Origin of the sequence: Curtobacterium sp. MCPF17_050 (genome assembly GCF_003224435.2) — a bacterium.
Taxonomy (GTDB): domain Bacteria; phylum Actinomycetota; class Actinomycetes; order Actinomycetales; family Microbacteriaceae; genus Curtobacterium.
Map to the genome: position 1 here is coordinate 907871 of NZ_CP126250.1, position 915558 is coordinate 1823428.

A 915558-nucleotide genomic window follows, 5' to 3' on the forward strand; every position below is an offset into this window, starting at 1 on the left:
CTTCCACGCGGCCGTCGACCGCCTCGTCGCCCACTGGCACGAGGTCGCCGCCGCCCGGTCCGGTTCTTGACCGGTCCGGGCGGCGGCGGCCTCAGGGCGCGAGCCCGGGACCGGCGAGGGACATCCGCCACAGGTACTCGGACCGGTCCGGACGACGCCACCGCACGATGACGACGCCGGTCTCCTCCGGTCCTGCGCCGAAGACGGCGAGGGACAGCCCCCGACCGGGCTCGAGCCGACGGACGACGAGCGGCGGGGAGTAGCCCGTCCCGAGGTGCGTCAGGTCGATGCCGTCGAGGGTCTCGGTACTGGCGTTGATGATCTCGTACCGCCGTGGGGCGGCCGATCGGTCGACGGTGAACGGTACTGGGTACGCGGTGGTGGGGTGGTGCATGGGCAGCACAGTAGGGGTGGGGTCCGACGCCGGGGCCCCGTCAGCCCGCCGGACGACCGGGGGCTGTGGAGCGCGGTGCGGGATGCCCCGGTTGTGCAGGAGTGGCCTCAGGCCCCGTGGTCCGCGTTGTACCGGTCGAGGGCCTCGCCGATGGGCCCGTCGAACTGCAGCCGGCCCTTGTCCAGGTACAGCCCGCGGTCGCAGAACCGGCGCAGGTCCTTGTCGCTGTGGGAGACGAAGAACAGCGTCCGCCCGCCCGCCAGGAGCTCCTCGATGCGCTTGTAGCACTTCTCACGGAAGGCCTTGTCGCCGACCGCCAGGACCTCGTCGACCAGGATCACCGGTTCGTCCAGCCGCGAAATGACCGCGAAGGCGATCCGGACCTTCATGCCGCTGGAGAGGTGCTTGTACGGGGTGTCGACGAAGTCGCCGATCTCGGCGAACGCGATGACCTCGTCGAACGCGGCCCGGATCTCGGCGCGGGACATCCCGTGCAGACCCGCCGTCAGGTAGACGTTGTCGCGGACGGTGAGGTCCCCGACGAACCCACCGGTGATCTCGATGAGCGGCGCGACGCCGGCCCCGACGTGCACACGGCCCTCGTCCGGGAGCATGACCTGCGCCACGAGCTTCAGCAGTGTCGACTTGCCCTGCCCGTTCCGACCCACCACGCCGATCGCCTCGCCCGGGCGCACGTCGAACGAGACGTTCCGCAGCGCCCAGAACTCGTCGGCCTTGCGTCGCCGCTGCCCGCGTCCGAACAGGTCCTTGAAGCTCCGACTCGCCCGCCGGTTCCGCTTGAACCGGATGCCGGCGTCGGTGACGGAGATCACCGGGGCGGTCGTGCTCGCGGTGACGGTCGGTTCGGTGGTGGCCATCACAGCTCCTTGAGGACGCGGTGCTCGCTGCGGCGGAAGACGACGAGCCCGACGGCCAGGACGACGGCCGTGACCACGACCGAGGCGAGCACCTCGACCCAGTCGAGCTGACCCGGGAAGAACGCCGAGCGGTAGATCCCGAAGATGCCGCTGAGCGGGTTGATCGCGGCCAGGTCGTGCAACGCCGGGGGGAGGGCCTGCGTGCCGTAGATGATCGGGGACGCGTAGAACATGAAGCGGAGCACGAGCTTCACCGCACGCTCAAGATCGCGGAAGAACACCACGAGCGGGGCCACGATGAGCCCGAGGCCGTAGACCAGGGTGGCCTGCAGCACGATCGCGAGCGGCCAGAGCACGACCTGCCAGTGCAGGTGCGCCCCGGTCGCGAGCACGAACACGGCGAGCACCGGGATGCTCAGCAGGAACTCGATCGCCTTCGACGCGTCGATGCGCGCGACCCAGATGCTCCGCGGGATCGTCGTCGAGCGGATGAGCTTCGACTCCTTGATGAACGCGCGGGTGGAGTCCGAGACGCCGCCGGTGAACCACATCCAGGGCAGCAGGGCGGCGAGCAGGAACACGATGTACGGTTCCTCGCCCACCGAGCCGCGGTGGAAGACCTGCGTGAAGACGAACCAGTAGATCGCCGACATCACTAGCGGGTCGAGGATCGACCAGAAGTACCCGAGTGCGGACGTCGAGTACCGCACACGCAGGTCGCGGACGGTCAGCAGCCAGAGCGCCTGCCGGTACCGACGGCCGGTGCCCCGGGACCGCGACGGCGACGCCGCGACTGCCGTGGCGTGCGTGCGCGTTCCGCTCATGGGTTCCCTCCGGTCGGGACCACGCCGGAGGCAGGCGACGACCAGGGGGTCCTGACGACGGTCAGGCGAACAGGTCGTTCGCGCGCTCGAGGTCCTCGGCGAAGTCGATCTCGACCGCGTACAGGTCCGAGATGTCGATCGGCGTCCAGCGTAGCCCGTCCTCGGCGATGGCAGCTTCGATGCCGCCCTCGAAGTACTCCTGGTCGTCGACCCGGCCGAGCTGGCGCACCAGGGCCTGCTTGTCGGCCGCGGAGACGTAGTTGATGCCGACTGCCTCACCCAGACCACCGACGACCTTCTTGGAGAGCTTCGCGATGAAGCCCTCGGCGTCGACCGTGTACTTGACCTCTTCGTCGGAGACCTTCTCGGTGTTGACGCTGACGAACGAGCGGCCCTCGTCGATCATGTCGGCGGCACGCACGAGCGCCATCGGGTCGAAGACGACGTCGCCGTTCATCCAGAGGACGCCGCTCTTGCCGGTCGCCTTGAGGGCACGCAGCAGGCTCTTCGAGGTGTTCGTGGAGTCGTAGGACTCGTTGTAGACGAAGTTCGCCTCCGGGAAGGCCTCGACGATGTACTCCGACTTGTAGCCGACGACGATGGTCACCCGGGCGCTCGACCCGAAGGCGGCGCGGATGTTGTCGAACTGCTGCTGCATGATGGTGCGGCCGTCGCTGAGCTCGGTGAGCGGCTTCGGCAGGCTGCGCCCGAGGCGGCTGCCCATCCCCGCTGCGAGGATGACGATCTGCGTGGTCATGCTTGTCCCTTCCGGTGTCCACCGGTGCCGGTGTCCGGGAGCTGCCCTGGCTGGGCGCGCTCCCTCTGGCGCTGGGTGGACTCTTCGAGTCTGCTCGCTGCCGGTTCGGGTTCGCAGAGAGTCCGCGCGATCCGGAGCGACACGCGCTCCGACCGGCGGACGCTCCGCGCGGCGCGGGCAGGTTTCCGAGTGGTGAACACTGCGTCGTGTCCCGGTGAATGATACGGAACCAGGCCGCGTCGGGGTACGGCTCGCCCGGCATCGTGTTCATTTCGTGACCCTGCCGGACGCGGCTCCCCGACCGGTCGGAACCGTTGGTACGGTTGGGCTCGTGTCGGCAGGAACAACGGGAGACGACGACGTGTACAGCACGTCGGACGCCACATGGACGGCCGATCAGGACGACGACGACGCGACCGCTGCCCCGGGGCCGGGCACGGGCGACCACGACGACACGGGGGACACGGGCGCACACGACGCGTCCGCGGGTGACGACATGACGGACCAGACGACCGGCAGCGCGGTGCGGGCAGGGGGCGGCGCGGAAGCCGGCGTCGCTGCTGCGGCCGCCGCCACGAGCACGCCTGCGCCGCGACCGACGAAGAACGGCAAGAAGCGGTCCGGGCGGGCGACACGCCCACAGGGTTCGGCCGCGTCCCGGACCGCCGACGAGCGCGCGGAGCCCGAGGACGGGCGGGGCGACCAGGAGGCCCGGGAGGGTTCCGGCGCCTCCGGTGCGCCCGACCGGGCAGCGCGGACGACGAAGCGCCCCTCACCCCGGCAGAACGTGCCGCAGCAGCCCGTCGTGCTCCGCGCCGACGGCCTCGTGAAGCGGTACGGACAGACGCTCGCGGCGGACGACGTCGACCTCGAGATCCGCAAGGGCTCGATCTTCGGCGTGGTCGGGCCGAACGGTGCGGGGAAGACGACGACCCTGTCGATCCTGACGGGCCTGCTCCGCCCCGACGCCGGCACCGTCACCGTCCTCGACCACGACGTGTGGGCCGACCCGACCGCGGCGAAGCGGGCGATGGGCGTCCTGCCCGACCGGCTCCGGCTCTTCGACCGCCTGACCGGCGCGCAGATGCTGTTCTACTCGGCGACGCTCCGGGGGCTCGACGGCGCGACCGCTCGCAGCCGCAGCGCCGACCTGGCCGCGGCGTTCGGTCTCGGCGACGCGCTCGGCCGCCCGGTCGCCGACTACTCGGTCGGCATGGCGAAGAAGATCGCCCTCGCCGCCACCCTCATCCACTCGCCGCGCGTGCTCGTGCTCGACGAGCCGTTCGAGTCCGTCGACCCGGTCAGCGCGACGACCATCACCGACATCCTCCGCCGCTACACCGCGGGGGGCGGCACCGTCGTGCTCTCCAGCCACTCGATGGAACTGGTCCAGCGCACCTGCGACTCCGTGGCGATCATCGTCGGCGGGAAGGTCCTGGCCGCCGGCACCATGGCGCAGGTCCGCGGGCGTCGCAGCCTCGAGGACACCTTCGTCGAACTCGCCGGAGGCCGCCCCGTCACGGAGAGCATGGAATGGTTGCACAGCTTCTCCGGCTGAGGGCCGACCTGCTCGCGGGCGAGGTCCGCGGGGGAGCCCGACGGTCCGTGGCCGTGGTGGTCGGCACCCTCGTCGCACTCGTCGTCGCCGTCTGGGTCGCGTCCGTCTTCGGCGGCCTCCGCGGAGCGGACCCCGCGGCCGCCCGCGCCGTCGTGGTCCTGGTCGGGGCCGCCGTCGCCGTCGGGTGCACCTTCGTGTCCCTCGCCGTCGGGGTCGTGGACCCGCTCGACCCGCGACGCTTCCTCGTGCACGGCATCTCCCGCCGGGACCTCGCCGTCGGACTCGGCCTGGCCGGGCTCCTCGGCGTCCCGGTGCTCGCGGTGGCGGTGCTCGCCGTCGGCCAGGTGGTGACGTGGAGCCGTGGAGCCGGGCCGGTGCTCCTCGGGGTCCTCGCCGCGGTCCTGGTCATCGCGACGAACGCCCTGCTCATCCGGGTCGGCAGCACCGTCGGCGCCTGGCTCTTCGCCGCGCACCGCGCCCGGGACGCCGCCTGGTTCGTGACGTTCGTCGTGGTCGTGCTGTCGGTCCCGACGGTCCCGCTGCTGCTCCGCCCGGCGTGGGTCGAACCCGCCGGCGCGGAACTGCAGCGCATCGCGGACGTCGCCGGCTGGACGCCGTGGGGAGTGGCGTGGGCCGTCCCCGCGGACGCCGCGAACGGGGACGTGGGGTCAGCCGTCGGCAAGCTGCTGGTCGCGCTCGTCGTCGTCGGGCTGCTCGCCCTCGCGTGGTGGGCCCTCGTCGGGCGGCTGCTCGTCACGGTCCAGGGCCGGAGCCGGAGCCGGCACTACCGCACCCTCGGCTGGTTCGACCGGCTCGGTGCCACCCCGTTCGGCGCGGTCGCCGCCCGGGCGCTGACGTACTGGGGACGGGACCCGCGCTACCGGAGCTCGTACCTCATCCTGGTGTTCGTGCCGCTCGTGGTGGTGCCGCTCGGCGTGGCCGGTGTGCCGTGGGCGTGGACCGCGCTCGCGCCGCTGCCGCTCATGGCGCTCATCGCCGGGTTCCTGCCGCACAACGACGTCTCGTACGACAACACGGCCGTCTGGCTGCACGTCGCCTCGGGTGCCCCGGGGTGGACCGACCGCCTCGGGCGTCTCGTGCCGCTCATCGTCGTCGGTGTCCCGCTGCTCGTCCTCGGTGCCGCGGTGTCGGCTCGGCTGTACGGGGACCCGGACGCGTTCCCGCTGCTCGTCGGTGTCTCGGCGAGTGCGCTGCTCGGCGGGCTCGGCCTGTCGAGCGTCGTGTCGGTGGCCCTGGCCTACCCGACGGTCCGACCGGGCGACCACCCCTTCCACCAGCCCCAGGCGGCCGGTGCCACGGCGACGGTCGCACAGACGCTGATGGTCCTCGGCACGCTGGCCTGCATGGTCCCGGCCGGGTGGTCGGCGGTCCGCGTCCTGCTCGACGGCGGCGACCCGTGGCCGGCGATGTGGATCGGCGCGGGCGTCGGCCTGGCGGTGCTCGTGCTCGGGGTCGTCGTCGGCGGCGCGGTGTTCGACCGACGCGGCCCGGACCTCCTGGCCGCCGCGCAGCGGAACTGACCGTCCGCAGGCCCCTCGACGAGACCGGAGGGCAGCGCGTCCGCGGACGGCGACGTACGCTGGTGTCATGAGCACGACGGAACCCGGTGGTGGCGGCCTCGACGTGATGGACCGCGAACTCGAGAAGCTCCTGGAAGAGGAGGCGATCGAGCCCGGCGACCACGAGCGGTTCTCCCACTACGTCAAGAAGGACAAGATCCTCGAGTCCGCCCTGACCGGCAAGGCCGTCAAGGCGCTCTGCGGCAAGAAGTGGATCCCGGGCCGCGACCCGGAGAAGTTCCCGGTCTGCCCGGACTGCAAGGCCATCTACGAGAAGATGAAGTCCGAGTAGGACCCCCGCCGCCCGGCACCCGCGCGCTCAGACGACGAGCGTCGGGATGGCCGGATCGCCGCGACCGATGCGCTCGGCGTCCGCCGGTAGCTCGGCCTTCGCGCGCTTGTGGTGCGCCCGGGCCGCCTCGACCCCGGCGGCGCCGAGGAACGCGGGGTCGACCTCACCGGAGGTCACCACGGGGACGAGCAGGTCCCGCTCGTCCGGTCCGACGGATCCGGAGGTCAGCACGACCTCGGCGGTCGCGATCCCGTTGCGCAGGCGCCGGCCGGCCTCCTTGCGGCCGCCCGTGGACGCCTTGTCGGCCGACTTCTTCGCCACCGGGACCCACTCGCCCGCGGGGGAGTGGTGCGCGACGAGCTTGAACACCATGCCCGCGGCGGGGTGCCCGGAGCCGGAGACGACGGACGTGCCGACGCCGTACGAGTCCACCGGGGCGGCCCGGAGCGCGGCGATCGTGTACTCGTCCAGGTCGTTCGTCACGGTGATCTTCGTGCTGGTCGCCCCGAGCCGGTCGAGTTGGGCGCGGACGCTCGCGACGACCGACGGCAGGTCGCCGCTGTCGATGCGGACGGCGCCGAGCTTGCCGTTCGTCAACCGGACGGCGGTGTCGACGGCGGCCTCGATGTCGTAGGTGTCGACGAGCAGCGTCGTGCCGGTGCCGAGCGCGTCGATCTGCGAGCGGAACGCAGCCTCCTCGGTGTCGTGCAGGAGCGTGAAGGCGTGCGCGGCCGTGCCCATCGTCGGGATGCCCCACGTCCGCCCGGCCTCCAGGTTGCTCGTCGCGCCGAAGCCCGCGATGTAGGCGGCACGGGCGGCGGCCACGGCGTTCCACTCGCCGGTGCGGCGGGAGCCCATCTCGGCGAGCGGGCGTCGGTCGGCGGCGGACACCATCCGGGCGGCGGCGGAGGCGATGGCCGAGTCGGCGTTGAACACGCTCAGCGCGAGCGTCTCGAGCATCACGGCCTCGGCGAAGGTGCCCTCGATCTGCAGCACGGGGGAGTTCGGGAAGAACACCTCGCCCTCGCGGTAGGCGCGGACGTCCCCCCTGAAGCGGTAGTCGGCGAGCCAGCGCGCCGTGCCCTCGTCGATGACGCGGCGGTCCCGGAGGAAGCCGATCTCCTCGTCGCCGAAGCGGAACTCGGTGAGCTGGGTGAGGAAGCGCCCGAGTCCGGCCGCGACGCCGTACCGGCGCCCGTCCGGCAGGCGGCGGGCGAACACCTCGAAGACGCAGCGGCGGTCGGCGGTGCCGTCCTTCAACGCGGCGTCGACCATGGTGAGTTCGTACTGGTCGGTCAGGAGCGCGGTGGTCACGCGTCCGACCCTACCCAGCGGGCCCGCCGCCCGGCCAGGGACCGCCGGGAGGTCCGGTGCGCGTCCGCCCCGTCGGTGGCGTCGGTACGCTGGTCACCGTGACGGATGCACCGATCGGAGTCTTCGACAGCGGCGTCGGCGGGCTCACGGTGGCCCGGGCGATCATCGACCAGCTGCCCCGCGAGAGCGTCCGCTACGTCGGGGACACCCTGCACTCGCCGTACGGCCCGAAGCCGATCGCCGACGTCCGGCGGTACGCGCTGCAGGTGATGGACGATCTCGTCGACCAGGGCGTCAAGGCACTCGTCATCGCGTGCAACACCGCGTCCTCGGCGGTGCTCCGGGACGCCCGCGAACGGTACGAGCAGGCGACGGGCATCCCCGTCGTCGAGGTCATCCAGCCCGCGGCCCGCGCGGCCGTCAAGCAGACCCGCACCGGACGGATCGGGGTCATCGGCACGATCGGCACCATCGCGTCCCGCGCCTACGAGGACGCCTTCGCGGTCGCCGCCGACGTCACCCTCACCACGGCCGCGTGCCCGCGGTTCGTCGAGTTCGTCGAGGCGGGCGACACCTCGTCCGCCGAACTCCGCGAGGTCGCCGCCGGGTACCTCGCCCCGGTCCGGGCCGCCGGGGTCGACACCCTCGTCCTCGGCTGCACGCACTACCCGCTCATGTCGGCCGCGATCCAGTACGTGATGGGGCCGGACGTCACGCTCGTCTCCAGCGCCGAGGAGACCGCGAGCGACGTCTACCGCCGCCTGGTCGAACACGGGCTCGAGCGCACGAGCACCGAGCCGCCGAGCCACTCGTTCGAGGCCACCGGTGCCGACCCCGACGGCTTCGTCCGGCTCGCCCGTCGCTTCCTCGGACCCGAGGTCGCCGCCGTCGGCCACCTCGAGACCGGCACCATCACGCTCCCACGCGCCCTGCGCTGACCTTGCCCGGCCCGCCACCCGGCGGGCGCGCGACCGACCGGACCACCCGCACCGAGCCTCCAGGCCGGACCGAGAGGAACACCATGAACGCCACCGACGGACCCGTCCGCATCGACGGTCGGACGACCACCGACCACCGCCCCGTCACGATCGAACGCGGCTGGAGCAGCCAGGCCGAGGGCAGCGCGCTCATCTCGTTCGGGAACACGAAGGTCCTCTGCACCGCCTCGTTCACGAACGGTGTCCCGCGCTGGATGGCCGGCAAGGGCACCGGCTGGGTCACCGCCGAGTACTCGATGCTCCCGCGGTCGACGAACGAACGCATGCAGCGCGAGTCGATCAAGGGCAAGGTCGGCGGCCGCACGCACGAGATCTCGCGACTGATCGGCCGGTCGCTCCGCGCGGTCGTCGACATGAAGGGCCTGGGCGAGAACACGCTCGTCCTCGACTGCGACGTGCTGCAGGCCGACGGCGGCACCCGCACGGCGTCGATCACCGGCGCGTACGTCGCGATGGCCGACGCGATCGAGTGGGGCCGGTCGAAGGGCTTCATCGGCAAGAAGGCGACGCCGCTGACGGACAGCGTGCAGGCGATCTCGGTCGGGATCGTCGGCGGGGTGCCGATGCTCGACCTGGCGTACGAGGAGGACTCGCGCGCCGACACCGACATGAACATCGTCACGACCGGGTCGGGGAAGTTCATCGAGGTGCAGGGCACGGCGGAGCACGCGCCGTTCGACCGCGAGGAGCTCGACGCGCTGCTCGACCTCGGACTCGCGGGCAACGCCTCGCTCGCCGCCGTCCAGCGCGAGGTGCTGGGGCTGTCCTCGTGACCGGCACGGTCGTCCTCGCGACGCACAACCAGGGCAAGGTCGTCGAGCTGCGGGAGATCCTCGGCGAGGCCCTCGGCGGGGTCGAGCTCGTCGCGTACGACGGCCCCGAGCCGGTCGAGGACGGGGACACCTACGCGGCGAACGCGCTCATCAAGGCCCGGGCGGCGGTCGCCCACACGGGGCTGCCCGCGCTCGCGGACGACTCGGGCATCGCGGTCGACGCGCTCGGGGGTGCGCCGGGCATCCACTCCGCCCGGTACGCCGGCACCCGGGTGGACGCGGACAACATCGCACTGCTCCTGCAGAACCTGGAGGGCGTGGTCGAGCGGACCGCGGCCTTCGTCTGCGCCGCTGCGTTCGCGACGCCCTCCGGTACCGAGCACGTGTTCGAGGCGGTGTGGAACGGCGAGGTCGGCACCGAGCCGGTCGGTGACGGCGGCCACGGCTACGACCCGGTGTTCCGGCCGGACGACGCGGAGGGGTCGGCAGCGGAGTTGACCCGCGCCGAGAAGAACGCGCTGAGCCACCGGTCGAAGGCGTTCCGGGGCATCGCGCCGATCGTCCGCGAGTGGTTCGAGGGCGCGGAGCGGTAGCCGCTCGCGGTTGGCGGGGTGCCCGGTGCCCGGTGCCCGGTGCCCGGTGCCCGGTGCCGATCGGACGGGCACAACACGAACCGGCTCGAACCGCGGATCTCCGTGGTTCGAGCCGGTTCGTGTTGTGCTGGTCCAGCTCGCGCCGGCCTCGGTCGGGCCGGCGTCCGTCCGTCGGGCCGGCGTCCGTCGGCCACTGCGGCGGCTACGGCAGCGGGTCGGCCTGCTTCGCCTTGCGGGAGTTGCGGACGTACGTGATGACGGCGGGGACCACCGTGACGACGACGGCGGCGAGCAGGATCACGTCGATGTAGTTGCGCACGATGTACGCCACCGCGGGGATGTACCCGAGGAAGTACCCGAGGAACGTCACGCCGACGCCCCAGATGACCGCCCCGACGGCGTTGTACAGCGAGTACTTCCGGTAGTTCATCCGGCCGACGCCGGCGGCGATCGGTGCGAAGGTCCGGACGACGGGGACGAAGCGGGCGAGGATCACCGCGAGGGCCCCGTACCGGTGGAAGAACGCGTTCGTCCGGTCGACGTTCGCCTTCGAGAACAGACCGCTGTCCTTCCGCTCGAAGATGGGCGGTCCGGCCTTCTTGCCGATGTAGTACCCGAGCTCGCCGCCGATGAACGCGGCGGCGCCGATCATGAGCGCGACGACCCAGATCGGGATGCCGCCGATCTGCCCGTGGCGGTCGAAGGCGAACAGGCCCGTGATGACGAGCAGGCTGTCCCCGGGGAAGATGAACCCGACCAGCAGGCCCGTCTCGGCGAAGATGATGGCGCAGACGACGAGCACGGCGAACGCCCCGAAGTGGTCGAGGATGTACTGCGGATCCAGCCAGGGGATCAGGGCGAGTGCGACGGAGTCCATGGTTCTTCCGGTCGGCGGACGAGGGCGGATGGCACCCGCCGGACCGAGGGTACCGTGCGGGCATGTCCTGGCCATCCGTCGTCAGGCTGACGTCGATCGACGATCGCCGGCTCACGGACCGGGACCGTCGGTCCCGCGTCACCCGGTGCGGAAGGAGGGACTCGAACCCTCACGCCGAAGCACAGGAACCTAAATCCTGCGTGTCTACCGATTCCACCACTCCCGCTGGCCGCACCAGTGTACGCAGGAGGGCCCGTGGCGGAGCCGCAGTGGGCCACCCGTCGGCCGGCCGGCCACCCGCGGCGGGACACCGCCGGGGCGGCGCCGCTCAGCGCAGCGTGCGGGACAGGTAGCGCGGCACGTAGCGGAGCAGGACGCCGGCACCGACGAGCCCGAGCACGCCCATCACCCCGCTCGCGACCGCGATCGTCGCGACCGCGGTGACACCCGAGATGACGAGCGGGGCTGCCGCGGAGCCGACGTCCCCGGTGAACCGCCACGCCCCGAGGAACGGTGCCGGACGGTCGGCGGGCGCGAGGTCGGCACCGAGCGTCATGAGGATGCCGGAGCCGACGCCGTTCGCGAGCGACATCGCCATCGCCACCGCGACGAACCAACCGACCCGGGCGTCGAGGTGGTCGCTCCCGGCGAGCAGGAAGTAACAGACGCTCAGGCCGAGCATGCAGGGCAGGGCGCTCGCCAGCCGGCCCCACCGGTCCATGATCTGGCCGCTCGTGTAGAACAGCGCGAAGTCGACCGCCCCGGCGATGCCGATCACGAGCGCGGCCGCCGAGTCGTCGAGTCCGACGTTGACCGCCCAGAGCGGCAGGATCACCTGGCGGCCCGCCCGCATCGCGCCGATGAGCGCGGCACCGCTGCCGAGCCGGACGAGGACCCGGTGGTGCTGACGGAGGGTGCGGAACAGCCCCTCGGACTCCGCCTGCACGAACTGCTCGCCCTCGTGCTCCGCGGGCGCCGGCCGGGAGGCGCGGCGCGGCCACTGCAGGCCGCGCGCGCCCGTCGCCGGGTCGCGGATGACGAGGAGCACGACGGCCGCGCCGAGACAGCACACGACGTGCACCCAGAACGCGCTCTGCGTCGTCCCCGTGAGGTGCACGACGCCCGCGGCGAGGAACGGGCCGACGAAGTAGCCGAAGCGGAACACCCCGCCCAGGCTCGACAGCGCGCGGGCCCGGATCCGGAGCGGGATCGCGGTGGTCATGTAGGCGTGCCGGGCGAGCGCGAACACCGCCGTCGACAGGCCGACCAGGAAGACCCCGACCGCGAGCACGACCGGGTTCGGCGCTGCCGTGCAGACGAGCAGGCCGACGACCGACACGACCGCGGCGCCGATCATCGCGTTCCGTTCGCCGATCCGCGCGACGACGACCCCGGAGGGCACGTCGCCGATGAGCTCGCCGACGAGGATGAGGGACGCGACGAAGCCGGCGATCGCGAGGCTCGCCCCGAGGGAGTCCGCGGCGATCGGGATGATCGGGATGATCGCGCCCTCGCCGATCGCGAAGAGCGCCGCGGGCAGGAAGCCGGACAGCAGGACGCCACGGAGGTCGAAGCCGTCGTTCGGGGTGCTCGTCATCGTCGAGCAACGGTACGCCGGTGTCGGAGTTACCCTGGACGCATGCGTGTTCTGGCGGCGATGAGCGGTGGGGTCGACTCGGCGGTGGCCGCTGCCCGGGCGGTCGAGGCCGGCCACGACGTCGTCGGCGTGCACCTCGCCCTGAGCCGGATGCCGGGCACCCTCCGGACCGGCAGTCGCGGCTGCTGCACCATCGAGGACTCGATGGACGCCCAGCGGGCCGCCGCCGCACTCGGCATCCCGTACTACGTGTGGGACTTCTCGGCGCGCTTCAAGGAGGACGTCGTCGACGACTTCGTGGCCGAGTACCAGGCGGGGCGCACCCCGAACCCGTGCATGCGGTGCAACGAGCGCATCAAGTTCGCCGCGCTGCTCGAGAAGGCCCTCGCCCTCGGCTTCGACGCGGTCTGCACCGGGCACTACGCCTCGATCGTCACCGGCGCCGACGGCTCGCGCGAGCTGCACCGCTCGGCGGCGTGGGCGAAGGACCAGTCGTACGTCCTCGGCGTGCTGACCGCCGAGCAGCTCCGGCACGCGATGTTCCCGCTGGGCGCCACCCCGTCCAAGGACGAGGTCCGGGCCGAGGCGGCGGCGCGCGGGCTGACGGTCGCGCAGAAGCCGGACTCCTACGACATCTGCTTCATCCCGGACGGCGACACCCGCGGCTGGCTGGCGGACCGTGTCGGCACCGCGCCCGGCGAGGTCGTGGAGCGCGACGGAACAGTGGTCGGCTCCCACGAGGGCGCCACCGGGTACACCGTCGGACAGCGTCGCGGCCTCGCACTCGGCCGTCCCGCAGCCGACGGCAAGCCCCGCTTCGTGCTCGAGATCCGACCGAAGGACAACACCGTCGTGGTCGGCCCGAAGGAGGCCCTCGACGTCGCATCGCTCTCCGGCACCCGGTACACCTGGGCGGGATCGGCCCCGTCCGACCCGTCGACGCCGTTCCGGTGCGACGTGCAGATCCGCGCCCACGCCGACCCCGAGCCCGCGACCGCACGGGTCGAGGACGGCGCCCTCGTGATCGAGCCCGACGAGCCCCTGTCCGGCGTCGCACCGGGGCAGACCGCGGTCGTGTACGTCGGCACCCGGGTGCTCGGGCAGTGCACGATCGACACCACGGTGTCGGCCGCTCCCGTCCCCGCCTGATCCGGCGGTCCACGCCCCCGGACGGGCGCACCGCTGCTGCGCGCGGCGTCGGTGGAGCACGGTAGAACTGACTGCATGAGCGAGACCGACGCGACCTTCGAGACCATCGACCCCGCGGGGCTCGACGCCGCGCAGGCCGCTCGGGAGGTCGACCGGCTCCGCGCCCGTGTCACCGAGCTGCGTCACGCCTACTACGAGGGCAACGGTTCCCCCGTCGCCGACGCCGAGTACGACGCGATGATGCGCCGGCTCGACGCGATCGAGCAGCGCTTCCCCGAGCTGCTCACCGAGGACAGCCCGACGCAGACCGTCGGCGGGCAGGCCCAGACGACGCAGTTCGCGCCGGTGGAGCACGCCGAACGCATGCTCAGTCTCGACAACGTGTTCAGCCCGGAGGAACTGACCGACTGGGCGCTCAAGGTCCAGCGGGACGCCGGGACCGAGCGCGTGCGGTTCCTCACGGAGCTGAAGATCGACGGCCTCGCCATCAACCTGCGGTACGAGCACGGCCGGCTCGTCTCGGCGGCGACCCGTGGCGACGGCGTCGTCGGTGAGGACGTCACCGGCAACGTCCGGACGATGGGCACCATCCCCGACCGGCTCGCCGGCACCGGACACCCGCCCCTCGTGGAGGTCCGCGGCGAGATCTTCTTCCCGGTCGCGCAGTTCGACGAGCTGAACGCCCGGCAGCGCGACGCCGGCGAACGCGTGTTCGCCAACCCCCGCAACGCAGCAGCGGGCTCCCTGCGCCAGAAGGAAGAGGGCAAGTCCCCGGCGAAGCGCGAGCTCATGGTCGACCGCCTCCGCCGACTCCGGATGCTCGTGCACGGCATCGGTGCCTGGCCGGTGCGGGACCTCGAGCGGGACACCGACGTCCGCGCCCAGTCCGAGGTGTACGAGCTCCTGCACGAGTGGGGACTGCCGACCGGCACGCACCACCGCGTGTTCGACTCGATCGAGGACGTCCTGGGGTTCGTCACGGACTACGGGGAGCGCCGGTCGGCGGTCGAGCACCAGATCGACGGCATCGTCATCAAGGTCGACGACCTGGCCCTGCACGAGGAGCTCGGATCGACCTCCCGCGCGCCACGGTGGGCGATCGCGTACAAGTACCCGCCGGAGGAGGTCCACACGAAGCTGCTCGACATCGTCGTGAGCGTCGGACGGACCGGGCGCGCGACACCGTTCGCGTCGATGGCCCCGGCCGAGGTCGCCGGCTCGGTCGTGCGACAGGCGACGCTGCACAACCAGCAGGTCGTCAAGGCGAAGGGCGTGCTGATCGGCGACACCGTCGTGCTGCGCAAGGCCGGCGACGTCATCCCCGAGGTCCTCGGCCCCGTGGTGGAGCTCCGTGACGGCACCGAGCGCGAGTTCGTGATGCCGACGGACTGCCCCGAGTGCGGTACCCCGCTCCGTCCGGCGAAGGAGGGGGACATCGACCTCCGCTGCCCGAACGCGGAGAGCTGCCCGGCGCAGGTGCGCGGGCGGGTGGAGCACATCGCATCGCGCGGGTCGCTCGACATCGAGGGCCTCGGCGAGGTCGCCGCCGCCGCCCTGACCCAACCGGTGTACCCGGAGACGCCGCCCCTGGTGACGGAGGCCGGGCTCTTCGAACTGACGATGGAGGACATCGTCCCCATCGAGGTCATCGTGCGGGACGCCGAGACCGGCATGGAGAAGACCGAGGACGGCGGCGCCCCGAAGCGCGTCACCCCGTTCAGCCGGGCGCGCAAGAAGACCGACCCGCCGTTCGACCCCGAGGCCCGCGGCGCCGACTACACGGGGGAGCCGGGCCGCTACCCCTCGAAGAACGCGTTCGAGATGCTCGCGAACATCGACGCCGCGAAGACGAGGCCGCTGTGGCGGATCCTGGTCGGCCTGAACATCCGGCACGTGGGACCCGTGGCGGCCCGCGCGCTGGCGAACCACTTCGGGTCGCTCGACGCGATCCGGTCCTCCTCGCGGGAGGACCTGGCGGCGGTCGACGGCGTCGGCGGCATCATCGCGGACGCCCTCCTCGACTGGTTCGAGGTCGACTGGCACCGCGAGATCATCGACCGGTGGACCGCGGCCGGCGTGCAGCTCACCACCCCCGGCCACCCGGGCCCGGGCGCAGCCGTCGCCGAGGGCGGTGTGCTCAGCGGCGTGACCGTCGTCGCCACGGGATCGCTGGAGGGCTTCACGCGGGAGGGCGCGCTCGAGGCGATCATGGCCGCGGGCGGGAAGGCCGCGTCGAGCGTCAGCAAGAAGACCGACTTCGTCGCTGCCGGGCCGGGTGCGGGGTCGAAGCTGACCAAGGCCGAGCAGCTCGGCGTGCGGGTCATCGACGCGGCGCAGTTCGCGGTCCTCGTCACCGAGGGGCCGGCAGCGCTCGCCGATCCGGCCCCGGACGACGCTGTGCCGGACGACGCGGTGCCGGACGACACGGAGAAGCCCGCGACCTGATGCGGACGCATGCACACCGGAGCGGGATCCGGCTGCTGCGACGCGCCAGGGCCTGTCCCCAGTACGGGGGGCAAGTTGCATCCCGCATGACCCCCGAAGGGCCGTTCTCCATACACTCGACAGCGCATCACCTGTCGTCTGCAGGGGAACGACAGGCTGGCCTTCCAGGGGGAGACCCGTTTGCTGCTCTTCGCCGCGGCGCTGCTGACCGCCTCGATGCACTCGCAGGGAGTGGTCGAGGCCCCGGCCGTGCCCGCCGTCGCCGTCGTCCAGGCGACCTCGTCCGCGCCCATGCGACACGCGCCTCCCGAGCAGGGACGGGACGGAGCCGTCGACGCTCTCGCCGACGCCACCGGGCAGCGCTGGCTCGAGGTGCTCGCGGCGGCACCGCCGACCGTCCTGCGCGCGGCCGACGCCGACGGCCGGGTCCTCACCACCGCGATGGACGACCCGCCCACCAGCAGCACGGTGACGGCGTGGTGGTCGGCGCTCTCACCCGCGACGCGGACCGTCCTCACCGACGACGCCCCGGCGGTCGTCGGCAACCTCGACGGGGTCCCCTTCGACGTGCGGGACGCGGCGAACCGAGCGGTGCTGACGTCGGAACTCGCCGACCCGCAGGCCCCGACGGCGTTGGCCGCGATGCTCGGACAGGTGCAGGAATCGCTCGAGCAGGAGCCCGGCGACCCGCGCAAGTACCTCGTCACGCTGGACACGCGGGGGAGCGGTCGGTGCGCGATCTCGGTCGGTGACATCGGGACGGCCGGGCACGTGTCGGTCGTCGTCCCGGGCATCTTCTTCACCGTGAACGGGCAGATGGCGGACTTCACCGCGACCGCCGGTGACGTGTACCGGGAGCAGGCGACCGTCGCCCCCGTCGCGGCACCCGCGGACGGACCCGGGGTGGCGGTCCTGGCCTGGATGGGCTACCGCACGCCGGGCATCTCCGACTTCATGTCGCTCGACCTCGCGCACCTCGGGGCGGACCGACTCGTCCGGACGCTCGACGGCATCCGATCCGTCCGCACCGGCCACGAGCCACGGCTCGGCGTCGTGGCGCACTCGTACGGGTCCACCACCGCGATGATCGCACTCTCCTCGGGGCGGGTCACGGTCGACAGCCTCACCATGCTGGGGTCGCCCGGCAGCGCGGTCACCACGGCCGACCAACTCGCGGTGACCCCGGGGCAGGTGTACGTCGGCGGAGCGCACTGGGACCCGGTCGCCGGGACCGGCTTCTTCGGGACCGACCCGGGCCTCGCCGCGTTCGGGGCGGCACGGCTCGACCTCCTCGTCGCGGACGACCCGGACGGAGGCGGCGACGTGTTCCGACAGCCGTTCGGGCACAACGACTACCTCAAGCCGGGCACTGCGTCGCTGCACGACGTGGCGCTCATCGCGGTCGGACGGGGTGACCTGGTCCGTGGTGAGCACCACGAGGGCGACGGCCGGCACGGCGACATCGTCCAGGCGACGCCGGACATGTACCTCGTCCGGCCGCAGGACCTCCAGCCGCGTGACTGACGACCACGGGGTCGGCGGACGTGACCGGATCGTGACCCGGGGGTGCGCTGGGAGGCGATCCGTGCCTCCCGGCCGCACCGTCGGGGCGGGTGCGAGCCGGTCGTGCGCCTTCCTGTGCGGCCGCGCAGCCCCGAGCCGGCGCGCAGCAGACCCGACCCAGCGCGGCTCCCTACCGTCCTCGACATGCGGATCGCGCGCTGGCCGGGGGCCTTCCTGATGTTCGTCGTCATGTCCGTGCTCGCCGGGCTGCTCGTCGCCGTCGCGGTGACGCCGACGGTGGCGGTGGCGGGCGAGGGGGCCTCGGGGGCCGCGGAGTTCTTCGAGGACCTGCCGAGCTACCTCGACATCCAGACACCGCAACAGCTCTCGACCGTCTACGCGGAGCAGGGTGGCAAGGACGTGCCGATCGCCTCGTTCTACGCGGAGAACCGCACGGACGTGACGTCGTCGCAGATCGCCGACAGCCTCAAGCAGGCCGCGATCGACACCGAGGACCCCCGGTTCCGCGACGAGGGCGGCATCGACGTCGTCGGCACCATCCGCGCCGCCATCGCCGACGCCCTGCACGCGGGTGTCCAAGGCGGGTCGAGCATCACCCAGCAGTACGTGAAGAACGTGCTCGTGCAGCAGTGCGAGCAGCTCACCGGCAAGGACCCCGCGTCCACCAAGACGAAGGTGGACGCCTGTTACGACAAGGTCGCCGGCCAGACCGAGGCCCGGAAGCTCCAGGAGATCCGGTACGCGATCGCGGTCGACCAGAAGTACACGAAGGACCAGGTCCTGACCGGGTACCTCAACATCGTCGGCCTCGGCGGGCGTGTCTACGGTGCGGAGGCCGGTGCGGAGTACTACTTCGGCGTGCACGCGGCGGACCTCTCCCTCGTGCAGTCCGCGACCCTGGTGGCGATCCTCAACAACCCGTCGTACCTGCGCATCGACGAGCCGGACAGCACCGCGAACGGTGCGGCGAACGGGTACCGGCTGACGAAGGTCCGGCGCGACTACGTCCTGCGCCGCATGCACGCCCACGGCACGATCTCGGCGGCTGCCCTGCGGAAGGCGGTCGCGACGCCGATCACACCGCGGATCACCGACACCGCGAACGGGTGCTCGAGCGCCGCGACGAAGTACGACGCGGGGTACTTCTGCGACGCCGTGCGGTCACAGCTGCTCGCGGACCCGGCGTTCGGGAAGACGGCCTCGGACCGGATCGCGACGCTCGACACGAAGGGGCTGTCGATCCACACCTCGCTCGACCTCGACCTGCAGCACACCGCGCAGGCGGCGCTGTCGTCGTACGTGCCGACCACCATGGCGGGCGTCGACGCCGGTGGGGCGAACGTCACCGTCGAACCCGGGACGGGACGCGTGCTGTCGATGGTGCAGAACACGGACTACACGCAGTCGGACGCCCCGACCGCCGGTGCCACGGCGGTGAACTACAACGCGGACCAGGCCGTCGGCAGCTCGGGCGGCTTCCCGACCGGTTCCACCTACAAGGTCTTCACCCTGGCGGACTGGTTGGCGAACGGACACACGCTGTCGCAGTCGGTGTCGACGACCGAGCACACGTTCCCGCAGTCGGAGTTCACGAACTCGTGCGTCGGTGTCGGCGGTGCGCCGTGGCAGGTCGCCAACGCCGAGCAGGTGGAACCGACGATGAGTGTGCTCGCGGCCACCGTGGAGTCGATCAACACCGCGTTCGGCGCGATGGCGAAGCAGCTCGACCTGTGCGGCATCCAGAAGACCGCCGAGGCGATGGGCATCCACCAGGCCGACGGCAGTGCACCCGACTCGAACCCGGCGTCGGTCCTGGGAACGAACCCACTGTCGCCGATCGACCTCGCCGAGGCGTACGCCGGCTTCGCGAACGGCGGCATCGTCTGCACGCCGACCACGATCGACTCCGTGACGACCGCCAGCGGCGGCACGATCCGACCGACCCCGCCCACGTGCTCGCGCGGCGTCAGCGCCGAGGTCGCCGGCACCGTCGACTACGCGCTCCAGGGCGTGCTGTCGGGGAAGGGGACGGCCGCGAGTGCGAACCCCGGCGACGCGGTGCCGAAGTTCGCGAAGACCGGCACGACCGACGGTGACGAGCAGAACTGGCTCATCGCCTCGTCGACGAAGTACACGAACGCCACGTGGATCGGCAACGTGCAGGGCCACGTCCGGTTGGCGGACTGGCCGTTCCTGCAGGGGACGACCGGGTACAGCGCGAAGTTCGGGGTCGGCAAGCAGATGATGGCCTACCTGGACGGCGTCGTCGGCGGGGGGCCGTTGCCTGCGCCCGACCCGGCGCTCATCGGGCCCGCGGCGTCAGCTCCGGCTCCGGCTGCGCCAGCGGCCCCGGCCCCGGCTGCGGGCCAGGGTGGAGCGGCGGCAGCCGGGCCCGGTGGTGTGGGCACGGGGTCAGCCCCCGGGCAGGCCGCTGCGGAGCGCTGAGCACCAGGCGTCCTGCTCGGACGCCCGGCTCGGCTGCGGGTCCGGGTCCGGGTCCCGAGCCGAGGAGGGGCGTCCGACCTCCGTCCGGCCCGCCCAATAGACTGGGCGGCATTCCACGAACCGATCGACGGAGCACCATGCCTGACATCACGAGCGAGCAGGTCGCCCACCTGGCGAACCTCGCACGTATCGCACTCACGCCCGACGAGATCGAGAAGATGACCGAGGAGCTGTCACTCATCGTCGACAGCGTCGCGAAGGTCACCGAGGTCGCGACACCGGACGTCCCCGCGACGAGCCACCCGGTCCCGCTCGAGAACGTTTCCCGCCCCGACGAGGTCGGCCAAACGCTCACCCAGGAGCAGGCCCTCTCGGGTGCCCCCGACTCGGACGGCGAGCGCTTCCGCGTGACCGCGATCCTCGGCGAAGAACAGTAGGCGGAACAGTGACCGACGACATCACCACACTGAGCGCCGCTGCGCTCGCCGACGCCCTCGTGGCCCGCGACGTCTCGAGCGTCGAGGCGACCCAGGCGCACCTCGACCGCATCGCCGCCGTCGACGGGGACGTGCACGCGTTCCTGCACGTCAACCAGAACGCGCTCGCCGCGGCCAAATCGATCGACTCGCGCCGCGCCGCCGGGGACGACCTCGGCCCGCTCGCCGGCGTGCCGATCGCCGTGAAGGACGTCCTGTGCACGCAGGACATGCCCACCACCTCCGGGTCGAAGATCCTCGAGGGCTGGGTCCCGCCGTACGACGCCACCCCCGTCGGGAAGCTCCGCCGTGCCGGCCTGGTGCCGCTCGGCAAGACGAACATGGACGAGTTCGCCATGGGCTCGTCGACCGAGTTCTCGGCCTACGGCCCGACGCGGAACCCGTGGGACCTCGACCGGATCCCCGGCGGGTCCGGCGGCGGCTCGGCCGCTGCGGTCGCCGCGTACGAGGCGCCGATCGCCCTCGGGTCCGACACCGGTGGGTCGATCCGCCAGCCGGGCGCCGTCACCGGCACCGTCGGCGTCAAGCCGACCTACGGTGGCGTCAGCCGCTACGGCGCGATCGCGCTCGCGTCGAGCCTCGACCAGATCGGCCCGGTGTCCCGCACCGTCCTCGACGCCGCGCTCCTGCACGACGTCATCGGCGGGCACGACCCGAAGGACTCGACCTCGCTCCGCCAGGAGTGGCCGTCGTTCGCCGCCGCCGCGCGGGAGGGCCTGCAGGCCGACTCGCTCCAGGGCGTCCGCATCGGCGTCGTCAAGGAGCTCGCCGGTGGCGAGGGCTTCCAGGCGGGCGTGACGCAGCGCTTCCAGGAGACCGTCGCGCTGCTCGAGTCGGCCGGTGCGGTCGTCGTCGAGATCGACGCGCCGTCGTTCGCCTACGCGATCAGCGCCTATTACCTGATCCTCCCGGCCGAGGCGTCCTCGAACCTCGCCAAGTTCGACTCCGTGCGCTTCGGTCTGCGCGTCACGCCCGAGGGCGGGGCCACGGTCGAGGACGTCATGGCCGCCACGCGTGAGGCCGGCTTCGGTCCGGAGGTCAAGCGCCGCATCATCCTCGGCACCTACGCGCTGAGCGCCGGCTACTACGACGCCTACTACGGCAGCGCGCAGAAGGTCCGCACGCTGGTGCAGCGGGACTTCGCCGCCGCGTTCGACCAGGTCGACCTGCTCATCAGCCCGTCGGCGCCGACCACCGCGTTCAAGATCGGTGAGCGCATCGACGACCCGCTCGCGATGTACCTCAACGACCTCACCACGATCCCGGCGAACCTGGCGGGTGTGCCGGGCATGAGCATCCCGAACGGCCTCGCGCCGGAGGACTCCCTGCCGACCGGCGTGCAGCTCATGGCGCCGCAGCGCGAGGACGCCCGGCTCTACCGCGTCGGCGCGGCCCTCGAGCGGCTCCTCGAGCAGCAGTGGGGCGCCCCGCTCATCTCCCGGATCCCGGACCTGGACGCCGTACAGCAGTCCGCCGCAGAGGAAGGTGTCATCTGATGGCCAAGGACGCACTCATGGACTTCGACGAGGCGATCGAGCGGTTCGAGCCGGTCCTCGGCTTCGAGGTGCACGTCGAACTCGCTACGAAGACCAAGATGTTCTCGGACGCGCCGAACTTCTTTGGTGGCGAGCCGAACACGAACGTGACACCGGTCGACCTCGGCCTGCCCGGGTCCCTGCCGGTCGTCAACGAGCAGGCCGTGCGCTACTCGATCCAGCTCGGGCTCGCGCTCGGCTGCTCGATCGCCGAGAGCTCGCGGTTCGCGCGGAAGAACTACTTCTACCCGGACAACCCGAAGAACTACCAGATCTCCCAGTACGACGAGCCGATCGCGTTCGAGGGCGAGGTCGAGGTCGAACTCGCCGACGGCACCATCTTCCAGGTGCCGATCGAGCGCGCCCACATGGAGGAGGACGCCGGCAAGCTGACGCACGTCGGCGGTGCCACCGGTCGCATCCAGGGCGCCGAGTACTCCCTGGTGGACTACAACCGCGCCGGCGTGCCGCTCGTCGAGATCGTCACGAAGCCGATCATCGGCGCGAAGGAGCGCGCGCCCGAGCTCGGTGCCGCCTACGTGCAGGTCATCCGCGACCTCGTGCGTGCGCTCGGCGTCTCCGAGGCCCGGATGGAGCGCGGGAACCTGCGTTGCGACGCGAACATCTCGCTGCGCCCCTGGGGACAGGAGGAGCTCGGCACCCGGACCGAGACGAAGAACGTGAACTCGTTCCGCGCGGTCGAGCGCGCCATCCGCTACGAGATCCAGCGCCAGGCCGCCATCCTCGCCGCCGGTGGGACGATCACGCAGGAGACCCGGCACTGGCACGAGGACACCGGCCGCACCTCGGCCGGGCGCCCCAAGTCGGACGCGGACGACTACCGGTACTTCCCGGAGCCCGACCTGCTGCCCGTCGTGCCGGACCCGGCCCTCATCGAGGAGCTCCGCGCCGGCCTGCCCGAGGCACCGGTGGCCCGCCGCCGTCGGCTCAAGGGCGAGTGGGGCTTCGCCGACCTCGAGTTCCAGGACGTCGTCAACGGCGGCCTGCTCGACGAGGTCCAGGCCACGGTCGACGCCGGTGCCGCTCCGCAGGCCGCCCGCAAGTGGTGGACCGGCGAGATCAGCCGCGTCGCCAACGCACAGGACGCCGCACCCGGTGACCTCGTGTCACCGCAGCACGTCGCCGAGGTCATCGCGCTCGTCGAGTCCGGCGACCTGACCGACCGGCTCGCACGCCAGGTCCTCGAGGGCGTCATCGCCGGTGAGGGCTCACCGGCGCAGGTCGTCGAGGCCCGCGGGCTGAAGGTCGTCTCGGACGACAGCGCCCTCACCGCCGCGGTCGACGAAGCCCTCGCCGGCCAGCCCGACGTGCTGCAGAAGATCCGCGACGGCAAGGTCCAGGCCGCCGGCGCGATCATCGGTTCGGTCATGAAGGCCATGAAGGGCCAGGCGGACGCCGCACGCGTCCGCGAGCTGGTCCTGGAGCGCGCCCAGCAGCAGTAGGGCGGGGCACTGCGAGACGGGAGGCCCGTGGCGGGATCGCCACGGGCCTCCCGTCCGTCCGCCGGCGGCTCGGACGCCAGCCACGGCGGCCGGACCATCCTGGGGACACGTCAGCGACCTGGTGACAGGATGGAGCGTGTCAGCAACGATCCGAGCCATCGGTACCGCCGTCCCGCGGACCACCCTCGGGCAGGCGGAGGTCCGTGACCTCTTCGCCGCCCAGCCCGGCCTGGGGCGGCTGGCGACCCGACTCGTCCCGGCGGCGTTCGACGCCTCCGAGGTGGAGCACCGTCACAGCGTCCTGCCCGAGCTCGACGCAGCGGCCGAGCCCGGGCCCTTCCGCGACGTCGACGGCGTGCTCGCCTCGCCGAGCACCGGGATGCGCAACGACCGCTTCCGCGAACTCGCGCCGCCCCTGTTCGTCGGTGCCGCCCGCGACGCCCTCGAACGCGCCGCCGTCGACCCGGCGACCGTCACGCACGTCGTGACCGTGTCCTGCACCGGCTTCACGCAGCCCGGTCCGGACCTGGCGATCGTCGAGGAACTCGGCCTGCCGCGCAACGTCTTCCGCCAGCACGTCGGCTTCATGGGGTGCTTCGCGGCGTTCCCGGCCCTCCGCATCGCGGACGCCTTCGTCGGAGCCGACCCGTCGGCCGTGGTGCTCGTCGTGTGCGCCGAACTCTGCACGCTGCACGTGCGTCACTCGGAGGACCCGGACCAGATCGTCGCGAACAGCGTCTTCGGGGACGGGGCCGCCGCTGCCGTCGTCACCGCGGACGGCTCCGGGCTGCGGCTCGACGCGTTCACCACCATGGTGCTGCCCGAGGGCGCGAGCGAGATGGCGTGGAACATCGGCGACGAGGGCTTCGAGATGGTCCTCAGCACCGCGGTGCCGAAGCTCATCGGCGTGCACGCGCAGGAAGCGGTCGCCCCGCTCCTCGACCCGCGCGGCTGGACCCCCGACGACGTGCCGGTGTGGGCCGTGCACCCGGGCGGTCGGGCCATCCTCGACCGCACCCAGGACGCCCTGCACCTGCCCGACAGCGCCCTGACGGCCAGCCGGACGGTGCTGCGCGAGCACGGCAACATGTCGAGCGCGACCGTGCTGTTCGTCCTGCAGGAAGCCCTGGCCGCGGAACCGACCGACGGCACCCCGGTCGTCGCACTCGCCTTCGGGCCGGGCCTGACGGTCGAGGCCGCGGCACTGACGGTGGTGGGTGCGTGACGGACCGGATCGACCTGTCCGCGCGCGCCGTCGACCTGCGCGAACTCATGGACGACCCGCACTGCGATCCGGCCACGCTCGACCGGACCTACCGGCGGTTCGCCGTCGTGAACGCGGCCGTGAGCGGCTGGCGGGCGGTGTGGCAGACGCACGTGGTGCCGGCGCTGCCCGCGACCGGACGGGCCCGCGTGCTCGACCTCGGCTGCGGCGGCGGGGACCTCGCCCGGTCGCTGAGCCGGTGGGCGCGGGGCGACGGCTTCGACCTCGAGGTCGTCGGTGTCGACCCGGACCCGCGCGCGATCCGGGCGGCCGAGCGGCTGTCCGCGCCCGGGGTCACCTTCCGGCAGCAGTCGAGCGCCGAGCTCGTCGCCGCTGGTGAGCGGTTCGACGTGGTCGTCTCGAACCACGTGCTGCACCACCTCGACGACGCCGAGCGTCACGCGTTCCTGCGTGACTCCGCGGTGCTCGCCGGGTCGCGCAGCGTGCACTCCGACATCCGGCGGTCCGCAGCCGCCTACCGGCTGTACGCGATCGGGTCGGTGCTCGTCACCGCGGGGACGTTCATCCGCGAGGACGGGCTCCGCTCGATCCGCCGCAGCTTCACGGTGCCGGAGCTGGCCGCCGCCCTGCCGCCGGGATGGCGGGCCGAGTCGGCGTCCCCGCACCGGGTCCTCGCGGTCCGGGGCTGACCCCCTCCGCACCACGGCGCGAGGGACACCGACCCCTACGGACGCAGCAGCACCTTGATCGCCCGGCGCTCGTCCATCGCGGCGTACGCCTCGGCGGCGTCGTCGAGCGGCAGTTCGAGGTCGAACACGCGGCCCGGGTCGATCGTGCGGGCGAGCACGTCGGGGAGCAGCTCCTCGATGTAGGCGCGGGCCGGGGCCATGCCGCCGCCGACCGTGATGTTCCGGGCGAACAGGAACGGCATCGGCAGCTCCGGGTCGCCCGCGGGGACGCCGACGTACCCGACGTTGCCGCCCGGACGGACGACCCGCAGCGCCTGGTCCATGCTCTCCGCGGTGCCGACGGCCTCGAGCGCGCAGTCGGCCAGGTCGCCGCCGAGCAGGTCGCGGACCGCCTGCACGCCCTCGTCACCGCGGGCCGCCACGATGTCGGTCGCGCCGAACTCGCGCGCGAGGGCCTGGCGGTCCGCGTGGCGGCTCATGGCGATGATCCGCTCGGCACCGAGTCGTGCTGCCGCGAGTACACCGGACAGGCCGACCGCGCCGTCACCGACCACGACGACGGTCCTGCCCGGGCCGACCTCGGCGGAGACCGCAGCGTGGTGCCCGGTCGAGAAGACGTCGGACAGCGTCAGCAGCGACGGGACGAGGTCGTCGTCCACCGGGCCCGGCACGACCACCAGGGTGGCCGCCGCATCCGGCACGCGGACGTACTCCGCCTGTGCGCCGCCGAGCGGGTGACCGTACGCGTCCGGCGTCACGCCGAACGTGGAGCGGTGGTCGCAGCCGCTCGTCATGCCGTGCGCGCAGGCCTGGCAGGTGCCGTCGTTCGTGGTGAACGGGGCGATGACGAAGTCGCCGACGTGCAGGTCCGTGACCCCGTCGCCCACCTGGTCGACGACGCCGACGAACTCGTGGCCGATGGCGCGCGGCTCGGTGGTGTCGCGGACGCCCCGGTACGGCCAGAGGTCGGAGCCGCACACGCAGGCGGCGGTGATGCGGACCACGGCGTCGGTCGGCTCGATGATCGTCGGGGCGTCACGCTCCTCGACACGGATGTCGCGGGGAGCGTGGATGACTGTTGCGCGCACGGGGAGTGCCTTCCGTCGTGATGGTGGGGGACCGGCCGGTCGACGTCGTCCTGCCGCCCGTCGACAGTACGCTCGTGCGGGTGGACGAGGACCGGTACGGCAGTGACGTGCTCTCGGGCGACTGGCGCTCGCGAGGCGTGCGGAAGGTGCGGCAGGTGCCGCTCGAACGGGACATGGTGCTCGAGGACCCGGCCTCCGGCTGGGCCGGCGCCGTGGTCGGGCTCGAGGCGGGCAACGTGTCGCTCGAGGACTGGAAGGGCCGCACCCGCGCCTTCCCCTTCACGGGGCAGTTCCTGCTCGAGGGCGAACTCGTCACCCTGACCCGCCCACAGGCACCCGTCGGCCGCTCCGCCGCCGCGGCACCGCCGGCGAGGACGAGCGGACCGGCCGGGAGGCCCGACCAGGCCCCGGCGGTCCGGCGTGCGCCCGAGGGCGGTCGCCTGCGCACCGCGTCCGGCTCGTTCGCGGTCGAGCAGCAGCGCGCCCGCGTGGCGCTGCCCTCCCGGATCATGGTCGAGGGCAAGCACGACGCCGAACTCGTCGAGAAGGTGTGGGGCGCGGACCTCCGCGTCGAGGGCGTCGTGGTCGAGGAGCTCTCCGGCGTGGACAACCTGGCCGACGTCCTCGACGACTTCCGCCCGACCCGGGAGCGCCGGGTCGGCGTGCTGGTGGACCACCTCGTGCCGGGCTCGAAGGAGTCGCGGTTCGCCGACGCCGTGATGCGCGGGAAGTGGGGCGCGCACGTGCTCGTCGTCGGGCACCCGTTCGTGGACGTCTGGCAGTCGGTGAAGCCCGCGCGCGTCGGACTGCGCGAGTGGCCGATGATCCCGCGGTCGATCGAGTGGAAGGCCGGCATCTGCCAGGCGCTCGGCTGGCCGCACGCCGAGCAGGCCGACATCGCCCGGGCGTGGCAGCGCATCCTCGGGCAGGTGCGGACCTTCGCCGACCTCGAGCCGCAGTTGCTCGGACGGGTCGAGGAGCTCATCGACTTCGTCACCGAACCGGTCTGACCCGAGCGCACCGGTCTGGCGGACCCACACCGGGCCTCCCGTCCGGACCCGCCCGGCGCCTCCGCGCGGATCCCGGGCGCGCCGCCTACGCTGGCGGGATGGACGGCATCGACGGACGCGTGCGGAACGCCGTCGACGTCTGGCTGCGCTGGCTGCCGCGGTGGCAGATCGGTTCCACACGTCCACGCACCCGGATCTGCCGACGCTGCACCGGGTCGCCGATCGCGGCGGCCGCGGGCTTCGGGCCGGACGTGCCGCACCCCGTCCAGCACGCGCTGATCGGTCGGATGTCGGCCATCGTCGAGGACGCGGTCGACGAGTACACCGCGCGGAACCTGCCGCTCCTGCAGCGGGAACTCGAGCGCGCCGCCGCCCGGAAGCGACGGGCCGGGTACCAGCCGGCGGAGGGACTCGAGCCCGAGTTCCAGGGGCTGGACGTCGACCCGCAGCCGCAGCCGGGTGAGCCGTTCCTGTTCACGCTCGGTGAGCTCGCCGGCACCGGCGCGAGCGAGCAGGAGCCGCGCGAGCCGCTGTCGGACGAGGCGAAGGCCGCGCTCCGGCACGAGATCGAGCTGTCCGACGAGTGCGCCCGGTCGACCGGGACGGCGGTCTGCCTGGCGCTCACGGACCACCGGGAGCGCATCGCCGAGGCGGTCGACCGTCTGGTCGAACCGCAGATCGCCGCACTCGTCTCGGACATGTTCCGCGGGCTGGACGGACCCGACGAGGGCCCGCGGGGCGGACTCTTCTAGCGCTGCGGAGTGGCCGCACCGGTCGGGGCACCGGTCCGGCGGGCCCGAGCGCGCAGGACCAGTCGGGCGAGCAGTCGCCACCCGACCAGGAACACCCCGAGGACGATCGTCGTGACCACCACGAACGAGATCGGCAGCGGGTTCCCGTCCACCACGCCCTGCCCGGTCGCGACCCGGATGGCCAGACCGACGAAGACGGTCAGGACCCACACCACGACCGCGGTCGGCCAGGTGACGAGCGGCCGGGACCATGCCCCGGACGTCACGTACGCGATCGCCCACCCCGCGAGGAAGGGGTACGCGGTCGTCCACAGGCCGAGCGGCGCGAAGGGTTCGCCGTGCGACCCGCGGCCGATGACGGCGAACGTCACGACGAGCACGACGTCGACGACCGCCGCGAGCCAGTTCCAGGGTCGAGTGTCCACGGCACCATCCTCGCAGGCGTCCGGGTGCGGCGGGCAGCCAGGAGTTCACCGTTCGGTCACGTGCCGTTGGGGCGGTCCTCCCACCATGGAGTGGTGACGACGCTCGAGAGCCCGGCCCCCGCTGCGACCGGGAGGCCCGGCCCGCGTCCGCCGCGGGTCGTCGCCTCCCGCGGTGCCCCGCGTGTCCGCCGCGAGGACACGCTGCCCGCCGTCGCGGTCGCCGAGGCGCTCGGCGCGGACGTCATCGCGGTCGACGTCCGGCGCACCGCCGACGACGTCGCGGTGCTGCTGCACGACGAGACCCTCGGGCGGATGTGGGGCGACGGCCGCCCGGTGTCGGAGGTGTCCTGGTGTGACGTCGCCCGGCTCGGCAACGGACTCGACCGCATCCCACGGCTCGACGCGGTGCTCGAGCGACTCGACGGGTGCTCGGCGTCACTGCTGGTCCGGCTCGCCGACCCGGCCGACGCCGCCGTGGCGGTCCGCACCGTGCAGGCCGCGGCGGGGTCCGTGCCGGTCGCCTGGCGGGGGACCACCGACGCCGTGACGGCCGTGCGCGCGCTGCTGCCCGAGGCCGACGTGTGGCTGCCGTGGGACTCGCTCGGAGCGCCGACGGCCGCGCACCTGACGACGGTACGGCCCTCGACGCTCGACCTCGACGTCGCGTTCCTGACCCCGGCGACCGTCCGGGCCGCACACGCCCTGGGCCTCTGCGTGGCGGTGTGGACCGTGGACGACCCCGAGCCGACGCGCTGGGCGACCCGACTCGGGGCCGACCTGCTGCTCACCGAGGACGTCGCCACGGTGCACGCCGTGCTCGCTGCGGCGGAGCGGGACGGCTGGGTCCCGCGTCGCGAGCCGACCGAGCCCGAGGTCGCCGGACGGGCCCAGGCCCTGGCACACCGCATCGCGCACGAGGTGATCGCCTTCACCCGGGAGCACCGGATCAGCACGGACGCCGGTGACGCCGCCGCCCGGGTCCTCGACCTCGACCGCGCGATCGAGCAGCACGTCCGCGGCCGGGTCCGCGCGGTGTTCCCGGAGCACGGCTTCACGGGCGAGGAGTACGGCGTCGCGCCCGGGGACAAGCACCGGTGGTACCTCGACCCCGTCGACGGCAGCACGAACCTGGCGAACGGCGTGCCGTGGACGAGCACCTCGCTGTGCCTGACCCGTTCCGGACGACCCGTCGTCGGCGTCGTCGCCGACCCGTGGCGCGGCGAGGTGCTGGAAGCCCGCCGCGGCCGGGGCGCCACCGAGCGGGACCGGGTCCTGCGTCTCGACGACAGCCCGCGTGCCCTCGCCGGTGCGGTGGTCGGCACCGAGCTCGACGGGCACCGTCCGTGGTCGGGCTTCACCGCGTTCGTCACGGCGCTCGCCGCGCGGTCGTGCTCCGTGCGGGTGACCGGGTCCGGCACGCTGACGATCGCGCAGGTCGCGGCCGGGCGGGGGATCGGCGCGTGCACGCCCGCGTTCGACCCGGTCGACCACGGTGCCGCGGTCCTGCTCGTGCACGAGGCCGGCGGGGTGGTGCTGACCCTGGACGGACCGGTGTCCGACTTCCCGCCGGTCGGGGCACCGTTCCTCGTGGCGCACCCCGGCGCCGCCGACGAGCTGGCCGCGATCTGGTCCGCGGCGCTGCTCGGTGCGGGGTCGGAGCGGTGACGATCTGCGGCTGCTTCTGAGCACACACCCAGTCAGTCCGGGCCGGGGGTGCCTACCGTGGGCGCCAGCGGGCACGGTGTCCGCACGAAGGAGCACGTCATGGGATTCCTCGACCGTCTGCTCGGCCGCGAGGAGCGTCCGGCACAGCCACGACCCGGCGGCGGACAGCAGCAGGGGTACCCGTACGGCCAGCAGTCGTACCAGCAGCCGTACGGCGCACCGCAGCAGCCGACCGGCGCACCGCAGCAGCAGGGCGGTGGCGAGGACGAGCGCGCCGTCGCGCGCTACCGCTACCTGCTCCGCACCGCTCCGCCCGAGCGCATCGAGGAGGTGCACGCCGAGGCCTTCGCGCAGCTCACCCCGGAGCAGCGCCGCATGGTCTACGAGGAGTTCACCCGCACCGCACCCGCCGGTGAGGCCCCGCGCGGCGACGACCCCCGCTCCCTGGCCCAGTCGGCGACCCGCTCCGAGCTCCGCCAGCCCGGGTACATGGAGCGCTCGCTCGGCGGCATCGGCGGCGGCGGCGGGTTCGGCGGACGGCAGGGATCCGGCTTCGGCAGCATGCTCGGCGCCTCCCTGCTCGGCACCGTCGGTGGGTACGTGATCGGGTCCGCCCTGATGAGCGCCTTCCTGCCGGACCCCGGGTCGTTCGACGGTGGAACCGATGCAGGGGCTGCGGACGACGGCGGTCAGGGGGACACTGGTGACGGATCCGGTGACGGCGGTGCGTCCGACGGCGGCGGGTACGAGAACGCCTCCTGGGGCGATGGCGGATCCGACTTCGGCGGTTCGAACGACGGCGGCGGGTTCGACCAGGACTTCGGCGGCGACTTCGGTGGTGGCTTCGACGTCTGAGTGACGCTCCGCGCTCCACCGGCCCCTCCTGTCCAGCCGGTCACGAAGGAGCGACATGGCGATCATCGAGGCCACCGGCCTCACCAAGACGTACACGTCACGGTCGGGGCCCGTCCACGCGTTGGCGGGCCTCGACCTCTCGGTGCCGGAGGGCACCGTCACCGCACTGCTCGGCCCGAACGGCGCCGGGAAGACCACGACCGTGAAGGTGCTCACCACCCTGGTCGTCCCGGACGCCGGCACCGCGACCGTCGCCGGCACCGACGTCGTCGCCGACCCGCAGGGCACCCGGCGCGCGATCGGCGTGTCCGGGCAGTACGCCGCGGTCGACGAGAACCTCACCGGGGCCGAGAACCTCGAGATGATCGGCCGGCTGTACCACCTGGGACGCCGGGCCGCGCGCGACCGGGCCCGCGAGCTCATCGACGTGTTCGGGCTCGCCGAGGCGGGGGACCGGCCCGTGAAGGGGTTCTCCGGCGGCATGCGCCGGCGGATCGACCTCGCCGGGGCACTCGTGATGAACCCGCGGGTGCTGTTCCTCGACGAACCGACGACGGGCCTGGACCCGCGCAGCCGTCTCGCGCTCTGGGGGATCATCGAGGACCTCGTCGCCGACGGTGCAACCGTGCTCCTCACCACGCAGTACCTGGAGGAGGCCGACCAGCTGGCCGACGACATCGCCGTCATCGACGACGGTCGGGTCATCGCCGAGGGCACCTCGGACGAGCTCAAGGCGCAGGTGGGCGGACACCGGCTCGCCGTGACGCTGGTCGACGCCGCCGACGGGGAGCCCGCGACGGCCGTCCTCCGGCGTCACGGCAGCGGCGAGGTCGAGACCAGTGCGGACGGTCGGTCGCTGGCGGTCGCCGTCGACGCCGGGCCGGCGGCCCTGCAACGGGTCCTGGCCGACCTCGGGGCGGCCGACGTCGCACTGCACGACGCGGGCATGCGCCGCCCCACGCTCGACGACGTGTTCCTCCGGTTGACCGGGCACGCGGCGACGGCGGACGAGGCGGAGGCGGGCGACGGGTCGGGCGCGGGCCGGGCCTCCCGGCGGGGCCGCGGAGCACCACCGACAGACGGCGGCGCCACCGGCACCGGGGCGGGATCGCCCGGTGACCCGGACGCCGGTTCACACCTGGCGGCGGGAGCCGGACGGGAGCGGAGCCGGTGACCGCGACGTCCACCGGGTCGGCCCTCGGGCGGCAGCTGCCCGTCGTGGTGACGTCCCCGCTCGCGGTGTGGATGGAGGACGGCTGGGTCGTCACGAAGCGGAACCTCACGAAGCTCAAGCGGTCGCCGGACATGCTCGTCTTCGCCGTCCTCCAGCCGATCATGTTCGTCCTGCTGTTCAGCCAGGTGTACGGCGGTGCGATCAGCGTGCAGGGGACCGACTACACGCAGTTCCTGATGGCCGGGATCTTCGCGCAGACGGTCGTGTTCGGGGCGACGTTCTCCGGGTCGGCGATGGCGCAGGACCTGAAGGACGGGCTCGTCGACCGGTTCCGCACCCTGCCGATGTCGGCGTCAGCGGTGCTCGTGGGCCGGACGGCCTCGGACCTCGTGCTCAACGGCATCTCGATGGTCATCATGATGGCGACCGGCCTCGCCGTGGGGTGGCGGGTCACCTCGTCGCCGTTCGAGTTCCTGGCCGGCGTCGGGCTCCTGCTGCTGTTCAGCTACGCGTTCAGCTGGGTGATGGCCCTGCTCGGCATGAGTGTCGGGACGCCGGAGGTCATCAACAACGCGTCGTTCATGATCCTGTTCCCGCTGACGTTCATCTCGAACGCGTTCGTCCCGAGCGAGACCATGCCGCTCGTGCTCCGGGTCTTCGCCGAGTGGAACCCGGTGTCGTCGCTCGTGCAGGCCGCCCGGCAGCTGTTCGGCAACGCGGGGTCCGCGCCGGTGCCGGACATCTGGACGATGCAGCACCCGATCGCCACCGTGCTCATCGGGATCGTGGTGATGCTCGCGGTGTTCGTGCCGTGGGCGGTGCGCAAGTACACCCGGATCAGCAGCACCTGACGCAGGGCTCCGGGCGGCCGCGGTGGGCCGCCCGGAGTGCTCCTAGTCGCGGTCGGTGATCGCGTCGCGCACCTTGCGGCGCAGGACCTTGCCGATCATCGAGCGGGGGAGGTCCTCGACGACCACCACGCGCCGCGGCACCTTGTACGCGGCGAGCTGGTCGCGGCACCAGGCGCGCAGGGCGTCGGCGTCGAACGAGGACGGGTCGGCGGGCACCACCGCGGCGACGACCTGTTCGTTGCCGGCCTGCGTGATGCCGACGACCGCGACCTCCTTGACGCTCGGGTGCTTCATCAGGGTGTCCTCGACCTCGGACGGCGAGACGTTGAAGCCGCCCGTGATGATGAGCTCCTTGAGCCGGTCGACGATCCGCACGAAGCCGTCCGCGTCGATCGCCACGATGTCGCCGGTCCGGAACCAGCCGTCGGGGGTGAACACCTCGTCGGTGGCGTCCGCCTTGCCCCAGTAGCCGCTGAACACCTGCGGCCCGCGCACCTGCAGTTCGCCGGACTCGCCGGTGCCGAGGACCTTCGTCTCGTCGTCGGGGTCCACCACGCGGCACTCGGTCGAGGGCAGCGGGAGGCCGATCGCGCCGAGTCGACGGGCGTCGGACACCGGGTTGGCCATGAGCACCGGAGAGCACTCGGACAGGCCGTAGCCCTCGACCAGGAAGCCGCCGGTGCGGGCCTCCCACGGTTCGATGACGTCCTGGGAGAGCGGCATCGCGCCGGAGATGCCGATGTCGATGCCCTGCAGCGACACCCCGGCCGAGTCGGCGGCGTGCTGCAGCCGCGCGTAGATCGGCGGCACGGCCGGCAGGAACGTCGGCGGGCGCTTCTTGACCGCCGCCAGCACGAGGGCCGGGTCGAACGCCGGGAAGAGCACGAGGCGCCCGGCGATGCTCATCGCGAAGGTCAGGCAGAGCGTCAGGCCGTAGGCGTGGAACATCGGCAGCACGGCGTGCACGACGCTGCCGTCACCGGCGCTGATCTGGGGGATCCAGGCGCGGGCCTGTGCGGCGTTGGCGAGCAGGTTGCGGTGGGTCAGGACGGCGCCCTTCGGGGTGCCGGTCGTGCCCGAGGTGTACTGGATGAGCGCGACGTCGTCGGTCTCCGGGCGCGGGTGCCGCTTCGACAGCTTCCGGCTCGACACCAGGTCGTCCCAGCGGGTCGTGCCGGTGACCGGTGCGGTGAGCTTCGCGCGCGACTCGCGGGCCTTCGCGACCGGCAGCGAGAGCGCCAGGCGGGTGCGGCGCGGCATGGCGCGCGTGAGGTCGACCGAGACGATCGCGTCGAGGGCGAGGTCCGAGGGGAAGTCCTGCAGCGTGGCGACCGACTTGTCCCAGGCGATCGCGACCTTCGCGCCGTGGTCCTCGAACTGGTGCCGGAGCTCGCGCGGGGTGTAGAGCGGGTTGTGCTCGACCACGATAGCGCCGAGCCGCAGCACGGCGTAGAACGCGACGACGTGCTGCGGGCAGTTCGGCAGCACGAGGGCCACGCGGTCGCCCTTCGCCACCCCGAGCTTCCGCAGGCCGTTGGCCGCGCGCGCGATCTGCTCCTCGAGTTCGGCGTACGTCGTCGTCCGCGTGAAGAACTCGAGCGCCACCGCCTTCGGCCAGCGCGCCGCGGACTGCTCGACCAGGTCCGGCAGGGACCCGGTCATCGGCTCGATGTCGTGCGGCACCCCTGACGCGTAGGAGGCAAGCCAGGGACGAGGCGTGTCGATGCTCACGCGGACCAACCTAGCGGGCGGACCCGAGTCCTCGTCAGGCATGCTCCCGGGCGGACGGAGGGCGCACTGTCAGGGGCGCGACGGACCATTGCACCATGTCGTTCGTCTCCGATGCCTTCCGCACCCGTCTGCAGGCCACGTTCACGGGCAGCACCGCCGGCAGTCCGGAGTGGGTGGACGCCCTCGAGCAGGGGACCGACGCCGGCTTCTTCGGCCCGGGCTCGGCCACGTGGTCGGTGCACGGCGGCAACCAGACCATCGTCGCCGGTGTGCGCGCGTTGCTCGTCCAGGCGCTGCACCCGGGTGCGCTCGCCGGCGTCGCGGACCACTCCCGGTACAAGGAGGACCCCTTCGGTCGGCTCGCCGGCACGATCCGGTGGATCTACACCGTCACGCACGGCGACACCGCGACCGCCCGGGCGGGGAGCGAGTGGGTGCTGAAGCTGCACGAGCGGGTCCGCGGCGTGTACGTCGACGGGCACGGCGTCGGACGGCCGTACACCGCGAACGACCCCGACCTGGCGCGCTGGGTGCACCTGGCGTTCACGGACGCGTTCCTGCGCACGGCGCAGCGCTGGGGGCAGCCGATCCCCGGCGGCGCGGACGCCTACGTCAAGGAGTGGGCGGTCGCCGGTCGGCTCATGCGGGTCGCGGACGCCCCCGAGTCCGAGGCCGAGCTGCGCGCCCAGATGGACGGGTACCTCGACCGCGGGGAGCTCGCGGTGACGCCCAGGACCCGGGAGGTCCTGCGCTTCATCAAGAACCCCCCGCTCGCCCAGCTGCTGCGACCGGGCTACCGGGCGGTGTACCAGGGCGCGGTCTCGACCCTCGACCCGCGGCACCGGTCGCTGCTCGGCATCCGGACGCCCGCGATCGGACCGATCGAGTTGCCCGTCGACCGGGCGACCGGGGTCGTCCTCGACGGCATCGGCAGCGTGCTCGGCACGCAGTCCGGCACCGAGCGTGCGGCGCTCGCCCGCATCGCCCGGCTGGAGCGCGAGGCGGCGGCGGAGCGGGGCATCGACGGCGCCTGACGGCCTGGCCGAGGTCGCACGATCGGCCCTCCGGACACGTCCCGGCCGAGCGTTCGTGCGACCTCGGCGCCGCGCGGGCGGCGTGTCGTGCGACCTCGCGGGCCCGACCGGCCCGGGGTGCGGACAGCGCGTCCGGCCCGGGTGCGGACAGCTCGTCCGGCCCGGGGTGCGGACAGCGCTGGCACGGACGGGAGGCGCGGCACCAGCTGGATCCGCGCCTCCCGTCCGCCGGTGGCTCAGAAGCCGGACGGCACCCGCGGGGTGTAGGCCTGCTCGAGTCGCGTGACCTCGTCCTCGGTCAGCGTGATCGCGGTCGCCGCGACCGCGTCGTCGATGTGGTGCTCCTTCGTCGCGCCGATGATCGGCGCGGAGACGGCGGGCTTGCCGGCGACCCACGCGAGCGCGACCTGCGCCATGCTCGCGCCCCGCTCCTCGGCGACCTGCCCGACCGCGTCGACGATGGCGCGGTTCGCGTCCTCGTCCTGGCGGTACAGCGTCTTGCCGAACTCGTCGGTGTCGGCACGCGAGCCGGAGCCCTGCGCGTCCCACGGGCGGGTGACCTTGCCGCGCGCGAGCGGGCTCCACGGGATGACACCGACGCCGGTGTGCTCGCAGAACGGGTGCATCTCGCGCTCCTCCTCGCGCTCGAGCAGGTTGTACTGGTCCTGCATGCTCACGAAGGGCGTCCAGCCGTGCAGCTCGGCGACGTGCTGCATCTCGGCGAACTGCCACGCCCACATGCTCGACGCGCCGATGTACCGGGCCTTCCCGGACTTGACGACGTCGTGCAGCGCCTCCATCGTCTCCTCGACGGGCGTGTCCGGGTCGAAGCGGTGGATCTGGTACAGGTCGACGTAGTCGGTGCCGAGGCGGGTCAGCGAGGCGTCGATCTCGTGCATGACCGCCGCACGCGACAGTCCTGCACCGTTCCGCCCGGGGCGCATCCGGTTGTAGACCTTCGTGAAGACCTGGACGTCCTCGCGCGGGGCGAGTTCCGCCAGGAGCTTCCCGGTGATCTCCTCGCTGCTGCCGGCGGAGTAGACGTTCGCGGTGTCGAACGTGGTGATGCCCGCCTCGAAGGCGCGGCGGACGAAGGGCCGGGCGTCGTCGAGTCCGACGCTCCAGGCGTGCGAGCCGGCGGCCGGGTCCCCGTAGGACATCATCCCGAGGACGATGCTCGAGATCTCGAGGCCGGAGCTGCCGAGGCGGGTGGTGGGGACGGTCGTGGTGTCGGACATGCGGGTCCTCCCGGGACGTGACGGTGCAGGTACCGACGGGACGGTCAGGCGGTCGTGCGGGCGTCGCGCCCGGTGACCGCGAGGAGCTTCACCTGCAGCGGAGCATCGTCGTCCACCTGCACTGGGGCCGCGTACAGGCCGGTCGCGGCGAGGGACTGGATCTGCGGCTCGAAGTGCGTCCACACCGCCTCGACGAGTTCGTCCGGCAGGTGCTCGTCGCTGCCGGTGGCCCGCGCGAGGTCCCACGTGTGGATCGCGATGTCGCTCGTCTGCTCCGCCAGGTACTCCCCGGCGCTCACCACGTCGGTGGCCAGGTGCACCGGGGTGTCCTGCGGTGCGCGCTGCCACGCCTCGATCGCCGCGCTCGAGTGCCGCTCCCACGCCGCCACCAGGTCGTCACCGATCGGCTCGAGGTCGGCCGCGGCCTGTTCGTGGTCGCACCCCGTCAGGAGCTTCGGGATCCACCGCTGCTCGTCGACCACGTGGGCGACGAGGTCCCGGGTCGTCCACTCCGAGTCGGGGGTGGCGGCGTCCCAGTCGGTGACCGCGGCGACGCGGCGGCCGAACTCCGCGGCCGCGATGGTCTGCAGGGCGATCCAGTCGGTGGGCATCGTGGTGACTCCTGTTCGTCAGCGGTGCTGCTCACGCTACCGCTCGGCACGTCGTGCGTCGGGACACGGGACGAGCCCCGACGCCGAGGGCGCCGGGGCTCGTCGAGTGGGACCGCGGGTCAGGCCGCCTGGAGGACGAACTGCACGTCGAGGTTGATCGTGACGTCGTTGCCGAGCGTGAAGCCACCGGCCTCGAGCGCGGCGTTCCAGTTCACGCCGAACTCGGTGCGGTCGATCTTGGTCGTCGCCTCGGCGCCGAGCTTGGTCTGGCCGTAGCCGTCGGTGGTGACGCCGCCGAACTCGGTCTTGAGCGTGACGTTCTTGGTGACGCCGCGGAGCGAGAGCTCGCCGTCGATGAGCATGTCGTCGCCGTCCTCGCGGATGCCCGTCGAGCGGAACGTCATGTGCGGGTGCTCCTCGGTGAGGAAGAAGTCACCGGTCGCGAGGTGCTGGTCGCGCTGCGCCTGGTTGGTGTTGATGCTGGCGACGTCGATCGAGGCCTCGAGGGTGGTGTCGAGGGGGTTCTCGGCGGTGACGAGCGTCGCGTCGAACTGCTCGAACTTGCCCTTGACCTTGCTGATCGCGAGGTGGCGGACGGAGAAGCTGACCTCGGAGTGGGTCGGGTCGAGCTTCCAGGTGCCGGTGACGTAGCCGGGGATGGCGGAGGCGGTGAGAGCCATGGTGTGTCCTTCTTCGAGCGATGTGTCTTCGAGCGGTGAGTCGGGGGGCCGGCGCGGTGGTGCATGCGCCTGCATCGACCTTGATGCTACCCCATCCTGCACCCGTTTGGTTGAAGCATCAACCATTGTTTCCCGAGGAGTCGACCCGGGTACTGCGGAAACCCCTCACGAGAGCGCTCACTCCAGTAGCGTCGGGCACATGGAATTCAGGTACCTGGGCAACTCCGGACTCAAGATCTCCGAGATCACCTACGGCAACTGGCTGACGCACGGCTCGCAGGTCGAGAACGACGTCGCCACCCAGTGCGTGCGGGCAGCGCTGGACGCAGGCATCACCACGTTCGACACCGCGGACACGTACGCCAACACCGCCGCCGAGACCGTCCTCGGCGAGGCGCTCAAGGGTGAGCGTCGGCAGTCCCTCGAGGTCTTCACGAAGGTGTACTGGCCGACCGGCCCGAAGGGGCACAACGACGTCGGCCTCAGCCGCAAGCACATCATGGAGTCGATCAACGGCTCGCTCGAGCGGCTGCAGACCGACTACGTCGACCTCTACCAGGCGCACCGCTACGACTACGAGACGCCGCTCGAGGAGACCATGCAGGCCTTCGCGGACGTCGTCCGCCAGGGCAAGGCGCTCTACATCGGCGTCAGCGAGTGGACCGCCGAGCAGATCCGCGCCGGTGCCGCGCTGGCGAGGGAGCTCGGCTTCCAGCTCATCTCGAACCAGCCGCAGTACTCGATGCTGTGGCGCGTCATCGAGGGCGAGGTCGTCCCGGCCTCAAAGCAGCTCGGTCTGTCCCAGATCGTCTGGTCCCCGATCGCGCAGGGCGTGCTCACCGGCAAGTACAAGCCGGGCCAGCCGCTCCCCGAGGGCTCGCGCGCCACGGACGAGAAGGGCGGCGCCGACATGATCAAGCGGTTCATGCGCGACGAGGTCCTCGAGGCCGTGCAGCGCCTGCAGCCGGTCGCCGACCAGGCCGGACTCACGCTCGCCCAGCTCGCCATCGCGTGGACGCTGCAGAACGAGAACGTCGCGTCCGCGATCGTCGGGGCATCGCGCCCGGAGCAGGTCACGGACAACGTCAAGGCCGCGGGCGTCACCCTCGACGCCGACGCGCTCGCCGCGATCGACGACGCACTCGGCGACATCCCCGAGCGCGACGCGTCGAAGAACGTGTCGCCGGCGCAGCGCCCCGCCTGATCCGGCGGGTCGCGGTCGCGACCGACCAACCGACGGGAGGCCCGGTACCAGCTGGTACCGGGCCTCCCGTCCGTCGTGCGCCCACCGGCAGGCGACCGCTGCTCGGCTCGTGACCGGCGGGGGAGGCGCAGGGCGCTCCGGTGGGGACACCGCGTGATCGGTGCGGGAAACCGCAGACGCGTCCTCGTGCCCTGTGCGGGAACCCGGGCCGGTGTTGTGATGACGGAGCACCGCTCACCACGCTGCTGCCCGGCGACCCGAACGACCGAAGGCTCCACGATGCCCCTGCTCCCGCACGCCCGCGACCTGCTGCGGTGCCCGTGACCGCCTCCTCGATCGGAGCCCGCCGGTCGTTCGCCGACAGCGCGGTCGCCGCCGTGGCCCGCAGGTCCGCGACCGACCTGGCCTGGCTGCTCCCGGTCCTCGCCGTGACGGCCGCCGTCCTCGTGGTCGGCCTGGAGGGCAACCCGCAGCGGATCGACGACGAGGGCACGTACGCGGCCCAGGCGTGGTCGGTGTTCCACCTCGGCGGCCTCACCCACTACACCTACTGGTACGACCACCCGCCGCTCGGGTGGATCCAGATCGCCCTGTACACCGAGGCGACCGGAGCCTGGGTGCGGCACGCGACCGCGGTCGGCGCCGCGCGCGAGGCGATGGTGGTGTTCGCGGTCGCCTCCGCCGCCCTGCTGTACGTGCTCGCGCGCAAGCTGCAGGTCAGCCGCCCGGCCGCCGCCGCGGCGGTGCTGGTGTTCGCCCTCTCGCCCCTGACGGTGCAGTACCACCGCGACGTGTACATCGACAACGTCGCGACCCCCTGGCTCCTCGCGGCCTTCGTGCTCGCCGTGTCCCGTCACCACCAGCTCGTCGAGTTCGCCGGCTCGGCCGCCTGCATGGTCGCGGCGGTCCTCAGCAAGGAGACCTTCCTGCTCGCCCTGCCGTTCCTGGCGTGGACGATGTGGCGGTCGGCGCACCCGGAGATCCGCCGGTACACGCTCAGCGTCGCCGCGGTCGTCCTGGCGCTGGGCGGGTCGTCGTACCTGGTCTTCGCGGCGACGAAGGGCGAGCTCGTGCCCGGGCCCGGACACGTCAGCCTGTGGCAGGGCGTCACGTTCCAGCTCGGGGACCGGAGCGGCAGCGGCTCGGTGTTCGACCCGGCGACGCCCGCGAACCACGTGGTGAGCCTGTGGCTCGGCCTCGACCCCGCCTTCGTGGCGCTCGGGGTGGTCGCGAGCGTCGCCGCACTGGCGGTGCCGCGTCTGCGCTCGGTCGCAGCCGTCGCCGTCTTCCTCATCGCGGTCGTGCTGCGTCCGAACGGGTACCTGCCCGTGCCGTACCCGATCGCGATCCTGCCGTTCGCCGCCCTCGCGATCGCCGGTGTTTCGGACGTCCTCGTCCGGGCGGTGGTCGATGCGGTCCGACGGGCACGGCTGGCCCGGGCGTCCGGCGAGCCGTCGGGCAGACCGGGTCGCCTGGTCGTCTCGGTCGTCGGACTGACGGTCTGGTCGGTCGCGGCGGTCGGGGTCGTCGGCGTCGCCGCTCCCGCCTCCGCCGCCCGGCTCGGGTCGTTCATGACGACCTCCGCGGACGCGCCGATGCTCGGCGCGCAGGACTGGATCACCGCGAACGTCTCCCGGTCGGACCGGCTCCTGGTCGACGACGCACTCTGGGTCGACCTCGTCCGGGCCGGCTTCCCACGGCAGAACGTCATCTGGTACTACAAGCTGAGCACCGACAGCGCCGTCGCACGCCAGAACCCGTCCGGCTGGCGCGACGCGGACTACATCGTGACGACGCAGTCCGTGGCGATCGGCGCCACGCAGCTGCCGGGCATCCAGGCCGCACTCCGCGCCTCGGCGCCGGTCGCGGTCTTCGGCGAGGGTGGCGAACAGGTCGTCGTCCGGCGCATCGACCGGCAGGGGGCGGAGCACCTCCGGGCCGGTGCGGAGCGGGCCGCGGCGACCCGGGAGCGGGTCGGGACGGAGCTGGTCGGCAACCCGGCGCTCCGTGCCTCGGACGACCAGACGGCGCTCCTCCGCAGCGGGGGCGTCGACGAGCGGGCGACGGTCGGGATCGGGGCGGTGCTCGCGGCCGGTCCGGTGACGCTCACCGCGCTCCCGGTGGTGCCGGGGGAGCAGGAGACGGCCCGCCGCGGCGTCGTCCTGCAGGCCACGAACACCGCCGCCGCCGAGCAGGCCGAGATGCGCCTGCGCGGACTCGAGGGTGCGCTGGCGCCGGACCGCGTCCACCGGCGCGGCACCGAGGTCGCTGCGACCTGGTCGCCGAACGACCCCGCGGGGCCCGGTGTGCTGCGCGGCGGTACCGGCCGCGCCGGGTGACCTCCCCGTGCACGGGCGTCGGCGCCTCCGTGGACGCTCGCCATGACGGAGTTGCGGGCCATGGCAGATGAACAGCGCGTGTCGCGCGACTGGCAGGGGCCTGGCAAACCCTGTACCCCGACCAAACCACCTCCCCGTGACCCCCGAACCGGGGGCATGCGCTCACCAGTGACCCCCGTCCTGGTGCCACCCGTCCAGGGGGTGGCGCCCGCGTCGACCCCGCACCCGTCCACCACTCCGCACCCGTCCACCACGCCCGGAGCGACGGCAGCACCCGTGGCCGCTGCGGCGGCCTCCCGTCTCGTCCGCCTGACCCGGGCCGTGCGGGAGCTCGCCACCTTCGGCGCTGTCGGCCTCATCGCCTTCGTCGTCGACCTCGTCGTCTTCAACGTCCTCCGTGCCGGCGTCCTCGCCGACCACGCCGTGACCGCGAAGGCCGTGTCGGTCGTCGTCGCCACCCTGGTCGCCTGGCTCGGCAACCGGTTCGTCACCTTCCGGACGCAGCGCACCCGCGGCCGTCGGGAGACGGTCCGGGAGGGTGTGCTCTTCGCCGCCACGAACGCCGGCGGGCTCGCGATCGCAGCCGGCTGCCTGCTCGTCTCACACCACGTCCTCGGTCTCACCAGCACCCTCGCCGACAACGTCGCCGGCAACGGGGTCGGTCTCGTCCTCGGCACAGCGTTCCGCTTCGCCGCGTACAAGACCCTCGTCTTCCGTTCCCCCGACGCTCGTCGCACGAAGGAGCCCACCGAATGACCATGCTCACCACGCTGACAGCGGCCGCCGCGCCGCTGCTCCAGCCGAACGACCCCGCCGGGACGCCGGGGGACGTCCCGAACCGCGGCACCACGGACGTCCCGACCGGCGGGTCGGGGCAGAGCGCGCACGTCGCCTGGTCCCTGGGGGAGTGGATCGGCTACTCGGCGCTCGTCGCGATCTCCGTGCTGCTGACCCTGGTCGCGCTGTCCACCCTCTGGTGGATGCTGCACGCCTGGCGCTCACGCTCGACCCTCCGCGCCACGAGCTTCAGCCAGACGCCGCGACCGGCCGCGCACCGCTTCACGCTCCTCGTGCCCGGGCGGCACGAGGAGGAGGTCATGGGGCAGACGCTCGACATGCTCGCCACCCAGGACCACCCCGACTTCGAGATCATCGCGATCGTCGGCGAGGACGACCCGGGCACCGACCGGGTCGTGCGCGAGGCCGCCGCCCGGCACCCCGGGTTGATCCGGGTCGTGGTGGACGACACCCTGCCGAAGAACAAGCCGAAGGCGATGAACCTGGCCCTGCAGTACGCGACCGGCGACATCGTGGGCGTGTTCGACGCCGAGGACGAGGTCTACCCGCGCCTGCTCAGCCTCGTCGACTCGCGGTTCCAGGAGACCGGCGCCGACGTCGTGCAGGGCGGCGTGCAGCTGATGAACTTCAAGTCCAGCTGGTGGTCGCTCCGCAACGTGCTGGAGTACTACTTCTGGTTCCGGTCGCGCCTGCACTTCCACGCCGAGTCGAAGTTCATCCCGCTCGGCGGCAACACCGTCTTCGTGACGAAGGAGCGGCTCGACTGGTCGGACGGCTGGGACGCACACTGCCTCGCCGAGGACTGCGAGCTCGGCGTCCGGCTGTCGGCCGACAACGCCAAGGTCGTCGTCGCGTACAGCCCGGAGGCGGTCACCCGCGAGGAGACCCCGCCGACGTTCGCCTCGCTCCTGAAGCAGCGCACCCGGTGGAACCAGGGCTTCCTGCAGGTCCTCGAGAAGGGCGAGTGGAAGAAGCTCCCCACGTTCAAGCAGCGCTTCTTCGCCCGGTACCTGCTCACCATGCCGTTCATCCAGGCCGCGACCGGGCTGCTCATCCCGCTCAGCGTGATCATGATCGCGTTCGTGAAGGTGCCCACCGGGATCGCCCTGATCTCGTTCATCCCGCTCGCGCCGACGCTCATGCTGCTCGCGGTCGAGATCGCCGGGCTCGGCGAGTTCGGCCGGCTCTACAAGGAGAAGGTCCGCGTCCGCGACTACGTGAAACTCGTGCTCGGCCTCGTGCCGTACCAGGTGTTCCTCGCCGCCGCGGCCGTCCGTGCCGTGATCCGGCACGCCCGGAAGCAGAACGGCTGGGAGAAGACCGAGCACACCGGCCAGCACCGCGGTGCCGGCCAGCCCGAGGTGCAGGGCTTCCCGTCGGCCGTGACCGAACCCGAGCCGGCCCTCGTCGGCGCGACCGCGGGAGGTGACCGATGACCGCCAGCATCACGGACACGACCGGCATCCCGATCCGCGGCGCACGGAGCTCCTCCGGCATCGGCACCTGGATCCGCGTGCACTCCCGGAGTGCGGCCTGGCTCCTGCCCGTCGTCGCGATCGCCGCGGTCGTGCAGGCCTGGAACATGGGCGGCACCCCGCAGCGCATCGACGACGAGGGGACGTACACCGCGCAGGCGTGGGCGATCACCCACCTCGGCGAGATCACGCACTACACGTACTGGTACGACCACCCGCCGCTCGGCTGGGTCCAGATCGCCGGCTACACGCAGCTGACCGGCGCGTTCGCCCGCTACCCGTTCGCCGTCGAGGCCGCTCGCGAGGCGATGGTGTTCTTCGCCGCCGTCTCCGCCGTGCTCCTCTTCGTGCTCGCCCGCCGTTTCGGTGCCGCCCGGCCCACCGCGGCGGCCGCGGTGCTCGTCTTCGGCCTCTCGCCGCTGGCGCTGCAGTACCACCGCACCGTCTACATCGACAACGTCGCCACCCCGTGGCTGCTGGCCGCCTTCGTCCTCGTGCTGAGTCGCCGCCAGCAGCTGGCCGGGTTCATCGGCGCCGCCGCGTGCTTCGGGATCGCGGTGCTCAGCAAGGAGACCTTCCTGCTGGCGCTGCCGTTCCTCGTCTGGACCGCCGCCCGTCGAGCGGACCCGAGCACCCGTCGGTACACGCTCAGCGTCGCCGGAGCGGTCCTCGCCGTGATCGGTGGCGCGTACGTCCTGCTCGCCGGCGTCAAGGGCGAGCTCCTGCCGGGTGCCGGTCGGGTCAGCCTGCTCGAGGGCATCACCTACCAGCTCGGCACGCGTGCGGCGAGCGGTTCCGTCTTCACCGGCGGCAGCCTCGCGAACGAGGCCGCAGCACAGTGGTGGGCACTCGACCCGGTGTTCATCGTGCTCGGCTCGGCAGCCGCGGTCGTCGGACTGTTCCTCCGCCGCGTCCGCCCGGTCGCCGCGATGCTCGTGTTCCTGCTCGTCTTCATGTTCCGCCCGAGCGGCTACCTGCCGGTGCCGTACGTGATCATGCTCGTGCCGTTCGGCGCCCTGCTCGTCGCGTACGTCGCGGAGCGCGCCGTGCTCGCCGTGACCGGGGCCACCGCGTTCCGCGCCCGGAACCGGGTCCGCGGTGCCGGCCGTCGCACGCTCGGCGGGGTCTGGGCGCTCGGCACGGCCGCTGCCGTCGTCGTCGCCGTCCCGCTCTGGGGCACGCAGCTGCGCGGGTTCCTGGTCGCCGACCTCGACCGACCGATGGCGCAGGCGCAGGACTGGATCGGCGACAACGTCGACAAGAGCTCCCGCCTGCTCGTCGACGACGCCATGTGGGTCGACCTGGTCGACGACGGCTTCGCGCGGAACAACGTGGTCTGGTACTACAAGCTCGACACCGACGGAGCCGTGGAGCGCCAGTCCCCGAACGGCTGGAAGGACTCCGACTACGTCGTCACGACCGACTCGATGCGCACAGGCGGGACCTCCTCGTCCGACGTGCGGCAGGCGATCGCGAACTCGACGACCGTCGCGTCGTTCGGCACCGGCAACCAGCAGGTCGACGTCCGCCTCATCAACGCGCAGGGACGGACAGCGGCCGAGCGTGAGGCCACCAGGGCGAGCGACCTGCGGAAGACGCTCGGGACCGAGCTCGCGGAGAACCCCGCCCTCCGTGCCGACGCCGGCACCGCGTCCCAGTTCCGCGCCGGCCAGGTGGACCCGCGCGCCGTGGTCTCCCTCGGTCAGGTCCTGGCCGACCGTCCCGTGGGCGTCGACCGCTTCACCCCGCTGCCGGGCGAGGACGGGCAGACGTTCCGGCAGGTCGTCCTGCACGCGAGCAGCGTGCGGGCCGCCGCGGCGACCGAGCAGACCCTGGACGCCATGGCGGACACCTACCGTCCGGAGTCGATCGAGCGCGACGGCGACACCCTGACCGTCCGCTGGTCCGCGACCGACCCGACCACCGCGCAGGTGGGTGCGCCGTGACCCCCGCGGCCCGTCCCACCCGTACCCGTACCCGACCCAGCACGCCTCCCACCCGAAGGAGCACCACCATGACCGCCTCCCTCCCCACCCGCCGCCGCACGGTCGTCGTCGGCGCCCTCGCGGCGTCCCTCGTCGCCGCCACCGTCGGCCTCGCCCCGCAGTCCGCGAGTGCCGCGACCGACCAGGGCTGGCTCCGCATCGGGCACCTGTCGCCGGACACCAAGAGCGTCGACGTCGAGCTGTCCGGCCTGTCCGGCGGCAAGACCGTCTTCGAGCTCGACGACGTCGCCTACGGCCAGGTCAGCCCCTACGAGAAGCTCCCGACCGGCACGTACGTCCTGTCCATGCGTGCGTCCGACGCGCCGGACTCGACGCCGGTCATCTCGACCGACGTCACCGTCCAGGGTGGCGACGCGAGCACCGTCGTGGCGTTCGGCAAGAGCAGCGCGCTGGAGACGGCCGCGTTCACCGACGACCTGCAGCAGCCCGGCGACGGCAAGGCGAAGCTCCGCCTCGTCCAGGCCGCCACCACCGCGAAGACGGTCGACGTCAGCACCGCCGAGGGCACCGCGATCGCCTCGGACGCCGCGTTCGGCACCGCGACGAAGTACGCGACGGTCGACGCCGGCAAGTGGGACCTCGACATCTCGGGTGGCGGCCAGATCGGCAGCGCCGACGTCGACCTCGCCGGCAACACCGTCTCGACGCTGTTCGTCCTCGACGACAGCGAGGGCGACCTCACGGTCGTCCCGGTCACGGACGCGGCGGCGACCGCCGAGACCCCGGCCGGCGGCGTGCAGACCGGTGGGGGCGGCACGGCCGCCGCGCGGCCGACGACCGACCTGGTCCACGCGGTCGTCCGTGTGTTCCGCGGGTTGTTCGGCTGATCCTGCCGACGTCCACCCGGACAGGAGGCCCGGCCGTCGTGTGCCGACCGGCGGACGCCCGCCGGGCCTCCCGTCCGACACCGCACGTCCACCACCCAGCAGAGAGCGAGCCAGCATGACCCGCAGGAACTGGATCCCCGTGACCGCCGTCGCGCTCGCCGCGGTCCTCGTGACCGGCGGCATCGCCGTGGCCGCGGTCCAGCCGTGGTCCGACCGCGCCCCGGAGGCCGGCGGCGTCTCCACCCCGACGTCGACGACCGCGGCCGGCCGGCCGCGGACCCCCGAGCAGCTCCGCACGGACTTCCTCGACCGGTACGTCGAGGACGGCCGGGTCGTCCGGAAGGACCAGGGGAACGACACCGTCAGCGAGGGTCAGGCGTACGGCCTGCTCATCGCGTACGCGGCCGGCGACCGCGAGCGCTTCGGCGAGATCTGGTCGTGGACGGCGGAGCACCTCCTCACCGATGACCACCTGCTCGCGTGGCGCTGGACGACCGACGGCGGGGTGGCGGACGCGCAGTCCGCGAGCGACGCCGATCTCGACGCGGCCCGGGCGCTCGTCCTGGCCGGGAAGACGTGGGGCGACGACCGTCTCACGGCTGCCGGCACGCGGCTGGCCGACGCCGTGCTCGACCACGAGACCGCCTCGACCGACGCCGGTCTGGTGCTCCTGCCGGGACCGTGGGCGGACTCCGACCCGTACCGGTACAACGCCTCCTACGCGTCCCCGGCCGCCTACCGGGTCCTCGGGGACGCGACCGGTGACGCGCGGTGGGCAGCGTTGGAGCGTGGATCCACGGCCGTGACCTCCGCGGTCCTCGAGGAGACCGACCTGCCGAGCGACTGGTCGCAGGTGCACTCGGACGGCGCCGTCGACGCGATGCCCACGAGCGCGTCCGACCCACGGGTGCTGTACGGGTACGACGCCATGCGGATGCCGCTCCGGTACGCCGAGGCGTGCACCCCGTCCGACCGGGCCCTCGCCGCCGGCCTCGTGCCGACCCTGCGCCGCAGCACCGAGCTCGCGGCGCAGCTCGACCTCGGTGGCACGGCCGTCACGGGGGACCGGAGCGCGCTCGCCTACGTCGCCCGGGCCGCGGCCGAACGGGCCGCCGGGTCGACGAGTGCGGCGGCGGCCGACCTCGAGCGTGCCGACCGGACCGCCGCCACGACGCCGACGTACTACGGCGACGCGTGGGCGGCACTCGGCGCGACGATGCTCACGTCCGACGTGCTCGGCGGGTGCGCGACCGCTGGCGGAGGCACGTCGTGACCGGGCAGCGCGGTCGTCGCGCCGTCCGCCCGGACGGCGGCGCAGCGAGGACGGCACTGCGCACGCGGCTCCGCCGGCACCGGGTCGCCCTGAGCGCGGCCGTGGCCGTCGTGGTCGCCGCCGGCGCCGTGGCGACGGGTGTCGCCGTGGCTGCCGATGACAAGACCGACGGAGTAGCCGGCGTACCGACCGCGACCCCGTCCGCGGCCTCGTCGTCCGCGTCCGGTCCCTCGTCCGCGCCGAGCGGCGACCGGGACATCGCCGGGTTCCAGGACCCCGCGGCACCGGCGGCCCGTTCCGACGCGACGCCGACCCGGGTGTCGATCCCGGCCATCGGGGTCGACGCGGGCCTGGAGGACCTCCACCGCGGGGCCGCCGGCGAACTCGACCCGCCCGAGGCCTGGGACGACGCCGGCTGGTTCAGCGACGGCATCGTGCCGGGCGAGGTCGGACCGGCCGTCATCGCCGGGCACGTCGACAGCCCGACGAGTGCCGCGGTCTTCTTCCGCCTCGACGAGCTCGTCGCCGGTGACCGCATCGCCGTCGCCATGACGGACGGCAGCACCCGCACCTTCGCCGTCGACCGCACCGAACGCGCGGCGAAGAGCGCCTTCCCGACGAGTGACGTCTACGGCACCACACCCACCCCGACGCTGCGGCTCATCACGTGCGACGGCACCTTCGACACCGCCACCGGGCACTACACGGACAACCTCATCGTCTTCGCCGACCTCGTCGACGACTGACCCGGCCCCGGACGCCCGACCCGGACGCCCGACCCGACCCGGACACCCGACCCGACCCGGACCCTGGCAGGACACCGAACAGGAGCACCCGATGCCCGACCGCACCCTCGTGATCATCCCCACGTACGACGAGGCCGAGAACATCCGGCCGATCATCCGCCGGACGCTCGACGCCACCGAGGAGCACGTGCACCTCCTCGTCGTCGACGACGCGTCCCCGGACGGCACAGGGGAGATCGCCGACACCATCGCCGGCGAGACCGACCGGGTGCACGTCCTGCACCGCACCGTCAAGGACGGCCTCGGCGGTGCCTACCTGGCGGGGTTCGCGTGGGGGCTCGACGCCGGGTACGCGAAGCTCGTCGAGATGGACGCCGACGGCTCGCACCACCCGGAGTACCTGCCGTGGATGACCGAGCTCGCCGACACGTCCGACCTCGTCCTCGGCTCCCGGTGGGTGCGCGGCGGGCGCGTGGAGAACTGGCCCTGGCGCCGGGAGCTCCTCTCACGCGGCGGCAACCTCTACACGCGGCTCGCGCTCGGCGTCGACGTGCGGGACGCCACCGGCGGGTTCCGCGTCTTCACCGCGGACGCCCTCCGACGCATCGACCTCGACGGCATCGCGTCGAAGGGCTACTGCTTCCAGGTCGACCTCTGCTGGCGTGCACTCGAGGCCGGTCTGCGGGTCGTCGAGACGCCGATCACGTTCACCGAACGGGAGTTCGGGGTCTCGAAGATGAGCGGGAACATCGTGCGCGAGAGCCTGACGCTCGTGACGCGGTGGGGGATCGACCGGCGGCTCCGCGAGGCGCGGTCGCTCCTCCGGCACCGCCGGCGGCTCCCGTCGGTGCGCGCGAACGCACACACGGTGCCGAACCCCACCGCCTGACGGGCGTACCGACGAACGGACGGGAGGCCCGGTACCAGCTGGTACCGGGCCTCCCGTCCGTCATATGGGGTGCGCGGTCAGCGCACCACGACGAGGCCACGGCCGCCGAAGCGGACGCCGTCGGTGTCGAAGTCGGCGTCGCCGAAGCTGAACAGCACCTCACCGCCGGCGCCGACGAGCGGCACCTCCGTCGCGGCGTCCGACAGGTTGACGACGACGTGCACCGGCGCCGCGGAGGGGCCGAGCAGCCCGCGGGTGAGCACGAGCCAGCGCTCGTCCTCGCTGAACCGCACCGCGTTCGCCTCGTACCGGTGGTCGACGAACGCCTCGTCGGTCCGGCGGAGGGCGACGAGCACGCGGTAGGCGTTGAGGATGCGGGCACCACGCTCCGACTCGGCGTCGGCCCAGACGAGCTTCGAGTTGGTGAACGTCGTCGGGTCCTGCGGGTCCGGCACCGTCGACTCGTCCCAGCCGTGCTCCGCGAACTCCTTGATGCGGCCCTCGGCCGTCACCTTGCCGAGCTCCGGCTCCGGGTGCGACGTGAAGAACTGCCACGGGGTCGTCGCGGCGAACTCCTCACCCATGAACAGCATCGGCGTGAACGGGCCGAGCAGGGTCAGGGCCGCCGCGATGACGAGCCCCTCGTCCGACACGGTCGCAGCCAGGCGGTCGCCGGCGGCCCGGTTGCCGATCTGGTCGTGGTTCTGGTTCGCCACGACGAGCGCGGTCGTGGGGGAGGTCCCACGGTCGATCGGGCGACCGTGGCGCTTGCCGCGGAACGAGGACCACGTGCCGTCGTGGAAGAAGCCCTGGTCGAGCACCTTCGCGAGTGCCGTCAGCGGGGCGAAGTCGGCGTAGTAGCCGTTCGTCTCCCCGGTGACGGCGACGTGCACGGCGTGGTGGAAGTCGTCCGACCACTGCCCGGCGAGCCCGTAGCCGCCGGCCTCGCGCGGACGGAACATCACCGGGTCGTTGAGGTCCGACTCGGCGATGAGCGAGAGCGGCTTGCCGGTGAACGACGAGTAGGCGTCGGTCTCGCTCGCCATCTCGGCCAGGACGTGCGGCCGGGTGGTGTCGCGGATCGCGTGCACGGCGTCCAGGCGCAGGCCGTCGACGTGGTGGTCGCGGAACCACATGCGGACGTTGTCCAGGACGTAGCGGCGGACCTCGGGGTGCTCGACGTTGACCGAGTCGCCCCAGGTGTTCGCCAGGCCCTCCACGAGGTACGGGCCGTACAGCGGCAGGTAGTTGCCGCTCGGGCCGAGGTGGTTGTAGACGACGTCCTGGATGACCCCGAGACCGAGCGCGTGCGCGCGGTCGACGAAGCGGTCGTACGCGTCGGGCCCACCGTAGGGGGCGTGCACCGCGTACCACGCGACGCCGTCGTAGCCCCAGTTCCACTCGCCGTTCACGCCGTTCACCGGCAGGAGCTCGACGAACTCCACGCCGAGCTCGACGAGGTGCTCGAGCTTCGCGGCGGCCGCGTCGAGGGTGCCCTCGGGCGTGAAGGTGCCGACGTGCATCTCGTACACGACGCCACCGCGGACGGGGCGGCCGGTCCAGGCGTCGTCGGTCCAGGCGAAGCGTGACGGGTCGACGACCTCGGACGGGCCGTGCACGCCCTCGGGCTGGAACCGGCTGCGCGGGTCGGGGCGGACCGCGTCGTCGTCGCCGATGCGGAACCCGTAGCGGGCGCCGACGACCGGCAGGACCGCGTCGGTGGTCCACCAGTCGTCGTCGCCGCGTGTCAGCGGGTACTCGGTCCCGTCGACGACGAGGCGGACGTTCTCGGGCTCGGGGGCCCAGACGCCGTAGCGGTCAGGACTGGTCATGCGTGACCCTCCAGGATCTCGACCTCGGCCTGCGCGTCGGTCTCGGTGTCGTCGGTGGTGGTGTTCGTGGTGTCCGTGCTCGCCGCGTCCGTGCTCGCCGCGTCCGTGGCGTCGTGTCCGGCGCCGTCGACGACGTCGGCCGGCACGAGGAGCGCGACCGGGAAGTCCGTGAGCAGCTCGCCGAGCAGCAGGTCGCGGTCCGCCGGGAACCGGCGACCGGTCAACAGGTCGACGCGCTCGACGGGGACGACGTGCAGCAGCGTGTCCGCCCAACCGCCCACGGCCTCCAGACCGAGCGGCAGCCGGGTGGCGATCGTCACGGCGCCGCCACGGTCGAACGCGACCACGTGGTCGGCGGCCGGACCGGTCGCGTCGAGCGGGACGTACCGGCTGAAGAGCTCCGGGTGGTCCCGGCGGGCGCGCAGGGCACGGCTCGTGACGAGCGTCTTGGCAGCGGCGTCGAGGTCGATCGCCGGGAGCACGTCGGGCCCGTCGTCGTCCGCTCCGTCGAGCGTCGCGAGGACCCGGCGGCGCTCGGCGTAGTCGACCGGACGACGGTTGTCGGGGTCGACGAGCGAGCGGTCCCAGGCCTCCGTGCCCTGGTAGACGTCGGGGACGCCGGGCGCGGTGAGGTGCAGGATCTTCGCGCCGAGGCCGTTCGACCAGCCCGCCGCGGTGATCCGCTCGTCGAGGGCGTCGAGCTCGGCGACCACGGCGGGGTCGTCGAACGACGCGTCGACGAGCGCGTGCATCTGCTGCTCGAACGCCTCGTCCGGCTCGGTCCACGTCGTGCTGTCGCCGGCTTCGCGCGAGGCCTTCTCGGCGTAGGCGTGGAGCCGCTCGCGGGAGGCCGGGCGGGCGCCGACGATCGCCTGCCAGAGCAGGTTCGCGAACACGCCGTCCGCGAGCGGGGCGAGGGCGTTCAGCCGGTCGAAGGTCGCCGTCCACTCCTCGCCGAGTTCGGCGAGGACCGCGATGCGTGCGCGGGTGTCCTCGCTCCGCTTCGTGTCGTGCGTGGTGAGCGTGGTCATGGCGAGCGGCCAGCTGGCGAGGCGCTCGCGCTGGGCGGCGTGGAACTCGTCGAGGGTGACCGAGAAGATGCTCGGGTCACCGCCGACCTCGCTCAGCGACGACAGACGGGAGGTCCGGTAGAACGCGGTGTCCTCGACGCCCTTCGCCATCACCATGCCGCTGGTCTGCTGCAGGCGGATCGCTGCGGCGTCGTCCCCGTCGCACAGCGCGGGCGCGATGCGGTCGATGACGTCGGCGAGGTCCGGGCGGGACTCCGCCGCGACCTCGAGCGCCTCGACGAGGTGGTGGATGCCCTCGGGCAGGTAGGTCCGGTAGACCTCGAAGCTCGCGACGACCTCGGCGACGGCGTCGACGATGCGGTCCTCGGCGAGGGGCGCACCGTCGGCCTGCACGACCGGGTCGACGACGAGCAGGCGGGCGAGACGACGCACCTCGCTGTTGAGGATGCCGTCGGCGATGCCTCGACGGGTGCCACGAGTCAGGTCCTGCCAGGCGACGTGCTCGCCGCGCAGCCGGTCCTCGAGCGCGGTGAGGGGTGCCTCGCCCGCGGGGTCGACGAACACACGGTCGATGAAGCCGAGCGCGTCGTAGCCGGTCGTGCCGTCGACGGGCCACGACGACGGCAGGAGTTCGCCGGGCTCCAGGATCTTCTCGACGAGCGTGTAGGCGCCGCCGGTCAGGTCGGCGAGGTCGTCGAGGTAGCCGGCCGGGTCGGTCAGGCCGTCCGGGTGGTCGATGCGCAGCCCGTCGACGAGCCCGTCGCGGAACCACGAGCCGATGACCCCGTGCGAGGCGGCGAACACCTCGGGCTCCTCGACGCGGATCGCCGCGAGGGTGTTCACCGCGAAGAACCGGCGGTAGTTCAGCTCCGAGTCGGCGCGCTTCCAGTGCACGAACTCGTAGTGCTGCCGCGCGTGCACGGTCGCGACGTCGTCGCCGTCGTGCACGGTGCCAGGAGCGGTCGGGTAGGCGGTCTCGCCGACGAGCAGACGGGGCGCGTCGTCGGCGCTGCCGGTGTCGAGCGTGACGCCGTCGAGCAGCCGGTCGTCGAGGACCGGGATGCGGATGCGTCCGCCGCCGGCCGCCCAGTCGACGTCGAACGCCCAGGCCATCGGGGACTCCTGGCCGTACTCGAGGAGCGACCACCACCACGGGTTCACCGCGGGCGTGGCCACACCGACGTGGTTCGGCACGACGTCGACGAGGACGCCGAGCCCGGCCGCGTGCGCGGCCTCGGCCAGTGCCCGGAGGGCGTCGTCGCCGCCGCGTTCGGTGTCGACGTGGCTGTGGTCGACGACGTCGTACCCGTGGCCGGAGCCGGGCTCCGCCTGCAGGACGGGGGAGAGGTACAGCCAGTCGGCGCCGAGGTCACGGACGTAGTCCACGACGTCGCGCGCGGCGTCGAGGTCGAAGTCGGCGGTGACCTGGAGGCGGTACGTGGAGGTCGGGTTGCGGCGGGTCATGCGGCACTTCCAGGGGTGTCGGATCCGGCGGCGGGGGCGTCGCGCTCGGACGCAGCGTCGTCGGAGGGGGGTGTGGCGGGGGTCTCGGTGCCGGTCGTCGGCGTCCCGGCGGTGTCCGCTGCCGGTGCCGGGGCGACGCCGGCGGCGCCGGCCGTCCCCGCCGCGCTCGGTGTCGCGGACGCTGCGGGGTTCGCGGGGGTGGCGGTCGGGTGCTCCGGCTCGCTCTGCTCCGCGGTGTCGACGGGCGTGCGCTGGATCTCGTGCTCCGGCTCGGCACGCAGCACGATCATCGACCGCGCGGGCACGTCGAGCGCGTCGCCGGCCTCGAGCACTTCGTCGCGGGCCCCCGGCTCGGCGGTGTCGATGCGGACGGTCCAGCCGGGGGAGTACTCCTCCGGCGGGAGGGTGAACGTGACGACACCGTCGTGCGCGTTGAAGTACGTCAGGAAGGCGACGTCGGTGACCCGCTCACCGCGGGCGTCACGCCCGCGGATGCCCTCGCCGTTCAGGTACATGCCGACGCTCTTGCCGAAGCCGGAGTCCCACTCCTCGGGCTGCATGGCGTCACCGGCGGGCGTCAGCCACACGACGTCGGGCAGCGGCTCGCCCTCGCCCCGACGCACCGGACGGCCGTTGAAGTACCGGGTGCGGCGGAAGGTCGGGTGGTCGTGCCGGAGCTTCACGACGTCGGCGGTGAACTGGATGAGTTCGTCGTCCGCCGTGGACCAGTCGATCCAGCTCAGCTCGGAGTCCTGCGCGTAGACGTTGTTGTTGCCCTGCTGGGTGCGACCGAGTTCGTCGCCGTGCGCGATCATCGGCACGCCCTGGCTGAGCAGCAGCGTCGCGAGGAAGTTCCGCTGCCGCTGGAGTCGGAGCGCGTTCACGTCCGGGTCGTCCGTCGGCCCCTCCACGCCCGAGTTCCAGGACCGGTTGTGGCTCTCGCCGTCGTTGTTGTCCTCGCCGTTCGCCTCGTTGTGCTTCTCGTTGTAGGAGACCAGGTCGTACAGCGTGAAGCCGTCGTGCGCGGTGATGAAGTTGATGCTCGCCTTGGGCGTGCGGCCGTCGTGCTCGTACAGGTCGGCGGAGCCGGAGATGCGGGACGCGAACTCACCGAGGGTCGACGGCTCGCCGCGCCAGAAGTCACGGACGGTGTCGCGGTACTTGCCGTTCCACTCCGACCACTGCGGCGGGAAGTTGCCGACCTGGTAGCCGCCGGGGCCGACGTCCCAGGGCTCGGCGATGAGCTTCACCTGCGACACGATCGGGTCCTGCTGGACGAGCTCGAAGAAGGCCGCGAGCCGGTCGACTTCGTAGAACTCACGGGCCAGGGCGGCGGCGAGGTCGAAGCGGAAGCCGTCGACGTGCATCTCGGTGACCCAGTAGCGGAGCGAGTCCATGATCAGCTGCAGCGAGTGCGGGTGCCCGACGTTGAGCGAGTTCCCGGTGCCCGTGACGTCCATGTAGTACCGCTTGTCGTCGTCGACGAGGCGGTAGTACGCCGCGTTGTCGATGCCGCGGAACGACAGGGTCGGTCCGAGGTGGTTGCCCTCGGCGGTGTGGTTGTACACGACGTCGAGGACGACCTCGATGCCGGCGCGGTGCAGCTCGCGGACCATCGTCTTGAACTCCTGCACCTGCTGGCCACCGTCGCCCGAGGACGAGTAGTGCGCGTGCGGCGCGAAGAACCCGATGGTGTTGTAGCCCCAGTAGTTCGACAGCCCCTTGTCCTGCAGCGTCGAGTCGTTGACGAACTGGTGCACCGGCATGAGCTCGAGCGTCGTGACGCCGAGTCGCTGGAGGTGCTCGATGACGGCCGGGTGCGAGACACCCGCGTAGGTGCCGCGCTGCTCCTCGGGCACGTCGGGGTGCGTCTCGGTGAGGCCCTTGACGTGCGCCTCGTAGATGACCGTCTCGCCGTAGGGGATGCGCGGCGGGCGGTCGCCCTGCCAGTCGAAGAACGGGTTGATGACCACGCCCTTGACCATGTGCGACGCGGAGTCCTCGTCGTTCGTGGAGTCCGGGTCGCCGAACGTGTACGAGAACAGGGACTGGTCCCAGTCGATGTCACCGCTGGTGGCCTTGGCGTACGGGTCCAGGAGGAGCTTCGCCGGGTTCGAGCGCAGCCCGTTCGCCGGGTCGTACGGGGCGTGCACACGGAAGCCGTACTGCTGGCCCGGGCCGACGGTCGGCAGGTACGCGTGCCAGACGTGGGCGTCGACCTCGACGAGGCGGACGCGCTCCTCGGTGCCGTCGGCGTCGAACAGGCAGAGCTCGACCCCTTCGGCGACCTCGCTGAACACGGCGAAGTTCGTGCCGCTGCCGTCGTAGGTCGCGCCGAGGGGGTAGGGGTTGCCGGGCCAGGTGTGCAAACGTGCCTCCAGAAGGGGTGAACCCGGCCAACGTATCGAGGGACCCCTGTGATGTCCGGCTCCTGGCGCCCGGTGGCGGTGCCGCGGGGTCCGCGACCGGGCCCGGGCCCGGGCGGGGACTGCGTCCCGTCGCCCGGGCGCGGCTCACGCGGTCGTCGACTCGGCCGCGTCGGCGATGTTCGCGGTGATCGCGTCGATGAAGGCGGCGCGCTCCTCACGGGAGGCAGGGCGGCCGGGCACACCGGGGATCTCCTCCCAGGGACGCGGGCCCGAGTCGCGGCGGTACTCGATGCCGAGCGCGTCGAGCCGGGCGAGGTGCTCGGTGAGCCGCTCCCGGAACTCGCTCACGTCACGCGGTCCCGCGACGTCGGCCGACCAGAGCGCCTCGGCGAGGGCGGCGACGCGGGGGAAGAGCTGGTAGTCGAGCCGCTGGACGGTGTCGACGTGCTCGGTCCACATGTTCGCCTGGCCCCCGATGACGTGCGCGCGCTCCTCGTCGGTGAGCGACGTCGGCACCGGGTCGAACGCGTACACGTCGTCGACGGTCAGCACGATCGAGATCGGGATCGGCTCGTTCGGCAGGTCGCTCTGCCGGTAGTCGAGGTACACCTGGTCGTCCGGCGTCGAGATGACGTCGTGCCCGCGGCGGGCAGCGGTGATCGCGCCCTGCATCCCGCGCCAGGAGACCACGGTCGCCGACCGGGAGAGCATCCCGCCCTCGAGGATCTCGTCCCACCCGAACGCCCGACGCCCGCGCGACTCGATGTGCGCGGCGAGTTGCCCGACGATCCACGCCTGCAGCTGCTCCTCGTCCTCGAGTCCGAGCTCGCGGATGCGCTCCTGGGTCCGCGGGTCGTCCTCCCACTGGTCCTTCGGGCACTCGTCACCGCCGAGGCCGATGTAGGCACTCGGGAACAGGGCGATCACCTCGTCGAACACGTCCTCGAAGAACTGCACGGTGCTGTCCTCGGCGTTCAGCACGTCGTGCGCGATGCCCCACTCGGTCCACACGTCGAGCTCACGCTCGGGGTGCACACCGAGTTCCGGGTACGCGGCCAGTGCGGCACGGACGTGCCCGGGTGTCTCGATCTCCGGGACGACGGTGACGAACCGGTCCGCGGCGTAGGACACGATCTCGCGGATGTCGTCCTGGGTGTAGAACCCGCCGTGTGGTCGTCCGTCGTACCCGGGCACCTGCAGCACGCCGTCGGCGTCGGGGACGTGCGCTCCGACCTGGGACTCGCGCCGCCACGAGCCGACCTCGGTCAGGCGCGGGTACTTCTGGATCTCGATGCGCCACCCCTGGTCCTCGGTCAGGTGGAAGTGCAGCCGGTTGATCCGGTGCACCGCGAGCTGGTCGACGAGCCGCAACACCTCGGCCTTGGTGCGGAAGTGCCGCGCCACGTCGAGCATCACGCCCCGCCACGCGAAGGCCGGGGCGTCCTCGACGACCGTGGCGGGGAGCGTCCACGCTCCCGTCCGCACCTGCCCGCGGCGGTACACGTCGGCGGGGAGCAGCTGCAGGAGGGCCTGGACGCCGTAGAATACACCGGCGGGGCCACCGCCCTCGATGACGACGCCGTCCGGGGTGACGGTGAGCCGGAAGGACTCGGCACGTTCGCCACCGGGCCCGGCCGGGAGGTCGTCGGGCGTCGGAGCGAGCCGCAGCGCGATCACCGGTGCGTCCTCGGTGCCACCGACACCGAGGAGCGGGAGCCGGGTGGAGGCGCGGAGCACCTGCTGCAGGTACTGGGCGACGGTCTCGGTGGCCGGGTCCGCGCTGACGCGCGTCCGGTCGTCGATCGTGAACGTCCCAGGGACGTCGTGGCGGGAACGCGGGCGTGGGATGAGCATCGGACTCAGGTCCTTCCGTGGTGGTGGATCAGAGGCGGAACGGGTTGGACCGCGTGAGCGCGAGCAGGTACCAGGCGGTCGCCCCGGTGTGCAGGCTCGCGTAGTAGAGGTCGCCGAAGCCGGTGTCGAGGCCGTCGGACGACGCCGAGACGATGCCCTTGCCGTCGCCGTTCGGCTCGGTGGCCTGGGCGAGCTGGACGCTGTCCAGGATCTGCGCCGCTCGCGCCCGGTCGCCCCGCGCACCCCGGGCCTCCAGGGCGAGTGCCAGGTGCCCGGAGCCCTCGAACCAGACCTTGCTGACGTCGGTGTCGGAGAACGACGGGCCCGTGTACGGGCCGTCGTGTGCGGTGAGGTGGTCGAGCACCCAGGTGACGGACGGCGAGTACCGGCGGTCGAGCGTCGCGAGGTACGCCCAGGTCTGCACGTCCTCGGGGATCGGGGTGCGGTTGATCGTCGTGCCGTCTGCGTCGGTCCCGGTCCACAGGTGTCCGTCGGTCGGGTCCTGCATCGCGCGGACGAACGACTCGGCGAGCGCCGCCCGGCGTGCCCACGTGCGGTCGCCGGTGAGCTGGGCGAGCTGCGTGAAGAAGCCCGTGACGTCGATGTTGTGCTCGGTGGACTTGTACATGATCGGCTGGTCGTCGGCGTTGCGGCCCCCGGTGTAGCCCGCGGGTCGGCGCACGTCGTCGCGGGCGTTCGTCTCGATCCACGTGCCGAGACGGAGCGCCCCGTCGAGGAACCGCCGCTGCCGCGTCACCGCGTACAGCCGGCAGAACGCCATGCCGACCCAGGACTGGTTGCCGGTGTACGACGCCGGCGAGCCGACGTCGATCGGCCGTGGCGGGTCTGCCACCGGGAAGGAGTCCGGTTGGTAGGAGGCCCGGGTCCGGCCGTCGCCGATCGGGTCGGCCGCCTGCAGGGCCAGGAGCGCGTCGCCGAGGGCGGTCGCCCGCTGGACGTCCCCACGGCGGCGGCGGGCGAGCCAGGCGAGGACCATGAGCGAGTCGTCGTACGCGAAGGACGAGACGAACTCGCTCGGCAGCGTCGCGAAGTAGCCGCCGGAGTAGGAGCGGGGGAGGCGGGGCGCGGTCCCGGTGCCGTACTCGTCCATGCGGAGGTCGAGGTAGTCGTAGGCGAGGTCGCGGGACCGGATGCGGGACGACACGGGGCGCCCCGGGTGGTGCCCCGCGGTGGCGGCGGACGCGGCGCGGGCGGGAGCGGCGGACGCGATGCCCGGGGTGCCGAAGGCGACGGCCGCGGCGGCGACGGCGGCGGCACCGCCGAGGACGACACCACGTCGGCTGAGCGTGCCGGACCCAGAGTCGTTCGAACTGCGGTCGTTCGGCTTGCGGTCGGTGGTGGAGGGACGGGTCGGGTCGGTCATGACGTGCTCACTTCCTGCCGCTCCGGTGCGGCGGACGCTGGATCCGTACGGGGAGGGTGCGGTCGCCGGCCGACCGGTGGGGTCCGGTCGGCCCGGGCGAGGAGGGGGCGGCGGTGACGGTCGACACGGTGGACGGGAGGCCCGGCTCGGCCGGTCCCGTCGCCCGCGTCATGCGGCCGTCACGGCCGACTCGGGCGCCAGGAACGCGGCGCCGAGGGCGGCGAGCGGCTGGTCGGCGGGCGCGAGGAGCACGCGGGACGACAGGCCGAGCGACGCGACGAAGGGGGAGGAGCGGGCGGCCTCGTCGAAGTCCGCGCGCAGGGGGACGAGGAGGCGCTCGCCGAGGGACGCGAGGCCGCCGCCGATCACGACGGACTCGACGTCGGCCGTGACCACGAGGATCCGGACGGCCGATGCGACGCCGGCGACGAACCGGTCCCGTACCGCGACCGCGGCGGGGTCGCCGGCGTCAGCGCAGTCGAAGACGCTCGTCGCGGCGCTGCCGGCATGTCCCGGCCAGGCGACCGCGAGCGCGGAACCGGAGGCGACGGTCTCGAGGCAGCCACGCTGTCCGCAGACGCAGGGCAGTCCGTCGGCCAGCACCGGGATGTGCCCGATCTCCCCGGCGTTGCCCCGCGCACCGCGCCAGAGTCGACGGTCGACGACGAGCCCGGCGGCGAGTCCCGTCCCGATGTTGAGGTAGGCCTGCGGCCCGTCGAGCTGCATGGCCTGCGCCGCTCCGAGGGCTGCGACGTTCACGTCGTTCTCGACCTGCACCCGCAGGCCCAGCGTGTCGGCGACGATCGGGCCGAGCGCGACCTCGGACAGCCCGAGGTTCACCGCGTGCCGGACCCATCCGGTCTCGGGGTCGATGAGACCGGGGATGCCGATGCCGACGGAGGTCGCGGTCCGACCGGTGCGCTCGGTCAGGGACCGGATCACCAGCAGGGTGTTCGCGACCACGGCGTCGGGCCCGGACCCCGTCGGCACACGCACCCGGTCGAGGACCGCACCCGACGGCGCGACGGCGACGGCGTCGATCTTCGTCCCGCCGATGTCGAGGCCGATCCTCATGGGGTTCCCGTCGTCGGGGGGAGCGACCTCGGCGTCGAGGACGCGGCGTCAAGGCTGCGCATGCGGGTTAGTAAACACGCCTTACGCCAGCGGGGCAAGCACGGAATCAGGCCGTGTTTCCGCGAGATCACGCGGCTGTTACGGGTTCGGATCGGGGGTTGACAGCGGATTAGGCACGGCCCTTTACTAAGGCAACCGCTCGACGAGGGAGATCTGATGGCGAACGAGACGGACGCTCCGGCGGCCTTCGGCGCGCAGCTCCGGCGCCCGCGGAGCAAGGCGCTGCCGCAGCACAGCCGGGCCCACAACCGGTCCCTGATCCTGCAGACGCTCTTCACCGACGGGGCCATGAGCCGCGCCGACCTGTCCCGGCAGTCGGGCCTCACCCGGCCCACCGTGTCGGGGCTCGTGGCGGAGCTCGAGGCGGACGCGCTCGTCACCGAGCTCGGGCCACGGGAGGACCTCCGGGTCGGCAAGCCCGCGACCCTGATCAACCTCAACGTCGACGCGTTTCACATCGTCGTCGTCGACCTGTCGCTGCCCGACCACTTCGTCGGCGCGGTGACGAACCTCCGCGGCGACATCGTGAACAGCGCGAAGATCGAGGTCGACGGGGCGACCGGTGACCAGGCCCTCGTCCGGATCATCCGCCTCGTCGAGCGCCTCGCCGCGATGACACCGCGTCGCCTGCTCGGCATCGCGGTCGGGTGCCCCGGCGTGATCGACGCGTCCGGCACCGTCCTCGACTCGGTCGCCCTCGGCAGGGGACTGCCCCTGCAGCAGCAGCTCGCCGAGCACTTCCGCCTGCCGGTGCACGTGCTCAACGACGCGAACGTCGCCGCACTCGGCGTCCATGCGTTCGAGCTCGAACCCGCCGGCGACCTGCTCGTCGTCGCGCTCGAACACGGTGTCGGTACCGGGATGCTGCTCGGCGGCCGCCTCGTCGTCGGCGAACGGTTCGCAGCCGGTGAGATCGGCCACCTGACGATCGACGAGGACGGAGAGCCGTGCCCCTGCGGTCGCCGCGGCTGCCTCGAGGTCCTCATCGGCGCGGACCACCTGGCACGCCGGGTCGCCGAGGTGCCCGATGCCGACCGGGCCGACGTGCTCCGCTCCGCGGGCAGCATCCTCGGCGGTGTCCTCGCGCCGATCATCAGCGCGGTGAACATCACCGAGATCGTCGTCACCGGCCCGGCGGAGCTCGTCGAGGGCCCCTTCATCCAGGCGGTGCACGCCACCGCGACGGCCCGCACCCTGGCGAGCGTCGGCAACGACCTCGCCGTGACCGCCACGACCACCAACAGCGACCTGATCCTCCGGGGCGGAGCAGCCTTCCTGCTCGCCGCGGAGCTCGGGGTGAGCTGACCCGTCACAGCAGTACGACCACCAAGGAGAAGCAATGCGTACGACGAAGTTCGCGGCAGCAACTGCCGTGGCCCTGACCATCGCACTGGGCATGACCGCCTGTTCCAGTGCCGGGAACGCCGGGAGCGGGGGCGGCGGCGGGACGAAGGCGATCGCCGACGTCGACGGCGACGGCAAGACGCTCACCGTCTGGGCGATGACCGGGGACTACTCGGACAAGACCATCGCCGCGATCAACAAGGAGTTCGAGGCGAAGACCGGGGCCGAGGTCCGCGTGCAGATCCAGCAGTGGGACGGCATCACGACCAAGGTCTCCACCGCTCTCGCGACGAACACGCCGCCGGACGTCCTCGACCTCGGCAACACCCAGGTCGCGAGCTACGCCGCCAACGGAGCGCTGCTCGACCTGACGCCGTACGCGAAGGAGCTCAAGCAGGGACAGACGTGGCTCGACGGGCTCTCCGACCCGGCCACCGTCGACGGGGCGCTGTACGGGGTCCCCGGCTTCGCCGGTGCCCGAGCGGTCATATACAACAAGCAGATGTGGAAGGACGCCGGCATCACGGAGGCCCCGACCACGTACGAGGAACTCACGGCGGACCTCGACAAGGTCAAGGCGGCGAACACCGCGAAGGACTTCTCCGCCTTCTACATGCCCGGTCAGTACTGGTACGCCGGCATGCAGTTCGTCTGGGACGCGGGCGGCGAGATCGCGACCGAGCAGGACGGCACCTGGAAGGCCGGGTTCGGTGACGCGGAGGCGCAGCAGGGCCTGGCCGACTTCGCCGAGTTCGCGAACGACTACTCCTCGAAGGCGTCGGCGACGCTCAACACCGACAGCCCGGACATGAACCAGGTCTTCGCCGACGAGAAGACCTCGGCCATCCTCAGCACGAGCGGCACGCTCGGACTCATCGAGCAGGCCAACCCGGAGATGACGGCGGACCAGCTCGGCACCTTCCCGTTCCCGGGCAAGTCCGGCAAGACCCAGCCCGTCATGCTCGGCGGCTCAGACTGGGGCGTCGCGGCGAAGTCGAAGAACACGGACCTCGCCCTGCAGTGGGTGAAGATCGCGTCCAGCCCCGACATCCAGAGCGAGTACGTCTACGGCGACAACGGCTGGATCCCGAACAGCACCGACGGCATCAAGGCCGCCGACTCCACCCTGAGCGACGTCAACAAGGGCTTCTTCACGGCGGCACTCAACTCGAAGGCGACCCCGGCGAACTCCCGCTGGGCCGACCTGGAGGGCGACCAGAGCATCAACACGCTGTTCTCGAGCGTCGTCTCCGGCTCGAAGACACCGGAGGAGGCAGCCGCCGACTTCGACGAGGCGGCCGACGCCGCGCTCAACAAGAAGTAGGCAGCACTCCTCGACCGAAGCCGGACGGGGTGGGTGCGCAGCACGACCTGCCGCACCCGCCCCGCCACCCCTCACGGAAAGGCCAGACGTGACCGTCTCAGCCACCCGCCCGAGCCAGGAGCGCACCGGCCGTCCCACCCGCTCCTCCGACGAGCGCCCCGGTGGCGCTCCCCGCCGTCCCTCCCGGTCGTTCGCCCCCCTGTGGCTGCTCACCCCGGCGGGCCTCGTGCTCGTCTTCGTGACGATCGCCCCCATCGTCTTCCTGGTCTTCACGTCGTTCACCGACTACGACCAGCGCACGCTCTACACCGGTGCCTACAACGCCGTGGGCCTGGCGCAGTACGTGCAGATCCTCTCCGATCCCGCGTTCTGGGCCTCCCTGGTCCGGACGGTCCTGTTCACCGTGGCGATGGTCGTCGGCAGCATCGTGATCGGAGCCGGCGTCTCGCACCTGATGACCCGGCTCGGCGTCGTCCTCCGCTACGCCGTGACCATCGTGCTCATCTGCGCGTGGGGCATGCCGAACGTGGCCTCCTCGCTGGTGTGGAACTGGCTGTTCCAACCGGGGTACGGCGTCGTCAACTGGATGCTGACCCAGCTGCACGTCTTCGGCGACATGACCGACACCGACTGGGGCAACAGCGCCGGTCTCGCGTACACGTCCATCTGGATGCTCGTCGTCTGGCAGGCGGTGCCGTTCATCGCCCTGACGCTGTACGCCGCCGAGACGCAGATCCCGCTCGAGGTGAAGGAGGCCGTCCGGCTCGACGGCGGCTCCGAGTGGACGGTCTACCGGGTCGTCACCGTCGAGTACCTGCGGCCGACGCTCCTGCTCGTGACGATGCTGTCGATCATCTGGGACTTCAACGTCTTCAACCAGATCTGGCTCGTCTCCCAGGGTGGCCCGGACGGGGCGACCTCCACCCTCGGCGTGTTCACCTACGTGACCGCGTTCGTCGGGCACGACATCGGCACCGGGTCCGCGGTGGCCGTGATCGCGGCGGTGATCCTCATGGTCCTCAGCGCCCTGTACATCCGGAACCTCGTCCGATCGGGAGAAGAGCTGTGACCACCGCACTGCCGACGGGCGTCCCCGTCCAGGCCGACGTCCCCGTCGCCGTCCCGACCCCGGAAGGCGTCGCCGCGACGAAGCGCATCCGCCGTCGGCGCCGTCCCGTCCGGTGGGTGAGCAGCACCATCGCCGTGGTCTTCTGCGCGGTGTGGATCTTCCCCGTCTACTGGATGGTGAACACCGCGTTCAAGCCGCGGACCGAGGCCCTGACGAGCACGCCGCTCTTCGTCCCCGCCCACCCGACCGTCGCGAACTTCGTCACCGCGTTCACCCGGGCCGACTTCCTCGTGTACCTCAAGAACTCGAGCATCGTGGTCGCCGGCGCGGTCCTCCTGTCGCTCGCGGTCGGGATCCTGGCGTCCGCAGCACTCTCGCGCTTCCGCTTCCGCGGACGGCGGACCATCCTGGTGGTGATCCTGCTCGTCCAGATGCTCCCGGGGACGGCGCTGCTCATCCCGCAGTTCCTCATCTTCAACCAGGCCGGGCTCACCGGCAGCTACGTCGGCCTGATCCTCGCCTACGTCGCCTCGGTGCTGCCGTTCTCGATCTGGGTGATGCGCGGGTTCTTCCTCGCGATCCCGATGGAGATCGAGGAGGCGGCGCGCATCGACGGTGCGAGTACCTGGCAGGTGCTCACGAAGGTCCTGTTCCCCCTCGTCATGCCGGGCATGATCGCGACGAGCGTGTTCGCCTTCATCGCGGCGTGGAACGACTACATCGTCGCCTACACGTTCATGCAGGACCAGGCGCAGTACACGCTGCCGGTGTGGCTCGCCTCGTTCACGACGCAGACGACCGGGACCGACTTCACCGGGCAGATGGCGGCCTCGGTGCTCTTCTCGCTGCCGGTGGTGGTGTTCTTCATGATCATCCAGCGCAACCTGGTGTCCGGGATGTCCGCCGGGGCGGTCAAGGGATGATGCGTCGCGGCTGTCCGGTCGTCCACAGTTCGTCACGGACGACCGGACAGCCAGTGGCCGCGGAGTAGCGTCACCGCCATGACCAACATCGTCACGCAGATCGCAGACAAGGTGCGGCCCGTCGGCGTCGCCTCGAACTACGGCGACCCGGTGGACGTCGGGGACAGCACGCTGATCCCCGTCTCCGTCAACTGGTACGGCTTCGGCGGCGGCTCCGACGCCGACGAGGACGGCGCCGGTGGCGGTGGCGGCGGGGCCGTCTCGCTCCCCGTCGGCGCGTACGTCCGCCGTCCCGGCCAGGACCTCGCGTTCGAGCCGAACCTCATCTCGCTCCTCACCGTGAGCATCCCGGTCATCTGGGTCACGGGCAAGGTGCTCGCGAAGCTCATCCGTGCGCTGAAGAAGTGACGGACTGACCGGACGACGACCGGGAGGCACGGTGCGGACCCGCACCGTGCCTCCTGTCCGTCTGCGGTCGCGTCCCGCGTCCACATCGCCACTACACTGGCGGGACACACACGGGAGTCCGGGTCCACCGGGCTGAGAGGGAGCGAACGGCGCTCCGACCGTCGAACCTGATCCGGATCATGCCGGCGCAGGGAGGAGTCCAGGTCATGCCTGCTGTCATGCAGTCTGCTGTCCCGTCCACCACGCCCACCCGCTCACTGCGGTGGCGGGTCGTGGACATCGTCGTCGCGAGCGTCCTCGCCGTCGCGATCGGCGTCGTCTTCAAGCTGTGGGAGTTCGGCTACGAGCCGATCAGCGCCGCCAGCGCGCTCGTGCTCCCCGGCACCCAGTCGCTCTTCGGCGGCGTCTGGCTGCTCGCCGGTCCGATCGTCGCGATCGTCGTGCGGAAGCCCGGCGCGGCTCTGTACGCCGAGATGGTCGCGGCGTCGGTCGAGGCCCTGCTCGGCACGCAGTGGGGGTGGCTCACGCTCGAGGCCGGGCTCGTGCAGGGCCTCGGCGCCGAGCTCGTCCTCGCGCTCTTCCTGTACCGCGTGTACCGGCTGCCGGTCGTCGTCCTCGCCGGGGCCGCTGCGGGACTCGCGCTCGGCGTCAACGACTCGTTGCTCTGGTACGCGGGGCTCGACGCCGGCTTCAAGGTCGTCTACGTGATCTGCGCCGTCATCTCCGGTGCCGTCATTGCCGGACTCGGCTCGTGGCTCATCGTCCGCGCCCTCGCCGCCACCGGCGTGCTCTCGTCGTTCGCCGCGGGCCGCGAGCACACCAAGCGTGCGGCTCGCGCCTCGGCGTGACGTCCGCACCGTCCGCCGTCGCCGGGCCCCTGTCCGACACCACGGCGTCCGCGGCACGGATCACCTTCCGCGACTGGGGGTGGCGGTACGCGTCCCGTGAGCGGTGGGCCGTGCGCGGGGTGGACCTGACCGTCGAGCCCGGCGAACGCGTCGCGGTCGTCGGGCCCTCCGGTGCCGGCAAGTCCACCCTGCTCCGGGCCGTCGCGGCCGTGCTGCCCGACGAACCCGACCCGGACGACGACACCGCCGCCGCGGTCCAGGGCGAAGTGCTCGTCGACGGGGTCGCACCGGGCAGCGCCCGCGGGCGGGTCGGGCTCGTCATGCAGGACCCCGAGGCGCACACCGTGATGTCCCGGATCGGCGACGACGTGGCCTTCGGGTGCGAGAACACCGGGGTCCCGCCGGAGGAGATCTGGCCGCGGGTCCGCGCTGCGCTCGACGTCGTGGGGCTGGACCTCCCGCTCGACCGGTCCACCGCGGCGATGTCGGGCGGGCAACGGCAGCGGTTGGCGCTCGCCGGGGTGCTCGCGATGCGCCCGGGAGCCCTCGTGCTCGACGAGCCGTGCGCGAACCTCGACCCGGACGGGGTCGCACAGGTGCACGACGCCGTCCGTGCCGTGCTCGACGAGACCGGCGCCACGCTCCTGGTCGTCGAACACCGGATCGGCACCTGGCTCGACCTCGTCGACCGCCTGGTGCTGCTCGAACCGGCCGGCGGCGTCGTGGCCGACGGGCACCCGGCCGAGGTGCTCGCCGCACACGGAAAGGCGCTCACCGCGGCCGGCGTCTGGGTGCCGGGCAGCGAACCGCTTCCCGGCTCCGCACGACACCGTGCGGCCCAGAGCGCCACCGCGGACCGGCAGGGAGGCACGGATCGCCTCGTCGCATCGGCCCTCGGCACGGCGCGGGGCCGGGGACCCCGCATCGGCAGCGGGATCGACCTCTCCGTGCGTGCCGGGCAGGTCATCGCGGTCACCGGACCGAACGGCGTCGGCAAGTCCACGCTCGGCCTGACCCTCGGCGGGCTCCTCCGACCCGCCGCCGGCACCGTGCACGCCACCGCCGCACTACGGGGCGACGCGGCCGAGGACCCGTCGGCGTGGTCCAGCCGCGAGCTCGCCGCCCGGATCGGCACCGTCTTCCAGGACCCCGAGCACCAGTTCATCGCCCGCACCGTCCGCGAGGAGCTCGCCGCCGGCCCGCGTGCCGTGGGCCGGCCGGACGTCGACGCCCGGGTCGACCGGGTGCTCGCCGACTTCGACCTGGCGCACCTCGCCGACCAGCACCCGTTCACGCTGTCCGGCGGCGAGCAGCGCCGGCTCGCGATCGGGGCCGTCATCGCCGCCGAGCCGCCCGTGCTCGTGCTCGACGAACCGACGTCGGGACAGGACCGGGCGACGTGGCAGGCCGTGGTCGACCGGCTCGGTGAACTCGCCGACGGCGGGACCGCGGTCGTCGCCGTGACGCACGACCGTGACCTCGTGCGGGCGCTCGACGCGGTGGAGGTCGTCCTCGGACCCCACGGCGTGCGCGCTGCGGTGGCGGACGAGCACGACGGTCCGCCGCACGTGGCGCCGGCCGCGTCGGCCGCGACCGTATCGGCCGGCACCGGATCGGCCGCCCGGACCGACGCGGTCACGCCGGCCGCGTCGACCCGCTCGATGGACGCGCGCAGCAGCACGGGCCGCGAGCGCACCCGCGCGACGTCCCCAGGGGCCGCGGCCGGACCGCCCGGGTGGGCCGAGCCTCCCGTCCGGCCCCGCGGGATCCGCGGTGTGCAGCCGGTGGCGTCGCTGCTCGGCGTCCTGGCGCTCGGCCTGTGCCTCGTGCTCAGCCTGGACGTCGTGTCCGCCGCGGTCGCGCTCGGACTCGAGGTGCTCCTGCTCCCGCTCCTGCGGATCCCGCCGCGGACGTTCCTGCTGCGGACCGCGCCGCTGCTCGCGGCGGTGCCGCTGACGGCGGTGAGCATCGCCCTGTACGGCCGGCCGTCCGGGCGCGAATGGTTCGACGTCGGCTTCGCGCACGTGACCGACGGATCGCTGACCCTCGCACTGGCGACCGCGCTGCGCGTGCTCGCGGTGGGGCTGCCGGCGATCGCGCTGTTCGTGCGGGTGGACCCGACCGATCTCGCCGACGGGCTCGCCCAGCTGCTCCGGTTGCCCGCGCGCTTCGTGCTCGGCGCGCTCGCGGCGATCCGGATGACGACCCTGCTCGGCGATGACTGGCGGCAGCTCGGCAACGCACGGCGGGCCCGGGGCGTGGCCGACACCGGGCGGCTGCGGCGCGGTGCGTCCATGGCGTTCGCGCTGCTCGTGCTGGCGCTCCGGCGGGCGACGACGCTCGCGGTGGCGATGGAGTCGCGCGGGTTCGGTGCGCCCGGACGGCGGACGTGGGCGCGGAGCGTCCGGTTCGCCGGACCGGAGTGGGCGATGGTCGGGGTGCTCGTCGGCATCGGCGCCGTCGCGGTCGCCGTGGCGGTGGCGGCGGGGACGTGGCGTGTCTGACGAGCGGACCGGTCACGCGACCGACCCCGCGGAGGTCGTCGCCGACGTGGTGGCACGCATCCGTGCCGCGGTCGCGGGCGGGGTCGGCGGGGGTCTGGTCGGAGGTGGCGACAGGGGCGACGGTCGTGCTCCCGGTTCCGGTGGGGACGGCCTCGGTCCGGACGCTGACGGTGCCGGTCCCCGTGGGCGGGTGGTGGTACTCGTGGACGGGCGGTCGGGGACGGGCAAGACCACGCTCGGGAACGCCCTCGCGGTCGCACTCGGAGCGCAGGTGGTGCACCTCGACGACGTCTACCCCGGGTGGGACGGTCTGCGCGCGGCCGCGGACGCCGTCGTGACGGACGTGCTCGGCGCGCCGTCCGGGTACCGCTCGTGGGACTGGCAGGCGGACCGACCGGCCGCGTGGCGCACGGTCGACCCCGATGCGCCACTCGTCATCGAGGGGTGCGGGGCGCTCTCGCGCGCATCCGCTCCGCTGGCCACCGTGCGGCTGTGGCTCGAGGCCGACGACGCCGTGCGGTGGGACCGGGCGATCGGTCGGGACGGCGCCACGTTCGAACGCGAGTGGGCGCGGTGGGCAGACCAGGAGGACGCGTTCATCCGGACGGAGCAGCCGGCAGCGCTCGCGGACGTGGTGCTGCGGACCTGACCGCGGGTGCGCATGTCCGCGGGGCCGTGGGGCCGCGGCCACGCGGGCGGTCTCCCGGGCCTCCGGGACCTACGCCCAACCGAGCTCGTGCAGCCGCTCGTCGTCGATGCCGTGGAAGTGGCCGATCTCGTGCACGAGCGTGGTGTGCACCTCGTCCTTGAGCTCGTCGAGCGTGTCGCACTCCGCCAGGTGCTGCTTCCGGAAGACGACGATCCGGTCGGGCAGCTCGCCGAAGCCGTACTGCCCGCGCTCGGTCGCCGCGACGCCGTCGTACACGCCGAACAGGTCGGAGCCGTCCTCGGGTTCGTCCTCGACGACGAACACGACGTTGTCCAGGCCGTCGACCATCTCGTCCGGCAGCTGGTCGAGCTCGTCGGTCACGAGCTGCTCGAAGTCCTCGGGCGACATCTCCATCACGGGAGCGATCGTCGCACGGGGACCTGTGGGAGCCGATCAGCCGGGACCTGCTCCGGGCGCAGCGGAGGGGGCGCTCTCCGGGCCGTCCTCGTCGGTGCGGGCAGCAGCGCCCTCGCTGCCCGGGAGGACGCCCCGCTCGGACAGCAGGTGTTCCAGCGCCGGAGCTGCGTCCGCCGCTGCCTCCCGGGTCGCGTGGGTCCCGTCGAAGGTCACCGGATGCCCGTTGATGACCGCTGGACACGCGTTGGCGGAACACCAGACCGATCGAGTGTCGAGGTAGAGGTCGCCGTGTCGTCCAGCAGCTGCGCTGTCGGCTGCGATCGACGGGAGCCAGCGCGACAGGTCGGCGTTGCATGCGGACGGCCCCTGGACAGCGGTGGCACAGGCGTCCCACGTCGGTGCCGGGATGTTGGGGGTAATCACGACGGCAGAGCCGATCACGGACCGTACGGCATCGATCTGCTGTTCGACGCCCTCCGCGCGTTCGCGTTCGTCGAGTGCGCGGCGGTCGTCGCGCAACGGTCCGAGGACGTTGACGACCACGAGGACGTCCGGACGGACCTCGGCCACGCGACCGGGGAGTTCCTTCCGCTCCGGCGAGCAGTCGGTGTCGCCGTGTGCGATGTCCAGCGTCGTGAACGGGCACCCGTACCGAGCGGCGGCGACGAGCTTCCACTCCGATCCCGACTGCTCGGCGAGTCGGCGGAAGGCCGGCAGGAGGAACTCGCTCGTCGAGTCCCCGACCACCATCACGGTACGGGCCCCGTCGCCGAACGTGCACTCGTCCACCGGACGGAGATCACGCGGGTCGGAGCAGCGGAGGAGCTCCGCGGAAGCCGGGTCCGCCGCGAGACCGTCGAGGTACCCGCCGCCCCTGACGGTGTCGAGCGACGGTGTCAGGCCCTCCGGCCAGCGACGCAGCGCGAGCCCTGCCTCGACCGCTGCCGTGCGGGCAGCAGCCACCGGGTCCGGGCGCTCCTCGCCGTCGGATGCGCCGGTTCCCGGGGCGTCCGCCGCTGCGGCAGCCGGGACGTCGAGGGGCTGGTACCGCGTCACGGCAGCCGCTGTGAGGAGGACGGTCATGAGTGCCAAGGACAGGACGGTGGCGACGGGGTGACCCGGGCGCACCGTTCCGTGATCGGGCTGGGTGGTTCTGCGGTCGGAACGCGGGCGGCGCAACGGCCGTTCCACCAGCTCGTACGACAGGCACGCGGCGACGACGGCGACTGCGAGCGCCACGGCGGGGGGCCAGGGGAGGAACGTCGGGAGGAGCACCAGGACGGGCCAGTGCCAGAGGTAGAGGGAGTAACTCCGCCGACCCACCGCCGTCAGCGCGTCGGAGGACAGTGCGCGCGAGACGGCGTTGCGCCGGTGACGACCACCGAGGACGACCAGGGCGGCCCCGCAGGTCGGGAGGACACCGAGCGGGACCGGGACACCCATCGACGGTGTACCCGAGACGACCGCGACCGCGATCATCCCGCATCCGACGGCGGCGCAGACCGTGGCGACGCCGGCGCGGGGACGGCGCAGGACCGGTTCGAGCACCGCGAGCAGGACGCCGACGGCGAGTTGCCAGGCGCGTGTGGCCGTCGAGTAGAACGCGACGTCGGGTCCGTCGGGGAGCACGACGACCGCGAGGGTGATCGACGCGCACACGATCGCCACCAGTCCGACCACGACACTCGCTCGACCGCGGCGCCGGAGGAGGAGCAACAACAGGGGAGCGAGGACGTAGAACTGTTCCTCCACGCCCAGGGACCAGAGGTGCCGGAAGGGGCTGGGCTCGCCGGTGAGGTCGAAGTACCCGGACCGGGTCAGGACGAAGCGCCAGTTCGCGACGCCGAGGAGCCCGCTCAGGCCGTCGACGGCGACCGATCCGAGGCGCTCACCCCGCAGGGCCACCGCACTCGCGAGGAGGGTGACCCCGATGACGAGCACTGCTGACGGCGCGAGTCTCCTGACCCGACGACGAGCGAAACCGACGAGGTCGATCGTCCCCGTCCGGCGCAACTCGGCGCACAGCCCGCGCCCGACGACGAAACCCGAGATGACGAAGAACACGTCGACGCCCAGGAACCCACCGCTGGGCCACCCGAACGCGTGGTCCAGCAGGACCACCGCCACGGCGACGGCCCGCAGCCCTTGGACATCGGAGCGGAGGTCGGGAGAACGCATCTGGCCACCGTAACCAGACCGGCATGCGACCAGAGAACATTCCACATGTCGCACCTGATGGCCGCGCCGTGTCCCCGGTGCCGTCGACGGACGCCGCGCACCGGGAACAGAGAAGGCCCCCGTCGAGGACGGGGGCCTTCATCTCGGGGTGAGTAACGGGGCTTGAACCCGCGACCTCCTGGACCACAACCAGGCGCTCTACCAGCTGAGCTATACCCACCATGTGTCGGTCCGGCGAGCCGGAGCAACCACTCGATTGTAGTACATCCGAGCGCCTGCCCGGACCACGATCGCTACTCGGCGGGTGCCGGGCTCGGCTGCGGGGTCAGGCGGGGCTCCCACTTCGCCACGACCTCGGCCGCGATGGCCTTGACGTCGTCGCTCGCCGGCCCGGGCTCCGGTGTGAAGCCGGCACGGCGGTAGTACTCGAGCTCGCGGATCGACTCGAGGATGTCCGCGAGGGCACGGTGCCCGCCGTGCTTCGCCGGGGAGTTGAAGTACACGCGCGGGAACCAGCGACGGCAGAGCTCCTTGATGCTCGACACGTCCACGCTCCGGTAGTGCAGGTGGCTGTCGATGCGGGGCATGTACTTCGCCAGGAACGCGCGGTCGGTGCCGATCGTGTTGCCGGCCAGGGGCGCGGTGCCCTCGGCGGGGACGTGGGCGAGGATGTACTCGAGCACCTGGTACTCGGCGTCGGCCAGGGGCACCCCGTTCGGGATCTCCTCGATCAGGCCCGACGTCGTGTGCATGTTCGTCACGAATTCGTTCATGTTGTCCAGGGCCGACTGGTCCGGCTTGATCACGATGTCGAACCCGGGGTGCACCGGGTTGAGGTCGAAGTCCGTGACGACGACCGCGACCTCGACGAGCTCGTCGACGGCGACGTCGAGTCCCGTCATCTCACAGTCGATCCAGACGAGACGGTCATTCCCTGCAGACATGCCCCGATCCTACTTCCGTGCTCCGACGCCCCGGGACTAGGCCATCTCGCCGGCCGAGATCGCCTCGGCTTCGACGCGCTCGGGCTCGGCCCCGTCGTCCACACGGCGCAGCACCTTCGTGGTGAGCACGACGACCAGGAACGCGATCGCCACGGACACGCCGGCGAAGACGTAGGCGGCACTCGGCGAGTACGCGTCGGCGAGCAGCGTCGCGACGGGCGGTGCGATCGCGCCGCCGATGAAGCGGACGGCGGAGTAGGCGCTGGACGCGACGGAGCGGGGCAGGTCGGTCGCCTCCATGACGGACTCCGTCAGGACGGTGTTGAGGACGCCGAGGACGAGCCCGCCGATCACGACGCAGACGATGAGCCCGGCCTGCGACCGCACGAGGACGGCCGCGGCGAACAGGTCGAGCGCGAGCAGCGGCAGCGCGAGCTTGAGGACGCTCGTGCGGCGCATGCGCGCGGTGAGCATCGGGGCGACCCACACCGAGGTGATCGCGAGCCCGACACCCCAGCCGAAGAACGTGAACCCGATGCCGAGCGCCCCGAACCCGAGGGGGAACGGCGTGTAGGCGAGGAGCACGAAGAAGCCGATGTTGTAGAACAGCGCGGTCGCGGCGAGGGCTGCGAGTGCGGGGCGGCCGAGGGCGCGGAACGGGGCGGAGAGCTTCGTCGGGGTCGGCTTCTCGAGCATCCCGGGCTTCAGCAGCACGAGGATGGCGATGAACGCGACGGCCATCAGCGTGGTCACGCCGAAGAACGGTCCGCGCCAGCTGACCGACCCGAGCAGGCCGCCGACGAGCGGGCCGACCGCGATGCCGAGACCGAGCGCGGCCTCGTACAGGATGATCGCGGAGGCGGTGCCACCGGCGGCGGCACCGACGATCGTGGCGAGCGCGGTGGAGATGAACAGGGCGTTCCCGAGGCCCCATCCGGCGCGGAAGCCGATGATCGTCCAGACGTCGTTCGACACGGCGGCGAGCACCGAGAAGAGCACGATGAGGGCGAGCCCGGTCATCAGGGTCTTCTTCGCCCCGATCCGGCTCGACACCCAGCTGGTGAAGAACATCGCGACGCCGGTCACGGCGAGGTAGCTCGTGAAGAGCAACTCGGTCTGCGCTGGGGTGGCGCGCAGGGACTCGGCGATCGCGGGGAGGATCGGGTCGACGAGGCCGATGCCCATGAAGGCGACGACGCACGCGAAGGCGATGGCCCACACCGCCGAGGACTGCTTGAGGATCGAGCCGGACTGCCCGGCGGGTGCGTGCGCGTTCACGCGGTGGTCTCCGTTCTGGCCCTCGCTGCGATGAGGGCCGATGCGTGGTGCAGGACGTCCCAGTCGTCGTCGCCCAGGTCCTCGAAGAGGGGGCCGACGGTGCTGGTGAGGGCGGCTCGCCAGGCGACGAGTCGCTCGCGGCCGACGTCGGTGATCTGGATGAGCTGCCCGCGGGAGTCGTCGGGGTCGACGGTCCGGGCGGTCAGCCCGTCGGCGGTCATGCCGGCGACCAGGCGGGTCATGGTCGGCTGGGACACCCGCGACGCCGTGGCGAGTTCGCCGAGCCGGAGGGCTTCCTCGGACTCGAGGATGCCGAGCGTCCGCCAGACGGCGGTGGACGTGGTGTGCCCCGTGGCCTGGAGTGCCGACCGGATGAGCCGGTTGACCGAGACGAGGAGCGTCTCGAGCGTCTCGTCCCGATTTGGTTTCACCATGAAACTGTATAGCAGGGCTATGGATCTGGCAACCGCGTCCGTGCTGACCGTGCCACCTCCGGCGCTGGTAGAAGGGATGCATGAGCGACATCACGATCCACGAGGGCGACGAGTTCACCGCCATCTTCCACGGGGGCCCGTTCGACGGGACCACGGACACCCGCACGGCCACGAGCGATGCGCTGGACGACGAGGTGACGGTGTTCGCGGACGTCGAGGGCCTCCAGACCGCCTTCACCTACAAGTCCACGGGCTCGCGCCAGGTGCTCGACCAGATCTCAGTCGACTACACCTTCGCGCCCGACGAGTCGGACCCGGTCGACGACCTGCAGGACCGCGGCGACCGCAGCGGCGAGTTCGACCGCGAGTAGCGGTCATCAGCAGCCCCGGTCGTCCGCGACGGCCGGGGCTGCGTGCTGCCGGGGCCGGACGCGGTCCGCCCGCCGCCCGCCGGTCCCGGTCCCGGTCCGACCGGTCGATCGGGAGTGCACCGGAGCCGTCACACGTTGGAGGACGTCATGCAGGTCGATCTCTGGACGTCCGCGTTCTGCGCGCCGTGCGCCGCCGCCCGACGCGTGGTCGGCGACGCCGCCCGACTCGTGCCGGGGCTCGCCGTCACCGAACGGGACGCCGCCGCCGAGCCCGACGTCGTCGAGGAGCTCGGCATCCGCTCCACGCCCACCGTCGTCGTCCGACGGGACGACGGCACCGAGGTCTTCCGGTCAGCGGGCGTCCCGACCCGCGACCAGTTCCTCGTCGCGGTGGCGAAGGCGCTCGACTGACACCGGCCGCACCCCAGTGACGACCGGCTCCACCGGGCGCCGCAGCGCCCGGAGTGCCCGCCGGCGGAGCCCTCTCACCGCGCGGACGGGTGTCCCGATCGACATCGCCACGGCGCGACACCACGTCGGGGCCGGCACCGCAGATCGCCGGGGCCGGGCTCGACACCTCGTCTATGGTCGAGGGATGCTCGGTGCCGACGACGTCCTCGACCCGCCGCCTCGACGCGTCCTCGTGGCGGGGACCGCAGGCGTCGGCAAGACCACCACCGCCCGACGCATCGCGCAGGCCGTCGGTGCTCCACACACCGAGATCGACGCGCTGTACCACGGGCCCGGGTGGACGGTCCGGCCGACCTTCGCGCAGGACGTCGACGCGTTCACGGCCGCACCGGCATGGATCACCGAGTGGCAGTACCGGTCGGTGCGGGCGCTCCTCGTCGACCGAGCGGACACCCTGGTGTGGCTGGACCTCCCGAAGCCGGTGGCGTTCTGGCGACTGCTCCGGAGGACCGTCCGACGACGGCTCCGGCGCATCGAGCTGTGGAACGGGAATGTCGAGCCGCCGTTGTGGACGGTCGTCACCCGGCGCGAGCACATCCTCCGGTGGGGGATCGCGACCCGGAACGAGACCCGCAAGCGGGTGGCGGCGCTCGCCGACTCGACTCCACACCTCCGCGTCGTGCGGCTGCGCTCACAGCGGGACGTCGAGCGGTTCGTCCACCGCCTGCTGGCCGGCACCGAATAAGATCGTCGGCGTCCGCCTCCGTAGCTCAGTGGATAGAGCAGGTGGTTTCTACCCACCGTGCCGCGGGTTCGATTCCTGCCGGGGGCACCGATGACGAAGGCCGCCACCCCGTCCGGGTGGCGGCCTCCGTCATGCTGTCACGGGTCAGTCCTCGTCGGTGTCCGCGCGTCGACGCAGTTCGCTCGCACTGACCGGGTTCGCGTGCGACGCCCCCGGCCCGGCGTCGGCAATGTCGCCCTGGGTACCAGCACCCTGGTCCTCACGATCGCCAGCCGGGGCGCGGTCGTCGCGAGCGGCGGGCAGGTCGTTCCGTGCGGGCTGCTCGTTCCGCTGCTCGTCCCGCAGGACGGGGGATCGGTCGGCGGACCCGGGGCGGCCCGCGGCGTCGATGCGGACGTCGTCGACCACGTCGTCGTTGTCCGCATCGCGGGAAGCCGACCACCCGGGCGTCGTGGCGGCCGGTGCCGGGGTGGCGGCCCGGAACGCGGGGGAGCCGAGCGACGGGCGGATCGGGGTCGTCTCGCCGTCGGAGTAGGGCCGGGTGACGTTGTCCGAGATCGGCACGGTCGCGTCCTGGCCGTTCGCCGGGGCGGAGGCGGCGGGGGCCGACGGGGTCACGCTGGGCTGTGCCGGGCGGAGGGACGTCGTCGTCGGCGTGGGTGCCGGCTCGGGAGCCCGGGAGGAGTCGACCTTGTCCGCGTTCCACTCCTGCTGCCGCTTGATGAGGTCGGCGTCCGGGTCGGGTGTGTCGAACTTCCACCGCTCCAGGTCGCTCTTGAAGAGCTTGCGCGTCCGGTTGGGGCGGGCCTGCCACTCGAGCATCCGGTCGCGGAACTCGGCGAGGGCGTTGTCCGCGTGGGAGGTGAAGGTCGAGGAGTTCTTCTTGATGTCGGCGATCTCGTGCTTCGCCCAGTCCGCGGCGACCGGTGCTCCGGCGATCGGGAGCAAGCGCAGGCGGATGTCGGCGTCCTCGGCCAGGTGGTCCGCGTAGGCGCGCTCGTCGTGACCGAGCGACCCCCAGCTGGCTGCCTTCCGCGCCGCCGAGACGAGGCCGGCGACGGCCGCGTTCCTGGCCTCGCGCTCCTGGTGGGCCACGACGCGCTTGGCGGCTCCGCGGCCGATCAGCGCCGCGATGACGCCCGCCACGATGATCGCGACGAAGGGGATGACCGCCCCCGACAGCACGCGCCAGCCCGTGTCGGACGAGGTCCAGTCGATCAGGTCGTTCCACCACTGCATGCGCGTACCGTACTTCCGGATCGGTCAGGTCCCGGGGACGACAGGCGGACGGGGCGGACATCCGCTCCACCCGGTGCCGCCGTGCGCGACCGTCACCAGCGGAGGGTGTCGACCGCGTCCTCGGCGTTCCACACGTTCGGGAGCTCGACGAACCGTCGCTCGGCAGCCACGTAGCGACGTGCGCGGTAGGCGGTGCCGCCGGCCACGTCGACGCGGTCGACGTAGCCCACGATCTCCCCGTTCGCCCGCGTGACGCGGCTCAGGTCGTCACGGACGTCGAGGATGCGGAGGTCGCCTCGCGACCGCGCCGTCGGGCGGGGCGAGTGGATGCTGAGCCGGGCGTCCGTCGTGGACTGCATGTGGGCCTCCTGGTCGTGTGATCTGGGACGACCGTACGACCGACCACCGACACGCCGGAGGCGCCGGAACAGGGTGGGGAACACCGCCGAGCGCCGCCGTGTTGTGGAGGACAGTCCAGTACCGCGCTCTCCGGAGCCAGGAAGGTAGGTCCCCATGACCACGTTCGTCCTCGCCGGTGGTTGCTTCTGGTGTCTCGACGCCGTCTACCGCACGCTCCAGGGCGTGCAGGACGTCGTGTCCGGGTACATCGGCGGCAGCGACCCGCACCCGACCTACGAGCAGGTGTGCACCGGCACCACCGGCCACGCCGAGGCGGTCGCCGTCACCTTCGACGAGTCGGTCCTCCCGGCGGACGTCGTCCTCGACGTCTTCTTCACCCTCCACGACCCGCGGCAGCTGAACCGTCAGGGAGCCGACGTCGGCACGCAGTACCGCTCCGCGATGTTCCCGGCCGACGACGAGCAGCGTGCGCTGTTCGAGCGGGCGATCGAACGCGCTTCCGACATCTGGGACGGCGGGGTCGTCACGACGCTCGAGCCGCTCGGGGCGTTCCACCGCGCCGAGGAGTACCACCAGGACTTCTTCGCCAAGAACCCGGGTCAGGGCTACTGCCTCGCCGTCGCGCTGCCCAAGGTGAACAAGGTGCGCAAGGCGTACGGTCAGTACATCCTGGCGTCCTGACGGAGGGGCGCCGGGGCCACGAGGAGGTGGTCGGACGATGACGAACGACACGATGCCGGACACGACGACGGAGACCTGGGTGGCCGTCGGTCCGGCCGGTGCGGTGGGCACGATCCACCGCGCGGCGGACGGGTTCCGGGTCGAGCTCTACGGACGACGCGGTCCGGGCGGGACGTACCCGTCGCTCCAGTCGGCCAAGGGCGCGGTCCACAAGGCGATGGGTCCGCTCGCGGACCGGCCCGAGTTCCACGCGCACTGACCGAGGGGCCGCTGACGCGGCTCCCGACCGGGAGGCCCGGATCACCTTCCCTCCACAGGGACCGTGATCCGGGCCTCGCGTCCACAGTTCGACGACGCGCCACGGTCGGAGCGGCGCCCCGATCGACGATCGGTGCATGAACGACACGATCACGGTCTGCGGCATCATCGCCACCGAACCCCGACACCTCGTCACCGAGACGGGTGTCGCCATCACGAGCATGCGTCTCGCCTCGCCGTCGCGCCGCTGGGACCGCAGGACGTCCAGCTGGGTCAACGGCCCCACGAACTGGTACACGGTCACGGCGTTCCGGTCGCTCGCGGCCAACGTGCACAAGTCCGTGAAGAAGGGCGACCGCATCGTCGTCACCGGACGCGTCCGGATCCGGAACTGGGAGCGCGACGGGCGGGGCGGCACCTCCGTCGAGATCGACGCCGACGCGCTCGGCCACGACCTCGCCTGGGGCATCAGCAACTGGATCCGCGTCCCGCGCCACGTCGGCGATGTGCAGACCACCACCGCACCGGGCCCGGACGTCGACCCCCGGACGGGCGAGGTCGGCCCGGACGACCCCGACGCGGACCTGCACGACGCCGACCCGGTCGCGCACGCGACCGAGTCCGTCGAGCACGTGCGCGGACACGGCGACCACGGTGACGACGTGCTCGCCGGACCCCTCGAGGACGCGTCGTACGACGCCGGCGCGGTCGGCGTGCACGACACCGTGGCGCGCGGCGACGGCCCCGTGTCTCCCGACGAGCTGTTCCCGGGGCAGGAGCCCGGATGACGCCGCGACCGTCGCCACGGCGTCCCGGGCACCACCGACCGCGACGACACCGACCGCGACGACACCGCGAGCGGGGCAGCGCTGGCCGCGTCGGATCGGTAGACTCGCTCCGATATGGCTGAGTACATCTACCAGATGGTCCGCGCCCGCAAGGCGGTCGGCGACAAGCTGATCCTCGACGACGTCACGATGTCGTTCCTCCCCGGCGCCAAGATCGGCGTCGTCGGACCGAACGGTGCGGGCAAGTCGACGATCCTGAAGATCATGGCGGGGCTCGACCAGCCGTCCAACGGCGAGGCGAAGCTGACCCCGGGCTTCACCGTCGGCATCCTCATGCAGGAGCCCGAACTCGACGAGACCAAGACGGTGCTCGAGAACGTGCAGGAGGGTGTCGGGGAGATCCACGGCAAGCTCGCGCGCTTCAACGAGATCTCGGCCGCGATGGCCGAGCCCGACGCGGACTTCGACGCGCTCCTCGCCGAGATGGGGACGCTGCAGGAGGAGATCGACGCGGCCGACGCGTGGGACCTCGACTCGCAGCTCGAGCAGGCGATGGCCGCGCTCCAGTGCCCCCCGGGGGACGAGCTCGTCACGCACCTGTCCGGTGGTGAGAAGCGCCGTGTCGCGCTCTGCAAGCTCCTGCTCCAGAAGCCCGACCTGCTCCTGCTCGACGAGCCCACCAACCACCTCGACGCCGAGAGCGTGCAGTGGCTCGAGCAGCACCTGCAGCAGTACCACGGTGCGGTCCTCGCCGTGACCCACGACCGGTACTTCCTCGACCACGTCGCGCAGTGGATCGCCGAGGTCGACCGCGGCCGGCTCTACCCGTACGAGGGCAACTACTCGACCTACCTCGAGAAGAAGCGCGCCCGACTCGAGGTCCAGGGCAAGAAGGACGCCAAGCTCGCCAAGCGCCTGTCGTCCGAGCTCGACTGGGTCCGCAGCAACGCGAAGGGCCGCCAGGCGAAGTCCAAGGCGCGCCTGGCCCGCTACGAGGAGATGGTCAACGAGGCCGAGCGCACGCGCAAGCTCGACTTCGAGGAGATCGTGATCCCCGTCGGTCCGCGCCTCGGGTCCCAGGTCATCGACGCCGAGCACCTCCACAAGCAGTTCGGTGAGCGCGTCATCATCGGCGACCTGTCCTTCACGCTGCCGCGGAACGGCATCGTCGGGGTCATCGGCCCGAACGGCGTCGGCAAGACCACGCTGTTCAAGACGATCGTCGGGCTCGAGCCCCTCGACGGCGGCCAGCTCAAGATCGGCGAGACGGTCGACATCTCCTACGTCGACCAGAGCCGCGGTGGCATCGACCCGAACAAGAACCTGTGGGAGGTCGTGTCCGACGGCCTCGACTACATCCAGGTCGGCAAGACCGAGATCCCGTCGCGTGCCTACGTGTCGCAGTTCGGGTTCAAGGGCCCGGACCAGCAGAAGCGTGCGGGCATCCTGTCCGGCGGTGAGCGCAACCGTCTGAACCTCGCGCTGACGCTCAAGCAGGGCGGCAACCTGCTGCTCCTCGACGAGCCCACAAACGACCTGGACGTCGAGACCCTCGGCAGCCTCGAGAACGCCCTCCTCGAGTACCCCGGTTGTGCCGTGGTCATCACGCACGACCGGTGGTTCCTCGACCGCATCGCGACGCACATCCTCGCGTGGGAGGGCCTGAACGAGGACGGCACGCCGATCTGGTACTGGTTCGAGGGCAACTTCGAGGCCTACGAGGAGAACAAGGTCGAGCGCCTCGGGGCCGACGCCGCGAAGCCCGGCCGCGCGACGTACCGCAAGCTCACGCGGGACTAGTCCCCGTGGCGAGACTGCACGCGCCGGTCCGCATCCGCTGGAGCGACATCGACGCCTACGGGCACGTCAACAACTCGGCGATGCTCCGGCTGCTCGAGGAAGCGCGCGTGCTGGCGTTCTGGGCGCCGGACCCCGACGAGGTCGACGAGTCGGGGTCCGCGCCGGAACCCGTGATCGACGGGCGGCCGGGCTCCGGGACGATGACGGTCATCGCTGCGCAGCGGCTCGAGTACCTCGCGTCGACGCCGTACTTCCGTCGGCCGCTCGACATCCAGCTGTGGATCGGGCGGATCGGCGGGGCCAGCCTGGACATCTCGTACGAGGTCTGGTCGCCCGTCGGACACGAGCCGGCGGAGCTGTACACGCGCGCCACCACGGCGCTCGTCCTCGTGGACGCGACGACCAACCGACCGCGACGGCTCACCGAAGCCGAGCGGGCGGCGTGCCAGCCGTACATCGAGCCGGCCGTGCAGTTCTCCCGGCCGTGACCCCGGTCCGGCGCTGACCGCTCCGCTGCACCAGAACAGGCCCCGCTCGTCGAGCGGGGCCTGTTTCACGCGACGGGGAGGCGCATCATGCCCTCCTGCGCGACGGTCGCCAGCAGCCGGCCGTCGCGGGAGAACATGCGACCGAGCGCCAGCCCCCGACCGCCCTGGGCGCTCGGCGACTCCTGCGCGTAGAGGACCCAGTCGTCCGCCCGGCCGTCGCGGTGCCACCACATCGCGTGGTCGAGGCTCGCGAGCTTCACGCCCGGGGTGCCCCACGCGACGCCGTGCCGACGCATGATCGGTTCGAGGAGGGACAGGTCGCTCGCGTAGGCCAGGACCGCGCGGTGCAGAGCGGGGTCGTCGGGTAGGTCGCCCTCGACCCGGAACCAGACCGCCTGGTGCGCGACGCGGGCGCCCTGCACGTCGAAGTAGACCGGACCGTCGACGTGCCGCAGGTCGATCGACCGCTCCGCCCAGGCCTGCGCCGTGGGGTGGTCGACCGCGCCCAGCACCGACGCCGCCGACGGGAGCGACTCCGGGTCGGGGACGTCCACCGGGAACGGGTCCTGGTGCTCCGCTCCGGCGTCCGGCACCTGAAAGGACGCGATCATCGAGAAGATCGGGAGACCGTTCTGGTACGCCTGCGCCCGTCGGGTCGCGAACGAGCGGCCGTCGTGGATGCGCTCCACACCGAAGGTGATCGGGACGTCGATCGCACCGGGGCGCAGGAAGTAGCCGTGGACGGAGTGGATGTCCCGGCCCTCGATGGTGGCCTGCGCCGCGACGATGCACTGCGCGAGCACCTGGCCGCCGAAGACCCGTCCTCCGGGGGACCAGTGGCTGGCACCGGTCAGGATCGTCTCCCGGGTGCTCGCTCCGGTGTCCTCGAGTCGCAGGGTCGTGAGGAAGTCGGGTTCGCGGATCACGCCGCCAGTCTACGAACGGGTCCCGGTGTGGCCGAGGAGGGCGCGGGCGCACCCATCGCGACACCGTGGGCGCCGACGCCCGACGGGGCCTGGTCCTCCTGCTCGGTGGCGTCGTCCGCGACGTCCCCGGGGACCGCCACCTGCGGGTCGACGAGACCCGCCGCGGTCGGGGACGTCCGGAGCAGACTCCACGCCGCCACCGCGACGAGCGCTCCACCCACGCTGGCCGCCCACGGGGTGAGCGCACGGGACCAGAGGTCGGGCGCGACGAGCCAGACGAGGTGGTTGGCGACGACCGAACCCGTTCCACCGAGGAACAGGGCGAGACGAGGACGGAGGCTCGGGCCGGCCAGCAGTCCGGTGACGACGAGGACCGAGAGCAGTGCGTTGACGAGGTGTGGCATGGGCGGGACAGGGGGAGACGAGACGGGCGGGGACGACGGCTGTGCCATCGGGAGGCGGGGCGACGGGCCGACCCGCTGCGGGTCGGCCCGTCGCCCTCGGGGTGCGTCGGCTCAGCTGCCGGAGCCACCCTGACCGACCGCGAGCGGCTGCGCGCCGGCCGCGGAACCGGTGTCGGCACCGCTCGTGCTGACGGCGATCTTCCGGGGCTTCGACGACTCCTGCACGGGGATCGTGACGCTCAGCACGCCGTTGTCGTAGTGCGCGGCGATCCGCTCGACGTCGAGGCCGTCGCCGAGGGTGAGCTGACGGACGAAGGAGCCGGGCTGGCGTTCCCGCGTGAGCCACTGCGCGCCGTCGGGAGCCCCGAGGGTGCGCTCGGCCCGGATGGTGAGGACCGATCCGTCGACGTCGATGTCGACCGATCCCGGATCGACTCCGGGCAGGTCGACGTCCATCACGTAGTGGTCGCCGGCGCGGTAGAGGTCCATCGGCATCGAGCGGGGCCCGGCTGCTGCTCCGCTGAGGAGGGATCCGGCGAGACGGTCCAGCTCGCGGAACGGATCGAAGGTCATGGCCATCTGAATCAACTCCTTCACTGAGTGCTTCGCGGTTGAGTCGCCGTGACTCAACTGCCATCCGTTCTAGCACTCGAACCCGGAGAGTGCCAAGAACGCGCTCAGAGCTCGCTGAGGGCCGGACCAGGGAGCGTCAGGACGGTCGCGGCTAGGATCGACGGTGACATGAGCAGCTCGTTCACCCTTCCCGACGCCGCCTCGCTCGGTGACCTCCGCACCTACCTCGGACGAGCCGCTCGGATCGAGGACGGGTCCGTCCGGCTCATCGCCGACTCCGGTGTCCTGGCCGTCTACACGGCGATCCTCTACCCGCTCGGGCTGCTCGACGAACTGCCCACCGTGCTCGGTCTGCGCACGTTCGCCCTCACCCAGCCGGAGCACATCGACGTCGTGGTGCCGCTCCGCTCGTTCCAGGAGCGCCTGCGTCTGCTCGCGGAGGCGAACGACGTGGAGCACGCGGACGCAGCCGACCCGACCCGGGCGACCCCGATCGAGGTCGAGCTGCCGCTCGAGGTGCACACCGTGACCTGGGCTGCGATCTCCCCGCCCCGCGGCGGCTGGGTGCCCCTGCCCGACGTGTCGGCGGAACTGCTGCACCGTGCTGCGCGCCAGGGGATCGACGAGGTCGCCGCCTCCGTGCCGACGAGCTCGGGGGAGTCCATCGTCCGCCGCGTCCGTTCCGAGGTCTGGGGTCGGCCGATCCCGGACGTCGAGCACCTGCCGGCCGGCGCGGGCTTCGCCGCCGAGAGCCTCGGCTTCCTCGGGACCGAACCGGTCCGGCTGTTCGAGACGGGGCCGTGGAGCCGGCTGACGACCTCCAGGGGGCACGTGCTCGTGAAGCGGCGGGCCTGGACGCTCAGTTCCTGACGGACGGACCGGAGGCCCGTGGCAGGGTCGCCACGGGCCTCCCGTCCGTCGTTCCGCCGCGTCGGTGGCCGCCGCTCCTGTCAGTCGAACGCGTTCGTCATCGCGTGTGCCGCGCGGTCGAGGTACGCCCACAATTCGGCCTCGTCGAGGGGCGCGAGGTCGAGTGACTCGACCGCGTCCTGCATGTGCTGGAGCCAGTGCTCGCGTGCCTCGGGGGTGATGCGGAACGGGTGGTGCCGCATCCGGAGCCGGGGATGGCCGCGCTGCTCGCTGTAGGTCGACGGGCCGCCCCAGTACTGCTGGAGGAACTGCGAGAGCCGCCAGACCGCGCCGTCGAGGTCGTCTGCCGGGTACATCGGCCAGATCACCTCGTCCTGCTGCACGCTCTCGTAGAAGCGGCGGACCAGGCGGTCGAAGGTCGGGGCGCCGCCGATGCGGTCGAACAGGGAACCGCTCGCCGCAGCCCCGCCGAGTCCGACACGGAGCGTGACGGGCTGCGCGGGGACGCCCGGGGCCGGCTCACCCGTGGGGGGACCGAGGGGGATGGCGGGTCCGGTCATGGGGTGTCCTCAGGGTCATTGTCGTCGCCGGTCCGGATCGCCCGGCCCAGGATGTTCATCCGGCCGCGGCGGGCCCGCGGCGCGGGGGTGGGCACCGGCGCGGTGCGGACGGGACGGAGGCCGTTCACCGACGTGGCGTTCTCCCACCCCTCCGGCATGATCATGGCCATCGCCGGCAGGGTGACCCCGAGTTCGTCCACGCCGCGCTTGAGCCGCACGCGGAGTTCCCGTCCGACGACGTCGAGCTCCGACGCGCGGGTCTTCACGACCAGGCGGAACACCATGCCGGTGTCGGTGATCGACTGCAGGCCCCAGATCTCCGGTTTCTCGACGATGCGCTGCCGCCAGCGGGCCTCCTGGGACATGGTGACCGCGGCGTGCAGCAGGGCGTCCTGCACGGCGTCGATGTCGGTGTCGTACGGCACGGTGATGTCGACGAGGACACGGGACCAGCCCTGGGACAGGTTGCCGACGCGGAGGATCTGTCCGTTCGGCACGAACCAGAGGATGCCGTTCACGTCGCGGATCTGCATGACCCGGAGCCCGACGGACTCCACGACCCCGGTGGCCTGGCCGGTGTCGACGACGTCACCGACGCCGGCCTGGTCCTCGAGGATCATGAAGATGCCGGACAGGATGTCGCGGACGATGCTCTGCGCGCCCACTGCGAGGCCGGCGGCGACCACGGAAGCGCCACCGACGATGCCGACCGCCGCGGTCGGGAACACGGTCGAGATGATGATGGCGAAGGCGATCACGGCGACCACGACCGTCGCGAGGTTCTCGAGCACGCTGCCGAGCGTCCGGGTGCGCTGCACGACGCGGGCGGTCTGCAACGGGGAGGCCACCAGGGCCTGGGTGTCCGCAGCGCCCTGCCGCTTCTTGACGCCGTTGACGATGCGGTCGACGACCTGCTTGATGGTCCGGCGGAGCACGAGGCGGATGATGACCGCCGCGAGCAGGACGATCAGGATCGTGATCGGGACGTGCCAGGTGTCGACGAACTGGGTGAACGTGTTCGACGCCCACTTCGAGACGTCGTCGGTGGTGTCTGCTGCCGAGGTCATGTCCGGACGATGCTAAACGGCGAGGCTCCGACGCCCCTGGAGGAACGCCGGAGCCTCGCCACTGCTCCCATCGGGATCAGGCGTCGGCCGCCTGGACGCGGAGCGCACGCTCGGTGCCCGCGAGGTTCTCGCTGACGATCCGACGCAGTGCCGGGGTCTCCGGGTGCGCGTCGAGCCAGGCCCGGGCAGCGTCACGCAGTTCCGTCGACGCCAGCGGTGCCGGGTACAGGCCCGTCACGATCGTGTCGGCGATGTGGTAGCTGCGCTCGTCCCAGATCCGCGTGATGACCTCGAAGTAGCGCTGCACGAGACCCTCGAGCACGACCGGGGAGTTCACGTGCTGGAACCCGACGGTCGTCTGCCGCACGATGGCGTTCGGCGCGTCGTCCGTGTCGACGAGCGACGAGAACGCCGCGAGCTTGCCCTCGGCGGTGGGGATCGTCCCGCGAGCGCGGGCCGCGGCCTGCTCGCCCGAGGCGGTCCGGTCGGCGGCGAGCTCGGCGTCGATCTCGTCGTTGCCCGCGGCACCCGCGAGGACGAGGCCCTCGAGCAGCTCCCAGCGCAGGTCCGTGTCCACGACGAGCCCCTGCAGTGTGACCGATCCGTCACGCAGTCCCTGCAGCGTCGCCACGTGCTCGGGCGTCGACGGGATCTGCGCGAAGAACTTCACGAACTGGAACTGCGCGTCCGATCCGGACTCGGCCGACGAGGCCAGCTGCCACAGCGTGTCGCCGACGGTGCGCACGGTGGCGTCCGACTTCGACGGTGCGACGTAGTTGCGCGCCGCCAAGAGCAGCTGCGACAGCGTGGTGCGGATCGTCGTCGACTCGGTCTCGGTCGCGATGTTGCCGAGCACGAGGGTGACGTAGTCGCTGGCGGGGGACTCGGCGTCACGCGTGGCGTCCCAGACGGAACCCCAGACGATCGACCGGGCGAGCGGGTCCGCGATCGACGCCAGGTGCTCGATCGCCGTGCGCCGCGACTGCTCGTCGAGGCGGATCTTGGCGTACGCCAGGTCGTCGTCGTTGAGGAGCACGAGGTCGCCGCGGTGCACGCCGACCAGCTCGGGGACCTCGGTGCGGGCGCCGTCGACGTCGATCTCGACGCGGTGGACGCGGTCGAGCTTGCCGCCGGACGAGGCCGTGTCCGCGCCGAAGGGGGCCGACGGGTCGTTCGTGAAGGCGTACACGCCGATGGCCAGGCGGTGCGGTCGCAGCGTCGGGTGGTCCGACGGCGCCTCCTGCAGGACGGCGAACGAGGTGATGACGCCCTCGGCGTCGGTCTCGATCTCCGGGCGCAGGGTGTTCACGCCCGCCGTCTCCAGCCAGAGCTGCGACCACTCGGACAGGTCGCGGCCGCTGGTGGCCTCGAGCTCGACGAGCAGGTCCTTCAGCTCGGTGTTGGAGTGATGGTGCTTCCGGAAGTACGCCGCGACGCCCGCGAAGAACGCGTCGATGCCGACCCACGCGACGAGCTGCTTGAGGACCGAACCGCCCTTCGCGTAGGTGATGCCGTCGAAGTTGACCTGGACGTCCTCGAGGTCGTTGATCGTCGCGACGATCGGGTGCGTCGAGGGGAGCTGGTCCTGGCGGTAGGCCCAGGACTTCTCCATCGCCTGGAACGTCGTCCATGCGCCGGTCCACTCGGTGGCCTCGGCGGTCGCGATGGTGGAGGCCCACTCGGCGAACGACTCGTTCAGCCAGAGGTCGTTCCACCACTTCATCGTGACGAGGTCGCCGAACCACATGTGCGCGAGCTCGTGCAGGATCGTGACGACCCGGCGCTCCTTGATGGCGTCGGTGACCTTCGAGCGGAAGACGTAGGTCTCGGTGAAGGTGACCGCGCCCGCGTTCTCCATCGCGCCGGCATTGAACTCCGGCACGAAGAGCTGGTCGTACTTCTCGAACGGGTAGGCGAAGTCGAACTTCTCCTCGAAGTACGCGAAGCCCTTCCGGGTCGTCTCGAAGACGTAGTCCGGGTCGAGGTACTCGGCCAGCGACCTGCGCGCGAAGACGCCGAGCGGGATGGTCCGACCGTCGCGGCTGGTGAGCTCGCTGCGGACGACCTCGTACGGGCCGGCGATGAGCGCGGTGATGTAGCTCGAGATGCGCGCGGTGGGCGGGAAGGTCCACGTGGCGTGGTCGCCGTCGACGTGCGGCTCCGGCGTCGGGGCGTTCGACACGACCTGCCAGCGCGCCGGCGCGGTCACGGTGAAGGAGAACTCGGCCTTGAGGTCCGGCTGCTCGAACACGGCGAACATCCGGCGGCTGTCCGGCACCTCGAACTGCGAGTACAGGTAGACCTCGTCGTCGACCGGGTCGACGAAGCGGTGCAGGCCTTCTCCGGTGTTCGTGTACAGCGCGTCGGCGACGACGACGAGTTCGTTCTGCTCCTGCAGGTCGGCGAGCTGGATGCGGACGCCGTCGTTCACCGCGTCGACGTCGAGCGCGGTGCCGTTCAATGTGACCGAGTGCACGGTCTTCGTGATGGCGTCGATGAACGTGCTGGCGCCGGGCGTGGCACTGAAGCGCACGCGGGTGGTGCTGCCGAAGGTCTCGGCTCCGCGGGTCAGGTCGAGCTCGACGTCGTACGTCTGCACGCTGACGATGCCGGCGCGTTCCTGGGCTTCGATTCGGGTGAGGTTCTCTCCGGGCACGGACGCTCCATCTTCGCTGCGGACGCGGACGATCGATGTCCGCGTGTCGGGGTCCCGGCCGGCGTCGTGCACCGGTGGGACGGCTCGGGACCAGCCTAGCGAGCGGGCGTACGCTGCGATCCGTGACCGACACGACTGTGGAGACGACCCCTGCGACCCGGACTGCTGTGGAGTTCTGGTTCGACCCGACCTGCCCCTGGGCATGGATGACGAGCCGCTGGGTGGGGGAGGTCGAGCGGCACCGCGACCTCGACGTCACCTGGAACGTGATGAGCCTGTTCGTCCTCAACGAGCACAAGGAGGACATGCCCGCCGAGTACCGCGAGGCCCTCGAGCGGAACCAGGTGTACGCGCGCCTGGTGACCGCCGCGAAGACCCGGCACGGCCAGGAGGTCGTCAAGCCGCTCTACGACGCGCTCGGCGAGCAGATCCACCACCGCCAGCAGAAGGACGCCGCGCAGGTCGTGCCGGCCGTGCTCGAGCAGCTCGACCTCGACGCCGACCTCGCCGACGCGGCCTGGACGGACGAGACCGACACCGCGATGCGTCAGAGCCACCGGAACGGCATCGAGCGCGTCGGCCAGGACGTCGGCACGCCCGTCATCGCCGTCGACGGCGTCGCGTTCTTCGGGCCGGTCATCTCCCCGGCGCCGAAGGGGCAGGAGGCGCTCGACCTCTGGGACGGTGTCGTCGCCGCAGCCCGCTACCCGGGCTTCTTCGAGCTCAAGCGCTCCCGCACGACCGGCCCGGTCTTCGACACCGTCGAGGACTGACCGCCCGGCCCGACGACCCGACGGGAGGCGCGGTGCGGGTCCGCACCGCGCCTCCCGTCCGTCGTCCCCCTGCGGGCATCGCCCGCTCAGGCCAGCGGCAACCGCATCAGGGTCAGGTCGAGCCAGCGGCCGGCCTTCCGGCCGACCTCGGGCACGACGGCCACGGTCTCGAACCCGAGCCGCTCGTGCAGGGCGATCGACCCGGCGTTCGTGCTGCAGATGCCGGCGATCATGACGTGTCGGCCCTCAGCCGTCGCGCGGGCCACCAGGGCGCGCATGAGCGTCGACGCCACGCCCCGGCCGCGGAATCCCTCGACGACGTAGACGCTGTGCTCGACGGTGTGGCGGTAGCCCTGGTGCGGCCGCCACTGCGAGTACGAGGCGTACCCGGCGACGACGCCGTCGACCTCGGCGACGACGACCGGCCAGCCGTCGCCCTGGCGTTCGGCGAGCCAGGTGTCGAACCACGCTCGGGGGTGCGGCTCCTCCTGCCAGATCGCGGTGGAGTGCAGGACGGCGTCGACGTGGAGACCGTGCACGACATCGAGGTCGGCGGGGGTGCAGTCGCGGATCGTGACCGCGTCCGTCGCATATGCTGTCGCCATGTCTCACATCGTAGACGAGCAGGAGGGCGCCGGCGCACTCCCGGGCGTCGTGACCTCCGAGGACCCCGACGACGCCGACCAGCGCCGCCTCGGGGAACGGCTGCAGCGCCTCCGCACCGAGCGCCGGTGGAGCCTGACCGAACTCGCCGACGAGTCCGGCGTTTCCCGCGCGATGATCAACCGCGTCGAGCGGGGCGTCTCCAGTCCCACCGCGACGATCCTCGGCCGCCTGTCCGGAGCGTTCGGCCTGACGGTCTCGCAACTCCTCGACGAGGCCCTCGAGCACGAGGTCCCGCGCTCCAGCGACCCGGACGAGGCCCGCGGGGTCCAGCGCGCCGCGTCCGCGGACTCCTGGACCGACCCGGAGACCGGGTACCGCCGCCGCCCGCTGTCGAGCGCCGACTTCCCGGCCGACGTGACCGAGGTGCGCCTTCCGGGTGGACGCGAGGTCGCGTACCCCGCCAGCGCCTACGCCTTCCTCCGGCACTGCATCTGGGTCGTAGAGGGGACGCTCGAACTCCAGGCCGGTGACACGACCAGCCGCCTCGGTGCCGGCGACCGCATCGAGCTCGGCGAACCCGCTGACGTCGTCTACCGGAACCCCGGCGACGAGCCGTGCCGGTACGTCGTGGTCGTCGTGCGGCACCGCTGACGGGAGGCCCGTCCGCCGTCCGCCGGACGGGTCCCGTCCGGCGTGTGCCCGGGAATAGGATCGGTCCATGCGCATCCACCTCGGAACGGACCACGCCGGCCTCGAGTTCACCAAGACCCTCAGCGTCCACCTGACCGAAGCCGGCCACGAGGTCGTGGACCACGGACCGACCGAGTACGAGCCGCTCGACGACTACCCCTCGTTCTGCATCAACGCCGCGCACGCCGTCGTGCAGGACCAGCGCGCCGGCGTCCAGGCCCTCGGTGTCGTCTTCGGCGGGTCGGGCAACGGTGAGCAGATCGCCGCGAACAAGGTCGAGGGCATCCGCGCGGCCCTGGTGTGGAACGAGTCGACCGCGCTGCTCGCCCGCCAGCACAACGACGCGAACGTCATCTCGATCGGCGCGCGCCAGCACACCGAGGCAGAGGCGATCCGCTTCGTCGACCTCTTCATCGCCGAGCCGTTCTCGGGCGAGGAGCGCCACGCCCGCCGCATCGCGCAGCTCGCCGAGTACGAGACCACCGGGCACATCGCCGGCAAGCAGATCGACCAGTAGGGCCGAGTAGACAAGAGCAATGCCCGAGGGTCACTCCGTCCACCGCATCGCCCGCCAGTTCGAGCTGCACTTCGTCGGCCGGGTCTGCGAGGTCTCGAGCCCGCAGGGTCGGTTCGCCGCCGGAGCCGCGCAGCTCGACGGCCGGAAGATGATCGCCGCACGAGCCGTGGCGAAGCAGATGTTCCTCGAGTTCGAGGGCGACCTGTTCCTCCGCGTGCACCTCGGCCTGTACGGCGCGTGGGACTTCGCGGGTGAGATCTCGACCGACGCAACGATGCGGAGCGCGAAGGGGCGGATCGGCCAGACGAACCAGCGTGGCACGGTCGCGGAGGACAGCGACGCGGGCGACGACGCCGACCACGTGCCCGACGACGACGGCGAGGACTCCCTCCGCTCCATCGGTGCCCCACGGCGCTCCCGCTACCGGATGGCCGAGCAGGAGAAGGTCGAGGACCCGATCGAGGCCTTCCCGCCGGACCCGGTCGGGCAGGTGCGCGTGCGGATCCTCACCGAGACCGCCGTGGCGGACCTCCGCGGACCGACCGCCTGCGTGGTCGAGGACCCGGCCGGGGTGCAGCGTGCGCTCGACAAGCTCGGCCCGGACCCGATGAACGACGACGGGCCCGAGGCCGAGAAGGTCTTCGTGGACAACGTCCGGAAGCGCAACGTCGCGATCGGCCAGCTGCTCATGGACCAGTCCGTCGTGAGCGGCATCGGCAACGTGTACCGGGCGGAGCTGTTGTTCCGGCAGCGCATCGACCCGTACAAGCCCGGGAAGGAGATCACCGTCAGGCAGGCGAAGGCGCTGTGGCAGGACTGGTCGAAGCTCCTGCACGACGGGGTCCGCATCGGGCAGATGATGACGATGGACGGCCTGACCGACGCCGAGTACCGGAAGGCGATGCGCTCCCGGGCCGACCGACACTGGGTGTACCACCGCGCGGGGGAGCCGTGCCGGGTCTGCGGCACCGAGATCCGCGTCGCCGACATGGCCGGCCGCAAGCTCTACTGGTGCCCGAAGGACCAGAAGTAGCCCCGCCGGTCAGAGGTCGCGGTGGGTCCAGCGACCGGCGATCGCGGTGCCGAGGACCGGCATCGCCCGGAGCGTCGCCGACGGCGCGGTGAGTGGGTCGGTCGGCACGAGGACGAGGTCCGCGACGTCGCCGACCGTGACCGACACCCGTCCGTCCGTCGACCCCCGCCACGCGGCGAGCGCCGACATCCGCTGTTCCGGGTGCCACGGCTCGCGGCCGTCGCGGTCCCGTCCGACGGCGGCGGCCATCGACACCCACGGGTCGAGCGGCGCGACCGGGGCGTCCGAGCCGAGCACCATCGCTGCGCCCGCACGTTCGAGCGCGGCGAACGGGAAGGCCCGGTCCGTGCGTCCCGCCCAGTGGTGGTCCGCGATGTCCCGGTCGTCCATGGCGTGCTCGGGCTGCACGGACGCGACGACGCCGAGCCGGGCGAACCGCTCGACGTCGGGCACGGCGAGGAGCTGCGCGTGCTCGATCGAGCCGCGGCTCCCGACCGTCTCGAGCGCGTCGAGCGCGAGCGTGACCGCGCGGTCGCCGATCGCGTGCACGGCGGGGACGAGCCCGGCGTCGACCGCCCGACGCAGCAGCGGGACGAGGTCCTCCGGCGCCCAGGTGAGGACGCCCTCGCCGTCGGCGGTCGCGGCGGTCCGGGTGCCGAGCGACCCGTCGGTGATCACCTTGAACGGCCCGACGGTGAGCAGGCCCCGCGTCCCGTCGACGACGTCGCCCGTCCGCAGTCCGCGGCGGACCGCCTCGTCGAGCCGTGCCGGGTACACCCCGGAGGCGATGCGCAGGCCGTCCGTCCCGGCGTGGATCCGTCGCACCCACCGGTCGATGTCGGCGTCCATCTCGAGGTCGACGACCCCGGTGACGCCCCGGGCCGCGGCCGCCTCGACGGCGTCCGCGACGGAGGCGTCGAGCTGGTCGTCCGGCACCCGGGACAGCGCGGCGGTCACGTCGAACGCGTCCTGCTCCCGGAGCACACCGTCGGTACCGGCCGGGAGCGCCCGGCCGAGCACGGCGCCGAAGTGCGCCAGGGCGACCTCGTTGCACCAGACGGCGTGCAGGTCGGCGCTCACGACGACGACCGGGAGGCCCGGTGCGGCCTGGTCGAGCAACTCCCGTCGAGCGGGGCGGGGCCAGAGTCCGTCCCGGTAGCCGTGCCCGACGAGCACCCGGTCCGGGAGGCCGGTCCGGGCTGCGGCGGCGAGGCGGTCCGCGGTCTCCTCGGCGGAGCCGCAGTCCGTCACGTCGATCCGTCGGCGCACGAGTGCCCACTGGTCGAGGTGCACGTGGTGGTCGCGGAGACCGGGCCCGAGCCAGGCGCCCTCGGCCTCGACGACCTCGGTGTCGGTGCCGGTGTGGGTGTCGGTGTCGAGCGGGTCGAGCGTGCCGGCCGGCGCGACCGCGGTGACCCGCCCGTCGACGACCAGGACGTCGCTGGGGGCGCCGGAGGTGCCCACCCGCCGGACGGTACGGAGCAGGGTCGCCGACATCACGCCTCCAGGCCGGTCGTCGTGGTCCCCTGGACGCGCGCCATCTCGTCGGCGAGTGCGGGGGAGGCGTAGGGGCCGTCGGTCCGCAGGCCGGCGATGATCCGGTCGACCACCTCGGGTGCCTTGTTCTGGCTGAGCTTCGCGCGGGCGTCGAAGCGGGTGACGCGGATGCGGATGCCGACGGTGCCGCGGGCGATCCGGCGGGCGGCGTCCGCGTCGACGTCGAGCGACCCCGGTGACGGCATCGAGGCCTCGAAGTGGTCCACGAGGTCACCGAGGACACGGAAGTTCTCCTCGTCCGACAGGATCTCCGGCGTCCCCCACAGGTGCGCGGTGGTGTGGTTCCAGGTCGGGATGAACTGTTCCGGCGGGTACCAGGCGGGGGAGACGTACCCGTGCGGGCCCTGCACGACGACCAGGACCTCGTGCTGCCCGAGTTCGTGCGCCACCTCGTCCGGCCGACCGACGTGTGACACGAGGACGATGTCGTCGCTGCCGTCGGGCTGCTCCTCGAGCAGGAACGGGTAGTGCGACGCGACGAGCCCCTCCGCGGTGGAGGACACGATCGTCGCCCAGGGGTTGCCGCGGACGAGTCGTCGGACCTCGTCGACCTCGGTCATCAGGAAGGAGGGTGTGTGCCGCATGCGACGAGCGTGGCACATGCCAGGCTGGTCGGCATGGAGAAGCGCGCAGCCTACGGGTCCGTCCTGCCCTACGTCCGAGAGTGGGTCGCCTACAAGGTGTGGCAGCTGCGGCTCCCCGGCGTGCAGGTCGCGATCGGCTTCGAGGACGAGGAACTGTTCGCCGACGCCTGGGGGTACGCCGACGTGGCAGCCGGGCGGCGACTGACGACGACGGACCTGTTCCGGATCGCCTCGCACTCGAAGACCTTCACCGCCACCGCGCTGCTCCAGTTGGCCGACCAGGGCGCGCTGCGGCTCGACGACACGGTCGGCTCGTTCGTCCCCGCGCTCGTCGAGGCGGGTTCCCCGATCGCCGACGCCACCGTCCGCGAGCTCATGGAGATGGGTGCCGGGGTCGTCCGTGACGGCGCCGACGGTGACCACTGGGCGCTCGCGCACCCCTTCCCGGACGCGCAGCAGCTCGTCGACCTCGTCGTCGCGGGCGGCGCGAAGGTCCCGGTCGGGTCGGCGTTCAACTACTCGAACCTCGGCTACGGGCTGCTCGGGCTCGTCATCGAGGCCGTGACGGGCACCCCGTACGCCGAGCACGTCCGCACCGCGATCACCGAGCCGCTCGGGCTCCGCCACACCGGTGCGGAGTTCGACCCCGCCCGCGAGGACGAGTTCGTCGTCGGCTACACCGGCCTCCACACGGCGCGCACCCGGCAGCCGGTCCCGCACGTGACGACCGGGGCGCTCGCCGCGGCGACCGGCTTCCACGGCACGGCCTCGGACCTGGTCCGCTACTTCTCGGCGCACGTGCCGGGTCGCGGGACGCTGCTCTCCGACCACGCCAAGCGCCTCGCGCAGCGGAAGGCGTGGAGTGCGCTCGACTCCGACCCGGCCGCCCGCGGCTACGGTGCCGGGTTCATCGTGGACCGGATCAACGGCCGGGAGGTCCGGGGCCACTCCGGCGGGTTCCCCGGACAGATCACGCAGTCCGTGTTCGACCCCGCGTCCTCACTGGTCGTGTCCGTCCTGACGAGCAGCGCCACCGGTCCGGCGACGATGCTGGCGTACGGCATCGTGCACCTGCTCGACGCGGCCGCCGACGAGCACGCGGCCGGTCCGGCGATCCCCGCCGACGTCGACGCCGCACGGTACACGGGGCGCTTCGCGACCTTCGAGGGGATCACCGACATCGCGAGGGTGGGTGACCGCCTGCTCGCGATCGACCCGACGCAGCCGGTGCCGACCGAGTCGCCGGTCCGGCTCGAGGTCGTCGACGCCGAGACGCTCCGCATGGCATCCGGCGACCGGTTCGGGTCCGTCGACGAGGACATCGTGTACACCCGGGACGACTCCGGCGCGGTCGTGTCCGTCCGCGGGGACAGCGGCATGACGCAGCGGCCGTGGTCGGTGCCGGACGAGACGCCGGAGGTCGCGGCCGCCCTCGTGTGACGCCCTGCTGGCCGGGTTCGGCGGTGCTGGCCGGGCACGGTCCGCTCGGCCGATCCCGATCCCGATCCTGATCCCGACCACGGTGCCGCGCGGCCCGGCCCTGCGCACCGGCGGCGTCAGCGCACGTCGGCGGTGTCCCAGAGTCGGCGGACGCCCGCGCCGACCGGGCGGACGAGCGGTGGGACGAACACGAGCGCAGCCGCGGCGAATCCGACGAACTCGCCGACCTGCGGCACGGTGAAGAGGGGCAGGAGTGCTCCCTGCGGCGGGATCCAGACGCGGAACAGCACGTTCATCACGGCCTCGGACAGCAGCCAGACGCCGGCTCCGACCGTGACGAACCAGCCCGCGGTGCGGCGCGACCCGGACGACCGCACCACGAGCACGACGCCGAACACCAGGAGCAGGACGCGCGCGAGGAGCAGCAGCACGGTCGCGCCGGGGTGCAGCGCGGTGGGCAGCAGGACCCCGAGCGGGAGGGCGACGGCTGCGAGCCCGAAGCCGAGCGTCGCACGGTCCCCGCGTCGGGCGGCGAGGACGGCCGTGACGGCTCCCGCCACCAGCCCGACGACGCCGAGCCCGACGACGCCCAGCCCCGACGACGTCGGCCACGCGGCCATCCGGTCCAGCCACCCGATGACGACCGTGACGGCCGGGACGAGCGCGGCCACCACGGCGGCCAGCGCGGACAGTCGTTCGTACCGGGTCTGGTCCACGGTTCCCCCTCGTGACGCGATGCAGTACCGGCACCTTACACATCACCGGACGACGAACGCGAGGACCACCGTGTCGGGGTGGGGACAACCCCACCCCTGGTCCGGGAGACGGCAGGATGGGACCGGGCCCTCGTCTCCGCGAGGCTCGATGCATGACCGACACCGACCGGCTCGACCTGGCCCGCACCGTCCCCCTGGACGAGGCGGTGGCCTCGCCCGACCACGCCGAGACCGTTCCGCTCCACGACGTGACGGCAGCACCCGACCACGCCGAGACCGTTCCGCTCCACGACGTGACGGCGACCGACCGGGACACCACACCCGGCCGGGACACCACCGCCGACCGGGACACGACGCCCGACCGCGACAGCGCCCTGACCGACCGACACCGGAAGCCACCACCCCGATGCCCTCCCAGCCCGCCCCGAGCGACGGCACCCACCCGAGCTGGGACGCGACACCGCCCCTGTCCGCCCAGGGCAGCGCCACGCGGGGGCCGTCGAGCCCGGTCCGTGGCGGGGACGGCGGCATGACGGCCGGTGCCTTCTACCGGGAGGCCTGGCGTCGGTCGCCGCGGGACTTCGGCTACATGGCACTCACGGCGGTGCTCCTCTGCACGCTGTACTTCGCGTTCCCCGCCGTCCTGGGCATCGGCGGGTTCGGCTCGCGGGACGTCCTCAACCCGTTCACGCTGCTGCTGTTCTTCGTCGCGCTGTTCGTCGCCCGGTGGCTGGGGCAGTTCGAGAAGCTCCGGATGAGCTGGGCGGACCCGCGACCGATCCGTCCGGTGGACTGGACGCCCCGCTGGCAGCAGAACTGGTGGACGCGCACCGGGTCTGCGGTCGCGAACCCGCACTACTGGCTGTACCTGCTGCACGCGGTGGTCGTCTACCCGATGGCCGCGGTGGTCACCGTCGGTGCCGGGCTCCTCCTGGCGGTCGGGTTCCTCTGGCCGGTCGTCGCGGTCCTCGCCTACGTCGTCGCCGGGACGTACCTGGTCGACCCGAACGGGATCGGGTCGATCGCCGGGCTCGGCACCCTCGCGCTGCTCTCGATGGCCGCGAGCGTCCTGCTGTTCCCGCTGTGGCTGCGCGGCTCCGTGCTCGCCCACTACTGGATCGACCACGGCCTGCTCGGCGGGTTCCGGGCCGAGGTGCTCGAGCAGCGTGTGGCGGGCCTCCAGGCGTCCCGCGCCGGTGCCGTCACCGCGGAGGGGCAGGCGCTCCGCCAGATCGAGCGCGACCTGCACGACGGCCCGCAGCAGCGACTCGTCCGACTCCGCATGGACCTGGCCTCGGCCGAGCGGTCGTTCGAGAAGGACCCGGAGCGCGCCAAGCAGCTCATCGCCGAGGCCTCGGGACACGCCCAGGACGCGCTCGACGAACTCCGGGCGCTGTCCCGCGGGTTCGCGCCGCCGATCCTGCTCGACCGCGGTCTCGTCGCGGCCCTCGAAGCACTGTGCGCGCGGTCGCCGATCCCCGTCGGGCTCGACGTCCGTCTGCCGGACGGGCTCGAGCTCGCGTCCGAGATCCAGCGGAACGTGTACTTCACCGTGAGTGAGCTCCTGACGAACACGGCGAAGCACGCCGGCGCCTCCGCCGCGGGGGTCTACCTCGGGCTGCTCGTCGACGCGTCCGGTACCTGGTTCCTCACCGTCAGCGTCACCGACGACGGCCGCGGCGGTGCCAGCCCGCGCGAGGGGCACGGCATCCAGGGGCTGATGGGCCGGATGCGCGCCCTCGACGGGGAGCTGACGGTCTCCAGCCCCGCCGGCGGCCCGACCGAGGCGACCGCGCGGATCCCGCTCGGCGCGCTGAACGGCGTCCCCACGCACCGCGCGTGACCGGCGTCCGGTCGCCACTAGGCTGACCGCATGACCGACGGCCCGGATGCAGCGCGCATCCGGGCCGTCGTCGTCGACGACGCCGTCCTGCTGCGCGAGGGGCTGGCCCGCGTGCTCGACGAAGCCGGCATCGACGTCGTCGGGCAGTTCGGCGACCCGGCCTCGTTCCTGGCGGCGCTCCCCGCGCTCGCGCCCGACGTCGTGGTCATGGACGTCCGGATGCCGCCGACGTTCACCGACGAGGGCGTCCGCGCCGCCGTCCAGGCCCGTCGGATCGCACCCCGGACCGGGATCCTGCTGCTCTCGCAGTACGTCGAGGCCACCTACGCCGAGGACGTCCTCGCCGCGGGCAGCACGGGCGTGGGGTACCTGCTGAAGGACCGTGTGACCCGCCTCGACGAGATCGACGACGCCGTGCGCCGCGTGGCCTCCGGCGGCACCGTGCTCGACCCCGAGGTCGTCACGCAGCTCATGAGCCGCCGCCGCGACCCGCTCGCCGCCCTGACCCCCCGTGAGCGTGAGGTCCTCGGGCTGATGGCCGAGGGCCGCACGAACGCCGCCATCGCCCGCGCCCTGGTGATCGGGACCGGCGCGGTCGAGAAGCACGTCTCGAGCATCTTCGCCAAGCTCGCGCTCGAGGACACCGGCGAGGACCACCGCCGTGTCCTGGCCGTCCTGGCGTACCTCGGATGACCCGCGTCCCGGCACCACTGCTGGCGCTCGCCGCGATGGTGTCGGTCCAGATCGGGGCCGCGGTCGCGAAGACCCGCTTCGAGGAGGTCGGCTCGCTCGGCGCGGTCATGCTCCGCCTGGTCATCGGTGCGCTCGTCCTGGCGCTGCTCGTCCGTCCGCGGGTGCGGCACTGGACCCGCGTGCAGTGGCGAGGAGCCGTCGTGCTCGGCCTCGCCCTCGGCGGCATGAACGTCTTCATCTACCTCGCGTTCGCGACGATCCCGATCGGCGTCGCCGTGACGATCGAGTTCCTCGGTCCGCTGGCACTGTCCCTCGTGCACACCCGCCGGTGGCGTGATGCCGTCTGGGCAGCCCTGGCGCTCGCCGGCGTGGTGCTCCTCGGCGTCGGGCCGTCCGCGGTGGGTGACCTCGGGGGAGTCGCCGCGGCGGTGCTCGCAGCAGGGTGCTGGGCCGCCTACATCGTCATGAACCGACGCGTCGGTGCGGCGATCCCGGGCATCGACGGCCTGAGCGTCTCGATGCTCGTCGCGATGGTCGTCGCACTGCCGTTCGGGCTCCGGCCCGCGGCCGAGGGCGTCGTCGCGGACCCGGTGCTCCTGCTGGTCTTCGGCGCCGTGGCGGTCCTGTCGAGCGTGTTGCCCTACTCGCTCGAGATGACGGCCCTCCGGCGCATGCCGACCCGGGTGTTCGGCGTGCTGCAGAGTCTCGGGCCGGCACTCGCGGCGCTCGCCGGGCTCGTCGTCCTCCGCGAGGCACTGTCTCCCGTCGAGGTCGTCGCCCTCGCGTGTGTCACGGCGGCGAGCGCCGGGGTGACGCTCACGGCGCGCCGCAGCGCGGCGCCGCTCTGACCGACGGCGGACACGACCACCGTCGGGGGTGTGCGGGACGTGGGGTGGGCCTCCCGGCCGGCCGGGAGGCCCGTGCCACGTCGGCGACGCGACCGTCATCGGTCGCGCACCACGATCCGTCTACTCGCCGCGGAGGAAGTCCGCGTACGTGGGTTCCGCCTGCACGTCCGACAAGAGCGACGGGTCGTTGACCCGTTGGTCGACGTAGGCCTCGATGACCTCGGGTGGGGTGAGCAGGTGGGCGACCCAGGACGGCACCTCGGTCTTCTTCATGGTGCCTCCTTCCGATCTCCGGTCCGGACGGATGTCTCGAATCTCGAGCATCTTCGCGAACCGGTGTGTCGGGAACGATCCTCGCGCTCGTCCGCGAAGTCAACGCAGTGCGTCATACGGACTCCGCTGAGCGCTGTCGCACCGGTCGGGGATCAGAACGCGCCCCGTTCGTCGGTGCGTGCCCGGTCCGTGGGTCGGCGGCTCGGAGGGTCCGGTGCTTGACGGCCGAACGCCAGATCCAGGCGTCGGCCTGCTGCCCGAACTGCGCCCATTCGACGAGCACCGCGTCGCGCGTCCAGCTGCGGGCGAACGCCTTGACCCGTACGTGGAACGTCGGGAACTGCACCCATGCCCAGACCGGCATCGGGGTGACCGCGTGGCAGACGTCACCACCGCGTGCCTCCTCGGACAGGGAGAAGGCGCGCGGGCGTTCGACCTCCGGGTGTTCCGGGGGCTGCCACCGGTTCTCGCGACGCCGTCCCACTCCCGTATTCGAACGTGTGTTCGAACATTCCGTCAAGTCCCGGACGCGCTCCGGCGTGTCCCGGGGATCGGCGCGGTGGCCATGTAGCACTCCGAGGGCTCCTCGTCCACCCCCATGACGCGGGCCGGTTCCGCTCGTAGCCTGGCGTGACTGGCCCAGACCCTGCCAGCCGCGTCGCGCACTCCCGGATCCGACTCCGGTCCGACGTGGACACCGCCTCAGGAAGGCAACCATGCAGCACGTCACCGCCGCCCCCGGACTCCGCACCGGAACGTCGACCCGATCGCAGCACCTCCTGCAGCGTCCCGTTCGTCTCCACCTCCACTGTGTTGCTCCCGCACTCACCTCAGCGGCGCTCAGTCAGGACCTCGGCGGGTCGTGGGCGCCAGGGGCCGACAAATGGGGCCTCCCGACGATCGGTGAGTGGGCGTAGCCGTGGGCGAGAACGCGATCAGTGCCCGGTTCACCGGGGCGCAGTGGTTGTTGTCGGTCGGCCGGACCCCGTTGCTCCGCGTCGACACGCGTGCGGAAGCCGAAGCCTCCGGGCGCCAGCTCGCCACCGTCCTCGGCCTGCGCTTCGAGACGCCCTGCGTCATCGGCTGACGGCCTGCGGAGGAACGGCTCACGCGTCCAGGTCGGCTGCCGAGGCGATCCGCACCCGACCGGGCAGCCCCTGTAGCGCCGCGTGCCATGCCCACGCTGCAGCGACGAACACGGCAGAGGTGACGACCCACAGCGTCCACGGGACGGGTGAGTCGAGCAGGCCGAGCGTCAGCGGGAACAGTGCCATGCCGACCGAGCCCGCGGTCTGGAAGACACCGATGGCTCGCCCGCGGATGCGCGGGTGTGGGGCTTCCGCCATGACCGCGTTCGCGGCCGGGAGGTACACCATGTCGGCCACCGCGAGCAGGACCGCGACCAGGACGACGTAGGTCCACGCCGCCGCGCCGTGCAGGGCGGGGAGGAAGACGAGGGGCGCGGCGGTGAGCGCTGTGAGGACCGCTCCGAGGGCGATCAACCGGCCGCGGTGCAGCCCGGCGACTCGTTCCGTCACCGTCGTCTGCAGGAGGGCGCACAGGCCGGTCGCGATGGCGAACTGGACGGGCGCGACCGCGGGCGGCATGTCCCATCGCTGGACGAACAGGACGCTGAGCGCGACGTTCGGGAGGACCATGGCCGGCCCGATGAGGAACTGACCGAGCGTGATGAGACGCATCGACCGGTCCGCAGCGAACTCGCGGAACGACCCGGTCCGGCCATCGCGTCCGATCGCCTCCGTCGCAGCGGTGATCCGTCGACCGGTGCGTTGCGCCGCGAACACGACCGCCGCGGCGACGCTCGTCACCACGTTGGCGAGGACCAACCAACGGAGCCCGCCCGGGCCGTGCGCCAGTGTGACGGCGGCGATGACCGCGCCGGCGCCGAGGGCCGCAGCCTTCGTCGCCTCGAGGAACGCGAACCACCGTTCGAACGGGCGCCCGTCGGCGAGGTCGTGGACGTACGCCGTCCATGACGTCCAGTACAACCGCTCGGACGCGTTGACGAGGAAGATCGCGGCGAAGATCATCACCGGGTCATGGGCGATCAGGTAGAGCGCGAACCCCGCCGCGGACATCAGGTTGTTGAGGATCATCGATGCCTTCGCGCCGAACCGGTCGGTGAGGGCGCCACCGATCAGTCCGATGGGCAGGGCGATGAGCGAGCCGACGGTGGAGAGCACGCCGATCGCGGCCAGCGGCACATCGGTGGTGAGCGTGAAGTAGACGATCGTCAGCGGGAGGGTGAGTCCGGCACCGATGGTGTCGGTGAGGACCGCGAACGTGACGAAGCGGTGCTCACGGAGGGTCGACAGAGAAGCCCGTGTCCGGGCGAGAGCGAACAGCATACGGAGTGGTCCCAGGGGTCATCGCGGAGCCGACATGCGGCCGCGCGGGCATGCAGGAGGACGTGAGCGGGGAACTCACGTGGAGGAGTGGCCGTCGCTGGTGCGTCGGCTCAGTGCTGCGTTGCCATGACTCCGGGAGGTATCGGCCGTGGCCCGCTGCGTGCAGAGGCCGGCTTGACGGGGACCAGTGCCCGTGCGACTCGGAACGGCGTGCGCCGTGTTCCTTCCCCGCATCGGACCAGTAGCCGGAACGCTACCGGCTCATCTGCGGGAGCGCCACTGCCCGACGGTGGACCCGGCTGCTCGACGGTCTGGTCAGTTGCAGCGCGGCCGTCTGGACGGTCGTCCGGACACTCATCGCTCCTCGCCGGTGATGCGTGACCAGATCCCGAGGTCGACGCGGCCCGCGTCGGTGAAGCCCGCGTTCCGCGCGATGCCCTCGAAGGAGAACCCCGCGCGTTCTGCGACTGCCGCCGACGGCCGGTTCTCCGTCGCGATGCGCAACTCGATCCGCTCGAAGGACTGTTCCACCAACAGCCATGACGAGAGTGCTGCAACCGCCCGGGACGCATGTCCCCGTCCCCGGTGGTCGGGACTCAACCAGTAGCCGATCTCAGCTGTCCGCGCCCGCCAGTCGACGCGCTTCACGTCGATGCAGCCCGCCATGGCCCCGTCGACACGGATGCAGCGCACCAGCCCGGCACCGCTCGCACGGACCGACTCACTCACTCCCGTGCTCCACTCGGCGGCGAGTTCGACCGGGTAGGGACGGGGGAGCGGCAACCAGCGTCGGATGTCGCTGTCGTCGACAGCGGCGGCGATGGCGGGCGCGTCCAGAGTGGTGAACGCGGTCAGCCGTGAGCCGTCGTCGAGCTCGATGACCACGTCCGGGAGAACCTGCACGGAGCACAGTCTCGCTGATGTCCCCGGAGTCGTGTGGTCATCGAGCGCTGAGCGACCGCGAGCCGCGGCGCACGTCGAGTCTCCAGGTCACGAAGGGCCTCCCGGCGACACCGGCCCGGGTGCGGGTCGTCGGTCGCCACAGCAGTCTCGCCGCCCCGACCGTGGCGACGAGGGCGGGGTCGGAGGTCGACGCCGTGCAGGCGGCGGACGTCGCGCCGGCACAGCACCTACCCTGGACTGGTGCTCTCCCGACGTGACGCCGCCATCCGGCTCGACATCCCCCTCGAGATGGCGACCCACCACGGGATCCCGTCCCGCCTCAGCGAGGCCGAACTCACCGCGATCGAGCAGGACCCGCCCGCGTGGCTCGTGCAGTCGCGGGCGAACCGCACCGGCAAGAAGGTGTGGGTGCACCTGGAGTGCGTCGTGTGCGGGTACGCGGAAGAGGCCCGGCCGAAGAAGTGGTGGCCGGACTGGGACCACCTGATGTGCGACTACCACGCGCCGTACCAGGCGCCGGAAGCCCCGGCGGGCTTCACACGGCGCGAGGTCGAGGGTATCGGCAGCCGCTTCGTCGCCCTCGTCGACGAGCGGTCGTAGTCCGCGTCGTCAGTCGGCGTCGTCAGTCGGCGACGCGGGCCGTGGACTCGCGCACGCTCAGCGTCAACTCCGGCCCCGGCCGTGACGGCAGCGGAGCGTCGGCCTCGATCTGCTCGCGGAGCAGGACCGCCGCCCGCTGGCCGAGTTCGACGGTGTCACGCGTCAGCGAGGTGATCGCGGGGCGGACGAGCCGGATCATCGCGGAGTCGTCGAACGACACGATGGACACGTCCTGCGGCACGCGGACGCCCATCTCGCCCGCGACGCCGAGTCCCGCGACGGCGAGCACGTCGTTGTCGAACACGATCGCGGTGGGGCGCCGGGCGCCGGACAGCAGGCGTCGGGTGGCTGCGGACCCGGCCTCGGCGGAGTAGTCGGTGGGGATGGACTCCGTGCGGTCGTCCTCGGTGGCGTCCGGCAACGTACCCGCGAACGCCCGGACGCGTTCGATGCGCAGTGCGGTGTGCTCGAACTCCGGCGGCCCGGAAACGTGGGCGATGCGGCGGTGCCCGAGTGCGCGGAGGTACCGGAGGACGGTGTCGGTCGCGTCCGAGTCGTCGATCCAGACGCTCGGGGCCGACCCGGCGGGGGTGGGGTGCGAGCCGACGACGACCGACGGCATCCCGAGCTGGGCGAGCAGACGGAGGCGGTCGTCGTCCCGGCGCGGGTCGATCACGATGACGCCGTCGACCCGGTGCCCGCGCCACCAGTCGCGGTAGGTCTCGAGTTCCTCGTCGGCGTCACGGGCGACGAGCAGGGTCATGCCGATGTGGGTGCCGGTCAGGCCGAGCTGGATCCCCGAGATGAGGTCGCCGAAGAACGACTCGGTGCCGAGCGTGCGCGCCGGGCGGTTCAGCACGAAGCCGATCGACCCGGCCTTCGCGCCGCCGAGTGCCCGGGCCGCGGTGTGCGGCTGCCAGTCGAGTTCGCGCGCCGCCTGTCGCACTCGTTCTCGTGTCGCCTCGGACACGCCGGGGCGCCCGTTGAGGGCGAAGGAGACGGCGCTGATCGACACGCCCGCCCGCGCTGCGATGTCGGCGATCGTCGTCCGCCGTCCTGTGGCCACGGGCTTGACTATAGCGCTTTAGTCAGGCATCGTCGCCGTCACGCAGCGGTTCGGCGCAGAAGGCTGAACCGGTTCAGTAGCTCGACGAAGGAGTCAGCAACGATGAGAACCACCCCACGCACGACGTCGGGCCGAGTGGCCGCGATCCTCGCCGGCGCTGCCGCCGCAGCGCTCGTCCTCACCGGTTGCTCGAGCGGCAGCGGGGCGGCCACCGGTGGCGGTGGCGACGGAGAGGTCAGCGGGTCGATCACCCTGCAGACCTGGGCACTCACGCCGACGTACACGGACTACCTCAACGGCGTCGTGAAGGCGTTCGAGAAGAAGTACCCCGACGCGGAGGTCAAGCTCGTCGACCAGCCCGGTGACGGCTACGCCGAGAAGGTGCTCAGCCAGGCGTCGTCGAACTCCCTGCCCGACGTCGTCAACCTGCCGCCGGACATCGCCCTGCCCCTCGCGAAGCGCGGGTTCCTGCAGGACGTGGCGAAGGACGACTCCACGCTCGGGAAGACCTACGTCGAGGGCGCACTCGCGGCCTACCGGTACAAGGGCGTCGACGGCACGTTCGGGTACCCCTGGTACCTCAACACCGACATCGACTACTGGAACAAGACGATGTTCGAGCAGTGCGGCCTCGACCCGGAGAACCCGCCGACGACCACGGACGAGCTCTTCGACCAGGCCGCGACGATGCACGAGCAGTGCCCGGACGACTACCTCATGAGCCGCAAGCCCGGCCTGTCCGACTTCTCGCTGGCCGGCGTGAAGATCCTCAACGCGGACGGCACGAAGTTCACGTTCGCGGACTCCTCGAAGGCCGCCGACCTGATCAGCAAATACGCGAAGGCCTACCAGGACGGGCTCATGCCGTCGTCGGTCCTCAACACCGACTACCTCGGCAACTCCACCCTGTTCACGCAGGGCAAGGTCGCCTGGACCACCGGTGGTGCGACCGCGATCAGCGACTTCGAGAAGAACAACCCGTCGCTCAAGGGCAAGATCATCGTCTCGCCGGCGCTGGACAACCCGCCGCTGTACGTGCAGGGCCTCAGCGTCTCGGCGAAGAGCAAGCACCTCGCCACCGCCGAAGCGCTCGCCGCGTTCATGACGAACGCCGAGAACCAGGAGGAGTTCGCCCACCTGGTGAACATCTTCCCGTCGACGAAGTCCTCGCAGTCCGACCCGTTCTTCTCGGAGGACGACGGCACCGTGCACGCGAAGGCCCGCGTCCTCGCGAACGACGCCCTGAAGACCGCGAAGAACCTCAACCCGGTCGAGGCGAACTCGGCGATGACGGACTTCCTCGACCAGCAGATCGCGCTGGCGATGAAGGGCGGGACGACGCCCGAGAAGGCGTTGCAGACCGCCCAGACCAAGATGAACACCCTGCTCGCCAACGGCTGATCCGGCCCGGTACCCGAAGGAAGAGGGAGGATCGTCATGCGTGCGAACCGCTGGTTCACGCCCTGGCTGCTGGTGCTGCCCGCACTGGTCTGGCTGCTCGCGTTCAGTCTCTGGCCGTCGATCAACACCGTGCGGCTGTCGTTCACGAACGCCAGCCCGCTCGGTGGGGTCAGTGCATGGGTGGGGACGGCGAACTTCCGGACCCTGCTCGCGGACCCGCAGGTGTGGGAGGCGCTGCTCAACAGCGTCATCTACATGGTGGTGTGCCTGCCGCTGCTGACGGTCCTCCCGCTCCTCATGGCCGTGCTCGTGCAGCACAAGATGCCCGGGATCGCGTTCTTCCGGACCGCGTACTACACGCCGGTGATCGCGAGCGCGGTCGTGGTCGGGCTCATCTGGAACTGGATCCTCGACGACCGCGGCGTCGTCAACGAGATGGCGCAGTCGCTCGGCGTCGTGCAGGGCGCGATCCCGTTCCTGTCCGACCGGTGGCTGCTGCTGTTCAGCGCGATCAGCCTGACCGTGTGGAAGGGCCTCGGCTACTACATGATCATCTTCCTGGCTGCCCTCGGGAACGTCGGCAAGGACCTGCACGAGGCCGCCGCTCTCGACGGCGCCGGGGCGGTGCGCCGGTTCTGGTCGGTCACCATGCCCGGCGTCCGCGGCACCATGACGCTCGTCGGAATCCTGGTGTGCGTCAGCGCCCTCCGGGTCTTCAGCGAGCTCTACATCCTGACGAACGGGACGGGTGGCCCCGGCGGCCAGGACAACTCCCTCGTCATGCTCATCCAGCAGTACGCCCGCGGCTTCACCGGCAACCTCGGCTACGCGTCCGCCCTGAGCCTCCTGCTCTTCGCCGTGACGTTGATCCCGATGCTCGCCCTCGCCCGGATGAACAGCAAGGCGGACAAGTGACGAACACCACCAGCACCAGCGAACCGGTCATCGGCGGCAACGCCGGCGTGGCCGCACCGACACCGGACGTGACCGGCGCGACGGACGTGGGCCGGGCCTCCCGGCAGTCCCCGCCCGGCGGACGCAAGCGCCGTCGCGCGGTCTGGGGCGTCATGTCCACCCGTGAGAAGGTGCTCCGCTACGTCCTGCTCGTCGTGGTGCTGTTCATCACGATCGGTCCGTTCCTCTGGCAGCTCTCGACCTCGCTCAAGGGCACCGGCGAGGACATCTACACCGCGAACCCGTCGTTCATCCCCGCGCAGCCGACGTTCGGCAACTACCTCCGCGTGGGCGACGCCATCCCGGTCTTCGGGTACATCGGGAACTCGCTCATCGTCGCCGCGATCGACGTCATCGGGAACATCGTGTTCGCCACGCTCGCCGGGTTCGCGATCGCCCGCCTGCAGTGGAAGGGCCGCAAGGTCGTCCTCGGCCTGTTCCTCGCCACCCTCGTGCTGCCCGGCGAGGCGACGATCATCTCCCAGTTCGTCACGGTCAAGGACCTCGGCCTCGCCGACTCCCTGGTCGGTGTCGCCCTGCCCGGCATGATCGCCGCGCTCAACGTGCTGCTCATGTACAACGCCTTCCGCCAGGTGCCCGAGGAGATCGACCAGGCGGCCGTGATGGACGGCGCCAACGCGATGCAGCGCCTCCGCTACATCTCGCTGCCCGCCGTGCAGGGGACGATCGCCGTGATCGCGATCTTCTCGTTCATCGGTGCGTGGGACGACTTCCTCTGGCCGCTCATCGTGCTGCAGTCCCCGGACAAGCTCACGCTGACGGTCGGGCTGCAGTACCTGCAGGGCACCTTCGCCACCGACCAGCGGATGATCGCCGCCGGGACGATGATCGCGTTCATCCCGATCGCCGTGATCTTCGCCGTCCTGCAGCGCTTCTTCTTCAAGGGCGTGGAAGAGGGCGGGGTGAAGGGCTGATGCGCTTCGGCGTCAACCACACACCGTCGAACGGCTGGTTCCACTCCTGGCTCGACTTCTCGCCGTCGGACACCGCACGGGACCTCGAGGCGATCGCCGGGCTCGGCGCCGACCACGTCCGGGTCTTCCCGCTCTGGCCGGTCGTGCAGCCGAACCGGACGCTCATCCGGCAACGGGCGCTCGACGACGTGGCGACGGTGGTGGACATCGCCGGCTCGTTCGGACTCGACGTCACGGTCGACGCGCTGCAGGGGCACCTGTCGAGCTTCGACTTCTTGCCGTCGTGGCTCGACTCGTGGCACCGCCGGAACATGTTCACCGACCCCGACGTCGTCGGCTCGACCGCCGCGTACGTCCGGGCACTCGCCGCCGCCGTCGGGGACCGGCCGAACCTGCTCGGCGTCACGGTCGGCAACGAGGTCAACCAGTTCGCGCACGCCCCGCACCCGTCGCCGTTCGCGACGACGCCCGAGCAGGGGCACGCGTGGGCGGCGGCGATGGTCGCCGCGGCGCGTGAGGGGCTGGCCGGTCCGGAGGTTCAACCCGGCTCCGGCACCCGGCCCGCCTCCGCCGTGGGGGAGCGTCCGGCCCCCCTCGTGACCCTCGCCCAGTACGACGCGGCCTGGTACGACGACGCGCAGCCGTTCGGCCCGGAGCACGCGGCCGACCACGGGGACGCGACCGTCACGCACTCGTGGGTCTTCAACGGGTCGGCACGCCTGCACGGTGCCCTCGGCCCGGGGTCGGTCCGACACGGCGAGTACCTGCTGCAGCTCGCGGCCGCGTGGAACACCCGCGCGGACCGGCCGAACTGGTTGCAGGAGGTCGGCGCACCGACCAACGTGGTGGACGTGGCCGACGCCCCGACGTTCACCGAGCAGACCATCCGGCACGCCCTCGACGTGCAGGGGCTGTTCGGCATCACGTGGTGGTGTTCGCACGACGTGTCCCGCTCGCTCGCCGACTTCCCGGAGCTCGAGTACGACCTCGGCCTGCTCACGAACGACGGCCGCGTGAAGCCGACCGGGGAGCGGTTCCGTGAGATGGCCCTGGCGTTCGGTGACGGCCGGTACCAGGCCCCGACCCCGCCGACGACCTCGCTCGTGCTCGACGACGTCGCCCCGGACGGGACGCCGCTCGGTGGGACCCGAGCCGACTCGGCGCCGGGCGGCCGGTTCGCCGCGGCCTGGCTCGCGATCGCCGAGCAGGACGGCCGCGGCCCGCAGGTCGTGCTGCGCTCCCGCCTCGGGGATCCCGCGCTCCTGGCCGCGCGCGGGATCACCACCTGCGTCGACGTCCCGAACGACACCGCGTCCGCCACCGTGTCCGTCGCACACCCCGCGACGATGCCCTGACCCCGATCAGCACTTCCGCACGACCAGCACCACGCCCCACGCCCCGACGACCCGGACGGACACCGCCGTCCCGGAGGACCCATGCACGACGACATCCCGCTCACCATCGGCCGCGCACGCCGTGTCCTCGACGAGCGCATCCTGCCCGAGGTGCACGCCACCGCTGTCCCGCTCGACACCGCCTGGCACGAGCTGCCCGGTGAGCCGATCGCCCCCGCGGAGGGTCTGGCGCTCGACTTCGAACCGTACGAGGTCGGCACTCCGTGGGGTGCCGCGTGGGGGACCACCTGGTTCCGCCTGTCGGGCACCGTCCCCGCGGAGTGGGCCGGCCAGCGGGTCGAGGCGCTCGTCGACCTCGGCTTCGACAAGAACATGCCCGGCTTCCAGTGCGAGGGGCTCGTCTACCTGTCCGACGGCACCCCGGTGAAGTCGCTCAACCCCCGCAACCAGTGGGTGCTCATCACGGAATCAGCCGTCGGCGGCGAGACCGTCGAGTTCTTCGTCGAGGCAGCGTCCAACCCGGTGCTGCTCGACTACCACCCCTTCCTCGTCACGCAGGAGGGCGACATCCGCACGTCGTCCCCGAAGCGGCTGTACACGAGCCGCCGGATGGACCTCGCCGTGTTCGCCGCCGAGGTGCACGAGCTCGCGCTCGACATCGACGTCCTGCTCGAACTGCAGGAGGAGCTGCCGCAGGGCCCCCGGCGCATGCGGATCCTCCAGGCGCTCGACGACGCCCTCGACGCCCTCGACCTGCAGCACATCCCGGAGACCGCCCCCGGCGCCCGTGCGGCGCTCGCCGAGGTGCTCGCCGCACCCGCCGAGGCCTCCGCGCACCGGATCTCCGCCGTCGGCCACGCCCACATCGACTCCGCCTGGCTCTGGCCGGTGCGCGAGACGATCCGCAAGGTCGCCCGCACCACGTCGAGCATGACCGAGCTCATCGGCCAGACGGACGACTTCCTCTACGGCATGTCCAGCGCGCAGCAGTACGCCTGGATCAAGGAGCACCGGCCCGAGGTCTACGCGAAGGTCAAGGACGCCGTCGCCGCCGGCCGGTTCCTGCCCCTCGGCGGGATGTGGGTCGAGTCCGACACGGTGATGCCGACGGGCGAGAGCATCGTCCGGCAGTTCTCCCAGGGCCAGCGGTTCTTCGAGCGCGAGTTCGGCATCCGACCGAAGGGCGTCTGGCTGCCGGACAGCTTCGGCTACTCGCCGGCGCTCCCGCAGCTCATGCGTCGCGCGGGCTTCGAGTGGTTCTTCACGCAGAAGATCTCGTGGAACCAGGTGAACAAGTTCCCGCACCACACGTTCCTGTGGGAGGGCATCGACGGGTCGCGGGTGTTCTCGCACTTCCCGTCGATGGACACGTACAACTCGCGGCTGTCCGGCTCCGAGGTCGCGAAGGCCGCCCGGCAGTTCCGGGAGAACCGGCTCGCCTCCGGGTCGATCGCGCCGGTCGGCTGGGGTGACGGCGGCGGCGGCACCACCCGCGAGATGACCGGCACGGCGGCACGTCTGGCGGACCTCGAGGGCAGCGCCCGCGTCACGTGGGAGCACCCGGACGCGTTCTTCGACCGGGCCAAGAGCGAGCTGGAGAACCCGCCCGTGTGGGTCGGCGAGCTCTACCTCGAGCTGCACCGCGCCACGCTGACGAGCCAGCACCAGACGAAGCAGGGCAACCGGCGGAGCGAGCACCTGCTCGTCGAGGCCGAGCTGTGGTGCGCCACGGCCGCTGCCCGCACCGACTTCGCCTACCCGTACGACGAGCTCGACGCGCTCTGGCAGCAGGTCCTCCTCCAGCAGTTCCACGACATCCTGCCGGGCACCTCGATCGCGTGGGTGCACCGTGAGGCCGTCGAGCGGTACGCGGAGATCGCGGCCCGCCTGGAGGCCCTCATCGCCGCCGCCCTGTCGGCGCTCGCCGGTGAGGGGGACGCGACGGTCGTCGTCAACCCGGCCCCGAGCCTCCACGGCGGCGCCCTGGCGCAGAGCGCGATCCTGACGACCGACCTGGAGGCGACCACCCCGGTCCGCCTCGAGGAGGCCGACGGCGGCTTCGTGCTCACGAACGACCTGGTCCGCGTCGTCGTCGACGGCCGCGGACTCGTCACGAGCGCCGTCGACCTGGCCACCGGTCGCGACGCGATCGCACCGGGCCAGGTCGCGAACCTGCTCCAGCTGCACCAGGACTTCCCGAACATGTGGGACGCGTGGGACGTCGACCGGTACTACCGGAACCGCGTCGACGACCTGGTCGACGTGACCGCCCTGCGCGGCTCGGTCGACGAGGACGGGACCGCCCGCGTCTCGGTGTCGCGCTCGTTCAGCGAGTCGACGCTCACGCAGGAGATCACGCTCGCGCCCGGCACCCGGACGCTCGAGTTCGACCAGGTCACGGACTGGCACGAGACCGAGAAGTTCCTCAAGGTCGCGTTCCCGCTGGACGTCCGTGCCGAGCACACCATCGCGGAGACCCAGTTCGGCGCGCAGAAGCGGGTGACACACACGAACACCTCGTGGGAAGCCGCGAAGTTCGAGACGTCCATGCACCGGTACGTGCTCGTCGAGGAGCCCGGGTTCGGCGTGGCGCTCGTCAACGACTCGATCCACGGGTTCGACGTCACGCGCGACGCGGTCGACGGGCACGTCACGACGACGGTCCGGCTCTCGCTGCTCCGCGCACCGCGGTTCCCCGACCCTGAGACGGACCAGGGCGTGCAGACGCACCGGTACGGCCTGGTGATCGGGACCGACGTCGTCGGGGCGACCGCTGCGGGCACGGTCATGAACACGTCCGTCCGACGGATCGCCGGCGCGCACGGCTTCGACTCGCTCGTCCAGGCCTCCGGTGACGTCGTGGTCTCGGCCGTCAAGCTCGCCGACGACCGCATCGGTGACCTGGTCGTCCGCGTGTACGAGCCGGCGGGCCGACGCGGGACCGGGGGTCTGGCGGTCGACGGGCCGTTCGGCGAGCCGGTCGAGGTCACGCTGCTCGAGGAGACGGACCCGGCGCTGCCCGGCGTCGCCGCGGTCACCGACGGGGTGGCGGCCTTCGCGGTCGACGCCTTCGAGGTCCGCACCTTCCGCTTCCCGCGCACGAGCGAGGAGCGCTGACGGCGGCCCACTGAGACCCCCGCCGCCGGGACTTCGGGTGTCCCGGCGGCGGGTCCCACGGCCGGACCGGTCGTGGACCGCGGCGGCACCTCGTCGCCGCGGACACCACTCGAAGAGGAGTGTCATGCAGAAGACCATGAAGATCGGGATCGTGGCGGCGTTGGTCGCGATGGTGGCGGCGCCGATGGTGCCCGCCGCCGCGTCGGCGGCTCCCGGCGGGCCGGCAGCGGCATCGCAGGGCCACGGGCACGGCCACGGACACGGCCACGGCCACGGCCACGGCCACGGCCGCCCGGGGCACACCGCCCCGACGAAGTCCGGGCCGACGAGCATCGCCTACGTCGAGGTGAACAACGACGAGCTCCGGAACGTCGGCCGGTACACGCTCGAGAACGGCGCCAACGCGTTCGACGTGGCGATCATCTTCGCGGCGAACATCAACCGTGACGCGGACGGCGACGCGGTCCTGTACGCCAACGAGAACGTGCAGCGCACGCTCGACCAGGCGGCGACCCAGATCCGCCCGCTGCAGGCCAAGGGCATCAAGGTCACGCTCTCGGTGCTCGGCAACCACCAGGGCACGGGCCTGGCCAACTTCACGTCGAAGGCGGACGCGCGGGACTTCGCGGCGCAGGTGTCGGCGACCGTCGAGAAGTACGGGCTGGACGGCGTCGACCTCGACGACGAGTACTCGGACTACGGCGTGGACGGCACCCCGCAGCCGAACGACCAGTCGATCGGCTGGCTCATCTCGGCGCTCCGAGCGGACATGCCCGGCAAGATCATCTCGTTCTACGACATCGGCCCGTCGTCGACGTCGCTGCAGCACGAGAAGCCGTCGATCGGCAAGAAGCTCGACTACGCCTGGAACCCCTACTACGGCACCTACACGGCGCCGAGCATCCCCGGCGTGCCGAAGTCGAAGCTCTCGGCCGCGGCGGTCGACATCCAGAACACCCCGGTGGACCTGGCCGTCACGCTCGCCGAGCGCACCAAGGCAGACGGGTACGGCGTCTTCATGACGTACAACCTGCCGGACGGAGACGTCAGCCCCTACGTGTCGCAGTTCACGCAAGTGCTCTACGGTCAGTCCGCCGTCTACAAGTAGGGGAACGACCGATCCATGAGTGACGAGCGCCGTGGCAGCCCGACCACCGACAGCCCGACGAGCACCGGTCCCGTGACCGCGGTCGCGGCCCGGAACGGAGTCGGGTTCGTCTCCCGGCAGGCGACCCTGATCGAACAGACCGACCCGAGGGGGACCGTGCAGGTCGTCCCCGGGTTCGCCGGACGGGAGGTCGGGCTCACCGACGTCCTGACCTGGGTCTGGTTCCCGGAGCGGTCGCTGCCCGAGGGGCAGACCGAACCGGGGGTCTCGGACCTCGACCGGTTCTGGGCCGCCACGGCGTTCGCACTCGACGTCGTCTTCACCGACCGCACCCGGCTCAGTGACGGCGTCGGTGACGCTCTCGCCCGCGACCAGTACGGGGACGCCGTCACACCCGAGGCGCAGGACGACGCCCGCAAGCAGTGGGTCGACCAGTGGAACCGGCGGACCGTCGACCTGTCGGCGGTCGCCGGCAAGGTGGTGGACCGCCTGGAGGCCCGACTCGGCCGCGCAGACGGGCCCGCGTCCGCTGACGGGCCGGATCCGGCGGTGGACAGGGCGGTCCGGGCCGACGCCGGGCCGGCCGCAGACGCGGCGTCGGCCGCAACCGTCCGCACCGTGCGCGGTTGGCTCGACGACGTCCGGATCGAGCCGGCCGGCCCCGGGACCGGTGCCGTGCCTCCCGGCGGTCGCCCGCTCGACTCCGTCCGCACCACCCGGGGCACGCACTCGTCGGGCACGTTCTCGCGCGGGAACAACGCCCCGCTCGTCGGACTCCCGCACGGCGGGGTGTTCGGCCTGCCGATGACGAACGCGTCCGACAGCCGGTGGCCGTACGCCTACCAGGAGCACAACCGCCCGAGCGACAACCGCCCGGCGATCCAGGCGTTCGCGACGAGCCACCTGCCCTCGCCGTGGATGGCCGACCGCGGGGTGTTCCAGGTCATGCCCTCCCCGCTCGCCGAGCCCGACGTCGACCGGACCGCCCGCGCGCTCGGGTTCGACCACGTCGACGAGCTCGACGGACCACACCGGTACCGGGTCGGCCTCGACGAGGGCGTCACCGCGGAGATGACCGCGGGGGAGTTCGCCCTGGCCTGGCGGTTCACCGGTGTCCGCAGCGTCGTGCTCGACCATCACGGGGTGCTCCGCTCGTGTTCGGTCCGGCTCGAGGACGGTGCGGTGGTCGTCGACGCCCTGCTCGACGACCGCCCCGAGACCCCGCCGCACCACGTCCACGTCCGGATCATCAACGCGGTCGCCGAGCACACCACCGTCGTCGACGGGGAGCTCCGCGGGTGGGTCGAGGTCACCGGGGACACCGACGTGCTGCTCGGCATCTCCACCGTCTCCGCCGAGGACGCCGTCGCGAACCTGCGTGCAGCGGGCGACTTCACCGCGATGCGCGAGCAGGCCGAGGACCGGTGGGTCGCCGAACTCGACGTGCTCCAGGTCGAGGGCGCCACCGACGACCAGCTCGTCTCGCTGTACTCCGGGCTGTACCGGGCGTTCCTCTACCCGACGCGCGCGGGGGAGACCGCTCTGGACGGGACACCGCGCCACCGTTCCCCGTACGGCGACGTCCTGTCCGAGCCGATCCGGGACGAGCCCGGACCCGAGGTCGTCGACGGGCCGCTCACCACGACGAACGGGTTCTGGGACACCTACCGCACCGCGTGGCCGCTGCTCGCGCTCCTCACCCCGGACACGGCGGCCGACCTCGCCGAGGGCGTCGTCGGACACTTCACCGACGGCGGCTGGACCCCGCGCTGGAGTGCCCCCGGCGCCGAGGACGTCATGACCGGCACCACGAGCGACACGGTCTTCGCCGACCTCGTGGCCAAGGGCGTCGACGGGTTCGACGTCGAGCAGGCCTACCGGTCGGCGGTGCGGAACGCGACCGTCCCCGCGCGCGACCGACGGGTCGGACGGAAGGGGAGCCTCCCGGGCCTGTTCCGCGGGTACGTCGACACGGCGACCGGCGAGGGGATGTCGTGGACGCTCGACGCGGCCATCAACGACTGGGGTGTCGCCGTCCTGGCGCGGGTGATGGCGGAGCGTGCCGCGGCTGCCGGAGACGCGGCCGGAGAAGCACGGTACCGGGCCGAGCACGAGTGGTTCGCCCGTCGGTCCCTGCAGTACCGGAACGTCTTCGACCGGGAGCGCGGGTTCTTCATCGGCCGGACACCGGACGGTTCGTGGCGGGACGACTCCGACCCCGACGGCGGCTTCGACCCCGACGTGTGGGGGAGCGACTACACCGAGACGAACGCGTGGGGCACGATGTTCACCGCGCCGCACGACGGTGCCGGGGTGGTCGACCTGCACGGCGGGCCGGCCGGCTTCGATGCCGCGTTCGCCCGCTTCTCGGCGCGACCGGAGACCGGTGCCACCGACCGCTCCGGGTCGTACGGGTTCGCGATCCACGAGATGACCGAGGCCCGCGACATCCGCATGGGCATGCTCGGACTGTCGAACCAGCCCGCGCACCACATCCCGTTCTTCCCCATGTTCACCGGCCGGCACGACGACGCACACCGCATCGTCCGCGAGTGCCTCGACCGGCTGTTCGTCGGCTCCGACCTCGGCCAGGGGTACCCCGGTGACGAGGACAACGGCGAGATGAGCGCCTGGTACGTGTTCGCGACGATCGGGCTGTACCCGTTGGCGCCGTCGACCGGCACCTACGTGCTCGTGCCGCCGTCGGTCCGGCGGACGGTGCTGCGTCCGCCGGGGAGTGGTTCGCCCACCGTCATCGAGACCACCGGTACCGGCCGGTTCATCGGCGCCGTCACGGTCGACGACGAGCCGTGGGGGTCCATCAGCATCCCGCACGCGGTGGTGGTCGGGGCGTCGTGGATCGTCGTCGCGCTGTCGGAGACGCCGGTCGGGTGGGCTGCGGACACGCGCCCGACCTCGGCGTCCGAGCAGCACGGGTACCGGGACACCCCGGACGACGTCCTGCCGGTCGGGGCCTCACCGCTCACGGACGACACCGGGCTGACCCAGGTGGCACTCGCCGCGGGGGAGGGCGTCGTGGTGCCGGTCACGGTCGCGGCGGCATCGCTCGTCACGGTGACCGCGGCCGCGGCGGGGACGGCATCGTGGCGGATCGTGCTGCGGGACGCCGACGAGCGCGTGGTCCATCAGCTCGACGCGCAGGACGAGGAGTTCGTGTGGGCCGGGCAGACACGGGTGTTCCCGTTCGCCGGCGGGGTCAGCGCGGGGACGCTCTCGTTCGAGGCCGTGACGCCCGTCACGCTGACGCAGCTGCAGTGCATCGCCGCCGACGGGAGTCCGTCCTGACCGGGTGTTGACACGTCCTGGCTACGGGGATTAGCTTATGGCTAACACTCGTAGCCAGGAGGCGCTCATGCTCGAACACATCGAACTCGACGGCGGCACCATCGCCGTCGACGTCAGCGGCACCGGTCCGCTCGTCGTCCTCGCACACGGCATGGGTGACAGCCGCCACTCGTACCGGTTCCTCGTCCCGGAGCTCGTCGCCGCCGGCTACCGGGTCGCGAACGTCGACATCCGCGGCTGCGGGGACTCGAGCACCGGCTGGTCCGGCTACGAGCGCGCCGACATCGCCGCGGACCTCGTGGCCGTCGTGCGGCACCTCGGCGGCCCCGCCGTCATCGTCGGGCAGTCGATCAGCGGCGGTGCCGCGACCATCGCGGCCGCGGACGCACCCGACGTCGTCGCCGGCATCGTCGAGCTGGCTCCCTTCACCCGCGCACAGTCGTTCGACCTCGGCGGGTTCCTCCGCAACCGCAACCAGCACCGTGCCGGGACGTTCCGACTCCTCACGGTCATGACGACCGGCAGCCTGCCGGGTTGGCTCGCCTACCTCGACATCGCCGTGCCCACCAAGCCCGCCGACTGGACGGAGGAGCGTCGCCGCATCGAGGACACGCTCCGGCAGCCCGAGCGCATGGCCGTCCTCCGCGCCATGACGAAGACCTCGCCGACCGACGCCGGCGCCCGGCTCGCCGACGTCCGCTGCCCGGTCCTCGTCATCGAGGGCAGCGCCGACCCGGACTGGGCCGACCCCGCCGCCGAGGGACGCCGGGTCGTCGCCGACCTGCCGTCCGGTCTCGGCGAGCTCGCCGTGATCGAGGGAGCCGGGCACTACCCGCACACCGAGACCCCGGCCGAGGTCCTGGCGCTCCTGCTCCCGTTCCTCGGCCGCACCCTCGCCGCGCTGCCGATCGGGGGCGATCGTGCCTAGGGCCGGACTCGACGCGGCGGTCGTCACCGAGGCCGCCGCCGCGCTCGCCGACGAGAACGGGCTCGCGCAGGTGAGCATGAGCACCGTCGCAGAACGGCTCGGCGTCAAGGCGCCGTCGCTCTACAAGCACGTCGACGGTCTCACCGACCTCACCCGACGGATCGCGGTCGTCGCGGTCGCGGAACTCAGCGAAGCGCTGCGGGACGCGACGCAGGGGCGGGCCGGGAGGGACGCCCTGGCCGCCGCCGCCGGTGCGGTCCGCCGGTACGTGCGTGAGCACCCCGGTCGCTACGCGGCCACGACCGGCGCTCGTCCCGCGGACGCCGACGACCCGCTCACCCTCGCACTCGACCGGACACTGTCGTCGTTCTCCGCGGTCCTCCGCGACTACGGCCTCGACCCGGCGGACGAGGTCCACGCGCTCCGGATGCTCCGAAGCGTGCTGCACGGCTTCGCGACGCTCGAGGTCTCCGGCGGATTCCAGATGGGGACCGACGTCGACGAGAGCTTCACGTGGATGATCGACTTCCTCGACCGCGGCCTGCGCGCCGGTCCGTCACGATGAGCGTCGGACACGACCCCGTCCGCGGCGGCCTCCGCGCCGGCGCGGAACTCGTCGCCTGGGTGGCCGTACCGTGGGCACTCTGGCCGCACTCGATCCCGCTCGCGATCGGGGCCGTGCTCCTGCTGCTCGTCCCGCCTGCCGTGTTCTCGACGCCCGGCGACCGGCCGGGCGGCGACGCACCGGTCGCGACGCACGGCATCGTCACGATCGTGTCGGTCCTGGCGCACCTCGTCGGCGCGACCGTCGCCGCGTGGGTGATCTGGCCCTCCTGGCTGGCCGTCGTCGTCACCGCACTGTGCGTGACCGTCGCGGTCACCGAAGTGCCCCGGTGGCGGTCGCTGCTGGCCTGGCGGCGGATGTCGCAGCCATCGGCCTCATGACCCTCGTCCCTGCACCGGCGCTCGGAGATCGCTGCTCGCCCGGCGCCCGGGCTTCCGCACCCCCGGGGACGAGCGGTGGGACGCTGTGTTCGTGATCGACCCGCGCTCGCCCGACTCAGCCGTCTTCGTCGCACCCGACGGGGACGTGTACGTGGACCGCGACGGCCCCGGTGCCGCGACGTTGCGGCGGTGGCGGGACCGGTACGACCTCGTTGCCGTCCGTCGGCGACAGCGACGGGCGGCATGGGGATGGGTGCTGCTCGCAGTCGCGACCGTCGCACTGGCGGCGGCGGTGGGTCTCGGGATCGGCGTCCTGGTGGCGGGCCCGTCCCTCCGCGCGACGACGTTCGGAGCGGGTGGGGCATTCATCGGGGTCTGGGTCTGCATCGGGACCGCGTTCGTGGTCACCTCGGGCGAACCGCGGAGCGCCGCCAGGGCTGTCGTGCCCGTCCCGGCCGTGGTGCTCGCCGCAGCGCCGGCGGACGCCAGCCCAGCCGACGTGTGGCGGTGGAGCGTCGCCGTCACGGCCGAGGCCGACCGACGTCAGACGATCGGGTACGAGACGTACGTCGAACGCCCCTTCATGCAGGAGCAGGCGGATCGGGCACGGGAGCAGTACGCGGCGGTCTACCGGGCGTACGTCGAGACCGCGCGGGAGTTGGGCCTACCGCTCCGCGAGCCGGAGATCCCCCTCCTCACGGGTGACCCGAGCGGCACGGGCTCAGCCGGCGGCCCCGGAGGTCCACTGCGGTGACGCGAACAGCTCCTGCAACTCGGTCACCAGACGAGCCGCATGGAAGCCGTCCGCCGCCGCGTGGTGAATCTGGACTGCCAGAGGCATGACGACCCGGTCCTCGGTCCGCCGGTAGCGGCCGATGGTGAAGATCGGCGACAGGTGGTCCCACGCATCCCGGATCCCCAGCGTGAACCCGGTGAACGACGCCCACGGGATGCTCGACACGTCGAACACGTTCGGCGGCACGTCGTCCTGCGGGAAGAGCGAGGACGCCGTGCGGTACCGGTCGAGGACGTCGACGGCCTCACGGTGGAAGGTCGCGAAGTCCTCGCGGTACGGCGTCCACACACTGGCGAACGTCTCCCGTTCCGGGTTGAACACCGTGAACGACGGATGCACGACGTCCCACACGGCCGGGTCTCCGGACGAGTCGAGCGCCATGCGGAACGCCTCGTGTCGGTTGACGATGGTCGACAGCGCCCACATCTGCGCCACGGAACTCCTGACCGGCGTCCCGTGCAGGGCGCCGACCAGTTCGGTGACGTCGACGTCGATCGTCATCGCGTAGGTGCAGGGAACACGGTGGCGGTAGTGCTCGAAGTGCTCGCGGCGAGGCCAGGTCGCGACGTCGATCGGCCGGAGGGTGTCCATGGTGCCGAGCCTAGGACGGCGATGGTGCAATGCCGTCGGCCCGGTACCGTCGCTCGCATGGGTACTGCCTTCACGATCTGCCGGACCGTCGAGGACGACTGGCCACTGGTCCGCGAGCTCCGGATCGAGAACGCGACCGACAACCCGATCTCGTACGGGGCGACCCTCGAGACGACCCGCGGCATGACGGAGGACGACTGGCGTCTCCGCGCTCGGCGCGGCCAGGGGATCGACACGACCAGCCTCGCCGCGGTCGACGACCTGTCCGGCCGGTGGATCGGGATGATGAGCGCCCAGATCGGGGACGAGGACGGTCCGGGCCCGGTCCTGACCGGGGTCTTCGTCTCGCCGGCGTTCCGAGGTCGGACGCACGGTGTCGCCGACGCCCTCCTCGGGGGCATCGTGGACTGGGCGGGTCAGCGCGCGGACCACCTCCGCCTGTACGTGTACGAGCACGGGACACCGGCGCGGCGCTTCTACTCCCGCCACGGGTTCGTCGAGACGGGCCGGACTCGACCGGTGGGCTTCACCGACGGCGTGACGTTGGAGATGGTCCGGGCACTCGAGCAGGCCGGTCGGCCGGAAGGCGCTCCCCGGTGAGCCCGATCCGTCTGGTCTCACCGGAGGACAGCACGGCGCTCGCCGACCTGCTCGTCCGCAACCGGGAGTTCCTGGCACCGTGGAGCCCGATCCGGGCCGACGGCCACGAGACCGTCGAGGGCCAGCGCTCGGACATCGCGCTCGTGCTCGACCGACATCAGCGGGGCGAAGCCGCTCCGTTCGTGATCCTCGATGACGACGGCGGGGTCGCTGGCCGGCTGACGTTGAGCGGCATCGTGCGGGGACCCTTCCGGTCGTGCGCGATGGGGTACTGGCTGTCGGAGGACCGAACCGGACGCGGGCTGGCCACCCGGGCTGTGGCGGCGGCGCTCGGCCACGCGTTCGACGAGCTCGCCCTCCACCGGGTCCAGGCCGAGACACTGGTGCACAACACCGCCTCGCAGCGGGTGCTGGCCCGCAACGGCTTCCTGCAGTACGGTCAGGCGCCGCGGTACCTCGAGATCGCGGGCCGGTGGCAGGACCACCTCATGTTCCAACGCCTCCGCGATGACCCGCCGGTGGCGCCGATCCGTTGACTTTCCAAGCTGGCAAATGATTGACTTGCCGACATGGAAAACGAGCAAGACCTGGCCCGGGCCCGTGAAGCGCTCGCTGCCGTCGAAGCCACCCGCGCCTCCGTCGCCGACCGCCTCGTGACGCCCTGGTGGTACCACCCGACGCTCGGGCTGCTGACCGCCGCCTACCTCGTCGGCTACACGCTCGGTGGCACAGTGGTCCGGATGAGCGTCCTCATCGCCTTCTTCGTCGGACTCGGCGCCCTCGTCTCCGTCTACCGTCGCCGGACCGGCGTCTGGGTCTCCGGACATAGGGCAGGCGCCGCTACCCGATGGGCGGTGGCGATGGGGGTGTCGGCCGTCGTCGTGGTGGTGACCGCCATGGTCGTCCATGCCGCAACGGGCCTCCTCTGGCCGGTGTGGGTGTGCGCCGGGGTCCTGTTCGTCCTGATCGTCGCTCTCGGGCGGCGGTTCGACGCGCGCTTGCGGTCGGAGCTGCGCAGCGGCCACGTGGTCGCGTCCTGATGGCCTCCCCGCTCGACGAGCCGGCGAGCAGCGCGCCTCCGACCTTCGACGAGGTCGTGCACGCGCCGAACCGTCTGCAGATCTGCGCTTTCCTCGACCCGCTGGACGAAGCCGAGTTCTCGGTCGTCCGCGACGCACTCGGTGTGAGTGACTCGGTGACGAGCAAACAGGTGAAGGTGTTGCAGTCGGCCGGCTACCTCACGGTGAGCAAGCCCACCGGCAACGGCCGTGTCAAGACGTGGCTCGCCCTCACCCCGGAGGGTCGGCGCGCGTACCGAGCGCACGTCGCCGCCCTGCGGGTGCTGCTGGGCTGAGTCAGCCTGTGACGGAGCGTCAGGCGTGTTCGGCCAGATGCGCGCCCCACACGGCGTAGGTGTCCCGGTAGCGGTGCTCCTCCGCCTCCGGACGCCACACCGACCGCGTCAATTCCTCGGGGAAGCCCACGACGTCGACGCGCGGGTGGTCCGCTGCCACCGCACACGACCGGCGGTTGAGCTCCCGGCCGTGCGCACCGGCCGCGATCCGTGCAGGTCGGGAGAGGCTGCCGGCGTTGTCGAGCGGCGGGATCGCACCGACGAGGACCCGGGTGCCGGGCGGGAGCGCGTCGAGGAGCGCGGCGAGGGTGTCGCGGAGGTGCCGTTCCCAGGTGAGCGGCGACATCACCCGGAGGGCGTCGGTGATGCCGACCATGACGACGACGAGCTCACAGCCACGCAGGTGCTCGCGGTGTCCGTCCACCACGGTCGGCAGGTCCCGCACGCTCGACGACGGGGCGCTCGCGATGGACCACGACGTCCCGCGGCCACGCCGTGCGGTGCTGTGCCGGGCGAAGAACGCCGGCAGGGACAGCTCGTGGGTGCGCACGCCGAGGGAGAGCTCCCCGCGCTCGCCGAGGAACAGGACCCGTGTGACGTCCGATCCGACGACCGTTCCCTCCGCGGGGTCGTCCGGGTACACGTCCCACGCTGCGTCGGAACGGCGGAAGAGGAACTCGCTGAACCGGCCGACGCGTGCCGGCAGCGTGACGGCGGACCGGACGGCCGTGCGGACTCGTGACATGGGTGCGCCGCCGTCGATCCCTGCGGCAGCGGGTGCGCCGCGCGTCGACGTCCTTCCGGCCAGCGCCACGCTAGTCCTCACGAATGTGGACCGTCGGGGTACGGCGCCGTGCGCCGCGACCTTGTGGACGGGACGACGGGAATGTGGAGGGGATGACGGGAATCGAACCCGCGTAGCCAGTTTGGAAGACTGGGGCTCTACCATTGAGCTACATCCCCGCGGCCGCGCACGAGTCGCGGCCCCACCACCATACCGGACGAACGACACCGCCATGATCCTGCCGCCGCCGGACGAGTCGTCGCAGCGCACGATCAAGCGCTCCCGGGTGCTCTCGTACGTGCTCGTCGCGGTCGCCGCGGTGATGCTGTCCCTGCGCCCGGAACTGCTCGGCGACCCGCAGGCGCAGCCGTGGCACGCGCTGCTGCACGTGTGGCGGATCGTGGTCGGTCTGCTGCTCGGGGTCGCCGCGCTGGCCGTCCAGGTCATCGTCGGGGTGCGCTGGCGACAGGGCCTCCGGAAGTCCGCGGACGACTGACTTCCCCACAACCGAGGGTCCTGCCGGGGATCGCGCATCGCGAGCCCGCTAGACTCATCGAGGTCGTGGGGCCGGACTCGTCCTGCCCGCGCGTCAACAGGCGCACACGACGATCCTGGCCCTCGTACCGGGGCGTAGCTCAGCTTGGTAGAGCGCCCGCTTTGGGAGCGGGAGGTCGCAGGTTCAAATCCTGTCGCCCCGACCAGGTCACATCGAACGTCAACCAACAGGAGAACATCCCTTGGCCACCAGCACCGTCGACAAGGTGAGCGACACCCGCGTCAAGCTCACCGTGAACGTGACGCCGGAAGATCTCAAGCCGAGCATCGACCACGCGTACAAGCACATCGCCGAGCAGATCAACATCCCCGGCTTCCGCAAGGGCAAGGTCCCGCCGGCGATCGTCGACCAGCGTGTCGGCCGCGGCGAGGTCCTGAACCACGCCGTCGGTGACGCCATCGACACCTTCTACCGCCAGGCGGTGGACGAGCAGGAGCTGCGCATCCTCGGCCGTGCCGAGGCCGACGTCGCCGAGCTCCCGAACGTCAAGGACTTCTCCGGCGACCTCGTCCTCACCTTCGAGGTGGACGTGCGTCCCGAGTTCGACCTGCCCGACTACGGCTCCATGGAGATCGAGGTCGACGCGGTCGAGGTCTCCGACGAGGAGATCGACGAGGAACTGCAGAACCTCCGCACGCGCTTCGGCACGCTCGTGACCGTGGACCGTCCGGCCAAGGTCGGCGACTTCGCGCAGCTCGACCTCACCGCCACCATCGGTGACGACGAGGTCGACTCGGCCACCGGCGTCTCCTACGAGATCGGCTCGGGCGACCTGCTCGAGGGCATCGACGAGGCGCTCGAGTCGCTCACCGCCGGCGAGTCCACCACCTTCGAGTCGAAGCTCGTCGGTGGCGACCGCGAGGGCGAGACCGCCCAGATCGCCGTGACCGTCACCGCCGTCAAGGAGCGCGAGCTCCCCGAGGCCGACGACGAGTTCGCCCAGATCGCCAGCCAGTTCGACACGCTCGACGAGCTCAAGGTCGACCTCAAGGAGCAGATCGCCAAGTCGAAGACCTTCGGCCAGGGCGCTGCCGCTCGGGACAAGCTCGTCGAGCAGCTCCTCGAGTCGGTCGAGATCCCGATCTCGGAGAAGCTCATCGAGGACGAGGTGCACCGTCACCTCGAGCAGGAGAACCGCCTCGAGGACGACGAGCACCGCAAGGAGGTCGCCGAGTCCAGCGAGAAGGCGTTCCGCTCGCAGATCCTGCTCGACTCCATCGCCGAGAAGGAGCAGATCCAGGTCTCGCAGGAGGAGCTCACGCAGTACCTGATCCAGGCCGCTGCCCAGTACGGCATGGAGCCCGCCGAGTTCATCAAGGTGATCGACCAGAACGGCCAGATCCCCGGCATGGTCGGCGAGGTCGCCCGCTCGAAGGCCGTCGCGACGGTCTTGTCGAAGGTCACCGTGAAGGACACGGCCGGCAACCCGGTCGACCTCTCCGCGTTCACCGCGGGTGTCGCCCAGGGCGACGACGTCGACGCGGACGAGTCCGACGACGAGTCGGCCGAGGCCGACGCGAAGTAGTCGCGACCATCCTCACGAACGGGAGGCACGGTGCCAGCTGGCACCGTGCCTCCCGTTCGTGTTCCCGCACGTTCCGACCGTGTTCCCGGTCTGCCTGACCGCCGACAGCGAACACACGAGACCACGTGCGTTGCAACCGATAAGTTCGACAACAAGCGACAACTGAACGGGAGCTTTTCCATGGCCGAAGCAACACTGAACCCCAGTGTTTTTGACCGCCTTCTGAGAGACCGGATCGTGTGGCTCGGCTCCGAGGTCCGCGACGACAACTCGAACGAGATCGCAGCCAAGCTGCTGCTCCTCGCCGCCGAGGACCCTGAGAAGGACATCTACCTCTACATCAACTCGCCCGGTGGTTCGATCACCGCCGGCATGGCGATCTACGACACGATGCAGTTCGTGCCGAACGACATCGTCACGGTGGGCATCGGTCTCGCCGCGTCGATGGGGCAGTTCCTGCTCTCGTCCGGCACGCCCGGCAAGCGCTACATCACGCCGAACGCGCGCGTGCTCCTGCACCAGCCGTCCGGTGGCTTCGGTGGTACCGCCGCCGACATCCAGACGCAGGCGAAGGTCATCCTCGACATGAAGCAGCGGATGGCCGAGCTCACGGCTGAGCAGACCGGCAAGTCCATCGAGCAGATCCTGAAGGACAACGACCGCGACAACTGGTTCTCGGCACAGGAAGCCCTCGAGTACGGCTTCGTCGACCACCTGCGCGCCTCGTCCGCCGAGGTCGTCGGTGGTGGTGGCACCGTCAGCGACGGCGAGACCCCCACGCCGGCCGCCGAGCCCGACGCCCAGTCCTGATCCCCACCGAAGAAAAGGAAACGAGAATGCATCTCCCCATGCTCGGTGGCGCGCAGAACGTCCCGGCTCCCACCGACCGGTACATCCTCCCGAGCTTCGAAGAGCGCACGGCCTACGGCTACAAGCGGCAGGACCCGTACGCGAAGCTGTTCGAGGACCGCATCGTGTTCCTCGGCGTGCAGGTCGACGACGCGTCGGCTGACGACGTCATGGCCCAGCTGCTCGTGCTCGAGTCGATGGACCCGGACCGCGACATCGTGATGTACATCAACTCGCCCGGTGGCTCGTTCACCGCGATGACGGCGATCTACGACACGATGCAGTACATCCGCCCGCAGATCCAGACGGTCTGCCTCGGTCAGGCCGCATCGGCCGCGTCGGTGCTCCTCGCCGGCGGGACCCCGGGCAAGCGCCTGGCGCTCCCGAACGCCCGCGTGCTCATCCACCAGCCCGCTGTCCAGCAGGGTGGCGGTCAGGCGTCCGACATCGAGATCCAGGCGGCGGAGATCCTCCGCATGCGCACCTGGCTCGAGGAGACGCTGTCGAAGCACTCCAACAAGACGCCGGAGCAGATCAACCACGACATCGAGCGCGACAAGATCATGTCCGCGCAGGAAGCGGTGGAGTACGGCCTGATCGACCAGGTCCTCACCAGCCGCAAGAACCTGCCGGCGCTCGTCAAGTAGCGCGACACGACGACGGCCCCGTACCGGATCGGTACGGGGCCGTCGTCGTGTCCGGGGTGGTCCGGCTCAGCCCTCGTCGGGGTCGTCGGCGGCAGGCGCCGGGCGACGACGGACGAGCAGGAGCACGGCGACCGCCGCAGCCACGACGACGAGGCCACCCGCGCCGATCCACAGGGCGTCGGACGCGGTGGACGACGTCGTGCCGGACTCGGTGCCCGTCGTGCTCGCGGCCGCTGACGACCCACCCGCGTCGGCGGCACACGTCGGCGGTTCCGTGGAGCCCGCTGCGGGGGAGAACCCGGCGGGCGCGTCCCACGTGAAGTCGTACGAGTCCGAGACCGTGTGCCCGTCCGCGGAGATGATCTGCCACTCAACGGTGTACTCCCCGGAGTCGCCGAGTGCGGCGGCGGTGGTCATCGTCGGACCGTCCACGTCGACGCAGCCGTCCTCGAAGTACTCCCCGTCCGGGCCGACCACGCGGAAGGCGAACCCGGAGTCGGTGTCGCCGATGTCGAGCAGGCGGTCGTTCGTGGTGATCGCGAACGACTCTGGCAGCTCGGTCAGGGTGCTGTCGGCCGCCGGGGTGGCGGAGACGAGGTAGTTGTGCGCGCTGGCGGGGGCAGCGAGCCCGAGGACCGCGCTGCCCGCGATCGCGAGCGCCGCGGCGGACGCGGCCACGAGCCTCCCGGCCCGACCGCGCACGTCCGCCGGGCGCGAGGCCGTCTGCGTGCCCGACGTCACTTCGTGCTGCCGCGACGGCGCGACGCGGCGACCGAGACGACGAGCGCGACGGCGCCGAGGAGCAGGCCACCGAGGCCGAGGAACCGGCCGACCAGGTCGGGGTCCGCCGGAGCGGTGGAGGACGCAGTGGAGGCGGTGGTCGCCGCCGACTCGCCGGACTCGGTGGACTCCGTGGCGCCGTGGGCGTGCTCGTCCTCCGCGGTGTCCGCCGCGGTCAGCGTGATCGTGGGCGCCGGGTGCTCGGGCTCGGCCTTGCCGGCCTCGGTCGTCTGGTCCCACTCGGTGGAGCCCTCCTCGCAGGTCTGCGAGACGGGCATCGCGACGGTGTCGCCGGCCGTGCCGTCCGGCAGGGCGAAGGAGAGCGCGAAGGTGTCGCGCTCGTCGGCGGGGAGCGGGGTCTTCGCGGTGTAGGTGACGCTCGTGACCCGCTCGGCCGCGGCTTCCGACTCGTCCTCGTCCGCCGCGGCACTGGGCGCCGTGTACGGCTCGGTCTCCTTCGTGATCGTCCAGTTCGGGTTGACCGTGGGCGTGACCTCGATGACGGACTCGGGGACGTGGAACCGGAGCTTCGTCGTGGGGGAACCGTCGCAGCCGTGCGGGACGGAGAACGTCACCGTGGTGTACGAGTTCGCCGCGGTCGAGGTGGCGTCCGCGCCGACGTGTGCGCTGGCAGCGGCCGCGGAGCCGAGGACGATCGCGGCGGCGACACCGAGGGTGGCGACGCCGCCGGTGGCGAGGCGCTTGTGCATGGTTCCTCCAGGAGCCGTTCTCTACAACTTGTAGAGCAACGGCGACCACGCTACCAGGCCGCCGACGCCGTGGGCGAACGCGGCCGGGGGTCCCGCGCTGTGTCGGCGGATGCGGTTAGGCTCGGTCCCACGACGACCTCGTGCACCGCACTGGCGGCGCGCGTCGACCAGGGAAGGCCGAGAGCATGGCACGCATCGGAGAGAGCGCCGACCTCCTGAAGTGCTCCTTCTGTGGGAAGAGCCAGAAGCAGGTACAGCAGTTGATCGCCGGCCCCGGCGTCTACATCTGTGACGAATGCGTCGAACTCTGCAACGAGATCATCGAGGAACGCCTCGCCGAAGCGGGGGAGGACACCGGCAGCGGCGAGTTCGACCTGCCGAAGCCCCGCGAGATCTTCGACTTCCTGCAGGAGTACGTCATCGGGCAGGACCCGGCCAAGCGTGCCCTCGCGGTGGCCGTCTACAACCACTACAAGCGCGTCCGTGCGCAGGGGCAGATCACCGCCGCCGAGGACCGCGACGACGTCGAGATCGCCAAGTCGAACATCCTGCTCATCGGTCCGACCGGCTGCGGCAAGACCTACCTGGCGCAGACCCTCGCGAAGCGGCTCAACGTGCCGTTCGCGGTCGCGGACGCCACCGCCCTGACCGAGGCCGGCTACGTGGGCGAGGACGTCGAGAACATCCTCCTCAAGCTCATCCAGGCCGCCGACTACGACGTCAAGCGCGCCGAGACCGGCATCATCTACATCGACGAGGTCGACAAGATCGCGCGGAAGGCCGAGAACCCCTCGATCACGCGCGACGTCTCCGGCGAGGGCGTCCAGCAGGCGCTCCTCAAGATCCTCGAGGGCACGGTCGCCTCCGTCCCGCCCCAGGGCGGCCGGAAGCACCCGCACCAGGAGTTCATCCAGATCGACACGACGAACGTCCTGTTCATCGTGGCCGGGGCGTTCGCCGGGCTCGAGGAGATCGTGTCCTCGCGCGTCGGCAAGCACGGCATCGGCTTCGGCGCGCAGCTGCACAGCCCGCTCGACCAGCAGGACCTGTACGCCGACGTCCTGCCGGAGGACCTGCACAAGTTCGGGCTCATCCCGGAGTTCATCGGTCGCCTGCCCGTCGTCACGACGGTGTCGAAGCTCGACCAGGCCGCGCTCATGCAGATCCTGACCGAGCCGAAGAACGCCCTCGTCCGGCAGTACCAGCGCATGTTCCAGATCGACGGCGTCGAGCTCGAGTTCGACCAGGGTGCGCTCGAGGCCATCGCGGACCTCGCCGTCCTGCGGCAGACGGGTGCTCGCGGCCTCCGGGCGATCATGGAAGAGGTCCTCGGGCCGATCATGTTCGACATCCCGTCGGACGACGACGTCGCTCGCGTGGTCATCAACCGGGCCACCGTGCTCGAGAACGCCGCGCCGACGATCGTCCCGCGGTCGCAGCCGAAGCGCGTCGAGAAGTCCGCGTAGCGGCGGCGACGGCAGCGGCGCACCGCCGTCGCCGCCGTCGCGCGGCCTACTCGTGCCCGCGGCCTACTCGAGCCCGCGGCGTCGCAGGAGCGGCCCGACCTCGGCGTCGCGGCCGCGGAAGGCGCGGTACGCCTCGAGCGGGTCCTTCGCCCCGCCGACGCCGAGCAGGAGACGGGCGAACCGCTCGCCGGCCTCGCGCGAGAGCCCGCCGTTGTCGCGGAACCACTCCACGGTGTCGGCGTCGAGCACCTCGCTCCAGATGTAGCCGTAGTACCCGGCGTCGTACCCGCCCGAGAACGTGTGCGCGAAGTACGTCGACGAGTAGCGGGGCGGGACGGCCGGGGCGTCGACGCCGGCGTCGGCCAGGGCCTGCCGTTCGAATGCCTCGACGTCGGTGACCGCGGCCGCTTCGGCAGCGGTGAGCCGGTGCCAGGCTTGGTCGAGCAGTGCGGCCGCCAGGTACTCGGTCGTGCCGAAGCCCTCGTTGAACCCCTCCGAGTCGCTGAGCCCGAGGACGAGTTCGGGCGGCATCGGCTCGCCGGTCTCGTAGTGCTTCGCGTAGTTCGCCAACACCGAGGGCCAGGTCACCCACATCTCGTTGACCTGCGACGGGAACTCGACGAAGTCACGCTCGACGTTCGTGCCGGAGAACCGCGGGTAGGTCGTGCGGGCGATCAACCCGTGCAGCGCGTGTCCGAACTCGTGGAACAGCGTCTCCACCTCGTCCTGCGTCAGGAGCGTGGCCGAACCCGCGGCGGGCTTCGGCACGTTGAGGTTGTTCACGACGACGGGGAGCGTGCCGAGCAGGTGCGACTGCTCCACGACGGGGTTCATCCACGCGCCGCCCCGCTTGCCGTCCCGCGTGTGCAGGTCGAGCAGGTACAGCCCCACGGGCTCGTCGTGCTCGTCGGTGACCTCGAACACGCGGACCTCGTCGTTGTAGCCACGGAGGTCGGGTCGTTCGGTGAACCGCAGGCCGTACAGGGCGGTGGCCGCGTGGAAGACGCCGTCGACCAGGACCCGGTCGGCTTCCAGGTAGGGGCGGAGCGTTCCGCTGTCGGCGGCGAACTGCTCACCACGCAGGACCTCGGTGGCGTACGCCCAGTCCCACGACTCGACCTCGTACCCGACGGTCCGCGACCGCACCGCCCGCTCGTCGCGTGCGTTGGCGGTGGCGGCCGGCACGAGCGACGACAGCAGCCCGGCGACGGCGTCGGGGTCGCCGGCGGTCTCGTCGGCCGTGACGACCGAGGCGTGGTCGCGGAACCCGAGCAGCTCCGCGCGCTCGGCACGGAGGCGCACGATCCGCAGCAGGACGTCGCGGTTGTCGAAGGCGTTGCCGCGTCGTCCGCGGGAGAGCGACGCCTCCATGATCCGCTGTCGGAGCCCGCGGTCGGTGAGCGTGGCGAGCCACGGGTGCCCGGTGTAGAGCGGCAGGGTGACGAGCCAGCCGTCCAAGCCGCGGTCGGCCGCTGCGGTGGCGGCCGCGGACAGTGCGCCGTCGTCGAGTCCGGCGAGCTCGGACTCGTCGGTGACGTGCACGGCCGCGTCGTTCGTGTCCTCGAGCAGGTTCCGCTCGAAGGTCGTCGTCAACGAGGAGAGCTCCTGGTTGACGGCGGTCAGTCGTTCCTTGCCGGCGTCGTCGAGTCCGGCGCCGGCGAGCGTCATCTCGGTCAGGGTGCGGTCGACGAGGCGTCGGTCCTCGTCCGACAGACCGGCAGTGTCCTCGAGGTCGTCGTGCACGGCCCGCACGCGCGCGTACAGGCGGGCGTCCAGCACGACGGCGTCACGGTGAGCGGCCAGGAGCGGGGACAGTTCGGCCTCGAGGTCGCGGAGCGCGTCGGTCGAGTCGGCCGAGGTGACGGTGGAGAAGACCATCTCGACCCGCTGCAGCAGCTGTCCGGACCGTTCGAGCGCGACGAGGGTGTTTTCGAACGTCGGCGGGTGCGGGTCGGTGGCGATCGCCTCCACCTCGGCGCGGTGCTCGGCCATCCCGGCGTCGAACGCCGGTCGGTAGTGCTCCGTCCGGACGTCGTCGAACGGCGGGAGGGCGTAGGGGAGAGTGCTCGGTTCGTCGAACGGAGTGGCCATCCCCACAACCTATCCACCGACCCGTGTCAGGGCGTGGCGGCGTCGATGAGGACCGCGGCTGCGCGCCGGGCGTGGACGGCAGCGTCGGGGGTGCCGGCGATCGCGGCGGTCGTCTGTGCCCCCTCGGCGAGGAGTGCGAGCTGCGCGGCGAGCTCCTCGGCGCGCTCGACGTCGGAGACGGCCTGCACGGCGAGTTCGCTGACGAAGCGCTGGAACGACTCCTTGTGCTCCCGGGCGATGGCCGCGACGGCCGGCGAGGTCGCACCGAGCTCACCGAACGCGTTGATGAACCCGCACCCGCGGAACGTGTCGTCGCCGAACCACGACTCGAGGAAGTCGTAGACGGCGAGCATCTTCGCGCGCGGGCCCTCCGCGGAGTCGACGGCCGCGCGGATGCCCCGCTCCCAGAGCCCGTGCCGCCCGGTCAGGACGGCGGCGACGAGCTGGTCCTTGCCGGGGAACGCGGCGTAGAGCTTCTTCAGCGAGACCCCGGCGGTCGTCCGGATCTCGTCCATGCCGACGGACTGGATGCCGCGCGCGTAGAACAGCGCATCGGCGGTGTCGACGATCCGTGCCGTCGTCTCCGGCTCGACCGTGCTCGTGGCCATGCGCACTCCGTCCGTCCACTGTCCGCCGGCCGGGCCCCGCGCCGGGAACGCTGGTTCTCCACTGTACGCCGCGGACCGTTCCCCCTGGGCTCCGCGTTCCCGTCAGTCCTCCGAACCCGCGTCGTCCGGGTCCGTCACCTGCGCGTGACCGAGCGGGTCGAGGTGGATCGACGTCCCGTCGTCCAGCTCGACCACGGGCTTGCCCTCCAGGAAGGTGAGCGTCCAGCGCCACGTCGACGCGTCGACCGATTGCGCCGCCAGGTCCTCCTCGACGCTGCGGACCGCGACGATCATCGTCTCGGGCAGCCGCGCGGGCGGCTCCGCACCGACGTTCCATCTCGTGCCCAACTCCATGTGTGCCTCCAGTCCGTGGGTGGCGGGGACGCAGGACGCCCCGCCCGTGTCTCCACGGTAACGGGGCGTCCTCGGTGTCCGGGTCGCAGCCCGGGTGCTCCGACTAGGCCGAGGGCTGCTCGGCCAGCTCGATCTCGGTGACCGCGAACTCGTCGCCGTCCACGAAGGCGAGGTCCTGGATGCGGCCGACGGCCGCCAGGTCCACGGCCGCGCGCTCCACCAGTTCGCGGAGGTCCGCGGGCGCCTGCACGACGGCCCGGGTGACGGGCGTCTTCTGGGACGCCTTCGCGGCCGTCTTCGCACCGCGGATGCCGATGAGCGCCTGCCCGACGGCGGCGAGCAGCCCGGTCTCGGCCTGGTCGACCGGCAGGTCGGCCCGCGTCGGCCAGGAGGCCCGGTGCACGCTGGTCTCGTGGGTCCAGGCCCAGACCTCCTCCGTCGCGTACGGGAGGAACGGGGCGAGCAGACGGAGCAGGACGTCGATCGCGCCCCGGAGCGCGAGCACCGCGCTCGCCTGGGTCTCGTGGGTCGCGTCCGCAGCGGTGCCGTACGCACGCTCCTTGACGAGCTCGAGGTAGTCGTCGCAGAAGGTCCAGAAGAACCGCTCGGTGATCTCGAGCGCACGGGCGTGGTCGTACGCCTCGAACGCGGCCGTCGCCTGGTCGACGACGGTGCCGAGCGCGGCGAGCATGTCGACGTCGAGCGCCTCCGTCACCCGGTGGGCGCCGGTGGGCAGCTCGAAGCCGTAGACGAACTTCGCCGCGTTGAGCACCTTGATCGCGAGACGACGGCCGACCTTGATCTGCTTCGGGTTCTGCGGGTCGAAGGCGGCATCGGTCCCGAGCTTCGACGAGGCCGCCCAGTACCGGACCGCGTCCGCCCCGTGCTGCTCGAGGATCGACAGCGGCGTGACGACGTTGCCCTTCGACTTCGACATCTTCTTGCGGTCGGGGTCGACGATGAAGCCGGAGATCGAGGCGTTCGTCCACGGAACCACGTCGGCCTCGAGCTGGCTGCGGAGCACGGTCGTGAACAGCCAGGTCCGGATGATGTCCTGCGCCTGCGGGCGGACGTCGTACGGGTACACCAGGCCGTAGAGCTCGGGGTCGGTCTCCCACTTGCCGGCGAGCTGCGGGGTGAGGGACGAGGTCGCCCAGGTGTCCATCACGTCGAGCTCGCCCTGGAAGCCACCGGCGACACCGCGCTGCGACTCGTCGTACCCGGGGGCCGGGTCGGACGACGGGTCGACGGGCAGCTGCGCCTCGGTCGGGACGATCGGCTGGTCGAAGACCGGGTTGCCGTCGGCGTCGAGCGGGTACCAGACCGGGATCGGCACGCCGAAGAAGCGCTGGCGGGAGATGAGCCAGTCGCCGGACAGGCCACCGACCCAGTTCTCGTACCGGACCTTCATGAAGTCGGGGTGGAACGCGATCTGGTTCCCCCGCTCGAGCAGGGTCGCCTTGAGCTGCTCGTCGCGGGCCCCGTTGACGATGTACCACTGGCGGGTGGAGACGATCTCGAGCGGCTTGTCGCCCTTCTCGAAGAACTTGACCGGGTGGTTGATCGTCTTCACGTCGCCGACGAGCTCGCCGGACGCGGTGAGGGCGTCCACGACGACCTTCTTGGCGGAGAACACCGTCTTGCCGGCCATCTCGGCGTAGAGCGCCCGGCCCTCGGTGGACTCGATCCACGCCGGCTCCTCGGAACGGATACGGCCGTCGAACCCGATCACGGAGCGGTTCGGCAGCTGCAGCTCGCGCCACCACACGACGTCGGTGGTGTCGCCGAACGTGCAGATCATCGCGATGCCGGCGCCCTTGTCCTTCTGCGCGAGGTGGTGCGCGAGCACCGGGACCTCGACGTCGAACAGCGGGGAGCGGACGGTCGTGCCGAACAGGTCCTGGAAGCGCTCGTCGTCCGGGTGCGCGACGAGGGCGACACACGCCGGCAGGAGCTCGGGGCGGGTGGTCTGGATGACGACGTCACCGCTGCCGTCGGACTTGTGGAAGGCGAGGCCGTGGTACGCGCCCGGCATCTCCTTGTCCTCGAGCTCCGCCTGGGCGACCGCGGTGCGGAACGTCACGTCCCACAGGGTCGGGGCGTCGGCCTGGTAGGCCTCGCCGCGCTCGAGGTTGCGGAGGAAGGCGCGCTGGGCGCTGGCACGCGAGGTCGCGTCGATCGTGCGGTACGACTGCGTCCAGTCGACGGAGAGCCCGAGGGTGCGGAAGAGCTCCTCGAACTGCTGCTCGTCCTGGACGGTCAGCTGGTCGCACAGCTCGATGAAGTTGCGACGCGAGATCGGCAGCTGGTCGGCGGCCTTGCTCGACTTGCCGTCGCCGCCCTCGAACGGCGGCGTGAAGTCGGGGTCGTAGGGGAGCGACGGGTCGCACCGGACGCCGTAGTAGTTCTGCACGCGACGCTCGGTGGGGAGCCCGTTGTCGTCCCAGCCCATCGGGTAGAACACGTGCTTGCCCCGCATGCGCTCGTACCGGGCCTTGAGGTCGGTGTGCGTGTACGAGAACACGTGCCCGATGTGCAGCGAACCCGAAGCGGTCGGCGGCGGGGTGTCGATCGAGTAGACGGCGGACCGGTCACCGGCGGCGGCGCGGTCGAACCGGTAGGTGCCGTCCTGCTCCCACTGCGGTCCCCAGACCTGCTCGAGTCCGTCCACCGATGGCTTGTCGGGCATGGGCTTGGTCATGGCTGCGCCTTCCGTTCGTATGTGCGGCACCGAGTCCGTGATGAGGTGCCTGAGTGTCCCCGCGCTCGACAGGGTCCCTCCAGCGTAGTGGTCGCCCCGTCGCCACAAGCCCGACTGGTAGGCTTCCGGGGTTTGTCCGGCGAGCGCGGCTCGCAGGTCGCCAGTGTCGCCGCCTCGTCGGACGCCCGAAGGACGCACAGCACACCGGAGGAACGACTTGCCAGCGAACGACACACCGACGCAGCCGCACGGGGACCGCCCGTTGCGGACGAAGGGCGCCGCCAAGCGCGCCCGGCGGAAGCTCACCGAGGACGACGTCACCGTCGTCGAGGAGTCGCTGCTCAAGCGTGCCGTCGCCGCGGCGGCGCTCGGCAACGCGATGGAGTGGTTCGACTTCGGCATCTTCGCCTACCTGACCGTCACCATCTCGAAGGTGTTCCTGCCGGCGGGCGACCCGACCTCGAACCTGGTCGCCACGTTCGGCTTCTTCGCCGCCGCGTTCATCGTCCGCCCGATCGGTGGCGCGGTGTTCGGCCCGATCGGCGACAAGATCGGCCGGCAGAAGGTCCTCGCGCTGACGATGATCCTGATGGCCGCGGGCACGCTGATGATCGGCCTGATCCCGTCCTACGACACGATCGGCTTCTGGGCGCCGGTGCTGCTGCTCGTCGCGCGGTTCGTGCAGGGCTTCTCGACGGGTGGTGAGTACGGCGGTGCCGCGACGTTCATCGCGGAGTACTCGCCCGACAAGCGCCGCGGCTTCATGGGCTCGTGGCTCGAGTTCGGCACGCTCGCCGGCTACGTGCTCGGCGCCTCGATCGTCACGGTCCTGCAGTACGCGATGCCCGAGGACGCCCTGCTGAGCTGGGGCTGGCGCATCCCGTTCATCGTGGCCGGGCCGCTCGGCCTCATCGGGCTGTACCTGCGGCTCAAGCTGGAGGAGACCCCGGCGTTCCAGAAGCAGCAGGAGCAGGCTGCCGAGCGCGAGTCGCAGAAGACCCCGTTCCTCAAGCTCTTCGCCGAGAACTGGCGCTCGCTCATCGTCTGCATCGGCCTCGTCCTGGTCTTCAACGTGACCGACTACATGCTCCTGTCGTACATGCCGACCTACCTCGAGACGAACCTCGGGCAGAACGCCACGTTCGGCCTCATCCTCATCGTCATCGTGATGATCCTCATGATGGTCGTCATCACGTTCGGCGGACGGCTGTCGGACCGGTTCGGTCGTCGCCCCGTGCTCGCCGCGGGATGCATCGGGTTCATCCTGCTGTCCTGGCCGGCGCTGAAGCTCGTGCAGACCGGCACCGGCCCCGGCGTCTTCGCCGGCCTGCTCATCCTCGGTCTGGTCCTCGTGACGTTCACGTCGACCATGCCGTCGACGCTCCCGGCGCTGTTCCCGACGATCATCCGCTACGGCGCGCTGGCCATCGCGTTCAACGTGTCGGTCTCCCTCTTCGGTGGCACCACGCCGCTGGCGACGCAGGCGCTCATCGCCGGAGCGAAGGACGCCGGCTTCGGCTGGGCCGAGGACATCCCGGCCTTCTACCTCATGCTCGCGGCCCTGATCGGGCTGGTCGCCGTGTACTTCACGAAGGAGACCGCGAGCTCACCGCTCATGGGCTCCGGCCCGACGGTCGCGCACGAGGACGAGGTCGCCGACGTCATCGCGGAGTACGACGACCCGACCTCGGAGCTCGCGCAGTCCGACTGGGCGAAGGACTTCTCGACGAGCCAGTTCCCGGTCATCCCTGAGGACGGCGGCGGGGCGAGCCAGGAGCAGGCACCCGCCGGTTCCTGACCCGCCGACCACCCGGCCGGGAGGCCCGTCCTGCGTCCGCAGGGCGGGCCTCCCTCGCGGATCGTCCTCTGCCCCTGACGAGTCGGGGCGGTCCCGGCCGCTCCGGGAGCCCGGGTCAGGCGGGCTCGGTCGGGCCGGCGGTGAGCCGTTCGGCGGCGCGGACGAGTCGCTCGGTGACCGGATGGGTCGGACGGGCGAGGACCTCGTCGGCGGGACCGGACTCGACAACAGTGCCGTCGTGCACGACGAGCACGTCGTCGGCCAGCCGCCGGACGGCCCGGAGGTCGTGCGACACGAACACCATCGCGACACCGGTCTCGTCCCGGAGCCGTTCGAGCAGTGTCAGCACGGCGTCCTGCACGGTCGCGTCGAGGGCGGTGACGGGCTCGTCGAGCACCATCACCTCGGGCTCGGTCGCGAGGGCCCGGGCGATCGCGAGCCGCTGCCGCTGCCCGCCGGACAGGGTGCGCGGGGAGCGACGCCGGAGCGCGGGGTCGAGCCCGACCTGCCGGAGCGCCGTCGCCACCCGGTCGCCGAGGGGTCCGGTCGCGCGCCGAGCCCGGCCGCCGGTGAGCGCGTCCGCGAGGACCCGGTCGACGTCCCACCGTTCGTCGAACGTCGCGCCGGGGTCCTGTACGACCGCGGCGATCCGCGGGCGACGATGGCGACGGTCCCGTTCGGGCAGCGGCGCCCAGGGCTCGCCGCCGAGGGCGACCGTGCCGTCGTCGGGGGTCTCGAGCCCGAGGAGCATCCGCGCCACGGTCGTCTTGCCGGAACCCGAGGCCCCGACGATGCCGAGCACCCGACCACGGTCGACCCGGAGCGACACCTCGCGGACCGCCGGGACCCCGGCGTAGGTCCGGCGGAGTGCATGCGCCGCGAGCACGGGGGTCTCGACGGGACGGCCGGCAGCTGCGGCATCGGCGATCACGACGCCTGCGGCCCCGACGTCGGCACCGCGGACGCCGGCGGTCGGACCGCCGCGCAGGGGGCCGTCAGCCGTCCGCGCCGCCCGGACGAGTGCCCGCGTCGCCTCGTGCCGGGGTGATCCGAGCACGTCCGCGGTCCGCCCGTCCTCGACGACCCGTCCGCCGTGCATCACGACGACCCGGTCGGCCCACCCCGCGACGAGCCCGAGGTCGTGCGTCACGACGAGCACCCCGGTGCCGCGCAGCTGCGCCGCGCGGAGCTGCTCCATCACGGTGAGGGCGATGCCGGCGTCGAGCGCGGTCGTCGGCTCGTCGGCGACGAGCAGCCCGGGGTCCGCGATCGTGGCCGCGGCGATGAGCGCACGCTGCCGCATCCCGCCGGACAGTGTCCCGGCTGTGCGCCCCTCCGTGGCGAGCGCGGGGTCGAGTCCGACCGCCTCGAGCGCCGCTCCCACGGCGTCGACACGCTCGCGAGCGGTCAGGTCGGTGTGCAGCCGGAGTGCGTCGGCCACCTCCCGCCCGACGGGACGGAGCGGGTCCAGGGCGCCGAGGGCCTCCTGGCCGACGTAGCCGACGAGGCGTCCCCGGACGTCGCGCCACCGCCGATCGGACAACGCGCGGACATCGCGCCCGGCGAGCACGAGCCGGCGGGCGCCGATGCGGACGCCGTCCGCGGAGAGCCCGAGCGCAGCCCGGACGGTGACCGACTTGCCGGAACCGGAGGCGCCGACCAGGGCGACCAGCTCACCCGGGGCGACGTGGAGGTCGACGTCCTCGACGAGCGTCGTCGTCCCGACGGTGGCAGCGAGCCCCGCGACGTCGAGGACGGGCTCGGCGGTCCCGGCGCTGCTCACCGAGCATCCCCACGTCGGCGGAGCGCCCGACCGAGCACCGTCACCGCTGTCGCGAGGACGACGATCGCGAGGCCCGGGAACGTGCTCATCCACGGGGCCGTCTGCAGGTAGGTGCGGCCGTCGGCGAGCATGGCGCCCCACTCCGGCGCGGGTGGCGGTGTCCCGACGCCGAGGTAGCTCAGGGCCGATGCCCACACCACCGCCTGACCGATGCCGAGCGTGCCGACGGCGATGATCGGCCAGAGGGCGGCGGGCAGCACGTGGCGGAACACGATCGCGGCGGGGGAGCGGCCGAGGAGCACGGCGGTCTCGACCACCTGCGACGCCCGCGCGGTCCGGACCAGCCCCCGCACGATCCGGGCGTACCCCGGCGCGGTCGCGAACCCGACGGCGAGCATGGCCGGCACCGGACCCGGGCCGGTCACCGCGATGACGACGAGCGCGACGAGCAGCAGCGGCAGCGCGAAGGCGACCTCGGTCACCCGACCGACGACTGCGTCGACCACCCGTCCACCGAGCCCGGCCAGGACGCCGAGCAGCACGCCGGTCACGCCGCCGACGAGCGTGGCGACGACGCCGACCAGGAGCGACGCCCGTGTCCCGGCGACCACCCGCGCCAGGACGTCCCGGCCCGACTCGTCGGTGCCGAACGGACGACCCGGGCCTGGTGGCAAGAGGGCCTCGGCCGGGGAGACCGCCAGCGGGTGCGCGCCGCCGAGCAGCGCCGGCCACAGGGCGGCGACCACCGCGACCGCCACCACGGCGGCCGCGATGGTGCCTGCCGGCCCGAGCGTCCCCCCACGGAATCGCTCGGACCGGCGTCCGGCGCGCGCGCCGGACGTCTCGGACAGCCTGGTCGGCGTGCCGCCGGACCTGCCGTCGGGGTCGGTGCCGGGTCCGGGAGCGACCGGCTCGGTGCCGGACGGGAGGCCCGGGTCGAGGATGCCGCTCACCGTGCCTCCGCCTCGCCGCCGCGCGGGTCGACCGCGCGCTCGACGAGGTCGGCCACGGCGAGCACGACGACGTACGCCGCCGCCGACACGAGCGCGATCCCCGCGACGAGGGGCATGTCCCGCTGCGTCACCGCGGTCACGAGCGCCCGGCCGATCCCGGGGAGCGCGAACACCGACTCGACGACGACGGCCCCGGACACGAGCGACCCGAAGGCCCAGGCGGACAGGGCGATCCCGGGGAGTGCGGCGTGCCGGAGCAGATGGCGACCGAACAGACCGGCGCGGGACTCCCCACGACCCCTTGCGGCCAGCGCGAAGGCGGACCGTTGCGCGTCCACCACGCCGTCGCGGATCGTCTCGGCCAGGTACCCGGCGACCGGCACCGCGACGACGAGCACGGGCAGGACCCAGCCGCGCAGCGTGCCGTCGCTCACGGCGGGCACCCACCCCAGGGAGCTGGCGAACACCACGATGAGCACGCTGCCGAGCCAGAAGTGCGGCATCACACTGGCGGTGACGGCCAGGCCGGTGGTCAGCAGTGCCGCTGTCCGGCCTCGTTGCGTCGACCACCACGCGGCCACGACCGCCAGCAGCCAGGCGACCCCGAGCCCGGCGACCGCGAGGGTCAGCGTCACGGGCAGTTCCTGCGCGAGGAGCGTCGACACCGGCGTCCGGAAGGCGTACGAGTCCCCGAGCTGCCCCGCCGCCAGACGACTGAGGAACACCAGGTACTGCACGAGGACGGGCTGGTCGAGCCCGTACTCGGACCGCACCTGGGCCACCGCCTCGGCCGACGCCTGGGACCCCGGCCCGCCGAGGATCGCGAGGGCGGGATCCCCCGGGATGAGACGGATCGCGACGAACACGATTGTGGCGACGGCCCAGAGCACCCCGATGCCGCCGAGGACGCGGCGCACCGTCCAGCGCACCCAGCCCGCACGGACAGGCTGGCGTGCCGGACGGGCACCGGACCTCTCCCCACCGGCACGGCCTGTCGGCCGCTGGCGCGTCCGCCGGGAACCGGCGGCGCGGGCCCAGATGCGACGCAAGGGGATCAGCGCGCGATCCACGCCGTGCCGAACCACGGCGTCGAGACCGACGTGGTCGAGATGCCGTGGACGGCCGAGCGGTACAGGAAGTGGTTCTGCTGGTCGTAGAGCGGCAGGACCGTCCGGCTCTCGAGGATCGTCCGTTGTGCCTGCTCGACCAGCTCCGCTCGCTCGTTCGCGTCCGAGGTCTGCGACGCCTTCTCGAGCAACTCGTCGAGGGCCGGGTCGTCGAGCTGCGCCAGGTTCGCGAAGTAGCCCGACGGTGCCGGGGTGATCGAGGCGGAGTCGTACAGGATGCGGAGGACGTCCGGGCCGACCTTCGTGTACGGGGCGCTGACGACGTCGTACTGGTTCTCCGCGAGTGCCGCGTACCAGCTCGACAGGTCGAGTTCCTGCAGCCGGACCTCGATGCCGACCTCGGCCTCGGACGCCTGGATCTGCTGGAACAGGCTGCGCTCGGCGGGGACGGACTGGTTCGTCGACACCGGGAACGTGACGGTCAGGGTCTTCCCGTCCTTCTCGCGGACGCCGTCGCTGTTGGTCTTCCAGCCGGCCTCGTCGAGCAGACGCTTCGCCTCGGCCGGGTCGTACGCGAACAACGACTCGTCCGAGTACGACGTCGGCTCGACGCTCGACAGCACGGAGTACGAGCGCTTCGCGGTGCCGAGGAAGAGCGACCGCAGGCCCGGGTCGATCTCGGCCGCCGCGATGAACGCCTCGCGGACGGACTCGTCGCGGAAGACGCCGTGGCCCGAGTTCAACTCGAGACGGTTCGACGCACCCGGGCGGGGAGCGTCGAGGTCGCGGACGCTGCCCTTCGCCGAGGCTGCCTTGAGCTGGTCGGGCTGGGCGTTGTCGATGACGTCGACCTGGCCGGACTGCAGGGCCGCGTACCGCGAGGTCGAGTCGGGCAGGAACCGCCAGGTGAGTCCGTCCAGGCGCGGCTCGGTGGACGACCCGGCGAGCGGCGTGTACGCCGTGTTCCGTTCGAGCGTGACGCGGTCGCCGTGCTTCCACCCGGTGACCGCGAAGGGGCCGGTGCCGACAGGGGACTCGCAGTTCGTCGCCTGCTTCCGCTGGAGCGCCTTCGGGGACTCCATGCCGACCCACGGCTGCGAAAACGACTCGAGCAGTGCGGCGTCGGGACGGCTGAGGGACAGCGTCACCGTGTGGTCGTCGGTGGCGGTCGCCTTCTCGATCGACTGCAGGGCGAGGTACCCGGTGCTCGAGGCCGTGGCCGGGTCCTGCACGTGCTCGATGTTCGCGACCACGGCCGCGGCGTCGAAGGGGGTGCCGTCGGTGAAGGTGACGTCGTCGCGAAGCGTGAACGTGAGGGTCTTCCCGTCGTCGCTCGTCGTCCACTTCTCGGCGAGCTCGGGCGTCGGCCGCCCGTCGTCGTCGAGCCCGACCAGTTCCTCGATGTACTGCGTCGCCAGCAGCGCCTGCGGGTAGTTGCCGCCGACGTGCGGGTCCAGGCAGGTCGGCTCGGCGTCGCCGGAGGCGTAGGTGAGCGTGCCGCCGCTGACGGGCGTGCTGCTGTCCCCGGCGGCACCGGCGGCGGAGCACGCGGTGACGGCCAGGAGGATCGTGGCCGCGCCGGCGACGCCGGTCACGATGCGCCGCAGCGCCGGGCTTTTCTGTACTGGGTCCAAGATCATGGCTGGCCGAGTCTAGCGCTTTACTGGAGGCATGGACGAACCGATCCGCCGCGGTGGGCGACCGCGCCGCTCGAGCGCCGAGGTGCTCGCGGACGCCGCCGCCGAGCTCTTCCTGGAGCAGGGCTACGGACGGACCACGGTGGACCAGATCGCCGCCCGTGCCGGGGTGAGTCGGGCCACCTTCTTCAACTACTTCACCGCCAAGTCCGACGTCATGTGGCTCGACCTCGACGCAGCGGTCGCCGACCTGCCGCGGCACCTGGCGTCCTCGACCGAGTCGAGCGCCGTCCGTGCCGTCGAGGAGGCCCTGCTCGCCGCCGCCCGGGCGCACGACCCGGAGCGCGTGCCCTGGGCGATCGCGCAGGCCGAGGTGATGGACGTCGGCGACGGACTCGTCGCGAGCGTCGCCACCCGGGTGACCGCGCAGCACCAGGCGGTCGCGTCCTTCGTCGCCGGTCGGACCGGGGAGCACGCGGGGTCGCTCTGGCCGCAGACCGTGGCGGGCGCGATGCTCGGTGCCGCCGCCGCGGCGTTCGGGGTGTGGGTGCGGGACGGCGTCGCGCGACGGCCGCTCGTCGAGTACGTCGGCGCCGCGCTGACGCCCGTGGTTGCGGGGCTCGACGCGCGCTGACGGCGCCGGTCTGGCCGCACCGGTCCGCTGTCGCCGGTCCGGCCGTGCCGGAACGAGGTGCCGGTCCGGCACGGCCGGGTCGAGGCCGCAGACGGCAGACGGCAGACGGCAGACGGCAGGCGGTAGGCGGTAGGCCGACCCTGGCCGGGCCGGGCCGCGCCGGAGCACTGGTCTGCCCGCCCCGGTCCGCTGGTAGGTTCGGGATGCGCCGTCCGAGGGGGACGGCCACCGACATCAGGGGGACCCGTGTCCGACACACCCGATCAGCAGCCGTCGTCCGGACCGGGTCCGGACCACACCGGAGGGCCGGACGGTCTGTCGGACCGTGGGCAGGGCCTCCCGGCCGACCAGGGCCAGGTGCCCCCGGCACCGCAGTGGACCGGCGGGCGGGACGCGCGCACCGGGGCTCCGCAGGATCCCGCGCCCCCGGCGCCGCAGGTGCCCGGGCAGCAGCAGGTCCCCGGCGGCCCGCAGCAGGTCCCCGGCGGCCCGCAGCAGGTCCCCGGGCAGCAGTACCCGGCCGGCCCGCAGCAGCCCTGGCAGGGTCCGGGCGCCCCGGTCGCGCAGCCCGGCGGCGCCGCCGCGTTCGGGACCCAGCCCCCGCAGCAGTCCCGGGGTCGCCGTGCGCTCGTCACCATCGCGGGCATCCTGGCGTTCGTCGTCGCCGCCGCGCTGGTCCGCTGGGGCTTCGCCTCGTTCGGTGGTCCGTCCAAGCAGGAGCTCGTCGACGAGGGTGTCGCCAAGATCTCCGAGCAGACCACGTTCCCGCGGCAGGTCGACGAGATCACGACCTGGACCGGGGTCGAGGCCGAGGACGAGGCCATCCACTACCGCTACCGGGTGGACGCCGACCCGGCCGCCGTCTCCGAACGCACGATCCGTGACTCGGTGCTGTCGAACCTCTGCTCGACGGACGCGACCCGCGACATCCTCGAGGAGGACATCGCGATGCGGTACTCCTACGTCTTCACCGGCTCCGACCAGACCGTCGACCTGGAGTTCACGAACGACGACTGCTGACCGTCCCGGGGGTCAGGCGCGGAGCGTGCCGGCGCCGCCGGACGCCACGTCCTCGACCGTGCCGTCCCGGACCACGTCCGGGATGTCGTCGCTCGTCGGCCGCAGGACCGGGGCGCCCGGCACGGACAGCGTGAGCACCGCCTCCTCGACGTACTGGCTCTGCTCCAGCGAGTCCTCGATCCGGCGGAGCCGAGCGGCCACGTGCTCCTCGGTGTCGTTGCCGACGAGGTCGACCGCGGCGACGAGGTAGACGCGGGACGGTCCGACGAACTCGAGGTGCAGGTAGCTCACGCTCTCCACCTGCTCCCGGGCGAGCAGCTCGACGAGCACGGCGTTCTCGAGCTCCGGGGACGTGCTCTCCCCGAGCAGGAACCGGCGGTTGCGGTCGATGAGGACGATCGCGACCACCCCGAGCAGCAGCCCGACGGCGATGGACCCGATCGCGTCGAACACGGCGAGCCCGGTGACCTGGTGCAGGAGGACCCCGAGGAACGCGATGACCAGGCCGACCAGGGCGGCAGCGTCCTCGGCGAACACGGCCCGGAGCGTCGGGTTCGAGGACTGCAGCACGTGGCGGAGGACCGGGACCCGTCGCTTCGTCGCGGCGCCGCGGGCCTGCCGGAACGCCTGCAGGAAGCTCGTGCCCTCGAGACAGAACGACACCGCGAGCACGATGTAGTTGAGGGTGACGTCCTCGGCCGGGCCGGTGTCCCCGAGCTCGCCGATGCCGTGCGTGATGGAGACGATCGCGCCCGCGGTGAAGAGCCCGAACGCGGCGAACATCGACCAGATGTACGTCTCGCGGCCGTAGCCGAGCGGGTGTCTCGCGTCGCGCTTCCGGGCACCCCGCCGTTCCGCGACGAGCAGGAACACCTCGTTGCCGGTGTCCGCCCACGAGTGCGCGGCTTCGGCGACCATCGACGCCGAGCCCGACACGAGGGCGGCGACCGACTTCGCGATCGCGACGAGCAGGTTCGCCCCGAAGGCGATGAGGACGGTGAGCAGCGACTCGGGCTTCTGCTGCGAGGACGAGGCGTCCGGAGCGGTCTCCGGGGCCTCGGGGGACGACGACGAGGGCATCGCTCCAGCATGCTCCCGTCCGGTAGAGTCGGTCCCACAGGCATCGATCCGGCCATCACCGGGGAGCCTCCCGGAAGAACACGGCACCGACGGGGTCGTCACTAGAACCGGGCGGGTTCGGGACCGACACCACCCCGACGCAGAGTGGTCACGAGCAGGCGTTGCGCGCCGGTCCGTGGCAAGCGAGGTGGTACCGCGGAGCGCAGGCTCCGTCCTCGTGGTCCAGTTCCACCGACCTCCAGGAGCCTCCCGTGCGGTACCCGCTGAACTCCGAACCCGACGGCGTGACCCCGTCCCCGTCCTTCCCCTCGGTCGAGGACGGCATCCTCGCCTTCTGGAAGGGCGACGACACCTTCCGTGCCTCCATCGCCCAGCGCGAGGGCTGCGACGAGTGGACGTTCTACGACGGTCCGCCGTTCGCCAACGGCCTGCCGCACTACGGCCACCTGCTGACCGGGTACGCGAAGGACGTCTTCCCGCGCTACCAGACCATGCGTGGCAAGCAGGTGCACCGCCGCTTCGGGTGGGACACCCACGGTCTGCCCGCCGAGCTCGAGGCGATGCGGCAGCTCGGCATCACCGAGAAGCACGAGATCGACGCCATGGGCATCAACGTCTTCAACGCTGCCGCCAAGCAGTCCGTCCTGCAGTACACCGACGAGTGGCAGCAGTACGTGACTCGTCAGGCGCGCTGGGTCGACTTCGAGGACGACTACAAGACGCTTGACGTCACGTACATGGAGAGCGTCCTCTGGGCCTGGAAGACGCTGTGGGACAAGGGCCTGGCGTACGAGGGCTTCCGGGTCCTGCCGTACTGCTGGAACGACCAGACCCCGCTGTCGAACCACGAGCTCCGCATGGACGACGACGTCTACAAGATGCGTCAGGACCAGTCCGTCACGGTCGCGTTCCCGCTGACCGGTGCGCGTGCGGAGGAGCTCGGGCTGACCGGCGTCCGCGCCCTCGCCTGGACGACCACCCCCTGGACGCTGCCGACCAACGCTGCGCTCGCGGTCGGTCCGGCGATCGCGTACGCGGTCCTGCCGGCCGGGCCGGGAGGCGCGGCTGACGGTGGCGCCGCCGGTTCCGCGACGTACCTGCTCGCGTCCGACACGGTCGCCGCGCACGCGAAGGACCTCGGCTACGCCTCGGCCGAGGAGGCCGTCGACGCCGTCACCCGGACGATCGAGGGCCGGGAGCTCGACGGCGTCACCTACGAGCGCCTGTTCGACTTCCTGTCGGAGACCGAGGGCATGGAGAACGGCTGGAAGGTCCTCGTCGCCGAGTACGTCGAGACGGGCGAGGGCACCGGCATCGTGCACCAGGCCCCGGCCTACGGTGCCGACGACCAGGAGGTCTGCGCGGCCGCGGGCATCCCCGTGGTGCTCTCCCTCGACGAGGGCGGCCTGTTCACGTCGCAGTTCGGCGAGGTCGCCGGGATGCTCTGGTCCGACGCGAACAAGCCGCTGACGAAGGCCGTCCGTGACGCCGGCCGGCTCCTGCGCCAGGCGTCGTACGAGCACAGCTACCCGCACTGCTGGCGCTGCCGCAAGCCCCTCATCTACAAGGCCGTCTCGTCGTGGTTCGTCCGCGTCACCGAGTTCCGCGACCGCATGGGCGAGCTGAACCAGGACATCACCTGGGTGCCGGACAACGTGAAGGACGGCCAGTTCGGCAAGTGGGTCGGCAACGCCATCGACTGGTCGGTCTCCCGCAACCGGTACTTCGGTACGCCCATCCCGGTGTGGGTGTCCGACGACCCGGAGTACCCGCGTCAGGACGTCTACGGCTCGCTCGAGGAGATCGAGCGCGACTTCGGCCGCCTGCCCCGCAACGCCGAGGGCGAGGTCGACCTGCACCGGCCGTTCATCGACGAGCTGACGCGGCCGAACCCGGACGACCCCACCGGGCGGTCGACGATGCGACGGATCACCGACGTGTTCGACGTCTGGTTCGACTCCGGCTCGATGCCGTACGCGCAGGTGCACTACCCGTTCGAGAACCGGGAGTGGTTCGACACCCACAGCCCGGCCGACTTCATCGTCGAGTACATCGGGCAGACCCGCGGCTGGTTCTACGTCATGCACGCGCTGTCGACCGCGCTGTTCGACCGCCCGGCGTTCACGAACGTGATCAGTCACGGCATCGTGCTCGGGTCCGACGGGCAGAAGATGTCGAAGAGCCTGCGGAACTACCCGGACGTGTCCGAGGTGTTCCACCGCGACGGCGCCGACGCGATGCGCTGGTTCCTCATGTCGTCGTCGGTGATCCGCGGCGGCAACCTCGTCGTCACCGAGGAGGGCATCCGTCAGGGCGTCCGCGAGTTCCTCCTGCCGCTGTGGTCGACGTACTACTTCTTCACCCTCTACGCGAACGCCTCCGGCGATCAGGGGTACCGAGCCACCCGCAGCACCGCGAGCACCGACGTGCTCGACCGGTACCTCCTCGCGAAGACCCGCGTGCTCGTCGCCGACGTCACGACGCACCTCGACGCGCTCGACACCCCGCTGGCCGCGCAGGCGATCCGCGACTTCGCCGACGTGCTCACCAACTGGTACGTCCGGCGGTCGCGGGACAAGTTCTGGGCCGGCGCGGAGTCCTCCCCGGAGGCCCGTGCCGCGTTCGACACGCTGTTCACGGTCCTCGAGACGCTCGCCCGGGTGGCGGCGCCGCTGGCACCGCTCGTGACCGAGGAGGTCTGGAAGGGCCTGACCGGTGACCGCAGCGTGCACCTGACCGACTGGCCGTCGCCCGACGAGTTCCCCGCCGACGACGCCCTGGTCGCGGCCATGGACCGCGTGCGGGACGTCGCGTCGAAGGGCCTCGCGCTCCGCAAGGCGACCGGCACGCGCGTCCGTCTGCCCCTCGCCACGCTGACGCTCGTCGTGCCGGACACCGCGGCCGTCGAGCCGTTCGCGGACATCCTCCGCGACGAGCTCAACGTCAAGCGCGTCGTGCTCGAGCAGCAGGCCGAGGAGTCCCTGGCGCAGTACGGCATCGAGCGGAAGCTCACCGTCAACGCCCGCGCTGCCGGCCCCCGCATCGGCAAGGCCGTGCAGCAGGTCATCCCGGCCGCCAAACGGGGCGACTGGACCGCGACCGAGACCGGCGTGACCGTCGGCGGCATCGACCTCGTCGAGGGCGAGTTCACGCTCGACCTCACCGTGGCCGACACGTCCAAGGCCGTGGCGTTCCTCGACGGCGGCGGGTTCGTCGTCCTCGACACCGTCACCACGCCGGAGCTCGAAGCCGAGGGCATCGCCCGCGACGTCGTCCGTGCCGTGCAGCAGGCCCGACGCGACGCCGGTCTCGACGTCGGTGACCGCATCGTCCTGACGCTCCGTGCGGACGAGACGGCAGCAGCCGCGATCGGCGTGCACGAGACGCTCATCGCGAACGAGACCCTCGCCGGCGGAGTACAGGTCGTGCCCACGACGTTCGGTCAGGACGAGGACACCGTCGCGGTCGGCGACGGAGCGAAGGTGACCGTGGAGGTCCAGCGCGCATGAGCGACAGCAACGAGTACGAGGTCCCCGCGGAGGACGCGGACGGGATCGAGATCCCCGTCGGTCCGGCGGGCGACACCGCTCCCGGCGAGGAACTGCCGTACGGCGGGGACGACGACGAGGTCCGGCGGGTCGAAGCGGCGCTCATGGCCCGGATCGGGGAGCAGGCACCCGAACGGCGTCTGACCGCGACCCGTCGTGCCGTCGAGCTCCTGGGCGACCCGCACCTGGCGTACCCGGTCATCCACATCACCGGGACGAACGGCAAGACGTCGACCGCCCGGATGACCGAGAGCATCGTCCGCGCCCACGGGCTCCGCACCGGACTCATGACGAGCCCGCACCTCGTCTCGATCCGGGAGCGCATCGTCATCGACGGCGAGCCCATCGAGCCGAGCCGGTTCGTCGAGAACTGGGACGACATCACCCCGATCCTCGAGATGACCGACGCCGAGCTCACCGCGAAGGGTGAGCAGCCGCTGACGTTCTTCGAGGCGCTGACCGTGCTGGCGCTCGCGTGCTTCGCCGAGGCACCCGTCGACGTGGCCGTGATCGAGGTCGGCATGGGCGGCGAGTGGGACTCCACCAACGTCGTGCAGAGCCAGGTGCAGGTGTTCACCCCGATCGCCATCGACCACGCGAAGCAGCTCGGCAGCACCGTCGCCGAGATCGCCCGGACGAAGTCGGGCATCGTCAAGCCGTCCTCGTCCGTGGTCACGAGCGCGCAGACGCCCGAGGCCCTCGCGGAGCTCGAGCGCGCGGCCGAACTCACCGAGTCGGCCCTCGCGGTGGAGGGGTCGGCGTTCCGGGTCACGAGCGACACCCCGGCCGTCGGCGGGCAGCTCGTCAGCGTGCAGGGCATCGCGGGCGCGTACGACGACCTGTTCGTGCCGCTGTTCGGCGCGCACCAGGCGCACAACGCGGCCGTCGCGATCGCCGCGGTCGAGTCGTTCCTCGGCCGCGGCAGCCAGGCCCTCGACGAGGACGTCCTCAGCGAGGGCCTCGCGAACGCGACGAGCCCGGGCCGCCTGCAGCCGATCGCGACCGGGCCGACCGTCGTGGTCGACGCCGCGCACAACCCGCACGGTGCCAAAGCCCTCGCCGACGCGCTGCCGGTGGCGTTCCCGTCGGAGCACGTCGTCGGCGTCGTCGGGATCCTCCGCGACAAGGACGCCCGCGGGTTCGTCCGTGCGCTCAAGGACACCGTCGCGACGTTCGTCGTGACGCAGCCGCCGGGGGAGCGTGCACTGGACGCAGACGAGTTCGCCCGGGTCGTCGTCGACGAGGTCGGCAACGACCGGGTCGTCGTCGAGCCGTCGCTCGCCGGCGCCCTGCAGGAGGCCCGCGACCTGGCCGACGACGCCGACGCCGAGGACGCCATGGTCCTCGTCGCCGGGTCGATCGTCATGGTCGGCGCGGTCATGGACCTGGTGCACCGGGAAGGCGGGACGAAGTGACGGACGCGGGGCGGGCCTCCCGGCCGCCGCGTGCACCCCGGGTCCGACGCCCGCGTCGTGACCGTGGTGCCCGCGAGAGCCTGCTCTCGATCACGCTGGGCCTCGAGGCGTTCATGTTCTTCTTCCCGATGCTCGTCGTCTACGGCAAGCACACGCTGCCGGCCGCCGTCGCCTTCGGCGGGGGCATCGGGGCGATCATCGTGCTCCTCCTCGCGTCCCGGCTGACCGGTTCCCGGGCCGGTGTAGGGTTCGGGTGGCTGCTGCAGGCGGCCATCCTCGCCACCGGGTTCATCGAGCCCTTCATGGTCGTGGTGGGCCTGGTGTTCCTGGCGTTGTGGGTCTTCTGCTTCGTCAAGGGCGGTCAGCTCGACCGGCAGAACGCCGCCCGTCGCGCCGCACTCGGCGAGGACTGATCCATCCCACCTCGAACCGCAGGGAGTCCCGCTGTGTCCGAACTCGAAGAGACCCTCGTCCTCGTCAAGCCCGACGGCGTCGCCCGCCAGCTCACCGGTGAGATCCTCCGCCGGATCGAGGCGAAGGGGTACGAGATCGTCGACCTGAAGATGCTGACCGCGCCGCGCGAGCTGCTCGACAGCCACTACGAGGAGCACCAGGGCAAGCCGTTCTTCGAGCCGCTCGTGGAGTTCATGCAGTCTGGGCCGCTCGTCGCCGTGCGCGTCGCGGGCAACGGCGTCATCGCCGGTTTCCGCTCGCTCGCCGGCACCACCGACCCGACCTCGGCCGCCCCCGGCACCATCCGCGGTGACCTCGGTCGCGACTGGGGTCTCAAGGTCCAGCAGAACCTCGTGCACGGCTCCGACTCGGCCGAGTCCTCCGCCCGCGAGCTCGGGCTCTGGTTCGCCTGATCCGACTGACCTGTCCCGGTCCGACGGTGTCCGACCGGGACGACGACGGCCCCCGCACTCCTCGGAGTGCGGGGGCCGTCCTCGTACCGGCGCTCGGGTTACTTGCCGGACGCGCCGTTCGCCTCGACGAAGGCGGCGAACGCCTGGGCGTCGGCCCACGAGTTCGTGCCCTGACCGTTGTACTGCTTCCCGTTCACGATGACGGTCGGGGTGCCCGTCAGCTTCGGCAGGTCGGAGTTCGGCAGCGGCTCGGTGAGCGCGCGGTTCGTGGCGTCACCGACCCAGCCCGCGAACTCCTGGTCGGTGATGCAGGACTGCACCTTCTCGTTCGTCGCGCCGGCCTGCTTCGCGATGTCGGCCAGCTTGTCGTTGCTGAGCCCGCGGGTGTTCTCCGACGGCTGGTTCTCGTAGAACGCGCTGTTGACGTCGAGGAAGGCCTCCGGGTCGTAGTTCGCGACGCAGGCCGCGGCGGCGGCGGAGCGGGTCGAGTACTTCGAACCGAGCGAGGCGCGGTCGAGCAGGTTGAACGGGTGCACCTCGAGCGTGGCCGTGCCGTCCTGGACCCACTGCTTGATCTGGTCCATGTTCCCGGTCTCGAACTGGTTGCAGATCGGGCACATGTAGTCCTCGTACACGGTGATGTTCGTGACCGAGTCGTCCTGCTTCGTCGGCGTCGGCTCCCCGCCCTCGGGAATGGCCTTCGTCTCGACGGGCACGATCTTGCCGCTCTCGCCGGTGAGGACGATGCCGTCGCTCGCCATGTTCTTCGGGCCCGGGCCGACGGGCTGGATCGAGTTCGCGATCACGAGCACGACGACCGCGACGACCGCGAGCGACCCGACGATGATCGCGCTGATCGTCAGCGTCTTGTTCCGACGCCGGCGGGCCTGCTCCTTCTGGCGGGCCTCGCGGGCACGCTCGCGCGCAGCGTTCCGGCGCGCCTTCTTGCTCTCGTTGTCGCTCATCGGGAACGAGCGTAATGCCCGCGGGCGTCGGGACCAGGCCCTGGCGCTGGGAAGCACCCCGGAATCCGGTGACACGTCATCTCATCGACCGCTGCTGACAGCCTTCCACCAACTCGTCGGGTCACGAAGAAGCCAGACGCGGGGCACGGAACGGCGGCACGATCGACAACGGTCCTGTGAAGCGAGGCAAGATCGTGTGGGGTGGCGGGCTCGGCGCTCGTCTCGTGATGCAGATGCAAGGGGGACCGATGACGATCGAGATGTTGTGGGAGCAGGACGATCCGGATGCGGTGCTCCGGGACCGTTTCGGGTTCGCGAGCGCTGAGGCCGTGGGCGACTGGGTCACCTCAGTGGTCGAGCGCCAGTGGGGTCTTCGTGTCGAGTCGCCCGAGCGGGTCGTGATGAGCGACCGCAACGCCCTCGTGTGGGTGCGCAGAGGCGACGAACGTCTCCTGCTGAAGTGGTCGGTCGCACCTGACCGGTTCGAACGGCTCACGTTCGCCGCCGAGCTCACTGCGTGGCTCGGAACACTCGGATTGCCCGTGTCGGCGCCGGTCCCGACACTCGCGGGTGAGGTGCAGGTGACGAGCGCTGGCATCTCGATGGGATTGCAACGCGTCATCGACGGCGGCCACCTCGACGTCGACGACGCCGATCAGGTCCGTGCAGCGGGAGCGACGCTCGCGCGGCTGCACGATGCGCTGCGCGAGTGCCCACTGCGCAGCTCGCGACCGGAGGTCCTGTCCGTGCCGGCACCCCTCACCGAGCAGATCGCGGGCTGGGTCACTTCCGACCCGTCGACGCTGTCCCCGGAGGCCCGAGACGTCCTCGGGCAGCTGCTCGAACGAGCACCTGCGGACCTGCCGCCCGTACAGATCGTGCAGGGTGACTACCGCGCCGCGAACATCCTGTGCGCAGGCACCGCTGTCGTCGGCGTCCTCGACTTCGAGGAGCTCCGACTCGACCATCGGATCGGCGAGCTCGCTCGTTCAGCGGTCATGCTCGGGACGCTCTTCCGCGACTGGGAGCCCGTTTCCGAGTCCGTCCGACAGCAGTTCCTGGATGGCTACCAGTCGGTCCGAGCCCTCACGGAGGAGGAACTCCACTGGTGGCCGGTCCTCGTGCTCTGGTACTCCCTGGCACTCGTGCCTCCCGGGGACGACCCCGACGGCTGGGGTCGAGCAGCGACCGAGGTACTCGAGCACATGGCGAGGTAGGAGAATGCCGTCACGACAGTCGACGGCCATCAGACGACGAAGCGAGGGGCGACCGACTCTGCCACTCCGGATGGCGATGCGTTGCAGCAGCCGCGAAGTGCGGGGCGCGCTCGCGTCCGGAGTCGCCCTACTCCCGAAGGCGCTGACGGACGGGTAGCGCAATGGCACGCTTGGCTGGCACCTGTGGCAGGTGAACCTCGCGGCTCACTGGTCATCGCCACAGCACGCCAAGATGTGCCCACACTTCTGCAGTCAGTGGTGGCCGGGCTTCCACGGGCCTCGATCACGAACCTCGACGGCGAGTCAGCGGTCGTCACGCAACGAGCCGGCATCCTTGTTCCTCGCGCCGGGGTCCTCACGCTGAGCTCGGAACAGGCTCGGGCGTCCCGTTGACCGATGGGCTACCGGAGGAAGCCGGTCAGGAGGGCCAGCTCACCGATCGCCCTTCGGCTTGCGGAGTGCGAAGCGCCACAACCCGACTCCGGCACTGAGCCACAGGATGCCCAGGGCCGTGCTGAGCAAGACCAGCACTGTATCGACGTCGGGGCGAGTCAGACGCACGACCGACGTCGCGACGAAGACGACTCCGAAGACAAGCCCGATGGACCCCAGCACCTTTGCGCTCACGACGTCCACGTGGCGAACCTATCGCTCGCGGTCAGAGGAACGGGAGCACAACGAGCATTCCGCCGACGAGGAGCGCGACACCACCAGCCACGATCACCCCCGCTGCGAGGACCGAGACCGTGCCGGTCAGGATCGCCAGCAGGCCGCTCAAGCCCGCGACCTGCCCGACCGCTGTGCTGGTCCGAACGCTCCGAGATCCACGGGCGAAGAGCTCCTCCATGTCCCTGGGGCCGTCGTCGGTGTGCACTCGCCGAGCATCGCACACGTGCTCGAGCGGCGTTGCAGGACCGGCTCAGCCACACATCGATGGCAGTCGGACGACGTGCTCGGCGGATGACCCCTGCGGGCGTCAGAGCGTCGTCAGCACCGTCGGGAACTTCACGAGGATCACCACGACGATGAACAGGTAGTTCGCCAGCGGGAACGCCCAGCAGAAGGGCAGCAGCGCGCGTCCGACGCGACGGGCCCCGTCACCGAAGGGCAGGTTCCCCTTCGCGAGGTTCCAGATCGTCAACACCCAGAACATCGGGATCGTCATCGCCCAGACGAGCATGCACCAGGGGCAGAGGTAGCCGATGAACCAGACGGTCTGCGTGAACAGCCAGGTGACGAAGACCCAGGCCAGGAACACGCCCGCGTTGAAGACCGTCCAGAACCACCTCGTCCCGCGGAAGCCCGCGAGGAGCACCACGCCGACGGCGATCGGGGCGACGAAGCCCATGAGCCCGAGCAGCGGGTTCGGGAACCCGAAGAGGTGTCCCTGTGCGCTGGCCATCACGTTCGAACAGTTCACGAACGGGCTGACGTCGCAGGACAGGACGGCCTTCGGGTTCTCGTACTTCTCGAACTCGTCGAGGACCAGTCGGAACGCCGCGTACAGCCCGACCACGCCGGTGACGAGCAGCAGGATCGCGACGGCGACGGGGCGGCGGGGAGCGACAGGCGTGGAACTCACGGCGTCATCTTCGCACGGGGCTCCCGGCGTTCTCCGTGACCGCGTGCGATGATGGGGGAGTCACCCGGCCGATCCGGGCGACGACGAGAACTTGCCGGGCCACCGCCCGGACGTGATGGTGCTGTGAGAGAGCACCGTGACCGGACGACGCGTCACCTCCGACGCCGAGCCGCCGTGAGCCGGGTGCCCACGACGACGGACGCGGAGAAGACGGACCGGTCACGCAACAGCAGCGAGCGCGGGGGCGGAGTCGCCGCCCGCACCGAAACGAGAGAATTCCCGCCACCCACCGGGTGCGTGCGGGGTCGAGGAGTGCACCAGTCCATGGTGGATCAGAACGAGAACCAGAACCAGAACACCGACGACGCGCCGAAGCGCCGGACCCGCCTCTTCGGCGGCCGTCGCGCCCGGTCGGGCGGCCTGGAGGCCCACGAGCCGTCCGACGTCGCAGCGGACGCTGTCGACACGGACGGTCCCGACGCCGCGGCTGACGACGTCGCGGAGACGGCCGACATCGCCGAGGCGGTCGACGTCGCCGAGACGGTCGACGTCGTCGACGGCGCGGACGTCATCGACACCGCCGACGTGACGGACACGGCCGAGGCGGACGTCGAGCAGACGTCCGAGGCCGACGAGCTCGTGCTCGACACTGCCACCGGTCCCGTGCCCGTCGCGGTCGACACGTCCTCGGGTGCGGGCACCGCGCCCGACGACGTCAGCACCCTCACCGGGGACGCCACCGTCGCGGACACAGCCGGCACCGCCGCGCAGGACGAGACGGCTGCGCAGGACGAGACCGCCGGCCAGGACGACACGGTGGCTGGTCGGGACGGGACCGGTTCCGCACCGACCGCCGGCGCGGTGGACGCGGGCGACGAGGCGGACGCGGAGCGGGCCTCCCGTCCGGACCGGACCGGCGAGACGGCCGAGCCGACGCCCGCCGAGCCGTTCGTCCCGAAGGCCACGAGCACGCTCAGCCTGATCTTCCACGCCCCGGTGTTGCCCGACCTGCCGGCCCGCCCCGAGCGCGACCGCTCGGGCCGCGACCGGTACGAGCGCAGTGAGCGTCCGGAGCGCGGCGGCCGCGGTGACCGCCACGACCGCGCGGACCGTTTCTACCGCGACGACCGGGACGACCGCCCCGAGCGGACGGAACGCCCGGACCGGAGCGACCGCTGGGACGACGAGGACCGTGACGAGCAGGGTGGCGGCCGTCGTCGCACCCGCCGACGGGGGAGCAGCAGCGACCGCGAGCAGGCCGAACCCCGCCGCCGCGAGCCGGAGCTCATCACCGAGCCGCAGCGCATCAAGGGCTCGACCCGCCTCGAGGCGAAGAAGCAGCGTCGTCGCGACGGCCGTGACGCCGGGCGCCGTCGCCAGGTCGTGACCGAGGACGAGTTCCTCGCCCGTCGCGAGAGCGTCGACCGGCAGATGATCGTCCGGTCGAGCTCCTCCACGATCGAGATCGGCGTGCTCGAGGACAACGTCCTCGCGGAGCACTACGTCACGAAGTCGCAGAACGTCTCGCTCATCGGGAACGTCTACCTCGGCAAGGTGCAGAACGTCCTGCCGTCGATGGAGGCCGCCTTCGTCGACATCGGCCGCGGCCGCAACGCCGTGCTCTACGCCGGCGAGGTCGACTGGAACTCGGTCGACACCAGCCACGGTCGTCGCATCGAGGCCGCCCTCAAGCCGGGCGACAAGGTCCTCGTGCAGGTGACGAAGGACCCGGTCGGCCACAAGGGCGCCCGCCTCACCAGCCAGGTGTCGCTGCCGGGCCGCTACCTGGTCTACGTGCCGAACGGCTCGATGAACGGGATCTCCCGCAAGCTGCCGGACACCGAGCGTGCCCGTCTCAAGAAGATCCTCAAGGAGGTCCTGCCCGAGCACGCCGGCGTCATCGTGCGCACCGCCGCCGAGGGTGCGACCGAAGACCAGCTGACCCGCGACGTGCAGCGCCTCACCAGCCAGTGGGAGGCCATCGAGAAGAAGGTGCAGAACGGGCAGGCCCCGGTCATGCTGCACTCCGAGCCCGACCTGCTCGTCAAGATCGTGCGCGACGTCTTCAACGAGGACTTCACGAAGCTCATCATCGACGGCGAGTCCGCCCGCCAGACGATCGACGAGTACCTCACCGCCGTGGCGCCGGACCTCAAGGACCGCGTCGAGCTCTACGACGGGCCGGACTCGTTCGAGGAGTACCGGCTCAACGAGCAGATCGAGAAGGCGCTCGACCGCAAGGTCTGGCTGCCCTCCGGTGGGTCGCTCGTGATCGACCGCACCGAGGCCATGACGGTCGTGGACGTCAACACGGGCAAGTTCGTCGGCTCCGGGGGCAACCTCGAGGAGACGGTCACGAAGAACAACCTCGAGGCCGCCGAGGAGATCGTCCGTCAGCTCCGCCTGCGCGACATCGGCGGGATCATCGTCGTGGACTTCATCGACATGGTGCTCGAGGAGAACCGCGACCTGGTCCTCCGGCGCCTCGTCGAGTGCCTGAGCCGCGACCGGACGAAGCACCAGGTGGCGGAGGTCACCTCGCTCGGCCTCGTGCAGATGACCCGCAAGAAGATCGGCGTGGGCCTGCGCGAGTCGCTCGACGAGGTGAACGCGAAGGTCAACGACAACAACGCCGACCCCGGTCCGACCAAGGGGCGCCGCAAGGCGCGCAGCGGCAGCGGCAACGGCAACGGGTCGAACGGCGGCAACGCCACGACCGAGCAGAAGTCGTCGGCACACCAGATCACCGACGACGTGAAGCACGCGCTGTCCCGGATCGCTGCGTCCACCATCACGCACGACGAGTCCGGTGCGCCGCTGACCGGCATCGCCGCGACGGTGTCGCCGGCGTCGCCGGTGTCGGTCGCGTCGCCGACCTCGCCGGTCGCCCCCGCGGCGGAGACGCCGGCCGAGTCGACGGGCGGGTCGAAGCGGCGCCGTCGTCGCGGGAGCCGAGCCGGGGACCTGCAGCAGGCACCGGCGCAGCAGGCTCCGGTCGCCGAGCAGGCGTCGACGCTGGAGACGCCCGCGCCCGAGGCCGTCCTGCCCGGCACGACGGCCGGCGCCGACACGACCGACACGCAGCCGGAGGTCCCGGCCCCCGCAGAGCAGCCCGTCGCGCCGGCACCGGTCGCACAGCAGCCCGCCGTGTCCGAGCTGGCTCCCCAGGCCGCACCGAAGGAACGCCCCGCGGGTCGTCGTCGGGTCAGCTCGTCGGCCGCGATCACGCCGGCCGACACCACGGTCGCCATCCTCGACATCCCGGTCGGGGTCGCCAAGCGCGAGCCGCGACGGGTGAGCGAGGAGGCCGCGGAGTCGCTGCTCGACTCGGTGCTGCAGGCGCTCCCGGAGCCGAAGCAGCCCGGTCAGGGTCGATCTCGCTCGCGTCGCGTGTCCTCCGGCAGCATCAGCGCACCGGCCAGCCCCGCCGGGACCGACGGCACCGAGGACGACGGCACCGTCATCGTCGGGCGGTGAGGTGACCGACGAGCAGCCGACGGCTGGTCGCGGCCCGGTCCCGGGTCACGACCAGCCCGGTCCGGGCTGGGGTGCGGTCCCCCCGCCGCGGTCGCACGTCGGCCCGCCTCCGGCCGCCCCGGTCCGCGCCGCCGTCGTCGCACCGGGCGCGTCCGCGCTCGCGACGACCGGGGCCGCCCTGACGGTGGTCAGCGTCGTCCTGGTGGAGTTCGTCGCGGGTCTGGTGGGCCTGGTCGGCACGAGCACGATCGTCGGGCCCTTCCGGAGCCACGGCGGGACGAGCCTGGTGGAGGCGTTCGTGCAGAGCGTCTTCGTCACCCGGTTCCCGTTCCACCTGGCGGCGTTCCTCGTGCTCGCCTTCCTCGCGCCCGTCGTGCCGCGGGTGCCGCTGCCCGTGGTCCTGCTCCGCGTCCTGCTCGCCGGTGCGGGCGGGACCCTCGCCCTCGCACTCGTGGGCCTCGTCCACGGGGTGGCCGAGGCCGCCGGGCAGGGGACCGTCGGACAGGCCCTCGGGCGCCTGCTCGTCGACGCCGTCACCACGCCGGTGCAGATCGGGCTGCCGCTCGCGCTGATGTTGCTCGGCTCGTCGACGGTGGCGTGGCTGTGGCTCGGACGCGCACGTCGCCGTCCGTCGGGAGCCCCGCGGGCCTGACGACCCGTCCGGAGGCCCACTGGCCGCGTGTCGGCACCCGCGGTCGTCGGCAGCAGACGGTCGTGTCAGTGGCGCTTGTCGCGCTGCGGCACCCGCAACCCGCTCGCGATGAGCCGCAGCACCAGCTCGCGACCGGTCACGGGGGAGGCCCCGGACGCCACGAGTTCGTCGTACCGGGCCTGCGGCACGTCGTAGTGGTCGTGGTCGAACGCCCGTCGCGGGACGCCCGCACGGTCGGCGAAGGCATGCAGCTCGTCGTAGGATGAGTCACTGACCAGGTGTGACCAGAGCGTGTCGTGCGCGGGCCAGGCCGGGGGATCGATCAGCACGGTCATCCCGCCATGGTACGTGTGTCGGCGTTTGACCCACCTGGTCGGATCGAGTATTCTCGATCCCTGGTGTCAGCGGGCCGTTCTGCCTGCGTCGCCGATCGACTCGGGGCGACCTGGGACCCGGGTGAACCGGGATCCGGGGCAAGCCGGGTGGATCGCGCAGAAGTGGGCACCCGAGACTTCCCTCAAGCAGAGTTACGTAAGGAATCCACGTGGTTTACGCAGTAGTGCGCGCCGGCGGCCGTCAGGAGAAGGTCGAGGTCGGCTCGATCATCACCATCGACCGCATCAAGGCCGACGACAATGGCAACATCGACCTCGCGCCGGTGCTCCTCGTGGACGGGGACAAGATCACCTCCGCCGCGGCCGAGCTCGCGAACGTGACGGTCACCGCCGAGGTCCTCGCCGATCTCCGCGGCCCGAAGGTCATCATCCAGAAGTTCAAGAACAAGACCGGTTACAAGAAGCGCCAGGGCTTCCGCGCGGATCTCACGCGCGTCAAGGTCACCAAGATCGCGTAAGGCGGAGGTAGAGACATGGCACACAAGAAGGGTGCGAGTTCCACTCGCAACGGTCGCGACTCGAACGCACAGCGCCTCGGCGTGAAGCGCTTCGGTGGCGAGGTCGTCAACGCCGGTGAGATCATCATCCGCCAGCGCGGCACGCACTTCCACCCCGGCGCGAACGTCGGCCGCGGTGGCGACGACACGCTGTTCGCCCTCTCGGCCGGTTCGGTCGAGTTCGGCACCAAGGGTGGCCGCAAGGTCATCAACATCGTCAACGCGTAGTCACCGACGATCAGTTCAGCGGGAGGGGCAGGCCGTGTGCCTGCCCCTCCCGCTGTTTTCCCGTACGACAACCAGGAGTGAACCCATGGCGACGTTCGTCGACCGCGCGACCCTGCACCTGACGGCAGGCAACGGTGGCAACGGCTGTGTGTCCGTCCGTCGTGAGAAGTTCAAGCCCCTCGCGGGCCCCGACGGCGGCAACGGCGGTGACGGCGGCGACATCGTGCTCGTCTCCGACCCGCAGGTCACGACCCTCCTGGGCTACCACCGCTCGCCCCACCGCTCCAGCCGCAACGGCCAGCCGGGCATGGGCGACCACCGGAGCGGTGTCAGTGGCGAGACGCTCGAGCTCCCCGTCCCCGTCGGCACTGTCGTGTACGACGAGGACGGCGAGGTGCTCGCGGACCTCACCGAACCGGGCATCCGCGTCGTCGTGGCCCCCGGGGGCCAGGGCGGGCTCGGCAACGCCGCTCTGGCGACCACGAAGCGCAAGGCCCCCGGGTTCGCGCTGCTCGGCACCGACGGCTGGAGCGGGGACGTCAGCCTCGAGCTGAAGACCATCGCCGACGTGGCCCTGGTCGGGTTCCCGAGTGCGGGGAAGTCCTCGCTCATCGCCGCGGTCTCGGCAGCGAAGCCGAAGATCGCCGACTACCCGTTCACCACCCTCACGCCGAACCTCGGCGTCGTCGAGTCCGGCACGACCCGGTTCACCGTCGCGGACGTCCCCGGCCTGATCGAGGGCGCGTCGGAGGGCAAGGGCCTCGGGCTCGAGTTCCTCCGCCACGTGGAGCGCTGCGAGGCACTCCTGCACGTGATCGACTGTGCGACGCTCGACGCCGGCCGCGACCCGGTGAGCGACCTCGACGTCATCCTCCGCGAGCTCGAGCAGTACCCGGTCCCCGAGGGACAGGTCCCGCTCCTCGAGCGCCCGCAGCTCATCGCGCTGAACAAGATCGACGTGCCGGACGCCGCGGAGCTCGCGGCCTTCGTGACCGCGGAGTTCGAGTCGCGCGGCTACCGGGTCTTCCCGATCTCGACCGCGTCGCACAAGGGCCTGCGCGAACTCACCTTCGCCCTGGCCGACATCGTCGAGCAAGCGCGGGCCGAGCGTGCCGCCGAGCCCGAGGTCGAGCGCATCGTCATCCGCCCGAAGGCCGTCGACGAGAAGCCCTTCACAGTCCGGGCCGAGGGCGGCGAGGAGCACCGCTTCTACCGCGTCCGCGGCGCGAAGCCGGAGCGCTGGGTCCAGCAGACCGACTTCACCAACGAGGAGGCGATCGGCTACCTCGCCGACCGGCTCGCGAAGCTCGGTGTCGAGGACGGCCTCTTCAAGGCCGGAGCCGTCGCCGGGTCCACCGTCGTGATCGGTGGCGACGGCGGGATGGTCTTCGACTGGGAGCCCACCCTCACCTCCACCGCCGAGCTCATCACGAGTGCACGCGGCACCGACGCCCGACTCGACCTCAACGCGCGCCCCACACGCAACGAGCGTCGTGCCGACTACTTCGAGCGGATGGACGCGAAGGCGGCCGCCCGCGCGGAGCTCGAGCAGGAGCGCCGCGCCGGGCTGTGGCAGGACGACGCCACCGACGCGGGCGTGCCCGACACCGCCTCGTCCGTCGAGCAGGCAGCAGCCGAGCGGGACTGACCCGGGAGCGACGATGACCGACACGACCGAGCGCACCGCCGGACCCGTCACCGAGCGGGCCGACATCCCGCGCGCGCGACGGATCGTCGTGAAGGTCGGGTCCTCCTCGGTCAGCGGGGACAACGCCGGGCAGATCGGCCCCCTGGTCGACGCGTTGGTCGGTGCGTACCGGCGTGGGACCGAGGTCGTGCTCGTGTCCTCGGGTGCGATCGCGACGGGCTTCCCCTTCCTCGGCCTGGACGGCCGGCCGGACGACCTCGCGACCCAGCAGGCGGCCGCCGCGACCGGGCAGGCCGTCCTCGTGTTCCGGTACCAGAAGGAACTCGACCGCCACGGCGTCACCGCGGCCCAGGTGCTGCTCACCGCCGGCGACCTGCAGAACCCGACGCACCGCGTGAACGCCCGCCGTGCGATGAACCGGCTGCTCGAACTCCGGGTGCTCCCGATCGTCAACGAGAACGACACGGTCGCCACCCACGAGATCCGGTTCGGTGACAACGACCGGCTCGCGGCACTGGTCGCCCGGCAGCTCGAGGCCGACGCCCTCGTGCTCCTGTCCGACGTCGAGGCCCTGTACACGAAGCCGCCGGAGCAGCCCGGCGCCACCCGCATCGACGAGGTCCCGTTCGGCGACGAGCTCGCCGGCGTCACCTTCGGCTCGATCGGCGCGGCCGGGGTCGGCACCGGGGGAGCCGGCACGAAGGTCGCGGCCGCGCGACTCGCCGCCGAGGCCGGCACCGCGGTCCTCGTCACGGCCACCGCGCTCGTCGAGCGAGCCCTCGGCGGCGAGCACGTCGGTACCTGGTTCCGGGCCGCACCACGCGCCTGAGCGCGGGTCGTCGACGGCCTGGAGGCGCGCCTCCCGTCCGTGTCCACAGGTCGCGTCACGCGGGTGGTCGCCGGTCTACGATCGGTCCATGTCCCGCACCGCCCCCGCTCCGACCCTGGCCGACGTCCTGACCGCCGCGCGCTCCGCATCGACGGCGCTCGCGACCGCGACGACCGCCGTCAAGGACGCCGCTCTCCGGGCGATCGCGCTCGAGCTGCGTGCGGGCACGGCCGAGATCGTGACGGCGAACCACGAGGACCTCGTCGCGGGGGAGGACGCCGGCCTGTCGTCGGGTCTGCTCGATCGACTGCGGCTCGACGTGGCCCGGGTCGATGCTCTCGCGTACGCCGTCGAGCACGTCGTCGGCCTGACCGACCCGGTCGGCCAGCACGTCCGGGGATCGGTCCTGCCGAACGGCCTGCAACTCACGCAGGTCCGCGTGCCGTTCGGGGTCGTCGGCGCGATCTACGAAGCACGACCGAACGTGACCGTCGACATCGCCTCCCTGGCCCTGAAGTCCGGCAACGCGGTCGTCCTGCGCGGCGGGTCGGCGGCGCAGCGGACGAACGCGGTCCTGGTCGCACGGATCCAGGACGCCGTCGCCTCGGTCGGACTCCCGCGGGAACTGGTCCAGACCATCGACGAGTTCGGCCGGCAGGGCGCGACCGAGCTCATGCGTGCCCGTGGGCTCGTCGACGTGCTCATCCCGCGGGGGAGCGCCTCCCTGATCCAGACCGTCGTGACCGAGTCCCAGGTGCCGGTGATCGAGACCGGGGCCGGGGTCGTGCACGTGTTCCTCGACGAGTCCGCGCCGCTCGACCGGGCCGTGGACATCGTCCTGAACAGCAAGGTGCAGCGGCCGAGCGTGTGCAACGCCCTCGAGACCCTGCTGGTGCACGAGCGGGCCGCGGAACGGCTGTTGCCCGTGCTCGCCGACCGGCTCCGTGGCGCCGGGGTGACCCTCCGTGGCGACGACGCCACGCGGACGATCGTGCCCGGGGTGCTGCGCGCGACCGAGGCCGACTGGGCGACCGAGTCGATGGACCTCGACCTGTCGATCCGGGTCGTGTCGGACGTGGACGCGGCCATGGCGCACATCGCCCGGTGGTCGACGCACCACACCGAGTCGATCGTGACGAACGACGTCGACACGGCGGAGCACTTCCTGGCCGGGGTCGACTCCGCCGTCGTCATGGTGAACGCCTCGACCCGGTTCACCGACGGGGGTGAGTTCGGTTTCGGGGCCGAGGTCGGCATCTCGACGCAGAAGTTGCACGCCAGGGGGCCGATGGGGCTTCCGGAGCTCACGAGTACCAAGTGGCTCGTGCGCGGGCAGGGACACATCCGCGGCTAGGATGGTCCGGAGTCTTCCTCGACCGATCGGAGCACTGCCAGATGTCACTCCTCGCTGAGGCCGCCGAGCACGCGGCCGGCGTCCCCGCGATCGTCTACCCGATCGTCGCCGCCTGCTTCTTCACCTTCCTGGGCTTCGTCACGTGGAGCTTCCGCGACGTCGCCTACCGCCACTCGCACAAGTTCCAGGCCACCCGGCAGCACGAGACCGGCGTGGACGAGTTCGGCCACTCGAAGATCTGACCAGCCCCCCGATGCTCGAGAGCACGGGTCGGCCGCGCATCGGGGTGATGGGCGGGACGTTCGACCCGATCCACCACGGTCACCTCGTGGCGGCGTCCGAGGTCGCGAAGCACTTCGACCTCGACGAGGTCGTGTTCGTCCCGACCGGTCAGCCGTACATGAAGGCGGACGTCACCGACGCCGAACACCGGTACCTGATGACGGTCATCGCGACGGCGTCGAACCCGATGTTCACGGTCAGCCGGGTGGACATCGACCGCCCGGGTCCGACCTACACGGTGGACACCCTCCGCGACCTCCGCGAGCAGCGCCCCGACGCGCAGCTCGTGTTCATCTCCGGAGCGGACGCGGTCCAGCAGATCCTGGACTGGAAGGACCACGACGGCCTCTGGGACCTGGCCCACTTCGTCGCCGTGACCCGACCGGGACACGCGTTGAGCATCACCGGACTCCCAGAACGGGACGTTAGTGTCCTCGAGGTCCCCGCGCTGGCGATATCCTCGACCGACTGCCGCGATCGGGTGAGAGGCGGGTCCCCCGTCTGGTACCTCGTACCGGACGGCGTCGTCCAGTACATCTCGAAGCACCATCTGTATCGGAGCGTTGCATGAGTCCGTCCGACGCGCAGCCGCCCCTGTCGCGGCGTCAGATGCGCGAGCGTGAGCGCGCCGCGTCCGGCGGTGCCCAGCCCGTGACCCCACCGCCGACCGTCGCCGCGACCAGCGCGCCGGAGGCCCGGCGTCGTCCCGGTTCGCACGTCGCGCCCGGCTCCGCGGCGCCCGCCCAGTCGGCCGTCCCGCGGTCCGCCAGCGCACCCTCGGGTGTCCCGGACCAGCCGCCGGCGTCCGCGACGGAGATCGTGCCCGGCACCGGCGGGATGTCCCGCCGACAGCTGCGGCTCCTCCGCGAGGCACAGGAGCAGGGCGGCCGTCCGGTCCCGCTGCAGAACCCCACCCCGCACTCCTCGGACCGCACGGTGCAGGACGTGCTCGGCACCCTGTCCGGTCCGGCCGCCGTCCCGGCCCCGGACGCACAGGTGCCGTCCCTTCCGACGCCCGCCGAGACGGCCGCGTCGGGCGTCGACCCCGAGCGGGCGCCGCTGGTGCCCTTCGGGTTCGCCGGCCCCGCCGACACCGCCGACACCGCAGACCGGTCGGACGACGACGCCGGTCAGGACACCCGCGCTGAGGACGACGGCGGCGAGACCTCGCACTGGCAGGAGCCGAACCCCGAGGTGTCCCACCTCGACCCGGCAGCCGTCGAGCAGGCCACGGCCGCCGACGGATCGCCCGACGCGATCGAGCCCCTCGAGGCGGCGGCCGCGCACGCGGAGGAGCCGCGCCTGCACCGCACCACCTGGGCACCGCACGACGCGGACCCGGACGACCTCGCGGTCACCGACGAGCCGGGTACGACGGCGGGGACCGGTGTCGACGACGTCGTCCCGGCCCCGACCTCCGCCCCGGCTGCAGCGGCTCCCGGCGTGTTCCCGCTCGACCTGGACGACGACGACACGAACGAGGTCCCGCTGCCCGTCGTGCCCGCCGACGCCCAGGTGTCCGGACCGACCTCCGCCGTCCGTTCCGGCTCGGCGTCGGCGCCGGGCTCCGCATCCCGTCCGGCGTCGTCCGATGCCGGCCGCGAGCCGAAGCCGGTCACCGCGGCCTTCGAGGCGCCGAGCGGCCACTGGTCCACCTTCGCGCACGACTCGAACGACGCCGAGGTCCACGACGAGGAGACCGGCACCCGTCGCGTCACCGAGGCGCGGTCGAACGCCATCATCCTGCCGAACTCGGCCCTGGCGGACCCGACCGGTGCGCTGAACGCCACCGGCGAGGTCATCCTCACCGGGTCGATCGACCTGCCGTCCTCGCTGTCCTCGACCGGGTCGCACCGGCCGATCGACGGCGCCGAGGTCGACCGGCTGCTCGACCAGCAGGACGAGCAGCCCGACACCGACGCCAGCCCGGTGCGCGCGAGCCGTGCGGTGTCGAGCCACACCTCGACGCGGCAGGTCGTCCTGGCCGCGGCGAAGCCCAAGGACTCGAAGGCGCCCGTGGTCCTGGCGGTCGCGGCCAGCGCGGTCGGGGTCGTCGCGGCGGGCGTGATCGTCGTCGCCCTGGTGGCCACCAACTTCTTCGGCTCGTAGCCGATCACCGGGTCGTCGGTCCGGGCTCACCGTCCTCGTCGGCATGGCCGTCGTCGGCGGTCTGACCTATGATCGACACCCATCATGAACATCGCGACGCCTCCGTCGGGATGACCACCGGAAGGAATCCGTGACCGCCTCCGCTCGCGCACTCGAACTCGTGCAGATCGCCGCCCAAGCGGCCGACTCCAAGCAGGCCGAGGACCTCGTCGCCCTCGACGTCACCCGACCGCTCCAGCTCACCGACGTCTTCCTGCTCACCACCGGCCGCAACGAGCGCAACGTGCTCGCCATCGCCGACGAGATCGAGGACCGCATGCTCGAGGCAGGTTCGAAGCCGCTGCGTCGTGAAGGCCGCAGTGAAGGCCGATGGGCGCTGATCGACTTCGGGGACATCGTCGTGCACGTCTTCCACGAGGAAGAGCGCCAGTACTACTCCCTCGAGCGACTCTGGTCGGACTGCCCGGTCATCCCGCTCGACCTCCCGGTCGACCAGACGCAGGCGGCCGAACAGTCCGCGTAGCGGCGACGCGCCCGGGAGGCGACGGCGATTTCGTTCCCCCGTCTCCGCGTGGTGTACGCTGTACTGGTGCCTCCGGGGAACCGGAGGGACACCGACAGGCCGCTTGCGGCCGACGGGTCTGTGGCGCAGCTGGTAGCGCACCTGCATGGCATGCAGGGGGTCAGGGGTTCGAGTCCCCTCAGATCCACCACCGAAGCCCCGTTGCTCCCCGAGCAACGGGGCTTCTCCCGTTCCTGCCCCGTCGCCCGCCCGGGTCCCCGCGGCCGATACGCTGACCGCATGAGCAGCGCAGCCCCCCGGTCCGGGTCCCAGACGTCGATCGCATCCTCCGGCTACACCGCCGACATCGCGAGCGTCGGCGCGACCCTGCGGGCACTCCGCCACGACGGCCGCGACCTCGTCACCACCTTCGACGCGGACGAGGTACGACCGGTCTTCCGTGGGGCGGTCCTCGCCCCGTGGCCGAACCGAGTGGTGGACGGCCGGTACACCTTCGGCGGGACCGAGCACGAACTCGCCCTGACCGAGCCGAAGCGCTCCCACGCCCTGCACGGACTGGTCGCCTGGACGGAGTTCGCCGTGCTGGAACATGACGTCGACCGTGTGGTGCTCGCCACGACCGTGCAGCCGCAGGAGGGGTACCCGTACCGGGTCGAGGTCCGCGTGGAGTACCGCCTCGACGCCGACGGCCTGCACACCACCGTCACCGGCACGAACACCGGCGACGACCGGGCACCGTGGGGGACCGGCCCGCACCCGTACCTCCTCGCCGGCGCGGGCACGGTCGACGACTGGACGCTGACGCTCCCGGCCGCCGAGGTCCTCGAGGTCACCGAGGACCGGCTCATCCCGACCGACCTGGTCCCGGTGCACGACGAGTTCGACCTCCGGACGCCAACGCACATCGGACCGCGGTTCATCGACCACGCCTTCACCGGCTTCGACCGCGACACCGACGGCATCGCGGCGATCACCGTCACGGCAGCGGACGGACACGGCGTCCGGGTCGCCTTCGGCCCTGAGTGCGGGTGGGCGCAGGTGCACACCGCCGACCACGTGGTCCCCGGGTACCACCGTGCCGGGCTGGCCGTCGAGCCGATGACCTGCGCGCCGAACGCCTTCAACGGGGACGCCTTCGCCGCCGACGTGGACGCCGGCCTCGTCGTGCTCGAGCCGGGCACCGCCCACGCCGCCGCATGGACGATCTCCGCGGTCTGACGGCCGAGGCGGTTCCCACCCCGTCCGTCGAGGGAGGCGCCGGCCCGCGGCTCCAGACCCGCAGGCTCGACGGCCCGGTCGACCTCGCCGTGCTCGCCCGGAGGACCACGACCGACCTGGTCTGGTTCGACTCCGCACTGCCGGAGGGGGCCCCACCGTCGGCGGGGCTCCGTGCCGCGTGGTCGGTGCTCGCCCTCACGGACGGGCCGTTCGCCGCGCGGTTCCGTCACCGGGACCGTGTCGCCCGGCTCGACGTGTCGCCTGCCGCCGGGTCGTGGTTCGGGTCGTCCCGGGTCGAGGACCGAGCCGCGTTCGCCGTCCTCGACGACCTCCTGCAGCGCACACCGACGCTGGACGCACCGGTGGACGGCTGTGCGTTCGCGCTCGGGTGGGTCGGCTTCCTCGGGTACGAGCTCGGGCGTGAGGTCGACGGGCCCGACCGGACCGCGGACGGACACGCGGACGCCGACCTCCGGTTCGTGGACCGTGCGGTCCTCGTGCGGGGGGACGGAGCCGCCTGGGCGCTGACCCTCGTGGACGACGACGAGCCGGACGCGTCCGCGGCGAACCGCGCCTGGTCGGCCGGGCTGTGCGGCGCGGACCCGGACGACCGGGGGCTGGCCGCTCCGGAGCCGCACGACGACCTGGCGGACCGGGCCACGGGCCTCCCGGACGGTGGTCGGGAGCCCGACCGGTCCCTCCTGGAGGCGTGTGGTCGCGTCGACCGCGCGGCCTACGAGCGTGCGGTGGACACGTGCCGTGACGAGATCCGCGAGGGCAACGCGTTCCAGGTGTGCCTGACGACGGCGTTCGCCGTCCCGGACGCACCGGATGTAGCAGACTCACCGGACGCCCTGGACCGCCCCGGGGCCGCCGGCGACCGCCACCTGGCGGAGTACCTGCGGATCCGCCGGAGCGATCCGGTGCCGTTCGGCGCGTACCTGCGGACCGGTGACCTGCGGATCGCCAGCCGGTCCCCGGAGCGGTTCCTGCGCATCGACGCCGACGGCGGTGTGCTGGCCGAGCCGATCAAGGGCACCAGACCGCGTCACGTCGACCCGGTCGAGGACGCCGTGGTGCGCGCCGACCTGACGACCAGCGCTAAGGACCGGGCCGAGAACGTGATGATCGTCGACCTGCTGCGGAACGACCTGCAGCGGACGGCGCGCCCGGGGTCGGTGCGCGTCGAACGGCTCTGCGACGTCGAGACGTACGCGAGCGTCCACCAGATGGTGTCGACGATCGCCGGTGTCCTGGCACCCGGGGCGTCCCGGGCCGCGGTCGTGCGGGCGGCCTTCCCGCCGGGGTCGATGACGGGAGCGCCGAAGCGCAGTGCGACGGCGATCGCGGACCGGCTGGAGGGTGCCCCGCGCGGGGTGTACGCCGGGGCGATCGGGTACTTCTCGGCCAGCGGTGCGGTCGATCTGTCGGTGGCCATCCGGACACTGGTGACGGTCCTCCACCCGGACGGGTCCGTGCGGCGCAGGACGCTCGGGGCGGGCGGCGCGGTGACGTGGTCGTCCTCGCCGGAGGACGAGGCCGACGAGGTCGAGGCGAAGACGGTGTCGGTGCTCCGCGGGGTGGGTGCGGCGGCGCACTGGTAGCCCTCGAACAGGTGTTCGAGCCGCTGTCCACCGGATGTCGGTGCCGGTTGACATCATCGAACACATGTTCGAACATGAGGGCATGCAGACGGCGACGGCACTCCGGTCGTCCGACGAGCGCAGCGACCGCGGACGCGGGGACCGCGAGCACGTCGGGCGGAACGGTGCTGCTCGCGGGGGCGCGGACGGGGCTCGCGGGGCCGACCACGTCGGAGCAGCGCGGGCGGCACTCGACCGGATCACCTCGCTGCGGTCGCGGGTGGCCGACATGGAGTCCACCCGGGTGGACACCGACGGGCTGCCCACCGCGGACGCCCTCGCCCCGCTGCTGCCGGGCGGTGCGATCCGCGCGGGTGGCACCTACGCCGTGCCGGAGTCGGTGCTGCTCGCCCAGACGATGCTGCAGGCGGCATCGGCGGCCGGCGCGTGGTGCGCAGTGGTCGGCGTGCCCTCGTTCGGTGTGGAGGCGGCGGCCGCGGCGGGGATCGACCTGGAACGACTCGTGCTGGTGCCGGACCCGGGCGACCAGTGGCTCGCGGTGACCGCGGCCCTCGCCGACGTCGCGCAGATCGTCCTCACCCGTCCCCTCGGCCGCGTGGTGCCCGGTGACGTCGCCCGGCTCTCCGCGCGTCTCCGGCAGCGCGGGGCCGCACTCGTCGCGCTCGGGTCCTGGCCCGGGGCGGACGTCACCCTGCGCGTCACCGAGTCCCGGTGGAGCGGGATCGGCCACGGTCACGGGTACCTCACCGAGCGACGGGTGACCGTCACCGCGTCGGGGCGCGCCGGTGCGGTCCGACCGACGAGCGCCGAACTGCTGCTGCCCGCTGCGGACGGCTCGGTCCGCGCGGCCGTCCCGACGACCGCGGTCGCCGCGGTGCCGGTCGACGAGCGGGTCCTGCGTCCCGTCGCGGTGGCGTCGTGAGCCCCCGCGGGCGCCGAGCGCTGGTGGGCACGCCGAAGGGCGGGGGAGCAGGCGCTGCACTGTCGGGCGTCGGGATGCCCGGTGTCGGGATGCCCGGTGCGGGAGCCGTCCGTGCCGACGCGCTCAGCCGGGGAGCGGGGCTGCCGGAACCCCCGCCGACCCGCACGATCGTCCTCTGGTGCCCGGACTGGCCCGTCATCGCGGCCGCCCGGGCAGCTGGCGCGCCTCCGGAACAACCGTTCGCCCTCATCGCCAAGGGCCTGGTCTTCGCCAGCTCCGCCTCGGCCCGGCAGGTCGGGGTGGTCCGAGGGTTGCGGGTGCGGGAAGCACAGGCACGCTGCACCGACCTCGTCACCCAGCCGTACGACGACGCGCTCGACCACCGTGCGTTCGAGCCGGTCATCCGCGCCATCGAGGAAGCAGCACCCGGGGTGGAGGTCCTGCGCCCCGGGACGATCGCGCTGCGGGCCCGCGGTCCGGCGCGCTACCACGGTGGAGAACGGGCCGCGGCGACCGTCCTGGCGGGCATCGCGGCCGACCACGGCGCACCGGGTGTCCGGGCCGGGGTGGCCGACACCCCGTTCGCCGCCGAGCAGGCCGCACGGGCACGACCGCGGCGGCCCGGGGAGCGCGTCCGGATGGTGCCGGTCGGCGGGTCGGCGGAGTTCCTCGCCCCGCTGCCGCTCGGCGTGCTCGGCGACCCGGACCTCGCGATGGTCCTCGGCCGACTCGGGATCGCGACGCTCGGGGACTTCGCCGCGCTCACCGACGAACAGGTGCGCGACCGGTTCGGCGTCCCCGGGGCGTTCCTGCACCGCCTGGCCGGCGGGCGCGACCCGCGGGAGGTCTCCGCGCGCGAGGTGCCGCCCGACCTCGAGGTCCAGGCGTCCTTCGAACCGCCCCTCGACCGCGCCGACCAGATCGCCTTCGCGTTCCGCCGCTCCGCCGACGACTTCGCCGCGAAGCTCCGTGCAGCCGGTCTCGTGGCGACGACGATCCGGGTCGGCATCGTCGACGAACGGGACGTCCTGCTCGAACGGGTGTGGGCGCACCCGCGGTGGTTCGACGCGGCCGACGTGGTGGACCGGGTGCGGTGGCAGCTCGCCGGCGGGGTCGACCCGACCGGGCTCGAGGCGCCGGTCACCTCGGTCGTGCTCGAACCCGTCGCGGTGGACGACCTCGCGAACCACGAGCGCGGACTCTGGGGCTCCGGACCCGACGAGCGGGTGCACCACGGCCTGGCCCGCGTACAGGGCATGGTCGGGCACGACGGTGTCGTCACGCCCCGGATCGGTGGCGGCCGCACGCTGGCGGAACGCGTCGTGCTCGTGCCGTGGGGGGACGCACCCGCCGGGGGCGAGCGCGCCCTCGCGGTGGTCCGGGACCGCCCATGGCCGGGCAAGCTGCCCGGGCCGCCGCCGGCGACGGTCCTCGAGCGGCCGCGCCCGGTGGACGTCGTCACGGCGGACGGCGGCCCGGTGGACGTCGACGACCGGGGCACCCTGACCGGCGAACCCGGACGCTTCCGGTCGGACGGCGACCGCGGCGGACGGTTCGCACCCGTCACGGCGTGGGCGGGGCCGTGGCCGCTCGTCGTGCGGTGGTGGGAGTCGGGCGGACGACGACTGCACCGCCTGCAGCTCGTCGACGCCGAGGGGCGGGCGTGGTACCTGGTCCTCGCCGACCACCGCTGGTGGGCAGAGGCGATCGCGACGTGAAGGACGGACACTGATGGGGTACAACAACCCGCCGATCCCGTGGTCGCAGTTCGAGCGCGCCCTCTCCGACAAGCGGAGCCCGGGGACGACCCCCGAGGGCGACGGCGGCGACAGTCCGGCCTGGTCGCGGAAGCGTGCGCCGTACCGTCCGGCGGACGTCGCCTCGCCGGACGCGCCGCCCGCCGTGCCGTACGCGGAACTCCACGCGCACTCCACCTTCAGCTTCCTGGACGGGGCGAGCCCGCCCGAGCACCTGCTCGAGGAGGCCGCGCGACTCGGCCTGCACGGACTGGCGATCACCGACCACGACGGCTTCTACGGTGCCGCGCGGATGGCCGAGGTCGCCGAGACGTACCCGAGCGTCACCACCGTCTACGGCGCCGAGCTGTCCCTCGGACTGACCGGACCGCAGAACGGCGTACCCGACCCGGAAGGCTCGCACCTGCTGCTCCTCGCCGACGGGCAGGACGGGTACCACCGGCTGGCCGGCGCGGTGACGGCCGCGCACCTCGCCGCGGGCTCCGAGAAGGGGCGTCCCCGGTACGACCTCGACGACCTCGCCGAGCGGTCGGGCGGACGGTGGCGGGTGCTCACCGGCTGTCGGAAGGGCACCGTCCGCCAGGCCCTCGAACGCGGCGGCGAGAGCGCTGCCGACCAGGCGCTGCGGGCGCTGCTCGACCGGTTCGGGACGGGCTCCGTCGTCGTGGAGCTCTCCGACCACGGGGACCCGCTCGACAGCGCCCGGAACGACGTCCTCGCCGCGCTCGCCGCCCGGCACGCGCTGCCCGTCGTGGCGACCGGGAACGTGCACTACGCCACCCCGGACCGGTTCCCGGTGGCGACCGCCCTGGCCGCCGTCCGCGCCCGGCGCAGCCTGGACGAGATCGACGGGTGGCTGCCCGCCGCCGACACCGCGCACCTCCGGTCCGGCGCCGAGATGGCCAGGCGGTTCGCCCGGTGGCCGGGTGCCGTCGAACGGAGCGTGGTGCTCGCCGACGAACTCGGCTTCCAGCTGAAGACCGCGAAGCCCGGGCTGCCCGACCTCGACGTGCCGGACGGCCACACGGCGATGACCTGGCTGCGCGAACTCACCTGGCGTGGGGCCCGCCGGTTCTACCCCGGGGACGCGGACGGCGTCGACGCGCACAAGCGGGAGCGCATCGAACGCGAGCTGTCGGTCATCGAGGACAAGGGCTTCCCCGGGTACTTCCTCATCGTGCGCGACATGGTGCAGTTCGCCCGCGAGCGGGGGATCCTCTGCCAGGGGCGGGGTTCGGCCGCGAACTCGGCGGTCTGCTACCTGCTCGAGATCACCGCCGTCGACTCGATCCGGTACGGCCTGCCGTTCGAGCGGTTCCTGTCGGCCATGCGCGACGAGGAACCGGACATCGACGTGGACTTCGACTCCGACCGGCGCGAAGAGGTCATCCAGTACGTCTACGACAAGTACGGCCGGTTCAACGCCGCGCAGGTCGCGAACGTCATCACCTACCGGCCGAAGGGCGCGGTGCGGGACATGGCGAAGGCACTCGGACACAGCCCCGGACAGCAGGACGCCTGGTCGAAGCAGGTCGAACGGTGGGGTTCGGTCACCGAGAGCCAGGACCACGACATCCCGGAGCCGGTGGTCGACCTGGCCCAGCAGGTCCTCGGGTTCCCGCGGCACCTCGGCATCCACTCCGGCGGGATGGTCCTGACCGACCGGCCGGTGGGCGAGGTCGTGCCGATCGAGCACGCCCGGATGGACGGTCGGACCGTGCTGCAGTGGGACAAGGACGACTGCGCGTACATGGGGCTCGTGAAGTTCGACATGCTCGGACTCGGCATGCTCGCCGCGCTGCAGTACTCGTTCGACCTGGCCGCCGACCACTGCGGGGAGCGGTGGGACATGCACTCCATCCCGAAGGAGGAGCAGGGCGTCTACGACCAGCTCTGTCGCGCGGACACGATCGGCGTGTTCCAGGTGGAGTCCCGTGCGCAGATGGGCACGCTGCCCCGGTTGCTGCCGCGTCGGTTCTACGACCTCGTGATCGAGGTCGCCCTCGTGCGTCCCGGGCCGATCCAGGGCGGGGCGGTGCACCCGTACATCCGCCGGCGCACGGGTGAGGAACCGGTGACCTACATCCACCCCGCGCTCGAACCGGTGCTGGAACGGACGCTCGGGGTCCCGCTGTTCCAGGAGCAGCTCATGCAGATGGCCATCGCGGTCGGGAACTGCTCCGGGGACGACGCCGACCTGCTCCGTCGGGCGATGGGGTCGAAGCGCGGCCTCGAGAAGATCGACCGGCTCCGGGACAAGCTCTACCGGGGCATGGCGGAGAACGACATCCACGGCGAGGACGCCGACGCCATCTACGCCAAGATCCAGGCGTTCGCGAACTTCGGCTTCGCGGAGAGCCACTCGATCAGCTTCGCGCTCATCGTCTACGCGAGCGCGTGGATGCGGCTGCACTACCCGGGGGCGTTCCTGGCGGCGCTGCTCCGCGCGCAGCCGATGGGGTTCTACTCGCCGCAGACCCTCGTCGCCGACGCCCGCCGGCACGGGGTCCGCGTGCTCCGGCCGGACATCCTGCGGTCCGAGGTCGACGCGACGCTCGAACCGATCGAGGGTCTGACGGACGCGGTCGGGGACGACGCCTGCCTGGCCACCGAGCAGCCACCGGTGCTGCCGTTCGACCGGGACGCCCCCGACGACACCGCCGCACACCGTCGTGACGGTGCCTCCGCCGTGCGGCTCGGCCTCGCCGAGGTCGCGTCGCTCGGCCGCCGGAGCGCCGAGCGGATCGTCGCCGAGCGGCGGGCGAACGGACCGTTCACGGACATGTCCGACCTCGCACGCCGGGTCGGCCTCACCACCGCGCAGCTCGAGGCGCTCGCCGCCGCGGACGCGTTCGAGTCGCTCGGGGTCGATCGTCGTGGTGGCATGTGGTCGGCGGCGCAGGCGGCGGCGGAGCGCCCCGACCAGCTGCCGGACACCCAGGTCGTCGTGCAGCCGCCGCTGTTCGGGCAGATGACGAGCGGGGACGTCCTCATCGCGGACATGTGGTCGACGGGGATGTCCACGGACGACCACCCCGTCGGGCACCTCCGCGAGCGGTTGTCGGCGCGCGGGGTGCTCAGCGTCGAGGACACCAGGACGGCGGAGACCGGCCGGCGCGTGGAGGTCGGCGGGATCGTGACGCACCGGCAGCGCCCGGCGACGGCGTCGGGGATCACGTTCCTCAACGTCGAGGACGAGTCCGGCCTGGTGAACGTCATCTGCAGCGTCGGGGTGTGGGCCCGGTACCGCCGGGTGGCACGGGAGTCCCCTGCGGTCATCGTGCGGGGGATCCTCGAGCGGTCACCGGACGGGGTGGTCAACCTCGTCGCGGACCGCATCGAGCACCTCCCGCTCGCCGTCCGGACACGGTCGCGGGACTTCCAGTGACCGCCGCTCCCGTCCCCGGGACGCACCGCTGGTGACGACACACCGGGAGCCTGTGACGCGCACCGACCGCCGCTTCCGTCCGGGTCAGTGCGCTGCGCGCACCGCCGGAGCGTCCCGCACCTCGGGCACCCGAACGGTCACCTCGAGCCCACCCGTCGGCAGGTTGCGGAGGGCCGCCGTGCCGCCCGCCCGTTCCGCCACCGCCCGCACGATCGCGAGCCCGAGGCCGGACCCGCCCGGCATCGGGACCCCGCCGGTGGTCGGGTCCGGGTCGCGGCGGGACGTGCGGGCCTCGTCGGGTCGGGTGAAGCGGTCGAACGCGACCGGCACGAACGACTCCGGGACGCCGGGGCCGTCGTCCGTGACCTGCAGCACCCCCTCGCCGGAGGCGGCCCGCCAGCTGACGAGCACGGTGCCTCCGCGGGGGAGCGCCGCGACGGCGTTGCCGGCGGTGTTCGTGACGAGCTGTGCCATGCCCCCGGTGTCGAGCCGGTACCGCGGCTCGTCGGAACCGTCGGAACCGTCGGAACCGTCGGAACCGTCGGCCACGGTCGGCGGTTCGAGTTCGAAGTCGACGGTGACGTCCTTCGCGCTCGCGATGAGCCGCACCCGGTCGACGGCGGCCATCACCTCGTCACCGAGGTCCGACCAGGTCGTGGCGGACTGCGGGGCACCGTCGGCCGCGCGGCGCTCCGACTCCTCGATCCGCGAGAGCGTGAGCAGGTCGTTGGCCAGTCGGGAGAGCCGGGCGACGCTGTTCTTCGCCCGCTCGATGTGCGCGGCGAGTGCGCGGGCGTCATCCCGGTCGAGCGCGGCGAGGTCGAGCTGCGTGGTGAGGATCGCCAGCGGTGTGCGGAGCTCGTGGCTCGCGTCCGAGACCATCTGGCGCTCGCGTTCGGTGGCCTGTCGCGTCCGCGCCAGGAAGGCGTTGAGGGTCGTCGCGAGCGAGGCGAGTTCGTCCTGCGCCGGGCCGACCGGCAACTCGGCACGTTCGGGGGCGACGGACAGCCGCTCGGCTTCGCGACGCATCCGGTTGACCGGACGGAGTGCGGTGGTGGCCAGCACCCACGACGCGACGCCGAAGGCCAGGAGGATCGCCAGACCGGTGAAGGACAGCGTCGTGGTGAGTTCGTCGACGACGATCGCCTCGGCCTGCGAGTTGCGGGCAGCGACGACGGTCCAGCGACCGGCCTGGTTCACCGGGTGTTCGACGACCACGCGGTACTGGGACCCGCCGAGCTCGACGACCGAGGTGCCGGCCGGCGTCGTCCGCAGACTGCCGAGCGACTGCTCGAGGCGGCGCGGCATCGAGGACAGGGTGATCTCACCGGTGGGGGAGACCACGGCGACGAACTGGGCGTTGCCGGGTGGTGAGAGGTTCGGGTCGCTGTCGACCTCGAGCGTCGCGACGTACGGGTCCGTGTCGGCGTCGAGCAGGGTCTCGGTGGCGCTCGCCACGACGTTGACCACCTGCAGGCGCATCACGAGCACGAGCAGGGCGATGACGACGGCGGCGATGACGGTCGACCCGATCGTGATCCGGGCGCGCAACGACAGCGACCGCAGCCGGGACGGCCGGCGCCCCGGCACCCGCCCCGCGGTCACGCCGCCGTCCGACCGCACCACGCGGTCGTCAGGCCGTGACGAGGTCGAGCCGGTAGCCCCGACCGCGCACGGTGCTGATGGCCACGGTGGCCTCCTGCGCGACGAGCTTCTTCCGCAGGTAGGAGATGTACTGCTCGACGACGTTCGGGTCCACGTGCTGCGACCCGTCCCAGACCTCCTCGAGGATCTTCGGCCGGTCGACGACGGTGCCGACCGAGCGCGCGAGGAGGCGCAGCAGGGCGAACTCGGTGGGGCTCATCGCGACCCGCTGCCCCTTGACGGACACACGACGGGCCTCCGAGTCGATGGAGACGTCCCCGACCTCGATGGTGCGCGGGGCGCCGGTCGGCTCGCGACGCCCCAGTGCCCGCAGACGTGCGGTGAGCTCGGCGAAGGCGAAGGGCTTGGTGAGGTAGTCGTCCGCGCCCGCGTCGAGCCCGAACACACGGTCGTCGACGGCGTCCCGCGCGGTCACGAGCAGGATCCGGACCGGGTCCTCGCGCTCGCGGACGCGCCGCGCCAACTCGAAGCCGGACATGCCGGGCATCATCACGTCGACCACGGCGATGTCGTAGGGCTGCTCGCCCAGGGCGATGAGTGCCTCCACACCGTTCTCGACCGCGGTGACGCGGTACCCCTCGGCGGCGAGCCCGCGCTCCATGAGCGCGCGCATCTCGTCGTCGTCCTCGACCACCAACAAGCGCATCTGGACCTCCTGCGACCATCGTGGCACCGAACGCGGACCGCGTGGGCGGTTCCGTCGTCACAACGCCTGAGCAGCGACACAGCCGACCGGTGCGGGCTGCGGTCAGTGGACACCCGAGACTGACGGGTACTGACGGTACCCCCTTCGTTGCTATGCTCCGCCTCGGACGCTGCACCCGACAGACCGTCCTGTACTTGGGGGAAGCATGCACGACCCGGACCTTCCGGAGATCGTCCGCCTGCGCGCCGAGCTCGACTCCGCCTGGAAGGGCGTCGTCGGCCTCGGAGCGCTCGACGGACCACACCGCGACCGCGTGGTCGCCGACCTGCGCACGGCCGTGCCGGACAGCGCCGGTCGCGCAGCACGGGCGGTCGGACCGGAGGCGGTGGTCGCCGAGATCGGCCGGTTCGCCGACGTGGAGATGGGCACCTCGGACCCGACGTGGCCCGCAGCCGACGTCTGGCGCGAGGTGCTGTCCACCGCCACCGAGGCCGCACGGGCAGCGGGCGAGCGGGTCTGCTGAACCGGGGGCCGGCGTCAGTCGTCCTCGCCGAGGAGTTCCTCGCGCACGCGTCGGACGTCCTCGAGCAGGGCCCCGATGAGCACCCAGTGCCGGGAGTTCGGCCGGACCACCGCGAGCGGGGCCGTCAGGGCGTGCTCGAGCGTGGCGTCCTCCGGACCGTCGTCGAGTTCACCCGGCGTCAACCGCGCTGACTCGACCTGTGCACCGAGGCGTCGGACGTCGGCACCGATCCGGGCGACCTCGGTGGCGATCCGACCGACCATCGGGTCGGCCCGCAGGTCGGGGGCGGTGTTGTCCCGGACGGCACGGGTCATGCCGGTCACGCGCGTGACGAGGACCCGCAGGTGTTCGGCGACCGCGACGTCGCGCTCGAGGATCGTGCGGTGCCGGCCGCCACGCGGGTTCATCGTGAGGGAGTCGCGCGCCGACGTCAGCGCCGCCTCGGTCCTGCCGTGCTGCTGGCGGAGTGCGCGGGCCTGGCGGAGTGCCTCGTCCCACCGTCCGGCGTCCCACCCCTCGGTCAGTCCGACGGCGATCCGCTCGAACGCGGCGGCGGTGTCACGGGCGAGCCGCGCGACCGCCAGGTGCGCGGGTTCGATGAGCACCGGCGGGACGATGACGGCGTTCACCGCGAGGGCGACGACCGCGCCGACCACGGTCTCGAGGATCCGGTCGGCCGAGTAGTTCGGCGTGACGACACCCGCGGTGAGCACGAGCATGCCGCTGATGCCGACCTGCGTCGCGGAGGTCGGTGTGAGCCGCAGTGCCCAGGCGAGCAGGATCGCGAGGACGACGACGAGCAGGACGACCGCGACGGCGTCGCCGAGGAGCAGGTGCACCCCGGTGGCGAGCACCACGCCGAGCAGCACGCCCGCGCTCCGCTCGAGGCCCTTGACGAACGACTGGTTGATGCTCGGCTGGACGACGAGCAGGGCGGCGATCGCGGCGAAGGTCGGGAAGGGCCCGCGGATGAGCAGTTCGCACAGGAGCACCGCCGCGACCACCGCCACCGCGGTCTTCACGACCTGCAGGAAGGGTGTGCGACTCGAGCTGCGGAGGGGCGCGACCGGGTTCACGCTCCCACGGTAGCCACGAGCCGCACGCCGAGCCGGGCACGAACGCGACGGATCCCCGGTGACACGGTTGACTGTGGACGTGTGGCCGAACCATGAGCGAGTCATCCCCGAGGCCTTCGCGGGGTCCGGGACGACGGTCGTCGCCGCGCGCGCTCACTCGGTCGAGCCGTCCGGCAACGGCTACCTGTACGGCTACGAGGTGGACACCGTCGACCGGGCCGGCCAGCGCGCCACCGTCCTGACCTACGTCGACACCGGTGGCACCCACGACCAGAACAGCGCCATCGTCACCGACCCGACGACCGGCGACCCGGTGTCGGTGTGGGCCTACCCGAACGACCCGGGCCTCCCGGTCCTGCCGCAGGTGACGTACCGCGACGCCGTCGCCGAGCTCCTCACCACGCTCGGGCTGCCGGTGACGAACCCGACGCTGACGGTCGCCGCGTACCGACCGGGGAAGCGCGCCGTCGTCCGCGTGGACGCCCCGGAACGGACCCTGTTCATCAAGATCGTCCGTCCGCACCGGGTCGCCCCGATCGTCCGGACCCACGAGCAGTTCGCCGCCGCCGGCCTCCCCGTGCCGCGGGTGCTGGCGAGCCGCGGCGACGGACTGCTCGTCCTCGAACTCGTCCGCGGCGTGCCCGCCGGCAGCCGGATCACCGACATCGCCGACGACCCGCGGTTCGTGGCGTCCCTCGCCGCGCTCACCGGGCGGATCGCCACGGTGCCGATGACGCAGCAGGCCCGGGCCGACGCGATGGACCACGCCGACTGGCACCGTCGGACGCTGACGACTGCGCTCCCCGGCGACGCCGAGGAGATCGACCGGCTGTACGACGCCATCGGCCGCCGCTCCATCGGGTGGGCCGCGGGCCAGAAGCAGGTCGTGCACGGGGACCTGCACCTCGAGCAGGTGTTCGTCGACGAGGACGAGCCCTGGCGCATCTCCGGCCTGCTCGACATCGACACCGCCGGCTGGGGACACCCGGTGCGGGACATCGGCGCCGTGGTCGCGCACCTCGTCGTCACCGGGCTCTGGCACCGGTCGCGCGGGGACGCCGAGCGTGGGGCCGCCGCCGAGCGTCTCGCCGACGCCGTCGCCCGCGACTGGGTCGCCCGCAACCCGCAGGAGGCCGAGCGCATCGGACCCGCCATCGGCGCGCAACTCCTCGCCCACGCCGGCGGCCAGGCCACCACCGGGTCGGCGAACGGCATCGCGACGGCGGAGCAGCTGCTCGCCGCGACGCGGGCCGCCCTGGCGGAGCCGGCCCCGAGCCTCCCGTCCGGCTCCGGCCGTCCGCGGTCCGCGCCGAGCGTCTGACCAGCGGTCCCGACGAGGACGGTTCCGGCTGCGGTCAGGTGGTCAGCGTGGCCGCGCGTCGACGGCGACCGGCCGGGAGGCCCGCCACGCGCGGCGGGCGGGGAGTCGCCTCCGACGTCGGCTGGGGAGTAAACTGACCGCGCACGCACCGCGTGCTCGTATGTCGCGTCGATTCCTGCCGCGACGACCGGTCGCCTGACCGGTGCGGGTGCCGGATCCGCGTCGTCCGGGTTCGGACCTCCTGGGGTGGGCCTCTCATCGAGGCGTGGCCCTCCGGAGGGCGGAGCTCTCCGGGGGCACAGTTCCGGGACGACGCGTGCGTGCGACGGCGCCGGACCTCCCGCGCAGGCCGTTCCATCGACCACCGGTCCTCACCCTGGGCCGTGCGATGCGGTCAGCCGGACGATCCGGTGCGCTCCGGGCCACGGCGGCCCGGGGAGGACCCGGGTGCGACGGACGCACCGACACGACTTCCGCCCGTACCGGGTGGCTCGCCCCGACGAGGGCGGAACAGGAGGAGCCTTGGCTCGATCAGGTACCCGCCGCGCTGCCGGTGGCACGCGGACGGCGTCGCGCCGGACCCGGCCGCTCGACAACGACGGCCTCATCCCCGTCCTCGCCCGTGCCGTCCGCGAGGTCGAGGCCGCCGCGCAGCGCGGAGCCCTCAAGGCCACGAACCGCACGAAGTTCCAGGCAGTGGCGCTGCTCATGCGTGAGGAGCGCGCCCGCGTGAAGGCGGACACGACGCTCACCGACGCACAGCGTGCCGAGCAGCTCAAGCGCCTGGACGGCGTCGCGACGATCCTGGCGAAGACCGCCGCCCGGGACACCAGCGTCATCCAGCTCCTGACCGAGGAGGCCGCGGTCTCCGAGGCCACCCGCACCGTGAAGCGCGACATGATGATCGCCGCCGGCATGGAGCTCCAGCCCGAGGACCTCGTCATCGCGGCCGAACCCACCGCGGCGGTGGAGACCCCCGAGCGTGCCGTCGTGCCGCAGGCGGTCGTGCAGCGCCAGCTCGCCAACCCGTTCCTGCCGCCGGACTTCGCGCTCGCCGACCAGCCCGTCGCCCATCCCCGCCGGCTGGCGAACTGGGAGCTCTTCGGTCCGCTGTTCAAGTCGTTCGAGTACGGCGCCGGCGGGGGAGCAGCGTCCATGCCGCTGCCCGAGCCCGCGTCGCTGCACACCCCCTCCGGTGTGACGCTGATGAAGCACCAGGCCGAGCTCGTCACCTCCGCCGCGCAGGGACACCGCACCTTCCTGCTCGCCGACGAACCGGGTCTCGGCAAGACCGCGCAGTCGCTCCTCGCGGCGGACGCGGCCAAGGCCTTCCCGCTGCTCGTCGTCGTCCCGAACGTCGTCAAGACGAACTGGGCGCGCGAGGCCGAGCGCTGGGTGCCGAACCACCGCGCGACCGTCATCCACGGTGACGGGCAGGACCTCGACGGCTTCGCCGACATCCTCATCGTCAACTACGAGATCCTCGACCGGCACGTCGGCTGGCTCGGCACGTTCGGCTTCAAGGGCATGGTCGTCGACGAGGCACACTTCATCAAGAACAAGGAGTCGCAGCGCTCGAAGTACGTGCTGCAGCTCGCCGAGAAGATCCGGGAGCGGACGGCGAACCCGCTGCTCATGGCCCTGACCGGTACCCCGCTCATCAACTCCGTCGAGGACTTCCGCACCATCTGGGAGTTCCTCGGCTGGATCGACGACAAGAAGCCCCGCGCGCAGCTCATGAACGAGCTCGAGGAGATCGGGCTCACCCCGGCAGACCAGGGCTTCTTCACCGAAGCGCGGAAGGCCGTGATCGACCTCGGCATCGTCCGACGGCGCAAGGTCGACGTCGCGGCGGACATCCCCGCCCGCCGGATCGCCGACATCCCCGTCGAGCTCGACGGCGACGAGGGCCGCTCCATCCGCGACGCCGAGCGCGAGCTCACCGCGAAGCTCGTCAAGCGGTACCACCAGGCGCTCGCCGCCCGCACTGGCCAGGACCCGGTCGTCGGCATCGACGAGAAGCTCGTCCGCCAGGTCGCCCGCTGGGAGCTCGAGGACCAGGACGCCTCGTCCACCGGCGAGAACGTGTTCTCCATGGTGCGGCGCATCGGCCGGGCCAAGGCGCAGCTCGCGGCGGACTACGCGGCGCAGCTCGCCTCGAACGTCGGCAAGGTGGTGTTCTTCGCGAAGCACCTCGACGTGATGGACCAGGCGGAAGAGGTCTTCGCCCGTCGGCACCTGCGCACGGCGACGATCCGCGGCGACCAGACGCCGGCGCAGCGCACGGCCGAGATCGACTCGTTCGTGAACGACCCGGACGTGGCCGTCATCGTCTGCTCGCTCACCGCGGCGGGTGTCGGGCTCAACCTGCAGGTGGCGTCCAACGTCGTCCTCGCCGAGCTGTCCTGGACGAGCGCCGAGCAGACCCAGGCGATCGACCGCGTGCACCGCATCGGGCAGGAGGAGCCGGTCACCGCATGGCGCATCATCGCCGCGCAGACGATCGACACGAAGATCGCCGAGCTCATCGACAGCAAGGCCGGACTCGCGGCCCGGGCGCTCGACGGCTCGGACGAGGAGGTCGTCGACTCCGGCGACATCCAGCTCGACGCCATGGCCGCGCTGCTCATGGACGCGCTCAGCCGCTAGCGCTCGGTGCGGCGCTCGCTGCCCAGCCCCGGCGCCGTTCGGCACCGCACAACAGGAACCCGCTCGAACCACGGACGTCCGTGGTTCGAGCGGGTTCTCGTTGTGCTGGGCCAGCTCGCGCCGGGCCGCGCCGCGCGCGTCAGACGCGCGACTGGACCTCCGCCAGGGACGGGTTCGTCGCGGTGCTGCCGTCCGGGAACACCAGGGTCGGCACGGTCTGGTTGCCGCCGTTGACCTCGGCGACCAGCTCGGCGGTGCCCGGCGTCTGCTCGATGTCGACCTCGCGGAAGGGCACACCGGCCTTGGTCATCTGGTTCTTCAGCCGGGCGCAGTAGCCGCACCAGCTCGTGGTGAACATGGTGACGCCGCCGGCCTGGGGCACGAACGCGTCACGGGTGATCGTCTCGCTCATGTCCTCATTCTCGCCCTGCTCCCCGGGAGGCTCTTGACCGGGTTGTCCTACATAGCTAGGTTACGAGCATGGAACCGTTGCTCCGCGTCACCGCTCCGACGCTCGACGTCCTCACCGCCCTGCTCGCGGCAGAGGGCCCGGCCTGGGGGCTGCAACTCATCAAGGTGGTCGGACGGCCGTCCGGCACCGTGTACCCGATCCTCGAACGACTCGAGCGTCAGGGGTGGGTCGACTCCAGCTGGGACGACGACGCCGAGCGTTCCGGGCCCCGTCGCCGCCTCTACGAGTTCACCGCCGACGGGCGTCAAGCTGCGGACGAGCTCGTCGACGCTCGACGAACAGCCGACGCCGCAGCCACCCGTCCCGCACCGCGCCCGAGCACCCGGCCGGTGACCTCGTGACCGCGTTCAGCCGCGCCCTCGTCGCCGCCGCCGTGGCCATCTCACCCGCCGAGCACCGCCCGGTCCGGCGCGAGCAATGGCAGGCGGACCTGCGCGACGCGGCCGACTTCGGGCTCTCACCGACGGCGTTGGCCTTCGGCGCCTTCACCACCGCACTGTTCCACCGCCGAGGGGTTCGGCGTACCACCTGGGGAGAGACCATGACCACCGCACCGTTCTCGAAAGCGGCGACACCACACACCATCCGCACCGTCCCGGTGCTGGTCAGGGTCGCCGTCCTGGCGATCCTGATGACCGGACCGTGGCTGATCCTGCAGCCCAACTACGGGTACGAGAGCGACCTCGACCGCACCGTCGGCGTGATCGGTTTCTGGCTCCTGTCGTACCTGGTCCCGGGCGCAGCGGTGACCGCGGCGGCCTTGCTCCTGCCCGGATCGAGTCCCGGTCGCCGTCGCCTCGGTGCCGCGTTGATCGCGGCCGCTGCGGTCGGTGCGGTCGTCACCCCGCTCGTCGTCCCGGATTCTGGTTGGCCCGTCAGCATCCTGCCGGCGGTGCTGCCGTCCCTCCTCGCGCTCGCCGGCTGGCTCGTCGCGATCGAGGCGCCACGACGCGGCTGGCTGCTCCTGCTCGTTCCGCTCGGAGTGGCGACCCTGATCGAGAGCGGCGCGCTGTGGGTGGTCGTCCCGATCCGGCTGCAGCCGTGCATCATCTCCCTGCTCGGGCTCGCCGTGGTCGTCGCCGGGCTCCTGGCCTGGCGAACCGCTCGGTCCAGCCGAGGCACCCGTGGTGAGGAGCATGCCGCCACCCTGGTAGACAGGACCGCGTGAGCGACACCCACCTCGAGATCGAGCGCACCTACGACCTGCCCGACGGAGCCCCGCTCCCCGACCTGATCGGCGTCGGCGGCATCATGCGGGCTGACCACCAGGAGCCGTTCGAGCTCGACGCCACCTACTGGGACACGCAGCGGTACGACCTCGTCGCCGCGCACGTCACCGTCCGCCGTCGCACCGGGGGACACGACGCCGGCTGGCACATCAAGCGCGCCGAGTCCGACACCGTCCGGCACGAGCAACACTTCCCGCTCACCGAGGACCCGGACACCGTGCCCGACGAGGTCCTCGCCGCCCTGTTCACCGAGCGCCGGGGCCGCGGACTGCACCCGGTCGTCCGCATCACCACCACCCGCACCGTCACCCGCCTGCTCGACGAGGACGGCGACCAGATCGCCGAACTCGCGGACGACCGGGTCGTCGCCGAACGGCTCGACGACGACGCTCCGGCCGACCCGCGCACCTGGCGGGAGGTCGAGGTCGAGACCCTCGGCGGTGTGGACGAACAGGTCGCTCACGAGCTCTTCGCCGCGCTCGACGGTCGGTTCGCGACCGTCGGCGCCGGCCCCGCCGCAGTCGCGTCCAAGCTGGCACGCGGGCTCGCCGGCGCACCGGCACCGCGCCTCCAGACCGTCGACCGTCCCGAGAAGGGGACGACCGCGCGCATCCTCACGAAGCGTCTCGGGAAGCTGCGCTCCGCGCTGCTCGGCCAGGAGGCCCGGCTGCGGTCCGGCGAGAACGCTGAGCTCCGCGACGTGGCCGCGACGACGCTGGAGATCGCGGCGATCCTGCAGACCTACCGACCCGCGTTCGCCGCCGGTGACGCCGTCGACCGCGCCGTCGCCGGCGCCGACGCCCTCGCCGACGTGGCCGCCCGCGCCGCGCTCGCCGAGTACCTGGTCGAGCGGCTGCCGCGGGCGTCGACGCCGGCGCAGGACGCCCTCGTCGACGCCATGACCCGCGAACGCATCCTCGCCGCCACGCGCGAGCGACGCGACTCCGCGGTGCGGGACGTCGTCGCGGCGCTGCACGGGGAGCCGTTCCTGGAGCTCCTCGACGCCCTCGACGACGCCGTCGAGCGGCCCGCCCCGACGGCGTGGGCGCTCCGGTCGCCGAAGAAGGTCGCCCAGGACGTCACCGCCACGGTGAAGCCCCACGTCCGGGAGCTCGTGCGCGACGCCGTGGCCGACGACACCTCCGACACGGCGGCCGCACGCGAAGCAGCCGACCGGGCTGCGACCGAACTGGCCTGGCAGGGGACGATGCGCGCACGACTCGCGATGGACGTGCTCGGGGACGACGCCTTCCCGCACGCACTGTGGAAGCGCATCGGGACCGCCGCCGACGTCCTCACCGAGCGGGTGCGGTCGCTGTACGCACTCGACGCGCTCCGCACGCACTCCGGGATCGCCGATCGCGGAGGCGAAGGGACGTTCGGGTACGGCGTGCTCGCCGGCGACCGGGTCCGGCTGGCGGAGGAGTCCTACGACGAGGCGGTGCACGCGCTCAACCGCGTGTGACCGTCGGACACGACGACGGCGCGCACCCGGGTCGGGTGCGCGCCGTCGTCGTGTCGGTCGCGGGGTCCGCTCAGCCGGCCGCGATCGGGTTCGCCGTCGCGGCCGCGGGGGAGACGTCGGCCAGACCGAGGACGTCGAGCAACCAGGCCAGTTCGAACGCCCGCTCCTTCCACGAGTCGTACCGTCCGCTGACGCCACCATGGCCGGCGGCCATCTCCGTCTTCAGCAGGACGGGAGCCCCGACCTCGCGGAGCTTCGCGGTCCACTTCGCCGGCTCGACGTACAGCACGCGGGTGTCGTTGATCGAGGTCACGGCGAGGATGCGCGGGTACTGCACGTCGTCGCGGACGTTCTCGTACGGCGTGTACTCGCTCATGTAGCGGTAGACCTCGGCATCGTGCAGCGGGTCGCCCCACTCGTCCCACTCGATCACCGTGAGCGGCAGGTCCGGGTCGAGGATGCTCGTCAGCGCGTCGACGAACGGCACCGCGGCGAGGATGCCCGCGAACCGCTCGGGGGCCAGGTTCGCCACCGCGCCCATCAGGAGCCCACCGGCGCTGCCGCCCTCGGCCACGAGCTGGTCGGCGCTCGTCCGACCGCTGTCGATCAGGTGCTCGGCGACGGCGACGAAGTCCGTGAAGGTGTTCTTCTTCGTGAGGGTCTTGCCGTCCTCGTACCAGTGCCGGCCCATCTCGCCACCACCGCGGACATGCGCGACCGCGAAGACCACCCCGCGGTCGAGCATCGACAGGCGCATGACGCTGAAGCCGGGGTCGATCGAGTGCTCGTACGACCCGTAACCGTAGAGGTGCAGCGGCGCCGGGGCGTCCGCGTCGACGGCGTCCTTGCGCCACACCAGCGAGATCGGGACGCGGGTGCCGTCGGCAGCGGTCGCCCAGTCGCGCTCCTGCACGTAGTCGGCCGGGTCGTACCCGCCCAGCACCGGCTGCCGCTTCAGGACGGTCACCTGTCCGGTCGTCAGGTCGAGGTCGCTCACCTCGGACGGCGTCACGAAGGACGTGTACCCGAGGCGGAGGGTCGGCTGGTCCCACTCGGGGTTGCCGCCGAGTCCGGCCGAGAACAGTGCCTCGTCGAAGGGGACCTCGTGCGGTTCGCCGTAGCCGTCGCCCTCGATCGGGATGACGGCGATCCGGGGGAGCGCCTCGGACCGGTACTCGAGCGCGAGGTGCCCGGCGAAGGCGTCCACCGACTCGATGCGCCGCTCCTCGTGGTGCGGGACGACCACGCGGCGGTCGGAGGTCGAGGTCGGGTCGTCCGCGGGCACGTCGACCAGCTCGAAGTTCTCCGCGCCGTCGTTGTGCAGGACGAGCAGACGGTCGCTGCCCCCGACGATCGCGTGCTCGATCTCGTACTCCACGCCCTCGCGACGCGGCCACACGACACGGAACTCGCCCGTGGGGTCGGACGCGTCGAGGACGAGCGCCTCGGAGGTGATCTTCGACCCGAGCTCGATGACGATGTACTGCGACGAACGGGTGACCCCGACGCCGACCCAGTACCGGTCGTCCGGTTCCTCGAACACGACCACGTCGGCGTCCGCCGCGGTGCCGACCTCGTGCCGCCAGATGCGGTCCGGGCGCCAGGACTCGTCCACCGTCGGGTAGAAGACGTACCGCCCGGAGGGGTCGAACGTCGCGCCGGCTCCGGTGTTCGGGATGGTGTCGGGCAGGTCCTGCCCGGTCTCGAGGTCGCGGACGGCGAGCGTGTACCGCTCGTCGCCCTCGACGTCGACGCCGTACACGAGGCGGCTGCCGTCGTCGCTGATGTCGTACGTGCCGAGCGAGAAGAAGTCGTGTCCGTCGGCGAGGGCGTTGCCGTCGAGGACGACCTCCTCGCCCGGGAGGGTGGCTGAGCCCTCGTCGAGGGACGGCGGCGTCCAGTCGTCCGGCCCGCTGATCGGGGCGCGGCACTGCACGCCGTACTGGCTGCCCTCGCTCGTGCGGGTGAAGTACCACCACTGGCCCATCCGCACCGGCACCGAGAGGTCGGTCTCCTGCACGCGGCTCTTCACCTCGTCGAACAGGCGGTCCCGCAGCGCACCGAGGTGCTCGGTCTGCGCTTCGGTGTACCGGTTCTCGGCCTCGATGTACGCGACGGTGTCCGGGGACTCCTTGTCACGGAGCCATTCGTAGTCGTCGACGAAGTCGATGCCGTGGTGGGTCCGCGTCACGGGCCGCTTGGCGGCGGTCGGCGGGGTGGTCACGTCGTGCTCGCTGGTCACCGGCCCACCCTATGCGTTCGGGATGGAGGCCCGTCCCGGCTCCGGACGGAACGCTCGAGGCGCTCGATCCCGCCGGCATCGTCGGAGAGTGAGCCTCGTCGCGCTGATGCTCGCGCAGGGTGCAGTTCGGTCCGTGACCGGCCCCTCCGACACCACGTCGGCAGAAGGGGTGCTGGTCGGTTGCTCCGTCGCCTGTCATGATCGCGTCGTTCTCGACACTTCCGAGTGAGAGGGGGCATCAGTGGATGACGACACCGAAGCCGACGCAGCACTGGCTCGTCGGCTCGCGGACGGGGACCGGACGGCGCTGGCCGACGCGTTCGACCGGTTCGCGCCGACCCTGACGCGCTACGCGTGGGCGCTGGCCGACAGCCGACAGGACGTCGAGGAACTCGTGCAGGACACCTTCCTCACGCTCTGGCAGAAGGCTGCCGGACTCGACCTGGCCACGAGTGCGCTGCTGCCGTGGCTGCTCGTGGTGTGCCGCAACCACGCCCGCAACCAGGCCCGACGCTCGGCGAAGAACCGCGGGGACGAGCTCCCCGAGGAGCTCGCGGCGCATCCGGGTGCCGACGAGGCCCGCGAACGCCTGCGCTGGGTCCGCGACGAGATCGCAGCACTGGCACCCACCGACCGACGCATCTGCGAGCTGTGCCTGCTCGAGGGCCACTCCTACGCCGAGGCCGCGCAGATCCTCGGCCTCAGCGTCGGGGCGGTCACCCAGCGGGTCTCCCGCTCGCGCGCACGACTGAAGAAGGCGGTGATGCACGATGAACACTGAGCCCCCCACCGGAGACGACCTGCAGCGGATGCTCGTCTCGATGAAGCACACGGTCCTCGACCGCGCCGAGGACCGTCGCACCGCACCGCGCCGTCGCGGCCGACGTGCCGGTGTCGCGATCGGCGTGATCGCGCTGCTCGGCCTCGGCGCCACGAGCGGCGCTGTCGCCCTCGGGATGATCCCGCAGCCCTTCACGGCCTCGGCCCCCGCGCCGTCGCCCAGCCCCACCGGACCAGCGATGCCCAGCACGCCGGCAGCGGCACCGGTCCAGGAGATCCCCGACCCCACACCGACACCCACGGGCACGAAGGGCGCCTTCGCGCTCAACGACCCCTCCACGTGGACCATCTCCGGTTCTGAAGTCGGGCCGATCGCGATCGGCGGTGCGTTCGAGGCCGAGGGCGACGACCTCGGCGTCGCTTACCGGTCACTTCCACCAGGCGAAGGCTCGTGCAAGGTACCGGGCACGTGGGCACGCGAGGGCTACTCGACCATCGAGCTCGCCTGGGAGGAGACGGAAACCTCCGGCGCCCTCGTCAGATCGGTGTCCGGCGTTCTGATCACGGCGGAGGACGGCGGCACTCCGACGAGCCTGGTGCCCGGCCCGACGACGGCAGCTGGGATCGGTGTCGGTTCGACGATCGGGGAGGTCCGTGCGGTGTACCCGACGCTGGTCAACTCGGCGCCGGACTTCTCGGGCCCGGGGTCGATGTGGGACGTCACACGAGCTGACGGTGTACTGCGCTTCCAGGTCGGAACTGACGGGGAACACGTGAACGCCATCTGGGTCAGTACCGATCCGAACCGACCGATGGCCGTCTGTGGTGCCTGAATCGGCCCGTTCCGCGGTGGAACTGGTCTCCCTCCAGGCTGTCGAGTCGAACGGTCCATCAGGAACCTCAGCTCGTGGATCGTGCGTCCACGACCGGTCTGTTGCTCCATCAGGACGACCCCGGTGCCGCTGCCGCCCGGATCCGCTCGGCGAGTGCGTCGAGTTCGGCCAGCACGTCGGCCGCGACCCACGCCCGGTCGCGTCGACGTTCCGTGACGGGGCGGAGCACGCCGGCGCCCACGAGCTCGTCGATCACCGCGTCGGTCCACGGCAGGTCCGCCGGGAGCGCTGCGCTCACCGCGGCCTCGGTCAGCACAGGATCGGCCAGGAGGACGCGGAGGAGGTCCGAGCGGTGTGTGACCCGCGGTCCGTGACCGGTCGGGCGGACCGCGCTCCGGTCGTGCTCGACCTCGTCGAGTCGGAGCGCGGCGAACTCGACCTCGTCGCAGACGACGCCGACCGCCCGCGCCGTCAGGGCGACGATCCCGTCGACGGCGCCGTCCCGGTAACGCTCGAGCTCGGTGAAGTAGCCCGCTCGATCGGCGACCAGGGCAGCGGCCACGGGCACGACGAGCGCGGTCGTGACGCCACGCCGCCGCAGGACTGCGTTGACCAGCGCTCGACCGATCCGCCCGTTGCCGTCGGTGAACGGGTGGACGGACTCGAAGTGGGCGTGGGCGATCGCGGCCTGCGCCAGGGCGTCGACGTCGTCGCGTGCGAGGAACGCGAAGAGGTCGGCCATCGCGGCGGGGACGTCGTCCGCGGGCGGCGGCACGTAGGCGGCGTCCCGGGGACACACCCCGCCGCCGATCCAGTTCTGCACCCGACGCCACTGCCCGGCGGCGGGGCCGTCCACCGGGTCGTCCCGCATGAGCACCGCGTGGGCGTCGAGCACGGACCGCTCGGTGATGCTGCCCCGACCGGCGGCCGTGATCATCCCGCGCAGGGCGGCGGTCGCCCCGACCATCGCCGTGGCACTGCCGTTCGCGCGGATGCCGACGAGCGCCCGGGCGTAGTCGTCGAGCGTGGCGTGCTCCTCCTCGATCCGGGACGACGAGACCGCCTCGGTCCGGGCGAGCAGCAGGTCGAACGCGGCCGTGCGGTCACCGAGCCGGCGGTCGAGGTCCACCAGGCGGTCGGTCGCGCGTGTCAGCAGAGCGGCGAGGTCGGGCGGCGCCACGTACGTCTGCTCCGCGATCGCGGGCGGCACCGCACACCGCACCGAGTGTGTCATCCGGTCGGCGCGCGGCAGCCGCCGGTTGCTCCGCCACGGACGCGTGGTCGAGCCGTGGCGTGGCCAAGCCCCCGCGGCACGCCCGCTCCCGATCGCCGCGCGTGGTGCACCCGACGCCCCGGGACGGAGCGCCCAGTCCGCGCCGATCGTGACTGTCCTGTCGGTCGTGTCCGTGGTGCCCGTCATGCTGCCTCCCGTTCCTCGCACCGGCCGACGGTAGTGGCGGTGCGGCCCGATCAGCGAAGAACCCGGATGTCGTGTGCACGGGCCGGGCCGGCGCGGTCGGCCCGGCTCGTCCCGGTACGGGCACCGATCGGTACCGTTGTGGAATGACTGACAACACGTTCGTGATCACCGGTGCCCACGTCGTCCCCGTCGAGGGTGACGAGTTCGACGGCGGGGCGGTCGTCGTGCAGGACGGCCGGATCACCGCCGTCGGACCGGACGTCACCCCGCCGGACGGGCTGCCGGTCGTCGACGCCGCCGGTGCCTGGCTCCTGCCGGGCTTCGTCGAGGCGCACGGGCACGTGGGCATCCACGAGGAGGCGAACGGCTCCGCCGGGAACGACACGAACGAGATGACCGGCCCGAACATGGCGGCGGTCCGCGCGATCGACGCGGTCGACATCGAGGACGAGGGTTTCCGTGACGCCCTGTCCGGCGGCATCACGAGCATCGTCGTCAAGCCCGGCTCCGGCAACCCGATCGGAGGGCAGACGGTCGCGATCAAGACCTGGGGCGGCCGCACCATCGACGAACAGCTCATCTCGGACAGCGTCAGCGTGAAGAGCGCCCTCGGCGAGAACCCGAAGCGCGTCTACGGCGAGAAGGGCCAGACGCCGTCGACCCGCCTCGGCGTCGCGAAGGTCATCCGCGAGGCCTTCCTGGCCGCCGACCACTACCGCGCTGCCCGCGACGCCGCTGCGCGCAAGGACGAGCCGTTCGAGCGTGACCTCACGAAGGAGACCCTCGCGCGCGTGCTCGACGGGGAGCTCGCCTGGGACCAGCACACCCACCGTCACGACGACATCGCGACGGCGATCCGCCTCGCCGAGGAGTTCGGCTACCGCCTGGTCGTGAACCACGGCACCGAGGCCCACAAGATCGCCGACCTGCTCGCTGAGAAGGGCATCCCGGTGGTCTACGGCCCGCTGTTCACGAGCCGGTCGAAGGTGGAGCTCCGTGACCGCGGCATCCCGAACCTCGCCACGATCGCGGCGGCCGGGGTCCGGGTCGCGATCACGACGGACGCCCCGGTCGTCCCGATCAACATGCTCGTGACCCAGGCCACGATGGCCGTCCGCGACGGGCTGCCCCGGCAGACCGCGCTCGAGGCGATCACCTCCGCCCCCGCGGACATCCTCGGTTTCGGCGACCGTGTCGGCCGCATCGCCGCGGGGTACGACGCCGACCTCGTCCTCTGGGACGGCGACCCGCTCGACGCGACCAGCCGCGCGCAGCGCGTCTGGATCGAGGGCCGCCAGGTCTTCGCCTACGTCGACGGTCAGGGCGTCACGACACCGCGCTGGTGACACCGTGTCGGACGGGAGGCGCGGCGCACCCCCGCCCCGTGCCTCCCGTCCGACGCGTCAGTCCTCGCGCGCCAGCAGGAAGTCGTTGATGCGCTCCGTCATGCCGAGGTCCATCTCGATCCGCACCCCGTTGACGGTGTGGATCGGCGCCGCCTGCCGGATGCTGGAGACCAGCCACAGCGCGTCGGCGGCCCGCAGGTCGTCGAGCGTGACGAGCTCGTAGGCGGTCTCGATGCCCTCCTGCTCGGCGAAGCGGAAGACGTCGGCCTGCGTGGTGCCGTCGAGGATGCCGATGTCGGTGCGGGGCGTCACGAAGCGGCCGCCCACGGACATGATGAGGTTCGCGCGGGTGCCCTCGAGCACGTACCCGTCCGTCGAGACGAACAGCGCGTCGTCGGCTCTGCGGCGGACGGCTTCCCGGAGTGCCGCCATGTTCACCGCGTACGAGAGCGTCTTCGCGCCCTGCAGCAGCCACGGGGAGGTCCGCTCGACGTCGTGCCGGTAGCCGCGGTCGAGCGTGACGACGCCGATGCCCTCGGTGCGGTCACGCGTCTGGTCGGCCGACGGCGCCGCGTACACCCACCCGGTCGGACGCCCGAGGCCCTCGACGCCCCGGGTGAGCACGGTCTTCGCGTACGCCTCGCGCACCGGGTCGAGCCGGGCGCAGACGGCCTCGATCGCCCGCCGCCACGCGTCGACGTCCGGATCCGGCAGGTCGAGCTTGGCGGCGGAGCGGACGAAGCGGGCCAGGTGCGCCTCGAGCGCCTGCGGTCGGCCGTCGATGACCGTGATCGTCTCGAAGACGCCGTCCCCGCGGGTGAGCCCGAGGTCCATCACCTGGACGTGCTCCTCGAGCGGCTTCTCCCACGTGAAGGCGTCCGCCTCCGGGTCGTGCGGGGCTGCGGACCGCGAGGGCTGGTTCAGGACGGCGAGGACGGTGTCGGTCATGCCACCCATCCAACCCCAGGTCAGCGACCGCCGGGCAGCGCGTCCATGAGTTTCCAGACCGCCTGCGTCAGCTCGGGGTGCTGGAGCGCGATGCGCCGGAGACGGTGGTACTCCTCGCCGTGTTCGGTGCCGTGACCGGAGGCCGGGTGCGCCGACCACTGGGAGCTCCGGCGGCCGATCCGGACGTCGACGTCCATGGCCTCGGCGCGGAGGATGAGCACGACCTGCTCGTCCACGGTCGGCAGCGTGTGCATGAAGTCCCACGGGTCGTCGCCCTGCCGGCAGCGGTGTTCGACGATGACCGAGATCTCCTCGGCGGCTTCGGCGCGCAGCACCTCGAGGCTGCGCCCCGCCCTCCGGGACTCAGCCATGACGCCCCCAGAGCACGCCTGCCATGCAACGAGCGTACGTCATCGGATCGGCCACACTGGACCACATGACCGAGCGCGACGAGAGCAAGTCCCAGCACCCGGCCGTGGTCGTCGTGTACCTGCTGCGGGACGGTGCGGACGGGCCGGAGGTCCTGCTCGGCGAGAAGCGACGCGGGCTCGGCACGGGCCGCGTGGTCGGTCCGGGCGGCAAGCGCGAGGGCGACGAGACGGCGGTCGAGACCGCCGTCCGCGAGGTCGCCGAGGAGGTCGGTCTCCGCGTCGACGCTGCCGACCTGGATGCCCGTGGCACGTTGGACTACCGGTTCCCGTTCCGCCCGTCCTGGTCCCAGGTCTCGGACGTCTTCGTCTGCCGCCGCTGGCAGGGGGAGCCGTCGGGCGGCGACGAGCTGGAGCCGCGGTGGGTGCCGGTCGACGCCGTCCCCTACGAGGCGATGTGGGACGACGCGCGCTACTGGCTGCCCGGTGTGCTCGCGGGCGGTCGGGTCGAGGCGCGGGTCGTGTTCGCCGAGGACGACGCGACGGTCGCCGGGTTCACCGGGACGGGCATCGGGGAACCGGCCTGAGCGCCGGGGACGCCGGACGGTGAGGCCTGCGGGCCCGACGTCGACCGACGGTCAGCGCGACCGCTGTGTCCGCGTGCTGCCGGTCCGGGCCTCCTCGGCCGCGGCCATCACGTCCGCGTCCCCGCTCTGTCCGCCGAGCGGACGCACGAAGAAGTCCACGACCCCGAAGGCGATCGCGGCCACGAGCGAGAACATCGCCCAGCCGTCCCAGAGCCCGGCGACGCTGCGGCCGCCGCTCGGCGCGAGGACGATGCTCGTGACGTACGACATCGCCGCGAGCACGAGGAAGACGACGACGATCGTGACGAGGAGGCGGTGCCAGGCGATGCGGGACATGATCACCCCAGGATACCGACGCCGGGAGCGCTACCGACCGCGGTCCAGCGGATCGTTCTCGAGCCCGTCGCGGCCACCGGTGAACACGTCGCCGCCGGCGCGGTCGTCCTCCCACCCGTCGTCGCGCACCACCTGCAGCGTGCCGGTCGCGGTCGAGGTCAGGCCGTGCCGCTCGAGCTCGGCGTCGCGCTCACGACCGAGGAACTCGCGGTTCGCGGTGTTCGCGTCCTGGAACATCGTGGTGCGGCCGGTGACGATCGCCCGGATGCGACGGCGCTCCCACCACTGCTTGCCGAAGTACATGAGCACGAGCCCGGCGGCCGCGTAGCAGGCCATGGTGATCAGCCCGCGGGCCGGACCGGGGCCGACGCCGTAGACCTCGTGCTTGATCATGTCGACCATGCTCGAGCCGACCACGACGTGGTTCAGCCACGCGAACGGCTCCGGCATGAACCACTTCGGGTAGGCCCCGCCGGAGGACGGCATCGACAGGAACACGAAGCAGATCATCGCGGGGGCGGCGATGAAGCGGCCGACGAAGTAGCTCAGCCCGTTGACCGCGAGTCCGATGGCCACGATCCACCCCCAGGCGATGAGCACGAGCGGCACGAAGTGCCCGGAGATCGCACCGACGACCGGACCCGCGAGGGTGTTCGTGATGACGGAGATGACGAGACCGCCGACGACGATCACGGTCATGCGGGTGCGGTGCCGCAGGGGCCCGCCCATGATGCCGATGAACATCGCGACCATGTAGCCGCCGATGCACCACGCGAGCATGACGTACATCGGGACGGTGCCGTACTCGTCCCGCGCCGGCAGCGCGGCGAGCTCGGTGACCTGCGGCGTCGCGACCCCGATGCCGGTCAACACGGCCGTCAGCGTCGCCGGGACGAGGTTCGCGACCTGGAACTGGTGCGCGCTGGCCTTGAAGAAGGTGTTGGCCGACGGGTCGTACGCGACCGCCATCGACCCGGCGAGGACGTCCCGCTTCGCGGCCGCGAGCGAGTCGTAGGTGTGGAAGACGAACTCACCCGGCAGGGCCTTCTGCACGGCCGCGACGAACGACGGGTCACTGCCGACGAGCGCCACTGGGACGTCGTGCGGATGCGGCGCGTGGAAGGCGAAGACGTAGCAGAGGCAGAAGCCGACGATGAAGAACAGCGGCATCCAGAGCTGCAGCCCGATGAGCTGGAGGGACGGGTGCAGGGTCGAGTACCAGCGCCGGTAGCGCCCGATCTGCTGCTTCGGCGGCGCGCTGGAGCGGGCAGCGGCGGGTGGACCGGCGGCCGTCCGCGCACCACCTGCCCGTTCCGGCAGGTCGTTCTTCCTCGGTCGGTCGTTCCGCGGCGTGCTCACTCGGCGCTGCGCTCCTGTCCTGTCGTCTGGCGCTCCACGATACGCTGCGGCAGCAGGGGTGCCTCCGGGGTGGGCGACGGGATCAGGAGCGGCTGCGGGAGGCCTGCGCGGAGTCCATCGCGAGCTCCTCGGCATCGAGCGTCACGAGCACGCGGCGCATGACCTCCTCGTCGAGGTTGCCCTTCTCGCGCTCCTCGAGGACGATCTCGCGGCGACGGTCGAGCAGCTCGCGTCGGATGTCCTGGATCTGTGCGCCACGGAGGCGCATCGGGGCGTTGCGCTCCTCGTCCTCTTCTTCCTCGGCATCGCGGCGGAGGGTCTCGGCCTGCCGCTCGAGCCGGGCCTTCAGGCGGTTCACGACGCTGTCGACGGCCTGGTGTCCGTACTGCTCCGCCCAGGCCGGACGTCGGCGCTCGAGCAGGGCGATCGCCGCTTCGGTCGTGCGCTGGTTGAGGCGCATCTCGCTGCGGACGTCCTCCTCGCTCTCCCCGGGGTCCTGCACCTGCAACGCGCGGATCACGAACGGCAACGTCAGCCCCTGCAGCAGGAGTGTGCCCACCGTCACGACGAACGCGATGATGAAGATGGTGTCCTGCGCCTTGACCTGGACGGGGTCGGAGACGACGGCGACGGCTGCTGCGAGCGTGACGACGCCCCGCATGCCGGTCCACGAGATGACCGTGAGCTCCCGCCAGTTCAACTTCGGCTCCGCCGTGCCGCGCAACCACCGCAGGGAACGGTGACCGCGGGACAACCGGACGCGCAGCGGTCTCAGCCACCTGCCGTTGATCCGGTTGCGCGCGTAGGACTCGAAGACGAAGAGCGGACGGACGAGGACCACGACGACGAGCACGACGGCCGCCGCGGTGAGGGTCTGGGCCAGGCTGCGGTTGCTCTCGAGCAGGTCCTGCACGACCGTCTTCAGCTGCAGCCCGATCAGGGCGAACACGAACCCCTCGAGGATGACGTCGATGCTCGTCCAGAGCGGGCGCTCCTGCAGTCGCGTCGCGTACCCCTCCTTCGGCGAGTTGTACCCGATGTACAGGCCGGCGGTGACGACCGCGATGACGCCGGAGCCGGACAGGTGCTCGGCGAGGACGTACGCGACGAAGGGCAACAGGATGCTCATGATCGTCTCGACCACGGGGTCGTTGATGCGCATCCGGATCCAGTGCACCGCGACGCCGAGGACGATGCCGACCGCGAAGCCGACGCCGATCGCCAGGCCGAAGATGCCGAGGTCCTGCCAGATGGTGAGCGACGTGCCCGCGGCGATGAGCGTGAACACCCGGACCAAGGTCAGCGACGCCGCGTCGTTGATGAGGCTCTCGCCGGACAGCACCGTCATCACACGGCGGGGGAGTCCGAGCTTCCGGCCGATCGCGGCGGCGGACACGGCGTCCGGCGGAGCGACCACGGCGCCGAGCAGGATCGCCGCCGGCCAGTCCATGTCGGGGATGATCAGGTACGCGGCGAGTCCCACCGCGAGCGCCGTGACGATGACGAGGACGATACCGAGTCGCCGGATCTGCTTGATCGACTGCCGGAAGCTCTGCCACGACACGTCGAGTGCCGCCGAGTACAGCAGCGGCGGCAGGATCACCGTGAGGATCACCTCGGAGTCGATCTCGATCTCCGGCAGGCCGGGCAGGAACGAGACGGCGAGTGCGACGGCCGTGACGAGCAGCGGGGCGGGCAGCCCCTTGGCGCGGGCGAAGCCGGTCACCGCGAGCGAACCGATCAACAGGATGAGGAGTTCCGCGGTGCCCATGAGGCCCATCCTCCCATCCGGATGGTTCGCAGGCTGAACGGTTCCGCAGCCCCGGTGAACGGCCGGTGGACGACAGGGTTTGCTCCGGAGCCGCCGGGCTGCGACACTTGCCCGCGGTGGACATCACACTCATAGTCGTCCTGGTCATCGCGTTGGCCCTCTTCTTCGACTTCACAAACGGATTCCATGACACCGCCAACGCGATGGCGACACCGATCGCCACCGGTGCCATGAAGCCGAAGGTGGCCGTGACGGTCGCCGCGGTGCTCAACCTCGTCGGTGCGTTCCTCAGCACCGCCGTTGCGACGTCGATCTCGCACGGGCTCATCAACGAGGGCCCCGGTGGCGTCGCCATCAGCCCCGAGATGATCTTCGCGGGCCTGATCGGCGCGGTCGTGTGGAACATGATCACGTGGTTGCGCGGCTTGCCCTCGTCGTCCTCGCACGCGCTCTTCGGCGGGCTCATCGGCGCCGCGATCGTCGGCGCCGGCTTCGACTCGGTGAACTACGCGGCACTGCTGACGGTCGTGATCATCCCGGCCTTCCTGTCGCCGGTGATCGCCGCGCTCGTGTCGCTCCTCGCCACGCGCATCGCCTACCGCGTGACCCGTCGTCCGGTGTTCCCGAACGAGCGCGGGGGCTTCCGCATCGGACAGGTGTTCACGAGCTCGATGGTGTCGCTCGCCCACGGCACGAACGACGCGCAGAAGACGATGGGTGTCATCACGCTGACGCTCATCGCCTCGGGCGCGCAGTCGAGTGACCAGGGCGTGCAGTTCTGGGTCGTCGTGGCCTGTGCCCTGGCGATCGCCCTCGGCACCTACACGGGCGGGTGGCGCATCATCCGGACGCTCGGCTCGGGCATCACCGAGATCCGCGCGACGCAGGGCTTCGCAGCCGAGGCGTCCACCGCCGCCACGATCCTCGCGTCGAGCCACCTCGGCTTCGCACTGTCGACGACGCAGGTGTCGTCGGGCTCGATCATCGGCGCGGGCCTCGGCCGCCGCGGTTCGAAGATCCAGTGGTCGACGGCCGGCAAGATCGTCATCGCGTGGTTCATCACGCTGCCCGCCGCCGCGGCGGTCGGGGCGATCGCCTCGGGCATCGCCCACTTCGGCGTCATCGGTCTCGTGCTCGACGCGGTCATCGGTGGTGCCGTGATCCTCGGCCTGTACCTGTGGTCGCTGCGCAAGCCGCACGAGCACGCCGCGGCCATCGAGGTCGACGTCGCCGCGAACGCCGTGCTGACCCGCAAGGAGCGGCGCGACCTGCAGCGCGCCAAGCGTGCCGAGGCCGTCGCCGCGCGTCGCGCCGAACTGAGCCGCGAGCGGACCCTCCGCCGCATGGCCGGACGCAAGGGAGGCCGTCGCTGATGGGTATCGCCATGGACGGACGCTGCGGAGGGACCTGCTGATGGGTATCGACTGGGCGGCGTTCCTGCTCGTCGCACTCGTGGCCGTCGTGTCGGCGTGCTTCGTCGTCACCGTCTACTCCGTGGGCCTCCGCCTCTGGAGCGCCGCCGACGCCCGCGCGGGCAAGTACACCGTGAAGGACGACGGCACCGTCGGCCCGGCCACCGCCGGCTTCCCGGACCCGACCGCGGCCTCCACCGCGATCCGTGCGTTCCGGGCGCTCGCCGTGGCCTGCTTCGCCGCCTGCGGTGCCGCGGTGCTGTACGGCGTCTACCTCATCGTCCCTGCCTTCCACTGACCTCCTGGCCGGCCGCACCGGCTGGACGGTCGCGGGCTAGCCTCGGGAGGTGACCGCGACGGAGAGGACCACGACGTGACGAGCGCTGCCACCCGCACCGAGACCGATTCCCTGGGCTCGAGGGAGGTGCCGGTCGACTCCTACTGGGGGATCAACACCCTCCGGGCGATGGAGAACTTCCCGATCGCCTCGGTGCCGATCGCGGTCTACCCGGACCTCGTCGCGGCCCTCGTGACCGTGAAGCAGGCGGCGGCCCGGGCGAACAAGGCGATCGGTGTCCTCGACGCCGAGCGGGCCGACGCGATCGACCGTGCCGCGCAGGAGGTCCGCGACGGGGCACTGCGGGACCAGTTCGTCGTCGACGTGGTCCAGGGCGGCGCCGGGACGAGCACGAACATGAACACGAACGAGGTCCTGGCGAACCGGGCCCTCGAACTGCTCGGCCGGGAGCGCGGCGACTACGCGTACCTGCACCCGATCGACCACGTGAACCGCAGCCAGTCGACGAACGACACGTACCCGACGAGCATCAAGATCGCGATGATCACCGGTGTGCGCCGGCTCGCCGACCAGCTCGAGCAGCTGTCGGCAGCGTTCGCGGAGCGCGGGGAGGCGTTCGCCGACGTCCTCAAGGTCGGCCGCACGCAGCTGCAGGACGCGGTCCCGATGACGCTCGGCCAGGAGTTCACCGGCTTCGCCCACACCATCGCCGAGGACGTCGTCCAGCTCCGCCGGGTGGTGCCGCTCCTCGGCGAGATGAACCTCGGCGCGACCGCGATCGGGACGGGCATCACCGCCGACCCGCTGTACCGCGACGAGGTGCGGCGGCAGCTGCAGGAGGCGAGCGGCATCGACGTCGTCACGGCCCCGGACCTCATCGAGGCGACGAGTGACGCCGGCGCGTTCATGACCCTGTCCGGCACGGTCAAGCGCAGCGCGATGAAGCTGTCGAAGATCTGCAACGACCTGCGGCTCCTGGCGTCCGGCCCGCAGGCGGGCCTCGGGGAGATCACGCTGCCGCCGCGGCAGGCCGGTTCGTCGATCATGCCCGGCAAGGTGAACCCGGTCATCCCGGAGGTCGTCAACCAGATCGCCTTCGCGGTCGCCGGCGCGGACACCACGGTGACGATGGCGGCCGAGGGTGGTCAGCTCCAGCTCAACGCGTTCGAGCCGATCATCGCGCACTCGATCCTGCAGTCCCTGCAGTGGATGACCCGCGGGTGCGCGACGCTCCGCGAGCACTGCGTGACCGGCATCCGGGCGAACGAGGTACGGCTCGCCGCCCAGGTGGACACGAACGTCGGCGTCGTCACCGCGCTGACGCCGTACATCGGCTACGCAGCGGCGGCGTCCATCGCGCACACCGCCCTGACGACGTCGACCCCGATCTCGACCCTGGTGATCGCCGCGGGTCTCATGGACGCGGACCAGGTGCACCGGGTGCTCAGCCCCGCCCGGTTGTCCGGCATCGAGCTGGCGACCGGTGCCATCCCGGTCGTGACCGAGGAGATGCTCGACGAGGCCGCCCGGGACGCCGAGGCCCGTCGCCGGTCCTGACCGCTGCCGGACGGGAGGCACGTGCCGGGTCCGGCGCGCAGCCTCCCGTCCGCACCGTGCGCGGGGCGGACGCGACGCGGCGCGTCCGTGCGCACGACGGAGACGCGGCGCGGCGCGTCAGTTCGCGTTCGGGTGCAGCGCGTCGTACCGGCGGAACGACGGGACGAGCCGGAGCAGCAGCGCGACGAGCGCGATGATGAGGACGCCGCCGATGAGCGGCGGCCAGGCGAAGCCCGCTGCGACGACCAGACCGGCGTACAGGTCGCCCACGCGCGGCCCACCGGTGACCACGACGATGAAGATGCCCTGCAGTCGGCCGCGCATGCCGTCCGGCGCGGCGGCCTGGAGGATCGTCCCGCGGAACACGCTGCTCACGTTGTCCGCGCCGCCGGCCACCGCGAGGGCCAGCGCGCAGAGCGCCAGTGCCGGCAGGATCCCCGTCGAGAACGTCTCCGACGCCCGTCCGCCGAGGAGGTGCGCGGCCGCGACGACGACGCCGAACGCGGCGATCGCGCCGCCGTAGACGGTGATCGCCCAGCCGACCGCCTCGCCCTGTCGGCGGACGTGCCCGAGCGGGCCGGAGAAGACACCGGACAGCAGCGCACCGACCGCGTAGGCGGCCGAGAGGGTGCCGACCGTGATCGACCCACCGCCGACGACCAGGGCACCGATCGCGGGGAACAGCACCCGGGGCTGCCCGAACGTCATGGCGATGATGTCGAGCACGAAGGTCATCGTGATGTTCCGGGAGCGGCGGAGGAACCGCGCACCCTCGACGAGCGACGACAGGCCCGGACGGAGGGCGTCGTGCTCGGGAGCCATCCGTGGCAGCGTCACCACGCCGAGGAACGCGGCGCTGAAGAGCACGACGTCCACCGTGTAGGTCGGGGCGAAGCCGAACGCGGCGACGAGCACACCGCCGACCGCCGGCCCGACCGTCACGGAGAACCCGGCGCTGATGCTGTTCAGGGCGCTCGCCGCGGGGAGCAGGTCGTTGCCCACCAGCCGCGGGACGATCGCCGCCCGGGACGCGCCGATCACGGTGCCCGCGACGGCGTTGACGGTCACGAGCACGTAGAGCAGCACGACGCTGTCGAGCCCGAGCCAGGCGTGCGCGGCGATCATCGCGGTCGACACCCAGGCCATGACGGCGGAGACCAGGGCCACCGTGCGGCGGTCGAAGGCGTCCGCGAGCATGCCGCCGTACAGCCCGGCGAGGATCATCGGCACGAGCGAGATGACGCCGACGAGCGACACCATGAACGTCGAGCGCGTGATCTCGTACACCTCGAGCCCGACCGTGACGCTCGTCATCATGGTGCCGATGCCCGCGATCGAGCTGCCGATCCAGAGCCGCGCGAACGCGGGGGAGCGGCGGAGCGGGGTGAGGTCGGCGAGCAGGGAGCGGCGGGGCTTCGCGGGGGCGTCTGGTGTCACAGTGGAACCATTCTGTGGCCTGGAGGGCTCCTGCGGGGCACGTGCACGTCCTCTGGTTGACTGTCGGGCATGACTGACCTGAACAGCAAGCCCGAGTTCGACGCCCCCGAGGGCCCCGCCCCCACCGACCTCGTGGTCACCGACATCGTCGTGGGCGACGGCGACGTCGCCGAGGCGAGCTCGACCGTCAAGGTCCACTACGCCGGCGTCGAGTACGAGTCCGGCGAGGAGTTCGACAGCTCCTGGGGCCGTGGCGAGCCGATCGACTTCCCGCTCGCGGCGCTCGTCCGCGGCTGGCAGGAGGGCATCCCCGGCATGAAGGTCGGCGGTCGCCGCAAGCTCGTCGTCCCGCCGGAGCTCGCCTACGGCCCCGCCGGCGGCGGACACTTCCTCTCCGGCAAGACGCTCATCTTCGTCATCGACCTGCTCGGCGTCCGCTGATGGCGGGCGTCCCGGAGGTCCCGACCCTCGAACTGAACGACGGACACCGCATCCCGGCGCTCGGCCTCGGCACGTACTCGCTCGACGGGGACGAGGGGGTCGCGGCGGTCGGTGCTGCGATCACGAGCGGGTACCGCCTGCTCGACACCGCGCTGAACTACGGCAACGAGGACGCGGTGGGCCGTGCGGTCCGCGAGTCCGACGTGCCGCGCGACGAGTTCGTCGTGACGTCGAAGCTGCCGGGACGCCACCACGGCTACGACGAGGCACACCGCTCGGTGGACGAGACCCTGGCGAACCTGGGGCTCGACCACCTCGACCTGTACCTCATCCACTGGCCGAACCCGTCCGTCGGGAAGTTCGTCGAGACCTGGAAGGCGTTCGTCGACCTCCGGGACAGCGGCAAGGTCCGCTCGATCGGTGTCTCGAACTTCACCCCCGAGCACCTCGACCGCATCCTCGACGCCACCGGGGTCGCCCCGGCGGTGAACCAGGTCGAGCTGCACCCGTACTTCCCGCAGGCCGACCTCCGCGCCGTGCACCAGCGTCTCGGCATCGTCACCGAGAGCTGGAGCCCGCTGGCGAAGCAGTCCGAGCTCCTCACCGAGGGACCCGTGACCGCCGCGGCCGCAGCGCACGGTGTCTCGGCCGGCCAGGTCGTGCTGCGCTGGCACGTCCAGCTCGGCGCCGTGCCGGTCCCGAAGTCGGGCGACCCGGACCGCCAGCGCGAGAACCTCGACGTGTTCGGCTTCTCGCTGACCGACGACGAGGTCCAGGCCATCTCCGCCCTCGAGCGCGGGCGGCTCTGGGACGGCGACCCGGACACGCACGAGGAGATGTAGGCGAGCGCTCGCGTTCGGACCCGACCGGGGCAGGGGGATATCATCGGTACCCCTGTCCCGAAGGGTTGCGAGTGTCCGAACCGCGTGTTTCCGAACCGACCGAGATCGACCGTGAACGCGGCTACGTCGACGGTCTGTTCCACCGACTCGACGAACTGACCACCGAGGCCGAGCAGCGGCTCGTCGAGACCCGCCGGCAGGCAGTCGGTGGCAACCACCAGAGCCGGACCGAGCGCGACGCCTTCGCCCGGCTCTACGAGGACACCGTCGCCACCCTGCGGCGCGTGGGCGACCGCCTGGTGTTCGGGCGGCTCGAGGTCCAGGACCCGCCCGCCGACGAGGACGCCTTCCGGTACATCGGGCGCGTCGGGCTGCGGGACGCCGACCACCGGCCGCTGCTGCTCGACTGGCGCGTACCGGGTGCGAGCGCGTTCTACCAGGCCACCGCGGCGCATCCCATGGGCATGCGGGCCCGACGTCACCTGACGCTCGAGGGCCGCACGGTCGTCGGCGTCGAGGACGAGGTGTTCGACGCCACGCTCTACGACGACGAGCGCACGCACCTGCAGGGCGAGGGAGCCCTGCTCGCGGCCGTCACCGCCGAGCGCACCGGGCGGATGACCGACATCGTCGCGACGATCCAGGGCGAGCAGGACCGGATCATCCGCTCCCCGCTCGAGGGCGTCCTCATCGTGCAGGGCGGGCCGGGCACCGGCAAGACGGCCGTCGCACTGCACCGCGCGGCGTACCTGCTCTACTCCTACCGGGAGCGTCTTCGCGGCTCCGGCGTGCTCGTCGTCGGGCCGTCCCCGGCGTTCCTGACGTACATCGAGCAGGTGCTGCCGTCCCTCGGTGAGACCGGTGTCGTGATGGCGTCCCTCGGGTCGCTCCACCCGGGGCTCCACACCACCGTGCACGACCGTCGGGACGTCGCCGCCGTGAAGGGGTCCGGCGAGATGGCCGACCTGCTCCGCCGCGCGGTCCGGTCGCGGCAGGTCGTCCCGACCGAGTCCGTCACGCTCGACGTCGAGGGCGAACGGCTCGTCGTCCCGCCGCAGCTGGTCGCCGACGCCATGCGCCGTGCCCAGGACCGCGGCAAGCCGCACAACGTCGCCCGCGTCACGTTCAACAAGAACGCGCTCGACGCCATGACGCGACTGCTCGCCGACCAGCTGCGGCACCGCGGGACGACGGTGGACGAGGCCGACGAGAAGGTGCTGCGCGAGGACATCCGCAGCTCGTACGACGCCCGGGTCCTGCTCAACACGGCGTGGCTGCCGCTGCCGGCCGAGAAGCTCCTCGAGGACCTGTACGCCCGGCCGAACTGGCTCGCGTCCCTCACACCGAACTGGTCGCCCGAGCGCCGTGCACTGTTGCGGCGCGAGCGCGGGGCCGGCTTCACGGTCGAGGACGTGCCGCTCCTGGACGAGGCGGCCGAGCTGCTCGGGGTGTTCGACCCGACCGGTGGTGCGGCGAAGCGGCAGGCGAAGGCCACCCGGAACCGGGACATCGAGAACGCCCGGCAGGCCATCGAGAACATGGGCGTCGAGGGCATCGTCAGCGCCGAGCAGGTCGCCGGTGCCTTCGCGGAGGGCGGGGACCCGCGCTCCACCGCCGAGCGTGCCGCCGAGGACCGCGAGTGGACCTACGGGCACATCGTGGTCGACGAGGCGCAGGAGCTCTCACCGATGCAGTGGCGGGTCCTGGCGCGCCGCAACCCGCTGCGGTCCTTCACGATCGTCGGTGACATGGCGCAGGGCTCGTCGCCGGGTGCCGCGCGCACGTGGGACGACGTCCGCGGTGCGCTCGCCCGTCGTCGTCGTGGTCGTGCCCCGCAGGTGCCGCTGGACTCCCGCCTCGAGGAGCTCACCGTCAACTACCGCACCCCGCGCTCGATCGTCCAGGCGGCCGGGGCCTTCGCCGCGGCGGCCGGTCTCACGGTGACCGCGAACGAGGCGGTCCGTGACGGCGACCCCGTCGAGCGCTTGCGCGTCGACCGGGCGGACCTGCTCGACACGGTCGCGGACCGGGTCGACGGCGAGCGCGACCTGATCGGCTCCGGGACGATCGGTGTCATCGTGCCGGAGGCCGACGTGGCCGCCGTCCGCGAGCGCCTGGCCCGGACCGAGGCCGACGTCCGCGGGCTCGGCTCACCCCGGGCGGGGTCGGTCACGGTGCTCACCGGCGCGGACGCGAAGGGCCTGGAGTTCGACGGCGTGCTGCTCGTCGACCCGGACCGGGTCGGCTCCGACGCCGCTCGGGCCGCGGCGGCCGTCTACGTCGCGATGACCCGTCCCACCCGCCGGCTCACGGTCATCGAGGTCGCCTGACGGTCCGGCCGGTCGGGCCGGTGCCTCCTGCGGTCCGTCCGACCTGCCGGGAGGCTCGGGAGCGACCCCGTCAGGCCGGCTCGCCCTGGTCGCGTACCTGTTCCACGAGGGCCGCCCACGGGCCGTCCAGGCGACGACCCGGGATCGTCACCGTGGTCCGGGCGACGGTCACCGTCCACACGTAGTCGTCGCGGACGGCGCTCTCGTCACGATCGGCACCCTCCCCACCCGCACCGTCCGGAGCCGCCCCGGGTGCCACGGACCCGTCGCCGGGGAGTGCCCCGACGAGTTCCGTCCACCGGTCGGCGTCCGGACGGGCATCGGTGTCGACCCGCCATGCCCGCGGGAGGCCGGCGAACCCACCACTGCGGCGCACGACGATCTGCATGCCCCGGAACCTACGCCCTCCGCACCCGCGCCGGAGTGCCCGGTTGAGCAGCGCTGCTGCGGCTCAGACCGTCACCCCGACGCGCTGCCAGGCACCGGCGACGGCGGTGTGCTCGCGCGAGACCGCTCCGAACCGCGCCGCCGCTGCTCGGACCGTGACGGCCGCGAAGTCGGCGAAGTCGATGGACGCCGACACCTCGGCCGAGGTGAGGGCGTCCCACCACACCTGTCCCGCGCCGACCCAGGCCGGTCCGCCGATCGTGGTCGCGGCGAGGAAGAACGCGTGGTTCGGGATGCCGGAGTTCAGGTGCACGCCGCCCTGGTCCTCGGCAGACTCCACGTAGTCGGCCATGGTCGCGGGCTGTGGGTCCGCCCCGAGCACCGGGTCGTCGTAGGCCGTGCCCGGCGCACGCATCGAGCGGAGGGCGACCCCGTGCACGGCGTCCGTGAACAGCCCTTCGCCGACCAGCCAGGACGCCTGTTCCGCGGTCTGCCGGGCGGCGTACTGGGCGACGAGCACGCCGAAGACGTCGCTCATCGACTCGTTGAGCGCTCCGGACTGCCCCTGGTAGACGAGGTCCGCGGTGTACTGCGTGACGCCGTGGGCCAGCTCGTGCCCGATGACGTCGACCGCGACGGTGAACCGCCGGAAGACCTCGCCGTCTCCGTCGCCGAACACCATCCGCTGCCCGTCCCAGTAGGCGTTGTCGTACTCCCGCCCGTAGTGCACGGTGGCGTCGAGGGGGAGTCCGGCGCCGTCGATCGACGCCCGTCCGAACACCTCGAGCCAGAACGCGTGCGTCGCGCCGAGGCCCGCGTACGCCTCGTCGACCGCGGGGTCCCCGGTGTCGCCGTCACCCTCCCGCCGCACCACCCTGCCCGGCAGCGTCGTCGTGCCGGCGGCGTCCGCGATCGTGCGCCGCGGAGCGACGTCCGGCGCCCCGGCGGTCCTGGCCGCGCGGAGGCCGGTCACGTGCTTCGGCTCCTGGACGCGGTCCATCGAGGCGAGGGCGGTCCGGGCTGCGGCGGCAGCGCGCGGGAACCGGTCCTCCGGTGCGTCGGCGACGGCGCGGAGGAGGTACGGCGGGACGACGGAGCGCGGCGAGCGGCTGGTCATGGCGACATGCAACCACCGGGGGCCGACAGCCGGTTCGGCGACCGGCCTCCCGGCTGTCGGTTCCGCCGTCAGTCGCGCTTGCGGTTCGCGACCAGGGCGAGTGCGTACGACTCCCACCACTCGCCGGCGGCCGGTCCGCCGTTGCACGCGCCGTCGCTCAGCCCGGGGGTCTTCACCCACAGCAGCGCGTCGAGCCGGGTGGTGCCGCGCGTGACGTGCGGGGTCTGGCCGAGGCCGGCGCCGTCGGGGTTGCACCAGTCACCCCGCCACCCCTGCCCGTTCCGTGAGACGTCGATGACGAAGTGCGGGTCGCCCCCGATCGCGTCGGCGAGCTCGTCGGCGTAGGCGCGCTCCTGGTCCACGCGGTAGAAGTTCGACACGTTCGTGGCGAAGCCCTGCACGCGGTCGACGCCCGCCCGGCGGAGCCACCCGGCCATCGTGTCCACCGGGACCCGGTTCTCGTTCCCGCCGTCCAGGTACACCGTCAGGCCGTGCCCGGTCAGGGCCCCGACCGCCTTCCGGAGGAGCGGCAGCCGGGTGTCCCGCAGCCGCTCGCACACGGCGATCTGCGCGATCGAGTCCGGCTCGACCAGGACCACCGCGTGCGAGCCCGCGAGCGCACGCACGACCGCGCGGACCCACGGCAGGTAGTCGTCCTCGGCGGTGCCGCCGCGCGACCAGTGGCCGCAGTCACGGTCCGGGATCGCGTAGAGGACGAACACCGGGGTCGCCTGCTGCGACCGGGCCGCGGCGAGGACGCTCCGGACGGTGTCGACGGTCTCCGGGACGGACGGGTCGGTGAGCCACGTCGCGAGGGGCTGGTCGGCGATCACGGCGAGGCGTTCGGCCGTGGTCACCCGGCCCGCGTCCCGCGCCGCGGTCACGTGCCAGCGTGGCTGGTTCGCGCTCGCCGGCTGACGGGCGAGGCCACCCGACCACGCCTCGGCGACGCTCTTGCGATGCACGACCTGGCGGTCGCCGGTGCCCGGGAGGACCACCGTGACCGCGACGACGACGGCCGTGACGAGCGCGGCGACGACCCCGATCCACACCCACTGTCGGCGGGTCGAGGCGCGCTGCGCTCCCGGCATGGGCCGTCCTCCCGCTCGGGCGCCGCCCCCGGTCGGCGTCGCTCTCGCCCGCCATGTTCCCACCCGATCGGCACCGGATGCCAGGGTGCCGCCCAGGGCCCGGCCAGCAGGGGTGCCCCAGACTGGCCCGATGCTCCGGAAACTGCTCCTCCTCGCGCTGACGGTGGGCTACGCCTGGGTGATCTGGCGCATGACGCTCACCCCGCACGTCTTCACCGAGGCCGAGAACTCCCTCGTGCTCCGCGCCGTCGCCTGGGTCCAGCAGCTGCCGCACGGGGCGTGGTTCACCTACGACCGGACCGAGTTCCTGGCGAACGTCGCCATGTTCGTGCCGGTCGGGCTGATCGCGGCGCTGTGGTTGCCCCGGCGCTGGTGGGTCCTCGGTGCCGTGGTGGCCGTCGCGCTCTCGGTCGGCATCGAGTTCGCGCAGGCCGTGTACCTGCCCTACCGGGTCGCCGACCCCCGCGACGTGCTGTCGAACGGCATGGGTGGTCTGCTCGGTGCGACGCTCGTCGGCTTCGTCCGGAGCCTGCTGCCGGAGCGCCGGCGGCGGCGTCCCCTGCGGGCCCGGACCGTCTGACCGCCGCTCGTCGAGCGGGACGCGCTCTGGTATGCTCGTTCGGTTGCCGTCGAACGGCCGCGGATCAAGAGCGCTCACACAGCAGGTGTGGGCACCGCGCAACGGACACGCTCTCACGCAGAGCAGGAAAGGGGATCCTCCATGGCACTTGACGCGAAGATCAAGCAGGAGATCATCGAAGAGTACGCGACCCACCCGGGCGACACCGGATCCCCCGAGGTCCAGGTCGCCGTTCTGACGCGTCGTATCAACGACCTGAACGAGCACCTCAAGGAGCACAAGCACGACCACCACTCGCGTCGTGGTCTGCTGCTCATGGTCGGTCAGCGTCGCCGTCTCCTCGGCTACCTCTCCGACGTCGACATCGCCCGCTACCGTGCGCTCATCGAGCGCCTCGGCCTGCGCCGCTAGTCATCGTCAGGGTGCTGCCTCGTCGCAGCCCTGCTGGTCCGGAGCCCCGTCCCTCCTCGTGAGGGCCGGGGCTCCTGTCGTTCCCCGGCGGGTGCGTCGGCGTCCGACGCGGACGGGAATGCCTCCCCGTCCGCCGCGGTTCCGTGTACTGTTCATGCAAACGCATTGAAAGTCGGGAGCCTCCATGACCACCATCGCCGTCGTCTCCGCCGGGCTCTCCGAGCCCAGCTCGACCCGCCTCCTCGCCGACCGACTCGCAGCCGCAGCCGGTGCCGCGCTCGCGGGGGAGTCAGCGGGCCCCGTCGAGGTCCGGAACGTCGACCTCCGCCCGCTCGCCCACGAGATCACCGACGCGATGCTGACCCGCTTCTCCGCTCCGGCACTCGCGGCGGCGACGGCCACGGTCGTCGAGGCGGACGCGGTCGTGTTCGTCACGCCGGTCTTCACGGCGGGCATGAGCGGCCTGGCGAAGTCCTTCCTCGACGTGCTGGACAAGGACGCCCTCACCGACATGCCGGTGCTGCTCGGCGCGACGGGCGGGACCGCACGGCACTCGCTCGCCCTCGAGCACGGCATCCGACCGGTGTTCGCCTACCTCCGGGCCGCCGTCGTCCCCACCGCGGTCTTCGCCGCCACGGACGACTGGGGGAGCGACGACGCGGGCGTGCTCGACGCGCGCATCCGCCGGGGTGGAGCCGACCTTGCTTGGGCGGTCCGGGCCTCCCGGCGGCAGCCGCAGCAGGCGGACGCGCTCCCGGCGGTCACCGACTTCGCGTCGTTGCTCGGCGGGCTGCAGCACCGGTGACACCGGTGTCGCGCCCGCCGGGTCAGTACCAGTGCGGGTCGACGCTCATCTCGTGGTCCCACGCGCCGCACGGCGATCCGTAGCGGTCCGCGATGTACGCCAGACCCCAGTCGATCTGCGTCTCGGCGTTCGTCCGCCAGTCCGCGCCCGCGGCGGCGAGCTTCGACGCCGGCAGGGCCTGCGGGATGCCGTACGCGCCACTCGACGCGTTGAGCGCGTTCGCCCGCCACCCGGACTCCTGCGTCCAGAGCGAGACGAGGCAGCCGAACTGGTCGTCGCCCCAGCCGTGGGCACCCATGGCGCTGCGCGCGTAGGCCTGCGCGGCCGCCGGGTCGACGGTGACGCCCTCGGTGCTCGGGTAGGCGTTGTCCGCCGAGCTGGCAGCGCCGCCGGCGGCACGCGCGGTCTCGGCCGCGGCCCGTGCGGCGGCCGCCTGCGCCGCCGCCTGCGCCGCGACGGCCTGGCCCACCTCGTAGCGACGCTGCGTCTCGGCGGTGGAGTCCCGGAGCGCGGCGAGCTGCGCGTACAGCTCGTCGCTGTGCGACTCGGTCTCCGCGACCGCCGCGTCCGCCCGTCGCTGTGCCGCGCGGGCGGCGGTGGCGGTCGCCTCGGCCTGGTCCGCCAGCGACGCCCGCTCGTCCTCGGCCCGCTCCGCCTGGTCGTGCAGCGACGCCGCCGTCCTGGCGGCGACCGCGGCCTCGTCCATGACGCCGTCCCACGTCGTCGACAGCTGGTCGAGCGCGCCGAGCTGGTAGAGCAGCTGGTCGGGGTCGTCCGCCGTCGCGATCCGGGTGGTCATCTGGTCGGTCGAGCCGTCCCGGTACAGGTCGGCCGCGAGGCGCCCGGCCCGGGTCCGCGCGCGCTCGGCCGTCGCGGACGCCTCGTCGGCGTGGGCCTGGAGGCTCGTGGCGGTACGGGTGGCCTCGGCCAGGTCCGCCTCGGCGGCGGCTGCCGCGGCGGCGGTGTCGAGGGCGACCTGCGACTTCTCCGCGGCCTCGGCCTGCACCGACCGGAGCGCGGCCCGGACCTCCGCCACCTCGGCCTGCTTCGCCTGTTCGTCGCCCTCCGCCCGCTGGACGTCCTGCCACGTCGGGTAGTCGGTCGCCGAGGACGGGGCCGCCGTCACCGCGGGGACCACGAGGGCGCCGACCAGCACCCCGACGGTGAGGAGGGTACTCCGGGCACGACCCAGCCGAGGTGCCCGCCGTGGTGCTGCTGCGACCCGTGGTCCGGCCGTCCGTCGTGCTGCTTCCCCGCGCATGGGAGCAGGCTACCGAGGACACGCCCGTTCGCCACGGGCACCGCCGTCGGTCCACCTCGGAATGCTAAGGTCGGCTGGTCTGGGGACCGTTCCCCGCGACGACACACAACACCGCACGCAGACCGGCACGAAGCTGGTCATCGGTGGTGGCATCCGGGCCGAACCGCATCCCGAGTGCTCCCACTGCTGGCCAGACATGCGTTCCGCGTCGTGGAGCGCACGTGCACGCGTGTGCCCGAGGCCGGGTCTGCTGCTCACACACGCAAGGAGGCATCCTCTTGGAGGGTCCCGAGATCAAGTTCGCTGAAGCGACCATCGACAACGGTCGCTTCGGCACCAGGACGGTCCGGTTCGAGACCGGTCGTCTCGCGCAGCAGGCACAGGGTGCCGTCGCCGCGTACCTGGACGAAGAGACCATGCTGCTGTCGGCCACCAGCGCCGGGAAGCACCCGCGCGAGGGCTTCGACTTCTTCCCCCTGACGGTCGACGTCGAGGAGCGCTCGTACGCCGCCGGCAAGATCCCCGGCTCGTTCTTCCGTCGTGAGGGCCGCCCCTCGACCGAGGCGATCCTGGTCTGCCGCCTCATCGACCGGCCGCTGCGCCCGTCGTTCGTCGACGGCCTCCGCAACGAGGTCCAGATCGTCATCACCGTCCTGAGCATCGCGCCGGACGAGTTCTACGACGCGCTGGCCATCAACGCCGCGTCCGCGTCGACGCAGATCTCCGGTCTGCCGTTCTCCGGCCCGATCGCCGGTGTGCGCCTCGCGCTCATCCCCGGCGCGAACGGCACCGACCAGTGGGTCGCGTTCCCGAAGGCGTCGCAGCTCGCCGACGCCGTCTTCGACCTCACCGTCGCCGGCCGCGTCGTCACCGACGAGGCGGGCAACGAGGACGTCGCGATCATGATGGTCGAGGCCGAGGCCACCGAGCACGCCTGGAACCTCATCGAGGGCGGCGCGACCAAGCCCGACGAGGCCATCGTCGCGCAGGGCCTCGAGGCGGCCAAGCCGTTCCTCAAGTCCCTCGTCGAGGCGCAGGCGAAGCTCGCCGCGCAGTCGGCCAAGGAGATCCAGGACTACCCGGTCTTCCCGCCGTACGCCGACGAGGTCTACGCCGCCGTCGAGTCCCTCGCCCTCTCCGAGCTCGGGGACGTGTACCAGATCGCCGGCAAGGCGGAGCGTCAGGACGCCGACGACGCGCTCAAGTCGCGCGTCAAGGCGGCCATCGCCGAGCAGGTCGCCGCGGGCACGCTGCCCGAGGTCGCCACCAGCCAGGTCAGCGCCGCGTACAAGTCGGTCACGAAGAAGGTCGTCCGCGGCCGCATCCTGACCGAGCAGGTCCGCATGGACGGTCGCGGCCTCGCCGACATCCGTCCGCTCGACGCCGAGGTCGCCGTGATCCCGCGTGTCCACGGCTCCGCGGTCTTCCAGCGCGGCGAGACGCAGATCCTCGGCGTCACCACGCTGAACATGCTCAAGATGGAGCAGCAGATCGACTCGCTGTCGCCCGTCACCAAGAAGCGCTACCTGCACCACTACAACTTCCCGCCGTACTCGACCGGTGAGACCGGCCGCGTGGGGTCGCCGAAGCGTCGCGAGATCGGGCACGGCTTCCTCGCCGAGCGCGCCCTCGTGCCGGTGCTGCCGTCGCGCGAGGAGTTCCCGTACGCCATCCGTCAGGTCTCCGAGGCGCTGAGCTCCAACGGCTCGACCTCGATGGGCTCGGTCTGCGCGTCGACCCTGTCGCTCCTCAACGCCGGTGTGCCGCTGCGCGCCCCGGTCGCGGGCATCGCGATGGGCCTCGTCTCCGACACCGTCGACGGCCAGACCCGCTACGCGGCGCTGACCGACATCCTCGGTGCCGAGGACGCCCTCGGCGACATGGACTTCAAGGTCGCCGGTACCTCGGACTTCGTCACGGCCATCCAGCTCGACACGAAGCTCGACGGCATCCCGTCGTCCGTCCTCGACGCCGCGCTGAAGCAGGCCAAGGAGGCCCGCTCGGCCATCCTCGGTGTGCTGAACGAGGCCATCGACGGTCCGGACGAGATGGCCGACACCGCGCCGCGCGTGATCTCGGTGAACATCCCGGTCGACAAGATCGGCGAGCTGATCGGCCCGAAGGGCAAGACGATCAACGGGATCCAGGACGAGACCGGCGCCGACATCTCCATCGAGGACGACGGCACGGTCTACATCGGCGCCGTCGACGGTCCGTCCGCCGAGGCCGCGCGTGCGCAGGTCAACGCGATCGCGAACCCGACGAACCCGGAGATCGGGGACCAGTTCCTCGGTACCGTCGTGAAGATCGCCACGTTCGGCGCCTTCGTGTCGCTGCTCCCGGGCCGTGACGGTCTGCTGCACGTCTCCGAGGTGCGCAAGCTCGCCGGTGGCAAGCGCGTGGAGAACGTCGAGGACGTCCTCGGCGTCGGTCAGAAGATCCTGGTCGAGGTCACCAAGGTGGACGACCGCGGCAAGCTGTCGCTCGCGCCGGTCGTGGCCGACGACGTGGACACCGAGGGTCGCGACGACCACGGCACCCACGCCGAGATGCCCGCCGAGGGCTGATCGACCCGCGTCCCGACGCACGGACGGCCGCCGACCCCGATGGGGTCGGCGGCCGTCCGCCGTCGCGGGCAACGCCGTCCGTCGGGACCGGGCTCAACCCGCGGTCCTGCCCGGGTCAGGAGGCGGGCGTCTCCTGGATGCCGACGAGCTGCGCGCGACCGAGCAGGTGCTCGCGGAGCATGAAACCGACGACGGCCGGCGTCGCGCCGGCGGGGACGTCGAGCGTCGGGACGTCGAGCGCGCTCACGGTGAAGAAGTACCGGTGCGGACCGTGGCCCGCGGGCGGAGCGGCCCCGAGGAACGTGTCGGTGCCGAACTCGTTGCGGCGGCGGGTGGCGCCGTCGGGCAGGAGCGAGTCGTCCGTGCCGGCGCCCTGCGGCAGCGATGTCACCGATGCCGGGATGTCCGAGACGGCCCAGTGCCAGAAGCCGGAACCGGTGGGGGCGTCCGGGTCGTAGGCCGTGAGCACGTAGCTCTGCGTGCCCTCGGGGGCACCGGACCACGCCAGGGCCGGGGAACGGTCCTCGCCACCGGCGTCGGAGCCGCGGGCCCAGTCGGGCAGCTGGCCGCCGTCCGTGAAGTCGGGGCTGGACAGGTCGAAGGAGGGGACGTCGGGCAGGTTCCAGTTCGGGTGGTTCGTCATGCTCCGAGCCAACACCCGTGCGCCCGGTGGATCCCGGGAGCGCTCCGGTCGGCGCTCAGGCGGCGAGGACCCGCTCGGCGACCCGGTTGAGTGCTGCCGTCGCCGCGATCGCGTCACCGGCGTAGGCACCGGACATCGCGCCGTCGCGGGCGAGCATGAGTTCGTCGGCACCGTCCCCGGGGAGCGGGTGTCCAGCGGCCTGCAGCAGGTCACCGAGGCGTTCCGTGTACCAGTCGCGGTGCACGGCGACGACCTGGCGCACCGGGTCCCGCGGGTCGTGGTACTCGGCGGCCGCGTTGAGGAACGCGCAGCCGCGGAAGTCCGGACGGTTCACGTCGGCGGCGAGGGCGTCGACCCACGCGCGGACGGCGGCCTGTGGGGACTCGGCGTCGCCGACGACGGACTCCATCCAGGCCTGCACACGGGTGTGCTGCTCACGCACGTAGGCGAGGATCAGGTTGTCCTTCGAGCCGTAGTGCTTGTAGAACGTCGCCTTCGTGACGCTCGCCTCGGAGATGAGGCGGTCGACGCCGACACCGTGGATGCCCTCTTCGTAGAACAGGCGAGTGGCCGTCTCGAGGATGCGGACCTTCGCGCCGCCGGAGCGGGGAGCCGGGGGGACGCTCGACCCGTCCGGCGACGCGAGGTTCTGGTTGCTCGGGGCCCGTCCTTGCAGACGCTGACCCAGGAGACGCTGGACGGTCGGTTGGGGGGAATCGACCGTCACAGCGTGGCTCTCCTTGGGTCATCGGCTCCGCGGCGGAGCGGGGGGACTCGTGCCGCGCAGGACTGATGTCCCGAGCCACCGGATCGAGATCTAGGGGGGCTCCCGATCCGGTGACACCACTGTAGCACGATGAGGACAGACAGACGAGTCCGTCTGTCCTTCTTTTCTGTACCCCTCTTCGGGTGTCCTCTCCCGACGGCGGTCTGCCTGGGCGATCCCGGCCCGGCCTTCAGTAGAGTCATGACGATGAACCGCCCAGTGCCGCTGCCGCTCGAGGCTCCGGAAACGTCCTTCGTGACGTCCGGTGGAGCCCTCGTCCGGCGCACCGTTCTCGCCTCGGGCGTCCGTGTGCTCACCGAGTCCGTCCCCTCCGTCCACTCCACGAGCATCGGGTTCTGGGTGGGGGTCGGCTCCCGCGACGAACGTGCCGGGCAGTACGGCTCCACGCACTTCCTCGAGCACCTCCTGTTCAAGGGCACCGCGGAGCGCACCGCGCTCGACATCGCGGTGGCGTTCGACTCCGTCGGCGGTGAGCACAACGCCGCGACCGCGAAGGAGTACACCTGCTACTACGCCCGCGTCCGGGACACCGACGTCCCGATGGCGGTCGGCGTGATCGGCGACATGGTGACGAACTCCACCCTCGAGCCGGCCGCGTTCGACGTCGAGCGCGGGGTCATCCTCGAGGAACTCGCGATGGCGGCCGACGACCCGGCGGACGTGGCGGGGGAGGCGTTCTTCGCCGCGACCTTCGACGGGCACGCCCTCGGCCGCCCGATCGGTGGGACCCCGGAGTCCATCCGCGAGGTCCAGCGGGACGAGGTGATGGCGCACTACGCCGAGCACTACGAGCCGAACGGCATCGTCGTCACCGCTGCGGGCGCCGTCGACCACGACCGGTTCTGTGCGCTCGTCGAGGCCGTCTTCGCGGACGCCGGAGCCGCCGTGCCGCTCGCCCGTCGCACCGCGCAGCCCGTCGCCGACCCCGTCGAGTCCACCGTGCGGGTCGTGCACCGTCCGACCGAGCAGGTCAGCATGCTCCGCGGGTCCCAGGGGCTCGACCTCCGCGACGACCGCCGCCCGGTGCTGAGCGTCCTCAACGCCGTGCTCGGCGGGGGCATGAGCTCCCGGCTCTTCCAGGAGGTCCGCGAACGCCGGGGCCTCGCGTACGCCGTGTCCTCGTTCGCACCCGCCTACCTCGACAACGGGGCGTTCGGTGTCTACGCCGGCTGCGCCCCCGACAACGTCGCCGGGGTCGTCGACATCATCGACGGGGAGTTCCGCCGCATGGTCGACCACGGCATCACCGAGGACGAGCTCCGTCGCGCCAAGGGGCAGATCGAGGGCGCGCTGACGCTCTCGCTCGAGGACTCTGACGCCCGGATGACCCGCCTCGGCCGTGCCGAGCTCGGGACCGGCGAGTTCACCGACCTCGCGACCGCCCTCGAGCGTGTCGACCGCGTCACCGCCGCCGACGTGCTCGACCTGTCCCGCGACCTCCTGACCCGACCGACGGTGACCGCCGTGGTCGGAGACGTGCAGCGCGACCGGCTGGCGGCCGCCCTCGGGATCGACGGTTGACCTCCACGATGTCGCACTACCTCTACCTCGTCCGGCACGGCGAACACCAGGACGCCGAGCACGGTCTGCGGGACGGCAAGCTCTCCGAACGCGGCAAGCGCCAGGCGATGCTCATCGCCGACCGTCTGGGCGGCGTGCCGTTCGACGGCGTGTGGCACTCCCCGCTCGACGCCCCGAGCGAGACCGCGTCCTTCCTGCAGCAGCGCCTCCCGGCCATCCAGCCCGAGCCGTCGACCCTGCTCTTCGACTGCATCCCCTCCGGACCGACACCCGACATGCCGCACGCCTACAAGGGCTGGTACGGGGGCGTCACGGAAGAGGAGATCGTCGCGGGACAGGCGCAGATGGAGGACGCCGTCGCGGAGTGGTTCACGCCCGCGATGGAGGACCGCCACGACCTGCTCATCACGCACAACGCCGTCATCGGCTGGTTCGTCCGCGAGGTCTTCCAGGCCCCGGAGTGGCGCTGGATGGGGACGAACGTGGCACACAGTTCGCTGACGATCATCCGGATCCGGTCCGCGAAGCCCGCCGAGCTCGTCACGCTGAACGACCTCGCGCACCTGCCGGTCGAGCTCCGCACCGGGCTGCCCGTCCCGCAGCCGCTCTAGGGCCGGCGCACGGGCTTGCGGTACCAGGCGGTCGCGTTCGGGTTGTCGTTGAAGGCCGGCACCCGCTCGTAGCCCCGACCGCGGTACATCGCGCCCGCGGCGACGAGCGAGTCGTTCGTGTCGAGGACGATGCTCGTCGCGCCGAAGTCCGCGGCGGCGGTCTCGAGGACGTCCATCATCGCGGTCGCGACGCCGCGGCCCCGACCCTCCGGCGTCACGAACACGTGCTTGACCTCGAAGCGCACGTCGTCGCCGTCGTCGGCGATGCGGCGCAGCCCGCCACAGCCGACCGCGACGGCTCCGTCGGTCGCGACCACGAAGACGCCGTTCGGCGGCACGAACTCGGCGGCCGGTGTCCGCTTCCGCGAGTAGTTGCCCTGCGCGCTCGGGAACGTGGCCTCGCGCTCGTCCAGGTACCGGTCGAGCAGGGCGTCGACCTCGGGGAGGTCGGCGGGGACGACGCGGACGCTGACCTGGCTGCGATCGTCGGACATGCTCCGATCCTAGGATGGGGACATGGTCACTCCCGTCGCCGTCGTCGGCGCCTCCGGTCGGCTCGGGGGCCTCGTGGCCGCCGTCGTCGAGGAACTGCCCGAGTTCGAGCTCGTCGCGCGGTTGTCCTCGCGGGACAGCGCGCACGACGCCCCCGGCTCGGTGTTCGCGGGTGCGGAGCTCGTCGTCGACGTCACGGTGCCCGCGCTCAGCCCCGCCATCGTCGAGAACGCCCTGGCCAGCGGCGCGAACGTCCTGGTCGGTACCTCGGGGTGGTCGGGGGAGCGACTCGGGAGACTGCGGGCGTCGCTCGTCGACCGGCCGGAGCAGGGCGCCTTCGTCGTGCCGAACTTCTCGATCGGGTCGGTGATCGGCACGCACCTCGCGACGATCGCGGCCCCGTGGTTCCCCTCCGTCGAGATCGTCGAGAGCCACCACGCCGGCAAGATCGACTCGCCGTCCGGGACCGCCGTCCGCACCGCCGAGCTCATCGCCGAGGCCCGGCGCGACGTCGGGCCGGTCGAGGCCCCGCACGTCGACCAGCGTGCGCGCGGGCAGCAGGTCGCGAGCGTGCCGATCCACTCGCTCCGGCTGCCCGGGGTGAAGGCCGTGCAGGACGTGGTGCTGAGCGGTCCCGGCGAGACCCTCACCATCCGCCACGACACCGGGGACGACGCCGCCTACCTGCCGGGCATCCGCGCCGCGCTGCAGGCGGTCGGGTCGATGCGCGGGTTGACGGTCGGCCTCGGCTCCGTGCTCGGCATCGGGTAGGCGACGCTCGTGCGAGGCCTGCGGTCACCGCTCTGGGGCGTCCTGCTCATGACCGTCCTGCTCGTGGTGTACATCGTGCTCGTCGGGCAGCGGGCGGTGGCGTTCATCGCGACCGGCCTCCCGGTCGGCATCGGCATCGGCGTCGCGCTGGTCGTCGTGGCCCTGGTCGGGGCACTGCTCCTCGTGCTGGAACTCCGCTTCGGACTGCGCATCACGCGCCTCGGCGCCCGGCTCGAACGGGACGGCGGCGCACCGTCGGACGTCGTTCCGGTGCGCCCCTCCGGGCGTCCGGACCGGGGTGCCGCCGACGAGCTGTTCCCGCGCTACCGCGCCGCGGTCGAGGCCGCCCCGGACGACTGGCGTGCCTGGTACCGCCTCGGGGTCGTCTACGACGCCGCGGGGGACCGGAAGCGCGCCCGCGCCGCGATGCGGACCGCCCTCACGCACGCACGGTGACGGTGCGTGGACGGGGTCAGAACGCCGCGTCGACCGCGTCCTCGGCCCGCGTGTACCGGAACGTGTAGCCCGAGTCGAGCAGCTTCGCCGGGACCATCCGCTGGTTGGACAGGAGCATCTCGTCCGCCGCGTCCCCGAGCAGCCTGCGGAGCGCGAAGGCCGGGACGCGGAACAGGTACGGGCGGTGCAGGTCCTCGGCGACGCGCTTGGTGATGCGGTCGGCCACGGCCGGCTCCGGGCCCGACAGGTTGACCGGACCGGACACGTCGTCGGCGGTCACGAGGTGCACGATCGCGCCGACCTCGTCCTCGAGGGCGATCCACGGCCACCACTGGCCACCGGTGCCGAGACGACCGCCGCCACCCGCCTTCGTCAGCGGGACGAGTGGGGCGAGCGCGCCACCGCCCTGGCCGATGACGATGCCGGTGCGCAGCAGCACGACGCGCACGCCGTCGGGCGCGCGGCGGGCCGCTGCCTCCCAGGCGGTGCAGACGTCGGCGAGGAACCCGCTGCCGGACGCCGCGTCGTCGTCGAGGACGTCGGCCGGCCGGTCGCCGTAGACCCCCGAGGCGGACCCGGAAAGGAAGACGCGGGGCGGTGTCGTCGCGGCACGCATCGCCTCGACCAGGGTCGTCGTGGCGTCGACCCGGGAGGACCGGATCGCGTGTCGGTAGGAGTCCGTCCAGGGCAGCTTGCCGAGGTTCGCGCCGGACAGGTTGACGACGACGTCGGCGCCGTCCAGGACGGCCGGGTCGAGCGGACGCTCCCCGGGTGCCCACCGGAACTCGGTCGGCGTCCGCGGCTCGCGCCGCACCAGCGTCGAGACGTGGTGCCCCGCCTCGCGCAGGGCACGGACGAGTGGCGTGCCGATGAAGCCGGATGCGCCGGCCACCAGGACCGAGAGGGGCTGTGACGTCATGCCGCCACGGTACTCACGCACCTGACGGCCCGCCGCGGCGCTGCCGGGAGGCCCGACACCCCGCCGGTCGCCCGGCTCGCCTCCACCGCGGCGCACGCTTAGGCTCGACGTCGTGACCGAGATCCCCACGCCGTACGAAGACCTGCTGCGCCGAGTGCTCGAGGAGGGCTCCCCGAAGGGCGACCGGACCGGCACCGGTACCCGCAGCCTGTTCGGTGCGCAGCTGCGCTACGACCTGTCGCAGGGGTTCCCGCTCGTCACCACGAAGCGCGTGCACATGAAGTCGATCGCGTACGAGCTGCTGTGGTTCCTCCGCGGGGACTCGAACGTCGGCTGGCTGCAGGAGCACGGCGTCCGGATCTGGAACGAGTGGGCGGGCGAGGACGGCGACCTCGGGCCGGTGTACGGCGTGCAGTGGCGCTCCTGGCCGACCCCGTCCGGCGAGCACGTCGACCAGATCGCCCAGGTCATCGAGCAGATCCGGTCGAACCCCGATTCGCGTCGGCTCATCGTGTCGGCGTGGAACGTGGCGGACATCCCGAGCATGGCGCTCGCCCCGTGCCACGCGTTCTTCCAGTTCCACGTCAATGACGGCAAGCTGTCGTGCCAGCTGTACCAGCGGAGCGCGGACATGTTCCTCGGCGTCCCCTTCAACATCGCCTCGTACGCCCTGCTGACGCACATGGTCGCGGCACAGACCGGACTCGAGGTCGGCGACTTCATCTGGACGGGTGGCGACTGCCACGTCTACGACAACCACGTCGAGCAGGTGCAGGAGCAGCTGACCCGGACGCCGTACCCGCTGCCGACGCTCGAGCTCGCCCCGCGCGACTCGATCGACGACTACGAGTACGAGGACATCACCGTCGTCGGCTACGAGCACCACCCGGCGATCTCCGGCAAGGTCGCGGTCTGATGACGGACGACCGGGCGGGGTCCTGGACGGAGCCCGGGCCCACGCCGCCGGTTCCGGATCGACGCGCCAGCGGCGAGCCGGCCGTGCCGGTGGGGATCACCGGCGTCGGGCTCGTCTGGGCCCGGTCGTCGAACGGCGTCATCGGCGCGGACGGGGGCATACCCTGGCACGTGCCGGAGGACCTCGCGCACTTCCGCGAGGTCACCGGCAGCGCGACCGTCGTGATGGGGCGTCGCACCTGGGACTCCCTGCCCGAGCGCTTCCGCCCGCTGCCTGGTCGCCGGAACGTCGTGCTGACGCGGGACACCGCGTGGTCCGCCGAGGGTGCCGTGGTCGTGCACGACCTCGCGAGCGCGCTCGACACCGACGAGGACGTCTGGGTGATCGGCGGCGGTGCGGTCTACGCGGACGCCGTGTCCTTCGCCGACCGCGTCTCGGAGACCGTCGTCGACGTCGCGGTCGACGGGGACACGTCCGCACCGACCCTCGACGACGCCTGGACGCTCGTCGACGAGGGCCCCTGGCAGGTGTCCCGCGTCGACGGCACGCGCTACCGCTTCCTCGACTGGCGCCGCCGCGCCTGAACCCACCTGTCGGAGGTGATCCGGGCCTCCCGGCGGGGCACCGTCCGGGCGGACGGACGCCCGGTCCGTCGCGCCCGGTACGCTGGACTCCGTGTCCACGCGTGAGAATCCCTTCGGCCAGGTCCTCGTCGCGCTCGTGACCCCGTTCACCGCCGACGGCGAGGTGGACTGGCCGGGCGTCGAGCAGCACATCGACGACTGCATCACGGCGGGTGCCGACGGCATCGTCGTGACCGGCACCACCGGCGAGACGTCGACCCTCACCGACCCGGAGAAACTCCGGCTGGTCGAGGTCGGCAAGTCCGTCGCCGCGGGTCGCGCGAAGATCATCACCGGCGGTGGCTCCAACGAGACCGCGCACGCCATGCAGCTCTACAAGCAGAGCGAGCGCGCCGGTGCCGACGGGGTCATGATCGTCACGCCGTACTACAACAAGCCGACCCAGGCCGGTGTCCTCACGCACTTCCGGATGATCGCCGACGCGACCGACCTGCCGGTGATCCTGTACGACATCCCGGGCCGCACCGGCATCCCGATCACGTACGACACCATCCTGCGCGCGTCGAAGCACCCGAACATCCTCGCGGTGAAGGACGCCAAGGGCGACTTCGCCGAGGTCTCGCGGGTGCTCAACAACACGGACCTCATGTACTTCTCGGGCGACGACACGAACGTGCTCCCGCACCTGTCGATCGGTGCCACGGGCCTCATCGGTGTCACGGCGAACATCACGAGCACGCCGTACCGCACGATCGTCGACGCCGTGAACCGCGGCGACCTGGCCACCGCGACGGCCGAGCACAAGCGCCTCGAGCCCCTCGTCCGCGCGGTCATGACCCACGTGCCCGGCACCGTCGCCGCGAAGTACGTCCTGCACGGGCTCGGCCGTATCGGCAGCCCGCGTGTCCGCCTGCCCCTCGTCGGGCCCGAGGACTCCGAGGCGTACGCCATCGAGACCTCGCTCGAGGCCGTCCGGGACGTCCCCGGCGCCGACTTCTCCAACTTCCGCCCCGACCGCAACGCAGCGGCCGGCGGCGCACTACCGAAGGTGCCAGGCACCACCCGCTAGACGAACACCGCGACGCACGACGTGCGTCGCCCGAATCCGTAGGACCGAATGCCCACACAGATCTCCACACCGCAGCCGCTCGAACCCGGAACGCTCCGAGTCATCCCCGTCGGGGGACTCGGCGAGATCGGTCGCAACATGACCGTCTACGAGTTCGAGGGCAAGATCCTCATCGTCGACGCCGGCGTCCTCTTCCCGGAGGAGCACCAGCCCGGGGTCGACCTGATCCTGCCGGACTTCTCGCCGATCCGGGACCGCCTCGACGACGTCCTCGGTGTCGTGCTCACGCACGGGCACGAGGACCACATCGGCGCCGTCCCGTACCTGCTGAAGCTCCGCGGCGACATCCCGCTCATCGGCTCCACGCTGACCCTCGCACTCGTCGAGGCGAAGCTCAAGGAACACCGGATCAAGCCGTACACGCTCAACGTGGCCGAGGACCAGACCGAGCAGCTCGGTCCATTCCACCTCGAGTTCGTCGCCGTGAACCACTCGATCCCGGACGCCCTCGCCGTCGCCATCACGACCCCGGCCGGCCGCGTGCTGCACACGGGCGACTTCAAGATGGACCAGCTGCCGCTCGACGACCGGATCACCGACCTCCGTGCGTTCGCGCGTCTCGGCGAGCAGGGCGTCGACCTGTTCCTGCCGGACTCCACGAACGCCGACGTGCCGGGCTTCACCGCCCCGGAGCGCGACATCGGCCCCGTGCTCGAGAACATCATCACGCGCGCCCGCAAGAAGGTCGTCGTCGCGAGCTTCTCGTCCCACGTGCACCGCGTGCAGCAGGTCCTCGACGCCGCCGCAGCCGCGAACCGCAAGGTCGCGTTCATGGGCCGCTCGATGATCCGCAACATGACGATCGCCGCCGAGCTCGGGTACCTGCGGGTGCCGGAGAACGTGCTCATCGACACGAAGAAGGCGAAGAACGTCCCCGACGACCAGATCGTCTACATGTCGACCGGGTCCCAGGGCGAGCCGATGGCCGTCCTCGCGCGCATGGCGAACCTCGAGCACCAGATCGAGATCGGCGAGGGCGACACCGTCATCCTCGCGTCGTCGCTCATCCCGGGCAACGAGAACGCCGTCTACCGCGTGATCGACGGGCTGACCAAGCTCGGCGCGAAGGTCGTGCACAAGGGCAACGCGAAGGTGCACGTCTCCGGGCACGCGTCCGCCGGCGAGCTGCTCTACTGCTACAACATCCTCCGGCCGCGCAACGTCATGCCCGTGCACGGCGAGCACCGTCACCTGTACGCGAACGCCGACCTGGCGATCCAGACCGGCGTCCCGCCGCGCAACGTGGTCCTGGGGGAGGACGGCACGGTCGTCGACCTCAAGGACGGCGTCGTGACCATCGCCGGTCAGCTCGACATCGGGTACGTCTACGTGGACGGGTCCACCGTCGGTGAGATCACCGACGCCGACCTGAAGGACCGCCGCGTGCTGGCCGAGGAGGGCTTCATCTCGGTCTTCTGCGCCGTCGACTTCACCACGGGCCAGTGCGTCATCGGTCCGGAGATCCAGTCCCGCGGATTCGCCGAGGACGACTCCGTCTTCGACGACGTCCGTCCGCAGATCGCGAAGGCCCTGGCGGACGCCGCCGGCAACGGCACGCGCGACCAGCACGCGTTCACGCAGGTCGTCCGGCGCACGGTCGGCCGCTGGGTGAACACGAAGCACCGCCGTCGCCCGATGATCGTGCCGGTCGTCATCGAGGCGTAGGGGCTCCGCCCCACCGCACCGGGAGGCCCGCTGCACGTCCGCTCCGGACGTTGCGGCGGGCCTCCCGTCGTTGTCCCCGGGAACGATTAGGGTTCTGCCCATGGCCGGAGGCACCAAGTCGACCACGCGCTCGCGCGCGTCCTCGTCGTCGACCCGTGGAAGCGGGGCGCGCGGGACGACGCGCACCCAGGCGACGACGAAGAAGCTGCCGCAGGCTGCACCCACGCCGGTGTTCCGTGAGCAGAACCCGCTCGTGACCGCGTGGATGGGCGTGGCGCACGGCGTCGGCGCCGGTTTCCGGCTGCTCGGCAAGGAGTCGCTCGAGAAGGACCAGCGGCGCGACGGGTTCCCGTTCCTGTTGTTCGTCCTCGCGGTCCTCGGCGCCGTGGTGGAGTGGCTCAACCCGACGAACCCGGTGTCGATCGGGCTCGACGCCTACACGTTCGGTGGCCTGTTCGGGCGCCTGGCGTTCGCGCTGCCCGTCATCATGGTCGTGTTCGCCGGCTGGCTGTTCCGGCACCCGGCGTCCGTGCACGACAACACCCGGATCGGGATCGGCCTCGGGCTGATGCTCGTGTCGATAGCTTCGCTCTGTCACGTGTTCGGCGGACAGCCGAGTGCCGCGGACGGCATGCCCGCCCTGGCCGCGGCCGGCGGCGTGCTCGGATGGGTCGTCATCGGCTGGCTCGTCGCCGTCGCGACCGCGTGGGTCGCGGTCCCCGTGGCGGTGGTCCTGCTCGCGCTCTCGCTCTTCATCATCACCAAGACCCCGCCGAACAAGCTCGGCCGGCGGCTGCACGAGCTGTACGCGTACCTGTTCGGCGCTCCCGGCCCGGCCGCCGAGGCACCCGTCGCCGAGGACGACACCGCGCCGGCGACGAAGCCGACCCGCAAGCGGAGCCCGAAGGGGCAGTCGCAGGACTTCCCGCTGTTCGAGGACCTCGGGTTCGACGAGGACGGCACCCCCGTCGAGGACGGCGCTGACGGGCACCTGCCGTGGTGGCGCCGCAACAAGTCCGGACGCGAAGAGGACCCGGCGTACGACAGCCCCGTCATCCCGCCGACCGGTGCCGCGCCCGCAGCCGTCCCGGCCCCGGGTGCCGCGGCCGGTCTCCGCGACCTGACGCCCGCCGAGCCGGTCTCGGTCAACCTGAACGACTCGGTCGAGCAGGACGTCGCCGACGACCTCGACCGCGCGGAGCAGGCACTGCGCGACTTCGGGTCGCCGGCGCCGGCGTCCCCGACGGAGGCGTTCCGTCCGGACCGTGACGTGGCCGCTGCCGTCGCCACGGGCCTCCCGACCGGACCGGCGCCCGTCGCTCCGGCGAGCGTCCCCGTCGTGTCGGCGGAGTCGGACCTCGGCGACGTCGGCGTGGACGACGAGCCCGAGGGTCTGCCGCCGGTCGCGACCGAGGAGGACCCGGCGCACCCGTACCGGCTGCCGGCGGCGACGACACTGAGCCCCGGCACCCCCTCGGTCGCCCGCAGCCAGGCGAACGACGAGATCGTCGCCGCCATCACCGGCGTCCTGACCGAGTTCAAGGTCGACGCGAAGGTCACCGGGTTCTCCCGCGGTCCGACGGTCACGCGGTACGAGATCGAGCTCGGCCCGGGCGTCAAGGTGGAGCGCGTCACGGCCCTGTCGAAGAACCTGTCCTACGCGGTCGCCTCGAACGAGGTCCGCATCCTCTCGCCGATCCCGGGCAAGAGCGCGATCGGCGTCGAGATCCCGAACACCGACCGCGAGATCGTCTCCCTCGGTGACGTCCTCCGGTCGAGCGCGGCCACGAAGTCGAAGCACCCGATGACCATCGGTGTCGGCAAGGACGTCGAAGGCGGCTTCGTCGTGGCGAACCTGGCGAAGATGCCGCACCTGCTCGTCGCGGGCTCCACGGGCTCCGGCAAGTCGGTTTTCATCAACTCGATGATCACGTCGCTGCTCATGCGCGCGAAGCCGTCCGAGGTCCGCATGGTCCTCGTCGACCCGAAGCGCGTGGAGCTGTCGATCTACGCCGGCGTCCCGCACCTCATCACCCCCATCATCACGAACCCGAAGAAGGCGGCCGAAGCGCTGCAGTGGGTCGTGAAGGAGATGGACATGCGGTACGACGACCTGGCGTCGTTCGGCTTCCGGCACGTCGACGACTTCAACAAGGCCGTCCAGAACGAGGAGATCGTGCTGCCGGCCGGCAGTGAGCGGAAGCTCAAGCCGTACCCGTACCTGCTCGTCGTCGTGGACGAGCTCGCCGACCTCATGCTCGTCGCCCCGCGCGACGTCGAGGAGTCGATCGTCCGCATCACCCAGCTCGCCCGCGCCGCCGGCATCCACCTGGTGCTCGCGACGCAGCGCCCGTCGGTGGACGTCATCACGGGCCTCATCAAGGCGAACGTGCCGTCGCGCATCGCCTTCGCCGTCACGAGCGTCACGGACTCCCGCGTCATCCTCGACCAGCCCGGCGCCGACAAGCTCATCGGCCAGGGCGACGGCCTGTTCCTGCCCATGGGGTCGTCCAAGGCGGTCCGCGTGCAGGGCGCCTGGGTGCAGGAGACCGAGGTCGCCGAGGTCGTCCAGCACGTCACGCGGCAGGCCCAGCCCGAGTACCGGCAGGACGTCGCGGCCGTGGTCGAGCGCAAGGAGATCGACGCCGACATCGGCGACGACCTCGAGCTGCTGTTGGCGGCCGTCGAACAGGTCGTCTCGACGCAGTTCGGTTCGACGTCGATGCTGCAGCGCAAGCTCCGGGTCGGCTTCGCGAAGGCCGGGCGGCTCATGGACCTCATGGAGTCCCGCGACATCGTGGGGCCGTCCGAGGGGTCCAAGGCACGTGACGTCCTCGTGACGGGGGACCAGCTGCCCGCGGTGCTCGCGAAGCTCCGGGGCGAGGAGCCGCCGGCAGCGCCCGCCGCCCCCGCCGCGGCTGGGTCCACGCAGCCGACGGAGGGGTCCGACGACCCGTACGGGGACGACCCGGTGGCCGGCATGACACGTGGGTACGATGAGGTGGACGGCGACACCGACGAGGACGCCTGGGGCCTGACGGGCAGGGAGTGAGACCATGACCGCCTCCGACGGTACGACCAACCGGTTCCCGTGGCGCGGCCGGATCCTGCGGAAGGGTCCCGGCCCCGCATCGACCGCGAACGTCGCGAACATCATCACCGTGGTGCGCATCCTCATGGCGCCGCTGTTCTTCGTGCTGCTCCTGGCGGATGCCGGTGCGGACGGGCCGGTGCGCATCTGGGCCGCGGTGCTCTTCGTCGTGGCGATCGTCACCGACAGCGCCGACGGCATCATCGCGCGACGCCAGGACCTGGTCACCGACTTCGGGAAGCTCGTCGACCCGATCGCCGACAAGGTCCTCATCGGCGGCGCCCTCGTGGCCCTCTCGATCCTCGGGGAACTGCCCTGGTACGTGACGGTGCTCATCATGGTCCGTGAGATCGGCATCACGGTCTTCCGGTTCGCCGTGCTGTCCGACCGGGTCATCCCGGCCAGCCGCGGCGGCAAGGTCAAGACCGTGCTGCAGGCCGTCGCGCTCACCCTCGCGCTGTTCCCGTGGTGGCACCTGGTCGGCGACCTCGCGCACTGGGTGAACGGCGTCTTCATGACGGCCGCCTTCGTGGCGACCGTGGCGAGCGGTGTCGACTACCTGGTGCAGGCGTGGAAGCACAACCGGACCCCGGCGTGACCGACGCCGACTCCGGCGGTCACGCAGCGGCACTCGTGGCGGCCCTGACCGCACGCGGCGAGACCGTGGCGGTCGCGGAGTCGTTGACCGGCGGACTCGTCGTGTCGGAGCTGGTCGGCGTCCCCGGGGCGTCGGCTGTCGTGCGCGGCGGTGTCGTCGCCTACGCAACGCCCGTGAAGGCGACCGTGCTCGGTGTCGATGCCGACCTGCTCGCCGAGCACGGCGCCGTGGACCCCGAGGTGGCCCGCCAGATGGCCGCGGGTGTCCGGATCGCGCTGGCCGTGGACGGCGTCCCCGCGACCTGGGGGATCAGCACGACCGGCGTCGCCGGACCGGATCCGCAGGACGGCAAACCGGTCGGCACCGTGTTCATCGGGATCGCGAGCGCCGAGCGCGCCGCAGCGGTCGAACTCCACCTGGACGGGGACCGCGGGGCAATCCGCGCGGCGGTCGTCTCCGAACTCCTGGCACGTCTGCGATCCAGACTCCAGGGCGTGGAATAGCGGGCGTGACCGTCAGGTTACATCTCACGCAATCTCCAGCAGGACGGCAGCCGCACTGGCTACCATGCTGCAACCGGCAACCTCAGGGTCGCCGGACCCGAGCTCGGTCATCCGGATCGAGCGGGCGCGGAGGTGACAGGAAGGAGGAGTTCTCATGGTTCTCGTTCGTCAGGAAATCGGCGACGTGCTGCGGGACTTCCGCTTGCAGAAGGGCCGGACCCTCCGTCAGGTCGCGTCCAAGGCCAGTGTTGCCCTCGGGTACCTCAGCGAAGTGGAGCGCGGTCAGAAAGAGGCCAGCTCCGAGATCCTCGCTTCTGTGGCGGATGCCCTCGACACCCCGATCTCGACGATCATGCGCGAGGTGGGCGACCGCCTCGCAGTGGTCGAGGGACTCACGCGTGTCCCGGACACGCTCCCGGACGAGCTCGTCGCCGAGTTCGACAACGACCTCGCGGTGCGCTGATCCGTACCGCTCGAACGCCCCCGTCGGTCCGCCGACGGGGGCGTTCCCCGTTGTTACGCTGGTTGGATGCGGGTGAGTGAGTTCTGGCGAGCCGTCGACCAGGTGTTCGGGGACGCGTACGGAGCGGTCGTGTCCCGGGACGTCGTGCTCGAACAGCTCGGAGGCCGGTCGGCCGCCGACGCGCTCGCGGCGGGCATCGACGCGCGTGCCGTGTGGGACGCCCTCTGCGACTCGCAGGACGTCCCGCTCGAGCGTCGGCACGGCAAGGGACTGCAGGAGCCGCGCGACTGAGTCTGCGGAGGATGGGAACGTGTGTTCGGCGTGTCGCTCGAACACGTGTTCGGTCGGTGCTACGTTCCTCCACAGCGACGTCGACCGGGTGTCCCATCCACGACCTCCGCTCCTGACGGCAGGGATGTCGGTGGGCGGCCGTAGGTTCGAGGACATCGGAACATGTCCGAAGCCTTGTCGCAGAACGAGTGGCCTTGCACCATCGGCCGGTCCGGACGCGACAGCCTACAGGCGGCCGTCATCAGCACGAAGGAGCACCCCATGCCATCACCAGTAGACCGCGAGAAGGCCCTCGAGACCGCACTCGCCCAGATCGACCGTCAGTTCGGCAAGGGTGCCGTGATGCGCCTCGGGACGGATGAGCGTGCCCCGGTGGCCGTCATCCCCACCGGTTCCGTCGCGCTGGACGTCGCGCTCGGGATCGGTGGGCTCCCGCGCGGACGCATCATCGAGATCTACGGGCCGGAGTCCTCCGGCAAGACCACGCTGACGATCCACGCCATCGCGAACGCGCAGCGCAACGGCGGCATCGCGGCGTTCATCGACGCCGAGCACGCGCTCGACCCGGAGTACGCCAAGAAGCTCGGGGTCGACATCGACGCGCTCCTCGTCTCGCAGCCGGACACCGCCGAGCAGGCGCTCGAGATCGCGGACATGCTCGTCCGGTCGGGTTCCATCGACCTCATCGTCATCGACTCCGTCGCGGCACTCGTGCCCCGCGCGGAGATCGAGGGCGAGATGGGTGACTCGCACGTCGGTCTGCAGGCCCGCCTCATGTCGCAGGCACTCCGCAAGCTCGCCGGTGGGCTGAACCAGACGCAGACCACGATGATCTTCATCAACCAGCTGCGCGAGAAGATCGGTGTGTTCTTCGGATCGCCCGAGACGACCTCCGGCGGTAAGGCGCTCAAGTTCTACGCGTCGGTCCGCCTCGACATCCGTCGCATCGAGACGCTGAAGAGCGGGACGGACGCCGTCGGCAACCGCACCCGCGTCAAGGTCGTCAAGAACAAGATGGCGCCGCCCTTCAAGCAGGCCGAGTTCGACATCCTGTACGGGGTGGGCATCTCGCGCGAGGGTTCGCTGCTGGACTTCGGCGTCGACCACGGGATCGTGAAGAAGTCCGGTGCTTGGTACACCTACGACGGCGACCAGCTCGGGCAGGGCAAGGAGAACTCGCGCTCCTTCCTCATCCAGAACCCCGAGATCGCCGCTGAGATCGAGGGCAAGATCCTCGCCAAGCTCGGCGTCGGCGGTGCGAAGGAAGCGGCGCCGGTCGACTCGATCGCGCCGAAGCTCGCGGAGCGCAAGGGCGCGTGACCGACCACGACGGCGAGGACCTCGCGCCGGTCACCGACCTGTTCGGTGCGAGGTCCCGCCGGCGCTCCGGCGGTGCCCGGCCCGGTGCCGGCGACGCTGGTGGCGCGGGTGTGACTCCAGCGGACGCCCCCAGCCGGGCGGATGTCGGCAGCGATGATCCGGGTGCCGGTGCCGGTGCCGGTGCCGGTGCCGGTTCCGGACGGGAGCGTGTGCCTGTGGCTCCGCCGTCCGACGCCGACGCCCCGGTGCCGCTGCCCGTCCGCGGTGCGCAGGCGGCCTGGCTGTCCCCGGTCGTCGGCGACGGTTCGGGCCGGAGCGCTCGCGCCGAGCAGGACGGGTACGGCGACGAGGAAGCCGACGCGCAGACAGCGTCGGTCTTCTCGATCACCGGCGATGAGTTGGACCCGGCGGACGCCCCGCGGCCGCTCGACGAGCAGCGCGCCGACGCCGAGCGCGTCAGCATGCGCGCGCTCAGCCGCCGCGGCGTGAGCACATCCGAGCTCCGGGCGATGCTCAGCAAGCAGGACGCGTTCGACCCCGACGTGATCGAGCAGGAGATCGAACGGCTCACCCGCGTCGGGCTGCTCGACGACGTCGCCCTGGCCACCGACCTGGTGGACCGGATGCACTCGCGCAAGGGACTGGGCCGGCAGGCGATCGTGGCGGACCTCCGTCGCCGCGGCATCGACCAGGCCGCGATCGACGCAGCACTCGACGCGGCCGCGGACGACGAGGACGACGAGTTCATCCGGGCGATCGAGCTCGCCACCAAGCGTGCGGGCCAGATGCGTGGTCTTGACCGTGCGACGGCCGAGCGGCGGCTGTCCGGGTTCCTCATGCGCAAGGGCTACAACGGCGGTGTCGTGCGGATCGCGGTCGAGCGTGCGCTCGACGGACCGCGGCGTCCGCCGACCGGAGGCCGCGGCACCGTCCGGTTCGAGTAGAGCGCCTCCGGTCCCGATCCGGCCGCTGTCCGGGGGGCGCCCGGTTCTACACTGGGACGATCATGGAGACCGTCGCCGCGCGCCCGCGTACCTACGAAGTGCGCACCTACGGGTGCCAGATGAACGTGCACGACTCCGAGCGGCTCAGCGGGTCGCTCCGAGCCGCCGGGTACGTCGCCGCGGAGGACGAGCAGGCCGACGTCGTCGTCATCAACACCTGCGCCGTGCGCGAGAACGCGGACAAGCGCCTGTACGGCAACCTCGGCCGGCTCGCGTCCGTCAAGCGCGAGCGCCCCGGCATGCAGATCGCCGTCGGCGGCTGCCTGGCGCAGAAGGACAAGGACGTCATCCTCGAGAAGGCGCCGTGGGTGGACGTCGTGTTCGGCACGCACAACATGGGCTCCCTGCCGACCCTGCTCGAGCGGGCCCGGCACAACGACGAGGCACAGCTCGAGATCCTCGAGTCCCTCGACGTCTTCCCCTCGACATTGCCGACCAAGCGGGAGTCGACCTCGAGCGGCTGGGTGTCGATCTCCGTCGGCTGCAACAACACGTGCACGTTCTGCATCGTGCCGTCCCTCCGCGGCAAGGAGCGGGACCGCCGGCCGGGTGACGTGCTCGCCGAGATCCAGGCCCTCGTCGACGACGGTGCGATCGAGGTCACGCTGCTCGGGCAGAACGTCAACTCCTACGGCGTCGAGTTCGGCGACCGTCAGGCGTTCGGCAAGCTCCTCCGCGCCACCGGGCAGATCGACGGCCTGGAACGCGTGCGCTTCACCAGTCCGCACCCCGCAGCGTTCACCGACGACGTCATCAGCGCGATGGCGGAGACGCCGAACGTCATGCCGCAGCTGCACATGCCGCTGCAGTCCGGCTCGGACCGGGTGCTCAAGGCCATGCGGCGCAGCTACCGGAGCGAACGCTTCCTCGGCATCCTCGACCGGGTGCGCACCGCGATCCCGCACGCTGCGATCTCGACCGACATCATCGTCGGCTTCCCGGGCGAGACGGACGAGGACTTCGCGGACACCATGCGCGTCGTCGAGCAGGCCCGGTTCGCCACGGCCTTCACGTTCCAGTACTCGATCCGCCCCGGTACCCCGGCTGCGACGATGGACGGTCAACTGCCGAAGGAGGTCGTGCAGGAGCGGTACGAGCGACTCATCGCCTTGCAGGAGCGGATCACCGCAGAGGAGAACAGCGCACAGCTCGGGCGCACCGTCGAGGTCCTCGTGGCCACGGGGGAGGGCAAGAAGGACGACAGCACGCACCGCCTCTCCGGCCGCGCCGAGGACTCCCGCCTCGTGCACTTCGCGGTGCCGGCCGGGTCCGACGTGCCACGACCCGGCGACGTCGTCTCCGTCGAGGTGACCCGGGCCGCGCCGCACTTCCTCATCGCGGACTCGGACGCCCCCCTCCGCATCCGTCGCACCCGAGCGGGCGACGCGTGGGACCGCGCGCAGGCCGAGTCGTGCGGCGTCCCCACCCCTGCCGTCCCCGGTGCCGGACCACGTCCGGTGTCGCTCGGTCTCCCCACGCTCCGTGTCGGACGCTGACGGACGCTCGGCGGACCCCGGGTCACGCTCCGGTGCGGCGATCGACGGACCCGCCGGGCCGGGCGTCGGTCCGGGTGTCGGGAGCGACCAGGGCGCACCACTCGACCTGGTCGCCGGCGCGGACGTCGTCGCGGTGGTCGGGGCGACCGGCACGGGCAAGTCCGAGCTCGCCCTGGCCCTCGCCGAACGGCACCGTGCGCACGGCCGACGGGCGGAGATCGTCAACGCCGATGCCATGCAGCTCTACCGCGGTATGGACATCGGCACCGCGAAGGTCCCGGAGTCCGGACGTCGCGGGATCCCGCACCACCAGCTCGACGTGCTCGACGTCACGGACGAGGCGAGCGTCGCGGCGTACCAGCGTGACGCCCGCGCGGCGATCACGGAGATCACGGCGGACGGCGGTGTCGCCGTGCTCGTCGGCGGCAGCGGTCTCTACGTGTCCGCCGTGCTGTTCGACCTCGACTTCCCGGGGACCGATCCCGTGCTCCGCGAGCAGCTCGAGCGGGAGCACCGGGAGCTCGGGCCGACCGTCCTGCTCGACCGACTGCGAGCGCTCGACCCGGCAGCGGCGGCCGTGATCGACGCCCGCAACCCGCGGCGGTTGATCCGGGCCGTCGAGATCGCGAGCCGGTCGGACCGCGTCACCCCGAGCCTCCCGTCCGCGCCGCGCCCGTGGCAACCGGCGCACGTCCTGCACCTGCGGCGCGACCGCGAGCAGCTCGTGGCGGGCCTCCGCACCCGGGCCGAGCGCATGTTCGCCACCGGGCTCGTGGACGAGGTCGCGACCCTGCGGGACCGGGGACTCGAACAGGGCCGCACGGCGCGTGCCGCCATCGGGTACGCGCAGGCACTCCAGGTCCTCCGCGGGGAGGCGACGGTCGACCAGGCCGTGGAGGCGACGAGCATCGCGACGCGCAAGTACGCGCGACGACAGGTCTCGTGGTTCAAGCGGTACGCCGACGCCGGAAGGACCCGGGTGAGCGCGGTGGACGTCACCGGCGCCGGGGCCGCGGAGCTGTCGGGACTGGCCCGTAGGATCATCCCGTGACCGAGCTGCACTTCACCAAGGGCCACGGGACCGGCAACGACTTCGTCCTGTTCGCCGACCCCGACGCGACGGTCGACCTGACCCCGGACCGGATCCGTGCGATCGCAGACCGCCGGTTCGGCGTCGGCGCCGACGGCGTCATCCGGGCGGTGCGGTCCGACGCGATCCCCGAGGGCCGAGCGGTCCTCGCCGAGGACCCGGACGCCACCTGGTTCATGGACTACCACAACGCCGACGGCTCGGTGGCCGAGATGTGTGGCAACGGGATCCGCGTCTTCGCCCGGTACCTGACCGAGGCGGGACTCGTCGACCTCGCCCCGGGACAGACCCTGACCGTGGGCAGCCGGAAGGGCGTCGTCGACATCCAACGGTCGTCGACGGGCTTCGCTGCCGACCTCGGCCGGTGGCGTCTCGGCATCGACGGTGGCGGGTCGGACGACGTCCTCGTCCGCGCGAAGGAGCTCGACCGCGCACGGCCCGGCCTCGGCATCCACGTGGGCAACCCGCACGTCGTCGTGGCGGTCGCCAGCGAGGAGGAGCTCGCCGGCATCGACCTGACCTACGTGCCGGTGCTCGACCCGGCTCCCGCTTCGGGCGCGAACGTCGAGTTCGTGCTCCCCGGCGACCCACTCGTCACGGACGGTGTCGGCGAGATCACGATGCGCGTGCACGAGCGCGGGAGTGGCGAGACGCTGTCGTGCGGCACGGGTGCGATCGCCGCGGCCCTCGCGACCCGGTACTGGGCGGGCTCGGCAGCGCCGGACACCTGGCGCGTCCGCGTTCCGGGCGGCGTGCTCACCGTGCGCATGTTCGCGGCTGAGGACGGCGAGCACGTCTCGCTCGCCGGTCCGGCGGAACTCGTCTTCTCGGGTGACCTCACGGTCTGAGGCGGCCTGAGCCCGTCTGGGTCCGTCCGAGCTGGTCCGGGTCCGTCCGAGCTGGTCTGGGTCCGTCCGAGCTGGTCTGGGTCCGTCCGAGCTGGTCTGGGTCCGTCCGAGCTGGTCTGGGTCCGTCCGAGCTGGTCTGGGTCCGTCCGAGCTGGTCCGGGCCCGCCCGAGCTGGGCCGGGCAGGCCTCAGCCAGCCCCGGTCACGCCGTCCGGTGCACCCGGATGACGCGGAAGCCCTTGTCGGTCGTCGCCCGCGTGACGGTGAAGCCCTCCGCCAGCGTCTGCTGCAACCAGCGCTGCAGGGAGTCCCCGCCGAGGTCCTTCGACACCACGAGCCAGGCGTCCCCGCCGACGGCGAGCCGGGGGATCCACGTGCGGAGGATGTCGTGCAGTTCGTCCTTGCCGACCCGGATCGGCGGGTTCGACCAGATCGTCCGGAACACGGCGTCGGACGGGATGTCGGCGGGCAGACCCACCGTCACGTTGTCCGCTCCGGCAGTGGCGGCGTTGGCGCGCGCCAGGTCGAGGACGCGCTCGTTGACGTCGACGCCCCACACGTGGGCGTCGGGGGACTGCAGCGCCATGGTGATCGCCAACGGACCCCACCCGCATCCGACGTCGAGCAGGTCCCCGGCGGGCGCGGGCGCGGGGACGGTGCGCAGCAGCACGCTCGTGCCGCGGTCGATGCCGTCCGGGCTGAAGACGCCGGCGGCGGTGGTGAGGTCGAGCGTCCGACCGGCGAGCGTCACGCGGATCTGCCGCGGCCGCGCCGGGCTCTCCGGAGTGGCAGAGAAGTAGTGGTCGTTCGCCATGGAAGAACCGTACCGGGAACCCCGTGTGTCCAGAGGGCTCCGGAGGTACCCTGTGGAGAGCATGACGGAATCCCATCAGCAGGACGAACAGACCATCCACGACGACAGCGCAGACGGTGTCGTCGAGCGGGTGCTGCGCAACGCCGACCGGCGCGCAGCATCCTCCATCTTCGCGCCGGCGCAGGCGATCCAGACCCGCTCGGTGGACGAGCAGGGCTGGGACGGCGACGGCGAACAGTACGACCGTGAGGACCGTGCGGCGCTGCGCCGCGTCGGCGGCCTCTCCACCGAGCTCGAGGACGTCACCGAGGTCGAGTACCGGCAGCTCCGGCTCGAGCGGGTCGTCCTCATCGGCGTGTACGCGCAGGGCGACGCCTCCGACGCCGAGAACTCCCTCCGCGAACTGTCGGCCCTCGCCGAGACCGCCGGTGCCGTGGTGCTCGACGGCCTCCTGCAGCGCCGACCGAACCCGGACCCGGCGACGTACCTCGGCAAGGGCAAGGCCCAGGAACTCGCGATGGTGGTCAAGGCCACCGGTGCCGACACGGTCATCGCCGACACCGAACTCGCACCCTCGCAGCGGCGCGCGCTCGAGGACGTCGTGAAGGTCAAGGTGATCGACCGGACGGCCGTGATCCTGGACATCTTCAGTCAGCACGCCACCACCCGCGAGGGCAAGGCGCAGGTCGAGCTCGCACAGCTCGAGTACCTGCTGCCGCGTCTGCGCGGTTGGGGTGAATCGATGTCCCGACAGGCCGGTGGTCAGGTCTCCGGCGGTGCAGGTATGGGCTCCCGTGGTCCCGGTGAGACGAAGATCGAGCTCGACCGACGCCGCATCCACACCCGGATGGCGAAGTTGCGCCGTCAGATCGCGTCCTTCACACCCGCCCGCGAGGCCAAGCGCGCCGACCGCGACCGCAACGACGTCCCGAGCGTCGCGATCGCCGGGTACACGAACGCCGGCAAGTCCTCGCTGCTCAACCGACTGACGAGCGCAGGCGTCCTGGTGCAGAACCAGCTGTTCGCCACCCTCGACTCGACGGTCCGGCGCACGGAGACGTCGAAGGGTCGCGAGTTCACCTTCACGGACACCGTGGGCTTCGTCCGGAACCTCCCGCACCAGTTGGTCGAGGCGTTCCGTTCGACGCTCGAGGAGGTCGGGAACGCGGATGTCATCGTGCACGTCGTGGACGGCTCCCACCCGGACCCGGCGGCGCAGCTCGCGACCGTCCGCGACGTGATCGGCGACGTCGGCGCGCGCGACATCCCGGAGGTCGTCGTGTTCAACAAGGCCGACCTGATCGACGACACCCAGCGCATGGCCCTCGTGGCGCTCGCGCCGGACGCCGTCTTCGTGTCGGCGCGGACCGGTGCCGGCATCCCGGACCTGCTCGCGGCGATCGAGGCTCGCCTGCCGGAGCCCGACGTCGAACTGACCGTCGTCCTGCCGTTCTCCCGCGGCGACCTGGTCTCGCAGCTGCACGACGCCGGCGCGGTCGAGTCCCTCGACTACGTGGCGGAGGGGACGCGCCTCCGGGTGCGGGTCTTCCAGCGGGACGTCGCCGAACTCGACCCGTACGTGGTCGCGCCGATCGCGTCCGTCTGACGCTGGTCCGCCGGACGGGAGGCGCGGTGCACGCTCGCACCGCGCCTCCCGTCCGGCGTCCCGCGGGACGGGGACGAGGGCGCCTGCCCGCACCGCCCTCGCGATGCGTGCGGCCGCCCTCGTCGTGTGTCGGGGAGTGGTGTCAGAGGGAGCGGAGGACCGCGACGACCTTGCCGAGGACCGTCGCGGCGTCGCCGAGGATCGGCTCGAACGCGGAGTTGCGGGGCAGCAGCCACGTGTGCCCGTCGCGCTGACGGAAGACCTTGACGGTCGCTTCCTCGTCGAGCATGGCGGCGACGACGTCACCGTTCTCGGCGGTCTGCTGTGCACGGACGACCACCCAGTCGCCGTCGCAGATCGCGGCGTCGATCATCGACTCGCCCACGACCTTGAGCATGAAGAGGTCGCCCGTCCCGACGAGTTGACGGGGGAGCGGGATGATCTCGTCGACGTGCTGCTCGGCGGTGATCGGGACACCGGCGGCGATGCGCCCGACCAGCGGCACGAGGGTGGTGGCGTCCACGTCCGGCCCGTCGGTGCCGGGCGTCGGCTCGTCGACGAGGACCTCGAGCGCGCGCGGGCGGTTCGGGTCACGACGGATCCAGCCGCCGAGCTCGAGCTGTCCGAGCTGGTGCGAGACGCTCGAGAGTGACGAGAGGCCGGCGGCGTCACCGATCTCGCGCATGCTCGGCGGGTAGCCCCGGCTGGCGATCGACGCGCGGATGGCGTCGAGGATCGACTGCTGCTTCGCGGTCAGCGGTTTCTGTCCGCGCAGTTCGTCCGTCACGTCTCGCCCTTCGTCGCGGTGGATCGGTGTCCGCGGGAATGTCGGTGGTCGCCGCGAGACTCGTTCCAGTCGCTCGAAACAGTATCCGGTCGACACACCCGGGCCAAACACCTGTTCGAGCGTGTCGCAGGAAATCCCCCCACAGATCCCTCCGCGGGACTTGTGCATCCACCCGATCGAACGTATGTTCGGTACACGGCTTCGGTCGGCCCATCTGGACCGGTCGGACTCCGACGGCAAGCAGGAAGGCAACGACATGAGCACCAACGCCATCGCGGACACGCAGCACACCGCAGCACCCGCAGTGCGGACGCGTCTCCGTCTCACCCGTCGCGGGCGGGTCGTCTTCACGACCCTCGCCGCCCTTCCCGTGCTGTTCTGCGTCGGGATCGCGATGCTCAACGGCGGTCAGGCATCTGCCGGTGACCGGGCGGCCGACGTGCACTTCGACACGGTCACGGTCCAGCCGGGCGAGACCCTGTGGCAGCTGGCCGAGCAGACCGCGCCCGACTCCGACCCGCGCGACTTCGTCCAGGACGTCGTGAGCCTCAACGCACTCGACGGCTCGGGTGTGCAGGCCGGCCAGGAGATCGCCATCCCGGCCCAGTACGGCAACTGACCGTCCGACCGTCGGGTGTCCGACGCGATCACCGATCGCGCACCGTCCGGACGGGCAGCGAGCCCCGAGGTGGCGCGGCCTACGATGGATCGGTGGCAATCACGCTCGAAGACCTCCCCATCCGCGACGACCTGCGCGGGCAGAGCCCCTACGGCGCCCCGCAGAAGCACGTCCGCGTGCAGCTCAACGTCAACGAGAACACGCATCCCGTGCCGGAGGACGTCGCGGAGGACATCGTCGCCTCGGTCCGCCGAGCGCTGACGACCGTGAACCGCTACCCGGACCGCGAGTTCACCGAGCTGCGGGAGTCACTCGCCGGGTACCTCGGGCACGGACTCGGACCGGAGTCGATCTGGGCGGCGAACGGCTCGAACGAGGTCATCCAACAGCTCCTCCAGGCCTTCGGTGGACCGGGGCGGAGCGTGCTCGGGTTCCCGCCCACCTACTCGATGCACTCGATCATCGCGTCGGGGACCGGCACCGCGTGGATCCCCGCCGAGCGTGACGATGCGTTCCGGATCTCGCCGGAGACGGCCGTGGCCGCGGTCACCGCCCACCGGCCGGACCTCGTCTTCCTCTGCGGGCCGAACAACCCGACCGGGACGCCACTCGAGCTCGCCACGATCGAGGCCGTGTACAACGCGACCGACGGCATCGTGATGGTCGACGAGGCGTACGCCGAGTTCATGCCGGTCGGGCAGCCGACCGCGCTCACCCTTCTGCCCGGTCGGGAGCGCCTGGTCGTGTCCCGCACCATGAGCAAGGCCTTCGCCTTCGCCGGCGCCCGGGTCGGCTACCTCGCCGCGGACCCCGCCGTCATCGACGCGCTCCGCCTCGTGCGCCTGCCGTACCACCTGTCCGCCTTGACCCAGGCCGCGGCCGTCGCCGCCCTCCGGCACGCCCCGGAGATGCTGCGCATGGTCGACGACATCCGCGGGCAGCGCGACCGCATGGTGACGGAACTGCGCGCGATGGGGTACCAGCCGCACGAGACGTGGTCGAACTTCGTGCTGTTCGGCGGGGTCGCCGACCCGCGTGCAGCGTTCGAGTCGCTGCTCGAGCGCGACGTGATCGTGCGCGACCTCGGCATCCCGAACCACCTCCGCGTGAGCGCCGGGACGGCGGAGGAGACCACCGCCTTCCTCGACGCCATGCGCGCGGTCGCCGCCGAGCAGCCGCCCGTTAGGGTTGCAGCATGACCGCGCGCACCGCCGAGATCACCCGCTCGACGAGCGAGTCGACCGTGTCCCTGTCGCTCGACCTCGACGGCACCGGGAAGTCCGAGATCGCGACGAGCGTGCCGTTCTTCGACCACATGCTGACGGCGTTCAGCAAGCACTCCCTGATCGACCTGCGCGTGCAGAGCTCCGGTGACACGGACATCGACGTGCACCACACGGTCGAGGACTCCGGCATCGTGCTGGGGCAGGCGCTCCGGCAGGCGCTCGGCGACCGCGCGGGCATCGGCCGCTACGGGGACGCCCTCGTCCCGCTCGACGAAGCCCTGGCGCAGGCGGTCGTCGACGTGTCCGGTCGTCCGTACCTCGTCCACACCGGAGAGCCCGCCGGCTTCGAGTTCCACCGGATCGGCGGACACTTCACCGGGTCCATGGTCCGGCACGTGTTCGAGGCGATCACGATGAACGCCGGCATCACCGTCCACGTCCGCGTCCTCGACGGGCGCGACCCCCACCACATCGCGGAGGCCGAGTTCAAGGCCTTCGCCCGGGCCATGCGCCGCGCGGTCGAACTCGACCCGCGCGTCGACGGCATCCCGTCCACGAAGGGCACGCTGTGAGCACCACCCGGCCGAACGTCGTCGTCCTGGACTACGGCTCCGGCAACGTCCACTCCGCCGCGAAGGCGCTCGAGCGCGCCGGCGCCGACGTGACGCTCTCGAACGACAAGCGGGCAGCGCTCGAGGCCGACGGGCTCCTGGTCCCCGGTGTCGGCGCGTTCGCCGCGGTCGTCGACCAGCTCGAGGGGGTGCGCGGCGGCGAGATCGTCGACCACCGCCTGGCTGGTGGGCGGCCCGTGCTCGGTATCTGCGTCGGCATGCAGGTCCTGTTCGAGCGCGGCGTCGAGCGCGGTGCCGACGTCGAGGGCCTCGGGCAGTGGCCCGGCGTCGTCGAGCCGATCGAGGCCGAGGTTGTGCCGCACATGGGCTGGAACACGGTCGAGGCCCCCGAGGACTCCGTGCTGTTCGACGGCCTCCGCGACGAGCGCTTCTACTTCGTGCACTCCTACGGCGTCACCGACTTCCCGCTCGAGGCGTACGGGCCGTTCCGTGCGCCGAAGCTCACCTGGGCCGAGCACGGGGAACGGTTCATCGCTGCGGTCGAGAACGGCCCGCTGAGCGCCACGCAGTTCCACCCGGAGAAGTCCGGCGAGCCGGGCATCCGCCTCCTCCGCAACTGGGTCTCGTCGCTGTGACCCCCGATCCCGACGGGACCATGACCGAGCTCTCCACCACCCAGCCCCTCGTCCTGCTGCCGGCCGTCGACGTCGTCGACGGCCAGGCCGTGCGCCTCACCCAGGGCGAAGCCGGCAGCGAGACCGGGTACGGCGACCCCGTCGTCGCGGCCCGCACCTGGCGTGACCAGGGGGCGGAGTGGATCCACCTCGTGGACCTCGACGCGGCGTTCGGTCGTGGCGACAACCGCAGGGTGATCGCGCACGCCGTCCGCGAGGTCGAGGGCGTCTCCGTCGAACTCTCCGGCGGTATCCGCGACGACGCCTCGCTCGAGGCCGCCCTCGCCACCGGCGCCGCCCGGGTCAACCTCGGCACGGCCGCGCTCGAGAACCCCGACTGGGCCGCGCGGGTCATCGGGCAGTACGGCGAGCAGATCGCCGTGGGGCTCGACGTCCGCGGCACCACCCTCGCAAGCCGGGGATGGACCGAGGACGCGGGCGACCTCTGGGAGGTGCTCGACCGGCTCGAGGACGCCGGCTGCGCCCGGTACGTCGTCACCGACGTCACGAAGGACGGCACGCTGCAGGGCCCGAACGTCGACCTGCTGCGCCAGGTGTGCGACCGGACCGACCAGCCCGTGGTGGCCTCGGGCGGCATCTCGACGCTCGACGACCTGCGTGCGCTCCGCGAACTCGTGCCGCACGGTCTCGAGGGCGCGATCATCGGCAAGGCGCTGTACTCAGGGGCGTTCACGCTCCCGGCCGCGCTCGACATCGCCTCGGAGTAGTCCGTGGCGGGGATCTCGAACGGCCGCGGCACCGGCCCGGAACCCGACGACCGGACCGCCGAGGAGCACGCGGCGCACGACCACACCGCCGACTCCGCGGGGAACCCCTGGGCCGGTCGGACGTTCGACGCACACGACACGACGTTTGCCGAGGACGACGGCCTGGCCGACCCGGACCTCGTCGCCGCGATCACCGCGGTCGCCTCGGGAGGCCCGCACGGCGCCGTCGTGGACGCCCTGCGCTCAGCACGTCTGCTCATCCCGCTCGTCGCCGAAGCGGGCGACGTCGGGGAGACGCCGGACGGGCGCAGCGTCGACAAGACGCAGGAACTGTCGATCGTGACCGTGGCCGGCCCGGACGGCCGCGCCGTCATGCCCGCCTTCACCTCGGTCGAGGCGATGCGCGCCTGGGACGCCGGTGCCCGTCCGATCCCGGTCGAGTCCCGCCGGGTGGCGATGGCCGCGGCGAGCGAGGACACGCAACTCGTCGTGCTCGACCCCACGGCAGCGACCGAGTTCGTCCTGCGGCGGCCCGCGGTGTGGGCGCTCGGGCAGGACCTGCCCTGGACGCCGTGCTCCGAGGACCCCGAGGTCGCGCGGGCCTTCGCCGGCACGATCGAGACCGAACCGGCCGTGGTCCGGGTCGAGCTGTCACCGGGGGACCCGCTCTCCCGGTTCGCCGGGCCCGAGCTCACGGTCGGCCTGCGACTCATCGCCGGGCTCGACCGCGAGCAGGTGACGGAACTGGTCGGGCGCCTGCAGCAGCGGTGGGCCACCGATCCGGTGATCGCGGAACGCGTCGACAGCATGCGCGTCGCCCTCCGCGCCGCCTGATCACGGCCCTGCGACGACCGGGAGGCCCGTGTCCGGTCCGACCCGCGGGTCCGCCCGCTCGGCGGTGCGGCCCGGTGAGCCGCGGGTGCGCCGGTACGATGGCCGGGTGAGCAGCATCCCGACGACAGCCTCCGGTACCGGCGACATCGTCACGGGTCCGACCGGTCGGCCCGTGCGGGCGTTCCCCGTGCCGGACGAGCTGGACGGCCACGGTCCGGCGCGCATCATCTCCCTGTGCAACCAGAAGGGCGGGGTCGGCAAGACCACCACCGCCATCAACCTCGGTGCCGCGCTGGCCGAGTACGGGCGGAAGGTGCTGGCAGTCGACTTCGACCCGCAGGGTGCCCTCTCCGCCGGCCTGGGCGTGCGGACGCACGACATCCCCACCGTCTACGACCTGCTCATGGGCGCCGTGAAGGACCCGAACCAGGTCATCCAGCCGACGAACGTGCCGTTGCTCGACGTCATCCCGGCGAACATCGACCTGTCCGCGGCCGAGGTGCACCTGGTCAACGAGGTCGCCCGGGAGCAGATCCTCGCGAGCGTGCTGCGGAAGGTGTCGAACGACTACGACGTCATCCTCATCGACTGCCAGCCCTCGCTCGGCCTCCTGACCGTGAACGCCCTGACGGCCGCGCACGGTGTGCTCATCCCGCTCGAGTGCGAGTTCTTCGCCCTCCGCGGTGTCGCGCTGCTCATCGAGACCATCGACAAGGTGCGCGACCGGCTCAACCCGGCCCTGACGCTCGACGGCATCCTCCCGACCATGTACGACTCGCGGACACTGCACTCGCGGGAGGTCATGGAGCGGGTCGTCGAGACGTTCGGTGACCGTGTCCTCGACACCGTCATCGGGCGCACCGTGAAGTTCCCGGACGCCACGGTGTCCGCACGGCCGATCACGCAGACGGCTCCCGAGCACGCCGCGGCCCACGCCTACCGGCAGCTGGCCCGAGAGCTCGTCCAGCGTGGCGCCGTCGCCTGAGGACCCGGCCACGAGCCTCCCGTCCGGCACGCCCGGACCCGTCGACGACGCGCGCGACGCGCCGGTCGGCACCACGACGGCACCCGGGTTCCGGGTGCGTCTCAGCAACTTCGACGGACCGTTCGACCTGCTGCTCTCGCTCATCACGAAACACGAGCTCGACATCACCGAGGTCGCCCTCAGCGCGGTCACGGGGGAGTTCATCGCGTACGTGCGACAGGCCGAGTCGAGCGACGAACTCGACGAGGCGAGCGAGTTCCTCGTCGTCGCTGCGACGCTCCTCGACCTGAAGATCGTCGGACTGCTCCCGCAGGGTGAACTCGTGGACGCCGAGGACGTGGCGCTCCTCGAGGCCCGCGACCTGCTCTTCGCACGACTGCTGCAGTACCGGGCGTTCAAGCAGGCCGCGGACTGGTTCGGCGACCGCTGGGCGACCGAGTCCCGACGGCACGTCCGGAGCGTCCGGCTCGAGGAACGGTTCCGCGCCCGGACCCCGGAGCTGGTGTGGACGCTCTCCGTGCAGGACTTCGCGGCGCTGGCGGCACTGGCGTTCGCCCCGCGGGAGATCCCGACCGTCGGGCTCGACCACCTGCACGCCCCCGCCGTGAGCATCCGGGAGCAGGCCGCCATCGTCGTGTCCCTCCTGCGCACCCGCGCCGACGAGGGGTCGCCGGACGTGACGTTCCGCGAGGTGATCGCGGGCGTCGACCAGGCGGGTATCGTGGTGGCTCGTTTCCTCGCGATCCTGGAGCTGTACCGGAACGCCTCCATCTCGTTCGAGCAACTCGAACCACTCGGGGAACTGATCCTCCGGTGGACCGCGCTCGACTGGACGGACGAGAGCCTCGCGAACCTGGGAGCCGACTATGACGGATGACGTGCACGCTCGCGGTGCGCGCGCCCGCGCCGGTGGATCCGCCGAGCCGGGTGGCTCGGACGAGATCGAGGACGCCCGAGCCCTGGAAGCCGAGCTCCGTGCTGCCGCAGCGGCACGGGCCGACGCGCCCGCTCACGCCGCGCCTCCCGTCGAGGCATCGATCGACCGTCAACTCGAAGCGATCCTGATGATCGCGGACCAGCCGCAGTCGCTCGTGGCACTCGCCGCCGCCGTCGGGGAACCGGTGGCCGTCGTCCGGCAGGCGGTCGACCGCCTGGTGGCCGACTTCGACGGCGTCGACGGCACGGTCCGCCGCGGGTTCGAGCTCCGGGAGGTCGGCGGGGGCTGGCGCTTCTACGTCCGCTCGGAACTCGACGCCGTCGTCGAGCAGTTCGTCGAGGCCGAGCGTCCGGCACGGCTGTCCCAGGCAGCCCTCGAGACGCTGGCCGTGGTCGCCTACAAGCAGCCGATCACCCGTTCCCAGATCGCCGCGATCCGGGCCGTCAACGTCGACGGCGTGGTCCGGACCCTCGTCGCGCGCGGCCTCATCGAGGAGTCGTTCACCGACTCCGAGACCGGCGCCATCAACTACGTCACCTCCGAGTTGCTGCTCCAGCAGCTCGGCATCAACTCGCTCGACGAGCTTCCGCTCATCTCGCCCCTCCTGGAGGACGGCGCGGACGGCTTCGGGCAGACCGAAGGGATCCCCGATGGCCGGGTTTGACCAGAACGACAGACCACGACGAGACGACGACCGCCGCGGCGGCTCCGGACGCGCGGGCGGTGACCGGCCGGGAGGCGCGGGCCGCCGTGACGACGCACCTCGCGGTCGCGACGGGGCCGGCTCCGGCGGGTACCGCGGGCGGGACGACCGTGGTGCGGGTGCGGGTGACCGCGGTGGCTACCGCGGGCGCGACGACCGTGCTGGCGGAGACCGTGGTGGGTACCGCGGCGGCGAGGACCGGGGTGCCGGTGGGTACCGCGGGCGCGACGACCGTGCCGGTGGCGACCGTGGTGGGTACCGCGGCGGCGACGACCGGGGTGCCGGTGGGTACCGCGGGCGCGACGACCGTGCCGGTGGGGACCGCTCGACGGGCGGGTACCGCGGGCGCGACGACCGCGGCTCCTCGGACCGCGGTGCGTACCGCGGTCGCGACGAGCGTGGTGCCGGCGACCGGGGCGGGTACCGCGGGAGCGACGACCGCGGGGCCGGTGGGTACCGCGGGCGGGACGACCGGGGCGGCGACCGTCCGACCGGTGGGTACCGCGGGCGTGACGATCGGGGCGGCGACCGTCCGACCGGTGGGTACCGCGGGCGGGACGACCGGGGCGGCGACCGATCGACCGGTGGGTACCGCGGCGGTGACGACCGGTCCTCCGGTGGCTTCCGAGGGCGTGACGACCGTGGCGGCGACCGTCCGACGGGTGGCTTCCGAGGCCGTGACGACCGTTCCGGCGGGTACCGCGGCGGAGACGACCGGTCTTCCGGTGGCTTCCGCGGACGTCCGGACCGTGACGCGCGCAGCTCCGACCGTCGCTCGGACGACCGTGGCGGCTTCGTGAGTCGGGACGATGACCGCGGCCGATTCGTGCGCCGCGACGACTCCGACCGTCGGCCCGGCGCTGGCGCCCGTGACGACCAGCGCGGTGGGTACCGCGGTGGTGACCGGCCGCGCGACGACCGTGGCGCGGAGCGTGGCGGACACCAGGGACGTGACTTCCGCGGCGGCGGCCGCGATGACCAGCGCGGTGGGTACCGCGGCCGTGACGACCGCGGGGCCACCCGTCGGTCGGACGACCGGGGTGCCGAGCGTGGCGGCGACCCGCGCCGCGACGACCGCCGGAGCCCGGACGGCGCCCCGAGCAGCGTCTGGCACAACGGCCGCCGCTACGTCGGTGGCACGACCAGCCCGCGCAACGACCCCGCACGCAAGCGCACGACGCCCCTGCCCGCCGGGGAACGCGACGACGAGGGTCGTCCCGCCGAGGGCACACCCGAACGCCCGATCATCCCGGACTGGGACCCGGCGGACGGGACGACGACCGACGGAGGCGAGCCGGACCTCCAGGAGGGTGGTGAGCGTCTGCAGAAGGTGATCGCCGCTGCCGGCGTCGCCAGCCGTCGTGTCGCGGAGAACCTCATCGCCGAAGGGCGCGTGACGGTGAACGGCGAGGTGGCGGACATGCTCGGTCGCCGCGTCGACCCGGACACCGACGAGGTCGCCGTCGACGGTGTGCCGGTGCAGACCGACACCTCGCGGCGGTACGTCGTCCTCAACAAGCCGACCGGCGTGGTCTCGAGCATGCAGGACGAGCACGACCGCCCGGACCTGTCCCAGTTCGTCGACCGGTTCGAGGAGCGCCTGTTCAACGTCGGCCGCCTCGACTACGACACGGCCGGCCTGATCATCCTGACGAACGACGGAGCCCTCGCGCACGTGCTGGCCCACCCGTCGTTCGGCGTGACGAAGACCTACGTCGCGAAGGTCGACGGCACGATGACGCCCTCCACGCTGCAGCTGCTGCTCGACGGCATCGACCTGGAGGACGGGCCGATCGCCGCCGACAAGGCGCGCCTGCTCGAGTCGTCGCGCGGGGAGTCCCTGGTCGAGATCACCCTGCACTCCGGCCGCAACCGCATCGTCCGGCGGATGCTCGAGGCGATCGGGCACCCGGTCCTCGAACTCGTCCGACGGTCCTTCGGACCGCTCCAGCTCGGCAGCCTCGCGCCGGGCCAGGTGCGGGAACTCACCACCGTCGAGCTCGGCAAGCTGCTCAGCATCGCGCGGACCGCGGGGACCCGCACGGGTGACGACGAGGCGGAGAGCACGGACTGACCGGCTCACGGACGGCGCCGGCGCAGGTGGGGGAGTTCCCCACAGGCCCGGCGCCGTCCCGTTCCCGGGCCGTACCGCTCGCTAGGCTTGCGGCGTGACCGATGCCACTCCGCCCGCCCGCTCCGACGACCCTGGGTCGTCGGAGATCGACCGGCGACTTCGCGGTCCGGTGCGGATCGTCGGGACCGGCCTGCTGGGCGCCTCGATCGGCCTCGCCCTGCGTGACAAGGGAGTGGACGTCATCCTGGACGACGTGTCCCCCGCCGCGTTGGCGCTCGCCGTCGACTACGGCGCCGGACGCCGCCCTGCGCCGGGTGACGCACCGGAGCTCATCGTCGTCGCGGTGCCGCCGGACGTCACGGCCAGCGTCGTGGAACGGGAGCTCGCTGTCTTCCCGGACGCCGTCGTGACGGACGTCGCGAGCGTGAAGTCCGGGCCACTCGAACGACTCCGTGCCGTCGGCGCGGACGTCTCGCGCTACATCGGCTCACACCCGATGGCCGGTCGGGAACGCAGCGGGCCGACCGCCGCCCGGGCCGACCTGTTCATCGGCCGTCCGTGGGTGATCGCCGGACACGACGACATCACCCACCAGCGAGCTGCCCCGGTGGAGCACCTGGCGCTCGACCTCGGCGCGACCGTCGTCCCGATGGACCCCGCATCCCACGACCAGGCGGTCGCCGTCGTCTCCCACGTCCCGCAACTGGTGTCGACGCTCATGGCCTCACGACTCCGGGACGCTCCGGGGGAGGCCCTCGGGCTCGCCGGCGGCGGGGTGCGCGACGTCACGCGCATCGCCGCGAGCGACCCGGGTCTGTGGGTGCAGATCATCGGCGCGAATGCCGCACACATCCGACCGGTGCTGACCGACCTGCGGGACGAGCTCGACCGGGTGATCGACGCGCTCGCCGACCCGACGGCCCCCGGGTCGCCCCGCAGCCTGGCCGAGACCATCGCGTCCGGCAACCGGGGTGTCGAGCGGTTGCCCGGCAAGCACGGCTCCACCGCCCGGTTCGCCCGTGTCGTCGTCCTGATCGACGACCGTCCCGGACAGTTCGCCGCGCTCCTCACCACCATCGGGGAGCTCGGCATCAACCTCGAGGACCTGCACCTCGAACACTCGCCACGGGCGCAGATCGGCATCGTCGAGGTGTCGGTGGTCCCCGAGCACGAACAGCGACTCGTCGAGGAACTCGAGGGTCGCGGATGGAGGATCGCAGCAGCATGGGCCTGAACGAGCACGACACCGCACTCGAGTCCGGCGTGACCGGGGGCCCGGACGGCCCCGACGCCGGACTGCCGACCCCTGTCGACCAGCCCGGACCCCTCGGCGGCGGCGACGTCACCGGTGGTCCGGACGGCCAGGGTGCCGGTGAACTCGGCTCCACGCGTGACCCGATGCCCGCGGGGCTCCCGGCCGGCGCGTTCGTCGCGAAGTTCGTCATCGCGGTGGATGGCCCCGCAGGCAGCGGCAAGTCGAGCGTGTCCCGCGCCGCGGCGCGCGCACTCGGCTTCGGCTACCAGGACACCGGCGCCGCCTACCGTGCGCTCGCGTGGCACGCCCTGCAGCTCGGCGTCGACCTCGACGACCCGGCCGCGGTCCTGGCCAGCTGGGACCACTTCGACTACGAGATCGGCACCGACCCCGACGCCTACTTCGTGCGCGTCGGCGGTGTCGACGTCACGGACGCGATCCGGACGCCCGAGGTCACGGCGGCGGTCGCGCACATCGCGAAGCTGCCCGACGTGCGCGCGAAGCTCGTCGCGCTCTTCCGGCAGGTCATGCGGAAGGCGGACGGACAGGGCATCATCACCGAGGGACGCGACATCACGACGGTCGTCGCACCGGACGCCGAAGTCCGCATCCTGTTGACCGCCGACGAATCCGTTAGGATGGCACGTCGGTCGGCAGAGGTCACGACCCAGTCGGCCGAAGAGACCTCGGCCGCCCTCGCCCGTCGGGACGCTGCCGATGCGAAGGTCGTCGACTTCATGAACGCCGCCGACGGCGTCACCACCCTCGACTCCACCGACCTCGACTTCGACCAGACCGTGCAGGCGGTGGTCGACCTGGCCCGCTCGGCCACAAACTGACGACGAGGCGGCCACACGGCCGCACGTGAACCACGAACACGCGGCCGACCGGCCGCCGGCAAGGAAACCACCATGGCGCAGCTGGACGACCGAAGCGACGACGACTTCCCCGAGTACGACGACTCCCTCGGCGAGCGGCTCGCCGACATCGACGAGGCCGAAGCGGACCAGCGTGCGAGCGCGCTCCGTGCCGGGCTCGAGGACTACGACCTCGACGAGGAGGACATCGCACTCCTCGAAGCCGGCAAGCTCGGCGTCGACGGCGTCGCGTACCTGCCGGCGCTGCCGGTGCTCGCGATCGTCGGGCGTCCGAACGTCGGCAAGTCGCAGCTCGTGAACCGCATCCTCGGGCGGCGTGAAGCCGTCGTGCAGGACACCCCGGGTGTCACGCGTGACCGCGTCAGCTACAAGGCCGAGTGGAACGACAAGCGGTTCACCATCGTCGACACCGGCGGGTGGGAGCCCGACGCGAAGGGCATCAACGCCTCGGTCGCCGCCCAGGCCGAGGTCGCGATCGACCTCGCCGACGCGGTGCTCTTCGTCGTGGACGTCACGGTCGGCATCACCGCGACCGACGAGCACGTCGTGAAGATGCTGCGCGGCACCGACCGTCCGGTCATCGTCGTCGCGAACAAGTCCGACGACGAGCGCCGCGACCTCGAGGCCCACGCGCTGTGGAACCTCGGCCTCGGCGAGCCGCACCCGGTCTCGGCCCTGCACGGTCGCGGTGTCGCGGACCTCCTGGACCTCATCATCGCGACGCTGCCCGACGTGTCCGCGGTCGCGAAGCAGGAGATCGGTGGCCCGCGTCGCGTGGCGATCCTCGGCCGCCCGAACGTCGGCAAGAGCTCGCTGCTCAACAAGGCCGCCGGCGAGGAGCGCGTGGTCGTCAACGAGCTCGCGGGGACGACCCGTGACCCGGTGGACGAGCAGGTCGAACTCGGTGGCAAGACCTGGCGCTTCGTCGACACCGCCGGCATCCGGAAGCGCGTGCACATGCAGCAGGGGGCCGACTTCTACGCCTCGCTCCGCACGACCGCCGCCCTAGAGAAGGCCGAGGTCGCCGTCGTCGTCCTCGACGTGACCGAACCGGTGTCGGTGCAGGACCTCCGCATCATCGACCTCGTGCTCGAGTCCGGGCGCGCACTCGTCCTGGCCTACAACAAGTGGGACCTGCTCGACGACGAGCGCCGCCGTTACCTGGAGCGCGAGATCGAGCAGGACCTGGCGCACGTCACCTGGGCTCCGCGCGTGAACATCTCCGCCCGCACCGGACGCCACCTCGAGAAGCTCGTGCCGGCGCTCGAGACCGCACTCGAGTCGTGGGACACCCGCATCCCGACCGGCAAGGTCAACGCCTTCGTCGCCGAACTCGTCCAGGAGCACCCGCACCCGGTCCGCGGTGGCAAGCAGCCGCGCATCCTGTTCGCCACGCAGGCGTCGACCCAGCCGCCGACCTTCGTGCTGTTCACGTCGGCGTTCCTCGACCCGCAGTACCGCCGGTTCATCACACGGCGCCTCCGCGAGGTCTGGGGCTTCGACGGCACCCCGATCATCGTCAACATGCGCGTCCGCGAGCGCCGGAAGCGCTGACCGGTCATGGCCGCGCCGCGAGGGGAGCGATCGACGTCACCGCGTCGGTCGCCCCTCGTGGCGGGGCTGGTCCTGCTCGTCGCGGTCGGCGTCGGCGCGGTCGCGCTGCGGTCCGCTCCAGATGACCGGACGTCGGCGTCCACGCCGTCGCCGTCCCCGAGCACGGACGGACCCCGGATGGCCATCGGCCACGGCTTCATCCCGGACGAGCCGACGTCCGACGCGACGGTCGTCCCGTCCGGCGCTGGCGCGGGCACCGGTGCTGCTCCCAGCGGTGACACGACCGTGGTCGACGCCGCGACCGGACTGCCCGTCGACGACGGGCAGGCGTCGGCTCCCTGGTGGCGACGGGCTCTGCCGATCGCGGGCGACCTCGTTCCGATCCGAGATGACGTCCGGGGCACCGTCCGCCTCGAGGTCGTCGGGGAACAGGTCGTCCAGATCACCCTCACCGGTGTCCGGGTCGATGCGGGGTCCGGGGCGACCGGGTCGCACGTCGGTGCCGTGCGGGTCCAGCTGTCCTCGGGTGACGTCGTGGGGACCGACCGAGCACGGTGGACCGGTGACGACGTTCCGGCCGACTTCGGCTCGTTCACGCCGGACGGCGAACACCCCGTGTTGGTCATCGTCGACCCGCAGGACCTGCCGTCGGTGGTGCACTCCGTCCTGCTCGTCGACGCCGGCACCGGTGCCGTGCTCGGCGGAGCGGAGTTGCTGCCCGTCTCCTGACCGGGGCAGCCGTGCGCGCTGTGGTGCGTGCGGGATGGATGGCAGCGCCCGACCGCTCGTCCGAGGGAGGGTCGGTGACCGCGGCGCGGACCCCGCGTGGCTACGCCGCAGATCCCGGGGCCCCGCCATAGATCCGGTGGCCCCGCGATGTGGCCGGATGGGGCACCATGGGACGGTGACGCCGCACCCGCCCGCCCTCTCCGCGCGGGCGGACCGCGCGTGGACGCGACTGCGGCTCGACCGCCTCGCAGGCGGACGACAGGGCGGCTACGTCATCCGGGAGGACATGCTCGCCCACCCGGACACCGTCCGGTCGTTCCGCTGGATCCGCTGGCTGCTCGTCGCCGAGACCGTCGTCGGACTGACCGCGGTCCTCGTCGCCGTGCTCCTGACCCGGGCCGGCCAGGACGTCCCGTGGGCGGTCTGGTTCCGCGCGACGGTCGTGCTGCTCATCACCCTGACGCTGTACGTGTTCGCGTGGCGGGCGCAGCTCGGGTACTACTGGGCGTACCAGCGGCTGCGGCTGTTCAGCCGGGTCTTCCCGATCGTGACGCTGGTGATCGCGGCGATCCCCGGGTTGTACCCGTTCTGGATGGTCATCGAGCAGATCGTCTTCTCGGTCCTCATGGTCGGGATCGGGGACGTGCTGACGAGCGACCACATGCGGAGCACCTTCCCGAGGCCGGCCCGCCGCGAGGCACGGTAGCCGGGGCGGACCCGACCGCGTACCCCAGGACCACCGAGGATGCGTGTCGCCCGGACCACGAGGAGCATCGTGGGTCGTATGACCACCACCTCCCTCCCCGGCGGCACCTACCGCATCGCTGACGACCTCGACCTGACCCGCGTCGGGTACGGCGCCATGCAGCTGGCCGGGCCGCACGTGTTCGGACCGCCTGCCGACCACGACGAGGCCGTCCGGGTGCTCCGGACCGTCGTCGACCTCGGCATCACGCACATCGACACCGCCGAGTTCTACGGCCCGCACGTCACGAACGAGCTCATCCGCGAAGCACTCGCGCCGTACCCGGAGGACGTCCACATCGTGACGAAGGTCGGGTCGGTCCGAGACGCGAAGGGCAACTGGGTGCCGACCCGAGAGCCCGACGACCTCGTCGCGCAGGTGCACGAGAACCTCCGCACCCTCGGACTCGACCGGCTCGACGTCGTGAACATCCGCATGGGCGGGTTCGACGCCCCGGAGCCGGGTTCGATCGCCCCGCAGGTCGAGGCACTCGCCCGCCTGCAGGAGGAGGGGCTCGTCCGGCACATCGGTCTGTCGACCGTCAGCGCGGAGCAGCTCGCGGAGGCGCAGAGCTACGTGCCGATCGTCTGCGTGCAGAACATGTACAACGTCGCCCGCCGACAGGACGACGCCCTCGTCGACCTCACCGCGTCGCAGGGCATCGCGTACGTGCCGTACTTCCCGCTCGGTGGGTTCTCGCCGATCCAGTCCGGAGCACTCGACCGGGTCGCGGCGCGCCTGGAGGTGTCGCGGCTCACGGTCGCCCTGTCATGGCTGCTCCAGCGGTCGCCGAACATGCTGCTCATCCCGGGGACGTCGTCGGTCGCGCACCTCCGGGACAACATCGCGTCCGCCGGGTTCGTGCTGCCGGACGACGCCGTGGCGGAACTCGACGCGATCGGGACGGCCGCGTAGCGGCCGGGGCGGACGGGAGGCGCGTGACGACCCCGCCGCGCCCCTCCCGGCCACCCGTCGGTCGGTGGCGGTCGGTGGCGGCCGGTCAGGCGACGGTGGCGAGCGCGAACGGCAGCACGGCGGACGCTCCGGCCCGGCGGAGTTCGCGACCCGCGACCGTCATCGTCCACCGGCTGTCGACCAGGTCGTCCACGAGCAGCACCGGCCCCTCGTGTGCCTGCAGTGCGGCGGCCAGCTCCGGGCCGACGACGAAGGTGTCCCAGACGCCGGACAACCGGTAGGCGCTGTTCGTCGCACCGTCGCCGCGCGGGACGCCGCCGTCGCGGTCCAGGGTGCCGAGGTGCTGCAGCCGCCCGATCGAGGACAGGGCCTGCGCGAGCGAGCCGACGAGCTGCGGGCGGGAGCGCGAGGACAGCGCCACCACGCCGGTCGGTCGGACCTCCCAGGGCCAGTCCTTCAGCGCTCGGACGCAGCCGTCGACGAGTTCGCGGGACACCGGCCCGTCCGGGGTGCCGGTCGCGAACAGCGCCCGGAGCGGCCCGCCCCACCCGAGGTCGGTGAGTCGCGCGACCGCACGGCCCGGGGCCACGAGTTCCCCGGCCGGGATCTTGCCCTTCACCGCGACCCCGAGGGACGCCATGCCCGAGGGCCACTGCGCACGCGGGGCGATCTCGACGCCGACCTGGTCGAGCGCGGTCGCGGCGCCGGAGCGGTCCGCGTCGGAGACGTCCGTCGGGTACCAGGCGCCGGCGCAGTTGTCGCACCGGCCGCACGGCTCGGCCGTGGGGTCGTCGAGGTCCTGCTGGAGGAGCTGCATCCGGCACGCGCTCGTCGACTCGTACGCCAGCATCGACGCGGCCTCGGCGGCACGGGCAGCGGCGACGCGCTCGTAGCGAGCGGCGTCGTACTCCCACGGGCGGCCGGTGGTGACCCAGCCGCCGCCGACACGACGGACGGCACCGTCGACGTCGAGCACCTTGAGCAGGAGCTCGAGCGTCGACCGCTTGATGTCGACGAGCCCTTCGAGTGCGACGGTCGACATGGCGCTGTCGGGGGAGAGTGCACCGAGCACGGCCGAGGCGCGCGACTCGGTCGGCATGGACGCGCTCGCGAAGTACTGCCAGATCTCCTGGTCCTCGCGTCCGGGCAGCAGCAGCACGTCGGCGTTGTCCGTCGCGCGGCCTGCACGACCGATCTGCTGGTAGTAGGCGACCGGCGAGGACGGCGCGCCGATGTGCACGACGAAACCGAGGTCGGGCTTGTCGAACCCCATGCCGAGCGCACTCGTCGCGACCAGGGCCTTCAGCTCGTTGCCCTTCAACTGCCCTTCGAGCTGCTCGCGTTCCTCGTTGTCGGTCCGGCCGGTGTACGCGCGGACGGCGTACCCGGACTCGCGCAGCAGGCGGGCGATGTCCTCGGCAGCCGAGACCGTGAGCGTGTAGATGATGCCGCTGCCGGGCAGGTCGCCGAGGTGCGCGAGCAACCAGCCGAGCCGGGCGCGGGCGTCGGGCAGTGTGAGCACGCCGAGCCGCAGCGAGGCTCGCGCGAGCGACCCACGGATGGTGAACACCGGGTCCTCGGGGCCGGCGGTGAGTTGCTCGGCGACGTCCTCGACCACGCGCTCGTTCGCGGTCGCCGTCGTCGCGAGCACCGGCACGCCGTGCGGCAGGGAGCGGATGAGCTCGGCCAGGCGCCGGTAGTCGGGTCGGAAGTCGTGCCCCCAGTCGGAGATGCAGTGCGCTTCGTCGACGACGAGCATCCCCATCCGCCCGATGAGCGCGGGCAGCTGTTCGTCGCGGAACTTCGGGTTGTTGAGCCGCTCGGGGGAGACGAGGAGCACGTCGACCTCGTCACGGGCGAGGGCGGCCTGCGTCTCGGTCCACTCGTGCGCGTTCGCCGAGTTGATGGACACCGCTCGCACCCCGGCCCGTGCGGCCGCCGCGACCTGGTCCCGCATGAGTGCGAGCAGCGGCGACACGAGCACGGTCGGCCCGCCGCCCCGGCGCCGCAGCAGCAGGGTGGCGAGGAAGTAGACGGCCGACTTGCCCCACCCGGTGCGCTGCACGACGAGGGCGCGCTGCCGGTGCTCGACGAGCGCGGAGATCGCCTCGAGTTGCCCCGGGTGGAAGACGGCGTCGACCCGACCGGTCAGGGCCTGCAGGGCCTCCTGCGCCTCGGCGGCGATCGCAGCGGACGGCGCCGGACCGGCCGACGACGCGACCCCCGCGGCAGGCGGGACGGAGGAGGCAGCAGGTGGGTTCATGCCCCCATGCTGTCAGGACCGACCGACGAACCCGGCCACGAGCCATGACGCTGAGGAGGACCCGCGACCACTCACTGGTAGGTGACCAGGGACGGGGTCGGCTGCACCTCGGCCATCGTCTGCTCCGGCGTCAGCATCGGCGAGTCCTCGTCGTGGAAGTTCTTCCACCCCCAGTGCAGCCCCTCCGGACCGCCCTCGTGCAGCGCCTTCCAGGTCGCCTGCTTGTCCGGTTGCGCGCCCTGCCCGTCGACGTGCACGAGCAGGTCGAGCTCCGGGTGTGAGGTGAGCGAGCCGCGGTCGACGATCATCGACGACCGGAACTGATGCAACACGAGTGCCTTCGGCGGCAGCCCCTGCCGGCGGACGAGCTCCGCGAGCCACGCCGACACCTCGTCCACCTCCCGCGCACCGACCGAGCCGATCTGCTCGAGCGGGACCTGGTCGGGCCCGAGTCGCCACTCCGGGTCGAGCGCCAACCACACGTCCGGCCGCCGCAGCAGCGACTCGTACCGTTGCGCCTGGGAGAGGAAGTCGCTCCGCCCGGGCTGCAGGTCGATGATGGTCGGCATGCCGGCCTCGTGCGCGGCGTCGACGTACGGCTCGAGGGTCGACACGGGCAGCTCGCGTGAGTAGTCGCCGTCCGCTCCGGCCTCGCCGGCGGCGACGGTCGCGATCACCTCGAAGGCGGGCGTCACGGGCACGTCGGAGATCCCGCGGTACTCCCGCGCGAGGGCCTTGGCCCGCCGCACGCTCGCCGCCGGGTCCTGTTCGCCGAGCACCCCGAGCACGGGCGCGCCCGGAGCGCCGTACAGGGCCGTGTACCGGTGGCCGTCGAAGGGCCGCCGCCCGCCGTCACCGATCCGGTACCCGGTCTGCGCCGCCCGGACGACCCACTCGGGGTCGCCGAGGTCCGCGAAGGCGGCACCGAGCAGCAGCGTCGGCCGACCCTCCGCACCGTGCAGCGCCCGCACCACGTCGCCCGACGCGGCAGGGTCCGACACGCCCGAGGGCATCTCCACCAGCTGGGCACCGGCAGCCCGCGCGGTCGCCACGGCCGCGGCATCCGAGGACCGGTCCGCCACGAGCACCGTCTGCCGGGAGGCCCGCTCCGCCTCCGCCCGCTGGCCTCCTTCCGGCGCGTCCCGCTCGGCGACGTCCGTGTCGAGCGAGACCCTGCCGACCGCCTGGTACCAGGACGCGTCGAGTCGCTCGAGCTCGGCGTCGACCGCCTCCGGTCCCGTGCCCACGAGGAGCGCGGGGACGTGCGCGCGCACCGCGGCGCTCGCCGCCCGCCGCACGGCTTCGGCGTCGTCCGCCGGCGCCACGACCGCCCCGGGAGCGGACCGGAACACGGCCCGACTCGTCCGGACCGACCGCTCGGCGGCGGAGTCCTGGGCGACGACCGTGACGGTGTCGGACGCCACGCGGGTCAGGGTCGGCCGCGGCTCCGGCGCGGCACCGGAACAGGCGGTGACACCGAGGACGAGGCCGGTCACCGCGAGCGCGAGCAGGGGACGAACGGGTCGGGAACGCATCGAGCCACCATAGGAGCCGGGCGACAGCCAGCCTGGGAACCGGGTCAGTCCGGTCGGTAGAACGGGAGCATGCTCCGACAGGCCGACGACCGACCGACCATCGGGCCGGTGTCGCCTCCCGATCTGCACTGCATGACCCTCAACCTGCGCCGCCAGGTACCCCGGCCCGCCGGGCACCCGGACGCGTGGGAGCACCGCCGGGACGCCGTCGTCGCGCTCGTCGCCTCCGAGCAGCCGACCGTGCTCGCCGTCCAGGAGGCCCTGCGCCGGCAGGCGGTCGACCTCGCCACCGGCATCGGCGAACGGTGGGAAGCCGTCCTCCTCGGGCGGGACCGCCACGGCGACGGCGAGGCCGTCGGGGTCCTCGTCGACACCGAGCGCTGCACCGTCGTCGAACGCCGCTCGTGGGCGCTCTCCCGCCGACCGCTTCGCCCCGGCAGCCGCGCCTGGGCCACCGCCTTCCCCCGCCACGCGGTCGGCGTGGTCCTCGACGACCACGCCACCGGCAGACGCTTCCTCGCCCTGGCGACGCACCTCGACGTCGTCTCGCCGTGGGCGCGGCTCCGGTCTGCGCAACTCCTCGGCAGGATCGTGGCCGAGTCCGCGCTGCCGGCCGTCGTGATGGCCGACTTCAACAGTGCGGCAGGATCCGCGCCGTGGCGTGCGCTGGCGGACGCAGGTGTCCCCGACACCTGGGGGCGGGCCTCCCGTCCGGAAACGCCGGAGGTCGGGACGTACGCCGCGTACCGGGAGCCCCGCGCCGACCGGCCACGCATCGACGGCGTGCTCGCGACCGAGACGGCCGTCGTGTCCCGCGTCGCCGTGTCCACCAGGCGGCCCGGGGGAGTGTGGCCCTCGGACCACCTCGCCGTGCACGCCGTCCTGTCGTTCGGAGCGAGCGCGTGATCGCCACCCTCGGGCTGACGTTCCTCCGCCGACCGCACGGCGCCGTCTGGGCCGCCGACCTGCTCCGGATCGTGACGCTCGTCAGCGTGCCCGTCGCCGCCGTCGGATGGGGCGCGGTGGCGTTCGCCGTGATGGCGCTCGCACTCCTCGGCGCCGTCGTCCCACGCATGCTCGGCCTCCGCCCGACGTTCGACGCAGCGGTCGTCCTGCTGAGCCTGGTCGCCGCGTGGAGCAGCATGCTCGACTGGTACACGACCGTGTTCCTGTGGGACAAGGTCGTGCACGTCATCCTGGTCGGCCTGCTCGCCGGGCTGCTCTACGTCATCGCCTCGGACGTCGGGGTCATCGCCTCGGCCCCGCGTGCAGGGGTGCTGCTCTCCGCCCTCGTGGCGCTCGCCGCGGGGATGGCGATCGGCTCCGTGTGGGAGATCGGCGAGTGGCTCGGGCACAACTTCGTCGACGACACGATCGTCGTCGGCTACGACGACACCATCGGCGACCTGGCCGCGGACGGGGCCGGCGCGTTGCTCGCCGGGTTCGCACTGCCGTGGTTGTCGCGGGAGCGGCGGGTCGACCGACCGGGTCAGGCTGCCCAGGGTGTCGGCGCTCGCCGCGAGGGCACGTCGGCGCTGCACACGCAGGGTTGACGCGCGCGGGCTGCGGGCCGTGGCGCGGTGGGGCTCGCGCTTCCGCTATGCTGGATGGGCTGCTCCGCGCTCGGTCGGGTGGGGAGCAGGGCCTGCAGTGTCCTTCGTGGACGCGGGGTCTGGGTCCGTACGGACTCACGGGCTGTGGCGCAGCTTGGTAGCGCACTTGACTGGGGGTCAAGGGGTCGCAGGTTCAAATCCTGTCAGCCCGACCGACAGCCCCGACGGAACCGAGTTCCGTCGGGGCTTCTTCGTTCTCCTGACGCGATTCTCGTTCGGTGACGGGTGCGAACTCGGCCGCGTCCCGTGGCACTTCCGCCACGGCGGGAGGTACGACGTGACGCTGGTCGCCGACGCCCACACGACGACAGACGCCGAGCACGACGGAGTGGCCATCACCGGCGAGCAGATCGTGGCCCACACGAACATGTACTTCGCCGGACTGCGCTACCCCGGCCGACAGTTCGCCGCCTTGTCGCACGGCGCCGTCGCCCTCTCGTCCGCGCGGTAGGCGACCATCCATCGCGGGGCCGGCCTCCGCGTCACCCGGGTCGCGGTGTTGCCGTCGCTCGCACGCCTGGGGCAGGATCACCACATGACGGGGGAACGCGGAGACCGAGCACGGGTGGTCGCGGTGAGCAGGGACAGCAGCCACGACTTCAGCAAACCCGTCGTGGACGAGGTGACGCTCGTCGAGGGCCTGGGCGTCGAGGGTGACGCACATGCGGGACGCACGGTGCAGCACCGATCGCGTGTGGCTCGGGACCCACTGCAGCCGAACCTGCGCCAAGTGCACCTGATCCACGCCGAGCTCTTCGACGAGGTGGCTGAGGTCGGCTTCGCGGTCGCGCCGGGCGAGATGGGCGAGAACATCACGACGCGGGGGATCGACCTCCTCGGACTGTCGACCGGTGCACTGCTCCACCTCGGAGCCGACGCCTGCGTCCGCGTGACCGGGTTGCGGAACCCGTGCCAGCAGATCAACGACTTCGAGCCCGGTCTCCTCCGCGAGGTGTTGGGTCGCGCCGAGGACGGCTCGGTGCGACGCAGAGGCGGCGTCATGGCAGTCGTCGTCTCGGGCGGAACGGTCCGGGCCGGTGATCCCATCCGCGTGGAGAACCCGGCGGGCGACCACCAGCCGCTCGGCCCGGTGTGACCGCGGCCCCCCGGGACCGGCGTCACGTCGCTGGTCCGTGTCCTTGCGATCGCGCCACCGAGGACTGCATCATCGGCCCTGCGAGGATCGACACGTGATCCTCCACGGGGCGCTGACGACGCTCGAACCCATCACGCCGGACCTCGCAGCTCGTGTCGTGGCGCGTGACGAGCGTCCCGGTGATGACTGGCACGCCGAATACCCCTTCGCGGATGAGCTCGACCCGCTGCGGTCGTTGGCGACCGCGTCGGCGGTGGACCCCGACTTCACGATGTACCTCGTCCGGCGTACGTCGGACGGTCTCGCCGTCGGCGGGTTCGGCTTCTTCGGCCCGCCGGATGCATCGGGGACGGTCGAGTTCGGGTACGGCCTGGTCCCGTCGGCTCGGGGCGCCGGTCTGGCGACGGAGGCAGTGGGACTGGCTCTCGACCGCGGCCGTCTGCGGCGCGCGCGCCGCGGCGGCGGACACGGACGTGACGAACACGGCATCGCAGCGCGTCCTCGAGTCGAACGGCCTGGCGGAGGTCGACCGCCGTGGGTCACTCGTGTTCTACCGGCGGGAGTTGCCTGCCCACCGTGCCCACGGTGAACAGCGCGCCGCCCGCGACGAGCACGGCGCTCGCGGCACCGAAGCAGCGGGGGAGTAGTCGGCGCCGGAGTCGAGGAAGCGGCGCCGCATCGGTGCCCCCTTCGGTGCGACCGGAGCGGTGTCCCTCGCGATCGGCGTGCCGGTCACCGGCCACCGCGTTCACCCTCGGACTCCGGACAGCCCTCGCGAAGCCCCTCGGGACAGCGCGGCAGCGGTGGCGGTCCCGGCCGAGGGGATGACCCGGCCGGGACCCGGGTCAGAACGGCACGCCGCAGACGAGGACGGCGTTCGCGAAGGCCGTGGCTTCGCCGGTGCGAACGAACAGGCGGGCGTCCGCGGACAGCGCCTTGAGCTCCTCGTGCGACACCGCGCGTCGCTCCGGGAACCGGTCGGCGAGCCACCCGTCGGCCTCGGTCCCGGCGGCCTCGGTCGCGGCGATGCACTCCTGGAAGACGGCGTCCCTGAGCAGGGCGTCGAGGACGTCCACGAACCGGGGGACCCCGTGCACGAGCGCGAGGTCGACGACCGGCACGCCGGGCGGGATCGGCAGGCCGCAGTCCGCGACGACGACCAGGTCACCGTGGCCGAGCCGGCTGAGACCGGCGTTCAGCTCGGCGTTGAGGATGCCGCCCTTCTTCACGACGCACCCCCGGCCGGAGCAGCCGGAGCAGCCGGAGCGGCCGGAGCGGCCGGAGCAGCCGACCCGTGCGGCAGGTCGACCGAGGGCAGCACGTCGTCCAGCGTCGGGTAGGACGGTTGCGTCCCGGCCCCCTGGACGGCGAACGCCCCGACCCGGACGGCCTGCCGCGCGGCGTCGAGCAGGGAGTCCCCGGCTGCGAGCCCGGCAGCGAGGGCGCCGACGAACGCGTCGCCCGCACCCGACGAGTCGACCGCGGTCACTCGCGGGGACGGGACCGCGACGAGGTCGTCCGTCCCGTCCGCCACGAGCGCACCCCGCGCGCCGAGCGTCACGACGACACTCCGCACACCGAGTGCACGCAGCGCGGCGACCAGTGCGGGTTCGTCCGTCGGCACGTGTGCACCGGGGTCGAGCTGCGCGAGGACGAGTGCCGCCTCGTGCTCGTTCACCACGAGCGGGTCGGCCGCGAGCACGACCTCCCGGTCGACGGGCACGACGGGCGCCAGGTTGAGGAGCACCCGTCCGGTCGCGAGTTCCGCGGCGGCGGCGATGCCGTCTGCCGGGATCTCGCCCTGCAGGACGACCACCGCGGCCGACGCGACGACCGGGGCGGCGGTGAGGAGGGCCTCCCGGTCGGTGGCACGGTTGGCGCCCGGGACGACGACGATCGTGTTCTCGCCGCTCCGGTCGACGGTGACGGTCGCGAGCCCGGTGGGGGCGTCGACGGCACGCACGTGCGTGACGTCGACCCCGCTGTCGGCCAGGAGGCTCGTGGCGACCTGCGCCGAGCCGTCCCGTCCGACGCTCCCCACCATGGCGGTGGGAGCGCCGCGACGGGCGGCGGCGACGGCCTGGTTGGCGCCCTTGCCGCCGGGCAGCAGGGACATGGAGGTCGCGACGAGGGTCTCGCCGGGCGACGGGTGCCGCTCGACGGTCACGACCTGGTCGACGTTGAGCGAACCCACGACGACCACGGTTCCGGTGGAGCGGCTCACTTGGTGAAGTCTCCGACGTTGCTCTTGGTCACCGACACGACCGGCACCTGGACGGTCTTCTTCGCCTTGCCCGAGGCTGCCTTGATCGCCTGGTCGACCGCGAGGGCGCCGAGCTTCGCCGGCTGCTGCGCGACGGTGCTGCTGAGCGTTCCGTCCTCGATGGCGCTGAGACCGTCGGCCTCGCCGTCGAACCCGGCGACCTTGACGTCCTTGCCGGCCTTTCCACCGAGCGCCTTGATCGCGCCGAGGGCCATCTCGTCGTTCTCGGCGAAGACGCCGACGACGTCGGGGTGTGCCTGCAGCAGGTTGGTCGTGACGTCGAGCGCGGTTGCGCGGTCGAAGTTCGCGGTCTGCTTGCCGACGACCGTGATGTCCGGGTACGCCTTGATGCCCTCGGCGAAGCCCTTGCCGCGGTCACGGCTGGCGGAGGTACCGGCCTGGCCCTGCAGGACGAGGATCTCGCCCTTCTCGCCGATGGCCTTCGCCAGGTCGTCGGCGGCCTGCTTGCCCCCGGCGACGTTGTCGCTCGCGATGAAGGAGTCGACGTCGGCGCCGTTGACGGTGCGGTCCACGGCGATGACGGGGATGTCGGCCTTGTTGAGCGCGGTCACGCTCGGGCCGGCGGCGTCGGAGTCGACCGGGTTGACGATGACGGCGTCGGTGCTGCCGCTCGAGGCGGTCTGCAGCTGGTTCGCCTGCTGGGCGGAGTCGTTCTGGGCGTCGACGACCTCGAGTGTGACGCCCTGCTTCTTCGCCTCGGCCTTCGCGCCGTCGCGGACCTCGACGAAGAACGGGTTGTTGAGCGTGGAGAGGGCGAGCGTCACCTTGGTGTCGCTGCCGCCGCCGGCCGCGCCGCTGGTGCTCGTGCGGTTGCACCCGGCGGTGCCGAGGACGACCAGGCCGGCGACGACGCCGACGGTGGCGACCTTCTGGAAGGAGGAGAACTTCATCGTTGGTTCCTTTGTGCTGGTGGTGTGGGGGAGGGAGGAGGAGGAGTGGGAGGTCAGCTGCTGCGCGTCTTGCGGCGCAGGACGTCGAAGCCGACGGCGACCGCGATGACCAGGCCGATGACGACCTGCTGCCAGAACGAGCTGACGTTGAGCAGGTTCAGGCCGTTGCGGATGACGACGAGCACGAGTGCACCGATGAACGTGCCGGAGATCCGACCGACACCGCCGGCGAGCGAGGCGCCACCGATGACGACCGAGGCGATCGCGTCGAGTTCGTACCCGCTGGCGGCCTGCGGCTGCGCGGAGTCGAGGCGGCCGGCGAGCAGGAGGCCGGCGAGTGCGGCGAACAGGCCGGACAGGGCGAAGACGACGACGACGATGCGCTTGACCGGCAGGCCGGACAGGCGTGCGGCCTCGGCGTTGCCGCCGACCGCGTACATGCTGCGGCCGATGACGGTGCGGTTGAGGATGAACGAGGCGACGAGGGCGGCGAGCACCAGGACGATGATCGGCACCGGGACCGGGCCGATGTCACTGCCGAGGAACGACACCTGCGGGGAGGTGGGGACCGGCTTGCCGTCGGAGAGCACGAGGGTCAGGCCGCGGGCGACGCTGAGCATGGCGAGGGTCGCGATGAACGACGGCAGTTTGCCGTAGGCGCTCGCGAGGCCGTTCACGACGCCGGTGGCGAGTCCCGCGACGAGCCCGCCGACGAGGGCGAGCCACCCCGGCAGCCCTGCGGTGGCGAAGAACCAGCCGGAGACCATGGCGGACAGGGCGGCGACCGACCCGACGGACAGGTCGATGCCGCCGGCGACGATGACGAACGTCACGCCGAACGCGAGCACCGCCACGGTCGACACCTGGATGCCGATGTTGAGGAGGTTCCGGCCGGTGAGGAAGTCGGGCGTCGCGATGAAGAGCGCGATGCAGAGCACGACGAGGCCGACGAGGGCGCCGTTGTTCGCGAGGAACTTCGTGAACGAGGAGGACCGCGACGGGGCCTTCACAGTGGTCGATGACATGCGGGTGCTTTCTGGGAGGTACTGCGCTGTACGCGGGGGAGGGGACGGCGGCGGGATGTGCGGTGGTGCGCCGTGCGGAGTGGGGCGCCGGGGTCAGGCGGCGTCGGCCTGCCCGTTCTCGGGCTCGGTGACGTCCCGGGCGGCGAGGGTCATGACGGCGTCCTCGGTGGCGTCGGCGCCGTCGAGTTCGCCGGCGATGCGGCCGTCGCGCATCACGAGGATGCGGTCGCTCATGCCGAGGACCTCGGGGAGTTCGCTCGACACCATGACGACGGCACCGCCGGCTTCGGTGATGGCGTTGACGAGCTCGTAGATCTCGACCTTCGCGCCGACGTCGACACCGCGGGTCGGCTCGTCCAGCAGCAGGACGCTCGAGCCGGCGAGGATCCACCGACCGAACACGGCCTTCTGCTGGTTGCCGCCGGACAGGGACCCGATCGGCTGGTCGATGTCGTGCATGCGGATCCGCAGGCGGGCGGCGACCTGCTCGGCGCGCTGCTTCTGCCCGGCGAAGTCCACGAGACCACCCCGGGCGCTGGACGCGAGCGTGGCGTAGCCGAGGTTGTCGTTGACCGACGCGCCGAGCACGAGGCCCTGGCCCTTGCGGTCCTCGGGCACGTGTCCGATGCCGGCCTTGATCGCGCCGGCCACGCTGCCCTTGCCGAGCTTCCGGCCCCGGACGGACACGGTGCCGCTGTCGTAGCTGTCGGCCCCGGCGATGGCGCGGACGAGTTCGGTGCGTCCGGCGCCGACGAGACCGGAGATGCCGAGGATCTCGCCGGCGTGCACGTCGAAGGACACGTCGGTAAACCGTCCGGCGGCGGTGAGGTGCTCCACTCGCAGCACGGGGTCGGCACGGTCGACCACGGCGGCACCCGTCGGGTACTGCTCCTCGATGCTCCGCCCGACCATGAGCCGGACGAGCTCGTCCTCGGGTGTGGAGGCGGGCACCTCGGCGACGAAGTGACCGTCGCGGAGCACGGCGACCGTGTCACCGATCTCGGCGATCTCGTCGAGGTGGTGGCTGATGAAGAGCATGCCCACCCCGCGCGCCCGGAGGTCGGCGACGACGCGGAACAGCGCCTCGGTCTCGTGGCGGGTGAGTGCCGCGGTCGGTTCGTCGAGGATGAGGATCCGCGCGTCGACGCTGAGCGCCTTCGCGATCTCGACGAGCTGCTGCCGGGCGATGCCGAGGTCGCCGACCGGGGTGTCGACGTCGACGTCGAGTCCGATGGTCGCCAGAGCCGCCTCCGCCTGGCGGCGGAGCGTCTTCCGGTCGACCATGCCGAAGCGAGTCGGGATCCGACCCATCATGACGTTCTCGGCGACGCTGAGCGACCCGACCAGGTTCAGTTCCTGGTGGATGGTCGCGATGCCGAGCCGCTCCGCGGCCGAGACGGTCGGGAGGCTCACCTCGGCTCCGTCGACGAGGATCCGTCCGCCGTCGGGCTGGTGGATGCCGGACATCATCTTGATGAGCGTCGACTTCCCGGCGCCGTTCTCGCCGAGGAGGACCTGCACCTTCCCGGCGTGGACGTCGACGGTGACGTCGGTGATCACCTGGACGGGGCCGAACGACTTGCTCACCCGGTCGAGGGTGAGGAGTGGGTGCTGCTGCAGGGGGGTCTGCGGCATCGGTGTCTGTTCCATGTCAGTGCTCCGGGTGCTGCTGGTCAGCGTGCTGCTGGTCGGCGTGCTGCTGGTCGGTCGGGCGCGACGGTGCGGCCGGTCGACGGGGACGGATGGGGGTGGCCGAGGAGGCGCGGACGATGAGCTCGCTCGGCAGGCGGACGGACTGCGGGGTGCCGCCGTCGATGACGTCGCGGAGCAGGTCGACCGCGACACGGCCCATGTCCTCGACGCTGTGTGCGACGACGGAGAGGGCGGGCTCGAGGAGCGAGAACCACTCGATGTCGTCGAAGGCGACCAGGGCGATGTCCTCGCCGACACGGAGACCGAGCCGGTTGAGGATCGCGATCGCGCCGACGGCCATCAGGCTGTCCGCGGCAAAGATCGCCGTCGGCGGGTCGTCGAGACCGAGCAGGGTCGTGACGCCGGTCGAGCCGGACGCGGCCTGGAAGTCGCCGAACACGACGAGGTCGGGGTCCCCGCTGAGGCCCGCGGCGGTGATCGCGTCCTGGTACGCCGTGAAGCGCTCGCGGCCGGTGGAGACGCTCTGTGGGCCGGCGATGTACCCGATGCGGGTGTGTCCGAGTGCGGCGAGGTGCTCGACGGTCTGCCGGATGCCGGTGCTGCTGTCGGTGGTGACGCTCGGCACGTCGATGCCCGAGATCACGCGGTCGACGAACACCGTGGGGATCTCGCGGTCGACGAGTTGCTGGACCGTCCCGGTGTCGTTGCCCTGCGGTGCGACGATCACGCCGTCGACCCGGCGGGCGATGAGCGTGTCGAGGTACCGGTTCTGCTGGTCGGCCCGCTCGTTCGCGTTGCCGAGCAGCGTGACGTAGCCCTCGGCCAGCGCGGCCTGCTCGATCGTGTGGGCAAGGTCGGCGAAGAACGGGTTGCGGACGTCCGAGACGAGCAGACCGATCGTGTCCGACCGGGTCGAGCGCAGCGCACGGGCCTGCAGGTTCGGGCGGAAGTCGAGGTCCTTCGCGGCCTGCTCGACGGCCCGGCGCGAGTCCTCGCTCGTCGCGGCGTTGCCGGAGAGGACGCGCGATGCCGTCGCTGCCGAGACGCCGGCGCGGGCGGCGACGTCCTTGATGGTGACGGCGTTCATCGTTGAGCACTCCGTTGGGCGAATCGTGGAATCGATTCCATGGAATCGATTCCACGACCATAGGCACCGCGCCCGGTCATGTCAAGCAGCGGACCTGGGCGGGGTGCACCCGCGCCGGAGCCCCGGTGACCGATCAGTCCGCGGGCATCGGGACCGGCGTCGGAGCCGTCGGTGTCCCCGCCTGGGGGATCGCGCTCGACCGGCGCAACCCGAGCGTCAGCAGCACGACCGCGCCGACCACGGCGACCGCGCCGGAGAACCAGAAGTCCGCCGACAGCCCGAACGACGTCACGGCCGCACCACCCAGGACCGACCCGGCGGCGATCGCGAGCTGGATCGTCGTCACGAACAACGCCAGCCCGCTCTCCGCGCCCGCCGGTGAGGCCGTCGACATCCAGGTCTGCGTGCCGAGCGGCAGGGCGCCCCAGACGAAGCCCCACACCACGAGCAGCGCGAACACGCCGAAGACCGAGTGCGCCGCGAACGGCAACAGGACGACGGCCGCGGCGAGGACGGTCTTCGCGACACCGATCGTGCCGATGACGTTGCGGCTCAGGGTGAACCCGGCGACGAAGTTCCCCGCGATGCCGGCGATGCCGAACACGAGCAGCGCCAGGGTGACCGTGTCCGGCCCGACCCGGACGAGGTCCTCCAGGTAGGGCGCCACGTACGTGTAGGCGGCGAACTGTGCGACGAAGAGGAACGCGGCCGCGATGAGGCCGACGCGGGCACGCTGCACCCGGAGCAGACCCGCGAGCGTCGCGAACCGCACCCGCTGCGAGGAGGGGATGCTCGGCAGCATCGCGATCTGGAGCACCAGCGCGACCAGGCCGAGCGCGCCACCGATCACGAAGGCGAGGCGCCAGCTCGCGAGCGACGAGACGAACGCACCGAGCGGCAGGCTCACCACCGTGGCGACGGAGACGCCCGCGGTGATGAAGGAGGTCGCACGGATCACGGCGGACGGTTCCACGAGCCTCCCGGCGATGCCCGCACCGATGGCCCAGAAGCCGCCGATGCCGACACCGAGGAGCATCCGGGCGACGAGCAGCACACCGAAGGTGGGCGCGACCGCGGCGAGGGCGTCCGCCACGACCAGCAGGACGGTCAGGGCGAGCAGCACCGTCCGGCGGTCGAGGCGCGAGGTGGCGACCGTCACGACGGGAGCGGCCACGGCGCCGGTGAGACCCGTGAACACCACCATCAGGCCGGCAGTCCCGATGTCGACGTGCAGGTCGCGCGCGATGGACGGCAGCAGGCCGATCGGCAGGAACTCCGAGAGCACGAGGACGAACGAGCCGAGGGCGACCGACAGGACGCTCAGCCAGCCGCGGCGGGTGGAGGTGGTGGTCATGGACGCCACAAGCGCGGGCGGCCGTCGGTCATTCCTCCGTGACGGCGGGCGGCCGGGTGCGCCGACCGGAGCGGGCGCTCAGCCGCCGAACGCCGAGATCTCCTCCGGCAGCGGTTCGTGCATCGCCCGCCGGAGCGCCGCGGCCCCCGCGACGACGCTCGCGCGCTCGTCCTCCGGCACGGCGTCGAGGAGCCCGACGATCTCCACCCGTCGCCGGTCCATCACGTCGGCGACCAGTGCTCGTCCTCGCTCGGTCGCGCCGACGAGGACCTCGCGGCGGCTCTCGGTGCTCGGCAACCGCTCGACCCACCCGTCCTCGACGAGCCGGTCGACCATCCGGGTCAGGGTCGACGGAACGACCGCGAGTCGCTCGGCGAGGTCACCCGATCGTGTGGGTCCGAGGGTCGTCACGAGGACGACGAGCCGGAACTGCGGGACGGTGACGTGCTCGAGCGCGGGGGCGAGTGACCGGGCGACGACCCCGAGCAGTCCGCGCGAGGCCGCGAGCAGCTCGTCGATGCCCTCTGATGGTGCGTGTGGCATGCGCCCATCCTGCCGGACGGACGCCGCCCGGCCGTGCAGACGGGAGGCCCGGTGCCAGCTGGCACCGGGCCTCCCGGCCGACCGAGGTCGCATCTCAGACGCGGACGGCGCGCTCGTCCGGTACGCAGTGCGTCATCATGAGGCCGTCGACGTCCCGGGGCCCGTTGTGGCCGAGGTTGGCCAGGCGCGCGAGTTCGGCCTCGTCGAGGGTCTGGGACTGCAGCGGCGGCAGGTCCTTCACCTCGTCGAGCGTGATGCCGAGGCCCTCGCCGACCCGGCGACCGAGGTCGTCCTCGACCATGTAGAAGTGCCAGAGCATGCGCTCCTGCACGGGCCGGGCCGCCTGCGAGATGAGGTCGACGAAGTTCGCGACCAGGTCGTCGCGCTCCCAGTCCTCGAGGAGCAGGTAGCGCTGACCGGCCTGGGTGTAGTCGTTCGTCCGCGGGATGCGCTTGCGGGTGAGACGACCGACGATCTCGGGCCCCTGGTCGTCGTGCGTCGGGTACTCGGCCTCGCGCAACCCACCGGTGATCGACGGCTCGTAGTTGACGTGCGGGTTCTCGCCACCGTGGTCCTGGTGGTACGCCATCTGCCCGTCGCGCTGGTTCGTGGCGACGTTCCCGTTCTTCGGGGCGTTCACCGGCAGCTGCAGGTAGTTCGGGCCGACGCGGTACCGCTGCGTGTCCGAGTACGAGAACGTGCGGCCGACGAGCATCTTGTCGTCGGAGAAGTCGAGGCCGTCCACCAGCACGCCCGTGCCGAACGAGAGCTGCTCGTTCTCGGCGAAGTGGTTCGTGACGTTCCGGTTCAGGACCATCTTGCCGACGACCTTCGGCGGGAACTCGTTCTCGGGCCAGACCTTCGTGTCGTCGAGCGGGTCGAAGTCGAGCTCGGGGTGGTCGTGGTCGTCCATGAGCTGCACGCGGAGTTCCCACTCCGGGTACTCACCGCGCTCGATCGCCTCGTACAGGTCCTTCGACGCGTGGCCGAGGTCGCTGCCCTGCACGACGGCTGCATCGGCCTCGGTCATCGAGCTGACGCCGACCGACGGGATCCAGTGGTACTTGACGAGCTTCGTGTCGCCGTCGCCGTTCACCCACTTGTAGGTGTTCACGCCGAAGCCCTGCTGCGTCCGGTAGTTCGCGGGGATGCCGCGCGGGCTGAACAGGTTGACGAGCATGTGCATCGACTCGGGCGTCTGGGACATGAAGTCGAAGATGCGCGCGGGCTCCTGGCGGAACGTGACGGGGTCCGGCTTGAGGGAGTGGATGACGTCCGGGAACTTGATCGCGTCGCGGATGAAGAACACCCCGAGGTTGTTGCCGACGAGGTCCCAGTTGCCGTCCTCGGTGTAGAACTTCACGGCGAAGCCGCGGGGGTCGCGAGCGGCTTCGGACGAGTCGCGTCCACCGATCACGGTCGAGAACCGGATGGCGACGTCAGTGCGCTTGCCGGCCTCCTGGAAGAGCTTCGCGCGGGTGTACTGCGCGATCGGCTCGTCACCCCAGGTGCCGGTGGCCTCGAAGTACCCGAAGGCGACCGCACCGCGGGCGTGCACGACCCGCTCCGGGATCCGCTCGCGGTCGAAGTGGCTGATCTTCTCGAGGAACTGGTAGTTCTCGAGCGTCGCCGGGCCACGGGCTCCGACCGTGCGCTGGTTCTGGTTGTCGTAGACGGGGTGGCCCTGCCGGTTGGTGAGCACCCGGCGGTCGTCACCCTCGGCGGGTGGCTGGCTGGAGACGTCGGTCATGGCGTCGTCCTCTCTGCGTTCTGGTCACGGACTCGGGTTCATGCCCGAGTGTGGCCTGCAGGCCGGACGGCTGTTCCCAGCGCTCAGGGGGTCGTCAGGTCGGCGCCGATCGATCGTGCCTCGCCCCTGCGATGTCGGACACGAGGCTCGTGGCGCCGCGGCCACGAGCCTCCTGCCCGCTCGGACACCCATCCCGTCAAGCGGCGTCGAACCGAGCCGTCGCGGTCCTGCCGGCAGCACCGGACACGTCGACCGTCAACACGAGGTCAGGGCTGGTCGACCGCACCGTGATGCGCGGGTCGACGGACCGCAGCGCACCGGCAGGGCCGTCGACGGTGATGGTGACCACTCCCGTCAACCGCTGTGTCGGCTCGCTCACCGACACCACGACACCGTCGCTGTCCCGGCGCACGACCACGCACCCCGTGCGGTCGATGCGTGACCCACCGATCGCGGGGGTCCCGCTGGCCCAGGCGGTGAGTGCGGTCACGCCGGTACTGATCTGCCGAGCGGCCTGGAGGCTCGCGGTGTTCGCGAGCACCACCACGTCGTCCGACGCGGCAGCCGCCGACACCTGCGCCTGCGTCGCACCCGGCAGTTGAAGCCAGGAGTAGGTCGCGTCCGTCGGGTCGACTCCATGGTCGAGCCAGAGTGTCACGAAGCGGCGAGTACGGGTGGTGTCGTCCTCGTAGGTGCCCCGGTGGTCCATGTCGGTCCAGCGACCGGAGCGGTCCTCCCGGAGTGCGCGGACCGCGGTGCCCGCCGGGAAGACGTAGCCGCCGGTGCCGGGGACGTGCACCCACCGCGGGGTGAGCGTCGTCGCCGTGCTGCTCGGCGTGGTGAGTGCTGCGCGTCCGTCGACCACCGGGACCGTCTGGCCGTCCAGACCGGTGTTCCGCTGTTCGACGACGGTCTCGACGCGGACGCCGTCCGAGCTGGTGATGCCCGCGCCGAGGTGCAGCACGACGTCACCGAAGCCGAACCACGACTTGCGGGCCCGCAGCGTCTGCTTGGCGAACGACAGCCCCATGCCGACGACGGAGACGTCGTCCTGCACGACGCCGCCGGTCCACGTGTTCGTCGACCCCCGACCGGCGCCGAGGGCGAGCGGCTTGACCTGCACGGTGGTGCCGGGGATCCGGTACTTGTCGGCGGTCGGCCAGTACTGGTTCGCCCAGTGGCCGGGCTTCCCCGGCAGGTACAGGTAGGTGGCGCCCTCGCCGGTGTACCAGCCCTGCAGGTTCTCGTCGTTGGCGGTCTCGTACGGCTTGATGGTCGTGCTGTCCATCGCGATGCCGAGGGCGAAGCCCGGGCGGCGATGGACTGCGCGGGCCATCGACGTCGCCACGACCGACCGGGTCGACTCGGCCGCGGTCGGCACCGCCGCGTCGGCGACGAGCGCGCGGCCCCGGACGATCGACGGGATCCGGACCTGCTCGATCGGGACATCGTCGTAGGCGAAGTACGGCTGGGTGGTGTCCGCGGCGATCCACCCCTTGCACACCGACCGCAGGGCGGCCGCGTCCGAGGTCGGCAGCACGTCGGCGAGCTGCACCAGCGTCGCCACCGTGAGGTGCCCGAGGCGGTGGTCGGTCTGGTAGAACCGCGACAGCGCCCGTCCCCGGGTCATGTCCATGAACGCCCCGGCGTGGATCCACGGGCGGAAGTTGTCCTCGACCCAATCCACGACCCGGTCGAGCCGCGCCGCGGTGAACGACCACTGCGTCCCCCGGACCGCGAGCATGCTGTAGGTCAGGTACTGCAGCAGCGAGAAGCCGTAACTGCCGTTGTACGGGTGGTACTCGTGCTGGACGAAGCCGCCGTCGGGGTAGAAGCCGTCGCCGCTGGTCGCGTAGTCGAACACGGGGGCGTACGCGTTCTTCGCGTCGGCGATCACCGCGCCGTCCTCGCTCAGCGCCCCGCGGACGATGGCGATCGAGCACGCCCAGTTGCGGTTCGCACCGGTCGACGTCATCTCTGCCGTCACCCTGGGATCCGGCGCGTACTTCCGGATCGCCGTCATCCCGGTGTCGATCTGCGCGGCCGACAGCTGGTCGTGCAGCAGCAGGCAGACGTCGTTGAGGGCGAGCGGGATGCCGATCTGGAAGTCCCACCAGTTGTCGTACCGGCGCACACCGCCGCCGTACTTGTTCGCGAGGAACCAGTCGAACGCCGACACGAGGTCGGCCGCGAGCGTCGCGTCGCCGGTGAGGGCGCTGCCGGGGGTCTTCAGCGCGAGCGCGAGGGTCCGGAGACGGCCGATCGCGGTCGTCTGCAGCGCCGACGTCGAACTGCTGTCGAGGTCGGCCCAGAGGTACGTGCGGCCGGTGCCGGTGTCGAGGGCGTCCCAGACCGGTGCCGCCGCGGCGGCGAGATCGGCCACGTACCGCGCGACGACCGGGTCGCCGAGGTCGACGTCACCGATGAGGGTGGCGAGCCACTGCGACCGGACGGTCGCGAAGGGGGAGACCGCGGCGGTGCCGACGGCCCGGGCGGCAGTGCCCGGCACGAGCGACCCGGTGCCGGCGAGGGCGGCGACGGCCGCTGCCCCGACGAGGACGGTGCGTCGCGAGGGGCCGGAGGGCTGTGCTGACTCGGTCATGACGGTGCCTCTCAGAGGTAACGGACGGCGGACAGGACGATGCCGGCGATGGCGACCACCCAGACGTAGGGGAGGACGCGCACCATCACCTGCTGCGGGGTCACGCCCGAGTACTGCGCGGCCCACACGGTCTGGGTGCTCGTCGGGTCGGCCACGCCGAACACCTGGTTGTACGACGTCATCAGGCCGAGGACGGCCATCGGCGAGTAGAAGCCGATCGCGGTCATCGCGCCGGCGATCCCGGCACCGAGCCCGAAGATGTTCAGTGGGCCGCGGTACAGGCACAGCGGGACGAGCACCGAGAACACGACCACGTAGAGCACGACGTTCGTCGGGGCGACGGCCTCGACGATCGGCCGCAGCGCGGAGACCGCACCGGGAAGCCCGACCGCCGCGAGCAGCATGCCGATCGCGATGAAGAGGGCGATCGGCGGCGCGGCCACCTGGAAGGCGTCGTACAGCGAGCGGAGCATGCGGGTGGCGATGAGCCGCGGCGGGGTCGTGGTGAGGACGGCGAACAGCACACCGGCCAGGAGTGACGGGATGATCGGGACCTGCAGGACGAGGGCGAGCACGATCGGCACGAGCGGCGTGAGCAGGGCGAACCAGGGTGCGTCGCCGAGGCGCTGCCGCCGGCTGCGCGTGTCGGCGGCGGGAGCGCCGCCGCTCGCGTCCGCGTCGGACATGGACGCGAGGGTCCACTGGTGCACCGTCCCGCGCCGCCGTGTCTCGACCAGCACGTAGACGACCGCCGCGGCGGCGGCGAACGGGAACAGCAGCACCATGAAGGAGCGCACGTCGGCGACCGGCAGGTCGAGCGCGGTCGAGAAGAACTGCCACACCGGCAGCTCGAACGGTACGCCGGCCCCGATGCCCATCAGGATGGTGCCGGCGGCCGTGACCTTCGGCACGCCGACGGCGATCATCGCGGGGATGCCGATGACACCGGCGAGCAGGGCGGCGGGCGCGGACCCGGTCACCGCACCGCACAGCGCCGAGATCACGAGGACCCCGAGCGCGACGACGACGGGACGGTCGCCGCCGAACTCGACGGTCTTCCGCACCAGCGTGCTGGCGATCGCGGTGTCGCGCATGAGCGATCCGAGCCACGACCCGAGCAGGATCGCGATCATGGTGGACGCGAGCCGGATGGCGCCGTCCTGCAGCACGGTGCTGAGGACGCTGTTCTCGGCGCCGACGAACGGTGCGCCGGACACGAGGGCGATCGCGACGGCGAGCAGCACGAGCGCGAACGCGGTGGGGACCTTGCCGGTCAGGATCAGCGCGACGCCGATGGCCATGACGACGATGATGGCGATGCCCATGGTCAGTTCTCCCTGGTGGTCGGAGCGCGACGCGCGCCGGTGCGCGTCGCGAGGGCGGCCTGCGCGGCCGCGGTGAGGAGGAGCGGGGAGCGGCCCAGCCCGACGCTGCGGGCCGCGAAGGCGTGCGCCGCGACCTCGTCGGCACCGGCGACGGTGCCGAAGCGGCGCAACCGGCCGATGCGGAGGACCTGCAGCCCGAGCGCGGCACGGAGGCCCCGCGACCGGTCCGCGGTCACGAGGTGGTGCGCGCGCTCGTGTTCCACGGCGGCCGCGCGGACGCTGCCGGACGGGAACCACCGGCGCCAGTCGAGGTCGTCCACGAGGCGCTCGCAGAAGTCGACGGTGTCGGTGAACAGCTCGACGCGGTGGTCACGGGAGCCGTACCGGGCGAGCAGCCCGCCCTGGGCCAGGCCGCCGCCGCGTTCGACGACGCGGATCGCCCCCGAGGACCCGTCCGCCGACCCGCCGGAGGACGGTGCGCTGGTCCGATCGGCCAGCGCGACGCCGAACGCTGCGGCTCGACGGCTGAACTCCGCGAGCTGCTCCTCCGACCTGGTCTCGTTCGTCGGCGTCCCCCGGAGCAGCATGACCCCGAGAGCGTCGTCCGAACGGTCCGCGAGCGCGCCGATCCGCCGACGGTCGGCGGCCGGGAGGACCGCTGCGACGGTGCTCACGACCGCACCTCGAGGACGGCGACGAGTGCTTCGGACCGGTCCTGCCCCTCGACCTCGGTGCGGGCCAGGGAGATCAGCTGGGACTCGTCGAGCACCCCGGACAGGTCGGCGATGCGTGGGCCGATGAGCAGCTGCAGTGCGGGTGCCCGCGACCCGCCGTCCCCGTACGCGGTGTGCTCGGCGATGAGCTCCGGGAGCGATCCGGCGCCGGCGCCGACGGTGCTCTGCTGCACCCGGGCGTCCGCCGAGGCGAACCGGACCACCCCGTCCCGGTCGAGGACCCGCACCGGGTGGGTCGGCTTCCGGAGGAACCGGCGGCGCTCCGGCCCACCGAACACGACGTGGTTGTCGGTGGCGGCGAGGACGCGGACCGCGGCGGCGTCGACCTGGAGGCCCTCCGCGGCGATCGCGCGCAGCTCGCCGTCCGTGCGGCGCTGGGTCCGGTCCTGCGTCCGCAGTTCGGTCGCCCCGGTCGCGACCGCACGCACCGTGTTCGACTGCGGGTCGACCGTGACGTCCACCGACACCTCGGCGGGCGCGGCCCCCTGCGCGATGACGGCCTGCTCGGCCTCCCGGCGCACCGCGAGGATCTGGTCGTCGGTCGCGCCGGGGATCACCCGCTCGACCTGCTCGCGGATGAGCGCCAGGGCGACGCCGATCGGGCTGATGACCTCGCTGTGGTCGGCGATGCGCCACGCGGCCCCGTGCCGGGCACCGGCGTGCGGGGTGACCGACGCCGCCCCGCCGCCGCCACCGACCAGGAGCACGTCGTCCTTCGCGATGCCGTAGTCGTCGACCATCTTCTCGACGACCTCGAGCACCGGGGCGACGCCGGCGTCGAGGACGGCACGCGCGGCTCCCGGGACGTCCGTGCCGAGCGCGGCGGCGAGCGGTGCCAGTGCGGCGCGGGCCGACTCCGCCGGCGCGTGCGCGTAGTCGTCCTCGGGCACGAGCCCGAGCGCGTTCGCCGCGCAGGTCATCGTGATCGCGAGCCGCCCGGTGTCCGTGTCGAGTACCGCGTAGTCGGCCGGGTCGCCGTCGAGCGGCGCGATCGTGGCGAGCCGGGCACCCCGCAGCTGCTCGACCGGCGCGAAGCAGGCGTAGGGGAGTCCGGCGATGTGGGCGCTGCGCGGGCCGACGTGTGTGACGTGGGCCGACCCGGACGTCCGGATGCGCACCATCGACCCGCCGCCGACGCCGACGGTGCGGACGTCGAGCGCGGACAGGTACGTGGAGCTGCCGCCGAACTCGGTGTACTGCACGGCGACCTTGCCGCGGCGGATCACCGAGATGTCGGTCGAGGTGCCGCCGGTCTCCAGGAAGAGCCCGTCGCTCAGCTTCTCCTGCATGAGCGCTCCGGCGACGCCGGCCGCGGGACCCGACAGCACGGTGAGCAGCGGGCGTCGGCGCATCTCGTCGAGGGACATCACGCCGCCGTCGCACCGCATCACCATGAGCGGCGCGGTGATGCCCGCGGCGTCGATGCTCGCCTGGACCAGGTCGGCCGTGGCGAACATCCGCGGCAGGATCACCGCGTTGAGGACGGCCGTGCGGGTGCGCTTGCTCAGCCCGTACAGCGACGTGATCTCGTGCGTCGCGGTGACGAGGAAGCCGCGCTGGCGGGCGGCGGCGGCGACGCGCTCCTCGCCGATCGCGTCGTCGACCGAGAACGGCTCGGTGACCACGACGGACTCGATGCCCGCGGCCTGGAACCGGTCGAGGACGCCCGCGAGCGCTGCGTCGTCGTCCGCCTGTCGGAGGTGCTCGTACGACACCGGGAGGCGCTTGCCGTCGGCGATCTCGATCCGGCCGAGTCGGCGCAGCCGCCTCGCGAAGAAGCCGGCGGGGCCCCGCCCGATGCCGATCATCCCGACCGGCGCGACGTCGCCCTCGAGCAGCGCGTTCGTCGCCTGGGTGGTGCCGTGCGCCAGGAACACGACGTCGCCCGGCGACCGGCCGATCGTCGCGAGCAGTTCGTGGAGCGCGGTGACGATGCCGTGCGCGACACCGTCGGGGTGGTCGTGGCTCGTCGGTGTCTTGGCCTGGCCGATGAGCCGGAGCGTGGCGGCGTCGATGGCGACGGCATCGGTGAACGTGCCACCGACGTCGATGCCGATGCGCAGTGCGTTGGGTTCCACGTCGTCGTGACCTTCCTGCGGGGTGGGATCGGGGGAGTACTTCGGGAGGGAGGAGTGGGTGCCGGGGGAGCAGGGGCGTCGCGCGCCCCCGCTCCGGTCGGCTCAGTAGCCCTGGACCTCGGGCCAGCGCCGCTCGACACCGGCGCGGTCGAGCTCGGCGGCGAACACGGCGAACCGCTCGTCGTCCGACTGGACGTCCTGCGGGTCGAGGTCGTGCTCGATGCAGTGCACCGCCAGGGCGCCGGCGACCTCGCCGACGTTCCACTCGACGGGGTGCAGCCGGTAGCAGCCGTTCGTGATGTGCGTGGTGCCGAGGTCCTTGCCGGCCGGCAGCACGTTCCGGACCCGCTGCGGCACGAGGGCACCGAGCGGGATCTCGAACGGCACGCTCGGGACGTCGACGTAGTTGTCACCGCCGGTCGACGGGTGCAGGTCGAGCCGGTAGCTGCCGACGCCCACCGAGTCCCGGTAGCGGGTGCGGCCGGTGACGCCGACGATCTCGGCCGCGACGTCCTGCTCGCGGATCGTGGTGACGGCCCGGATGCGCCGGGACTCGCGGATGTACGGTGCCTTCGCGAGCCCGTCGGCACCGCCGGTGACGTCGCCGCGGAGCCTGAGCCCCGGGAACCCGGTGCCGCCGTCGGCGCGGGGCGCCTCGGTCTGCAGCCAGAACAGGACGGAGAGCGAGAGCTGGCGCGCCTCGTGCACGGCCTGCTCCGCGGTCGCGGCGTCGGCGGCGAGGTCCTCGCCCGCGCCGATGAGCGGCTTGAGCCAGTAGTCGTTGAGCGGCCAGTTCACCAGGCAGATGTCGGAGTCGAAGGCGCCCTCGGTGAACAGCTTGCGGGCGAGGATCCGGCGGAAGCCCCACAGCTCCTTGTCGCCGGCGTCCGCGCTCTGGTCGGCGCTCACCGCGAGCGGGTCGGTGTCCGGGTTCGGTTCGAACGTCCGCGGGTGCGCCTCGAGCGTGCGCGGGTCGGGCGCCAGGAACCCGAGGAGCGGCGCCGGCCAGAAGTCCGGCTGGTAGGAGCGCCAGAAGTCGTACATCGCCGGACGCTCGATGGTGTGGTCCTCGCCCTCGTGGTGCGAGACGGCGAAGCAGAACGTGATGCCCTGCTGGTTGCCGGGCTCGGCCGTCTCGGGCGCGTGGGGTTCGTCGTGCTCGCTGCGGGCCTCCGCGCCGACCACGTGCTCCACGCCCGCCAGCGGCAGGACCTCGCCCGTCTCGGTCGCGTCGAGGACGAACGCGCCCTCGAGCCGCGTGCGGCGGCCGTCCGCGCCCAGGACCGTCACGTCCGTGCACCGGTCGCCGTCGCTGCCGGCCGCAACCGGCCGCTGCTCGAGCAGGACCGTCAGCCGACCTGCGCTCCGGTACGGCTGCAGGAGCTCGTCGATGACCGCGACCGCGACGCGGGGCTCGTGGCACAGCTTGCTGACCCGGCCGGCACCCGGGTTGAGGTCGGGCAGTGCTGCGGCCTCCTGCCGGAGTGGGTAGACGCGGCGGTAGTGGTCGCGGATGCCGTCCCGCAGCGCGCGGTAGCTCGCGGTGACGCCGAACTGCTCGACCCACGGGTGCTCGTCCGGCGGCACCGCCTGGTTGGTGAGCTGGCCGCCCAACCAGTCGGTCTCCTCGGTGAGCACCGCGGTGCGACCGGAGCGGCAGACGGCGATCGCTGCGGCGACGCCACCGAGGCCGCCGCCGACGATCACGACGTCGGCGCGGAGCGTCGCGACGGTCTCGGACGGGCGGTCGGGGGTGGTGTTGGACATGGTGCTCCTGGGTGGTCGAGGGTGTGGTCGGGAGGCGTCAGACCGCGGGCGCGACGAGAGTGGCGCCGCGCACGAGGCTGCAGTCGAGGAGTTCCTGGACCGGCGGTCCGGCGGACGTGCTCGGTGCAGGGGCCGCGCGGCGCGCCTCCAGGACGTCGGTGAGCGCCCGGACCGCGCGTGCGCCGAGTTCGGTGCGGGGAGCGCGCAGGCGTGTGAAGTCGGCGGGGCCGTCGGCGGCTCGGTTGTGCTCGCCGAGCACGACCACCGACAGGTCCTCGGGGACGGCGACGCCGTCCGCGGCGAGCCGGGCGTGCAGCTCGTGCGCGTCGGCCGGGTCCTCGACGAACACGACGCTCGGCTGGGAGGGCCGGATCGACGCCCAGGCGTCTGTCACGGTCCGGTTCGGGGTCACCTCGGCCTCGGCGACGGTGGCGCTACCCGAGGCGGCGGCTGCGACGATGCCTGCCCGGCGGTCACGGCTGGACTCGGCGGTCTGCGGCAGCCGGAGGAGGCCGAAGCGCCGGTGCCCGAGCTCGAGTGCGCGGACGGCGAGGGCGTGCGTCGCACTGACGTAGTCGACGCCGACGTAGGGCACGCGGCCGTCTGCGGCCTCGCGCCGCCCGATCGCGACGAACGGGTACGTGGAGTCGAGCAGCCGTTCGAGTTCGTCCGGGTCCATCTCCCGACCGAGCAGGATGCAACCGTCCGCGAGCCGGAGGCGGTTCGACTCGTGGAAGAGACGGCGGCGACCGTCGACGACGGGGGTGCTCGTGAAGAGCAGCAGATCGGCTCCGACGCCCTCGGCGGCGCTCTCGATTCCCGTGAGCAACGGCGTGTAGAAGTCGGACGAGCGGTTGGGGAACGCCGGCTCGTAGGTGAAGACCCCGATCAGTCCGGTGGCTGCGCCGACGAGGCTGCGGGCGACCGGGTTCGCGACGTAGGTGGTCTCACGGATGACCTCGAGCACGCGGTCCCGGGTGGCGGCGGGGATCCGGCGGGCCTCGTCCGCCTTGCCGTTGAGCACGAGCGAAACGGTGGACTGGCTGACGCCGGCCATGTCGGCGATCATCCGCTGGGTGACGCGCGTGGTCGTGCTCATGCGGTCTGCGCTCCGATCGGTCTCGTCGTCGAGGTGGTGCGTACGACCGTAGGACAGAAAAAGAGCTCATACGTATGAGCAGTGGAAAAAGGATCGATCGCGGTCAGTCCGCGACGGCCCGAAGGGTCGTCAGGTCCGTCCGCGGTTGCGCCGCCGCACGGCCTTCGGCGCCCGTCCGGCCATGAACGACCGCGCCGGGTCGACGACGAACCCCTGCCGCAGCGCCTCGCGCCCGACGAGCATCCGGAAGCCCATCTGGTCACGGTTGCTCAGCGTCGTCTCCGACAGGACGGTCCGCCCGGCGAGCTCGATCGACATGAGCACGACGATGCGCTCCTGGGCGTGGCCGCTCGAGCTGCGGATCACCCGGCGGTCATGGACGTCGCACTCGACCGTCTGGGGATCCGCGTCGGAGTCCTGCCACGGGTGCACCGAGAACCGGACCCGTCCGCCGGGCAGCTCCTCGATGTCGAAGGCGTGCAGTGCCGAACTCCTTGCCCCGGTGTCGAGCTTGACCTTGATCCACGGGACGCCGATGTCGGGCAGGGCCGCCCACTCGCGCCACCCCGCGACGATCGGCACGCGGGACGCCGCCCGGGCGCTGTCGGAGCGCTTCGCGGAGTCGGCCATGCCCCTATCTTGGCAGTGATGAAACTCGCCATCCTGTCGCGCGCTCCGCACGCGTACTCGACGCAGCGCCTCCGCACCGCCGCCGCCGAGCGCGGTCACACCGTCAAGGTGTTGAACACCCTCCGCTTCGCGATCGACCTGACCGGCGAGCAGCCCGACCTGCAGTACCGCGGCAAGCTGCTGTCCGACTACGACGCCGTCCTGCCGCGCATCGGCAACTCGATCACGTACTACGGCACCGCGGTGGTGCGGCAGTTCGAGCAGATGGACGTGTACACGCCGAACACGGCGAACGGCATCACGAACTCGCGTGACAAGCTCCGGGCGAACCAGATCCTGTCCCGCCACGACATCGGCATGCCGGCGACGACGTTCGTCAACAGCCGGGCGGACGTCCGCGGCGCGATCGAGCGGGTCGGGGGCGCCCCGGTCGTCATCAAGCTGCTCGAGGGCACGCAGGGCATCGGCGTCATCCTCGCGCCCGAGGCCAAGGTCGCGGAGTCGATCGTCGAGACCCTGCACTCGACGAAGCAGAACGTCCTCATCCAGCGCTTCATCGCCGAGAGCCGCGGGAAGGACATCCGCGCCCTCGTCGTCGGTGACCGCGTCGTCGCCGCCATGCGCCGGAGCGCCTCCGGGGACGAGTTCCGGTCGAACGTGCACCGCGGCGGCACCGTCGAACAGGTCACGCTGACGCCCGAGTACGAGGAGGCCGCGGTCCGCTCCGCCCAGATCATGGGCTTGCGGATCGCGGGCGTGGACATGCTCGAGGGCAACGACGGCCCGCTCGTCATGGAGGTCAACTCTTCCCCGGGCCTCGAGGGCATCGAGCGTGCCACCGGGCTCGACGTCGCCGGTGCGGTCATCGACTACATCGCGAACCAGGTGGCGTTCCCGGAGATCGACGTCCGCCAGCGCCTCAGCGTCTCGACCGGGTACGGCGTCGCCGAACTGCTCGTGCACACGAACGCGGACCTCGTCGGCAAGACGATCAAGGACTCGGGTCTCTGGGACCGCGACATCACGGTGCTCACACTGCACCGTGGCACCGCGGTGATCCCGAACCCGCGGAGCGGCGTCGTCCTCGAGCCCGGTGACCGGCTGCTGTGCTTCGGCAAGCTCGAGGAGATGCGGTCGATGGTCCCGGACCGTCGTCGCCGTCGCACGAAGCTGCGGAAGCTCCCGAAGGACGCCCTGTCCGACGGCTGACCGCCCCAGCCAGCCGACCGGCCCGCCGGGAGGCCCGGGTCACCACAGCAGGACGGCCTCCGCCGCCGCCTGCCGCTCCGGATCGTTCACCCGTGGGCCCTCGTCCGGATGACGCGGGCACCCCGGACGAGCGGTCCCGGTGCGAGCGGCGCCGCGTAGCGTCCGGACGGAAGAGCATTCGTCTCGTGACCCGCGATCCGTGATCCGTCCGGGAGGACGGCCGACCGGATGGTGGGCACCGTGAACAGGGAGCACGCCATGACGAAGTACGAATCGAACCGCGACGTCGAGCCGATCCACGTCACCACCTACCGATCTGCCCGCAAGGCCGCCCGGCGTGGCTGGGCGGTCCCGGCCGACGTGCCAGTGCCGTCGATCGACGACGTCTGGCGCAACGGACGGACCCCGGCGGACCGAGCCCGACAGCGCTGACGGCACCGGGACGGCAGCCGGGCGCGGCGTCGGGCACACCACGTCTGGACGTCAGCCGGGGTCGGCCCTCGTCGCCCGGACCGCCGCGAGCACGACGTCGAGTGCCCGGTCCAGTTCCGGCAGCGTCACGGCGCCGTACCCGAGCACGACCCCGTTCCCGGACCGTCCCCGCACCGTCTCGTAGTCGGCGAGGTCGGCCACCAGGACGCCCTCCACGGCAGCGCGGGCGAGCACGGCAGCGCCGGTCGCCGGACCCGGCCACGTCAGCACCGCGTGCAGACCGCCGGTGAGGGCCCGTGCCTCCAGGCCGGGGACCCCGCTCGTGGTGAGCCGGACCGCGATCCGTTCGCGCCGGTGCGTGTAGTCCCGCCGGACCCGACCGAGGTGCCGACGGAAGGCGCCGGTGCGCAGCAGGTGCGCGAGCGCGACCTGCACCGGCTCGGCGACCACCGCGCCCCGGGCCGTGCGGGCGGCGAGGACCGCCGCGCCCACCGCTCCGGACGGGACGACGACGTACGCGCAGCGGAGCCGTGGGTCGAGGGTCTTCGAGAACCCACCCAGGTGCACGACCACGCCGTCGGTGTCGAGCGCGGCGAGGGCCGGGACCGGGTTGCCCCGGTGCCGGAACTCGGAGTCGTAGTCGTCCTCGAGCACGACCGTCCCCGTCGTCGCCGCGTGCGCGAGCAGCGCTCGCCGCTGTCCGACCGGCATGACCGAACCGAGCGGGTACTGGTGGGTGGGGGAGACGAGCACCGCGTCGACGGGAGTCCGGGCGAGCACGGTCAGGTCGATGCCGTCCGCTCCGACGGGCACGGGAACGACCTCCGCGCCGGCGCTCGTCAGGGCGCGGTGGCCGGAACGGTAGCCGGGGTCCTCGACGGCGATGCGCGGAGCGCGGCCCAGGCGTGCCCGGAGTGCCTCGGCGACGAGGGACAGCGCCTCGGACGTCCCGGCGGCGACGATGACCTGCGCGACCGACGGGGTGAAGCCGCGCGCCAGCCCGAGTTGCGCGACGAGTTGCTCGCGGAGCGCGGTGAGGCCCGCGGGGTCGGACAGCGCGTTGCGGAGCGGTGCGTCCGCCGCCGCACGCCAGGCAGCCCGCCAGTCCCGGTCACTGATCGCGGTGACGGCGGGGATGCCCGGGCGGCAGTCGACGACGGCGCGGTCGCCAGGGTCGCCGGAGTTGCCGGGGTCGTCGGGGTCGGAAGGGTCGCCGGGGTGGGAAGGGTCGGCGAGGCCGACGGGGTCGCCTGTGTCCCCGGGGACCACGGCGTGCAGGTGCACCGACGCTCGTCCGGGCGACGGTCCGGGGACTCCGGATCCCGCGACGACCCGCGCTGCCGCACCCGGCCGGGTCCGGATGTAGCCCTCGCCGTCGAGTTGGTCGTAGGCCGCGACGACCGTGCCCCGGGCGACCCCGAGTTCGGCGGCCAGCACCCGCGTCGACGGCAGCGGGTCCCCGGCCCGGAGGGTCCCGTCGTGCACCAGGGACCGCACCCGTGCGACGACCACCGACACCTTGCTCGACTGGTCCATCCCGCACACCCCGATCTGGTCTACTCGCTGGTCCAGTCCTGACCCTAACGTCGGGGCATGCCCGCTCCCGACGCCATGCCCTCGCTCACCGTCCGCCGTCTCCGCGACCGGCAGCAAACCGATCCCGCCGTGCTCTCCGCGGTCCTCGCCGAGGGGTTCGTCGCTCACGTCGGCCTGGTCCGCGACGGCTTCCCGATCGTGCTGCCGTACCTGTACGGCGTCGGCGACCTCGGCGCCGGCCCGGTCCTGCTCCTGCACGGCTCCACGGGCGGCGGACTGTTCCTCGACGCCGGGGAGGAGGGCGTCCCCGTCTCGGCGACCATCACGCACCTGGACGGCATCGTCTTCGCCCGCTCGACCTTCGACAGCTCGGCGAACTACCGCAGCGCGATGGTCGTCGGCCGCGCGACCGTGGTCCCGACCGAGCTGCGGGCCGAGGCGCTCCGACAGGTCGCCGACCACCTCATGCCCGGCCGCCGCGCCGAGGTGCGCGAGATGACCGCGAAGGAGGTCCGGCAGACCCAGGTCCTGCAGCTCCCGCTCGACGCCGCGAGCGTCAAGGTCCGGGCGGCCGGCGTCGGCGAGGCGCCGGACGACGGCGAGGACCACCGCGTCTGGGCGGGCGTCCTGCCGGTCGCCCTCCGGGCCGGAGCGCCGGTCCCGGGAGCGCTCGCCGCCGCCGCGGCCACGGCGCCCGACCCGTCCGTGGTCGCGCTCGCCGCGCGACTCGCGGGAGCCGCCGACTGCCGGGAGGCCCGACTCGCCTCCGCCCCGTCGCCCGCCTCCGCCCCGTCGCCCGCCTCCGGCGGCGGTCGGGCCTGACCTCGGGAGCGGCCGGGACCGGTACCGCGTGTCTGTGACGGACCGCAGGAACTCCCCGAGGTTCTCCAGCCGGGATCAGGTTCGTGACCAATACGTTATCTCCCCGGGTCGTCGCACGAGGGGCGGTCCAGACCCGGAAGGAACCATGGGACGCCACGCACTGCCCGCACGGGACGACGACCGCCGGTCCGGACCTGCCGCCGCACCCAGCGTCCCCGCTCCGAGCGCCCGCGCCGCCGGTGCCACCGCTCCTGTTGCGCCGGCGTCCAACGCCCCCGTCTCCCGCGCCACCGCTCCCGCAGCGAGGGTCGCAGGGCCGAGGGCCTCCGCCCCGATGAGTCGGGCACGCGGCCGCCGTGCCGCGGCCGGCCCCGTCCTTGCCCGCAGCACCTTCGTGGCGCACGAGCGACCGGCCCGCGTCGTGGCCCTCGGGCCGTCCAGCACCGCCCGCGCCGCCGTCGCCCCGCTGGCTGAGGCCGCGTCGGCCGACACCGCGTCGGCCGGCACCGCGACGGCCGGTACTGCGTCGGCCGGTACCGCGCGCTCGCGGTCGGCAGCGCTCCGCGCCGAACGCGCGGCGGACCCGCGCCACGTCCGTCGTGCCGCGACCGCCAAGCGTGCCGCCCTGCTCATCGCGCCGGCCCTGGCGATCACCTCGACCCTGTCCCTGTCGATCCCGGCCGACACCGCGACGGCGGCACCGGCACCGACCGCCACCACGACGACGTCCCAGGAGCTGCAGACCTACACCGTCGCCCACGACGTCGAGGTCCCGATCATCTCCTCCGACGGCGTCACGACGACGTCGGTCGTGTCGTACCCGACCCTGGTCCTCCGCTTCGGCGTCACCGAAGCGCAAGCGCAGGCCGCCCTGTCCGCGGCGCTCTCGCCGGGTGGAGACCGCGCGACGGTGCTGCAGACGGCGCTGCAGTACCTCGGCGACCCGTACCTCGAGGGCGGGGCCAGCCACGCGGGCATCGACTGCTCGGGCCTGACGATGGTGGCGTACCAGGCGGTCGGCATCCAGCTCGCGCACTACGTCCCCACGCAGGACGCCGTCGCGACGACCGTCCCGGAGTCCGAGGCAGCACCGGGGGACATGGTGGTCTTCGACAACGAGGACCACGTCGGCCTGTACCTCGGGCAGGGACTCGTGCTCCAGGCACCGCACCCGGGCGAGGTCGTCGACATCGTCCCCATGTACTCGATGCCGCACCACTTCGCCCGACTGCTGCCCGCAGGGTCCTGACCACCGGGGTCGGTACAACGGTGCCACAGGAGATCGGTGGGCGGACTCGCGAAGGGTTGCGGGCCTCCCGTAAGCTGGAGTGATGGCCACCGACACCCGCACACCGTTCGAGGAGCAGAGCGCAGCACGCTCCGTCCGCCCGCAGGTGCGCCCGCGCACCGAGGGCTGGAAGCAGGCGACGGGGTCCGACGGGCGACCCCTGCTGCAGTTCGCGTCTCCGAAGCGGGGCAAGCCGCCCGTGCACCTGGCCGACATGACGGTCGAGGAGCGCGAGGCGAAGGTGAAGGAGCTCGGCCTGCCCGGGTTCCGCGCCAAGCAGCTCGCGACCCACTACTTCACGCACTACACGTCCGACCCGGCGAAGATGACCGACCTGCCGGCTGCCCAGCGCGAGGAACTCGTCGCCGGGATGCTCCCGCCCCTGCTCACCGAGACCCGTCGTCTCGAGACGGACAAGGGCGACACGATCAAGTTCCTCTGGAAGCTGCACGACGGGGCCCTGGTGGAGTCGGTGCTCATGCGGTACCCGGGCCGGATCACGCTCTGTGTCTCGTCGCAGGCCGGCTGCGGGATGAACTGCCCGTTCTGCGCGACCGGCCAGGCGGGCCTGACGCGGAACATGTCGACGGCCGAGATCATCGAGCAGATCGTCCGGGCGAACGAGGCCATCGCGGCCGGTGAACTCGGTGGCGACCCCCGCAAGGGCGGGAAGGACCGCGTCGACGCCGAGCGCGTGACGAACATCGTGTTCATGGGCATGGGGGAGCCGCTCGCGAACTACAAGCGGGTGATGGACGCCGTGCGCATCATGGTCGCGCCGCAGCCGAACGGCCTCGGCATGAGCGCGCGCGGCATCACGATCTCGACCGTGGGGTTGGTGCCGGCGATCCTGAAGCTCGCGGAGGAGGACATCCCCGTGACCTTCGCGCTCTCGCTGCACGCGCCCGACGACGAACTCCGCGACGAGCTCATCCCGGTGAACTCGAAGTGGAAGGCCGACGAGGCGATCGACGCCGCCCACAACTACTACGTGAAGACCGGCCGTCGTGTCTCGATCGAGTACGCCCTCATCAAGGACATGAACGACCACGCCTGGCGTGCCGACCTGTTGGCGGAGAAGCTCAACAAGCGCGGCAAGGGCTGGGTGCACGTCAACCCGATCCCGCTCAACCCGACGCCCGGGTCCGTGTGGACCTCGTCCGAGGTGCACGTGCAGGACGAGTTCGTCCGCCGACTCAACGCCGCCGGGATCCCGACCACCCTCCGCGACACCCGCGGCAAGGAGATCGACGGCGCGTGCGGCCAGCTGGCCGCAGCCGACTGACGGCCGGCAGACGGCCACGGCAGCTGGACGACGGCTCTGACAGGAGGCGCGGTGCGGATACGCACTGCGCCTTCCGTCGTTCCCAGGGACGGTCGGTGGTCGCGATCACGCACGGCGCCCGTGGCCCGGCACAGCAGGGGAGCAGGCACGACACGCCCGGGCGTCGAGCTGGCTTGGCGCTCCCGTTCACCCGTGCGTAAAGTAATCACTCGTTGCCGCTGAGGCGGAGAACGGAACGGCCGAGACACTGACCGGGTCAACGACCTGGGAGATGCAGTCTGGCTCCGATCTTCCCCGGGCAACGAGCCAGCCTCTCTGGCGAAGCATCCTGGTGGTGTGGAGTGGGGAGTGCGTCTGGTCCTTGAGAACTCAACAGCGTGCACATTGTCAATGCCAATTTTATTGACCTCGTGCCTGGTCGGTTTTTCCGGTCGGGTCATGATGCAATTCCTTTTGGATTGAAGATTGTCAGTAGACAGTCAACAGTCAAGATCAACTCGCTGGCACTTCGGTGTTGGTTGTAATTTTTTACGGAGAGTTTGATCCTGGCTCAGGACGAACGCTGGCGGCGTGCTTAACACATGCAAGTCGAACGATGATCAGGAGCTTGCTCCTGTGATTAGTGGCGAACGGGTGAGTAACACGTGAGTAACCTGCCCCTGACTCTGGGATAAGCGTTGGAAACGACGTCTAATACTGGATATGACTACTGGTCGCATGGCCTGGTGGTGGAAAGATTTTTTGGTTGGGGATGGACTCGCGGCCTATCAGCTTGTTGGTGAGGTAATGGCTCACCAAGGCGACGACGGGTAGCCGGCCTGAGAGGGTGACCGGCCACACTGGGACTGAGACACGGCCCAGACTCCTACGGGAGGCAGCAGTGGGGAATATTGCACAATGGGCGAAAGCCTGATGCAGCAACGCCGCGTGAGGGATGACGGCCTTCGGGTTGTAAACCTCTTTTAGTAGGGAAGAAGCGAAAGTGACGGTACCTGCAGAAAAAGCACCGGCTAACTACGTGCCAGCAGCCGCGGTAATACGTAGGGTGCAAGCGTTGTCCGGAATTATTGGGCGTAAAGAGCTCGTAGGCGGTTTGTCGCGTCTGCTGTGAAATCCCGAGGCTCAACCTCGGGCTTGCAGTGGGTACGGGCAGACTAGAGTGCGGTAGGGGAGATTGGAATTCCTGGTGTAGCGGTGGAATGCGCAGATATCAGGAGGAACACCGATGGCGAAGGCAGATCTCTGGGCCGTAACTGACGCTGAGGAGCGAAAGCATGGGGAGCGAACAGGATTAGATACCCTGGTAGTCCATGCCGTAAACGTTGGGCGCTAGATGTAGGGACCTTTCCACGGTTTCTGTGTCGTAGCTAACGCATTAAGCGCCCCGCCTGGGGAGTACGGCCGCAAGGCTAAAACTCAAAGGAATTGACGGGGGCCCGCACAAGCGGCGGAGCATGCGGATTAATTCGATGCAACGCGAAGAACCTTACCAAGGCTTGACATACACCGGAAACGGCCAGAGATGGTCGCCCCCTTGTGGTCGGTGTACAGGTGGTGCATGGTTGTCGTCAGCTCGTGTCGTGAGATGTTGGGTTAAGTCCCGCAACGAGCGCAACCCTCGTTCTATGTTGCCAGCGGGTTATGCCGGGGACTCATAGGAGACTGCCGGGGTCAACTCGGAGGAAGGTGGGGATGACGTCAAATCATCATGCCCCTTATGTCTTGGGCTTCACGCATGCTACAATGGCCGGTACAAAGGGCTGCGATACCGTAAGGTGGAGCGAATCCCAAAAAGCCGGTCTCAGTTCGGATTGAGGTCTGCAACTCGACCTCATGAAGTCGGAGTCGCTAGTAATCGCAGATCAGCAACGCTGCGGTGAATACGTTCCCGGGCCTTGTACACACCGCCCGTCAAGTCATGAAAGTCGGTAACACCCGAAGCCGGTGGCCTAACCCTTGTGGAAGGAGCCGTCGAAGGTGGGATCGGTGATTAGGACTAAGTCGTAACAAGGTAGCCGTACCGGAAGGTGCGGCTGGATCACCTCCTTTCTAAGGAGCATCTGGTCAGTGCTGCTCACCGTCGTGGTGGGTTGGTTGCTGGTCCAGGCGCCCGGTTCGGACCGAACGTGTCCGACGGGTAGCTCATGGGTGGAACATTGACAGTGCAGTCGGGAGCGCGTCTTCTGGTCTCAGTACGCTCGGGTGTCTCTTTGTGAGGTGTCTGGGTTGGAACGGGTCGGGGGGAAGCGGGTTGGCTGGTGCACGTTGTTGGGTCCTGAGGGACCAGGCTTCCTGATCGTCGGGTTGTCTCTTTTGGAGGCGGGTTCGGTGGTTGGGGGTTGGGCCGCAAGGTCCTTCGGTGGGCTGCATGAGGCTAGGCGTTGTGTCTGGTGGAGTGTGGTGCCGATCGTATGTTGAGAACTACACAGTGGACGCGAGCATCTTTAGATTCGCGTCATCGATGATCGTCGGCTTTCGGGTTGGCGTGAAACATGGCGTTGGATCGCAATTTTAATCTTTGTGGTCAAGTTTCTAAGAGCAAACGGTGGATGCCTTGGCATCTGGAGCCGAAGAAGGACGTAGAAATCTGCGATAAGCCTCGGGGAGCTGATAATCGAGCTGTGAGCCGAGGATTTCCGAATGGGGAAACCCCGCCAGGCGACTTGTCGACCTGGTGACTCCCGCCTGAATATATAGGGCGGGTAGAGGGAACGTGGGGAAGTGAAACATCTCAGTACCCACAGGAAGAGAAAACAACATGTGATTCCGTGAGTAGTGGCGAGCGAAAACGGATGAGGCTAAACCGATCATGTGTGATAGCCGGCGGGCGTTGCATGGTCGGGGTTGTGGGACACGTCGCTCAGTTCTGCCGGACTGGGACGGTTACAGCGCATCATAGTCGAACCGGTTTGAAAGCCGGGCCGTAGTGGGTGCCAGCCCCGTAGACGAAATGGTGTTATGGCCGGATGTGTATCCCAAGTAGCACGGGGCCCGAGAAATCCCGTGTGAATCTGTCAGGACCACCTGATAAGCCTAAATACTCCCAGATGACCGATAGCGGACAAGTACCGTGAGGGAAAGGTGAAAAGTACCCCGGGAGGGGAGTGAAATAGTACCTGAAACCGTTTGCTTACAAACCGTCGGAGCCTCCTTTGTAGGGGTGACGGCGTGCCTTTTGAAGAATGAGCCTGCGAGTTAGCGATATGTGGCGAGGTTAACCCGTGTGGGGTAGCCGTAGCGAAAGCGAGTCTGAATAGGGCGATTCAGTCGCATGTCCTAGACCCGAAGCGAAGTGATCTATCCATGGCCAGGTTGAAGCGACGGTAAGACGTCGTGGAGGACCGAACCCACTTCAGTTGAAAATGGAGGGGATGAGCTGTGGATAGGGGTGAAAGGCCAATCAAACTTCGTGATAGCTGGTTCTCTCCGAAATGCATTTAGGTGCAGCGTTGCGTGTTTCTCGCCGGAGGTAGAGCTACTGGATGGCCGATGGGCCTCAACAGGTTACTGACGTCAGCCAAACTCCGAATGCCGGTGAGTGAGAGCGCAGCAGTGAGACGGTGGGGGATAAGCTTCATCGTCGAGAGGGAAACAACCCAGACTACCAACTAAGGCCCCTAAGCGTGTGCTAAGTGGGAAAGGATGTGGAGTTGCACAGACAACCAGGAGGTTGGCTTAGAAGCAGCCACCCTTGAAAGAGTGCGTAATAGCTCACTGGTCAAGTGATTCCGCGCCGACAATGTAACGGGGCTCAAGCACACCGCCGAAGTTGTAGATTTCGCACATAGACAAGCCTTCGTGGTTCAGTCGTGCGGAGTGGTAGGAGAGCGTCGTGTGGCGAGTGAAGCGGCGGAGTGATCCAGCCGTGGACGCCACACGAGTGAGAATGCAGGCATGAGTAGCGAAAGACGGGTGAGAAACCCGTCCTCCGAAAGACCAAGGGTTCCAGGGCCAGGTTAATCCGCCCTGGGTAAGTCGGGACCTAAGGCGAGGCCGACAGGCGTAGTCGATGGACAACGGGTTGATATTCCCGTACCGGCGAACAACCGCCCAAGCTAATCCAGTGGTGCTAAGAGTCCTAACCCGGCACTTGTTGATCCCTTCGGGGTGAGACGGGCCGGTCTAACGCTCGACCCCATGCTGGTGCGGTTAGCGTATGAACAGGTGTGACGCAGGAAGGTAGCTGAGCCAGGCGATGGTATCCGTAAGGTGAACCTGGTGTAAGGATGTAGGGCTGACGATAGGCAAATCCGTCGTCTGTACGCCTGAGATCCGACGCGTACCCGTCAGGGGAAATCAGTGATCCTATGCTGCCGAGAAAAGCATCGACGCGAGGTTGCAGCCGCCCGTACCCGAAACCGACTCAGGTGGTCAGGTAGAGAATACCAAGGAGATCGAGATAATCGTGGTTAAGGAACTCGGCAAAATGCCCCCGTAACTTCGGGAGAAGGGGGGCCGGACACGTGACCGGATTCACTCCGTGAGCGTTGAAGGCCGCAGAGACCAGTGGGAAGCGACTGTTTACTAAAAACACAGGTCCGTGCGAAGTCGCAAGACGATGTATACGGACTGACGCCTGCCCGGTGCTGGAAGGTTAAGAGGAAGGGTCAGCCTCACGGCGAAGCTCTGAATTTAAGCCCCAGTAAACGGCGGTGGTAACTATAACCATCCTAAGGTAGCGAAATTCCTTGTCGGGTAAGTTCCGACCTGCACGAATGGCGTAACGACTTCCCAGCTGTCTCAACCGCGAACTCGGCGAAATTGCACTACGAGTAAAGATGCTCGTTACGCGCAGCAGGACGGAAAGACCCCGTGACCTTTACTATAGTTTGGTATTGGTGTTCGGAGTGGCTTGTGTAGGATAGGTGGGAGACTGTGAAGCGGGCACGCTAGTGTTCGTGGAGTCATTGTTGAAATACCACTCTGGTCACTTTGGATGTCTAACGTAGGACCCTGATCGGGTTCATGGACAGTGCCTGATGGGTAGTTTAACTGGGGCGGTTGCCTCCCAAAGAGTAACGGAGGCGCCCAAAGGTTCCCTCAACCTGGTTGGCAATCAGGTGGCGAGTGTAAGTGCACAAGGGAGCTTGACTGTGAGACTGACAGGTCGAGCAGGGACGAAAGTCGGGACTAGTGATCCGGCAGTGGCTTGTGGAAGCGCTGTCGCTCAACGGATAAAAGGTACCTCGGGGATAACAGGCTGATCTTGCCCAAGAGTCCATATCGACGGCATGGTTTGGCACCTCGATGTCGGCTCGTCGCATCCTGGGGCTGGAGTAGGTCCCAAGGGTTGGGCTGTTCGCCCATTAAAGCGGTACGCGAGCTGGGTTTAGAACGTCGTGAGACAGTTCGGTCCCTATCCGCTGCGCGCGTTGGAAATTTGAGAAGATCTATCCCTAGTACGAGAGGACCGGGATGGACGAACCTCTGGTGTGTCAGTTGTTCTGCCAAGGGCACCGCTGATTAGCTACGTTCGGACCGGATAACCGCTGAAAGCATCTAAGCGGGAAGCCGTCTTCGAGATGAGATTTCCATGCACCTTGAGTGTGAGAGGCTCCCAGCAGACTACTGGGTTGATAGGCCGGATGTGGAAGCGGGGACTAACGACCCGTGGAGCTGACCGGTACTAATAAGCCGAAGACTTGACACACACTTTTTACCCACACCTTCACGGGTGTGGGGCTCGCGTCCACTTTGTGGTTCCCGACAGACGATCGGGAACAACTGAAACTGAACACCGCGCATGCGCGGAATGGTTTCGAAGCTTCCTTGTTGGAGTGTCGAAATTGTTCCGGTGGTCATAGCGAGAGGGAAACGCCCGGTCACATTCCGAACCCGGAAGCTAAGCCTCTCAGCGCCGATGGTACTGCAAGGGGGACCTTGTGGGAGAGTAGGACGCCGCCGGACTTCTTTTCACAGAACGATCGAGCCCCTGACCGGGGTGAGCCGTAATGCTCATCCCGGTCAGGGGCTCTTTCGCGTTCCCACGCCGGCTGAACAAGCGGTGTCATGGTCCGGGTAGACCGGAGACATGAAGGTCGTCGGAGTTGAAACGTTCGGAGGGCCTGGAGCCCTCGCCGTCCATGAAGTGCCCGAGGTGCACGCCGGTGCCGGTTCGGTCCGCATCGCCGTCCGGGCGTTTGCGATCAACCCCACGGACACGGGGGTGCGGGCGGGGGAACGCGACAGCTCGAAGGCCACGGCTCCGTACGTGCCCGGGATGGATGCCGCGGGCGTCATCGACGAGGTGGGACCGGACGTCGAGGGGTGGTCCGTCGGTGACGAGGTCATGGCGGTCGCCCTCCCGCTCACCGGACACAGCGGTGCGTACGTCGAGTACCTCGTCGCCCCGGTCGGGTCGTTCACGCGGATCCCGCGCGGGACCACGATCGAGGCAGCATCCACCGTGCCGATGAACGGGCTCACCGCCATCCAGATGCTCGAGCTCGCCGGGCTCGAGCGGGGCCAGACACTCGCCGTGACCGGCGCCGCCGGACTCCTCGGCAACTACGTCGTGCAGCTCGCGAAGGCCGCCGGCATCACCGTGATCGCGGACAGCTCCGAGAAGGACCAGGCGCTCGTCCGTTCGCTCGGGCCGGACCACATCGTGCCGCGCGGGGACGACTTCGCTGCCTCCGTCCGAGCCGTCGTGCCCGAGGGGGTCGACGCCCTGTTCGACTGCGCCCTGCAGCGCGACACCGTCGTCCCGGCCATCCGCGAGGGTGGTGTGTTCGTCGACGTCCGCGGTTGGGAGGGCAACGGCGCACCCGGCATCCGGTTCGAGCGGGTGTCCGTGTTCAGTGAGTACCGGTCCTTCGACAAGCTCGAGCGGCTGCGCCACGGCGTTGAGAGCGGCACGATCGTGCCCCGGGTGGCCGAGGTCCTGCCGGCGGAGCGTGCCCCGGAGGCACACGAACGCCTCGAAGCCGGCGGGACGCGGGGTCGCTTCGTCCTCACTTGGTGACGCAGCTGCGGTGACCGCATGACGCACGGAGGCCCGGTACCAGCTGGTGCCGGGCCTCCCGTCCGTTCGTCGCGCGTCAGCGGAGGCGGGTCGCCGCTATGCCGCCGTCGACGTCGAGCGTCGCACCCTGCATGCCGGAGCGTCGCATCTCTCGCGGGACTACCGGGAGGCGTACGGGCGGCCGCCGGCGGAGGACGCGACCGGGGCCCGGAAGGCGTTCGCCGCTGCGGGCTGACAACCGGGCAGGGGTGTGGTGGCCGCTGTCGACCACCGCCTGTGATCCGGTGTCAGCGGTCGAGTACGGCCTCGATCGTGTCCGCGGCCGTCTGGACGTCGTCGTGTTCCCAGACGCGGATGACCCTCCAGCCCTCGCTGCGGAGGACGGCGTCGTGCCAGGCGTCACGCTGCCGGTTCGCGAGCAGCTTCGTGCGCCACAACTCGGCGTTCGCCTTCGGCACGTGTGCGTGCTCCTCGCACCAGTGCCAGAAGCAGCCGTCCACGAACACCGCGACGCGGGCACGGGGGAACACGAGGTCAGCACGCGCTCGTGTGTCCGGACGCTGATCCGGCTGTCGACGAAGAACCGACGGCCGCGGGCGTGGAGGGTGCGGCGCAGGGCGAGTTCCGGCGCGGTGTCACGGCGTCCGAACCGGGCCATGTGGCGGCTGCGCTCCTCGTCGGCGTCCCAGTGCTGCATGCCGCGACGGTACCGAGCGAGTGGTGCCCCTCGGGAAGACTCCATGCGATCTGTGGAGGACTCCGGCGGTCAGCCCTCGAGTTCGGCGCGGAGGTACGGCGCGGTGCGGCTCGACGGGGAAGCAGCGACCTCGGCGGGCGTGCCCGACGCGACGACCTGACCGCCCGCATCGCCGCCGGACGGCCCCATGTCGATCACGTGGTCGGCGGCAGCGACGACGGACATCGCGTGCTCGACCACGACGACCGTGTTGCCCGCGTCGGTCAAGCGGGACAGCTGCTCGGTGAGGCGCTCGACGTCGGCCGGGTGGAGGCCCGTGGTCGGCTCGTCGAGCAGGTACAGCGTGTGGCCGGAACGGGCGCGCTGCAGCTCGGTCGCGAGCTTGATGCGCTGCGCCTCGCCGCCGGACAACTCCGGTGCGGGCTGCCCGAGTCGGAGGTAGCCGAGGCCGACCTGCTGCAGGGCGTTCAAGGCACGTGCGGCGGCGGGGAGGTCGGCGAGGAACGGTGCCGCCTCGTCCACGGTCATGCCGAGGACGTCGGCGATCGTCACGCCGTCGAGGCGGACCTCGAGCGTCTCGTCGTTGTAGCGGGAGCCGTGGCACTCCGGGCACGGCGCCCAACTGCCCGGCAGGAACAGCAGCTCGACCGACACCGAGCCCTCTCCCTGGCACACCTCGCACCGGCCGCCGACGACGTTGAACGAGAACCGGCCGGCCGTCCACCCGCGGGCCTTCGCGTCGTCGGTCGCGGCGAACGCGGCACGGACCGCGTCGAACAAGCCCGTGTAAGTGGCGAGGTTCGAGCGGGGCGTGCGGCCGATCGGCTTCTGGTCGACCTCGACCACGCGGCTGATCTGCGGGTGCTCGGCGGCACGGTTCGCGAGGACGCCACCCACCAGCGACGACTTGCCCGACCCAGACACTCCGGTGACGGCGGTGAGGACGCCGAGCGGCACGTCGACGTCGAGGTCCCGGAGGTTGTGCTGCGTCACGCCCCGCAGTTCCAGGGTGCCGAACCGTTGTCGAGGAGGGCGGGCCTCCAGGCCGGAGGCACGTGGCTGCAGGAAGCGGCGGGTGACGGACGCCTCGACGTCGGCCAGGCCGTCGACCGGGCCGCTGTAGAGGACGGTGCCGCCGGCGGAGCCGGCACCGGGGCCGACGTCGACGATCCAGTCGGCTCGGCGGACGATGCGCATGTCGTGCTCGACGACGAAGACGCTGTTGCCGCTGGCGCGGAGGTCCTCGAGCACCTGGACGAGCGGTTCGGCGTCGGCCGGGTGGAGGCCCGCGCTCGGCTCGTCGAGGACGTAGACGACACCGAAGAGGCCGCTCCGCAGCTGTGTGGCGATGCGGAGGCGCTGCATCTCACCGGGGGAGAGCGTCGGGGTGGCGCGGTCGAGGCTGAGGTAGCCGAGGCCGAGGCCGGTGAGGACCTCGACCCGGCCGAGGAGGTCGCGCGCTATGGTGACCGCGACCTCGGTCCGTTCACCGGATGACGTGCGGGACGTGGCCGCCGTGGCGTCGGTGAGCTCGGCGACCGGACGGAGGACCTCGGCGACGCCGGACAGCGGCAGCGCGTTCAGCTCGGCGATCGTCCGGCCGCCGAACGTCACCGCGAGTGCAGCGCGCGTGAGACCCGTGCCGCCGCAGAGCGAACACGGGCCGGACTCGACGAACTGCAGGACCTTGTTCCGCTGCGTCTCGCTCTGCGAATCGGCGAGGGTGTGCAGCACGAACTGGCGGGCGCTCCAGAACCGGCCCTTGTACGGCTTCGCGACGCGGTCACGTTTCGGGGTGACCTCGACGACGGGCTGCTCCTCGGTGAAGAGGAGCCAGTCGCGGTCCTCCTGCGGGAGCTCCCGCCACGGCCGTTCGATGTCGTAGCCGAGGCCGGCCGTGACATCGCGGAGGTTCTTTCCCTGCCACGCACCCGGCCACGCCGTGATCGCGCCGTCGCGGATGCTCAGCGACGGGTCGCGGACAGCGGAGGCCTCGGTCACCTCGTGGGCGACGCCGAGGCCGTGGCAGCGCGGGCAGGCGCCGGCGACCGTGTTCGGGGAGAACGAGTCCGAGTACAGCTGGTCCGCGCCCTCCGGGTACGTGCCGGCACGCGAGTAGAGCATGCGCGTCGAGTTGCTCAACGTCGTGAGGGTGCCGACCGTCGACCGGGAACTCGGGGCACCGCGGCGCTGCTGCAGGGCGACTGCCGGCGGGAGGCCCGTGATCAAGTCGACGTGCGGGGTCGAGCCCTGCGCGATGAGGCGGCGGGCGTAGGGGGCGACGGACTCGAGGAAGCGGCGCTGGGCCTCGGCGAAGACCGTGCCGAACGCGAGGCTCGACTTGCCGGAGCCGGAGATGCCCGTGAAGGCGACGATGCGGTCGCGGGGGATGTCGACGTCGACGTCGCGGAGGTTGTTCTCGCGGGCGCCGCGGACGCGGATGAAGCCGTCGGGCGCGGTGCCGTCGGGACCGGCGGTGGCGCCGGGACGGGCGGTGACTTCGGGGCCGGCAGCGGCGTCGAGGACCGCGATCTCGTCGGGAGCGGTGGTCGAGGTGCGGGTCGTGCGGGGTGCGGGCATCCGTTCGAGCCTAGGCGGGTTCGAGCGGCGCGGTGATGGGGCAGGCCTGGTCGAGTCGAGTCGAGTCGGGTCGGGTCGGGTCGGGTCGCCCTACCATCGGGGGCATGAGCAGCGACGTGATGCCCGGCCGGTACCGCCACTTCAAGGGTGGGGAGTACGAGGTCGTGCTCGTCCCGAAGGACGTGGAGACCGAGGAGCCGGTGGTCGTGTACCAGGCGCTGTACGGGGAGCGGGGGCACTGGGTGCGGTCCCTGACGGACTTCACGGCGCACGTCTCGCGTGATGGGTACGAGGGGCCGCGGTTCGTGCCGGTCGGGTAGCGATCGGAGATGGGACTCGCGGAGCGTACCCGACGAGGGTCCGCAGAAATGAGGACTAGCAGGCACCGTCTGTCATGTGGAGTATCAGTTCCAGCGGGAAGTGCCCGCAGGAAAGGACCTCATGAAGAAGCAGATCACGCTCACAGCCGTCGGCGTCGGACTCGTCACGAGCCTTGTCTGCCAGCCCGTCGCGGCGACGGCGGCCAGCACGCCCACGTACGGCGTGCCGAGCTCGTCCGACCGCGCTGCACAATCCCACGGCTTGAGCTCGGTGGAGTGGAGTGCCCTTGCTCGGCAGGCGGAAGCCGTCGGAGACACGGCAGGAGCGTCAGCCTCACGAGCAATGGCTGAGCGGAGCACCGCCACCGCCACTGCCAGCGGCGGTGAGCGCAACATCTGGTCGACTCTGGCGAAGAAGGCGCTCCTGCAGGTGCTCCGTTACGGCATCAACAAGGTGCCCGCAGCGATCCGTCCGTACGTGAGCAAGATCATCGGGGTCGTCGAGGACCTCGAGCAGTTCCAGCAAGCGGCGGTCGTCACCGCGCTCGTCCACGCCGGTGTCCCCGCAGACGTAGCCGCGGCCACAGCGCATTGGATCGTCGTTTTCCTCGGGCTCTGAACCGATGGACCCGAAGTCATCCCTTCCGCCGCTCGGCTCCGGCGGGAAACTGGTCCTCATCGCGTTCCTCGGGGCCTCGGTCTTCGTCGTCACCGCGCCGTTGGTGATCGGTGTGGCTTCGGTGGCGCTCATCCCCGACCTCGGCGGACTCCGAGCGGGAGTGTCACCGGTTCTGGTCGCGGGATGGTTGATGGTCACAGTGGTGGTGACGATCTGGTTCGGAGGCCCGCTCGAACGGGTTTCGAGGAGGCCGTTCGGCAGCTACCGCTGGGCAGGGGCCCTCGCAGCGGAGGCCACGTCGCTCGCCTTCCTGTGGTTGCTGCTCCTGCCGATCCTGGCCAGCGGATGGTCTGCGTTGCTGGCCGCCAGCATCGGTGCCCTCCTGTTCAAGTGCGCGGAACCGCTCCTCGACCGATGGGCGCGCGAGGAGCGTGGTGACGGTGGGGGTTGACCCGGACCACCGCGTGGGCCGGGGATGGAACGGACGGGAGGCGCGGTGCGCGCCGGTGCCGCGCCTCCAGTCCGTTGGGTGCGGACGGGAGGCGCATGGCGGGCTGGTGCGGTGCCTCCCGGTCGGCCGGTCAGTACGGTGGGTGCGGGGAACGGGGGAGGGATGGTCGACGGCATCGCGGGGGCGGCAGCGTGCACCGTGTACGAACCGCTCGCCGGCGCGGTCGTGGAGTGGACCGGACTCGGGTTCGTGCCGCTGCTGCTGGTCGTGGCGATCTGGATGTGGAACTGAGCCGAGGGGGAAGCATGGCGGAGGACAACGAGACCGCGGGCAGCGGTGCGCCGCACCACGGGCACCGCACGCACGGCGGCGGCTGGATCGCGGGCGGCATCGTCGCGCTGTTCGTCGGCTGGTGGTTGGCGCTGGCGTCGATCCTGTCGACCGCAGGACCGTGGTCGGGCCGGTGGTCGGACGGGGGCATGATGCTCGCCTACGTGATCGCTGCAGCGCTCGGGTTCGGGGTACCGCTCTGGGGCTTCGTCAGTCTTCGTCGGGAGGCGCGTGGCGGCCGGTCGGTCAGCCTCGTCGGTCCGACGGTGTGTCTGCTCCTCATGGCGCTCGGAGCCGTCACGCTCCTGCCGCTGCCCTTCGTCCAGGGGGCGTCCCTGGCGTCCGACGCTGCCGAGCGTGCGCAGCCGCCGACCGACGGGGAGACGGCGCGGACGATCCCGGAGGCACAGGAGGAGCTGCGCGCCCTCGGCGACCGTGTCGTCGCGTCGATGGGCCGGGACAGCTCGGCTCCGGCGGCGGACGTCGAGACAGACTCCTGCCGATTGGACAACCACGACGTGGGCACGATGGTCCGCTACTCGTGGTGGTACGACGGCGGATCGACCGCGGCGTCCCCGTCGCCGTCCGGAGCGGGGTCCGACGCCGAAGGCACCCGGATGAGCGAGCCCGCACTCCGTCTGCTGCGGGACGAGGGCTACGAGCTGTACCAGCGGTACGACGGCGGTGGCGGCTACCTCTTCGTGCCGGACGACTGGCACGGGCGGGCGACGATCGGGCAGCGCGCCGAGGACGTCCTGCTGGAGAGCGGCTGTCTGGTCGATCCGAACGCGGTCGACGAGGAGTGAGCCGCTCAGCACGCGGTTGATCGTGTCGCTCGTGCAACGTGCGCTGGATCTGCTCGGCCGAGGGCTCGGACGGACGCCCCTCGAACAGGTGGTCGCCGCGGGTCACCATCGCGGTGATGATGGTGCAGCGCCGCGCGGGACCGTGGTGCTGAGGAGGAGTGCACGATGCACAACGGCTACGCGGTGATCGACCTGGAGACGACCGGACTCGCTCCGTCGTACGGGCACCGCATCATCGAGATCGGGATCGTCCACGTCACGCCGGACGGCGAGGTGGAGCAGACCTTCGAGACCGTCGTCAACCCGAACCGCGACCTCGGCCCCGTGCACATCCACCGCCTCCGTGGTTCCGACATGGCGGGTGCTCCGACCTTCGCGGACGTCGCCGGTGACCTGGCAGAGCGTCTGCAGGGTCGCGTCGTCGTCGCGCACAACGCCTCGTTCGAGGCGCGGTTCCTGCACGCCGAGTTCGAACGGCTCGGACACCGCTCGCCACTGAAGCAAGCAAGCAGTGCGCTCTGCACGATGCGGCTCGCACAGGAGTTCCTCCCCGGGTCCGGCCGGAAGCTGGCCGACTGCTGCAGCGCCTACGACATCGAGCTCGTCGACGCCCACGAGGCGCTCGCCGACGCGCACGCCACCGCCGGCCTGCTCGGCGCCTACATCGGATCGTCCCGCCGTGATCCGCGGTGGACGACCTGGGGCGACGTGGCTGGTGGGCAGCGGTGGCCCGGAGTCCCGCGCAGCGGTCGGGCGTGGATCGCGCGCAACCGCTCGACCGGCGTGGCGACCCGGACCCGTGTCGACGTGGCGACGGACCGTCTGCCCGCCGTCGACGGCAGCGCGGAGGCGACGCTCTACGCGGCCGTGCTCGATCGTGCGGTGTCCGAGGACCTGCTCGCCGCGAGTGACGCCGACCAACTCAGCGCGTACGCAACCGAGTTCGGACTGGACGCGACTGCCCGTGCGAACCTGCACCGGCGGTACTTCGGCGACCTGGTCGAAGCGGTCTGGGCAGACGGCGTCCTGACCATCCAGGACCACATCCAGCTCGAGCGGGTTGCCCGGTTGCTCGGGGTGACGGACGACGAGCTCGAGCACGCGGTGCACAGTCGGCAGCCCGCCCGCATGGGTGCGCGGTCGTTCTCCGCCGCGCAGCAGCCGACGTCGACCGCGGCAGCTGCCGAGCCGTCGATCGACCTGGGCGAGGGCAGCATCGTCACGCTCACCGGGGAGATGCGTCGCAGTCGACCCGAGATCGAGGCGGACCTCGCCCGCCTCGGCATCCGGTCGGCACCGAACGTCACGAAGAAGACCGCGGTGCTCATCGCAGCGGACGTCGACAGCCTGTCCGGCAAGGCACGGAAGGCCCGGCAGTACGGCATCCCCATCATCGAAGAGGACGTCCTGGAGGCGGCGCTCGCCGCCGCGGGTCAGGGCTCGGCCCGTTAGACAGCTGGCTCCGGCGTCGCCACGGCGCCTGCCAACCGCGCACGCTCCTCGGCGAGCACCTGCGCGATGAGTTGCGACTCCGAGATGTCGAACGCCTGCGCCGACGCGCTCGCCGTCTCGCTGACGGCAGCGAAGTCCGCGAAGGTCCTGGTCTTCCGCGCGAGCATCCGCACGAGCGCGGCGTCGACGCCGTCCTCGGACAGCAGGCGGTGCACCTGCACGACGTCGAGCTGGCCCATCCGACGGGCGCGGGCGATGGCCTGCCACTCGGTCGTCGGCTTGAGCTGCGGTTCACAGATGACCACGACCGAAGCGGCCTGGATGTTGAGGCCGACGCCGCCGGCGATGATCTGGGCGACCAACACGGCTCCCGGAGCTGCCGCGGAGAACTCGTCGATCATGTCCTGGCGCCCGGAGGGTGGGGTGGAGCCGCTGAGCGGACCGAAGACGGTTCCGTCGACGGCGGCGAGCACAGCCTCCAGGACGGCGCGGTAATGGGAGAAGACGATCGTCTTGCGGCCGGTGGAGCGAGCTTCCGCGATCACGTCGCGGAGCGACGCGATCTTGCTCGAGGCGGCGCCGTCGAGCATCGCGAGCTGCCGCATGGTGTGGAAGTCGTCGCTGTCGAGCGCCGCGGCGTAGCGCGCGGCCTCGGCCGGGGTGAGGTCGGTCCACTCCTCGACCTCGACCAGCTCCGGGAGCTCGGTGAGCACGTCCTCCTGGCTGCGGCGGAGGTAGACCGGCGCGATCTGCTTGCGGAACGTCAGCGGGTCGTCGTCGTCCTCGCCGACCATGAGATCCGGGCGGATGTGGTCGATGAGCACGCGGAACTCCTCGACACGGTTCTCGAGCGGCGTGCCGGACATGAGCAGTGCACGATCGGCGCGTGCGAGGAGGGCACGGGTGTGCTTCGTGCGCTTGGCGTCGGGGTTCTTGACGTAGTGCGCCTCGTCGACGATGACCGCGGCGAACCGATGGTCCTCGGGCACCTGTGTGTGGAACCACTCGAGCGTCTCGTAGGTGGTGACGGCGACACCGCCCTCGCGCAGCCAGCCGCTGATGCCTCGCACCCGCTCAGTGCCGTGGACGCGGAACGCCGGCACCGACGTGTGCTTCTCGGTCTCGCGCAGCCAGTTCGCCACCACCGCGGCGGGACACACGACCACGAAGCGGGGCATGCCGTCCGGAGCGGTGGCGGCCAGGTGCGCGATCGCCGCGAGTGCCTCGACCGTCTTGCCGAGGCCCATCTCGTCGCCGATCACGACCCGCTCCTGCACGAGCGCGAACGCCGCACCGAAGCGCTGGTACCCGCGGAGCGAGGCCGAAAGGAGGGACGTGTCGAGGTGGAACTGCTCGATCTGCTCGATCAGGCCCTCGGGGAGCGAGCCGCGGCCGGCCGTCGTCGAGTCGGTGAGACCGACCTCGTCGAGGAGGGCGAAGTAGCTCGCCGGGCGGTCGAGGAAGTCGCTCCAGTCGTCCGTCGTCGCGATCCGGTCGCGGTCACCCGCGGCGCGGACAGCTCGCTGACGGGCGTCGTCGACGTCTGCCTCGATCCGCTCGACGGCGCCCTCGGCCGGGTCGAACGTCCCGGAGGCCCGCGCGCCCGGCTGGTGCACGATCCCCAGGACTGCTTGCTGCGCGACCGCGTCCGCCAGGGGAGCGAGCTCGTCGACGAGGACAGCGGTGCGGGGGCCGCCGCCGTTCTTCGCGGCCTCCCACTGCCGGAGCGCCGAGACCAAGGCGACACTCGCGGTGTCCTGACGGCGAGCGTCGATCTGGACGGCGGTGTCCTCGCGGGCGGCGTCCTGCATCGACCGAGCAGCGGCGTTGATGCGCGCGGCCGTGGTCTCGCCGATACCGGGCAACTGGCCGGGGGTGATCGGTGCGCGGAGGAGCTCGCCGACCGTGGTGATGCCCGCGTCGCGGACGGCGCCGAGGCGGAGCTGGTCCCGCGTGACCTCGCGCAGCCGGTCGATGTCCATCGTGTTCAGCTCGCGCCGGGCCGCGACGTCCCGCACACGGTGCCCGGCGTCGAGGACGCGGGTCCGGGCCTCCTGTTCGGTCTCGACGACCGTGCGGAGCGTCGCGATCGTGGTGGGGAGGTGCGACATCGGGGCGAGGTCGATCAGGGCGACCGGGCCGAGGTGTGCGGTGGCGGTGAGGAGCGGGCCCTCGGTGTCGAGCAGGGCGTCGAGTGTGACGTCGGGTCGGGGGACGTGGCGGGTGTCGACGGCCTGGAGCGCGGTGAGGGCGCCGCTGGCGTCGAGCCACGCGCTCGTCTCGGCCAGGTAGTACTCGGCGCGTGCTGCTGCTTCGCGGCGCTCCCTGCCGGCGAAGATGCCGGCGATGCCTGATGCTGCGTCCTCGTCGGCGAGGGCGAGGGGGACGTCCTTCGTCAGGACGGTGAGGACGTTCTCGGCGGGGGCGTCGACGTGGGGGAGCGTGGCGGCGTGCTGCATCGCGGCAGCCAGGTCGGCGTCGGTGGGGCGGAGGGGGAGGACGGAGCAGGAGAGCGCTGGGCCGGTGATCGTCAGGCGGCGGGTGAGGAGTTGGTCCTTCGCCGATGCCGCGGCGTCTTGAACGGCGGCGCGGTGCCGACGCACTTCTGCGGCTGCGGTCGACAGCATCTGCAGTCGGTCTCGGGTCGCTTTGTCGACCATCCGGTCCCCTCCCTGTCGCGGGTCTCATCGTGGCATGGCTGCGGTTCGGATCACCGCACCCCGACCCACAGCCCGTCCCGCGCCCGCGTCATCCCGACGTACAGCTCCCGGCGGTCGAGCTCACGCCGTTCCTTCGCCGACTCGGACTCCGTGAGCGGCGGGTCTGCGAGCAGCTTGGCCGGCACGTGCGGCAGGAGCACCTGCTTGAACTCGAGGCCCTTCGCCCGCTTGATCGTGCCGACACGGATCATGTCGGAGCTCTTGCCGGCGTAGTTCTTCAGCGAGACGGTCGGCACCGCGGCAGTGGCGAGCAGCGCCATCACCTTGTCGGCCTGCGGGTTGGTCGCCGTCAGGATGCCGACGTCACCGCGTCCCGTGCCCACCAGTCGGAGGACCTCCTCCACCCGGGCGAGCAACGCGTCGTCGTGTTCGGTCCGGCTGCGGAAGCGGTTGATGCCCGGCTGCGGTCCGGAGCGCGTCACAGCGGAGACCGAGTCGCCAGCGCCGTCGACGCCCTCGATGTCGACGAACTGGTCATCCGCCACCATCTGCTTGGCGAACTCGAGGATCTCCGCCGTGTTGCGGTGGTTCACGTCGAGCACGACACCGCGACCGGCGAGGCTGATGCCGACCTCGCCGAGTGTGTAGCCGCCCGGGTAGATGGTCTGCTGCCCATCGCCGATCAGGGTGAGCCCGTCGGAGCGGTCGCCGACGAGCGAGTGCAAGAGCGAGACCATCGCGCAGGACAGGTCCTGCGCTTCGTCGACTATCACCGCGTCGTACCGGTCGAGCGGGACCTCCCGCAGTGCGTCGCGGGCGAGGAGGATGACGTCCTCCCAATCGCAGCCGCCACGCTCGCGGAGCCCGGTCGAGTACGCCTCGTACAGGTCCCACACCGCCTGGCGGTCGTCCACGGTCAACCGGTGCTTGCGGCCCACACGCGCAAGGTCCGCGTACTCATCGAAGTGCGTCAGCCCGCGTCCCTTGATGACGTGGCTGATCTCCTCTTCCCAGTAGCGACGCGTGAAGCGCGTCGCCTTCAACGGACTGGAGGCGCTGATCGCGTTCCACGCATCGGCGAACGCGAGTTGGGCCTCCCGTCCGGGCGTGCGGAACGCGATCCCGCGTTCCTTGAGGAGGCGGGTGGCGAATGCGTGCACGTTGACGAAGTCGACTCGGCCGATCATCTCCGGGGCCAAGCGCTCGAGGAGTGACTCGAGCACTGCTGGCAGCGTTCGTATGTAAGTAGTGAAGAGGATGCGGCCACCCGTCGAACGGGCCAGGTAGGCGGCCCGGTGCAGGCCGACCACGGTCTTGCCCGTGCCGGCTGCCCCGCGGATGCGGGCCGGACCGTTGAAGCTGCGACGGACGAGCTTCGCCTGTGCGGGGTCGAGCGAGGCCATCCACTCCTCGATCGGCGCCTCGAGGATGCCGTCGAGGAGCTGACGGTCGAGCTCGTCCTGATCGACCGGCTCCGGTTGCGGCTCGGGTGCGCGAGGGACGACGGTCTGCGGGACGATCACTTGCTGGGTACTCGCGGCCGCGCCGTCCATCACCGGGAATTGCGCGATGACGGCGGCGAGGACCTCGTCGACGCGCCTGGGGGAGAGTCGAGCCTTCGGGCGGGTGACGTGCCTGATGAGGTCATGGGTGCCGACGATGTCGACCGAGGCCACCCGCGCCTCGACGCCTTTCTTGCCGGCGAGTGCGACCACAGCGTGAACCTCGCCGGGCGCGAGACCCACCTCGGCGAGGACCTTCTCGGTGTCCCACGCGAGGTCGGCTAGGCGTGCGACATCGTCCGTGACGTCCTCCTGGCCGCGCGTGATCCGGTCATTGTCAATCGCGACCTCCCGCCAGGCCTTCGTGTCGACGATCCAGACGCCGGAGCTACCGACGACGACCATGTCGACGTTCGCAGTGCTGCTGCCCGGCCAGCGTCGGTCGGCGAGGAGGTGGTAGCCGATGCCGGCGAGGGGAGCGAGCGTGCGTGCCGTCTCGGCCTCGGTGCGGTGGGCGACCTCGAATCGACCGGCGCGCTGCTCGGCTTCGTCGGCCTGGCGGCGGAGCTCGCTTGCTCTGCCGCGCTGACGGCGTGCTTCGACGCTTGCCGATTCCCCTGCGATCGTCATGCCCTGAGCCCCTCGGGGACGCGTCGAGACGAGCGCCGCCTGCGGTCCCCAGAACGGGCGGTGCTTATTCATCCTCGGGGCGCGGGCGCGGTGGCGGGAGCACCTGTTGTGGGGGGTGGGGCGCCCAGGAGCAGTCGACCCAACCAGTTCCTGCGTGGCACGAGCCCCTGACGATGGGAAAAGGCGAACATCTCCCCGGCTGCAGGGGCTTGATTCAGACTGCTAGCGTTCCGACATGACGGATGAGGCACTGCGCGAAGAGCTTCGGGAGTTCGTGGCGGAACGCGACTGGGAACAGTTCCACACACCGGCGAACCTGGCGAAGAGCATCGCGATCGAGGCCGGGGAACTTCTTGAATGCTTCCAGTGGTCGGGAGACGGAGACCTCACGCGGGTTGAATCGGAGCTCGCAGACGTTCTCACCTACTGTCATTTGCTGGCCGACCGTCTTGGTCTCGATCCGGATGCTGTGGTCAGGGGCAAGCTCGCCGTGACGAGGGTGAAGTACCCCTCAGACATAGCACGCGGACGGAGCACGAAACATGACCGACTTTGAGATCATGCGATGGCCGTTCACCGCGCAACATCTTCGATCATGGCGGGACGCCGACCCGCGCTTCGTGAATTGGCCCGTTGTGTACATTCTCGACGACGGTCGGCGTGTCTACGTCGGTGAGACCTTGAACACTGCTGCGCGCATGCGGCAGCACCTGGAATCGGAAGACCGCCGCTCACTCAAGGCAGTCCGTTTGGTGCTCGACAGCACGTTCAACAAGTCGGTTTGCCTCGACCTTGAATCTCAACTCATCGGGCTGTTCGCGGGCGACGAAAAGTATGTGGTGATGAACAGCAACAAGGGCATCGTCAATGCCGATTACTACGACCGCGATCAGTACCGCGACAAGTTCACTGAGATATTCGAGGCACTTCGCCGACAGAACCTATTCACCCGGAGCATCCCGGAGATCGAGAACAGCGAGCTGTTCAAGCTGTCGCCGTTCAAGGCGCTCAACCGGGACCAGGCGATCGTCATTGAGGACATCCTCGAGGGCTTGTTCGACGACCGCGCCACTGGTGCTGGCACCACTATCGTGGTGCAGGGTGATCCCGGTACGGGGAAGACGATCGTCGCCGTCTTCTTGCTCAAGCTCCTGCGGGACATCGCAAACGGCACCGGTGTCGATGACGTCGGTGGAGACTCGTTGTTTGCCGACTTCTTCACGGAGGAAAACCGTCGTCTCCTGGCTGGCTTCCGTTTCGGACTTGTGGTGCCGCAGCAGGCCCTGCGCGCGTCGTTGAAGCGTGTGTTCCGGAAGACGCCCGGCCTCGATCAGACGATGGTGCTCACGCCGTTTGAGGTGGGCAAGAGTTCTGAGAAGTGGGACCTGCTGGTCGTCGATGAGTCGCACCGCCTCAATCATCGGGCGAATCAGGCGTCCGGACCGCAGAACAAGAGTTTCGGTGACATCAATGCGAAGTTGTTCGGCGCCGACGCGGATCACTGGACCCAGCTGGACTGGATCCGCGAGCAGAGTACGAATCAATTGTTTCTGCTCGACTCGGAACAAAGCGTTCGCCCTGCGGATCTGCCGCAGAAAGTTCAGGCTGATCTGGTTCGTTCCGCGCGCGACCGCGATCGATACTACCGCCTGTTCACGCAAATGCGAGTGCAGGGAGGGGCCGACTACGTCTCCTACATCCGAGCGATAATGAGGGGAGAGTCGCCGAAGCGTCGAACATTCGGAGACTACGAGTTCCGAATGTTCGATGACCTCGGAGAGATGCACGAGGCGATCCGTGCTCGGGACTTGGAAGCAGGTCTGTCGCGTCTCGTCGCGGGTTACGCTTGGGAATGGAAGAGCAAGAGAGACAGCAAGGCGTTCGACATCGAGATTGACGGCCAGCGCTTGCAGTGGAACCAGACGCAGACCGACTGGATCAACTCTCTTGGCGCGATCGATCAGGTGGGATCTATCCACACGGTCCAGGGCTATGACCTGAACTACGTCGGTGTCATCATCGGGCCGGACCTTCGCTTCGACGCTGACGCGCAGCGGCTCGTCTTCGAGCGCTCGAGTTACTTTGACAAGAAGGGGATGGAGAACAACCCCCGTCTGGGCATCACGTACTCAGATGAAGACCTTCTCGTCCTGGTCGCGAATGTCTACGCAGTACTGCTCACTCGCGGTGTTCGCGGAACGTACCTCTTCGTCAGCGATCCGTCTCTCAGGGCGTGGCTCCGCAGATTCCTCTGACAGGGTCCATCAAGAACCACCATCGAGCTCGAAGTGGACAATCCTCTGGACCGGCTCCGGTCGCCTCGCGTTGAGCGGCTACCATTCCCATCACAGGGGGTATGGGAATGGTGTGGGAGATCACGGTCGGGCAGACGCTGAGGCGCCGAGAGGTCCACAGCCTGGTCGGCGGGGGCAGTCGTCAGAACGGCATCGCGCCCGTCGCGGGTTCTCCCGAGATTCTCGTATTCACTGACCCCGCATCCGGCGCTGATCACGGGTACGACCGGTTCGAGGGGTTGCGGGAGGACGGCACGTACGCCTACACAGGCGAGGGGCAGAACGGCGACCAGACGTTCCAGCGTGGAAACCGCGCGCTGCGCGACGCGCAGGCGGAGGGCCGCAACATCCGTTTGTTTCGCACTGCTGGAGTCATGGCCACCTACGTCGGTGCCTTCACACTTGGTGAGCCTGCGTTCGAGATCAGACAAATTCCGTCGACGGCGGGTCCTGATCGTGACGGCATCATCTTCAATCTCGAGCCCATCGAAGCTGCAGCGTGCGAGGTTCTTCCTGCTTACGGAGGGATCGAAAAGGCGACCGGGGTACGGGACTGGATCGCGCCGTCGAGCAGCCAGTACCTCATGGCATCTTCAGACACGGCGGCGCGCGCGGCTATGCGTGACGAGTTCAGGCTGCAGGCTCAATTCGGGCGATGGCTGATCGCGCGGGGGGATCGAGTGAGCGCGTTGAGGCTCGCCACCGCCGGCACCTTCATCGAACCCGACCTCTACAACTCGTCGACCGGTGAGGTCATCGAGGCGAAGAGATCGGTAGCTCGACACGATGTCCGCATGGCGATTGGCCAGGCCCTGGACTACTCCAACGTCGCCCGCCTCAACGGCTTCCAAGTGGCCCCGTCGATCCTCTTGCCGGCTCGGCCAGGCGAGGACCTGCTTGAGCTCTGCCATTCTCTCGGGATAACGGTCTGGCACTCGGATCGTGGCGGTTTCACGCGGCTCAGTCCTCTGTAGGAGGGCGCGCTGTGGTTCGTTCCTCACTCGCTCCTGACCGATGAGCCGATTGAAGTCCTGCCGCACCATCAACGCCCGAACGCGATGCCGTTATGAGTCACTGGGCACTCGAGCCGCAAGGACAACTCCGCGGCGTTACCCTCGACCCGCTCTAGGACCCCACCCGGCGCCCGGCGCCGAACTCGGTTCTACGCCACGCTGCTGCGGCCCCGGAACACCCCGACCCGCACCAGCCAGACGTACAGCAGGCAGCCGATGCAGACGTCGAACGCGGCGTTGAGGAACGCTGCGACGAGTGCCATTGCCGCGCCGACCGGAGCCGCGTACGGAACGCCGATGAGCGCCAGGACGAGCGCGACCCCGGTCACCACGAGCCCGACCCGCTGCGCGAACGTCGGGGGCTCGGGAGCCTCGAGATCGGCAGGCGCGCCGAGCCGCGGGCGCACCAGCCGGCGGAACAATGCGCCGTACGGGTGTCGCGCGATACCGGCCAGGCCTCCCCAGGCGAAGAGCGCGACGATGACGGCGAGCAGCACGATGCCGATCGTCCGGGTGCTCTCGTTGAGGGTGAGGACGATGTCGAGCGCGAGCAGGACCGTCGTGATCGCGGCGCCGAATCGGGGCGAGCGCGGGTCGATCTCGCGGGACTGCGCGGGAGAGGTGGTCACGAGTGCTCCTCGGTGAGGACGGCGTCGAGCGCGGCGACGAGTTCGGGTTGGCGGGGTGGTCCGCCGAAGCGGGCTCGGACGGTGTGCGACCCGTCCACGAGGAGCACGGTCGGCGTCTGCATCACGTCGAAGCGGCGGGCGAGCTCCGGTCGTTCGGCGAGGTCGATCTCGAGTCGTCGGACGCGGTCCGGACCTCCCGCCGTTGACCTCGATGCGGCGACCGCGTCGAGCTGCCTCGCCGTAGCAGGGCAGCGTGCGCATGTGGGTGTCGAGAACTGGAGGAGCGTGGCGGCGGTGCCGAATGCCTCCCGGCTGGCGAGATGGGCCACCGTCGTCGCGCCGCTGGCCCCGGAAGTGACCACGCGTGCTCGACCGGTCCGGCTGCGCAGCAGCAGGCCGAGGACCGCCGCGACGGCGAGGACGCCGGCGACGATCGCGAGTGAGCCCACGACGGTCATGTCTGGACCCTACGTCGCACTCGCGCTGAGAGCGAGGGTGTTGAGTCCCGTGACGACGGTGGTGTCGTTCAAAGCTGTTTACCTCGCGGGCGTCATGAACTGGTGGAAACGAGTCGGTTACGTGATGTTGATACATCAATGGCTGCTCGACGCCAAGTTGGAGGAATGAAGAGCAACAAGAAGAAGCGTGGTCTTCCGTTCCCTCTCGCCCTCGCCCTGGCCGTCGGCTCAGTGGCGGTGGGTGTGCCAGTGGCCGGGCCAGCAGGTCAAGCTCAAGCGGCCCCGGCCCCGGCCCCGGCCCCGGCGCCGGCGCCGGTCAGCTCAGCTGCGAGCGACGGGATCACGGTCGACCGGTGGTCCTACGCCTGGCAGCGCTGGGACGGCACCAACTACTCGTCGCAGGCGACCTGCCGCGCTCGCGGACGCACCATTATGAAGCACTACCGTGACGTCAAGGCGATCTCGTGCCGGAAGCCCTGCGGTCGCTGGTGGCTCTACACGTACCGAGAGCAGTGGATGTGATCAGATGGTGCTGATGCGCGCCGAAGCATTCTTCGTGCGCCGAGCCGGCGTCGTCGTCGCTGAGCCGACTGGTGGAGTGGACCGGTGGCAACCGTCCGCCGACCCGCAGCGTTGGTGGGCAGAGATCGATCCCGACATGGCCGCCGTGACTGCCGAGCATCGCCGCTTGGTCGAGATCGAGGTGCCGGACGCCTTCCCTGATCACGGGAGGATCGGGCGGGTGATCCGCGATGCCGGCCGAGCAGCGCCTCGTGATGACGCCGATCGCAGACGCTCGTCGGACATCGACGGGCTGTTCGACTCCCTGGATCGAGTGCCCGAGTCCTGGCTCCCGTACGAAGTGCGAGTCAGCGAAGTACCGGGGTCAGGGCTCGACGCCTTCGTCGGGACGCTGCTTCCGGTTCCGACGTATGAGATCCGCGACGTCCTGGGAACGGGGTGGTGTGATGTGATCCGGGTCGAGCCCTGGCTCACGCCGAATTGACCAACATGATCGCGGTCACTCCGGGATGCCGAGCGACTCGCACTTCGCCCACTGCTCCGGACGGTGCTGCGCGAGCCACGCTGTGAACTCGGCGTAGCCGCGGTGGGTCGTGTAGATGCGGAACTGCTTCTTCTGCTGGTCGTTCCAGCCCGTGAGGCTGATGTAGACCGTGCCGTTCTGGCTTGACTGGCGCCCGAAGCGGAGCTTGTCCAGATCCTTCACATCACGGCGACGCTTGCGACCCAGGCCGGGCCGGACGTCGTACCGCTCGTCGTAGACCGTGATGCGGCTGCGGTTGAGGATCAGGCCGATGGGCAGGGTCGGGATGCTGGCGCCGATGAGCATCGCGAACACCGTGCCGTCAGCGTCCGGCGCGATGCTCGACTGCAGGATCGCGCCGAGCAAACCGATCCCGAATGCTCCGAGTCCGAGCCACATGATCAGCGTCGAACTGATCCACGATCGCCGCACGATGAACCGTGGCTTCGCAGCGGCCTTCGTGACGGTTCCACCCCAGGTGTTGACGTTGCTCATCGTTCCCCCTCAGACGAACACGGTACCGGCCCGAAGTCGGCAGAGTGCGCCGCTCCAAGATCGGCGGCCCTCGTCGAGTGCGTGTTCGACGCGGTGCGCACTCACAATCGGGTCGTCGTGCTCCCAGGCACCCACGACCGGGCGGCCCTCAGCGGCCAGGATCGTCGCGGGCGTCACGCTGCCCTTGGCTTAGAACTCGCGACGCCACAGTGCCGCGATCGCTTGATCAACCTGACGCCGATGCGACCTCGACGTATCGCCGGGCTCGCCGCGAGCTCCGCAAGAGCATCGGCGTCACCACCACCGCCGTCACGACGAGCAGCGAACACAGGACACGGCCGATCCAGACGGACAACCCGTCGTCGCGGATCAGCAGCGGCAACTGCGGCCCGATGATCCCGAGGTAGAGGAGCAGGAACTGTCCGAGCGCCAGCGGCTGGTAGACCGCCATGAACCGCGCTTGGTCGAACGCACGCCAGCCGAGCTCGGAGCCCGCCGGTTCGATCGGGACGCCCGTCTTGATGGCTCGCCCGATCATCTGCCGCTCGGGACGAGGGAGGCCCTGCATCGGCGCCTGCGTCTTCATCGCGATGCGGAAGCTCGTCGCCATCACCGAGACGCTTCCCGCGAGGCCACCCAGCGAGAATGCGATTCCTGTCGTGGCGAGCACCGTGGCCACTGCTGACTCGCCGTGACTCACGAGCCATCCGATGGTGCCGCCCACGATCAGACCGACGGCGACGATGACTGCCGTCCGACGCCATGTGTGGCGCGCGACTCCCTGGTACTCGTCCATTGGCTCCAACACTAGGAGGAGCTGAGTCGGCCGGGCGACGCGCTCGAACGTCTGTCCCCGTGGTTCCCGCCGTGCTCCTGGCCCTCGTGACGGCAGTCTCGCCGGGCTCCGGCAGCTCACCGACGCCCGGCGACTCTCCGCACGCTGACGACCACCACCACCGCCGCGACGACGACCACCAGCGCGAACACCCAGTACTCCGGCTCGCTGCTCGTCGTCACCACGCCCGCCCAGGCTGCTGGGTGCCCCGGAGCCTCCCGACCGAACAGTGCCGCGAGGAACAGGTACACCAAGCCAGGGATGGACTGGTGCCGTGCGCCGAGCCATTCCCGAGCGACGAGTGCGAGGTTGAGGAAGGTGCCGGTGTTGCGGACCGTCGCCAGGGGGAGCCAACTGACTGTCTGTCGGAAGCGGCGGCGGTTGCCCTTCGTCGACGCCGAGCCCACCGGGTCGACGGGGATGGTGCCGCTGCGTGGTCGCAGACCGTCGGCGATCAGTGCGAGGAGGGTCGACTTCCCGGCGCCGTTCGGCCCGAGCAGGACCGACTAGCCGGTGGGGATCTCGAGCGAGAGGTCGGTGAAGAGCGGGGGCCGGCGCGGGTGCGCGAAGGACAGGTCGCGGAGCGTGATGGTCGTGAACACTGATTCCTTGCGTTGAAATGTCAGCGAACACTAGCATCGCGAGCGCCGGGGTCAGTCGATCCCGGACCACGACGGCTCCCACTGAGCCGCCACTGAAGCAAGGAACACGAATGAAGAGCACGATGAACTGCCGCGCGCTGGCGCTGGTGGCCGCGGTGCGCTCACACGAAAAGCGTTATTCGAGGAGGTCGAAGCGGCAGACGCATGTACGTGAGACCCGTTCCCGCTGGTTGGAGCGGGGAGGGACGACCCTCGACGCCGCTGGAAAGTCACAAGTCCGGAACGCGGAGGAAAGCGACGGCGAGGCAGCGGGGCAGAGCGTGTCGGTGGTCTTCGAGAGGCTCCTCGCGTGACAGATGCCTCTCTCGCCGCCTGGCAGATTGCCTTCACGACGCTCTTCCAGATGGGGTGGGTCAGCGTCGTTCTCTGGTTCGTTTACCTCTACGTGCTGGTCCTCAGCCAGGGGAGTCGAAAGGCGGTTCTCACGCTGAACAAGCTGGAGCAACGGTCCGTCCGAGCGGAGGTGCGCCGCGGACCTCCGTCACATCACGGGTGGCATCGGTTCCGGGAGAAGCACCTTCCCATTGCCGAAGGAGTGTGGCGCGCTCAACAGCTGATCTTCCGGCCACCAATCTGGCTCGGCTACGTCATCCTCGTTGACGTCCTGGGGCTTGTCGGGCTGCTCATCGTGGCGTCGATGAACGGCACAACTCCCCGCTGGTGGGACGGTCTTGCGCTTGCGCTCGCGTTCTTCTCAGCGGTCCCGTGGCTGTCGACAGTGCTGCTGCATCGGGTGATGTGGCACCGTCGCGCGAGGAGCGAGTGGGAGGTCGCTCTGCTCGGAGAGAAACTCGTGGCTGACGCTCGTTCTGAACTCGACCAGGACTTCATCGCACGGCGGACTGCGCGAGTACTCGGCGCACTCGGACGGCGGTTCCCGCGGGGAAGGTCTCGCCAGGGCAACTCAGCGGAAGGGCGCATCTGGCTCGCGAAAGCCCAGCCGGCTGTCCAGATGCGGGCGGTGTTGGTCGCCTCAGATGTGACGGAACGGCGAGAGTGGTCGGGTTGGATTGACACGTGGCTGGATCGGGTCAGCGAAGCATTCGAGTTACGGCCCTCGTCGACACAGCCTGGGGCGAGCGCTTTGGAAGCTCTTCCCTCCCGTGACCCAGACGTGGACGGCCTCGGTGCGCTCGTGATCGTTTGTAGTTGCTTCGGAAGCGTCGGGGTCGTTCTCTTGGCGTTCTCCAGCGGTTTCGACGTGTCGGCCGCGTTGAGCGTGTGGGATTCGACGGCTGGTCGGCTGACGACATTCGTTGGACTCGTCGGCGCCGTACTGAGCATCCTCAGTTACCTACGCGGGCGGTCCGCAAGTAGCGCATGAGCTGGGAATTCATCGGCAGCACTGACGTCTGACGCCAGCCCTAGGGTGACAGCATGCAGATCACCGAGGACGGCCGAGCCCTGCTCAGCCCGAGCGACCTCACCACGTGGGCGACCTGCGAGTGGGCGTTCCTCCGCCGCCTCGACGTCAAGCTCGGCCGCGGGGAGCCCCTGCCGGACGAGCACGACGACATGCTCGACCGGACGGCCCGCCTGGGGGACCAGCACGAGCTCGACTACCTCGAGATCCTGAAGCAGACCCACGACGTGGTGGAGTTCGACCGCCCGGCCCCGCCGCAGTACGCCGAAGGGGCCGAGCAAGCCCTCGAAGCGATGAGGAACGGCGCGGACGTCCTCTTCCAACCGACGTTCCACGTCCCCGCCTCGGCGGACGGCACAGGCTTCATCGGCTTCGCGGACTTCATCATCCGCAACGACCGCGGTGAGTACGAGGTCTACGACACCAAGCTCGCCCGACACGCCAAGATCAGCGCCCTGCTGCAGCTCGCCGCCTACGCCGAACAGATGCGGGCGAACGACATCCCGACCGGGCAGCAGGTCCACCTGGTCCTCGGCGACCGGACGACGACCACACACGACCTGGCCGACATCGTGCCGGTGTACCGCACGCAGCGGGCCGAGCTGATCCGCGTGATCGACGAGCGACTCCACGCACAGGACGCCCTGCAGTGGGGCGACCCGCGCTACTCGAGCTGCGGCCGGTGCTCCGCCTGCCAGCAGGAGGTGCAGCGACACCGGGACCTGGTGCTCGTCGCCGGCATGCGCCTCGACCAGCGGACGAAGCTGATCCGGCAGGGCGTGCGGTCGATCGACGACCTGGCGGTCCGGACCGCGCCGGTGGCGACCATGTCGAAGACGACGCTGGACCGTCTGGTGCGGCAGGCGAGCCTCCAGATCGAGACGGAGCGCGCGGCCGGAGAAGCCGAAGAAGCGAGACCGGCCTTCGAGGTGCTCGACCCGCGCGCCCTCGACGCCATCCCGGCACCCGACCCGGGGGATGTCTTCTTCGACTTCGAGGGCGACCCCCTCCACACCGAGGACGGCGTGCACTGGGGCCTCGACTACCTGTTCGGCCTCGTCGATGACCAGGCCGAGTTCCGCGCGTTCTGGGCGCACACGATCCGCGACGAGCGCCAGGCGCTGCTGGACTTCCTCGCGTTCATCGCCGACCGCCGAGAGCGGTACCCGGACATGCACATCTACCACTACGCCTCGTACGAGCGGACGCACCTGCTGTCCCTCGCCGCCCGACACGGGGTGGGCGAGGACGCGGTGGACGATCTGCTGCGCGCCGGCGTCCTGGTGGACCTGTACCCGATCGTGCGGAAGGCGCTGGTGGTCGGGAGCCGCAGCTACTCGATCAAGAAGCTCGAGCCGCTGTACATGGGCGACGACCTGCGTCTGAGCGACGTGACGAACGCCGCGGACAGCATCACCGCCTACGTCGACGCGATCGAGGAGCTCCGCAGCGGCGACCCTGCCCAGGGACAGCGGCAGCTCGACCAGGTCGCGGACTACAACGCCTACGACTGCCGGTCGACGCTGCGCCTCCGTGACTGGCTGCTCGGCCTCCACGCCGAACACGGACCGGACGCCACCACCACGACCGAGCTGGAGGGCCTCCCGCCCATCCCGGTCGAGCGCGAGCCGAACCCGGTGACGGTCGCGCTGACCGAGTACCTCGGTGACGTCGACGCCCTCGACCGCACGCCCGACCAGACCGCGGTGGCGCTCGCCGCAGCCGCGATCGACTACCACCGCCGCGAGGCGAAGACGTTCTGGCAGGACCACTTCGACCGGCTGCGGAACCCCGTCGACGAGTGGGCCGACACCCGGGACGTCCTGGTGGTGGAGCGCGCGTCCGTCGAGCGCGACTGGGCGACGCTGCCGCGCGCCCGCTCGCTGTCACGGGAGATCCGGTTGTCGGGGACCCTCGCGCCCGGCTCGCGGATCCGGCCGGGAGGCTCGCCCCACCTCGTCTACGACGACCCACTCCCGGCGTCGATCACCGCCCCGGGTCCCGGTTCCAAGGGTGCGACGGACCGCGCCTCGATTCTGGAGGTGTGGGACAACGGCGACGCCACTGAGGTGCTGCTCCTCGAACGCATGCCGGTCGGCGGGGGAGAACCGCACGCGGACTTCCCGGTCGCGCTCGCGCCCTCGTCGCCGCCTCGCGCGAAGCCGCAGCCCGAGGCCATCGCCGAGTGGGGCGCCGAAGTGCTCGATGCCCTGCCCGAGATGCTGCCCGACCCGGCGCTCGACCTCCTCCGCAGGGTGCCGCCGCGCGGGACCCTCGAGCCGGTCGTCGGCGACGACACCGTGGGCGCCGTGGTGGCGACCCTGCTCGGACTGGACCGGTCGTACCTGGCGATCCAGGGGCCTCCCGGCACCGGCAAGACGTACGTCGGGTCGAACGTCGTCGCGACGCTCGTGCGCGAGCACGGGTGGCGGGTCGGTGTCGTCGGGCAATCCCATGCGACCAGCGAGCACTTCCTCGACGCCGTCATCGCCGCGGGTGTGCCGGCGGAGCGGGTCGTGAAGCAGCCGAAGAGCGGGGCCGACGCCGAGGAGATCGAGGCGGCGGCGTGGACGCCCGTGAAGAACGGTGCGGCGATCGCTGCCTTCCTGCAGTCCTGCGCAGAAACCGGCACCGGGGGAGTCGTCGGCGGGACGGCGTGGACCTTCGCGAACGACGCGACGATCGGCCGGCGCTCCCTGGATCTGCTCGTCGTCGACGAGGCCGGGCAGTTCTCCCTCGCGCCGACCATCGCCTCCGCGATCGCTGCCACGCGTCTGCTGCTGCTCGGCGATCCGCAGCAGTTGCCCCAGGTGTCGCAGGGCTCGCATCCTGAGCCTGTCGACGAGTCCGCGCTCGGGTGGCTGGCGGACGGCGAGCACGTGCTGCCGCCGGAGTTCGGGTACTTCCTCGCGAAGACCCGGCGGATGGAGCCGACGCTGACCGCGGCGGTGTCGGGGCTGTCCTACGACGGGCAGCTCGCCTCGATGGTGTCCGGGCGGCACCTGGAGGGCATCGACCCTGGCGTGCACCCGGTGCCGGTCGTCCACGCGGCGAACACGACCTCGTCGCCGGAGGAAGCGGCGCAGGTGGTCGCCCTCGTGGCGGACGTCGTCGGCCGCACCTGGACGGACGAGCACGGCACGCGTGCGCTCACCGACGAGGACGTGATCGTCGTCGCGCCCTACAACGCGCAGGGTGCGGTCATCCGGGACGCCCTCGTCCGAGCAGGCTTCGGCGGGACCCAGGTCGGCACCGTCGACCTGTTCCAGGGCCGGGAGGCGGTGGTGTCGATCACCTCGCTGGCCGCGTCCTCCGCGGCGGACATCCCGCGCGGGCTCGACTTCTTGCTCATGCCGAACCGGCTCAACGTGGCGCTGTCACGGGCGAAGTGGGCGGCGTACCTCGTGCACTCGCCGGCATTGACGACGGCGTTGCCGCCGTCGATCCCGGGGCTGGCGCTGTTGTCGCGGTTCATCGAGTTGGTGGCGCCGCGGGGGTGAGCCTGGCGGTGCGGAGCGGGTGACCCGCGGCGTCAGCCGACTTCCACTGTCCCCACCGACGAGTTGAACGAGGCAGTCGTCTGGAACTGGCTCCCGTGCAGCGTCACCGCCCACGCAGCCGCGTCGGGCGCGACCGAGTACGTCAGCTGCGCACCGGGTGGCACGGCGGCCAAGACCGTGCCATCGAGGAGTCGGACGGCCGCGTCGTCCCCGGTGCTGACGACGAGCGTGGGCGGGAACGGGCCGGCACCGAACCGCTCACGCATCACGAAGGCGAGTGTTCCCGCCGTCTGCGCGAGCCCGTTCCGCTCCTCGTCGGCCGACGTCGGGAGCGCGGCTGACGGGACACCCACGACTGATTCCGTCTCGGGATCCGCCGGTACGGCAGCGGCTGCCGCAGCCTCCTGCTCGGTTGTCTGGTCCTCCGAGGAACGGTCGACCGGCGCGGTCGTCGCTGCCACTGCCGCCGGACCTCGGCCGGGTTCGGCGAGCGGTAGGGAGAGCGCGGGGAGCGCGATGCCGGACATCCCGAGCAGGAAGGCGATCATCGCGTAGGCCATCAACGCTGTGCCGACAGCGCCGAGGACTGCACCACCCCGACCGAAAGCACGCACCGCTGGCGAACCCCATCGCGCGAGCCGCACCGCGTGCGTGCCGACGACCATGGCAGTGATTCCGATGGTCGACGCGACGAAGCCGGTCGAGACCCCGTCCTGCTGCGGCTCGACGAGTGCCAGGACCATGCTCCCGCCTCCGAGCAGCATCGCGAGCCAGGCGTACGCGGCTGGGCGGGTGCGGCGCCTCGCGGTCGTGGTGCCGTAGGTCGTCATCGTCGCGATCGGCGGGATCGAGCGACCACCGCCAGAAAGGGTTTCAGGCGGGGACCAATCACGTGGCCCCGGATCGCCGAGCGGCATCGTCGTTCCCCCTGTTCGCCGTCTTGATCGATCCAGTCTGGCGTCGGGACAAGCGCCTGAGGCATCCCCAGTTGGGGTGCACCGGGAGCTTCGCGGCGGGGCGGGGGCACTTCTGGCCGAGCGTCAGCTCGAGATGACCGCAGCGCCCGCAGCGCCGCCACCGGCCGTCGCAGCCGTCTGACGGCTCTGCACCACTGACTTCACCGCAGCGGCGACCCAGTCGCCGTCGGTGAGTTGCTTGACGCGCTGCCGGTCGACCTTGCCGAACTGCCCGCGCAGCGTGCCCGTCGCATGGAGCAACCCGATGAGGGCGACCGCGAAGGGCGACGGTGCGACACCGGCGTGCAGGACGTCGGACAGTTCGCCACGGAGCAGCTTCGCCGGTCCGCCGTCCCTCTCGGGCCAGCGGGCCGAGGGGAAGATGCCGAGCACCCGGTGCTCCTGACGCGTCACGAGCCCGCGCTCGACGAGTCCGGTGAGGACGGCTTCGCGCAGGGCGCCGTTCGCCTTCCGGGAGATCCAGGACGCGGGCCGTCGCGGGGACAGGGACAGGTCGATGAGTTCTTTCATCCCGTCGAGCACGGGGTCCCCGACGGGAGCTGACTTCACCGGGAGCACCTTGCGGCCGTCGAACTGCAGCACCCCGCGGAGTGCCAGATCACCGAGGACGGCACCGGCGACTCCAGGGTCGAAGGTCTGGCTCGCGGTGGCGAGTCGGCCATCCGGGCGGAGGAGCAGGACCGTGTACGCCTGGGGGAGCGTGAGGTGGGCGGACACGGTCAGTCCGCTTCGGCCTCGAGCGGAACGGTGCCGCTCATGCCCGCCCGCAGTCCGGCAATCACGTCGGCCTGCAGGAAGTTCGCCGCCTGCGCGCTGGTCGGGTCGACGACGATCCCGAACTCCTCCGGCAGCGCGGTGACGAGTTCGGCCATCGGCATCGCGCGTGCTTCCAGGCCCGGGAGGCTCGTCCGCAACTCAGACGGGTCGGTGAAGACCGGGACGAACTGACGCTCGCGGATGACGACGTGCGCGACGCTGCCGTCGGCGTCCTCGCCGTCGGTCTTCCACGGCACCCAGGCGGCGCTCGCGAGGAAACCCTCGGCCGAGGCGCTCATGCGCCGTCGCAGTTCGCCGGCGTCGTTCGGTACCGCGTCCTCAGCACCCGGGCCGAAACTGGACCCGGTCGTTCCGTTGGCGCTCATCGCGTTCCCTCCACCGTCGTGTCACCGGCCATGCTGCCATGCACGAGGGGCGGAACGGGCGGGGCGCGCCTCCCGTCAGGAAGGCGCGCCCCGGTGACCCGGCCCGCGTGGGTCAGTACTTGGCGGACTGCCCGCCGTCGATCGGGACGACTGCGGCGTTGATGTACGACGCGTCATCGGAGAGCAGGAATGCGACGACCGCGGCGATCTCGGGCGCCTCGCCGTAGCGCTTGGTGGGGTTGACCTGGATGAACTCCTCGGCGGCCTTGCGCGGGTTCTCCGGGTCGATCTGCTTCATCGAGTTCTCCACCATCGGCGTCCAGATCGCGCCCGGGGCGATGGCGTTGATGCGGATGCCGTACTGGCCGTACTCGACGGCGGAGTTCCGGGTGAGGCCGACGACGCCGTGCTTGGCGGCCGCGTAGCCGGACTGGTTGCCGACGCCGCGGATGCCACCGACGCTGGCGGTGTTGACGACCATGCCGGAGCCCTGCTCGCGCATCACGGCGAGGACCTTCTCGAGGCCGAGGAACACCCCGCGCAGGTTGATCGACACGACCTTGTCGAACTCGGCGGCGGTGAACGACTCGGTGGGGTTCTGCTTGCCCTCGATGCCGGCGTTGTTGAAGAAGCCGTCGATGCGGCCGAAGCGCTCGCGGGTGGCGGCGACGTACGCGTCGACCTGCGCCTCGTCAGCGACGTCGGCGATGGTGGTGAGGACCTCGGCGTCGGGTGCGGCTTCGAGGACGGCGGCCTTCGTCGCCTCGAGGCCCTGCTCGGAGACGTCGACGAGCGCGAGCTTCGCACCCTCTGCGGCGAGACGGACGGCGGTCGCGCGGCCGAGGCCGAAGCCACCGCCGGTGATGAGGACGACGCGATCGGTGAAACGCGTGGTGCTGGTGCTGGTCATGAGGGCCTCCTGCGGTCTTCGACGATGAAGGGCTCGGGGTCCGGAAGCGGTGCGCTGGGTCGCGGCACCGGGCGGCGAGTCCGGTCCGACGGGCGGCCGCCGGACACGACTTACGCTACAGGTGTTGTCTGACCGGCCGCGGTGCGACGAGGCCCCTCAGCAGCTCGAGAGCACCCGCTCCATCGCGTCACGCTCGGCCGGCACGACCCAGAGCCGGTACTCCGCCTTCACCGCGATCTGGTGCTCGACGTACGCGCAGCGGAACCCCTTCGCCGCGGGCAGCCACGTCGCGGCGTCGGACGAGCGCTTCTGCGCGTTCGAGTGCCCGTCGACGGCGAACAGGTTCTCCGGGTCGTTCGCCAGCGCCTCGCGCTCGTCCTGCGTGAGCCGCTGTGCACCGGTCCGCCACGCGTTCTCGAGCGCGACGACGTGGTCGATTTGCACGAGGGTCGAGGTCGTGTTGCCGCGCACGAACGCGACCTCGCCGCCGGTGTACGGGGAGACGAGCTTCCCGGACATGACCTTGCACGGCCCCTGCCGGACGATGTCGGTCAGGTCGCGGGCCAGGACGTCGTTCCGGGTGTCGCAACCGTTGTGGTCGACGTCGAGCCAGGCGGTGCCGAAGTCCGCCTCGCGGTCGTAGCCCGTCGCGGGTGCCTTCCCCTTCACCGCGAGCGTGGCGAGGGTCGCACGGGCGGCAGCGGCGGCCTCGGTGCTCCCCGCGTCACCGCTGGCCGGACTGGAGGGTCGGCTTGCTTCCGCCGGATCGGCAGTCGGTGCCGAGGTGGTCGATCCGGTCGTGGGTCGCGTCGTCGTCGCGATGGTCGGTTCTGTTCCGGTGCCGGAGTCGGAGCCTGTGCCGGTGCGGATGCTCGTCGGCCCGCCTGCGGCGGCGTCGGTACCGCTTGCGAGGGCTCCCGATGAGAGGAGCGCCCAGATGCCGAGGGCGACGACGAGGGTGACGATCGAGGACTGGACGGTGGTGCGGGTGCGGGTGCGGGTGCGGGTGCGGCGTCGGCGGGACGTCATGTGCGTGGTGCTCCTGGTGGTGCTCGTGGGACTCGTCGATCCTGGCGGAAGCTGCCGACACCTCCCGGCTCGCCGCTCCGCACACCTGGGTCCGGCCGTCGGCCTCGGGCGTAGCAAGGAACCATGACCGACTACGCACAACCGTCCGTGCCCGTCACCGGAGGATCGATGCCGCTCCTCGGCTTCGGCACCTGGCAGATCGAGGAGCCCGACGCTCCCGCCGCGGTCGCGGCAGCCCTCCAGGCCGGCTACCGCCACATCGACACCGCGACCGGGTACCGCAACCAGCGCGGTGTCGGGAAGGCGATCGCCGAGTCCGGCCTCGCCCGCGAGGACCTGTTCGTCACCACGAAGCTCCCGCCGGACAACGCCGACCGCGTGCGGGAGACGATCGAGGAGAGCCTCGACCAGCTCGGTCTCGACCACCTGGACCTGTGGCTCGTGCACTGGCCGCCGAACGGCGAGGCCCGTCCGGACGTCTGGCAGCAGCTCGTCGAGGCGCAGCAGGCAGGCCTGACGAAGGCGATCGGCGTGAGCAACTACTCGCTCGACCAGATCGACGAGCTCATCGACGCGACTGGCGCGACCCCGGCCGTGAACCAGATCCGCTGGAGCCCGGTGGAGTTCGACCGGGCCGTGGCCGACGGCTTGCGCGACCGGGGTGTCGTCCTCGAGGGATACAGCCCCTTCAAGGCGAGCAACCTGCAGGACCCGACGCTGGTCGAGATCGCCCAGGCGCACGACGCCGACGCCGCGCAGGTCATCGTCGCGTGGCACGTCGCGCACCAGTTCGTCGTCATCCCGAAGTCGTCGAACCCGGACCGCATCCGGTCGAACGCTGCCGGGGCGACGCTCGAGCTGAGCGCGGACGAGATCGCGCGGATCGACGGCCTCGGCAACTGACGGACCGCTGCACCGTCACCGGCCTGGTGGGAATCGCTCCCGCCAGGCCGGTTCTCTGTGGGGATTGGTCTCGCTGCAGCAGACGTACGGGTTCGCCGTGACGTCATCCGGGCCGTCGATCACGGGGAACCCGAGTTCGCGCGTTGTCCGTACCAGGCGTCTGTCGAAGGTCACCAGCGCGTCCGTCGAAGCCATCGCGACCGCGAGCACCGCAGCGTCCGGCATGCTCAGGCGATGGGTCGAGCACAGCTCGGCGATCCGCCGCACGACAGCGCCGTCGACACCGAGGAGTTCCACGCCCAGCGCCTCGACCTGATCACGGCGCACATCGAACCGGTCGTCACGAACAGGGCGCACCAGCACCTCGGCGAGTGTCAGCGTGGTCGTGGCGAAGCCCTCCCACTCGTACGACTCGACGACGTCCAGCGCTCGCGCGTGCGCTGCGTCCTCCGCGTCGGTGACGGCGATGATGACGTTGGCGTCGAGCGTCAGCATCCGCCCGTGGTCCGCACGCGCTCCAGATGGTCGGGAGCGAACTCGCCCGTGAAGGCGCCGGACGGCCCGAGGAGCGTGACGACGGCTCCGTTGGCGAGGTGGAGTTCGGATCGCCCCGGGCCGGTGTGCCGGAGGCGGGCGCCGGTGGCGCTCCCGTCGTCACCCCGAGGTGTACGGGCATCCGGAGCTGCGGTCGGATAGCGGGTGGCGGTGTGCGGAGCAGGGCTGGCGAGGAGCATGGCGAGACGGTAGCGAGCAGGTCCGGCCGGGGCCAAGGAATCGGTACTTCGTATGTCGCTGCGGCCCGGTCGCCTGTCACGCCAACAGCGACCGGATGTCCCCCGCGCTCAACCCCTCGGCGAACAGCGCGTCGTCGTCGATCATCGTCGCGAACAGCTGCGCTTTCCGCTGCGCGAGCGCGAGCACCTTCTCCTCGATGGTGTCCTCCGCGATGAGCCGTGCGACCGTTACCGACCGGGTCTGTCCGATCCGGTGCGTCCGGTCGACGGCCTGGTTCTCGGCGGCCGGGTTCCACCACGGGTCGAGCACGAACACGGTGTCCGCTTCGGTCAGGGTGAGCCCGAAGCCGCCGGCCTTGAGCGAGATGAGGAACGCCGGGGCGGTGCCGTCCCGGAAGCGGTCGATGACGGCTCCGCGGCGCCGGGTGGATCCGTCGAGGTACTCGTACGCGACTCCGCGGTCGTCGAGGGCGGTCGCGACGATCTTCAGGAACGAGGTGAACTGGCTGAAGACGAGCGCCCGGCGCCCTTCCGCCGCGAGCTGTTCGATCTCGTCGAGCAGCAGGTCGAGCTTGGCGCTCGGCACGTCGTCGTGGTCGTCGGACACGAGCGCGGGGGAGAGCGCGAGCATCCGGAGCAGGGTGAGGGACCGGAAGACGATCATGCGGTTGCGGTCGAGGTCGTCGACCAGGTCGAGCACCTTGAGCCGCTCCCGGTTCAGCGTCGTCTCGTACAGGTCGCGGTGCGCAGGGTCGAGAGTGACGCGGACGACCTGTTCGACCTTCTCGGGCAGGTCCGCGGCGACGCTCTCCTTCGTCCGGCGGAGCATGAGCGGGCGGATCCGTCGTCGGAGCCGGCCGGTGAGCTCCCTCCGGGCGGCACCGCGGAGCTCGGGTGAGGCGAGGGGCTTCACGTAGTCCTCGCCGAACCGCGTCCACGACGACAGCAGCCCGGGCGCGACGATCGAGAACAGGGCCCAGAGGTCGGACAGCCCGTTCTCGAGCGGCGTCCCCGTCACGGCGATCTTGACCGGAGCGCGGAGCTCGGCGGCGACCCGGTGCGTCTGCGACTGCGGGTTCTTCACGAACTGCGCCTCGTCGAGCAGCAGCGCCGACCAGCGCAGGTCGAGGTACGCGGCCGCGTCGAGCCGCAGCAGGGCGTACGAGGTCACGATGACGTCCGACGCGGCGGCCGCGCGTGCGACCCGGGCGGGGTCCTTCAGCGAGGTGGAGGCGATCGTCGTGACCCGCAGCGACGGCACGAACTTCGCCGCCTCGTCGGCCCAGTTGCCGACGACGGACGTGGGCGCGACGACGAGGAACGGGGGAGCCTCCGGTGCGGCTGCCCGACGCCCGGCGATCATCGCGAGTGCCTGCAACGTCTTGCCGAGGCCCATGTCGTCGGCGAGCACCCCGCCGACCCCGTGCTCGACGAGGAACGACAACCACGCGTACCCGTCACGCTGGTAGGGCCGGAGCTCGGCGTGGACGGTCTCCGGGACCGCGAGGTCGGCGGGCGCGGTCGCGTCGAGCAGGCGCCCGGCGATCTCCTGCCACCGCTCGTCGTGCTCGGTCTCGTCGGCGAGCTGGTCGAACTCCGCCCACAGCGCGGCCCGGTACGGCGTGACGGTGAGCGGCTGGTCGGGCTCCCACTCCTCGAGCTCGCGGGCCTCCTCGATGACCTCCTTGAGCCGGTCGAAGGCCGGATCCGCGAGCGACAGGTACGAGTTGTCGACCAGCTTGAGCCGCCGGTCCCGTTTCGCGAGCGCCCGGAGCAGCGGCGTGAACGGGATCTCCTTGCCGTTGACGCTGACGATGATCCCGAGGTCGAACCAGTCGTGCTTGTCCGACGGCATCGTCGTGACGCGGATGTGCGGTCGGCCGCTCAACCGCTCGTAGTCGACCCGCTCGCCCTGCACGACGACGCGGACGCCGTGGGCCGGCAGCGCGGGCAGCAGCTCGTTGGCGAGCACGGCGACGTCGGCGCCGTCGATCGTCCCGTCCTCGAACCAGCCGAGTGCGCCACCGGGCCCCGACGGGTGCTCGGGTGCAACGGTCTGCTCGGCGTGGTCGGCGTCCGGGACGGGAGGCCCGGACCGCTGCGCCGTGTCGTCGGACGTCCCCGACGTGGCCGGGTCCGACTCGTCGGCAGCAGCCGCCGTGGCCGGAGCGTCGTCGGCGGCGAGCACGCTGTCGAGGTCGGGCAGCGGTCCGTGCAGCGACACCGGGTCCTTCCGCCCGTCGACGCTCCACCGCCACTGCAGGTGGGCACGGTCGTCCGTCCGGGGAGCCCGCGCCGGCTCGAACGTCACAGTGAGCACGAGCTCCGGCGGGGTCCGTTCGGGCAGCTCGAGGGAGCCGTCCGAGCTGACGAGCCCGAGCGAGCCGCGGAGGCGCGGTGACCAGTCCGCCAGGAACTCGTCGACCTCGTCCGCGGGCACGGTGATCCGGGCGGCCTCGACGAGCATCCGCCGCTGGTCCTCGGGGACGGGCGACGGTGTCGGCGCGAGGGCGACGTTGAACTCCGGCGATTCCCGGAAGGCGTACACGCCGTGGTCGCCGACGACACGAGCGGCACCCTCGGCGACCGGTCGCCCGTCGATCACGGCGCTCGCGCCGATCACGAGCCTGTCGGCGGTGCGGACTGCGTCGAGCAACACGCGGCCGTCCGTGCCGAGCTCGACCCCGCCCTCGCGCTTGCCGGTCACGAACGCGATGCCGAGGGGCCCGGCCTGCCGCAGCAACGGCCAGAGGAGCGGACTGCGGAAGTCGTCGAGGTGGATCCAGTCGCTCTCCCCGGGCAGACCGGCGAGCTGTCCGGCGCGGTGCAGCGCCGCGAACTGCATGAACCAGGCGTGCTGCTCCGGCTCGAGGCCGAGGCGGTTCATCGAGTAGGGCAGTGCACCCCAGGTCAGTTGTCCGCGCACCCAGTTGCCCGCCGCGCTCCGGCTCACCGGACGGACGCCGAGCCGCACCGCCCGCGAGGCGACCGGCAGGGTGCGGCCGGCCGAGCGGGCGCGGCCGGCGAGCCGGGCCGGGACCGCGTCGCGGAGTCCGAACTGGAGGCCCATCCCACCTGCCGCGCGAACGGTGCCGGACCCGACCGGGTCGTCGTCGTCGCCGGCGAGGCGGGCGAGGTCGCGCCTCCAGTCCGGGGTCGGCGGGGTGGGCGCCTGTGTCCGCGGACCGGCCTGCGCGGCGAGGGCCCGGGCGTTGACGGTGAGGAGCGCGGCGGCGACGTGCTTGCACTCGCCGCCGAGCGGGCACGTGCAGTGGCTGCGGACGGGGCGGACGAACTCGCCGCGGGCGATCGTCGTGTCGACCTGCACGTCGTAGGGGTCGTCCGCGCTGCCACTGACGGTCGCGGTGATCGAACCGTCCTCGTCGTGCCACGTGGCGTCCTCGACGAGACCGGCGCGGACGACGTCGCGGGCCCGCCCGAACGTCTGCGGCCCCACGAAGCGGATGACGTCGACGGCGTCGATCATCGGAGCAGCTGGCACAGGGACATCGTGCCAGGCCCCGCCGACGCTCTGCCCCGACGCTCTGCCCCGTTCTGGGGACCTCACGGAGCCGCCGGAAACGAGAAGATGAATCATCATGCTGCAGTCACTCGTTTACATGAGCTCGGCCACCGAGCACTTCGACGGTCCCGCACTCGACGCCGTCCTGGAGCGCTCGCGTGTCCGGAACACCCAGGACGGGTTGACCGGCCTCCTCGTCCACCGCGAAGGTCGGTTCATGCAGCTCCTCGAGGGGCCGCACGACGCAGTGCTCTCGACGTACGGCCGGATCGTCGGTGACCCGCGTCACGACGAGGTCCGGCTGCTGGTGGAGGAGACCATCCACACCCGCCGGTTCCCCGAATGGTCGATGGCCTTTAGCCGGGACACGGAGGTCGAACCGCCCGAGGGCTTCAGCGACTTCCTCACCGGCGACACCAGCGCGGACGTGAGCAAGGCGCGCGAGCTGCTCCGGTGGTTCCGCAACCACCCGATGGCGGCGCCGACGGCCTCGCTCGGGAAGCACCGGCGCGACTGACGTCAGCGCTGCTTCGCCAGCTCGCTGTGCTTCCGCGAGTAGCCGAAGTACACGCACCTGGCTGGTGCGGGGTGTTGTGCAGTGGTGCCATCGTTGATTCGACGCGCTTTCACTTGGTGCGGGGTGTTGTGCGCGTACACCTTCGCGTGGCAATTTTGCGGACTAGCTGCGGACTAGTTCACCACTTTCGCCCGTGCGGTGGAGGGCTCGGCACGAACGATGTCGCGAGCTTGATCCGCTTGACACTAGCGACCATGTCCTCGAGCACACGGCCACGCACAGGCTCGTCGACCGTGCGCCAGATGTGTGCCCATTCGCCTCTCAAGTCCTTCGCGATCAGAAGCTCCCAGCACCTGTAGCTGCCGTCATCATCCTGAGCGACGATCGCGGTGCCGGCCGTCTTCGGCAGATCCTGATCGGTACGGACTTCTCGCCATCCTTGGGTCCAGACGAGAGGAACGGCCGACGGCGGCACCCGGTTGGGCACGTCCCGGATCTCGTCGATCAGCGCAAGGGTCGCGTGGACCATCGCAGCAGTAGCCGGGTCGTCATCCTCAATCTTCGCCAGATACTCAAGCGCGAGCATCGCGTGACTCCGGGCTATCGTCTTCCGCACCATGCAGCGCACTGTGCTCGGCTACCCCTGGGACGTCTCGCGAGAGCGGTCAATAAATCCCCGCCCGGTCACTCACTCGATTCACCGGCAGGCCTTCGCTGGGAGGACGCCGCTAGCTCTGACCCATGTGGAGAAGCACCGCAGTCCATGCTTCACGGCATGGAAGTAGACGACTCAACACGCCTGCTGGCGAAGAGGATGCGCGCCGCGCTACGCGAGGCCGGGATGACGGTCGAGGAGGCGGCCCCACGAGCGCACATGTCGGTGTCGAGTCTCTACCGGAAGCTGCGCGGCGAACGGCACATCACCTTCACCGAGCTCACTTACATCGCAGTGCTTACCGGCCGACACCCGAGCTCATTCATGCGAGACGTTGATGCTTGAGGCGGTGCGCCTTGAAGACGGCCGGCTCGCGTACTCGATTGCGGAGTTTGCGGGGGCGGTGGGACTGTCTACGCAGACCATCCGCAATCTCGTCCACGACAACTACCTGACGGTCGTGTACCCGACCCCGAGTCGGTCGAAGGCCCTCATCACCCGCGAGGAAGGGTTGCGCTGGCTCCGGTCCTTGCCGCAAGGGTAGTTATCGTCTACGGTCAACGCCCCTCGACTAGGGGACAGCGGCCGGCGTTAACGACGGTTTACGATCCTCGAGTGAGGATCAGTCGCAATTTAGCAACGTTCACCATCGCAGGCGCAGCCGCTCTCGTGCTCGTCGGTTGCTCTAGCGGCGGACCGGTGGAGAGTGACACGACGCCGACAGCGGCACGCGCAACTCCCACCCCGACGCAGTCGCCTTCGGCTGCCGCCGCACCCCAGGTGGGTAGCCGCGAAAACCCGTACGACTACAACAAGCCTGTGCAGTACGACGCAACGTCAATCTGGACCTTCACGTGGCAGAGCACGAAAGCCGACGGCTGGCCGGACATCAAGGCGGCGAACGAGTTCAATACTGCGCCTGCTGCTGGCGAAAACTTCGTCCTGGGAACGGTCGCCTATGGCACGAGCGCCGAAAGCCCAGCAGACGGGGCTAGCCCAACCTCGAGTTGGGGCGTGTACTACGTCGGCAATGACGGCAACTCCTACCAGAGCATCGGCGAGTGCGGTCAGCTGCCGGGATCGGACGTCCTCGCGGCTCAGCCGATGTACCCCAACGCCTCACAGACGGGCACTGTCTGCGCGAAGGTGCCGACGGCAGCCGTGTCCGGTGGCACCTGGGTCATCCGCGCCTTCGCGGGTGCGGACGCCTCCGTCTACTTCAAGGGCGCGGAGTAGAGATGTCGGCGGCCGGCGGCACCATCGCCGCATGGCCGAGCATCAGTGGTCTCCTCCGGAGCATCAAGACGTCACCCTGCATCAACCGGTCGGTTTCGACCCCGCGTTGGCCGGCGCGCTGACTCCGATCGGTGCTCCGCAGCCGGTGTGGGCTGACATCAACTTCACCAACATCCCGAACGTGCTGCATCTGAAGTGCTTCGCAATCGCGTCGTCCGAAGTGGCGGTGCTGGTGCAAACGTCGTGGCAGGGGCGGCTTCAGGAGGTGCTCGTCGACCGTGACTACGTGTTCCGCCGTGCACTCGACCCGCACACACGCTGATATTTGGGATATGATCGCGCCATGCCTGTCCCGAAGTCAGCAGCAGCCCAAGGTCCCCGCCGCCTCCTCCGCGACGTCGTCTACGAGCAGATGCTCGAAGCCATCGAGAACGGCACCCTCGTGGCCGGTGAGCGACTGAACGACGACGAGCTCACCACTTGGCTCGGTGTCTCCCGCACCCCGGTTCGTGAAGCGATCGCGCGGCTCGAGTCCGAGGGCCTGGTCGAGATGGCCGCCAACCGCTACACCCGCGTCGCGTCACTCTCCGGTCCCGCGCACGACGAAGCCGCTGTGCTCCTAGCCGCCCTTCGCACCTGGGCGATCGATCACGCCGAGGAAGCGAGCTCCGAAGCAAGGAAGGCGGCCGCCGCCGCGGCGAAGGCCGTGACGAAAAAGCTCGAAAGCAAGGACCTGTCCGCGTACCGCGACCTGCAGGACGCCGCCGCGCTCCTCGTCGCCGGCCTCAGCAACCAGCTGTTCACCGCGACTGAGGCCGCTGTCCGGGGTCGCGTGAAATTCCACGCTGCCGCAACCGACGCCGTCATCGACTGGGATGCCACGTCGGCGACGGCAGCAGCACTCGCGAAGGTATGACCGAAGCGAGCCCGGTGTCGGCCGCCGTCGCTACCGTCCCCTCCGTGGCACGACGACGGAGGGACAGGTGGGCGCTCGGATCGGCGGTCTCGCTGCCCGAGGCTGCGTACGGCGGCCCCGTGTTCGACCTCCCCGCACCCGACCCAGTGTTCGCCTGGCTGACGTTCCCCGACCGCGTCCTCGAAGTTGAGGCCCGCGTTATCGCCTGGACTGACCGCGCCGTCCTCGTCGAGTGGGGCTTCAACCAAGCCGCCGAGAGTGCATGGGTATGGCGAGACGCAGTGCGCCCGGTAGCGCCGTGAGCGAACTGACTTTGACTCGGAACTCGCTCCATGCCAGGATCATCGAAGCGAGCCATATGGCGGGCTTGCACTGTATCTTCACAGTCGCTCCCGGCCTGGAACCGACGGAGTAACTGGGGGTCACGAGTGGGCGACGGCTGGAAGTTTCCGTCGATGTCGCCCTCCAAGCTCAAGGGCTTGCTCTTCTCACTGGGCTACCGCACCGAACCGGGCGGCACCACTGGGAGTCATGAGTGGCTGAGCTGCGAGGGCCGACCGCGTCTGCGCTGGGCCTTTCACACCTCGAAGCGGGAACTTTCCCACATCGAGGTGCGTAACGTACTGCTCAAGCAGGTTCTGCTGGAGAAAGAGGAGGCGAGAGCACTTGTCCAAGGTTGATGAGGTGCACGCTGTTCTGACTGAGTACGGAGAGTTCGGGTGGTCTGTGACCAGTCCCCAGCTTCCGGGTCTCATCGCCGGCGCAGCAACCATGCAGGAGCTGTCCGACGACTTGTTCGCAATCGCCGTAGAGGCGGGCATGGACCCGCACGGTTCCCTCTTCGAGTACGAGCAGCATGTGATCGAGGTTGAAGACCGTGTGTTCGCTGTACGCGTGAAGGGCGACTACTCGGCTGGCGAGCGCGTCGAGATCGCTACCGACGTTCTGGCGCACATCGCGTCCGACGGGGGCCTCCGGTCGTACACAACTGAAGACGACCTGGGTGACACGGTCATCGTCGTCGCCCTGCCGACCGACCGCATCGTGGACGTCACGGCGTCCCTCGATGATTCGCAGCCCGCTACCATTGCGGTGCAGCTGCCTCAAGAGGACAGCATCAGCTACACCGGCATCGTGCGGGGGGCACCGCGCGAGAACCACGTTCTCCGTCTGTCCGATGTCGGTCTTGATGGCGGGTCCACGGTCGCGGATCTCTTCGCGCGTCTTTCTGAGCGCATCGGTTCGACGACGGCATCGATCGAGCGCGAGCTCGTTTCCGCATAGTCCCCGCCGAAAAGGCCCCCTCGAGCTCCCGAAGGAACCCGAGGGGGCCTTGCCGTTGGCACCGACCGACCGTTGTTGAAAAAGGTCAGTGTGACCAACGCCCTGCCGCGAATGGGGGGCGACGGGGCGGCCATCAGAGTGCGTCGTCTTCGCTACCGTTGCAGCATGCGATTGTGGGGGATCCTCAGTGCCGTGACAGCTGCCGGCGTTCTTGTCCTTTCGACACCGGTGGCAGCAGACGCGGCCATGCTGGATCGTCGTCCCGACGTCCCTACTGTGCCCGTCTTTGACGCGCCGCAGGGAGACGCGGTCCTCAGCGGCAAGGGGACTGTCACCTTCTCCGGTACCGCGACCCCGAACAGCAAAGTCCTCATCGGCACCGGGGACCCTCACGACGTCTACCTGAAGCGCACCTACGACAACTGCCAGAACGACCTTCCGGTCTCCGGACGCACGATGCAGCCAGAGGAAGACGTCTGCCTCGAGGACCTGGTCGCAGCCGGCGAGCTGCCCTCCGACACCAAGACCACAGGTTCGACGATCGTGATGCCGTTCAAGGACCCGAACGTGTGGGTCTGGACGGACGCCAACGGCCGCTTCGCTTACGACGCTCCCTACACCCCAGGGCGCTACTCGCTGGCGGCGTACGCGGAGACGTGCAAGCAGGTGGACATGGAAGCCGGCCGCATGCTCGATGTCGACTTTACGGGTGAAGCTCCCGCCGGTGTCGGTTTCACCTGCAGCCAGTCCGCGCTCACAAAGACCGTGTCGTTCACGCTCGAGGCGGACGTCGCTCAGCCGACCGCTTCCGCATCAGCAACCTCGACCAAGGCACTGCCTGCGGCGAAGAGGGAGGAAGCAAGCGGAGCGTCGGTGACCCCTGCGATCGTTGGGGGTGCCGCCGCCGCGGGTGTCCTTGCCCTCGCGGCCGCGGCCGTAGCCGTCATCCGCCGCCGTAAGGCAAAGCCCACTGGTCAGCACTGACAGTCAACGGACCATGCTGCTGCTCCTCGTTTTTGTCCTCATCCCCGCCGTCATAAAAGCAGGATCGATCGGAGCGTTGCCGTAAAGAGGGGCCGCACACGAACCCCGAACGAGGTTCCCCTGATGTGGCAGGGGCGAGGGGCTCCGATACTCTTGGGGATAGACGAGGCAACTCGAGCACTTCTATGCTTGCGGCTCACCAACGTTCTAGGGGGAATCGTGCCTGCACAGCTCGTCATCGACGGCAGCGTCTACAACGCGTCCGACGCTTCAGCGCTACACCGGGTGTACATGGCGATCCGAGCCATCATTGATCGGAAAGACACAAACCAAGTCGTGTTCAACGGCTCGTCGGGTGATCGCGAGGTCGTCACGAGCGTCATGGTCACCGAACACACCAGCGTGCAATTTGTCGTCTTCAGCGGCGACGGCGACGACACGGCCCGGCAGATACTCGACATCGCAAAGCCGAACGCGGAGGACCTTCTGGCGCTGTACGGCACGGGGAGAGACCCGCTGCCATCAGCAGAAGACGACGGCGACTGGAAGGTCGACAGAATCTGACTCGGCGGGTCAACCACGCCTCGCGTTCCAAGCCCACTCCGCCATCGCCAGGCGGGCGATCTCCGCTTCCGACTGCATCGGCTGCGGGTAGATGTTTTGCACCACCTGCGGGCGGTTGCTAACGGCCGCGGGTGACGGGGCAGTTGCCTGCGCCGTCGGCGCGTAGGCAATCTGCTGCGGCGTCGGAATGTAGGTAGAGGGCTCGTATCGGACGGCTCCACCAGCAGCGAACCGGTGGGCTTGGTAGACACCTGAGTTGACCGCGTGCATGAACGAGAGTCCGTACTTCTCCACGGACGCGGCCTTCACGACAAACTCTCCGTCGGAGAGCTTGGCGTCGATGGAGTCCGACGTTGCCGTGCCCGGTCCGTACACCGGACCACCAGCCGCACGGTAAGCGGACTTGGCGGCACCTGGTGAAGCACCTGCCTCGATCGCCTCCGTAACCAGCTGCTGCCGCACGGAAAGCACCCGCCCGTTGTTCCGGGTGAAGAACGCGTCGAGGTCAACCTGCGCCGGCTTCGTGTTCGCAAGGATGTCGATCTGCTTCTTCGACGGCATCTGGAAGATCCGGTCAGCGAGCTTCCGCACCTCGCCCGAGTTGAAGCCCGCAGCCGTGGCGGAATCGATGAACGCCTGGCGCTGATCAGCGAGCGTGCCGGCATACTTCGACGCAGCAGCCTCAGCCGACATCGTCGACTGATCAACGGCGTACTGCTTACCCGCGGCCTCCTGCGCCTTGGAAGCGAGGTCAGCGAGCATCGACGCGTTCCCGGCCCCAACCGCGGTGTTCTCGTCAAGCGTGGTCGAGTAGCCCTCCGTGCTCTCCTTCTGCTGTTCCACCTGCGCCTGGAGACCAGCGAGCGCTTCCTGATAGGCAGCGTTCGCCGAGATGGCGTCTTGATTCACTCCGTTGACCTTGTCGAACTCCTCGACCAGACCCGAGAGTTCCGTCGCGAGATCGGATACCTTCGCCGCTTCCGTCTCGTACTGCTCGGCTGCGGACTGCGCGGTGTCGCCCGACTCACGATTCGCCTTGCGCTGGTCCTTGAACCCGTCTTTGGCCTTATCCACGGCCGTGCCGAGATTCGTGACGGACTGGCGGGCGACGGACGCGTCGATCGCGCCGCCGGCGAGGAACGTGCCGACGTTGTTGTGCGCGTCGAGCTTGCGCTTGACCTCGGCAAGCGCATCGCCGCCGGCGATGACGGCATCGGTCAGCTGCTTCTGCGAGATGCCCGCGTCCTTCGCGCCCGAGAACGCGTCGTCGTCGGCGAGCTTCTTCGCGACCGCGGCCCGGGTGTACTTCGTCACCGCGCCGGTGCTCTTGTCGAGCGTCTCCGTGATCGTCGACGCTGAGGTGGCAATGTCGGCCTGGTTCTGGATGATCGTCCCGACGGCGATCGTCGCCACACCGAGCGCACCACCGTACGCGATCGCCGATCGTGCGGCAGTACCGAAGCTGATGCCGGCCGTGGCGAGCTGCGCTCGGAGGGCCGCGTACTTCGGAACCGCGATGAGCGCCGCGCCCCCGGTCAGCCCGACAGCCGCGGTGAGAACACCAGCCGCGAGAGCAGCGCCCAGAACGGGCTGCGGCAGTCCGTTGATGCCGTCGACGAGGAAGGTGACGCCCTGCACAAGTTCACGGAGCGAACCGTTAGCAGCTGAACCGCTCTGAATGAGTGCAGTGTCGAACGCGCCGCCGAGCTTCTCGACGTCGCCCTTGAGGTTGTCGAGCTTGAGCCGGGCCGTCTCCGCTGCGAAGCCCTGATCGTTGACCTTGCCGGTCCACTCGGCGATGCCCTCCGCGCCCTCCTTGTAGAGGACGTTGGCGGAGCGGACCGCGTCGGTGCCGAAGATCGTGGCGAGGGCAGCGTTGCGCGCCTCGTCGGATACGCCAGCAAACCGGTCCTGCAGCACCTCGGCGATGCCGCCGAAGGAAAGCATGTGCCCGGACGAGTCGTACACGTCGATGCCGTACTGCTCCATCGCCTTCGCAGCCGCCGTGGACGGCGACTGCAGGGCGATGATCGCGGTCTTCAGCGACGTGCCGGCGTCGGAGCCGAGGAGACCTGCGGAGGCGAACGCGGCGAGCGTGCCCGTCGTCTCCTCGATGCTGAACCCAGCCTGCGACGCGACAAGGCCACCCTGATTGAGAGCACCAGCGAGGTCCTCGACGGAGCCCTGGGCCTTGCCCGCACCCGCTGCGAGCAGGTCCGCGACGTGCGGGACCTGCGAACCCTTGAGGTTGAACTGGGTCATCGCCGTCGCCGCGATCTGGGCAGCATCAGCGACCTCGAGCTCACCAGCGGACGCGAGGTCGAGGGCACCCATCAGACCGCCGCCAAGGATCTCCTTCGTCGAGACACCCGCCTTCGCGAGCTCCTCGATGCCCTGCGCCGCTTCCTTCGCGGTGTAGACCGTCGTCGCCCCAGCGTCGATCGCAGCAGCACGAAGCTCCTGCATCTCCGCAGTCGACGCATGAGTGGCAGCCTGCACCGACGACATCGCCTGGTCGAACTCGGCGTACGCAGCAACCGCCAGCGCGACACCGGCAGCCGCGACAGCACCGATACCAAAGGCGGCTTTACCGACACCCTCAATCGCTTCGCGGCGCTGACCCAAGCGTTCCGTCTCAGAGCCGAGCTCACGGGTCGCGCGCTGTGCCTGCTGCAACCCACTGAGGTAGCCGCTCACCTCGGCTACGAGGGAGGTTCTGACAGTGCGTGTGGCGTTCGCCATGTGAACTCGCTTCCAGGGCGGGGAAAGGAATCATGCTCGGAAGCAGCAAAAAGCTCACAAAGCATGCCGAGAGAGTCGTCATCTCGATATGCCCGCGAGCTTCAGCAGACGTACTCAGTTTAGCAGCTATCCGCCTCTCCTAGTGGCACAAGTGCCACTAACTGAACGTTGAGTCCAACGATCCTTCTTGCCGCTCGGGCTCTGCCAGGCGCTTAATTCAGATTCTGGTTCCTTGCAGTTTTACGCCGATTGATCTTCCCCGGCAGCTCGTAGACCTCCGCTATGAATACGTCGAGGAGGTCAAGCACCTCACCAGCCTCATCCGCGGTGATATCGGTGGTGGCAAAGTCACCGTGGGCCATGTCATTGCCTAGCAGGCGGACTTCATGGGCCGCATCCGCAATCAGCGGTCGGATCACCTGCTGCCCCGCCAAGGCGGCGATCTTGCCGTACAACGAGCCAGTTTCGACACCCTTGTCCTTGGCCCCAGCCTCGATAACAGATCGAGCCATCAACACGGCGGCACGATAGGCTCCGATGCTGTAGCAAGAGTGCGCCTCGGAAGCCGGTCCTGCGATCTGTGGCGGCACGTCTGAGTACGATCGCCCGCCAACCGTCTTCGGCTCCCACGACCAGTACGACGTGCCCCGTTGGTTGAGCGCAGCACTGTAATAATCAGCGTTCCGCCCGCCGACGCTCGATACCTCCGCGCGAGCTACCAACAGGTTCGAGCAGTGGTCACACTGGAAGGCTGCTGAGACAACGATCGGATCGGAGCTGACCAGGACAGCACTGCCGCGCCGCTCCGTGGCATGCGACACCGTCTCACAGTAGGGGCAGTCGATACGAGGCACGGTGTCATTATGCAAGTCCCTAGCTCGCGCGCAGCGTTCGCGTCCCGTAACTATCGCCTCAAGGATCGAATTTGGGGTGGGGAGAGAAAGGTCGCCGCCCCGGAGGTCCTGGACCCTGCACCGTGTAGGGGTACCCCCCACCCCGGTTGCGGTCTCTGACTTGGACACCTTCACCACTCCCTTGAGGTCGGGTACTGGCCGCGTGAGGTGTTGCCTCGTGCGCTGTTGCAGGAGTGGGTAGTGCGCCGGCTTGAGGTTCGCGCGACGCAGTGCATCACCGCCCTGTGAGGTGGGAGTGACGTGATCGGCGGTGAAGGCTTGCGGGTGCTGGCCGCTGAGCGTGTAGTCGATGGGGTTTCGGCAGAGCCAGCACGGCTCTGCCGCTGCCTCGCACTCAGCTTTCATCGCAGCGACGATGCGGGCCCACGGCCGTCCGCTGGCTGGCATCAGTCGCTCGCCTCGGCCATCTCTTCGAGTGCGGAGTTGGGGAGTCCACGGATCTCACTGGGCTTGTCGGCCTGGAAGACCCAGTCGTCGATGGCTTCCTGGAACATCTGGTTTGGGTTGTCGTCGCCGTACCGGATGTCCCACAGTTCCTGTGCTCGGTCCTGCTGAGTGGTGTGGTCCTCGAGGTAGCGGTTGACGACGTCGAGTTCACCGGCGTTGTACGCCTTCGCGAGGATCGCCTTGCTGAGGATGGTGTCGTTGCTCAGTGCTGCGGTCTCGTAGAGGGCGATGAGGGCGGGGGCGTCCTCGGCCCGGCTGACGCGGTCGAGTGCGTCGCGGTACGAGAGGGTGTCGGAGGTCGATGCGTACTTGGGCAGGCCGAACATGTCCGCTTCGAGCGCGGCACGCTTGCTGTTCAGCGCGGCGTCTCGCTCCTCTCCGAGCTGCTGCAGCTGGTAGTTGGTGTCGCGGTACAGCTTGGCCATTGCCTGCTGCTTCGCGGCAGTCGTGAACCGGTTGTCGTTGCGGATAGCTTCGACCCGTTCCCTGTATCGGGTACGCGTTTCTTCTGCAATGTCGTGCTGCTTGGTGCGGGGCTTGGTCATGTGGGTCCCTTCCGTCCTTTGAAGTGTGCAAGTTGTTCACGGTTGATGCGGTAGCTGCGACCCACGCGGTTTGCTTGGAGCCTGTTGTCGCGGATTGCTTTGCGGATAGCGCTGTCTGTCATTCGAAGGACTGCGCCGGCTTGCTGGGTGCTGAGCCACTCTGATTGTGGGTCGAGTTCCGGTCGCGCCGCATTCTTGGTTCCGGTTGCGGTTTCTCGCCAAGACAATGCGATGACTTTAAGGGCGATAAGGGTCTGGTCTACCTCTGGATCAACGCCGCGGTTGTCCAGGTGGTAAGTGTTGAGGCCGGCGTAGCGCATGAGGAATGCGGCGACGCGGGCGCTGACGGTCACTACAGGGCCGTCAGCGCCCACGACAAGTTCCGATGCTTGCCGGTTGTTCCGGTCAGTCACCGTCAGCACTGTCAGGGCGGACGGTGTTCCAGTACGCGCGGGAGGCAGCACGTAGGTCTGTGCGGGTGCCATCGGTGACCGTGAAGGCGTTCTCGAGGTGTTGGTAGTTGGCGTACAGGAGGCCGGCGAGCAGCACGTCTGGCCATGCCTCGGGGCCGAGCTTGTCTTCGGCGTACAGCTGGTGCCGGGCGATGATCGCTCCGAACTGGTCTTGGTGGTCGGTGTGGGCGGCGAGGTCGGCGGCGAGGAACCAGCCGGCGATGCCGATGGATCCTGTCCCTGCAGCTGCAGTCGGGACTCCTTCGGTGTCGGTGTAAACCTGCGCGTCGAGGTGCTGGTTACTGACCGCTTCAAGGCGGGTGAGGTGCTCTCGCTGCCAGGTGGAGGCGGGCGGTACAGGCTTGGGGTGCTTGCGGGGTTGGTTCATGGCGTTCGTCCTGTCATCGGTCGTGTGGAGCGAGCGGTTGCTCGTCCGTGGCAGGGTGTCGGGGTGACACCGGCCGTGTGTGGGCTTCTTGCCCAAGTGATCCCCGTCTTCGTCCTCGCGAACGTCCTTGAGGCATCTCGGGTACATCCCCGCATTCGGGTGTTGCCCTGGTTCCGGAACTGGATCACCATCCCGTCGATCGGAGCCGGGATCATCGGTACCGCCGTCGCCGTAATCGGAGTTGCCACGGAGGGTCTCGTGATCCCATTCGGCGTGCTCACTTGGGCGGCCTTCGGTGTGCTCCTGCTCCTCACCGGAATCCAGCTGACGGCTATCGGTGCTTCGCAGGAGGTGGAGGCGGAGGACGCGGTCGAGGCTCAGCAGCGACGCCGCGTCCTCCGCCTGTTCGGGTGGGAGATCACCTCAAGGCGATGAGTCAGTCGTGAGCTGCGCTCTGTGGCCGGCTTGCCCAGAGATGCCCTCGACGTGTCTGCCTGAGGTTGTAGTTCGCCTGTACCGCTGCGACGAGAGGTCCGACGTCGCCCTCCGGGATCCACACCGTTGACCCGTCCGGCCACGTGATTGAGACGTTGCCCGGCGTCAAATTGCGGACAGCCGTCTCACCGGTGGGGTCGCGGTACGTCAGCGACGGGGAACCGAAGGACTGAGCACTTCGGCGAGGAGCCATCAGGCGGCACTGCCCCAACCGTGCTGATCCCGGTAGGCGTTGTGCGCATCGTCCTGTGACTCGCAGACCTGCATCGACTCCGGGTAGTCAACCATCGACTTCCCGCACACTGAGCAGCTCCGGCCGATCGGTGCCACATCCCAAGTGGTCACCGAAGAACCAGCAGGGACGGAAGGAGCAGGGTCAGTGATCTCGCCGGTTTCGTTATCGACATACCAACTCTCCGTTTCCCTGCCTGTCCTGCCTGTCATGTCCTCCGGGACACGTCCCTGGGACATCCCCCGGGAACTTCCCTCGGGACTGTCCCCAGGGACATCCGAGAAGCTGGGAGCAGAGCCGTTCTTCGCTGCGCGCTGTCGGGCCTTCTTCTCCCGATCACGTCGCCGTGCGTTGTCCAACACTTCGAGTTCGTGCCGGCTTGTCTGCGCCTGCCCGAAATCAGCGATGGTCCATCCGCCGGTCACGGGTTCCCACAAGCCGCACGCTTCAAGCTTCTGCGCGGTCTCGGCCTTCATGAACGGGATCAGCAGCAACTCATCGGAGAGGATCGCTCCGTCAGTCCTGTTGGACACCGACCAGATCGTCGCGAACGCCCAGCCCCGAAACTCATCCGCGCTCAGTCTCAGCACCCGCCTGTCGCTCAGGTAGCGCTCGGGGAACCGTGCGTCAGTCATCTGCCCTCCCTTCCAAGGGGTGGGGTGCTGCCGGGGGAAACCGGCAGCACCCCGGTCTGGGTCAGGCGTGCTCCCGAGTGGGTCGCTTGCCGTAGAAGTTGGGCAGGTTGAGGCGTTGACGGATTCGGAGCACCGTGGCGCTGCACACTCCGAGGTTCCTGGCGATCTCGTTGTCCGACTGGTTGCGCCAGACACCCGCCCTGACCTCGCGTTCGCGCTGCTCGATCGACAGCCGGTCGCGGGCCGTCTGGTGCTTGCTGCGCACGTCCCAGTTGCTCATCAGCAACTCGCCTCACCCGCGTTGAGCTCGGCCGCGAGGCACGCGGCGCTGTTGTAGTTCGCGAGGAAGGCGGACACGCGGGCTGGCGTGAGCGGCCCGTCGTCGTCGCCGAGGAGGCCGTTGACGGCCCAGGTGTTGGCCTCGAGCGGGTGTGTGTTGTCTACGCCTTCGTAGTAGTCGACGGACACCTGACACTGCTCGTCGCTTCTCCAGGCGAACGCGGTGTGGTGAACCGATTCGCCCCAGTTGAGGACGTGCTCGCTCCGGTACTTCTGGCAGCCGGGGATGTTGCATGTGAGCGCGACGGTGACGTCGCTCGGGAGTTCGTGCCACTCGATGTCAGCGGCGTCGTGCAGCATGATGGTCATTGGGTCGTTTCCTTCCTGGCGGTTGGGTGCGGTCTGTGAGGGCTCCTGGTCCGCTGCGCTAACAGCGGAGTACCCGGGGGCCTTCTTCTTGTGCGCCTCGACGAGAGCCCGTGTGGCCTTCGCTGCGAGGGTCTTGGTGGGGATGAGCCGACCGGCTTCGATCATCGACACGAGCCGGTCGCCGTGCCCCATCTCGCGAGCGAGCTCGAGCGTGCTGACGCCGAAGTGCTCGCGCATCTTGCGGAACGTCGTGCCGTAGCTCATGACGCCTCCGCGAACTGGGCATCGATGTATGCCGTGATGTCGGATTCCCGGATGAAGAGCCGGCCGCCGATCTTCGCGGTTTTGATGGGGCAGTCCTTCTGATAGAGCCACCACCGCATGGCGTTTTCGGTCTTGCGCACGAGGGGTGCGGCTTCGACGATGGTCAGGAGCTTCGTCATGAGAGTGCCTTCCGTAACTCCGGTGTGACGACCGGCTAACACCAGTGTGAATCACACTGGTGCTGGCTGTCAACCTCAATAGTGTGATTGAGTGTCCGCGTGGTTGACGAAGAGAAGTACTCGAAGCACGAGGTCGCGTTTGCTCACGAGGTCGCTCGCCGGCGCGAGCTGCGCGGGTGGACGCTCCAGCAGATGGCAGACGCACTGCGCAGGGAAGGGGTCGAGTACGCCAGCGCTATGACTGTGTCGCGGACCGAGAAGCTAAACCGCCCGGCCCGCATGAACGAGGCCCTTGCATACGGGCGCATCTTCGGAAGCACCGTGAATGAGCTCACCAGTGGTGCTGAGGTGGACCACGAGATCGTGATGGCAAACGAGATCGCTGCGATGGCGCTCGACTACTCGCAAACCGTTCTCCGGAGCGTCCAACGCGCTCATCAGAATTGGGCTGCTGCGATCCAGTTGCGAGATACGTTGCACAAGTATCCCGCCCAGGAGCTGAGCTCCGAACAGCTAGAACGACGAGACCACGCGGTAGCGCAGTTGAACCGAGTCATAGAACTCGACCTGATGAGTGAGATGTCCAGGGCCTGGGAAGAAGCGCCGCGCTGATGAGCAGTATCCGACAGCGTCCGGACGGCAAGTGGCGAGCTCGGTACCGTGACGACGACGGCAAGGAGCACGCTCGGCACTTCGACCGGAAGCGCGACGCCCAGGCATGGCTCGACGAGGTTGCGTCGTCGCGACTAACCGGTTCCTACTTGGCACCATCCGCGTTGAGGGGGACTCTCGCGGAGTTCTACTCCGAGTGGGTGCCGAACCAGGTGTGGACTGAGAACACCCGCCGGCTGGCCGACCGAGCGGTTGACGGCTGCACGTTCAAAGACGTGCCCTTCGGAAAGCTGCGGCGATCGCACGGAGAGGCGTACGTGAAGCAGCTGTCGACCACGCTCGCACCGTCAACGGTGAAGAGCCGCACCGCATATGTACGCATCGCGGTGCGAGCGGCAATCCTTGACCGGCGGCTCGCGAACGACCCCCTCGAGGGCGTCAAGCTGCCCCAGGTGCGGAAGACCGAGCACTCGATGAGGATCCCGACCGCGGACGAGGTCCGCGCGATTCGGGCTGCGATCGACCCTGCCTGGCAAGTGTGGATCGACGTCATGGCGTACGCCGGCCTCCGCATCGGGGAAGCATCCGGGCTGCAGGTTGGCGACGTCGACTTCCTGCGCCGGACGATCCACGTGCAGCGACAGATTCAGAACCGGGTCCAGCGGCTCGACATCCTCCCGCCAAAGCACGGCTCCGAGCGGGTCGTGCCGATCCCGGCCGAGCTCGTTGCGCGCATCGCGCGGCACGTCGAGACGGTCGGAGTGTTCGGCGACGACGGCTGGCTGTTCGGCACGCCGCCATCACCGACGCGCTTGCGTCACTACTTCGTGAATGCGGGTCGCGCGGTCCGCGTCACGGACGTCACCCCTCACGATTTACGCCACCACTTCGCGTCGGGGCTGATCCGTGGTGGCCTCGACGCGGTGTCCGTGGCTCGTGCAATGGGGCACTCGTCGCCGTCGATCACGCTCAACGTCTACGCGCACCTTTGGCCGGACGCTGCGGACCGGACGCGGGCTGCAGCGACGGCGCTCATGACCTCGGCGTCAGATTCTGCGGACCGTTTGCGGACTGAGCGGGCGTAGAACCGCCGGATGCCGCGAGATTGCTGTGCTTGCGCGAGTAGCCGAAGTACACGCCGAGCCCGATCGCGAACCAGATCCCGAACCGCACCCACGTCTCCCACTGCAGGAACGAGACGAGCCACAGCGACGCCAGGACGCCGATCGCCGGGACGACGGGCATGAACGGCAGGCGGAACTGCCGGTCGAGGTCCGGCTGCCGGTAGCGGAGCACGATGACCGCGGTGCAGACGACCACGAACGCGAGCAGGATGCCGATGTTCGTCAGCTCGGCCACCACGCCGATGGGCAGCACGCCCGCCAGGACCGCCGACGCGATGCCGAGGATCCAGGTCACCCGGGTTGGGACGTGCCGCTTCGGGTCCGTCTTGGCGAACCACTTCGGCATGAGGCCGTCGCGGCTCATCGAGAACCAGACGCGCGAGGCACCGAGCATGAAGGTGACGAGGACCGTGACGATGCCGACGATCGCGCCGATCGCGATGACGTTCGCGATCCCGCCGAGGCCGACCGACGCGAACGCTGACGAGAAGCCGGACGCGGGGTCGATGTCCTTGTAGTCCTGCATCCCGGTCAGGACGAGGGTCGCCAGGACGTACAGGACCATCGAGATCCCGAGGGAGAGCAGGATCGCCTTCGGCATGTGCTTCCGGGCGTCGGTGGACTCCTCGGCCGCGGTGGACATCGCGTCGTAGCCGAACACGGCGAAGAACACGGTCGCCGCACCGGTCATGACGCCGCCGAAGCCGAACGGGAAGTACGGCGAGTAGTTCGCGCTGTCGATGTGGAAGACACCGAGCACCACGATGAGGACGACGAGGGCGACCTTGATGCCGACCGCGACGAACTCGAACCGGGCGGCGCTCCGGATGCCGCGGGTCAGGACGAACGCGGTGAGCAGGCAGAGCAGGATCGCGAAGACGTCGACGACGTGTCCGTCCCCGGTGCCCGGGGCGCCGAGCATCCACGCCGGCAGGTCGATGCCGAACTGGCCGACCAGGAAGCCCACGTAGCCGGAGATGCCGATCGCGACCACCGCCACGATCGCGGTGTACTCGAGCAGCAGGTCCCAGCCGATGAACCACCCGACGATCTCGCCGAGCACCGCGTAGCCGTACGTGTAGGCGCTGCCGGCCTTCGGGATGAGGCCGGCGAACTCGGCGTACGACAACGCGGCCGCAGCGCTGGCGACCCCGGCGACCAGGAAGCTGATGAGGACGGCGGGTCCGGCGACGCCGTTCGCGACCGTCCCCGCCAGCGTGAAGATGCCCGCGCCGATGATCCCGCCGATGCCGATCGCGGTGAGCTGCCACAGACCGAGGTGGCGTTTCAGGCCGCCCTCGGCTCCGGCGTCGTCGTCGATCGTGTCGATCGGCTTCCGGCGGAACAGGGTGGAGGATCGCGGCGTCGGTGCCATGCCGCCATCCTGCACCCGCCGCGGCGGATCGGCACGCTCCTGGTGGACGCCGGGCGGGCGGCCCTCGCGACGCCGGCCGGGCCTCCCGTCAGCGCTGCGCGTACGGCCACCAGAACGGCGGCGGCAGCGCGCCGCCGGTGAGGATGACGAGTCCCTGGTAGGCGAGCATCCCCACGCCGAGCATCCCGAGGACGGCTGCGGCCCATGCCCACCGCCGAGCCGCGCGTCGGCGACGACCGATCCGGATCGCCCGCCACGCCGACAGCAGACCGAGTCCGCCGAACAGGAACCCGATCGCGAGGTGCCGTCCCACGTCCTCCGCCGGCAGGATCAGCCCCTGCAGGAAGGCGAACCCGGAGAGCAGCACGGCTGCGGTGGCGGGAGCGGCAGGGGGTTCGTGGTCGCGCGCACGGGCCATGCCCCGACCGTAGCGGCAACGGGCGTCCCGTCGACGAGGCACGATGGACCCATGCGTTCCTCCGCCCGCGTGCTCCTGCGCCCCGTCCTCGTGCTCGCGGCCGCCCTGCGGTCGGTCCGCACGCGCCGCCGCCGATGACGTCGGGACACCCGGACGGCGGGGTCCGGCACGACGGCGCAGCCCAGGACGGCGCGGTCCTGGACGGCGCGGTCCAGGACGGCCGGGAGGCCCGGTCCGGTGGCCGCCGCGGTCGTCGCGTCGCGGACGTGGTCGCCTCCGTCGTCCTGCTGGTGGTCGGGGCGCTCGCCGCGCTGACCGCCGGGTGGGGGATCATGCTGCTCGCGATCGGGTTCGGTTCGTGCGACGCACCGGGCAACCGCTGCGACGAGGGGCTCGGCGGGACGGTCGTGACGCTCGGGCCGGTGCTCGTCGCGCTGGTGTTCCTGGTGGCGGCCGTCGTCTGCGTGCTCCGGCTCGTCCGACGCCGGACGGCGTGGCCGGTCGCGCTGCTCGGCCTCGGGCTGGTCGTGGTGGTGTTCCTCGTGGCCCGGCTCGTCGTGGGCGGCACGGTGACGATCGGCATCTGAACGGGCTCTCCTGCACAGGGCCGCCGGACGTCGTGGTCGTCCACAGATGGGCCATCGGAGGGGTCCGTCGGCGGGTCGGACGGCGACGCTGAGGGCATGCCAGACACCGACGTGCTCGACCGACTCGAGCGAACCGCAGTCCGAACCGACGCCGACGTGGTCGACCTCGTCGTCGCCCTCCTCGACGCGCCCGTCCGGCGACAGTGCTGGGTGCTGTTCCTGGGGGAACGGGGCCTCCCCGTGCACCTGGTGATGCCGGTCGCCGACCTGCCCTACGAACCCGACGACCGGGTGCCGGACTTCGGCGTACTCGTCGAGGACGTGGTCGCGCAGGTCGGCGCCGCACAGGTGGTCCTCGCGTGGGAACGACCGGGGGCGAGCGGGCTGTTCCCCGTCGACTGGGCGTGGGTCGACGCGATGGCCTGCACCCTCGACGAGCACGGCGTCCGGCTGCGCGGGCAGGTCGTCGTGCACGATGACGGGGCGTCGATGATCGAGCTCGACGACGACGACGAACCCGTCGACTCGGCCGCCTGACCTAGCCCTGGGGTGCGACGTCCGGCACGGTCTCGCCGGTCAGACCCTCGACCACGCGCTTCGCGGTCGGCCAGTACTTGGCGTAGTGGTCGGGGTCGGCGTTCACCTGCACCGCGTGCGCCATCTGCGTCGGCGTCATGGTCTTCCACCCGGGCACCTTGACGAGCTTCGCGTAGAACATCGACGCCGCCGTGTACGGGTCCATCCGCTGCTCGTACGTGCCCCACGCGCCGTTGTCGCGCTGCTGGAACAGTCCGCGGCTGTCCGGTCCGGCGGCGTCGCCGTGGTCGATGTTCACGAGCCCGGACTCGCCGATCGCGGTCATCACGCCGACGGCCTGCGTGTGCGGTCCGATGCCGAGGGCGCGAGCGGCGCGGATGACCTCGGCGGCGTTCACCAGACGGTCCTGGCAGAACCCGCCGATCGGACCGGCCGGCACCACGACGCCGCCGACGGTCTTCGCCGGTGCTGCCGGGCAGGTGAGCGCCCGGGGCGTCGCCGAGGACGACGCCATCCCGGTCAGTGAGTTCACCGCGACGACGATCAGGACGATGACCCCGATGACGGCGGCGACGACACCGACGCCGAAGACCGACGCGAGTGCGATGCCGGCACGGCGCATGGGGTCGTTCCTCCGTCGGGGTGGGCGGGACGAGCGGCCGGGGAGCCGCTCACCACAGAGAGGCTAAGCGCTCCCGCTGGACGTGGGGCGTGCCGACATGCCCCCGGTTCGCGGCACTACCGTGGACAGCGGAGGGAACGATGGACACAGCGATGCAGGACCGGGCGCTCGGCGCCGTGCTGGCGAGTGCGTGCGGGGACGCGCTCGGAGCCCCGTACGAGTTCGGCCCGCCGCTGACCGCGGACCAGCCCGTCGAGATGCGCGGTGGTGGACCGTTCGGCTGGGAGCCGGGGGAGTGGACCGACGACACGAGCATGGCGATCCCCGTCCTCGAGGCGGTCGCCAACGGTGCGCGCTGGAACGAGGCGAGGACCCACGGACGCCTCCTCGCGGCCTGGTCGGACTGGGCGCAGGACGCTCCCGACGTCGGCGCCCAGACCCGTGCCGTCCTCGGCCGGATGACCGCGAACACCGAGGAGGCCGCGAAGGCCGCCGCCCGCGCCGTGCACGAGCAACGCGGACAGTCGGCGGGGAACGGTTCACTCATGCGGACGACGCCGCTCGTGCTCGGGTTCCTCGGCGACGGGGCCAAGCGCCCCCTCGCCGTCGCCGCCCGTCGGGTGAGCGACCTGACGCACCACGAGGAGGACGCCGGTGACTCCTGCGTGCTCTGGACGGTGGCGATCCGGCACGCTATCCGTCGTGGTCGCCTCGACGTCCGTCGCGGTGTGCCGCTGCTGCCGCGGGAGCGCCGGACCCTGTGGCTCGACCGGATCGCCGAGGCCGAGGCCTCCACGCCCGCGGACCACACCGAGCGCAACGGGTGGGTCGTCGCGTCGCTGCAGGCCGCGGTGGCGGCGATCACCTCCGGTGACGGCGTGGTCGACACCCTCGAACGTGCCGTCCGCGGTGGCGGGGACACCGACACCGTCGCGGCGATCACCGGCGGACTGGCCGGGGCGCTCACCGGGGCGTCGGCGCTGCCCGAGCAGTGGACGGTCCTCGTGCACGGGTGGCCGGGCAAGCGCCTCGACTGGGTCCGGTCCCTCGCCGTCCGCGCGGTCGGCCGGACCCCCGGGCCGCTCGGCCTCCCCGCCCGCCGGAGCTGACCGCGGTACCGTGCGTCGCCGCTCGACGGGCCGCGCTGGCCGTCGGGCGGGGACGTGCCTCGCCGCTCGGTCAGTGGTGGTCGTCGCGGGGGTCGCGCTGCACCGCGGTCGGCTCGGTCACGAGCCCCGTCGGCGCCTTGTCCGCGACCTTCCGCCCGTGGGTGAACCACGTCACGAGCCAGAGCACGACGCCGAGCGCGAGCAGTGCGCCGGCGATCTGGTACTGCTCCGCAGCACGACCGGACGAGAACGGCAGCACGAGCCACAGGCAGGCCACGACACCGATCACCGGGAGGACGACCCCCGCCCGGAAGTGCTTGTGTCCGACCCGGTCCCGCCGCAGCACGAGCACCGAGGTGTTCACGACCGCGAAGACGGCGAGCAGCAGCAGCGAGGTCGTCCCGCCCAGGATCACGACGATCGGCGACTCCGGGTCGAGCGAGACCCATCCGATGAGCAGCAGCGAGATGACGGTCGTGAAGACGATCGCGGTCGACGGGGTCCGGCGGGTGGGGGAGACCCGACCGAGGAAGCGCGGGAGCACGCCCTGCTTGCTCATGCCGTAGAGCAGCCGGGACGCCATCATCATGTTGATGAGCGCGGTGTTCGCGACGGCGAACATCGAGATGAACGGCAGGATCGACCCGATCGGGAAGTCCGGGGCCGCGGTCTGCACGACGGTCACCAGCGGCGTCTCGTTGCCGGCCAGCTCGCCGATCGGCACGACGGCCACGGCGCAGATCGACACGAGGACGTAGATGACGGCCGTGATGCCGAGCCCGGTCAGCATCACGCGGGGGAAGATCCGCGACGGGTCCTTCGTCTCCTCGGCCATGTTCACCGAGTCCTCGAACCCGACCATCGCGAAGAACGCCAGCGAGGTCGCCGTCGAGACGCTGAGCAGCAGGCTCTTGTCCTCCGGCGTCTCGAACATCACGACCCGCGAGAAGTCCGCGTTGCCGCCGGCGATGGCGTAGAAGCCCACGAGGATGACGAGCACGAGGCCCGAGAGCTCGACGAGCGTGAGCACGACGTTCGTCTTCACGGACTCGCTGACACCGCGGAAGTTCACCGCCATGACGGCGAGCATGAAGGCCATCGCGATGAGCATCACCACGACGTTCGGCAGCTCGAGCCCGAACCCGACGCCGAGGTTCGCCGCGAAGGCCCGGGACGCCGTCGACGCCGACGTGATCCCGGAGCACATCACGATGAAGGTGACGATGAACGTCACGAAGTGGATGCCGAACGCCTTGTGCACGTACAGCGCGGCACCGGCGGTCTGCGGGTACTTCGTGACGAGTTCCAGGTACGAGAACACCGTGAGCAACGCCACCGAGAAGGCGATGAGGAACGGGAGCCACGCGGCCCCGCCGACCTCTGCGGCCACCTGCCCGGTGAGCGCGTACACGCCGGTGCCGAGGATGTCGCCGACGATGAACAGCAGGAGGAGTTTCGGACCGATGACGCGGCGGAGCTCGGTCTGATGCCCCGCGTCGTGTTCGGCCTTCGTGGTGGTCGCCATGCCCCACCCTGTTCCTGCTGACCGCTTCCTGTCCAGTCCCACAGGGAAATCGGCCGAGTCGGGCACGTGCAGCCGGCCCTCGGTACGCTCCCCTGCATGGACGAGGAGTCGACGACCACCGAGGAACCCATCGAGTTCGCGGACTTCAACGCGAAGCTGCTCGTGCTCGACGTGCTCTGCTACGACCTGGACGTCATCGAGCCCTACGACGGGGACGACGACGAGGAGACGGTCGTCGACGAGGACGACGTTCCGGGACAGGACGACCGGGCGCGTGCGTACTACGACGACCTCGACCTGCTGCCGTCGCAGCTCGACCTGGTCACCGAGCTGACGGTCGACTCGGACCTCGAGGTCCTGCAGGACGTGCACCCCGGGTGGGACGGCTCCGACGACCGTTACGACCCGCAGAATTGGGACGACGTCATCGACCTGCCGGCCCTGCGCATCGTGTACGCCGCCGCTCCGCTGCCGGCGCACGTGTCCGAGGCGCTCGCCGCCAAGGGTGTGGACGTGCGCTCGGCGTAGTCCCTCAGCGGAGCTCGGCGAGCTGCGCGGTGAACTCTGCCGCGCCGCCCTGGGCGGGGTGCCGCACCGCGATCGCGTCGATGCCCGCGGCGGCCAGCGCACCCTGGGCCTTCCGCCCGACGGCCACGAAGCGCCGCGCTCCGACGGCCTCGGCCAGGGCCAACGCGACCGGAGCACCGTCCCGCACCTCGGCCGGACGCGGTGTGCGGTTCGTCAGTCGGTCCGGTGCGACGAACGGGTGGTGCGGGAACACCGCCCAGAGCACCGGCAGGGGGCCGTGCCACCCGCGCAGGGCTGCGTGCACCACACGGGACGACGCCTCCCACGGTGCGGTCGCGTCCTCGGGCACCGCGAACGGGACGTCGGCGAAGAGCCCGTCCGGGTCCTGCAGTTCGCGCATGCTCGTGAAGGGCACACCGGTGTTCGTCATGCCGCGCCACCCGGGCGCCTCGGCGACCAGGATCGTGTCGGCCGCCGGGCCGAACCGCCGGAGGTAGCGGTCGAGGTTCGCCCGACGCAGCGCGCCGGCCCCGCCTGCACCGGCACCAGCGCCGACGCGGTCGCCCCCGCCCACGGCAGCCCCGCCCACGGCAGCCCCGGTGCCGCCGTCGAACAACCGCTCGGCGTCCGCCGCTGCCGGCACCGCGTCGAGCGCCGTCCAGAACGCGGCCAGGTCGATCGGTGCAGGCTCGGGCGTCACGTCGTCCTCAGCGCCCGAGCACCCGCAGGTACACGCGCTCCAGGCCGACCGCCGACCGGTCCCAGCTCAGCCGCTCGGCGTGCTCACGACCCGCGGAGGACAGTGCGGCGGCGTACTCCGGCTCGGTCAGCACCCGCTGGATCTCCGCGGCCCACACTGCCGGGTCGCGGGACTCGAGCACGACCCCGGTCTCGCCGTCGAGCACCGCTTCGCGCAGCCCCCCGGCAGCGGCCGCCACGACCGGGACACCGGACGCCGAACCCTCCAGCGCCACGAGCCCGTACGTCTCCGAGTGCGACGGGACGAGCACGGCCGCTGCCCCGCGGAACAGGAAGGCGAGGTCGGCGCGCGACTGCGGCCCGATGAAGGTGACCCGGTCGGCGATGCCCCGCGACTCGGCGAGCCGACGCAGTTCGGCCACGTGGTCGCCGGCCTCGCTGGACGCGTCCCCGGCGATGACGAGGGTGGGACGGGCCTCCCGGTCGATGCCGGCGATGGCCTCGATCGCCAGGTCCAGGCCCTTGAGCGGTTGCACGCGTGCAGCGGCGACCACGTACGGCGCGGTGGCCCGGCGGGCACCGACGCCGGCCGGACGGAAGACCGAACCGTCCACGCCCGGCGGGACGATCCACACGCGCGACGCATCACCGCCGAGCCGTGTGCGAACGGTCTCGGCCTCGGCCTCGCTCACGACGACGACCGCGTCGGACTCCCGGGCCAGGCGCTGCTCGCCGGCCATCCGGCCGGCGGACTCGGGGCGTTCGCCCTCGGACAGCGGCGTCTCCGCGTCGGCGGCGATCGAGTGGAAGGACTGGACGTGCGGGACGCCGCGGTCACGGGCGACGGGGAGCGCTGCGGCACCGGAGAACCAGTGGTGCGAATGGAGCACGTCGAACGGTCCGAGTGCGGCGAGCCCGTGTCGGAACGGTTCGATGAAGGCGTCGTGTTCGCCCTTCGGCACGGGCTGGGCGGGCCCGGCGGACAGGAACCGGAGGCACACGCCGGGGACGAGTGCGACCGAGTCCGGCTGCGTCGGCGACGAGCGTCGCGTGATGATGTCCACCTGGTGCCCGCGGTCGGCCAGGGCCTCGGCCTGGTGCCGGACGACGACGTTCATGCCGCCGACCTCGCCGGAACCGGGTTCGTCGCCGGGCGAAGTGTGCAGCGAGACGAGCCCGATGCGCAGCGGTTCGGTCGTCGTGCTCACTGGACCAGCCTAGCGAGCGGGACGCTGCGCCTCCCGCGCCGGTGCGACGAGGGCCGGCAGCCGTCCGGCGGTGTCGCGCGGGTCGGACGGGGAGCCGTCATCGCCTCCGAGCACCTGCACCCGTCGGTCGCCGTGCCGATCCCAGAACGCTGCCGTCCAGGCGCAGAGGACGCCGTCCAGCAGGTCCTCCCGGTGCTTGTGCGTCGGTCCGTGCAGCACCGACGGCTCCGCCAGCGCCCGGGTGCGCGGGTCGCCGTCGAGGTCGAGCGGCGGGTCGAGCGGCCTCGTGCGGACGCGCCGGACCAGTTCGTCGAACGCCTCGGCGCGGCGCTGACGGGCGACCGCCGGCGGCACCGACGGGTCGAGCCGCTTGTACCGGGGGCGTTCGTCGTCGTAGCCGAACTCCTCGACGCCGACGAGGGTCGTGTACGGGTAGCACTCGAAGACCGCCGGGCCGCTGCGGGCGCGCATGCTCGCGGTGTCGCTGACGTAGGTGATGCCGAGCGCGGTGAGCCGGTCGAGCAGGCGGGCGCCCGCGCTCGCGGCCGAGGCGAGGCTCGTCGGGTTCGCGGCGACCCTCCACCGGCCGTAGCGCTGGCCGACCTGCCGTTCCACCTGGCGCATGCCCGTCGGGTTCGTGACGACGAGGGAGGCGTCCACGGCGACGAGCGTGCGGGGGCCGAGCCGCTCGGCGATCCAGGCGGTGACCGCGTCGACCCCGCGGGCCCAGCCGGCGTCGACAACCCGTCCCGCGTCGTCGATGGCGGCGAGGCCGGTCTCGTTCGGCGCCCGACGCTCGGTCCCGAGGCCCCACGCCAGGTCGACCCCGAGGTACGCGTTCACGGTGCCATCCTGCCCGTGCGGACGCGCGGCACGCACTCCGCGGGTGCGGGGGAGTAGGTTCCGCACCATGGCGACACCGGCGACGACGCTGACCGTACCCGGACCCGAGGGCGACCGGGAGGTCCGGATCTCCAGCCCGGCACGCGTGCTCTGGCCGGACCTCGGCATCACGAAACTCGACCTGGCGCAGTACCTCGTCGACGTGGGGGAGCCCTTCGTCCGGGCGAACGGCGACCGACCGATCTCGCTGCAGCGCTTCCCCGACGGTGTCGACGGCGAGCAGTTCTTCTCGAAGAACCCGCCGAAGGGTGCGCCCGACTACGTCCGCGCGGTGACGGTCACCTACCCGAGCGCCCGGAGCCACCCGCAGCTGGTGGTCGACGAGCCGGCCGTCGCGGTCTGGGCGGCGCAGATGAACACGGTCGTGTTCCACCCGTGGGCATCCCGTGCCGAGGACAGCGACCACCCGGACCAGCTCCGGATCGACCTGGACCCGCAACCGGGCACGGACTTCTCCGACGCGGTGCCCGCGGCCCACGAGCTGCGGAAGGTCCTGGCCGACGTCGGGCTCGAAGCGTGGGTGAAGACGAGCGGCAACCGCGGCCTGCACGTCTTCGCGCCGATCGAGCCGGCGTACGAGTTCCTCGACGTGCGGCACGCCGTGATCGCGGCGGCCCGGGAACTCGAGCGGCGGATGCCCGAGCAGGTGACGACCGCGTGGTGGAAGGAGGAGCGCGGGCAACGCGTCTTCGTCGACTTCAACCAGGCGAACCGCGACCGGACGATGGCCGGCGCCTACAGCCCCCGCGCGCTCCCGCACGCTGCCGTGTCGACCCCGCTCGCGTGGGAGGAGCTGGACACCGCGGACCCGACCGTGTTCACGATCCGCACCGTCCCCGGTCGGCTCGCTGCCACCGGCGATCCGTGGGAGACGATGTCCGCCGCGCCGCGGAGCATCGATCCCCTACTGGAGTGGTGGGCTCGCGACCTGGAGCGTGGTGAGGGGGAGCTGCCGTTCCCGCCGGACTTCCCGAAGATGCCCGGCGAGCCGCCGCGCGTCCAGCCGTCCCGAGCGAAGAAGGGCTGACGGGACCTCCGAGGCGCCCCCCCTTGGGACGGTGCCCGCTCGGACGGGGCCTCAGACGAGCGAAGAGGCGTCCTCGGAGCGGAGTCCGTCGTCCTCGACGCGCGAGGTCTGCAGCGGCAGACCGACCGTGGCGGTGTGCAGGCGGGTGAGGCGCGACCACGTGCGGCGGTTGCCCTGCGTCACGCCGTCCAGGACGATCATGCGCCGAGTCCGATCGTGACGAAGGCGAGCGCGGCGGCGGTCACACCGGCGATGCCGCTGATGATCGCGCTGGTCTGGAGCGCACGCAGATGACGTGCTTCGCGGACCTCGCTGAAGGGGCTGCGCTGCGCCCGGCGAATGAGGATCTCGTTGCTCATGTCCACTCCGATCCGTGGTGTCGAGACGGTGTCCGACCACCGTTTCCCTGGTGCCTCAGATGTTTCCACAGTTTCACTAGTTCGGCTAACTACTGATCACTCTGGAGCGCGGATTGGACATCCGGTCTGTCAGACCAGGGTCGGATCAGGACAGGACGTCGCTGAGGTCGTACGCCGTCGGGACCTCGAGCTGGTCGAACCCGCACGAGCGCGCCTCGCGGTCCGGACGCCACCGCGCGAACTGCACGGTGTGCCGGAACCGGTCACCCTCCATCTGGTCGTACCGGACCTCCAGGACGCGCTCCGGTGCCAGCCGGACGAACGACGTGTCGCGACCGGACGAGAACCGTGAGCGCTCCCCGTCACCGGTGACGGGCCTCCCGTCCGCGTCCCGCTCGACGAGCGGTTCCAACTCGTCGACGAGTTCCCGGCGCCGCTTGTCCGTGAAGGCGGAGACCCCACCGACCATCCGCAGCTCGCCCTCGTCGTCGTAGAGCCCGAGCAGCAGCGACCCGACACCGGTCCCGCTCTTGTGGACCCGGTACCCGACGGCGACGACGTCCGCCTCGCGGTGGTGCTTCACCTTGAGCATCGTGCGCTTGTTCGGCTCGTACGGCTTCGACCGCGGCTTCGCCACGACCCCGTCGAGACCGGCACCCTCGAACGTCGTGAGCCACTCGCGGGCGACCTCGACGTCGAGCGTGGTGCGGGTGACGAAGAGCGGGGCTGCGAGGTCGGCCCCGAGTTCCTCGAGCGCGGCACGGCGCTCGTCGAACGGCCGGCCGGTCAGGTCCTCGCCGTCGAGGTGCAGCAGGTCGAAGGCGACGAACTGCGCCGGCGTCTCGACCGAGAGCTTCGCGATCCGCGAGGCCGCGGGGTGGATCCGCTGCGACAGGGCTTCCCAGTCGAGCCGCTCGTTGCCCGGCACCCCGGAGCGGACGACGACCTCACCATCGAGGACGACGGGGTGCTCCCGGCCGCCGAACCGGGCGCGGAACGCCTCGACGAGCTCCGGGAAGTACCGGGTCAGCGGCTTGGCGCCGCGGCTGCCGATCTCGACGTCGTCGCCGTCGATCGTCACGATGCCCCGGAAGCCGTCCCACTTCGGCTCGTACCGCAGGCCGCCCGCGATGCTGTCGGGGTCCGGCACGGTGGCGACGGCCTTGGCGAGCATGGGCGCGATGGTCTCCATGCGGCCTGTCTACCCGCCCGCTGCGGGACCGGCCCGGAGGCCCGGCACGGCCCGGTCCGCCGGCACCGCCTGGTTAGGGTGGTCGCGTGTCGATCCCGCCGCCCGTCAGCACCGCGCAGGCCGAGGCGCTCGCCGCCGGTGCCCTCCCGCCCGTCGAGGAGGTCCGGCCCGGCATCTGGACCATCGCCGTCCCCTTCCGGGGCGGTGTGCCCGACGCCACGCTCGCGTACGTCATCGAGGGGAGCGACGGGGCGCTCGCGGTCATCGACCCGGGGTGGTCCGACGGCGGGTCCCTCGACGTGCTGTCCGACGGGTTCCGGGCCGTCGGCCGCCGGCTCGAGGACGTCACCCTCGTCGCCGTCACCCACCTGCACGCCGACCACCTCGGTGCCGCGGCCGCACTGCGGCGACGCTCCGGTGCCCCGGTCGCGATGCACGCCGCGGAGGTGCGCGCGCTCGAGCACGAGCGGGCCGACGCGGAGCAGAACGACCGCGACGTGCGGACCTGGGGCGTGCCCGCCGCGCTGCTCGACGGGGTCCTGGCCGCGTGGGGGACCGGCCGCCGGATCGGGCAGGGGACGGCGGAGGCGCCGTTCGCCGACCTGCTGCTCGCGGACGGGGACGTGTTGCCGATCCCGGGGCGGACGATCAGCACACTGTGGACGCCGGGACACACGGGCGGTCACGTCTGCTTCGTCGACGAGCCGGACGGACTCCTGTTCACCGGGGACCACGTCCTGCCGCGGATCAACCCCGGCGTCGGACTCGGCGGCCGGACCGGGACGAACCCGCTGCGTGACGCGCTCGGCTCGCTGGCGAGGCTCGACGGGTACGGCCACCTCGAGGTCTGCCCCGGGCACGAGTACCGGTTCCGCGACGTCGTGTCCCGAGCCCGTGTCCTCATCGACCACCGGGACGAGCGGACCCGGCACGTCGCGGACGCGCTCGATGCACTCGACCGGCCGACGCTCTTCGAGGTCGCGTCCCGCGTGCCGTTCAGCGGTGGGATCGAGTCGATGTCGGGCTTCCTGCTCGCGAGTGCCCTCAGCCAGACCGCGTTCCACGCCGACCTGCTCGGTCGCGCCGAGGAGATCCGCGGCGCCTGACGACCGGCGCATCGTCCCCGTCGGGCGGGGCGGGAACGGAACGGCCCCGCCGATCCGTGGAGGGATCGACGGGGCCGCGGGAGGACCCTCCCGTCCGGGTCAGCGACGGGCGCGACGGCGGACGGTACGCAGGCCCACCAGTGCCGCACCGGCGGCGAGCATGGCGAGCGCCCAGGGCAATCGTGCGGTTTCCCGCACCGGTTCCTCTGCGTCCGTACAGACGAGGGCGGGCCGCTGCAGGTGCGCGCTCGTCTCCGGAAGTCAGGCGCGACGACGGCGCAGACGGCCGTCAGGACCACGGCCCCGGCGGCGAGCAGCACGTATGCCCACGCGATCGGGCCCGACTCGTCGGCTCCGATGGTCTCAGGAACGGGAGGTCGCCGCAGCCCGTTCCAGGGCGTCCCGGAGTGCTGCCACGGCGGGGGACAGTGAACTCGCCGTCCGCTGCGCCGTGAAGATCGTCCGCTCGGCGTCCCCGGGCAGGTCGAGCAGCCGGCAGGTGGTCGACCGGCCGGCCCAGACCAGGTCCGGCATGAGCGCGACCGCGTTGCCGGACTCGATCAACCGGATCTGCGCCTGTAGGTCGGCGGTCTCGTACCGGACGTCGGGTTCGAAGCCCGAGCGCCGGCAGAGCTGCTCCGCGAAGTGCCGCGACGCCGTTCCTCGTGGCTCCATCACCCACGGCAGGTCGGCCGCGCCGGTGAGGGAGTCGACCGGCCACAGCGACGTGTCCACCGGCGGCAGCGCGAGCCGGACGGCGTCCGTCGTCAGCTCACGTCGGTCGAGGCCCGGGAAGCGCGGGGCCGCGTGCGCCGGGTACTGCTCGGCGATCACCATGTCGAAGTCCCGCGCCCACGTCTCGTTGAGTGCGGTCTCCGGCTCGCGCTGGACCATCTCGACGCGGACGCCCGGGTGTTCGGTGACCATGATGCGCAGCGCGTTCGGCATGAGGGCGAGCGCAGCAGACTGGAAGACCGCGACCCGGACGCGTCCCTGCACGCTGGTCAGCGTCGCCCCGACGGCGGACTGCGCCCGCTCGAGCGTGTCGAGCACGTCGCCCGCCGCGGCCACGAGCACCTCGGCCTGCGGCGTGAGCTGGAGGCGCCGCCCGGCCCTCCGGAGGAGCTGCACACCGGCCTCGCGCTCGAGGACCGCCAGCTGTTGCGAGACCGCCGACGGGGTGAAGTTCATCGCCTCGGCGACGGCGGCCACGGTGCCCCGGATCGACAGCTCCCGCAGGAGCACGAGGCGCCGGACGTCGAGCATGGGGAAACAGTAGTGCAGCTGAACGGAATGCATCAGGAAGAGTTGCTTCCGCTACCGGAAGCACGAGCCCCACACTGAACCCATGACCGACGTCCAGCCGCGCGACGACGCAGCGACCACGACCGACGATGTGACCACCACCGACTCCGCCGGACTCGCCGACGAGTCCGTCGCGCTCGTCCGACAGTGGCTCGCCGAGGCCGAGACGTACCCGGTCGACGGGTCCGCGAAGCAGCTCGCCGGCGTCCTCGCCGACCCCAAGGGCCTGGCCTTCGCCGTCGGGTTCGTCGACGGCGTCGTCCGCCCCGAGGACCTCGGTGTCGCCGCGCGCAAGCTCCGCGCGATCGCGCCGGACGCACCCGGGTTCCTGCCGGCCGCGCTCCGCGGCCTGGTGCGCCTCGGTGGCGGGATGGCACCGGGCCTCCCGGGCGTCGTCGTCCCCGTCGCCCGACGGGTCCTCCGGAACATGGTCGGGCACCTCATCGTCGACGCCACCGACGCGAAGCTCGGTCCGGCGATCGCGAAGATCAAGCAGGACGGCATCCGCCTCAACGTGAACCTGCTCGGCGAAGCCGTGCTCGGGGAGCGCGAGGCAGCGCGCCGCCTCGCCGGTACGCACGCGCTGCTGAGCCGTGGTGACGTCGACTACGTGTCGATCAAGGTCTCCTCGACCGTGCACCCGCACTCGCCGTGGGCGTTCGACCACGCCGTCGAGGACATCGTCGGGCAGCTCCGGCCGCTGTTCGAGCGTGCGGCGGCGTCGACGCCGAAGAAGTTCATCAACCTCGACATGGAGGAGTACAAGGACCTCGACCTGACGATCGCGGTCTTCACGAAGCTCCTCGACGAGCCGCAGTTCACCGACCTCGAGGCGGGGATCGTGCTGCAGGCGTACCTGCCCGACGCACTCGCCGCGATGGAGCACCTGCAGGAGTGGTCCGCCGCCCGCCGTGCCCGTGGAGGCGCCGACATCAAGGTGCGCCTGGTCAAGGGCGCGAACCTGCCGATGGAGCAGGTCGAGGCCTCGGTGCACGGCTGGCCGCTCGCGACCTGGCACACCAAGCAGGACTCAGACACCAACTACAAGCGCGTGCTCGACTGGGCGCTCACGCCCGAGCGCATCGCCAACGTGCGGGTCGGTGTCGCGGGGCACAACCTGTTCGACGTGGCACACGCCTGGCTCCTCGCCGGGGAGCGCGGTGTACGGAACGGCATCGAGTTCGAGATGCTCCTCGGCATGGCGCAGGGCCAGGCCGCCGCGGTGAAGAAGACCGTCGGCTCGCTGCTCCTCTACACGCCGGTCGTGCACCCGGGTGAGTTCGACGTCGCCATCGCCTACCTCATCCGTCGTCTCGAGGAGGGCGCGTCGCAGGACAACTTCATGTCCGCGGTGTTCTCCCTCGCCTCGTCCCCGACGCTCTTCGCCCGCGAGGAAGCCCGCTTCCGCGACTCCCTCGCCCCGCTCGCGCTGCCCGGCGGACTGGATGCCCCGGCGCCGCACCGCGTCGCCGACCGGTACGCGGCCGTCGACCGTCCCGTCCCCGGCCACTTCGAGAACACGCCGGACAGCGACCCGTCCGTCGGCGCCGTCCGCGAGTGGGGTGCCGCCATCACCGAGCGGATCGCCACCTCGACGCTCGGCGTCTCCGCCGTCCGGGAGGCCCGGATCACCTCCGCCACGACCCTCGAGTCCGCCCTGCAGCGCGTCCGCGCCGCGGGCACGACCTGGGGTTCGTGGTCGGGTGCCGCCCGCGGCGCGGTCCTGCACGCCGTCGGCGACGCCCTCGAGGCGAACCGCGCCGCCCTCATCGAGGTCATGGCGTCGGAGACCGGCAAGACGATCGACCAGGCCGACCCCGAGGTCTCCGAGGCGATCGACTTCGCGCACTTCTACGGCGAACTGGCCGCATCGCTCGACACCGTCGACGGTGCGTCGTTCACCCCGGCTGCGCTGACGCTCGTCACGCCGCCGTGGAACTTCCCCGTGGCGATCCCCGCCGGCTCGACCCTGGCCGCCCTCGCCGCCGGGTCCGCCGTCGTGCTGAAGCCCGCGCCGCCGGCCGCCCGCAGTGGTGCCGTCCTGGCGTCGGTCATCGAGACCGCCCTCGACGCGCACGGTGCACCGGCCGACGTCCTGGCGTTCCTCGACGTCGAGGAGTCCGAGCTCGGGAAGGACCTCATCGCGTCGCCGCTCGTCGACCGCGTGATCCTGACCGGCGCGTACGAGACCGCCGAGCTGTTCCGGTCCTTCCGCCCGGATCTGCCGCTGCTCGCCGAGACCTCCGGCAAGAACGCGGTCATCGTGACCCCGTCGGCGGACCTCGACCTGGCGGTGAAGGACGTCGTCGCCTCGGCCTTCGGCCACGCGGGGCAGAAGTGCTCGGCCGCGTCGCTGGTCGTCATGGTCGGCTCGGTCGCGAAGTCCAAGCGCTTCCGCAACCAGCTCCTCGACGCGGTGTCCTCGCTGACCGTCGGCTACCCGACCGACCCGACGACCCAGATGGGACCGATCATCGAACCGGCATCGGGCAAGCTGCTCGACGGCCTGACGACGCTCGGCGCGGGGGAGTCCTGGGCGATCGCACCGAAGCAGCTCGACGAGACCGGCAAGCTCTGGAGCCCCGGTGTCCGGCAGGGCGTCCGGCGCGGCTCGGAGTACCACCGCACGGAGTACTTCGGCCCGATCCTCGGCGTGATGGTGGCGGAGACCCTGGACGAGGCGATCGACATCGTCAACGAGGTCGACTACGGCCTGACCTCCGGCCTGCACTCGCTCGACCCGGGCGAGATCGGGACGTGGCTCCGTCGCATCCAGGCGGGCAACCTCTACGTGAACCGCAGCATCACGGGCGCGATCGTCCGCCGCCAGCCGTTCGGCGGGTGGAAGAAGTCCGCAGTCGGCGCGGGCACCAAGGCCGGCGGCGTGAACTACCTGGTCGGTCTCGGCTCCTGGGAGCCCGCCGTCGCCCGCGCTGGCTCGACGCCGTCGTCGGACGTGTCGGCCTTCGTCCGGGCGACCGGTGTGGCGTCCGAGTCGGTCGACCGTGCGATCGCGTCCGACGAGCTCGCGTGGACTGCGGAGTTCGGGACCGCGGCCGACGTGTCCGCACTCTCCGCCGAGCGCAACGTCTTCCGCTACCTGCCGTTCCCGGGGGTACACGTCCGCTTGGCTGCCGAGGGCACGACCGAGGACCTCGTGCGGGTCGTCGCCGCGGCGCTCCGTGCGGGTACCGCCGTCCAGGTCTCCACGGCCGTCGCGCTCCCGGAAGCGGTGGCCACCGCGCTCCGAGGCCTCTCGCTCGTCGAGTCCGTGCGGCAGACCGAGTCGGACGAGACGTTCGCCGCCCGGATCGCTGCCGGCCCGTCCACGCGCGTCCGACTCATCGCCGGGGACGCTGCCGCGCTCGCCGTCGGGACGGACGGGCGGCCGGACGTCGCCGTCTACGCGGAGCCCGTGACCGAGGCCGGGCGCATCGAGATGCTGCCGTTCCTCCGGGAGCAGGCGGTGTCCATCACGGCGCACCGCTTCGGGACGCCGAACCACCTGTCGGACGACCTCATCTGACGGCTGCTCGCCAGTACGACCCCTCCGGACGGACACGGCCCCTCGCTTCCACGCGGTGCCGTGTCCGTCCTGCAGTGTGGGATGATGCCCGGCCAGCCGGTGAGCGCTGTCCGGATCGGCCTTCGGCGGCCCCTCGGTACAACAGGTTCATGTGTGAATCGGTGCAGTGCCTGGTGTGTGGGAAGGCGACATGGACCGGGTGCGGTGAGCACGTCCGTGAGGTCTTCCGCGGCGTCCGTCGTCGTGACCGGTGCGCGGGCCACGGTGTGCCGCGCTCCTTCCCCGACGACGACGGGTTCCGCTGAGCCGCTGACCCGCTGCTGTACCGGCCCGTCGGCCCGACCTGTCCGCTCGCCGCATGGTCGGTGCTCGCGGTCAGGTGTCCGGCGTTGCCTCGGATCCATGTCGTACAGCGACGACGACCCGGCCACCCTGCCGGTGACACCCGAGGAGCCCCACATGACCGACCCGATCGCTCGACCCATCGCACTGGCGCACGTCCGCGTGACCGTGACCGACATCGCCCGCAGCAAGGCGTTCTACCAGCAGCTGTTCGGCGTCGAGCCCGCGATGGACTTCAGCGAGCACGCCGGTGAGCCCGGGATCACCGAGGACCGTGAGCGGCTCTACGGCGGCTGCATCTTCCCCGTCGGGGACCAGCTCTTCGGCCTCCGCCCCGTCGCTCCGAGCGGCCAGCGGTTCGACCCGGACACGGTCGGTCTCGACCACGTGAGCTTCATGGTCGGATCGGTCGACGAGCTGCACGAGGCGGCCGCGCGGCTCGACGCCGCCGGTGTCGAGCACGGCGAGGTGACCGACCTCGGTGACGCCGGCATGGTGATCCTGTCCGTGCAGGACCCGGACGACATCAACCTGGAACTGGCGGCCGTCCGCAGCTGACCACCCGCGGCGGTCACCGCACAGGGCGCAGGATGTACTCGAACGTCGTGCGTGCCCGCTCGGGGTCCGGGGTCTCGCCGGAGATCAGGTCCGCGTAGGTGAACGACTCCGACACGCGGACGAGCAGTCGACCGAGTTCCTCGGGGGAGAGCGGCACCGGGTCGAAGGCCCCCGACTCCTGCTCGGCGGCGACCAGGGTCGAGACCACGGCGACGAAGCGCCGCTGCACGTCGCTGTCGGTCGTCGTCAGGAGTCGCAGTGCCCGGGCCGGCTCGCGGGTCAGGAACGCGCGGAAGTACGGCGCACGGATCAGGTCCGCGGTGAAGTGGTCGAGGACGTCGACGATGCGTGCCGCCCCCGACGGTGCCGCCGCACGGCCCGCGGCGTCGAGCGTCGGGACGGCGAGCGACCAGAGGATCTCGGACAGCAGCTGGTCGCGGTTGCCGACCCAGCGGAACAGCGAGGTCCGGTCGACGCCGAGCGAGGACGCGAGGGCCTGCATGTCGACGCGTGCCCCGTCGATGAAGGCATGACGTGCGGAACGGAACGCGCGCTGGGCGTCGGGGTGGGCCTCCAGGCGCGTGGCGAGCGCGCTCGGGACGAGCGCCGACCCGAGGGCGCCGAGTGGCTGCTTGCTCACGGTTCCCCCCGAAGTCGTCGACGTCGTCTTGCAACGTTTCCGAGAATGATGCATCGTTGGGTCCATGTCAACGACGGTCGCGGGAACGCCCCTGCTGGAATCCGACTTCTACCGGTTCCAGGAGCAGCTGACCGACCAGGAACGCGCCTCCCTCGGCGAGCTCCGCGAGTACCTCGAGCGCGACGTCGCGCCGATCGCGGACGAGTACTGGGCCCGCGCCGAGTTCCCGACGCAGGTCATCGCGCCGCTCGCCGAGCTCGGCATGTACGGCCCCGGCGTGCCGCTCGTCCGGCAGTTCGAGAACTCCGCGGTGTACCGCGGCTGGGCGGCCCTCGAACTCGGTCGGGTCGACGCCGGCGTCGCGACCTTCATCGGCGTGCAGTCCGGTCTCGCGATGAACTCGATCGCGGTCGCGGGCAGCGACGAGCAGCAGCGTGAGTGGTTGCCGCGCATGGCCTCCGGGGAGGTCGTCGGGGCGTTCGGACTGACCGAACCGCTCTCCGGCAGCGACTCCGCCCGCGGCCTCCGCACCACCGCCCGGCGCGAGGGGGACACCTGGGTGCTCAACGGCTCGAAGCGCTGGATCGGCAACGCCACCTTCGCGGACGTCGTCGTCATCTGGGCGAAGGACGAGGCGGACAACCAGGTCAAGGGCTTCCTGGTCACCTCCGACACCCCGGGGTTCACCGCGACGAAGATCGAGGACAAGATCGCACTCCGGTCGGTGCAGAACGCCGACATCACCCTCGAGGACGTCCGCGTCCCGGAGGCCCGTCGCCTGCAGCGCGCCGACTCGTTCCGGTCCACCGCTGCGGTGCTCCGCCTGACCCGCACCGAGGTCGCCTGGCAGGCCGTCGGCATCTCGGTCGGCGCCTACGAGGCCGCCCTGCGCTACGCCCGGGAGCGCGAGCAGTTCGGCAAGCCGATCGCGTCGCACCAGCTCATCCAGGACCTGCTCGTGAAGTCCCTCATGAACATCACCGCGTCGATCGCCCTGTGCACCCAGGCGTCCGCGCTGCAGGACCAGGGCCTCGGCGGCGACGAGCACTCGGCGATGGCGAAGGCGTTCGCCACGGCGAAGATGCGCGAGACCGTCGGCTGGTGCCGCGAGGTCCAGGGCGGCAACGGCATCGTCCTCGACAAGGGCGTCGCCCGGTTCTTCGCCGACGCCGAGGCCATCTACTCGTACGAGGGCACCCGCGAGGTCAACACGCTCATCGTCGGCCGCGCCGTCACCGGACAGGCCGCATTCGTCTGACCGGCGGGTCCGGGCGGCAGCGGAGGACCGCCGCCGCCCGGTCGTCGGCCCGGCGTCGGTCGCTCGTCGCCCGGTCGTCAGCTCAGGCCCAGAACGCGCCGATGCGCTCCGCCACCGGCTCGGCCTGCGCGCGTCCGGCCTCCGCCGACGGCCGCTGCGTCGACAGCGCCAGTGAGTTCGTTCCGAAGGCCCGCTGCGACGCCTCGTCCGCGACGAGGACCTCGACCCGCGAACCGGCGTCCCGCAACGAGGTGACCGCACGGTCGAGCCACGGCCCGAGCGGTGACGGCCCCTCGGGGCTGCAGGCGATCACGAGCACCCGCTCGTACCCGGCCGCGACGTCCGCGTTGGTCGACGAGCGCATGCCGCCGTCGATGTACGGATGCTCGTCGATCCGCACCGGAGACCAGACCAGCGGGACGGAGCAGCTCGCGGCGACGGCACGTTCGAGCGGCACGCCGTCCTCGGCGCGGAGCACCCGGAAGGTCCCGTCGACGGCGTCCACCGCGGTCACCGCGTAGGGCCGGTCCGGCCACGCGGTCGTGGGCAGCGTGTCGCGGAAGGTCGCAACGCGTTCGTCGTCGCTCTGTCCGGAGGTGATCTGCTGCGCGGCGGCTCCGAGACGCGCACGGGCGTCCTGCTCCGAGGTGGCTCCCTGCAGTGCCGCCGCGAAGCGCTGCTCGAACTCGGCGGCATCGACGCGCGCCGGCTCTTCGTACGTGGTCGGGAGCGGGCTCAGCTGCTGCTCGTAGGCACCGCGCACGCCGCCGCTGCGGAGGAAGGTGCCGACGACGCTGCCGGCGCTCGTGCCGACCACGAGGTCCGCCGCACCGAGGTCGACCCCGGCGTCCTCGAGGGCCGACAGGACGCCGAGCTCCCAGGCGATGCCGGCGACGCCACCACCTCCGAGGACGACTGCTCTGGTTCCGGGCGTGGGTGTGGGGAGGGGCGCTGCGGCGTCGGTCATGCCTCCTGCTTACCAACCCCGCCGATGAACGCGTACTGCGTCGGTCCTGCCGGACCCGACCACGCGCCGGACGGGAGGCTCGGATCGCCGCCGCCCCGCGCCTCCCGGTGGCGCTCGGACCGGCCCCGCGCCTCCTGGCGCTGCTCGGACGGCCCCGCGCTTCCCGGCCCCGCGCCGGACGGGAGGCGCGGATCGCCGCCGCCCCGCGCCTCCCGGCGCCGCTCGGACCGGCACAACGAGAACCGGCCCGAACCGCCGATTCCGGTGGTTCGAGCCGGTCCCTGTTGTGCGGTGCCGAAGCGCACCACGGAGCGGGGCGCCGAAGAGCACCGCGCAGCGCGACCTACTCCGCCGACTGCACGTCGATGAGCACCTTGCCGACCGTGTCGCCCTGCACCGCGTCGTGGGCTGCTGCGGTCTCCTCGAGCGGGAAGCGGATCAGCGCGAGCCCGGCCTCCTCGCCGACCGGCAGGACACCGTCGCGCAGCGCGGCGGTGATGTCCTCGGCAGCGGCGGCGAGGGCGGCGTCGCCGATCGTGTACAGCAGCAGGAACTGGTAGCGCGCGTTGATGCCCATGTTCGGCCGCACCGGGATCGATGCCGCGTCTCCGCCGTTGTCCGCGTACATCGAGACGACGCCGTGGTTCGCCAGGACCGCGGCGTCGAGGTCGGCGTTCGCCGGGATCGACACCTCGACGACGATGTCCACGCCGTCCGGGGCGATCGAGCGGATCCGGTCGGCGGCGCCGTCCTCGCGGTAGTTCACCGTGTGGTGGGCCCCGGCCGCCGTGGCGAGGGCCGCCTTGTCCTCCGAGCTGACCGTGGCGACGACGGTGGCGCCGGCCCAGCTGGCGAGCTGGATCGCGGCGTGTCCCACGGCCCCCGCGCCGCCGGCGACGAGCACGGTCTTGCCGGACAGGGCACCGGGCGAGAGGCGGGTCGGGCCGTCCTCGTGCACGGTGAGCGCACGGTGCGCGGTCATCGCCGGCACGCCGAGGCTGGCACCGATGTCGAACGAGACGCCCTCCGGGAGCGGGACGACGCGGGCGGCGGGCACGACGGTGAACTCCTGCGCGGTGCCGGTGGGTCGGGACGCCGCGGCCATGAACAGCCAGACGCGGTCACCGACGGACAGGCCCTCGACGCCGTCGCCGACCGCGTCGACGACGCCGGCACCGTCCTGGTTCGGCGTGATCTCCGGGAACGGCAGGCCGTCGCCGTACGTGCCGCCCTGTCGGGCCTTCCAGTCGGTGGGGTTCACCCCGGAGACGACGACGCGGACGCGGACCTCACCGGCACCGGGCTCGGGGACCGGACGGTCGGCGAGGGAGAGGACGGCGGACGTTCCGGGCTGGGAGTAGACGATCGATCGCATGCCTCCACGCAACCACCCGCGGTCCGCGACGATTCCAGACCGGGTGTGGTCACGAGCGGGAGTCGTACCCCGAGCGCGCTTCGGCGACGCCGTCCATGTGGTCGATCGCCCACTGTTCCAGCGGCACGAGCACGGCGCGGAGCGACCGGCCGGTGTCGGTGAGCTCGTACTCCACGTGCGGCGGGATCTCGGGGAAGACCGTCCGGGTGACGAAGCCGTCACGTTCCAGGGCTCGGAGCGTCTGCGTGAGCATCTTCTGCGACACACCCTGCACCCGGGTGGCGATGGCGGAGTACCGACGAGGCCCGTCCGCCAGGGCGCCGATCGTCAGCACGCTCCAGCGGTCCCCGATCCGGTCGAGGAGCTGCCGCGACGGGCAGTCCGCCGCGTAGGGGCTGTACTCGAGCGCGCTCATCCCGACCTCCGTCACGCACCACGAGGTGCCTACTTACTCGGAGAGAGTAACACCCGTACAGTGAGTGGCACGGCGCGCCACCGCGTCGGCACCACCACCACGAAGGAGCTCGCATGTCCACCATCGTCGTCTTCGGAGGCACCGGGTACGCCGGGTCCGCCATCGTCCGCGAAGCCCTCTCCCGCGGGCACGAGGTCGTCGCCGTCGCGCGTGACACCACGAAGCTCGACGCCGCCGAGCACCTCACGCTCGCGCAGGGGGACGCGTTCGACGCTGGCTTCGTCAGCGACGTCACGAAGGAAGCCGACGTCGTCATCGTCGCCCTGCACGCGGTCCAGTCGGACGGCAGCGAGCTGAAGGACCGGTTCCAGCACTTCGTCGACGCCGCGGCCGCTGCCGGTGCACGCCTCGGCATCGTCGGCGGCGCCGGCTCGCTGCTCGTCGCCGAGGGCGGCCCGGCCCTCTACGACACGGCCGAGTTCCCCGACACCTTCAAGGGCGAGGCGAAGAGCCACGGCCAGGTCCTCGAGGCACTCCGCGCCGGTGGCACCGACGTCGACTGGTTCTACGTCAGCCCCGCCGCCGCCTTCGGCAGCTACAACCCGGGGGAGCGTCGCGGCACGTACCGCACCTCGGACGACGTGCTCCTCACCGGCGCCGACGGCAACTCGGACATCTCGGGCGCTGACTACGCGATCGCGGTCGTCGACGAGATCGAGGAGCCGAAGCACCACCAGGCGCGGTTCGGCGTCGCCTACTGAGCGCAGCTGCTGGCGTCACCACGTGACGGACGGGAGGCCCGTGACCAGCTGGTCACGGGCCTCCCGTGCGTCACGGCGCCCCGGCCGCTGGCGCGCCAGTCCGGTTCCGCCGGCGCGGGCACACCGTCCGTGGTGTCAGCGGTTGCCGACGATGGTCGGCAGCGGCAGGTGGTGACGCATCCGCATCTCCAGGTGCAGGCCGCCGCGTCGGGCGAGGACGAACGCGATCACCGTGGCCGCCGCCGCGGGCACGCCGCCCGCGACCATCATCCCGACGTGCGCGCCGAAGTGGTCGACGACCTGCCCCATGACCGGGCCGCCGATCGCCTGACCGCCGAGCAGCACGAGCACGTACAGCGACATCACCCGCCCACGGATCGCGACGTTCGAGGACAGCTGGACGAGCGAGTTCGACGCGGTCATGAAGAGCAGCTGCGACAGGCCGACCACGACGAGCAGGACGGTGAACGGCGCGATCGTCGGCGCCGATCCGGCCACCACGAGCAACAGCCCGGTCCAGAACACCCCGCCGACGATGGTGCGGAGCCGGACCACCGCCCGTCGTGTGGAGAGGACCGCGCCGGTCAACGCTCCCACCGCGACGGCGGAGTTGAACAGGCCGTAGCCGCCGGCGCCGACGCCGTACACGTCGGACGCGAAGGCGGACAACAGCACGGGCATCGTCAGCGCGAAGACGGAGAAGAACGCGAGCAGGACGACGGGCACGATGATCGTCGGCTTCGCGGCGGCGTACCGCAGCCCCTCGACGAGCTGCCCCTTCGCCCGTGCGGCCGGCGGTGTGCGGTGGAGTTCGGAGACGCGGAGGAACCCGAGCGTCACGACCACCGCGACACAGGCGGCGGCGTTGATGCCGAAGGACCACCCCGCCCCGACGGCGACGAGCAGGATGCCGGACAGCGCCGGACCGATCATGCCGCCGAGCTGGAACACCGACGAGTTGACGCTGATCGCGTTGCGGAGGTGCTGGTGACCGACGATCTCGGTGACGAACACCTGCCGGGCCGGGTTGTCGATCACGGTGACCATGCCGACCAGGAACGCGATCACCCAGATGTGCCACGCCTCCACCACCCCGGCCAGGGTGAGGAGGGCGAGCAGCAGGGACAGCACCGCGAAGGCGCCCTGCGTGATCATCATCAGCGCGCGCTTCGAGTACCGGTCGACGAAGACCCCGCCGAGCAGCCCGAACAGCAGCATCGGGGCGAACTGACAGGCGACCGTGATGCCGACCTGCGCGACCGAGCCGGTGAGCTGCAGCACGAGCCAGTCCTGCGCGATGCGCTGCATCCACCCTGCCGTCATCGCCACCAGGTTGGTGGCGGTGAAGAGCCGGAAGTTCGGCACCGACAGCGCGCTGAAGGACCGCCGCCACGGGGGCGGTGTCGTGCTGATCGGGAGCGGCTCGGTGGGCGGGTGGACGGTCGTCGGGGACGGACGCACGGTGTGGGGGACTCCGGCTGTCGAGGGCGGGAACGGTACCCGGTCGAAACTATCCGCTCCCGGTCCATTCGATCCTCCTATGATCGGCATCACTCCATTGCGATGTCGAATGAAGGGCCCGCCGTGCTCGATCCCGTCCTGCTCCGGACCTTCCTCGCCGTCGCCGAGACGAGCAGCTTCACGCAGGCCGGCGTCCGTCTCGGCATCAGCCAACCGACCGTCTCGCAACACGTGCGCCGGCTCGAGTCAGCGGTCGCCCGGACCCTCGTCGCACGGGACACCCGCGGGGTCCGGCTCACCGACAACGGCGACGCGATGGCGGGGTTCGCCCGGACGATCCTGGCGGCGCACGCGACCGCGGACGCGTACTTCTCCGGGGTGGCGGCTCGTGGTCGCCTCCGGTTCGGCGCGGCCGACGACCTCGCGATCACGCAGCTGCCGCGCATCCTCCGTGACTTCCGGAAGCTGCACCCGCAGGTCGACCTCGAGCTGACGGTGAACCAGTCCGCGCCGCTCCTCCGACGGGTGCACGCGGGTCAGCTCGACCTCGTGTTCATCAAGCGGACGGCGGGGGAGTCCGCAGAGGGCACCCGGGTCGCCTCGGACCAGATGGTGTGGATGGCGCAGGACGGCATCGCCCTCGAATCCGACGACCCGGTGCCGCTGATCGCGTACCAGGCGCCGAGCATCAGCCGGCAGATGGCGATCGACGCGCTCGAGGCCGCCGGGCGCACGTGGCGGATCACCTGCAACACCCGTGACGTGAACGGCGTGCTCGCCGCGGTGCGGGCGGGGATCGGCGTCGCGGTGTTCCCACACTCGCTCATCCCGGCCGACCTGGTGAAGGTGTCGCAGCGACTGTCGCTGCCGGACCTGCCCGCGGTCGACTACGTCCTCATCGCGAACCCGACCGTGCAACGCGAGCCGATCGAGGCGCTGACGAACGCGATCCTCTCCCGGGGCGTCGTCCGCGCGGTGTGACGGGGGTCGTCCCCGCCGTCAGCGGGAGGGTCAGGGCGTGATCGTCGGCGTGGCCCCCGTGCCCGTCAGGTCCGGCAGCGGCGCACCGAGTGCGGACGCGACGGCCCAGAGCAACACGAGGGTCCCGACCGCGCCGAGCACGGTGCCGAGCAGGGCGACCGGCCGCTGCCAGGTGGACGCGGGGTTCCGCATCGTCACCACGGACACCACGACCGCGAGCACACCGAGCAGGACGCCGACGGCGTGCACGGTCGCCGGGGCCGTGAACCACCAGGCGGCGAGACCGAGCGTGGCGAGACCGGCCAGGGCACCGAGCACGGCGCCCGGCGTCGCGCCGATCGGACGTCGAGCGCGCGTGGCGGACGCACCGATTTCGGCTTGGAGGCCCGTGTCGGCTCCCGTCACCGGCGTCACCGGCGGAGCGGCTTGCGGCTGCGCAGTCGTCCCGGCGGCGACGGGGACCGCGGTGGACCGCGCCTTCGTCGGCTGGGCCGGACGACGCTTCGGCAGGAAGCCCCGACGGGTGTTCGTGCCGCGGCTGCGGTCGGCGTTCCGGTGCTCCCGGGCAGGGGTCGGGGCGTGGGTCGCCTCGCCGTCGGACGCGGCAGCCTCCGCCGGTTCCGCTGCGGCCGGCGCAACGGACGGCAGGGCCCGCGTGACCGCGGGGACGACCGGCGCCACGGCGTGCGGCTCGGACGCCGGACCGGGGAAGGGTGCGGCGGTGGTGGGCGCCGGGGTGGCGAGCACGGCCTCGAACGTCGGCGGAGCGGTGACCGCCGGCGGGATCACGCGCGCCTGCTGCCGGGCGAAGCGGGCGGGCGTGCGGTACCCGATGGGTCCGACGGCCTCGGGCTCGCCGCCCTCGACGACGACGTGTTCGAGCCCGGGCACCGAGAACCGCGGCTGTCCTGCTGCCGGTACGACGGGGAACGCGGGCGCCGGCGGGGCGGCCGGGGTCGCGACGGTCGCGCCACGTCCGGCGGAGCGCGCTGCTGGCCCGGCCGTCGGAGCGGTCGGGACCCCGGCATCGGGGGTCGCGGACCAGGACTGCGAGGCGACCGGTCCTGCCGGGGCGGGCACGGGCGCCGCGGACCGGGTGTCGCCGGTGTCCGCGAGCGGTCCGACGGGCGCTGCGGACGCGTGCGCCGCGCCGACCACGGGAGCCGCGGGCATCGCCATCGCCCCGGCGGAGGCCTGGCCATCCGTCGCGCTCCGACGCGCTGCACCGTGTCGTGCTGTGGCGCGGGGACCGCCGGCGGCGGTGCCGTCCGCAGCAGGGTCCGGGGTGCCTGCCGGTGTGGCGGTCGCCTCGGCCGGTCCGAGCCCGGCGACGGTCGCACGCGCCTCCGCGACGGCCGAGAAGGGAACCGTGTCGACGTTCGGCGACGTCGGAGCCGGCGGCAGCAGCTCGGGGGTCGGCGGGAAGTCGGGGACGACGGCGTTCGGGTCGAGCACCGGCGGGGCGGGGGTGGGGTGGGCCTCCAGGCCGGGCACGGCGTCGATGCCGGGTCGGGCGCGGTCAGCGACGGCGCCCGCGGGGACGACGCGGCTGGGGGCAGGGGAACCGGCGTCCTCCGGAGGCGCGGTCACCCATGCGGGCACCGCCCGACGGGGTCGCTCGGACTCGGGCATGCGATGAGACGCCACGGCCGCTGTTCCTCTCCCTGGATTGATCCAGAGTCCGTTCTACCGGGCGGGAACAGCGGCCGAACGCCCCAGTCAGAGGGGGTGGAACGGTCGGTGCAGGACCGTCACATGTCGCGGTACCGCTTCGCGGCGGCGAGGGCGTCGCGCAGTTCGTCCGCGGTCATGCGCGGGCCGTAGCCCGGGGTGTCGCGCTGGATGCGCCATCCCTCGGCGAGCGGTCCGGCGTCGACGACGTCGAAGCCGAACTCGTCGATGAGGTCGGCGACGGTGCGCTTCGCCGTCTCGTCGTCGCCCGCGACGACCAGGGCGCGGCGTCCCTCGGTGCCGCTGGGGGTGGCGTGTCCGGTCAGGTCCGCGGCGCCGATGTGGTTGAAGGCCTTGACCACGTGCGCGCCGACCAGGTGGTCCTGCAGCATCTCGGCCGTGGTGGTCGTCTCGTCGTCGAGGGCCGCGATGTGCCCGTCGCGCTCCGGGTAGTAGTTGTCCGTGTCGATGACGACCTTGCCGACGAGCGGCTCGACGGGGATCGTCTCGACGGCGCCGAGCGGCACGGTCACGACGACGATGTCGCCCCGGGTGGCCGCGTCCTCGCGTGTACCGGCGGTGGCGTGTTCGCCGAGCTCCGCGACGAGGTCCGTCAACGTCTCCGGCCCGCGCGAGTTCGCGATCACGACCTGGTGGCCGTGCTGCACCGCGAGGCGTGCGAGCTGTGATCCGATGTTGCCTGCTCCGATGATCCCGATGGTCGTCATGTGGGGTGCAACAACCGTGGCCGGTGGTCATTCCGGCCTGACGACCGGGACGGACAGACCGCCCGTCGGGGGCGGGTCCACGCGTTCGCCGGAGGACGGGTGACCGTCGTCCGCTGCGCGGTGCAGGATGGCGCCATGACACACGAGTTCCGCAACGAGGCCGACCGCGACCGCTACGCCATGTACGTCGACGGAGCCCTCGTGAGCGTGCTCGACTACCGCGTCAACGGTGACGCGATCGCCTTCCCGCACACGTACACGGTCCCGGCGCACCGCGGGCACGGGTACGCCGGGGAACTCGTGGAGCACGCCGTGGCCGACGTCGAGACGACGTCGACGAAGCGCATCGTCCCGATGTGCTGGTTCGTCAGCCAGTGGTTCGACGAACACCCCGACAAGGCAGACCTGCTCAGCCGCGGCGTCGCGGACTGAGCACCACCGAGAGGCGCCACCGTGCCCCGCATCGTCCCCTTCCTCTGGTTCGACGACCAGGCCCAGTCCGCGGCTGAGCACTACGTCGGGCTCTTCCCGGACGCACGTGTCGACGGGGTCGGCCGTGCCCCGGACGGGTCCGTGCTCGTGGTCGAGTTCACCCTGATGGGCCAGCCGTACCGTGCCATGAACGGCGGTCCCGGTCATCCCTTCACCGACGCCGTCTCGCTGCAGGTGGACGTCGACACGCAGGAGGAGCTCGACCGGATCTGGGACGGGCTCCTCGCCGACGGCGGCCACCCGGTGGCGTGCGGGTGGCTCGTCGACCGCTGGGGTCTGTCGTGGCAGGTGACCCCGTCGATGATGGGCGAGCTCATGGCCGCCGGTGGTGACCCGGCAGCGGGCGCGCGGGTGTTCCGGGCGATGCGGGACATGGTCAAGCTCGACATCGGGGCCCTCCGCGCGGCGGCCTCCGACTGATCACCGACACCGGGCACGTCCGGCCACGTCGCCGGACGGTCGCACCGGTCCCGACCCCGGGGACCGCCGGTCCCCGTTCCGGGGGACCCGCGGTTATCGTGGGGCCACACCGAGCGGCGCAGGGGACCACGGACGTGGGCGGCCGCCGGAACCGACGTCCCGACCAGGGGCGACCGACCACCGGCGCCACGCCGGACGACAGACTGGAACAGCATGGCCGACCCGAGGGGCCCCGGGATCCGCGAAGCGGACATCGGACGGGCGTACACCGAGCTCTCCCGCATCACCCGCCGCGCGAGCGTCCGGGCGCGGGGGACCGCCGACGTGTTGAGCGTCGTCGACCAGTCCCTGGTCGACTTCGTCGTGCAGCACCCGGGGTGCATGGCGATCGACATCGCCCGGTACCTCCGGCTGAACCGGTCGACCATCTCGCGGCAGCTGTCCGGACTCCTCGCCGCGGGACTCGTCCGGACGGTCGACGGCGGCACCGGCAACGCGAAACCGCTCGAGGCGACCGAGGCCGGCCGGCGTGCCCTCGATCGCTCGGTGCAGCTGCACCGCGATGCCCTGGTCGAGCGGCTGGCCGACTGGTCCGACGACGACGTCGCGCTGCTCGCCGGGCTGCTCGAACGGCTCGGAGCCGCGGACGAGGCCGAGCTGCCGATGCCGAGCAGGACGACCGAGCCGTGACCACCTCGCTCGTCCTGCTGTCGGACACGCACCTGCCGAAACGGGCGAAGGACCTGCCGCCGGAGCTGTGGGCGGACATCGACACGGCCGACCTCGTCGTGCACGCGGGCGACTGGGTGGACCTGGCGACCGTGGACCTGCTGGAGGCCCGGTCCCGCGACCTCCTCGCCGTGCGCGGGAACAACGACCCGGGGTTCGAGGACCGGTTGCCGCTCGTCGCCTCACGCCGCGTCGAGGGACTGCGGTTCGCGGTCGTGCACGAGACCGGCGCGGCGACCGGGCGGGAGCGTCGGGCCGTCGCCGACCACCCGGACGTCGACGTGCTCGTGTTCGGGCACTCGCACATCCCGTGGGACTCGCTGGCGCCGAACGGCATGCGCCTGCTCAACCCCGGTTCACCGACGGACCGTCGTCGGCAGCCGGACCACACGTGGATGCGCTGCACGGTCGACGGCGCCGACCTGCAGGTCACCCTGGTGCGGCGCGCCCCCGGTGCGGACGGGGTCCGCACCGCGCCCTCACACCCGGCCTGACTCCGCACCCGCGGTCGGGCCCGAGTCGGGCCCACCGGCCGGGAGGCCCGCTGCGGCTCCGCCCCGCCGGGGACCGGGCAACTGCTCCGGCATCCGGAAGAACGCGAGCTCCTGCGCGACCGACTCCCGGAACGCGCGGGTCATCCGGCCCCGCAGCTCCGGGTCGGCGCGCACGGCGAGCTCCTCGACGAGGTCGGTCGCCCGCGCGCTCGACGCCGCGAAGCCCGGGTCCCCGTACGCCGCGATCCAGTCCGCGAACGGGTGCCCGACCGGCGCCGTGCCGAGCCGCTCCCCGACCCAGGCGTACACCCGGAAGCAGGGCAGGACGGCGGCGGCGAGCACCGAGACGTCCCCGGTGGCGGCGGCATCGTCGGCCGCCGCGGCCAGGTGCGCGAGGTAGCCGGCGCAGACCGGGTGCACGGGGTCGTCGGCGTGCGACCCGGCGAGTCTACGGTGGTGCAGGTCGCGGGCCTCGGCGGCGCAGCCCTCGCTCGCGGTCGTCCAGAACGCCGCGGCGTCGCCGGTCGAGCCGGCCGCGGTCGCCCGGAGGTGCTGCTCGTACGCGCGGAGGTAGTGCACGTCCTGCGCGAGGTACCCGGCGAAGACCTCCGCGTCGAGCGTGCCGTCGGCGAGGCCCTGCAGGAACGCGCACGCGAGGGTCTCGTCGAGCACCGCGGCCGCGTCCGTCCACCAGAGGTCGGTCAGGCGGGGGACCGGCAGGGCGGCCCGCACGGCGGCGTTGTGGTCGACCGGGCCGTGTCCGTGCCCGACCTGGAGGGCGTCGGCACCGCGGAGGGCCGCGGAGAGCCACGCCTTCGCGGCACCGACGGCGAGCTCCCAGTCGCCGTGTCGGGCCACGAGCGTGGCGATCGCGCTCGAGAGCGAACAGCCCGTCCCGTGCGTGTTCGTCGTCGCGACCCGCGGGCCGGGGAACACCCGCACCGAGCCGTCCGGCGTCACGAGGGCGTCGTCCGAGGTGGGGCCGCCGTCGTGTCCGCCCTTCGCGAGCACGCGGACGTCGAAGCGTCGTGCCACCGCCAGGGCCGCGTCGAGGGGGTCCGTCGCGTCGGAGCCGGCGAGGTCGGCGAGCACCCGCAGTTCGTCGCGGTTCGGGGTGACGAGGTCGGCGAGGGCGAACAGGTCGGTCATCGCCGCCTCAGCATCGGCGTCGAGCAGTCGGTCACCGCTCGTGGCGACCATCACGGGGTCGACGACCAGCCACCGCGGCCGGTGTGCCCGCAACGACTCCACGACGACCCGGACGACCTCGGCGGTGCCGAGCATGCCGGTCTTCACCGCGTCCACCGTGACGTCGTCCCAGACCGCGTCGAGCTGCTCGCGGAGGAAGTCCGTGTCGGGCACGTGCACCGAGCGCACGCCCCGGGTGTTCTGCGCGACCAGGGCCGTGACCACCGCCATGCCGTACCCGTCCTGGGCGGCGATCGACTTCAGGTCGGCCTGGATCCCCGCACCCCCGGTCGGGTCGGTCCCCGCGATGCTGAGCACCCTGGGCACCCGGCCGCTCGCAGCCGGCCCCGTCGTCGCGGTCACCGGCCCGCCCCGTTCCACGCCGCGACGAACGCGGCGGCCGCGGCACCCGGGTCGGGGGCCGCGCAGATGCCCGACACCACGGCGACCCCCGCCGCCCCGGCAGCCCGCAGCGGCCCGACGTCCGCCAGTCCGACGCCGCCGATGCCCACGCACGGCACGGTGGTCGTCGCCGCGATCCGGGCGAACCCCGCGACGCCGAGCGCCGGCGGGTGGTCGGGCTTCGTGCTCGTCGGGTGCACGACGCCGACGCCGAGCAGGTCGACCGTGCCGTGCGGCATCGCGGCGACCTCGACCAGGTGCCGCGTCGTGTTCGCGGTCAGTCCGACGTGGGCGTCCGGGCCGAGCAGTGCACGCGCGGCGCTCGCCGGGACGTCCGACTGTCCGAGGTGCACGCCCGCCACCGCGTGCCCCTCGTGCCGTGCGGCCAGCGCCACGTCGAGCCGGTCGTCCACGACGACGAGTGCCCGGTCGCCGACCGCGTCCGCGACCGCGACCGTCAACGCGACCAGGTCCCGGGCGGACGCCGTCTTGTCCCGGACCTGCACGATGCGGACCCCGGCGCTCACCGCCGCCCGGACGACGCCGAGGACCCCGTGCCCGTGCCGAGCGGCCAGGGCGGTGTCGGTGACGAGGTAGACGCCGAGCTCCTGCGCTCCCGGTACGCGTCCGGCGGTCCCGGTGACTGCAGCGGCAGCGCCGTCCGTGGTCACGATCCCGCTCCGATCGTCGTCGAGGCGGCCCGGGCACCCGGACCGTCGGCGGTGATCCGGGCCTCCCGGATCACGTCCTCCGGCGTCAGCGACGCGAGCCGGTCGAGGAACAGCGGCTGGAACGTGCCGGGCCCGCCGGCGTCCCGTGCGGCGAGCTCCGCCGCGATGGTGTGGACCGCGGTCGCGGCGACGGCCGCGTCGAGCGCACGCCCCGGCGCCACGGCCGCGAAGGCGGCGACGACGGCCCCGAGGGCACAGCCGCCACCCGTGATCCGGGTGAGCAGCTCGGTCCCGTTCGCGACGCGGACCAGCCCCTCGGGCGCCACGAGCAGGTCCACCGCACCCGAGACCGCCACCGCCTGCGCGGTCCCGGCGTCCGCGGCGGCGACCGCGGCGTCGCGGGCGTCCTCCGTCCCGACCGTGCTGTCCACACCCCGACCGCCGGCCGAGGCGCCGAGGACCGCGAGCACCTCGGACGCGTTCCCGCGCAGCACCGTCGGCCGCATCGCGAGCAGGTCCCGCGCCAGGGCCGTCCGGACCGGCAGCGACCCGACCGCGACCGGGTCGAGCACCCACGGTGTCCCGGCTTCCGCCGCTGCGGCCGCGGCCTCGCGGGACGCGGTCGACGGCTCAGCGTGCGGGGTGCCGGTGTTGACGAGCAACCCGTCCGCGACGCCGGCGAACGGCCCCGCCTCGGTCGGCACGTCGACCATCGCGGCCGACGCCCCCAGCGCGAGCAGCACGTTGGCGGTGACGTTCTGCACCACCGTGTTCGTGATGCACTGCACCAGGGGCGCCCGGGTCCGGACGGCCTCCAGCAGGTCGGCGGTGCGTTCGGCCCAGTGGGCGGGCGCAGCGTTCTCCATGGACGATCCCTTCGCGAGTACGAGCTCGAGCAGGTTCGACGGGTGTGATCTCAGCCGCTCGGATGCGGCACCCCGTGTCTCGGACGACACCGTACACGCATCGCCGCCGTCGTCCAGCGACACGTCCGGGACCGGTGTGGAAGGGTGGACCCGTGGACGACGAACGACGGACCGCGACCCCGGCGGGACCGCCACCCGGCCCCCCGGCAGGACCGCGCGACCCCGGCGATGCCTGGGCGGTCGGCCCGGACGGCACCAAGGCGTGGGGCCGCTTCGGCGCCGCGGGCCTGCTCGTCGACGACGGACGCGGACGGGTCCTCCTGCAGCACCGCGTCGAGTGGAGCCACCACGGCGGCACCTGGGGGATCCCCGGCGGGGCGCGCCACCAGCACGAGGACCCGGTGACCGCCGCCCTCCGCGAGTCCGCCGAGGAGGCCGGCGTCCCCGAGGACGGCATCGACCTCCGGCACACCGCCGTCCTCGACCTCGGGTTCTGGACCTACACGACCGTCGTGGGACGCGCCTCCCGCCCGTTCGACCCCGTCGTCGCCGACCGTGAGAGCCTGGCCCTGGCCTGGGTCCCCGTCGCCGACGTGCCGGACCTGCCGCTCCACCCCGGGTTCGGCGCCTCGTGGCCCGCGCTCCGGGCCACGCTCGACCGGACACCGCACGTCGTCGTCGACGCGGCGAACGTCGTCGGGAGCGTCCCGGACGGCTGGTGGAAGGACCGCGCGGGAGCGGCCTCCCGACTCGTCGCCCGGGTGAGCGCGCTCGCCGCGTCCGGCGTCGACGCCGCCGCGCTGGACCTGCCGTCCGCCACCTGGTGGCCGCGGTGGACCGTGGTGCTCGAGGGGGAGGCCCGGGGTGCGACCCCGGTCGACGTCGTCGCCGACACCCGTCCCGGTCTCCCCGTGGTGACCGTCGAGCAGGCACCGGCCGCCGGGGACGACGCGATCGTCGCCGCCGTGCAGACCGCCGTCGCGGCCGGGGACGGCCCGGTCGTCGTCGTGACCGCGGACCGCGGCCTCCGTGACCGCGTGACCGCGGTCGGGGCGGACGTCCGCGGGCCGTCGTGGCTGCGGGAGCTCCTGCCCGACTGACGACCGGCTGCCGCCGCTGTGGTCGCCCCGGCGTCGCGTAGGTCCGTGCAGCGCGCCCTCCGAGTCCGTGCAGCGCGCCCTCCGGATGGTGAGGCGCGGAGCCGGGCGTCGACGGGACGGGAGCACTACAGTTGCGGACACGTCGACGACGACGTTCAGGAGGTTCCCGATGGAACGGATCACCAAGAGCGACGACCGGGTGCACCGCCCCGCCGGGCCGTGGACACCGACGGTCCACCGGCTGCTCACGCACCTGCACGAGCAGGGCTTCGTGGCGGCCCCGGCTCCGATCTCGCTCGGGGACGCGCTCGAGACGGTGACGTTCGTCCCGGGAGTGGCCGGCGAGTACCCCTGGACCGAGGACGTCGCGAGCGAGGCCGCCCTCGTCACGAGTGCCCGGCTGCTCCGACAGCTGCACGACGCCGCGGCGAGCTTCCCCCTGGACGACTCCGTCGACGTGTGGTCCCAGGCCGCGCGGGTGCCGGTCGAGACCGTCGTGCACGGCGACTTCGCCCCGTACAACGTCGTTTACGACGGCATCGCGGCGGTCGGCGTGATCGACTTCGACACCGCGCACCCCGGGCCCCGCGTCTGGGACGTCGCCAGTGCGGTCTACCGGTTCGCGCCCTTCACGACCGGAGCCGACGAGGGCCGTCCCGTCCCGGCGCTCGAGGACCGGCTCACCCGTGCCGCCGAGTTCTGCCGCGCCTACGGTCTCGACGACCGCTCGCGTGCCGTGCTCGTCGAGACGATCACCGCCGGCCTGGTGGCCCTGGTGACGACCCTCGAGACCGAGGCGGCCGCGGGCAACCCGAAGTTCGTGAGCGACCTCGCGCACGGGCACGCCGACCTGTACCGGGCCGACGTCGCGTGGCTCGAGGAGCACGGGGACCGGATCACCGCCGCGCTCCGCTGAGGGGGCGCGCCGGGGACGAGGTCGCCGACCGCCCAGCGCGTGCCCAGCGCCCTCGCGGCGGACCTCGATCCTGCGTCCGGTAGCGTTCCAGGGCCATGACCGACAGCCCGGCGGACGCCACCCCGTACGAGGTCCTCGGCGTCCCCGCGACCGCCGACGACGACACCCTCCGACGCGCCTACCGTCGGGCCGCGCGTGAGAGCCACCCCGACCTCGGCGGGGACGCCCAGCGCTTCCGCCGGGTGCAGGTCGCCTGGGAGCGCATCGGGACGCCCTCGGCCCGTCGAGCCTACGACGCCGGGACCCTGCGCGCGGGGTCCTCGTCAGCGCCGTCCGGATCGGCCGCGTGGCGGTCGGACACCGGGCGTGACGCCTACGCACCCCCGTCCGCCCGACGTGACTCCCGCCCGCGGGCTCGGTCGTACGGGCACCCCGGCGGGCGCTCCCGCGAGGTCTTCCTCGCCGCCGAACGCGAGTGGGTGGGCCTCGGCGACCCGATCGAGGACCCGTACGACCCGGCACTCGTCCGGTCGGCACCCCGGCACGTCCGGCGTCTCCTGGGCGAGGCGCTGGCCGAGGAGGCGACGGCTGCGATCATCGCGGAGATGGGCATCGGCGTCACGGTGTGGCACGACCTCGACGCCGGTGCCGAGGGCAAGCTCGACCACGCGGTGCTGACGCCCACCGGACTCTGGGCACTCGAGTCGATCGACTGGGGCGGCCCGGTCGCGGTGGAGCACGGCGAGGTCGTCGGCGAGACGCTCGGCCCGGGGGAGCAGCCGGTGAAGGAGCTCGTCCGCGCGGCCCGTGCCGTGCAGAAGCAGACGCGGGTCCGGTTCACCGGCCGTGTCCTGGTGGTGCCGGACTCCGCGGTCGACGAGGACGTCCGACTCGTCGGGACCCCCCGTAAGCCGACCGCGTTCATCGTCCGTCGGAGTGCGCTCGGGCAGGTGCTCTCCGGCGTCTGGTCGCCCGAGGGGTCCGTCGACGTCTTCGCGGTCCGCGACCGCCTGCAGCAGACCGTCCGGTTCGTCTGATCCGACCAGCAGCGCCGCCGGACCAGCAGCGCCGCCCGACCAGCAGCACCGCCCGTCACGCGCCGCCGGCCGTTGCGCACCGTCGGGGTCAGTACCCGCGGAGCTTCTCGAGGTCCCGGCGCTCCCGCTTGCTCGGCCGTCCGGCCCCGCGCTCCCGGATCGGGACGAAGCCGGCTTCCTCGCGGGGCAGGCGCGGCGGTGTGCGGTCCTCGAGGTGCTTCGCGGCCTCGGTCGCACCGACGCGCTTGAGGATGATGCTCTTCACGACGACGATCCGGTCGAAGCCGGCCTGGCGCACGCGGACCTCGTCCCCGGGACCGACCGGCTGGGACGGCTTCGCCCGCTCGCCGTTGACGCGGACGTGGCCGGCCTTGCACGCGGTCGTCGCCGCGGACCGGGTCTTGGTGATCCGGACCGCCCAGATCCAGCTGTCCACCCGGGCCTTGTCCATCCGGCCACCCTAGCCGCGCCGGTCCTGCGTCCCCTCGACGTCCCCTCGACGTCCGGTCGACCGGGCCCGCACGTCCGGTGCGAGCCCGTAGCCTCGGAGCCATGACCGACCCCGACCCGCCGACCACGGTCCCGTCCCAGGCGGCGATCGCCCGCACCCGGGCCCTCGTCGTGCTCGACGGCGCGGCACTCGGTGACCGGCTCGTCGTACGGGCGCACGACGGAGCCGGCGCGCGGGACGCGCTCGGCGAGCTGACCGACCGGACCGCCGAGACGGTGACGATCGCCACCCGTCGCGGACCCGTCACCGTGCTCCGGTCCGACGTCGTGGCCGCGAAGCCGGTGCCGCCGCCCCCGCCGCCCCGGGCACCCCGACGGCGTCCCGGCACGGACGAGCCGGCCGGCTGACCGGAGGATCCACCCCGTCCCGGCGAGCCGCCGACGGCACTCCGGGACCGCGCACGTAGCCTCGCTCCATGGCCGTCCCCGACCCACCCGCCGCCGCAGCCGGGACCACCGAGGACCGCACCGCCCGTGTCCGGTTCACCCGCCCGACCGGCTGGCGTGTCGAGGACGCCCCCGGTGCCGACCTCCGCGTCCGCGGTGACGACGTCGTGCTCACGGTCCGGTCGCGTCCCGGCGACCGGGCGATCGGGGACGAGAACGCCTCGCTGCTGGAACGGCTGCCGGGGTCGGTCGACGGCCTGCTCCTGCTCGGCTGCGACGTGTGGACGACGGCCGGTGCCCCCGCACGGCTCGTCGAGTACGTCCGCCCCGACGAAGAGGGCGACGTCGTCGGTGCGCACCTGCTGCTCGTCACGGGTCGGCACCGCGTGGACGTCACCGTGGAGCGTCCGCTGGCCCGGATGACCGCCACCGACGACCCGGTGTTCGCCGTCCTCGACTCCGTCCGGACGCTCGACCGCGTCACCGCCACCGAGTCCCGGACGCTCGAGGCGCTCCCGGTCCTGCTCGCCGGCTCGACGCTGACCGGGCCGTCCCTCGGCGCCGAGGCCGTCGCCACGCTGCAGGACCTCGCCGGCAAGCGCTGGAACCCGGCGCTGCTCCGCTCGGACGGCGGCCGGGAGCTGGTCGCCGCCGACCTCGTCGGTCGCTTCGGGACGGTGCCGCCGGACACCGCCGAGGTGCTCGCGCCCTGGGCGGACGGGGTGCCGCCCACCACGCTGGACCAGCACGACGACGACGGGCGCGTCACGCGTCTCCGGGCCTGGGCCGGCACCGTCGTCGACACGGGGGCCGACGGTCGGTCGGTCATCGCATCCGTCCGGCCGGACCGGGTGGTCGGGCTGATGGCCGGGAGGCTCGGAGTGCGCCCGACGTGGACCTGGCCGTTCCGCACGCCGGTCCTGTCGAGCGACCTGCTCGACCGTCGTCTGGCGGGCGGCCCGTCCGCCCCGGCCCTGCCGGACGCCCTCGCCGAAGCCGACCCGACGCTCGCGGCGTTCTGGGCGGCGCCGTGGACCGTGTCCTCGCTGCTGGCGCCCGGTCGGACCCGTCCCGTCGTGGTCGTGTCCGCGGCGGGGGTCGGCTTCGCGCGGGTCGGCCGCGCCGAGGGCGGGGCGACGGCGTTCAGGGCCGAGGCGTCCGCCAACGTCTACCGGTCGCTCGTCCGCGCCGTGCTCGGCTGACCTCCGCCCGGTTCACACCGGACGGCGGACGACGGCACGACCCCGCGCGGACGGAGCGCGAGCGTCGTGCCATAGGTGCGGGGCCGTCGGTGCGGGCCGTCGTTGCGGGGCCGTTGGTAGCGTGCCGGTGTGCGCCCGATCAGGCGGCCGGGCCGGCGGTCAGGGTGACGGTCGCCGTGGCCGCGGTGCCGTCGGCCGTCGTGTAGCCGACCGTGACCCGGTCGCCGACCGCGTGCCGAGCGACCGCCTCCGTCAGCTCGGACGCGCTCGTGACCGCGGTGCCGTCGATGCTCGTGATCGTGTCGCCGGCGGCGAGCCCGGCGGCCGCTGCCCCCGATCCCTCGACCGTCCCGGCGACGGGCACACCGGAGGTGGTCCCGGTCGCCGCGCTGCTGACCTGCACGCCCAGGAACGCCGGCAGCCCGATCGTGATGGTGTCCGAGGCCTCGCCCGCCAGGATGTGCGCGGCGATCGACTTCGCGGTGCTGATCGGGATCGCGTAGCCGGTGACGTCCGCCGAACCCGAGGACGCGGCGGTCGCCATGCCGACGACCTCGCCCTCGCTGTCCAGGACGGGACCGCCGGAGTCACCGGAAACGATCTGCGCTGCGACCTCGATGAGCCCGGTCAGGGACTCGGTCCCGGTACCGGACTCGCTCTGCACCTGGATGTCCTGGTCGCTCGCGGTCACGGTGCCCTCGGCGGCGACCAGGTCACCCGTGCCCTCGGCGTTGCCGACGTCGGTCACGGTGTCGCCGGTCTGGACGCCGTCGTCGTCGAGCGCGACGGTGGACAGGCCGGACGCGTCCCGCAGCTGCAGCACCGCGACGTCGTTCGTCGCGTCGGTGCCCACGACGTCGGCGGAGTACTGCTCGCCGGTCGTCTCGTCGGTCACCGTGATCGAGGTCGCGCCCTGGACCACGTGGTTGTTCGTCAGGACCGTCCCGTCCGCGGTGAGGACCATGCCGGTCCCGGCGGCCTGCTGCGCGTCGTCGTAGCCGATCACGGTGTCGATCGTCACGACGCCCGCGGTCTGCGCGGCGGTCGCGGGTGTGGCTGCCGCCTGCGAGGTCCCACTGCCGCCGGCTCCCGTGCCGCCGGTGCCCGTGCCGCCGTCGGTACCCGTGTCGCCGTCCGACAGGCCGTCCGTCCCGCCCTGGTCCTGGCCGGGGACGGTGAAGCCGTCGATGCCGCTGCCCGCTGATCCGGGACCGGGGACGGTCGTCGTGCCCTGTGACCGGCTCGAGGTGGCCGTCGTGCCGTGCGACGACAGGCCGAGTGCCGTCCCGCCGGCGGCGCCCACGATCGCGAGTGCGGCGATGCCCGACCCGATCGCAAGCCCGACACGGCGACGACGACCCGTGGTCCCCGGAGCGGCGCCGGGGGCGCCCGTCCAGCCCTGCGGCGCGGAGGTGGCCCCGAGCGCTGCGCTCCCGACGCGATACGGACCGCGACCGTCGGGGGAGTAGGCGTACGGACCGGACCCGTCGGGGGCAAAGAGGTACGGACCCGAGCCGTCGAAGGCGTGCGCTGCGCGGAGCGTCGACGGGTCCGCGTGCGGCGGCTCCCACGCCGGTGCCTGCTGCTGTCCGGCGTCGTCCGCGGCTGGGGTCGGGGTCTCGTTCATGGTGCTCTCCGGTCGTCCGCACGGCCCGGTCGGCCGTCGATGGGGACCAGTACAGGCCCGCTCCCCATGACCGTCCTATGAACCACCCGAGGCCCGGCCGAGCACCCGCTCGGGAGTCGCCGGACGCCGGTCTCCGCGGCACGCCGGCGATCGGTTAGGCTCGCCGCACCTCCCATGCGTCCCCGATCCGTCGTGCCTCCCGCACCCGCGCCCGCGTCCCGGCTCGTGCTGGCCGTCGTCCTCGCGGTCGTCGCGCTGGCCGTCGCCTGCGCCCTGAGCATCGCCGTCGGGAGCCGACCGATCCCGCTCGGCGTCGTCCTCGACACCCTCGCGCACCCGGGCCGCGACGACGAGACCGGCCTGATCGTGCTCGGCAACCGGCTGCCGCGGACCGTCGTCGGGCTCCTCGCCGGCGCCGCACTCGGGGTCGCCGGCGCCGTCATGCAGGGAGTCACCCGCAACCCGCTCGCCGACCCGAGCATCCTCGGCATCAACGCGGGGGCCGCCCTGGCCGTCGTCGTGGGCATCGCCGTGTTCGGTGTCAGCGGGACCGCCACGTACCTGCCGTTCGCGTTCGCCGGAGCCGCCCTCGCCGCGCTGCTCGTCTACGGCATCGCCGCGGTCGCCCGCGGTGGCCTCACCCCGGTCGGCCTCGCGCTGTCCGGCGCCGTCACCGCCGCCGCCCTCTCCTCGATCACCACCGCGGTGCTCGTGACGAACGCGTCCCTGCTCGACCAGCTGCGCTTCTGGCAGGTCGGCGCGCTCGCGGGCGGGGACCTCGGCACAGCGGGTGTGGTCGTCGCGCCGGTGGTCCTCGGGCTCGTCGTCGCGGTCGGGCTCGGCCGTTCGCTGAACACCCTCGCGCTCGGCGACGAACTCGCGGCCTCCCTGGGCCAACGCGTGGTGCTCGTGCGCGCGGTCGGGGCCATCGTCACGGTGCTGCTCGCCGGGTCCGCGGTCGCCGCAGCCGGACCGATCGCCTTCGTCGGCCTCGCCGTCCCGCACGCCGTCCGGCGCCTGTCCGGACCCGACCACCGCTGGACGATCCTCCTGTCCGCGGTCGTCGCGCCGGCCCTCCTGCTCGTCGCCGACGTCATCGGCAGGGTCGTCGCCTACCCGGGGGAGCTGCAGGTCGGCATCGTCACGGCGCTCATCGGTGCGCCGGTGTTCATCGCGCTGGTCCGGTCGCGGGTGGTGCGGGGCCTGTGAGCACCACGCCGACCGAGAGCGCACCGGCCACCGGTGACGCCGTCCGCCGTCGGGGCGGGACCGCGCGGCGGGAGCTCCTCGTGCTCGTCGGCGCGCTCGTCGTGCTGCTCGGCCTCGTGCTCGTCGGCCTCGGGGTCGGCGAGATCCCGCTGTCGCCCGTGCAGGTCCTCGACGGTCTGCTCGGACGGGGTGACGCGGTCTCGGACTTCGTGCTCGGACAGCTACGCGGGCCGCGGGTCCTCGCCGCGCTGCTCGTCGGGGCGAGCCTCGGCACCGCCGGCGCGATCGTGCAGAGCGTCGTCCGCAACCCCATCGCGAGTCCGGACATCATCGGCATCACGTCCGGGGCGAGCGCCTCGGGTCTCGTCGCGATCGTGCTGTTCGGCGCCTCCGGTGTCGCCCTGTTCGGCGTCGTGCTCGTCGGCGCGGTCGCGGTCGCGGTGCTCATCGCCGTGCTCGCCTGGCGCCGAGGGATCACCGGGAACCGGGTGGTCCTCGTCGGGGTCGGTGTCGGCGCGGTCGCCCTGAGCATCACCGGGTGGCTCCTGACGAGCGGGAGCGTGCAGCAGGCAGGGACGGCACTCCTGTGGCTCTCCGGCAGCCTCAACGCGGTCGACCGCACCGTCGTCAGCGCGCTGCTCGTCGGCTTCGTCGTCCTGATGGTGCTCGCGCTCCTGCAGTCGCCCCGTCTCGGTGTCCTCTCCCTCGGCGACGACGTCGCGGCCTCGCTCGGCCTCCGACCCGACCGGGGCAAGGTGCTGCTGCTCCTCACCGCCGTCCTCCTCACCGCGGCGGCGGTCGCCACCGCCGGTCCGGTGTCGTTCGTCGCGCTCATGGCAGCGCCGATCGCCAGGAGGCTCGTCGGTGGCGGACGCCCCGCCCTCGGTCCGGCCGCAGCCGTCGGTGCGGTCGTGACCCTCGGCTCCGACCTGGTCGCGCAGTTCGCCCTGCCCGGGGTCACGCTGCCGGTCGGGGTCGTCACCGGGGTCGTCGGAGCGCCGTACCTGCTCTGGCTGCTCGCCCGCGGGCGCTGAGCCAGCGCACCCCGCACAGCTCACTGGACAGGGGCGACCGCGCACGCACCGGGGCGCTCCCGACGGACGTGCACCGGGCCTCCAGGCGGGGCGCAGGCGACGGTCGGACTCGCCGGGACCACCCCCGGATGCGGGTCCGCGCGCACGCTTGCGGTATCCCGCAGAAGGGGGTCAGAACCCCCCGTCCGGGGGTCCGCTCCGAGCGCATCGTCGCCGTACCGTCGTCCACGAACACCGGACTCCCGACAGCGGCCACACCCGACGGCCACTGGTCCGGTACGAACGAAGGACAGCATGCCCGAACAGCTGGACGACGCCCCGATGCGCCGTCGACAGTGGGGGGCCGAGCGGCGGACCCGGCCGCTCGACACCATCCACGCTCGCCCCTCCGACCGGAAGCTCGTCTCCGGCCGTGTCGCCATCATCCTGACGATCGCCTTCTGGCTCGCCTACCTCGTCTACACGGTGATCCGACAGTTCCTGGACTACGGCACCGAGAGCTTCCGGTTCACCACCGAGGCCGTCTCGTACCTGGTCGTCGTCACCTTCCTCACCTTCTCCGCCCTCATGCACCTGGTCGCCCGCCAGGGAGCCCTCGAGCGCTTCGCGACCCACGTCCGGGTCCCGCGTGCGGAACTCGACCGGCACTTCGCCGAGGGACACGGGTCGCCGCTGACCGTCCTCGTGCCGAGCTACGCCGAGGAACCGGACGTCGTCGCGACCACCCTCTGGTCCGCCGCCCTGCAGGAGTACCCGTCCCTCCGCGTCGTCCTGCTCGTCGACGACGACCCGTTCCCCACCGACCCGGAGACCGCCGCGAAGCTCGAGCGCACCCGCGGCGTGGCGGCGTCCATCCAGGCGCAGCTCGCGGCCCCGTCCCACCGCTTCCGCGAAGCCCTGTTCTTCGCCGAGATCGAGGCCGAGCAGGCGCCGATGGCCTCCGTGGCGGCCCTCCGCACCCTGGTCGCGCACCACCGCTGGGCCGACGCCTGGCTCCGCCGGCATGCACGCGAGCACGGCATCGCCGACCACGTGGACCACTTCTTCCACGACCAGGTCCTCGTGGGCCTGGCCGACGAGTTCCGCCTGACCGCCGAAGCACTCGACGCCGCCATCACCGACGCCGGCGACCGCGAAGTCACCGACGTGACCTCGGCCCGTGCGGTCGAACTGCAGCGCCGACTCACCTGGACGTTCACCGCCGAGATCACCACCTTCGAGCGGAAGCGCTACGCGAACCTCTCGCACGAGGCGAACAAGGCGATGAACCTGAACTCCTACCTCGGCCTGCTCGGCGGCGCCTACCGGTACGAGGAGACCGCATCGGGCACGGTCCTCCGCACCGTCGCGGACCCCGCCGAGGCCGACCTGGTCGTCCCCGCCTCCGACTACGTCCTGACGCTCGACGCCGACTCGGTGCTCCTGCGCGACTACTGCCTGCGCCTGGTCTACTTCCTCGAGCAGCCCGAGAACGCGAACGTCGCCGTCACCCAGACCCCGTACTCGTCGTTCCGCGGTGCGGCGACCCGCATCGAGCGCCTGGCCGGTGCCACGACCGACATCCAGCACATCCTGCACCAGGGCATGTCGAAGTACGGCGCCACCTTCTGGGTCGGCGCGAACGCGGTCATCCGCACCCGGGCCCTCCGCGACATCGAGGAGACCGAGACCGTCGGCGGCTTCGAGGTCAAGCGCTACGTGCAGGACCGCACGGTCATCGAGGACACCGAGTCGAGCGTCGACCTCGGCATGCACAGCTGGACGCTCGTGAACTACCCAGAGCGACTGTCCTACAGCGCCACCCCGCCGGACTTCGGCTCGCTCATCGTGCAGCGCCGCCGCTGGGCCAACGGCGGGCTGCTCATCCTGCCGAAGTACATCCGCCAGGTCCGCGAGCGCAAGGCACGCGGGGAGCGCGTCAGCGTCGTCGAGATGGCGCTCCGCGTGAACTACATGGCGTCGATCGCGTGGGGCTCGCTCGGGCTCATCTTCCTGCTGGCCTACCCGTACGACTCCCGGCTGCTCAGCCCGATGGTGCTCCTCGCCGCGCTGCCGTACTTCTGGCTCTTCGCGAGCGACCTCAAGTACTGCGGGTACAAGCGCACCGACATCCTCCGCATCTACGGGTTCAACCTCATCCTCATGCCGGTGAACGTCGCCGGGGTGCTCAAGAGCATCCAGCAGGCGCTCACCGCGAAGAAGATCCCGTTCGCCCGCACGCCGAAGGTCCGGGACCGCACCGCCTCGCCCGCGCTCTACGTCCTCGCGCCGTACGCGATCGTCGCCTTCTCGGTGTTCACCTTCGTCCGCGACTTCGGCGCCGAGAACTGGGGCAACGCCACGTTCGCCGCGTTCAACGCCCTGCTCGCCACGTACGCGATCGTCGCCTACATCGGTGTCTGGAACTCCGTGGTCGACGTCTTCCTGTGGGCGACCGGGTGGATGTTCTACGACCCGTCCGCCCGCGCCGCACGCCGTGCGGCCCGCAAGGAGGCCCGTCTCTCCGCGAAGGCGGCCCGGCGCGGCCTGGTCCCCGAGCCCGAGCCCGTGCCCGCGACCGAGGACTGGCGCTCGGTGCTGTACTTCGGCCAGCGCGGCACCACCATGCCGGAACACCTGGCGACCCGGCACGACACCGTGCACCACGACGAGAAGACGGCGGCCTGACCATGAGCACCACACGACGACTGTCCCCGATCCGCGTGACCGTGGCCGCCGCGGTGGCCCTCGCGGTCGCCGCCGGAGGCTACGCCGGGCTGGACCGCTGGCAGAGCGCCCAGGCCGCCGAGACGGTGAAGCCCTGGTTCGCCGCCTACACCGACGTCACCGTCACCCCGACGTTCCCGTTCGAGGACGTCAAGTCGACCGCGGGCCGCGACGTCATGCTGTCCTTCGTGGTCGCCGACCACGACGAGGCGTGCACGCCGACGTGGGGCGCGGCGTACGGGCTGCAGGAAGCGGGCGACCAGCTCGACCTCGACCGGCGCATCGCCCGACTCGAGCAGCAGAAGGGCGCGGTCGCGGTGTCGTTCGGCGGGCTCGCCAACGACGAGCTCGCGACGACCTGCACCGACCGGAGCAAGCTCGTCTCGGCGTACCAGAGCGTCGTGAAGCGGTACGACGTCTCGACCGTCGACTTCGACATCGAGAGCGACGACCTGACGAAGGCCGACGCCGGCAAGCGCCGTGCGGCAGCGGTCGCCGACCTGCAGGAGCAGCGCCGCGCCGCCGGGCACCCCCTCGCGGTGTGGCTGACGCTGCCGGCCGCACCCGGCGGGCTCACCACGGACGGCACCCGGGCGGTCGCGCAGTTCCTGCGTGCCGGGGTCGACCTGGCCGGCGTCAACGCGATGACGATGGACTACGGCGCGAGCAAGGGCTCGAGCCAGAGCATGTACTCGGCATCGGTCGAGACGCTGCAGCAGGTCAAGCGCCAACTCGGCATCCTCTACACGCGGGCCGGGACGCCGCTCGGCGACCGGACCCTGTGGCACAAGGTCGGCGCCACCCCGATGATCGGGCAGAACGACGTGCAGGACGAGGTCTTCTCGCTCACCGACGCCCGGAAGCTCAACGCCTGGGCGAAGCAGCAGGGCCTCGGACGCATGTCGATGTGGTCCCTGAACCGCGACACCACGTGCGGCTCGAACTACGTCAACCTCTCCACCGTGTCGAACTCCTGCTCGGGCGTGGACCAGGACGGTGTGCTCTTCGCCGACGTGCTCGGCAAGGGCTTCGGCGGCGGCATCGTCGCGGCCTCGGGCGACGTCACGAAGGCCGAGCCGTCCTCGACCGTGCAGCCCACCGACGACCCGTCGACGAGCCCGTACCCGGTCTGGGACGACGAGGCCTCCTACCTCGAGGGCACGAAGATCGTCTGGCACCGCAACGTCTACGAGGCGAAGTGGTGGACCTCGGGCGACCTGCCCGACGACGCCGTGCTCAGCGCGTACGAGACGCCGTGGCAGCTCGTCGGCCCGGTGCTCGCGGGGGAGAAGCCGGTCGCACCGCTCACGCTGCCCAAGGGCACCTACGCGGGGTGGTCCGGGACCGCGGCGTACGACACGGGCGACCGGGTCCTGTTCGACGGCACGCCCTACCAGGCCAAGTGGTGGAACACCGGCGAGAGCCCCGAGGCGTCCACGAGCGACCCGGACGGCTCGCCGTGGACCCGCCTGAAGGACGCCGAGGTGAAGGAGATCCTGCAGGACGTCCGCGCCGGGAAGGCAGCCCCGGAGGGCGCGACGCGCTGACCGGTCGCGGTCCGACAGCCACCGGACAGGAGGCTCCCCGCCGGTCGGCGGGGAGCCTCCTGTGTCCCCTGTGGACGGGGCTCTCGCCGACCGGCTGGTTTCCGATACGCTGGGCGACCAAGAGGAGGAGGTCCACGATGCCAGATCCAGTGGTCCCGCAGCCGGGACGACGAACCCCGGAGCAGCGGCTGGTCGACACCACGCTGACCTTCAGCATGGAGAACGCCGCGGCGCTCACGCCCGAGGCCGGAGTCTCCGCGGAAGAACGCGACGCGATCTCGGCGCTGCCGTCGGGGTCGGCGCTGCTCGTCGTCCGACGCGGTCCGAACGTCGGAGCACGGTTCCTCCTCGACTCCGACGTCACGACGGCCGGGCGGCACCCCGACGCCGACATCTTCCTCGACGACGTGACGGTGTCCCGCAAACACGCGGACTTCATCCGCCGCGGGACGTCCTTCAGCGTGCAGGACCTCGGTTCCCTCAACGGGACGTACTTCGACGGTGTGCGCATCGACGAAGCGCTCCTCGTCGACGGGTCGGAAGTCCAGGTCGGCAAGTTCCGCCTGACGTTCTACGCCTCCCGGGTCGACCTGGCGCGCCTGGCGAACGCGTAGTGGCACCCCGCTCCGCTGCGGCGCGGGCGGTGTCGCCGGCACCGGACCTGCTCACGATCGGACAGGTGCTGGCGCGGCTGAAGCCGGACTTCCCGGACCTGTCCAGCTCGAAGCTGCGGTTCCTCGAGGAACGCGAGCTGGTCACCCCGGTCCGGACGCAGAGCGGGTACCGGAAGTTCTCGCCGGCCGACGTCGACCGACTCCGGATCGTGCTCGGCCTGCAGCGGGACCACTACCTCCCGCTCAAGGTCATCAAGGAGTACCTCGCCGACCTCGACGCCGGCCGCGAGCCGACGCTGCCGGGCGGTGGGGACGTGCCCCGTCCGTCCATGCTCGGGCGGGAACGGCGGTACTCGCGCGACGAACTCCAGCGCGTGGCCGGAGCGTCCCCGATGCTCGTGGGGGACGCGGTCTCGTCGTCCCTGCTCCCCGCGGCGGACTCCTACGGGGAAGAGTCCGTCGGCGTCCTCAAGGCCCTCGTCGAGCTCCAGCGCTCCGGGATCGAGCCGCGACACCTGCGCACCTTCCGCGCGACCGCCGAGCGGGAGGTCGGGCTCATCGAGTCCGCACTCATGCCGGTGTCGCGGCGGGGTGACGCCACCTCGCGCGCGAAGGCGCTCGAACTCGCCCGGGAGATCGCCGGACACCTCGAGGTCATCCGCTCGTCACTCATCCGAGCGGCCATCGGTCGGCTCGACTCGTGAGCACCCCGGAGCGGGTCGACCCTCGACGGCCGTCGGTGCCCGGGCATATCCTCGACACGCCGGACGCGCCGGAGCGGATGTCCCGCCTCCACGCCGCCCGACTCGCTACCGTGGACCTCGGAACAACTCTCAACCCGCTGTTGAAGCTTCGGGTGGGAGCTCGATCGTCGTGGAAGGCAAGCTGATGAGTGGGAACGATGTCCCCGGTACCCCGTCTGACATGACGCGGTACGACCTCGGGCTGCTGTTCACCGACGGCCTGCCCGAGCACGACGAACAGAACGGGTACCGCGGCACCGTCGCCGCCAAGGCAGCCGGCATCAGCTACCGTCAGCTCGACTACTGGGCCCGCACCGAACTCGTCCAGCCCACGATCCGCGGTGCTGCCGGTTCCGGGTCGCAGCGCCTGTACGGCTTCCGCGACATCCTCGTGCTCAAGCTCGTCAAGCGCCTGCTCGACACCGGCATCTCCCTGCAGCAGATCCGCACCGCCGTGAACCAGCTCCGCGAAGCCGGTGTGAGCGACCTGGCGCAGACCACCCTGATGTCGGACGGTGCCTCGGTGTACCTGTGCACCTCCGACGACGAGGTCATCGACCTCGTGTCGCGCGGCCAGGGCGTCTTCGGCATCGCGGTCGGCAAGGTCCTGCGCGAGGTCGAGTCCTCGCTGGTCGAACTCGACGCCACCCCGGCCGAGGACCCGAGCGACGAGCTCGCCGCCCGCCGGGCGACGCGCGCCTCCTGACGCGCGGGGCGCTCGCGCCTTCGCCGCCTCGGGGCCGCGCGGCGGGATGCGCAGTCCGCCCCAGGTTCCGCAATTGTGGCATCCCGACGCTCCGGATGCCGGGATCCCGGAACCGCGACGAACGCAGGCGGCACGTCGTGGAACCTCGACACCACCGACCGCAGCCAGCGGGGGCGCAGACCGCGTCCCGCAGACTCGTCGGCGTCCCGCGGGCTCGCCGAGCGGTCGCGGTCGAGCGCTTCGGCACGCTCGACCCGACGATCCGAGGCCGCTCGGCGACCTGAGCAGGCTGTCGTGACCGCTCGGCGACCTGACCGAGCTGGCGTCCCGTCCCGGAACGACGAAGGGCCGCCCACCGGCGGCCCTCCACGATGTCCGACGCGGACTACTCGGCGCTGGCGCTCGCGCCGTCGGCGTACGGACCGATCTTGCCCGTGCGCATGATCCGCTCGAGCAGCTGGTCGAAGTTCCGCGCCATCTCCTGCGCGGACTCACCCGGCCACACGTGCAGGGGCTTCGCCGCACCCTGCGCCTGCTGGAGCGAGGTGCGCTCGGGCAGCTGCGGGGAGAGCACGAGCGGCCCGAACATGTCACGGAGTTCCTTGATGCGGAACTGGTGCTCGAGCGACTGCACGCGGGCGCGGTTGACGATGATGCCGAGGGGCTGGAGGCGCGGCGAGAGTCCGCGACGGATCTCCTCGATCGCGCGGAGGGCACGGTCGGCGGCGGCGACGGAGAACAGGCCGGGTTCGGTGACGACGGAGACGCGGTCCGACGCGGCCCAGGCGGTACGGGTCAGGGCGTTGAGCGACGGCGCGCAGTCGATGAGGACGAGGTCGTAGTCGGCCTCGACGTTCGCCAGGGCCTCCTCGAGCTTCCAGATGTCGCGGATCGACGGGTGCGGGCCGTCGAAGTTGATGGCCGAGGGCGATCCGACCATGACGTCGATCTTGCCCTGGGACCCCTTCGTCCAGCCGGAGGGGGCGATCGCCTGACGGACGATCTTCTCCTTGGGGTTCTCGAGGACGTCGGCCACGTTGAGGTGGCCCGTCAGGTCGATGTCGAGTCCCGTCGACACGTCCGACTGGGGATCGAGGTCCACCACGAGGGTGCGCAGACCCTTGGCGAACGCTGCCGAGGTCAGGCCGAGTGTCACGGTCGTCTTGCCGACACCGCCCTTGAGCGAGCTCACGCTGAGTACATGCACGATGAGCAACGTTACCGCCAGTAGGGTTGTGAGACCTCAACCCGGGCTGAAAGGGACCTCGTGTTCGACAAGATCCTGGTCGCGAACCGTGGCGAGATCGCCATCCGGGCCTTCCGCGCGGCGTACGAGCTCGGTGCCCGCACCGTGGCGGTCTACCCGTACGAGGACCGCAACTCCCTGCACCGGCTGAAGGCCGACGAGGCGTACCTCATCGGGGAGCGGGGTCACCCGGTCCGTGCCTACCTGGACGTCTCCGAGATCATCCGCGTCGCCCGCGAGTCCGGTGCCGACGCGATCTACCCGGGCTACGGCTTCCTGTCCGAGAACCCCGAGCTCGCCGCGGCGGCCGCCGCTGCGGGCATCACCTTCATCGGTCCGGGTGAGCACGTGCTGGAGATGGCCGGCAACAAGGTCACCGCGAAGGAGCACGCGATCGCCGCGGGGGTCCCGGTCCTCGCGAGCACGCCGGCCAGCCGCGACGTCGACGAACTCGTCGCCGGCGCCGAGGCGATCGGGTTCCCGGTGTTCGCGAAGGCGGTCGCCGGTGGTGGCGGACGCGGCATGCGGCGGGTCGAGACGCCCGCGGAGCTCCGTCCGGCGCTCGAGGAGGCGATGCGCGAAGCCGACAGCGCCTTCGGAGACCCGACGATGTTCCTCGAGCAGGCGGTCCTGCGTCCACGGCACATCGAGGTGCAGATCCTCGCCGACGCGACCGGCGACGATGCTGGCACCATCCACCTGTTCGAGCGGGACTGCTCGGTGCAGCGGCGGAACCAGAAGGTCGTCGAGATCGCACCGGCGCCGAACCTCGACCCGTCGATCGCGGCGGCACTGCACCGCGACGCCGTGGCCTTCGCGCGCTCGATCGGCTACGTGAACGCGGGGACGGTCGAGTTCCTCCTCGACACCGTGGGGGAGCGCGCCGGCCAGCACGTCTTCATCGAGATGAACCCGCGCATCCAGGTCGAGCACACCGTGACGGAAGAGGTCACCGACGTCGACCTCGTGCAGTCGCAGATGCGGATCGCCGCGGGGGAGACGCTCGCCGACCTCGGCCTGTCGCAGGACGGCGTCGCGGTCCACGGCGCCGCGCTGCAGACCCGCATCACGACCGAGGACCCGGCGCAGGGGTTCCGACCCGACACCGGCCGGATCACGACGTACCGCAGCCCGGGTGGCGCCGGCGTGCGGCTCGACGGCGGCACCGTCGCGACCGGCGCGCAGATCAGCCCGCACTTCGACTCGATGCTCGCGAAGATGACCTGCCGCGGTCGCGACTTCCCGGCGGCGGTCGCCCGCGCCCGTCGTGCCCTCGCCGAGTTCCGCATCCGCGGCGTCAGCACGAACATCCCCTTCCTGCAGGCCGTCCTCGAGGACCCGGACTTCGCCCGCGGGGACGTCTCGACCGCCTTCATCGGGGAACGCCCGCAGCTGTTCGACGGCCACGTGTCGAAGGACCGCGGCACGAAGGTGCTCAACTGGCTCGCGGACGTCACGGTCAACCGGCCGAACGGTTCGCCGGCCGCCCACGTGGTGGACCCGGCGCTGAAGCTCCCGGCCACGGACCTCGCTGCGCCGGTGCCGGCGGGGCAGCGCGACCTGCTGCTCCGGGTCGGCCCGGCCGCGTGGGCCGAGGCGCTGCGTGCGCAGACCGCCCTCGCCGTGACCGAGACGACGATGCGCGACGCGCACCAGTCGCTCCTCGCCACCCGCGTCCGCACGAAGGACCTCGTCGCGGTCGCCCCGCACGTCGCCAGGCTGACCCCGCAGCTGCTCAGCATGGAGGCGTGGGGCGGCGCGACCTACGACGTCGCGCTCCGGTTCCTCGGGGAGGACCCGTGGGAGCGCCTGACGGCGCTGCGCACGGCGATGCCGAACGTCCCGATCCAGATGCTGCTGCGTGGTCGCAACACCGTCGGGTACACGCCGTACCCGACGGAAGTGACCGACGCGTTCGTCGCCGAGGCCGCCGCGACCGGCGTCGACGTCTTCCGCGTGTTCGACGCGCTGAACGACGTGAGCCAGCTCCGCCCCGCCCTGGAGGCCGTGCTCGCCACCGGCACGGCGGTCGCCGAGGCGGCGCTCTGCTACACCGGCGACCTCCTGGACCCGGCGGAGGACCTGTACACGCTCGACTACTACCTCCGGTTGGCCGAGCAGATGGTCGAGGCCGGCGCGCACGTCATCGGGATCAAGGACATGGCGGGCCTCCTCCGCGCCGGGGCGGCCGAGCGGCTCGTCACCGCCCTGCGTGCGCGCTTCGACCAGCCCGTGCACGTGCACACGCACGACACCGCGGGCGGGCAGCTCGCGACCCTGATGGCGGCGTCCCGGGCCGGAGCGGACGCGGTCGACGTGGCCGCGGCCCCGATGGCCGGCACGACGAGCCAGCCGAGCATGTCGGCCCTGGTGGCGGCGCTCGCGCACACCGAGCGGGACACGGGCATCGACCTCGGCGCCGTCGGCGACCTCGAGCCGTACTGGGAGGCGGTCCGTCGGGTGTACGCGCCCTTCGAGTCCGGGCTCGCCGGCCCCACCGGCCGGGTCTACAAGCACGAGATCCCGGGCGGACAGCTGTCGAACCTCCGCCAGCAGGCCATCGCCCTCGGGCTCGGCGACCGGTTCGAGCAGGTCGAGGACTGGTACGCCGAGGCGAACCGGATCCTCGGCCGTCCGACGAAGGTCACGCCGTCCTCGAAGGTGGTCGGTGACCTCGCGCTGCAGCTCGCCGCGGTCGACGCCGACCCCGCGGACTTCGAGCAGCACCCGGAGAAGTACGACGTGCCGGACTCCGTGATCGGCTTCATGGCGGGGGAGCTCGGTGACCTGCCCGGGGGGTGGCCCGAGCCGTTCCGGTCGAAGGTCCTGGCCGGACGCGACGTCCGGATCGCCGTCACCCCGGTGCCGGAGCACGAGCGCGCCGCACTGGACACCCCGGGCACCGTACGGCAGCAGGCCCTGAACCGCCTGCTGTTCGAGCAGCCGACGCGCCGGTTCCAGGAGGTGCGGGACGAGTACGGCGACCTCTCCGTCGTGCCCACCGTCGACTACCTCTACGGCCTGCGCCAGGGGGAGGAGCACGTGGTGCCGCTCGGCAAGGGCGTGAACCTGCTCGTCGGGCTCGAGGCGATCGGCGAGGTCGACGCCCAGGGCGTCCGGACCGTCATGGCGACCATGAACGGGCAGCTGCGGCCGGTGGCCGTGCGGGACCGCTCGGTCGTCGTCGAGACCAAGGCCGCCGAGCAGGCGGACCGGTCCGACCCGAAGCACGTCGCCGCCCCGTTCTCCGGGGTCGTGACGCTCAAGGTCGCCGTCGGTGACGTCGTCGAGGCCGGACAGGCCGTGGCGAGCATCGAGGCGATGAAGATGGAAGCGGCCATCACGGCCCCCGTCGCGGGGACCGTCGGCCGTCTCGCGATCCCGGTGACCCAGCAGGTGGACGCCGGCGACCTCTTGGTGGTGCTGCAGTAACGTGACCGTCCGTCCCATCCGCCTGTTCGGCGACCCCGTCCTCCGCTCACCGGCCGATCCCGTCCGGATCGGTTCCGAGGGGGTCCGCGAACTCGTCCAGGACCTCCTCGACACCGTCAAGGAGCCCGGTCGTGCCGGCGTCGCGGCGCCGCAGATCGGTGTCGGACTCCGTGCGTTCTCCTACAACGTCGACGGCGAGGTCGGGTACGTCCTCAACCCGGAGCTCGTCGAGACCGCGGGCGAGCCCGAGCTCATGGACGAGGGGTGCCTGTCGGTGCCGGGTCTGGCGTACCCGACGCGACGGTTCCCCTACGCCAAGGTGCGCGGCGTCGACGTCGACGGTGCCGAGGTCGTGCTCGAGGGCACCGGCCTGATGGCGGAGGCCCTGCAACACGAGTGCGACCACCTCGACGGCACGGTGTACGTGATGACGCTCGACCCGGAGACCCGGCGGCAGGCGCTGCGGGACATCCGCGCGCAGGACTGGTTCCACTGACCGCCGAACGCTGACCACCCCTCCGAACTGGAGCGGGTTTGTCCGCTCAACGGCGGACAGACCCAGGCGCCGGCGTTGTGTACGGTCACCTGGTACCGCCGCCGTGGCGGTCCAGGTCAGGGGATCAGCAGCATGCAGCAGCGCCGCCCGGCGACACGTCGTCGTACCGCAGCAGTCATCGTCACCGCCGCCCTCGCGGCACTCGTGGGCACCACCGTCAGCGTCGTGCCCGATGCCGCACCCGCGGCCGCCGCCACGCGGGAGGTCGAGTCGCCGGACTTCGCCTCGGAGATCTACGGCGACCCGTGGAACTACTCGAACACCGCCGACCAGAACACCGACTCGGTCGGGACCCCCACGTCCGTGAAGGCGGGGAAGCTCCAGGTCGCGCTCCGTTCGGGCGACGCGGTGTCGCTGGTCGACACCATCAGCGGGAGCCTGCCGTACGGCCGTGACGGTGCCGCGAAGCCCGTCGACGCTTCCCGGTACAAGCGGCTGTCGTTCAAGATGGACCAGCCGTTCGACCGCCAGATCGGCGCGGTGTGGTGGTGGACCTGCCGCGAGAAGACCTCCGAGTGCGGCGGCGGCATCACGTTCCCGGTCACTCCCGGCAACAAGGTCTACGACCTGTCCCTGGCCTCCTCGACCCTGCAGTCCAAGCGGGCCTGGTCCGGCAAGATCGTCGCGCTCCGTCTCGACCCGGTCGTCCTGCCCGCCGGCAAGACCGGGACCGCGCGCATCGACTGGACCCGCCTGCACGGCACCGGCGGGGCGCACGCCGCCTACCCGGCCGGCACCTACGGCACCACCACCGTCGTGCGCCGGCCGCGCCCGGTGGTCGACTCGCCCAACGTCCGCCAGGGCGTCGACCTGGCGACGCGACAGCGCGGGAAGCCCTGGGTCTTCACCACCGCCGACAACGCGAGCGGTGTCGGCGTCAAGTACGCCACCGTGCTCGGGTACGGCGGACGGGGCATGACCGCGCGGAACTCCGGTCAGTACCCCGGCGACTCGCAGTTGACCCTGCCGGTGTCGAAGTTCGCCGCGGACACGTACCACAACCTGTCGGTGGAGTACTCGTACGACGGGTCGTTCTCGCTCGCGGGCACACCGGGCGGCGGGAAGATGGCACGGCTCATCTGGTGGGACCAGTCGTCGACCGTGCCGCAGATCGGCAACGACATGCTCACCTGGTCGGGCGTGAACGCCAAGCGGATCGACATCGACCTCAGCGCGCAGAACGACCTGGACGAGGACGCCCTCGCCCCGGAACTCGGCTGGAACGGCAGGTCGATCACGCAGCTCCGCTACGACCCGAACGAGGACCCGGGAGCCCTCACCTGGCACCTCAAGGCGATCCACCTGCGGGCCGACCCCAGTTCGACCGGCCCGACGACCGTCACGTTCCACGACGCGGCCTGGGAACCGGGCGCGACGGCGGCCGTGTCGGTCGCACGGAAGGGCACCGGGGACTGGCACACGATCGCGAAGGACATCGCGGTGAAGGACGGCACGAACTCGGTCCGCTTCGCCCTGGGCTCCCTGCCCCAGGCCAAGTACCGGGTCCGTGTCGCGATCACCCACCCCGGTGTCTCGACCGTCCGGGCCGTGTCGTCCGCCGTGGTGATGATGCGCCGCTGAGCAGCCATGACCGGCGTCCCTCCGACGCCGGTCATGACACCCGGACGCGGGATTGTCAGGACAGCCAGATCACGCGGTAGCGTGTGCGGGTCGGTCTCCCGCCGACCTCACATCCCACGCACGAGGACGAGCACGATGGCACCTCAGAACGACGAGCTCAGCTCGCACCGCACCCGCACCAACCGACTCCCGGAGCCGACCTCGTCCGGCCCCGCCGCGACCGCGGTGCTCGATCCGATCGACTCCCCGGAGGTCCCGCAGGCCTGAGTCGTGTGGGGCCGGCCAGCAGCGCTTGCGGCGCCTCGGTCCCCCCACAGACGACGCACTGGAGGCCCGTCACCCGTCTCGCAGACGGGTGACGGGCCTCCAGGCGGTCGAGCCGCGGGACCGTCAGCGCTGTCAGGGCCGCCGACGCGACGGCACGACCGGCGTCGACGTCGTCTGCACGGCCGACCCCGAGTAGATGTGCTCGACGTCGGCTGAGAAGTCCCGGAGGACGACCGCCCGCTTGATCGTCAGCTTCGGTGTGAGGTGACCGGAGGCCTCGGTGAGGTCCGCGTCGACGACGGAGAAGGACCGGACCGACTCGGCGCGGGAGACCCGGCTGTTCGCGGCGTCCACCGCCTCCTGGACGGCCTGCTGCACCCGCTCGTCGTGAGCGGCCTGCTGCGGGCTCAGTGCCGGTGCGATCCCGCGCGCCTCGCACCAACCGGGGAGCATCTCGCGGTCGAGCGTGACGAGCGCCGCGACGAACGGCTTGCCCTCGCCGACCACGACGACCTGCCCGACGAGCGGGTGCTCGCGGATGGCGTCCTCGAGCGGCGCCGGCGCGACGTTCTTGCCGCTCGCGGTGACGATGAGCTCCTTCGCGCGCCCGGTCACGGTGAGGACCCCGTCGGCGTCCAGCCGGCCGAGGTCGCCGGTGCGGAACCAGCCGTCGCGGAACGCCGCCGCCGTCGCCTCCGGGTTCCGCCAGTAGCGGTCGAAGACGTCGACCCCGCGGATCAGGATCTCCTGGTCGTCCGCGATCCGGACCTCCACGCCCGGCAGGGCACGACCGACGGTGCCGATCCGCAGCTCCGTCGCACGGTTCACCGTCGCGGGCGCGGTCGTCTCCGTGAGGCCGTAGCCCTCGAGGATGACGACGCCGATCGAGCGGAAGAAGTGGGACAGGCGCGGGGAGAGCGGCGCGGACCCGCTGATCGCGTAGCGGACCCGACCGCCGAGTGCGTCCCGGAGCTTCGCGTACACGAGCTTGTCGAAGAGCCGGAAGCGCAGCGTGAGGCCGAGCGGCACCCGACCGGCCGCGACGGCCTCGGAGTGCGCCACGGCGGTCGCGGCTGCCGCGCGGAAGACCCTGCCCTTGCCCCCGAGGTCGGCCTTCTGCTCGGACGAGTTGTAGATCTTCTCGAACACCCGGGGGACCGCGAGCAGGAAGGTCGGCTTGAAGGTCGACACCGCCCTCAGCAGGTCCTTCGTGTCCGGTTCGTGGCCGACGAGCACGCCGGCGGAGACCGACATCGCGGCGATGAACCGGGCGAACACGTGGGCCATCGGGATGAAGAGCAGGGTGGAAGCATCCCCGGCCACCACCTCCGACATCGCCTCGGTGGCGTTCTCCACGGTGGCGGTGAAGTTGTCGTGTCGGAGCACGCAGCCCTTCGGCCGCCCGGTCGTCCCCGAGGTGTAGATGATCGTGGCGTCGTCGCGCCCGGACACCGTGGCCGTCCGGCCGTCGAGCTCCTCGTCGCTGACGTCCTCACCGAGGCGGGTCAGGTCGTCGAGACCGCCGCCGTCGATCGTCCAGTGCTGGCCGAGGTGCGGCAGGTCCGCGGCGATGCCGGCGACCCGTCGGGCGTGCTCCTCCTGCTCGACGACGATCGCGACGGACTCGGAGTCGGCCAGGACGTGCCGGATCTGGTCCGGCGCGCTCGTCTCGTACACCGGGACGGACACGAGACCCGCGGTCCACACCGCGAAGTCGACGAGTGTCCACTCCATCCGCGTGCGCGAGAGGATCGCCACGTGGGCGCCGGGCTGCAGCCCCGCTGCGACGAAGCCCTTCGCGATGCCGCGGACGCGCGCGAGGACGTCGGCGGCGCTGATGCCGGACCAGGTGTCGCCGGTGCGCTCGGCGAGGATCGGACGGTCGGGCGTGAGCGTCGCCCGGTCGGAGAGCAGGCGGGCCGCTGAACCGTGGTCCGGTGCGACCAGGCCGGCGCCGTGTTCGGCAGGGGACCCGCCCCTGCTGGTGGACGTGGTGCGGTCGGCACGCTGATCGGTCACGGCAACTCCCTCGTCGGCCGGTTCGATGTGAGTCCGCTCATCGTCGAGACGGCTCACACTCAGCATAGGACGACTCCTCCGGAGTTCGGTGAGCGTCCACCCGTTCGGTGCGCCGCCACCGAACCGGTAGGCTGCGTCTTCGTGCATGCCATCGGAATCGACATCGGGGGCACCAAGATCGCGGGAGCGGTCGTCACGGAGCTCGGCGAGATCCTCGCCGAGGACCGCGTCGCCACGAACGCTGCGGACCCGATCGCCATGCTCGACGACGTCGTGTCGATGGTCGAGCGCCTCAGCCTCCAGCACCAGGTCGGTGCGGTGGGGGTCGCGGCGCCGGGCTTCATCGACGCATCGCAGTCGATCGTCTACTACACGCCGAACATCCGCTGGCGGAACGAACCCCTGCGCCAGAAGCTGCAGGAGCGTCTCGGCGACCTGCACATCACCGTCGACAACGACGCGAACGCCGCCGGATGGGCCGAGTTCCGCTTCGGTGCCGGTCGCCTGGTGTCGGACATGACCATGCTGACGATCGGCACCGGTGTCGGGGGCGCGATCGTCACCGAGGACCGCCTGTTCCGTGGCGGGTTCGGCACCGGCGGCGAGATCGGGCACCTCCGCATCGTCCCGAACGGCCTGCCCTGTGGGTGCGGCGCGCGCGGGTGCATCGAGCAGTACGGCTCGGGCCGCGCCCTCCAGCGGATGGCGAACGACGTCGCGGACGCCGGTGGCATCGGCGTGGCACTGGCCGAGGCCCGTGACGCGAACGGCGGCCACCTGGACGGCGCGGTCGTCGGGGACCTCATCCTGGCCGACGACCCCGGCGCCCTCGCCGCGCTGCGTCGGCTCGGACGGCACCTGGGCGAGGCGTGCGCGTCGTTGTCCGCGGTGCTCGACCCGCAGCTGTTCGTGTTCGGCGGCGGGGTCGCCAGCGCCGGGGACCGGCTGCTCGAGCCGATCAAGCAGGCGTACCTCAACAACCTCCCGGCCCGCGGCTACCACCCGGAGCCGGACTTCGTGATCGCCGAGCTCGTCAACGACGCGGGGGTGGTCGGTGCCGCCGACCTCGCCCGCATCCACGCCCGCACGGCCTGACCACACCCCACCCGACGGAGTCGACGATGCTCTACTGGCTGCTGAAGAACTTCGTGCTCGGCCCGCTCATCCTGACGCTGTTCCGGCCGTGGGTGATCGGCCGCGAGAACGTCCCGCGGTCCGGGCCGGTCATCTTCGCGTCGAACCACGTGTCGTTCATCGACTCCGTGATCCTGCCCGCCGTGCTCGACCGGCGGATGTCGTTCCTCGCGAAGAGCGACTACTTCACCGGCCGCGGGCTGAAGGGCTGGGCGACGAAGACGTTCTTCAACGCGATCGGGCAGCTCCCCATCGACCGCTCCGGCGGCAAGGCATCGGAGGCCTCGCTCCGCACCGGGCTGCAGGTCCTGGCCCGCGGCGAGCAGCTCGGCATCTACCCGGAGGGCACGCGCAGCCCGGACGGCAAGCTCTACCGCGGCCGGACCGGCATCGCCCGGATGGTCCTGGAGGGCCGGGTCGTCGTCGTGCCCGTCGCGATGGTCGGCACCCGCGAGGTCCAGCAGATCGGCCAGAAGTTCCCGAAGTTCAAGCGCGTCGGCGTCGTCTTCGGCAAGCCGCTCGACTTCTCCCGCTTCGAGGGACTCGAGACCGACCGGTTCATCCTCCGCAGCGTGACGGACGAGATCATGCACGAGCTCCGCGGGCTGAGCCGGCAGGAGTACGAGGACGTCTACGCGACGAGCGTCAAGGAGCGCGCGACGACCGCCCGCGAGACCGTCATGCGGGAGCGTCGGGTCACACCCGGACGGTAGGCTCGGACAGTCCCGCAACCGTCGGGACGCCGTCCCGGCGACGGCCGCGTGCGACCAGAACACCGAGGTGCAGCCTTGTCCGAGTCGATCGACTCCCTCACCCTGCAGGACCCTGACGTGATCGCGGGGCTCGACCACTGGCGCACGCTCCCGATCAAGCAGCAGCCGAGCTGGCCGGACCCCGCCGCTGCCGAGGCCGCCTCCGCGGAGATCGCCACGCTGCCGCCGCTCGTCTTCGCGGGCGAGGTCGACCAGCTGCGCGACCGCCTTGCCGCCGCCGCCCAGGGCAAGGCGTTCCTGCTGCAGGGCGGCGACTGCGCCGAGACCTTCGCCGGCGCCACCGCGGACTCGATCCGCGACCGCGTGAAGACCATCCTGCAGATGGCCGTCGTGCTCACCTACGGTGCGTCGACCCCGGTCATCAAGATGGGCCGCATGGCCGGGCAGTTCGCGAAGCCCCGGTCGAGCGACCTCGAGACCCGGGGGGACGTCACCCTGCCGGCCTACCGCGGTGACATCGTGAACGGGTACGACTTCACCCCGGAGTCACGCCAGGCCGACCCGCGTCGGCTCGTGCAGGGCTACCACACGGCGGCGTCCACGCTGAACCTCGTCCGCGCCTTCACGCAGGGCGGGTTCGCCGACCTGCGCCAGGTGCACTCGTGGAACAAGGGCTTCGCGGCGAACCCGGCGAACGCCCGGTACGAGAACCTGGCGGCCGAGATCGACCGTGCGATCCAGTTCATGGCCGCGTGCGGCGCCGACTTCGAGGCGCTCAAGCACGTCGAGTTCTACGCCTCGCACGAGGGCCTGCTCATGGACTACGAGCGCCCGATGACCCGGATCGACTCCCGGTCGGGTCAGGCGTACGACACGTCCGGCCACTTCATCTGGATCGGGGAGCGCACCCGCGACCTCGACGGGGCGCACGTCGACTTCCTGTCCCGCGTGCGGAACCCGATCGGCGTCAAGCTCGGGCCGACCACGAGCGTCGACGACATGCGGGCCCTCATCGAGAAGCTCGACCCGGAGCGCGAGCCGGGCCGCCTGACCTTCATCACCCGGATGGGCGCCGGCAGGATCCGCGACGAGCTCCCGAAGCTGCTCGAAGCGGTCAAGGGCATGGACGCGAACCCGCTCTGGGTGACCGACCCGATGCACGGCAACGGGCTCACCACGCCGAACGGGTACAAGACCCGCCGGTTCGACGACGTCGTGGACGAGGTCCTCGGGTTCTTCGAGGTGCACCGCGCGGTCGGCACGTACCCGGGCGGCATGCACGTCGAGCTCACGGGCGACGACGTCACCGAGTGCCTGGGCGGCTCGGAGCACATCGACGAGGCGACCCTCGCCACCCGGTACGAGTCGCTGTGCGACCCGCGCCTCAACCACATGCAGTCGCTCGAGCTCGCCTTCCTGGTGGCCGAGGAGCTCCGCGCGCACCCGTCCGTGGCGCGCTGATCGACGCCGCCACCAGCGGCGGTCGCCCCGGCGCACCCCGCTGACGGACGGGAGGCCCGACACCGGACCGGTGTCGGGCCTCCCGTGCGTCCGGCCTCCGGTCCGACGGGGGCTACTGGTCGTAGGCCAGGGTGACGGTGTCGCCCTTGTGCACGGTGGTGCCCGGCGCCGGGTCGGTCGAGCGCACGGGGAGCTTGCTCTCCCAGTCGTAGAACCCGCAGAGGATGTTCGTGCAGTCGGGGTAGGTGACCTCGAGGCCGAGCGCCTCGAGCCTCGCGCGCGCCTCGTCGACGGTGTCGCCGGAGACGTCGGGGAGGGCGATCGGCGCCGGTCCCTGCGAGACGACGACGTCCACGGCCGAGCCCTTCTCCGCCGGGTCGTCGGTCACCGTCGCGGACATGACCTGACCGGTCGGGACGTCCTCGCTGTACTGCTGCGTCTGGGCACCGAGTTCGAGGCCGACGGCGGCGAGGGCGGCTCTGGCGTCGTCGACGGTCTTCCCGGTGACGTCCGGGACGGCTCCGAGTGAGACGGTCAGGGTCACGGGTCCGCGTTCGGGGTAGCGCTCGACCGTGGTCAGGTCGACGGCGCCGGAGCCGTCCCGGCCGGTCGCGGCGATCACGGTGTCGGCGGGCACGTCGGCGGAGAACTCGTACCGCGGGTCCTGCAGCCGGAAGTCGTCGTCCAGGGCGGCCTGCGCGGTGGAGACGGACTGACCGACGATCGCCGGGAGGGCGATCATGCGGGGGCCGCTCGAGACGACGATGCGGACCGCCGTGCCCTTCCGGACCTCGCGGTCCGTGGGCGGCTGGGTCGCGGTGACCAGGCCGGCCTCGACGGACAGGTCGGGACGGCTGGTCGTCGCGGCCGCGGCACGCAGGCCGGTCGACTCGAGGCTCTGGCGCACCTGCTGGACGGTCTTGCCGGCGACCGCAGGGATCCGGACGTTGCCGCCGGGGCCGGGGCCGTACCACGCGGCGATGCCCGCGCCGACGAGCGCGAGGACGACCACGACCACGAGGGCGATCCACCCGCGCTTCCGCCGCTTGACGGACTTGTCCGCGAGTCGCTGCCCGGCGGGGGAGAGCGCGGCGGTGACGGCGCCGGTTCGTCGCGGCCCGGGTGCCGATCGGCCGCCGGGCCGACGCGGCGGGGTTTCCTGCGTCCCGCGGCGGTCGAGCACCGTGGTGTCGTGTTCGCTCGCGTCCTCGACGTCGTCGCCGGAGGTCGCTGCGCCGGCGCTGCCACCCGACGGGAGGATCGCGGTCGCGTTCTCGGGGCGGAGGACGGCCGTCCGGTACTGACCGGTGGCGCGCTGCTGCCCGCCGGCCATGTGGTCGAGCATCTCGCGGGCGTCACGGGGTCGGTCGCGGGGGTCCCGCGCGGTGGCCCAGGCGACGAGGTCGTCGAGCTCCGCCGGGACGCCGGGCAGCGCGGCGCTCGGCGCCGGGACGGTGCCGTTGGCGTGCTGGTAGGCGATCTGCATCGGCTGCTCGCCCTTGTAGGGCTGCTCGCCGGTGAGCATCTCGTAGAGCATGATGCCGAGCGCGTAGATGTCGCTCCGCGAGTCAGCGGCGCCACGGGTGACGAGTTCGGGGGAGAGGTACGCGATGGTCCCGAGCAGGGCCGCACCCGTGGCCGTGTTCGCGGTGGTGGCCCGGGCGAGCCCGAAGTCGCCGAGCTTGATCCGGCCGTCGTCGGCGAGCAGCACGTTCTCGGGCTTCAGGTCGCGGTGCACGATCCCGGCGCGGTGCGCGGACGCCAGCCCGGCCAGGACGGCCCGGAGGATGTCGGTCGCCTGCTCCGGCGTGAGGGCGCGGTGCTCCTGCAGGAGGTCGCGGAGCGTGATGCCCGGGATGTACTCCATGACGATGTAGACGCAGTCGTCCTCGGCACCCTGGTCGTAGACGCCGACGAGGTTGGGGTGGGAGAGGCGGGCGGCCGAACGGGCCTCCTGGATGAACCGCTCCCGGAACGCCTGGTCGTCCGCGAGGTGGCCGTGCATGATCTTGACGGCGACGCGGCGCTCGAGGCGGACGTCGGTGGCGAGGTACACGGTCGCCATGCCGCCCCGCGCGATGCGGGAGCGGACGCGGTACCGCTGATCGATCATGCGACCGATCATCGGGTCCGTGGCGGCGTTCGTGGTCATCTGCGGCATTCTACGAAGCGGTGCACCGGACGAGCGCACCGGCGCACCGGTCGTTACACGATCTCGACCGGAGGGATGACCCGGGGGTCGGGGTCGGGCCGGGGGCGACCGGCTCAGAGCGAGCGGAGCCAGGCGGCCGCCGACTGCTCCCACTGGGCGTAGGCCTTCGGGTACGCGGACAGCTGGACGGCCTGGGCGGCCTCGGTGACGCTCATCGACGACCAGCCGGGGACGTCGAGGAGCCCCCGGGTGACACCCGGGTTGGGGTTCCGCGAGCCGCCGAAGAACAGCTCCGAGGCGTACACGGTGTCCTGGAGCTGCGCGGGCGTCCCCCAGCCCTGGCTCGGCCGCTGCTGGAACAGCCCGACCGAGTCGCGGTCGCCGTGCGCGAGGTTGCGGAGGCTCGACTCCTGCATCGCCGTCGCCAGCGCGATGACGAGCCCGCGGTCGGGCACCCCGAGCGACCGGCCGACGCGGACGATGGTCGCCGCGTTCGCGCGCTGTTCGCTGGACAGGGACGCCCCGCTCGTCGGGAGGACCAGGGTGCCGCCGGCGTAGATCGTGCTCGTGTAGGTCAGACCGTTCGCGGCGAGCAGGGACGCGACGGACACGCCATGGGTCGTCGCGACCGATGCGATGGTGTCGCCGTCACCGATCGTGACCGAGCCGCCGCGGACGACGGCCGACGACGTGGTCGGGCCGGCGGACGGTGCCACGGGCCCGGCGGTGGTCGCGGTCTTCGTCGCGCTCGCGGTGCCGGCGGGGACGCGGAGGGTCTGGCCCGGGTAGATGACGCTGCGCTGGGACAGCTCGTTCGCGGTGAGGAGCGCGGCGGTCGAGACGCCGACCTTGGCGGCGATCCCCGAGACGGTGTCGCCCTGCTTGACGTGGTAGCTCGCGGTGCCGGACGCCGCGGACTGCGCGGCGCCGACCGGGGTCGATGCGAGGCGGAGCGTCTGCCCGGCGTGGATGATCGTGTTCCAACCGAGGCCGTTGCGGACGAGGATCTCCTGCGCGGAGAGGCCGTACCGGGCCGCGATGCCGGAGACGGTGTCGCCCTGCTGCACCGTGTACGTCGTCGGCGCGGCGGTGCGCGTCGCGGCGACGGTGGTGGCGACCGGCGTCGCGGGGCGCGCCACGGCCGTGGCGAACACCGGGCGTGACCCGAGGTCCCGGTCCACGTGGACGTCCCGGTCCGCGTCGACGTGACGCTTCCCGGTGTCGTCGTCGTGGCGCTGCTCGGCGTGCGCGATCGGTCCGGTCAGCCCGGCGGTCACGGCGATCGTGCCGGCCAGGACGATCGGCATGGTGGCGAAGCGGGCGGAGCGGATGCGGCGCGCTGCCTCGTCTGCGGTCGTGTCCCTGTCCACGGTCGTTCTCCTGTCTCCGCACGTCGTCGGCACGGGGTGGCTCTGGCGGCCGTGCGCGCACGTCACGCACAGGTGACCACACGCTGACACGCCGGTGGTCCCAAGTCAACCAGAGAGTCGGGTGATGCGGGTGTGACTGCTGTGACTCAGCGGGGGATCGGCCGCCCGACACGACGCTGTTCACCGCCGTGGTGTGCTGCGCGAGCCCGCCCGGCTCTGGCACGATGGTCCCCGTGAGTGCCCTTCCCGGAGACGACGCCCTGTCCGAACGCTGGTTGACCGTGCCCGACCTGGTCGACCTGCTGGGGGTGAGCCCCGGCCGTGTCCACCGTCTGTTCGAGGAGCGCACGCTGCTCCCCGCCCGCGTCGACGGCGTGCTCCGCGTCCCCGTCGAGTTCCTCGACGGCACCGAGCCGCTGCCCGCGTTGCGCGGCACCCTCATCGTCCTCGGCGACAACGGGCTCACCGACGACGAGGCCGTGCGCTGGATGCTGACGCACGACGACGCGATGGGGACGACGCCCGTCGCCGCCCTGCGCGCCAACCGCAAGGCGGAAGTGCGCCGCGCGGCCCAGGCACTGCTCTAGACGCGACCGCCAGACGGACGGGAGGCCCGGGTACCAGCTGGTACCCGGGCCTCCCGTCCGTCTGCGGTGCCGCGCGCGCCCGGTCAGGCGGAGCGGTTGCTGACGGTGTCGGCGAGGGCCGCGAGCTGGTCGCGCGCCGAGGGAGTGAGCGGTGCGGCGTCGAGGGCGGCCTTGGCACGCTGGACGTGCCGGTCGATCGAGCGTTCGACCGCGCTGACCGCACCGGACTCGGTGAGCGTCGCGCGGAGCATCTGCACCTGGTCGTCGTCGAGGTCCGGGTCACCGAGGAGCTCGTCGAGCAGCTGCCGTGCACCGACCGGCAGGGCCTTGCGGGCGGTGGCGACGAGGACGGTGCGCTTGCCCTCGCGGAGGTCGCCGCCGGCGGGCTTGCCGGTCACCTCGGGGTCGCCGAAGACCCCGAGCATGTCGTCGCGCAGCTGGTAGGCCACGCCGAGGGGGAGACCGAAGGACCGCAGGCCGTCGAGCTGGTTCGCACTCGCGCCGGCGATGAGCGCTCCGATGAGCAGCGGTGCCTCCACCGAGTACTTGGCGGACTTGAAGACGATCACCCGCTGCGCGCGGACGAGCTGTTCGGCGTCGTCCACGGTCGGCCAGGCGGTCTCCTCGTGGATGTCGAGGTACTGCCCGGCGGTGACCTCGAGCCGCATCGCGTGGAACTCCTGCCGCACGATGCGCGCCCGGACGGGGTCGAGGAGGGCGAGGGCCTCGTCGAACACGGCGTCGCTCAGCGAGAGCAGCAGGTCCCCGAGCAGCAGGGCCGCGTTCGTGCCGTAGAGCGCGCGGTCTCCGACCCAGCCGGACTCGGCGTGGAGCGACTCGTACCGGCGGTGGGCGGCGGGACGCCCGCGACGGGTGTCCGACCGGTCCATGATGTCGTCGTGCACGAGGGCCGCGGCGTGGAAGACCTCGAGCGCGGCGGCGGCGGTGACGACGGCCTCGGCGGTCGTCTGGCGGGACCCCTCGGACAGTGGGTCGAACGAGCCGGAGCGTCCGGCGACGGACTGCCAGCCCCAGTAGCAGAACAGGGCGCGGAAGCGCTTGCCGCCGCCGAGCAGGTCACGCGCGAACGTGTCGAAGGGGAGCAGGTCCGGACTGATCGCCGCGAGGCGGTCGCGCTGCTCGTCGAGAGCCCGATCGATCCGCGCCGAGACGAGGTCCACTAATCGCGTACTCTCAGCCACGGTCCTTACCTTAGTGGGTGGCCCGGTCGTAAGATCGATCCACCCCTTCCACCGCGTCGATCCCAGGAACAAGAGGGAACCAAGATGCCGCTCTCGGAGCAAGAGCAACGACTCCTCGAAGAGATGGAGCGGAGCCTCTACCAGAACGACTCCGACTTCGTGGCGCGCGTCAGTCGCCGCCAGGGCCGTCCGACGTACACCGCGATCACGATCGGCGTCCTGATCGGCCTCGTCGGCGTCGGGGTGATCGTGCTGGGCCTGGTCATCAAGCAGCCCCTGATCGGCGTGCTGGGCTTCGTCGTCATGCTCGGCGGGGTCCTCTTCGCCCTGCGCCCCGGTGGTCGTACCCCGACCGCTCGCCCCACCCGGACCGCGTCGTCCGGACCAGGAGCCCGCGGTGGGACCCGTCCCGCACGGGGTTCATCCGGCGGCTCCTTCATCGACCGGATGAACGAGCGCTGGGACAAGCGCAACCAGCAGGACTAGCTCCTCCACATCCCTCCACGGGGTCGGCCTTCCGAGGCCGGCCCCGTTTTTCTGTGCCCTCCGGGCGGTCTCGGCGCCCTCGGCCCGCGGATTCCCCTCCACTCCGCTCCACCGGCGGCCGTCACGCCACGATCCGCGCAGATCCGGGGTCGCGGGCGTGGTCGGCGCACGCTGGAGACCCCCAGTAGGGGTGCCGGGACACCCGAGTGGGGCGTTTGCACAGCGGAGTGGAGGGAAGTGGAGTACCGTGGGGGATGACGACGACGAGTGGAGCTGAGGGGAGGCCCCGACGTGCTGCTCGGTACCCATGCCCCGAAGCTCGACGAGAAGGGTCGCGTGATCCTCCCCGCCAAGTTCCGGGACGAACTGTCCGGGGGACTCGTCATGACCCGCGGCCAGGAGCGGTGCGTGGTCGTCTTCAGTGCCAGGACCTTCGAGGAACTCCACGAACGGATCCGCCAGGCACCGATGACGTCGAAGCGCACCCGTGACTACATGCGCCTGTTCCTCTCCGGAGCGAGCGCGGAGCAGCCCGACAAGCAGAACCGCGTCACGATCCCGCAGAACCTCCGCGAGTACGCGGGGCTCGAGCGGGACCTGACGGTCATCGGCAGCGGTGACCGTGCCGAGATCTGGTCGACCAGCGCATGGGAGGCCTACTACGCCGAGGCCGAAGAGGCATTCGCCGAGAACGACGAGGAGGTGATCCCGGGCATCTTCTGATCCGTGGATCGGGACTCCCAGCCGTGAAGCCCTGACACACCTTCCCCGGTGTCAGGTCGCATGGATGGGGATCCGGACCCGCGGCCCAGGAGGGCAGGGGCGCAGATGAGCACACCCGAACGGTTCCCGCACACCCCCGTCATGCTCGAGCGCATCGTCGACCTCTTCACCCCGACCCTCGAGGGTCCGGGCAAGGTCGTCGTCGACGCCACGCTCGGCATGGGCGGACACTCGGCGGGCCTCCTCGAGCGGTTCCCCGATCTGACCCTGGTCGGCCTCGACCGCGACACCGACGCACTCGGCATCGCGGGGGAGCGGTTGGCTCGCTTCGGCGACCGTGTGCACCTGGTGCACACCGTGTACGACGAACTCCCGGCCGCCCTCGACGGGCTCGGCATCGCGGAGGTCGACGGGGTCCTGTTCGACCTCGGCGTCTCGTCACTCCAGCTCGACCGGGCCGAGCGTGGCTTCGCCTACAGCCAGGACGCGCCGCTCGACATGCGGATGGACCGGACGCAGGGCATCACCGCGGCCGAGGTCCTCGCCGAGTACGACGAGCGCGAACTCCGACGGATCTTCCAGCGCTACGGCGAGGAGAAGCTCGCCGGCCGCTACGCCAAGGCGATCGTCGAACGCCGGGCGACCACGCCCTTCACGATGTCCGGCGACCTCGTGCAGGTGCTCCACGACGCCACCCCCGTCGCGATCCAGCGCCAGGGGCACCCGGCCAAGCGCGTCTTCCAGGCGCTGCGGATCGAGGTCAACACCGAACTGAGCGTCCTCGAGCGCGCGATCCCCGCCGCGCTCGACCGCATCCGGGTCGGCGGCCGCCTGGTCGTCGAGTCCTACCAGTCCCTCGAGGACCGCATCGTGAAGCGGGCCCTCGTCGAGCGCACGACCTCGAGCGCACCGGCCGACCTGCCGGTGGAGCTCCCCGAGCACGCGCCGACCTTCACCCTCGTCGTCAAGGGCGCGGAACAGGCCGACGAGGCGGAACGCGCCGCCAACCCCCGAGCCACCCCCGTGCGCCTGCGCGCGGCCGAGCGGATCCGGAAGTGACATGAGCACGAACCTCGCACTCGTCGACCCTGTCGTCGCCCCGTCGCGTGCCCCGCGCCCGGACCGCGACCGCCGCCCGGAGCTCGTCGAGGTCGCCCCGACGAAGGCACAGCGGCGTGCCCGCCCCCGGGTGGCCTACGCCGTGGTGGCCATCGCGGCGCTCGGCGTCCTGCTCCTCGCGCAGCTCGGGATCAGCATGGCGCTCAGCCAGGGCGCCTACACGCTCAGCTCCCTGAAGAGCGAGCAGACCGGGCTCACGCGGACCCAGGCGTCCCTGTCCGAGGACCTCAAGGTGCTCGAGTCGCCGCAGAACCTGGCCCGGAACGCGCAGGCCCTCGGGATGATCGCGAACTCGACGCCGGTCTACCTCGACCCGAAGACGGGGACGGTGTACGGCACGCCGAAGCCCGCGACCCCGGAAGAAGCGACGGGGAACACCGCGAACCAGGTCCCGAACGCCCTGCTCGGTGACGTCCCCCTCGCAGCCCAGGCCGGGGACACCGCCACGAGCAAGGAGACCGGCGCCTCGGACACGGCACCGGCGGCCAGCAGCCAGGCCCCTGCCGCTCCGGCGCCTGCCGCTCCGGCCGCCGCCGCTCCGGCCCCCGCAGCTCCGGCACCGGCCGCCGACGCTGGGAACACCGGCGCGGCCAGCGCGTCGGACGAGGGTTCCGCGGGGTCCTCCGTAGAGTCCGACCCGAACCAGCTCCAGGCACCCACGACCCGGTGACCCGGGGCGCAGCTCCATCCCGGAAAGGCCGCTCGTGACGAAGACCCTCCGCTCCCGCCGCCTCCGCTACAGCGTCGTGATGCTCGCCGTCATCGCGCTCGTGGCGGTGTTCGTGGTCCGCCTCGTCGACATCCAGGTCGTGCAGGCCGCGGAACTCACGAAGGCCGCCGAGTCGAAGCGCAGCATCCCCGTGACCCTGTACGGCACGCGGGGCTCGATCGTCGACCGTGACGGCACCGCACTCGCCGAGAGCGTCGTCCGGTACAACATCACGACCTCGCCCCGGTTGGTCAAGGGGTTCGAGGGGAAGCTCGGCGGCAGCCGCGTCAAGGACGTCACCGTCGAGCAGGCACTCGCCGCCGTCGCGCAGGCGTCGGGCGGCGACGTCGCCGAGATGCAGGCGGCCATCGCGGCCGACCCGAAGTCGGACTTCGCCTACCTGGTCAAGGGCATCGACGTGAAGCACTACGAGGCGGTCACCGCGCTCGGCATCCCCTGGGTGTACAAGGAGCAGCAGGCTTCGCGCACGTACCCGACCGCCGCGGCGACGGGCAACATCACCGGCTTCATGGGGACGGACGGCGCCCAGGCCGGCCTCGAGCTCGCGTACCAGAAGTGCCTCGCCGGCACGAACGGCTCCGAGACGTACGAGCGCGGCGAGGACGGGGTGCAGCTCCCGGGCAGCACCGTGACGAAGAAGCGGGCCAAGGACGGCGGCACGCTCGTCACCACCATCGACAGCGACCTGCAGTACATGGCGTCACAGGACATCGCCGACGCCGCGCAGCAGCTCAAGGCGGAGTCGGCGACCGCCACCGTCGTCAACGCGAAGACGGGCGAGGTGCTCGCCGTCGCGGACTACCCGACGGTCGACCCGAACGACGTCGACGCGACGACCGACCCCGGTGCGTACGGCTCGCGCGCCCTCACCGCGGCCTACGAGCCCGGCTCCACGATCAAGGCCGCGATCGCCGCCGCGCTCATCGACAAGGGGCTCGCGACCCCGACGACGCAGGCCGTGGTGCCGTACTCCAGGACGTTCCCGTGGGGTGGCACCATCCACGACTCCGAGTTCCACCCGACCGAGAACCTGACGCTCACCGGCATCCTCCGCGACTCCTCGAACGTCGGGATCACCGACCTCGGCGCGAAGCTGTCGACCCAGCAGCGGTACGACGTCATGCGCGACTTCGGCCTCTTCGAGCCCGAGCCCGCCATCGACTACCCGGGCCAGCCGACGATGGACTACGGCGCGAGCCCGCAGTGGGACCAGCAGACCGACATCAACTCCATGTTCGGACAGGGCATCGTCACGACCGCCATGCAGGTGTCGAGCGTCTACCAGACCCTCGCCAACGACGGCGTCCGGATCCCGCTCCACATGGTGAAGGGCTGCGAGACCGCGGACGGCAGGACGATCGACGCGCCCGACGTGCAGGAGAAGCGGGTCGTCTCCGAGCAGGCGGCGTCGCAGACGGTCGACATGCTGCAGAGCGTCGTCACCGGCGGCACACTCGTCGGCATGAAGCCGATCTCCGGCTACAACATCGCCGCGAAGACCGGCACGGCCGAGGTCGCGGACGGCGCGAAGGGCTACGGCGCGGAGCGCGTGATCTCGGTGGCCGGAATGGCACCCGCCGAGGACCCCCAGTATGTTGTCACGGTGACGTTCACGAAGCCGCAGACCACCAAGTGGTCGAGCGGAGCGGCTCCGGCGTTCCGCACACTCATGTCCCAGGTGCTCGAGAAGTACCGAGTCGCCCCCTCCACGACAGAGGCGCGGACCTACCCGTCCACCTGGTAGCCGCACTGTCCACGTGGTGAGGAAGAAGGAGCACTTGTCAGCACGGATCCCCCCGGTCCTCCGGCCCGAACACCCGACCCCGCGGCCGGTCGCCGAACTCGCGAACGCCTTCGGGCTCCGCGTCGTCGGATCGCTCGACGGCGTCGAGACGACCGGCGTCACCCTGAGCGCCGCCGAGGTGCAGCCCGGTGACCTGTTCGTCGGCGTGCACGGGGCGAACCGCCACGGTGCCGAGTTCGCCACGGACGCCGCCGAGCGTGGTGCCGTCGCCGTGCTCACCGACGCCGCCGGTGTCGCGATCGCCGAGGCCTCCGGGCTGCCGGTGCTCGAGGTCGAGGACCCCCGGGCCGCGCTCGGCGACGTGTCGGCGTGGGTCTACCGCACGAACCCCGACGAGGCCGAGTTGCCGCAGCTCTTCGCCGTCACCGGGACGAACGGCAAGACGAGCACGTCGTACATCCTCGAAGGCGTCCTCAAGCAGCTCGGTCTGGTCACCGGGCTGAGCTCCACCGCCGAGCGCCACATCGGGTCGCTCAGCGTGACGAGCCGGCTCACCACCCCGGAGGCCAGCGAGATGCACGCGCTCCTCGCCCGGATGCGGGAGAGCGAGGTGCGCGCGGTGGCCGTCGAGGTCAGTGCCCAGGCCCTCAGCCGGCACCGGGTCGACGGCATCGTGTTCGACGTCGTCGCCTTCACGAACCTCAGCCACGACCACCTCGACGACTACGCCGACATGGAGGAGTACTTCCAGGCGAAGCTGCCGCTGTTCCAGCCGGAGCACGGCCGCCGCGGTGTCGTCTCACTCGACACCGACTGGGGCCACCGGGTCGTGCAGGACTCCCGCATCCCCGTGACGACCATCACGGTGCACCCGGACGTCGAGGCCGAGTGGCACGTCGACATCGTCGAGGCGCACGCGGCCTACACCGAGTTCCGCCTGACCGGACCGGAGGGCCGCGAGCTCACCACCCGCGTGCCGCTCATCGGCTGGCACATGGCCGCGAACGCCGCACTGGCGATCGTCATGCTCGTGGAGGGCGGGTTCGAGCTCGGTGCGATCGCGCAGGCGCTCGAGACGAACCACCGCCGCTACCCGGACGAGACCGACGTCACCGTGGTGAGCGCCATCGAGTGCTACCTGCCCGGCCGGACCGAGCGCGTCTCGGGCGACACCGGTCCGAGCGTCTACGTCGACTTCGGGCACAGCCCGGACGCGTTCCTCAACACCCTGGCGGCGGTCCGGCAGTTCACCCCCGGCAAGGTCGTCATGCTCTTCGGCGCCGACGGGGACCGCGACACCACGAAGCGCGCCGACATGGCCCGCGTCGCGGCGGAGGGCTCCGACGTCCTCGTCGTCACCGACCACCACCCGCGCTTCGAGGACGCCGCCTCGATCCGGAAGACCCTGGTGGACGCCGCCCGTGCCGCCTACCCGGACCACGAGATCCACGAGGTCAGCCCGCCCGAGGCGGCGATCCGTGCCGCGGTCGCGCTCGTCGGGGAGGGCGACTCGATCCTCTGGGCCGGCCCCGGGCACCAGGACTACCGGGACATCCAGGGCGTCCGCACGCCGTACTCGGCCCGTGACGAGGCCCGCGCCGCGCTCCGCGAAGCCGGTTGGGAACCGAACGCCGGCCCGACGGAGGACGCTCGATGATCGCGCTGACCCTCGCCGAGATCGCCGCAGCGGTCGACGGCGAGCTCGTCCGCGGTGCCGCCGACACGACCGTCACCGGTTCCGTCGAGACGGACTCGCGTCTGGTCGCGTCCGGCAGCGTCTTCTTCGCCCTGCTCGGCGAGGAGACCGACGGGCACCGCTTCGTCCCGGCCGCCGCCGACGCCGGCGCAGCGCTCGTCGTCACCGAACGCGCCGTCGACCTGCCGGACGACGCCCCGACCGCGCAGATCGTCGTCGCCGACGGCTACGCCGCCCTGGCGGCCCTCGCCCACGAGGTCGTCGCCCGCGTCCGTGCCGCCGGTGCCCTGCGCGTCGTCGGCATCACGGGCTCGAACGGCAAGACGAGCACGAAGAACATGCTCCGCACGATCCTGTCCCGCGTCGGCGAGACGGTCGCGCCCGAGGGCTCGTTCAACAACCACGTCGGCGCACCGGTCTCGATGCTCCGGGTCACCGCCGACACCCGGTTCCTCGTGGTGGAGATGGGCGCGAGCGGCATCGGCCACATCGCGAAGCTCGTCCGCATCGCGGAGCCGGACGTCGGTGTCGTCCTCAAGGTCGGCCTCGCGCACGCCGGCGAGTTCGGCGGGATCGAGGCGACCGAGCGCGCCAAGTCGGAGATGGTCACCGACCTGCCGGCCACGGCCACGGCCCTCCTCAACGTCGACGACGACCGCGTCGCACGGATGCGCGGGCGCACCGCCGCCCGCGTCGTCGGCTTCGGCACCTCCGCCGGTGCCGACTACCGCATCGGTGGTGTCACGACGGACCGCGACGGCACCCGGTTCACGCTCACCGCGCCTCCCGTCGAGTCGGCGGACGCCGTGCCGGGAGGCCCGTCCGGGGCACCTGAGACCGTCGACGTCCGTCTCGCCATCCTCGGCGAGCACCACGCCATGAACGCCGCCGCGGCGCTGTCCGTCGCGCACCTGTGGGGCGTGCCGCTGGCCGAGGGCGCCGCCGCGCTCGCGTCGATGACGCGCGCCGAGCGGTGGCGCATGGAGCTCCTGCAGGGGCCGGACGGCGTCACCGTGATCAACGACGCCTACAACGCGTCGCCCGACTCCACGGCGGCCGCGCTCCGCACGCTCGCGCAGGTCGCCCGTCCGGGGGAGCGCACCGTCGCCGTCCTCGGCGAGATGGCCGAACTCGGCGAGTACTCCGTCGAGGAGCACGACCGGATCGGTCGTCTCGTGGTGCGGCTCGGCATCGGACAGCTCGTGGTCGTCGGCCGCGGCGCGATGGCCCTGCACCAGGCCGCCACCCTCGAGGGGTCGTGGGACGGCGAGTCCGTGTTCATCGAGGACGTCGACGACGCCGTCCGTGCCCTCCAGGAGATCGTGCGTCCGGGTGACGTCGTCCTGGTCAAGTCCTCGAAGTCGGCCGGGCTGCGGTTCGTCGGCGACCGCCTCGGAGGTGTCCCCGAATGATCGCGCTCCTCGTCGCCGGCGCCGTGTCGCTGGTGTTCACACTGCTGCTCACGCCGCTGTTCATCAAGCTGTTCCACCGGCTCGGGTGGGGGCAGTTCATCCGTGACGACGGTCCGCAGTCGCACCACACCAAGCGCGGCACCGCGACCATGGGCGGCATCGTCCTCATCCTGGGGGCCGTGATCGGGTACTTCATCGGGCACCTCGCCGGGCGCGACCCGGTGACGCTGTCCGGGCTGCTCGTGCTGTTCCTCATGGTCGGGCTCGGCGTGGTCGGCTTCGTCGACGACTTCCTCAAGGTGCGCCGACAGCGCAGCCTGGGGCTCGGCGGCTGGGCCAAGGTCCTCGGCCAGGTCATCGTCGGGGTCGTCTTCGCGACGATCGCCCTCGTGGTCCCGACCGGCAACGGGAAGCCCCCGGCGTCGACGATGATCTCCGCGATCCGCGACGTCCCGTGGCTCGACTTCATGGCGCTCGGCACGGTCATCGGCACCGTCCTGTTCCTGGCCTGGATCGTGCTGCTCACGGTCTCGACCTCGAACGGCGTCAACGTCGCGGACGGGCTCGACGGGCTCGCGACCGGGTCGAGCATCCTCGCCATCGGCTCGTACGTCATCATCGGCTTCTGGCAGTCGAACCAGATCTGCGGCGGTGCCCGGATCGACGAGAGCACCCGGCACGCCTGCTACACGGTGACGGACCCGCTCGACCTCGCCGTCGTCGCGGCGGCGGTCTGCGGTGGCCTCATCGGCTTCCTCTGGTACAACACCTCGCCGGCGCAGATCTTCCTCGGTGACACCGGGTCGCTCGGCCTCGGCGGTGCCCTCGCCGGGCTCGCGATCCTCAGCCGCACCGAGCTCCTGCTCATCCTCATCGGCGGCCTGTTCTTCATCGTCACCGGGTCCGTCATCCTGCAGCGCGCGTACTTCAAGATCACGCACGGCAAGCGCATCTTCCGGATGAGCCCCCTGCACCACCACTTCGAGCTCAAGGGCTGGGCCGAGGTGACCGTCGTCGTCCGGTTCTGGATCATCGCGGGGCTCTGCGTCGCGGCCGGGGTCGGACTGTTCTACCTGGAATGGATCGCACGAGTCCAATGAGCGAACGCCTGAACGGTCTCGACAGCTGGTATGCCGGAGGCTGGAAGGGCCTGCGGGTGGCGGTGCTCGGCCTCGGCTCGACGGGGTTCTCGGTCGCCGACACGCTCGCGGAGCTCGGCAGCGAGGTCGTCGTCTACTCGACCGACGCTCCCGCCGACAGCGTCGAGCTGCTCGACGTCATCGGGGCGCGGTTCGTGCAGACGCCGCTCGACACCGTGCCCGCGGCGCTCGTCGAGCACGCCCCGGACCTGGTCGTCGTGTCGCCCGGGCTTCCGCCGCACAACCCCACCGTCGCCTGGGCTGTGGCGAACAGCACCGTGTGGGGCGACATCGAGCTCGCCTGGCGCGTGCGCGACAAGGTCGTGACGGGGCCGGTCGCCGCGCCCTGGGTGACGATCACCGGCACGAACGGCAAGACCACGACGACGCAGCTCGCGACGGCGATGTACGCCGCCGGGGGACTCCGTGCCGTCGCCTGCGGGAACATCGGGGTGCCGGTGCTCGACGTCGTGCGGGACCCGGAGGGCTTCGACGTGCTCGTCGTCGAGCTCTCCAGCCACCAGCTCCACTACATGCCGACCACCGGGCCCGGTGCCGTGGTCCCGCTCGCGTCGGCGTGCCTGAACATCGCCGACGACCACCTGGAGTGGCACGGGTCGGCGGAGGCCTACCGGGCCGCGAAGGCCAAGGTCTACGAGCGCACCGTGATGGCGTGCGTGTACAACACGGCGGACGAGGTCACCCGGCACATGGTCGAGGAGGCCGACGTGGTCGAGGGGTGCCGCGCCGTCGGGTTCTCGCTCGGCGTCCCCGCGCCCGGGGACGTCGGCGTCGTGGACGACGTGCTCTGCGACCGCGCCTTCACCGAGGACCGCCGCAACAGCGCGCTCGAGCTCGCGACCGTCGCGGACCTGGAGCTCGCCGGCCTGGACAGCCCGCACATGACCGCGAACGTGCTCGCGGCGGCCGCCCTGGCGCGTGCCGCGGCCGTGCAGCCGAGTGCCGTCCGTGCCGCCGTGCAGGCCTTCCGCGCCGACCACCACCGCACCGAGTCGGTCGCGACCGCGGACGGCATCGCCTGGGTCGACGACTCGAAGGCGACGAACCCGCACGCGGCGACGGCGTCCCTGTCCGCCTTCGACCCGGTCGTGTGGATCGTGGGCGGCCTGTTCAAGGGCGTGGACATCGACGGGCTCGTCGAGCGGTTCGGCCCCGGGGTGCGCGCCGTCGTCGTCATCGGGACCGACCGGGCTCCGGTGCTCGAGGCATTCGCACGACACGCGCCCACGGTCCCGGTGCTGCAGGTGGAAGCGACGGACACTGAGCAGGTCATGCCCGAGGCGGTCCGGCATGCCGCTTCGGTCGCGCGACCGGGCGACACGGTCCTCCTCGCCCCGGCGGCGGCGTCGTTCGACCAGTTCGGTTCCTACGCAGACCGGGGCGAGCGTTTCGCGGCTGCGGTCCACGAGCACCTGGGAGGCGACGCCGATGGCGACACCGACGGATCTTCCGACGAACGGCCGTAGCGCCCGAGCACGCGCCGGCGCGGCGGGCGCGGCCGCCTCCGCGCGCGTGGGTGCCGGGGTGGACGGTGCGCGTCGCCGGTCGAACGGGGCCGTCGTCGCGGTGAAGAACGTGTTCGTGGCCGAGTCCACGACGTTCTACACGATCCTCGGCGTCACGCTCTTCCTCGTCGTCTTCGGCGTGGTGATGGTGCTGTCGTCGTCGAGCGTCGAGGAGTACCGCTACAAGCACGGCTTCTTCGGCGCCTTCGCGAAGCAGGGCCTGTACGCGCTCATCGGCGTCCCGCTCATGCTCGTCGTGAGCCGGTTCCCCGGCGAGTTCTGGCGGCGGTGGGCGATGCGCATCCTCGGTGCCGGGCTCGTCCTGCAGCTCCTCGTGTTCACCCCGATGGGCATCGACATCCAGGGCAACCGGAACTGGATCGGCCTCGGTGCGTTCACCGCGCAGCCGTCCGAACTCCTCAAGCTCGCGCTCGTGCTCGGCATCGGCGCCGTGCTCTTCCGGAAGCGCGAGAAGCTGCACGACTGGCGCGAGGTCTTCATCCCGGTCGGGCTCGCGACCGCGGTGTCCATCGGCCTGGTGCTCCTCGGCGGGGACCAGGGGACCGCGATGATCATGATGATCCTGGTCTTCGGCAGTCTCTTCGTCGGTGGGGTGCGACTGCGACACCTCGCGGTCGGCGTCGTCGCGATCGCGGTGATGCTGCCGGTCGTCACGATGGCCTCGAGCTCACGCCAGACGCGTATCAGTGCGTGGCTGTCCGGCTGCACCGACTCGAACCAGGCCCAGGACCTGTGCTGGCAGCCCGTGCACGGCATGTGGGCGCTGGCGTCCGGCGGGGTGTTCGGCGTGGGACTCGGCAACTCGAAGCTGAAGTGGTCGTGGCTGCCCGAGGCGGACAACGACTACATCTTCGCGATCGTCGGCGAGGAGCTCGGCCTGATCGGCGCCGTCGTCGTCCTCGCGCTGTTCGTGGTGCTCGCGATCGGCATGATCCGGGTCATCCGGCTCTCGCCGGACCCGTTCGTGCGGACCGTCACCGGTGGTGTGCTGGCGTGGGTGATCGGGCAGGCGCTCGTGAACATCGCCGTCGTCCTGGGGCTGCTCCCGGTGCTCGGCGTCCCGCTCCCGCTCATCTCGGCCGGTGGATCGGCCCTCATCATGACCCTCGTCGCGATCGGCGTCGTGCTGTCCTTCGCCCGTGACCTGCCGGCCCGCACCGGGTCGGGCGGTCCCGGTCGGAGCGGTGCGCCCGGACGCACCACCGCCCCGGCACCCGGGACGCAGAACGGAGCCCTGCGGTGAGCCGCTTCCTCTTCGCCGGCGGCGGGACCGCCGGCCACGTCAACCCGCTGCTCGCGGTGGCCGACCGGCTGACCCAGCGGTCGCCGGAGGACGAGGTCCTGGTGCTCGGCACCGCCGAGGGCCTGGAGTCCCGGCTCGTGCCGATGCGCGGGTACGAGCTCGTCACGATCCCGCGGCTGCCCTTCCCGCGGAAGCCGAACGCCGCCGCACTCCGGTTCCCGGGCGCGTTCTGGTCCGCCGTCCGCCGGACCGAGCGCATCATCCGCGAGCGCGAGATCGCCGTGGTCCTCGGTGTCGGCGGGTACGCGGCCGCCCCGGCGTACGTGGCGGCGAAGCGCACCGGGACGCCCGTCGTCGTGCACGAGCAGAACGCCAAGCCCGGGCTCGCGAACCGGATGGCGGCGGTGCTGACCACGCACGTCGGCGTGACGTTCTCGAACACCCGGCTGCCACACTCGCAGGTCGTCGGCATGCCCCTGCGCCGGGAGATCGAGCGTCTGGACCGTCGTGCCGAGCGTGCCGCCGGGTTCGCGGAGTTCGGACTCGACCCGGACCGTCCCGTGCTGCTCGTCACCGGCGGGTCCTCGGGTGCCCGGAGCATCAACCGCACGGTGCACCGGGCCGCGGCGACGATCCTCGGCGCCGGCTGGCAGATCCTGCACGTGGTGGGCGCGGCGTCCGACATCGGGCCGAGCGACCTGGACGGCTACCACGTGCTGCCGTACTGCGACCGGATGGACCTGGCGTACGCCGCGGCCGACTTCGTGGTCTCGCGCTCCGGTGCCGGCATGGTCTGCGAGCTGACGGCGGTCGGCCTGCCGAGCGTGCTCGTGCCGTACCCGGTCGGCAACGGCGAGCAGCGGCACAACGCGCGGGACGTCGTCGCCGCCGGGGGAGCGCTGCTGGTCGACGACGCGGAATTCACGCCCGACTGGGTGACGTTGCAGCTCCTGACCGTCCTGGAGGACCGTGCCGGCATCGCCGACATGGCCGTCCGCGCCGGCAGCGTCGGACACCGCGACGGCGCGGACCGCATGACGGGACTCGTGCTCGCCGCCGCGGCCGGACGTCGCGGGAGCAGCACCGGCCGACCGACCGGCACCAGCACCACCAGCACCACGGAGGAACCATGACCATCAAGCCGGACCTCACCCAGCCGATCCCGGACGACCTCGGCACGGTGCACTTCGTCGGCATCGGCGGGTCCGGCATGAGCGGCATCGCCCGGATGTTCCTGGCCGCGGGCCACCGGGTCTCGGGGAGCGACTCCCGCGAGACCGCGACGACGGGCCGGATGCGCGAACTCGGCGCGGACGTCCGGATCGGGCACGACGCCGCCAACCTGGGCGACGCCGACACCGTGGTCGTCACGAGCGCGCTGTGGCCGGACAACCCGGAACTGCTCGAGGCGAAGCGCCGCGGGCTCCCGGTCCTGCACCGCTCGCAGGCCCTCGCCGCCCTGATCTCCTCGCACCGCCTCGTGGCGGTCGCCGGCGCGCACGGCAAGACGACCTCGACGGGCATGGTCGTGACGGCGCTCGTCGAACTCGGGCTCGACCCGAGCTTCGTGAACGGCGGTGTGATCCAGTCCCTCGGCACGAGTTCGGCGCCGGGCAGCAGCGACCTGTTCGTCGTCGAGGCGGACGAGTCCGACGGCTCCTTCCTGCTCTACGACGTCGCCGTCGCGCTCATCACGAACGTCGACCCCGACCACCTGGACCACTACGGCAGCGAGCAGGCCTTCATCGACGCGTTCGTCGAGTTCGCGGCGAAGGCGCGGGAGCGGGTCGTCGTGTCGAGCGACGACGCCGGAGCGGTGCGGGTCACGGCGGGCCTCCGGGAGCGCGAGGACGCTCCCGAGATCGTCACCTTCGGGGAGGCTGAGGACGCCGACGTCCGGATCGAGCGCGTCGACGAGGGTGCCGGTGTCGGCGTGGACCTCCGCTGGGGCGGCGCCTCGTACCACCTGGCACTCCGGGTCCCCGGTCGCCACAACGCGGTGAACGCGGTCGGCGCGTTCGCCGTGCTCGTCGGCCTCGGCGTCGACCCGGCGGACGCGGTGCGCGGCATCGAGGCGTTCGGCGGCACCGAGCGTCGCTTCGAGCTGCACGGCGTCGAGCGCGGCGTGTCCGTGTACGACGACTACGCGCACCACCCGACCGAGGTCGCCGCGGCGCTCCGCGCCGCGCGCGACGTCGTGGGCGACGGTCGGATCATCGCGATCCACCAGCCGCACCTGTACTCGCGCACCCGGATGATGGCCGGGGAGTTCGCCAGCGTGTACGAGGAGCTCGCCGACCACACCGTCGTCCTCGACGTGTACGGCGCCCGCGAGGACCCGGAGCCCGGTGTCACGGGCGCGCTGGTGCAGGAGCGCTTCGCGGACCAGAGCCGTGTGGACTACCTGCCGGACTGGGCCGAGGCGTCGGCACGGGCGGCCGCCGTGGCACGGGACGGCGACATCGTGATGACCCTGAGCTGCGGGGACGTCTACCGCATCATCCCGCAGGTGCTCACCGCACTGCAGACCGGACCCGGGGCCGCGGGCCGGTGAAGCGACCCGAGGGCTTCGACGAGCACGCCGGGCTCGACGACCGCCACGCCGGGTCCGCCGCTCCTGCCGACGGCGCGCGGGAAGCCCGGCGTCCGTCCCGGACAGCGGGTCTCCGAGCCGCGTTGGACGGCGCCCGGGAGGCCCGACGCGCGTCCCGCACGCCGGCTGCGGACGAGCGCGCCGAACGTGGTGTGGGTCGCGACGCGGACGGCACCGCCGGACGCGTGACCGGCCTGCCGGACCTGCCGGAGGTGGACCTCACCGAGGACGAGCGGTCGACCGGGCCGGTCGACACGGGCACCACCCGACCGGGTCGGGCCTCCCGTCCGCGCGTCCGGGTGGCGACGGACGCCGACCGGGCCTCGTCCGCCGGCACGACCCCGGACATCGGCACGACCCCGGACAGCGGCACGACCCCGGACAGCGGCACGGACCGGGCCAGCAGGTCGGCCGCGCTCGGCGGGACCGACGACGACCGTCACCTCGGACACGACGGCCCCGGCGCGCCGGACGTCGCGCCGCACGTCCCCTCGACGACCCCGATCGGCGCGCGCGTCCGTGCGGCGGAGACCGCACGGGAGGCCCGCGTCGCCCGCAAGCGCCGTCGGCTGCTCGAGCGGGCCGAGGTCCGGCGCTTCACGCGGCGGAGCCGGCACCGACGTGCGGCGTGGCTCGCGGCGGGCGGTGTCGTCGTCGTCCTCGTCGCGTCCGTGCTCGTCGCCGTGTACTCGCCGCTCATGGCCCTCCGGACCATCGAGGTGAAGGGCACCGACCGCGTCGACGCCGCCGAGGTCCGGGCCGCGCTGTCCGGGCAGATCGGCACACCCCTGGCCCGGATCGACCTGGACGAGGTGCAGGAGCGGATCGCCGGCTTCCCGCTCATCGAGCGCTACGTGACCGAGGAGGAACCACCGCACACCCTCGTGGTCACGGTCACCGAGCGGACCCCGGTGGTCGCGGTGCAGTCCGGGAAGGGCTTCGACCTCGTCGACCCCGCCGGGATCGTCGTGCAGTCGTCGACGAAGCGGCCGGACGACATGCCACTGGCGGACATCGGTCGGGCGAAGCTCGGCTCGATGGTGTTCCGGACGATGACGGAGGTCGTCCTGGCGATGCCGACAGACGTCCGGAAGCAGGTCTCGGGCATCGCCGCCTCGACGTCGGACGACGTCACCCTGAGCATGCGTGACGGGTCCAGCGTGGTGTGGGGGAGCCCGGACGAGTCCGCGGCGAAGGCCGACCTGCTCGCGGCACTCGTGGCGGACCACGCGCAGCGGTCGCCGGACACCGAGGTCGAGTTCGACGTATCGGCTCCCGACAACGGGATCATCCGACCGCGGTCCTGACGGCGGCGGACAATTGCCGGGCGGCATCGACGACACGCGGCGTGGCGGGTCGTCACCGAGCGGACGGCACCCGTAGCGTCGGGACCAGCACCATTCGTAGCAGCTAGAACTCTGAACTTCAAGCACAGGTTGAGGGTTTTGACCGGAGGCCGGACAGACGTGACCACGAACCACAACTACCTCGCCGTCATCAAAGTGGTCGGTGTCGGCGGCGGCGGTGTCAACGCCGTCAACCGCATGATCGAACTCGGCCTCCGCGGCGTCGAGTTCATCGCCATCAACACCGACGCGCAGGCCCTGCTCCTGAGCGACGCGGACGTCAAGCTCGACGTGGGTCGCGAGATCACCCGGGGTCTCGGCGCCGGCGCCGACCCCGAGGTGGGCCGACGTGCCGCCGAGGACCACGCCGAGGAGATCGAAGAAGCCCTCGCCGGTGCGGACATGGTCTTCGTCACCGCCGGTGAGGGTGGTGGCACCGGGACCGGTGGCGCCCCCGTCGTCGCCCGCATCGCGAAGTCCATCGGCGCCCTCACCATCGGTGTCGTCACGAAGCCGTTCGGCTTCGAGGGCAAGCGTCGCCAGTCCCAGGCCGAGAACGGCGTCGCGAGCCTCAAGGACGAGGTCGACACGCTCATCGTCGTGCCGAACGACCGTCTGCTCGAGATCTCCGACCGCGGCATCTCCATGGTCGAGGCGTTCGCCACGGCCGACCAGGTGCTCCTCGCCGGTGTCCAGGGCATCACGGACCTCATCACGACCCCGGGTCTCATCAACCTCGACTTCGCGGACGTCAAGAGCGTCATGCAGGGTGCCGGCTCGGCCCTGATGGGCATCGGGTCGTCCCGCGGGGCGGACCGGGCGATCAAGGCGGCCGAGCTCGCCGTCGCGTCGCCGCTGCTCGAGGCCTCGATCGACGGCGCACACGGTGTGCTGCTCTCGATCCAGGGTGGCTCGAACCTCGGCATCTTCGAGATCAACGACGCCGCCCGCCTGGTGCAGGAGGCCGTCCACCCCGAGGCGAACATCATCTTCGGTGCGGTCATCGACGACACCCTTGGCGACGAGGTCCGCGTGACCGTCATCGCCGCCGGCTTCGACGGCGGCGAGCCGTCGCAGCAGCAACACCAGGAGCGCCGCTCGAGCTACGTCGACCCGGACGCCGGTGCCACCGTGCCCGTCGCCACCGGTTCGTCCAACCGCATCGAGGACTCCGGCCACACGACCCCGTCCTGGGCGTCGCAGGAGCACGAGCCGCCGGCGCAGCGCGCCGCCGACCCGGCCTTCGACGACGACGACGAACTCGACGTCCCCGACTTCCTGAAGTGAGTCGGCCCCGCGTGAGCACGAGCGCATCGTGACCGCTGGGCACCAGAGCGAGCCGAGCCTTCCACCCGACACCGGACTGGAGGCTCGGCTCGCGTCCGTCCGCGGCAGCATCGCCGAGGCGGCCCGGACCGCCGGGCGCTCGGTCGACGAGCTGACGCTCGTCGTCGTCACGAAGTACCACCCGGCGTCCCTGGTCCGCGAGCTCGCCGCGCTCGGCGTCACCGACGTGGGGGAGAACCGGCACCAGGAGGCCCAGGCGAAGGCGGCCGAGCTCGCCGACCTCGGCCTGACCTGGCACTTCGTCGGACAGCTGCAGTCGAAGAAGGCCCGGCAGGCGCGACGGTACGCCGACGTCGTGCAGTCGCTCGACCGGGCGAGCGTCGTCGACGCCTTCGCGCCGACGGACGCCGAACCGGACCCCCGCGTGCTCGACGGTTTCGTCCAGGTGAACCTGACCGACGATCCCGGACGCGGCGGTGTCGCACCCGAGGACGTCGACGCCCTGGCGGAACGGGTCCTGGCGACGGGGACCCTGCGGCTGCGCGGCGTGATGGCGGTCGCCCCGCTCGACGAGGAGCCCCGCGCCGCGTTCGCCCGGCTCCGGGCGGTCTCCGAGCGGGTCCGCGCGATCGAGCCCACCGCGACCGACATCTCGGCCGGCATGAGCGGCGACCACGCCGAGGCGATCGCCGAGGGCGCGACACACCTGCGGATCGGGACCGCAATCACCGGGAAACGGCCGGACGCGCCCTAGCCTCGACACAGGGCACCAACGAGCACGGACTTCCCGGAGGAACCATGGCCAACCCCCTGAAGAAGACGATGGTCTACCTCGGCCTCGCCGATGAGGAACTCGAGTACGAGGACGAGCAGCAGGCTGCGCCGACGCAGGCGCGCCAGCCGTCCTCCACCCCCGCGGCGCAGCAGGACGCCCCCGCTGCCGCTGCCCCCGCGGTCGCGACGGCCGCAGCCCCGGCCGCGTCGGCTCCGGCCGCCGTCGCCGTGAAGCCCACGCACACCTCCCAGCGCGGCGCGCAGGTCACCCCGCTCCGCCGCTCGCACACGACCGCACAGAAGGCGACCCCGGTCCAGGAAATGAACGAGATCCTCACCGTCCACCCGCGCGAGTACAAGGACGCCCAGTCCATCGCCGAGAGCTTCCGCGACGGCATCCCCGTGATCATCAACCTCTCGCAGATGACCGAGACGGACGCCCGTCGCATGATCGACTTCGCGAGCGGCCTGTCGCTCGGTCTCTACGGCAAGATCGAGCGCGTCACGAACAAGGTCTTCCTGCTGTCGCCCGCGCACATCGCAGTGAGCGGCGAGCCAGCTGAGGTAGAGTCCGACATCGAGGCGAACTTCTTCGCCCAGTCCTGAGCCGCCCGTGCGGTACCGGGGTCCGACGGGTCCCGGGACACCGCGCGGCACCCAGGCCCACCCGCCCCGTGACCGGCCCGTCCCGGTACCGGTCACACGAGACGAGCGAGCCGAAACGTGTTCATCTTCACGATCCTCTCCCTGGTCCTGACGCTCTACTTCTTCATCATGTGGGGGCGTTTCATCCTCGACCTGGTCCAGTCGTTCAACCGCGGCTGGCGGCCGCAGCGCGTGCTGCTCGTCATCGCGGAGTTCGTCTACACGGTGACCGATCCGCCGATCAAGGCCGTTCGCCGCGTGCTGCCGCCGCTCCGACTCGGTCCGGTGATGCTCGACTTCGGGTGGACGATCGTGATGCTCGTCGTCATCATCCTGCGCGTCGTGGTCCAGTCCCTGGCCTACCGATTCGTCTGATCCCGATCCGTCCGACACGCGCCACGCGGCGATCCGACACGGTTCGGCCCCGCCCTCGGTGTACGGTGGTCGGGATCGATGCCCCGCCCCGGCGGGACATCCGCACCGGGAGTCCCGCTGGTAGGTTCAGCACGGACGGCCAGCAGGGCCCCGGTTCCACACGTTCAGCAGTTCTATTGAGGTGACGGCAATGGCTTTGACGCCGGAAGACGTAGTCAACAAGCGGTTCCAGCCGACCAAGTTCCGCGAGGGCTACGACCAGGACGAGGTCGACGACTTCCTCGACGAGATCGTGGCCGAGCTGCGTCGCCTGAACCAGGAGAACGAGGAGCTGCGCCAGCGCCTCGAGTCCGCCGGCTCCGCGCCGTCGCTCGCCAAGGACGACGAGCCCGCGCCGGCACCGACGCCCGAGCCGGCCCCGGTCGCCGCTGCTCCGGAGCCCGCCCCGGTCGCCGCCGCCGCACCGAGCACCACGGTCAACCCGGACGAGGACACCGAGGGCACCACGAACCTCCTGACGCTCGCTCGTCGTCTGCACGAGGAGCACGTGCGTGAAGGTGTCGAGAAGCGTGACGCCCTCATCGCCGAGGGCCAGGCGCAGGCCGCCCGCCTCGTCTCCGAAGCCGAAGCGAAGCAGCGCCAGATCATCGCCGAGACCGAGAACCAGAACCGTCAGCGCGTCGCGGTCCTCGACCAGGAGCGCACGCAGCTCGAGGGCAAGATCGACGAGCTCCGCACGTTCGAGCGCGACTACCGTGCGCAGCTCAAGAGCTACATCCAGGGCCAGCTCGCCGAGCTCGACTCGTCGGCCAGCACCGAGCAGTCCGGCTTCGCGCCGGCCCCGGCCTCGGCGCAGGGCTTCGGCAACTGACGTTGGACCGACCCGTCCCACGAGCGAAGGTCAGTGCACGCGCGATCGCGGCACTGGCCTTCGCCGCTGTCGTGGTGCTGGCCGCCGACCAGGTCACGAAGGCTCTCGTCGTCGCGGAGCTGCCGGAAGGCGTCGTCGTCCCGGTGCTCGGGGACGCCCTGCAGTTCCTCTCGGTCCGCAACCCGGGTGCCGCGTTCTCCTTCGCGGTCAACATGACGTGGGTGTTCTCGCTCATCTCGGCCGCGGTGGTCGTCGCGATCGTCGTGTACGCGCGTCGGATCCGGTCGATGTGGTGGGCACTCGTCCTCGGCATGCTCCTGGGTGGCGCACTCGGCAACCTGACCGACCGGCTCTTCCGGGAGCCCGGCTTCGGACGCGGGCACGTCGTCGACTTCATCTCGACGCCGTGGATGATGCCCGCGATCTACAACGTCGCGGACTCGTTCATCTGCATCAGCATGGTGGTGTTCGTGCTGCTCGTGGTGTTCGGGGTGAACCTCGACGGGACGCGGTCGGTGTCGGAGAAGCAGGCGCGCCGGACGGCCGCGGCACAGGCCGACGCCACCGACACGACGGACGCGGGGCACGCGCCGGACGCGGGTCGGGCCTCCCGGCCCGACGGCAGCCGGCACGACGGTCGCACGCACGACGCCCTCGGGCACGACGCGACGTGACGCGGACAGCATGAGCGAGTCCCGCAGTCTGCCCGTGCCCGACGGGCTCGCCGGTGAGCGTGTCGACACCGCCATCGCGAAGCTCCTCGGCTTCAGCCGGTCCTTCGCTGCGGACGTCGTCGCGGCCGGCAGTGTCCGGGTCGACGGCGTCGTCGTCGACAAGTCCGACCGGTTGCACGCCGACACGTGGCTCGAGGTGGAGTGGCACCCGAAGGAACCGCCGCGCATCGTCCCCGCCGTCGTCCCGGGCATGACCGTCGTGCACGACGACGAGGACATCGTCGTCGTCGACAAGCCGATCGGGGTGGCAGCACATCCGTCCCCGGGCTGGGACGGTCCGACGGTGCCCGGTGGGCTCGCCGCCGCGGGCTTCACGATCGCGACCTCCGGCGCCGCCGAACGTGCGGGCATCGTGCACCGCCTCGACGTCGGCACGTCGGGCCTGATGGTCGTCGCGAAGACCGAACTCGCCTACACGCACCTGAAGCGGGCGTTCAAGGAGCGGACCGTCGAGAAGGTGTACCACGCGCTCGCGCAGGGCCACCCGGACCCGACGTCCGGCACGATCGACGCCCCGATCGGTCGGCACCCGTCGAGCGACTGGAAGTTCGCCGTCACCGCCGACGGCAAGCCGAGCGTCACGCACTACGAGACGCTCGAGGCGTTCCGGTCCGCGACCCTGCTCGAGGTGCACCTGGAGACCGGGCGCACCCACCAGATCCGCGTGCACATGGCCGCGACACGCCACCCGCTGGTCGGCGACACCATGTACGGCGCCGACCCGGTGCTGGCGGGCGAGCTCGGCCTCACCCGGCAGTGGCTCGACGCCGTCCGGCTCGGCTTCGCGCACCCGCGGACCGGGGAGTGGGTGGAGTTCCAGGCGTCCTACCCGGACGACCTGCAGCAGGCGCTCGACCGGATCCGCGCGGCCTGACCGGGAACACGACCAGCAGAACCGGTCGACCGCACGGCGTCCTCCGCGACACGCTCGGGATCGTCACCGGTCGCGGTTAGGCTGTCCCCACCCCGCAGCAGACCGTACGAACCGGAGGTTCCGTGTCGGATTCCGACTCCTTCGTCCACCTGCACGTGCACAGCGAGTACTCGATGCTCGACGGTGCCGCCAGGCTCTCCGACCTCGTGGCGGAGACCGCCGCGCAGGGCATGCCGGCCGTGGCGGTGACCGACCACGGCAACATGTTCGGGGCGTTCGAGTTCTGGAAGACCGCGAAGGCCGGCGGCGTCAAGCCGATCATCGGGACCGAGGCCTACATCACGCCGCGCACCCACCGGTCGGACAAGACCCGTGTGCGCTGGGGCGACGGTGGCGGTGACGACGTCTCGGGTGCCGGCTCGTACACGCACATGACGATGTTCGCCGAGAACACCACGGGCATGCACAACCTGTTCCGGTTGTCGTCGAAGGCGTCGCTCGAGGGGTACTACTTCAAGCCCCGCATGGACATCGAGCTCCTGCAGGAACACCACGAGGGCATCATCGCGACGACGGGATGCCCATCGGGCGAGATCCAGACGCGTCTGCGGCTCGGGCAGTACGACGAGGCCGTCCAGGCCGCCGCGGACTACCGCGACATCTTCGGCAAGGAGAACTACTTCGCCGAGGTCATGGACCACGGACTCGAGATCGAGCGCCGGATCATGAGCGACCTCATCCGCCTGGCGAAGGACCTCGACATCCCGCTGGTCGGCACGAACGACCTGCACTACACGCACGCGCACGACGCCACCTCGCACGCGGCGCTGCTCTGCGTGCAGTCGGGGTCGACGCTCAACGACCCGAACCGCTTCAAGTTCGACGCCGACGAGTTCTACCTGAAGACGCCGGCGCAGATGCGGCACGTCTTCCGCGACAACCTCGAGGCGTGCGACAACACGCTCCTCATCGCCGAGCGCTGCGACGTCGAGTTCGACACCTCCGCCAACTACATGCCGAAGTTCCCCGTGCCGGAGGGGGAGACCGAGCACTCCTGGTTCGAGAAGGAGGTGACGAAGGGGCTGCAGTACCGCTACCCCGGCGGCATCCCGGCCGACGTCCAGGAGCGTGCCGACTACGAGGTCGGCATCATCAACCAGATGGGCTTCCCGGGGTACTTCCTGGTGGTCGCCGACTTCATCAACTGGTCGAAGAACAACGGCATCCGGGTCGGCCCGGGTCGCGGGTCCGGCGCCGGCTCGATGGTCGCCTACGCGATGCGCATCACCGACCTCGACCCCATCCGGCACGGGCTCATCTTCGAGCGGTTCCTCAACCCGGACCGCGTCTCGATGCCCGACTTCGACGTCGACTTCGACGACCGGCGCCGCGGTGAGGCGATCAAGTACGTCACCGAGAAGTACGGGTCGGAGCGCGTCGCGCAGATCGTCACGTACGGCACGATCAAGGCGAAGCAGGCCCTCAAGGACTCGTCGCGCGTGCTCGGGTTCCCCTTCGGGATGGGCGAGAAGCTCACGAAGGCGATGCCGCCGCCCGTGATGGGCAAGGACATCCCGCTCACCGGCATCTTCGACAAGGACCACCCGCGGTACAAGGAAGCCGTGGACGTCCGGACCGTCGTCGAGACCGACCCGGAGGCCAAGACGGTGTTCGACACCGCGCTGGGGCTCGAGGGGCTGAAGCGGCAGTGGGGCGTGCACGCCGCCGGCGTCATCATGTCGAGCGACCCGCTGATCGACATCATCCCGATCATGAAGCGGGAGCAGGACGGCCAGATCGTCACGCAGTTCGACTACCCGGCAGCGGAGTCGCTCGGCCTGATCAAGATGGACTTCCTGGGCCTCCGGAACCTCACGATCATCAGCGACGCCCTCGACAACATCAAGAGCAACCGCGGGATCGACCTCGACCTCGAGACCATGGGCCTCGAGGACCCCGAGGCCTACGCGCTCCTGCAGCGCGGCGACACGCTCGGCGTGTTCCAGCTCGACGGCGGCCCGATGCGCGGGCTCCTCCGCCTCATGAAGCCGGACAACTTCGAGGACATCTCCGCGCTCATCGCCCTGTACCGACCGGGGCCGATGGGTGCGAACTCGCACACGAACTACGCGCTGCGCAAGAACGGTGAGCAGGCGATCACCCCGATCCACCCCGAGCTCGAGGAGCCCCTGGCGGAGATCCTCGGCGGGACCTACGGCCTGATCATCTACCAGGAGCAGGTCATGGCCATCGCGCAGAAGGTCGCCGGGTTCTCCCTCGGCCAGGCGGACATCCTCCGCCGCGCGATGGGCAAGAAGAAGAAGTCCGAGCTGGACAAGCAGTACGCCGGGTTCCAGCAGGGCATGAAGGACAACGGGTACTCCGACGCGGCGATCGGGACGTTGTGGGACATCCTGCTGCCGTTCTCCGACTACGCCTTCAACAAGGCGCACTCGGCCGCGTACGGCGTCGTGTCGTTCTGGACCGCGTACCTCAAGGCGCACTACCCGGCCGAGTACATGGCGGCGCTGCTGACGAGCGTCGGCGACGCCCGTGACAAGCTCGCGCTCTACCTGAACGAGTGCCGCCGGATGGGCATCCGGGTCATGCCGCCGGACGTGAACGAGTCGATCGGGTTCTTCGCCGCCGTCGGGGACGACATCCGTTTCGGCATGGGAGCCATCCGCAACGTCGGGTTCAACGTCGTCGACGACATCGTCGCGGCGCGCACCGAGAAGGGCGCCTTCGAGTCCTTCCACGACTTCCTCCGCAAGATCCCGATCTCGTCGGCGAACAAGCGGACGGTCGAGTCGCTCATCAAGGCGGGCGCGTTCGACGGGTTCGGCGACAGCCGCCGTGCCCTGGTCGAGATCCACGAGGGCGCGGTCGAGGCCGCGGTGAAGGTCAAGCGCGACGAGGCCAACGGCAACGTCGGGTTCGACTTCGACTCCCTGTTCGCCGAGGTCGCGGAAGAGCAGCCGGCATCGCTCACGGTGTCCCAGGTGCCGGAGCGGCCGGAGTGGTCCAAGCGCGACAAGCTGGCGTTCGAGCGGGACATGCTCGGGCTCTACGTGTCGGACCACCCGCTCGCCGGGCTCGAGATCGAACTCGCGAAGCACCAGTCGATCACCATCGCCGACCTGCTCGGAGCGGACGACTCGGTGGAGGGCGAGACCGTCACGGTCGCCGGGCTCCTGACGAGCGTGCAGCACCGCGTGGCGAAGACGAGCGGCAACCCGTACGGGATCGTCGACATCGAGGACTTCGGCGGCCAGATCGGCGTGATGTTCCTCGGCAAGACGTACCAGGAGTTCGGGCCGTCGCTCGTCCCGGACTCGATCGTGGTCCTGCGCGGCCGCGTCAACGTCCGCGACGACGGCAAGGCCCTGCACGCCGTGAGCATGTTCCAGCCGAACGTCGGCGACGCGATGGGGTCCGGGCCGCTCACGCTGTCCCTGCCGGAGCGCCAGGCCACCACACAGACGGTGACCGAACTGGCGGCCGTGCTCGGTCGGCACCAGGGCGACACCGAGGTGCGGTTGAAGCTCCTCAAGGACGACGTCGCCCGGACGTTCGAGCTGCCGTTCCCGGTCGCGCTGACACCGGACCTGTTCGGAGAGTTGAAGAGCCTGCTCGGACCGCGCTGCCTGGTCTGACGGCTCCGGTACCAACCGCGACCGAGCACCCCCGTCGTCCCCGGTCGACGGTGGTGCTCGGTACGCTGGGGGCCTCATGATGCAGCGAATCGACCTCCGCGGGGGGCTCCCGCCCCGCGCCGAACTCCTCCGTCTCATGCCGCGTGCCGCCGGTGACGTCAGCAGCGCCACGGCCGCGGCCCGGGACCTCGTGGACGCCGTCCGCGAGCACGGCGCGGCCGCGCTGCACGAGCAGGCGGAACGCTTCGACGGTGGAGCGCCGGAGCACGTGCGGGTCCCGGCCGCCGAGATCGACGCGGCCGTCGCGGGCCTCGCGCCCGAGCTCCGGGTCGCCCTCGACGAGGCGATCCGCCGGGTCCGGGCCGCCAGCGCGGCGCAGGTGCCCACCGGGTCCGTGACCACGCTCGCCGACGGAGCCGAGGTGCACCAGCGGTGGCAGCCCATGCGTCGCGTCGGCCTCTACGTGCCCGGCGGCAAGGCCGTCTACCCGTCGAGCGTCGTCATGAACGTCGTCCCCGCGCAGGTCGCCGGCGTCAACTCCATCGCCCTCGTCTCCCCGCCACAGCGCGACCACGGGGGACGCGTGCACCCGACGATCCTCGCCGCGGCCGGACTGCTCGGCGTGGACGAGGTCTACGCGATGGGTGGCGCCGGCGCGGTCGGCGCGCTGGCGTACGGCGTGCCCGAGATCGGTCTCGACCCGGTCGACCTGGTCACCGGCCCGGGGAACAACTACGTCGCCGCCGCGAAGCGCCTCGTCCGGGGCGTCGTCGGCATCGACTCCGAGGCCGGTGCCTCCGAGATCCTCGTGATCGCCGACGACACGGCGGACCCCGGGTACGTCGCCGCCGACCTCATCAGCCAGGCGGAGCACGACGAGCAGGCCGGCAGCGTGCTCGTGACGACCTCGGCCGCGTTCGCCGACGCGGTGGAGGCGGTGATCCCGGAGCGCACGGCGGTGCTCGGGACGGCCACGCGCCTCCAGGCCGCGCTCGACGGACCGCAGTCCGCGATCGTCCTGGTGGACTCGCTCACCGACGCCGCGACCGTGAGCAACGCGTACGGGCCGGAGCACCTCGAGATCCAGACCGCGGACGACGACGCCGTGCTCGCGGACATCGACGCCGCCGGCGCGGTGTTCGTCGGGCCGCACGCGCCCGTCAGCCTCGGTGACTACCTGGCCGGGTCGAACCACGTCCTGCCGACCGGCGGCCAGGCACGGTTCGGCTCCGGGCTGTCCGCGTCCACCTTCCTCCGGCCGCAGCAGGTGGTGCGGTACACCGCGCAGGCACTCGCCGAGGTGGTCCCGCACATCGTGGCGCTCTCGACCGAGGAACAGCTGCCGGCGCACGGTGCGGCCGTGTCGGAACGCACGAACCGCTAGCCTGGGGGCGCCATGTTCTGCCCCTTCTGCCGCCACCCGGACTCCCGCGTCGTCGACTCCCGGACGAGCGACGACGGAACCTCCATCCGACGCCGCCGCCAGTGTCCGAACTGCGGGCGGCGGTTCTCGACGACCGAGACCGCGTCGCTCAGCGTCGTCAAGCGCAACGGCGTCCTCGAACCATTCAGTCGCGAGAAGATCATCTCCGGCGTACGGAAGGCCTGCCAGGGGCGCCCGGTGACGGACTCCGACCTCGCGGTGCTCGCGCAGCGGGTGGAGGAGATCGTGCGGTCCTCCGGCGCGAGCCAGATCGAGGCGAACGACATCGGCCTGGCCATCCTCAGCCCGCTCCGCGAGCTCGACGAGGTCGCGTACCTCCGCTACGCGAGCGTGTACCAGGCGTTCGACTCGCTCGAGGACTTCGAGGACGCGATCGGGCAGCTGCGGATCGACCACCACGCCGGCCCCCGGGAGCTCCGCGCCCCCGACCGCAGCACGGACGGCGCCAGCGCGTGAGCGGCGTCGAGACGCTCGTCCGCGCCGGCTACGGCGTGGTGTTCCGCACGGTCTTCGCGAAGATGGACCCCGAACGGGCGCACCACCTCGCGTTCGCCGTCATCCGGTGGCTGCCGAAGGTGCCCGTCGTCGCCGGCGCCGTCGAGCGCTCGGCGCGGCCGTCCGCCGAGGACGGGATCACCACGATGGGCATCCACTTCCCGTCCCGGTTCGGGATGGCCGCCGGGTTCGACAAGGACGCCCGCGCGATCGCCGGACTCGGCGTGCTCGGGTTCGGGCACGTCGAGGTCGGCACCGTCACGGCGCGACCCCAGCCGGGCAACGAGCGTCCGCGGCTCTTCCGACTGATCGCCGACCGTGCGCTCATCAACCGGATGGGCTTCAACAACCACGGCGCCGTCAAGGCCGCCGGACGCCTCGAGCGTGCCCGCCGGAACCCGGGGCGCCCGGTCATCGGCGTGAACATCGGGAAGAGCCGGGTGGTCTCGGTCGAGGACGCCGTCGAGGACTACCTCGAGTCGACGCGCCTGCTGGCGCCCTTCGCCGACTACCTGGCCGTGAACGTCAGCTCGCCGAACACGCCGGGCCTCCGCGGACTGCAGGAACTCGACCACCTCCGCCCGCTGCTCGCCGCCGTACACGAGGCCGCCGGTCGCACCCCGGTCCTCGTCAAGATCGCGCCGGACCTGACGGACGAGCAGATCGACGCCATCGCCGGACTCGCGGTCGACCTGGGCCTGGCCGGGGTCATCGCGACGAACACCACCGTCGAGCGCGGCGGACTGACCACCCCGGACGCCGACGTCCGGGCGATGGGTGCGGGCGGGCTGTCCGGCGCACCGCTCGGGGAGCGCTCGCTCGCGGTGCTGCGACGCGTCCGTGCCGCCGTGCCCGCGGGGTTCTGCGTCATCGCGGTGGGCGGCGTCACGTCGGAGGCGGACGTCCAGGCGCGGATCGAGGCCGGTGCGACGCTCGTGCAGGGCTACACCGCGTTCCTCTACGAGGGGCCGACCTGGGCGATGCGGATCAACCGGCTCCGGCGGCGGCGACTGCGCCACAGCTGACGCGTCAACGGCTCCGCGGACGACGCAGTGCGTCGTGCTGCTCCGCTGACGACCCGTCCCGTGCCGGACCGCGACCTGCGTCCCGCGTTGCGCACCGTCGGCCGGGAGGCGCGCGCCGGGCTGGTACCGGGCCTCCCGTCAGCGGGAGGTGCGCGTCGGGCTGGAACCGAGCCGCCCGTCAGCGGGAGGTGCGCGTCGGGCTGGCGCCGCGCCTCCCGGCCGATCGCTCGACGCGATCGGCGCCCCCGGACGACGAGAGCGCCGCCGACCCGGAGGTCGACGGCGCTCTCGTCCGCCGGCTGCCGGCGGAAGGCCCTGTTTCAGAGCAATGGGTCTGTGCCAGAGCGTCGAATCTGTGTCAGAGCGTCGGGTACTGCCCGCGCTTGACCTGCGGCTTGGGCAGGCGGAGGAACCGCAGCTGCCACCCGCGCGTGAGGATGTAGAGGAAGTTCCCGCGCTGGAAGGTCCGGCCGGCGGCGGCGAAGCGTCGACGCAGCATGAACCAGATGACCGTGCAGTCGAGCACGAAGAGCAGCACGAACGCCCAGATGAACAGCAGCGAGTACGAGGCCGCGGGCGTCTGCGCGGCGACGAAGCCGACGATCAGGAAGAGCACGAGGACGGGCATCATGACCTCGCCGACGTTCCAGCGGGCGTCGATGAAGTCGCGGATGAAGCGACGCTCCTCGCCCCGGTCCTTCGCCGGGAGGTAGCGCTCCTCGCCGTTCGCCATGCCGACCCGCGCACGCTCGCGCTCGGTGTTCAGACGCGCCCGGGCGGCCTTCTTGTCCGCGGGGGAGTTGCCGACGATCGGACGCCGGTTCGCGGCTTCCCGCTCGCGTCGCGAGGGCGTCGGGCGACCCTTGCCGTGTGCGACGAGGTCGTCGTCACCGGGGTTCACGGTCACGTTGGTCTTGGGGGCTGCCTTCGCCACGGTGGTTCCTAACGGCGTTGTGCGGGCTGGACGTCCTCTAGATTACCGGCCATGACCGACTCCGAGAAGCACAGCCCCGACGCCGGATCCCAGGCACCCGCGACCGAACCCGCCCTGCTCGAGGCGCTGCGCGAGCACGTGCACGGTGCACTGCCCACGACGATCGCCGACCTGTCCGCCCTGGTCCGCATCCCGTCGGTGTCGTGGTCCGCGTTCGACCCCGCCCAGGTGCAGCGCAGCGCGGAGGCGGTGGCCGATCTGGTGCGGTCGACCGGTGTGTTCGACGAGGTCCGCATCGTCCGCTCCGCCGTCGAGGGCGACACCCCGACCGACACTGCCGACACGGACACCGAACTCGGCCAGCCGGCGGTGCTCGCGGTGCGCCCTGCCCGCAACGGCAAGCCGACCGTCATGCTGTACGCGCACCACGACGTGCAGCCGCAGGGCGACGACGCGCTCTGGGAGACCCCGCCGTTCGAGCCGACGCTCCGCGGTGACCGCCTGTACGGGCGCGGCGCCTCGGACGACAAGGCCGGCGTGATGACCCACGTCGCGGCGCTCCGTGCCGTGCACGCCCAGTTCGGCGACGACCTGGACGTCGGCATCGTGCTGTTCGTCGAGGGCGAGGAGGAGTTCGGCTCCCGCTCGTTCCGCACCTTCCTGCGGGAGCAGCGTGACCACCTCGCCGCCGACGTCATCGTCGTCGCGGACAGCGACAACTGGTCGACCGAGGTGCCGGCGATCACGGTGTCCCTGCGCGGCAACACCACCTTCAAGCTCACCGTGACGACCCTCGAACACGCGAGCCACAGCGGCATGTACGGGGGAGCGGCGCCGGACGCCATGATGCCGATGGTGCGTCTGCTCGCCTCGCTGCACGACGACGATGGAGCGGTCGCGGTCGCGGGGCTGACCGCGCACGACGCGCCCGTGCCGGAGCGCTCCGAGGCGGACTTCGCGGCCGAGGCCGCCCTGGTCGACGGTGCGCGTCCCGTGGGCAACGGTCCCGTGCTGTCCCGGATGTGGTTCCAGCCGTCGATCACCGTGACCGGTCTCGACGTCCCGAGCGTCGCGAACGCGTCGAACACGCTCCTGCCCACCGTCTCGGCGCGGGTGTCGGTGCGGGTCGCGCCCGGCCAGGCCGCCGCCGAGGCGTTCGCCGCCGTGGAGGCCCACCTCCGCGATCGCGTCCCCTTCGGCGCCCGGATGGAGATCACGGAGGTCGACACCGGTGACGGTTTCCTGGTGGACGCGTCCGGCTGGGCGGTCCGCGAGGCCCGCACCGCGATGTCCGAGGGCTGGGGCACCGACCCGGTGGAGCAGGGCATCGGCGGGTCCATCCCGTTCGTCTCGGACCTGGCCGCGGAGTTCCCGGAGGCGCAGATCCTCGTGACCGGCGTCGAGGACCCGGACACCCGGGCGCACAGCCCGAACGAGTCGCAGCACCTCGGCGTGCTGCACCGTGCCGTCCTGTCCGAGGCCGTCCTGCTCGCCCGCCTGCAGGGCCGCGCGTGAGGTGTCTCCTCCACAGGTGCTGGACCGGGGTCCCGGAGGTCGGTGCGCGTGCTTAGAATCGACGCGACGGCCGGTGAACGTCACCGCCAACGAGGGAGACGCCGATGAGCGACACCATCACGACCGAAGCAGCGACCGACGCCCCGTCGCACGGTGTGCTGCTGAGCGACGCGGCTTCGGCGAAGGTCGCCAGCCTGCTCGAGCAGGAAGGCCGCGACGACCTCCGCCTGCGCCTCGCCGTCCAGCCCGGCGGCTGCTCGGGCCTGATCTACCAGCTGTACTTCGACGAGCGGCTCCTCGACGGTGACGCCACCGCGGAGTTCGACGGGGTGGAGGTCGTCGTCGACAAGATGAGCGTGCCCTACCTCGACGGCGCCACGATCGACTTCGAGGACACCATCCAGAAGCAGGGCTTCACGATCGACAACCCGAACGCGCAGGGTAGCTGCGCGTGTGGCGACAGCTTCCACTGATCGTCCGACGATCCGACACGCGAACGGGGAGCGACCGACACGGTCGCTCCCCGTTCGCGTCCCCGGACCGGTTCCCCGACGTCGATGACCAGGGGAAACCGGCTTCCGCAGCCCTCGTTCCGTCCACAACGCGTGTCGGTTGTGCGCTCGGTGTCGACGGCTGCGAGTAAGCTAGGAGTGTTCCAACCAAGCTGGGAGCCACCCATGTGCCGGCCTCGTGCCGACCGCGGAGCTCGTCGACGGGATCCTCGTCGTCAGCCAGTCGACCACCGACTGGATCCGGCCCACGTCTTTCCGAGAGGTAACAGTGCGTTCGAATCGCCGTATACGTTGGGCGGCCGTCCCGGTGGCCGTCGGTCTGGTCATCGCACTGGCTGGTTGCTCGCAGCAGCAGCTGAACGGATGGCTCCCCGGCACGGAGGAGACGAAGGACGTCACCAACCACACGAGCCGCATCGTCGGCCTGTGGACGACGAGCTGGATCGTCCTGCTGGCGGTCGGTCTGATCGTGTGGGGCCTCGTCATCTGGGCCGCGATCGTCTACCGCCGCCGGAAGGGCCAGACCGGCCTGCCCGTGCAGATGCGGTACAACATGCCGCTCGAGATCTTCTACACGCTCGTGCCGCTCATCCTCGTGCTCGGCTTCTTTGCCTTCACCGCGAAGGACCAGGAAGCGATCGAGAAGCCCTTCGCGCAGCCGGACGCCACCGTGCACGTCTACGGCAAGCGCTGGGGCTGGGACTTCAACTACATCGACCAGAAGAACCCGAACGACAGCGTCTACTACCAGGGCATCCAGGCCCAGGAAGAAGAGAACGGCGGCGGGGCGGTCGACGAGTCGCTGCTCCCGACGCTGTACCTGCCGGTCGGCAAGAAGGTCGAGATCGAGCTCAGCTCGCGCGACGTCAACCACTCCTTCTGGGTCATCGACTTCCTCTACAAGAAGGACATGCTCCCGGGGAAGACGAACTACGAGTACTTCATCCCGGAGAAGGAAGGCACGTACCAGGGCAAGTGTGCCGAGCTCTGCGGTGAGTACCACTCGCTGATGCTCTTCCAGGTGAAGGTCGTGTCGCAGGCGGAGTACGACGACTACCTCCAGTCCCTCGCGGACGAGGGCAACGTCGGTCTGCTCGGCAACGAGTACGACACCAACACGAACCAGCCGAACAACGAGGCGCCTGCCGAGGCGTCGAGCGACAAGAAGTAAGGGCGCGTCTCAATGACAACGTCATTCGTCGGCCAGGCGACCACCAGGCCCTCGACGCCGGACTTCCAGGCATCGAAGGTCGGTCGCAAGGGCAACATCATCGTGCGGTGGGCGACGTCCACCGACCACAAGACGATCGGGTACATGTACCTGATCACCTCGTTCCTCTACTTCCTGCTCGCGGGCATCATGGCGCTCGTCATCCGCGCGCAGCTGTTCGAGCCGGGTCTCCAGGTCGTGCCGACCAAGGAGCAGTACAACCAGCTCTTCACGATGCACGGCACGATCATGCTGCTGATGTTCGCGACGCCGCTCTTCTCGGGCTTCGCGAACGCGATCATGCCGCTGCAGATCGGCGCGCCGGACGTGGCGTTCCCGCGTCTGAACGGCCTGGCCTTCTGGATGTACTTCTTCGGCAGCGCCATCGCCGTCGGCGGCTTCCTCACCCCGCAGGGTGCAGCTTCGTTCGGGTGGTTCGCCTATGCGCCACTGAGTGACACGACGTTCACACCAGGGTTGGGCGGCACGTTGTGGGTGTTCGGTCTCGGCATGACCGGCTTCTCCACGATCCTCGGTGCGGTCAACTTCATCACCACGATCATCACGATGCGTGCCCCGGGCATGACGATGTTCCGCATGTCGATCTTCACCTGGAACGTCCTCGTGACGAGCCTCCTCGTGCTGATGGCCTTCCCGGTCCTCGCGGCAGCGCTGTTCGGCCTCGGTCTCGACCGCGTGTTCGACGCCCAGATCTTCAACCCGGCCAACGGTGGGGCACTGCTCTGGCAGCACCTGTTCTGGTTCTTCGGACACCCCGAGGTGTACATCATCGCGCTGCCGTTCTTCGGCATCGTCTCCGAGGTCTTCCCGGTCTTCAGCCGCAAGCCGATCTTCGGGTACAAGACCCTCGTCTACGCGACCATCACCATCGCGGCCCTGTCGATCACGGTGTGGGCACACCACATGTACGTCACCGGCGGCGTGCTGCTGCCGTGGTTCTCGCTCATGACGATGCTCATCGCGGTCCCGACCGGCGTGAAGATCTTCAACTGGGTCGGCACCATGTGGCGCGGCTCGGTGACGTTCGAGACCCCGATCCTCTGGGCGATCGGCTTCCTCGTCACCTTCACGTTCGGTGGCCTGACCGGCGTGATCCTCGCCTCGCCGCCGCTCGACTTCCACGTGTCCGACTCGTACTTCGTCGTCGCGCACTTCCACTACGTGGTCTTCGGCACCGTCGTGTTCGCGATGTTCTCCGGCTTCTACTTCTGGTGGCCGAAGTTCACGGGCAAGATGCTCAACGAGCGTCTCGGCAAGATCCACTTCTGGCTGCTCTTCGTCGGGTTCCACACGACGTTCCTCATCCAGCACTGGCTCGGTGTCGTGGGCATGCCCCGTCGGTACGCGACCTACCTGCCGGACGACAACTTCACGTGGATGAACCAGGTCTCAACGGTCGGCTCGATGATCCTCGGCATCTCGTTCCTGCCGTTCATCTTCAACGTCTACGTAACGGCTCGGAACGCGCCGAAGGTGGCCGTGAACGACCCGTGGGGCTACGGCCGCTCGCTCGAGTGGGCGACCTCCTGCCCGCCGCCGCGGCACAACTTCACGTCGATCCCGCGGATCCGTTCGGAGTCCCCGGCGTTCGACCTGAACCACCCGGAGGCCGGCGTGCCGGTCGGTGTGGGACCCGCGAAGGACGCTCCCGACGCTCCGACCTACGACGCCGCGAAGGGCGAGGTGAAGTAACACGCCATGCGCGCCAACACCAATCTGTTCTGGATCCTGTTCATCTTCTTCGTGATCGCGGACGCCGCGTACACGATCTGGTCGGTCATCTACTACGGCAACATCGAGTGGGTCGGTACCCTCTCGATCGGCCTGACCGGGATCATGTCCGCGTTCATCGCCTTCTACCTGGGCCGCGTCATGTCGGCACAGGGCGGGGTGCTGCCGGAGGACCGCCAGGACGCGAACATCGAGGACGGCGACGCCGAGCTCGGGCACTTCAGCCCGTGGTCGTGGTGGCCGATCTTCCTGGCCGCGGCCATCGCGGTCTGCTTCCTCGGCGTCGCCGCCGGTCTGTGGATCGTGCCGATCGGTCTCGCGCTCGTCGCGATCACCCTGGTCGGCTGGGTCTACGAGTACTACCGCGGCAACTTCGGGCACTGACCTCCACTCCACGCGCTTCGGGCGGCACCATCTCGGTGCCGCCCGAACTGCGTCCGGGGTGATCCGGGCCTCCACAGGAGAGCTCGACGCCCCGGTCATCCACATCACCCACTTCTCGACAACGGCCCGGGAACAACCCGGGCACGATGGGCCTTGGGTCCTGAGGACCGCATGCTCGCGGCCTGAGGTCCAGCGGACCGTCCACAAGCGAAAGGAGTCACCTCAGGTGACCGACAAGCGCACCCTCATCATCTTCGGCGCGACGGGCGACCTCGCCTCCCGCCTCCTCCTGCCCGGTCTCGGCACGTTCCTCCAGAGCGGCCGGTCGGTCCCGGTGCAGCTCATCGGCACGGGTCGCAGCGCCCGCAGCGAGGAGCAGTGGAAGGACATCGTCACGAAGTCGTTCGCGTCGCAGGACGTGACGGGCCCGGAGGTCAACGCGACCATCGAGTCGACGCAGTTCATCCAGGGCGACCCGACCGACCCGGAGCACCTGAAGGCGCTGCTCGCCGCGGCCGATGCCGAGCCGATCCTGTACTTCGCCCTCCCGCCGCAGATCGCCTCGGACATCTGCGAGGCCCTGCAGGGCGTCGAGCTCCCCGAGGGCACGACCCTGGCGTTCGAGAAGCCGTTCGGCACCGACGTCGCGTCGGCCGAGGCACTCAACAAGACCGTGCTCGAGCTGGTGCCGGAGGAGCGGGTCCACCGCACCGACCACTTCCTCGGTCGCACGACGGTGCTCAACATCATCGGCCTGCGCTTCGCGAACCGCCTGTTCGAGCCGATCTGGAACGCCGAGAACATCGAGAAGGTCGACGTCTTCTACGACGAGACCCTCGGCCTCGAGAACCGCGCCCAGTACTACGACGAGGCAGGCGCCCTCGTCGACATGATCCAGTCGCACCTGCTGCAGATCCTGGCCCTCGTGACCATGGACGCACCGGCCGCGATCGACTCGGTCGAGTTCCGGTCCTCGTTGGCCCGTGTGCTCCGCTCCACCCGCCTCAAGCGCGACGACGCCACCATCGCCTCGCGCCGGGCGGTCTACACCGCCGGCACGATCGACGGCAAAGAGCTCCCCTCGTACCAGGAGGAGGACGGCGTCGACGCGTCGCGCGCGACCGAGACGCTCGCCGAGATCGAGGTCGAGGTCGACACCGCCCGCTGGGCCGGCGTCCCCTTCACCCTCCGCTCGGGCAAGGCGCTCGGCGCGAGCCGCAAGGAGGTGCTCATCACCTTCAAGCCGGTCACCCGCCTGCCGTCCGGCCTGACCGGTCGCGCGAAGGCCGACACGCTGCGCATCGTCCTCAACCCGGACGAGATCGAGCTGTCGGTCTCGGCGAACGGCGGCGGCAACCCGTTCGAGATGGGGCAGGTCACCCTGTCGTCGTCCTTCGACGACGGCGAGCTGACGCCCTACGGCGAGGTGCTCAACGGCATCTTCCACGACGACCCGCTGCTCTCCATCCGCGGTGACGTGGCGGAGCGCTGCTGGGAGATCGTCGAGCCGGTCGTCACGGCGTGGAAGTCCGGAGCGGTCCCGCTCGAGGAGTACCGCGCCGGTTCCCGTGGGCCGGCCGAGTGGGTCAGCTCGTCCTGACGCACGGCACGACGTCCTGACAGGAGGCCCGGTACCAGTTGGTACCGGGCCTCCCGTCCGTTCCAGGCACGAGCCGGGCGCTGGTTACGGAGCGGACCGCTGGTTGCCGAGCGGGCCGCTGTTGCCGGGCCGGTGGGCTGGGGGTGTGCTCGTCGAGGTTCCAGGACACGCCGTGTGCGCGCGGCGGGGTTCCGCAGTTCCGGAACCTGGCCGCGCGGGGTCCCGACATCGCGGAACCTCGCCGAGCGGGGTTCCGACGTTGTCGAACCTCGCGGAGCGGGTCCCGCAGTTCCCGAACCTCGAGGGCCGCCGCGGAGCAGCCCGCCCGCGGGTCAGGCGGTGTTCCCCGCTCGCGCGCCGGCGCCGGTGACGCTCGCCGTGCCGCCGCTGTGCTGCGCCGCGCGCGTCCGGTGACCCGCGGCCGCGCCCTGCGCCCGCGCGATCGCGTCGGCCGCCGTGACGAGGGTGAGGTGCGACAGCGCCTGCGGGGTGTTGCCGATGTGGTGCCCCGTGGCGACGTCGACCTCCTCGGAGAGCATGCCGACGTCGTTCGCGTAGCCGACGAGCACGTCCATGAGCCGCTCGGCGTCGGCCAGGCGCCCGGAACCGGCGTACTGCTCGACGAGCCAGAACGAGCAGGCGAGGAACGGGTGCTCCGTCCCGCTCAGTCCGTCGAAGCCGGAGGACGTCCGGTACCGCAGCACGAGGCCGTCGTCGCCGACGCGCAGGTCCTCCTCGATCGCCGCGACGGTCCCGAGCATCCGCGGGTCGTCCGGCCGGCAGTACCCGATCTGCGGCAGGACGAGCAGGCTGGCGTCGACCTCGTCGGTGTCGTAGTGCTGCCGGTAGGAGCCACGCTCGGCGTTCCAGCCGTGCTCCTCGATCTCGGCGCGCACCTGGTCGCGCAGGGACCGCCACCGTTCGACCGGTCCCTCGAGCCCGAACTCCTCGCAGGCGGCGACCCCGCGGTCGAAGGCGGCCCAGATCATCGCCCGCGAGTGTGTGAAGTGCCGCCTCGGCCCACGCATCTCCCAGATCCCGTTGTCCGCGTCCTGCCAGTGCTCCTCGACGTGCGCGAGCAGGGCGCGTTGCAGCGACCACGAGGCCCCGCTCTCCTCGACGCCGAGCTCGCGGGCGTCGTGCAGCGCCGACAGCACCTCACCGAACACGTCGCCCTGGTACTGCGTGTAGGCGCCGTTGCCGACGCGGACCGGCGTCGAGTCGGCGTAGCCGGTCAGGTGCTCGAGGGTCCGTTCCGGCAGCTCGCGTTCGCCGGCGATGCCGTACATGATCTGCACGTCGTCCGGGTCCCCGGCGATCGCACGGAGCAACCACCCGCGCCAGTCGGCGGCTTCGTCGCGGTACCCGTGGGCGATGAGGGACGCGAGCGCCATGGACGCGTCGCGGAGCCACACGAAGCGGTAGTCCCAGTTGCGTTCGCCGCCGGGGTCCTCCGGGAGGCTCGTGGTCGCGGCCGCCACGACGCCGCCGGTCTCGGCGTGGGTCATCGCCCGCAGGTACATGAGCGAACTCCGGACGGCGGGCGCGTACGTGCCCTCGGCCCGCGTCCGGGACGTCCAGTCGTGCCACCAGTCGCGGGTCCGGTGGAGTGCATCGTCGACGTCGAACGGCTCCGGGGGTTCGCGGTGCGACGGGAACCAGGTGAGCGTGGTGTCGAGGACGTCACCGTCGTGGATGGTCGTCGTCACGACGTGCCGGTGGTCGTCCGCGCGGAACCGGGGTCCGCGGACGACGACGGCGTCCGGGCCGGCCGTGGCGACGAGCACGGGCTCGTCGTCGTCCCCGACCTGGCGGATCCAGGGGAGGACGTCGCCGTAGCCGAACCGGATGCGGAGCACCTGTCGCACCTCGACGGAGCCGGTGAGGCCGCGCACCCGCCGGACGATCGAGGCGCGGTGCTCGTCGACCGGCATGAAGTCGGTGACCTCGACGACGCCGGTCGGGGTCGTCCACACCGTCGACAGCACGAGGGAGTCGCCGTCGTGTCGGCGGACGGGGGTCGCGGTGCCGTCGGTCGGGCGGAGCGACCACTGCCCGTCGTGCTCGTCGCCGAGCAGCGCGGCGAAGGTGGAGGCACTGTCGAACCGGGGTAGGCACGCCCAGTCGACGTCGCCGTCCCGCGTCACGAGAGCAGCGGTGTGGCAGTCCCCGATGAGGGCGTGGTCCTCGATGCGCTGAGCCATGTCCTCGATCGAACCACCCGGTCCCCGTGGGCACCTGCGCTGAGGGTGCGTTCAGATCACACCCGGCATGACCTCGGGCGAAGCGGCGCGGTCCGGACGAGCAGGGCGGGCGGTCGGTCAGTCGACGTCGGCGATCCCGACCCGGCCGAGCTCCGTCCAGAGCCCGGCACCGTCGGGTGCGTAGACCCAGGGCTTCGTCGAGTCCCTCGTCCGCTCCTGCGCCCGGGAACGGCCACCGGCGAGCACGGCCTCGCTCGTGGAGAGCTGCCGGATGGCGACCGCGGCGACGTTGTCGGGGTGCTCGCGGACGAACTCGCCGTACAGGTGCTCGTCGTGCTGGCCGTCGTCGCCGACGAGGAGCCACTGCACGTCCGGGAAGTCCCGGGCGAGGCGCCGCAGGTTGTCCTGCTTGTGCTGCTGCCCGCTGCGGAAGAAGCGGTCGTGCGTCGGGCCCCAGTCGGTGAGCAGGAGCGTGCCGGACGGGTACATGTTGCGGGAGAGGAACCGCCCGAGGGTGGGCGCGACGTTCCAGGCACCGGTGGACAGGTAGACCGTCGGCGCGCCCGGGTGCTGCGCGAGGACGCGTTCGTAGAGGACCGACATGCCGGGCACCGGACGGCGGGCGTGCTCGGTCAGCACGAAGGAGTTCCACGCCGCCAGCATCGGACGGGGGAGGCTCGTGACCATCACGGTGTCGTCGATGTCGGAGAGCAGGCCGAAGCGGGTGTCCGGGTGCACCACGAAGACGTCGGCGTCGACGTCGCGCATGCCGCCGGCGGACAGCCGGATCTTCTGCCAGCCCGGTTCGAGGTCGATCGGGACGATCGTGTCGACCACGCCGCCGCGGTCGCTCGTCACGGTGTGCGTCGAGCCCCCCGCCGTGATCGTGACCTCGGCGTGGTCGACGGCGACGCTCGTGAAGCTGCGCCAGCCGCGGACCCCGGAGTACGACACGTCCGACGCCAGGCCGCGGCGGGTCAGGAGCACCCGGCAGAGCACGCGGACCCACCCCGGCGCGCCGTACCCCGTGTACGGGATCACGGTCGGGACCTGGCCGCGCTTCCGGGCGTGCTGCTCGCGGAACTCCTGCACGGCGTCCTCGATCCGGGCCGCGCGGTGCAGGATCGGCTCGGGGATCGCCGTCTCCCACTGCTGGATGCCCCACGGCGCCTGCTCACGACGGTCGTGTTCCCGTTCGACGGACCGGGCGTCGCGCTGCGGGGGAGTGCTGGTGTCCCGGGGCGCAGCAGGGTCCGGAGGCGTCGTCTCGGGCATCGCACCATCATCCCATGCGGGGGTGACGAGGAGCCCGGTCAGCGCCCGACACCCCGGGAATCGCAGCCAAGACCAAGGCGGTCTCTGTCAGAGTTGCCGTCTCAGTCATTCAGCCCGCGGTCACCGCGAGAAGGAGAACACGTGCTCGTCACCGAGGTTCCGAACGCTCTGCCAGGGGGATCATCACTGCTCAGGAACGAGCCGGTCCAGGCACGGAGCTCGGCCCGCCTCGCAGGTCTGCTCGACGCCGCCGCGGCGGTGATCGACGAGATCGGGTTCGAGCGCCTGACGACCGCCATGGTCGCCGAACGTGCCGGAGCGTCCATCGGCACGGTCTACCGGTACTTCCCGGATCGGATCGCCGTCGTCGAGGCGCTCGCGATCCGCTGCACCCAGCGCCTCGCCGCTCGGTTCGTCGAGACGCTCGACGCGTCCGGCGCCACCACCTGGCAGGAGGGCTGCGACGCCCTCATCGAGATGACCGCCGAGATGTACCGCACCGAGCCCGGCTTCCGGGCGATCCGCTTCGCCGACATCGACACCACCTCCGGGGACGAGGACGCCGACCGGCTGGCGGCCCTGGGCGGTGCCGTCGGCGTCGTCATGCGGGAGCGCTTCGACCTGCCGCAGTCGGAGGCGCTGAGCCGCGCCTGGGTCGTGCTCGCCGAGTCGGCACACGCCGTCCTCGCCCGCGCGCACGTCGACCGCGAGAACCCGGACCACGCGCTCATCGACGCGTACCGCGCCATGAGCCGGCCCTACCTGGAGTCGGTGATCCGAGCCTCCTGACCGGTCGTCCGCTGCACCGAACCGCGACGCCCGTCCCTCCGAACACGAGGGGCGGGCGTCCGTGCGTCCGGACCCTGTCCGGACTGCGCGGGAACCGCACCGATGTCCGCCAGGCGTCATGCGACGACACGACCGGACCGGTATGGGCCCGGACCTGTACTGTCTCCGGAGTCGGGCTACCTCCACCAAGAAGGGCACCCATGATCGAGTTCCGCTCGGTGCGCAAGACCTACCCGGACGGCACGACCGCCGTCGAGTCGTTCGACCTCGTGATCCCCTCGCGGACCACGACGGTGTTCGTCGGATCGAGTGGATGCGGCAAGACCACGCTGCTCCGGATGATCAACCGGATGATCGACCCCACGGCGGGTTCCGTCCAGATCGACGGCGAGGACATCGCCGGCGTCGACCCCGTGCAGCTCCGCCGCCGGATCGGCTACGTCATGCAGAACGCCGGCCTGCTGCCGCACCGGAAGGTCGCGGACAACATCGCCACGGTGCCGGTGCTGACCGGGGTCCCGAAGGCGGACGCGCGGGCGCGTGCCCTCGAGCTCATGGACACCGTCGGCCTCGACCGCTCCCTCGCGGACCGGTACCCCTCCCAGCTCTCCGGCGGCCAGCAGCAGCGGGTCGGTGTGGCCCGCGGGCTCGCCGTCGACCCGAACATCCTCCTGATGGACGAACCGTTCGGTGCCGTCGACCCCCTCGTGCGCAACGACCTGCAGGACGAGCTGATCCGGCTCCAGCGCGAGCTCGGCAAGACCGTCGTCTTCGTGACGCACGACATCGACGAGGCGTTCAAGCTCGGCGACCAGGTCGTCATCCTCAAGAAGGGCGGCGAGATCGCCCAGCTCGGCACCCCGGCGGGGATCCTGTCCGCGCCGGCCGACGACTTCGTCGCGAACTTCATCGGAGCCGGGCGGGGGCGCCGCGCGCTCCGGGTCGAACAGACCCCGACCGGTCCGATCGTCGTCGACGGGGACGGCCGCGCCGCCGGCGTCCTGACCGGTCCCACAGGCGTCGTCGACGCCGCTGCCGCTGTCCGCTCCGAGGCCGGGACGCCCGCACGCGTCCCGGGTGCTGCGGCGCAGGGTGGGAGCACCCGGTGAAGTGGGTGCTGTCGAACCTCGACACGATCGGGGACGACACGCTGGCGCACCTGGCCGTCGCCCTGCCGCCAATCGTCATCGCGTTCCTGGTGTCGATCCCGATCGGGTGGTTGGTCGTCCGACTCCGTCGTCCCGGCGCCGCGCGACTCAGCAGCGGGTTCGGCGGCGGCATCGTCACCGTCGCCGGGCTGCTCTACGCCGTGCCGTCACTCCCGCTCTTCATCGCGCTGCCCGGCATCATCGGCACCGGGCTGCAGGACCCCGTCAACGTCGTCGTCGGGTTGACGCTGTACGGCCTCGCGCTCATGGTGCGGTCGACCGTGGACGGGCTCGGGTCGGTCGACCCGGCCACCACGTCGGCGGCGACGGCGATGGGCTACTCCGGCGTGCAGCGCTTCTTCCGCGTCGACCTGCCGCTCGCCGGTCCGGTCCTGCTCGCCGGTCTCCGGGTCGTGTCGGTGTCGACCATCTCGCTCACCACGGTCGGCGCGGTGCTCGGCATCCGGAGTCTCGGGTCGCTGTTCACCGACGGCATCGGGCGGAACATCCCGGAGGAGATCGTGGCGGGCATCGTCATGGTCCTCGTCCTCGCGTTCGCGATCGACGGGCTGCTCGTGCTGATCGGCCGGATGGTGATGCCGTGGACGCGCGCGTCGACCGGGTCGAAGCGGGCCGCGCGGCGCGTGCTGCAGACCGCGGAGGTGTCCTCGTGATCATCGGACAGGCCTTCGCGTGGGTGCTCGACCCCGCCAACTACCCGGGCCCGAACGGCATCCCGGTCCGGCTGTGGGAGCACGTCTGGATCTCTCTGGTCGCCGTCGTCATCGCCGCGGTGATCGCCGTGCCGATCGGGTACCTCATCGGCCACACCGGCAGGGCGCGCGGCGTCGCGATCGCGCTCTCCGGCGGCGTCCGCGCGCTGCCGACCCTCGGCGTGCTGACACTGTTCGGCCTCCTGCTCGGCGTGAACCTGCAGGCGCCGCTGCTCGCGCTCGTCATCCTGGCGATCCCGTCGGTGCTCGCCGGTGCCTACGCCGGGATCGAGTCCGTCGACCCGGTCACCGTCGACGCCGCACGCGCACAGGGCATGACCGGGTGGCAGATCCTGACCAAGGTCGAGATCCCCCTCGGGCTCCCACTGCTCGTCGGCGGCATCCGTGCCGCCGTGCTGCAGGTCGTCGCGACCGCCACCCTCGCCGCGTACGTCGGATCCGGTGGCCTCGGCGGCTACGTGTTCCTCGGGCTCAAGACCCAGGACTACGCCATGATGCTCGGCGCCTCCGTCCTCGTGATCGTCCTGGCGATCGCGTTCGAAGTCGTCTTCGCCGTGCTCCAGCGGGCGGTGGTGCCCGCGGGCGTCGCCGAGCGCGGGTCACGACGACGCTCGGGATCGCGTGAGCGGCCCCGCAAACCCATCCCGGAAGGAACCCCCTCGTGATCACAGCACCCAAGCTCCGCGCCGGCCTCGCCGCAGCGGTCGCCCTGGGCGCGGCAGCGGCACTCGCCGGCTGCTCGTCCAGCAGCCCGCTCGACAGCGGCTCCAGCGCCCCGTCCGACTCGAAGACCATCGTCGTCGGGTCGCAGGCCTACTACTCGAACGAGATCATCGCCGAGCTCTACGCGCAGGTCCTCGAGAAGGACGGCTTCACGGTCGAGCGCAACTACCAGATCGGTCAGCGCGAGGTCTACCTGCCCCAGCTGCAGAAGGGCGCGGTCGACGTGATGCCGGAGTACAGCGGCAACCTGCTGCAGTACTACGACAAGGACTCGACCGCGAAGAGCGAGTCGGACATCGCCGACGAGCTCGAGTCGGCGCTGCCGGAGGGCATCCGTGCCCTGGACGCCGCCGAGGCCACCGACCAGGACAGCTACACCGTCACGAAGGAGTTCTCCGAGGAGAACGACGTGACGAGCCTGGCCGACCTGAAGAACGTGAAGGAGAAGCTGACCGTCGGGGCGAACTCCGAGAACCAGACGCGGCCGTACGGCCCGAAGGGCCTCAAGTCCGTGTACGGCGTCGACGTCGAGTCGAAGGCGATCGAGGACTCGGGCGGCGCGCTCACGGTCAAGGCGCTCAAGGACGGCACCGTCCAGCTCGCCGACATCTACACCGCGGACCCGAGCATCAAGGCGAACGGCTTCGTCACGCTGAAGGACCCGGAGAACCTCATCGTGCCGCAGAACGTCACGCCGGTCGTGTCCGACAAGGTCGACGAGAAGGCCGCCGACGCGATCGACGAGGTCAGCGAGGTCCTGACGACCGAAGCGCTCATCGACCTGAACACGAAGAGCACGGTCGACAAGGAGAAGTCCGCGGACATCGCCAAGGAGTTCCTGACGGAGAAGGGTCTCCTCTAGGAGGCGGATCCTCGTTCTCGAAGACAGGCGTCGGGCCTCCAGCCCGGCGCCTGTCGCCGTTCCCGGGAGGGGTGTCGACGGGCACAGCTGTTCCGCACGGATGTGCCCCCGGAGTGACATGTGTTCCGCACGGTTGTGCCGTGCAATAGCCGTGCACGTATGTGCAGGAGGGGTCTCTACAACTTGTCGAAGTGGGGTGTCCAGCAGTACCGTCGAAGGGTCCCGACGACGTGACGGCAACGAGCAGAACCCCTTCCACAGGAAGCATCTCAACGTGCACGAACAGCGCGCGGCGATCCCGACGGGCCCGGCCGCATGAACGACCTCCTCGATCCGCTCCTCCTGTCGCGGTGGCAGTTCGGTCTGACGACGATCTACCACTTCCTCTTCGTCCCGCTGACGATCGGCATGGCGGTCGTCGTCGCGGTGTTCCAGACGGCCTGGGTCCGCACCGGTCGCGCGCACTACCTGCAGCTGACCCGCTTCTTCGGGCGCATCTTCCTCATCAACTTCGCGATGGGTGTCGTCACCGGCATCGTGCAGGAGTTCCAGTTCGGGATGAACTGGTCGGACTACTCGCGGTTCGTCGGCGACGTCTTCGGTGCCCCGCTCGCGCTCGAGGGCATCCTGGCGTTCTTCTTCGAGGCGGCCTTCATCGGCGTCTGGATCTTCGGCTGGGACCGCCTGCCGAAGAAGCTCCACCTGGCGAGCATCTGGTGCGTCAGCGCGGGCACGATCATGTCGGCGTACTTCATCATCGCCGCCAACGCCTTCATGCAGCACCCGGTCGGGTACGCGCTGAACGAGGCCAAGGGCCGCGCGGAGCTCACCGACATCTGGGCCGTCCTCGGCAACAAGGTCGCCCTCGCCGCGTTCCCGCACACCGTCTTCGCGTGCTTCATGGTCGCGGCCGGCGTGATCATCTCGGTCGCCGCGTTCCACCTCTCGCGCAACCAGAACCTCGAGACGATGATGCCGGCGCTCAAGTTCGGGCTGTGGACGATGGTCGCGGCCGGGGCGCTCACCGTCCTCACCGGGGATCAGCTCGGCCTGACCATGGTCGAGACGCAGCCGATGAAGATGGCCGCGGCCGAGGCACTCTACGGCACCGCGACCGGCAAGGACGCCTCGTTCTCGGTCTTCACCCTCGGCACCCCCGACGGTGTCCGCGAGCTGTTCTCGATCCGCATCCCGTACCTGCTCTCCTTCCTGTCGACCCACACGTTCACCGGCACGGTCGAGGGCATCAACGACCTGCAGGCGCAGTACACGCAGGTGTACGGCCCCGGGGACTACAAGCCGGTCATCTGGGTGACCTACTGGTCCTTCCGCTGGATGATCGCCCTCGGCGTCGGCGCCGTGATGGTGTCGCTCGCCGGGCTGTGGCTCACCCGCAAGGGCCGCTTCCCGCAGCAGCGCTGGATGTGGCGCATCGCGATCTGGGCGGTCCCGCTGCCGATGGCCGCGATGATCGTCGGCTGGGTCTTCACCGAGATGGGCCGCCAGCCGTGGCTCGTGTTCGGACTGCTGAAGACCGCCGACGGCGTCTCCCCGAACGTGACCGGCCTCGAGGTGCTCATCTCGCTCGTCGTGTTCACGCTCATCTACGGATCCCTCGCGGTGGTCGAGTTCCGACTCATCAAGAAGGTCGCCCAGGAGGGCCCGGCCGCTCCGGCCGCGGTCGACGAGGAGACCGGCGAGGTCGAGCACGAAGTGACGGTGTACTGAGATGGACCTGCCTGTTCTCTGGTTCGCGATCGTCGGACTGTTCTTCGTCGGGTACTTCGTGCTCGACGGGTTCGACTTCGGTGTCGGGATGTCCCTGCCGTTCCTCGGCAAGGACGACACCGACCGACGCGTGCTCATCAACACCATCGGCCCCGTCTGGGACCTCAACGAGACCTGGGTCATCGTCGCCGGAGCGTGCCTGTTCGCGGCGTTCCCGGAGTGGTACGCGACGATGTTCTCCGGCTTCTACCTGGCGCTGCTGCTCATCCTGGCCGCGCTCATCGCCCGCGGGGTGTCGTTCGAGTACCGCCACCAGGACAAGCGCCTCGAGTGGAAGCGCCGCTTCGACCTCATGATCATCGTCGGCAGCGCGGTGCCGTCGTTCCTGTGGGGCGTCGCGTTCGGCAACGTCGTGCGGGGGATCCCGATGGACGCTGGGCACGATTACACCGGCACCCTGTTCAACCTGCTCAACCCCTTCGCCCTGCTCACCGGCGTGACGACGCTCCTGGTGTTCTTCACGCACGGCGTCGTCTTCGTCGCGCTGAAGACCGAGGGGGAGATGCGTGAGCGGGCCATCCGGCTGGCGAAGCGCTCCGGTGTCCTCACCATCGCGGTGGCCGCCGCGTTCCTCGTCACGATGGCGTCCGTCCGCGCCACCCCGGCGTCGCTCGTGCTGTCCGCCGTCGCCGCGGTCGCGCTGGTGGTCGCGGTCCTCTGCGCCGCCCGCGGGCGGGAGGGGCGAGCGTTCACGCTCATGGCCGTCACGATCGGCGCGGTCGTCCTGGCCATGTTCACCGCCGTGTTCCCCGACGTCATGCCGGCGTCGAACGACCCGGCGAACAGCCTCACCGTCGCGAACGCCTCCTCCGGCGACTACACGTTGACCGTGATGAGCTGGGTCGCGGTGGTGTTCCTGCCGCTCGTGCTCGCGTACCAGGCGTGGACGTACTGGGTCTTCCGCAAGCGGGTCTCGCGCGCGACCGTCGCGCAGGCCGCGCACTGACCAGGAGGCCCGGATGAAGCCGCTCGACCCCCGTCTGCTCCGGCTGTCCCGGACCGCGCGCGGGTTCGTCCTCGCCGCCGCCGGGACGGGCGTGGTGCGGACGACCGCCACCATCGGGATCGCCTGGGGCATCGCCGCGGCGGTGACCCAGGTCGTCGACGCGGTCCGGGACGGGCAGGTGCCCGGGACGTTCCCGGCCACACTCGCGCTCCTCGGCGCGGCGTTCCTGCTCCGCGCGCTCGCGGCATGGGCCACCGACGACCTGGCGGCGCGCGCGGGGGCCCGCGTGAAGAGCGAACTCCGCGCCGCCGTGCTCCGGCGCGCGGCCGACCGGGGCCCCGGGTGGCTCGCCGGTCGGTCGAGCGCCGGGTTCGCCACGACGCTCGGTCCGGGTCTCGACGCCCTCGACGCGTACTTCGGCCGCTACCTGCCGCAGCTCGCGCTCACGGCGGTCGCGACCCCGGTCCTCGTGGTCGCGATCGCGCTCGGGGACCTGACGAGCGCCGTCGTCATCGTGTGCGCGATGCCGGTCATCCCGGTCTTCATGGTCCTCATCGGTCTGGCCACGCAGACACTGCAGCGCCGTCAGGCGGACGCGCTCGCCCGACTCGGCGGGGCGTTCACGGAGGCGGTCGAGGGCCTGGCGACCCTCAAGGTGTTCGGACGGGCCCGGCGGCAGGTCGGTCGGATCGACCGGGTCACCGACGAGTACCGCCGCGGCACCCTGGGCGTGCTCCGACTGTCGTTCGTCAGCGGGTTCGCGCTCGAACTCGCCGCGAGCCTGTCCGTCGCCCTGGTCGCGGTGTCGATCGGCATCCGGCTCGTGGACGGGTCGCTCGGCCTCGGCGCGGCGATGTTCGTGCTCGTCCTCGCACCCGAGGCGTTCGCCCCGATCCGGCAGGTCGGCGCCGACTTCCACGCGGCCCAGGACGGGGTCGAGGCCTCGCAGGCCGTCCTCGACGTGCTCGACGACCCGCAGCCGACCGACCCGCAGCAGGTCGGCCCGCAGCAGACCGACCGGCAGCAGGACGTCCCGCAGCAGGACGCACCGAAGACGACGGCGGCGCCCGACCCGGCAGCGGGGACCGCTGACGCCGGCGCGCTGGTCCTCAGCGGCGTGACCGTGCACCGGCCGGACGTCGTCATCGGCCCGGTCGACCTGACCGCTCCCGCCGGGACCGTCGTCGCGCTCGCCGGACCGAGCGGATCCGGCAAGTCGAGCCTCCTCGCCGCACTCCGCGGTGTGCTCCCGCACGAGGGCACGGTCGTCGTCCCCGGTCCGGCCGACGTGTCCGTGGCGGACCGGACCACCTGGGTGGACCAGCGGGCGCGGCTCGTCCGCGGCACCGTCGCCGAGAACGTGACCCTGTCCGCCGCCGGAGGCGACGCCGCACAGGTGCGGAGCGCGCTCGGTGCGGTCGGGCTGGGCGCGGACCCGGGCCTGGCGGTCGGCTCCGGCGGGGCCGGACTGTCGGGCGGTGAGGCGCAACGCGTCGCCGTGGCGCGCGGGCTGTACCGGGCCGCGACCGCCAGCACGCCGCTGGTGCTCCTCGACGAGCCGACGTCGGCGCTCGATGCCGAGTCCGAGGCACTCGTGGTCGCCGCCGTGCGGCGGCTCGCGGACGGTGGCGCGGTCGTGGTCGTCGCCAGCCACCGTCCGGCCGTCGTCGCCGCGGCCGACGTCGTCGTGTCGACCACCCCCGACGGCTCGGTCGCCGTCCGGACCGCGCAGGCGGTGTCCGCATGAGCGCGCCTGACGGCACGACCGGGACCGCCCGGGAGGCCCGTCCTCCGTCGGTCCTCCGGCTCGCGATGCCCCGTGGTCGCGGATGGGCGAAGGCGGTCGCCGCCGGCGTGCTCAGCGCGCTGTGCGCCGTCGCGCTCCTCGCCGCGAGCGGGTACCTCATCACCCGGGCCGCCGAGCACCCGCCGATCCTGTACCTCACCCTCGTCATGGTCGGCGTCCGCGCCTTCGCGCTCGGCCGCGCCGTCCTCCGGTACGTCGACCGCCTGTCCGGCCACGATGCATCGTTCCGGCAACTCGCCGTCGTGCGCACCGAGATGTACCGGCGACTCGCCTCCGTCGCGCCGGCCGGACTCGGGTCGTCCGGTCGCGGCGACCTCCTGACGCGGCTGGTCACCGACACCGACCGCCTGCAGGACCTGCCCATCCGGGTGGTCGGCCCCCTCGTCTCGGCCGGGGTCACGGCCCTGCTCTCCGTGGTCGCGGTCGCGTTCGTGTCCCCGCCGGCCGCCCTCGTGCTACTGCTGGCGCTCGGCGTCGCCGCGCTCGTCGGCACTGTCGTCACGAGCGTCGTCGCGACCCGGTCGGACCGGGAGACCGCTGCGGACCGCGGGCACGTCGCCGACCTCGTGCTCGACACCGTGCGGACGCTCGACGTCTTCGCCGCGTACGGCACCCTCGAGGAACGGCTCGCGCACATCGCACGGCTGGACGACCGCGTCACGCGTGCCGTCCGTCGCCGCGGGGCGGTGGAGTCCCTCGTCGGCGCGCTCGTCGGGCTCGTCGGCGGTGCCGCCGTCCTCGGGGTCCTCGCCGTCGGTGCGCCCGCGGTGGTGTCGGGTGCCCTCGACGGTCCGCTCTGGGCGCTGGCGGTGTTCGTCCCGCTCGCCCTGTTCGAGGTCGTCGGCGTCGTGCCGCTGGCGGTCCTGACCCTGCGCCGGGTGCGCGCGGCCGCGGAGCGTGTCGAGCAGGTCGTTTCCCCCGAGCTGCCCGCCGGCCTGGTACCGGAGCCGGACGCCGCGGCCCCCGCCGAGGAACTCGCCGCGCCCGCGACCGTGGCCGTCCGCGTGCGTGACCTCTCCGTCCGGTGGCCCGGTGCCGCGGCACCTGCGGTGGACGGGGTGTCGTTCGACCTCGAGCCCGGCGAGGTCGTCGTGCTGCGCGGGCCGAGCGGGTCGGGCAAGTCGTCCCTCGTCGACGCACTCGTCCGGTTCGTCGAGCACACGGGCAGCTACACGCTGGACGGCGTGGAGGCGCGGACGCTGCACCCCGACGCCGTCCGCGCCCGGGTGGGGCTCATCGAGCAGGACCCGTTCGTGTTCGACCAGTCGGTCCGCCAGAACCTGCTGTTCGCCAGGGACAGTGCGACGGACGAGGACCTGCTCGCGGTGCTCGACCGCGTCGGTCTCGGCGCGTGGGTGGCCCGACGCGGTGGACTCGACGCGGGCGTGGGGGAGCGCGGGGCGCTCGTGTCCGGCGGGCAGGCCCACCGACTGGCGCTCGCGCGAGCGCTCCTGCACGCGTTCCCGGTCCTCGTGCTCGACGAACCGACCGCCGACATCGACCCCGACCTCGGCGACGCCGTCCTGCGCGACCTGGTGTCGACGGCCCGCGCAGCGGGGCGCACGCTCCTCGTCGTCTCCCACGTGCCGGTGCCGGCCGACCTCGTCGACCGGACCCTCCGGATGGCGGACGGACGCCTGCTCGCGGCGTGAGCCGACCGGAGGACGCAGGAGGAGCCTCCCGGCTTGTATCGTTGTGGACCGTGACCATCGAGCAGCACGTCGAGGACCCGCACACCTACGACTTCCGGCGCATTCAGGAGAAGTGGCAGGCACGGTGGGAAGAGCTCGGCCTCTTCACTGCCGACCCCGACGACAAGCGCCCGCGCAAGTACATCCTCGAGATGTTCCCGTACCCGTCCGGTGACCTGCACATGGGGCACGCCGAGAACTGGGCGCTCGGCGACTTCGTGGCGCGGTACTGGCGGCAGCAGGGCTTCAACGTGCTCCACCCCATCGGCTGGGACTCGTTCGGGCTGCCCGCCGAGAACGCGGCGATCAAGCGGGGCGTCGACCCGAAGGACTGGACCTACGCGAACATCGCGCAGCAGAAGGCGTCCTTCAAGCGCTACGCGCCGTCGTTCGACTGGTCGACCGAGATCCACACCTCGGACCCCGAGTACTACAAGTGGAACCAGTGGCTGTTCCTCAAGATGTACGAGAAGGGCCTGGCGTACCGGAAGGACAGCTGGGTCAACTGGGACCCGGTGGACCAGACCGTCCTGGCCAACGAGCAGGTCCTGCCCGACGGCACCTCGGACCGTTCCGGCGCCGTCGTCGTCAAGAAGAAGCTCACGCAGTGGTACTTCAAGATCACGGACTACGCGGACCGGCTGCTCGACGACCTCAACCAGCTCGAGGGACGGTGGCCGTCGAAGGTCATCGCGATGCAGCGCAACTGGATCGGCCGCTCGGTCGGCGCCGACGTCGACTTCGTCATCGAGGGTCGGGACGAGCCCGTCACGGTCTTCACCACCCGTCCGGACACCATCCACGGTGTGACCTTCCTGGTCGTGGCGCCCGACTCGGACCTGGCCGCGGAACTCGTCGCCGACCCGTCCGTCGACGACGCCACCCGCGCCGCCTTCCAGGAGTACCTGGTCGCCACGCAGAAGGCGTCGGACATCGACCGGCAGAACGCCGACCGCCCGAAGACCGGTGTGCCGCTCGGCCGCTCGGCGATCCACCCGCTCACCGGGGAGCGCCTGCCGCTCTGGGCTGCCGACTACGTCCTCGCCGACTACGGGCACGGAGCCGTCATGGCCGTCCCCGCCCACGACCAGCGCGACCTCGACTTCGCCCGCGCCTTCGACCTGCCCGTCAAGGTGGTCGTCGACACGAACCAGGCCGTCACCGGCGCGATCCCGGTCATCCCCGAGGGCGCGACGCTCGAGGACCTGCCGGCGCTCGACCCGGTCTCCACGGGGGAGGCACTCACCGGGCAGGGCCGGATGATCAACTCCGGACCGCTCGACGGCATGAGCAAGCAGCACGCCATCACCGCGGCGATCGGCCTGCTCGAGGAGCGCGGCACCGGGCGCGCCGCCAAGACGTACCGCCTGCGTGACTGGCTCATCTCCCGCCAGCGCTTCTGGGGCACCCCGATCCCGATCATCCACGGCGAGGACGGCACCCAGTACCCGGTGCCCGAGGACCAGCTGCCCGTGGTCCTGCCGGACACCGAGGGCCTCGACCTCAAGCCGAAGGGCACGTCGCCCCTCGGTGGCGCGACCGAGTGGGTCAACGTGCCGAACCCGGTGGACGGCAGCCCCGCCCGCCGCGACCCGGACACGATGGACACCTTCGTCGACTCGTCGTGGTACTTCCTGCGCTTCCTGTCCCCGCAGGACGAGACGCAGGCGTTCGACCCGGCGCTCGTCAACAAGTGGGCCCCGGTCGACCAGTACATCGGCGGCGTCGAGCACGCGATCCTGCACCTGCTCTACGCACGCTTCGTCACGAAGGTGCTCTTCGACCTCGGCTACCTCGACTTCACCGAGCCCTTCTCGGCGCTGCTCAACCAGGGCATGGTGCTCTCCGGTGGCTCGAAGATGTCGAAGTCGAAGGGCGGCGTCTCGCTCGGCGACGAGCTCGACACACACGGCGTCGACGCGATCCGTCTCGTGATGGGCTTCGCGGGACCGCCCGAGGACGACATCAACTGGGAGGACGTCTCGCCGGCGGCCTCCGCACGCTTCCTGGCCCGCGCGTACCGCATCGCCGTCGACGTCACCTCGACGCCCGACGCGGTGTGGTCCACCGGGGACCGTGGTGTCCGCCAGGCCACCCACCGTTTCCTGTCCGACGCCCCGGGCCTGATGGAGTCGTTCAAGTTCAACGTCGTGATCGCGCGGCTCATGGACCTGGTCAACGTCACCCGCAAGGCGATCGACAGCGGCCCCGGCGCCGCCGACCCCGCCGTGCGCGAGGCCGCGGAGACGATCGCCCTGGGCCTGAGCGTCTTCGCGCCGTACACCGGCGAGGAGATGTGGCAGACGCTCGGCTACGACTCGCCGGTCGCGACGTTCGGGTGGCGGAAGGCCGACCCGACGTTGCTCGTGCAGGAGACCCTGACCGCGGTCGTGCAGGTCAACGGCAAGGTGCGCGACTCGTTCGAGGTGTCGAAGTCGATCGAGGCGGACGAGCTCGAGCAGCTCGCCCGGGACTCGGCGGCTGTGCAGCGGTACATCGGGGACCGGGAGATCGTGAAGGTCATCGTGCGGGCGCCGAAGCTCGTGAACATCGCGATCAAGGGGTAGCGGTCGGGGCATGCCGTACGCCAGGCGTGCGCCCACCGCCTCCGGCGTCGTCGCCGTGTGCCGGCCGAGACCGAAGTCCCGGCCGGGACCGACCAGCGCAGGGACCGGTGCGGTACCGACGTGGAGCCACAGCGACCGTGGCCGCGGTGGTTCGCCCTGACCACGATGGTCTCGTCGAGCCTGCTGCTGCTCGTGGGCATCGTGAACGCGGTCCTCAACACGGCGAACATCAGCTCGTGGCTGTTGGTGGTCCTCGTGATGCCCATCACCCTGCGCCGAGCCGTGTGGAGCCTGCGGAACCAGGACGAGCGTTGAGACCGCAGGTCCGTCCCAGCGTGTCAGGCGTCGAGCAGAGGGCGTCCCTCCACTTCTGACCGGGGAGCGGCGGTCGTCCACAGGCGCACCGTTCGGGCCGGATCCGGGAACCGGGCTCCGTAGCGTTCCGGCATGTCCCGCTTCGCGCTCTCGCCCCGTGCCGCCCTGGTGCTCGTCGGCGTCGTGGTGCTGGTCGCGGTCGGCGTGGTCTGGCTGGGCGGGGGCGCCGACGGCGACGGCAGCGTCGGCACGGGCGTGACGGTGGTGTCGGGCGCGCCGACGGTGGCCGCGTCCGACGACGGAGCTGCCGCTGCGCGGTCGACCGGGACACCGGTCGAGCCGAGCCTGCCGGCCTCGAGCGGTGCCGCGGGTGCGGGAGCGTCCGTGCCGGACACCGTCGCCGTCGTGTACGTGGTCGGGGCGGTGGCGCATCCCGGTGTGGTGCGGGTGGCCGCGAGCGACCGGGTCGCCGATGCACTCGACGCGGCCGGGGGAGCCGCGGCGGACGCCGACCTCACCCGACTGAACCTGGCGCGGCCCGTCGTCGACGGTGAGCGGCTGTACGTCCCCCGCGTCGGGGAGACCGAGGTGCCCGCCGAACTCCCGGCAGGCGGTGGCGGCGGAGGTGCGACCGGGCCCGGATCCGGAGCTGGAGCCGGGGCGGACGGGGGATCGCCAGCGGGCGCGGTCGTGGACCTCAACACCGCCGATGCCACGACGCTCGAGACGCTCCCCGGGATCGGTCCGGCCATGGCCCAGCGCATCCTGACGTGGCGGGAGGAGCACGGCGGCTTCCAGGCCGTCGAGGACCTGCTCGAGGTCAGCGGCATCGGCGACGCGCGCTTCGCCGAGCTCCGGGACCGGGTGCGGGTGTGAACACGAAGACGACGGGTGCGAGCACGGGGTCGACGGGTGCGAGCACGGTATCGACGGGGGTGCAGACGCCTCGGACGGCGCCGCACGAACCGCGCGCACGCGACCTCGACGTCCACGGTGCCGTCCCGGTCGGGGCTGGCCGGGGGCAGCGCGCCTCCGTGGCCGACCTCCGGCTCGCCGGGCCGGCCGCAGGCACGTGGGTCGTCGTCGCGCTCGTGGTCGGCGCTCCCCATGCAGCTGCCTGGGTCGGTGCGGTGGCGGCCGCCGTGGCAGTGGTGGCGCTCGTGACGGTCGTGCTCCGACGCCGGGAGAGACCGGCGCGGTCGGGCAGCCTCGCCGTCGACCGACGACCCTCCGGACCGGGTGTGACCGCCTCGGTGCGGGCAGTGGCGGCCCTGGTGCTCACGGCCGCGCTCCTCGTCGCTCTGGTGTCCGTGGCGGTCGCGGTGGGCCAGGGACGACGAGAGCCAGCGGCGGTCCGCGCCGTGTCTGGCCGGACCGTCCACGCGCAGGTGCGCCTCGACCGTGACCTCCCGCCCGCGGACCGGTCCGTGGTCGGGACGCTCCTGGCGGTCGGAGCGCGCACCCCGCGGCACGACGGCCTGCGCGTCCCGGTCCGGATCGTGCCCGCGCTCGACGAACCGCGTCGGGAGGCGCTCGCGGCCGGGTCGGTCGTCCAGGTGCGCGGTCAGCTCGAGGCCGACGAGCCCGGAGCGCCGACGGTGTTCGTCCTCTTCGTCCGTGGTGACCTCGGTCCGGCCGCACCGCCGCACGGCCTGCTCGGCGGCACCGCAGTCGCCCGGTCCGCCTTCGTCGCCGTCACCGCCGACCTGCCGGAACCCGGTGCCGCACTGCTCCGCGGGTTGGCCATCGGCGACCGGTCCGGACTCGACGCGGACACCGAGCGGGCCATGGAAGCCGCTGCCCTGACCCACCTCACTGCCGTCTCCGGGTCGAACTGCGCCGTCATCGTCGCGTTGGTGGTGCTGCTCGGACGGGCGTTCGGTGCTCCTCGTGCGGTGCGTGCCGGCGCTGCCGTCGTGGTGTTGCTCGGGTTCGTGGTGCTCGTGCGGCCGGACCCGTCCATCACCCGGGCATCAGTGATGGCCATCGTGGCGCTCGTCGTGCACGTGACCGGGCGCCCGGTACGCGGTGTACCGCTCATCGCGCTCGCTGCCATCGGGATGCTCGTCGCCGACCCGTGGGTGGCGCGGTCACCCGCGTTCGCGCTCTCGGTCCTGGCGACCTCCGGGATCGTGGTGCTCGGCCCACCGCTGACGGAGCTGCTCACGCGGCGGTTCTGGCCCCCGGTGGCCGCCGCGGTCGCCGTACCCGTCGCCGCACAGATCGCGTGCTGGCCAGTCACGGTCGCGCTGTCTCCCACGCTGCCGACCTACGCCGTGCCGGCCAACCTGCTCGCCGAGGTGCTCGCACCGGTCGCGACCGTCGTGGGGCTCGTGGCGTGCCTCCTCGCCCCGCTGTGGCCGTCCGGAGCGCAGCTCCTCGCGACCGTCGGGTGGGTCCCCGCTGCCGGCATCGGGGAGATCGCGGACCGCGCCGCGGCACTGCCGGCGGCCTCGGCCCCGTGGCCGGCTGCCCCGGTCGGGGTCTTCCTCGCGACCGTGGTTTGCGCCGTGCTGGTGGTCGCGGTGCTCCGTCCAGGGCGGGTCCGACGGCTGGCCTGCGTCGGAGCGGCGGTGACGGTCGTCCTCGGTGTCGGTGCGGTCACCGTGCCCGACGTGCTCGTCCGCAGTACGGTGCCGACGGGCTGGACCACCGCGATGTGCGACGTCGGCCAGGGCGACGCGACCCTGCTCAGGAGCGACGGGCAGACGGCACTGGTCGACACCGGCGACGACCCCGAGCGACTCCGGGCATGCCTCACCCTGCTCGGCGTCGAGCACATCGACCTGCTCGTCCTGACGCACTTCGACCGTGACCACGTCGGTGCGGTCGACGAGGTCGCGGGTGAGGTGGACATCGCCCTCGTCGGACCGGTCGGCCGGCCCGCGGACGTGCGCGTGGTGTCCGAGCTCCAGACGGCCGGTGTCGACGTCCGCCGTACCGCCGACGGGACCGGGGGCGTGCTCGGCGACCTGCGATGGCGGGTGATCTGGCCACCAGCGGGCGACGACCGTTCGGGCAACGCGGCGAGCATCGTCCTACGGATCGACCCGGCACCGGGCCGGCGTTGCCCGGGGTGCACGACGGCGCTGTTGCTCGGGGACCTGGGGGAGGACGCGCAACGGCGGCTCCTGCGGACGGCCCCACCGGAGACCCTGTCCCCGGTGGACGTCGTCAAGGTCGCGCACCACGGATCCGCCGACCAAGACCCGGACCTCTACCGCGTGCTCGCCGCCCGTGTCGGATTGATCGGCGTCGGGGCGGACAACGACTACGGGCACCCGACGGAGCGGGCGCTGGAGATGCTCGTCGATGCCGGTACCACCCCGTACCGGACGGACCGGTCGGGCACGATCGTCATCCGGGGCGGAGAACCGACGGACGGGGGCGACGGTGCCGATGACGGTGCTGCCGGAGGAAGCGACGGTCCGGCCGGTCCTCGCCCGCTCGAGGTGTGGACCGAGCGCCACGATGACGACGACGGTCCGGACCAGGGCATCCGCCGCACGGGCAGCAGGCCCGCAGCCCCGGTCTCCGTCGTCGGCCCGGGCCGTCGGCTGACGCCCGTAGGATCGAGGCGACCCCGACCGCTCCTGCCGACCGTGCAGCGGGAGGGCCGGCGTCGCCGCCCAGCACCACCGGAAGGACCCGCATGCCCGCCAAGAAGCCCGCGCGCGCCGCAGCGAAGATCGACCAGGTCCCGTGGTCGGCGATCCGTCCCGCCCCGGTCGTCCTGGTCACCGGTGCCGAGACCTTCCTGGCCGAGCGCTCGATCGGCATGCTGCGCGACCTGCTCGTCGGTGAGGACCCGGCACTCGAGGTCCACGACCTCGAGGCCGACCAGTACGCCCCGGGCCTGCTGGCGACCCTGGCGAGCCCGTCCCTGTTCGGCGAACCCCGTCTCGTGCGCGTCACGAACGTCGAGAAGTGCACGGACGCCTTCATCACCGAGAGCATCTCGTACCTCCAGGGTCCCGCCGACGACGTCACCCTGGTGCTCCGACACGGTGGGGGAGTGCGGGGCAAGAAGCTCCTCGACACCATCCGCAGCGGGGTCGGCGGCGGCATCGAGGTCCAGTGCGACGAGATCAAGCGCGACACCGACCGGATCGACTTCGTCAACGCGGAGTTCCGTGCCGCCCGTCGGAAGATCGCGCCGTCGGCGGTGCGGACGCTCGTCGCCGCGTTCGCCGACGACCTCGCCGAACTCGCCGCCGCGTGCCGGCAGCTCCTCGCCGACGAAGCCGACGAGATCACCGACCGCACCGTCGACAAGTACTACGGCGGCCGGGTCGAAACGAACGCCTTCAAGGTGGCGGACATCGCCCTCGCCGGTCGGTCCGCCCCGGCGATCGTCGAACTGCGGCACGCCCTCGCGACCGGTGAGGCCCCGGTCCCGATCGTCGCCGCCTTCGCGAGCAAGATCCGCACGATGGCGAAGGTGAGCTCCTTCCGCGGCTCGAGCGGACAGGCTGCTTCCGCGCTCGGCCTCGCGCCGTGGCAGGTGCAGCGCGCGCAACGGGACGTCGCCGGGTGGAGCGAAGCCGGCCTCGCGAACGCGATCACGAGCATCGCCGAGGCGGACGCCGCCGTGAAGGGCGGCTCCCGTGACGCGCACTTCGCCCTCGAGCTCATGGTCCGCACCATCGCCCGGCGCGGCGAGGCCCGCTGACGCCTCCGGGCCTCCCGGCCGAGCGCTGGCGCCGCCCGCACGCCGCCGCGCCCAGCCGCGGTTCCGTCCGGCAGCGCACAACGACTTCCCGTTCGAACCGCTGATCCCCGTGGTGTGGACCGGATGCGGCGGGCGGAAACCAGTTGACGCCGCGCGGCCGCACCGCACCGCACCGCACCGCACCGCGGCCGCACCGCACCGCAGCACCCCGGGAACGACGAAGGCCCCGCACCACCGGTGCAGGGCCTTCGGTCGTCAGCGACTCAGATCAGAGCGCGAAGACCTTCTTCGCGATGGCCGACTTGCGGTTCGCGGCCTGGTTCTTGTGGATGACACCCTTGCTCACGGCCTTGTCGAGCTTCTTCGCGGCGAGCGACAGGGCGGCGACGGCCTTGTCCTTGTCGCCCGAGGCGATGGCCTCGTTGGTGTGACGGATGTACGTCTTCAGCTCCGACTTGTACGCCTTGTTGCGGTCGGTGGCCTTCTGGTTGGTCTTGATGCGCTTGAGCTGCGACTTGATGTTCGCCATGCGTGTTGCTCCTGGTTTCGTCTCGGACGGGTGGTTGCGATCCCGGGTAGAGGGGCCCTTCGTCGCATCGCGTTCCACCCGTGGGCGACGGAACGCGTAAGCCAGCCAGCAACGTTACCAGGCCGACCCCGCGTCACCAAAGCGCAACACGTCGGACACGCGGCGGGATCGTGACGGGTTACGGTGACGGGATGCCGTCCCTCGCGCCCCGCATCGACACCGTCCCGCCCTCGGGCATCCGCCGGGTCTTCGAGCAGGCGTCACTCCTCGACGACGTGACGATGCTCGTGATCGGCGAGCCGGACGTCCCGGTCGCGAAGCACATCGGTGACGCCGCCCGCCGCGCATGGGCCGAGGACCGCACCGACTACGGCCCGAACGGCGGCATCCCGCAGCTGCGCCAGGCGATCCAGGAGAAGCTCCGGCGCGAGAACCGGGTGGACGTCGACCTCGAGCAGGTGTGGGTGACGGTCGGGGCGACGCAGGCGCTGTTCACCGCGATGACGCTCGTGCTCTCGCCCGGGGACGAGGTCCTCGTGCCGGATCCCGGGTACACGACCTTCACGATGAACGCGCACATCATCGGTGCCGACCCGGTGCCGTACCAGTTGTCGCCGGCGCACGGTTTCGAGCCCGACCTGGCCGCCCTGGAGGCGCGGATCACCGACCGCACGCGCGCCATCGTCGTCAACTCGCCGTCCAACCCCCTCGGCTCCGTCTTCGGCGAGCAGACGCTGCGGGACCTGCTGGCCCTCGCGAAGCGCCACGACCTGTGGGTGATCAGCGACGAGGTGTACGAGTACTTCACCTACGGCACCCGGCACGTCAGCCTGGCGTCGCTCGACGAGGACGACCGGGTGTTCTCGGCCTTCTCGCTGAGCAAGACGTACGCGATGACCGGCGTCCGGGTCGGGTACCTCGTGACCCCGAAGGGCCTCGGTCCGACGATGCGGACCGTGCAGGAGTCGATCATCAGCTGCGTGGCCGAACCCGACCAGTGGGCCGCCCTCGCGGCGATCGTCGGCGACCACTCGCCCGTGCAGGACGCCCGCGAGCACTACCGCCGGAACCTGGAGGTCGCCACCGGCGTGCTCGACGCCGCCGGCATCCGGTACAACGACCCGAAGGGCGCGTTCTACCTCTGGATCGACGTGTCGCACGCGACGGACGGGGACGTCGCCGAGTGGGCGCTCGCGTTCCTGCAGCGTGAGCGGGTCGCCGTCGCACCGGGCAGCGCGTTCGGTCGGACCGGCGAGGGCTGGATCCGCGTCTGTCTCGCGGCGACGCCGGAGGACCTCCGTCGCGGTCTCGGGGCCCTGCCGACGCCCTGACCGTCCACGGACACCCGCACACTGCGCGCCGCCGAGGCGCGAGCATGGGACAATCGTCGGACCGTCCGACCCACCCCGAGGAACCGTGAGCCCACAAGCATCTGCGCCGCTCGAGCCCGCCTCGACGCCGGCCGCCGCGATCCGCAACTTCTGCATCATCGCGCACATCGACCACGGCAAGTCCACGCTGGCCGACCGCATGCTGTCGATCACCGGCATCGTCGAGGACCGGGCGATGCGTGCGCAGTACCTCGACCGGATGGACATCGAGCGCGAGCGCGGCATCACGATCAAGTCCCAGGCCGTCCGCATGCCGTGGGAGCTCGACGGCGAGACCTTCGCGCTGAACATGATCGACACGCCGGGCCACGTCGACTTCTCGTACGAGGTGTCCCGCTCCCTGGCCGCGTGCGAGGGCGCGATCCTGCTCGTCGACGCCGCACAGGGCATCGAGGCCCAGACGCTCGCGAACCTGTACCTGGCGCTCGAGAACGACCTCGAGATCATCCCGGTCCTCAACAAGATCGACCTGCCGGCCGCCGAGCCGGAGAAGTACGCCGCCGAACTCGCGCAGCTCATCGGCGGGGAGCCGGAGGACGTGCTGCGGGTCTCCGGCAAGACCGGACAGGGCGTCGCGGAGCTGCTCGACCGCGTGGTGCGGACCGTCCCGGCGCCCGTCGGCACGGTCGACGCCGCACCCCGCGCGATGATCTTCGACTCCGTGTACGACAGCTACCGCGGTGTCGTGACGTACGTGCGCATGATCGACGGTTCGATCAAGCCGCGCGAGAAGGTCCAGATGATGTCGACCAAGTCGACGCACGAGATCCTCGAGATCGGGGTGTCGAGCCCGGAGCCGACGCCGACCAAGGGGCTCTCCGTCGGCGAGGTCGGGTACCTCATCACCGGCGTGAAGGACGTCCGCCAGTCCAAGGTCGGTGACACGGTCACGAGCGCGCAGCGTCCGGCGACCGAGGCACTGTCCGGGTACACGGACCCGAAGCCGATGGTGTTCTCGGGCCTCTACCCGATCGACGGCAGCGACTACCCGGTGCTCCGTGAGGCGCTCGACAAGCTGAAGCTGTCCGACGCTGCGCTGGTCTACGAGCCGGAGACGTCGGTGGCGCTCGGCTTCGGCTTCCGCTGCGGCTTCCTCGGCCTGCTGCACCTCGAGATCATCACCGAGCGGCTGCGGCGCGAGTTCGACCTCGACCTCATCACGACCGCGCCGAGCGTGGTCTACGAGGTCACGACCGAGGACAACACCGTCACCGAGGTCACGAACCCGTCGGAGTTCCCGACCGGCCGCATCGTCGAGGTCCGCGAACCGATGGTCCGGGCGGCCATCCTCGCCCCGAAGGACTACGTCGGCGCGATCATGGACCTCTGCCAGCAGCGGCGCGGGTCGCTGCTCGGCATGGAGTACCTCGGCGAGGACCGGGTCGAGATCCGCTACGAGATCCCGCTCGGCGAGATCGTGTTCGACTTCTTCGACCAGCTGAAGAGCAAGACGCAGGGCTACGCCAGCCTCGACTACGAGCCCACCGGCGACCAAGCGGCCGACCTCGTGAAGGTCGACATCCTGCTGCAGGGCGACCAGGTCGACGCCTTCAGCGCGATCGTGCACCGTGAGAAGGCCTACGCGTACGGCACGCTGATGACCGAGCGTCTGCGGAAGCTCATCCCGCGTCAGCAGTTCGAGGTCCCGATCCAGGCCGCGATCGGCGCCCGCATCATCGCCCGCGAGAGCATCCGCGCCATGCGCAAGGACGTCCTGGCGAAGTGCTACGGCGGTGACATCACCCGGAAGCGCAAGCTCCTCGAGAAGCAGAAGGAGGGCAAGAAGCGCATGAAGACCATCGGTCGGGTCGAGGTGCCGCAGGAGGCCTTCATCGCGGCGCTCTCCGGTGACGTGGAAGAGAAGAAGAAGTGAGCCGCGGGCAGCACCGGACCGCCCTGACGTACGGCGCGGTCGGCGCGACCCAGGCCTCGGACCTGATGACCTACCCGCCGGAGGGCTTCACGCCCGCCGAGTCCCGCGCCCGCATCGGGCACGGTGACCAGCGCTTCGAGACCGCCGTCATGCAGGCGCTGACGTGGCAGATCCAGGAGCGCAGCGGCATGGGCGTGCGGGTCGAGGACGCGCCCGAGGACGACGAGGTGCGGTACAACCCGGTCACGTTCGACGAGCACGGCGTCCCGATCGCCCCGGCCTCCATCGGGTCGGCCCGGGTCGAGCGGACCACGCCGGACGGCACCCCGCTCGTGACGGCGGGCACGACGGCGACGCTGACGATGCACGCGTTCGGGCAGACGGTGCACGCGCCGGTGCGGGTCGTGGCGATCATCGACGAGCGCGACCGGAAGGGCTTCGCCTACGGCACCCTCGAGGGGCACCCGCTGTCGGGCGAGGAGTCCTTCGTCGTCGAGCGCACGCCGGACGGGTCGGTGTGGCTGCAGGTCCGGCAGTTCTCGCAGCCGGCGAGCCGGAAGTGGCGTTTCGTGGCCCCCCTGGTGCGCCGCCAGCAGCGCGTGATGGCCGAGAAGTACCTCGCCGCCCTGCGCGGCGACTGACCAGGCCGTCACCCACCCGGGCGACCCACCTGACGGACCGACGTCGGGCCTCCCGGCCTGGAGGCCCGCAGCGGGTCCGACGCTCCGGTCACCCCTCCCTACGCCAGCGGCGCGAGACGCGCGATCGCGTCCTCGATGAGGCGTGCGTCCGCGACGCAGTCGCGGGCGACCGCCACAGCGCTCGTCGCCCGGAGTGCGTCGACGTCGTAGACGCCGGTCGCGACCGCGAGGAACGGGATCCCGACGGCGTCCGCGGCCTCGCCGTCGCGGGGCGTGTCGCCGACGATCACCGCCCGGGTCCCGCTGAGTGCGGCGGCCGCGAGGGCCGTCACCCCGGACCGCTCGACCTGCTCGTCCCCGAAGTACGAGTGGTCCCAGTCGAAGGCGTCGACGTCGAAGCCCGCGCCGAGCAGCTTGATCCGGGCACGGTGGGCGGAGTTGCCGGTGAGCAGGCCGTTCCGCCAGCCGATCGCGGCGAAGTGCCGGACGAGGTCGATCGCGCCCGGGGCGGGTGTGCGGCGGTCCCCGGACCGGTGACGCTCCTCCGACAGGTCGCGCAGGTGGCCGCTCACCGTCGGCACGAGCTCGTCCTCCAGATGGTGCGCTCGGACGTGCTCGACGATGATGCCGGCGTCGGTCCGGCCGTGCTGGTGGCCGACGAGCAGCGGCAGGTCGCGGCCGAGCGCCCGCTCGAGCGCCAGGTGGTACAGGTTGCCCGGTGACGCGGCGTTGCGCACGAGCGTGCCGTCGATGTCCCACAACACCGTGGTGGGGACGGGGGCCGGGGGAGTGACGGGCTGGTGCTCCATGCCGTCCATGATGACGGAGAATGGACCCCATGCCGAGTGCTCTCCCGATCGCCGACCCCGCTCCCGCGGACGGACTGGTCGAACCGGCCCCCGGCACCGGCGAGGTCCCCTTCGGCGTCTACGTCCACGTGCCGTTCTGCCGGGTGCGCTGCGGGTACTGCGACTTCAACACCTACACCGCGTCCGAGCTCCGCGGGGTGCGGCGTGACGACTACGCGGGGCACGCGCTGCGGGAGATCGCCTTCGCCGACCAGGTGCTCGAGCGCTCCGGCGTTCCGCGCCGCCCGGTCTCGACGGTCTTCTTCGGCGGTGGCACCCCGACGATGCTCCCGGCGTCCGACCTGGCGATGATCCTCAGGGCGATCGACGACACGTGGGGCATCGTCCCCGGGGCCGAGGTCACGACCGAGGCGAACCCGGACTCCGTCGACGCCGACTCGATCGCGACCCTGCAGCGGGCTGGCTTCACGCGGATGAGCTACGGCATGCAGTCCGCGGTCCCGCACGTGCTGGCGACCCTCGACCGCACGCACGACCCCGAGCGGGTGCCGGTCGTCGTCGACCTGGCGAAGCAGCAGGGCCTCGACGTCAGCCTCGACCTCATCTACTCGACGCCGGGGGAGTCCCTCGACGACTGGCGGACGTCGCTCGACGCCGCGATCGCCTGCGCGCCGGACCACGTCTCGGCGTACTCGCTCATCGTCGAGGACGGCACCGCGATGGGCCGCGCGGTCTCGCGGGGGCAACTCCCCGCACCCGACGACGACCTCGCCGCGGACATGTACGAGCTCGCCGACCGGGTGCTCCGGGACGCCGGGTACGACTGGTACGAGGTCTCGAACTGGGCGCGCGGCCCGCAGCACGCGAGCCGGCACAACCTGTCCTACTGGAAGGGCCACGACTGGTGGGGCGTCGGCCCCGGTGCGCACTCGGCGGTCGCCGGGACGCGCTGGTGGAACGTCAAGCACCCGGCCGCGTACGCGAACCGGGTGCTGCAGGACGTGTCGCCGGCGGCCGGTCGCGAGACGCTGGACGCCGAGACACGGTACGTGGAGCGCGTGCTGCTCGCCGCGCGGGTGCGCGGTGAGCTGCGCATCGACGAGCTCCGCCAGGAGGCCCGGAGCCGCGTCGCCGGGCTCATCGCACGTGGGCTCGTGGACGGTCGGGCTGCGCTCGGCGGCTCCCTGGAGCTGACGTTGCAGGGCCGCCTGCTGGCGGACGCCGTCGTGCGCGACCTGCTCGACTAGCTCCCGGACGAGGTCAGGGCTTGAAGAACTCGATCGAGAGCGGGTACTTGTAGAACTGGCCCTGGTTCGCGGCGATGGCCGCCATGATGCCGAACACGATCGACACGATCGCGGCGGCCGCGATGACGAGGAACCCGATGCCGAGCACGGACGTCAGGCCGCCGGCGAAGTAGGCGATGGCCATCGTGATGTGGAAGTTCAGTGCCACCCGGGTGTGCTCGCGGACGAACTGTCCGCGGTCCCGCAGCACGAGGTAGGCGACGAGCGGGACCAGGATGTTGAAGAAGATGCCGCCGACGTGCGTCAGGGTCGCCCAGAGGCGCTGGTCCTCGGGGGTCATCGGCTGCGGCGGCTGGTACCCGGCCGGGTACTGCTGCCCGGGGCGCTCCCACCCGCCGTACTGCTGACCGTTGCCGGGCTGCTGCCCGCCGGGGTGCTGCCCACCGGCGTACTGCCCTCCGGGGTACTGCCGTCCGTCGGGCTTGCCGTCCCGGTGCTGCTCGGGGCCGCCGGGCTCCTGTCCGTAGCTCATGCCCGCAGCGTACCGAGCCACCTGTGCAGAAGTCCCGCGACGTCGGCGGTCAGGCGTAAGATCAGCACTCGACCGGTGAGAGTGCCAGCCGGTCGCAGGTCAGCACGAGCGGAAGGGGAACCGATGGTCAGCGAACGCAGTCTCGAGGTCCTCAAGGCCATCGTGCGCGACTACGTCGCCTCCCGTGAGCCCGTCGGCTCGAAGACGATCGTCGAGCGGCACGCCTTCGGCGTGAGCGCGGCCACGATCCGGAACGACATGGCGCAGCTCGAGGACGAACAACTCATCATCGCGCCGCACACCTCGTCGGGGCGGGTGCCCACCGACAAGGGCTACCGGGTGTTCGTCGACCACCTCGCGGCCGCACGACCGCTCTCAGGTGCCCAGCGTCAGGCGATCGAGACCTTCCTCGGTGCGTCGAACGACCTCGACGACGTCCTCACCCGGACGGTCCGGCTGCTGAGCCAGTTGACGAACCAGGTCGCGCTCGTGCAGTACCCCACGATGGGTCACGCCCGCGTGCAGCACGTCGAACTGGTCCGTCTCGCCGACACCCGGCTCATGGTGGTCCTCATCACCGACACCGCACGGGTCGAGCAGCGCGTGATCGAGACCGACGTCCCGTTCGACGAGTCCGCCCTGACCGAGGTGCGGTCCGTCGTGAACGGCGCCACGGTGGGCCTGCCGCTGCAGGATGCACCGCACGCGCTCCGGGCCATCCCCGGTCAGCTCCGTCCGGAGGTCCAGCCGCTCGCCGGTGTGGTCGTGGCGAGCCTGGTCGAGCAGGTCGCGGCGAACCGTCAGGACCGCCTGCTGATGGCCGGCGCGGCGAACCTGGCCAAGAGCGAACAGGACTTCTCCGGCGGACTCTTCCCGGTGCTCGAGGCGATCGAGGAACAGGTCACCCTGCTCCGCTTGTTCGGGGAGATGCAGGTCGACGACATCGCGGTCGCGGCGAGCATCGGTGCCGAGAACGCGGAGTACGGTCTCGACGCGACGAGCATCGTCGCGGGCGGCTACCTCGCCGCGCGCGGTGAGATCGCCAGACTCGGCGTCCTCGGTCCGACCAGGATGGACTACGGCACGAACATGGCCGCTGTCCGAGCGGTCGCCCGCTACCTGTCGCGGCTGCTCGGCGAGAACTGACCGCCGCGTCCGTCACCACCCCCGCCCACCCACGCACCCCCTGAGGAACACTTGGCAGACCACTACGACGTCCTCGGCGTCCCGCGCGACGCCTCCGATGCCGACATCAAGAAGGCGTACCGGCGGCTCGCGCGGGAACTCCACCCCGACGTGAACCCGAGCCCCGACGCGGCAGAGCGCTTCAAGGACGTCACGCACGCGTACGACGTCCTGAGCGACCCGGAACAGCGTCGTCGCTACGACGCCGGTGGGCAGGACAGCCCCTTCGGCGGTGGGGGCGCCGGCTTCAGCGACATCTTCGACGCCTTCTTCGGGGGCGGCGGCGGCGGTGGCGGCCGGGGGACCGGTCCGCGCAGTCGTGCCGAGCGCGGCGGCGACGCCCTGCTCCGGCTGGAGGTCGACCTCGACGAGGTCGTCTTCGGCACGCACAAGGACCTCGAGGTCGACACGGCGGTCCTCTGCGACACGTGCGGTGGCTCGTGCTGCGCGCCCGGGACGAGTCCGCAGACGTGTGACATCTGCGGCGGCTCCGGACACATCCAGCGCCAGGTCCGCTCGCTCCTCGGCAACGTCGTGACGAGCGCCCCCTGCGGCACCTGCCGCGGCTACGGCACCGTGATCCCGAACCCCTGCCCGACCTGCCAGGGCCAGGGCCGTGTCCGGGCCCGTCGGACGGTGCCGGTGGACGTCCCCGCCGGCGTCGACACCGGTCTCCGGCTGCAGATGCCCGGCCAGGGCGAGGTCGGTCCCGCCGGCGGTCCCGCCGGTGACCTGTACCTCGAGGTCCGGGTGCGCCACCACGACGTGTTCAGCCGCGACGGCGACGACCTCCTCGCCACGCTCGAGGTGCCCATGACGGACGCGATCCTCGGCGCTACGACGACCATCGACGGGCTGGACGGTCCGGTGGAGCTCGAACTCCGTCCGGGCGTGCAGAGCGCCGACGTCCTGGTGATCAAGGACCGCGGCGTCACGAAGCTGCGCGGCTCTGGCCGTGGCGACCTGAAGGTCGGCGTGCACGTGGTCACCCCGACCAAGCTCTCGCACAAGGAGCGGCAGCTCGTCGAGCAGTTGGCGAAGACGCACAAGGCCGGCGCCCCGCAGCTGTCCCGCTTCCAGCAGGGCATGTTCGGCAAGCTCCGCGACCGGTTCTTCAACTTCTGATGGCCTCGCTCTACCTCGTCGACGCGCTCGACGACGTCGCCGTGGGCGCCCGGGTGTCGCTCGACGGCGCCGAGGGTCGGCACGCGGTGACGGTGTCGCGGGTCCGCGTCGGCGAGGAGCTCCGCCTGTCGGACGGCCGGGGCACGGTCGTCACGGGACCGGTGGCCTCGGTCGGCAAGGACTCGCTGGTCCTGACGGTCGAGGCGGTGGAGGTCGACGAGGCCCCGCGGCCGTCGCTGACCCTCGTGCAGGCCCTCGCGAAGGGCGGACGGGACGAGATGGCGGTGCAGGCCGCGACCGAGATCGGCGTCGACCGCGTCGTGCCGTGGGCGGCCGCCCGCAGCGTCTCGCGGTGGGACGGCCCGAAGGTCGAGAAGGGCCGGGCCCGCTGGGCGGCCATCGCGCAGGAGGCGTCGAAGCAGGCGGTCCGGTCACGGGTCCCGCAGGTGCTCGCTCCGGTGACCACGGCGCAGCTCGCCGGAGGGGCAGGAGCCGCTCCGGCGGCACCCGGACGGGAGGCGCGGCGCACGCTGGTCCTGCTGGAACCGACCGCGACGGTCCGGTTGGCCACCTGGGAACCACCGGCGGAGACGGACGAGATCGCGCTCGTCGTCGGCCCGGAGGGCGGCATCGACCCGTCCGAACTCGAACGGCTCGAGACGGCCGGCGCCGTCCGGGTGCGCCTGGGCGACACCGTGCTGCGGACCTCCACCGCCGGACCGGCCGCCCTCGCGGTGCTGCAGGCACGGCTCGGACGCTGGTGAGCGGCCACCGCGTTGATCGGACCCGGCTCGGACGGCGGAGGGCATGGCGTCGGTTGCGCGTTCTACGATGGTGCCATGACCAGCACCGAGCCCAGCGTCTTCACGAAGATCGTCGCGCGTGAGATCCCGGCCACGATCGTCGCCGAGGACGACCGCATCATCGCCTTCGAGGACATCGCGCCGAAGGCCCCGGTCCACGTGCTCGTCGTCCCGAAGACCCAGGAGTACGCGACCGTGAGCGAGCTCGCGAGCGCGGACCCCGGACTGCTCGCCCACGTCGTGGCGACCGCTCAACGCATCGCTGACGAGCGTGCGGGCGGTCAGTTCCGACTCGTGTTCAACTCCGGCGAAGCCGCCGGTCAGACCGTGTTCCACGTGCATGCGCACGTACTCGCAGGAGACCTGCAGGAAGGCACCCTTGCCAGCTGACGAACCAGCCACCACCGAGCCGGAGTCCGTCTCCGAGCCCGTGTCCGTCTCAGAGCTCACCGTCGACGGCATCGCCATGGTGCAGTTGCTCGGGCCGCAGGACCGCCTGCTGAAGACCGTCGAGCGCCAGTACCCGAGCGTGACCGTGCTCGTGCGCGGCAACGAGGTCTCGCTGTCCGGTCCGGAGCGTGACGTCACCCGCGCGCGTGCGCTCGTCGACGAACTCGTCGGCATGGTCCGGCGCGGGCAGGACATCGGCCAGTCGGACATCCCGAACTCGGCCCGCATCATCGACGCGGACCGCAGCCCGTCCGACGTGTTCGGCACGCCGATCGTGTCGAGCCGCGGCAAGTCGGTCCGTCCGAAGACGGACGGGCAGCGGGCGTACGTCGACGCGATCGACGAGAACACCATCACGTTCGGCATCGGGCCGGCCGGTACCGGCAAGACGTACCTGGCGATGGCGAAGGCCGTCCAGGCCCTCCAGCGCCGTGAGGTCTCCCGGATCATCCTCACCCGCCCCGCGGTCGAGGCCGGTGAGCGGCTCGGGTTCCTGCCGGGGACGCTGACCGACAAGATCGACCCGTACCTCCGCCCGCTGTACGACGCGCTCAACGAGATGATGGACCCGGAGCTCGTCCCGAAGCTCCTCGCCGCCGGCACGGTGGAGGTCGCACCGCTCGCCTACATGCGCGGGCGGACGCTCAACGACTCCTTCGTGGTGCTCGACGAGGCGCAGAACACCACGCCCGAGCAGATGAAGATGTTCCTCACCCGTCTGGGCTTCGGCTCGAAGATGGTGATCACGGGCGACATCACGCAGGTCGACCTGCCGGGCAACGTCTCGGGGCTGCGTCTCGTGACGCGGATCCTGCGGGACGTCGAGGACATCCACTTCGCCCGTCTCGGCAGCGAGGACGTGGTCCGCCACACCCTGGTCGGGAAGATCGTCGACGCCTACACGGTCCACGACGAGGAACGGCTCGCCGAGCAGGCCGCGAAGCGCTCCGAGCACCAGGACGACCGCCGAGGAGGCACCCGGTGAGCATCGAGCTCAACAACGAGTCCGGCGTCGCGGTGGACGAGGACACCGTCCAGCGCCTCGCCGCCTTCGCGCTCGACGCCATGCACGTGCACGCCGACGCCGAGCTCGCGATCGTCTTCGTCGACGAGGGCGCGATGGAGCAGCTGCACATCCGGTGGATGGACGAGCCCGGCCCCACCGACGTCCTGAGCTTCCCGATGGACGAGTTGCGTCCCGGCACCGAGGACGAGCCGACGCCGGCCGGGCTCCTCGGTGACATCGTCGTCTGCCCGCAGGTGGCCGAGGAGCAGGCGCGGACCGCGGGGCACTCCACCCTCGACGAGATCCTCCTGCTCACCTGCCACGGCATCCTCCACCTGCTCGGGTTCGACCACGCCGAGCCGGACGAGAAGGCCGAGATGTTCGGCCTGCAGGGCGAGATCCTCCGCGGTTTCGCCGCCCAGCGTCGGGGGCGGTGACCGCAGTGCTCCTCGTCACCGGTCTGCTCGCGGTGGCGTTCGTGCTGGTGGTCCTCGGTGGACTGCTCGCGGCCGCCGACTCCGCGCTCTCCGTGCTGTCCCGCGCGGACCTCGAGGAGATCGCCCGCGGGAGCAAGCGCCGCCGTGCCGTCGAGGCGCTGGCGGACGACCCCGGCGCGCACGTCAACGCCCTCAACTTCTTCCGCGTGCTCGCCGAGACGGCCGCCGCGGTCCTCGTGACGATCGCCCTCGTCCGGGTGACCGACACGTGGTGGGTCGCGCTGATCCTGTCCGCGGCGATCATGACCGCGGTGTCCTTCGTGCTCGTCGGCTCGAGCCCGCGCAGTGTCGGTCGCGCGCACGCCGGGGGCATCATCGCCGCGACGGGCGGACTCGTCCGCGGTGTCCGCATCGTGCTCGGTCCGCTCGCCGGGCTCCTCGTGGCGATCGGCGACCGGGTGACGCCGGGCCGGGTCCGGAGCGCCTCCAGTGTCTCGAGCGAGGAGCAGCTGCTGTCGCTCGTCGACGAGGCCACGGAGAGCAACGTGCTCGAGGCCGACGACCGCGAACTCATCCACTCGGTCTTCGCGTTCAGCGACACCCTGGTCCGCGAGGTGATGGTGCCGCGCACCGACATGGTGACGGCCGACGCGCACGACACGGTCGCCGCCGTCATGGAGCAGTTCCTCGCCACGGGCGTGTCCCGGATGCCGGTGACCGGTCGCGACAGCGACGACGTGCTCGGCGTGGCGTACCTCCGCGACCTCGCCCGGGCCCTGTACGAACGGCCCGAGGTCGGGTCGCGGTCGGTCCGCACGATGCTCCGACCGGCGGAGTTCCTGCCGGAGTCGAAGCCCGCGGACGACACCTTGCGCCACATGCAGCTCGCGAAGAACCACCTCGTGCTCGTGGTCGACGAGTACGGCGGGGTCGCCGGCCTGGTGACGATGGAGGACCTCATCGAGGAGCTCGTCGGGGACATCTCGGACGAGTACGACCGTGCCGTGGTCGACCGCGCCGAGGTCGAGCCGGGGCGCTGGCGCATCTCGGCGCGGCTCCCGATCGACGAGCTCGGCGACCTGTTCGGCATCGAGCTCGACGACGACGACGTCGACACGGCCGGCGGTCTGCTCACGAAGGAGCTCGGCCACCTGCCGTCCGCGGGGGACACCGTCACCGTGTCCGGCGTCGTGCTCACCGCCGACCGCGTCGAGGGCAAGCGGCGCCACCTCATCACGGTGCTCGCCGAGCGCACCACCGACCTCGCGTCGGCCGAGCAGGCCTTCGGCGACACCGACACCACCACGACGGGAACACGAACCACATGACGGACCCCGGAACCGACGCCGCCCCCGAGACGACCACCCCCTACCGTGCGGGGTTCGTCTCCTTCGTCGGCCGTCCGAACGTCGGCAAGTCCACGCTGACGAACGCCCTGGTCGGGCAGAAGGTCGCGATCACGTCCTCGAAGCCGCAGACGACGCGCCGCGCCATCCGCGGGATCGTGCACCGGCCGAACGGACAGGTCATCGTCGTCGACACCCCCGGGGTGCACCGGCCGCGCACGCTGCTCGGTGAGCGGCTCAACGACCTCGTGCAGTCGACGCTCGGCGACGTCGACGTCATCGGCTTCTGCGTGCCGGCGAACGAGCCGATCGGCCCGGGCGACCGCTTCATCAACGACACCCTCGACCAGTACCCGCGCGCTCGGAAGGTCGCGATCGTCACGAAGATCGACCGTGCCGGCAAGGAGAAGGTCGCCGAGCAGCTGCTCGCGGTCTCGCGACTGCGCGAGTGGGACGCGATCATCCCCACGTCGGGCACCGAGGGCCTGCAGCTCGAGGACCTCCTCGACGAGGTCGTGTCGCTGCTGCCGGAGTCGCCGCAGCTGTACGACGACCAGGCCGTGACCGAGGAGACCGACGAGGAGCGCATCGGCGAGCTCATCCGGGAAGCCGCGCTCGAGGGCGTGCGGGACGAACTCCCGCACTCGCTCGCGGTCGTCATCGAGGACGTCGTCGAGCCGGACGCGGACGACGACCCGGACGGCCCGCTGCGGGTCTTCGCGAACCTGTTCGTCGAGCGGGACAGCCAGAAGGCCATCGTGATCGGTCACAAGGGCGGTCGGCTCAAGGACGTCGGCACTCGTGCGCGCGTCGAGATCGAGGGGCTCCTGGGGCGGCACGTCTACCTCAACATCCGCGTGAAGGTCGCCAAGGAGTGGCAGCGGGACCCGAAGCAGCTCGGACGCCTCGGGTTCTGACCCGGACCAGGCCGATGCGGACCGCGGAGCAGGGGTCATCCCGTCGTCGGACGCGCGCGACGCATCCCGCCGCCTACCGTGGTCAGGTGTTCCGTCCGATGCTCCGCAACCAGGTCGTGGTCGACGTCCTGATCGCCCTCTTCGCCGGCGGGGTCTTCGCCGTGCTGTCGGTCGGCGGGGTCGACCAGGTCGTCATCCTCGCGGCCATCGGCGGCTTCGTCGTCGCGCTCGCGCTGCGGCGGTCCGCTCCCGGTCTGGCGCTCGCGCTCGCGTGGCTGACCGCGGTGTTCCAGATGGTGACGGCGCAGCGCGGCAACCTCTTCGACATCATGATCGCGGGCGTCATGTACACGACGAGCGCGTACGGCGGTCGGAAGACCCGCGTCGCCGGGCTCGTGTCGGCCGTCCTCGGGAGCGTGGTCGCGGCGGTCTACTCGGCGGCCCAGGAGTGGGCCCGGCAGGTCGACTACGGGTCCTCGCAGGCCGACGCGTGGGACCAGACGCTGAAGACGCTGCTGGCGTACCTCGTCATCGTCCTCGCCGTCCTCCTCCTGCCGTGGCTCGGTGGTGTCGTCGCCCGCGCCCGGCGTGCCGCGGGCATGAGCCGGGAGGCGCAGCTGCTCGCCGAGCGTGACGCCGCCCGGGCCGACCGCGCCGTGGCGATCGAGCAGGAACGGGTCCGCATCGCCCGCGACATGCACGACATCGTGGCGCACTCACTCGCGGTGGTGATCGCCCAGGCCGACGGCGCACGGTACGCCCTGCGCGCCGACCCGTCCCTCGCCGACGAAGCACTCGGCACGATCGGGTCGACCGCACGTCGGGCCCTCGGGGACGTCCGCGAGCTGCTCGGAGCACTCCGCCACGAGCAGGGCACCGCGCCCACGCCGGACGTCGACGACATCGAACAGCTCGTCGGCCAGATGCGGGAGGTCGGCCTCGACGTGCAGGTCGAGCGCGAGGGCGACCCGTCCGCGCTGCCGACGACCACGCAGCTCGCCGTGTACCGCATCGTGCAGGAGAGCCTGACGAACGCGTACAAGCACGGCGCGCGCGGTGCACCCGTCCGGGCCAGACTGACCTACCGCCCGGACACGGTCGAGATCGCCGTCGTGAACCGCCGCGCCGAGGACGACCGACCGGGACCCGGTACCGGACACGGACTCGTCGGCATGCGCGAGCGTGCCACCATGTCCGGCGGGAGCATGACCGCGGGACCCCGAGGCGACGACTTCGCCGTCGAGGTCCGGATGCCCGCCCAACCCGCCACCGGGCAGATGCCCCGGGCCACGATCCCGTCCACCGATCAGGAGCGCAGCACGAGATGACCACCGCGGACAGCACGAGCAGCACCGAGCCGGCACGGATCCGCGTCGCCCTCGTCGACGACCAGGCACTCTTCCGCACCGGGATCCGGATGCTCATCGGGTCGCAGCCCGACCTGCAGTTCGTCGGCGAAGCGGGTGACGGCGCGGAGGGCGTGGAACTCGTCCGGCAGAGCCGCCCGGACGTCGTGCTCATGGACGTCCGCATGCCGGTCATGGACGGCATCACCGCCACGGCCAGGATCGTCGACAGCGGTGCGTCCGCCAAGGTGCTCGTCCTCACCACCTTCGACTTCGACGAAGCCGCCGCGAAGGCCATCCGGGCCGGTGCGAGCGGCTTCGTGCTGAAGGACGCCGACCCCGAGTTCCTGCTCGCGGCGATCCGCACGGTGCACGCGGGCACGACGGTGTTCGCGGCCTCGGCGACCCGCGAGCTCCTGCGTCGCTACGAGGACCCGGCAGAGCAGCGGCAGAGCGTGCCGCCCGCCTTCGCGGACCTGACGCCCCGCGAGCGCGAGATCTTCGACCTCGCGGCCCGGGGGTTCAGCAACGCCGAGATCGCGAAGCACGAGTACGTCAGCGAGGCGACCGTGAAGACCCACATCTCGCGGGTCCTGACGAAGCTCGAACTGCGGGACCGCGTCCGCCTGGTCGTCTTCGCCCACGAGTACGGGCTCGTCACCAAGGGCGACTGAAACATCATCCGTCAGGCGGACCCGGACGGGGGAACCGAGCCGAACGGATGACGGACGCGAGCCAGGCGACGGACGCGGGACGGTCCTCCCGGACGCGATCGTGGAGCCATGACCAACCACGCTCCGATCATCCGTCTCGACCACGTGTCCAAGCACTACGGTGACGCCTCGCGCCGGGTGACGGCGCTCGACGACGTCAGCGTCGACATCGGCGCGGGCGAGTTCACCGCCGTCATGGGCCCGTCCGGCTCCGGCAAGTCCACCCTCATGCACGTCGCCGCCGGACTCGACCAGGTGTCGTCCGGTCGCATCACCATCGACGGCACGGACATCACCGGCCTCGGCGACCGGGAACTCACCGAACTCCGTCGTCGCCGTCTCGGCTTCGTGTTCCAGTCCTTCAATCTCGTGCCGACGCTCGACGTCAGCGAGAACATCCGGCTGCCGTTCCTGCTCGGCGGCCACAAGCCGGACCGCGAGGAGTCGGTGTGGATCGACCGCCTCGTCGAGATGCTCGGCCTCGGCAACCGTCTCACACACCGACCCCACCAGCTCTCCGGCGGGCAGCAGCAGCGCGTCGCCATCGCCCGCGCGCTGGCCTCCCGACCCGCCGTCGTGGTCGCCGACGAGCCGACCGGCGCGCTCGACTCCCGCACCGGCCGTGACGTGCTCGCCATCCTGCGCGGTGCGGTCGCCGACTGGGGGCAGAGCGTCGTGATGGTCACGCACGACCCCGTGGCGGCGGCGAACGCGGACCGGATCCTGTTCCTGGCCGACGGCCGGATCGTCGCCGACCGCCCCGCGATGGCAGCAGCGGACATCTCCGCCACGATGCTCGGGATGGAGGCCGCCGCGTGAACGGGCTCCGACAGTTCGCTCCGACCGTCCTCGTCGCGGCGCTCGGCACGACGTTCGGCTCCGCGCTCGTCATCGCACCCGGCATCGTCACCGAGGCGATGGCGATGAGCCCGCTGGACGACGTCGCCACCGTCAAGGCGATCCTCTCGGTGATCGGGTGGCTCTTCCTCGGCATCGCCCTGTACGTCGGGGCGATCGTCACCGCCAACACGTGCGCGACCCTCATCGCCGGGCAGACCCGCGTCATCGCCCTGCAGCGGCTCGTCGGCGCCACGGGGGCGTCCATCCGGTCCCGCATCACCCGCACCGGGCTGCTCGTCGGGCTGGTCGGCGGGGTCGTCGGCGCCCTGGTCGGCACGGGGCTGTCGGCGGTGTTCGTGACCGTCCTCCGCGGGAACGGCTTCCTGCCGGACCGCTCGTACACCCTCGTGCCGTGGGAGCTCGTCCTGCCGGTGGTCGCGGTGGTCCTCGCGACCTGGGGCGCCTTCGCCGCGGGGTCGCGCCGCGTGCTCACGGTCACCCCGCTCGAGGCCCTGTCGTCGAGCGTCGAGCCGAGCCACGACGACGTCCGGTCCGGCACAGCGCGCAAGGTCTGGGCGATCGTCCTCATGTCCGGCGGCGCGCTCCTCGCCGTCCTCGGGCTCGCGCTGAGCGCCGTCACCCCGCTCGCCGTCCTGCCGGCGGCGCTCGGCGGCTTCGTCTCCTTCGCCGGGGTCGCCGTCGGCGCGACGATCGTCATGCCCCCGGTGCTGCAGGCGATCGGCCGGATCGGCGCGCACGACCCGGTGGTCCTGCTCGCCGGGCGCAACGCCATGCGTGCTCCGGCGCGGTCCGCCCGTGCCACCATCGGGCTCGTCATCGGCGTCACGCTGCTCGTGACCTTCGCCGTGGCGCTCGGCATCATGCAGCACGTCACCGAGTCGACCCTGTCCGGCGTGGACGGCATGACGCCCGCGATGCTCGAGGAGCAGCGGAGCTTCTTCGAGCAGCTCAACGCCGTCGTGAGCGTGATCGTCGGGTTCTCGGCCGTGATCGCCGCCGTCGGGGTCGTCAACGCCCTCGCGCTCGGCGTCCTGCAGCGCCGTCGGGAGCTCGGGCTGCTCCGCGTGCTCGGACTGACCGGTGTGCAGGTCCGTCGGATGATCGTCACCGAGGCCGTGCAGATGGTGGTCGCCGCCGTCGTCACCGGGCTCGTGCTCGGCACGTTCTACGGGTGGCTCGGCGGGCAGACGCTGCTCGGCGTGCTCGGCTCGGTCGTCACGCCCGTCCTGCCGCCGCTGACGATCGCGATCGTCGTGGTCGGGGCGCTCGTCCTCGCGGTCGTCGCGACGGTCGCGCCGGTGCGACGCGCGATGCGTGTGCCACCGACGGAGGCGCTCGCGGTCGACTGAGCGGCCGCCGGTCCGGTGCGACGCGCCAGCGGCGGCTCGGCCGTGCCGGACGGGAGGCCCACCACCGGACCGGTGGTGGGCCTCCCGTCCGTGCGCCTCCCGTCACACAGTGCGCCGGCGGCCACCTCCGGTGCTAGCGTGAACCCGATGTCCTCGGCACTCCTCCTCCTCCTTCGTCGCCGCGACGAGGCCTGACAACCGGCCCACCTCGTCGCGGAGTCCGTCGTGGCCGCTCCTGAACCACACCGACGAAAGCGAACCGATGCAGAACGCACAGCGCCCCTCCGGGATGCCGATCCACAAGTACGTCCCCTTCTCCGAGCAGATCACCGTCGACCTGCCCGACCGGACCTGGCCGACCAAGCGCATCGACCGCGCGCCGCGCTGGTGCGCCGTCGACCTGCGTGACGGCAACCAGGCCCTCATCGACCCGATGGACGCCGAACGCAAGCGGGCGATGTTCGACCTGCTCGTGCAGATGGGCTACAAGGAGATCGAGGTCGGGTTCCCGAGCGCCTCGCAGACCGACTTCGACTTCGTCCGGTCGCTCATCGACGAGGGCGCCATCCCCGAGGATGTCACGATCCAGGTCCTGACGCAGGCGCGCGAGCACCTCATCGACCGCACGTACGAGGCGATCGACGGCGCGAAGCAGGCCATCGTGCACCTGTACAACTCGACGAGCATCGTGCAGCGCGAGGTCGTCTTCCGCACCGACGTGCAGGGCGTCATCGACATCGCCGTCGCCGGGGCGCACATGTGCAAGGCAGCGGAGGCCCGGCTGCAGCACGGCACGACGGTCTACTACGAGTACTCGCCGGAGTCCTACACGGGCACCGAGCTCGAGGTCGCGGTGCAGATCTGCAACGCCGTGCTCGAGGTCTTCGAGCCGACCCCCGAGCGCAAGGTCATCGTCAACCTGCCCGCGACCGTCGAGATGGCGACGCCGAACGTCTACGCCGACTCGATCGAGTGGATGTCACGCCACCTCGCCCACCGCGAGGACGTCATCCTGTCGCTGCACCCGCACAACGACCGCGGCACCGCCGTCGCCGCCGCCGAGCTCGGCTACATGGCCGGTGCCGACCGCATCGAGGGCTGCCTGTTCGGCAACGGGGAGCGCACCGGCAACGTCGACCTGGTCGCCCTCGGGATGAACCTGTTCACGCAGGGCATCGACCCGGAGGTGGACCTGTCGGACATCGACCAGGTCAAGCGCACGGTCGAGTACTGCAACCAGCTGCCGGTGCCGGAGCGCCAGCCGTGGGCGGGCGACCTCGTCTACACCGCGTTCAGCGGGTCGCACCAGGACGCGATCAAGAAGGGCCTCGAGGCGCTCGAGGCCCGTGCGGCCGCCGAGGGCGTCGGTGTCGACGACGTCGTCTGGGCCGTCCCGTACCTGCCGGTCGACCCGAAGGACATCGGCCGCTCGTACGAGGCCGTCATCCGGGTGAACTCGCAGTCCGGCAAGGGCGGTGTCGCGTACCTGCTGAAGACCGACCACGCGCTCGACCTGCCCCGCAAGCTGCAGATCGAGTTCTCCGGGGTCGTGCAGCGGCGGACCGACGCCGAGGGCGGCGAGTTCACGTCCGAGCGGATCTGGGAGCTGTTCTCCGACGAGTACCTGCCCGCGCACGTCGACGACGACAAGTGGGGCCGCTACGAGATCACGAAGACCGCGACCTCGAGCGACTTCGACGGAACCACGAAGCTGTCCGTCGCGATGCGCGTCGACGAGGGCTCGGTCACGTCCGAAGCGGTCGGCACGGGTCCGATCGACGCCTTCCTCTCCGTGATGGCGGAGCAGGGCGTCGCCGTCACGCTGTACGACTACTCCGAGCACACGATGAGCGCCTCCGGGGACGCGAAGGCGGCGTCGTACGTGGAACTCGACGTCGACGGCGTCCGGCTCTGGGGCGTCGGGATCGACGCCGACATCGCCACCGCGTCGCTCAAGGCGATCGTGTCCGCGGTGAACCGTGCCGTGCGCGCCGGTGCGGCCTCCGGTGCGCCGGAGCTCGTCTCCGCGTAGCACCGCGGCGGACGGGAGGCGCGGTGCGGGTCCGCCCTGCGCCTCCCGTCCGTGCGCCGGTCCCGTCCGTGCGTTGAAGTCGCACGACCTGCCGCCCGGAGCGCGCCGGGCCGACACGTCCTGCGACCTGGGCGACCTGCGCGCGGCGCGTCGTGCGACCGCGGCGACCAGCGGGCAGGTCGTGTCGGTCGGGCGGGGGATACTGGGGTCATGCCGCTGTACCGGGACGAGTGCGTCGTGTTGCGCACCCACAAGCTCGGTGAGGCCGACCGCATCGTCACCATGCTGAGCCGGCAGCACGGCAAGATCCGGGCCGTCGCGAAGGGCGTCCGGCGCACCGCGTCGAAGTTCGGCTCGCGGCTCGAACCGTTCATGGTCGTCGACGCCCAGTTCTACGAGGGCCGGTCGCTCGACATCGTCACGCAGGCCGAGTCCCTGGGCGCGTACGGGGCCCGCATCGTCGCCGACTACGGCGCGTACACGGCGGCGAGTGCGATGGTCGAGACCGCCGACCGACTGAGCGAGGCGGACGCCGGGCTCCAGCAGTACCTGCTGCTCGTCGGTGCCCTGCGGTCGCTGTCGCGCGGGGAACACCAGCCGAGCGCGACCCTCGACTCGTACCTGCTCCGCGCGATGAGCATCGCGGGGTGGGCGCCGTCGTTCAGCGACTGTGCCGTCACCGGGGAGCCCGGGCCGCACTCGGCGTTCGTCGTGCAGCTCGGCGGGGTCGTGGCGGACTCGGCCGCGCCTCCCGGCACACCGCGCCTGGACCCCGCGACGCTCGACGTCCTCGGGTCGCTGCTCGCCGGTGACTGGGGGACCGTCGACGCGACGGACGAGCGGACGAGATCCCGGGCCTCCGGCGTGGTCGCGGCGTACGCGCAGTGGCACCTGGAACGATCGCTCCGGTCGTTGCCGCACGTCGACCGCACCGAGCACCCGTCGCCCCTGGCCCCGCACCCGGGCGGGGTGCCGGCGGCGGTGGCAGCGGTGCCGGCGCCGCCGGTGCCGACGCCCTACCCGGCGGACCCCGGCGCCGTACCCGCACCGCCCGAACCCGAAGGAACCCGCGCATGAGCCCTCGCCGTCCCGCTGCCGAGCCGGAGTCCTTCCTGCCGGTCGACTGGACGGGCGAGCAGCCGCCCGCCATCCCGGGGCGCTTCGTCCCCGAGCACGTTGCGATCGTCATGGACGGCAACGGTCGGTGGGCGAACCAGCGCGGACTCACCCGCATCGAGGGACACAAGGCCGGCGAGGCCTCGCTGCTCGACGTGGTGGCCGGCGCGATCCAGATCGGCGTCACGCACGTGTCGGCGTACGCGTTCTCGACCGAGAACTGGAAGCGCTCACCGGAGGAGGTCCGGTTCCTCATGGGCTTCAACCGGGACGTCATCCGCCGTCGGCGCGACCAGCTGCACGAGTGGGGCGTGCGCGTCCGGTGGGCGGGTCGCACGCCGAGGCTGTGGCGGAGCGTCATCGACGAGCTGCAGACCGCCGAGGAGCTGACCGCGGGCAACGACGTCCTCACGCTCACGATGTGCGTCAACTACGGCGGACGCAACGAGATCGCCGACGCCGTGCGCTCGATCGCGGACGACGTCGCCGCCGGACGCCTCAAGCCGAGCCAGGTGACCGAGAAGACCCTGGCGAAGCGGCTGTACGTCCCCGAGCTGCCCGACGTGGACCTCTTCCTCCGGAGCTCGGGGGAGCAGCGGACGAGCAACTTCCTGCTCTGGCAGTCGGCCTACGCCGAGATGGTGTTCCTCGACCGGCTGTGGCCCGACTTCCGTCGCTCCGACCTGTGGGGCGCGATCGAGGAGTACGCCCGCCGCGACCGTCGGTACGGCGGCGCGGTGGACACCCCGACGGCCTAGGCCGCCCGCGCAGCCGAGGCCGGTGCGTGTGACCGCCCGGTCAGGCGAGGAGGTGTGCCGCCGACCGCGCGGCGTCGAGGGCGGCGCGGACGCTCGGCACGCGCTCGGCGCCGCGGGCGACGACGACCTCGACGCGTCGGGCCAGGTCGTCGTCGACGGGGTCGATCGCGACACCGGCGGGGATGACCGTCGTCGCGAGCGCCAGCCGGGGGAGCAGCGCCACTCCGAGCCCGGCGGCGACGAGCCCCACCACCGCGGCCGCGTTGTCGGTCTCGAGGACGATGTCCGGCGTGAACCCCGCCGTCGCGCACGAGGCGAGCAGGTGGCCACGGCAGCGCGGGCAGCCGCCGATCCACCGGTCGTCCCGATGGGCCGCGAGGTCGACGACGGCGGCGCCGGCGACGCGGGCGGTGTCCGGGCCTCCCGGCCGACCCGCGTCGACCGGCGTCACCAGCGCGAGCGGGTCGCGTCCGAGCGCCCGGGTGACGAGCCCGGGGTCGGGGACGGCGCCGACCTCGTCCCCGACGTAGGTGAACGTGAGGGCGACGTCGACCTCGCCACTGCGGACCAGGTCGAGCGCCTCGGGCGGCTCGACCTCGACGTACGAGGTCCGTACGCCCGGCGCCGTCACCGCCAGCCGCGCGAGCACCGTGGGCACGAGGCCCGAGGAGGCGCTCGGGAACCCGGCCAGCCGGACGCGACCGCGGGTGAGGCCGCCGACGGCGTCCAGGTCCTCGCGCGCGGCGGTCAGCGCTGCCTGCACGTGCAGGGCGTGGTCGGCGAGCACCTGCCCGGCGTGCGTGAGCGTGGCACCGCGGCCGCCACGGAGGACGAGCGCGTGCCCGAGCCGCTGCTCCGCGCGGGTCAGCAGCTGGCTGACGGCGGGTTGGCTCGAGCCCAGGGAGGTCGCCGCACGCGTGATCGAACCGTGGTCCGCGACGGCGCGGAGGACCCGGAGCAGCTGCGGATCGATCTCGTCCATTACGTCATGTTACCGGTGGCACAAGCAGGATGCTCTGGCGTGATGGGTCGGTCGGGAGGACCCTGTCGGACATGGACTCGTTCCCCGACGGCCGCGGCTACCTCGCGGCGTGCACCGCAGGCCTCCCGACGCTCGGCACCCTCACCGCCCAGCGCGCCGACCTCGACGCGTGGTCGCGCGCCGAGACCTCCCCGGCCCGCTACGGCGCCCTCGTGGAGGAGGGGCGCGCCCTGTTCGCGTCCCTCGTCGGCGTCCCGGCGGCGCAGGTCGCGACCGGCTCCCAGACGTCCGTGATGGCTGCCGTCGTCGCCGACGCCCTGCCCGACGGTGCCGAGGTCGTCGTCCCCGACGGTGACTTCAGCTCGGTCGTGTTCCCCTTCCTGGCGCAGGCCCACCGCGGCGTCCGCGTGCGCAGCGTCCCGCTCGACCGACTCGCGGCGTCCGTCGGACCGGACACCGCGCTCGTCGTCTGGTCCGCCGTGCAGTCCGCGAGCGGCGTCGTTACCGACCCGGACCCGGTCGTCGCCGTGGCCCGGCGGGTTGGTGCGCTCACGCTCTGCGACCTGACGCAGGCGGCCGGGGTGCTGCCCGTCTCCGCCGCGCCCTTCGACGTGACGCTCACGCACGCCTACAAGTGGTTGTGCGCCCCGCGCGGCGTCGCGTTCATGACGCTCTCGGACGAGGCACTCGGTCGGCTGCGCCCCGTGCAGGCCGGGTGGTACGCGGGCGAGGACGTGTGGTCGTCCTGCTACGGCCCCGCCATGCGCCTGGCCGACGACGCACGCCGGTTCGACGTCTCCCCGGCCTGGCAGGCGTGGCCCGGCGCGGTGGCGGCGCTCCGGCACGCCGTGGCCCTCGACCAGCGCTCGACCTGGAGGCACGCCACCGGTCTCGCGGACCGGCTCTGCGACGCGCTCGGGTCGCCGCGGCAGGGGCGCGGTGTCGGTGCTGCGGCCGGCGGCGGTGTCGAGGGGCAGGCGATCGTCACGTTCCCGGACGCCGACGGGACGGCACTCCGGGCGGTGACCGCTGCGGGGCTCACCGCCTCGGGTCGGGCCGGCCGCCTCCGCATCGCGTTCCACCACTGGAACGACGAGGACGACGTGTCCGCCGTGGTCGCGGCGCTGGCAGGGGAGGAGCCGGCCACGTCGGAACCGTGACGAGCCGAGGAGGAGCCTGGGCGGGCCTCCCGGGCCGCTAGCATTGCCGGGTCCGCCCGCACACCGAGCACCCAGCTCGGCGAACACAGGAGCTCTCCGTGGCACAGCCCTCCCGTCTCGACAGCGTCATCGCCCTGGCCAAGCGCCGTGGCTTCGTCTTCCAGTCGGGGGAGATCTACGGCGGATCCCGCTCCGCGTGGGACTACGGGCCCCTCGGCGTGGAGCTCAAGGAGAACATCAAGCGCCAGTGGTGGCAGCGGTTCGTCCGCGGCCGCGGTGACATGGTCGGCCTCGACTCCGCCGTCATCCTGCCCCGCAAGGTGTGGGAGGCCTCCGGGCACGTCGCGACGTTCACCGACCCGCTCGTCGAGTGCCTGCACTGCCACCACCGCTTCCGCGAGGACCACCTGCTCGAGGCGTTCGAGGCGAAGAAGGGCCGCGCCCCCGAGGGCGGCATGGCCGAGGTCGCGTGCCCGAACTGCGGCACCCGCGGCGAGTGGACCGAGCCCCGCGAGTTCTCCGGCATGCTCAAGACGTACCTCGGCCCGGTCGAGTCCGAGGAGGGCCTGAACTTCCTCCGTCCCGAGACCGCGCAGGGCATCTTCGTCGACTTCGCGCAGGTCGTCACGACCAGCCGCATGAAGCCCCCGTTCGGCATCGGCCAGGTCGGCAAGGCGTTCCGCAACGAGATCACGCCGGGCAACTTCATCTTCCGCACCCGCGAGTTCGAGCAGATGGAGATCGAGTACTTCGTGCCGCCGGCCTCGGCCGAGGAGCACTACGAGCAGTGGATCGCGGACGCCGTCGCGTTCTACACCGACCTCGGCATCGACCCGGAGAACCTCCGCCGCTTCGACGTGCCGGACGGTGAGCGGGCGCACTACTCCGACGCCACCGCCGACATCGAGTACCGCTTCGGGTTCGCCGGCACCGAGTGGGGCGAGCTCATGGGCGTCGCGAACCGCACCGACTTCGACCTGAAGAACCACATCGAGGCGTCGGGCCAGGACCTCCGCTACTTCGACCAGGCCGCGAACGAGAAGTACGTCCCGTACGTCATCGAGCCGTCATTCGGCCTGACCCGTGCGCTCATGGCGTTCCTGCTCGACTCGTACTCCGAGGACGAGGCCCCGAACGCGAAGGGCGGCGTCGACAAGCGCACGGTCCTGCGCCTCGACCCGCGCCTGGCACCCGTCAAGGCAGCGGTGCTCCCGCTGTCCCGCAACGAGCAGCTCTCGCCGGTCGCCCGCGGCCTTGCGGACGACCTCCGCAAGAACTGGAACGTCGACTTCGACGACGCCGGTGCGATCGGCCGCCGCTACCGCCGCCATGACGAGATCGGCACGCCGTTCTGCATCACGGTCGACTTCGACACGCTCGAGGACAAGGCCGTGACGGTGCGCGAGCGCGACACGATGGGCCAGGAGCGCGTCGGCCTCGACCGCCTGCAGGGGTACCTGGCGGAGCGGCTGCTCGGCGCGTAGCACGCGGCCGGTCGGCCGTGCCGTCGGCCGGCGCCGATCGGACTCGCACGACCAAGACCGCCTCGAACCACGGGATCCGTCGGTTCGGGGCGGTCCTGGTCGTGCGGTGCCGAACAACGCCGGCGGGGCGGGAATGGGGAACGCCGGCGCGCGTTGGGGTGAGCATGAGCGACACTGTGAAGGTCGATGTCTGGTCGGACATCGCCTGCCCCTGGTGCTACATCGGCAAGCGCAAGTTCGAGGCGGGCCTCTCCGCGTTCGGCGGCCCGGTCGAGGTCGAGTACCACTCCTTCGAACTGAGCCCGGACACCCCCGTCGACTTCGAGGGCACCGAGGCCGAGTTCCTCTCGCAGCACAAGGGCCTGCCGGTGCAGCAGGCGCAGCAGATGATCGACCAGGTCGCCGGCATCGCCGCCCAGGTCGACCTGCACTACGACTACGACGCCCTGCGGCACACGAACACCGTCAAGGCGCACCAGGTCATCCACGTGGCCAAGCAGCACGGCAAGCAGCTCGAGATGGTCGAGCGGCTCTTCACCGCCTACTTCGAGCGTGGCGAACACGTCGGGCAGGACGAGTCGCTGGCCGACCTGGCCGCCGAGGTCGGACTCGACCGTGACGAGGTGCTCGCCACCCTCCGCGACGACGCCCAGCTCGCCGCGGTCCGTGCCGACCAGTCGCAGGCCCAGGCGTACGGCATCAACGGTGTCCCGTTCTTCGTCATCGACGGCAAGTACGGCGTCTCGGGTGCCCAGGACCCGGCGGCGTTCGAGCAGGTCCTCCGCCAGGTGGTCGCCCTCCGGGAGTCGACCCCCGCCGAGGTGGCCGAGGCCGCCCAGCGCGCCGAGGACGACGCGGCAGCGGACGCCGAGGTGACCCGATGACGGGCGCGACGGGCCCGCTGGGTGCCGGGTCGGGCCTCCCGGCCGGCCTGGGCCCACGCGAGCCGGTACCGACGCGTCGCGAAGCGGCGGGGCGGCCGAGCTCGTGGGGAGAAGGACGACCCGCCCTCCTGACGTTCGTCACGGCCGGCGGCGCCCCCGTCTGCGAGGGCGACTCGTGCTTCGTGCCGGGCGCCGAGGGGGACTGGTCCGAGGTCCCGGACTGACGCGGGCTCCGTCAGGGGCGGGCGGGCTCCTCGTCGGTGATGTCCGCGATCGTCGCGCCGTAGGCGGCGACCAGTGCGTCGCCGTCGACGAACGCGCTCGCGCCCTGGCGACCCGCTCCCAGTGCGATCCGTCGGCCGAGCACCCGCTCGTCGGCGTACACCGGCAGGTCGCCGGTCGCGCCGATCGGGGTGATGGTGCCGCGCTCGTAGCCGCTGGCCTCGAGGGCCGTGGCCGCGTCGGGCATCGACAGCTTGTTCACGCCGACGACGGTGCGGAGCTTCTTCCAGGCGATGCTCCGGCCGCCGGGGACGAGGGCGAGCAGGAAGCCGCCGTCGTGCCGCTTCACCACGAGGGTCTTCACGATGTCGCCGGGGTCGATGCCGAGCAGGGCGGCGGCGCCCTCGAGCGAATCGGCCGCGGGACGCTCGACGACCCGGACGTCGAGGCCCCGGGCGGCAGCGTCGGCGTCGAAGCGGGAGACGGCATCGGGATCGGTCATGTGGAGAACGCTACCGGCGGCAGCCGACGTGGGAGAATGGGCGAGGTATGACGATCACACAAGCAGCAGCACCCCTGCGCATCGGCCCGATCCAGGTCGATGCGCCCGTCGTGCTCGCCCCGATGGCCGGCATCACGAACATGGCGTACCGCCGCCTCTGCCGCGAGTACGGCGCCGGGCTGTACGTGTGCGAGATGATCACCTCCCGTGCCCTGGTGGAGCGGACGCCCGAATCGATGCGGCTGATCCGGCACCACGAGTCCGAGACCCCGCGGTCGATCCAGCTGTACGGCGTCGAACCGAACACCGTCGCCGAGGCCGCCACGATCCTGGTCGGCGAGGACCGCGCGGACCACATCGACCTCAACTTCGGGTGCCCGGTGCCGAAGGTCACGCGCAAGGGCGGCGGTGCGGCCCTGCCGTGGAAGCTCGACCTGTTCCGGGACCTCGTGACGAAGACCGTCGCGGCCGCGGGCGACGTGCCGGTCACCGTGAAGATGCGCAAGGGCATCGACGGCGACCACCTCACCTACCTCGACGCGGCGAAGATCGCGCGGGACGCCGGTGTCGCGAGCGTCGCCCTGCACGCTCGTACCGCCAACGAGCACTACTCGGGCCAGGCCGATTGGTCGGCGATCGCGACCCTCAAGGAGACGATCACCGACATCCCGGTGCTCGGCAACGGGGACATCTGGTCCGCGGCCGACGCCCTCCGGATGGTCGACGAGACCGGTTGCGACGGCGTCGTCGTCGGACGCGGCTGCCTCGGCCGACCGTGGCTGTTCGGCGACCTCGCCGCGGCGTTCCGGGGCGAGGACCTCCGCGCGGCACCGAGCCTCGGTGACGTCGCGGTCGCCTTCCGTCGGCACGCCGAGCTGCTCGTCGAGTTCTTCGAGTCCGAGGAGCACGGCTGCCGGGACATCCGGAAGCACGTGGCGTGGTACTTCAAGGGGTACCCGATCGGCGGAGAGGTCCGTTCCGGTCTCGCGATGGCGTCGAGCCTGCAGGAGATCGACGACCTGCTCGGCAAGCTCGACTGGAGCGCCCCCTACCCGGGCGCCGACGTCGAGGGTCCGCGGGGCCGTGCCGGCCACGCCAAGCGCACCGCACTGCCCGACCGGTGGCTCGAGAGCCGTGACGTGGACGCGGAGTTCCGCAAGGTCCTCGCCGCCGCCGAGATGCACCACAGCGGCGGATGAGCGCCACCTCGTCGTACGGTCCGGCCGACGCCGACCGGTGGTTCCCCGAGCAGCACAGCAGCCGGCGGAGCGACTTCGCGCGTGACCGCGCCCGCCTGCTGCACTCCAGCGCGCTGCGCCGCCTCGCCGCGAAGACGCAGGTCCTCAGCCCGACCACCGGGCTCGACTTCGCCCGGAACCGCCTGACGCACTCGCTCGAGGTGGCGCAGGTCGGGCGCGAGCTCGCCGACAGCCTGGGCCTCGACCCGGACGTCGTCGACACGGCGTGCCTCGCGCACGACATCGGGCATCCGCCGTTCGGCCACAACGGCGAGACCGCGGTCAACGCCTGGGCCGCCGGCATCGGCGGGTTCGAGGGCAACGCGCAGACGCTGCGGTTGCTCACGCGGCTCGAGCCGAAGGTCTACGGCGACGACGGCCGGGCCTACGGGCTCAACCTGACCCGGGCCTCCCTCGACGCCAGCTGCAAGTACCCCTGGCCGGCGTCGCAGGGCGTCGGCGAGGCGTCGTCGGGACGGACCAAGTTCGGCTTCTACGACGACGACCACGAGGCCTTCGCCTGGCTCCGCGCCGGCGCACCGCGACGACAGCGGTGCATCGAGGCCCAGGTGATGGACCTGTCCGACGACATCGCGTACTCGGTGCACGACTTCGAGGACGCCGTCGTCGCGGGCTTCATCGACGTCGCTGCGCTCGGCGACCGCGTCGGTGAGAACGACATCGTCACCGCCATGCACGCCTGGGTCGGCGACGACCTGAGCCGCGACGAACTGCTCGAGGCGTTCGACCGCCTGCGCGGGATGTCGCTGTGGATGACGTCGTACGACGGCTCGCGGCAGGACCAGGCACGCCTGAAGAACCTGACGAGTCAGCTCATCGGCCGCTTCGCCCGGACCGCGACCACGGCGACGCGGGAGTCCTACGCCTCCGGCTCGCTCGTCCGGTTCGCCGCGAGCGTCGTCACGCCGCCGGAGATCATCGGCGAGATCGCGGTGCTCAAGGGAATCGTCGCGGCCTTCGTGATGACGCACGGCGACCGGCAGCCCGTGTACGAGGACCAGCGGCGCGTGTTGACCGAACTGCTCGACGCGATCGCCGCGCGCGAGGACTCCGCACTCGAGCCCGGGTTCGCCGCCGACTGGCGGGCCGCCGGCGACGACGCCGGACGGCTCCGGGCCGTTGTGGACCAGGTGGCGAGCCTCACCGACCAGGGGGCGCTCGCCTGGCACAAGCGGCTGGTGGTCGGGGAGCGCGAGACGGTCTTCATCGCCGTCTGACCGGAGCGGGTCTGTTGCCCGTGACCGGAGCGGGTCCGTTGCCCGCACGGACCGGTGTCCCGACGCGGGTGCACACGGTCCGCCGGCGTCGGCCCGCCGAACTAGAATCGTCGGGTGGCAGGCCTGATCGCGCGGAACGACATCGACGAGGTCCGCGCGCGCGTGAACATCGCCGACGTGGTGGGCGACTACGTCACGCTGAAGTCGGCGGGCGTCGGGTCGCTGAAGGGCCTCTGCCCCTTCCACGACGAGCGGACACCCTCGTTCCACGTCCGCCCCCAGGTCGGTCGCTACCACTGCTTCGGGTGCGGTGAGGACGGCGACGTCTTCAGCTTCCTGATGTCGCAGGACCACACGACGTTCCAGGAAGCCGTCGAGCGGATGGCCGCCAAGATCGGTTTCACACTCCACTACGAGGAGGGCGACGGGCCGCGGACCGACTACAACGCGCGCGCCCGGCTCATCGCCGCGAACGAGGCCGCGCAGGCGTTCTTCACCGCGCAGCTCACCACGGCCGCGGCCGAGCCGGCCCGCCGGTTCCTGGGCGAGCGCGGCTTCGACCCGGCGGCGGCGCAGCACTTCGGCGTCGGCTTCGCACCGAAGTCGTTCGACGCACTCAAGGACCACCTGCGCGGCCTCCGGTTCAGCATCGACGAGATCGTCGCCGCCGGACTGGTCAGCCAGGGTGACCGGTCCCCGTACGACCGGTTCCGCGGACGCCTGATGTGGCCGATCCGGGACGTCACCGGGGCCACCATCGGCTTCGGCGCACGACGGCTGCTCGAGGACGACAAGGGGCCGAAGTACCTCAACACGCCGGAGACGCCGATCTACCACAAGAGCCAGGTGCTCTACGGGATCGACCTCGCCCGCAAGGAGATCGCGAAGGGCAAGCAGGTCGTCATCGTCGAGGGCTACACGGACGTCATGGCGTGCCACCTCGCCGGGATCACGACCGCGGTGGCCACGTGCGGGACGTCGTTCGGGGTCGACCACATCAAGGTCCTCCGACCGATGCTCGGCGACTCCGCCGCACAGCACGTCTCCCAGCTCGGGCAGATCGTCTTCACGTTCGACCCGGACGAGGCCGGGCAGCGCGCCGCCTCCCGTGCCTTCACCGAGGAGCAGCGGTTCGCGTCACAGACCTACGTCGCGGTCGCGCCGGGCGGGCTCGACCCCTGCGACCTGCGCCTGGCCCGCGGCGACGACGCCGTCCGCCGGCTCGTCGAGAACCGTCGACCGATGTTCGAGTTCATGATCCGCCGTCGGCTGGACGGCCACGACCTCGACACGGTGGAGGGGCGCGTCGCGGGACTCCGTGAATCGGCGCCGGTCATCTCCGAGATCCGTGACCGCGCGCTGGCCGACGGGTACATCCGGAACACCGCCGGCTGGCTCGGCATGGACATCGACGACGTCCGTCGCGCCGTCTCTGCGGCGCGGCGACGCCCGGCCGACAGCGGCGCGGAGACCCGGTCGCCAGGCCCGTCCGGCGCCGGTCACACCGGCTCGGGGAACGGCCACCCCGGTCAGGGCGACGGACCGAGCGTGCCCGAGGAGCCGCAGGCGAGCCTCCGGTCCCTGCCGGACGACCCGATCGCGCGGATGGAGCGCGACGCGGTGATGGCGATGGTGCAGCAGCCGCAGTCCGTCGGTGTGCCGCTGCTCGGCCTGGCGGCGTCCGCCACGTTCTCGGCACGGATGCTCTCGGTCGTCCGCGACGCTGTCGTCGCCAACATCGATGCCGTGGGGGACCGGTCCTGGCTCGACAAGCTGCTCGCGGACGTGCCGGCGCCGTTCCGCTCGCTCGTGCAGGAACTCGCCCTGGCGCCGATCCCGGCGCGCTCCGACGAGGACCTGGCGATCTACTGCCGCGGCATCGTGGTGGCCCTGGTCGAGCGCGACCTGCTCGCCCGCAAGGCGTCGCTGCTCGGACAGCTGCAGCGCACCGACCCGTCCGACCAGGAGCGTCGGGCGGATGTGCAGCGGCAACTCGTCGACCTCGACGCCCAGCGGATGCGCCTCCGCGCGGACACCCCGGGAGCCTGAGGCCGGGCCCTCCCGACGGGTCGTCGCGGTCCGTCGCCAGGTCCTGACTCCCGCGGAGTACTGCGGAATTGCCGGACGCAACAAGGCGTCCCGAGCGCAACGAAGATGCGCGCCGCGCCGGGCACACCGACTCCGATGCTGCCCCCGGAGCTGCGATCGTGCGTTACAGCGGTGTAAACAATCCGTTCCCGGAGCGCTCCGTTGTCTGGCAGGGTGTGACCATTGAACGTCCCTGCGACCGGTCACAGCCCGTTCCACCTCGGTCCCAGGACTCCTGCAACCACACCAGAGAGGCAATCGGACATGGCATCCGTTCCCACATGGGGCAAGCGCACCCTCGCGCTGGGGGCCGGCGCGGCAGTGACCGCGCTCGTGCTCACCGGCTGCGCAGGCGGCACCAGCGGCGGCACCGGCGACCTGGACGGCCTGATCATCGGCACGACCGACAAGATCACGTCGCTCGACCCGGCCGGCTCGTACGACAACGGCTCGTTCGCCGTGCAGAACCAGGTCTTCCCGTTCCTCATGAACACCCCGACGGGCAGCCCAGACGTCGAGCCGGACATCGCCACGAAGGCCGAGTTCACCGACCCGACCACGTACGAGGTGACCCTGAAGAAGGGCCTCCAGTTCGCGAACGGCAACGACCTCACCTCGAGCGACGTCAAGTTCTCGTTCGAGCGTGACCTGAAGATCAAGAACGACAACGGCCCGTGGTCGCTGCTCGCGAACCTCAAGAGCATCGAGACCCCGGACGACACCACGGTCGTGTTCCACCTCGACCACGCCGACCAGACCTGGCCCCAGGTGCTCTCGAGCCCCGCCGGTCCGATCGTCGACGAGGACGTCTTCTCGGCGACCGAGCTCACCAGCGCCGAGGACATCGTCGAGGGCAAGGCCTTCGCCGGCCAGTACACGATCACCTCCTACAAGGAGAACGACCTCATCGCCTACAAGGCGAACCCGAAGTACGACGGTGTCCTCGACAAGGCGAAGACCAAGGACGTCACCGCCCAGTACTTCACCAAGGAGACCGACCTCAAGCTCGCCGTCCAGCAGGGCGACGTCGACGTGGCGTACCGCTCCCTGACCCCGACCGACATCTCGTCGCTCCGCAAGGACGACGCGCTGCAGGTCATCGACGGCCCCGGCGGCGAGATCCGCTACGTGGTCTTCAACTTCAAGACCCAGCCCTTCGGGACCGGCCAGGACGACGCCGACGAGGCGAAGGCCCTCGCCGTGCGTCAGGCCGTGGCGGACGTCGTCGACCGTGACGAGCTCGCCAAGGAGGTCTACAACGACACCTACACGCCGGTCTACTCGATGGTGCCGGACGGCCTGACGGGTGCCGCGACGCCGTTCAAGTCGCTCTACGGCGACGGCAACGGTGCCCCGGACGTCGACAAGGCGAAGAAGACCCTCGCCGACGCGGGCGTCTCCGGCAAGATCGAGCTCGACATCCAGTACTCGCCGGACCACTACGGCTCGGCTTCGGACGACGAGTACGCGACGCTCAAGACGCAGCTCGAGGACTCGGGTCTGTTCACCGTCAACATCCAGTCGACGGTCTACACGACCTACGCCGTCGAGCGCACGAAGGACGCCTACCCGCTGTACCAGCTCGGCTGGTTCCCGGACTTCTCCGACGCCGACAACTACCTGTCGCCGTTCTTCACGAAGGACAACTTCGTGCAGAACCACTACGACGACCCGACCATCCAGGGTCTGATCGCCGACGAGCAGGAGGAGTCGGACGCGGACAAGCGTGCCGCGATCATCGAGAAGGCCCAGCAGCGTGAGGCCGAGCAGATCTCGACCCTCCCGCTCCTGCAGGGCAAGTCGGTCGCCGTGGCCGGCAAGGACGTCAAGGGCGTCACGCTCGACGCGTCGTTCAAGTTCCGCTACGGGACCATCACCAAGTAACCAGACGGACGACCGGGGGTGCTCCCACGAGGGGCACCCCCGGTCGCGTCATGCGAAAGGCACCCACCCCGTGACCCTCACGAACCCCGAGGCGATCGACACGGAGCCGACGAAGCCACAGGCACAGCGACGTGCCAGTGGCGGCGGCGGACTCGGTCGGTACGTCCTCGTCCGCTTCCTCCTGATCTTCCCGACGGTCTTCATCCTGGTGACGCTCGTCTTCTTCCTGATGCGCGTCGTCGGGAACCCGATCACCGCCTCCGTCGGTGGTCGCCTCACGCCGACCCAGCTGCAGGAACGCCTGCACGCCGCCGGCTACGACCGACCGGTGATCGTCCAGTACCTCGAGTACCTCGGCCAGATCCTTCGCGGCGACTTCGGCACGACGTCGACCGACAACCGGCCGGTCACCGAGATCATCCTGCAGTACGGCGGCGCGACCGCCGAGCTCGTCTTCTACGCGCTCATCGTCGCCCTCGTGCTCGGCATCCCGCTCGGCATGCTCGCCGCCTACCTGCGCGACAAGTGGCCCGACGTGCTCCTCCGCGCGCTCGCGATCCTGACCTACGCGACGCCGGTGTTCTTCGGCGGCCTGCTGCTCAAGCTCGTGTTCTCCGTGTGGCTCGGCTGGCTGCCCCTCGGCGACCGCGCGTCGACCCGCGCGCAGCTCATCCTCGACCGGATCGAGAACCCGACCGGCATCTACATCATCGACGCCCTGCGGACGGGCAACGGCCAGATCATCAGCGACGTGCTGCAGCACGCCGTCCTGCCGGCGCTGACCCTCGGCCTGCTCACCGCGGGCATCTTCCTGCGCCTGGTGCGCGCGAACATGATCGGGTCGCTCGGGTCCGAGTACGTCGACGCGGCCCGGTCGCGCGGTGTCCGGGAGTCCCGCCTGGTCCGGACGCACGCGTTCCGACCGGCCCTCGTGCCGATCATCACCGTGATGGGCCTGCAGATCGCCATGCTGCTCGGCGGCTCGGTGCTCACCGAGACGACCTTCGGCTGGCGTGGCCTGGGCTTCGAGCTCAACCAGTACCTGTCCGCCCGTGACTTCGTCGCCGTGCAGGGCATCGTCGCGATGCTGGCGGTGATCGTCGCCGTCACGAACTTCGTCGTCGACGTCATCGCGGCACTCATCGACCCGAGAGTGAGGTTCTGACGATGTCCGACATCACCCTCGTCGACCGCCACGAGCCGCTGTGGAAGCGGCTCCCCGTCGTCGTCCAGCTCCGTCGGAGCACCGGATGGCAGCGCGCCATGCTCATCGTCGGCGTCGTCATCTGCGCGCTGTTCCTGCTCGTCGCGCTCTTCGCCCCGCTCATCGCCCCGTACGGCTTCGGCCAGCAGCAGGGCGCGGACGGCGTGAACTTCCCGCGCACGGCGGCGCCGAGTGCCGAGCACATCTGGGGCACGACCGTCGGCGGGCTCGACGTCTTCAGCCGCGTCCTCTTCGGCACGCGCACCGCGGTGCTCGTCGTCATCGTCGCCGTGATCGTCTCGATCACCATCGGCGTCCTGCTCGGCATGGTCTCCGGCTACATCGGTGGCTGGCTCGACCGGATCCTCGTGGTCGTCGCGGACGCGATCTACGCGTTCCCGTCGCTGCTGCTCGCGATCGTCGTCTCGATCGTCGTCTCTGGCGGCCGGTCGACCTACTGGGGCGGCATCATCGCCGCGGCGATCTCGATCACCGTCGTCTACATCCCGCAGTACTTCCGCGTGGTGCGTGCCGAGGCCGTCCGTCTGAAGAACGACGCGTTCGTCGAGTCGGCGCGCGTGATCGGCACGAACCCGTGGCGCATCATGACCCGGCACGTGCTCCGGAACTCCACCCGGTCGCTGCCGCTCATCCTCACCCTGAACGCGAGCGACGCCGTGCTGACCCTGGCCGGCCTCGGCTTCCTCGGGTTCGGCATCGGACCGACGCAGGGTGCGGAGTGGGGCTACGACCTCAGCCGTGCACTGTCCGACGTCGCCAGCGGCGTCTGGTGGACGGGCGTCTTCCCGGGTGTCGCCATCGTGCTGCTCGTCCTCGGTGTCACGTTCATCGGTGAGAGCCTCAACGACATCTCCGACCCGCGTCTCCGTGCGCGTCGTCGGCTGAAGCAGCTGGTCTCCACGCGTCGCGCGGCGGCCACGACGGAAGGAGCGGGCTCGTGAGCGACGTCCCCTCGGGCCTCCGGTCCGACACCGGCCGGACGGCAGCCGACCCGGTGGTCGTCGTCGACGACTTGACCGTCACCTTCGCGACCGACGGCGGCGCCGTCGACGCGGTGAAGGGCGTCAGCCTCGACGTCCGCCCGGGTGAGGTGCTCGCCCTGGTCGGCGAGTCGGGCTCCGGCAAGTCCGTGACGGCGCGGAGCATGCTCCGGCTCATGCCGGAGACCGCGACGCTCGGCGGCGCGGTGCTGCTCGACGGCACCGACGTCGTGTCGGTGGGCGCGCAGAAGCTCCGCGACCTGCGGGGCACGGCCGGCGCGATGGTGTTCCAGGAGCCCTCCACGGCCCTCAACCCGGTGTTCACGGTCGGCTGGCAGATCGCCGAGGGCCTCCGGGCGCACGGCGGGATGTCGAAGAAGGAGGCGCGCGCCAAGGCGATCGACTACCTCGGCCGCGTCGGCATCCCCGACCCGGAGACCCGCGTCGACCACTACCCGCACCAGTTCTCCGGCGGACAGAAGCAGCGCGTCGTCATCGCGAGCGCGCTGGCCCTCGAGCCGAGCGTCATCATCGCCGACGAGCCGACCACCGCGCTCGACGTCACCGTGCAGGCCGAGATCCTCGACCTGCTCCGCCGGTGCCGTGACGAGTTCGGTGCGGCGATCGTCGTCATCACGCACAACATGGGCGTCGTGGCCGACCTGGCCGACCGGGTCGCCGTCATGTACCAGGGCGAGATCGTCGAGGAGGCGCCGGTGCACCAGCTCTTCGCGGCGCCCCAGGCCGACTACACGAAGCGCCTGCTCGCCGCGGTGCCCCGGCTCGAGGCGTCGACCGGCGTCGCCCGCCGTGCGGCGATCACCGAGGACGTGGAGCCCGTCGTGTCCGCGAAGGGCCTGGAGATCGTCTACCCGGGCCGGCTCGGCGCCGCGCCGTTCCGTGCCGTCAAGGGCGTCGACCTGTCGATCCGTCCCGGCGAGGTGCTCGGTCTGGTGGGGGAGTCCGGTTCGGGCAAGACCACCATCGGCCGCGCGATCGCCGGTCTGACGAAGATCACCGGCGGCTCGCTCGAGGTGCTCGGGACCGAGATGCTCGGGTACAAGGAGCGCGACTTCAAGCGGCTGCGGAAGGACATCGGGTTCGTCTTCCAGGACCCGGCGACGTCCTTCAACCCGCTGCTGACGATCGCCGAGGCCGTCGCCGAGCCGCTCGTCGTGCACGGCGTGGCCTCGTCGCCGCGCGCGGCCCGCAAGCAGGTCGACGAGCTCATGGAGGCCGTGCAGCTGCCCGCGGCGTACGGCGACCGGTACCCGCACGAGCTCTCCGGCGGACAGCGGCAGCGTGCGTCGCTCGCCCGGTCGCTCGCGCTCCGGCCGAAGCTGCTCATCGCCGACGAGCCCACCAGTGCGCTCGACGTGTCGGTGCAGGCCCGCGTGCTGGAACTGTTCCTCGAGTTGCAGCAGGACTTCGGCTTCGCGTCGCTGTTCATCAGTCACGACCTCGCCGTCGTCGGCGCGCTGTCCGACCGGATCGCGGTGCTGTACCGCGGCGACCTGGTCGAGACCGGCACCACCGCGCAGGTCCTCGGCGCGCCGCAGCACCCCTACACGCAGCGGCTGCTGGCCTCGCTGCCGGTGCCGGACCCGGAGGAGCAGGCCGAGCGACGGCGTACGCTGGAGCGACTGGAGCAGGCCGGAGCCTGACCGCTCGGTCAGGACCGACGGCAGCAGGACCAGCCTGGAGGCCCGGCCCCCGTCCGCGACGCACGTCGCGTCGGCGGGGCGGCCGGGCCTCCCGACACGGTGCCGCAGCAGGGTGCGCGCGGCACGAGAAGGGGTTGCATGACCGGGGAGAACGGGCCGGCCGTCGTCGCGGACGACGTCAGCATCGAGTACCGGGGCGGTGCGGTCACCAGCCCGATCCGGGCCGTCGACGGCGTGAGCCTGTCACTCGGCTGGGGTGAGGTGCTCGCGGTCCTCGGTGCGTCCGGTTCCGGCAAGTCGACCTTCGCGGCGGCGGTCGCGGGTCAGCTCGGCACGAACGGCGAGGGCGAGGGTGCGCACCGGCGTCGGGTCATCGGCGGGGAGCTCACCGTCCTCGGCGAGCGGATGCGCCGGATCCGGCCGTCCTCGCGACGCCACGCACGGCTGACCGGACAGATCGGCTACCTGCCGCAGGACGGCGCGGACCGCCTCCGCCCCGACCTGCTCGTCGGCGAGGCCATCGCCGAACCGATCTACGCGCGCGACCGCCGGTTCGACCGGAAGGAGGCCGGGCTCATCGTGGCGCGGCTCGTCGACGCCGTGCACCTGCCGCTCGGGGTCCTGCGGTTGAACACGTGGGAGCTCTCCAGCGGCCAGCGGCAGCGCGTGGCCCTGGCCCGTGCGCTCGTGCTCGAACCGCAGCTGCTCGTCGCCGACGAACCCGCGCGCGGTGTCGACGTCCTCGTCCGCCAGTCCGTGCTCGAGGCCCTGGTCGGCCTGCAGCGGAAGCGCGCGTTCTCGGCGATCGTGGTGTCGAGCGACCTGCGCGAGGCCCGGGCACTCGCGGACCGGGTGGCCGTCATGAACGAGGGCCGGCTCGTCGGGCTCGGGACCTTCGACGAGGTGCTCGACAACCCGCTCGACCCGTACGTCCGGACGCTCGCCGCGACGGCGTCGCGCCCGGTGAAGCGCAAGCCGGTCGCGGCCGGCCGAGGAGGGGTACGACAAGCATGAGCGAGCAGCACCAGCACCGCGGACACCGGGCGGTCGTCACCGACGGCGGGCGTCCCCTGCCGGTCGGGCCGCCCACCCCGGGTGCCGTGACGATCCTGCCGACGCCCACCGATCTGCACGAGGACGCCGTGCGGCAGGCGGGCGGGACGCTCGCCGACCTCGGCAGTGACACGCGGGGCATCGTCTGGCTCGACGCGAGTGACCCCGACGGCCTGCAGCAGGCGCTGACGATCGCCCCGGGGGTGACGTGGGTGCAGCTGCCGTTCGCCGGCGTGGACGCGTTCGCCCACCTCATCGCGGAGCACGGCGACCGCGTGCTCTTCACCTCGGCCAAGGGCGCCTACGCCGAGCCGGTCGCCGAGCACGCCCTCGCGTTGACGCTCGCGACCCTGCGGGTGCTGCAGAAGCGCGCCCGCACGACGACCTGGGGCCGCGAACCGGAGGGCCTGTCGCTCTACGGCCGGCACGTCGTCCTCATCGGCGCCGGCGGGATCGCGCTCGAGTACCTGCGCCTCGTCGCGCCCTTCGACGTCCGGGTCACCGTCGTCCGCCGTTCCGCCGACGACGTCCCCGGCGCCGACCGCACCGTCACGACCGACCAGCTCGACGACGTGCTGCCGGACGCCGACGTCGTCGTGGTCGCCGCCGCGATGACGGCGGGGACGTCCGGCCTGCTCGGCGCGCACCAGTTCGCGCTCATGCCCGACCACGCCCGACTGGTGAACATCGCCCGTGGCGGGCTGGTCGACACCGACGCACTCGTGGACGCCCTGCGGTCCGGGAGCATCGCCGCCGCCGGACTCGACGTCACCGACCCGGAGCCGCTGCCCGACGGGCACCCGCTGTGGAGCGAGCCGGGCGCCCTCGTCACGCCGCACCAGGCGGACACCCCGGACATGGTCGCGCCGCTGCTGGCGGAGCGGGTCGGCACCAACGTGGCGGCGTTCCTCCGCGCCGACGGCACCGGCTTCATCGGCGTGGTCGACCCGGCCGCGGGGTACTGACGATCCGCCCCTGACCAGGGCTTCCCGTGCGGCACGCCCGGGATGCGCGACCGATGCGCGGGACGCTGGACGTTTGCTGCTATGCTGTTACCCGCTGTTCAACCGCTCTCCGGCGGAGGACACAGTGATCCTCGATAGCTCAATTGGCAGAGCAGCCGGCTGTTAACCGGCAGGTTGTTGGTTCGAGTCCAACTCGGGGAGCGACAGGCCCTCACCCTCCGGGGTGGGGGCCTCTTGCGTTCCGGCCCGGCTCGCCCGTCCTTGCGCGACTCGCCCGTTCCGGCGCGACCCGTGTGCCGCACGGCGCGGGCCTGCGGTTCCCGGGCGCCGTGGTGCGCATCCTCAGCCGATCGTCCGCCCGATGCTGTTAACGTCCACAGGTGCCCCGTCGTCCCCGCCGCTCCGCGACCACCGTCGCCGTGCTGGCGCTCGGGCTCGCCGTGACGGCGCTCACCGGGTGCTCCTCGGCCGATGACATCACGGACCGCGCGGTGGCGGAGGAACCGACGTCGTCCGCGAGCACCGGGGCGTCGGGCCCGAGCGGGTCGGCACCGATCGTGTTCGCCTTCACCTGCGCCGTCGGCGACGGACCGGAGACCGAGACCTACACGACCGCCGCGGCCGTCTGGGAGGACGGCAGGACCTCGTGCACGGCGGCACCGATCACGGGCACCGAGCCGTCGGAGCAGCAGCGGTCCGCCCTGGCCGCCACGGAGGGCGACGCGACGCTCGAACAGCTCGCGGCAGCGTGCGCCGTCAGCGGGACGGCGCCGTGGACGGGTGCCGTGACGAGCCGGTCGCAGGCGCACCTGGCGGCCGGGCTCGAGCGCTACTGCCCGGGGCACCCCGAGATCGACCGGCTCCGGGACGCCCTGGACACGTACCGGGGCTGACGCCCGGCTGCCGGACGCGGTGTGCCGGTGGAGCGTTCAGCCCTCGGGGTGGTCCCGACCCGGCAGCCACGACTTCCCCGGACCGCCCCAGCTGTTCTTCCGCACGGCCTTCTGCGCCTGCTTCGCGTACGGGTGCACCAGCCGGTCCGCGTACAGCAGGCCGTCCAGGTGGTCGTACTCGTGTTGGAACACCCGAGCGAGCCACCCGTGCGCCTCGATCTCGAAGGGTTCGCCGTACTCGTCGACCGCGCGGAGGAGGGCGCCCTCCGACCGGCGCAGCGGGAAGCGCTCCCCGGGGATCGACAGGCACCCCTCGGACTCCTCGTCCTCGTCGAGCTCCTCCACCGACTCCGGCAGCGGGGGAGTCGTCCACAGCACCGGGTTGACCGCGACACCGCGCCACAGCACGCCGTCGTCGTCCGTCCACGAGTAGACGAACAGCCGCTTGCCGACACCGACCTGAGGACCGGCGAGGCCGACACCGGGAGCGAGGTCCATCGTCTCGACCATGTCGGCCACGAGTGCGCGGAGGGCGTCGTCGAAGACGGTCACCTCGGTCGCGGGGGTGTGCAGGACGGGGTCACCGGTGATCCGGATCGGCAGGACGGGCATGCTCCCAGGGTATCCGCGCGGGTCGGATAGCCTCGACCCGTGACACCGGACCTGCCGATCCCCGACGTGGTGCAGAACCTGACCCCGTTCCAGGCCCTGATGATCCCCGTGGCACTGGTCGGTGCGGTGTTCCTGTCGCTCGGTGCGCAGTTCCAGAGCCGCGGCGTCCAGCGCGTCGAGGCCCGGCTGGGGCAGCAGTCGAAGGGCCTGTCCGTCCGACACGTCCTGGCCCTGCTCGGCAGCGGCAACTGGGTGCTCGGCACGCTCATGCTCGGTGCCGCCATCGTGCTGCAGCTCGTCAGCATCACCTACGCGCCGCTCATCGTCGTCCAGCCCCTCGGTGCGGTCGCCCTGGTGGTGACGACGTGGTTCTCGTCCCGCAGCAGCGGCGTCCCGCTCGGCACCCGGGCACGTCGGGCGGTGTGGACGTGCATCGGCGGCGTCGGCCTGTTCGTGCTCATCGCCGCGCTGTACGGCCGGGAGAGCCCGATCGGGCGCGGGCAGCTCATCACCGTCCTCGTGGTCCTGGCGGTCGTGCTGGGGCTCGTCGTGGTGTCGTTCCGGCTCGTGGCCAAGCGGCGGAACGCGCTGTACTACATCATCGGCGCCGGGGTCCTGTACGGCTTCGTCGCGACGCTCGCCAAGGTCACGCTGAACCGCATCGTGAACGGCACGTTCGACTGGGTGACGGTGTTCGCGATCGTGGGGGTCGTCGTCGCCTCGGCCGTCGGGGCGTACTTCGTGCAGAACGCGTACTCCAGCGGGTCGGCCGACCTGGTCATCGCCGGCCTCACGGTCGTCGACCCGATCGTCGCCGTCGGCATCGGCGTGATCGTCCTCGACGAGGCCGCCGGGGCGCCGGTCGGCGCCGGCATCGGCTTCCTCGTCGCCGGGGCGATCGCGATCACGGGCGTGTTCCTGCTCGCGAAGCACCACCCCGACACCCGCCGCTAGCGGGCGGACGGGAGGCGTGCCTCCCGTCCGGCACGACCCCGGGGGATGACCCGGGTCAGCCGCGCGGCGGAGGCGGGCGGCCAGAGGGGTGCGGTAGCGTTCCGAACCGACCAGACCGGCCGTCCGTCAGGACGCGCGCCGGTGACCGCGACGAGAGGACGACCCCCGCCGTGTCAGCAGACGCCAGGACCGAGACGACCGACACCACGGCCGCCACCGGGGGGCGACGGCCGCTGCGGGTGCTCATCGCCGCCGACACCTTCGCGCCCGACGTGAACGGTGCGGCGACCTTCACCGAGGAACTCGCGGTCGGGCTCGCGCAGCGCGGGCACGAGGTGCACGTCATCGCCCCGTCCTGGAACCGGACGCACCACGGCTCCTTCGACGAGGAGTACCGCGGCGTCACGCTGACCGTCCACCGGCTGGCTTCGTACCGCTGGCCGGCACACGCCTGGTACCGGTTCGCGTGGCCGTGGACGGTCCGCAAGCACACGGCCCCGGTCATCGACGCACTGCAGCCCGACGTCGTGCACATCCAGTCCCACATCGTGGTCGGCCGCGGCGTCGCCCGCGAGGCACACGACCGGGGCATCCGGATCATCGGCACGAACCACTTCATGCCCGAGAACCTGCTCGAGTACACGCCCTTCGGCAAGCGGACGACGCCCATCGCGCTCAAGATCGCCTGGCGGGACGCGGCGAAGACCTACCGGCTCGCCGAGGCGATCACGACGCCCACCGAGCTCGCCGCCGACTACCTGCGCGACGCGATCGCCGGGCAGCCGGTGCTCGCCATCTCGTGCGGGATCGACGCCACCCGGTACACGCCGGCGACCGGACGGCCCGCCGGCAACGACATCGTGTTCGTCGGCCGGGTCGCGCCCGAGAAGAACCTCGACGTCGTCATCCGTGCGCTGCCGCTCCTGCCCGCCGCGCTCGACGCCCGTTTCACGATCGTCGGCGACGGCGACATGATCCCGAAACTCACCGCGCTCGCGCAGGAGCTCGGTGTCGAGGACCGGGTGCGCTTCCTCGGGTTCGTCCCCGACGAGGTCAAGCTCCGCACCCTGACCGAGGGCACCGTGTTCGTGATGCCGTCGACGGCCGAGCTGCAGAGCATCTCCTCGCTCGAGGCGATGGCCTCCGGGCTGCCCGTCGTCGCGGCGGACGCGATGGCGCTCCCGCACCTCGTCGACGGCAACGGCGCCCTGTTCGCGCCGGGCGACGAGCACGACCTCGCCGCGAAGCTCGCCTCGGTGCTCACCGCGCCCGACGACGAGTACGCCCGCATGCGCGCACGCAGCCTGACGATGATCGAGGCACACGACATCAACCGCACCCTCTCCACGTTCGAGGCGCTGTATCGTGGGGAGCCGGTGGCCGCTGGCCCCGAGGGGCGGTAGCCAAGCTGGTCAAGGCAGTCGGCTCATAACCGAACGATTCGCGGGTTCAAGTCCCGCCCGCCCTACGTGCACCTGCCGTCCAAGAAGCGCCCTCCCGAAGACACGAGTCACGCGCCCACCCCGAACGTGATGTTCGAGGTGAGCCGGGCCGGCACCGGTGTGCGCGTCAACGCCTTCCGCATCGGGTTCATGGGCGCGATCGGTGTGCTCGTCGCACTGTTGGCCGGCACGCTCATCCACGAGCTGAGCACCGTCCTCGTCTACATCGGCGTCGCGCTGTTCATCGCGCTCGGCCTCGACCCACTCGTGACCCTGCTCGAGCGGTACATCCCGCGGTGGTCGGCGATCCTCGTCGTCGTCGTCGCGGTGCTCGGCGCGTTCGTCGGGGTCGTCTTCGCGATCGTGCCGCTGCTGGTGGAACAGGCCACGAACCTCGTCCAGAACTTCCCCGAGATCGTGGACGACATCTCGCGACAGGGCTGGGTACAGGACCTCTCGCGACAGTTCGAGGGGTCGTTCGACGTCGACCACGCACTGGAGTCCGCGCAGAAGTTCGTCGAGAACCCGGGCAACCTGCTCTCCCTCGGCGGCGGCATCCTCGCCGTCGGCAGTGGCATCCTCTCCGGCCTGACCGGTGCCCTCATCGTCATCATCCTGATGCTGTACTTCCTGGCGTCGATGCGCGGGCTCAAGACGATGGCGTACCGGTTCGTGCCGGCGTCCCGTCGGGAGAACTTCGTCGCGGTGAGCGAGGAGGTCACGTCGTCGGTGGGCCGCTACGTCGTCGGCCAGATCACCCAGGCCGGCATCAACGGTGTGCTGAGCATCATCTGGTTGCTCATCATCGGAGCGCCCCTGCCCGTGCTGCTGGCGACGTTCGCGTTCCTCGGGTCGCTCATCCCGCTCGTCGGCACGATCGGCGCCGCGGTGCTCATCTCGTTGCTCTGCCTGTTCGCCTCGCCGGCGACGGCACTGGCTGCGGCGATCTACTACCTCGTGTACATGCAGGTCGAGGCGTACATCATCTCGCCGCGCATCATGTCGCGGGCCGTGCAGGTCCCCGGGGCCCTCGTGGTCATCGCCGCGGTCGCCGGAGCGACGGTGGGCGGGGTGCTCGGCGCGCTCGTGGCCGTGCCGGCAGCAGCGTCGGTGATCATCATCGTGCAGAAGGTCATCTACCCGCGTCAGGAACTGGCGTAGGGGATCCGGCTCCGCGGTCTTCGTCCGGGTGCTTGCCGTTCCCGGTCGGCAGCTGGCATGATGAGCGTGTCCTGCGGGACATCACAATCGCATACCGATGGTCCCGAACGGGTCCTCCGCAGTCCAGGTCGATGGGGAAGTCGCACCTGACGATCGGAGGAATCGTGACTGGGACAACGTCAGGAGTGCTCTACGTGCACTCCTCACCACGCGCGCTCTGCCCGCACGTCGAATGGGCGGCAGGTCGCGCGATGAACCGCGCCGTGAACTTCTCGTGGCTCGACCAGCCCGCGCTCGACGGCTCACGTCGCACCGAGTTCACCTGGTCCGGCCCCGTCGGGTCCGGCGCGGCGATCGCCTCCGCCCTGCGCGGTTGGGAGCACCTGCGGTTCGAGGTCACCGAGGACGCCACCGCTCATTCCGACGGCGGCCGGTGGATGCACACGCCGGACCTCGGCGTCTTCTACGCGCAGACCGACGTCACCGGCAACATGGTCGTCCCCGAGGACCGGGTCCGCTACGCCATGGAGGTCGCCGGCAGCAACGCCCTCGACCTGCACCGCGAACTGCGACTCGCGCTCGGTCAGGCATGGGACGACGAGCTCGAGCCCTTCCGGCACGCGGCCGAGGGCAACCCGGTCGTCTGGCTCCACCGCGTGGGGTAGTCCCGGGCCTGCTTCCTCCGATCGACGGCGTCGCCTCTGCCGAGGCGGCGCCGTCGTCTGCGTCGCGGGCCGGGGTCCGACGCGCGCGGGCCCCTGCGCCGCGGTTCCGGAATCCGCTCATCTCGCGCGCCGAGAGCGGCGCATCGTGGAACCACGACGGACGTGAGCGGCACGTCGTGCGACCGCGGGCGAGCGCGGGCGACCTCGGGCAGCGGGGGGCCGACGGGCAGCCGGGAGGCGCGCCTCGCCCGGGCGCAGACGTCCAGGTTCCGGGATGCGCGGACTTCGCGCGTCGAGAGCCGCACATCATGGGACCTGGGCGGACGTGAGCGGCACGTCGTGCGACCGCGGAGGGGTCCCGGGAGCGCGCCGACCGGCGGCGCACGCAGGACGACGGAGGCCCGCCCCGCGACGCGGGACGGGCCTCCAGGCCGACGGCGGATCAGACCGAGCGGAACGCGACCACGGCGTTGTGCCCACCGAAGCCGAACGAGTTGCTCACCGCGAGCAGGTCGCCCGCCGGCAGCTCCCGCGGAGCGGTCGCGACGTCCATCACGATCTCCGGGTCCTGCTCGGTGAGGTTGATCGTCGGCGGTGCGAGACGGTTCTCGAGCGCGAGGACGGTGAAGACCGCCTCGATCGCGCCGGCACCACCGAGCAGGTGCCCGGTCGACGCCTTCGTGGCGGACACGACGACCTGGTCGAGGTGGTCACCGAAGACCCGACGCATCGCGTGGTACTCGGCCACGTCGCCGACCGGGGTCGACGTCGCGTGGGCGTTGACGTGCGCGACGTCAGAACGGCTGGCGTCCGCGTGCTCGAGCGCCATGATGACCGCGCGGGCGGCGGCGGAGCCCTCGGGGTCCGGCGCGGTGATGTGGAAGGCGTCGGACGTGATGCCGGAACCGGCGACCTCGGCGTAGATGTGCGCGCCGCGGGCCTCGGCGTGCTCCTTCGTCTCGAGGATGAGCGCGGCGGCGCCGTCGGCGAGCACGAAACCGTCACGGGTGACGTCGTACGGACGGGACGCGGTCGCGGGGGAGTCGTTCCGCCGCGAGAGTGCCTGCATCGCGGCGAACGCCGCGAGCGGCAGCGGGTGCAGCGCGGCCTCGGCACCACCGGCGATGACGATGTCGGCGTCACCGAAGGCGACGTGGCGGTAGGCCTCGGCCAGGGACTCCGTGGAGGAGGCGCAGGCGGAGAGGTAGGTGCGGGCGCCACCACGGGCGCCGAACTCCATCTCGATGGCGGCGGCCGGGCCGTTCGCCATGAGCATCGGGACGGTCATGGGCAGGACGCGTCGCGGACCGCGCTCCCGCAGGGTGTCCCATGCGTCGAGCAGCGTGTTGACGCCGCCAATGCCGGTCGCCCAGTCGACGATGAGCCGCTCCGGCACGACGGACTCGGCGTCGATGCCGGCGTCGGCCCAGGCTTCACGAGCCGCGATGAGCGACAGCTGCGAGGACGGGTCGAGTCGCTTCGCCTCCGGGCGGGTGAGCTGGTCGGTGACGAAGCGGCGCGCCTGACCGGCGAACTCCACGGGGAGCTCGAGCTCGGCGTAGCGCGTGTCCTCGATGCGGGTGATACCGGACTCGCCGGCGAGCAGGGCCGCCCAGGATTCCTTGGCGGTCGCAGCGAGGGGACTGATCGCACCGATCCCGGTGACGACGACGGTTCTCTTGGTCATGGACGACGGTTCTTTCTGCGAGGGACAAGACGAGCGCCGCGGGCCACGACTCGAGGGTCAGCGGCCCGCGGCGCTCAGGAAGCTCGTTTCAGGCCTGGGCCTTGACGATGAAGTCGACGGCGTCGCCGACGGTCTTGAGGTTCTTGACCTCTTCGTCGGGGATCTTGACGTCGAACTTCTCTTCGGCGTTCACGACGATGGTCATCATCGAGATGGAGTCGATGTCCAGGTCGTCGGTGAACGACTTGTCAGCGGCGACGGTGTCGGTGGCGATACCGGTCTCGTCGTTGATCAGCTCGGCCAGGCCGGCGAGGACTTCTTCGTTGGACAGGGCCATGAGTGTTCTCCTTGAGGGGGGTGTCGTTTGACCGTGGGACAGCCTAGGGCACGGGCACTGCCCGCGCCCGGAGGCGCGAGGGGACTAGGGGAGGACGACCACCTGCGCGCCGAACACGAGTCCGGCGCCGAAGCCGATCTGCAGGGCGAGTCCGCCCGACAGTTCCGGGTGCTCGGAGAGCAGGCGGTGCGTGGCGAGCGGGATGCTCGCGGCCGAGGTGTTGCCCGTCGTGGTGATGTCACGGGCGATGGCGACGGTGTCCGGGATCCCGAGCTGCTTGGCGAACTCGTCGATGATCCGGATGTTTGCCTGGTGCGGCACGAACGCCGCGAGCTGGTCGGCGCGGACACCGGCGGCCTCGAGCGCCTGGCGTGCGACCTTGACCATCTCCCAGACGGCCCAGCGGAACACGGTCTGCCCGGCCTGGCGCATCGTCGGGCGGGGGGCTCCCGCCTCCCACTCGTTGTAGGTCGCGGTCATGCCGATCGCGTCCCACTTCGAGCCGTCGGAGCCCCAGATGCTCGGCCCGATGCCGGCGGTGTCGCTCGGACCGACGACGGCCGCGCCCGCCCCGTCCCCGAGGAGGAACGAGATGGAGCGGTCGGTCGGGTCGACGACGTCGCTGAGCTTCTCGGCGCCGATGACGAGCACGTGGTCGGCGATGCCGGACTTGATGAACGAGTCCGCCTGCGCGATCCCGTACGCGTATCCGGCACACGCGGCGCTGATGTCGTACGCCGCGGCCGGTGCAGCACCGATCCGCTCGGCGAGCAGGGACGCCATCGACGGCGTCGCCACGGTGTGGGTGACGGTCGCGACGAGCACGACGCCGATCTGGTCGGGGGTGAGCCCGGCCTTCTCGATCGCCTCGCGCGCGGCGGCCTCGGCGAGGTCGACTGCTTCGACGTCGCGGCCGGCGCGCATGCGGGTCACGATGCCGGTGCGCTGGCGGATCCACTCGTCGGAGGAGTCGATCGGACCGACGAGGTCGTCGTTCGGGACGACGTTCTCGCCGCGCGCGGCTCCGAAGGCGAGGATGCGGGTGAACTCGTGGCCGCGTCGCTGGGACAGGACCGGTCGGTCGCCGGCCTGGAGGCCCGTGGTCGCGTCCGTCCCGCCGGTGGCGTCCGTCTCGACGGCGGTGGTGCTGGCGTCGGTCATCGGGCGGCCTCCGTGGACTGGGCTGCCTCCGTGGACTCGTCGGCGGCGCTCTGCAGCAGCTCGACGGCGGCGGGCAGGTCGTCCGGGGTCTTGATCGCGACCGTCGGCGTGCCGCGGAGACCGCGCTTGGCGAGGCCGACCAGGGCCCCGGCCGGTGCGAGCTCGATGATGCCGGTGACGCCGGCCTGCTGGAAGGAGGTCATGACGGCGTCCCAGTGCACCGGGTTGGCGATCTGCCGGACCATGAGGTCGACGAAGCGGCGACCGTCCCGGACCTGCGACCCGTCGGCGTTCGTCCAGAGCGGGAGGGTCGGGTCCTGCACGGTCGCGGCCGCGGCGACGGGTGCGACCCGGTCGACGGCCGGCGCCATGAAGCGCGTGTGGAAGGCGCCGGCGACGGCGAGGGGGACGACGCGGGCCTTCGCGGGCGGCTGTTCCGCGAGGCGGGCGATCGCGTCCGCCGGACCGGCGACGACGGTCTGCCCGCCGCCGTTGTGGTTCGCGGCCGTCAGCCCGAGGGAGTCGAGCAGGGCGGCGAGCTCGTCGGCGTCACCACCGAGGACCGCGGCCATCGAGGTCGGCTCGAGTGCGGCGGCGTCGGCCATCGCCCGGCCCCGCTCGGCGACGAGCGACACGGCGTCGGTCGGGGTGAGGACCCCGGCGACGGCGGCGGCGGTGAACTCGCCGACCGAGTGCCCGGCGACACCACCGACGAGGGCGCGGCGGTCGTCGGCCAGCAGGGCGTCGGCCGTGACGAGCCCGGCGGCGACGATGAGCGGCTGCGCGAGGGCGGTGTCCTTGATGGTGTCCGCGTCGGAGTTCGTCCCGTGCTCGGCGAGGTCCACGCCGATCGCGTCGGACCACTGCCCGACGCGGTCACGGACGGCGGCGTCCTCGAGCCAGGGGGCGAGGAAGCCGGGGGTCTGGGAGCCCTGTCCGGGCGCGACGACGACGATCACCGCTCAATGATGCCGGGCAGTCACCGTCGGGCACGTGTGGACTCCCCACACGGATTGCCGGGATGCCTTGTAGGAACCCCACCCGGTGGGGTCGTCAGCGGCGCGTGGGGCGACGGCGCGTGGACGCCGCTTCGGACATCGCGCCGAGGATGAGCGCGGACTGCACGATGAGGGCGTCCCGCGCGTGCGTGGCGTCCCACCCGATGATGTCCGCGACGCGGCGGAGGCGGTAGCGGACGGTGTTCGGGTGCACGAAGAGTTCACGCGCCGTCGCCTCGAGCGACCGACCGGTGTCGAGGTAGCACCACAGGGTCTGCAGGAGCTCGGTGGACTGGTCCTTGAGCGGCGTGTAGATCCGCTGCACCAGGGCCGAGCGGGCGAGGGGGTCGCCCGCGAGCGCACGTTCCGGCAGCAGGTCGTCGGCGAGGGCCGGTCGTGGTGCGCCCCGCCAAGCCCGGGCAACGGCGAACCCGGCCAGGGCGGCCTTCGCGCTGGTCGAGGCGTCGACGACCCCGGGGACCTCGTTGCCGAGCACGAGGTGGCCCTCGCCGAACAGCGGTTCGAGCTCCTGCGCGATCGACATGAACGACACGGGTTCCTCACCCTCGGGCACGTCGTCGCGCGGGGTCGCCCGTCCGATGACGACCACGAGCCGCGAGCCCTGCACACCGATGAGCACGTCGGCGTCCTGGTGGCGGGCCGTCCGGCGGACCTGGTCGACCTCGAGCTGCTTCGGCGCCGTCCCGACCAGGACCGCGACCTCGCCGTGCCCGTGCCAGCCGAGGGCGGCGATGCGCGACGGCAGTTCGTCGTCGTACTCGCCCGACAGGATCGAGTCGACGACGAGGGCCTCGAGCCGGGCGTCCCACAGCCCGCGGGCCTCCGCCGCACGGGCGTAGACGTCGGCCGCCGCGAACGCGATGTCGCGCGAGTACTTGAGGATCGCCTCCTGCAGCATCTCGTCGTCGGCGGCGCGCTCCTCGACCACGGTCACCACGACACGGATGAGCTGCAGGGTCTGCTGCAGGCTCACCGAGCGCAGGAGTTCACGCGGGGCCGAGCCGAAGACGTCGGCGGCGGCGATCCACGGGGTGGAGGCGCTGCCCTCGAGCCACGAGATGAACGACGTGATGCCGGCCTGGGCCACCATGCCGACGGCCGAGCGACGGCCAGGGGGCATCTCGCTGTACCAGGGCAGGGTGTCCTCGAGCCGCTTGATCGTCGCGGTCGAGAGTTCGCCCGACACCTGCCGGAGCCAGGAGAGCGCCCGTTGCCGGTCGTCCTCCCGGCCCGCGGCGGTGGCGGTGCGGGGTGTGCTCACGCGGAGATCAGCTCTCGCCGCCCGCGCTGCCGGTCGTGCCGGCGGTCACGTCGTGCAGGCGGTACTTGTCGATCGCCTGCTGGAGGACCGACGCGTCGAGCTTGCCCTGCCGGACCAGCTGCTGCAGCGTCCGCACGACGACCGAGGGACCGTCGATGTGGAAGAAGCGGCGCGCTGCCGGACGGGTGTCCGAGAAGCCGAAGCCGTCGGCACCGAGCGTGGCGTAGTCGGACGGGACGAACGGACGGATCTGCTCCTGCACGGCGTGCATGAAGTCGCTCACCGCGACGACCGGGCCCTCGGTCCCGAGCAGGCGCTCGGTGACGTACGGGGTGCGCGGCTCGTCGTTCGGGTTGAGGAACGCGTGCTGCTCGGCGTCCACCCCGTCGCGGTACAGCTCGCCCCAGCTCGTGACGCTCCAGACGTCGGCGGACACGCCCCAGTCCTCGGCCAGGAGCTGCTGCGCCTCGAGGATCCACGGCACGGCGACACCGGACGCGAGCAGCTGGGCCTTCGGGCCGTCGTGCTCGCTCGGCTTGAGCAGGTACATGCCCTTGACGATCCCCTCGACGTCGACGCCCTCCGGCTCGGCCGGCTGCACGAGCGGCTCGTTGTAGACCGTGAGGTAGTACATGACGTTCGGGTCGACGTGCGACGGGGAGCCGTCCTCGTTCGTGCCGTACATCCGCTCGAGGCCGGTGCGGACGATGTGCCCGATCTCGTAGCCGTAGGCGGGGTCGTACGAGACGACGGCCGGGTTCGTCGCGGCCAGCAGCGGCGAGTGGCCGTCGGCGTGCTGCAGGCCCTCCCCGGTCAGGGTGGTGCGACCGGCGGTTGCGCCGATCATGAACCCGCGGGTCATCTGGTCGCCGGCGGCCCAGATCGCGTCGCCGGTGCGCTGGAACCCGAACTGCGAGTAGAAGACGTAGACCGGGATGAGCGGCTCGCCCTGCGTCGAGTACGAGGTGCCGACGGCGGTGAACGCCGCGAGGGCGCCCGCCTCGTTGATGCCGACGTGGATGATCTGGCCCTGCGGGCTCTCCTTGTACGCCAGGAGCAGCTCGCGGTCGACCGACGTGTAGTGCTGGCCGTTCGGGTTGTAGATCTTCGCCGTCGGGAAGTACGCGTCCATGCCGAACGTGCGGGCCTCGTCCGGGATGATCGGGACGACGCGGTTGCCGAAGTCGGGCGAGCGGAGCAGGTCCTTCAGCAGACGGGCGAACGCCATCGTCGTGGCGACCTCCTGCTTGCCGGAGCCCTTCTTGACGATCTGGTACTTCGACTCGTCGGGCAGGTTGACCTGCGTGTACTTCGACCGACGTTCCGGCACGTAGCCACCGAGCTCACGGCGGCGCTCGTGCATGTACTGGATCGCCTCGTCGTCGTTGCCCGGGTGGTAGTACGGCGGCGTGTAGGGGTTCTCCTCGAGCTGCGCGTCCGAGATCGGGATGCGCATCTCGTCGCGGAACTGCTTGAGGTTGTCGAGCGTGAGCTTCTTCATCTGGTGGGTCGCGTTGCGGCCCTCGAAGCTCGGGCCGAGGCCGTAGCCCTTGACCGTCTTCGCGAGGATGACGGTCGGCTGGCCCTTGTGCTCCGTCGCCGCCTTGAACGCCGCGTAGACCTTGCGGTAGTCGTGGCCACCGCGCTTGAGGTTCCAGATCTGGTCGTCGGTGTAGTCCTTGACGAGCTCGAGCGCCTTCGGGTCACGCCCGAAGAAGTTCTCGCGGACGTAGGCGCCGTTCTCGGCCTTGTACGTCTGGTAGTCGCCGTCCGGCGTCGCGTTCATCAGGTTGAGGAGCGCGCCCTCGGTGTCGCGGGCGAGCAGGTCGTCCCACTCGCGGCCCCAGACGACCTTGATGACGTTCCAGCCCGCGCCGCGGAAGAACGCCTCGAGCTCCTGGATGATCTTGCCGTTGCCGCGCACCGGGCCGTCGAGGCGCTGGAGGTTGCAGTTGATGACGAAGTTCAGGTTGTCGAGGCCGTCGTTCGCCGCGACCTGGAGCTGGCCGCGGGACTCGACCTCGTCCATCTCGCCGTCGCCGAGGAAGGCCCAGACCTGCTGCTCGGAGGCGTCCTTGATGCCGCGGTTCGACAGGTACTTGGCCTGCTGCGCCTGGTAGATCGCGTTGATCGGGCCGATGCCCATCGACACGGTCGGGAACTGCCAGAAGTGCGGCATGAGGCGCGGGTGCGGGTACGAGGACAGTCCGCCGCCGGCGTGCGACTTCTCTTGGCGGAAGCCGTCGAGCTGGTCCTCGCTCAGGCGGCCTTCCATGTAGGCGCGGGCGTACATGCCGGGGGAGGCGTGGCCCTGGAAGAAGACCTGGTCCCCGCCCGACGGGTGGTCCTGCGCGCGGAAGAAGTGGTTGTAGCCGACCTCGTACATGGCGGCGCTCGACGCGTACGTCGAGATGTGGCCGCCGACGGCGATGCCGGGACGCTGCGCGCGGTGCACCGTGATGGCCGCGTTCCAGCGGATCCAGCGGCGGTAGCGGCGCTCGAGTTCCTCGTCGCCGGGGAACGTCGGCTCGTCCTCGGGGGCGATCGTGTTGACGTAGTCCGTCGTCGGGACCATCGGCACGCCGAGGTGCAGCTCGTTCGAGCGCTTCAGCAGGCTCTGCATGATCTCGCGGGCCCGCTGGTGCCCGTGCGTCGCGACGAGACCGTCGAGGGACTCACGCCACTCGGCGGTCTCCTCCGGGTCCTGGTCCTGCCCTGCGGTGCTGCGCGGGTCCTGGTCGTTCACCGTCACCGTTGACCTCGTTCGTTCTCGTGGTGGTGGACATGTCGAGCCGTCGGTGGTCGGATCACGACCGGGGACGGGCCGCGTCCACTCTAGGCCCACGCACCGACGGCGATGCTGATGACGACGCGGTCCGGACGGCACTTGCGTTCGCGGGCCGTCGGCGTAGCATGGCCGACCGTGCGTCCGCGACCGGTGGATGCGTGGAATCGACGGGCACACCCAACGCCCGGGGAGAGAAGCACCACCACGATGGCACTGGAGATCGGCTCACTCGCGCCGGACTTCGAGCTCCCGAACCAGTTCGGTGAGCACGTCCGACTCAGCGACCACCGCGGCCACCGCCCGGTCGCCCTCGTCTTCTTCCCGCTCGCGTTCTCGTCCACCTGCACCGACGAGCTCTGCACGCTGCAGGACAACATCGCGATGTTCCAGGACCAGCGCATCGAGCTGATCGGCATCTCGGTCGACTCGAAGGCGACGCTCCGGTCCTTCGCGCAGGCGAACGGCTACGACTTCGAGCTGCTCGCCGACTTCTGGCCGCACGGTGCCGTGTCCAAGGAGTACGGCGTCTTCCTCGAGAAGAAGGGCTTCGCCACCCGCGCGACCTTCGTGATCGACGTGCAGGGACGCATCAAGGCGTCGATCATCACCGAGCCGGGCGTCGCCCGCGACGTGACCGAGTACCGGGCCGCCCTGGACCGCCTCGCCGCGTGCTCCGCGCCGGTCCCGGTCAGCTGACCCGGGCCTCCCGGCCGCTGCGCGCCCGCTGACGGACGACCACCTGCCCTCCCCGGCACGGTCTGCTCCGAACCCCTGACGGTGCCCGAGCGCACCGGACTGGAGGCACGGTGACCGCCACCGACACCGGCTCGGCCCCGCAGGTCGGCGGGGTCCCGGACGACCGCTACGCGCCGTACCCCGTGGTCGACGACCCGGCCCGCTGGGGTCTGACCACGACGACGACCGCGACGGACGCCGGTCCGGCCGTCGTCCACCACCGCCGCGGTGTGCGGCCGCTCCTGTTCCTGCACGGTGTCGCCGGGTCGTGGTCGACGTGGACGCCGCTCCTGGCAGCAGCGGACGGGCTGCCGGGCCGCGGCCTCGTGTTCGTCGACCTGCCCGGGTGGGGGGCGTCGCCCGCGCCGGAGGTCCCGCTCGACGTGGACGACTCCGCCCGGGTGCTCGTCGCGGTGCTCGACGCGCTCGGCCTCGACGACGTCGACGTGGTCGGGCACTCGATGGGGGCCTTCGTCGGCCTGCACCTCGCCGTCGACCGACCCGCTCGGGTGCGGTCCCTCGGGCTCGTCTCGGGGACGACGTTCGCGACCGCGGCGGCATCGCGACACCCCGTGCGGGCGCTGCGGTCCCTGCCGGCGTTCACCCTGTTGCGCGCCGGGCTCGCCGTGACCCGCGGGTCCGCGCACACCGTCCTGCGGGCGTTCGCCCGGGTCGGGCTGCTCCCGCTCCTCGCGGCACCCGTGTTCGCGGCCGTGCGCCGACTCGACCGCAGCGTCCTCGACGCCTTCGTCGAGGAGTTCCGGCCGGCCGGGTTCCTCGGCGCAGCCCGCTCCGCGGCACACTACGACACCCGTCGCTGGTCCGCCGTGCGGTGTCCGGTGGTGGCGGTCGCCGGGTGGCAGGACGTGTTCGCCCGGACCGACGACCTCGACCGGTTGCGGCGGGCGCTGCCGGACGTGCGGACCGTGCTGCTCGAGGACTGCGGGCACTTCGCGCACGTGGAGCGGCCGGACGCGGTCGTCCGGGAGCTGCTCAGCTGAACTCGATCGGTGTCCCGATCGGCAGCCCGGCCAGGGCCTCGGTCATCACCGCCGAGATGCGGACGCACCCGTGCGACGACCCGTTCGGTTCCGGGTAGTAGTGCAGGGCGGTGAGGGCGGCGTTCCCGCCGTAGCCGGCGAGCGTCGCGGAGTGCGCGCCGGTCAGCGAGATCGGGTGCCCCTGCGTGTACGTCACCTGCGGGTCGACGTAGTTCGCCTCCATGTACGTCTTCGTGTCCGTCGGCGTCGGGTCCTGCGGGGTGCCGAGGCGCGCGGCCTCGCTCGTCTGCACCGAGCCGTCGCGACGGACGATCGCGATGGTCGACGCCTGGTTGTCCACACGCACGACGCGGTCGATGCCGGTCAGGGTGAAGTCCGCGGCGCGGGCCCACGCGAACGTCGCACTCGGGGCGGTGGCGACCCCGCCGTCGCCCGGTGTCCGGTTCCGCGCGGGCGTCGAGACGAGCACCATGCCGCCGTCCTGTCCGGGCGCGCGGTCCCAGACGGCGGTGACCGTCGGGGTGTCCAGCGTGGACACCGAGGACGACAGCGTGGCGACGGGAGCGGCGTCGGCGTCGGGCGAGGCGTACAGGGGGACGAGCGCGGTCTTCGGGGTCGCCGTCGTCCACCGGTTCTCCGCCTCGACCTGCGACCCGTCGAGGAGCCCGCCGATCACGGCGTCGTGGAACGCGAGCGGCAGGGCGGCCAGGGCGGCGTCCGACGGCCGTGCGGGGACGGCCGGCAACGGCGTGCGCGACGGCGTCGGGCTGGGCGTGGCGGACGGCGCGGCCGCGACGGGCGTGGGGCGGGCCTCCTGGCCGGTGCCGGAGAGCGCCCAGGCGGTCGTCCCGGCCACGACGACGACGGCGAGTGCGCTCACGCCGACGATCCACCGTCGTCGCGTCCCGTTCGCTGGTGCGTCCGGTCGCGTCCCGTCCGCTGGTGCGTCCGGTCCCGGTGTGCTGGACGGTTCCGACATGTGCCCCACCCCCTCCCGTACAGCTTCCCAGACCGCGGCTGGGGCCGACCGTGGATGCGCGGGTGCCGCCCGCTCAGCGGTACTGCGGCGGCCAGTCGAACGGCGCCGGGCGGTGCGGGACCTCGCCGATCGTCGTGACGGCCAGGGCGATCTCGCGCCGGTTCGTCAGTGCGATCGAGCGGGGGTTGCCGAGGAAGCGCTTCCCGTCCACCCACACGGTGAGGTCGCCACGGAGCCCGCCGACGTGGGCGGGACCGAGGGCGACGCCCCACTCGTCGAAGAACTGGCCGAGCGTGAAGGTCTCGCGGGTCGGTGACTCGACGTGCAGGATCCCCGAGGTGTCGTGCGTGTGGAGCTGTGCGGCGAAGTGCTCGGACGCCGAGTGGCCGACGTTCCCCGGCACGACGACCGGGGAGTGGCCGTCCGTGATCGACAGGTGGGTGTGGACGTGTTCGGCCAGCCGCTCACCCCAGACGTCCTGGAGCCCGGCCTGGTCGGCGCGGTGCTCCAGGTCCGTCGGTCGGGGCCACGGGGGAGCCGCCGTGCTCGTGTCGGAGCCGGGCACCGAGCAGCCGGCGAGCAGGCTGCCGAGCAGGGTCACGAGCGCGGTGGCGGTGACGACGGTGGAGGAGCGGCGGTGCATGAGCGCGAGCGTAGTCAGCGGCGCGGCGCCCTTCTCGGCGCACCCGTAGGATGTGGGGTGCGCCCGGCAGCGGCGCGAGGGCCTTTAGCTCAGCTGGTAGAGCGCCACGTTTACACCGTGGATGTCGTCGGTTCGATCCCGGCAGGGCCCACCGAGAGCACCCGGTCGGCCATCGTGCCGCCGAAATCAGGTGGCCGGGGGTGCGGTGATCGTGATCGGCAGTTCGGCGTCGATCACATCGCCGCTGTGGGTGTGCAGTGCGAGCACCGCGGGACCGACCGGGAGGTCCGCGGGCAGCTCGAAGGACTCGTCGACCGTGGACAGCGGCCCCTGCGGTGTCGGCCGACCGAGCAGGACCTCCTCGCCGCTCGCGGAGGGTGTGACGACGACGGTGACGTCCGACGCCGCGCGGCTCGTGCCTCCGGTGTCCTCGCACGTCTCCCAGACCGCCTCGGAGTGGAGCCGGAGGACTCCTCCGGGGTGCAGGGACGAGTCCTGGAGCTCGATCGACTTCAGGGCGCAGGATCCGCCTGAACTCGAATGCACTCCCGCGCACCCGTTCACGCCGATCGCGATGCTCACCGCGAGGACGATCGCGATCGACCCTCGTGTCCGTGTCTGCCCCATGCCGGCCAGTGAAGCACCGCGAGCAGTCGCCGACGCCGTGCGGGCGAGGAACGTGACCCGACCGTTGCCGTGCTGTCAGCGGCGACGTGCCCTGGCGAGCGCGGCTACGGCCGCGAGTCCGCCGACGACCGCTGCGATCCAGACCAGTGCTGTCATGGTTCCCCCTCTTCAGTACGTGCTCCAGGCAACCTACCCGCCGTGGCACAGAACGGGAGCTGTACGAGGCGCTGCGGGCCTCCGCAGCGGGCGCTGTGACCTGCTCGCGTCAGGACCGTTCGACGGACGTCATCGAAGGGCGCTGAGCGGGTCCACCTCGAACGTCTCGAACCGATGGTCCCTGAGGATCGCGTCCACGAGTCGTCGCGTCCCCGCGACCAGCGTCGAGTCGCAGTCGATCTCCGTCGCGAGGACCCACGCGTGGTCCTCCGGCCACAACAGCTGCGGCGTGTGCGCGAGCGGCACACCGTCCGCGATCTCCGCCCGCTCGGTCCACGCCGGGTCGGCCCAGTCCGCGACCGTCGTCCGCACCAGGAGGTGCTCGCGGTGGGTGAGGTGCAGTCGCGGCACGGCGAGTGCACGGCGGACGGCGTCGAGTGCCGCCTGGTGCGCTGTGCGGAGGCGGGCGACCTCCGCCTCGGCGCGGGCACGCTCCGTCGCGTCGGGCGTCCCGTCCTGCCATCCGGCCACGAGGGTGGAGCCGCCGCTCAGGTCCCCCCATCCGTCCCACACCGCCGCCACCAGGTCGAGCGGGGTCGCCGTCGAGGCACTGAGGTGCGAGGTGAGTGCGGCCAGCAGGCGCGGATCGAGCCAGCCTTCGGCAGGCGGTTCGACCCGCCACCCGTCGTCGAACAGCACGTCGTCGTCGCGGCTGGCGCTGAGTGTGCTCCAGGAGACCCCGGCGTCCACCGTCCGCCCGGTCCTGGCTGCGACGTCGGACCACCGCCAGGTGCTCGTCTCGAGGACCGGAGCGTCGCCGTGCTCGTCGAGGACCGAGCGGTCCTCCCGGAAGGCCGCGAGCGGGTGCAGGACGCGGGCGTACCCGTCGAACCCGCCGCCGACGGTGCCGGCGACGGTCCCGGAGGCCTGGAGGCGTCGCACGAGCCAGTCGGCTCGACGCACGTCCGTGATCAGCTCCACCCGGCCGAGCGTACCGACGTCGGTCAGGCGCCGGCGTGCTCCTCCGGTCCGGGCGCCGGCTCCGAGCCGAACCGCTCGACGAGGGCACGCTTGAGCACCTTGCCGCTCGGACCGAGGGGGAGCGCGTCGACGACGTGGACGACCCGCGGGTACTTGTACGCGGCGATGGCGTCCGCGACGTACCGGACGAGCTCGTCCGAGCTGGTCGTGGCGCCGTCGGCGAGGACGACCGCCGCCGCGATCTCCTGGCCGTGCACGTCGTGCGGCACCCCGAACACCGCGGCCATCGTGACGTCCTCGTGCGCGGCGAGCACCTCCTCGACCTCGCGCGGGTACACGTTGTAGCCGTTGCGGATGATCATGTCCTTCGTGCGGTCGACGATCGTCAGGAAGCCCTCGTCGTCCTTCGTCCCGAGGTCGCCCGTCCGGAACCACCCGTCGACCACGGCCGCGGCGGTCGCGTCGGGTCGGTTGCGGTAACCGTTCATCAGGTTGTGGCCCCGGATGACGAGTTCGCCGATCGTGCCGCGCGGCAGCATGTCGATGCGGTCCTGCACGGCGGGGTCCGCGATCTCGACCTCGACGCCCCAGACAGGTGTGCCGATGGTGCCGGGACGGGGCGTCCGTCCGACGTGGTTGAAGCTCGCGACGGGTGAGGTCTCGGTGAGGCCGTAGCCCTCGTGGATCGGCGCCCCGTACACGGCCTCGAATCGTTCGAGCACCGCGAGCGGCAACGAGGCCCCGCCGGAGATCGCGTACCGGAGCTCGGGACGGGCGTCGGTCCGGGTCGCGGCGTCGAGCAGCGCCATGTACATCGTCGGCACGCCCATGAAGATGCCGCAGCCGTGCTCGACCATCGCGGCGAGTGCGGCGTCGCCGTCGAACTTCGGCAGCATGACGATGGTCGCGCCGGCGCGGAAGCCGGTGTTCATGGTGCAGGTCTGGCCGAAGGTGTGGAACAGCGGCAGCGCACCGAGCAGCACGTCACCACGTCGCATGTCGAAGGTGCTCATGAGGAGCGTGTTGACCTGCTCGAGCAGGGCGAAGTGCGATCCCTCGGCGCCCTTGGGCTGCCCGGTGGTGCCGCTCGTGTACAGGATCGTCGCGGTGTCGAACGGGTCGCGGGGCGTGAGGGTGGTGAGGGGCGCGCTCGACGCGGCCAGGGCCTCCAGGCGGGGTGCGGCCGATCCGTCCCCGTCCCCGGCAGGCGCGAGGACGGTGACGACGTCGACCCCGGCGAGTGCGGCCCCCGCCGCACCCTCCGCGATGAGCGGTGCGGCGCAGACGAGCAGCGCCGCTCCGCTGTCGCGGAGCACGTACTCGATCTCGTGCCGCTTGAGGAGTGCGTGCACGGGCACGACGACGGCGCCGAGCGCGAGGGTCGCGTAGTACACGCGGGGGAAGTCGGGCACGTTCGGGATGAGCATCGCGACACGGCTGCCCGCGGTGACACCGCGGGCGCGGAGAGCGCCCGCGTACGCGAGCGTCTGGTCCCACAGCTCGGCGTAGGTGATGCGCTGCTCGCCGACGACGACGGCGACGTCGTCCGGGTACCGGGCCGCTGACTCGGCGAGGATCGTGGCGACGGACGCGGTCGCGTGGTGGTGCGGATGGCCGGCAGCGGGCCGTCCGGCGCTCGCTGCGTCCGCCGGTGCGGCGAGGTCAGTGGTAGTCATGCCGGGCTCCGTCTCCGTCGACGATGGGTGTCCGTCGATCGTACGGGTGGGAGCGCGGCGCGGTTCGCCGACCCGTCAGTGGATGCGGAGCTCCGAGACCATCGGGCAGGTGAACGGGTCGCGGGCGGCCAGGCCGACCCGGTTGAGGTAGCGGACGACGATGCCGTACGAGCGCAGGAGCGTCGTCTCCGTGTAGGGGACGTCGAGCGTCTCGCAGTGCTGACGGACGAGCAGCCGGGCCTTCTTCAGGGCCGGTCGCGGCATCGACGGGAACAGGTGGTGCTCGACCTGGTAGTTCAGACCGCCCATGAGGAACGACACCCACCAACCGCCGCGGATGTTGCGCGAGGTGCGCACCTGGCGCGAGAAGAAGTCGACCTTGGCGTCGTGCGCGATGGTCGGCATGCCCTTGTGGTTCGGCGCGAACGAGGCACCCATCATGACGCCGAAGACGGCGAGCTGCACGCCGAGGAACGCACACGCCATGCCGAACGGCAGGAACCAGAAGAGGACGGTCAGGTAGATGCCGAAGCGCAGGACGAGGAGCGTCGCCTCGAGCACGCGTGCCCGGACGTCGGCCTTGGTGTCGGCGCCGGTCAGCACGGTGTGCACGGCGGACCAGTGCAGGTTGATGCCCTCGAGCGTCAGGAGCGGGAAGAACAGCCACCCCTGGAACCGGGTGAAGACGCTCCGCGCACCCCGGGTCACCGCTGCGTCCTCGGGCGTGAACCGGATGACGCCGGCGGCGATGTCCGGGTCCTTCCCGATCGTGTTCGGGTTGCCGTGGTGGCGGGTGTGCTTGGTCATCCACCACGAGTAGCTCAGGCCGACCAGGAACGTGCCGACGTAGCGGCCGGCGCGGTCGTTCCAGCGCTGTGAGGCGAACACCTGACGGTGCGCGGCCTCGTGCGACAGGAAGGCGAACTGGGTGAAGACGACGCCGAGCGCGCCGGCGACGATGAGCTGGAACCACGACTCGCCCAGCACGGCGAAGGCGATCCACGCGAGTGCGAGCGTGCCGACGAGCGAGCCGAACAGCGACCAGTAGAACCCGGTGCGGCGGCGGAGCAGGTCGTGCTCCTTGACCTGCGCGAGGACGGCCGAGTAGGTGGACGTGCTCGAGCCCCTGGGGCCCGCGGCGGGCCTCGTGCGGGTGTAGCCGGGCTGGATCGGGGTGGTGGTCAACGCAGACCGACCTTCCGTCGCCGCCGGTCTGCACCGGCGTGGGGTGTTCGCGCGATCGCGCTGGTCGCCACGATAGGCGATGGAGATGCGGAGTCCTGTGAGTGCTCAGGAAGGACGGAGCATGTCGCTCGGCTCAGGCCGACGGCGAGCGGCGGTCATGCCGGACGGCACGGCGACGGGCGGCGGCGGCGGACAACGCGATCGCGGCTCCGGTGATCCACAGGCCGAGCGTCAGGAGTGCGCGGCCGACGCCGGCGCCGTCGAAGTAGCTGGCCGCCGTCACCGCCCCGAACGCCGCTCCGGGCGGCAGGGCGCCACCGACGACGGACAGGAACGGCGGCAGGAGGTGTGTGCTCACCGTCGCGCCGCTGGTCGCGTTGCCGAGGGTGGTGAACACGAGCGTGGACACGACGACGCCCATCGGGCCGAGGAGGGCGGTGATGGCCAGGGTCGACAGCGAGACGGCCACCGCGAGCAGCGCCAGCACGCCGACGACGACAGCGGGGGCCGCGGGGACGGCGCCGGCGACCGGTCCGGCGATGACGGCCACGACGACGGCCGCGGCGATGCTCCCGATGACGGTGACCGCGACGCGCACCCACAGGCCGGCCAGGGCGCCGAGGGAGTTCATGATCTGGGCGAGGACGAAGGCGGCGAGCGTGGTGCCGAACACGAGGTAGAAGCCCGCGATGCCCTGCCCGTCCCCGGTCACGAGCGGGACGAGGTCCTGGGTGCGGGTCACCGGGACGCCGCCGGCCCGGGCGACACCGCTCAGCAGGGCCGTCGCCGCACCGGTCGCGCTCCGCCCGTCCGCGCCGGCGACGGCGAGCATCGATCCGTCGGCAGCGGGGACGAGCGCGGCGACGACGTCGTGTGAGCGGACGAGGGCGCGAGCGGCGGCTGCGGAGTCGACCGGACGGACGTCGGCGGAGTCACCGAGCGCCGTCGAGGCCGCGTCGGCAAGCTGTGCGCCGACGACCGCGACCGGCAGGTGGTGCGGCACGGGGGCCTTCTGCAGTCCGATGTAGAGGCCGGCGAACGCACCGGCGATGGCCATCGCGACGAGCACCTGCACGACGAGGACCGGGAGGACCCGGCGGAGCGGCGGGAGCGAGGGACCGGAGGAGCCGTGGTTAGTAATCGATTCATTACTCATGGAATCGAATGATACCCTCGGGGTATGACGACGGCAAGGGGTCCGGTCCCCAGGGCAGCGGAGCGCATGGCGGGCAGTCAGCGGCGGGAGGCGACCCTGGCCGCCGCGGCCGCCGTGTTCGCCCGCGAGGGGTACCACGGGGCGACCACCGAGCGGATCGCGAAGGCCGCCGGGATCAGCCAGCCCTACGTCGTCCGCATGTTCGGGTCGAAGGAGAACCTGTTCCTCGCGGTCATCGACGGCTGTCTCGAAGCGGTCCTCGACACGTTCCGTGCGGCGCTGGACGACGGGCAACCGGGCACGGTCGAGTCCCGGCTCGGCGAGGCCTACCGGACGCTCGCGACCGAGGACGGCGTCCACCTCATCGTGATGCAGTCGTACATGCTCGGTGCGGACCCCGTGATCGGGCCGGTCGCACGGGAGGGGTTCACGCGGATCCTCCGGTTCCTCGTCGAGGACGCGCACCTCACGCCGTCGGCCGCCGAGACGTTCCTCGCCAAGGGGATGCTCATCAACACGTTGCTCGGCATGCGGCTGCACGAGCACGACGACGAGGACGCCCGTCGCTTCGTGGCGTCGGTCATCGGTCCGGGTCCCGGAGGACCCGGACCGACCGAGGCCTGACGCCGCCCGCCGCGGGCCCCGGGCCTGTCGGCGGCCCAGGGCCCGCCGGGTCACCGCCCGGCGGCGCTCGTGGCGCGGGTCACGCCGTCCACGAGCACGGCGATCGCGTCCCCGGCGCTCGGACGCTGCTCGTTCTCCTCGCGGAGCCGCCGGGCCGCGGCGGCATGGCGCGACCCGGCGAGCACCGCGTGCACCGCCGGCCCGACGGCAGCGGGCTCGTCGACCACCACGGCGACGTCGGCCGCGGCAGCACGCTCGGCGTTGATGAACTGGTCGGCGCCCTGGGGGAGCAGCACCATCGGGACGCCGACACTCGCGGCCGCGAGCACCGTACCCGCTCCCGCAGCGCTCACCACGACGTCGACGCCGTCCAGCAGCTCCCGCATCGGCCGGAACGGCACGTGGTGGACGTGGTCGGTGTCCTCGAGGCGGTCCCCGATCACGCCGACCGTCGCGAGGACGTCCGCCTGGTCAGGGTGGAGGCCGTCGATGATCGCCGTCAGGAGTGCGGCGTCCCCGAACACCGTCCCGAGCGTGACGAGCACGCGCGGCCGCTCGGACGCCGGGAACGGCGGCAGCGGAGTGGTGTCGCCCGGACGGCTGTGCGGCTCCGCCCGGAACGGGACGGTCAGGGGGTGCTGCGTCCACCCGGACGCCTGCAGGGACGCCGGCGTCGGGTCGAGCAGCGCCACCGGGGGTGACGGCACCAGGCCCCGGCCCGCGTACCGGGGGAGCACGAGCTCCGTCATCGGACGTCGGAACGCATCGGGCACCTCCGGTCCGAACGCGACGACGGCGTACGGGACGTCGAGCGTCGCCGCGACGAGCGGACCCACCAGGTCGACCGCGTCGGCCACGACGACGTCCGGACCCCACGTCCTCGCTTCGCGGACGGCGTCGTCGACGGTGAGGTCGACCCGCGTCCCGGCGAAGAACTCGGCGACGGCCGCCGGTTCCGGTCGGTTCGCCGGGTCGCTGCCGGGGATGCGCCGGGCCACCTCCGCGAACAGCTCGGGAGGCATGGGACCCGCTGCCAGGACCGGTACCCCGGGCAGTTCGGCGGCGAGGGCGTCCCGCATGCCGCCGCTGGTGAGGACGGCGACGTCGTGCCCCGCCGATGCGGCGGCGCGGACGAGCGGGACGAGGGGGAGCAGGTGTCCGAGTGCGGGGACACCGGAGAAGAGGATGCGCATGGTGGGTCCTTCCAGGGTTCGTGGGTTCGTGGTGATCGGGAGGACCAGGTTCAGTCCGCGGCGAGGACGAGCGGGATGCTGCGGCGGCGCCCGACGACGAGCGGGAGCGTGCTGGCGGCCACCATCAGGACGAGGCTCACCAGCGTGGCCGGGCCGGCCACACGAAGTCCGACGTCGGGCGACGTGCCGGGGACGGTGACCCCGAGGGCGATCGCCTGCGCGACGCCGCTCACCACCAGGACGGCGGCCGACACGAGCACCGCGGTCCCGACGAGGACGACCGACTCCCAGGCGGCCCGTGCCAGGACGACCGACCGGGACCCGCCCGCGGCCTCGACGAGCGCGGCCTCCTGCTCACGGGTCCGCCCGGCGATGAGCACGGTCGCGGCGGCTCCGGACAGCGAGACGAGCAGCGGTCCGCCGAGCATGAGGAGGAGGCTCTGCGGATCGAGTCCGGGTCCGTCCCCGCCGGTGGACCGCCGGACGGCGTCGGCGGTGGTCGCGAACCCGCCCGTGATGCTGGCCGGGAGCGCGATCGTGAGGACGAGGGCACCGACCGTCGCGCTGCTCCGGCCGACCGCGGAGGCCGCGGCGTTCCGGGCCAGGAACCACGACGCCGACCAGTGCGCCGGCAGGACGGCGGTCCAGGCGCGCAGCACGACCGGGAACAGCGTCGGCCCGACGGCGACGGCGGCCGCGGTGAGGAACGGCCCGATGAGCAGGACCGAGGTGGACGCACGCACTCCACCGGCTGCGAGGCTCGACGTCAGCAGGGCGGCGAGCACGACGGCGACGCCCGCGAGCGTCCACCGTCCCCAGCTCGTCCGACCCGCCGCTGCGTCGGGGTCGCGGAGGACCTCGACGGGGCGCACCCGACCGGCGCGACGGGACGACCGGAGACTGCTGAGGACGACGACGGCCGTCACGGCGACGACGACGGCGACCCCGCCGACGACGTCGAAGCGCTCGTCGAGGTCGCGGAGCCCGTCCGAGGCCGAGAGCCCGAGGTGCAGGACGGCCGGCGCGACGGGCGCGACGACGAGGCACCCGAGGGTGCTCCCGACGAGGGCGACCACGCCGAGCTGGAGCCGGACGACGACCGTGACGGTCCGGGACGGGACGCCCACGAGCTGCCAGAGCGCGTACCCCCGGCGCTGCAGGTCGATCGTCAGTCGGGTCACGCTGCCGAGCACCGCGGCCACCGCGACGACCGTGAGCACCACGACCAGCGTCGCCAGGGTGCCCAGGCCGGCTGCGCGCAGCAGGTCGAGTTCGTCACCCGAGGCGATCAGCGCGATCCCGGTCTCGACCATGGCCGCCGCGACCGCCAGGGCCACGGCCGTCGCCGCGCTGACGACCAGCGCCCCGACCCAGATCCCGGCGTTGTACCGGAGGTCGCTGAGGACGAGTCGGAGCATCGTCACGCCTCCTGGGCAGCGGCGGTGAGCGCGTCGAGGACCTGCCCCGCGCTCGGACGGACGAGTTCCCGGTGGATCGAGCCGTCCCGCAGCACGAGCACCCGGTCCGCGCGGGCGGCGGCCTCGAGGTCGTGCGTCACCATCACGACCGCGCGGTCGCCGGACGCCACCTGCCGCAGGAGCCCGAGCACCGCGTCACCGGCCGTGGTGTCGAGCGCGCCGGTGGGCTCGTCGGCGAAGACGACCTCCGGACGGGACGCCAGCACCCGGGCGATCGCGACCCGCTGCTGCTGCCCGCCCGACAAGCTGCCCGGACGGTGGTCCCCGCGGTCGGCGAGCCCGACCGATGCCAGTGCCGCGTCGACCTCGGCGGTGGAGACCGGGCGGTGCGCGAGGCTCGCGGGGAGCGCGATGTTCTGCCGGGCCGTCAGCGAGGGGATGAGGTTGAACGACTGGAAGACGAAGCCGACGGTGGAGCGGCGCAGGGCCTGCAGTTGCTTCGGTCGCAGGGTCTCGAGTCGCTGCCCGGTGATGGACACCGACCCGCTGTCGTAGGGCTCGAGGGCGGACAGGCAGTAGAGGAGCGTCGACTTGCCGGAGCCGCTCGGCCCGACGATCGCGACGAACTCGCCCGGCTGCACGGCGAGCGAGACACCGCGCAACACCTCGACCCGACCCTGGTCCGGGCCGGGGAACGACTTGATGAGGTCCTCTGCATGGAGGAGTGGTTCGGTCATGGCGTCAGTCCATCTCGGTCTGGTCGTCCGGCCACGGGTGCAGGCACGAGACGGAGGGTGGAGCGCGCTCCACCTCCACGGGCAGCTCCGTGTCCTTCGCCCCGGGCCGTCCGACGAGCGTCGCAGGCCCGCCGCTCCCTCGGCATCCGTCGACTGACGTAGGCGAGCCGGTCGGGCCCGCCGGGCCTAGTCGGCGTGTCCGGTCGCGGCGAGCGCCTCGGCGAGTCCGGCGCGGCTGCTGACACCGAGCTTCGGGAAGACCTTGTACAGGTGGGTGCTCACCGTGCGGTGCGACAGGTAGATCCGGTCCGCGATCTCGCGGTTCGACATCCCCGCTGCCGCCAGCCGGGCGATCTGCAGTTCCTGTGGGGTGAGCGGAGCGCTCGCCGACGGCGCGCCGGAGGTGCTGTTGGGTGGGGCCTCACCGGCGGCGCGGAGCTCCGCGGCGGCCCGTGCGGCGAACCCGGCGGTGCCCGCGGCGACGAACTCGGCGAGCGCCTCCCGGAGGTGGGTGCGGGCCTCCACGACGCGGCGTTCCCGTCGGAGCCACTCGCCGAAGAGCAGGCGTGTGCGCGCGAGCTCGACGGGGGACTCGCTCAGCTGGCCCGCCTCGACGGCCCGGACGAACCAGGACTCGGCTCGGTCCGCCGGAGCGAGCAGCGCCCGGCTGCGGAGCACGAGGGCGGTGAGGTGCGCGGACCGGAAGGTGCTCGCCACGGCCTCGGCCTCGGCGAGGGTCTCGGTCACCGACTCCGGCCGACCGCCGTGCACGGCGGCCTCGGTGCGGTCCGCGATGGCCCAGAGCGAGCGTGTCGGGTGCACCGTCATGTGCGTGAACTCGATCTGCGCGTCCCGGTACCGGTGCTGCCCGAGCGCGACGAGGCCCGCCGCCCAGCGCGCGTCGGCACTGGCGAGTGCGAGCCGTCCGCCCAGGGAGCGGGCCGAGCCGTCCCGGAGCGCCTGCGCGGCGGCCTCGGCGTCGCCGAGCAGGGCGTGCGCCCGCGCGAGCGTGCCGTACGCCATCCCGGCGACGAGGGGGAGGTGGCTCTCGCTGGCCATCCGGACGGCGTACTCGGCGTCGGCGACGGCGTCGCGGATCCGCCCGCGGAGCAGGAGGACCGTGGCACGCCCGCGGAGGGCCTGGGCCTCGTCGGCCACCGCGCCGAGCTCGTGCGCGCGCTCGTAGGCGAGTTCCCAGCACGTCAGCGCGGTCTCGAGGTCCTGCAGGGACTCGGCGGCGATCGCGAGGGAGGCCATGCCGAGGGGCGAGTCGGTGAGCTGTGGGACGAGGTGCGGGAGGTCCGCCCGGGCCGCGGGAGCCGTCCCGAACGGGTTGAGCAGGGCGAGTGCGACCGGCTTCAGCGGACTCGAGGAGGACAGGCTGCGCAGCTGTGTCTCGATCGCGTGCCACTCCGCGCGGGGCAGGTTCCGCCCGCGGACGCTCAGTGCCCAGACCCAGAGGACCTCCACGAGCCGGTCGGTGTGCTCGGCGCCGCCCAGCACGGACCGGACGCGGTCCGTCTCGATGCGGCCAGCGACGGGTGACCCCGTGGTGAGGCTGAGGACGGTGCGGGTCACGGCGGTGGCGGTCACGGTGTCCGGGTCGCCGGCCAGGGCGTCCACCTGCTCGAGGAGCTCGATCGCCTCGTTCGTCATGCCGGCGGCCCGCGCGGTCTCCGCCGCACGTCCGAGCCGACGGGCCCGCCCGACGTCCCCCTGCGACAGGGTGGCCGCGCGTTCGTACGCGCGGACCGCCTCCGGCCGTGCGCCGCGCTGCTCGGCGCGTCGGGCGACCGTCTCGAGGTCGGCGGCGATCGTCTCGTCGCGCTCGAACGTGGCGGAGGCGCGGTGCCATGCGGCTCGGGTCTCGTCGCGGGCGACCGACGCGAGCGCGCGGTGCGCGGCGGCGAGTTCCGCGGCGGTCGCGCTCCCGAGGACGGCGGACCGGAGGAGCGGGTGCCGGAAGTGCAGGGCGGAGAGGTCCGTCCGGAGGAGTCCGCGGACCTCGAGCGGCCCGAGGTCGGCCAGCCCGAGGTCCATGGTCCGCGCCGCCGCCATGACGTCCTGGAGCACGGCGTCGTCGGCGGCCGCCGCGAGGACCAACAGTGCCCGGCTGCCGGCCGGGACGGCGGAGAGCTGGTCGAGGAACGCCTGCTCGAGCCGACGGGTGGTCGGGAGCCGGGTGGCGAGGGAGGTCCCGGCGGCGCCGGTGGCGGCGAGCGCGGCCGGGAGTTCGCGGAGGGCCAGCGGGTTGCCGCCGGCCTCGGCGAGGATGCGCCGACGCGCGGTCTCGGTCAGTCCGCCGGCGCGCTCGGCGAGGAGGGCCTCCGCGGCGTCCTCCGGCAGGGGGCCGAGCTCGAGGCGGGCCGCGGAGCAGGGGAGGGAACCGGTGGGTTCGTGCCCGGTGCGTGCGGTCGCGATGACCACGATCGGCGCGTTCGAGAGCCGCAGCCCGATGAAGTCGAGCACCTCGGCGCTCGAGCGGTCCACCCAGTGCAGGTCCTCGACGCGGACGAGGACCGGTCGGTGCGCCGCGGCCTCCTCGAGCAGGCCGAGGGCCGCGGTGCTCACGAGGAGGCGGTCCGGCACGGGGCCGTCCTCGACGGCGAGGGCGGTGAGCAGGGCGGCGCGCTGCCGTCCCGGCATGGCGTCGGCGTACGGGAGCAGGGGGTGGAGCAACTCGTGCAGACCGTCGAACCCGACGGCGTTCGACCCCTGGACGCCCGTGCACCGGAGGACGCGGTGTCCGGCACGGCGGGCGTGTGCCTCGACCGCGGCGACGAGGGCGGTCTTGCCCACGCCGGCTTCGCCCTCGACGAGCACGGCGGTGCCGCCTCCGCCCGACCGGTCGAGCAGGGCGGTCAGGGCGGCGAGCTCCTCGTCGCGGCCGAGGAGCGGGCGCTGGTCGTCCGTGCGGAGGCGCAGGACGCCGTCGTCCGTCCCGCCCTGGAGGCTCGCAGCGAGTCCGTCTGCACCCATCGTCGGTCCTCCCCGCCGGTTTGCGTGATCTTTCACTCAAACGTACGGGGTACGGTCCCGGTGGGCAAGCCGAGCGGTCGCTACGGGTGGTCCGCCGGCCGCGGGAGGGTGCCGTGGTCGATGACGGTCTCGTACACCCGCTCGAGGACGTCGGCGAAGCCCGGCAACTCCGCGCTGTCGAGCCCGCTGAAGAACATCTGCTTGACGAGTTCCGTGTGGGCGGGCGTCGCGTCGCGCAGGGCCTGCCAGCCGTCGTCCGTCAGCGCGACCGCGGTGCTCCGTCGGTCCTGTTCCCAGCGGCGGAGCTCGAGGAGGCCGCGCTCGGCGAGGCGCTTCGTGTGGTGGGAGGCACGGCTCCGCTCCCAGCCGATGCGCGTCGCGAGGGCGGTCATCGTCATCTCACCGCCGGGCTCGCTCGTGAGGGCGACCAGGACGTCGTAGTCGGCGAGCGAGATGTCGCTGTCCGCGCGGAGCTGCCGGTTCATCTCGTACCGGAGCCGGAGTTGCAGCTTCATCCAGGCGTACCAGACCCGGATCTGCTCGTCGGTGAGGAACGCGTACGGCGACTCCGGGGGCACCTCGCCGTGGGCTGCCATCGTCCGTCACCTCCCGTCGCCCGACCGCCGGACGCCCGACCATCATGGCAGGGCGTCCGACGGGGACTGGTCCGACCGTCAGGCGGGCGGTGCGCTCGTCAGCAGGGTGTACACCTTCGCGATGACGTCGCCCTCGATGAAGCAGATGTCCATCCCGGACACGACCGGCGGTTGGCCGTCGGGGCCGAAGTGCCAGGCGAGGTACCCCATGCCGTGGTTCTCGTACACCGGGCCGGCAGGCGAGAAGACGAAGCCGGGGGCCTCGTCGAGCAGCCGCTGGGCCTTGGCGTGCAGGGCCTCGTGCCCGACGACGACCTCGTCGGGGTCGAGGAAGGCGACGTCGGGTGCGTAGGTGCGCGCGATCGCCTGCCGTCGGCGCTCGGGGTCGCGTTCGCCGAACACGTCGAACAGGTTGGCGTGCATGAGGGACTCGAGGGGTTGGGACACAGCGGGCTCCGGACGGGTCGTGGGTGGTCGGGGATCAGGGGTGGGACGGTGCGCGGTCGGTCCAGTCGAACACCAGGTGTCGGACCGCGATCGCCCAGGCGCCGTCCACGCGGACGAAGCGGTCGAGGTAGCGGATCGACATCGTCAGGAGGGTCCGCTGCTCGCCCTCGTACAGGACGTGGAAGGCGACGCAGTACGTCTCGCCCTCGGCCTCGTCGTCACCCGTGAAGCGGATGATCGACTGGCCGGTGAGGTAGGTGGTCACGTCGTACTGCTCGACGAGGCCGGCGAACGTCTCCTCGAGGCGTTCCCGCCCACGGATCGTGTCGACCGGCTCGGACGTCGACGGGTCACCCTGGAAGAGGACGACGACGCCGTCCTCGGTGAACACCGACGCCTCGAGGCGGGCGTCGCGGCGGTCGGCGCCGCGGGCGTAGGTCGCCAGGAGGGTGCGGATCTCCTCGCGGGCGACGAGGGTCTCGAGTGTCTCGGTCACGGCTGCTCCTCGGTGGTCGGTGGTCGTGCTCGCTGGTGGACGGTCGGACGGACGGACGCACGGACGGACGGGCGGGAGGGCGCGGTGGGTCGGGTCACCACCGCGCCCGTCGCCGTCAGGCCAGGGCCGCGCGCAGGGAGGCGGTGGCCAGCAGGAGCGCGTGCTTCGCGGCCTCGGTGTCGTGCAGCGAGTTCACCATCACGAAGTCGTGGGTGATGCCGCCGAAGCGGGCGTTCGTCGCCTTGACCCCGGCCTCGCGCAGCCGCGCGGCGAAGGCCTCGCCCTCGTCCCGGAGGACGTCGGCCTCGGCCGTGATGACGAGCGTCTCGGGCAGCGTCGCGAGCGTCTCGAGCGGCGCGCGCAGGGGCGACACCGTCGGGAGCGCGCGGACCGTCTCGTCGGTCGTGTACTGGTCCCAGTACCACTGCATGCCGGCGCGGGTGAGGAAGTATCCCTCGGCGAACTCCTGGTACGAGCCGGTGTCGAACGCGGCGTCGGTCACCGGGTAGAAGGCCACGAGCTTGACGAACTCGACGTCCCCGCGCTCGGCGGCGAGCAGCGACAGTGCGATCGCCATGTTGCCGCCGACGGAGTCGCCGGAGACGGCGAAGCGGGACGCGTCGAGGCCCTTGTCGCGGCCCTCGCGGACGACCCACTGCGCCGCCGCGTACGACTGCTCGAGGGCGACCGGGTGGCCGGCCTCCGGCGACCGGTCGTACTCGGGGAAGACGACGGCGGCGTTCGACCCGATCGCCAGGTCACGCACGAGCCGGTCGTGGGTGTGGGCGTCACCGAACACCCAGCCGGCGCCGTGCACGTACAGGATGACGGGCAGGTTCGCCGTCGTGCCGGCCGGCTTCACGAGGCGGATCTTCACGGTGCCGGTGGGGCCGCCCTCGATCTCGAGCCACTCCTCGTCGACGTCGGGCTTGAAGATCGGGGTGTCCTGGACCGCGTCGACGGCCTTCCGCCCCTCTGCTGGCGGCAGCTCGTTGAGGAAGGGCGGGGTGGACGTCGCGTCGACGAACTCCTGCGCGGCGGGCTCGAGGGCGATGCCCTTCGGGTTTCCGGCCATGGTGTTGCTCCTTGTCGAGGTGTCGGTGGGATGGGTGGGGCGGTCCCCACGTTCGCAGCAGGGCCGACGGTGCGGCATCCGTCAGCTGACGTATCCGCTCAGAGCACGCTCGTGCCGAGCTCCCAGAGGCGGTCGGCGTTCCCCCGGTCGAGGGCGTACCGGGCGACACCGCGGTCGTGACCCGTGCCGTCGTCGAGCACCGGGGCCTCCTGGTTGTCCTCGAAGTACCGCCCGGTCACGCCGGACACGGTCGGCGAGGCGACGAGCAGCGTCGAGGTCGCGGCCCCCTGCGCCGGGGTCTTGTAGAACGGTTGCTCGATGCGGTTGCCCGCCTCGTCCATCGCGCCCATGGCGCGCAGGGTGTCGTCGTCGAGGTGCCGTTGCAGCCCGGTCGTGATCCACCCCGGCATCAGGCTGTTCGCGACGACGCCGTCCGCCGCCCACCGTTCGGCGACGCCCACGGCGAGCAGGACGTCGGCCGTCTTCGACTGCGCGTACGCCGCCCACCGGTCGTAGGGACGCTCGTCGAACTGGGGGTCCTCGAAGTGGAACGGCGACCGCAGATGGGCTGTGGAACTCACCGTGACGACCCGTCCGTCGCCGGCCTCGACGACGGCGTCGCGGAGCCCGAGGAGGAGCGCGAGGTGTCCGAGGTGGTTCGTCGCGAGCTGCAGCTCCCACCCGACGGCGGAGAGCTGTCGATCGGGCAGCGCCATCACGCCAGCGTTCGCGACGACCCCGTGGAGCGCACCGACCGCGTCGTCGGCCCAGGCGTCGGTGAACCGGCGGACCGAGGCGAGGTCGGCGAGGTCGAGCGGGCGCGCGTGGACCCGGTCTGCCGTCCGACCCGTGCGCTCGAGCGTGGCGGTGGCCCGGACGGGGTCGCGGACGCCCACGACGACCTCGGCGCCGGCACCCGCGAGGGCGAGCGCGGTCTCGGCGCCGATGCCGGACCCGCCGCCCGTGACGAGGTACCGCCGGCCGTGCAGATCGACGTCGGCGAGGATGTCGGCTGCGGTGGCCGACGCCGGGAAGGGGGTGCTGACCAGCTCGGTCACGATGGTCGTCCCTCCCCGTCAGGACCGACGTGCCGCAGCGAGCGCCGCGGTCATGCCGTCGCGGTCGTGTCGGACGCCGTACGCGGGCTGGTCGCGTTCGTACCGCCACCCCTCGCTGAGGGGCCCGACGTCGACGACGTCGAACCCGAAGCGGTCGAGCAGACCGGCCACGACCGCCTTGGCGTCGGCGTCGTCGCCCGCGACCGTCAGCGCCCGACGGCCAGGGGTGCCGGCCGGGGAACCGTCGGTGGTGACGTCGGCGGCGCCGAGGTTGTTGAGCGCCTTGACGACGGAGGCGCCGGGGAGCGCGCGTTGCAGCAGCTCGGAGGTCGTGGGGTGCGGGTCCTGCTCGAGCTCGGCGACCGTGCCGGAGTACTCGGGGTAGTAGTTGCCGGTGTCGACGACGACCTTGCCCGCGAAGGCGTCCGCGGGCAGCGCCGCGTAGCCGGTGACCGGGATCGCGACGACGACCACGTCGCCGGCCCTCGCCGCGTCGGCCACCGACGCGGCGCCGGCGAGCGGGGCGAGCTCGGCGATGAGCGTCTCGAGCGTCTCAGGACCGCGCGAGTTCGCGATGACGACGTCCAGGCCGGTCTGGGTGGCGCGTCGGGCGATCTGCGAGCCGACGTTGCCGGCGCCGACGATGCCGAGGGTCTGGACGGGGGTGGGGCTGGCCATGCGGGTGCTCCTGACGTGGTGGGTGCCGTGGTCCCTCCAGGTTCCGCGGTCCTGCCCGGCCGGGGCATCCGTCGGACGACGTAACCGCGCCGCGGTCGGACCGTCGCGACACGACTGCCCGACCGCGGCACGGCGTGCGCCCTGCGATCCGGTCCTGGCCTACCGGATCTCGAGGTCGTACACCGAGTAGCCGTACGGCGTCGCGCGCTCGACGCCGTGCAGGCGGACGTACCGCCACGAGCCGTGCAGGTCGAGCCGATCGGTCCCGCCGTCGCCGTCCGTCTCGGTCGCGAGCGTCGTCCACCCGTCGTCCGTGGCGTTCCGCGCTTCGATGCGGTAGGCGCGGCCGAACGCGTCCTCCCACCGCACGACGGCTCCGTGCAGCTCGTGCTCCGCGCCGAGGTCGACCGCGAGCCACTGGTCGTCGGTGTGCCCGCTCGCCCAGCGGGAGCCGGCGTCCCCGTCGACGGCGTTGCGGGCGGGGACGCCGTCCCCTTCGTCGGCCGAGGACGACACGGCCGCGCGGTGTGCGAGGTCGGGGGTCGGGGCGCCCTCGGTCGAGAACACGCGGAGTGCCCACAGGGAGACGCCGTACGCCGTGTGGCGGCGGTCGGCGAGCAGGCGGACGTACCGCGCGGAGACGTCCTCGAACGGGTGGGCCGCCGTGCCGCCGCTGCCGTGCTGCTCGTCGGCGACCGTCCGCCACTCGTCGTGCGGGTCGTCCCGGACCTGGATGCGGTAGGCCTCGGCCGAGGCGGCCTCCCAGTCGACCTGGACCTGGTCGACGGGCACGACGGCGCCGAGGTCGACGGCGATCCACTGGTCGTCACGGGCGGCGCTGGACCACCGCGTGGCCCCGTCCCCGTCCACCGCGTTGCGGCCGGCGAGGTCACCGCGCTCGTCGGAGGACGTGGTGACCGACTTGCCGACCGCGACGTCCCGCGACGGGCCGGGCAGGACCGCTCCGTCGTCGTCGGCGTGCTCGTCGAGGGTGGTCACCGCCGCCTGGGCGGAGGCCCGTCCGACGGTGGCGGTGACGGTCGCGGTGGCACCGCCGTCACGTCCGGCGGTCACGACGCCGTCGCCGTCGACGCTGCCCGTGCCGACGTCGTCCCCGCCCGCGACGGACCACGCCGGTCGGTCCGTGGCGAGGAGGCCGCCGTACCCGTCACGGTCGAAGCCGTACGCCCGGAGCCGGACGGTGTCGGCGGGACGGACGGTCGCCGACCGCGGTGCCAGGAGCACGTCCTCGACCTCGACGGCGGAGGCAGCCGGGGTGCCGGACACGTGCACCTCCCAGATCGAGTAGCCGTACCCGGTCAGCCGCTGCGTCATGTGCAGGCGGACGAACCGGGCACTCGTGCCGACCGCGACGGTGTCGGCGTCCGCGGTGGTCTTCTCGACCGTGCGGACGTCCCGCCAGTCGTCGTCCGCGGCGTCCTTCACCTGGACGACGTACTGCTCGGCGGCGGCGGCCTCCCAGTCGACCCGCACGGTGGTGACGTCGGTCATGCGCCCGAGGTCGATCGTGTAGTCGACGTCGTCGACCCCGTGCGCGCTCTCCCAGCGGGTGCTGCGGTCGCCGTCGACGGCCTTGCCGGCGGTGTTGCCGCCGTCCGACGAACTCGCGGTGACGTCGGCTCCGGCTGCGGCGTCCGGGATCGTCGTGACGGACGCCACGACGGCGGCGCCCTCGACGCCTGCGCCGGTGGCGACGACGTACCCGGAGCCGGCGGCGGTCGTCGTCACGGTGCCGTCGGCGGCGACCGTGCCGGACCCGGTGTAGGTCCAGCTGACGTCACCGGGCAGCGCGGCGGGGTCGCCGTACTGGTCGTGGCCGGCGGCGCGGAACCGCTGCGGCGTGCCGACGACGAGCCGCTCGGTGCCGGGGGTGACGTCGATCCCGGTGAGGACCGGTGCCGGGGCGACGCGGAAGGCGACCGATCCGTGCACGTCGCCGACGGTCGCGGTGACGGTCGCCCGGTCCGACCGCTCGCCGGCGCGGAGGACGCCGGAGTCGCTGATCGTGCCGGCGTCGGTGGACCAGGTGACGTCGCCGAGGTCGACGGTCGCGCCGTACTGGTCGCGGCCGGTCGCCGTGAACGTGGTGGTCGTCCCCGGGACGACGGTCTTCGGGTCGCCGTCGGCGTGCACCTCGATCTCGGTCAGGTGGGCGTCGAGGTGCGAGGTGATCTGCGTCTGCGCGGGGACCGCGATCTGCCCGATGACCTCGGTGCCGTCGTACACGTCGTACGTGTGCTGCACGGTGTCGGGGTTGTCGAGCACGTAGCTGATCGTCCCGTCGGCCGCGCGGAACACCTGGCTGAGCGGGTCGGAGGTGTGCCGGTCGGTGACCTCGGTGCCGACGGTGCGGTTCGACATGGCCTGGTGGTAGACGAGTCCGGCCATCGACTGTCCGGTCACGGCCGGGTCCTCGGCGTCCCACAGTGCGGCATGGACGTCCGCGTAGGTGTCCGGGTCGTACTGGCCGAGGAAGCCGAGGACGACGTTGCCGAGCGCGTCACCCATGCCGCTGAAGACCCGCGCGGCGTGCGCGGTGTCCGGCCCGGGGGTGTGGTCGGTCAGGTCGACGCCGTACAACCCGTCGATGGTGGCGGTGTCGGCGCGGAAGTCGTCGACGAGGAACGGCATGAGCGGCGACGGCACCGGCCAGTCCTCCGGCAGACGGTCGGCGGTGCGTCCGTCGAGCTGGGCGGGGACGAGCGACGCCGGGAGCGTCTCCGGGGTCCAGTACCGGTCCGGGAACACCACCCGTCCGTCGTCGTCGACCGAGACCAGCAGCGTGTCGGTGGCCTGGACGTACAGGGGGTTCGCGGCGGTGCGCTGGGTGACGTACCCGGGGTGGTTCGTCTCGACGCTGCGGATCGCCTCCTGCAGTTCACCGATCGCAGCCGGGCGGTCGCGGCTGATCGTCGCGTCCCCGTAGGTCCCGACACCCCACCACTTCTTCGTGAGCATCTGGATCCGGCCGGCGTTGCCGTCGGTGACCCCGGCCTGGCCGAGCGCCCGGGGTCGGGCCGCCATCATCTCCCGCATCAGCGCCTTCGAGAAGTCGGGGTCCCACCCGAAGTAGTCGAACCAGGGTGCGGTCGGCATCCACTGGATCCCGGAGATCCAGGCCGGGTCGCCGGAGAAGTACGTGGCGTGGGCCTGGCCGGAGTCGAACAGGATCCCGGCCTGTCCGTGCCGGTACGCGTCAGGGAACGCGCCGTTGCCGTCGTACGAGGCCGAGGCGGGGTTGCCGCGGACGTTCTGCCAGTAGTCGCGGACGGCGGCCCGTTCGGTGACGTACTGCATCGCGCCGGTGGCCTGCATGTCCTCGTCGCCGAGGACGCTGCCGAGCAGGAACAGGCCGGCTTCGGACTGGATCGCCTCGGAGGACGACTCCTGGTTGTTGCCGCCCGGGGAGGACACGCCGCCCGCGTTGGACCGGCTTTCCCAGACGCCGAAGGTGCGCAGGTGCGGGAAGCGGGCGTCGTCACGGTCCCAGTTCGCGTACTGCTTGACCACGAGGGTCGCCATGCCCTCGTACCGGTCCGCCCAGGCGGGGTCGACGCGGCCGAGGAGGGCCGTCGCGACGGCGAAGTAGCCGTAGTGGAAGTGGTTGTCGTTGAACTGCGCGGAGCCGTACGAGTCGGCGAACCCGATGAGGGCCTTCCACGTCGGGTACATGGCGAAGAAGTGCTCCTTCTCGCCGTCCGTGTACGTGTACCAGTCGGTCAAGGCCGTCTCGAGCGTGTCCTGCAGCTTCCGGGCGTCCTCGGTGGCGCCGATCTGCCGGGCGATGGTCATGTACTCGGCGAGTTGCAGGACGTCCTTGCCGCCCCAGTACGTGTCGCCGCCGTAGGTGGTCTTCGCGGCGTAGTCGTGCAGGTACCGCCGCATGACGTCCTCGGAGTACGGGTCGTCCCCGATGGCCTCCGGGGTCGCGCCGATCGGCGTGATGCCCGTGAACCGGTAGTCGAGCGTCCACCCGTCGTGCCCGACCGTCGTCTTCATCGTGCCGCGCGGGGTCGCGTAGGTGGCGCCGGTGAAGCGCAGGTTCGTGGTGGCGTCGGCGTACTGGTGCTGCAGCCAGCCCTGCACGGTGTCGTGGTCGTCGCCCTGGAGGGTCTCGGTGTCGACGGACCACTGCTGCCGGACGTTCGCGGCAGCGGGGTCGTAGAAGTACGTCATGGTCGTGTCGCGCGGCACGGCGAACGCGGTCCGGTGCAGGTCGTCCAGCGTGAGCCCGGCCTCGGGGACCGCGCTGAGGACCAGGTACGGCGTGCCGGAGGAGGCCTCGAGCGCGTTGCCGGTCCGGGTGAAGGTGGTGCGGTCGGGAGCGTGCACGCCGAAGACGTGCCCGTCCTGGCGGATCTCGAAGCGGTCCGTCGTCACCGGCAGCGTGAGGGGCCGTCCGTCGCCGTCGGTGACCTCGGCTCCGTCCTGCAGGGTGATGCGCGGCGTCATGCCGTGGAACTCGAACCACTCGTACGGCGAGCCCTGCATGCTCGTGACGTCCATGTACTGGCCGCCGGGGCCGTCCTGCGGCATGCGCCAGCTGACGTTCCAGTCGCCCCAGCGGAGCGCGTCGGCCTGCTCCGCGGAGAACGTCGTGGAGAACCGCTCGGCCAGGCCCTCCGGCGCGTCGGTGAGCAGGACCTGGTCGACGAGGACGTGGGCCCACCCGGCACGGAGGTCGTCGACGACCCGCACCTGCGCGGAGCGGCCCTGGAAGCGGGAGACGTCCCAGCTGTCCCACCGCAGCCGCTCGCTGTCGGTCCCGGTGCTGCTCGCGACGACGTCCCCGTCGACGAGCAGCTGCACGGCCTCGTGGTCGGGGTGGTTCCCCCCGCCGACGAGGAACGCGAGCGTGGACCGGTCGATCGTGAAGGACGGGGAGGTGAGCGTCCCGGTCGCGCCGTCACCGTCGGCGTCGGTGAACGAGTCGAGGAACCGGTCACCGAGCCACCCGGCGACCTCGCTCTGCCCGGTGGCCGTGCCCGGCGCGGTCCGGTCGAACGCGTCGCCCGTGGCGGTCCAGCCCTCGGGCAGGCCGTCCTCGAAGTCGGCGAGCACCCGGTCGGAGGCATCCGGGGTCGGGTCGACGGTCCCGCCGACCGTGACCGGCGCCTCGAGGCGCATCGCCGTGCCGTCGCTGTTCCAGCGCGTCGGGATGGTGACCTTCGTCCCGGCGGCGCTGTTCGACGAGACGAACGGGTACGCCCACATGTCGCCGGAGTACCTGCTGACGAGCAGGTCGGTCCACCACTGGTTCGTCGGGACCGGCTTGCCCGCCTGCGACGGGTCGATGTACAGCCGCTGGTCGAGCGTCTTCTGCACGTCGGCGCTGTCCGTGATGCTCGCCGGCGGGGTCGGGGCGTAGGACCCGTCACCGACCCGCACACCGTCGGCGGCCGGACCGACCGCCGGGGTCCCGGCGTCCTGCTCGCCGACGGCCGCGGTCACGCCGGCCGGAGACCGCGGGACGTCCGCGGTGGCGGTGGCGGCCGCAGCGGGCGGGCCGACGAGCGCGAGCAGGGTGACCGCGGTCAGGGCGGAGGCGGTGACGGCGAGGACGGACCTCGTGCGGACGGCGGGACGCGGTGAGCTCACCGGGGACTCCTGTCGGAGGGGCGGGCCGGACACGGCGGACACCGCGGTGCTCGGCTGGGGCTGTGGTGCGGGACCTGCACCCGGACTGATCGGCAGGGCTCGACGATCCGTCAGCGGTCCCACGCCCTGGATCCTGACCGTGTCCGGCGCCGCGCACACGGGTGGAGACCGGACTCCCGTGGTGGAGCCGACTCCACCGTCGACCGGTCGCCGTCACCCTGGTGGTGCTGCGCCTCCGCGCCCTACCGTGGGCGGGTGACGAGCACGGACCGGACCGATCCACCGACCCGCACGGGCGCACCGCCCCGTCGGACCGGGCCGTCGACCGGGCCGGCGTGGACCGTCCCGCCGTGGACGTTCCTCCTGTCAGGCACGCCGTGGCGAGCGCTGCTCGACGTCACCCTCACCGCGGCGCTCGGACTCGTCGTCGTCGCACCCGTCGTGGCCACCTGGTTCCTCGCCCCCGTCTGGGCCGTCGCGGTCGCCCGGGTCGGTCGCCGCCTGCCGGTCGTGCTCGGACTGCCCCGCATCCCGGACCCCCGGTCGTCCGGACGGGTCCGCCACACCACCCTGCGTGGACGGTTCCGCGACCCGCTCGCCTGGTCCGAACTCGGCTACCTGCCCGTGTTCCTCCTGGTCGCCGGGATCGGCTTCGCACTGGTCGTCCTGACCCTCGTCAGCGTCAGCGTCGCCGTGGGGGCCGCCACCGGGGCGCGCCCGCAGGACGACGACGTCATCCGGACCTGGCTCGACGGCCTCCGGCTCAGCCCACCCGTGGAGCTCGCGGGCGCCCTCGTCGTGCTCGTCGTGCTGCTGTACGCGGTCACCGCCCTCGCGACCGCACACGACCTGGTCGCCCGGGCACTCCTCGGCGACCGGACCGGCGAACTCGAACACCGCGTCGAGGAACTCACCGACTCGCGGCGGGCGCTCCTCGACGGGTTCGACGCCGAGCGGCGACGCATCGAACGCGACCTGCACGACGGCGCACAGCAGCAGCTCACGATCCTGTCGATGAACATCGGTCTGCTCGCGGTCGACCTCGACGCCGCCGAGCGGGACGGCCGGGACCTCGGCGCCCTGCGGCAGGCCCTCGACCGCATCAGCGGCAACGTCGACGACGCCGTCGACGCCCTGCGCGCGACCATCCGCGGGATCCACCCCCGCGTCCTCGTCGACCACGGACTCGGCGCCGCCGTCGACGAACTCGCCGCGCGCTCCCCGCTGGCCGTGCGCGTGGCCGTCGACCTGCCGGTCCGACCGCCCGCACGGGTCGAGACCGCGGCCTACTTCGTGGTGAGCGAGGCACTGACGAACGCCGGTCGATACGGCGCGGCGGCCACCGTGCAGGTGACCGCCGGGACCACCGACGACCGGTTCTGGCTCGAGGTCGCGGACGACGGCGTCGGGGGAGCCGTGTCGTCCCCCGGTGGCGGCCTGGACGGACTCCGGGAACGCGCGGCCGTCCTCGGCGGGTCGTTCCACGTCGACAGCCCCGTCGGCGGCCCGACCGTGCTGCGGTTCAGCGTGCCGACGCAGGGCGAGCACCTGCGGGACCGTCCCGACGTGGTTCGATGGCGCTCGTGAAGATCTTCGTGGCGGAGGACGCCGTGCTCCTCCGGGAGGGCCTGGTCAGTCTGCTGGAGCGCTCCGGTCACACCGTGGTCGGCACCGCGGCGGACGCCGGCGCCCTGGTCCGGGGTGTCTCGGCGCTCGCCGCGGCGGGGGAGCGGCCGGACCTCGTGCTCACCGACGTCCGGATGCCGCCGTCCGGGACCGACGACGGCCTCCGCGCCGCGATCGCGCTCCGCCGCGAGCACCCCGACCTGCCCGTCGTCGTGCTGTCGCAGGTCGTCGCGGGCGCGTACGTGCAGGACCTGCTCGACGACGGACGCGGCGGGGTCGGGTACCTGCTCAAGGACCGCGTCGGGAAGGTCGCCGCCTTCCTCCGGTCGCTCGAGACGGTGGCGGACGGCGGCGTGGTCGTCGATCCGGACGTCGTGCGCCACCTCGCCCGTGGTCGGACGACCGACAGCCCGCTGGCCCGGTTGACGGCGCGCGAGACCACGGTCCTGACGCTGATGGCCGAGGGAGCCGCGAACGCCGACATCGCCCGCGAGTTGCACCTGTCGGACGCCGCGGTCGCGAAGCACGTCGGCAACGTCTTCACCAAGCTCGACCTCGCACCGGACGACGCGAACCGTCGGGTCCGTGCGGTGCTCACCTACCTGCGCGAGACGCGCTGACGTGCCCACGACCGAGGAGGCGTGACGTGACGACGATCGGCCTGCGGCGGATGGTCCCCCGCGACCCGACCCAGCGGCACCGTGCCGCGAGCCCCCTGGAGCTGCTGTTCGACCTGGTGTTCGTGGTCGCGGTCGGTCTCGCGGCGACGGACCTGCACGAGATCGAGGCGGAGGGCGAGGTGACGTCGGCGGTCCTGTCGTACGGCCTGGTGTTCTTCTCGATCTGGTGGGCGTGGATGAACTTCACGTGGTTCGCCACCTCGTTCGACACCGACGACTGGCTGTACCGGGTGATGACGGTGGTCCAGATGGCGGGCGTGCTCGTCCTCGCCGCCGGGGTGCACGCCGTCATGGCCGACGGCGACTTCACGGTCGGGATCACCGGGTACGTGGTCATGCGGCTGGCGCTCGTCGGCCAGTGGGTCCGGGCCGCGGTGTCGTCGGCGCGCTACCGACCGAGCGCAGTCCGCTACGCCGTGGGCGTCACCGGCGTCCAGGTCCTCTGGGTCGCGTCGCTCGCCCTGCCGCACGACCTGCGGCCGTTCGCGGCGCCGTTGCTCATCCTCGGCGAACTGCTCGTGCCGGTCTGGGTCGAGTCGCGGTCGGAGACGACGCCGTGGCACACCCACCACCTGGCGGAGCGGTACTCGCTGTTCACGCTCATCGTCCTCGGCGAGGGGCTGCTCGCATCAGCGAACGCCGTGATCGACGCCATCGAGCACACCGAGCACCTCGGCTCCCTGCTCACCCTCGCGGGCTGCGGACTGGTCATCACCGTCGGGATGTGGTGGATCTACTTCTCGCGCGAGCAGCACGACCACATCCGTGACCTGCGGTCGGCGCTCGTGTTCGGCTACGGGCACTACCTCGTCTTCGCGGCCGCGGGTGCGTTGCCGGCGGGGATCGAGGTCGCGGTGCTCGCCGACGCCGGTCGGGTGCACCTGAGCTCCGTCGCCGTCGCCGCGACCGTCGCCGTCCCGGTCGCGCTGTTCGTGCTGTCCATCTGGGCGCTCGCCATCCGACCGTCACTGCCGCAGCGGGCGAACACGGCCGTCGTCGTGCTGTCGGTCGCGGTGCTCGCCTCGATCGCGGTCCCGGCGGTGTCGCTGCCGGTCACCGCCCTGCTCGTCGCGGCCGTGGTGGTGACGCTCGAGGTCGCCTCTCCGCGGGGTGCCCGGGCGCAGAGCGTCCCCGTCGCCGCGCACTGACACGTCGACCGATCGGCGGCGGCCGCCAGGCGGCAGCGCGCGGGAGGAAGCCGCAGCCGCCCGGACCGGCGGTGCTCAGCGCACCCGCCGTCGCGCCAGCGCGAGCCGCGCGGCCCGGTACGCCAGGCCGACCGCCGTCACGGCCACACCGCCGACGATCGAGGTGAGCGGCAGCGCGGCGACGAGGACGACGCACCCCACCACGCCGACGACGGCCAGGAGGCGCGGGTACCGCCGGTCCTGCCGCTCCTGCGTCCACGCGGCCACGTTCGCGACGGCGTAGTACAGCAGGACGCCGAAGGACGAGAAGCCGATCGCCCCGCGCAGGTCCGTGACGGCGACGAGCACGCACACGGCGACGCCGATGGCGAGTTCCGCCCGTGCCGGCACCTGCCAGCGCGGGTGCACGGCGGCGAACCAGCCGGGCAGGTCCCGGTTCCGCGCCATCGCCAGGCTGGTCCGGCCGACGCCGGCGATCATCGCGAGGAGCGCGCCGAGCGACGCGGCCGCCGCCCCGACCTGCACGACGGCGCCCGGCCACGGCAGTCCGGCCGTGTCGACGACGGACCGCATGGGCGCAGCGGAGGAGGCCGTGCCTCCCGGCCCGAGCGCGTGCACGGTCGCGACCGCGACGAGCGCGTAGACGACGAGCGTGATCGTCAACGCGGTCACCACGGCCCGCGGGATGGTCCGGGCGGGGTCGACGACCTCTTCCCCGAGCGTGGCGATGCGGGCGTAGCCGGCGAAGGCGAAGAACAGGAACCCGGCGGCCTGCAGGACGCCGAGCGGTGCCGCGGGCGTACCCGGGTCCGCCGCGGTCGACCCGGTCGAGGTCGTGCCGATCACGACCACGACGGTCAGCGCGACGAGCGAGACGACGACGAGCACGCGCGTGAGCAGCGCCGTCCGCGTGATGCCGAACGTGTTGACGACCGTGAGCAGCACGACCGCGGCGATCGCGACGGGCTTCTGCCACGGCTCCGGTACGACGTAGGCGGCGAAGGTGATCGCCATCGCCGCCGAACTCGCGGTCTTGCCGATCACGAAGCCCCACCCCGCGGCGAACCCCGTCCACGGTCCGAGCCGCTCCCGCCCGGACACGTACGCACCACCGGACGTCGGGTACCGGGCTGCCAGCTGCGCCGACGAGGTGGCGTTGCAGAAGGCGACGACGCCCGCCAGGACGAGGGCGGGGAACAGCCCCGTCCCGGCAGCGGCGGCCGCGGGGGCGAACGCCGCGAACACGCCGGCGCCGATCATCGAGCCGAGACCGATCGTGACGGCGTCGGACAACCGGAGACGACGGGCCAGGGGGCCGGTCACGGGAGCGTGGTGCACGTCCGTCACCGTGCCACAGCCGGGTGAACGGGGCGTTGCCGGGTGTCAGGCGGCGTGGCGTCCCAGCGAGACGGCCTCGAGCGGGGTGTCCTGCAACTGCCGACCGCGGAACCACCGGAGGAGCCAGTCCGCCGGTGACCCCGAGAGCCCGGTCGGCAGACCACCGCGTCGCTGCAGGAAGTCGCTGAAGCCGGGCTCGTCGCGGACCTCGACGTCGGAAGGGGTGCCGAAGGCCATCGACCAGCCGTCGAAGCGGCGCGTGTCGATCTCCTCGCGGCTGAGCGAACGGACGTCGGTGTGGCGGGGGTCGCGCTGGATCGCGCCGAAGCGGTCCTCGACGCTCCACGCCGGCCCCTCGAGGACCTGCATGAAGCGTCCCTCCTTGGCGACGAGGAGCCCGGAGACGCCGAGCGCGTCGTTCTTCAGGCGGGCGTCCCGCAGCAGGTCGACGAGCTGCGCGTCGGTGAGGTCGTCGACGGCGACGGACATGTAGACGAGGGAGAGCATCGCTTCACTCTCGTGCACGACCTCCGGAGGGGTCAACCGAGCGTCCACCGGATCGCCGGATCCCGCACCGAGCCGTCCGCCGCGACCGCACCGACGGTCGCACGGTCCTGACCGGCGCGGCGCGGACGCCGACCGCGTCGCCTGCCGCTCACCCGTTCTCCCATGTATGCCGAGCGCGCTCGGTGTGGGGACGCAGCCCTCCGCGACCACGCCTGACCTGCCACGGGTACGGGACACGGACTCCGCCGGCAGCCTCGGCGGACCCCGACCGTCCCCGCTGCCAAGCTGGGCCCGTGGAACACGACGGGGACCGATGGGTGCAGCGACTGCGGGACGGCGAGGTCCCTCCGACCTGGCGGATCGTCCTCGTCACGGTGCTCGTCTCGGCGCTCGGCGCGTTCCTGCTCGTCGAGATGTTCGTGCAGCCGGACGTCACGCGCCGCATCGCGGACGCGACGCCGCGCAGCGGGGTGTTCCTGCTCGTCCCACCGATCCTCCTCCTGACGGGACCGGGCGTCGCGCTCGCCGCATGGTCGTCCGGCCGACGCGACCGTCGCACCCTCGCCCGGATCCGCGCCACCGGTGGCCGGCCGGTGTTCCACCTGCCCGTCGAGACGGCCGCCCTGGTCGCGGGCGAGGAGTTCGCCGACCCGAAGCCGGAGGTCTGGACCGTCGACGACACCGGGCTGCACGGCTGGACACCCGACCACGCCCGGCCGGTGCATGCGCTGCCGTGGGAACGCATCCGCGCCTTCGGCCTCGCGAAACACCGTGGTCAAGGGGGTGCGACAGGACTGGGGCATCTGGGTGAGCACCGCGAACGGACACGTTGTGCTCGCTCCCCGGACGACGCTCGGTCGGCCCTTCGCCGCCGGTGGGCTGAAGCGACCCGTGCTGGTGCGGGTTCTGCGCTCGCTCCGCGCGGAGCTCGATCCCGCCGGCGCCACCCGGACCACCGAGCGCCCGGGTGCGCGGCCGGGGGACACGCCGCTCGGCTCCCCAGCAGCCCCGACCGGGTAGGGAAGAGCCCATGGGTTCACGATTCCGCGGCAAGGTCGTCGTCATCACCGGAGCATCGAGCGGCATCGGCCGGGCTGCTGCGCACGAGTTCGCGAAGCAGGGCGCCACGCTCGTCCTCGCGGCGCGCGGCGAGCAGAGCCTGGAGGAAGCCGCCGCCGAGTGCCGCAAGCTCGGCGCCGAGGCCGTCGCCATCCCCACCGACGTCGCCGACGAGCGACAGGTGAACGACCTCGTCGGCACCGTCACCAGCCGCTTCGGCCGCATCGACGTCTTCGTCGGCAACGCCGCGCTGTTCGTCTACGGCCTGTTCGAGCAGACCCCGACCGAGGCGTTCAAGCGCGTCGTCGACACGAACCTGCACGGTCACGTCCACGCCGTGAAGGCGCTCCTGCCGCACTGGAAGCAGCGTGGGGAGGGCACGTACGTCCTCGTCGGCTCGATCCAGTCGCTGCTGTCCGCGCCGTACCAGTCGGCCTACGTGACGAGCAAGCACGCGGCCCTCGGGCTCATGGACGTGCTCGCCGACGAGCACCTGGGCACGCGCATCCGCTTCGGCGCCGTCCTGCCGTCGACGATCGACACCCCGATCTACCAGAACGGCGCGAACTACACCGAGAAGGCGTCGCACCCGCTGCCCCCGACCGTCTCCGTGCAGCGCGCGGCGAAGGCCGTCGTCGCCGAGGCCCTGCACCCGAAGCGCAACCGTTACGTCGGGCGCATCCAGGCCGCGCTCGTGCCGGCCGAGTTCATCGTGCCGTGGCTGTTCCACCGCATCACCCGTCCGGCCGTCGAGGTCTTCGCTCTCCGCGGGAAGCAGGCGCCCACCGACGGGAACCTCTACGCACCGACCGACGCGGGCAACGCGACCGACGGCGGCTGGGTCGCGAAGCGGCGTCGCGTCACGCGGCCGCTGGTCTGGCTCGGCGTCGCCGGTGCCGCCGCGCTCTTCCTCCGCGGCGGCTCGCGCCGCTGACGCGGGCGTCCGTCGGACGGGAGGCCCGGTGCCAGCTGGCTCCGGGCCTCCCGTCCGTCCGCCGGGCGCACACCTCGGACCCGTAGAGTCGGTCTGTGCCACGGACCGGACGCAGCAGCTCTTCCTCCCGTCGTGTCGGAGGCTCTGCCCTCGCGCTGGCGGTCGTCCTCGCGGCGGTCGTCGCCGGTCCGGGCGGTGCTGCGCCCGCCGCGGCGCACTCGGCACTCATCGGCAGCACCCCTGCGGACGGGGCCACGGTGACGACGGCCGTGCGGCAGGTCGACCTGGCGTTCAGCGAGGCCCCGCTCGCGGGTCTCGACGCGGGACTCCGCATCGAGGTGCGGAACCAGACCGGCCAGGACGAGTCGACGGGTGAGGTCCGCGTCGACGGGACGACGATGTCGAAGCGCGTCGCCCTGTCGGCCGGCCCGCACACGGTGCTGTGGCGGTACGTCTCACCGGACGGCCACCCGATCGACGGCCAGGTCGCGTTCACCGTCGAGGCCGCTCCGACCCCGTCGAGCGCCCCCACTCCGGTCTCCGCGCCGTCCGCCACCGCGAGCCGGGAGGCCCGGTTGGACACGTCCGCCACGGCGACGCCGCCCCCTGCTGCTGCCGCTGACCCGACCGCGACCGGTACCGGAGCGCGCGTGCTGCCGTGGGCGCTCGGCGGGGTGCTGCTCGTCGTCGCCGGTGTCGTCGTCCTCGCCGTCCGGCGGCGATCCTCCCGGGCCGGCGGGTGATCCAGAGCATGGGCCGGGTCCTCCGCAGGACCGCCCCGGACACCGTGTCGTCATGACCGACGAGGACGCCGTCGACCGCGCTCGCCGGGCGGTGGTGCGCCGGTTCCGGTGGCTCGACGGCGACGCGGACACCTGGGCGGTGCTCGCTGACCCGGACGCCCTCGCAACGGTCGTCGCGGGGCTCGCGGCGCTCGTCGCGGAGGACCGTGCTGACCTGGTCCTCGGCATCGAAGCGCGCGGATTCGTGCTCGGACCGGCCGTGGCCCTGGCGCTCGGCGTCGGGTTCGTCCCGGTCCGGAAGGACGGTGCCCTGTTCCCGGGTCCGCTCGTGCGTCACGTCACGAACCCCGATTACCGCGGACGCCGCTGGACGCTCGCCACCAGACGGGACCTCGTCCGCCCGGGACAGCGGGTCGTGCTCGTCGACGACTGGATCGAGACGGGCAGGCAGGCTGGGGCTGCCGCCGCGCTCGTGGACGAGTGCGGCGGGACGCTCGTCAGCGTCGCGGTCGTCGTCGACGAGGCGTCAGCGGCCGCGCGGGACGCGCTACCGCCGATCCGGCACCTGGTCCGGGCCGCCGACCTCTGAGCAGCCCCGACCGGGCCGTCCGCTCACTCGAACATCTCCGCGAGCAGCGCCGACGGGTCCCCGTCCACGACGTGCGTGGAGCGCTGTTCCGGCCAGCGGAGGACACCGTCGTCGGGCCAGCACGGCACGACGTGGAGGTGCAGGTGCGGCACGCTCTGGCCCGCGTCCGCTCCGGTCGCGCTGAGCACGACGACCCCGGTCGCACCGAGCGCGGCCCGCATGGCGCGCCCCACCCGCTGCGCGAGCAGTGCCGTCGCTCGCAGGGCGTCCGGGGCGACGTCCAGGAGGCCAGTGGCGTGCTCCCGCGGGACGACCAGCGTGTGCCCGGGCGCGAGTTCCAACTCCGGCAGCGGCCGGAACGCGACCGCGTCCGGCTCCCGCTCGATCCAGACGGTGTCCGGGTCGTCCGTCGCGATGATCCGGCAGAAGACGCAGTCGTCGGGGTCCACCGTCGTCACGGGCGCGACGCCCGATGTGCCCGGAGTGCCTCGACCACGAGCGCGTGGTCGTCGTGCATCTCGAGGCCGCTGACGCCGACGGCGCCGATGAGCGACCCGCGCACCACGAGCGGGAAGCCCCCGCCCGCGGCCTGGTACTGCCGGGGGTCGAGTGCCGCGGCCTCGTCGAACGTCGAACCGCCGACCTCGTACTGCGTCCGCACCGCGAGGGTGGAGTGGGCGAAGTGCCGCACCACCCGGAACTTCCGTTCCAACCAGGCGTCGTTCACCGCGCCGGAGCCCGGGGTCGCCGCGTGGAACACGCGCTGCTCGCCGAAGGACACCGCGAACCCGACGCCGAGCCCACGCTCCAGGGCGGTCGCCCGCAACCAGGAGCCCACCGCCCAGGCGTCGTCGAGGTCGAACGAGTCGTGGTCGAGTTCGCGTTCCTCCGCGAGCAGGACGGCGAGCTTCTGCTCGGTCCCGAGTTCGCGGTACCGGGCTCCGGTGGTGGTGTCGGTGGTTCCGGTGGTGTCGGGCATGGTGCTCCTCACGGGGACGGCGGTGTCGCTCGTCACGGTAGCGCGATCCTCCGTATGGTGAGCACGTGGAGTTCCCGGGGGAGGCGGACGGCGCGCGTGACGCGTCGACCTCTCCGGGGTCACCCCGGGGTACGCAGGACCAGCAGCACCACACGCCCCGAGAGGCTCGGCGCGCTCCGCGCGCGCGACCTCACGGAGGCACCGACAGGTCTCCCGGGAACCCCACGCCCGTCGAGGTGGTCGCGACCGCCCTCGCCGACGCCTTCCTCGCCGCCGACGCCTGGGACACCGGACCGCTCACGGCCGCGGGCTTCGACGTCGTCGGACCGGAGCGCGCGTACGTGGGCCACGCCGTCCGCACCGCGCTCGAGACGTACCCACGGCCTCCCGTCGACGCACCCCGGCAACTCGCGGCGGTGATCGCGGCGTCACCGCAGCTGGTGCGACTGCACCGCACACGGTCCACTCGCCGACCGGTCCGGGTGCTGCTGCGGCGGGCGGTCCCGGTGCGCGCGGTGCCGCGGGTGTCGAGCCGCCTGCTCGTCGACACCCTGCCCGAGCTCGCCCGCGAACTGGACCTGACGGTCGGCCGGCTCCTGTGGCTCGCCGACACGCGCGGGTGGAACCGCCGACCCGGCTCCGCCAGCCCGCTGCACCACCACCGGCACGAGTGGGTCCGCCGCGCGGGCGCACGCCGCGCCTGCTCGAGAAACCGTTGGACATGCTCCGCCGGACGCAACGGACGGTCCTCGACGAACTCCTGGCGGTCCTGCCGGTGCACGACGCGGCACACGGCTTCGTCCCCGGCCGCAGCGTGGTCTCCGGCGCCACGCTGCACGTCGGGCAACGCGTCGTCATCACAGCCGACCTCACCAGCTTCTTCGCGAGCGTCCGCGCACGGTCCGTGTACGGGGTGTTCCGGGCGGCCGGGTTCGCGGAACCCCTCGCCCACGTCCTCACCGGTCTCTGCACCCACCGGGTCCCGACCCACGTGCTCACCGCGATGCCGCCCGGCGGGGACGTCGACGAGCGGGCTGCCCTCCGCCGCGCCCTCGCCGACGCGCACCTGCCCCAGGGAGCGCCGACCTCCCCGGCGCTCGCGAACACCGTGCTGCGGCACCTCGATGCGCGCCTCGCCGGGTGGGCCGACGCCGCCGGTGCCGTCTACACCCGGTACGCCGACGACCTCACCTTCAGCGGCGACGACCGTCTCGCGCGGCGCGCCGACGCCTTCCTCCGGGGTGTCGACCGCATCGTCACCGACCAGGGCCTCCGGCTCAACGCCCGCAAGACCCGGGTCCGACCCGCGAGCGTCCGCCAGAGCGTCACCGGCGTCGTCGTCAACGACCGCACCGCTCCCGGCCGCCGCGAGGTCGACCGCCTCCACGCCGTCCTCCACAACTGCGCCGAGCACGGACCGGAGTCGCAGAACCGGTCAGGTCATCCGGACTTCCGGGCGCACCTGCTCGGCCGCATCGGCTGGGTCGAGCAGACCAACCCCGGACGAGCCGACCGCCTCCGCCGGGAGTTCGTCCGCATCACCTGGTGATCGAGCCCCGTCACCACCCGCGTGACGGACGGACGCCGGACGTCATCTGACGCAACACCCCGTCACGGACCGCAACCCACGCCCCGGTCCGGCGTCCGTCGCCGTAGCGTCGACGCACGCCCGATGCCCCGCATCCCGCATGCCGTGACCACCGACAGAGCCGAGGAACCCGTGCCCGACCGCATCACCCTCGTCACCGCCCTGCAGGGCGCCGGATGGCACCCGGCAGCCTGGCGGACCGACCCGGTCGCCGCGCGACGCCTGCCGACCCTGCAGCACTGGCGCGACGTCGTCGGGGAGCAGGACCGCCTCGGCGTCGACGCCGTCACGCTCGAGGACTCCTTCACCGCCGGCCCGGTGGACGCGACCGGTGACCTGGACACCAGCACGGTCGTCGGGCGCCTCGACGCACTGCTCGTCGCCGCCGCCGTCGCACCGGCCACCCGCCAGATCGGCCTCGTCCCGACCGTCTCGGTTACGCACACCGAACCGTTCCACGTCGCAACGGCCCTCCAGACCCTCGACCACGTGTCGACCGGCCGGGCCGGGTGGCGACTGCAGGTGAGTCCCACCGCCCGCGAGGCCGCGCTGTTCGGCCGCCGGACCCTGCCCGACGGAGCACCGGGACCGGGCACGGTCGAGCCGCTGCTCGACGAGGCGCGCGAGGTGGCCGAGGTGGTCGCACGTCTCTGGGACAGCTGGGACGACGACGCCGTCATCCGCGACGTCACCACCGGCCGCTTCATCGACCGCGACCGCATCCACGACGCCCGGTTCCGGGGCTCGTACCTGTCGGTGCACGGCGCGTCGATCGTCCCGCGGTCCCCGCAGGGTCGGCCGCCGGTCCTCGCACTGGCGCACCGCGAGGACACGGCCCGGTTCGCGGTCGACGCCGCGGACGTCGTGCTCGTCATGCCCGGCGCGGGCGGCCTGGAGGACCGGGGCGCGCTGGCCGTGGTGCGGGACGCCGAGCAGGCGGCCGGATCGGACCGGGAGCGCCCGGTGCTCGCGGACCTCGCGGTGCTCATCGGGTCGTCGTCGGCGGAGGCGGCGGACGCGCTGGCGGCGCTCGACGCGGCGGCGGAAACCGTGGCGGCGGGGCCTGCGGCAGCGGGTCCCCCCTGGTCGGACGCCGCCGTGCTCGCGACCACCGTGCCGGAACTCGTGTCCCGCATCGGCGACCTCCGTGCCCTCGGGTACGCCGGCGTCCGCCTGCGCCCGCTGCGGATCCCGCTCGACAGCACCGCCGTCGCCCGACAGCTCGTCCCCGCGCTCGTCACCGCCGGGCTCCGCGCGGACGTCGCCTCGCGCCCCGTCGCCGACCTGCGGACGCGGTTCGGGCTGCGCCCCGCGGTCAGCCGGTACGCCACCACCACGACACCCGAGGGGGTCCCCGCATGAGCACGAAGCGACAGGTGCACCTGGCCGCCCACTTCCCGGGCGTCAACAACACCACGGTCTGGAGCGACGACCGCGCCGAGAGCCAGATCGCGTTCTCGTCGTTCGAGCACTTCGCGCGGAACGCCGAGCGAGGCCGGTTCGACTTCCTGTTCCTCGCCGAGGGGCTGCGGCTCCGCGAGCAGAAGGGCCGCGTGCACGACCTCGACGTCGTCGGTCGTCCGAACACGCTGGCCGTCCTGGCCGCCCTCGCCGGGGTGACGTCCCACATCGGGCTCGTCGGCACGCTGTCGGCGACGTTCAACGAGCCGGTCGAGCTCGCGAAGCAGCTCGCCACGCTCGACCACCTCAACGAGGGCCGCGCCGGGTGGAACGTCGTGACGAGCTCGGACGCCTTCCACGGTGCCAACTTCCGACGCGGGGGCTTCCTCGACCACGCGGACCGGTACACGCGCGCCGCCGAGTTCGTCGAGCTCGCCCGCGAGCTGTGGGACTCGTGGCAGCCGGACGCCGTCGTCGCCGACGTGACCTCTGGCGTGTACGCGGAGCGCTCCCGCATCCGGGACGTCGACCACCACGGCCCGCAGTTCGACGTCACCGGCACGTTCCCGGTGCCGCGCAGCCCGCAGCGTCACCCCGTGCTCGTGCAGGCCGGCGACTCCGACGAGGGCCGCGACCTCGCCGCCGCGCAGGCCGAGGTCGTCTTCTCGCTGCACACCGAGTTCGAGGACGCCCGCCGGTTCTCCGACGACCTGGCGGCACGGCTGGAGCGGGTCGGACGTTCCCGGGACGAGCTGCTCGTCCTGCCCGGCGCGACCTTCACGCTCGGCGACACCCGGGCCGACGCCGAGGAACGCTCCCGTGCGATCCGTCGCGCGCAGGTCAGCCCGGCGACCGCGATCGCGTTCCTCGAGCAGGTCTGGAACCGGGACCTGTCGTCCTACGACGTCGACGGACCGCTGCCCGAGGTCGAACCCGACGTCGACGCGGACACGATCACCCGCGGCAGGGTCCGGCACGTCCGGGACCCCCGGGCGGTCGTGCAGACGTGGCGCGAGCAGGCCGCGGCGGACCGGCTGTCCATCCGCGAGCTCGTCATCCGGGTGTCGACACGGGGCGGCTTCGTCGGCACGCCGTCGAGCATCGCCGCCGAGATCGACCGGTACGTGCAGGAACGGGCGACCGACGGGTTCGTCGTCGTCCCGCACACGAACCCGTACGGCCTGGACGAGTTCGTCGACAGCGTCGTCCCACTGCTGCAGGAGCGCGGTGTGTACCGGGAGCAGTACGAGGACGGGGCGACCCTGCGCGAGACCCTCGGGCTCTCCGGGCGGGTCCGTGACCGCCAGGGGGTGCTCGCGTGAGCGGCGTCGACCGCGGGGCGCCGGTGCCGCTCTCGGTGCTCGACCTCGTCCCCGTGCGCAGCGGTTCGTCCGCCACGGCGGCCCTGCACGAGACGGTCGACCTCGCCGTCGTCACCGAGCGCGCCGGCTACGCCCGGTACTGGCTCGCCGAGCACCACCTCAACCCGGGCGTCGCGGGCAGCGCACCGACCGTCGTCATGGGTGCCGTCGCCGGTGCCACCACGTCGATCCGGGTCGGCAGCGCAGCGACCCTGGTCGGGAACGTCCGCGGACTGCAGATCGCCGAGACCTTCGGCACCCTCACCGGGCTGTACGGGCCGCGGTTCGACCTCGGTCTCGGCCGCTCGGGCGCACCCGCTCCGGGCACCCCGAAGCCGCCCGCGCTCGCCCCGCGCGCCGACACCGAGGTGGACGGGCTCCTCCTGCCCGCGCCCTTCGACCTCCGCATCGCCCCCGGGAGCCGGTTCGCCCTGCAGGGGGAGCTCCTCGGCCGCGTACCCGGTGACGTCGACCGGTTCGAGGACGAACTCGCCCTGGTCCGTGCCCTCTTCGCCGGCACCTGGGAGCGTGACGGCGCCGTCGTCGAGGCGCCACCGGCGACCGGTGCGGACGTCGAGCTCTGGGTCCACGGTTCGACCGGCGGCGAGAGCGCCCGGATCGCGGGGGCGCTCGGTCTGCCCTACGGCGCGAACTACCACTCCACCCCCGGCACCGTCCTGGCGTCCGTCGGGGCGTACCGCGCGGCCTTCCGCCCCGGCGTGCTCGACGAGCCGTACGTCATCGTGTCCGCGGACGTCGTCGTCGGCCGCTCGACCGCCGAGGCCGAGGAACTCGCGCACGGCTACGGGCAGTGGGTGCACTCGATCCGGTCCGGCATCGGCGCGATCGCGTACCCGACGCCGGACGAGGCCCGCGCGGCCCCGCTCGACGCAGCCGCCGCCGCGTCCGTCCGCGACCGCATCGCCGCCCGCTTCGTCGGGGACGCCGGGCACGTCGCGGACCGGCTCGAGGTGCTCCGCCGGGTCACCGGGGCGGACGAGCTCCTCGTCACCACGATCACGCACGAGCACGCCGCACGGGTGCGTTCCTACGAGCTGCTCGCCGCCGAGTGGGCCCGCCGCACCGCCGAGGCGGTCGTCGTCGCCTGAGGCCAGGCGTCGCTGAGGCCAGGCGTCGCTGAGGCCTGGCGTCGCCTGGAGCCCGGCGCGCCGCGCCGCGCGACCCGGGTCGCGCCCGCTCGCGCGGGGTGCGGTCCTGCCGCCGGACGGGAGGCTCGGTGCCGGCGCACACCGCGCCTCCCGTCCGACGGCGTGCGCCCCGGCGGGGACCGCCGGCCCGTCACCGCTGCGCGGACGACGGCGGCAACGCACGACGCGCCGCCCACCGGGGAGGTGAGCGGCGCGTCGTGCCAGCGCGGGAGCCGCGCGTCAACTGTTGTCGAGCGGCAGTCCCTCGGGGTTGACCTCCGAGTGCTCGACGGCCTCGTTCGACAGGCCGTACGCCCGCAGCCACTCCGCGTAGGTGCCGTCCTCGATGAGCTCGTCGAGGGCGTCCGCGATCGGATCCGCGAGACCGCTGCCCTTCTTCGTCGTCGCCGCGATGAGCCCCTGCAGGTCCGCCCCGGCTCCGGAGTACGTGCCCGCCGTCTTCGTGGGGTGCGCCCCACCCGCGCTCTGCCTGTTCTGGTAGGCGATCGTCGGGTTCGGGCCGAAGTACCCGTCGATCTTCCCCGAGTCGAGGGCCAGCTTCACCGCGTTGCCGTCCGGGTAGTACTTGACCGTGACGGTCTTCCCGTCGGCCGCGAGCTGCTCCTGCCACTCGAGCAGGATCTTCTCCTGGTTCGTGCCCGAGCTCACGGCGATCGTCTCCCCGGCGAGGACGGACGGGTCGCCGTCGAAGGACAGGTCGCTGTCGGCCGGTACCTGCAGGGCGAGTTCGTCCTGCCGGTAGGACGCGAAGTCGTACTTCTCCTTGCGCTGCTCGGTCACGGTGATGTTCGAGAACCCGGCGTCGAACTTGCCGCCGTCGATGCCGACGAAGAGGTTGTCCCAGGTCGCGTTCGACACCTCCGCCCGGAGCCCGAGCTTCGCGGCGACGAGGCGGCCGAGGTCCGGCTCCGAGCCGGTGAGCGTCTTCTGGTCGTCCCCGGTGAAGGCGAGCGGCGGGAACCCGGCGGGCAGGGCCCCGACGCCGATGACGAGCTTCCCCGAGGCCTTCACATCGGCGGGGAGGGCATCGTGCAGAGCGGGGTCGGCCGCGACGTCGAGCGTGGTCTCGGTCGCGGCACCGTTCGCGGCGGCGCCGATCGTGACTGAGCCGTCGAACGCGCCGGCGGATTTGGCCGCGGCGTTCGCTGAGCAGCCGGCGAGTGCGACGACGACGCCGGCCGCGAGGACGAGGACGCCGGCACGGTGCCGCTGGCGGAGGGAGACGGGGTTCGAGGACATGGTGCTCCAGACGAGGGGATCGGGTGGGACGGGGTGTGGGAGAGCCGCGCGGTCAGCGCACGCGGGCGAGGAAGTCGCGGGTGCGCGGGTGCGCCGGCGCATCGATGACCTGCGACGGCGGTCCCTGTTCGACGACGCGGCCGCGGTCGAGGAACACGACGTGGTCGGCGACCTCGCGGGCGAAGGCGACCTCGTGCGTGACGACGACGAGCGTGGTGCCGGACCGGGCGAGGTCCGCGATGACGGACAACACCTCGCCGACGAGCTCCGGATCGAGCGCCGACGTCGGCTCGTCGAGCAGCACCACCGAGGGCTCGAGCGCGAGCGCCCGGGCGATGGCGACGCGCTGCTGCTGGCCGCCGGACAGCTGCCGTGGTCGGCTGTCCGCGCGGTCACCGAGCCCGACCCGGTCGAGGAGCTGTCTGCCGCGTGCCCGGGCAGCGTCGGCGGGGACCCCGGCGGCGACCGGCCCCTCGACGACGTTCTCGAGCGCGGTGAGGTGCGGGAACAGGTTGAAGTGCTGGAACACGAACCCGATCCGGGAGCGCTGCCGCAGGATGATCCGTTCGGGTAGCTCCTCGAGGCGCTCACGGCCGTCGCGGCCGCGACGGACGCGGACCCCGACCGGCTCGCCGCCGATGGTGACGACGCCGCGGTCGAGCGGCTCCAGGTGGTTGATCGCGCGGAGGAGCGTCGACTTCCCCGACCCGGAGGGTCCGAGCACCGCCGTCACGCTCCCGGCGGGCAGGTCGAGGTCGACGCCGTCGACGACGACGTGGTCGCCGAACGCCTTCACGGCACTCCGGACGGAGACGGCGGCGGTCATCGGGTGCTCCTGACGGCGGTCGTCGCGACGGACGGGTCGGACGCCGTGGTCGCGGGACGGGTGGCGGCGGTGCGGCGGGCAGCCCGCAACGCGGCACGGATCCGCTGCCAGGGGGTCGGCGGCAGCTCGCGCACCGAGCCGCGGGCCGTCCACCGCTCGACGTGGTACTGCACGACCGACACGGCGCTGGTGAGTGCGAGGTACCAGAGCGTCGCGACGACGAGCAGCGGGATGACGTCCGTCGGGTAGGTGCTCGACAGGTTCTGCACCACCCCGAACAGGTCGAGCAGCGAGACGTAGAACAGCAGCGAGGACGCCTTGAGCAGCCCGATCAGCTGGTTGACGAACGCCGGCACGATCGAGCGGAGGGCCTGGGGCAGCACGATCCGCAGGAACTGTCGGTGACGGGGGAGTCCGAGCGCCTGCGCCGCCTCACGCTGCCCGGTGTCGACGGCGAGGACCCCGGCGCGGACGATCTCCGACGCGTAGGCGATCTCGCTGAGGCTCAGCGCGAGCACCCCGATCGCCAGGTCGCCGAGCAGGTCGGTCGTCGGCACGGTGAACTGCGGCCCGAAGGGGATCCCGACGCCGATCGACGGGTACAGCGAGCCGAGGTTGTAGAGGAAGACGAGCACGAGGATGAGCGGCACCGACCGGAACAGCCAGACGTAGCCCCAGGCGAGCCCGGACAACACCGGGTTCGGCGACATCCGGGCGACCGCGACGAGGACTCCACCGGCGAAGCTGATCACCGCGCTCAACGCGGTCGCGACGAGGGTCAGCTGCAGTCCGGTGAGGATCGCCGGGCTGAACAGCCACGTCCCGACACGGGGCCACCCCCAGGACGGGTTGGTGAACAGCGTCTGCACCAGGTTCAGCACGAGCACGAGGACGACCGCGGCGGCGAGCCACCGCAGCGGGTGCCGGAGCGGCACGACGGGCCGGTCGAGCGCGGCGCGCCCCGCCAGGACGACGTCCGGGTCGGTCCCGGGACGGGAGGCCCGCTCCGCCTCCGCCTCGTCGAGCACCTTCTCGAAGGGGTGGATCCCGATCTCCTCCGGCGGCCGTCCGCGGTCGAACCGGGGGGTGTACCCGGAGCGGAGGTAGAGCCGGACCGCCTCGGGCTGCCGCGGCCCGGTGGTCAGGTGGACGCGGCGGAACCCACGGCGGCGGGCTTCTGCCTCGAGTTCTGCGACGACGAGCCCGGCGAGCCCCCGCCCGCGTGCGGCCGGTGCGGTCCAGATGCGCTTGAGCTCGACGGTCTCCGCGTCGTACGGCTGGAACGCGCCGCCGGCGACGAGCTGGTCGTCCTCGAACAGCAGGACGAAGGCACCGCGGGGGGCGACGAAGTCCTCCGCCGGCCAACGCCGGAGCTCGACCGAAGCCGGCTCGTCGGAGGAGTCGCCGTACCGGGTGTCGTACTCGTGTTCCAGGTCGGCGAGCAGCGGGGCGACGGCAGGGTCGTCGGGGTGCACCGTGCGGAACACGAGCGTGCGGGAGGAGGCGGTGTGCGCCGGGGCCGTGTCGGTCATCGGTGTCCCTCACGTCGGTGACCCGGCCGGCGGGTGCCGGTCGGTGGCCCGACGGTACGAGGGCTCCGCCCCGCTCACAACGGAGGACGAAACACGGCGGCACACTCCGCAACACGGCGCTACACGGCGCAACGCAGTGTCACATCGTGGCCCTCCCCGGTGACCGAGCCGGTGCTCGCCCGCTGGCCGGTCGCCGTGGTCGCTCCGGTGTCAGCCGAACAGCTCCCGGAGCCGCGGCAGCGTGTCGGCGTCCTCGTGCGCCCCGCCGCCCTCGTGGCCGTTGTACTCCCAGACGGTGATCTCCTTCGGGCCACCCCAGGCGTTGTAGGCCGCGTAGACGGTCGAGGGCGGGCAGATCGGGTCCATCAGCGCGACCGAGAACCACGCCGGTGCGGTCGCACGGGCCGCGTGCAGGACGCCGTCGAAGTACGCGAGCGTTCCGAACACCTGCTCCGTGGCGGTGCGGTGCGTCGCCAGGTAGTCGACGACCTCGTGGTACGGGTACGCGTCGGTGATCTGCGTGGCGTGCCGGTGGTCGCAGAGGAACGGCACGCGGGGGAACACCCCGGCCAGTCCCTCCACCAGGCCGGCGACGGCGATCGCCATCCCGCCGCCCTGGCTGCCGCCGAGCACCGCGACCCGCCGGCCGTCCACCAGGTCGATGTCGCGGACGGCGTCGACGGCGCGGACCGCGTCGGTGGTCAGGCGCCGGTAGTAGTACGTGTCGGGCGACTCGATGCCGCGGGTCATCACGCCGGGGATCGCCGGTCCGCTGCCGTCGGGGTCCGGGGTGTCGCCGGTCGCCCAACCGGAGCCCTGGCCGCGGGTGTCCATGAGCAGGTGCGCGACGCCCGACGACGCCCAGAGCAGGCGTTCGGTCGGCAGGCCGCGTCCACCGCCGTAGCCGAGGTACTCCACGACGGCGGGGAGCGGAGCGTCGGCGCTGCTGCCCGCGGGGACCGTCAGCCACGCGGCGACGCGCTGCCCGTCCCAGCCGGCGAACGAGACGTCGTAGGTGTCGACCGTCGTGAGGCCGGTGTCGACCCGCTCGGTCCGTACGGCGACGAGGTGTTCCCGCGCTGCCGCGAGGGTGCGTCGCCAGAAGTCGTCGAAGTCGTCCGGTTCGGCGACGCTGCCGCGGTACGAGGTGAGGTCCGGTCCGGTGATGTCGGTGTACACGGTCCGACCCTGGCACGGCACGGCGTCCCGGGGAAGGTCCGACGGGTCTGCCGGTCCGCCGGCGGACATCGGGGGGGACGAGCCCGTACGGTGGCCATGAGAACCGATCTCACGAAAGGACGGCACCATGACCGACACGACCGACCCCACCGTCGACGGACCCGCGGAGGGCGAGCACCGCGTCGCCGAACACGGGGTCGAGGAGCACGACCACGAGCGCGACGGCGGCGAGCACGAGACCGTCGAGCACGACGACCACGTCGACTTCGTCCACGACGGGCACCGTCACGCCCGTCACGAGGACCACTACGACGAGCACTGACACCCGCTGACGCGGGGTCGCCGGACGGGAGGCGCGGTGCCGGACGCGCACCGCGCCTCCCGTCCGGCGGTCGGGGGAGCGGAACCGGCAGGACGGGTTGACACGGTTGTCGCCCCGCGCGTAGCGTGTGGTTGACACGGTTGACGACAGGAGTCCGGCTTGGAATCGACACTGCACCGCTCGGCCACCCGCGGTGCGAGCGCTCAGCGCTCCGGCGCCACGGCCGACGCGGACCGCCGCGCGGGCCGGGGGCTCTCCGCCACCGAGACCGCACTGGTCGAGGCGGTCACCGACCTCGTCCGGCAGGGCCGGGCGGACGGCGCGCTCTCCGACTCGACGGACGTCGACGCGCTGGCCGAACGCATGCTCGCCGCCCTGCCCGCGGTGAAGCACGAGGCGGACGCCCTCATCGGGCCGTTCTACGACACGACCTCGCTCGCGACCTGGCGTGGTGTGAGCCGGCAGGCGATCCACAAGGCGAGCCAGAAGCGCGACCTGCTCGGCCTGAAGATCGGGGACGGCACCCGCATCTTCCCGTCGTTCCAGTTCGGTGCCTCCGGCGCCCCGCTCCCGCACCTGCGGGAGGTCCTCGACCTGCTCGACCGCGACGGCATCGACCCGTGGGGCAGCGCGCTCTGGTTGAACACCGTCGCCGACGAGTTCGGCGGGACGACCGCCGCCCAGGCGCTCCGGGACGGTCGCGTGCAGCCAGTGCTCACTGCCGCCCGTCGCGCGGCGAACGCCTGGCACGCGGACGCCTGAGCCGCGCGCGATGACCCCGGCACACGAGCCCCGGCGCAGCGACGTCGCCCAGCAGCCCCCGGAAGCGGGCGTCGACCTGTCGGCCTTCCCCGCGGCGGAGTCGCGCGGCACCACCTTCTACCGGGCGAAGCGGCACGACCGCGGTGCCTGGTGGTTCGCCTCGACCCCGGCGGACGCGGACGGGATCGACGGCGGCCGCTTCGACCTCGCCGCTCCGCGGGGCACCTGCTACTGGGCGGACTCGGTGGAGGTCGCCGTGCGGGAGCGTCTCGCACACCACACCCTGACCACGAACACCGTGTTCGCGGCACGGGCTCGGGAGATGGTCGTCGTGGCCGCGCGCGCCTCCCGCGGCCGCCGTTTCGCCGACGTCACCGACCCGCTCGCGGTCCGGTCCGGCGTGGGGGCGGAGCTGCAGACGATGGGCGACTACCGGGTGCCGCAGGCGTGGGCCCGGGCCTTCGACGCGGCGGGGTTCGCCGGTGTCCGGTACAGCACCCGCTTCACGAGCGCCGCGGCGGCGAACGCGTGGGCCGTCTTCGGCAGCGCCGGCGTACCGAAGCGGCCTCGGCCGGAGCGCGTGCACCGCGACGGCATCACCGCCTGCCGCGAGTCCGGCATCCGCGTGCTCGACGACGGGTCCGACGCCGGTCCCGAGCGGTTCACGTTCGTCACCCCGCCGACCTGAGCGAAGCGGTCCCGGTCGGTGTCGGCGAGGGCCGATCCGGTCGGTGTCGGTGGCTCGTCCTACCGTGCCGCTCGTGGCCGAACCAGTCGATGCGTGGTGGCGCCGCCGACAGTGGTCGCGCGGCGTCCCGGTGCCCTACGCCGTGGGGGAGTTCCGAGCCGAGTGGGCGTCGTGGCCGGTCCTCGTGCGGCAGTACCACCCGGAGTGGAACGCCGGTGTCGTCCTCACGCAGGTGCCGCCGGCCGCCGACGTCCTGCTGACGTGGGAGTGCGACGTCGGCCACGTGTTCGTCGCGACACCGTCCGAGCAGCGGTCCCGGCCGGGCCGTGAGCGCCGAAGGTCCGTGTGGTGCCCGGAGTGTGCGGTGCTCGCCCAGCCGCAGCGCTGGCCGGTCCTGCCGGAGGACTGGCCGAGCGGGGTCCCCGTCCCGCAGCGCGCCGTGCGGACGACCGGTCGGCAGACGCTGCCGGCCGCGCCCGCGCGCGGTGGTGCCCGCGCCGTCGCCACCGGGGCCTCCTCGTCGGCGGTGCCGAGCGGCGCGGTGGCGTCGACGCGCCGGGGGAGCCGCCGCACCGGACGGACCGGCGGTGCCCGCTCGGCCGCACCCCGGACCATCTGCCCGAAGACCCCGCGCCTGCCGTCGGGGGAGTCCTTCGTCAGTCGGTGTGCCCCGGCGCCGGCCTCGGCGGTCGAGGCGGAGCTCCGCGCAGCGCTGCACGACCGGCTCGACCTGACGTTCGACCACACCGCGATCCGCCTGGACCGGCCGTTCCACGAGCACGTCGAGGTCTGGCCGGACATCGTGCTGCCCGAGCTCCGCGTCGCGATCGAGTACGACTCGACCGGGCGGCACGGGCTCGAGCACGTGGGCTCCCGCGAGGACTCCGACCGCCGGAAGGACCGCGCCACCCGCGCCGTCGGGTGGGAGGTCGTGCGCATCCGCACCGGGCGGCTGCCGGCACTCGGTCCGTGGGACCTCCAGGTGTCCGGCGTGTCCGGCCGGACGGTCGACCGGCTCGTCGACGTCCTGCGGGAGATCCGCGGCCCGCTCTTCGTCGACGCCTACGCCCGCTGACCGCGGTCGCCGCCGACCGCGTGCCAGGCGCGGGACGCCGGTCGCTGCCTCGGGTCCGGAACGCCGCTCGCTGCCTCGGACCCCTCGCTGCCTCGGGACCAGAGCGCCGCTCGCTGCCTCAGGCCCGGAGCGCCGCTCGCTGCCTCAGACCCGGAGCGCCAGCGCCTCGCTGACCCACCGCGTGTGCAGCGCCCACGGGTCCGGGGCGCCCGCGGCGACCGTGCCCACGTGCGCCAGGAGCTCCGGCGTCACGCGGAACCACTCGGTGCCCGGGTAGCGCGAAGCCGCGAACTCGGCGTGTCGCCGTCGTTCGAGCGTCCGGTCGCCCCGCTCGAACCCGAGCAGGTCCTGGTGCGCGATCCGCCCGAGCCGTTGCCGCGGGTTCGCGGTCGTGCCGATCTTGACCCGGTCCCCGCTCTCGTCGCGCATCCGCAGGTAGTAGACGACGTCGACCCGCGGCGCACCGAGTTCGCCGTCCGGCACGTCGCCGAACCGCCACTCGCACACGGCACAGAGGGTCCCGGTCGGGAAGCGCACGCCGATGCGTCCGCCGCACACGATGCACGGGCCGGGCAGCAGGTCCTCGACGCCGACGTGCTCCGCGGCGAAGTCGCCGACCAGGGTGACGTGTCCGAGGCACAGCGGCACGGGCACGCCGTCCGTGGTCGTGCGGTCGCAGCCGGGCACGCAGCAGCGCGGGACGTCTCGGGGCCGGACCATGCGCGGGACGCTACCGGCGACCACCGACGCGCGGCGGGCCTCCCGTCCGACCGGCCGGTGGCGGCAGCTCAGTCGGGGAAGACCACCCCGACGGGTTCGCGCTTCTCCTCCTGGAACCGGTCCTCGGCGCGCCCGAGCGCCCAGTAGGCCGACAGTGACATGTCCGTTTTCTCGAGTCCCCAGTCGTCCTGCAGGACCCGACGGATCGCCTTGATCGCGGCACGCTCGCCGTGCGCGAAGACCCGGACCGGCCGGGAGGCCCTGGGCAGCTCCCGGGTCGCCGCCAGCAGCAGCGTGCCGGGCTCGGCCCCGACCGCGTCGCGGTGCAGCCACCGCAGCGTGACGCCCGTCGGGTGCACGAGCGGCTGTTCGTCGGCGGGGCCGGCCACCTCGAGCAGGGCGACACCCGTGGCGGTGGGGTGCATCGCCTCCAGGGCGGCACCGATCGCGGGCAGGGCGCTGTCGTCGCCGAGCAGCACGTGCGTGACGGTCGGGTCGGTCGGGGGTGCGTACCCGCCGCCGGGACCGGACAGTGCGATGCGGTCCCCGGGCTGCGCGGCGACCGCCCAGGGTCCGGCGAGTCCGTCGTCGCCGTGCCCGGCCGTCGAGTGCACGACGAAGTCGATCGCGATGGTCCGTGCGAGCGGGTCCACGGCGCGCACCGTGTACGTGCGGCGGGCGGGCAGGTCCGACTTCGGCATCGTCGCGCGGAGGGCTCCCAGGTCGTACGGCGGTCGCAGCCCGGAGCCCGGTTGCGGGAGCAGCAGCTTCACGTACTTGTCCGTCATCGCCAGGCGTTCCGGGTCGGCGTCGCCGACGAAGGCGTCGTACCCGGGTCCTCCGAGGTGCACGCGCACCATGTGCGGGGTGAGTCGTTCGGTCCGGACGACGACCAGGACGTGCTGCGGGCGGTTCGGCTTCGGGCTCATCGGGGACGAGCCTCCTTTCCTGGGTCTTCCCGTCCGTGCGTGACGACGGGCACCAAGTGAGGTTAGCCTCACCTCATGAGCACGAACGTCGTCCCGTTCTCCGAGGCACTGCGGGCCCGGACCCGGCGCTCGCACGGTGTCTCGGCCGGGCACGGCTTCATGCACGACCTCGTCGAGGGGCGGTGCGACGTCGCCGACTACGCGGCACTGCTCGGGCAGTACGCGTTCGTGTACGACGCCCTCGAACGCGCGGCGGACCGGATGGCGGACCACCCCGTCGCGGCCCCGTTCGTGACGAGCCGACTGACCAGGATGCCGGGCATCCGTGCGGACCTCGAGTACCTGGTCGGGCCCGACTGGGACGAGCTGCTCACGCCGCTCCCGGCGACGACGGCGTACGTGCGACGGCTCAACGAGGTCGCGGCGACGTGGCCGGGCGGGTTCGTCGCACACCACTACACGCGCTACCTCGGCGACCTGACCGGCGGCCACGCGATCGGCCGGTTGCTCGCCGACCAGTTCGGGTTCGAGACGAACGGCGTCCTGCTGTGGATCTTCGACCAGGTGGCCGACCCGGCCGCGTTCACGGACACCTACCGGGCGGAACTCGACGCGGCCCCGTGGACGGAGGACGAGCGGGAGCGCGTCATCGCCGAGGTCGAACTCGCGTACCGGCTCGACGCCGGGCTGCTCGCGGCGGTCGACGGCACACGGCTGCCGTCCGTCCTCGCCGACCCGGCCTGACCCACCCAGCGGACCGCCGCTGGTCCGCCCGTCCGGACGGTCGTCGTCACGAGGCTGCGCTGCCCGGTACGCTGCTGCCACGCCGGGACAGCCCGGACCGACCCGGGCAGGACAGCCCGGACCGACCCGGGAAGGACCTCCATGACGACGATCGACGGCTCGACGCGCCACGGGCGGGCGCGTGACGACGTCAGCGGAGCGGTGGACAGCGACCTCCGCGCCGACGTCCGATACCTCGGCAACCTGCTCGGCCGGGTGCTCAGCGAGACCGGCGGGCCCGACCTGCTGCGCGACGTCGAGGCGCTGCGCCAGGCGGTCATCCACGCGTACGAGAACACCGACGCCGACGGAGCCGCGCGGGCCGAGGCGGTCGTCGCGGGGTTCTCGGCGGAACGCGCCGAAGAGGTCGCACGCGCCTTCACCTCGTACTTCCACCTCGTCAACCTCGCCGAGGAGCACCACCGTGTCCGCGTGCTCCGGTCGCGCGGCGACGACGGCGGCCTGCCGGGCGACTCCTTCCCGGCCACGTTCGTCGAGCTCGTGGAGCAGGTCGGCGCCGACGAGGCCGCCGCCCGGCTCGAGGGGCTCCGGTTCCACCCGGTCCTCACCGCGCACCCGACCGAGGCCCGCCGTCGCGCGGTGACCACGGGCGTCCGTCGCATCACGGACCTCATCGACGAACGCGACCGCACGAAGAACGCCACCGCCCGCGCCGAGAACGAGCGACGCCTGCTCGAGGAGATCGCCACGCTGCTGCGCACCTCGCCGCTGCGGACGACCCGGCCCACCCCGTTGGACGAGGTCCGGACCGCGATGAGCGTGTTCGACCAGACGCTCTTCGAGATCGTGCCCCAGGTCTACCGACTGCTCGACGACCGGCTGCAGGGCGACGACGCCGGCCGCGCCCCGGTGCAGGCCCCGGCGTTCGTGCGCTTCGGCACGTGGATCGGCGGGGACCGCGACGGCAACCCGCACGTCACCGCCGACGTCACGCGCCAGGCCGCCGAGATCGCCGCCGAACACATCCTGCTCGGTCTCACCCGCGCCGCCACCCGCATCGGCAGCGCCCTGACCCTCGACGCCGACCACACCCCCGCGGACGCCGGCCTGACCGCCCTCGTCGCGGCGCAGGAGTCGCTCGACCCGGAGGTCGCCGAGCGCATCGGCATCCGGGCGCCGAACGAGACGCACCGTCGGGCACTGCTCTTCATCGCCGCCCGCATCGACGCCACCCGCCGCGACGACCGTCCGCTCGCGTACAGCGGTCCCGACGAGCTCCTCACGGACCTCCGCGTCGTGCAGGCCTCCCTGACCGCCGCCGGTGCCGTCCGGGCCGCGAACGGCGAGCTGCAGAACCTCGTGTGGCAGGTCGAGACCTTCGGCTTCCACCTCGCCGAACTCGAGGTCCGTCAGCACTCGCAGGTCCACCGCACCGCCCTCGCGGAGATCCGGGCCGGGGGAGCACGCAGCGAGATGACGGAGGAGGTCCTCGCCGTCTTCCGGACCATCGCGGACCTGCAGCGTCGGTACGGCGTCCGTTCGGCGAGCCGGTACATCGTCTCGTTCACGCAGTCCGCGGCGGACCTGGCGAACGTGCACGAGCTCGCGGTCGCCGCGCTCGGCTCGGTCGAGGCCGCCCCGGTGCTCGACGTCATCCCGCTGTTCGAGACGTTCGCCGACCTGCACGCCAGTGTCGACATCCTCGACGAGGCCGTCCGGACCGAGCCGTTCCAGCGACGCCTGGCCGCGACCGGTCGGCGGCTCGAGGTCATGCTCGGCTACTCCGACTCGTCGAAGGACGTCGGCCCCGTGTCGGCGAACCTCGCGCTGTACGACGCGCAGGCGCGCATCGCGACGTGGGCCGCGGCGAACGACGTCGAACTGACGTTGTTCCACGGTCGCGGCGGCTCGCTCGGTCGCGGCGGCGGTCCCGCCAACGAGGCCGTGCTCGCGCAGCCGCCGGGGTCGATCGACGGCCGGCTCAAGCTCACCGAGCAGGGCGAGGTCATCTTCGCCCAGTACGGCGACCAGGACATCGCCGCCCGGCACCTCGAGCAGATGGCCTCCGCGACCCTGTTCGCGTCCTCGCCGTCGAACGAGTCCCGTACGGCGGCTGCAGCCGAGCGGTTCGCCGACCTGGCGCAGCAGCTCGACGACGTCTCCCGCGCCGCGTTCTACGACCTGGTCAAGGCCGACGGGTTCGCGCCGTGGTTCGCCCGGGTCACGCCGATGGAGGAACTCGGGCTCCTGCCGCTCGGTTCACGTCCGGCTCGTCGCGGCCTGAGCGTCGAGTCCCTCGAGGACCTGCGGGCGATCCCGTGGGTGTTCTCGTGGACGCAGGCGCGCATCAACCTCGCCGGGTGGTACGGCCTCGGGTCCGCGCTCGAGGCGGTCGGCGACCTCGAGCTGCTGCGCACCGCGGCTGCCGAGTGGCCGCTCTTCGCCGCCCTGATGAAGAACGTCGAGATGTCGCTCGCGAAGACCGACGTCCAGATCGCCCGCCGCTACCTCGAACTCGCGGACCGCGGTGACCTCGGACAGAAGGTCCTCGCCGAGATGGACCGCACCCGCTCGTGGGTCCTGCGGATCAGCGGTGCTGAGGACGTCCTGCAGGACCGGCCGGTGCTCGCGCGTGCGGTGCGGCTCCGCTCCCCGTACGTCGACGCCCTGTCGCACCTGCAGCTCCGGGCGCTCCGCTCGATCCGCACCTCGGGCAGCACCGACACGACCGACGCGGACCACCGCCTGCTGCTGTTGACGGTCAACGGGATCGCCGCCGGACTGCAGAACACGGGCTGATCCCCCCGGACCGGGGTCGCGGGAGTCAGCGCGTCCTGTTCCCCCGGTCGTCGACAATCGGTAGCCTCGCTGGAAGGCACGCGCACGTTCTCGAGGAGGACCCGGAGACAATGGACATCGTCGTACACGAAGCCGGCACGGAAGCGGCGGTGCTCGAGTGCTCGGGCCGCCTCAACATGGTGTCGGCCCCCGCATTCCGCGAGACGGTCGCGTCCGTCATCGAGGGCGGTCGCCCCCGCGTCGCCGTGGAACTGTCGAAGGTCGAGTTCCTCGACTCGTCGGGTCTGGGCGCACTCGTGGGCGCACTGAAGACCGCGCGCCAGGCCGGCGGCGACCTCCGGATCGCCGCTCCCTCCGAGCAGGTCGCGATGGTCCTGAAGCTCTCGAACATCGACAAGATCCTCCGCAGCTACGCGGACGGCGACGAAGCCGTCAGCGAATGGGTCTGACCGGGGCCGTCGTGGGGGAACACCGGCTCGACTTCGCGTCACCGCCCGACGACGTCTCGTCCGTGCACGACTTCCTCGCCGACGTCTGGACGTCGGAGCCCGCGATCAGTGTCGAGGACCGCATGGCCCTCGAGCTCGCGATCATCGAACTCGCGTCGAACGTCATCGAGCACGCCACCGCCGGCGTCCCGTTGACGTGCTCGCTGACGTTGGCCGTCGCGTCCGACGGGCTGGAGGCCCGAATCACCGACGACGGTCGTCCCGCCGCGGTCGACGTGGCCGGAGCGACCCTGCCCGACGAGTTCGCGGAGAGCGGCCGTGGGCTGGCCCTCGTGCAGATGGTCGTCGACGAGCTCCGCTACGACCGTCACGGCGACGAGAACCGGTGGACGGTGCGGAAGGCCACCCGCGCGGCGTGAGCCGTTTCCCGCACCTGGTCGATCCGGATTCATAGACTCGGTCCAAGCCGTGTCAGCATGCCCGTGATGTGCGTGCCACCCGACCCTCGGAACGTCGTCGAGATGACCGGGATCGACCTCGACGCCGCTCGGACGATGTTCGAGGACGCGTACGACGCCTCGGGCTTCCTCCCCGAGCGATCGGAGCGACCGTTCGGGTACCGCTTCCGCACCGTCGGCGACGCGACGATGTCCTTCCGCTCGACCCGGTACGACGCACGGATGGTCGGCGAGGTCGCGTCCCCGGACGAGTTCGTCGTGACGTGGGTGAGCGACGGCGGCGGCGTGGTCGACGTCGGCCGCGACGAGGTCGCCCTCGTCCCGGGCCGTCCCGTCGTGTTCCCCTCGGACCGTCCGTTCCGCTTCGACCTGATGGACGTCCGGCAGAACCTCGTGCAGGTGGACCGTGCCGTCGTCGAGCGTGTCGCCGCCGAGGTCCACGGCGCCGAGCCCGGCACGGTCGTGCTCGACCACGCGGTGGCACCTGGGGTCGAGGCGGCCCGCGCCTGGAACCTGCACGTCCAGGAGTGGGCGCCGGTCGTCCTCGGGGCCGCTCCGATGTCCGTGCTCGCCCTCGCCGAGGTCGCACGGCGCACCGCCCTCGCCCTGCTCAGCACGTTCCCGCACCACGTCCTGACCCGCCAGGTCCCGGTCCCCGTCGGCGCCTCCGGACGCGTCCGTGCGGCCGTGGAGTACATGCACGCGGTCGCCCACACCCCGATCACCACCACGGACGTCGCCGAGCAGGTCGGTCTGAGCGTCCGCGGGCTGCAGCAGGCCTTCCAACGGCAGATCGGTGTCGCCCCGAACGCGATGCTGCGCGGCATCCGACTGGACCGGGTCCGGGACGAACTCCGGGCAGCGTCGCCCCTCGACACCACCGTCGCGACCGTCGCCCTGCGGTGGGGGTTCGCGCACCTCGGCCGGTTCTCCGCTGCGTACGCGCGTCGCTTCGGCGAATACCCCCGCGACACGCTGCACGGCTGACCCCGCGGATCGCCCCGAGCGACCGACACGCCGCTCACGTCCAGTGCGACATGCCACCCGATCGCGCGACACTCCGCGGATGTCCGCCGATCCGCACCGCGCGATATTCATACTCCTCACATGGAGACGCAGTCCGGTGCACGCACCCCCCTCGTCGACCCCTTCGGTCGGGAACTCGAGGAGTGGTTGCGCGACGCCCCGGCGACGCGCTCCCCGTACGTCGCCGACCTCGTCGTGCCCCCGGTCACCGGTCCCGTCCGCCGCCCGGTGCTCCCCGCCGTCGACGCTCCGGACGTCGACGATCCCGCTGCGCATGCCTCGGTCGCCGACGCTCCGGTGGTGGACGCTCCCGTCGCGGACGCTCCGGTCGCCGACGAAGGTGCCGTCGTGGAGCAGCGCGACGACCGCGCCTTCCGCCGTGACCGCGCGCGCCACGTCGCGGTCTGCGCCCCCTCCTTCCCGGAACCGCCCGAGCGTCTCGCCCTCCGCCTCGACGACCTGGCTGTCGCCCTGAGCGCGACCAGCGGCCGCACCACGATCGAGCGCATCGACCTGCTCGAGGACGAGGTCCGTGTCCGCGACGAGGACCTCGCCCGTCTCGCTGCCTGGGAGGCCGTCGTCGCCGGACTGGCCGGTACCGAGGTCTCGGCCGCCGAGATCGACGGGGCACGCGCCTTCGCCCGCGAGGTCTTCGCCGACCTCCTCGCCGACGCCGCCCTCGAGGCCGACCGCCGCGAGCGGGCCGCGCTCCGCCGTGCCGCGACCGCGCCGGTCCTGGTCGGTGCCGTCCGCCCGCTGCTGCCGGCACCGCACCGCGCGGTGGCCGAGCCCGTCGCACTCGACCTGCCCGCCGACCTCGACGGAGCCGAGGACGCGGACGCACCCGCGCCGAGCACTGCCACCGTGACCGCCGTCGGGCCGCGCACGGCCGTCCGCCCCGTGTCGGGCCTCCTGTCCGGTGCCCCGGTCTCACCGCCGCTGTCGGCGTCGGGCCGCCCCACCCCGCTGGTCCAGCCGGCCACCGGCCCGACCGTCGTCGACCGCGAGGCGTTCGCCGCGGTGCTGCGTGCCCACACGGGCGAGACGCCCGTGGTCTCGGTCGCCGTCCCGGCCGCACCGCCCGTCGTCACCGACGACACGGTCGATGGGCCGACGGACTCCGCGACCGACGTGGACGGGTCCGACCGGGAGGCCCGGGACGCCGCCGACACGACCGCCCGCCCCGGCTGGTGGTCGCGTCTCGTCGCTCGCGTGCTGCGCCTCGTCGGCCGCCGCTGACACCCGGAGCGGGCCCCGCGCCTCGGTACACTGACGGAATGCCGACGCTCCGAGAACTGCAGTCCGTCGTCGAGTCCCTGTGGCCGACCGCCGGAGCGGAGTCCTGGGACTCCGTCGGCCTCGTCTCCGGCGATCCGGACGCGGTGGTCGAGCACGTCCACCTCGCCGTCGACGCCGTCCCCGACACCGCGCGGGAAGCGGTCGCGGCCGGCGCGGACCTGCTCCTCACCCACCACCCGCTCCTGCTGCGTGGTGTGACGACGATCGACGAGTCCACGGTCAAGGGGTCCGTGCTCGCCACGCTGGTCCGTGGCGGCTGCGCGTTGCTCGCGGCCCACACGAACGCCGACGTCGTCACCACCGGGACGTCGGCGGTGCTCGCGGAGCGGATCGGGCTCGTCGACCAGCGCCCCATCGACCCGGCGGCGGACGGCATCACCGGGATCGGCCGCGTCGGCGTGCTGCCCGAGCCGATGCCCCTCGGCGCACTGGCCCGACGGATCGTCGACGTGTTGCCCGCCACCGCGACGGGCGTCCGCGTCTCCGGGGAGTACGACCACCCGGTCCGGACGGTCGCGCTCTGCGCCGGGGCGGGGGACTCGTACCTCGGGCACCCGGCCGTGCGGGCCGCCGACGTCTACGTGACGAGCGACCTCCGGCACCACCCCGCGTCCGAGTTCCGCGAACAGGCTCTGCTCGCCGACGGACCGGCGCTCGTCGACACGTCCCACTGGGCGACCGAGTGGCTCTGGCTGGACGTCGCCGCCGAGCAGCTGCGTGTGGCCGCCGGTGTGCACGTGACCGTGAGCGACCTCCGTACCGACCCGTGGGACTTCGCCGTCCTGCCATCCGCACCCAACGAAGGAGCCTGACCATGAAGGCAGCACCCGAGGACCAGGCCACCCTGCTCGACCTGCAGCGACTCGACAACGACATCACGCGTCTGGCGCACCGGATCAGCTCCCTGCAGAAGGGCGAGCACCTCACCGAACTCGGCACCCGCGCCGCGGCCCTCCGCGCGCAGCTCGTCGTCGCCGTCGGCGAGGTCGAGGACGCCGAACGCGACCTCGCCCGGCTCGAGTCCGACACCGCGACCGCACAGGCCCGTGTCGAGCGGGACACGACCCTGCTCCAGAACGTCGGCAACGCGAAGGACGCCGCCGGGCTGCAGAACGAACTCGACTCGCTGACCCGGCGCATCGGTGACCTCGAGACGCAGGAGCTCGAGGTCATGGAGACGCTCGACCGCCTCCGCGCACGGGTCGGCGACGTCGAAGCGCAACTCGCTGAGCTCGACGGCGAGCGTGGACGGCTCATGGGCGTCCGCGACGACGGCATCGCCCGGTTCGAGAAGGACCGCGTCGCGGCCGTGCAGGCGCGGGCGGACGTGGCTGCTGCGGTCCCGGCAGACCTCCTCGCCCTCTACGAGCGGCAGCGTGCGCGGTACGGGTTCGGCGCGTCGCTCCTGCAGGGCGGCGTCTCGACGGCGTCCGGGGTGACGCTGACGAACTCCGACCTGGCGGCGATCCGAGCAGCGGCACCGGACGACGTCGTGCTCTGCCCGGACAGCGACGCGATCCTCGTGCGGACGGCGGAGTCCGGCCTCTGAGTCGACGACGACGGCCCCCGACACCTCGCGGTGTCGGGGGCCGTGCTGTGTGGATCGAGGCGAACGGGCCGGCCGTACGCCGGGTTCTGTCCCGCGACTTCCGCCGCGGTGACGGCCATCTCTCTCGGACCGACGTTGCCGTCGGCCTCCAGCGGTCCACCCGAGGACTCGGCGAGCAGCCTCGACGTCCTCTGTCTGACCTTGCTCCGGGCGAGGTTTACCGAGCGGATCCGGTCACCCGGACCCCTGGTGGTCTCTTACACCACCGTTTCACCCTTACCGACGTCGCCGCCGGCGGTCTGCTTTCTGTGGCACTGTCTCGCGGATTGCTCCGGGTGGGTGTTACCCACCGCCCTGCTCTGTGGAGCCCGGACGTTCCTCGGCACTCCCGGGGGAGTGACGCGACCGTCTCACCGACCCGTTCGCTCATCCCATCCTACGGGCAGACGCGACCGTGCAGTGCAGGACGATCGGCGACCCGTTCCCTGGTCGCGTCCGACGGGGCAGACGCGACCGTGCAGTGCAGGACGATCGGCGACCCGTTCGCTGGTCGCGTCCGACGGGGCAGACGCGACCGTGCAGTGCAGGACGATCGGCGACCCGTTCGCTGGTCGCGTCCGACGGGCAGACGCGACCGTGCAGTGCCGGACGATCGGCGACCCGTCCGCTCCGACGAGTTCAGCCGTTGCTGCGCGCGGCCAGGGTCGCGGCACCGATGATGCCGGCGTTGTTCCGGAGCGTCGCCGGGATGATCTCGGCCTGCAGGTCGAGCAACGGCAGGAACTCCTCGTGCTGCTTCGACACCCCGCCGCCGACGACGAACAGCTCGGGGGAGAGCAGGGCCTCGAGGCGCGAGTAGTACTTCTGCAGCCGCTTCGCCCAGTGCTTCCACGACAGGTCGTCGCGCTCCTTGGCGGCGAACGACGCCTTCGTCTCGTAGTCGACGCCGTCGATCTCGAGGTGCCCGAGTTCGGCGTTGACGATGAGCACGCCGTCGTTGATGAGGGCGGTGCCGATGCCGGTGCCGAGGGTGGTCACGATGACGAGGCCGTCACGGCCCTTCGCGGCGCCGAACTGCTGCTCGGCGAACCCGGCGGCGTCGGCGTCGTTGACGAAGTGGATCGAGCGACCGAGTTCCTTCTCGAAGAGCGCCTCGGCCTCGAAGCCGATCCACTTCTTCGACACGTTCGCCGCCGACATGGTCTTGCCGCCGCGCACGATCGCCGGGAAGCAGACACCGACGGCCACGTCCGACGCCGGCGACAGGTCGTCGAGGATCGACTTGGCCACGTCGACGATGTCCTGCGGCTTCCCGCCCTCGGGCGTCGCCTTCTTGATGCGGTCGGTCGTGAGCTGGCCGGACTCGGTGTCGACGATCGCGCCCTTGATGCCTGTACCGCCGATGTCGACGCCGACTGCGAGTGAGGTCATGAGGAACGGTGCCTTCCGGTAGACGTGCTGAGGGGTGGTGCGGTCAGGAGACGGTGAGGAGCTCGGCGCCGCGTTCGGTGACGACGAGCGTGTGCTCGAACTGCGCGGTCCACGACCGATCCCGCGTGGTCACGGTCCAGTCGTCGTCCCAGATGTCGGCGTCGATCGCGCCCAGCGTCAGCATGGGTTCGATCGTGAAGACCATGCCGGGCTCGATGACGGTGTCGTACCGGACGTCGTCGACGTGCGGGATGATCAGCCCGGAGTGGAACGCCCGGCCGACGCCGTGACCGGTGTAGTCGCGGACGACGCCGTAGCCGAAGCGCTTGGCGTACGACTCGATGGCGCGGCCGATGACGTTCACCTGCCGGCCGGGGGCGACGGCGCGGATGCCGCGGCGCAGGGCCTCCTCGGTCCGGGTGACGAGGTCCTGGACCTCCTGCGACGCCGAGCCGACCACGAAGGTGCGGTTCGTGTCGCCGTGCATGCCGTCCTTGTACGCCGTGATGTCGATGTTCACGATGTCGCCGTCCTGCAGCACCGTGTCGTCCGGGATGCCGTGGCAGATGACCTCGTTGAGGGACGAGCAGAGCGACTTCGGGAAGCCGCGGTAGCCGAGCGTGGAGGGGTAGGCACCGTGGCCGACGACGAACTCGTGCCCGATCCGGTCGAGCTCGTCCGTCGTCACACCCGGGCGGATGGCGGCACCCACCGCGTCGATGGCCTGCGAGGCGATGCGCCCGGCGGTGCGGATGCGGTCGACCTCGTCGGGCGAGTACGTGTCGCCGAGGCCGTGCTCGTGCGGTTCCACCTTGCCGACGTACTCGGGACGCTCGATGTCCTTCGGGACCGGCCGCTGCGGGGAGATCCGGCCGGCGGTCAGGTGTCCGTGTTCGTCCCGGGGCATGCGCTCCACTCTAGCGGCGGGCCGGAGCGGCCTGCCCGCGCCGTGCGGTCGGCGGGTACGGTCGGGCTCATGAGCGACGAACGCATCGAGTCCCAGTGGTGGTACAACGACAAGACCGGCGAGGTCGAACAGGGCCTCAAGTCGACGAACCGACACCACATCGGTCCGTTCGCCACCCGCGACGAGGCCGCGCACGCCCTCGACCGCATCCGCGCGAACAACGAGCGCGCGGACGCGGCCGACGCCGAGGGCTGACCCGCTACTCGGCGGCGCGGTCGCTGCCGTCCGCCGGGAGCTCGGGTTCGGTGCGGAAGCCGATGAGCTTGTGCGTGCCGTCGCAGTACGGCTTCAGCACCGACTTGCCGCACCGGCAGAGCGCCACGGTGCGGCGGCGCCGGGGCAGTTCCTGCCCGTCCGGCCCGAGCACCGCGACGTCCCCGCGGAGCAGGAACGGCCCGTCCGGGTAGGCGACGATCGACGGCTCGTCGGCCTGCTCACGCGACAACCGTGACACCGCCCGACGTGACGGCGGCGTCGTCGAGCGGACGGCGGAGCGAGCTGCGCCCGGCCTCCCAGCTCGAGAGCAGCTGGGCGCCGGCCATCCCCTCGACCGTCAGGCACGCCGCTGCCCCGAACATGACGTCGTCCAGGAGGGTCGGGTCGGCCTCCACGAGCCCGCCGGCGAGGTCGCGACCGGCGATCTGCTCGTGCACGGCGTCGGCCTCGACGTGCTCGTCGAAGTACCAGGTCGCGTCCTCGTCGAACCCGTTCCGGCGGAACCCGTCCCCGTAGAGCTTGCTCGGGATCGAGGACGTCATCTCGAACGCGGCGAGGTGTCCGACGATCGCGCCGCGCAGGCGCCGGTGCAGCCCGAACATGGTCATCATGTTGAGCGCGCCGAGCGTGATCGCCGGCAGGTGGTCGACGTAGGCGCCGTACGAGTCGTCGAGCCCGGCGGCCCGGAGCGTCCGGGCGAAGATCGCCGAGTGCATGCGCTTGGGCCGTCCACCGCCGTACTCGTCCGACTGGATCTCGACGAGCGCGGCCTTCGCGCGTCCGGACAGACGGGGGATGGCCCAGCTGTGCGGGTCGGCCTCCTTCAGCGTGTACGCGGTCTTCTGCACGAGGAACTCGCGGATCTGCTCACGGTCGGCCTTGCGTGCCACCCATCGGGAGACACTCGGTCCGCTGTCGGCGGCGGTGAGGGCGAAGAGGGCTGCCGACACCGCCTCGGCCGTGGCCTCCGGCCGTTCCGGCACCGGTACGGCGGCGCGCACGGCGGACTCGAGGGCCGCCTCGAGCACGGCGCGCGTCGCGAGCAGCGTCGTGTCCCACTCCAGCCGGTCGTCGACCCCGTGGACCCCGCCATGGTGGAGTTCGTACAGGACGAAGAGCGCGAGCTGGACGTCGTCGTCGTGCAGGACTTCGGACGCGGCGGCGACGGCGGCGGCCGCGGTGGTCGGCAGCGATTCCCCGGGCGCACCGGAGAGCAGGGCGTCGAGGACGGCCGCGCTCAACGGGCCGCGCGCCTCCGGCGCAGGCATGGGGGTCTGGGTGAGGACTTCGGTGGCGTCGAGGACGGCCATGACGGTGCTCCTTCGCGGATCGGTACCACTCCGATACTGGTCGGTACCCCTGACAACAGGCCGCGCGGGACGTCGACCGCGCGCGTCCCGCCCACGACCAGCGGCCTGGGCACTAGCCTGTGAGCACGGTCGCGATGCGGCCTCCGGCGAGCCGCGACGCGGCCCGGCGAACACGGAAAGGTCGTGCATGGACAAGCAGACGGACTTCGTGCTCCGCACCATCGAGGAGCGCGGGATCAAGTTCATCCGACTCTGGTTCACCGACGTGATCGGCACGCTCAAGTCGGTCGCCATCGCACCGGCCGAGGTCGAGGGTGCGTTCGCCGAGGGCATCGGGTTCGACGGTTCGGCGATCGAGGGGCTCACCCGGTCGTACGAGGCCGACGTGCTCGCGCACCCGGACCCCTCGACCTTCCAGATCCTGCCGTGGCGCGGTGAGGTCGACCCCACCGCGCGGATGTTCTGCGACATCACGACGCCGGACGGGCAGCCCGCCGTGGCCGACCCGCGCAACGTCCTGAAGCGGACCCTCGCGAAGGCGAGCGACCGCGGCTTCACCTTCTACACGCACCCCGAGATCGAGTTCTACCTGCTGAAGAGCCGTGACTGGAAGGACGGCGGCCCGCAGCCCGTCGACCAGGCGGGTTACTTCGACAACGTCCCCGGCGGCAGCGCACACGACTTCCGTCGGCGCTCGGTCCGCATGCTCGAGGACCTCGGCATCTCGGTGGAGTTCTCCCACCACGAGGCCGGTCCCGGGCAGAACGAGATCGACCTCCGCTACGCCGACGCGCTGACCATGGCGGACAACATCATGACCTTCCGCACCGTGGTCAAGGAGGTGGCGATCGAGCAGGGCGTGTACGCGACCTTCATGCCGAAGCCCCTGTCCGGTCAGCCCGGGTCCGGCATGCACACGCACGTCTCGCTCTTCGAGGGCGACCAGAACGCGTTCTACGAGCCCGGCGGCGAGTACCAGCTCTCGCCGACGGCCAAGCAGTTCATCGCCGGTGTGCTCCGGCACGCGCCGGAGATCACCGCGGTGACGAACCAGTTCGTGAACTCGTACAAGCGGCTCTGGGGCGGTGACGAGGCCCCGTCCTTCGTCACCTGGGGCCACAACAACCGCTCGGCGCTCGTCCGGGTGCCGCTGTACAAGCCGAACAAGGGTCAGTCCGCCCGTGTCGAGTACCGCGGCATCGACTCCGCCGCGAACCCCTACCTGGCGTACTCGCTGCTGCTCGCCGCCGGCCTGAAGGGCATCGAGGAGGGCTACGAGCTCCCCGCCGAGGCCGAGGACAACGTCTGGAGCCTGTCCGACTCCGAGCGGAAGGCCCTCGGCTACAGCCAGCTGCCGGCGAGCCTCGACCACGCACTGTCGCTCATGGAGGACTCCGAGCTCGTCGCCGAGACCCTCGGTGAGCAGGTCTTCAACTTCGTCCTGCTGAACAAGCGCCAGGAGTGGAAGCGGTACCGCGACCAGGTGACGCCGTTCGAGCTGGACACGAACCTCGGCATGCTCTGATCCACCGGCAGCGCACCACGGGAGCACTCGCGAGATGACGGGCAGGACGGCGACGTCGCGGTCACAGCTGGCGCGGCTCGGCTTCGCCGACCTGTCCGGCACGCTCGAGCGGATCGCCGCCCTGGAGGCCCGCCCCGCGTCGGACCCCCGTGTCCCGATCGCGGATGCCGAGTCCGTCTGGGCCGCCACCGCGGACCCGGACGGTGCCCTGCTCGCGATCGAGCGTCTGGTCGAGGCGGTCCCGGACCGGCTGCGTCCCGTCCTCGCCGACCCGGCCGCCACCGAGCGTCTGGTCCGGCTGCTCGGCTCCTCGATCGGCCTCGCCGAGTTCCTGCAGCGACGCCCGGAGGAACTGACGCTGCTGCTCGACCCGGTCACCCCGCCGCAGTCCCAGGAGCGCTACACGGCCTCCTTGACCGAGGCCGTCGACGGCAGCTCGGGCGAGACCGCGCGCCGCCGCCTCCGGGTCCGCTACCGCCGGCACCTCGCCCAGATCGCCCTGTTCGACGTCCTGCACCCGGTGCCGACCGAGGCGTTCCCGGCCGTGGCAGCCGGGCTCGCCGACCTGGCCGGCGCCGCGCTCGACGTCGCGGTCGCCGTGGCCCGTCGCGAGGTCCCGTTCCCCGCCGCCGAGGTCGCCGCGACCCCCCTCGCGGTCATCGCGATGGGCAAGGCGGGCGCCCGCGAGCTGAACTACGTCAGCGACGTGGACGTCATCTACGTCACCGAACCGACCGAGCCGGCGGAGGGCGACGACGCGCCGTCGATCGGGACCGACCGCGCGGTCCTCATCGCGACCCGCCTCGCGATCGCGGCCACGCACGTCATCACCGACCTCGCCGCGGAGCCCGCGCTGTGGGAGGTCGACGCGAACCTCCGCCCGGAGGGCAAGGACGGCGCGCTCGTCCGGACGCTGGAGTCCCACGTGGCCTACTACGAGCGGTGGGCGAAGGGGTGGGAGTTCCAGGCGCTGCTCAAGGCGCGGGCAATCGCCGGGTCGATCGACCTGGGGGAGCGGTACGTCGCCGCGGTGGCGCCCTTCGTGTGGGAGTCGTCGAAGCGCCCCGGGTTCGTCGAGTCCGTCCAGCGGATGCGGGAGCGGGTCACCGCGCACATCCCGGACGGTCAGGTGGACCGCCAGCTGAAGCTCGGCCCGGGTGGCCTGCGCGACGTCGAGTTCACGGTGCAGCTGCTCCAGCTCGTGCACGGCCGGGACGACGAGTCCGTGCGGGTCCGGTCGACGCTCGAGGCCATGGACGCCCTGGCGGCCGCGGGCTACGTCGGACGTCCCGAAGCGGCCCGGTTCGGGCCGGACTACGCCCTGCTCCGGGTGCTCGAGCACCACATCCAGCTCCGACGGCTGCAGCGGACGCACCTCATGCCGAGCGACGAGGACGAACTCCGCGTGCTCGCCCGGTCGACGCGACTGGCGTCCTCGGCGTCGGCGCTGCAGGACCGCTGGCGATCGGTGAAGCTCGAGGTGCGGGGGCTGCACGAGCGGCTCTTCTACCGGCCGATGCTCTCGGCGGTGGCGGCGACCGACGGTGAGATCGTCCTGACGAGCGGACAGGTCCGCGACCGCCTGACCGCGATCGGGTTCCTCGACCCGGACGGCGCCGTCGCACACATCCGTGCCCTGACGCAGGGGACCTCGCGCCGTGCGGCCATCCAGCGGAACCTGCTGCCGGTGCTCCTGCGGTGGATGGCGGAGGGACCGGCACCGGACCGCGCCCTCCTGGCCTTCCGGCGACTGAGCGACACCCTGGGGGAGTCGAGCTGGTTCCTCCGGATGCTCCGCGACTCCTCGGGCGCCGCGCACAGCCTCACGACGGTGCTGTCGGAGTCGGCGTTCCTGTCGGGACTGCTCGAGCGCTTCCCGGAGGCCGTCGCCTGGCTCGACGAACCGGAGACCCTGCTGCGCCCCCGACCGCTGCCGGCCCTGCTCGCGGAGACCGGAGCGACGACCGCCCGTCACGGCGACGCCGTGGACACGGCGGCGGCCCTCCTGCGCAGCGTCCGTCGGCGGGAGACGCTGCGCCTGGGCATGGCGGCGGTGCTCGGGCACCTCGACGTCGACGGGCTCGGTCCTGCGCTGAGCGACGTGACGGAGGCGACGCTGAGCGGCGCACTCGACCTGGCCCGTCGGGACGCCCCGGAGGGCCTGGAGTTCGGCGTCATCGCGATGGGGCGGTACGGCGGCCGCGAGCTCGGGTTCGGGTCCGACGCGGACGTCCTGTTCGTGTACCGGTCCGAGACGGTGCCGAACGAGGTCGCGTCGCGGGCGGCGCAGGTGGTCGTGCGCGAACTGAACCGGTTGACCGAGGACGCCCTGCACCCCTTCGAGCTCGACATCGGGCTGCGGCCGGAGGGCGGGAACGGCCCGGTCGTGCGCTCGTTCGACTCCTACGCCGCGTACTACGCCCGCTGGTCGCTCACATGGGAGGCCCAGGCCCTGCTGCGGGCCCGCGGTGCCGTGGGGGACCCGCAGCTCCTCCGGGACTTCGAGCACCTCGCCGACCGCACGCGGTACCCGGAGTCGATCGAGGAGCGCGAGGTCCGTGAGGTCCGGCGCATCAAGGCCCGCGTCGAGTCGGAGCGGCTGCCGCGCGGAGCCGACCCCGCACGGCACCTCAAGCTCGGACGTGGTTCCCTCAGCGACGTCGAGTGGTTCGTGCAGCTCCTGCAGCTGCAGCACGGGCGCGCGCAGCCGTCGCTCCGGACCACCTCGACGCTCGAGGCCCTCGACGCTGCGACGGAAGCCGGCTGGGTCACCGCGGAGGACGCCGAGAAGCTCGCGGCCGCCTGGCGGTTCGCCTCGCGCACGAGGAGCGCGCTCGTGCTCTGGTCCGGCCGCACGACCGACGTCCTGCCGGTCGAGCGCACGCAGCTCGAGGGGATCGCGCGTCTGCTGGAGTACCCGCCGGGCTCGGCGTCGCAGCTCGAGGAGGACTACCTCGCCGTGACCCGTCGCGCGCGACAGGTGTTCGAACGCGAGTTCTACGGCACCTGATCGCTCGGCCGACCGCGCGACACGCCCGGGGTGCTCCGTTCGGGCGGAGGAGCGCGAGTTGTCTTCCGCAATTTCCACGACGCCGCTGCCGTACCCCGAGCGATGGAAAACCGTACCCCGTTCGGTTCAGACACGGTACCGCTGTCAGCGCGCGACCAGGGTTTCGGAACACGCGCGGCCCATGCCGGAACGGCGGTCGGCGGTCACTGCCGATGTGCCTGCTGACCGGGGGTTCCTCGTCTGCTGGTGCCGGGCCTCCCGGCCGGACCCGCCGTCGACGGCCCGGCCGCGAGCCGTGGGACCGGTCCACGGAACTGCTGTCAGCACCAGTGCGGACACGGCCCTGTCCGGCGTGCAGTGGACGCCGGTGTACCCCGGGGCACAACGCCGTCACCCCCGGCCGAGGGGCACGTTGCGCGGCGCGTCTGCGTTCTGTCTGAATGAGGACACCCGAACCGACCCCCGATTTCCCGATGGCGCGGAATCTCCCCTTCGAACGTTGCAGCAGGGATCGATGTTCACCTTCATCCTCCAGATCCGGCAGATGGTCGACGGCCACCCCGAGTTCTACCTCTTCACCGTGTACTCACTGGTGATCTGGTTGCTCTGGTTGCTCAAGGTCGTCCTCTCCGCCCGGTACCGCCCCTTCACCGGCACGTACACCGGGACGACCAGCGTGGTCGTCCCCGTCGTGGACGAGCCGCTCGACCTGTTCCGTGACGTCATCGGCCGCATGGTCGAGCAGCGTCCCGGCGAGATCATCGTCGTCATCAACGGCGCCCGGAACGAAGCACTCGAAGCGGTCTGCGACGAGTTCGCGCCGCTGGTCCGCTGGACCCACACGCCGATCCCCGGCAAGCGCAACGCCGTCAAGGTCGGCACCGAGATGTCCACCGGCGACATCACGGTGCTCGTCGACTCGGACACCGTCTGGACGCCCGGCACCCTCGTCGAACTCCTCCGGCCGTTCGCGGACGAGTCGGTCGGCGGCGTCACCACCCGCCAGCGCATCCTCGAGCCGACCCGCTCGTGGATCACCCGCTGGGCGGACTGGCTCGAGAACTCCCGCGCGCTGTACTCGATGCCCGCGCAGAGCGTGCTCGGGCAGATCGGCTGCCTGCCCGGTCGCACGATCGCGTTCCGCCGCAGCATCCTCGTCCGTGTCATGGACAAGTTCATGCACGAGGAGTTCATGGGCGTCTTCCTCGAGGTGTCCGACGACCGGACGCTCACGAACCTGACGCTCAAGGAGGGCTACCGGACCGTCTACCAGTACACGTCGCTCGTGTACACGGACGCCCCGCTGCAGGTGAAGAAGCTGTTCAAGCAGCAGCTCCGCTGGGCCCGTGGGTCGCAGTACAACACGCTGCGGATGCTGCCCTGGATGCTCGGCCACGCGCCGGTCCTCGCCCTGTTCTTCCTGACGGACATCATCCTGCCGTTCATGCTCTTCGGCGTGATCGCCGGCTGGGTCTACCGGGCGCTCACCGGGCAGGGTCAGAACCTGTACGAGGGGATCCTGCACCAGTACGGCTTCTCGACGGGGTTCGTCTACGTGGCGGGGCTCATGGTCGTCTCGAGCGTGCTGAGCATGGCGATCCGGCAGATGCGGCACCTGGCCGAGAAGCCCTCCGACTTCTTCCGCCTGCCGATGTTCATCATCGTCTCGACGTTCTTCCTCATGCCGATCCGCCTCATCGGGTTCTTCCGCCTCGCTCACGCGAGCGGTTGGGGGACCCGTGCCGGTGCCTACGCCGGCGGTCCGGTCGAGGAGGACCCGGCGCAGCCGCAGCCCCGGGCCGCGGCCGTCCCGGGAAGTCCGGTCGACCACGACCCGTCCGCCCCGGTCGGCGGGACGGACGAGCAGGCCGCCGTCGACCGCGCGTTCGACGAGATCTTCGGTCCGGACGCCACCACGGCCTCCACCACGACCGTCCTCGCCACCCGCCGCGACGTCGCGACCGCGACGGAGCGACAGGCACAGCGCGCCCCGAAGCCCTCCCGTCCCCGTCGTCTCAACCCCTACGCGTCGATCCCCTACGTGATCGGGATCGCGGTCTTCGCTCTGGAGGCGTTCCTCATTGTCTGATCTCCCTCGCTCCACCGGCACCTGGTGGGCACCCTCGTCCCGACACGCCAAGCGCACCGCCGTCGGCATGGCGGCCATCGTCGCCGTCCTCTCGCTCATCACCTGGTCGGTGTGGATCTCGCCCTCCGGGCCGGTCTCCTCGGCAGTCAGCCGAGCGCTCGGCGTCCCGACCAAGCAGGAGCAACCGGCGGACGCCGAGGCGCTCGAAGCGAAGCTCACCGCAGCCCAGGAGCGGATCTGGAAGCTCGAGGGCAAGCTGCAGAGCACCACGGCGCAGGCCGGCTCCCGCGGCGACCAGCTCACGCAGCTCAAGGGCCAGATCGCGGACCTGCGGTCGCAGCTCGCGCACGCCCGGTCGGCGTCCGGAGCGGACCACTCCTCGGGAGGCTCGTCCTCCTCCGGCACGTCGGCCTCCGGCGGCCACGCCGGCAGCTCCGGGTCCGGGTCCGGGTCGGGGTCCGGCTCCGGAGCGTCCGGGCAGGGCGGCGGTCCGACCGTCGTGCCCGGGAAGGACGGCCCGTCGACGGACCCGGACCCCGCGGTCCCCGTCGACGTCCCGACCAAGGCCGAGGTGCTCGCACAGCAGTCCCGCTGGTACGGCCTGTACACGGCGCAGTCGCCCTTCAACTGGGCGGAGTACGACCAGGTGTCCCAGCAGGTCGGTACCGCCACGAACATGGTCGGCTACTTCCAGGGCTTCGACCAGGACTTCAACGCCGACGCCGTCCAGCGCTCCTGGACGAACGGTCGCGTCCCGATGCTCACCTGGGAGAGCCGTCCGTTGAAGACCGGCAACGACCAGAAGTACGTGCCCGGCTACACGAACGCCGACGTCACCGGCGGGGCGTTCGACCGCTACCTGACGCAGTACGCGGAGGCCCTCGTGGCGAACGGCCAGCCCGTCGTCATCCGGCTCGACCACGAGATGAACGGCAGCTGGTACAACTGGGCCGACGGCACCGTCCAGCAGAACGCACCGGGTTCGTTCGTCGCGATGTGGCAGCACGTGCACGACGTCTTCGACCGTGCCGGCGCGAACGACTACGTCATCTGGAACTGGTCGCCGACGCGGATCGACGCCCTGGGCAACCCGAAGTACCAGACGCTCGACTACCTGAAGGCGTACTACCCGGGTGACGACTACGTCGACTGGGTCGGCATGAGCGGCTACTACCGGAAGGCGGCCGAGGCGCCGACGTTCGACACCACCTTCGCGAAGACCATCGAGCAGCTCCGGCAGATCGCGCCCGAGAAGCGGATCCTGCTCAGCGAGATCGGCGCGACCGAGACCGGTGCCACGGTCACGGACGGCCAGAAGGCGCGCTGGATCACCTCGCTCTTCGACGCCCTCGCCGACCCGGCGAACGCCGACGTCATCGGCTTCGCGTACTTCAGCGAGACCGCCACCACCATCGTCGACGGTGCCCGCACGACGAACGACTGGCGACTCAACTCCCGGGCCGACAGCATGGCGGCCTTCGCGGCCGGCATCGCCCGGAACGACATCGACTACGACCTGCAGGAGGTCAAGAAGTGACCACATCGCCATCCCGGGACCACGCCCGCCCCGCTCCCGTCATCAGCGTCATCGGCACCGGCTACCTCGGTGCCACGCACGCCGCCGCCATGGCCGAGATGGGCTTCGAGACCATCGGCGTGGACGTCGACCCGGCGAAGCTCGCGGCCCTGTCGGCCGGGCAGGTGCCGTTCTACGAGCCCGGACTGCCCGAACTCATCACGAAGCACGTCGCCACCGGGCGGCTCCGCTTCACCTCCTCGATCTCGGAAGCGGTCGCTGCGGCCGACGTGCACTTCGTCTGCGTCGGGACACCGCAGAAGGCCGGGTCGCACGCCGCGAACCTGTCCTACGTGGAGGCCGCCACCCGCGGTGTCGCCGAGCACCTCACCCACCCGGGGCTCATCGTCGGCAAGTCCACGGTCCCGGTCGGGACGGCAGCGCGCCTCCGCGGCATCGTCAGCGAGTTCACGCCCGCCGGCATCGACGCCGAACTCGTCTGGAACCCCGAGTTCCTGCGCGAGGGCAAGGCCGTCGAGGACACGCTCCACCCGGACCGCTTGGTCTGGGGCGGTGCGTCGGAGGCGGCGGACGCGGTGATCCGCGAGGTGTACGCCGCCCCGATCAGCGAGGGGACCCCGGTCATCACGACCGACCTCGCCACCGCCGAGCTCGTGAAGGTGAGCGCGAACGCGTTCCTCGCGACGAAGATCTCGTTCATCAACGCGATCTCCGAGATGTGCGCGATCACGGGCGCGGACGTCTCGACGCTCGCGGACGCCCTCGGGCACGACGCCCGCATCGGCCGGAAGTTCCTCAACGCCGGTCTCGGATTCGGGGGCGGGTGCCTGCCGAAGGACATCCGGGCGCTCATGCACCGCGCGGCCGAACTCGGCGCCGGGCGGGTCGTCGGGCTCATGCAGCAGGTCGACGAGATCAACATGGGCCAGCGCCAGCGGGTCATCGACATGGCGATCGAGTCCGCCGGGGGATCGGTGCTCAACCGCCGGATCGCCGTCGTCGGAGCGGCCTTCAAGCCGATGACCGACGACGTCCGGGACTCGCCGGCGCTCAACGTCGCGGCGGCGCTGCACCTCCGCGGCGCCCAGGTGACGCTGTGGGACCCCGAGGCGATGGAGACGGCGCGGCGCTCGTTCCCGACCCTCACGTACGCCGGATCGATGACGGAGGCGATCGAGGGCGCCGACCTCGTGCTCGTCCTCACGGAGTGGGACGAGGTCGTCGAGGCCGACCCGGTCGCCCTCGCCGCCCTCGTCGGTCAGCGGGTCGTGATCGACGCGCGCAACTGCCTCCCGGCCGCACGGTGGGTCGGGGCGGGCTGGACCGTCCGCTCCCTCGGCCGACCGAGCCCGGCCGCTGCACCGGCCACGAGCGTCGCGGCCGGTGTGACGGACGCGCTGGTGACCGCGCGCTGAACAGACCGCGGTCGAGCGGGGCCCGTGCCGGCGACGGCGCGGGCCCCGCTCTCGTCTGCCGTGGTGCGGTGCGGTGCGGTGCGGAGCGGTGCGCGGCCCGGTGCCGGTCCGCAGGGCCGCCACCGCGCCTCCAGGCGGACGCGCACGGCGGTCCCGCCGCGCAGGGACGGCTCCCTGCTCTGCGGACGCGCACGCGAGGAAGGGCCCCACACCTGACGGTGCGGGGCCCTTCCTCGTGTGCGGAACTCAGACGCCGAAGTACAGCTCGTACTCGAACGGGTGGGGACGCTGCGCGAGGGGGAGGATCTCCTTCTCACGCTTGTAGTCGATCCAGGTCTGGATGAGGTCCTCGGTGAAGACGTTGCCCTTCGTGAGGAACTCGTGGTCCGCCTCGAGCGCGTCGAGCGCCTGCGACAGGCCGGCCGGGACCTGGGGGATGTTCTTGGCTTCCTCGGGCGGCAGCTCGTAGAGGTCCTTGTCGACCGGCTCGTGCGGCTCGATGCGGTTCTGGATGCCGTCGAGGCCGGCCATGAGCTGCGCGGCGAAGGCGAGGTACGGGTTGCCGGACGCGTCGGGCGCGCGGAACTCGATGCGCTTGGCCTTCGGGTTCGTGCCCGTGATCGGGATGCGGATCGCAGCCGAACGGTTGCCCGCCGAGTAGACGAGGTTGACGGGGGCCTCGAAGCCCGGGACCAGGCGGTGGTACGAGTTCACCGTCGGGTTCGTGAAGGCGAGCAGGGCCGGGGCGTGCCGCAGGATGCCGCCGATGTACCAGCGCGCGACGTCGGACAGGCCGCCGTAGCCGTTCTCGTCGTAGAACAGGGGGGTGCCGTCCGACCAGAGCGACTGGTGGGTGTGCATGCCCGAACCGTTGTCACCGAAGAGGGGCTTCGGCATGAACGTGGCGACCTTGCCCCACTGCTCGGCCGTGTTCTTGACGATGTACTTGAACTTGAGGATGTCGTCCGCGGCGTGGACCAGCGTGTCGAACTTGTAGTTGATCTCCTGCTGGCCGCCGGTGCCCACCTCGTGGTGCGCGCGCTCGAGCTCGAGGCCGGCGTCGATGAGCTTCAGCGAGATGTCGTCGCGCAGGTCCGCCGTCTTGTCGACCGGCGAGACGGGGAAGTAGCCGCCCTTGTACGGGGTCTTGTTGGCGAGGTTGCCGCCCTCTTCCTCGCGGCCGGTGTTCCACGCGCCCTCTTCCGAGTCGACGGAGAAGAACGACTCGTTCTGCGTGACCGAGTAGCGGACGTCGTCGAAGATGTAGAACTCGGCCTCGGGGGCGAAGAACGCCGTGTCCGCGATGCCGGTCGAAGCGAGGTACTTCTCGGCCTTCTTGGCGACCTGGCGCGGGTCACGGCCGTAGATCTCGCCGTTGCGCGGGTTGTAGATGTCGAACACCATGATCAGCGTGCGCTCCGCGCGGAACGGGTCCACGTAGGCGGTCGTCACGTCGGGGATGAGCTGCATGTCCGACTCGTGGATCGACGCGAAGCCGCGGATCGAGGAGCCGTCGAAGAGCTGACCGACGGCGAAGAAGTCCTCGTCGACCGTTGATGCGGGGATGTTGAAGTGCTGCTGGACCCCGGGGAGGTCCGTGAACCGGATGTCGAGGAACTTGACGTCCGTGTCCTTGATGAACGCGAGCACCTCGGAGGAATCACTGAACATGCGAGTCGGTCTCCTGTGGCGTTGGGTGGTGTCGAGGGAACCAGGAGGCACCCTCCGACGAGGCTAGAGACACCGGGTTTCCCGGACGTGACTGCGTTGTTTCCAGCGTGTTACGCACCCGGCGACCGCCTACGCTGGGGACATGGCCCGCTCCACTCCGTCCACCCCGCCCGCAGCCGGCTCCGGTCGGACCGAGTGGCCGGGCAAGGTCCTGGGGCTGCCGGAGTCGGGCCCGCGGAGCATGGGCGGCTTCGGCCGACGGTTCCTCGGGCTGGTGATCGACTGGGCGTTGGCCTCGCTCGTCTCCCTCGTCATCGGCACGTACGGCGCGGCGGGCAACTTCATCACGCTGGGCATCTTCGCCGTGCTGCAGGTCCTGTTCATCGCGCTCGCGTCGGGGTCGTTCGGGCACCTCTGTGTCGGGCTGCGCGTGGTGCCGATCCGCGGAGGCTACGTCGGTGTCTGGCGCCCGGCGGTCCGCACCGTGCTGCTGTGCATCGTCGTCCCGGCGCTCATCCACGCGAAGGACGGCCGTCCGCTCCACGACGGCGCTGCCGGTACGGTGCTCGTCCGCCGCTGACGACGCGGGTCCTCGTCCGCCGGTGCCGTCCGAGCCGGCCGGTGCCGTCCGGGCCGGCCAGTGCCGTCCGGGCCGGCCGATGCCGGAGGACGACGATGCCCCCGACCAGGACGGCCGGGGGCATCGGGACGCGGCGGTGACGGTCAGCGCGGGCGACCCGCTCGGACACGCGTGGGGTCGATGCCCTTCGGGACGGACGCGGCAGGACCGTGCGTCAGCGAGTCGAGTCGGTTCGACACCGCCAGCACCTCGTTCCGGTTCAGGGCCTTCTTGTGCTTGTTCATGGCCTTCGGCAGCTTGTGCAGCGTGACCTGGCCGTCACCGTCGCCGACGTTGACGACGTGGATCGGCACGTTCGGGACGATGCGGGCCACCTTGCGGCGCTCCTCCTCGACCTGGCGCGTGAGGTTGCCGACCTGACCCTCGGTGATGAGGATGACGCCCGGCGTCCCGACCGCGCGGTAGACCGCAGCCTGCGAGCGACCGTGGACGGCGACCGGCATCTCGCTCGACCGCCACTGACGCCGCAGCGAGTTCGTCAGCACGGCGCCGACGGCACCGGGCTGCCCCTCGATCTGCGAGTACGCGGCCCGCTCGGCCAGACGCCCGAGCACGATGAGGAACAGCAGCACGCCGAGCAGGACGCCGGCGAGGATCCAGAGGACGATCGCGAGCCAGTTCTGACCCGGCAGGAGCAGCGCCAACAGGACGCCCGCCACGACCGGACCGAGGAACGCGAGGGCGAACCACCAGACGGACGACGGGTCGGCCCGGCGCGTCATGGTGAAGACCTGGTACATCTGCTTGAGACGACCGGGCTCCTTCGCCGGGGTGCTTGAGGAACTGCTGCGTGCCATGCCGTCAAGGATACGGCCTGGCACGCGGATCGGAGACCGCCCGCCCTCAGGCTGTGGGCGAACGGGACGTGTCCACCGGTCCTGGTCGCGGACGGGAGGCCCGCCTCACCGCCGGCACGCTGGTCACCGTGGACCTGGAACAACCGACCGACCGCTGTTGGCGGACCGCGACGCCCTCGGACGCCTTCTGGGAGTGGGTCGCGGACCGCAGTTGCCTGGCGCACGACCACCTCGTCGCCGTCGCGCAGGTGGGTCGTGACGAGACCGGGGCGCTCGTCGTGCGGACGGCCGGACCGTCCGGGCTGGCGCTGCCGACGGCACTGGACCGCATCGGGTCGCCGACACCGGGCGTCGCCGTGACGCTCACGCTCCCGCTGCTCGAGGTCGCGCTGCTGGCGGACGCCGGCGCGCTGCTGCTCGGCTCCGCCCGCGTGGAGGACGTCGTCGTCGACGACGCGGGCGCGGTCGTGCTCGTCGACCGCCCTCCGGGCGCGGACGGGCAGCAGCCCGCGGGGTCACTCCCCGGGGTCGAGGCGCTCGTGCTCGCGGTCCGTGCCGTCTGGGACCGTGTCGACGCCCGGGACGCCGGGATCGCGGGCCCGGGTGCGGACGGGATCGACGAACGGTGCTCCCTGGCGCGGACGCACGGCGGCGCGGCCCTCGTGGAGCTCGACCGCGCGGTCCGGGCGGCGGCACCACCGCGTCCCGTGCGGTGGGACCCGCCGCCGCTGCCCTACGCCTTCGAGACCGCAGACCGCCACGGCACGGCGACGGGCGGGCGTCCGGGAACGCAGGGAACGCTGCCGGTCGGCCGCCTGCTCGTGGCGTGTCGGGACGTCCTGACATCGGGCGTGCCGCTCGCCGGCCGACGGGTCGGTGTCCGTGCGGTCGTGACCGTGCTGGTGGTCGTGGCGGGTCTCGTCGTCGCCGTCACGCAGGGTCGGGGCCGATGACCGGGCCGGGGACGCGGAACGGCCCCGCCTCCCGGGTGGGAGACGGGGCCGTCGGCGTGGTGTCCGTCCGACCTGGGTGGTCAGTACCCGAGGTTCGGAGCGAAGTTGCCCTCTTCGAGGCGGTTCTTCACGGCCACCAGGTACCGGGACGCGTCCGCGCCGTCGATGATCCGGTGGTCGTAGGAGAGCGCCAGGTAGACGAACGAACGGATCGCGATGGCCTCCTGGCCGTCGACCTTCACCACGGCCGGACGCTTCGTCACGATGCCCGTGCCGAGGATCGCCGACTGCGGCAGGAAGACGACCGGGGTGTCGAACAGCGCGCCGCGCGAACCGGTGTTGGTCAGCGTGAACGTGCCGCCGGCGAGCTCGTCCGGCTTGAGCTGGTTGTTGCGCGTGCGCTCCGCGAGGTCCGCGATCGCCGTCGAGAACTGCGCGAGGTCGAGCGACGCCGCGTCCTTGATGACCGGGGTGAGCAGTCCGCGCTCGGTGTCGACCGCGATCGAGACGTTCTCGGTCTCCGGGTAGACGATCTCCTCGCCGTCGACGGTCGAGTTGATCTTCGGGTGCGCCTTGAGCGCCTCCGAGGCCGCGAGGGCGAAGAACGGCATGAAGGAGAGCTTCGAACCGGTCTTCTCGAGGAACTCGGCCTTGTGCGCGTCACGGAACTGCGCGACCTTCGTCACGTCGACCTCGACGACACTGGTGAGCTGCGCGGTCGAGGTCATCGACTGCACGGCCCGCTCGGCCACGACCTTGCGCAGGCGGGTCATCTTCTCCCGCGTCCCACGCAGCGGCGAGACCTCGGCGACGAAGGGATCGGACTGGGCCGGAGCGCTGGTCGACGCCGACGCTGCCGGGGCGGCCGCCGCTGCCGAGGCCGCGGCGAGCACGTCCTCCTTGCGGATGCGGCCACCGACACCGGTGCCGGCGACGGTCGACAGGTCGACGCCCTGCTCGTTCGCGAGCTTGCGGACGAGCGGGGTGACGTACCCGGATGCCGCACCGTTGGTGGTGGGGTTCGGGACCTCGGCCGAGGGCGTCGACGCCGGGGCGGCCGGGGCGGGGACGGCCGCGGGAGCCGGGGCTGCCTTCGCCGGAGCGGGGACCGCGGCCGGCGGGGCGGCGGCGGGCGGCGGGACCGGAGCGGCCTGCGGCACGGGCGAGGCCGCCGGCGGCGCGGACGGAGCCTGCGGGGCCGCGGGCTGCGTCTGACCGGCCGGTGCGGGCTCGGGCTCGGTGGGCTCCGGGGCCTTGGCCTCGGTGTCCTGCTCCGTGCTCGGCGCAGTCTCCGGCTCGGACTCCTGTGCAACCGCCTCGGTCGCGTCGTCGGTGGACTCGGAACCGCCCTGGTCGGAGGAGTCGCCACCACCGGAACCGTCACCGATCTTCACGAGCGGGGTGCCGACCTCGACGGTCTCGTCCTCCTGGACGAGGATCTCCTCGATGACTCCGGCGACCGGCGACGGGATCTCGGTGTCGACCTTGTCGGTGGAGACCTCGAGCAGCGGCTCGTCGACCTCGATCCGGTCACCGACGTTCTTCAGCCATCGGGTGACCGTACCCTCGGTGACGCTCTCCCCGAGCGCCGGGAGGTTGACGGATTCGCTCATCGGGTGGACTCCTCTTCGCAGGCGTGGTTCGTGGTTGTGGTGTTCGTCGTGCGCACGTGCGTGTCGATCACAGCGCGTGCAGCGGCTTGCCCGCGAGGTGCAGGAAGGCCTCGCCGAGGGCTTCGTTCTGCGTGGGGTGGGCGTGCACGAGGGGAGCGACGTCCTCCGGGTGCGCTTCCCAGTTCACGGCGAGCTGGGCTTCACCGATGAGCTCGCCGACGCGCGCGCCGATCATGCTGACGCCGACGACCGGGCCGTCGATGACGCGGACGACCTTCACCGCACCGGCCGTACCGATGATGTGGCTGCGGCCGTTGCCGGCGAGGTTGTACTCGTAGGTGTCGACCTTGTCGGCGCCGTACTGCTCCTCGGCCTTCGCCTGGGAGAGCCCGACCGAGGCGACCTCGGGGTCGGAGTAGGTGACCTTCGGGATGTTCGTGTCGGAGATGACGACCGGGTTGAGACCGGCGATCTCCTCGGCGACGAAGATGCCCTGCTGGAAGCCGCGGTGAGCGAGCTGCAGGCCCGGGACGATGTCGCCGACGGCGTAGACGTTCGGCAGGTTTGTGAGGAGGCGCTCGTTCGTCGTGACGAACCCGCGCTCCATGGCCACGCCGACCTCGTCGTAGCCGACGTTCTGCGTGACCGGGCCACGGCCGACGGCGACCAGGAGGACGTCGCCCTCGTAGGTCGCGCCGTTCTCGAGCGTGACGACGACGCCGTTCTCGTGCTGGTCGACGTGGTCGAACCGGACGCCGAGCGAGAACTCGATGCCGCGCTTGCGGAACGCGCGTTCGAGCTGCTTGGACATCGACTCGTCCTCGGCGGGGATGAGGTGCGGCAGGCCCTCGACGATCGTGACCTCGGCGCCGAACGACTTCCACACGCTGGCGAACTCGACACCGATCACGCCGCCACCCAGGATGACGACCTTGTTCGGGACGTAGTCCATGCGGAGCGCGGTCTCGGAGGTGATGACCCGGCCGCCGATCTCGAGGCCCGGCAGCGACTTCGAGTAGGAGCCGGTGGCGAGGACGACGTTGCGACCGGTGACCGTCTGGTCGCCGACCTGCACCGTGTTCTGCGAGGTCAGCCGGCCCCACCCCTCGACGACGGTGATGCCGCGGGCCTTGATGAGCCCCTGCAGGCCCTTGTACTTCGAGTTGATGACGCCCTGCTGGTACTCGATGACCTTCGGCACGTCGACGCCGGTGAACTCGGCGATGACACCGTACTTCTCCGCGTCACGGGTACCGTCGGCGATCTCGGCCGAGTGCAGCAGTGCCTTCGTCGGGATGCAGCCGCGGTGCAGACACGTCCCTCCGAGCTTGTCTCCCTCGATGAGCGCGACGCTCATGCCGAGCTCGGCGGCCCGGAGCGCTGCGGCGTAGCCGCCGCTGCCGCCACCGAGGACCACGACGTCGTAAGTCTGTTCCGTCACCTGGTGCAACTCCCTCGTGCGTGTCAGGGGCGGCTTGGTGTCTCTTGGACGCCGTCCCGGTGGACACCGCGCGGCGGCGTCCGGCGGTCGGACCGTCTGTACCGGTCCCGTCCCGTCAGTTCCGGCGGGGAGCACGCTGACGCGGCGGCCCCGCCGGAACCAAACCTACTACTTGCCCTGCAGGTCTTCTGCGAGTGCGACCAGGGTCCGGACCATCACACCGGTCGCGCCCTTGCCGAGCCAGCCGTACCCGGCACCGCGGTTCTCGGACGGGCCGGCGATGTCGAGGTGCGCCCACGGGATGGTCGCGCCGTCGGCGGTCGTGCCGACGAAGCGCTCGAGGAACTTGGCGGCGAGGAGCATGCCGCCCGCGGTCTGGCCGACGGTGGCGTTGACCATGTCGGCGACGTCGCTCGCGAGCCGGCCGTCGAGCTCCTCCGGCATCGGCATCGGCCAGACCGGTTCGGCGACGGCGTCGGCGACCGCGCGGACCTGCGCGACGAACGCGTCGCTGCCCATGAGACCGGTCGTCCGGTCGCCGAGGGCGACCATCTGCGCGCCGGTGAGCGTCGCGACGTCGACGATCGCGTCGGGCTGCTCGAGCGAGGCCGCCGCGATCCCGTCACCGAGGACGAGGCGTCCTTCGGCGTCGGTGTTGGTGACCTCCACGGTCTTCCCGTTCTTGAGGGTGAGGACGTCGCCGGGGCGGATCGCCGACCCGGACGGCATGTTCTCGGCGAGGCAGAGCCAGGCCGTGATCTTCGTGTCGAGACCCAGGCGTGCCGCGGCGACCGTCGCGGCGAGCACGGTCGCCGCGCCGGTCATGTCGGTCTTCATGCCGAGCATCGACGCGGCGGGCTTCAGCGAGAGGCCGCCGGTGTCGAACGTGATGCCCTTGCCCACGAGCGCGAGGTGCTTCGCCGCACCGGCCGGCTCGTACCGGACGACGACGAGTCGCGGCGGCCGCACCGAGCCCTGACCGACCCCGGCGATGCCGCCGAAGCCCTGCTGCTCGAGCTCCGTCTCGTCGAGGACCTCGACCGTGAGGGGCAGCCCCTCGGCGACCGCGGCCGCGACGTCGGCGACGTCCGACGGACCGAGGTCGCCGGCGGCGGTGTTCACGAGGTCGCGTACGAGCGATGCCGCCTCGGCCACGACGGCCGGACGCACGGTCGCGTCGGCGTCCACCGATGCGGGGGCGAGGACCGTGATGCGCTGGTCACCGCGGACCGGACCGGTGGTGCCGGTGCCCTTGTGCCGGGTGAAGGCGTACGAGCCGAGGGCCGCGCCCTCGAGCGCGGCGGCGACGGCGTCGTCGTCCTCGGTGGGCAGCGCGAGGGCGATCGAGCCGACGTGCGGGAGCTGCCGGACGGCGCTGCCCGCGGCGGAGCGGACGGCGGCGGTGCCGGTCGCACTCCCGAGCCCGACGAGGGCGACGCCGGCGGCGGCGATCCCGGCGGCGGCACCACCGGGGATGCGGACGAGCTGGTCCTTCGCGCCGGTGGCGCCCACGGCCTCCAGGTCGAGCTGTTCGAGGCCGGGGACGGGGCCGACGGCGGTCGGTGCGAGGGTGGCGGGGCCGCCGTCGGTGCCGGGGCGGACACCCACGACGAGGACGTCGGCGTCGACGGAGGCGGGGGAGGAGGAAGTGGTGGAGAGCGTCGGTCGGACCATCACACCAGCCTACTGACGGTGCTCTGACGGCCTGTTCGCTGTCGGCGTGGGCGGCGGTCCGGGCCGCGTCGGCGGGCCCGCCTAGCATTGGCCGGGTGAACCACCCCGAGGACCTCTACACGCTCGACGAGTCCGCCCCGACGGTGCCCGCCGGGCTGCACCTCGTCGCCGCCCTCACGGGCTTCGCGGACGCGGGCTCGGCGGTGGCACAGATCACGACGTCGATCACCGGCTCCCTCGAGTCGCAGCTCGTGGCCGAGTTCGACCCGGACGTCCTGCTCGACTGGCGCGCCCGCCGCCCGGTGATCACGTTCGAGCACGACCACATCACCGCCGTGGAGCCGCCCCGGCTCACCCTGCACCTCGTGCGCGACGAGCTGGGCCAGCAGTTCCTCTTCCTGTCGGGCTACGAACCCGACTTCCAGTGGAACCGCTTCGTCCGCGCCGTCGTCGACCTCGCGGAGGACCTGCAGGTCGCCGACACCACCTGGGTGCAGGCGATCCCGATGCCGGTGCCGCACACCCGGACGATCGGCACCACCGTGTCCGGCACGCGCGCGGACCTGGTCGAGTCGATGAGCGTCTGGAAGCCCGAGACGCAGGCGCCGGCGAACGTCCTGCACCTGGTCGAACACCGCCTCGCCGAGCTCGGGCAGCAGGTGACCGGGCTCGTCCTGCTCGTCCCGCACTACCTGGCGGACACCGAGTACCCCGACGCGGCCGTCGCCGCCCTGTCCGGGATCTCGGCCGCGACCGGGCTCATCTTCCCGACCGACGCCCTCCGCGAGGAGGGTCGGGAGTTCCTGTCCCGGGTCGACGAGCAGGTCGCCGGCAACGCCGAACTCCAGCGCCTGGTCGGCGCGCTCGAGCAGCGCCACGACACCTACATGGAGGGCAACCCGGTGGCGTCCCCGCTGACCGGCGCCGACGGTGAGGTGCCGACGGCGGACGCGATCGCCGCGGAACTCGAACGGTTCCTCGCGGACCGTCGCACCGCCGACGACGACTGACGTCGGCCCGGGGTCACGGTTGGCCCGCGCGGACGGTGCCCGCGTGGTGGCTAGCCTGGTCGGGTGAACTCCCGCCGCGCCTTCGTCGTCTGGGGCGTCGCCGTCCTGGCGTACGTCCTCGCGGTCGTGCAGCGGTCGTCCCTCGGGGTCTCCGGGGTCGACGCGCAGGACCGCTTCGCCGTGTCGGCCGCCGTGCTGTCGACGCTCGCGGTCGTGCAGATCGCCGTCTACGCCGGACTGCAGATCCCCGTCGGGATCGCGCTCGACCGCGTCGGTCCGCGCCGCCTGGTGCTCCTCGGGGCGGTGCTGCTCACGGTCGGGCAGGCCGTGGTCGCGGTGTCACCGACCATCGGCCCGGCCGTCATCGGGCGCGTGCTCGTCGGAGCGGGCGACGCGATGACGTTCATCTCGGTGATGCGACTGCTGCCGATGTGGTTCAGCGGGACGCTGCTGCCGCAGATCTCGCAGTGGACGGGCAACCTCGGCCAGATCGGCCAGATCGTCTCCGCGTTCCCGTTCGCCCTGCTCCTGCACTCGGTCGGGTGGGACGCCGCGTTCGGCGTCGCAGCCGCCACCAGCGCCGTCGGACTGGTCCTGGCGGTGGTCTTCGTCCGCGCGGGGCCGGTCGCCGTGCGCACGGACACGATCCCGATCCCGCACTCGTGGGGTGCCGCGTTCAGCACCTTCGGGCACGCCCTCCGTCGGCCGGGCACGCAACTCGGGTTCTGGTCGCACTACGTGACGCAGTCCTCGGGAACCGTGTTCAGCCTGCTGTGGGGCGTCCCGATGCTGCGGGGGCTCGGGTACTCACCGACCGAGGCGGCGAGCTTCCTGACGGTCATCGTGGTGGTCGGCTTCGTCGCGGGACCCGTCCTGGGACTCCTGTGCGCGCGCTTCCCGATGCGCCGGTCGAACCTGGTGCTCGGGATCGTCACAGCCTTGGGCGTCGTGTGGACCGCGGTGCTGCTCTGGCCGGGGCAGCCGCCGACGTGGTTGCTCGTCCTGCTCGTCGTGGCGATGGGCGTCGGGGGACCGGGTTCGTTGATCGGGTTCGACTTCGCGCGATCGTTCAACCCCGTGGGGTCGCTCGGATCGGCGAACGGCGTCGTGAACGTCGGCGGGTTCCTGGCGGCCTTCGTGATGATGTTCGCCATCGGGACGCTGCTCGACGTCCTCGCCTCGGCCTCCGGCACCGACACGTTCGCGTGGCAGAACTTCCGCGTCGCGATGACGGTGCAGTACGTCGTCGTCGGGTTCGGCGTCGTGATGCTCCTGTCCGCCCGTCGCCGGACCCGCGCCCGTCTGCACGCCGAGGACGGAATACGGGTGGGACCGCTGTGGGTTGCACTCGTTGCACGCCTGCGGAAACAGCGCGTGCAATAATGACCACGGACCCTTTCGGGTTCCCCGCGTCCGACGTCGGGGGACTTGACATGGGTCCTAGTGCTGCCCGGAACGGTAGGACCAGACGACGTGGGGGACCGCGGCGGTGGCCCTGGGCGGCGAGGGAAGGCCACGACCCCAGGAACGTGGCACGACGAGGAAGGTGATCGCATGGCTGCCCGGAGCACGACGGTCGATCCCACGAAGGACACCACGCCCGACGGCGTCGTGGCGGAAGACGCCACGGAGACGGAGGGCACGGTCGCGCCGAAGAAGCGCGCCACCAGGACCACCACCGCCGCCAAGAAGGCCGCCCCGAAGAAGGCGGCCCCGAAGAAGGCCGCGGGCAAGAAGGCCACGGCCGCCGCCGCCGACGACGAGGACGGCGACGGCGAGGACGACGCCCCGGTGGAGGTCGTGGAGGACACGACCGACACCACCGACGAGGTCGCCGAGGACGCCGAGGACGAGTCGGCTGCGAAGCCCTCGACCGAAGCCGCCGCGGTCGCCGCGGGTGCGCTCGTCATCTCGCAGACCGACGACGACGAGGCGCCGGTCTACTCGACGACCATCACGGGTGCCACCGCGGACCCGGTGAAGGACTACCTCAAGCAGATCGGCAAGGTCGCGCTGCTGAACGCCGAGCAGGAGGTCGAGCTCGCGATGCGCATCGAGGCCGGCCTGTTCGCCGAGGACAAGCTGCAGCACTCGACCGGGCTCTCGAAGCCCGAGGAGCGCGAACTCCGCTGGGTCGCGCGTGACGGTCAGCGTGCCAAGTCGCACCTGCTCGGTGCGAACCTCCGTCTCGTCGTCTCGCTCGCGAAGCGCTACACGGGCCGCGGCATGCAGTTCCTCGACCTCATCCAGGAGGGCAACCTGGGCCTGATCCGTGCGGTCGAGAAGTTCGACTACACGAAGGGCTTCAAGTTCTCGACCTACGCGACGTGGTGGATCCGTCAGGCCATCACCCGTGCCATGGCCGACCAGGCCCGCACCATCCGCATCCCGGTGCACATGGTCGAGGTCATCAACAAGCTCGCCCGGGTGCAGCGGCAGATGCTGCAGGACCTCGGCCGCGAGCCCACGCCGGAAGAGCTCGCCCGCGAGCTCGACATGACGCCCGAGAAGGTCGTCGAGGTGCAGAAGTACGGCCGCGAGCCGATCTCGCTGCACACGCCGCTCGGCGAGGACGGTGACTCGGAGTTCGGTGACCTCATCGAGGACACCGAGGCGGTCGTCCCGGCCGACGCGGTGGGCTTCACCATGCTGCAGAAGCAGCTCGAGAGCCTGCTCGACTCCCTGTCCGAGCGCGAGGCCGGCGTGATCCGGATGCGCTTCGGCCTCGGTGACGGCCAGCCGAAGACCCTCGACCAGATCGGCGACACGTTCGGGGTCACGCGCGAGCGGATCCGTCAGATCGAGTCGAAGACGATGGCGAAGCTCCGCCACCCGTCCCGGTCGCAGTCGCTCCGCGACTACCTCGAGTAGGCCGCCCGTGCGTTTCGCGATCCCGATCCTGGTCGGGCGGATCCTCCGTGCCCTCGCTCGTGCGCGGGGCGGCGGATCCGCCTACCCGGGCTACGTCGTCCTCAAGCTCGTGCCGGACTTCCTGCAGCACGTCACGCGGCAGTTCCCGAACGGCGTCGTGTTCGTCCTCGGGTCGAACGGCAAGTCGACGACGACGCACATGATCTCGGAGATCGTGCGTGCGCACGGGCTCCGGGTCTTCACGAACCCGTCCGGGGCGAACCTGCCGCAGGGGATCGCGTCCGCGCTCCTGTCCGAGGTGTCGCTGACCGGCAAGCTCAAGGCGGACATCGGCATCCTCGAGGTGGACGAGGCCTTCGCCGTCGAACTGGCGGGCATCCTGTCGCCGTCGACGGTGACGATGCTCAACGTCCAGGTCGACCAGCTCTACCGGTTCTTCGAGACCGAGCGCGTCGCCACGATGATGCTCGACACCGCGGCGCTGTCGTCCGCGAACGTCATCACGAACCACGACGACCAGTTCCTGGACGCCTACACGCCCGTCGACGGTCAGCGCGTGCTCCGCTTCGGTGCGAGCTCCGAGGTCGTGGCCGCTGCGCCGAACGGCCTGCAGAACGCCGACGACTTCGTCGCCGGGACGGACCGTGCCCAGACGACGGCCGACGCCGAGGTCGTCGTGTTCACCGGCGACGGCGCGACCATCGCCTTCGACGGCGACGAGGTGCCGGTGCGCCTGCCGGCTCGCGGCCTGCACTACGCCGTCGACGCCGCGGCGGCGACCGCGACCGCGAGTGCCGCGCTCGGCGCGCAGTTCCGTGCCGACGCCGTGACGAAGGCGTTCCAGCGGATGAAGCCGGCGTACGGACGTGGTGAGCGTCTGCCGATCGCGGGTGAGTCCGCTGAGTTCACGATGTTCAAGAACGCCGCGAGTCTGCAGCTGAACCTGGACGCGCTGCCCGCGCACCCGGAACAGGTGCTCATGGCGATCGACGAGGGCACCCCGGACATCTCGTGGATCTACGACATCGACTTCTCGAAGCTCGACCACGTGGACGTCGTGTCGGGTGACAAGGCCTGGCAGATCGCGATCGCCCTCGAGCACGCCGGCGTCCGCATCGGCCGCGTCGAACCCGACGTCGAGTCCGCGATCCGGCACATGCAGGGCCTCGGGGCGACGACGACCGGCACGAAGAACTTCATCGTCAACTACGAGATCATGATGATCGCCCGGAAGGCCCTCGGCCACCCGGACCTGGAGAAGACCGCATGACGGCCGATCGCCTGACCATCCTGCACGTGTACCCGCGCCAGATGGGGGTCTCCGGGGACCGCGGCAACGTCGCGGCCCTCGTCCGTCGCGCCGCTGCGGCCGACATCGACACCGAGGTCGTGGAGTACGCCCCGGGCGAGACGCTCCCCGCGTCCGCGGACGTCGTGCTGGTCGGGAACGGACCGCTCAGCGCGATGCGGTCGCTCGGTACCGACGTCGCCCGCGTCGGTACGCCGCTGCGCGACTTCGCCGCCGCCGGTGTGCCGGTCGTCGCGGTCGGCGGCGGGTTCGACCTCGCGACGAACCAGGTCGTCCCGACCGAGGGCGCCCCGGTCGACGGGTTCGGGGTGTTCGACGCCCGCGCCGTCCGCGGTGCCGAGCGCCGGGTCAACTACTTCGTGCTCGAGACCCGGTACCCGCTACTCCCCGGCGCCTCCACGCGCCTCGCGGGCTTCGAGGACCACGCCGCGCGCATCGAGCTGGCCGACGGCGTCGAACCGTTCGCGGACGTCGTGTCCGGTGGCGGCAACCAGGCCGGTGCACCGGTCGAGGGCGCGATCGCCGGCACGTCGTTCGGCACCCACACCCAGGGGCCGATCCTGCCGCTCAACCCGCAGCTCACGGATGCGGTCCTCGCCGCGGCGACCGCCCGCCTCGGACGGACGTACGCACCGGACGCCGAGCGCACCGCGACGATCGACCGGTACGCCCGCGAAGCCCGTGCCACGGTCGACCGCTACGTCGACAAGGCGTTCAAGCGCATCACCTGATCCCGCCGACGGGCAGCGCCCGTACGACAGGCAGCGCCTGTACGACAGGCAGCGTCCGTACGACAGGACGACGCACCGGAGGCCCGGTGCCGGTCTCGTGGACCGGCACCGGGCCTCCGGTGCGTCGCGGCGGTGCCGCCTACTTGGACTCGTGGAGTCGCGAGGACTCGTCGTGCCACTCGAGGGCGGTGGCTGCCAGCTTGTCCTTGAACTCGGCGCCGTGGTGGGCGCAGAACAGGAGTTCACCACTGGCCATGGTGGCGCGGATGTACGCCTGCGCACCGCAGCTGTCGCAGCGGTCGGCCGCGGTGAGCTGGTGGTTGTCGTTGAGTTCGTCGACGGAGAGGTCCTGCACGGTCTGGGTCATTGCTGTGCTCCTCACGGATCGCAGTACGGTGCGGTGAATGCACCCATTCCAACACGTCCCGCCTGGATGCCGTGCATCCTGACCGGCTCGTTCGCTGAGCGCGGAGCGCTTGTCCCCTCGCCGAGGCACACCGCTCGTGCGGCCCGCTGGTGTCGGTGCGGCTCGGTACCCTGATCACGTGAGCTCCGACTACTCCGCACGGCATCTCTCCGTCCTCGAAGGACTCGAGGCGGTCCGGAAGCGTCCCGGCATGTACATCGGCTCGACGGACTCCCGTGGGCTCATGCACTGCCTGTGGGAGGTCATCGACAACTCCGTCGACGAGGCCCTGGCCGGACACGGGGACGAGATCGGGGTGACCCTGCACGCCGACGGGTCGGTCGAGGTGTCGGACGTCGCGCGCGGCATCCCGGTGGACGTCGAGCCGAAGACGGGGCTGACCGGGGTCGAGGTCGTGTTCACGAAGCTGCACGCCGGCGGCAAGTTCGGCTCCGGGTCGTACGCGGCCTCGGGCGGCCTCCACGGCGTCGGCGCCTCGGTCGTCAACGCGCTGTCCGAACGACTCGACGTGCAGGTGGACCGCGGCGGCAAGACGTACGCCATGTCGTTCCACCGGGGCGAGCCGGGCGTGTTCGACGACTCCCGGGGCATCGGGCCGGACGCCCCGTTCGCACCCTTCACCTCGGGGAGCGAACTGCGGGTGGTCGGCAAGGTGAAGAAGGGCGTGACCGGGACGCGGGTGCGCTACTGGGCGGACCGACAGATCTTCACGAAGGACGCGGCCTTCAGCACCGGGGACCTCGTCAACCGCGCGCGGCAGACCGCGTTCCTCGTGCCGGGACTCGGGCTCACCATCACCGACGCTCGCCCGGCGTCGATCGCGGCGGCCGCCCAGCGTGCGGCCCTGGCGGCGTCGACTGCCGGCGCCGGGGCGTCCGGCACGACGGACGACGGGACCGGGACGGACGGGCCCGCGACCGACACCGCGCCGGCCCTGGCGGTCGAGCAGGGGCCGGTCGTCGAGCGCTTCCGCTACGAGGGCGGGATCGGCGAGTTCGTCGAGCACCTCGCCGTCGACGGGGCGAAGACCGACGTCTGGCGCATCCAGGGCTCCGGCACGTTCAAGGAGACCGTGCCGATGCTCGACGACAAAGGCCACATGGTGTCCACCGAGGTCGAGCGCACGTGCGAGGTCGACGTCGCCCTGCGGTGGGGCGACGGGTACGAGACGGTGTTCCGGAGCTTCGTGAACATCATCGCCACCCCGAAGGGCGGCACGCACCAGGCCGGGTTCGAGTCCGGTCTGGTCAAGGCCGTCCGTGCCCAGGTCGAGGCGAACGCGCGCAAGCTCAAGGTCGGGCAGGACAAGCTCGAGAAGGACGACGTGCTCGCGGGCCTCACCGCTGTGCTGACCGTCCGGCTGCCCGAGCCGCAGTTCGAGGGCCAGACGAAGGAGATCCTCGGCACGCCGGCCGTCCGCCGGATCGTCGACTCCGTGGTGGCCAAGCGCATGACGGAGATCCTCACCTCGACGCAGCGCACCGAGAAGGCGCAGGCCGCGGTCGTGCTCGAGAAGGTCGTCGCCGAGATGAAGACGCGCATCTCCGCCCGGGCGCACAAGGAGACGCAGCGCCGCAAGAACGCGCTCGAGAACTCGTCGCTCCCGACGAAGCTCGCCGACTGCCGCTCGAACGACGTCGACGGGACCGAGCTGTTCATCGTCGAGGGCGACTCGGCACTCGGTACCGCGAAGCTCGCCCGCAACAGCGAGTACCAGGCGCTCCTGCCCATCCGCGGGAAGATCCTCAACGTCCAGAAGGCGTCGGTGTCGGACATGCTCTCCAACGCCGAGTGCGCGTCGATCATCCAGGTCATCGGTGCGGGGTCCGGGCGCACGTTCGAGCTCGACCAGGCCCGCTACGGCAAGGTCATCATCATGTCCGACGCCGACGTCGACGGTGCCCACATCCGGACGCTGCTGCTGACGCTCTTCTTCCGGTACATGCGCCCGATGATCGAGCAGGGCCGGGTGTTCGCCGCCGTGCCGCCGTTGCACCGGGTCGTCGTGGTCAACCGCGGCAAGCCGAACGACACGCTGTACACCTACTCCGAGCAGGAGCTGACGACGCTCCTCAAGAAGCTCGAGCGCTCGAACAAGAAGTACCTCGAGCCGATCCAGCGCTACAAGGGCCTGGGCGAGATGGACGCCGACCAGCTGGCCGAGACCACGATGGACCGTGCGCACCGCACCCTGCGACGCGTCAACGTGTCGGACGCCGAGTCGGCGGCCAAGGTGTTCGAGCTGCTCATGGGGAACGACGTGGCCCCGCGCAAGGAGTTCATCCTCGCCGGCGAGGGTCTGGACCGCGAGCGCATCGACGCCTGACGGCGCCCTGCCGGACAGGAGGCGCGGGGCGGCCCGGCCCCGCGCCTCCTGTCCGTCCCGGTGCGGCCACGCTGGCGTGCGCCCTGCTGCGACGCTCGTGTGCGCTCAGCGCGCGTGAGGCTCAGGCCTCGCCGCGAGTCCCGTCGACGGCCGCCGCGCTCCCACCGATGGTCACGACCTCGGCGTCGAGCGGACTGCCGGAGCCGTCACGCTTCGACAGCCAGTCCGGCAGCGTCCGGGCAGCACCGTCCGCCCCGACCGCGTGCGGCGGAGCGACGCCCGCCCACGCCACGGTCAGACCGTCCTCGCCCTTCAGGAACGCGTGCGCCCGGACCCCCTGGGTCCCGCGGCCCTTCGCCGGGAACTCGGTCAGCGCGGACACCTTCGCCCGTCCGGCGTCCGTCCCGGGCAGGGCGGTCGACGTCGTGGACACGGTGGCGACCACGGAGTCCTCGGTCAGCGCGACCGATCCGAACCAGATGACGGACGCACCGGCGGCCAGGGACACCCCGGCGACACCGCCGGCCGGCAACCCCTGCGGGCGGACGGCGGCGGACGGGAAACGCAGCAGCTGCGCGTTCGAGGTGATGAACACCAGGTCGTCCGATTCGGGTGCCTGGGTCGCACCGACGACGCGGTCGCCCGGCTTGAGCCCGATCGCGACGACCTCGGCCTTGTCCGGCCACGCGCCGGGCACCACGCGCTTCACGACGCCCTGCGCGGTCCCGATCGCGAGCGACTCGGTCACGGCGGCGTCGAGCGACACGAGTGCGACGACGATCTCGGACTTCGGGATGCCCAGGTAGTCGGTGACGCGGACGCCGGCGTCGAGCCGCACGGACGCGGGCGGCACGGCGGGGACGTCGACGGGGGAGAAGCGCAGCACACGGCCGGTCGAGGTGAGGGCGCCGACCTGCCCGCGCACGGTGCTCACCACCGTGGAGCGGACCGCGTCGTGCTTCGACCGCTTCGGGACGTGCACGATACCGGACTCGGCCGCGGGGATGTCGACGCGGACGAGCCGCCCGGTCGTGGAGAGCAGCACGCGACAGGGAGCGTCGGCGACCTGGAGCGACTCGGGGTCGACCGCGGCCTTCCGGCCACCGCGGACGGGGGCGTCGGCCTCGGTCAGGAGGGTGCGCCGGGGCGTGGCGAACCGGTCGGACACCTCGCTCAGCTCGGTCGCGACCTGGCTGCGCAGGCGGTCATCGGACGCCAGGAGTTCCTCGAGCGCGGCGATGTCGGCGAGCAGCTGGTCACGCTCGCCCTCGAGCTCCATGCGCGAGAACTTCGTGAGTCGTCGCAGGCGCAGTTCGAGGATGTACTCGGCCTGCACCTCCGACAGGTCGAACACGTCCCGCAGGCGACTGCGCGCGGCTTCGGAGTCGTCGGACGTCCGGATCACCTGGATGACCTCGTCGATGTCCAGGATCGCGATGAGCAACCCCTCGACCAGGTGCAGCCGTTCGCGACGACGGGCCAACCGGTACTCGGAGCGCCGCGTCACCACGGACAGGCGGTGCCGCACGTAGACGTCGAGCAGGTCGCGGAGGCCGAGCGTGCGCGGCGACCCGTCGACCAGGGCGACGTTGTTGATGCCGAAGTTCTCCTCGAGCGGGGTGTGCTTGTACAGCTGCTCGAGGACGGCCGTGGGGTTGAAGCCGGACTTGATGCCGATCACGAGCCGCAGACCGTGGTTGCGGTCGGTCAGGTCGTTGACGTCGGAGATGCCGACGAGCTTCTTCGCCTGGACCCCGTCCTTGATCTTCTCGATGACCCGTTCCGGACCCACCAGGTACGGCAGCTCGGTGACGACGAGCCCGGACTTGCGCGGGGTGAGGTTCTCGACCGAGACCTTGGCCCGCGTCCGGAAGCTACCGCGGCCCGTGGCGTACGCGTCCCGCACACCCGAGAGCCCGACGATCGTGCCGCCGGAGGGCAGGTCGGGGCCCGGGACGAACTCCATGAGCTCGTCGAGGGTGGCCTGCGGGTGCATGAGGAGGTGCTTCGCTGCCTCGACGACCTCGCCGAGGTTGTGCGGCGCCATGTTCGTCGCCATGCCCACCGCGATGCCCGAGGCGCCGTTGACGAGCAGGTTCGGGAACGCCGCCGGCAGCACGCTCGGCTGCATGATCTGGTTGTCGTAGTTCGGCACGAAGTCGACGACGTCCTCGCCGAGCCCCTCGGTCATCGCCATCGACGGCTCGGCGAGCCGGGCCTCGGTGTACCGTGCCGCGGCGGGGCCGTCGTCGAGGGACCCGAAGTTGCCGTGTCCGTCGACGAGCGGGACGCGCATCGTGAACGGTTGTGCGAGGCGCACGAGCGCGTCGTAGATGGCACCGTCGCCGTGCGGGTGCAGCTTGCCCATCACCTCGCCGGTGACGCGGGCACTCTTCACGTGGCCGCGGTCCGGCCGGAGACCCATCTCGGCCATCTGGTACAGGATCCGCCGCTGCACCGGCTTCAGGCCGTCGCGGGCGTCCGGGAGAGCGCGTGAGTAGATGACGGAGTACGCGTACTCCAGGAAGGAGCCCTGCATCTCCTCGGAGACGTCGACCTCCTCGATGCGCTCACCGTCGGGCAGTCCGACGACGTCCGTGCGTGCCATGGCACCTTTCTGGGAGAGTGGTGGGGTGGCAACCAGCGTACCGACGGCCCCCGACGACACCGCGAACCTCGCCGACGTGCTGCCGAGTTGCCTGGTCGCACTCGGCGCGGCCGACGACGACTGGCTCCGGGCGCGCGGCCTGGAGGCCCGGATCCCCCTCCGCCCCGCCCGTTCCGCGGTCGTCGTGCTCGTCGACGGCCTCGGCGCGAACGCCCTCGCCGCACGGGCCGGCCACGCACGCTTCCTGACGGCCACGAAGAAGCGGCTGCGGAGCGGGTTCCCGACGACGACCGCCGCGGCCCTGACGACCCTGACCACGGGCCGCCCGCCCGGGACCCACGGCGTCGTCGGCTACAGCGGCTGGGACCCCGGCCGGCAGCGCGTGATGAACCTGCTCAGCGGGTGGGACGACGAGGTCCCCGCCGGGTGGCTCCGTTCCGAGACGCTGTTCACCGTGGCGGACGGACTCGGCGTCGAGCCCGTCGTGGTCGCCCCGGGGCGCTACCGGTCCTCCGGGATGACCGCCAACGTGCTCGGCGGCGCGCGCTTCGTGTCGGCGGACACCGTCTCCGCCCGGGTCGACGCGGCGATCGAGGCCACCGCCTCCGGTCGGCAGCTCGTCTACCTCTACGTGCCCGAACTCGACTCGATCGGCCACAAGCACGGCTGGCAGTCCGACCGGTGGACGGCGGCGCTCGAGCTGGTCGACGCCGAGGTCTCCCGGCTGGCGGCACGCGTCGGACCCGACGTGGGTGTCCTGGTGACGGCGGACCACGGCGTGCTCGACGTCCCGCCGGAGTCGAACGTGTCGCTCGACCCGCACCTGCTGACGGACGTCGTCGGCGTCGCCGGGGACCCGCGCTGCCGACAGCTGACGGTCGCCCCCGGGACGGACGTGCCGGACCTGGTCGAGGCCTTCCGGGCCTCCCTCGGCAAGCGCGCGATCGTGGCGAGCCGGGACGAGGCGGTGGCAGCCGGGTGGTTCGGTTCGGTCGCGTCCGAGGTGCTCCCGCGCATCGGCGACGTCCTGCTCGTCGCCCGTGGCTCGTGGGCCTTCAACGACGACCGCGACGTCCGTGCCGGGACCGAACCGGGGCGGATGGTCGGCCAGCACGGGGCCATGAGCGACGACGAGTTGCTCGTACCGCTCCGGCTCGCCGGGGCGTTCGCGCAGCGGTAGCACCCGAGCGGACCCGGACCCGGACCCGGGCACGGGACGACGGGAGGCCCGCCCCACGGACGTGTGACGGGCCTTGCGTCGGTCGGCGGCGCGGGCTCAGACGGTGTCGTCGTCCGGACGGGTGCCGAAGACGATCTCGTCCCAGCTCGGCATCGCGCGGCGGTTGCGCTTGCGCCGGTCCTGGCGCGCGTCGCCGTCGCTCGTGGCGGCGGGACGGGCCTCGGGCTGCGGGGCGGTGTCGGAGTCGTCCGCGCCGTGCAGGGGGATGTCGACCACGCCGACGGCCGGACCGCGCGGTGCGTCCTGCTGCTCGGGGAACGAGGCGGCTTCGCGCTCACCGCGGCGACGACGGAGCGCCTCGAGCAGGTCGGCGGTCTCGTTGCCCGGCGCGCGCTCCTCGACGTAGGCGGTACCGATCCGGGGGAGCGGCGGGCGGAGCGGAGCGCGCTCGGCGGGTTCCGCGGCCGTGGTCTCGTCCGTGGCGGCCGGCTCCTCGACGTGGAAGGCCCCGGAGTCGAAGCGGGTGCCGTCCTCGTCCTGGCGCTCGTACTCGACGGCGCGGAGTCGGGGAGCGATGCCCTCGTCCTCGGTGTGGGACAGCCGGTGGGCGTCCCCGTTGTCCGGCACGAGCGTCGCGGTCTTCGGGTCGAAGCGCCACTGCGCGTCGTGCTCGACCTCGGCCGCGGTGTACCGGACCTGGACCTGCCAGCCGTTCTCCACGTGCTTCCAGCTGGACCACGCGATGTCCGTGGCGTCGCCTGCTTCGAGCCGGGCGGTGATGGCCGGGCCGAAGGTGTCCGGCGACGCGTCGTCGACCGGGGTGACGCCGACGCGTCGGGCGGCGTCGAGGATGAACGCGCGCTCGGCGAGGACAGGGCCCTCGAAGCGCCGGACGTAGTCGACCTCGACCCCGAGCGCGGCGGCCACGTCCGCGGCGTCGGCGCCACTGCGGATGCGCGCCTGCACGTCCTTCGGGGACACGCGCTTCTGCGGACCGGATTCGGGGTTCGCCTGCCGGACCTGACCCGCGAGGGACGCCGTGACCGGCAGCCGGAACTCGGTCCCGCCGTCGGTCGCGAGGAGGAGCGACCCGGATTCGACTCCGATGACTCTCACGTCTTGCATGGTTCCGCCTTCCGCTGCCTGCGTACGGTCGTGCGTCGTACCCGAGGAGTATGCAGGCCGTCCGGGCAGTTTCCGGGGAGGCGCACGGCGTGCCGCGCGCAGGTCGTCGACTCCGGGAATGGCGCAGACGTGCGCCGGGTTGCACGGCCAGAACGCACCGCCCCTCGCTCCGGTTTGCACTCGGACGGGCCGTGGTGCAAACTGTCGCCGCCGATTCCGGCGACGACCCTCTCGATACGAGAAATGGATGGGCATGGCCACCGATTACGACGCCCCTCGGAAGACCGACGACAACTCTGACTCGGAGTCGATCGAGGCCCTCAAGGAGCGCGTTCCCGACAAGATGTCGGGGGTCGTCGACGACGATTCCGACAACCCCGGCAGTTTCGAACTCGCCGGGCAGGACCTCAGCGACGTCGACCTCGACGTCGTGGTCCTCCCCCCGCAGGTCGACGAGTTCACGTGTGTGGAGTGCTTCCTCGTGAAGCACCGCTCGCAGCTCGACCACGAGACGAAGCTCGGCCCCGTGTGCATGGAGTGCGCCGCTCTGTAGGGCGACGAGCGCCGGCGCACGCTGCCGAGTGCAGGACGGCCCGCATCCAGTCGGATGCGGGCCGTCCTGCATGTCAGGAGGTCCTGCGCGTCGGCAGGTCCTGCGTCGGGCTGCTGGCGCCGCCCCGGCGAGGCGTCAGCGCCGGTCGCTGCCGGGGGTGGCGGCGGAGCCGGTGAGTGCGCGGGTGACGGCATCCGGGTGCCGCACGCTCACGAGCCAGTAGGGCGTGGGGTCGGCGTCGTCGCGGACCTCGACCTTCACCACGCCGTGCACGTAGCCGCGGAAGAGCGTCCACGCCCGCGCGTCGAGCTGCGGGCCGCGCTGGCTCGTGGCGGCTGCGCCCGTGAAGCCCTCGACGGCACCCACCGCGGTGCGGGGCAGGTGTGCCCGGCCCGCACGGAACTCGGTCTCGGTCACCTCGATGACGGGGGCCAGGACCCACAGCAGTACGAGCACGGCGAGTTCCATCCCGATCGCGACGACGACACCGGCCGTCACGCTGATGGGGAGGAACACGAGGAGGCTCGCGGGGACGACGAGCGCCGTCGCCAGGTACAGGGCGGGCGGCGCCCACAGTCGTTCGCGGTACACGGTCACCCCTCCATTCGACCATGCATCGCTGCGTGCTCCGAGCCAGGTCACGGATCGGTCACGGTCTGCACTACCCTCGACTCGTGACCGATGCAGTCGACGTGCTCTGGACCGGGGATGCCGCTCCCGTCTTCGCGAAACCCGGTGACGCCGGGGCCGACCTCGTCTCGGCCGAGGCGTTCGTCCTCGCGCCCGGACAGCGGCGCCTGGTGGGGACCGGTGTGGCGATCGCCCTCCCCGAGGGACACGTCGGGTTCGTGGTGCCCCGGAGCGGGCTCGCGGCGAAGCACGGCATCACGATCGTCAACGCCCCCGGCACGATCGACTCCGGCTACCGCGGCGAGGTCAAGGTGGCGCTGCTCAACACGGACGCCACCGAGCCCTACGCCGTCCAGGTCGGAGACCGGATCGCGCAGCTCGTGGTCCTCCCCGTCCCGCGGGTGACGTTCACACGGGTCGCCGACCTGCCGGAGAGCGTCCGCGGCCAGGACGGCTTCGGCTCGTCGGGCTACCGTGACGACCAGGGCGGGCACCCGGGCGTCTACGGCGTAGGGGACGCCCGACGGGACGCGGGCACCGACGGACACGACGGCGCGGCGACGCCCGTCGACATGCACGAACAGGGTCGAGAAGGGACGCGGTCATGAGGATCGGACGACGCAAGCGCGACGAGGTCGAGGTCGCCGAGGCCGTGGTGGACGACGTCGAGGTGGCCGGGCCGACGCCCGAGATCGAACTCGCCGACGACGCCGACGCCGGGCTGGACGAGGTGCTCGCCACCGAGTCGACCGACAAGTCCGCCCCCGCCGACCGCAGCGAGAACGGCCCGCTCGACGAGACCGAGGCGAACCTCGTGCGACCCTACGTGGACCTCGGCGGCGTGAAGATCCTGCCGCGCGAGGGCCTGCACCTCCGGCTCGAGGTGGAGGAGGACTCGAAGCGCGTCGTCGCGGTCGGGCTCGACTTCGACGAGTCCACCCTGCAGGTGCAGCCGTTCGCCGCCCCGCGGACCACCGGTCTCTGGCACGAGATCCGCGCGCAGATCGCCGAGCAGATCGAGCAGCAGGGCGGTGTCGTGACCGAGGTCGACGGCCCCTTCGGCCCCGAGCTCCGCGCACAGGTCCCCGTCGTCGGCGGCGCCGGCGTCACGGACGGCGTCCGCGCGGCCCGGTTCGTCGGCGTCGACGGCCCGCGCTGGTTCCTCCGCGGGGTGATCGCCGGCAAGGCAGCCGACCGACCCGAGGACTCCGCGGACATCGAGGAGCTGTTCCGCAGCGTCGTCGTCGTGCGGGGCACGACGCCGATGCCGCCGCGCGACCTCATCCCGCTGCACATGCCGAAGTCGACGCAGTCGACCATCTGACCCGGCCGCCGGCCGAACGCTCGACCCAGCCTGGAGGCCCGGTGACGGACCACGACGACCGCCCACGTCCGGACGGGGTCGCGCCCGAGCGCGACCCGTACGCCGAGGAGCGGGCGGAGCCGCTCTCGCTCCAGGCTCAGCTCCGGGACGCCGTACGGAGCGCCGGCATCGGGCAGGTCGCCCCGGGAGAGGCGCCGTCGGGCAGGGCCCTGCTGACCGCGGTCGGCGGGGTGCGCGGGCTCGCCGAGTCGGTGCTGCCCGGCTTCGCGTTCCTCATCGTCTACGCGGTGACGAAGGAGGTCGTCCCGAGCGTCGTCGTCCCGGTCGCGATCGGGCTCGTCTTCGTGGTGCTCCGTCTGGTGCAGCGGCAGTCGATCATGATGTCCTTCGCGGGCATCTTCGGTGTCGCGATCTCGGCGGGCCTCGCGCTGCTGACCGGCCGGGCGGAGAGCAACTTCATCCCGGGCATCGTCATCAACGCGGTGTTCCTCGCGGTGATCCTCGTGACCCTGGCGATCCGGCGACCGCTCATCGGCCTGGTCGTCGGTCTCCTCGTCCCGGGCGACGAGGACGGGCACGACTGGCGGGACGACCCGGCGAAGCGTCGGGTGCTCACAGTCGCGACGTGGATGTGGGCCGGACTGTTCGCCTTCCGCCTCGCCTTCGAGATCCCGCTCTGGCTGACCGCGCAGGTCGAGCTGCTCGCGGGCATCAAGCTCATCACCGGCGTGCCCTTGTACGCCGCGCTGCTCTGGGTGACGTGGCTGCTCGTCCGGACCGTCTTCGTCCGGGACGAACCGGCCGCGGTGTAGAGTTGTCTCGACGTCAAGACACTTCCGCCCGGGCACGACGGCGTCCTCGGGTTTAGGTTCACCTTGCTGGTGGGACGTCCCGCGGCCCGCGAGGATGAGGGCACACCGATCAACTCAGGAGGCGGCACAGTGGCTGCAGTCAACAGCTTCGGATCGAAGGACACGCTCTCGGTTGGGGGTGTCGACTACGCGATCCACCGGATCGACCGGGTGCCCGGGCACGAGAAGCTGCCCTACAGCCTGAAGGTGCTGCTCGAGAACCTGCTCCGCACCGAGGACGGCGCGAACGTCACCGAGGGCCAGATCCGCGCGCTGGGCTCCTGGCGCCCCGAGGCCGAACCGGACACCGAGATCCAGTTCTCCCCGGCCCGCGTGGTCATGCAGGACTTCACCGGCGTCCCGTGCATCGTCGACCTCGCCACCATGCGCGAGGCGATGGCCGAGATCGGCGGCGACCCGAACAAGATCAACCCGCTCTCGCCGGCCGAGATGGTCATCGACCACTCCGTCATCGCGGACCTGTTCGGCAGCACCGACGCCCTCCAGCGCAACACCGACCTGGAGTACGAGCGCAACGGGGAGCGCTACCAGTTCCTCCGCTGGGGTCAGACGGCGTTCGAGGACTTCAAGGTCGTCCCGCCGGGCACCGGCATCGTCCACCAGGTCAACATCGAGTACCTGGCGAAGGTCACCTACACGCGCGACTTCGACGGCGAGACCTACGCCTACCCGGACACCCTCGTCGGCACCGACTCCCACACCACGATGGTGAACGGGCTCGGCGTGCTCGGCTGGGGCGTCGGCGGCATCGAGGCCGAGGCGGCGATGCTCGGGCAGCCCGTGTCGATGCTCATCCCGAAGGTCGTCGGCTTCAAGCTGTCCGGCGAGATCCCCGCCGGTGTGACCGCGACGGACGTGGTGCTCACGATCACCGAGCAGCTCCGGAAGCACGGCGTGGTCGGCAAGTTCGTCGAGTTCTACGGCGAGGGCGTCGGTGCGGTCCCGCTCGCGAACCGCGCGACCATCGGCAACATGAGCCCCGAGTTCGGTTCCACGGCGGCGATCTTCCCGGTCGACGACGTCACGCTCGACTACCTGCGCCTGACCGGTCGTGACGAGGCGCAGATCGCCCTCGTCGAGGCGTACTCGAAGACGCAGGGCCTCTGGCACGACCCTTCGGTCGAGCCCGTCTACTCCGAGTACATGGAGCTGGACCTCTCCACGGTCGTCCCGTCGATCTCCGGGCCGAAGCGCCCGCAGGACCGCATCGTCCTCACCGAGGCGAAGGACCAGTTCGAGGTGGACCTCGCGAACTACGCGAGCATCGACCACACCGAAGAGGACAAGGCCGTCGCGGACACGTTCCCGGCGTCCGACCCGGTCGCCGCGGCCCCGGGTGACGAGCACGCCGTCGACGACCTGCAGGACGCCCCGGCGTCCGAGGTGCCGGTGCACGCCTCCAGCGCTCCCGGCTCGGTCTCGAAGCCGACGTCCGTCGCGATCGCCGACGGCGACCCGTTCACGATCGACCACGGTGCCGTCGCCATCGCCGCGATCACGTCCTGCACGAACACGTCGAACCCGTCGGTGATGATGGCCGCGGGCATCCTCGCGCGCAACGCATCTCGGAAGGGCCTCAAGGCCAAGCCGTGGGTCAAGACGACCCTCGCGCCCGGCTCCAAGGTCGTCACCGACTACTACGAGAAGGCCGGGCTCACCAGCTACCTCGAGGACCTCGGCTTCTACACGGTCGGCTACGGCTGCACCACCTGCATCGGCAACTCGGGCCCGCTGCCCGAGGAGATCTCGCAGGCCGTGCAGGACAACGACCTCGCGGTGACCGCGGTGCTCTCGGGCAACCGCAACTTCGAGGGGCGCATCAACCCCGACGTGAAGATGAACTACCTGGCGTCCCCGCCGCTGGTCATCGCGTACGCCCTCGCCGGGTCGATGCACTTCGACTTCGACACCGACGCGCTCGGTACCGACACCGAGGGCAACGACGTCTTCCTCAAGGACATCTGGCCCGACACGGCCGAGGTCCAGCAGGTCATCGACGCGTCGATCGACACCGACATGTTCACGCACGAGTACGGCTCCGTGTTCGAGGGCGACGACCGGTGGAAGAACCTGCCGACCCCGACGGGCGACACCTTCGAGTGGGACAGCGAGTCGACCTACGTGCGGAAGCCCCCGTACTTCGACGGCATGACGATGCAGCCGGACCCGGTCTCCGACATCTCGGGCGCCCGCGTGCTCGCGAAGCTCGGCGACTCCGTCACGACCGACCACATCTCGCCGGCCGGCTCCATCAAGGCGGACAGCCCGGCGGGGCGGTACCTCGCCGAGCACGACGTCGACCGCAAGGACTTCAACTCCTACGGCTCGCGTCGCGGCAACCACGAGGTGATGATCCGCGGCACCTTCGCGAACATCCGCCTCCGCAACCAGCTCCTCGACGGCGTGGAGGGCGGCTACACCCGCGACTTCACCACGCCCGACGGCGCGCAGTCGTTCATCTACGACGCGTCCGAGCACTACCAGGCGCAGGGCATCCCGCTCGTCGTCCTCGGTGGCAAGGAGTACGGCTCCGGGTCGTCCCGCGACTGGGCGGCGAAGGGGACGAGCCTCCTCGGCGTCAAGGCGGTCATCACCGAGAGCTTCGAGCGCATCCACCGCTCGAACCTCATCGGCATGGGCGTCGTCCCGCTGCAGTTCCCCGCTGGTGAGTCGATCGAGTCCCTCGGGCTCGACGGCACCGAGGTCATCTCGATCTCGGGGCTCACCGCGCTGAACGAGGGCACCACGCCGAAGACGGTGCGCGTCACCGCCGAGCCGAGCGAGCACTCGCCCGCAGGCAAGCAGACGGTCGAGTTCGACGCGGTCGTCCGCATCGACACCCCGGGCGAGGCCGACTACTACCGCAACGGCGGCATCCTGCAGTACGTCCTCCGGTCGCTCGTCTGACATCCCGACGCGGTCGTCGACGCGAGCACGACACCTCCGGGAGGCCCGTCACCAGCTGGTGGCGGGCCTCCCGTCTGCTGTTGGGTCACGCGCATAGAGTGGGCCGACACCGCACGAAAGGATCGCCCGTGAGCCTGCTCGCCAGCATCACGTCGCCGCGCGACCTGAAGCGTCTCTCCGACGCGCAGATGACCGACCTCGCAGCGGAGATCCGCAGCTTCCTGGTCGCCGAGGTCGCGAAGACCGGCGGGCACCTCGGGCCGAACCTCGGCGTCGTCGAGCTGACGCTCGCGATGCACCGCGTGTTCGACTCGCCGCACGACCCGTTCGTGTTCGACACCGGGCACCAGTCCTACGTGCACAAGCTCGTCACCGGACGGCAGGACTTCTCGCACCTCCGCGAACGTGGCGGGATCGCCGGGTACCCGCAGCGGAGCGAGTCGGAGCACGACATCGTCGAGTCCTCACATGCGTCGTCGTCGCTGTCCTGGGCGGACGGGATCTCCCGCGCGTTCCAGCAGACGGGGCAGAGCGACCGCACGGTCGTCGCCGTCGTCGGCGACGGTGCCCTCACCGGCGGGATGACCTGGGAGGCGCTCAACAACATCTCCGACCAGAACGACCGTCGACTGGTCATCGTCGTCAACGACAACGGCCGGTCCTACGCGCCGACGATCGGCGGCATGGCCCGCTTCCTCAGCTCGGTGCGGACCCGTCGCGAGTACCGCACGCTGTACGAGAAGAGCCGTGCGGCGGCCGACCTCTTCGGGGCGCCCGGCCGAGCGGTGTACCGGGGCCTCCGGGGTGGCCTGCACGGGTTCCTGTCCCGGTTCACGAACAACGAGGCGTTGTACTCGAACCTCGACATCAAGTACGTCGGCCCCGTCGACGGGCACGACCAGCAGGCCATGGAGGCGGCGCTCCGGCAGGCGAAGGGCTACGGGTCCCCGGTCATCGTGCACGCCATCACGGAGAAGGGCCACGGCTTCGCGCCGGCGCTCCGCGACCAGGCGGACCAGTTCCACGCCGTCGGGCACATCGACCCCGAGACCGGGGAGTCGCTCGACGTGTCGTCGGGTCCGTCGTGGACCTCGGTCTTCGCGACCACCCTCGCCGAGGTCGGGCACGAGGACCCCCGCATCGTCGCGATCACGGCCGCGATGCTCCGGCCGACCGGCCTGCACCTCTTCGAGCAGGCGCACCCCGACCGTGTCTACGACGTCGGCATCGCCGAGCAGCACGCCGTGACGACCGCTGCAGGGCTCGCCTACGGCGGTCTGCACCCCGTCGTCGCCCTCTACGCGACGTTCCTCAACCGCGCGTTCGACCAGGTGCTCATGGACGTCGCCCTGCACCGGGCCGGCGTCACGTTCGTGCTCGACCGCGCGGGCATCACCGGCCCCGACGGTCCGTCGCACCACGGCATGTGGGACCTCGCGCTCCTGCAGGTCGTGCCCGGCATCCGGATCGCCGCCCCGCGCGACGCTGCGACCCTCCGCGAGGAGTTCCGGGAGGCCGTGGCCGTCGACGACGCCCCGACCGTGCTCCGGTGGTCGAAGGGCCAGGTCGGACCGGACATCCCCGCGGTCGAACGGCTGGTGGACGGGGTGGACGTGCTCCGGAGGCCCGCCGACGACCAGGAACCGGACGTCCTCGTCGTGGCCGTCGGGTCGATGGTGCCGACCGCGCTCGAGGCGGCGGCGCTCCTCGAGGCGCAGGGCATCGGCGTGACCGTCGTCGACCCGCGTTGGGTCGTCCCGATCCCGGTGTCGCTCATCGACCTGTCCCGCGACCACCGACTCGTCATCACCATCGAGGACGGCGTCCGGGTCGGCGGTGTGGGCACCCGGCTGCGGCAGGACCTCCGCGCTGCCGGGGTCGACACCGGTGTGAACGAGCTCGGGCTCCCGGACGAGTTCATCGACCACGCCAGCCGGACCCAGATCCTCGCTGACGCCGGGCTGACGGCGCAGGCCATCGCCCGCGACGTCATCGACCAGGTCGTCGGCACGAAGGTGCCCCAGGCGAAGCCGGCCCGCTCGCGGGAGTCCGCCGAGCGCTGAACGCCGGGCGCTGCCCGGCGCTGCCCGGGCGGACCCCGCCGACCCCGCGCCCGCAGCCGTGGCGCACTTCGGCACGGCACAACCGGAACCGCCTCGTACCACGGACGTCCGTGGTTCGAGGCGGTTCCTGTTGTGCGGGTCCGGCTGGCGCCGGGGCCGGGGCTGGGCCGGGGCCAGGCCCGGGCCGGGGCCGGCCAGGGCCGGGGCCCGGCCGGGCTAGCGGCTGGCGGGGCCGACGATCCGCGGCTCGTGGAACGTGCCGCCGAAGACGCGCTCCGAGGCTCCGCTGCGGTCGAGGTACGGGCTGATGCCGCCGGCCTGGAACGGGTAGCCCGCGCCGAGGATGAGCCCGAGGTCGATCTCCTCGACGTGCTCGACCACGTGGTCCTCTAGCATGCGGTGCACCTCGTCGGCCAGGGCGTCCTCGAACCGGCGCTGCATCTCGGCAGCGTCGACCGGCTTCGCGTCCTTCTTCGACGGCGCGACGAGCTTCACGGCAGCGGGGTCGTACCCGGTCGCGTTGCCCTTCTTGTCGCGGGTCAGGATCGTGCCGTGCTCGGCGATCCGCTTCAGTCCGTCGCCCGGGTAGAAGCGCTCCGGCCACGCAGCGTGGTGCGAGTCGAGCACGTGCGCGCCCACGGGCAGGCCGACGAGCTCGAGCAGCTCGAACGGCGACATCGGCAGGCCCAGGGGAGCGGCCCCCTCGGCGACGGTCTCGAAGGAGGTGCCCTCCTCGACGCCGCGCATGGCCTCGCCGAGCACCCGGGCGAGCACCCGGTTGACGACGAAGCCCGGCTGGTCGGCGGTGACGATCGCCGTCTTCTTCAGGGCCTTCGCGACCGCGAGCGCGGTGGCGAGTGCCTCGTCGGAGGTCTTCGCCGCCCGCACCACCTCGAGCAGCGGCATCACCGCGACCGGGTTGAAGAAGTGGAAGCCGACCAGACGCTCGGGGTTCGTCAGGACCGAGGCCATCTCGTCGACGGACAGCGACGACGTGTTCGTCGCGAGGATCGCGTCCGGCGCGATGACCTGCTCGATCTTGCGGAACACCTCCTGCTTGACGCTCATCTCCTCGAAGACCGCCTCGATGACCCAGTCGGCGTCGGCGAACGCGTCGTAGGACACCGACCCGGAGACGAGCCCGGTGATGCGGTTCGCGTCGTCGGGGGAGATGCGGCCCTTCTCGAGGAGCTTCGCGACCTCACCGGCGATCCGCGCCACCCCCGCGTCGACCCGCTCCTGCGACACGTCGGTGATGACGACGGGCACACCGAGACGGCGGGCGAAGAGCAGGGCGAACTGCGACGCCATGAGCCCGGCGCCGAGGACGCCGACCTTCGTGGTCTTCTTCGCGTCGACGCCCTCGGGGGCACCGACGGGACGCTTGGCCCGCTTCTGCACGAGGTCGAACGCGTACATCGACGCGGCGAACTGGTCGCCGGCCAGGAGGTCGGCGAGGGCGTCGTCCTCGCCCGCGAACCGCTCGTCGAGCGATCCCGACTTCGCCGCGGCGACGAGGTCGAGCGCACGGAACGGGGACTTCGGGACCGTGCCGATCTTCGACGCGACCTGGCTGCGTGCGACCTTGACGACCGTGCCCCAGGCTGCCTTCTCGAGCATCCCGGGTTCGTTCTTCCGCGTGACCTTGGTCCGGCCCGCCACGACGCCGTCGGCCCAGGCGACCGCGGACGGCAGGAACGTCACCGACGGGATGAGCGCGTCGCCGATGCCGAGCTCGACCGCGGCCTTGCCGTCCATCAGGCGGTTGTTCTTCAGCGGGTTCTCCACGATGACCCGGAGGGCCTTCTCGGGACCGATGAGCCGGGGGAGCAGCGTCGCGCCGCCCCAGCCGGGGATGATGCCGAGGAAGACCTCGGGCAGCCCGATGCCCTGCGCGGCGGACGAGAACACGCGGTACGTGCAGTGCAGCGCGACCTCGAGCCCGCCGCCGAGCGCGATGCCGTTGACGAACGCGAACGACGGGACCCCGAGCTCGCTGAACTTGCGGAGGGTGGCGTGCCCGAGGACGCCGAGCTCGTGCGCGACCTCGCGCGAGGGCAGTGCGGCAGCCTGCGAGAGGTCGGCGCCCGCGGCGAAGCAGTACTCCTTGCCGGTGACGGCGACGGCCTGGATGTCGCCCGCCGCCGCCGAAGCGCGGAGCCCGTCGAGCACGTCGGACAGCTCACGCATCGTGCGCGGCCCGAGGGTCGAGGGTCGCTTGTAGTCCTTGCCGTTGTCGAGCGTGATGAGCGCGAGGGTGCCGCCGGAGGGCAGCGCGACGTGCTTGACGTACGAGTGGGTGACGACCTCGTCCTCGCTCAGGGCCGTCAACTGGTCGGTCGGTGCGATGGTCATGGTCAGGCCGCCTTCCGTGCCGCGCTCTTGCTGAAGTTCGGGTTCTCCCAGATGACCGTGCCGCCCTGGCCGAGCCCGATGCACATCGTCGTGATGCCGTACTTGACGTCCGGGCGCTCGGCGAACTGCGCTGCGAGCTGGGTCATCAGGCGGACGCCACTCGACGCGAGGGGGTGTCCGACGGCGATGGCGCCACCCCAGGCGTTCACGTTCGGGGAGTCCTGCGCGATGCCGTAGTTGTCGAGGAACGCGAGCACCTGCACGGCGAACGCCTCGTTGATCTCGAACAGACCGATGTCGTCGATCGACAGCCCGGCCTTCCGCAGCGCCTTGTCGGTCGCGGGCACCGGACCGACGCCCATGACCTCGGGCTCGACGCCGGCGAAGGCGAAGGACACCATGCGCATCTTGGTCGGCAGGCCGTGCTGCTTCGCGCCGTCCTCGGACGCGAGCAGGCTCATCGTCGCGCCGTCGTTCAGGCCCGCCGCGTTGCCGGCGGTGACCCGTCCGTGCGGCCGGAACGGCGTCTTCAACGCAGCCAGGGCCTCCAGGGTGGTGCCCGGACGCGGCGGCTCGTCCTTCGAGACGATGTCCCAGCCCTGGCCGGTGTTCACCTCGACCGGGACGACGTCGGGCTCCAGCTTGCCGGCGCCCCAGGCGGCGGCGTAGCGCTGCTGGGACTGCACGGCGAAGGCGTCGGTGCGGTCCTTCGTGATCGCGGGGAAGCGGTCATGCAGGCGCTCGGCGGTGTTGCCCATCACGAGCGCGTCCGGTGCGACCATGCGCTCCGCGACGAAGCGGGGGTTGGGGTCGGCGTTGAAGCCCATCGGGTGGCGGCCCATGTGCTCGACGCCGCCCGCGATGGCGACGTCGGCGGCGCCGAACGCGATCGCGCCGGCCAAGGTCGTGACGCTCGTCATCGCGCCGGCGCACATCCGGTCGATGGCGTAGCCGGGGACGGACTTCGGCAGACCGGCCAGCATGCCGACGGTGCGCCCGAGGGTCAGACCCTGGTCGCCCTGCTGGGTCGTCGCGGCGACCGCGACGTCGTCCACGGCGGCACCGTCCAGCGAGCTGTTCCGGTCGAGCAGGCCGCGCATCGCGTGCACCGCCAGGTCGTCGGCACGGGTGCGCCAGAAGACGCCCTTCTCACCGGCGCGGCCGAACGGTGTGCGGACACCGTCCACGAACACGACGTCTGATGTCTTCGGCAATGCGAGCCTCCAGATCCACAACGATCGGGCCGGGGGTCCTGTCGCCCCGACCTGGCCGGGCCTCGCCCGGCGACGCTCCGACGCTAGTACCCCCGGCTGAGCGGCGGCACGTCGGTTGGGCGGTTCCTACGAGCCGGTCGTCCCGGTGGCGGCGTCGGGCTGTCCGTCTGCGACAAGAGCGGCGTCACCCTGCTGAGCGGCGTCGAGCGCCGCGTCGTCCGGCTCGCCGTCCGGCCGGGAGGCCGTGGTCGCGGTGACCACTGCCGCCGGGTCCGCGACGGACCGGTCCGCTGCCACCTCGAACGCGTGTGCGATGACCGACGCGGTCTCCTCGACCTGCCACGGCCGGGCGTCGTGCGACGCGAGCGTGGCACCGACGGTCTCCGTCGCGACGGTCGCCGGCGGGTTCCACGACACGAGACGGAGCGTCTCCGGGGTGAGCAGGTTCTCGACGGGCAGGTCGAGCTCGGCGGCCCGGGCCGTGACGGCGGCCCGCGCGGCGCGGTACCGACGGTCCGCGTCCGGGTTGCGGTCGGCCCAGGCGCGGGGCGGCGGGAGGCTCGGCTCACCCCCGCCACGCAGGCGCGGCAGGTCCTCGGTGGTCCGGCCTTCCTCGACGGCGGCCCACCAACGGTCGAGCTCCGACCGGCTGGCGCGGCCCGTGAAGGTCTTCAGTGCGCCGAGTTCCGCCCGCGAGGACGGAGCGGCGGCGGCAGCGGCGACGATGGCGGAGTCCGGGATGGTCCGGCCCGGCGCGATGTCGGTCTCCTGCGCGTAGGCGTCGCGTGCCTGCCACAGCGACCGTGCGATCGCGAGGGCACGGGCACCGCGGAGCACGTTCATCCCGGAGAGACGCCGCCACGGCTCGGCACGCGGGGGCTTCGGGGCACGGGCGAGGACGGCGGCGAACTCCTCCTCCGCGATCCGGGTCTTGCCGGCCGCCTCCAGCACCTCGGCGAGGGAGTCGCGCAGGTCCGGGAGCAGTTCGACGTCGAGGGCGGCGTAGACGAGCCAGGCCTGCGGGAGCGGACGGGTCGACCAGTCCGCGGCGGAGTGGGCCTTCGCGAGCGTGATGCCGAGGAGCTGCTCGACGACCGCGCCGAGTCCGACACGCGGGAAGCCGGCGATCCGGGCACCGAGCTCGGTGTCGAAGATGCGGGTCGGGACGAGGCCGACCTCGCGGAGGCACGGCAGGTCCTGCGACGCGGCGTGGAACACCCACTCCTCGTCGACGATCGCGGCCTGCAGGTCGCTGAAGTCACCGATCGCGATGGGGTCGAACAGGAACGAGCCGGAGCCGCGGCGGAACACCTGGATCAGGTAGGCCCGCTGCGAGTAGCGGTAGCCGCTGGCACGTTCGGCGTCGACGGCGACCGGACCGGTGCCGGCGGCGATGCGCGCCACGGCGTCGAGGTACTCCTCGCGGCGCTCGATCACGTGGACGGTGGCGTGCGCGTCTTCGTAGGCGGGGTCGGCATCAGTCACGGGCGAGCCTCCGAGGGGCCAGGAGCGAGACGCCGTCCGAGGCCGGGGGGAGTCCGGCGAGCATCGCCACGATCTCCTCCCAGGCCTGCACGTGCGGCGTCAGGTCGTCGTCGAGGGGCGTCCACGACGCCCGGAGTTCCAGTTGAGCACCGTCGCCCTGGGTCGCGAGCTCGCCGTACCCGCGGGAGATGATCTTCGTCGCCGTGCCGGAGGCGTTGGCGTACCGGGCGCCGTGCGCGTCGAGGGCGTCGACGAGCCAGCTCCACGTCACGTCGGCCACGAACTCGTCGACGCCGATCTCCGGCTCGAGCGGGGCCTGCGCGAAGGTGACGATGCGGTACGCACCGCCCCACCCCTCCGGCTCGTCCGGGTCGTGCAGGGCGATGAAGCGTCCGGTGCCGAGGTCGGAGTCGACGCCGTGCACGACCCCGGACACGTCCGCCGCGAGGGCGATCGAGTACGGCGCGATGCGGCTCGGCGAGGGGATCTCGGTGACCGTGGTCTCGGTGCGGGTCCTGCCCGTCGACACGAACGCACGGAGACGCGCGAACGCCTCCGGTTCGGCGTCGGGGACTCGGGGTTCAGGCACGGATGCAGACTAGGCTCCGGATCGAGCACCGGTGCGGGCGGCACGCCGTCCGTCGCGCAGTCGTGCTGCCCGCAGTCGTCCTCTGCCTGGAGGCCCGCATGCTCCGCCGCCCCGCAGCCGTCCGTCCCACACGTCGGTCGCGGCCGGGCACCGCTGGATGCACGGCGAACTCGGCCGGCGTCGTCGCGCTCGGCACCGGTGTGGCCGCCGCCGCCGTCGGCGTGGCGGTCATCGCCGGCTCCGTCGTGGCCGTCGCCCGCGCCGTCGTCACCCCGGACCGCAAGCGCACCGAGCGGGTCCCGATCACCGCGGTCGACCTGGAGGCCCGGACCGTCACCCTGCGCCGCAGTCCCGACACGGAGCTGCAGGGCCGGTACAGCCTGTGGTTCGGCGCCGCCACCGGGCACATGCGGGTCGGCGAGGTCCTGGCCGTGACCGACACCACCGTCACCCGGCGGATCATCGCCGTGGACGCCGGCGACCCGACCGCAGCACGCCGCGGACGCTGGGGCGGCTGGTTCTACCTGACTCCGGGGGAGCTCGGGGTGCCCGTCGAGGACGTCGACGTGCTCACCCCGAACGGTCCCGCGCCCGCCTGGGTCGTCCGCGCCGAGGACCCGGCCGCGCCCTGGGCGGTCCTCGTCCACGGCCGCGGCGTCACCCGTGCCGAGACGATCCGCGCCGTCCCGGTGTTCCGCGCGGCCGGGTACTCGGTGCTGCTGGTGTCGTGGCGCAACGACGGTGTCGCGCCCCCGAGTGCGGACGGGCGCTACGGTCTCGGCTCGACCGAGTGGGAGGACGTCGACGCCGCGCTCGACTGGGTCGCGCAGCAGGGCGCCACGAGCGTCGTCCTCATGGGCTGGTCGATGGGCGGCGCCGTGGTCCTGCAGACCCTGGTCCGCTCCGGGCTCGCAGGACTGGTCACCGGCGTCGTCCTGGACTCGGCGGTCGTCGACTGGAACGCCGTCCTCAAGTCGCAGAGCCGCGCGCTCCGGCTGCCCCGGCCGGTCCGCAAGGTGGCGCAGTGGGTCCTCCGCACCCCGGTCGTGCACCGGATCGCCGGGCTCGAGCGGCCGATCGACCTGCGGGAACTCGACATGGTCGCCCGCGCCGACGAACTCCACGTCCCGATCCTGCTGCTGCACAGCGACGACGACGGGTTCGTGCCCTCGTCGGCGGCACACGCCCTCGCCGCTGCACGACCGGACCTGGTGCGGCTCGAGGTCACGCACGTCGCCCGGCACACGAAGCTCTGGAACCACGACGCGGACTGGTTCGACGCGCGGATCCTGACGTGGCTCACCGACGTGGTCGAGCCGCGGCCGGCGGCCGACGTGCGGTGACCAGGGTCGGACGGGAGGCGCCGGACCAGCGGAGACGCGCCTCCCGTCCGACAGGTGGTCACCACCCCACCCGGGGTGGCCGCCCGCGCCCGCTTCAGCGCGCGGGGAAGAGGTCGACGGAGCGCGGGGTGGAGCGGTAGCGGAGATGCTCGAAGTCCGGGTGCCAGTCGACGAGGCCGACCACGGCGCGGACGGCGATGTCGATGAAGTACGGCGAGACGACCACGCGGCGGGGGACGGTCGCCGCCTCGATCTCGGTCGCGGGTCGGGAGCGGGACCCGTCGAAGTCCGTGACGTGCACGCCGTCGACGTCGGTGCCCCAGGTGTACGCGGGCAACAAACGGTCGGTGTCCGGGGCGACGGTGCCGACGACCTCCCACATGCCCGGCTGGAACCGTGCCGGCAGGGTGAGCCCGGCCACCACCGGCTGCGTGGCGAGCACGACGAGCGGGTCGGCGGGGCGCGGGAGGTCCTCGGGGCGCTGGAAGACCGCGACGTACACGGCATCGTGCAGCGTCGCGAGGACGTGCCCGAGCAGCACCCTGCCGCCACCGTCCGGGATGAGGAAGACGTCACCGGTCTCGGCCGTGAAGGGCTCGCGGCTGAGCGGGACCAGCTCGTCGGCGGAGGCATCGGCGCGTCCGGACGCGCGGTCTGCTGCTGCTTCCGTGGCCGGCGGACGTGACGCCGTCACACCGGAGCGTCGGAGTCGTTCGACCTGTTCGTCGAGGTCACGGCCGGGTGTGCCGCGGCCGACGATGTCGATGGTGAAGACCTTCTCGGGGTCAGCCCTGGTCTCGGCCAGGAGCTGCGCGAAGAGCTGCTGCTCGCTGTCAGCCTGGTGGAACTCGGAGCCCGAGGGCTGGTCCTTCTTGCGCTTGCCGAACACGTCGTCCGTTCCCCTCGTCCGATGACGTCCTCTATCGTGGCACGACTCGTCAGTCGGACGTCGGTGGTGGCCCGAAGACCGCCAGGCCACCACCGGGCAGGGCGATGATCATCCGGCGCTCCGGTCCGCCGCCGTCGTACTGCCACGACTCGTACGAGTCGTCGGGCCAGGCCTCGAGGACCGTTCCGGAGGCGAAGTGGAGCCGGACGTCGGGGCCGTCGAGTGTCGCGTTCGTGACCGTGTCACCGTGCAGGGCCAGGACGGGTGCGAGCGACGTCGGGTCCACCGGGTCCACGATCCGGCGTTCCCCGTCCGGACCGGTGATCGCGAACTCGGCCTCGAACTGCATCGTCGTGCCGTTCGAGAAACCGATGGTGGTCTGGAAGGTGAAGCTGAGGGAGTCGACCTGCGCTGCGGTCAACTCGAGTGCGAGATCGTCGGTCACGGAGCCTCCTCCGTCGGTCGGATGGGCGGTCTGGTGATCACCGAACGGTCGTACGCCGTCGCGGAGAGGAAACCCCGGTCAGCAGCACGGAGGAGGACGGTCACGATCTCCGACCCGGACTCGACCTGGCACACGAGGACGAGTGCGTCGCCGAGCGGCCCGAGTGGTTCGACCAGTGGCAGCAGGTTGGGTTCGTCCTGTGCGTAGCTGCGCCGGACGACCTCGGTGAAGGAGCGTGCCGGCACGTCGTAGGTGAGGACCTCGGCATCGTCGGCGACACCGGACAACACCTCGTGCACCCGGCCCGGGACGAGCGGGTCGGACGCCGGTAGGCGTCGGCGCAGGTCGTCGACCGACAGGTCGTCCGTCATGACGCCGTTCCTCCCGGCAGTGTTCGAGCGACGACCTCGCCGCCGGTCAGGACGTCGATGTCCAGGCGTGCTCGTCCTGGTTCCGACCAGTGCCACGAGGGCCGGTCGCGGTGGGACCACCCCTCCAGCAACGCACCCGATGCGAAGCGGACGGCGATGCGGGCGCCGGTGACGGTACCGCGTTCCACCACCGTCGTGTGCAGGGCGAGGAGCGGCAGGAGCGAGGGTGGGTCGCCGGGCTCCATGAAGGTGTGCGTGCCGTCCGTCTCGGTGAGCGAGAAGGCGGTCTCGAACCGGAGGGTCGCCCCGCTCGAGAAGCGGACGGTGACGGCGGTGTCGATCGTGACGGCGTCGACCGTGTCGCCAGCGAGGTGCAACTGGATGGGAACCGACGTGGTGTTCGTCACGGTGTCCTCTCGCCGTCGCCGGCGTCTCGCTCTGCGGGGAAGACGAGCTGATCGAGACGCGGTAGTTCGGTCGGCATCGCGTCGGTGCACCACGGGAGCTCGACCATCTGCATCCTGCCGTCGTGCACCCAGATGAGCAACTCGCCCCCGGCTGCCTCGGCGTCGGTCTGGTACCTGGCGGCTTGCGGCAGTGGTCCGTCGGGGAGGTCGACGCGGGGCGCGTCGTCGCGTTCGAGCGCGAGCGACCACGCGCGCGGCCCGGACGGCGTGACGTCGACCACTGCGTCGAGCTGGGTGAGGAGCGCCGGCGCCTCGTCGATCCGAGCGTTCTGGAGGCACGCCCGGACGAGTGCGCGGATCTGCTGACCGTCCCGTGCCTCCTGTGCGCGGCGCTGCTCGTCCGCGATCTCCTCGTCGCGGCTCCCGATGCCGGACGCGGGAACGCCGGGTCCGAGGAACAGGTCGAACTCCCAGGAGGTCCCGATCACCGAACGATCCAGGGTGACAGTGACCGTCGTGCTGTCGAAGAAGTCGATGCGGACCATGGCCTGCGACGCGTCAACGGCGGTGCTGTCGATCGGAGAGCCGAAGAACTCGCCATCGATCATCTGGTGGTTGTACCGGACGAAGCGCCGCATGTCGTCGTCGGTGATCCACAGTCCGGCGCCGCTGCTGTCGCGAACCTTCTGCTCCCACTCGAGGACGTTGATGTCCGAGTCCGGCAGCACCACCATGTTCAGGTCGGTGACGAGCCAGCGCAGCGGAGGGATGGTCATCCCGTTGACGATGTTGCGGAACGTCAGAACGCCGATCGGTTGCGAGCCGATCAGACAGTGGTAGGTGACGAATTCCGTCTCCGACCGCCGGGTGGCCGGGCGGCCTGATCTCCTGCGGAACGACATGATCTTCACTCACTCACTCGCACCGATCGCTCCTTACTGCCTCGTAGAGCGGTTCGCGAGTCTGCGGGAGCTTGTCAGACAACTCAATCACTTCGTCGAGGAGCGCGGGCGAGCGTTCATCTCGTGGGCGTGCGCGTCGGCCTCGGTCTTGTAGATCTCGCCCCATGCGATGCTCGGAGGCATGGCATGGACAGGCAGATCGACGTCAGGGAGACAGATCTGCACGAAGTGCGGGAAGGCGGGGAAGGTCCAGGGGTCTTCGTCTTCGAAGCGACTCCAGAGCAACAGCTCTCCGATGCCGAGTGGGTGGCCGAGTTCCTGTCCGTTCAGCGGCGGATCGCAGCTGACCATCAGTGCATGGTGACCGTTCGGGAGCTCGATCGGTCGTTCCACTTCGCACCGGAAGACAGACGAGAACCACTTGCTGTCCATGGACGAGAGAAAGAAGACTTCTTGCATGTCAGAACTCCGGGTTGATGCCGCTGACGCGATCGAGCTGGATCGCGCATGCTCCGTCCACCACATCAATGACGATGACGGCTTCGTCGAGCTGACCCACATCTGCTTCCTCGAAGCCGATGAACTCGCCCTGGATGAACTGCACCGTGGCTGCGACGAGACGAGTGAACGTGGCGTGGTCGAGCACCGGATCCGGAAGACCCGGCGTGCCGGACACTTGTTCGAGTTCCCGAATCTCCAATCCGGAACCAGGGAGGACGTTGACGTCTGAGATCGACTCATTGCCGACGTGAGTCAACGCAGCAGCAGATTCCCCTACCTTCGCGGCACCGCTGGTCGCGGCGGATTTGAACGGAACCCTCGATCAGGTGCTCCGCCCTTCGGGTGGCACATCGCCGCGGAGGAGAAAGCCATGCGTCTCGAAATGTTCGGGAAGCTCAGCCAGTTCCTCTGGCCACGCTTGCAAGAGACGTTTGATGTCCTCGACGATCCACATGGGAACAGCGAGGTTGCGCTCCGCGATGATCCCTGCTGCGATGCTCAGACCGAGAGGGGCTTCGTCGCATTCAACGAGATCGCGCGCATCTTCCAGCGCTTGAATTCCGAGCCGATCCTCGAGTTCGCTGATGATGCGAAGTGCCTGATTTCGGTAATTGCCAAGGTCGTTCATCGTGAGTTCTTCGATGTGTTGGTAGGGGATCCGGAAATGATCTCATCGTTTCTGATGACTACTCGAATCGCGACGCCGTCCCGCATGCCGCTCGCGATGAAGGTCGTCCCGGCCTCACCCTGCGGCACCCACTCGAGATCTGGGTCAGTCGCGACGTCAGAGATGTCGTGGATGATCCTGCCATCGCTCCAAGACGCAGGGAATTCCGACTTGCCCGGGAATCCGGTGCCGTGCCGATGCCGGCCGCTGCCAGGGCTGCCGAGATCGAGGCGTCGGACAGCGTGGCGGGTCCGGTGCCACCGCCCGCGGCCTCGAACTGCGCCGCGACGGTTCCCGCCCAGGCCGTGTCCTGATCGTTCGCGGTCAGCCAGTCGTTCACGGCGGTCACGAGCGACTGCGCGTTGAGTGTGCCCCAGCACGGGTTGCAGCCGGACTCGTAGTCGGTCAGCGCGTTGCGGAAGGTCGAGACCGCACCAGCGAGTGACTCGTCGCACGACCGGACACCGGACTGGAACGACCGGAGGTCCGCGGGCACAGCCGACGACGTGCCGCCGCCTCCGCCACCCCCACCGGCCGGGATGGTCCGGCCGCGCACCTTCACGGTATCGGCCTGGCGGTGCGGCTCGGGCTCCGGTTCTGGTGGCTTCGGGTCGTCGGCGGCGCCGAACCACGTCCCGACCTCGTGGGTGACCGCGACGAAGAAGTCGTCCTCGCGCTCCTTCTTGCGCGCCGCCCACGCCTTCGCCTTCGCTCGGCGATCGTCCTCCTGCTTCGCGGCCTCGCGCAGCTCCTCGACGAAGCCGGCCAGGCTCTGCAGAGCGTGCCATGCGGACCGGTCGTTCCACCGGGACGTCCTGCGGGCGGATGGCGGGGGACCACGGACGGGAGGCGCGGCACCGCCTGGTACCGCGCCTCCCGTCTTCTAGAAGCCGCTACGCGGCCGCCGCCCGCACCTGCCGCTGCACCCGACCGAGCATGCCGACCATGCCGCGGATCCGCAGCGGGCTGACCGCCTCGTTCAGCCCGAGCGTCAGCGGGTAGTCCGCCGGCACGGCGAGCACCTGCTCGACGGTCAGGCCGGAGAGCCCCTGCGCCAGGATCGACGCGAAGCCGCGCGTGGTCGGTGCTTCACGCGGAGCCGTGGCGTGCATGCGGACGACGTCCGGGCCGTCGCCGTCCTCGCCCACAGTGACGGTGATGAAGACCGGCGACTGGCACTCCTCGACACGTTCGAGTTCGTCCTCGTGGCCCTGCAGGCGGGGCGGGAGCGCCGGCAGTTCGTCGGAGAACTCGAGCAGGAGCTGCAGGCGGTCGTTCTGCGTCAGCGCGAGGAAGTCGTCGCGGATCTCGGCGAGGGGCTGGGGGAGCGCTACGTCCGTCATCGAGCAGGCAGCGTACCCGGCTCGGAGCCCACCACGATCGGGACGCGGACGGCGCTGCCCCACTCGGTCCATGAGCCGTCGTAGTTCTTCACGTCCTCGATGCCGAGCAGGTGCTGCAGGACGAACCACGTGTGGCTCGACCGCTCGCCGATCCGGCAGTACGCGATGACCTCGTCCGCGTCGCCGATGCCGGCGCCCTCGCGGTACACGGCGTCGAGCTCCTCGCGCGACTTGAACGTGCCGTCGGCAGCGGCGGCGGACTTCCAGGGGATGTTGACGGCGGTCGGGATGTGCCCGGCGCGCAGCGCACCCTCCTCCGGGTAGTCCGGCGCGGTCGTGCGGTCGCCCGAGTACTCCGGGGCGCTGCGGACGTCCACGAGCGGCTTGCCCAGGTGTGCGAGGACGTCCTCCTTGAAGGCGCGGACGGTGGCGTCGTCGCGCTCGACCACGGGGTACTCCACCGCGTCGACCGACGTCCGGTCGGTGGTCATCGCCCGACCCTCGGCGATCCACTTCGCCCGGCCGCCGTCGAGCAGGCGGACGTCCTCGTGCCCGAAGAGCGTGAACACCCAGAGTGCGTACGCGGCCCACCAGTTGTCCTTGTCGCCGTGGATGACGACGGTGGTGTCGCGGCCGATGCCCTTGCCGCCGACGAGCCGGGCGAAGGCCTCGCCGTCGATGTAGTCGCGCTGCACCGGGTCGTTGAGGTCGGTGTGCCAGTCGATCTTCACCGAGCCCGGAATGTGCCCGGTCTCGTAGAGCAGGACGTCCTCGTCGGACTCGACCACGACGAGTTCGGGCGACCCCACGCCGGCGTCGAGTTGCTCCTGCAGCCACTCGGTGGACACCAGGCGCTCGGGGTGCGCGTAGGAGCGGAACTTCTCGGACGGGTCGACTGGTGCGGTCATCGGGGGTACCTCCTGGGGATCGATGGCGCGCGGACTAGGATCGGTCCTTGCGCGTCACCCTCAACGGTACGCGGAAGCACCGTGTCGCAGCCGTGACGTGACACCAGACGACAGGCCGACGGAAGGTCCCGCACCGTGCCAGAACCGCGCCCCGCGCCGGAACACCTCGTCGACCGCGACCCGCAGGTCACCCCGCAGCAGATGGCCGCCGCGCTCGTGCCGCCGCCGCAGTTCGCCGAAGCGTCGTTCGCCTCGTACCGGCCCGACCCGGAGTACGCCTCGCAGGCCGAGGTGCGGGACGCGGTCGAGACCTTCGTCACGACTGTCCCCGAGCCGGCCAGGCGCGGGCTGTTCGGTCGGAAGCGCAAGGAGCCCGAGGTGCCCGCGAAGTCCGGCGTGTACCTGGACGGCGGGTTCGGCGTCGGCAAGACCCACCTGCTCGCCGCGGCCTACCACGCGGCCAGCGGACGGAAGACGTTCGGCACGTTCATCGAGTACACCGCGCTCGTCGGGGCGCTCGGTTTCCAGGGCACGGTCGACCTGCTCCGCGGGACCGCGCTCGTCTGCATCGACGAGTTCGAGCTCGACGACCCGGGCGACACGATGGTGATGACCCGGCTCATCAAGGAGCTCACCGAGACCGGCACGCGCTTCGCCGCGACGTCGAACACCCCGCCCGGGGCGCTCGGTGAGGGGCGCTTCGCCGCACAGGACTTCCTCCGCGAGATCCAGGCGATGTCCGACCGGTTCGACACGATGCGCATCGACGGCCTGGACTTCCGTCGTCGTGCCGTCGACGAGTCGGCGTCGGTCGTCGAGGACGTCCCCGCCGCGCTGGCGGCCCTGACCTCGTCGACGCCGTCCGGGACGGGAGGCCCGGCCCGCGTCACGCAGGACGACTTCCGGTCCGTCGTGGCCCACCTGGCGTCCGTGCACCCGTCCAGGTACGTCGCGCTCGTCGACGGGCTCGACGCCGTCGGGCTGACCGACGTGCAGGCGTTCACGGACCAGACCGACGCGCTCCGGTGGGTGGCGCTCGTCGACCGCCTCTACGACGCGCAGGTCCGGATCGTCGCCTCGGGCATCCCGCTCGACACGGTGTACCCCGACGTGATGCTCGAAGGCGGGTACCGCAAGAAGTACCTGCGTGCCGCGAGCCGCGTCGTCGCGCTGACCCGCGCGGAGGAGTCGCCCCGGGCCTCCTGAGCGTCCCGGAACACCCCTGCCGGGCGCCGCTCGGGGCCGCGAAACACAGCGTTCACAGAACGCGCCGTGACGTTACCTCCGCGAAACAGAGCGCGCCTCCCGGTGAAACACGTCGTCGCCAGACTCGGTCGCACCCGAGGCGGACGGAGAGCCGCACAGCGACGAGAGGTGCACACATGCTTGATCAGGGCAACACGACGTTCGTGTTGGTCATGGCGGCGCTGGTGTTGTTCATGACACCCGGCCTGGCCTTCTTCTACGGCGGTCTGGTGAAGGCCAAGTCCGTCATCAGCATGATGATGATGTCCTTCGGGGCCATCGCGCTGGTGAGCGTCCTCTGGGTGCTCTACGGCTACGCGATCGCCTTCGCCAACCACGGGGACAACACGGCCGTGACGGGCATCGTCGGCTTCTTCAGCATCGACTGGAACCTGCTCGGCCTCGGCCAGGCGTTCGAGGAGGCGCAGTCGTCGGACATCCAGGCGGCCTACCCGTCGATGGCCTTCGTCGGCTTCCAGGCCACGTTCGCGATCATCACGGTCGCCCTCATCTCCGGTGCGATCGCCGACCGCGCGAAGTTCGGCGCGTGGATGGTCTTCGCCGGCATCTGGGTCACGGTCGTCTACTTCCCGGTCGCCTCGTGGGTGTTCAACCTGACGTCGGGATGGGCCGCCACGTGGGGCGTCATCGACTTCGCCGGTGGTACCGCGGTGCACATCAACGCCGGTGCCGCGGGCCTGGCCCTGGCGCTCGTGCTCGGCAAGCGCGTCGGCTTCGCCAAGGGCGCGCACAAGCCGCACAACCCGCCCTTCGTCCTGCTCGGTGCCGCGATCCTCTGGTTCGGCTGGTTCGGCTTCAACGCCGGGTCCGAGGGCGCTGCTGACGGCATCGCCGCGATCGCCTGGGTGAACACGCTCGCCGCTCCCGCCGCCGCGATCCTCGGGTGGCTGCTCATCGAGAAGCTCAAGGACGGCAAGGCCACCTCCGTCGGTGCCGCCTCGGGCGCCGTCACCGGCCTCGTCGCGATCACGCCGGCCTGCGCCAACCTGACGCCCGGCTGGGGCATCGTGCTCGGCTTCCTCGCCGGCATCGTCTGCTGCTTCGCGATCGACTGGAAGTACCGCCTGGGCTTCGACGACTCGCTCGACGTGGTCGGCGTGCACCTGGTCGGCGGTGTCTTCGGCACGCTGTTCCTCGGCTTCTTCGCCAACGACACCGGCCTGATCTACTCGGGCTCGTTCGAGCAGCTCGGCAAGCAGGCCGCCGCTGCCCTCGCCGTCGGGCTCTACTCCTTCGTCCTGGCCTTCGTGATCGGCTTCCTCATCGAGAAGACGATGGGCTTCCGCGTGAAGACCGAGGACGAGGTCGCCGGCATCGACACCGCGGTCCACGGCGAGGAGGGCTACGTCCTCTACGACCAGGAGGACAACAGCCCGGTCGGCGTGCGCTGACCGCTCCTGCCGCACACGACGACGGCCCCCGCTCACTCGGAGCGGGGGCCGTCGTCGTGCGGCCGGCGATCAGTGCGTGTCGGCACCGTCCTCGCGCGAGCCGTCCGGGACCGCCTGGTCGTCGGTCTGGGTCCCGGTGGACGTGTCCCCGAGGTCGTCGCCGCCACCGACGAGGGCGTCACCTCCGCGGGCGTCGTTCCCGAGCGCGGCGAGCGCGGACTGTTCCTGGTCCCCACGGTCCTCCAGGTCGAGTCCGGAACGGTCGTCCTCGGCACGTGGTTGCTCCTCGGCCGACCCGGAGTCGCCGGTGGTGGCGGCTTCGTGCTGCAGCGCTTCGCCGAGCTCGGTGTTGCCGCCGTCCCCGCCGTGGTCGTTGGGCATGGAAGTGGTCATCGCGGTCGTCCTCTCGTCGGTGGTCCGGCTCCAGCGGGAGTCGTCGGTGCCCGGACCGGTGTGCGGTGCTACCAGGCGTAGTCCTCGGGTGCGGTCTGGTGGCCGGGGAACAGCTCGTCGAGGCGGTCGAGTGCGGCCTGGTCAAGGCGGATGTCGACCGCGCGGACGGCGGACTCCCACTGCTCCATGGTGCGCGGGCCGGTGATCGGCGCGGTGACGCCCGGCTGGTGCAGCAGCCACGCGAGGGCGAGTTCCCCCGGGGTGTGCCCGAGCTCCTGCGCGAACGACTCGTACGCGGTGAGCTGGTCGCGGTGGGCGTCGACGTACTCGGCGCTCCGCCCGGACAACCGGCGCGACCCGTTCTCGGTCTTCTCGATCACGCCGCCGAGCAGTCCGCCCTGCAGCGGCGACCACGGGATCACCCCGAGCCCGTAGTGCTGCGCGGCCGGCAGGACCTCGCGCTCGACGTCACGGACGACCAGGTTGTAGATCGACTGCTCGCTGACCAGACCGAGGAAGTTCCGGTGCCGCGCGGCCTCCTGCGCCTGCGCGATGTGCCACCCGGCGAAGTTCGACGACCCGACGTAGAGGACCTTGCCCTGGCCCACCGCGATCTCCATCGCCTGCCAGATCTCGTCCCACGGTGTCGCCCGGTCGACGTGGTGCATCTGGTAGAGGTCGATGTGGTCGGTTTGCAGCCGCTGGAGCGACGCGTCGATCGACCGGCGGATGTTCAGCGCGCTCAGCTTGCCGCCGTTCGGCCAGTCGGTCATCTCGCCGTACACCTTCGTGGCGAGCACCGTCTTGTCGCGTCGTCCGCCGCCCTTGGCGAACCACCGGCCGATGATCTCCTCCGTGGCGCCCTTGCCCACCGAGCCGCCGTACGCGTTGGCCGTGTCGAAGAAGTTGACGCCGAACTCGTGCGCCCGGTCCATGATCGCGTGCGAGTCGTCCTCGCTGGTCTCCGGTCCGAAGTTCATCGTGCCGAGCACTGCCCGTGACACCGACAGCCCTGTCCGTCCGAGGTGTGTGTAGTCCATGCACCAGGTCTACGCCCCCGGCTCGACGCACTGTCAGGGCCCAGGAGTACCCGTGGAGGCCTCGACGACCACGCGACGGAGGAACGACCATGCCCGACGACGACATCCCGAGCACGCTGCAGCGGTCCCCGGAGCACGCGCAGGACGTCTACCGCGCCACCCTGCGGTCCGCCGAGGCCGAGTACGGCGAGGGACAGCGCGCCGGCCGGACCGCGTGGGCCGCCGTGAAGCACGAGTACGAGAAGGTCGGCGACCACTGGGAGGAGAAGGACTCCGCCGGCCCGTCGGACTCGGGCGCCGCCGGCACACGCGGTTCCGGCACGACGCAGGAGGGCGTCGACGCGAAAGCCTCGAAGGCGCACCTGCTCGACGTCGCGAAGCGCCTCGAGGTGAGCGGCCGTTCGAGGATGACGAAGGACGAGCTCGTCGACGCGATCAAGAAGGCGAACCGCCGAGCGACGGCGAAGGCGCGCGACTGATCTGCGCCCACCCCATGCCGTGGCCGGCATGCGACGTTGGACGACAGGCGTAGCGTTCTGCGGGTGAACATCCCAGCACTCCGAGGCAGCCGGATCACCGGGTTCGGCCACCACCAGCCCGACCGGATCCTCACCAACGACGAACTGTCGACGATGGTCGACACGAACGACGAGTGGATCACGACACGCACCGGGATCAGGACCCGGCGCATCGCCGGCCCGGACGACAGCGTGACGTCCATGGCGACCGAGGCGGCGCGCAACGCCCTGGCGGACGCGGGCGTCGCGCCGACCGACGTCGACCTGGTCGTGGTCGCGTCGACCACCCACCGGGACCGCTCGCCCTACACGGCCGGACGGGTGGCGGCAGCGCTCGGCATGTCGAACGGCCCGGCCCCCATCGACATCAACACCGCGTGCAGCGGCTTCGAGTACGCCATGGCGATCGCCGACCAGGCCATCCGCACCGGGTCCGCCGACACCGCGCTCGTCATCGGCTCCGAGACGCTCTCGCGCATCGCCGACTGGACCGACCGCTCGACCTGCGTGCTCGTGGGCGACGGCGCCGGCGCAGCGGTCCTGCAGGTCTCCGACGTGCCGCAGATCGGACCGGTGTCGTGGGGGAGCGTGCCGCACCTGCAGGACGCCGTCCGTGTCACGCACGACCCGGAGGTGTTCCAGCAGGAGGGCCGCTCCATCTACCGGTGGGCGATCACCGAGGCCGAGGGACACGCGCGCGCGGTCGTCGATCGAGCCGGCTTGACCCTCGACGACATCGGGGTCTTCGCCTTCCACCAGGCGAACCTGCGCATCATCGAGCCGCTCGTCACGGCGCTCGGCGGCGAGGGCAAGTACGTCGTGCGCGACGTCGTCGAGTCCGGCAACACCTCCGCAGCGAGCGTGCCGCTCGGTCTGTCGAAGGCGTGGCACCGCGGGGAACTGCCGGAGGGCGTCCCTGCGCTGCTCTTCGGGTTCGGGGGCGGGTTCGCGCACGCCGGTCAGGTGGTCACCACGCCGGTCCGTCGCCGCTGACCGCGGGCGCCGGCACGCCCGGGCGACGGACGGGAGGCTCCCCACCGGGTGGTGCCGGGCCTCCCGTCCGTCGGGCGTGTCAGCGGTCGAGCTTGCGCTGCTGCCGCTTGCTGAGGGGCTTCGCGGAGTCCGAGCCGACCGGCTCGGCGTCGACCACGACCGCGAAGTGCGCGGGCGGCGGACCGAACGCGCTGCGGGAGGACTGGACGACCTTGCGCCCGAGCGCGTGGTTGCCGAGGCCGCCGACGACGGCACCGATCCCGAACGGGATGGCGCGACCGAGGACGGACGTGCCCTGGCGGGTCAGGAACCGCTTGACGAAGGTGTTGCGCAGCTTCCCGCCGATGCCGCTCACGGCCTGCTTCGGCAGCGACGACGTGACGAGCTCGCCCCAGAACGCGGTGCGACCCTTGCCGCCGCGGGCCTGGCCCGCGAGCTGCTGGACGAGCTGCGTCCCGGGCGCGCCGAGCATCATCGCCATCACGAGGGCGCGGGCGCGCTCCGGGTCCTCGACCGTGATGCCGTGCACCTCGGTGACGGACTGGGCGAAGAGCGCGCTGGCCTCGAGGAACCCGACCGTCTCGGCTCCGCTCAGGCCGAGGCTCGCGACCATCCCGACGCCGGGGATGACGGCGCTCGCGCCGACGGCGGCGCCGCCGGAGGTCACGGCGGTCAGGTACTGGCGCTCGAGGATCTCGATGACCTCGGCCGGGGAGGCGTCGGGGTGACGACGACGGACACGGGCGACGTGGGCGACGACGACGGGCCGCTGCACCGAGATCGCCCGGTCCAGCCATGCGGTCCAGCCCGAGGTGTTGTCGGACTGAACGCGCTGACCGTCGGCGGACGGGGCGGTCTGGACGGGTGCGGGGGGCATCGGCACGATCGCGTCGTGGCCCTTGGGGGTGCGGGACATGACGTCGACGCTACGCGGGGGGTGCTCGGAGCGGCCGAGCGCGGTCGCTCTCCGGAGGGTCAGCTGTGGGCGAGCTCGGCCCGGATCGGCAGGTCCTGGTCCTCGAGGATGAACTGCGCGCCGACGGCGGTGCGGGCGTTGACGACGACCGGGGCGAGCAGGTTCACGGTGGTGCCGGCCGCGTCCGGGTTCGCGACGACGAGGAGCATGGCCTCCTCCGCGCGCTCGAGCCCGATGCGGTCGGCCTGCTCGTCGGCGAGCACCGGCGCGTAGTCGGGCAGGTGCACGGCGGCGTCGAGCAGGTACAGCCGCGGGTCGGTCACGCCGGAGTCCGTCGTGCCGGTGCCCACCAGGGCGAACAGGCCGTCGGCGCCGTCGACGGGGTCGAGGGTGAACGACCGCAGCGGCTCGAGGCCGAACGGTGCGACGGTGAAGGTCAGTGCGATGCTCATCGGAGGTAGTCCATCAGGGTCGGCTGCAGGACCTTCGCGGTCACGGCGAGGGCTGCCTGGTAGTTGGTGCTCTGGACCTGCAGGTCGAGGACGGCCTGGGCGAGCGCCTTGTCCTCCACGCCGGAGCGGCGACCCTCGAGTGTGGTCGAGAGCGTTTTCAGCGCGTCCTGTGCGGTCAGCGCCGCGGAGTGGCGCACACCGACGTCGGCCTGCGCACCGCGGACGGCGGCCTGCGCCGCGTCGATCTCGTTCAGTCGGGGGTTCACGTTCGTCCCTGCCTGCAGGTCGGCGACGATGTCGTCGAGGAGTGCGAAGACCGACGCGTCGCCGGTCCCGAACACGGCGCTGCCGTCGGTGTCGACGCGGACCTCGTCACCGGTGCCGACCGTCCGGGTGACGCTGGCGGACGGCGAGCCGGCCCACGTCGTGTCCGGCGCGTACGCGGCCGCGGCGGGGGAGGACCCGGCGAAGACCGATCGCGTGCCGTACTTCGTGTTCGCCGAGCTGAGCAGATCGGCCTTGAGGCCCTGGAGCTCGCTGATGAACGCCTGCCGGTCGGTGGTGCCCATCGTCCCGTCGCTCGCGGCCTGCACGGTGAGGTCCCGGACCTTGCCGAGCACCTTCGACACCCCGGCGAGGGCGCTGTCGGTCGTGGCGAGCCACCCGACGGCGTCGTCCGCGTTCCGGGCGTGCTGGGCGGCCTGCGCCTGCTCCTTGCGCACCTGCATGGCGGTCGCGGTGCCGGTCGGGTCGTCGGACGGCTTCCGGATCGCCTTGAGGCTCGTGGCCTGGTCGGTCAGGTCGGCGACCTTCGCGGCACCGGCCTGCAGACGCGACTGCGCGGCGGCCATGGTCATCTGGGTGGTCACACGGGTGATCACGGTCAGCTCCTCCCGACGAGGCCGAGGCGGTTGATGATGGTGTCGAGCATCTCGTCGACGGCGGTCAGGACGCGTGCCGCGCCCTGGTAGGCGTGCTGGTAGGCGAGCAGGGACACGTTCTCCTCGTCCATGTCGACGCCGGCGCTCGACTGCTGCTGGGTGCGCGCGTTGGTGAGGGCGAGCCCGGTGAGCGTCGCTTCCGACGTCGCCGTCCGGGAGGCGCTGCCCACGCCCGTCACGAAGGTCGCCCAGGTCGCGTCGGGACCTCCGGCACGGTTGCCGACCGCCGCGATGGCCGTCAGCACCGAGGCGTCGAACTGCCCGGTGGCGCTCCGGGTGGCGAGTCCACTCGCGTCCGTCGGGACGACGGACAGCCCCTGGGCCGCGGGGACACCGGCGGCGAGGGCGAAGAACGGGCTGCCGGTGGCCCCGGACGGCGTGGTGCCGGTGGCGTGCAGGGCGTTCACCGACGTCGCGAGGTCCGTGGCGACGGCGTCGTACGCGGCGGCGGCCTCGGCGAGGGCACCACCCGTCCGTGCGCCGTTCGCGGGCGCGAGCAGGGACAGCCCACCCGCGATCGACCCGCCGTCGAGGGCGACCGGACCCGCGGAGCCGCCGACCCAGGACAGGGCCGGTGCGCCGGAACCGCTGCGGGTGTCGGCCAACGAGCCGGCACCGGCGAGGGCGACGGCGCGGGCGGAGGTGCCCTGCACCAGCGCGTTCCCGCCGATGACGACGTCGACCGTGCCGTCGCCGTTGTCGCGGACGGTGGCTCCGGTCAGCGTCGCGATCGACTCGGTGAGCTGGTCGCGTCGGTCGAGGAGTTCGTTCGCGTTCCCGCCCGACGCCACCGTCGACCGGATCTGCCCGTTGAGGTCGGCGACCTGCACGGCGGCGTCGTTGAGCCGGGTGACCTGCGTGGCGACGGTGGACCGGGTCGCGGTCCACTGCGCGTCGACGCTCTTCGACCCGGCGGAGAGGGCCGTGGCGACGGTCTTCGCGGCGCCGAGCAGCGCGCTCGCGGCACCCGGGTCGTCGATGTGGGTCGCGAGGTCGCTCCAGGCGGACCAGAGCCCGTCGAGCTTCGCGGAGAGCCCGTCGGTGCCCGGCTCGTGCAGCCCGGTCTCGAGCTGGTCGAGGGCGGTCGCGCGGGTGTCGGCGGAGGCGGCGGCGCCGGCGGAGAGCCGGACGCGGGTGTCGAGGGTGGCGGTCGCCAGGCGGGCGATGGCGTCGACCGACACGCCCTGGCCAGCGAGGGCCGCGGTGCCGCGGAGGAAGCCGGTCTGTGCCGGTGCGCCGACCTCGGTCTGCACGAGGCGCTGCCGGGTGTAGCCGGTCGTCCCGGCGTTGGCGATGTTCTGCCCGGTGACGTCGAGTCCGGCACGGGCAGCGGCGAGCCCGGAGTAGGCGGTCTGGAGCGATCCGAAGGTGCTCACCATGGTCAGAGGTTCCCGTCGAACAGGCGGGCGCCGTCCGGGTTCGCGCCCGAGGAGCCGGTCGCGTCGTACGTGTCCGCGTCGGCGACCGTGCCCGCGAGCGTCTCCTGCGTCGCCTGGGCGGCGACGCGGAGGAAGCGGTCGTTCTCGTCGCGCAGAGCGCCGATGCGCGTGGTCAGTTCGAGCATGGCGGCGAGGTGGGAGGCGAGGATCTCGCTCCAGGGTCCGGACGGCGCGGCGGCGACGACCTCGCGCAACGGTGCGTCCGAGGACACGCCCCACTCCTCGGCGACGGCGGCGCTCTGGGCGCTGCGTTCGAGACCGGTGCTGCGCAGGCGGTCGAGGACCTGCTCGACCTCGCGGCTGGCGTGCGACACCCAGCGGGAGCGCCCGGCGGCGAGGATGAGCTGTTCCTCCTCGAGCTTGAACGTGAGCAGCTCGAGCAGTTCGCGTTCACGCCACAGGACGGCGGACAGGTCGTTCACGCTCATCAGCCCCCTCCGGGATCGGATCGACCGCCGGGTGCGGTCTCCAGGGGTTATCGACGCCGTCGGTCCCGGCGTAAGCAGCGCGCGCCCGGTCCGCCGATCGGGGGACACGGGCGGACCGTGTCCGCAGAAGGGCGGACCGGCGTGTGCGGCGCCCACCCCCGCACTGGGTACGGACAGGCACTCGTTCAGCCCCTGCACAGCCGATAGGTTCGGAAGCAGCACCGGGGGACAACCCCCAGGTCGCGCCCAGGGCGCGGGTGCACCGCGAGGACGGATCCGCGCGGTTCTTCGACGTACTCCGGCGGTCCCGACGCCGGTGGTCGTCATGCCCACGGACGGGTCAGCCGAACCAGGACGACCAGGGGAACACCATGGACCGGAACGCACGCAACGCGATGATCGTCGAGCACCTGCCGCTCGTCGGCTACATCGTCGCCGAGACCTGCGCACGCGCCACCCACCTCAGCCGCGACGACCTCGCACAGGTCGGCTCCGTCGCCCTCGTGCAGGCGGCCGACGCGTTCGACCCGACCCTCGGCGTCCCCTTCGGCGCCTACGCCCGGACCCGCATCACCGGCGCGATCGCCGACGACCTCCGCGCCGGCGACTGGGCCAGCCGTGGCACCCGCAAGCGCATCCGCGAGACGCTCGCGACGCAGGAGGCCCTCTCCGCCGGTCTCGGTCGGAGCGTCACGCCGCAGGAGATCGCCGACGCGATGGGCGTCGACCGGCAGACCGCGGTCGACGCGCTCACCGACGCGGCGCGGACGATCACCCCGATCGACGAGACGGTGCACGACACGGTCGCCGCCGACCTCCCGCTGCCGGGTGAGGACCTGCTCGAGGCCGAGAAGCGCCGGTACCTGCGCGCCGCCGTCCTGGCGCTGCCCGACCGCATGCGCCTCATCGTCGAGGCCGTCTACTTCGGCGACCGCACCGTCACGGACGTCGCCACCGAGCTCGGCATCACGCACTCCGCCGTCTCCCAGCAGCGGTCCGAGGCGATGCGGCTGCTCCGCGACGGACTCGCCGCGCACTACGGCGACGACGGAGTCACGCCCGAGCCCGCCTCGCGCACCACGGCCGCCCGCCGGAGCGCGTACCTCGCCCGCGTCGCCACGAACGCCGCCGCCGGGGTCGCCCGCGCGGTGCACGACGCCGCCCCGCTCGGCCGGGTCGCGGCCAGTTGACCGTCCGGCGGTCCGCCGGGCGGGAAATCGTCCGACGGATCGCCTAACGCCTCCGGCCGATCGGTCGAGAGGAGCACATGTCAGCCCACGGACGGGCTGACGATCGGCCCAGTTTCACGGAGGAACACACCATGGGTATGTCCATCAACACCAACCTCTCGGCACTCAACACGTACCGGAACCTCAACGCGACGCAGAACGACCTGTCGAAGTCCCTCGAGAAGCTCTCGAGCGGCCTCCGCATCAACCGTGCTGCCGACGACGCTGCCGGTCTGTCGATCTCCGAGGGCCTGAAGTCGCAGGTCGGTGGCCTCACGGTCGCCGCCCGCAACGCGCAGGACGGCATCTCCGTCGTGCAGACCGCTGAAGGTGGCCTCACCGAGACCCACTCGATCCTCCAGCGCATGCGCGACCTGGCCGTCCAGGCCGGCAACGACTCGAACAACGCAGAGTCCCGCACTGCCATCTCCACGGAGGTCGGCCAGCTGAAGGACGAACTCACCCGCATCTCGCAGTCCACCAACTTCAACGGCATCAAGCTGCTCGAGGGGACCGCGAGCACGGACGGCACGGGCTCCGGCACGCTGACCTTCCAGGTGGGTGCCGACGGCAACGCCTCGAGCCAGATTTCGATCGACCTCAAGGACGCCAACGTCGGGAACGTCGCCACGAACGTGGGCGCACTGCAGTTCGACTCGGCCGTGAATGCCCAGGACGCCATCGGGAAGATCGACGCGGAGATCAAGTACGTCTCCACGGCACGTTCGAACATCGGTGCGGTCCAGAACCGCCTCGACCACGCCATCAACGTGACGAACGTGGCCAAGGAGAACCTCACCGCGGCCGGCTCCCGCATCACGGACGTCGACATGGCGCAGGAGATGGTGAAGTACACGCGCGACAACATCCTCAGCCAGGCCGGCACGTCGATGCTCGCGCAGGCGAACCAGAGCACGCAGGGCGTCCTGTCGCTGCTCCGCTAGTCGCACCGGTCGTCACCACCGAGGAGCCGTTCGGGTGCTCCTCGGTGGTGGCGCCCACCCCCTCGGACTGACCGCGGTCGGTCCGCCACCACCTCGATCCGACGACCGCCGGGGAGCCAGCGATGTCCACCACGTCCGCGACGAGCACCTCGCTCGCCATCGACGGTCTGGTCTCCGGTCTGAAGACCTCGGACCTCATAAACTCGCTCATGTCGATCGAGCAGGTCCCGCAGACCCTGCTCAAGGCGAAGGTCACGACGACCAACTCGTTCATCTCGTCACTGCAGACCATCAACTCGCTCGTGCAGTCCCTCGCGACGAAGGCCTCGGCCGCCGCGAAGGTCGGCTCGCTCGACCTGTACACGGCGACGTCCAGCGCCACGACCGCCACCGTGTCCACGAGTGCGGCCGCCTCACCTGGCTCCGTCTCGTTCACCGTGGGACAGGTCGCCGCCGCACAGGTGGGCGTCACCGCCGCGATGTCGTCCTGGGGGGACACCGCGTCACCGCTGACGTTCACGAAGCCGGACGGCACGACCACGACGGTCACGCCGAAGACCGGCTCCCTCGACGACACCGTGACGGCGATCAACGGCTCGGCCGCGGGGGTCACCGCGACGAAGGTCGCCGCCGGCACCGACGCGACCGGCACGAAGCTCTACCGACTGCAGCTGACGAGCACCGCCACCGGGGCGGCGAACGGCTTCACCGTGCACCGGGGGACGGCTGCGGACGTCTCGGCCGGGACCGCCACCGACGTGCTCGCCGAGAACGGCGCCGCGGTGGTCACCCGGGCATCCGACGCGGCCGTGACCCTGTGGGCCGGTACCGCCGCCGCGCAGACCGTGACGAGTGCCACGAACGCCTTCACCGACCTGCTGCCGGGTGTGAGCGTCACCGTCTCGAAGGCATCGGCCGACCCGGTCACGATCACGGTGGCCCAGGACACCGCGAAGGCGCAGTCCGTCGCGTCGGGGCTCGTTGACGCGTTGAACGCGGTGACGTCCTACTACGCGTCGAACACCGGTGTCACGAGCACCACCAGCCCCACGAGCGGGACGACCAGCACCACCGCAGGCGTCCTGCTCGGCGACGGCACCACGCGGTCCGCCCTGCAGCGCCTGACCAGCGCGATGTCGACCCCGGTGAACGGGAAGTCCCCGTCGACGATCGGCATCGTCATCACGAAGGACGGCGACTTCGAGTTCGACGCCGACGCCTTCCAGAAGGCCCTCGTCGCCGACCCGGCCGGGACGCAGGCCATGCTCTCCGGCGTCGCGAAGACGGTCTCAGACGCGGCCACCGCGGCGAGCGACAAGTACACCGGCTCCATCACCTCCGCGATAACGGGCAAGCAGTCCGTGGTCAAGGACCTCACCACGCAGATCGACTCCTGGACCGACCGACTGACCATGCGCCGGGCGACGCTGCAGACGCAGTACGCAGCGCTCGAGACGAGCCTGAGCAGACTGCAGTCGCAGTCGAGCTGGCTCGCCAGCCAGATCTCGTCGATGAGCTCGAGCTGAGACGCAGGAGAACCGTCATGAACGCCCACGACCTCAGCGGCGCGGCCGCCTTCCGTCAGGCGGCCACGCCGCGCTCGGTCACCGAGCAACGTCGTGCCCAGTACCTGAACGAGGCCGTCCTGTCGGCCACCCCCGCGCAGCTCGTCACGATGCTGTACGACCGGCTGCTGCTCGACCTGCACCGCGCCGAGACCGCGCAGGTGGCATCCGACTGGGACGCCGCCCGCGACCAGCTCATGCACGCGCAGGCGATCGTGGGGGAGTTGTCCTCCACGCTGAAGGTCGACGTGTGGGACGGCGGCGAGGGACTGCTCGCGGTGTACAACTACGCGTCGACGTCCCTCATCACCGCGAACGTGCACCGGGACGTGCAGGCCACGCGTGACTGCATCCGGATCCTCGAGCCGCTCCGCCAGGCCTGGCACGACGCGGCCGCCTCGCTGCCGGCGACCCCGGCCGCACCGCAGCAGACCGCCGGCGGGGCCCTCGGTGTCGCCTGAGTCGGAGGCCGACACCGCGGGTCCGTCCGACGCGGACGACGTCTCGCGCGCCCGCTGGGAAGCGGTGCTCGACGCCCTCGAGGCGACGCTCGACGGTGGCGCGACCGCCGACGAGCCGTGGACCGAACCGACCGGGCTGGGACCGGTCCCGCGCGACCTGGTGGGCCGCGCCTCCCGGCTGCTCGCCGCGCAGCGCGACCGCATCGTCGCCGTCGAGGACGCCCGCCGCACCGCCCTCGACCACCTCGGCGCACTGCGCGCCGTCGACGCCACGCGGCTGCCGTCCGGCTCCGTGTACCTCGACGCCAGCGCCTGACGCACCCGTCGGCCCCCCGTTCGGGGCGACGGCTTACACGGCTCGACTGACCCGCCGATAGGCCATCCCGAGCACGGATCGCTCGACGACAGGCCACGGATCGGCCACCACCGCTTCGGCGACGTCCTCGGTGACGACGCCCGACGAGGGGACCCCTCCGTGTTCGACTCCGTGACGTCGGCTGCGCTGCAGAGCGCGCTCGACGGTCTCTCGATGCGTCAGCGTGTGATCGCCGACAACATCGCGAACATCAACACGACCGGCTACCGGGCGCAGAAGGTCCGGTTCGAGGACGCGCTCGCGAAGAGCATCGTCGACGGGGACGGCCACACCGCGCCGTCCGTCGCGCGGAGCCTCGAGCCGACCAACACGAACGGGAACAACGTCAACCTCGACGAGGAGACGCTCTCGAACGTCGACACCGTGCTCCGCTACCAGTTCGCCACGCAGGCGGTCGGCGGTGAGGCCACGAGCCTCCGCACGGCGATGCGGACCAACTCGTGACGACCTTCGACGCGATCGGCATCGCGAGCACCGGCATGACCGTGCACCGGAAGTGGCTCGACGCGATCTCCGACAACATCGCGAACGTCAACACCGTCCGGTCGATGGACGACTCCGCGTTCCAGGCCCGGTACGTCGAGGTCCAGGAGGGCAACGGCGTGTCCGGCGCGTACGTGAAGGGCGCTGCGTTCGGCAGCGCCGCCGGCCGCGTGACCTACGAGCCGGACAACCCGCTCGCGGACGCCGAGGGGTACGTCCGCATGCCGGACATCGACCTCGGGACGCAGATGGCGGACCTCATCATGGCCCAGCGCGGCTACCAGGCGAACGCCGCCGTGGTCGACCGTGCCAAGACCGCCTACGAGGCGGCACTGCAGATCGGGAAGAACTGATGCCCATCGACGCCGTGAACGGTGTGACCACCAACGCGATGACGAGCGCCGCGACCAGCGTGTCCGGCACCACGAGCGACGGCGGCGACGGGTTCGCCGCGAGCCTCGGGTCCGCCGTCGACGGCCTGCAGCAGCTGCAGAGCGACTCGAAGACGCTCGCGCTCAAGGCGGTCACCGGCAACCTCGACGACATCCACGACGCCACCATCGCGTCCACCCGCGCGCAGGTCACCCTCGAACTCGTCGCCGCCGTCCGCAACAAGGGTGTCGACGCGTTCAACGAGATCATGCGGATGCAGGCCTGATGCCCGCGGGGATGCAGGGCGTGCTCGGCCGGCTCGGCGCGTACGTCAAGGGGTTCACCGCCGCGCAGCGGACCATCGCCGTCATCGGCATCGCCGCCCTCGTGCTCGGGGGCATCGCCTTGGCGTCCTGGCTCGGCAAGCCGTCCTACGCGCCGCTCTTCACCGGGCTGGCCGCCGCCGACGCGAGCTCGATCACCGACCAGCTCACCACCGACGGCGTCCCGTACCAGCTCACCGACGGCGGGGCGACGATCCTCGTGCCGCAGGACAAGGTGTACGGCGAGCGACTCGCGGCCGCGTCGAACGGCCTGCCGTCCTCGAACGAGGGCGGCTACTCGCTGCTCGACACGATGGGCGTGACGAGCTCCGAGTTCCAGCAGGACGTCACCTACAAGCGGGCGATCGAGGGTGAGCTCGCCAAGACCATCTCCGCGATGGACGGCGTGCAGACCGCGAGCGTCCAACTCGCCATCCCGGAGAAGTCCGTGTTCGTCGACGAGGAGAAGGACCCGACCGCGTCGGTGTTCATCGCGACGAAGAACGGCGCCGAGCTCGGCTCGGACCAGGTCCAGGCGATCGTGCACCTGACGAGCGCCGCCGTCGAGGGCATGCAGCCGACCGACGTGTCCGTGGTCGACCAGAAGGGGCAGACCCTGTCCGCGGTCGGCACCGGCGCGACCGGCTCGGGCACCGACCAGGCCGCCGACTACGACGCCGCCACGAGCAAGAAGATCCAGGACCTGCTCGACACGACGCTCGGCGCCGGCAACGCGAGCGTCGTCGTCTCCGCGACGATGAGCGACAACTCCGGTACCCGGACGACCGAGTCCTACACGACGCCGACGACCGGCCCCGTCGCGCTCAACGAGTCCTCCACGAAGGAGGAGTACGGCGCGGGCTCCGGTGCCGGCGCGAACGCCACCGGTGTCCTCGGTCCGGACAACATCGCCGTGCCGAACGGCACCGCGGGCGCCGGGACGGACGGCGGCTACCAGAACGAGTCGGCGACGAAGAACAACGCGGTCGACAAGACGACCGAGACCACCCAGATCCCGGCCGGGGCGATGGACCGCCAGACGATCTCGGTCGCACTCAACTCCGGGGCGACGTCGGTGCAGGGCGTCAACCTGCAGAGCATCAACGACCTGGTCGCGAACGCCGCCGGCATCGACACGGCGCGGGGTGACCGGGTCGAGGTCGCGATGATGGACTTCGACACGAGCGCCGCGGACGACGCGGCGAAGGCGCTCGAGGCGCAGCAGAAGGCGGACGAGCAGGAAGCGCTCTGGTCGGCGATCCGCACGGCGGGCATCGTCGTCGGCGTCGTGCTGGCACTCGTCGCGGTGATGGTGTTCCTCGCCCGGCGCAGCCGGCGTCAGCAGCGTGAGCAGGTCGACATCGGCGAGCTCGACGCGTTCGGGGACGCGTTCCAGCTGCCGCTCGCCGTCGAACCGGCCGACCACCGCACGGGTCTGGACGCCGGGGACGCGCCGACCGTCGCCCTGCAGGCCCTGCCCGTCGAGGACGCCCCGACGGAGGTGCTCACCACCGACGAGATCACGGCCGAGCGTCGGCGCCAGGACATCTCCGCCCTCGCCGAGCGGGACCCGAAGCGCACGGCCGAGCTCCTCCGCGGGCTGCTCGACGACCGGGCGTCGGTGTGAGCGCCGTCGTCCCCGCGCCCGGCACCGACCGGCAGCTGACGGGCGCGCAGAAGGTGGCGCTCATCCTCATGCAGATGGAGACCGAGCGCGCCGCCGAGGTGATGAAGCAGTTCTCCGAACTCGAGGCCGAGGAGATCTCGGCCGAGATCGTGCGGATGCGTCGCGTCGACGACGAGACCGTCGACCGCACGCTCAGCGAGTTCCACCGCCTGACCCGCACCGGGCGCACCGGTCGCCGCGGCGGCAAGGACACCGCGCTCGGGCTGCTCGAGGCGTCCTTCGGGGCCGAGCGCGCCGCCGGCGTGATGGACCGTCTCGCCTCCAACCTGGCCGGTCAGTCGTTCGAGTTCCTCGACGACGCCGAGCCCGGGCAGGTCATCGCCCTGCTCGAGGGCGAGCTGCCGCAGACCATCGCCCTGGTCCTCGCACACCTCAAGCCGGGGCAGGCCAGCGCCGTGCTCGCCGGCGTGGACGAGCGGGTCCGGACGGACGTCGCGCAGTCGTTCGCCACCATGGGCACCGCCACCCCGGAGTCGGTGGGCATCGTCGCCGGCGTCCTCCGTGCGCGTGCCGGTGCCGTCGTCTCGCCCCGCGAGAGCGTCGAGGTCGTCGGCGGCATCGCGCCGCTCGTCGAGATCATCAACCGTTCCGACGTCGCGACCGAGAAGGCCGTGCTCGACGGCCTGGAGGCCCGTGACCCGGAGCTCGCCGAGGACATCCGTTCCCGCATGCTCACCTTCGAGGACATCGTCAAGCTCGAGTCGCGCGACATCCAGCAGGTCCTGCGCGGCATCGACTCGAAGATCCTCGCCACCGCCATGAAGGGCGCCCCGGTCGCGGTCGTCGAGACGATCCGCGCCAACGTGTCCGAGCGCAACCGCGAGCTCCTGGACGACGAGGTGCAGTCGATGGGCCCGGTCCGGGTGTCGCAGGTCGAGGAGGCCCGCGCCGAGGTGGTCCGGTCCGTCCGCGAGCTCGAGGCCCAGGGCGTCATCACGGTGCACCGTGCCGAAGAGGACGAGCTCGTTGACTGACGCCTTCGCCCCGGTCGCTTTCCCGGTCATCACGGACGCCGCGGTCACCGGCCGCGCCGCGAGCGCCGACGTCCGTGGGCACGCTGCCGGCTACGCAGCCGGTCTCCGGGTCGCCCAGGTCGAGACGGAGGCGCTCCGTGCACGGCTCGTCGCCGAGCACGAGGCGCGCCTCGCGGCCCTCGACGCCGTCGTCGCCGAACGGGTCGCCGTCCTCGACCGCGCCGCGGCAGCGCTGCAGGCCCGGGTCGCACCGGTGCTGGCGGCCGCCGAGGAGTCCGTCGCCGCCGCGGCCGTCGACCTCGCCGAGGCCGTCGTCGGGTCCGCGATCCGGGCCTCCCGTCCGGACGGCGACGGCAGCGGTCCGACCGGCCGACGCGCCGCCTCGGCCGAGGAGACCGTCCGACGCGCCCTCGCGGCCGCGGACGCGCCGGTCGCGACGGCGGTGCGGCTGAGCCCGGCCGACGCGGCCGTGCTCGCCGACGTGACCCTGCCGGTCCCGGTGGTCGCCGACCTCGCGCTGCGGGACGGCGACGCCGTGGTCGACCTGCCGGACGGCGTCCTCGACGCCCGGATCGACGCAGCGCTCGCCCGCGCCCGCGTCGCGCTCGGGGTCCTCCGGTGACGGCGACACTGCTCCGGCCACGCGGTCTGGACGTGGCCGTCGCCGCGGCCCGCCCGCAGCGCGTCGGGACCGTGACGAGCGCGGTCGGTCTCGGGCTGACGATCGCCGGGCTCGACGCCCGTGTCGGCGAGGTCATCACGGTCGGGGCGGAGGGCGGCGAGCAGACCGCCGTCGAGGTCGTCGCGACCGACGCGTCCGGCGTGCGCTGCATGCCCCTCGGGCGGCTCACCGGCATCACCGCGGGCACCCCGGCGCGGTCGACCGGGCGACCCGTCCTCGTCCCGACCGGGACCGGCCTGTTCGGGCGGGTGCTCGACGGGCTCGGACGGCCGATCGACGACCGGGGACCGCTGGACACCGACGCGTGGGTCCCGCTCGACCACGACACGCCGAACGCGATGGCGCGCACCCGGATCGACACCCCGCTGCAGCTCGGCGTCCGGGTGCTCGACACACTCACGACGGTCGGGCGGGGGCAGCGCATGGGGCTCTTCGCGGGCTCCGGCGTCGGCAAGTCCTCGTTGCTGTCGATGATCGCGCGGGGGAGCGACGCCGCCGTCAACGTGATCGCCCTCGTCGGTGAGCGCGGCCGCGAGGTGCGCGAGTTCCTCGAGGACGACCTCGGCGCGGAGGGGCTCGCGCGGTCGATCGTCGTCGTGTCGACGTCCGACGAACCGGCCCTCATGCGGCTGCGCGCGGCCTTCGTCGCCACCCGGATCGCGGAGTCGTTCCGCGACGCCGGCCAGGACGTCGTCCTCATGATGGACTCGCTCACCCGCGTCGCGATGGCCCAGCGCGAGATCGGACTGTCGGTCGGGGAACCCCCGGCCACCCGGGGCTACCCGCCGTCGACCTTCTCCGTGCTCGCGGGGTTGCTCGAGCGTGCCGGCACCGACCGGGTCGGCAGCGTCACCGGGCTGTACACCGTGCTCGTGGACGGCGACGACCACAACGAGCCGATCGCCGACGCGGCGCGCAGCATCCTGGACGGACACGTCGTGCTCGACCGCAAGCTCGCGGTCACCGGGCACTTCCCGTCCGTCGACGCGCTCGGGTCGATCTCGCGCGTGGCCTCGAAGGTGACGACCCCCGAGCAGCGGGCGGTCGCGACCATCCTGCGGAAGGTCATGGCAGCGCGGCGCAGCGCCCAGGACCTGCTCGACGTCGGTGCCTACCAGCGCGGGACGAACCCGCTCGTGGACGCCGCCGTGGACCACCAGGACGCCATCGACGGGTTCCTGCGGCAGGGCATGGCCGAGCAGGTCACCGCCGCAGGGTCCTGGGAGCGTCTGGCCGGTCTCGTCCGCACGCTCGGCGTGTCCGGGAGCGTGTCCTGATGGCGCGCCGGTTCCCGCTCGCCGGGCTCCTCCGCCTCCGCCACGCCGAACAGGACCGTGCCGCAGCGTCCCTCGCCGACGCGAACGGACGGGTCCGCGACGCCGCCGACGCCCGGATGGCCGCACGCCGCACCCTCGACGACGAGCCGCAGACGGTGACCGACGCAGCGACGCTCAGCGCCGTCGCGTCGGCCCGTGCCGCGACCCGGGGGATGCTCGAGGAACTCGACGCCGTCGTCCGGTCCCGCCGTGCCGACGCCGAGCGGGCGCAGGAGACCTACAACGCCGCACGCCGGTCCGCCCTCGGGCTGGAGAAGCTCGAGGGGCAGCACACCAGCCGTGTCGCCGCCGAGGACCTGCGTGCCGAACAGACCGCGCTCGACGAGATCGCCGCGCGCCGCCGCACCGAAGGGGGAAGCCGATGAGCATCGACGCCGTGCTCTCGCGGATCAGTGAGATCCGCAGCCGGATCGAGACGCTGCAGGGCGGTACCACCGTGCCGACGTCCGCCGCGTCCTCGTCCGCTTTCGCCGACGCCCTGGCCACCGCCACGGGTACCGGCACCGGCTCCGCCACGGCGGCGCCCGCCGCTCCGGCGAGCACGGCCGCCGCGTCCGCCGCCCCCGCGACCTCCGTCGACGCCGGGCACGGCACCATCGCGACCGGCAGCGGCGCGACCGGGGACGACGTCGTCGCCGCCGCGAAGCAGTACCTCGGCGTCCCGTACGTGTTCGGCGGCGAGACCCGGGCCGGCATGGACTGCTCCGGTCTCGTGCAGACCGTCTTCAAGGACCTCGGCGTGAGCATGCCCCGCGTCGTGCCGGACCAGGCCGACATGGGCGTCGCGGTGCCGTCGCTCGCGCAGGCGCAACCCGGTGACCTCATCATCCCGAAGGGCGAGGGGCACATCGTCATCTACCTGGGCGACGGCAAGGTCCTCCACGCGCCGCGGCCCGGCAAGGACGTCCGGATCGTCGACAACTGGTACTCGGACGGCGACATCGCCACCATCCGGCGCATCGTCCCCTCCGGCCAGGACGCAGCAGCTGCTGCCGCCGCGAAGTCCGTCCCGACGGTCGGTGCAGCGGGGACGCCGAGCACGACCGACCTGCAGACCGCGGCACTCAAGTCGCTCCTCGCCGGGAGCGCCGCATGAACGCCGTGACCGCTCCGCCGTCCGGAGTCGCCCCGGGGGCCGACGCGTCCCGTGGCCGGAGCACCAGCAGGCCGGACGCCGCTGCCACCTTCGGACTGGCGTTGACGACCGCCGCCGCGCAGCTCGCCTCCGGGCGGTCCGACGAACGCGGTGTGGCCCGGGACGGCAGGACCTCGTCCGCGAGCCGGTCGTCGGCCGACACCGCCGCCCGACCGAGCGCCGACGCCACAGCCCCCGCCGGCGACCCGTCGGTCGTCGACGCCGGTGTGGTCGCTCTCGGCGGGACCCTCCCGGTCGTGCCGACGAGTGGGACGGTGGCGTCGGGCACGCAGTCCGGTCCCGCATCCGCTGCGCCGGTCCCGGCGGCGAACGGTGGGACCCCGGGCACCGCAGACCCCGGCGAGCCGACCACGGCCGGCCCGGAGACCGTCGCGGTGACGACCGGCGGTCCGTCCGCCGCCGTCGCTGCCGCCGTCGCTGCCGCTCCGACCGGCCTCGACACGGCGGGGGCACTCGCTCCCGCGTCCGGACCGTCCGCCACCGCCGCCGACCGGTCCTCGACCGGCAGCGAGACCACTCGTGCCGCCGACGACGCCACGGCCGACGGCACCGGCCGGCCCTCGGGCCCCTCCGCACCGATCGCCGCCGTGGGATCCCCGGACGCCGGCGCCGCGGTCGCGACGGGCGCGGTCCCGGCCATCGCGGTCCCGGCAGCCGCCGCCACCGGTTCCCCGAGCGGCTCGACAGCGGGCGCGACGGGCAGCGGGGTCGGTACGCCGACACCGGTCGCCACGGCACCGTCGGCCACCGGGCAGTCCGTTCCCGCTCAGGCAGACCCGGCACCGGCCACTCCCGCCCTGTCCACTCCGGCGCTGTCCACTCCGGCGCTGGCCACCCCGGCGCTGTCCACTCCGGCGCTGGCGACCCCGGCCACGGCCGCTCCGACCATGGCCGGCGCGGCGGCCGACGGCGCGCAGACGGGCGCCGCTCGACCCGGCCACGCGGCGGGCGCAGCCGCTCCCGACCAGGGCGGGACGGGCCTCCCGGCCGTGACCGGAACAGACGCACCGGTCGTGCTCGCCGCCCCGGCGACCACCGGGTCGACCGCGTCGACCAGCGGCGCAACCGCACCCGCCGCCCCCACCGGCACCGCAGCGCCGAACCAGCCCCTCACCCAGCAGCTCGCGCGACCGCTGTTCTCGCTCGCGGCCGCCGGTCCCGGTCAGCACGTCGTGACCGTGCAGCTGACGCCCGACGCGCTCGGTCCGGTCACGGTCCGTGCCCACGTCACGGGGCACGGCATGCACGTCGAGCTGTTCGCCGCCTCCGACGCCGGGCGTGATGCCGTCCGCCAGATCCTGCCCGACCTGCGCCGCGAGGCCGCGGGCGGCACGACCCTCGACCTGTCCGCCCAGAACCGGCCGGGCGGTGACCCGGCCGACGCCGGAGCCCGCGACGGCCGCCGGGGAGCAGGTCCGGACCCGGTCCGCACCGACCCCCGCCTGGCCGGCCGGGAGGCCCGCCTCACCGCTGCCTCCGACCTCCCCTCCGCCTCGACCACCGTCCGCACCGCGGGACTCGACGTCCTCGCCTGACCGGCCACCACGACAAGGAACACGACATGCCACTCGACGGGATCACCGGCTCCGTGGACACCGCCACGCAGGCCGCCGCCCTCGCGGCCGACGCGGCGTCCTCGCGGTCGCAGACGATGGACTCCGAGGTCTTCATGAAGCTCCTCGTGACGCAGCTCCGCAACCAGGACCCGTCGTCGCCGATGGACACGAACCAGATGATCAGCCAGCAGACGCAGCTCGCGATGATGGAGCAGATCACCAACCAGACCACGACGGCCAACGAGGGCTTCTCGTTGCAGATGCGCATGGCCGCCGCGAACCTCGTCGGGAAGCAGGTCAGCTACACCGACGCCACCTCGGGCAAGGCCGTCACCGGGACCGCGACCGCGGTGTCCTACGCCGAGAGCGTGCCGACCGTGACCGTGAACGGGAAGGAGGTCGATCTCGACGTGATCTCCGGTATCTCCACCGCCTCCGGCTCCTGACCCTCCCTCTTCCTCCGCTTCCTCGTCCACGAAGGGACGCACCATGCTCCGCTCGCTCTACTCCGGCATCTCCGGCCTCCGCTCGCACCAGCAGATGCTCGACGTCACCGGCAACAACATCGCCAACGTGAACACCGTCGGGTTCAAGACCTCGACCACCGTGTTCCAGGACACCCTCTCCCAGATGACCCAGGGTGCCGGTGGCCCGCAGACCGGCATCGGTGGCACGAACCCCGCGCAGATCGGTCTCGGCGTGCAGGTCGCCGGTGTGTCGACCAACTTCGCCCAGGGCTCGGCGCAGGCCACCGGCAAGGCGACCGACCTGATGATCTCCGGCGACGGCTTCTTCGTCACCCGCCTCGGCAACGACACCGTCTACAGCCGCGCCGGCGCGTTCGACTTCGACGCCGACGGTCGCCTCGTCACCGCCGACGGCAAGATCGTGCAGGGCTACTCCGCCACCAACGGCGTCGTGAACGACGGCGGGCAGCTCACCGACATCACCCTGCCGCTGCAGGCCGCCGCGCCCGCCACCGCGACGAGTGCCGCCACCGTGTCCGGCAACCTGCCGTCCGACACCGCGGTGGGGGAGACCCTGAACCGCGACGCCACCGTCTTCGACCAGTACGGGACGAAGCACACCCTCTCGCTCGCCTACACGAAGACCGCGACCGGCTGGTCCGTCGCGGCCTCGAACGGGCAGGGCACCTCGGCCACCGGGACGATCGCCTTCGGCACCGACGGCAAGATCTCCCGCGGCGCCACCCTGCAGGTCGGTGGCATCGCGGTCGACATGACGCAGCTCACCGGCTTCGCGGCGCTGAACACCGCGTCGATCTCGTCGCAGAACGGCCACGAGGCGGGGTCGCTGCAGAGCTACTCCATCTCGAAGGACGGCACCGTGATGGGGACGTTCTCGAACGGTTCGTCGCTGGCCGTCGGACGGATCGCCCTCGCCACGTTCGCCAACCCGGCCGGCCTCGAGAAGACCGGGGCGTCGGGCTACCGCGCGACGGCGAACTCCGGCCAGGCGGCCGTCGGCGTCCCGGGGTCCGCGGGCGTGGGCTCCCTCGCGGCGGGCACGCTCGAGATGTCGAACGTCGACCTGTCGCAGGAGTTCACGAACCTCATCGTGGCGCAGCGCGGCTTCCAGGCGAACGCGCGCATCATCACCACCTCGGACGAGGTGCTGCAGGAACTCACGAACCTGAAGCGCTGAGTCCACGGGGGACTCCGCCGACTCCTGTCCAGGGGTGCTCCCGCAGTCCTGCGGGAGCACCCCTGTCCCTGTGGCGCGGCCTACGCGTCGTCGCTGGCGGGCCAGCGCGCGGGGAAGGCGGTGCGTCGGCCGACGAGCGTGAGCACGAACGCGACGACGCCGAGGACGGTCATCGTGGCGGGGAGCACGAGCCCGTCGAACGCCGTCAGGAGCAGGGCGCCGACGATGCCCGCGGCGAAGATCGCGACGTTGAAGGCGACGGGCAGGAACGCGCTGGCGACGTCCGCGTCGTCACCGCCGGCGACGGTGAGGGCGGTCTGCAGTTGCGTCGACGCTCCTCCGAAACCGAGTCCCCAAAGCACCGCGGCGACGACGACCGCCGGGGCCGATGCGTGCACGGCGAGCAGGGTGACGGCGGCTGCGATGAAGACGAGGACGCTCGCGTGGAGGAGGGTCCGGGGGTGGCGGTCGATGACGGCTCCGGTGATCGCGACACCGACGACGGAGGCGATGCCGTAGAGCAGCAGCAGCACGTCGACCCCGATGCCGTTCCCCGCGACGCGCAGGTACGGCTCGATGTACGTGTAGATGGTGTTGTGGCCGAGCATCCAGGCGGCGATGACGGCGAGCACGACCGCGACGCCGGGCTTGCTGATGACGCGTCGGACGGGAAGGCGCGAGGCGGCTGATCGTCCCTCGACGTCGGGGACGACGACCACGATCAGCACCAGCACGATCACGCCGATGGCACTCAGGCCGCCGAATGACCACCGCCAGCCGAAGGCGGTGCCGAGTGCGGACCCGAGCGGTGTTCCGAGGGCGAACCCGAGCGGCGCACCCACGGACACGACGGCGAGCGAGAGGCCAGCACGGCTCGGTGGGCTGATCTTCCGGGCGTACGCGGCGAACATGCCCCAGACCACCCCGGAGGCGGCTCCTGCGAGCAGGCGGGATGCGAGCGAGAGCGCCACGACCCCGGACAGCGCGGTGAGGGTGTTCCCCAGCACCAGTACGGTGATCGCGGTGAGGAGCAGGGGCTTCCGGCGGAATCCGCGGGTGAGGGTGATCGCGGGGACCGTGACGACGATCGTGCCGAGGGCGTAGGCGCTGATCATCAGCCCGATGGTGCTCTCGCTGGTGCTGAGGCCGCTGGCGATCGCGGAGAGCAGCCCGGCCGGCATCGTCTCCATGGTGACGAGCACGAACCCCATGGCGGTGAGGAGGAACAGGCTGAGCCATGGCATGCGTTCCGGTGCGGCAGTCCCAGCAGGCGCCGCCGTCATCGCGTCGTTCGTCATGTCGTTCCTCTCGATCGGGGGAAGAGGCGGCCCGGTGGGAGCGATCCCGCCGGGCCGCTGGGGTCAGCGGTACTAGCTCGGTCGGCGCAGGGCGTCGTGCCGCTCGAGGGCGTGCACCTCGTCGTCGGTGAGCTCGATGTGCACGGCCGCTGCGGCGTCGGAGAGGTGGTGCTCCTTCGTCGCGCCGACGATGCGCTGTGCGGCGTCGCCGCCGGCGATGAGCGCCGCCACGGTGACGATGCTGCGGTCCCTGGCAGCGAGGCCGGGCCGGTTCCAGACGTCGTCGAACAGCACGTCATCGGTGAGGGCGGCGAGCTTCGGGGCGATGTCGCCGATTGCGCGGCGACCACCGCCGACCTGGCGGGGCTGGTTGCTCATCGAGTGGTACCTGCGGACGTGTGCGCGGCCTGGTACTGCTCGTCGGTGACGGGCTCGAGCCAACGCGTGGGGTCGGAGCCGTCCTCGTTCACGTCCAGCAGGGCGAGGTGCGCCATCAGGGTGTCGTCGGCAGCACCGTGCCAGTGTTCTTCCCCAGGCGGGGTCCACACGGTCTCGCCCGCGCGGATCCGGACCACTCGCCCGTCGCGGGTGCCGACGAAGCCGCTGCCATCGACGCCGTGCAACGTCTGTCCGACGTCGTGGGAGTGCCAGTTGGAGCGAGCTCCGGGCGTGAAGCGCACCAGCGCGGCAGAGAGTCGGGAGGGAGCGGTCGGCCCGGTGATGGGGGTCACCCACACGTCACCGGTGAAGGTGGCGCCGGGGCCGTGAGCCGTGGGCGTCACTGATCTGTGTTCCATGATGATTCCTTCGGGATGCTGGTGGCCGGTCAGAGGGCGAGGAGCACCTTCGTGGCGCGACGCTCGTCCATGGCCTTGTAGCCCTCGGCGGCCTGGTCGAGCGGGAGGGTGAGGTCGAAGACCTTGCCCGGATCGATCTCCCGGTCCCAGATGAGCTGGATCAGCTCAGGCAGGAAGCGGCGCACCGGCGCGGGGCCACCGTGGATGCTCACACCGCACATGAACAAGGTGTCGCCCGTGATGGTCAGGTCGTGGGAGACGCCGACGAAGCCGAGGTGCCCACCGGGGCGGGTGGCGCCGATGGCCTGGTCCATGGCGCCCTGCGTGCCGACGGCTTCGACCGTGCTGTGCGCGCCGAGTCCGTCGGTCAGTTCCTTCACCATGGCGATGAAGTCGTCGCCGCGCTCCTCGAGCACGTCGGTGGCGCCGAAGTCGCGGGCCAGCGCCTGCCGGTGCGCGTGGCGGCTGGAGACGATGATCCGGTCAGCGCCCAGCTGCTTCGCCGCGATCACCGCGCAGAGTCCGACCGCGCCGTCGCCGACGACCGCGACGGTCTTGCCGGGGCCGGCCCCCGCCGCGACGGCGGCGAACCAACCGGTGCCGAGCACGTCCGACGCAGCCATCAGCGACGGGATCAGGTCAGCGTCGGGCAGCCCGGGCGTCTTCACCAGGGTGCCGTCGGCGAGCGGGATGCGTGCCTTCGTGGACTGCGTGCCGATCGTACCCATCAGGACCCGGTGCGTGCAGAAGGACTGGTACCCGGCCTGACAGATCTCGCACGTGTTGTCGGAGGCCCAGAACGACCCGACGACGAAGTCGCCGGGCTGCACGGTCGTGACGTCGGCACCGATCTCCTCGACCACGCCGACGTATTCGTGGCCCATCGGCGCGTGTTCCACTGGCTCAGCGCCTCGGTACGGCCACAGGTCGGAACCACAGATGCACGTCGCTGCCAGCCGGATGACGGCGTCGGTGGGCTCGATGATCGTCGGGTCTTCACGCTCTTCGACGGTGACGTCGCCGGGCGCGTTCATGACCACTCCACGCATGGGACTGCTCCTTGTTCGGGGACACGGCACCGGGCGGGGTGCCATGTCCTCCACTCAAGCGGTGGCTGCGCAGAAGAGGGAGTTCCTGGTGTGGGGTGTACGGAGAGAGGACCCCACAGAGCCGAGGACGGATCGGGGACGGGAAGGATCAATCGGTGCGCGTCGCCGAGGCCGCGGTCCACGACGCGAGCAGCTCGAGGGCGTGCGCGGTCGGGGACCCGGGTTCGGCTGCGTAGATGGTCATCGACAGGCCGGGATCGGAGAGCATGTCGACGCTCTCGTACGCGAGGTCGAGGTCCCCGACGACGGTGTGGTGGAACAGCTTGCTGCCCGCGCCGTGGAGGCGTACGTCTTGGCGGCCCCACCGCTGCCGGAAATCGGCACTCCGCGTGGAGAGCTCCCCGACGAGGTCCTGCAACGCCTTGTCGTGCGGGTCGCGACCGGCCTCCGTCCGCAGGATCGCGACGGCGGTGTCCGCGGCGACGTCCCAGTTCGGGTAGAAGCCATGGCTGTCGTCGTGCAGGAAGGTGTAGCGGACGAAGTTCGGCGTCTCCCCCGGGTAGGCGTCATAGAGGGCGGCGTGCATGGCCTGACCCAAGTGGTTCGCTGCGAGCAAGTCCATGCGACCGTTCCGGATGATGGCCGGGGCCGTGATGCTGTCGAGCACCCACTGCAGCGCCGGGCGTGGCTTCCACTGCTTCGCGGGACGCCGCCGAGGCCGCATGGCGGCGGCGGTGCCGTCGGCGGCCTGAGCGAGGTGGAACAGGTGCGCACGCTCGGCGTCGTCCAACTGCAACGCACGAGCCAGGGCGTCGAGCACCGACGCGGAGACGCCGGCGAGTGCACCGCGCTCGAGTTTGGCGTAGTACTCAGGGCTGACCCCGGCGATGGTCGCGACCTCACTGCGTCGGAGACCCTGGACGCGACGCACACCGGACACCTGGATGCCGGCCTGCTCCGGGCTGATGCGGGCCCGGCGCGAGGAGAGGAACTGTGCAGCGTCAGCGTGGTCGTCCATGTCGAAGCACGATAGGCGATCGGCAACCGGGCAGGCACACCCTGCCGGTACACGTCGCGGCCGCTGTACGGGACCATGCCAGTGCCATCGCAGGGCACGCCGCCGTCCATCCGCCACCAGACCCGGCGCTCTGCGCTGCACTCGTCGCCGGTCGGCAACGTGGATCATCTCCTGCTGGCGCTCCGACGTTCCGTCCGTGTAGGGTCACGATCACTGAGGTAAAAGGCGCTGCTCTGTGCGGCGCACCAGCACGCGGCATCGAACGAGTCGCCACTTCTTCTCGCGAAGGAGTGTGCCCCGTGTCGCCCAGCCCCTCTCGTCTCTCCGATGCCTGGGTGGCCCTGGCGGGTCTCTCGTCGGTGTTCCTGTTCGAGATGCTCGACAACTCCGTGCTCAACGTCGCCCTGCCGAGCATCGGCCGCGACCTGGGGTCGACGACGACGGGCTTGCAGTGGGTGTCGGGTGCCTACTCGGTGACGTTCGGCGGCCTCATGCTGCTGTTCGGCGCCGTGGCCGACCGTGTCGGCCGTCGCCGAGTGATGCTGTCCGGCCTCGTCCTGCTCGCGGTGGCGAGCTTCGCCACCGCAGCGGTCACGACGACCGGGCAGCTCATCGCCGTGCGCGTCGTGATGGGCATCGCCGCGGCGATGACCACCCCCGGGTCGATGGCGTTGGCGTTCCGGCTCTTCGACGACGAGGGGCTCCGCGTGCGGGCGCTCACCGTCATCTCGACCGCGGGGCTCGTCGGACTGGCCGTCGGCCCGACGGTGGGCGGGTTCGTCCTCGCCGTCGCCCCGTGGCAGGTGCTGCTGCTGGCCGACGTGCCGATCGCGCTGCTCGCCCTCGTCGGCATCCGACTCGGGGTCGCCCGTGACGAAGCGTCAGCCCTCCGGCGCGACCCGGTCGACGTCATCGGCGGGCTGCTGGGCACCGCCACCGTGACGGCAGCGCTCGTGACGCCCACCCTCCTCGTCCACCCGGGGAGCACCTCCCGGTGGGGGTGGACCACCCTCGCCCTGGCCGCGGTGGCAGCGGCGGGCTTCGTCGTCCGCGAACGGACGGCGCCGCACCCGCTGATCGACCTGCACCTGCTCGCCCGACCGCTGGTGTCCAGCGGTCTCGCGTTCAAGGCCGCATCAGGACTCGCCGTGGCCGGGCTGTCGTACCTCGTGACGCTGCAGCTGCAGTTCGCCTGGGGGTGGCCGCCGGCACTGGCTGCGGTGGGGACCCTGCCGCAGGTCGTCGTCCTGCTGGCCGGCGGCAGGTTCGTCGGGCCGATCGTCCACCGGGTCGGCCTCGGCCGGGCTGCGTGGACGAGCGCAGCCGCGGTCGTGTCGGGTCTCGCCGTCTTCGGCGCCCTGAGCCGCCACGGCTACGTGTGGGTGCTCGTCGCGCTCGTGCTCGTCGCCGCCGGTATGCGGGTCGTCGGCGTCGTCGCCGGCGCTTCCGTGCTCACCGGTCTGCCTGCGGACCGCACCTCGGTCGGTGCCGCGCTCGTCGACACCTCGAGTGAACTCGCCGGGGGCGCCGCGGTCGCCGTGGCGGGAACCGTCGTCGCCGCCTTCGTCACCGGGAGCATCACCACGTCCGGGTGGACGGCCGTCCACTCGGGCGCGTTCCAGGACGGCCTCGCCGTCGCAGGGCTCGGGCTCGCCTCCGTCGCCGCCCTGCTCGTCGTCGTCGGGATGCTCCGGACACGGATCGGCGACCGACCGGAGGACGCCGGCGGCGTGGACACTCCGGACGACGGCACCGCCCCGTCCGCCCAGACCGCCCCGTCCGCCCAGACCGCCCCGTCCGCCCAGACCGCCCCGTCCGCCCAGACCGCCCCGACCGCCCCGACCTGTTCGACCACCCACACCGAGGAGACCACCCGTGCCTGAGACCACCGCCCTGCCCCGCCCGCCGTTCGACCCCGAGTTCGTCCCGTTCCTGACGGCCATGGACGAACGCGGCCGGTTCCACCTCACCGAGCACCCCGACCCCTACCCGGTCGAGGACTGCTACGCCGGCCTCGTCTGGACCGCCGAGCACGCCGACGACCTCGGCATCGACGCGGAGCGCATCGTCCTCGTCGGACAGAGCGCCGGCGCCGGGCTCGCCGCCGGCACCGCGATCCTCGCTCGTGACCGGCAGGGGCCGGGCGTGATCGGGCAGGTGCTCGTCAGTCCGATGCTCGACGACCGGGACGCCACCGTGTCGGCACACCAGTTCGACGGCGCGGGTGTCGCCGACCGGGAGATGACCGGGTTCGGCTGGGACGCGTACCTCGGCGACCGACGCGGTGGCGACGACGTGTCCGTCTCCGCCGCCCCCGGCCGCGCGACCGACCTCGCCGGGCTGCCGCCGGCGTACGTCGACTGCGGCAGCGCCGAGGTGTTCCGGGACGAGACCGTGGCCTACGCGAGCGCACTCTGGGCGGCGGGCGTACCGGCGGAGTTGCACGTGTGGCCGGGAGCGTTCCACGGGTCGACGAGCATGGTGCCGGAGGCGGTCCTGTCGCAGCGATCCGTCCGTGCCCTGCGGGAGTGGACCGGACGCCTCCTGGGGACCACCGCCTGACGGGACCCCGGCGCGCCCCCTCGTCGGGGGGAGGACGGTCCCGGGCCGTCTCCGCCCGGGACCCGTAGGCTCGGTGGTGGATCCGCCGGTGCACGGGGCGCACGGCGGGAGGCAAGGGGGAACCACATGTCCGTCACGTCCAGGATCACCACCGCAGCAGCGGCCGCCGTGCTCGTCGCCGTCGCACTGTCCGGCTGTGCCGGGAACGGGGGCACCTCGCCGCGGGCCGAGCGGTCCGCCCCGACGACTCCGGCGTCGACGACACTGACACCGGTGTCGCCGACGCGCACACCGACGGCGGAGGCGGCACCGCCCACCGACCTGACCTTCGAGGACGGCGCCGGCCTCTCCGCCAGCACCCTGCCCGCGTTCAGCCTCGAGGTCTCGGGACTCGACGGGTGGGAGCAGACCGGCGAGGACCCGACCGCCGGGTCGCGGGAGTACACGAACGCGGACGGTTCGGTCGCCACGATCACGCAGCAGCGCATCACCGACCTCGACCCGGCCATGGGCGACCGGGCGGCCACGGTGCAGATGTTCACCGCGGCGGGCCTGCCGGCCGAGCAGCTCGAGGAACAGCTCCTGCCGACGATGACCGGTGGCACGGCTCAGTTCCTGTCGATCGCGGGGCAGGGCAGCGACGGGTCGTGGTCCGCGACGGTGGCGCGCGCGTTCGCGAAGCCCGGAGCGGCGCTCATCGTGAAGGTGTGGACGTCCTCGCAGGAGGCGCTCCGCCCGGACCTGCACGACGTCCTCGTGCACGCGCAGGTCGCCCTGACCTGACCTGGTCGTCGTGCGCTCGACCGGGCCGGTCAGCACGACGTGGCCCGCCCGGACCTGCTCAGCTCGGGCGCAGGGCCGCGAGCCGTGCGAGGGTCCCCGGCTCGGGCGCCCACCCGAGGAGTTCCTCCGTCCCGCCTACGTCGTAGGTGCGCTCGAGACCGAGCTGCCGGACCGAGTACGGGGAGATGCCCGACCGGCCCCGGGCGACCGCGGCGACGTGCCGAGCGGTGCGCATCGGCACGTGCACGACCCGCAGCGGCCGGCCGACGACGGCCCGGAACGCGTCCCCGATGGGGACCGGGTCGTCGTCCGTCACGTTCACCGCGTGCGTGCCGTCGACGTCGGCACGGAGTGCGGCGAGGACGGCGGCGGCGAGGTTGTCAACCCAGGTGAGCGCGTGGGGCGCGCGTCCGCCGAGCGGGAGCGGCAGCACCCCGTACCGCGACGCACGCAGCACGCGGGGGAGCAGCGTGGCGTCGCCGGAGCCGTAGACGGCGTGCGGGCGGAGGATGACCGCCGACGCGCGGCGGGCCGCCACGAGCTGCCCTTCGTTCGCGAACTTCGACTCACCGTAGGTGCCGAACCAGCGGTAGCGGCCCGTCGCCTCGGCCGGCTGGGCGCGGACGGACGGGCGAGCGAGGTCGTACACCGAGGACGAGCTGACGTGGACGACCCTGCCCGTCGTGAGGGCGAGCGCGGATTCCATCATCCGGGAGTTCCGGTCGAACATGCCCCGGTCGAACCCGTCCCGGACCTCCGCTGCGCAGTGCACGAGCGGCACGTCCCCGAGCCGCGGCACCCGGGCGCGACCGGCGGCGAGGTCGACGTGGACGTGCTCGTCGGCGCCGCCCCGACCGGGACGGCGCCCGAGGTCGACGACGTGGTGCCCCTCCCGCTTCAGGGCCGAGATGACCCGGCCCCCGACGAACCCGCTCCCGCCGGTGACGGCGACGGTGCTCGTCACGGCGTGCGCTCCGCACGGACGACGAGCCGGCTGTAGGAGGCGGCCATCGTGCGCTGCTTCCGCACCCGCGACCGGACCCGGAGCGGACCGGCCGCCGCGGCCGCACGGGCGAGCGCCGCCGCGAACACCTCCGCCTCGAGGGTGGCGAGCGGCATCCCGATGCAGAAGTGCGCTCCGGCGCCGAACCACAGCTGCCGCATCTCCTTCGGCACGGGGCGGGAGGGGTCGAAGTCGCCGGCCCGGGCACAGGCGAAGATGTTCGCGAGGATGATCCGCTCCCCGGCACGGACACGGATGCCGTCGACGCGGTGGTCGCGGAGCACGCTGCGGATCATGACGGGTGAGGGCACGGTGACGCGCATCGCCTCCGCGACGGCCGCGGGGACGTCCTCGGGGTGTCGGGCCAGGTGGTCGAGGTGGCCGGACTCGATGACCAGGTTCGTGAAGCGCGGGACGAAGCTGACGATCGTCTCGGTCCCGGCCACGATCATCGCGGTGACGACCGACACCGTGTCCTCCTCGGTGATCCCCTCGGCTCGCATGAGCGCGGGGACCGTCCCGGGAGCGGCCGCTCGGTAGGCGGCGCGGGTGCTCGCGTTGAGGACGGCGAGCTTCTCGTGGACCACCGCGAGTTGCGCGTCCGAGAACTCCTTCGTCGTCAGGGTGACGAAGCCGAGGATCTCCCGGGCCCGGGCGAGCTGCGCCGCGGCGTCGTCCTCCGGGTACCCGGTCAAGCGACAGATGATGAGCGCGGCCGCGCGTTCGATGACGGCCACGACGTCGACGTCCTCGCGTCGGCCCACCGCGTCCTCGAACCGGTCCATCTCCGGGGTGAGCACCTCGTCGACGATGCTGCGGAGGAACCGCTGCGAGAACAGGGGGGTGAGCTTCCGGCGCAGGTGCGCGTGCTCCTCCCCGTCCATGTTGAGCAGGCCCCTCGGACCGATGATGGGCGTCCAGAGCCGGTCCGAGCCTCCCGGCCCGACCTTCGAGTAGGTGACCGGGTCGAGGAGGATCTGTCGCATCCGCGCCGCGTCGCTCACGACGACCCCGAGACCGGGGACCCGCACGACCCGGCCGAGCCGGGTGATCCCGCGGAGCGCCAGGTAGCCGGCACGGTGGGCGTGCAGGACGACGCGGCGGTCCTCCCGCGTGGCTCGTCGCGCGGCACGCGCGTCGATGCCGGTCACGGTCGGACGTCCACCGTGCTCGTGGACCGCGGGCGGTACCGGTGGCCGGCGTACCAGGCGAGCGACCGGACGATGCCCCACACGGCGATCCGGCGGACGGACATCGTGACGACCATCTCGCGGTGCAGGCCGTACCGGTCCGTCACCCGCCGGACGGCGTTGGTGAGGTCACGGTCCTCGTGCGTGTCCTCGATGGCGGTCCGCGGGAACCCGCCGACCCGCTCGTACAGCTCGCTGGTGATGGCGAGGTTGTTCCCGGCGACCATCACGTAGGGGCCCTGGTACTGCCTGCCGCGGTTCTCCGGCAGGAGGCGCCCACACCAGATCGCGACCTCGTTGACGACGCACAGGAACCGGTAGCGGAGCGGCCCGACCGGGAAGTCGTCGCGCCGTGGCAGCGTCAGGCCGCCGAAGAACAGGTGGTCCGTCTCGGCGAACAGGCGCTTGACGGTGGCGGTCCAGTCCGGGGCCGGGAGGCAGTCCGCATCCGTCCGGACGAGGTGCGTGCACCCGGCGGCGATCGCGGCGCGGGCGGCGGTGTCCGATGCGGCACCGGTGCCCTTCTGCCGCTCGACGACGACCTGCCAGGACAGGTCGTGCCGACGGACGTGGTCGGCGACGATCCGCTCCGTGCCGTCGGTCGACCCGTTGTCGCAGACGACGACGGTGAAGTCCGGGTCGACCTGGTCGCGGAGCGCGTCGAGCAGACCGGGGACGAGGCGCGCCTCGTTCCAGGCGGGGACGATGACACCGAGACGGATGCCGACGCTCGTCTCGGGTGTGTCGGACGGGACGGGACGGGACATGGTCGCTCTCCGGACTGACGGAACTCGTGCGCGTGGTGCCGCCGAGGCGGGGTCGTGCGCGGACGGCTCGTCAGGCGACGGAGGACATCCCTGCGGCACCGGAGGTCCCGGGGTGCGCTGCCCTCGAGATGCCCTCGGCGGTCGACCGCGCTGCGTCCATGTCGGCGACCGCGCGGTCCCCGACGGCCCGGTCCGGACGTCCCAGGTGGCCGAGGACTCTCCGTCGGCGGCGGTCCTGCAGCTCGAGGACGACGAGTGCGGACACGACGAGCACGGCCACGGCGGTGAGTGTCAGGACGACGATCACGGTGTTCCCCCCTTCCCGGACGATGTCCGGTAGGGACAACCTAGCGGCCCGGGGACCGCTGCTGGGAACGGTCTCCTGGGAGCGTGTCGGATCGTCCCGGGGGACTGCCGTCCCGGGGACTGCCGTCCCGGGGGACTGCCGGTCAGGCGCCGTCCGGCGCGACAGTCGGCGGCCCGGGGACGGCGACCTGCACGGCACTGATCCGACCCGCGCGTGTCTGCGCGGTGGTGGCCGGGTCGTAGCTGTCCGCGGTGGCGAGGTACAGCGTCCGGCCGTCGGGTCCGCCGAGCGCGCAGTCGATCGCGCAGAGCCCGGGGGCGTCGATGCGGTCCGTGACCTCGCCGCCCTCGACGACGCGCAGGAACTCGCCCGTGTCGACCGAGCAGACCCAGATCGCCCCCTCGCTGTCCACCGTGCTCCCGTCGGGTGTGACCCCGTCCGGCAGCGCCGCCCACTCGCGTCGTCCCGTCAGGCTGCCGTCCGGCTCGATGTCGAACGCGGTCAGACGGCCGCCCCAGGTCTCGCTGACCACCAGGGTCCGCGTCCCGGGCAGCACGTTCGCACTGTTCGGGAACACCAGTCCGTCCGCGGCGAGCCGGGAGGAGCCGTCCCGGTCGATCACGTACAGCGGGCCGGGGCGCAACTCCTCGCCGCCGTACAGGTCGTACCCGAACGCGCCGATGTACGTGCGGCCGCTCTCCGGGTCGACGACCAGGTCGTTCAGGAGCGACGGCTCGGTGGCGGACAAGTCCGCGAAGACGCTCGTCGTCCCCACGGCGTCCACCGCCACGACCGTTCGGGACTCCATCGCGCTGACGACGAGCCGTCCGTCGGGCAACCACCCGAGCCCGGACGACTGGCCGTCCACGGTGGTCTCCAGACGCGGCCCGTCCTCCGTGCCGGGGTCGATCGAGAAGACCTCGCCCGTGTGCATGTCGGAGTACCAGAGCCGCCCGCGGTACCAGCGGTTCCCCTCGGGGAAGCGGATACCGGTGACGACGTCGGTCGCGGACTGCAGGGTGGTGTGCACACCCCCAGCCTGCCACCCGGCCCGGCGTCCGCGCACGGGGAAGACGTGTGCCGGACGACCGGGCTCAGGGCCCGATCGGCTTCTGGGTGAGCGTGAACGCGATGCCACTGAGGTCGATGGACTGCCCCTTGCCCGTCGTGACGTCCGAGGACAGCCCGATCGTGAAGGTGACGTCGAGGACCGAGGTGCCGTCCGTCGGTGTCACGGTCCATGAGGTGCGGCCCGCGGGCGCGAGGCTCGAGCTGGTGGAGGCGAGCGACAGGGACTGCGTCGACGCGGCGATGAGTTCCGCGTCGCCCGTGATGCTCTGCGGCACCCAGGTCAGATCCGCCGTCAGGTCGTCGCCGGTCGCCGTCACGTCCAGCGTCTGGTGGAACTGGTACGCGTTGCCGGGGACCATCCGCACCGTCGTGATGTCGACCACGTCCGACCGACCGTTCGTGATGTCCGTCCACACGCCGTCCGGGTTCGCGGACAGCGCGAGCGTGCCGGAGGAGACCGTCGCCGGACGGGTGGAGGCCTCGGCGTTCCAGAGCGCGAAGGTGCCCGCGCCGCCGAGGAGGAGAGTGAGGCCGCTGGCGCTGGCGACGACACCGGTGACGATCTTGTGCATGGAGCCCGTTCGGGTCGGGTCGGTGGATGCCCCGACCGTACCGGTACCCAGAAGTGCGGACACGAGACGCCGTCCGCTTCGTGCGGCCCCAGATCGAGGGGCACGCGCACCGTTGGTCAGACGGGTGCCGGCAGTTCCAGACCCGACAGCTCGCGCATCACCGAGTTGAGGTGCCACTGGTCGCGGAACAGCCCGTACCGGTCGCGGTCGGTGGCGACGATCTCGAGGTCGCGCCGCTTCTCGAGGATCGCGAAGTCCGCGTCCGTGACGGTGCGGACCATCGTCCACGGCAGTGGCTCGACCCGGACGGCGGTGCCGAACTCGGCCATCAGGCGTGAGGTGAGGACCTCGAGCTGCAGGGACCCGATGACACCGACCATCGGCGCCTGCGCGGTCCGGCGCTCGGAGTGCAGCAGCTGGACCACGCCCTCCCCGGCGAGCTGCTGCATGCCCTTCCGGAACTTCTTCGCCGTGCTCGGGTCGGTAGGGGCGACCGTCGCGAACATCTCGGGTGCGAAGCGGGGGAGCGGCTCGAACTCGACCGGTTCCTCGCTGAAGAGCGTGTCCCCGGGGTGCAGCATCGTCGCGTTGACCAGGCCGACGACGTCGCCGGGCCAGGCGAGGTCGACGGTGTCGCGCTCGCGTCCGAACACACTCAGCGCGTGCTTCGTGTTGAACCGCCGACCGGACTGGGCGTGCGTCAGCATCATGCCGCGGTCGAACCGCCCGGAGCAGATCCGGACGAAGGCGACCTGGTCGTGGTGGGCGGGGTCCATGTTCGCCTGCACCTTGAACACCTGCGCGGCGAACGGTTCGGTGACCGGCCGGGCGGCACCGTCCGCGGTCCGGCGGGGCAGGGCGGCGGGTGCGGCGTCGCGGAGGAAGCGGAGCAGGTCGACGGTGCCGACGTGCTTGGTGGCGACGCCGAAGAACACCGGCATGCTCATCCGGTCGTGGAAGTCGCCCTGGTCGGGCAGGCCGCGGACCTCGCGGGTGAGCTCGACCTCCTCGACGGCGGTCCGCCAGGCGGCACCGAGCAGCTCGGCCGCCTCGTCCGCCGACCGCTCGGTCGTGACCGGCAGATGCCCGCCGCCGCTCGACTCGAAGGTCGTCAGCGTCCCCGTCGCGGTGTCGACGAGGCCCTGCAGGTGCCCGGCCTCGCCGACGGGCCAGGTCACGGGCGTCGGGGTCCGACCGGTGCGCTCCTCGAGTTCGTCGAGCAGGTCGAGCGCCTCGCGTCCGGGCCGGTCCCACTTGTTGACGACCGCGATGACGGGGATGTCCCGCGTGCGGCAGACCTCGAACAGGCGGATCGTCTGCGCTTCCATGCCCTTGGCGGCGTCGATGAGCATGACGGCACAGTCGACGGCGGCCAGTGCGCGGTAGGTGTCCTCGGAGAAGTCGGCGTGACCGGGGGTGTCGACGACGTTGATGAGCGTGCCGCCCGCGTCGAGCTGCACGACGGCGGAGCTGATGGAGATCCCGCGACTGCGCTCGATCTCCATCCAGTCGGAGACGGTCGCTCGGCGGGTCGCCTTCCCCTTGACCGCACCGGCTTCGTCGATGGCGTCAGCGGCGAGGGTCAGCGACTCGGTCAGGGTCGACTTGCCGGCGTCCGGGTGGGCGATGACGGCGACCGTGCGGCGGCGCTCCGCTTCCCGCTCGATGACCGTGGCCTCCGCCGTCATGCCGAGACCCGGCCGTGGCGTCGTCCGACGGTGTCCTCTGGGCGTTCCGGCATCTGCACCCGACGACGATACCGACTGCACCCGACACCAGACGAACGACGGGGGTAGCCGTCGCCGGACGGGCGCCGGTATGACCGGTTGCAGCAGGACTGGCTCCTGGCGAGCGACATCGCGACCGTCCTCGTGGTGCCGCTCACGTCGGACACCGCCCTGGAGGCGTTCCCCGGCAACGTGTTCGTCCCACGTGAGACGTCCGGGTCGGAGAAGGACTCGGTGGCGGTCGTGTCCCAGATCGGTCCGGTGAGCCGCGAGTACCTCGACCCGTACCCGGCGGGCCGTCTGCCGACCTACCTGCTCCGCGAGGTCGGTGCAGGGGTCCGGCTCGTCACCGGGATCTGAAGCAGCACGCCGTCACCGGTCGAGCCGGACCACCGGCCCGGCGGCGGACTGCCCACCGGCAGCGGAACGCCCGTCAGGCCGCCGCCGCGCCGACCGTCGACGGCTCCGTCCGGAGCGCCGGGCAGTGCTCGGGTGTCGGGTGCTCGCTGATGTCGATGACCTCGTCGAGCCGGTCCCGCGCCGCCGTCAGCTCGGCGAGCTGGGCCGTGATCCGGTCGCGCTCCTGCACGAGCAGGGCGAAGCTCTCGGGCGTGGCCTGCCCGGCGTCGACGCACGGCAGCAGACGGACGATGGTCCGGCTCGGCAACCCGGCGGCGAACAGCTGCTGGACCAGCCGGACCCGGTCGACGGCGTCCGAGCCGTAGGTCCGCTGCCCGCTCGGGGTGCGGGTGGCGGCGAGCATCCCCTGCTCCTCGTAGTAGCGGAGCGAGCGGACGCTCACCCCGGTCTCGGCAGCGAGGTCCCCGATGCGCATGTCGTCTCCGTCCCGGGTTTGCCCCTGACACTGATGTGAGGTCCTACCGTAACCGAGCCGGAGCGGGACGGACCCGTCCGGCGGAAGGACACCATGGACATCACCGGATCGGTCGCGCTCGTCACCGGCTCGAACCGCGGCATCGGACGCCGCTTCGTCGAGCAGCTCCTGGAGCGCGGCGCCACGAAGGTCTACGCGACCGCACGCCGTCCCGAACTCGTGGACGTCCCCGGCGTGACGGTCCTGCCCCTCGACATCACCGACCCCGCGTCGGTCGCGGCGGCAGCAGTCGCAGCGCCCGACGTCACGCTGCTGGTGAACAACGCGGGCATCTCCTCCTCCGGATCGCTCCTCACCGACGACCTCGCCGACGCCCGCCGCGCGGTGGACACGCACCTGTGGGGCACCCTCGAGGTGGTGCGTGCGTTCGCCCCCGTGATCGAGCGGAACGGCGGCGGTGCGATCGTCAACGTCCTGTCGGCGCTGTCCTGGTTCGCCGCCCCCGGCGCCGGCGGCTACTCCGTCGCGAAGGCCGCCGAGTGGAACATGACGAACGCCGTCCGCCTGGAGCTCGCGAGTCGCGGCGTGACGGTGCAGGGCCTCCACCTCGGCGCCGCGGACACCGACATGATGGCCGGCTACGACGGCCACATGACCGATCCGGCCGACGTCGCCCGCGCGTCACTGGACGGTGTGCAGGCCGGCGCGGCCGAGGTCCTCGTCGACGACTGGAGCCGCATGGTCAAGGCGTCCCTCGCGGCCGACCCGACGGCGCTGACCGACCAGCTCGGCTGACCGGCCGCGGGCGGCACCGTCCGGGGCCGGACGCGGCCCGGGCCGGACGTGGCCCGAGGCGGACGGGAGGCCCGGCGCACGACGTGTGCAGCGCCTCCCGTCCGTCCCCCTTCCTACGGACGGCCCCCGGATTGGGGTCTGCGGTATCTGCACGAACGAGCCGTACAGGGTGAGGAAGAATACTCACCTCTGTGAAGATGACCCCATGAGCACCCCCTTCGCCGGCTCCGACCAGCCGCAGTACGTCCCGATGCCGCCGCCCGCCTCATCGCCTCGCCGAGGAGCCACCGGCCTCGCCGTTGCCGCCCTCGTCGTCGGCATCATCGCTTTCCTGATCGGGCTGGTGCCCGTGGCCGGAGCCCTCGTCGGCATCGCCGCGGTCGTCCTCGCGGTCCTCGCGCTCCGCAAGCACCAATCAAAGGGCATGGCCATCACAGGCCTCGTCCTTGGTGGTGTCGCCGCGTTGTCCTCGATCGGCATGACCGCCGGCCTGGGTGCGGCAGTCAGCAACTCGACCGCGGAGGCGCCGATCGCGGCGGTGGCGCAGTCCGCCACTCCCGCTGCTGCCGACCCCACACCGACCGAGGCTGCCGAGCCTGCCGAAAAGGCGAAGCCCGCAGAGCCGGAGAAGCCGGTCGCCGAGCCGGAGGAGAAGGGTCCGGAAGTTCCCGCAGTCCCGGCTGAGCACCTTTCGGCACTCGCGAAGGCGGAGAGCTATGCGACGGTCATGAACATGAGCAAGGCCGGGATCTATGACCAGCTCACGTCGGAGTACGGCGAGCAGTTCACTGCCGAAGCCGCTCAGTACGCGATCGACACGATCTCCGTGGACTGGAACGCGAACGCGCTCGCCAAGGCGAAGACCTACCAGAAGGACATGGCGATGTCACCGGCAGCGATCCACGACCAGCTCACGAGCGAGTACGGCGAGAAGTTCACGCCCGCCGAGGCGGACTACGCGATCCAGCACCTGAACGACTGAGGAAGACCTGCAACCGGCTCAGCTGTGCAGACGGGAGGCACGTGGCGGAACCGCCGCGGGCCTCCCGTCTGCATGTCTGGTTAGCCTGGTGAGCCGGTTGAACACGCTCGGGTCGAACTCGGTGACCGGCAGCGCTCGGGGACGATGCGGGAGGATGGGGACGTGGACGGACAGGGACAGCAGCCGCGCTGGCGGACGACGTGGTCGATGGTGCAGGTCGGGGTCCTCACCGCTGCGGTGGTCGGGTGCATCGTGCTGCTCCTGACCGGCGACGGGACGCTCGACCGGGTCTACGCGGTTGCGCTCGTGTTCTTCGGGATCGCCCTGCTCGGCCACGTGACGTTCCTGGTCCTCACGAAGCGGGCTGAGCGGGGGCGCTGAGCCGCTCCGGACGCGCTGTGGCCGCGCCGCTGCTCAGCGCCGTTGCTCCGCGCCGCTGCTCAGCGCCGTTGCTCCGCGCCGCTGCTCCGCGCCGCTGCTCTGGGGCGCGGTTCGCTGCGCGGACCAGGCGTGAGCGCGCACACCACCACCCTGGCAAGCTGTGCTCCTCATGGAACTCATCGCACCCGAACTCGTCGTCGTGCTCGTGGTCGCGATCGCCGTCGCCACCGCCGTCTCGAACCGGCTGCGTGTCGCGCCCCCGGTCCTGCTGCTCGCCTTCGGTGCGGGGATCGCGTTCATCCCGGTGTTCCGCGAGGTCGAGCTGCCCGCGGACGCCGTGCTGCTGCTGTTCCTGCCGGCACTGCTGTACTGGGAGAGCCTGACGATCTCGCTCCGGGAGATCCGTGCGAACCTGCGCGGCATCGTCCTGATGGGGACCCTCCTCGTCGTGCTGACGGCGGGCGGGGTCGCGACGCTCCTGCACCTGCTCGGCATGCCGTGGGGTCCGGCCTGGGTGCTCGGTGCCGCGGTCGCCCCGACCGACGCGACCGCCGTCGGTGCGCTCACGCGGTCCCTGCCGCGGCGGAACACGACGGTCCTCCGGGCCGAGTCGCTCGTCAACGACGGCACCACGCTGGTGATCTACGGCATCGCGGTCGCGGTGACGGCGGGGGAGCAGGAGCTCACCTTCTGGAACGTGTCCGGGATGCTGCTGCTGTCCTACGTCGGCGGGATCGCCGCGGGGCTGCTGACCTCGTGGCTCGGGATGCTCGTCCTCCGTCGGGTGCACGCGGTCGTGCTCGAGAACCTGCTGACGCTGCTCGTGCCGTTCGCCGCGTTCCTGGTCGCCGAGGCGGTGCACGCCTCCGGTGTGCTGGCGGTCGTCGTGGCGGGCCTGGTCGTCAGCCAGGTCGCTCCGAAGCTCGACCGGGCGGAGACCCGGCAGCAGGTGCGGTCGTTCTGGTCGTTCGCCACGTTCCTGCTCAACGGCGCGCTCTTCGTGCTCGTCGGCATCGAGGCGACGATCTCGGTCCGGGCCCTGACGGGCGGGGAGATCGCGGTCGGCCTCGGGCTGATCGGCGCCGTGTCGGTGGCCGTCGTCGTGCTCCGCTTCGCGTTCCTCAACCTCACCTGGGGCACGGTGCGGCTCGTGACCCTCCGGACGGGAGGCTCGCCCCGCGAAGGACACCGCGACCGGTTGGTGAGCGGGCTGACCGGGTTCCGCGGCGCGGTCTCGCTCGCGGCTGCGGTCGCCGTCCCCCGGATGGTGGAGAGCGGCGGCGCGTTCCCGGACCGGGACCTCATCGTCTTCGTCACCGCCGGCGTCGTCGTGGTGACGATCGTCGGCCAGTCGCTCGTGCTGCCGGCGGTCGTCCGCTGGGCGGCGTTCGACGGCAGCAACGAGGTGGTCGAGGAGCGTCGGTCCGCGGAGCGCGTCGCGATCGAGGCGGCGCTCGACGCCCTGCCGAAGCTGGCGCGCCGCGCCGGCGCCGACGCGGAGATCGTCGACAGGATCCGCGACGACTACGAGGGCCACCTCGCGCTCGTGAAGGCCGAGGAGAGCGACGACGACGACCACCCGTTGCTGCAGCAGCGCGGGACGGCGGTGGAACTCGAATTGGCGCTCGTGCGACTCAAGGCGGCCACGGTGCTGCGGCTGCGGGACGAGGGGGAGATCGACGACCTCGTGCTCCGACAGGTCCGTGCCGAGTACGACGCCGAGGAGACCCGGCTGCTCCGCCTGGACCAGCGCGGCTGACCGGCTCGACCAGCGCGCCCGACCGGCCACGCGGACGGTCCGGTGACTGCGCGGCCGCTCGCGTCAGGTGAGGGTGCCGCGCTCGAGGGTGAGCACCCGGTCGGCTGCGGCGAGCGCCTCGGGGTCGTGGGCCGCGTGCACGACGACCGCACCCCGGCCGGCTTCGGCGGCGAGGGCGTCGAGGACCAGCCGGAGCGAGCGCGCGTCGACGCCGGCGGTCGGTTCGTCGACGAGCAGCACCGCGGCCTGCTGCGCGAGTCCCATCGCGACGAGTGCGCGCTGGCGCTGCCCACCGGACAGTGTGTCGAGCGGACGGTCGGCCAGCCCGACGAGGTCGAGGCGCGCCAGTTGCTCGTCGACGACCGCGCGGTCGCGGGGCCGCAGGGGGCGCCACCACGGCACGGATGCCCACCGGCCCATCGCCACGGCGGCACGCACGGTGAGCGGCGGGCCCGGGGTCGACACCGACTGCGCGACGTGCGCGACCGAGCGCGGCGAGACGCCGCTGACGGTGCCCTCGGCCGTGGGGAGCACCCCGGCGACCGTCTCGAGCAGGGTGGACTTGCCGGAGCCGTTCGCGCCGGCGACGACCGTCACGGCGCCGGGCTCGAAGACCGCGTCGGCTCGGTGCAGGACCGTCCGCTCACCTCGTCGGACGGTCACGGAACGGAGCTGGACGGATCGGGGCGACACCTGAGCAGATTAGCAGTAAGGAGAATCATTCCCATGTAGCGTGGTCGCCCGTGACCTGGCTGACCGACCCGTTCTCCGTCGACTTCATGCTCCGTGCCCTCGTCGCCGGAGCCACGGCCGCGGTGCTCTGTGCCGTCGTCGGGACCTGGGTGCTCGTCCGGGGGATGGCGTTCCTCGGCGAGGCCCTCGCGCACGGCATGCTGCCCGGCGTCGCGGTCGCCACCCTGACCGGCGTCCCGGCCGTGCTCGGCGCCGCCGTGAGTGCCGGCGTGATGGTCGCGGGCGTGCAGGCGCTCCGTCGCCGTGGCGGCCTGTCGTACGACACGGCGATCGGCCTGCTCTTCGTCGGCATGCTCGCGCTCGGGGTCATCATCGTGTCCGGGTCCCGGTCCTTCGCCACCGACGTCACCGCGATCCTGTTCGGCGACGTGCTCGCGGTCACCACCGCCGACCTCGGCACGCTCGCGGTCGCAGCCGGTGCCGCCCTCGCCGTCGCCGCGGTGTTCCACCGACCCTTCACGGCCGCGGCGTTCGACCCGCGCAAGTCCGCGACGCTCGGCTTGCGGCCGCGCCTGGCCGAGGTCGTCCTCGTGGCGCTCGTGACCCTCGCCGTCGTCGCCTCCTACCGGGCCGTCGGGACGCTGCTCGTCGTCGGGCTGCTCCTGGCCCCCGCCGCGGCCGCCCGTGCGTGGACCCGCGGCACCGGCCCGACCATGGCGCTCGGCGCGGTGCTCGGGGTGGCCGCGGTCGCGACCGGCCTGCTCGTCTCCTGGCACGCCGGCACCGCCGCCGGCGCGAGCATCGCCCTCGTCGCGATCGTCGCCGTCGTCGTCTCGCACGGTCTCCGCCGTGCGACCCGTCTCCTCGTCCACCGTCCCCGGAAGGAACCATGCACCACCTCCGCACCCGACCAGCCCCGATCGCCGTCCCGGCAGCGCTCGGCGTCGCTGCCGCGCTCCTCCTGAGCTCCTGCTCCGCACCGGACGCCGACCCGCCCGGCGCCTCCGGTGGACCGTCGTCCGCCTCGGCGAAGCCGCACGGGTTCGTCGAGGGCGCGTCCGAGGCGTCCGAGCCCCAGCTCCGGCTGCTGCTCGCCGACGCCGACGGGAGCGTCGCCGTCCACGACCTGCTCGCGGCCGAGACCGAGTCGCTCGACGACGTCCCGGCTCCCGAGCACGCGGCGACCGACGGCCGGTTCCTCGCCACGAGCGACGGGGAGCGGACGACGATCGTCGACGGCGGCGCCTGGACCGTCGACCACGGCGACCACACGCACTACTACGACGCCGCGGCCCGGGTCGTCGGCAGCCTCGACGGCGCAGGGCCGGTCACGATCGCCTCCTCGGAGTCGACCACGACCCTCGCCTGGTCGGCGTCCGGCCGGGCGGTCGCCCTCGACCGCGACGCCCTCGGCCAGGGCGAGGTGCGGGAGACCGCGAGGGTCGACGACGCCGGCGTCCTCCTGCCGCTCGGCACGCTCCTCGTCTCCGGTGACGCGGCTGGGGACCGCGTCCGGGTGCTCGACGCCGCGGGGGAGCTGACCGGCGTCGACGCCGCGTGCGTCGACCCGGCCGGCGGCATCGTCACCCGTGTCGGCGCGGTCGTCGGGTGCGCGGACGGCGCGGTGCTCGTCACCGAGGACCCGGACGGCGGCGACCCGGTCGTCGAGACGGTCGGCGTCGCTGCCGGGTCGACGCTGCCGCGCGCGACCGACTTCGCGAACCGCACCGGTCGGCCGACCGTGGCCGCCCTCGCCGGGGACACCGGCTACTGGTTGCTCGACACCCGGGAGCGCTCCTGGCAGCACGTCCCGACCGACCGCCCCCTGCGCCAGGTCGTCGCGGTCGACGACACCGACGAGCACGTGGTCGCGCTCGATGCGGACGGACGGGTCCTCGTGTGGTCCGAGGGGGACTCCGCTCCCGTGACGACCGAGCCCCTCGTGTCGTCCGCTGCCGGTGCGACCCTGCAGCTCGACGCGCAGCGCGCCTACCTCTCCGACCCGGAGGAGTCCGTCGTGCACGAGGTCGACTTCGCCGACGACGCCCGGGTCGCCCGCTCCATCGACGTGCCGGTCCGGCCCGACGTGCTCGCCGAGGTCGGCCGGTGACCGGCGTCCGGCGGCTCGCGGTCGTGGCTGCCGTCGCGGTCGTGGCGCTCGGCACGACCGGCTGCTCCGCGGCGGAGCGTGACGACCGACCACTCGTCGCGGTCACGACGAACATCCTCGGCGACGTCGTCGAGCGTGTGGTCGGGGACAGTGCCGACGTCATGGTGCTCATGCCACGAAGTGCCGACCCGCACTCGTTCGAGGTCTCGGCGCAGGAGGCCGCCCGGCTGCGGACCGCGGACCTGGTCGTGGAGAACGGCCTCGGGCTCGAGGAGGGCGTCGCACGCCACGTCGCGGCAGCCGCGTCCGACGGGGTCCGGGTGTTCACCGCGGGGGAGGCGGTCGACGTGCTCGAGTGGACGAGCGAGGACGCCAGCGGCCCCGATCCGCACTTCTGGACCGACCCGGCCCGCATGACCGCCGTCGTGGACGCGCTCGGCGAGCAGCTCCACGAGGTCCCCGGGCTGGACGACGGCGCGCTCGACAGGGCACTCGAGGGCTACCGGGACGACCTCGAGGCGCTCGACGGGGACATGACCGCCGCGTTCGCCGCGCTGCCGGAGGACCGCCGTGCCCTCGTGACGAACCACCACGTGTTCGGGTACCTCGCCGACCGGTTCGGCTTCCGCGTGGTCGGGGCCGTGATCCCGAGCGGCACCACCCTCGCCTCGCCGAGCGCCGCGGACCTCCGCGACCTCGCCGCGGCGATCGAGGACGCCGACGTGCCGACGATCTTCGTCGACGCGTCCCAGCCCGCCCGTCTCGCCGAGGTGCTCGCGGACGAGGTGGACGTGCACGTCGCGATCCGGTCCCTCGCCACCGAGTCCCTCACCGCCGAGGGTGAGGGCGCGGCGTCGTACCTGGAGATGATGCGCTCGAACACCGACGCCATCGTCGACGGCCTGTCGGTTGGCGGATGAGAATGAGAATCAATACAGTGTCGGTCATGACGAAGAAGACCCTCCTCGCCCCGGCCGTGCTGCTCGGCGCGTCCGCCCTCCTCCTGACCGGGTGCGCCGGCTCCGGGACCCCCGCCGCCAGCGACAGCGCGTCGCCCGGTCCGGACGCAGCGGGTGCCGACACCGGCCACCGCATCGCCCTCACCTACGACGGCGGCCTGCTCGTCCTCGACCGCGACCTGCAGGTCGTCGGTGACCACGCCGTCGACGGCTTCACCCGCGTCAACCCGGCCGGCGACGACCGCCACGTGATGGTGACCGTCCCCGACGGCTTCCGCGTGCTCGACACCGCGGCCGGCACCAGCGCCGACTCCGCCCTGACCGACGTCACGTTCCCCGCCGACACCGGTGGGCACGTCGTCGTCCACGGCGACCGCACCGCACTCTTCGCGGACGGCTCCGGCGACGTCACGACGTTCGACACCGCCGACCTGGCGAGCGCCGTCGAGGGCGGCGGACTGCCGGAGGTCGACACGACCGAGTCGGAGGCCGCACACCACGGCGTCGCGATCGAGCTCGAGGACGGCACCCTCCTCACCACCATCGGCACCGAGGAGTCGCGCTCCGGCGTCCGCGCCCTCGACGCCGACGGTCAGGAGACCGCCCGCTCCGAGGAGTGCCCCGACGTGCACGGCGAGGGCACGGTGGCCGACGAGGTCGCCGTCTTCGGTTGCTCCGACGGCGCGCTCGTGTACCGGGACGGCGTGTTCGAGAAGGTCGACGCCCCGACCGAGTACGGCCGCAGCGGAAACCTGTTCACGACCGAGTCGTCGAGCATCGCGGTCGGCGACTTCAACGACGACCCCGACTCCGAGGGCTACCTCCTCGACCAGATCGCCCTGATCGACGCCGCGACGGGCGACTACCGTGTCGCCGACATGCCGGACGGCGTCGGCTTCACCTTCCGTGACCTGGCTCGCGGGCCGGAGGACTCCGCGGTGGCGCTCGGCAGCGACGGCGCCCTGCACGTGTTCGACGAGGAGACCGGCGAGGAGCTCGACAGCTTCCCCGTCATCGACGAGTGGGAGGGCCCCGCCGAGTGGCAGGACGCCCACCCGGCGCTGAAGGTCCTCGACGACGTCGCGTACGTCACCGACCCGGCCGAGCGCACCGTCACGGCGGTCGACCTCACCAGCGGTGACGTCATCGCCACCAGCGACCGCCTGCCGGGCGTCCCGAACGAGATCGCGGTCGTCTGACCGGTCCGCCGCGACCCGACGGACGGGAGGCTCGCCACCAGCCGGTGACGAGCCTCCCGTCCGTCGTCCGGTCGCCCCGGGCGAACGCGCCTCGGCTCCGTCCGCACTTACGGGGACGCGCCGGGAGCCGATAGTGCGAACTGACCACCCACGGACGGGCGGTCGAACACCTGCCCCACGGACGGCGGCGGGTCGATCGAGAACCAGGACGGGCCATGATCGTCGTCACACGACTCAACGGCAGCGGATTCGCTGTCAACCCCGATCTCGTGGAGCGCATCCAGGAGACGCCGGACACGACGCTCATCATGGTCGACGGGGCGAAGTACATCGTCCGCGAGTCCCTGGCCGAGGTCATCGAGCGGATCGCCGCGTACCGCGCCCGGATCGTCAGCATGGCCTACGGGACGGACCTGCCGTCGGCGCGGGACCTGACCACCACCGGGCCGCAGCCCACGCTCGCCCCCGTGGCGACCCTCCGCTCGCAGGACGGGGGGCGCTGAGATGGACATCGCGACCATCATCGGGATCCTCCTGGCCTTCGGCGCCCTGTTCGGCATGGCGCAGATGGAGCACGTCGAGATGGCGGGGCTCTTCCTGCCCGCACCGATGCTCCTCGTGTTCGTCGCCACCATCGGCTGCGGCGTCGCGAGCACGACCCTCAAGGACGCCCTCGCCGCCTTCAAGACCGTGCCCAAGGCGTTCACGGGCAAGGTGACGCCGCCGCAGACCGTCATCGACGACGTCGTCGGGCTCGCCGAGACGGCCCGCGCGAACGGCCTGCTCGCCCTCGAGCAGGAGGCCGACAAGCACGACGACCCGTTCATGAAGAAGGCCCTGCAGAACATCGCCGACGGCACGGACGGCGACGAGCTCCGGATCCTGCTCGAGGACGAGATCGAGTCGAACGCGGCGCCGATGCGGAGCGCGAGCGCGTTCTTCATGGGCCTCGGCGGCTTCGCTCCGACGGTCGGCATCATCGGCACCGTCGTCTCGCTCACCCACGTCCTCGCGAACCTCGGCAAGCCGGACGAGCTCGGGCCGCTCATCGCGAGTGCGTTCGTCGCCACGCTCTGGGGCCTGCTCACCGCGAACTTCCTCTGGCTGCCCTTCGGCGGCAAGCTCCGCAAGCTCGCGCAGCTCGAGTCCGACCGGCAGACGCTCCTCATGGAGGGCCTCCTCGCCGTGCAGGCCGGCAGCCAGCCTCGGCTCCTCGGGGAGCGCCTCACCGCGATGGTGCCGCCGAGCGCCCGTGGCGCATCGGGCAAGGGCGGGAAGAACAAGTCCGACGCCGACGACCAGCAGCTGGCGGCCTGACCGTGAGCGCGAACCCCCGCGGTCGCGGACGCGGCCGGAAGAAGGGCGGCCACGACGAGGCCGAGCACCCCGACGAGCGCTGGATGGCCTCGTACATGGACATGATCACGGTGCTCATGTGCATGTTCCTCGTGCTGTTCGCGATGTCCTCCGTGGACCAGGACAAGTACATGGCCCTCAAGGAGTCGCTCGCCACCGGGTTCGGCGAGGTCGAGTCGCAGAAGATCGACACCGCCTCGGGGACCATCGTCACGAAGGACGAGGTCGAGGACGGCACGGGCTACTCGGTGGACAAAGCACAGGCCGACCACTCCACGGCGGCGTCCGGTGCCGAGGACACGAACGCCGACCCAGCGGCCGCCGTCGTGCCGGCATCGGCGACGAAGGCCGACCTCGCGGCGGCGAAGGAGGAGCTCGACGACCTGCAGGCCATCGAGCGGGCCATCTCGGGGAACCTCGAGAAGGCCGGGCAGGACGCCAACGTCCAGTTCCGCCTCGACTCCCGCGGCCTCACCGTCCGGCTCGTCGGCAGCGACACGTACTTCGGCACGAACAGCGCCGACCTCTCCGACCAGGCGAAGCAGATCATGGACGCCATCGCGCCTGTGTTGCGCGGTGCCGACCACGACGTCAGCGTCGAGGGGCACGCCGACAGCCGGAACTCCACCGCCCCGTACGCCACGAACTGGGAGCTCAGCTCGGCCCGCGCGACCGGGGTGCTCCGGGACCTCGTCGAACGCGGTCAGATGCCGGCCGAGCGCATCCAGTCCGTCGGCTTCGGGTCGAGCCGCCCCCTGGCCAAGGGGACCCGGGAGCAGGACCTCGCCCTGAACCGCCGCGTTGACATCGTCGTCCTGTCGAACGCCGACCAGGACGTCAGCGCCCTCATGCCGGCCCTCGCCTCCGCGCAGGACGGGGTTCGCACCGGGTAGCGCCACGTCGCCCCAGAAGAGGGGCCAGAGCTGACGGCCGCCCGCCGGTGGCCGAGAGTGCGCTTCGTGACCGAGACCCTGACCGCGCCCGAGGTGTACGACTTCGCGCGCCCGTCGACGCTCGCGCGTGAGCACGCCCGGGTCCTCGAGCTCGCCTTCGAGACCTTCGCCCGCCAGTGGGGCACGCAGCTGACCGCGAAGGTGCGCGTCCTCAGCCAGGTCACGTGCGAGCAGGTCGCGATGATGACCTACGACGAGTACGCCGCGTCGCTCCCCGCGCTCACCGGCATGGTGCTGCTGCCGATCGAGGACGTCGCCGCGAAGGGCGTCCTGCAGGTGCCGCTCGACGCCGCCCTGACCTGGGTGTCGCACTCGCTCGGTGCCTCGAAGCCGCTGCCGACGCCGGAACGCACCTTCACACCGATCGAACAGGCACTCGTCCGCCGCCTCGTCGAGGACGCGCTGGACGACCTCCGCTACTCGCTCGGTGGGCTGCTCGAGCGCCCGGTGTCCGCCGGCGCCTTCCAGTTCAACAGCCAGTTCGCCCAGGCCGCGCAGAAGTCCGACCTGATGATCGTCGCGTCCTTCGAGATCCGTGTCGGCGACCGCATCGCCGACGGCACCCTCGCCCTCCCGGCCGAGGCCGTCCTCCCGCAGCTCGTCGACCGGCCCGCCGACGTCTCGACGGCCGACGCGAAGGCCCTCATCGACGCCCAGCTCGCCGCCGTGCCGGTGGGCGTCGCCCTGCGCTTCGCCCCCGCGACCGTGCTGCCGGCCCAGGTGCTCGGCCTCGCCGTCGGCGACGTCCTGCCCCTGCCGCACCCGCAGCACCGCCCGCTCACCATCTCCGTCGACGGTGAACCCGTCGGCACCGCCGCCGTCGGCGCGAACGGCTCGCGGCTCGCGGGCGTCGTCGTCACCACCACCGCATCGGAGCCGTCCGCATGACCGTCGTCACCTCCACGCTGCACACGACCGCCGCCGAGGCGCTCGCGAGCGCGTTGCCCACCCCCGTCCCGCTCGTCGCGACCGTCCAGCCGGGAGGCCCCACCCCCGACCTGCAGGCGCGCGCGGTCGACGCCGTGGTCGCCTCGTTCGTCGGCGGCGTGTCCGCGGACCTCGCGGTGGTCCTGCTCGACCTGGGCGGCATCACCGCCGCCGGTGGCGTCGAATCCGGGCTCGTCTCGGTGGCCGACGTGCTCCGCCCGTCGCTCGAGGCCGCGGTCGCACCGCTCGGCGCCGGCGTGCTCGGCGAGGGCCGCCGCGAGTCCGCCGCCGCGCTCGTCGCCGACCCGGAGACCGTCGTCTTCGCCCTCAGCGGTGCCGGGGCCCCGGCCGGCTGGGTCGCCGTCCGGATCCGCGAGAACGGCACCGTCGCCGAGACCGTCAGCGCGGCGCCGACCCTGCCCGCGGGCAACCTCGGCCGCATCAACAGCGTCGAGATGACCCTGACCGTCGAGATCGGTCGCACCCGGATGTCCGTCCGCGACGTGCTCGGCATGGAGCCCGGCGCGGTCGTCGAACTCGACCGCTCGGCCGGGGCGCCCGCCGACGTCCTGCTCAACGGCCGCCTCATCGCCCACGGCGAGGTCGTCGTCGTCGACCAGGACTACGCGGTCCGCATCACCAAGATCCTCGACGTCGCCGAGACGGTCTGACCCCGGTGGACACGCTCGTCATCGCGCTCCGCGTCGCGCTCTCCCTCGGCGTCGTGCTCGCCCTCATGTGGGTGCTGCACCGACGCATGCAGAAGGGGCAGTTCGGCGCCGCCCGCGCGCGCGGGCGTCGATCGGCCTCGGTCGAGGTCGTCGGCCGTCAGGCGATCGGCGGCAAGGCGAGCGTCGTCGTGGTCGACGTCGATGGTGAGCGGCTCGTCCTCGGCGTCGCCGAGCAGGGCGTGACGCTCCTCACGAGCGGGCAGGCGCCCGCACCGGAGCTGACGATCGTGACGGGTCCGGTCGCGCTGCCGACGGCCGACGCGTTCGGCGCGGAACTCGACCGGCAGGACCAGGCCGCACCGGGCCTCCCGGCCGTCGCGACCGCCCCGGCCGACGCCGAGGGACGCGTCACCGACCCACTGCCGCTCCGGCCGCGCGGCCGCCGTGCCCACCGGACGGTCCGTGCGGCGGACACGCGGGTCGTCCCGACCGCGGCCCAGCTGCAGGGGTCGATCCTCTCGGCGGACACCTGGCGCCAGGCAGCGTCGGTCCTCCGCTCGCGGCGGACCGGGTGAGCGCCGCCCGCACGGGCAGGCTCCTGCTGTTCGTCCTCCTCGGGCTGACGGTGGTCGCCGGCTTCCTCATGCTCACGACCACCGGAGCGCACGCCGCCGGCGTCGTCGAGCCCACCGCCCCCGCGGCGCCGTCCGCGCCCGCGACCCCGTCGACGGGTGGTTTCAGCGTCGACGTGAACGGGCCGGACGGCACCCCGTCGTCCGCCGTCGTCACACTCATCGGGATCACGTTGCTCAGCGTCGCCCCGGCGCTGCTGCTCATGATGACGTCGTTCACGAAGATCTTCGTCGTCCTCGCGATGACCCGGAACGCCCTCGGCCTGCAGTCGATCCCGCCGAACCAGGTGATCGCCGGACTCGCGCTGTTCCTGTCCCTCTTCGTGATGGCACCGGTGATCGGCCATGTGAACGATGACGCCCTGCAGCCCTACCTCGCCGGGAAGATCGACTTCCAGCAGGCCGTCGACGCCGGGACCGCACCGCTGCGCACCTTCATGCTGCACCAGACCCGGGACGAGGACGTCGCCCTCATCACCCGCGCGGCCGGTCGGGACAACCCCGCGCGGATGGCCGACGTGCCGATGACCACGGTCATCCCGGCGTTCGTCATCTCCGAGCTGCGCAGCGCGTTCATCATCGGGTTCGTCATCTTCATCCCGTTCCTCGTCATCGACCTCGTCGTCTCCGCGGCCCTCATGTCGATGGGCATGATGATGCTCCCGCCGGTGATGATCTCGCTGCCGTTCAAGATCCTGCTGTTCGTCCTCGTCGACGGATGGGGTCTCATCATCACGTCCCTCATCGAGAGCTACCACGTTGTCTAGCGCGGTCCGGCCCGGGAGGCACCCGTGAACCAGCAGGCGGTCATCGACCTCACCCTCCAGGCGCTCCTCGTCGCGGGGAAGCTCGCCGCGCCCGTCCTCGTCACCTCGCTCGTGGTCGGGTTCGCGATCTCGCTGTTCCAGTCCGTGACGCAGATCCAGGAGGTCACGCTCTCGTTCGTGCCGAAGGCCCTCGCCGTCGCCGTCGCGCTCGTCGTCTGCGGCAACTGGATGATCTCCGAGATGGTCGCGTTCACGCACGTGGCGTTCGACATGATCCCGAAGCTGCTCGGGAGCGGCTGATGGAGCTGCTGTTCGACGCGGCCCGGCTCGAGGGCACCATGCTCGCCGGCGTCCGGCTCGTCGCGTTCTTCGTCGTGGCCCCGCCGTTCTCCTACCGCGCGTTCCCCGGCGTGGTGAAGGTCATCCTCGGCCTGGGGCTCGCGATCGGCGTCGCACCGAAGGTGACCGCCGGCTACGAGCAGCTCGACACCGCGACCTTCCTCGTCGCGCTCGTGACGCAGCTGCTCGTCGGCCTCGTCCTCGGCTTCATGGTGTACCTCGTCTTCGCCGCGGTGCAGTCCGCCGGAGCGCTGATCGACCTGTTCGGCGGCTTCACGCTGGCGCAGGCGTTCGACCCGCAGTCGCAGGTGAACGGCGCGCAGTTCACCCGCCTGTTCCAGATGGCGTCCCTCGCGCTGCTGTTCGCCTCCGGCGGGTACCAGCTCATCATCGGGGGACTCGTCCGCTCGTTCGACGGGGTCCCGCTCGTGGACGGACGGTTCCCGATCGACGGCGTCGCCCCGATGCTCGTCGCGGCCTTCGGGCAGATGTTCCTCGCCGCGCTGCAGATCGCCGGGCCGCTCGTGGTCGTGCTCTTCCTGGCCGACGTCGGCCTCGGGCTGCTCACGCGTGTCGCCCCCGCGCTCAACGCGTTCCAGATGGGCTTCCCGATCAAGATCGGGCTCACCGTCCTGTTCGCCGGCGCGCTGTTCATGGCGCTGCCGAGTGTCGTGTCGTCCCTCACCGGCGACGCCGTGCAGGCCATCACGGGCAGGGGGTGACGGCATGTCGGACAGCGGAGAACGCTCCGAACAAGCGACCGCGAAGCGGATGCGCGAGGTGCGCAGGAAGGGGCAGCTCGGCCGGTCGCAGGACCTCAGCGCCTGGATCGGCATCGCCGCCGCCGCGCTGATGTTCCCCTCGCTCATCGGGCACGCGTCGGCCGCCGGACAGCAGCAGATGCGCGCCGTCGCGCTCGTCATCGCCGACCCCACCGTCGGCACCATGCGGCACGTGTTCGACGAGGCACTCGGCTCGATCGGCGCGACGCTCGGTCCGATGCTCGGGGTGGTCGCGGTCGCCGTGCTCGCCACCTCGGTCGCGCAGGGCGGGGTGCACGCCAAGAAGCTCACGCCGGAGCCCGACCACTTCGACCCCGTGGCCGGCCTCAAGCGGGTGTTCGGGACGCAGGCGCTGTGGAACGGCGTCAAGGCACTGCTGAAGACCGCGGTGGTCGGCCTCGTGCTCTGGTTCGCGGTGCAGGGACTCGTGCCCGTCCTCATGTCGAGCGGGTCCCTGCCGCTGACCAGTGTCCTCGAGGCGGCCGGTGCCGGCGCGGGCACCCTCCTGCAGGCCGCCGTCGCCGCCGGACTCGTGCTCGCCGCCCTCGACGTGTTCGTCGTCATCCGCCGGAACCGCAAGCGCACGATGATGACGAAGCGCGAGGTCAAGGACGAGAACAAGCAGGCCGAGGGCGACCCGCTCGTGAAGTCGCAGCGCCGGTCCCGACAGCTCGCCGCCAGCCGCAACCGGATGATCGCGGCCATCGGCACCGCCGACGTCGTGATGACGAACCCCACGCACTACGCCGTGGCGATCAAGTACGAGGCCGGCAAGTCGGCACCCAAGGTCGTCGCGAAGGGGGCCGGCCCGGTCGCCGACGCCATCCGGCAGAAGGCCGAGGAGGAGCGCGTGCCGATGGTGCGGGACGTCCCACTCACCCGTGCGCTGCACGCGGCGTGCGAGCTCGGCCAGGAGATCCCGGTCGACCTCTACACCCCGGTCGCCCGCGTCCTGTCCTTCGTCATGACGCTCGCCGCGCACGGCGCCGCGAGCGGCACGCACACCCCGCCCCGCCCCACCACCCCGGAGGAGGTCGCCACCGTGCTCGACCCGACCACGCTCAGCGGCGACGTCCGCCCCCGCAAGCTCCGGACACCGCGTCCCGCCACCGACCACACTCCCGGAGAGGCCCTCCCCGCATGAAGCGCGCCGACCTGCCGAAGTTCGCCGTCCCGGTGCTCATCGTCGGCATCATCCTGCTGCTGATCCTGCCGGTGCCGCCGTTCCTGCTGGACGTCCTCATCATCTGCAACATCCTGCTGGCGCTGGTGATCCTGCTCACGACGCTCTTCGTGAAGAAGCCGCTCGACTTCTCGGTGTTCCCGTCGCTGCTGCTCGTCGCGACGCTGTTCCGGCTCGGGCTCAACGTCGCCTCGACACGACTCGTGCTCGCCCAGGGGTTCGCGGGCGACGTCATCCAGGCCTTCGGGCACGTCGCCGTCGCCGGCTCGGTCATCATCGGCGCGGTGATCTTCCTCATCCTCGTGGTGATCCAGTTCGTCGTCGTCACGAAGGGCGCCGAGCGCGTCGCCGAGGTCGGCGCCCGCTTCACCCTCGACGCCATGCCGGGCAAGCAGATGGCGATCGACGCGGACCTCAACGCCGGGCTCATCACGGACGTCCAGGCGAAGGAGCGCCGCGCGGCGGTGTCCGCCGAGGCCGACTTCTACGGCGCGATGGACGGTGCGTCGAAGTTCGTCAAGGGCGACGCGATCGCCGGCATCCTGATCCTCGTCATCAACCTGGTCGGCGGGATCGCCATCGGCATGCTGCAGAACGGCATGTCGATCACCGACGCGCTGTCGCACTACGGCATCCTCACCATCGGCGACGGCCTCGTGTCCCAGATCCCGGCGCTCCTCATGGCCGTGTCGACCGGCATGATCGTCACCCGCTCGGGCGCCGAGTCCGACATCGGCACGTCGGCGTCCGACCAACTCTCGCAGTCCCGCACCGCGCTGATGATCGCCGGTGCGGCGGCGATCGCGATGGGGTTCATCCCCGGCATGCCGATCCTGCCCTTCCTGCTGATCGGCGCGGCCCTCCTCTTCACCGGGTGGCGGATCGGCCAGAACGCCAAGCGTGCCGCAGCGACGGCAGCCGAGCAGCAGGCCATCGCGGCCGCAGCACCCCCGAGCGACACCCCCGAGGACCTGCTCGAGCAGATGCGCGTGCACGCGCTGGAGATCCTCCTGGCGCCGGACCTCGTCGACATGGTCTCCGGCGCGTCCGACGACTTGCTCGGCCGGGTCCGGGCGCTCCGCCGGAAGATCGCCGTCGACATGGGCATCGTCGTGCCGCCGGTCCGCACCCGGGACAGCATCGACCTGCCGCCGTCGACCTACGCGATCCGCATCGCCGGCGTCGAGGCCGGCCGCGGCACCGCCCCCGCGCGGAGCGTGCTGGCCCTCGGCGAGCAGCTCGACGGCCTGCCGGGCGACCCCACCGTCGAGCCGGTGTTCGGACTGGCCGGCAAGTGGGTGCCCGCGGAACTCCGGCACGCCGCCGAGATGACCGGCGCGACCGTGATCGACCGGGTCTCCGTGCTCGTCACGCACCTGCAGGCCGTGATCGGCGACAACGCCGCTCGTCTGCTCACCCGCGAGGACGTCAAGGTGCTCGCGGAGGGCGTCAAACAGGTGAACCCCGCTGCGGTCGAGGAACTCGTCCCCGGCATGCTCTCGATGGCCGAACTCCAGCGCGTGCTGCAGGGCCTGCTCGCCGAGCGCGTGCCGATCAACGACCTCGGGCGCATCTGCGAGGCGCTGACCCTCCGTGCGAAGGTCTCCACCGACCCGGAGGGTCTCGTCGAGTCCGCGCGGGCCGCGCTCGGTCCGGCCCTCGCCGCCCGCCACCTGGACGGCGCCGTGCTCCGTGTGATCATGATCGACCCGGTGCTCGAACAGGCGATGCTCGAGGGGCTCCGTCCCTCCGAGCAGGGGACCCAGATCCTCCTCGACGCGCACCGGATCGAGCAGGTGCTCGGTTCCGTGCGGGACTCGGTCCGCGCCGTCGAGGAGCAGGGGCTCTCCGCCGTCCTGGTCTGTGCCCCGCAACTCCGCCCGGCCGTGCACCGCATGGTGTCCGCGCAGGCGAACGGCCTGCCCGTGCTCTCGTACCAGGAGGCCACGGCAGCGGGGTCCACCATCGAGACCGTGGGAGTGGTCCGTGCCGCCGATCCGATCGCAGCGTAGCGGCGCCACGCTCGACGAGGTCCGTGCCGCGGTCCTCGCCGAGTTCGGACCCGCGGCCCGCATCGTCGCCGCCGAGCGGGTGACGACCGGTGGGGTCGCCGGACTGTTCCGTCGGGCGCACGTCGAGGCGACGGTCGAGTTCCCGGACCCCCTCGACCCGCCGACGGCCCGCGTCACGATCGCCGCGTCACCCGCCAGGCGGATCGGCATCGCAGCGCTCCTCGCCGACGCGGAGGCGGCCGAGGCCCGGATCGCGGACGCCGACGGGACCTCCACCACCCGGGCCGACGCCTTCGCCTCGGTGCTCGACGGCTTCGCGGCCGACGGACTGGCCCCGCCGCGCCGGGCCGTCGCCGGTCCCGTGCCGGCCGAGCCGGGCCTCCAGGACGTCCCGTCCGGGGCGGCGTCCGCCGCGCCCGGTGCGTCGACCACATCGGTCGCGTCCGCCGTGACGGGAGGCCCGGACGCGGACCCGAGGGCCGCGGACCCGTGGGCCGACCTGCGTCCCGAGCTGCCCGCGGCCGCGGCTCCCGCGCCCGTCCGGACCCCCGCACCCGCGGTCTGCTCGGCCGACGGCGACCTCGTGCTCCTCGTCGGTCGCGCGGCCGACGTCGACGCCGCCGCCGGGGTCTTCGCCAGCAGGCACGGTCTGCGGGCGACACCGGCGTCCGACCGACGCAGCGGGATCCTCGCGCGCGCCGACGCGGTGCGGGACGGCGTGGCGCTGCTCGCGGTCGCGGCGTGGACCGACGTGGCGACGATCACCTCGCTCGCACCCGACCAGGTCTGGGTCGTGGTCGACGCCGGGCGCAAGCACGAGGACGCCCTCGCGATGCTCGCCGCGGTGGCGGACGCTCCGGTGCCGCTCGCCGGTGTGCTCGCGATCGGCACCGAGGAGACCGCGACGCCGGACAGCGTGTACCTGCTCGGTCTGCCCGTCCGGACGCTCTGACCGCCCGTCCTCGGGCCGCCGACGGCACCGGGCCGTGTCCCGGACGGGGCGGCGACGCGGAGTCGCTAGGCTTGCCGGGTGCTGGTACTCACGCGCAAGGTCGGCGAGCGGATCCTCATCGGTGACGACATCGTCATCACGGTGCTCGACTCCCGCGGCGACGGCGTCCGCATCGGCATCGACGCGCCCCGCGGTGTGAAGATCCAGCGCGAAGAGGTCGTCCGTGCCGTGGCCGAGGCGAACGTCGCCGCCGCTGCCGGAGCCGACGACGACGCCGAGGCGCGGCTGCGCGCAGCGCTCGGCGCCCCCCGTCCGCCCGTCGCCGACTGACGGGCGCCCCGGCGTCCGTTCGGGTCTGCATCGCGCTGGTCGGACCGGGCGCACAGCGTGGTGCGGTCAGGACATCAGCACGACGGCGGCGGCGCACCCAGCCCACAGGCTGCTGGCGAGCGTCCCGACGATGAAGCGCTCGCGGGCTTCAGCGGTGTCCAGCTCGGTGAACCTTCCGAGGCCCTTGATCGCGATCACGGCGGCGATGATCTCGAAGCGTCCGACCAGGGCCGCGCCGACGATCGCCGCGCGCTCGAGGTGACCGATCGCTGCGCCTCCCCGCATGACCTCCTGTTCGGTCGAGGACCCGGCCGTACTCACGGTCCTGCCCCCGGTCGCATCCTGCTGGTCCGTGTCCCCGCCCTGTGGTTCTGGTGAGTCAACGACGATCCCGCCGTTCTGGCCGGGGACCGACGACGGACGCACCGTCAGTCCGAGGACGAAGGAGGTGACGGAACTGCCACCCACCACGCCGAGTGTGACCACCGCGAGGCCGGCAGACGTGGCGAGCACCGGTGACGGAGCAGGGGGTCGGACACCGAACACGGTCACGAGCATCAACACGGCGACGACGACGAGGGGCGGTGTCGCCCGCCAGACCGGCGGGAGTCCGCGCCACGACGAGACGATGGTTGCCGCCGTGGCCAGGAGCACGGTCGACCCCCAGGCCGTCCACTGCCAGATCACGCGGCGCGGTCCGTCTCGGCCAGGAGCCGGACGAGAGCATGGTGCACCTGCGCCTCACCGCGGAGGCCGGCCGCCGCTGAACGGGCCGACACCGCCTGGGGAGATATCCCGAGCGCTTTGGCGGCTGCGGCGCCGGAGAGCCCACCGTCGAGCAGATCCGCCAGCTCCCACCCTTCGGGCGACCGCTTCGCGCGGTTCCGCAGGGTCTGTGCGAGCAGGGCCTCGACATCGGGACCGGAGAAGACCCGGTCGTCGTCGACCTCGACCGCGAACCGGTCCGGAGACCGCTTCGCGCGCTCGACAGCGGTCCGCGCGAGGAAGAACGCGGGCCCGGATGCTGCACGGGTCGATGTCGGGAGGGGGAGCTGGACGTCTCCGATGCCGATCCCCACGCTCCAATCCCCGGACCGCGTCAGGTGGAGCAACGCGTCCAGGACTGCCTCCGGCTGGTCCGAGAGGAGCTGGAACTCGTCCCCAGCCGTGCGCTCGGGGCCGAGCAGGACCCGGTCGCCGAGCCTGTCCCGGAGTTGCTCGATGGCGACATCGACGCGGTCGTCGTGTGACCGACTGGCGATCTGATCAGCGGTGATGACGTACATTGCACCTCCCGCATCAAGTCTATCAACTTGATCAGATGACCATCAAGCCCCGCGGCTTGATCGATGACCCTCAGCCGGGACCTTGGATCAGGGCCGGGGCTTCTTCTCCTGCTCCGGCAGCCGTCCGGCGGCGCGCTCGGCCTCGTACCACGCGCGGGCCTCGTCCTGTCGTGCCTGCTCCGCACCGCTCGCGATGGGGGAGCGCACGTGCGACGGCTCGTACCCGAAGGACGCGATGAGCTGCGGCACCACCGGACGGAGTCGAGCGACCAGCCGGTCCACGTACGCCGACACGGCCCGGGCCCGCTGCGCCGAGATCCGCCCGTGCAGCAGGTGCCAGTCGAGGTGCTGCTCGACGAGCCCGAGCGCGAACAGGTCGCGGAGCCAGACGAGCACCGTGCGGGTGTCACCCGGCGGGACGTCGTCGATCGCCTCGGTGAACGCCTCCCACTGCATGAGTTCCGCGTGCGCCTTCGACGCCTCGATCAACTCGTGCTGCGAGCGGTTCAGCAGCACGGCGGCGCGGGCGCGGTCCTTGCCGGCGGTGCGGAGCCGCATGCCGATCTCGGTGACCATCGTCTCGACCCGACCGACGAGCAGGGCGCGCTGGGTCTCCGGGTCCTGCAGGTCCGCGACCGAGGCCGCGAGGGACCCTCGGTCGGACACCGTCTGCCCGAGTCGGCGCAGACCGGTCGCGTCGGCCAGCTTCGACCCGACCTGCGCGGCGACGAACTTCGCCGTCGACGCGGCGTCGCGCGGCGCGGCCTTGCGGAAGTCGGTGAGCAGACGCTTGCCGACGAGCTGGAGGAGCACCGTGTTGTCGCCCTCGAACGTCACGTAGACGTCGAGGTCGGCACGGAGGCCCGTGATCCGGTTCTCCGCGAGGAAGCCCGCACCGCCGGTCGCCTCCCGGCACTCCTGCAGCGTGTCGAGGGCGGACCAGGTCGACATGGCCTTGAAGGCGGCGGCCTGCGTCTCGAGGTCCTCCCGGCGCTCCGGGGTGTCCTGCCGGCCGCTGAAGACGTCGTCGAACGTCTGCAGCAGCTTCTCGTGGGCGAACGACTGGGCGAACACCGTCGCCAGGCGGGGGATGAGCCGGCGCTGGTGGCGGCCGTAGTCGAGCAGGACCCCCTCCTGGCCGTCGCCGGTCGGGAACTGACGGCGCTCCATGGCGTAGGTCAGGGCGATCTGCAGCCCGATCTTCTGCGCCACGACCGCAGCGCCGTCGAGGGAGACACGTCCCTGCACCAGGGTGCCGAGCATCGTGAAGAAGCGGCGCCCGGGGGAGTCGATCGGGGAGGAGTACGTGCCGTCCTCGGCGACGTCGCCGTAGCGGTTGAGCAGGTTCGTCCGCGGGACCCGCACGTGGTCGAACCAGAGCCGGCCGTTGTCGATCCCGTTCAGGCCGCCCTTGACGCCGTCGTCCTCGCCGCCGACGCCGGGCAGGAAGGCACCCTCGTCGTCGCGCAGGGGGACGTAGAAGGCGTGCACGCCGTGGTCGACGCCCCGGGTGACGAGCTTCGCGAACACGACGGCGGCCTTGCCGTGCAGGGCGGCGTTGCCGATGTAGTCCTTCCACGCACCGCGGAACGGCGTGTGCACGACGAACTCCTGCGTCTCCGGGTCGTAGGTCGCGCTCGTGGCGATGTTCTGGACGTCCGAACCGTGCCCGGTCTCGGTCATCGCGAAGCACCCGGGCACGTCGAACTCGATGATGCCGGGCAGGAACTCGCGGTGGTTGCGCTCGGTGCCGAGGTGGTGCACCGCGGAGCCGAACAGACCCCACTGCACCCCGGCCTTGATCTGCAGCGACGGGTCCGCGACGGTGAGCTCCTCGAACGCCGCCAGGTTCCCGCCGTGGTTGTCCTGGCCGCCGAACTCCGGCGGGTACGGACGCTGGATCGCGCCGGCGTCGACGAGGATCCGCAGCTGCTCGAGCGTGCGCGCACGGTGCTCGGCGAGGGGCTGCCCCTCGATCTTGTGCAGCGCGGGGTCGCGGACGAGACGGCGGGAGATGCGGCGGTCCTCGGCCCAGCGGCCCAGCAGGTGCTCGGCGAGCAGGTCGACGTCGATGCGGACGTCGGTGTCGGTGCCGCCCGCGGGCGTCCCGGCCGCGGTGTCCCCGGTCGCGTCGGCCTTCGGCGCGCTGACCCCACCGGTGCTGGTGCGGATCGTGCTGCCGGCGGTGGTGCTGCTGGTGCGGCTCGGTGCGGTGTCGACCATCGGGTGCCTCCTGGACTGCGCGGTTCCGGACCGCGCCACTGCCACGGCGGTCCGACCCCACCAGCGTAGGCACCCGTGTTGCGCATGACATGACCGCCGTGCCGCCCCACAAACACCACCCGGCGTCGCCTCGTCCCGATGGTGGGAACCCTCCAACGCCCGGCGTCCGGCGTCCGGTAGCCTTGACGCAGCCACACCGGCCCCGGACCACGAGGAGTCACCCCATGCTCGAGCTCATCGCAGGCATCATCATCGGCATCGGCGTCATCGGTGGTGTGGGCACCTGCATGGCGGCCGCCGCGATGATGAAGGCCGGCTCCGAGGAGTACTGATCCTGCTGACCGGTCAGGACGCTCCGGCGTCCACCGGCTCGGTCACCGGGTCCATCGGGACCGGGACCAACTGACGACTCTGGACGGTCGCGCGCTCGAAGGGGCCGCGGCCGTCCGCCGTGTACGCGGGCTCGTCGAACTCGACGACCCACGCCACCCGGACCCCTGCGCCCGCGTACCCGGCGAGCTGGGCGCCGCCCGGCGCGACGATGAGCCCGATCGGCTCGTCCGCCCACTGCTCGCCGCGGTCCGACGGCACGACCCGCACGACGGCCCCGATGCCGAGCACGGGCAGGTCCGGCACGCCGGACGCGTCAGGGGCAGCGGGGCGGGGGTCACGACGTCCGAACACGCGACGACCCTACCGCCGCGTGCCCCGGACGAGCCCGCCAGACCTCCGCCGAGCCCGACGGACCTCGGTCAGGCCCGACGGATCTCGGTCACGGACCGAGCCCGACGGACCTCGGTCAGGCCCGACGGATCTCGGTCACGGACCGAGCCCGACGGACCTCGGTCAGGCCCGACGGATCTCGGTCACGGACGAGTACCCGGTGTCCGGGTGCTTCCGCATCGAGAGCAGGCGCTCCATGGACGGCTCGAGCGCCGTGACCTTGTCGAGCGGCGCGCTGACGACGAGCTGGAAGCCGAGCCGGAGCCATGCCGTCACCGCACGACCGGCGAACTCCGAGTCCGCCTTGATGAACGCCTCGTCGAGGAACACCGGGGCGAACCGGGGCCGGGGGCGGGTCTCGTCACCGAGCTGGTACCGCAGGGCCGCGCCCACGATGAACGCGACGAGCTCCTGCGTCTCACCGCCGGACTTGTCGCCGAGGGACGAGTACACGCCCAGGTCGTTGCCCTCGACGTCGTAGCGCACCGCGGTGATCTCCATGTGCCGCCGGACGTCGAGCACGGCGTCGCGCTGCGTCGTCCGGCCTCGGGGTGCTTCCGGATCACGCCGGATGACGCCCATGAACCGCCGCAGTCGCCGGAAGCGGGTCTCGAGCACGTCGTCGGTCAGTCCGGCGTCGACCGAGGCCGACAGCGCGCGGAGCTCCTTGCGGAACTGCGTCACGTCCTCGCGGGTGACGCGGCGGATGACGATCTTCAGCCGGTCGCGGTTCGCCCCGAACGGCAGGTCGCGGAGGATCTCGTTCACGGGTTCGAGCCGCTCCTCGATCTCCACGACGGCGCGGTCGAACGCGCCGGAGAGCGGGACGAGGTCCTCGCCGCTCCACTGTGACAGCCGACGGCGCCACTCGCTCCGCCGGGCGTGGAGGCCCGTGGCGACGATCTGGTCGAGGATCGCGCGGTAGTCCGGGTACGAGGCCACCCCGGTCCCCAGGTTCGGGTCCGGCCAGGCGTCCTGGTACCGCTCGAACGTCGTGGTGAGCGCCACCGACGCCGTCGCGGCGCCGTCGAGCGCCTGTGCGAGTCGCTCCTCGAGGCGACGGCGGAGACGTCTGGTCGCGTCGTCGAACCCGTCCACCCCGTCGGGGGCGCCGACCTCGTCGAACGCCTCGGCGAGCAGGCGTTCCTGCTGTTCGTCCGGCAGCCGGTCCGGTGCGTCGGCGAACCGTTCGAGGATCTCGGCGGCCGCGTCCTGGCCGTCCACGAGCACGGCGTGCCGTTCCTCCAGGCGCTTCACGCCGAGCCGCGCGGCGGACCGTCGGTCGGCGGCCTCGTCGAGCGCGGCGCGCAGGCGGGCGACGGACTCGCGGAGCGTCCGCAGTCCGTCGTCGGCGGCGAGCAGCGCGTGGCGCTCCTCCTCGAGGCGGGCGAGGGCGGCGTCGGCACCGGCGACGTCGACGGCGTCCCACGTGACGTCGACGCGGTGCTGGTGCGCTGCCCGGAGCACGTCGAGTGCGGCGAGGTCCTGCGCGACGTCGGTGCGCCGGGCCTCCAGGGCGGTCAGGTCCGCCGCGATCTCGGCGAGCTCGGTCTCCACGGCACGGACCCGCGACTCGTTCGTGAACCCGATGACGTTCGCCTGGCGTCGGTCGCCGTGTGCACCGCGACGGCCGTCGCGGAGCTGGCCGGACACGGTCACCCGACGGCCGCCGCCGCCGAGCTCGGCGGCGTCGGCGACGCAGCGGGCGTCGATCCGGTCGGACTCGATGCGCTCCCGCACCCACGTGCTGAACGGCGAGGCCTTGATCGCGAGCTTCCCGGACACCATGGCGCGGTCGCCGGGCAGGTCCAGGTGCGGGCCGAGCGGCACGCCCTCGAACTGCACACGCACGGGCAGACGGAGGCCGTCGATGGCGGCGCTGAAGTCGTCCAGCCGGTCCTCGTCGACGAGCAGGGTCCGGGCGACCGGGGCGAGCACGGACTCGATGGCGGTGCGCCACTGCTCCTCGGCCGGCAGCACGTCGAGGAGCTCGGCGACGAACGGCACGTCCGCCGGGTCGAGTCCGGCGGCCCGGGCCATCGCGACCCGCGCCTCGTGCATCGGCAGCGGCATGGCGCCCTGGCGGTGCTCGAGCGACCGGCGCTCCTGGCGCAGGGTCCGTTCACGGTCGAGGAGCGGGTACTCCTCACGGGTCAGGGCGTCACGCCGGGCGTCGAGCTCGTCACGTCGTGCGGCGTAGGTGCCGAGGAACTCGTGGCTCGCCCGCTGCGCCTCGGTGAACGCCGACTCGGTGGTGACCGGTTCGTCGAGGGGTGCGGTGCGCTCGTCGAACACCTCGCGGGAGCGGGCGACGGCGGCACGCTCGCGGGTCCCGCGGTCGATGCGGTCCTCGAGCTGTGCGAGTGCGTTGCCGCCGGAGTCCCGGAGCCGCGCCTCGGCGTCGCGGAGCTCGACCTCCACGGCGGCGTGCCGGGCGGACGCCGCCTCGACCTCGGCGCGTGTGGCGGTCCGCTCGCGGGCGTTCCGCTCGACCTCGAGGTCGAGCAGTTCGCGCTTCCGCGACGCCGTCCAGTGCGCGAACGGCGAGACGTCGGCGCCGGTGGCGATGCCGTCGAGCGCTGCGGCCGCGGCCCGGGACCGCTCGATCTCGTCGTGCAGGTCGGTGATGGGGGAGAGGATGCGGACCTTGCGCTCCTCGGTGTCCATCGCCTCGTAGGCCTCGTCGAGCGCCGCGAAGTGGGCGAGGGCACGGTCGGCTGCCTCGTAGGTGCCGGGCGTCTCGAGCACCAGGGACTTGTAGAGCGCGTCGACGGTCGGCATGTGCTGCCCGGCCTGGATCCGGGCGAGGAGGCGCATCGCCCGGTTGCCGCCACCGGAGTCACCGATGCCCAGGCGCGTCTGCAGCGTGTACGCGAGCTCCTGGTACGTGTCGCGGATGACGAGCCCCGGGATCCGCCCGGTGAGTTCCAGGTGCGCGAACCGGGAGGGCACGAAGTCCTCGAGCCGCCGCAGGTCGAACACGTCGTCGACCGTCGCCATGGTCATCTGGATGTCCGCCACGCCCCGGGCACGACGCGGCACGATGTACGCGCGCAGGACCGTGAAGCGGCGCTCGTCGTCGTTCCGGAACGTGACCGCGACCGCGCCCCACGTGGTCTGCTCCTCGCCGCGCAGGGTGACGTCCTGCAGTGCACCCGTCTCCGGGTCGCGGCGGGTGTCGACCTTCCCGCGCAGGTACGTCAGCAGGTTGCGCTGGTCGGCGCTGCGGGCGCGTCCCGTCGTCGCGTCGTTCGAGGCGCCGTTGAACGGCACGTCGGACGGCATCATCACCGCCAGGTACGCGTCCATGAGCGTCGACTTGCCGGTCCCGGACGCGCCGGAGATGAGCGTCGCCGTGCCGGACAGTTCGACGTGACGGTGGCCCTGGAAGCCGCCCCAGTTGACGACCTGCATGGACTCGGCCCGCCACTGGGCGACGGTGTCGAACAGCGCGGGGATCCCGGTGGTGTCGACGTCGGCGGTGCTCACGCGCGGTCCTCCTCGTTGTCGTCGGCGTCCGTGCCGGCGTCGGTCTCGACGTCGCCGTCGCCGGTGACGTCCGCTCCCGTCGGACCGCCCGGGAGGCTCGTCCCGGCCCCGTCGGTCGGCTCGCCGCCGCCGGTGGCCGCGGTCCGCAGCCAGGTGTCGAGCTCGACGAGACGCTCCAGCGGGAGCAACACCTCGACGACGCTCGCGACCCGGAAGCGGTCCGGGTCGGTGGTCTTCAACAACACCCGAGCCGTGACCAGGCGCTCGATGGCCTTGGCGACGCGGGCCTCGTCACGGGTGCGGTCGGTCGCGGTCGCGGGGCGGAAGCCGGACACGTGCCCGAGGATCTCGGACCGGTCGACGACGACCTGGTCGGGCCCAGGACGGGCGTCGGCGCGCAGACGCATCCGCAGGTAGACGAGGACGATCGTCTCCTCGCGCGTGTACGGGGCGTCGCGGAGCAGGGTCGGGAAGCCACGACGGGTGCTCTCCGAGCGGGCCTGCCGCTTGAAGGCCACCTCGCGGTCACGGTCGACGTGGAGTTCGAGGAACAGGTCGTTGAGGCGGGAGCGGAGCTGGTGCTCCGCGTCGAGGACCGCACGCCACTCGTCGACGTGCGTCCGGGCGCTCACGTACGGGTGCCTGAGCAGCGCGACCAGGGCCCGACGCTGCGGTTCGTCGAGTCGGCCCTCGTCACCCTCGAAGAGGGCGAACGTGCTCTCGTCGCGCTCGGCGAGCTCGTCGACGAACACGCCGGAGGCGTCCTCGAACGCGACCTCGTCGTCGACGGGTGCTGGTGTCGTGTCGGTCACCGTGCCTCCTGGCCGGGTTCGTCGTCGGGGTGTGCCGTCCGGCCCTGGTGGGGCAGCGCGGCGGTCGGCATGTGGAAGGTGACCGGTCCGCCGTCCGGCCGGACCGTGCGGTGCGGTGCGGTCTCGGTGCCGGCCTCGAAGTCGTCGTGTCCGGTGAGCAGGTGCGCGAGTCCGAAGAGCTCGACGGGACGACGCTGGTCGGGGGGCAGCTCGTGGAACGCCTCGACGCTCGATCCGGCGGTGGAGGCGTCGAGGACCGACCGGAGTTCGGCGAGGAGCGGGCCGCCGTGGCGGCGCAGCGACTCGACGTCGATCTCCTCGAAGACGTCGTCGTCAGGCTCCTCGATCGGCGGCGGCACCGACTCGGCGTCCGGGTCGTAGAACTTCTCACGCAGCGTGCCGACGGCGGCGGACGGGGGCAGCAGGCCGAGCGGGACGCGGTCCCGGGCGGAGCTGACGTCCATCCACGCCGCCAGGCCGCGGTTCACCGAGCGGAGCACCGCGTCGAGCTCGCGGTCCCGCACCACGTCGTGGGCGACGATCTGGTCACGGAGCGTCGCGGTGAGCATCCGACGCTGGGCGAGGACGTCCTCGATGCCCTGCCGGAGGATGCCGACCGTGCCGCGGAAGGTCCGGCGCTCGGTCGGACTGAGCGAGGCGGCGAACGGGTGCTCGAGGATCGTGGTGATGTCGTCGCGGAGCCGCAGGAGCAGGGCGTCGTCGCGGAGGAGCTCGAACGCGCCCTGGAAGGCCCGGCCCTCCGGCGTCGACTCCATCAGGTTGTCCGTGCGCGCGAGGTAGTCGTCGAGGATCTCGCCGATCGGGCGGACCTCCTGCCGGAAGTCCTCGACGATCTCGCGGTGCATGGTCGCCACCGCCTCCTCGACCCGCTTGAAGTCGCTCGGCAGCTGCCGGATGAGGTCGGTGATGTTCGCGTAACCGTCACGCATCCGGTCCTCGTCGACCGTGACGACTTCGTCGCCGCGGGCGAGACGGTCGCGCTCGGCCTGGAGTTCGGCGATCTGCGCGTCCAGGCGTCGCACCTGGGCGTCCCGGTCCGGTTCGGCCCGGTCCGCCCAGCGGTGCACGGCGTCGACGATCATCGCGAGACGGCTCTCGCTGATGAGGGCCCGCTCGGCGGACAGGGCGTCGATCAGGCTGAGCGCCTCGAGGGCGTGGCTCGTCAGGCTGTACTGCTCGTCGCCGTCCGAGGAGTTCGAGCGCACCAGCCACTGTGCGGCCACCCACTCGCGGCAGAGGGACCGACCGTTGGGCCGGGACACCTCACCCTCGGGGGAGTCGCTCGCCGGCACCCGCGCACCGGTCGCCTGCAGGCGGGCGACGTGCTCCTCGACCTGCAGGTGCATCCGCTCGGCAGGGACGTACTGCACGTCGCGGTCGAACACCGTGCGGAAGACCGAGACCACGGCGGCGCTCGTCGGACGCGACATCAGTCGGAGCGTCGGCCGGTCGAGCACCTGTCTGACCCTTGCGAACTCGAGGTCGACGTCGGTCATGGTGCCCCTGGTGGTCGGACGGGTCGCGGGATGCGAAGAGGTCGTGGGATACGAAGAGCCCGACGCGGTTGCGTCGGGCTCTTCGGGGTGTTCTTCCGGCCCTGGACGGGCACGTGGGCGATACCAGACTCGAACTGATGACCTCTTCGGTGTGAACGAAGCGCGCTACCAACTGCGCCAATCGCCCCCTGCACTTGCGTGCGGATCGATAGTAGCGGATGTCGGGCCGTGCTCCGAACACGCGTCGCCGGTCGCGCGCGTCGCTCACGGCCAGACCGGCCGGGAGGCCCGTGGAGACCCCGCCGATCCGCACCGCTCCGGGGGACACGCCCGGTGGACGGAACCGGTTTTGGAGAAACAGCGTGATCTGGGTACAGTTTACGAGTCGCCGCGAGAGCGGGTCGGACAACACCGGTGTGACTCAGGTCAGACCATGCGGATGTGGCGCAGTGGTAGCGCATCACCTTGCCAAGGTGAGGGTCGCGAGTTCGAATCTCGTCATCCGCTCGAGGTGCCTGTCTTCTCCGGAAGACAGCAACTCTCCAGAAGAGGTATCCCACCGATCGGGTACTACGCCAGACGTGGACCTTGATGGTGGGGTGGCCGAGAGGCGAGGCAGCGGCCTGCAAAGCCGTCCACGCGGGTTCGAATCCCGTCCCCACCTCCAGTCCGCTCCGGCGGAACTCATCTGGGCGATTGGCGCAGCGGTAGCGCGCTTCCCTGACACGGAAGAGGTCACTGGTTCGATCCCAGTATCGCCCACCAGAACGAAAGCCCCCGGGAGACCGGGGGCTTTCGTCGTTCTCAGCAGCCGGCGTCTGCTCGGTCCTCGCTACGTTTCTGGCACTTCGTGGATCCGGCCCGAGTCGCCCCGTACAGCCAGCGATGGCGGACTGGGCCACCGCGGGACAGAACCTGCTCGACGAGCAAACGTCCGTCGCCGGGTCCGGAGGACAGCCACGCCGTCGTTGCATGGATGGGAGTTCGGAACGTCTTGCTCCAGGAGCTCGGGCAGGGAAATCCTCTCGCCGGGTTCGGTCGTGGATCGAGTGATTCCCACCAGCAGGACCCGACTGAGCCGAGCTTCGGGGCGACCACCTTCGGAGCTGACGGGACCGGAGAACTCGAGCGCGTCGCGTCCCACCGCGTGCACGCCGGAGACTCGGGGTACCTCGATGGTGGCATCGAGTCTGTCCAGGATGTCGCCCTCGCGACGACGGGCCAGCAGGACAGAATGGCCCCCTGCGTCCCGAAGGGCCTCACGCCGTACGAGCGGATGGTCCTCTTCCCGTTCGGAGAGTGGTTCGACAGATGATCGAAGTGGGAGTACGAGCACGACGGACGATGGGCTTCGTCGTCGCGGTGCTCGCGGTGACGGTACTCGCGGGATGCACACAAGGAGGTCCTGCCACGACCGCGGACGATGCGAAGCGGACCATCGTGGACGTTGTCGACAAGTCGGCGGCCGCTCTCGGCGGGGACTGGAAGGTCAGGAGCGGTCCCGCCGTCGGAGTCTGCTCGAAGACAGGCGGTGGCCGCGGTGCGGCCTACACGTACGTAGTCGACCGGCTCGACACCGGCGAACCGGCGTCGGACAGCGCCAAGATGGAGGACCACTGGAAGCGGGAGGGGATCACGACCGAGCGGTACGAGAGCGGTGGAGAGCAACCCCTCCTCGGGGTCGACGGCACCAGCGACGAGGTCTACTCGGTCTCGTTCCTCGCCAATCCGAAGCGGTACAGCATCACCGGGGTGTCGGTGTGCTTCGACGGGGACGCCGCTGAGATGCAGGGCAACGGAGAGTGACGGACGGTTACGCCGTGCCCACGTCGACTCCGCTCCGGCGGAACTCATCTGGGCGATCGGCGCAGCGGTAGCGCGCTTTCCTGACACGGAAGAGGTCACTGGTTCGGTCCCAGTATCGCCCACCAGGACGAAAGTCGAACGTCCTCACTTGTCGGCGCGGCTCGCGCTGTGCCGGTCGCCATCTGCACCACCGCGAGGTGGATGCCGACCGACCCGGACGAATTCGGATGACCCGATTTGCGGACCGCGGTTGTGGCGTTCCGCCAGCTGCCGGCCTCTGGCATGCTCGGTCGAGGGGGAGACACCGTGTCGGAGAACACTGTCGAGGGGCGCGCTGCACGGCGCTGCCGCACCATCGGGCGACTCATCCTCATGGCGGTCATCTTCGTCATCATCGCTCTCGCCTTCCGCGCCTGCCAGGGCGACCGGCGTACGTCGCCTCGCGAAGTGAAGCGGTGCAGCAGGACGACCGCACCATCGCAGCCGTGAACGCCTTCATGGAAGCGAACGGCGGGTTGTCGCAGTGGAAGGACCACTACGACGAGGGTGCGTCCCGGCCGGAGCCGTTCGGTGCGCTCACCGGGTACTCCGTCTGCTCCAACCGCGACATCGCCGGTTTCACCACCGCTGACGTCGGCGAACGGCAGGAAGCGAACCTCACCAGCACCTCGAAGGTCACCCCGCGGGAAGTGCTCGAGAACGCTGATCGGGTGTGGGCGAAGTACGAGATCGCACGTCGCGGCGACGACCGCGGTCAGAGCTGGTGGACGCAGGTCACCGACGACGGCGGCCGCACCGGGCCGACGTTCTACGTCAGCTACTTCGGCGACGACCCTGACATGAAAGTCAACATGATCATCCGCGCCGCTTCTGTGTGCCGCGACTTCCCCGGGAAGTGACCGCTTGTCGGAACTTGTGATGGACCCATCTGCCGAGCACCGGTGTGCGCAGCGGGTAGCGCTCTTGTCCGAGGGGCAGGCGTCCCGTCCACGCCGTGGCTCCGAAGTGCAGCCTGTGGCAGGAGCGTTCGCCAGCTGAAGGACGAACCGGCGCCCACCCCGACGAGTGAGCGGCCGGTTCGGCGTGTCGCGGTTTCAGTCGTGGACGTACTCGTACGTCGGTTCGGGGCGCTCCCGGTCGCCGACCCAGAAGCCGAGCGTCTTCCCGCTGCGGACGCCACTCATGACGAGGGTGTCCCCGTCGAAGAAGAAGATCTCGATCGGGTTGTTCTCGACGAGCTTCCACGTGCCGGAGAAGGCCACCGGATAGCTGCCCTGACACTCGTCAGGGTTGCTGGCAGGCAGATCGTACGTGCAGGCGACGCTCTGCGGGACGCCTTCCGCGGTGAAGGTGTGATCGCTTCGCAGGTCGATGGTGCTGTCCCAGTCCGCTGTCGTCATCGTCCAGGACCCGACAGGGTCCGCCATCGGCTCGAAGAACGATGACGAGCAGCCCGTCGCCGTCAGCAGTGTCGCCGCGGCGACCGCTGTCGCGACCACCCACCTGTTCCGCATCGCGTCCCCTTGCCCGTTTCGCAGGTGAGCCTACGTGTTGCCGGGGTCGGCGGCTGGCCTTGCGAGGACCGCTGTCACGTAGCGAGATCGTGGGGAGGCGTTCCTCGACGCGGTCCCGTCGGTGAGTACCGAGACGGAACGTGGACGGCTCACTCCCCGAGTCGCACCACAAGCGGGAGCTCCTGGAACTGTGCTCGGCGGAGCTCGCAGACGGTGACCGTCGGCGTCGTGCTGTCTCGGCTCATGCGGGCCCTGTGCCGGGCGCCGCATGACGGGCGGGGCTGCTACCGGGGAAACCCGAGGGATTCGCAGTCGGCCCACTGCTCGGGCCGGCGTTCAGCGAGCCACGCGGTGAACTCCTGGTACCCGCGGTACCCGGTGAAGACCATGAACAGCTTCTTCCGCCGTTCGTTCCAGCCGGTGAGGCTGTAGAACGTCGGCCCTCCGTTGGACTGCGAACCGAATCGGAGGACGGCGATGTCGTCCGCGTCGACACGACGGAACTTCCCGAGGCCGACACGCACATCCAGGTGCTGGTCGTACCCATGAACCCGGGAGCCGTCGAGCGCTGCTGCCAGCAGCAGGCACAACAGCCCACCACCACCGAAGAAGAACAGGAAGAACCCCAAGCTCGTCCACCCGTCGGGCTTCCCGGACAGGACGTCGGAGAGCCCACCGATGACACCGGTGGCGATGAGTCCCCACCCCATGACGTGCCACATCAGGACCTGCCACCGCGGACGCCGTGCGACGAACAACGGCTTCGCCGCCGTCTTCGTCGCTGTGCCACCCCACGTGTTGATGTCGTCGCTCATCGTTTCCCCCTCCAGCCGACGACGGTACCGGACAACACGGCTACTCGTGCCGATGCGCCCGAACGGTCAGTGGCCGACTGGTCCGACGTACTCGACTCCGGGGAGGAGGGCCTCCACCCATGTTCCCGGCTGACGGACGACGTGCGCGTTCCCCAACGCGTACGTGTCCGGTTCCGCTTCGTCGCGGCGCACCAGGACCGCCGACGGCGGAACAGTCGGTCCCAGGCGGCAACAGCGGTGCGGTGGACCTCCGCGGTGGATGGTGCGCGAACACGGCGAACCTGGTGGTCGTCGAAGTGGGCCTGCACCGGCCCGCTGAGCGCGTACAGCGGGACCCGGTCCGGGGCTCTCCACCTGTGCCACGGGGGAGCTCGAGGCGTCGGCTCCGCGCACAGAGGAACAGCGGCCGATGGAACGCGAGCGACACCAGTGGGATCGTCAGGACGGACGAGTACGGCATCAACGCCGCGTTCGCACTCGCACCCGAGGTGCCGTTCCGATGGTCATCGACTCGGACTCAGCCGACCCCGTCGACGCTGTAGATCGTCGGTGCCGGCACGAAGCGGAGCCACGGGGTGTGCGTTCGGAACCAGAACGAGCCGCCGCCGACCGTGAAGACGTGCGGGCCCTCCGTCCGGTTCAGCGTGCGGGCGACGGCGTCCTGATTCTCGGAGTCGACGCCGCGGGACAGTGTCAGCGGACCGCATTCGGACGTGTCGATTGCGACAGCCGGGTGGGACGAGCCGATGCCTCTCGTCGAGCGGTTCGACACCGTCACGGCTTCAGCCGCGGTGATGGTGCACGTCACCTGCTGTTTGTGTGCGTCGTCGTAGGCGACAGCGACCCACAAGCCGGGGAACATCAGCAGCGAGACGATGAAGAAGCCGACGATGAGCACCATCGTGAACAGGCGGTAGACCGGCCGAGGTCGTGTCTGGACGGTGAGCTTGCTGAAGAAGTCGGAGAACTCCGCCCACGGCTCGGCCGCGTTCTGTTCCAACCATCCGACGAGCACGTCGTGGTGACGGTGGTACCGGTCCGTCGTGAACCCGCGCCCGCGAGCGGTCACACCACTGATGACGGTGTTGCCCTTCCCCGAGGCGCGGAAGTGGACGAGCTCACCGGGCCTGATCACCTGCGTGCGGAAGATCCCACGGGTCACCTCGAGCCGGTCCGGGAACACCCGCACCCCGGCGAACAGCGCGCTGACAGACGACACGAGCGCCAACGTGCCGACGAGGAGCAGCATCCCGCTCGTCCACACACGGGTGAACACAGCTGCCCCGAACACGTCGCGGCTCCACGCCAGCCAGAGCCCCGTCGCGAACACGCCTGCAGAGAGGGCCGTCCACGCGATCGGCGTGATCATGCTCCCGCGGACCGTCACCGGGCGCTCACCACGCACCACACTCGTTGCTTCCCCCGTCACGAGTCGACCGTACCGAAGCGCACCGACCGCCGAGCGCCATCGGTCAGTCCTCCGGCAGCGTGCGGACCCAGTGTTCGAACGTCACGGCGTCCTCGTCGACGATCACTGCGGCCGGGCGGGAATCGTCCTTCTCGTCGATGAGCACGAGGGTGTCATCTGGCAGACCAGCTGTCGCCTCGCCGATGACGGAATCGGGCGCTGCGACGCCGACCCGGGTGAGGAACGTCAGCCGCTCTCCCGGGATGGACTCCACCGTGTCCGTCTCCTTGTCGAAGAAACCCGCGAGTTCGGAGACACGGAAGCGGGTGGCGCCGTCCCGGGTGGTGATGGTGACTGCGGGCACGGTGCGGCGTCCGAACGTGTGGGTGGTGGGCTCTGCGGTGACATCGGACCCTGACCACGGCTTCGCTGCCGCCAGCGGCACCTTGTCCACCTTCGACGGCTTGGTCTTCCGGGGGAACGCAGCCGTCACCGCGAGGCCGCCGGCAATGACGGCCAGGAACCACGCCGGGCCGGAGACGACCTTCGTCCAGAGCAGGACCCAGAAGACGACGAGCCATCCGGCCCAGGTCAGGTTCGACAGCCACTTGGAGTCTTGCCGCTCGCCGAGGAACCACAACCCGGATCCGTACGCGAGCCCGGCCGCCGTCGGCAACCAGAACGCCACTGGATCGCTGCTCAGCACCGGCCGGTGCAGGACGGCCGAGGTGATGACTGCGACGACGGCGATGGTCCCGAGGAGGTACCGGTTGGCGCGGCGGTCTCGTTCCCGGGCGGTGAGTGTGGCCATCGGTGGTCCCCCTGTGCTTCGTGGCGTGCTCGTCGGGCGGCAGAACCGGCACGACGTCCGGAATCGCGCCCGATGCTGCCCAGTCAAGCAGAGCTCGGGGTTCGCTTCCGGCCCGCTCGCCGCATCGGACCCGCCGACGGTACCGCTCCTCCACCGCATACCCTGCGTACATGACCGCTCGACGCCCCATCACCATCACCGGTGCCGTCTTCGCCGCCATCGGTGGAATCATCTCCGGCACGGGCTGGGCCATCCTCGTGATCTCGGCGGCGGTCGGTGGCAGTTTCCCGTTCGGCGCGGCCTTCCTGGCGTTCGGCGGGGTGCCCTTCCTCCTCGTCGGCGTGACGCTGCTCCTCGTCGCCGCGTTCACCAGGCCACTGCCCTGAGGTGGCACCGTCCTCCTCGTAGGGCGTCGCGCTCGTTCAGCGGTCTGTGGCTGCGCTCCCGTCAGCGGCCTTGCTGTGCGGTCGCCGTTGCGCGATGAGCCCCTCGACTCGTGGTGCTCGACGTCTTGGTGCCGCCAGACCGCTGTCGTGCGGCGCCCACCCGAGTTCCGGCCCGAGTCGCTCGGCGATGTCCGAGACGATCTGCGCGTACTCGTCGGGTTCGAACGAGAACGGCAGTGCGAACGCGACCTCGGTGGCGACCTGGTACCCCGCGTCGGCGCGCAGCCGGTCCGCGATCTCGACCGACGAGCCGACGAGGTCCGCGGCGAACAACAGTCCCGCCGGACCCGTCGGGACACCGACACGGCCGGCGCGGCGTTCGGCGTAGGCCCGGTACCGCGCCTCCTGCTCCCGGGTGGCCGTGTCCGTCGGGATCACCACGAGGCCCTGGGAGACGCGCGCGGTGCTCGGGTCGGGGTGTGCGTCGAGGTAGGCGTCGACCTGGGCGCGCTGGTTCGCGGCGAAGTCGGTCCCGATCTCGCTCCGCGTGACGCTCGAGGTGAGCAGGTGGAACCCGTTGCGGGCCGCCCAGACCGCGGACGCCGTGCTGCCCGTGCCGTACCAGAGCCGGTCGACGAGCCCCGGACTGTGCGGCTGGACTCCGGTGGCGAACTCCTCGAACCCGCGCCGCTCGGCGACGGGGACGACCGCGTCACCGCGCACGAGGTCCCGGAAGCGCAGGAGCCGGGCGTTGCCGAGGTCCTCGTGCTCGGCGGTGTCCGGGTAGATCGCCTCGCGGTAGAGGTCGAAGTTCATCGGGGTCCCGACGGAGAAGCCCGGGGTGAGTCGTCCGCCGAGGAGCACGTCCACGGTGGCGAGGTCCTCGGCGAGACGGAACGGGTTCTCCGCGCCGATCGGGGTGACGGCCGTCCCGAGCGCGATGCGGCTGGTGCGCTGCGACGCGGCCGCCATCACCGCGACGGGGGAGGAGACGCCGTGCTGCAGGTGCCGGTGCCGGAGCCACGCGCTGTCGAGGCCGAGCGCCTCGGCGCGTTCGATGACGCGGAGCGTGTCCTCGTGACCGGCAGCGGGGCGGGCCGGGTCGAAGGTCCCGATGGTCAGGAAGCCGAGGCGTGCGAGGGGTCGTCCGTCAGTGGGCATGCTCTGATCGTCCCAGACGGGTGCCATCGCGGCATCCGCTGGGTTCTCCACCGTGCCCCGATCGGTTCCGCCCCGTCTCCTCGGGCTCCTCTCCGCCGTCCTCGTCAGCGCCACGGTCGCGACGGTGGCGGTCCTGCCGAACGGGACCGCACCCGACGCCACGCCCGCAGCCGCCCGTGCCGCCGCTCCGGTGTCGTACACGTTCGCCGACGACAGCGTCACACAGGCGTCGAACGCCTGGTCGTGGACGGGGATGAGTGGACCCGTTCTCGTCCGTGCGCCGCATCGACAACGGCTGGGTCGCCGGCACCGGGAAGGGCGACGGCGTGCACCCGAGCGTCGCGACGGCGAAGCGGTACCTCGGACCGCGCATGCCGCTCGCGATCACGCAGGCGGTCGTCGGCGTGGAGCCGTCGGGCCCGTCTGACGCCCTCGTGTCAGGCCGGGGTCGACTTCAGCAGCCGGTTCACGGCGATCATCGCGCCGCCCACCACGGCGGGGACACCGCCGCCGGGGTGCACCGACGCGCCGACCCGCCACAGCCACCGCCGCCAGGGGTCGTTGTACGAGGGACGGTGGAACGGCCCGCTGAGCCACGGCGGACGCGCCGCGCCGTAGAGCGCGCCGTGGGGTTCGCCGCCGCCGCCGTAGTACTGCGGATCGAGCACCGTCTGCTCGTCGATGAGGTCGGTGATCGGCCGGTCGAGCCCCATCGCGCGTGAGACGCGATCGACCTCGCGCCGCACGAACGGGTGCTCGGCCGTGTAGTGACCGCCGTCGGCGGGGGCGGTGAGCAGGATGCCGACGGTGCTGCGCGGGTTCGGGTAGACCTCGCCTGCGCGGTACTGGTTGACGAACACCATGGTGTCCGCTGGCTCGTCACCCGCCTCGAGGCTGCGGTGGAGCGCGGCGGGCTTCGTCGGCAGCACGACGCTGTGCGTGGCGAGGTCCGCCGGCAGTTCCTCCCGCAGCACGCCGTACAGGGCGATGGCCGAGCAGGAGAGGGCGCGGGGGCGCAGACGGGGGAGCGTGGGGACCCGCGACGGACCCATCAGCGTGGTGAGCCGATCGGCGTCCAGGGCGCTGACGACGAGGTCGGCGGGGTGGCGACCCACATCGGTGGTGACCGATCCACGCTCGATGCGGGTGACGGCCTCGCCGGTGTGGACGTCGACCCCGGCCGTCTCGGCCAGCCGACCCAGCGCGAGCACGATCTCGTAGACGCCACCGCGCGGCACCCATGCCCCGGTCTCCGCCATGATCGCCGGCATGCTCGCGTAGAGGGCGGGCGTGCGTGCGGGCGACACGCCGGCGTTGAGGGTGTGGATCGCGATCACCTCGCGCAGCCCGTCGGGCAGCCAGGCGAGGCCGTCGAGGTACGCGCGCGTGGTGAGGCGGGAGCCGTAGACGGCCAACAGTCTCCGGAGAGCGGGGAGGGCGGCTCGGTCGAGGGGGTCGGCGAGCAGCAACCCGGTCACGTCGTCCGCGAGGGGTGCGTGCAGGTCGGAGAACCGTCGCCAGGCGGCGTACCAGGGGTGACCGGGGGCCACCGGCAGGGAGGTCTCGTCGTCGTTGTAGAAGTAGCGGCCCACCTCCGGCATCCGCACCAGGTCGAGGTGCCCGTCGTCGCGGGCGCGGTCGGCGGCGGGCCCGCCGTCGCCGAGCCGTCGCAGCAGCTCGTCCCACACCGCCGGGAACGTCATCAACGACGGTCCGGTGTCGATGCGGTCCTCGCCCAGCTGGATGCGTCGGCTCTTGCCGCCGAGCTCGGTGGAGGCCTCGAGCAGGGTGACGCGGTGGCCGGCGTGCGCGAGCAGCGCGGCGGCGGTGAGGCCGCCGATCCCGCCGCCGACGACGACGATGCGGCTCACGAGGCACCTCCCAGCACGATCCAGACCATGAGCAGTACGCCGGCGAACGACCCGGCGATGTACGGGAAGGCGACCGACAGACGGTAGAGGCGGTGCCCGGTCTCCGGTGTCGGGTCCCGGAACAGGCGCACCACGAGGATGCCGGCGATCAGGAGGTTGACGGCGGCCACCGGCAGGCTCACCACGGCGAACAGCGCCGTCGAGACGATCCACCAGGCCCCGCTCCAGAGAGCCGTCGCGCGCGCACCGAGCCGCACTGCGGTGGTGGCGATGCCCGCGTCACGGTCCTCGACGATGTCCTGGACCGCATCGAAGGCGTGCTTCGCCACGCTCCAGGCCATCAGACCGATGGCCGCGGGCCAGACCGGCGTCACCGCGAGGGCCGCGGGCACGATGACCAGTGGCAGTGCGTAGGCGGCGTTGCTCAGCGAGTCGAGGAACGGCCGCGCCTTGAAGCGCAGCGGCGGCGCCGAGTAGAAGACGAACACGCCGACGTAGAGCAGGATCGCCGCGTTCGCGAGGAGCGGCAGCGTCAGGAGGAAGCCGACGAGGAACGGGACGTTGACGACCGCGACCGCCCAAGCGATGAGCCGCACCTCGGACTGTCGGATCCTGGCACCCTCGATGGAGCCCTTGCGGGGGTTGGCCGCGTCCGTGTCCTGGTCGTAGATGTCGTTGACGCCGTAGATGAGCAGGTTGAACGGCAGGGTGAGCCACAGGATGACCGGCAGTGCCCGCACGTCGAACAGCGCGCCGGTGAGCCACACGGCGACGAGCCCGGAGCCGATGGTGTTGATCCAGAGCACCGGGCGCGAGATGTGGACCAGTCGGCGCACGGCCACGCCGATCTCCGACGGTGCTGTGCGCGACACCCGCTCACTGCCGTCAGTCACGCGACCGAGCGTACCCGGCCCGCCTCGACCTCGGTCAGCGGCGTCCCGGCCAGACTGGGTGGATGCGCATGATGCTGCTGACCGCCGGCACCCGGGGCGACGTGGAGCCGTTCGCAGCCCTGGCGCGACTCGCCACGTCCCGCGGTCACGAGGTCCGGCTCGCCCTGCCCGACGACGCGCCCGCGCCCGAGGGCGTGGAGACCGTGGCCCTCGGTCTGGACGTGCAGCGGGTGCTCCGCCCGGCTGGTCGCACGCCGTGGGCTCTCGCGCACCACCTGCGTGCGGAGGTGCGGCCCGCGATGCGTCGGATGTTCGCGGCCGCGGTGCGGGAGACGGTCGCGTTCGGCCCCGACGTGGTGGTGCACCACCCGCTCGTCCTCAGCGCGCCGATGGTGGCGGACTCGCTCGCCGTGCCCCGCGTGCTGGTGGAGTTCGCGCCGGTGGCCACCCCGAGTGAGCGCTTCCCCGCCGCAGGTGGCCCGACGGCCACGCGCGACCTCGGCGCTCACAACCGGTCCACCTACGCCGTACCGCGCACCGTCGCACGGTTCTTCGACGCCGACGTGGCGCGCGCCGCTGCCGAGCTGCCGGACGGTCGTCGTCCCGCCCGACGGTCGCCGTCACGCGCGACGCTCATGGCCGTGAGCCCGGAGTTGCTGCCGCGGCCCGACGACTGGCCGGAACGGGTGCACCAGACGGGGGCCTGGTACGACGAGGCCGGGACCGCGAGCCCGGACCGCGTCGTCAGCGCCTTCCTGACGGGCCGTCCCTACGTCGTCGCCTCGTTCGGCTCGATGGCGAGGGGGGATGCGGCTGCTCGGGGAGGTGCGGTCGTCTCGGCGGCCCGCGCCCACGGGCTGCGGGTGCTGCTCGTCACCGGGTGGGGTGGACTGGCGCTGCCTCCCGAGTGCCACGGCCCGGATGTGCTGGCGGTGCGGTCGGCACCGTTCGACGCCGTGCTGCCGGGCGCGTCGCTCGCCGTGCACCACGGCGGAGCGGGCACCTCACACGCCGTCGCCCGAGCTGGCGTCCCCGCCGTCGTCGTCCCCGTCACCGCCGACCAGCCGTTCTGGGCTGCCCAGCTGCATCGACAGGGGATGGCCGCCGCTCCGATCCCACTGCGCCGCCTGTCCGCGAGCACCCTCGTGCCGGCGATGCGCGACGCCTCGTCCCGCCGGGTACGCGCGACCGACGTGGGCCGGATCATGCGGCGGGAGCACGGGGTGCAGCGGGCGCTCGACGTGCTCGAGTCGCTCTGACACCCCGGTTCCGGTGGAGGACCGTCCCCGACACTGACGAGCCGCGACGAGCCGCCGATACCCCCGGGTGAGGACGTCGGCCCGCAGGGGGACCGACACGCTCCGACGGAAGGCGACCGCGATGCGTCTGCGCTCAGGGATCCGGAAGGTGCTGCCCGCAGCGCTCCTCCTCGCGGTGGTGAGCACGGCGGTCGTCGCCGTGCCCGGCGTGACGGCGGCTGCCGCCGGCACCGCCGCCCGGGTCGACGTCACGTGGGAGAACACGTCGAGCTGGCGCACCGGCTTCCGCTCCGCGGTCACGGTCGCGAACGGCGGCTCCGTGAAGCTGCGCGGGTGGCGTGTCCTGCTGTCGTACGAGTCGAAGGCCGTGGTGATCCGCGACGCCCGCAAGGTCGCGAGCACGAGCCGGTCGTTCACCGTCGCCGGTCCCACCCGACGCGTCGACCTCGCCGCGGGTGGTCGGGCGACGTTCCGGGTCGACTCGCGCAAGGTGTCCGGTGCGAAGCGCGTCCCCACGGCGTGCACCGTCGTCGGGGCGTCGGTGCCCTGCTCGGTGAACGGCGGTCCCGCGACACCCGGCACGGGAGGCCCGACCCCGGTGCCGACGGCGGCACCGGTCCCGACACCCTCGACGACTCCGACGCCGACCGCGGGACCGCCCGTCGCGGACAAGGACGGCTCCGTCGTCGTCGGCTGGCGCACCGTCAACGCGTGGTCGTCCGGCTTCCAGTCCTCGGTGACCGTCACGAACCGGTCGTCCGTCCGCCTCGACCCCTGGCAGGTGCGGTTCGTGTACGCCGCGCGCGTCGCCGAGATCTGGGACGCCACCGCGACGACCACGAGCGACGGCTTCACCGCGACCGCTCCGGCCTGGGCCAGGGGCCTCGACCCGAGCGCCGCGACGTCCTTCGGGTTGACCTCGATCTCGACCCCCGGCGGGGGCCGGGTGCCGACGGGCTGCAGCATCGTGGGACTCCCCGCGGGCCGGGACGTCGCCTGCACGGTCGAGAGCGAGTCCGACCCGACGGCAGGGCCCGGGTCCGCGCCGACCCCGACACCGACACCGACCGCACCGGCACCGTCCCCGACGCAGCTCCCGGTCCCGACCCCGGCCGCGCCGGCTCCGGTGCCGCTCCCCGCGCCGCACGTCGGTGACACGCTGGTCGCACCGTACGTCGACATGGGCCTCTGGCCGACCGCCGATCTCCGGAGCTCCGCGGCCGCGACCGGCGTCCGCGCGTTCACGCTCGCCTTCATCGTCTCGGACAACGGCGGCAGCCCCTGCACGCCCGCATGGGCCGGCTTCGATGCCTACCGGATCGGCGGCCCGCAGGACTTCGCGGGGAACATCGCCGCGTTCCAGCAGACCGGCGGTCGGGTGGTCGTGTCGTTCGGCGGCGCGGTCAACGAGGAGCTCGCGCTGCGGTGCACGGACCCGGCGGAGCTGCAGGCGGCCTACCAGCAGGTGGTCGACCGGTTCGGCGTCGACCGCATCGACCTGGACATCGAGGGCGCTGCGCTGTCCGACACGGCTGCGAACGAGCGTCGCGCCGTGGCGGTCGCCGGTGTCGTCCGGGCCCAGGCGGCGAAGGGCCGCAGTCTCGAGGTGTCGCTGACCCTCCCCGTGATGCCGACCGGACTCACCCGCGAGGGCCTCGCCGCGGTCGCCGAGCTGTCGGCTGCGGGCGTCCGGATCGCGGCGGTGAACGTCATGGCGATGGACTACGGCACCGGTCCGCAGCGCATGGCGACGGCGGCGCAGGACGCTGCGACGTCGACCGCCGCGCAGCTCGCCTCGGTGCCCAGGTATGCCGGGTGGACGGCCCAGGAGCGGCTGTCGGCGATCGGCATCACCCCGATGATCGGCGCCAACGACACCGGGGAGGTGTTCACACGGACGGACGCCGAGGACCTCGCCCGCTGGTCCGTCGCGCACGGGATCGAGGTGCTCGCCTGGTGGGAGGTCACGCGCGACCAGCCGTGCACCCCGTCGATCCCCACGTACATGTGCTCGGGCGTGACCGACGCACCGTGGACCTTCGCCCGTGCCTTCGTCCGCGGGGCGACGAGCTAGTCGGGGAGCCGGTCAGTCCGGCCGACGCAGCGTCGCGACGCCGTCGTGCAACGGCTGTGTCTCCCACGCAGCCGTGACGGCCCCGTCGGCCAGGTCGACGCGGACGTGCAGCAGGTGCGGTGTCTCGACGAACCGCACGTCCACCGACACGACGTCCCCGGAGCGTGCCCCGCTCGTGGCGGTCGCACCCGCGACCAGCCACTCGCCGTCGCCGACAGGAGCCGTCACCTCGCCCGACGGGTCGACCAGGGTGAGCACCCAGTGGCCGGACGGGTCCTGGGACAGGTGCACGGCCTCCAGTCCGGAGTCGCCGTCCACCGGTGCCGGCGAGGACGGCGGGGTGGCGGGCAGGGTGCCGAGCGGCTCGCCGACGAGCGGCGGCAGCGCGAGCCCGGCGAGTCGGGCGCGCAGGCGGTCGTCCGAGTCCACTGCACCCGCGCGGTCGACCGCGGGCAGAAGGTGCTCCCACACCGCGTCCAGGACGGCCTGCATGTCGGTGCTCTGACCGGTCATCGCGACGACCACGTCCAACTCGGGGAGCACGACGCAGAACTGGCCGTAGGCACCGTCACCGCGGAAGCCGTGCCGGGCCATCCAGAACTGGAAGCCGTACCCCTGCGACCAGTCCGGGTCCGCCTCGTCCGGGTTCACCACCTGCACGCTCGTGGCCTGCTCGACCCAGTCCTCGTCGAGGATGCGTTCGCCGTCCCACACGCCGCGCTGCAGGTACAGCTGACCGAGTGCGGCGATCGCGTCCGTCGTCGTGTAGCCGCCGCTGTAACCGAGTTCCGCGCCGGTGTCGTCGCGGCGCCACGAGAAGTCGTCGATGCCGAGGGGGGCGAAGAGCCGCGGCCGCAGGTACTCGAGCAGGGACGTCCCACTGGCCCGCCGGACGATCTCGGCGAGCGTGTACGTGCACGGCTGGTTGTAGGCGAAGACGCTGCCGGGTTCCTCGTCGGGCGGCAGGAGCAGGAACCCACGGACGGTGTTCGTCGGGTCGATCGCCTCGGCGCGGTCGATCGTCTCGCTCCGGTGGCCGCTCGCCATCGCGAGCAGGTGCCGCACGCGCATCCGCCGGGTCCGTTCGTCGGTGACCTCGGCGTCGAGCTCCGGGAAGTGACCGACGACGGGCGCGTCGAGGTCGACCAGTCCGGCGCGGACGGCGATCCCGACGGCGGCCGCGGTGAAGCTCTTGCTGAGCGAGTACAGCAGGTGCACCCGGTCCACCGCGAAGGGGGCCCACCACCCTCCGGCGGCGACCTCGCCGTGCCGCAGGACCATCAGGCTGTGCGGCTCCACGCCGGGCGCGGCCTCGAGCGCGGAGACGAGCTGGTCGATGCCCGCGGCGTCGATGCCGAGTGCGGACGGGGAACTGCGTCGGAACGTCGTCGTCACCCGTCCGACCCTAGCCCGACCGGCCGTTCCGAGGTCCGGCACGCCCGACACGCGGACGGGAGGCCCGGATCACCGCGCCGGTCGGGTACAGTTGTCGACGTTGGCCACCCCGGTGGGCAGCGTGCGGATGTGGCGCAGTGGTAGCGCATCACCTTGCCAAGGTGAGGGTCGCGAGTTCGAATCTCGTCATCCGCTCGGAACAGCAGGACACCTGAACCCCTCGGCCGGTCGGCCGGGGGGTTCAGTCGTTCGCGACGGCTCGCGCGCCGGGGAGGGCGACCCAGTGCTGCGCCCCTGCGTCGACCACCGTCACGAGCACCGTGTCGCAGCCGCGGCAGCGGGCGACGCTGCCCATCGCGGTCCGGTACACCCGGGTCACCGCCAGGCGGCCGGTCGTGTCGCAGCCCGAGCAGCGGAGCCGGGCCGAGGTGGCATCGACCCCGAGCACCTCGCCGAGGTCCCCGGCCAGGGCGTTGCCGTCGACGATCGTCATCAGGAGCCTCCGAACCGTTCCGCACGCACCCCGGTGGTGTCGTGTCCGAGTTCCCCGAGCCAGCGCAGGACCTGTTCGACGAACGGCGTCGATCCGCAGACGTAGACCTGTGCGTCGGCGTCCGCCGGCAGGACGGCGGCCGCGAGCCGGTCGCGCGTGAGTCGTCCGACCGGGGCCGTCGACCCCTCGGGAGCGCGTCGGCTGTACACGACGTCGAGGTCGAAGGGCGCGCGGTCTGCGGTGCGCAGGGCTGCGTCGAGCTCCGCGCGGAAGAAGACGTCCTCCGGGGTGCGGACGGCGTAGAGCAGCCGGAAGGGCGTCGGGTCCTCGGCGTCGGCGTGCGCGGCGACCATCGGCAGGAGCGGCACGACGCCGGACCCGCCGGCGATGAGCTGCACCGGGCGGGACGCCGGGTCGGCGCCCGGACGCCAGACGAACCAGCCGCCGAGGGGACCGTGCACCTCGAGCGCGTCACCGACCTCGACGGCGTCGACGAGGAACGGGGACACCTCGCCGTCCTCGACCCGGTCCACGGCGAGCGTCACGCGCGTGCCGTCCCCGGAGGACGCGATGGAGTAGGACCGCGTGGCCTGGTAGCCGTCCTCGGCCGTCAGCCGCAGGTCGAGGTGCTGCCCGGGGTCGTTGCCGGGCCATGACGGCACGTCGAGCACCAGCCGTCGGGCGTTCGGGGTCTCGGGGGAGACCGCGGCGACGGTCGCCGGGTGCCACCCCGGACGGCGGAGCGGACGGCCCGGCGTGACGGGACCGGTGCGTGCCTCCAGACCGGGGGCGCCGTCGGTGCTGGACAGGGTCACCAGTACCGCTCTTCCTTCCACGGGTCGCCGTGCATGTTGTAGCCGGCGTTCTCCCAGAAGCCGGGCTCGTCCTCGGCGTGCATCGTGATGCCCCGCACCCACTTCGCGCTCTTCCAGAAGTACAGGTGCGGCACGAGCAGCCGGGCCGGACCGCCGTGCTCCGGGCTGAGGGGCTCGCCGTCGGCCTCGAACGCGATCCACGCCTGACCCTCGAGGAGTTCGTCGAGGGGGACGTTCGTCGTGTAGCCGCCGAAGCTGTGCACCATGCAGAAGTCGAGCGAGGTCTCGATGTCCGCGAAGAGCTTATCGAGGGGGACCCCGCGCCAGGCCATGCCGAGCTTCGTCCAGTGCGTGACGCAGTGGATGTCGACCGTGACGTCCTCGAGCCCGAGCGCCCGGACCTCGTCCCACGTCCAGGTGTGCAGGCCGGACTCGGTGCGGATCGAGAAGGTCCACTCGGAGGGCTCGATCTCGGGTGTGGCGCCGGCGGAGAGCACCGGCCAGTCCTGCACCAGCGTCTGCCCGGGCGGGATGCGGCTGTCGTCGGCGTCCCGGCGGCGTCCGCCGAACCCGCGTGTGAAGGTGGCCATCGCGTCCTCGTTCCCATGGTCGTCGCCGGCGTCGTCCCGCCGCTGCGTCGATCCTGCCGCACGGCCGACCGCTTGTCAGCAGCCGCGCGGCGCTGGGTGTGGCGTGTCCGATCGGTCAGGTGCCCGGGTGCTGATCCGCGTGCTGCTGGTGCGCTTCGTGCGCGAAGACCACGTCCGGCGCGTCGACGGAGCGGTCCGTCACCGTGGTCGGGGCCTCGAGGTGCACGGCCCCGGACGGCACGATGCCGGCGCCGCCGAAGCGCTCCATCACCCGCCACTGGACGACCACGTCCTCGCCCGCGTGTCCGATCGGCAGGGTCTCCCAGAACCCGAAGCCGCCGACCGCCTCGAGCGCGGCCCGGTCGTACATCGCACAGGCGCCGACCCACGCGACGCGGTACGGCAACCAGCCGCCCGGCTCGACGTCGAGCTCGGCCGCGACGTGGACCAGGTTCGCGGCGTTGTGCAGGGACCAGCGGTCGAACCCGGGCGTGCCGCGGCGCACCACCTCGGGGACGACCGGGCCGTCCCACAGCGCGAATGGTGCCGTCTCGTGCGGACGGCGGTCCTCGAGGTACGACAGCCCTTGGACCGCGCTCCCGACGAAGCCGGTGCCGAGCGATCGCAGGGCGTCGAGCATCCGGTGCACGGACCCGGGTTCCAGCCAGACGTCGTCGTCGAGGAACAGGACGGCGTCCGCGGTGGCGTGCGCGAGCAGGAAGTGCCGGTGCTCGGCGAGTCCGCGCCGCTCCGGGTGGGTGAGCAGCGTGACGGGCCGACCCTGGGCCTCCAGGACGCGGACCATGGCGGCGATCGCCGGCTGCGCGGCGGCGTCACCCGTCGCGGACTGGTCGCTGAGCACGAGACGGAAGGCGACGTCGGTCTGGGCCGCCAGGCCGGCGAGGGTGGCGGCGAGCTCCGCCGTACGCCCGACGGTCGGGACGAGGACGTCGACGTCGACCGGGGTGCTCTCCACCGCCGGGTCCTCGGTCGGGCGACCCCACTCGCCGGACCACCGTGCCCCGCGCGTCATGCGTCCCCGGACACGGCGGTCGGGTCTCCCGTCGGCGCGCCGGTGCCGGCGCCGGTGCCGGCGGCGGTCTCGCGGATGCGACGGACGACGGCGCTCGTCGAGTGCTCGGCGACGTAGTCGACCATGACGACCTCGCCGCCGTGGGCCCGCACGACCTCGGTCTCGCTGAGCATCTCGGGGGAGTAGTCGCCGCCCTTGACGTAGACGTCCGGCCGGATGCGCTCGATGAGCGGGATCGGGGTGTCGGTCGCGAACACCGTCACCAGGTCGACGCAGGCCAGCGCGGCGAGGACGCCGGCGCGGTCCTCGGCGGTGTTGATCGGCCGCTCCGGACCCTTCAGTCGACGGACCGAGTCGTCGTCGTTCAGTGCGACGACGAGCAGGTCGCCGAGCTCGCTCGCCTGGCGGAGGTACGTGGTGTGCCCGCGGTGGACGACGTCGAAGCAGCCGTTCGTGAACACGATGCGGCGCCCGGCGCGACGGGCCTCCTCGACGGCGGCGGCGAGCTCGTCGTGGTCGACGACGGTCTCGGCCGGTGCGGACACCGAGGCCACGAGCGCATCGGCCGTGCAGACCGAGGTCCCGGCCTCGCGCACCACGACGTCGGCAGCCGCCTGGGCGAAGGAGACGGCCTCGCGGACCGGGGTCCCGACGGCGAGGGCGACCGAGGCCGCGGCGCAGAACGTGTCGCCGGCGCCGGACGCCTGCTGCTCGGACGCCGGCGTGGCACGCGTGCGGTGCACGTCCGACAGCGTGCTGTCCGCGCCGGCGGCCTCGAGCAGCACCGTCCCGTTGCGGTCGAGCGTGACGACCGCGTTGCGCGCGCCGGTGACGGCGAGGACCTCGTCGCGTGCGGCGACCACGGTCGTGGCCCGGTCGGCGCCCTGCCCGAGGTCGCGGCCGAGCAGCGCGGCGGCCTCGCCGGCGTTCGGCGTGACGAGGTCCGGACGGAGGGTCTGCCAGCGGCTGAGGTCGTGGGCGTCCACGACGACGGTCGTGGGGCGGTCCTGTCCGAGGACCGGCACGATGGCGGTGGCGTCGACGCCGAGGTCGTAGTCGCAGACGACGACCGTGTCCGCACGGGCGTCGGTCGCCGTCCCGGGGGCGTCCCCGGACGCGGTGCCGCGCACGGCTGCCGCCGTCGCCTCGGCGAGGAGGGCCGTGTCCGCCGCACTCGGCGGTCCGGCCAGGTCGTCGACCCGGACGACGACACGGTCACCCCCGACGATGCGGTCCTTGCAGGTGGTCGTCGCACCCGGGACCGCGACGAGCCAGCGCGTGTCCACCCCGGCGGCCTCGAGCCGGTCACGCAGGACCCGCCCGGTCTCGTCGTCGCCGATCAGGGCGACCATGCGGACGCGCGCACCCAGGGCGCGGGCGTTGACCGCGGTGTTCGCCGCGCCTCCCGGGACGGCGATGGTCTCGGTGACCCGGACGACGGGCGCGGGGGCCTCGCGCGACACCCGTTCGGCGGCACCGACCGTCCAGCGGTCGAGGATGACGTCCCCGACCACCACGACGACGGGCTCCTGCGCCGCGACCGCGTCGACGACGCGACGGACCGAACGGACGTCGGCGCTCATCGGACGTCCTCGGCGGTGGCGGTGTCGGTGTCGTGGCTGCCCGCGGTGGCCGGGTCGACGGCGTCGGTGGTGCCGGTGGGGGCGCTCGTCCGACGCGGGGCTGCCTCGAGGTGCACGACCGTGGTGGTCGTCATCTCGTCGAGCAGGTGCGGGCCGTAGCCGAAGCCGGAGCCCGAGGCGCCGCGGGGCTCGGCGCTGCCACCCGGTGCGCCGCCGAACACGGCGTTGATCTTCACGGTGCCGACGGGCAGCTCCGCGGCGGCACGGAGCGCGGTCGCGGTGTCGCCGGTCAGGACGGTCGCGGCCAGGCCGTACCGGTCCTCGGCGGCCAGGCGGAGCCCCTCGGCCATGTCGACCACGACGCGGAGCGGGGCGATCGGACCGAAGGTCTCCTCGGTGAGCACGAGCATGTCGTCGGTGCAGTCGGTGAGGACGGTCGCGGGGTAGAACGTGCCGGCGCCCTCCGGCACCGAGCCGCCCGTCAGCACCCGGGCGCCGGCATCGACGGCCTGGTCGACGTGCTCCTGGACGGTCGTGCGCAGGCGCTCGTCGACGAGGGGGCCGAAGTCGGCGGCGGCCGAGGCGGTCTTCCGCTCCGCAGCGCGCACCAGGGCGGCGGTGAAGTCATCGGCGATGTCGCGGTGCACGTAGACGCGCTCCACGCTCGTGCAGATCTGTCCGGTGTTCGCGAAGGCACCGAGGGCGACCTGGTCCGCCGCCCACACCGGGTCGACGTCGGCGTCCACGACCGCGGCGTCGTTGCCGCCGTTCTCGCGGATCACGTGCGCGCGGGTGCGGAGCGCGGCCTCGGTCAGGCGGTCGCCCGTCGCCGTCGAGCCGACGTGCGCGTACACCGCGATGCCGTCCTCGGCGAGGAGCTGCTCACCGGTCGTCGCGTCGCCGTCGACGCCCACGAGCACGCCCTCGGGGAGCTCGGCGGCGAGCAGGCGGTTCAGGAGCGCGATCGTGCCCGGGCTCCGCTCGCTGCCCTTGTGCACGACCGTGTTGCCGGCGACGATCGCCGCACCGAGGATCCCGCACGCGACGGCGACGGGGTCGTTCCACGGCGTCAGCGCGAGCACGACGCCGCGCGGGTGCGGGACGGCGAAGTCGGCGGCGCCGTGGTTCCCGCGGAGCGCCTCGCCCCGGTGCAGCGGGCCGAGCTCGGCGTACTGGATGAGCGTGTCGATGCCGGCCTCGACGCCGCCGAGGGCGTCGCCCGGCACCTTGCCGGTCTCGCGGGTGTTCATCGCGGCGAGTTCGTCGGCGTGCCCGCGGAGCCGCTCGGCCGCGGCGCGGAGGACCGCGCCGCGCTCACCGGGAGCGGTCCGGGCCCATCCCGTCGCCGCCGCCCGCGCACGCGCGACCGCGTCGCGCACCTCGTCCGCCGTGCTCCGGCGGGTCTCCGAGGCCACCTCGCCGGTCACGGGGTCGAGCACCGTGATCGTGTCCGCGGACGGGTCGTCCGTCGACGGGGCGGTGGTGGTGGTGGCGTCGAGCGTCATGTGCGTCCTCTCGTGGTGGTCCGGCCTCGTGGCACCGGCCCCTCCACGCTCCTCCTTCTCCGCTGGACACGCCCGGGGGATGCGTGGGTGTGTCCACGGGACGCAGCGCGGAGCGGCGCCGCAGGGCTGCTGCACACCGGCCCGACCGCGGCCGGGTAGGAACGAAGGGATGCGGTCGGACGACCCGCCGCGTCGGACACGAGGAGGACGACGGGCGTGGTGCAGATCGGACGTGGCGGCGAACGGTTCGAGGGGGTCCGCGAGATCGCGGTGCTCCGCGGTGGGGGACTCGGCGACCTGATGTTCGCGATGCCCGCGATCGAGGCCCTCGCGGCCGCGTACCCGGAGGCCCGCCTGACGCTGCTCGGGACCCCGATGGCGGCGGCGCTCCTGCCGGGGCGCACGGACGCCGTGCACGCCGTCGAGGAACTGCCCGTCTCGCCCGGTGTGCGTGACGGCGGTGACGGGGCACCGGACCTCGAGGACTTCTTCGCCCGGCTCACCGGCCGGTTCGACCTCGCCGTCCAACTGCACGGCGGCGGGCGCAACTCGAACCCGTTCCTGCTCCGCCTCGGCGCCGCGCACTCGGTCGGCACCGCCACCGAGGACGCCACCCCGACCGAGCGCTGGGTGCGCTACGTCTACTACCAGCACGAGGTGCTGCGCGCGCTCGAGGTCGTCGGGCTGGCCGGTGCCGAACCCGTCACTCTGGACCCGAGGATCGTCGTCGGTGCCGACGAGCGCGCCGCGGTCCGGGACCGACTCGGGGTACGGGGCCGCCTGGTCGCGATGCACCCGGGCGCGACCGACCCGCGCCGCCGGTGGAGCCCCGAGCGCTTCGCCGCGGTGGCGATCGCCCGGCTCGAGGCAGGCGACGACGTCGTGCTCGTGGGCGACGACTCCGACCGACCGGCCGCGACGAGCATCCGGGCGTCCGTGTCCGAGGCGGTCGGGCCGGAGGTCGCCGCACGGCTGCACGACCTGACCGCCGCGCTGCCCCTGCGGGAACTCCCCGCCGTGCTCGCCGCGGCCGACGTCATGGTCGGCGACGACTCGGGCCCCCGGCACCTCGCGGTCGCCGTCGGCACGCCGACCGTGGGCGTCTTCTGGTTCGGCAACGTCATCAACGCCGGTCCGCTCGACCGCGGCCGGCACCGCGTGCTCATGAGCTTCGTCACCCGCTGCCCGGTGTGCGACGTCGACGTCACCCAGGTGGGGTGGAGCGCCGAGCGCTGCGAGCACGACCCGTCCTTCGTCGACGAGGTCACGCCGGACCGTGTGCTGGCCGACGTCGAGGACCTGCTGGCCACCACCTGAGCGGTCGCGCCCGCGCGGCGCCACCGCAGACGGACGGGAGGCCCGGTACCAGCTGGTACCGGGCCTCCCGTCCGTCAGGCGCGTGCGGTCAGGGCCAGCTGGGCTCGGTCGCCGGCATGATCGACAGCTCGCGGATCTCGCAACCGGCCGGCTGGGAGAGGGCGAAGATGATCGAGTTCGCGACGTACTCCGGCTCGATGAGCTGCGCGTCCGGACCCGGCTTGTACTGCTCGGTGCGGTCGGCGAAGAAGTTCGTGCGCATGCCCGCCGGGATCACGTTCGTGACACCGATGCGGCCCGCGGTCTCGGCGGCGAGGGCCTGCGAGAACCCGCGGACGCCGAACTTCGACGCGGAGTAGGCGGTGCCGTGGCCGACGCCGCGCAGGGCGAGCGACGACGAGATCGTCACGACGCGGCCGTGCGAGGCCTCGAGCGCGGGCAGGGCAGCACGGACGGTCGACGCGGTGCCGATGAGGTTGACGCCGACGATCTTCTCCCAGTTGCCGGAGGAGATCGCGTCGATCGGGGCCGGGGTGTCGATGCCCGCGGCGGTCACCACGGCGTCGAGGCCCCCGTGGCGCTCGACCGCTTCCGTGACGGCGCGTTCGACGGCGTCGGTGTCCGAGACGTCCACGGCGACGGCGTCGACGCCCTCGGGGACCGCGTCGATCCGGAGGTCGAGGACGATCGGGGTACCGCCGGCCTCGGTGACGGCGGCGACGACGGCCGCGCCGAGTCCGGAGGCGCCGCCGGTGACGAGGACGCGGCCGATGGGTGTGGTGGGGACGGGCATGGATGTCCTTCGGTTCTGGTGCTGTGGTCGTGAGGTGGAGAGCGGGGGCTCAGCCGACGCGTTCGATCGCGGCGGCCAGGCGGGTGGTGGAGCGGCCCGGGTGGAACGGGACGGTGACGACCCGGCCGCCCCACTCGGCGAGGGTGACCGACTCGGGGAGTTCGTCGGCCGTGTAGTCGCCGCCCTTCGCCCAGACGTCCGGCTTGAAGCGACGGAGCGCCTCGTCGGGGGTCGACTCGTCGAACACGACGACGGCGTCGACGCAGTCCAGCGCGAGGAGGAGCTCCACGCGGTCGTCCTGCCCCATGATCGGGCGGTCCGGACCCTTCAGTCCGCGGACCGACTCGTCGGAGTTCAGGCAGACGACCAGGCAGTCACCGAGGGCGCGGGCAGCGGACAGGGTGCGGGCGTGCCCGGCGTGCAGCAGGTCGAAGCAGCCGCCGGTCGCGACGACGACACCGCCGGCGGCCCGGACGTCGTGCACGACCCGGAGGGCGTCCCGGTCGGCGCCCGGCACCGCGATCGGTGCGGGTGGTGCGCCCGCGACGAGCGAGGCGACGCCGCCGGCCGCGAGGTACGCGGAGGCGTCGGCGACCCCGGCGGTGACCGCGTCGGCGATCTCCGCGCCCGAGGCGAGCGCGACGGCGACGCCGGCGGCCAGGCGGTCACCGGCACCGCAGGGGTCGCCCGCGGTGACGGAGGGTGCCGGGACGAACCGGGAGTCGAGGCCGCGCTCGGTGCGGCGGCCGACGAGTGCGCCGCGTTCGCCCATGGTCACGGCGACGGCGTGCGCCGCCCACCGGGCGACGAGGTCGGCAGCGGCGTCGGTGGCGAACGCGACCCCGGTGCCGCCGAGCCCGGTGAAGCGCTGCGCCTCGCTCGCGTTCGGGGTGACCACGGTGACGCCGACCACGGGCGCCTCGCCCTTGGGGTGCGGGTCCCAGACCACCGGGGTGCGCTCGGCGACGGCGGTGAGTGCCGACCGCATGTCCTCGGCAGCGGTCAGCCCGCGACCGTAGTCGGCGACGACGACGGCGTCGGCGTCCTCGAGCGCGGCGCGCATCTCAGCGGTGACCGCGGGGACGGGCGGGGTGTCGCACCCCTCGTCGATGCGGACGAGGGCGTGGTCCCCGACGCGCACCCGGGTCTTCACCGGGGTCGGTGCGCCGGAGGGGCCCTCGACGATCGTGACGCCCGGCAGGAGCGACCGCAGCCGCTCCGCGGGGGCGTCGTCGCCCAGCACGGTCACGAGACGGACGTCGTGGCCGTCCTTCGCGAGCATGGTGGCGACGAGCCCGGCACCACCGGCCCGGCGCTGTTCCGAGCGGACGTCGAGCACGGGCACCGGGGCGTCCGGGCTGAGCCGTTCGCTCGTGCCGCTGACGTCCACGTCGAGCAGGGTGTCGCCGACGACGACGATGCGGAGCTGACGGTCGGTCATCGGGTGCCTCCTCGGCGGAGCGCGGGCTCCATGGCGCGGCAGAGGGCGTGGACGAGGACGAGCTGCGCCTCCTGCACGTTGGCGGACGGGCCGTCGATGGCGATGACGTCGTCGACCGCGCTCGCGAGCGGGTTCGGGACGGGACCGGTCATGGCGACCGACCGGGCGCCGACGTCGCGAGCGGCGGCCGCGGCGGCGAGCAGGTTCGGGCTCTTGCCGCTCGTGCTGAGGAGGACGACGACGTCGCCGGCCCGGGCGTGCGCGCGCACCTGCCGGGCGAACACCTGCTCGAAGCCGTAGTCGTTGCCGATGGCGGTCACGGCGGAGGTCTCGGCGTGCAGCGCGATCGCGGAGTACGCCGGGCGGTCGCCGTCGAACCGGCCGGTGAGCTCCGAGGTCAGGTGCTGCGCCTCGGCCGCGGACCCGCCGTTGCCCGCCGCGAGGAGCCGACGTCCGGCGACCAGGCGGGCGGCGATGTCGTCCGCCCAGGCCGCGATGTGGTCGCCGTGGTCGACGAGCGACGCGATGACGGGCACCGACGCGGCGATGTGGTCGAGCACGACGCGCGTGCTCGTGCCCTCGGCGGGGCCGGCTGTGCCGGACTCGGTCGTGCCGATCCCGGTCTGCTCGATGGTCATCGGGCGTTCCTCTCGGTGATGGGTGCGGTGGCTCCGACGCGGCCGCCGGCGACCAGGCGCTCGTACACGCGCTGGGTGTCGGCGGCGACCTTCTGCCAGGTGTACTTGGCCTCGGCGCGGCGGCGACCGGCGTGCCCGTAGGCGGTCCGGCGCTCCGGGTCGTCCAGCAGCCCGCCGAGCGCGACCGCGAGGCCGTCCTCGTCGCGCGGCTCGACGTGCAGGCCGGTGGCGTCCTCGACGACGGTGTCGATGAGGCCGCCGACGCGGGAGGCGACGACGGGTACGCCGCACGCCATGGCCTCGAGCGGGACGATGCCGAACGGCTCGTACCAGGGCGCGCAGACGACGACGTCGGCGCTGCGGTACACGGCCCCCATCTCCTCCTGCGCGAGCTGCCCGCGGAAGGACACGTGGTCGCGGATCCCGAGGTCGCGGGCCAGGGAGTCGAGTCGCTGGTACTCGGGGTCGTCGGGCAGGTCGGCCCCGGCGACACCGGCACCGCCGACGACGACGAGCTCGACGTCGCGACCCTCGGCGACCAGGCGGGCGACGGCGGCGATGGTCGTGCCGACGCCCTTGCGCTGCACGAGCCGGGAGGCGGTCAGGACGCGGTGGGTCCGGCCGCGCTCCTCCACGGGGCCGTCCGGGCGGAACAGCTCGACGTCGACGCCGCAGGGCACGACGGAGATGGAGCGGAGGGGGACGCCGAGTGTCTTCAACTCGAACGCCTCGTCCGAGCACGTCGCGACGACCTGGTCGGCACCGCGGCCGACGGCCGGTTCGAGCCACTCACGCTCGGGCGGGCTGGTGTCCGCCGAACCCTGGTGCCGACGCTTGACGACACCGAGGGCGTGGAAGGTCTGGACGACGGGGATGCGCGGCTCACCGGTGCGCAGCTGCACCTGGGTGACGGCCTCGAGGGCCGCGTGCCCGGACATCCAGAAGTGCCCGTGCACCACGTCGGGGCGCTCGGACAGCCACTCGGACGCCAGGACCTGGGCGAACGTGCCCATGTAGGGCAGCAGGTCGTCCTTCGGCACGTGCTCGGCCGGACCGGCGTCGACGTGTACGACGTCCACGCCGGGGCGGAGGGTGACACGGACGGGCAGGGCCGCGTCGTCGCGGCGTGTGTAGACCGTGACCGTGTGGCCGCGGTCGGCCAGGGCCGCGGAGAGGGCGGCGACGTGGACGTTCTGGCCGCCGGCGTCGACGCCGCCGAGCGTCGCGAGCGGGCTCGCGTGCTCGGAGACCATGGCGATCTGCATCTAGCTGCTCCTCCCACCGGCCGGCAGCGCTGCGGCTCCGGCGGTCTCCGTCTCCCGCTCCGGACGCGGCGTGCGCATCCGGGCGTGGTGCTCAGTGTGCACGTCGTCGAGCAGGGCGTCCCAGTCCGCGGTGAAGCGGGACAGCGCGTGTCGCGCGAGCACGGCCTCCCGGGCGACGAGACCGCGTCGGCGCGCCTCGTCGGGGTCCTCGAGGAGCGTCCGGGAGGCCCGGACGAGCTCGTCGACGTCCGTCGCGATCGCACCGGCCTCGGCGGGCACCGTGCGGGACGCGTCCGTGGTGGCGAGGACGAGCACGGGCATCGCCATGTGCATCGACTCGATGAGCGACAGCCCGAGCGAGGTCCAGCGGTTCGCGTGGACGTACGCACGGCGCTGCGCGAGGGCCGCGTGCATCGGGTCGGGCTTCACGTCCCCGAGCCCGACGAGCAGGTCGCCGTGGCCGAGTCCGGCGAGCTTCTCGGTGCCCATGCCGAAGACGTCGACCGGGGCGACCGCACCGAAGCGGGGGAGCAGGTCGGTGCCGACGACCCGGTTGCGGCGGACCGGCTCGTTGATGACGGCGCCGAAGCGCTCGAGCTCGCCGGTGTACAGAGCACCGGGGTCGACGACGCCGTGTTCGACGACGGTGGTCCGGGTCGAGCCGCAGTCCCACATCAGGGCGTTCCAGTGCGTCACGTGCGCGATCATCACGTCGTCCCGGTCCCGGAACGGGTGCAGGCTGTCGGGTACGTCGAGGCGTGGAGCGTTGTGCTCGACGAAGACGGTCGGGAAGTCCGTCCGCCCGAGGAGCCGCTGCGCGACCGCGAGTTCCTCCGGTCGCTGCAGGACCACCAGGTCCACGCCGGCGTCGGCGACGTCCTCGGGTGCGATCTCGACGGCGTTCGTCCCCCAGTCCCGGCCACCACGGCCGAGGCCCCAACCGTCACGCTCCGGGGTGGTCGGGATGAGGTACTCGTGCGGGCCGCGGACGAAGGCGTCCATCCAGCCGCCGTGCACGTGCCACACGAGGATCCGCATGCACTGCCTTTCGGTCGCTGTCGATCAGGAGGAGGAGGAGAAGGAGGAGGAGGAGGAGGAGGAGCAGCAGTGCCGCACGCTACCGATCGGCGTCTGGCGGCGTTCGCAGGGACCCCTGGTTCGTCCGGAGAGCGCACCCGACGAGCCGTTCGTGGGCCGCGAGGACGTCGTCGACGCCGACCCCGGCCAGGCACGGATGGCCGGGCACGGGGCAGTCGCGCGCCCGGCTGAGACGGCACGGCGCGCCCTGGTCGCCGAGCAGTTCCACGTGCGCCGCGTACGGCGCCCACTTCACGGCGGGGACCACGGGGGAGAACAGACTCACGATCCGGGCCCCGACCGCGGCGGCGAGGTGGGCCGGCCCGGTGTTCCCGACGACGACGACCTCGGCGCCGGCGAGGACGGCGGCCAGCTCGGCCGGGCTGGTCCGACCGCCGAGGTCGATGCCGGTGCTGCCGGCGACCGCGGCGGTCAGCTCCCGCTCGCCCGGCGAGCCGGTCACGACCACCGGGACGCCGAGCCGGGCGTACTCCGCCACGAGCGCCCGGTGGGAGGACGGCGGCCAGGACCGTGCCTCCACACTGGCACCGGGGTGGACGACGACGTACCGGGCCAGCGCGGCGACCACCGGGGGCACCGTGACGTCCTCGCCGACGCGGACCCGGAGCAGTCCGTCGTCGCCCTCGGGCAGGGTGAAGCCCGCGGCCGCGGCGATGCGGAGCGCTCGTTCGGGTTCGGGGACGTCCTCGGGCAGGTCCTCCCCGGGTCGGAGCCGGACGTCGAGCAGCGAGCCCGGGTGGTCGACGGACGCACCGGAGACCCTCGGCACCCCGGCGAGCCGCAGCAGCATCGCGAGCGGCAGCGGGGACTGGTGGAAGGACGTCAGCACCACGGCCTCGTCCGGGCGTTCCGCGTCGACGAGGGCGCGGAACTCGGCCAGGACGCCGTCGTCGAGCGGTCGGGCGGTCTCCGTGACCCACGGCGCCGCCCACACCCGGAGCGTGTCCACCCCGGGCAGCAGCGCGCCGGCCGGGGCACCCTGCGGGCCGCACAGCAGCGTCACGTGGTCGGCGCCGGCCGCGACGGCACGGACCGCCGGCCCGGCGACCAGGACGTCGCCGAAGGAGTCGAGTCTGGCGACGAGCACCCGCCGACCGCCGGTGTCCCGAGCGCTCCCGGAGTCCGCGGCGTTCACGGCGTCACCGGTGCCGCCTGGGCGACGACGAGGGCGACCGCCTCCTCGATCGTCCGGGCGACGGTGGTCGCGCCGTCGACCTCGGCCGGCAGGGTACGTGCAGTGGGCACGAGGACGCCTTGCCCGCCCGCTGCGGCCGCGGCACCGACGTCCGCGCCAATGTCCCCGATGACGACGAGGTCGGCCGGGTCGAGGCCGAGCCGTGCGGCCGCCGCGAGCACCATGCCGGGGCGGGGCTTGCGGCAGGCACAGTCGTCGGCGCGGTCGTGCGGGCAGACCTCCCACACGTCGAACGGCCCGACCAGCTCGTCCACCCGGGCGTTCGTCGCGTCGACCTGTTCGCGGGTGGCCATGCCCTTCGCGATGACCGACTGGTTCGTGACGACGCCCACCGCGAGTCCCGCTGCCCGGGCCGCGGCGACGGCACGCGCGGCACCGGGGACCGGGACGACGAGGGCCGGGTCCGCGTTGTAGGGGACGTCGACCACCAGGGTGTCGTCTCGGTCGAAGAGCACGCCGCGCAGCGGTCGGTCGGAGAGGGCCACACCCCTCTCTACCGGGCGGATGCGGGGCTCGCCCAACCGGGCGGCGTGCGGTGGCGCGCCGCGGACAACTCCTCGGGCGTGGCGGACGGGGCGGTCGGCGCCCGGTAGCGTCGGGCCACGTGACCGCCGTTCCCACCCTGCCCCCGTCCGACGGCCGCCCGGAGCTCGTCGTGCTCCGTGCGATCAAGCTCGGCGACCTGCTCGTCGCCGTCCCCGCGCTGCACGCCCTCCGGCGGGCGTTCCCCGGGCACCGGATCACGCTCGCGACGACGGCCTGGCTCGCGCCGGTCGTCGAGCTCCTTCCCGACGTGGACGTGCACCTCGCCCAGCACGGCCTCGACCACCCGATCGCGGTCCCGGCGGGTGTCGTGGACGTCGCGGTGAACCTGCACGGTGCCGGCCCGGAGTCCGGGCAGCTCATCGACGCGCTGCAGGCCCGGCGCGTCATCGGACACGGCGCACCCGACGGTCCCGAATGGCAGCACGACGTGCACGAGCGCGAGCGGTGGGCGGGTCTCATGACCGCGCACGGCATGCCCGCCGACCCCGACGACGTCTCGATCGCGGTCCCGGCCGTCCCCGCCGTCGTCCAGGGCGCGGCGGTCGTGCACGTCGGCGCCTTCCACGGCGCCCGGCACTGGCCGGTCGACCGCTTCGCCGCCGTGGTGCGGGGGCTGGTCGAGCGCGGCCACCACGTGGTGCTGACGGGAGGCGCGGACGACGTCGAGCGCGCACTGGCCGTCGCGGAATCGGCAGGTCTGGACGACGCGGCGGTGCTCGCGGGTCGCCTCGACCTGCAGCCGTTCGCCGCGGTCGTGGCGGCAGCGAGCCTCCTCGTCACGGTGGACACGGGAGCGGCGCACCTGGCGTCGGCCTACGGGATCCCGTCCGTCGTGCTGTTCGGACCGGCTCCGCCCGAGGCCTGGGGTCCGCCCGCGTCCGGCCCGCACGTGGTCCTCACCGACGCCTCGGTCCGGCGCGGTGACGTCTTCGCGGAGGACCCGGACCCGGCGATCCTCGCGGTCACCGCCGAGGACGTGCTCGCGGCCGTCGACGGGCTCGGGGTCGTGCCCGCCGTCCGCGCACCCAGCACCGGTCGGTAGCGTCGATCCGACGGCACGGAAGGTCCGGCCGTCGGAGGGAGTCGCCGTGTTCGAAGCAGCCAACATCCGGGACTGGATCGGTCTGCCGGTCGTCGACGACCAGGACGACAAGATCGGCAACCTCGAGAGCATCTACTACGACACCGCGACGTCGGAGCCGGCGTTCGGGTCGATCACGACCGGCGTCGTCGGGAAGAAGCTCGTCTTCGTCCCCCTCGTCGGCGCGACCGTGACCCCGAAGCACCTCGTCGTGACCTTCGACAAGAAGGCCGTCAAGGACGCTCCGTCGATCGCGACGGACGGCGAACTCGACGCCGCGCTCGAGCCCGAGCTCTTCGCCCACTACGGTCTGCCGTACCAGCCCGGCGCGGGCGGCGAGCGTCGCCTCGGTCGTCGCTGACATCCCGGCGGCGGGAGTCGAGCCGGAGAACCCGACCGTGCCCGCTCGACCCCGCCCGTCGGGTCGCCCACCCACCCGAACCCGTTCCGGAGCCCACCCTGCGCCGCTCGACCGTCTCCCGCGTCCTCACCGCGCTCGTCGCGACCGTCCTGCTGGCGGGGACGGCGTCGGTCGGCGGGGTACCGGGCACACCGACCGCCCCCGGTGCCGCCGTCGCCGCTCCGCTCTGGCCCGTCCCCCAGCCCTTCCCGGCCACCGACGACCCGCCCGAGACGCTCGCCGGGCTGCCGCCGGGCAGTGCGTACGTCGCGCTCGGTGACTCGTACTCCGCCGGGTACGGGCTCGGGCACCCCACGGGGCTCCCGGTCCGGGCGTGCGCGCAGTCGGGCGAGGACTACCCGCACCGCATCGCCGCCCGCTTCGGATTCGACCTCACCGACGTCACCTGCGCGGGCGCGACGAGCGAGGACGTCCGGGACCGCGTGCAGTTCCGCGGCACCCGGCCGCAACTCGAGGCGCTGTCCGCCGACACGCGGCTCGTGACACTGACGATCGGCGGCAACGACGCCGACCTGTTCGGCACCGCGGGCTCGTGCCTGGCACTGTCCGCCACCGGCCCGGTGTTCTCCGGCCAGAACGCCCCGTCCTGCCGATCGACGCTCGCGTCCGACGGGGTGGACACCCTCGGCGCAAAGATCCAGGGCCGCGTCGCCCTCGGCGTCGCCGAGACGCTCGCCGACGTCCGGGCCGCAGCGCCGAACGCCACGGTGATCGTGCTCGGGTACCCGGCGATCTTCCCCGACGCGGCACACACCCCGTCGTCGGGCTGCTTCCGCCCGGCCGTCGACCTGGGGACCCTGGCCGGGCGGTTCCCCCGGGACACCTACCCGTTCACCGACGCCGACGTCCGCTGGCTGCACGGCGTGCAGGAGCAGCTGGACGACGTGACCCGGAACGCGGCGCAGGCCGCGGGGGCGACCTTCGTCGAGGTGTTCGCCGAGACGCAGGCGCACTCGGCGTGCGCGCGGAAGGGCGCCTACGTCGAGGGGATCTCGCTCGAGTCGCTCGGCGGCCTGAGCCGGATCGACCTCCGTCCCGGCGCGCTCCACCCGAACCGCGCCGGTGTGCGCTTCCTGACCGACCGGACCGCTGACGTGCTCAGGAGCAGGTTCGGCTGAGCCGACACGTCCGTCTCGGACCCGCTCCGCGGTCCGAGTGCCCCGCGACCGCGGAGCGGGTCAGCGCAGCACCGCGGCGAGCCGGTCCAGGAGCACCGGGACGGCGGTCAGCGCCGAGATGTGTCCGTCCGCGGGCCGCTCCTCGTACGCCACGGCGGGGAGTGCCGCGGCGAGGCGCCGCCCGTGTGCGACCGGCACGACCCGGTCGCGGGCTCCGTGCACGACGGTCGTCGGGACGGTCACGGCGGACAGCGGGAACCCCCAGTCGGTGACGAACGCCACGTCGTCGTCGGTCGCGCCCTGCAGGCCCGACCCATCCGCCGCCGTCGCGTCCTGCCCGAGCGCGGCCCAGTCCCCGTCCAGGGCGGCCCAGTCGCGGTCGACGAACTGGGACGGGTCGAACGTGGCGGTCGACGCCCAGGCGAGACGGGCCTCCCGTCCGGCGGCGGCCGACCGGAGGCCACCGTCGGCCGCCATGCCGTCCCACCACCCGGTCGTGTCGTCGAACGGCGCGGGCGAGGCGACGACGGCCGCGGCGGCGACCCGGCCGGGCAGCAGTGCCGCGGCGGCGAGCGCGTGCGGGCCACCACCGGACCCGCCGAGGACCGCGACGCGGGGGAGTCCCAGCGCGTCGAGGACCTGTTCGAGGTCGCGAGCGCCGTCCGCGACGCGTCGTCCGGGCAGGGGGTCGGCTCCGCCGTAGCCCGGTCGGGTCACCGCGACGAGACGGAGCCCGCGGGCCGCCGCCGCGCTGGTGAGCGGCTCGAAGAGGGCGCCCGTGTGCGGGGACTCGTGGTGCCACACCACGGTGGGCCGGACGGCGTCCGGTGCGGTGTCGTCCACGAGGACCGAGCGGCCGTCGCGGAGTCCGATGCTGCGCATGCGCGCGAGGGTAGTCTCCGACCGTGCCCCTCCGTTCCGCCGGTCTCCTGCTGCACCGGGGGAGCGGTCCCGCCCTCGAGGTGTTCATCGCGCACATGGGTGGCCCGTTCTGGCGTCGGCGGCCGCGGGCGTGGACGATCCCGAAGGGCGAACCGGTCGCGGGCGAGGACACCCTGACCACGGCGCTGCGGGAGTTCACCGAGGAGATCGGCACAGCACCGCCGGACGGTGTCCCGCACCTGCTCGGCGACTTCCGGCAGGCCTCGGGCAAGGTCGTCACGGTCCACACGCTGCACGCACCGGACTTCTCCGTCGACGTGGTGCGCAGCAACACCGTCGCGCTCGAGCTGCCGCGCGGCTCCGGTCGGTTCGTCGAGGTGCCCGAGGTCGACGACGCGCGCTGGACGCCGGTCGACTCCGCGCGAGGGCTCGTCGTGGCCGGGCAGGTCGCCGCGCTCGACGCCCTCGCAGCGCGCACCTGACGCCTCCCGTTTCCTGCCCGAGCACGACGGGGAAGGGCGAGCGTCGGGCGTGCGCGGGGCGCTACCGCTCGCCGACCGTTTGGACGGAGCCGGTCGCGGTGCGGATCGAGCCCGTCGCCGCCCGGTGGACCGTGGCGACGGAGCCCGTGATCGTCTGGATCGCACGGCTCACGGTCGGGATCGAACTCGTGACGACGGCCAGCGACGAGGTCAGGACCTCGATCGACGACGTGCTGAGGTGCGGTTGCGCGGTCGCGTGCACCGGGAACCCGCGGCGCGCGAGCACGACGACGGAGAGCCCGCCGAGGAGCACGACCGCCCCGGCGAACGGCAGCGTCTGCAGCCCGGAGAGCCCGAGCACCTGCCCCCCGAGCGCGGCACCACCCGCGATGCCGATGTTCGACGCGCCGTTCACCAGGGCGCCTGCGATCTCCGGGCTGACCCCGCCGGTGCGGATCGCGGCGGCCATGAAGAGCGTCCCGGTCGTGCCGTTCGCCGCCATCCAGACCCCGGCGACGAGCATCGTGCCGGCCAGGGACCCGTGCGTGAACGGCATCACGACGAAGGCGGCGGCCATCGCGGCGATCGACACGACCAGCGTCTGTCGTGGTGCGCGGTCGACGAACAGCCCGGCGAGCCAGAGTCCGACCACGCCGGTGCTGCCGAGCACGAGCAGCGCGCCGGACACCATGCCGGCGTCGAGCCCGGCGTCGACGACGTAGGGGCCGACGTACGTGTACACGACGTAGTGCCCGGCGAACAGCAGCAGGTCCGCGACGACGACGGAGAGCAGTCCGGTCCGGGCCCACGCCCTGGGGGACCCGACGTGCGGGGACGCGACCCCGCGGACGGAGGGGAGGAAGGCCGCCGCGACCACGGCGAGGACGGCAGCACACGCGGCGACTCCGCCGACGGCCGGTCGCCAGCCGACCGTCTCGCCGACGCCGGTGGCGAGCGGCACGCCGATCACGAAGCCGAGCGAGCTCCCGGAGTAGACGAACGCGATGGCCCGGCCGGCCAGCCGCGGCGGCACGATCCGGGTGGCGTACGCGGACGCGACGGAGAAGAACAGGGCGTGCGCGACGCCGCCCACGACCCGGCCGGCGCAGACGACGGCGAACGACGGCGCGAGGGCGACGAGCGCGTTCGACACCGTGTACCCGACGAGGGTGGCGACGAGCACGGTCTTGCGCGGCAGCTTCGCCGTGAGGGACGTCAACGGCAGCGCGAGCAGCGCGACGGCGGCCGCGTACACCGTGATGACGACGCCCATGGTCGACTCGGTCACGCCGAGGTCGCGGCTCATGGTCCCGAGCAGGCCGACCGGCATGAGTTCGGTCGTGATGGCGAAGAACGTGGCGAGCCCGAGCACGGCGATCCCGACCACCGACGACGTCGTGACGGTGATCGGCGTCGTGTACGGGTGGACGGTCTGGTTGCTGGTGGTGGACACGGCGGCTGACCTCCTCGAGGACGTGGAGGAGCGCGCGCGGACGACGGGTCGGCCGGGGGAGAGCGCGCTCGGGTGGACGGGATGTGGAGACGGAGTTCTTGCCACTCCACGGCGAGTGCGCCCGTCCAGTGTTGCACGCTCGATCCGGTTCGCGCGAGAGCACCCGGGTGGCTCTCAGGAGCGCTCCAACGCCGCGGGGGCAGGAGCCGTCAGTACATCCGACTCGTGGCGGTGCTCGTGACCGTGCCGCGTACCGCGCCGCCGACCAGGCGCACCCACAGCGTCCCGCTGGCCGACGTCGCGGAGAGCGAGACCGTGCCGTGGATGGCGTCCTCGCGGGGGTAGCAGGCGCTCGTCCCCTCGATCCGGTCCGCCGTGGCGACGAGGCAGATGGTCGACGGGTCCCGTCCGACCGCCGCCCACACGTTCCACGGCGTGCCCGCCGCGTCGCCCGACAGCGAGCGGTTCGTGAAGACGAGCCGCGTCGAGCGCAGCGCGACCGGGGCCTCGATGGAGCCGGGGAGTTGGTCGGCGAAGGTCTGCGGCAGGTCGAGCATCTGTTCGACGGTGACCGTGCCGGCCGCCGGGGTCACGGTGGCGCGACCGGGTTCCGCGGATCTCGCGCCGACCGAGAGTCCGACGCCGGTGCCGAGCACCAGTCCGACCACGACGGCGCCGGCACCGGACGCCCAGAGCACGGTCCGGTCGGTCCGGCGCGCCCGGTCGGCCAGCCGTCGGGCACCGGCGAGGAGGCCCGATCCGCCTCGGTCGGGCGCGTCGCGATCCGCGCCGCCGTCGTCCGCGCCGCCGACCGCGACGCCGCCCTCTCCGACCCCGTCCCCGCCGACCCGCTGGTCGTCGGTCCGGTGGTCGTCGGCCCGGTGGTCGTCGACCCGGTGCTCGCCGGGGTCGCGGACGTCGGCGTCCCCGGCGACGCCCGAGACGACCGCGCCGTCGTCGGTCGGGTCGCCCTCCGGACCGGCCGACCGGCCACGTCGCGACGCGGGGCGGGCCGCCGCCCGTCGACCGTCGGCGCCGGAGGACGTGGCGGGCGCGACGTCGGAGCGGGGGCGCCTCCGGGCCTCCCGGTCGAGGTCCGCCAGCGCGATGCGGGCGCGGGCGGCCTCGGTGGGTGTCGACGCGGCGCCCCAGGCGATGCGTTCGAGACGGGCACGTGCTGCCGCGTCGTCGTCGGTCCGGCTCATGCGCGCTCCTCGTCGTCACGCCTGGGGCAAGACTGCCACCGCAGCGGTGTCGGCGCCCACCCAGACCGGGGGGAGTACGCCCGAGGGATGACCGACGCGCAGCACGACCAGTCGACCGACCCGGCGGTGCCCGCCGACGCAACCGGTTCCACACCGGCGGACGTCGACGAGGAGACCCTCGAACCGCTCAGCCACGACACCCAGTCCGGCGCGGCCGACTACGTCGCGACGAGCCCGGGCGGCAGCGGCACCGAACGCCACGTCCCGCTCCCCGAGGAGGAACAGGGCCGCGACACCGAGTACGACCCGGTCGACCAGGGACCGCAGCAGGAGGGTCAGGGCGGCTGACCCGCGGCTCGTGCGGCCCCGCGCCCGCCGTCACCGCACGAGCCGGCGCAGGACCGCGCGCTCCGCGAGCGTCCACACGGCGCTCGTGACCAGGTACAGGGCGGCGGCGAGCGGCGCGACCGCGGCGAAGACGACCGAGACGAACGGGACCCACCGCGCGATCCCGGCCGTGACGGCCGCTCCCGGCACGGTGACGTCCGGAGCGGGGGCAGGCGCCGGGTTCCAGTACTGCTGTGCCCGACGCGTGTGCTCGACCGCGACGACGAGCACCGCGAGCAGCACGAGCACGAGCCAGCCGTGCACCCACAGCGGGGACGTCAGGACCGTGACGGCCGACTGCGCGAGCGGGATGCCGGCGAGGGACGCGCGGAGCAGGGTGTTGACCGTCCCGTCGATGCTCGCGTGTGTGAAGACCGTGTACAGCAGCGAGACCACGGGTGCCTGTGCGAGGACGGGCAGGCACCCGGCCAGCGGTGCCACCCGTTCGGCCGTGTACAGCTCCTGGAGCGACCGCTGGAACCGTGCGGTGTCGCGACCGGCACGTCGGCGGAGTTCCGCGATCCGCGGCGCGAGGCGGCGACGGTCCCGCTCCGCCCGGACCTGCAGCACGGACAGCGGGACGAGCAGGACGCGGACCGCGAGGGTCAGCACGACGACGGCGAGCGCCGCTGCTGCCGGTCCCGCGACCGGGGTGAGGGCGTCGGTGAGGACGGCGACGAGGTCCGCGCCGGCGTGCAGCACGGCGCTGAGGCCGGGCAGGGTGGTGATGTCCATGGATGGTCCTTCGATCGGAGGGGTCGGGCGCGAGCGCGGCCCGACACCGACCGGTGTCAGACCGCCGGGACGCCCCCGGGAGCCCGTGACCGCACGTGCCCGTCCGCATCCGGGTTGCTCCAGGCGATCCGGGTGACGAGGTCCGGTGCCGTGGAGGGCACCGGGAGACGGTCCGCTCCGACCGCGGCGATGAGCAGGGCGACGAGCCGCAGCACGAGCGCGGCTGCGGCGAGCGCGGCGAACCCGGCGACGGTGACGCCCACGACGGTGACGCCGAGCACGGCGACCGCGAGGGCCGGTGGTGCACCAGGGACCCATGCGTGACCGAGCGCGGCGGGGCCCGGCGCGTGCAGCGCGGAGACCACGCGGAGCAGCACCTCGATGACCGTCATGGTGCGGCTCAGCGTACCGTCCGCGAGCCTCCGGAGACGTGCCGGGGACGCGGGGCAGGATCGGTGCATGAGCGCAGCTTCCCCGAGCACCCCGGCGACGGTCGCGCTGGAGCGGGCCGGCGTCCCCTACACGCCGCACGTCTACGAGCACCACGAGAGCGCGACGAACTTCGGCGAGGAAGCAGCGGCGGCACTCGGGCTCCGCGAGGAGCAGGTCTTCAAGACCCTCGTGGTGTCGGTCGACGGTGAACTCGCGGTGGCGATCGTCCCCGTGGCGGACCGGCTCGACCTCAAGGCCGTCGCGGCGGCCGTCGGCGGGAAGAAGGCGTCGCTCGCGGACCCCGCGCTCGCGGAACGCCGCACCGGGTACGTCGTCGGCGGGATCAGTCCGGTGGGACAGCGGACACGACTGCGCACCGTGCTGGACGCGTCGGCCGCCGACCACGCGACGATCTTCGTGTCCGGCGGGCGCCGCGGGTTCGACATCGAGGTGGTCCCGGCCGACCTGGTGCGCGTCACCGACGCGAGCACGGCGGCCATCACCCGGACCTGAGTCGACTCGCCGCAACTTCTTCCCGGACACGGGAATGACCGCGGCCCTCCTGCGTTGCATTGAGCCGAAGGCACTCAAGTTCCCCAGGAGGTCCCTTTGCCACAGACGTTCGGCCCGACCGGCGGCAACGACTCGTTCGACGAGTTCCTCGCACGACTGCTCGCGGCTTCGCAGAACCCCGGTCAGTCCCAGCGGTCCGTGCCGTTCGGACGGCCGGTCGACATCACCCGGCTCCTCAGCCGGCGCACCCACGAGCTGCTCCAGCAGACGGCCGCGTACGCCGTCGAGCAGGGGCAGCACGAGATCGACGCGCTGCACGTGCTGCACGTGCTCGTCGGCACCGAGCCCTTCGCGGCCGTCCTCCGGTCCGCGGGTGCCGACCCCGAGCGGTTCGCCGCCGAGGTCGAACAGCGCCTCCCGATGCCGTCGGGTGACCGTGTCGAGGGTCGCCCGGCCCTGACCCCGTCCGCGCAACGGATCCTGCTCGAGGCCACACAGGCCGCGCGCGGGTTCGGCAGCACGTACACCGACCCCGAGCACGTCTTCTTCGCGCTCGTCACCGACCAGGACACCGTCGCGGGGCAACTCCTCGCGAGCGCCGGCGTCACCCCGCAGGTGATGCAGTCCTACGCGCACGACGCGGCCGAGGCCGCACGAGAGGGGCGCCCCATGCCCGGCACCACCACCACCGCCGACCAGGACCAGCAGTCGGAGACCCCGACGCTCGACCAGTACGGCACCGACCTCACGGCACGCGCTCGTGACGGCCGCATCGACCCGGTGATCGGCCGCGCCGACGAGATCGAGCAGGCCGTCGAGATCCTGCTCCGCCGCACCAAGAACAACCCCGTCCTCATCGGCGAGCCCGGCGTCGGCAAGACCGCCATCGTCGAGGGACTCGCCCAGCGCATCGTCGACGGAGACGTCCCGGCCCTGCTGCAGGGCAAGCGCGTCGTCGCGCTCGACCTGCCCGGCATGCTCGCCGGCACCCGGTACCGCGGTGACTTCGAGGAGCGCCTGACCAAGGCGATGGACGAGATCGCCGCGCACGCGGACGAGCTCATCGTCTTCGTCGACGAGCTGCACACCGTCGTCGGCGCCGGTGGTGGCGGCGAGGGCGGTTCGATGGACGCCGGCAACATCCTCAAGCCGCGCCTCGCCCGCGGTGACCTGCACCTCGTCGGCGCGACGACGCTGAAGGAGTACCGCCGCATCGAGAAGGACGCCGCACTCGAGCGTCGCTTCCAGCCCGTGACGGTGGGGGAGCCGAGCGTGGAGGACGCGGTCGCGATCCTCACCGGTCTCAGCCCCCGCTACGCCGAGCACCACGGCGTGACGTACTCCGACGAGGCGCTCCGAGCGGCCGTCGAGCTCTCGCACCGCTACGTGACCGACCGGCACCTGCCGGACAAGGCCATCGACCTCATCGACCAGGCCGGTGCCCGCCGTCGCCTCGCCCGGTCGGGCGACGTCGACGTCGACGCGCTCCGTGCCGAGGTCGCCGACCTCACGGCCCGCAAGGACCGCGCCGTCGCCGGGGAGCAGTACGAGGAGGCGTCCGACCTCCGCGACGAGATCGCCGGACTGGAGGCCCGGATCACCGCCGCCGACACGGGTGACGTGGCCGCGTCCTCCGTCGCGCACCCCGTGGACGACGTCATCACCGAGGCGGACATCGCAGCCGTCGTGTCGCGCGCCACCGGGATCCCGGTGACCCGACTCGGGTCGGCCGACAAGACCCGCCTCGCGAGCCTGGAGTCCGAGCTGCACGACCGCGTGGTCGGCCAGGACGACGCCGTGCGGGCGATCGCGAAGGCGGTCCGACGCAGTCGCACCGGGATGGGCGACCCGCGTCGCCCGGTCGGCAGCTTCCTGTTCCTCGGACCGACCGGTGTCGGCAAGACCGAGCTCGCCAAGGCGCTGGCCTCGTCGCTGTTCGGGGACGAGTCGGCGATGCTCCGCTTCGACATGAGCGAGTTCGGCGAACGCCACACGGTCTCGCGACTCGTCGGTGCCCCTCCGGGGTACGTCGGCTACGACGAGGCCGGGCAGCTGACCGAGCGCGTCCGTCGGAACCCGTACTCGGTGATCCTGCTCGACGAGGTCGAGAAGGCGCACCCGGACGTGTTCAACCTGCTCCTGCAGGTGCTCGACGACGGACGGCTCACCGACGGACAGGGCCGGACGGTCGACTTCCGGAACACGGTGGTCATCATGACCTCGAACATCGGGTCGGAGTTCCTCGCGTCCCGCTCGGGTGCGCTCGGGTTCTCGGTGGGGGCCGACGGCGGCTACGCCGAGGAGGACCTCCGCAACCGCGTGATGGGCAGGCTGCGCGAGTCGATGCGGCCGGAGTTCATCAACCGGATCGACGAGATCGTGCTGTTCCGCAAGCTCGAGCGCGGGCAGCTGCGCTCGATCGTGTCGCTGCTCCTGCAGGACACGGCGTCCCGGCTGGCGGCGCAGGGCATGGTGCTCTCGGTGTCCGAGTCGGCGATCGACTGGCTCGCCGAGCACGGCTACGAGCCGGAGTACGGCGCCCGCCCGCTCCGCCGACTGATCCAGCGTGAGGTCGACGACCGCATCGCGACCCTGGTGGTCGACGAGCAGGCGTACGACGGTGGCACCGTCCGGATCGACGTCGAGGACGGCCGGCTCGTCGCCCGCGCGTCCGCCCCCGCCGCGGTCTAGTCCGACCCACACCCGAGCACGGCCCCGGTACCCCAGCGGTACCGGGGCCGTGCTGCGTCCGGCGGCACCGATCGTGTTCGGCGATGCAATTCCAGGAATGTTCGAGAAAGGGGTTGCGCTCGCATTCCTGACGCCGATAGTGTTCACGAGCATCACCGGCTGTACGAGACCGAGAGGGGGCCGACAATGATGATCTCCGCGACGAACCCGTTCCGTGGAATCCGTGGGATCGGCGGCACCCCGCTCCGTTCGCACTGACGCGGGACGTCCCGCTCCAGCCGTCCTCCCTCGATCGATCGAAGCTCCATCCCGCGCTGCGCTGACTGCGTGGTGGTGCCGCTCCGGTCGTCGTCGCACAGCCCTGTCGTGCCGCGCCGCACGCGCCGTGCACGCCACGACTGCCCGTCCTGCTGACGGCCGCCCGTCCTGCTGACGGTCGCCCGTCCTGCTGACGGCAGCCGGGCGTGGCGGCGGGGTGGACCGAGGTCGGGCCGCGAGCGGCGGACGTCTCCCGCGACGACTCCACGCGGTGACCCCGTTCGGTCACCGACAATGCAGCCGTGCGCATTCCTGCGCGCCCGGCGACCATTCTCGCCCGCATTCACCGGGCGGTCTTCCGGACCCGTTCCCGACGCATTTCCGCGCTCGGTGGTCGGGTTCTCCGTCATGCCCTCGGGCACCCACGAAAGGCACCACCGTGTCGAACGACATCGACGTCCGTCCCCCCGATACCCGCGCGGTGCGCCGCCGGGTCACGCTCGCCGACCGCATCGCCCTCCGGATCGGCATGTCGCTGATCATCTGGAGCCGTCGGACGCACCACGTGCGCCCCTCGGTCGACTTCGCGACCCGGCAGCGGCTCGACCGCGAGCGGCGCGAGCGCGAACTCGACCTGCTCGTGCGGAGCGCCGCGATGCGCATGTGGCGCTGAGCGCGCCGCGCCGCGTCGCGGCCGCCTCCGCACGGACGGAGCTGCACCACGATCGGACCACGAAGACGACATCGGACCAGGCTCGTCGCCTGGTTCGATGTCGGATTCCTGGTTCGACCCCCGACGGCGTGCCGGCGCCTAGCGCTTCCGGTTGGCCACCAGTGCGACCGCGTACGACGGGAACCACGTGCCGGCAGCGGGGCCCCCGTTGCAGGTCCCGTCGCTCGCGCCCGGCGTCTTCACCCAGAGCAGGGCGTCGAGCCGGGTCCTGCCCGCCGCGACCTGCGGTCGCCCGCCGAGGCCGGCCCCGGTGGGGTTGCACCAGGTGCCGAGCCACCCACGACCGTTCCTCGACACGTCGATGACGTACCGGGCACCGCCCGTCATCGTGCTGAGTCGCTCGGCGTAGACCCGCTCACCGTCGACGCCGTAGAAGTTCGCGACGTTCGTGAAGAAACCCCGGGCCTGGGCGACGCCGGCCTCCCGCAGGTACGACGCCTGCAGCTCCGCGCTGTTCCAGTTCTCGTTGCCACCGTCCAGGTAGGTGGGGACGCCCGCGGCGGCGTAGTCGCGCACGGCGGCAGCGATGATCCCCGGCCGTCTCGCGCGTTCTGCGGTGCACGTGCTCAGGTGCGCCAGGGAGTCCGGCTCGACGATCACGACGGCCCGGTGCCCCTTGAGGTCGGCCGCGATGCGGCGGTTCCACTCGGCGTACCGGGACGGGGTGAGGCCGCCCGCCGAGTACCCGCCGCAGTCGCGGTTCGGCACGGCGTAGGTGACGAACACCGGTGTCGTGCCGGCGCGCTCGGCGGCGGCGAGGTTCCGTGCGATCACGCGGTCCAGCGCGTCGCCCGTGTACCACTCGCCGAGCCAGATCGCGATCGGCTGCTGCGCGATGGTCCGGGCCGCAGCGGCCTCCCTCGTCCGGCCCGCAGCGCTGAGTGCCGCCGCGGCCTGCGCGGGCTGGCTGTCCGACTGCCGGAACAACCCACCGGCGAAGACCTGCCCGGGTGTCGCGGAGTGGAGGGCAGCGCGCGGCAGCGGTGCGACGACGGCCGCTGTCGCAGGGGCCGGGGACGTGACGCTGCCCGCAGCCACCGCCGTCGCTGCGATCGCGAGCGCGACCAGTGTCCTGATCCTCGAGTGCATGATCCCGTCCTGTGTCCGTCCGCTGCCGGGACGCCCCCGCCGTCCCGCTCCACCTGCCGCAGACCATCAGAACCCGTGGAGCGGCGAGAGGGCGATCTCCAGAACGAGGGACAGACGCCGGACAGCCGGGTACGTGCGGCGCCTGCGGTCGCGTACCGTTGTGCGGTGACCGAAACCGCAGCTGCACTCGTCGAGCGCCTGACCGCCATCGTCCCGGACTTCCCGAAGCCCGGCATCCTGTTCCGCGACGTGACGCCGGTGTTCTCCGACCCGGTGGCGTTCGGCCGCGTCTGCGAGGCCCTCGCGGCGCCGTTCGCGATCGGCGCGGGCTTCCAGGCGGTCGCCGGCATCGAGGCGCGCGGGTTCGCCCTCGCCGGCGGCATCGCGGCGCAGCACCAGGTCGGCGTCCTGACCGTGCGCAAGGCCGGCAAGCTGCCCGGCGAGGTGCTCGGCGAGCAGTACGCGCTCGAGTACGGCGAGGCAGAGCTCGAGCTCCGGCCTGGCCAGCTCCCGCAGGGCACGCGCGTGCTCGTCGTCGACGACGTCCTCGCGACCGGGGGCACCGCTGCGGCGACGGTCACGCTGCTCGAACGCGCGGGGTACGAGGCGATCGGCTTCGCCTCGCTGCTCGAGCTCGACGGGCTCTCGGGCCGGGAGCGCCTCGAGCCGCGCCTGCCCGTCACGACGCTCGGCCGCGTCCCCGCCTGAACCGCCACGGCCGCGCACTAGTCTTGAGCCACCCCTGAACCGACCGAGGAGCACCACCATCGTGACCGACGCAGTCGCACCCGAGCCCGCCGACGTGCCCCAGGCGCCCGAGCCCCGCACCGCGACGACGACCACGACGGGCACCGAGCTGTTCGACGGCGTCCGCGGTGTCGTCGCCGTCCGGGTGGCCGGTGTGCTCAAGGACCTGGCGGCCGAGGTGGCGGCCGGCGACGTCGTCGAGCCGGTGACCCTCGACGAGCAGGACGGCCTCGACATCCTCCGGCACTCCGCCGCGCACGTGCTCGCGCAGGCGGTGCAGCAGATCAACCCGGACGCGAAGCTCGGCATCGGGCCGCCGGTCACCGACGGCTTCTACTACGACTTCGACGTGGCCGAGCCCTTCACGCCCGAGGACCTCAAGGCGATCGAGAAGGGCATGGACCGCATCGTCAAGCAGGCCCAGCGCTTCCGCCGCCGGGTCGTGACGGACGACGAGGCCCGCGAGCTCATGGCGGGGGAGCCCTACAAGCAGGAGCTCATCGGCCTGAAGGGCGCCGCTGCCGAGGGCGACTCGGGCGAGAGCGTCGAGGTCGGCGCGGGCGAGCTCACCGTGTACGAGAACGTCGACCCGAAGTCCGGCGAGGTCGTCTGGCAGGACCTCTGCCGCGGCCCGCACGTCCCGCACACCCGGTGGATCGGCAACGCGGCGAAGCTCATGCGCGTCGCCGCCGCCTACTGGCGCGGGTCGGAGAAGAACCCGCAGCTGCAGCGCGTGTACGGCACCGCCTGGCCCGACAAGGACCAGCTCAAGGCGTACCTCGTGCGCCTCGAGGAGGCGGCGAAGCGCGACCACCGCAAGCTCGGCGCCGAACTCGACCTGTTCTCGTTCCCCGACGAGATCGGCTCCGGCCTCGCGATCTTCCACCCCAAGGGCGGCATCATCCGCCGTGAGATGGAGGACTACTCGCGTCGTCGGCACGAGGAGAACGGCTACTCGTTCGTCTACACGCCGCACATCACCAAGGGCGACCTGTTCGAGCAGTCCGGTCACCTCGGGTGGTACAAGGACGGCATGTTCCCGCCCATGCACATGGACGAGGCGCGGGACGAGGACGGCAACGTCACCCGACAGGGCGCGGACTACTACCTCAAGCCCATGAACTGCCCGATGCACATCCTGGCGTACCGGTCGCAGGCCCGCTCCTACCGCGACCTGCCGCTGCGGATGTTCGAGTTCGGCACGGTCTACCGCAACGAGAAGTCCGGCGTCATCCACGGCCTCACCCGGGTTCGTGGCCTGACCCAGGACGACGCGCACATCTTCACCACGCAGGAGAAGATGAAGGAGGAGCTCACCACGACCCTCCAGTTCGTGCTGTCCCTGCTCCGCGACTACGGTCTCGACGACTTCTACCTCGAGCTCTCCACCAAGGACCCCGAGAAGTACGTCGGCGACGACGAGGTCTGGGAGGTCGCGACGAACACCCTGCGCGAGGTCGCCGAGGAGTCCGGGCTCGAACTCGTCGCCGACCCAGCCGGTGCGGCCTTCTACGGCCCGAAGATCTCCGTGCAGGCGCGCGACGCCATCGGCCGCACCTGGCAGATGTCCACCGTGCAGCTCGACTTCAACCTCCCCGAGCGGTTCGGCATCGAGTACACGGCTGCCGACGGCACCCGTCAGCGCCCGGTGATGATCCACCGCGCCCTGTTCGGGTCGATCGAGCGGTTCTTCGGCGTCCTGACCGAGCACTACGCGGGGGCGTTCCCGGTCTGGCTGTCCCCGGTGCAGGTCGTCGCGATCCCCGTCGCCGAGGAGTACGGCGACTACCTCGACGAGGTGGTCGCGAAGCTCCGTGCGAAGGGCGTGCGCGCCGAGGTCGACCACTCGGACGACCGCATGCAGAAGAAGATCCGCACGCACACCAAGGCGAAGGTGCCGTTCCAGCTCATCGCGGGCGGCGACGACCGCGACGCCGGGGCGGTCAGCTTCCGGTTCCGGGACGGCCGCCAGGACAACGGCGTGCCCGTGGACGAGGCCGTCGAGCGCATCACGACGGCCATCCGCGACCGCGTGCAGGTCTGATGTCCGGCCCGCTCGACGACGAGGGCGACCCGCTGGTGATCCGGGACGCCGCCACCCAGGCGGCGGTCCCGGACGCCTTCCAGCGCCTGTGGAACCCGCACCGGATGGCGTACATCGACGCCGGCCGGGCGGGCGAGGGTCGCGGGCACCGTGACGACTGCCCGTTCTGCGAGGCACCGCGGAAGTCCGATCGTGAAGCCCTCATCGTCGCGCGGGGCGAGCACGCGTACGTGTTGCTCAACCTGTACCCGTACAACAACGGCCACCTGCTCGTCTGCCCGTACCGACACGTCCCGCTCTACGACGAGGCGTCGCCGGAGGAACTGCAGGAGATCGGCGAGCTGACCCAGACCGCGATGCGGGTCCTCCGCCGGGTCGCCCACTGCGACGGGTTCAACATCGGGATGAACCAGGGCGAGGTCGCCGGCGCCGGTGTTGCCGCACACCTGCACCAGCACATCGTGCCGCGGTGGCAGTCGGACGCCAACTTCTTCCCGATCATCGCCCGGACGAAGTCGCTCTCGCAGATGCTCGGCGAGACCCGTCGACTCGTCGCCGAGGGGTGGCCGGAGCACTAGACTGGGGGGATCATGAGCGACAGCACCCCCAGCACCGTCACCGCCACTTCGACCACCGGGTCCTCACGCGTCAAGCGCGGCCTCGCGGAGATGCTCAAGGGCGGCGTCATCATGGACGTGATCGACGCCGACCAGGCCCGCATCGCCGAGGAAGCCGGCGCCACCGCCGTCATGGCCCTCGAGCGCGTCCCGGCCGACATCCGTGCGCAGGGTGGTGTCGCCCGCATGTCCGACCCGTCGATGATCGAGGAGATCATCGCCGCCGTGTCGATCCCGGTCATGGCGAAGGCCCGCATCGGCCACTTCGTCGAGGCCCAGGTGCTCCAGGAGCTCGGCGTCGACTACATCGACGAGTCCGAGGTGCTCTCGCCCGCCGACTACGTCAACCACATCGACAAGTGGGGCTTCACGACGCCCTTCGTCTGCGGTGCGACGAACCTCGGCGAGGCCCTCCGCCGCATCACCGAGGGCGCGGCCATGATCCGCTCCAAGGGCGAGGCCGGCACCGGCGACGTGTCCGAGGCCACGCGCCACATCCGCACCATCTCGAAGGAGATCGCGGCGCTGCGGAACCTCAAGGAAGACGAGCTCTACGTCGCCGCCAAGGAGCTGCAGGCCCCGTACGACGTCGTGAAGGAGGTCGCGCAGACCGGCTCACTCCCGGTGGTGCTCTTCACCGCCGGTGGTGTCGCCACCCCCGCCGACGCCGCGATGATGATGCAGCTCGGCGCGGACGGCGTGTTCGTCGGCTCCGGCATCTTCAAGTCCGGTGACCCGGCCAAGCGCGCCGCGGCGATCGTCAAGGCCGTGACCTTCCACGACGACCCGAAGGTCATCGCCGAGGTCTCGCGTGGGCTGGGCGAGGCGATGGTCGGCATCAACGTGGCCGACGTCCCCGCGCCGCACCGCCTCGCCGAGCGTGGCTGGTAACGCCGCGCCCCGGATCGGCGTCCTCGCCCTGCAGGGGGACTTCCGCGAGCACATCTCGTCCCTCACGGAGCTCGGCGCCGACGTCGTGCCGCTCCGCCGTCCGGAGGAGTTGGCGGCGCTGGACGGCGTCGTCATCCCCGGCGGTGAGTCGAGCGTGATGGACAAGCTGTCCCGGACGTTCGGCCTCGCGGAACCGCTCGCCGATGCCATCCGGGGTGGCCTGCCGGCCTACGGCACCTGCGCGGGCATGATCATGCTGAGCGCGCGGATCACCGACGGCATCGCCGGGCAGCACACGCTCGGGATCCTCGACACGACGGTCCGACGCAACGCCTTCGGCAACCAGAACGACTCGTTCGAGACGGACATCCCGATGCCGGAACTCGGCGCGGACCCCGTGCACGCGGTGTTCATCCGGGCGCCCGTGGTCGAGGAGCACGGCGTCGACGTGCGCGTGCTCGGGGCGCTGACCGACGGGCAGGTCGTCGCGGTGCAGCAGGGCAACGTGCTGGCGAGCGCCTTCCACCCGGAGGTCGCGGGGGAGGACCGCTTCCACCGGCGCTTCCTCGACCTGGTCCGTTCCGCCTGAGCCGGGCCGCCGGTCGGCCGCGCCAGCGAGGCGGAGGGCGGCCGAGCCTCCCGGGTCGGTAGACTGGAGCGGATTTTCGGCTAGACGCAAGGAGAACCGTGTCCGGGCATTCCAAGTGGGCAACGACCAAGCACAAGAAGGCGGTCATCGACCAGCGCCGTGCGAAGTCGTTCGCCAAGCTCATCAAGAACATCGAGGTCGCCGCGAAGATGGGCGGCGCCGACATGTCGGGCAACCCGACGCTGGTCGACGCGGTCCAGAAGGCCAAGAAGACCTCGGTGCCGAACGACAACATCGACCGTGCCGTCAAGCGCGGTGCCGGCCTGACCGGTGAGTCGATCGAGTACACGACGATCATGTACGAGGGCTACGGCCCGAACGGCGTCGCGCTGCTCATCGAGTGCCTCACCGACAACAAGAACCGCGCTGCGGCCGAGGTCCGGACCGCGATGTCGCGCAACGGCGGCACCATGGCCGACCCGGGCAGCGTCGCCTACAACTTCAACCGCAAGGGTGTCATCTCGGTCACGAAGACCGACGGGCTCTCCGAGGACGACGTCATGACGGCCGTGCTCGACGCGGGTGTCGAGGACGTCATCGACCAGGGCGGCGGCTTCGAGGTCATCACCGAGGCGTCCGACCTCGTCCAGGCACGCACGGCCCTGCAGGACGCGGGGATCGACTACGACTCCGCCGACGCCGAGTTCGTGCCGAACCTCAAGGTCGAGGTGGACGCCGACACCGCCCGCAAGGTGTTCAAGCTCATCGACGCGCTCGAGGACTCGGACGACGTGCAGAACGTGTACGCGAACTTCGACGTGCCCGCCGACGTGCAGGCCGAGCTCGACGAGGACGAGGAATAAGACCGTGCTCCGCGTGCTCGGGGTGGACCCCGGGCTCACCCGGTGCGGTGTCGGCGTGGTCGAGGTCACGCCGGACCGGCGCGCCCGCCTCGTGCACGTGACGGTCGTCCGCACCCCGGCGGACATGGCCCTGGAACTGCGGTTGCTCGCGATCGCGGAGGGCATCGCGGAGCAGATCGACACGCACCGGCCGGACGCCGTCGCCGTGGAACGCGTCTTCGCCCAGGCGAACGTGCGCACCGTGATGGGGACCGCGCAGGCGTCCGGGCTCGCCCTGCACGCCGCAGCGGCGCGCGGGCTGCCGGTCGGGCTGCACACCCCGTCCGAGGTGAAGGCCGCCATCACCGGGTACGGCAACGCGGACAAGCGGCAGGTGCAGGCGATGGTCGCGCGGGTCCTCGGCCTGGCCGAGGCACCGAGACCGGCGGACGCCGCGGACGCGCTCGCCCTCGCGGTGTGCCATGCCTGGAGGCTCGGCTCGCCGGACGCCGTCAGCACCGGCACGCAGACGCTCACGCCCGCGCAGCGCGCGTGGCGTGACGCGCAGGCCGGTGCAGCCGGGCGGAGCGCGGCGTCCCCGCTCGTGCGGAGCGGCGGTCCGAGGACGTCCGCGGTCCGCCCTAGGCTCGGGGCATGATCGCGAGTCTCCGGGGCACCTGCATCGACGTGGCCGGATCGACCGCCGTGGTCGAGGTCGGGGGAGTCGGGTACGCGGTGACGGTCACGCCGGCGCACGCCCTGACCATGCGTCACGGCGCAGAGGTGTTCGTCCGCACGGCGCTCATCGTCCGCGACGACGCCTTCGAGCTGTTCGGTTTCGACTCGGTCGAGGCGCTCCGTGTGTTCGACCTGCTGCGCAGCGTGTCCGGCGTGGGGCCGAAGTCCGCGCTCGGCGTCCTCGGGCAGATGACCGCGGCACAGGTGGCGAACGCCGTCGCGAACGACGACGACGGCGCGTTCCGGAAGGTCTCCGGGATCGGTCCGAAGACGGCCAAGCTCATCATCGTCGCCCTCGCCGGCAAGCTCGCCGCGTTCGAGGCGCCGACCGCCTCGGCTGCCGCCGGTGCGGTCGCCGCGCACCCCGCCTCCGAGGACGTCGTCATCGCACTGGTCGGACTCGGCTGGCGCGAGGAGGCCGCCCGGTCGGCCGTCGACGACGCCGTCGCGAACGAGCCCGGCGTCGCCCAGATGGGGACGCAGGCGCTCCTCCGCGCCGCGCTCGGCACGCTCCGACCGGCGGGTGCCGGCCGATGAGCGGCGGCATCACCGCGGCCGACGCCCAGTCGCCCGAGGAGCTCGCGTTCGAGGGAGCGCTCCGCCCGAAGTCCCTCGACGAGTTCGTCGGGCAGCGGAAGGTCCGCGGGCAGTTGGACCTGCTCCTCAAGGCCGCTGCCATGCAGGACCGGACGCCGGACCACATCCTGATGGCCGGACCGCCCGGACTCGGCAAGACGACGCTCGCGATGATCGTGGCGCACGAGTCGAACCGCCCCCTGCGGATGTCGAGCGGCCCGGCGATCCAGCACGCGGGTGACCTCGCCGCCGTCCTCTCGTCGCTCATGCCCGGCGAGGTGCTGTTCATCGACGAGATCCACCGGATGGCCCGATCGGCCGAGGAGATGCTCTACCTCGCGATGGAGGACTTCCGCATCGACGTCATGGTCGGCAAGGGCGCCGGTGCGACGAGCATCCCGCTCGACCTCGCCCCGTTCACCCTCGTCGGTGCGACCACCCGGGCCGGACTCCTGCCGAACCCCCTGCGCGACCGCTTCGGCTTCACCGCGCACCTGGAGTTCTACGAGCGTGACGAGCTCGAGCAGGTCCTCATCCGCGCCGCCCACCTGCTGGAACTCGACTTCGACCGGTACGCCCTGCGGGAGATCGCCGGGCGCTCCCGCGGGACCCCGCGCATCGCGAACCGTCTGCTGCGACGGGTCCGCGACTTCGCGCTCGTGCACGGCACCCGGGACGGCATGGCCGCGGTCCAGGGCGCACTCGACCTGTACGACGTCGACGAGTACGGCCTGGACCGGCTCGATCGCGCCGTGCTCGAAACGATGCTCACCCGCTTCGACGGCGGTCCGGTCGGGCTCAACACGCTCGCGGTGTCCGTCGGCGAGGAGTCCGAGACGATCGAGTCGGTCGTCGAGCCGTTCCTCGTCCGCATCGGGCTCGTCACGCGGACCCCGCGCGGCCGCATCGCGACCCCGCAGGCCTGGCGGCACTTCGGGCTCACGCCAGGACAGGCCGCAGCACAGCCGGGGTTGTTCGACGCCGACGGTGCGTGAAGGACCGGACATCTGCGTGCTCTAGACTGCTCGCGCCCGAAACCGCTCGACCGACCGGAGGGTCCCCATGGACCAGTACTTCCTCATCATCATCATCGTGGCGTTCGCGGCCTTCATGTTCTACAGCAGCCGCAAGCGCAAGAAGCAGCAGTCGGAGACCGCCAGCCAGATGGTCCCCGGTGCCCGTGTCATGCTCTCGTTCGGCCTCTACGGCACGCTCGTGTCCGTCGACGACGAGAAGGTCACCGCAGACGTCGAGATCGCACCGGGCACCGTCGTCACGGTGCACCGCCAGACCCTGTCCCGCGTCGTGCCGGAGGAGACTCCCGAGGCCGTCGAGACGACCACCACGACCGAGCCCGCGGCGGACCACGTCACCGAGCTGAACGGCGAGCCGATCTACGGCGAGCGGGTCGAGGACGTCGACACCACGAAGCGCAAGACCGAAGACTGACCGACGACGCCGTCGGGACCGCCCGACGGTGCGACACCATGGGCCCCGTGCGTTCCGACGTGCGGGGCTCACGACAGAAAGACGAGACGACCGGTGGCACGATCGACACCCGTCAAGAAGGCGCTCCGCTCGCTCACCTGGTTGGTGATCATCCTGGCGATCCTCGCGGGGCTGAACACCGCAGCGTCGATCCTCGCGAGCACGTCGAAGGACGCCTCCGACAAGTGGTACGACGGAGCGAGTTGGGTCCCGGAGCTCGCGCTCGACCTGCAGGGCGGGACCCAGATCACCCTCGCGGCACAGAGCACCGAGGGGTCGGCCGTCACCTCGGAGCAGCTGCAGCAGGCGGTGAACATCATCCGCCAGCGCATCGACGCCACCGGTGTCTCGGAGTCCGAGATCAACACCCAGGGCGCCAACAACATCGTCGTCTCGATCCCCGGCAAGCCCGACCAGGAGACCATCCAGCGCATCGAGGCCGCCGCGAAGTTGACCTTCCGTCCGGTGCTCTACACCGAGGCCGCGTCGGACAGCGCCGTCGGCGACGACGGCTCGCAGTCCGCGTCCCCGACGCCGTACTCGCCGCCCGCATCGCTCCAGGCCACTCCGAGCGCCGAGCCGACCAACGGCAGTGACCTGGCCTGGGTGACGCCCAAGCTGCAGGACCTGTACACGAACTACAAGTGCTCCGCCCCGGACGACGTGACCGCCGCCCCGGACGACGAGCCGCTCGTGACGTGTGACGCCGACGGCACCGCGAAGTACATCCTCGGCCCGGTCGAGGTCTCCGGCGCGGACATCAGCAACGCCACCTCCGGCCTCGCCTCGAACTCGCAGGGCACGACGACGGGCGAGTGGGCCGTCAACCTGACCTTCAACGGCGCCGGCACGAAGGACTTCGCGACGGTCACGAACCGCCTCGTCTCGCTCGCGCAGCCGCAGAACCAGTTCGCCATCGTCCTGGACGGCACGGTCATCACGGCACCGTCGACGAACGCGGCGATCACGAACGGCAAGGCCCAGATCACCGGCGCCTTCACCGCGGACTCGTCGAAGACCCTCGCCGACCAGCTGAAGTACGGCGCGCTGCCGATCAACTTCCAGGTGCAGTCGAACGAGGTCATCTCCGCCACGCTCGGCACCGCACAGCTCGTCGGCGGTCTCGTCGCCGGCCTCATCGGCCTCGTGCTGGTCATCATCTACTCGGTCATCCAGTACCGGGCGCTGGCGTTCGTCACGGTCCTGTCGCTCGGCGTCGCCGCAGCCCTGACCTACCTGGTCATCGCGATCATGTCCTGGCGGGTCGACTACCGGCTCTCGCTCGCGGGTGTCGCCGGCCTGATCGTCGCGATCGGGATCACGGCGGACTCGTTCATCGTCTACTTCGAGCGCATCCGTGACGAACTGCGCGACGGCCGCGCCCTCGAGAGCGCGGTCGAGTCCGGTTGGAAGCGTGCGCTCCGCACGATCCTCGCCTCCGACTCGGTCAACTTCCTCGCCGCCGTGACGCTCTACGTGCTCGCGGTGAGCGACGTGAAGGGGTTCGCGTTCACGCTCCTCCTGACCACCCTCATCGACGTCGTCGTCGTGGCGCTGTTCACGCACCCGATGATGCAGCTCATCGCCCGCAGCCGGTTCTTCGGTGAGGGGCACACGTTCAGCGGTCTCGATCCGGCCGCCCTCGGCGCGGTGTACCGCGGCCGCGCGCAGTTCCGCGCACCCATCGTCGACGGCAAGCGGCAGCGCAGTGCGCGTGAGGCCGCCCGCCGCCAGACCATCGCCGAGCGCAAGGCATCCGGCAGCACGGGCAACGACACCGGCAACGGGAAGGACAGCTGATGGCGAGCTTCAGCCAGTTCGGCAGTGACCTCTACACGGGCAAGCGGTCCTACGACTTCGTGGGACGGCGGAAGACGTGGTACCTCATCGCGGTCGCCTGCATCGTGATCTCCCTCGCGGTGCCGTGGCTCCGTGGCGGGTACCAGCTCGGCATCGAGTTCACCGGCGGCTCCGAGTTCACGGTCTCGGACGCCGAGTCGACCGACCAGAACATCGCCACCGAGACCGTCGAGCGCGTGGTGTCGGACGAGGCACCGCGTGTCTCGCAGCTCGGGACCCACGGCATCCGCGTGCAGACCGGCCAGCTCACGAACGCGCAGACCGACGAGATCGCCTCGGACCTCGCGGCCGCGTACGACGTGCCGGAGTCCCAGGTCGCCGCGACCTTCATCGGAGCGACGTGGGGCGCGGACGTCCTGGCGCAGGCCATCCGCGGTCTGGTGATCTTCCTCGCCTTGGCCGCCGTGTTCATGGCGCTGTACTTCCGCACCTGGAAGATGTCGCTCGCGGCGATGACCGCGCTCGTCCACGACCTGCTCATCACGGCCGGCGTGTACGGCATCGTCGGTCTCGAGGTCACCCCCGCGGCCGTGATCGGCTTCCTGACGATCCTCGGCTACTCGCTCTACGACACGGTCGTGGTCTTCGACAAGGTCCGCGAGAACACCGCGATCGAGTCGCACCGGACGTTCAAGCAGTCCGTCAACCTCGCGATCAACCAGACGCTCGTCCGGTCGATCAACACCTCGGTCGTGGCGCTGCTGCCGGTCGCGGCGATCCTCTTCATCGGGTCGTACGTCCTCGGCGCCGGCACCCTGCGGGACATCTCCCTCGCGCTCTTCATCGGCATCATCGTCGGCACCTACTCGACGATCTTCCTGGCGGCGCCGATGTACGCGCACCTCCGCGAGAACGAGCCCAAGGTCCTCGCGAGCGACGCGAAGAAGGCACAGGCGGCCGCGAAGCAGCGTCCCGTGCAGGCCGGGGCGGACGTCTGATGGGCCCGCAGGAGGTCGAACTGGCCGACGCGCTCCAGCGGATCGAGGACGGCGCGCCCCTGATCGACGTGCGCGAGCAGTCCGAGTGGGACGAGGTGCACGCACCGCAGGCGACGCTGCTGCCGATGTCGGAGCTGCAGGCGCGGTGGGCCGAGGTGCCCGCCGACGACGAGCACCCCGCGGTCGTCGTGTGCCACAGCGGGTACCGCTCGGCCCAGGTCGTCGCCGCGCTCGAGCGCGCCGGTGTCCCGGCGGTCAGTCTCGCCGGCGGGATGGTGGCGTGGGAGCAGTCCGGCGCCCCGGTGGTCCGCCCCGGACGGACTCCCGCCGCTGACGGCGAACGTGGTCACGAGCACTGATCCGACGCGCGTAGTGTTGTCGGATCGAGTCCCGGGAGGCGCAGCATGACCGACACGCGTGAGTCCTCGCAGCCGGATGCCGGTGCTGCTTCCCGGCCGTCCGACCTGTCGCGACCAGGGTCCGCTCCGCGCCCGTCGAGCCCGCCGCTCGGGTCGAACACGACCGGCAACATCGGGTCACTCCGGTCGCTGCTGCCGCGGCTGTTCTCCCGCGCACAGCCGGCCGGTGCCGTCGACACCCTGATCCGCACCGTCCGGTCGCACCACCCGAAGGCCGACACGACGCTGATCGAGCGGGCGTACTCGGTTGCGGAGCGCGCGCACGACGGCCAGAAGCGCAAGTCCGGCGAGCCCTACATCACACACCCGGTCGCGGTCGCGCAGATCCTCGCCGACCTGGGCATCGGCACGATCACGATCGCCGCAGCGCTCCTGCACGACACCGTCGAGGACACGGACTACCAGCTCGACCAGCTGCGCGAGGACTTCGGTGACGAGATCGCGATGCTCGTCGACGGCGTCACGAAGCTCGACAAGGTCAAGTACGGCGACAGCGCGCAGGCAGAGACCGTCCGCAAGATGGTCATCGCCATGTCGAAGGACATCCGTGTCCTGGTCATCAAGCTCGCCGACCGCCTGCACAACGCCCGCACCTGGGGCTTCGTGGAGTCGGCCTCCGCCACGCGGAAGGCCAAGGAGACCCTCGAGATCTACGCGCCGCTCGCGCACCGCCTCGGCATCCAGATGATCAAGCTGGAGCTCGAGGACCTGTCGTTCGCGGTGCTGCACCCGAAGCTCTACGTCGAGATCGACAGTCTGGTCAAGGAACGACAGCCGAAGCGCGAGCAGTTCGTGCAGAACGTCACGGCGACGCTCAAGAAGGACCTCAAGGCCGCGAAGGTCCGCGGCGACGTGATGGGCCGCCCGAAGCAGTACTACTCGATCTACCAGAAGATGATCGTGCGCGGCCGCGAGTTCGACGAGATCTACGACCTGGTCGGGATCCGCGTGCTCGTCCCGACCGTGCGCGACTGCTACGCCATGCTCGGTGCCGTGCACGCGCGGTGGACGCCGCTGCCCGGCCGCTTCAAGGACTACATCGCGACGCCGAAGTTCAACCTGTACCAGTCGCTGCACACCACGGTGCTCGGGCCGCAGGGACGTGCGGTCGAGATCCAGATCCGCACGCACGAGATGCACCAGCGTGCCGAGTTCGGCGTCGCCGCGCACTGGAAGTACAAGCAGCGCGTCACCGGTCGTGATGCCGAGAGCACGTCACAGTCCGACCAGGACATGGCGTGGCTCGCCCACATCACCGACTGGCAGGCGGAGACGAGCGACCCGGCGGAGTTCCTCGACTCCCTGCGCTACGAGATCGGTGCCAAGGAGACCTACGTCTTCACACCGCAGGGCAAGGTGATCGGCCTGCCGGCCGGCGCGACCCCGGTCGACTTCGCCTACGCCGTCCACACCGAGATCGGGCACCGCACGATGGGTGCCAAGGTCAACGGCCGGCTCGTCCCGCTCGAGAGTCAGCTGTCCAGCGGGGACGTCGTGGAGATCTTCACCTCGAAGAACCCGGACTCCGGCCCCAGCCAGGGCTGGCTCACCTTCGTCCGGAGCCCCCGGGCCCGGAACAAGATCAAGCAGTGGTTCACCAAGGAGCGCCGGGAAGAGGCGGTCGAACAGGGCCGTGACGCGATCGCCCGGGCGATGCGCAAGCAGAACCTGCCGCTCCAGCGCATCATGAGCCAGGACACCATCTCCGAGGTGGCATCGGCGATGCGGTACGACGACGTCTCGGCGCTGTACGCGGCCGTCGGCGAGGGGCACGTCTCGAGCCAGTCGGTGATCGAGAAGGCGCTCGGCAGCATCCAGAACGAGACCGAGACGGACGAGCCAGAACTCGCGTTCCCGCGGCACGTGACGAGCCGCCAGCTGCGGAACAGCGACAGCGGCGTGCTCGTCCGCGGGGCGCCGGACATCCTCGTGAAGCTCGCGAAGTGCTGCACGCCGGTGCCGGGCGACCAGATCGTCGGGTTCATCACCCGCGGTCAGGGCGTCTCGGTGCACCAGGCGTCGTGCACGAACGTGAAGTCCCTCATGAACGAGCCCGACCGGATGATCGAGGTCGAGTGGGCCCCGTCGTCCAAGTCGGTGTTCCTCGTGCAGATCCAGATCGAGGCGCTCGACCGTTCCGGCCTGCTCAGTGACGTGACCCGCGTGCTGACGGACCACCACGTGAACATCCTGTCCGCCACGGTGTCGACATCGTCCGACCGGCTCGCCCTGTCCCGCTTCGTCTTCGAGATGGGTGACACGACGCACCTGGACCGCGTGCTCAACGCGGTGCGCCGCATCGACGCCGTGTACGACGTCTACCGCGTCAGCGCGGGCTGAGCCGGGTCGGCTCAGCGGAACCCGGGCCCGGGTCAGGGCAGCAGGCTGATCCCGGCGTCGCGGAAGCGGCGTTGCGCCTGGCGACCCATCGGCAGCCGCTCGGACGCCGTGAGCAGTGCCGCGAGGCGAGGCGGATCGACGAGTGCGGTCAGCACCAGACCGCGCAGCGCCTCGGCCTCCGCCGCCCCGAAGCCGCGTCGGTCGCGCAGCAGGTCGAGCGCCGTCGCGTCGGGGCTGAGGACACGCACCCCCGCCCGCAGCACGACGTCCTCCGGGCGGAGTGCGATCTCACGGACACCGGCCCAGGCCCCGCGGCGGCGGGACCGTTCACCGGCCGGCACACAACTGTCGTGGGGGAGCGGCGGACGGGAACACGCGCCCCAGATCCACGCCGCGCTCCGCCCCGCTGCCACGAACTGCGCACCGGCGACGGACCACGCGTAGGACGCCGCCCGGAGCGCCGTGTCCTGCGGTTCGGCGACGGACGCCCAGCACGCGCCCACCGGGACGAGTTCGCCGGCGAGGACCGCGGCACGTGCCTCGGCCGCCGGCCAGTCGTCGGTCGTGACGAGGCGGGAGGAGGGCACACGGAGATGATGCCCGATCACGCCACCCCGACGCCGACGGTGTGGAGAAGGAGGGTCAGCGCAGGACGTCGGCGCGGTGCACGAGGGCGGCCGCTCCGATGAGGGGACCGTCCTGGGACAGGCCGGTGGGGACGATCCGGACCTTCGTCACGAACGGGAACTCGACCCGCTCGGCGACGGCCTGTCGTGCGTACTCGAACAGGTCGGGGGAGACGTGCGAGAACCCGCCGCCGATGGCCACGACCTCGAGGTCGACCAGGCTCGTCGCCGCGGCGATCGCCTGCCCGAGGGCTCGTCCGCTCCGCTGCACCGCGGCCACCGCGACCTCGTCGCCGGCGGCGTAGGCGGCGGAGAGCTCCTCGCCGGTCGTCCCGGTGAAGCCCTGCCGTCGCGCCCATGCGACGGTCTTCGGTCCGCTGGCCACGGCCTCCAGGCAGCCGGTGCCGCCGCACGCGCACGGGTCGTCGTAGCCGCCGCACTCGACGTGGCCGATGTGCCCGGCGTTGCCGGTGGGGCCGCTGACGGTGCGTCCGTGCAGGATGAGGCCGCCGCCGACGCCGGTGGACACGATCATGCCCATCACGTGGTCGGAGCCCTGTGCCGCCCCGACCCAGTGCTCGGCGAGCGTGATCGCCAGCCCGTCCATGCGGAGGGTCACCGGCACGTCGTCCGGCACGTGGACCGCGACGCGGTCGCGGAGCGGGTACCCGCGCCAGACCGGCATGTTGAGCGGTGACACGAGCCCGTTCACCTCGTCGACCGGTCCGGCCGACCCGATGCCGACGCCGACCAGGGTCGCGTCGGTGGGGAGCGCCGCGAGCGCGGCGACCACGACCTCGTCGACCGCGGCCTGCAGCTCGTCCGAGGTCCGTCCGGGCCCGGTCGGGCTGCGGTGTCGCGTGCCCGGCAGGACGACGCCCTGGTCGGTGACGAGCGCGGCTTCGACCTTGGTGCCGCCGAGGTCGACGGCGAGGGCGAGGGCGAGGGACGAGGACGTGGTGCTGGACATGCGCACTCCGGTGTGGCGGTCGGGAGGCCCGGCAGCGGTCCGCGACGCTGACGTCGCGTCCGGCGCAGCCGACCCGGGGAGGGGATCGGATGGGAGGTCAGGGGACGGAGCCCCGGAGCCGCGGCCCCCACGGGGGCCGACGGCCGTCAGTAGGACGAGGTGTCGTCGCCGCGGTCGGAGGAGGAGCCGGTCGCGACGCGGTGTGCGACCTCGTCGAGGATGCGTGCCGAGGCGCTCGTGCCGATCCGGTCGGCGCCGGCGCGGACCATCTCGAGCAGGGTGTCGAGTCCGCGGACGCCGCCCGAGGCCTTGACGCCGGTGTCGGCGCCGACGGTCTCGCGCATGAGGCGGATGTGCTCGGCCGTGGCACCGCCACCGGCGAAGCCCGTCGAGGTCTTCACGAACGACGCTCCGCCGGCGACCGCAGCGCGGCTGGCGGCGACGATCTCGTCCTCGGTGAGGTAGGCCGTCTCGAGGATGACCTTCACCACCGTGTCGCCGGCTGCCTCGACCACCGCGCGGACGTCCCGCTCGACCCGCTCCCAGTCGCCGGACTTCGCGGCGCCGATGTCCTGGACCATGTCGAGTTCGAAGGCGCCGTCCGCCAGGGCCTGCAGCGACTCGGCGACCTTCGTGGCGGTCGTCGTGGTGCCGTGCGGGAAGCCGATCACGGTGCCGACGCCGACCCCGGTGCCCTGGAGGCGCTCGACCGCGTGGCGGACGTCGCTCGGACGGACGCACACGCTGAACACGCGGTACGTGGCGGCCTCGTCGAGCTGTGCGTCGACGGCTGCGCGGTCCAGCTCCGGCTTGAGGATGGCGTGGTCGATGAGCCGACGGACGGCCTCGGCGGTGACGGGGAACGATGCGTTGTCCACCCGGCAAGCCTACTGGCAGGCGCACGGCGTACCGTTCCGGCCATGCGCGTCCTCGTCACCGGGGCCACCGGGTACATCGGTGGCCGACTGGTCCCCAGACTCCTCGACGCCGGACACGACGTCCGGGTCCTCGTCCGCAACCCGCAGAAGCTGCAGGACGTCCCGTGGAACGACCGGGTGGAGGTGTCCGAGGGGGACCTGCAGGACGCCGACGCCGTCCGGTCGGCGGTGGACGGGATCGAGGCCGTGTACTACCTCGCGCACGCCATGGGCGCCGACGGCGACTTCGAGCAGGCCGAGCGCGACGCCGCCCGGACGATGGCGCGCGTGGCCCACGAGTCAGGGGTGCAGCGGTTCGTCTACCTGGGCGGCCTGCACCCGGACGGCGAGCTCAGCAAGCACCTGCGCAGCCGGAAGGAGGTCGGGGACGTCCTCCTCGGCTCCGGCGTGCCGACGGTCGCGCTGCAGGCCGGCGTCGTCATCGGCAGCGGGAGCACCTCGTTCGAGATGATCCGGCACCTCACCGACGTCCTGCCGTGGATGCCGGCGCCGCGGTGGGTCCGGAACCGGATCCAGCCGATCGCCGTCCGCGACGTCCTGTACTACCTGGTCGAGGCCCTGACGATCCCCGCCGACGTCAACCGCACCTTCGACATCGGCGGGCCGGACGTGCTCCGGTACGGCCAGATGCTCAACGGGTACGCGGTCGAGGCGAAGCTGCCGCAGCGTCCGATCTCCGTCCTGCCCGTGCTGACGCCCCGCCTGGCAGCGCACTGGTTCAACGTCGTCACGCCGATCCCGCGCAAGCTCGCGACCCCGATCATCGAGTCGCTGCAGTTCGAGTGCGTGCAACGTGAGCACGACATCGACGACGTCGTCCCGCAGCCCGAGGGCGGCCTCACGTCCTACCGGCGCGCGGTCCGGCTCGCCCTCGCGAAGATGCGGTCCGGCGAGGTCGAGACGAGCTGGCGCAACGCGACCCTGTCCAGCGGCTCTGCCGACCCGCTGCCGAGCGACCCCGACTGGGCCGGCCACACGGTCTACGTCGACGACCGCAAGCGGCACTCGTCCGCACCGCCCGAGGCCGTGTGGAGCGTCGTCGAGTCGATCGGCGGCGAGAACGGCTGGTACTCGTTCCCCCTGGCCTGGGTCGCCCGTGGGTGGCTCGACAAGATCGCCGGTGGCGTCGGGCTGAACCGCGGCCGCCGCGACCCGAAACGCCTGGAGCAGGGCGACGCGCTCGACTGGTGGCGGGTCGAACGGCTGGTCCGCGGCCGGTACCTCCGGCTCCGCGCCGAGTTCAAGTCGCCCGGTCGCGCCTGGCTCGAGATGACCGTCACGCCCGCGGACGACGGCGGCAGCGACTACCACCAGCGCGCGATCTACTTCCCGCAGGGCCTGGCCGGACGGCTGTACTGGTACGGGATCCTGCCCTTCCACGGCGTCATCTTCCCGGGCATGGTCGAGCGGATCACCGCCCGGGCCGAACGGGAGGCGCACCGCACCGATTCGACGCAGCGCAACTCCACGTACCAGGATGACGTCGCGCAGCCCGCGCACGAGGAGACGGCATGACCGACGACGGCACGGTACGAGGACGATGACGGCACGCAGGGGACGACCACCCATCGGTTCGTCGCAGCAGCACGGGTCGGCCCGTCCCCAGCCCGTGGCGCGGGCGGCCGGTGCACGCGACGCTCGGGCCTCGTCCGCCTCCGGGCGCGGGGAGGACGGACTGCCGGCGTTCACCCGGCCGGCTCTGGCGCCCTCGTTGCTCGCCGCCGTCGTGCTGCTCGCCTGCGTCGCCTTCATCGACTCGTCCGCGTTCGTCTTCGCCCGTTGGGGCGTCACCGTGCTCGCGCTCATCGTGCTCGTCTTCGCCGTCCGCGGCCGCGTCTGGTGGGCGGCGGTCCTCACCGCCGCCGTGGCGGTCTGCTGGAACCCCGTCGTCACGCTGCCGCTGCCAGGTGAGCTGTGGGCGGGCCTCCAACTCGTGGCCGCTGCGCTCTTCATCGTCGTCGGCATCGCCGTGAAGGTCCCGCGCCCGGCGGAGTGAGCCTCCCGGTCGCCCCTCCGTCGGCGCGTCCGGCGCGCGCGGGCCGACCGGCGGCGCGGACGGTAGGATCGGCGGTGCCGTGCACGGAGCACGGCAGTGCGACCTGGAAGGCGTGGATGAGCGACGAGACCGAGCCGGTGACCGAGAGTCCTCTGCTGACCCCTCGACCGTCCTCCGGCGGTCTCGACCGACCCGACGTCGTGCTCCGCAAGGGGCGGCTGACGCTCATCAACGGGCACCTGACACCGCAGCAGTCGATGATCGAGGACCTCCTGTTCCTCGACGACGCACTCACGGCCGGCGACGTCGACCACCTGCTCATCCGCGGGAACGACCAGCGCCCGGTGATCGCCGTCGACGAGCGGGACCGCCAGCGCGCCGAGAGCGCCGTCATGGCCGCCGGCGCGGGAGAGCCCTTCTACGCCAAGCCGCCGGGCAAGCCCGCCGTGCTCGTCCTCGACGACGGCTTCGGGTCGGTGGACGAACCGGTGCTCCGCGTGTTCCGTCCCCGGCTCGAGCCCATGGGCCGGCTCCGCTACGGCGCGGAGACGAGCGTGCAGCTCGAGTTCTGGCGGGTCACCGAGACCGAGGTCCTCGCGCCGGTCGAGAACGCCCTGATGCGCCGCAGCCTGCCGATCGAGGAGTTCGTCCTCGTCGACATCGACCGGTACGGCCGGTCCTGGAGCACGGTCGAGCACATGTTCGACGACCACGTGTCGGACATCCGGTTCCCGATCGACATCGTCTTCTCGTGGGTGGACGGCAACGCCATCGAGTACCAGCGTGCCCGCCAGGCCGCACAGGCGGACGCCGTGCTGGGAGAGGGCGACGACGCCCCGGCCCGGTTCCGACAGATCAACGAGCTGAAGTACGCGCTCCGGTCGGTGCACATCTTCGCGCCGTGGATCCGCACCATCTACATCGCGACGGACTCACCGGCGCCCTCGTGGCTCGCCGACCACCCGAAGGTCCGCATCGTCCGCAGCGAGGAGTTCTTCGCCGACCCGTCTGTCCTGCCGACGCACAACTCGCAGGCCGTCGAGTCACAGCTGCACCACATCCCGGGGCTCAGCGAGCACTTCATCTACTCGAACGACGACATGTTCTTCGGTCGGCTCATCGACCCGTCGGTGTTCTTCAGTCCGGGCTCGGTCACGAAGTTCATCCTCGCCGACACCCGGATCGGCCTCGGCGTGAACAACGCCGCGCGGAGCGGGTTCGAGAACTCGGCCCGTGTGAACCGGCGGCTCCTGCAGCAGCGCTTTGGCGCCGTGACGACGCGACACCTCGAGCACGCGGCCACCCCGCTGCGGAAGAGCATCATGACCGAGATGGAGCACGAGTTCGCCGACGAGTTCGCCGCGACCGCGGGTTCGCGGTTCCGTGCGGCGGACAACATCTCCGTCACGAACTCGCTGTACCACTACTACGCACTCCTCACCGGGCGCGCGATCATCCAGGAGAACGCCTCCGTCAGCTACATCGACACGACGATGCAGGCCGGGCTCCGGACGCTGGACGAACTGCTCAAGAAGCGCAACGTTGACTTCTTCTGCCTGAACGACGGCAGCTTCCCGGAGGTCAGCGACGAGGAACGCACCACCCGGGTGACCGACTTCCTCGAGCGCTACTTCCCGTTCCCGGCACCCTGGGAGCGTCCCGAGGCGTGACGGCCCGAGGCATGACGCCCGAGGCATGACGACCCGAGGCATGACGCCCGAGGCGTGCCGCCCCCGAGCTTGATCCCCGCCGAACGGCGGACGGGAGGCCCGGTGCCGCTCGGCACCGCGCCTCCCGTCCTTCCATGGGTCAGCGCCGGATGGGCGAGACCGGGATCGTGTCGAGGGTGAAGACCGGCATCGACGCGGTGACAGGGGCCGGTTCGACCGCCGGGGGGATCACGACGCCGGCTGCGGCGAGACGCGCTTCCGTCTCGACAGAGGAGACCGGCTCACCGACCGTGGCGTACGTCCCGATGGGGACCACGGAGTGGACGACCTGGTTGCCGTACACGTGCATCAGGTTGAACGACTGCGCGCCGTCACGCCCGCGGGTACCACGCTGGAACTCGTTGAGGTCCTGCGTGTAGCACGTGGCGCTGGCCACCGAGACGGGGATCCCGGCGAACACGGCGCTGGTCGAGTAGTGCAGGTGCCCGGCGATGATCGAGATGACGTCGCTCCCCTCGACCACCTCGGCGAGGGCCGCCTGGTCGCGGAGCTCGACGAGGACGGTCAGGTCCTGCACGCTCGGGACGGGCGGGTGGTGCATCGCGAGGATCGTGCCGTGCGGCGCGGGCTCGGACAGGACCTCGGCCAGCCAGTCCAGCTGCTCGGGGGAGACCTCGCCGTGGTGGTGGCCCGGCACGCTCGTGTCGAGCGTGATGACGCGGAGTCCGTTGACGTCGTAGACGAAGTCGACGGGACGGTCGGTCGGCTGGAGCCCGAAGAGCTCTTGGCGGAACGCACCGCGCTCGTCGTGGTTGCCCATCGCCCAGATCACCTGGGCACCGATGCGTTCTGCAGCGGGCTCGATGATCGCGCGGACACGGGTGTACGCGCCGGGTTCGCCCTTGTCGGCGACGTCGCCGGTGACGACGATCGCTTCGGGTCGGGCACCTGACGCCTCGATCTCGGCGATGATCTGACCGAGACGTTCCGCCGAGTCGACCGCCCCGTACAGGGGACCGTCGCCGGCGAGGAGGTGGGTGTCGCTGAGGTGGAGCAGGAAGTGGTTCGGCCTGGGGTGTTCGGCCGTCCGGGCGTCCATCGGGTCTCTTCTTCCGTTGGCAGCGAGTGCGTGGTGCAACACGATGCCACACCGACTTCGACGATTCCAACACCGCGGTGTGAACGCCCCGTGAACTGGGGCGGCGTGTCCGATGTCCGCGGGATGACGCGATCGCTGAGGCGAAACGCAACGCCCCCGACCACGGAGTGGACGAGGGCGTTGCGTTTCTTGCCGAGGAATGTCACTTACTTCGTGCCGGCTCCGACCTGCGGGGCCTGGTGGGTCCCTTCGAGGTCAGGACCGTGGTGCGCGGCGTGCGCAGCCTCGAGCTCCGACTTCGACACCGGCTCGATGCGGTCCTCGAAGAAGAAGCGGGACACGCGCGCCCGGGCCTTCTGCATGGAGCTGATGCGACCACGAGCGTCGGGACGGATCATCAGCGGCTTGTAGTCGTTGAACTCCAGCAGGCGCCACCGCTCGTACTCGTCGAGCTGCTCGTGTACCTCGATGAACTCACCGTGCGGCAGGCGCACGATGCGGCCCGACTCGTACCCGTGCAGGACGATCTCGCGGTCCTTCTTCTGCAGGGCGAGGCACACCCGCTTCGTGATCCAGAACGCCACGAACGGACCGAGGACCGTCGCCGCCTGGAGCACGTGGATCACGTGGTTGATCGAGACCATGAAGTGCGTCGCGATGAGGTCGGAGGACGCCGCCGTGAACAGCGCACCGTACAGCGTGATGCCGGCGACACCGAGGGCAGTGCGGGTCGGGGCGTTGCGCGGACGGTCGGCGATGTGGTGCTCGCGCTTGTCGCCGGTGACCCACGCCTCGATGAACGGGTAGACGAAGATCGCGACGACCAGGCCACCCAGGACCGCGATCGGGACGAGGATGTTGAACGACACCGTGTACCCGAACCAGACGACCTCCCAGTGCGGCGGCACCAGACGGAGCGCGCCGTCCGCGAAGCCGATGTACCAGTCGGGCTGGGTTCCGGCGGACACAGGGGAGGGGTCGTACGGGCCGTAGTTCCAGATCGGGTTGATCGTGAACAGCGACGCGATGGCGGCGAGGATGCCGGCGACGATGAAGAAGAACCCGCCACCCTTCGCGGCGAACGCCGGGAGGATCGGAACGCCGACGACGTTCTCGTTCGTCTTGCCCGGACCCGCGTACTGCGTGTGCTTGTTGACGACGACGAGCACGAGGTGCACGCCGAGCACCGCGACCAGGATCGCCGGCAGCAGCAGGATGTGGAGCGTGTACAGGCGGCCGACGATGTCGGTGCCCGGGAACTCACCACCGAACAACAGGTAGGCGATCCAGACGCCGATCACCGGGATGCCCTCGATCATGCCGACGATGATGCGGAGACCGTTGCCGGAGAGCAGGTCGTCGGGGAGCGAGTAGCCGGTGAAGCCCTCGGCCATGGCGAGGATCCAGAGCACGAAGCCGAAGACCCAGTTGAGCTCACGCGGCTTGCGGAACGCGCCGGTGAAGAAGACGCGCGCCATGTGCAGCATGACCGAGGCCACGAACAGCAGTGCGGCCCAGTGGTGGATCTGTCGGACGAACAGCCCGCCGCGGATCTGGAACGAGATGTCCAGCGTCGACTGCAGGGCAACCGACATCTCGACGCCCTTCATCGGGACGTACGGACCGTTGTAGACGACCTCGGTCATCGACGCCTGGTAGAAGAACGTCAGGAAGGTCCCCGAGAGCAGGACGACGACGAAGCTGTAGAGCGCGACCTCGCCGAGCATGAAGCTCCAGTGGTCGGGGAAGATCTTGCGCCCGACCTCCTTCACCAGTCCGGAGAGGCTCGTGCGCTCGTCGATGTAGTTCGCGGTGTAGTTGATCAGCCGCGACCCACGGTCAGGAGTCGGCTTGTTCGACGACTCGGTGTTGGGGGTGGTTGTCGTTGTGCTGCTCATGAGCGGGCACGCTCCCAGAAGGACGGGCCGACCGGCTCGTGGAAGTCGCTCTGTGCGACCAGGTAGCCGTCGTCATCGACCGAGATCGGAAGTTGGGGGAGGGGGCGGGCCGCCGGTCCGAAGATGACCTCGCAGTTGTTCGAGACATCGAAGGTGGACTGGTGGCACGGGCACAGCAGGTGGTGCGTCTGCTGCTCGTAGAGCGCGACCGGGCAGCCGACGTGGGTGCAGATCTTGGAGTACGCGACGATGCCGTCGTAGCCCCAGTTCTCCTGGCCCTTGCCGGGGTTGAGGTCCTTCGGGTCCAGGCGCATCAGGAGGACGGCGGCCTTCGCCTTCTCCTCGAGCATGTGCTCGGAGTCGAGCATGCCCTCGGGGATGACGTGGAACACCGATCCGATGGTGACGTCGGACGCCTTGATCGGCAGACCCGTCGGGTCCTTGGTCAGGCGCAGGCCCGACTTCCAGAAGGTGTGACGGAGCAGCTCGTTCGGGTCTTCCTTCGGCGCGAGGTCGCGCACCAGGACGATGCCGGGGAGGGGGAACGCGACGAGGGCACCGATGAGGGAGTTTCGGATCAGCTTGCGACGGCTGAAGCCGGATTCCTTGTCGGCGAGCTGGAAGGCCTCGACCGCCTTGGCACGGGTCTCGTCCGAGCCGCGCGTGGTGTGGCGCATCTCGGTGAGCTCGCGGTCGGAGACCAGGGTCTTCGACCAGTACACGGCGCCGATGCCCAGCGCGAGCAGCGCGAGCGTGATCGAGAGCCCGAGGAAGAGGTTCGCCGAGCGGACGGACCCGAAGTCGTCCGCGTCGATCGGGAAGGCGATGTACGCCGCGATCGACAGGACGCTGCCGATGATCGACAGGTAGAAGAACGTGGCGACCTGACGCTCGGCCAGGCGCTGCTTCTTCGGGTCGACGTCGGTGCGCCGAGCGCGGTGCGGCGGCTCACCCGGGTTCTCGAACCGCTCCGCCGGCAGGACAGCGGTCCCGGCCGGCTGCGTCGCGCCGTGCTTCTCGACAGCCGAGGACGAGTTCAGCGCCTCGTCATCGTGCTCTGCCATGGTGTTCCCTTCAGTGTCGTGCGACACGGACGATCAGTTCTGCTTCGCGGTCAGCCAGACGGTCATCGCGACGACCGCGCCGAGCCCGAAGATCCAGATGAACAGACCCTCGGCGACCGGGCCGATGTCACCCAGGCCGAAGCCACCGGGCGACCGGTTGTCCTGCACGTACTTGAGGTACGTGATGATGTCGGCCTTCTGGTCCGGCGTGAGGTTCAGGTCGTTGAAGACCGGCATGTTCTGCGGGCCGGTCAGCATGGCCTCGTAGATGTGCTTGCCCGAGACGTCGCGCAGGTTCGGCGCGTACTTGCCCTCGGTCAGGGCACCACCGGCGCCGGCGACGTTGTGGCACATGGCGCAGTTGATGCGGAACAGCTCCGCGCCTTCTGCGGCGTCGCCCTCGGAGCCGTTCGTCAGCTCCTTGCCCGGGACCGACGGGCCGGGGCCGAGCGAGGCGACGTAGGCGGCCATCGCGTCGACCTGCTGGTCGGTGAACTGCTCCGGCTTCTCTTCACCCTGCGGGCCCTGCGCGGCGAGGGGCATGCGGCCCGTACCGACCTGGAAGTCCACCGACGCGGCGCCGACACCGATGAGGGACGGGCCCTCGCTCGTGCCCTGCGCCGACAGCCCGTGGCAGGTGGCGCAGTTCGACGCGAAGAGCTTCTCGCCCTCGTTCACCTGGGACTGGCTCGACTCGGCGACGGTGCTCGACGTGCTGTCCTCGGCGTTGGCCGAGGTGCTGAAGAGCGCGTACGCGCCGCCCGTCGTCATGAGCGCGACGGCGAGGAGGGACACGGTCGCCAGGGGGGAGCGACGGCCCTTCTTGTTCTGCTTCGTTGTGTTGAACATGCTGTGGGGCTGCCTGATTCTCACTTGAGGAGGTAGATGACGGCGAAGAGACCGATCCACACGACGTCGACGAAGTGCCAGTAGTAGGACACGACGATCGCGGTGGTGGCTTCCTTGTGCCCGAAGTTCTTCGCGGCGAACCCACGGCCGAGCGTGAGGAGGAAGGCGATGAGGCCACCGGTCACGTGCAGGCCGTGGAAGCCGGTGGTCATGTAGAACGCGGAGCCGTAGGCGCTCGAGGAGAGCGTCATGCCCTCGTGCCAGAGGTTGGCGTACTCGAAGATCTGCCCACAGACGAAGATCGCGCCCATGCAGTAGGTGACGAAGAACCACTCCGTCATGCCCCAGTCCTTGGGGTTCCAGCTGGTGCGGTGCACCTGGAACCGCTCGGCGGCGAAGACGGCGAACTGGCAGGCGAAGCTCGACAGCACCAGGATGATGGTGTTCACCGACGCGAACGGCACCTCGAGCTTGGCGGTCTCGGTCGCCCAGAGCTCGGGAGAGGTGCTGCGCAGCGTGAAGTAGATCGCGAACAGGCCGGCGAAGAACATGACCTCGCTGCCCAGCCACACGATCGTCCCCACGGCAACGGGGTTCGGCCTGTTCAGGACCGGACCGCTGACGGATCTGGAGAGAGGGGTGCTTGTCACGTCCTCCATTATGGCGGAATCCACCGACAGTGTTTTCGCAGGCAACTGGCGGGTCTTCGAGAATCAGTACGATCGAGCCATGTCTGACGCTCTCTCCTGGCCTGCGGTGATCAGCGCGCTCATGGCGCGCGAGGACCTCTCGATCAGGCAGTCCACATGGGCCATGGAGCAGATCGTCCAGGGTCGGGCCACCGACGCCCAGATCGCCGCGTTCGCCGTGGCGCTCCGCGCGAAGGGCGAGACGGTCGACGAGGTCGTCGGGTTCCGCGACGCGATCCTCGACGCCGCGGTCCCGCTCGACGTCGACCCGATGGCCCTCGACATCGTCGGGACCGGCGGCGACGTCGTCGGCACGGTGAACGTCTCGACCATGGCCGCCGTCGTCATCGCGGCCGCGGGCGTCCCCGTGGTCAAGCACGGGAACCGCGCGAGCTCGTCGAAGTCCGGCTCGAGCGACGTGCTCGCCGCACTGGGCCTCGACCTGACCATGGACGCCGCGCGTGTCGCCGAGACCTTCCAGCGTGTCGGTCTGACCTTCGCCTTCGCGAGCGCGTTCCACCCCGGATTCGCCAACGCAGCCGCGGTCCGGCGGGAGATCGGGGTCCCGACGGTGTTCAACTTCCTCGGGCCCCTGGTCAACCCGGCGCGCTGCGAAGCGAACGCGGTGGGCGTGGCACAACTCGACCTCGTGCCGATCATCACGGGCGTGTTCCAGACGCGTGGGGCGACGGCGCTCGTGTTCCGCGGTGACGACGGGCTCGACGAGCTCACCACGACCGGGCACAGCCACATCTGGCAGGTCTCCGGCGGTCGCGTCACCGAACACGACCTCGACCCGCGCGACCTCGGCATCGCCCGTGCGCGCACCGAGGACCTGCTCGGCGGCGAGCCGGCGGAGAACGCGGCCATCGTCCGCCGGGTGTTCGCGGGGGAGTCCGGGCCCGTCCGGGACATCGTCCTGCTGAACGCGGCGGCGGGTCTGGTCGCCTTCCGGCTGGCGCAGGACCCGGACGAGGTCGACCGTCCGATCCTGCAGCGGTTCCGCGAGCAGCTCGTGGTCGCAGCGGACTCGATCGACTCCGGCGCCGCGACGCGCAAACTGGACGAGTGGGTGGGCGTGGCGCCCGCCGCCGTCTGACCCGAACCGCCCGCGGTCACCCTCGACGGACGCTGGGACCCGGTCCCGACGCAGCGCGGACGCGACGACGGGAGGCCCGCACCGGTCCGTGGAACCGGTACGGGCCTCCCGTCCGTGTCAGGCGATCCGCGTCAGCGGACGTCCTCGTCGACCCAGTCGAAGGTCTTCGTGACGGCCTTCTTCCAGAGGCGGAGGGTGCGCTCGCGCTCGGCGGCGTCGAGCTGCGGCTCCCAGCGCTTGTCCTCCTGCCAGTTGGCACGGAGCTCGTCGAGGTTCGCCCAGAACCCGACCGCGAGACCGGCGGCGTAGGCGGCACCGAGGGCCGTCGTCTCGGCGACCACGGGCCGGACGACCGGCACGTCCAGGATGTCGGCCTGGAACTGCATGAGGGCGTCGTTCGCGGTCATGCCACCGTCGACCTTGAGCTCGGTGAGCTCGACACCCGAGTCGGCGTTGACAGCGTCGAGGACCTCGCGGGTCTGCAGCGCCGTCGCCTCGAGGGCGGCACGCGCGATGTGGCCCTTGTTGACGAAGCGGGTCAGGCCGACGAGGGCGCCGCGGGCGTCCGGGCGCCAGTACGGCGCGAACAGCCCGGAGAAGGCCGGGACGAAGTACACGCCACCGTTGTCCTCGACGGTCGTGGCGAGCGTCTCGACCTCCGGCGCGCTGCCGATGATGCCCAGGTTGTCGCGGAGCCACTGGATGAGCGAGCCCGTGACGGCGATCGATCCCTCGAGCGCGTAGTGCGTCTCCTGGTCGCCGAGCTTGTAGCCGACGGTGGTGAGCAGCCCGTTCTCGGAGCGGACGATGTCGGTTCCGGTGTTGAAGATGAGGAAATTACCGGTGCCGTAGGTGTTCTTCGACTCGCCCTGGTCGAACGCGGCCTGCCCGAAGGTGGCGGCCTGCTGGTCGCCGAGGATGCCGGCGATCGGGACCTCGCGGAGCAGGCTCGAGGACTCGACGTGGCCGTACACCTCGGAGGAGCTGACGATCTCCGGCAGCATCGACTTCGGCACACCGAAGTCGCCGAGGATGTCGTCGCGCCACTGCAGGGTCTCGAGGTCCATGAACAGCGTGCGGGACGCGTTCGTGACGTCGGTCTTGTGGACACCGCCGTCGGTGCCACCGGTCAGGTTCCAGAGGACCCAGGTGTCGGTCGTGCCGAAGAGCAGGTCGCCGGCCTCGGCCTTCTCGCGTGCACCCTCGACGTTCTCGAGGATCCAGGCGATCTTCGTGCCCGAGAAGTAGGTCGCGAGCGGGAGTCCGACGATCGCCTTGTAGCGGTCGGTGTCGCCGTCGGCGAGCTTGTCGACGATGGCCTGCGTGCGGGTGTCCTGCCAGACGATGGCGTTGTAGACGGCCTTGCCGGTGGTCTTGTCCCAGACGACCGCGGTCTCGCGCTGGTTCGTGATGCCGACCGCCGCGACGTCGTGGCGGGTGATGTCGGCGCGCGACAGGGCCTGACCGATGACCTCACGGGTGTTGTCCCAGATCTCCGCCGGGTCGTGCTCGACCCAGCCCGCACGCGGGAAGATCTGCTCGTGTTCCTTCTGCCCGACGGAGACGATCGAACCGGAGTGGTCGAAGACGATCGCTCGCGTGCTGGTGGTTCCCTGGTCGATGGCGACGATGTAGTCGGCCATTGGTGCTCCTTACGACGGTGTTCGGTGCTGCGGCCGGGCCGGGTCGACCCGGCCGCGAGGGTGGTGCAGGTGGTGGGGAGCGCGTCGGACGCGCTGGTGGTGCGGGGGTTCCCTGCGGCGCTAGGACACCATCGGGAGGAGCGCGCCGGAGACGACGGCGGCGAGGGCACCACCGACGAGCGGGCCGACGACCGGGACCCAGGCGTAGGACCAGTCACTCGTGCCCTTGCCCTTGATCGGCAGGATGGCGTGCGCGATGCGCGGGCCGAGGTCACGGGCCGGGTTGATCGCGTAGCCGGTCGGGCCACCGAGCGAGACACCGATCGCGATGACGAGGAAGGCGACGGGGATCGCGCCGAGCTCGGCCGGGGTCTGGCCGTTCGTGAACGCGATGACGACGAAGACGAGGACGAACGTGCCGATGATCTCCGTGACGACGTTCCAGCCGTAGCTGCGGATCGCCGGACCGGTGGAGAAGACGCCGAGCTTGGCGGCGGCGTCGGGCTCGGCGTCGAAGTGCTGCTTGTAGGCGAGCCAGACGATCACGGCACCGATGACCGCACCGATGAGCTGGGCGAGCCAGTAGAGGAACATCTCGCCGACCGTGATGTTGCCGAGGATCGCCTGCGCGAGGCTGACCGCGGGGTTCAGCTGGCCGCCCGACTTGTAGGAGACCGTGACACCGGCGAAGACCGCGAAGCCCCAACCGATCGTGACCATCAGGAAGCCGGCCCCGAAGCCCTTGGACTTGGTGAGCGAGACCGCGGCGACGACACCGCCACCCAGGATGATGAGCATCGCCGTCCCGACGAGCTCAGACATGAAATTGACGCCGATGCCGTCCATCGGTACCTCCGATTAGCTGTGTTCGGGGGCCCGGCCTGAGCACCGGCACTCCCCGTCGAGTGATTGAGCCCGAGCATAGTGCTGGGCGTTTGCCCGATGTGGGGGACAGCGAGGCTGCTGCCGCGAAAGTGAGAGGACGTGCACGCACCCTGGTCACCCGGGTCCGCGCGGAGCAGCGACGGGGCCCCGCACCGTGAACGGATGTGCACCGGAACGGCACGGGTGCGCGGCCGTGCCCCTGGTGCGCGCACCTCCCGGCGGTACAGTGAGCCGACTCCGGACGACGTCGGCGGTGGACGGCTGCGGACCGGTCTCTCACCCGTGTCACACCGTGGAGGCGCAGCATGAAGAAGCTCATCAACGACCCGCAGGCCGTGGTCATCGAGACCGTCCGCGGGTTCGCCCTCGCCCACTCCGAGCACGTCGAGCTCGTGGAGGACCCGGTCCACGTGGTCCGACGCGACGCCCCCGTCCGCGGCAAGGTGGGCATCGTGAGCGGCGGCGGCAGCGGGCACGAACCGCTGCACGCCGGTTTCGTCGGACCCGGCATGCTCGACGCCGCCGTCCCGGGCCCGGTCTTCACGAGCCCGACCCCGGACCCGATCGTCGCCGCCACCAAGGCGGTGGACGGGGGAGCAGGCGTGCTGCACATCGTGAAGAACTACACCGGGGACGTCCTCAACTTCGAGACCGCGGCCGAACTCACCGCCATGGAGGACATCCGCGTCGAGAGCGTCGTGGTCGACGACGACGTCGCCGTCCAGGACTCGCTGTTCACGGCGGGCCGACGCGGCGTCGCCGGCACCGTGGTCGTCGAGAAGTGCGCGGGCGCGGCGGCCGAGCGCGGTGACGACCTGGACGCCGTCACCGCCGTGGCCCGGCACGTCAACGAGGTCACGCGCTCGATGGGCCTCGCGTTCGCCTCCGGCACCGTCCCGCACGCCGGTGAGCCGTCGTTCACCCTGGCCGACGACGAGGTCGAGCTCGGCATCGGCATCCACGGCGAGCCCGGACGCGAACGGATCGCGATGGCACCCGCGGACGAGCTCGTCGACCGGGTCCTCGAGCCGATCCTCACCGACCTCGCCGCTCCGGCCGGCTCGCGGCTGCTCTTGTTCGTCAACGGGATGGGCGGCACCCCGCAGTCCGAGCTCTACATCGCCTACCGGCGCGCCGCGGAGGTGCTCACGGATCGCGGCCACGAGGTCGCGCGTAGCTTGGTCGGCAACTACGTCACCTCCCTCGAGATGCAGGGGTTCTCGATCACCGTCACGGTGCTCGACGACGACCTGATCGCCCTCTGGGACGCTCCGGTCGAGACCCCGGCACTGCGCTGGGGTCGCTGACACCGGGACCGCACGACACCACCAGCACGACGACACCGCTCACGACGCCGACCTGCTCGGCCGCACGAAGGGACACACCTTGTCGCTCGACACCGCATGGGCCATCGACTGGGTCCGCCGCACCGCCGCCACGATCGACCAGCACCGAGCGGAGCTCGTCACGCTGGACCGCGAGATCGGTGACGGTGACCACGGCGAGAACCTCGACCGTGGGTTCCGCGCGGTCGTCGAGTCGCTCGACACCGCAGCCCCGGAGACACCGGGGGCGGTGTTCAAGCTCGTCGCGACGAAGCTCATCTCGACCGTCGGCGGTGCCGCCGGTCCGCTGTTCGGCACCGCGTACCTCAAGGCGGCCCAGGCAGCCGGGGACGCGGCCGAACTCGACGCGGACACCCTGGTGGCCGTGCTCACGGCGGCCCGCGACGGCGTGGTCTCCCGTGGCAAGGCCGAGGTCGGCGACAAGACGATGGTGGACGCTTGGACGCCGGCCGTCGACGCCGCCGCAGCATCGGCAGCCGCGGGGGAGACGCCCGAGCAGGTCCTGGCCGCCGCCGCCGACGCCGCGGCCACCGGCGCCGAGTCGACCGACGCCCTCGTCGCGCGGAAGGGCCGCGCGAGCTACCTCGGCGAGCGTGCCGTCGGGCACCGCGACCCCGGCGCCCAGTCGAGCGCCTACGTCCTGCGCGCCGCGGTGGACGCGGCATGAGCGTCGGGATCCTGGTCGTCTCGCACAGTGCCGCCGTCGCGCAGGGCACGGTCGACATCGCCCGGCAGATGGCCGGTGACGTCCGGCTCGTCGCGGCGGGCGGCACCGACGACGGCGGGATCGGCACCTCGTTCGAGGCGATCTCGGCCGGGATCGAGGAACTCGCCGCCGCCGACGCCGTCGTGGTCCTGTGCGACCTCGGCTCCGCCTACCTGACGACCGACACGGCCCTCGACTTCCTGGACGAAGACCTCCGGGCACGCGTGCACGTCTCCGACGCGCCGCTGGTGGAGGGGACCGTGGCCGCGGCCGTCGCAGCGCAGACCGGTGGTGACGTCACGGCCGTGCTCGATGCGGCGTCGACCGCCGGTGGTACCGGGACGGCTGGTCCTGCCGACCGCACCGACGCGGCGGGCGGCGGGGGAGCCTCCCGGCCGGGAGGCGCGGGACAGGCCGCCGACAGCGGCGACGCGGACGGGGCGGTCGCCACCGCCACCGCCACCGCCGAGCTCGTCAACGAGTCCGGCCTGCACGCGCGCCCCGCCGCCGAGTTCGTGAAGGCGGCCGCTCGGCACGAAGCCGTGGTCCGGGTGAACGGCGTCGACGCGAAGAGTCTCCTCGCGATCATGGCGCTCGCGCTGCCGAAGGGGGCCTCGGTCACGGTCGAGGCGTCCGGGGCGGACGCGCAGGACGCGGTCGACGAACTCGTCGCGCTCGTCCGCTCGGGCTTCGGCGAGTAGCCCCGACCGGCCGGTGCGGCGGCAGGACCGGCCGGTGCGGCGGCAAGACCGGGCGGTGCGGCGGCAGGGCGGGCCGGTCAGTCGCTCGTGACGACGGACTGCAGTCCGGTGACGCGCAGCAGGTCGAGCCGCGACGCGTCCTCGCTGCCGGGCACGACCGTGTAGACGACGATCCGCAGGTCGCTGCCCGGCACCGAGAGCGTGTCGCAGTCGACCTCGATCGGGCCGACCGGCGTCCGCAGGGTCTTCCGGCTCGTCCGGTGCTCGGCGATCCGGGCCTCGCCCCAGCGGCGCTCGAACTCCGGGCTCGTCGCGCGGAGGTCCCGGACGAGTTCGGCGAGGCGCCGGTCGTCCGGGTACCGCCCGAGCGCACCGCGCAGGTCGGCTGCCAGGTCGGATGCGAAGGCCTCGCCGTGCTCGTCGTCGAAGTCGACGCCCTCGTGGCCGTCGGTGAAGAACTGCCAGACGAGGTTCGCCGACCGCCCCTGCCACCGGTCGCCGTCACCGGATGCCGCGGCCCAGAGGTCGTTCCGGTACAGCAGGTCGTGGCTCGCGGTGAAGACGGCGAGCGGCACGTCGGTCAGCCGGTCGACGATCCGCTGCACGCCGGGAGTGATGTGCCGTGGAACGACGCCGCGTGACGGGGGAGCTGCCCCGGCGACGCGGAACAGGTGGTCGCGCTCCTGCTCGGTCAGCCGGAGCGCGGTGGCCAGCGCGGAGAGGAGCTGCGGCGACGGGTTCAGTGCCCGCCCCTGCTCGAGCCGTACGACGTAGTCGACGCTGACACCGGCGAGTGCCGCGAGCTCCTCGCGCCGGAGGCCCGCCGCCCGCCGCCCCGGACCGGCGGGCAGACCGACCTCAGCCGGGCTCACCCGGTCCCGCCAGGACCGCAGGACGTCGGAGAACTCGCTCATGCGTCCATCCTCGCGCGGATCGGCGACCCGACCGTGGTACTCGTAGTCCTCCTGTCGGCCAAGCAGCACGTCGAGGGGTGCCTGGGGGAGCGGATCGGCAGCGCGCAGGATGGACCCATGACCACCACACTCATCACCGGGGCGAACCGCAGCCTCGGCCTCGAGACCGCCCGCCGCCTCATCGAAGCCGGCCACACCGTGATCGCCGGCGTCCGCGACCCCGACGACGCCGACGCCGTCCGTTCCCTCGGTGCCTCCGTCGTCCAGCTCGACGTCACCGACCAGGCGAGCGTCGACGCGGCGTTCGCGTCCATCCCTGCCCTCGACGTCCTCGTCAACAACGCCGGGATCAGCGGCACCTCGTACGGGGTCGACGACCTGACCGCCGAGGCGATGACGGCCGTCCTCGAGGCGAACGTCACCGGCATCGTCCGCGTCACCCAGGCCGCCCTGCCGCTGCTCCGCGCGTCCGAACACCCCGTCGTCGTCAACGTCGCCTCCGGCGTCGGCTGGCCGCGGTTCCTCAGCACGCCCGGCCACGACGAGTTCCCGGTGCCGATGATCCCGTACGCGGCCTCGAAGGCTGCCGTCATCGCCCTGACCGTGCAGTACGCGAAGAACCTGCCGACGTTCCGCGTCAACGTCAGCGACCCGGGCTACACGGCGACCGACTTCAACGGTCACTCCGGGCACCAGACGGTCACCGAGGGCACCGACGCGACCGTCGCGCTGGCGCTCGTCGGTCCGGACGGCCCGACGGGGGAGTTCCACAACCGGCACGGGCGCATCGACTACTGACGTCGACGCTGGGCTGGACGGACGGGAGGCGCGTGGCGGGCTCGACCGCGCGCCTCCCGTCCGTTGTCGGTCCAGCGGGACGTGTCGGACCGGACGGCGGCCTCAGCCGCCCCAGTGGGTCGGCCGCTGGAAGCCGTCGTCGAGCCGGGTGTCAGCGTCACCTCGTGCCGCGTTCACCTGCATCTGCGTGAGGAAGACCGCCCCGCGGAGGTCCGCACCGGACAGGTCGGCGTCCCGGAGGTCGGCACCGATGCACTCACACGAGCGGAGCTCCGCGCCGGTGAGGTCGGCCCCGATGAGCAGCGCGCCGCGGAGGCTCGCGCCCCGCAGGTCCGCCCGCCGCAGGTCGGCGCCCACCAGGTCGGCGCCCACCAGGTCGGCGCCGGGGCCGACCCGGAGGCGGCCGACGCGACGCTCGTCAGCCCGGGTGTCGCGGCTGTCCCCGCCGCGGACCAGGGCCCGCGCGTTCCGGCTCGCCGCGAGCAACAGCGGTCGTGCGGCGTCGTACTCCGCGTCGACGTCGATGCCGAGGATCGTGTCCGGGTCGGCGTCACTGAGCGCACGGACGCGCTCGAAGTCCCGTGTCAGCCGTTCGGCGTCCGTGTCGGCAGGGGTGATCGTGATGGCCTCGTCGAGGTACCGGAGCAGTTCGTGCAGCCGCCGCACGACCGGGAACGCCGCGAACATCGCCTGGCGGGTGGCGTCGTCGTCCCGCCAGGACCGACCCGCGAAGGTGTGGCGAGAAACCTTCTGCCCGGCGCCGGAGCAGTCGAAGACCGTGCAGCCGCGGAACCCCTCGGCCCGGAGGCGCGGATGGATCGTGCAGGCGTCGGCGCCGTCGAGGTTCGTGCACGGGTCGCCGGCGGGTTTGTCGACGGGGAAGTCGACGGACCGGGTGAAGGCCAGCGCGACGCAGCAGAGGCCGAAGCAGTTCGCGCAGTCGGCACCGAGGTCCTCGCGGCGGCCGAGGGTCACCCGGGTGCGTGTCGTCATCAGGGTCGAGGCTCCACAGCGACGTGAGCGGCGCCGTCCGCGGTGGTCAGCGCCGCGTCCGGAGCGCGTTCGTCGCCCAGAGCGCGACGGCGATCAGCACGGGCTGGAAGAGGAGTCGGACGAACCGCTTCGTGTCGGTGTCCAGCCCGAAGCCGTCCCGGTGGTGCAGCCACTGCGCGACGTTGCCGGGGAAGACGGCGGTGAAGAAGACCGCGGCCACCCAGCCGACGGTCGCCTGCCGGCGGACGAGCAGCATGAGCGCGGCGCCGAGGGAGATCTCCGCCACGCCGGACGCCAGGACGGTGACGTCCGGGTCGAGCGGCACGAACTCCGGGACCTGCGCCCGGAACTCCTGGCGGGCGACGGTGAGGTGACTGATGCCCGCCCACGTCATGGCCGCACCGAGCAGGATGCGGACGACCGTGCGAGGCGCGGTGGAGTGGACGGGACGGCGGCGGTCGATCTCTCGGTCAGTCATGTTGTGCACAACCTAACACGCAGCTCCGAACGGCAGGGGAGCCGAGGGAGGCGAATCCGTCACGCCTCGCGCCTCAGTCGGTCTGAGCTGACATAATATGCATTATCGGCGCGCGGTCACCAGCAACCCGAGTGCGGCACAATCTCCGCATGAGCACCGGAACGCCCGACCAGAAGCCCGCCGTCCTGTTCGTCTGCGTGCACAACGCCGGACGGTCGCAGATGGCCGCGGGGTTCCTGCGCGCGATCGCCGGTGACCGCATCGACGTCTTCTCCGCCGGGTCCGAGCCGGCGGACCAGGTGAACCAGGTCGCCGTCGCCGCCATGCACGAGGTCGGCATCGACATCGTCGGTCAGACGCCGGCGATCCTGACGACCGACGCGGTCCGGAACGCCGACGTCGTCATCACCATGGGCTGCGGAGACGCGTGTCCGGTGTTCCCCGGCAAACGCTACGAGGACTGGGAGCTCAGCGACCCGGCCGGCCTGCCGATCGAGGACGTCCGACCGATCCGCGACGACGTCCGCGGACGCGTCGAACGCCTGGTGGCGACGCTCGTCTGAGCGCCGCTGCCAGGCGTCCGCGGGTGTGCTGCCCTAGTTCGACGAGTCGTCGGACGAGGTCGGCACGTCCGAGCTGTCGATCTCGAGGGCTGCGTTCTCCTCGCCCTGCTCCTCGACGGTGTGGTCCGTGTCGGGCTGCTGGGGCTCGTCGGCCTGCGTGGTCTCTTCTGCCGGGTCCGGCTGGCTGTACGTCATGTCGGTGACGCTACGCCGCGGTCGCTCGATGGTCGCAGGGACCGCTCGTTCCCGGACAGACGGGAGGCCCGTGGCGAGTTCCGCCACGGGCCTCCCGTCGTTCGATCGCAGTGGTCAGAAGCCCAGCGCGGTGTTCATGTTCGCGGCCGCGTTGAAGAACGCGATCGACGAGAAGATGCCGATGACGAGCGACAGGACGGAGATGATGACACCGGCGATCGCCAGGCCACGGCCGCGCTCCCCCGTGCGCTTGATCTGCGACAGGGCGATGAGGCTGACGACGAGGCCCGCGATGTTGATGACGAAGGCGAGCACGAAGCCGACGATCGCGAGCGTGCTGAACTTCTGGCTGCTCTGCGCCGTGCTCTGGTACGGGTTGGTGGTGTTGGTCATGATGACTCCGGTGCGAGGATGACGTCAGGTCGCTGACGATTGGTCGACTCTGAACGTACTGACACGGTGGTCCGGTGTCCGGAAAGCGGCGCAGGCACCCGCGAACTGGGGACAGACCGATCGTGCGAGCGGCGGCAGCGAGCGTTGCATCAGCACCGAGCGCTGCGTCAGCGCAGGTACCGGCGCACCAGTTCCGGGAGCTCCGCCGGCTCGAACGGCTCGTCCGTCGCCTCGAGCTCGTCCGCCGTCCACCACCGGGCCGCCAGGATGTCGACACGTTCGTCGTCCGTCCACTCGGCGTCGGACAACGTGAAGCCCACCGTCCGGACGACGTAGAACTCCGCGTGCCCGCGGTCGTGGTCGGCCTGGTCCCACGTGACCGCGAAGTCCCAGGACCACACTGGCTCCCCCGGGTCGGTGATGACGATGCCGGTCTCCTCGCGGAGTTCCCGGACCGCCGCGTCCCGGTGCGACTCCCCCGGGTCGACGCCGCCGCCGGGGGTGATCCACCGGTGCGCGCCGTCGGAGGACGGCGCCTTCGTGTCCATGAGGAACACGCGTCCGTCGGGGTCGAGCAGGAGGATCCGGGAGGTCCGGCGCAGGCCGTGTGCAGCAGTCACGGCACCGACGCTAGCCGCCGGGTGCGGCGCCCGCGCCGCGCGGCGGCGAGGGCCGACGGCTCAGTCCGTGAAGGAGCTGACGTCCCCGACGAGCTTCGTGTGGTCGGCGGGGATCGGCTCCACCGCGGCGAGGGTGATCTCGGCGGCGAACTCGGACACGCTGTAGAGCTTTCCGACGGCCTCGCGGCGACCCTCGATGGCGCCGGGGTTGATGCGGTTGAGCAGGGTCGCCGTGATGGTGCCCTCGATCATGTCGCCGGAGACGGTGACGAACTCGATGCCCGCGGCCTCGAGCTGCGGCAGCAGTTCGCGCAGGGCGAGTTCACCGGCACGCTTGCTCTTCGCGACCGGGACGTACTCGGGCAGCGTCTCGGCGGTCTCGACGAAGTGGGCCTGGTGGCTCGTGACGAAGACGACGCGGGACCCGGCGGGCATGTGCGGCACGGCGGTCTGCAGCATGTCGACCTGCGCGTCGCGGTTGAGTCGCAGCGCGTAGTCGTCGCCCATGCCGGACTCCATGCCGCCGGAGGCGTTGAGCACGAGCAGGTCGATGCCGCCCCACTCGTGCACGACCGCGTCGACCATCGCCTGCACGGAGTCGTGGTCGGTGAGGTCGGCCCCGAGGGCGAGCGCCGCTCCCCCGGCCGCGACGATCTTCTCCGCGATCTGCTCGGCACGACGCGCCTTGTTGCGGTAGTTCACGACGACCTTGGCGCCGGCCTCTGCCAGGTACCCGACCGTGTCCGCTCCGATGCCGCGGGAGGACCCGGTGACGAGGGCGCGCGTGCCGTCGAGGGATCCGGGGGCGAGGGGGCTGCTCACAGTGGTGTCTCCTGTCGTGGGGCGGCGCCGGTCCTGGTCGTCCCGGGCGGCATCGAGCCTACCAAGGCGCGGCGCGGCCAGCCCGGTACCCGCGCCGCCGTAGGGGCCACCAGTCGCCTCGCCGGAGGGCGCTGGTACGTTGGTCGGACAAGACCGGACGTCGCGACGCAGCGACCGCCGCGCGCGATGTACGGGGAGGGAGATCGCGTGGACGTCACGGAATGGACGCAGGTGATCGTGTGGATCGCACTGGTGCTCGTCCTGGGGGTGGTCGAGGTGTTCACCCTCGACTTCGTCTTCATCATGCTCGCTGCCGGGGCAGCCGGCGGCCTGGTCGCCGCACTGCTCGGCGCCGAGTGGTGGCTGTCGACGCTCATCGCCGCGGTGCTCGCGCTGCTGCTGCTCGCCGTCGTGCGTCCTCGGGTGCTCCGAGCGCTGAACCGCGGTGCCGACCCGCACCGGACCGGTATCGACGGCCTGGTCGGGATGAGCGGCACGGTCGCGCTCGCGTTCACGTCCTCCGGTCCCGGTCAGGTCCGCCTGGCCAACGGGGAGACCTGGAGCGCGCGCTTCGCTCCCGGCACCACCGACCGCACACCACCACTCGGCACCCGCGTGGTCGTCGAGTCCATCGAGGGCTCCACAGCCGTCGTCCGCACCGAACAGAAGGCTGGCCAATGACCCTGTCCACCGGGACGGTCGTCCTGATCGTCCTCATCGCCGTCGTCGTCGTCTTCGTGATCGTCGTCCTCGCCAAGGCCATCCGGATCGTCCCCCAGGCCACCGCCGGCATCGTCGAACGGCTCGGCAAGTACCACAAGACCCTCAACCCGGGGTTGAACCTGCTCGTGCCGTTCATCGACCGTCTCCGGCCGCTGCTCGACATGCGCGAGCAGGTCGTCTCGTTCCCGCCCCAGCCGGTGATCACCGAGGACAACCTCGTCGTCTCGATCGACACCGTCGTGTACTTCCAGGTCACCGACGCCCGCGCCGCCACGTACGAGATCGCGAACTACCTCGGCGCCGTCGAGCAGCTCACCACGACCACGCTCCGCAACGTCGTCGGTGGGCTCAACCTCGAAGAGGCCCTGACCAGCCGCGACAACATCAACGGGCAGCTCCGCGTCGTGCTCGACGAGGCGACCGGCAAGTGGGGCATCCGCGTCGGCCGTGTCGAGCTGAAGGCCATCGAGCCGCCCGTGTCCATCCAGGACGCGATGGAGCAGCAGCTGCGTGCCGAGCGGAGCCGTCGTGCCGCGATCCTGCAGGCCGAGGGCACGAAGCAGTCCCAGATCCTCGAGGCCGAGGGCCAGCGGCAGGCGGCGATCCTCGCGGCGGAGGGTGACGCGAAGGCCCAGGTCCTCCGCGCGGAGGGTGAGGCGCAGGCGATCGCGACGGTGTTCGACGCCATCCACACCGGCGACCCGGACGAGAAGCTGCTGTCCTACCAGTACCTCCAGATGCTGCCGAAGATCGCCGAGGGCACGTCGAACAAGCTCTGGATGATCCCGAGCGAGTTCACCGAGGCGCTCTCCGGCATCGCGAAGGGCTTCAGCGCCACGCGGACCGGCGGTGCGCCCGCAGCCGGCCCGGCGGGCAGCGGCGACTTCCTCGAGAAGATCTCCAAGCTCGCGGGCGAGAGCCTCGTGACCACCACCGCCGCGACGACCGGGAGCGGCACCGCGGCCCGGAGCGCGGACGCCACCGCGGCGGACATCGTGCCGGAGTCCGCGCTGGCGGACCGCCTCGCCGAGTCGGACCGGAGCGTCGACGAGAAGCTCGCGGCCGCCGCCGACGCGACCCGCGCCCAGTTCCGGACGGACGAGCAAGCCGGCTCGACCGACGGGCAGGCGCAGGGCGAGGACCGCTCCCCCGCGGTCTGACCGACAGACGACGACGGCCCGCTCCCATCAGGGAGCGGGCCGTCGTCGTGTGTGTCGCGCGACGCCTACGCGCCGCGGCGGGCACGGAGCACCTGCAGGCGTTCCTGCAGCAGCTCCTCGAGTTCTTCCCTGGAGCGCCGTTCGAGCAGCATGTCCCAGTGGGTCCGCGGCGCCTTGACGTCCTCTGCGGCGACCTCGACGGGGGTGCCGTCGTCGCCGAGCAGTCGTCCTTCCATCCCGGTGCGCGGGTCCGACCAGACGGCCGGGACCTCTGCCTCGGCGGAGAAGACGATGTCGAAGGTCTCTCCCGAGACCGCCTGGTAGACGGCACGCTTCCGCTCGGAGAGCTCGACACCGTCCTCGCTCTGGAGGCTCTGGCTCCCGAGCCGCATGCCTCGGAGACTCCGATCAGCCATGTCCGACTCCTCTCGCTCGTTCCTCCGGTCCAACCCACACCACCCGCCTTTCGTTCCGGAGGGGTGGCATTCACAGTCGGTTCCCAGTGCACGGCGCGGCCCCGGGTGGCAGGTCAGCGGCGGCGGTGCCCCCACGGAGCGCAGGCGAGCAGGACGAGCAGACCGCCGAGCGACAGCGCGAGCGTGATGCTCCCCGATGCGACGGTCGCCGGCGTGGTCGACGTGCCGAGCGGGACGTCCGTCACCATCGAACTCGCGGTGTACGCCGGGACCCGGTCGATGGTCCGACCGCTCGGGTCGATGACCTGGGATGCCCCCACGGTGGAGATGTTCACGAGCGACCGTCCGGTCTCGACGGCCCGCATCCGGGCGATCTCGAGCTGCTGGAGGTTCTCGTCGGTCCCGTCGAAGTCGGCGTTGTTCGTCTGCGCCAGGATCACCTGCGCTCCCCCGTCCGCCAGGTCCGCCGTCAGGCCGTCGTCCACCACGTCGAAGCAGATCATCACGCCGGCGCGGATGCCGGCGACCGGCAGCACGTTCGGCTTCGTCCCCGGGGTGTAGTCGCGCTGCAGGAGCCCGATCAGCGACGGGGCGAGCTTCGAGTAGAACCAGCGGTCCGGGACGTACTCCCCGAACGGGACCGGCCGCTTCTTGTCGTACGAGGCCCCCCAGCCGTCGTCGTCCCACACGAACGAGGTGTTGTGCAGGACCCCGGATGCGGTCTGCGTCACGCCGCCTGCGACGAGCGGGGCCCCGACGCTCCGCACGACGGCGTCGAGCGCGGACGCGATGACCGGTTCGCGACGGGGGTCGTACTCCGCCGCCGCCTCCGGCCACACGACCAGGTCGACGCCGCGGGCCTCGACGTCGGTGGCCGCGACCTGCGACCGGAGGACGTCGCCGGGTTCGGCGCCGTCGAAGTAGCCGGCGGGCCCGTTGCCCTGGACGGCCTCGACCCGCACCGTGCCGTCGACCGCCGTCGGCCACGCGGGCACCGCCAGGACCACCGAGACGAGCAGCCCGGCCGTCGCCACCCGGACCGACAGGCGGAGCCCGCCGACGAGTCCGAGGGAGACCACGACGGCGACGCAGTACACCACCACGAAGCTCAGTCCGAGGACGCCGACGTACGCGGCGAGGTGCGTGAACGGCCCCTGGGACTGGGACAGGCCCACCCGACCCCAGGCGAACCCGCCGTACGGCCAGCTGCCGGAGAGCCACTCGCGTCCTGTCCAGAGCGCTGCGACCACCGCCGGGAGGCCCCACACGCGTCCGGCGGTCGAGGTCACGACGCGCCCCACCCACCGGGAGGCGAGGGCGATCGCCACCGTGCCGACGGCGAAGAGCGCGGCCTCGAGCAGCGCGAGCGCGAACCAGGGCACCGGTCCGAGGTACCGTCCGGCCCACGAGATCACCGGCACCCAGAACGCGACGCCGGCGACGAAGCCGAGCCACGAGGCGCGACGGGCCCGCTGCCCGATCGCGGCGAGCAGGAGGCACGCGACCGCCGGGTACGCGAGGAACCACCAGCCCGGCGACGGGAACGACAGGGCGAACAGGAGTCCGCCGACGACCGACAGCGGCAGCGCCTGCGCGAGGGGCAGGGCCGCGCTCAGCGCATCGCCCTCCGTCCCGGGCCGCCACCGCCCGGCGGACGCGCGCACCGGACGCACGGGTGTGGCGAGGACCGTCACCGGGCCTCCCGTCAGACCGTCGCGTAGGCGACGATGCCGCGGCGCACCGCGTCCGTCGCTCGACGGGCCGTGCGGGCGAGGTCCTCGTCGCCCGCGTTGCGGATCTGGTCGAGGAGGTCGATGACCTGCTTCGACCAGCGGACGAAGTCGCCCGCGGCGAGGTCGAGCGACCGCAGGACGTCGTCGAGCGGGGACCCGGAGGCCCACCGGAACATCCCGAGCGCGATCGCCGGTGTCGGCGGCTCGGAACCGGCGAGCCGGGCGTCGCGCTCGACGTCGTCCAGGCGGGCCCAGATCGTGAGCGTCTCGTCCAGGGCCGGCCGGAAGGCGCCGCGGGGCACGGCGTGCTCGGTGCCCGGCGCGTCCTCGCGGCGGGGCTGGTAGACGATGGTCGCCGCCATCCCGGCGAGCTGCGCGGGTGTGAGTTCCTTCCACACGCCGGCCTCGAGGCACTCGGCGACGAGCAGGTCGCGGTCCCCGTAGATGCGCTGCAGCCGCCGACCGCCGGCCGCCACCGTGACGTCCCCGGAGTCGTCCTGCACCAGGTACCCGAGTGCGAGCAGCACGTCGGTCACGCGGTCGAACGTCGTCGCGACCGCACCCGTGCGGGACCGGATCTGCTGCACGAGCTTGTCGTTGCTGCGCTTGAGCTTGTACCAGCGCTCCGCCCAGCGGGCGTGGGCCTCGCGGTCCGGGCAGGCGTGGCACGGGTGCCGCTGGAGCTGCCGGCGGACCTCCGTGATCGCGGACTGGCGGTCTTGGCGGGCCCCGTGCGAGGCCTCGCGGCCGCCGGGCACGTTCGATCGCTCGAGGTCCGACAGCCGCCGGCGGAGTGCCGCGTACTCCGTGAAGTCGCCGAGGTGGCACTGCATGGCGTTCTGGTAGCCGTCCAGGGACTCCTGCTGCGACCGGACCTTGCGGGCGAGGTCGACGACGGACCGGTCCGCCTGGAACTGCGCGAACGAGGTCTCGAGGACCTCGCGCGTGCGGTCGCGGCCGAACTGCTCGATGAGGTTCACGGCCATGTTGTAGGTCGGCTTGAACGACGAGTTGAGCGGGTAGGTCCGACGGCTCGCGAGCGACGCGACGGCCTGCGGCTCGAGGCCGTCCGACCACTGCACGACCGAGTGGCCCTCGACGTCGATCCCCCGACGCCCGGCACGACCCGTGAGCTGCGTGTACTCCCCCGGCGTGATCGGGACCCGGGCCTCGCCGTTGAACTTCTCGAGCTTCTCGAGGACGACGGTGCGCGCCGGCATGTTCACCCCGAGGGCCAGGGTCTCGGTGGCGAAGACGACCTTGAGGAGCTTGCGCTGGAACAGGTCCTCGACGACCTCCTTGAACGCGGGCAGCAGCCCGGCGTGGTGTGCGGCGACCCCGCGCTCGAGCCCCTCCAACCACTCCCAGTACCCGAGGACGGCGAGGTCCTCGTCGAGGAGGGTGCGGCAGTGGTACTCAGCCGTCTCGCGGATCTCACGCCGCTCGTCCGCGGTCGTCAGCGACAGCCCCGAGCGCACGACGTGCCGGACGCCCTGGTCGCAGCCGTTCCGGCTGAAGACGAAGAAGATCGCGGGCAGGAGCATGCGCTCGTCGAGCATCTTCGCGATCTGCTCGCGGTGGGCCTTCTCCGTACGGGGACCACGGCGGTCCGGGTACACCGGGCGCCCGCGACGGCCGCGCGGACCGTTCGTGCCGTGACGGTTGGCGCCGCCGACGAGCCGGAGGAGCTCGGGGTTGACGCGGTTCGTCGCCGCGGCACCGGACGAGTCGAAGAGGTCGACCATCTTGTTCCCGACGAGCACGTGCTGCTCGAGCGGGACCGGGCGGTCCTCGGAGACGATGACGTCGGTGTCGCCGCGCACCGTCTGCAGCCAGTCGCCGAACTCCTCGGCGTTGCTGACGGTCGCGGAGAGCGACACCAGCCGGACCTCGGTCGGGAGGTGCAGGATGACCTCTTCCCAGACCGCGCCACGGAACCGGTCGGCCAGGTAGTGCACCTCGTCGAGCACCACCCACGCCAGGTCGTCGAGCAGGTCCGAGTCGGCGTAGATCATGTTCCGCAGGACCTCGGTCGTCATCACGACGACGCGGGCCCGGGGGTTGACGTTCGTGTCGCCGGTGAGCAGCCCGACCTCGGTCTCGCCGTACGCCTGCACGAGCTCGGCGTACTTCTGGTTGCTCAGCGCCTTCATCGGCGTCGTGTAGAACACCTTCGCGGTCGGCTGTCGCATCGCCAGCCAGATCGCGAACTCGGCCACGATCGTCTTGCCGGCGCCGGTCGGTGCGGCCACGAGCACGCTGTTGCCGCGGTCGACCGCGTCACACGCCGCGAACTGGAACGGGTCGAGGTCGAAGCGGAGGTCGGTCCGGAACAACTCGAGGTTCCGCGAGCGACGGCGGACCTTCGCGGCGGCGAACCGCTCGGCGGGGCTCAGGCTGGTCTCGGTCACAGGCCGTACTCCTCGTCGAGCTTCGCCTGGCGCTTCGCCAGACGGCGGTCGTGCAGCCACGTCACCAGGCAGGCGGCGAAGTAGAGCACGACCATCGGGATGGCCAGGATGAACATGGACAGCACGTCCGCCGACGGCGTGACGAGCGCGGTGAAGACGAGGATCAGCACGATCGCGACCCGCCACGACCGGACGATCGCCGCGGCCGTCAGGACCCCGACGAAGTTGAGCAGGACGAGGAAGACCGGCAGCACGAACGCGATGCCGACCGCGACGATGAGCTTGATGACGAAGTCGTAGTACGCCTTCGCGTCGACGATCGACGTGTCCTGCGCCGAGACGAAGCTGCCGAGGATGCCGACGACGTGCGGCAGGACGTACCACCCGAAGGCGCACCCGGCGAAGAACAGCGGGATCGCCGAACCGAGGAAGCCCCACACGTACTGCTTCTCACGACGGACCAGGGCCGGGACGATGAAGGCCCAGATCTGGTACAGCCAGACCGGGCTCGCGATGACGACGCCGATCGTGACCGCGATCTGCAGGCGGAGGTCGAACGCCCCCGTGATCATCGGGAAGTTCAGCTCCGCGGTGTGCCCGCCGACCCGGGCCAGCTGCGTGACCGGGGAGCGGAGCGCGTCGAGCACGAACGGTGTGAGGAACCAGCCGCCGACCGCCGCCACCAGGACCGCGACGACGGCCTTGAACAGGCGGTTGCGCAGCTCGATCAGGTGTTGACCGAGGGACATGCGGCCTTCGGGTTCCTTCGGTCGGCGCCCGTGCCGCTTCTCTCGCCCGCCCGCGGTCGTCGAAGCCATGCACCGATCCTACGGCAGCGGTCTCTCAGTAGACGTCGAGAGCGGCCGCCGCGAACGCGCGCACGGCCTCCCGGGCGGCGGGTGGGTCGATCACCACGGCGCGGCCGGGCAGCCCGGCGACGAGCCGGACGACCCCGTCGAACCCGGCCGACGCCGCGAGCCGGATGCGCACCCGCCCGTCGGCGTCCGGCGCATCCGCGGTGTCGGCGAGGAAGTCGGCGACGAGCGGCAGGGACGAGGCGTCGAGCTCGACCGTGACGATGACGTCCTGGGCGCTCTGCTGGAACAGCGTGTCGGGCAGGACGACGTCCTCGATGGTCCGTTCGGCGGGCCGGTCGTCCACGCGCACGCCGGACATCCGGTCGAGGCGGAAGGTGCGGATGGCCGCGCGGTCGAGGTCCCAGGCGCGCAGGTACCAGTCGGCGTCGATCGACTCGACGCGGAGCGGGTCGACGCGACGCGTGCCGCCCTGCGTCCGCGGTCCCGCGTACTCGAACAGGAGTCCACGTCGCTCGGACATCGCCTGACGGATGACGGTCAGGGACGCGTCGTGCAGGTCCTGGCCGACGGCCACGTTCCCCGCGGCGCCACCCGCACCGCGCGACAGTTTCGCCATCAGTGCCCGGATGGCGTCCGTGTCGGCGGCCTCGGGCAGGGCGGACAGGTACTGGAGGCCCGCGATGAGTGCCGACGCCTCGCGCGCTGACAGCCGCGGGGCGTCGTCGATCGCCACGAGGTTCGTCAGCACGATCATGTCGTTCTGGTCGAAGTCGTCCCAGGCGATGTCGAACAGGTCGCCGTGCTGGTACTGCATCGTCTCGCCCGGGACGCCGGACACCGCGATGAGCTCGACGGCACGCCGGATGCGGGACTCGGGGACCCCGAAGTGCCGGGCGGCCTCGGCGACGGAGACGCGTTCCCGGTCGATGAGGTACGGCACGAGTGCCAGCAGGAAGGCGAGCTTGTCCTGCGCCTGCAGGGGCTGGGCGTCAGCCACGGTCGGGTCCGTCCTCGGGCAGGCGGCGACCGTCCTCGGCGCCGCGGTGGTCGGCGGTCCGTTCGGGCGGCCCGGAGTGGTCGGCGACGAGCACGCGGAGGCGGTCGACCACGCGCTGCCGCAGGTCCTCCGGTTCGACGACCCACACCTCGGGACCGAACGCGGCGAGTTCCTCGGCCAGGATCTGCGGGTCGACGTGGTGGACCACCAGTTCGCCGTCCGTCGTCGCGGTGGTGTCCCGCCGACGGGCCAGACGGCGTTCGGCGTCCGACCCCGGGACGACGTGCACGGTCGCGGTGCGCTCCGCCCAGACCCGGTCCAGGCCAGCCAGCGCCCGCTCCCCCGCGTCCGCCGGTGCCGGGTGCTGACCGACCTCGAACAGGGTCACCGGACCGACGATCCGGGACAGCAGGTAGTTCTTCTCGGACCGCGTCGCGAACTCGTGCGCGGCGAGCATCCACCGGCCGCCGTGCTGGACGAGCGCGAGCGGCGCGAGCTCGCGGACGCGGGCCTCGTGGTGGCCCGGCGTGATGTACGCGAACCGGACGGCGGCGCCCCGGTCGAGGGCCGACCGCAGGGGTTCGAACGCGGTGTCCCGGGTGCGCAGCCGCGGGGCGTAGGCACCGATCGCGGTCGCACCGTCGCCGCTCTCGTGCTCCGAGCCGTCGTCCTCGGACCCGGCGGAGCGCACCTTGAGCAGTCCGCGCCTGGAGTCGGCCGACAGGGCGCCCTCGCGCCACGCCATCGCGGCGAGCGACAGCAGGGCGGACTCGTCGGGCGTGAACCGGACGTCGAGCGGCAGGTCGTACTCGCCCTTCGGGATCCGGTAGCGCAGCGTCTGGTTGTTCCCCGCGGCACCCGGCGTCTCGATCGTCTCGAGCGGGATCCCGAGCTCGCGGACGTCGTCCTTGTCGCGCTCGAACTGCCGCTCGAGCGAGGCGTTGTCACCGCCGGGCGCGTACCGCTGCCGGTACCCCTGGACGTTCGCCAGGATCTCGGACTTCGTCAGCCCGGACTCCGTCGAGAGCAGTGCGAGCACGAGGCTGAACAGCCGTTCCTCGGCGGGCACACGGGGAGCACGGGTGGTGGGCACGTGCCGATCCTACGCAGCCGCGGGTCAGCGCGGCATCGCGCCGAGCACGTCGATGACGTACGCGTACGCGGCACCCTGCTGGTGGACGATCGCGAGGACCTGGTCCCCGACGTGCCGGCCGATCAGGGCGTTCCGGATGCCGTCGACGACCTGGCCCTCGGCCAGCGGGAGCGGCTGCGCGCCGGACCCGTCGGTCCAGCTCGAGCCCGCGACGGTGGAGTCGGTCGTGCTGCTCCCCCACGTGACGGCCGTGTACTTGACGACCGCGGTGTCCTCCGCGGTCAGCGTCGCGCCGTCGCCCTTGCGGAGCAGGTGCTGCTCGTCCTTCTCCGGCGCCGGCCACGAGGGGATCGTGATGCCGGGTGCGCCGTCCGGTGCGAGCACGACGGCGGGCATGCCGTCGCCCGCGAGCTGGGGCGTGCCGGTGGCGCGGGCGGCGAACGCACGCTGCACGTCGACGACGAAGACGGCCGCGTCCTCGGCCTTCCCCGCCGAGCGGGAGGGGGCGGTGCCCGAGAGTGCCGACTTGGGCATCGCGACGGCGAGTCGGTCGCCGACCTGGGCGCACTCGAGGGCCTTGCCGAGCGCACCGGCGTTGGTCGAACCGGCCGTGATCGGGTTCGAGGAACCGGTGTAGCCGCTGGTCTGGGCGACCTCGCCGGTCGCGCCGTCGACGAGCGTGTACTCGAGGACGACCGGTGTGCCGTCCCCGATCGTGCGGCCGTCGCCCTGGCGGAGGACGGAGACCTGGGTGCCGGTGGCGGTGAGACCGGAGGGCACCGTGACGTCCGGTTGCGAACCGAACGCGCCCCTGGCCGAGACGGCCTCCGACGCGGCTCCGGACGGCGCGCACGTGCTTGACGATCCCGCACCGGGAGCGGCGCACGCCGTCAGCGACGCGACGAGACCGATGGTGACCACGAGTGCGGGGATGGTGCGCACGGAACCTCTTTCCGTTCGATGCAGGACGGGCACGGAGGTCAGCTTAGTGGGCGTCGTCGTCGGGTCCGGACGCCGCCGAGCCACCGTCCTCGCCCGCCTCGGCCGCCGCGACCTTGCGGGCCTGGGCGGCCGCCTGACGTGCGACCTTGCGGAGCTTCTTGTCGCTGGCGCCACGCTCGCCGACGGCGCCGGGGGTCCAGGCCTCGACGTCCTCGTCCGAGAACTCCGCCTTGCCGGCACGTCGCTTCAGGTTCGGCAGGACGACCCCGTCCGCCAGGCGACGTGCGGTGACCAGGAAGCCGGTGTGCGCCACCATCCGGTGGTCCGGTCGCACGGCGAGCCCCTCCACGTGCCACGTGCGCACGAGCGTCTCGCTCGACTGCGGGTCCGTGAAGCGCCCGGTGTCACGGAGGGCCTCGGCCGTGCGCGACAGCTGCGTGACCGTCGCGACGTAGCAGACGATGAGCCCGCCGGGCACGAGGGCGTCGGCGGCCTCGTCGACGCACTCCCACGGGGCCAGCATGTCGAGCACCACGCGGTCGATGCTCTGCGGCTCGACGGCCTGCGGGAGCTCCTCGACGAGGTCCCCCACGGTCACGGACCAGTTGTCCGGGACCGCCCCGAGGAAGGTGCCGACGTTGCCGCGGGCGATCGCGGCGAACTCGTCGCGGCGCTCGAACGACTGCAGGCTGCCGGTCGGGCCGATCGCCCGGAGGAGCCACAGCGAGAGTGCGCCGGAACCGACCCCGGCCTCGACGACCCGTGCGCCCGGGAAGACGTCCGCGAACGCGACGATCTGGGCCGCGTCCTTCGGGTACACGATCGCGGCACCACGCGGCATCGACATGACGTAGTCGTTGAGCAGGGGCCGCAGCGCCAGGTACTCGTCCCCGGAGCTCGCCCGGATGACCGAGCCGTCCGGCTGCCCGATGACGTCGTCATGCGCGAGCATGCCGCGGTGCGTGTGGTAGACCACGCCGCGCTCGAGCGACAGCGTGGTGAGCTTCCCCTTCGGGCCCGTGAGCTGGACGCGGTCGCCGGCACGGAACGGTCCGCGCGGCGGGGTGTGCGGCGCACCCCCGACCGTGTGCGGCAGCTCCACCGCGTCCTGCGCGGTCGGCTCGCCGGGGGTGGTGGGCTCGTCGGTCGTGGCGTCGCTCATCGCGCGTCCCCTTCGGTGACGGGGGCCGACGCCGGGACGGAGGCCGGGCCTCCCTGGCGGTCGGTGGCACGGGCCGCCAGGGCCGGGCCGGTGAGTTCGAGCAGGCGGTCGACGGTCACGCCGTCCAGGGTGTCGAGGAGGACGTCGCAGGCACCCTCGGCGAGCGGGACGATGTGCTCGACGCCCACGGTCACCGCGCCGGACGCGACCGCCGAGGCGACGCCGGTCGCGGAGTCCTCGATCGCGACGCACGTGGTCGGGTCGACGCCGAGCTGCGCGGCCGCGCTCAGGTAGGCGTCCGGGTACGGCTTCGGGCGCTCGACGTCGTCACCGGCGACGACGACCCGGAAGCCGCGTGCGCCGAACGCCTCGGCGGTGACCAGGGCCATCGTGCGGCGCGACATCGTGACGAGTGCGGTCGGGACCCCGCGGTCGTGCAGTTCCTCGACGAGCTCACGGGCACCGGGACGCCACGGCAGGTCGTCCCCGTGCAGGCGCTCGACCACGAAGTCGGTCATCCACGCGACGATCTGCTCGACCTCCATGTCGACGCCCTTGGCACGGAGGATCTCGCCGGACCGCTCGAGGCCGCTGCCGACGAGCGACAGGCCGTCCTCGTGCGTCCACTCGGCGCCGAAGCGCGCGGTGAGCACGACCTGCGACTCCTGCCAGATGGGCTCGGTGTCGATGATCGTGCCGTCCATGTCCCACAGCACGGCTGCGGGCAGCACCGGGTCGGGCCGGACGGTGGTGGGGGGTTGCGCGGTCACGGGCGACGAGTCTACCGGCGGCGTCGGCGACCCCCGGGCCGGGGACGCCCGCCCGGGGGCAGCGGGTCTATCGTGGATGCCTGATCGTGCTCCGGTCCGACGCGCGCGACCGCGGGTGTGTCGACCCGCTCCACAACCAGGAGGCCCCTGCCGTGCCACAGCACTCCCCCTTCAGCGACGGACGACTCCTCGTCGTCGCGTTCGAGGGCTGGAACGACGCCGGCGAGGCCGCGAGCGGACTCGCTCGTCGCATCGTCGACGCCCTCGAGCTCGATGAACTCCGCGAGATCGACGGGGAGCGGTACGTCGACTACCAGTTCAACCGTCCCGAGGTCGGCTTCGACGACGAGGGCGAGCGGGCCGTCACCTGGCCGCGCATCGTCCTGCACGGCCCGAGTGCCGAGGGCCGACCGGTGATCGGGGCGACCGGCGCACCGACCGAGCGGGACGTGTTCGTGCTCGTCGGCCCCGAGCCGTCGCGGACCTGGCGCGCCTTCTGCGCCGAGGTCATCGACCTGGCGGACGTGTACTCGATCGACGCCGTGGTCTTCGTCGGGGCGATGCTCGCCGACGTCCCGCACACCCGGCCCATCTCGGTCTTCGTGTCGAGCGAGAACGCCGGCGTGCGTGCGGCGTTCGACGTGGACAAGTCGACGTACGAGGGCCCGACGGGCATCCTCGGGGTCCTCGCAGACGCGATGGACAAGGCCGGGCTGACCACGCTGTCGCTCTGGGCGTCCGTGCCGCACTACGTGCACAACGCCCCGTCGCCGAAGGCCACCCTGTCGCTGCTCGACAAGATGGAGGAGTTGACGGACGTCACCGTGCCGCGAGGCACCCTGCTCGACGATGCCGCGCAGTGGGAGGAGGGCATCGACGCCCTCGCCGCGGACGACGAGGACATGGCGTCCTACATCGGCCAGCTGGAACAGGCGCGCGACACGGTCGACTCCCCCGAGGCGTCCGGCGACGCCATCGCGCAGGAGTTCGAGCAGTACCTGCGGCGCCGGGAGCACAAGGACGGCAAGGACGGCGGCGGGGCGGCGGGCGAGGGCCCGTGGCGGCCGCCGCAGCCGCCGCAGTAGACGCGGGCGTGTAACGGACGGGAGGTCCGGTACCAGCTGGTACCGGACCTCCCGTTCGTCTCAGGGTGGCAGCGTCCGCCGCCACGGCGGTCAGGCGATGCGGATGCCGAGCAGGGCGTCGACGAGGTCGACGAGCTCGGGGGTCGCCGACGTCCCGCCGGCGATCGCGGTGTCGACCACCGCGACCGCGCCCGGCGTGTCGAGGTCGTCCGCGACCCGGGCCCGGAGCCGCGCCACGACGGCGTCGGCGTCCTGTTCGGAGCCGGAGCCGGAGCGCACCCACGTGTCCCAGGCAGCGAGGCGGCGGCCCGCGTCGTCGAGGTCGCCGTCGGTCCACTCCCAGTCGTCGGAGTACCGGTGCGAGAGCAGGGCCAGGCGGATCGCCCGCGGATCGGCGCCACCGTCGAGGAGCCCGCGCACCGTCACCAGGTTGCCGAGCGACTTGGAGATCTTCGCCCCCTGGTAGGCGACCATCCCGGTGTGCACGAAGGCGTTCGCCAGCGGCTGGGAGGCCAGGGCCGCGGCGTGCCCGGCGCTCATCTCGTGGTGCGGGAAGACGAGGTCGCTGCCGCCGCCCTGCACGCTGATCGGCAGGCCGAGCTTGTCGCCGGCGATGACGCTGCACTCGATGTGCCAGCCCGGGCGTCCGGGGCCGATCTCGGTGTCCCAGCTCGGTTCGCCCTCGCGCTCGGCACGCCAGAGCAGCGGGTCGAGCCGGTCGCGCTTGCCGGGCCGGTCGGGGTCGCCGCCGCGCTCGGCGGAGAGGGCGAGCATCGTCTCGCGGTCGAGACGACTCTCGTCGCCGAGCGTCCAGGCGTCGCTCGGGCGGCTGACGTCGAAGTAGAGGTCCTCACCGTCGGAGTCCGGCGTCGGCACCGTGTAGGCGTAGCCCGTCTCCTCCAGGTAGGCCACGGCCTCGGCGACGCGCTCGACCTCGTCGGTGACGGCCACGTAGTCGTCCGGCGGCAGGACGCGCAGGGCCTCCATGTCGCGGCGGAACAGGTCGATCTGCGAGGCGGCGAGCTCCCGCCAGTCCACGCCGTCACGCGTCGCCCGCTCGAGGAGCGGGTCGTCGACGTCGGTCGTGTTCTGCGCGTACCGCACCGGCAACCCGGCGTCCCGCCACGCCCGGCCGAGCGTGTCGAAGGCCAGGTACGTCGCGGCGTGCCCGAGGTGCGTGGCGTCGTACGGGGTGATCCCGCAGACGTAGAGCGACGCGTCGTCGGTGCCACGCGTCGGGTCGACGGGCTTGCCGGTCGCGGTGTCGTGGACGAGCGGACGGGGGCCGGACCCCGGGACCTCGGGGACGCTCGGTGCCTGCCAGGCCCTCACGGCTCGACCACCCCGAGGGAGAGCAGCACGATGAGGACGACACCGAGGACGATGCGGTAGACCACGAACGGCATGAAGCTCCGCTTGCTGATGTAGTTCATGAACGCGGCGATGACGACGAACCCGACGACGAAGGCCACGACGGTCGCGATCAGGGTGTCCGCCACACCGAACGGCGCTCCGGTGTCGCCGAGGCTCGTCGCGGCCTCGTACAGCCCGGACAGGAACACCGCGGGGATCGCGAGGAGGAAGGCGAAGCGCGCGGCCGCCGGACGGGTGTACCCGAGGGCGAGCCCCATCGAGACCGTCGCACCGGACCGGGAGACGCCCGGGACGAGCGCGAGGACCTGCGCGAGCCCGATGAGGATGCCGCCCTTGAAGGTCATGTGCTCGATCCGCCGGACCTTCCGTCCGACCCGGTCGAGCACGCCCAGGACGACGCCGAAGACGATGAGCACGATCGCCACGATCCAGAGCGACCGGAACGTGGTCTCGATGCTGTCCTGGAGCAGCAGGCCGACCACGCCGATCGGGATCGTGCCGAGGATGACGAGCCACCCGAGGCGGACGTCCGGGTCGTTCCGCGGGACCTTGCCACCGAGCGCGCCGAACCACCGCCCGATGATCCGGGTGATGTCCTTCCAGAAGTAGATGAGCACGGCGGTCTCGGTGCCGAGCTGCGTCACCGCGGTGAAGGCCGCACCGGGGTCCTCCGCATCCGGCAGGAACAGCCCGACGATGCGCAGGTGCGCGCTGGAGGAGACCGGCAGGAACTCGGTCAGACCCTGGACGAAGCCGAGGAAGATCGCCTCGAAGATGTGCACGTGTGCGGCCTTTCGCCGGTGCTGGACTCGGTCGCCGTTCCCGACGACGACCATGCACGGTATCAGTAGGTCGCGAAGAGGTCTCCGAGGACGCGGCGGCCGAACGCCAGCGACTCGAGCGGGACCCGCTCGTCGACGCCGTGGAACATCGCGGGGAAGTCCACCCCGGCGGGCAGCTGCAGTGGCACGAAGCCGTACCCGGCGATGCCGAGACGGGACAGCGCCTTGTTGTCGGTGCCGCCGGAGAGCAGGTACGGCAGGACCGGGGCGCCCGGGTCGTGCCGCTCGAGGACGTCCCGGACGGCGTCGACGAGCGGACCGCCGAAGTCCTGCTCGAGGCCGACGTCCTGGTGCGTCATGGTGACCTCGACGTCCTCGCCGGCGAGTTCCCGCACGCGGGCCAGGACGGTCTCCTCGTCACCGGGCAGGCAGCGGATGTCGACGAGCGCGGTGGCCTCGTCCGGGATCACGTTGTGCTTGTACCCGGCCTGCAGGACGGTCGGGTTCGTGGTGGTGTGCAACGCCGCGTGGATGAACCGCGCCGCGGAGCCGGTGGCCAGGGCGACCTCGTCCGGACCGGTGGCGACCGGGTCGACGCCGAGGAAGCGGGCGACCTCGGCGACCATCGCCTCGGTCGTGTCCGAGAGCCGGACCGGCCACTCCTCGCCGCCGATCCGGCCGACGGCGGCGGCGAGCTTCGTGACGGCGTTGTCGCGGATGACGTGCGAGCCGTGCGCCGCGGTCCCGTGGGCGGTCAGCTTCACCCACATGAGCGCCTTCTCACCGGTCTGGAGCAGGTAGGCGCGACGGTCGCCGAGCGTGATCGAGTAGCCGCCGACCTCGCTGATGGCAGCGGTCGCCCCGGCGAAGACCTCGGGATGCGTGTCCACGACGTGGTGGGCGCCGAGGATGCCCCCGGCCTCCTCGTCCGCGAAGTACGCGATGACGAGGTCGCGCTCGGGAGCGCCCTGGCGTTCGACCACGTCGGCCAACGCCGTGAGCATCATCGCGTCCATGTTCTTCATGTCCACGGCGCCACGACCCCAGAGCGACCCGTCGCGCACCTCGCCGCCGAACGGGTCGACGGACCAGTTCGCCGGGTCGGCCGGTACGACGTCGAGGTGCCCGTGCACGACGAGGCCCGGCTTGCTGCGGTCCCGGCCGGGGACGCGGGCGACGACGCTGACCCGGTCCGGCTCGGACTCGAACAGCTGCGGGGTCAGGCCCAGGTCCTGCAGCGCTGCCTCGACGTAGTGCGCTGCCTCGGTCTCACCCCGGGACTTCCCCTCACCCCAGTTCGTGGTGTCGATCCGGATGAGGTCCCGCGCGATCGCCGCGGTGCGTTCCAGCTCGGACGTCATGCGACAACGCTACCGGCGACACCACCGAGCACCGCGATACGGTCGCGCCGCGCCCGGGATGCGCACCCGTGTTCAGCGTGCGTTCACAGCCGTGCTAGTGTCTTCTCTCGGCAGGAAGGCCGGGGAAACCCGGTCGGTCAGCCCGGTGCGAGAGCACCACACCCAGTCCGGGTGGCGGAATTGGTAGACGCGCTAGCTTGAGGTGCTAGTGCCCGTATTAGGGCGTGGGGGTTCAAGTCCCCCCTCGGACACGGAGTACCTGGTCTCCGGACCACGTGCTCGGACACTTGTGTTGAGACAAGCGGCGAACGGCCCTCCTCCGGGAGGGCCGTTCGTTTTTCCGCGCCCAGAGCGCGGTGCGGTTCTCGGTCAGCGCCGGGCGCGCCGCACCACCCAGACGGCCACGCCGCCGATGAGCAGGTACGGCCACGTCGCGACGACGGGGTCGAGCACACCGTGTCGCCAGTCCCGTCGCGTCGACCCGAGGCGGGCGCCGACCGGGTCGTCCGCACGCTCGGCGGCGATCCCGGTTTCCTTGACGAGCCGGTCCGGCCGGCCGCGGAGCGCGTCCGTGACCCGGTGCGTGGCGACGTCGAGGCGGTCGCCGACGACCAGGAGCATCCAGTGCGCCAGGCGGCCCTCGCTGAAGCGGCGGTAGGCGTACCGCTTCACGACGCCGGCGATGCCGGACAGGGGCTGCGCGGTGCCGAACACCGGCGTGACGTGCGCGTGCTCGATCGACCGCTCGCGGCCCTCCCCACCGGGCTGCTGCTCCGGTCGGTCCCAGTGCGCGTTCGTCGCCGAGCCGGCCTCGCGGGACAGCTTCGGGACGCTCGGCCGGTCGGCGAGGTCCAGGTCGCTCCCCCATCCGGGGATCCGCGCGCGGAGTTCGTCCGCGGACGGCAGGTCGCGCGGCTTGTCCGCCACGTACGCGATGTGGTCGTCGGCGCCGTGGCCGTCCGGTGTGGTGCGCATGCTCTGGTCTCCGTTCTCGCTCACGGCACGATCACCGGCTTGATGCAGCCGTCGAGCTTCGCCGAGAACAGGTGGTACGCCTCGTCGATGTGCTCGAGCGGGATCCGGTGCGTGATGACGTCGCTCGGCTTGAGGTGCCCGGCCTGGATGTGCTCGAGCAGCCGCGGCCACTGGCGCTTCACCGGCGCCTGGTTCATGTGGATGGTGACGCCCTTGTTGAGCGCGTCGCCGAACTTGACTGCGCTCGGGATCGGGCCGTAGGCGCCCATCACCGACACGGTGCCGCCCTTGCGGACACCGTCGATCGCCCAGTTCAGCGCGATGGGCGAGCCGCCCTGCAGCTTGAGCTTCGAGCTCGTCACGTGCTGCAGGTAGTTGCCGTCGGCCTCCGCACCGACCGCGTCGATCACGCTGTCGGCGCCGAGGAAGTCGGTCTGCTTCTTCATCTCGACGACGATGTCGTCCACCTCGGCGAAGTTGATCGTCTCGGCCTGCGCGAACTCGCGGGCCTTCGCCAGGCGGTACTCGAGCTGGTCGACGACGATCACACGGCCGGCGCCCATGAACCACGCGGACTTCGCCGCGTACAGGCCGACCGGGCCGGCACCGAGCACCACGACGGTGTCGCCCTCGCGGATCGACGCGAGCTGGGCACCGAAGTACCCGGTGCCGAGTGCATCCGTCATCATCAGGGCGTCCTCGGCGTCGAGCCAGTCCGGGATGACCTGCGGGCCGACGTCGGCGAACGGGACGCGGACGCGCTCCGCCTGCCCGCCGTCGTAGCCGCCGGTGGTGTGCGAGTACCCGAAGATGCCGCCGACCGCGGTCGCGTTCGGGTTGACGTTGTGGCAGTTGGTGAACAGGCCGCGGGCGCAGAACCAGCAGGTGCCGCAGGAGATGTGGAACGGGACCATCACCCGGTCGCCGACGCTGAGCGTCTCGACGGACGACCCGACCTCCTCGACGACGCCGATGAACTCGTGACCGAAGGTGTGGCCGACGCGGGTGTCCGGCATCATGCCGTGGTACAGGTGCAGGTCCGACCCGCAGATCGCGGCACGTTCGACACGGATGACCGCGTCGTTCGGGTGCTCGATCCGGGGGTCGGGCTTGTCCTCGACGCGGACCCGGTAGGGGCCGCGGTAGGTCATGGCGCGCATGGCGCTCCTCTCGCTCGTACCGTCCACGCTGACGGACGGCGGATGGGAGGCGGCCCAGGCTCGCGTTCGACGCACAGCCGCCACGCGGACGGAGGGGAGGCCCGGTACCAGCTGGTACCGGGCCTCCCGTCTGCAGGCAGTCGCGTGCTAGCTCTTCGCGGCGTCCACGAAGTTCTGCCGCGGGTCGGTCTCCTTGATGAGGGACGTCGCGTCGCGGCCGGAGACCGCACCGGTCACCCAGCCGATGACGATGCGCGCCTTGCGGTTCAGCGTCGGCATCGCGTACACGTGGTACGAGCGGTGCGCCATCCACGCCAGCAGGTTCGTCATCTTGATGCCCTTGATGTTCGCCGCGCCCTTGGCGACACCGTACGAGGCGACCGTTCCGATGGACGGGTGGCGGTACTCCACGAGGGGCTTGCCCGTGATCGAGGCGACGATGTTGTCCGCGACGACGACGGCCTGCCGGACGGCGTTCTGGGCGTTCGGCGGGTAGTACGCCGGCTGCTTCTCGGCCGTCAGGTCCGGGACCTGGGCGACGTCGCCGAGGCCCCAGACGCCCGGGACGACCTCGTGCGTGTCCTCGGACTCGACCTGGAGCTTCGCGTTGGCGGCGAGGTGCCCCTTCGGCCCGCGCGGCAGGTCGGTGGCGTCGAGGAGCGGGTTCGGCTTGACGCCGGCCGTCCAGACGAGCAGGCCGGTGGCGAACTCGTCACCGTCGGAGAGCTTGACGATCCCGCCCTCGCAGCTCGGCATGGTGGTCTTGAGGCGGACGTCGATGCCGCGGGCACGGAGGGACTCGAGGGTCCACTTCGACAGCTCGGGGCCGACCTCGGGGGCGACCCGGTCGAGGGCGTCGATGAGCACCCAGCGCGGCTGTTCGCCGGCGAGCGACGGGTACGTGGCGATCGCGGCCTGGGAGACGTCGAACAGCTCACCGATCGCCTCGACCCCGGTGTAGCCGCCGCCGATGAAGATGCTCGTGAGCAGGCGACGACGCTCGTCCTCGTCGCGCGTGGCGGCGGCCTTCGCGATGTTGTCGAGGAGCTTGGCGCGGACGTACGCGGCCTCCTCGACCGTCTTGAAGCCGACGCCGACCTCGTCGAGGCCGGGCGTCGGGAAGGTACGGGTGACCGAGCCGAGTGCCACCACGAGGTGGTCGTACTCGAAGGACCGGTCGTCACCACCGGCCGTCGCGACGGAGACCGTCTTGTCGGCCGAGGAGATCCCGGTGACCTTGCCCTGGATGACCCGGGTCTTGCGGAGCGCACGTCGGAGTTCGACGGTGACGTCCTTCGGGGCGATGTGACCGCCGGCGACCTCGGGCAGGAACGGCAGGTACGTGTAGTACGTGTTCTGGTCCACGAGGGTGATGCGCATGGGCACCGAGGCGGCGTGCTTCTGGAGCTGCTTGACCGCGGTGTAGCCGGCCGAGCCGCCGCCGAGGACGAGGACGTGGGGGATGGAGTCTGCCATTCCTCCGGTCTACCCGATCCGGCCCCTCCCCGTCATCAGCGCCGCACCTGTGCGGCCGATCCGGTCCCGATCCGGATCGTCCACGGGTCAGCTGCGGCCGTCGCGGAGGCGCCACCACGCCGTCTCGGCGACCTCGCGGCCGGTGTACACGCCGTGCTGCGTGCGACGGGACTCGTTCAGGGAGAACCGCCGGAGCCGGTAGCCGCCCCCGAAGCGGTCGATGATCGCCTCGGGTGAGGAGTCCGCGTCGCGCTTGACGTACCAGGTGCGGTCGTCGTCGACCGGCTCGATCACGCGCGGGTCACCGTCGCCCGCCGATGCGGGAGCGGAGGATGTCGATGCGCTTCTGGATCTGCTCGATGCTCGCCTGCGCGACGGCCGGACCACCGCTGATCCGACGGAGCTCGGCGTGGATCGACCCGTGCGGTTCGTTCGCGTGCCGGGACCAGATCGAGACGAGGCGCTGCAGTTCCGACCGCTGCTCCTTGATCGTCATGTACATCGGCCGGTCCACCGGCTCGGGCGCCTTGGGCGTCCCGTCCTTCGGGACGCGGCCCTTCGAGCGCTTGGCCTGGGTCGCCTGCCGGGCGCGGAGGAGGTCCCGCACCTGGTCGGGCTCGAGCAGCCCGGGGATGCCGATGAAGTCGAGTTCCTCGAGCGACCCGACCTCGCCGCCGGTGCCGAACTCGCCGCCGTCGTAGAGGACCCGGTCGAACGACGCCTGCGAGTCGAGCGCCTCGAACGGCTGCACATCGAGCAGGCTCTCGGAGGCCCGGTCCTCCTTGTTCGCCTCCGCAACCATGGCGTCCTCGGGGTTGTACATGCCGTCCTCGGCGTCCTTCGGGCGGTCGAGGGCGTGGTCGCGCTCCAGCTCGAGGCTGGCGGCCAGCGCCATCAGCCCGGGCACGCTCGGCAGGAAGACCGACGCGGTCTCGCCGCGGCGTCGGGCGCGCACGAAGCGGCCGATGACCTGGGCGAAGAACAGCGGCGTGCTCGCGCTCGTGGCGTAGACGCCGACGCAGAGCCGCGGCACGTCGACGCCCTCGGACACCATCCGGACGGCGACCATCCACCGCGAGGTGTCCTCGGCGAAGGACTGGATCCGGCTCGACCCGGCGGCCTCGTCGGACAGGACCACGGTCGGCCGCTCCCCCGTGATGCGCTGCAGGATCCGCGCGTACGCCCGGGCGGTCGTGGTGTCGGTCGCGATCACCAGCCCGCCTGCGTCCGGCACGCCACGGCGCACCTCGGTGAGGCGCTTGTCCGCCGCCGAGAGCACGGCGGGCATCCACTCGCCCTCCGGCGACAGCGCGGTGCGCCAGGCCTGCGCGGTGATGTCCTTCGTGACGGGGTCGCCGAGCGAGGCGGCCATCTCGTCGCCCATCCGGGTCTTCCAGCGCATCTGCCCGGCGTAGGCCATGAACAGCACCGGGCGGACGACGCCGTCCTTGAGCGCCCGGCCGTAGCCGTAGTTGTAGTCCGAGATCGAGGTACGGACCCCCTGCTCGTCCGGGGCGTACTGGACGAACGGGATCGGCGCCGTGTCCGACCGGAACGGCGTGCCGGACAGCGACAGTCGGCGCGTGGCCTTCGTGAACGCCTGCCGGATGCCGTCGCCCCACGTCAGCGCGTCGCCGCCGTGGTGCACCTCGTCGAGGATCACGAGGGTCTTGCCGCCCGCGGTGATCCGCTCGTGCACCTCGGGGTTCATGCCGACCTGCGCGTAGGTGATCGCGACGCCCTGGTAGTGCCGGCCGAACATGCCGTCGCCGTTCTTGAACATCGGGTCGAGCCGGATGTTCACGCGGTCGGCGGCGTCGGCCCACTGCCGCTTCAGGTGCTCGGTGGGCGCGACGACGACCAGGCGGTCGACGGTGCCGCGGGCGAGGAGCTCGGTCGCCAGGCGCAGCGCGAAGGTGGTCTTGCCGGCGCCGGGGGTCGCCGCGGCGAGGAAGTCGCGCGGTTCCTTCTCGAAGTACTTCGTGAGCGCTTCGACCTGCCAGGCGCGGAGCTTCGAGGCGGTGCCCCATGCGGCACGTTCGGGGAAGGCGGGCGACAGGTGCTCGGCCGCCGCGTTGCCCGCGACCTCGGCGATCGCCGCCGGTCCGGTGGGGCGGTGGTCGTCGGACAGCCCGTCGATCGGGAGTTCGGCGGGTTCCTGGTGCTCGATGTTCTCCGCTGCGCTCACTCCACCCGAGTGTACCGGCACGCGGTCGCCCGACACGTGTCAGTCCTGCCGGGCGTGCGGCGCCCGCGGCGTGCTCGGGCCGGGACCGCCGCCGGACCCGCGCACGAGGGACGCGGGACGCAGGACACCGGCACCGAAGCGCGCGGTGACCGCGTCGACGGTCGTCTCGGTCTCACGCCACGGCGCGTCGTCGTCCCACAGCGCGTTGCTCGCGGCCGCCGGCACGAGGTTCTCGCCGCGGACGCCGATGAGCCGGATCCGGTTGCCCGGACGGTGCAGGACGTCGTACAGCTCGACGGCCTCCCGGTGGATCCGCTTGGCGACGTCGCTCGGCTCGGCGAGGGTGCGGGAGCGGGTGAGCGTCGTGAAGTCGGTGTACCGCACCTTGAGCGCGACGGTCCGGGCCTGGACCTCGGCGCGTCGGAGCCGGACCGCGACCTTCTCGGCGAGTCGGAGGAGTTCCCGCGCCACGTCGTCCCGCTCGGTGAGGTCACGGCCGAACGTGACCTCGTGCCCGATCGACTTCTCACCGACCCCGGCCTCCACCGTGCGCGGGTCCCGCCCCCACGCCAGGTCGTGCAACCGCTGTCCACCGGCCGGACCGAGCAGCGACACCAGGGACGGCAGCGGGGTCGTCGCGAGGTCCCGCACGGTGTGGATCCCCCGACGCTCGAGCGTCTCCTGCGTCTTGCCCCCGACGCCCCACAGGGCCGAGACCGGCTGCGGGTGCAGGAAGGCGACGGTGTCGGCGTGCGGGACGACGAGCAGGCCGTCCGGCTTGGCGCGGCTCGAGGCGAGCTTCGCGACGAACTTCGTCGACGCGGCACCCACCGAGCAGTGCAGGCCCGTCTCGGCGAACACGGTGCGGCGGATCTCGGCGCCGATCTGCCACGGCGTGCCGTACAGGCGGAGGGCCCCGGCGACGTCCAGGAACGCCTCGTCGATGCCGAGCCGCTCGACCCGCGGGGTGAAGCGGTCGAAGATCCGCATGACCTGCGCGGAGCGGGCGCTGTACTTCTCGAAGTGCGGCTCGACGATGACGGCGGCGGGACACCGCCGTTTCGCGACCGCCATCGGCATCGCCGAGTTGATGCCGTACCGGCGGGCCTCGTAGGTGGCGGCCGTGACGACGGAGCGGTCGGAGTCGTGCCCGACGATCACCGGCAGGCCGACGAGGTCCGGGCGGTCGAGCAGTTCGACGGAGGCGAAGAAGGCGTCCATGTCGACGTGCAGGACCGTCGCAGAGCGGTCGTCGACGGGCGTGTCGGAGACGATCCGGTTGCGTCCGTCCTGCTTGCTCACCGGGTCATGGTCGCACGGACCGCCGACACCGCAGCTGCCGGTTCACCGCGGCAGCGGACCGAGTTCGGCCGCCGCGATCGTCCGCATCGCCGAGTCCCGTGTCGACGGGTGGTACTGGCCGGCGCGGACGTCCCGGGCCAGGCGGGCGAGTTCGTCGGTCGACCGGAAGGCCGACCCGCCGACGACGCGCATCGCCTCGTCCACCACGTGCTGCGCGGTGTCCACGGCACGGGCCTTCGTCCCGACGAGCAGCGGGAACCAGCGGTCGGAGTCCACCAGGTCGTCGACGTCGCGCGCCAGTGCGTCGACCTGCAGGTGCACGGCGTCGGTCGCGCCCCGCATCGCGGCCACGGCACGACGAACGTCCGGGTCGGCGGAGCGGGCCGTCCCGTCCGCCGCGGTGCGGGCGGCCACCCGCTCGACCGCGAGCGTCACCGCACGCGAGGCGATGCCGACGTACACGGACGCGACGAGCAGCTCGAACGCGGCGAAGACACCGAAGACCAGCGGATCGGCGACGGGTCCGACGGGCAGGACGCGCACGATCCGGTCGGCTGGGACGTGCAGCCCCTCGAGCAGGGTCGTCCGGCTCTGCGTGGCCCGCATGCCGAGGGTGTCCCAGTCATCGAGGTGCCGCACGCCACCGTCGCCGCGCAGCGCGAAGCCGTGCACGAGCCGGGGCTCCGGGCCGGACGTGTCCTTGCCGAACACGCTCAGCACGTCCCACGCGGGCGCCAGGGACGTCGAGACCTTCGTGCCGGTGAAGCGGTAGCCGCCGGCGCCGTCCGGCTCGGCCACGGTGCGCGAGTCGAACAGGACCGCGTCGTTGCCGGGCTCGCTCACGCCGAACGCGAGGAGTCGGTCCGCTGCAGCGGCGTCGGTGACGGTGTCGAGGAACGACCCGCCCCTGGCGGACACGGCGCGGGCGGCCTGCACCCACACCTGGTGCATCCCGAGCCCGAGGGCCGTCGCCGGTGCCGCCTCGGCGAGCGTCCGCTGGACCGCTGCGGTCGCCCGGAGACCCAGCCCCGAGCCTCCGTCCCGGACGGGCACGCCGATCCGCAGGTAGCCGGCCCGTCGGAGTTCGTCGAGGTCCTCGACGCAGAACGCGTTGTCCGCGTCGTACCGGGGAGCACGGTCGGCGATGCGGGCGAGGAGCTCGTCCGGCACGGACCAGGGACGCTGCTCGAGCGGGGTGGACGAGGTCATGGGACGAGAGTACGGTCGCCAGGCGTGTCAGACCGTCATCCCTGGACCAGGTTCGTCGCCATCGGTGACTCCTTCACCGAGGGCATCGGCGACCCGGACCCGTCGTCCGTCGGCGGGCACCGCGGGTGGGCCGACCGCGTGGCGGACGCGCTCGCGGACGGCACGGACGAGGACTTCGCGTACGCCAACCTCGCGGTGCGGGGGCGCCTGCTCCGGCAGATCGTCGACGAGCAGGTGGAGGCGGCGCTCGCCCTCGGACCGGACCTCGTCACGGTGTCCGCGGGCGGGAACGACGTCATCCGTCCCGGTTCCGACCCGGACGAGCTCGCCGAACGGTACGACGGGATGGTGGAGCAGCTCCGCCGGGACGGTGCGACCGTGGTGCTCTTCACCGGACCGGACGTCGGGACCACGCCGGTGCTCGGCATGGTCCGCGGGAAGACCGCGGTCTACAACGAGCACCTGCACGCCATCGCACTCAAGCACGGCGCACTCGTGACGAACCTCTGGGCGCTCCGGGTCCTCCGGGACCCGCGGATGTGGGCGCCGGACCGGCTGCACCACTCACCGCTCGGGCACGCGACCGTCGCGGCCGCCGTGCTCGACACGCTCGGTGTCCCGCACGCACTCGGACCGTCGGTGCCGGAGCCGCTCGCCGCCCGACCGTGGCGGGAGGCGCGGGTCGAGGACCTGGGTTGGGCGAAGGAGTACCTCGTGCCCTGGGTCGTGCGACGCGTGCGGGGGACGTCCTCCGGTGACGGCGTCACGGCGAAGCGGAGCACCCTGCAGCCGGTGACCCGGCGCGACTGAGCACGGCCGAGGGCGGGACCCGGAGCGAGCGCCGCTCGCTAGCCGACCAGGGCGCCCGGGGCGAGCTCCACGCCGCGGAACGGGTTCGTCCACCGCCACCAGACGCCGGGGTCATCGATCGACCCGTCGAGCTCGAGCGGCACCGTGACCGGGTCGTGGTGCTCGACGGTGAACCGCACGCGGCCGACGCGCTCGCCCGCCGCACCGAGCGTCACCGGCTCGAGCGTCGTCTCCGCCGAGACGGTCGTGCTCCCCCACACCAGGACGGACGCCGCCCGGCTCGCGGTCGCGTCGACCTCGTCCTGCCACGGTGCCGTGTACGTGCCGAACGTCTGTCCCTCGTTCGTCAGGGTCACCACGTGGAAGTCGTCCGCGACCGAGTGCAGCAGCCGACGGACGTCGGCGTCGAGCGCGTCGTGGTCGACCCCGCCGAGCATGGCGCCGACGACGGTCACCGGTCGGCCGCCACGCTCGTAAGTGGCGGCGAAGAGCAGGCACGCACCCGCTTCGTCGAGGGTGCCGGTCTTGATCCCCTCGACACCGTCCATGCCGAGCAGCTTGTTCGAGTTCTCGATCTCGCCGACGCCCGGGACCGTCACCGACGCCGTGCCGACGACCTCCTTGACCACCGGCTCCGCGAGCGCGAGCTGCCCGAGGTCCACCAGGTCGGTCGCCGTCGACCGGTTCCGTGGGTCGAGGCCGGTCGGTTCGACGATCGTGGTGTCGTCCAGCCCGTGGTCGTCGAGCCACGTCGCGGCTGCGGCGCGGTAGGCGTCCATCGACCCGAACGCCCAGAGGGCGAGTGACCCCGCGTAGTTGTTCGCCGACTCCATGAGCGCCACCTGCAGCACCCGGTACTCGGACATCCGCCCGTCGGCCGGCAGCGGGGCGACCTCACCGTTCAGCGCCGCGTACTCCGCGTACAACGCCTCCATCGCCGGCGTGAACCGGACCGACGGCCCCTGCTTCCCGACCGGGAGGGGCTTCTCCTCGAGCACGACGAGCGCCGTCACGATCTTCGAGATGCTCGCGATCGACCGCTGCTGCCGGTCCCCGCTGGTCGTGAGACTCTCCGGGAACCCCTCGGCCTCGACAGCGGTGGCACCGTAGTCCGGGAACCGGAGCTCCGGCGCGCGCACCCTGGGTGCCTCGTAGGTCGCGGTGCTCGCGGTTGCCGGGGCGAACGGCACGAGGGCGGCCGCGGCCAGGAACGCGGCGACCAGCAGGAGGACGGCGACCACGCCGAGCGTCACGGGCCTCCGGAGCGCGGAGCGGGGGCGGCGGACGACGTTCGGCACGAGACCGGATCGTACTGGAGGCCCGGGGCGCGTCCCTGGGACCCGCCCCCGTCGGCGCGTGGCGCCTCGGGCCCTCCGGTCGCCTGTCGGGTCGGCCGATGGACCGCACCGGTCAGCGCGAGCGCTGCGCGTGCGCGACCGCCCAGAGACCGACGGCGCTCGCCGCGGCCACGTTCAACGAGTCCACCCCGTGGTGCATCGGGATCCGCACGGTGGTGTCCGCGGCGGCGACCGCCGCGGGCGTCAGGCCCTGGCCCTCCGTGCCCATCACGAGCGCGACGCGCTCGGGGACGTCCGCGACGAAGGCCTCCAGGTCGACGGAGCGGTCGGTGAGCGCCATCGCGGCCACGTGGAAGCCCTGGGCGCGGAGGTCCTCGCCCGCCGCCGGCCACTCCCCGATGCGTGTCCACGGCACCTGCAGCACGGTGCCCATGCTCACCCGGACGCTCCGCCGGTACAGGGGGTCGGCGCACCGCGGGCTGACGAGCACCGCGTCGGCACCGAGCCCGGCGACGCTGCGGAACACCGCGCCGACGTTCGTGTGGTCGACGACGTCCTCGAGGACCACCACGAGGCGTGCGTCGCGGACGACGTCGGCCACGGACGGCAGCGAAGGGCGGTGCATCGCGGCGATCGCCCCGCGGTGCATCCGGAAGCCGGTCAGCTCCTCGAGGAGGGCGTCCGACCCGACGAACACCGGGCCGTCGTGCCCGTCGACCAGGGGCAGGACGCTGTCGAGCCACTTCTCCTGTACGAGCACGCTCCGCGGGACGTGACCGGCCCGGACCGCGCGCTCGATGACGGTGTTCGACTCGGCGATGTACAGGCCACCCTCGGGCTCGGTGACCCGTCGGAGCGCGACGTCGGTCAGGCGCGCGAAGTCGTCGAGGCGCGGGTCGTCGAGGGAGTCGATGCGGACGGGGTGCACGGTGCTCGTTCCGGTCGGGAGGGCGGTGGTGGTCCGGCTCGGGCCCGGCGGCGCGGGTCCCGGTCCGGGGCGGCGCCCGCACGGGGAAGGCCCGGGGACGCTCGGCGGTTGAGGGTACCGTGGACACGATGGCGACGAGCGACGGCACTGCGGACGACACCGCGGGGGACGACAGCGCGACGGACGACACCGCGACGACCGGTGCGACCGCTGCCGCGTTCGAGCAGGCGGTCGCTGTCCTGCAGGGCAAGCGCATCGCCGTGCTCACCGGCGCGGGTGTCAGCACCGACTCCGGGATCCCGGACTACCGCGGAGCAGGCCGGGTGGTCCGCAAGCCGATGACCTTCCAGGAGTTCCTCGCCGATCCCGCCAAGCGGCAGCGCTACTGGGCCGGGTCGCACCTCGGCTGGCGGACCTTCGCCGCGGCACGCCCGAACGACGGGCACCGCGCGCTCGCGGAGCTCGAACAGGCCGGCGTGGTGAGCGGCATCGTCACCCAGAACGTCGACGGGCTGCACCTGCGCGCCGGATCGCGTCGGGTGGTCGAGGTGCACGGCTCGATGGACCGGGCGGTGTGCCTGACGTGCGGGCAGGTCTTCTCCCGCGCCGACCTCGCCGCGGTGCTCGACCGTGACAACCCCTGGATCGACGAGCCCGGGACGGTGCAGCTGCAGCCGGACGGGGACGTCGAGATCACCGACGTCGAGCGGTTCCGCGTGCCGGACTGCACGGTGTGCGGCGGCGTGCTCAAGCCCGACGTGGTGTTCTTCGGCGAGTTCGTGCCCGCCGAGAAGTTCCGTGAGGCCGTGTCCATCGTCGCCGAGGCGGACGCGCTCCTCGTCGTCGGGTCGTCGCTCACCGTGAACTCCGGCGTCCGGCTCCTCGACCACGCGACGCGGCGCAGGCGACCGGTCGTCATCGTCAACCGGGGCGCCACGCGGAGCGACCGTCGTGCCGCGGTGAAGCTCGACGCCGGGACGACCGAGACCCTCGTCGAGCTCGCGGCCCGGCTCACCGCGTCTGCGATGATCGACGGGTGACGACCCTCCTCTGCCTGGTCCGACACGGCGAGACCGACTGGAACCGGCAACGGCGCATCCAGGGGTCGACGGACGTGCCCCTCAACGACACCGGGCGACGGCAGGCGGCCGAGACCGCCGCGCTCCTGGCACGCCGGTCGTTCGACGCCGTCGTCTCGTCGCCCCTGTCCCGGGCCCTCGAGACCGGGACGATCATCGCCGACCACCTCGGGTTGGCCGCCCCGGCGGCGTACGACGGTCTCCGGGAACGCTCCTACGGCGAGGCGGAGGGTCTGACCCACGTCGAGATCGCCGAGCGCTGGCCGCACGACGCCGTCCCCGGGCGCGAGTCCCGCGCGGCGCTCCTCGACCGGGTGACCGAGACGCTCGCCGAGATCGCCGTGCGCTACGACGGCGGCGCGGTCGTCGTCGCGACCCACGGCGCGGTGATCCGGACCGTCGTCGACGCCGCCGCACCCGGGACGGTCGAGCGGTCGACGGTCCCGATCCGCAACGGGTCGGTGCACACCTTCCGGTGGGACCCCGAGCGCTTCCGTGCCGAACTGGTCCGCTCCGACGACCCCATCGACGACCTGTCGGACGCCCCGGGCCGGTACGCGTTCGAGTACCAGAACCCGCTCGAGCGCCGAGGCTGACGCCGCCCATCCGGGGAGCGTGCCGGGCAGCGTCGGACTAGCCTCCGGTGCACGGCGGCCCGACGACCGGGACGCCGCTGCGAGGTGAGGCAGTGAACGCAGGTGGACGGCATGCCGGCGACCGCTCCCGGGAGGGCGACGCCCTCCGTCGCGATCCGTGGGGCGACGACGACGACCTCGATGCCGCGTTCGGGCAGGACACGGCCTCCGTCCGGACCCGCACGGGCGGCGAACGGCTCCGGGCCGGGACCCTGGTCGTCGTCGGCGTGGTCGTGGTGGCCGCGGTCCTCGTCCTGGTGCTCGGGGTCATCCTCGGCCAGGTCCAGCGTGGGGTCGGCGGCGTGTTCCCGCAGCCCGACGCGGACGGGCGCCGCTTCGTGACCGCTGCCGCCGCGCTGCCGGGCGTCGCCGCCGTGGACGCGCCCCGGACGGAGAAGACCTCGTTCGCGGGCTACGACGTCACCGCGGTGGTGCATGCCGAGCCCGACCTCCCCGCCACTGACAGACGGGCGCTCGTGACCGCCCTGAGCACCGCGTCCGCCGACTCCTCCGGCTCGGGCGTCCGCATCTGGGCGACGCTCGACCTCGGTGCCGTGCGGGTCGGGGTCTCGGACTCCCCCGAGACGAGCCAACGGCGACTCGAGCTCGCCGACGGCCTCGCGGCGATCGGCGGCGTGCTCACGGTGACCTGCGTCTTCGCCGACGCGACCGACGGTCGGTCGGACGCCCCCGCCGCACAGGACGTGGTCGTCACCACGCACGGCCAGGGCGTGGGCTTCGCCGCGGTCGCCGCCGCTGCCGAGGCGGTCGGGGACGACGTGTTCCCGGGCGTCCAGGTCCGCACCCGTCATCCCTGACGGGTCGGACCGTCCGGTCTCCTCCGCCGTCCCGTCCGCTCCGCCGTGCCGTCCGGCGTGCCGCCAGCGGTCCGGCCGCGCCCTCAGCTCCGCCGACGCCGCGACCGGTCGGCCACGGCCCGCTCGACCGCCTGCGTAACGCGCTCGGCGGAGTCCTGCCACCGGAACCGGGAAGCCTGCGCGACGGAGGCCGACGACGCTGCGTCCCAGCGGGCCTCCAGGCGGCGGACGGCGGCCGCGACGGCGGACGGTGACGACGGGTCGAAGTACTCCGCCGCGTCGCCGCCGATCTCGCGGAAGATCGGGACGTCGCTGACGACGACCGGTGTGCCGACGCCCATCGCCTCGACGAGCGGGATGCCGAACCCCTCGTCGAACGAGGCGGTCGCGAGCGCCGTGGCGGAGCGGAGGACGGCGAGGTACTCGTCGTCGGTCGCTCCGTCGTGGAACACGAGCGCGCCGGCGGGGGCGAGCCGCTGCAACCGCGTGCGGTCGGCGGCGGTGACACGGGACATGCAGTGCAGCGTCCAGTCCGGACCGAGCAGGGGCAGCGCCGCGGCGAGCGTCTCGACGTTCTTGTACGGCATGAACGAGCCCATGTACACGAGCGACTTCGTCCGTCCACCGTCGGCGGCCCGTGGCTCGGCCGGGTCGGCCGCGTTGTACGCGACGGTGACCGGGCGGGTCGTGAGACGGTGCTCGGCGATGAGGCCCGCCGTCGTCCCGGAGACGGTCACGACACCGTCGGCCCCGTTCAGCAGGAGGCGCTGCGGCCACCACGCCAGGTGGAACGCCCGCCAGCCGAGACGCAGCGGCCACGCGAACTCCCGCGGTGGCGTCCGGTTCCGGTAGTAGATGAGGTCGTGCAGGGTCAGCACGAGCGCGTACCGGCGCCCGCGTGAGCCCATCGTCTGCATGGGCGAGAAGACCGCGTCGAGGCCGAGCCGGTTGACGTGCCGCGCGACGAGGGGTTCGCCGGGGTCGGTCGGCGCCGGGATGCGTTCCCACGGCACTCCCCCGGGCAGCGAGGCCAGCTGGCGTTCGTCGGACACGAGCAGGACGTGGTCGTGTCGGTCGGGCAGGTGCGCGGCGATCCCCGCGGTGAAGCGGCTGATCCCGTCGTGTCGACCGATCCGGACGTACCGGCAGTCGATGCCGATGCGCAGGCGCGTCACGAGGGGTCGCCTCCCGTCCGGCGAGTGCGGTCCGCAGCGCCACCGGTCGGTCCCTCGGGAGCGTTCGGTCCCTCCGGCGCGGTCGGTCGGCGCGTGGCGCTCGCCCGGCGCGGGGTGCTCGCCCGCTTCCGTCGGCCGGGAGCGCCCGGGGCGGGGTCCGCCATCCGGCGCAGGACCGCCGCGGCCGCCGCGGCCGGCGTCTCGTAGTGCACGAGGTGACCGACCTCCGGCACGACGACGAGCTCGGCGTCGCGGAGTCGCGACGCGAGGGCACGCTGCTCCGGCACGGCCGTGATGTCGTCACGCTCGGCGGCGACCATGAGCACCGGCACCGCGATCCGGTCGGCGAACTGCGAGACGTCGGAGGTGACCGAGGTCCGGAACGCCTCGAGGACGCTGGTCCGGTTCGCGAACGCCGAGAAGTACCGGTCGTGCTGGTCGTGCACCCAGCGGCGGACCGTCGGGTCGGCGGACTTCAGCATCGCGATGCTCATCGCGCGGACGATCCCGCGGTTGCGCAGCAGCCCGAGGCCGAGCGCGCGGGGCAGCCGGGCGCCGAGCCGGTAGTACGCGATCGCGACGGCCGTACCGATCGCCCGTGGACCCTGAAGGGCCGGGGCGGCGATGGGGTTGACGAGGACGAGCAGGCGCGTGTCGAGCCCGGCGGCCACCGACGCGGCGACGACGATCGAGCCGAACGAGTGCCCGAGGACGACGGTGTCGCCGTCGAGTCCGAGCGCGGAGTGGAAGCCGTCGAGCCAGGCGACGTAGGCGTCGAGGTCCGCGGTCGGGAGCGGGTCCGACGTGCCGAAGCCGGGCAGGTCGGGCACGATGACGCGCACGCCCGACGGATGCCCGGCCACGAGGTGCGCCGCGACGGACTCGAGCCCGTGGTGGTCCCCACGGAAGCCGTGCACCGCGAGCACGGTCGCCGGAGGTGCGTTGCGGGCACGGCCCTCGGCGCCGACCGCCGGCCCGTACTCCCAGTAGTGCGTGGTCCGGCCGTCGACCTGGACCGCGCGGTGCACGACGGGGGTCGCCGCCAGGAGCGACTGGTACGGGGACAGCACGGGCGGTTGCATCCGCGCCAGTCTAGGGAAGCCCTCCGGCGTGCGCCGTGACCCGTCCTGCGGGTCCCGCCGTGTCGGTGCGGTTGGCTAGCCTGGCCGCGTGACCTCCCCCGCTGCCGCCGTCGACCCGTCGACCCGGCCCCCGCAGGACCTGACGACCCGACCGTGGTGGCACGCGCTGGGCGTCTTCGACCTCGAGACCACCGGCATCGACGTCGAGACCGCCCGCATCGTCACCGCCCACGTCGGGCTGATCGACATGACCGGGCGCTCCATCGTCGAGGGTGCGTGGCTCGCCGACCCCGGTGTCGCGATCCCGGAGCAGGCGTCCGCGGTGCACGGGATCACGACCGAACGTGCACGGGCAGAGGGCCGACCGGCCGGCGAGGTCGTCGCCGAGATCGTCGCCGCGGTCGAGGCCGTGTTCGCCCGCGGGATCCCCCTGGTCATCTACAACGCCCCGTACGACCTCACCGTCCTTGACCGGGAGGCGAAACGGCACGGCATCGCCTCCCCCGTGATCGGCAACGTCGTCGACCCGCTCGTCATGGACAAGGCGCTCGACACCTACCGCAAGGGCAAGCGCACGCTCGAGGCCGCGTCGGCGTGCTACGGGGTCCGGCTCGACGACGCGCACGACGCCGGCGCGGACGCCATCGCCGCCGGACGGGTCGCGCAGGCCATCGCCGCGAAGTACCCCGACGACCTCGCGATCAGCGCCGAGGAGCTCCACCGCAAGCAGGTCGCCTGGTGCTCGGAGCAGGCGACCTCGTTCCAGGAGTACATGCGGGCGAAGCGTGACCCGACGTTCACCGCGGACGGCCGGTGGCCCCGTCGCCACTCGGTCCCGGGCATGTAGCATTCCGAACGGGGCGTGCTCGACCGTGCCGTCCCCCTGACGACGCACCACGCACCATGGGGAGATCCGCGCACGTGTTCCTGAAGACCTTCGGGTGGTCCCTGGCCATCACCGTGATCGCCCTGGCCGTGGCGCTCGTGTACGGCGGGTGGAGCGCGGTCATCATCACCGCCATCCTCGGCGTGCTCGAGATCAGCCTCAGCTTCGACAACGCGGTCGTCAACGCCCGGATCCTCGAGCGGATGAACCCGTTCTGGCAGAAGATGTTCCTCACCGTGGGCATCGTCATCGCCGTCTTCGGCATGCGCGTGCTCTTCCCGCTGCTGATCGTCGGGGTCACGGCGTCGCTCAACCCCGTCGAGGCCGTCCAGCTCGCGCTCGAGAAGGGCCCGATCGACGAGCCCGGTACGTACGCGTACCTGCTGCACGAGGCACACCCGCAGATCGCCGCGTTCGGTGGCATGTTCCTCCTCATGATCTTCCTCGACTTCATGTTCGAGGAACGCGAGATCCTGTGGCTGAAGTGGCTCGAGGCACCGCTGCTGTTCATCGGCAAGCTCCCGATGGTCAACGTCGTCGTGGCCCTCGTGGTCCTCGCGATCGCGGGCACCACCGCCGGCGACCACCAGTCGATCGTCCTCGTCTCCGGGATCGCCGGACTCGTCACCTACTTCCTCGTGACGGGTCTCGGCGGGCTGTTCGACGTCGACGACCCGGAGGACGACGGCAACTCGTTCGAGAACACCGGCGAGATGGTGGCCGAGGCGAACCGGATCAGCGGCAAGCGCAAGGTCGGCACAGTCGCCGGCAAGGCCGCGTTCCTGCTGTTCCTCTACCTCGAGGTCATCGACGCGTCGTTCTCGTTCGACGGCGTCATCGGCGCCTTCGCGATCACCGCCGACCCGATCATCATCGCGCTCGGCCTCGGCCTCATCGGTGCCCTGTTCGTCCGGTCTCTCACCGTCTTCCTGGTCCGACAGGGCACGCTGGACGAGTTCGAGTACCTCGACCACGGTGCGCACTGGGCGATCGGTGCCCTCGCGGCGATCCTGCTCATCACGATCACCACCGAGGTGAACGAGGTGGTCACCGGCCTGATCGGCGTCGTGTTCATCATCGCCGCGTTCATCTCCTCGGTGGTCCGCAACAAGCACAAGACCGGCGAGCACCAGCCCGCCGACCAGCACGTCCCCGTCGCCTCCTGACACCAGGGGCGACCGCTCCACCGCAACCACGACGAAGGGTTCACCGCCATGGGTCTCAGCCTCCAGAAGGGCCAAGCGCTCTCGCTCACGAAGAACGACGGGAGCGCACTGACCCGCGTCCGGCTCGGTCTCGGGTGGGACGCCGTCACGACCAAGCGCGGCCTGTTCGGTCGCAAGGCAGCCGACGTCGACCTCGACGCCTCTGCGATCTTCTTCGGTGCCGACGGCCAGCCGGTGGACTACGTGTGGTTCAACCAGCTCCGGAGCAAGGACGGCTCCGCGCAGCACACCGGCGACAACCTGACCGGCGACGGTGACGGCGACGACGAGGTCATCCGGATCGACCTCAGCGCGGTGCACGGTGCCGTCCAGCAGATCGTGTTCGTGATCAGCAGCTACAGCCGGCAGACGTTCGACAACGTGCAGAACGCGTTCTGCCGGGTGGTCGACGAATCGACGGCCGGCGCTCCCGAGGTCGCCCGCTACCAGCTCACCGACTCCGGGCAGCACACCGCGATGGTCATGGCGAAGGTGTCCCGCACGGGAGCAGGATGGACCTTCACCGCGATCGGTGAGCGGGCCGACGGCCGGACCGTGCAGGACCTCGTCGGTCCGGCGGCCGCCGCACTCTGACCCGCCCGGACACCGCAGCACCGCACCGACGGAAGGACGATCGATGGCGACCCTCTCGCTCTCGAAGGGCAACAACCTCTCGCTGACCAAGACCGACCCGGGCCTGCGCCGGGCGATGATCGGGCTCGGCTGGGACCCGCGCACGACCGCGGGCGAGCAGTTCGACCTCGACGCTTCTGCCCTGCTCGTCGGCGCGAACGGCAAGGTCCGCTCGAACGACGACTTCATCTTCTACAACCAGCTGCAGTCGGTCGACGGCTCCGTGGTGCACCAGGGCGACAACCGCACCGGTGAGGGCGACGGGGACGACGAGCAGATCCTCATCGACCTCGACCTCGTGGCCGCGGACGTCGCGCGCGTCGTCATCGTCGTCACCATCGACCAGGCCGACGCCCGGCACCAGAACTTCGGGCAGGTCCGTGGTGCGTTCTGCCGCGTGGTGAACGACGAGACCGGCAACGAGGTCGTCCGCTTCGACCTCACCGAGGACGCGGCCTCGGAGACCGGCATGATCTTCGCCGAGATCTACCGGTACGACGGCGAGTGGAAGTTCCGCGCCGTCGGCCAGGGCTACGCCACCGGACTCCGCGGCGTCGCGACCGACTACGGCGTCGTGCTCGACTGACGCTCCCCTCCAACCCGAAAGGACCGATCATGGCCGGACTCTCCCTCAGCAAGGGCGGCAACCTCTCCCTCACCAAGACGAGCCCGGGACTCACCGTCGCCACCGTCGGCCTCGGCTGGGACCCGCGCACCACCGCCGGCGAGGCCTTCGACCTCGACGCCTCGGCACTGCTCGTCGGCGCCGACGGCAAGGTGCGCTCGGACGCCGACTTCATCTTCTACAACCAGCCGCGCAGCGCGGACGGTTCCGTCGAGCACAAGGGCGACAACCGCACCGGCCAGGGCGACGGTGACGACGAGCAGATCGTCATCGACCTGCAGAGCCTGCCGGCTGACATCGACCGCGTGGTCGTCGTGGTGTCGATCGACCAGGGTGAGGCCCGCCGCCAGAACTTCGGACAGGTGCGCAGCGCGTACTCACGGGTGCTCGACCAGGACGGCACGGAGATCGTGCGCTTCGACCTGTCCGAGGACGCCGCTCCGGAGACCGCGATGATCTTCTCGGAGATCTACCGCAACGGCGCCGAGTGGAAGTTCCGTGCGGTCGGCCAGGGCTACCAGTCCGGGCTCGCCGGCGTCGCGACCGACTTCGGCGTCAACCTCAGCTGACCCGCCGGGCCACCACCCTGGCCCGCTCCGCACCACCCCGTCCTCCCACCACGTCACAGGAGACCACCGATGCCCGGACCGCTCGCTCCGCCGGAGCCCACCGACCCGTCCCAGGACGCACTCGTCCTCCGCGCTGCCGACGCCGCCGAGGTCGTCACGCCGGACGACGCCCCGGGGATGGTGCCGGTGGACGCCGGTCGTCAGGCGCAGATCGCGGCCCAGGCCCGTGAGTTCGTGGACGAGGTCGCGGGCCTCGACCCGCGGTCGCCGGCGTTCACCGAGAAGGTCGACGGCATCAACGCCATCGCGAGCTCGGAGATCGCCCGGTCGGGCGGCTTCTCGTCCCGCATGCTGGAGCGCTCGCAGTCCTCGGTGGCGGGCGCCAAGCGCACCGGCGACGGCGCCCAGGTGAAGGTCGCGACGACCCTCGGTGACCTGCGCTCCACCGTCGAGGACCTCACGCCGAACCAGGCCGACCTCAGCACGGGCCGGAAGATCCTCGGCATGATCCCCGGCGGCAACAAGCTGGCGAAGTACTTCCAGCGCTACGAGTCGGCGCAGACCCAGCTCGACAAGATCATCAAGTCGCTCATGGCGGGGCAGGACGAACTCCGCAAGGACAACGCGACCCTCGCTGATGAGAAGGTCCAGCTGTGGGAGACCATGCAGCAGCTGAGCGAGTACGCCGTGTTCGCGAAGGCCCTCGACGCGGCCACCGTGTCGAAGATCGAGAGCCTGCGGAACGGCGGTCGGGTCGACGAGGCGCAGAAGCTCGAGTCCGACGTGCTCTTCCCCGTGCGCCAGCGGCACCAGGACATCCTGACGCAGCTCGCCGTGTCCGTACAGGGCTATTTGGCGATGGACCTCGTGCGGAAGAACAACACGGAACTCATCAAGGGCGTCGAGCGCGCCCGCACCACGACCATCGCGGCGCTCCGCACGGCCGTCGTCGTGGCGCAGGCCCTCGCGAACCAGAAGATGGTGCTCGACCAGATCGACGCGGTGAACAACACCACGAACGCGATGATCCTGCAGACCAGCGAGATGCTCCGTGACCAGACCACGCGGATCCACGAGCAGGCGACGAACTCCGGTGTGAGCGTCGAGACGCTGCAGAAGGCGTTCGACAACGTGTTCCAGACCATGGACGCGATCGACTCGTTCCGCTCGCAGGCCGCGCAGAACATGTCGTCGACGGTCTCGGCGCTCGAGTCGGGCATCCAGCGCGCGAAGCCGTACCTGGAGCGGGCCCGCCAGGGCGACGACGACCAGCGATCGGTCACGCGATGACGACCGCGGTCGACTCCCGTGCGTGACCGTCTCCGCGCACTGTTCGGCCGCGACGACGACGACCCGGACCGCCGTGTCGCCGACCCCGATGCCGAGACACCCGCGTCGGCGGCGGCCGCTGCTGCCGCACGCATCGACGTCCGCGGGTCGGGTGGGGCCGCCGACGACGCGACCGCGGCTGCCGGCCTCGACGACCTCCGTGCCTTCGTGCGCGCCGCCGGGGCCGACCTCCCGACCGTCGTGTCCTCGCGGGTGCGCCACGTGGAGGACCTGCTGCGCGACGCCGCCGGCACCGTGATCGCCCGGGGCGCGTCGACGGAGCAGCGGTACCTGTTCCAGGCCGTCGTCGACGACTACCTGCCCACGCCCGTCCGCACGTACCGGTCCCTGCCCCCGTCGGACCGCACCCCGGACAGCACCGCCACGGCGACCCTCGCCGGCCAACTCGACGTCGTCGCGGAGACGGTGGAGGACATGCACGAACAGATCAGGAGCGGCGCGATCGCCGAGCTCTCCTCGCACGGCCGGTTCCTCCGGGACCGCCTCGGTGACGGTGACGAGGGTCTGCGTCTGCGTGGAGCGGACTCGTGAGCGGGCGGCTCGTCCCGGGAGCGAACGCCGCCGTCACGGCTGAGAACCCCGGGCTCACGGCCGTGGTCGTCGGCATCTCGTGGGACCAGATCGCGAGCCGCGGCCCGTCCGCGGAACTCGTCCCGGTCGCGATCGTGTGCGGGCCCGACGGACGGGTGCTGTCGGACGACGACCTGGTGTTCTTCAACCAGCTCGAGAACGCGGACGCCTCGGTGCGGTACCTCGACGAGTCCGACCAGGAGGAGATCGACGTCGACCTCGCCTCGGTCCCGGACACGGTCGACAAGATCGTCTTCGCGGTCTACCTCGACCCGGACCCGCGGTCACCGAAGGACCTCGGCTCGGTGCGCTCGATGTCCGTCCGGGTGAGCACACCGGACGGTCGGGAACTCCTCGTCTTCCCGCTGCCGTCCGAACGCAACCACATGATCGACGCGGTCATCCTCGGCGAGCTGTACCGCCACCGGTCGGAGTGGAAGTTCCGCGCCGTCGGCCAGGGGTACACGACGGGGCTGACGGGGCTGCGCGCCGACCACGGCATCGGCCGCTCCCGATGACGGCAGGGCACCCGTTCCTCCGCCGGCGCGTCCGTCCCACCCCGCCCGGCCAGGAGGCCCGTCCCGGCGCCGCAACGCCTGGTGCGTCGCATGCGTCGCCCGCTCTCGGCACCGCGGGCACCGGCTCTCCCGTCGGACGGCCGCCGGCCCCGCCGCCACACGTGTCCCCGGCGTCGAGCGGGCAGTCGCAGGCGAGCGGTTCCGGTTCCGGGCTCAGCCTGTCCTTCGGCCGACCGGCACCGACGTCCGGTGGGGGGCACGCGGCTTCCGCCCCGCCGACGACCGGCCACTCGGTCCCCGGTTCGGCGACGACGGCCGCCCCGTCGACCCGCTCCACGCACGCCTCCACCCCGGTGTCCGGTACGACCCGCTCGGACCGTGTCGCCCGTCGCCTGGCCGAGCGCGCCTCCCGGATCCGTCCCTTCCCGGCACCGGACCCCCGTGACGTCCGCGTCCTCGGACCGGACGAGCCCGTCGCCCGCATCGACCGTCGTCGGTCCGCCGTGGGGGCGCTGCGCATCACCGGGTCCACGAGCGTCGCCTGGGAGTCCGTCGACCGCGTCGTCGGCGCCACCACGGTGGACGGCGCCACCGCCGGACGGGCTGTGCAGACGTCCGGCAACCGACCGCTCGTCGGGTACGACGGGCGCGACGTCCTCGTCTCCCTCCGGCACGTCCGCGATCTCCGGCGTGCCCTCGTGATGTGCCGGGGGCAGGAGCGTCTCGTCGTGGCCCTGCACGACGGCACGACCCTGGCCGTCGACCCCGGCGACGCGGACACCACGGTGATCCTGGCGCTCTCCGTCATCGACGGTGAACTCGAGCTCCGCGCCGAGCCGTTCCCCCGGGCGTCCCACGACGGGGACGTCTTCGCCGCGTTCGGGTTCGTCCTGTCCGCCCCGACAGTCGGAGTCTGATCCGTGCGCCACTTCGCCGCCGTTCCCGGCCAGGAACAGCTGTTCCTCCGCCCGCCCGAGGACGTCACCCGGGACAGCGACCAGGACCTCCGCGCGGTGGCCCTCGGTGCGACGCTGTACACGCCGGGGATCCGCCCCGACCTCGTCCGCGACGTCCGCCGGCAGACCGAGCTCGGTGCCGGGTCGATCGTGCTCTGCCTCGAGGACTCCGTCGGCGACGACGACCTGCCGCGCGCCGAGGCGAACGTGGAGGCGGCACTCCGGACCCTGACCGAGGACGCCGACCCGGCCACGCTGCCGCAGCTGTTCCTGCGCGTCCGGACACCCGAACACCTCACCCGGCTCGTGGACCGGCTCGGCCACCGTGCGCTCGACATGCTCAGCGGCATCGTCCTGCCGAAGTTCGAGAACAGCGACGGCGTCGGAGCCCGGTGGTTCGACGTGCTCGACGCCGCGAACGCCGGGCGCGGGTCCGACCGTCGGTTGCTCGTCATGCCGATCCTGGAGTCGCCGGCGATCATGCACCGCGAGTCCCGGACGGACGCCCTCGCCGACGTGCACGACCTCCTGCTCGCCCGCCGCCGGGACGTGCTCGCCGTGCGCATCGGCGCCACCGACCTGTCGAGCGTGTACGGCCTCCGGCGCCCCTCGCACCTGACCGTGTACGACGTGCAGGTGCTCGCGTCCGTGATCGGCGACGTGGTGAACGTCCTCGGCCGCGCACGGGACGGCTTCGTCGTCGCCGGGCCGGTGTGGGAGCACTACCCGGACTCCGACCGCGTGTTCCGCACGCAGCTCCGGGCGTCGCCGTTCCAGGAGGCCGGCGACCTGGCGCTCCGCCGGCAGCTGCTCCTCGAGGGGTTCGACGGGCTCCTCCGCGAGGTCACCCTCGACCAGGCGAACGGTCTCACCGGCAAGACCGTCATCCACCCGCGGCACGTGCCGCTCGTGCACGCCATGTCGGTGGTCAGCGACGAGGAGTTCTCCGACGCATCGGACGTGCTCGCGAACGCCTCGGGCGGGGTCGCCGCGTCGCGGTACGGCAACAAGATGAACGAGATGAAGCCGCACCACGCCTGGGCGGAACGCACCATGCTGCGGGCCCGGGCGTTCGGTGTGACCACCCCGGACGTGACCTACGTCGACCTGCTCGAGCGGAGCCTCCCGTGACCACGACCACGCTGCCGACCCCCGCCGACCTCGGTGTCGAGCTCGTCGACGACCGGACGGCCCCGGGCGACACGACCGTCCCGCTGTCGTCGCTCGTGCGGCTCGCGCTCCGCCGCAACCCGAAGCGGGCGCACCTGCTCGTCTCGACGGTGCTCGCGAAGCACGTCCCGACGGTGCCGGCGGTCGCGCTCCTGGCCGGCGAGGCGCTCGGCGCACGCGTGGCCGACGTGCTCGACGGCGGCGCGCGCTTCGACGCCGGCGCCGCGGGCCGCTTCCGCGCGGTGCTCGACGCGCAGGCCTCGGCGGGCGACGCCGCAGCACACGACGCGCTCCACCGGACCGCGACGACGCTGCGGACGGACCTCGCGGCCTCCCGTCCGGCCCACCCCGAGGCCCTGGTCCTCGGCTTCGCGGAGACCGCGACCGCGCTCGGCGCCATGGTCGCCGAGTCGCTCGGTGCCGCGACCCTGCACTCCACCCGACACGAGCTCCCCGGTGTGGCCGCGGCAGCGGGCTTCGACGAGGCGCACTCGCACGCCACCGCGCACCGGCTGCTCCCGGCGCACGACGACTGGTTGCCGACCGACGGCACGGTCGTCCTCGTCGACGACGAGCTCAGCACGGGTGCGACGGCGCGCGCCACCATCCGCGCCCTGCACGCCCTCGCACCGCAGCGGCAGTGGGTGGTGGCCGCACTCGTCGACCTCCGCTCCGACGCCGACGTCGCCGCGACCGAGGCCCTCGCCGTCGAACTCGGGGCCCCCGTGGCCGTGGTCGCGCTCGGTCGCGGGCACGTGACGCTCCCCGCGGACCTCCCCGCGACGGCCGCGGAGGTCGTCGCGGCCCGCGCCACCCCGCTCGGCGCACCCGGTCCGCTCGACGCCGGCAGCCCGGAGGGCCACGACGTCGCGCCGGACGGCGGCGGGACCGCGGACGGGAGGCCCGTCCCGGACCCGGCACGCGCCTCCCGTCCCGACGCGGTCACCGTGGTGACCGCCGCACCCACCGCGGTCGACCGGACCGGCACGCCCGCGTCCCGCGTCCGCACCCCGCGCACCGACGTCGAGGGCACCGCCGCCGATCTCGCGACCGTCCTCGGCGAGGCGCCGGGCCGGGTCCTCGTGCTCGGCACCGAGGAGCACATGGCGACCCCGCTCGCGGTGGCCGATGCCCTCCGCCGTCGGACGGGTGCCGACGTCCTGTCCTCCACGAGCACCCGCTCCCCCGTCGCCGTCCTCGACGACCCCGCGTGGCCCATCCGGTCCGGGATCCGCCACCGCTCGCACGACGACACCGTCGACGGTCCCGGTGAGCGCTGTGCGTACAACGTGCGCGGGTTCGACGCGGTCGTCGTGGTGCCGGAGCCGGGCACCGACCCGGCCCGGTTGGAGGGTCCGGACGGGCTGCTCCCGGCCCTCGCCGCCGTGACCCGCCGCGTCGTGCTCGTGACGAGCGCGCTCGCGGACGCCGACGACCGAGCGCAGCGCGACGGTGGGACACCTCCCCGCCCGCTCACCGGGCCGTCCTTCGGCTCCTACGAGCCCGACGACGTCACCTGGCTGCTGCAGGACCTGGCGGACGCCGCCCTCGAGGCGGACACCGCCGACCGGGAGCGTGCGATCCAGCTCGAGGGCGCGAACTACGCCGAGTCGTTGCCGGTCGAGTACGTGCCGACCGAGGCGTACGAGGAGCTGTACCGCGACGCCCTCGACCGCTCGGCCGACCGCATCGCGGAAGCGGTCGGCATCGTCACCGACCTCGTGCTCCGCGACCGGCCGCACGCCGTGCTCGTGTCCCTCGCGCGCGCCGGCACCCCGGTCGGGATCCTCATGCGCCGGTGGGCCGCAGAACAGCGCGGTGTCCGGCTCCAGCACTACACGGCGAGCATCGTCCGCGGGGTCGGCATCGACGAGACCGCGCTCCGCTGGCTCGCGGCGCACCACGACCCGGCGCAGGTCGTCTTCGTCGACGGGTGGACCGGGAAGGGCGCCATCACGCGCGAACTCACGGACGCGCTCGACCGGTTCGCGGCGACCGACGGCGTGCAGTTCGGCGACGAGCTGGCCGTCCTCGCCGACCCGGCCGGGTGCACCCCGCTGCACGGGACCCGTGACGACTACCTCGTGCCCTCCGCGTGTCTCAACTCGACGGTCTCCGGACTGGTGTCCCGGACCGTGTTCAACCGGTCCTGGACGCCCGAGGGGACGCTGCACGGTGCGAAGCAGTACCGCGAGCTCGCCGGCCGTGACCGTTCCCGGTCCTTCGTCGCGACGATCGCCGCCCGGTTCGCGGCGGTCCGCTCCCGGGTGGACGCGGCCGTGGCCGCGGACGGCGGACCGACGACCCGTGCCGTCGACTGGCGCGGCATGCGGACGGTCGAGGCGATCGGCGCCGAGTACGGCATCGAGGACCTGCACCTCGTCAAGCCCGGCGTCGGCGAGACCACCCGCGTCCTGCTCCGGCGGGTGCCGTGGCAGGTGCTCGTGCGCGATCCCGACGACGTCGACATCGCGCACGTCGTCGCCCTCGCCCGGGAGCGCGGCGTCCCGGTCGTGACCCGGCCCGACCTGTCCTACAGCTGCGTCGGGCTCATCCACCCGCTCGGCAGCCGCGTGACCGGGTCCGCCGCCACGACCGCGGGAGCCGACGCATGACCGCCCTCGTCGGGTTCGACCTCGACCGCACCGTGGTCTACTCGTCCGCCGCGCTGATGCTCGACGGTCCGGACGAGGCGGCACCCTCCCTCATCGTCACCGAGGTGTACCAGGGCCTGCCGCTGTCCTTCATGACCCGCGCGGCGGAGCGTGCCCTGGCGGACCTCGCCGCAGCCGCCGTCGTCGTGCCGGTGACCACCCGGACGGTCGCACAGTACCGGCGGATCCGCCTGCCGCTGCCGCCCACGGGCTGGGCGGTGACCACGAACGGTGCGGTCGTCCTGCACGACGGCGAGCCGGACCCGGCGTGGACCGAGACGCTCCGCGAGGAGATGGCAGCGACGTCGGCGCCGCTGCCGGAGGTCGAGCAGCGCCTCGCGACCGATCTGCCGACCGGGGCGGTCCTCCGCACCCGTCGCGCCGAGGACGTGTTCGTGTACGCCATCGTCGAGCGCTCGGAGCTGCCGGACGCGGCGGTCGAGTCGTTCGCCGCCGACCTCGCCGGGCTGGGCTGGCGGGTGTCCGTGCAGGGCCGGAAGCTCTACGCGGTCCCGGCGCCGATCCGGAAGGAACGAGCCCTGGCGGCCGTCGCCGAGCGGATCGGTGCGACCCGGACCGTCGCCGCCGGGGACTCGCTGCTCGACCGGGAGATGCTCGCCTGGGCGGACGTCGCGATCCGCCCCGCACACGGCGAACTGCACGCCGTCGGTTGGTCGGCTCCGAACCTCGTCGTCACCGCGGCGCAGGGGGTGCTCGCGGGCGAGGAGCTCATCGGGCTCGCGGCTGCGGCGGTGGCGGACGTGCCGGCGTCCGTCTGAGGCCGCGTCCGTCCGCGTCCGCCTCTGCTGCGTCAGCCCCTGCTGTGTCCGCCCCGGACGACGAACGGGCGGCCCTCCCTGAGGAGGACCGCCCGTCCGGCGCTGGGAGGCTGCTTACTTGCTGAAGCCCTTGAAGCGCTGGTTGAACTTCTCGACGCGGCCGGCCGAGTCGAGGATGCGCTGCTTGCCCGTGTAGAACGGGTGCGAAGCGGACGAGATCTCGACGTCGATGACCGGGTAGGTCGCACCGTCGAGCTCGATGGTCTTGTCGCTGTTCGCGGTCGAACGCGTCAGGAACGTCTCACCGGAAGCCAGGTCACGGAAGACGATGGCGCGGTACTCGGGGTGGGTGTCGGTCTTCATGGGGATTCCTCGGTGGATCGCGATGACGGAAGATGGGAAGTCGTTGGCGGACGCCAGCCGTCCACGTTACCAGAACGCGGGACGGATCGGGAGCGCCGCCGTCGGGTGTGTCAGACCGCGCGGGCGGTCCAGCGCCCGGCGTCCTTCGAGACGGTGAGCTCGACGCCGAACGCGGTGGTCAGCGTCTCGGCGGTCAGGACCTCGTCGATCGGGCCCGCGGCCTGCACGCGACCGTCCGACAGGACCAGGGCGTGCGTGAAGCCCGCCGGGATCTCCTCGACGTGGTGGGTGACGATGACGATCGCCGGGGAGTCCTCGCTCTGCGCGTAGCCGCCGAGGGTGCGCACGAGGCTCTCGCGGGCCCCGAGGTCGAGCGAGGCGGCCGGCTCGTCGAGGAACAGCACCTCGGGATCGGTCATCACGGCGCGGGCGATCTGCACCCGCTTCTGCTCGCCGTCGCTCAGCTCGCCGAAGGTCCGGTCGGTGAAGGCGCCGAGGCCCCACTCCTCGAGCACGCGCTGCGCACGACGGACGTCGAGCTCCTCGTACTCCTCGTTCCAGCGGCCCGTGACCGAGTACGCGGCGGTGAGCACGACGTCGATGACCTTCTCGGTCACCGGGATCCGGCGCGCCAGGGCGGTCGACGCGAAGCCGATCCGCGGGCGGAGGTCGAACAGGTCGGCGCCGCCGAGCTCGGTGCCGAGGACCTCGACGTCACCCGACGTCGGGAAGGTCTGCGCGCCGGCGACCTGCAGCAGCGTGGTCTTGCCGGCACCGTTCGCACCGAGCACCACCCAGCGCTCGTCGTCCCGCACCTCCCACGAGATCCCGTCGAGGATGGTGGCCCCGTTGCGGACCACGGAGACGTCTGACAAGCGCACGACCGAGGGCATGCACCCAGCCTACGCGAGCGGGCTCCGCTCCCCCGTCAGCGCCGCGCTCGACGGGCAGGAGCCGCGACGGACGGGAGGCCCGGTGCCGGTCACGGGGACCGGCACCGGGCCTCCAGGCCGGCGCGTCAGCGACCGGCGAGGACCTGGTCGTAGACCGCGCGCGTCTTCGTGGCGATGGCGCCCCAGGTGAACTCGCTCTCGACCCGCAGGCGACCGGCGCGGCCCATGAGCTTCGCGAGCCCGAGGTCGCCGAGCACCTCGTTGAGGGTCGCGGCGAGGTCGGCGACGTACCGATCCGGGTCGGTCGGGGTGCCGGTGCCGTCGGTCGCCTGGTCGATCGGCACGATCCGACCGGTCAGCCCGTCGGCGACGACCTCGGGGATCCCGCCGGTCTTCGTGCCGACGACGGGGATGCCGCATGCCATGGCCTCGAGGTTGACGATCCCGAGCGGTTCGTAGATCGACGGGCAGACGAACACCGTCGCGCTCGACAGCACGTGCACGATCTCGCGGTGCTCGAGCATCCGGTCGATCCAGACGACGCCGCTGCGACGGGTCCGGAGGTCCTCGACGAGTCCGGTGACCTCGGCGAGGATCTCGGGTGTGTCGGGCGCGCCGGCACAGAGCACGACCTGGACGTCCTCGGGCAGCGAGGCCACCGCGCGGAGCAGGTACGGCAGGCCCTTCTGCCGGGTGATGCGGCCGACGAAGACGACGCTCGGGCGGTCCGGGTCGATGCCGAGCGCGCGGACGGCGTCGTCGTCGCGTTCGGGCTTCCAGTCGTCGATGTCGATGCCGTTGTAGACGACCTTGACGCGGTCCGGGTCGATCGACGGGTACGAGCGGAGGATGTCCGCGCGCATCGCCTTCGACACCGCGACGACGCCGTCGGCGTTCGTGAACGCCTCGCGCTCCATCCAGCTCGACAGGCGGTACCCGCCGCCGAGCTGCTCGGCCTTCCACGGTCGGAGCGGCTCCAGGCTGTGCGCGGTCACGACGTGCGGGATGCCGTGCGTCAACTGCGCCAACCGGCCCGCGGAGTTCGCGTACCAGGTGTGGGAGTGCACGAGGTCGGCACCCTCGACGTCCGCCGCGATCTGCACGTCGGTGCCGAGCGCCTGGAGCGCGCCGTTCGCCTGTTCGAGCCCTGCAGGGGTGCGGTACGCCCACACGCCCTCCTCGTCGCGGAACCCGCCGAACGCCCGGACACGGACGTCGGTGTCCGTCCCGGACCGCAGCGCCGCGGTCAGCTGGGCAACGTGGACACCGGCTCCGCCGTACACCTCTGGCGGATACTCCCTGGTCAGTAGATCGACTCGCACGCGTTCACGGTAACGGTTTCCCAGTGCTGACGCCTACTGTGAACGACATGGCAACGAAGAAGGTATTCGGCATCGTCCTCGCCGGTGGCGAGGGCAAACGACTCATGCCGCTCACCGCGGACCGTGCGAAGCCGGCCGTGCCGTTCGGTGGGAACTTCCGCCTCGTGGACTTCGCGCTGTCGAACCTGGTCAACTCCGGGCTCCAGCGCATCGTCGTCCTGACGCAGTACAAGTCGCACTCACTGGACCGGCACGTCTCGCAGACCTGGCGCATGGAGGGGCTGCTCGGCTCCTACGTGGCCTCGGTCCCCGCGCAGCAGCGGCTCGGCAAGCGCTGGTTCGCCGGCTCGGCCGACGCGATCCTGCAGTCCCTCAACCTGATGCGCGACGAGCGGCCCGACATCGTCGTCGTGGTCGGCGCCGACCACGTGTACCGGATGGACTTCTCACAGATGGTGGAGGCCCACATCGCCTCCGGTCGCAGCGCCACCGTCGCCGCGATCCGGCAGCCGATCGAGCTCGCCGACCAGTTCGGCGTCATCAAGGTCGACGACGCGGACCCGACCCGCATCGAGGCCTTCCTCGAGAAGCCGAAGGACGCCACCGGCCTGCCGGACTCCCCGGGCGAGGTGCTCGCGTCGATGGGCAACTACGTGTTCGACGCCGACGCCCTCGTCGACGCGGTCCTGCGGGACGGCCAGATCGAGACGTCGAACCACGACATGGGTGGCGACATCATCCCGGACTTCGTCGCGCGCGGCGACGCCGGCGTCTACGACCTGCAGCGCAACGAGGTGCCCGGGTCGAACGATCGCGACAAGTACTACTGGCGGGACGTGGGCACGATCGACTCGTTCTTCGACGCGCACATGGACCTCATCGCACCCGTGCCCGTCTTCAACCTGTACAACCAGGACTGGCCGATCTTCAACCAGCAGACGAACCTGCCCCCGGCCAAGTTCGTGCGCGACGCGAACGGCAACACCGGCGCGACGGTCGACTCGATCGTCTCCCTCGGGTGCCTGCTCTCCGGCGCCCAGGTCGAACGCAGCGTCATCGGCCCGTGGGCGACCATCGACTCGCAGGCGCGGGTCCTCGACTCGATCGTCTTCGAACGGGCGACCATCGGGGCGGGTGCCGTGGTGAACCGCGCGATCCTCGACAAGGACGTCGTCCTCGCCCCCGGTGCCTCGGTTGGTCTCGACCGCGAGGCCGACGAGGCCCGCGGGTTCACCGTGACCGACTCCGGGATCACCGTCGTCGGCAAGGGCGTCCGCGTCGAGGCCTGAGCCACCGTCCGACCCGACGAGGACCCCGTCGCCCGCTCCGGGTGGCGGGGTCCTCGTCGTCGGCCGTGACGCCGGCCACCGTCACACGACCGGGCGTCCCGGTAGCGTGGTCGGGTGCCGCGCTTCCTCGTCGTCCTCGATGCCGACTCCACCCTGCTCGAGGACGAGGTCATCGAACTCCTCGCCGACGCCGCCGGGACCCGGCCACGTGTCCAGGCTGTCACGGAGCGGGCCATGCGCGGCGAGATCGACTTCGCGGCGAGCCTCCGGGAGCGGGTCGCGACGCTGGCGGGCCTCCCGGTCGGGGTGTTCGCCGAGGCGCAGCAGGCCGTCCGGGTCACGGACGGTGCGCGCGAGCTCGTCGAGGGCGTCCACGCCGCCGGTGGGACGGTCGGCGTCGTGTCGGGCGGGTTCCACGAGGTCCTCGACCCGTTCGCCGACGCACTCGGGCTGGACCACTGCCGGGCGAACCGCCTCGAGGTGCGCGACGGCGTGCTGACCGGCCAGGTGCTCGGGGCCGTCGTCGACGCACGGGCGAAGGCGGACTCGCTGCTCGCCTGGGGCGCGGCGGACGGGGTCGACCCGGCACGCACGGTGGCGGTGGGCGACGGCGCGAACGACCTCGGGATGATGGCCGTCGCGGGGCTCGCCGTCGCGTTCGACGCGAAGCCCCGGGTCCGCGCCGAGGCCGACGTGGCCGTGGTCGACCGCGACCTGTCAGTCGTCCTCGCGGCGCTCGGCCTGCGCGGCTGAGGCCAGCCACCGGGGCGTCGCCGCGCGGCGCGCTGCCTGCGCCGACCACCGGTCAGCCGGACGGGCGGCCACAGGCGCTGCCCGGGATGGACCCGGAGCCGCAGCCAGGGACGGACCCGGAGGCGCAGCCCGTCAGTGGCCCATGCCGAGGCCGCCGTCGACCGGGATGACCGCGCCCGAGATGTAGCCGGCACCGTCGCCGGCCAGGAACAGCGTCGCGTCCGCGACGTCGTCCACGCTGCCGTAGCGCGCGGCCGGGATCGCCTTCTTGAACTCGGCCTGCAGCTCCTCCGAGAGGGCAGCGGTCATGTCCGTCTGGATGAACCCGGGAGCGACGACGTTCGCGGTGATGCCGCGTGACCCGAGCTCGCGCGTGATGGAGCGGGCCATGCCGACCAGGGCGGCCTTCGACGACGCGTAGTTGACCTGCCCGATCTGACCGTAGGCGCCGACGACGCTCGACATGAGGACGATCCGGCCGAACTTCGCCTTCATCATCCCCTTCGTCGCGCGCTTGACCACGCGGAAGGTCCCGGTGAGGTTCGTGTCGACCACGCTCGTGAAGTCCTCCTCCGACATGCGGAGCAGGAGCTGGTCGTTCGTGATGCCGGCGTTCGCGACGAGCACCTCGACCGGGCCGAGCGCGGCCTCGACCTCGGTGAAGGCCCGGTCGACCGATGCGGTGTCGGTGATGTCCGCCTGCACGGTGAGCGCACCCTCGGGGCCGCCCTGGCCGTTCCGCGACGTGACCGCGACGCGGTGCCCCGCGGCGACGAACCGGACCGCGAGCGCGTGGCCGATGCCGCGGTTGCCGCCGGTGATGAGGACGGTACGGGGGGTGGTCATGGGCGCTCCGTTCGCTGGTGGTCGATGGCGGTCGCGGACGCCGGGCCCGGACACGCCCGCACGAGCCTAGCGGTGCGCTCCGGGCGAACGGCCGGTCCCCGCACGGGCCCGCCGTTGTCGTACCCCGGGCGTAAACTGGAGGCCGGCAGACGGAGACCCCACCGCATGAACCGCAAGACGCAGAGCACGCAGCGCATCCAGCTCCAGCGCACGACCCCGGAGCACGTCACCGCGCGCCCGACGGCCGCGCAGAACGTCACGACCCTCCCCGACAACCCGGAGATCGACCGCGCCCACCGGCTCTCCCGCTACGTCTGGCAGATGGCGTTCCGCGTCGTCTGCTTCGTGGCGGCGGTGCTCATCTGGAGCGCCTGGCACAGCTGGATCGCGGTCGTGCCCATCGTCGCGGCAGCGATCGTGCCCTGGGTGGCCGTCGTCCTCGCGAACGCCGGCAACCGGACCGGCGGCGACGTCGTCCGCCCCGGCGGAGCGGTCGAGCTGTACGCCGCTGACACCCGCCTCCGCGACGAGCAGGAAGAAGCCCGCGCCCAGGCGTACCGTTCCGAGCAGGAGCGGCTCCGCGACGCCGCGCAGCGCGCGCAGGAGGACTGGCAGCGCAACGGCGACCGGTCACGGGTGTGGCCGACGCGCAACGGCGGCCGCCGCTGATGGGAGCGACGTTCGACCTGTTCACCGAGCCCGGGGCGACGCCGGTCTGCTCGCGGGCCGGGTGCTCGTCGACGGCGGCCTGGCGTGTGAACTGGCGCAACCCGCGCATCCACGCTGCCGACCGGGTGAAGATCTGGGCGGCGTGTGACGAACACCGCGGCTTCCTCGCGGACTACCTCCGGTCCCGGTCCTTCCCCGTGCGGGTGACCGGCATCGACGAGGACGTGGACGACCTCGACGACACCGCGGCCCGCGCCGCGGGTGACGGGCGATGACGGACGGCTTCGACCCCGGATCCCGGTACGGTCGCCGCCATGCAGAGCGGCTCCGCCGGGCCGCCGCGCGTCCCGCCGCGGACACGGACGACCACAGCGACGACACCGGGACACCGGGCGAGCCGTTCGTCGGGTGGCGCTTCGTCCGGAGCCGCCGGTGGCTCGGGTACTTCGCGATCGCCGTCGCCTTCGCGGTCGTGTGCGCCCTGTTCGGCATGTGGCAGTGGGACCGTCGGAACGAGGCGGTCCGACAGAACGCCCAGATCGCCGCGAACTACGACCACGCTCCGGTCCCCCTCGACGACGTCCTCCCCCGCGCCGACACGTGGCGCGAGGACCTCACCTGGCTCCGGGTCAGCGTCACCGGCCGGTACGACACCGACCACCAGATGCTCGTCCGGAACCGGGTGCACAACGGTCAGCCCGGGTTCGAGGTGCTCACCCCGCTCGTCACCGCCGACGGCCGGGCGTTCGTCGTGGACCGCGGCTGGGTGCCGACGGGGAACCGCCAGGACAGCCCGGACGACGTTCCCGCTCCGCCGAGCGGGACCGTGAGCGTCGTCGTGCGGTTGCAGGAGTCCGAGCCACGCATCCCCGGCCGCAGCGACCCGGCTGGCTCCGACCAGGTGCAGTCGGTCACGCTCGCCGACGTCGCGGACAAGGCGGGACACCCCATCTGGACCGGTGCCTACGGGCAGCTCGACAGCGAGTCCCCGGCGCCGGCCGAGGCCCGACCGCTCGGGTGGGAACGCCCGAGCGCCGACACCGGCCTGCACTTCAGCTACTTCATCCAGTGGTTCCTGTTCGCGGTCGGCGGGTTCGGCTTCCTCGGCTACGTCATGCTGCAGGAGTACCGGAACCTCAACCAGGACGACCCCGAGGAGCGGGAACGCGCGCTCGACCGGCAGCGTCGCAAGGAGACGAAGCCGAAGTCGGACGCCGAGATCGAGGACGAGCTCCTCGAGTCGCGGCGCTGAGCCGGCCGGTCACCGCGCTCGGCCGCGCATCCGCCGCGCCACTACGCGAGCTCGATGAGCTCCGCGTACTCCTTGTTCCAGTGGTCCTCGGTGCCGTCCGGGAGCAGCAGGACACGCTCCGGGTTGAGCGCCTCCACCGCGCCGGCGTCGTGCGACACGAGGACGACGGCGCCCTCGAAGCCGGCCAGGGCACCCAGGATCTCCTCGCGCGACGCCGGGTCGAGGTTGTTCGTCGGCTCGTCGAGCAGCAGCACGTTCGCGCCCGAGACCACGATCATCGCGAGCGACAGGCGGGTCTTCTCGCCGCCGGAGAGCACGCCGGCCTTCTTGTAGCCGTCGTCACCCGTGAACAGGAACGAGCCGAGCACCCGACGGGCCTCGGTCTCGTTGAGGTCGGTCGACGCGGAGACCATGTTCTCGATCACCGTGCGGTTGACGTCGATGTTCTCGTGCTCCTGGGCGTAGTAGCCGATGCGCAGGCCGTGGCCGGGCTGGATCTGCCCCGTGTCCGGCTGGTCCGCGCCGGCCAGGATGCGCAGGAGGGTGGTCTTGCCGGCGCCGTTGAAGCCCAGGATGACCACGCGCGAACCGCGGTCGATCGCCAGGTCGACACCCGCGAAGATCTCCAGCGACCCGTAGGACTTCGACAGCCCCTCGGCCATCAGCGGCGTCCGGCCGCACGGAGCCGGCGTGGGGAACCGGATCTTGGCCACCCGGTCTGCGACGCGCTCGTCCTCGAGACCGGCGAGCAGCTTCTCGGCACGAGCGACCATCTGGTGCGCTGCCGCCGCCTTCGACGCCTTCGCACCGAAGCGGGCGGCCTGGTCCTTGAGCGTCGCTGCCTTCTTCTCGGCACCGGCGCGCTCCTTGCGGCGACGCTCCTCGTCGGCGACGCGCTGCCGCTGGTACAGCTTCCAGCCCATGTTGTAGATGTCGATGGTCTGGCGGTTGGCGTCCAGGTAGAACACGCGGTTGACGACCTCTTCGACGAGCTCGACGTCGTGCGAGATGACGATGACGCCGCCGGGGTAGGTCTTGAGGTGCTCACGCAGCCAGACGACCGAGTCCGCGTCGAGGTGGTTGGTCGGCTCGTCGAGGATCATCGTGTCCGCGTCGGAGAACAGGATGCGCGCGAGCTCGATGCGGCGGCGCTGCCCACCGGACAGCGTCTTCAGCTGCTGGTCGAGGATGCGGTCCGGCAGCTTCAGGTTCGAGGCGATCGACGCCGCTTCCGCCTCGGCTGCGTACCCGCCCAGGGCGTTGAACTCGTCGTCGAGTCGCGAGTAGCGCTTCATCGCCTTCTCGGCGACCGCCGCGTCCTCACTGGCCATGTCGATCGTCGCCTTGCGGATCCCGTCGACGAGCTCGCCGAGACCGCGGGCATCGAGGATACGCTTCCGCGCCGTGTCCTCCGGGTTGCCGGACCGAGGGTCCTGCGGCAGGTAGCCGATCTCGCCGGAGCGGTCGATCTTGCCGTCGGTCGGGGCGGTCTCCCCCGCCAGCGCCTTGGTCATCGTGGTCTTGCCGGCGCCGTTGCGGCCGACGAGGCCGATCTTGTCCCCCCGCTCGACGCGGAAGGACACGTTCTCCATCAGGAGGCGAGCCCCGACGCGGATCTCGAGGTCGTGCACGGCAAGCACAGAGGTCGTCCAATCAGTTGGTGGATGTGCACAACGGTGTGTGCGGGAGGTGCACCGCTACGCTGACGGGACCGATGGTCCGAAACGGACCAGCAGTCCATTCTAGGAGAATCCATGACGAACGCCACCGGGTTCGCTCCCCGCGCAGTCCTCGCAGACCGTCTGCGCACGCACGGCCTCGCCACCGACGCCGCGCTCGTCGCGGGCGGCGCGCTGTTCACCGCCGCGCTCGCGCAGGTCGAGGTGCCGATGTGGCCGGTCCCCGTCACGGGGCAGACCCTGGCCGTCGTCCTCGTCGGTGCGACCCTCGGAGCCCGCCGCGGTGTGCTCTCGATGCTCGTCTACGCGATCGCCGGGCTCGCCGGTGCGCCGTTCTTCGCCGATGCCCAGGGCGGCCTGCAGGCCCTCACCCTGCCGAGCTTCGGGTACGTCATCGGCTTCATCCCCGCGGCCGGCCTCATCGGGTGGCTCGCGCGCCGCAACTGGGACCGCCGGGTCGGTCGCGCCGCGGCGGCCATGCTGCTCGCGAGTGCGATCCCCTTCGTCACCGGCCTGCCCTACCTCGCGGTGGCCCTCGGCGCCCTCGGTGCTCCGAACGACCTGCAGTCCGTCCTCGCGGCGGGGCTCTACCCCTTCATCGTCGGCGGCATCGCGAAGGCGCTCATCGCCGCAGGCCTGCTGCCCCTCGCCTGGAAGGCGCTCGGCCGCCGCTGATCGCGCTCCGGACCACGTGCGGACAGGAGGCCCGGTACCAGTCGGTACCGGGCCTCCTGTCGTGCGTGCTGGTCGGCTAGATCGAGAAACCGAGCGCGCGCATCATCTCGCGACCGTCGTCGGTGATCCGCTCCGGACCCCACGGCGGCATCCAGACCCAGTTGATCCGGAAGGCGTCGACGATGCCGTCGAGGGCGTTGGCCGTGTCGTTCTCGATGACGTCGGTCAACGGGCACCCCGCACTCGTCAGCGTCATGCTGATGATGAGGGCGCTCGCTTCGTCGTCCCAGGCGAGGTCGTAGATGAGCCCGAGGTCGACGATGTTCACGCCGAGCTCCGGGTCCTGGACCTCCTTCAGGCCCTCGACGACCTCGTCGAACTTCTCGGGGGCGAGTGTCGTGATCATCGTCACTCCGCCGTGGCCGCAGCGGCCTGCACGTAGCGGTCGTAGCCCTCGTTCTCGAGACGCTCGGCCAGCTCCGGACCGCCCTGCTCCGCGACCTTGCCCGCGACGAACACGTGCACGAAGTCCGGCGTGATGTAGCGGAGGATGCGCGTGTAGTGGGTGATGAGCAGCACGCCGAGCCCGGTCGCGGCCTTGGCGCGGTTGACGCCCTCCGACACGATCTTCAGGGCGTCGACGTCGAGGCCGGAGTCGGTCTCGTCGAGCACGGCGAACTTCGGCTTGAGGAGTTCGAGCTGCATGATCTCGTGACGCTTCTTCTCACCACCGGAGAAGCCCTCGTTGACGTTGCGCTCCGCGAAGGACGGGTCCATCTTGAGGTCGGCCATCGACGAGCGGAGGTCCTTGACCCACCCGCGGAGCGCGGGCGCCTCGCCGTCGATCGCGGTCTTCGCCGTGCGGAGGAAGTTCGACACCGTGACGCCGGGGATCTCCACCGGGTACTGCATGGCGAGGAACATGCCCGCTCGCGCGCGCTCGTCGACGCTCATCGCGAGGACGTCCTGCCCGTCGAGCGTGATCGATCCACCGGTCACGTGGTAGCGCGGGTGCCCGGCGATCGTGTAGGCGAGGGTCGACTTGCCGGAGCCGTTCGGACCCATGATCGCGTGGATCTCGCCCTCGTTGATCGTCAGGTCGACGCCCTTGAGGATCTCCTTGGTGCCCTGGTCGGTGTCGATCGAGACCTGCAGGTCGCGGATTTCGAGAGTGGACATTGCGTTCCTTCGGTCGTGGCTGTGGTGCGGCGTCAGCCGCGGAAGAAGTGGACGGGTCAGTCGACCGGGACCGGGTCGTGGACGTCGACGTAGACGTCGCCGTCCCGGACCTCGACCCGGAAGACCGGGACCGGCTCGTACGCCGGGAAGTTCTTCGGCTTGCCGGTCGTCAGGGAGAACTGCGAGCCGTGCGCCCAGCACTCGAGCGAGTCGTCCTCGACGAAGCCCTCGGACAGCGAGATCTCCCCGTGGGTGCAGGTGTCGCCGATGGCGTGCACGGTCCCGGCGGAGTCCTTGACGATCGCGACCGCCGTGCCGTCGACCACGACCCGCATGGGGCTGTCGACGGCGATGTCGCCCTCGGCGCAGACCTTCTCGGCCATCAGGCGTCGGCCCCGGTCGTCCCGGCACCGGTCGACTGGGCGCCGACCAGGTCCGCGGCGGGCCCGGCGAGGACCGTCCGACCCTCGGCGAGCTCCTGCTCGACCGCGGCGACCAGGCGTTCCTCGAGCGCGGGCGCGCCGATCTTCTGGATGACCTCGACGAGGAAGCCGAGGACGACGAGACGCCGTGCCTCCTCCTCGGGGATGCCGCGGGCCTGCAGGTAGAAGAGCTGCTCGTCGTCGAAGCGGCCGGTGGCGCTGGCGTGCCCGGCACCCTCGATGTCCCCGGTCTCGATCTCGAGGTTCGGGATGCTGTCCGCGCGGGTGCCGTCGGTGAGCACGAGGTTCCGGTTCTGCTCGTACGAGTCGGTGCCCGGAGCGGTCCGCCCGATCAGGACGTCCCCGATCCACACCGTGTGCGCGCCGGCGCCCTGCAACGCGCCCTTGTAGTTGACGCGGCTGCGGGTGTTCGGTGCGTCGTGGTCGACGTACACCTGCTGCTCGATGTACTGCCCGGCGTCCGCGAAGTACACCCCGTACATCTCCGCGTCGGCACCCTGCGCACCGAGGTGCGTCGACGGGTTGACGCGGACGACGTCGCCGCCGAGCGAGACCACCACGTGCTTGAGGAACGCATCGCGGCCGACCTCGGCGAAGTGGGTCGACACGTGCACGGCGTCGTCGTCCCAGTCCTGCACGGTGACGACGGTCAGTCGTGCGCCGTCCCGGACCACGATCTCGAGGTTCTCGCTGAGGAGCGCGGACCCACGGTTGTCGATCACGACGATGCCCTCGGCGTGCTGCTCGGCCGTGATCACGGTGTGCGCGGCACGCGCGTGCGTCCCGAAGTCCGACCGCGTCACGGTCATGGACTCGTGCTCGCCGGTCGCCTTCACGGTGATCGTGAGGACGGCGTCACGGGCGCTCCAGGCAGCGGCGGCCGCCCGGTCCTCCGGCAGTCCGGCACCACCGACGCGCGGGTCGTCGCTGCGAGCCCACTCGACGTCGGCGCCGGCGGACTGGGTCGCGAGGAAGGGGTACGCCGAGCCGTCCAGCGTGCTCTCGAGGAGCGGCCGGATCTTGTCGAGCGGCGCGAACTTCCAGTTGACCTCTCGGCCGGTCACGGCGGGGAAGGCACCGACGTCGCCCGAGCGGAACCGCTCGGAACGCGTCTGCACGGGCACCTTGGTGTCCCAGCCGCCGTCGGAGTGCGCCCGGGCGCCGTGCTGGTCCGTACCGCCCGACGTGAGCGTGCTCGCGGGCTCCGTCGGCTGGTCGATGTGGGGAGGAGGGGTGGAGCTGGACATCTAGCCGACGGATCCTTCCATGCTCATCTCGATGAGCTTGTTGAGTTCGAGTGCGTACTCCATCGGGAGCTCGCGAGCGATCGGCTCGATGAACCCGCGCACGATCATCGCCATGGCCTCGTCCTCGGGCATGCCACGCGACATGAGGTAGAACAGCTGCTCCTCGCTGACGCGGGAGACCGTTGCCTCGTGTCCGAGCTGCACGTCGTCCACGCGGATGTCGATCGCCGGGTACGTGTCGCTGCGCGAGACCGTGTCCACGAGCAGCGCGTCACAGCGGACGGTGTTCGCCGAGTGGTGTGCCGCAGGGTCCACGCGGACCTCGCCGCGGTACCCGGCACGACCGCCACCACGGGCGATCGACTTCGAGACGATCGACGACGTCGTGTACGGCGCCATGTGGATCATCTTCGCGCCGGCGTCCTGGTGCTGACCCGGGCCCGCGAAGGCGACCGAGAGGGTCTCGCCCTTGGCGTGCTCGCCGGCCAGGTAGATCGACGGGTACTTCATCGTCACCTTCGAGCCGATGTTGCCGTCGATCCACTCCATGGTGGCGCCCTCGTGCGCGATCGCACGCTTCGTCACGAGGTTGTAGACGTTGTTCGACCAGTTCTGGATCGTCGTGTAGCGCACGCGTGCGTTCTTCTTCACGATGATCTCGACGACGGCGGAGTGCAGGGAGTCCGACTTGTAGATCGGGGCGGTGCAGCCCTCGATGTAGTGGATGTAGGAGTCCTCGTCCGCGATGATCAGCGTCCGCTCGAACTGGCCCATGTTCTCCGTGTTGATGCGGAAGTACGCCTGCAGCGGGATCTCGACGTGGACGCCCTTCGGGACGTAGACGAACGAGCCACCCGACCAGACGGCCGTGTTCAGCGCGGCGAACTTGTTGTCACCGGACGGGATCACGGTGCCGAAGTACTCCTGGAACAGCTCCGGGTGCTCACGCAGCGCCGTGTCGGTGTCCATGAAGATGACACCCTGCTGCTCCAGGTCCTCGCGGATCTGGTGGTAGACGACCTCGGACTCGTACTGCGCGGCGACGCCGGCGACGAGACGCTGACGCTCGGCCTCCGGGATGCCCAGACGCTCGTAGGTCGTCCGGATGTCCTCGGGGAGGTCCTCCCACGACTCGGCCTGGTTCTCCGTCGACTTCACGAAGTACTTGATGTTGTCGAAGTCGATGTCCGACAGGTCCGCACCCCAGGAGGGCATCGGCTTGCGGTCGAAGATCTTCAGCGCCTTGAGGCGGTTCGCCCGCATCCACTCCGGTTCGCCCTTGCGCTCGGAGATGTCGGTGACGACCTCGTCCGAGAGCCCGCGGCGGGCGGAGGCGCCGGCCGCGTCGGAGTCGGCCCAGCCGAATTCGTACTGGCCGAGCCCTTCGAGTTCTGGACGGTCGATGAGCACGTCGGACATGGTCTCCTCGTTTCCTTCTCGCAACAGCGTCTCCGGTACAACCCGGTGGTGTCGGACACCATTCCACCGCGGACCGCCGACACGACGGACCGGGTGTTGCTGCCTCGCAACGTCGATGCTTCCACGCAGTCCTGGCATCGAGCGGCGATCTCGGCCCTTTCGGAGCCGGCGCCTGCCTAGACTTGACTGCTGCTGAACCCTCGAATCCTACAGGTCCAGGGCCCGGAACAACAGGAAGGCACCACCCTCGTGACTCGCGTCGCACCGTCCGTCGAGCAGGACACCCCGACCTCGACCCGCTGGTGGTCGCTCCCCCGGGCCGTGGACCACCGCGTCGTCGTCCTCGCCTGGGCCTCGTTCGTCGTCGAGGTCGTGCTCATCGGCACGGGCGGACTCGTCCGACTGACGGCGTCCGGTCTCGGGTGCCCCACCTGGCCGAAGTGCACGACGGACTCCCTCGTCTCGACGCCGGAGATGGGCATCCACGGGGTCATCGAGTTCGGCAACCGTCTGCTGACCTTCGTGCTCGTCATCGTCGCGATCGCGATGTTCCTGGCCGTCGTCCGCATGCGCAAGACCCGGCCGGAACTGTTCTGGCTGGCGTTCGCCCAGGGCGCAGCGATCCCGGTCCAGGCCGTGATCGGCGGCGTGTCGGTCATCACGAACCTCAACCCGTACGTGGTCGGGCTGCACTTCGTCGTCTCCGCGGTGCTCACGAGCGTCACCGCCGCACTGGTCTACCGATCGGTCAACGGCCCGCGGGTGCGCGACCGGATCGTCCCCTCGTGGTACTCCGGCGTCGTCCGAGGTGCAGTGGTCGCCGTCGCCGTGACGGTCCTCGTCGGGATCCTCACGACCGGCAGCGGACCGCACGCCGGGGCGAGCGAGCGCGTCGACGGCGGCGCACTGCACCGGACCGGCTTCGACACCGAGCTCCTGCAGCACCTCCACGCGATCCCCGCCTACGTGACGTTCGCGCTCACCCTCGTCCTGGTCGTCGGTGCGGTGCGGATGCGGATGTCGAGCCGGGCTCCCCTCCTGCTCCTCGTCGTCGAGTTCGTCCAGATCGCCGTCGGGCTCACCCAGGCGAAGACCGGGCTCCCGGTCGGGCTGGTCGGCGCCCACATGGTGCTCGCCGGGCTGCTCGTGGCGGCGATGACCGCCGTGGTGCTCTCGACGCGGTCGAGTGCCGGACGGCAGGCCGTCCGCGCCTGACGGTCGGCGCTTGACGGTCGACGCCGGGCAGGACGTCCTCCGCGGGACGACCCCGGCGCCCCGAGCCGGACGGGAGGCCCGTACCGGTGTCAGCGACGGCTCCCGTCCCGAGTCGGACGGCGGCGTCGGCGCACAGCGCCCGTCCCGAGCCGGACCGATGGCACCCTCGAACCCACCCGCGCCTGCCGTCCTGAGCCGGACCGCTGACACGCTCCGGGCCGACCTGTGCGTCCCGCCCTGAGCCGGACGGGTGGCGTGCTCCTGCCCGGCCCGTGCCTCCCGTCCTGAGCCGGACGGTCGTGATCCTGGCCGTCGCGTGCCTCCTGTCCTCACCCTGACGGAAGCCGGACGCGGGCCGACCCGCGGGTCCGGACCGAGCCTGGCCGGGCCGGACCGAGCCGGGATGGACGAACCGCGTGCGAACGGGCAGCACCCCCTGGCCCCGCAGACCCGGACCGTGCCACCGTCTCCCTCGTGGAGAGCAGCACGGACCTGCGTGCAGCTCGAGGGTCCTTCCCCCGCCCCGCCGGCGCCGGTCCACGACGGCCCCGGTCTCCGAGGAGACCGGGGCCGTCGTGACGCGCCTCAGATCGTGAAGGTGAAGACCTGCGGCAGCAGCGGGTCGATGCCCACGGCGATGAAGAGCAACGTCAGGTAGGTGATCGAGCTGCGGAACACGCGCATCGGCTGCACCTGCTCCATGTGCTGGATCGCCCGGTTGTACAGCAGGTGCGACTCGACGACGAACCAGATGCCGGCCGCGAGGGCGACCACGGTGTACAGCGGGCCCATGGCCGCCACGGGGACGAGCAGCAGCGAGCAGACCAGCGTCGCCCACGCGTACAGCACGACCTGGAGCCCGACGACCGTGCGGCCGCGGACGACGGCGAGCATCGGGACGTCGGCGGCGTCGTAGTCGTCGCGGTACTTCATCGACAGCGGCCAGTAGTGCGGCGGCGTCCAGAGGAAGATGACCATGAACAGGATGACCGGTGCCCACGTCAGCGACCCGGTGACGGCGGCCCAGCCGATGAGCACGGGCATGCACCCGGCGGAACCGCCCCAGACGATGTTCTGCGGGGTGCGGCGCTTGAGCCAGAGCGTGTAGACGAAGACGTAGATGAGGATCGCGGCGATGCTGAGGGCGGCGGCGAGCCAGTTCACGAAGACGACGAGGACCACCGTCGAGGCGATGCCGAGTGCCCACGAGAAGACCAGTGCCTCGCGGTCGGAGAGCTCGCCGGTCACCAGCGGGCGGGTGCTCGTCCGCTTCATCAGCCGGTCGATGTCGCGGTCGATGTAGCAGTTGAAGGCCGAGGCCGAGCCCGCCGACATCGCGCCGCCGAGCATCGTCCAGAAGACGAGCCACAGGTCGGGCACACCCCGTTCCGCGAGGAACATCGTGGGTGCGGTCGTGACGAGCAGCAACTCCATGACGCGCGGCTTGGTGAGCGAGACGTACGCCCGGACCTTGCGGGACAGCATCGACCGACGAACGGTGTCTGGCCTGGTCACGGTGGCAGTCGGCAAGGGAACCTCAGTCTGTTTCGCTGCAGTCCGCACGCTCGGGTGGACGGCACCGTCGGCGTCCGGGCATGCGTGTCCGCGGAATGGTCGCGGCTCACCGACAGTTTACGCGATCGACGGCGCCACGACGATGTCCCGCCGCCGCCCGTCCCGATCCCGCCATCCACTACCCCGACGGCCGGACACGCCCGGTCGTCGGTCCGCCGCCCGATGACCATCCAGCCTCGCCGGTCGCCTGGACACCTTCTGAGTGCCGGTTCACTATGCTGGAGAGGCCCTCCCGCAGCGTGCCCCGATGACGTCGGCCGCGTTCGAGCCGGTCGGCTGCCGGCAACGGCACCGCGACGGAGCCCCGGGTCGGCAACATGTCCGTGCGATGGCACGAGCCCTCGCACATGTCGCATCAATGAAGGGTCAACATCCAAGTGGCTGAATTCACCTGGGACGCCATCGACCGGAAGGCCGTCGACACGGCCCGCGTCCTCGCCGCCGACTCTGTCGAGGCGGCCGGCAACGGTCACCCCGGCACCGCGATGAGCCTCGCGCCGCTGGCTCACCTCCTGTTCCAGAAGGTGATGCGCCGCGACCCGAGCGACTCCACGTGGATCGGCCGCGACCGCTTCATCCTCTCGGCAGGCCACGCCTCGATCCTCCAGTACGTGCAGTTCTACCTGCACGGCTACGGCCTCGAGCTCGACGACCTGCAGCACCTGCGCAAGTGGGGCTCGAAGACCCCGGGCCACCCGGAGTACGGCCACACCGACGGCGTCGAGATCACGACCGGCCCGCTCGGCCAGGGCCTCGCCTCCTCCGTGGGCTTCGCCTACGCGCAGCGCTTCGAGCGCGGCCTGTTCGACCCGGAGACCCCGGTCGGCCAGTCGCCGTTCGACCACTACACCTACGTGATCGCCGGCGACGGTGACATGCAGGAGGGCGTCACGAACGAGGCCGCCAGCCTCGCGGGCCGCCAGCAGCTCGGCAACCTCATCGCCTTCTACGACTCGAACCAGATCTCGATCGAGGACGACACCGACATCGCGTTCTCCGAGGACGTCCACGCCCGCTACGAGGCGCTCGGCTGGCACGTCCAGGTCGTCGACTGGAAGAAGACCGGCGAGTACAGCGAGGACGCCGAAGCGCTCCACGCCGCCGTCGAGGCCGCGAAGCAGATCCACGACAAGCCGTCGCTCATCGTCCTCAAGACGATCATCGGTTGGCCGTCGCCGACCAAGCAGAACTCCGGCAAGATCCACGGCTCCGCACTCGGCGCCGACGAGCTCAAGGGCCTCAAGGAGGTCCTGGGCTTCGACCCCGAGAAGACCTTCGACGTCGACCCCGAGGTCCTCGACTACACCCGTGGCGCGATCGCCAAGGGCCAGGCCGAGCACGCCGAGTGGCAGAAGTCCTTCGACGCGTGGGCCGCGGCCAACGCCGACAAGAAGGCGCTCTTCGACCGCGTCCAGGCGAAGGAGCTCCCGGAAGGCCTCGAGGCCGCACTGCCGGTCTTCAGCTCCGAGAAGGCCGTCTCGACCCGTGCCGCCTCGGGCAAGGTCATCAACGCCATCGCGCCGCTCATGCCCGAGTTCTGGGGCGGTTCAGCCGACCTGGCCGAGTCGAACCTCACCACGATCGAGGACGGCAAGTCCTTCGGTCCGGCCGAGGCCACGACGAAGACCTGGACCACCGACCCGTTCGGCCGCGTCCTGCACTTCGGCATCCGCGAGCACGCCATGGGCTCGATCCTCAACGGCATAGTCCTGCACGGGAACACCCGTCCCTTCGGCGGCACGTTCCTCATCTTCAGTGACTACATGCGTCCGGCGGTCCGTCTCGCCGCGCTCATGAAGGCGCCGGCGATCTACGTCTGGACGCACGACTCCATCGCCCTCGGCGAGGACGGCCCGACGCACCAGCCGATCGAGCAGATCAGCGCCCTCCGTGCGATCCCGGGTCTCGACGTCGTCCGCCCCGCTGACGCCAACGAGGTCGCGTACGCCTGGCTCGAGATGCTCAAGCACCAGGACCGCCCGGCCGGCATCGCGCTGAGCCGTCAGAACCTCCCGGTCTTCGAGCGTGGTGAGGGCGACGCCTCCGGCGAGACGCTCGCCTCCGCGAAGAACGTCGCCAAGGGCGCCTACGTCCTGGCCGAGGCCCCGAACGGCACGCCGGACGTCATCCTCATCGGCACCGGTTCCGAGGTGCAGATCGCGCTCGACGCGCGTGAGCAGCTCAAGGGCGAGGGCATCAACGCCCGCGTCGTCTCGGCTCCGACGCTCGAGTGGTTCCACGAGCAGGACGAGGCGTACCGCGAGTCGGTCCTGCCGAAGGCCGTCAAGGCCCGCGTCTCGGTCGAGGCCGGGATCGCGATGAGCTGGCGCGACATCGTCGGTGACGCCGGTCGCAGCGTGTCGATCGAGCACTTCGGTGCCTCGGCCGACTACCAGAAGCTGTTCGAGGAGTTCGGCTTCACCACCGAGCACGTCGTCTCGGCGGCCAAGGAATCGATCGCAGCAGCCTCCTGACCCCCTGGGCCGGGCCCGGACTCCGGGCCCGGCCCTTCCGCACGGGAGGCCCGCGGCGACTCCGCCACGGACCTCCCGTCCCGGGGGCACGTCCCCCGCACAGACCCCGGCTCGAGCAGCCGACGAACGAAACGAAGAAGAGAAGAAGCGAATGACTGACACCACTCCCACCGAAGCCCTCTCCGCCGTCGGCGTGAGCATCTGGCTCGACGACCTGTCCCGCGAGCTCCTCGAGACCGGTCGTCTCGAGAACCTCATCGCGGACCGCAACGTCGTCGGCGTCACCACCAACCCGACGATCTTCGCCTCGGCCCTCGCCAAGGGCGAGCGCTACGACGCGCAGGTCAAGGAGCTGGCCGCGGCCGGCACCGACGTGACCAACGCGATCTTCGAGATCACGACGCGTGACGTCGCCGACGCGTCCGACATCTTCGCCCCGATCTACGCCTCCTCGAACGGCTTCGACGGCCGCGTCTCGATCGAGGTCGAGCCGGGTCTCGCGCACGACACGGCGAAGACCATCGAGCAGGCGAAGTTCCTGTTCGACAAGGTCGGCAAGGAGAACGTCCTCATCAAGATCCCGGCGACGGTCGACGGCCTCGAGGCCATCACCGAGGTCATCGGTGCGGGCATCTCGGTCAACGTCACCCTGATCTTCTCGCTCGAGCGCTACCGCGCCGTCATCGACGCCTACCTCGGCGGGCTCGAGAAGGCCAAGGCCGCCGGTCACGACCTGTCGAAGATCCACTCGGTCGCGTCGTTCTTCGTGTCGCGCGTCGACTCCGAGATCGACAAGCGTCTCGACGCCATCGGCTCCGACGAGGCCACCGCGCTCAAGTCCAAGGCGGGCATCGCCAACGCCCAGCTCGCCTACCAGGTCTGGACCCAGGCCTTCGCGACCGAGCGTGCCCTCGGCCTGCTCGAGTCCGGCGCGAACACGCAGCGCCCGCTGTGGGCCTCGACCGGCGTCAAGGACCCGTCGCTGCCCGACACGCTCTACGTGACCGAGCTCGCCGCCCCGAACACCGTCAACACGATGCCGGGCAAGACCCTCGAGGCGACGTTCGACCACGGCGAGGTCCACGGCGACGCGATCGCCGGCACCTTCGACGACGCGAACCAGGTCATGGACCAGCTCGCTGCCGTCGGTGTCGACTACGACGACGTCGTCGCGCTGCTCGAGAAGGAAGCCGTCGAGAAGTTCAACGTCTCGTGGGGCGAGCTCGTCGACACGGTCCAGACCGCGCTCGAGAACGCCAAGTAGGAGTGACCGTCTCCATCGCCGCCAGCGGTGACGCGGCGCGGGCCATCGACACGGTGGTCCCGCGCCTCGTCACCGACCTGGTGGCGTCCGGGATCACGGCGCAGGACGCCGCCCTGTGGGGCCCCGCCGCGGAAGCCGAGGCGTCGAAGCGCCTCGGCTGGGTGGAGGCGGTCTCCGTCTCCCGTCCGCTCGTCGCCGAGGTCGCCGCGCTGCGCGAGCAGTTGCTCGCCCAGGGCGTGGACCGGGTGGTGCTCGCCGGCATGGGCGGCTCGTCGCTCGCGCCAGAGGTCATCACCCGCACGGCCGGGGTCCCGCTCGTCGTCCTCGACTCCACCGATCCCGCGCAGGTCCGCGCCGCGCTGACCGACCTCGAGCGCACGGTGCTCGTCGTGTCGTCGAAGTCCGGTTCGACGGTGGAGACGGACTCGCAGCGCCGGGTGTTCGAGCAGGCGTTCCAGGACGCCGGGATCAACCCCGCCGGACGGATCGTCGTCGTCACCGACCCGGGCTCCGCGCTCGTGGAGACGGCACTCGAGGCCGGTCACCGGGTCTTCACCGCCGACCCCACGGTCGGCGGTCGGTACTCCGCGCTCACCGCGTTCGGGCTCGTCCCCGCCGGTCTGGCCGGAGCCGACATCGCCGAACTGCTCGACGAGGCCGACGCCATCTCGGTGCTCCTCGCGGTCGACACCGACGAGAACCCCGGGCTCGTGCTCGGAGCGGTCCTCGGCGGGACGGCTCCCCTCCGGGACAAGATCGGGATCGTCGCGGACGGGACGCACATCCTCGGCTTCGGCGACTGGGTCGAACAGCTCATCGCCGAGTCGACCGGCAAGGACGGCCGCGGGCTGCTGCCGGTCGTCCTCGACGTCGACTCCCCCGAGGTGACCGCGGGTCTGCCCGACCTGCAGGTCGTCCGGCTGGTGGGCTCCCGGGAGGACGAACGGCACGTCGCCGCCGGCGAGGTCGAGATCACGGGCACGCTCGGCGGGCAGTTCCTCGTCTGGGAGTACGCGGTCGCGGTCGCCGGGCGCCTGCTCGGGATCAACCCGTTCGACCAGCCCGACGTCGAGGCCGCCAAGGTCGCGGCCCGGGCGCTGCTCGACGCGCCCGCCGCCGAGACGACGGCCCCCTCGTTCGAGGACGACGGCATCGCGGTCTCCGCGACCGGCGGACTCGAGACCGGCGCGACGCTCACCCAGGCCGTGTCGAGCCTCCTGGCTGCTGTCAGCGAGGACGGCTACCTGGCCGTGCAGGCGTACGTCGACCGTTCGGCCGGCCACGGCCTGGAGGCCCTCCGCGACCTCCTCGCCGAGCGCACGGGCCGTCCCGTCACCTTCGGGTACGGGCCCCGGTTCCTGCACTCGACCGGCCAGTACCACAAGGGCGGTCCCGCGAACGGCGTCTTCCTGCAGATCGTCTCCGACGAGCAGGACGACCTGGCCGTCCCCGGCCGCCCCTTCACCTTCGGTCGGCTCATCCGAGCCCAGGCCGCCGGCGACGCGAGTGTCCTCGCCGAACACGGCCGCCCGGTGCTGACCCTGTCGACGCGGGACCTCCCCGCAGCGACGGCGGTCATCACGGCTGCAGTCACCACCTGATCAAAGGAGTTCACCGACATGTCACCGGTGGCGATCACCCCGGAGCACAACCCGCTCCGGCTGCCCACGGACCGTCGACTGAACCGGATCGCGGGTCCCAGCACCCTCATCATCTTCGGAGTCACGGGAGACCTCTCCCGCAAGAAGCTGATGCCCGCGGTCTACGACCTCGCCAACCGGGGGCTCCTGCCGCCCGGCTTCGCGCTGGTCGGGTTCGCTCGGCGTGACTGGGAGGACCAGGACTTCTCCCAGCTCGTCCACGACGCCGTCAAGGAGCACTCGCGGACCCCGTTCGACGAGGACGTCTGGCGTCAGCTCGAACAGGGCATCCGCTTCGTCCAGGGGTCCTTCGACGACCCCGAGGCGTTCACGCTCCTCAAGGAGACGGTCGACACCCTGGACGCCGAACGCGGGACCCTCGGGAACCACGCGTTCTACCTGTCCATCCCGCCGAAGATGTTCCCGGTCGTGACCGAGCAGCTCAAGCTGTCCGGGCTGACCGAGAAGCGCGACGGGTCGTGGAGCCGGGTCGTGGTCGAGAAGCCCTTCGGTTCGGACCTCCGCACGGCCCGCGAACTGAACGCGATCGTCGAGAGCGTCTTCGCGCCCGACGACGTGTTCCGCATCGACCACTACCTCGGCAAGGAGACCGTCCAGAACCTCCTGACGCTCCGGTTCGCGAACCAGATGTACGAACCCATCTGGAACTCGAACTACGTCGACCACGTGCAGATCACGATGGCCGAGGACATCGGCGTGGCCGGACGTGCCGCCTACTACGACGGCATCGGTGCGGCGCGGGACGTCATCCAGAACCACCTGCTGCAGCTCCTCGCCCTCACGGCGATGGAGGAGCCCGTCTCGTTCAAGGCCGGACACCTCCGTGCCGAGAAGGAGAAGGTGCTCTCCGCGGTCCGCCTGCCCGAGGACCTGTCCTCGGCGACCAGCCGCGGGCAGTACGCCGGCGGGTGGCAGGGCGGCGAGAAGGTGCTCGGGTTCCTCGAGGAAGCGGGCATGAACCCCGAGTCCACGACCGAGACCTTCGCGGCCATCCGTCTCGACATCGCGACCCGCCGCTGGCAGGGGGTTCCGTTCTACCTGCGTGCCGGCAAGCGACTCGGCCGCCGCGTCACCGAGATCGCGATCGTGTTCAAGCGCGTGCCGGAGGACGTGTTCGGCATCGAGCAGTCGCCCCTCGGCCAGAACGCGCTCGTCATCCGCGTGCAGCCGGACGAGGGCGTCACGCTCCGCTTTGGCTCGAAGGTCCCCGGCGTCGGGACGCAGGTCCGCGACGTCACGATGGACTTCGGCTACGGCCACGCGTTCACCGAGGCCTCCCCCGAGGCCTACGAACGGCTCATCCTCGACGTGCTCCTCGGTGACCCGCCGCTGTTCCCGCGGCACCAGGAGGTCGAGCTGTCCTGGAAGATCCTCGACCCGATCGAGGAGTTCTGGCGGACACAGGGCCAGCCCGAACAGTACCGTCCCGGCACGTGGGGCCCGGCTTCGGCCGACGAGCTCCTCGCACGCGACGGTCGGACCTGGAGGCGTCCATGAAGATCGACCTGCCGAACACCACGGTCTCGAAGATCCAGAAGACCCTGGTGCACATCCGCGAGGAGGGCGGCGCCGTCGCACTCGGTCGCGTGCTCACCCTCGTCGTCTCGACCGCTCTCGGCCGCGAGGAAGAGGCGATCGAGGCCGCGAACCAGGCGTCCCGCGAGCACCCGATGCGCGTCGTCATCGTGTCGAAGAACGAGGGCGACATCGCGTCCCCCGGCCGTCTCGACGCGCAGATCCGCGTCGGCAGTGACGCGGGTGCCAGCGAGGTCATCGTCCTCCGCGCCTACGGCGAGACCGCTGCGGACGAGGAGAGCCTGGTCACCGGGCTCCTCCTGCCCGACGCGCCCGTCGTGGCCTGGTGGCCGGAAGCCGCGCCGGAGAAGCCGTCGGTCTCGCCGCTCGGCCGGATCGCCCAGCGCCGGATCACCGACGCCGCGGCGCAGAAGGACCCGAACGGCGCGATCATGGCGCTCGCGGACTCCTACGCGCCCGGCGACACGGACTTCGCCTGGACCCGCCTCACGCTGTGGCGGAACCAGCTGGCCGCAGCACTCGACCAGCCGCCGTTCGAGCCGATCACCGCGGTGGAGGTCTCCGGCGCGTTCGACAGCCCGTCGACGGTGCTCCTCGCCGCCTGGCTCGGGCTGCAGCTCAAGGTGCCGGTCGACGTCACGACCTCGCCGCGGGCCACGGGTTCGAGCGGCATCCACGGCGTGAAGCTCGTGCGCGACTCCGGCACCATCGAACTCGAGCGCTCGCTGGTCGACGTGGCGACGCTCTCGATGCCCGGCCAGCCGACGCACGACCTGTCCCTGCCGCGCCGCAACCTGCGCGACTGCCTGGCCGAGGAACTCCGTAGACTCGACCCGGACGTCCTCTTCGGAGACGTCGTCAAGCACGGGGTGGCCAAGCTCCGCGAACGCATCGCGGGCTGACCACCGCCACGGTCCGACCGTCCGTCCTCCCCCGCCCTGCCCGTCAGGTCGGCAGGTCGGACGGCCGGCCGGACCGACCGCGGTCACACCGGTGACCGCACCACGAACACGGGAGTCACGTGACCAACGAACGGCGGGTGCTGGTGCACCCCGACAAGCAGGCCCTCGGCGCCTCCGTCGCCGCACGCTTCATCACGAAGATCATCGACGTGCTCGACGAGCAGGGACGGGCCGACATCGCGATCAGCGGTGGTTCGGTCTCCACGCTCGTCCTCGCGGCGATCGGGCAGTCGCAGGCGCAGGAGAGCGTCGACTGGTCGAAGGTCCACGTCTGGTGGGTCGACGAGCGCTGGGTGCCCGCGGGCGACGCGGACCGGAACGACGCCGGCACGCAGACGGACTTCCTCGACCACGTGAGCATCCCGGCCGAGAACATCCACCCGATGGCGACGTCGGACGCCGGCCTCACCATCGACGAGGCCGCGACGCAGTACGAGCGCGAGCTGCACGACGCCGCTCCCGACTCCGCCGACGCGCCCCGTTTCGACATCACGCTGCTCGGGGTCGGTCCGGACGGGCACACCGCGTCGCTGTTCCCGGAGTTCCCGCAGCTCCGCGTGACCGACCGCATGGTCGTGCCCGTCGACGACTCGCCCAAGCCCCCGGCACAGCGCCTGACCCTCACCTACCCGGTGATCAACGCGTCGCAGCGCGTCTGGGTGATCCTGTCCGGCGCCGAGAAGGCATCCGTGCTCGGCCTCGCCCTCGCCGGTGCCGCCGTGGACGAGGTCCCGGTCGGCGGCGTGCAGGGCCGCAAGCGTACCGTCTTCTTCGTCGACCAGGACGCTGCACGCGACGTCCCGGAGAACCTCATCGCGTCGACCTACTGACGCACCGCACGACGGACGGGAGGCCCGGTACCAGCTGGTACCGGGCCTCCCGTCCGTCGTGGGGTCGCCCCCGGCGGGGCGGGCTGGTGGCCGTTCGTCGAGGTCGCATGAACTGCCGTGCCATGCGTCCGCAGGCAGCACGCTGTGCTACCTCGGCGGACGGCGCGCGGCATGTCATGCGACCTCGACGCGGCCCGAACCGACCGGGACGACCGCGGCGACGTCCCCCGACGACGAAGGCCCCCGCTCCTGACGGAGTGGGGGCCTTCGGACGTCTGCTGCTACTTGGCGGCGGTGCCGCGGCGCTGACGGAGCTGCTGCAACGCGTCCTCGAGGAGCTGCGCTGCCTCTTCCTCGGTCCGACGCTCCTTCACGTACGCGAGGTGCGTCTTGTACGGCTCGGTCTTCGCGACCTGCGGCGGGTTCTCCTTGTCGCGACCGGCCGGGAGACCGGTGGAAGGCGAGTCGACCGTCTCCGGGATCTCCTCGTCGGGGAGGTTCGCGGCGAAGTACCGCACGACCTCGTTGCCCATCGCGTCCCAGTACGAGATCGCGACGCGCTCGGCCTGGACGCCGCGGTCCTGCTCGCCCATCGGGCCGGCGCCGACGCGCGACCCACGGATGGCGCTTCCTCCGGATGCCATGTCAGCTCCCTGCCGTGAACTTGTTGATGAGACCGAGCACGATGATGCTCGAGATCCAGAGGAGCCCGAGGATCACGGTGATGCGGTTCAGGTTGCGCTCTGCGACGCCGGATGCCCCGAGGTTGCTCGTCACACCACCGCCGAACATGTCGGAGAGGCCGCCACCGCGACCCTTGTGCAGGAGGATGAGGAGCGTGAGCAGGAGGCTCGTGATCGCGAGCAGGACCTGCAGCACGACGGAGAGTATCGCCACGACGTACCTTTCGTGTCAGTCAGCCATTCGAGTATACCGGTCACGCGGGCTGCGCTCCGGACCCGGACGGGGTGTGTGCACAGCACGAGGCGCGACGGGCGGACCCGTCGCGCCTCGTGCGGTCGTTCTAGAGACCCACGTGCTGCTGGAAGCGCGCGATCGCCGCGAACTCCTGCACGTCGAGCGATGCGCCACCGACGAGTGCGCCGTCGATGTCGGGCTCACGGAGGAAGCCGGCGATGTTGCCCGACTTCACCGAGCCGCCGTAGAGGACGCGGGTGTCGGCTGCGGCCTGGTCGCCCCACGCCGCTGCGATCCCACGGCGCAGTGCGGCGCACTCGTCCTGGGCCTGCTCGGCCGTGGCCGCCTGGCCGGAGCCGATCGCCCAGACCGGTTCGTACGCCACGACGATCTCGGCGGGCTGCACCGCACCGAGGACGACCCCGAGCTGCTCGACCGGCACGACACCGGCGCCGCGCTGTTCGCGCTGCTCACCGGTCTCGCCGACGCACACCACCGGGACGAGGCCGTGCTTGACCGCCGCCGCCGTCTTCGCCGCGACGACCTCGTCCGTCTCACCGTGCATGGTGCGACGTTCGGAGTGCCCGACGATGACGTACTGCGCATCGAGCGCGGCGAGGAACGCGCCGGACACGTCGCCGGTGTACGCGCCGGAGTCGTACTGTGACAGGTCCTGCGCGCCGAAGGCGATCGGCAGCTTGTCGGCCGAGATGAGCGTCTGCACGCTCCGCAGGTCCGTGAACGGTGGGAAGACCGCCACCTCGACGTCGGCGTGGTCGTGCCGAGCGTCCTTCAGCGTCCACGCGAGCTTCTGCACCGTGGCGATGGCCTGGAGGTGGTCCAGGTTCATCTTCCAGTTGCCGGCGATGAACGGCGTGCGGGTCATGCCGTCCACCCCAGTGCTTCGAGGCCGGGGAGCGACTTGCCCTCGAGGAACTCGAGACTCGCCCCGCCGCCGGTGGAGATGTGCCCGAACTGGTCGTCGCGGAACCCGAGCGAGCGGACGGCAGCTGCCGAGTCGCCGCCACCGACGACGCCGAGGCCGTCGACCTCGGTCAGCGCCTGCGCGACGGTCTTCGTACCCGCTGCGAAGGCGGGGAACTCGAACACGCCCATCGGGCCGTTCCAGAACACCGTCTTCGACGAGGAGACCGCTGCGGCGAACCGTTCCGCGGTCTCGGGGCCGATGTCGAGGCCGATGCCGTCGGTACCGAAGGACGAGGACTCGATCGCGTCGGCCGCGACCGTCTCGTGCTCGGCGTCCGCGGCAAACCCGGAGGCCACCACGACGTCCGTCGGCAGGTCGATCGTCACGCCGAGCTCGGTCGCGCGCGAGAGGTACTCGCGCACGGTGTCGAGCTGGTCCTGCTCGAGCAGCGACTTCGCGACCCCGTGGCCCTGCGCCGCGAGGAAGGTGAAGAGCATGCCGCCACCGATGCAGATGGTGTCGACGCGGGGCAGCAGGTGGTCGATGACGCCGAGCTTGTCGCTGACCTTCGACCCGCCGAGCACGACCGTGTACGGGCGCTCCGGGTCCTTCGTCAGACGCTCGAGCACGGTGAGCTCCTGCTCGATGAGCTGTCCTGCCGCGCTCGGGAGCGCAGCGGCCAGCTCGTACACCGAGGCCTGCTTGCGGTGCACGACGCCGAAGCCGTCGGAGACGAACGCATCACCGAGTGCGGCGATGCGGTCGGCGAAGGCGGCGCGTTCCGCGGCGTCCTTCGAGGTCTCCTCCGGGTTGAACCGGAGGTTCTCGAGCAGCAGGACGTCACCGTCCTCGAGGGCCTCGGCGGCCGCGGTCGCCTCGTCGCCGACGGTCTCGCCGACGAAGGTGACCGGCTTCGCCAGCAGTTCGGACAGCCGCTGGGCGACCGGCGCGAGCGAGTACTCGGGGGCCGGAGTGCCGTCGGGTCGACCGAGGTGCGACACGACGATCACACGCGCACCGGCGGTGATCAGCGTGTTCAGCGTGGTGAGCGACGCCCGCACGCGGCCGTCGTCCGTGATCGTGCCGTCCTTGAGCGGGACGTTCAGGTCACAGCGGACGACGACGCGCTTGCCGGCGAGCTCGCCGAGGTCCTCGAGGGTGCGGAGAGCCATCAGGTCAGAGCTTCTCGCCCACGAACTCGGTCAGGTCGACCAGGCGGTTCGAGTAGCCCCACTCGTTGTCGTACCACGAGGTGATCTTGACCAGGTTGCCCATGACCTTGGTCAGGCCCGAGTCGTAGATCGAGGAGTGCGGGTCCGTCGTGATGTCGGTGGACACCAGCGGGTCCTCGCTGTAGAGCAGGATCCCCTTGAGCGGGCCCTCGGCCGCGGCCTTGTAGACGGCGTTGATGTCGTCGACCGTCACGTCCGACTTGGTCTCGAGCGTCAGGTCCGTGATCGAACCGGTCGGCACCGGCACGCGGAGCGCGAAGCCGTCGAGCTTGCCGGCGAGCTCCGGGAGGACCAGGCCGATGGCCTTCGCCGCACCCGTGGAGGTCGGGACGATGTTCAGGGCGGCGGCACGGGCGCGACGCGGGTCCTTGTGCGGTCCGTCCTGCAGGTTCTGGTCGGCGGTGTAGGCGTGGACCGTCGTCATGAGACCACGCTCGATGCCGAACGCGTCGTGGAACACCTTGGCGAGCGGCGCGAGGCTGTTCGTGGTGCACGAGGCGTTGGAGATGATGTGGTGGTTCGCCGCGTCGTAGGTGTCCTCGTTGACGCCGAGGACGATGGTGACGTCGTCACCGGTCGCCGGGGCGGAGATGATGACCTTCTTGGCACCGGCGTCGATGTGCTTCTGCGCGTCGGCGGCCTTGGTGAAGAACCCGGTCGACTCGATGACGATGTCGACACCGAGCTCACCCCAGGGGAGGTTGGCGGGGTCGCGCTCGGCGAGCACCTTGATGGCCTTGCCGTCGACGACGATGTTGTCGCCGTCGAGCTCGACGGAGACGCCGAGCTTGCCGGTGATCGAGTCGTACTTGAGCAGGTTCGCGAGCGCGGCGTTGTCGGTGAGGTCGTTCACCGCCACGATCTCGAGGTCGCTGCCCTTGGCCAGAGCGGCCCGGAAGAAGTTACGGCCGATCCGGCCGAAGCCGTTGATACCGATCTTGACGGTCAATGGAGCTCCTGTTGGGTGTGGAGCGCCTCGGGAGGCGCTGCTTTTCGGAGTGTGGAGGCGTCGTCGGGGACGACGGCCGGCCCACGTGTGGTGGACGATACGCCCCGTAACGTCGCCGGAACGACCCTAGCAGTCGGACCCCCTCGGACCACCTGCATGACGTCGACCCGTGCGGGTCGGTGTCCGGTGGCCGAGGGGGTCCGGAGGACGACCGGGCTCAGGCGCCTTCGAGCTCCTCGGGCACGCTCGCCTCGGTGCCGGGCACGCCGAGGTCGGACGCGCGCTTGTCGGCCATCGCGAGCAGTCGGCGGATCCGGCCCGCGATCGCGTCCTTGGTCATGGGCGGGTCCGCGTGCTGGCCGAGCTCGTCGAGCGAGGCGTCACGGTGCTCGAGCCGGAGGGTCCCGGCGTACTGCAGGTGGTCGGGCACGTCGTCGCCGAGGATCTCGAGGGCACGCTCGACGCGGGCGCAGGCGGCGACGGCGGCCTGCGCCGAGCGGCGGAGGTTCGCGTCGTCGAAGTTCACGAGCCGGTTGGCGGTGGCACGGACCTCGCGGCGCTGGCGCATCTCCTCCCAGTCGGCGGTCGTCCGGGCGGCGCCCATCGCGGTGAGCATCTGGCCGATGGCCTCGCCGTCGCGGATGACGACCCGGTGCACGCCCCGGACCTCCCGACCCTTCGCGGCGATCCCGAGGCGGGAGGCGGCACCGACGAGCGCCATCGCGGCCTCGTTGCCCGGGCAGGTGACCTCGAGCGCGGCGGCCCGGCCCGGGTCGGTGAGGGTGCCGGATGCGAGGAAGGCGCCGCGCCAGATGGCGGCGAGGTCCTCGCGGGTGCCGGTGGTCAGGCGGTTCGGCAGGCCGCGGACCGGGCGACGGCGGGCGTCCATGAGTCCGGTCTGGCGGGCGAGCGTCTCGCCGGCCTCGAGGACGCGGACGAGGTAGCGGGTGCCGCGCCGGGACGAGGCGGTCGACCCGACGGAGGCCTCGCTGCGCACGCCGTACAGCTCGGCGAGGTCCTTCCGGACACGGTGCACGATGATCCGGGTGTCGAGTTCGACCTCGACCGCGATCCGGCCGGAGATGACGTGCAGCCCTCCCGCGAACCGGAGGACGGTCGCGAGCTCGGCGGCGCGGACCGTGTTCCGGTTGACGACGACCCTGGCCAGCTCGTCCTTCACCTCGGCAGTCAACGGCACGGCATCATTCCTTACGTTCTTCGGGGTGGGGTTCCGCGGCCCCGGGGCGCACGCGTGTGGAGACAGCCGGTGGGACGGTCACTCCCGGCCGAGATCTCGGTTCTTCACACGCACGGCGACGTTGGGCATCCCGCGGAGGAGGCTCGCCAGCTCGGCGACGATGGCGACCGAACGGTGCTTGCCGCCGGTACAGCCGATGGCGATCGTAGCGTGTCTTTTGTTCTCCCGCTGGTACCCCTCGAACACCGGCTCGAGCACGGAGGCGTAGCGCTCGACGAACGAGCGGGCTCCCGGCTGCTCGAGGACGTAGTCGGAGACGGGCGCGTCGAGGCCCGTGTGCGGCCGGAGTTCCGGGACCCAGTACGGGTTCGGGATGAAGCGCACGTCGGCCACCATGTCGGCGTCCGCGGGCAGACCGTACTTGAAACCGAAGCTCATCAGGGTGACCTGGACACCGACGAACCGGTCCTCGGCGAACCGCTCCGTGACCGCGTTCGCGAGCTGGTGGATGTTCAGGTCGGAGGTGTCGATGACCATGTCCGACGCTTCCCGCAGCCCGAGCAGCCGCGCGCGTTCCCGGGCGATGCCGTCGAGCAGGGTGTCCTCGCCCTGCAGCGGATGCGGGCGGCGGACCTGCTCGAACCGTCGGACCAGGACCTCGTCGGTGGCCTCGAGGAACAGCACGCGGACCCGCGCACTGGTGCTCTCGCGGACCTGCTGGACGGCGTGCTCCGGTTCGGTGAAGAAGCGGCCGCCACGCACGTCGACCACGGTCGCGATCTTCGGGATCGACTCCCCCGCGCGGTCGGCGAGGTCCGTGAGCGGTCCGAGCATCTGGGTGGGCAGGTTGTCGACCACGTACCAGCCGAGGTCCTCGAGCGCCTTCCCCACGGTGGACCGGCCGGCACCGGACATGCCGGTGACGATGAGCACGTCGTGCTGCTGCTGGGAGGTGGTGTCGGTCATCTGCGAAGGAGCTCCGTCGTGGTCGGGCCGGGCGGGTCGCCCGGCCGGTGCGAGCGCCGGCCCAGGTCGGGGACCAGGCTACCGTCCGGCCGGGAGGCCCGTGCGGACGTCATGCGGGCCGCTGCGGCCCGTCGGGGCCCGCGTCGGGGACGCGCACCGGGCCTCCCGACCGGGCGCCGACCGGGTCGGCACCCGTGTCCGGTGCGCTGGCCGACTCCGGGGCGCTCACCGGGACGGTGGTGAGCTTGCGCACCACGGCGGCCGCGGTCGCGGGCCCGACACCGGGCACCTCGCCGACCTCCTCCGCGGTGGCCTGCCGCAACCGGGTGACCGAGCCGAAGTGCTTCAGCAGCGCCGCGACACGGCTCGGCCCGAGCCCGGGGATCTCCGACAGCTGCGACTTGACGTCCCGCTTGCGCCGCGTGCGCTGGTGCGTGATCGCGAAGCGGTGGGCCTCGTCACGCAGGCGCTGGATGAGGAAGAGCGCCTCGGAGTTGCGGGGCAGGATGACCGGGAAGTCGTCGTCGGGCAGCCAGAGCTCCTCGAGCCGCTTCGCGATCCCGACGAGCGCGATGTCGGTCACCCCGGCCTCGTCCAGCGCGCGCTTCGCCGCCGCGACCTGCGGCTGGCCACCGTCCACCACGAGGAGCTGCGGCCGGTACGCGAAGCGCTTCGTCGGCTTCGTGCCCTCGACCACGTCGTCCACAGTCGCATCGGGGACGTCGGGCAGGGCAGCGTCCTCGTCGAGGCGGGCGAGCCGCCGTGTGAGGACCTGGTACATGCTGTCCGTGTCGTCGGTCGTCTCGGCGATCGTGTACCGGCGGTACTGGTCCTTGCGGGGCAGCCCGTCCTCGAAGACGACCATCGAGGCGACGACGTTGGTGCCCTGCAGGTGCGAGATGTCGTAGCACTCCATCCGCAGCGGCGCCTCGGTCATGCCGAGGGCCTCCTGGATGTCGGCGAGGGCCGCAGCACGGGTCGTGTAGTCGGCCGAGCGCTTGGTCTTGTAGAGCATGAGCGCCTGCTGGGCGTTCTGCGAGGCGGTCCGGGCCAGACCGGCACGGTCCCCGCGCTGGGCGGTGCTGAGCTTCGTGCCACGACCACCCCGGCGGTCGCTGAGCCACTGCTGCAGGGCGTCGGCGTCGTCGGGCAGGACCGGCACCACGACCTCGCGCGGCGGTTCCTCACCACCGGCACCGGCGGGCAGGTCCGTCCCGGCGTACACGCCCTGGACGATCTGCTCGACGAGGTCCCCGGTGCTGATGTCGAGTTCCTTGTCGACCACCCAACCCCGCACACCGCGGATCCGGCCGCCCCGCACCGAGAACAGCTGCACGGCGGCGGCGAGCTCGTCCTCGGCGATGCCGAACAGGTCGAGGTCCACCGAGTCCTTGAGCACCACGGCGGACTTCTCGAGCACGGCTTCGAGGGCCTCGACCTGGTCCCGGTAGCGCGCCGCCTGCTCGTACTGCATGGCGTCGGCCGAGGCGGCCATGCGCTGCCGCAGCTGCGTGATCACACGCCGGTCGTAGCTGCCCATGAAGCGGACGAACTCCTCGACCAGCGCCCGGTGCTCCTCGATCGTGACCCGCTGCGAGCACGGCCCGCCGCACTTGCCGATCTGCCCCGGGAAGCACGGCTTGCCGGTCTGCATCGCGCGCTTGTACGAGGACTCCGAGCAGGTGCGGATCGGGAACACCTTGATCATGAGGTCGATCGTGTCGTGCACCGCCCAGATCTTCGGGTAGGGCCCGAAGTACTTCGCGCCCTTGATCTTGCGGTTGCGCGTGACCATGACCCGCGGCGCCTCGTCCGCCATCGTGATCGCCATGTACGGGTAGGACTTGTCGTCCCGGAACTTGACGTTGAAGGGCGGGTCGAACTCCTTGATCCAGGTGTACTCGAGCTGGAGCGCCTCGATCTCGGAACCGACCGTGGTCCACTCGACGCTGCGCGCCGTCAGCACCATGCGCCGGGTGCGTTCGTGCAGCGTCGGCAACGGCGCGAAGTAGTTGCTCAGCCGCGCGCGGAGGTTCTTCGCCTTGCCGACGTAGAGCACCCGGCCGGCCTCGTCGCGCCACCGGTACACGCCCGGGTCGGTCGGGATCTCACCGGCCTTCGGACGCCATGCGACGGTGTCCGCCACCTACCGAGCACCCGCCTTCGCCGGCGCGGCGCCGCGCACCTCGCCCTGTCGGCCCTGCACGGACCGCTGCTTGCCGACGCGGGCGTCCTGGGCGTCGAGGATCTCCCGGAGGAAGACCCCGGTGTGACTCTCGGGGACGTCGGCGACGTGCTCCGGCGTGCCGGTCGCGAGCACCGTACCGCCGCCGGACCCGCCCTCGGGCCCCATGTCGATGAGCCAGTCGGCGGACTTGATGACGTCGAGGTTGTGTTCGATCGTGATCACCGTGTTGCCCTTGTCGACCAGGCTCTGCAGCACGAGGAGCAGCTTGCGGACGTCCTCGAAGTGCAGACCCGTGGTCGGCTCGTCGAGCACGTACACCGTGCGGCCGTTCGAACGGCGCTGGAGCTCGGTGGCGAGCTTCACGCGCTGGGCCTCGCCGCCGGAGAGCGTCGTGGCGCTCTGCCCGAGCCGGACGTACCCGAGGCCCACGTCGACGAGGGTCGCCATGTAGCGGTGGATCGCGGAGATCGGCTCGAAGAACTCGGCCGCTTCGCTGATCGGCATGTCGAGCACCTCGGAGATGTTCTTGCCCTTGTAGTGCACCTGCAGCGTCTCGCGGTTGTACCGGGCACCGCCGCAGACCTCGCACGCGACGTAGACGTCGGGCAGGAAGTTCATCTCGATCTTGATCGTGCCGTCGCCGGAGCAGTTCTCGCAGCGACCGCCCTTGACGTTGAAGCTGAAGCGCCCGGGCTGGTACCCGCGGGTCTTCGCCTCCTGCGTCTCGGCGAACAGCTGCCGGATGCGGTCGAACACGCCCGTGTAGGTCGCCGGGTTGGACCGCGGCGTCCGGCCGATGGGCGCCTGGTCGACGTGCACGACCTTGTCGAGCTGGTCGAGGCCCTTCACGCGGGTGTGCTTGCCGGCGATGTGCCGGGCACCGTTGAGCTGGTTGGCGAGCACCTTGTAGAGGATGTCGTTGACCAGCGTCGACTTGCCCGAGCCGCTCACGCCGGTGACCGCCGTGAACACGCCGAGCGGGAAGTCGACGTCCACGTCCTTGAGGTTGTTCGCCCGCGCACCCTGCACGCTGATGACGCGCTTGCGGTTCACCTTCCGGCGCTCGGTTGGCATCTCGATCGCCCGACGTCCGGCCAGGTAGTCACCCGTGATCGACTCGCGGTTCTCGATCATGTCCGCGTAGGAGCCCGAGTGCACGACGTTGCCGCCGTTGACGCCCGCGCCAGGACCGATGTCGACGACCCAGTCCGCGGTGCGGATCGTGTCCTCGTCGTGCTCGACGACGATGAGGGTGTTGCCGAGGTCCTTGAGCTTGACCAGGGTGTCGATGAGCCGGCGGTTGTCGCGCTGGTGCAGCCCGATGCTCGGCTCGTCGAGGACGTACAGCACGCCCGTCAGACCGGACCCGATCTGGGTCGCGAGCCGGATGCGCTGTGCTTCGCCGCCGGAGAGACCGCCAGCTCCCCGCGCCAGGGTCAGGTAGTTGAGGCCGACCTCGAGCAGGAACTCGAGCCGTGCCCGGATCTCGCGCAGCACGGCGGCGGCGATGTGCGCCTCCCGGGCGGTGAGCGTGATGTCGGCCATGAAGCCGTAGGCCTCGTCGAGGGCCATGACCGTGACGTCGGCGATGCTGCGGCCGTCCACCGTCACCGCGAGGACCTCCGGCTTGAGGCGGGTGCCGTCGCACACGGGGCACGGCACCTCGCGCAGGTAGCCCTGGAACCGCTGTCGCTGCGAGTCGGTCTCGGCCTCGGCGAACTTGCGCTCGATGTAGGGCATGACGCCCTCGAACCCGCTCGTGTACCGCATCTCGCGGCCGAAGCGGTTCTTCCAGGACACCGAGACCTCGAAGTCCTTGCCGGTGAGGATGGCGGCCTGCACCGACGCGGGCAGCTGGTTCCACGGCGTGTCCAGGCGGAAGCCGAGCTCCTTGCCGAGACCGGCGAGCAGCTTCTCGAAGTAGGAGTACAGCCCGCTCGTCCCGGTCCAGGGCAGCAGGACGCCGTCGGCCAGGGAGGCCTCCGGGTCGCCGAGGACGAGGTCCGGGTCGACCGACATCCGCGTGCCGAGGCCGGAGCACTCGGGGCAGGCGCCGAACGGCGCGTTGAAGGAGAACGTCCGCGGCTCGATCTCGGTGAGCGCGAGCGGGTGGTTGTTCGGGCACGAGAGGTTCTCGGAGTAGGTCCGGACCGCACCGGGGCCCTCGTGGTCGACGAGGTCGATCGCGACGGTGCCGTTCGTGAGCCGCAGCGCCGTCTCGAGGGAGTCGGTCAGACGGCCGAGGATGTCGTCGCTCGCCACCAGCCGGTCGATGATGACCGAGATGTCGTGCTTGACCTGCTTCTTGAGCGTCGGCGGGTTGCTCAGCTGGATGCGCTCCCCGTCGACGATCGCGCGCGCGTAGCCGGACGCGGCGAGCTCCTGGAAGAGGTCGACGAACTCGCCCTTCTTCTTCGACACGATCGGCGCGAGCACCTGGAACCGGGTGCCGGTCTCCTGCGTCATGAGCTGGTCGGCGATCTGCTGCACGCTCTGCTTGCTGATCACCTCACCGCAGACGGGGCAGTGCGGGATGCCGATGCGCGCCCAGAGCAGACGCATGTAGTCGTAGACCTCGGTGATGGTGCCCACCGTGGACCGCGGGTTGCGGTTCGTCGACTTCTGGTCGATCGACACCGCGGGCGACAGGCCCTCGATGAAGTCGACGTCCGGCCGGTCGACCTGGCCGAGGAACTGGCGCGCGTACGCGGACAGCGACTCCACGTACCGCCGCTGCCCCTCGGCGAAGATCGTGTCGAACGCCAGCGAGGACTTGCCGGAGCCGGACAGTCCGGTGAAAACGACGAGCGAGTCGCGCGGGATCTCGAGGTCGACGTCGCGGAGGTTGTGCACGCGTGCGCCACGGACGCTCAGCGTCGATGTGTCGTGCGGAGCCGTCCCACCGGGCAGGTGCAGGTCCGACGGCTCGTCGAAGTCGTTCGGGTCGGACATGGCGGTTCCGCGGTCAGAGGTGATGGTCATCGCAGACGATTCTACGAAGCCGCTCCGACAATCGTCCGCCGGGGCGGATCAGCCGAGTGCGTCGAGAGCGAACGCGACCCCGGAGGCGTCTTCGCTCGCGGCCCACAGCCGCGCCGCTTCGCCGCGGTCGTGTGCGCGCGGCTCGGCGGGGACGACGGCCGCAGGCCCGCGGAGCTGGAACCAGCCGGCCGGACCCCAGTACTGGCCGGACCGGACGTCGGTGCCGACGGCGGCGTGGACGAGCGGCACCGCACCGGCGTCCTTGCCCTGCGCGATCCAGCGCTGGCCCGGCCCGATCCAGGCGGGTTCGCCGCCCGAGGACACAGGACCCGGTGTCCCGACGCCGTGGGCACCCGGACGGCCGGTCGCCGTGCGCCGTCCGGTCAACGAGTCGAGCGCGAGGCCGGGGTGCGCCACGACGCTCGACACGCGCGACCCGGCGTCGGCGAGCCGCTGCGCGAGTTCGAACCCGAAGAGCATCACGGCGAGCTTGCTCCGCGCGTACTGCCGGTAGCCGTTGTAGTGCCCGGCTCCGAGCGGGTCGTGGCGGTCGAGTGTCACCCAGCGGTGCGAGATGGACCCGAGGTGGACGACCCGACCACCCGTGGCGGTGAGCAGCGGGAGCACGAGACCGGTCCACGCGAAGTGGCCGAGGTGGTCCGTGCCGATCTGCAGCTCGTGGCCCTCTGCGGTGGAGCGTCGCTCGCGCGAGCCGACCACCCCGGCGTTGTTGAGGACCGCGTGCACGGGTCCGAGCGCCGCGAGCGAGTCGGCCGCGGACCGTACGGAGCCGAGGTCGGCGAGGTCGAGGTGGACGTGCTCGAGTGTCGCGTCGGGGACGACGGCCCGGATGCTCCGCTCCGCCGCGGTCGCCTTCTCGGGGTTCCGGGTCGCGAGGACCACCCGGTGTCCGGCGGCGGCCAGCTGCTCGGCGGCCTGGTACCCCAGGCCCGCGCTGGCGCCCGTCACGACGACCGTGCGACGGGCGTCGTCCGACGCCGACGGCTCCCCCGGCTCAGACGACATGGCCGGCGGACTCCATCTGCCGCAGCGCCTTCTTGAGGTCCTGCACCTCGTCGCGGAGCCGGGCCGCGAGCTCGAACTTCAGTTCGGCCGCGGCCTGCAGCATCTGGTCGTTCAGGTCGGCGATCGTCGCCTCGAGCTGGGTCGCACCCTCGCCCGCGATGCCCTCGCGACGGAGGGACGGCGTGGGGGCACGTCGACCGTCCCGCACGCCGCCACCGCGACGCTCGAGGAGCTCGCGGGTGTCGTCGTTCTCGCGGTTCAGGACCTCGGTGATGTCCGCGATCTTCTTGCGGAGCGGCTGCGGGTCGATGCCGTGCTCGAGGTTGTAGGCGACCTGCTTCTCACGCCGCCGGTCGGTCTCCTCGATGGCCTGCTTCATCGAGTCGGTCATCTTGTCGGCGTACATGAGCACCTGACCCGACACGTTGCGGGCCGCGCGACCGATCGTCTGGATGAGCGACGTCGACGACCGCAGGAACCCCTCCTTGTCGGCGTCGAGGATCGCGACGAGGGAGACCTCGGGCAGGTCGAGACCCTCGCGGAGCAGGTTGATGCCGATGAGGACGTCGTACACGCCCTGGCGCAGCTCGGTCAGGAGCTCCACGCGCTTCAGGGTGTCCACGTCCGAGTGCAGGTACCGCACACGCACGCCGGCGTTCCCGAGGAAGTCCGTCAGTTCCTCCGCCATCCGCTTGGTGAGGGTGGTGACGAGGACGCGTTCGTCCTTCTCGGTCCGCTGCTTGATCTCCTCGAGCAGGTCGTCGATCTGGCCGTCGCTCGGCTTGATGACGATCTCGGGGTCGACCAGGCCGGTCGGACGGATGATCTGCTCGACGACGCTGTCCGTGATGCCGAGCTCGTACTTGCCCGGGGTGGCGGACAGGAAGACCTTCTGCCCGACGCGGTCGAGGAACTCCTCCCACTTCAGCGGGCGGTTGTCCATCGCGCTCGGCAGCCGGAACCCGTGCTCGACGAGAGTGCGCTTGCGGGAGGCGTCGCCCTCGTACATCGCACCGATCTGCGGCACGGTGACGTGCGACTCGTCGATGACGAGGAGGAAGTCGTCCGGGAAGTAGTCGATGAGACAGTGCGGCGCTTCCCCGGGGCCGCGGCCCTCCATGTGCCGGGAGTAGTTCTCGATGCCCGAGCAGAATCCGATCTGCTCCATCATCTCGATGTCGAACGTCGTGCGCATCCGGAGCCGCTGGGCCTCGAGCAGCTTCCCCTGGCCCTCGAGCTCGGCGAGTCGTTCGGCGAGTTCCTCCTTGATGGAGCTGATCGCCCGGTGCATGACGTCGGTGTCCGCGACGTAGTGCGACGCCGGGAAGATCGACACGGCCGGCAGGTCGTCGATGACGTTGCCCGTCAGCGGGTGGAGCGAGGACAGCGCCTCGATCTCGTCCCCGAACATCTCGATGCGGATCGCGTGCTCTTCGTACATCGGGATGATCTCGAGCGTGTCGCCGCGGACCCGGAAGGTGCCACGGGCGAAGTCGACGTCGTTGCGCTGGTACTGCATGCTGACGAACTTCCGCACGAGCTGGTCGCGCGAGATGGTCTGGCCGATGTGCAGCGCCACCGAGGCGTTCATGTACTGCTCCGGCGTGCCGAGGCCGTAGATGCACGAGACGGTGGACACCACGACGGAGTCCCGTCGGCTGAGGAGCGAGTTCGTCGTCGAGTGCCGGAGCCGCTCGACCTCGGCGTTGACGGACGAGTCCTTCTCGATGAAGGTGTCGGTCTGCGGGACGTACGCCTCGGGCTGGTAGTAGTCGTAGTACGACACGAAGTACTCGACGGCGTTGTTCGGCATGAGCCCACGGAACTCGTTCGCGAGCTGCGCGGCCAGCGTCTTGTTGTGCGCGAGCACGAGTGTCGGCCGCTGCACCTGCTCGATCAGCCACGCCGTCGTCGCCGACTTGCCGGTACCCGTGGCGCCGAGCAGCACCACGTCCGTCTCACCGGCGTTGATGCGGCCCGCGAGCTCGGCGATCGCCGCGGGCTGGTCACCGCTCGGCGAGTACTCACTGACGACCTCGAACGGACGGATGGCACGCGTGGGCTTGACGGCGACTCCCATGCTGTCCACAGTAGGCGCGGCTGCCGACATCGGACGGTTCTGCTCGCCCACGGCGTACTGTCACCTGATAGCGGACTCCGAGGGTCCTGATCGGCGACGGTCGTAGCCTCCGGTCCGTTCAGCAACCCGACCGAAGAGGCCCCATGACCACGGCCCCCGCTGCGGCGCCAGCACCGATCCCGACGAAGGGCACCCCGTTCCGCGGACGCATCCGCGGCCGGGTGCTCGTCCTGCTCTGCTTCATGTACGCGATCTCGTACATCGACCGGACGAACATCTCCACGGCCCTGCCGCACATCACCGAGGAGTTCGGGCTCACCGAGTCCGCCGCCGGGTACGTCGTGGCGGCCTTCTCACTCCCCTACGCGCTGCTCCAGGTGTTCGGCGGGACGATCAGCGAGAAGGCGGGTCCGCGCCGCGCGCTCTTCGTCATCACCGTGGTGTGGGGCGTCGCGACGCTCTGGACCGGTCTCGCGGTCGGGTTCTGGACGCTGCTCGCCGCACGGCTCCTCCTCGGCCTCAGCGAAGCGGCCGCCTTCCCGTCCGCGACCCAGGCGATGAGCCGGTGGATCCCGCGCGACCGGAACGGCTTCGCGCAGGGCGTCGTGCACTCGGCCGCCCGCCTCGGCAACGCCCTCGCGCCCCTCCTCGTGGCGTACTTCATCGCGATCAGCGGATGGCGACTCGCCTTCTTCGCCACGGCCCTCCTGTCCGTCGCCTGGGGCATCGTCTGGTTCGTCGCCTTCCGGGACCGCCCCGAGGACGCCCGCGGGATCACCGCGACCGAGTTGGCGGAGCTCCCGCCCGTGGAGACCCGGGCGACCCGGCCGCCGGTCCCGTGGCGAGCCCTCGCGAAGCAGATCCTGCCGGTCTCCTTCGTCGACTTCGGCTACGGCTGGACGCTCTGGGTGTTCCTGACCTGGATCCCGACCTTCCTCAGCGACGAGTACGACCTCGAGATCACCGCCTTCGCGTGGTTCACCACCGCGGTGCTGCTCGCCGGCGTCGTCGGCGACACCGTCGGCGGCATGCTGAGCGACCGGATCATCCACCGCGGCGGGGACAGCCGCCACGCGCGCCGGGTGGTCCTGGTCGTCGGGCTCGGCGGATCACTCGTGTGCCTGCTGCCCCTGCTCGTCGCCGGACAGAGCCTCACCGTGGCCACGGTGTCGCTCGCGCTGTCGTTCTTCTTCCTCGAGCTCTGCAACGCGAACCTGTGGGCGATCCCGATGGACGTCGCGCCGCAGTGGTCGGGCACGGCGTCCGGCTTCATGAACACCGGCTTCGGCGTGGCGGGCGTCGTCTCGCCCATCGTCTTCGGCACGCTCATCGAGGCCTCCGGCTGGCAGATCCCGTTCGGGATCTCCTGCGCCCTCCTCGCGGCCGCCGCCGTCGTGGCGTGGGTGATGAAGCCCCAGCGGCTCACCATGACGGACGGGGTGCTCGAGACCGGTGTCCCGGCAGCGGAGCGCGGCGGGACCCACTGACCGCACGGCCGGGAGGCCCACAGCACCCCGGACCGGCAGGGCTGCTCAGGCGGCGGTGCGGGCAACGCGCCGTCGCGCGCGCGACGGTCGGCCGGTGAGCGGCACGCTGAGCGGCGTCCACCGGAACACCTCGGTCACGGCGACCGACAGCACGAGGACGAGCACGACGGTCACGAGCGTCAGCCACGGCTTCGGCACCACGGCTTCGAGCCAGCTGTCCCCGTACAGCAGGATCCAGATCACGAACGGGTGGCTGAGGAAGATCCCGAACGACCGGTCCGACGCGTAGTCGACGACCCGGGCCAGTGCGCTGTCGGCGCGGCGGCGGTCCGCCCACGCGGCGCCGATCGTCAGGAACCCGACGAAGACCGCGGTGCTCCACAGCACCTGGACGGGCTGCAGCGGAGTACCGGCGGCGTAGAGGGACTGCCCGAGGCCGACCTGCACCCACCAGACCCCGAGCGTGACGGCACCGGCCCCGGCGAACGCCCACAGGACGGCCCGTCGGTGCTCGCGGATGAAGCGCAGGAACGCATCGGCGTGGTCCGCGGCGACGGCACCCGCCACGATGAAGAACACGTACGAGAAGAAGAACTGCTTCTGGTAGCCGTGCAGCCAGTCGATCGAGTGCGGCTCGTACTTGTAGGCGGCGAAGACGGCCAGCTGGACGACGAACGAGACCACCAGGAGCGTGACGTGGTGCCGCCGGGTGACCCTGACCAACCAGACGATCGCCGGCAGGAGCAGGTACACCTGCATCGTCACGAGCAGGAAGTACAGGTGGTACCAGGCCGTCCCGGTGACGATCCCCTCGGCTGCGGTCGTCACGAGTGCCGGGACGTCCCCACGGGTCGTCCCGTCGATGAGCCAGGCCGCCACGACGTACACGAACGACCAGGCCAGGTACGGCACGCCGACGAGCAGGAACCGGCGGGGCCAGAACTGCGCGAGCGGCCGTGGGCGGAGGGACCAGCTGTACACCAGGACGAACGCGGTCAGCGAGAAGAAGACCAGCCGGGTGAAGTGCAGCAGGCCGAGCACGGCGTAGAGCCCGACGTCGTCGGACGCGACCGTGTGGCTCGTCGTGTGGACGCCGATGACACACGCGAAGGTGAGGATGCGCAGCACGTCGACCTCGTACAGGTGACGCGGGCGCCCGGACGCCGTCCGCGTCGGCGTCTGCACACCCGTCGTCGTGCCCGTGGTGCCGGCCGCAGTGGCGCCGGCCGCAGTGGTGCCGGCCGCATCGGTGGCGGTCGCACTCGTGCCGGTCGTTGCGCTCGCGGCGTCGTGCCCGGTCGGTGTGGGACGCGCGTTCACCGTGACTCGGCCATGGCTCGGACGCGGGCCCGCTGGACCTTGCCGGTGGGGGCGCGCGGGAGGTCGGGCACCAGGGAGATCTCGGCCGGCCGACGGAACCGGGTCAGGGCGGACTCCGCCAGCGCCGCGAGGTCCTCGAGCAGGCCCGCGGTGTCGACGTCCTCCTGCGCGATGACGTAGGCCACGGGGACGGCACCGAGCACGTCGTCCGACCGCCCGACCACGACGGCCTCGAGCACGCGAGGGTCACGCAGCAGGACGTCCTCCACCTCCGACGGGTAGACCTTCTCCCCGCCGCGGTTGATGACGTCGTCGGAGCGGCCCGCGAGGGACACCCAGCCGTCCGGTGCGACCGACCCGAGGTCCCCGGTCGACAGCCACCCGTCGGCGTCGAACCGGTCGGCCGCGCGTCCACCCAGGTACGACCGGACGATGCCCGGTCCCCGTACCCAGAGCGCACCGATCTCGCCGGCCGGCAGCACCGCACCGTCCTCGCCGCGGACCTGCACCTCGGAACGGACGGGCAGTCCGACGGACCCGGGTCGCGCCGGTGCGCCGAGCGGCGTCGCGGTGATCTGGCTGGCTCCCTCGGTCATGCCCCAACTCACGACGAGCGGGACGTTCCCGAGGGCGGCGCGCACCGTGTCGGGCAGCGGGGCCGACGCGCTCCGGACGAAGCGGAGCGTCTCCGGGAACGCCAACGGACCGGTCTTGGCGAGGACCGCGAGGACCGCGGGCACCGCGTTGAGCCAGGTGATCCGGCGCTCCTCGAGCAGTTCCCAGAAGCCGGTCCGTCGGAACCGGCGGTCGAGCACGAGCGTCGCGCCGGCGACGAGGGTGGCGAGGAGGCCCACGACCTCGGCGTTGACGTGGAACAGCGGCAGCGAGTTGAACCCGCGGTCGTGCTCGGTCAGCCGGTTGTGCTCCGCCACGGCGCGGGCGACGGCGAGCAGCTGTGACTCCGGCAGCTCGACGCCCTTCGGCGTCCCGGTCGACCCGGAGGTGAACAGGACGACCGAGCCCTGTCCGGGAGCGTCCGGCACACCCTCCGCCACGTCGCCGTCACGCACCCCGGTCGGGAGGTACGTGGCCGCGTCCACACCGGCGGCCGGCGCTCCGGGGACGGTCGCGTCCTCCGGACGGTCGGAGACGACCATGACCGCACCCCCCAGGAGGGCTGCGAGCCGAGCGGGTTCGGTGGCCGGCTGGCCGGTGTCGACCGGGACCGACCGGCGCCCGGAGGCGACCGCGGCGAGGTGGACGACGGCGAAGGCGAGCGGGTCGCCGACGTCGACGAGGACACCGCCGGAGGCCGGCATCCCGATCGCGTCGAAGGTGCGCGACCAGGCGCTCACGGCGTCGTGCAGCGCACGGTACGTGAGGACGCGGTCCGAGCGGGCGTCCTCGAGGTACGAGCAGTCGCCGTCCTGCTCGGCTCGGCGGCGGACGAGGTCGGCGAGCCCGGGCAGCGTCGGCGGTCCACCGCTCGCGGTCGCCGGGTCGTCCCCGCTGTCGGGGACGCCCGGGGAGGTGGGAGAGGAGGGACCGCCGTCGTGCTGCACCGTCCCATCGTATTTCCGTCGCCTATGACCGCGCGGAGGGAACGTCGGGCGTGGGGAACCGGTGCAGCAACCACTGCCACAACGCGAGCATGTGCGGGTCGCCGTGCTCGTCGAGCGGGGTCGTGTCCTTGACCACCCGGGAGTGCGCGTGGCCGGCATCACCGCCGGGCAGCCTGGTCAGGATCGCGTGCGGGTCGGCCCCGGGACGTGGCGGAGCGGTCCGGGTCCGCCAGGGCTCGCCCGTGCCACCGGCGCCGCCCCGTCCCGCGAGCCCGAGCGCCGTCCACGAACCGGCGATCCGCGGTCGGTAGGAGTCGCGGACGTCGTCGAGCGCGTACATGCGGGTCGCCGGGGTCCGGCCGGGGCGGTCCATCCAGGCCGCGTGGACCGGACCGACGGACTCCACCGGCGCGGCGAACATCAGGGCACCGAGGACGGGCCGGATGTGGGCGATGTACGCGGCCTCGCCTCCGCCCTGTGAGTGGCCGGCGACGACGATGTCCCCCCAGGTGATGTCCTCGTCGGCCTGCACGAACCGCCCCCAGCCGCCGTCGGGGTCCACCTCGTCCAGGTGCGCCACCGCGTCCCGGAACCGCGACACGATCGAGCCCGCCGGGGTGACGCTGCTGTACTCCGAACTCCGGGTGCCGTCGAACCGGTTCCGCTGGACCTGTCCGTAGCAGCGCGCATCGGCCTCGCACGTCGCGGACAGTGTCTTGCCGAGGTTCCAGTAGTCGAGTCCGAGCACGTGGTACCCGTCGCCCAGCGCCGTCGTCAGGAAGCGCTGGTACTCGGCCGGCTTCGACCGCGTGGCCGGCAGGAACAGCAGCAGCGGACCGTCCGGTGTGGTCCGGGCGGCGAAGTCGTTCCGGTTCGGCGACAACCGCTCGCCGTCGATGGAGCCCAGACGGAAGCGGTGGAAGACGTCCTGCGGCGTCTCCTCGGGGCCGAGCGTGCGGTGCGGCAACCCCGGCCGCCCGCCCTCGGCGACCCGCTGCCCGCCGAGCACGTTCGCGCCGACGAGCGAGGCCAGACCGATCGCGACCAGGACGAGGACCGCGACGACGAGCAGGCGGTGATGAGCCCTCATCGGACGAGTCGGGCCCAGACCTCGTCCGCCGAGCGGATCGTGTCCTCGACCGAGCGGGTCGCGTCGACGACGTGGTCGGCGAGGGCGAGACGGTCCGCGTCCGACGCCTGGGCGGCGACCCGCCGCTCGGCGTCCGCACGCGCCATGCCACGGTGCTCGACGAGCCGCTCGACCCGGACCGCGGCGGGGGCGTCGACGACCACGACGGCGTCGAAGCGCAGGGGGCGTGCGCCGGCCGCCTCGGCCAGGAGCGGCACGTCGTAGACGACGACCGCGTCGGGGTCCGCGGCCCCGGCGGCGTCGAACCGCTCCTGCGCGAGACGCCACACCTCCGGGTGGGTGATGCCCTCCAGGTCCTTCCGGGCGGCGGCGTCCGCGAACACGATCGCGCCGAGCGCCGGACGGTCGAGCTCGCCCTCCTCCGTCACGACCGCGGGACCGAACCGCTCCCGCACCGCGGCGAGGCCAGCACTGCCCGGAGCGACGGCGTCCCGCGCGAGCTGGTCGGCGTCCACCACCACCGCGCCGTGCTCCGCGAACCGCCTGGAGACCGTCGACTTGCCCGCGGCGATGCCGCCCGTGAGTCCGATGATGCGCACGACGACAGCGTGGCACGGACGGCTCCACGAACGCCGGAAGCCCGGCCCGACCGCCCCGTGCGGGACGATCAGGACCGGGCTCCGGTCACTTCGACTCGATCAGTCGATCGAGCGGTGCTCAGTTGGTCGAGCTGAGCTTCTCACGGAGTGCCGCGAGGGACGCGTCGTCGGCGAGGGTGCCGGCGCCGGTCGTCTCGCTCGTGAACGACGACGAGGCAGCGGCCGGGAGGTCGAAGCCACCCTGCGCCTCTTCGGTGAGCGACTTGGCGACCTGGGCCTTGTGGGCCTCCCAGCGGGCCTGGGCGGCAGCGTACTGACGCTCCCACTCCTCGCGCTGGGTGTCGTAGCCCTCGAGCCACTCGTTCGTCTCCGGGTCGAAGCCCTCGGGGTACTTGTAGTCACCCTTGTCGTCGTACTCGGTCGGCATGCCGTAGAGCGCCGGGTCGAACTCGGTGCTCTCCGGGTCGACGCCCTCGTTGGCCTGCTTGAGGCTGAGCGAGATGCGGCGACGGTCGAGGTCGATGTCGATGATCTTGACGAACACCTCGTCGCCCACGGACACGACCTGCTCGGCGAGCTCGACGTGCTTGTTCGAGAGCTCCGAGATGTGCACGAGACCCTCGATGCCGTCCGCGACGCGGACGAATGCACCGAACGGCACGAGCTTCGTGACCTTGCCCGGCGCGATCTGACCGATCGCGTGGGTGCGGGCGAAGACCTGCCACGGGTCTTCCTGCGTGGCCTTGAGCGAGAGCGACACGCGCTCGCGGTCCAGGTCCACCTCGAGGATCTCGACGGTGACTTCCTGCCCGACCTCGACGACCTCGCTGGCGTGCTCGATGTGCTTCCAGCTGAGCTCGGAGACGTGGACGAGACCGTCGACGCCGCCGAGGTCGACGAACGCACCGAAGTTGACGATCGACGAGACGACGCCCTTGCGGACCTGACCCTTGTGGAGGTTGTTGAGGAATGTGGTGCGCGACTCGGACTGCGTCTGCTCGAGCAGGGCGCGGCGCGAGAGGACCACGTTGTTGCGGTTCTTGTCGAGCTCGAGGATCTTCGCCTCGAGCTCCTGACCGAGGTACGGCGTCAGGTCGCGGACACGGCGCAGCTCGATGAGCGAGGCCGGGAGGAAGCCGCGGAGGCCGATGTCGACGATGAGACCGCCCTTGACGACCTCGATGACCGTACCGGTCACGACACCGTCGGACTCCTTGATCTTCTCGACGTCGCCCCATGCACGCTCGTACTGTGCACGCTTCTTCGACAGGATCAGGCGGCCTTCCTTGTCCTCCTTCTGGAGGACCAGGGCCTCGACCTCGTCACCGACGTTGACGACCTCGTTGGGGTCGACGTCGTGCTTGATCGAGAGCTCGCGCGAGGGGATGACACCCTCGGTCTTGTACCCGACGTCGAGGAGGACCTCGTCGCGGTCGATCTTCACGACGGTGCCGGAGATGAGGTCTCCGTCGTTGAAGAACTTCAGGGTCTTCTCGACCTCGGCCAGGAAGTCATCAGCCGAGCCGATGTCGTTGATGGCGACCTGCTTGGGAGCCTTGGTCGTGGTGGTTGTCATGTAGAGATTGCTCCGAACGGACATGAGTCGGGCCAGGCGGCGAGGGAGCGACCCCCGGTCCGCGATCCGGTCCTGCAGGTCGTGCGACCTGTCGGACCCGGTGCGAGCCACCGTGGCGGTGTGTGTTGTTGGCGCGGATTGCGCCGCACAAGTCTATCCAGCGGGACCGGCACCCACAACCGGGCGTGTCACGGTCAGCCGACGAGCGCACTCCGCAGCGTGTCGAGCCCGACGCCGCCGAGTGCCAGGGCGCGGTGGTGGAACGCCTTGAGGTCGAAGGACGCCCCCTCGCGGGCGGCCACGTCGTCCCGGATCGACTCCCAGACCCGCTGCCCGACCTTGTACGAGGGGGCCTGGCCCGGCCACCCGAAGTAGCGCGCGACCTCGAACTGCACGAACGCGGGGTCCATGTTGACGTTCCGGCCCATGAAGTCGAGCGCGTACTCCCAGGTCCAGCCGCCGCCGTCGGGGTTGGTCTTCTGCAGGTGCACCCCGATGTCGAGGACCACGCGGGCAGCGCGCATCCGCTGACCGTCGAGCATGCCGAGGCGGTCGCCGTCGTCGTCGAGGAACCCGAGCTGCTCCATCAACCGCTCGGCGTACAGCGCCCAGCCCTCGACGTGTCCGGACGGACCGGCGAGCTGGCGCCGCCAGGTGTTGAGCTCGCCGCGGTTGTACACGGCCTGGCTGATCTGCAGGTGGTGCCCCGGAACGCCCTCGTGGTAGACCGTCGTCTTCTCACGCCAGGTGCCGAACTCCGTGACGCCCTGCGGGACGGACCACCACATCCGACCGGCGCGCGAGAAGTCGTCCGACGGGCCGGTGTAGTAGATCCCGCCCTCCTGGGTGGGCGCGATCCGGCACTCCAGGCGCTTGATCGGGTCGGCGATGTCGAAGTACCGGCCGTCCATCGCCCGGATCGACTCGTCGCTGGTCTCCTGCATCCAGGCGCGGAGGGCGTCCGTGCCGTGCAGGACCCGCGACGGATCGGCGTCGAGGACCTCGATCGCGCGGGCGACGCTCGCGCCGGACTCGATGCGGTCCGCGATCCGCTCCTGCTCGTCCCGCATCCGGGCGAGTTCCTCGATGCCCCACTCGTACGTCTCGTCGAGGTCGACGACGGCGCCGAGGAACCGGCGGGAGTGCAGGGCGTAGTCGTCGCGACCGACCGCGTCGACCGGGGTCGAGAGCGGCAGGACGTCGTGCTGCAGGAAGGCGCCGAAGGACCGGTAGGCGGCCGCGGCGACCTCGGCCCCGCGCGTCAGTTCGGCGCGCAGCTGCTCCGGGACCGGCGCCCCGCCCTCGAGCGCGGCGCCGTCGACGAGCTGCCGGAAGAACCCGTCCGGTGCGCCGTTCCGGCCGGCCTGTTCGGCGATGAGCTCGACCTGGCGCTTCGCGGCGGTGACGCCCTCGCGGGTGCCCTCGAGCAGCGTCTCCCGGTACCCCTCGAGGGCGTCCGGGAGGGCCTGCAGGCGTCCGGCGACGTCCTGCCAGTCCTCCGTCGTGGCGGTCGGCATGAGGTCGAACACGTCCCGGAGGGACTGCGCGGGGCTCTGGATGACGTTGAGGTCCCGGAGGTGCAGCCTCCGCTCGTACGACTCGACGGTCAGGTCGAGCTCGGATCCGAGGTCGGCCTTCGTGACCCGGTCGACGTCGTCGCGGGCGTCGGCGGCGTCCAGTGCTCGGCGGGCGGCACGAGCGGCGTCGGCGAGGGCTGCGGCACCCGCCGGGGACGTGTCGCCGTAGGAGTCGGTGCGCCCGGGCACACCGATGTACGTGGCGACCGTCGGGTCGAGCTCGACGAGCGTGGTGACCCACTGCTCGGCGACCTGGTCGACGGCGGACGGCTGGCGGACGGGACGGTCATCGCTCATGTCGTCGACCCTACCCAGCCCCGCTCCCCCGGTCACCGGAGGCGAGCGGCGGGCGGTCCGACGGGCGGTGCGCCGCGGTCAGTGCGCCGCGGACTCCCAGTTCCGGCCGACGCCGACCGACACGTCGAGCGGCACGCTCAGCTCAGCGGCACCGCCCATGCGGGTCCGGAGGATCTCCTCGACGCGCTCCTGCTCGCCGGGCGCGACCTCGAGGATGAGTTCGTCGTGCACCTGCAGCAGCAGCCGGGAGCCGAGGTCGCCGTCGCGCAGGTCCGCGTCGACCCCGAGCATCGCGATCTTCATGATGTCCGCCGCGGATCCCTGGATGGGCGCGTTCAGGGCGGCACGCTCGGCGTTCTCGCGGAGCACCCGGTTCGGGCTCTTCAGGTCCGGGAACGGTCGACGACGGCCGAAGATCGTCTCGGTGTACCCGTCCTCGCGGGCCTGCTCGACCACGTTCCGGAGGTAGTCCCGCACGGCGCCGAAGCGGGCGAAGTACTCCGTCATGAGCGTGCGGGCCTCGCTCTGCTCGATGCGGAGCTGCTTCGAGAGCCCGAACGCGCTGAGGCCGTACGCCAGGCCGTAGGACATCGCCTTGACCTTGGTGCGCATCTCGGGGCTGACGTCGGACGGTTCGACGCCGAAGACGCGGGCGCCGACGAACCGGTGCAGGTCCTCGCCCTCGTTGAACGCCTGGATCAGGCCGGCGTCCCCGGACAGGTGCGCCATGATCCGCATCTCGATCTGCGAGTAGTCGGCCGTGAGCAGTGTCGTGTACGGCTCGGCGACGGCGAACGCGGACCGGATGCGGCGCCCGACGGCGGTCTTCACCGGGATGTTCTGCAGGTTCGGGTCCGTGGAGGAGACACGTCCGGTGCTCGTGCCGGTCTGCTCGTACCGGGTGTGGATGCGACCGTCGACGACCGCGGCGTCGAGGGTGTCGACGATCTGCCGGAGCTTCGTGGCGTCGCGGTGCTGCAGCAGCAGTCCGAGGAACGGGTGCGGGTGCTGCTCCTGCAGGTCGGCCAGGCTCGCGGCGTCCGTGGAGAACCCGGTCTTCGTCTTCCGGGTCTTCGGCATCGCGAGCTCGGTGAACAGGACCTCCTGCAGCTGCTTCGGCGACCCGAGGTTGACCTCGTGCCCGATCTCCGCGAAGGCCTGCTGCGCGAGGTCGGCGGCGCGCTCCCCCAGCTCGTGGGAGAGCCCGGTGAGCACCGGCCGGTCGATCCCGACGCCCGTCGTCTCCATCCGCGCGAGCACCGCCGTCAGCGGGAGCTCGATGTCGTCGAGCACCGTCAGCGAGCTCGGGTCGATGCGGGCACGCAGGGCCGTGGTGACGCGGAGCACGTACCAGGCGTGCACGCCGACGTTGACCGGCTCCGTCTCGGGGACGAGCTGGTTCGGGTCGGCGGTCGGCAGCTCCTCGCCCAGTTCCTGGTACACGAGGTCCGCGAGGGGCTGCCCCTGCTTGCCGGGGTTCGCGAGCCAACCGGTGATGCGGGCGTCCCCTGCGACGCCCGCGATCGTGAACCCCGCGGTCCCGAGCGCCTTGATCGCGGCCTTCGCGTCGTGGAAGTGCTTCGGGGCGTCCGAGGCGAACCACGTGGCCAACTGCTCGTAGTCCAGCGCCCCGCTGCCGCCCGGCACGAGGACGGCGTCGTCGTGGGTGGCGATGCCGATCGCGCTCAGACGACCGTCGATGACCTCGACCGCGACGCCGTACCCGTTCTCGGCGTCCGCGGCGTCCTTCCGCTCGAGCCAGTGACCGAGTTCCTCGTCGATGAGGGTCTTCACCGGCGGCGGCGTGGGACCGGCGTCCTCGACGGTGCCGTCGGTGGTGACGGCGTCGGCCGCGTCCCCGCCGCCCACCACCTTGAAGACGCGGTCGAGCAGCGTGCGGAACTGCAGGGTCGCGAACAGCTCGCGGACCGCGGCTTCGTCGAGCGGTCGGAGGGCGACGTCGGCGGGACCGACCGGCAACTCGACGTCGGTGACGAGCCGGTTCAGCTTCCGGTTCCGGATCGCCCTGTCCTTCTGCTCGCGCAGGTTGTTGCCGACGACGCCCTTGATCTCGTCGGCGTGCTCGAGCACGCCGTCGAGCGAGCCGTACTGCGTGATCCACTTGACGGCGGTCTTCTCGCCGACCTTGTCGATGCCGATCAGGTTGTCGCTCGTCTCACCGACGAGGGCGGCGATGTCCGGGTACTGGTGCGGCTCGATGCCGTAGCGCTCGTACACCTTGTCGCGGTCGTAGCGGGTGAGCTCGGAGACCCCGCGCACGGACGGGTACAGCAGCGTGACGTCGTCGTTCACGAGCTGGATGGAGTCGCGGTCGCCGGACACGACGTACACCTGGTACCCCTGGTCGGCGCCCTGCTTCGAGAGGGTCGCGAGGATGTCGTCGGCCTCGAAGTCCTCCTTCGTGACGGTGGTGATGCCCATCGCCTCGAGCGCCTGCTGCAGGAGCGGGATCTGGCCCTTGAACTCCGCGGGGGTCTCGGAACGCGTGCCCTTGTAGTCCTCGTACTCCCGTGTGCGGAACGAGAACCGGGAGATGTCGAACGCGACCGCCAGGTGCGTCGGCTTCTCGCGCTGGAGGAGCATGAGCAGCATCGAGATGAAGCCGTGGATGGCGTTCGTGTGCTGCCCCTCGCGGTTCACGAAACTGTCGACCGGGAGGGCGTAGAACGCCCGGAACGCGAGCGAGTGGCCGTCGATGACCATGAGGGTAGGCTTTGCGGAGTCCGACACCCGGACAGCCTACCGACGGCCCCCGACGGCCGGCCCCGGGCCGACTCCGGGCCGGCTCCGAGGACGGCGGGCAGGACCACCGCCCGAGGAGCACGCATGACCGACGCGACCACCACCACCGGCTCCCCCGAGGGCCTCGCCGAGTACGCCGACCGCGGCATGGGCGAACTCGCGGAGAAGATGGGCATGGTCTTCACCGAGCTCTCCGCCGAGCGTGCCGTCGCGAGCATCCCCGTCGAGGGCAACCGCCAGCCGGTCGGGCTCCTGCACGGTGGCGCGTACGTCGTCCTCGCCGAGAGCCTCGGCTCGATGGCGGCGAACATCCACGCCGGCCCCGGTCGGTACGCCATGGGCATCGAGCTGAGCGCCTCGCACTCCCGCAGCGCGACGAGCGGCCGTGTGACCGGCACGTGCACCGCGATCCACCTCGGCGGCACCCTCACGACGCACGAGATCGTCCTCACCGACGACGAGGGCCGTCGTTGCTCGACCGTGCGCATCACGAACATCATCCGCGACGCTCGCTGAACCCCGCGGTCGGTCAGTCCTCGGGCGGCGCCTGGAGCAGCAGTCGGGCGTCCCCGAACCCGAGCCGCCGGTACAGCGTCTCGCCGGCGACGCTCGAGTGCACGGTCGTCCGCTCCGCACCGACCTCCTCGGCGAGGTCGAGTGCCGCACGGACCAGCCGCTGCGCGACACCGCGGCCCCTGGCCTCGGGTGCGACGTACACCGTCTGCACGTCGGCCGTGCACCGCTCCGGGCGGTCCGGGGTCGGTGGTCGGGCGACGATCGCGAGCCAGGCCATGCCGACGACGACCCCGTCGAGCTCGGCGACCACGCACCGGTGCGTCTGCGGGTGCGCGAGCGCGAAGGCCGTCATGGCCTCGCGGAACGCCTCGGGCGTCCCGGCCGGGGCCGTGCCGTCCTCGTCCACCCGCCACCGCCACCGCAGGTCGGCCACCGTCGCCATGTCCTCCGACCGGGAGGCCCGGATCACCACGTCGTCCATGTGCCCAGCCTGCCAGCTGGCGCCGCCGGAGCGAGGACCGCACGACGCCGGACGCACGGAAGGCGCCGTCCGCTCCGGACGGCGCCTTCCGTGGGGTGGCTGGTGGGACTACTTCTTCGCGCTGAGCTGCTCGATGATCGCCTTGGCGACGTCGTGCATCGTGAGCCGGCGGTCCATGGACGCCTTCTGGATCCAGCGGAAGGCCTCGGGCTCGGTGAGGCCCATCTTCTCGTTGAGCAGGCCCTTGGCGCGGTCGACGAGCTTGCGGGTCTCGAAGCGCTCGACGAGGTCCGCGACCTCGGCCTCGAGCGTGATGATCTGCTGGTACCGCGAGAGGGCGATCTCGATCGCGGGGAGCAGGTCGTTCGGCGTGAAGGGCTTCACCACGTAGGCCAGCGCGCCGGCCTCGGTCGCACGCTCGACGAGTTCCTTCTGGCTGAACGCCGTGAGCAGGACGACCGGGGCGATGTGGTTCTTCGACAGCTTCTCGGCCGCGGAGATGCCGTCGAGCTGCGGCATCTTGACGTCCATGATCACGAGGTCGGGACGCAGGTCGGTGGCGAGCTGCACCGCGGTCTCGCCGTCTCCGGCTTCACCGACCACGTCGAACCCGTTGTCGCGGAGGATCTCGACGATGTCGAGACGGATGAGCGACTCGTCCTCGGCGACGACGACGCGACGGGGTGCGGCTGCGGTTGCTTCTGTGTCACTCACGACGAAGAGCCTACTAGACGCGCGATCGGACGGCGGCATCCGGACGCGATCCCCAGCGGGTCCGATCGGGCACCTGACGGGACCGGCCGAGCGGACCGAGTACGAGTGGCGGGACTCGAACCCGCACGCCAGAGGCAGAGCATTTTGAGTGCCCCGTGTCTACCATTCCACCACACTCGCGAGCGGAGCCAGCGTAGCAGCCACCGCGACGCCCCGCCCGGACCGACGCCCTCGCCGCACGGTACGGTCGGAGGTCCGGCAGTCCAGTCAGGAGGAGCCACGGTGGATTCACGCGCCGTCCGCACGTTCCGGGCGTTCGTCATCGTCACCGGCGCCGTCGCGATCGTCGCCGGCATCGTCGCCGTCGTGTGGCCGCGGCCGACACTGGTGCTCGTCGCGCTGCTCTTCGGGGTGTACCTCGTCGTCTCCGGGGCCATGCGCGTCTTCGCGGCCGCGCGGGGACACGGCACGTCGACCGTCTGGCGCTGGACCTCCGGCGTCGTCGGGTCCCTCGTCGGGGTCGCCGGACTCGTCACGCTCGTCGACCCCGCGGTACCGCTCGTCGTCTACGCGGTCCTGGCCGGGGTCGGGTTCCTCGTCGAGGGCGTCGCGGCGCTCGTCGGTGCACTCGTCGGGCACCCCGGTTCCTCCCGGGTGCCGTCCGTCGTGAGCGGGCTGCTGTCGCTGCTCTGCGGCGTCGCGGTGCTGCTCGCCCCGACGCTCGCCCTCGAGGTCTTCACCGTCCTGGCCGGCATCGCCCTCGTCGGCGTCGGCAGCGCGGCGCTGCTCCTCCTGCCCGCGCGCGCCTCCGCCCGGCGCTGAACCGGATCGACGCAGCCCGGCGGCGGGGCTGCGTCAGGCCGACCCGGTCCCGAAGAGCAGACCGAGGACGTACGTCACGGCGGCGGCGCCGAAGCCGATCCCCAGCTGTCGGAGCGCCCGCCGGAGCGGCGACGCTCCGCTGAGGACACCGACCACGGCACCGGTGCCGAGCAGCGCGAGGCCGACGAGCGCCGAGGCCACCCCGATCGCGGCCCAGCCGTCGAGCCCGACCAGGTACGGCAGGACCGGGATCACCGCGCCGGAGGCGAAGAAGCAGAAGCTGGAGAGCGCGGCGCTCGTGCCCGTGCCGACCGCCTCGTGCTCGTCGGTCCCCTCGGTGCCGACCGGGCGGGGCAGCGCGGAGCGGCTCCGCACCACCGGCACCCCGCCGGTCGCGGGGCCGGCCAGCAGGGCGGCGAGGACCTCGTCGGCGTGGGCTGCGGCCTCGTCCTCGGACATCCCGCGCGCCCGGTAGACCAGCGCGAGCTCGTTCGCGTCCACGTCGAGGTCGGCGACCGCGCGCTGCGCTTCGGGGTGCGGGGTCGATGCGTCGAGGAGCTCCCGCTGTGACCGGACGGACACGTACTCCCCCGCCCCCATGGACAGCGCACCCGCCAGCAGGCCCGCGATGCCGCTGAGCAGGACGAGGTGCCGGTCCGCCCCGGAGGCGCTCACCCCGATGATGAGCGCGAGGTTCGACACCAGTCCGTCGTTGGCGCCGAACACCGCCGCGCGGAAGGTGCCGGACAGGCGCATCCGCCCGCGGTTCGCCAGCCCGCGGACGACCTCGCCGTGGATCCGCTCGTCGGCCGCCATCTGCGCGGTCGCGTCGGCGTCGTCCGCGTACGGCGAGCGGTCCTCCGCGCGTTGCATGAGGGCGAGCACGAAGACCGACCCGAACCGCGCCGCCAGCGCGGCGAGCACCCGGGTGCGGAGGCTCCCCCGCAGCGGGCGTCCGACGTCGTCCCCGAGCAGGTCGCGCCAGTGCTGCTCGTGACGCCCCTCCGCCTCGGCCAGGGCGGCGAGGATCTCGCGCTCCTCGCCGGTGCGTCGCGAGGCGAGGTTCCGGTAGACGGCCGCCTCGGCACGCTCGTCGGCGAGGTACCGGCGCCACCGCTGCACGTCGGCGCGGGACCGGGACGCGGTGTCGGTCCGGAGGCTCGGATCACCCATGCGACGCTCCTCGCGTGCTCGTGCCGGTCGGTGTGGACGGGACCACGGTACCCGCGTGCGGACCGCGCCCGACGGGTGTCGTGCCTCCCGGCCGGGACGGCGGAGGCCGCCACCCTGGTGGGTGACGGCCTTCCGGATCGTGTCGGTCACGGACCGACGCGACCGTGCTCAGTCGCGGACGTAGGCGGGTGCCGCCTCGGCGTGCGCGTCGCCCACCCGGTGCACGCGCAGGTCGTTCGTCGAGCCCTCGAGTCCGGGAGGCGAGCCGGCCGTGACGATGACCCGGTCGCCGGGGACGGCGAGGCCGTTGCCGATGAGGACGTCGTCCACCTGGGAGAAGAGCTCGTCGGTGTGGGTCTTCCGGTCCACCAGGTAGGACCGCACGCCCCACGTCATCGCCAGACGACGACGCGTCGTCTCGTTCGGGGTGAAGGCGATGATCGGCAGCCCGTGGCGCAGGCGGGACATGCGGCGGGCCGAGTCACCGGACTCGGTGAACACGCAGAGGTACGACGCCTCGGTGAACTCCGCGATCTCGACCGCCGCGAGGGTGATCGCGCCACCGAGCGTGCGGGGCTTCGTGCCGAGCGGGGCGATGCGCTCGAGGCCGTGGTCCTCCGTCGACTCGACGATGCGGGCCATCGTGCGCACGGTCTCCACCGGGTACTCACCGACGCTCGTCTCACCGGAGAGCATGACCGCGTCGGCACCGTCGAGGACGGCGTTCGCGACGTCGGACGTCTCGGCGCGTGTCGGGATCGGGGACGAGATCATCGACTCGAGCATCTGGGTCGCGACGATGACCGGCTTGGCCATGCGGCGGGACAGCTCGACCGCGCGCTTCTGCACGATCGGGACGGCCTCCAACGGGAGCTCGACACCGAGGTCACCACGGGCGACCATGATCGAGTCGAACGCGTCGATGATCTCCTCGAGCGCGTCGACGGCCTGCGGCTTCTCGACCTTGGCGATCACCGGGAGGCGCTTGCCCTCCTCGTCCATGATCTGGTGCGCACGCTCGACGTCGGCGGCGTTGCGGACGAACGAGAGCGCGATGAGGTCCGCGCCCATGCGGATGCCCCAGCGGAGGTCGGCTTCGTCCTTCTCGCTCAGCGCGGGCACGTTCACCGCGACACCGGGCAGGTTGATGCCCTTGTTGTTCGAGACGGTGCCGGCGACGACGACCTCGGTGCGGACGCGCACGCCGTCGGTGTCGAGGACGCGGAGGCGCACACGGCCGTCGTCGATGAGCAGCGGGTCGCCCGGCTTGACGTCCTGCGGCAGCCCCTTGAACGTGGTCCCGCAGACGTCCTTCGTGCCCGGCACGTCCTCCGTCGTGATCGTGAAGACGTCGCCGACGGCGAGCTCGTGCGGGCCGTCGGCGAACTTGGCCAGACGGATCTTCGGGCCCTGCAGGTCGACGAGGATCGCGACGGGCTTGCCCAGCTCCTCGGCGGCGCGACGCACGTTCTCGTAGTTGGCCTCGTGCACGCTGTAGTCACCGTGGCTGAGGTTCAGGCGGGCGACGTCGACCCCGGCCTGGATGATCTGCTTGACGACCTCGTAGTCGGAGGTGGCAGGTCCGAGCGTCGAAACGATCTTTGCGCGTCTCAATGGATTCCTTCGTGTGGTGGAGGTGGCTTCGCGGAACGACGAGAGGCCACCAGCACCCTATCGAGTGCCGGTGGCCTCCCGTCTACGAGGTGGGGACCATCAGACCGAGATCGCCCGGTCCGTCGCCTTGACCGGAGCCGGCAGGATCGTCGACCCCTCGAGGTACTCGTCGACCTTGGCCGCGGCGGCACGCCCCTCGGCGATCGCCCAGACGATCAGGGACTGCCCACGACCGGCATCGCCGGCGACGAACACGCCCGGCTCGTTCGTGGTGTAGTCCGCCTGGCGGGACACCGCGCCCGACACGGTGGTCGGGAGCCCCAGCTGCGGCTCGATCGTGTCGGTCTCCGGACCGGTGAAGCCCATCGCGATGAGCACGAGGTCCGCGGGGATCTCACGCTCGGTACCGGCCTTCGGGACACGGCGGCCGTCGACGTACTCGGTCTCGGCGACGCGGAGCGCACGGACCTCGCCGGCCTCGTTCGCCAGGAACTCGACCGTGGTGGCCAGGAACATGCGCTCCCCGCCCTCCTCGTGCGCGCTCGTGACCTCGAACACCGTGGCGAACATCGGCCACGGCTGGTCCGACGGGCGCTCCAGCGGCGGCTGCTTGCCGATCGCCAGGTTCGTCACGCTGAGCGCACCCTGGCGGTGGGCGGTGCCGATGCAGTCCGCGCCGGTGTCACCGCCGCCGATGACGACGACGTGCTTGCCCTCGGCCGTGACCTGGTTGTCGACCACGGTGCCCGCGTTCGCCTTGTTCTGCTGGACGAGGTAGTCCATGGCGAAGTGCACGCCGGCGAGGTCACGACCCGGGATCGGGAGGTCGCGCGGCACGGTCGCCCCGGTGGCGACCACGACCGCGTCGTACCGCGACTTCAGGTCGTCCCAGGTGATGTCCCGACCAATCTCGACACCGGCACGGAAGCGGGTGCCCTCGGCCTGCATCTGGGCGAGGCGGGCGTCGATCTGCCGCTTCTCCATCTTGAAGTCCGGGATGCCGTAGCGGAGCAGACCACCGATGCGGTCGTCGCGCTCGTACACGGCGACCGTGTGACCGGCACGGGTCAGCTGCTGCGCGGCGGCGAGCCCTGCGGGACCGGAACCGACGACCGCGACGGTCTTGCCGGTGAGGCGCTCCGGCGGGTGCGGCGTGACCCAGCCGTTCTGGTACGCCTCGTCGATGATCGAGACCTCGACCTGCTTGATCGTCACCGGCGGCTGGTTGATGCCGAGCACGCAGGACGCCTCGCACGGAGCCGGGCACAGTCGCCCCGTGAACTCCGGGAAGTTGTTCGTCGCGTGCAGACGCTCGATGGCCTGGCGACCCTCGCCGCGCCACGTGAGGTCGTTCCACTCCGGGATGAGGTTGCCGAGCGGGCAGCCCTGGTGGCAGAACGGCACGCCGCAGTCCATGCAGCGCCCGGCCTGTCGCTTGAGCGCGCCGGACTCCTGCTGCTCGTAAACCTCTTTCCAGTCCATGAGCCGCAGCGGGACGGGACGGCGGGCCGGCAGTTCACGTTCCTGGACCTTCAGGAACCCCTTGGGGTCAGCCACGGGTCACCTCCTGGGTGAGGGTGCGGGTCGAGCGGGAGTGGAGGCGGGTGCGCGCGTGGTCAGCCACCGGTGACCTCCAGGATGCGGTTCCAGACGACGGTGCCGTCCGGGTCGAGGCCCTCGTCGACGGCCTGCTGACGCGTCTGGAGCACCGCCGCGTAGTCACGCGGGAGCACCTTGACGAACTCGGACAGGTCGCCCGAGTCGAGCAGCCCGGCGGCGATCGTCGAGCCGGTCTCGTCGGCGTGCCGGCGGAGCAGGTCGGTGACGATCGCGACGTCGGCGCTGTCGAGCGGTTCCAGGCGGAGCTCACCGGACGCGAGCGCATCGGTGTTGACGAGCTCGCGACGGAGTCCGCGGACGTAGGCCGTGCCTCCCGACATGCCCGCGCCGAGGTTCCGGCCGGTCTCGCCCAGGATGAGCGCGAGCCCGCCGGTCATGTACTCGAGTGCGTGGTCGCCCACGCCCTCGACGACCGCGGTGGCACCGGAGTTGCGGACCAGGAAGCGCTCCCCCACGATGCCGCGGATGAACATGCTGCCCTGGGTCGCGCCGTAGCCGATGACGTTGCCGGCGATGACGTTCTCCGACGGGTCGAAGCCCGCGTCCGCCGCCGGGCGGACGACGATCTCGCCACCGGACAGCCCCTTGCCGACGTAGTCGTTGCTGTCGCCCACGAGCCGCAGGGTGATGCCGGCCGGCAGGAACGCGCCGAGCGACTGACCCGCGGAACCGCGGAGGGTGATGTCGATCGAACCGGTCGGCAGGCCGTTCTCCCCGTGCCGGAGCGTCACCTCGTGGCCGAGCATCGTCCCGACCGCGCGTTCCGTGTTGCGGATCGGCAGGTCGAGCGTCAGCGTGCCGCCGTGCTCGAGCACGTCGGACGCCTCGGCGATGAGCCGGTTGTCGAAGTGCTGCTCGAGCTCGTGGTCCTGCGCGCGGCGCCGGGTGCGCGGCTCGTCCGCCCCGAAGTCCGGCCCCTTGAGGACGGGTTCGAGGTCGAGTCCGGACGCCTTCCAGTGCGCGACCGCACGGTCCACGTCGAGCACGTCGGCGCGCCCGATGGCCTCGTCGAGGCTGCGGAACCCGAGCTCGGCGAGCAGTTCGCGCACCTCTTGCGCGATGAACTCGAAGAAGTTCACGACGAACTCGGGCTTGCCCGAGAACCGCGCCCGGAGCTCCGGGTTCTGGGTGGCGACGCCCACCGGGCAGGTGTCGAGGTGGCAGACGCGCATCATGATGCAGCCCTCGACGATGAGCGGCGCCGTCGCGAAGCCGTACTCCTCGGCACCGAGCAGGGCCGCCACGAGCACGTCGCGCCCGGTCTTCATCTGGCCGTCGACCTGCACCGTGACACGGTCGCGCATGCCGTTGAGCATGAGCGTCTGCTGGGTCTCGGCCAGACCGATCTCCCACGGGGTGCCCGCGTGCTTGAGCGAGTTGAGCGGGCTCGCGCCGGTGCCGCCATCGTGACCCGAGACGAGCACGACGTCGGCCAGTGCCTTCGTCACGCCCGCTGCGACCGCGCCGATGCCGGACTGGCTGACGAGCTTGACGTGCACGCGGGCCGAGGGGTTGGCGCGCTTGACGTCGAAGATCAGCTGCTTGAGGTCCTCGATCGAGTAGATGTCGTGGTGCGGCGGCGGCGAGATGAGGCCGACGCCCGCCGTGGCGTGCCGCGTCCGGGCCACCCACGGGTAGACCTTCTGCGGCGGCAGCTGCCCGCCCTCGCCGGGCTTCGCGCCCTGCGCCATCTTGAGCTGGATGTCGGTGGCGTGGGTCAGGTACATGCTCGTCACGCCGAACCGGCCGGACGCGACCTGCTTGATGGCGCTGCGCCGCTCGGGGTCGAGCAGACGCTCGACGTCCTCGCCGCCCTCGCCCGTGTTCGAGCGACCGCCGAGGCGGTTCATGGCGATCGCGAGCGTCTCGTGTGCTTCCTGCGAGATCGACCCGTACGACATCGCGCCGGTGTTGAACCGCTTGACGATCTCCGCGATCGGCTCGACCTCGTCGAGCGGTACGGGCTTGCGCGTGCCGTGCGAGAACCCGAACAGGCCGCGCAGCGTCATGAGCTGCTCGGACTGGTCGTCGACGGCCTTCGAGTACTCGCGGAACACGTCGTACCGGCGGGCTCGCGTGGCGTGCTGCAGCCGGAAGACGGTGTCCGGGTTGAAGAGGTGCGGCGGGCCCTCACGGCGCCACTGGTACTCGCCGCCGGTCTGCAGTCGCTCGTGCGAGAGCACGGCGCCGTCCTGCGGGTACGCCTGGGCGTGTCGCTCAGCGTTCTCCGCGGCGATCACGTCGACGTCGACTCCACCGAGGATCGACGACGTGCCGGTGAAGTACCGGTCGACGACCTCCTGGCTGAGACCGACCGCCTCGAACGCCTGGGCGCCGGCGTAGCTCGACACCGTCGAGATGCCCATCTTCGACATGATCTTCAGGACGCCCTTGCCGAGCGCCTTGATCACGTTCTTGACGGCCTGCTCCGGCGTGAGCCCGGTGATCATGCCCGAGCGCACGAGGTTCTCGCACGTCTCCATCGCCAGGTACGGGTTGATCGCGGACGCGCCGTAGCCGATGAGCGTCGCGACGTGGTGCACCTCGCGGACGTCGCCGGCCTCGACGATCAGACCGACCTTCATGCGCTGCTCGGTGCGGATGAGGTGGTGGTGCACGGCGGCGAGCAGCAGCAGGCTCGGGATCGGCGCGTACTCGGCGTTGCCGTCACGGTCCGACAGGACGATGAACTGCTTGCCGGACTCGATCGCCGCGTCGACCTCGTCGCACACGGCGGTGATGCGCTGCTCCATGGCCGTCTCGCCGGCGTCCACGCGGTAGAGCCCGCGGATCGTCACGGTGAGGTGCCGCCCGGACGCCGTCTCGAAGTGCTGGATCTTCGCGAGCTCGTCGTTGTCGATCACCGGGAAGTCGAGCACGATCTGCTTCGCGTGCTCGGGCCCGGCGGTGAGCAGGTTGCGCTCCGGCCCGAGGCCGAGCCCCATCGAGGTGATGACCTGCTCGCGGATCGAGTCGAGCGGCGGGTTCGTCACCTGGGCGAACTGCTGCGTGAAGTAGTCGAACAGCAGTCGCGGACGCTGCGACAGGACCGCGATCGGGGTGTCGGAGCCCATCGCGCCGAGCGGCTCGGCCCCGGTCTGCGCCATCGGGCGGAGCAGGATCCGGACCTCTTCCTCGGTGTACCCGAAGGCGCGCTGCCGCCGGGTGACCGAGGCCGGGGTGTGCACGATGTGCTCGCGCTCGGGCAGGTCGGCCAGGTTGATGCGACCGGACTCGAGCCACTCGGACCAGGGTCCGGACGCGGCGAGCTCGCGCTTGACCTCGTCGTCCTCGATGATCCGGCCGTTCTCGGTGTCGACGAGGAACATCCGGCCCGGGCGCAGACGGCCCTTGCGGACCACCTTCGACGCGGGCACGTCGATGACACCCGTCTCGCTGCCCATCACGATGAGCCCGTCGTCGGTCACCAGGAAGCGTCCGGGACGCAGGCCGTTGCGGTCGAGCGTGGCGCCGACGAGCGTGCCGTCGGTGAACGTGATCGCGGCGGGGCCGTCCCACGGCTCCATGAGCATCGAGTGGTACTCGTAGAAGGCGCGGAGCTCGGGGTCCATGTCGACCTGGTTCTCCCAGGCCTCCGGCACCATCATCGACATCGCGTGCGGGAGGGACCGACCGGTCAGGGTGAGGAGTTCGAGCACCTCGTCGAACGAGGCGGAGTCGCTCGCACCCGGGCTCACGATCGGCAGCAGCGGTGCCATGTCGCCGAGGAGCTCGCTCTCGAGCTGCGACTGGCGGGCCCGCATCCAGTTCCGGTTGCCGCGCACGGTGTTGATCTCACCGTTGTGGGCGAGGGAGCGGAACGGCTGCGCGAGCGGCCACGACGGGAAGGTGTTCGTCGAGTAGCGCGAGTGCACGATCGCCAGACGCGACGCGAAGCGCTCGTCGCTGAGGTCGGGGTAGAACGGCTCGAGCTGGAGCGTCGTGACCATGCCCTTGTAGACCATGGTGCGGCTCGACAGCGACATGAAGTAGAGCTCGCTGTCCTGCTCCGCACGCTTCCGGAGTCGGAACGCCTGGCGGTCGAGCTCGATGCCGGAACGCGGCGCGCCGTGCTCGTCCGTGTGCGTGGACACGACGAAGACCTGCTCGAAGGCGGGCATCGCCGCACGCGCCAGGGTGCCGAGGACCTCGGGTCGGACCGGCACCTCACGCCAGCCGAGCACGCGGAGCCCCTCGTCCGCCGCGAGTGCCTCGACGGTCGCCTTGACGGTGGCGCGGGCGTCGGCGTCGAGCGGCAGGTAGGCGGTGCCGACCGCGTACTGGCCGGCGTCCGGCAGGGCGAACGGCGCGACCTCGCGGAAGAACGCGTCCGGGACCTGACAGAGGATGCCCGCGCCGTCACCGGTGCCGGCGTCCGACCCGACGGCACCGCGGTGCTCGAGGTTCCGGAGCGCGCCGAGCGCGGCGTCGACGATGTCGTGGCCGGGCGTCCCGCGGAGCGTCGCGACCATCGCGAGACCACAGGCGTCCTTCTCGTTCGCCGGGTCGTACATCCCGGCGGCGTCGGGGACCGCCGAGAACCGTCGGTGCGGCGAGCGGAGCCCGGTCCGGGACGACGAGTCCGTCGCGCCGTTCGGGACTGCAGAGGGCTGAGATGGCAGGAGCGCCATGGGGAACCGTCCTCACGAGGAAGTGGAACAGGGACAGCGGTGGCCCGGTGGTGCGTTCCGCCCGAGCGGGCGGGACTGGTGCCCGTGCTCGCCGCCAGGAGGTGTCCGGGCGGCGTGCGAGGAGTGGGGCCCGCTTGTGGCGGGCCGCGATCGCGGTGTGGTGCTGGGTTCGGGAGAGGTCGGGACCTCAGTGTCGGTCGGCTGCGCTGGCGACCGGCTCCGGATCGGCGACACCGGTCGTGGTGTCGTGCTCCGAGTAGGTGTCGTCCGAGTCTACATCGGACTTCGAGCGGGGCTCGCGACCCGGCAGGTACGGGCTCGGCTCCTTGCCGAGGTGACGACGGGACTGCACCCAGAAGACCAGCAGGCCCAGCAGGATCGCGGCGAAGGACATCCAGACGTTGGTCCGGACGCCGCCGAAGGTCTCGCTCGTGTCCACGCGGATCGACTCGAGGACGGAGCGGCCGACGCCGTACCAGATGAGGTACAGGGCCATCACACGTCCCCACTGCAGGCGGAACTTCCGGTCGAGGAGCAGGATGACCACGGCACCGACGACGTTCCAGATGATCTCGTACAGGAAGGTCGGGTGGAACAGGACGCCCTCGGGCAGGCCGGCCGGGTACGCCGGGTTGGTCGCCTCGATCTGCAGGCCCCACGGCAGGCTCGTCGGCATGCCGAACAGCTCGTGGTTGAAGTAGTTGCCGAGACGGCCGGCGGCCTGGGCGAGCAGGACGCCGGGCGCGGCGGCGTCGATGAACGCCGAGAACCGCAGGCCGGTCTGCCGGCAGCCGATCCAGGCGCCGAGCGACCCGAGGATCAGCGCGCCGAAGATCGCGAGTCCGCCCTCCCACACGTAGAACACCGAGAGCGGGTCGATCCCGGGACCGAAGTAGTCGTCGACGTGCGTCAGCACGTGGAACAGGCGGCCGCCGATGATGCCCGCCGGCACCGCCCAGATGGCGATGTCGATGATGATCCAGCGCTCGGCACCGCGCGCGTTGAGCCGGGAGTTCGTGAGCAGCACCGCGATGACGATCCCGACGAGGATGCAGATCGCGTACGCGTGGATCCGGAAGTCCAGCGGCATCGAGATGCCGAACGTGCTCTGCAGCCAGGCGGTCAGGTCGAAGTACTGCCACGCCGTGCTCGGGCTCGGGATGCTCAGGAGGGACATGTGGGTGCTGTCGCCTTTCACGGGGCTGGTGGTCGCCGGTCCTGGTGGTGCCGGGGGCCGGTCGGCCCCGATCACTGTAGCGCGGGTCGACCCGGCTCAGCGCCGCGCGGAACCCGACGACAGGTCGGCGGCACGCTCCGCGACGCCGGAGACGCCGAGGTCCGCCAGTGCCCGGACGAACGCGGAGCCGATGATCGCTCCGTCCGCGTACTCGAGCACCTCGGCGACCTGGTCGGCGGTCGAGATCCCGAGGCCGACGCACGTGCGCTCGACACCCGCGTCGCGGAGCCGCGAGACGACGGTGCGGGCCGCGCTGTCGACGCCGGAGCGGGCACCGGTGACGCCCATCGTCGAGACGGCGTAGACGAACCCGCGGCTCCGGTCCACGGCCTGCTTCATCCGGGCGTCCGTGGAGGACGGGGCCGCGAGGAACACCCGGTCGAGCCCGGTGCGCTCCGAGGCGTCGATCCACTGCCGGCCCTCGTCCGGGATCAGGTCCGGCGTGATGAGGCCGGCCGCCCCGGCCGCGACGAGGTCGTCCGCGAAGCGGTCCACGCCGTACCGCAGCACGGGGTTCCAGTACGTCATCACGAGGACGGGGGTGTCGACGCGCTCGGTGATCGCGTGCACCGCGTCGAAGACCTGCGCGACCTTGAAGCCGTTCGCCAGGCTCTCCTCCGCGGCGCGCTGGATGACCGGGCCGTCCATCACGGGGTCGGAGTACGGCAGCCCGAGCTCGATGACGTCGACGCCGTTCTCGGCGAGGGCCACGGCGGCGTCGATGCTCGTCTGCAGGTCCGGGTAGCCGGCGGGGAGGTACCCGACGACGGCACCGGCGCGCTCGTCGTTCGCGCGGTCGATGGTCGCGGCGACCGTCTTGTTCGTGCTCACGACTGCACCGCCGTCTCGTTGAGGATGCCGAAGTACCGACTGGCGGAGGCCACGTCCTTGTCGCCGCGGCCGGACAGGTTCACGAGGACGACGCCGTCGGGGCCGAGCTCCTTGCCGAGCTTGATCGCCCCGGCCAGGGCGTGGGAGGACTCGATCGCGGGGATGATGCCCTCGGTCCGGCTCAGCAGGCGGAAGGCCTCCATCGCCTCGGTGTCCGTGATCGGCTCGTACGTCGCGCGACCGATCGAGGCCAGGTAGGCGTGCTCCGGACCGACGCTCGGGTAGTCGAGCCCGGCCGAGATGCTGTGGCTCTCGATCGTCTGCCCGTCCTCGTCCTGCATCAGGTAGGACTTCGCACCCTGCAGGACGCCCTCGCGACCGAGGGTGATGCTCGCGGCGTGCCGACCCGTCTCCACCCCGTCGCCCCCGGCCTCGAAGCCGTACAGCCGGACGGACTCGTCGTCGAGGAAGGCCTCGAAGATGCCCATCGCGTTCGACCCACCGCCGACGCAGGCGGCGACGACGTCCGGCAGGCGCCCGACGCGGTCGAGGACCTGCTGACGCGCCTCTTCGCCGATGACCTTGTGGAACTGTCGCACCATCTCCGGGAACGGGTGCGGGCCGGCGACGGTCCCGAGCAGGTAGTGCGTCGAGTCGACGTTCGCGACCCAGTCCCGCAGGGCCTCGTTGATGGCGTCCTTCAGCGTGCGCGAGCCGGTCTCCACCGGGATGACCTGCGCGCCGAGGAGCCGCATGCGGGCCACGTTGAGCGCCTGTCGCTCGGTGTCGACGGCGCCCATGTACACGACGCAGTCCATGCCGAAGAGGGCCGCCGCCGTCGCGGTCGCGACGCCGTGCTGTCCCGCTCCGGTCTCCGCGATCAGGCGGGTCTTGCCGAGCCGGCGCGCGACGAGCGCCTGCCCGAGGACGTTGTTGATCTTGTGCGAGCCGGTGTGGTTGAGGTCCTCGCGCTTCAGGACCACCCGGGCACCACCGGCGTGCTTCGCGAACCGCGGCACCTCGGTGATGATCGACGGCCGCCCGGTGTACTCGCGGTGGAGCGTGTCGAGCTCGTCCCGGAAGGACTGGTCGGCCCAGGCCTCCCGGAAGGCGGCTTCGAGCTCGTCGAGCGCCAGGACGAGCGACTCGGGGACGAACCGCCCGCCGAAGTCGCCGAAGTACGGGCCTTGCAGGTCACGGAGTGAGGTCACGGTGGTGCTCCCGGGAGTGCCCGGCACGGGGCCGGACGGGTTGTCAGCCGTCGATGAACGACGCGAGCGTGGCGGCGGGGTCGGCGCCGGTGACGAGCGCCTCCCCGACGAGGACGACGTCCGCCCCGGCGGACCGGTAGTGGGCGACGTCGGCGGGGGTCTTCACGGCGGACTCGGCGACGCGCACGACCCCGTCGGGGATGCGGTCGGCGAGCGAGCCGAACAGTTCGCGGTCGAGCGAGAAGTCGGTGAGGTCGCGGGCGTTGACACCCAGGATGCGAGCACCGGCGTCGAGCCCACGGGAGACCTCGTCCGCCGAGTGCGCCTCGACCAGGACCCGCATGCCGAGCTCCTCGGCGAGGCCGTGCAGCTCGACCAGGGCGGGCTGCTCGAGCGCGGCGACGATCAGCAGGACGAGGTCGGCCCCCGCCGCACGCGCTTCCAGCACCTGGTACGGGTCGGCGATGAAGTCCTTGCGGAGCACCGGCACCGACACCCGGGCCTTGACCGCCTCGAGGTCGGCGAGCGACCCGAGGAACCTGCGCCCTTCGGTCAGGACGCTGATCGCCGAGGCTCCGCCGCGCTCGTAGTCGGCGGCGAGCGACGCCGGGTCCTCGATGGGCGCCATCGACCCGCGGGACGGGCTGGCCCGCTTGACCTCGGCGAGGACCTTGACGCGGTCCCCCGGCGCGAGGAACGTGAGGGCGTCGAGCGGGGACGCGACCCGGTCGAGGTCACGCTCGACGTCCGCGTACGGCCGGTCCAGGCGACGGGCCGCGGCGTCCTCGAGCGCGCCGGCGACGAGGGTCAGGAGGAGGTTCTCGGAGGGCGCGGCAGGCACGCGCTCACTCGCCGTGGTGCTTGGGGACGAACTTCGGGCCGTTCACGCCGTAGCCGGCCTTGCCCATGACCGCGCCGACGACGAGACCGATGACCACGACGGCGGCGGATGCCCACACGCCCCAGGCCATGTCGAACCAGAAGAAGAGCGTCCCGGCGGCGAAGCCGATCAGCATGATGACGACGGCCGTCCAGGCCGCCGGCGAGTGGCCTTCGCCGAGTTCTGCGGGCTCAGTGTTGCTCACGGTGCTCCTCGTTGTCGCTGGCGCCGCCGGTCGGGCGACGCTCCGACGATCCTACCGCGTCCGTGGTCCGGACCCGCCCGTCGGCAGTGTCCCCCGCGGTCGGGTCGAGACCCGCGCTCAGGTCGTCCCAGTCGACGACGGCGTCGCGGACGACGGGCGCCCGGGACCCGGTCCGGGAGGCGCCGGTCCCGTCTGACGTGCCGGCGCCGTCCGACGTGCCGGTGCCGTCCGACGCATGGGAGCCGGAGACGTCCGCTGCCGACGCCGACCCGGGCGTGGCGGCGTCGCCGTACTTCCGGCTCGGACCGGGCCAGGACCGCTGCAGGACGAGCACGGCGACGCCGAGGAGTGCTGCGAGCACGCCGCCGGTGATCCCCACCACGGGCCAGATGCTGACGTCGACGCGTGTGACGACCTGCCGGACGGCGCCGATGTCGCTCACGCCGGCGACGGACCCCACGGCGCTGCGCGCGGCGGCCACCGGGTCGGACAGTGCGGAGATCCCGGTCACCACGACGGCCACGCCGAGCAGGAACTGCACGACCGCGAGCACGACCCGGACGACACGACCGGCGATCGTCAACGCGAGGAACAGCGCGAGGCTCGCGATCGCGACCGCGGTGTACTGCGGCACGACCGTCGCGCCGTCGGCGGCCACGGTCTTCACGACCGCCGCGGAGTGGTCGAGGTGCACGGTGAACCAGGTCTGCGTCCACGCGAGCATCACGAGGCCCGCGACCGCGAGCCCGACGACGACCACGAGCGGTCGCGAGCGCTTCACCGGAGCACCCCGGTCATCCGGTTCGCGGTCGCGACGGCACGCAGCGGCGCCGCGGCCTTGTTGACCGACTCGAGGTGCTCGCTCGTCGGGTCGGAGTCGGCGACGAGCCCGGCCCCGGCCTGCACCCGGGCGACGCCGTCCTGGATCAGGGCGGTGCGGATCGCGATCGCGACGTCGGCGTCCCCGGCGAAGTCGAAGTAGCCGACGACGCCCGCGTAGGCACCGCGCGCCGCCGGTTCGAGCTCGTCGATGATCTGCAGTGCCCGCGGCTTCGGTGCCCCGGAGAGCGTGCCGGCCGGGAAGGTCGCGCGGAACACGTCGATCGCGGACGCCCCGGGCCGGACGGCCCCCTCGACGCTCGACACGAGGTGCATGACGTGGCTGAAGCGTTCGACCGTCATGAACTCGGTCACCGCGACCGTGCCCGGCTCGCACACCTTCTGCAGGTCGTTGCGGGCCAGGTCGACGAGCATGAGGTGCTCGGCCCGTTCCTTCGGGTCCTGCAGCAGTTCCTCGCCCAGGCGGACGTCCTCCTCCGTGGTGGCACCGCGGGGTCGGGAGCCGGCGATCGGATGCGTCATGGCCCGGCCGTCCTGGACCTTCACGAGCGCCTCCGGCGACGCGCCGACGATCCAGAAGGGCTCGCCGTCGGTGCCCGCCAGGGACAGGAAGTACATGTACGGGCTCGGGTTGAGCGTCCGCAGCACGCGGTAGACGTCCAGCGGGTCGGCCGTCACGTCGTGGTCGAACCGTTGCGAGATGACCACCTGGAAGACGTCGCCGTCGCGGATGTACCGCTTCGACCGCTCGATCGCCGCCGCGTACTCCTCCCGGGTGGACCGGGAGCGTGCGGTCGGTTCGGCGATGTCGAACGCCTCGGCGACGGTGGCGACGCTCGGCTGCACGAGGTCGGCCTGCATCCGGTCGAGTCGGGTCTGGGCGTCGGACCACAGCGTGTCGGCGTCGTCCGTGCCGTCGTGCAGGGCGCTCGCGACGAGCAGCACGAGCCCGGTGCGGTGGTCGAGCGCGGCCAGCTCGGCGACGAAGGACAGCGCCTGGCCGGGCACGTCGAAGTCCGCCGGCGGGGCGTCGGGCAGGTGCTCGAGCTGGCGGACGGCCTCCCACCCGATGAACCCCACCGTGCCGCCGACGAGCGGCGGGGTCCCGGGCACGCGGGGGGTGGCCCACCGCTCGTGCAGGCGGGCGAGGACCTCCAGCGGAGCGCCGTCGAGGGACCCGACGGCACGTTCCGCCGACAGGCCGGTGTCGATCCAGGCCGCCCGGTCACCCTCCTGCGTCAGGACGCCGAAGCTCCGCACGCCGACGAAGGACCAGCGCGACCACAGCCCACCCTGTCCGGCGGACTCGAGCAGGAACGACCCGGGGCGACCGTCGGCGAGCTTCCGGTAGACACCGACGGGCGTCTCGCTGTCGGCGAAGAGCGCACGGACGACGGGGACGACGCGGTGCCCCTCGGCGACCAGCCGGTCGAAGTCTGCACGGCTGGTGGTGCGGGGTGCGTCGCTCACCGGTCGGACCCGGCCGCGGGCTCGGCGGCGTCGCCGGGGCCGGTCGGCGCGTCGGCCGGTGCGGACGCCGTCACCGGGTCGAGCGGGTCGACGTCGAAGCAGCTGTGCGCACCGGTGTGGCAGGCGGCCCCCACCTGGTGCACCGTCACGAGCAGGGTGTCGTCGTCGCAGTCGAGGGCCGCACCGCGGACGTACTGGGCGTGCCCGGACGTGTCGCCCTTGCGCCAGTACTCGCGCCGGGACCGCGACCAGAAGGTCACCCGACCCTCGGTCAGGGTGCGGCGGAGGGCCTCCCGGTCCATGTAGCCGAGCATGAGGACGTCCTTCGACGATTCCTCCTGCACGATGGCGGGGAGCAGTCCGTCCGCACCGAAGCGCGCGCGGTCGAGGACCGCTCCGGTGCTGGTGCTGGTGCTGTCGGTCATGAGACCACCAGCCTACGGCCCGGCGCGGTCGGCGACCGGCGCGGCGGTCCGACCCGGCCGGGAGGCCCGTCCCGCGCGGTCCGGCCGGCTCAGCGGACGACGTGCCCGGTGGCGCGCAGCGCGTCCTTGACGTCGCCGACGGTCATCTCGCCACGGTGGAAGACGCTCGCCGCGAGGACCGCGTCGGCTCCCGCGTCGATGGCCGGTGCGAAGTGCTCGACGCGTCCCGCGCCTCCCGAGGCGATGACCGGCACCGAGGACACCGCGCGGACCGCGGTGACGAGCTCGAGGTCGAACCCGTTCTTCGTGCCGTCCGCGTCGATCGAGTTGACGAGGAGCTCGCCCGCGCCGCGCTCGACCGCGTCGCGCGCCCAGGCGATCGCGTCGATGTCGGTCTCGGTGCGGCCGCCGTGGGTCGTGACGACGAAGCCCGAGGCGGTGCGGGCGGAGCGCTTGACGTCGAGCGAGAGCACGACCGCCTGCGAGCCGAACCGGTCGGCGATCTCGGTGACGAGCTCGGGCCGGGCGATCGCGGCGCTGTTCACGCCGATCTTGTCCGCACCGCACTGCTGCAGCCGCGAGACGTCGTCGACGCTCCGGACACCACCCCCGACGGTGAGCGGGATGAACACCTGCTCGGCGGTGCGGGTGACGGTGTCCCACATCGTCGCGCGGTTCTCGACCGTCGCCCCGACGTCCAGGAAGGTCAGTTCGTCCGCGCCCTGCTCGTAGTAGCGGGCGGCCAGCTCGACCGGGTCGCCGGCGTCCTGCAGGTCGAGGAAGTTGACGCCCTTGACGACGCGGCCACCGGACACGTCGAGGCACGGGATGACACGGACGGACACGCCGCCGAGGGCGGTCGCGACGGGCGCGTCGGTCACAGGCGTGCGGCGTGGATGGGGCTGACGAGGATGGCCCGCGCGCCGAGGTCGTAGAGCGCGTCCATGATGAGGTTCGCGTCCTCGCGCGGGATCATCACCCGGACCGCGGACCAGTCGCGGTCGTGCAGCGGTGAGACGGTCGGTGACTCGATGCCCGAGGCGATCGCCGTCGCTCGTTCGAGCAGCTCGGACGGGATGTCGTAGTCGAGCATGACGTACCCGCGGGCGACCAGCACGCCCTGCAGGCGGCGGCGGAGGACGTCGATCCCGGCGATGGTCTCGTCCGTGGTGATGAGGACCGCGGTGGACTCGAGGATGACCGGACCGAAGATCTCGAGGCCCGCGGCGCGGAGCGTGCTGCCGGTGGACACGACGTCCGCGACCGCGTCGGCGACACCGAGCCGGACCGCGCTCTCCACGGCGCCGTCGAGCTTCACGAGCGTCGCGGTCACGCCGTGCCGCGCGAGGAACTCGCCGACGAGTCCGGGGTAGCTCGTCGCGACCCGGACGCCCTCGAGGTCCTGCAGCGTGGCGTAGCGACCGGGGGCCCCGGCGAACCGGAAGGTGGAGTCGGCGAACCCGAGCGCGTCGACCTCGTGCGCGGCCGAGCCGGAGTCGAGCAGCAGGTCACGGCCGGTGACGCCGACGTCGAGCGCGCCCGAGCCGACGTAGGTCGCGATGTCGCGCGGCCGCAGGAAGAAGAACTCCACCCCGTTGCGCTCGTCGAGCAGGTGCAGCGCCTTCGGGTCACGGCGACCGGCGTACCCGGCCTCCCGGAGCATCTCGGAGGCGGTCTCGGACAGGGAGCCCTTGTTGGGCACGGCGATGCGGAGCATCAGGGGTCTGCTTCCTGGAGGAGGGTCGGTGACGGTTCTGCGGTGCGCTGGACCAGCGCTCCCTACAGATGTCGCCAGACGTCCGCCGGAGTGAGGCCCTTCGCGACCATGAGCACCTGCAGGTGGTACACGAGCTGCGAGATCTCCTCCGAGGTGCGCTCGTCGCCCTCGTACTCGGCCGCCATCCAGACCTCGGCGGCCTCTTCCACGATCTTCTTGCCGATCTGGTGCACGCCGGCATCCAGTTCGGCGACGGTGCCGGAGCCCTCCGGGCGCGTCCGCGCCTTCTCGGTCAGCTCCGCGAACAGGTCGTCGAACGTCTTCACGCTCCCAGGCTACCGGTCCGCGAGGGCACGCTGCGCCGCCGCCCGGAGATCGGCGATGCGCGCTGCCGGCTCCCCGCCGTACACCGCGGAGCCGGCGACCAGGGTGTCGGCACCGCTCCGCACGGCCTGGGGCACGGTGTCGACCGCGATGCCGCCGTCGACCTCGAGCCAGACGTCGAGCCCCGACGCGTCGACCGCCGCCCGGGCGTCGGCGAGCTTCGGCATCACCTCGGGCATGAACGACTGCCCGCCGAACCCCGGCTCGACTGTCATGAGCAGGACCATGTCGTAGGCGTCGAGGTGGTGCAGCACCTGGGTCACCGGCGTGCCGGGCTTCAGGGCGACGGCGGCACGGGCCCCGTTCGACCGGATCGCCGCGGCGGTGGCCACGGGGTCGGTCGCCGCCTCGAAGTGGAACGTGACGCTGGCCGCGCCGGTCTCGGCGTACTTCGGTGCCTCGGTGTCGGCGTCGGTGATCATGAGGTGGACGTCGAGCGGGACCGGCGAGACCTGCTGCAGGCGCTGCACGATCGGCAGCCCGAGCGTCAGGTTCGGCACGAAGTGGTTGTCCATGACGTCGACGTGCACCATGTCGGCAGTGTCGATGCGCTGGAGCTCGCGCTCGAGGTTCGCGAAGTCGGCGGACAGGATGCTCGGCGAGATGCGGATCGTCACCCGTCGAGCCTACCGGCCGCGGTTCAGGCCGTTCGGCGCACGAGTGCGATGAACATCGCGTCGGTGCCGATGCGGTGCGGCCAGAGCTGCACCGTCCGGCCGTCCGCGACCCGGGGGTCACGAGCGGCCACCGACCGGACCACGGACGCCGTGTCGAGCTGCTCGAGCTCGTGCCCGTGGCGGCGCATCAGGGCGTCGACCTGTCCGCGGGTCTCCGCCAGGTGCGGCGAGCAGGTCACGTAGGCGAGCGTGCCGCCCGGTGCGAGGACCCGGACCGCGGCCTCGAGCAGTTCCTCCTGCAGGACGGCCAGCTCGGCGACGTCCTCGGGCTGCTTGCGCCAGCGGGCCTCCGGACGGCGGCGCAGCGCACCGAGCCCGGTGCACGGCGCGTCGAGCAGGATGCGGTCGAACCGCACGCCGGAGCCGTCCTGTCCGAAGCGACGGCCGTCGCCCTCGACCACCGTGACGGTGTCGCGGAAGTCGCGGAGGGCCTCCCGGACGAGTCCCACCCGGGCCGGGACGAGCTCGTTCGCGACGAGGGTCGCCCCGGCCTGCGCGGCCTCGGCCGCCAGGAGCGCCGCCTTGCCGCCGGGACCGGCGCAGAGGTCGAGCCACCGCTCGCCGGGCCGGACCTCGGAGGACCGGGAGAGCGCGAGGGCGGCGAGCTGCGAGCCCTCGTCCTGCACGCGGAGGCGCCCGGCCGCGACGCCGGGGACGCGTGCCGGGTCGCCGGCGACCCCGCGGATGCCGACCGGTGAGACGGGCAGGTCGGGCGCGACCGGTGCGGTCGCGGGCGCGGTGTCGCCACCGGCGGTGGCGGCGGCGGCGGCGTCGCCGACAGCGTGGTCGCCGGTCGTGTCGTCGGCGACGGGACCGACGGGAGGCCCGTCACCGGAGGCGTCGCCGTCACCCGTGGCGCGCGCGGTCGCCTGCTCGACGTCCTCCGCGGTGGCGACGCCGGGCAGTGCCGCGAGCTGGACCCGGGGCGCCTCGTTGTCGGCCGCCAGGAGTGCGACGAGTTCGTCGCGGGAGCGCTCGGCGGCGAGGGCGTCACGGAACGCCGACACGACCCAGACCGGGTGCGACCACCGCGTCGCGAGCAGTGCCTCGCCACCGAGGCCCGCCGTCACCAGGGCGTCCCACTCCTCCGGGGTCTTCGCGGCGACCTTCCGCATCACGGCGTTGACGAAGCCGGTCGCCCGGGCGACCCCGACCTCTCGGGCGAGTTCGACCGTGGCGGACACGGCCGCGTGGGTCGGTGTCCGCATGGCGAGCAGCTGGTGGACGCCGAGGCGCATCACGTCGAGCACGTCGGCCTCGACGAGGTCCGCGCGACGTCCGGAGGCCAGGGCGACGACGGCGTCGTACCGGCCGATCATCCGGATGGTGCCGTAGGTCAGCTCGGTCGCGAAGCCGGCGTCGCGGGCGCTCAACCCGGCGCGGCGGATACGGGTCGGCAGCAGGAGGTTCGCGTAGGCGTCGTCGACCTGCACGGCACGGAGCACGTCGAACGCGACCCGGCGGGCGCTGACCTGGCGGGCTGTCTGGGGACGACCGCCGGTCCGACGACCGCCGACACCGGGTCCGCCGCTGCGCCGGCCCTCGTCGCCGCTCCCCTGTCGGCCCCGCGGCCGTTCCTGTCCCGCGCTCATGCGAGTACCTTCCCGTCGAGCGGACCGAGCCCGCGGGCCCAGGCCGCGGCGTCCATCGCCTTCTTGCCGGCCGGCTGCACCTCGCGCAGCACGAGCGGCTCGTCCGCCGAGCCGACCAGCAGCACACCGTCCACCAGTCGGAGCGCACCGGGGGCGGGACGCGGGGCGGCCTCCCCCGCGCCGCCCGGCCCGACCCGGCCCGCCCGGAGCAGCTTGACCCGGGTCTCGCCGAGCAGCGCGAACGCGCCGGGCTCGGGGGTGACCCCGCGGAGTCGTGCGTGCACGACGGCGGCGGGGGCTGCGAAGTCGGTGCGGCCGTCCTCGAGCGTCAGCTTCGGCGCCGTCGTCGGCTCGCCGACCTGGTCGGCGGCGACCGCGGTCCCGGCAGCGAGGTCGTCGACGACCCGGACGACGAGCTCCGCGCCGCGCTCGGCCATCGCGCTGAGGACGTCGCCCGACGTCGCCTCGGGATCGATCGTGAACGGCTCGGTCGCGAAGACCGGGCCGGCGTCCAGGGCCTCGACGAGCTGGAACACCGTCGCCGCGGTGGTCGTCTCACCGGCCATCACGGCGCGCTGCACCGGGGCGGCGCCGCGGTACGCCGGGAGGTCCGAGAAGTGCAGGTTCACCCATCCGAGCCGCGGGGCGTCGAGGGCCGGACGGCGGAGCAGCGCCCCGTACGCGACGATCACGCCGAGGTCGACGTCCAGGTCCGCGATCCGGGCGGTCACCTCGTCGTCCACGCGGGCGGCCTCGATCACCGGGAGCCCGAGCTCCGACGCGACCTGCGCGACCGGCGTGGGGGTGAGCACGCGCTTCCGTCCCTGCGGCGTCGGCGGCCGGGTGAGCACCGCCGCGATCTCGTGGTCGGACGCCGCCAGAGCGCGGAGGGTGGGGACCGCGGCAGCGGGGCTGCCGGCGACGACGAGACGCATCGGACCAGTCTCCCACGAGACCCGGACGGGACGGGCGGCCGAGGTCGCGCCCGGTCCGCGCCGGGACTGGGTGTGTGCGGAGGCGGTCCTGCCTACGGTCGCTGGCACCTCGACGGAAGGACCACCATGACCAGCGACGCACTGCCCCTGCCCGACTTCGACCACCTCCCGCTCGGCAACCTCGCCGAACACGTCCGCCCGCTCGACCGCGACCAACTGCAGACCCTGCTCGACCACGAACGGGGCCACGGTGACCGACTGCCGGTCGTGCAGGTGCTGACCTCCCGCATCGCAGCCCTCGACGCCGGCGCCGAGCCGACCGGGACGGTGCCCGAGCACCTGCCCGAGGTCCAGCAGGGCACCGCCTCGCCCGCCGTCACGCCCGCGACCTCCGGCCCGGTGGTCAACCCGCCGTCGCACGGCGACCCGACCAACCCCGCCCAGCCGCGCTGAGCCCGGCAGCCGGAGGTCCCGTCGGCCGCTCCGTCCCCGGGACGAGGGTCCGCGGCACCTCCGGACGTCCCCGTCGTCGCACGGGTACGGTCACAGGCAATCCGCTGAAAGGAACGACCATGTCAGACCGACTGTCCACCCCCGCTCCCACCAGCTTCGCCGAGACGCCCGTCCAGAAGGGCGCCCTCGTCGTCGGGATCGTCTTCCTGCTCGTCGGCCTCGCCGGCTTCGTCCCCGGCCTCACGACCGGTGACCTGGGCGGCGCCGGCAACGACTCCATGGGCATGCTGCTCGGCATCTTCCAGGTGTCGGTGCTGCACAACATCGTCCACCTGCTGTTCGGCGTCGTCGGGGTCCTCGCAGCACGTCGTGCCAGCGGGTCCCGGTTCTACCTGGTGATCGGCGGCGTCGTGTACTTCGTCCTCTGGATCTACGGCCTCTTCACCGCGAACAGCGACAGCGCGGCGAACTTCGTGCCGCTCAACTCGGCCGACAACTGGCTGCACCTCGTCCTCGCGATCGGCATGGTCGCGCTCGGCGTCGTGCTGTCCCGCGGCCGTCGCGCACCGGTCGGTGCGGAGCGCACTGCTCGCTGATCCGCGTCGGTGACGGACGGGAGGCCCGTGGCGGGATCGCCACGGGCCTCCCGTCCGTCCGGGCGGCACAGCGCGGGGGCGCGTACAGCGCGAGGGCCCGTACAGCGCGGGACCCGTGCAGCGCGGGTCAGACCTCGGAGAAGGGTTCGGCGTCGTCCATCCGGACCCGGAGCGCCGGGGCCGCCCGCCGCTTCGTGCCACCGGCGACGACCCGTCGTGTCGAGGAGCGCCGGATCACCTCCGCCTTGAGCGTCGCCGCGACCTCGGCGCCGTGTCCGTACGGGAACCGCACGATCGCGCGGACCGTGCCCGGCGTCGGGTCCTCCACCGGGACGGGCCCGAGGACGGGCCCCACCGGAGCGTCGCCGAGTGCCTCGATCGCGCCGGTGACGGCCTCGTCGGTGCCGGTGAGGGTCGCGACCCGGACGGCCGGCGGGAAGAACAGCTCGCGGCGGTCGGTCAACTCGTCGTGCGCAGGCAGGTCGAGCCGCCAGAGTGCCATCGCGTTCGCGAGCTTCCCGCCGATCCCGACCAGGTAGACCGGAGCACCGGGCGCACCCTTGGCCGCGGCGTTCGCCCACACGCGCAGGACGTCCTCCTGCACCCGGAGCCCCTCCCGCGCGAGCATCCGCTCGCCGTCGAGGAGCAGGACGCACGCGTACCCGCCGGCGACGTCCG

848 protein-coding genes, 18 tRNA genes, 3 rRNA genes, 1 other RNA gene, 5 pseudogenes and 2 riboswitches (2 of these 877 only partly in view) are annotated in these 915558 nt (G+C 71.7%); of the genes and pseudogenes, 499 read left to right on the forward strand and 376 right to left on the reverse strand.

Annotated features, from left to right (window positions below; all coding sequences use genetic code 11):
- A protein-coding gene (locus DEJ34_RS04335) for a CDP-glycerol glycerophosphotransferase family protein (RefSeq protein ID WP_110911538.1) crosses the window boundary here: on the forward strand, positions 1 to 70 show its end. The gene continues 1163 nt to the left of window position 1, outside the view; only the last 70 of its 1233 coding nucleotides appear in the window; its start codon lies beyond the left edge, outside the window; its stop codon occupies positions 68 to 70.
- A gap of 21 nt (positions 71 to 91) precedes the next feature.
- Here the strand turns inward: DEJ34_RS04335 and DEJ34_RS04340 are convergent, their stop codons facing one another.
- The 4 genes from DEJ34_RS04340 to DEJ34_RS04355 form a co-directional block, all read right to left on the reverse strand.
- Positions 92 to 394 (reverse strand): hypothetical protein, encoded by a 303-nt coding sequence (locus DEJ34_RS04340; protein ID WP_110911537.1) that lies wholly within the window; start codon positions 392 to 394, stop codon positions 92 to 94.
- A 107-nt stretch (positions 395 to 501) separates the two neighbouring features.
- Positions 502 to 1272 carry an ABC transporter ATP-binding protein gene (locus tag DEJ34_RS04345; protein ID WP_110823710.1) on the reverse strand — a complete coding sequence of 257 codons (771 nt, stop codon included), beginning with the start codon at positions 1270 to 1272 and terminating at the stop codon, positions 502 to 504.
- On the reverse strand, positions 1272 to 2096 hold the full coding sequence (locus tag DEJ34_RS04350; RefSeq protein WP_110911536.1) for an ABC transporter permease: 825 nt from the start codon (positions 2094 to 2096) through the stop codon (positions 1272 to 1274). The genes DEJ34_RS04345 and DEJ34_RS04350 overlap by 1 nt, the downstream gene beginning before the upstream one ends.
- Positions 2097 to 2157: 61 nt before the next feature.
- A complete protein-coding gene (locus DEJ34_RS04355; protein WP_110823712.1) occupies positions 2158 to 2853 on the reverse strand; it encodes a phosphocholine cytidylyltransferase family protein in 696 nt (231 codons plus the stop codon).
- Positions 2854 to 3184: 331 nt separating this feature from the next.
- On the opposite strand from DEJ34_RS04355, the gene DEJ34_RS04360 reads away from it, so the two are divergent.
- From DEJ34_RS04360 to DEJ34_RS04370, 3 genes are all read left to right on the forward strand, one after another.
- Complete coding sequence (locus DEJ34_RS04360) at positions 3185 to 4411, forward strand: ABC transporter ATP-binding protein (RefSeq protein ID WP_258368345.1); 1227 nt, start codon at positions 3185 to 3187, stop codon at positions 4409 to 4411.
- The gene (locus tag DEJ34_RS04365; RefSeq protein ID WP_146236931.1) at positions 4387 to 5952 is read left to right on the forward strand and encodes an ABC transporter permease; all 1566 of its coding nucleotides are present in this window, start codon (positions 4387 to 4389) and stop codon (positions 5950 to 5952) included. Before DEJ34_RS04360 ends, DEJ34_RS04365 begins: the two co-directional genes overlap by 25 nt.
- Before the next feature lie 67 nt (positions 5953 to 6019).
- Positions 6020 to 6283: a DUF3039 domain-containing protein gene (locus tag DEJ34_RS04370; protein ID WP_110823714.1), complete on the forward strand. Its 264-nt coding sequence runs from the start codon at positions 6020 to 6022 to the stop codon at positions 6281 to 6283.
- Positions 6284 to 6310: 27 nt separating this feature from the next.
- Here DEJ34_RS04370 and DEJ34_RS04375 read toward each other — a convergent pair whose 3' ends face one another.
- A complete protein-coding gene (locus DEJ34_RS04375) occupies positions 6311 to 7558 on the reverse strand; it encodes a nicotinate phosphoribosyltransferase (protein WP_284180718.1) in 1248 nt (415 codons plus the stop codon).
- Positions 7559 to 7695: 137 nt separating this feature from the next.
- On the opposite strand from DEJ34_RS04375, the gene murI reads away from it, so the two are divergent.
- The 3 genes from murI (at position 7696) to rdgB (ending at position 9961) form a co-directional block, all read left to right on the forward strand.
- Entirely contained in the window at positions 7696 to 8535 is an 840-nt protein-coding gene (gene murI / locus DEJ34_RS04380) for a glutamate racemase (protein ID WP_110911567.1), read from the forward strand.
- A gap of 83 nt (positions 8536 to 8618) precedes the next feature.
- Entirely contained in the window at positions 8619 to 9368 is a 750-nt protein-coding gene (rph, locus tag DEJ34_RS04385; protein WP_110823716.1) for a ribonuclease PH, read from the forward strand.
- The gene (gene rdgB, locus DEJ34_RS04390; protein ID WP_110911533.1) at positions 9365 to 9961 is read left to right on the forward strand and encodes an RdgB/HAM1 family non-canonical purine NTP pyrophosphatase; all 597 of its coding nucleotides are present in this window, start codon (positions 9365 to 9367) and stop codon (positions 9959 to 9961) included. Before rph ends, rdgB begins: the two co-directional genes overlap by 4 nt.
- Positions 9962 to 10163: 202 nt before the next feature.
- On the opposite strand, the gene DEJ34_RS04395 is transcribed toward rdgB, so the two are convergent.
- From DEJ34_RS04395 to DEJ34_RS04405, 3 genes are all read right to left on the reverse strand, one after another.
- Positions 10164 to 10838 (reverse strand): DedA family protein, encoded by a 675-nt coding sequence (locus tag DEJ34_RS04395; RefSeq protein ID WP_110823718.1) that lies wholly within the window; start codon positions 10836 to 10838, stop codon positions 10164 to 10166.
- Between the two features lie 146 nt (positions 10839 to 10984).
- Positions 10985 to 11064 (reverse strand) — tRNA-Leu (locus tag DEJ34_RS04400).
- Positions 11065 to 11166: 102 nt separating this feature from the next.
- Complete coding sequence (locus tag DEJ34_RS04405) at positions 11167 to 12435, reverse strand: MFS transporter (protein WP_110911532.1); 1269 nt, start codon at positions 12433 to 12435, stop codon at positions 11167 to 11169.
- Between the two features lie 42 nt (positions 12436 to 12477).
- On the opposite strand from DEJ34_RS04405, the gene mnmA reads away from it, so the two are divergent.
- The 9 genes from mnmA to DEJ34_RS04450 all read left to right on the forward strand — a co-directional run bounded on the left by mnmA (position 12478) and on the right by DEJ34_RS04450 (position 25407).
- Positions 12478 to 13584: a tRNA 2-thiouridine(34) synthase MnmA gene (gene mnmA, locus DEJ34_RS04410; protein WP_110911531.1), complete on the forward strand. Its 1107-nt coding sequence runs from the start codon at positions 12478 to 12480 to the stop codon at positions 13582 to 13584.
- A gap of 75 nt (positions 13585 to 13659) precedes the next feature.
- Positions 13660 to 16029: an NAD-dependent DNA ligase LigA gene (ligA, locus tag DEJ34_RS04415; protein WP_110911530.1), complete on the forward strand. Its 2370-nt coding sequence runs from the start codon at positions 13660 to 13662 to the stop codon at positions 16027 to 16029.
- A 180-nt stretch (positions 16030 to 16209) separates the two neighbouring features.
- Positions 16210 to 17553, forward strand: a complete 1344-nt coding sequence (locus tag DEJ34_RS04420) for an alpha/beta hydrolase (RefSeq protein WP_110901327.1) — start codon at positions 16210 to 16212, stop codon at positions 17551 to 17553.
- 183 nt (positions 17554 to 17736) lie between these two features.
- Positions 17737 to 19998 carry a transglycosylase domain-containing protein gene (locus DEJ34_RS04425; RefSeq protein ID WP_110911529.1) on the forward strand — a complete coding sequence of 754 codons (2262 nt, stop codon included), beginning with the start codon at positions 17737 to 17739 and terminating at the stop codon, positions 19996 to 19998.
- A gap of 137 nt (positions 19999 to 20135) precedes the next feature.
- The gene (gene gatC, locus DEJ34_RS04430) at positions 20136 to 20435 is read left to right on the forward strand and encodes an Asp-tRNA(Asn)/Glu-tRNA(Gln) amidotransferase subunit GatC (protein ID WP_110823724.1); all 300 of its coding nucleotides are present in this window, start codon (positions 20136 to 20138) and stop codon (positions 20433 to 20435) included.
- Positions 20436 to 20443: 8 nt separating this feature from the next.
- The gene (gatA, locus tag DEJ34_RS04435) at positions 20444 to 21991 is read left to right on the forward strand and encodes an Asp-tRNA(Asn)/Glu-tRNA(Gln) amidotransferase subunit GatA (RefSeq protein WP_110911528.1); all 1548 of its coding nucleotides are present in this window, start codon (positions 20444 to 20446) and stop codon (positions 21989 to 21991) included.
- On the forward strand, positions 21991 to 23493 hold the full coding sequence (gene gatB / locus DEJ34_RS04440; protein ID WP_110823726.1) for an Asp-tRNA(Asn)/Glu-tRNA(Gln) amidotransferase subunit GatB: 1503 nt from the start codon (positions 21991 to 21993) through the stop codon (positions 23491 to 23493). The genes gatA and gatB overlap by 1 nt, the downstream gene beginning before the upstream one ends.
- Positions 23494 to 23629: 136 nt before the next feature.
- Positions 23630 to 24718: a type III polyketide synthase gene (locus DEJ34_RS04445; RefSeq protein ID WP_110911527.1), complete on the forward strand. Its 1089-nt coding sequence runs from the start codon at positions 23630 to 23632 to the stop codon at positions 24716 to 24718.
- On the forward strand, positions 24715 to 25407 hold the full coding sequence (locus tag DEJ34_RS04450; protein WP_258368344.1) for a methyltransferase domain-containing protein: 693 nt from the start codon (positions 24715 to 24717) through the stop codon (positions 25405 to 25407). Before DEJ34_RS04445 ends, DEJ34_RS04450 begins: the two co-directional genes overlap by 4 nt.
- A 35-nt stretch (positions 25408 to 25442) precedes the next feature.
- Here DEJ34_RS04450 and DEJ34_RS04455 read toward each other — a convergent pair whose 3' ends face one another.
- The gene (locus DEJ34_RS04455) at positions 25443 to 26495 is read right to left on the reverse strand and encodes a zinc-dependent alcohol dehydrogenase family protein (RefSeq protein WP_110890276.1); all 1053 of its coding nucleotides are present in this window, start codon (positions 26493 to 26495) and stop codon (positions 25443 to 25445) included.
- An 80-nt stretch (positions 26496 to 26575) separates the two neighbouring features.
- Here DEJ34_RS04455 and DEJ34_RS04460 point away from each other — a divergent pair, with 80 nt between their 5' ends.
- Both DEJ34_RS04460 and DEJ34_RS04465 read left to right on the forward strand, forming a co-directional pair.
- Positions 26576 to 27505: a DUF3097 domain-containing protein gene (locus tag DEJ34_RS04460; RefSeq protein WP_110911565.1), complete on the forward strand. Its 930-nt coding sequence runs from the start codon at positions 26576 to 26578 to the stop codon at positions 27503 to 27505.
- 98 nt (positions 27506 to 27603) lie between these two features.
- Positions 27604 to 28257, forward strand: a complete 654-nt coding sequence (locus DEJ34_RS04465) for a spermidine/putrescine ABC transporter substrate-binding protein (RefSeq protein ID WP_110901332.1) — start codon at positions 27604 to 27606, stop codon at positions 28255 to 28257.
- Here the strand turns inward: DEJ34_RS04465 and DEJ34_RS04470 are convergent.
- Positions 28254 to 28682, reverse strand: a complete 429-nt coding sequence (locus DEJ34_RS04470; RefSeq protein WP_110911564.1) for a DUF3054 domain-containing protein — start codon at positions 28680 to 28682, stop codon at positions 28254 to 28256. The two genes, DEJ34_RS04465 and DEJ34_RS04470, sit on opposite strands and share 4 nt — an antisense overlap.
- 93 nt (positions 28683 to 28775) lie before the next feature.
- Between DEJ34_RS04470 and DEJ34_RS04475 the strand changes: the two genes are divergently transcribed.
- The 4 genes from DEJ34_RS04475 (at position 28776) to DEJ34_RS04490 (ending at position 33227) form a co-directional block, all read left to right on the forward strand.
- Positions 28776 to 30347 carry an inositol monophosphatase family protein gene (locus DEJ34_RS04475; RefSeq protein ID WP_181419401.1) on the forward strand — a complete coding sequence of 524 codons (1572 nt, stop codon included), beginning with the start codon at positions 28776 to 28778 and terminating at the stop codon, positions 30345 to 30347.
- 99 nt (positions 30348 to 30446) lie between these two features.
- The gene (locus DEJ34_RS04480) at positions 30447 to 31202 is read left to right on the forward strand and encodes a hypothetical protein (RefSeq protein ID WP_110911525.1); all 756 of its coding nucleotides are present in this window, start codon (positions 30447 to 30449) and stop codon (positions 31200 to 31202) included.
- Between the two features lie 55 nt (positions 31203 to 31257).
- Positions 31258 to 32376: an ATP-binding cassette domain-containing protein gene (locus DEJ34_RS04485; protein ID WP_110911524.1), complete on the forward strand. Its 1119-nt coding sequence runs from the start codon at positions 31258 to 31260 to the stop codon at positions 32374 to 32376.
- 71 nt (positions 32377 to 32447) lie between these two features.
- Positions 32448 to 33227 carry an ABC transporter permease gene (locus tag DEJ34_RS04490; RefSeq protein WP_110911563.1) on the forward strand — a complete coding sequence of 260 codons (780 nt, stop codon included), beginning with the start codon at positions 32448 to 32450 and terminating at the stop codon, positions 33225 to 33227.
- Positions 33228 to 33269: 42 nt separating this feature from the next.
- Here DEJ34_RS04490 and DEJ34_RS04495 read toward each other — a convergent pair whose 3' ends face one another.
- Positions 33270 to 35000 carry a long-chain-fatty-acid--CoA ligase gene (locus DEJ34_RS04495; protein ID WP_110911523.1) on the reverse strand — a complete coding sequence of 577 codons (1731 nt, stop codon included), beginning with the start codon at positions 34998 to 35000 and terminating at the stop codon, positions 33270 to 33272.
- A gap of 53 nt (positions 35001 to 35053) precedes the next feature.
- Between DEJ34_RS04495 and DEJ34_RS04500 the strand changes: the two genes are divergently transcribed.
- On the forward strand, positions 35054 to 35992 hold the full coding sequence (locus DEJ34_RS04500) for an oxygenase MpaB family protein (RefSeq protein WP_110823735.1): 939 nt from the start codon (positions 35054 to 35056) through the stop codon (positions 35990 to 35992).
- A gap of 236 nt (positions 35993 to 36228) precedes the next feature.
- Here DEJ34_RS04500 and DEJ34_RS04505 read toward each other — a convergent pair whose 3' ends face one another.
- The 3 genes from DEJ34_RS04505 to DEJ34_RS04515 form a co-directional block, all read right to left on the reverse strand.
- Positions 36229 to 37230 (reverse strand): aldo/keto reductase, encoded by a 1002-nt coding sequence (locus DEJ34_RS04505; RefSeq protein ID WP_110890272.1) that lies wholly within the window; start codon positions 37228 to 37230, stop codon positions 36229 to 36231.
- A 44-nt stretch (positions 37231 to 37274) separates the two neighbouring features.
- Entirely contained in the window at positions 37275 to 37841 is a 567-nt protein-coding gene (locus tag DEJ34_RS04510) for a TIGR03086 family metal-binding protein (protein ID WP_110890271.1), read from the reverse strand.
- Between the two features lie 119 nt (positions 37842 to 37960).
- On the reverse strand, positions 37961 to 38521 hold the full coding sequence (locus DEJ34_RS04515; protein ID WP_110823738.1) for a YceI family protein: 561 nt from the start codon (positions 38519 to 38521) through the stop codon (positions 37961 to 37963).
- A gap of 199 nt (positions 38522 to 38720) precedes the next feature.
- On the opposite strand from DEJ34_RS04515, the gene DEJ34_RS04520 reads away from it, so the two are divergent.
- The 9 genes from DEJ34_RS04520 (at position 38721) to DEJ34_RS04560 (ending at position 50078) form a co-directional block, all read left to right on the forward strand.
- Positions 38721 to 39725: an aldo/keto reductase family protein gene (locus DEJ34_RS04520; protein ID WP_110823739.1), complete on the forward strand. Its 1005-nt coding sequence runs from the start codon at positions 38721 to 38723 to the stop codon at positions 39723 to 39725.
- A gap of 320 nt (positions 39726 to 40045) precedes the next feature.
- Positions 40046 to 42064, forward strand: a complete 2019-nt coding sequence (locus DEJ34_RS04525; protein ID WP_146236930.1) for an ArnT family glycosyltransferase — start codon at positions 40046 to 40048, stop codon at positions 42062 to 42064.
- A gap of 183 nt (positions 42065 to 42247) precedes the next feature.
- Positions 42248 to 42820: a GtrA family protein gene (locus DEJ34_RS04530; protein WP_258368342.1), complete on the forward strand. Its 573-nt coding sequence runs from the start codon at positions 42248 to 42250 to the stop codon at positions 42818 to 42820.
- Positions 42817 to 44298: a glycosyltransferase gene (locus DEJ34_RS04535; RefSeq protein WP_258368341.1), complete on the forward strand. Its 1482-nt coding sequence runs from the start codon at positions 42817 to 42819 to the stop codon at positions 44296 to 44298. Before DEJ34_RS04530 ends, DEJ34_RS04535 begins: the two co-directional genes overlap by 4 nt.
- Positions 44295 to 46283, forward strand: coding sequence for an ArnT family glycosyltransferase (locus tag DEJ34_RS04540; protein WP_110901341.1), 1989 nt, complete (start codon positions 44295 to 44297; stop codon positions 46281 to 46283). Before DEJ34_RS04535 ends, DEJ34_RS04540 begins: the two co-directional genes overlap by 4 nt.
- Positions 46284 to 46351: 68 nt before the next feature.
- The gene (locus DEJ34_RS04545) at positions 46352 to 47170 is read left to right on the forward strand and encodes a DUF4397 domain-containing protein (protein WP_110911935.1); all 819 of its coding nucleotides are present in this window, start codon (positions 46352 to 46354) and stop codon (positions 47168 to 47170) included.
- A 115-nt stretch (positions 47171 to 47285) separates the two neighbouring features.
- Entirely contained in the window at positions 47286 to 48443 is a 1158-nt protein-coding gene (locus tag DEJ34_RS04550) for a family 8 glycosyl hydrolase (RefSeq protein WP_110911936.1), read from the forward strand.
- Positions 48440 to 49189, forward strand: coding sequence for a class F sortase (locus DEJ34_RS04555; RefSeq protein ID WP_181422292.1), 750 nt, complete (start codon positions 48440 to 48442; stop codon positions 49187 to 49189). Before DEJ34_RS04550 ends, DEJ34_RS04555 begins: the two co-directional genes overlap by 4 nt.
- Before the next feature lie 91 nt (positions 49190 to 49280).
- On the forward strand, positions 49281 to 50078 hold the full coding sequence (locus DEJ34_RS04560) for a polyprenol monophosphomannose synthase (protein WP_110911938.1): 798 nt from the start codon (positions 49281 to 49283) through the stop codon (positions 50076 to 50078).
- A 77-nt stretch (positions 50079 to 50155) separates the two neighbouring features.
- Here the strand turns inward: DEJ34_RS04560 and treZ are convergent, their stop codons facing one another.
- From treZ to DEJ34_RS04590, 6 genes are all read right to left on the reverse strand, one after another.
- On the reverse strand, positions 50156 to 51910 hold the full coding sequence (gene treZ, locus DEJ34_RS04565; protein WP_110911939.1) for a malto-oligosyltrehalose trehalohydrolase: 1755 nt from the start codon (positions 51908 to 51910) through the stop codon (positions 50156 to 50158).
- Positions 51907 to 54405 carry a malto-oligosyltrehalose synthase gene (gene treY / locus DEJ34_RS04570; protein ID WP_110911940.1) on the reverse strand — a complete coding sequence of 833 codons (2499 nt, stop codon included), beginning with the start codon at positions 54403 to 54405 and terminating at the stop codon, positions 51907 to 51909. Before treY ends, treZ begins: the two co-directional genes overlap by 4 nt.
- The gene (gene glgX, locus DEJ34_RS04575; RefSeq protein ID WP_110911941.1) at positions 54402 to 56774 is read right to left on the reverse strand and encodes a glycogen debranching protein GlgX; all 2373 of its coding nucleotides are present in this window, start codon (positions 56772 to 56774) and stop codon (positions 54402 to 54404) included. The genes treY and glgX overlap by 4 nt, the downstream gene beginning before the upstream one ends.
- A 144-nt stretch (positions 56775 to 56918) precedes the next feature.
- The gene (locus tag DEJ34_RS04580; RefSeq protein WP_110911942.1) at positions 56919 to 58628 is read right to left on the reverse strand and encodes a beta-N-acetylhexosaminidase; all 1710 of its coding nucleotides are present in this window, start codon (positions 58626 to 58628) and stop codon (positions 56919 to 56921) included.
- A gap of 28 nt (positions 58629 to 58656) precedes the next feature.
- Complete coding sequence (locus DEJ34_RS04585; protein ID WP_181422293.1) at positions 58657 to 60012, reverse strand: AGE family epimerase/isomerase; 1356 nt, start codon at positions 60010 to 60012, stop codon at positions 58657 to 58659.
- A gap of 168 nt (positions 60013 to 60180) precedes the next feature.
- The gene (locus DEJ34_RS04590) at positions 60181 to 61086 is read right to left on the reverse strand and encodes an ROK family protein (protein WP_110900643.1); all 906 of its coding nucleotides are present in this window, start codon (positions 61084 to 61086) and stop codon (positions 60181 to 60183) included.
- A gap of 216 nt (positions 61087 to 61302) precedes the next feature.
- Here DEJ34_RS04590 and DEJ34_RS04595 point away from each other — a divergent pair, with 216 nt between their 5' ends.
- The 8 genes from DEJ34_RS04595 to DEJ34_RS04630 all read left to right on the forward strand — a co-directional run bounded on the left by DEJ34_RS04595 (position 61303) and on the right by DEJ34_RS04630 (position 70215).
- Entirely contained in the window at positions 61303 to 62451 is a 1149-nt protein-coding gene (locus tag DEJ34_RS04595; protein ID WP_110911943.1) for an ROK family transcriptional regulator, read from the forward strand.
- 34 nt (positions 62452 to 62485) lie between these two features.
- Positions 62486 to 63814 carry an extracellular solute-binding protein gene (locus DEJ34_RS04600; RefSeq protein WP_110900645.1) on the forward strand — a complete coding sequence of 443 codons (1329 nt, stop codon included), beginning with the start codon at positions 62486 to 62488 and terminating at the stop codon, positions 63812 to 63814.
- An 88-nt stretch (positions 63815 to 63902) separates the two neighbouring features.
- The gene (locus DEJ34_RS04605; RefSeq protein ID WP_110900646.1) at positions 63903 to 64883 is read left to right on the forward strand and encodes a carbohydrate ABC transporter permease; all 981 of its coding nucleotides are present in this window, start codon (positions 63903 to 63905) and stop codon (positions 64881 to 64883) included.
- Entirely contained in the window at positions 64880 to 65806 is a 927-nt protein-coding gene (locus DEJ34_RS04610; RefSeq protein ID WP_220032843.1) for a carbohydrate ABC transporter permease, read from the forward strand. The genes DEJ34_RS04605 and DEJ34_RS04610 overlap by 4 nt, the downstream gene beginning before the upstream one ends.
- Before the next feature lie 78 nt (positions 65807 to 65884).
- Entirely contained in the window at positions 65885 to 66214 is a 330-nt protein-coding gene (locus DEJ34_RS04615; RefSeq protein WP_110824005.1) for a hypothetical protein, read from the forward strand.
- A 100-nt stretch (positions 66215 to 66314) separates the two neighbouring features.
- Positions 66315 to 66426: riboswitch (TPP riboswitch) on the forward strand.
- Positions 66421 to 67062: an ECF transporter S component gene (locus DEJ34_RS04620; RefSeq protein ID WP_258367630.1), complete on the forward strand. Its 642-nt coding sequence runs from the start codon at positions 66421 to 66423 to the stop codon at positions 67060 to 67062. (Overlaps the previous riboswitch by 6 nt.)
- Positions 67059 to 69566 carry an ATP-binding cassette domain-containing protein gene (locus DEJ34_RS04625; protein ID WP_181422294.1) on the forward strand — a complete coding sequence of 836 codons (2508 nt, stop codon included), beginning with the start codon at positions 67059 to 67061 and terminating at the stop codon, positions 69564 to 69566. The genes DEJ34_RS04620 and DEJ34_RS04625 overlap by 4 nt, the downstream gene beginning before the upstream one ends.
- Positions 69559 to 70215 (forward strand): nucleoside/nucleotide kinase family protein, encoded by a 657-nt coding sequence (locus DEJ34_RS04630; RefSeq protein WP_258368409.1) that lies wholly within the window; start codon positions 69559 to 69561, stop codon positions 70213 to 70215. Before DEJ34_RS04625 ends, DEJ34_RS04630 begins: the two co-directional genes overlap by 8 nt.
- 69 nt (positions 70216 to 70284) lie before the next feature.
- Here DEJ34_RS04630 and DEJ34_RS04635 read toward each other — a convergent pair whose 3' ends face one another.
- The 6 genes from DEJ34_RS04635 to DEJ34_RS04660 form a co-directional block, all read right to left on the reverse strand.
- The gene (locus DEJ34_RS04635) at positions 70285 to 70629 is read right to left on the reverse strand and encodes a metallopeptidase family protein (protein ID WP_110823752.1); all 345 of its coding nucleotides are present in this window, start codon (positions 70627 to 70629) and stop codon (positions 70285 to 70287) included.
- A 39-nt stretch (positions 70630 to 70668) separates the two neighbouring features.
- A complete protein-coding gene (locus DEJ34_RS04640) occupies positions 70669 to 72810 on the reverse strand; it encodes an acyltransferase family protein (RefSeq protein ID WP_110911945.1) in 2142 nt (713 codons plus the stop codon).
- A 147-nt stretch (positions 72811 to 72957) separates the two neighbouring features.
- Positions 72958 to 73030: transfer RNA gene (locus tag DEJ34_RS04645), tRNA-His, on the reverse strand.
- Between the two features lie 73 nt (positions 73031 to 73103).
- Positions 73104 to 73754, reverse strand: a complete 651-nt coding sequence (gene orn, locus DEJ34_RS04650; RefSeq protein ID WP_110911946.1) for an oligoribonuclease — start codon at positions 73752 to 73754, stop codon at positions 73104 to 73106.
- A gap of 36 nt (positions 73755 to 73790) precedes the next feature.
- Positions 73791 to 75032: an MFS transporter gene (locus DEJ34_RS04655; protein ID WP_110911947.1), complete on the reverse strand. Its 1242-nt coding sequence runs from the start codon at positions 75030 to 75032 to the stop codon at positions 73791 to 73793.
- Complete coding sequence (locus DEJ34_RS04660) at positions 75029 to 75466, reverse strand: MarR family winged helix-turn-helix transcriptional regulator (RefSeq protein ID WP_110911948.1); 438 nt, start codon at positions 75464 to 75466, stop codon at positions 75029 to 75031. Before DEJ34_RS04660 ends, DEJ34_RS04655 begins: the two co-directional genes overlap by 4 nt.
- 80 nt (positions 75467 to 75546) lie before the next feature.
- On the opposite strand from DEJ34_RS04660, the gene DEJ34_RS04665 reads away from it, so the two are divergent.
- The 4 genes from DEJ34_RS04665 (at position 75547) to DEJ34_RS04680 (ending at position 77080) form a co-directional block, all read left to right on the forward strand.
- Positions 75547 to 75837 (forward strand): hypothetical protein, encoded by a 291-nt coding sequence (locus DEJ34_RS04665; RefSeq protein WP_110823756.1) that lies wholly within the window; start codon positions 75547 to 75549, stop codon positions 75835 to 75837.
- A 147-nt stretch (positions 75838 to 75984) separates the two neighbouring features.
- Positions 75985 to 76248, forward strand: coding sequence for a thioredoxin family protein (locus DEJ34_RS04670; protein ID WP_110824008.1), 264 nt, complete (start codon positions 75985 to 75987; stop codon positions 76246 to 76248).
- Between the two features lie 184 nt (positions 76249 to 76432).
- The gene (locus DEJ34_RS04675) at positions 76433 to 76993 is read left to right on the forward strand and encodes a P-loop NTPase family protein (RefSeq protein WP_110911949.1); all 561 of its coding nucleotides are present in this window, start codon (positions 76433 to 76435) and stop codon (positions 76991 to 76993) included.
- Positions 76994 to 77007: 14 nt separating this feature from the next.
- Positions 77008 to 77080 (forward strand) — tRNA-Arg (locus DEJ34_RS04680).
- A 57-nt stretch (positions 77081 to 77137) separates the two neighbouring features.
- Here DEJ34_RS04680 and DEJ34_RS04685 read toward each other — a convergent pair.
- A complete protein-coding gene (locus DEJ34_RS04685) occupies positions 77138 to 78232 on the reverse strand; it encodes a hypothetical protein (RefSeq protein WP_110911950.1) in 1095 nt (364 codons plus the stop codon).
- 92 nt (positions 78233 to 78324) lie between these two features.
- On the reverse strand, positions 78325 to 78591 hold the full coding sequence (locus DEJ34_RS04690; protein WP_110823762.1) for a hypothetical protein: 267 nt from the start codon (positions 78589 to 78591) through the stop codon (positions 78325 to 78327).
- A 154-nt stretch (positions 78592 to 78745) separates the two neighbouring features.
- On the opposite strand from DEJ34_RS04690, the gene msrA reads away from it, so the two are divergent.
- The 5 genes from msrA to DEJ34_RS04715 all read left to right on the forward strand — a co-directional run bounded on the left by msrA (position 78746) and on the right by DEJ34_RS04715 (position 82607).
- On the forward strand, positions 78746 to 79273 hold the full coding sequence (gene msrA, locus DEJ34_RS04695) for a peptide-methionine (S)-S-oxide reductase MsrA (RefSeq protein ID WP_110911951.1): 528 nt from the start codon (positions 78746 to 78748) through the stop codon (positions 79271 to 79273).
- Between the two features lie 37 nt (positions 79274 to 79310).
- The gene (locus DEJ34_RS04700; RefSeq protein WP_258365732.1) at positions 79311 to 79532 is read left to right on the forward strand and encodes a methyltransferase; all 222 of its coding nucleotides are present in this window, start codon (positions 79311 to 79313) and stop codon (positions 79530 to 79532) included.
- 136 nt (positions 79533 to 79668) lie between these two features.
- Positions 79669 to 80319, forward strand: coding sequence for a single-stranded DNA-binding protein (locus DEJ34_RS04705; protein WP_110890250.1), 651 nt, complete (start codon positions 79669 to 79671; stop codon positions 80317 to 80319).
- A gap of 114 nt (positions 80320 to 80433) precedes the next feature.
- Positions 80434 to 82119 (forward strand): energy-dependent translational throttle protein EttA, encoded by a 1686-nt coding sequence (gene ettA / locus DEJ34_RS04710; RefSeq protein WP_110823765.1) that lies wholly within the window; start codon positions 80434 to 80436, stop codon positions 82117 to 82119.
- Between the two features lie 5 nt (positions 82120 to 82124).
- Entirely contained in the window at positions 82125 to 82607 is a 483-nt protein-coding gene (locus DEJ34_RS04715) for an acyl-CoA thioesterase (protein WP_110890249.1), read from the forward strand.
- 65 nt (positions 82608 to 82672) lie between these two features.
- Here DEJ34_RS04715 and DEJ34_RS04720 read toward each other — a convergent pair whose 3' ends face one another.
- The 3 genes from DEJ34_RS04720 to DEJ34_RS04730 form a co-directional block, all read right to left on the reverse strand.
- Positions 82673 to 83533 carry an acyl-CoA thioesterase gene (locus tag DEJ34_RS04720; protein ID WP_110890248.1) on the reverse strand — a complete coding sequence of 287 codons (861 nt, stop codon included), beginning with the start codon at positions 83531 to 83533 and terminating at the stop codon, positions 82673 to 82675.
- Positions 83530 to 83937, reverse strand: coding sequence for a hypothetical protein (locus tag DEJ34_RS04725; protein WP_110911952.1), 408 nt, complete (start codon positions 83935 to 83937; stop codon positions 83530 to 83532). The genes DEJ34_RS04720 and DEJ34_RS04725 overlap by 4 nt, the downstream gene beginning before the upstream one ends.
- 111 nt (positions 83938 to 84048) lie before the next feature.
- Positions 84049 to 84516 carry an Hsp20/alpha crystallin family protein gene (locus DEJ34_RS04730; RefSeq protein WP_110823769.1) on the reverse strand — a complete coding sequence of 156 codons (468 nt, stop codon included), beginning with the start codon at positions 84514 to 84516 and terminating at the stop codon, positions 84049 to 84051.
- Between the two features lie 162 nt (positions 84517 to 84678).
- On the opposite strand from DEJ34_RS04730, the gene DEJ34_RS04735 reads away from it, so the two are divergent.
- On the forward strand, positions 84679 to 85380 hold the full coding sequence (locus DEJ34_RS04735; RefSeq protein WP_110900656.1) for a DUF8185 domain-containing protein: 702 nt from the start codon (positions 84679 to 84681) through the stop codon (positions 85378 to 85380).
- Between the two features lie 80 nt (positions 85381 to 85460).
- Here DEJ34_RS04735 and DEJ34_RS04740 read toward each other — a convergent pair whose 3' ends face one another.
- The 3 genes from DEJ34_RS04740 to pepN all read right to left on the reverse strand — a co-directional run bounded on the left by DEJ34_RS04740 (position 85461) and on the right by pepN (position 89663).
- Entirely contained in the window at positions 85461 to 85940 is a 480-nt protein-coding gene (locus tag DEJ34_RS04740) for a globin (protein ID WP_284180704.1), read from the reverse strand.
- Positions 85937 to 87007: a mechanosensitive ion channel family protein gene (locus DEJ34_RS04745; RefSeq protein ID WP_110823772.1), complete on the reverse strand. Its 1071-nt coding sequence runs from the start codon at positions 87005 to 87007 to the stop codon at positions 85937 to 85939. The genes DEJ34_RS04740 and DEJ34_RS04745 overlap by 4 nt, the downstream gene beginning before the upstream one ends.
- 76 nt (positions 87008 to 87083) lie before the next feature.
- Positions 87084 to 89663 (reverse strand): aminopeptidase N, encoded by a 2580-nt coding sequence (gene pepN, locus DEJ34_RS04750; protein ID WP_110900657.1) that lies wholly within the window; start codon positions 89661 to 89663, stop codon positions 87084 to 87086.
- Positions 89664 to 89785: 122 nt separating this feature from the next.
- On the opposite strand from pepN, the gene DEJ34_RS04755 reads away from it, so the two are divergent.
- Complete coding sequence (locus tag DEJ34_RS04755) at positions 89786 to 90436, forward strand: DsbA family protein (RefSeq protein WP_284180705.1); 651 nt, start codon at positions 89786 to 89788, stop codon at positions 90434 to 90436.
- A gap of 86 nt (positions 90437 to 90522) precedes the next feature.
- Here DEJ34_RS04755 and DEJ34_RS04760 read toward each other — a convergent pair whose 3' ends face one another.
- On the reverse strand, positions 90523 to 91041 hold the full coding sequence (locus tag DEJ34_RS04760; protein WP_110900659.1) for a GNAT family N-acetyltransferase: 519 nt from the start codon (positions 91039 to 91041) through the stop codon (positions 90523 to 90525).
- Here DEJ34_RS04760 and DEJ34_RS04765 point away from each other — a divergent pair.
- From DEJ34_RS04765 to DEJ34_RS04775, 3 genes are all read left to right on the forward strand, one after another.
- Complete coding sequence (locus tag DEJ34_RS04765) at positions 91040 to 91693, forward strand: XRE family transcriptional regulator (RefSeq protein ID WP_110900660.1); 654 nt, start codon at positions 91040 to 91042, stop codon at positions 91691 to 91693. The genes DEJ34_RS04760 and DEJ34_RS04765 overlap by 2 nt on opposite strands.
- Before the next feature lie 67 nt (positions 91694 to 91760).
- Positions 91761 to 92249, forward strand: coding sequence for a ribose-5-phosphate isomerase (locus DEJ34_RS04770; RefSeq protein ID WP_110823777.1), 489 nt, complete (start codon positions 91761 to 91763; stop codon positions 92247 to 92249).
- Positions 92250 to 92268: 19 nt separating this feature from the next.
- Positions 92269 to 93282: an Fpg/Nei family DNA glycosylase gene (locus DEJ34_RS04775; RefSeq protein ID WP_110911664.1), complete on the forward strand. Its 1014-nt coding sequence runs from the start codon at positions 92269 to 92271 to the stop codon at positions 93280 to 93282.
- 9 nt (positions 93283 to 93291) lie between these two features.
- On the opposite strand, the gene DEJ34_RS04780 is transcribed toward DEJ34_RS04775, so the two are convergent.
- Both DEJ34_RS04780 and DEJ34_RS04785 read right to left on the reverse strand, forming a co-directional pair.
- Positions 93292 to 94746 carry an amidohydrolase gene (locus tag DEJ34_RS04780; RefSeq protein WP_258368357.1) on the reverse strand — a complete coding sequence of 485 codons (1455 nt, stop codon included), beginning with the start codon at positions 94744 to 94746 and terminating at the stop codon, positions 93292 to 93294.
- Between the two features lie 32 nt (positions 94747 to 94778).
- Positions 94779 to 95423: an FMN-binding negative transcriptional regulator gene (locus DEJ34_RS04785; RefSeq protein WP_110911662.1), complete on the reverse strand. Its 645-nt coding sequence runs from the start codon at positions 95421 to 95423 to the stop codon at positions 94779 to 94781.
- Between the two features lie 33 nt (positions 95424 to 95456).
- Between DEJ34_RS04785 and DEJ34_RS04790 the strand changes: the two genes are divergently transcribed.
- Positions 95457 to 96863: a serine hydrolase domain-containing protein gene (locus DEJ34_RS04790; RefSeq protein ID WP_110911661.1), complete on the forward strand. Its 1407-nt coding sequence runs from the start codon at positions 95457 to 95459 to the stop codon at positions 96861 to 96863.
- A gap of 116 nt (positions 96864 to 96979) precedes the next feature.
- Here DEJ34_RS04790 and DEJ34_RS04795 read toward each other — a convergent pair whose 3' ends face one another.
- Positions 96980 to 97579 carry a hypothetical protein gene (locus tag DEJ34_RS04795; RefSeq protein ID WP_110911660.1) on the reverse strand — a complete coding sequence of 200 codons (600 nt, stop codon included), beginning with the start codon at positions 97577 to 97579 and terminating at the stop codon, positions 96980 to 96982.
- Between the two features lie 406 nt (positions 97580 to 97985).
- Here DEJ34_RS04795 and DEJ34_RS04800 point away from each other — a divergent pair, with 406 nt between their 5' ends.
- Genes DEJ34_RS04800 through DEJ34_RS04810 form a run of 3 tightly spaced genes read left to right on the forward strand, consistent with a single transcriptional unit; the run spans position 97986 to position 100963 of the window.
- Positions 97986 to 99422, forward strand: coding sequence for a sensor histidine kinase (locus DEJ34_RS04800; RefSeq protein ID WP_284180706.1), 1437 nt, complete (start codon positions 97986 to 97988; stop codon positions 99420 to 99422).
- A gap of 30 nt (positions 99423 to 99452) precedes the next feature.
- Positions 99453 to 100115 carry a response regulator transcription factor gene (locus DEJ34_RS04805; RefSeq protein ID WP_110911658.1) on the forward strand — a complete coding sequence of 221 codons (663 nt, stop codon included), beginning with the start codon at positions 99453 to 99455 and terminating at the stop codon, positions 100113 to 100115.
- Positions 100112 to 100963, forward strand: coding sequence for an EamA family transporter (locus DEJ34_RS04810; protein WP_110890235.1), 852 nt, complete (start codon positions 100112 to 100114; stop codon positions 100961 to 100963). Before DEJ34_RS04805 ends, DEJ34_RS04810 begins: the two co-directional genes overlap by 4 nt.
- Positions 100964 to 101083: 120 nt before the next feature.
- Here DEJ34_RS04810 and DEJ34_RS04815 read toward each other — a convergent pair whose 3' ends face one another.
- Both DEJ34_RS04815 and DEJ34_RS04820 read right to left on the reverse strand, forming a co-directional pair.
- On the reverse strand, positions 101084 to 101236 hold the full coding sequence (locus DEJ34_RS04815; protein WP_181419398.1) for a hypothetical protein: 153 nt from the start codon (positions 101234 to 101236) through the stop codon (positions 101084 to 101086).
- 112 nt (positions 101237 to 101348) lie between these two features.
- Positions 101349 to 101720 carry a hypothetical protein gene (locus DEJ34_RS04820; protein WP_110823786.1) on the reverse strand — a complete coding sequence of 124 codons (372 nt, stop codon included), beginning with the start codon at positions 101718 to 101720 and terminating at the stop codon, positions 101349 to 101351.
- 423 nt (positions 101721 to 102143) lie between these two features.
- Between DEJ34_RS04820 and DEJ34_RS04825 the strand changes: the two genes are divergently transcribed.
- A complete protein-coding gene (locus tag DEJ34_RS04825) occupies positions 102144 to 102323 on the forward strand; it encodes a hypothetical protein (RefSeq protein WP_146232771.1) in 180 nt (59 codons plus the stop codon).
- A 19-nt stretch (positions 102324 to 102342) separates the two neighbouring features.
- Here DEJ34_RS04825 and DEJ34_RS04830 read toward each other — a convergent pair whose 3' ends face one another.
- On the reverse strand, positions 102343 to 103605 hold the full coding sequence (locus tag DEJ34_RS04830; RefSeq protein WP_110911657.1) for an MFS transporter: 1263 nt from the start codon (positions 103603 to 103605) through the stop codon (positions 102343 to 102345).
- 354 nt (positions 103606 to 103959) lie between these two features.
- On the reverse strand, positions 103960 to 104508 hold the full coding sequence (locus DEJ34_RS04835) for a GNAT family N-acetyltransferase (RefSeq protein ID WP_181422267.1): 549 nt from the start codon (positions 104506 to 104508) through the stop codon (positions 103960 to 103962).
- 240 nt (positions 104509 to 104748) lie between these two features.
- Here DEJ34_RS04835 and DEJ34_RS04840 point away from each other — a divergent pair, with 240 nt between their 5' ends.
- Complete coding sequence (locus DEJ34_RS04840) at positions 104749 to 105108, forward strand: eL42 family ribosomal protein (RefSeq protein ID WP_110890232.1); 360 nt, start codon at positions 104749 to 104751, stop codon at positions 105106 to 105108.
- Between the two features lie 22 nt (positions 105109 to 105130).
- On the opposite strand, the gene DEJ34_RS04845 is transcribed toward DEJ34_RS04840, so the two are convergent.
- The gene (locus tag DEJ34_RS04845; RefSeq protein WP_110911654.1) at positions 105131 to 106174 is read right to left on the reverse strand and encodes a LacI family DNA-binding transcriptional regulator; all 1044 of its coding nucleotides are present in this window, start codon (positions 106172 to 106174) and stop codon (positions 105131 to 105133) included.
- Between the two features lie 102 nt (positions 106175 to 106276).
- On the opposite strand from DEJ34_RS04845, the gene DEJ34_RS04850 reads away from it, so the two are divergent.
- From DEJ34_RS04850 to DEJ34_RS04900, 11 genes are all read left to right on the forward strand, one after another.
- Positions 106277 to 107575 carry an ABC transporter substrate-binding protein gene (locus DEJ34_RS04850; protein WP_110911653.1) on the forward strand — a complete coding sequence of 433 codons (1299 nt, stop codon included), beginning with the start codon at positions 106277 to 106279 and terminating at the stop codon, positions 107573 to 107575.
- A 36-nt stretch (positions 107576 to 107611) separates the two neighbouring features.
- Positions 107612 to 108490, forward strand: a complete 879-nt coding sequence (locus DEJ34_RS04855; RefSeq protein WP_110823792.1) for a carbohydrate ABC transporter permease — start codon at positions 107612 to 107614, stop codon at positions 108488 to 108490.
- Positions 108487 to 109464 (forward strand): carbohydrate ABC transporter permease, encoded by a 978-nt coding sequence (locus DEJ34_RS04860; RefSeq protein ID WP_220032830.1) that lies wholly within the window; start codon positions 108487 to 108489, stop codon positions 109462 to 109464. The genes DEJ34_RS04855 and DEJ34_RS04860 overlap by 4 nt, the downstream gene beginning before the upstream one ends.
- Complete coding sequence (locus tag DEJ34_RS04865) at positions 109464 to 110819, forward strand: glycoside hydrolase 5 family protein (protein WP_110911652.1); 1356 nt, start codon at positions 109464 to 109466, stop codon at positions 110817 to 110819. The genes DEJ34_RS04860 and DEJ34_RS04865 overlap by 1 nt, the downstream gene beginning before the upstream one ends.
- A gap of 81 nt (positions 110820 to 110900) precedes the next feature.
- A complete protein-coding gene (locus tag DEJ34_RS04870; RefSeq protein ID WP_110911651.1) occupies positions 110901 to 113936 on the forward strand; it encodes an alpha-mannosidase in 3036 nt (1011 codons plus the stop codon).
- A 124-nt stretch (positions 113937 to 114060) separates the two neighbouring features.
- Positions 114061 to 115044: an endo-beta-N-acetylglucosaminidase H gene (locus DEJ34_RS04875; protein ID WP_110900674.1), complete on the forward strand. Its 984-nt coding sequence runs from the start codon at positions 114061 to 114063 to the stop codon at positions 115042 to 115044.
- 15 nt (positions 115045 to 115059) lie between these two features.
- The gene (locus DEJ34_RS04880; RefSeq protein WP_110911650.1) at positions 115060 to 118350 is read left to right on the forward strand and encodes a GH92 family glycosyl hydrolase; all 3291 of its coding nucleotides are present in this window, start codon (positions 115060 to 115062) and stop codon (positions 118348 to 118350) included.
- 67 nt (positions 118351 to 118417) lie between these two features.
- Positions 118418 to 119278 (forward strand): alpha/beta fold hydrolase, encoded by an 861-nt coding sequence (locus tag DEJ34_RS04885; protein ID WP_110911649.1) that lies wholly within the window; start codon positions 118418 to 118420, stop codon positions 119276 to 119278.
- Positions 119271 to 119843, forward strand: a complete 573-nt coding sequence (locus DEJ34_RS04890) for a TetR/AcrR family transcriptional regulator (RefSeq protein ID WP_110900677.1) — start codon at positions 119271 to 119273, stop codon at positions 119841 to 119843. The genes DEJ34_RS04885 and DEJ34_RS04890 overlap by 8 nt, the downstream gene beginning before the upstream one ends.
- Positions 119840 to 120223 carry a hypothetical protein gene (locus DEJ34_RS04895; RefSeq protein ID WP_110900678.1) on the forward strand — a complete coding sequence of 128 codons (384 nt, stop codon included), beginning with the start codon at positions 119840 to 119842 and terminating at the stop codon, positions 120221 to 120223. The genes DEJ34_RS04890 and DEJ34_RS04895 overlap by 4 nt, the downstream gene beginning before the upstream one ends.
- A 91-nt stretch (positions 120224 to 120314) precedes the next feature.
- On the forward strand, positions 120315 to 120977 hold the full coding sequence (locus DEJ34_RS04900; protein ID WP_146236937.1) for a hypothetical protein: 663 nt from the start codon (positions 120315 to 120317) through the stop codon (positions 120975 to 120977).
- Here the strand turns inward: DEJ34_RS04900 and DEJ34_RS04905 are convergent.
- Entirely contained in the window at positions 120945 to 121610 is a 666-nt protein-coding gene (locus DEJ34_RS04905; RefSeq protein WP_110911647.1) for a CatA-like O-acetyltransferase, read from the reverse strand. The two genes, DEJ34_RS04900 and DEJ34_RS04905, sit on opposite strands and share 33 nt — an antisense overlap.
- 57 nt (positions 121611 to 121667) lie before the next feature.
- Between DEJ34_RS04905 and DEJ34_RS04910 the strand changes: the two genes are divergently transcribed.
- The 4 genes from DEJ34_RS04910 to DEJ34_RS04925 are packed head-to-tail and all read left to right on the forward strand — an operon-like array spanning position 121668 to position 123564.
- Positions 121668 to 122210: a GNAT family N-acetyltransferase gene (locus tag DEJ34_RS04910; RefSeq protein ID WP_181422266.1), complete on the forward strand. Its 543-nt coding sequence runs from the start codon at positions 121668 to 121670 to the stop codon at positions 122208 to 122210.
- Positions 122207 to 122746 (forward strand): GNAT family N-acetyltransferase, encoded by a 540-nt coding sequence (locus DEJ34_RS04915; protein ID WP_110911645.1) that lies wholly within the window; start codon positions 122207 to 122209, stop codon positions 122744 to 122746. Before DEJ34_RS04910 ends, DEJ34_RS04915 begins: the two co-directional genes overlap by 4 nt.
- Positions 122747 to 122779: 33 nt before the next feature.
- Positions 122780 to 123250, forward strand: coding sequence for a hypothetical protein (locus DEJ34_RS04920; RefSeq protein ID WP_110911644.1), 471 nt, complete (start codon positions 122780 to 122782; stop codon positions 123248 to 123250).
- The gene (locus DEJ34_RS04925; protein ID WP_110911643.1) at positions 123250 to 123564 is read left to right on the forward strand and encodes a transcriptional regulator; all 315 of its coding nucleotides are present in this window, start codon (positions 123250 to 123252) and stop codon (positions 123562 to 123564) included. The genes DEJ34_RS04920 and DEJ34_RS04925 overlap by 1 nt, the downstream gene beginning before the upstream one ends.
- A gap of 19 nt (positions 123565 to 123583) precedes the next feature.
- Here the strand turns inward: DEJ34_RS04925 and DEJ34_RS04930 are convergent, their stop codons facing one another.
- The gene (locus DEJ34_RS04930) at positions 123584 to 124309 is read right to left on the reverse strand and encodes an SGNH/GDSL hydrolase family protein (protein WP_110911642.1); all 726 of its coding nucleotides are present in this window, start codon (positions 124307 to 124309) and stop codon (positions 123584 to 123586) included.
- 144 nt (positions 124310 to 124453) lie between these two features.
- A tRNA-Gly gene (locus DEJ34_RS04935) sits at positions 124454 to 124527 on the reverse strand.
- A 53-nt stretch (positions 124528 to 124580) separates the two neighbouring features.
- Here DEJ34_RS04935 and DEJ34_RS04940 point away from each other — a divergent pair.
- The 5 genes from DEJ34_RS04940 (at position 124581) to DEJ34_RS04960 (ending at position 127925) form a co-directional block, all read left to right on the forward strand.
- Positions 124581 to 124844 carry a hypothetical protein gene (locus DEJ34_RS04940; RefSeq protein ID WP_110911641.1) on the forward strand — a complete coding sequence of 88 codons (264 nt, stop codon included), beginning with the start codon at positions 124581 to 124583 and terminating at the stop codon, positions 124842 to 124844.
- Between the two features lie 128 nt (positions 124845 to 124972).
- Positions 124973 to 125049 (forward strand) — tRNA-Pro (locus tag DEJ34_RS04945).
- A gap of 36 nt (positions 125050 to 125085) precedes the next feature.
- On the forward strand, positions 125086 to 126429 hold the full coding sequence (gene tig / locus DEJ34_RS04950) for a trigger factor (protein WP_110911640.1): 1344 nt from the start codon (positions 125086 to 125088) through the stop codon (positions 126427 to 126429).
- Positions 126430 to 126609: 180 nt separating this feature from the next.
- Entirely contained in the window at positions 126610 to 127239 is a 630-nt protein-coding gene (locus DEJ34_RS04955) for an ATP-dependent Clp protease proteolytic subunit (protein WP_110823812.1), read from the forward strand.
- Between the two features lie 26 nt (positions 127240 to 127265).
- Positions 127266 to 127925, forward strand: coding sequence for an ATP-dependent Clp protease proteolytic subunit (locus DEJ34_RS04960; protein WP_110823813.1), 660 nt, complete (start codon positions 127266 to 127268; stop codon positions 127923 to 127925).
- Positions 127926 to 127991: 66 nt separating this feature from the next.
- Here DEJ34_RS04960 and DEJ34_RS04965 read toward each other — a convergent pair whose 3' ends face one another.
- Complete coding sequence (locus DEJ34_RS04965) at positions 127992 to 128666, reverse strand: copper resistance CopC family protein (protein WP_284180707.1); 675 nt, start codon at positions 128664 to 128666, stop codon at positions 127992 to 127994.
- Complete coding sequence (locus DEJ34_RS04970) at positions 128663 to 129415, reverse strand: YcnI family copper-binding membrane protein (RefSeq protein ID WP_110911639.1); 753 nt, start codon at positions 129413 to 129415, stop codon at positions 128663 to 128665. Before DEJ34_RS04970 ends, DEJ34_RS04965 begins: the two co-directional genes overlap by 4 nt.
- A gap of 185 nt (positions 129416 to 129600) precedes the next feature.
- Here DEJ34_RS04970 and clpX point away from each other — a divergent pair, with 185 nt between their 5' ends.
- A complete protein-coding gene (gene clpX, locus DEJ34_RS04975) occupies positions 129601 to 130881 on the forward strand; it encodes an ATP-dependent Clp protease ATP-binding subunit ClpX (protein WP_110823815.1) in 1281 nt (426 codons plus the stop codon).
- 63 nt (positions 130882 to 130944) lie between these two features.
- Here the strand turns inward: clpX and DEJ34_RS04980 are convergent, their stop codons facing one another.
- The 4 genes from DEJ34_RS04980 to valS all read right to left on the reverse strand — a co-directional run bounded on the left by DEJ34_RS04980 (position 130945) and on the right by valS (position 136635).
- The gene (locus tag DEJ34_RS04980) at positions 130945 to 132972 is read right to left on the reverse strand and encodes a M3 family metallopeptidase (RefSeq protein WP_110911638.1); all 2028 of its coding nucleotides are present in this window, start codon (positions 132970 to 132972) and stop codon (positions 130945 to 130947) included.
- A gap of 26 nt (positions 132973 to 132998) precedes the next feature.
- Positions 132999 to 133580 carry a TetR/AcrR family transcriptional regulator gene (locus DEJ34_RS04985; RefSeq protein ID WP_110823817.1) on the reverse strand — a complete coding sequence of 194 codons (582 nt, stop codon included), beginning with the start codon at positions 133578 to 133580 and terminating at the stop codon, positions 132999 to 133001.
- Between the two features lie 102 nt (positions 133581 to 133682).
- Positions 133683 to 133934, reverse strand: coding sequence for a hypothetical protein (locus DEJ34_RS04990; protein WP_110911637.1), 252 nt, complete (start codon positions 133932 to 133934; stop codon positions 133683 to 133685).
- A gap of 103 nt (positions 133935 to 134037) precedes the next feature.
- Positions 134038 to 136635, reverse strand: coding sequence for a valine--tRNA ligase (gene valS / locus DEJ34_RS04995; RefSeq protein WP_258368356.1), 2598 nt, complete (start codon positions 136633 to 136635; stop codon positions 134038 to 134040).
- 217 nt (positions 136636 to 136852) lie between these two features.
- Between valS and proP the strand changes: the two genes are divergently transcribed.
- Positions 136853 to 138433, forward strand: a complete 1581-nt coding sequence (gene proP / locus DEJ34_RS05000) for a glycine betaine/L-proline transporter ProP (protein ID WP_258368355.1) — start codon at positions 136853 to 136855, stop codon at positions 138431 to 138433.
- 115 nt (positions 138434 to 138548) lie between these two features.
- Here the strand turns inward: proP and DEJ34_RS05005 are convergent, their stop codons facing one another.
- From DEJ34_RS05005 to DEJ34_RS05020, 4 genes are all read right to left on the reverse strand, one after another.
- Positions 138549 to 140216 carry an ATP-binding cassette domain-containing protein gene (locus DEJ34_RS05005; RefSeq protein WP_181422265.1) on the reverse strand — a complete coding sequence of 556 codons (1668 nt, stop codon included), beginning with the start codon at positions 140214 to 140216 and terminating at the stop codon, positions 138549 to 138551.
- Positions 140213 to 141169: an ABC transporter permease gene (locus tag DEJ34_RS05010; protein ID WP_258368354.1), complete on the reverse strand. Its 957-nt coding sequence runs from the start codon at positions 141167 to 141169 to the stop codon at positions 140213 to 140215. Before DEJ34_RS05010 ends, DEJ34_RS05005 begins: the two co-directional genes overlap by 4 nt.
- On the reverse strand, positions 141166 to 142086 hold the full coding sequence (locus DEJ34_RS05015) for an ABC transporter permease (RefSeq protein ID WP_258368353.1): 921 nt from the start codon (positions 142084 to 142086) through the stop codon (positions 141166 to 141168). The genes DEJ34_RS05010 and DEJ34_RS05015 overlap by 4 nt, the downstream gene beginning before the upstream one ends.
- Before the next feature lie 137 nt (positions 142087 to 142223).
- On the reverse strand, positions 142224 to 143876 hold the full coding sequence (locus tag DEJ34_RS05020; RefSeq protein ID WP_110911634.1) for an ABC transporter substrate-binding protein: 1653 nt from the start codon (positions 143874 to 143876) through the stop codon (positions 142224 to 142226).
- A 31-nt stretch (positions 143877 to 143907) separates the two neighbouring features.
- On the opposite strand from DEJ34_RS05020, the gene DEJ34_RS05025 reads away from it, so the two are divergent.
- Together DEJ34_RS05025 and DEJ34_RS05030 are read left to right on the forward strand one after the other, a co-directional pair.
- Positions 143908 to 144507 carry a TetR/AcrR family transcriptional regulator gene (locus DEJ34_RS05025; RefSeq protein ID WP_110900697.1) on the forward strand — a complete coding sequence of 200 codons (600 nt, stop codon included), beginning with the start codon at positions 143908 to 143910 and terminating at the stop codon, positions 144505 to 144507.
- 246 nt (positions 144508 to 144753) lie between these two features.
- Positions 144754 to 145527, forward strand: a complete 774-nt coding sequence (locus tag DEJ34_RS05030; protein ID WP_110911633.1) for a hypothetical protein — start codon at positions 144754 to 144756, stop codon at positions 145525 to 145527.
- A gap of 12 nt (positions 145528 to 145539) precedes the next feature.
- Here DEJ34_RS05030 and DEJ34_RS05035 read toward each other — a convergent pair whose 3' ends face one another.
- On the reverse strand, positions 145540 to 146607 hold the full coding sequence (locus DEJ34_RS05035) for a cation diffusion facilitator family transporter (RefSeq protein ID WP_110900699.1): 1068 nt from the start codon (positions 146605 to 146607) through the stop codon (positions 145540 to 145542).
- Positions 146608 to 146858: 251 nt separating this feature from the next.
- On the opposite strand from DEJ34_RS05035, the gene ileS reads away from it, so the two are divergent.
- Genes ileS through ndk form a run of 4 tightly spaced genes read left to right on the forward strand, consistent with a single transcriptional unit; the run spans position 146859 to position 152436 of the window.
- A complete protein-coding gene (gene ileS / locus DEJ34_RS05040; RefSeq protein ID WP_110911632.1) occupies positions 146859 to 150116 on the forward strand; it encodes an isoleucine--tRNA ligase in 3258 nt (1085 codons plus the stop codon).
- Positions 150113 to 151570, forward strand: coding sequence for a bifunctional folylpolyglutamate synthase/dihydrofolate synthase (locus tag DEJ34_RS05045; protein ID WP_110823826.1), 1458 nt, complete (start codon positions 150113 to 150115; stop codon positions 151568 to 151570). Before ileS ends, DEJ34_RS05045 begins: the two co-directional genes overlap by 4 nt.
- Positions 151567 to 151983, forward strand: coding sequence for a DUF4233 domain-containing protein (locus DEJ34_RS05050; protein WP_110911631.1), 417 nt, complete (start codon positions 151567 to 151569; stop codon positions 151981 to 151983). Before DEJ34_RS05045 ends, DEJ34_RS05050 begins: the two co-directional genes overlap by 4 nt.
- Positions 151984 to 152016: 33 nt before the next feature.
- A complete protein-coding gene (ndk, locus tag DEJ34_RS05055) occupies positions 152017 to 152436 on the forward strand; it encodes a nucleoside-diphosphate kinase (protein WP_110911630.1) in 420 nt (139 codons plus the stop codon).
- 98 nt (positions 152437 to 152534) lie between these two features.
- Here ndk and DEJ34_RS05060 read toward each other — a convergent pair whose 3' ends face one another.
- Entirely contained in the window at positions 152535 to 153401 is an 867-nt protein-coding gene (locus tag DEJ34_RS05060) for a DsbA family protein (RefSeq protein ID WP_110911629.1), read from the reverse strand.
- Between the two features lie 248 nt (positions 153402 to 153649).
- Between DEJ34_RS05060 and DEJ34_RS05065 the strand changes: the two genes are divergently transcribed.
- The gene (locus tag DEJ34_RS05065; protein ID WP_220032829.1) at positions 153650 to 154618 is read left to right on the forward strand and encodes a phosphotransferase; all 969 of its coding nucleotides are present in this window, start codon (positions 153650 to 153652) and stop codon (positions 154616 to 154618) included.
- Positions 154619 to 155050: 432 nt separating this feature from the next.
- Here the strand turns inward: DEJ34_RS05065 and DEJ34_RS05070 are convergent, their stop codons facing one another.
- The 3 genes from DEJ34_RS05070 to DEJ34_RS05080 form a co-directional block, all read right to left on the reverse strand.
- The gene (locus DEJ34_RS05070) at positions 155051 to 155254 is read right to left on the reverse strand and encodes a hypothetical protein (RefSeq protein WP_110900704.1); all 204 of its coding nucleotides are present in this window, start codon (positions 155252 to 155254) and stop codon (positions 155051 to 155053) included.
- Positions 155255 to 155276: 22 nt separating this feature from the next.
- Positions 155277 to 155492 carry a hypothetical protein gene (locus tag DEJ34_RS05075; protein ID WP_110900705.1) on the reverse strand — a complete coding sequence of 72 codons (216 nt, stop codon included), beginning with the start codon at positions 155490 to 155492 and terminating at the stop codon, positions 155277 to 155279.
- A gap of 102 nt (positions 155493 to 155594) precedes the next feature.
- Positions 155595 to 156200, reverse strand: coding sequence for a vitamin K epoxide reductase family protein (locus DEJ34_RS05080; RefSeq protein ID WP_110823830.1), 606 nt, complete (start codon positions 156198 to 156200; stop codon positions 155595 to 155597).
- 324 nt (positions 156201 to 156524) lie between these two features.
- On the opposite strand from DEJ34_RS05080, the gene DEJ34_RS05085 reads away from it, so the two are divergent.
- The gene (locus tag DEJ34_RS05085) at positions 156525 to 159677 is read left to right on the forward strand and encodes an Rne/Rng family ribonuclease (RefSeq protein WP_110911628.1); all 3153 of its coding nucleotides are present in this window, start codon (positions 156525 to 156527) and stop codon (positions 159675 to 159677) included.
- Between the two features lies 1 nt (position 159678).
- Positions 159679 to 160329: a hypothetical protein gene (locus tag DEJ34_RS05090; protein ID WP_110911627.1), complete on the forward strand. Its 651-nt coding sequence runs from the start codon at positions 159679 to 159681 to the stop codon at positions 160327 to 160329.
- Positions 160330 to 160394: 65 nt separating this feature from the next.
- On the opposite strand, the gene DEJ34_RS05095 is transcribed toward DEJ34_RS05090, so the two are convergent.
- A complete protein-coding gene (locus DEJ34_RS05095) occupies positions 160395 to 160664 on the reverse strand; it encodes a DUF4031 domain-containing protein (protein WP_110890530.1) in 270 nt (89 codons plus the stop codon).
- Between the two features lie 209 nt (positions 160665 to 160873).
- Between DEJ34_RS05095 and rplU the strand changes: the two genes are divergently transcribed.
- From rplU to DEJ34_RS05170, 15 genes are all read left to right on the forward strand, one after another.
- Positions 160874 to 161182 (forward strand): 50S ribosomal protein L21, encoded by a 309-nt coding sequence (gene rplU / locus DEJ34_RS05100; protein WP_110823834.1) that lies wholly within the window; start codon positions 160874 to 160876, stop codon positions 161180 to 161182.
- A gap of 15 nt (positions 161183 to 161197) precedes the next feature.
- Positions 161198 to 161449, forward strand: coding sequence for a 50S ribosomal protein L27 (gene rpmA, locus DEJ34_RS05105; RefSeq protein WP_071257351.1), 252 nt, complete (start codon positions 161198 to 161200; stop codon positions 161447 to 161449).
- 85 nt (positions 161450 to 161534) lie between these two features.
- Positions 161535 to 163097: a GTPase ObgE gene (obgE, locus tag DEJ34_RS05110; RefSeq protein ID WP_110911626.1), complete on the forward strand. Its 1563-nt coding sequence runs from the start codon at positions 161535 to 161537 to the stop codon at positions 163095 to 163097.
- Positions 163098 to 163110: 13 nt separating this feature from the next.
- Complete coding sequence (gene proB, locus DEJ34_RS05115; protein ID WP_110890532.1) at positions 163111 to 163926, forward strand: glutamate 5-kinase; 816 nt, start codon at positions 163111 to 163113, stop codon at positions 163924 to 163926.
- 88 nt (positions 163927 to 164014) lie between these two features.
- On the forward strand, positions 164015 to 165280 hold the full coding sequence (locus DEJ34_RS05120) for a glutamate-5-semialdehyde dehydrogenase (RefSeq protein ID WP_110911625.1): 1266 nt from the start codon (positions 164015 to 164017) through the stop codon (positions 165278 to 165280).
- A gap of 41 nt (positions 165281 to 165321) precedes the next feature.
- Positions 165322 to 165522 (forward strand): hypothetical protein, encoded by a 201-nt coding sequence (locus tag DEJ34_RS05125; RefSeq protein ID WP_110823838.1) that lies wholly within the window; start codon positions 165322 to 165324, stop codon positions 165520 to 165522.
- A gap of 11 nt (positions 165523 to 165533) precedes the next feature.
- Positions 165534 to 166133 carry a nicotinate-nucleotide adenylyltransferase gene (gene nadD / locus DEJ34_RS05130; protein ID WP_110823839.1) on the forward strand — a complete coding sequence of 200 codons (600 nt, stop codon included), beginning with the start codon at positions 165534 to 165536 and terminating at the stop codon, positions 166131 to 166133.
- On the forward strand, positions 166130 to 167671 hold the full coding sequence (locus DEJ34_RS05135) for a hypothetical protein (RefSeq protein ID WP_146236936.1): 1542 nt from the start codon (positions 166130 to 166132) through the stop codon (positions 167669 to 167671). The genes nadD and DEJ34_RS05135 overlap by 4 nt, the downstream gene beginning before the upstream one ends.
- Before the next feature lie 130 nt (positions 167672 to 167801).
- Complete coding sequence (rsfS, locus tag DEJ34_RS05140) at positions 167802 to 168194, forward strand: ribosome silencing factor (protein WP_110911623.1); 393 nt, start codon at positions 167802 to 167804, stop codon at positions 168192 to 168194.
- 114 nt (positions 168195 to 168308) lie between these two features.
- Positions 168309 to 168384 (forward strand) — tRNA-Ala (locus DEJ34_RS05145).
- Positions 168385 to 168473: 89 nt separating this feature from the next.
- Positions 168474 to 169412 (forward strand): aldose 1-epimerase family protein, encoded by a 939-nt coding sequence (locus DEJ34_RS05150; protein ID WP_181419395.1) that lies wholly within the window; start codon positions 168474 to 168476, stop codon positions 169410 to 169412.
- On the forward strand, positions 169391 to 171016 hold the full coding sequence (locus DEJ34_RS05155) for an anthranilate synthase component I family protein (RefSeq protein ID WP_284180708.1): 1626 nt from the start codon (positions 169391 to 169393) through the stop codon (positions 171014 to 171016). Before DEJ34_RS05150 ends, DEJ34_RS05155 begins: the two co-directional genes overlap by 22 nt.
- Positions 171017 to 171080: 64 nt before the next feature.
- Complete coding sequence (gene imuA' / locus DEJ34_RS05160) at positions 171081 to 171938, forward strand: DnaE2-dependent mutagenesis accessory factor ImuA' (protein WP_181419394.1); 858 nt, start codon at positions 171081 to 171083, stop codon at positions 171936 to 171938.
- 89 nt (positions 171939 to 172027) lie between these two features.
- On the forward strand, positions 172028 to 173656 hold the full coding sequence (locus DEJ34_RS05165; protein ID WP_110912041.1) for a DNA polymerase Y family protein: 1629 nt from the start codon (positions 172028 to 172030) through the stop codon (positions 173654 to 173656).
- A gap of 13 nt (positions 173657 to 173669) precedes the next feature.
- Positions 173670 to 177083, forward strand: a complete 3414-nt coding sequence (locus tag DEJ34_RS05170) for an error-prone DNA polymerase (protein WP_110900713.1) — start codon at positions 173670 to 173672, stop codon at positions 177081 to 177083.
- An 84-nt stretch (positions 177084 to 177167) separates the two neighbouring features.
- On the opposite strand, the gene DEJ34_RS05175 is transcribed toward DEJ34_RS05170, so the two are convergent.
- Positions 177168 to 178688 (reverse strand): sensor histidine kinase, encoded by a 1521-nt coding sequence (locus DEJ34_RS05175; RefSeq protein ID WP_110912040.1) that lies wholly within the window; start codon positions 178686 to 178688, stop codon positions 177168 to 177170.
- 28 nt (positions 178689 to 178716) lie between these two features.
- Positions 178717 to 179394: a response regulator transcription factor gene (locus DEJ34_RS05180; protein WP_110823845.1), complete on the reverse strand. Its 678-nt coding sequence runs from the start codon at positions 179392 to 179394 to the stop codon at positions 178717 to 178719.
- Between the two features lie 205 nt (positions 179395 to 179599).
- Here DEJ34_RS05180 and DEJ34_RS05185 point away from each other — a divergent pair, with 205 nt between their 5' ends.
- Positions 179600 to 179917, forward strand: a complete 318-nt coding sequence (locus DEJ34_RS05185) for a hypothetical protein (protein ID WP_110823846.1) — start codon at positions 179600 to 179602, stop codon at positions 179915 to 179917.
- A 14-nt stretch (positions 179918 to 179931) separates the two neighbouring features.
- Here the strand turns inward: DEJ34_RS05185 and DEJ34_RS05190 are convergent, their stop codons facing one another.
- Positions 179932 to 180993, reverse strand: a complete 1062-nt coding sequence (locus DEJ34_RS05190; protein ID WP_284180709.1) for an FUSC family protein — start codon at positions 180991 to 180993, stop codon at positions 179932 to 179934.
- 79 nt (positions 180994 to 181072) lie between these two features.
- Here DEJ34_RS05190 and DEJ34_RS05195 point away from each other — a divergent pair, with 79 nt between their 5' ends.
- Positions 181073 to 182314, forward strand: a complete 1242-nt coding sequence (locus tag DEJ34_RS05195; RefSeq protein ID WP_181422260.1) for an aminoglycoside phosphotransferase family protein — start codon at positions 181073 to 181075, stop codon at positions 182312 to 182314.
- 522 nt (positions 182315 to 182836) lie between these two features.
- Entirely contained in the window at positions 182837 to 184963 is a 2127-nt protein-coding gene (locus DEJ34_RS05200; RefSeq protein ID WP_110823848.1) for a DEAD/DEAH box helicase, read from the forward strand.
- A gap of 139 nt (positions 184964 to 185102) precedes the next feature.
- Here the strand turns inward: DEJ34_RS05200 and DEJ34_RS05205 are convergent, their stop codons facing one another.
- The gene (locus DEJ34_RS05205; RefSeq protein ID WP_110824018.1) at positions 185103 to 185375 is read right to left on the reverse strand and encodes a mycoredoxin; all 273 of its coding nucleotides are present in this window, start codon (positions 185373 to 185375) and stop codon (positions 185103 to 185105) included.
- Positions 185376 to 185443: 68 nt separating this feature from the next.
- On the opposite strand from DEJ34_RS05205, the gene DEJ34_RS05210 reads away from it, so the two are divergent.
- From DEJ34_RS05210 to DEJ34_RS05220, 3 genes are read left to right on the forward strand one after another with little or no spacing between them, the layout of a single operon-like run.
- Positions 185444 to 185776 carry a PadR family transcriptional regulator gene (locus tag DEJ34_RS05210; protein WP_110890540.1) on the forward strand — a complete coding sequence of 111 codons (333 nt, stop codon included), beginning with the start codon at positions 185444 to 185446 and terminating at the stop codon, positions 185774 to 185776.
- Positions 185773 to 186603: a hypothetical protein gene (locus DEJ34_RS05215; protein ID WP_110911575.1), complete on the forward strand. Its 831-nt coding sequence runs from the start codon at positions 185773 to 185775 to the stop codon at positions 186601 to 186603. The genes DEJ34_RS05210 and DEJ34_RS05215 overlap by 4 nt, the downstream gene beginning before the upstream one ends.
- Positions 186600 to 188129 (forward strand): CYTH domain-containing protein, encoded by a 1530-nt coding sequence (locus tag DEJ34_RS05220; RefSeq protein ID WP_110911576.1) that lies wholly within the window; start codon positions 186600 to 186602, stop codon positions 188127 to 188129. Before DEJ34_RS05215 ends, DEJ34_RS05220 begins: the two co-directional genes overlap by 4 nt.
- Before the next feature lie 70 nt (positions 188130 to 188199).
- Here DEJ34_RS05220 and DEJ34_RS05225 read toward each other — a convergent pair whose 3' ends face one another.
- Positions 188200 to 190371: a S9 family peptidase gene (locus DEJ34_RS05225; protein ID WP_110911577.1), complete on the reverse strand. Its 2172-nt coding sequence runs from the start codon at positions 190369 to 190371 to the stop codon at positions 188200 to 188202.
- A gap of 241 nt (positions 190372 to 190612) precedes the next feature.
- On the opposite strand from DEJ34_RS05225, the gene DEJ34_RS05230 reads away from it, so the two are divergent.
- Both DEJ34_RS05230 and DEJ34_RS05235 read left to right on the forward strand, forming a co-directional pair.
- The gene (locus DEJ34_RS05230) at positions 190613 to 191152 is read left to right on the forward strand and encodes an RNA polymerase sigma factor (RefSeq protein WP_110900719.1); all 540 of its coding nucleotides are present in this window, start codon (positions 190613 to 190615) and stop codon (positions 191150 to 191152) included.
- Positions 191142 to 191984 carry a hypothetical protein gene (locus tag DEJ34_RS05235; protein ID WP_146236934.1) on the forward strand — a complete coding sequence of 281 codons (843 nt, stop codon included), beginning with the start codon at positions 191142 to 191144 and terminating at the stop codon, positions 191982 to 191984. The genes DEJ34_RS05230 and DEJ34_RS05235 overlap by 11 nt, the downstream gene beginning before the upstream one ends.
- Before the next feature lie 109 nt (positions 191985 to 192093).
- Here DEJ34_RS05235 and DEJ34_RS05240 read toward each other — a convergent pair whose 3' ends face one another.
- On the reverse strand, positions 192094 to 193164 hold the full coding sequence (locus tag DEJ34_RS05240; RefSeq protein WP_181422261.1) for a Fic family protein: 1071 nt from the start codon (positions 193162 to 193164) through the stop codon (positions 192094 to 192096).
- 383 nt (positions 193165 to 193547) lie between these two features.
- Here DEJ34_RS05240 and DEJ34_RS05245 point away from each other — a divergent pair, with 383 nt between their 5' ends.
- A complete protein-coding gene (locus tag DEJ34_RS05245) occupies positions 193548 to 194750 on the forward strand; it encodes an amidohydrolase (protein ID WP_110890547.1) in 1203 nt (400 codons plus the stop codon).
- A 57-nt stretch (positions 194751 to 194807) separates the two neighbouring features.
- Here DEJ34_RS05245 and DEJ34_RS05250 read toward each other — a convergent pair whose 3' ends face one another.
- Entirely contained in the window at positions 194808 to 195698 is an 891-nt protein-coding gene (locus DEJ34_RS05250; protein WP_110911614.1) for an aminodeoxychorismate lyase, read from the reverse strand.
- Between the two features lie 20 nt (positions 195699 to 195718).
- The gene (locus tag DEJ34_RS05255) at positions 195719 to 196069 is read right to left on the reverse strand and encodes a tryptophan synthase subunit alpha (RefSeq protein ID WP_110823852.1); all 351 of its coding nucleotides are present in this window, start codon (positions 196067 to 196069) and stop codon (positions 195719 to 195721) included.
- A gap of 65 nt (positions 196070 to 196134) precedes the next feature.
- Between DEJ34_RS05255 and DEJ34_RS05260 the strand changes: the two genes are divergently transcribed.
- Positions 196135 to 196653, forward strand: a complete 519-nt coding sequence (locus tag DEJ34_RS05260) for an 8-oxo-dGTP diphosphatase (protein ID WP_110911580.1) — start codon at positions 196135 to 196137, stop codon at positions 196651 to 196653.
- A gap of 51 nt (positions 196654 to 196704) precedes the next feature.
- Here DEJ34_RS05260 and DEJ34_RS05265 read toward each other — a convergent pair whose 3' ends face one another.
- The 3 genes from DEJ34_RS05265 to DEJ34_RS05275 all read right to left on the reverse strand — a co-directional run bounded on the left by DEJ34_RS05265 (position 196705) and on the right by DEJ34_RS05275 (position 200119).
- A complete protein-coding gene (locus DEJ34_RS05265; RefSeq protein WP_146232769.1) occupies positions 196705 to 196989 on the reverse strand; it encodes a hypothetical protein in 285 nt (94 codons plus the stop codon).
- Between the two features lie 30 nt (positions 196990 to 197019).
- On the reverse strand, positions 197020 to 198348 hold the full coding sequence (locus DEJ34_RS05270; protein WP_110911581.1) for an ABC transporter permease: 1329 nt from the start codon (positions 198346 to 198348) through the stop codon (positions 197020 to 197022).
- 82 nt (positions 198349 to 198430) lie between these two features.
- Entirely contained in the window at positions 198431 to 200119 is a 1689-nt protein-coding gene (locus tag DEJ34_RS05275; RefSeq protein WP_110824021.1) for a cation:proton antiporter, read from the reverse strand.
- Between the two features lie 116 nt (positions 200120 to 200235).
- Here DEJ34_RS05275 and DEJ34_RS05280 point away from each other — a divergent pair, with 116 nt between their 5' ends.
- The 3 genes from DEJ34_RS05280 to DEJ34_RS05290 all read left to right on the forward strand — a co-directional run bounded on the left by DEJ34_RS05280 (position 200236) and on the right by DEJ34_RS05290 (position 203386).
- On the forward strand, positions 200236 to 201492 hold the full coding sequence (locus DEJ34_RS05280; protein ID WP_110823856.1) for an inorganic phosphate transporter: 1257 nt from the start codon (positions 200236 to 200238) through the stop codon (positions 201490 to 201492).
- Between the two features lie 40 nt (positions 201493 to 201532).
- Complete coding sequence (locus tag DEJ34_RS05285; RefSeq protein WP_110911582.1) at positions 201533 to 201829, forward strand: hypothetical protein; 297 nt, start codon at positions 201533 to 201535, stop codon at positions 201827 to 201829.
- Between the two features lie 75 nt (positions 201830 to 201904).
- Positions 201905 to 203386, forward strand: coding sequence for an aspartate ammonia-lyase (locus DEJ34_RS05290; RefSeq protein WP_110911583.1), 1482 nt, complete (start codon positions 201905 to 201907; stop codon positions 203384 to 203386).
- 117 nt (positions 203387 to 203503) lie between these two features.
- Here the strand turns inward: DEJ34_RS05290 and DEJ34_RS05295 are convergent, their stop codons facing one another.
- Complete coding sequence (locus DEJ34_RS05295; RefSeq protein WP_110890551.1) at positions 203504 to 204823, reverse strand: MFS transporter; 1320 nt, start codon at positions 204821 to 204823, stop codon at positions 203504 to 203506.
- A 69-nt stretch (positions 204824 to 204892) separates the two neighbouring features.
- On the opposite strand from DEJ34_RS05295, the gene DEJ34_RS05300 reads away from it, so the two are divergent.
- The 3 genes from DEJ34_RS05300 to DEJ34_RS05310 all read left to right on the forward strand — a co-directional run bounded on the left by DEJ34_RS05300 (position 204893) and on the right by DEJ34_RS05310 (position 208436).
- Positions 204893 to 205264, forward strand: a complete 372-nt coding sequence (locus DEJ34_RS05300; RefSeq protein WP_110823860.1) for an FKBP-type peptidyl-prolyl cis-trans isomerase — start codon at positions 204893 to 204895, stop codon at positions 205262 to 205264.
- Positions 205264 to 206106: an aldo/keto reductase gene (locus DEJ34_RS05305; RefSeq protein ID WP_110823861.1), complete on the forward strand. Its 843-nt coding sequence runs from the start codon at positions 205264 to 205266 to the stop codon at positions 206104 to 206106. The genes DEJ34_RS05300 and DEJ34_RS05305 overlap by 1 nt, the downstream gene beginning before the upstream one ends.
- A 71-nt stretch (positions 206107 to 206177) precedes the next feature.
- Positions 206178 to 208436, forward strand: coding sequence for a HelD family protein (locus DEJ34_RS05310; RefSeq protein ID WP_110911584.1), 2259 nt, complete (start codon positions 206178 to 206180; stop codon positions 208434 to 208436).
- A 70-nt stretch (positions 208437 to 208506) separates the two neighbouring features.
- Here DEJ34_RS05310 and DEJ34_RS05315 read toward each other — a convergent pair whose 3' ends face one another.
- The 3 genes from DEJ34_RS05315 to DEJ34_RS05325 form a co-directional block, all read right to left on the reverse strand.
- Positions 208507 to 208824, reverse strand: a complete 318-nt coding sequence (locus tag DEJ34_RS05315; RefSeq protein WP_110900726.1) for a protealysin inhibitor emfourin — start codon at positions 208822 to 208824, stop codon at positions 208507 to 208509.
- Between the two features lie 63 nt (positions 208825 to 208887).
- On the reverse strand, positions 208888 to 209940 hold the full coding sequence (locus DEJ34_RS05320) for a M4 family metallopeptidase (RefSeq protein WP_110911585.1): 1053 nt from the start codon (positions 209938 to 209940) through the stop codon (positions 208888 to 208890).
- A 68-nt stretch (positions 209941 to 210008) separates the two neighbouring features.
- Complete coding sequence (locus DEJ34_RS05325) at positions 210009 to 211031, reverse strand: glycoside hydrolase family 6 protein (protein WP_110900728.1); 1023 nt, start codon at positions 211029 to 211031, stop codon at positions 210009 to 210011.
- 130 nt (positions 211032 to 211161) lie between these two features.
- Between DEJ34_RS05325 and DEJ34_RS05330 the strand changes: the two genes are divergently transcribed.
- The 3 genes from DEJ34_RS05330 (at position 211162) to DEJ34_RS05340 (ending at position 212827) form a co-directional block, all read left to right on the forward strand.
- Positions 211162 to 211611, forward strand: coding sequence for a VanZ family protein (locus tag DEJ34_RS05330; RefSeq protein ID WP_181422262.1), 450 nt, complete (start codon positions 211162 to 211164; stop codon positions 211609 to 211611).
- A gap of 141 nt (positions 211612 to 211752) precedes the next feature.
- Positions 211753 to 212022, forward strand: a complete 270-nt coding sequence (gene rpsO / locus DEJ34_RS05335; RefSeq protein WP_110823867.1) for a 30S ribosomal protein S15 — start codon at positions 211753 to 211755, stop codon at positions 212020 to 212022.
- A gap of 184 nt (positions 212023 to 212206) precedes the next feature.
- The gene (locus DEJ34_RS05340) at positions 212207 to 212827 is read left to right on the forward strand and encodes a CE1759 family FMN reductase (protein ID WP_110911587.1); all 621 of its coding nucleotides are present in this window, start codon (positions 212207 to 212209) and stop codon (positions 212825 to 212827) included.
- 22 nt (positions 212828 to 212849) lie between these two features.
- Here the strand turns inward: DEJ34_RS05340 and DEJ34_RS05345 are convergent, their stop codons facing one another.
- Positions 212850 to 214088 carry a coiled-coil domain-containing protein gene (locus DEJ34_RS05345; protein WP_146234095.1) on the reverse strand — a complete coding sequence of 413 codons (1239 nt, stop codon included), beginning with the start codon at positions 214086 to 214088 and terminating at the stop codon, positions 212850 to 212852.
- A gap of 278 nt (positions 214089 to 214366) precedes the next feature.
- On the opposite strand from DEJ34_RS05345, the gene DEJ34_RS05350 reads away from it, so the two are divergent.
- The gene (locus tag DEJ34_RS05350) at positions 214367 to 216655 is read left to right on the forward strand and encodes a polyribonucleotide nucleotidyltransferase (RefSeq protein WP_110823870.1); all 2289 of its coding nucleotides are present in this window, start codon (positions 214367 to 214369) and stop codon (positions 216653 to 216655) included.
- A 115-nt stretch (positions 216656 to 216770) separates the two neighbouring features.
- Here the strand turns inward: DEJ34_RS05350 and DEJ34_RS05355 are convergent, their stop codons facing one another.
- Both DEJ34_RS05355 and DEJ34_RS05360 read right to left on the reverse strand, forming a co-directional pair.
- On the reverse strand, positions 216771 to 217298 hold the full coding sequence (locus DEJ34_RS05355; RefSeq protein ID WP_110890559.1) for a YbhB/YbcL family Raf kinase inhibitor-like protein: 528 nt from the start codon (positions 217296 to 217298) through the stop codon (positions 216771 to 216773).
- 55 nt (positions 217299 to 217353) lie between these two features.
- Complete coding sequence (locus DEJ34_RS05360) at positions 217354 to 218025, reverse strand: TetR/AcrR family transcriptional regulator (RefSeq protein ID WP_110823872.1); 672 nt, start codon at positions 218023 to 218025, stop codon at positions 217354 to 217356.
- 246 nt (positions 218026 to 218271) lie between these two features.
- Here DEJ34_RS05360 and DEJ34_RS05365 point away from each other — a divergent pair, with 246 nt between their 5' ends.
- Entirely contained in the window at positions 218272 to 219606 is a 1335-nt protein-coding gene (locus DEJ34_RS05365; RefSeq protein ID WP_110900766.1) for a M16 family metallopeptidase, read from the forward strand.
- A gap of 8 nt (positions 219607 to 219614) precedes the next feature.
- The gene (locus DEJ34_RS05370) at positions 219615 to 220217 is read left to right on the forward strand and encodes a histidine phosphatase family protein (RefSeq protein WP_110823873.1); all 603 of its coding nucleotides are present in this window, start codon (positions 219615 to 219617) and stop codon (positions 220215 to 220217) included.
- Here DEJ34_RS05370 and DEJ34_RS05375 read toward each other — a convergent pair.
- Positions 220214 to 220711 carry a GNAT family N-acetyltransferase gene (locus DEJ34_RS05375; RefSeq protein WP_110900730.1) on the reverse strand — a complete coding sequence of 166 codons (498 nt, stop codon included), beginning with the start codon at positions 220709 to 220711 and terminating at the stop codon, positions 220214 to 220216. The genes DEJ34_RS05370 and DEJ34_RS05375 overlap by 4 nt on opposite strands.
- Positions 220712 to 220733: 22 nt before the next feature.
- Between DEJ34_RS05375 and DEJ34_RS05380 the strand changes: the two genes are divergently transcribed.
- Positions 220734 to 221480, forward strand: a complete 747-nt coding sequence (locus tag DEJ34_RS05380) for a 4-hydroxy-tetrahydrodipicolinate reductase (RefSeq protein ID WP_110823875.1) — start codon at positions 220734 to 220736, stop codon at positions 221478 to 221480.
- A gap of 48 nt (positions 221481 to 221528) precedes the next feature.
- Entirely contained in the window at positions 221529 to 221936 is a 408-nt protein-coding gene (locus DEJ34_RS05385) for a tetratricopeptide repeat protein (protein ID WP_110911588.1), read from the forward strand.
- A gap of 16 nt (positions 221937 to 221952) precedes the next feature.
- Here the strand turns inward: DEJ34_RS05385 and DEJ34_RS05390 are convergent, their stop codons facing one another.
- Positions 221953 to 222855, reverse strand: a complete 903-nt coding sequence (locus DEJ34_RS05390; protein WP_110900731.1) for a TIGR01777 family oxidoreductase — start codon at positions 222853 to 222855, stop codon at positions 221953 to 221955.
- 112 nt (positions 222856 to 222967) lie between these two features.
- Between DEJ34_RS05390 and DEJ34_RS05395 the strand changes: the two genes are divergently transcribed.
- The 14 genes from DEJ34_RS05395 (at position 222968) to dapF (ending at position 237853) form a co-directional block, all read left to right on the forward strand.
- Positions 222968 to 223771 carry a thymidylate synthase gene (locus tag DEJ34_RS05395; protein WP_220032700.1) on the forward strand — a complete coding sequence of 268 codons (804 nt, stop codon included), beginning with the start codon at positions 222968 to 222970 and terminating at the stop codon, positions 223769 to 223771.
- A gap of 83 nt (positions 223772 to 223854) precedes the next feature.
- Positions 223855 to 224355 (forward strand): dihydrofolate reductase, encoded by a 501-nt coding sequence (locus DEJ34_RS05400; RefSeq protein WP_284180710.1) that lies wholly within the window; start codon positions 223855 to 223857, stop codon positions 224353 to 224355.
- A 91-nt stretch (positions 224356 to 224446) separates the two neighbouring features.
- Positions 224447 to 225424, forward strand: coding sequence for a 4-hydroxy-tetrahydrodipicolinate synthase (gene dapA, locus DEJ34_RS05405; RefSeq protein WP_110823877.1), 978 nt, complete (start codon positions 224447 to 224449; stop codon positions 225422 to 225424).
- A 48-nt stretch (positions 225425 to 225472) separates the two neighbouring features.
- The gene (locus DEJ34_RS05410; protein ID WP_110823878.1) at positions 225473 to 227149 is read left to right on the forward strand and encodes a ribonuclease J; all 1677 of its coding nucleotides are present in this window, start codon (positions 225473 to 225475) and stop codon (positions 227147 to 227149) included.
- A 100-nt stretch (positions 227150 to 227249) separates the two neighbouring features.
- On the forward strand, positions 227250 to 230201 hold the full coding sequence (locus DEJ34_RS05415; protein ID WP_110911589.1) for an FtsK/SpoIIIE family DNA translocase: 2952 nt from the start codon (positions 227250 to 227252) through the stop codon (positions 230199 to 230201).
- Between the two features lie 4 nt (positions 230202 to 230205).
- Positions 230206 to 230838, forward strand: a complete 633-nt coding sequence (gene pgsA / locus DEJ34_RS05420; RefSeq protein ID WP_110890566.1) for a CDP-diacylglycerol--glycerol-3-phosphate 3-phosphatidyltransferase — start codon at positions 230206 to 230208, stop codon at positions 230836 to 230838.
- Positions 230835 to 231341 (forward strand): CinA family protein, encoded by a 507-nt coding sequence (locus DEJ34_RS05425; RefSeq protein ID WP_110823881.1) that lies wholly within the window; start codon positions 230835 to 230837, stop codon positions 231339 to 231341. Before pgsA ends, DEJ34_RS05425 begins: the two co-directional genes overlap by 4 nt.
- Before the next feature lie 154 nt (positions 231342 to 231495).
- On the forward strand, positions 231496 to 231804 hold the full coding sequence (locus DEJ34_RS05430) for a helix-turn-helix domain-containing protein (protein ID WP_110823882.1): 309 nt from the start codon (positions 231496 to 231498) through the stop codon (positions 231802 to 231804).
- A gap of 66 nt (positions 231805 to 231870) precedes the next feature.
- Entirely contained in the window at positions 231871 to 232095 is a 225-nt protein-coding gene (locus DEJ34_RS05435) for a DUF3046 domain-containing protein (RefSeq protein ID WP_110890568.1), read from the forward strand.
- Positions 232096 to 232356: 261 nt separating this feature from the next.
- The gene (gene recA / locus DEJ34_RS05440) at positions 232357 to 233415 is read left to right on the forward strand and encodes a recombinase RecA (RefSeq protein WP_110823884.1); all 1059 of its coding nucleotides are present in this window, start codon (positions 232357 to 232359) and stop codon (positions 233413 to 233415) included.
- A 215-nt stretch (positions 233416 to 233630) separates the two neighbouring features.
- Positions 233631 to 234359 carry a regulatory protein RecX gene (locus tag DEJ34_RS05445; protein WP_146236935.1) on the forward strand — a complete coding sequence of 243 codons (729 nt, stop codon included), beginning with the start codon at positions 233631 to 233633 and terminating at the stop codon, positions 234357 to 234359.
- Positions 234360 to 234421: 62 nt separating this feature from the next.
- Positions 234422 to 235915 (forward strand): tRNA (N6-isopentenyl adenosine(37)-C2)-methylthiotransferase MiaB, encoded by a 1494-nt coding sequence (gene miaB / locus DEJ34_RS05450; protein ID WP_110911591.1) that lies wholly within the window; start codon positions 234422 to 234424, stop codon positions 235913 to 235915.
- Between the two features lie 106 nt (positions 235916 to 236021).
- Positions 236022 to 236966, forward strand: coding sequence for a tRNA (adenosine(37)-N6)-dimethylallyltransferase MiaA (gene miaA / locus DEJ34_RS05455; protein WP_110911616.1), 945 nt, complete (start codon positions 236022 to 236024; stop codon positions 236964 to 236966).
- Positions 236963 to 237853 (forward strand): diaminopimelate epimerase, encoded by an 891-nt coding sequence (dapF, locus tag DEJ34_RS05460; protein WP_110911592.1) that lies wholly within the window; start codon positions 236963 to 236965, stop codon positions 237851 to 237853. The genes miaA and dapF overlap by 4 nt, the downstream gene beginning before the upstream one ends.
- Positions 237854 to 238054: 201 nt before the next feature.
- Here the strand turns inward: dapF and DEJ34_RS05465 are convergent, their stop codons facing one another.
- Positions 238055 to 238666 (reverse strand): class I SAM-dependent methyltransferase, encoded by a 612-nt coding sequence (locus DEJ34_RS05465; RefSeq protein ID WP_110911593.1) that lies wholly within the window; start codon positions 238664 to 238666, stop codon positions 238055 to 238057.
- A 61-nt stretch (positions 238667 to 238727) separates the two neighbouring features.
- Between DEJ34_RS05465 and hflX the strand changes: the two genes are divergently transcribed.
- The gene (gene hflX, locus DEJ34_RS05470) at positions 238728 to 240272 is read left to right on the forward strand and encodes a GTPase HflX (RefSeq protein ID WP_110911617.1); all 1545 of its coding nucleotides are present in this window, start codon (positions 238728 to 238730) and stop codon (positions 240270 to 240272) included.
- 142 nt (positions 240273 to 240414) lie between these two features.
- Here the strand turns inward: hflX and lexA are convergent, their stop codons facing one another.
- Complete coding sequence (gene lexA, locus DEJ34_RS05475) at positions 240415 to 241059, reverse strand: transcriptional repressor LexA (protein WP_110911594.1); 645 nt, start codon at positions 241057 to 241059, stop codon at positions 240415 to 240417.
- Between the two features lie 256 nt (positions 241060 to 241315).
- On the opposite strand from lexA, the gene DEJ34_RS05480 reads away from it, so the two are divergent.
- From DEJ34_RS05480 to DEJ34_RS05560, 17 genes are all read left to right on the forward strand, one after another.
- Positions 241316 to 241678: a LysM peptidoglycan-binding domain-containing protein gene (locus DEJ34_RS05480; protein WP_110890610.1), complete on the forward strand. Its 363-nt coding sequence runs from the start codon at positions 241316 to 241318 to the stop codon at positions 241676 to 241678.
- Positions 241679 to 241770: 92 nt separating this feature from the next.
- Positions 241771 to 242877, forward strand: coding sequence for a histidinol-phosphate transaminase (locus DEJ34_RS05485; protein ID WP_110911595.1), 1107 nt, complete (start codon positions 241771 to 241773; stop codon positions 242875 to 242877).
- A complete protein-coding gene (gene hisB, locus DEJ34_RS05490; protein ID WP_110911596.1) occupies positions 242874 to 243476 on the forward strand; it encodes an imidazoleglycerol-phosphate dehydratase HisB in 603 nt (200 codons plus the stop codon). Before DEJ34_RS05485 ends, hisB begins: the two co-directional genes overlap by 4 nt.
- Positions 243473 to 244111 carry an imidazole glycerol phosphate synthase subunit HisH gene (hisH, locus tag DEJ34_RS05495; RefSeq protein WP_110911597.1) on the forward strand — a complete coding sequence of 213 codons (639 nt, stop codon included), beginning with the start codon at positions 243473 to 243475 and terminating at the stop codon, positions 244109 to 244111. The genes hisB and hisH overlap by 4 nt, the downstream gene beginning before the upstream one ends.
- Before the next feature lie 20 nt (positions 244112 to 244131).
- Entirely contained in the window at positions 244132 to 244878 is a 747-nt protein-coding gene (priA, locus tag DEJ34_RS05500; RefSeq protein ID WP_110823893.1) for a bifunctional 1-(5-phosphoribosyl)-5-((5-phosphoribosylamino)methylideneamino)imidazole-4-carboxamide isomerase/phosphoribosylanthranilate isomerase PriA, read from the forward strand.
- A 3-nt stretch (positions 244879 to 244881) separates the two neighbouring features.
- Positions 244882 to 245712: an SseB family protein gene (locus tag DEJ34_RS05505; RefSeq protein ID WP_110900739.1), complete on the forward strand. Its 831-nt coding sequence runs from the start codon at positions 244882 to 244884 to the stop codon at positions 245710 to 245712.
- A 106-nt stretch (positions 245713 to 245818) separates the two neighbouring features.
- Positions 245819 to 246697, forward strand: coding sequence for a ParA family protein (locus tag DEJ34_RS05510; RefSeq protein ID WP_110900771.1), 879 nt, complete (start codon positions 245819 to 245821; stop codon positions 246695 to 246697).
- Complete coding sequence (locus DEJ34_RS05515; protein WP_502864351.1) at positions 246681 to 247574, forward strand: segregation and condensation protein A; 894 nt, start codon at positions 246681 to 246683, stop codon at positions 247572 to 247574. The genes DEJ34_RS05510 and DEJ34_RS05515 overlap by 17 nt, the downstream gene beginning before the upstream one ends.
- Positions 247564 to 248298, forward strand: a complete 735-nt coding sequence (gene scpB, locus DEJ34_RS05520; RefSeq protein ID WP_110911598.1) for an SMC-Scp complex subunit ScpB — start codon at positions 247564 to 247566, stop codon at positions 248296 to 248298. The genes DEJ34_RS05515 and scpB overlap by 11 nt, the downstream gene beginning before the upstream one ends.
- The gene (locus DEJ34_RS05525) at positions 248295 to 249137 is read left to right on the forward strand and encodes a hypothetical protein (RefSeq protein ID WP_284180711.1); all 843 of its coding nucleotides are present in this window, start codon (positions 248295 to 248297) and stop codon (positions 249135 to 249137) included. The genes scpB and DEJ34_RS05525 overlap by 4 nt, the downstream gene beginning before the upstream one ends.
- Before the next feature lie 521 nt (positions 249138 to 249658).
- On the forward strand, positions 249659 to 250411 hold the full coding sequence (locus tag DEJ34_RS05530) for a pseudouridine synthase (protein WP_258368351.1): 753 nt from the start codon (positions 249659 to 249661) through the stop codon (positions 250409 to 250411).
- A gap of 94 nt (positions 250412 to 250505) precedes the next feature.
- Entirely contained in the window at positions 250506 to 251645 is a 1140-nt protein-coding gene (locus DEJ34_RS05535) for a prephenate dehydrogenase (RefSeq protein WP_110900742.1), read from the forward strand.
- Between the two features lie 164 nt (positions 251646 to 251809).
- Complete coding sequence (gene cmk / locus DEJ34_RS05540) at positions 251810 to 252505, forward strand: (d)CMP kinase (protein ID WP_110900773.1); 696 nt, start codon at positions 251810 to 251812, stop codon at positions 252503 to 252505.
- 72 nt (positions 252506 to 252577) lie between these two features.
- Positions 252578 to 254098, forward strand: coding sequence for a ribosome biogenesis GTPase Der (gene der, locus DEJ34_RS05545; RefSeq protein ID WP_110823898.1), 1521 nt, complete (start codon positions 252578 to 252580; stop codon positions 254096 to 254098).
- Between the two features lie 57 nt (positions 254099 to 254155).
- The gene (locus DEJ34_RS05550; RefSeq protein ID WP_110900743.1) at positions 254156 to 254827 is read left to right on the forward strand and encodes a hypothetical protein; all 672 of its coding nucleotides are present in this window, start codon (positions 254156 to 254158) and stop codon (positions 254825 to 254827) included.
- Positions 254828 to 255002: 175 nt separating this feature from the next.
- Positions 255003 to 255533, forward strand: a complete 531-nt coding sequence (locus DEJ34_RS05555; protein WP_181436226.1) for a hypothetical protein — start codon at positions 255003 to 255005, stop codon at positions 255531 to 255533.
- Between the two features lie 78 nt (positions 255534 to 255611).
- Positions 255612 to 256487: an oxidoreductase gene (locus tag DEJ34_RS05560; protein WP_110900745.1), complete on the forward strand. Its 876-nt coding sequence runs from the start codon at positions 255612 to 255614 to the stop codon at positions 256485 to 256487.
- A gap of 85 nt (positions 256488 to 256572) precedes the next feature.
- Here the strand turns inward: DEJ34_RS05560 and DEJ34_RS05565 are convergent, their stop codons facing one another.
- Positions 256573 to 258750 (reverse strand): RecQ family ATP-dependent DNA helicase, encoded by a 2178-nt coding sequence (locus tag DEJ34_RS05565; protein ID WP_110900746.1) that lies wholly within the window; start codon positions 258748 to 258750, stop codon positions 256573 to 256575.
- Between the two features lie 71 nt (positions 258751 to 258821).
- On the reverse strand, positions 258822 to 260285 hold the full coding sequence (locus DEJ34_RS05570; protein ID WP_110900747.1) for a hypothetical protein: 1464 nt from the start codon (positions 260283 to 260285) through the stop codon (positions 258822 to 258824).
- A gap of 69 nt (positions 260286 to 260354) precedes the next feature.
- On the opposite strand from DEJ34_RS05570, the gene DEJ34_RS05575 reads away from it, so the two are divergent.
- From DEJ34_RS05575 to DEJ34_RS05605, 7 genes and pseudogenes are all read left to right on the forward strand, one after another.
- Positions 260355 to 261191, forward strand: a complete 837-nt coding sequence (locus DEJ34_RS05575; RefSeq protein ID WP_110900748.1) for an endonuclease/exonuclease/phosphatase family protein — start codon at positions 260355 to 260357, stop codon at positions 261189 to 261191.
- A complete protein-coding gene (locus tag DEJ34_RS05580; RefSeq protein ID WP_110911600.1) occupies positions 261188 to 261838 on the forward strand; it encodes a DUF2238 domain-containing protein in 651 nt (216 codons plus the stop codon). Before DEJ34_RS05575 ends, DEJ34_RS05580 begins: the two co-directional genes overlap by 4 nt.
- 138 nt (positions 261839 to 261976) lie before the next feature.
- Positions 261977 to 262050, forward strand: a tRNA-Pro gene (locus DEJ34_RS05585).
- Positions 262051 to 262175: 125 nt separating this feature from the next.
- Positions 262176 to 262349 carry a hypothetical protein gene (locus DEJ34_RS05590; RefSeq protein ID WP_181420604.1) on the forward strand — a complete coding sequence of 58 codons (174 nt, stop codon included), beginning with the start codon at positions 262176 to 262178 and terminating at the stop codon, positions 262347 to 262349.
- An 84-nt stretch (positions 262350 to 262433) separates the two neighbouring features.
- Positions 262434 to 262994 carry an MOSC domain-containing protein gene (locus DEJ34_RS05595; protein ID WP_110823905.1) on the forward strand — a complete coding sequence of 187 codons (561 nt, stop codon included), beginning with the start codon at positions 262434 to 262436 and terminating at the stop codon, positions 262992 to 262994.
- Between the two features lie 157 nt (positions 262995 to 263151).
- Positions 263152 to 263370 (forward strand): annotated as a pseudogene (locus DEJ34_RS05600) (GNAT family N-acetyltransferase); the annotation flags it as partial.
- A gap of 97 nt (positions 263371 to 263467) precedes the next feature.
- Positions 263468 to 263641, forward strand: a complete 174-nt coding sequence (locus DEJ34_RS05605; protein ID WP_258368352.1) for a hypothetical protein — start codon at positions 263468 to 263470, stop codon at positions 263639 to 263641.
- 198 nt (positions 263642 to 263839) lie between these two features.
- Here the strand turns inward: DEJ34_RS05605 and rbsD are convergent, their stop codons facing one another.
- From rbsD to DEJ34_RS05685, 16 genes are all read right to left on the reverse strand, one after another.
- A complete protein-coding gene (rbsD, locus tag DEJ34_RS05610) occupies positions 263840 to 264223 on the reverse strand; it encodes a D-ribose pyranase (protein WP_110911601.1) in 384 nt (127 codons plus the stop codon).
- Entirely contained in the window at positions 264220 to 265218 is a 999-nt protein-coding gene (locus DEJ34_RS05615) for a ribokinase (RefSeq protein WP_220032824.1), read from the reverse strand. The genes rbsD and DEJ34_RS05615 overlap by 4 nt, the downstream gene beginning before the upstream one ends.
- Positions 265215 to 266168: a substrate-binding domain-containing protein gene (locus tag DEJ34_RS05620; protein ID WP_110911602.1), complete on the reverse strand. Its 954-nt coding sequence runs from the start codon at positions 266166 to 266168 to the stop codon at positions 265215 to 265217. The genes DEJ34_RS05615 and DEJ34_RS05620 overlap by 4 nt, the downstream gene beginning before the upstream one ends.
- 53 nt (positions 266169 to 266221) lie before the next feature.
- Positions 266222 to 267193, reverse strand: a complete 972-nt coding sequence (locus tag DEJ34_RS05625) for an ABC transporter permease (protein ID WP_110890591.1) — start codon at positions 267191 to 267193, stop codon at positions 266222 to 266224.
- Between the two features lie 93 nt (positions 267194 to 267286).
- Complete coding sequence (locus tag DEJ34_RS05630) at positions 267287 to 268843, reverse strand: sugar ABC transporter ATP-binding protein (RefSeq protein ID WP_110911603.1); 1557 nt, start codon at positions 268841 to 268843, stop codon at positions 267287 to 267289.
- Position 268844: 1 nt separating this feature from the next.
- Positions 268845 to 269933 carry a LacI family DNA-binding transcriptional regulator gene (locus DEJ34_RS05635; RefSeq protein ID WP_110911604.1) on the reverse strand — a complete coding sequence of 363 codons (1089 nt, stop codon included), beginning with the start codon at positions 269931 to 269933 and terminating at the stop codon, positions 268845 to 268847.
- Between the two features lie 133 nt (positions 269934 to 270066).
- Positions 270067 to 271287, reverse strand: a complete 1221-nt coding sequence (locus DEJ34_RS05640; protein ID WP_110911605.1) for an MFS transporter — start codon at positions 271285 to 271287, stop codon at positions 270067 to 270069.
- A 78-nt stretch (positions 271288 to 271365) separates the two neighbouring features.
- Positions 271366 to 271830, reverse strand: coding sequence for a MarR family winged helix-turn-helix transcriptional regulator (locus DEJ34_RS05645; protein WP_181422264.1), 465 nt, complete (start codon positions 271828 to 271830; stop codon positions 271366 to 271368).
- 94 nt (positions 271831 to 271924) lie between these two features.
- A complete protein-coding gene (locus DEJ34_RS05650) occupies positions 271925 to 273580 on the reverse strand; it encodes a catalase (RefSeq protein ID WP_110901968.1) in 1656 nt (551 codons plus the stop codon).
- A gap of 196 nt (positions 273581 to 273776) precedes the next feature.
- Complete coding sequence (locus tag DEJ34_RS05655) at positions 273777 to 276182, reverse strand: polysaccharide lyase 8 family protein (protein WP_110911607.1); 2406 nt, start codon at positions 276180 to 276182, stop codon at positions 273777 to 273779.
- Between the two features lie 11 nt (positions 276183 to 276193).
- Positions 276194 to 277507 carry a transporter gene (locus DEJ34_RS05660; RefSeq protein WP_110911608.1) on the reverse strand — a complete coding sequence of 438 codons (1314 nt, stop codon included), beginning with the start codon at positions 277505 to 277507 and terminating at the stop codon, positions 276194 to 276196.
- Between the two features lie 2 nt (positions 277508 to 277509).
- The gene (locus DEJ34_RS05665) at positions 277510 to 278181 is read right to left on the reverse strand and encodes a hypothetical protein (RefSeq protein ID WP_220032825.1); all 672 of its coding nucleotides are present in this window, start codon (positions 278179 to 278181) and stop codon (positions 277510 to 277512) included.
- On the reverse strand, positions 278178 to 280319 hold the full coding sequence (locus DEJ34_RS05670) for a hydantoinase/oxoprolinase family protein (protein ID WP_110911609.1): 2142 nt from the start codon (positions 280317 to 280319) through the stop codon (positions 278178 to 278180). The genes DEJ34_RS05665 and DEJ34_RS05670 overlap by 4 nt, the downstream gene beginning before the upstream one ends.
- Before the next feature lie 102 nt (positions 280320 to 280421).
- Entirely contained in the window at positions 280422 to 282086 is a 1665-nt protein-coding gene (locus DEJ34_RS05675) for an FAD-dependent oxidoreductase (protein ID WP_110911610.1), read from the reverse strand.
- Positions 282087 to 282123: 37 nt separating this feature from the next.
- Positions 282124 to 283185, reverse strand: coding sequence for a LacI family DNA-binding transcriptional regulator (locus DEJ34_RS05680; protein ID WP_220032826.1), 1062 nt, complete (start codon positions 283183 to 283185; stop codon positions 282124 to 282126).
- A 129-nt stretch (positions 283186 to 283314) separates the two neighbouring features.
- Positions 283315 to 283815 (reverse strand): ATP-dependent zinc protease family protein, encoded by a 501-nt coding sequence (locus DEJ34_RS05685; protein WP_110911611.1) that lies wholly within the window; start codon positions 283813 to 283815, stop codon positions 283315 to 283317.
- Between the two features lie 18 nt (positions 283816 to 283833).
- Here DEJ34_RS05685 and rimK point away from each other — a divergent pair, with 18 nt between their 5' ends.
- Both rimK and DEJ34_RS05695 read left to right on the forward strand, forming a co-directional pair.
- Positions 283834 to 285024, forward strand: a complete 1191-nt coding sequence (gene rimK, locus DEJ34_RS05690) for a 30S ribosomal protein S6--L-glutamate ligase (protein WP_110823921.1) — start codon at positions 283834 to 283836, stop codon at positions 285022 to 285024.
- Between the two features lie 258 nt (positions 285025 to 285282).
- A complete protein-coding gene (locus tag DEJ34_RS05695; RefSeq protein WP_181419389.1) occupies positions 285283 to 285456 on the forward strand; it encodes a hypothetical protein in 174 nt (57 codons plus the stop codon).
- 51 nt (positions 285457 to 285507) lie between these two features.
- Here the strand turns inward: DEJ34_RS05695 and pdxR are convergent, their stop codons facing one another.
- Positions 285508 to 286992, reverse strand: a complete 1485-nt coding sequence (pdxR, locus tag DEJ34_RS05700; RefSeq protein ID WP_110911612.1) for a MocR-like pyridoxine biosynthesis transcription factor PdxR — start codon at positions 286990 to 286992, stop codon at positions 285508 to 285510.
- A 57-nt stretch (positions 286993 to 287049) separates the two neighbouring features.
- Between pdxR and DEJ34_RS05705 the strand changes: the two genes are divergently transcribed.
- From DEJ34_RS05705 to DEJ34_RS05735, 7 genes are all read left to right on the forward strand, one after another.
- Complete coding sequence (locus tag DEJ34_RS05705) at positions 287050 to 287814, forward strand: pyridoxamine 5'-phosphate oxidase family protein (RefSeq protein WP_110911613.1); 765 nt, start codon at positions 287050 to 287052, stop codon at positions 287812 to 287814.
- A 334-nt stretch (positions 287815 to 288148) separates the two neighbouring features.
- A complete protein-coding gene (locus DEJ34_RS05710) occupies positions 288149 to 289063 on the forward strand; it encodes a C40 family peptidase (RefSeq protein ID WP_181420711.1) in 915 nt (304 codons plus the stop codon).
- An 82-nt stretch (positions 289064 to 289145) separates the two neighbouring features.
- Positions 289146 to 290387 (forward strand): dual-specificity RNA methyltransferase RlmN, encoded by a 1242-nt coding sequence (gene rlmN, locus DEJ34_RS05715; RefSeq protein WP_110823926.1) that lies wholly within the window; start codon positions 289146 to 289148, stop codon positions 290385 to 290387.
- Between the two features lie 527 nt (positions 290388 to 290914).
- Positions 290915 to 292436, forward strand: a 16S ribosomal RNA gene (locus DEJ34_RS05720).
- A 473-nt stretch (positions 292437 to 292909) separates the two neighbouring features.
- Positions 292910 to 296037 (forward strand): 23S ribosomal RNA (locus DEJ34_RS05725).
- Between the two features lie 140 nt (positions 296038 to 296177).
- Positions 296178 to 296294, forward strand: a 5S ribosomal RNA gene (rrf, locus tag DEJ34_RS05730).
- The 16S, 23S and 5S rRNA genes sit together here, the layout of an rRNA operon.
- 124 nt (positions 296295 to 296418) lie before the next feature.
- A complete protein-coding gene (locus tag DEJ34_RS05735; protein ID WP_110911751.1) occupies positions 296419 to 297351 on the forward strand; it encodes an NADP-dependent oxidoreductase in 933 nt (310 codons plus the stop codon).
- A 287-nt stretch (positions 297352 to 297638) separates the two neighbouring features.
- On the opposite strand, the gene DEJ34_RS05740 is transcribed toward DEJ34_RS05735, so the two are convergent.
- Both DEJ34_RS05740 and DEJ34_RS05745 read right to left on the reverse strand, forming a co-directional pair.
- On the reverse strand, positions 297639 to 297881 hold the full coding sequence (locus tag DEJ34_RS05740; RefSeq protein ID WP_258368381.1) for a PDDEXK family nuclease: 243 nt from the start codon (positions 297879 to 297881) through the stop codon (positions 297639 to 297641).
- Positions 297882 to 298117: 236 nt separating this feature from the next.
- Positions 298118 to 300628: an AAA family ATPase gene (locus DEJ34_RS05745; protein ID WP_110911752.1), complete on the reverse strand. Its 2511-nt coding sequence runs from the start codon at positions 300626 to 300628 to the stop codon at positions 298118 to 298120.
- Positions 300629 to 300732: 104 nt separating this feature from the next.
- Between DEJ34_RS05745 and DEJ34_RS05750 the strand changes: the two genes are divergently transcribed.
- From DEJ34_RS05750 to DEJ34_RS05775, 6 genes are all read left to right on the forward strand, one after another.
- Positions 300733 to 300948 (forward strand): DUF1653 domain-containing protein, encoded by a 216-nt coding sequence (locus DEJ34_RS05750; RefSeq protein WP_181422271.1) that lies wholly within the window; start codon positions 300733 to 300735, stop codon positions 300946 to 300948.
- A gap of 343 nt (positions 300949 to 301291) precedes the next feature.
- Entirely contained in the window at positions 301292 to 301567 is a 276-nt protein-coding gene (locus tag DEJ34_RS05755; RefSeq protein ID WP_110911753.1) for a hypothetical protein, read from the forward strand.
- Between the two features lie 4 nt (positions 301568 to 301571).
- Entirely contained in the window at positions 301572 to 302018 is a 447-nt protein-coding gene (locus DEJ34_RS05760) for a hypothetical protein (RefSeq protein WP_110911754.1), read from the forward strand.
- A gap of 162 nt (positions 302019 to 302180) precedes the next feature.
- Entirely contained in the window at positions 302181 to 302309 is a 129-nt protein-coding gene (locus tag DEJ34_RS05765) for a hypothetical protein (RefSeq protein ID WP_258368375.1), read from the forward strand.
- Between the two features lie 14 nt (positions 302310 to 302323).
- On the forward strand, positions 302324 to 303154 hold the full coding sequence (locus tag DEJ34_RS05770) for a hypothetical protein (RefSeq protein WP_110911755.1): 831 nt from the start codon (positions 302324 to 302326) through the stop codon (positions 303152 to 303154).
- 165 nt (positions 303155 to 303319) lie between these two features.
- A complete protein-coding gene (locus DEJ34_RS05775; RefSeq protein ID WP_110911756.1) occupies positions 303320 to 304606 on the forward strand; it encodes an exonuclease domain-containing protein in 1287 nt (428 codons plus the stop codon).
- On the opposite strand, the gene DEJ34_RS05780 is transcribed toward DEJ34_RS05775, so the two are convergent.
- Both DEJ34_RS05780 and DEJ34_RS05785 read right to left on the reverse strand, forming a co-directional pair.
- Positions 304603 to 307266 (reverse strand): DEAD/DEAH box helicase, encoded by a 2664-nt coding sequence (locus tag DEJ34_RS05780; protein WP_110911757.1) that lies wholly within the window; start codon positions 307264 to 307266, stop codon positions 304603 to 304605. The genes DEJ34_RS05775 and DEJ34_RS05780 overlap by 4 nt on opposite strands.
- A 50-nt stretch (positions 307267 to 307316) precedes the next feature.
- Positions 307317 to 309398: a nuclease-related domain-containing DEAD/DEAH box helicase gene (locus DEJ34_RS05785; protein ID WP_110911758.1), complete on the reverse strand. Its 2082-nt coding sequence runs from the start codon at positions 309396 to 309398 to the stop codon at positions 307317 to 307319.
- 235 nt (positions 309399 to 309633) lie between these two features.
- Between DEJ34_RS05785 and DEJ34_RS05790 the strand changes: the two genes are divergently transcribed.
- The 3 genes from DEJ34_RS05790 to DEJ34_RS05800 all read left to right on the forward strand — a co-directional run bounded on the left by DEJ34_RS05790 (position 309634) and on the right by DEJ34_RS05800 (position 312666).
- Positions 309634 to 309954: a nucleotide pyrophosphohydrolase gene (locus DEJ34_RS05790; RefSeq protein WP_110911759.1), complete on the forward strand. Its 321-nt coding sequence runs from the start codon at positions 309634 to 309636 to the stop codon at positions 309952 to 309954.
- Complete coding sequence (locus DEJ34_RS05795) at positions 309941 to 311653, forward strand: DNA/RNA helicase domain-containing protein (RefSeq protein WP_110911760.1); 1713 nt, start codon at positions 309941 to 309943, stop codon at positions 311651 to 311653. Before DEJ34_RS05790 ends, DEJ34_RS05795 begins: the two co-directional genes overlap by 14 nt.
- Positions 311654 to 311760: 107 nt before the next feature.
- The gene (locus tag DEJ34_RS05800) at positions 311761 to 312666 is read left to right on the forward strand and encodes an SRA domain-containing endonuclease (protein ID WP_110911761.1); all 906 of its coding nucleotides are present in this window, start codon (positions 311761 to 311763) and stop codon (positions 312664 to 312666) included.
- Between the two features lie 188 nt (positions 312667 to 312854).
- Here DEJ34_RS05800 and DEJ34_RS05805 read toward each other — a convergent pair whose 3' ends face one another.
- Both DEJ34_RS05805 and DEJ34_RS05810 read right to left on the reverse strand, forming a co-directional pair.
- The gene (locus DEJ34_RS05805) at positions 312855 to 313334 is read right to left on the reverse strand and encodes a DUF4395 domain-containing protein (protein WP_110911762.1); all 480 of its coding nucleotides are present in this window, start codon (positions 313332 to 313334) and stop codon (positions 312855 to 312857) included.
- Positions 313331 to 313792, reverse strand: a complete 462-nt coding sequence (locus DEJ34_RS05810) for a thioredoxin family protein (RefSeq protein WP_110911763.1) — start codon at positions 313790 to 313792, stop codon at positions 313331 to 313333. Before DEJ34_RS05810 ends, DEJ34_RS05805 begins: the two co-directional genes overlap by 4 nt.
- A 526-nt stretch (positions 313793 to 314318) precedes the next feature.
- On the opposite strand from DEJ34_RS05810, the gene DEJ34_RS05815 reads away from it, so the two are divergent.
- The gene (locus tag DEJ34_RS05815) at positions 314319 to 314798 is read left to right on the forward strand and encodes a hypothetical protein (protein WP_110911764.1); all 480 of its coding nucleotides are present in this window, start codon (positions 314319 to 314321) and stop codon (positions 314796 to 314798) included.
- Between the two features lie 15 nt (positions 314799 to 314813).
- On the opposite strand, the gene DEJ34_RS05820 is transcribed toward DEJ34_RS05815, so the two are convergent.
- The 3 genes from DEJ34_RS05820 to DEJ34_RS05830 all read right to left on the reverse strand — a co-directional run bounded on the left by DEJ34_RS05820 (position 314814) and on the right by DEJ34_RS05830 (position 316667).
- Positions 314814 to 315332, reverse strand: coding sequence for a hypothetical protein (locus DEJ34_RS05820; protein WP_110911765.1), 519 nt, complete (start codon positions 315330 to 315332; stop codon positions 314814 to 314816).
- Positions 315333 to 315558: 226 nt separating this feature from the next.
- The gene (locus tag DEJ34_RS05825) at positions 315559 to 316128 is read right to left on the reverse strand and encodes a hypothetical protein (protein ID WP_110911766.1); all 570 of its coding nucleotides are present in this window, start codon (positions 316126 to 316128) and stop codon (positions 315559 to 315561) included.
- Between the two features lie 116 nt (positions 316129 to 316244).
- A complete protein-coding gene (locus tag DEJ34_RS05830; RefSeq protein ID WP_110911767.1) occupies positions 316245 to 316667 on the reverse strand; it encodes an ATP-binding cassette domain-containing protein in 423 nt (140 codons plus the stop codon).
- Positions 316668 to 316879: 212 nt separating this feature from the next.
- Between DEJ34_RS05830 and DEJ34_RS05835 the strand changes: the two genes are divergently transcribed.
- From DEJ34_RS05835 to DEJ34_RS05845, 3 genes are read left to right on the forward strand one after another with little or no spacing between them, the layout of a single operon-like run.
- Positions 316880 to 317122, forward strand: a complete 243-nt coding sequence (locus tag DEJ34_RS05835; RefSeq protein ID WP_110911768.1) for a hypothetical protein — start codon at positions 316880 to 316882, stop codon at positions 317120 to 317122.
- A complete protein-coding gene (locus tag DEJ34_RS05840; RefSeq protein WP_110911769.1) occupies positions 317119 to 318153 on the forward strand; it encodes a hypothetical protein in 1035 nt (344 codons plus the stop codon). Before DEJ34_RS05835 ends, DEJ34_RS05840 begins: the two co-directional genes overlap by 4 nt.
- A gap of 53 nt (positions 318154 to 318206) precedes the next feature.
- On the forward strand, positions 318207 to 321692 hold the full coding sequence (locus DEJ34_RS05845) for a TM0106 family RecB-like putative nuclease (protein ID WP_110911770.1): 3486 nt from the start codon (positions 318207 to 318209) through the stop codon (positions 321690 to 321692).
- A 32-nt stretch (positions 321693 to 321724) separates the two neighbouring features.
- Here the strand turns inward: DEJ34_RS05845 and DEJ34_RS05850 are convergent, their stop codons facing one another.
- From DEJ34_RS05850 to DEJ34_RS05870, 5 genes are all read right to left on the reverse strand, one after another.
- The gene (locus DEJ34_RS05850; protein WP_110911771.1) at positions 321725 to 322522 is read right to left on the reverse strand and encodes a hypothetical protein; all 798 of its coding nucleotides are present in this window, start codon (positions 322520 to 322522) and stop codon (positions 321725 to 321727) included.
- 210 nt (positions 322523 to 322732) lie between these two features.
- On the reverse strand, positions 322733 to 323386 hold the full coding sequence (locus DEJ34_RS05855) for a GOLPH3/VPS74 family protein (RefSeq protein WP_181422272.1): 654 nt from the start codon (positions 323384 to 323386) through the stop codon (positions 322733 to 322735).
- A 2-nt stretch (positions 323387 to 323388) separates the two neighbouring features.
- Positions 323389 to 323811, reverse strand: a complete 423-nt coding sequence (locus DEJ34_RS05860; RefSeq protein WP_110911773.1) for an SseB family protein — start codon at positions 323809 to 323811, stop codon at positions 323389 to 323391.
- Between the two features lie 112 nt (positions 323812 to 323923).
- Complete coding sequence (locus tag DEJ34_RS05865; protein WP_110911774.1) at positions 323924 to 324721, reverse strand: SDR family oxidoreductase; 798 nt, start codon at positions 324719 to 324721, stop codon at positions 323924 to 323926.
- Positions 324722 to 324877: 156 nt separating this feature from the next.
- Positions 324878 to 325750 carry an HNH endonuclease family protein gene (locus tag DEJ34_RS05870; RefSeq protein ID WP_110911775.1) on the reverse strand — a complete coding sequence of 291 codons (873 nt, stop codon included), beginning with the start codon at positions 325748 to 325750 and terminating at the stop codon, positions 324878 to 324880.
- Positions 325751 to 325873: 123 nt separating this feature from the next.
- On the opposite strand from DEJ34_RS05870, the gene DEJ34_RS05875 reads away from it, so the two are divergent.
- On the forward strand, positions 325874 to 326653 hold the full coding sequence (locus DEJ34_RS05875; protein WP_220032834.1) for an aldo/keto reductase: 780 nt from the start codon (positions 325874 to 325876) through the stop codon (positions 326651 to 326653).
- Positions 326654 to 326668: 15 nt separating this feature from the next.
- On the opposite strand, the gene DEJ34_RS05880 is transcribed toward DEJ34_RS05875, so the two are convergent.
- Both DEJ34_RS05880 and DEJ34_RS05885 read right to left on the reverse strand, forming a co-directional pair.
- Positions 326669 to 327148 carry a type II toxin-antitoxin system VapC family toxin gene (locus DEJ34_RS05880; RefSeq protein ID WP_110911776.1) on the reverse strand — a complete coding sequence of 160 codons (480 nt, stop codon included), beginning with the start codon at positions 327146 to 327148 and terminating at the stop codon, positions 326669 to 326671.
- A gap of 315 nt (positions 327149 to 327463) precedes the next feature.
- Complete coding sequence (locus tag DEJ34_RS05885; RefSeq protein WP_181422273.1) at positions 327464 to 330889, reverse strand: DEAD/DEAH box helicase; 3426 nt, start codon at positions 330887 to 330889, stop codon at positions 327464 to 327466.
- A gap of 97 nt (positions 330890 to 330986) precedes the next feature.
- On the opposite strand from DEJ34_RS05885, the gene DEJ34_RS05890 reads away from it, so the two are divergent.
- Positions 330987 to 331427, forward strand: a complete 441-nt coding sequence (locus DEJ34_RS05890; RefSeq protein ID WP_110901748.1) for a BLUF domain-containing protein — start codon at positions 330987 to 330989, stop codon at positions 331425 to 331427.
- A 178-nt stretch (positions 331428 to 331605) separates the two neighbouring features.
- Here the strand turns inward: DEJ34_RS05890 and DEJ34_RS05895 are convergent, their stop codons facing one another.
- On the reverse strand, positions 331606 to 332046 hold the full coding sequence (locus DEJ34_RS05895; protein WP_110911778.1) for a hypothetical protein: 441 nt from the start codon (positions 332044 to 332046) through the stop codon (positions 331606 to 331608).
- 156 nt (positions 332047 to 332202) lie between these two features.
- On the opposite strand from DEJ34_RS05895, the gene DEJ34_RS05900 reads away from it, so the two are divergent.
- The 9 genes from DEJ34_RS05900 to DEJ34_RS05940 all read left to right on the forward strand — a co-directional run bounded on the left by DEJ34_RS05900 (position 332203) and on the right by DEJ34_RS05940 (position 337066).
- A complete protein-coding gene (locus DEJ34_RS05900; RefSeq protein WP_146236939.1) occupies positions 332203 to 332427 on the forward strand; it encodes a helix-turn-helix domain-containing protein in 225 nt (74 codons plus the stop codon).
- A gap of 474 nt (positions 332428 to 332901) precedes the next feature.
- Positions 332902 to 333318, forward strand: a complete 417-nt coding sequence (locus DEJ34_RS05905) for a hypothetical protein (RefSeq protein ID WP_146236940.1) — start codon at positions 332902 to 332904, stop codon at positions 333316 to 333318.
- Positions 333319 to 333349: 31 nt separating this feature from the next.
- Positions 333350 to 333640, forward strand: a complete 291-nt coding sequence (locus tag DEJ34_RS05910) for a hypothetical protein (protein WP_110911782.1) — start codon at positions 333350 to 333352, stop codon at positions 333638 to 333640.
- Positions 333641 to 333730: 90 nt separating this feature from the next.
- The gene (locus DEJ34_RS05915; protein ID WP_284180712.1) at positions 333731 to 334234 is read left to right on the forward strand and encodes a GntR family transcriptional regulator; all 504 of its coding nucleotides are present in this window, start codon (positions 333731 to 333733) and stop codon (positions 334232 to 334234) included.
- Positions 334235 to 334278: 44 nt separating this feature from the next.
- On the forward strand, positions 334279 to 334536 hold the full coding sequence (locus DEJ34_RS05920) for a hypothetical protein (protein ID WP_284180713.1): 258 nt from the start codon (positions 334279 to 334281) through the stop codon (positions 334534 to 334536).
- Between the two features lie 126 nt (positions 334537 to 334662).
- A complete protein-coding gene (locus DEJ34_RS05925) occupies positions 334663 to 334914 on the forward strand; it encodes a hypothetical protein (RefSeq protein ID WP_110911785.1) in 252 nt (83 codons plus the stop codon).
- Between the two features lie 46 nt (positions 334915 to 334960).
- On the forward strand, positions 334961 to 335518 hold the full coding sequence (locus DEJ34_RS05930) for a hypothetical protein (protein WP_146236941.1): 558 nt from the start codon (positions 334961 to 334963) through the stop codon (positions 335516 to 335518).
- A 165-nt stretch (positions 335519 to 335683) separates the two neighbouring features.
- The gene (locus DEJ34_RS05935) at positions 335684 to 336502 is read left to right on the forward strand and encodes a hypothetical protein (protein WP_146236942.1); all 819 of its coding nucleotides are present in this window, start codon (positions 335684 to 335686) and stop codon (positions 336500 to 336502) included.
- A gap of 219 nt (positions 336503 to 336721) precedes the next feature.
- On the forward strand, positions 336722 to 337066 hold the full coding sequence (locus DEJ34_RS05940) for a hypothetical protein (RefSeq protein ID WP_110911788.1): 345 nt from the start codon (positions 336722 to 336724) through the stop codon (positions 337064 to 337066).
- 9 nt (positions 337067 to 337075) lie between these two features.
- On the opposite strand, the gene DEJ34_RS05945 is transcribed toward DEJ34_RS05940, so the two are convergent.
- From DEJ34_RS05945 to DEJ34_RS05965, 5 genes are all read right to left on the reverse strand, one after another.
- Positions 337076 to 339808 carry a phage tail tape measure protein gene (locus DEJ34_RS05945; RefSeq protein ID WP_110911789.1) on the reverse strand — a complete coding sequence of 911 codons (2733 nt, stop codon included), beginning with the start codon at positions 339806 to 339808 and terminating at the stop codon, positions 337076 to 337078.
- 212 nt (positions 339809 to 340020) lie between these two features.
- Complete coding sequence (locus DEJ34_RS05950) at positions 340021 to 340662, reverse strand: DUF4145 domain-containing protein (RefSeq protein ID WP_181422274.1); 642 nt, start codon at positions 340660 to 340662, stop codon at positions 340021 to 340023.
- 446 nt (positions 340663 to 341108) lie between these two features.
- A complete protein-coding gene (locus DEJ34_RS05955) occupies positions 341109 to 341714 on the reverse strand; it encodes a hypothetical protein (protein ID WP_146236943.1) in 606 nt (201 codons plus the stop codon).
- Positions 341711 to 342127 carry an excisionase family DNA-binding protein gene (locus DEJ34_RS05960; RefSeq protein WP_181422275.1) on the reverse strand — a complete coding sequence of 139 codons (417 nt, stop codon included), beginning with the start codon at positions 342125 to 342127 and terminating at the stop codon, positions 341711 to 341713. The genes DEJ34_RS05955 and DEJ34_RS05960 overlap by 4 nt, the downstream gene beginning before the upstream one ends.
- The gene (locus tag DEJ34_RS05965; RefSeq protein WP_181422276.1) at positions 342120 to 342554 is read right to left on the reverse strand and encodes a hypothetical protein; all 435 of its coding nucleotides are present in this window, start codon (positions 342552 to 342554) and stop codon (positions 342120 to 342122) included. The genes DEJ34_RS05960 and DEJ34_RS05965 overlap by 8 nt, the downstream gene beginning before the upstream one ends.
- A gap of 63 nt (positions 342555 to 342617) precedes the next feature.
- Between DEJ34_RS05965 and DEJ34_RS05970 the strand changes: the two genes are divergently transcribed.
- Entirely contained in the window at positions 342618 to 342989 is a 372-nt protein-coding gene (locus DEJ34_RS05970; RefSeq protein ID WP_181422277.1) for a hypothetical protein, read from the forward strand.
- A 252-nt stretch (positions 342990 to 343241) separates the two neighbouring features.
- Here the strand turns inward: DEJ34_RS05970 and DEJ34_RS05975 are convergent, their stop codons facing one another.
- The 4 genes from DEJ34_RS05975 to DEJ34_RS05990 form a co-directional block, all read right to left on the reverse strand.
- Complete coding sequence (locus tag DEJ34_RS05975; protein WP_110911795.1) at positions 343242 to 343916, reverse strand: hypothetical protein; 675 nt, start codon at positions 343914 to 343916, stop codon at positions 343242 to 343244.
- Positions 343917 to 343977: 61 nt separating this feature from the next.
- On the reverse strand, positions 343978 to 344196 hold the full coding sequence (locus tag DEJ34_RS05980) for a helix-turn-helix domain-containing protein (protein WP_110911796.1): 219 nt from the start codon (positions 344194 to 344196) through the stop codon (positions 343978 to 343980).
- The gene (locus DEJ34_RS05985; protein ID WP_110911797.1) at positions 344196 to 344828 is read right to left on the reverse strand and encodes a helix-turn-helix domain-containing protein; all 633 of its coding nucleotides are present in this window, start codon (positions 344826 to 344828) and stop codon (positions 344196 to 344198) included. Before DEJ34_RS05985 ends, DEJ34_RS05980 begins: the two co-directional genes overlap by 1 nt.
- A complete protein-coding gene (locus DEJ34_RS05990) occupies positions 344825 to 345007 on the reverse strand; it encodes a helix-turn-helix domain-containing protein (RefSeq protein ID WP_110911798.1) in 183 nt (60 codons plus the stop codon). The genes DEJ34_RS05985 and DEJ34_RS05990 overlap by 4 nt, the downstream gene beginning before the upstream one ends.
- A gap of 99 nt (positions 345008 to 345106) precedes the next feature.
- On the opposite strand from DEJ34_RS05990, the gene DEJ34_RS05995 reads away from it, so the two are divergent.
- From DEJ34_RS05995 to DEJ34_RS06000, 3 genes and pseudogenes are all read left to right on the forward strand, one after another.
- Positions 345107 to 345619: a hypothetical protein gene (locus tag DEJ34_RS05995; RefSeq protein ID WP_110911799.1), complete on the forward strand. Its 513-nt coding sequence runs from the start codon at positions 345107 to 345109 to the stop codon at positions 345617 to 345619.
- A pseudogene (locus DEJ34_RS15735) lies at positions 345619 to 345687 on the forward strand (hypothetical protein); the annotation flags it as partial. The gene DEJ34_RS05995 and the pseudogene DEJ34_RS15735, both read left to right, overlap by 1 nt.
- 132 nt (positions 345688 to 345819) lie before the next feature.
- On the forward strand, positions 345820 to 346704 hold the full coding sequence (locus tag DEJ34_RS06000) for a tyrosine-type recombinase/integrase (protein ID WP_220032835.1): 885 nt from the start codon (positions 345820 to 345822) through the stop codon (positions 346702 to 346704).
- Here the strand turns inward: DEJ34_RS06000 and DEJ34_RS06005 are convergent.
- Both DEJ34_RS06005 and DEJ34_RS06010 read right to left on the reverse strand, forming a co-directional pair.
- Positions 346652 to 348118 (reverse strand): amino acid permease, encoded by a 1467-nt coding sequence (locus DEJ34_RS06005; protein WP_110911801.1) that lies wholly within the window; start codon positions 348116 to 348118, stop codon positions 346652 to 346654. The genes DEJ34_RS06000 and DEJ34_RS06005 overlap by 53 nt on opposite strands.
- 88 nt (positions 348119 to 348206) lie before the next feature.
- Positions 348207 to 348536 (reverse strand): hypothetical protein, encoded by a 330-nt coding sequence (locus DEJ34_RS06010; protein WP_110826087.1) that lies wholly within the window; start codon positions 348534 to 348536, stop codon positions 348207 to 348209.
- Between DEJ34_RS06010 and DEJ34_RS06015 the strand changes: the two genes are divergently transcribed.
- Positions 348488 to 349123: a DUF6264 family protein gene (locus DEJ34_RS06015; protein WP_502864375.1), complete on the forward strand. Its 636-nt coding sequence runs from the start codon at positions 348488 to 348490 to the stop codon at positions 349121 to 349123. The genes DEJ34_RS06010 and DEJ34_RS06015 overlap by 49 nt on opposite strands.
- A gap of 96 nt (positions 349124 to 349219) precedes the next feature.
- Positions 349220 to 349660 (forward strand): hypothetical protein, encoded by a 441-nt coding sequence (locus tag DEJ34_RS06020; protein WP_110911803.1) that lies wholly within the window; start codon positions 349220 to 349222, stop codon positions 349658 to 349660.
- A 1-nt stretch (position 349661) separates the two neighbouring features.
- Here the strand turns inward: DEJ34_RS06020 and DEJ34_RS06025 are convergent, their stop codons facing one another.
- Entirely contained in the window at positions 349662 to 350282 is a 621-nt protein-coding gene (locus DEJ34_RS06025) for a hypothetical protein (RefSeq protein WP_110826084.1), read from the reverse strand.
- A 140-nt stretch (positions 350283 to 350422) separates the two neighbouring features.
- Here DEJ34_RS06025 and DEJ34_RS06030 point away from each other — a divergent pair, with 140 nt between their 5' ends.
- On the forward strand, positions 350423 to 351391 hold the full coding sequence (locus DEJ34_RS06030) for an ADP-ribosylglycohydrolase family protein (protein ID WP_110911804.1): 969 nt from the start codon (positions 350423 to 350425) through the stop codon (positions 351389 to 351391).
- Positions 351392 to 351461: 70 nt separating this feature from the next.
- Here the strand turns inward: DEJ34_RS06030 and DEJ34_RS06035 are convergent, their stop codons facing one another.
- The gene (locus DEJ34_RS06035) at positions 351462 to 352916 is read right to left on the reverse strand and encodes an APC family permease (protein WP_110826082.1); all 1455 of its coding nucleotides are present in this window, start codon (positions 352914 to 352916) and stop codon (positions 351462 to 351464) included.
- Between the two features lie 96 nt (positions 352917 to 353012).
- Here DEJ34_RS06035 and DEJ34_RS06040 point away from each other — a divergent pair, with 96 nt between their 5' ends.
- Positions 353013 to 353444 (forward strand): DUF6892 domain-containing protein, encoded by a 432-nt coding sequence (locus DEJ34_RS06040; protein WP_110901743.1) that lies wholly within the window; start codon positions 353013 to 353015, stop codon positions 353442 to 353444.
- 4 nt (positions 353445 to 353448) lie between these two features.
- Here the strand turns inward: DEJ34_RS06040 and DEJ34_RS06045 are convergent, their stop codons facing one another.
- The 3 genes from DEJ34_RS06045 to DEJ34_RS06055 are packed head-to-tail and all read right to left on the reverse strand — an operon-like array spanning position 353449 to position 356194.
- Positions 353449 to 354144, reverse strand: coding sequence for a uracil-DNA glycosylase (locus DEJ34_RS06045; protein ID WP_181422278.1), 696 nt, complete (start codon positions 354142 to 354144; stop codon positions 353449 to 353451).
- Between the two features lie 7 nt (positions 354145 to 354151).
- Positions 354152 to 355351: a glycosyltransferase gene (locus tag DEJ34_RS06050; RefSeq protein ID WP_110826080.1), complete on the reverse strand. Its 1200-nt coding sequence runs from the start codon at positions 355349 to 355351 to the stop codon at positions 354152 to 354154.
- Positions 355352 to 355360: 9 nt separating this feature from the next.
- Entirely contained in the window at positions 355361 to 356194 is an 834-nt protein-coding gene (locus DEJ34_RS06055) for a DUF429 domain-containing protein (RefSeq protein WP_181422279.1), read from the reverse strand.
- Between the two features lie 67 nt (positions 356195 to 356261).
- Between DEJ34_RS06055 and ligD the strand changes: the two genes are divergently transcribed.
- Entirely contained in the window at positions 356262 to 357281 is a 1020-nt protein-coding gene (gene ligD, locus DEJ34_RS06060; protein WP_110826079.1) for a non-homologous end-joining DNA ligase, read from the forward strand.
- A 51-nt stretch (positions 357282 to 357332) separates the two neighbouring features.
- Here the strand turns inward: ligD and DEJ34_RS06065 are convergent, their stop codons facing one another.
- The 3 genes from DEJ34_RS06065 to DEJ34_RS06075 all read right to left on the reverse strand — a co-directional run bounded on the left by DEJ34_RS06065 (position 357333) and on the right by DEJ34_RS06075 (position 358832).
- Complete coding sequence (locus tag DEJ34_RS06065) at positions 357333 to 357482, reverse strand: hypothetical protein (protein WP_181419600.1); 150 nt, start codon at positions 357480 to 357482, stop codon at positions 357333 to 357335.
- On the reverse strand, positions 357479 to 357640 hold the full coding sequence (locus DEJ34_RS06070) for a hypothetical protein (protein ID WP_181419599.1): 162 nt from the start codon (positions 357638 to 357640) through the stop codon (positions 357479 to 357481). Before DEJ34_RS06070 ends, DEJ34_RS06065 begins: the two co-directional genes overlap by 4 nt.
- Positions 357641 to 357785: 145 nt before the next feature.
- Entirely contained in the window at positions 357786 to 358832 is a 1047-nt protein-coding gene (locus DEJ34_RS06075; protein WP_110901740.1) for an ATP-dependent DNA ligase, read from the reverse strand.
- An 86-nt stretch (positions 358833 to 358918) separates the two neighbouring features.
- Between DEJ34_RS06075 and DEJ34_RS06080 the strand changes: the two genes are divergently transcribed.
- The gene (locus DEJ34_RS06080; RefSeq protein ID WP_110911805.1) at positions 358919 to 359938 is read left to right on the forward strand and encodes an MBL fold metallo-hydrolase; all 1020 of its coding nucleotides are present in this window, start codon (positions 358919 to 358921) and stop codon (positions 359936 to 359938) included.
- A 363-nt stretch (positions 359939 to 360301) separates the two neighbouring features.
- Here DEJ34_RS06080 and DEJ34_RS06085 read toward each other — a convergent pair whose 3' ends face one another.
- Positions 360302 to 361204: a LysR substrate-binding domain-containing protein gene (locus tag DEJ34_RS06085; RefSeq protein WP_110911806.1), complete on the reverse strand. Its 903-nt coding sequence runs from the start codon at positions 361202 to 361204 to the stop codon at positions 360302 to 360304.
- Positions 361205 to 361286: 82 nt separating this feature from the next.
- Here DEJ34_RS06085 and DEJ34_RS06090 point away from each other — a divergent pair, with 82 nt between their 5' ends.
- The 3 genes from DEJ34_RS06090 to DEJ34_RS06095 all read left to right on the forward strand — a co-directional run bounded on the left by DEJ34_RS06090 (position 361287) and on the right by DEJ34_RS06095 (position 365669).
- Positions 361287 to 364769, forward strand: a complete 3483-nt coding sequence (locus DEJ34_RS06090) for a proline dehydrogenase family protein (RefSeq protein WP_110911807.1) — start codon at positions 361287 to 361289, stop codon at positions 364767 to 364769.
- 149 nt (positions 364770 to 364918) lie between these two features.
- Positions 364919 to 365074 (forward strand): DUF8730 family Cys-rich protein, encoded by a 156-nt coding sequence (locus DEJ34_RS15740; protein WP_502864357.1) that lies wholly within the window; start codon positions 364919 to 364921, stop codon positions 365072 to 365074.
- Positions 365075 to 365228: 154 nt separating this feature from the next.
- Positions 365229 to 365669: a VOC family protein gene (locus DEJ34_RS06095; RefSeq protein ID WP_110901736.1), complete on the forward strand. Its 441-nt coding sequence runs from the start codon at positions 365229 to 365231 to the stop codon at positions 365667 to 365669.
- 13 nt (positions 365670 to 365682) lie between these two features.
- On the opposite strand, the gene DEJ34_RS06100 is transcribed toward DEJ34_RS06095, so the two are convergent.
- Positions 365683 to 366309, reverse strand: coding sequence for a QsdR family transcriptional regulator (locus DEJ34_RS06100; protein WP_258368379.1), 627 nt, complete (start codon positions 366307 to 366309; stop codon positions 365683 to 365685).
- A gap of 64 nt (positions 366310 to 366373) precedes the next feature.
- Here DEJ34_RS06100 and DEJ34_RS06105 point away from each other — a divergent pair, with 64 nt between their 5' ends.
- Positions 366374 to 367567: an acyl-CoA dehydrogenase family protein gene (locus tag DEJ34_RS06105; RefSeq protein WP_110911808.1), complete on the forward strand. Its 1194-nt coding sequence runs from the start codon at positions 366374 to 366376 to the stop codon at positions 367565 to 367567.
- 82 nt (positions 367568 to 367649) lie between these two features.
- Here the strand turns inward: DEJ34_RS06105 and DEJ34_RS06110 are convergent, their stop codons facing one another.
- The 3 genes from DEJ34_RS06110 to DEJ34_RS06120 all read right to left on the reverse strand — a co-directional run bounded on the left by DEJ34_RS06110 (position 367650) and on the right by DEJ34_RS06120 (position 370324).
- A complete protein-coding gene (locus tag DEJ34_RS06110) occupies positions 367650 to 368534 on the reverse strand; it encodes a patatin-like phospholipase family protein (protein WP_110901734.1) in 885 nt (294 codons plus the stop codon).
- A 343-nt stretch (positions 368535 to 368877) separates the two neighbouring features.
- Positions 368878 to 369909 carry an NADPH:quinone reductase gene (locus DEJ34_RS06115; protein ID WP_110911809.1) on the reverse strand — a complete coding sequence of 344 codons (1032 nt, stop codon included), beginning with the start codon at positions 369907 to 369909 and terminating at the stop codon, positions 368878 to 368880.
- A 49-nt stretch (positions 369910 to 369958) separates the two neighbouring features.
- Positions 369959 to 370324, reverse strand: a complete 366-nt coding sequence (locus DEJ34_RS06120; RefSeq protein WP_110901732.1) for a winged helix-turn-helix transcriptional regulator — start codon at positions 370322 to 370324, stop codon at positions 369959 to 369961.
- 113 nt (positions 370325 to 370437) lie between these two features.
- Between DEJ34_RS06120 and DEJ34_RS06125 the strand changes: the two genes are divergently transcribed.
- A complete protein-coding gene (locus DEJ34_RS06125; protein WP_110911810.1) occupies positions 370438 to 371085 on the forward strand; it encodes an NAD(P)-dependent oxidoreductase in 648 nt (215 codons plus the stop codon).
- A 135-nt stretch (positions 371086 to 371220) separates the two neighbouring features.
- Here the strand turns inward: DEJ34_RS06125 and DEJ34_RS06130 are convergent, their stop codons facing one another.
- Positions 371221 to 372546, reverse strand: coding sequence for an MFS transporter (locus DEJ34_RS06130; protein ID WP_258368380.1), 1326 nt, complete (start codon positions 372544 to 372546; stop codon positions 371221 to 371223).
- A 123-nt stretch (positions 372547 to 372669) separates the two neighbouring features.
- On the opposite strand from DEJ34_RS06130, the gene DEJ34_RS06135 reads away from it, so the two are divergent.
- Positions 372670 to 373527 (forward strand): LysR substrate-binding domain-containing protein, encoded by an 858-nt coding sequence (locus tag DEJ34_RS06135; RefSeq protein ID WP_110826066.1) that lies wholly within the window; start codon positions 372670 to 372672, stop codon positions 373525 to 373527.
- Positions 373528 to 373557: 30 nt separating this feature from the next.
- Here DEJ34_RS06135 and DEJ34_RS06140 read toward each other — a convergent pair whose 3' ends face one another.
- On the reverse strand, positions 373558 to 375174 hold the full coding sequence (locus tag DEJ34_RS06140) for a hypothetical protein (RefSeq protein ID WP_284180714.1): 1617 nt from the start codon (positions 375172 to 375174) through the stop codon (positions 373558 to 373560).
- A 104-nt stretch (positions 375175 to 375278) separates the two neighbouring features.
- Positions 375279 to 375926, reverse strand: coding sequence for an NADPH-dependent F420 reductase (locus DEJ34_RS06145; RefSeq protein WP_110899926.1), 648 nt, complete (start codon positions 375924 to 375926; stop codon positions 375279 to 375281).
- Positions 375927 to 376061: 135 nt separating this feature from the next.
- Here DEJ34_RS06145 and DEJ34_RS06150 point away from each other — a divergent pair, with 135 nt between their 5' ends.
- The 4 genes from DEJ34_RS06150 (at position 376062) to DEJ34_RS06165 (ending at position 378061) form a co-directional block, all read left to right on the forward strand.
- On the forward strand, positions 376062 to 376358 hold the full coding sequence (locus DEJ34_RS06150; RefSeq protein ID WP_110825500.1) for a GNAT family N-acetyltransferase: 297 nt from the start codon (positions 376062 to 376064) through the stop codon (positions 376356 to 376358).
- Positions 376359 to 376379: 21 nt separating this feature from the next.
- A complete protein-coding gene (locus DEJ34_RS06155) occupies positions 376380 to 376838 on the forward strand; it encodes a VOC family protein (RefSeq protein WP_110899927.1) in 459 nt (152 codons plus the stop codon).
- 213 nt (positions 376839 to 377051) lie between these two features.
- Positions 377052 to 377528: a MarR family winged helix-turn-helix transcriptional regulator gene (locus DEJ34_RS06160; RefSeq protein ID WP_110825243.1), complete on the forward strand. Its 477-nt coding sequence runs from the start codon at positions 377052 to 377054 to the stop codon at positions 377526 to 377528.
- On the forward strand, positions 377525 to 378061 hold the full coding sequence (locus DEJ34_RS06165; protein ID WP_110899928.1) for a metallophosphoesterase family protein: 537 nt from the start codon (positions 377525 to 377527) through the stop codon (positions 378059 to 378061). Before DEJ34_RS06160 ends, DEJ34_RS06165 begins: the two co-directional genes overlap by 4 nt.
- Here DEJ34_RS06165 and thiD read toward each other — a convergent pair.
- The 3 genes from thiD to thiM form a co-directional block, all read right to left on the reverse strand.
- Positions 378047 to 379612, reverse strand: a complete 1566-nt coding sequence (gene thiD, locus DEJ34_RS06170) for a bifunctional hydroxymethylpyrimidine kinase/phosphomethylpyrimidine kinase (protein ID WP_110910952.1) — start codon at positions 379610 to 379612, stop codon at positions 378047 to 378049. The genes DEJ34_RS06165 and thiD overlap by 15 nt on opposite strands.
- Entirely contained in the window at positions 379609 to 380322 is a 714-nt protein-coding gene (thiE, locus tag DEJ34_RS06175) for a thiamine phosphate synthase (RefSeq protein ID WP_110910945.1), read from the reverse strand. Before thiE ends, thiD begins: the two co-directional genes overlap by 4 nt.
- Positions 380319 to 381188, reverse strand: a complete 870-nt coding sequence (gene thiM, locus DEJ34_RS06180) for a hydroxyethylthiazole kinase (RefSeq protein ID WP_110899930.1) — start codon at positions 381186 to 381188, stop codon at positions 380319 to 380321. Before thiM ends, thiE begins: the two co-directional genes overlap by 4 nt.
- Positions 381177 to 381273, reverse strand: a riboswitch (TPP riboswitch). (Overlaps the previous gene by 12 nt.)
- 67 nt (positions 381274 to 381340) lie before the next feature.
- On the opposite strand from thiM, the gene DEJ34_RS06185 reads away from it, so the two are divergent.
- From DEJ34_RS06185 to DEJ34_RS06195, 3 genes are all read left to right on the forward strand, one after another.
- Positions 381341 to 382288: an NUDIX domain-containing protein gene (locus tag DEJ34_RS06185; RefSeq protein ID WP_110899931.1), complete on the forward strand. Its 948-nt coding sequence runs from the start codon at positions 381341 to 381343 to the stop codon at positions 382286 to 382288.
- Positions 382289 to 382457: 169 nt separating this feature from the next.
- Complete coding sequence (locus tag DEJ34_RS06190) at positions 382458 to 383204, forward strand: phosphotransferase enzyme family protein (protein ID WP_181420536.1); 747 nt, start codon at positions 382458 to 382460, stop codon at positions 383202 to 383204.
- A 95-nt stretch (positions 383205 to 383299) separates the two neighbouring features.
- Positions 383300 to 384241 (forward strand): DnaJ domain-containing protein, encoded by a 942-nt coding sequence (locus tag DEJ34_RS06195; protein ID WP_110825248.1) that lies wholly within the window; start codon positions 383300 to 383302, stop codon positions 384239 to 384241.
- An 88-nt stretch (positions 384242 to 384329) separates the two neighbouring features.
- On the opposite strand, the gene DEJ34_RS06200 is transcribed toward DEJ34_RS06195, so the two are convergent.
- Positions 384330 to 384692, reverse strand: a complete 363-nt coding sequence (locus DEJ34_RS06200; protein WP_110825249.1) for an RNA-binding S4 domain-containing protein — start codon at positions 384690 to 384692, stop codon at positions 384330 to 384332.
- Between the two features lie 101 nt (positions 384693 to 384793).
- Between DEJ34_RS06200 and DEJ34_RS06205 the strand changes: the two genes are divergently transcribed.
- Together DEJ34_RS06205 and DEJ34_RS06210 are read left to right on the forward strand one after the other, a co-directional pair.
- Positions 384794 to 385099, forward strand: a complete 306-nt coding sequence (locus DEJ34_RS06205; RefSeq protein ID WP_258368250.1) for a hypothetical protein — start codon at positions 384794 to 384796, stop codon at positions 385097 to 385099.
- Positions 385100 to 385167: 68 nt separating this feature from the next.
- Positions 385168 to 386340 carry a hypothetical protein gene (locus tag DEJ34_RS06210; protein WP_110899933.1) on the forward strand — a complete coding sequence of 391 codons (1173 nt, stop codon included), beginning with the start codon at positions 385168 to 385170 and terminating at the stop codon, positions 386338 to 386340.
- Between the two features lie 139 nt (positions 386341 to 386479).
- On the opposite strand, the gene DEJ34_RS06215 is transcribed toward DEJ34_RS06210, so the two are convergent.
- Positions 386480 to 387967: a trypsin-like peptidase domain-containing protein gene (locus DEJ34_RS06215; RefSeq protein WP_110899934.1), complete on the reverse strand. Its 1488-nt coding sequence runs from the start codon at positions 387965 to 387967 to the stop codon at positions 386480 to 386482.
- Positions 387968 to 388141: 174 nt separating this feature from the next.
- On the opposite strand from DEJ34_RS06215, the gene DEJ34_RS06220 reads away from it, so the two are divergent.
- From DEJ34_RS06220 to DEJ34_RS06250, 7 genes are all read left to right on the forward strand, one after another.
- Positions 388142 to 389176 (forward strand): FecCD family ABC transporter permease, encoded by a 1035-nt coding sequence (locus tag DEJ34_RS06220; RefSeq protein ID WP_110825252.1) that lies wholly within the window; start codon positions 388142 to 388144, stop codon positions 389174 to 389176.
- Positions 389173 to 390210: a FecCD family ABC transporter permease gene (locus DEJ34_RS06225; protein ID WP_110899935.1), complete on the forward strand. Its 1038-nt coding sequence runs from the start codon at positions 389173 to 389175 to the stop codon at positions 390208 to 390210. Before DEJ34_RS06220 ends, DEJ34_RS06225 begins: the two co-directional genes overlap by 4 nt.
- Before the next feature lie 294 nt (positions 390211 to 390504).
- On the forward strand, positions 390505 to 392877 hold the full coding sequence (locus DEJ34_RS06230) for a glycosyltransferase family 2 protein (RefSeq protein ID WP_110899936.1): 2373 nt from the start codon (positions 390505 to 390507) through the stop codon (positions 392875 to 392877).
- 2 nt (positions 392878 to 392879) lie between these two features.
- Positions 392880 to 394463 carry a chitinase gene (locus DEJ34_RS06235; RefSeq protein WP_220032802.1) on the forward strand — a complete coding sequence of 528 codons (1584 nt, stop codon included), beginning with the start codon at positions 392880 to 392882 and terminating at the stop codon, positions 394461 to 394463.
- Between the two features lie 137 nt (positions 394464 to 394600).
- On the forward strand, positions 394601 to 395077 hold the full coding sequence (locus DEJ34_RS06240; protein ID WP_110825255.1) for an FHA domain-containing protein: 477 nt from the start codon (positions 394601 to 394603) through the stop codon (positions 395075 to 395077).
- Positions 395077 to 395781, forward strand: coding sequence for a transcriptional regulator FtsR (gene ftsR / locus DEJ34_RS06245; RefSeq protein WP_110825256.1), 705 nt, complete (start codon positions 395077 to 395079; stop codon positions 395779 to 395781). The genes DEJ34_RS06240 and ftsR overlap by 1 nt, the downstream gene beginning before the upstream one ends.
- A 184-nt stretch (positions 395782 to 395965) precedes the next feature.
- Positions 395966 to 396526: a MerR family transcriptional regulator gene (locus DEJ34_RS06250; protein WP_110825505.1), complete on the forward strand. Its 561-nt coding sequence runs from the start codon at positions 395966 to 395968 to the stop codon at positions 396524 to 396526.
- A gap of 385 nt (positions 396527 to 396911) precedes the next feature.
- Here the strand turns inward: DEJ34_RS06250 and DEJ34_RS06255 are convergent, their stop codons facing one another.
- Complete coding sequence (locus DEJ34_RS06255; protein ID WP_110825506.1) at positions 396912 to 397733, reverse strand: ParA family protein; 822 nt, start codon at positions 397731 to 397733, stop codon at positions 396912 to 396914.
- Between the two features lie 60 nt (positions 397734 to 397793).
- Here DEJ34_RS06255 and DEJ34_RS06260 point away from each other — a divergent pair, with 60 nt between their 5' ends.
- The 4 genes from DEJ34_RS06260 (at position 397794) to DEJ34_RS06275 (ending at position 403608) form a co-directional block, all read left to right on the forward strand.
- Entirely contained in the window at positions 397794 to 401204 is a 3411-nt protein-coding gene (locus DEJ34_RS06260) for a pyruvate carboxylase (RefSeq protein ID WP_110910943.1), read from the forward strand.
- 1 nt (position 401205) lies between these two features.
- Entirely contained in the window at positions 401206 to 401700 is a 495-nt protein-coding gene (locus DEJ34_RS06265; RefSeq protein ID WP_110899939.1) for a peptide deformylase, read from the forward strand.
- 132 nt (positions 401701 to 401832) lie between these two features.
- A complete protein-coding gene (locus DEJ34_RS06270; protein ID WP_110910942.1) occupies positions 401833 to 403341 on the forward strand; it encodes a hypothetical protein in 1509 nt (502 codons plus the stop codon).
- 135 nt (positions 403342 to 403476) lie between these two features.
- The gene (locus DEJ34_RS06275) at positions 403477 to 403608 is read left to right on the forward strand and encodes a hypothetical protein (protein WP_258368247.1); all 132 of its coding nucleotides are present in this window, start codon (positions 403477 to 403479) and stop codon (positions 403606 to 403608) included.
- A gap of 132 nt (positions 403609 to 403740) precedes the next feature.
- Here the strand turns inward: DEJ34_RS06275 and DEJ34_RS06280 are convergent, their stop codons facing one another.
- Positions 403741 to 405555, reverse strand: a complete 1815-nt coding sequence (locus DEJ34_RS06280; protein ID WP_375342304.1) for an AMP-dependent synthetase/ligase — start codon at positions 405553 to 405555, stop codon at positions 403741 to 403743.
- Positions 405556 to 405768: 213 nt separating this feature from the next.
- Between DEJ34_RS06280 and DEJ34_RS06285 the strand changes: the two genes are divergently transcribed.
- The 3 genes from DEJ34_RS06285 (at position 405769) to DEJ34_RS06295 (ending at position 408935) form a co-directional block, all read left to right on the forward strand.
- The gene (locus DEJ34_RS06285; RefSeq protein ID WP_110825507.1) at positions 405769 to 406722 is read left to right on the forward strand and encodes an ROK family protein; all 954 of its coding nucleotides are present in this window, start codon (positions 405769 to 405771) and stop codon (positions 406720 to 406722) included.
- Between the two features lie 26 nt (positions 406723 to 406748).
- Positions 406749 to 407474 carry a lysophospholipid acyltransferase family protein gene (locus DEJ34_RS06290; protein ID WP_110889603.1) on the forward strand — a complete coding sequence of 242 codons (726 nt, stop codon included), beginning with the start codon at positions 406749 to 406751 and terminating at the stop codon, positions 407472 to 407474.
- A gap of 117 nt (positions 407475 to 407591) precedes the next feature.
- The gene (locus DEJ34_RS06295; RefSeq protein WP_110900110.1) at positions 407592 to 408935 is read left to right on the forward strand and encodes a class II 3-deoxy-7-phosphoheptulonate synthase; all 1344 of its coding nucleotides are present in this window, start codon (positions 407592 to 407594) and stop codon (positions 408933 to 408935) included.
- A gap of 112 nt (positions 408936 to 409047) precedes the next feature.
- On the opposite strand, the gene pknB is transcribed toward DEJ34_RS06295, so the two are convergent.
- Both pknB and DEJ34_RS06305 read right to left on the reverse strand, forming a co-directional pair.
- Complete coding sequence (gene pknB / locus DEJ34_RS06300; RefSeq protein WP_110900111.1) at positions 409048 to 411087, reverse strand: Stk1 family PASTA domain-containing Ser/Thr kinase; 2040 nt, start codon at positions 411085 to 411087, stop codon at positions 409048 to 409050.
- A gap of 113 nt (positions 411088 to 411200) precedes the next feature.
- Positions 411201 to 412457, reverse strand: a complete 1257-nt coding sequence (locus DEJ34_RS06305) for a LysM peptidoglycan-binding domain-containing protein (RefSeq protein ID WP_258368246.1) — start codon at positions 412455 to 412457, stop codon at positions 411201 to 411203.
- 224 nt (positions 412458 to 412681) lie between these two features.
- Here DEJ34_RS06305 and DEJ34_RS06310 point away from each other — a divergent pair, with 224 nt between their 5' ends.
- Positions 412682 to 413044 (forward strand): Rv2175c family DNA-binding protein, encoded by a 363-nt coding sequence (locus DEJ34_RS06310; RefSeq protein WP_110825263.1) that lies wholly within the window; start codon positions 412682 to 412684, stop codon positions 413042 to 413044.
- Positions 413045 to 413127: 83 nt separating this feature from the next.
- Here the strand turns inward: DEJ34_RS06310 and DEJ34_RS06315 are convergent, their stop codons facing one another.
- A complete protein-coding gene (locus DEJ34_RS06315; RefSeq protein ID WP_110910941.1) occupies positions 413128 to 414246 on the reverse strand; it encodes a polyprenyl synthetase family protein in 1119 nt (372 codons plus the stop codon).
- 84 nt (positions 414247 to 414330) lie between these two features.
- Here DEJ34_RS06315 and DEJ34_RS06320 point away from each other — a divergent pair, with 84 nt between their 5' ends.
- From DEJ34_RS06320 to DEJ34_RS06435, 24 genes are all read left to right on the forward strand, one after another.
- Positions 414331 to 414732 (forward strand): SCO2097 family morphological protein, encoded by a 402-nt coding sequence (locus DEJ34_RS06320; protein WP_110910940.1) that lies wholly within the window; start codon positions 414331 to 414333, stop codon positions 414730 to 414732.
- Between the two features lie 291 nt (positions 414733 to 415023).
- The gene (mraZ, locus tag DEJ34_RS06325; RefSeq protein ID WP_110825266.1) at positions 415024 to 415455 is read left to right on the forward strand and encodes a division/cell wall cluster transcriptional repressor MraZ; all 432 of its coding nucleotides are present in this window, start codon (positions 415024 to 415026) and stop codon (positions 415453 to 415455) included.
- A gap of 105 nt (positions 415456 to 415560) precedes the next feature.
- A complete protein-coding gene (gene rsmH / locus DEJ34_RS06330; protein WP_110889605.1) occupies positions 415561 to 416514 on the forward strand; it encodes a 16S rRNA (cytosine(1402)-N(4))-methyltransferase RsmH in 954 nt (317 codons plus the stop codon).
- 1 nt (position 416515) lies between these two features.
- Complete coding sequence (ftsL, locus tag DEJ34_RS06335) at positions 416516 to 417244, forward strand: cell division protein FtsL (protein WP_110899941.1); 729 nt, start codon at positions 416516 to 416518, stop codon at positions 417242 to 417244.
- A gap of 34 nt (positions 417245 to 417278) precedes the next feature.
- A complete protein-coding gene (locus tag DEJ34_RS06340; protein WP_110825269.1) occupies positions 417279 to 419048 on the forward strand; it encodes a peptidoglycan D,D-transpeptidase FtsI family protein in 1770 nt (589 codons plus the stop codon).
- A gap of 34 nt (positions 419049 to 419082) precedes the next feature.
- Complete coding sequence (locus tag DEJ34_RS06345; RefSeq protein WP_110910939.1) at positions 419083 to 420705, forward strand: Mur ligase family protein; 1623 nt, start codon at positions 419083 to 419085, stop codon at positions 420703 to 420705.
- Entirely contained in the window at positions 420702 to 422156 is a 1455-nt protein-coding gene (locus DEJ34_RS06350; protein ID WP_110910938.1) for a UDP-N-acetylmuramoyl-tripeptide--D-alanyl-D-alanine ligase, read from the forward strand. Before DEJ34_RS06345 ends, DEJ34_RS06350 begins: the two co-directional genes overlap by 4 nt.
- Positions 422153 to 423256, forward strand: coding sequence for a phospho-N-acetylmuramoyl-pentapeptide-transferase (gene mraY / locus DEJ34_RS06355; RefSeq protein WP_110910937.1), 1104 nt, complete (start codon positions 422153 to 422155; stop codon positions 423254 to 423256). The genes DEJ34_RS06350 and mraY overlap by 4 nt, the downstream gene beginning before the upstream one ends.
- Positions 423253 to 424782: a UDP-N-acetylmuramoyl-L-alanine--D-glutamate ligase gene (gene murD, locus DEJ34_RS06360; RefSeq protein WP_110899944.1), complete on the forward strand. Its 1530-nt coding sequence runs from the start codon at positions 423253 to 423255 to the stop codon at positions 424780 to 424782. The genes mraY and murD overlap by 4 nt, the downstream gene beginning before the upstream one ends.
- Entirely contained in the window at positions 424745 to 426085 is a 1341-nt protein-coding gene (ftsW, locus tag DEJ34_RS06365) for a putative lipid II flippase FtsW (RefSeq protein ID WP_110899945.1), read from the forward strand. The genes murD and ftsW overlap by 38 nt, the downstream gene beginning before the upstream one ends.
- A complete protein-coding gene (gene murG, locus DEJ34_RS06370; RefSeq protein ID WP_110825274.1) occupies positions 426082 to 427218 on the forward strand; it encodes an undecaprenyldiphospho-muramoylpentapeptide beta-N-acetylglucosaminyltransferase in 1137 nt (378 codons plus the stop codon). Before ftsW ends, murG begins: the two co-directional genes overlap by 4 nt.
- The gene (gene murC, locus DEJ34_RS06375) at positions 427215 to 428639 is read left to right on the forward strand and encodes a UDP-N-acetylmuramate--L-alanine ligase (RefSeq protein WP_110899946.1); all 1425 of its coding nucleotides are present in this window, start codon (positions 427215 to 427217) and stop codon (positions 428637 to 428639) included. The genes murG and murC overlap by 4 nt, the downstream gene beginning before the upstream one ends.
- Positions 428636 to 429985, forward strand: coding sequence for a cell division protein FtsQ/DivIB (locus tag DEJ34_RS06380; protein ID WP_110910936.1), 1350 nt, complete (start codon positions 428636 to 428638; stop codon positions 429983 to 429985). The genes murC and DEJ34_RS06380 overlap by 4 nt, the downstream gene beginning before the upstream one ends.
- A 159-nt stretch (positions 429986 to 430144) precedes the next feature.
- Entirely contained in the window at positions 430145 to 431311 is a 1167-nt protein-coding gene (gene ftsZ, locus DEJ34_RS06385) for a cell division protein FtsZ (RefSeq protein WP_110825277.1), read from the forward strand.
- A 28-nt stretch (positions 431312 to 431339) separates the two neighbouring features.
- A complete protein-coding gene (locus DEJ34_RS06390; RefSeq protein WP_110910935.1) occupies positions 431340 to 432065 on the forward strand; it encodes a YggS family pyridoxal phosphate-dependent enzyme in 726 nt (241 codons plus the stop codon).
- A 44-nt stretch (positions 432066 to 432109) separates the two neighbouring features.
- Positions 432110 to 432691, forward strand: a complete 582-nt coding sequence (locus DEJ34_RS06395) for a cell division protein SepF (protein WP_110889614.1) — start codon at positions 432110 to 432112, stop codon at positions 432689 to 432691.
- A 117-nt stretch (positions 432692 to 432808) separates the two neighbouring features.
- Positions 432809 to 433105 (forward strand): YggT family protein, encoded by a 297-nt coding sequence (locus tag DEJ34_RS06400; RefSeq protein WP_110825280.1) that lies wholly within the window; start codon positions 432809 to 432811, stop codon positions 433103 to 433105.
- 190 nt (positions 433106 to 433295) lie between these two features.
- A complete protein-coding gene (locus DEJ34_RS06405; protein WP_110825281.1) occupies positions 433296 to 433976 on the forward strand; it encodes a DivIVA domain-containing protein in 681 nt (226 codons plus the stop codon).
- Positions 433977 to 433978: 2 nt separating this feature from the next.
- On the forward strand, positions 433979 to 434650 hold the full coding sequence (lspA, locus tag DEJ34_RS06410) for a signal peptidase II (RefSeq protein ID WP_181422207.1): 672 nt from the start codon (positions 433979 to 433981) through the stop codon (positions 434648 to 434650).
- Positions 434651 to 434660: 10 nt separating this feature from the next.
- A complete protein-coding gene (locus DEJ34_RS06415) occupies positions 434661 to 435584 on the forward strand; it encodes an RluA family pseudouridine synthase (RefSeq protein WP_110910933.1) in 924 nt (307 codons plus the stop codon).
- Positions 435585 to 435757: 173 nt separating this feature from the next.
- Positions 435758 to 439240, forward strand: a complete 3483-nt coding sequence (gene dnaE, locus DEJ34_RS06420; protein WP_502864376.1) for a DNA polymerase III subunit alpha — start codon at positions 435758 to 435760, stop codon at positions 439238 to 439240.
- A 76-nt stretch (positions 439241 to 439316) separates the two neighbouring features.
- Positions 439317 to 440624: a histidinol dehydrogenase gene (hisD, locus tag DEJ34_RS06425; protein WP_110899949.1), complete on the forward strand. Its 1308-nt coding sequence runs from the start codon at positions 439317 to 439319 to the stop codon at positions 440622 to 440624.
- A gap of 12 nt (positions 440625 to 440636) precedes the next feature.
- Positions 440637 to 441140: a transcriptional regulator NrdR gene (gene nrdR, locus DEJ34_RS06430; RefSeq protein ID WP_110825286.1), complete on the forward strand. Its 504-nt coding sequence runs from the start codon at positions 440637 to 440639 to the stop codon at positions 441138 to 441140.
- Between the two features lie 62 nt (positions 441141 to 441202).
- Positions 441203 to 442204 (forward strand): quinone-dependent dihydroorotate dehydrogenase, encoded by a 1002-nt coding sequence (locus DEJ34_RS06435; protein ID WP_284180721.1) that lies wholly within the window; start codon positions 441203 to 441205, stop codon positions 442202 to 442204.
- A 358-nt stretch (positions 442205 to 442562) separates the two neighbouring features.
- On the opposite strand, the gene DEJ34_RS06440 is transcribed toward DEJ34_RS06435, so the two are convergent.
- Positions 442563 to 443138, reverse strand: a complete 576-nt coding sequence (locus DEJ34_RS06440) for a DUF3043 domain-containing protein (RefSeq protein WP_110825288.1) — start codon at positions 443136 to 443138, stop codon at positions 442563 to 442565.
- Between the two features lie 51 nt (positions 443139 to 443189).
- On the opposite strand from DEJ34_RS06440, the gene DEJ34_RS06445 reads away from it, so the two are divergent.
- From DEJ34_RS06445 to DEJ34_RS06470, 6 genes are all read left to right on the forward strand, one after another.
- On the forward strand, positions 443190 to 444653 hold the full coding sequence (locus DEJ34_RS06445) for a dipeptidase (RefSeq protein ID WP_110899950.1): 1464 nt from the start codon (positions 443190 to 443192) through the stop codon (positions 444651 to 444653).
- A gap of 104 nt (positions 444654 to 444757) precedes the next feature.
- Complete coding sequence (locus DEJ34_RS06450; RefSeq protein WP_110825290.1) at positions 444758 to 445126, forward strand: HesB/IscA family protein; 369 nt, start codon at positions 444758 to 444760, stop codon at positions 445124 to 445126.
- A 307-nt stretch (positions 445127 to 445433) separates the two neighbouring features.
- Entirely contained in the window at positions 445434 to 446336 is a 903-nt protein-coding gene (gene ctaC / locus DEJ34_RS06455; RefSeq protein WP_110825512.1) for an aa3-type cytochrome oxidase subunit II, read from the forward strand.
- Positions 446337 to 446348: 12 nt separating this feature from the next.
- The gene (gene ctaD / locus DEJ34_RS06460) at positions 446349 to 448088 is read left to right on the forward strand and encodes an aa3-type cytochrome oxidase subunit I (RefSeq protein WP_181419595.1); all 1740 of its coding nucleotides are present in this window, start codon (positions 446349 to 446351) and stop codon (positions 448086 to 448088) included.
- Between the two features lie 6 nt (positions 448089 to 448094).
- A complete protein-coding gene (locus DEJ34_RS06465) occupies positions 448095 to 448511 on the forward strand; it encodes a cytochrome c oxidase subunit 4 (RefSeq protein WP_110825291.1) in 417 nt (138 codons plus the stop codon).
- A 226-nt stretch (positions 448512 to 448737) separates the two neighbouring features.
- Positions 448738 to 450111 (forward strand): glucose-6-phosphate dehydrogenase, encoded by a 1374-nt coding sequence (locus DEJ34_RS06470; protein WP_110910931.1) that lies wholly within the window; start codon positions 448738 to 448740, stop codon positions 450109 to 450111.
- A 332-nt stretch (positions 450112 to 450443) separates the two neighbouring features.
- Here the strand turns inward: DEJ34_RS06470 and DEJ34_RS06475 are convergent, their stop codons facing one another.
- The gene (locus tag DEJ34_RS06475) at positions 450444 to 452315 is read right to left on the reverse strand and encodes a glycoside hydrolase family 15 protein (RefSeq protein WP_110899952.1); all 1872 of its coding nucleotides are present in this window, start codon (positions 452313 to 452315) and stop codon (positions 450444 to 450446) included.
- A 117-nt stretch (positions 452316 to 452432) separates the two neighbouring features.
- On the reverse strand, positions 452433 to 453590 hold the full coding sequence (locus DEJ34_RS06480; protein ID WP_110825294.1) for an App1 family protein phosphatidate phosphatase: 1158 nt from the start codon (positions 453588 to 453590) through the stop codon (positions 452433 to 452435).
- Positions 453591 to 453731: 141 nt separating this feature from the next.
- Here DEJ34_RS06480 and DEJ34_RS06485 point away from each other — a divergent pair, with 141 nt between their 5' ends.
- The 14 genes and pseudogenes from DEJ34_RS06485 to holA all read left to right on the forward strand — a co-directional run bounded on the left by DEJ34_RS06485 (position 453732) and on the right by holA (position 471632).
- On the forward strand, positions 453732 to 454379 hold the full coding sequence (locus DEJ34_RS06485) for a TetR/AcrR family transcriptional regulator (protein ID WP_181419594.1): 648 nt from the start codon (positions 453732 to 453734) through the stop codon (positions 454377 to 454379).
- Between the two features lie 200 nt (positions 454380 to 454579).
- On the forward strand, positions 454580 to 455488 hold the full coding sequence (locus DEJ34_RS06490; RefSeq protein ID WP_110899953.1) for an ABC transporter ATP-binding protein: 909 nt from the start codon (positions 454580 to 454582) through the stop codon (positions 455486 to 455488).
- Positions 455485 to 456201 carry an ABC transporter permease gene (locus DEJ34_RS06495; protein WP_110899954.1) on the forward strand — a complete coding sequence of 239 codons (717 nt, stop codon included), beginning with the start codon at positions 455485 to 455487 and terminating at the stop codon, positions 456199 to 456201. The genes DEJ34_RS06490 and DEJ34_RS06495 overlap by 4 nt, the downstream gene beginning before the upstream one ends.
- A complete protein-coding gene (locus tag DEJ34_RS06500) occupies positions 456198 to 456926 on the forward strand; it encodes an ABC transporter permease (protein ID WP_110900113.1) in 729 nt (242 codons plus the stop codon). The genes DEJ34_RS06495 and DEJ34_RS06500 overlap by 4 nt, the downstream gene beginning before the upstream one ends.
- Entirely contained in the window at positions 456923 to 457846 is a 924-nt protein-coding gene (locus DEJ34_RS06505; RefSeq protein WP_110899955.1) for an ABC transporter substrate-binding protein, read from the forward strand. Before DEJ34_RS06500 ends, DEJ34_RS06505 begins: the two co-directional genes overlap by 4 nt.
- A gap of 315 nt (positions 457847 to 458161) precedes the next feature.
- Positions 458162 to 459574, forward strand: a complete 1413-nt coding sequence (locus tag DEJ34_RS06510) for a cytochrome ubiquinol oxidase subunit I (RefSeq protein ID WP_110825299.1) — start codon at positions 458162 to 458164, stop codon at positions 459572 to 459574.
- Between the two features lies 1 nt (position 459575).
- Positions 459576 to 460580, forward strand: coding sequence for a cytochrome d ubiquinol oxidase subunit II (gene cydB, locus DEJ34_RS06515; protein WP_110899956.1), 1005 nt, complete (start codon positions 459576 to 459578; stop codon positions 460578 to 460580).
- A 13-nt stretch (positions 460581 to 460593) separates the two neighbouring features.
- On the forward strand, positions 460594 to 462327 hold the full coding sequence (cydD, locus tag DEJ34_RS06520) for a thiol reductant ABC exporter subunit CydD (RefSeq protein ID WP_110899957.1): 1734 nt from the start codon (positions 460594 to 460596) through the stop codon (positions 462325 to 462327).
- On the forward strand, positions 462324 to 464039 hold the full coding sequence (gene cydC, locus DEJ34_RS06525; protein WP_110899958.1) for a thiol reductant ABC exporter subunit CydC: 1716 nt from the start codon (positions 462324 to 462326) through the stop codon (positions 464037 to 464039). Before cydD ends, cydC begins: the two co-directional genes overlap by 4 nt.
- A gap of 50 nt (positions 464040 to 464089) precedes the next feature.
- Positions 464090 to 466645 (forward strand): leucine--tRNA ligase, encoded by a 2556-nt coding sequence (leuS, locus tag DEJ34_RS06530; protein ID WP_110899959.1) that lies wholly within the window; start codon positions 464090 to 464092, stop codon positions 466643 to 466645.
- Between the two features lie 120 nt (positions 466646 to 466765).
- On the forward strand, positions 466766 to 466960 hold the full coding sequence (locus DEJ34_RS06535; RefSeq protein ID WP_146234044.1) for a hypothetical protein: 195 nt from the start codon (positions 466766 to 466768) through the stop codon (positions 466958 to 466960).
- 132 nt (positions 466961 to 467092) lie between these two features.
- Positions 467093 to 467836 (forward strand): ComEA family DNA-binding protein, encoded by a 744-nt coding sequence (locus tag DEJ34_RS06540; RefSeq protein ID WP_110899961.1) that lies wholly within the window; start codon positions 467093 to 467095, stop codon positions 467834 to 467836.
- Positions 467837 to 468747: 911 nt separating this feature from the next.
- Positions 468748 to 469773 (forward strand): annotated as a pseudogene (locus DEJ34_RS15745) (ComEC/Rec2 family competence protein); the annotation flags it as partial.
- 839 nt (positions 469774 to 470612) lie between these two features.
- Complete coding sequence (gene holA / locus DEJ34_RS06545) at positions 470613 to 471632, forward strand: DNA polymerase III subunit delta (RefSeq protein WP_110825304.1); 1020 nt, start codon at positions 470613 to 470615, stop codon at positions 471630 to 471632.
- 268 nt (positions 471633 to 471900) lie between these two features.
- Here the strand turns inward: holA and rpsT are convergent, their stop codons facing one another.
- A complete protein-coding gene (rpsT, locus tag DEJ34_RS06550; protein ID WP_110910930.1) occupies positions 471901 to 472161 on the reverse strand; it encodes a 30S ribosomal protein S20 in 261 nt (86 codons plus the stop codon).
- A 191-nt stretch (positions 472162 to 472352) separates the two neighbouring features.
- Between rpsT and DEJ34_RS06555 the strand changes: the two genes are divergently transcribed.
- The 3 genes from DEJ34_RS06555 (at position 472353) to DEJ34_RS06565 (ending at position 476066) form a co-directional block, all read left to right on the forward strand.
- Entirely contained in the window at positions 472353 to 473492 is a 1140-nt protein-coding gene (locus DEJ34_RS06555; protein WP_110899962.1) for a pyridoxal phosphate-dependent aminotransferase, read from the forward strand.
- Between the two features lie 85 nt (positions 473493 to 473577).
- Complete coding sequence (gene lepA / locus DEJ34_RS06560) at positions 473578 to 475425, forward strand: translation elongation factor 4 (RefSeq protein WP_110889635.1); 1848 nt, start codon at positions 473578 to 473580, stop codon at positions 475423 to 475425.
- Positions 475422 to 476066 (forward strand): DUF1990 domain-containing protein, encoded by a 645-nt coding sequence (locus DEJ34_RS06565; protein ID WP_258367534.1) that lies wholly within the window; start codon positions 475422 to 475424, stop codon positions 476064 to 476066. Before lepA ends, DEJ34_RS06565 begins: the two co-directional genes overlap by 4 nt.
- Positions 476067 to 476164: 98 nt before the next feature.
- On the opposite strand, the gene DEJ34_RS06570 is transcribed toward DEJ34_RS06565, so the two are convergent.
- Positions 476165 to 476875 carry an HAD family hydrolase gene (locus DEJ34_RS06570; protein WP_181419592.1) on the reverse strand — a complete coding sequence of 237 codons (711 nt, stop codon included), beginning with the start codon at positions 476873 to 476875 and terminating at the stop codon, positions 476165 to 476167.
- Between the two features lie 29 nt (positions 476876 to 476904).
- On the opposite strand from DEJ34_RS06570, the gene hemW reads away from it, so the two are divergent.
- Positions 476905 to 478122, forward strand: coding sequence for a radical SAM family heme chaperone HemW (gene hemW / locus DEJ34_RS06575; RefSeq protein ID WP_110910950.1), 1218 nt, complete (start codon positions 476905 to 476907; stop codon positions 478120 to 478122).
- A gap of 13 nt (positions 478123 to 478135) precedes the next feature.
- Here hemW and DEJ34_RS06580 read toward each other — a convergent pair whose 3' ends face one another.
- On the reverse strand, positions 478136 to 478654 hold the full coding sequence (locus DEJ34_RS06580) for a DUF4870 domain-containing protein (RefSeq protein WP_258368243.1): 519 nt from the start codon (positions 478652 to 478654) through the stop codon (positions 478136 to 478138).
- 123 nt (positions 478655 to 478777) lie between these two features.
- Here DEJ34_RS06580 and hrcA point away from each other — a divergent pair, with 123 nt between their 5' ends.
- The 15 genes from hrcA (at position 478778) to DEJ34_RS06655 (ending at position 494098) form a co-directional block, all read left to right on the forward strand.
- The gene (gene hrcA, locus DEJ34_RS06585) at positions 478778 to 479800 is read left to right on the forward strand and encodes a heat-inducible transcriptional repressor HrcA (protein ID WP_110825310.1); all 1023 of its coding nucleotides are present in this window, start codon (positions 478778 to 478780) and stop codon (positions 479798 to 479800) included.
- Positions 479801 to 479851: 51 nt separating this feature from the next.
- The gene (dnaJ, locus tag DEJ34_RS06590) at positions 479852 to 480964 is read left to right on the forward strand and encodes a molecular chaperone DnaJ (RefSeq protein ID WP_110825311.1); all 1113 of its coding nucleotides are present in this window, start codon (positions 479852 to 479854) and stop codon (positions 480962 to 480964) included.
- Positions 480964 to 481728: a 16S rRNA (uracil(1498)-N(3))-methyltransferase gene (locus DEJ34_RS06595; RefSeq protein ID WP_110910929.1), complete on the forward strand. Its 765-nt coding sequence runs from the start codon at positions 480964 to 480966 to the stop codon at positions 481726 to 481728. The genes dnaJ and DEJ34_RS06595 overlap by 1 nt, the downstream gene beginning before the upstream one ends.
- Positions 481729 to 481803: 75 nt before the next feature.
- Complete coding sequence (locus DEJ34_RS06600; RefSeq protein ID WP_110889639.1) at positions 481804 to 482157, forward strand: histidine triad nucleotide-binding protein; 354 nt, start codon at positions 481804 to 481806, stop codon at positions 482155 to 482157.
- Positions 482108 to 483202, forward strand: coding sequence for a PhoH family protein (locus DEJ34_RS06605; RefSeq protein WP_110910928.1), 1095 nt, complete (start codon positions 482108 to 482110; stop codon positions 483200 to 483202). Before DEJ34_RS06600 ends, DEJ34_RS06605 begins: the two co-directional genes overlap by 50 nt.
- Positions 483199 to 483660 (forward strand): rRNA maturation RNase YbeY, encoded by a 462-nt coding sequence (gene ybeY / locus DEJ34_RS06610; RefSeq protein WP_110825315.1) that lies wholly within the window; start codon positions 483199 to 483201, stop codon positions 483658 to 483660. The genes DEJ34_RS06605 and ybeY overlap by 4 nt, the downstream gene beginning before the upstream one ends.
- A gap of 5 nt (positions 483661 to 483665) precedes the next feature.
- Positions 483666 to 484988 (forward strand): hemolysin family protein, encoded by a 1323-nt coding sequence (locus DEJ34_RS06615; RefSeq protein ID WP_110910927.1) that lies wholly within the window; start codon positions 483666 to 483668, stop codon positions 484986 to 484988.
- Positions 484985 to 485923, forward strand: a complete 939-nt coding sequence (gene era, locus DEJ34_RS06620; RefSeq protein ID WP_110825316.1) for a GTPase Era — start codon at positions 484985 to 484987, stop codon at positions 485921 to 485923. Before DEJ34_RS06615 ends, era begins: the two co-directional genes overlap by 4 nt.
- 86 nt (positions 485924 to 486009) lie before the next feature.
- Positions 486010 to 487251 carry a sensor histidine kinase gene (locus tag DEJ34_RS06625; RefSeq protein WP_110900115.1) on the forward strand — a complete coding sequence of 414 codons (1242 nt, stop codon included), beginning with the start codon at positions 486010 to 486012 and terminating at the stop codon, positions 487249 to 487251.
- Entirely contained in the window at positions 487248 to 487943 is a 696-nt protein-coding gene (locus tag DEJ34_RS06630) for a response regulator (protein WP_110889640.1), read from the forward strand. The genes DEJ34_RS06625 and DEJ34_RS06630 overlap by 4 nt, the downstream gene beginning before the upstream one ends.
- A gap of 108 nt (positions 487944 to 488051) precedes the next feature.
- The gene (locus DEJ34_RS06635; RefSeq protein ID WP_110899969.1) at positions 488052 to 488801 is read left to right on the forward strand and encodes an ABC transporter ATP-binding protein; all 750 of its coding nucleotides are present in this window, start codon (positions 488052 to 488054) and stop codon (positions 488799 to 488801) included.
- Positions 488798 to 490192 (forward strand): ABC transporter permease, encoded by a 1395-nt coding sequence (locus DEJ34_RS06640; protein ID WP_110825319.1) that lies wholly within the window; start codon positions 488798 to 488800, stop codon positions 490190 to 490192. The genes DEJ34_RS06635 and DEJ34_RS06640 overlap by 4 nt, the downstream gene beginning before the upstream one ends.
- Positions 490193 to 490454: 262 nt before the next feature.
- Positions 490455 to 492224: a 2-isopropylmalate synthase gene (gene leuA, locus DEJ34_RS06645; protein ID WP_110899970.1), complete on the forward strand. Its 1770-nt coding sequence runs from the start codon at positions 490455 to 490457 to the stop codon at positions 492222 to 492224.
- A gap of 210 nt (positions 492225 to 492434) precedes the next feature.
- On the forward strand, positions 492435 to 493301 hold the full coding sequence (gene recO, locus DEJ34_RS06650) for a DNA repair protein RecO (RefSeq protein WP_181420538.1): 867 nt from the start codon (positions 492435 to 492437) through the stop codon (positions 493299 to 493301).
- Complete coding sequence (locus DEJ34_RS06655; protein ID WP_110825322.1) at positions 493298 to 494098, forward strand: isoprenyl transferase; 801 nt, start codon at positions 493298 to 493300, stop codon at positions 494096 to 494098. The genes recO and DEJ34_RS06655 overlap by 4 nt, the downstream gene beginning before the upstream one ends.
- Positions 494099 to 494138: 40 nt before the next feature.
- On the opposite strand, the gene DEJ34_RS06660 is transcribed toward DEJ34_RS06655, so the two are convergent.
- The gene (locus tag DEJ34_RS06660) at positions 494139 to 495080 is read right to left on the reverse strand and encodes a LysR family transcriptional regulator (RefSeq protein ID WP_110899971.1); all 942 of its coding nucleotides are present in this window, start codon (positions 495078 to 495080) and stop codon (positions 494139 to 494141) included.
- 71 nt (positions 495081 to 495151) lie between these two features.
- On the opposite strand from DEJ34_RS06660, the gene DEJ34_RS06665 reads away from it, so the two are divergent.
- The 3 genes from DEJ34_RS06665 to DEJ34_RS06675 all read left to right on the forward strand — a co-directional run bounded on the left by DEJ34_RS06665 (position 495152) and on the right by DEJ34_RS06675 (position 498608).
- Positions 495152 to 496240, forward strand: a complete 1089-nt coding sequence (locus DEJ34_RS06665) for an aminotransferase class V-fold PLP-dependent enzyme (RefSeq protein WP_110899972.1) — start codon at positions 495152 to 495154, stop codon at positions 496238 to 496240.
- Positions 496241 to 496338: 98 nt separating this feature from the next.
- Positions 496339 to 497724, forward strand: coding sequence for a glycine--tRNA ligase (locus tag DEJ34_RS06670; RefSeq protein WP_110899973.1), 1386 nt, complete (start codon positions 496339 to 496341; stop codon positions 497722 to 497724).
- A gap of 164 nt (positions 497725 to 497888) precedes the next feature.
- Positions 497889 to 498608, forward strand: a complete 720-nt coding sequence (locus DEJ34_RS06675) for a DsbA family oxidoreductase (RefSeq protein WP_110910926.1) — start codon at positions 497889 to 497891, stop codon at positions 498606 to 498608.
- Positions 498609 to 498843: 235 nt separating this feature from the next.
- Here the strand turns inward: DEJ34_RS06675 and DEJ34_RS06680 are convergent, their stop codons facing one another.
- Positions 498844 to 499332 carry an aminoacyl-tRNA deacylase gene (locus tag DEJ34_RS06680; RefSeq protein WP_110910924.1) on the reverse strand — a complete coding sequence of 163 codons (489 nt, stop codon included), beginning with the start codon at positions 499330 to 499332 and terminating at the stop codon, positions 498844 to 498846.
- A 47-nt stretch (positions 499333 to 499379) separates the two neighbouring features.
- Here DEJ34_RS06680 and dusB point away from each other — a divergent pair, with 47 nt between their 5' ends.
- The 11 genes from dusB (at position 499380) to DEJ34_RS06735 (ending at position 512560) form a co-directional block, all read left to right on the forward strand.
- Positions 499380 to 500531 (forward strand): tRNA dihydrouridine synthase DusB, encoded by a 1152-nt coding sequence (dusB, locus tag DEJ34_RS06685; protein WP_110899976.1) that lies wholly within the window; start codon positions 499380 to 499382, stop codon positions 500529 to 500531.
- Entirely contained in the window at positions 500528 to 501808 is a 1281-nt protein-coding gene (locus tag DEJ34_RS06690; protein ID WP_110910923.1) for a deoxyguanosinetriphosphate triphosphohydrolase, read from the forward strand. Before dusB ends, DEJ34_RS06690 begins: the two co-directional genes overlap by 4 nt.
- A gap of 114 nt (positions 501809 to 501922) precedes the next feature.
- On the forward strand, positions 501923 to 503857 hold the full coding sequence (dnaG, locus tag DEJ34_RS06695) for a DNA primase (RefSeq protein WP_110910922.1): 1935 nt from the start codon (positions 501923 to 501925) through the stop codon (positions 503855 to 503857).
- Between the two features lie 303 nt (positions 503858 to 504160).
- Positions 504161 to 505780 carry an ABC transporter substrate-binding protein gene (locus DEJ34_RS06700; RefSeq protein WP_110910921.1) on the forward strand — a complete coding sequence of 540 codons (1620 nt, stop codon included), beginning with the start codon at positions 504161 to 504163 and terminating at the stop codon, positions 505778 to 505780.
- 70 nt (positions 505781 to 505850) lie between these two features.
- Complete coding sequence (locus DEJ34_RS06705) at positions 505851 to 506945, forward strand: ABC transporter permease (RefSeq protein WP_110910920.1); 1095 nt, start codon at positions 505851 to 505853, stop codon at positions 506943 to 506945.
- Positions 506946 to 506947: 2 nt separating this feature from the next.
- Positions 506948 to 507946 (forward strand): ABC transporter permease, encoded by a 999-nt coding sequence (locus tag DEJ34_RS06710; RefSeq protein WP_110825333.1) that lies wholly within the window; start codon positions 506948 to 506950, stop codon positions 507944 to 507946.
- Entirely contained in the window at positions 507943 to 509649 is a 1707-nt protein-coding gene (locus tag DEJ34_RS06715) for an ABC transporter ATP-binding protein (protein ID WP_375232121.1), read from the forward strand. The genes DEJ34_RS06710 and DEJ34_RS06715 overlap by 4 nt, the downstream gene beginning before the upstream one ends.
- Before the next feature lie 138 nt (positions 509650 to 509787).
- Positions 509788 to 510663 (forward strand): ATP-binding cassette domain-containing protein, encoded by an 876-nt coding sequence (locus DEJ34_RS06720; protein WP_110825334.1) that lies wholly within the window; start codon positions 509788 to 509790, stop codon positions 510661 to 510663.
- Positions 510660 to 511667: a D-isomer specific 2-hydroxyacid dehydrogenase family protein gene (locus DEJ34_RS06725; RefSeq protein ID WP_110910919.1), complete on the forward strand. Its 1008-nt coding sequence runs from the start codon at positions 510660 to 510662 to the stop codon at positions 511665 to 511667. The genes DEJ34_RS06720 and DEJ34_RS06725 overlap by 4 nt, the downstream gene beginning before the upstream one ends.
- A 128-nt stretch (positions 511668 to 511795) precedes the next feature.
- Positions 511796 to 511868: transfer RNA gene (locus DEJ34_RS06730), tRNA-Asn, on the forward strand.
- Positions 511869 to 512047: 179 nt separating this feature from the next.
- Entirely contained in the window at positions 512048 to 512560 is a 513-nt protein-coding gene (locus DEJ34_RS06735) for a hypothetical protein (RefSeq protein WP_110910918.1), read from the forward strand.
- 36 nt (positions 512561 to 512596) lie between these two features.
- Here DEJ34_RS06735 and def read toward each other — a convergent pair whose 3' ends face one another.
- On the reverse strand, positions 512597 to 513172 hold the full coding sequence (gene def / locus DEJ34_RS06740) for a peptide deformylase (RefSeq protein ID WP_110825337.1): 576 nt from the start codon (positions 513170 to 513172) through the stop codon (positions 512597 to 512599).
- Between the two features lie 39 nt (positions 513173 to 513211).
- On the opposite strand from def, the gene DEJ34_RS06745 reads away from it, so the two are divergent.
- From DEJ34_RS06745 to DEJ34_RS06765, 5 genes are all read left to right on the forward strand, one after another.
- Positions 513212 to 514126, forward strand: coding sequence for a multidrug DMT transporter permease (locus tag DEJ34_RS06745; RefSeq protein WP_181419591.1), 915 nt, complete (start codon positions 513212 to 513214; stop codon positions 514124 to 514126).
- Positions 514127 to 514296: 170 nt separating this feature from the next.
- A complete protein-coding gene (locus tag DEJ34_RS06750) occupies positions 514297 to 515529 on the forward strand; it encodes a glycosyltransferase (protein ID WP_258368240.1) in 1233 nt (410 codons plus the stop codon).
- Positions 515520 to 515594, forward strand: a tRNA-Ile gene (locus DEJ34_RS06755). The genes DEJ34_RS06750 and DEJ34_RS06755 overlap by 10 nt, the downstream gene beginning before the upstream one ends.
- 64 nt (positions 515595 to 515658) lie before the next feature.
- A complete protein-coding gene (locus DEJ34_RS06760; RefSeq protein ID WP_258365971.1) occupies positions 515659 to 516729 on the forward strand; it encodes an AI-2E family transporter in 1071 nt (356 codons plus the stop codon).
- Between the two features lie 131 nt (positions 516730 to 516860).
- The gene (locus tag DEJ34_RS06765; protein ID WP_110825338.1) at positions 516861 to 517394 is read left to right on the forward strand and encodes a DUF3145 domain-containing protein; all 534 of its coding nucleotides are present in this window, start codon (positions 516861 to 516863) and stop codon (positions 517392 to 517394) included.
- Positions 517395 to 517836: 442 nt separating this feature from the next.
- On the opposite strand, the gene DEJ34_RS06770 is transcribed toward DEJ34_RS06765, so the two are convergent.
- The 6 genes from DEJ34_RS06770 to aceE all read right to left on the reverse strand — a co-directional run bounded on the left by DEJ34_RS06770 (position 517837) and on the right by aceE (position 525611).
- Positions 517837 to 519081 (reverse strand): beta-ketoacyl-[acyl-carrier-protein] synthase family protein, encoded by a 1245-nt coding sequence (locus tag DEJ34_RS06770; protein WP_110825339.1) that lies wholly within the window; start codon positions 519079 to 519081, stop codon positions 517837 to 517839.
- A gap of 88 nt (positions 519082 to 519169) precedes the next feature.
- Complete coding sequence (locus tag DEJ34_RS06775; RefSeq protein WP_058741348.1) at positions 519170 to 519418, reverse strand: acyl carrier protein; 249 nt, start codon at positions 519416 to 519418, stop codon at positions 519170 to 519172.
- 84 nt (positions 519419 to 519502) lie between these two features.
- Positions 519503 to 520579 carry a beta-ketoacyl-ACP synthase III gene (locus DEJ34_RS06780; protein ID WP_258368238.1) on the reverse strand — a complete coding sequence of 359 codons (1077 nt, stop codon included), beginning with the start codon at positions 520577 to 520579 and terminating at the stop codon, positions 519503 to 519505.
- Positions 520576 to 521538, reverse strand: coding sequence for an ACP S-malonyltransferase (locus DEJ34_RS06785; protein ID WP_110889656.1), 963 nt, complete (start codon positions 521536 to 521538; stop codon positions 520576 to 520578). The genes DEJ34_RS06780 and DEJ34_RS06785 overlap by 4 nt, the downstream gene beginning before the upstream one ends.
- A 94-nt stretch (positions 521539 to 521632) precedes the next feature.
- The gene (locus DEJ34_RS06790) at positions 521633 to 522859 is read right to left on the reverse strand and encodes a PucR family transcriptional regulator (RefSeq protein ID WP_110910917.1); all 1227 of its coding nucleotides are present in this window, start codon (positions 522857 to 522859) and stop codon (positions 521633 to 521635) included.
- 7 nt (positions 522860 to 522866) lie between these two features.
- Positions 522867 to 525611, reverse strand: a complete 2745-nt coding sequence (gene aceE / locus DEJ34_RS06795) for a pyruvate dehydrogenase (acetyl-transferring), homodimeric type (protein ID WP_110910916.1) — start codon at positions 525609 to 525611, stop codon at positions 522867 to 522869.
- A gap of 243 nt (positions 525612 to 525854) precedes the next feature.
- On the opposite strand from aceE, the gene DEJ34_RS06800 reads away from it, so the two are divergent.
- Both DEJ34_RS06800 and DEJ34_RS06805 read left to right on the forward strand, forming a co-directional pair.
- Complete coding sequence (locus DEJ34_RS06800) at positions 525855 to 526343, forward strand: peroxiredoxin (RefSeq protein WP_110825343.1); 489 nt, start codon at positions 525855 to 525857, stop codon at positions 526341 to 526343.
- Between the two features lie 110 nt (positions 526344 to 526453).
- The gene (locus DEJ34_RS06805; RefSeq protein WP_181422206.1) at positions 526454 to 527383 is read left to right on the forward strand and encodes an alpha/beta fold hydrolase; all 930 of its coding nucleotides are present in this window, start codon (positions 526454 to 526456) and stop codon (positions 527381 to 527383) included.
- Here DEJ34_RS06805 and DEJ34_RS06810 read toward each other — a convergent pair.
- Complete coding sequence (locus DEJ34_RS06810; RefSeq protein WP_146236883.1) at positions 527376 to 528263, reverse strand: L,D-transpeptidase; 888 nt, start codon at positions 528261 to 528263, stop codon at positions 527376 to 527378. The genes DEJ34_RS06805 and DEJ34_RS06810 overlap by 8 nt on opposite strands.
- Positions 528264 to 528435: 172 nt before the next feature.
- Positions 528436 to 529005: a hypothetical protein gene (locus DEJ34_RS06815; RefSeq protein WP_110910913.1), complete on the reverse strand. Its 570-nt coding sequence runs from the start codon at positions 529003 to 529005 to the stop codon at positions 528436 to 528438.
- A 78-nt stretch (positions 529006 to 529083) separates the two neighbouring features.
- Here DEJ34_RS06815 and DEJ34_RS06820 point away from each other — a divergent pair.
- Positions 529084 to 529156: transfer RNA gene (locus DEJ34_RS06820), tRNA-Val, on the forward strand.
- A 35-nt stretch (positions 529157 to 529191) separates the two neighbouring features.
- On the opposite strand, the gene DEJ34_RS06825 is transcribed toward DEJ34_RS06820, so the two are convergent.
- The 5 genes from DEJ34_RS06825 to DEJ34_RS06845 all read right to left on the reverse strand — a co-directional run bounded on the left by DEJ34_RS06825 (position 529192) and on the right by DEJ34_RS06845 (position 534786).
- The gene (locus tag DEJ34_RS06825; protein WP_110910912.1) at positions 529192 to 529632 is read right to left on the reverse strand and encodes a hypothetical protein; all 441 of its coding nucleotides are present in this window, start codon (positions 529630 to 529632) and stop codon (positions 529192 to 529194) included.
- Between the two features lie 285 nt (positions 529633 to 529917).
- Positions 529918 to 530769: a hypothetical protein gene (locus DEJ34_RS06830; protein WP_110910911.1), complete on the reverse strand. Its 852-nt coding sequence runs from the start codon at positions 530767 to 530769 to the stop codon at positions 529918 to 529920.
- A gap of 23 nt (positions 530770 to 530792) precedes the next feature.
- Complete coding sequence (locus DEJ34_RS06835) at positions 530793 to 532445, reverse strand: long-chain-fatty-acid--CoA ligase (RefSeq protein WP_110899990.1); 1653 nt, start codon at positions 532443 to 532445, stop codon at positions 530793 to 530795.
- Between the two features lie 75 nt (positions 532446 to 532520).
- Positions 532521 to 533630: a fatty acid desaturase family protein gene (locus DEJ34_RS06840; protein ID WP_110889663.1), complete on the reverse strand. Its 1110-nt coding sequence runs from the start codon at positions 533628 to 533630 to the stop codon at positions 532521 to 532523.
- A gap of 133 nt (positions 533631 to 533763) precedes the next feature.
- Positions 533764 to 534786, reverse strand: coding sequence for a hypothetical protein (locus DEJ34_RS06845; protein WP_146236882.1), 1023 nt, complete (start codon positions 534784 to 534786; stop codon positions 533764 to 533766).
- A 24-nt stretch (positions 534787 to 534810) separates the two neighbouring features.
- Here DEJ34_RS06845 and DEJ34_RS06850 point away from each other — a divergent pair, with 24 nt between their 5' ends.
- The gene (locus DEJ34_RS06850) at positions 534811 to 535410 is read left to right on the forward strand and encodes a TetR/AcrR family transcriptional regulator (RefSeq protein ID WP_220032801.1); all 600 of its coding nucleotides are present in this window, start codon (positions 534811 to 534813) and stop codon (positions 535408 to 535410) included.
- Between the two features lie 50 nt (positions 535411 to 535460).
- On the opposite strand, the gene DEJ34_RS06855 is transcribed toward DEJ34_RS06850, so the two are convergent.
- The 11 genes and pseudogenes from DEJ34_RS06855 to DEJ34_RS06905 form a co-directional block, all read right to left on the reverse strand.
- Positions 535461 to 536603 (reverse strand): glycosyltransferase, encoded by a 1143-nt coding sequence (locus DEJ34_RS06855; protein ID WP_146236881.1) that lies wholly within the window; start codon positions 536601 to 536603, stop codon positions 535461 to 535463.
- A 50-nt stretch (positions 536604 to 536653) separates the two neighbouring features.
- The gene (locus tag DEJ34_RS06860) at positions 536654 to 538021 is read right to left on the reverse strand and encodes an FtsX-like permease family protein (protein WP_284180715.1); all 1368 of its coding nucleotides are present in this window, start codon (positions 538019 to 538021) and stop codon (positions 536654 to 536656) included.
- Between the two features lie 2 nt (positions 538022 to 538023).
- Positions 538024 to 538758: an ABC transporter ATP-binding protein gene (locus DEJ34_RS06865; RefSeq protein WP_110889668.1), complete on the reverse strand. Its 735-nt coding sequence runs from the start codon at positions 538756 to 538758 to the stop codon at positions 538024 to 538026.
- Positions 538759 to 538944: 186 nt separating this feature from the next.
- Entirely contained in the window at positions 538945 to 541737 is a 2793-nt protein-coding gene (locus tag DEJ34_RS06870; RefSeq protein ID WP_110910907.1) for a helix-turn-helix transcriptional regulator, read from the reverse strand.
- 80 nt (positions 541738 to 541817) lie between these two features.
- Positions 541818 to 542333 (reverse strand): MarR family winged helix-turn-helix transcriptional regulator, encoded by a 516-nt coding sequence (locus tag DEJ34_RS06875; protein WP_110825387.1) that lies wholly within the window; start codon positions 542331 to 542333, stop codon positions 541818 to 541820.
- A gap of 78 nt (positions 542334 to 542411) precedes the next feature.
- Positions 542412 to 542780, reverse strand: coding sequence for a nuclear transport factor 2 family protein (locus DEJ34_RS06880; protein WP_258365965.1), 369 nt, complete (start codon positions 542778 to 542780; stop codon positions 542412 to 542414).
- A 34-nt stretch (positions 542781 to 542814) separates the two neighbouring features.
- Positions 542815 to 543276 carry a nuclear transport factor 2 family protein gene (locus tag DEJ34_RS06885; protein ID WP_110910906.1) on the reverse strand — a complete coding sequence of 154 codons (462 nt, stop codon included), beginning with the start codon at positions 543274 to 543276 and terminating at the stop codon, positions 542815 to 542817.
- A 115-nt stretch (positions 543277 to 543391) separates the two neighbouring features.
- Complete coding sequence (locus tag DEJ34_RS06890) at positions 543392 to 544351, reverse strand: alpha/beta hydrolase (protein WP_110889671.1); 960 nt, start codon at positions 544349 to 544351, stop codon at positions 543392 to 543394.
- A gap of 98 nt (positions 544352 to 544449) precedes the next feature.
- Positions 544450 to 545409, reverse strand: coding sequence for an SDR family NAD(P)-dependent oxidoreductase (locus tag DEJ34_RS06895; RefSeq protein WP_110910905.1), 960 nt, complete (start codon positions 545407 to 545409; stop codon positions 544450 to 544452).
- An 18-nt stretch (positions 545410 to 545427) separates the two neighbouring features.
- Positions 545428 to 546108 (reverse strand): annotated as a pseudogene (locus tag DEJ34_RS06900) (NADPH-dependent F420 reductase); the annotation flags it as partial.
- Positions 546109 to 546246: 138 nt separating this feature from the next.
- Positions 546247 to 551706, reverse strand: coding sequence for a discoidin domain-containing protein (locus DEJ34_RS06905; RefSeq protein ID WP_146236880.1), 5460 nt, complete (start codon positions 551704 to 551706; stop codon positions 546247 to 546249).
- 255 nt (positions 551707 to 551961) lie between these two features.
- On the opposite strand from DEJ34_RS06905, the gene DEJ34_RS06910 reads away from it, so the two are divergent.
- Genes DEJ34_RS06910 through DEJ34_RS06920 form a run of 3 tightly spaced genes read left to right on the forward strand, consistent with a single transcriptional unit; the run spans position 551962 to position 555160 of the window.
- Entirely contained in the window at positions 551962 to 553293 is a 1332-nt protein-coding gene (locus tag DEJ34_RS06910) for a sensor histidine kinase (protein ID WP_110910903.1), read from the forward strand.
- Positions 553290 to 553952: a response regulator transcription factor gene (locus DEJ34_RS06915; protein ID WP_220032800.1), complete on the forward strand. Its 663-nt coding sequence runs from the start codon at positions 553290 to 553292 to the stop codon at positions 553950 to 553952. The genes DEJ34_RS06910 and DEJ34_RS06915 overlap by 4 nt, the downstream gene beginning before the upstream one ends.
- A gap of 26 nt (positions 553953 to 553978) precedes the next feature.
- A complete protein-coding gene (locus DEJ34_RS06920; protein WP_258368237.1) occupies positions 553979 to 555160 on the forward strand; it encodes a low temperature requirement protein A in 1182 nt (393 codons plus the stop codon).
- 75 nt (positions 555161 to 555235) lie between these two features.
- Here the strand turns inward: DEJ34_RS06920 and DEJ34_RS06925 are convergent, their stop codons facing one another.
- Both DEJ34_RS06925 and DEJ34_RS06930 read right to left on the reverse strand, forming a co-directional pair.
- Entirely contained in the window at positions 555236 to 556420 is a 1185-nt protein-coding gene (locus tag DEJ34_RS06925) for an APC family permease (protein WP_284180722.1), read from the reverse strand.
- Positions 556421 to 556543: 123 nt separating this feature from the next.
- A complete protein-coding gene (locus tag DEJ34_RS06930; RefSeq protein ID WP_110889676.1) occupies positions 556544 to 557005 on the reverse strand; it encodes a BLUF domain-containing protein in 462 nt (153 codons plus the stop codon).
- A gap of 1030 nt (positions 557006 to 558035) precedes the next feature.
- Between DEJ34_RS06930 and DEJ34_RS06935 the strand changes: the two genes are divergently transcribed.
- The 3 genes from DEJ34_RS06935 (at position 558036) to DEJ34_RS06945 (ending at position 560330) form a co-directional block, all read left to right on the forward strand.
- Complete coding sequence (locus DEJ34_RS06935; RefSeq protein WP_110910900.1) at positions 558036 to 558998, forward strand: SDR family NAD(P)-dependent oxidoreductase; 963 nt, start codon at positions 558036 to 558038, stop codon at positions 558996 to 558998.
- Positions 558999 to 559093: 95 nt separating this feature from the next.
- Complete coding sequence (locus DEJ34_RS06940; protein ID WP_110910899.1) at positions 559094 to 559741, forward strand: copper resistance CopC family protein; 648 nt, start codon at positions 559094 to 559096, stop codon at positions 559739 to 559741.
- A gap of 52 nt (positions 559742 to 559793) precedes the next feature.
- Positions 559794 to 560330 carry a phosphoribosyltransferase family protein gene (locus tag DEJ34_RS06945; RefSeq protein WP_110900006.1) on the forward strand — a complete coding sequence of 179 codons (537 nt, stop codon included), beginning with the start codon at positions 559794 to 559796 and terminating at the stop codon, positions 560328 to 560330.
- A gap of 23 nt (positions 560331 to 560353) precedes the next feature.
- Here DEJ34_RS06945 and DEJ34_RS06950 read toward each other — a convergent pair whose 3' ends face one another.
- Together DEJ34_RS06950 and DEJ34_RS06955 are read right to left on the reverse strand one after the other, a co-directional pair.
- Positions 560354 to 560788 carry an HIT family protein gene (locus DEJ34_RS06950; protein ID WP_110910898.1) on the reverse strand — a complete coding sequence of 145 codons (435 nt, stop codon included), beginning with the start codon at positions 560786 to 560788 and terminating at the stop codon, positions 560354 to 560356.
- Entirely contained in the window at positions 560785 to 561309 is a 525-nt protein-coding gene (locus DEJ34_RS06955; protein ID WP_110889681.1) for a heme-degrading domain-containing protein, read from the reverse strand. Before DEJ34_RS06955 ends, DEJ34_RS06950 begins: the two co-directional genes overlap by 4 nt.
- A gap of 721 nt (positions 561310 to 562030) precedes the next feature.
- Between DEJ34_RS06955 and DEJ34_RS06960 the strand changes: the two genes are divergently transcribed.
- From DEJ34_RS06960 to DEJ34_RS06975, 4 genes are all read left to right on the forward strand, one after another.
- Positions 562031 to 562858 carry a reverse transcriptase family protein gene (locus DEJ34_RS06960; protein ID WP_220032799.1) on the forward strand — a complete coding sequence of 276 codons (828 nt, stop codon included), beginning with the start codon at positions 562031 to 562033 and terminating at the stop codon, positions 562856 to 562858.
- A gap of 144 nt (positions 562859 to 563002) precedes the next feature.
- A complete protein-coding gene (locus DEJ34_RS06965; RefSeq protein WP_258368233.1) occupies positions 563003 to 564259 on the forward strand; it encodes an LLM class flavin-dependent oxidoreductase in 1257 nt (418 codons plus the stop codon).
- Positions 564256 to 565620 carry an NtaA/DmoA family FMN-dependent monooxygenase gene (locus tag DEJ34_RS06970; RefSeq protein ID WP_110910896.1) on the forward strand — a complete coding sequence of 455 codons (1365 nt, stop codon included), beginning with the start codon at positions 564256 to 564258 and terminating at the stop codon, positions 565618 to 565620. Before DEJ34_RS06965 ends, DEJ34_RS06970 begins: the two co-directional genes overlap by 4 nt.
- A complete protein-coding gene (locus tag DEJ34_RS06975; RefSeq protein WP_110900010.1) occupies positions 565617 to 566768 on the forward strand; it encodes an LLM class flavin-dependent oxidoreductase in 1152 nt (383 codons plus the stop codon). Before DEJ34_RS06970 ends, DEJ34_RS06975 begins: the two co-directional genes overlap by 4 nt.
- A gap of 279 nt (positions 566769 to 567047) precedes the next feature.
- On the opposite strand, the gene DEJ34_RS06980 is transcribed toward DEJ34_RS06975, so the two are convergent.
- From DEJ34_RS06980 to DEJ34_RS06995, 4 genes are all read right to left on the reverse strand, one after another.
- A complete protein-coding gene (locus DEJ34_RS06980; protein WP_110910895.1) occupies positions 567048 to 568067 on the reverse strand; it encodes an ABC transporter substrate-binding protein in 1020 nt (339 codons plus the stop codon).
- Between the two features lie 52 nt (positions 568068 to 568119).
- Complete coding sequence (locus tag DEJ34_RS06985; protein WP_110825409.1) at positions 568120 to 568893, reverse strand: amino acid ABC transporter ATP-binding protein; 774 nt, start codon at positions 568891 to 568893, stop codon at positions 568120 to 568122.
- Positions 568890 to 570425 carry a GNAT family N-acetyltransferase gene (locus DEJ34_RS06990; RefSeq protein ID WP_110910894.1) on the reverse strand — a complete coding sequence of 512 codons (1536 nt, stop codon included), beginning with the start codon at positions 570423 to 570425 and terminating at the stop codon, positions 568890 to 568892. Before DEJ34_RS06990 ends, DEJ34_RS06985 begins: the two co-directional genes overlap by 4 nt.
- A gap of 210 nt (positions 570426 to 570635) precedes the next feature.
- Positions 570636 to 571604, reverse strand: coding sequence for an acetylxylan esterase (locus tag DEJ34_RS06995; RefSeq protein ID WP_258368231.1), 969 nt, complete (start codon positions 571602 to 571604; stop codon positions 570636 to 570638).
- A 127-nt stretch (positions 571605 to 571731) separates the two neighbouring features.
- Between DEJ34_RS06995 and DEJ34_RS07000 the strand changes: the two genes are divergently transcribed.
- The 4 genes from DEJ34_RS07000 to DEJ34_RS07015 all read left to right on the forward strand — a co-directional run bounded on the left by DEJ34_RS07000 (position 571732) and on the right by DEJ34_RS07015 (position 574451).
- Complete coding sequence (locus tag DEJ34_RS07000) at positions 571732 to 571926, forward strand: zinc transporter permease (protein ID WP_110825412.1); 195 nt, start codon at positions 571732 to 571734, stop codon at positions 571924 to 571926.
- Between the two features lie 159 nt (positions 571927 to 572085).
- The gene (locus tag DEJ34_RS07005) at positions 572086 to 572688 is read left to right on the forward strand and encodes a hypothetical protein (protein WP_110910892.1); all 603 of its coding nucleotides are present in this window, start codon (positions 572086 to 572088) and stop codon (positions 572686 to 572688) included.
- Positions 572689 to 572698: 10 nt separating this feature from the next.
- On the forward strand, positions 572699 to 573376 hold the full coding sequence (locus DEJ34_RS07010; protein ID WP_110910891.1) for an RES family NAD+ phosphorylase: 678 nt from the start codon (positions 572699 to 572701) through the stop codon (positions 573374 to 573376).
- Positions 573377 to 573449: 73 nt separating this feature from the next.
- Entirely contained in the window at positions 573450 to 574451 is a 1002-nt protein-coding gene (locus DEJ34_RS07015) for a putative endonuclease domain-containing protein (protein ID WP_110910946.1), read from the forward strand.
- Between the two features lie 144 nt (positions 574452 to 574595).
- Here DEJ34_RS07015 and DEJ34_RS07020 read toward each other — a convergent pair whose 3' ends face one another.
- Together DEJ34_RS07020 and DEJ34_RS07025 are read right to left on the reverse strand one after the other, a co-directional pair.
- The gene (locus DEJ34_RS07020) at positions 574596 to 575171 is read right to left on the reverse strand and encodes a GIY-YIG nuclease family protein (RefSeq protein WP_110900018.1); all 576 of its coding nucleotides are present in this window, start codon (positions 575169 to 575171) and stop codon (positions 574596 to 574598) included.
- Positions 575172 to 575239: 68 nt separating this feature from the next.
- Positions 575240 to 576100, reverse strand: coding sequence for a siderophore-interacting protein (locus DEJ34_RS07025; protein ID WP_110910890.1), 861 nt, complete (start codon positions 576098 to 576100; stop codon positions 575240 to 575242).
- A gap of 75 nt (positions 576101 to 576175) precedes the next feature.
- Between DEJ34_RS07025 and DEJ34_RS07030 the strand changes: the two genes are divergently transcribed.
- From DEJ34_RS07030 to DEJ34_RS07065, 8 genes are all read left to right on the forward strand, one after another.
- Positions 576176 to 576844: a biliverdin-producing heme oxygenase gene (locus DEJ34_RS07030; protein WP_110889693.1), complete on the forward strand. Its 669-nt coding sequence runs from the start codon at positions 576176 to 576178 to the stop codon at positions 576842 to 576844.
- 141 nt (positions 576845 to 576985) lie between these two features.
- Entirely contained in the window at positions 576986 to 579643 is a 2658-nt protein-coding gene (locus tag DEJ34_RS07035; protein ID WP_110910889.1) for a phosphoenolpyruvate carboxylase, read from the forward strand.
- Between the two features lie 110 nt (positions 579644 to 579753).
- Positions 579754 to 580092 carry an STAS domain-containing protein gene (locus DEJ34_RS07040; RefSeq protein WP_110825419.1) on the forward strand — a complete coding sequence of 113 codons (339 nt, stop codon included), beginning with the start codon at positions 579754 to 579756 and terminating at the stop codon, positions 580090 to 580092.
- Complete coding sequence (locus DEJ34_RS07045; RefSeq protein ID WP_110825420.1) at positions 580083 to 580511, forward strand: ATP-binding protein; 429 nt, start codon at positions 580083 to 580085, stop codon at positions 580509 to 580511. Before DEJ34_RS07040 ends, DEJ34_RS07045 begins: the two co-directional genes overlap by 10 nt.
- Positions 580512 to 580583: 72 nt before the next feature.
- Positions 580584 to 581537: a helix-turn-helix transcriptional regulator gene (locus DEJ34_RS07050; RefSeq protein WP_181420542.1), complete on the forward strand. Its 954-nt coding sequence runs from the start codon at positions 580584 to 580586 to the stop codon at positions 581535 to 581537.
- A gap of 120 nt (positions 581538 to 581657) precedes the next feature.
- Positions 581658 to 582815: a hypothetical protein gene (locus DEJ34_RS07055; protein WP_110900021.1), complete on the forward strand. Its 1158-nt coding sequence runs from the start codon at positions 581658 to 581660 to the stop codon at positions 582813 to 582815.
- 38 nt (positions 582816 to 582853) lie between these two features.
- Entirely contained in the window at positions 582854 to 583687 is an 834-nt protein-coding gene (locus DEJ34_RS07060; RefSeq protein ID WP_110910888.1) for a Nif3-like dinuclear metal center hexameric protein, read from the forward strand.
- 2 nt (positions 583688 to 583689) lie between these two features.
- On the forward strand, positions 583690 to 584424 hold the full coding sequence (locus DEJ34_RS07065) for a zinc ribbon domain-containing protein (RefSeq protein ID WP_110900023.1): 735 nt from the start codon (positions 583690 to 583692) through the stop codon (positions 584422 to 584424).
- Positions 584425 to 584484: 60 nt separating this feature from the next.
- Here DEJ34_RS07065 and rnpB read toward each other — a convergent pair.
- The 3 genes from rnpB to map all read right to left on the reverse strand — a co-directional run bounded on the left by rnpB (position 584485) and on the right by map (position 586762).
- An RNA gene (gene rnpB, locus DEJ34_RS07070) (RNase P RNA component class A) lies at positions 584485 to 584845 on the reverse strand.
- A gap of 257 nt (positions 584846 to 585102) precedes the next feature.
- Positions 585103 to 585855: a polyphosphate--glucose phosphotransferase gene (ppgK, locus tag DEJ34_RS07075; RefSeq protein ID WP_110825424.1), complete on the reverse strand. Its 753-nt coding sequence runs from the start codon at positions 585853 to 585855 to the stop codon at positions 585103 to 585105.
- A gap of 43 nt (positions 585856 to 585898) precedes the next feature.
- Positions 585899 to 586762, reverse strand: coding sequence for a type I methionyl aminopeptidase (gene map, locus DEJ34_RS07080; protein WP_110911227.1), 864 nt, complete (start codon positions 586760 to 586762; stop codon positions 585899 to 585901).
- Between the two features lie 69 nt (positions 586763 to 586831).
- Here map and DEJ34_RS07085 point away from each other — a divergent pair, with 69 nt between their 5' ends.
- Positions 586832 to 587017 (forward strand): SPOR domain-containing protein, encoded by a 186-nt coding sequence (locus DEJ34_RS07085; protein ID WP_110825426.1) that lies wholly within the window; start codon positions 586832 to 586834, stop codon positions 587015 to 587017.
- A 4-nt stretch (positions 587018 to 587021) separates the two neighbouring features.
- On the opposite strand, the gene DEJ34_RS07090 is transcribed toward DEJ34_RS07085, so the two are convergent.
- Both DEJ34_RS07090 and DEJ34_RS07095 read right to left on the reverse strand, forming a co-directional pair.
- On the reverse strand, positions 587022 to 587276 hold the full coding sequence (locus tag DEJ34_RS07090; RefSeq protein ID WP_284180716.1) for a CDGSH iron-sulfur domain-containing protein: 255 nt from the start codon (positions 587274 to 587276) through the stop codon (positions 587022 to 587024).
- A complete protein-coding gene (locus tag DEJ34_RS07095) occupies positions 587257 to 588348 on the reverse strand; it encodes an iron-containing redox enzyme family protein (RefSeq protein WP_110911229.1) in 1092 nt (363 codons plus the stop codon). The genes DEJ34_RS07090 and DEJ34_RS07095 overlap by 20 nt, the downstream gene beginning before the upstream one ends.
- A 187-nt stretch (positions 588349 to 588535) precedes the next feature.
- Between DEJ34_RS07095 and glnA (DEJ34_RS07100) the strand changes: the two genes are divergently transcribed.
- The 5 genes from glnA (DEJ34_RS07100) to DEJ34_RS07120 all read left to right on the forward strand — a co-directional run bounded on the left by glnA (DEJ34_RS07100) (position 588536) and on the right by DEJ34_RS07120 (position 597924).
- Positions 588536 to 589873, forward strand: coding sequence for a type I glutamate--ammonia ligase (gene glnA, locus DEJ34_RS07100; RefSeq protein ID WP_110889700.1), 1338 nt, complete (start codon positions 588536 to 588538; stop codon positions 589871 to 589873).
- A gap of 34 nt (positions 589874 to 589907) precedes the next feature.
- Complete coding sequence (locus DEJ34_RS07105; protein WP_110911230.1) at positions 589908 to 592883, forward strand: bifunctional [glutamine synthetase] adenylyltransferase/[glutamine synthetase]-adenylyl-L-tyrosine phosphorylase; 2976 nt, start codon at positions 589908 to 589910, stop codon at positions 592881 to 592883.
- Positions 592884 to 593397: 514 nt separating this feature from the next.
- On the forward strand, positions 593398 to 594972 hold the full coding sequence (locus DEJ34_RS07110; RefSeq protein WP_110825430.1) for a glycosyltransferase family 2 protein: 1575 nt from the start codon (positions 593398 to 593400) through the stop codon (positions 594970 to 594972).
- The gene (locus DEJ34_RS07115; RefSeq protein ID WP_146234047.1) at positions 594965 to 596509 is read left to right on the forward strand and encodes a glycoside hydrolase family 26 protein; all 1545 of its coding nucleotides are present in this window, start codon (positions 594965 to 594967) and stop codon (positions 596507 to 596509) included. Before DEJ34_RS07110 ends, DEJ34_RS07115 begins: the two co-directional genes overlap by 8 nt.
- Positions 596506 to 597924 (forward strand): UDP-glucose dehydrogenase family protein, encoded by a 1419-nt coding sequence (locus tag DEJ34_RS07120; protein ID WP_110900028.1) that lies wholly within the window; start codon positions 596506 to 596508, stop codon positions 597922 to 597924. Before DEJ34_RS07115 ends, DEJ34_RS07120 begins: the two co-directional genes overlap by 4 nt.
- Positions 597925 to 598170: 246 nt before the next feature.
- Here DEJ34_RS07120 and glnA (DEJ34_RS07125) read toward each other — a convergent pair whose 3' ends face one another.
- Positions 598171 to 599595 carry a type I glutamate--ammonia ligase gene (gene glnA / locus DEJ34_RS07125; protein WP_110825433.1) on the reverse strand — a complete coding sequence of 475 codons (1425 nt, stop codon included), beginning with the start codon at positions 599593 to 599595 and terminating at the stop codon, positions 598171 to 598173.
- A 142-nt stretch (positions 599596 to 599737) separates the two neighbouring features.
- Between glnA (DEJ34_RS07125) and DEJ34_RS07130 the strand changes: the two genes are divergently transcribed.
- Complete coding sequence (locus DEJ34_RS07130; RefSeq protein ID WP_110900029.1) at positions 599738 to 600175, forward strand: RDD family protein; 438 nt, start codon at positions 599738 to 599740, stop codon at positions 600173 to 600175.
- A 143-nt stretch (positions 600176 to 600318) separates the two neighbouring features.
- On the opposite strand, the gene DEJ34_RS07135 is transcribed toward DEJ34_RS07130, so the two are convergent.
- On the reverse strand, positions 600319 to 601032 hold the full coding sequence (locus tag DEJ34_RS07135; protein WP_110911231.1) for a DUF4191 domain-containing protein: 714 nt from the start codon (positions 601030 to 601032) through the stop codon (positions 600319 to 600321).
- Positions 601033 to 601160: 128 nt separating this feature from the next.
- Between DEJ34_RS07135 and DEJ34_RS07140 the strand changes: the two genes are divergently transcribed.
- Positions 601161 to 601985 (forward strand): hypothetical protein, encoded by an 825-nt coding sequence (locus DEJ34_RS07140; RefSeq protein ID WP_146236907.1) that lies wholly within the window; start codon positions 601161 to 601163, stop codon positions 601983 to 601985.
- Between the two features lie 80 nt (positions 601986 to 602065).
- Here the strand turns inward: DEJ34_RS07140 and sucB are convergent, their stop codons facing one another.
- From sucB to DEJ34_RS07155, 3 genes are all read right to left on the reverse strand, one after another.
- Positions 602066 to 603598: a 2-oxoglutarate dehydrogenase, E2 component, dihydrolipoamide succinyltransferase gene (gene sucB, locus DEJ34_RS07145; protein ID WP_110911233.1), complete on the reverse strand. Its 1533-nt coding sequence runs from the start codon at positions 603596 to 603598 to the stop codon at positions 602066 to 602068.
- Between the two features lie 67 nt (positions 603599 to 603665).
- A complete protein-coding gene (gene lpdA, locus DEJ34_RS07150) occupies positions 603666 to 605039 on the reverse strand; it encodes a dihydrolipoyl dehydrogenase (protein WP_110825438.1) in 1374 nt (457 codons plus the stop codon).
- Between the two features lie 168 nt (positions 605040 to 605207).
- Positions 605208 to 606713 (reverse strand): leucyl aminopeptidase, encoded by a 1506-nt coding sequence (locus tag DEJ34_RS07155; protein WP_110900032.1) that lies wholly within the window; start codon positions 606711 to 606713, stop codon positions 605208 to 605210.
- A 95-nt stretch (positions 606714 to 606808) separates the two neighbouring features.
- Between DEJ34_RS07155 and DEJ34_RS07160 the strand changes: the two genes are divergently transcribed.
- From DEJ34_RS07160 to DEJ34_RS07180, 5 genes are all read left to right on the forward strand, one after another.
- Positions 606809 to 607723 carry a proteasome assembly chaperone family protein gene (locus DEJ34_RS07160; RefSeq protein ID WP_110911234.1) on the forward strand — a complete coding sequence of 305 codons (915 nt, stop codon included), beginning with the start codon at positions 606809 to 606811 and terminating at the stop codon, positions 607721 to 607723.
- 63 nt (positions 607724 to 607786) lie between these two features.
- Positions 607787 to 609106, forward strand: coding sequence for an MFS transporter (locus tag DEJ34_RS07165; protein ID WP_110911235.1), 1320 nt, complete (start codon positions 607787 to 607789; stop codon positions 609104 to 609106).
- A 171-nt stretch (positions 609107 to 609277) separates the two neighbouring features.
- Complete coding sequence (locus DEJ34_RS07170) at positions 609278 to 610594, forward strand: RNA polymerase sigma factor (RefSeq protein WP_110825442.1); 1317 nt, start codon at positions 609278 to 609280, stop codon at positions 610592 to 610594.
- Between the two features lie 7 nt (positions 610595 to 610601).
- Positions 610602 to 611864 (forward strand): MurT ligase domain-containing protein, encoded by a 1263-nt coding sequence (locus tag DEJ34_RS07175; protein ID WP_110825443.1) that lies wholly within the window; start codon positions 610602 to 610604, stop codon positions 611862 to 611864.
- Positions 611861 to 612634, forward strand: a complete 774-nt coding sequence (locus tag DEJ34_RS07180) for a hypothetical protein (RefSeq protein WP_110911236.1) — start codon at positions 611861 to 611863, stop codon at positions 612632 to 612634. Before DEJ34_RS07175 ends, DEJ34_RS07180 begins: the two co-directional genes overlap by 4 nt.
- Positions 612635 to 612773: 139 nt before the next feature.
- On the opposite strand, the gene DEJ34_RS07185 is transcribed toward DEJ34_RS07180, so the two are convergent.
- Entirely contained in the window at positions 612774 to 613001 is a 228-nt protein-coding gene (locus tag DEJ34_RS07185) for a DUF7455 domain-containing protein (RefSeq protein WP_110825445.1), read from the reverse strand.
- A gap of 178 nt (positions 613002 to 613179) precedes the next feature.
- On the opposite strand from DEJ34_RS07185, the gene DEJ34_RS07190 reads away from it, so the two are divergent.
- Positions 613180 to 615387: a DNA gyrase/topoisomerase IV subunit B gene (locus DEJ34_RS07190; RefSeq protein ID WP_110911237.1), complete on the forward strand. Its 2208-nt coding sequence runs from the start codon at positions 613180 to 613182 to the stop codon at positions 615385 to 615387.
- A 121-nt stretch (positions 615388 to 615508) separates the two neighbouring features.
- On the opposite strand, the gene DEJ34_RS07195 is transcribed toward DEJ34_RS07190, so the two are convergent.
- Positions 615509 to 617995 carry a DNA gyrase/topoisomerase IV subunit A gene (locus DEJ34_RS07195; protein ID WP_110911238.1) on the reverse strand — a complete coding sequence of 829 codons (2487 nt, stop codon included), beginning with the start codon at positions 617993 to 617995 and terminating at the stop codon, positions 615509 to 615511.
- 25 nt (positions 617996 to 618020) lie between these two features.
- Between DEJ34_RS07195 and DEJ34_RS07200 the strand changes: the two genes are divergently transcribed.
- Positions 618021 to 619175, forward strand: a complete 1155-nt coding sequence (locus DEJ34_RS07200) for an alkaline phosphatase family protein (RefSeq protein WP_258368310.1) — start codon at positions 618021 to 618023, stop codon at positions 619173 to 619175.
- A 96-nt stretch (positions 619176 to 619271) separates the two neighbouring features.
- Here DEJ34_RS07200 and sepH read toward each other — a convergent pair whose 3' ends face one another.
- Positions 619272 to 620291: a septation protein SepH gene (gene sepH / locus DEJ34_RS07205; RefSeq protein ID WP_181422235.1), complete on the reverse strand. Its 1020-nt coding sequence runs from the start codon at positions 620289 to 620291 to the stop codon at positions 619272 to 619274.
- 262 nt (positions 620292 to 620553) lie between these two features.
- Here sepH and DEJ34_RS07210 point away from each other — a divergent pair, with 262 nt between their 5' ends.
- Entirely contained in the window at positions 620554 to 620853 is a 300-nt protein-coding gene (locus DEJ34_RS07210) for a DUF4193 domain-containing protein (RefSeq protein ID WP_110825450.1), read from the forward strand.
- Positions 620854 to 620988: 135 nt separating this feature from the next.
- On the opposite strand, the gene DEJ34_RS07215 is transcribed toward DEJ34_RS07210, so the two are convergent.
- Positions 620989 to 621450 carry a DUF3093 domain-containing protein gene (locus tag DEJ34_RS07215; protein ID WP_110825451.1) on the reverse strand — a complete coding sequence of 154 codons (462 nt, stop codon included), beginning with the start codon at positions 621448 to 621450 and terminating at the stop codon, positions 620989 to 620991.
- A gap of 77 nt (positions 621451 to 621527) precedes the next feature.
- Between DEJ34_RS07215 and dut the strand changes: the two are divergent.
- The 5 genes and pseudogenes from dut to dxs form a co-directional block, all read left to right on the forward strand.
- Positions 621528 to 621974: pseudogene (gene dut, locus DEJ34_RS07220) on the forward strand (dUTP diphosphatase); the annotation flags it as partial.
- Between the two features lie 113 nt (positions 621975 to 622087).
- Positions 622088 to 622807 carry a DUF3710 domain-containing protein gene (locus DEJ34_RS07225; RefSeq protein WP_110825453.1) on the forward strand — a complete coding sequence of 240 codons (720 nt, stop codon included), beginning with the start codon at positions 622088 to 622090 and terminating at the stop codon, positions 622805 to 622807.
- A 41-nt stretch (positions 622808 to 622848) separates the two neighbouring features.
- A complete protein-coding gene (locus DEJ34_RS07230) occupies positions 622849 to 623619 on the forward strand; it encodes a DUF3159 domain-containing protein (RefSeq protein WP_110889719.1) in 771 nt (256 codons plus the stop codon).
- Between the two features lie 129 nt (positions 623620 to 623748).
- Positions 623749 to 626586, forward strand: a complete 2838-nt coding sequence (locus DEJ34_RS07235) for an aconitate hydratase (protein WP_110911241.1) — start codon at positions 623749 to 623751, stop codon at positions 626584 to 626586.
- Positions 626587 to 626714: 128 nt separating this feature from the next.
- Positions 626715 to 628649 (forward strand): 1-deoxy-D-xylulose-5-phosphate synthase, encoded by a 1935-nt coding sequence (dxs, locus tag DEJ34_RS07240; protein WP_110911242.1) that lies wholly within the window; start codon positions 626715 to 626717, stop codon positions 628647 to 628649.
- A gap of 216 nt (positions 628650 to 628865) precedes the next feature.
- Here dxs and DEJ34_RS07245 read toward each other — a convergent pair whose 3' ends face one another.
- The 4 genes from DEJ34_RS07245 to DEJ34_RS07260 form a co-directional block, all read right to left on the reverse strand.
- Complete coding sequence (locus DEJ34_RS07245) at positions 628866 to 631004, reverse strand: 3-hydroxyacyl-CoA dehydrogenase NAD-binding domain-containing protein (protein WP_110825457.1); 2139 nt, start codon at positions 631002 to 631004, stop codon at positions 628866 to 628868.
- A 2-nt stretch (positions 631005 to 631006) separates the two neighbouring features.
- Complete coding sequence (locus DEJ34_RS07250; protein ID WP_110911243.1) at positions 631007 to 632218, reverse strand: thiolase family protein; 1212 nt, start codon at positions 632216 to 632218, stop codon at positions 631007 to 631009.
- Between the two features lie 126 nt (positions 632219 to 632344).
- Positions 632345 to 633703 (reverse strand): HRDC domain-containing protein, encoded by a 1359-nt coding sequence (locus tag DEJ34_RS07255; protein ID WP_110900043.1) that lies wholly within the window; start codon positions 633701 to 633703, stop codon positions 632345 to 632347.
- Entirely contained in the window at positions 633696 to 634292 is a 597-nt protein-coding gene (locus DEJ34_RS07260) for a DUF3000 domain-containing protein (protein WP_110825460.1), read from the reverse strand. Before DEJ34_RS07260 ends, DEJ34_RS07255 begins: the two co-directional genes overlap by 8 nt.
- Before the next feature lie 98 nt (positions 634293 to 634390).
- On the opposite strand from DEJ34_RS07260, the gene DEJ34_RS07265 reads away from it, so the two are divergent.
- Complete coding sequence (locus DEJ34_RS07265) at positions 634391 to 635635, forward strand: alpha/beta hydrolase family protein (RefSeq protein ID WP_181422236.1); 1245 nt, start codon at positions 634391 to 634393, stop codon at positions 635633 to 635635.
- 94 nt (positions 635636 to 635729) lie between these two features.
- Here the strand turns inward: DEJ34_RS07265 and DEJ34_RS07270 are convergent, their stop codons facing one another.
- From DEJ34_RS07270 to DEJ34_RS07315, 11 genes are all read right to left on the reverse strand, one after another.
- Positions 635730 to 636524, reverse strand: a complete 795-nt coding sequence (locus DEJ34_RS07270) for a hypothetical protein (protein ID WP_110911245.1) — start codon at positions 636522 to 636524, stop codon at positions 635730 to 635732.
- A 49-nt stretch (positions 636525 to 636573) separates the two neighbouring features.
- Complete coding sequence (locus tag DEJ34_RS07275; protein WP_110911246.1) at positions 636574 to 636969, reverse strand: DUF6188 family protein; 396 nt, start codon at positions 636967 to 636969, stop codon at positions 636574 to 636576.
- Positions 636966 to 637340, reverse strand: coding sequence for a hypothetical protein (locus DEJ34_RS07280; protein WP_110911247.1), 375 nt, complete (start codon positions 637338 to 637340; stop codon positions 636966 to 636968). The genes DEJ34_RS07275 and DEJ34_RS07280 overlap by 4 nt, the downstream gene beginning before the upstream one ends.
- The gene (locus tag DEJ34_RS07285; RefSeq protein ID WP_110825465.1) at positions 637337 to 637747 is read right to left on the reverse strand and encodes a DUF6188 family protein; all 411 of its coding nucleotides are present in this window, start codon (positions 637745 to 637747) and stop codon (positions 637337 to 637339) included. Before DEJ34_RS07285 ends, DEJ34_RS07280 begins: the two co-directional genes overlap by 4 nt.
- Positions 637744 to 638523: a hypothetical protein gene (locus tag DEJ34_RS07290; RefSeq protein WP_146236908.1), complete on the reverse strand. Its 780-nt coding sequence runs from the start codon at positions 638521 to 638523 to the stop codon at positions 637744 to 637746. Before DEJ34_RS07290 ends, DEJ34_RS07285 begins: the two co-directional genes overlap by 4 nt.
- A gap of 213 nt (positions 638524 to 638736) precedes the next feature.
- Positions 638737 to 639108 carry a hypothetical protein gene (locus tag DEJ34_RS07295; protein ID WP_110911249.1) on the reverse strand — a complete coding sequence of 124 codons (372 nt, stop codon included), beginning with the start codon at positions 639106 to 639108 and terminating at the stop codon, positions 638737 to 638739.
- Between the two features lies 1 nt (position 639109).
- The gene (locus DEJ34_RS07300) at positions 639110 to 639406 is read right to left on the reverse strand and encodes a hypothetical protein (protein ID WP_146236909.1); all 297 of its coding nucleotides are present in this window, start codon (positions 639404 to 639406) and stop codon (positions 639110 to 639112) included.
- 66 nt (positions 639407 to 639472) lie between these two features.
- Complete coding sequence (locus DEJ34_RS07305) at positions 639473 to 639778, reverse strand: hypothetical protein (protein ID WP_110911251.1); 306 nt, start codon at positions 639776 to 639778, stop codon at positions 639473 to 639475.
- Complete coding sequence (locus tag DEJ34_RS15750; RefSeq protein ID WP_502864369.1) at positions 639775 to 640605, reverse strand: EndoU domain-containing protein; 831 nt, start codon at positions 640603 to 640605, stop codon at positions 639775 to 639777. The genes DEJ34_RS07305 and DEJ34_RS15750 overlap by 4 nt, the downstream gene beginning before the upstream one ends.
- 105 nt (positions 640606 to 640710) lie before the next feature.
- Positions 640711 to 641160, reverse strand: a complete 450-nt coding sequence (locus DEJ34_RS07310; RefSeq protein ID WP_110911253.1) for a SufE family protein — start codon at positions 641158 to 641160, stop codon at positions 640711 to 640713.
- Entirely contained in the window at positions 641157 to 642068 is a 912-nt protein-coding gene (locus DEJ34_RS07315; RefSeq protein WP_110889730.1) for a sulfurtransferase, read from the reverse strand. Before DEJ34_RS07315 ends, DEJ34_RS07310 begins: the two co-directional genes overlap by 4 nt.
- 135 nt (positions 642069 to 642203) lie before the next feature.
- Between DEJ34_RS07315 and zapE the strand changes: the two genes are divergently transcribed.
- Positions 642204 to 643274 (forward strand): cell division protein ZapE, encoded by a 1071-nt coding sequence (gene zapE / locus DEJ34_RS07320; protein WP_258368311.1) that lies wholly within the window; start codon positions 642204 to 642206, stop codon positions 643272 to 643274.
- Between the two features lie 176 nt (positions 643275 to 643450).
- Positions 643451 to 644725 carry an ammonium transporter gene (locus DEJ34_RS07325; protein ID WP_110889731.1) on the forward strand — a complete coding sequence of 425 codons (1275 nt, stop codon included), beginning with the start codon at positions 643451 to 643453 and terminating at the stop codon, positions 644723 to 644725.
- Between the two features lie 69 nt (positions 644726 to 644794).
- Here the strand turns inward: DEJ34_RS07325 and DEJ34_RS07330 are convergent, their stop codons facing one another.
- Both DEJ34_RS07330 and DEJ34_RS07335 read right to left on the reverse strand, forming a co-directional pair.
- Complete coding sequence (locus tag DEJ34_RS07330; protein ID WP_146232873.1) at positions 644795 to 645118, reverse strand: hypothetical protein; 324 nt, start codon at positions 645116 to 645118, stop codon at positions 644795 to 644797.
- A gap of 68 nt (positions 645119 to 645186) precedes the next feature.
- On the reverse strand, positions 645187 to 646158 hold the full coding sequence (locus tag DEJ34_RS07335; RefSeq protein WP_110911254.1) for an aldo/keto reductase: 972 nt from the start codon (positions 646156 to 646158) through the stop codon (positions 645187 to 645189).
- Between the two features lie 89 nt (positions 646159 to 646247).
- Between DEJ34_RS07335 and DEJ34_RS07340 the strand changes: the two genes are divergently transcribed.
- Together DEJ34_RS07340 and DEJ34_RS07345 are read left to right on the forward strand one after the other, a co-directional pair.
- Positions 646248 to 646637 (forward strand): ChaB family protein, encoded by a 390-nt coding sequence (locus DEJ34_RS07340; protein ID WP_110911255.1) that lies wholly within the window; start codon positions 646248 to 646250, stop codon positions 646635 to 646637.
- A 63-nt stretch (positions 646638 to 646700) separates the two neighbouring features.
- Positions 646701 to 647669: a beta-ketoacyl-ACP synthase 3 gene (locus DEJ34_RS07345; RefSeq protein ID WP_110911256.1), complete on the forward strand. Its 969-nt coding sequence runs from the start codon at positions 646701 to 646703 to the stop codon at positions 647667 to 647669.
- Between the two features lie 79 nt (positions 647670 to 647748).
- Here the strand turns inward: DEJ34_RS07345 and DEJ34_RS07350 are convergent, their stop codons facing one another.
- The 5 genes from DEJ34_RS07350 to DEJ34_RS07370 are packed head-to-tail and all read right to left on the reverse strand — an operon-like array spanning position 647749 to position 651845.
- Positions 647749 to 648585: a hypothetical protein gene (locus DEJ34_RS07350; RefSeq protein ID WP_181422238.1), complete on the reverse strand. Its 837-nt coding sequence runs from the start codon at positions 648583 to 648585 to the stop codon at positions 647749 to 647751.
- 59 nt (positions 648586 to 648644) lie between these two features.
- Positions 648645 to 649037, reverse strand: a complete 393-nt coding sequence (gene fliW, locus DEJ34_RS07355) for a flagellar assembly protein FliW (protein ID WP_110911257.1) — start codon at positions 649035 to 649037, stop codon at positions 648645 to 648647.
- Positions 649034 to 649918: a flagellar hook-associated protein FlgL gene (gene flgL, locus DEJ34_RS07360; protein ID WP_110911258.1), complete on the reverse strand. Its 885-nt coding sequence runs from the start codon at positions 649916 to 649918 to the stop codon at positions 649034 to 649036. The genes fliW and flgL overlap by 4 nt, the downstream gene beginning before the upstream one ends.
- A gap of 2 nt (positions 649919 to 649920) precedes the next feature.
- Positions 649921 to 651357, reverse strand: coding sequence for a flagellar hook-associated protein FlgK (gene flgK / locus DEJ34_RS07365; RefSeq protein WP_181422239.1), 1437 nt, complete (start codon positions 651355 to 651357; stop codon positions 649921 to 649923).
- Positions 651358 to 651359: 2 nt separating this feature from the next.
- A complete protein-coding gene (locus tag DEJ34_RS07370; protein ID WP_110889737.1) occupies positions 651360 to 651845 on the reverse strand; it encodes a flagellar protein FlgN in 486 nt (161 codons plus the stop codon).
- Between the two features lie 371 nt (positions 651846 to 652216).
- On the opposite strand from DEJ34_RS07370, the gene DEJ34_RS07375 reads away from it, so the two are divergent.
- The 17 genes from DEJ34_RS07375 (at position 652217) to DEJ34_RS07455 (ending at position 666655) form a co-directional block, all read left to right on the forward strand.
- Positions 652217 to 653035, forward strand: a complete 819-nt coding sequence (locus DEJ34_RS07375; protein ID WP_110825534.1) for a sigma-70 family RNA polymerase sigma factor — start codon at positions 652217 to 652219, stop codon at positions 653033 to 653035.
- A 131-nt stretch (positions 653036 to 653166) separates the two neighbouring features.
- Positions 653167 to 654018, forward strand: coding sequence for a flagellin N-terminal helical domain-containing protein (locus DEJ34_RS07380; RefSeq protein ID WP_284180717.1), 852 nt, complete (start codon positions 653167 to 653169; stop codon positions 654016 to 654018).
- Between the two features lie 122 nt (positions 654019 to 654140).
- Positions 654141 to 655544, forward strand: a complete 1404-nt coding sequence (gene fliD / locus DEJ34_RS07385; RefSeq protein WP_110911259.1) for a flagellar filament capping protein FliD — start codon at positions 654141 to 654143, stop codon at positions 655542 to 655544.
- 17 nt (positions 655545 to 655561) lie between these two features.
- Complete coding sequence (gene fliS / locus DEJ34_RS07390; protein WP_110911260.1) at positions 655562 to 656044, forward strand: flagellar export chaperone FliS; 483 nt, start codon at positions 655562 to 655564, stop codon at positions 656042 to 656044.
- Positions 656034 to 656360, forward strand: coding sequence for a hypothetical protein (locus tag DEJ34_RS07395; protein WP_181422240.1), 327 nt, complete (start codon positions 656034 to 656036; stop codon positions 656358 to 656360). Before fliS ends, DEJ34_RS07395 begins: the two co-directional genes overlap by 11 nt.
- Positions 656361 to 656519: 159 nt before the next feature.
- The gene (locus tag DEJ34_RS07400) at positions 656520 to 656864 is read left to right on the forward strand and encodes a flagellar basal body rod protein FlgB (protein ID WP_110825485.1); all 345 of its coding nucleotides are present in this window, start codon (positions 656520 to 656522) and stop codon (positions 656862 to 656864) included.
- The gene (locus DEJ34_RS07405; protein WP_258365955.1) at positions 656861 to 657256 is read left to right on the forward strand and encodes a flagellar basal body rod protein FlgC; all 396 of its coding nucleotides are present in this window, start codon (positions 656861 to 656863) and stop codon (positions 657254 to 657256) included. Before DEJ34_RS07400 ends, DEJ34_RS07405 begins: the two co-directional genes overlap by 4 nt.
- Positions 657256 to 657561 (forward strand): flagellar hook-basal body complex protein FliE, encoded by a 306-nt coding sequence (fliE, locus tag DEJ34_RS07410; RefSeq protein ID WP_110911262.1) that lies wholly within the window; start codon positions 657256 to 657258, stop codon positions 657559 to 657561. The genes DEJ34_RS07405 and fliE overlap by 1 nt, the downstream gene beginning before the upstream one ends.
- The gene (gene fliF, locus DEJ34_RS07415) at positions 657561 to 659225 is read left to right on the forward strand and encodes a flagellar basal-body MS-ring/collar protein FliF (protein ID WP_110900063.1); all 1665 of its coding nucleotides are present in this window, start codon (positions 657561 to 657563) and stop codon (positions 659223 to 659225) included. The genes fliE and fliF overlap by 1 nt, the downstream gene beginning before the upstream one ends.
- Positions 659226 to 659293: 68 nt before the next feature.
- Positions 659294 to 660259: a flagellar motor switch protein FliG gene (fliG, locus tag DEJ34_RS07420; protein WP_502864377.1), complete on the forward strand. Its 966-nt coding sequence runs from the start codon at positions 659294 to 659296 to the stop codon at positions 660257 to 660259.
- Positions 660252 to 660881 (forward strand): hypothetical protein, encoded by a 630-nt coding sequence (locus tag DEJ34_RS07425; protein WP_110911263.1) that lies wholly within the window; start codon positions 660252 to 660254, stop codon positions 660879 to 660881. Before fliG ends, DEJ34_RS07425 begins: the two co-directional genes overlap by 8 nt.
- Positions 660878 to 662218, forward strand: coding sequence for a FliI/YscN family ATPase (locus tag DEJ34_RS07430; protein ID WP_110911264.1), 1341 nt, complete (start codon positions 660878 to 660880; stop codon positions 662216 to 662218). The genes DEJ34_RS07425 and DEJ34_RS07430 overlap by 4 nt, the downstream gene beginning before the upstream one ends.
- Entirely contained in the window at positions 662218 to 662643 is a 426-nt protein-coding gene (locus DEJ34_RS07435; protein ID WP_110825491.1) for a flagellar FliJ family protein, read from the forward strand. Before DEJ34_RS07430 ends, DEJ34_RS07435 begins: the two co-directional genes overlap by 1 nt.
- Positions 662640 to 663374 carry a C40 family peptidase gene (locus DEJ34_RS07440; RefSeq protein WP_110911265.1) on the forward strand — a complete coding sequence of 245 codons (735 nt, stop codon included), beginning with the start codon at positions 662640 to 662642 and terminating at the stop codon, positions 663372 to 663374. Before DEJ34_RS07435 ends, DEJ34_RS07440 begins: the two co-directional genes overlap by 4 nt.
- Positions 663371 to 664969, forward strand: coding sequence for a flagellar hook-length control protein FliK (locus DEJ34_RS07445; protein WP_110911266.1), 1599 nt, complete (start codon positions 663371 to 663373; stop codon positions 664967 to 664969). Before DEJ34_RS07440 ends, DEJ34_RS07445 begins: the two co-directional genes overlap by 4 nt.
- Before the next feature lie 26 nt (positions 664970 to 664995).
- Complete coding sequence (locus tag DEJ34_RS07450) at positions 664996 to 665436, forward strand: flagellar hook assembly protein FlgD (RefSeq protein ID WP_110825494.1); 441 nt, start codon at positions 664996 to 664998, stop codon at positions 665434 to 665436.
- A gap of 43 nt (positions 665437 to 665479) precedes the next feature.
- Positions 665480 to 666655, forward strand: coding sequence for a flagellar hook protein FlgE (locus DEJ34_RS07455; RefSeq protein WP_110825495.1), 1176 nt, complete (start codon positions 665480 to 665482; stop codon positions 666653 to 666655).
- Positions 666656 to 666735: 80 nt separating this feature from the next.
- On the opposite strand, the gene DEJ34_RS07460 is transcribed toward DEJ34_RS07455, so the two are convergent.
- The 5 genes from DEJ34_RS07460 to DEJ34_RS07480 all read right to left on the reverse strand — a co-directional run bounded on the left by DEJ34_RS07460 (position 666736) and on the right by DEJ34_RS07480 (position 670817).
- A complete protein-coding gene (locus DEJ34_RS07460) occupies positions 666736 to 667953 on the reverse strand; it encodes an MFS transporter (RefSeq protein WP_110911267.1) in 1218 nt (405 codons plus the stop codon).
- 72 nt (positions 667954 to 668025) lie between these two features.
- Positions 668026 to 668331 carry a carboxymuconolactone decarboxylase family protein gene (locus tag DEJ34_RS07465; RefSeq protein ID WP_110911268.1) on the reverse strand — a complete coding sequence of 102 codons (306 nt, stop codon included), beginning with the start codon at positions 668329 to 668331 and terminating at the stop codon, positions 668026 to 668028.
- Positions 668328 to 668750 carry a (R)-mandelonitrile lyase gene (locus tag DEJ34_RS07470; protein WP_110911269.1) on the reverse strand — a complete coding sequence of 141 codons (423 nt, stop codon included), beginning with the start codon at positions 668748 to 668750 and terminating at the stop codon, positions 668328 to 668330. The genes DEJ34_RS07465 and DEJ34_RS07470 overlap by 4 nt, the downstream gene beginning before the upstream one ends.
- A 29-nt stretch (positions 668751 to 668779) precedes the next feature.
- Positions 668780 to 669799 carry a zinc-dependent alcohol dehydrogenase family protein gene (locus DEJ34_RS07475; RefSeq protein ID WP_110911270.1) on the reverse strand — a complete coding sequence of 340 codons (1020 nt, stop codon included), beginning with the start codon at positions 669797 to 669799 and terminating at the stop codon, positions 668780 to 668782.
- A 148-nt stretch (positions 669800 to 669947) separates the two neighbouring features.
- Positions 669948 to 670817, reverse strand: coding sequence for a helix-turn-helix transcriptional regulator (locus DEJ34_RS07480; protein ID WP_110911271.1), 870 nt, complete (start codon positions 670815 to 670817; stop codon positions 669948 to 669950).
- A gap of 299 nt (positions 670818 to 671116) precedes the next feature.
- On the opposite strand from DEJ34_RS07480, the gene DEJ34_RS07485 reads away from it, so the two are divergent.
- The 3 genes from DEJ34_RS07485 to DEJ34_RS07495 all read left to right on the forward strand — a co-directional run bounded on the left by DEJ34_RS07485 (position 671117) and on the right by DEJ34_RS07495 (position 674162).
- Entirely contained in the window at positions 671117 to 672700 is a 1584-nt protein-coding gene (locus DEJ34_RS07485) for an MFS transporter (protein ID WP_258368312.1), read from the forward strand.
- On the forward strand, positions 672693 to 673379 hold the full coding sequence (locus DEJ34_RS07490; RefSeq protein WP_110911272.1) for an alpha/beta hydrolase fold domain-containing protein: 687 nt from the start codon (positions 672693 to 672695) through the stop codon (positions 673377 to 673379). The genes DEJ34_RS07485 and DEJ34_RS07490 overlap by 8 nt, the downstream gene beginning before the upstream one ends.
- Before the next feature lie 126 nt (positions 673380 to 673505).
- Positions 673506 to 674162, forward strand: coding sequence for a hypothetical protein (locus DEJ34_RS07495; protein ID WP_110911273.1), 657 nt, complete (start codon positions 673506 to 673508; stop codon positions 674160 to 674162).
- A 58-nt stretch (positions 674163 to 674220) separates the two neighbouring features.
- Here DEJ34_RS07495 and DEJ34_RS07500 read toward each other — a convergent pair whose 3' ends face one another.
- The 7 genes from DEJ34_RS07500 to DEJ34_RS07530 form a co-directional block, all read right to left on the reverse strand.
- Complete coding sequence (locus tag DEJ34_RS07500; RefSeq protein ID WP_181422241.1) at positions 674221 to 675126, reverse strand: NAD-dependent epimerase/dehydratase family protein; 906 nt, start codon at positions 675124 to 675126, stop codon at positions 674221 to 674223.
- Positions 675123 to 676316, reverse strand: a complete 1194-nt coding sequence (locus tag DEJ34_RS07505) for a cytochrome P450 (protein ID WP_110911275.1) — start codon at positions 676314 to 676316, stop codon at positions 675123 to 675125. The genes DEJ34_RS07500 and DEJ34_RS07505 overlap by 4 nt, the downstream gene beginning before the upstream one ends.
- Complete coding sequence (locus tag DEJ34_RS07510; RefSeq protein ID WP_110911276.1) at positions 676313 to 677122, reverse strand: glycosyltransferase family A protein; 810 nt, start codon at positions 677120 to 677122, stop codon at positions 676313 to 676315. The genes DEJ34_RS07505 and DEJ34_RS07510 overlap by 4 nt, the downstream gene beginning before the upstream one ends.
- A gap of 70 nt (positions 677123 to 677192) precedes the next feature.
- Positions 677193 to 677429 (reverse strand): hypothetical protein, encoded by a 237-nt coding sequence (locus DEJ34_RS07515; RefSeq protein WP_110911277.1) that lies wholly within the window; start codon positions 677427 to 677429, stop codon positions 677193 to 677195.
- A 142-nt stretch (positions 677430 to 677571) separates the two neighbouring features.
- The gene (locus DEJ34_RS07520) at positions 677572 to 678459 is read right to left on the reverse strand and encodes an SMP-30/gluconolactonase/LRE family protein (protein WP_181420548.1); all 888 of its coding nucleotides are present in this window, start codon (positions 678457 to 678459) and stop codon (positions 677572 to 677574) included.
- Between the two features lie 64 nt (positions 678460 to 678523).
- On the reverse strand, positions 678524 to 679072 hold the full coding sequence (locus tag DEJ34_RS07525; RefSeq protein WP_110824875.1) for an alternate-type signal peptide domain-containing protein: 549 nt from the start codon (positions 679070 to 679072) through the stop codon (positions 678524 to 678526).
- Between the two features lie 116 nt (positions 679073 to 679188).
- Entirely contained in the window at positions 679189 to 680760 is a 1572-nt protein-coding gene (locus DEJ34_RS07530; protein ID WP_110911279.1) for a peptide chain release factor 3, read from the reverse strand.
- A 138-nt stretch (positions 680761 to 680898) separates the two neighbouring features.
- Here DEJ34_RS07530 and DEJ34_RS07535 point away from each other — a divergent pair, with 138 nt between their 5' ends.
- Positions 680899 to 681159, forward strand: a complete 261-nt coding sequence (locus tag DEJ34_RS07535; protein ID WP_110889761.1) for a type II toxin-antitoxin system PemK/MazF family toxin — start codon at positions 680899 to 680901, stop codon at positions 681157 to 681159.
- A 73-nt stretch (positions 681160 to 681232) separates the two neighbouring features.
- Here the strand turns inward: DEJ34_RS07535 and DEJ34_RS07540 are convergent, their stop codons facing one another.
- A complete protein-coding gene (locus tag DEJ34_RS07540; RefSeq protein ID WP_110911280.1) occupies positions 681233 to 681634 on the reverse strand; it encodes a MerR family transcriptional regulator in 402 nt (133 codons plus the stop codon).
- 93 nt (positions 681635 to 681727) lie between these two features.
- On the opposite strand from DEJ34_RS07540, the gene DEJ34_RS07545 reads away from it, so the two are divergent.
- The 4 genes from DEJ34_RS07545 (at position 681728) to DEJ34_RS07560 (ending at position 685551) form a co-directional block, all read left to right on the forward strand.
- Positions 681728 to 682429 (forward strand): SDR family oxidoreductase, encoded by a 702-nt coding sequence (locus tag DEJ34_RS07545; RefSeq protein ID WP_110911281.1) that lies wholly within the window; start codon positions 681728 to 681730, stop codon positions 682427 to 682429.
- Positions 682430 to 682634: 205 nt separating this feature from the next.
- Positions 682635 to 683411, forward strand: coding sequence for an Ltp family lipoprotein (locus DEJ34_RS07550; protein WP_258368313.1), 777 nt, complete (start codon positions 682635 to 682637; stop codon positions 683409 to 683411).
- Positions 683412 to 683573: 162 nt separating this feature from the next.
- Positions 683574 to 683792 carry a hypothetical protein gene (locus DEJ34_RS07555; protein WP_110889764.1) on the forward strand — a complete coding sequence of 73 codons (219 nt, stop codon included), beginning with the start codon at positions 683574 to 683576 and terminating at the stop codon, positions 683790 to 683792.
- A gap of 169 nt (positions 683793 to 683961) precedes the next feature.
- Positions 683962 to 685551: a Na+/H+ antiporter gene (locus DEJ34_RS07560; protein ID WP_110911282.1), complete on the forward strand. Its 1590-nt coding sequence runs from the start codon at positions 683962 to 683964 to the stop codon at positions 685549 to 685551.
- Positions 685552 to 685614: 63 nt separating this feature from the next.
- Here DEJ34_RS07560 and DEJ34_RS07565 read toward each other — a convergent pair whose 3' ends face one another.
- The gene (locus DEJ34_RS07565; protein WP_110911283.1) at positions 685615 to 686214 is read right to left on the reverse strand and encodes an ABC transporter ATP-binding protein; all 600 of its coding nucleotides are present in this window, start codon (positions 686212 to 686214) and stop codon (positions 685615 to 685617) included.
- Between the two features lie 80 nt (positions 686215 to 686294).
- Between DEJ34_RS07565 and aztB the strand changes: the two genes are divergently transcribed.
- The 17 genes from aztB to csrA all read left to right on the forward strand — a co-directional run bounded on the left by aztB (position 686295) and on the right by csrA (position 701416).
- On the forward strand, positions 686295 to 687209 hold the full coding sequence (gene aztB, locus DEJ34_RS07570; protein WP_110911284.1) for a zinc ABC transporter permease AztB: 915 nt from the start codon (positions 686295 to 686297) through the stop codon (positions 687207 to 687209).
- Entirely contained in the window at positions 687134 to 688354 is a 1221-nt protein-coding gene (locus DEJ34_RS07575; RefSeq protein ID WP_110911285.1) for an ABC transporter, read from the forward strand. The genes aztB and DEJ34_RS07575 overlap by 76 nt, the downstream gene beginning before the upstream one ends.
- On the forward strand, positions 688351 to 689274 hold the full coding sequence (locus DEJ34_RS07580; RefSeq protein WP_110911286.1) for a metal ABC transporter substrate-binding protein: 924 nt from the start codon (positions 688351 to 688353) through the stop codon (positions 689272 to 689274). Before DEJ34_RS07575 ends, DEJ34_RS07580 begins: the two co-directional genes overlap by 4 nt.
- Before the next feature lie 26 nt (positions 689275 to 689300).
- Positions 689301 to 690512: a hypothetical protein gene (locus DEJ34_RS07585; protein WP_181422242.1), complete on the forward strand. Its 1212-nt coding sequence runs from the start codon at positions 689301 to 689303 to the stop codon at positions 690510 to 690512.
- 215 nt (positions 690513 to 690727) lie between these two features.
- The gene (locus DEJ34_RS07590) at positions 690728 to 691015 is read left to right on the forward strand and encodes a flagellar FlbD family protein (RefSeq protein ID WP_110824882.1); all 288 of its coding nucleotides are present in this window, start codon (positions 690728 to 690730) and stop codon (positions 691013 to 691015) included.
- A 1-nt stretch (position 691016) separates the two neighbouring features.
- Positions 691017 to 691829 carry a motility protein A gene (locus tag DEJ34_RS07595; RefSeq protein ID WP_110824883.1) on the forward strand — a complete coding sequence of 271 codons (813 nt, stop codon included), beginning with the start codon at positions 691017 to 691019 and terminating at the stop codon, positions 691827 to 691829.
- Positions 691830 to 691831: 2 nt separating this feature from the next.
- Complete coding sequence (locus DEJ34_RS07600) at positions 691832 to 692761, forward strand: OmpA/MotB family protein (RefSeq protein ID WP_110900090.1); 930 nt, start codon at positions 691832 to 691834, stop codon at positions 692759 to 692761.
- A gap of 66 nt (positions 692762 to 692827) precedes the next feature.
- Positions 692828 to 693709: a flagellar motor switch protein FliM gene (locus DEJ34_RS07605; protein ID WP_110825195.1), complete on the forward strand. Its 882-nt coding sequence runs from the start codon at positions 692828 to 692830 to the stop codon at positions 693707 to 693709.
- Entirely contained in the window at positions 693706 to 694419 is a 714-nt protein-coding gene (gene fliN / locus DEJ34_RS07610; RefSeq protein WP_110900091.1) for a flagellar motor switch protein FliN, read from the forward strand. Before DEJ34_RS07605 ends, fliN begins: the two co-directional genes overlap by 4 nt.
- 5 nt (positions 694420 to 694424) lie before the next feature.
- A complete protein-coding gene (locus DEJ34_RS07615; RefSeq protein ID WP_110900092.1) occupies positions 694425 to 694994 on the forward strand; it encodes a FliO/MopB family protein in 570 nt (189 codons plus the stop codon).
- Positions 694991 to 695818, forward strand: coding sequence for a flagellar type III secretion system pore protein FliP (gene fliP, locus DEJ34_RS07620; protein ID WP_110900093.1), 828 nt, complete (start codon positions 694991 to 694993; stop codon positions 695816 to 695818). Before DEJ34_RS07615 ends, fliP begins: the two co-directional genes overlap by 4 nt.
- Positions 695819 to 695842: 24 nt before the next feature.
- Positions 695843 to 696118, forward strand: coding sequence for a flagellar biosynthetic protein FliQ (locus DEJ34_RS07625; RefSeq protein ID WP_110824888.1), 276 nt, complete (start codon positions 695843 to 695845; stop codon positions 696116 to 696118).
- Positions 696118 to 696879: a flagellar biosynthetic protein FliR gene (locus DEJ34_RS07630; RefSeq protein WP_110824889.1), complete on the forward strand. Its 762-nt coding sequence runs from the start codon at positions 696118 to 696120 to the stop codon at positions 696877 to 696879. The genes DEJ34_RS07625 and DEJ34_RS07630 overlap by 1 nt, the downstream gene beginning before the upstream one ends.
- Positions 696880 to 696883: 4 nt before the next feature.
- Positions 696884 to 698083, forward strand: coding sequence for an EscU/YscU/HrcU family type III secretion system export apparatus switch protein (locus DEJ34_RS07635; RefSeq protein ID WP_110911288.1), 1200 nt, complete (start codon positions 696884 to 696886; stop codon positions 698081 to 698083).
- Positions 698080 to 700134: a flagellar biosynthesis protein FlhA gene (locus DEJ34_RS07640; protein ID WP_110824891.1), complete on the forward strand. Its 2055-nt coding sequence runs from the start codon at positions 698080 to 698082 to the stop codon at positions 700132 to 700134. Before DEJ34_RS07635 ends, DEJ34_RS07640 begins: the two co-directional genes overlap by 4 nt.
- Positions 700109 to 701086 (forward strand): hypothetical protein, encoded by a 978-nt coding sequence (locus DEJ34_RS07645; RefSeq protein WP_110911289.1) that lies wholly within the window; start codon positions 700109 to 700111, stop codon positions 701084 to 701086. The genes DEJ34_RS07640 and DEJ34_RS07645 overlap by 26 nt, the downstream gene beginning before the upstream one ends.
- Positions 701087 to 701164: 78 nt before the next feature.
- The gene (gene csrA / locus DEJ34_RS07650; RefSeq protein ID WP_110911290.1) at positions 701165 to 701416 is read left to right on the forward strand and encodes a carbon storage regulator CsrA; all 252 of its coding nucleotides are present in this window, start codon (positions 701165 to 701167) and stop codon (positions 701414 to 701416) included.
- Positions 701417 to 701482: 66 nt separating this feature from the next.
- Here csrA and DEJ34_RS07655 read toward each other — a convergent pair whose 3' ends face one another.
- From DEJ34_RS07655 to DEJ34_RS07690, 8 genes are all read right to left on the reverse strand, one after another.
- A complete protein-coding gene (locus DEJ34_RS07655) occupies positions 701483 to 702103 on the reverse strand; it encodes a hypothetical protein (RefSeq protein ID WP_110911291.1) in 621 nt (206 codons plus the stop codon).
- A complete protein-coding gene (locus DEJ34_RS07660; protein ID WP_110911292.1) occupies positions 702100 to 702702 on the reverse strand; it encodes a DNA-binding protein in 603 nt (200 codons plus the stop codon). Before DEJ34_RS07660 ends, DEJ34_RS07655 begins: the two co-directional genes overlap by 4 nt.
- A gap of 87 nt (positions 702703 to 702789) precedes the next feature.
- Positions 702790 to 704925, reverse strand: a complete 2136-nt coding sequence (locus DEJ34_RS07665; protein WP_110911293.1) for an acyl-CoA dehydrogenase family protein — start codon at positions 704923 to 704925, stop codon at positions 702790 to 702792.
- A gap of 345 nt (positions 704926 to 705270) precedes the next feature.
- Positions 705271 to 705609: a hypothetical protein gene (locus DEJ34_RS07670; protein ID WP_146236910.1), complete on the reverse strand. Its 339-nt coding sequence runs from the start codon at positions 705607 to 705609 to the stop codon at positions 705271 to 705273.
- A 162-nt stretch (positions 705610 to 705771) separates the two neighbouring features.
- A complete protein-coding gene (locus DEJ34_RS07675) occupies positions 705772 to 709137 on the reverse strand; it encodes an ATP-binding protein (RefSeq protein ID WP_110911295.1) in 3366 nt (1121 codons plus the stop codon).
- The gene (locus tag DEJ34_RS07680; RefSeq protein ID WP_110911296.1) at positions 709134 to 709949 is read right to left on the reverse strand and encodes a DUF4194 domain-containing protein; all 816 of its coding nucleotides are present in this window, start codon (positions 709947 to 709949) and stop codon (positions 709134 to 709136) included. Before DEJ34_RS07680 ends, DEJ34_RS07675 begins: the two co-directional genes overlap by 4 nt.
- Positions 709946 to 711466, reverse strand: a complete 1521-nt coding sequence (locus tag DEJ34_RS07685) for a DUF3375 family protein (protein WP_110889783.1) — start codon at positions 711464 to 711466, stop codon at positions 709946 to 709948. Before DEJ34_RS07685 ends, DEJ34_RS07680 begins: the two co-directional genes overlap by 4 nt.
- A 114-nt stretch (positions 711467 to 711580) precedes the next feature.
- Positions 711581 to 711653, reverse strand: a tRNA-Val gene (locus tag DEJ34_RS07690).
- A 248-nt stretch (positions 711654 to 711901) separates the two neighbouring features.
- Between DEJ34_RS07690 and DEJ34_RS07695 the strand changes: the two genes are divergently transcribed.
- From DEJ34_RS07695 to DEJ34_RS07725, 7 genes are all read left to right on the forward strand, one after another.
- A tRNA-Gly gene (locus tag DEJ34_RS07695) sits at positions 711902 to 711973 on the forward strand.
- Positions 711974 to 712059: 86 nt separating this feature from the next.
- Positions 712060 to 712133, forward strand: a tRNA-Cys gene (locus tag DEJ34_RS07700).
- Between the two features lie 23 nt (positions 712134 to 712156).
- Positions 712157 to 712231: transfer RNA gene (locus DEJ34_RS07705), tRNA-Val, on the forward strand.
- A 229-nt stretch (positions 712232 to 712460) separates the two neighbouring features.
- Positions 712461 to 712781, forward strand: a complete 321-nt coding sequence (locus DEJ34_RS07710) for a hypothetical protein (protein ID WP_146236911.1) — start codon at positions 712461 to 712463, stop codon at positions 712779 to 712781.
- Positions 712778 to 713272, forward strand: a complete 495-nt coding sequence (locus DEJ34_RS07715) for a hypothetical protein (protein ID WP_146236912.1) — start codon at positions 712778 to 712780, stop codon at positions 713270 to 713272. Before DEJ34_RS07710 ends, DEJ34_RS07715 begins: the two co-directional genes overlap by 4 nt.
- 50 nt (positions 713273 to 713322) lie before the next feature.
- Positions 713323 to 713397: transfer RNA gene (locus tag DEJ34_RS07720), tRNA-Val, on the forward strand.
- A gap of 360 nt (positions 713398 to 713757) precedes the next feature.
- On the forward strand, positions 713758 to 714171 hold the full coding sequence (locus DEJ34_RS07725) for a hypothetical protein (RefSeq protein WP_146236913.1): 414 nt from the start codon (positions 713758 to 713760) through the stop codon (positions 714169 to 714171).
- Positions 714172 to 714366: 195 nt separating this feature from the next.
- On the opposite strand, the gene DEJ34_RS07730 is transcribed toward DEJ34_RS07725, so the two are convergent.
- The 4 genes from DEJ34_RS07730 to DEJ34_RS07745 form a co-directional block, all read right to left on the reverse strand.
- Entirely contained in the window at positions 714367 to 714786 is a 420-nt protein-coding gene (locus DEJ34_RS07730) for a hypothetical protein (protein WP_146236914.1), read from the reverse strand.
- 284 nt (positions 714787 to 715070) lie between these two features.
- The gene (locus tag DEJ34_RS07735; RefSeq protein ID WP_110911300.1) at positions 715071 to 715601 is read right to left on the reverse strand and encodes a hypothetical protein; all 531 of its coding nucleotides are present in this window, start codon (positions 715599 to 715601) and stop codon (positions 715071 to 715073) included.
- A gap of 517 nt (positions 715602 to 716118) precedes the next feature.
- Positions 716119 to 717030, reverse strand: coding sequence for a hypothetical protein (locus DEJ34_RS07740; protein ID WP_146236915.1), 912 nt, complete (start codon positions 717028 to 717030; stop codon positions 716119 to 716121).
- A 43-nt stretch (positions 717031 to 717073) separates the two neighbouring features.
- On the reverse strand, positions 717074 to 717820 hold the full coding sequence (locus tag DEJ34_RS07745) for a hypothetical protein (protein WP_110900105.1): 747 nt from the start codon (positions 717818 to 717820) through the stop codon (positions 717074 to 717076).
- Positions 717821 to 717990: 170 nt separating this feature from the next.
- Between DEJ34_RS07745 and DEJ34_RS07750 the strand changes: the two genes are divergently transcribed.
- Positions 717991 to 718206, forward strand: coding sequence for a hypothetical protein (locus DEJ34_RS07750; RefSeq protein WP_110900106.1), 216 nt, complete (start codon positions 717991 to 717993; stop codon positions 718204 to 718206).
- Between the two features lie 36 nt (positions 718207 to 718242).
- On the opposite strand, the gene DEJ34_RS07755 is transcribed toward DEJ34_RS07750, so the two are convergent.
- The 3 genes from DEJ34_RS07755 to DEJ34_RS07765 all read right to left on the reverse strand — a co-directional run bounded on the left by DEJ34_RS07755 (position 718243) and on the right by DEJ34_RS07765 (position 722131).
- The gene (locus tag DEJ34_RS07755; protein WP_110911315.1) at positions 718243 to 719367 is read right to left on the reverse strand and encodes an LLM class flavin-dependent oxidoreductase; all 1125 of its coding nucleotides are present in this window, start codon (positions 719365 to 719367) and stop codon (positions 718243 to 718245) included.
- A gap of 437 nt (positions 719368 to 719804) precedes the next feature.
- Complete coding sequence (locus DEJ34_RS07760) at positions 719805 to 721238, reverse strand: phytoene desaturase family protein (protein WP_110911302.1); 1434 nt, start codon at positions 721236 to 721238, stop codon at positions 719805 to 719807.
- Positions 721235 to 722131: a UbiA family prenyltransferase gene (locus DEJ34_RS07765; RefSeq protein ID WP_110911303.1), complete on the reverse strand. Its 897-nt coding sequence runs from the start codon at positions 722129 to 722131 to the stop codon at positions 721235 to 721237. The genes DEJ34_RS07760 and DEJ34_RS07765 overlap by 4 nt, the downstream gene beginning before the upstream one ends.
- 62 nt (positions 722132 to 722193) lie before the next feature.
- On the opposite strand from DEJ34_RS07765, the gene DEJ34_RS07770 reads away from it, so the two are divergent.
- Together DEJ34_RS07770 and DEJ34_RS07775 are read left to right on the forward strand one after the other, a co-directional pair.
- The gene (locus DEJ34_RS07770; RefSeq protein WP_110911304.1) at positions 722194 to 723390 is read left to right on the forward strand and encodes a glycosyltransferase; all 1197 of its coding nucleotides are present in this window, start codon (positions 722194 to 722196) and stop codon (positions 723388 to 723390) included.
- A 121-nt stretch (positions 723391 to 723511) separates the two neighbouring features.
- A complete protein-coding gene (locus DEJ34_RS07775; RefSeq protein ID WP_110911305.1) occupies positions 723512 to 725464 on the forward strand; it encodes a glycoside hydrolase family 18 protein in 1953 nt (650 codons plus the stop codon).
- 12 nt (positions 725465 to 725476) lie between these two features.
- Here the strand turns inward: DEJ34_RS07775 and DEJ34_RS07780 are convergent, their stop codons facing one another.
- The gene (locus tag DEJ34_RS07780) at positions 725477 to 726859 is read right to left on the reverse strand and encodes a serine hydrolase domain-containing protein (protein WP_110911306.1); all 1383 of its coding nucleotides are present in this window, start codon (positions 726857 to 726859) and stop codon (positions 725477 to 725479) included.
- A gap of 123 nt (positions 726860 to 726982) precedes the next feature.
- On the opposite strand from DEJ34_RS07780, the gene DEJ34_RS07785 reads away from it, so the two are divergent.
- Positions 726983 to 727054, forward strand: a tRNA-Gly gene (locus DEJ34_RS07785).
- 46 nt (positions 727055 to 727100) lie between these two features.
- Here the strand turns inward: DEJ34_RS07785 and DEJ34_RS07790 are convergent.
- The 6 genes from DEJ34_RS07790 to DEJ34_RS07815 form a co-directional block, all read right to left on the reverse strand.
- Positions 727101 to 727352 (reverse strand): DUF6510 family protein, encoded by a 252-nt coding sequence (locus DEJ34_RS07790; RefSeq protein WP_110824908.1) that lies wholly within the window; start codon positions 727350 to 727352, stop codon positions 727101 to 727103.
- Positions 727352 to 728167 carry a ferredoxin reductase gene (locus DEJ34_RS07795; RefSeq protein ID WP_258368314.1) on the reverse strand — a complete coding sequence of 272 codons (816 nt, stop codon included), beginning with the start codon at positions 728165 to 728167 and terminating at the stop codon, positions 727352 to 727354. Before DEJ34_RS07795 ends, DEJ34_RS07790 begins: the two co-directional genes overlap by 1 nt.
- A complete protein-coding gene (locus tag DEJ34_RS07800) occupies positions 728164 to 728757 on the reverse strand; it encodes a molybdopterin-dependent oxidoreductase (protein ID WP_110911307.1) in 594 nt (197 codons plus the stop codon). The genes DEJ34_RS07795 and DEJ34_RS07800 overlap by 4 nt, the downstream gene beginning before the upstream one ends.
- Before the next feature lie 115 nt (positions 728758 to 728872).
- Positions 728873 to 729733, reverse strand: coding sequence for a glycosyltransferase family 2 protein (locus tag DEJ34_RS07805; protein WP_258365890.1), 861 nt, complete (start codon positions 729731 to 729733; stop codon positions 728873 to 728875).
- Positions 729734 to 729786: 53 nt separating this feature from the next.
- The gene (gene rfaE2 / locus DEJ34_RS07810) at positions 729787 to 731373 is read right to left on the reverse strand and encodes a D-glycero-beta-D-manno-heptose 1-phosphate adenylyltransferase (protein ID WP_110900260.1); all 1587 of its coding nucleotides are present in this window, start codon (positions 731371 to 731373) and stop codon (positions 729787 to 729789) included.
- Positions 731370 to 732878, reverse strand: a complete 1509-nt coding sequence (locus tag DEJ34_RS07815) for an aldehyde dehydrogenase family protein (protein WP_110911308.1) — start codon at positions 732876 to 732878, stop codon at positions 731370 to 731372. The genes rfaE2 and DEJ34_RS07815 overlap by 4 nt, the downstream gene beginning before the upstream one ends.
- A gap of 216 nt (positions 732879 to 733094) precedes the next feature.
- Here DEJ34_RS07815 and DEJ34_RS07820 point away from each other — a divergent pair, with 216 nt between their 5' ends.
- Positions 733095 to 734195, forward strand: coding sequence for a glycosyltransferase family 9 protein (locus tag DEJ34_RS07820; protein ID WP_110824912.1), 1101 nt, complete (start codon positions 733095 to 733097; stop codon positions 734193 to 734195).
- Positions 734196 to 734283: 88 nt separating this feature from the next.
- Here the strand turns inward: DEJ34_RS07820 and DEJ34_RS07825 are convergent, their stop codons facing one another.
- The 7 genes from DEJ34_RS07825 to DEJ34_RS07855 form a co-directional block, all read right to left on the reverse strand.
- The gene (locus DEJ34_RS07825; RefSeq protein WP_110824913.1) at positions 734284 to 734988 is read right to left on the reverse strand and encodes an SDR family oxidoreductase; all 705 of its coding nucleotides are present in this window, start codon (positions 734986 to 734988) and stop codon (positions 734284 to 734286) included.
- A 49-nt stretch (positions 734989 to 735037) separates the two neighbouring features.
- A complete protein-coding gene (locus tag DEJ34_RS07830; protein ID WP_110911309.1) occupies positions 735038 to 736429 on the reverse strand; it encodes a PfkB family carbohydrate kinase in 1392 nt (463 codons plus the stop codon).
- On the reverse strand, positions 736426 to 737067 hold the full coding sequence (locus tag DEJ34_RS07835) for a D-sedoheptulose-7-phosphate isomerase (protein WP_110824915.1): 642 nt from the start codon (positions 737065 to 737067) through the stop codon (positions 736426 to 736428). The genes DEJ34_RS07830 and DEJ34_RS07835 overlap by 4 nt, the downstream gene beginning before the upstream one ends.
- Complete coding sequence (locus tag DEJ34_RS07840) at positions 737064 to 738332, reverse strand: glycosyltransferase (protein WP_110824916.1); 1269 nt, start codon at positions 738330 to 738332, stop codon at positions 737064 to 737066. Before DEJ34_RS07840 ends, DEJ34_RS07835 begins: the two co-directional genes overlap by 4 nt.
- Complete coding sequence (locus tag DEJ34_RS07845) at positions 738333 to 739370, reverse strand: glycosyltransferase (RefSeq protein WP_110911310.1); 1038 nt, start codon at positions 739368 to 739370, stop codon at positions 738333 to 738335.
- A 79-nt stretch (positions 739371 to 739449) separates the two neighbouring features.
- A complete protein-coding gene (locus DEJ34_RS07850; protein ID WP_110911311.1) occupies positions 739450 to 740565 on the reverse strand; it encodes a glycosyltransferase family 9 protein in 1116 nt (371 codons plus the stop codon).
- Entirely contained in the window at positions 740562 to 741110 is a 549-nt protein-coding gene (locus DEJ34_RS07855) for an HAD-IIIA family hydrolase (protein ID WP_110824918.1), read from the reverse strand. The genes DEJ34_RS07850 and DEJ34_RS07855 overlap by 4 nt, the downstream gene beginning before the upstream one ends.
- A gap of 119 nt (positions 741111 to 741229) precedes the next feature.
- On the opposite strand from DEJ34_RS07855, the gene DEJ34_RS07860 reads away from it, so the two are divergent.
- The 3 genes from DEJ34_RS07860 to DEJ34_RS07870 all read left to right on the forward strand — a co-directional run bounded on the left by DEJ34_RS07860 (position 741230) and on the right by DEJ34_RS07870 (position 743791).
- Positions 741230 to 742213 carry a glycosyltransferase family 9 protein gene (locus DEJ34_RS07860; RefSeq protein WP_110911312.1) on the forward strand — a complete coding sequence of 328 codons (984 nt, stop codon included), beginning with the start codon at positions 741230 to 741232 and terminating at the stop codon, positions 742211 to 742213.
- Between the two features lie 46 nt (positions 742214 to 742259).
- Positions 742260 to 742613, forward strand: coding sequence for a PRC-barrel domain-containing protein (locus DEJ34_RS07865; RefSeq protein WP_110900252.1), 354 nt, complete (start codon positions 742260 to 742262; stop codon positions 742611 to 742613).
- A 284-nt stretch (positions 742614 to 742897) separates the two neighbouring features.
- A complete protein-coding gene (locus DEJ34_RS07870) occupies positions 742898 to 743791 on the forward strand; it encodes an SGNH/GDSL hydrolase family protein (RefSeq protein ID WP_284180724.1) in 894 nt (297 codons plus the stop codon).
- 60 nt (positions 743792 to 743851) lie between these two features.
- Here DEJ34_RS07870 and DEJ34_RS07875 read toward each other — a convergent pair whose 3' ends face one another.
- Positions 743852 to 744673 (reverse strand): alpha/beta fold hydrolase, encoded by an 822-nt coding sequence (locus DEJ34_RS07875; RefSeq protein ID WP_110889797.1) that lies wholly within the window; start codon positions 744671 to 744673, stop codon positions 743852 to 743854.
- Positions 744674 to 744696: 23 nt separating this feature from the next.
- On the opposite strand from DEJ34_RS07875, the gene DEJ34_RS07880 reads away from it, so the two are divergent.
- Positions 744697 to 745155 (forward strand): NUDIX hydrolase, encoded by a 459-nt coding sequence (locus DEJ34_RS07880; RefSeq protein ID WP_110824923.1) that lies wholly within the window; start codon positions 744697 to 744699, stop codon positions 745153 to 745155.
- Between the two features lie 61 nt (positions 745156 to 745216).
- Here DEJ34_RS07880 and DEJ34_RS07885 read toward each other — a convergent pair whose 3' ends face one another.
- Both DEJ34_RS07885 and DEJ34_RS07890 read right to left on the reverse strand, forming a co-directional pair.
- Complete coding sequence (locus DEJ34_RS07885; RefSeq protein WP_110910872.1) at positions 745217 to 746608, reverse strand: MFS transporter; 1392 nt, start codon at positions 746606 to 746608, stop codon at positions 745217 to 745219.
- 209 nt (positions 746609 to 746817) lie between these two features.
- Positions 746818 to 747813: a hypothetical protein gene (locus DEJ34_RS07890; protein WP_146236879.1), complete on the reverse strand. Its 996-nt coding sequence runs from the start codon at positions 747811 to 747813 to the stop codon at positions 746818 to 746820.
- Positions 747814 to 747900: 87 nt separating this feature from the next.
- Here DEJ34_RS07890 and DEJ34_RS07895 point away from each other — a divergent pair, with 87 nt between their 5' ends.
- Positions 747901 to 748161 carry a hypothetical protein gene (locus tag DEJ34_RS07895; RefSeq protein WP_110910871.1) on the forward strand — a complete coding sequence of 87 codons (261 nt, stop codon included), beginning with the start codon at positions 747901 to 747903 and terminating at the stop codon, positions 748159 to 748161.
- 30 nt (positions 748162 to 748191) lie between these two features.
- Here DEJ34_RS07895 and yidC read toward each other — a convergent pair whose 3' ends face one another.
- Together yidC and DEJ34_RS07905 are read right to left on the reverse strand one after the other, a co-directional pair.
- On the reverse strand, positions 748192 to 748935 hold the full coding sequence (gene yidC, locus DEJ34_RS07900) for a membrane protein insertase YidC (RefSeq protein WP_181422204.1): 744 nt from the start codon (positions 748933 to 748935) through the stop codon (positions 748192 to 748194).
- 56 nt (positions 748936 to 748991) lie between these two features.
- The gene (locus DEJ34_RS07905; protein WP_110900249.1) at positions 748992 to 749327 is read right to left on the reverse strand and encodes a DUF6412 domain-containing protein; all 336 of its coding nucleotides are present in this window, start codon (positions 749325 to 749327) and stop codon (positions 748992 to 748994) included.
- A gap of 67 nt (positions 749328 to 749394) precedes the next feature.
- Here DEJ34_RS07905 and ybaK point away from each other — a divergent pair, with 67 nt between their 5' ends.
- The 3 genes from ybaK to DEJ34_RS07920 all read left to right on the forward strand — a co-directional run bounded on the left by ybaK (position 749395) and on the right by DEJ34_RS07920 (position 753502).
- Complete coding sequence (gene ybaK / locus DEJ34_RS07910) at positions 749395 to 749880, forward strand: Cys-tRNA(Pro) deacylase (RefSeq protein ID WP_110824928.1); 486 nt, start codon at positions 749395 to 749397, stop codon at positions 749878 to 749880.
- A gap of 96 nt (positions 749881 to 749976) precedes the next feature.
- Positions 749977 to 752571 (forward strand): ATP-dependent Clp protease ATP-binding subunit, encoded by a 2595-nt coding sequence (locus DEJ34_RS07915; RefSeq protein ID WP_110910869.1) that lies wholly within the window; start codon positions 749977 to 749979, stop codon positions 752569 to 752571.
- A 697-nt stretch (positions 752572 to 753268) separates the two neighbouring features.
- Positions 753269 to 753502 (forward strand): hypothetical protein, encoded by a 234-nt coding sequence (locus DEJ34_RS07920; protein ID WP_110889806.1) that lies wholly within the window; start codon positions 753269 to 753271, stop codon positions 753500 to 753502.
- A 138-nt stretch (positions 753503 to 753640) separates the two neighbouring features.
- On the opposite strand, the gene DEJ34_RS07925 is transcribed toward DEJ34_RS07920, so the two are convergent.
- Positions 753641 to 754651: a glycoside hydrolase family 6 protein gene (locus DEJ34_RS07925; RefSeq protein WP_110889807.1), complete on the reverse strand. Its 1011-nt coding sequence runs from the start codon at positions 754649 to 754651 to the stop codon at positions 753641 to 753643.
- Positions 754652 to 754816: 165 nt separating this feature from the next.
- On the opposite strand from DEJ34_RS07925, the gene DEJ34_RS07930 reads away from it, so the two are divergent.
- The 14 genes from DEJ34_RS07930 (at position 754817) to DEJ34_RS07995 (ending at position 768740) form a co-directional block, all read left to right on the forward strand.
- A complete protein-coding gene (locus DEJ34_RS07930) occupies positions 754817 to 755359 on the forward strand; it encodes an adenine phosphoribosyltransferase (RefSeq protein ID WP_110900246.1) in 543 nt (180 codons plus the stop codon).
- A 61-nt stretch (positions 755360 to 755420) separates the two neighbouring features.
- On the forward strand, positions 755421 to 757442 hold the full coding sequence (gene thrS, locus DEJ34_RS07935; protein WP_375342309.1) for a threonine--tRNA ligase: 2022 nt from the start codon (positions 755421 to 755423) through the stop codon (positions 757440 to 757442).
- Entirely contained in the window at positions 757442 to 758020 is a 579-nt protein-coding gene (locus DEJ34_RS07940) for an HIT family protein (RefSeq protein WP_110900245.1), read from the forward strand. The genes thrS and DEJ34_RS07940 overlap by 1 nt, the downstream gene beginning before the upstream one ends.
- A 12-nt stretch (positions 758021 to 758032) precedes the next feature.
- A complete protein-coding gene (pdxS, locus tag DEJ34_RS07945) occupies positions 758033 to 758950 on the forward strand; it encodes a pyridoxal 5'-phosphate synthase lyase subunit PdxS (RefSeq protein WP_110824933.1) in 918 nt (305 codons plus the stop codon).
- Positions 758940 to 759539 carry a pyridoxal 5'-phosphate synthase glutaminase subunit PdxT gene (gene pdxT / locus DEJ34_RS07950; protein WP_110900244.1) on the forward strand — a complete coding sequence of 200 codons (600 nt, stop codon included), beginning with the start codon at positions 758940 to 758942 and terminating at the stop codon, positions 759537 to 759539. The genes pdxS and pdxT overlap by 11 nt, the downstream gene beginning before the upstream one ends.
- A 98-nt stretch (positions 759540 to 759637) precedes the next feature.
- Positions 759638 to 760402: a YebC/PmpR family DNA-binding transcriptional regulator gene (locus tag DEJ34_RS07955; RefSeq protein ID WP_110824935.1), complete on the forward strand. Its 765-nt coding sequence runs from the start codon at positions 759638 to 759640 to the stop codon at positions 760400 to 760402.
- A gap of 4 nt (positions 760403 to 760406) precedes the next feature.
- On the forward strand, positions 760407 to 761039 hold the full coding sequence (ruvC, locus tag DEJ34_RS07960; protein ID WP_110824936.1) for a crossover junction endodeoxyribonuclease RuvC: 633 nt from the start codon (positions 760407 to 760409) through the stop codon (positions 761037 to 761039).
- Positions 761036 to 761656 carry a Holliday junction branch migration protein RuvA gene (gene ruvA, locus DEJ34_RS07965; protein ID WP_110889811.1) on the forward strand — a complete coding sequence of 207 codons (621 nt, stop codon included), beginning with the start codon at positions 761036 to 761038 and terminating at the stop codon, positions 761654 to 761656. Before ruvC ends, ruvA begins: the two co-directional genes overlap by 4 nt.
- The gene (gene ruvB / locus DEJ34_RS07970; protein WP_110824938.1) at positions 761653 to 762690 is read left to right on the forward strand and encodes a Holliday junction branch migration DNA helicase RuvB; all 1038 of its coding nucleotides are present in this window, start codon (positions 761653 to 761655) and stop codon (positions 762688 to 762690) included. Before ruvA ends, ruvB begins: the two co-directional genes overlap by 4 nt.
- A gap of 67 nt (positions 762691 to 762757) precedes the next feature.
- Positions 762758 to 763144, forward strand: coding sequence for a preprotein translocase subunit YajC (locus DEJ34_RS07975; protein ID WP_110824939.1), 387 nt, complete (start codon positions 762758 to 762760; stop codon positions 763142 to 763144).
- A 93-nt stretch (positions 763145 to 763237) separates the two neighbouring features.
- Positions 763238 to 764983, forward strand: a complete 1746-nt coding sequence (secD, locus tag DEJ34_RS07980) for a protein translocase subunit SecD (RefSeq protein WP_110889812.1) — start codon at positions 763238 to 763240, stop codon at positions 764981 to 764983.
- A complete protein-coding gene (gene secF, locus DEJ34_RS07985; protein ID WP_110900243.1) occupies positions 764983 to 765981 on the forward strand; it encodes a protein translocase subunit SecF in 999 nt (332 codons plus the stop codon). The genes secD and secF overlap by 1 nt, the downstream gene beginning before the upstream one ends.
- Positions 765981 to 766340: a rhodanese-like domain-containing protein gene (locus DEJ34_RS07990; protein ID WP_110824942.1), complete on the forward strand. Its 360-nt coding sequence runs from the start codon at positions 765981 to 765983 to the stop codon at positions 766338 to 766340. The genes secF and DEJ34_RS07990 overlap by 1 nt, the downstream gene beginning before the upstream one ends.
- 45 nt (positions 766341 to 766385) lie before the next feature.
- A complete protein-coding gene (locus DEJ34_RS07995) occupies positions 766386 to 768740 on the forward strand; it encodes a RelA/SpoT family protein (RefSeq protein WP_258368227.1) in 2355 nt (784 codons plus the stop codon).
- A gap of 32 nt (positions 768741 to 768772) precedes the next feature.
- Here the strand turns inward: DEJ34_RS07995 and DEJ34_RS08000 are convergent, their stop codons facing one another.
- From DEJ34_RS08000 to deoC, 3 genes are all read right to left on the reverse strand, one after another.
- On the reverse strand, positions 768773 to 769327 hold the full coding sequence (locus DEJ34_RS08000) for a type IV toxin-antitoxin system AbiEi family antitoxin (protein WP_181420567.1): 555 nt from the start codon (positions 769325 to 769327) through the stop codon (positions 768773 to 768775).
- A 55-nt stretch (positions 769328 to 769382) separates the two neighbouring features.
- The gene (locus DEJ34_RS08005; protein ID WP_110900241.1) at positions 769383 to 770336 is read right to left on the reverse strand and encodes an ROK family protein; all 954 of its coding nucleotides are present in this window, start codon (positions 770334 to 770336) and stop codon (positions 769383 to 769385) included.
- Between the two features lie 146 nt (positions 770337 to 770482).
- Positions 770483 to 771214, reverse strand: coding sequence for a deoxyribose-phosphate aldolase (deoC, locus tag DEJ34_RS08010; RefSeq protein ID WP_110900240.1), 732 nt, complete (start codon positions 771212 to 771214; stop codon positions 770483 to 770485).
- Positions 771215 to 771256: 42 nt separating this feature from the next.
- On the opposite strand from deoC, the gene DEJ34_RS08015 reads away from it, so the two are divergent.
- From DEJ34_RS08015 to DEJ34_RS08025, 3 genes are all read left to right on the forward strand, one after another.
- Positions 771257 to 772789, forward strand: a complete 1533-nt coding sequence (locus DEJ34_RS08015; protein ID WP_110824945.1) for an SDR family oxidoreductase — start codon at positions 771257 to 771259, stop codon at positions 772787 to 772789.
- Between the two features lie 25 nt (positions 772790 to 772814).
- Complete coding sequence (locus DEJ34_RS08020; protein WP_181420566.1) at positions 772815 to 773270, forward strand: DUF6804 family protein; 456 nt, start codon at positions 772815 to 772817, stop codon at positions 773268 to 773270.
- A 116-nt stretch (positions 773271 to 773386) separates the two neighbouring features.
- Positions 773387 to 774940, forward strand: coding sequence for a stealth family protein (locus DEJ34_RS08025; protein ID WP_110825203.1), 1554 nt, complete (start codon positions 773387 to 773389; stop codon positions 774938 to 774940).
- Positions 774941 to 775079: 139 nt separating this feature from the next.
- On the opposite strand, the gene DEJ34_RS08030 is transcribed toward DEJ34_RS08025, so the two are convergent.
- The 5 genes from DEJ34_RS08030 to ctaE form a co-directional block, all read right to left on the reverse strand.
- The gene (locus DEJ34_RS08030) at positions 775080 to 776039 is read right to left on the reverse strand and encodes a phosphodiesterase (protein ID WP_110824946.1); all 960 of its coding nucleotides are present in this window, start codon (positions 776037 to 776039) and stop codon (positions 775080 to 775082) included.
- Between the two features lie 206 nt (positions 776040 to 776245).
- Positions 776246 to 777937 (reverse strand): cytochrome bc1 complex cytochrome b subunit, encoded by a 1692-nt coding sequence (qcrB, locus tag DEJ34_RS08035; protein ID WP_110889818.1) that lies wholly within the window; start codon positions 777935 to 777937, stop codon positions 776246 to 776248.
- The gene (gene qcrA, locus DEJ34_RS08040; RefSeq protein ID WP_110824948.1) at positions 777934 to 779001 is read right to left on the reverse strand and encodes a cytochrome bc1 complex Rieske iron-sulfur subunit; all 1068 of its coding nucleotides are present in this window, start codon (positions 778999 to 779001) and stop codon (positions 777934 to 777936) included. Before qcrA ends, qcrB begins: the two co-directional genes overlap by 4 nt.
- A 33-nt stretch (positions 779002 to 779034) precedes the next feature.
- Positions 779035 to 779850 carry a cytochrome bc1 complex diheme cytochrome c subunit gene (gene qcrC / locus DEJ34_RS08045; protein WP_110824949.1) on the reverse strand — a complete coding sequence of 272 codons (816 nt, stop codon included), beginning with the start codon at positions 779848 to 779850 and terminating at the stop codon, positions 779035 to 779037.
- A gap of 20 nt (positions 779851 to 779870) precedes the next feature.
- Positions 779871 to 780509, reverse strand: a complete 639-nt coding sequence (gene ctaE, locus DEJ34_RS08050) for an aa3-type cytochrome oxidase subunit III (protein WP_110824950.1) — start codon at positions 780507 to 780509, stop codon at positions 779871 to 779873.
- A 70-nt stretch (positions 780510 to 780579) separates the two neighbouring features.
- Here ctaE and trpD point away from each other — a divergent pair, with 70 nt between their 5' ends.
- A complete protein-coding gene (gene trpD / locus DEJ34_RS08055) occupies positions 780580 to 781638 on the forward strand; it encodes an anthranilate phosphoribosyltransferase (RefSeq protein WP_110824951.1) in 1059 nt (352 codons plus the stop codon).
- A gap of 131 nt (positions 781639 to 781769) precedes the next feature.
- On the opposite strand, the gene glpK is transcribed toward trpD, so the two are convergent.
- Both glpK and DEJ34_RS08065 read right to left on the reverse strand, forming a co-directional pair.
- Positions 781770 to 783281, reverse strand: a complete 1512-nt coding sequence (gene glpK, locus DEJ34_RS08060; RefSeq protein WP_110889820.1) for a glycerol kinase GlpK — start codon at positions 783279 to 783281, stop codon at positions 781770 to 781772.
- Positions 783282 to 783401: 120 nt separating this feature from the next.
- Positions 783402 to 784127, reverse strand: coding sequence for an MIP/aquaporin family protein (locus DEJ34_RS08065; RefSeq protein WP_110824953.1), 726 nt, complete (start codon positions 784125 to 784127; stop codon positions 783402 to 783404).
- A 344-nt stretch (positions 784128 to 784471) separates the two neighbouring features.
- Here DEJ34_RS08065 and dhaK point away from each other — a divergent pair, with 344 nt between their 5' ends.
- The 3 genes from dhaK to dhaM all read left to right on the forward strand — a co-directional run bounded on the left by dhaK (position 784472) and on the right by dhaM (position 786919).
- The gene (gene dhaK / locus DEJ34_RS08070; protein WP_110910867.1) at positions 784472 to 785473 is read left to right on the forward strand and encodes a dihydroxyacetone kinase subunit DhaK; all 1002 of its coding nucleotides are present in this window, start codon (positions 784472 to 784474) and stop codon (positions 785471 to 785473) included.
- A 79-nt stretch (positions 785474 to 785552) separates the two neighbouring features.
- On the forward strand, positions 785553 to 786179 hold the full coding sequence (gene dhaL / locus DEJ34_RS08075; RefSeq protein ID WP_110889822.1) for a dihydroxyacetone kinase subunit DhaL: 627 nt from the start codon (positions 785553 to 785555) through the stop codon (positions 786177 to 786179).
- Entirely contained in the window at positions 786176 to 786919 is a 744-nt protein-coding gene (dhaM, locus tag DEJ34_RS08080) for a dihydroxyacetone kinase phosphoryl donor subunit DhaM (RefSeq protein WP_110824956.1), read from the forward strand. The genes dhaL and dhaM overlap by 4 nt, the downstream gene beginning before the upstream one ends.
- A 77-nt stretch (positions 786920 to 786996) precedes the next feature.
- On the opposite strand, the gene DEJ34_RS08085 is transcribed toward dhaM, so the two are convergent.
- Positions 786997 to 787833, reverse strand: coding sequence for a helix-turn-helix transcriptional regulator (locus DEJ34_RS08085; RefSeq protein WP_110910866.1), 837 nt, complete (start codon positions 787831 to 787833; stop codon positions 786997 to 786999).
- Positions 787834 to 787950: 117 nt separating this feature from the next.
- On the opposite strand from DEJ34_RS08085, the gene DEJ34_RS08090 reads away from it, so the two are divergent.
- The gene (locus DEJ34_RS08090; RefSeq protein WP_110910865.1) at positions 787951 to 788631 is read left to right on the forward strand and encodes an SDR family NAD(P)-dependent oxidoreductase; all 681 of its coding nucleotides are present in this window, start codon (positions 787951 to 787953) and stop codon (positions 788629 to 788631) included.
- A gap of 102 nt (positions 788632 to 788733) precedes the next feature.
- On the opposite strand, the gene DEJ34_RS08095 is transcribed toward DEJ34_RS08090, so the two are convergent.
- Together DEJ34_RS08095 and DEJ34_RS08100 are read right to left on the reverse strand one after the other, a co-directional pair.
- Positions 788734 to 789624 carry a pentapeptide repeat-containing protein gene (locus tag DEJ34_RS08095; RefSeq protein ID WP_110910864.1) on the reverse strand — a complete coding sequence of 297 codons (891 nt, stop codon included), beginning with the start codon at positions 789622 to 789624 and terminating at the stop codon, positions 788734 to 788736.
- Between the two features lie 46 nt (positions 789625 to 789670).
- On the reverse strand, positions 789671 to 790102 hold the full coding sequence (locus DEJ34_RS08100; RefSeq protein WP_110910886.1) for a DoxX family protein: 432 nt from the start codon (positions 790100 to 790102) through the stop codon (positions 789671 to 789673).
- A gap of 149 nt (positions 790103 to 790251) precedes the next feature.
- On the opposite strand from DEJ34_RS08100, the gene DEJ34_RS08105 reads away from it, so the two are divergent.
- Entirely contained in the window at positions 790252 to 790665 is a 414-nt protein-coding gene (locus DEJ34_RS08105; RefSeq protein ID WP_110910863.1) for an arsenate reductase ArsC, read from the forward strand.
- Positions 790666 to 790698: 33 nt separating this feature from the next.
- Here the strand turns inward: DEJ34_RS08105 and DEJ34_RS08110 are convergent, their stop codons facing one another.
- From DEJ34_RS08110 to DEJ34_RS08125, 4 genes are all read right to left on the reverse strand, one after another.
- Positions 790699 to 790860, reverse strand: coding sequence for a hypothetical protein (locus tag DEJ34_RS08110; RefSeq protein WP_181419537.1), 162 nt, complete (start codon positions 790858 to 790860; stop codon positions 790699 to 790701).
- Between the two features lie 114 nt (positions 790861 to 790974).
- On the reverse strand, positions 790975 to 791253 hold the full coding sequence (locus DEJ34_RS08115; protein WP_110824963.1) for a DUF4190 domain-containing protein: 279 nt from the start codon (positions 791251 to 791253) through the stop codon (positions 790975 to 790977).
- Positions 791254 to 791420: 167 nt separating this feature from the next.
- The gene (locus DEJ34_RS08120) at positions 791421 to 791873 is read right to left on the reverse strand and encodes an NUDIX hydrolase (RefSeq protein ID WP_110910862.1); all 453 of its coding nucleotides are present in this window, start codon (positions 791871 to 791873) and stop codon (positions 791421 to 791423) included.
- 60 nt (positions 791874 to 791933) lie between these two features.
- A complete protein-coding gene (locus DEJ34_RS08125; protein WP_110910861.1) occupies positions 791934 to 792695 on the reverse strand; it encodes an SDR family oxidoreductase in 762 nt (253 codons plus the stop codon).
- 207 nt (positions 792696 to 792902) lie between these two features.
- Between DEJ34_RS08125 and DEJ34_RS08130 the strand changes: the two genes are divergently transcribed.
- Both DEJ34_RS08130 and DEJ34_RS08135 read left to right on the forward strand, forming a co-directional pair.
- Positions 792903 to 793376, forward strand: a complete 474-nt coding sequence (locus tag DEJ34_RS08130; RefSeq protein WP_181420347.1) for an NfeD family protein — start codon at positions 792903 to 792905, stop codon at positions 793374 to 793376.
- Positions 793373 to 794578 (forward strand): SPFH domain-containing protein, encoded by a 1206-nt coding sequence (locus DEJ34_RS08135; protein WP_110910860.1) that lies wholly within the window; start codon positions 793373 to 793375, stop codon positions 794576 to 794578. The genes DEJ34_RS08130 and DEJ34_RS08135 overlap by 4 nt, the downstream gene beginning before the upstream one ends.
- Positions 794579 to 794643: 65 nt before the next feature.
- Here the strand turns inward: DEJ34_RS08135 and DEJ34_RS08140 are convergent, their stop codons facing one another.
- The 9 genes from DEJ34_RS08140 to DEJ34_RS08180 all read right to left on the reverse strand — a co-directional run bounded on the left by DEJ34_RS08140 (position 794644) and on the right by DEJ34_RS08180 (position 804854).
- Positions 794644 to 794994, reverse strand: a complete 351-nt coding sequence (locus DEJ34_RS08140) for an RNA polymerase-binding protein RbpA (RefSeq protein WP_110824968.1) — start codon at positions 794992 to 794994, stop codon at positions 794644 to 794646.
- A 113-nt stretch (positions 794995 to 795107) separates the two neighbouring features.
- The gene (gene lnt, locus DEJ34_RS08145) at positions 795108 to 796688 is read right to left on the reverse strand and encodes an apolipoprotein N-acyltransferase (RefSeq protein WP_258368226.1); all 1581 of its coding nucleotides are present in this window, start codon (positions 796686 to 796688) and stop codon (positions 795108 to 795110) included.
- A gap of 11 nt (positions 796689 to 796699) precedes the next feature.
- Entirely contained in the window at positions 796700 to 799138 is a 2439-nt protein-coding gene (locus DEJ34_RS08150) for a DEAD/DEAH box helicase (RefSeq protein WP_110910859.1), read from the reverse strand.
- Positions 799135 to 799887, reverse strand: a complete 753-nt coding sequence (gene tatC / locus DEJ34_RS08155; RefSeq protein ID WP_110900231.1) for a twin-arginine translocase subunit TatC — start codon at positions 799885 to 799887, stop codon at positions 799135 to 799137. The genes DEJ34_RS08150 and tatC overlap by 4 nt, the downstream gene beginning before the upstream one ends.
- A 94-nt stretch (positions 799888 to 799981) precedes the next feature.
- On the reverse strand, positions 799982 to 800953 hold the full coding sequence (locus DEJ34_RS08160) for a helix-turn-helix transcriptional regulator (RefSeq protein ID WP_110910858.1): 972 nt from the start codon (positions 800951 to 800953) through the stop codon (positions 799982 to 799984).
- Positions 800946 to 802046, reverse strand: a complete 1101-nt coding sequence (locus DEJ34_RS08165; RefSeq protein ID WP_110824972.1) for a helix-turn-helix transcriptional regulator — start codon at positions 802044 to 802046, stop codon at positions 800946 to 800948. The genes DEJ34_RS08160 and DEJ34_RS08165 overlap by 8 nt, the downstream gene beginning before the upstream one ends.
- A gap of 24 nt (positions 802047 to 802070) precedes the next feature.
- The gene (locus DEJ34_RS08170) at positions 802071 to 802988 is read right to left on the reverse strand and encodes an FKBP-type peptidyl-prolyl cis-trans isomerase (RefSeq protein ID WP_110910857.1); all 918 of its coding nucleotides are present in this window, start codon (positions 802986 to 802988) and stop codon (positions 802071 to 802073) included.
- A gap of 43 nt (positions 802989 to 803031) precedes the next feature.
- Positions 803032 to 804150: a tRNA (adenine-N1)-methyltransferase gene (locus DEJ34_RS08175; protein ID WP_258365887.1), complete on the reverse strand. Its 1119-nt coding sequence runs from the start codon at positions 804148 to 804150 to the stop codon at positions 803032 to 803034.
- Positions 804147 to 804854, reverse strand: coding sequence for an HAD family hydrolase (locus DEJ34_RS08180; protein WP_110910884.1), 708 nt, complete (start codon positions 804852 to 804854; stop codon positions 804147 to 804149). Before DEJ34_RS08180 ends, DEJ34_RS08175 begins: the two co-directional genes overlap by 4 nt.
- A 218-nt stretch (positions 804855 to 805072) precedes the next feature.
- Between DEJ34_RS08180 and DEJ34_RS08185 the strand changes: the two genes are divergently transcribed.
- Positions 805073 to 806005, forward strand: a complete 933-nt coding sequence (locus DEJ34_RS08185; RefSeq protein WP_110825207.1) for a proteasome assembly chaperone family protein — start codon at positions 805073 to 805075, stop codon at positions 806003 to 806005.
- A gap of 90 nt (positions 806006 to 806095) precedes the next feature.
- On the opposite strand, the gene mshC is transcribed toward DEJ34_RS08185, so the two are convergent.
- The 3 genes from mshC to DEJ34_RS08200 form a co-directional block, all read right to left on the reverse strand.
- A complete protein-coding gene (gene mshC, locus DEJ34_RS08190) occupies positions 806096 to 807337 on the reverse strand; it encodes a cysteine--1-D-myo-inosityl 2-amino-2-deoxy-alpha-D-glucopyranoside ligase (protein WP_110910856.1) in 1242 nt (413 codons plus the stop codon).
- Positions 807334 to 808161 carry an undecaprenyl-diphosphate phosphatase gene (locus DEJ34_RS08195; RefSeq protein ID WP_110910883.1) on the reverse strand — a complete coding sequence of 276 codons (828 nt, stop codon included), beginning with the start codon at positions 808159 to 808161 and terminating at the stop codon, positions 807334 to 807336. The genes mshC and DEJ34_RS08195 overlap by 4 nt, the downstream gene beginning before the upstream one ends.
- A 62-nt stretch (positions 808162 to 808223) precedes the next feature.
- The gene (locus DEJ34_RS08200) at positions 808224 to 809522 is read right to left on the reverse strand and encodes a M20/M25/M40 family metallo-hydrolase (RefSeq protein WP_110900228.1); all 1299 of its coding nucleotides are present in this window, start codon (positions 809520 to 809522) and stop codon (positions 808224 to 808226) included.
- A 165-nt stretch (positions 809523 to 809687) separates the two neighbouring features.
- On the opposite strand from DEJ34_RS08200, the gene DEJ34_RS08205 reads away from it, so the two are divergent.
- A tRNA-Leu gene (locus tag DEJ34_RS08205) sits at positions 809688 to 809773 on the forward strand.
- 118 nt (positions 809774 to 809891) lie between these two features.
- Here DEJ34_RS08205 and DEJ34_RS08210 read toward each other — a convergent pair.
- The 7 genes from DEJ34_RS08210 to DEJ34_RS08240 form a co-directional block, all read right to left on the reverse strand.
- Positions 809892 to 810521 carry a hypothetical protein gene (locus DEJ34_RS08210; protein ID WP_258368872.1) on the reverse strand — a complete coding sequence of 210 codons (630 nt, stop codon included), beginning with the start codon at positions 810519 to 810521 and terminating at the stop codon, positions 809892 to 809894.
- Positions 810518 to 811657, reverse strand: coding sequence for a zinc-dependent alcohol dehydrogenase (locus tag DEJ34_RS08215; protein WP_110824976.1), 1140 nt, complete (start codon positions 811655 to 811657; stop codon positions 810518 to 810520). The genes DEJ34_RS08210 and DEJ34_RS08215 overlap by 4 nt, the downstream gene beginning before the upstream one ends.
- Before the next feature lie 147 nt (positions 811658 to 811804).
- A complete protein-coding gene (locus DEJ34_RS08220; RefSeq protein ID WP_110824977.1) occupies positions 811805 to 813133 on the reverse strand; it encodes an NAD(P)/FAD-dependent oxidoreductase in 1329 nt (442 codons plus the stop codon).
- Positions 813134 to 813220: 87 nt separating this feature from the next.
- Positions 813221 to 813427, reverse strand: a complete 207-nt coding sequence (locus tag DEJ34_RS08225; RefSeq protein WP_110900227.1) for a hypothetical protein — start codon at positions 813425 to 813427, stop codon at positions 813221 to 813223.
- 7 nt (positions 813428 to 813434) lie between these two features.
- A complete protein-coding gene (locus DEJ34_RS08230; RefSeq protein ID WP_181422205.1) occupies positions 813435 to 815264 on the reverse strand; it encodes a DEAD/DEAH box helicase in 1830 nt (609 codons plus the stop codon).
- Between the two features lie 96 nt (positions 815265 to 815360).
- Positions 815361 to 816623: a DNA polymerase IV gene (dinB, locus tag DEJ34_RS08235; RefSeq protein ID WP_110889838.1), complete on the reverse strand. Its 1263-nt coding sequence runs from the start codon at positions 816621 to 816623 to the stop codon at positions 815361 to 815363.
- A gap of 42 nt (positions 816624 to 816665) precedes the next feature.
- On the reverse strand, positions 816666 to 817832 hold the full coding sequence (locus DEJ34_RS08240; protein WP_110910855.1) for an acyl-CoA dehydrogenase family protein: 1167 nt from the start codon (positions 817830 to 817832) through the stop codon (positions 816666 to 816668).
- A 24-nt stretch (positions 817833 to 817856) separates the two neighbouring features.
- On the opposite strand from DEJ34_RS08240, the gene DEJ34_RS08245 reads away from it, so the two are divergent.
- The gene (locus DEJ34_RS08245) at positions 817857 to 818642 is read left to right on the forward strand and encodes an SGNH/GDSL hydrolase family protein (RefSeq protein WP_110910854.1); all 786 of its coding nucleotides are present in this window, start codon (positions 817857 to 817859) and stop codon (positions 818640 to 818642) included.
- A gap of 38 nt (positions 818643 to 818680) precedes the next feature.
- Here DEJ34_RS08245 and DEJ34_RS08250 read toward each other — a convergent pair whose 3' ends face one another.
- Entirely contained in the window at positions 818681 to 819940 is a 1260-nt protein-coding gene (locus DEJ34_RS08250; RefSeq protein WP_110910853.1) for a D-alanyl-D-alanine carboxypeptidase family protein, read from the reverse strand.
- A 112-nt stretch (positions 819941 to 820052) separates the two neighbouring features.
- Entirely contained in the window at positions 820053 to 820868 is an 816-nt protein-coding gene (locus DEJ34_RS08255; protein WP_110824985.1) for a TrmH family RNA methyltransferase, read from the reverse strand.
- A gap of 128 nt (positions 820869 to 820996) precedes the next feature.
- Between DEJ34_RS08255 and DEJ34_RS08260 the strand changes: the two genes are divergently transcribed.
- The 3 genes from DEJ34_RS08260 to DEJ34_RS08270 all read left to right on the forward strand — a co-directional run bounded on the left by DEJ34_RS08260 (position 820997) and on the right by DEJ34_RS08270 (position 823400).
- Entirely contained in the window at positions 820997 to 821908 is a 912-nt protein-coding gene (locus DEJ34_RS08260; RefSeq protein ID WP_110910852.1) for an NAD-dependent protein deacetylase, read from the forward strand.
- A complete protein-coding gene (locus DEJ34_RS08265) occupies positions 821905 to 822543 on the forward strand; it encodes a histidine phosphatase family protein (RefSeq protein ID WP_110824987.1) in 639 nt (212 codons plus the stop codon). The genes DEJ34_RS08260 and DEJ34_RS08265 overlap by 4 nt, the downstream gene beginning before the upstream one ends.
- Before the next feature lie 92 nt (positions 822544 to 822635).
- Positions 822636 to 823400 carry a hypothetical protein gene (locus DEJ34_RS08270; RefSeq protein WP_110910851.1) on the forward strand — a complete coding sequence of 255 codons (765 nt, stop codon included), beginning with the start codon at positions 822636 to 822638 and terminating at the stop codon, positions 823398 to 823400.
- Positions 823401 to 823483: 83 nt separating this feature from the next.
- On the opposite strand, the gene DEJ34_RS08275 is transcribed toward DEJ34_RS08270, so the two are convergent.
- Positions 823484 to 824566, reverse strand: coding sequence for a glycosyltransferase family 4 protein (locus DEJ34_RS08275; RefSeq protein WP_110825211.1), 1083 nt, complete (start codon positions 824564 to 824566; stop codon positions 823484 to 823486).
- A gap of 5 nt (positions 824567 to 824571) precedes the next feature.
- Positions 824572 to 825657 (reverse strand): alpha/beta fold hydrolase, encoded by a 1086-nt coding sequence (locus DEJ34_RS08280; protein ID WP_110910850.1) that lies wholly within the window; start codon positions 825655 to 825657, stop codon positions 824572 to 824574.
- Positions 825658 to 825745: 88 nt separating this feature from the next.
- On the opposite strand from DEJ34_RS08280, the gene DEJ34_RS08285 reads away from it, so the two are divergent.
- From DEJ34_RS08285 to DEJ34_RS08340, 12 genes are all read left to right on the forward strand, one after another.
- A complete protein-coding gene (locus tag DEJ34_RS08285; protein WP_375232114.1) occupies positions 825746 to 826504 on the forward strand; it encodes a 3'-5' exonuclease in 759 nt (252 codons plus the stop codon).
- A gap of 56 nt (positions 826505 to 826560) precedes the next feature.
- The gene (locus DEJ34_RS08290; RefSeq protein ID WP_258365884.1) at positions 826561 to 827709 is read left to right on the forward strand and encodes a DUF475 domain-containing protein; all 1149 of its coding nucleotides are present in this window, start codon (positions 826561 to 826563) and stop codon (positions 827707 to 827709) included.
- A gap of 48 nt (positions 827710 to 827757) precedes the next feature.
- Complete coding sequence (locus DEJ34_RS08295) at positions 827758 to 828342, forward strand: TerD family protein (protein WP_110910849.1); 585 nt, start codon at positions 827758 to 827760, stop codon at positions 828340 to 828342.
- Between the two features lie 43 nt (positions 828343 to 828385).
- Entirely contained in the window at positions 828386 to 828967 is a 582-nt protein-coding gene (locus DEJ34_RS08300) for a TerD family protein (RefSeq protein ID WP_110824992.1), read from the forward strand.
- 29 nt (positions 828968 to 828996) lie between these two features.
- Entirely contained in the window at positions 828997 to 829575 is a 579-nt protein-coding gene (locus tag DEJ34_RS08305; RefSeq protein ID WP_110910848.1) for a TerD family protein, read from the forward strand.
- A gap of 69 nt (positions 829576 to 829644) precedes the next feature.
- Positions 829645 to 830865, forward strand: coding sequence for a toxic anion resistance protein (locus tag DEJ34_RS08310; protein ID WP_110824994.1), 1221 nt, complete (start codon positions 829645 to 829647; stop codon positions 830863 to 830865).
- An 18-nt stretch (positions 830866 to 830883) separates the two neighbouring features.
- Positions 830884 to 831456 carry a hypothetical protein gene (locus tag DEJ34_RS08315; RefSeq protein WP_110900218.1) on the forward strand — a complete coding sequence of 191 codons (573 nt, stop codon included), beginning with the start codon at positions 830884 to 830886 and terminating at the stop codon, positions 831454 to 831456.
- Entirely contained in the window at positions 831453 to 832013 is a 561-nt protein-coding gene (locus DEJ34_RS08320; protein WP_110824996.1) for a TerD family protein, read from the forward strand. The genes DEJ34_RS08315 and DEJ34_RS08320 overlap by 4 nt, the downstream gene beginning before the upstream one ends.
- A gap of 353 nt (positions 832014 to 832366) precedes the next feature.
- Positions 832367 to 832930 carry a hypothetical protein gene (locus tag DEJ34_RS08325; protein WP_146232853.1) on the forward strand — a complete coding sequence of 188 codons (564 nt, stop codon included), beginning with the start codon at positions 832367 to 832369 and terminating at the stop codon, positions 832928 to 832930.
- 3 nt (positions 832931 to 832933) lie between these two features.
- Positions 832934 to 834100 (forward strand): HpcH/HpaI aldolase/citrate lyase family protein, encoded by a 1167-nt coding sequence (locus DEJ34_RS08330; RefSeq protein WP_110910846.1) that lies wholly within the window; start codon positions 832934 to 832936, stop codon positions 834098 to 834100.
- A complete protein-coding gene (locus tag DEJ34_RS08335) occupies positions 834097 to 836754 on the forward strand; it encodes a phosphoribosyltransferase domain-containing protein (protein WP_181422203.1) in 2658 nt (885 codons plus the stop codon). Before DEJ34_RS08330 ends, DEJ34_RS08335 begins: the two co-directional genes overlap by 4 nt.
- Positions 836751 to 837572 (forward strand): HAD family hydrolase, encoded by an 822-nt coding sequence (locus DEJ34_RS08340; RefSeq protein WP_110910844.1) that lies wholly within the window; start codon positions 836751 to 836753, stop codon positions 837570 to 837572. Before DEJ34_RS08335 ends, DEJ34_RS08340 begins: the two co-directional genes overlap by 4 nt.
- Positions 837573 to 837686: 114 nt before the next feature.
- Here DEJ34_RS08340 and DEJ34_RS08345 read toward each other — a convergent pair whose 3' ends face one another.
- From DEJ34_RS08345 to glgA, 3 genes are all read right to left on the reverse strand, one after another.
- Positions 837687 to 837935 (reverse strand): type B 50S ribosomal protein L31, encoded by a 249-nt coding sequence (locus tag DEJ34_RS08345; RefSeq protein WP_017887280.1) that lies wholly within the window; start codon positions 837933 to 837935, stop codon positions 837687 to 837689.
- A gap of 110 nt (positions 837936 to 838045) precedes the next feature.
- Entirely contained in the window at positions 838046 to 838828 is a 783-nt protein-coding gene (locus tag DEJ34_RS08350) for an ABC transporter ATP-binding protein (protein ID WP_110910843.1), read from the reverse strand.
- 125 nt (positions 838829 to 838953) lie between these two features.
- Entirely contained in the window at positions 838954 to 840150 is a 1197-nt protein-coding gene (gene glgA, locus DEJ34_RS08355; protein WP_110825002.1) for a glycogen synthase, read from the reverse strand.
- A gap of 47 nt (positions 840151 to 840197) precedes the next feature.
- Between glgA and glgC the strand changes: the two genes are divergently transcribed.
- Both glgC and serB read left to right on the forward strand, forming a co-directional pair.
- On the forward strand, positions 840198 to 841439 hold the full coding sequence (gene glgC, locus DEJ34_RS08360) for a glucose-1-phosphate adenylyltransferase (RefSeq protein WP_110825003.1): 1242 nt from the start codon (positions 840198 to 840200) through the stop codon (positions 841437 to 841439).
- A gap of 114 nt (positions 841440 to 841553) precedes the next feature.
- Positions 841554 to 842192 carry a phosphoserine phosphatase SerB gene (gene serB, locus DEJ34_RS08365; RefSeq protein ID WP_110825004.1) on the forward strand — a complete coding sequence of 213 codons (639 nt, stop codon included), beginning with the start codon at positions 841554 to 841556 and terminating at the stop codon, positions 842190 to 842192.
- Between the two features lie 132 nt (positions 842193 to 842324).
- On the opposite strand, the gene fabG is transcribed toward serB, so the two are convergent.
- Positions 842325 to 843038: a 3-oxoacyl-ACP reductase FabG gene (fabG, locus tag DEJ34_RS08370; protein WP_110825005.1), complete on the reverse strand. Its 714-nt coding sequence runs from the start codon at positions 843036 to 843038 to the stop codon at positions 842325 to 842327.
- A 165-nt stretch (positions 843039 to 843203) separates the two neighbouring features.
- Between fabG and DEJ34_RS08375 the strand changes: the two genes are divergently transcribed.
- The 3 genes from DEJ34_RS08375 to DEJ34_RS08385 are packed head-to-tail and all read left to right on the forward strand — an operon-like array spanning position 843204 to position 844959.
- The gene (locus tag DEJ34_RS08375; protein ID WP_110891510.1) at positions 843204 to 843707 is read left to right on the forward strand and encodes a DUF3099 domain-containing protein; all 504 of its coding nucleotides are present in this window, start codon (positions 843204 to 843206) and stop codon (positions 843705 to 843707) included.
- Positions 843707 to 843982 carry a hypothetical protein gene (locus DEJ34_RS08380; protein WP_110825213.1) on the forward strand — a complete coding sequence of 92 codons (276 nt, stop codon included), beginning with the start codon at positions 843707 to 843709 and terminating at the stop codon, positions 843980 to 843982. Before DEJ34_RS08375 ends, DEJ34_RS08380 begins: the two co-directional genes overlap by 1 nt.
- Entirely contained in the window at positions 843979 to 844959 is a 981-nt protein-coding gene (locus DEJ34_RS08385) for an SURF1 family cytochrome oxidase biogenesis protein (RefSeq protein WP_110910842.1), read from the forward strand. Before DEJ34_RS08380 ends, DEJ34_RS08385 begins: the two co-directional genes overlap by 4 nt.
- 41 nt (positions 844960 to 845000) lie before the next feature.
- Here DEJ34_RS08385 and DEJ34_RS08390 read toward each other — a convergent pair whose 3' ends face one another.
- The gene (locus DEJ34_RS08390) at positions 845001 to 846599 is read right to left on the reverse strand and encodes an ABC-F family ATP-binding cassette domain-containing protein (protein WP_110825008.1); all 1599 of its coding nucleotides are present in this window, start codon (positions 846597 to 846599) and stop codon (positions 845001 to 845003) included.
- Positions 846600 to 846713: 114 nt separating this feature from the next.
- On the opposite strand from DEJ34_RS08390, the gene DEJ34_RS08395 reads away from it, so the two are divergent.
- Entirely contained in the window at positions 846714 to 847313 is a 600-nt protein-coding gene (locus DEJ34_RS08395) for a biotin transporter BioY (RefSeq protein WP_110910841.1), read from the forward strand.
- Between the two features lie 76 nt (positions 847314 to 847389).
- On the opposite strand, the gene DEJ34_RS08400 is transcribed toward DEJ34_RS08395, so the two are convergent.
- The 5 genes from DEJ34_RS08400 to sufB are packed head-to-tail and all read right to left on the reverse strand — an operon-like array spanning position 847390 to position 851601.
- Positions 847390 to 847719: a metal-sulfur cluster assembly factor gene (locus DEJ34_RS08400; RefSeq protein WP_110825214.1), complete on the reverse strand. Its 330-nt coding sequence runs from the start codon at positions 847717 to 847719 to the stop codon at positions 847390 to 847392.
- A gap of 2 nt (positions 847720 to 847721) precedes the next feature.
- Positions 847722 to 848492, reverse strand: coding sequence for a Fe-S cluster assembly ATPase SufC (sufC, locus tag DEJ34_RS08405; RefSeq protein WP_110825010.1), 771 nt, complete (start codon positions 848490 to 848492; stop codon positions 847722 to 847724).
- 56 nt (positions 848493 to 848548) lie between these two features.
- The gene (locus DEJ34_RS08410; RefSeq protein ID WP_110825011.1) at positions 848549 to 848875 is read right to left on the reverse strand and encodes a non-heme iron oxygenase ferredoxin subunit; all 327 of its coding nucleotides are present in this window, start codon (positions 848873 to 848875) and stop codon (positions 848549 to 848551) included.
- Positions 848875 to 850182: a Fe-S cluster assembly protein SufD gene (gene sufD, locus DEJ34_RS08415; RefSeq protein ID WP_110910840.1), complete on the reverse strand. Its 1308-nt coding sequence runs from the start codon at positions 850180 to 850182 to the stop codon at positions 848875 to 848877. The genes DEJ34_RS08410 and sufD overlap by 1 nt, the downstream gene beginning before the upstream one ends.
- A complete protein-coding gene (gene sufB / locus DEJ34_RS08420; protein WP_110825013.1) occupies positions 850183 to 851601 on the reverse strand; it encodes a Fe-S cluster assembly protein SufB in 1419 nt (472 codons plus the stop codon).
- Between the two features lie 249 nt (positions 851602 to 851850).
- Here sufB and DEJ34_RS08425 point away from each other — a divergent pair, with 249 nt between their 5' ends.
- A complete protein-coding gene (locus tag DEJ34_RS08425) occupies positions 851851 to 852816 on the forward strand; it encodes a COX15/CtaA family protein (protein ID WP_110910839.1) in 966 nt (321 codons plus the stop codon).
- A 585-nt stretch (positions 852817 to 853401) separates the two neighbouring features.
- On the opposite strand, the gene DEJ34_RS08430 is transcribed toward DEJ34_RS08425, so the two are convergent.
- Positions 853402 to 854301: a heme o synthase gene (locus DEJ34_RS08430; protein ID WP_284180725.1), complete on the reverse strand. Its 900-nt coding sequence runs from the start codon at positions 854299 to 854301 to the stop codon at positions 853402 to 853404.
- Between the two features lie 467 nt (positions 854302 to 854768).
- On the opposite strand from DEJ34_RS08430, the gene tkt reads away from it, so the two are divergent.
- From tkt to pgl, 6 genes are all read left to right on the forward strand, one after another.
- Positions 854769 to 856865 (forward strand): transketolase, encoded by a 2097-nt coding sequence (tkt, locus tag DEJ34_RS08435; RefSeq protein ID WP_110910837.1) that lies wholly within the window; start codon positions 854769 to 854771, stop codon positions 856863 to 856865.
- 151 nt (positions 856866 to 857016) lie between these two features.
- Entirely contained in the window at positions 857017 to 858129 is a 1113-nt protein-coding gene (gene tal, locus DEJ34_RS08440) for a transaldolase (RefSeq protein ID WP_110825017.1), read from the forward strand.
- Between the two features lie 2 nt (positions 858130 to 858131).
- Positions 858132 to 859730, forward strand: a complete 1599-nt coding sequence (locus DEJ34_RS08445; RefSeq protein WP_110910836.1) for a phosphoglucose isomerase-related protein — start codon at positions 858132 to 858134, stop codon at positions 859728 to 859730.
- Between the two features lie 18 nt (positions 859731 to 859748).
- Complete coding sequence (gene zwf, locus DEJ34_RS08450; RefSeq protein WP_110900207.1) at positions 859749 to 861287, forward strand: glucose-6-phosphate dehydrogenase; 1539 nt, start codon at positions 859749 to 859751, stop codon at positions 861285 to 861287.
- The gene (locus DEJ34_RS08455) at positions 861284 to 862228 is read left to right on the forward strand and encodes a glucose-6-phosphate dehydrogenase assembly protein OpcA (protein ID WP_110900206.1); all 945 of its coding nucleotides are present in this window, start codon (positions 861284 to 861286) and stop codon (positions 862226 to 862228) included. Before zwf ends, DEJ34_RS08455 begins: the two co-directional genes overlap by 4 nt.
- 119 nt (positions 862229 to 862347) lie before the next feature.
- Positions 862348 to 863118, forward strand: coding sequence for a 6-phosphogluconolactonase (gene pgl / locus DEJ34_RS08460; protein WP_110900205.1), 771 nt, complete (start codon positions 862348 to 862350; stop codon positions 863116 to 863118).
- Between the two features lie 281 nt (positions 863119 to 863399).
- On the opposite strand, the gene DEJ34_RS08465 is transcribed toward pgl, so the two are convergent.
- The 11 genes from DEJ34_RS08465 to uvrB form a co-directional block, all read right to left on the reverse strand.
- On the reverse strand, positions 863400 to 863762 hold the full coding sequence (locus DEJ34_RS08465) for an RNA polymerase-binding protein RbpA (RefSeq protein ID WP_110825022.1): 363 nt from the start codon (positions 863760 to 863762) through the stop codon (positions 863400 to 863402).
- Between the two features lies 1 nt (position 863763).
- Complete coding sequence (gene secG / locus DEJ34_RS08470; RefSeq protein WP_110825023.1) at positions 863764 to 864015, reverse strand: preprotein translocase subunit SecG; 252 nt, start codon at positions 864013 to 864015, stop codon at positions 863764 to 863766.
- A gap of 127 nt (positions 864016 to 864142) precedes the next feature.
- Positions 864143 to 864922: a triose-phosphate isomerase gene (gene tpiA / locus DEJ34_RS08475; protein ID WP_110825215.1), complete on the reverse strand. Its 780-nt coding sequence runs from the start codon at positions 864920 to 864922 to the stop codon at positions 864143 to 864145.
- Complete coding sequence (locus DEJ34_RS08480) at positions 864919 to 866136, reverse strand: phosphoglycerate kinase (protein WP_110910835.1); 1218 nt, start codon at positions 866134 to 866136, stop codon at positions 864919 to 864921. The genes tpiA and DEJ34_RS08480 overlap by 4 nt, the downstream gene beginning before the upstream one ends.
- Positions 866137 to 866140: 4 nt before the next feature.
- Positions 866141 to 867145, reverse strand: coding sequence for a type I glyceraldehyde-3-phosphate dehydrogenase (gene gap / locus DEJ34_RS08485; protein WP_110910834.1), 1005 nt, complete (start codon positions 867143 to 867145; stop codon positions 866141 to 866143).
- Positions 867146 to 867362: 217 nt separating this feature from the next.
- On the reverse strand, positions 867363 to 868343 hold the full coding sequence (whiA, locus tag DEJ34_RS08490) for a DNA-binding protein WhiA (RefSeq protein WP_110825026.1): 981 nt from the start codon (positions 868341 to 868343) through the stop codon (positions 867363 to 867365).
- A 78-nt stretch (positions 868344 to 868421) separates the two neighbouring features.
- On the reverse strand, positions 868422 to 869309 hold the full coding sequence (gene rapZ / locus DEJ34_RS08495) for an RNase adapter RapZ (protein ID WP_110825027.1): 888 nt from the start codon (positions 869307 to 869309) through the stop codon (positions 868422 to 868424).
- Between the two features lie 109 nt (positions 869310 to 869418).
- The gene (gene uvrC, locus DEJ34_RS08500; RefSeq protein ID WP_284180676.1) at positions 869419 to 871455 is read right to left on the reverse strand and encodes an excinuclease ABC subunit UvrC; all 2037 of its coding nucleotides are present in this window, start codon (positions 871453 to 871455) and stop codon (positions 869419 to 869421) included.
- Positions 871456 to 874479, reverse strand: coding sequence for an excinuclease ABC subunit UvrA (gene uvrA / locus DEJ34_RS08505; protein WP_258368222.1), 3024 nt, complete (start codon positions 874477 to 874479; stop codon positions 871456 to 871458). It lies immediately after the preceding gene.
- Between the two features lie 48 nt (positions 874480 to 874527).
- Positions 874528 to 875505 (reverse strand): SDR family NAD(P)-dependent oxidoreductase, encoded by a 978-nt coding sequence (locus tag DEJ34_RS08510; protein WP_110910832.1) that lies wholly within the window; start codon positions 875503 to 875505, stop codon positions 874528 to 874530.
- The gene (uvrB, locus tag DEJ34_RS08515; RefSeq protein WP_110825030.1) at positions 875495 to 877585 is read right to left on the reverse strand and encodes an excinuclease ABC subunit UvrB; all 2091 of its coding nucleotides are present in this window, start codon (positions 877583 to 877585) and stop codon (positions 875495 to 875497) included. Before uvrB ends, DEJ34_RS08510 begins: the two co-directional genes overlap by 11 nt.
- A 143-nt stretch (positions 877586 to 877728) precedes the next feature.
- Between uvrB and DEJ34_RS08520 the strand changes: the two genes are divergently transcribed.
- Positions 877729 to 879072, forward strand: a complete 1344-nt coding sequence (locus DEJ34_RS08520) for an MFS transporter (RefSeq protein WP_110891281.1) — start codon at positions 877729 to 877731, stop codon at positions 879070 to 879072.
- Between the two features lie 45 nt (positions 879073 to 879117).
- On the opposite strand, the gene DEJ34_RS08525 is transcribed toward DEJ34_RS08520, so the two are convergent.
- The 7 genes from DEJ34_RS08525 to polA all read right to left on the reverse strand — a co-directional run bounded on the left by DEJ34_RS08525 (position 879118) and on the right by polA (position 889844).
- Positions 879118 to 880392: an acyltransferase gene (locus DEJ34_RS08525; RefSeq protein ID WP_110910831.1), complete on the reverse strand. Its 1275-nt coding sequence runs from the start codon at positions 880390 to 880392 to the stop codon at positions 879118 to 879120.
- Positions 880389 to 881954 carry a class I adenylate-forming enzyme family protein gene (locus DEJ34_RS08530; protein WP_181422202.1) on the reverse strand — a complete coding sequence of 522 codons (1566 nt, stop codon included), beginning with the start codon at positions 881952 to 881954 and terminating at the stop codon, positions 880389 to 880391. Before DEJ34_RS08530 ends, DEJ34_RS08525 begins: the two co-directional genes overlap by 4 nt.
- A gap of 22 nt (positions 881955 to 881976) precedes the next feature.
- Positions 881977 to 883044 (reverse strand): BPSS1187 family protein, encoded by a 1068-nt coding sequence (locus DEJ34_RS08535; RefSeq protein ID WP_181422201.1) that lies wholly within the window; start codon positions 883042 to 883044, stop codon positions 881977 to 881979.
- Positions 883041 to 883643 carry a dephospho-CoA kinase gene (coaE, locus tag DEJ34_RS08540; protein WP_110910829.1) on the reverse strand — a complete coding sequence of 201 codons (603 nt, stop codon included), beginning with the start codon at positions 883641 to 883643 and terminating at the stop codon, positions 883041 to 883043. Before coaE ends, DEJ34_RS08535 begins: the two co-directional genes overlap by 4 nt.
- A 118-nt stretch (positions 883644 to 883761) precedes the next feature.
- Positions 883762 to 885219, reverse strand: coding sequence for a 30S ribosomal protein S1 (gene rpsA / locus DEJ34_RS08545; RefSeq protein WP_110825035.1), 1458 nt, complete (start codon positions 885217 to 885219; stop codon positions 883762 to 883764).
- A gap of 194 nt (positions 885220 to 885413) precedes the next feature.
- Positions 885414 to 887093 (reverse strand): DUF885 domain-containing protein, encoded by a 1680-nt coding sequence (locus tag DEJ34_RS08550; protein WP_110910828.1) that lies wholly within the window; start codon positions 887091 to 887093, stop codon positions 885414 to 885416.
- Between the two features lie 78 nt (positions 887094 to 887171).
- Entirely contained in the window at positions 887172 to 889844 is a 2673-nt protein-coding gene (polA, locus tag DEJ34_RS08555) for a DNA polymerase I (RefSeq protein WP_110910827.1), read from the reverse strand.
- Positions 889845 to 889940: 96 nt separating this feature from the next.
- On the opposite strand from polA, the gene DEJ34_RS08560 reads away from it, so the two are divergent.
- Entirely contained in the window at positions 889941 to 890372 is a 432-nt protein-coding gene (locus DEJ34_RS08560; protein ID WP_110825038.1) for a PaaI family thioesterase, read from the forward strand.
- 13 nt (positions 890373 to 890385) lie between these two features.
- Here the strand turns inward: DEJ34_RS08560 and DEJ34_RS08565 are convergent, their stop codons facing one another.
- From DEJ34_RS08565 to DEJ34_RS08575, 3 genes are all read right to left on the reverse strand, one after another.
- Entirely contained in the window at positions 890386 to 890853 is a 468-nt protein-coding gene (locus tag DEJ34_RS08565) for a GNAT family N-acetyltransferase (RefSeq protein ID WP_110910826.1), read from the reverse strand.
- Positions 890854 to 890961: 108 nt separating this feature from the next.
- Positions 890962 to 891567, reverse strand: coding sequence for an ANTAR domain-containing response regulator (locus tag DEJ34_RS08570; RefSeq protein ID WP_110825040.1), 606 nt, complete (start codon positions 891565 to 891567; stop codon positions 890962 to 890964).
- 100 nt (positions 891568 to 891667) lie between these two features.
- Positions 891668 to 891747: transfer RNA gene (locus tag DEJ34_RS08575), tRNA-Leu, on the reverse strand.
- Between the two features lie 102 nt (positions 891748 to 891849).
- On the opposite strand from DEJ34_RS08575, the gene DEJ34_RS08580 reads away from it, so the two are divergent.
- Complete coding sequence (locus tag DEJ34_RS08580; RefSeq protein WP_181419531.1) at positions 891850 to 892389, forward strand: HdeD family acid-resistance protein; 540 nt, start codon at positions 891850 to 891852, stop codon at positions 892387 to 892389.
- 33 nt (positions 892390 to 892422) lie between these two features.
- Here DEJ34_RS08580 and DEJ34_RS08585 read toward each other — a convergent pair whose 3' ends face one another.
- The 18 genes from DEJ34_RS08585 to DEJ34_RS08670 all read right to left on the reverse strand — a co-directional run bounded on the left by DEJ34_RS08585 (position 892423) and on the right by DEJ34_RS08670 (position 913831).
- On the reverse strand, positions 892423 to 893562 hold the full coding sequence (locus tag DEJ34_RS08585) for a VIT1/CCC1 transporter family protein (RefSeq protein WP_110910824.1): 1140 nt from the start codon (positions 893560 to 893562) through the stop codon (positions 892423 to 892425).
- A 168-nt stretch (positions 893563 to 893730) separates the two neighbouring features.
- Entirely contained in the window at positions 893731 to 895176 is a 1446-nt protein-coding gene (pyk, locus tag DEJ34_RS08590; RefSeq protein WP_110891288.1) for a pyruvate kinase, read from the reverse strand.
- 99 nt (positions 895177 to 895275) lie between these two features.
- Positions 895276 to 896733, reverse strand: a complete 1458-nt coding sequence (locus DEJ34_RS08595) for a glutamate synthase subunit beta (RefSeq protein ID WP_110825044.1) — start codon at positions 896731 to 896733, stop codon at positions 895276 to 895278.
- A 59-nt stretch (positions 896734 to 896792) separates the two neighbouring features.
- The gene (gene gltB, locus DEJ34_RS08600) at positions 896793 to 901427 is read right to left on the reverse strand and encodes a glutamate synthase large subunit (protein ID WP_502864004.1); all 4635 of its coding nucleotides are present in this window, start codon (positions 901425 to 901427) and stop codon (positions 896793 to 896795) included.
- 187 nt (positions 901428 to 901614) lie between these two features.
- Complete coding sequence (gene lgt / locus DEJ34_RS08605; RefSeq protein ID WP_110910823.1) at positions 901615 to 902604, reverse strand: prolipoprotein diacylglyceryl transferase; 990 nt, start codon at positions 902602 to 902604, stop codon at positions 901615 to 901617.
- A 96-nt stretch (positions 902605 to 902700) separates the two neighbouring features.
- The gene (gene trpA / locus DEJ34_RS08610) at positions 902701 to 903495 is read right to left on the reverse strand and encodes a tryptophan synthase subunit alpha (protein ID WP_110891290.1); all 795 of its coding nucleotides are present in this window, start codon (positions 903493 to 903495) and stop codon (positions 902701 to 902703) included.
- On the reverse strand, positions 903492 to 904706 hold the full coding sequence (gene trpB / locus DEJ34_RS08615; protein WP_110910879.1) for a tryptophan synthase subunit beta: 1215 nt from the start codon (positions 904704 to 904706) through the stop codon (positions 903492 to 903494). Before trpB ends, trpA begins: the two co-directional genes overlap by 4 nt.
- A 43-nt stretch (positions 904707 to 904749) precedes the next feature.
- Positions 904750 to 905547 (reverse strand): indole-3-glycerol phosphate synthase TrpC, encoded by a 798-nt coding sequence (trpC, locus tag DEJ34_RS08620; RefSeq protein WP_110910822.1) that lies wholly within the window; start codon positions 905545 to 905547, stop codon positions 904750 to 904752.
- Between the two features lie 4 nt (positions 905548 to 905551).
- Positions 905552 to 905791: a DUF6704 family protein gene (locus DEJ34_RS08625; protein ID WP_110825049.1), complete on the reverse strand. Its 240-nt coding sequence runs from the start codon at positions 905789 to 905791 to the stop codon at positions 905552 to 905554.
- The gene (locus DEJ34_RS08630; RefSeq protein ID WP_110910821.1) at positions 905778 to 906572 is read right to left on the reverse strand and encodes a Trp biosynthesis-associated membrane protein; all 795 of its coding nucleotides are present in this window, start codon (positions 906570 to 906572) and stop codon (positions 905778 to 905780) included. The genes DEJ34_RS08625 and DEJ34_RS08630 overlap by 14 nt, the downstream gene beginning before the upstream one ends.
- Positions 906569 to 908101 carry an anthranilate synthase component I gene (locus DEJ34_RS08635; RefSeq protein WP_110891293.1) on the reverse strand — a complete coding sequence of 511 codons (1533 nt, stop codon included), beginning with the start codon at positions 908099 to 908101 and terminating at the stop codon, positions 906569 to 906571. Before DEJ34_RS08635 ends, DEJ34_RS08630 begins: the two co-directional genes overlap by 4 nt.
- The gene (hisI, locus tag DEJ34_RS08640; protein ID WP_110891294.1) at positions 908098 to 908526 is read right to left on the reverse strand and encodes a phosphoribosyl-AMP cyclohydrolase; all 429 of its coding nucleotides are present in this window, start codon (positions 908524 to 908526) and stop codon (positions 908098 to 908100) included. The genes DEJ34_RS08635 and hisI overlap by 4 nt, the downstream gene beginning before the upstream one ends.
- Positions 908527 to 908615: 89 nt before the next feature.
- On the reverse strand, positions 908616 to 909407 hold the full coding sequence (gene hisF, locus DEJ34_RS08645) for an imidazole glycerol phosphate synthase subunit HisF (RefSeq protein WP_258365882.1): 792 nt from the start codon (positions 909405 to 909407) through the stop codon (positions 908616 to 908618).
- The gene (hisG, locus tag DEJ34_RS08650; protein WP_110910820.1) at positions 909404 to 910243 is read right to left on the reverse strand and encodes an ATP phosphoribosyltransferase; all 840 of its coding nucleotides are present in this window, start codon (positions 910241 to 910243) and stop codon (positions 909404 to 909406) included. The genes hisF and hisG overlap by 4 nt, the downstream gene beginning before the upstream one ends.
- 62 nt (positions 910244 to 910305) lie before the next feature.
- Positions 910306 to 910569 (reverse strand): phosphoribosyl-ATP diphosphatase, encoded by a 264-nt coding sequence (locus tag DEJ34_RS08655; RefSeq protein ID WP_058742152.1) that lies wholly within the window; start codon positions 910567 to 910569, stop codon positions 910306 to 910308.
- A 9-nt stretch (positions 910570 to 910578) separates the two neighbouring features.
- Positions 910579 to 911244: a ribulose-phosphate 3-epimerase gene (gene rpe / locus DEJ34_RS08660; protein WP_110825054.1), complete on the reverse strand. Its 666-nt coding sequence runs from the start codon at positions 911242 to 911244 to the stop codon at positions 910579 to 910581.
- A 23-nt stretch (positions 911245 to 911267) separates the two neighbouring features.
- Positions 911268 to 912896 carry an RsmB/NOP family class I SAM-dependent RNA methyltransferase gene (locus tag DEJ34_RS08665; RefSeq protein ID WP_110910819.1) on the reverse strand — a complete coding sequence of 543 codons (1629 nt, stop codon included), beginning with the start codon at positions 912894 to 912896 and terminating at the stop codon, positions 911268 to 911270.
- Complete coding sequence (locus DEJ34_RS08670; RefSeq protein WP_110910818.1) at positions 912893 to 913831, reverse strand: methionyl-tRNA formyltransferase; 939 nt, start codon at positions 913829 to 913831, stop codon at positions 912893 to 912895. Before DEJ34_RS08670 ends, DEJ34_RS08665 begins: the two co-directional genes overlap by 4 nt.
- 126 nt (positions 913832 to 913957) lie before the next feature.
- On the opposite strand from DEJ34_RS08670, the gene DEJ34_RS08675 reads away from it, so the two are divergent.
- A complete protein-coding gene (locus tag DEJ34_RS08675; protein ID WP_110825057.1) occupies positions 913958 to 914284 on the forward strand; it encodes a DUF8129 domain-containing protein in 327 nt (108 codons plus the stop codon).
- 119 nt (positions 914285 to 914403) lie between these two features.
- Entirely contained in the window at positions 914404 to 914880 is a 477-nt protein-coding gene (locus DEJ34_RS08680) for a DUF4383 domain-containing protein (RefSeq protein ID WP_110825058.1), read from the forward strand.
- 127 nt (positions 914881 to 915007) lie between these two features.
- Here DEJ34_RS08680 and DEJ34_RS08685 read toward each other — a convergent pair whose 3' ends face one another.
- A protein-coding gene (locus DEJ34_RS08685; protein ID WP_110910817.1) for a primosomal protein N' family DNA-binding protein crosses the window boundary here: on the reverse strand, positions 915008 to 915558 show its 3' portion. Its footprint extends 1612 nt past the window's final position; only the last 551 of its 2163 coding nucleotides appear in the window; the start codon falls outside the window, past its right edge — the gene reads right to left on this strand; its stop codon occupies positions 915008 to 915010.

Bases quoted from the DNA above. Each gene is read 5' to 3' on its own strand.
- DEJ34_RS06970 (WP_110910896.1), top strand. From the start codon at position 564,256: ATGAGCACGAAGCGACAGGTGCACCTGGCCGCCCACTTCCCGGGCGTC.
- DEJ34_RS08240 (WP_110910855.1), bottom strand. From the start codon at position 817,832: ATGACCTCGTCCACCCCGCTCGAGCAGCGTCCCTGGTCCGTGCCGGAC.
- DEJ34_RS04895 (WP_110900678.1), top strand. From the start codon at position 119,840: ATGAGCGTCGGACACGACCCCGTCCGCGGCGGCCTCCGCGCCGGCGCG.
- DEJ34_RS07715 (WP_146236912.1), top strand. From the start codon at position 712,778: ATGATCGAAGTGGGAGTACGAGCACGACGGACGATGGGCTTCGTCGTC.
- DEJ34_RS05895 (WP_110911778.1), bottom strand. From the start codon at position 332,046: ATGGTGCGGAAGACGATAGCCCGGAGTCACGCGATGCTCGCGCTTGAG.
- DEJ34_RS07045 (WP_110825420.1), top strand. From the start codon at position 580,083: ATGGGTCTGACCGGGGCCGTCGTGGGGGAACACCGGCTCGACTTCGCG.
- DEJ34_RS06205 (WP_258368250.1), top strand. From the start codon at position 384,794: ATGACCGACCCCGACCCGCCGACCACGGTCCCGTCCCAGGCGGCGATC.
- DEJ34_RS04615 (WP_110824005.1), top strand. From the start codon at position 65,885: ATGACCAACATCGTCACGCAGATCGCAGACAAGGTGCGGCCCGTCGGC.
- DEJ34_RS04480 (WP_110911525.1), top strand. From the start codon at position 30,447: ATGGGATTCCTCGACCGTCTGCTCGGCCGCGAGGAGCGTCCGGCACAG.
- DEJ34_RS05085 (WP_110911628.1), top strand. From the start codon at position 156,525: ATGGTGGATCAGAACGAGAACCAGAACCAGAACACCGACGACGCGCCG.
- DEJ34_RS05745 (WP_110911752.1), bottom strand. From the start codon at position 300,628: ATGCCCGCACCCCGCACGACCCGCACCTCGACCACCGCTCCCGACGAG.
- rpsO (WP_110823867.1), top strand. From the start codon at position 211,753: ATGGCACTTGACGCGAAGATCAAGCAGGAGATCATCGAAGAGTACGCG.
- ftsL (WP_110899941.1), top strand. From the start codon at position 416,516: ATGAGCACGAACCTCGCACTCGTCGACCCTGTCGTCGCCCCGTCGCGT.
- DEJ34_RS08200 (WP_110900228.1), bottom strand. From the start codon at position 809,522: ATGACGTCCGAGCTGGAACGCACCGCGGCGATCGCGCGGGACCTCATC.
- DEJ34_RS06065 (WP_181419600.1), bottom strand. From the start codon at position 357,482: ATGATCGTCCTGGACGGCGTGACGCAGGGCAACCGCCGCACGTGGTCG.
- DEJ34_RS05810 (WP_110911763.1), bottom strand. From the start codon at position 313,792: ATGACCGTCGTGGGCTCACTCGCGATCGTCGCCGGCGTCCTCGCCGTC.
- sufC (WP_110825010.1), bottom strand. From the start codon at position 848,492: ATGTCCACTCTCGAAATCCGCGACCTGCAGGTCTCGATCGACACCGAC.
- DEJ34_RS05955 (WP_146236943.1), bottom strand. From the start codon at position 341,714: ATGACCAAGCCCCGCACCAAGCAGCACGACATTGCAGAAGAAACGCGT.
- fliN (WP_110900091.1), top strand. From the start codon at position 693,706: ATGACCGTCGTCACCTCCACGCTGCACACGACCGCCGCCGAGGCGCTC.
- DEJ34_RS08520 (WP_110891281.1), top strand. From the start codon at position 877,729: ATGACCACGGCCCCCGCTGCGGCGCCAGCACCGATCCCGACGAAGGGC.
- DEJ34_RS06040 (WP_110901743.1), top strand. From the start codon at position 353,013: ATGGACGAGGAGTCGACGACCACCGAGGAACCCATCGAGTTCGCGGAC.
- rfaE2 (WP_110900260.1), bottom strand. From the start codon at position 731,373: ATGAGCGCCGACGTCCGTTCGGTCCGTCGCGTCGTCGACGCGGTCGCG.
- DEJ34_RS04740 (WP_284180704.1), bottom strand. From the start codon at position 85,940: ATGACCGGACCCGCCATCCCCCTCGGTCCCCCCACGGGTGAGCCGGCC.
- DEJ34_RS07020 (WP_110900018.1), bottom strand. From the start codon at position 575,171: ATGGTCCGGCCCCGAGACGTCCCGCGCTGCTGCGTGCCCGGCTGCGAC.
- DEJ34_RS05660 (WP_110911608.1), bottom strand. From the start codon at position 277,507: ATGGGCATCGCCATCATCGTCGTCATGGCCATCGGCGTCGCGCTGATC.
- DEJ34_RS04595 (WP_110911943.1), top strand. From the start codon at position 61,303: ATGGCGAACGAGACGGACGCTCCGGCGGCCTTCGGCGCGCAGCTCCGG.
- DEJ34_RS07665 (WP_110911293.1), bottom strand. From the start codon at position 704,925: ATGGTCGACACCGCACCGAGCCGCACCAGCAGCACCACCGCCGGCAGC.
- DEJ34_RS08095 (WP_110910864.1), bottom strand. From the start codon at position 789,624: ATGACGACACGCACCCGGGTGACCCTCGGCCGCCGCGAGGACCTCGGT.
- DEJ34_RS05340 (WP_110911587.1), top strand. From the start codon at position 212,207: ATGACCACCATCGCCGTCGTCTCCGCCGGGCTCTCCGAGCCCAGCTCG.
- mnmA (WP_110911531.1), top strand. From the start codon at position 12,478: ATGCGTGTTCTGGCGGCGATGAGCGGTGGGGTCGACTCGGCGGTGGCC.
- sucB (WP_110911233.1), bottom strand. From the start codon at position 603,598: ATGAGCGAATCCGTCAACCTCCCGGCGCTCGGGGAGAGCGTCACCGAG.
- holA (WP_110825304.1), top strand. From the start codon at position 470,613: ATGCCCGCCAAGAAGCCCGCGCGCGCCGCAGCGAAGATCGACCAGGTC.
- DEJ34_RS07835 (WP_110824915.1), bottom strand. From the start codon at position 737,067: ATGACCATCGAGCAGACCGGGATCGGCACGACCGAGTCCGGCACAGCC.
- DEJ34_RS04960 (WP_110823813.1), top strand. From the start codon at position 127,266: ATGCATCTCCCCATGCTCGGTGGCGCGCAGAACGTCCCGGCTCCCACC.
- DEJ34_RS04910 (WP_181422266.1), top strand. From the start codon at position 121,668: ATGGGTACTGCCTTCACGATCTGCCGGACCGTCGAGGACGACTGGCCA.
- DEJ34_RS07095 (WP_110911229.1), bottom strand. From the start codon at position 588,348: ATGGCCGTCCTCGACGCCACCGAAGTCCTCACCCAGACCCCCATGCCT.
- DEJ34_RS05935 (WP_146236942.1), top strand. From the start codon at position 335,684: ATGCGATTGTGGGGGATCCTCAGTGCCGTGACAGCTGCCGGCGTTCTT.
- DEJ34_RS05565 (WP_110900746.1), bottom strand. From the start codon at position 258,750: ATGAACCCACCTGCTGCCTCCTCCGTCCCGCCTGCCGCGGGGGTCGCG.
- DEJ34_RS06200 (WP_110825249.1), bottom strand. From the start codon at position 384,692: ATGGACAAGGCCCGGGTGGACAGCTGGATCTGGGCGGTCCGGATCACC.
- DEJ34_RS07590 (WP_110824882.1), top strand. From the start codon at position 690,728: ATGATCGTCGTCACACGACTCAACGGCAGCGGATTCGCTGTCAACCCC.
- DEJ34_RS06275 (WP_258368247.1), top strand. From the start codon at position 403,477: ATGGCACCTCAGAACGACGAGCTCAGCTCGCACCGCACCCGCACCAAC.
- DEJ34_RS05850 (WP_110911771.1), bottom strand. From the start codon at position 322,522: ATGACGACCTACGGCACCACGACCGCGAGGCGCCGCACCCGCCCAGCC.
- DEJ34_RS07575 (WP_110911285.1), top strand. From the start codon at position 687,134: ATGCACCACCTCCGCACCCGACCAGCCCCGATCGCCGTCCCGGCAGCG.
- DEJ34_RS04505 (WP_110890272.1), bottom strand. From the start codon at position 37,230: ATGTCCGACACCACGACCGTCCCCACCACCCGCCTCGGCAGCTCCGGC.
- DEJ34_RS04535 (WP_258368341.1), top strand. From the start codon at position 42,817: ATGACCATGCTCACCACGCTGACAGCGGCCGCCGCGCCGCTGCTCCAG.
- DEJ34_RS06710 (WP_110825333.1), top strand. From the start codon at position 506,948: ATGTCCGACATCACCCTCGTCGACCGCCACGAGCCGCTGTGGAAGCGG.
- DEJ34_RS05465 (WP_110911593.1), bottom strand. From the start codon at position 238,666: ATGGCGAACGACCACTACTTCTCTGCCACTCCGGAGAGCCCGGCGCGG.
- ligA (WP_110911530.1), top strand. From the start codon at position 13,660: ATGAGCGAGACCGACGCGACCTTCGAGACCATCGACCCCGCGGGGCTC.
- DEJ34_RS06070 (WP_181419599.1), bottom strand. From the start codon at position 357,640: ATGAGCAACGAGATCCTCATTCGCCGGGCGCAGCGCAGCCCCTTCAGC.
- DEJ34_RS08480 (WP_110910835.1), bottom strand. From the start codon at position 866,136: ATGGCTCTCCGCACCCTCGAGGACCTCGGCGAGCTCGCCGGCAAGCGC.
- proB (WP_110890532.1), top strand. From the start codon at position 163,111: ATGACCGACACGACCGAGCGCACCGCCGGACCCGTCACCGAGCGGGCC.
- DEJ34_RS06090 (WP_110911807.1), top strand. From the start codon at position 361,287: ATGACCGACGTCCAGCCGCGCGACGACGCAGCGACCACGACCGACGAT.
- hemW (WP_110910950.1), top strand. From the start codon at position 476,905: ATGCCGAGTGCTCTCCCGATCGCCGACCCCGCTCCCGCGGACGGACTG.
- DEJ34_RS04585 (WP_181422293.1), bottom strand. From the start codon at position 60,012: ATGACCGACCCGACCCGTCCCTCCACCACCGACCGCAAGCCGAACGAC.
- DEJ34_RS04830 (WP_110911657.1), bottom strand. From the start codon at position 103,605: ATGCTGTTCGCTCTCGCCCGGACACGGGCTTCTCTGTCGACCCTCCGT.
- DEJ34_RS07510 (WP_110911276.1), bottom strand. From the start codon at position 677,122: ATGTCCCGTCCCGTCCCGTCCGACACACCCGAGACGAGCGTCGGCATC.
- lgt (WP_110910823.1), bottom strand. From the start codon at position 902,604: ATGTCCCTCCTGAGCATCCCGAGCCCGAGCACGGCGTGGCAGTACTTC.
- DEJ34_RS05035 (WP_110900699.1), bottom strand. From the start codon at position 146,607: ATGCCCTCGTCGTCGTCCCCCGAGGCCCCGGAGACCGCTCCGGACGCC.
- DEJ34_RS06210 (WP_110899933.1), top strand. From the start codon at position 385,168: ATGGCCGTCCCCGACCCACCCGCCGCCGCAGCCGGGACCACCGAGGAC.
- fliD (WP_110911259.1), top strand. From the start codon at position 654,141: ATGTCCACCACGTCCGCGACGAGCACCTCGCTCGCCATCGACGGTCTG.
- clpX (WP_110823815.1), top strand. From the start codon at position 129,601: ATGGCACGCATCGGAGAGAGCGCCGACCTCCTGAAGTGCTCCTTCTGT.
- DEJ34_RS06270 (WP_110910942.1), top strand. From the start codon at position 401,833: ATGCAGCAGCGCCGCCCGGCGACACGTCGTCGTACCGCAGCAGTCATC.
- DEJ34_RS07845 (WP_110911310.1), bottom strand. From the start codon at position 739,370: ATGCGGATCCTCGTGTGGCACGTGCACGGCGGCTGGATGGACGCCTTC.
- DEJ34_RS07040 (WP_110825419.1), top strand. From the start codon at position 579,754: ATGGACATCGTCGTACACGAAGCCGGCACGGAAGCGGCGGTGCTCGAG.
- DEJ34_RS06190 (WP_181420536.1), top strand. From the start codon at position 382,458: ATGGAACGGATCACCAAGAGCGACGACCGGGTGCACCGCCCCGCCGGG.
- DEJ34_RS05365 (WP_110900766.1), top strand. From the start codon at position 218,272: ATGAACCGCCCAGTGCCGCTGCCGCTCGAGGCTCCGGAAACGTCCTTC.
- DEJ34_RS06085 (WP_110911806.1), bottom strand. From the start codon at position 361,204: ATGCTCGACGTCCGGCGCCTCGTGCTCCTGCGGGAGCTGTCGATCCGG.
- DEJ34_RS08020 (WP_181420566.1), top strand. From the start codon at position 772,815: ATGACGGCACGCAGGGGACGACCACCCATCGGTTCGTCGCAGCAGCAC.
- DEJ34_RS05890 (WP_110901748.1), top strand. From the start codon at position 330,987: ATGCTGCAGTCACTCGTTTACATGAGCTCGGCCACCGAGCACTTCGAC.
- DEJ34_RS05300 (WP_110823860.1), top strand. From the start codon at position 204,893: ATGACTGACCTGAACAGCAAGCCCGAGTTCGACGCCCCCGAGGGCCCC.
- DEJ34_RS07905 (WP_110900249.1), bottom strand. From the start codon at position 749,327: ATGACGGTCATCGAGGTGCTGCTCCGCGTGGTCTCCGCGCTGCACGCG.
- DEJ34_RS07800 (WP_110911307.1), bottom strand. From the start codon at position 728,757: ATGGCCACCTTCACACGCGGGTTCGGCGGACGCCGCCGGGACGCCGAC.
- DEJ34_RS07170 (WP_110825442.1), top strand. From the start codon at position 609,278: ATGGCTGCCCGGAGCACGACGGTCGATCCCACGAAGGACACCACGCCC.
- DEJ34_RS07745 (WP_110900105.1), bottom strand. From the start codon at position 717,820: ATGGCCACACTCACCGCCCGGGAACGAGACCGCCGCGCCAACCGGTAC.
- DEJ34_RS07840 (WP_110824916.1), bottom strand. From the start codon at position 738,332: ATGCAGATCGCCATGGTCTCCGAGCACGCGAGCCCGCTCGCGACGCTC.
- DEJ34_RS05705 (WP_110911613.1), top strand. From the start codon at position 287,050: ATGCCCGCTCCCGACGCCATGCCCTCGCTCACCGTCCGCCGTCTCCGC.
- DEJ34_RS07475 (WP_110911270.1), bottom strand. From the start codon at position 669,799: ATGCGTGGAGTGGTCATGAACGCGCCCGGCGACGTCACCGTCGAAGAG.
- DEJ34_RS05315 (WP_110900726.1), bottom strand. From the start codon at position 208,824: ATGCAGATCGTCGTGCGCCGCAGTGGTGGGTTCGCCGGCCTCCCGCGG.
- recO (WP_181420538.1), top strand. From the start codon at position 492,435: ATGCCGCTGTACCGGGACGAGTGCGTCGTGTTGCGCACCCACAAGCTC.
- DEJ34_RS06865 (WP_110889668.1), bottom strand. From the start codon at position 538,758: ATGACCGAACCACTCCTCCATGCAGAGGACCTCATCAAGTCGTTCCCC.
- DEJ34_RS07550 (WP_258368313.1), top strand. From the start codon at position 682,635: ATGAGCACCCCCTTCGCCGGCTCCGACCAGCCGCAGTACGTCCCGATG.
- qcrC (WP_110824949.1), bottom strand. From the start codon at position 779,850: ATGTTCAACACAACGAAGCAGAACAAGAAGGGCCGTCGCTCCCCCCTG.
- DEJ34_RS07245 (WP_110825457.1), bottom strand. From the start codon at position 631,004: ATGACCATCGCACCGACCGACCAGTTGACGGCCCTGAGCGAGGACGAG.
- DEJ34_RS04705 (WP_110890250.1), top strand. From the start codon at position 79,669: ATGAACGACACGATCACGGTCTGCGGCATCATCGCCACCGAACCCCGA.
- DEJ34_RS05620 (WP_110911602.1), bottom strand. From the start codon at position 266,168: ATGAAGTTCTCCTCCTTCCAGAAGGTCGCCACCGTCGGCGTCGTCGCC.
- DEJ34_RS04490 (WP_110911563.1), top strand. From the start codon at position 32,448: ATGGAGGACGGCTGGGTCGTCACGAAGCGGAACCTCACGAAGCTCAAG.
- DEJ34_RS07890 (WP_146236879.1), bottom strand. From the start codon at position 747,813: ATGAGCCGGACCGACGACGACGCGGCAGCACGTGCCCGTCTCGAACGC.
- DEJ34_RS08665 (WP_110910819.1), bottom strand. From the start codon at position 912,896: ATGAGCGCGGGACAGGAACGGCCGCGGGGCCGACAGGGGAGCGGCGAC.
- DEJ34_RS07685 (WP_110889783.1), bottom strand. From the start codon at position 711,466: ATGACCGACGTCGACCTCGAGTTCGCAAGGGTCAGACAGGTGCTCGAC.
- DEJ34_RS06870 (WP_110910907.1), bottom strand. From the start codon at position 541,737: ATGGGTGCAGACGGACTCGCTGCGAGCCTCCAGGGCGGGACGGACGAC.
- DEJ34_RS07265 (WP_181422236.1), top strand. From the start codon at position 634,391: ATGCTCCGCCGCCCCGCAGCCGTCCGTCCCACACGTCGGTCGCGGCCG.
- DEJ34_RS06195 (WP_110825248.1), top strand. From the start codon at position 383,300: ATGACCGACAGCCCGGCGGACGCCACCCCGTACGAGGTCCTCGGCGTC.
- DEJ34_RS07155 (WP_110900032.1), bottom strand. From the start codon at position 606,713: ATGGTCCGACCGACGCTCTCCACCACTTCCTCCTCCCCCGCCTCCGTC.
- DEJ34_RS05155 (WP_284180708.1), top strand. From the start codon at position 169,391: ATGGACGATCTCCGCGGTCTGACGGCCGAGGCGGTTCCCACCCCGTCC.
- DEJ34_RS05765 (WP_258368375.1), top strand. From the start codon at position 302,181: ATGGTCGACGGCATCGCGGGGGCGGCAGCGTGCACCGTGTACGAACCG.
- DEJ34_RS06985 (WP_110825409.1), bottom strand. From the start codon at position 568,893: ATGACCGCCGCCGTCTCCGTCCGGAGTGCCGTGAAGGCGTTCGGCGAC.
- DEJ34_RS06690 (WP_110910923.1), top strand. From the start codon at position 500,528: ATGAGCGCCACCTCGTCGTACGGTCCGGCCGACGCCGACCGGTGGTTC.
- DEJ34_RS04930 (WP_110911642.1), bottom strand. From the start codon at position 124,309: ATGTCACGAGTCCGCACGGCCGTCCGGTCCGCCGTCACGCTGCCGGCA.
- DEJ34_RS05845 (WP_110911770.1), top strand. From the start codon at position 318,207: ATGCAGATCACCGAGGACGGCCGAGCCCTGCTCAGCCCGAGCGACCTC.
- DEJ34_RS05210 (WP_110890540.1), top strand. From the start codon at position 185,444: ATGGAACCGTTGCTCCGCGTCACCGCTCCGACGCTCGACGTCCTCACC.
- DEJ34_RS06220 (WP_110825252.1), top strand. From the start codon at position 388,142: ATGCGTCCCCGATCCGTCGTGCCTCCCGCACCCGCGCCCGCGTCCCGG.
- DEJ34_RS05680 (WP_220032826.1), bottom strand. From the start codon at position 283,185: ATGAGCACGACCACGCGCGTCACCCAGCGGATGATCGCCGACATGGCC.
- DEJ34_RS07660 (WP_110911292.1), bottom strand. From the start codon at position 702,702: ATGTACGTCATCACCGCTGATCAGATCGCCAGTCGGTCACACGACGAC.
- DEJ34_RS06290 (WP_110889603.1), top strand. From the start codon at position 406,749: ATGCTCTACTGGCTGCTGAAGAACTTCGTGCTCGGCCCGCTCATCCTG.
- DEJ34_RS05770 (WP_110911755.1), top strand. From the start codon at position 302,324: ATGGCGGAGGACAACGAGACCGCGGGCAGCGGTGCGCCGCACCACGGG.
- DEJ34_RS05575 (WP_110900748.1), top strand. From the start codon at position 260,355: ATGCTCCGACAGGCCGACGACCGACCGACCATCGGGCCGGTGTCGCCT.
- DEJ34_RS04405 (WP_110911532.1), bottom strand. From the start codon at position 12,435: ATGACGAGCACCCCGAACGACGGCTTCGACCTCCGTGGCGTCCTGCTG.
- DEJ34_RS07775 (WP_110911305.1), top strand. From the start codon at position 723,512: ATGCGTCTGCGCTCAGGGATCCGGAAGGTGCTGCCCGCAGCGCTCCTC.
- DEJ34_RS05060 (WP_110911629.1), bottom strand. From the start codon at position 153,401: ATGAGCGACAACGAGAGCAAGAAGGCGCGCCGGAACGCTGCGCGCGAG.
- DEJ34_RS04520 (WP_110823739.1), top strand. From the start codon at position 38,721: ATGGAATTCAGGTACCTGGGCAACTCCGGACTCAAGATCTCCGAGATC.
- DEJ34_RS06720 (WP_110825334.1), top strand. From the start codon at position 509,788: ATGACCGGGGAGAACGGGCCGGCCGTCGTCGCGGACGACGTCAGCATC.
- ruvB (WP_110824938.1), top strand. From the start codon at position 761,653: ATGAGCGGCGGCATCACCGCGGCCGACGCCCAGTCGCCCGAGGAGCTC.
- DEJ34_RS08465 (WP_110825022.1), bottom strand. From the start codon at position 863,762: ATGGCATCCGGAGGAAGCGCCATCCGTGGGTCGCGCGTCGGCGCCGGC.
- DEJ34_RS04675 (WP_110911949.1), top strand. From the start codon at position 76,433: ATGCTCGGTGCCGACGACGTCCTCGACCCGCCGCCTCGACGCGTCCTC.
- DEJ34_RS04850 (WP_110911653.1), top strand. From the start codon at position 106,277: ATGAGAACCACCCCACGCACGACGTCGGGCCGAGTGGCCGCGATCCTC.
- DEJ34_RS07560 (WP_110911282.1), top strand. From the start codon at position 683,962: ATGGAACTCATCGCACCCGAACTCGTCGTCGTGCTCGTGGTCGCGATC.
- cydD (WP_110899957.1), top strand. From the start codon at position 460,594: ATGAAGCCGCTCGACCCCCGTCTGCTCCGGCTGTCCCGGACCGCGCGC.
- DEJ34_RS04790 (WP_110911661.1), top strand. From the start codon at position 95,457: ATGGAGAAGCGCGCAGCCTACGGGTCCGTCCTGCCCTACGTCCGAGAG.
- pdxR (WP_110911612.1), bottom strand. From the start codon at position 286,992: ATGGACCAGTCGAGCAAGGTGTCGGTGGTCGTCGCACGGGTGCGGTCC.
- DEJ34_RS06475 (WP_110899952.1), bottom strand. From the start codon at position 452,315: ATGGCTCAGCGCATCGAGGACCACGCCCTCATCGGGGACTGCCACACC.
- DEJ34_RS05390 (WP_110900731.1), bottom strand. From the start codon at position 222,855: ATGACGTCACAGCCCCTCTCGGTCCTGGTGGCCGGCGCATCCGGCTTC.
- DEJ34_RS08340 (WP_110910844.1), top strand. From the start codon at position 836,751: ATGACCGCCCTCGTCGGGTTCGACCTCGACCGCACCGTGGTCTACTCG.
- ppgK (WP_110825424.1), bottom strand. From the start codon at position 585,855: ATGACCTCACTCGCAGTCGGCGTCGACATCGGCGGTACAGGCATCAAG.
- cmk (WP_110900773.1), top strand. From the start codon at position 251,810: ATGCCCGCGGGGCTCCCGGCCGGCGCGTTCGTCGCGAAGTTCGTCATC.
- DEJ34_RS07455 (WP_110825495.1), top strand. From the start codon at position 665,480: ATGCTCCGCTCGCTCTACTCCGGCATCTCCGGCCTCCGCTCGCACCAG.
- DEJ34_RS04805 (WP_110911658.1), top strand. From the start codon at position 99,453: ATGACCGACGGCCCGGATGCAGCGCGCATCCGGGCCGTCGTCGTCGAC.
- DEJ34_RS07995 (WP_258368227.1), top strand. From the start codon at position 766,386: ATGACCGACACGCGTGAGTCCTCGCAGCCGGATGCCGGTGCTGCTTCC.
- DEJ34_RS04985 (WP_110823817.1), bottom strand. From the start codon at position 133,580: ATGGCCACGAGCACGGTCGAGCCGGAGACGACGGCACGGATCGTCGAC.
- DEJ34_RS06675 (WP_110910926.1), top strand. From the start codon at position 497,889: ATGAGCGACACTGTGAAGGTCGATGTCTGGTCGGACATCGCCTGCCCC.
- DEJ34_RS08675 (WP_110825057.1), top strand. From the start codon at position 913,958: ATGACCAGCGACGCACTGCCCCTGCCCGACTTCGACCACCTCCCGCTC.
- DEJ34_RS07375 (WP_110825534.1), top strand. From the start codon at position 652,217: ATGGACCGGAACGCACGCAACGCGATGATCGTCGAGCACCTGCCGCTC.
- yidC (WP_181422204.1), bottom strand. From the start codon at position 748,935: ATGGACATCACCACCCTGCCCGGCCTCAGCGCCGTGCTGCACGCCGGC.
- DEJ34_RS05735 (WP_110911751.1), top strand. From the start codon at position 296,419: ATGAAGGTCGTCGGAGTTGAAACGTTCGGAGGGCCTGGAGCCCTCGCC.
- DEJ34_RS04345 (WP_110823710.1), bottom strand. From the start codon at position 1,272: ATGGCCACCACCGAACCGACCGTCACCGCGAGCACGACCGCCCCGGTG.
- hisD (WP_110899949.1), top strand. From the start codon at position 439,317: ATGATGCAGCGAATCGACCTCCGCGGGGGGCTCCCGCCCCGCGCCGAA.
- DEJ34_RS07310 (WP_110911253.1), bottom strand. From the start codon at position 641,160: ATGACGGACGTAGCGCTCCCCCAGCCCCTCGCCGAGATCCGCGACGAC.
- priA (WP_110823893.1), top strand. From the start codon at position 244,132: ATGACCGAGCTCTCCACCACCCAGCCCCTCGTCCTGCTGCCGGCCGTC.
- leuA (WP_110899970.1), top strand. From the start codon at position 490,455: ATGCAGAACGCACAGCGCCCCTCCGGGATGCCGATCCACAAGTACGTC.
- DEJ34_RS05965 (WP_181422276.1), bottom strand. From the start codon at position 342,554: ATGAACCAACCCCGCAAGCACCCCAAGCCTGTACCGCCCGCCTCCACC.
- rsmH (WP_110889605.1), top strand. From the start codon at position 415,561: ATGAGCACACCCGAACGGTTCCCGCACACCCCCGTCATGCTCGAGCGC.
- DEJ34_RS05820 (WP_110911765.1), bottom strand. From the start codon at position 315,332: ATGAGCAACGTCAACACCTGGGGTGGAACCGTCACGAAGGCCGCTGCG.
- DEJ34_RS07595 (WP_110824883.1), top strand. From the start codon at position 691,017: ATGGACATCGCGACCATCATCGGGATCCTCCTGGCCTTCGGCGCCCTG.
- DEJ34_RS04560 (WP_110911938.1), top strand. From the start codon at position 49,281: ATGCCCGACCGCACCCTCGTGATCATCCCCACGTACGACGAGGCCGAG.
- DEJ34_RS06630 (WP_110889640.1), top strand. From the start codon at position 487,248: ATGACCACCGCGGACAGCACGAGCAGCACCGAGCCGGCACGGATCCGC.
- DEJ34_RS07330 (WP_146232873.1), bottom strand. From the start codon at position 645,118: ATGACCACTTCCATGCCCAACGACCACGGCGGGGACGGCGGCAACACC.
- DEJ34_RS06850 (WP_220032801.1), top strand. From the start codon at position 534,811: ATGACGACGGCAAGGGGTCCGGTCCCCAGGGCAGCGGAGCGCATGGCG.
- scpB (WP_110911598.1), top strand. From the start codon at position 247,564: ATGACGGATGACGTGCACGCTCGCGGTGCGCGCGCCCGCGCCGGTGGA.
- era (WP_110825316.1), top strand. From the start codon at position 484,985: ATGACGGACCCCGGAACCGACGCCGCCCCCGAGACGACCACCCCCTAC.
- trpD (WP_110824951.1), top strand. From the start codon at position 780,580: ATGTCTGACGCTCTCTCCTGGCCTGCGGTGATCAGCGCGCTCATGGCG.
- DEJ34_RS04495 (WP_110911523.1), bottom strand. From the start codon at position 35,000: ATGCCTGACGAGGACTCGGGTCCGCCCGCTAGGTTGGTCCGCGTGAGC.
- DEJ34_RS04545 (WP_110911935.1), top strand. From the start codon at position 46,352: ATGACCGCCTCCCTCCCCACCCGCCGCCGCACGGTCGTCGTCGGCGCC.
- DEJ34_RS05755 (WP_110911753.1), top strand. From the start codon at position 301,292: ATGGCTGAGCGGAGCACCGCCACCGCCACTGCCAGCGGCGGTGAGCGC.
- DEJ34_RS06310 (WP_110825263.1), top strand. From the start codon at position 412,682: ATGGTCCCCGTGAGTGCCCTTCCCGGAGACGACGCCCTGTCCGAACGC.
- glnA (WP_110825433.1), bottom strand. From the start codon at position 599,595: ATGTTCAGTGATTCCTCCGAGGTGCTCGCGTTCATCAAGGACACGGAC.
- DEJ34_RS05250 (WP_110911614.1), bottom strand. From the start codon at position 195,698: ATGACCGACACCGTCCTCGCCGTCCTGAACCAGCCCTCGCGGTCCGCA.
- sufB (WP_110825013.1), bottom strand. From the start codon at position 851,601: ATGTCCGACGTGCTCATCGACCGTCCAGAACTCGAAGGGCTCGGCCAG.
- DEJ34_RS06030 (WP_110911804.1), top strand. From the start codon at position 350,423: ATGGACACAGCGATGCAGGACCGGGCGCTCGGCGCCGTGCTGGCGAGT.
- DEJ34_RS06415 (WP_110910933.1), top strand. From the start codon at position 434,661: ATGAGCGAGTCCCGCAGTCTGCCCGTGCCCGACGGGCTCGCCGGTGAG.
- DEJ34_RS15750 (WP_502864369.1), bottom strand. From the start codon at position 640,605: ATGGCACGCTCTGCAGAGCCTGGCCGGCTTCGTCGAGGAGCTGCGCGA.
- DEJ34_RS07480 (WP_110911271.1), bottom strand. From the start codon at position 670,817: ATGGACGACCACGCTGACGCTGCACAGTTCCTCTCCTCGCGCCGGGCC.
- DEJ34_RS04395 (WP_110823718.1), bottom strand. From the start codon at position 10,838: ATGGACTCCGTCGCACTCGCCCTGATCCCCTGGCTGGATCCGCAGTAC.
- DEJ34_RS06230 (WP_110899936.1), top strand. From the start codon at position 390,505: ATGCCCGAACAGCTGGACGACGCCCCGATGCGCCGTCGACAGTGGGGG.
- DEJ34_RS05355 (WP_110890559.1), bottom strand. From the start codon at position 217,298: ATGACGAACCACCCGAACTGGAACCTGCCCGACGTCCCCTCCTTCGAC.
- DEJ34_RS06780 (WP_258368238.1), bottom strand. From the start codon at position 520,579: ATGACCGACGCCAGCACCACCGCCGTCGAGACGGACGCCACCGGCGGG.
- DEJ34_RS05330 (WP_181422262.1), top strand. From the start codon at position 211,162: ATGCTCCGGAAACTGCTCCTCCTCGCGCTGACGGTGGGCTACGCCTGG.
- glgC (WP_110825003.1), top strand. From the start codon at position 840,198: ATGGCAACGAAGAAGGTATTCGGCATCGTCCTCGCCGGTGGCGAGGGC.
- DEJ34_RS06350 (WP_110910938.1), top strand. From the start codon at position 420,702: ATGATCGCGCTGACCCTCGCCGAGATCGCCGCAGCGGTCGACGGCGAG.
- DEJ34_RS05915 (WP_284180712.1), top strand. From the start codon at position 333,731: ATGCTCGAAGCCATCGAGAACGGCACCCTCGTGGCCGGTGAGCGACTG.
- DEJ34_RS07630 (WP_110824889.1), top strand. From the start codon at position 696,118: ATGGAGCTGCTGTTCGACGCGGCCCGGCTCGAGGGCACCATGCTCGCC.
- rlmN (WP_110823926.1), top strand. From the start codon at position 289,146: ATGGCCACCGACACCCGCACACCGTTCGAGGAGCAGAGCGCAGCACGC.
- DEJ34_RS06660 (WP_110899971.1), bottom strand. From the start codon at position 495,080: ATGGACGAGATCGATCCGCAGCTGCTCCGGGTCCTCCGCGCCGTCGCG.
- DEJ34_RS08100 (WP_110910886.1), bottom strand. From the start codon at position 790,102: ATGACTGACCGAGAGATCGACCGCCGCCGTCCCGTCCACTCCACCGCG.
- DEJ34_RS05305 (WP_110823861.1), top strand. From the start codon at position 205,264: ATGGCGGGCGTCCCGGAGGTCCCGACCCTCGAACTGAACGACGGACAC.
- DEJ34_RS07135 (WP_110911231.1), bottom strand. From the start codon at position 601,032: ATGGCACGCAGCAGTTCCTCAAGCACCCCGGCGAAGGAGCCCGGTCGT.
- fliS (WP_110911260.1), top strand. From the start codon at position 655,562: ATGAACGCCCACGACCTCAGCGGCGCGGCCGCCTTCCGTCAGGCGGCC.
- DEJ34_RS05375 (WP_110900730.1), bottom strand. From the start codon at position 220,711: ATGTCCGACGATCGCAGCCAGGTCAGCGTCCGCGTCGTCCCCGCCGAC.
- DEJ34_RS04635 (WP_110823752.1), bottom strand. From the start codon at position 70,629: ATGGAGATGTCGCCCGAGGACTTCGAGCAGCTCGTGACCGACGAGCTC.
- DEJ34_RS08550 (WP_110910828.1), bottom strand. From the start codon at position 887,093: ATGAGCGATGACCGTCCCGTCCGCCAGCCGTCCGCCGTCGACCAGGTC.
- DEJ34_RS05865 (WP_110911774.1), bottom strand. From the start codon at position 324,721: ATGACCAGCACCAGCACCACGCGTTTCACCGATCGCGTCGTCCTCATC.
- DEJ34_RS07895 (WP_110910871.1), top strand. From the start codon at position 747,901: ATGACCGACGCGCAGCACGACCAGTCGACCGACCCGGCGGTGCCCGCC.
- DEJ34_RS04580 (WP_110911942.1), bottom strand. From the start codon at position 58,628: ATGCTCATCCCACGCCCGCGTTCCCGCCACGACGTCCCTGGGACGTTC.
- DEJ34_RS06815 (WP_110910913.1), bottom strand. From the start codon at position 529,005: ATGCACCGCCGCTCCTCCACCGTCGTCACCGCCACCGCGCTCGTGACC.
- DEJ34_RS05710 (WP_181420711.1), top strand. From the start codon at position 288,149: ATGAGTCGGGCACGCGGCCGCCGTGCCGCGGCCGGCCCCGTCCTTGCC.
- treY (WP_110911940.1), bottom strand. From the start codon at position 54,405: ATGACCCGCCGCAACCCGACCTCCACGTACCGCCTCCAGGTCACCGCC.
- DEJ34_RS07755 (WP_110911315.1), bottom strand. From the start codon at position 719,367: ATGCCCACTGACGGACGACCCCTCGCACGCCTCGGCTTCCTGACCATC.
- DEJ34_RS07830 (WP_110911309.1), bottom strand. From the start codon at position 736,429: ATGACCGACCGTCAGCTCCGCATCGTCGTCGTCGGCGACACCCTGCTC.
- DEJ34_RS06010 (WP_110826087.1), bottom strand. From the start codon at position 348,536: ATGGCCCGTGCGCGCGACCACGAACCCCCTGCCGCTCCCGCCACCGCA.
- rapZ (WP_110825027.1), bottom strand. From the start codon at position 869,309: ATGACCGACACCACCTCCCAGCAGCAGCACGACGTGCTCATCGTCACC.
- DEJ34_RS04690 (WP_110823762.1), bottom strand. From the start codon at position 78,591: ATGCAGTCCACGACGGACGCCCGGCTCAGCATCCACTCGCCCCGCCCG.
- DEJ34_RS06825 (WP_110910912.1), bottom strand. From the start codon at position 529,632: ATGGGGCAGACACGGACACGAGGGTCGATCGCGATCGTCCTCGCGGTG.
- DEJ34_RS08175 (WP_258365887.1), bottom strand. From the start codon at position 804,150: ATGAGCGACGCCACGACCGACGAGCCCACCACCCCCGGCGAGCCGACC.
- DEJ34_RS05180 (WP_110823845.1), bottom strand. From the start codon at position 179,394: ATGCGCTTGTTGGTGGTCGAGGACGACGACGAGATGCGCGCGCTCATG.
- DEJ34_RS06035 (WP_110826082.1), bottom strand. From the start codon at position 352,916: ATGGCGACCACCACGAAGGCCGAACACGACGCGGGGCATCAGACCGAG.
- DEJ34_RS06405 (WP_110825281.1), top strand. From the start codon at position 433,296: ATGGCTTTGACGCCGGAAGACGTAGTCAACAAGCGGTTCCAGCCGACC.
- ctaD (WP_181419595.1), top strand. From the start codon at position 446,349: ATGACAACGTCATTCGTCGGCCAGGCGACCACCAGGCCCTCGACGCCG.
- DEJ34_RS05025 (WP_110900697.1), top strand. From the start codon at position 143,908: ATGGACGAACCGATCCGCCGCGGTGGGCGACCGCGCCGCTCGAGCGCC.
- DEJ34_RS07035 (WP_110910889.1), top strand. From the start codon at position 576,986: ATGACGACGATCGACGGCTCGACGCGCCACGGGCGGGCGCGTGACGAC.
- DEJ34_RS08455 (WP_110900206.1), top strand. From the start codon at position 861,284: ATGAAGATCGACCTGCCGAACACCACGGTCTCGAAGATCCAGAAGACC.
- DEJ34_RS05980 (WP_110911796.1), bottom strand. From the start codon at position 344,196: ATGAGCAACTGGGACGTGCGCAGCAAGCACCAGACGGCCCGCGACCGG.
- DEJ34_RS05020 (WP_110911634.1), bottom strand. From the start codon at position 143,876: ATGATCTTGGACCCAGTACAGAAAAGCCCGGCGCTGCGGCGCATCGTG.
- DEJ34_RS08090 (WP_110910865.1), top strand. From the start codon at position 787,951: ATGACCACCACACTCATCACCGGGGCGAACCGCAGCCTCGGCCTCGAG.
- DEJ34_RS06760 (WP_258365971.1), top strand. From the start codon at position 515,659: ATGTTCGAGGTGAGCCGGGCCGGCACCGGTGTGCGCGTCAACGCCTTC.
- DEJ34_RS06855 (WP_146236881.1), bottom strand. From the start codon at position 536,603: ATGCGCATCCTCTTCTCCGGTGTCCCCGCACTCGGACACCTGCTCCCC.
- murC (WP_110899946.1), top strand. From the start codon at position 427,215: ATGACCATCAAGCCGGACCTCACCCAGCCGATCCCGGACGACCTCGGC.
- DEJ34_RS08385 (WP_110910842.1), top strand. From the start codon at position 843,979: ATGACGGACGGCTTCGACCCCGGATCCCGGTACGGTCGCCGCCATGCA.
- DEJ34_RS07210 (WP_110825450.1), top strand. From the start codon at position 620,554: ATGGCCACCGATTACGACGCCCCTCGGAAGACCGACGACAACTCTGAC.
- DEJ34_RS05125 (WP_110823838.1), top strand. From the start codon at position 165,322: ATGTCACTCCTCGCTGAGGCCGCCGAGCACGCGGCCGGCGTCCCCGCG.
- DEJ34_RS06095 (WP_110901736.1), top strand. From the start codon at position 365,229: ATGACCGACCCGATCGCTCGACCCATCGCACTGGCGCACGTCCGCGTG.
- gatC (WP_110823724.1), top strand. From the start codon at position 20,136: ATGCCTGACATCACGAGCGAGCAGGTCGCCCACCTGGCGAACCTCGCA.
- rph (WP_110823716.1), top strand. From the start codon at position 8,619: ATGAACGCCACCGACGGACCCGTCCGCATCGACGGTCGGACGACCACC.
- DEJ34_RS06215 (WP_110899934.1), bottom strand. From the start codon at position 387,967: ATGAACGAGACCCCGACCCCAGCCGCGGACGACGCCGGACAGCAGCAG.
- DEJ34_RS07750 (WP_110900106.1), top strand. From the start codon at position 717,991: ATGACCGCTCGACGCCCCATCACCATCACCGGTGCCGTCTTCGCCGCC.
- def (WP_110825337.1), bottom strand. From the start codon at position 513,172: ATGCCCGTCCTGCCGATCCGGATCACCGGTGACCCCGTCCTGCACACC.
- DEJ34_RS07545 (WP_110911281.1), top strand. From the start codon at position 681,728: ATGGACATCACCGGATCGGTCGCGCTCGTCACCGGCTCGAACCGCGGC.
- DEJ34_RS06105 (WP_110911808.1), top strand. From the start codon at position 366,374: ATGTCAACGACGGTCGCGGGAACGCCCCTGCTGGAATCCGACTTCTAC.
- DEJ34_RS06680 (WP_110910924.1), bottom strand. From the start codon at position 499,332: ATGACCGATCCCGATGCCGTCTCCCGCTTCGACGCCGACGCTGCCGCC.
- DEJ34_RS05975 (WP_110911795.1), bottom strand. From the start codon at position 343,916: ATGACTGACGCACGGTTCCCCGAGCGCTACCTGAGCGACAGGCGGGTG.
- DEJ34_RS07465 (WP_110911268.1), bottom strand. From the start codon at position 668,331: ATGAGCAACCAGCCCCGCCAGGTCGGCGGTGGTCGCCGCGCAATCGGC.
- DEJ34_RS07435 (WP_110825491.1), top strand. From the start codon at position 662,218: ATGGCGCGCCGGTTCCCGCTCGCCGGGCTCCTCCGCCTCCGCCACGCC.
- DEJ34_RS07530 (WP_110911279.1), bottom strand. From the start codon at position 680,760: ATGACGGCGGAGGCCACGGTCATCGAGCGGGAAGCGGAGCGCCGCCGC.
- DEJ34_RS07065 (WP_110900023.1), top strand. From the start codon at position 583,690: ATGAAGGCAGCACCCGAGGACCAGGCCACCCTGCTCGACCTGCAGCGA.
- DEJ34_RS07290 (WP_146236908.1), bottom strand. From the start codon at position 638,523: ATGACCATCCCTCCGCTGCGCTGGCTCGTCACCGACCTGAACATGGTG.
- DEJ34_RS05625 (WP_110890591.1), bottom strand. From the start codon at position 267,193: ATGTCATCGACCACTGTGAAGGCCCCGTCGCGGTCCTCCTCGTTCACG.
- DEJ34_RS06800 (WP_110825343.1), top strand. From the start codon at position 525,855: ATGGCACTGGAGATCGGCTCACTCGCGCCGGACTTCGAGCTCCCGAAC.
- DEJ34_RS08015 (WP_110824945.1), top strand. From the start codon at position 771,257: ATGCGCGTCCTCGTCACCGGGGCCACCGGGTACATCGGTGGCCGACTG.
- DEJ34_RS04725 (WP_110911952.1), bottom strand. From the start codon at position 83,937: ATGCCACACCTCGTCAACGCACTGCTCTCGGTCCTCGTCGTCACCGGA.
- DEJ34_RS04515 (WP_110823738.1), bottom strand. From the start codon at position 38,521: ATGGCTCTCACCGCCTCCGCCATCCCCGGCTACGTCACCGGCACCTGG.
- DEJ34_RS07975 (WP_110824939.1), top strand. From the start codon at position 762,758: ATGGACCAGTACTTCCTCATCATCATCATCGTGGCGTTCGCGGCCTTC.
- DEJ34_RS06145 (WP_110899926.1), bottom strand. From the start codon at position 375,926: ATGACGACCATCGGGATCATCGGAGCAGGCAACATCGGATCACAGCTC.
- der (WP_110823898.1), top strand. From the start codon at position 252,578: ATGGCGCAGCTGGACGACCGAAGCGACGACGACTTCCCCGAGTACGAC.
- flgK (WP_181422239.1), bottom strand. From the start codon at position 651,357: ATGGTGAGCACCTTCGGATCGCTCCAGACCGCCTACTCCGGGCTCGCC.
- DEJ34_RS04340 (WP_110911537.1), bottom strand. From the start codon at position 394: ATGCACCACCCCACCACCGCGTACCCAGTACCGTTCACCGTCGACCGA.
- DEJ34_RS04885 (WP_110911649.1), top strand. From the start codon at position 118,418: ATGCTCGAACACATCGAACTCGACGGCGGCACCATCGCCGTCGACGTC.
- DEJ34_RS05795 (WP_110911760.1), top strand. From the start codon at position 309,941: ATGACCGACTTTGAGATCATGCGATGGCCGTTCACCGCGCAACATCTT.
- DEJ34_RS05835 (WP_110911768.1), top strand. From the start codon at position 316,880: ATGAAGAGCACGATGAACTGCCGCGCGCTGGCGCTGGTGGCCGCGGTG.
- DEJ34_RS05120 (WP_110911625.1), top strand. From the start codon at position 164,015: ATGTCCCGCACCGCCCCCGCTCCGACCCTGGCCGACGTCCTGACCGCC.
- DEJ34_RS04875 (WP_110900674.1), top strand. From the start codon at position 114,061: ATGCAGAAGACCATGAAGATCGGGATCGTGGCGGCGTTGGTCGCGATG.
- DEJ34_RS07540 (WP_110911280.1), bottom strand. From the start codon at position 681,634: ATGCGCATCGGGGACCTCGCTGCCGAGACCGGGGTGAGCGTCCGCTCG.
- DEJ34_RS06875 (WP_110825387.1), bottom strand. From the start codon at position 542,333: ATGGCAGCCCACGGCGAGGTGCCCCCGGAGTCGCCGTACGCGTTCCTC.
- DEJ34_RS04350 (WP_110911536.1), bottom strand. From the start codon at position 2,096: ATGAGCGGAACGCGCACGCACGCCACGGCAGTCGCGGCGTCGCCGTCG.
- DEJ34_RS06115 (WP_110911809.1), bottom strand. From the start codon at position 369,909: ATGCGATCGATCGTCTACTCCCAGCCCGGAACGTCCGCCGTCCTCTCC.
- DEJ34_RS04665 (WP_110823756.1), top strand. From the start codon at position 75,547: ATGAGCGACATCACGATCCACGAGGGCGACGAGTTCACCGCCATCTTC.
- DEJ34_RS05825 (WP_110911766.1), bottom strand. From the start codon at position 316,128: ATGGACGAGTACCAGGGAGTCGCGCGCCACACATGGCGTCGGACGGCA.
- qcrB (WP_110889818.1), bottom strand. From the start codon at position 777,937: ATGAGCAGCACAACGACAACCACCCCCAACACCGAGTCGTCGAACAAG.
- DEJ34_RS04970 (WP_110911639.1), bottom strand. From the start codon at position 129,415: ATGCACAAGCGCCTCGCCACCGGCGGCGTCGCCACCCTCGGTGTCGCC.
- DEJ34_RS06025 (WP_110826084.1), bottom strand. From the start codon at position 350,282: ATGCGCCGTGCCGGCATCGCACTCGCGTCGGTCTTCGGCGTCGGTGTC.
- DEJ34_RS07280 (WP_110911247.1), bottom strand. From the start codon at position 637,340: ATGACGGACGACCTGTCGGTCGACGACCTGCGCCGACGCCTACCGGCG.
- DEJ34_RS04670 (WP_110824008.1), top strand. From the start codon at position 75,985: ATGCAGGTCGATCTCTGGACGTCCGCGTTCTGCGCGCCGTGCGCCGCC.
- rpsA (WP_110825035.1), bottom strand. From the start codon at position 885,219: ATGACAACCACCACGACCAAGGCTCCCAAGCAGGTCGCCATCAACGAC.
- DEJ34_RS07770 (WP_110911304.1), top strand. From the start codon at position 722,194: ATGCGCATGATGCTGCTGACCGCCGGCACCCGGGGCGACGTGGAGCCG.
- DEJ34_RS04550 (WP_110911936.1), top strand. From the start codon at position 47,286: ATGACCCGCAGGAACTGGATCCCCGTGACCGCCGTCGCGCTCGCCGCG.
- imuA' (WP_181419394.1), top strand. From the start codon at position 171,081: ATGTTCGAACATGAGGGCATGCAGACGGCGACGGCACTCCGGTCGTCC.
- DEJ34_RS06935 (WP_110910900.1), top strand. From the start codon at position 558,036: ATGGGTTCACGATTCCGCGGCAAGGTCGTCGTCATCACCGGAGCATCG.
- DEJ34_RS06770 (WP_110825339.1), bottom strand. From the start codon at position 519,081: ATGACCAAGAGAACCGTCGTCGTCACCGGGATCGGTGCGATCAGTCCC.
- DEJ34_RS06250 (WP_110825505.1), top strand. From the start codon at position 395,966: ATGAGTGGGAACGATGTCCCCGGTACCCCGTCTGACATGACGCGGTAC.
- qcrA (WP_110824948.1), bottom strand. From the start codon at position 779,001: ATGGCAGAGCACGATGACGAGGCGCTGAACTCGTCCTCGGCTGTCGAG.
- DEJ34_RS04925 (WP_110911643.1), top strand. From the start codon at position 123,250: ATGGCCTCCCCGCTCGACGAGCCGGCGAGCAGCGCGCCTCCGACCTTC.
- DEJ34_RS08345 (WP_017887280.1), bottom strand. From the start codon at position 837,935: ATGAAGACCGACACCCACCCCGAGTACCGCGCCATCGTCTTCCGTGAC.
- DEJ34_RS08375 (WP_110891510.1), top strand. From the start codon at position 843,204: ATGAACCGCAAGACGCAGAGCACGCAGCGCATCCAGCTCCAGCGCACG.
- dhaM (WP_110824956.1), top strand. From the start codon at position 786,176: ATGAGCGTCGGGATCCTGGTCGTCTCGCACAGTGCCGCCGTCGCGCAG.
- DEJ34_RS04590 (WP_110900643.1), bottom strand. From the start codon at position 61,086: ATGAGGATCGGCCTCGACATCGGCGGGACGAAGATCGACGCCGTCGCC.
- DEJ34_RS08260 (WP_110910852.1), top strand. From the start codon at position 820,997: ATGGCGACGAGCGACGGCACTGCGGACGACACCGCGGGGGACGACAGC.
- DEJ34_RS07340 (WP_110911255.1), top strand. From the start codon at position 646,248: ATGCCCGACGACGACATCCCGAGCACGCTGCAGCGGTCCCCGGAGCAC.
- DEJ34_RS07495 (WP_110911273.1), top strand. From the start codon at position 673,506: ATGTCCGTCACGTCCAGGATCACCACCGCAGCAGCGGCCGCCGTGCTC.
- DEJ34_RS05255 (WP_110823852.1), bottom strand. From the start codon at position 196,069: ATGGCTGAGTCCCGGAGGGCGGGGCGCAGCCTCGAGGTGCTGCGCGCC.
- DEJ34_RS06890 (WP_110889671.1), bottom strand. From the start codon at position 544,351: ATGGCCGGAAACCCGAAGGGCATCGCCCTCGAGCCCGCCGCGCAGGAG.
- DEJ34_RS04920 (WP_110911644.1), top strand. From the start codon at position 122,780: ATGGAAAACGAGCAAGACCTGGCCCGGGCCCGTGAAGCGCTCGCTGCC.
- DEJ34_RS06835 (WP_110899990.1), bottom strand. From the start codon at position 532,445: ATGACTACCACTGACCTCGCCGCACCGGCGGACGCAGCGAGCGCCGGA.
- gltB (WP_502864004.1), bottom strand. From the start codon at position 901,427: ATGGCGCTCCTGCCATCTCAGCCCTCTGCAGTCCCGAACGGCGCGACG.
- DEJ34_RS08065 (WP_110824953.1), bottom strand. From the start codon at position 784,127: ATGGACGGCATCGGCGTCAATTTCATGTCTGAGCTCGTCGGGACGGCG.
- DEJ34_RS07370 (WP_110889737.1), bottom strand. From the start codon at position 651,845: ATGAGCGTGAACGACCTGTCCGCCGTCCTGTGGCGTGAACGCGAACTG.
- fliW (WP_110911257.1), bottom strand. From the start codon at position 649,037: ATGAGCATCGCACTGACCTTCACCGTCGCACCGTTCGGCCTCGAGCCG.
- DEJ34_RS05870 (WP_110911775.1), bottom strand. From the start codon at position 325,750: ATGACGTCCCGCCGACGCCGCACCCGCACCCGCACCCGCACCCGCACC.
- DEJ34_RS05045 (WP_110823826.1), top strand. From the start codon at position 150,113: ATGAGCGACAGCAACGAGTACGAGGTCCCCGCGGAGGACGCGGACGGG.
- DEJ34_RS08110 (WP_181419537.1), bottom strand. From the start codon at position 790,860: ATGACGTACAGCCAGCCGGACCCGGCAGAAGAGACCACGCAGGCCGAC.
- DEJ34_RS04775 (WP_110911664.1), top strand. From the start codon at position 92,269: ATGCCCGAGGGTCACTCCGTCCACCGCATCGCCCGCCAGTTCGAGCTG.
- DEJ34_RS04745 (WP_110823772.1), bottom strand. From the start codon at position 87,007: ATGACCTCGGCAGCAGACACCACCGACGACGTCTCGAAGTGGGCGTCG.
- tpiA (WP_110825215.1), bottom strand. From the start codon at position 864,922: ATGACCCGCACGCCGTTCATCGCCGGCAACTGGAAGATGAACCTGGAC.
- ctaE (WP_110824950.1), bottom strand. From the start codon at position 780,509: ATGGAGGACGTGACAAGCACCCCTCTCTCCAGATCCGTCAGCGGTCCG.
- DEJ34_RS07305 (WP_110911251.1), bottom strand. From the start codon at position 639,778: ATGAACGACCTTGGCAATTACCGAAATCAGGCACTTCGCATCATCAGC.
- uvrA (WP_258368222.1), bottom strand. From the start codon at position 874,479: ATGACCATCACCTCTGACCGCGGAACCGCCATGTCCGACCCGAACGAC.
- DEJ34_RS05635 (WP_110911604.1), bottom strand. From the start codon at position 269,933: ATGAACGCCGTCACCATCAAGGACGTCGCCGCCCGCGCCGGCGTCTCG.
- DEJ34_RS06600 (WP_110889639.1), top strand. From the start codon at position 481,804: ATGACCAGCACCGAGCCCAGCGTCTTCACGAAGATCGTCGCGCGTGAG.
- DEJ34_RS07735 (WP_110911300.1), bottom strand. From the start codon at position 715,601: ATGAGCGACGACATCAACACGTGGGGTGGCACAGCGACGAAGACGGCG.
- DEJ34_RS08565 (WP_110910826.1), bottom strand. From the start codon at position 890,853: ATGGACGACGTGGTGATCCGGGCCTCCCGGTCGGAGGACATGGCGACG.
- pgsA (WP_110890566.1), top strand. From the start codon at position 230,206: ATGACCGCCTCCGACGGTACGACCAACCGGTTCCCGTGGCGCGGCCGG.
- DEJ34_RS04870 (WP_110911651.1), top strand. From the start codon at position 110,901: ATGCACGACGACATCCCGCTCACCATCGGCCGCGCACGCCGTGTCCTC.
- valS (WP_258368356.1), bottom strand. From the start codon at position 136,635: ATGACCAAGCCCATGCCCGACAAGCCATCGGTGGACGGACTCGAGCAG.
- DEJ34_RS04425 (WP_110911529.1), top strand. From the start codon at position 17,737: ATGCGGATCGCGCGCTGGCCGGGGGCCTTCCTGATGTTCGTCGTCATG.
- DEJ34_RS05650 (WP_110901968.1), bottom strand. From the start codon at position 273,580: ATGACCGACGTCTCCAGCCAGCCACCCGCCGAGGGTGACGACCGCCGG.
- DEJ34_RS15740 (WP_502864357.1), top strand. From the start codon at position 364,919: ATGTGTGAATCGGTGCAGTGCCTGGTGTGTGGGAAGGCGACATGGACC.
- hisB (WP_110911596.1), top strand. From the start codon at position 242,874: ATGACCGCGCGCACCGCCGAGATCACCCGCTCGACGAGCGAGTCGACC.
- DEJ34_RS07585 (WP_181422242.1), top strand. From the start codon at position 689,301: ATGACGAAGAAGACCCTCCTCGCCCCGGCCGTGCTGCTCGGCGCGTCC.
- DEJ34_RS05570 (WP_110900747.1), bottom strand. From the start codon at position 260,285: ATGCGTTCCCGACCCGTTCGTCCCCTGCTCGCGCTCGCGGTGACCGGC.
- DEJ34_RS05385 (WP_110911588.1), top strand. From the start codon at position 221,529: ATGACCGTCCTGCTCGTGGTGTACATCGTGCTCGTCGGGCAGCGGGCG.
- DEJ34_RS07460 (WP_110911267.1), bottom strand. From the start codon at position 667,953: ATGACGAACGACGCGATGACGGCGGCGCCTGCTGGGACTGCCGCACCG.
- DEJ34_RS08025 (WP_110825203.1), top strand. From the start codon at position 773,387: ATGAGCGACGAGACCGAGCCGGTGACCGAGAGTCCTCTGCTGACCCCT.
- DEJ34_RS05235 (WP_146236934.1), top strand. From the start codon at position 191,142: ATGAACACTGAGCCCCCCACCGGAGACGACCTGCAGCGGATGCTCGTC.
- DEJ34_RS08430 (WP_284180725.1), bottom strand. From the start codon at position 854,301: ATGCTGTCCCGCAAGGTCCGGGCGTACGTCTCGCTCACCAAGCCGCGC.
- DEJ34_RS04865 (WP_110911652.1), top strand. From the start codon at position 109,464: ATGCGCTTCGGCGTCAACCACACACCGTCGAACGGCTGGTTCCACTCC.
- zwf (WP_110900207.1), top strand. From the start codon at position 859,749: ATGTCACCGGTGGCGATCACCCCGGAGCACAACCCGCTCCGGCTGCCC.
- DEJ34_RS05695 (WP_181419389.1), top strand. From the start codon at position 285,283: ATGACGAAGTACGAATCGAACCGCGACGTCGAGCCGATCCACGTCACC.
- ftsW (WP_110899945.1), top strand. From the start codon at position 424,745: ATGGCGACACCGACGGATCTTCCGACGAACGGCCGTAGCGCCCGAGCA.
- DEJ34_RS08295 (WP_110910849.1), top strand. From the start codon at position 827,758: ATGGGTCTCAGCCTCCAGAAGGGCCAAGCGCTCTCGCTCACGAAGAAC.
- DEJ34_RS04880 (WP_110911650.1), top strand. From the start codon at position 115,060: ATGAGTGACGAGCGCCGTGGCAGCCCGACCACCGACAGCCCGACGAGC.
- DEJ34_RS08290 (WP_258365884.1), top strand. From the start codon at position 826,561: ATGGGGAGATCCGCGCACGTGTTCCTGAAGACCTTCGGGTGGTCCCTG.
- DEJ34_RS08670 (WP_110910818.1), bottom strand. From the start codon at position 913,831: ATGCGTCTCGTCGTCGCCGGCAGCCCCGCTGCCGCGGTCCCCACCCTC.
- DEJ34_RS05750 (WP_181422271.1), top strand. From the start codon at position 300,733: ATGAGCAGCGACGTGATGCCCGGCCGGTACCGCCACTTCAAGGGTGGG.
- DEJ34_RS08560 (WP_110825038.1), top strand. From the start codon at position 889,941: ATGACCGACGCGACCACCACCACCGGCTCCCCCGAGGGCCTCGCCGAG.
- dhaK (WP_110910867.1), top strand. From the start codon at position 784,472: ATGAAGAAGCTCATCAACGACCCGCAGGCCGTGGTCATCGAGACCGTC.
- DEJ34_RS07640 (WP_110824891.1), top strand. From the start codon at position 698,080: ATGAAGCGCGCCGACCTGCCGAAGTTCGCCGTCCCGGTGCTCATCGTC.
- DEJ34_RS06395 (WP_110889614.1), top strand. From the start codon at position 432,110: ATGGCCAACCCCCTGAAGAAGACGATGGTCTACCTCGGCCTCGCCGAT.
- DEJ34_RS06480 (WP_110825294.1), bottom strand. From the start codon at position 453,590: ATGCCCGAGACGACGCCTCCGGACCCTGCTGCGCCCCGGGACACCAGC.
- DEJ34_RS04355 (WP_110823712.1), bottom strand. From the start codon at position 2,853: ATGACCACGCAGATCGTCATCCTCGCAGCGGGGATGGGCAGCCGCCTC.
- DEJ34_RS04765 (WP_110900660.1), top strand. From the start codon at position 91,040: ATGTCTCACATCGTAGACGAGCAGGAGGGCGCCGGCGCACTCCCGGGC.
- DEJ34_RS06700 (WP_110910921.1), top strand. From the start codon at position 504,161: ATGGCATCCGTTCCCACATGGGGCAAGCGCACCCTCGCGCTGGGGGCC.
- DEJ34_RS04800 (WP_284180706.1), top strand. From the start codon at position 97,986: ATGCCCTCCCAGCCCGCCCCGAGCGACGGCACCCACCCGAGCTGGGAC.
- DEJ34_RS08140 (WP_110824968.1), bottom strand. From the start codon at position 794,994: ATGGCTGATCGGAGTCTCCGAGGCATGCGGCTCGGGAGCCAGAGCCTC.
- DEJ34_RS07055 (WP_110900021.1), top strand. From the start codon at position 581,658: ATGGAGACGCAGTCCGGTGCACGCACCCCCCTCGTCGACCCCTTCGGT.
- DEJ34_RS07295 (WP_110911249.1), bottom strand. From the start codon at position 639,108: ATGCAAGAAGTCTTCTTTCTCTCGTCCATGGACAGCAAGTGGTTCTCG.
- pdxS (WP_110824933.1), top strand. From the start codon at position 758,033: ATGAGCGACAGCACCCCCAGCACCGTCACCGCCACTTCGACCACCGGG.
- DEJ34_RS04640 (WP_110911945.1), bottom strand. From the start codon at position 72,810: ATGCGTTCTCCCGACCTCCGCTCCGATGTCCAAGGGCTGCGGGCCGTC.
- thiM (WP_110899930.1), bottom strand. From the start codon at position 381,188: ATGGAGAACGCTGCGCCCGCCCACTGGGCCGAACGCACCGCCGACCTG.
- DEJ34_RS07990 (WP_110824942.1), top strand. From the start codon at position 765,981: ATGGGCCCGCAGGAGGTCGAACTGGCCGACGCGCTCCAGCGGATCGAG.
- ettA (WP_110823765.1), top strand. From the start codon at position 80,434: ATGGCTGAGTACATCTACCAGATGGTCCGCGCCCGCAAGGCGGTCGGC.
- DEJ34_RS05675 (WP_110911610.1), bottom strand. From the start codon at position 282,086: ATGTCCAACACCACCCCCGACCGCCCGTCCGAGACCGTCGCGACGCTC.
- DEJ34_RS07450 (WP_110825494.1), top strand. From the start codon at position 664,996: ATGCCACTCGACGGGATCACCGGCTCCGTGGACACCGCCACGCAGGCC.
- DEJ34_RS04370 (WP_110823714.1), top strand. From the start codon at position 6,020: ATGAGCACGACGGAACCCGGTGGTGGCGGCCTCGACGTGATGGACCGC.
- DEJ34_RS04540 (WP_110901341.1), top strand. From the start codon at position 44,295: ATGACCGCCAGCATCACGGACACGACCGGCATCCCGATCCGCGGCGCA.
- DEJ34_RS07130 (WP_110900029.1), top strand. From the start codon at position 599,738: ATGGCCCGCTCCACTCCGTCCACCCCGCCCGCAGCCGGCTCCGGTCGG.
- DEJ34_RS07025 (WP_110910890.1), bottom strand. From the start codon at position 576,100: ATGAGCCCGAAGCCGAACCGCCCGCAGCACGTCCTGGTCGTCGTCCGG.
- map (WP_110911227.1), bottom strand. From the start codon at position 586,762: ATGCCCCGGGACGAACACGGACACCTGACCGCCGGCCGGATCTCCCCG.
- DEJ34_RS08400 (WP_110825214.1), bottom strand. From the start codon at position 847,719: ATGATCACGACACTCGCCCCCGAGAAGTTCGACGAGGTCGTCGAGGGC.
- DEJ34_RS08220 (WP_110824977.1), bottom strand. From the start codon at position 813,133: ATGGCAGACTCCATCCCCCACGTCCTCGTCCTCGGCGGCGGCTCGGCC.
- DEJ34_RS05655 (WP_110911607.1), bottom strand. From the start codon at position 276,182: ATGACCGAGTCAGCACAGCCCTCCGGCCCCTCGCGACGCACCGTCCTC.
- DEJ34_RS07110 (WP_110825430.1), top strand. From the start codon at position 593,398: ATGTTCACCTTCATCCTCCAGATCCGGCAGATGGTCGACGGCCACCCC.
- DEJ34_RS08105 (WP_110910863.1), top strand. From the start codon at position 790,252: ATGAGCACCGGAACGCCCGACCAGAAGCCCGCCGTCCTGTTCGTCTGC.
- DEJ34_RS04485 (WP_110911524.1), top strand. From the start codon at position 31,258: ATGGCGATCATCGAGGCCACCGGCCTCACCAAGACGTACACGTCACGG.
- DEJ34_RS06595 (WP_110910929.1), top strand. From the start codon at position 480,964: ATGGCCTCGCTCTACCTCGTCGACGCGCTCGACGACGTCGCCGTGGGC.
- DEJ34_RS08030 (WP_110824946.1), bottom strand. From the start codon at position 776,039: ATGGACGCCCGGACGGCCGAACACCCCAGGCCGAACCACTTCCTGCTC.
- DEJ34_RS08280 (WP_110910850.1), bottom strand. From the start codon at position 825,657: ATGCAACCGCCCGTGCTGTCCCCGTACCAGTCGCTCCTGGCGGCGACC.
- DEJ34_RS05165 (WP_110912041.1), top strand. From the start codon at position 172,028: ATGCCCGGTGCGGGAGCCGTCCGTGCCGACGCGCTCAGCCGGGGAGCG.
- DEJ34_RS08135 (WP_110910860.1), top strand. From the start codon at position 793,373: ATGACCCTGTCCACCGGGACGGTCGTCCTGATCGTCCTCATCGCCGTC.
- DEJ34_RS04700 (WP_258365732.1), top strand. From the start codon at position 79,311: ATGACGAACGACACGATGCCGGACACGACGACGGAGACCTGGGTGGCC.
- DEJ34_RS05320 (WP_110911585.1), bottom strand. From the start codon at position 209,940: ATGACCAGCCGCTCGCCGCGCTCCGTCGTCCCGCCGTACCTCCTCCGC.
- DEJ34_RS06570 (WP_181419592.1), bottom strand. From the start codon at position 476,875: ATGGAGCACCAGCCCGTCACTCCCCCGGCCCCCGTCCCCACCACGGTG.
- DEJ34_RS05760 (WP_110911754.1), top strand. From the start codon at position 301,572: ATGGACCCGAAGTCATCCCTTCCGCCGCTCGGCTCCGGCGGGAAACTG.
- DEJ34_RS04730 (WP_110823769.1), bottom strand. From the start codon at position 84,516: ATGGCCATGACCTTCGATCCGTTCCGCGAGCTGGACCGTCTCGCCGGA.
- DEJ34_RS05900 (WP_146236939.1), top strand. From the start codon at position 332,203: ATGGAAGTAGACGACTCAACACGCCTGCTGGCGAAGAGGATGCGCGCC.
- fliE (WP_110911262.1), top strand. From the start codon at position 657,256: ATGCCCATCGACGCCGTGAACGGTGTGACCACCAACGCGATGACGAGC.
- DEJ34_RS06235 (WP_220032802.1), top strand. From the start codon at position 392,880: ATGAGCACCACACGACGACTGTCCCCGATCCGCGTGACCGTGGCCGCC.
- cydC (WP_110899958.1), top strand. From the start codon at position 462,324: ATGAGCGCGCCTGACGGCACGACCGGGACCGCCCGGGAGGCCCGTCCT.
- DEJ34_RS06435 (WP_284180721.1), top strand. From the start codon at position 441,203: ATGGACCCCGAACGGGCGCACCACCTCGCGTTCGCCGTCATCCGGTGG.
- DEJ34_RS05480 (WP_110890610.1), top strand. From the start codon at position 241,316: ATGAGCACCAACGCCATCGCGGACACGCAGCACACCGCAGCACCCGCA.
- DEJ34_RS07060 (WP_110910888.1), top strand. From the start codon at position 582,854: ATGCCGACGCTCCGAGAACTGCAGTCCGTCGTCGAGTCCCTGTGGCCG.
- DEJ34_RS07085 (WP_110825426.1), top strand. From the start codon at position 586,832: ATGAGCGACGAACGCATCGAGTCCCAGTGGTGGTACAACGACAAGACC.
- DEJ34_RS04685 (WP_110911950.1), bottom strand. From the start codon at position 78,232: ATGCAGTGGTGGAACGACCTGATCGACTGGACCTCGTCCGACACGGGC.
- DEJ34_RS05875 (WP_220032834.1), top strand. From the start codon at position 325,874: ATGACCGACTACGCACAACCGTCCGTGCCCGTCACCGGAGGATCGATG.
- DEJ34_RS05800 (WP_110911761.1), top strand. From the start codon at position 311,761: ATGGTGTGGGAGATCACGGTCGGGCAGACGCTGAGGCGCCGAGAGGTC.
- DEJ34_RS05380 (WP_110823875.1), top strand. From the start codon at position 220,734: ATGGTCACTCCCGTCGCCGTCGTCGGCGCCTCCGGTCGGCTCGGGGGC.
- DEJ34_RS04735 (WP_110900656.1), top strand. From the start codon at position 84,679: ATGAGCAGCTCGTTCACCCTTCCCGACGCCGCCTCGCTCGGTGACCTC.
- DEJ34_RS08535 (WP_181422201.1), bottom strand. From the start codon at position 883,044: ATGAGGGCTCATCACCGCCTGCTCGTCGTCGCGGTCCTCGTCCTGGTC.
- DEJ34_RS05135 (WP_146236936.1), top strand. From the start codon at position 166,130: ATGAGTCCGTCCGACGCGCAGCCGCCCCTGTCGCGGCGTCAGATGCGC.
- DEJ34_RS08305 (WP_110910848.1), top strand. From the start codon at position 828,997: ATGGCCGGACTCTCCCTCAGCAAGGGCGGCAACCTCTCCCTCACCAAG.
- DEJ34_RS05410 (WP_110823878.1), top strand. From the start codon at position 225,473: ATGCCCACACAGATCTCCACACCGCAGCCGCTCGAACCCGGAACGCTC.
- hrcA (WP_110825310.1), top strand. From the start codon at position 478,778: ATGGTCAGCGAACGCAGTCTCGAGGTCCTCAAGGCCATCGTGCGCGAC.
- DEJ34_RS04955 (WP_110823812.1), top strand. From the start codon at position 126,610: ATGGCCGAAGCAACACTGAACCCCAGTGTTTTTGACCGCCTTCTGAGA.
- DEJ34_RS05560 (WP_110900745.1), top strand. From the start codon at position 255,612: ATGACCACCACCTCCCTCCCCGGCGGCACCTACCGCATCGCTGACGAC.
- glpK (WP_110889820.1), bottom strand. From the start codon at position 783,281: ATGGCCGACTACATCGTCGCCATCGACCAGGGAACCACCAGCACGCGA.
- DEJ34_RS08380 (WP_110825213.1), top strand. From the start codon at position 843,707: ATGGGAGCGACGTTCGACCTGTTCACCGAGCCCGGGGCGACGCCGGTC.
- DEJ34_RS05640 (WP_110911605.1), bottom strand. From the start codon at position 271,287: ATGACCACCACCTCCACCCGCCGCGGCTGGCTGAGCGTCCTGTCGGTC.
- DEJ34_RS06465 (WP_110825291.1), top strand. From the start codon at position 448,095: ATGCGCGCCAACACCAATCTGTTCTGGATCCTGTTCATCTTCTTCGTG.
- rpmA (WP_071257351.1), top strand. From the start codon at position 161,198: ATGGCACACAAGAAGGGTGCGAGTTCCACTCGCAACGGTCGCGACTCG.
- murD (WP_110899944.1), top strand. From the start codon at position 423,253: ATGAGCGAACGCCTGAACGGTCTCGACAGCTGGTATGCCGGAGGCTGG.
- DEJ34_RS05065 (WP_220032829.1), top strand. From the start codon at position 153,650: ATGACGATCGAGATGTTGTGGGAGCAGGACGATCCGGATGCGGTGCTC.
- DEJ34_RS07815 (WP_110911308.1), bottom strand. From the start codon at position 732,878: ATGACGCTCGACGCCACCACCACCACCGCCCCGTCGACGGACGACCCG.
- DEJ34_RS06110 (WP_110901734.1), bottom strand. From the start codon at position 368,534: ATGACCGACGCCGCAGCGCCCCTCCCCACACCCACGCCCGGAACCAGA.
- DEJ34_RS05860 (WP_110911773.1), bottom strand. From the start codon at position 323,811: ATGAGCGCCAACGGAACGACCGGGTCCAGTTTCGGCCCGGGTGCTGAG.
- DEJ34_RS04375 (WP_284180718.1), bottom strand. From the start codon at position 7,558: ATGGTCGACGCCGCGTTGAAGGACGGCACCGCCGACCGCCGCTGCGTC.
- DEJ34_RS06860 (WP_284180715.1), bottom strand. From the start codon at position 538,021: ATGCTCCGACTCGTCCTCAGCGACCTCCGGTACAACGCCGGGATCTGG.
- DEJ34_RS05910 (WP_110911782.1), top strand. From the start codon at position 333,350: ATGGCCGAGCATCAGTGGTCTCCTCCGGAGCATCAAGACGTCACCCTG.
- DEJ34_RS06955 (WP_110889681.1), bottom strand. From the start codon at position 561,309: ATGCCCGACACCACCGGAACCACCGACACCACCACCGGAGCCCGGTAC.
- DEJ34_RS05265 (WP_146232769.1), bottom strand. From the start codon at position 196,989: ATGTCCCGCATCGCCTGGCACCGCCTCCTCGTCACGATCGTCGTCGTC.
- DEJ34_RS04815 (WP_181419398.1), bottom strand. From the start codon at position 101,236: ATGAAGAAGACCGAGGTGCCGTCCTGGGTCGCCCACCTGCTCACCCCA.
- DEJ34_RS04500 (WP_110823735.1), top strand. From the start codon at position 35,054: ATGTCGTTCGTCTCCGATGCCTTCCGCACCCGTCTGCAGGCCACGTTC.
- DEJ34_RS07380 (WP_284180717.1), top strand. From the start codon at position 653,167: ATGGGTATGTCCATCAACACCAACCTCTCGGCACTCAACACGTACCGG.
- DEJ34_RS06075 (WP_110901740.1), bottom strand. From the start codon at position 358,832: ATGGAGACCATCGCGCCCATGCTCGCCAAGGCCGTCGCCACCGTGCCG.
- hisG (WP_110910820.1), bottom strand. From the start codon at position 910,243: ATGCTCCGCATCGCCGTGCCCAACAAGGGCTCCCTGTCCGAGACCGCC.
- DEJ34_RS06960 (WP_220032799.1), top strand. From the start codon at position 562,031: ATGCTCCGCCGGACGCAACGGACGGTCCTCGACGAACTCCTGGCGGTC.
- DEJ34_RS07730 (WP_146236914.1), bottom strand. From the start codon at position 714,786: ATGCGGAACAGGTGGGTGGTCGCGACAGCGGTCGCCGCGGCGACACTG.
- DEJ34_RS06150 (WP_110825500.1), top strand. From the start codon at position 376,062: ATGACACACGAGTTCCGCAACGAGGCCGACCGCGACCGCTACGCCATG.
- DEJ34_RS08005 (WP_110900241.1), bottom strand. From the start codon at position 770,336: ATGTCCAGCACCACGTCCTCGTCCCTCGCCCTCGCCCTCGCCGTCGAC.
- DEJ34_RS06125 (WP_110911810.1), top strand. From the start codon at position 370,438: ATGTCCACCATCGTCGTCTTCGGAGGCACCGGGTACGCCGGGTCCGCC.
- DEJ34_RS05780 (WP_110911757.1), bottom strand. From the start codon at position 307,266: ATGGTCGACAAAGCGACCCGAGACCGACTGCAGATGCTGTCGACCGCA.
- DEJ34_RS07875 (WP_110889797.1), bottom strand. From the start codon at position 744,673: ATGCGCAGCATCGGACTCCGCGACGGCCGCTCGGTCCTCGTGGACGAC.
- DEJ34_RS07635 (WP_110911288.1), top strand. From the start codon at position 696,884: ATGTCGGACAGCGGAGAACGCTCCGAACAAGCGACCGCGAAGCGGATG.
- DEJ34_RS07315 (WP_110889730.1), bottom strand. From the start codon at position 642,068: ATGACCGCACCAGTCGACCCGTCCGAGAAGTTCCGCTCCTACGCGCAC.
- DEJ34_RS07325 (WP_110889731.1), top strand. From the start codon at position 643,451: ATGCTTGATCAGGGCAACACGACGTTCGTGTTGGTCATGGCGGCGCTG.
- DEJ34_RS04855 (WP_110823792.1), top strand. From the start codon at position 107,612: ATGCGTGCGAACCGCTGGTTCACGCCCTGGCTGCTGGTGCTGCCCGCA.
- DEJ34_RS07030 (WP_110889693.1), top strand. From the start codon at position 576,176: ATGAGCACGAACGTCGTCCCGTTCTCCGAGGCACTGCGGGCCCGGACC.
- DEJ34_RS07940 (WP_110900245.1), top strand. From the start codon at position 757,442: ATGTCCGGCCCGCTCGACGACGAGGGCGACCCGCTGGTGATCCGGGAC.
- DEJ34_RS07010 (WP_110910891.1), top strand. From the start codon at position 572,699: ATGACCCCGGCACACGAGCCCCGGCGCAGCGACGTCGCCCAGCAGCCC.
- DEJ34_RS05880 (WP_110911776.1), bottom strand. From the start codon at position 327,148: ATGCTGACGCTCGACGCCAACGTCATCATCGCCGTCACCGACGCGGAG.
- nadD (WP_110823839.1), top strand. From the start codon at position 165,534: ATGCTCGAGAGCACGGGTCGGCCGCGCATCGGGGTGATGGGCGGGACG.
- DEJ34_RS07225 (WP_110825453.1), top strand. From the start codon at position 622,088: ATGAGGATCGGACGACGCAAGCGCGACGAGGTCGAGGTCGCCGAGGCC.
- DEJ34_RS07925 (WP_110889807.1), bottom strand. From the start codon at position 754,651: ATGCACTCGAGGATCAGGACACTGGTCGCGCTCGCGATCGCAGCGACG.
- DEJ34_RS07790 (WP_110824908.1), bottom strand. From the start codon at position 727,352: ATGACGATCGTCGACGGCAACGCCCTGGCCGGGGACCTCGGCGAGGTG.
- DEJ34_RS06635 (WP_110899969.1), top strand. From the start codon at position 488,052: ATGACCAACCACGCTCCGATCATCCGTCTCGACCACGTGTCCAAGCAC.
- DEJ34_RS05790 (WP_110911759.1), top strand. From the start codon at position 309,634: ATGACGGATGAGGCACTGCGCGAAGAGCTTCGGGAGTTCGTGGCGGAA.
- DEJ34_RS08410 (WP_110825011.1), bottom strand. From the start codon at position 848,875: ATGGCCGAGAAGGTCTGCGCCGAGGGCGACATCGCCGTCGACAGCCCC.
- orn (WP_110911946.1), bottom strand. From the start codon at position 73,754: ATGTCTGCAGGGAATGACCGTCTCGTCTGGATCGACTGTGAGATGACG.
- DEJ34_RS04365 (WP_146236931.1), top strand. From the start codon at position 4,387: ATGGTTGCACAGCTTCTCCGGCTGAGGGCCGACCTGCTCGCGGGCGAG.
- rpsT (WP_110910930.1), bottom strand. From the start codon at position 472,161: ATGGCGAACATCAAGTCGCAGCTCAAGCGCATCAAGACCAACCAGAAG.
- DEJ34_RS05775 (WP_110911756.1), top strand. From the start codon at position 303,320: ATGCACAACGGCTACGCGGTGATCGACCTGGAGACGACCGGACTCGCT.
- DEJ34_RS06020 (WP_110911803.1), top strand. From the start codon at position 349,220: ATGCCAGACACCGACGTGCTCGACCGACTCGAGCGAACCGCAGTCCGA.
- DEJ34_RS08350 (WP_110910843.1), bottom strand. From the start codon at position 838,828: ATGCCCTCGGTCGTGCGCTTGTCAGACGTCTCCGTGGTCCGCAACGGG.
- DEJ34_RS06450 (WP_110825290.1), top strand. From the start codon at position 444,758: ATGAGCGACACCATCACGACCGAAGCAGCGACCGACGCCCCGTCGCAC.
- glnA (WP_110889700.1), top strand. From the start codon at position 588,536: ATGGACAAGCAGACGGACTTCGTGCTCCGCACCATCGAGGAGCGCGGG.
- DEJ34_RS06160 (WP_110825243.1), top strand. From the start codon at position 377,052: ATGGCCGACCCGAGGGGCCCCGGGATCCGCGAAGCGGACATCGGACGG.
- DEJ34_RS05170 (WP_110900713.1), top strand. From the start codon at position 173,670: ATGGGGTACAACAACCCGCCGATCCCGTGGTCGCAGTTCGAGCGCGCC.
- recA (WP_110823884.1), top strand. From the start codon at position 232,357: ATGCCATCACCAGTAGACCGCGAGAAGGCCCTCGAGACCGCACTCGCC.
- DEJ34_RS06930 (WP_110889676.1), bottom strand. From the start codon at position 557,005: ATGCTCTCCCTCGTCTACATGTCCGTCGCCGTCGACGACCTCACCGAC.
- DEJ34_RS05435 (WP_110890568.1), top strand. From the start codon at position 231,871: ATGCGGGTGAGTGAGTTCTGGCGAGCCGTCGACCAGGTGTTCGGGGAC.
- DEJ34_RS07195 (WP_110911238.1), bottom strand. From the start codon at position 617,995: ATGGCACGCACGGACGTCGTCGGACTGCCCGACGGTGAGCGCATCGAG.
- DEJ34_RS07525 (WP_110824875.1), bottom strand. From the start codon at position 679,072: ATGCACAAGATCGTCACCGGTGTCGTCGCCAGCGCCAGCGGCCTCACT.
- DEJ34_RS07445 (WP_110911266.1), top strand. From the start codon at position 663,371: ATGAACGCCGTGACCGCTCCGCCGTCCGGAGTCGCCCCGGGGGCCGAC.
- mraY (WP_110910937.1), top strand. From the start codon at position 422,153: ATGATCGCGCTCCTCGTCGCCGGCGCCGTGTCGCTGGTGTTCACACTG.
- ruvA (WP_110889811.1), top strand. From the start codon at position 761,036: ATGATCGCGAGTCTCCGGGGCACCTGCATCGACGTGGCCGGATCGACC.
- treZ (WP_110911939.1), bottom strand. From the start codon at position 51,910: ATGACCAGTCCTGACCGCTACGGCGTCTGGGCCCCCGAGCCCGAGAAC.
- DEJ34_RS06445 (WP_110899950.1), top strand. From the start codon at position 443,190: ATGACCGACTCCGAGAAGCACAGCCCCGACGCCGGATCCCAGGCACCC.
- DEJ34_RS06580 (WP_258368243.1), bottom strand. From the start codon at position 478,654: ATGAGCTACGGACAGGAGCCCGGCGGCCCCGAGCAGCACCGGGACGGC.
- DEJ34_RS07470 (WP_110911269.1), bottom strand. From the start codon at position 668,750: ATGGAACACAGATCAGTGACGCCCACGGCTCACGGCCCCGGCGCCACC.
- DEJ34_RS04940 (WP_110911641.1), top strand. From the start codon at position 124,581: ATGATCCTGCCGCCGCCGGACGAGTCGTCGCAGCGCACGATCAAGCGC.
- DEJ34_RS06925 (WP_284180722.1), bottom strand. From the start codon at position 556,420: ATGATCGGCGCCGGCGTGTTCGCGGCGTTCGCCCCCGCGGCCGCCGCT.
- DEJ34_RS07335 (WP_110911254.1), bottom strand. From the start codon at position 646,158: ATGGACTACACACACCTCGGACGGACAGGGCTGTCGGTGTCACGGGCA.
- DEJ34_RS04620 (WP_258367630.1), top strand. From the start codon at position 66,421: ATGCCTGCTGTCATGCAGTCTGCTGTCCCGTCCACCACGCCCACCCGC.
- DEJ34_RS05630 (WP_110911603.1), bottom strand. From the start codon at position 268,843: ATGGAACAGACACCGATGCCGCAGACCCCCCTGCAGCAGCACCCACTC.
- DEJ34_RS06775 (WP_058741348.1), bottom strand. From the start codon at position 519,418: ATGGCCCTGTCCAACGAAGAAGTCCTCGCCGGCCTGGCCGAGCTGATC.
- hflX (WP_110911617.1), top strand. From the start codon at position 238,728: ATGACGGAATCCCATCAGCAGGACGAACAGACCATCCACGACGACAGC.
- DEJ34_RS05785 (WP_110911758.1), bottom strand. From the start codon at position 309,398: ATGACGATCGCAGGGGAATCGGCAAGCGTCGAAGCACGCCGTCAGCGC.
- DEJ34_RS05945 (WP_110911789.1), bottom strand. From the start codon at position 339,808: ATGGCGAACGCCACACGCACTGTCAGAACCTCCCTCGTAGCCGAGGTG.
- DEJ34_RS05095 (WP_110890530.1), bottom strand. From the start codon at position 160,664: ATGACCGTGCTGATCGATCCCCCGGCCTGGCCCGCGCACGACACGCTC.
- DEJ34_RS04810 (WP_110890235.1), top strand. From the start codon at position 100,112: ATGACCCGCGTCCCGGCACCACTGCTGGCGCTCGCCGCGATGGTGTCG.
- DEJ34_RS08115 (WP_110824963.1), bottom strand. From the start codon at position 791,253: ATGACCAACACCACCAACCCGTACCAGAGCACGGCGCAGAGCAGCCAG.
- fliF (WP_110900063.1), top strand. From the start codon at position 657,561: ATGCCCGCGGGGATGCAGGGCGTGCTCGGCCGGCTCGGCGCGTACGTC.
- miaB (WP_110911591.1), top strand. From the start codon at position 234,422: ATGGAGACCGTCGCCGCGCGCCCGCGTACCTACGAAGTGCGCACCTAC.
- tal (WP_110825017.1), top strand. From the start codon at position 857,017: ATGACTGACACCACTCCCACCGAAGCCCTCTCCGCCGTCGGCGTGAGC.
- DEJ34_RS06605 (WP_110910928.1), top strand. From the start codon at position 482,108: ATGCGCACGTACTCGCAGGAGACCTGCAGGAAGGCACCCTTGCCAGCT.
- DEJ34_RS08300 (WP_110824992.1), top strand. From the start codon at position 828,386: ATGGCGACCCTCTCGCTCTCGAAGGGCAACAACCTCTCGCTGACCAAG.
- ligD (WP_110826079.1), top strand. From the start codon at position 356,262: ATGGCGACACCGGCGACGACGCTGACCGTACCCGGACCCGAGGGCGAC.
- DEJ34_RS05645 (WP_181422264.1), bottom strand. From the start codon at position 271,830: ATGCCACACGCACCATCAGAGGGCATCGACGAGCTGCTCGCGGCCTCG.
- DEJ34_RS06540 (WP_110899961.1), top strand. From the start codon at position 467,093: ATGTCCCGCTTCGCGCTCTCGCCCCGTGCCGCCCTGGTGCTCGTCGGC.
- DEJ34_RS04510 (WP_110890271.1), bottom strand. From the start codon at position 37,841: ATGCCCACCGACTGGATCGCCCTGCAGACCATCGCGGCCGCGGAGTTC.
- secF (WP_110900243.1), top strand. From the start codon at position 764,983: ATGGCGAGCTTCAGCCAGTTCGGCAGTGACCTCTACACGGGCAAGCGG.
- DEJ34_RS05370 (WP_110823873.1), top strand. From the start codon at position 219,615: ATGTCGCACTACCTCTACCTCGTCCGGCACGGCGAACACCAGGACGCC.
- DEJ34_RS06120 (WP_110901732.1), bottom strand. From the start codon at position 370,324: ATGAGCGCGCTCGAGTACAGCCCCTACGCGGCGGACTGCCCGTCGCGG.
- DEJ34_RS04980 (WP_110911638.1), bottom strand. From the start codon at position 132,972: ATGGCCACTCCGTTCGACGAACCGAGCACTCTCCCCTACGCCCTCCCG.
- DEJ34_RS07180 (WP_110911236.1), top strand. From the start codon at position 611,861: ATGACGGCCGATCGCCTGACCATCCTGCACGTGTACCCGCGCCAGATG.
- DEJ34_RS05325 (WP_110900728.1), bottom strand. From the start codon at position 211,031: ATGCCGGGAGCGCAGCGCGCCTCGACCCGCCGACAGTGGGTGTGGATC.
- DEJ34_RS08585 (WP_110910824.1), bottom strand. From the start codon at position 893,562: ATGGGTGATCCGAGCCTCCGGACCGACACCGCGTCCCGGTCCCGCGCC.
- DEJ34_RS05430 (WP_110823882.1), top strand. From the start codon at position 231,496: ATGGTTCTCGTTCGTCAGGAAATCGGCGACGTGCTGCGGGACTTCCGC.
- DEJ34_RS07825 (WP_110824913.1), bottom strand. From the start codon at position 734,988: ATGCCCGTCCCCACCACACCCATCGGCCGCGTCCTCGTCACCGGCGGC.
- DEJ34_RS06005 (WP_110911801.1), bottom strand. From the start codon at position 348,118: ATGGCACCGACGCCGCGATCCTCCACCCTGTTCCGCCGGAAGCCGATC.
- cydB (WP_110899956.1), top strand. From the start codon at position 459,576: ATGGACCTGCCTGTTCTCTGGTTCGCGATCGTCGGACTGTTCTTCGTC.
- DEJ34_RS05985 (WP_110911797.1), bottom strand. From the start codon at position 344,828: ATGAGCTACGGCACGACGTTCCGCAAGATGCGCGAGCACTTCGGCGTC.
- dusB (WP_110899976.1), top strand. From the start codon at position 499,380: ATGACGATCACACAAGCAGCAGCACCCCTGCGCATCGGCCCGATCCAG.
- DEJ34_RS04905 (WP_110911647.1), bottom strand. From the start codon at position 121,610: ATGGACACCCTCCGGCCGATCGACGTCGCGACCTGGCCTCGCCGCGAG.
- tatC (WP_110900231.1), bottom strand. From the start codon at position 799,887: ATGTCCCTCGGTCAACACCTGATCGAGCTGCGCAACCGCCTGTTCAAG.
- DEJ34_RS04600 (WP_110900645.1), top strand. From the start codon at position 62,486: ATGCGTACGACGAAGTTCGCGGCAGCAACTGCCGTGGCCCTGACCATC.
- DEJ34_RS04990 (WP_110911637.1), bottom strand. From the start codon at position 133,934: ATGGAGTTGGGCACGAGATGGAACGTCGGTGCGGAGCCGCCCGCGCGG.
- DEJ34_RS05245 (WP_110890547.1), top strand. From the start codon at position 193,548: ATGACTGACAACACGTTCGTGATCACCGGTGCCCACGTCGTCCCCGTC.
- DEJ34_RS06990 (WP_110910894.1), bottom strand. From the start codon at position 570,425: ATGACCGACACGGCCCCGGCGCACACCGCCTCCTCCCGCACGCTCGTG.
- DEJ34_RS05205 (WP_110824018.1), bottom strand. From the start codon at position 185,375: ATGAGCGAGACGATCACCCGTGACGCGTTCGTGCCCCAGGCCGGCGGC.
- DEJ34_RS05685 (WP_110911611.1), bottom strand. From the start codon at position 283,815: ATGGCCGACTCCGCGAAGCGCTCCGACAGCGCCCGGGCGGCGTCCCGC.
- obgE (WP_110911626.1), top strand. From the start codon at position 161,535: ATGGCGACGTTCGTCGACCGCGCGACCCTGCACCTGACGGCAGGCAAC.
- DEJ34_RS05150 (WP_181419395.1), top strand. From the start codon at position 168,474: ATGAGCAGCGCAGCCCCCCGGTCCGGGTCCCAGACGTCGATCGCATCC.
- DEJ34_RS06555 (WP_110899962.1), top strand. From the start codon at position 472,353: ATGCCGTCCCTCGCGCCCCGCATCGACACCGTCCCGCCCTCGGGCATC.
- DEJ34_RS05595 (WP_110823905.1), top strand. From the start codon at position 262,434: ATGACGGGGGAACGCGGAGACCGAGCACGGGTGGTCGCGGTGAGCAGG.
- nrdR (WP_110825286.1), top strand. From the start codon at position 440,637: ATGTTCTGCCCCTTCTGCCGCCACCCGGACTCCCGCGTCGTCGACTCC.
- fliG (WP_502864377.1), top strand. From the start codon at position 659,294: ATGCAGATGGAGACCGAGCGCGCCGCCGAGGTGATGAAGCAGTTCTCC.
- pknB (WP_110900111.1), bottom strand. From the start codon at position 411,087: ATGACCACGAACGCCGCCACGGACCCGATGATCGGTCGCATGATCGAT.
- DEJ34_RS06665 (WP_110899972.1), top strand. From the start codon at position 495,152: ATGGACTCGTTCCCCGACGGCCGCGGCTACCTCGCGGCGTGCACCGCA.
- DEJ34_RS04770 (WP_110823777.1), top strand. From the start codon at position 91,761: ATGCGCATCCACCTCGGAACGGACCACGCCGGCCTCGAGTTCACCAAG.
- DEJ34_RS08510 (WP_110910832.1), bottom strand. From the start codon at position 875,505: ATGTCGTCTGAGCCGGGGGAGCCGTCGGCGTCGGACGACGCCCGTCGC.
- DEJ34_RS08395 (WP_110910841.1), top strand. From the start codon at position 846,714: ATGACGAACGCCACCGGGTTCGCTCCCCGCGCAGTCCTCGCAGACCGT.
- DEJ34_RS05345 (WP_146234095.1), bottom strand. From the start codon at position 214,088: ATGCGCGGGGAAGCAGCACGACGGACGGCCGGACCACGGGTCGCAGCA.
- DEJ34_RS05285 (WP_110911582.1), top strand. From the start codon at position 201,533: ATGGGTATCGACTGGGCGGCGTTCCTGCTCGTCGCACTCGTGGCCGTC.
- fabG (WP_110825005.1), bottom strand. From the start codon at position 843,038: ATGACCACCCCCCGTACCGTCCTCATCACCGGCGGCAACCGCGGCATC.
- DEJ34_RS05415 (WP_110911589.1), top strand. From the start codon at position 227,250: ATGGCCGGAGGCACCAAGTCGACCACGCGCTCGCGCGCGTCCTCGTCG.
- DEJ34_RS08085 (WP_110910866.1), bottom strand. From the start codon at position 787,833: ATGAGCGAGTTCTCCGACGTCCTGCGGTCCTGGCGGGACCGGGTGAGC.
- DEJ34_RS06725 (WP_110910919.1), top strand. From the start codon at position 510,660: ATGAGCGAGCAGCACCAGCACCGCGGACACCGGGCGGTCGTCACCGAC.
- DEJ34_RS05990 (WP_110911798.1), bottom strand. From the start codon at position 345,007: ATGACGAAGCTCCTGACCATCGTCGAAGCCGCACCCCTCGTGCGCAAG.
- gatB (WP_110823726.1), top strand. From the start codon at position 21,991: ATGGCCAAGGACGCACTCATGGACTTCGACGAGGCGATCGAGCGGTTC.
- DEJ34_RS08680 (WP_110825058.1), top strand. From the start codon at position 914,404: ATGTCAGACCGACTGTCCACCCCCGCTCCCACCAGCTTCGCCGAGACG.
- DEJ34_RS06845 (WP_146236882.1), bottom strand. From the start codon at position 534,786: ATGAGTAATGAATCGATTACTAACCACGGCTCCTCCGGTCCCTCGCTC.
- DEJ34_RS06980 (WP_110910895.1), bottom strand. From the start codon at position 568,067: ATGTCCTCGAACCCCGTCTCCCTCCGCCAGCGGCACCGTGCCGGCGTC.
- DEJ34_RS05185 (WP_110823846.1), top strand. From the start codon at position 179,600: ATGCACGACCCGGACCTTCCGGAGATCGTCCGCCTGCGCGCCGAGCTC.
- DEJ34_RS06765 (WP_110825338.1), top strand. From the start codon at position 516,861: ATGGGGAAGTCGCACCTGACGATCGGAGGAATCGTGACTGGGACAACG.
- DEJ34_RS07440 (WP_110911265.1), top strand. From the start codon at position 662,640: ATGAGCATCGACGCCGTGCTCTCGCGGATCAGTGAGATCCGCAGCCGG.
- DEJ34_RS06320 (WP_110910940.1), top strand. From the start codon at position 414,331: ATGCCGCTCTCGGAGCAAGAGCAACGACTCCTCGAAGAGATGGAGCGG.
- sufD (WP_110910840.1), bottom strand. From the start codon at position 850,182: ATGTCCAGCTCCACCCCTCCTCCCCACATCGACCAGCCGACGGAGCCC.
- DEJ34_RS08215 (WP_110824976.1), bottom strand. From the start codon at position 811,657: ATGCGCGCCATGACCTACCGCGGCCCCTACCGGGTCCGCGTCGAGGAC.
- DEJ34_RS07000 (WP_110825412.1), top strand. From the start codon at position 571,732: ATGACCGACACGACCGACCCCACCGTCGACGGACCCGCGGAGGGCGAG.
- DEJ34_RS04785 (WP_110911662.1), bottom strand. From the start codon at position 95,423: ATGCGGCACACACCCTCCTTCCTGATGACCGAGGTCGACGAGGTCCGA.
- DEJ34_RS06945 (WP_110900006.1), top strand. From the start codon at position 559,794: ATGACCGACGAGGACGCCGTCGACCGCGCTCGCCGGGCGGTGGTGCGC.
- hisI (WP_110891294.1), bottom strand. From the start codon at position 908,526: ATGACCGACAGCACCAGCACCAGCACCGGAGCGGTCCTCGACCGCGCG.
- DEJ34_RS06655 (WP_110825322.1), top strand. From the start codon at position 493,298: ATGAGCCCTCGCCGTCCCGCTGCCGAGCCGGAGTCCTTCCTGCCGGTC.
- DEJ34_RS04465 (WP_110901332.1), top strand. From the start codon at position 27,604: ATGGACGGCATCGACGGACGCGTGCGGAACGCCGTCGACGTCTGGCTG.
- DEJ34_RS06510 (WP_110825299.1), top strand. From the start codon at position 458,162: ATGAACGACCTCCTCGATCCGCTCCTCCTGTCGCGGTGGCAGTTCGGT.
- DEJ34_RS05815 (WP_110911764.1), top strand. From the start codon at position 314,319: ATGGTGCTGATGCGCGCCGAAGCATTCTTCGTGCGCCGAGCCGGCGTC.
- dnaE (WP_502864376.1), top strand. From the start codon at position 435,758: ATGCTCGACGGTGCCGCCAGGCTCTCCGACCTCGTGGCGGAGACCGCC.
- uvrB (WP_110825030.1), bottom strand. From the start codon at position 877,585: ATGGGAGTCGCCGTCAAGCCCACGCGTGCCATCCGTCCGTTCGAGGTC.
- DEJ34_RS07105 (WP_110911230.1), top strand. From the start codon at position 589,908: ATGACGGGCAGGACGGCGACGTCGCGGTCACAGCTGGCGCGGCTCGGC.
- DEJ34_RS05275 (WP_110824021.1), bottom strand. From the start codon at position 200,119: ATGGGCACCGCGGAACTCCTCATCCTGTTGATCGGTTCGCTCGCGGTG.
- DEJ34_RS08310 (WP_110824994.1), top strand. From the start codon at position 829,645: ATGCCCGGACCGCTCGCTCCGCCGGAGCCCACCGACCCGTCCCAGGAC.
- DEJ34_RS06490 (WP_110899953.1), top strand. From the start codon at position 454,580: ATGATCGAGTTCCGCTCGGTGCGCAAGACCTACCCGGACGGCACGACC.
- rimK (WP_110823921.1), top strand. From the start codon at position 283,834: ATGAAACTCGCCATCCTGTCGCGCGCTCCGCACGCGTACTCGACGCAG.
- DEJ34_RS06240 (WP_110825255.1), top strand. From the start codon at position 394,601: ATGCCAGATCCAGTGGTCCCGCAGCCGGGACGACGAACCCCGGAGCAG.
- msrA (WP_110911951.1), top strand. From the start codon at position 78,746: ATGACCACGTTCGTCCTCGCCGGTGGTTGCTTCTGGTGTCTCGACGCC.
- ybaK (WP_110824928.1), top strand. From the start codon at position 749,395: ATGAGCGCAGCTTCCCCGAGCACCCCGGCGACGGTCGCGCTGGAGCGG.
- DEJ34_RS07350 (WP_181422238.1), bottom strand. From the start codon at position 648,585: ATGTCCCGCACCCCCAAGGGCCACGACGCGATCGTGCCGATGCCCCCC.
- DEJ34_RS04760 (WP_110900659.1), bottom strand. From the start codon at position 91,041: ATGGCGACAGCATATGCGACGGACGCGGTCACGATCCGCGACTGCACC.
- DEJ34_RS05260 (WP_110911580.1), top strand. From the start codon at position 196,135: ATGACCGAGCGCGACGAGAGCAAGTCCCAGCACCCGGCCGTGGTCGTC.
- DEJ34_RS08180 (WP_110910884.1), bottom strand. From the start codon at position 804,854: ATGGACGGCACGATCATCGACACCGAGCCCATCTGGCAGGAGTCGCAG.
- DEJ34_RS07185 (WP_110825445.1), bottom strand. From the start codon at position 613,001: ATGACCCAGACCGTGCAGGACCTCTCCGTCGACGAACTCAACGACAAC.
- DEJ34_RS04660 (WP_110911948.1), bottom strand. From the start codon at position 75,466: ATGGTGAAACCAAATCGGGACGAGACGCTCGAGACGCTCCTCGTCTCG.